Annotated in this window: 777 protein-coding genes, 65 tRNA genes, 28 rRNA genes, 1 other RNA gene, 5 pseudogenes and 4 riboswitches; of the genes and pseudogenes, 561 read left to right on the forward strand and 315 right to left on the reverse strand. The window is 45.6% G+C overall.

Annotation, left to right across the window (positions count from 1 at the left end; all coding sequences use genetic code 11):
- The first annotated feature begins 207 nt into the window (after positions 1 to 207).
- The 6 genes from dnaA to J4N43_RS00030 all read left to right on the forward strand — a co-directional run bounded on the left by dnaA (position 208) and on the right by J4N43_RS00030 (position 8,029).
- Positions 208 to 1,614, forward strand: coding sequence for a chromosomal replication initiator protein DnaA (gene dnaA / locus J4N43_RS00005; protein WP_005378835.1), 1,407 nt, complete (start codon positions 208 to 210; stop codon positions 1,612 to 1,614).
- A gap of 63 nt (positions 1,615 to 1,677) precedes the next feature.
- On the forward strand, positions 1,678 to 2,778 hold the full coding sequence (gene dnaN, locus J4N43_RS00010; RefSeq protein WP_005394106.1) for a DNA polymerase III subunit beta: 1,101 nt from the start codon (positions 1,678 to 1,680) through the stop codon (positions 2,776 to 2,778).
- Between the two features lie 9 nt (positions 2,779 to 2,787).
- Positions 2,788 to 3,867 carry a DNA replication/repair protein RecF gene (recF, locus tag J4N43_RS00015; protein WP_005378839.1) on the forward strand — a complete coding sequence of 360 codons (1,080 nt, stop codon included), beginning with the start codon at positions 2,788 to 2,790 and terminating at the stop codon, positions 3,865 to 3,867.
- Positions 3,868 to 3,880: 13 nt separating this feature from the next.
- Positions 3,881 to 6,298, forward strand: coding sequence for a DNA topoisomerase (ATP-hydrolyzing) subunit B (gyrB, locus tag J4N43_RS00020; protein ID WP_005378841.1), 2,418 nt, complete (start codon positions 3,881 to 3,883; stop codon positions 6,296 to 6,298).
- Positions 6,299 to 6,641: 343 nt separating this feature from the next.
- Positions 6,642 to 7,058, forward strand: a complete 417-nt coding sequence (locus J4N43_RS00025) for a GreA/GreB family elongation factor (protein WP_025768940.1) — start codon at positions 6,642 to 6,644, stop codon at positions 7,056 to 7,058.
- A gap of 533 nt (positions 7,059 to 7,591) precedes the next feature.
- On the forward strand, positions 7,592 to 8,029 hold the full coding sequence (locus J4N43_RS00030) for an Hsp20 family protein (protein WP_005378857.1): 438 nt from the start codon (positions 7,592 to 7,594) through the stop codon (positions 8,027 to 8,029).
- A gap of 127 nt (positions 8,030 to 8,156) precedes the next feature.
- Here the strand turns inward: J4N43_RS00030 and J4N43_RS00035 are convergent, their stop codons facing one another.
- The 4 genes from J4N43_RS00035 to glyQ form a co-directional block, all read right to left on the reverse strand.
- A complete protein-coding gene (locus J4N43_RS00035; RefSeq protein WP_025768941.1) occupies positions 8,157 to 9,410 on the reverse strand; it encodes a valine--pyruvate transaminase in 1,254 nt (417 codons plus the stop codon).
- 229 nt (positions 9,411 to 9,639) lie between these two features.
- On the reverse strand, positions 9,640 to 11,724 hold the full coding sequence (locus tag J4N43_RS00040; protein WP_062730797.1) for an alpha-amylase: 2,085 nt from the start codon (positions 11,722 to 11,724) through the stop codon (positions 9,640 to 9,642).
- Between the two features lie 217 nt (positions 11,725 to 11,941).
- On the reverse strand, positions 11,942 to 14,008 hold the full coding sequence (gene glyS / locus J4N43_RS00045) for a glycine--tRNA ligase subunit beta (protein ID WP_053350666.1): 2,067 nt from the start codon (positions 14,006 to 14,008) through the stop codon (positions 11,942 to 11,944).
- 13 nt (positions 14,009 to 14,021) lie between these two features.
- Positions 14,022 to 14,939 (reverse strand): glycine--tRNA ligase subunit alpha, encoded by a 918-nt coding sequence (glyQ, locus tag J4N43_RS00050; RefSeq protein ID WP_005383818.1) that lies wholly within the window; start codon positions 14,937 to 14,939, stop codon positions 14,022 to 14,024.
- Between the two features lie 484 nt (positions 14,940 to 15,423).
- Here glyQ and J4N43_RS00055 point away from each other — a divergent pair, with 484 nt between their 5' ends.
- Complete coding sequence (locus tag J4N43_RS00055; RefSeq protein ID WP_005378877.1) at positions 15,424 to 15,978, forward strand: TMEM165/GDT1 family protein; 555 nt, start codon at positions 15,424 to 15,426, stop codon at positions 15,976 to 15,978.
- Between the two features lie 160 nt (positions 15,979 to 16,138).
- The gene (locus J4N43_RS00060) at positions 16,139 to 16,399 is read left to right on the forward strand and encodes a hypothetical protein (protein ID WP_005378878.1); all 261 of its coding nucleotides are present in this window, start codon (positions 16,139 to 16,141) and stop codon (positions 16,397 to 16,399) included.
- Between the two features lie 44 nt (positions 16,400 to 16,443).
- On the opposite strand, the gene tusA is transcribed toward J4N43_RS00060, so the two are convergent.
- Positions 16,444 to 16,692, reverse strand: coding sequence for a sulfurtransferase TusA (gene tusA / locus J4N43_RS00065; RefSeq protein ID WP_005378879.1), 249 nt, complete (start codon positions 16,690 to 16,692; stop codon positions 16,444 to 16,446).
- Between the two features lie 133 nt (positions 16,693 to 16,825).
- Here tusA and J4N43_RS00070 point away from each other — a divergent pair, with 133 nt between their 5' ends.
- Both J4N43_RS00070 and J4N43_RS00075 read left to right on the forward strand, forming a co-directional pair.
- Complete coding sequence (locus J4N43_RS00070) at positions 16,826 to 17,008, forward strand: hypothetical protein (protein ID WP_005378880.1); 183 nt, start codon at positions 16,826 to 16,828, stop codon at positions 17,006 to 17,008.
- A gap of 168 nt (positions 17,009 to 17,176) precedes the next feature.
- Complete coding sequence (locus tag J4N43_RS00075; RefSeq protein WP_017821924.1) at positions 17,177 to 18,121, forward strand: LysR family transcriptional regulator; 945 nt, start codon at positions 17,177 to 17,179, stop codon at positions 18,119 to 18,121.
- Positions 18,122 to 18,173: 52 nt separating this feature from the next.
- On the opposite strand, the gene acuI is transcribed toward J4N43_RS00075, so the two are convergent.
- The 3 genes from acuI to fadB all read right to left on the reverse strand — a co-directional run bounded on the left by acuI (position 18,174) and on the right by fadB (position 22,768).
- Positions 18,174 to 19,154 carry an acrylyl-CoA reductase (NADPH) gene (gene acuI / locus J4N43_RS00080; RefSeq protein ID WP_252094122.1) on the reverse strand — a complete coding sequence of 327 codons (981 nt, stop codon included), beginning with the start codon at positions 19,152 to 19,154 and terminating at the stop codon, positions 18,174 to 18,176.
- Positions 19,155 to 19,406: 252 nt separating this feature from the next.
- Positions 19,407 to 20,582 carry an acetyl-CoA C-acyltransferase FadA gene (fadA, locus tag J4N43_RS00085; RefSeq protein ID WP_158159518.1) on the reverse strand — a complete coding sequence of 392 codons (1,176 nt, stop codon included), beginning with the start codon at positions 20,580 to 20,582 and terminating at the stop codon, positions 19,407 to 19,409.
- A gap of 14 nt (positions 20,583 to 20,596) precedes the next feature.
- Positions 20,597 to 22,768, reverse strand: a complete 2,172-nt coding sequence (gene fadB, locus J4N43_RS00090) for a fatty acid oxidation complex subunit alpha FadB (RefSeq protein WP_158159517.1) — start codon at positions 22,766 to 22,768, stop codon at positions 20,597 to 20,599.
- 260 nt (positions 22,769 to 23,028) lie between these two features.
- Between fadB and J4N43_RS00095 the strand changes: the two are divergent.
- From J4N43_RS00095 to thiH, 19 genes and pseudogenes are all read left to right on the forward strand, one after another.
- Positions 23,029 to 23,653: pseudogene (locus J4N43_RS00095) on the forward strand (YigZ family protein).
- Between the two features lie 46 nt (positions 23,654 to 23,699).
- The gene (locus tag J4N43_RS00100) at positions 23,700 to 25,157 is read left to right on the forward strand and encodes a TrkH family potassium uptake protein (RefSeq protein WP_005378893.1); all 1,458 of its coding nucleotides are present in this window, start codon (positions 23,700 to 23,702) and stop codon (positions 25,155 to 25,157) included.
- 9 nt (positions 25,158 to 25,166) lie between these two features.
- Entirely contained in the window at positions 25,167 to 25,694 is a 528-nt protein-coding gene (hemG, locus tag J4N43_RS00105) for a menaquinone-dependent protoporphyrinogen IX dehydrogenase (protein ID WP_158159516.1), read from the forward strand.
- Positions 25,695 to 26,159: 465 nt separating this feature from the next.
- A 16S ribosomal RNA gene (locus J4N43_RS00110) occupies positions 26,160 to 27,710 on the forward strand.
- An 89-nt stretch (positions 27,711 to 27,799) separates the two neighbouring features.
- A tRNA-Glu gene (locus J4N43_RS00115) sits at positions 27,800 to 27,875 on the forward strand.
- Between the two features lie 2 nt (positions 27,876 to 27,877).
- Positions 27,878 to 27,953: transfer RNA gene (locus J4N43_RS00120), tRNA-Lys, on the forward strand.
- Between the two features lie 28 nt (positions 27,954 to 27,981).
- Positions 27,982 to 28,057, forward strand: a tRNA-Val gene (locus tag J4N43_RS00125).
- A 336-nt stretch (positions 28,058 to 28,393) separates the two neighbouring features.
- A 23S ribosomal RNA gene (locus tag J4N43_RS00130) occupies positions 28,394 to 31,282 on the forward strand.
- Positions 31,283 to 31,375: 93 nt separating this feature from the next.
- Positions 31,376 to 31,492 (forward strand): 5S ribosomal RNA (gene rrf / locus J4N43_RS00135).
- The 16S, 23S and 5S rRNA genes sit together here with 5 tRNA genes alongside, the layout of an rRNA operon.
- Before the next feature lie 78 nt (positions 31,493 to 31,570).
- A tRNA-Asp gene (locus J4N43_RS00140) sits at positions 31,571 to 31,647 on the forward strand.
- Between the two features lie 61 nt (positions 31,648 to 31,708).
- Positions 31,709 to 31,785 (forward strand) — tRNA-Trp (locus J4N43_RS00145).
- A gap of 244 nt (positions 31,786 to 32,029) precedes the next feature.
- The gene (locus J4N43_RS00150) at positions 32,030 to 33,412 is read left to right on the forward strand and encodes a multicopper oxidase family protein (protein WP_053350798.1); all 1,383 of its coding nucleotides are present in this window, start codon (positions 32,030 to 32,032) and stop codon (positions 33,410 to 33,412) included.
- Between the two features lie 123 nt (positions 33,413 to 33,535).
- Positions 33,536 to 33,919, forward strand: a complete 384-nt coding sequence (crcB, locus tag J4N43_RS00155; protein WP_053350797.1) for a fluoride efflux transporter CrcB — start codon at positions 33,536 to 33,538, stop codon at positions 33,917 to 33,919.
- A gap of 60 nt (positions 33,920 to 33,979) precedes the next feature.
- Positions 33,980 to 34,078: riboswitch (TPP riboswitch) on the forward strand.
- A 163-nt stretch (positions 34,079 to 34,241) separates the two neighbouring features.
- Entirely contained in the window at positions 34,242 to 36,182 is a 1,941-nt protein-coding gene (gene thiC, locus J4N43_RS00160) for a phosphomethylpyrimidine synthase ThiC (protein WP_053350796.1), read from the forward strand.
- On the forward strand, positions 36,182 to 37,597 hold the full coding sequence (locus J4N43_RS00165) for a thiamine phosphate synthase (RefSeq protein WP_053350795.1): 1,416 nt from the start codon (positions 36,182 to 36,184) through the stop codon (positions 37,595 to 37,597). The genes thiC and J4N43_RS00165 overlap by 1 nt, the downstream gene beginning before the upstream one ends.
- Positions 37,584 to 38,381 carry a HesA/MoeB/ThiF family protein gene (locus J4N43_RS00170; RefSeq protein ID WP_053350794.1) on the forward strand — a complete coding sequence of 266 codons (798 nt, stop codon included), beginning with the start codon at positions 37,584 to 37,586 and terminating at the stop codon, positions 38,379 to 38,381. Before J4N43_RS00165 ends, J4N43_RS00170 begins: the two co-directional genes overlap by 14 nt.
- A 14-nt stretch (positions 38,382 to 38,395) precedes the next feature.
- Positions 38,396 to 38,650: a sulfur carrier protein ThiS gene (gene thiS, locus J4N43_RS00175; RefSeq protein ID WP_053350793.1), complete on the forward strand. Its 255-nt coding sequence runs from the start codon at positions 38,396 to 38,398 to the stop codon at positions 38,648 to 38,650.
- 5 nt (positions 38,651 to 38,655) lie between these two features.
- Positions 38,656 to 39,423: a thiazole synthase gene (locus J4N43_RS00180; protein ID WP_005397059.1), complete on the forward strand. Its 768-nt coding sequence runs from the start codon at positions 38,656 to 38,658 to the stop codon at positions 39,421 to 39,423.
- Positions 39,424 to 39,457: 34 nt separating this feature from the next.
- Entirely contained in the window at positions 39,458 to 40,570 is a 1,113-nt protein-coding gene (gene thiH / locus J4N43_RS00185; protein ID WP_062730799.1) for a 2-iminoacetate synthase ThiH, read from the forward strand.
- Positions 40,571 to 40,706: 136 nt separating this feature from the next.
- Here the strand turns inward: thiH and J4N43_RS00190 are convergent, their stop codons facing one another.
- Both J4N43_RS00190 and J4N43_RS00195 read right to left on the reverse strand, forming a co-directional pair.
- Complete coding sequence (locus J4N43_RS00190; RefSeq protein WP_053350791.1) at positions 40,707 to 42,497, reverse strand: aminopeptidase P family protein; 1,791 nt, start codon at positions 42,495 to 42,497, stop codon at positions 40,707 to 40,709.
- 203 nt (positions 42,498 to 42,700) lie between these two features.
- Complete coding sequence (locus J4N43_RS00195) at positions 42,701 to 43,642, reverse strand: LysR family transcriptional regulator (RefSeq protein ID WP_005378791.1); 942 nt, start codon at positions 43,640 to 43,642, stop codon at positions 42,701 to 42,703.
- Positions 43,643 to 43,749: 107 nt separating this feature from the next.
- Here J4N43_RS00195 and J4N43_RS00200 point away from each other — a divergent pair, with 107 nt between their 5' ends.
- Together J4N43_RS00200 and tsrA are read left to right on the forward strand one after the other, a co-directional pair.
- On the forward strand, positions 43,750 to 44,943 hold the full coding sequence (locus J4N43_RS00200) for a multidrug effflux MFS transporter (RefSeq protein ID WP_005382927.1): 1,194 nt from the start codon (positions 43,750 to 43,752) through the stop codon (positions 44,941 to 44,943).
- 91 nt (positions 44,944 to 45,034) lie between these two features.
- Positions 45,035 to 45,316 (forward strand): H-NS-like global regulator TsrA, encoded by a 282-nt coding sequence (tsrA, locus tag J4N43_RS00205; protein ID WP_005378786.1) that lies wholly within the window; start codon positions 45,035 to 45,037, stop codon positions 45,314 to 45,316.
- A gap of 31 nt (positions 45,317 to 45,347) precedes the next feature.
- Here tsrA and J4N43_RS00210 read toward each other — a convergent pair whose 3' ends face one another.
- The 4 genes from J4N43_RS00210 to J4N43_RS00225 form a co-directional block, all read right to left on the reverse strand.
- Positions 45,348 to 45,803 (reverse strand): DoxX family protein, encoded by a 456-nt coding sequence (locus J4N43_RS00210; RefSeq protein WP_053350790.1) that lies wholly within the window; start codon positions 45,801 to 45,803, stop codon positions 45,348 to 45,350.
- A 10-nt stretch (positions 45,804 to 45,813) separates the two neighbouring features.
- Positions 45,814 to 46,572 (reverse strand): HvfC/BufC N-terminal domain-containing protein, encoded by a 759-nt coding sequence (locus J4N43_RS00215; protein WP_062730800.1) that lies wholly within the window; start codon positions 46,570 to 46,572, stop codon positions 45,814 to 45,816.
- Positions 46,569 to 47,441, reverse strand: coding sequence for an MNIO family bufferin maturase (gene bufB, locus J4N43_RS00220; RefSeq protein ID WP_053350788.1), 873 nt, complete (start codon positions 47,439 to 47,441; stop codon positions 46,569 to 46,571). Before bufB ends, J4N43_RS00215 begins: the two co-directional genes overlap by 4 nt.
- A gap of 99 nt (positions 47,442 to 47,540) precedes the next feature.
- Positions 47,541 to 47,801, reverse strand: a complete 261-nt coding sequence (locus J4N43_RS00225) for a BufA1 family periplasmic bufferin-type metallophore (protein ID WP_005378779.1) — start codon at positions 47,799 to 47,801, stop codon at positions 47,541 to 47,543.
- Between the two features lie 281 nt (positions 47,802 to 48,082).
- On the opposite strand from J4N43_RS00225, the gene uvrD reads away from it, so the two are divergent.
- The gene (uvrD, locus tag J4N43_RS00230) at positions 48,083 to 50,257 is read left to right on the forward strand and encodes a DNA helicase II (RefSeq protein WP_053350787.1); all 2,175 of its coding nucleotides are present in this window, start codon (positions 48,083 to 48,085) and stop codon (positions 50,255 to 50,257) included.
- Between the two features lie 332 nt (positions 50,258 to 50,589).
- Entirely contained in the window at positions 50,590 to 51,024 is a 435-nt protein-coding gene (gene tnpA / locus J4N43_RS00235) for an IS200/IS605 family transposase (RefSeq protein ID WP_062730726.1), read from the forward strand.
- 766 nt (positions 51,025 to 51,790) lie between these two features.
- Here the strand turns inward: tnpA (J4N43_RS00235) and ggt are convergent.
- The 4 genes from ggt to rarD all read right to left on the reverse strand — a co-directional run bounded on the left by ggt (position 51,791) and on the right by rarD (position 56,206).
- On the reverse strand, positions 51,791 to 53,557 hold the full coding sequence (gene ggt / locus J4N43_RS00240) for a gamma-glutamyltransferase (protein ID WP_062730801.1): 1,767 nt from the start codon (positions 53,555 to 53,557) through the stop codon (positions 51,791 to 51,793).
- A gap of 111 nt (positions 53,558 to 53,668) precedes the next feature.
- Positions 53,669 to 54,328 (reverse strand): LysE family translocator, encoded by a 660-nt coding sequence (locus J4N43_RS00245; RefSeq protein ID WP_005378776.1) that lies wholly within the window; start codon positions 54,326 to 54,328, stop codon positions 53,669 to 53,671.
- Between the two features lie 91 nt (positions 54,329 to 54,419).
- Positions 54,420 to 55,217: an AraC family transcriptional regulator gene (locus J4N43_RS00250; protein WP_005382915.1), complete on the reverse strand. Its 798-nt coding sequence runs from the start codon at positions 55,215 to 55,217 to the stop codon at positions 54,420 to 54,422.
- A 71-nt stretch (positions 55,218 to 55,288) separates the two neighbouring features.
- Complete coding sequence (gene rarD / locus J4N43_RS00255) at positions 55,289 to 56,206, reverse strand: EamA family transporter RarD (RefSeq protein ID WP_005382912.1); 918 nt, start codon at positions 56,204 to 56,206, stop codon at positions 55,289 to 55,291.
- Positions 56,207 to 56,384: 178 nt separating this feature from the next.
- On the opposite strand from rarD, the gene recQ reads away from it, so the two are divergent.
- From recQ to J4N43_RS00270, 3 genes are all read left to right on the forward strand, one after another.
- Complete coding sequence (gene recQ / locus J4N43_RS00260; protein WP_062730803.1) at positions 56,385 to 58,220, forward strand: ATP-dependent DNA helicase RecQ; 1,836 nt, start codon at positions 56,385 to 56,387, stop codon at positions 58,218 to 58,220.
- Between the two features lie 9 nt (positions 58,221 to 58,229).
- Positions 58,230 to 58,535 (forward strand): DUF3630 family protein, encoded by a 306-nt coding sequence (locus J4N43_RS00265; RefSeq protein ID WP_005378772.1) that lies wholly within the window; start codon positions 58,230 to 58,232, stop codon positions 58,533 to 58,535.
- A 234-nt stretch (positions 58,536 to 58,769) separates the two neighbouring features.
- Positions 58,770 to 59,444 carry a 7-cyano-7-deazaguanine/7-aminomethyl-7-deazaguanine transporter gene (locus tag J4N43_RS00270; protein ID WP_005378770.1) on the forward strand — a complete coding sequence of 225 codons (675 nt, stop codon included), beginning with the start codon at positions 58,770 to 58,772 and terminating at the stop codon, positions 59,442 to 59,444.
- A gap of 223 nt (positions 59,445 to 59,667) precedes the next feature.
- Here J4N43_RS00270 and J4N43_RS00275 read toward each other — a convergent pair whose 3' ends face one another.
- The 3 genes from J4N43_RS00275 to rhlB all read right to left on the reverse strand — a co-directional run bounded on the left by J4N43_RS00275 (position 59,668) and on the right by rhlB (position 64,317).
- Complete coding sequence (locus tag J4N43_RS00275; protein ID WP_053306515.1) at positions 59,668 to 61,311, reverse strand: sugar nucleotide-binding protein; 1,644 nt, start codon at positions 61,309 to 61,311, stop codon at positions 59,668 to 59,670.
- 172 nt (positions 61,312 to 61,483) lie between these two features.
- Positions 61,484 to 62,977, reverse strand: coding sequence for a guanosine-5'-triphosphate,3'-diphosphate diphosphatase (gene gppA / locus J4N43_RS00280; RefSeq protein ID WP_053306516.1), 1,494 nt, complete (start codon positions 62,975 to 62,977; stop codon positions 61,484 to 61,486).
- 20 nt (positions 62,978 to 62,997) lie between these two features.
- Positions 62,998 to 64,317 carry an ATP-dependent RNA helicase RhlB gene (gene rhlB / locus J4N43_RS00285; RefSeq protein WP_005378764.1) on the reverse strand — a complete coding sequence of 440 codons (1,320 nt, stop codon included), beginning with the start codon at positions 64,315 to 64,317 and terminating at the stop codon, positions 62,998 to 63,000.
- Between the two features lie 111 nt (positions 64,318 to 64,428).
- Between rhlB and trxA the strand changes: the two genes are divergently transcribed.
- From trxA to J4N43_RS00345, 12 genes are all read left to right on the forward strand, one after another.
- Positions 64,429 to 64,755: a thioredoxin TrxA gene (trxA, locus tag J4N43_RS00290; RefSeq protein ID WP_004745500.1), complete on the forward strand. Its 327-nt coding sequence runs from the start codon at positions 64,429 to 64,431 to the stop codon at positions 64,753 to 64,755.
- 196 nt (positions 64,756 to 64,951) lie between these two features.
- A complete protein-coding gene (gene rho, locus J4N43_RS00295; RefSeq protein WP_005378757.1) occupies positions 64,952 to 66,211 on the forward strand; it encodes a transcription termination factor Rho in 1,260 nt (419 codons plus the stop codon).
- Positions 66,212 to 66,317: 106 nt separating this feature from the next.
- Entirely contained in the window at positions 66,318 to 67,310 is a 993-nt protein-coding gene (locus tag J4N43_RS00300) for a hypothetical protein (protein ID WP_017821790.1), read from the forward strand.
- Positions 67,311 to 67,401: 91 nt separating this feature from the next.
- Positions 67,402 to 69,255 carry a 4-hydroxy-3-polyprenylbenzoate decarboxylase gene (ubiD, locus tag J4N43_RS00305; RefSeq protein WP_005378755.1) on the forward strand — a complete coding sequence of 618 codons (1,854 nt, stop codon included), beginning with the start codon at positions 67,402 to 67,404 and terminating at the stop codon, positions 69,253 to 69,255.
- Entirely contained in the window at positions 69,252 to 69,521 is a 270-nt protein-coding gene (locus J4N43_RS00310) for a 2Fe-2S iron-sulfur cluster-binding protein (protein ID WP_009696789.1), read from the forward strand. Before ubiD ends, J4N43_RS00310 begins: the two co-directional genes overlap by 4 nt.
- Before the next feature lie 14 nt (positions 69,522 to 69,535).
- Positions 69,536 to 70,249, forward strand: a complete 714-nt coding sequence (fre, locus tag J4N43_RS00315) for an NAD(P)H-flavin reductase (RefSeq protein ID WP_033907312.1) — start codon at positions 69,536 to 69,538, stop codon at positions 70,247 to 70,249.
- A 474-nt stretch (positions 70,250 to 70,723) separates the two neighbouring features.
- A 16S ribosomal RNA gene (locus J4N43_RS00320) occupies positions 70,724 to 72,276 on the forward strand.
- Positions 72,277 to 72,342: 66 nt separating this feature from the next.
- Positions 72,343 to 72,419: transfer RNA gene (locus J4N43_RS00325), tRNA-Ile, on the forward strand.
- A gap of 42 nt (positions 72,420 to 72,461) precedes the next feature.
- Positions 72,462 to 72,537: transfer RNA gene (locus J4N43_RS00330), tRNA-Ala, on the forward strand.
- Between the two features lie 292 nt (positions 72,538 to 72,829).
- Positions 72,830 to 75,720: ribosomal RNA gene (locus tag J4N43_RS00335) — 23S ribosomal RNA — on the forward strand.
- Positions 75,721 to 75,813: 93 nt separating this feature from the next.
- Positions 75,814 to 75,930: ribosomal RNA gene (gene rrf, locus J4N43_RS00340) — 5S ribosomal RNA — on the forward strand.
- A gap of 70 nt (positions 75,931 to 76,000) precedes the next feature.
- Positions 76,001 to 76,091: transfer RNA gene (locus tag J4N43_RS00345), tRNA-Ser, on the forward strand.
- Between the two features lie 689 nt (positions 76,092 to 76,780).
- Here the strand turns inward: J4N43_RS00345 and tnpA (J4N43_RS00350) are convergent.
- From tnpA (J4N43_RS00350) to hemC, 5 genes are all read right to left on the reverse strand, one after another.
- Entirely contained in the window at positions 76,781 to 77,215 is a 435-nt protein-coding gene (gene tnpA / locus J4N43_RS00350; RefSeq protein ID WP_017633711.1) for an IS200/IS605 family transposase, read from the reverse strand.
- Positions 77,216 to 77,380: 165 nt separating this feature from the next.
- Positions 77,381 to 78,562 carry a heme biosynthesis protein HemY gene (locus J4N43_RS00355; RefSeq protein ID WP_062730805.1) on the reverse strand — a complete coding sequence of 394 codons (1,182 nt, stop codon included), beginning with the start codon at positions 78,560 to 78,562 and terminating at the stop codon, positions 77,381 to 77,383.
- On the reverse strand, positions 78,562 to 79,773 hold the full coding sequence (locus J4N43_RS00360) for a uroporphyrinogen-III C-methyltransferase (RefSeq protein WP_062730806.1): 1,212 nt from the start codon (positions 79,771 to 79,773) through the stop codon (positions 78,562 to 78,564). The genes J4N43_RS00355 and J4N43_RS00360 overlap by 1 nt, the downstream gene beginning before the upstream one ends.
- A 17-nt stretch (positions 79,774 to 79,790) precedes the next feature.
- A complete protein-coding gene (locus tag J4N43_RS00365) occupies positions 79,791 to 80,519 on the reverse strand; it encodes a uroporphyrinogen-III synthase (RefSeq protein WP_062730807.1) in 729 nt (242 codons plus the stop codon).
- A gap of 2 nt (positions 80,520 to 80,521) precedes the next feature.
- A complete protein-coding gene (hemC, locus tag J4N43_RS00370; protein WP_005383388.1) occupies positions 80,522 to 81,460 on the reverse strand; it encodes a hydroxymethylbilane synthase in 939 nt (312 codons plus the stop codon).
- 346 nt (positions 81,461 to 81,806) lie between these two features.
- Between hemC and J4N43_RS00375 the strand changes: the two genes are divergently transcribed.
- A complete protein-coding gene (locus J4N43_RS00375; RefSeq protein ID WP_053350817.1) occupies positions 81,807 to 84,335 on the forward strand; it encodes a class I adenylate cyclase in 2,529 nt (842 codons plus the stop codon).
- A gap of 69 nt (positions 84,336 to 84,404) precedes the next feature.
- Here J4N43_RS00375 and cyaY read toward each other — a convergent pair whose 3' ends face one another.
- Positions 84,405 to 84,719 (reverse strand): iron donor protein CyaY, encoded by a 315-nt coding sequence (cyaY, locus tag J4N43_RS00380; protein ID WP_005383391.1) that lies wholly within the window; start codon positions 84,717 to 84,719, stop codon positions 84,405 to 84,407.
- Between the two features lie 74 nt (positions 84,720 to 84,793).
- On the opposite strand from cyaY, the gene lptM reads away from it, so the two are divergent.
- From lptM to J4N43_RS00415, 7 genes are all read left to right on the forward strand, one after another.
- Positions 84,794 to 84,910 carry an LPS translocon maturation chaperone LptM gene (lptM, locus tag J4N43_RS24625; RefSeq protein WP_005378746.1) on the forward strand — a complete coding sequence of 39 codons (117 nt, stop codon included), beginning with the start codon at positions 84,794 to 84,796 and terminating at the stop codon, positions 84,908 to 84,910.
- Positions 84,911 to 84,971: 61 nt separating this feature from the next.
- On the forward strand, positions 84,972 to 86,225 hold the full coding sequence (lysA, locus tag J4N43_RS00390; RefSeq protein ID WP_033907276.1) for a diaminopimelate decarboxylase: 1,254 nt from the start codon (positions 84,972 to 84,974) through the stop codon (positions 86,223 to 86,225).
- Positions 86,226 to 86,235: 10 nt separating this feature from the next.
- Complete coding sequence (gene dapF, locus J4N43_RS00395; RefSeq protein ID WP_053350818.1) at positions 86,236 to 87,066, forward strand: diaminopimelate epimerase; 831 nt, start codon at positions 86,236 to 86,238, stop codon at positions 87,064 to 87,066.
- A complete protein-coding gene (locus J4N43_RS00400; RefSeq protein WP_081051351.1) occupies positions 87,060 to 87,791 on the forward strand; it encodes a DUF484 family protein in 732 nt (243 codons plus the stop codon). Before dapF ends, J4N43_RS00400 begins: the two co-directional genes overlap by 7 nt.
- On the forward strand, positions 87,757 to 88,689 hold the full coding sequence (gene xerC, locus J4N43_RS00405; RefSeq protein WP_053350819.1) for a tyrosine recombinase XerC: 933 nt from the start codon (positions 87,757 to 87,759) through the stop codon (positions 88,687 to 88,689). The genes J4N43_RS00400 and xerC overlap by 35 nt, the downstream gene beginning before the upstream one ends.
- A gap of 8 nt (positions 88,690 to 88,697) precedes the next feature.
- Entirely contained in the window at positions 88,698 to 89,414 is a 717-nt protein-coding gene (gene yigB / locus J4N43_RS00410) for a 5-amino-6-(5-phospho-D-ribitylamino)uracil phosphatase YigB (protein ID WP_053350826.1), read from the forward strand.
- A gap of 138 nt (positions 89,415 to 89,552) precedes the next feature.
- Positions 89,553 to 92,039 carry an EAL domain-containing protein gene (locus tag J4N43_RS00415; RefSeq protein ID WP_053350820.1) on the forward strand — a complete coding sequence of 829 codons (2,487 nt, stop codon included), beginning with the start codon at positions 89,553 to 89,555 and terminating at the stop codon, positions 92,037 to 92,039.
- Positions 92,040 to 92,122: 83 nt separating this feature from the next.
- Here the strand turns inward: J4N43_RS00415 and J4N43_RS00420 are convergent, their stop codons facing one another.
- Both J4N43_RS00420 and J4N43_RS00425 read right to left on the reverse strand, forming a co-directional pair.
- Entirely contained in the window at positions 92,123 to 92,719 is a 597-nt protein-coding gene (locus J4N43_RS00420) for a tRNA-uridine aminocarboxypropyltransferase (RefSeq protein ID WP_031780839.1), read from the reverse strand.
- Complete coding sequence (locus tag J4N43_RS00425; RefSeq protein WP_053350822.1) at positions 92,719 to 94,269, reverse strand: COG3650 family protein; 1,551 nt, start codon at positions 94,267 to 94,269, stop codon at positions 92,719 to 92,721. Before J4N43_RS00425 ends, J4N43_RS00420 begins: the two co-directional genes overlap by 1 nt.
- Positions 94,270 to 94,316: 47 nt before the next feature.
- Here J4N43_RS00425 and J4N43_RS00430 point away from each other — a divergent pair, with 47 nt between their 5' ends.
- Positions 94,317 to 94,787 (forward strand): EVE domain-containing protein, encoded by a 471-nt coding sequence (locus J4N43_RS00430; protein WP_005378735.1) that lies wholly within the window; start codon positions 94,317 to 94,319, stop codon positions 94,785 to 94,787.
- 50 nt (positions 94,788 to 94,837) lie between these two features.
- On the opposite strand, the gene J4N43_RS00435 is transcribed toward J4N43_RS00430, so the two are convergent.
- Positions 94,838 to 95,662, reverse strand: coding sequence for a Cof-type HAD-IIB family hydrolase (locus J4N43_RS00435; RefSeq protein WP_017636084.1), 825 nt, complete (start codon positions 95,660 to 95,662; stop codon positions 94,838 to 94,840).
- Positions 95,663 to 95,906: 244 nt separating this feature from the next.
- Positions 95,907 to 96,917, reverse strand: coding sequence for an alpha/beta fold hydrolase (locus tag J4N43_RS00440; protein WP_062730808.1), 1,011 nt, complete (start codon positions 96,915 to 96,917; stop codon positions 95,907 to 95,909).
- Between the two features lie 65 nt (positions 96,918 to 96,982).
- Between J4N43_RS00440 and rhtB the strand changes: the two genes are divergently transcribed.
- From rhtB to J4N43_RS00475, 7 genes are all read left to right on the forward strand, one after another.
- The gene (gene rhtB / locus J4N43_RS00445) at positions 96,983 to 97,600 is read left to right on the forward strand and encodes a homoserine/homoserine lactone efflux protein (RefSeq protein WP_005378732.1); all 618 of its coding nucleotides are present in this window, start codon (positions 96,983 to 96,985) and stop codon (positions 97,598 to 97,600) included.
- Between the two features lie 24 nt (positions 97,601 to 97,624).
- A complete protein-coding gene (locus tag J4N43_RS00450) occupies positions 97,625 to 98,848 on the forward strand; it encodes an EAL and HDOD domain-containing protein (RefSeq protein WP_005378731.1) in 1,224 nt (407 codons plus the stop codon).
- A 154-nt stretch (positions 98,849 to 99,002) separates the two neighbouring features.
- The gene (locus J4N43_RS00455; RefSeq protein ID WP_005378730.1) at positions 99,003 to 99,338 is read left to right on the forward strand and encodes a metalloregulator ArsR/SmtB family transcription factor; all 336 of its coding nucleotides are present in this window, start codon (positions 99,003 to 99,005) and stop codon (positions 99,336 to 99,338) included.
- Positions 99,339 to 99,380: 42 nt separating this feature from the next.
- Positions 99,381 to 100,382 carry an ArsJ-associated glyceraldehyde-3-phosphate dehydrogenase gene (locus J4N43_RS00460; protein ID WP_005378729.1) on the forward strand — a complete coding sequence of 334 codons (1,002 nt, stop codon included), beginning with the start codon at positions 99,381 to 99,383 and terminating at the stop codon, positions 100,380 to 100,382.
- Positions 100,383 to 100,394: 12 nt separating this feature from the next.
- Positions 100,395 to 100,889 (forward strand): cyclin-dependent kinase inhibitor 3 family protein, encoded by a 495-nt coding sequence (locus J4N43_RS00465; protein WP_005378726.1) that lies wholly within the window; start codon positions 100,395 to 100,397, stop codon positions 100,887 to 100,889.
- A 254-nt stretch (positions 100,890 to 101,143) separates the two neighbouring features.
- Positions 101,144 to 102,361, forward strand: a complete 1,218-nt coding sequence (gene arsJ / locus J4N43_RS00470) for an organoarsenical effux MFS transporter ArsJ (RefSeq protein ID WP_005378722.1) — start codon at positions 101,144 to 101,146, stop codon at positions 102,359 to 102,361.
- A gap of 283 nt (positions 102,362 to 102,644) precedes the next feature.
- Positions 102,645 to 103,658, forward strand: a complete 1,014-nt coding sequence (locus tag J4N43_RS00475) for an acyltransferase (RefSeq protein WP_017636080.1) — start codon at positions 102,645 to 102,647, stop codon at positions 103,656 to 103,658.
- On the opposite strand, the gene J4N43_RS00480 is transcribed toward J4N43_RS00475, so the two are convergent.
- The gene (locus J4N43_RS00480; protein ID WP_062730809.1) at positions 103,655 to 103,984 is read right to left on the reverse strand and encodes a DUF2500 domain-containing protein; all 330 of its coding nucleotides are present in this window, start codon (positions 103,982 to 103,984) and stop codon (positions 103,655 to 103,657) included. The genes J4N43_RS00475 and J4N43_RS00480 overlap by 4 nt on opposite strands.
- A gap of 327 nt (positions 103,985 to 104,311) precedes the next feature.
- On the opposite strand from J4N43_RS00480, the gene J4N43_RS00485 reads away from it, so the two are divergent.
- From J4N43_RS00485 to J4N43_RS00500, 4 genes are all read left to right on the forward strand, one after another.
- Positions 104,312 to 104,680 (forward strand): hypothetical protein, encoded by a 369-nt coding sequence (locus J4N43_RS00485; RefSeq protein ID WP_005378717.1) that lies wholly within the window; start codon positions 104,312 to 104,314, stop codon positions 104,678 to 104,680.
- Between the two features lie 1,081 nt (positions 104,681 to 105,761).
- Positions 105,762 to 106,382 (forward strand): lysoplasmalogenase, encoded by a 621-nt coding sequence (locus J4N43_RS00490; protein WP_005389670.1) that lies wholly within the window; start codon positions 105,762 to 105,764, stop codon positions 106,380 to 106,382.
- A gap of 69 nt (positions 106,383 to 106,451) precedes the next feature.
- Positions 106,452 to 106,673: a YecH family metal-binding protein gene (locus tag J4N43_RS00495; RefSeq protein ID WP_005378711.1), complete on the forward strand. Its 222-nt coding sequence runs from the start codon at positions 106,452 to 106,454 to the stop codon at positions 106,671 to 106,673.
- 106 nt (positions 106,674 to 106,779) lie between these two features.
- Complete coding sequence (locus J4N43_RS00500) at positions 106,780 to 107,364, forward strand: YhgN family NAAT transporter (RefSeq protein ID WP_005389671.1); 585 nt, start codon at positions 106,780 to 106,782, stop codon at positions 107,362 to 107,364.
- Positions 107,365 to 107,421: 57 nt separating this feature from the next.
- On the opposite strand, the gene J4N43_RS00505 is transcribed toward J4N43_RS00500, so the two are convergent.
- Complete coding sequence (locus J4N43_RS00505) at positions 107,422 to 107,688, reverse strand: DUF1145 domain-containing protein (protein ID WP_005378704.1); 267 nt, start codon at positions 107,686 to 107,688, stop codon at positions 107,422 to 107,424.
- A gap of 25 nt (positions 107,689 to 107,713) precedes the next feature.
- Entirely contained in the window at positions 107,714 to 108,313 is a 600-nt protein-coding gene (rsmD, locus tag J4N43_RS00510; RefSeq protein ID WP_005378702.1) for a 16S rRNA (guanine(966)-N(2))-methyltransferase RsmD, read from the reverse strand.
- Between the two features lie 230 nt (positions 108,314 to 108,543).
- On the opposite strand from rsmD, the gene ftsY reads away from it, so the two are divergent.
- The 6 genes from ftsY to glpG all read left to right on the forward strand — a co-directional run bounded on the left by ftsY (position 108,544) and on the right by glpG (position 114,114).
- Positions 108,544 to 109,770, forward strand: a complete 1,227-nt coding sequence (gene ftsY, locus J4N43_RS00515; protein WP_158159515.1) for a signal recognition particle-docking protein FtsY — start codon at positions 108,544 to 108,546, stop codon at positions 109,768 to 109,770.
- Between the two features lie 22 nt (positions 109,771 to 109,792).
- Complete coding sequence (gene ftsE, locus J4N43_RS00520) at positions 109,793 to 110,467, forward strand: cell division ATP-binding protein FtsE (RefSeq protein ID WP_005393800.1); 675 nt, start codon at positions 109,793 to 109,795, stop codon at positions 110,465 to 110,467.
- On the forward strand, positions 110,457 to 111,425 hold the full coding sequence (gene ftsX, locus J4N43_RS00525; protein ID WP_005378695.1) for a permease-like cell division protein FtsX: 969 nt from the start codon (positions 110,457 to 110,459) through the stop codon (positions 111,423 to 111,425). Before ftsE ends, ftsX begins: the two co-directional genes overlap by 11 nt.
- 176 nt (positions 111,426 to 111,601) lie before the next feature.
- Positions 111,602 to 112,459, forward strand: coding sequence for an RNA polymerase sigma factor RpoH (gene rpoH, locus J4N43_RS00530; RefSeq protein WP_005378693.1), 858 nt, complete (start codon positions 111,602 to 111,604; stop codon positions 112,457 to 112,459).
- Positions 112,460 to 112,951: 492 nt separating this feature from the next.
- Positions 112,952 to 113,272: a thiosulfate sulfurtransferase GlpE gene (gene glpE / locus J4N43_RS00535; RefSeq protein ID WP_005378691.1), complete on the forward strand. Its 321-nt coding sequence runs from the start codon at positions 112,952 to 112,954 to the stop codon at positions 113,270 to 113,272.
- The gene (gene glpG, locus J4N43_RS00540) at positions 113,272 to 114,114 is read left to right on the forward strand and encodes a rhomboid family intramembrane serine protease GlpG (RefSeq protein WP_017636076.1); all 843 of its coding nucleotides are present in this window, start codon (positions 113,272 to 113,274) and stop codon (positions 114,112 to 114,114) included. The genes glpE and glpG overlap by 1 nt, the downstream gene beginning before the upstream one ends.
- A 63-nt stretch (positions 114,115 to 114,177) precedes the next feature.
- Here glpG and J4N43_RS00545 read toward each other — a convergent pair whose 3' ends face one another.
- Entirely contained in the window at positions 114,178 to 114,588 is a 411-nt protein-coding gene (locus J4N43_RS00545; RefSeq protein ID WP_005378687.1) for a flagellar basal body-associated protein FliL, read from the reverse strand.
- Between the two features lie 161 nt (positions 114,589 to 114,749).
- Here J4N43_RS00545 and J4N43_RS00550 point away from each other — a divergent pair, with 161 nt between their 5' ends.
- Both J4N43_RS00550 and ubiA read left to right on the forward strand, forming a co-directional pair.
- Positions 114,750 to 115,289: a chorismate lyase gene (locus tag J4N43_RS00550; protein ID WP_017636075.1), complete on the forward strand. Its 540-nt coding sequence runs from the start codon at positions 114,750 to 114,752 to the stop codon at positions 115,287 to 115,289.
- Complete coding sequence (gene ubiA / locus J4N43_RS00555) at positions 115,290 to 116,144, forward strand: 4-hydroxybenzoate octaprenyltransferase (RefSeq protein ID WP_005378684.1); 855 nt, start codon at positions 115,290 to 115,292, stop codon at positions 116,142 to 116,144.
- A gap of 64 nt (positions 116,145 to 116,208) precedes the next feature.
- Here ubiA and plsB read toward each other — a convergent pair whose 3' ends face one another.
- Positions 116,209 to 118,635: a glycerol-3-phosphate 1-O-acyltransferase PlsB gene (gene plsB, locus J4N43_RS00560; RefSeq protein WP_033907264.1), complete on the reverse strand. Its 2,427-nt coding sequence runs from the start codon at positions 118,633 to 118,635 to the stop codon at positions 116,209 to 116,211.
- Between the two features lie 368 nt (positions 118,636 to 119,003).
- On the opposite strand from plsB, the gene lexA reads away from it, so the two are divergent.
- The 3 genes from lexA to dinF all read left to right on the forward strand — a co-directional run bounded on the left by lexA (position 119,004) and on the right by dinF (position 122,008).
- The gene (lexA, locus tag J4N43_RS00565) at positions 119,004 to 119,624 is read left to right on the forward strand and encodes a transcriptional repressor LexA (RefSeq protein ID WP_005378682.1); all 621 of its coding nucleotides are present in this window, start codon (positions 119,004 to 119,006) and stop codon (positions 119,622 to 119,624) included.
- 184 nt (positions 119,625 to 119,808) lie between these two features.
- Positions 119,809 to 120,603, forward strand: a complete 795-nt coding sequence (locus J4N43_RS00570; protein WP_005378679.1) for a class I SAM-dependent methyltransferase — start codon at positions 119,809 to 119,811, stop codon at positions 120,601 to 120,603.
- A gap of 55 nt (positions 120,604 to 120,658) precedes the next feature.
- Positions 120,659 to 122,008 (forward strand): MATE family efflux transporter DinF, encoded by a 1,350-nt coding sequence (gene dinF, locus J4N43_RS00575; protein WP_252094123.1) that lies wholly within the window; start codon positions 120,659 to 120,661, stop codon positions 122,006 to 122,008.
- A 57-nt stretch (positions 122,009 to 122,065) separates the two neighbouring features.
- Here dinF and sthA read toward each other — a convergent pair whose 3' ends face one another.
- Positions 122,066 to 123,496 carry a Si-specific NAD(P)(+) transhydrogenase gene (sthA, locus tag J4N43_RS00580; RefSeq protein WP_005389689.1) on the reverse strand — a complete coding sequence of 477 codons (1,431 nt, stop codon included), beginning with the start codon at positions 123,494 to 123,496 and terminating at the stop codon, positions 122,066 to 122,068.
- A 263-nt stretch (positions 123,497 to 123,759) separates the two neighbouring features.
- Between sthA and fabR the strand changes: the two genes are divergently transcribed.
- Positions 123,760 to 124,401, forward strand: coding sequence for an HTH-type transcriptional repressor FabR (fabR, locus tag J4N43_RS00585; protein WP_158159514.1), 642 nt, complete (start codon positions 123,760 to 123,762; stop codon positions 124,399 to 124,401).
- Entirely contained in the window at positions 124,401 to 124,766 is a 366-nt protein-coding gene (locus J4N43_RS00590; protein ID WP_005378634.1) for a YijD family membrane protein, read from the forward strand. The genes fabR and J4N43_RS00590 overlap by 1 nt, the downstream gene beginning before the upstream one ends.
- A 62-nt stretch (positions 124,767 to 124,828) precedes the next feature.
- Here J4N43_RS00590 and trmA read toward each other — a convergent pair whose 3' ends face one another.
- Entirely contained in the window at positions 124,829 to 125,938 is a 1,110-nt protein-coding gene (trmA, locus tag J4N43_RS00595; protein WP_025768174.1) for a tRNA (uridine(54)-C5)-methyltransferase TrmA, read from the reverse strand.
- Positions 125,939 to 126,124: 186 nt separating this feature from the next.
- A riboswitch (cobalamin riboswitch) is annotated at positions 126,125 to 126,322 on the forward strand.
- 56 nt (positions 126,323 to 126,378) lie between these two features.
- On the opposite strand from trmA, the gene btuB reads away from it, so the two are divergent.
- The 4 genes from btuB to murI all read left to right on the forward strand — a co-directional run bounded on the left by btuB (position 126,379) and on the right by murI (position 130,415).
- A complete protein-coding gene (gene btuB / locus J4N43_RS00600) occupies positions 126,379 to 128,214 on the forward strand; it encodes a TonB-dependent vitamin B12 receptor (RefSeq protein ID WP_053350805.1) in 1,836 nt (611 codons plus the stop codon).
- Positions 128,215 to 128,371: 157 nt separating this feature from the next.
- Positions 128,372 to 128,806: an IS200/IS605 family transposase gene (tnpA, locus tag J4N43_RS00605; RefSeq protein ID WP_017633711.1), complete on the forward strand. Its 435-nt coding sequence runs from the start codon at positions 128,372 to 128,374 to the stop codon at positions 128,804 to 128,806.
- Between the two features lie 81 nt (positions 128,807 to 128,887).
- Entirely contained in the window at positions 128,888 to 129,580 is a 693-nt protein-coding gene (locus J4N43_RS00610; protein ID WP_053350804.1) for a Dph6-related ATP pyrophosphatase, read from the forward strand.
- A gap of 31 nt (positions 129,581 to 129,611) precedes the next feature.
- Positions 129,612 to 130,415, forward strand: coding sequence for a glutamate racemase (gene murI, locus J4N43_RS00615; RefSeq protein ID WP_005389694.1), 804 nt, complete (start codon positions 129,612 to 129,614; stop codon positions 130,413 to 130,415).
- Here the strand turns inward: murI and J4N43_RS00620 are convergent.
- A complete protein-coding gene (locus tag J4N43_RS00620) occupies positions 130,378 to 130,833 on the reverse strand; it encodes an RNA-binding protein (RefSeq protein ID WP_017821270.1) in 456 nt (151 codons plus the stop codon). The genes murI and J4N43_RS00620 overlap by 38 nt on opposite strands.
- A gap of 552 nt (positions 130,834 to 131,385) precedes the next feature.
- Between J4N43_RS00620 and J4N43_RS00625 the strand changes: the two genes are divergently transcribed.
- The 11 genes from J4N43_RS00625 (at position 131,386) to J4N43_RS00675 (ending at position 142,148) form a co-directional block, all read left to right on the forward strand.
- A 16S ribosomal RNA gene (locus tag J4N43_RS00625) occupies positions 131,386 to 132,938 on the forward strand.
- Between the two features lie 279 nt (positions 132,939 to 133,217).
- A 23S ribosomal RNA gene (locus J4N43_RS00630) occupies positions 133,218 to 136,107 on the forward strand.
- Between the two features lie 93 nt (positions 136,108 to 136,200).
- A 5S ribosomal RNA gene (rrf, locus tag J4N43_RS00635) occupies positions 136,201 to 136,317 on the forward strand.
- 316 nt (positions 136,318 to 136,633) lie between these two features.
- Positions 136,634 to 138,186: ribosomal RNA gene (locus tag J4N43_RS00640) — 16S ribosomal RNA — on the forward strand.
- An 89-nt stretch (positions 138,187 to 138,275) separates the two neighbouring features.
- Positions 138,276 to 138,351, forward strand: a tRNA-Glu gene (locus J4N43_RS00645).
- 2 nt (positions 138,352 to 138,353) lie between these two features.
- Positions 138,354 to 138,429 (forward strand) — tRNA-Lys (locus J4N43_RS00650).
- A gap of 9 nt (positions 138,430 to 138,438) precedes the next feature.
- Positions 138,439 to 138,514, forward strand: a tRNA-Ala gene (locus J4N43_RS00655).
- 38 nt (positions 138,515 to 138,552) lie between these two features.
- Positions 138,553 to 138,628: transfer RNA gene (locus tag J4N43_RS00660), tRNA-Val, on the forward strand.
- 267 nt (positions 138,629 to 138,895) lie between these two features.
- Positions 138,896 to 141,783, forward strand: a 23S ribosomal RNA gene (locus J4N43_RS00665).
- Positions 141,784 to 141,876: 93 nt separating this feature from the next.
- Positions 141,877 to 141,993 (forward strand): 5S ribosomal RNA (gene rrf, locus J4N43_RS00670).
- Between the two features lie 78 nt (positions 141,994 to 142,071).
- A tRNA-Asp gene (locus tag J4N43_RS00675) sits at positions 142,072 to 142,148 on the forward strand.
- A gap of 671 nt (positions 142,149 to 142,819) precedes the next feature.
- On the opposite strand, the gene pssA is transcribed toward J4N43_RS00675, so the two are convergent.
- Together pssA and J4N43_RS00685 are read right to left on the reverse strand one after the other, a co-directional pair.
- Positions 142,820 to 144,160, reverse strand: a complete 1,341-nt coding sequence (gene pssA, locus J4N43_RS00680; RefSeq protein ID WP_033907507.1) for a CDP-diacylglycerol--serine O-phosphatidyltransferase — start codon at positions 144,158 to 144,160, stop codon at positions 142,820 to 142,822.
- A gap of 71 nt (positions 144,161 to 144,231) precedes the next feature.
- The gene (locus J4N43_RS00685) at positions 144,232 to 144,663 is read right to left on the reverse strand and encodes a GNAT family N-acetyltransferase (RefSeq protein ID WP_252094124.1); all 432 of its coding nucleotides are present in this window, start codon (positions 144,661 to 144,663) and stop codon (positions 144,232 to 144,234) included.
- Positions 144,664 to 144,764: 101 nt separating this feature from the next.
- Between J4N43_RS00685 and murB the strand changes: the two genes are divergently transcribed.
- On the forward strand, positions 144,765 to 145,808 hold the full coding sequence (gene murB / locus J4N43_RS00690; RefSeq protein WP_053350836.1) for a UDP-N-acetylmuramate dehydrogenase: 1,044 nt from the start codon (positions 144,765 to 144,767) through the stop codon (positions 145,806 to 145,808).
- Complete coding sequence (birA, locus tag J4N43_RS00695) at positions 145,805 to 146,770, forward strand: bifunctional biotin--[acetyl-CoA-carboxylase] ligase/biotin operon repressor BirA (RefSeq protein ID WP_053350835.1); 966 nt, start codon at positions 145,805 to 145,807, stop codon at positions 146,768 to 146,770. The genes murB and birA overlap by 4 nt, the downstream gene beginning before the upstream one ends.
- A gap of 7 nt (positions 146,771 to 146,777) precedes the next feature.
- Here birA and coaA read toward each other — a convergent pair whose 3' ends face one another.
- Complete coding sequence (gene coaA / locus J4N43_RS00700) at positions 146,778 to 147,701, reverse strand: type I pantothenate kinase (protein WP_005388683.1); 924 nt, start codon at positions 147,699 to 147,701, stop codon at positions 146,778 to 146,780.
- Positions 147,702 to 147,906: 205 nt separating this feature from the next.
- Between coaA and J4N43_RS00705 the strand changes: the two genes are divergently transcribed.
- The 13 genes from J4N43_RS00705 (at position 147,907) to rpoC (ending at position 161,899) form a co-directional block, all read left to right on the forward strand.
- Positions 147,907 to 147,982 (forward strand) — tRNA-Thr (locus J4N43_RS00705).
- Between the two features lie 36 nt (positions 147,983 to 148,018).
- Positions 148,019 to 148,103 (forward strand) — tRNA-Tyr (locus tag J4N43_RS00710).
- Positions 148,104 to 148,138: 35 nt separating this feature from the next.
- Positions 148,139 to 148,213, forward strand: a tRNA-Gly gene (locus J4N43_RS00715).
- A gap of 13 nt (positions 148,214 to 148,226) precedes the next feature.
- Positions 148,227 to 148,302 (forward strand) — tRNA-Thr (locus J4N43_RS00720).
- A gap of 102 nt (positions 148,303 to 148,404) precedes the next feature.
- Positions 148,405 to 149,589, forward strand: coding sequence for an elongation factor Tu (tuf, locus tag J4N43_RS00725; RefSeq protein WP_005381361.1), 1,185 nt, complete (start codon positions 148,405 to 148,407; stop codon positions 149,587 to 149,589).
- 266 nt (positions 149,590 to 149,855) lie between these two features.
- A complete protein-coding gene (gene secE / locus J4N43_RS00730; protein ID WP_005384680.1) occupies positions 149,856 to 150,236 on the forward strand; it encodes a preprotein translocase subunit SecE in 381 nt (126 codons plus the stop codon).
- A gap of 13 nt (positions 150,237 to 150,249) precedes the next feature.
- Positions 150,250 to 150,798, forward strand: coding sequence for a transcription termination/antitermination protein NusG (gene nusG, locus J4N43_RS00735; protein ID WP_005384681.1), 549 nt, complete (start codon positions 150,250 to 150,252; stop codon positions 150,796 to 150,798).
- Positions 150,799 to 150,962: 164 nt separating this feature from the next.
- Entirely contained in the window at positions 150,963 to 151,391 is a 429-nt protein-coding gene (gene rplK, locus J4N43_RS00740) for a 50S ribosomal protein L11 (RefSeq protein WP_005384682.1), read from the forward strand.
- A 4-nt stretch (positions 151,392 to 151,395) separates the two neighbouring features.
- The gene (gene rplA / locus J4N43_RS00745; protein ID WP_005384683.1) at positions 151,396 to 152,097 is read left to right on the forward strand and encodes a 50S ribosomal protein L1; all 702 of its coding nucleotides are present in this window, start codon (positions 151,396 to 151,398) and stop codon (positions 152,095 to 152,097) included.
- Positions 152,098 to 152,390: 293 nt separating this feature from the next.
- Complete coding sequence (gene rplJ / locus J4N43_RS00750; RefSeq protein ID WP_005382538.1) at positions 152,391 to 152,885, forward strand: 50S ribosomal protein L10; 495 nt, start codon at positions 152,391 to 152,393, stop codon at positions 152,883 to 152,885.
- Positions 152,886 to 152,942: 57 nt separating this feature from the next.
- Positions 152,943 to 153,311 (forward strand): 50S ribosomal protein L7/L12, encoded by a 369-nt coding sequence (gene rplL / locus J4N43_RS00755; RefSeq protein ID WP_005382540.1) that lies wholly within the window; start codon positions 152,943 to 152,945, stop codon positions 153,309 to 153,311.
- Between the two features lie 252 nt (positions 153,312 to 153,563).
- Entirely contained in the window at positions 153,564 to 157,592 is a 4,029-nt protein-coding gene (gene rpoB, locus J4N43_RS00760) for a DNA-directed RNA polymerase subunit beta (protein WP_005384685.1), read from the forward strand.
- A gap of 104 nt (positions 157,593 to 157,696) precedes the next feature.
- Positions 157,697 to 161,899, forward strand: a complete 4,203-nt coding sequence (gene rpoC, locus J4N43_RS00765) for a DNA-directed RNA polymerase subunit beta' (RefSeq protein ID WP_005382514.1) — start codon at positions 157,697 to 157,699, stop codon at positions 161,897 to 161,899.
- Between the two features lie 172 nt (positions 161,900 to 162,071).
- Here rpoC and J4N43_RS00770 read toward each other — a convergent pair whose 3' ends face one another.
- Positions 162,072 to 162,563: an Rsd/AlgQ family anti-sigma factor gene (locus J4N43_RS00770; protein ID WP_005382515.1), complete on the reverse strand. Its 492-nt coding sequence runs from the start codon at positions 162,561 to 162,563 to the stop codon at positions 162,072 to 162,074.
- Between the two features lie 177 nt (positions 162,564 to 162,740).
- On the opposite strand from J4N43_RS00770, the gene nudC reads away from it, so the two are divergent.
- Together nudC and hemE are read left to right on the forward strand one after the other, a co-directional pair.
- Complete coding sequence (gene nudC / locus J4N43_RS00775) at positions 162,741 to 163,538, forward strand: NAD(+) diphosphatase (protein ID WP_053350803.1); 798 nt, start codon at positions 162,741 to 162,743, stop codon at positions 163,536 to 163,538.
- Positions 163,539 to 163,785: 247 nt separating this feature from the next.
- Positions 163,786 to 164,853 (forward strand): uroporphyrinogen decarboxylase, encoded by a 1,068-nt coding sequence (gene hemE, locus J4N43_RS00780; protein WP_006743188.1) that lies wholly within the window; start codon positions 163,786 to 163,788, stop codon positions 164,851 to 164,853.
- Between the two features lie 247 nt (positions 164,854 to 165,100).
- Here the strand turns inward: hemE and J4N43_RS00785 are convergent, their stop codons facing one another.
- Both J4N43_RS00785 and J4N43_RS00790 read right to left on the reverse strand, forming a co-directional pair.
- Entirely contained in the window at positions 165,101 to 165,673 is a 573-nt protein-coding gene (locus J4N43_RS00785) for a uracil-DNA glycosylase family protein (RefSeq protein WP_005382518.1), read from the reverse strand.
- 2 nt (positions 165,674 to 165,675) lie between these two features.
- Positions 165,676 to 166,599, reverse strand: a complete 924-nt coding sequence (locus J4N43_RS00790) for a D-2-hydroxyacid dehydrogenase (RefSeq protein WP_053350802.1) — start codon at positions 166,597 to 166,599, stop codon at positions 165,676 to 165,678.
- A 66-nt stretch (positions 166,600 to 166,665) separates the two neighbouring features.
- Here J4N43_RS00790 and J4N43_RS00795 point away from each other — a divergent pair, with 66 nt between their 5' ends.
- Positions 166,666 to 167,253 (forward strand): YjaG family protein, encoded by a 588-nt coding sequence (locus J4N43_RS00795; protein ID WP_005382520.1) that lies wholly within the window; start codon positions 166,666 to 166,668, stop codon positions 167,251 to 167,253.
- A 79-nt stretch (positions 167,254 to 167,332) separates the two neighbouring features.
- Here J4N43_RS00795 and J4N43_RS00800 read toward each other — a convergent pair whose 3' ends face one another.
- Positions 167,333 to 168,466, reverse strand: coding sequence for a hemolysin family protein (locus tag J4N43_RS00800; protein ID WP_017821795.1), 1,134 nt, complete (start codon positions 168,464 to 168,466; stop codon positions 167,333 to 167,335).
- 253 nt (positions 168,467 to 168,719) lie between these two features.
- On the opposite strand from J4N43_RS00800, the gene hupA reads away from it, so the two are divergent.
- Positions 168,720 to 168,992: a nucleoid-associated protein HU-alpha gene (gene hupA / locus J4N43_RS00805; protein WP_005382524.1), complete on the forward strand. Its 273-nt coding sequence runs from the start codon at positions 168,720 to 168,722 to the stop codon at positions 168,990 to 168,992.
- A gap of 39 nt (positions 168,993 to 169,031) precedes the next feature.
- Complete coding sequence (locus J4N43_RS00810; protein ID WP_053303483.1) at positions 169,032 to 169,730, forward strand: DUF1481 domain-containing protein; 699 nt, start codon at positions 169,032 to 169,034, stop codon at positions 169,728 to 169,730.
- An 84-nt stretch (positions 169,731 to 169,814) separates the two neighbouring features.
- Here the strand turns inward: J4N43_RS00810 and purD are convergent, their stop codons facing one another.
- Positions 169,815 to 171,104 (reverse strand): phosphoribosylamine--glycine ligase, encoded by a 1,290-nt coding sequence (purD, locus tag J4N43_RS00815; protein ID WP_053350801.1) that lies wholly within the window; start codon positions 171,102 to 171,104, stop codon positions 169,815 to 169,817.
- A 128-nt stretch (positions 171,105 to 171,232) separates the two neighbouring features.
- On the reverse strand, positions 171,233 to 172,825 hold the full coding sequence (gene purH / locus J4N43_RS00820; protein WP_053350800.1) for a bifunctional phosphoribosylaminoimidazolecarboxamide formyltransferase/IMP cyclohydrolase: 1,593 nt from the start codon (positions 172,823 to 172,825) through the stop codon (positions 171,233 to 171,235).
- Positions 172,826 to 173,090: 265 nt separating this feature from the next.
- Here purH and zntR point away from each other — a divergent pair, with 265 nt between their 5' ends.
- The 15 genes from zntR to J4N43_RS00895 all read left to right on the forward strand — a co-directional run bounded on the left by zntR (position 173,091) and on the right by J4N43_RS00895 (position 194,542).
- On the forward strand, positions 173,091 to 173,489 hold the full coding sequence (zntR, locus tag J4N43_RS00825; protein WP_005382529.1) for a Zn(2+)-responsive transcriptional regulator: 399 nt from the start codon (positions 173,091 to 173,093) through the stop codon (positions 173,487 to 173,489).
- A gap of 163 nt (positions 173,490 to 173,652) precedes the next feature.
- Positions 173,653 to 175,215, forward strand: a complete 1,563-nt coding sequence (gene cadC, locus J4N43_RS00830; RefSeq protein ID WP_005382530.1) for a lysine decarboxylation/transport transcriptional activator CadC — start codon at positions 173,653 to 173,655, stop codon at positions 175,213 to 175,215.
- A gap of 673 nt (positions 175,216 to 175,888) precedes the next feature.
- On the forward strand, positions 175,889 to 177,232 hold the full coding sequence (gene cadB / locus J4N43_RS00835) for a cadaverine/lysine antiporter (protein WP_005434864.1): 1,344 nt from the start codon (positions 175,889 to 175,891) through the stop codon (positions 177,230 to 177,232).
- Positions 177,233 to 177,349: 117 nt separating this feature from the next.
- The gene (locus J4N43_RS00840) at positions 177,350 to 179,485 is read left to right on the forward strand and encodes a lysine decarboxylase CadA (protein WP_053350799.1); all 2,136 of its coding nucleotides are present in this window, start codon (positions 177,350 to 177,352) and stop codon (positions 179,483 to 179,485) included.
- A gap of 817 nt (positions 179,486 to 180,302) precedes the next feature.
- A 16S ribosomal RNA gene (locus tag J4N43_RS00845) occupies positions 180,303 to 181,853 on the forward strand.
- 279 nt (positions 181,854 to 182,132) lie between these two features.
- Positions 182,133 to 185,018: ribosomal RNA gene (locus J4N43_RS00850) — 23S ribosomal RNA — on the forward strand.
- Positions 185,019 to 185,111: 93 nt separating this feature from the next.
- Positions 185,112 to 185,228 (forward strand): 5S ribosomal RNA (gene rrf / locus J4N43_RS00855).
- Positions 185,229 to 185,544: 316 nt separating this feature from the next.
- A 16S ribosomal RNA gene (locus tag J4N43_RS00860) occupies positions 185,545 to 187,095 on the forward strand.
- A gap of 66 nt (positions 187,096 to 187,161) precedes the next feature.
- Positions 187,162 to 187,238: transfer RNA gene (locus J4N43_RS00865), tRNA-Ile, on the forward strand.
- Between the two features lie 42 nt (positions 187,239 to 187,280).
- Positions 187,281 to 187,356 (forward strand) — tRNA-Ala (locus tag J4N43_RS00870).
- 264 nt (positions 187,357 to 187,620) lie between these two features.
- Positions 187,621 to 190,510, forward strand: a 23S ribosomal RNA gene (locus tag J4N43_RS00875).
- Between the two features lie 93 nt (positions 190,511 to 190,603).
- Positions 190,604 to 190,720, forward strand: a 5S ribosomal RNA gene (gene rrf, locus J4N43_RS00880).
- Positions 190,721 to 190,798: 78 nt separating this feature from the next.
- Positions 190,799 to 190,875, forward strand: a tRNA-Asp gene (locus J4N43_RS00885).
- A gap of 941 nt (positions 190,876 to 191,816) precedes the next feature.
- A complete protein-coding gene (locus tag J4N43_RS00890; protein WP_053350692.1) occupies positions 191,817 to 193,388 on the forward strand; it encodes an ABC-F family ATP-binding cassette domain-containing protein in 1,572 nt (523 codons plus the stop codon).
- Complete coding sequence (locus J4N43_RS00895) at positions 193,385 to 194,542, forward strand: MFS transporter (protein ID WP_053350693.1); 1,158 nt, start codon at positions 193,385 to 193,387, stop codon at positions 194,540 to 194,542. The genes J4N43_RS00890 and J4N43_RS00895 overlap by 4 nt, the downstream gene beginning before the upstream one ends.
- A gap of 74 nt (positions 194,543 to 194,616) precedes the next feature.
- Here the strand turns inward: J4N43_RS00895 and fis are convergent, their stop codons facing one another.
- From fis to J4N43_RS00940, 9 genes are all read right to left on the reverse strand, one after another.
- Positions 194,617 to 194,913: a DNA-binding transcriptional regulator Fis gene (gene fis / locus J4N43_RS00900; protein WP_000462885.1), complete on the reverse strand. Its 297-nt coding sequence runs from the start codon at positions 194,911 to 194,913 to the stop codon at positions 194,617 to 194,619.
- Between the two features lie 23 nt (positions 194,914 to 194,936).
- Positions 194,937 to 195,905, reverse strand: a complete 969-nt coding sequence (dusB, locus tag J4N43_RS00905) for a tRNA dihydrouridine synthase DusB (protein ID WP_053350703.1) — start codon at positions 195,903 to 195,905, stop codon at positions 194,937 to 194,939.
- A 139-nt stretch (positions 195,906 to 196,044) separates the two neighbouring features.
- Complete coding sequence (prmA, locus tag J4N43_RS00910) at positions 196,045 to 196,932, reverse strand: 50S ribosomal protein L11 methyltransferase (RefSeq protein WP_047010245.1); 888 nt, start codon at positions 196,930 to 196,932, stop codon at positions 196,045 to 196,047.
- Between the two features lie 165 nt (positions 196,933 to 197,097).
- Positions 197,098 to 198,441: an acetyl-CoA carboxylase biotin carboxylase subunit gene (accC, locus tag J4N43_RS00915; RefSeq protein ID WP_005382509.1), complete on the reverse strand. Its 1,344-nt coding sequence runs from the start codon at positions 198,439 to 198,441 to the stop codon at positions 197,098 to 197,100.
- Between the two features lie 14 nt (positions 198,442 to 198,455).
- Positions 198,456 to 198,917 (reverse strand): acetyl-CoA carboxylase biotin carboxyl carrier protein, encoded by a 462-nt coding sequence (accB, locus tag J4N43_RS00920; RefSeq protein WP_005386355.1) that lies wholly within the window; start codon positions 198,915 to 198,917, stop codon positions 198,456 to 198,458.
- Between the two features lie 61 nt (positions 198,918 to 198,978).
- Positions 198,979 to 199,428 carry a type II 3-dehydroquinate dehydratase gene (aroQ, locus tag J4N43_RS00925; RefSeq protein ID WP_005382360.1) on the reverse strand — a complete coding sequence of 150 codons (450 nt, stop codon included), beginning with the start codon at positions 199,426 to 199,428 and terminating at the stop codon, positions 198,979 to 198,981.
- A gap of 303 nt (positions 199,429 to 199,731) precedes the next feature.
- Positions 199,732 to 201,684 carry an acetate--CoA ligase gene (acs, locus tag J4N43_RS00930; protein WP_005386359.1) on the reverse strand — a complete coding sequence of 651 codons (1,953 nt, stop codon included), beginning with the start codon at positions 201,682 to 201,684 and terminating at the stop codon, positions 199,732 to 199,734.
- 237 nt (positions 201,685 to 201,921) lie between these two features.
- Positions 201,922 to 202,551: a 3'-5' exonuclease gene (locus J4N43_RS00935; protein WP_005382363.1), complete on the reverse strand. Its 630-nt coding sequence runs from the start codon at positions 202,549 to 202,551 to the stop codon at positions 201,922 to 201,924.
- Between the two features lie 33 nt (positions 202,552 to 202,584).
- Complete coding sequence (locus J4N43_RS00940) at positions 202,585 to 204,411, reverse strand: DUF294 nucleotidyltransferase-like domain-containing protein (RefSeq protein WP_158159512.1); 1,827 nt, start codon at positions 204,409 to 204,411, stop codon at positions 202,585 to 202,587.
- Between the two features lie 233 nt (positions 204,412 to 204,644).
- On the opposite strand from J4N43_RS00940, the gene J4N43_RS00945 reads away from it, so the two are divergent.
- Positions 204,645 to 205,832 carry a 3-phenylpropionate MFS transporter gene (locus J4N43_RS00945; RefSeq protein ID WP_005382367.1) on the forward strand — a complete coding sequence of 396 codons (1,188 nt, stop codon included), beginning with the start codon at positions 204,645 to 204,647 and terminating at the stop codon, positions 205,830 to 205,832.
- Positions 205,833 to 205,967: 135 nt separating this feature from the next.
- Complete coding sequence (locus J4N43_RS00950) at positions 205,968 to 209,399, forward strand: hybrid sensor histidine kinase/response regulator (RefSeq protein WP_025768816.1); 3,432 nt, start codon at positions 205,968 to 205,970, stop codon at positions 209,397 to 209,399.
- A gap of 90 nt (positions 209,400 to 209,489) precedes the next feature.
- Here the strand turns inward: J4N43_RS00950 and J4N43_RS00955 are convergent, their stop codons facing one another.
- From J4N43_RS00955 to J4N43_RS00975, 5 genes are all read right to left on the reverse strand, one after another.
- Positions 209,490 to 210,875: a class II fumarate hydratase gene (locus tag J4N43_RS00955; RefSeq protein ID WP_053350695.1), complete on the reverse strand. Its 1,386-nt coding sequence runs from the start codon at positions 210,873 to 210,875 to the stop codon at positions 209,490 to 209,492.
- Between the two features lie 17 nt (positions 210,876 to 210,892).
- On the reverse strand, positions 210,893 to 211,270 hold the full coding sequence (locus J4N43_RS00960) for a hypothetical protein (RefSeq protein WP_005382370.1): 378 nt from the start codon (positions 211,268 to 211,270) through the stop codon (positions 210,893 to 210,895).
- A gap of 199 nt (positions 211,271 to 211,469) precedes the next feature.
- Positions 211,470 to 211,952, reverse strand: coding sequence for a hypothetical protein (locus tag J4N43_RS00965; protein ID WP_005382371.1), 483 nt, complete (start codon positions 211,950 to 211,952; stop codon positions 211,470 to 211,472).
- Between the two features lie 108 nt (positions 211,953 to 212,060).
- On the reverse strand, positions 212,061 to 213,788 hold the full coding sequence (locus J4N43_RS00970) for a sodium:solute symporter family protein (RefSeq protein ID WP_005382372.1): 1,728 nt from the start codon (positions 213,786 to 213,788) through the stop codon (positions 212,061 to 212,063).
- A 12-nt stretch (positions 213,789 to 213,800) separates the two neighbouring features.
- On the reverse strand, positions 213,801 to 214,064 hold the full coding sequence (locus J4N43_RS00975) for a DUF4212 domain-containing protein (RefSeq protein WP_005382373.1): 264 nt from the start codon (positions 214,062 to 214,064) through the stop codon (positions 213,801 to 213,803).
- Positions 214,065 to 214,584: 520 nt separating this feature from the next.
- Between J4N43_RS00975 and J4N43_RS00980 the strand changes: the two genes are divergently transcribed.
- A complete protein-coding gene (locus J4N43_RS00980; RefSeq protein WP_005382374.1) occupies positions 214,585 to 216,336 on the forward strand; it encodes a potassium/proton antiporter in 1,752 nt (583 codons plus the stop codon).
- Here J4N43_RS00980 and J4N43_RS00985 read toward each other — a convergent pair.
- The 4 genes from J4N43_RS00985 to aspA form a co-directional block, all read right to left on the reverse strand.
- A complete protein-coding gene (locus J4N43_RS00985; RefSeq protein ID WP_005382375.1) occupies positions 216,333 to 216,962 on the reverse strand; it encodes a response regulator in 630 nt (209 codons plus the stop codon). The genes J4N43_RS00980 and J4N43_RS00985 overlap by 4 nt on opposite strands.
- Before the next feature lie 194 nt (positions 216,963 to 217,156).
- Positions 217,157 to 218,989: a protein-disulfide reductase DsbD gene (locus J4N43_RS00990; RefSeq protein WP_062730812.1), complete on the reverse strand. Its 1,833-nt coding sequence runs from the start codon at positions 218,987 to 218,989 to the stop codon at positions 217,157 to 217,159.
- Positions 218,990 to 219,150: 161 nt separating this feature from the next.
- A complete protein-coding gene (locus tag J4N43_RS00995) occupies positions 219,151 to 220,458 on the reverse strand; it encodes an anaerobic C4-dicarboxylate transporter (protein WP_005382378.1) in 1,308 nt (435 codons plus the stop codon).
- A gap of 176 nt (positions 220,459 to 220,634) precedes the next feature.
- Positions 220,635 to 222,086, reverse strand: a complete 1,452-nt coding sequence (aspA, locus tag J4N43_RS01000; protein ID WP_005382379.1) for an aspartate ammonia-lyase — start codon at positions 222,084 to 222,086, stop codon at positions 220,635 to 220,637.
- 431 nt (positions 222,087 to 222,517) lie between these two features.
- Between aspA and J4N43_RS01005 the strand changes: the two genes are divergently transcribed.
- Positions 222,518 to 223,036 (forward strand): FxsA family protein, encoded by a 519-nt coding sequence (locus tag J4N43_RS01005; protein ID WP_005386383.1) that lies wholly within the window; start codon positions 222,518 to 222,520, stop codon positions 223,034 to 223,036.
- A 70-nt stretch (positions 223,037 to 223,106) separates the two neighbouring features.
- On the opposite strand, the gene trmL is transcribed toward J4N43_RS01005, so the two are convergent.
- The 4 genes from trmL to J4N43_RS01025 all read right to left on the reverse strand — a co-directional run bounded on the left by trmL (position 223,107) and on the right by J4N43_RS01025 (position 226,589).
- Positions 223,107 to 223,586: a tRNA (uridine(34)/cytosine(34)/5-carboxymethylaminomethyluridine(34)-2'-O)-methyltransferase TrmL gene (gene trmL / locus J4N43_RS01010; RefSeq protein ID WP_005382381.1), complete on the reverse strand. Its 480-nt coding sequence runs from the start codon at positions 223,584 to 223,586 to the stop codon at positions 223,107 to 223,109.
- 136 nt (positions 223,587 to 223,722) lie between these two features.
- Complete coding sequence (locus J4N43_RS01015; protein ID WP_005382382.1) at positions 223,723 to 224,331, reverse strand: superoxide dismutase; 609 nt, start codon at positions 224,329 to 224,331, stop codon at positions 223,723 to 223,725.
- 174 nt (positions 224,332 to 224,505) lie between these two features.
- On the reverse strand, positions 224,506 to 225,900 hold the full coding sequence (gene cpxA / locus J4N43_RS01020) for an envelope stress sensor histidine kinase CpxA (RefSeq protein ID WP_005382383.1): 1,395 nt from the start codon (positions 225,898 to 225,900) through the stop codon (positions 224,506 to 224,508).
- Complete coding sequence (locus J4N43_RS01025) at positions 225,900 to 226,589, reverse strand: response regulator (RefSeq protein ID WP_005382384.1); 690 nt, start codon at positions 226,587 to 226,589, stop codon at positions 225,900 to 225,902. Before J4N43_RS01025 ends, cpxA begins: the two co-directional genes overlap by 1 nt.
- A gap of 190 nt (positions 226,590 to 226,779) precedes the next feature.
- Here J4N43_RS01025 and J4N43_RS01030 point away from each other — a divergent pair, with 190 nt between their 5' ends.
- The 3 genes from J4N43_RS01030 (at position 226,780) to pfkA (ending at position 229,558) form a co-directional block, all read left to right on the forward strand.
- Positions 226,780 to 227,292, forward strand: coding sequence for a CpxP family protein (locus J4N43_RS01030; RefSeq protein ID WP_005386388.1), 513 nt, complete (start codon positions 226,780 to 226,782; stop codon positions 227,290 to 227,292).
- A gap of 111 nt (positions 227,293 to 227,403) precedes the next feature.
- Positions 227,404 to 228,312 (forward strand): CDF family cation-efflux transporter FieF, encoded by a 909-nt coding sequence (gene fieF, locus J4N43_RS01035; protein WP_053350704.1) that lies wholly within the window; start codon positions 227,404 to 227,406, stop codon positions 228,310 to 228,312.
- Positions 228,313 to 228,595: 283 nt separating this feature from the next.
- On the forward strand, positions 228,596 to 229,558 hold the full coding sequence (pfkA, locus tag J4N43_RS01040; protein WP_005381521.1) for a 6-phosphofructokinase: 963 nt from the start codon (positions 228,596 to 228,598) through the stop codon (positions 229,556 to 229,558).
- 90 nt (positions 229,559 to 229,648) lie between these two features.
- Here the strand turns inward: pfkA and J4N43_RS01045 are convergent, their stop codons facing one another.
- Positions 229,649 to 231,031, reverse strand: coding sequence for an MATE family efflux transporter (locus J4N43_RS01045; RefSeq protein ID WP_017821828.1), 1,383 nt, complete (start codon positions 231,029 to 231,031; stop codon positions 229,649 to 229,651).
- 240 nt (positions 231,032 to 231,271) lie between these two features.
- Between J4N43_RS01045 and J4N43_RS01050 the strand changes: the two genes are divergently transcribed.
- The 3 genes from J4N43_RS01050 to J4N43_RS01060 all read left to right on the forward strand — a co-directional run bounded on the left by J4N43_RS01050 (position 231,272) and on the right by J4N43_RS01060 (position 234,163).
- Positions 231,272 to 231,562, forward strand: a complete 291-nt coding sequence (locus J4N43_RS01050; protein WP_005381516.1) for a co-chaperone GroES — start codon at positions 231,272 to 231,274, stop codon at positions 231,560 to 231,562.
- A gap of 77 nt (positions 231,563 to 231,639) precedes the next feature.
- Positions 231,640 to 233,286: a chaperonin GroEL gene (gene groL / locus J4N43_RS01055; protein WP_005381509.1), complete on the forward strand. Its 1,647-nt coding sequence runs from the start codon at positions 231,640 to 231,642 to the stop codon at positions 233,284 to 233,286.
- 313 nt (positions 233,287 to 233,599) lie between these two features.
- Positions 233,600 to 234,163 carry a VC2662 family protein gene (locus tag J4N43_RS01060; RefSeq protein WP_005395435.1) on the forward strand — a complete coding sequence of 188 codons (564 nt, stop codon included), beginning with the start codon at positions 233,600 to 233,602 and terminating at the stop codon, positions 234,161 to 234,163.
- A 100-nt stretch (positions 234,164 to 234,263) separates the two neighbouring features.
- On the opposite strand, the gene J4N43_RS01065 is transcribed toward J4N43_RS01060, so the two are convergent.
- Positions 234,264 to 234,761 carry an MgtC/SapB family protein gene (locus J4N43_RS01065; protein ID WP_005381504.1) on the reverse strand — a complete coding sequence of 166 codons (498 nt, stop codon included), beginning with the start codon at positions 234,759 to 234,761 and terminating at the stop codon, positions 234,264 to 234,266.
- A gap of 95 nt (positions 234,762 to 234,856) precedes the next feature.
- Positions 234,857 to 235,879 carry an EF-P beta-lysylation protein EpmB gene (epmB, locus tag J4N43_RS01070; protein WP_053307395.1) on the reverse strand — a complete coding sequence of 341 codons (1,023 nt, stop codon included), beginning with the start codon at positions 235,877 to 235,879 and terminating at the stop codon, positions 234,857 to 234,859.
- Between the two features lie 32 nt (positions 235,880 to 235,911).
- Between epmB and efp the strand changes: the two genes are divergently transcribed.
- The gene (gene efp, locus J4N43_RS01075; RefSeq protein ID WP_005381500.1) at positions 235,912 to 236,478 is read left to right on the forward strand and encodes an elongation factor P; all 567 of its coding nucleotides are present in this window, start codon (positions 235,912 to 235,914) and stop codon (positions 236,476 to 236,478) included.
- Positions 236,479 to 236,744: 266 nt separating this feature from the next.
- Positions 236,745 to 238,148 carry an SPFH domain-containing protein gene (locus tag J4N43_RS01080; protein WP_005386397.1) on the forward strand — a complete coding sequence of 468 codons (1,404 nt, stop codon included), beginning with the start codon at positions 236,745 to 236,747 and terminating at the stop codon, positions 238,146 to 238,148.
- A 101-nt stretch (positions 238,149 to 238,249) separates the two neighbouring features.
- On the opposite strand, the gene frdD is transcribed toward J4N43_RS01080, so the two are convergent.
- From frdD to frdA, 4 genes are read right to left on the reverse strand one after another with little or no spacing between them, the layout of a single operon-like run.
- On the reverse strand, positions 238,250 to 238,627 hold the full coding sequence (frdD, locus tag J4N43_RS01085; protein WP_005381493.1) for a fumarate reductase subunit FrdD: 378 nt from the start codon (positions 238,625 to 238,627) through the stop codon (positions 238,250 to 238,252).
- 11 nt (positions 238,628 to 238,638) lie between these two features.
- On the reverse strand, positions 238,639 to 239,022 hold the full coding sequence (gene frdC / locus J4N43_RS01090) for a fumarate reductase subunit FrdC (protein ID WP_005381491.1): 384 nt from the start codon (positions 239,020 to 239,022) through the stop codon (positions 238,639 to 238,641).
- Between the two features lie 2 nt (positions 239,023 to 239,024).
- The gene (locus J4N43_RS01095; RefSeq protein WP_005381489.1) at positions 239,025 to 239,783 is read right to left on the reverse strand and encodes a succinate dehydrogenase/fumarate reductase iron-sulfur subunit; all 759 of its coding nucleotides are present in this window, start codon (positions 239,781 to 239,783) and stop codon (positions 239,025 to 239,027) included.
- Complete coding sequence (frdA, locus tag J4N43_RS01100) at positions 239,783 to 241,582, reverse strand: fumarate reductase (quinol) flavoprotein subunit (protein WP_053350698.1); 1,800 nt, start codon at positions 241,580 to 241,582, stop codon at positions 239,783 to 239,785. Before frdA ends, J4N43_RS01095 begins: the two co-directional genes overlap by 1 nt.
- A gap of 435 nt (positions 241,583 to 242,017) precedes the next feature.
- Here frdA and epmA point away from each other — a divergent pair, with 435 nt between their 5' ends.
- The 4 genes from epmA to J4N43_RS01120 all read left to right on the forward strand — a co-directional run bounded on the left by epmA (position 242,018) and on the right by J4N43_RS01120 (position 245,131).
- The gene (gene epmA / locus J4N43_RS01105) at positions 242,018 to 242,989 is read left to right on the forward strand and encodes an elongation factor P--(R)-beta-lysine ligase (protein WP_053350699.1); all 972 of its coding nucleotides are present in this window, start codon (positions 242,018 to 242,020) and stop codon (positions 242,987 to 242,989) included.
- 9 nt (positions 242,990 to 242,998) lie between these two features.
- Complete coding sequence (locus tag J4N43_RS01110; protein WP_017635567.1) at positions 242,999 to 243,373, forward strand: VanZ family protein; 375 nt, start codon at positions 242,999 to 243,001, stop codon at positions 243,371 to 243,373.
- 21 nt (positions 243,374 to 243,394) lie between these two features.
- Complete coding sequence (locus J4N43_RS01115; protein ID WP_005381480.1) at positions 243,395 to 244,030, forward strand: TetR/AcrR family transcriptional regulator; 636 nt, start codon at positions 243,395 to 243,397, stop codon at positions 244,028 to 244,030.
- Positions 244,031 to 244,174: 144 nt separating this feature from the next.
- Positions 244,175 to 245,131, forward strand: a complete 957-nt coding sequence (locus tag J4N43_RS01120; RefSeq protein WP_053350700.1) for an acetyltransferase — start codon at positions 244,175 to 244,177, stop codon at positions 245,129 to 245,131.
- 73 nt (positions 245,132 to 245,204) lie between these two features.
- On the opposite strand, the gene J4N43_RS01125 is transcribed toward J4N43_RS01120, so the two are convergent.
- The 5 genes from J4N43_RS01125 to J4N43_RS01145 all read right to left on the reverse strand — a co-directional run bounded on the left by J4N43_RS01125 (position 245,205) and on the right by J4N43_RS01145 (position 249,653).
- Positions 245,205 to 246,350 carry a murein hydrolase activator EnvC family protein gene (locus J4N43_RS01125; RefSeq protein ID WP_005381476.1) on the reverse strand — a complete coding sequence of 382 codons (1,146 nt, stop codon included), beginning with the start codon at positions 246,348 to 246,350 and terminating at the stop codon, positions 245,205 to 245,207.
- A 27-nt stretch (positions 246,351 to 246,377) separates the two neighbouring features.
- Complete coding sequence (gene cysE, locus J4N43_RS01130) at positions 246,378 to 247,199, reverse strand: serine O-acetyltransferase (RefSeq protein WP_005381475.1); 822 nt, start codon at positions 247,197 to 247,199, stop codon at positions 246,378 to 246,380.
- Between the two features lie 78 nt (positions 247,200 to 247,277).
- On the reverse strand, positions 247,278 to 248,315 hold the full coding sequence (gene gpsA / locus J4N43_RS01135; RefSeq protein ID WP_053303032.1) for an NAD(P)H-dependent glycerol-3-phosphate dehydrogenase: 1,038 nt from the start codon (positions 248,313 to 248,315) through the stop codon (positions 247,278 to 247,280).
- A 195-nt stretch (positions 248,316 to 248,510) separates the two neighbouring features.
- A complete protein-coding gene (gene secB / locus J4N43_RS01140; RefSeq protein WP_005386410.1) occupies positions 248,511 to 248,975 on the reverse strand; it encodes a protein-export chaperone SecB in 465 nt (154 codons plus the stop codon).
- A gap of 243 nt (positions 248,976 to 249,218) precedes the next feature.
- Positions 249,219 to 249,653, reverse strand: coding sequence for a rhodanese-like domain-containing protein (locus J4N43_RS01145; protein WP_005386415.1), 435 nt, complete (start codon positions 249,651 to 249,653; stop codon positions 249,219 to 249,221).
- Between the two features lie 547 nt (positions 249,654 to 250,200).
- Between J4N43_RS01145 and gpmM the strand changes: the two genes are divergently transcribed.
- Complete coding sequence (gene gpmM / locus J4N43_RS01150) at positions 250,201 to 251,733, forward strand: 2,3-bisphosphoglycerate-independent phosphoglycerate mutase (RefSeq protein ID WP_005386416.1); 1,533 nt, start codon at positions 250,201 to 250,203, stop codon at positions 251,731 to 251,733.
- An 82-nt stretch (positions 251,734 to 251,815) separates the two neighbouring features.
- Here gpmM and J4N43_RS01155 read toward each other — a convergent pair whose 3' ends face one another.
- The 4 genes from J4N43_RS01155 to rsgA all read right to left on the reverse strand — a co-directional run bounded on the left by J4N43_RS01155 (position 251,816) and on the right by rsgA (position 256,456).
- Positions 251,816 to 252,703, reverse strand: a complete 888-nt coding sequence (locus tag J4N43_RS01155) for a DMT family transporter (protein WP_005386417.1) — start codon at positions 252,701 to 252,703, stop codon at positions 251,816 to 251,818.
- A 132-nt stretch (positions 252,704 to 252,835) separates the two neighbouring features.
- Positions 252,836 to 254,251, reverse strand: coding sequence for an SLC13 family permease (locus J4N43_RS01160; protein WP_158159511.1), 1,416 nt, complete (start codon positions 254,249 to 254,251; stop codon positions 252,836 to 252,838).
- A gap of 166 nt (positions 254,252 to 254,417) precedes the next feature.
- Positions 254,418 to 255,275 (reverse strand): archaetidylserine decarboxylase, encoded by an 858-nt coding sequence (gene asd / locus J4N43_RS01165; RefSeq protein ID WP_054575296.1) that lies wholly within the window; start codon positions 255,273 to 255,275, stop codon positions 254,418 to 254,420.
- Positions 255,276 to 255,391: 116 nt separating this feature from the next.
- A complete protein-coding gene (gene rsgA, locus J4N43_RS01170) occupies positions 255,392 to 256,456 on the reverse strand; it encodes a small ribosomal subunit biogenesis GTPase RsgA (RefSeq protein WP_005386419.1) in 1,065 nt (354 codons plus the stop codon).
- 129 nt (positions 256,457 to 256,585) lie between these two features.
- Between rsgA and orn the strand changes: the two genes are divergently transcribed.
- From orn to J4N43_RS01235, 13 genes are all read left to right on the forward strand, one after another.
- Positions 256,586 to 257,131, forward strand: coding sequence for an oligoribonuclease (orn, locus tag J4N43_RS01175; protein ID WP_017635574.1), 546 nt, complete (start codon positions 256,586 to 256,588; stop codon positions 257,129 to 257,131).
- A gap of 156 nt (positions 257,132 to 257,287) precedes the next feature.
- Positions 257,288 to 257,363, forward strand: a tRNA-Gly gene (locus tag J4N43_RS01180).
- Between the two features lie 42 nt (positions 257,364 to 257,405).
- Positions 257,406 to 257,482 (forward strand) — tRNA-Met (locus J4N43_RS01185).
- Positions 257,483 to 257,484: 2 nt separating this feature from the next.
- Positions 257,485 to 257,560 (forward strand) — tRNA-Gly (locus J4N43_RS01190).
- Between the two features lie 42 nt (positions 257,561 to 257,602).
- Positions 257,603 to 257,679: transfer RNA gene (locus tag J4N43_RS01195), tRNA-Met, on the forward strand.
- A gap of 2 nt (positions 257,680 to 257,681) precedes the next feature.
- A tRNA-Gly gene (locus J4N43_RS01200) sits at positions 257,682 to 257,757 on the forward strand.
- 42 nt (positions 257,758 to 257,799) lie between these two features.
- Positions 257,800 to 257,876: transfer RNA gene (locus tag J4N43_RS01205), tRNA-Met, on the forward strand.
- Between the two features lie 30 nt (positions 257,877 to 257,906).
- Positions 257,907 to 257,982: transfer RNA gene (locus J4N43_RS01210), tRNA-Gly, on the forward strand.
- 42 nt (positions 257,983 to 258,024) lie between these two features.
- Positions 258,025 to 258,101: transfer RNA gene (locus J4N43_RS01215), tRNA-Met, on the forward strand.
- A 30-nt stretch (positions 258,102 to 258,131) separates the two neighbouring features.
- Positions 258,132 to 258,207, forward strand: a tRNA-Gly gene (locus J4N43_RS01220).
- A gap of 36 nt (positions 258,208 to 258,243) precedes the next feature.
- Positions 258,244 to 258,319 (forward strand) — tRNA-Gly (locus J4N43_RS01225).
- 36 nt (positions 258,320 to 258,355) lie between these two features.
- Positions 258,356 to 258,431: transfer RNA gene (locus J4N43_RS01230), tRNA-Gly, on the forward strand.
- 58 nt (positions 258,432 to 258,489) lie between these two features.
- A tRNA-Met gene (locus J4N43_RS01235) sits at positions 258,490 to 258,566 on the forward strand.
- A gap of 620 nt (positions 258,567 to 259,186) precedes the next feature.
- On the opposite strand, the gene queG is transcribed toward J4N43_RS01235, so the two are convergent.
- On the reverse strand, positions 259,187 to 260,314 hold the full coding sequence (gene queG, locus J4N43_RS01240; protein ID WP_005381370.1) for a tRNA epoxyqueuosine(34) reductase QueG: 1,128 nt from the start codon (positions 260,312 to 260,314) through the stop codon (positions 259,187 to 259,189).
- 276 nt (positions 260,315 to 260,590) lie between these two features.
- On the opposite strand from queG, the gene tsaE reads away from it, so the two are divergent.
- The 8 genes from tsaE (at position 260,591) to hflC (ending at position 269,738) form a co-directional block, all read left to right on the forward strand.
- Positions 260,591 to 261,055, forward strand: a complete 465-nt coding sequence (tsaE, locus tag J4N43_RS01245; protein WP_005381372.1) for a tRNA (adenosine(37)-N6)-threonylcarbamoyltransferase complex ATPase subunit type 1 TsaE — start codon at positions 260,591 to 260,593, stop codon at positions 261,053 to 261,055.
- Positions 261,049 to 262,758: an N-acetylmuramoyl-L-alanine amidase gene (locus tag J4N43_RS01250; protein ID WP_005381374.1), complete on the forward strand. Its 1,710-nt coding sequence runs from the start codon at positions 261,049 to 261,051 to the stop codon at positions 262,756 to 262,758. Before tsaE ends, J4N43_RS01250 begins: the two co-directional genes overlap by 7 nt.
- Before the next feature lie 18 nt (positions 262,759 to 262,776).
- Positions 262,777 to 264,789, forward strand: coding sequence for a DNA mismatch repair endonuclease MutL (gene mutL / locus J4N43_RS01255; protein WP_053303034.1), 2,013 nt, complete (start codon positions 262,777 to 262,779; stop codon positions 264,787 to 264,789).
- Entirely contained in the window at positions 264,786 to 265,718 is a 933-nt protein-coding gene (gene miaA, locus J4N43_RS01260) for a tRNA (adenosine(37)-N6)-dimethylallyltransferase MiaA (RefSeq protein WP_053303035.1), read from the forward strand. Before mutL ends, miaA begins: the two co-directional genes overlap by 4 nt.
- 194 nt (positions 265,719 to 265,912) lie before the next feature.
- On the forward strand, positions 265,913 to 266,176 hold the full coding sequence (hfq, locus tag J4N43_RS01265) for an RNA chaperone Hfq (RefSeq protein WP_005381379.1): 264 nt from the start codon (positions 265,913 to 265,915) through the stop codon (positions 266,174 to 266,176).
- A gap of 38 nt (positions 266,177 to 266,214) precedes the next feature.
- Positions 266,215 to 267,504 (forward strand): ribosome rescue GTPase HflX, encoded by a 1,290-nt coding sequence (gene hflX, locus J4N43_RS01270; protein ID WP_005381380.1) that lies wholly within the window; start codon positions 266,215 to 266,217, stop codon positions 267,502 to 267,504.
- Positions 267,505 to 267,549: 45 nt separating this feature from the next.
- Entirely contained in the window at positions 267,550 to 268,755 is a 1,206-nt protein-coding gene (hflK, locus tag J4N43_RS01275; protein WP_062730813.1) for an FtsH protease activity modulator HflK, read from the forward strand.
- Positions 268,756 to 268,757: 2 nt separating this feature from the next.
- Positions 268,758 to 269,738 carry a protease modulator HflC gene (gene hflC, locus J4N43_RS01280; protein WP_005381382.1) on the forward strand — a complete coding sequence of 327 codons (981 nt, stop codon included), beginning with the start codon at positions 268,758 to 268,760 and terminating at the stop codon, positions 269,736 to 269,738.
- 63 nt (positions 269,739 to 269,801) lie between these two features.
- Here the strand turns inward: hflC and J4N43_RS01285 are convergent, their stop codons facing one another.
- The gene (locus J4N43_RS01285; RefSeq protein WP_005381383.1) at positions 269,802 to 269,987 is read right to left on the reverse strand and encodes a DUF2065 domain-containing protein; all 186 of its coding nucleotides are present in this window, start codon (positions 269,985 to 269,987) and stop codon (positions 269,802 to 269,804) included.
- Between the two features lie 172 nt (positions 269,988 to 270,159).
- Here J4N43_RS01285 and J4N43_RS01290 point away from each other — a divergent pair, with 172 nt between their 5' ends.
- Positions 270,160 to 271,476, forward strand: coding sequence for an adenylosuccinate synthase (locus tag J4N43_RS01290; RefSeq protein ID WP_005381385.1), 1,317 nt, complete (start codon positions 270,160 to 270,162; stop codon positions 271,474 to 271,476).
- A gap of 216 nt (positions 271,477 to 271,692) precedes the next feature.
- Positions 271,693 to 272,328, forward strand: coding sequence for a flagellar protein MotX (gene motX / locus J4N43_RS01295; RefSeq protein ID WP_005381388.1), 636 nt, complete (start codon positions 271,693 to 271,695; stop codon positions 272,326 to 272,328).
- An 80-nt stretch (positions 272,329 to 272,408) separates the two neighbouring features.
- Here motX and hmpA read toward each other — a convergent pair whose 3' ends face one another.
- Positions 272,409 to 273,593 carry an NO-inducible flavohemoprotein gene (hmpA, locus tag J4N43_RS01300; protein ID WP_005381390.1) on the reverse strand — a complete coding sequence of 395 codons (1,185 nt, stop codon included), beginning with the start codon at positions 273,591 to 273,593 and terminating at the stop codon, positions 272,409 to 272,411.
- Positions 273,594 to 273,750: 157 nt separating this feature from the next.
- Here hmpA and nsrR point away from each other — a divergent pair, with 157 nt between their 5' ends.
- The 5 genes from nsrR (at position 273,751) to trpS (ending at position 279,555) form a co-directional block, all read left to right on the forward strand.
- A complete protein-coding gene (nsrR, locus tag J4N43_RS01305) occupies positions 273,751 to 274,176 on the forward strand; it encodes a nitric oxide-sensing transcriptional repressor NsrR (RefSeq protein ID WP_005381392.1) in 426 nt (141 codons plus the stop codon).
- Positions 274,177 to 274,291: 115 nt separating this feature from the next.
- A complete protein-coding gene (rnr, locus tag J4N43_RS01310) occupies positions 274,292 to 276,799 on the forward strand; it encodes a ribonuclease R (protein WP_017821742.1) in 2,508 nt (835 codons plus the stop codon).
- 70 nt (positions 276,800 to 276,869) lie between these two features.
- The gene (gene rlmB, locus J4N43_RS01315; RefSeq protein WP_053350716.1) at positions 276,870 to 277,613 is read left to right on the forward strand and encodes a 23S rRNA (guanosine(2251)-2'-O)-methyltransferase RlmB; all 744 of its coding nucleotides are present in this window, start codon (positions 276,870 to 276,872) and stop codon (positions 277,611 to 277,613) included.
- A gap of 122 nt (positions 277,614 to 277,735) precedes the next feature.
- Positions 277,736 to 278,422, forward strand: a complete 687-nt coding sequence (locus tag J4N43_RS01320) for a phosphoglycolate phosphatase (RefSeq protein ID WP_017633734.1) — start codon at positions 277,736 to 277,738, stop codon at positions 278,420 to 278,422.
- 116 nt (positions 278,423 to 278,538) lie between these two features.
- Positions 278,539 to 279,555 (forward strand): tryptophan--tRNA ligase, encoded by a 1,017-nt coding sequence (gene trpS, locus J4N43_RS01325; RefSeq protein WP_005381398.1) that lies wholly within the window; start codon positions 278,539 to 278,541, stop codon positions 279,553 to 279,555.
- A 57-nt stretch (positions 279,556 to 279,612) separates the two neighbouring features.
- Here trpS and J4N43_RS01330 read toward each other — a convergent pair whose 3' ends face one another.
- On the reverse strand, positions 279,613 to 279,987 hold the full coding sequence (locus tag J4N43_RS01330) for a hypothetical protein (protein WP_005381401.1): 375 nt from the start codon (positions 279,985 to 279,987) through the stop codon (positions 279,613 to 279,615).
- Between the two features lie 543 nt (positions 279,988 to 280,530).
- Between J4N43_RS01330 and J4N43_RS01335 the strand changes: the two genes are divergently transcribed.
- Both J4N43_RS01335 and J4N43_RS01340 read left to right on the forward strand, forming a co-directional pair.
- Positions 280,531 to 283,485 (forward strand): ExeM/NucH family extracellular endonuclease, encoded by a 2,955-nt coding sequence (locus tag J4N43_RS01335; RefSeq protein WP_062730815.1) that lies wholly within the window; start codon positions 280,531 to 280,533, stop codon positions 283,483 to 283,485.
- Between the two features lie 167 nt (positions 283,486 to 283,652).
- Positions 283,653 to 284,567: a LysR family transcriptional regulator gene (locus J4N43_RS01340; protein WP_053350714.1), complete on the forward strand. Its 915-nt coding sequence runs from the start codon at positions 283,653 to 283,655 to the stop codon at positions 284,565 to 284,567.
- 6 nt (positions 284,568 to 284,573) lie between these two features.
- Here J4N43_RS01340 and J4N43_RS01345 read toward each other — a convergent pair whose 3' ends face one another.
- From J4N43_RS01345 to J4N43_RS01360, 4 genes are all read right to left on the reverse strand, one after another.
- Positions 284,574 to 286,085, reverse strand: a complete 1,512-nt coding sequence (locus J4N43_RS01345) for an AbgT family transporter (RefSeq protein WP_053350713.1) — start codon at positions 286,083 to 286,085, stop codon at positions 284,574 to 284,576.
- Between the two features lie 52 nt (positions 286,086 to 286,137).
- Complete coding sequence (locus J4N43_RS01350) at positions 286,138 to 287,310, reverse strand: M20 aminoacylase family protein (RefSeq protein ID WP_053350712.1); 1,173 nt, start codon at positions 287,308 to 287,310, stop codon at positions 286,138 to 286,140.
- Between the two features lie 147 nt (positions 287,311 to 287,457).
- Positions 287,458 to 288,051, reverse strand: coding sequence for an NADPH-dependent FMN reductase (locus J4N43_RS01355; RefSeq protein WP_053350711.1), 594 nt, complete (start codon positions 288,049 to 288,051; stop codon positions 287,458 to 287,460).
- Positions 288,052 to 288,090: 39 nt separating this feature from the next.
- Positions 288,091 to 288,963 (reverse strand): EamA family transporter, encoded by an 873-nt coding sequence (locus J4N43_RS01360; RefSeq protein ID WP_005381415.1) that lies wholly within the window; start codon positions 288,961 to 288,963, stop codon positions 288,091 to 288,093.
- 122 nt (positions 288,964 to 289,085) lie between these two features.
- On the opposite strand from J4N43_RS01360, the gene J4N43_RS01365 reads away from it, so the two are divergent.
- From J4N43_RS01365 to J4N43_RS01390, 6 genes are all read left to right on the forward strand, one after another.
- A complete protein-coding gene (locus J4N43_RS01365; protein ID WP_005381417.1) occupies positions 289,086 to 289,565 on the forward strand; it encodes a MarR family winged helix-turn-helix transcriptional regulator in 480 nt (159 codons plus the stop codon).
- A gap of 69 nt (positions 289,566 to 289,634) precedes the next feature.
- The gene (locus tag J4N43_RS01370; RefSeq protein WP_158159510.1) at positions 289,635 to 290,222 is read left to right on the forward strand and encodes an aminodeoxychorismate/anthranilate synthase component II; all 588 of its coding nucleotides are present in this window, start codon (positions 289,635 to 289,637) and stop codon (positions 290,220 to 290,222) included.
- Between the two features lie 361 nt (positions 290,223 to 290,583).
- Complete coding sequence (locus J4N43_RS01375) at positions 290,584 to 291,795, forward strand: aspartate aminotransferase family protein (protein WP_005381420.1); 1,212 nt, start codon at positions 290,584 to 290,586, stop codon at positions 291,793 to 291,795.
- Positions 291,796 to 291,904: 109 nt separating this feature from the next.
- On the forward strand, positions 291,905 to 292,924 hold the full coding sequence (gene astA / locus J4N43_RS01380; protein ID WP_158159509.1) for an arginine N-succinyltransferase: 1,020 nt from the start codon (positions 291,905 to 291,907) through the stop codon (positions 292,922 to 292,924).
- A gap of 28 nt (positions 292,925 to 292,952) precedes the next feature.
- A complete protein-coding gene (astD, locus tag J4N43_RS01385; protein WP_025768787.1) occupies positions 292,953 to 294,410 on the forward strand; it encodes a succinylglutamate-semialdehyde dehydrogenase in 1,458 nt (485 codons plus the stop codon).
- 248 nt (positions 294,411 to 294,658) lie between these two features.
- Positions 294,659 to 295,450, forward strand: a complete 792-nt coding sequence (locus tag J4N43_RS01390; protein ID WP_042523639.1) for a DUF1338 domain-containing protein — start codon at positions 294,659 to 294,661, stop codon at positions 295,448 to 295,450.
- A gap of 136 nt (positions 295,451 to 295,586) precedes the next feature.
- Here J4N43_RS01390 and crp read toward each other — a convergent pair whose 3' ends face one another.
- From crp to J4N43_RS01420, 6 genes are all read right to left on the reverse strand, one after another.
- A complete protein-coding gene (gene crp / locus J4N43_RS01395) occupies positions 295,587 to 296,219 on the reverse strand; it encodes a cAMP-activated global transcriptional regulator CRP (protein ID WP_005381432.1) in 633 nt (210 codons plus the stop codon).
- A gap of 240 nt (positions 296,220 to 296,459) precedes the next feature.
- Positions 296,460 to 297,329: a phosphoribulokinase gene (locus tag J4N43_RS01400; RefSeq protein WP_005381434.1), complete on the reverse strand. Its 870-nt coding sequence runs from the start codon at positions 297,327 to 297,329 to the stop codon at positions 296,460 to 296,462.
- A 125-nt stretch (positions 297,330 to 297,454) separates the two neighbouring features.
- On the reverse strand, positions 297,455 to 297,667 hold the full coding sequence (locus J4N43_RS01405) for a YheU family protein (protein WP_005382815.1): 213 nt from the start codon (positions 297,665 to 297,667) through the stop codon (positions 297,455 to 297,457).
- A gap of 33 nt (positions 297,668 to 297,700) precedes the next feature.
- Complete coding sequence (locus J4N43_RS01410) at positions 297,701 to 298,708, reverse strand: hydrolase (protein ID WP_033907159.1); 1,008 nt, start codon at positions 298,706 to 298,708, stop codon at positions 297,701 to 297,703.
- Between the two features lie 87 nt (positions 298,709 to 298,795).
- The gene (locus tag J4N43_RS01415; RefSeq protein WP_033907158.1) at positions 298,796 to 299,284 is read right to left on the reverse strand and encodes a TIGR02444 family protein; all 489 of its coding nucleotides are present in this window, start codon (positions 299,282 to 299,284) and stop codon (positions 298,796 to 298,798) included.
- Positions 299,281 to 301,200 (reverse strand): ABC transporter ATP-binding protein, encoded by a 1,920-nt coding sequence (locus tag J4N43_RS01420; RefSeq protein WP_158159508.1) that lies wholly within the window; start codon positions 301,198 to 301,200, stop codon positions 299,281 to 299,283. Before J4N43_RS01420 ends, J4N43_RS01415 begins: the two co-directional genes overlap by 4 nt.
- Positions 301,201 to 301,409: 209 nt before the next feature.
- On the opposite strand from J4N43_RS01420, the gene kefG reads away from it, so the two are divergent.
- The 5 genes from kefG to J4N43_RS01445 all read left to right on the forward strand — a co-directional run bounded on the left by kefG (position 301,410) and on the right by J4N43_RS01445 (position 305,734).
- Positions 301,410 to 302,003, forward strand: coding sequence for a glutathione-regulated potassium-efflux system ancillary protein KefG (kefG, locus tag J4N43_RS01425; RefSeq protein ID WP_005381444.1), 594 nt, complete (start codon positions 301,410 to 301,412; stop codon positions 302,001 to 302,003).
- The gene (kefB, locus tag J4N43_RS01430) at positions 301,987 to 303,783 is read left to right on the forward strand and encodes a glutathione-regulated potassium-efflux system protein KefB (protein ID WP_017633740.1); all 1,797 of its coding nucleotides are present in this window, start codon (positions 301,987 to 301,989) and stop codon (positions 303,781 to 303,783) included. Before kefG ends, kefB begins: the two co-directional genes overlap by 17 nt.
- Positions 303,784 to 303,816: 33 nt before the next feature.
- Positions 303,817 to 304,017 carry a YheV family putative zinc ribbon protein gene (locus tag J4N43_RS01435; protein ID WP_005381449.1) on the forward strand — a complete coding sequence of 67 codons (201 nt, stop codon included), beginning with the start codon at positions 303,817 to 303,819 and terminating at the stop codon, positions 304,015 to 304,017.
- A 92-nt stretch (positions 304,018 to 304,109) separates the two neighbouring features.
- A complete protein-coding gene (gene slyD, locus J4N43_RS01440; RefSeq protein ID WP_005381451.1) occupies positions 304,110 to 304,661 on the forward strand; it encodes a peptidylprolyl isomerase in 552 nt (183 codons plus the stop codon).
- Between the two features lie 131 nt (positions 304,662 to 304,792).
- Positions 304,793 to 305,734 carry an isoaspartyl peptidase/L-asparaginase family protein gene (locus J4N43_RS01445; RefSeq protein ID WP_031812779.1) on the forward strand — a complete coding sequence of 314 codons (942 nt, stop codon included), beginning with the start codon at positions 304,793 to 304,795 and terminating at the stop codon, positions 305,732 to 305,734.
- Positions 305,735 to 305,817: 83 nt separating this feature from the next.
- Here J4N43_RS01445 and J4N43_RS01450 read toward each other — a convergent pair whose 3' ends face one another.
- Positions 305,818 to 306,045 carry a SlyX family protein gene (locus tag J4N43_RS01450; protein ID WP_005381455.1) on the reverse strand — a complete coding sequence of 76 codons (228 nt, stop codon included), beginning with the start codon at positions 306,043 to 306,045 and terminating at the stop codon, positions 305,818 to 305,820.
- Positions 306,042 to 307,028 carry a WD40 repeat domain-containing protein gene (locus J4N43_RS01455; RefSeq protein WP_017633742.1) on the reverse strand — a complete coding sequence of 329 codons (987 nt, stop codon included), beginning with the start codon at positions 307,026 to 307,028 and terminating at the stop codon, positions 306,042 to 306,044. The genes J4N43_RS01450 and J4N43_RS01455 overlap by 4 nt, the downstream gene beginning before the upstream one ends.
- Positions 307,029 to 307,156: 128 nt before the next feature.
- On the opposite strand from J4N43_RS01455, the gene fkpA reads away from it, so the two are divergent.
- The 12 genes from fkpA to J4N43_RS01515 all read left to right on the forward strand — a co-directional run bounded on the left by fkpA (position 307,157) and on the right by J4N43_RS01515 (position 317,044).
- Positions 307,157 to 307,939, forward strand: a complete 783-nt coding sequence (gene fkpA / locus J4N43_RS01460; protein ID WP_017821751.1) for an FKBP-type peptidyl-prolyl cis-trans isomerase — start codon at positions 307,157 to 307,159, stop codon at positions 307,937 to 307,939.
- A 143-nt stretch (positions 307,940 to 308,082) separates the two neighbouring features.
- Positions 308,083 to 308,805 (forward strand): helix-turn-helix transcriptional regulator, encoded by a 723-nt coding sequence (locus J4N43_RS01465; RefSeq protein ID WP_005382804.1) that lies wholly within the window; start codon positions 308,083 to 308,085, stop codon positions 308,803 to 308,805.
- Positions 308,802 to 309,197: a sulfurtransferase complex subunit TusD gene (gene tusD, locus J4N43_RS01470; RefSeq protein WP_053350707.1), complete on the forward strand. Its 396-nt coding sequence runs from the start codon at positions 308,802 to 308,804 to the stop codon at positions 309,195 to 309,197. Before J4N43_RS01465 ends, tusD begins: the two co-directional genes overlap by 4 nt.
- The gene (gene tusC / locus J4N43_RS01475) at positions 309,194 to 309,550 is read left to right on the forward strand and encodes a sulfurtransferase complex subunit TusC (protein WP_053350706.1); all 357 of its coding nucleotides are present in this window, start codon (positions 309,194 to 309,196) and stop codon (positions 309,548 to 309,550) included. The genes tusD and tusC overlap by 4 nt, the downstream gene beginning before the upstream one ends.
- A gap of 7 nt (positions 309,551 to 309,557) precedes the next feature.
- The gene (gene tusB / locus J4N43_RS01480; protein ID WP_053350705.1) at positions 309,558 to 309,833 is read left to right on the forward strand and encodes a sulfurtransferase complex subunit TusB; all 276 of its coding nucleotides are present in this window, start codon (positions 309,558 to 309,560) and stop codon (positions 309,831 to 309,833) included.
- A gap of 177 nt (positions 309,834 to 310,010) precedes the next feature.
- The gene (gene rpsL, locus J4N43_RS01485) at positions 310,011 to 310,385 is read left to right on the forward strand and encodes a 30S ribosomal protein S12 (protein ID WP_004399892.1); all 375 of its coding nucleotides are present in this window, start codon (positions 310,011 to 310,013) and stop codon (positions 310,383 to 310,385) included.
- Positions 310,386 to 310,486: 101 nt separating this feature from the next.
- Positions 310,487 to 310,957, forward strand: coding sequence for a 30S ribosomal protein S7 (gene rpsG, locus J4N43_RS01490; protein WP_005382796.1), 471 nt, complete (start codon positions 310,487 to 310,489; stop codon positions 310,955 to 310,957).
- 75 nt (positions 310,958 to 311,032) lie between these two features.
- Entirely contained in the window at positions 311,033 to 313,132 is a 2,100-nt protein-coding gene (gene fusA, locus J4N43_RS01495) for an elongation factor G (RefSeq protein WP_005382794.1), read from the forward strand.
- Between the two features lie 153 nt (positions 313,133 to 313,285).
- On the forward strand, positions 313,286 to 314,470 hold the full coding sequence (gene tuf / locus J4N43_RS01500; RefSeq protein WP_005381361.1) for an elongation factor Tu: 1,185 nt from the start codon (positions 313,286 to 313,288) through the stop codon (positions 314,468 to 314,470).
- A gap of 331 nt (positions 314,471 to 314,801) precedes the next feature.
- On the forward strand, positions 314,802 to 314,990 hold the full coding sequence (locus J4N43_RS01505; RefSeq protein ID WP_005381360.1) for a (2Fe-2S)-binding protein: 189 nt from the start codon (positions 314,802 to 314,804) through the stop codon (positions 314,988 to 314,990).
- A gap of 93 nt (positions 314,991 to 315,083) precedes the next feature.
- The gene (gene bfr, locus J4N43_RS01510) at positions 315,084 to 315,560 is read left to right on the forward strand and encodes a bacterioferritin (RefSeq protein ID WP_005381359.1); all 477 of its coding nucleotides are present in this window, start codon (positions 315,084 to 315,086) and stop codon (positions 315,558 to 315,560) included.
- Positions 315,561 to 315,766: 206 nt separating this feature from the next.
- A complete protein-coding gene (locus tag J4N43_RS01515; RefSeq protein ID WP_005381358.1) occupies positions 315,767 to 317,044 on the forward strand; it encodes a malic enzyme-like NAD(P)-binding protein in 1,278 nt (425 codons plus the stop codon).
- Positions 317,045 to 317,156: 112 nt separating this feature from the next.
- Here the strand turns inward: J4N43_RS01515 and metJ are convergent, their stop codons facing one another.
- A complete protein-coding gene (gene metJ, locus J4N43_RS01520; RefSeq protein WP_005381353.1) occupies positions 317,157 to 317,477 on the reverse strand; it encodes a met regulon transcriptional regulator MetJ in 321 nt (106 codons plus the stop codon).
- 225 nt (positions 317,478 to 317,702) lie between these two features.
- Here metJ and J4N43_RS01525 point away from each other — a divergent pair, with 225 nt between their 5' ends.
- The 3 genes from J4N43_RS01525 (at position 317,703) to metF (ending at position 322,452) form a co-directional block, all read left to right on the forward strand.
- Positions 317,703 to 318,863 (forward strand): O-succinylhomoserine (thiol)-lyase, encoded by a 1,161-nt coding sequence (locus J4N43_RS01525; protein WP_053350726.1) that lies wholly within the window; start codon positions 317,703 to 317,705, stop codon positions 318,861 to 318,863.
- Between the two features lie 15 nt (positions 318,864 to 318,878).
- Positions 318,879 to 321,287 carry a bifunctional aspartate kinase/homoserine dehydrogenase II gene (locus tag J4N43_RS01530; protein ID WP_053350727.1) on the forward strand — a complete coding sequence of 803 codons (2,409 nt, stop codon included), beginning with the start codon at positions 318,879 to 318,881 and terminating at the stop codon, positions 321,285 to 321,287.
- 262 nt (positions 321,288 to 321,549) lie between these two features.
- The gene (gene metF / locus J4N43_RS01535; RefSeq protein ID WP_005381345.1) at positions 321,550 to 322,452 is read left to right on the forward strand and encodes a methylenetetrahydrofolate reductase; all 903 of its coding nucleotides are present in this window, start codon (positions 321,550 to 321,552) and stop codon (positions 322,450 to 322,452) included.
- A gap of 70 nt (positions 322,453 to 322,522) precedes the next feature.
- Here metF and J4N43_RS01540 read toward each other — a convergent pair whose 3' ends face one another.
- From J4N43_RS01540 to argE, 3 genes are all read right to left on the reverse strand, one after another.
- Positions 322,523 to 323,062: a PadR family transcriptional regulator gene (locus tag J4N43_RS01540; protein ID WP_005382791.1), complete on the reverse strand. Its 540-nt coding sequence runs from the start codon at positions 323,060 to 323,062 to the stop codon at positions 322,523 to 322,525.
- A gap of 425 nt (positions 323,063 to 323,487) precedes the next feature.
- Positions 323,488 to 326,121 (reverse strand): phosphoenolpyruvate carboxylase, encoded by a 2,634-nt coding sequence (ppc, locus tag J4N43_RS01545; RefSeq protein ID WP_053350728.1) that lies wholly within the window; start codon positions 326,119 to 326,121, stop codon positions 323,488 to 323,490.
- 272 nt (positions 326,122 to 326,393) lie between these two features.
- Positions 326,394 to 327,530: an acetylornithine deacetylase gene (gene argE, locus J4N43_RS01550; protein ID WP_005381335.1), complete on the reverse strand. Its 1,137-nt coding sequence runs from the start codon at positions 327,528 to 327,530 to the stop codon at positions 326,394 to 326,396.
- A 143-nt stretch (positions 327,531 to 327,673) separates the two neighbouring features.
- On the opposite strand from argE, the gene argC reads away from it, so the two are divergent.
- From argC to argH, 4 genes and pseudogenes are all read left to right on the forward strand, one after another.
- Positions 327,674 to 328,678, forward strand: a complete 1,005-nt coding sequence (gene argC, locus J4N43_RS01555) for an N-acetyl-gamma-glutamyl-phosphate reductase (RefSeq protein WP_053350729.1) — start codon at positions 327,674 to 327,676, stop codon at positions 328,676 to 328,678.
- A 21-nt stretch (positions 328,679 to 328,699) separates the two neighbouring features.
- Complete coding sequence (argB, locus tag J4N43_RS01560) at positions 328,700 to 329,491, forward strand: acetylglutamate kinase (protein WP_005381333.1); 792 nt, start codon at positions 328,700 to 328,702, stop codon at positions 329,489 to 329,491.
- A gap of 84 nt (positions 329,492 to 329,575) precedes the next feature.
- Positions 329,576 to 330,790 (forward strand): argininosuccinate synthase, encoded by a 1,215-nt coding sequence (locus J4N43_RS01565; protein ID WP_017821738.1) that lies wholly within the window; start codon positions 329,576 to 329,578, stop codon positions 330,788 to 330,790.
- 239 nt (positions 330,791 to 331,029) lie between these two features.
- Positions 331,030 to 332,903, forward strand: a pseudogene (gene argH / locus J4N43_RS01570) (argininosuccinate lyase).
- A 194-nt stretch (positions 332,904 to 333,097) separates the two neighbouring features.
- Here the strand turns inward: argH and J4N43_RS01575 are convergent.
- From J4N43_RS01575 to J4N43_RS01585, 3 genes are all read right to left on the reverse strand, one after another.
- Entirely contained in the window at positions 333,098 to 333,379 is a 282-nt protein-coding gene (locus J4N43_RS01575; RefSeq protein ID WP_158159807.1) for a DUF3624 domain-containing protein, read from the reverse strand.
- Positions 333,380 to 333,751: 372 nt separating this feature from the next.
- Complete coding sequence (locus J4N43_RS01580) at positions 333,752 to 335,224, reverse strand: dihydrolipoyl dehydrogenase (RefSeq protein WP_053350731.1); 1,473 nt, start codon at positions 335,222 to 335,224, stop codon at positions 333,752 to 333,754.
- 190 nt (positions 335,225 to 335,414) lie between these two features.
- Positions 335,415 to 336,143 (reverse strand): redoxin family protein, encoded by a 729-nt coding sequence (locus J4N43_RS01585; protein ID WP_053350732.1) that lies wholly within the window; start codon positions 336,141 to 336,143, stop codon positions 335,415 to 335,417.
- 169 nt (positions 336,144 to 336,312) lie between these two features.
- On the opposite strand from J4N43_RS01585, the gene oxyR reads away from it, so the two are divergent.
- The gene (gene oxyR, locus J4N43_RS01590) at positions 336,313 to 337,224 is read left to right on the forward strand and encodes a DNA-binding transcriptional regulator OxyR (RefSeq protein WP_005381326.1); all 912 of its coding nucleotides are present in this window, start codon (positions 336,313 to 336,315) and stop codon (positions 337,222 to 337,224) included.
- A gap of 53 nt (positions 337,225 to 337,277) precedes the next feature.
- Here oxyR and J4N43_RS01595 read toward each other — a convergent pair whose 3' ends face one another.
- Positions 337,278 to 339,839, reverse strand: a complete 2,562-nt coding sequence (locus J4N43_RS01595; protein WP_005381325.1) for a penicillin-binding protein 1A — start codon at positions 339,837 to 339,839, stop codon at positions 337,278 to 337,280.
- A 144-nt stretch (positions 339,840 to 339,983) separates the two neighbouring features.
- Here J4N43_RS01595 and pilM point away from each other — a divergent pair, with 144 nt between their 5' ends.
- The 14 genes from pilM (at position 339,984) to rplI (ending at position 351,181) form a co-directional block, all read left to right on the forward strand.
- Positions 339,984 to 341,000: a type IV pilus biogenesis protein PilM gene (gene pilM, locus J4N43_RS01600; protein WP_017821733.1), complete on the forward strand. Its 1,017-nt coding sequence runs from the start codon at positions 339,984 to 339,986 to the stop codon at positions 340,998 to 341,000.
- Positions 340,984 to 341,559, forward strand: coding sequence for a PilN domain-containing protein (locus J4N43_RS01605; protein ID WP_005381323.1), 576 nt, complete (start codon positions 340,984 to 340,986; stop codon positions 341,557 to 341,559). Before pilM ends, J4N43_RS01605 begins: the two co-directional genes overlap by 17 nt.
- Positions 341,552 to 342,145: a type IV pilus inner membrane component PilO gene (locus J4N43_RS01610; RefSeq protein WP_053350733.1), complete on the forward strand. Its 594-nt coding sequence runs from the start codon at positions 341,552 to 341,554 to the stop codon at positions 342,143 to 342,145. Before J4N43_RS01605 ends, J4N43_RS01610 begins: the two co-directional genes overlap by 8 nt.
- A complete protein-coding gene (locus tag J4N43_RS01615) occupies positions 342,135 to 342,650 on the forward strand; it encodes a pilus assembly protein PilP (protein ID WP_005382766.1) in 516 nt (171 codons plus the stop codon). Before J4N43_RS01610 ends, J4N43_RS01615 begins: the two co-directional genes overlap by 11 nt.
- 25 nt (positions 342,651 to 342,675) lie before the next feature.
- The gene (locus J4N43_RS01620; protein ID WP_252094125.1) at positions 342,676 to 344,430 is read left to right on the forward strand and encodes a type IV pilus secretin PilQ; all 1,755 of its coding nucleotides are present in this window, start codon (positions 342,676 to 342,678) and stop codon (positions 344,428 to 344,430) included.
- A gap of 187 nt (positions 344,431 to 344,617) precedes the next feature.
- Complete coding sequence (gene aroK / locus J4N43_RS01625) at positions 344,618 to 345,136, forward strand: shikimate kinase AroK (protein WP_005381319.1); 519 nt, start codon at positions 344,618 to 344,620, stop codon at positions 345,134 to 345,136.
- Positions 345,137 to 345,168: 32 nt separating this feature from the next.
- Positions 345,169 to 346,269: a 3-dehydroquinate synthase gene (aroB, locus tag J4N43_RS01630; protein WP_005381318.1), complete on the forward strand. Its 1,101-nt coding sequence runs from the start codon at positions 345,169 to 345,171 to the stop codon at positions 346,267 to 346,269.
- 52 nt (positions 346,270 to 346,321) lie between these two features.
- A complete protein-coding gene (locus tag J4N43_RS01635) occupies positions 346,322 to 347,833 on the forward strand; it encodes an SPOR domain-containing protein (protein ID WP_025768079.1) in 1,512 nt (503 codons plus the stop codon).
- Between the two features lie 69 nt (positions 347,834 to 347,902).
- On the forward strand, positions 347,903 to 348,742 hold the full coding sequence (locus tag J4N43_RS01640; RefSeq protein ID WP_005382762.1) for a Dam family site-specific DNA-(adenine-N6)-methyltransferase: 840 nt from the start codon (positions 347,903 to 347,905) through the stop codon (positions 348,740 to 348,742).
- Positions 348,743 to 348,834: 92 nt separating this feature from the next.
- Positions 348,835 to 349,506, forward strand: a complete 672-nt coding sequence (rpe, locus tag J4N43_RS01645; RefSeq protein WP_005381300.1) for a ribulose-phosphate 3-epimerase — start codon at positions 348,835 to 348,837, stop codon at positions 349,504 to 349,506.
- 244 nt (positions 349,507 to 349,750) lie between these two features.
- Entirely contained in the window at positions 349,751 to 350,140 is a 390-nt protein-coding gene (rpsF, locus tag J4N43_RS01650) for a 30S ribosomal protein S6 (protein WP_005381299.1), read from the forward strand.
- A gap of 8 nt (positions 350,141 to 350,148) precedes the next feature.
- Positions 350,149 to 350,451, forward strand: coding sequence for a primosomal replication protein N (gene priB / locus J4N43_RS01655; RefSeq protein WP_005381298.1), 303 nt, complete (start codon positions 350,149 to 350,151; stop codon positions 350,449 to 350,451).
- Positions 350,452 to 350,467: 16 nt separating this feature from the next.
- Positions 350,468 to 350,695, forward strand: coding sequence for a 30S ribosomal protein S18 (gene rpsR, locus J4N43_RS01660; protein WP_000090472.1), 228 nt, complete (start codon positions 350,468 to 350,470; stop codon positions 350,693 to 350,695).
- Between the two features lie 33 nt (positions 350,696 to 350,728).
- Positions 350,729 to 351,181 (forward strand): 50S ribosomal protein L9, encoded by a 453-nt coding sequence (gene rplI, locus J4N43_RS01665; RefSeq protein ID WP_005382760.1) that lies wholly within the window; start codon positions 350,729 to 350,731, stop codon positions 351,179 to 351,181.
- Between the two features lie 76 nt (positions 351,182 to 351,257).
- Here the strand turns inward: rplI and J4N43_RS01670 are convergent, their stop codons facing one another.
- Positions 351,258 to 352,022: a DUF481 domain-containing protein gene (locus tag J4N43_RS01670; protein ID WP_005381276.1), complete on the reverse strand. Its 765-nt coding sequence runs from the start codon at positions 352,020 to 352,022 to the stop codon at positions 351,258 to 351,260.
- 221 nt (positions 352,023 to 352,243) lie between these two features.
- Here J4N43_RS01670 and J4N43_RS01675 point away from each other — a divergent pair, with 221 nt between their 5' ends.
- Both J4N43_RS01675 and alr read left to right on the forward strand, forming a co-directional pair.
- Positions 352,244 to 353,644 (forward strand): replicative DNA helicase, encoded by a 1,401-nt coding sequence (locus tag J4N43_RS01675; RefSeq protein ID WP_005382759.1) that lies wholly within the window; start codon positions 352,244 to 352,246, stop codon positions 353,642 to 353,644.
- Between the two features lie 13 nt (positions 353,645 to 353,657).
- A complete protein-coding gene (gene alr, locus J4N43_RS01680; protein WP_053350739.1) occupies positions 353,658 to 354,734 on the forward strand; it encodes an alanine racemase in 1,077 nt (358 codons plus the stop codon).
- Between the two features lie 38 nt (positions 354,735 to 354,772).
- Here the strand turns inward: alr and J4N43_RS01685 are convergent, their stop codons facing one another.
- Positions 354,773 to 355,192, reverse strand: coding sequence for a secondary thiamine-phosphate synthase enzyme YjbQ (locus J4N43_RS01685; RefSeq protein ID WP_053350735.1), 420 nt, complete (start codon positions 355,190 to 355,192; stop codon positions 354,773 to 354,775).
- Between the two features lie 306 nt (positions 355,193 to 355,498).
- On the opposite strand from J4N43_RS01685, the gene pgi reads away from it, so the two are divergent.
- Positions 355,499 to 357,151 (forward strand): glucose-6-phosphate isomerase, encoded by a 1,653-nt coding sequence (gene pgi / locus J4N43_RS01690; RefSeq protein WP_005381270.1) that lies wholly within the window; start codon positions 355,499 to 355,501, stop codon positions 357,149 to 357,151.
- Positions 357,152 to 357,250: 99 nt separating this feature from the next.
- On the opposite strand, the gene J4N43_RS01695 is transcribed toward pgi, so the two are convergent.
- Both J4N43_RS01695 and zur read right to left on the reverse strand, forming a co-directional pair.
- Positions 357,251 to 357,712, reverse strand: a complete 462-nt coding sequence (locus tag J4N43_RS01695; RefSeq protein WP_005381269.1) for a chemotaxis protein CheX — start codon at positions 357,710 to 357,712, stop codon at positions 357,251 to 357,253.
- A gap of 9 nt (positions 357,713 to 357,721) precedes the next feature.
- A complete protein-coding gene (gene zur / locus J4N43_RS01700) occupies positions 357,722 to 358,186 on the reverse strand; it encodes a zinc uptake transcriptional repressor Zur (protein ID WP_005381268.1) in 465 nt (154 codons plus the stop codon).
- A gap of 321 nt (positions 358,187 to 358,507) precedes the next feature.
- On the opposite strand from zur, the gene dusA reads away from it, so the two are divergent.
- From dusA to J4N43_RS01785, 17 genes are all read left to right on the forward strand, one after another.
- On the forward strand, positions 358,508 to 359,488 hold the full coding sequence (gene dusA / locus J4N43_RS01705; RefSeq protein WP_017821727.1) for a tRNA dihydrouridine(20/20a) synthase DusA: 981 nt from the start codon (positions 358,508 to 358,510) through the stop codon (positions 359,486 to 359,488).
- Positions 359,489 to 359,652: 164 nt separating this feature from the next.
- On the forward strand, positions 359,653 to 359,868 hold the full coding sequence (pspG, locus tag J4N43_RS01710) for an envelope stress response protein PspG (protein ID WP_005381266.1): 216 nt from the start codon (positions 359,653 to 359,655) through the stop codon (positions 359,866 to 359,868).
- A gap of 98 nt (positions 359,869 to 359,966) precedes the next feature.
- Positions 359,967 to 360,626 carry a TIGR04219 family outer membrane beta-barrel protein gene (locus tag J4N43_RS01715; RefSeq protein ID WP_005381265.1) on the forward strand — a complete coding sequence of 220 codons (660 nt, stop codon included), beginning with the start codon at positions 359,967 to 359,969 and terminating at the stop codon, positions 360,624 to 360,626.
- A 157-nt stretch (positions 360,627 to 360,783) separates the two neighbouring features.
- On the forward strand, positions 360,784 to 361,014 hold the full coding sequence (locus J4N43_RS01720; protein WP_005381264.1) for a hypothetical protein: 231 nt from the start codon (positions 360,784 to 360,786) through the stop codon (positions 361,012 to 361,014).
- A 117-nt stretch (positions 361,015 to 361,131) separates the two neighbouring features.
- Complete coding sequence (locus J4N43_RS01725) at positions 361,132 to 363,003, forward strand: assimilatory sulfite reductase (NADPH) flavoprotein subunit (protein ID WP_053350736.1); 1,872 nt, start codon at positions 361,132 to 361,134, stop codon at positions 363,001 to 363,003.
- On the forward strand, positions 363,003 to 364,739 hold the full coding sequence (gene cysI, locus J4N43_RS01730) for an assimilatory sulfite reductase (NADPH) hemoprotein subunit (RefSeq protein ID WP_053350737.1): 1,737 nt from the start codon (positions 363,003 to 363,005) through the stop codon (positions 364,737 to 364,739). The genes J4N43_RS01725 and cysI overlap by 1 nt, the downstream gene beginning before the upstream one ends.
- Positions 364,732 to 365,511 carry a phosphoadenylyl-sulfate reductase gene (locus J4N43_RS01735; RefSeq protein ID WP_005382748.1) on the forward strand — a complete coding sequence of 260 codons (780 nt, stop codon included), beginning with the start codon at positions 364,732 to 364,734 and terminating at the stop codon, positions 365,509 to 365,511. Before cysI ends, J4N43_RS01735 begins: the two co-directional genes overlap by 8 nt.
- Positions 365,512 to 366,093: 582 nt before the next feature.
- Positions 366,094 to 367,646, forward strand: a 16S ribosomal RNA gene (locus tag J4N43_RS01740).
- A gap of 89 nt (positions 367,647 to 367,735) precedes the next feature.
- Positions 367,736 to 367,811 (forward strand) — tRNA-Glu (locus J4N43_RS01745).
- Between the two features lie 292 nt (positions 367,812 to 368,103).
- Positions 368,104 to 370,987 (forward strand): 23S ribosomal RNA (locus J4N43_RS01750).
- 90 nt (positions 370,988 to 371,077) lie between these two features.
- A 5S ribosomal RNA gene (gene rrf / locus J4N43_RS01755) occupies positions 371,078 to 371,194 on the forward strand.
- Between the two features lie 334 nt (positions 371,195 to 371,528).
- Positions 371,529 to 373,081, forward strand: a 16S ribosomal RNA gene (locus J4N43_RS01760).
- 65 nt (positions 373,082 to 373,146) lie between these two features.
- Positions 373,147 to 373,223: transfer RNA gene (locus tag J4N43_RS01765), tRNA-Ile, on the forward strand.
- Between the two features lie 42 nt (positions 373,224 to 373,265).
- Positions 373,266 to 373,341, forward strand: a tRNA-Ala gene (locus tag J4N43_RS01770).
- A 300-nt stretch (positions 373,342 to 373,641) separates the two neighbouring features.
- Positions 373,642 to 376,531: ribosomal RNA gene (locus J4N43_RS01775) — 23S ribosomal RNA — on the forward strand.
- A 93-nt stretch (positions 376,532 to 376,624) separates the two neighbouring features.
- Positions 376,625 to 376,741, forward strand: a 5S ribosomal RNA gene (gene rrf / locus J4N43_RS01780).
- A 77-nt stretch (positions 376,742 to 376,818) separates the two neighbouring features.
- Positions 376,819 to 376,895 (forward strand) — tRNA-Asp (locus J4N43_RS01785).
- Between the two features lie 757 nt (positions 376,896 to 377,652).
- On the opposite strand, the gene J4N43_RS01790 is transcribed toward J4N43_RS01785, so the two are convergent.
- Entirely contained in the window at positions 377,653 to 378,969 is a 1,317-nt protein-coding gene (locus J4N43_RS01790) for a cation:proton antiporter (protein ID WP_158159806.1), read from the reverse strand.
- Between the two features lie 191 nt (positions 378,970 to 379,160).
- Between J4N43_RS01790 and metH the strand changes: the two genes are divergently transcribed.
- On the forward strand, positions 379,161 to 382,841 hold the full coding sequence (gene metH, locus J4N43_RS01795; protein ID WP_158159805.1) for a methionine synthase: 3,681 nt from the start codon (positions 379,161 to 379,163) through the stop codon (positions 382,839 to 382,841).
- A gap of 86 nt (positions 382,842 to 382,927) precedes the next feature.
- Here metH and lysC read toward each other — a convergent pair whose 3' ends face one another.
- Positions 382,928 to 384,280, reverse strand: coding sequence for a lysine-sensitive aspartokinase 3 (gene lysC / locus J4N43_RS01800; protein WP_017821324.1), 1,353 nt, complete (start codon positions 384,278 to 384,280; stop codon positions 382,928 to 382,930).
- Positions 384,281 to 384,381: 101 nt separating this feature from the next.
- A riboswitch (Lysine riboswitch) is annotated at positions 384,382 to 384,560 on the reverse strand.
- A gap of 220 nt (positions 384,561 to 384,780) precedes the next feature.
- On the opposite strand from lysC, the gene J4N43_RS01805 reads away from it, so the two are divergent.
- A complete protein-coding gene (locus J4N43_RS01805) occupies positions 384,781 to 385,902 on the forward strand; it encodes a pyridoxal-phosphate-dependent aminotransferase family protein (RefSeq protein WP_033907426.1) in 1,122 nt (373 codons plus the stop codon).
- Positions 385,903 to 385,961: 59 nt separating this feature from the next.
- Here J4N43_RS01805 and J4N43_RS01810 read toward each other — a convergent pair whose 3' ends face one another.
- The 4 genes from J4N43_RS01810 to J4N43_RS01825 form a co-directional block, all read right to left on the reverse strand.
- Positions 385,962 to 387,743 (reverse strand): PglL family O-oligosaccharyltransferase, encoded by a 1,782-nt coding sequence (locus J4N43_RS01810; protein WP_158159804.1) that lies wholly within the window; start codon positions 387,741 to 387,743, stop codon positions 385,962 to 385,964.
- Between the two features lie 67 nt (positions 387,744 to 387,810).
- Positions 387,811 to 390,633, reverse strand: a complete 2,823-nt coding sequence (gene uvrA, locus J4N43_RS01815) for an excinuclease ABC subunit UvrA (protein WP_005381241.1) — start codon at positions 390,631 to 390,633, stop codon at positions 387,811 to 387,813.
- A 149-nt stretch (positions 390,634 to 390,782) separates the two neighbouring features.
- Positions 390,783 to 391,655, reverse strand: a complete 873-nt coding sequence (gene galU, locus J4N43_RS01820) for a UTP--glucose-1-phosphate uridylyltransferase GalU (RefSeq protein ID WP_005381239.1) — start codon at positions 391,653 to 391,655, stop codon at positions 390,783 to 390,785.
- Positions 391,656 to 391,814: 159 nt separating this feature from the next.
- The gene (locus J4N43_RS01825; RefSeq protein WP_005381237.1) at positions 391,815 to 392,459 is read right to left on the reverse strand and encodes a LuxR C-terminal-related transcriptional regulator; all 645 of its coding nucleotides are present in this window, start codon (positions 392,457 to 392,459) and stop codon (positions 391,815 to 391,817) included.
- Between the two features lie 277 nt (positions 392,460 to 392,736).
- Here J4N43_RS01825 and J4N43_RS01830 point away from each other — a divergent pair, with 277 nt between their 5' ends.
- The 26 genes from J4N43_RS01830 to tldD all read left to right on the forward strand — a co-directional run bounded on the left by J4N43_RS01830 (position 392,737) and on the right by tldD (position 423,547).
- Positions 392,737 to 393,276: a single-stranded DNA-binding protein gene (locus J4N43_RS01830; RefSeq protein ID WP_005387798.1), complete on the forward strand. Its 540-nt coding sequence runs from the start codon at positions 392,737 to 392,739 to the stop codon at positions 393,274 to 393,276.
- A gap of 242 nt (positions 393,277 to 393,518) precedes the next feature.
- The gene (csrD, locus tag J4N43_RS01835; RefSeq protein WP_158159803.1) at positions 393,519 to 395,528 is read left to right on the forward strand and encodes an RNase E specificity factor CsrD; all 2,010 of its coding nucleotides are present in this window, start codon (positions 393,519 to 393,521) and stop codon (positions 395,526 to 395,528) included.
- Between the two features lie 11 nt (positions 395,529 to 395,539).
- Positions 395,540 to 396,985, forward strand: coding sequence for an MSHA biogenesis protein MshI (locus tag J4N43_RS01840; RefSeq protein ID WP_158159802.1), 1,446 nt, complete (start codon positions 395,540 to 395,542; stop codon positions 396,983 to 396,985).
- Positions 396,982 to 397,632 carry a type II secretion system protein GspM gene (locus J4N43_RS01845; RefSeq protein ID WP_158159801.1) on the forward strand — a complete coding sequence of 217 codons (651 nt, stop codon included), beginning with the start codon at positions 396,982 to 396,984 and terminating at the stop codon, positions 397,630 to 397,632. Before J4N43_RS01840 ends, J4N43_RS01845 begins: the two co-directional genes overlap by 4 nt.
- Positions 397,625 to 397,957 (forward strand): hypothetical protein, encoded by a 333-nt coding sequence (locus J4N43_RS01850; RefSeq protein ID WP_005381196.1) that lies wholly within the window; start codon positions 397,625 to 397,627, stop codon positions 397,955 to 397,957. Before J4N43_RS01845 ends, J4N43_RS01850 begins: the two co-directional genes overlap by 8 nt.
- 20 nt (positions 397,958 to 397,977) lie before the next feature.
- Positions 397,978 to 399,618, forward strand: a complete 1,641-nt coding sequence (mshL, locus tag J4N43_RS01855) for a pilus (MSHA type) biogenesis protein MshL (protein WP_033907420.1) — start codon at positions 397,978 to 397,980, stop codon at positions 399,616 to 399,618.
- Positions 399,619 to 399,662: 44 nt separating this feature from the next.
- Complete coding sequence (locus J4N43_RS01860) at positions 399,663 to 400,508, forward strand: ExeA family protein (protein WP_005381192.1); 846 nt, start codon at positions 399,663 to 399,665, stop codon at positions 400,506 to 400,508.
- Positions 400,493 to 401,599 (forward strand): tetratricopeptide repeat protein, encoded by a 1,107-nt coding sequence (locus tag J4N43_RS01865; protein ID WP_158159800.1) that lies wholly within the window; start codon positions 400,493 to 400,495, stop codon positions 401,597 to 401,599. The genes J4N43_RS01860 and J4N43_RS01865 overlap by 16 nt, the downstream gene beginning before the upstream one ends.
- On the forward strand, positions 401,596 to 403,320 hold the full coding sequence (mshE, locus tag J4N43_RS01870) for an MSHA fimbrial ATPase MshE (RefSeq protein WP_158159799.1): 1,725 nt from the start codon (positions 401,596 to 401,598) through the stop codon (positions 403,318 to 403,320). The genes J4N43_RS01865 and mshE overlap by 4 nt, the downstream gene beginning before the upstream one ends.
- Before the next feature lie 8 nt (positions 403,321 to 403,328).
- The gene (locus J4N43_RS01875) at positions 403,329 to 404,552 is read left to right on the forward strand and encodes a type II secretion system F family protein (RefSeq protein ID WP_005381186.1); all 1,224 of its coding nucleotides are present in this window, start codon (positions 403,329 to 403,331) and stop codon (positions 404,550 to 404,552) included.
- Positions 404,553 to 404,555: 3 nt separating this feature from the next.
- Positions 404,556 to 405,017: an MSHA biogenesis protein MshF gene (locus J4N43_RS01880; protein WP_158159798.1), complete on the forward strand. Its 462-nt coding sequence runs from the start codon at positions 404,556 to 404,558 to the stop codon at positions 405,015 to 405,017.
- Between the two features lie 290 nt (positions 405,018 to 405,307).
- Positions 405,308 to 405,802 (forward strand): type II secretion system protein, encoded by a 495-nt coding sequence (locus tag J4N43_RS01885; protein ID WP_158159797.1) that lies wholly within the window; start codon positions 405,308 to 405,310, stop codon positions 405,800 to 405,802.
- A 66-nt stretch (positions 405,803 to 405,868) separates the two neighbouring features.
- Positions 405,869 to 406,093: a type II secretion system protein gene (locus tag J4N43_RS01890; protein ID WP_199266800.1), complete on the forward strand. Its 225-nt coding sequence runs from the start codon at positions 405,869 to 405,871 to the stop codon at positions 406,091 to 406,093.
- 124 nt (positions 406,094 to 406,217) lie between these two features.
- On the forward strand, positions 406,218 to 406,697 hold the full coding sequence (locus tag J4N43_RS01895; RefSeq protein ID WP_158159796.1) for a type II secretion system protein: 480 nt from the start codon (positions 406,218 to 406,220) through the stop codon (positions 406,695 to 406,697).
- Entirely contained in the window at positions 406,694 to 407,275 is a 582-nt protein-coding gene (locus tag J4N43_RS01900; RefSeq protein ID WP_158159795.1) for a type II secretion system protein, read from the forward strand. The genes J4N43_RS01895 and J4N43_RS01900 overlap by 4 nt, the downstream gene beginning before the upstream one ends.
- Positions 407,275 to 407,988 carry a PilW family protein gene (locus tag J4N43_RS01905; protein WP_158159794.1) on the forward strand — a complete coding sequence of 238 codons (714 nt, stop codon included), beginning with the start codon at positions 407,275 to 407,277 and terminating at the stop codon, positions 407,986 to 407,988. The genes J4N43_RS01900 and J4N43_RS01905 overlap by 1 nt, the downstream gene beginning before the upstream one ends.
- Positions 407,978 to 408,412, forward strand: a complete 435-nt coding sequence (locus J4N43_RS01910; RefSeq protein ID WP_025767605.1) for a hypothetical protein — start codon at positions 407,978 to 407,980, stop codon at positions 408,410 to 408,412. Before J4N43_RS01905 ends, J4N43_RS01910 begins: the two co-directional genes overlap by 11 nt.
- Positions 408,413 to 408,416: 4 nt before the next feature.
- A complete protein-coding gene (locus J4N43_RS01915; protein ID WP_199266799.1) occupies positions 408,417 to 412,559 on the forward strand; it encodes a DUF8613 domain-containing protein in 4,143 nt (1,380 codons plus the stop codon).
- Positions 412,560 to 412,710: 151 nt separating this feature from the next.
- Positions 412,711 to 413,754 (forward strand): rod shape-determining protein, encoded by a 1,044-nt coding sequence (locus J4N43_RS01920; protein ID WP_005381144.1) that lies wholly within the window; start codon positions 412,711 to 412,713, stop codon positions 413,752 to 413,754.
- 150 nt (positions 413,755 to 413,904) lie between these two features.
- The gene (mreC, locus tag J4N43_RS01925) at positions 413,905 to 414,801 is read left to right on the forward strand and encodes a rod shape-determining protein MreC (protein ID WP_005381142.1); all 897 of its coding nucleotides are present in this window, start codon (positions 413,905 to 413,907) and stop codon (positions 414,799 to 414,801) included.
- Positions 414,791 to 415,279, forward strand: a complete 489-nt coding sequence (gene mreD, locus J4N43_RS01930; RefSeq protein WP_005381141.1) for a rod shape-determining protein MreD — start codon at positions 414,791 to 414,793, stop codon at positions 415,277 to 415,279. Before mreC ends, mreD begins: the two co-directional genes overlap by 11 nt.
- Positions 415,280 to 415,283: 4 nt before the next feature.
- Complete coding sequence (locus tag J4N43_RS01935) at positions 415,284 to 415,853, forward strand: Maf family protein (RefSeq protein WP_005381139.1); 570 nt, start codon at positions 415,284 to 415,286, stop codon at positions 415,851 to 415,853.
- Positions 415,854 to 415,871: 18 nt separating this feature from the next.
- Entirely contained in the window at positions 415,872 to 417,341 is a 1,470-nt protein-coding gene (gene rng, locus J4N43_RS01940) for a ribonuclease G (protein ID WP_005381138.1), read from the forward strand.
- Between the two features lie 12 nt (positions 417,342 to 417,353).
- The gene (locus J4N43_RS01945) at positions 417,354 to 421,235 is read left to right on the forward strand and encodes a YhdP family protein (RefSeq protein WP_154205006.1); all 3,882 of its coding nucleotides are present in this window, start codon (positions 417,354 to 417,356) and stop codon (positions 421,233 to 421,235) included.
- Between the two features lie 33 nt (positions 421,236 to 421,268).
- On the forward strand, positions 421,269 to 422,090 hold the full coding sequence (locus J4N43_RS01950) for a carbon-nitrogen hydrolase family protein (RefSeq protein ID WP_158156919.1): 822 nt from the start codon (positions 421,269 to 421,271) through the stop codon (positions 422,088 to 422,090).
- Between the two features lie 11 nt (positions 422,091 to 422,101).
- The gene (tldD, locus tag J4N43_RS01955; RefSeq protein ID WP_151514346.1) at positions 422,102 to 423,547 is read left to right on the forward strand and encodes a metalloprotease TldD; all 1,446 of its coding nucleotides are present in this window, start codon (positions 422,102 to 422,104) and stop codon (positions 423,545 to 423,547) included.
- 66 nt (positions 423,548 to 423,613) lie between these two features.
- Here the strand turns inward: tldD and J4N43_RS01960 are convergent, their stop codons facing one another.
- Positions 423,614 to 424,990: a PhoH family protein gene (locus J4N43_RS01960; RefSeq protein ID WP_005381133.1), complete on the reverse strand. Its 1,377-nt coding sequence runs from the start codon at positions 424,988 to 424,990 to the stop codon at positions 423,614 to 423,616.
- Between the two features lie 561 nt (positions 424,991 to 425,551).
- Here J4N43_RS01960 and rapA point away from each other — a divergent pair.
- Positions 425,552 to 428,461 carry an RNA polymerase-associated protein RapA gene (rapA, locus tag J4N43_RS01965; RefSeq protein ID WP_005381132.1) on the forward strand — a complete coding sequence of 970 codons (2,910 nt, stop codon included), beginning with the start codon at positions 425,552 to 425,554 and terminating at the stop codon, positions 428,459 to 428,461.
- A 109-nt stretch (positions 428,462 to 428,570) separates the two neighbouring features.
- Here the strand turns inward: rapA and J4N43_RS01970 are convergent, their stop codons facing one another.
- Entirely contained in the window at positions 428,571 to 429,836 is a 1,266-nt protein-coding gene (locus J4N43_RS01970) for an NRAMP family divalent metal transporter (protein ID WP_005381130.1), read from the reverse strand.
- A gap of 342 nt (positions 429,837 to 430,178) precedes the next feature.
- Between J4N43_RS01970 and J4N43_RS01975 the strand changes: the two genes are divergently transcribed.
- Positions 430,179 to 430,931: a pseudouridine synthase gene (locus tag J4N43_RS01975; protein WP_005388428.1), complete on the forward strand. Its 753-nt coding sequence runs from the start codon at positions 430,179 to 430,181 to the stop codon at positions 430,929 to 430,931.
- Positions 430,932 to 431,034: 103 nt separating this feature from the next.
- A complete protein-coding gene (locus J4N43_RS01980) occupies positions 431,035 to 431,997 on the forward strand; it encodes a D-2-hydroxyacid dehydrogenase (RefSeq protein WP_149191737.1) in 963 nt (320 codons plus the stop codon).
- A gap of 89 nt (positions 431,998 to 432,086) precedes the next feature.
- On the opposite strand, the gene yjgA is transcribed toward J4N43_RS01980, so the two are convergent.
- A complete protein-coding gene (yjgA, locus tag J4N43_RS01985) occupies positions 432,087 to 432,614 on the reverse strand; it encodes a ribosome biogenesis factor YjgA (protein WP_005381124.1) in 528 nt (175 codons plus the stop codon).
- Positions 432,615 to 432,724: 110 nt separating this feature from the next.
- On the opposite strand from yjgA, the gene pmbA reads away from it, so the two are divergent.
- Positions 432,725 to 434,068, forward strand: a complete 1,344-nt coding sequence (gene pmbA / locus J4N43_RS01990; protein ID WP_017821304.1) for a metalloprotease PmbA — start codon at positions 432,725 to 432,727, stop codon at positions 434,066 to 434,068.
- Positions 434,069 to 434,132: 64 nt separating this feature from the next.
- Here the strand turns inward: pmbA and mgtE are convergent, their stop codons facing one another.
- From mgtE to J4N43_RS02045, 11 genes are all read right to left on the reverse strand, one after another.
- Positions 434,133 to 435,491: a magnesium transporter gene (gene mgtE, locus J4N43_RS01995; RefSeq protein WP_005381121.1), complete on the reverse strand. Its 1,359-nt coding sequence runs from the start codon at positions 435,489 to 435,491 to the stop codon at positions 434,133 to 434,135.
- 148 nt (positions 435,492 to 435,639) lie between these two features.
- Positions 435,640 to 435,915 carry an HPr family phosphocarrier protein gene (locus J4N43_RS02000; RefSeq protein WP_005381120.1) on the reverse strand — a complete coding sequence of 92 codons (276 nt, stop codon included), beginning with the start codon at positions 435,913 to 435,915 and terminating at the stop codon, positions 435,640 to 435,642.
- A 2-nt stretch (positions 435,916 to 435,917) separates the two neighbouring features.
- On the reverse strand, positions 435,918 to 436,781 hold the full coding sequence (gene rapZ / locus J4N43_RS02005) for an RNase adapter RapZ (RefSeq protein ID WP_005381118.1): 864 nt from the start codon (positions 436,779 to 436,781) through the stop codon (positions 435,918 to 435,920).
- A 14-nt stretch (positions 436,782 to 436,795) separates the two neighbouring features.
- Positions 436,796 to 437,242, reverse strand: a complete 447-nt coding sequence (gene ptsN / locus J4N43_RS02010; protein WP_005381116.1) for a PTS IIA-like nitrogen regulatory protein PtsN — start codon at positions 437,240 to 437,242, stop codon at positions 436,796 to 436,798.
- Positions 437,243 to 437,244: 2 nt separating this feature from the next.
- Positions 437,245 to 437,532: a ribosome hibernation promoting factor gene (gene hpf / locus J4N43_RS02015; RefSeq protein ID WP_005381114.1), complete on the reverse strand. Its 288-nt coding sequence runs from the start codon at positions 437,530 to 437,532 to the stop codon at positions 437,245 to 437,247.
- A gap of 24 nt (positions 437,533 to 437,556) precedes the next feature.
- Positions 437,557 to 439,026: an RNA polymerase factor sigma-54 gene (locus tag J4N43_RS02020; protein WP_005381112.1), complete on the reverse strand. Its 1,470-nt coding sequence runs from the start codon at positions 439,024 to 439,026 to the stop codon at positions 437,557 to 437,559.
- Positions 439,027 to 439,076: 50 nt separating this feature from the next.
- Entirely contained in the window at positions 439,077 to 439,802 is a 726-nt protein-coding gene (gene lptB, locus J4N43_RS02025) for an LPS export ABC transporter ATP-binding protein (protein ID WP_005381111.1), read from the reverse strand.
- Between the two features lies 1 nt (position 439,803).
- Positions 439,804 to 440,298 (reverse strand): lipopolysaccharide transport periplasmic protein LptA, encoded by a 495-nt coding sequence (gene lptA / locus J4N43_RS02030; RefSeq protein WP_005381109.1) that lies wholly within the window; start codon positions 440,296 to 440,298, stop codon positions 439,804 to 439,806.
- The gene (lptC, locus tag J4N43_RS02035; RefSeq protein WP_005381106.1) at positions 440,279 to 440,842 is read right to left on the reverse strand and encodes an LPS export ABC transporter periplasmic protein LptC; all 564 of its coding nucleotides are present in this window, start codon (positions 440,840 to 440,842) and stop codon (positions 440,279 to 440,281) included. The genes lptA and lptC overlap by 20 nt, the downstream gene beginning before the upstream one ends.
- An 86-nt stretch (positions 440,843 to 440,928) precedes the next feature.
- Positions 440,929 to 441,900: an arabinose-5-phosphate isomerase KdsD gene (gene kdsD, locus J4N43_RS02040; protein WP_005381104.1), complete on the reverse strand. Its 972-nt coding sequence runs from the start codon at positions 441,898 to 441,900 to the stop codon at positions 440,929 to 440,931.
- Positions 441,901 to 441,929: 29 nt separating this feature from the next.
- Positions 441,930 to 442,895, reverse strand: coding sequence for a calcium/sodium antiporter (locus tag J4N43_RS02045; protein WP_005381102.1), 966 nt, complete (start codon positions 442,893 to 442,895; stop codon positions 441,930 to 441,932).
- Between the two features lie 374 nt (positions 442,896 to 443,269).
- On the opposite strand from J4N43_RS02045, the gene mlaF reads away from it, so the two are divergent.
- The 8 genes from mlaF (at position 443,270) to J4N43_RS02085 (ending at position 448,711) form a co-directional block, all read left to right on the forward strand.
- The gene (gene mlaF / locus J4N43_RS02050; RefSeq protein WP_005388422.1) at positions 443,270 to 444,073 is read left to right on the forward strand and encodes a phospholipid ABC transporter ATP-binding protein MlaF; all 804 of its coding nucleotides are present in this window, start codon (positions 443,270 to 443,272) and stop codon (positions 444,071 to 444,073) included.
- Positions 444,063 to 444,854 carry a lipid asymmetry maintenance ABC transporter permease subunit MlaE gene (gene mlaE, locus J4N43_RS02055; protein WP_158159793.1) on the forward strand — a complete coding sequence of 264 codons (792 nt, stop codon included), beginning with the start codon at positions 444,063 to 444,065 and terminating at the stop codon, positions 444,852 to 444,854. Before mlaF ends, mlaE begins: the two co-directional genes overlap by 11 nt.
- A gap of 2 nt (positions 444,855 to 444,856) precedes the next feature.
- Complete coding sequence (mlaD, locus tag J4N43_RS02060) at positions 444,857 to 445,345, forward strand: outer membrane lipid asymmetry maintenance protein MlaD (RefSeq protein WP_005381099.1); 489 nt, start codon at positions 444,857 to 444,859, stop codon at positions 445,343 to 445,345.
- A gap of 2 nt (positions 445,346 to 445,347) precedes the next feature.
- Positions 445,348 to 445,986, forward strand: coding sequence for a phospholipid-binding protein MlaC (gene mlaC / locus J4N43_RS02065; RefSeq protein ID WP_005381098.1), 639 nt, complete (start codon positions 445,348 to 445,350; stop codon positions 445,984 to 445,986).
- A complete protein-coding gene (locus J4N43_RS02070) occupies positions 445,986 to 446,306 on the forward strand; it encodes an STAS domain-containing protein (protein ID WP_005381093.1) in 321 nt (106 codons plus the stop codon). The genes mlaC and J4N43_RS02070 overlap by 1 nt, the downstream gene beginning before the upstream one ends.
- Before the next feature lie 3 nt (positions 446,307 to 446,309).
- Entirely contained in the window at positions 446,310 to 446,564 is a 255-nt protein-coding gene (ibaG, locus tag J4N43_RS02075) for a BolA family iron metabolism protein IbaG (RefSeq protein WP_005381092.1), read from the forward strand.
- 9 nt (positions 446,565 to 446,573) lie between these two features.
- The gene (gene murA, locus J4N43_RS02080) at positions 446,574 to 447,830 is read left to right on the forward strand and encodes a UDP-N-acetylglucosamine 1-carboxyvinyltransferase (protein WP_005388419.1); all 1,257 of its coding nucleotides are present in this window, start codon (positions 446,574 to 446,576) and stop codon (positions 447,828 to 447,830) included.
- 155 nt (positions 447,831 to 447,985) lie between these two features.
- Positions 447,986 to 448,711, forward strand: coding sequence for a 1-acylglycerol-3-phosphate O-acyltransferase (locus tag J4N43_RS02085; RefSeq protein ID WP_005381088.1), 726 nt, complete (start codon positions 447,986 to 447,988; stop codon positions 448,709 to 448,711).
- Positions 448,712 to 448,796: 85 nt separating this feature from the next.
- Here J4N43_RS02085 and J4N43_RS02090 read toward each other — a convergent pair whose 3' ends face one another.
- The 6 genes from J4N43_RS02090 to arcA all read right to left on the reverse strand — a co-directional run bounded on the left by J4N43_RS02090 (position 448,797) and on the right by arcA (position 453,386).
- Complete coding sequence (locus J4N43_RS02090; protein ID WP_005381087.1) at positions 448,797 to 449,186, reverse strand: RidA family protein; 390 nt, start codon at positions 449,184 to 449,186, stop codon at positions 448,797 to 448,799.
- A 130-nt stretch (positions 449,187 to 449,316) separates the two neighbouring features.
- A complete protein-coding gene (gene pyrI, locus J4N43_RS02095; RefSeq protein WP_005381086.1) occupies positions 449,317 to 449,778 on the reverse strand; it encodes an aspartate carbamoyltransferase regulatory subunit in 462 nt (153 codons plus the stop codon).
- A gap of 15 nt (positions 449,779 to 449,793) precedes the next feature.
- Positions 449,794 to 450,723 (reverse strand): aspartate carbamoyltransferase, encoded by a 930-nt coding sequence (gene pyrB, locus J4N43_RS02100; protein WP_005381085.1) that lies wholly within the window; start codon positions 450,721 to 450,723, stop codon positions 449,794 to 449,796.
- Positions 450,724 to 450,809: 86 nt separating this feature from the next.
- On the reverse strand, positions 450,810 to 450,905 hold the full coding sequence (locus J4N43_RS02105; protein ID WP_005381084.1) for a hypothetical protein: 96 nt from the start codon (positions 450,903 to 450,905) through the stop codon (positions 450,810 to 450,812).
- 99 nt (positions 450,906 to 451,004) lie between these two features.
- Positions 451,005 to 452,009, reverse strand: coding sequence for an ornithine carbamoyltransferase (locus J4N43_RS02110; RefSeq protein WP_005385520.1), 1,005 nt, complete (start codon positions 452,007 to 452,009; stop codon positions 451,005 to 451,007).
- Between the two features lie 156 nt (positions 452,010 to 452,165).
- Positions 452,166 to 453,386: an arginine deiminase gene (gene arcA, locus J4N43_RS02115; RefSeq protein ID WP_005381082.1), complete on the reverse strand. Its 1,221-nt coding sequence runs from the start codon at positions 453,384 to 453,386 to the stop codon at positions 452,166 to 452,168.
- Between the two features lie 583 nt (positions 453,387 to 453,969).
- Between arcA and rraB the strand changes: the two genes are divergently transcribed.
- Both rraB and J4N43_RS02125 read left to right on the forward strand, forming a co-directional pair.
- Complete coding sequence (rraB, locus tag J4N43_RS02120) at positions 453,970 to 454,383, forward strand: ribonuclease E inhibitor RraB (RefSeq protein WP_005381081.1); 414 nt, start codon at positions 453,970 to 453,972, stop codon at positions 454,381 to 454,383.
- A 154-nt stretch (positions 454,384 to 454,537) separates the two neighbouring features.
- Entirely contained in the window at positions 454,538 to 455,338 is an 801-nt protein-coding gene (locus J4N43_RS02125) for a glycosyl hydrolase 2 galactose-binding domain-containing protein (protein ID WP_005381080.1), read from the forward strand.
- 19 nt (positions 455,339 to 455,357) lie between these two features.
- On the opposite strand, the gene J4N43_RS02130 is transcribed toward J4N43_RS02125, so the two are convergent.
- From J4N43_RS02130 to pepA, 5 genes and pseudogenes are all read right to left on the reverse strand, one after another.
- Complete coding sequence (locus J4N43_RS02130; RefSeq protein ID WP_080773746.1) at positions 455,358 to 456,263, reverse strand: bifunctional helix-turn-helix transcriptional regulator/GNAT family N-acetyltransferase; 906 nt, start codon at positions 456,261 to 456,263, stop codon at positions 455,358 to 455,360.
- 115 nt (positions 456,264 to 456,378) lie between these two features.
- Positions 456,379 to 456,783 carry a DUF2061 domain-containing protein gene (locus tag J4N43_RS02135; protein WP_005381078.1) on the reverse strand — a complete coding sequence of 135 codons (405 nt, stop codon included), beginning with the start codon at positions 456,781 to 456,783 and terminating at the stop codon, positions 456,379 to 456,381.
- 201 nt (positions 456,784 to 456,984) lie between these two features.
- A pseudogene (locus J4N43_RS02140) lies at positions 456,985 to 459,844 on the reverse strand (valine--tRNA ligase).
- Between the two features lie 97 nt (positions 459,845 to 459,941).
- Positions 459,942 to 460,391, reverse strand: a complete 450-nt coding sequence (locus J4N43_RS02145; RefSeq protein ID WP_031777270.1) for a DNA polymerase III subunit chi — start codon at positions 460,389 to 460,391, stop codon at positions 459,942 to 459,944.
- A gap of 115 nt (positions 460,392 to 460,506) precedes the next feature.
- Entirely contained in the window at positions 460,507 to 462,015 is a 1,509-nt protein-coding gene (gene pepA / locus J4N43_RS02150; RefSeq protein WP_005381073.1) for a leucyl aminopeptidase, read from the reverse strand.
- Positions 462,016 to 462,215: 200 nt separating this feature from the next.
- Between pepA and lptF the strand changes: the two genes are divergently transcribed.
- A complete protein-coding gene (gene lptF, locus J4N43_RS02155; RefSeq protein WP_005381072.1) occupies positions 462,216 to 463,316 on the forward strand; it encodes an LPS export ABC transporter permease LptF in 1,101 nt (366 codons plus the stop codon).
- A gap of 3 nt (positions 463,317 to 463,319) precedes the next feature.
- Positions 463,320 to 464,390 carry an LPS export ABC transporter permease LptG gene (gene lptG / locus J4N43_RS02160; RefSeq protein ID WP_005381071.1) on the forward strand — a complete coding sequence of 357 codons (1,071 nt, stop codon included), beginning with the start codon at positions 463,320 to 463,322 and terminating at the stop codon, positions 464,388 to 464,390.
- Positions 464,391 to 464,477: 87 nt separating this feature from the next.
- Here the strand turns inward: lptG and J4N43_RS02165 are convergent, their stop codons facing one another.
- On the reverse strand, positions 464,478 to 464,957 hold the full coding sequence (locus J4N43_RS02165) for an RDD family protein (RefSeq protein WP_158159792.1): 480 nt from the start codon (positions 464,955 to 464,957) through the stop codon (positions 464,478 to 464,480).
- A gap of 184 nt (positions 464,958 to 465,141) precedes the next feature.
- Positions 465,142 to 466,410, reverse strand: a complete 1,269-nt coding sequence (locus tag J4N43_RS02170) for a DUF2254 domain-containing protein (protein WP_017636178.1) — start codon at positions 466,408 to 466,410, stop codon at positions 465,142 to 465,144.
- 227 nt (positions 466,411 to 466,637) lie between these two features.
- Between J4N43_RS02170 and J4N43_RS02175 the strand changes: the two genes are divergently transcribed.
- Both J4N43_RS02175 and J4N43_RS02180 read left to right on the forward strand, forming a co-directional pair.
- Positions 466,638 to 467,303 (forward strand): SDR family NAD(P)-dependent oxidoreductase, encoded by a 666-nt coding sequence (locus J4N43_RS02175; RefSeq protein ID WP_053303444.1) that lies wholly within the window; start codon positions 466,638 to 466,640, stop codon positions 467,301 to 467,303.
- Between the two features lie 190 nt (positions 467,304 to 467,493).
- Positions 467,494 to 467,578, forward strand: a tRNA-Leu gene (locus tag J4N43_RS02180).
- Positions 467,579 to 467,824: 246 nt separating this feature from the next.
- Here J4N43_RS02180 and J4N43_RS02185 read toward each other — a convergent pair.
- Positions 467,825 to 469,108, reverse strand: a complete 1,284-nt coding sequence (locus tag J4N43_RS02185; RefSeq protein ID WP_017821842.1) for a polysaccharide deacetylase family protein — start codon at positions 469,106 to 469,108, stop codon at positions 467,825 to 467,827.
- A 247-nt stretch (positions 469,109 to 469,355) separates the two neighbouring features.
- On the opposite strand from J4N43_RS02185, the gene J4N43_RS02190 reads away from it, so the two are divergent.
- From J4N43_RS02190 to J4N43_RS02265, 16 genes are all read left to right on the forward strand, one after another.
- Positions 469,356 to 469,661 (forward strand): PTS sugar transporter subunit IIB, encoded by a 306-nt coding sequence (locus J4N43_RS02190; protein ID WP_020480920.1) that lies wholly within the window; start codon positions 469,356 to 469,358, stop codon positions 469,659 to 469,661.
- Between the two features lie 87 nt (positions 469,662 to 469,748).
- Positions 469,749 to 471,083, forward strand: a complete 1,335-nt coding sequence (locus J4N43_RS02195; protein ID WP_005381064.1) for a PTS sugar transporter subunit IIC — start codon at positions 469,749 to 469,751, stop codon at positions 471,081 to 471,083.
- A gap of 51 nt (positions 471,084 to 471,134) precedes the next feature.
- Entirely contained in the window at positions 471,135 to 471,446 is a 312-nt protein-coding gene (locus J4N43_RS02200) for a PTS lactose/cellobiose transporter subunit IIA (protein WP_031777269.1), read from the forward strand.
- Between the two features lie 12 nt (positions 471,447 to 471,458).
- Positions 471,459 to 472,781, forward strand: a complete 1,323-nt coding sequence (locus J4N43_RS02205) for a 6-phospho-beta-glucosidase (protein WP_158159781.1) — start codon at positions 471,459 to 471,461, stop codon at positions 472,779 to 472,781.
- Between the two features lie 18 nt (positions 472,782 to 472,799).
- On the forward strand, positions 472,800 to 473,555 hold the full coding sequence (chbG, locus tag J4N43_RS02210; RefSeq protein ID WP_138939840.1) for a chitin disaccharide deacetylase: 756 nt from the start codon (positions 472,800 to 472,802) through the stop codon (positions 473,553 to 473,555).
- Positions 473,556 to 473,659: 104 nt separating this feature from the next.
- On the forward strand, positions 473,660 to 474,658 hold the full coding sequence (locus J4N43_RS02215) for a LacI family DNA-binding transcriptional regulator (protein WP_005381031.1): 999 nt from the start codon (positions 473,660 to 473,662) through the stop codon (positions 474,656 to 474,658).
- 130 nt (positions 474,659 to 474,788) lie between these two features.
- Positions 474,789 to 476,042: a cyclic di-GMP phosphodiesterase gene (locus J4N43_RS02220; protein WP_158159780.1), complete on the forward strand. Its 1,254-nt coding sequence runs from the start codon at positions 474,789 to 474,791 to the stop codon at positions 476,040 to 476,042.
- Positions 476,043 to 476,576: 534 nt separating this feature from the next.
- A 16S ribosomal RNA gene (locus J4N43_RS02225) occupies positions 476,577 to 478,129 on the forward strand.
- Between the two features lie 66 nt (positions 478,130 to 478,195).
- Positions 478,196 to 478,272, forward strand: a tRNA-Ile gene (locus J4N43_RS02230).
- A 42-nt stretch (positions 478,273 to 478,314) separates the two neighbouring features.
- A tRNA-Ala gene (locus J4N43_RS02235) sits at positions 478,315 to 478,390 on the forward strand.
- A 286-nt stretch (positions 478,391 to 478,676) separates the two neighbouring features.
- Positions 478,677 to 481,565 (forward strand): 23S ribosomal RNA (locus tag J4N43_RS02240).
- 94 nt (positions 481,566 to 481,659) lie between these two features.
- A 5S ribosomal RNA gene (gene rrf, locus J4N43_RS02245) occupies positions 481,660 to 481,776 on the forward strand.
- 101 nt (positions 481,777 to 481,877) lie between these two features.
- Positions 481,878 to 481,953: transfer RNA gene (locus J4N43_RS02250), tRNA-Thr, on the forward strand.
- 57 nt (positions 481,954 to 482,010) lie between these two features.
- Positions 482,011 to 482,127 (forward strand): 5S ribosomal RNA (gene rrf / locus J4N43_RS02255).
- Between the two features lie 77 nt (positions 482,128 to 482,204).
- Positions 482,205 to 482,281: transfer RNA gene (locus J4N43_RS02260), tRNA-Asp, on the forward strand.
- 497 nt (positions 482,282 to 482,778) lie between these two features.
- Complete coding sequence (locus tag J4N43_RS02265) at positions 482,779 to 484,215, forward strand: NAD-dependent succinate-semialdehyde dehydrogenase (RefSeq protein ID WP_080996876.1); 1,437 nt, start codon at positions 482,779 to 482,781, stop codon at positions 484,213 to 484,215.
- Between the two features lie 247 nt (positions 484,216 to 484,462).
- On the opposite strand, the gene J4N43_RS02270 is transcribed toward J4N43_RS02265, so the two are convergent.
- The 16 genes from J4N43_RS02270 to mutY all read right to left on the reverse strand — a co-directional run bounded on the left by J4N43_RS02270 (position 484,463) and on the right by mutY (position 490,563).
- A tRNA-Asn gene (locus tag J4N43_RS02270) sits at positions 484,463 to 484,538 on the reverse strand.
- Between the two features lie 15 nt (positions 484,539 to 484,553).
- Positions 484,554 to 484,629 (reverse strand) — tRNA-Thr (locus J4N43_RS02275).
- Between the two features lie 39 nt (positions 484,630 to 484,668).
- Positions 484,669 to 484,744, reverse strand: a tRNA-Asn gene (locus J4N43_RS02280).
- A gap of 22 nt (positions 484,745 to 484,766) precedes the next feature.
- Positions 484,767 to 484,842: transfer RNA gene (locus J4N43_RS02285), tRNA-Thr, on the reverse strand.
- A 52-nt stretch (positions 484,843 to 484,894) separates the two neighbouring features.
- Positions 484,895 to 484,970, reverse strand: a tRNA-Phe gene (locus J4N43_RS02290).
- 233 nt (positions 484,971 to 485,203) lie between these two features.
- Positions 485,204 to 486,829, reverse strand: coding sequence for a methyl-accepting chemotaxis protein (locus tag J4N43_RS02295; protein WP_252094126.1), 1,626 nt, complete (start codon positions 486,827 to 486,829; stop codon positions 485,204 to 485,206).
- Between the two features lie 275 nt (positions 486,830 to 487,104).
- Positions 487,105 to 487,180 (reverse strand) — tRNA-Asn (locus J4N43_RS02300).
- A 45-nt stretch (positions 487,181 to 487,225) separates the two neighbouring features.
- Positions 487,226 to 487,301 (reverse strand) — tRNA-Phe (locus J4N43_RS02305).
- A gap of 7 nt (positions 487,302 to 487,308) precedes the next feature.
- Positions 487,309 to 487,384 (reverse strand) — tRNA-Thr (locus J4N43_RS02310).
- A 71-nt stretch (positions 487,385 to 487,455) separates the two neighbouring features.
- Positions 487,456 to 487,531, reverse strand: a tRNA-Asn gene (locus tag J4N43_RS02315).
- Between the two features lie 45 nt (positions 487,532 to 487,576).
- Positions 487,577 to 487,652 (reverse strand) — tRNA-Phe (locus J4N43_RS02320).
- A 7-nt stretch (positions 487,653 to 487,659) separates the two neighbouring features.
- Positions 487,660 to 487,735, reverse strand: a tRNA-Thr gene (locus tag J4N43_RS02325).
- 66 nt (positions 487,736 to 487,801) lie between these two features.
- Positions 487,802 to 487,877: transfer RNA gene (locus J4N43_RS02330), tRNA-Phe, on the reverse strand.
- 100 nt (positions 487,878 to 487,977) lie between these two features.
- On the reverse strand, positions 487,978 to 489,117 hold the full coding sequence (gene mltC, locus J4N43_RS02335) for a membrane-bound lytic murein transglycosylase MltC (RefSeq protein WP_005381001.1): 1,140 nt from the start codon (positions 489,115 to 489,117) through the stop codon (positions 487,978 to 487,980).
- Positions 489,118 to 489,194: 77 nt separating this feature from the next.
- The gene (locus tag J4N43_RS02340) at positions 489,195 to 489,467 is read right to left on the reverse strand and encodes an oxidative damage protection protein (protein WP_005381002.1); all 273 of its coding nucleotides are present in this window, start codon (positions 489,465 to 489,467) and stop codon (positions 489,195 to 489,197) included.
- 19 nt (positions 489,468 to 489,486) lie between these two features.
- Positions 489,487 to 490,563, reverse strand: coding sequence for an A/G-specific adenine glycosylase (mutY, locus tag J4N43_RS02345; RefSeq protein ID WP_017635575.1), 1,077 nt, complete (start codon positions 490,561 to 490,563; stop codon positions 489,487 to 489,489).
- A 203-nt stretch (positions 490,564 to 490,766) separates the two neighbouring features.
- Between mutY and trmB the strand changes: the two genes are divergently transcribed.
- The 3 genes from trmB to glsB all read left to right on the forward strand — a co-directional run bounded on the left by trmB (position 490,767) and on the right by glsB (position 493,551).
- Positions 490,767 to 491,486 (forward strand): tRNA (guanosine(46)-N7)-methyltransferase TrmB, encoded by a 720-nt coding sequence (trmB, locus tag J4N43_RS02350; RefSeq protein WP_005384506.1) that lies wholly within the window; start codon positions 490,767 to 490,769, stop codon positions 491,484 to 491,486.
- A gap of 17 nt (positions 491,487 to 491,503) precedes the next feature.
- The gene (locus tag J4N43_RS02355; RefSeq protein WP_005384509.1) at positions 491,504 to 492,532 is read left to right on the forward strand and encodes a TRM11 family SAM-dependent methyltransferase; all 1,029 of its coding nucleotides are present in this window, start codon (positions 491,504 to 491,506) and stop codon (positions 492,530 to 492,532) included.
- Between the two features lie 98 nt (positions 492,533 to 492,630).
- Entirely contained in the window at positions 492,631 to 493,551 is a 921-nt protein-coding gene (gene glsB / locus J4N43_RS02360) for a glutaminase B (protein WP_005381007.1), read from the forward strand.
- Positions 493,552 to 493,641: 90 nt separating this feature from the next.
- On the opposite strand, the gene hemW is transcribed toward glsB, so the two are convergent.
- The 7 genes from hemW to J4N43_RS02395 all read right to left on the reverse strand — a co-directional run bounded on the left by hemW (position 493,642) and on the right by J4N43_RS02395 (position 498,699).
- The gene (hemW, locus tag J4N43_RS02365) at positions 493,642 to 494,820 is read right to left on the reverse strand and encodes a radical SAM family heme chaperone HemW (RefSeq protein WP_042521300.1); all 1,179 of its coding nucleotides are present in this window, start codon (positions 494,818 to 494,820) and stop codon (positions 493,642 to 493,644) included.
- 18 nt (positions 494,821 to 494,838) lie between these two features.
- Positions 494,839 to 495,441, reverse strand: a complete 603-nt coding sequence (locus J4N43_RS02370; protein ID WP_006743095.1) for an XTP/dITP diphosphatase — start codon at positions 495,439 to 495,441, stop codon at positions 494,839 to 494,841.
- A 118-nt stretch (positions 495,442 to 495,559) separates the two neighbouring features.
- On the reverse strand, positions 495,560 to 495,991 hold the full coding sequence (locus J4N43_RS02375) for a DUF4426 domain-containing protein (protein WP_053350811.1): 432 nt from the start codon (positions 495,989 to 495,991) through the stop codon (positions 495,560 to 495,562).
- 128 nt (positions 495,992 to 496,119) lie between these two features.
- A complete protein-coding gene (yggU, locus tag J4N43_RS02380) occupies positions 496,120 to 496,410 on the reverse strand; it encodes a DUF167 family protein YggU (RefSeq protein ID WP_005381011.1) in 291 nt (96 codons plus the stop codon).
- Positions 496,410 to 496,967 (reverse strand): YggT family protein, encoded by a 558-nt coding sequence (locus J4N43_RS02385; protein WP_005381012.1) that lies wholly within the window; start codon positions 496,965 to 496,967, stop codon positions 496,410 to 496,412. The genes yggU and J4N43_RS02385 overlap by 1 nt, the downstream gene beginning before the upstream one ends.
- A gap of 52 nt (positions 496,968 to 497,019) precedes the next feature.
- Positions 497,020 to 497,838 (reverse strand): pyrroline-5-carboxylate reductase, encoded by an 819-nt coding sequence (proC, locus tag J4N43_RS02390; RefSeq protein ID WP_062730829.1) that lies wholly within the window; start codon positions 497,836 to 497,838, stop codon positions 497,020 to 497,022.
- A gap of 159 nt (positions 497,839 to 497,997) precedes the next feature.
- A complete protein-coding gene (locus J4N43_RS02395) occupies positions 497,998 to 498,699 on the reverse strand; it encodes a YggS family pyridoxal phosphate-dependent enzyme (RefSeq protein WP_062730830.1) in 702 nt (233 codons plus the stop codon).
- A 28-nt stretch (positions 498,700 to 498,727) separates the two neighbouring features.
- On the opposite strand from J4N43_RS02395, the gene J4N43_RS02400 reads away from it, so the two are divergent.
- Both J4N43_RS02400 and J4N43_RS02405 read left to right on the forward strand, forming a co-directional pair.
- Positions 498,728 to 499,768 (forward strand): type IV pilus twitching motility protein PilT, encoded by a 1,041-nt coding sequence (locus J4N43_RS02400; protein WP_005381015.1) that lies wholly within the window; start codon positions 498,728 to 498,730, stop codon positions 499,766 to 499,768.
- Positions 499,769 to 499,798: 30 nt separating this feature from the next.
- Entirely contained in the window at positions 499,799 to 500,905 is a 1,107-nt protein-coding gene (locus J4N43_RS02405; RefSeq protein ID WP_005381016.1) for a PilT/PilU family type 4a pilus ATPase, read from the forward strand.
- A 61-nt stretch (positions 500,906 to 500,966) separates the two neighbouring features.
- Here the strand turns inward: J4N43_RS02405 and ruvX are convergent, their stop codons facing one another.
- From ruvX to metK, 8 genes are all read right to left on the reverse strand, one after another.
- Positions 500,967 to 501,392: a Holliday junction resolvase RuvX gene (gene ruvX, locus J4N43_RS02410; RefSeq protein ID WP_005381017.1), complete on the reverse strand. Its 426-nt coding sequence runs from the start codon at positions 501,390 to 501,392 to the stop codon at positions 500,967 to 500,969.
- Between the two features lie 35 nt (positions 501,393 to 501,427).
- Positions 501,428 to 501,991 carry a YqgE/AlgH family protein gene (locus tag J4N43_RS02415; RefSeq protein ID WP_005381020.1) on the reverse strand — a complete coding sequence of 188 codons (564 nt, stop codon included), beginning with the start codon at positions 501,989 to 501,991 and terminating at the stop codon, positions 501,428 to 501,430.
- Positions 501,992 to 502,119: 128 nt separating this feature from the next.
- Positions 502,120 to 503,070 carry a glutathione synthase gene (gene gshB / locus J4N43_RS02420; RefSeq protein ID WP_005381021.1) on the reverse strand — a complete coding sequence of 317 codons (951 nt, stop codon included), beginning with the start codon at positions 503,068 to 503,070 and terminating at the stop codon, positions 502,120 to 502,122.
- A 14-nt stretch (positions 503,071 to 503,084) separates the two neighbouring features.
- Positions 503,085 to 503,816: a 16S rRNA (uracil(1498)-N(3))-methyltransferase gene (gene rsmE, locus J4N43_RS02425; RefSeq protein WP_053350809.1), complete on the reverse strand. Its 732-nt coding sequence runs from the start codon at positions 503,814 to 503,816 to the stop codon at positions 503,085 to 503,087.
- A gap of 113 nt (positions 503,817 to 503,929) precedes the next feature.
- Entirely contained in the window at positions 503,930 to 504,625 is a 696-nt protein-coding gene (gene endA / locus J4N43_RS02430) for a deoxyribonuclease I (protein WP_017635582.1), read from the reverse strand.
- 150 nt (positions 504,626 to 504,775) lie between these two features.
- Positions 504,776 to 505,273, reverse strand: coding sequence for a SprT family zinc-dependent metalloprotease (locus J4N43_RS02435; RefSeq protein ID WP_005381025.1), 498 nt, complete (start codon positions 505,271 to 505,273; stop codon positions 504,776 to 504,778).
- Positions 505,274 to 505,341: 68 nt separating this feature from the next.
- Complete coding sequence (locus J4N43_RS02440; RefSeq protein WP_042521290.1) at positions 505,342 to 506,139, reverse strand: DUF2189 domain-containing protein; 798 nt, start codon at positions 506,137 to 506,139, stop codon at positions 505,342 to 505,344.
- A 402-nt stretch (positions 506,140 to 506,541) separates the two neighbouring features.
- On the reverse strand, positions 506,542 to 507,696 hold the full coding sequence (gene metK / locus J4N43_RS02445; RefSeq protein ID WP_005381027.1) for a methionine adenosyltransferase: 1,155 nt from the start codon (positions 507,694 to 507,696) through the stop codon (positions 506,542 to 506,544).
- A gap of 315 nt (positions 507,697 to 508,011) precedes the next feature.
- On the opposite strand from metK, the gene tkt reads away from it, so the two are divergent.
- Positions 508,012 to 510,006, forward strand: coding sequence for a transketolase (gene tkt, locus J4N43_RS02450; RefSeq protein ID WP_158159778.1), 1,995 nt, complete (start codon positions 508,012 to 508,014; stop codon positions 510,004 to 510,006).
- 91 nt (positions 510,007 to 510,097) lie between these two features.
- Here the strand turns inward: tkt and J4N43_RS02455 are convergent, their stop codons facing one another.
- The gene (locus J4N43_RS02455) at positions 510,098 to 510,991 is read right to left on the reverse strand and encodes a LysR family transcriptional regulator (protein WP_017633561.1); all 894 of its coding nucleotides are present in this window, start codon (positions 510,989 to 510,991) and stop codon (positions 510,098 to 510,100) included.
- Between the two features lie 140 nt (positions 510,992 to 511,131).
- Here J4N43_RS02455 and J4N43_RS02460 point away from each other — a divergent pair, with 140 nt between their 5' ends.
- The 5 genes from J4N43_RS02460 (at position 511,132) to mscS (ending at position 518,099) form a co-directional block, all read left to right on the forward strand.
- On the forward strand, positions 511,132 to 513,090 hold the full coding sequence (locus tag J4N43_RS02460) for a ligand-gated channel protein (RefSeq protein WP_065274858.1): 1,959 nt from the start codon (positions 511,132 to 511,134) through the stop codon (positions 513,088 to 513,090).
- A 135-nt stretch (positions 513,091 to 513,225) separates the two neighbouring features.
- The gene (gene epd, locus J4N43_RS02465; RefSeq protein WP_158159777.1) at positions 513,226 to 514,263 is read left to right on the forward strand and encodes an erythrose-4-phosphate dehydrogenase; all 1,038 of its coding nucleotides are present in this window, start codon (positions 513,226 to 513,228) and stop codon (positions 514,261 to 514,263) included.
- Positions 514,264 to 514,414: 151 nt separating this feature from the next.
- Entirely contained in the window at positions 514,415 to 515,575 is a 1,161-nt protein-coding gene (locus J4N43_RS02470; RefSeq protein WP_005384547.1) for a phosphoglycerate kinase, read from the forward strand.
- 154 nt (positions 515,576 to 515,729) lie between these two features.
- Positions 515,730 to 516,806 carry a class II fructose-bisphosphate aldolase gene (fbaA, locus tag J4N43_RS02475; RefSeq protein ID WP_005380996.1) on the forward strand — a complete coding sequence of 359 codons (1,077 nt, stop codon included), beginning with the start codon at positions 515,730 to 515,732 and terminating at the stop codon, positions 516,804 to 516,806.
- A 426-nt stretch (positions 516,807 to 517,232) separates the two neighbouring features.
- A complete protein-coding gene (gene mscS, locus J4N43_RS02480) occupies positions 517,233 to 518,099 on the forward strand; it encodes a small-conductance mechanosensitive channel MscS (RefSeq protein ID WP_005384548.1) in 867 nt (288 codons plus the stop codon).
- A gap of 47 nt (positions 518,100 to 518,146) precedes the next feature.
- Here mscS and J4N43_RS02485 read toward each other — a convergent pair whose 3' ends face one another.
- Positions 518,147 to 518,629 carry a YbaK/EbsC family protein gene (locus J4N43_RS02485; RefSeq protein WP_017633558.1) on the reverse strand — a complete coding sequence of 161 codons (483 nt, stop codon included), beginning with the start codon at positions 518,627 to 518,629 and terminating at the stop codon, positions 518,147 to 518,149.
- Positions 518,630 to 518,655: 26 nt separating this feature from the next.
- Positions 518,656 to 519,285, reverse strand: a complete 630-nt coding sequence (locus tag J4N43_RS02490; RefSeq protein ID WP_005380992.1) for a LysE/ArgO family amino acid transporter — start codon at positions 519,283 to 519,285, stop codon at positions 518,656 to 518,658.
- A 147-nt stretch (positions 519,286 to 519,432) separates the two neighbouring features.
- On the opposite strand from J4N43_RS02490, the gene J4N43_RS02495 reads away from it, so the two are divergent.
- The gene (locus J4N43_RS02495; RefSeq protein ID WP_005380990.1) at positions 519,433 to 520,329 is read left to right on the forward strand and encodes a LysR family transcriptional regulator ArgP; all 897 of its coding nucleotides are present in this window, start codon (positions 519,433 to 519,435) and stop codon (positions 520,327 to 520,329) included.
- 208 nt (positions 520,330 to 520,537) lie between these two features.
- Positions 520,538 to 521,230 (forward strand): oxidative stress defense protein, encoded by a 693-nt coding sequence (locus J4N43_RS02500; protein WP_005384550.1) that lies wholly within the window; start codon positions 520,538 to 520,540, stop codon positions 521,228 to 521,230.
- Between the two features lie 71 nt (positions 521,231 to 521,301).
- Here J4N43_RS02500 and serA read toward each other — a convergent pair whose 3' ends face one another.
- From serA to J4N43_RS02525, 5 genes are all read right to left on the reverse strand, one after another.
- Positions 521,302 to 522,534 (reverse strand): phosphoglycerate dehydrogenase, encoded by a 1,233-nt coding sequence (gene serA / locus J4N43_RS02505; protein WP_017821632.1) that lies wholly within the window; start codon positions 522,532 to 522,534, stop codon positions 521,302 to 521,304.
- Positions 522,535 to 522,808: 274 nt separating this feature from the next.
- Positions 522,809 to 523,465, reverse strand: coding sequence for a ribose-5-phosphate isomerase RpiA (gene rpiA, locus J4N43_RS02510; RefSeq protein WP_005380982.1), 657 nt, complete (start codon positions 523,463 to 523,465; stop codon positions 522,809 to 522,811).
- Between the two features lie 53 nt (positions 523,466 to 523,518).
- Positions 523,519 to 524,118 (reverse strand): 5-formyltetrahydrofolate cyclo-ligase, encoded by a 600-nt coding sequence (locus J4N43_RS02515; RefSeq protein ID WP_053350725.1) that lies wholly within the window; start codon positions 524,116 to 524,118, stop codon positions 523,519 to 523,521.
- Between the two features lie 5 nt (positions 524,119 to 524,123).
- Positions 524,124 to 524,308: non-coding RNA, 6S RNA (ssrS, locus tag J4N43_RS02520), on the reverse strand.
- Between the two features lie 8 nt (positions 524,309 to 524,316).
- On the reverse strand, positions 524,317 to 524,625 hold the full coding sequence (locus J4N43_RS02525; protein ID WP_005384553.1) for a cell division protein ZapA: 309 nt from the start codon (positions 524,623 to 524,625) through the stop codon (positions 524,317 to 524,319).
- Positions 524,626 to 524,874: 249 nt separating this feature from the next.
- On the opposite strand from J4N43_RS02525, the gene J4N43_RS02530 reads away from it, so the two are divergent.
- Genes J4N43_RS02530 through J4N43_RS02540 form a run of 3 tightly spaced genes read left to right on the forward strand, consistent with a single transcriptional unit; the run spans position 524,875 to position 527,895 of the window.
- Positions 524,875 to 525,453, forward strand: a complete 579-nt coding sequence (locus J4N43_RS02530; RefSeq protein ID WP_005380976.1) for a YecA/YgfB family protein — start codon at positions 524,875 to 524,877, stop codon at positions 525,451 to 525,453.
- Positions 525,454 to 525,476: 23 nt separating this feature from the next.
- Complete coding sequence (gene ubiH / locus J4N43_RS02535; protein ID WP_053350724.1) at positions 525,477 to 526,655, forward strand: 2-octaprenyl-6-methoxyphenyl hydroxylase; 1,179 nt, start codon at positions 525,477 to 525,479, stop codon at positions 526,653 to 526,655.
- A gap of 31 nt (positions 526,656 to 526,686) precedes the next feature.
- Entirely contained in the window at positions 526,687 to 527,895 is a 1,209-nt protein-coding gene (locus tag J4N43_RS02540) for an FAD-dependent 2-octaprenylphenol hydroxylase (RefSeq protein WP_025768841.1), read from the forward strand.
- Between the two features lie 65 nt (positions 527,896 to 527,960).
- Here the strand turns inward: J4N43_RS02540 and J4N43_RS02545 are convergent, their stop codons facing one another.
- The 3 genes from J4N43_RS02545 to ygfZ form a co-directional block, all read right to left on the reverse strand.
- The gene (locus J4N43_RS02545) at positions 527,961 to 528,167 is read right to left on the reverse strand and encodes a DUF1107 domain-containing protein (protein ID WP_005380970.1); all 207 of its coding nucleotides are present in this window, start codon (positions 528,165 to 528,167) and stop codon (positions 527,961 to 527,963) included.
- 639 nt (positions 528,168 to 528,806) lie between these two features.
- A complete protein-coding gene (locus tag J4N43_RS02550; protein ID WP_005384562.1) occupies positions 528,807 to 529,280 on the reverse strand; it encodes an aminoacyl-tRNA deacylase in 474 nt (157 codons plus the stop codon).
- Positions 529,273 to 530,241: a tRNA-modifying protein YgfZ gene (gene ygfZ / locus J4N43_RS02555; RefSeq protein ID WP_053350723.1), complete on the reverse strand. Its 969-nt coding sequence runs from the start codon at positions 530,239 to 530,241 to the stop codon at positions 529,273 to 529,275. Before ygfZ ends, J4N43_RS02550 begins: the two co-directional genes overlap by 8 nt.
- A gap of 189 nt (positions 530,242 to 530,430) precedes the next feature.
- Here ygfZ and J4N43_RS02560 point away from each other — a divergent pair, with 189 nt between their 5' ends.
- Both J4N43_RS02560 and J4N43_RS02565 read left to right on the forward strand, forming a co-directional pair.
- On the forward strand, positions 530,431 to 530,691 hold the full coding sequence (locus J4N43_RS02560) for an FAD assembly factor SdhE (protein ID WP_005380951.1): 261 nt from the start codon (positions 530,431 to 530,433) through the stop codon (positions 530,689 to 530,691).
- Positions 530,660 to 531,121: a protein YgfX gene (locus J4N43_RS02565; RefSeq protein WP_230856650.1), complete on the forward strand. Its 462-nt coding sequence runs from the start codon at positions 530,660 to 530,662 to the stop codon at positions 531,119 to 531,121. Before J4N43_RS02560 ends, J4N43_RS02565 begins: the two co-directional genes overlap by 32 nt.
- A gap of 22 nt (positions 531,122 to 531,143) precedes the next feature.
- On the opposite strand, the gene nadB is transcribed toward J4N43_RS02565, so the two are convergent.
- Positions 531,144 to 532,757, reverse strand: a complete 1,614-nt coding sequence (gene nadB, locus J4N43_RS02570; RefSeq protein WP_005380947.1) for an L-aspartate oxidase — start codon at positions 532,755 to 532,757, stop codon at positions 531,144 to 531,146.
- 553 nt (positions 532,758 to 533,310) lie between these two features.
- On the opposite strand from nadB, the gene rpoE reads away from it, so the two are divergent.
- From rpoE to acpS, 11 genes are all read left to right on the forward strand, one after another.
- On the forward strand, positions 533,311 to 533,889 hold the full coding sequence (gene rpoE, locus J4N43_RS02575; RefSeq protein ID WP_005380946.1) for an RNA polymerase sigma factor RpoE: 579 nt from the start codon (positions 533,311 to 533,313) through the stop codon (positions 533,887 to 533,889).
- 26 nt (positions 533,890 to 533,915) lie between these two features.
- Positions 533,916 to 534,542, forward strand: a complete 627-nt coding sequence (locus J4N43_RS02580; RefSeq protein ID WP_005380944.1) for a sigma-E factor negative regulatory protein — start codon at positions 533,916 to 533,918, stop codon at positions 534,540 to 534,542.
- Positions 534,539 to 535,498, forward strand: a complete 960-nt coding sequence (gene rseB / locus J4N43_RS02585) for a sigma-E factor regulatory protein RseB (protein ID WP_005380941.1) — start codon at positions 534,539 to 534,541, stop codon at positions 535,496 to 535,498. Before J4N43_RS02580 ends, rseB begins: the two co-directional genes overlap by 4 nt.
- 2 nt (positions 535,499 to 535,500) lie before the next feature.
- Positions 535,501 to 535,971 (forward strand): SoxR reducing system RseC family protein, encoded by a 471-nt coding sequence (locus J4N43_RS02590; protein ID WP_005384575.1) that lies wholly within the window; start codon positions 535,501 to 535,503, stop codon positions 535,969 to 535,971.
- A 158-nt stretch (positions 535,972 to 536,129) separates the two neighbouring features.
- Positions 536,130 to 537,923: a translation elongation factor 4 gene (gene lepA, locus J4N43_RS02595; RefSeq protein WP_005380934.1), complete on the forward strand. Its 1,794-nt coding sequence runs from the start codon at positions 536,130 to 536,132 to the stop codon at positions 537,921 to 537,923.
- 104 nt (positions 537,924 to 538,027) lie between these two features.
- Complete coding sequence (gene lepB, locus J4N43_RS02600) at positions 538,028 to 538,927, forward strand: signal peptidase I (protein ID WP_005380933.1); 900 nt, start codon at positions 538,028 to 538,030, stop codon at positions 538,925 to 538,927.
- Positions 538,928 to 538,948: 21 nt separating this feature from the next.
- Positions 538,949 to 539,626 (forward strand): ribonuclease III, encoded by a 678-nt coding sequence (gene rnc, locus J4N43_RS02605; RefSeq protein WP_005380932.1) that lies wholly within the window; start codon positions 538,949 to 538,951, stop codon positions 539,624 to 539,626.
- The gene (gene era, locus J4N43_RS02610; protein WP_005380931.1) at positions 539,619 to 540,581 is read left to right on the forward strand and encodes a GTPase Era; all 963 of its coding nucleotides are present in this window, start codon (positions 539,619 to 539,621) and stop codon (positions 540,579 to 540,581) included. The genes rnc and era overlap by 8 nt, the downstream gene beginning before the upstream one ends.
- A gap of 115 nt (positions 540,582 to 540,696) precedes the next feature.
- A complete protein-coding gene (recO, locus tag J4N43_RS02615) occupies positions 540,697 to 541,428 on the forward strand; it encodes a DNA repair protein RecO (protein WP_005384578.1) in 732 nt (243 codons plus the stop codon).
- Positions 541,425 to 542,159, forward strand: a complete 735-nt coding sequence (pdxJ, locus tag J4N43_RS02620) for a pyridoxine 5'-phosphate synthase (RefSeq protein WP_158159775.1) — start codon at positions 541,425 to 541,427, stop codon at positions 542,157 to 542,159. The genes recO and pdxJ overlap by 4 nt, the downstream gene beginning before the upstream one ends.
- Before the next feature lie 10 nt (positions 542,160 to 542,169).
- Positions 542,170 to 542,550 (forward strand): holo-ACP synthase, encoded by a 381-nt coding sequence (acpS, locus tag J4N43_RS02625; RefSeq protein WP_005380927.1) that lies wholly within the window; start codon positions 542,170 to 542,172, stop codon positions 542,548 to 542,550.
- 69 nt (positions 542,551 to 542,619) lie between these two features.
- Here the strand turns inward: acpS and barA are convergent, their stop codons facing one another.
- Positions 542,620 to 545,418, reverse strand: a complete 2,799-nt coding sequence (gene barA, locus J4N43_RS02630) for a two-component sensor histidine kinase BarA (RefSeq protein ID WP_033907441.1) — start codon at positions 545,416 to 545,418, stop codon at positions 542,620 to 542,622.
- A 192-nt stretch (positions 545,419 to 545,610) separates the two neighbouring features.
- Between barA and rlmD the strand changes: the two genes are divergently transcribed.
- The 13 genes from rlmD (at position 545,611) to rpoS (ending at position 560,019) form a co-directional block, all read left to right on the forward strand.
- Complete coding sequence (gene rlmD, locus J4N43_RS02635; protein WP_053350722.1) at positions 545,611 to 546,930, forward strand: 23S rRNA (uracil(1939)-C(5))-methyltransferase RlmD; 1,320 nt, start codon at positions 545,611 to 545,613, stop codon at positions 546,928 to 546,930.
- 123 nt (positions 546,931 to 547,053) lie between these two features.
- Positions 547,054 to 549,273, forward strand: coding sequence for a GTP diphosphokinase (gene relA / locus J4N43_RS02640; protein ID WP_005380915.1), 2,220 nt, complete (start codon positions 547,054 to 547,056; stop codon positions 549,271 to 549,273).
- 350 nt (positions 549,274 to 549,623) lie between these two features.
- Positions 549,624 to 550,427 carry a nucleoside triphosphate pyrophosphohydrolase gene (gene mazG, locus J4N43_RS02645; protein WP_005383780.1) on the forward strand — a complete coding sequence of 268 codons (804 nt, stop codon included), beginning with the start codon at positions 549,624 to 549,626 and terminating at the stop codon, positions 550,425 to 550,427.
- A gap of 204 nt (positions 550,428 to 550,631) precedes the next feature.
- Positions 550,632 to 552,272, forward strand: coding sequence for a CTP synthase (pyrG, locus tag J4N43_RS02650; protein WP_053350721.1), 1,641 nt, complete (start codon positions 550,632 to 550,634; stop codon positions 552,270 to 552,272).
- A 78-nt stretch (positions 552,273 to 552,350) separates the two neighbouring features.
- Positions 552,351 to 553,652, forward strand: coding sequence for a phosphopyruvate hydratase (gene eno / locus J4N43_RS02655; protein ID WP_005383785.1), 1,302 nt, complete (start codon positions 552,351 to 552,353; stop codon positions 553,650 to 553,652).
- 390 nt (positions 553,653 to 554,042) lie between these two features.
- Complete coding sequence (ftsB, locus tag J4N43_RS02660) at positions 554,043 to 554,324, forward strand: cell division protein FtsB (RefSeq protein ID WP_005380907.1); 282 nt, start codon at positions 554,043 to 554,045, stop codon at positions 554,322 to 554,324.
- Between the two features lies 1 nt (position 554,325).
- Complete coding sequence (gene ispD / locus J4N43_RS02665) at positions 554,326 to 555,033, forward strand: 2-C-methyl-D-erythritol 4-phosphate cytidylyltransferase (RefSeq protein WP_017821625.1); 708 nt, start codon at positions 554,326 to 554,328, stop codon at positions 555,031 to 555,033.
- 14 nt (positions 555,034 to 555,047) lie between these two features.
- Positions 555,048 to 555,524: a 2-C-methyl-D-erythritol 2,4-cyclodiphosphate synthase gene (gene ispF, locus J4N43_RS02670; RefSeq protein WP_005380896.1), complete on the forward strand. Its 477-nt coding sequence runs from the start codon at positions 555,048 to 555,050 to the stop codon at positions 555,522 to 555,524.
- A gap of 45 nt (positions 555,525 to 555,569) precedes the next feature.
- Positions 555,570 to 556,613 (forward strand): tRNA pseudouridine(13) synthase TruD, encoded by a 1,044-nt coding sequence (gene truD, locus J4N43_RS02675; protein ID WP_053350720.1) that lies wholly within the window; start codon positions 555,570 to 555,572, stop codon positions 556,611 to 556,613.
- The gene (gene surE / locus J4N43_RS02680) at positions 556,613 to 557,389 is read left to right on the forward strand and encodes a 5'/3'-nucleotidase SurE (protein ID WP_005380894.1); all 777 of its coding nucleotides are present in this window, start codon (positions 556,613 to 556,615) and stop codon (positions 557,387 to 557,389) included. The genes truD and surE overlap by 1 nt, the downstream gene beginning before the upstream one ends.
- Positions 557,389 to 558,015, forward strand: coding sequence for a protein-L-isoaspartate(D-aspartate) O-methyltransferase (locus tag J4N43_RS02685; RefSeq protein WP_005380892.1), 627 nt, complete (start codon positions 557,389 to 557,391; stop codon positions 558,013 to 558,015). The genes surE and J4N43_RS02685 overlap by 1 nt, the downstream gene beginning before the upstream one ends.
- 13 nt (positions 558,016 to 558,028) lie before the next feature.
- On the forward strand, positions 558,029 to 558,952 hold the full coding sequence (locus tag J4N43_RS02690) for a peptidoglycan DD-metalloendopeptidase family protein (protein ID WP_017633546.1): 924 nt from the start codon (positions 558,029 to 558,031) through the stop codon (positions 558,950 to 558,952).
- Positions 558,953 to 559,032: 80 nt separating this feature from the next.
- Positions 559,033 to 560,019, forward strand: coding sequence for an RNA polymerase sigma factor RpoS (gene rpoS, locus J4N43_RS02695; protein WP_005380887.1), 987 nt, complete (start codon positions 559,033 to 559,035; stop codon positions 560,017 to 560,019).
- Positions 560,020 to 560,101: 82 nt separating this feature from the next.
- On the opposite strand, the gene mutS is transcribed toward rpoS, so the two are convergent.
- Entirely contained in the window at positions 560,102 to 562,663 is a 2,562-nt protein-coding gene (gene mutS, locus J4N43_RS02700) for a DNA mismatch repair protein MutS (protein WP_033907432.1), read from the reverse strand.
- Between the two features lie 84 nt (positions 562,664 to 562,747).
- Here mutS and pncC point away from each other — a divergent pair, with 84 nt between their 5' ends.
- From pncC to luxS, 25 genes are all read left to right on the forward strand, one after another.
- A complete protein-coding gene (pncC, locus tag J4N43_RS02705; RefSeq protein WP_005383794.1) occupies positions 562,748 to 563,230 on the forward strand; it encodes a nicotinamide-nucleotide amidase in 483 nt (160 codons plus the stop codon).
- Between the two features lie 200 nt (positions 563,231 to 563,430).
- A complete protein-coding gene (recA, locus tag J4N43_RS02710; RefSeq protein WP_005380874.1) occupies positions 563,431 to 564,474 on the forward strand; it encodes a recombinase RecA in 1,044 nt (347 codons plus the stop codon).
- 127 nt (positions 564,475 to 564,601) lie between these two features.
- Positions 564,602 to 565,069, forward strand: coding sequence for a recombination regulator RecX (gene recX, locus J4N43_RS02715; RefSeq protein ID WP_017633543.1), 468 nt, complete (start codon positions 564,602 to 564,604; stop codon positions 565,067 to 565,069).
- Between the two features lie 142 nt (positions 565,070 to 565,211).
- Positions 565,212 to 567,794 (forward strand): alanine--tRNA ligase, encoded by a 2,583-nt coding sequence (gene alaS, locus J4N43_RS02720; protein WP_158159774.1) that lies wholly within the window; start codon positions 565,212 to 565,214, stop codon positions 567,792 to 567,794.
- Between the two features lie 212 nt (positions 567,795 to 568,006).
- Positions 568,007 to 569,194, forward strand: coding sequence for an aspartate kinase (locus J4N43_RS02725; RefSeq protein ID WP_005383803.1), 1,188 nt, complete (start codon positions 568,007 to 568,009; stop codon positions 569,192 to 569,194).
- 92 nt (positions 569,195 to 569,286) lie between these two features.
- Positions 569,287 to 569,484, forward strand: a complete 198-nt coding sequence (gene csrA, locus J4N43_RS02730) for a carbon storage regulator CsrA (protein WP_004415691.1) — start codon at positions 569,287 to 569,289, stop codon at positions 569,482 to 569,484.
- A 334-nt stretch (positions 569,485 to 569,818) separates the two neighbouring features.
- A tRNA-Ser gene (locus tag J4N43_RS02735) sits at positions 569,819 to 569,910 on the forward strand.
- A gap of 31 nt (positions 569,911 to 569,941) precedes the next feature.
- Positions 569,942 to 570,018 (forward strand) — tRNA-Arg (locus J4N43_RS02740).
- Positions 570,019 to 570,047: 29 nt separating this feature from the next.
- Positions 570,048 to 570,139: transfer RNA gene (locus J4N43_RS02745), tRNA-Ser, on the forward strand.
- A gap of 85 nt (positions 570,140 to 570,224) precedes the next feature.
- Positions 570,225 to 570,301 (forward strand) — tRNA-Arg (locus J4N43_RS02750).
- Positions 570,302 to 570,356: 55 nt separating this feature from the next.
- Positions 570,357 to 570,433 (forward strand) — tRNA-Arg (locus tag J4N43_RS02755).
- A 52-nt stretch (positions 570,434 to 570,485) separates the two neighbouring features.
- Positions 570,486 to 570,562 (forward strand) — tRNA-Arg (locus J4N43_RS02760).
- A 53-nt stretch (positions 570,563 to 570,615) separates the two neighbouring features.
- Positions 570,616 to 570,692, forward strand: a tRNA-Arg gene (locus J4N43_RS02765).
- A gap of 52 nt (positions 570,693 to 570,744) precedes the next feature.
- A tRNA-Arg gene (locus J4N43_RS02770) sits at positions 570,745 to 570,821 on the forward strand.
- Positions 570,822 to 570,873: 52 nt separating this feature from the next.
- Positions 570,874 to 570,950: transfer RNA gene (locus J4N43_RS02775), tRNA-Arg, on the forward strand.
- A 52-nt stretch (positions 570,951 to 571,002) separates the two neighbouring features.
- A tRNA-Arg gene (locus J4N43_RS02780) sits at positions 571,003 to 571,079 on the forward strand.
- Positions 571,080 to 571,632: 553 nt separating this feature from the next.
- Complete coding sequence (locus J4N43_RS02785; protein WP_005379932.1) at positions 571,633 to 571,890, forward strand: oxaloacetate decarboxylase subunit gamma; 258 nt, start codon at positions 571,633 to 571,635, stop codon at positions 571,888 to 571,890.
- A gap of 31 nt (positions 571,891 to 571,921) precedes the next feature.
- Positions 571,922 to 573,706, forward strand: a complete 1,785-nt coding sequence (oadA, locus tag J4N43_RS02790; protein WP_042521318.1) for a sodium-extruding oxaloacetate decarboxylase subunit alpha — start codon at positions 571,922 to 571,924, stop codon at positions 573,704 to 573,706.
- Positions 573,707 to 573,715: 9 nt separating this feature from the next.
- A complete protein-coding gene (locus J4N43_RS02795) occupies positions 573,716 to 574,846 on the forward strand; it encodes a sodium ion-translocating decarboxylase subunit beta (protein WP_005379935.1) in 1,131 nt (376 codons plus the stop codon).
- A gap of 123 nt (positions 574,847 to 574,969) precedes the next feature.
- Positions 574,970 to 575,920: an NADP-dependent oxidoreductase gene (locus J4N43_RS02800; RefSeq protein WP_005385434.1), complete on the forward strand. Its 951-nt coding sequence runs from the start codon at positions 574,970 to 574,972 to the stop codon at positions 575,918 to 575,920.
- On the forward strand, positions 575,914 to 576,375 hold the full coding sequence (locus J4N43_RS02805; protein ID WP_158159772.1) for a YqaA family protein: 462 nt from the start codon (positions 575,914 to 575,916) through the stop codon (positions 576,373 to 576,375). The genes J4N43_RS02800 and J4N43_RS02805 overlap by 7 nt, the downstream gene beginning before the upstream one ends.
- A gap of 9 nt (positions 576,376 to 576,384) precedes the next feature.
- Positions 576,385 to 579,228, forward strand: a complete 2,844-nt coding sequence (locus J4N43_RS02810) for a M16 family metallopeptidase (RefSeq protein WP_252094127.1) — start codon at positions 576,385 to 576,387, stop codon at positions 579,226 to 579,228.
- Between the two features lie 156 nt (positions 579,229 to 579,384).
- Positions 579,385 to 580,953 carry a glutamate--cysteine ligase gene (gene gshA, locus J4N43_RS02815; RefSeq protein WP_158159770.1) on the forward strand — a complete coding sequence of 523 codons (1,569 nt, stop codon included), beginning with the start codon at positions 579,385 to 579,387 and terminating at the stop codon, positions 580,951 to 580,953.
- Between the two features lie 23 nt (positions 580,954 to 580,976).
- On the forward strand, positions 580,977 to 581,582 hold the full coding sequence (locus J4N43_RS02820) for a transglycosylase SLT domain-containing protein (RefSeq protein ID WP_005379943.1): 606 nt from the start codon (positions 580,977 to 580,979) through the stop codon (positions 581,580 to 581,582).
- 84 nt (positions 581,583 to 581,666) lie between these two features.
- Positions 581,667 to 582,185, forward strand: coding sequence for an S-ribosylhomocysteine lyase (luxS, locus tag J4N43_RS02825; RefSeq protein WP_017820391.1), 519 nt, complete (start codon positions 581,667 to 581,669; stop codon positions 582,183 to 582,185).
- Positions 582,186 to 582,252: 67 nt separating this feature from the next.
- Here the strand turns inward: luxS and J4N43_RS02830 are convergent, their stop codons facing one another.
- Together J4N43_RS02830 and J4N43_RS02835 are read right to left on the reverse strand one after the other, a co-directional pair.
- Positions 582,253 to 583,533 carry an HlyC/CorC family transporter gene (locus J4N43_RS02830; RefSeq protein ID WP_005379948.1) on the reverse strand — a complete coding sequence of 427 codons (1,281 nt, stop codon included), beginning with the start codon at positions 583,531 to 583,533 and terminating at the stop codon, positions 582,253 to 582,255.
- Between the two features lie 124 nt (positions 583,534 to 583,657).
- A pseudogene (locus J4N43_RS02835) lies at positions 583,658 to 584,454 on the reverse strand (cytochrome C assembly family protein).
- 224 nt (positions 584,455 to 584,678) lie between these two features.
- On the opposite strand from J4N43_RS02835, the gene ffh reads away from it, so the two are divergent.
- From ffh to rplS, 5 genes are all read left to right on the forward strand, one after another.
- Positions 584,679 to 586,061, forward strand: a complete 1,383-nt coding sequence (gene ffh, locus J4N43_RS02840; RefSeq protein WP_005385423.1) for a signal recognition particle protein — start codon at positions 584,679 to 584,681, stop codon at positions 586,059 to 586,061.
- Between the two features lie 209 nt (positions 586,062 to 586,270).
- Entirely contained in the window at positions 586,271 to 586,519 is a 249-nt protein-coding gene (gene rpsP / locus J4N43_RS02845) for a 30S ribosomal protein S16 (RefSeq protein WP_005379962.1), read from the forward strand.
- Positions 586,520 to 586,548: 29 nt separating this feature from the next.
- Positions 586,549 to 587,097 (forward strand): ribosome maturation factor RimM, encoded by a 549-nt coding sequence (gene rimM / locus J4N43_RS02850; protein WP_005379964.1) that lies wholly within the window; start codon positions 586,549 to 586,551, stop codon positions 587,095 to 587,097.
- 27 nt (positions 587,098 to 587,124) lie between these two features.
- The gene (trmD, locus tag J4N43_RS02855) at positions 587,125 to 587,886 is read left to right on the forward strand and encodes a tRNA (guanosine(37)-N1)-methyltransferase TrmD (protein WP_005385420.1); all 762 of its coding nucleotides are present in this window, start codon (positions 587,125 to 587,127) and stop codon (positions 587,884 to 587,886) included.
- Between the two features lie 41 nt (positions 587,887 to 587,927).
- The gene (gene rplS, locus J4N43_RS02860; RefSeq protein WP_005379971.1) at positions 587,928 to 588,281 is read left to right on the forward strand and encodes a 50S ribosomal protein L19; all 354 of its coding nucleotides are present in this window, start codon (positions 587,928 to 587,930) and stop codon (positions 588,279 to 588,281) included.
- A 654-nt stretch (positions 588,282 to 588,935) separates the two neighbouring features.
- Here rplS and yacG read toward each other — a convergent pair.
- The 8 genes from yacG to nadC form a co-directional block, all read right to left on the reverse strand.
- Positions 588,936 to 589,130: a DNA gyrase inhibitor YacG gene (gene yacG / locus J4N43_RS02865; RefSeq protein WP_017635922.1), complete on the reverse strand. Its 195-nt coding sequence runs from the start codon at positions 589,128 to 589,130 to the stop codon at positions 588,936 to 588,938.
- Positions 589,131 to 589,288: 158 nt separating this feature from the next.
- Complete coding sequence (gene zapD, locus J4N43_RS02870) at positions 589,289 to 590,029, reverse strand: cell division protein ZapD (RefSeq protein ID WP_005373086.1); 741 nt, start codon at positions 590,027 to 590,029, stop codon at positions 589,289 to 589,291.
- A gap of 27 nt (positions 590,030 to 590,056) precedes the next feature.
- Positions 590,057 to 590,671, reverse strand: a complete 615-nt coding sequence (gene coaE, locus J4N43_RS02875) for a dephospho-CoA kinase (protein WP_158159769.1) — start codon at positions 590,669 to 590,671, stop codon at positions 590,057 to 590,059.
- On the reverse strand, positions 590,672 to 591,541 hold the full coding sequence (locus J4N43_RS02880) for a prepilin peptidase (protein WP_158159768.1): 870 nt from the start codon (positions 591,539 to 591,541) through the stop codon (positions 590,672 to 590,674).
- A 64-nt stretch (positions 591,542 to 591,605) separates the two neighbouring features.
- A complete protein-coding gene (locus J4N43_RS02885) occupies positions 591,606 to 592,829 on the reverse strand; it encodes a type II secretion system F family protein (protein ID WP_017635918.1) in 1,224 nt (407 codons plus the stop codon).
- Between the two features lie 23 nt (positions 592,830 to 592,852).
- The gene (pilB, locus tag J4N43_RS02890; protein WP_158159767.1) at positions 592,853 to 594,538 is read right to left on the reverse strand and encodes a type IV-A pilus assembly ATPase PilB; all 1,686 of its coding nucleotides are present in this window, start codon (positions 594,536 to 594,538) and stop codon (positions 592,853 to 592,855) included.
- Entirely contained in the window at positions 594,538 to 594,966 is a 429-nt protein-coding gene (locus J4N43_RS02895) for a type IV pilin protein (RefSeq protein ID WP_050912911.1), read from the reverse strand. The genes pilB and J4N43_RS02895 overlap by 1 nt, the downstream gene beginning before the upstream one ends.
- Before the next feature lie 265 nt (positions 594,967 to 595,231).
- Positions 595,232 to 596,119: a carboxylating nicotinate-nucleotide diphosphorylase gene (gene nadC / locus J4N43_RS02900; RefSeq protein ID WP_158159766.1), complete on the reverse strand. Its 888-nt coding sequence runs from the start codon at positions 596,117 to 596,119 to the stop codon at positions 595,232 to 595,234.
- A gap of 92 nt (positions 596,120 to 596,211) precedes the next feature.
- On the opposite strand from nadC, the gene ampD reads away from it, so the two are divergent.
- The 5 genes from ampD (at position 596,212) to lpdA (ending at position 604,255) form a co-directional block, all read left to right on the forward strand.
- The gene (gene ampD, locus J4N43_RS02905) at positions 596,212 to 596,763 is read left to right on the forward strand and encodes a 1,6-anhydro-N-acetylmuramyl-L-alanine amidase AmpD (RefSeq protein ID WP_042521337.1); all 552 of its coding nucleotides are present in this window, start codon (positions 596,212 to 596,214) and stop codon (positions 596,761 to 596,763) included.
- A 405-nt stretch (positions 596,764 to 597,168) separates the two neighbouring features.
- Positions 597,169 to 597,936 (forward strand): pyruvate dehydrogenase complex transcriptional repressor PdhR, encoded by a 768-nt coding sequence (gene pdhR, locus J4N43_RS02910; RefSeq protein ID WP_005379989.1) that lies wholly within the window; start codon positions 597,169 to 597,171, stop codon positions 597,934 to 597,936.
- A gap of 48 nt (positions 597,937 to 597,984) precedes the next feature.
- Complete coding sequence (gene aceE / locus J4N43_RS02915) at positions 597,985 to 600,648, forward strand: pyruvate dehydrogenase (acetyl-transferring), homodimeric type (RefSeq protein WP_005386612.1); 2,664 nt, start codon at positions 597,985 to 597,987, stop codon at positions 600,646 to 600,648.
- Positions 600,649 to 600,667: 19 nt separating this feature from the next.
- The gene (gene aceF / locus J4N43_RS02920; protein WP_005396678.1) at positions 600,668 to 602,560 is read left to right on the forward strand and encodes a pyruvate dehydrogenase complex dihydrolipoyllysine-residue acetyltransferase; all 1,893 of its coding nucleotides are present in this window, start codon (positions 600,668 to 600,670) and stop codon (positions 602,558 to 602,560) included.
- Between the two features lie 267 nt (positions 602,561 to 602,827).
- Positions 602,828 to 604,255, forward strand: coding sequence for a dihydrolipoyl dehydrogenase (gene lpdA, locus J4N43_RS02925; protein ID WP_005379993.1), 1,428 nt, complete (start codon positions 602,828 to 602,830; stop codon positions 604,253 to 604,255).
- Between the two features lie 145 nt (positions 604,256 to 604,400).
- Here the strand turns inward: lpdA and opaR are convergent, their stop codons facing one another.
- Complete coding sequence (opaR, locus tag J4N43_RS02930; protein WP_005379994.1) at positions 604,401 to 605,015, reverse strand: transcriptional regulator OpaR; 615 nt, start codon at positions 605,013 to 605,015, stop codon at positions 604,401 to 604,403.
- Between the two features lie 319 nt (positions 605,016 to 605,334).
- Here opaR and hpt point away from each other — a divergent pair, with 319 nt between their 5' ends.
- Complete coding sequence (gene hpt / locus J4N43_RS02935; protein ID WP_005379995.1) at positions 605,335 to 605,865, forward strand: hypoxanthine phosphoribosyltransferase; 531 nt, start codon at positions 605,335 to 605,337, stop codon at positions 605,863 to 605,865.
- Positions 605,866 to 605,941: 76 nt separating this feature from the next.
- Here the strand turns inward: hpt and can are convergent, their stop codons facing one another.
- Positions 605,942 to 606,610, reverse strand: a complete 669-nt coding sequence (can, locus tag J4N43_RS02940; RefSeq protein WP_005379996.1) for a carbonate dehydratase — start codon at positions 606,608 to 606,610, stop codon at positions 605,942 to 605,944.
- 281 nt (positions 606,611 to 606,891) lie between these two features.
- Between can and J4N43_RS02945 the strand changes: the two genes are divergently transcribed.
- The 4 genes from J4N43_RS02945 (at position 606,892) to J4N43_RS02960 (ending at position 611,558) form a co-directional block, all read left to right on the forward strand.
- Positions 606,892 to 608,562 carry a SulP family inorganic anion transporter gene (locus tag J4N43_RS02945; RefSeq protein WP_085569816.1) on the forward strand — a complete coding sequence of 557 codons (1,671 nt, stop codon included), beginning with the start codon at positions 606,892 to 606,894 and terminating at the stop codon, positions 608,560 to 608,562.
- A 250-nt stretch (positions 608,563 to 608,812) separates the two neighbouring features.
- A complete protein-coding gene (locus J4N43_RS02950; RefSeq protein WP_005380000.1) occupies positions 608,813 to 609,730 on the forward strand; it encodes an ABC transporter ATP-binding protein in 918 nt (305 codons plus the stop codon).
- Positions 609,731 to 610,501, forward strand: coding sequence for an ABC transporter permease (locus J4N43_RS02955; RefSeq protein WP_005386598.1), 771 nt, complete (start codon positions 609,731 to 609,733; stop codon positions 610,499 to 610,501).
- Positions 610,502 to 610,628: 127 nt separating this feature from the next.
- Complete coding sequence (locus J4N43_RS02960; RefSeq protein ID WP_158159765.1) at positions 610,629 to 611,558, forward strand: Kdo(2)-lipid IV(A) acyltransferase; 930 nt, start codon at positions 610,629 to 610,631, stop codon at positions 611,556 to 611,558.
- A 53-nt stretch (positions 611,559 to 611,611) separates the two neighbouring features.
- Here the strand turns inward: J4N43_RS02960 and panC are convergent, their stop codons facing one another.
- From panC to sfsA, 7 genes are all read right to left on the reverse strand, one after another.
- Positions 611,612 to 612,517 carry a pantoate--beta-alanine ligase gene (gene panC / locus J4N43_RS02965; RefSeq protein ID WP_065274834.1) on the reverse strand — a complete coding sequence of 302 codons (906 nt, stop codon included), beginning with the start codon at positions 612,515 to 612,517 and terminating at the stop codon, positions 611,612 to 611,614.
- A gap of 11 nt (positions 612,518 to 612,528) precedes the next feature.
- Positions 612,529 to 613,323, reverse strand: coding sequence for a 3-methyl-2-oxobutanoate hydroxymethyltransferase (gene panB, locus J4N43_RS02970; protein WP_054574817.1), 795 nt, complete (start codon positions 613,321 to 613,323; stop codon positions 612,529 to 612,531).
- 24 nt (positions 613,324 to 613,347) lie between these two features.
- The gene (gene folK, locus J4N43_RS02975; protein WP_017635910.1) at positions 613,348 to 613,833 is read right to left on the reverse strand and encodes a 2-amino-4-hydroxy-6-hydroxymethyldihydropteridine diphosphokinase; all 486 of its coding nucleotides are present in this window, start codon (positions 613,831 to 613,833) and stop codon (positions 613,348 to 613,350) included.
- Entirely contained in the window at positions 613,830 to 615,197 is a 1,368-nt protein-coding gene (gene pcnB / locus J4N43_RS02980; protein WP_005386589.1) for a polynucleotide adenylyltransferase PcnB, read from the reverse strand. Before pcnB ends, folK begins: the two co-directional genes overlap by 4 nt.
- Positions 615,198 to 615,299: 102 nt before the next feature.
- On the reverse strand, positions 615,300 to 616,163 hold the full coding sequence (gene gluQRS / locus J4N43_RS02985) for a tRNA glutamyl-Q(34) synthetase GluQRS (protein WP_005386586.1): 864 nt from the start codon (positions 616,161 to 616,163) through the stop codon (positions 615,300 to 615,302).
- A 95-nt stretch (positions 616,164 to 616,258) separates the two neighbouring features.
- The gene (gene dksA, locus J4N43_RS02990) at positions 616,259 to 616,705 is read right to left on the reverse strand and encodes an RNA polymerase-binding protein DksA (protein WP_005386584.1); all 447 of its coding nucleotides are present in this window, start codon (positions 616,703 to 616,705) and stop codon (positions 616,259 to 616,261) included.
- A 136-nt stretch (positions 616,706 to 616,841) separates the two neighbouring features.
- Positions 616,842 to 617,558, reverse strand: coding sequence for a DNA/RNA nuclease SfsA (gene sfsA / locus J4N43_RS02995; RefSeq protein WP_017635909.1), 717 nt, complete (start codon positions 617,556 to 617,558; stop codon positions 616,842 to 616,844).
- Between the two features lie 66 nt (positions 617,559 to 617,624).
- On the opposite strand from sfsA, the gene hrpB reads away from it, so the two are divergent.
- From hrpB to J4N43_RS03045, 10 genes are all read left to right on the forward strand, one after another.
- Entirely contained in the window at positions 617,625 to 620,093 is a 2,469-nt protein-coding gene (gene hrpB, locus J4N43_RS03000) for an ATP-dependent helicase HrpB (protein WP_053349857.1), read from the forward strand.
- Positions 620,086 to 622,458: a penicillin-binding protein 1B gene (gene mrcB, locus J4N43_RS03005; RefSeq protein ID WP_005380020.1), complete on the forward strand. Its 2,373-nt coding sequence runs from the start codon at positions 620,086 to 620,088 to the stop codon at positions 622,456 to 622,458. The genes hrpB and mrcB overlap by 8 nt, the downstream gene beginning before the upstream one ends.
- Positions 622,459 to 622,580: 122 nt before the next feature.
- Entirely contained in the window at positions 622,581 to 624,911 is a 2,331-nt protein-coding gene (locus J4N43_RS03010) for a patatin-like phospholipase family protein (protein ID WP_033905586.1), read from the forward strand.
- A gap of 268 nt (positions 624,912 to 625,179) precedes the next feature.
- Positions 625,180 to 627,777, forward strand: coding sequence for a bifunctional aconitate hydratase 2/2-methylisocitrate dehydratase (gene acnB, locus J4N43_RS03015; RefSeq protein WP_005380009.1), 2,598 nt, complete (start codon positions 625,180 to 625,182; stop codon positions 627,775 to 627,777).
- A 99-nt stretch (positions 627,778 to 627,876) separates the two neighbouring features.
- On the forward strand, positions 627,877 to 628,245 hold the full coding sequence (locus tag J4N43_RS03020) for a YacL family protein (RefSeq protein WP_017635908.1): 369 nt from the start codon (positions 627,877 to 627,879) through the stop codon (positions 628,243 to 628,245).
- 188 nt (positions 628,246 to 628,433) lie between these two features.
- The gene (locus tag J4N43_RS03025) at positions 628,434 to 628,772 is read left to right on the forward strand and encodes a P-II family nitrogen regulator (protein WP_005386570.1); all 339 of its coding nucleotides are present in this window, start codon (positions 628,434 to 628,436) and stop codon (positions 628,770 to 628,772) included.
- Positions 628,773 to 628,799: 27 nt separating this feature from the next.
- Complete coding sequence (locus tag J4N43_RS03030; protein WP_005386568.1) at positions 628,800 to 630,029, forward strand: ammonium transporter AmtB; 1,230 nt, start codon at positions 628,800 to 628,802, stop codon at positions 630,027 to 630,029.
- A gap of 152 nt (positions 630,030 to 630,181) precedes the next feature.
- Positions 630,182 to 631,195: a Fe(3+) ABC transporter substrate-binding protein gene (locus J4N43_RS03035; protein WP_005386566.1), complete on the forward strand. Its 1,014-nt coding sequence runs from the start codon at positions 630,182 to 630,184 to the stop codon at positions 631,193 to 631,195.
- A gap of 99 nt (positions 631,196 to 631,294) precedes the next feature.
- Positions 631,295 to 632,920, forward strand: coding sequence for an ABC transporter permease (locus J4N43_RS03040; protein WP_005386564.1), 1,626 nt, complete (start codon positions 631,295 to 631,297; stop codon positions 632,918 to 632,920).
- Positions 632,920 to 633,951, forward strand: a complete 1,032-nt coding sequence (locus J4N43_RS03045) for an ABC transporter ATP-binding protein (protein ID WP_064376531.1) — start codon at positions 632,920 to 632,922, stop codon at positions 633,949 to 633,951. The genes J4N43_RS03040 and J4N43_RS03045 overlap by 1 nt, the downstream gene beginning before the upstream one ends.
- A 157-nt stretch (positions 633,952 to 634,108) precedes the next feature.
- Here J4N43_RS03045 and J4N43_RS03050 read toward each other — a convergent pair whose 3' ends face one another.
- The 14 genes from J4N43_RS03050 to hemL all read right to left on the reverse strand — a co-directional run bounded on the left by J4N43_RS03050 (position 634,109) and on the right by hemL (position 656,883).
- Complete coding sequence (locus J4N43_RS03050) at positions 634,109 to 635,521, reverse strand: phosphoglucomutase/phosphomannomutase family protein (RefSeq protein WP_158159764.1); 1,413 nt, start codon at positions 635,519 to 635,521, stop codon at positions 634,109 to 634,111.
- 125 nt (positions 635,522 to 635,646) lie between these two features.
- On the reverse strand, positions 635,647 to 638,055 hold the full coding sequence (locus J4N43_RS03055; protein ID WP_158159763.1) for a glycoside hydrolase family 94 protein: 2,409 nt from the start codon (positions 638,053 to 638,055) through the stop codon (positions 635,647 to 635,649).
- Positions 638,056 to 638,139: 84 nt separating this feature from the next.
- Positions 638,140 to 640,059 (reverse strand): beta-N-acetylhexosaminidase, encoded by a 1,920-nt coding sequence (locus J4N43_RS03060; protein ID WP_054579084.1) that lies wholly within the window; start codon positions 640,057 to 640,059, stop codon positions 638,140 to 638,142.
- Positions 640,060 to 640,067: 8 nt separating this feature from the next.
- Entirely contained in the window at positions 640,068 to 640,958 is an 891-nt protein-coding gene (locus J4N43_RS03065; protein WP_005380046.1) for a glucosamine kinase nucleotide-binding domain-containing protein, read from the reverse strand.
- A 2-nt stretch (positions 640,959 to 640,960) separates the two neighbouring features.
- Positions 640,961 to 642,700, reverse strand: coding sequence for a glycoside hydrolase family 9 protein (locus J4N43_RS03070; protein WP_053349851.1), 1,740 nt, complete (start codon positions 642,698 to 642,700; stop codon positions 640,961 to 640,963).
- Between the two features lie 63 nt (positions 642,701 to 642,763).
- Positions 642,764 to 643,759, reverse strand: a complete 996-nt coding sequence (locus J4N43_RS03075) for an ABC transporter ATP-binding protein (protein WP_005380041.1) — start codon at positions 643,757 to 643,759, stop codon at positions 642,764 to 642,766.
- Positions 643,760 to 643,806: 47 nt separating this feature from the next.
- The gene (locus tag J4N43_RS03080) at positions 643,807 to 644,790 is read right to left on the reverse strand and encodes an ABC transporter ATP-binding protein (protein ID WP_005380040.1); all 984 of its coding nucleotides are present in this window, start codon (positions 644,788 to 644,790) and stop codon (positions 643,807 to 643,809) included.
- A 2-nt stretch (positions 644,791 to 644,792) separates the two neighbouring features.
- The gene (locus tag J4N43_RS03085; RefSeq protein ID WP_005380039.1) at positions 644,793 to 645,818 is read right to left on the reverse strand and encodes an ABC transporter permease; all 1,026 of its coding nucleotides are present in this window, start codon (positions 645,816 to 645,818) and stop codon (positions 644,793 to 644,795) included.
- A 2-nt stretch (positions 645,819 to 645,820) separates the two neighbouring features.
- Positions 645,821 to 646,807 (reverse strand): ABC transporter permease, encoded by a 987-nt coding sequence (locus J4N43_RS03090; protein WP_005380038.1) that lies wholly within the window; start codon positions 646,805 to 646,807, stop codon positions 645,821 to 645,823.
- Positions 646,808 to 646,977: 170 nt separating this feature from the next.
- The gene (locus J4N43_RS03095; RefSeq protein WP_005380037.1) at positions 646,978 to 648,660 is read right to left on the reverse strand and encodes an ABC transporter substrate-binding protein; all 1,683 of its coding nucleotides are present in this window, start codon (positions 648,658 to 648,660) and stop codon (positions 646,978 to 646,980) included.
- A 782-nt stretch (positions 648,661 to 649,442) separates the two neighbouring features.
- Positions 649,443 to 652,829: a hybrid sensor histidine kinase/response regulator gene (locus J4N43_RS03100; RefSeq protein ID WP_252094128.1), complete on the reverse strand. Its 3,387-nt coding sequence runs from the start codon at positions 652,827 to 652,829 to the stop codon at positions 649,443 to 649,445.
- Between the two features lie 225 nt (positions 652,830 to 653,054).
- Positions 653,055 to 654,080, reverse strand: coding sequence for a 16S rRNA (guanine(1207)-N(2))-methyltransferase RsmC (gene rsmC, locus J4N43_RS03105; protein ID WP_158159762.1), 1,026 nt, complete (start codon positions 654,078 to 654,080; stop codon positions 653,055 to 653,057).
- A 76-nt stretch (positions 654,081 to 654,156) separates the two neighbouring features.
- Positions 654,157 to 655,242: an AI-2E family transporter gene (locus J4N43_RS03110; protein ID WP_005386541.1), complete on the reverse strand. Its 1,086-nt coding sequence runs from the start codon at positions 655,240 to 655,242 to the stop codon at positions 654,157 to 654,159.
- A gap of 345 nt (positions 655,243 to 655,587) precedes the next feature.
- On the reverse strand, positions 655,588 to 656,883 hold the full coding sequence (hemL, locus tag J4N43_RS03115; protein WP_005380032.1) for a glutamate-1-semialdehyde 2,1-aminomutase: 1,296 nt from the start codon (positions 656,881 to 656,883) through the stop codon (positions 655,588 to 655,590).
- Positions 656,884 to 657,129: 246 nt separating this feature from the next.
- Between hemL and erpA the strand changes: the two genes are divergently transcribed.
- From erpA to vmeK, 3 genes are all read left to right on the forward strand, one after another.
- Positions 657,130 to 657,471 carry an iron-sulfur cluster insertion protein ErpA gene (gene erpA, locus J4N43_RS03120; protein ID WP_005380031.1) on the forward strand — a complete coding sequence of 114 codons (342 nt, stop codon included), beginning with the start codon at positions 657,130 to 657,132 and terminating at the stop codon, positions 657,469 to 657,471.
- A 105-nt stretch (positions 657,472 to 657,576) separates the two neighbouring features.
- Complete coding sequence (locus J4N43_RS03125) at positions 657,577 to 658,692, forward strand: efflux RND transporter periplasmic adaptor subunit (protein WP_054574824.1); 1,116 nt, start codon at positions 657,577 to 657,579, stop codon at positions 658,690 to 658,692.
- A 9-nt stretch (positions 658,693 to 658,701) separates the two neighbouring features.
- A complete protein-coding gene (gene vmeK / locus J4N43_RS03130) occupies positions 658,702 to 661,806 on the forward strand; it encodes a multidrug efflux RND transporter permease subunit VmeK (RefSeq protein ID WP_158159761.1) in 3,105 nt (1,034 codons plus the stop codon).
- A 65-nt stretch (positions 661,807 to 661,871) separates the two neighbouring features.
- On the opposite strand, the gene shyC is transcribed toward vmeK, so the two are convergent.
- Positions 661,872 to 663,164, reverse strand: coding sequence for a peptidoglycan DD-endopeptidase ShyC (gene shyC, locus J4N43_RS03135; protein WP_033905576.1), 1,293 nt, complete (start codon positions 663,162 to 663,164; stop codon positions 661,872 to 661,874).
- 130 nt (positions 663,165 to 663,294) lie between these two features.
- Here shyC and tyrS point away from each other — a divergent pair, with 130 nt between their 5' ends.
- On the forward strand, positions 663,295 to 664,482 hold the full coding sequence (tyrS, locus tag J4N43_RS03140; RefSeq protein WP_017820416.1) for a tyrosine--tRNA ligase: 1,188 nt from the start codon (positions 663,295 to 663,297) through the stop codon (positions 664,480 to 664,482).
- Between the two features lie 418 nt (positions 664,483 to 664,900).
- Entirely contained in the window at positions 664,901 to 665,746 is an 846-nt protein-coding gene (locus tag J4N43_RS03145) for a magnesium transporter (RefSeq protein WP_005380062.1), read from the forward strand.
- On the opposite strand, the gene dacB is transcribed toward J4N43_RS03145, so the two are convergent.
- Together dacB and J4N43_RS03155 are read right to left on the reverse strand one after the other, a co-directional pair.
- Positions 665,725 to 667,146 carry a serine-type D-Ala-D-Ala carboxypeptidase gene (dacB, locus tag J4N43_RS03150; RefSeq protein WP_158159760.1) on the reverse strand — a complete coding sequence of 474 codons (1,422 nt, stop codon included), beginning with the start codon at positions 667,144 to 667,146 and terminating at the stop codon, positions 665,725 to 665,727. The two genes, J4N43_RS03145 and dacB, sit on opposite strands and share 22 nt — an antisense overlap.
- 186 nt (positions 667,147 to 667,332) lie before the next feature.
- On the reverse strand, positions 667,333 to 668,355 hold the full coding sequence (locus J4N43_RS03155) for a porin (protein WP_005380064.1): 1,023 nt from the start codon (positions 668,353 to 668,355) through the stop codon (positions 667,333 to 667,335).
- A gap of 545 nt (positions 668,356 to 668,900) precedes the next feature.
- Between J4N43_RS03155 and greA the strand changes: the two genes are divergently transcribed.
- On the forward strand, positions 668,901 to 669,374 hold the full coding sequence (greA, locus tag J4N43_RS03160) for a transcription elongation factor GreA (RefSeq protein WP_005380065.1): 474 nt from the start codon (positions 668,901 to 668,903) through the stop codon (positions 669,372 to 669,374).
- 84 nt (positions 669,375 to 669,458) lie between these two features.
- Here the strand turns inward: greA and yhbY are convergent, their stop codons facing one another.
- Positions 669,459 to 669,755 carry a ribosome assembly RNA-binding protein YhbY gene (gene yhbY, locus J4N43_RS03165; protein WP_005380066.1) on the reverse strand — a complete coding sequence of 99 codons (297 nt, stop codon included), beginning with the start codon at positions 669,753 to 669,755 and terminating at the stop codon, positions 669,459 to 669,461.
- A gap of 138 nt (positions 669,756 to 669,893) precedes the next feature.
- Between yhbY and rlmE the strand changes: the two genes are divergently transcribed.
- From rlmE to J4N43_RS03250, 17 genes are all read left to right on the forward strand, one after another.
- Complete coding sequence (gene rlmE / locus J4N43_RS03170; protein ID WP_005388985.1) at positions 669,894 to 670,523, forward strand: 23S rRNA (uridine(2552)-2'-O)-methyltransferase RlmE; 630 nt, start codon at positions 669,894 to 669,896, stop codon at positions 670,521 to 670,523.
- 108 nt (positions 670,524 to 670,631) lie between these two features.
- Complete coding sequence (ftsH, locus tag J4N43_RS03175; RefSeq protein WP_017635895.1) at positions 670,632 to 672,605, forward strand: ATP-dependent zinc metalloprotease FtsH; 1,974 nt, start codon at positions 670,632 to 670,634, stop codon at positions 672,603 to 672,605.
- 52 nt (positions 672,606 to 672,657) lie between these two features.
- Complete coding sequence (gene folP, locus J4N43_RS03180) at positions 672,658 to 673,488, forward strand: dihydropteroate synthase (protein ID WP_017820419.1); 831 nt, start codon at positions 672,658 to 672,660, stop codon at positions 673,486 to 673,488.
- Positions 673,489 to 673,507: 19 nt separating this feature from the next.
- Positions 673,508 to 674,848, forward strand: coding sequence for a phosphoglucosamine mutase (glmM, locus tag J4N43_RS03185; protein ID WP_005388992.1), 1,341 nt, complete (start codon positions 673,508 to 673,510; stop codon positions 674,846 to 674,848).
- A 220-nt stretch (positions 674,849 to 675,068) separates the two neighbouring features.
- The gene (gene secG / locus J4N43_RS03190; protein WP_005380080.1) at positions 675,069 to 675,407 is read left to right on the forward strand and encodes a preprotein translocase subunit SecG; all 339 of its coding nucleotides are present in this window, start codon (positions 675,069 to 675,071) and stop codon (positions 675,405 to 675,407) included.
- Positions 675,408 to 675,423: 16 nt separating this feature from the next.
- Positions 675,424 to 675,507: transfer RNA gene (locus J4N43_RS03195), tRNA-Leu, on the forward strand.
- Positions 675,508 to 675,563: 56 nt separating this feature from the next.
- A tRNA-Met gene (locus tag J4N43_RS03200) sits at positions 675,564 to 675,640 on the forward strand.
- A 225-nt stretch (positions 675,641 to 675,865) separates the two neighbouring features.
- The gene (gene rimP / locus J4N43_RS03205) at positions 675,866 to 676,321 is read left to right on the forward strand and encodes a ribosome maturation factor RimP (RefSeq protein WP_005386424.1); all 456 of its coding nucleotides are present in this window, start codon (positions 675,866 to 675,868) and stop codon (positions 676,319 to 676,321) included.
- Positions 676,322 to 676,357: 36 nt separating this feature from the next.
- Entirely contained in the window at positions 676,358 to 677,845 is a 1,488-nt protein-coding gene (gene nusA / locus J4N43_RS03210; RefSeq protein ID WP_005380084.1) for a transcription termination factor NusA, read from the forward strand.
- A 22-nt stretch (positions 677,846 to 677,867) separates the two neighbouring features.
- On the forward strand, positions 677,868 to 680,579 hold the full coding sequence (infB, locus tag J4N43_RS03215) for a translation initiation factor IF-2 (protein WP_005380086.1): 2,712 nt from the start codon (positions 677,868 to 677,870) through the stop codon (positions 680,577 to 680,579).
- Positions 680,580 to 680,693: 114 nt separating this feature from the next.
- Entirely contained in the window at positions 680,694 to 681,089 is a 396-nt protein-coding gene (gene rbfA / locus J4N43_RS03220) for a 30S ribosome-binding factor RbfA (protein ID WP_005380087.1), read from the forward strand.
- The gene (gene truB, locus J4N43_RS03225) at positions 681,089 to 682,042 is read left to right on the forward strand and encodes a tRNA pseudouridine(55) synthase TruB (protein WP_005380088.1); all 954 of its coding nucleotides are present in this window, start codon (positions 681,089 to 681,091) and stop codon (positions 682,040 to 682,042) included. The genes rbfA and truB overlap by 1 nt, the downstream gene beginning before the upstream one ends.
- Before the next feature lie 141 nt (positions 682,043 to 682,183).
- On the forward strand, positions 682,184 to 682,453 hold the full coding sequence (rpsO, locus tag J4N43_RS03230; RefSeq protein ID WP_005380094.1) for a 30S ribosomal protein S15: 270 nt from the start codon (positions 682,184 to 682,186) through the stop codon (positions 682,451 to 682,453).
- Between the two features lie 292 nt (positions 682,454 to 682,745).
- Positions 682,746 to 684,881, forward strand: a complete 2,136-nt coding sequence (pnp, locus tag J4N43_RS03235; protein WP_005380098.1) for a polyribonucleotide nucleotidyltransferase — start codon at positions 682,746 to 682,748, stop codon at positions 684,879 to 684,881.
- Between the two features lie 178 nt (positions 684,882 to 685,059).
- Entirely contained in the window at positions 685,060 to 685,980 is a 921-nt protein-coding gene (gene nlpI, locus J4N43_RS03240; protein WP_005380101.1) for a lipoprotein NlpI, read from the forward strand.
- Positions 685,981 to 686,079: 99 nt separating this feature from the next.
- Positions 686,080 to 686,502 (forward strand): MarR family winged helix-turn-helix transcriptional regulator, encoded by a 423-nt coding sequence (locus J4N43_RS03245; protein ID WP_005380103.1) that lies wholly within the window; start codon positions 686,080 to 686,082, stop codon positions 686,500 to 686,502.
- A 124-nt stretch (positions 686,503 to 686,626) separates the two neighbouring features.
- Positions 686,627 to 687,973 carry an MATE family efflux transporter gene (locus J4N43_RS03250; RefSeq protein WP_053349846.1) on the forward strand — a complete coding sequence of 449 codons (1,347 nt, stop codon included), beginning with the start codon at positions 686,627 to 686,629 and terminating at the stop codon, positions 687,971 to 687,973.
- Positions 687,974 to 688,024: 51 nt separating this feature from the next.
- On the opposite strand, the gene J4N43_RS03255 is transcribed toward J4N43_RS03250, so the two are convergent.
- From J4N43_RS03255 to J4N43_RS03265, 3 genes are all read right to left on the reverse strand, one after another.
- On the reverse strand, positions 688,025 to 688,903 hold the full coding sequence (locus J4N43_RS03255; protein ID WP_053349868.1) for a U32 family peptidase: 879 nt from the start codon (positions 688,901 to 688,903) through the stop codon (positions 688,025 to 688,027).
- 20 nt (positions 688,904 to 688,923) lie between these two features.
- A complete protein-coding gene (gene ubiU / locus J4N43_RS03260) occupies positions 688,924 to 689,937 on the reverse strand; it encodes a ubiquinone anaerobic biosynthesis protein UbiU (RefSeq protein ID WP_053349845.1) in 1,014 nt (337 codons plus the stop codon).
- 133 nt (positions 689,938 to 690,070) lie between these two features.
- Positions 690,071 to 692,110, reverse strand: coding sequence for a sensor domain-containing protein (locus J4N43_RS03265; RefSeq protein ID WP_005380112.1), 2,040 nt, complete (start codon positions 692,108 to 692,110; stop codon positions 690,071 to 690,073).
- A 363-nt stretch (positions 692,111 to 692,473) separates the two neighbouring features.
- On the opposite strand from J4N43_RS03265, the gene ubiT reads away from it, so the two are divergent.
- Both ubiT and J4N43_RS03275 read left to right on the forward strand, forming a co-directional pair.
- Positions 692,474 to 693,001 (forward strand): ubiquinone anaerobic biosynthesis accessory factor UbiT, encoded by a 528-nt coding sequence (ubiT, locus tag J4N43_RS03270; protein ID WP_005394645.1) that lies wholly within the window; start codon positions 692,474 to 692,476, stop codon positions 692,999 to 693,001.
- Positions 692,985 to 693,488: a GNAT family N-acetyltransferase gene (locus J4N43_RS03275; RefSeq protein ID WP_053349843.1), complete on the forward strand. Its 504-nt coding sequence runs from the start codon at positions 692,985 to 692,987 to the stop codon at positions 693,486 to 693,488. Before ubiT ends, J4N43_RS03275 begins: the two co-directional genes overlap by 17 nt.
- 62 nt (positions 693,489 to 693,550) lie before the next feature.
- Here the strand turns inward: J4N43_RS03275 and J4N43_RS03280 are convergent, their stop codons facing one another.
- On the reverse strand, positions 693,551 to 693,997 hold the full coding sequence (locus tag J4N43_RS03280) for a DUF2541 family protein (RefSeq protein ID WP_053349842.1): 447 nt from the start codon (positions 693,995 to 693,997) through the stop codon (positions 693,551 to 693,553).
- A 159-nt stretch (positions 693,998 to 694,156) separates the two neighbouring features.
- On the opposite strand from J4N43_RS03280, the gene J4N43_RS03285 reads away from it, so the two are divergent.
- From J4N43_RS03285 to J4N43_RS03310, 6 genes are all read left to right on the forward strand, one after another.
- A complete protein-coding gene (locus tag J4N43_RS03285) occupies positions 694,157 to 694,555 on the forward strand; it encodes a DNA polymerase III subunit psi (protein ID WP_017635885.1) in 399 nt (132 codons plus the stop codon).
- Positions 694,556 to 694,567: 12 nt separating this feature from the next.
- A complete protein-coding gene (rimI, locus tag J4N43_RS03290) occupies positions 694,568 to 695,023 on the forward strand; it encodes a ribosomal protein S18-alanine N-acetyltransferase (RefSeq protein ID WP_005386430.1) in 456 nt (151 codons plus the stop codon).
- A 285-nt stretch (positions 695,024 to 695,308) separates the two neighbouring features.
- Positions 695,309 to 696,898 carry a peptide chain release factor 3 gene (prfC, locus tag J4N43_RS03295; RefSeq protein ID WP_005380123.1) on the forward strand — a complete coding sequence of 530 codons (1,590 nt, stop codon included), beginning with the start codon at positions 695,309 to 695,311 and terminating at the stop codon, positions 696,896 to 696,898.
- 94 nt (positions 696,899 to 696,992) lie between these two features.
- Complete coding sequence (locus J4N43_RS03300; RefSeq protein WP_005380125.1) at positions 696,993 to 697,190, forward strand: DUF5363 family protein; 198 nt, start codon at positions 696,993 to 696,995, stop codon at positions 697,188 to 697,190.
- Positions 697,177 to 697,950: a TatD family hydrolase gene (locus J4N43_RS03305; protein WP_005380129.1), complete on the forward strand. Its 774-nt coding sequence runs from the start codon at positions 697,177 to 697,179 to the stop codon at positions 697,948 to 697,950. The genes J4N43_RS03300 and J4N43_RS03305 overlap by 14 nt, the downstream gene beginning before the upstream one ends.
- Positions 697,951 to 698,154: 204 nt before the next feature.
- Positions 698,155 to 699,438, forward strand: coding sequence for a NupC/NupG family nucleoside CNT transporter (locus J4N43_RS03310; RefSeq protein ID WP_005380131.1), 1,284 nt, complete (start codon positions 698,155 to 698,157; stop codon positions 699,436 to 699,438).
- Between the two features lie 358 nt (positions 699,439 to 699,796).
- Here the strand turns inward: J4N43_RS03310 and J4N43_RS24550 are convergent, their stop codons facing one another.
- Positions 699,797 to 699,931: a hypothetical protein gene (locus tag J4N43_RS24550; RefSeq protein WP_005391675.1), complete on the reverse strand. Its 135-nt coding sequence runs from the start codon at positions 699,929 to 699,931 to the stop codon at positions 699,797 to 699,799.
- A gap of 90 nt (positions 699,932 to 700,021) precedes the next feature.
- On the opposite strand from J4N43_RS24550, the gene deoC reads away from it, so the two are divergent.
- The 4 genes from deoC to deoD all read left to right on the forward strand — a co-directional run bounded on the left by deoC (position 700,022) and on the right by deoD (position 704,376).
- Positions 700,022 to 700,798, forward strand: coding sequence for a deoxyribose-phosphate aldolase (deoC, locus tag J4N43_RS03315; RefSeq protein ID WP_005380133.1), 777 nt, complete (start codon positions 700,022 to 700,024; stop codon positions 700,796 to 700,798).
- A gap of 97 nt (positions 700,799 to 700,895) precedes the next feature.
- Positions 700,896 to 702,224 carry a thymidine phosphorylase gene (gene deoA / locus J4N43_RS03320; protein WP_005380134.1) on the forward strand — a complete coding sequence of 443 codons (1,329 nt, stop codon included), beginning with the start codon at positions 700,896 to 700,898 and terminating at the stop codon, positions 702,222 to 702,224.
- Between the two features lie 68 nt (positions 702,225 to 702,292).
- Positions 702,293 to 703,513 carry a phosphopentomutase gene (locus J4N43_RS03325; RefSeq protein ID WP_017820430.1) on the forward strand — a complete coding sequence of 407 codons (1,221 nt, stop codon included), beginning with the start codon at positions 702,293 to 702,295 and terminating at the stop codon, positions 703,511 to 703,513.
- A gap of 143 nt (positions 703,514 to 703,656) precedes the next feature.
- Positions 703,657 to 704,376, forward strand: coding sequence for a purine-nucleoside phosphorylase (gene deoD / locus J4N43_RS03330; RefSeq protein WP_005380140.1), 720 nt, complete (start codon positions 703,657 to 703,659; stop codon positions 704,374 to 704,376).
- A 95-nt stretch (positions 704,377 to 704,471) separates the two neighbouring features.
- On the opposite strand, the gene J4N43_RS03335 is transcribed toward deoD, so the two are convergent.
- On the reverse strand, positions 704,472 to 705,077 hold the full coding sequence (locus J4N43_RS03335) for a YtjB family periplasmic protein (protein WP_005391677.1): 606 nt from the start codon (positions 705,075 to 705,077) through the stop codon (positions 704,472 to 704,474).
- A 91-nt stretch (positions 705,078 to 705,168) separates the two neighbouring features.
- Between J4N43_RS03335 and serB the strand changes: the two genes are divergently transcribed.
- Entirely contained in the window at positions 705,169 to 706,149 is a 981-nt protein-coding gene (gene serB, locus J4N43_RS03340; protein WP_138939041.1) for a phosphoserine phosphatase, read from the forward strand.
- A 64-nt stretch (positions 706,150 to 706,213) separates the two neighbouring features.
- Here serB and J4N43_RS03345 read toward each other — a convergent pair whose 3' ends face one another.
- The gene (locus J4N43_RS03345) at positions 706,214 to 708,562 is read right to left on the reverse strand and encodes a PilZ domain-containing protein (RefSeq protein WP_062730463.1); all 2,349 of its coding nucleotides are present in this window, start codon (positions 708,560 to 708,562) and stop codon (positions 706,214 to 706,216) included.
- Positions 708,563 to 708,698: 136 nt separating this feature from the next.
- Between J4N43_RS03345 and radA the strand changes: the two genes are divergently transcribed.
- A complete protein-coding gene (gene radA / locus J4N43_RS03350) occupies positions 708,699 to 710,078 on the forward strand; it encodes a DNA repair protein RadA (protein ID WP_005386443.1) in 1,380 nt (459 codons plus the stop codon).
- 215 nt (positions 710,079 to 710,293) lie between these two features.
- Positions 710,294 to 712,384, forward strand: coding sequence for an elongation factor G (fusA, locus tag J4N43_RS03355; RefSeq protein WP_005386444.1), 2,091 nt, complete (start codon positions 710,294 to 710,296; stop codon positions 712,382 to 712,384).
- Positions 712,385 to 712,502: 118 nt separating this feature from the next.
- Here the strand turns inward: fusA (J4N43_RS03355) and J4N43_RS03360 are convergent, their stop codons facing one another.
- On the reverse strand, positions 712,503 to 713,450 hold the full coding sequence (locus J4N43_RS03360) for a LysR substrate-binding domain-containing protein (protein ID WP_017820432.1): 948 nt from the start codon (positions 713,448 to 713,450) through the stop codon (positions 712,503 to 712,505).
- Between the two features lie 106 nt (positions 713,451 to 713,556).
- Here J4N43_RS03360 and J4N43_RS03365 point away from each other — a divergent pair, with 106 nt between their 5' ends.
- Positions 713,557 to 713,757, forward strand: coding sequence for a DUF1127 domain-containing protein (locus J4N43_RS03365; RefSeq protein WP_224721253.1), 201 nt, complete (start codon positions 713,557 to 713,559; stop codon positions 713,755 to 713,757).
- A 68-nt stretch (positions 713,758 to 713,825) separates the two neighbouring features.
- Here J4N43_RS03365 and J4N43_RS03370 read toward each other — a convergent pair whose 3' ends face one another.
- Positions 713,826 to 715,517 carry an AMP-binding protein gene (locus J4N43_RS03370; RefSeq protein WP_025768211.1) on the reverse strand — a complete coding sequence of 564 codons (1,692 nt, stop codon included), beginning with the start codon at positions 715,515 to 715,517 and terminating at the stop codon, positions 713,826 to 713,828.
- 477 nt (positions 715,518 to 715,994) lie between these two features.
- Between J4N43_RS03370 and J4N43_RS03375 the strand changes: the two genes are divergently transcribed.
- Positions 715,995 to 716,990 carry a transporter gene (locus J4N43_RS03375; RefSeq protein WP_158159759.1) on the forward strand — a complete coding sequence of 332 codons (996 nt, stop codon included), beginning with the start codon at positions 715,995 to 715,997 and terminating at the stop codon, positions 716,988 to 716,990.
- A 224-nt stretch (positions 716,991 to 717,214) separates the two neighbouring features.
- Here J4N43_RS03375 and J4N43_RS03380 read toward each other — a convergent pair whose 3' ends face one another.
- The 4 genes from J4N43_RS03380 to J4N43_RS03395 are packed head-to-tail and all read right to left on the reverse strand — an operon-like array spanning position 717,215 to position 719,791.
- On the reverse strand, positions 717,215 to 717,781 hold the full coding sequence (locus tag J4N43_RS03380) for a hypothetical protein (RefSeq protein WP_005380163.1): 567 nt from the start codon (positions 717,779 to 717,781) through the stop codon (positions 717,215 to 717,217).
- Positions 717,782 to 717,835: 54 nt separating this feature from the next.
- The gene (locus J4N43_RS03385; RefSeq protein ID WP_005380165.1) at positions 717,836 to 718,513 is read right to left on the reverse strand and encodes a C39 family peptidase; all 678 of its coding nucleotides are present in this window, start codon (positions 718,511 to 718,513) and stop codon (positions 717,836 to 717,838) included.
- A gap of 5 nt (positions 718,514 to 718,518) precedes the next feature.
- The gene (locus tag J4N43_RS03390; RefSeq protein ID WP_005380167.1) at positions 718,519 to 718,842 is read right to left on the reverse strand and encodes a hypothetical protein; all 324 of its coding nucleotides are present in this window, start codon (positions 718,840 to 718,842) and stop codon (positions 718,519 to 718,521) included.
- Positions 718,787 to 719,791: a dentin sialophosphoprotein gene (locus J4N43_RS03395; RefSeq protein WP_353505860.1), complete on the reverse strand. Its 1,005-nt coding sequence runs from the start codon at positions 719,789 to 719,791 to the stop codon at positions 718,787 to 718,789. The genes J4N43_RS03390 and J4N43_RS03395 overlap by 56 nt, the downstream gene beginning before the upstream one ends.
- 568 nt (positions 719,792 to 720,359) lie before the next feature.
- Between J4N43_RS03395 and J4N43_RS03400 the strand changes: the two genes are divergently transcribed.
- Positions 720,360 to 721,004 (forward strand): helix-turn-helix transcriptional regulator, encoded by a 645-nt coding sequence (locus tag J4N43_RS03400; protein ID WP_005380169.1) that lies wholly within the window; start codon positions 720,360 to 720,362, stop codon positions 721,002 to 721,004.
- A 123-nt stretch (positions 721,005 to 721,127) separates the two neighbouring features.
- Here J4N43_RS03400 and chrA read toward each other — a convergent pair whose 3' ends face one another.
- Positions 721,128 to 722,267 carry a chromate efflux transporter gene (gene chrA, locus J4N43_RS03405; protein WP_053349840.1) on the reverse strand — a complete coding sequence of 380 codons (1,140 nt, stop codon included), beginning with the start codon at positions 722,265 to 722,267 and terminating at the stop codon, positions 721,128 to 721,130.
- A 112-nt stretch (positions 722,268 to 722,379) separates the two neighbouring features.
- On the opposite strand from chrA, the gene J4N43_RS03410 reads away from it, so the two are divergent.
- Positions 722,380 to 723,297: a LysR family transcriptional regulator gene (locus tag J4N43_RS03410; protein ID WP_053349839.1), complete on the forward strand. Its 918-nt coding sequence runs from the start codon at positions 722,380 to 722,382 to the stop codon at positions 723,295 to 723,297.
- Between the two features lie 173 nt (positions 723,298 to 723,470).
- Here the strand turns inward: J4N43_RS03410 and ebgR are convergent, their stop codons facing one another.
- Positions 723,471 to 724,457, reverse strand: a complete 987-nt coding sequence (ebgR, locus tag J4N43_RS03415; RefSeq protein ID WP_053349838.1) for a transcriptional regulator EbgR — start codon at positions 724,455 to 724,457, stop codon at positions 723,471 to 723,473.
- Positions 724,458 to 724,883: 426 nt separating this feature from the next.
- Here ebgR and J4N43_RS03420 point away from each other — a divergent pair, with 426 nt between their 5' ends.
- A complete protein-coding gene (locus tag J4N43_RS03420; protein WP_005380175.1) occupies positions 724,884 to 725,471 on the forward strand; it encodes an outer membrane beta-barrel protein in 588 nt (195 codons plus the stop codon).
- 38 nt (positions 725,472 to 725,509) lie between these two features.
- Here J4N43_RS03420 and J4N43_RS03425 read toward each other — a convergent pair whose 3' ends face one another.
- Positions 725,510 to 726,061 carry a gamma-glutamylcyclotransferase family protein gene (locus tag J4N43_RS03425; protein ID WP_042521366.1) on the reverse strand — a complete coding sequence of 184 codons (552 nt, stop codon included), beginning with the start codon at positions 726,059 to 726,061 and terminating at the stop codon, positions 725,510 to 725,512.
- Between the two features lie 182 nt (positions 726,062 to 726,243).
- Here J4N43_RS03425 and J4N43_RS03430 point away from each other — a divergent pair, with 182 nt between their 5' ends.
- Positions 726,244 to 727,428 (forward strand): NnrS family protein, encoded by a 1,185-nt coding sequence (locus tag J4N43_RS03430; protein WP_053349837.1) that lies wholly within the window; start codon positions 726,244 to 726,246, stop codon positions 727,426 to 727,428.
- Positions 727,429 to 727,501: 73 nt separating this feature from the next.
- Here the strand turns inward: J4N43_RS03430 and J4N43_RS03435 are convergent, their stop codons facing one another.
- The 5 genes from J4N43_RS03435 to J4N43_RS03455 all read right to left on the reverse strand — a co-directional run bounded on the left by J4N43_RS03435 (position 727,502) and on the right by J4N43_RS03455 (position 733,849).
- A complete protein-coding gene (locus tag J4N43_RS03435) occupies positions 727,502 to 728,455 on the reverse strand; it encodes a CorA family divalent cation transporter (RefSeq protein WP_053304093.1) in 954 nt (317 codons plus the stop codon).
- 275 nt (positions 728,456 to 728,730) lie between these two features.
- On the reverse strand, positions 728,731 to 730,290 hold the full coding sequence (gene glpD / locus J4N43_RS03440; protein ID WP_053304092.1) for a glycerol-3-phosphate dehydrogenase: 1,560 nt from the start codon (positions 730,288 to 730,290) through the stop codon (positions 728,731 to 728,733).
- A 176-nt stretch (positions 730,291 to 730,466) separates the two neighbouring features.
- Entirely contained in the window at positions 730,467 to 731,258 is a 792-nt protein-coding gene (locus J4N43_RS03445; RefSeq protein WP_005380192.1) for a DeoR/GlpR family transcriptional regulator, read from the reverse strand.
- 159 nt (positions 731,259 to 731,417) lie between these two features.
- Positions 731,418 to 732,935: a glycerol kinase GlpK gene (glpK, locus tag J4N43_RS03450; RefSeq protein WP_005380193.1), complete on the reverse strand. Its 1,518-nt coding sequence runs from the start codon at positions 732,933 to 732,935 to the stop codon at positions 731,418 to 731,420.
- 59 nt (positions 732,936 to 732,994) lie between these two features.
- On the reverse strand, positions 732,995 to 733,849 hold the full coding sequence (locus J4N43_RS03455) for an MIP/aquaporin family protein (RefSeq protein WP_005380195.1): 855 nt from the start codon (positions 733,847 to 733,849) through the stop codon (positions 732,995 to 732,997).
- Between the two features lie 896 nt (positions 733,850 to 734,745).
- On the opposite strand from J4N43_RS03455, the gene glpT reads away from it, so the two are divergent.
- Both glpT and glpQ read left to right on the forward strand, forming a co-directional pair.
- Positions 734,746 to 736,110 (forward strand): glycerol-3-phosphate transporter, encoded by a 1,365-nt coding sequence (gene glpT / locus J4N43_RS03460; RefSeq protein WP_005380199.1) that lies wholly within the window; start codon positions 734,746 to 734,748, stop codon positions 736,108 to 736,110.
- A 56-nt stretch (positions 736,111 to 736,166) separates the two neighbouring features.
- Positions 736,167 to 737,222, forward strand: coding sequence for a glycerophosphodiester phosphodiesterase (glpQ, locus tag J4N43_RS03465; protein ID WP_005380201.1), 1,056 nt, complete (start codon positions 736,167 to 736,169; stop codon positions 737,220 to 737,222).
- Positions 737,223 to 737,303: 81 nt separating this feature from the next.
- Here the strand turns inward: glpQ and dapD are convergent, their stop codons facing one another.
- The 5 genes from dapD to J4N43_RS03490 all read right to left on the reverse strand — a co-directional run bounded on the left by dapD (position 737,304) and on the right by J4N43_RS03490 (position 742,077).
- Entirely contained in the window at positions 737,304 to 738,335 is a 1,032-nt protein-coding gene (gene dapD / locus J4N43_RS03470) for a 2,3,4,5-tetrahydropyridine-2,6-dicarboxylate N-succinyltransferase (RefSeq protein ID WP_005391708.1), read from the reverse strand.
- A gap of 324 nt (positions 738,336 to 738,659) precedes the next feature.
- Entirely contained in the window at positions 738,660 to 739,643 is a 984-nt protein-coding gene (locus tag J4N43_RS03475; protein ID WP_053349836.1) for a GGGtGRT protein, read from the reverse strand.
- A 23-nt stretch (positions 739,644 to 739,666) separates the two neighbouring features.
- Positions 739,667 to 740,359, reverse strand: a complete 693-nt coding sequence (locus tag J4N43_RS03480) for an iron-sulfur cluster assembly scaffold protein (protein WP_053349867.1) — start codon at positions 740,357 to 740,359, stop codon at positions 739,667 to 739,669.
- Positions 740,360 to 740,490: 131 nt separating this feature from the next.
- A riboswitch (Fluoride riboswitch) is annotated at positions 740,491 to 740,566 on the reverse strand.
- Between the two features lie 156 nt (positions 740,567 to 740,722).
- On the reverse strand, positions 740,723 to 741,022 hold the full coding sequence (locus tag J4N43_RS03485) for a YebG family protein (protein ID WP_005380208.1): 300 nt from the start codon (positions 741,020 to 741,022) through the stop codon (positions 740,723 to 740,725).
- A 128-nt stretch (positions 741,023 to 741,150) separates the two neighbouring features.
- Entirely contained in the window at positions 741,151 to 742,077 is a 927-nt protein-coding gene (locus J4N43_RS03490; protein ID WP_005391712.1) for a LysR substrate-binding domain-containing protein, read from the reverse strand.
- A 109-nt stretch (positions 742,078 to 742,186) separates the two neighbouring features.
- Here J4N43_RS03490 and J4N43_RS03495 point away from each other — a divergent pair, with 109 nt between their 5' ends.
- Complete coding sequence (locus J4N43_RS03495) at positions 742,187 to 743,161, forward strand: TDT family transporter (RefSeq protein ID WP_005391714.1); 975 nt, start codon at positions 742,187 to 742,189, stop codon at positions 743,159 to 743,161.
- 75 nt (positions 743,162 to 743,236) lie between these two features.
- Here J4N43_RS03495 and J4N43_RS03500 read toward each other — a convergent pair whose 3' ends face one another.
- Positions 743,237 to 745,060, reverse strand: a complete 1,824-nt coding sequence (locus tag J4N43_RS03500) for a DUF3413 domain-containing protein (protein WP_031780218.1) — start codon at positions 745,058 to 745,060, stop codon at positions 743,237 to 743,239.
- 252 nt (positions 745,061 to 745,312) lie between these two features.
- Here J4N43_RS03500 and recC point away from each other — a divergent pair, with 252 nt between their 5' ends.
- From recC to recD, 3 genes are all read left to right on the forward strand, one after another.
- On the forward strand, positions 745,313 to 748,804 hold the full coding sequence (recC, locus tag J4N43_RS03505; protein ID WP_158159758.1) for an exodeoxyribonuclease V subunit gamma: 3,492 nt from the start codon (positions 745,313 to 745,315) through the stop codon (positions 748,802 to 748,804).
- 327 nt (positions 748,805 to 749,131) lie between these two features.
- On the forward strand, positions 749,132 to 752,806 hold the full coding sequence (recB, locus tag J4N43_RS03510) for an exodeoxyribonuclease V subunit beta (RefSeq protein ID WP_199266809.1): 3,675 nt from the start codon (positions 749,132 to 749,134) through the stop codon (positions 752,804 to 752,806).
- Positions 752,806 to 754,953: an exodeoxyribonuclease V subunit alpha gene (gene recD, locus J4N43_RS03515; protein WP_158159756.1), complete on the forward strand. Its 2,148-nt coding sequence runs from the start codon at positions 752,806 to 752,808 to the stop codon at positions 754,951 to 754,953. Before recB ends, recD begins: the two co-directional genes overlap by 1 nt.
- A 34-nt stretch (positions 754,954 to 754,987) precedes the next feature.
- On the opposite strand, the gene J4N43_RS03520 is transcribed toward recD, so the two are convergent.
- A complete protein-coding gene (locus tag J4N43_RS03520) occupies positions 754,988 to 755,176 on the reverse strand; it encodes a hypothetical protein (RefSeq protein ID WP_005380230.1) in 189 nt (62 codons plus the stop codon).
- Between the two features lie 416 nt (positions 755,177 to 755,592).
- A complete protein-coding gene (gene argA, locus J4N43_RS03525; protein ID WP_012841478.1) occupies positions 755,593 to 756,930 on the reverse strand; it encodes an amino-acid N-acetyltransferase in 1,338 nt (445 codons plus the stop codon).
- Between the two features lie 162 nt (positions 756,931 to 757,092).
- Here argA and J4N43_RS03530 point away from each other — a divergent pair, with 162 nt between their 5' ends.
- From J4N43_RS03530 to J4N43_RS03550, 5 genes are all read left to right on the forward strand, one after another.
- Positions 757,093 to 757,548 (forward strand): DUF2850 domain-containing protein, encoded by a 456-nt coding sequence (locus J4N43_RS03530; RefSeq protein WP_005380234.1) that lies wholly within the window; start codon positions 757,093 to 757,095, stop codon positions 757,546 to 757,548.
- A gap of 273 nt (positions 757,549 to 757,821) precedes the next feature.
- The gene (gene mltA / locus J4N43_RS03535) at positions 757,822 to 758,925 is read left to right on the forward strand and encodes a murein transglycosylase A (protein WP_005391723.1); all 1,104 of its coding nucleotides are present in this window, start codon (positions 757,822 to 757,824) and stop codon (positions 758,923 to 758,925) included.
- A gap of 99 nt (positions 758,926 to 759,024) precedes the next feature.
- On the forward strand, positions 759,025 to 759,834 hold the full coding sequence (tcdA, locus tag J4N43_RS03540; RefSeq protein ID WP_025768226.1) for a tRNA cyclic N6-threonylcarbamoyladenosine(37) synthase TcdA: 810 nt from the start codon (positions 759,025 to 759,027) through the stop codon (positions 759,832 to 759,834).
- 19 nt (positions 759,835 to 759,853) lie between these two features.
- Positions 759,854 to 760,282 (forward strand): cysteine desulfurase sulfur acceptor subunit CsdE, encoded by a 429-nt coding sequence (gene csdE, locus J4N43_RS03545; RefSeq protein WP_025768227.1) that lies wholly within the window; start codon positions 759,854 to 759,856, stop codon positions 760,280 to 760,282.
- 309 nt (positions 760,283 to 760,591) lie between these two features.
- The gene (locus J4N43_RS03550) at positions 760,592 to 761,512 is read left to right on the forward strand and encodes a GGDEF domain-containing protein (RefSeq protein ID WP_025768228.1); all 921 of its coding nucleotides are present in this window, start codon (positions 760,592 to 760,594) and stop codon (positions 761,510 to 761,512) included.
- Positions 761,513 to 761,545: 33 nt separating this feature from the next.
- Here the strand turns inward: J4N43_RS03550 and csdA are convergent, their stop codons facing one another.
- The 4 genes from csdA to J4N43_RS03570 all read right to left on the reverse strand — a co-directional run bounded on the left by csdA (position 761,546) and on the right by J4N43_RS03570 (position 765,149).
- A complete protein-coding gene (gene csdA / locus J4N43_RS03555; protein WP_025768229.1) occupies positions 761,546 to 762,757 on the reverse strand; it encodes a cysteine desulfurase CsdA in 1,212 nt (403 codons plus the stop codon).
- The gene (locus J4N43_RS03560) at positions 762,757 to 763,356 is read right to left on the reverse strand and encodes a DJ-1 family glyoxalase III (protein WP_006742560.1); all 600 of its coding nucleotides are present in this window, start codon (positions 763,354 to 763,356) and stop codon (positions 762,757 to 762,759) included. The genes csdA and J4N43_RS03560 overlap by 1 nt, the downstream gene beginning before the upstream one ends.
- The gene (gene panE, locus J4N43_RS03565; protein WP_053349833.1) at positions 763,353 to 764,243 is read right to left on the reverse strand and encodes a 2-dehydropantoate 2-reductase; all 891 of its coding nucleotides are present in this window, start codon (positions 764,241 to 764,243) and stop codon (positions 763,353 to 763,355) included. The genes J4N43_RS03560 and panE overlap by 4 nt, the downstream gene beginning before the upstream one ends.
- A gap of 108 nt (positions 764,244 to 764,351) precedes the next feature.
- Positions 764,352 to 765,149 (reverse strand): nucleoside-specific channel-forming Tsx family protein, encoded by a 798-nt coding sequence (locus J4N43_RS03570; RefSeq protein ID WP_005385292.1) that lies wholly within the window; start codon positions 765,147 to 765,149, stop codon positions 764,352 to 764,354.
- A 323-nt stretch (positions 765,150 to 765,472) separates the two neighbouring features.
- Here J4N43_RS03570 and J4N43_RS03575 point away from each other — a divergent pair, with 323 nt between their 5' ends.
- The 4 genes from J4N43_RS03575 to J4N43_RS03590 are packed head-to-tail and all read left to right on the forward strand — an operon-like array spanning position 765,473 to position 768,709.
- Entirely contained in the window at positions 765,473 to 766,069 is a 597-nt protein-coding gene (locus J4N43_RS03575) for an LON peptidase substrate-binding domain-containing protein (protein WP_005380253.1), read from the forward strand.
- Complete coding sequence (locus J4N43_RS03580; RefSeq protein ID WP_053349832.1) at positions 766,066 to 767,424, forward strand: DUF4397 domain-containing protein; 1,359 nt, start codon at positions 766,066 to 766,068, stop codon at positions 767,422 to 767,424. Before J4N43_RS03575 ends, J4N43_RS03580 begins: the two co-directional genes overlap by 4 nt.
- 44 nt (positions 767,425 to 767,468) lie before the next feature.
- On the forward strand, positions 767,469 to 768,053 hold the full coding sequence (locus J4N43_RS03585; RefSeq protein WP_017636022.1) for an RNA polymerase sigma factor: 585 nt from the start codon (positions 767,469 to 767,471) through the stop codon (positions 768,051 to 768,053).
- Positions 768,050 to 768,709, forward strand: coding sequence for a ChrR family anti-sigma-E factor (locus tag J4N43_RS03590; RefSeq protein ID WP_005380256.1), 660 nt, complete (start codon positions 768,050 to 768,052; stop codon positions 768,707 to 768,709). Before J4N43_RS03585 ends, J4N43_RS03590 begins: the two co-directional genes overlap by 4 nt.
- A gap of 63 nt (positions 768,710 to 768,772) precedes the next feature.
- Here the strand turns inward: J4N43_RS03590 and J4N43_RS03595 are convergent, their stop codons facing one another.
- The 4 genes from J4N43_RS03595 to J4N43_RS03610 all read right to left on the reverse strand — a co-directional run bounded on the left by J4N43_RS03595 (position 768,773) and on the right by J4N43_RS03610 (position 772,498).
- A complete protein-coding gene (locus J4N43_RS03595; protein WP_158159754.1) occupies positions 768,773 to 770,125 on the reverse strand; it encodes an AmpG family muropeptide MFS transporter in 1,353 nt (450 codons plus the stop codon).
- A 71-nt stretch (positions 770,126 to 770,196) separates the two neighbouring features.
- Positions 770,197 to 770,742 (reverse strand): peptidylprolyl isomerase, encoded by a 546-nt coding sequence (locus J4N43_RS03600; protein ID WP_005380258.1) that lies wholly within the window; start codon positions 770,740 to 770,742, stop codon positions 770,197 to 770,199.
- A complete protein-coding gene (locus J4N43_RS03605; protein WP_005380259.1) occupies positions 770,742 to 771,311 on the reverse strand; it encodes a YajG family lipoprotein in 570 nt (189 codons plus the stop codon). The genes J4N43_RS03600 and J4N43_RS03605 overlap by 1 nt, the downstream gene beginning before the upstream one ends.
- Positions 771,312 to 771,343: 32 nt before the next feature.
- Positions 771,344 to 772,498 carry a methyltransferase gene (locus tag J4N43_RS03610; RefSeq protein ID WP_054865671.1) on the reverse strand — a complete coding sequence of 385 codons (1,155 nt, stop codon included), beginning with the start codon at positions 772,496 to 772,498 and terminating at the stop codon, positions 771,344 to 771,346.
- Between the two features lie 243 nt (positions 772,499 to 772,741).
- Here J4N43_RS03610 and bolA point away from each other — a divergent pair, with 243 nt between their 5' ends.
- The 9 genes from bolA to nqrM all read left to right on the forward strand — a co-directional run bounded on the left by bolA (position 772,742) and on the right by nqrM (position 780,783).
- Complete coding sequence (gene bolA, locus J4N43_RS03615; RefSeq protein ID WP_005380262.1) at positions 772,742 to 773,050, forward strand: transcriptional regulator BolA; 309 nt, start codon at positions 772,742 to 772,744, stop codon at positions 773,048 to 773,050.
- Between the two features lie 473 nt (positions 773,051 to 773,523).
- Entirely contained in the window at positions 773,524 to 774,864 is a 1,341-nt protein-coding gene (locus tag J4N43_RS03620; protein WP_005380264.1) for a Na(+)-translocating NADH-quinone reductase subunit A, read from the forward strand.
- Between the two features lie 5 nt (positions 774,865 to 774,869).
- Positions 774,870 to 776,114: an NADH:ubiquinone reductase (Na(+)-transporting) subunit B gene (locus J4N43_RS03625; RefSeq protein ID WP_005380265.1), complete on the forward strand. Its 1,245-nt coding sequence runs from the start codon at positions 774,870 to 774,872 to the stop codon at positions 776,112 to 776,114.
- Positions 776,104 to 776,874, forward strand: a complete 771-nt coding sequence (locus J4N43_RS03630) for a Na(+)-translocating NADH-quinone reductase subunit C (RefSeq protein ID WP_005380267.1) — start codon at positions 776,104 to 776,106, stop codon at positions 776,872 to 776,874. Before J4N43_RS03625 ends, J4N43_RS03630 begins: the two co-directional genes overlap by 11 nt.
- The gene (locus tag J4N43_RS03635) at positions 776,874 to 777,506 is read left to right on the forward strand and encodes an NADH:ubiquinone reductase (Na(+)-transporting) subunit D (RefSeq protein ID WP_005380269.1); all 633 of its coding nucleotides are present in this window, start codon (positions 776,874 to 776,876) and stop codon (positions 777,504 to 777,506) included. The genes J4N43_RS03630 and J4N43_RS03635 overlap by 1 nt, the downstream gene beginning before the upstream one ends.
- 7 nt (positions 777,507 to 777,513) lie before the next feature.
- A complete protein-coding gene (gene nqrE, locus J4N43_RS03640) occupies positions 777,514 to 778,110 on the forward strand; it encodes an NADH:ubiquinone reductase (Na(+)-transporting) subunit E (protein WP_005380270.1) in 597 nt (198 codons plus the stop codon).
- 33 nt (positions 778,111 to 778,143) lie between these two features.
- Complete coding sequence (nqrF, locus tag J4N43_RS03645; protein WP_005380271.1) at positions 778,144 to 779,367, forward strand: NADH:ubiquinone reductase (Na(+)-transporting) subunit F; 1,224 nt, start codon at positions 778,144 to 778,146, stop codon at positions 779,365 to 779,367.
- Between the two features lie 155 nt (positions 779,368 to 779,522).
- Entirely contained in the window at positions 779,523 to 780,527 is a 1,005-nt protein-coding gene (locus J4N43_RS03650; RefSeq protein ID WP_042521391.1) for an FAD:protein FMN transferase, read from the forward strand.
- A gap of 22 nt (positions 780,528 to 780,549) precedes the next feature.
- Positions 780,550 to 780,783, forward strand: a complete 234-nt coding sequence (gene nqrM / locus J4N43_RS03655; protein ID WP_005380273.1) for a (Na+)-NQR maturation NqrM — start codon at positions 780,550 to 780,552, stop codon at positions 780,781 to 780,783.
- Between the two features lie 158 nt (positions 780,784 to 780,941).
- On the opposite strand, the gene J4N43_RS03660 is transcribed toward nqrM, so the two are convergent.
- Positions 780,942 to 782,159, reverse strand: coding sequence for a response regulator (locus J4N43_RS03660; protein WP_158159753.1), 1,218 nt, complete (start codon positions 782,157 to 782,159; stop codon positions 780,942 to 780,944).
- Positions 782,160 to 782,346: 187 nt separating this feature from the next.
- Here J4N43_RS03660 and J4N43_RS03665 point away from each other — a divergent pair, with 187 nt between their 5' ends.
- Positions 782,347 to 782,580, forward strand: coding sequence for a DUF2789 domain-containing protein (locus tag J4N43_RS03665; RefSeq protein ID WP_005380277.1), 234 nt, complete (start codon positions 782,347 to 782,349; stop codon positions 782,578 to 782,580).
- Between the two features lie 76 nt (positions 782,581 to 782,656).
- Positions 782,657 to 783,721 (forward strand): DNA polymerase IV, encoded by a 1,065-nt coding sequence (dinB, locus tag J4N43_RS03670; protein ID WP_025998728.1) that lies wholly within the window; start codon positions 782,657 to 782,659, stop codon positions 783,719 to 783,721.
- On the opposite strand, the gene J4N43_RS03675 is transcribed toward dinB, so the two are convergent.
- Entirely contained in the window at positions 783,718 to 785,643 is a 1,926-nt protein-coding gene (locus tag J4N43_RS03675; RefSeq protein WP_199266808.1) for a RecQ family ATP-dependent DNA helicase, read from the reverse strand. The genes dinB and J4N43_RS03675 overlap by 4 nt on opposite strands.
- A gap of 76 nt (positions 785,644 to 785,719) precedes the next feature.
- Here J4N43_RS03675 and J4N43_RS03680 point away from each other — a divergent pair, with 76 nt between their 5' ends.
- Both J4N43_RS03680 and J4N43_RS03685 read left to right on the forward strand, forming a co-directional pair.
- Entirely contained in the window at positions 785,720 to 786,199 is a 480-nt protein-coding gene (locus J4N43_RS03680) for a GreA/GreB family elongation factor (protein ID WP_158159751.1), read from the forward strand.
- A gap of 61 nt (positions 786,200 to 786,260) precedes the next feature.
- Positions 786,261 to 787,004: a YggN family protein gene (locus J4N43_RS03685; protein ID WP_158159750.1), complete on the forward strand. Its 744-nt coding sequence runs from the start codon at positions 786,261 to 786,263 to the stop codon at positions 787,002 to 787,004.
- Between the two features lie 126 nt (positions 787,005 to 787,130).
- On the opposite strand, the gene J4N43_RS03690 is transcribed toward J4N43_RS03685, so the two are convergent.
- A complete protein-coding gene (locus J4N43_RS03690; RefSeq protein WP_158159749.1) occupies positions 787,131 to 789,677 on the reverse strand; it encodes an Ig-like domain-containing protein in 2,547 nt (848 codons plus the stop codon).
- A 378-nt stretch (positions 789,678 to 790,055) separates the two neighbouring features.
- Between J4N43_RS03690 and J4N43_RS03695 the strand changes: the two genes are divergently transcribed.
- Positions 790,056 to 791,420, forward strand: a complete 1,365-nt coding sequence (locus J4N43_RS03695) for a sodium-dependent transporter (RefSeq protein ID WP_005391763.1) — start codon at positions 790,056 to 790,058, stop codon at positions 791,418 to 791,420.
- Between the two features lie 104 nt (positions 791,421 to 791,524).
- Here J4N43_RS03695 and J4N43_RS03700 read toward each other — a convergent pair whose 3' ends face one another.
- The 5 genes from J4N43_RS03700 to tsaA form a co-directional block, all read right to left on the reverse strand.
- Positions 791,525 to 791,716 carry a DUF4250 domain-containing protein gene (locus J4N43_RS03700; RefSeq protein WP_005380289.1) on the reverse strand — a complete coding sequence of 64 codons (192 nt, stop codon included), beginning with the start codon at positions 791,714 to 791,716 and terminating at the stop codon, positions 791,525 to 791,527.
- The gene (locus J4N43_RS03705) at positions 791,716 to 791,922 is read right to left on the reverse strand and encodes a YaeP family protein (RefSeq protein ID WP_005391765.1); all 207 of its coding nucleotides are present in this window, start codon (positions 791,920 to 791,922) and stop codon (positions 791,716 to 791,718) included. The genes J4N43_RS03700 and J4N43_RS03705 overlap by 1 nt, the downstream gene beginning before the upstream one ends.
- A 111-nt stretch (positions 791,923 to 792,033) precedes the next feature.
- A complete protein-coding gene (locus J4N43_RS03710) occupies positions 792,034 to 792,702 on the reverse strand; it encodes a tellurite resistance TerB family protein (protein WP_158159748.1) in 669 nt (222 codons plus the stop codon).
- Between the two features lie 179 nt (positions 792,703 to 792,881).
- Complete coding sequence (locus J4N43_RS03715; RefSeq protein WP_054577581.1) at positions 792,882 to 794,597, reverse strand: proline--tRNA ligase; 1,716 nt, start codon at positions 794,595 to 794,597, stop codon at positions 792,882 to 792,884.
- A gap of 111 nt (positions 794,598 to 794,708) precedes the next feature.
- Positions 794,709 to 795,404, reverse strand: coding sequence for a tRNA (N6-threonylcarbamoyladenosine(37)-N6)-methyltransferase TrmO (gene tsaA / locus J4N43_RS03720; protein WP_005380294.1), 696 nt, complete (start codon positions 795,402 to 795,404; stop codon positions 794,709 to 794,711).
- A gap of 122 nt (positions 795,405 to 795,526) precedes the next feature.
- Here tsaA and J4N43_RS03725 point away from each other — a divergent pair, with 122 nt between their 5' ends.
- The 3 genes from J4N43_RS03725 (at position 795,527) to J4N43_RS03735 (ending at position 797,732) form a co-directional block, all read left to right on the forward strand.
- Positions 795,527 to 795,787, forward strand: a complete 261-nt coding sequence (locus tag J4N43_RS03725) for a type B 50S ribosomal protein L31 (RefSeq protein ID WP_005380295.1) — start codon at positions 795,527 to 795,529, stop codon at positions 795,785 to 795,787.
- 3 nt (positions 795,788 to 795,790) lie between these two features.
- Positions 795,791 to 795,916, forward strand: coding sequence for a type B 50S ribosomal protein L36 (gene ykgO, locus J4N43_RS03730; protein ID WP_005380299.1), 126 nt, complete (start codon positions 795,791 to 795,793; stop codon positions 795,914 to 795,916).
- Between the two features lie 229 nt (positions 795,917 to 796,145).
- Positions 796,146 to 797,732: an AbgT family transporter gene (locus J4N43_RS03735; protein WP_005380301.1), complete on the forward strand. Its 1,587-nt coding sequence runs from the start codon at positions 796,146 to 796,148 to the stop codon at positions 797,730 to 797,732.
- 106 nt (positions 797,733 to 797,838) lie between these two features.
- On the opposite strand, the gene J4N43_RS03740 is transcribed toward J4N43_RS03735, so the two are convergent.
- From J4N43_RS03740 to J4N43_RS03775, 8 genes are all read right to left on the reverse strand, one after another.
- The gene (locus tag J4N43_RS03740) at positions 797,839 to 798,912 is read right to left on the reverse strand and encodes a hypothetical protein (RefSeq protein ID WP_158159747.1); all 1,074 of its coding nucleotides are present in this window, start codon (positions 798,910 to 798,912) and stop codon (positions 797,839 to 797,841) included.
- Positions 798,909 to 800,021 (reverse strand): ATP-grasp domain-containing protein, encoded by a 1,113-nt coding sequence (locus J4N43_RS03745; protein WP_158159746.1) that lies wholly within the window; start codon positions 800,019 to 800,021, stop codon positions 798,909 to 798,911. Before J4N43_RS03745 ends, J4N43_RS03740 begins: the two co-directional genes overlap by 4 nt.
- Positions 800,009 to 801,277, reverse strand: coding sequence for a F390 synthetase-related protein (locus J4N43_RS03750; RefSeq protein ID WP_422398830.1), 1,269 nt, complete (start codon positions 801,275 to 801,277; stop codon positions 800,009 to 800,011). The genes J4N43_RS03745 and J4N43_RS03750 overlap by 13 nt, the downstream gene beginning before the upstream one ends.
- Complete coding sequence (locus J4N43_RS03755) at positions 801,265 to 802,128, reverse strand: MBL fold metallo-hydrolase (RefSeq protein ID WP_053349822.1); 864 nt, start codon at positions 802,126 to 802,128, stop codon at positions 801,265 to 801,267. Before J4N43_RS03755 ends, J4N43_RS03750 begins: the two co-directional genes overlap by 13 nt.
- Entirely contained in the window at positions 802,097 to 803,083 is a 987-nt protein-coding gene (locus J4N43_RS03760) for an NAD-dependent epimerase/dehydratase family protein (RefSeq protein WP_053349821.1), read from the reverse strand. The genes J4N43_RS03755 and J4N43_RS03760 overlap by 32 nt, the downstream gene beginning before the upstream one ends.
- Entirely contained in the window at positions 803,080 to 804,069 is a 990-nt protein-coding gene (locus J4N43_RS03765; RefSeq protein ID WP_170894013.1) for a ketoacyl-ACP synthase III, read from the reverse strand. The genes J4N43_RS03760 and J4N43_RS03765 overlap by 4 nt, the downstream gene beginning before the upstream one ends.
- Before the next feature lie 194 nt (positions 804,070 to 804,263).
- Positions 804,264 to 804,713: a YaiI/YqxD family protein gene (locus J4N43_RS03770; RefSeq protein ID WP_005380310.1), complete on the reverse strand. Its 450-nt coding sequence runs from the start codon at positions 804,711 to 804,713 to the stop codon at positions 804,264 to 804,266.
- Positions 804,710 to 805,003, reverse strand: coding sequence for a hypothetical protein (locus J4N43_RS03775; RefSeq protein ID WP_005391777.1), 294 nt, complete (start codon positions 805,001 to 805,003; stop codon positions 804,710 to 804,712). Before J4N43_RS03775 ends, J4N43_RS03770 begins: the two co-directional genes overlap by 4 nt.
- A gap of 932 nt (positions 805,004 to 805,935) precedes the next feature.
- Between J4N43_RS03775 and J4N43_RS03780 the strand changes: the two genes are divergently transcribed.
- Positions 805,936 to 806,421 carry a GNAT family N-acetyltransferase gene (locus J4N43_RS03780; protein WP_080996832.1) on the forward strand — a complete coding sequence of 162 codons (486 nt, stop codon included), beginning with the start codon at positions 805,936 to 805,938 and terminating at the stop codon, positions 806,419 to 806,421.
- Here J4N43_RS03780 and J4N43_RS03785 read toward each other — a convergent pair.
- Together J4N43_RS03785 and J4N43_RS03790 are read right to left on the reverse strand one after the other, a co-directional pair.
- Positions 806,381 to 806,680, reverse strand: a complete 300-nt coding sequence (locus tag J4N43_RS03785) for a DUF3301 domain-containing protein (protein WP_012841498.1) — start codon at positions 806,678 to 806,680, stop codon at positions 806,381 to 806,383. The two genes, J4N43_RS03780 and J4N43_RS03785, sit on opposite strands and share 41 nt — an antisense overlap.
- A gap of 13 nt (positions 806,681 to 806,693) precedes the next feature.
- Positions 806,694 to 807,731, reverse strand: a complete 1,038-nt coding sequence (locus J4N43_RS03790) for a DUF3549 family protein (protein WP_158159744.1) — start codon at positions 807,729 to 807,731, stop codon at positions 806,694 to 806,696.
- A 76-nt stretch (positions 807,732 to 807,807) separates the two neighbouring features.
- Between J4N43_RS03790 and J4N43_RS03795 the strand changes: the two genes are divergently transcribed.
- Together J4N43_RS03795 and truC are read left to right on the forward strand one after the other, a co-directional pair.
- Positions 807,808 to 808,122 (forward strand): YqcC family protein, encoded by a 315-nt coding sequence (locus tag J4N43_RS03795; RefSeq protein ID WP_042521408.1) that lies wholly within the window; start codon positions 807,808 to 807,810, stop codon positions 808,120 to 808,122.
- 4 nt (positions 808,123 to 808,126) lie between these two features.
- Positions 808,127 to 808,909, forward strand: coding sequence for a tRNA pseudouridine(65) synthase TruC (gene truC / locus J4N43_RS03800; RefSeq protein ID WP_033905516.1), 783 nt, complete (start codon positions 808,127 to 808,129; stop codon positions 808,907 to 808,909).
- Positions 808,910 to 808,976: 67 nt separating this feature from the next.
- Here the strand turns inward: truC and J4N43_RS03805 are convergent, their stop codons facing one another.
- The 3 genes from J4N43_RS03805 to map form a co-directional block, all read right to left on the reverse strand.
- A complete protein-coding gene (locus J4N43_RS03805) occupies positions 808,977 to 809,360 on the reverse strand; it encodes a DUF3461 family protein (RefSeq protein WP_005380322.1) in 384 nt (127 codons plus the stop codon).
- A 142-nt stretch (positions 809,361 to 809,502) separates the two neighbouring features.
- Positions 809,503 to 812,127: a bifunctional uridylyltransferase/uridylyl-removing protein GlnD gene (gene glnD, locus J4N43_RS03810; protein WP_017636037.1), complete on the reverse strand. Its 2,625-nt coding sequence runs from the start codon at positions 812,125 to 812,127 to the stop codon at positions 809,503 to 809,505.
- A gap of 108 nt (positions 812,128 to 812,235) precedes the next feature.
- Positions 812,236 to 813,114 (reverse strand): type I methionyl aminopeptidase, encoded by an 879-nt coding sequence (map, locus tag J4N43_RS03815; RefSeq protein WP_005380326.1) that lies wholly within the window; start codon positions 813,112 to 813,114, stop codon positions 812,236 to 812,238.
- A 384-nt stretch (positions 813,115 to 813,498) separates the two neighbouring features.
- Between map and rpsB the strand changes: the two genes are divergently transcribed.
- From rpsB to J4N43_RS03920, 21 genes are all read left to right on the forward strand, one after another.
- On the forward strand, positions 813,499 to 814,227 hold the full coding sequence (gene rpsB, locus J4N43_RS03820; RefSeq protein WP_005380327.1) for a 30S ribosomal protein S2: 729 nt from the start codon (positions 813,499 to 813,501) through the stop codon (positions 814,225 to 814,227).
- 132 nt (positions 814,228 to 814,359) lie between these two features.
- The gene (gene tsf, locus J4N43_RS03825; protein ID WP_005380328.1) at positions 814,360 to 815,205 is read left to right on the forward strand and encodes a translation elongation factor Ts; all 846 of its coding nucleotides are present in this window, start codon (positions 814,360 to 814,362) and stop codon (positions 815,203 to 815,205) included.
- Positions 815,206 to 815,352: 147 nt separating this feature from the next.
- Complete coding sequence (pyrH, locus tag J4N43_RS03830) at positions 815,353 to 816,078, forward strand: UMP kinase (RefSeq protein WP_005380329.1); 726 nt, start codon at positions 815,353 to 815,355, stop codon at positions 816,076 to 816,078.
- A gap of 100 nt (positions 816,079 to 816,178) precedes the next feature.
- On the forward strand, positions 816,179 to 816,736 hold the full coding sequence (gene frr, locus J4N43_RS03835; protein WP_005380330.1) for a ribosome recycling factor: 558 nt from the start codon (positions 816,179 to 816,181) through the stop codon (positions 816,734 to 816,736).
- A 96-nt stretch (positions 816,737 to 816,832) separates the two neighbouring features.
- Positions 816,833 to 817,588 (forward strand): undecaprenyl pyrophosphate synthase, encoded by a 756-nt coding sequence (uppS, locus tag J4N43_RS03840; protein ID WP_005380331.1) that lies wholly within the window; start codon positions 816,833 to 816,835, stop codon positions 817,586 to 817,588.
- Positions 817,589 to 817,600: 12 nt separating this feature from the next.
- Positions 817,601 to 818,443, forward strand: coding sequence for a phosphatidate cytidylyltransferase (locus J4N43_RS03845; protein ID WP_005385351.1), 843 nt, complete (start codon positions 817,601 to 817,603; stop codon positions 818,441 to 818,443).
- A gap of 50 nt (positions 818,444 to 818,493) precedes the next feature.
- Complete coding sequence (gene ispC / locus J4N43_RS03850; RefSeq protein ID WP_005385353.1) at positions 818,494 to 819,699, forward strand: 1-deoxy-D-xylulose-5-phosphate reductoisomerase; 1,206 nt, start codon at positions 818,494 to 818,496, stop codon at positions 819,697 to 819,699.
- Positions 819,699 to 821,057 (forward strand): sigma E protease regulator RseP, encoded by a 1,359-nt coding sequence (gene rseP / locus J4N43_RS03855; protein ID WP_017820751.1) that lies wholly within the window; start codon positions 819,699 to 819,701, stop codon positions 821,055 to 821,057. Before ispC ends, rseP begins: the two co-directional genes overlap by 1 nt.
- 44 nt (positions 821,058 to 821,101) lie before the next feature.
- On the forward strand, positions 821,102 to 823,516 hold the full coding sequence (gene bamA / locus J4N43_RS03860) for an outer membrane protein assembly factor BamA (protein ID WP_005391802.1): 2,415 nt from the start codon (positions 821,102 to 821,104) through the stop codon (positions 823,514 to 823,516).
- A 13-nt stretch (positions 823,517 to 823,529) separates the two neighbouring features.
- Positions 823,530 to 824,039, forward strand: coding sequence for an OmpH family outer membrane protein (locus tag J4N43_RS03865; protein ID WP_005391804.1), 510 nt, complete (start codon positions 823,530 to 823,532; stop codon positions 824,037 to 824,039).
- Between the two features lie 6 nt (positions 824,040 to 824,045).
- Positions 824,046 to 825,077, forward strand: coding sequence for a UDP-3-O-(3-hydroxymyristoyl)glucosamine N-acyltransferase (lpxD, locus tag J4N43_RS03870; protein WP_005380347.1), 1,032 nt, complete (start codon positions 824,046 to 824,048; stop codon positions 825,075 to 825,077).
- A 232-nt stretch (positions 825,078 to 825,309) separates the two neighbouring features.
- Positions 825,310 to 825,762: a 3-hydroxyacyl-ACP dehydratase FabZ gene (gene fabZ, locus J4N43_RS03875; RefSeq protein ID WP_005380349.1), complete on the forward strand. Its 453-nt coding sequence runs from the start codon at positions 825,310 to 825,312 to the stop codon at positions 825,760 to 825,762.
- A 1-nt stretch (position 825,763) separates the two neighbouring features.
- Positions 825,764 to 826,552 carry an acyl-ACP--UDP-N-acetylglucosamine O-acyltransferase gene (lpxA, locus tag J4N43_RS03880; RefSeq protein ID WP_005380357.1) on the forward strand — a complete coding sequence of 263 codons (789 nt, stop codon included), beginning with the start codon at positions 825,764 to 825,766 and terminating at the stop codon, positions 826,550 to 826,552.
- 119 nt (positions 826,553 to 826,671) lie between these two features.
- On the forward strand, positions 826,672 to 827,811 hold the full coding sequence (gene lpxB / locus J4N43_RS03885) for a lipid-A-disaccharide synthase (RefSeq protein ID WP_017636041.1): 1,140 nt from the start codon (positions 826,672 to 826,674) through the stop codon (positions 827,809 to 827,811).
- Between the two features lie 9 nt (positions 827,812 to 827,820).
- On the forward strand, positions 827,821 to 828,456 hold the full coding sequence (gene rnhB, locus J4N43_RS03890) for a ribonuclease HII (RefSeq protein WP_025768249.1): 636 nt from the start codon (positions 827,821 to 827,823) through the stop codon (positions 828,454 to 828,456).
- An 81-nt stretch (positions 828,457 to 828,537) separates the two neighbouring features.
- Complete coding sequence (dnaE, locus tag J4N43_RS03895; protein ID WP_005385364.1) at positions 828,538 to 832,017, forward strand: DNA polymerase III subunit alpha; 3,480 nt, start codon at positions 828,538 to 828,540, stop codon at positions 832,015 to 832,017.
- Between the two features lie 46 nt (positions 832,018 to 832,063).
- Positions 832,064 to 833,023: an acetyl-CoA carboxylase carboxyl transferase subunit alpha gene (accA, locus tag J4N43_RS03900; RefSeq protein ID WP_005380365.1), complete on the forward strand. Its 960-nt coding sequence runs from the start codon at positions 832,064 to 832,066 to the stop codon at positions 833,021 to 833,023.
- Between the two features lie 107 nt (positions 833,024 to 833,130).
- A complete protein-coding gene (tilS, locus tag J4N43_RS03905; RefSeq protein ID WP_053349817.1) occupies positions 833,131 to 834,441 on the forward strand; it encodes a tRNA lysidine(34) synthetase TilS in 1,311 nt (436 codons plus the stop codon).
- Positions 834,442 to 834,511: 70 nt separating this feature from the next.
- Positions 834,512 to 834,826: a c-type cytochrome gene (locus J4N43_RS03910; RefSeq protein WP_033905507.1), complete on the forward strand. Its 315-nt coding sequence runs from the start codon at positions 834,512 to 834,514 to the stop codon at positions 834,824 to 834,826.
- A 188-nt stretch (positions 834,827 to 835,014) separates the two neighbouring features.
- Entirely contained in the window at positions 835,015 to 835,353 is a 339-nt protein-coding gene (glnB, locus tag J4N43_RS03915; RefSeq protein ID WP_005380372.1) for a nitrogen regulatory protein P-II, read from the forward strand.
- A 140-nt stretch (positions 835,354 to 835,493) separates the two neighbouring features.
- Complete coding sequence (locus tag J4N43_RS03920; protein ID WP_005391818.1) at positions 835,494 to 836,339, forward strand: endonuclease/exonuclease/phosphatase family protein; 846 nt, start codon at positions 835,494 to 835,496, stop codon at positions 836,337 to 836,339.
- A gap of 1 nt (position 836,340) precedes the next feature.
- On the opposite strand, the gene J4N43_RS03925 is transcribed toward J4N43_RS03920, so the two are convergent.
- The 3 genes and pseudogenes from J4N43_RS03925 to gloB all read right to left on the reverse strand — a co-directional run bounded on the left by J4N43_RS03925 (position 836,341) and on the right by gloB (position 839,620).
- Entirely contained in the window at positions 836,341 to 837,027 is a 687-nt protein-coding gene (locus J4N43_RS03925; RefSeq protein WP_005380375.1) for a YIP1 family protein, read from the reverse strand.
- Positions 837,024 to 838,422: pseudogene (locus tag J4N43_RS03930) on the reverse strand (lytic transglycosylase); the annotation flags it as partial. The pseudogene J4N43_RS03930 and the gene J4N43_RS03925, both read right to left, overlap by 4 nt.
- A 439-nt stretch (positions 838,423 to 838,861) precedes the next feature.
- Complete coding sequence (gene gloB / locus J4N43_RS03935) at positions 838,862 to 839,620, reverse strand: hydroxyacylglutathione hydrolase (RefSeq protein ID WP_062730484.1); 759 nt, start codon at positions 839,618 to 839,620, stop codon at positions 838,862 to 838,864.
- 37 nt (positions 839,621 to 839,657) lie between these two features.
- Between gloB and J4N43_RS03940 the strand changes: the two genes are divergently transcribed.
- On the forward strand, positions 839,658 to 840,404 hold the full coding sequence (locus J4N43_RS03940) for a class I SAM-dependent methyltransferase (protein WP_005391820.1): 747 nt from the start codon (positions 839,658 to 839,660) through the stop codon (positions 840,402 to 840,404).
- Here J4N43_RS03940 and rnhA read toward each other — a convergent pair.
- Entirely contained in the window at positions 840,401 to 840,865 is a 465-nt protein-coding gene (gene rnhA, locus J4N43_RS03945) for a ribonuclease HI (protein WP_005380384.1), read from the reverse strand. The genes J4N43_RS03940 and rnhA overlap by 4 nt on opposite strands.
- 59 nt (positions 840,866 to 840,924) lie before the next feature.
- Between rnhA and dnaQ the strand changes: the two genes are divergently transcribed.
- From dnaQ to J4N43_RS03970, 5 genes are all read left to right on the forward strand, one after another.
- Positions 840,925 to 841,647 carry a DNA polymerase III subunit epsilon gene (gene dnaQ / locus J4N43_RS03950; RefSeq protein ID WP_005380385.1) on the forward strand — a complete coding sequence of 241 codons (723 nt, stop codon included), beginning with the start codon at positions 840,925 to 840,927 and terminating at the stop codon, positions 841,645 to 841,647.
- An 8-nt stretch (positions 841,648 to 841,655) separates the two neighbouring features.
- Positions 841,656 to 842,906 carry a TIGR03503 family protein gene (locus tag J4N43_RS03955; protein WP_062730485.1) on the forward strand — a complete coding sequence of 417 codons (1,251 nt, stop codon included), beginning with the start codon at positions 841,656 to 841,658 and terminating at the stop codon, positions 842,904 to 842,906.
- 207 nt (positions 842,907 to 843,113) lie between these two features.
- Complete coding sequence (locus J4N43_RS03960) at positions 843,114 to 843,671, forward strand: hypothetical protein (protein ID WP_053349815.1); 558 nt, start codon at positions 843,114 to 843,116, stop codon at positions 843,669 to 843,671.
- Between the two features lie 51 nt (positions 843,672 to 843,722).
- Positions 843,723 to 844,115, forward strand: a complete 393-nt coding sequence (locus J4N43_RS03965) for a DUF1353 domain-containing protein (RefSeq protein WP_053349814.1) — start codon at positions 843,723 to 843,725, stop codon at positions 844,113 to 844,115.
- Positions 844,116 to 844,199: 84 nt separating this feature from the next.
- A complete protein-coding gene (locus J4N43_RS03970) occupies positions 844,200 to 844,610 on the forward strand; it encodes a GNAT family N-acetyltransferase (protein ID WP_005391824.1) in 411 nt (136 codons plus the stop codon).
- A gap of 73 nt (positions 844,611 to 844,683) precedes the next feature.
- On the opposite strand, the gene J4N43_RS03975 is transcribed toward J4N43_RS03970, so the two are convergent.
- Together J4N43_RS03975 and fadE are read right to left on the reverse strand one after the other, a co-directional pair.
- A complete protein-coding gene (locus J4N43_RS03975; RefSeq protein ID WP_005380390.1) occupies positions 844,684 to 846,459 on the reverse strand; it encodes a SulP family inorganic anion transporter in 1,776 nt (591 codons plus the stop codon).
- Positions 846,460 to 846,665: 206 nt separating this feature from the next.
- The gene (gene fadE, locus J4N43_RS03980) at positions 846,666 to 849,110 is read right to left on the reverse strand and encodes an acyl-CoA dehydrogenase FadE (RefSeq protein ID WP_158159743.1); all 2,445 of its coding nucleotides are present in this window, start codon (positions 849,108 to 849,110) and stop codon (positions 846,666 to 846,668) included.
- A gap of 376 nt (positions 849,111 to 849,486) precedes the next feature.
- Between fadE and lpcA the strand changes: the two genes are divergently transcribed.
- Together lpcA and J4N43_RS03990 are read left to right on the forward strand one after the other, a co-directional pair.
- Positions 849,487 to 850,062 carry a D-sedoheptulose 7-phosphate isomerase gene (gene lpcA / locus J4N43_RS03985; protein ID WP_053349813.1) on the forward strand — a complete coding sequence of 192 codons (576 nt, stop codon included), beginning with the start codon at positions 849,487 to 849,489 and terminating at the stop codon, positions 850,060 to 850,062.
- Between the two features lie 50 nt (positions 850,063 to 850,112).
- A complete protein-coding gene (locus J4N43_RS03990; protein WP_005385395.1) occupies positions 850,113 to 850,958 on the forward strand; it encodes a class II glutamine amidotransferase in 846 nt (281 codons plus the stop codon).
- 389 nt (positions 850,959 to 851,347) lie between these two features.
- Here the strand turns inward: J4N43_RS03990 and purN are convergent, their stop codons facing one another.
- Together purN and purM are read right to left on the reverse strand one after the other, a co-directional pair.
- Positions 851,348 to 852,004: a phosphoribosylglycinamide formyltransferase gene (gene purN / locus J4N43_RS03995; protein WP_053349812.1), complete on the reverse strand. Its 657-nt coding sequence runs from the start codon at positions 852,002 to 852,004 to the stop codon at positions 851,348 to 851,350.
- A 151-nt stretch (positions 852,005 to 852,155) separates the two neighbouring features.
- Positions 852,156 to 853,196 carry a phosphoribosylformylglycinamidine cyclo-ligase gene (gene purM / locus J4N43_RS04000; RefSeq protein ID WP_053349811.1) on the reverse strand — a complete coding sequence of 347 codons (1,041 nt, stop codon included), beginning with the start codon at positions 853,194 to 853,196 and terminating at the stop codon, positions 852,156 to 852,158.
- A 179-nt stretch (positions 853,197 to 853,375) separates the two neighbouring features.
- On the opposite strand from purM, the gene upp reads away from it, so the two are divergent.
- The gene (upp, locus tag J4N43_RS04005; protein WP_005380401.1) at positions 853,376 to 854,002 is read left to right on the forward strand and encodes a uracil phosphoribosyltransferase; all 627 of its coding nucleotides are present in this window, start codon (positions 853,376 to 853,378) and stop codon (positions 854,000 to 854,002) included.
- Positions 854,003 to 854,118: 116 nt separating this feature from the next.
- Here the strand turns inward: upp and J4N43_RS04010 are convergent, their stop codons facing one another.
- The gene (locus J4N43_RS04010) at positions 854,119 to 855,372 is read right to left on the reverse strand and encodes a uracil-xanthine permease family protein (protein WP_005389855.1); all 1,254 of its coding nucleotides are present in this window, start codon (positions 855,370 to 855,372) and stop codon (positions 854,119 to 854,121) included.
- Positions 855,373 to 855,737: 365 nt separating this feature from the next.
- Between J4N43_RS04010 and J4N43_RS04015 the strand changes: the two genes are divergently transcribed.
- Complete coding sequence (locus J4N43_RS04015) at positions 855,738 to 856,946, forward strand: DUF2066 domain-containing protein (protein WP_033907510.1); 1,209 nt, start codon at positions 855,738 to 855,740, stop codon at positions 856,944 to 856,946.
- A 140-nt stretch (positions 856,947 to 857,086) separates the two neighbouring features.
- On the opposite strand, the gene J4N43_RS04020 is transcribed toward J4N43_RS04015, so the two are convergent.
- The 4 genes from J4N43_RS04020 to bepA are packed head-to-tail and all read right to left on the reverse strand — an operon-like array spanning position 857,087 to position 859,938.
- Entirely contained in the window at positions 857,087 to 857,527 is a 441-nt protein-coding gene (locus J4N43_RS04020; protein WP_005380407.1) for a DUF2069 domain-containing protein, read from the reverse strand.
- A gap of 22 nt (positions 857,528 to 857,549) precedes the next feature.
- The gene (wrbA, locus tag J4N43_RS04025) at positions 857,550 to 858,119 is read right to left on the reverse strand and encodes an NAD(P)H:quinone oxidoreductase (protein WP_158159742.1); all 570 of its coding nucleotides are present in this window, start codon (positions 858,117 to 858,119) and stop codon (positions 857,550 to 857,552) included.
- Positions 858,120 to 858,470 carry an arsenate reductase (glutaredoxin) gene (arsC, locus tag J4N43_RS04030; RefSeq protein WP_005380410.1) on the reverse strand — a complete coding sequence of 117 codons (351 nt, stop codon included), beginning with the start codon at positions 858,468 to 858,470 and terminating at the stop codon, positions 858,120 to 858,122.
- A gap of 16 nt (positions 858,471 to 858,486) precedes the next feature.
- Positions 858,487 to 859,938 carry a beta-barrel assembly-enhancing protease gene (gene bepA, locus J4N43_RS04035; RefSeq protein ID WP_005394337.1) on the reverse strand — a complete coding sequence of 484 codons (1,452 nt, stop codon included), beginning with the start codon at positions 859,936 to 859,938 and terminating at the stop codon, positions 858,487 to 858,489.
- Positions 859,939 to 860,195: 257 nt separating this feature from the next.
- Between bepA and J4N43_RS04040 the strand changes: the two genes are divergently transcribed.
- Complete coding sequence (locus J4N43_RS04040) at positions 860,196 to 860,432, forward strand: sulfurtransferase TusA family protein (RefSeq protein ID WP_005380414.1); 237 nt, start codon at positions 860,196 to 860,198, stop codon at positions 860,430 to 860,432.
- 1 nt (position 860,433) lies between these two features.
- Positions 860,434 to 861,507 (forward strand): AI-2E family transporter, encoded by a 1,074-nt coding sequence (locus J4N43_RS04045; RefSeq protein ID WP_005389843.1) that lies wholly within the window; start codon positions 860,434 to 860,436, stop codon positions 861,505 to 861,507.
- 77 nt (positions 861,508 to 861,584) lie between these two features.
- Here the strand turns inward: J4N43_RS04045 and bcp are convergent, their stop codons facing one another.
- Both bcp and J4N43_RS04055 read right to left on the reverse strand, forming a co-directional pair.
- Complete coding sequence (gene bcp / locus J4N43_RS04050; protein ID WP_005380418.1) at positions 861,585 to 862,055, reverse strand: thioredoxin-dependent thiol peroxidase; 471 nt, start codon at positions 862,053 to 862,055, stop codon at positions 861,585 to 861,587.
- 16 nt (positions 862,056 to 862,071) lie between these two features.
- Positions 862,072 to 862,614: a glycine cleavage system transcriptional repressor gene (locus tag J4N43_RS04055; protein WP_005380420.1), complete on the reverse strand. Its 543-nt coding sequence runs from the start codon at positions 862,612 to 862,614 to the stop codon at positions 862,072 to 862,074.
- A 476-nt stretch (positions 862,615 to 863,090) separates the two neighbouring features.
- On the opposite strand from J4N43_RS04055, the gene dapA reads away from it, so the two are divergent.
- On the forward strand, positions 863,091 to 863,969 hold the full coding sequence (gene dapA, locus J4N43_RS04060; RefSeq protein ID WP_047102853.1) for a 4-hydroxy-tetrahydrodipicolinate synthase: 879 nt from the start codon (positions 863,091 to 863,093) through the stop codon (positions 863,967 to 863,969).
- A 79-nt stretch (positions 863,970 to 864,048) separates the two neighbouring features.
- Positions 864,049 to 865,068 carry an outer membrane protein assembly factor BamC gene (bamC, locus tag J4N43_RS04065; protein WP_005380424.1) on the forward strand — a complete coding sequence of 340 codons (1,020 nt, stop codon included), beginning with the start codon at positions 864,049 to 864,051 and terminating at the stop codon, positions 865,066 to 865,068.
- 106 nt (positions 865,069 to 865,174) lie between these two features.
- Here the strand turns inward: bamC and J4N43_RS04070 are convergent, their stop codons facing one another.
- Genes J4N43_RS04070 through J4N43_RS04085 form a run of 4 tightly spaced genes read right to left on the reverse strand, consistent with a single transcriptional unit; the run spans position 865,175 to position 867,593 of the window.
- The gene (locus J4N43_RS04070) at positions 865,175 to 865,378 is read right to left on the reverse strand and encodes a DUF2897 family protein (protein ID WP_005380425.1); all 204 of its coding nucleotides are present in this window, start codon (positions 865,376 to 865,378) and stop codon (positions 865,175 to 865,177) included.
- The gene (locus J4N43_RS04075; protein ID WP_025768261.1) at positions 865,375 to 866,073 is read right to left on the reverse strand and encodes a M15 family metallopeptidase; all 699 of its coding nucleotides are present in this window, start codon (positions 866,071 to 866,073) and stop codon (positions 865,375 to 865,377) included. Before J4N43_RS04075 ends, J4N43_RS04070 begins: the two co-directional genes overlap by 4 nt.
- Positions 866,074 to 866,087: 14 nt before the next feature.
- Positions 866,088 to 867,224 carry a succinyl-diaminopimelate desuccinylase gene (gene dapE, locus J4N43_RS04080; protein WP_053349787.1) on the reverse strand — a complete coding sequence of 379 codons (1,137 nt, stop codon included), beginning with the start codon at positions 867,222 to 867,224 and terminating at the stop codon, positions 866,088 to 866,090.
- A gap of 18 nt (positions 867,225 to 867,242) precedes the next feature.
- Positions 867,243 to 867,593, reverse strand: a complete 351-nt coding sequence (locus J4N43_RS04085) for an ArsC family reductase (RefSeq protein WP_005380431.1) — start codon at positions 867,591 to 867,593, stop codon at positions 867,243 to 867,245.
- Positions 867,594 to 867,884: 291 nt separating this feature from the next.
- Here J4N43_RS04085 and J4N43_RS04090 point away from each other — a divergent pair, with 291 nt between their 5' ends.
- On the forward strand, positions 867,885 to 868,172 hold the full coding sequence (locus J4N43_RS04090) for a winged helix-turn-helix domain-containing protein (RefSeq protein WP_005380433.1): 288 nt from the start codon (positions 867,885 to 867,887) through the stop codon (positions 868,170 to 868,172).
- Positions 868,173 to 868,206: 34 nt separating this feature from the next.
- On the opposite strand, the gene J4N43_RS04095 is transcribed toward J4N43_RS04090, so the two are convergent.
- Both J4N43_RS04095 and J4N43_RS04100 read right to left on the reverse strand, forming a co-directional pair.
- Positions 868,207 to 868,539, reverse strand: a complete 333-nt coding sequence (locus tag J4N43_RS04095) for a DUF4156 domain-containing protein (RefSeq protein WP_005380435.1) — start codon at positions 868,537 to 868,539, stop codon at positions 868,207 to 868,209.
- Positions 868,540 to 868,542: 3 nt separating this feature from the next.
- Positions 868,543 to 868,896, reverse strand: a complete 354-nt coding sequence (locus tag J4N43_RS04100; protein ID WP_005380437.1) for a DUF2956 domain-containing protein — start codon at positions 868,894 to 868,896, stop codon at positions 868,543 to 868,545.
- A 143-nt stretch (positions 868,897 to 869,039) separates the two neighbouring features.
- Here J4N43_RS04100 and J4N43_RS04105 point away from each other — a divergent pair, with 143 nt between their 5' ends.
- From J4N43_RS04105 to fliJ, 18 genes are all read left to right on the forward strand, one after another.
- Complete coding sequence (locus J4N43_RS04105) at positions 869,040 to 869,525, forward strand: DUF2919 domain-containing protein (protein ID WP_025768263.1); 486 nt, start codon at positions 869,040 to 869,042, stop codon at positions 869,523 to 869,525.
- Positions 869,526 to 869,571: 46 nt separating this feature from the next.
- Positions 869,572 to 870,474 carry a Dyp-type peroxidase gene (locus J4N43_RS04110; protein WP_005394322.1) on the forward strand — a complete coding sequence of 301 codons (903 nt, stop codon included), beginning with the start codon at positions 869,572 to 869,574 and terminating at the stop codon, positions 870,472 to 870,474.
- A 142-nt stretch (positions 870,475 to 870,616) separates the two neighbouring features.
- Complete coding sequence (locus J4N43_RS04115; protein WP_053349786.1) at positions 870,617 to 871,756, forward strand: flagellin; 1,140 nt, start codon at positions 870,617 to 870,619, stop codon at positions 871,754 to 871,756.
- A gap of 263 nt (positions 871,757 to 872,019) precedes the next feature.
- A complete protein-coding gene (locus J4N43_RS04120; protein WP_005380447.1) occupies positions 872,020 to 873,153 on the forward strand; it encodes a flagellin in 1,134 nt (377 codons plus the stop codon).
- A gap of 288 nt (positions 873,154 to 873,441) precedes the next feature.
- A complete protein-coding gene (locus tag J4N43_RS04125) occupies positions 873,442 to 874,572 on the forward strand; it encodes a flagellin (protein ID WP_005380449.1) in 1,131 nt (376 codons plus the stop codon).
- A 92-nt stretch (positions 874,573 to 874,664) separates the two neighbouring features.
- Positions 874,665 to 875,099, forward strand: a complete 435-nt coding sequence (gene flaG / locus J4N43_RS04130) for a flagellar protein FlaG (RefSeq protein WP_005384493.1) — start codon at positions 874,665 to 874,667, stop codon at positions 875,097 to 875,099.
- Between the two features lie 21 nt (positions 875,100 to 875,120).
- Positions 875,121 to 877,115 carry a flagellar filament capping protein FliD gene (gene fliD, locus J4N43_RS04135; RefSeq protein ID WP_062730486.1) on the forward strand — a complete coding sequence of 665 codons (1,995 nt, stop codon included), beginning with the start codon at positions 875,121 to 875,123 and terminating at the stop codon, positions 877,113 to 877,115.
- 3 nt (positions 877,116 to 877,118) lie between these two features.
- A complete protein-coding gene (locus J4N43_RS04140; RefSeq protein WP_005380456.1) occupies positions 877,119 to 877,424 on the forward strand; it encodes a flagellar protein FliT in 306 nt (101 codons plus the stop codon).
- Between the two features lie 12 nt (positions 877,425 to 877,436).
- Positions 877,437 to 877,847 carry a flagellar export chaperone FliS gene (fliS, locus tag J4N43_RS04145; protein ID WP_005380457.1) on the forward strand — a complete coding sequence of 137 codons (411 nt, stop codon included), beginning with the start codon at positions 877,437 to 877,439 and terminating at the stop codon, positions 877,845 to 877,847.
- 287 nt (positions 877,848 to 878,134) lie between these two features.
- Positions 878,135 to 879,601 (forward strand): sigma-54 dependent transcriptional regulator, encoded by a 1,467-nt coding sequence (locus J4N43_RS04150; protein WP_005384490.1) that lies wholly within the window; start codon positions 878,135 to 878,137, stop codon positions 879,599 to 879,601.
- 199 nt (positions 879,602 to 879,800) lie between these two features.
- On the forward strand, positions 879,801 to 880,832 hold the full coding sequence (locus tag J4N43_RS04155) for a sensor histidine kinase (protein WP_005380459.1): 1,032 nt from the start codon (positions 879,801 to 879,803) through the stop codon (positions 880,830 to 880,832).
- Between the two features lie 36 nt (positions 880,833 to 880,868).
- On the forward strand, positions 880,869 to 882,278 hold the full coding sequence (locus J4N43_RS04160; RefSeq protein WP_054576279.1) for a sigma-54-dependent transcriptional regulator: 1,410 nt from the start codon (positions 880,869 to 880,871) through the stop codon (positions 882,276 to 882,278).
- Positions 882,279 to 882,400: 122 nt separating this feature from the next.
- The gene (gene fliE / locus J4N43_RS04165) at positions 882,401 to 882,712 is read left to right on the forward strand and encodes a flagellar hook-basal body complex protein FliE (protein ID WP_005384482.1); all 312 of its coding nucleotides are present in this window, start codon (positions 882,401 to 882,403) and stop codon (positions 882,710 to 882,712) included.
- A 14-nt stretch (positions 882,713 to 882,726) separates the two neighbouring features.
- Positions 882,727 to 884,469: a flagellar basal-body MS-ring/collar protein FliF gene (gene fliF, locus J4N43_RS04170; protein WP_005380462.1), complete on the forward strand. Its 1,743-nt coding sequence runs from the start codon at positions 882,727 to 882,729 to the stop codon at positions 884,467 to 884,469.
- The gene (fliG, locus tag J4N43_RS04175; RefSeq protein WP_005380470.1) at positions 884,462 to 885,517 is read left to right on the forward strand and encodes a flagellar motor switch protein FliG; all 1,056 of its coding nucleotides are present in this window, start codon (positions 884,462 to 884,464) and stop codon (positions 885,515 to 885,517) included. Before fliF ends, fliG begins: the two co-directional genes overlap by 8 nt.
- A gap of 71 nt (positions 885,518 to 885,588) precedes the next feature.
- The gene (gene fliH, locus J4N43_RS04180; RefSeq protein WP_005394317.1) at positions 885,589 to 886,389 is read left to right on the forward strand and encodes a flagellar assembly protein FliH; all 801 of its coding nucleotides are present in this window, start codon (positions 885,589 to 885,591) and stop codon (positions 886,387 to 886,389) included.
- Positions 886,390 to 886,392: 3 nt separating this feature from the next.
- Positions 886,393 to 887,712, forward strand: coding sequence for a flagellar protein export ATPase FliI (fliI, locus tag J4N43_RS04185; RefSeq protein WP_005384474.1), 1,320 nt, complete (start codon positions 886,393 to 886,395; stop codon positions 887,710 to 887,712).
- 6 nt (positions 887,713 to 887,718) lie between these two features.
- On the forward strand, positions 887,719 to 888,162 hold the full coding sequence (gene fliJ, locus J4N43_RS04190) for a flagellar export protein FliJ (RefSeq protein WP_005380474.1): 444 nt from the start codon (positions 887,719 to 887,721) through the stop codon (positions 888,160 to 888,162).
- A 40-nt stretch (positions 888,163 to 888,202) separates the two neighbouring features.
- Here the strand turns inward: fliJ and J4N43_RS04195 are convergent, their stop codons facing one another.
- Both J4N43_RS04195 and J4N43_RS04200 read right to left on the reverse strand, forming a co-directional pair.
- Positions 888,203 to 888,517 carry an NIPSNAP family protein gene (locus J4N43_RS04195; RefSeq protein WP_017635953.1) on the reverse strand — a complete coding sequence of 105 codons (315 nt, stop codon included), beginning with the start codon at positions 888,515 to 888,517 and terminating at the stop codon, positions 888,203 to 888,205.
- 39 nt (positions 888,518 to 888,556) lie between these two features.
- Positions 888,557 to 888,700 carry a hypothetical protein gene (locus tag J4N43_RS04200; RefSeq protein WP_005394314.1) on the reverse strand — a complete coding sequence of 48 codons (144 nt, stop codon included), beginning with the start codon at positions 888,698 to 888,700 and terminating at the stop codon, positions 888,557 to 888,559.
- A 97-nt stretch (positions 888,701 to 888,797) separates the two neighbouring features.
- Between J4N43_RS04200 and J4N43_RS04205 the strand changes: the two genes are divergently transcribed.
- From J4N43_RS04205 to J4N43_RS04355, 31 genes are all read left to right on the forward strand, one after another.
- Positions 888,798 to 890,651: a flagellar hook-length control protein FliK gene (locus J4N43_RS04205; RefSeq protein ID WP_062730487.1), complete on the forward strand. Its 1,854-nt coding sequence runs from the start codon at positions 888,798 to 888,800 to the stop codon at positions 890,649 to 890,651.
- Between the two features lie 85 nt (positions 890,652 to 890,736).
- Entirely contained in the window at positions 890,737 to 891,240 is a 504-nt protein-coding gene (gene fliL, locus J4N43_RS04210) for a flagellar basal body-associated protein FliL (RefSeq protein WP_005380477.1), read from the forward strand.
- Positions 891,241 to 891,247: 7 nt separating this feature from the next.
- Positions 891,248 to 892,294 carry a flagellar motor switch protein FliM gene (gene fliM / locus J4N43_RS04215; protein WP_005380478.1) on the forward strand — a complete coding sequence of 349 codons (1,047 nt, stop codon included), beginning with the start codon at positions 891,248 to 891,250 and terminating at the stop codon, positions 892,292 to 892,294.
- Between the two features lie 58 nt (positions 892,295 to 892,352).
- Positions 892,353 to 892,763, forward strand: a complete 411-nt coding sequence (gene fliN, locus J4N43_RS04220) for a flagellar motor switch protein FliN (protein ID WP_005380479.1) — start codon at positions 892,353 to 892,355, stop codon at positions 892,761 to 892,763.
- Position 892,764: 1 nt separating this feature from the next.
- Positions 892,765 to 893,178: a flagellar biosynthetic protein FliO gene (gene fliO, locus J4N43_RS04225; RefSeq protein ID WP_005380480.1), complete on the forward strand. Its 414-nt coding sequence runs from the start codon at positions 892,765 to 892,767 to the stop codon at positions 893,176 to 893,178.
- Positions 893,165 to 894,034 (forward strand): flagellar type III secretion system pore protein FliP, encoded by an 870-nt coding sequence (gene fliP / locus J4N43_RS04230; RefSeq protein WP_158159740.1) that lies wholly within the window; start codon positions 893,165 to 893,167, stop codon positions 894,032 to 894,034. The genes fliO and fliP overlap by 14 nt, the downstream gene beginning before the upstream one ends.
- Positions 894,035 to 894,058: 24 nt before the next feature.
- Positions 894,059 to 894,328, forward strand: coding sequence for a flagellar biosynthesis protein FliQ (gene fliQ / locus J4N43_RS04235; protein WP_005380488.1), 270 nt, complete (start codon positions 894,059 to 894,061; stop codon positions 894,326 to 894,328).
- 8 nt (positions 894,329 to 894,336) lie between these two features.
- Positions 894,337 to 895,119, forward strand: coding sequence for a flagellar biosynthetic protein FliR (fliR, locus tag J4N43_RS04240; RefSeq protein WP_005384463.1), 783 nt, complete (start codon positions 894,337 to 894,339; stop codon positions 895,117 to 895,119).
- 3 nt (positions 895,120 to 895,122) lie between these two features.
- The gene (gene flhB / locus J4N43_RS04245; RefSeq protein WP_005380490.1) at positions 895,123 to 896,253 is read left to right on the forward strand and encodes a flagellar biosynthesis protein FlhB; all 1,131 of its coding nucleotides are present in this window, start codon (positions 895,123 to 895,125) and stop codon (positions 896,251 to 896,253) included.
- Between the two features lie 210 nt (positions 896,254 to 896,463).
- Positions 896,464 to 898,563 (forward strand): flagellar biosynthesis protein FlhA, encoded by a 2,100-nt coding sequence (gene flhA, locus J4N43_RS04250; protein ID WP_025998722.1) that lies wholly within the window; start codon positions 896,464 to 896,466, stop codon positions 898,561 to 898,563.
- Between the two features lie 28 nt (positions 898,564 to 898,591).
- Positions 898,592 to 900,109, forward strand: coding sequence for a flagellar biosynthesis GTPase FlhF (gene flhF / locus J4N43_RS04255; protein WP_025767171.1), 1,518 nt, complete (start codon positions 898,592 to 898,594; stop codon positions 900,107 to 900,109).
- A 14-nt stretch (positions 900,110 to 900,123) separates the two neighbouring features.
- Positions 900,124 to 901,011 carry a MinD/ParA family protein gene (locus J4N43_RS04260; protein WP_005380498.1) on the forward strand — a complete coding sequence of 296 codons (888 nt, stop codon included), beginning with the start codon at positions 900,124 to 900,126 and terminating at the stop codon, positions 901,009 to 901,011.
- A complete protein-coding gene (locus J4N43_RS04265; protein ID WP_005380499.1) occupies positions 901,004 to 901,738 on the forward strand; it encodes an RNA polymerase sigma factor FliA in 735 nt (244 codons plus the stop codon). The genes J4N43_RS04260 and J4N43_RS04265 overlap by 8 nt, the downstream gene beginning before the upstream one ends.
- A gap of 45 nt (positions 901,739 to 901,783) precedes the next feature.
- Positions 901,784 to 902,152: a chemotaxis response regulator CheY gene (cheY, locus tag J4N43_RS04270; RefSeq protein WP_017635949.1), complete on the forward strand. Its 369-nt coding sequence runs from the start codon at positions 901,784 to 901,786 to the stop codon at positions 902,150 to 902,152.
- A 118-nt stretch (positions 902,153 to 902,270) separates the two neighbouring features.
- Positions 902,271 to 903,011: a protein phosphatase CheZ gene (locus tag J4N43_RS04275; RefSeq protein ID WP_005380502.1), complete on the forward strand. Its 741-nt coding sequence runs from the start codon at positions 902,271 to 902,273 to the stop codon at positions 903,009 to 903,011.
- Positions 903,012 to 903,020: 9 nt separating this feature from the next.
- Complete coding sequence (locus J4N43_RS04280; RefSeq protein ID WP_053349546.1) at positions 903,021 to 905,261, forward strand: chemotaxis protein CheA; 2,241 nt, start codon at positions 903,021 to 903,023, stop codon at positions 905,259 to 905,261.
- Between the two features lie 29 nt (positions 905,262 to 905,290).
- Entirely contained in the window at positions 905,291 to 906,403 is a 1,113-nt protein-coding gene (locus tag J4N43_RS04285; protein ID WP_005380504.1) for a protein-glutamate methylesterase/protein-glutamine glutaminase, read from the forward strand.
- An 8-nt stretch (positions 906,404 to 906,411) separates the two neighbouring features.
- Positions 906,412 to 907,191, forward strand: coding sequence for a ParA family protein (locus J4N43_RS04290; RefSeq protein WP_005380505.1), 780 nt, complete (start codon positions 906,412 to 906,414; stop codon positions 907,189 to 907,191).
- Positions 907,181 to 908,269, forward strand: coding sequence for a chemotaxis protein CheW (locus J4N43_RS04295; RefSeq protein WP_005384457.1), 1,089 nt, complete (start codon positions 907,181 to 907,183; stop codon positions 908,267 to 908,269). Before J4N43_RS04290 ends, J4N43_RS04295 begins: the two co-directional genes overlap by 11 nt.
- Positions 908,270 to 908,304: 35 nt before the next feature.
- A complete protein-coding gene (locus J4N43_RS04300; protein ID WP_005380507.1) occupies positions 908,305 to 908,799 on the forward strand; it encodes a chemotaxis protein CheW in 495 nt (164 codons plus the stop codon).
- A gap of 13 nt (positions 908,800 to 908,812) precedes the next feature.
- Complete coding sequence (locus J4N43_RS04305; RefSeq protein WP_025998721.1) at positions 908,813 to 909,307, forward strand: DUF2802 domain-containing protein; 495 nt, start codon at positions 908,813 to 908,815, stop codon at positions 909,305 to 909,307.
- A 289-nt stretch (positions 909,308 to 909,596) separates the two neighbouring features.
- Complete coding sequence (gene ccmA / locus J4N43_RS04310; RefSeq protein ID WP_005380511.1) at positions 909,597 to 910,214, forward strand: cytochrome c biogenesis heme-transporting ATPase CcmA; 618 nt, start codon at positions 909,597 to 909,599, stop codon at positions 910,212 to 910,214.
- Position 910,215: 1 nt separating this feature from the next.
- Positions 910,216 to 910,884, forward strand: coding sequence for a heme exporter protein CcmB (gene ccmB, locus J4N43_RS04315; RefSeq protein WP_005380512.1), 669 nt, complete (start codon positions 910,216 to 910,218; stop codon positions 910,882 to 910,884).
- Between the two features lie 109 nt (positions 910,885 to 910,993).
- Positions 910,994 to 911,737, forward strand: coding sequence for a heme ABC transporter permease (locus tag J4N43_RS04320; RefSeq protein ID WP_005380513.1), 744 nt, complete (start codon positions 910,994 to 910,996; stop codon positions 911,735 to 911,737).
- A gap of 11 nt (positions 911,738 to 911,748) precedes the next feature.
- Positions 911,749 to 911,955 (forward strand): heme exporter protein CcmD, encoded by a 207-nt coding sequence (gene ccmD, locus J4N43_RS04325; protein ID WP_005380515.1) that lies wholly within the window; start codon positions 911,749 to 911,751, stop codon positions 911,953 to 911,955.
- On the forward strand, positions 911,952 to 912,437 hold the full coding sequence (gene ccmE / locus J4N43_RS04330) for a cytochrome c maturation protein CcmE (RefSeq protein ID WP_005380516.1): 486 nt from the start codon (positions 911,952 to 911,954) through the stop codon (positions 912,435 to 912,437). Before ccmD ends, ccmE begins: the two co-directional genes overlap by 4 nt.
- Positions 912,434 to 914,410: a heme lyase CcmF/NrfE family subunit gene (locus tag J4N43_RS04335; RefSeq protein ID WP_053349548.1), complete on the forward strand. Its 1,977-nt coding sequence runs from the start codon at positions 912,434 to 912,436 to the stop codon at positions 914,408 to 914,410. The genes ccmE and J4N43_RS04335 overlap by 4 nt, the downstream gene beginning before the upstream one ends.
- Position 914,411: 1 nt before the next feature.
- Positions 914,412 to 914,966 (forward strand): DsbE family thiol:disulfide interchange protein, encoded by a 555-nt coding sequence (locus tag J4N43_RS04340; RefSeq protein WP_005380518.1) that lies wholly within the window; start codon positions 914,412 to 914,414, stop codon positions 914,964 to 914,966.
- Positions 914,963 to 915,448, forward strand: coding sequence for a cytochrome c-type biogenesis protein (locus J4N43_RS04345; protein WP_005380519.1), 486 nt, complete (start codon positions 914,963 to 914,965; stop codon positions 915,446 to 915,448). The genes J4N43_RS04340 and J4N43_RS04345 overlap by 4 nt, the downstream gene beginning before the upstream one ends.
- Positions 915,448 to 916,662, forward strand: coding sequence for a c-type cytochrome biogenesis protein CcmI (gene ccmI / locus J4N43_RS04350; RefSeq protein WP_053349549.1), 1,215 nt, complete (start codon positions 915,448 to 915,450; stop codon positions 916,660 to 916,662). The genes J4N43_RS04345 and ccmI overlap by 1 nt, the downstream gene beginning before the upstream one ends.
- A 216-nt stretch (positions 916,663 to 916,878) precedes the next feature.
- Positions 916,879 to 917,652, forward strand: coding sequence for an MlaA family lipoprotein (locus J4N43_RS04355; RefSeq protein ID WP_080996819.1), 774 nt, complete (start codon positions 916,879 to 916,881; stop codon positions 917,650 to 917,652).
- Between the two features lie 74 nt (positions 917,653 to 917,726).
- On the opposite strand, the gene J4N43_RS04360 is transcribed toward J4N43_RS04355, so the two are convergent.
- The 4 genes from J4N43_RS04360 to J4N43_RS04375 all read right to left on the reverse strand — a co-directional run bounded on the left by J4N43_RS04360 (position 917,727) and on the right by J4N43_RS04375 (position 922,209).
- Positions 917,727 to 919,043, reverse strand: coding sequence for an outer membrane protein transport protein (locus J4N43_RS04360; RefSeq protein WP_053349551.1), 1,317 nt, complete (start codon positions 919,041 to 919,043; stop codon positions 917,727 to 917,729).
- Between the two features lie 309 nt (positions 919,044 to 919,352).
- Positions 919,353 to 920,612 carry an outer membrane protein transport protein gene (locus tag J4N43_RS04365; protein WP_053304159.1) on the reverse strand — a complete coding sequence of 420 codons (1,260 nt, stop codon included), beginning with the start codon at positions 920,610 to 920,612 and terminating at the stop codon, positions 919,353 to 919,355.
- A gap of 297 nt (positions 920,613 to 920,909) precedes the next feature.
- Positions 920,910 to 921,641 carry a DUF3379 domain-containing protein gene (locus tag J4N43_RS04370; RefSeq protein WP_053349552.1) on the reverse strand — a complete coding sequence of 244 codons (732 nt, stop codon included), beginning with the start codon at positions 921,639 to 921,641 and terminating at the stop codon, positions 920,910 to 920,912.
- Positions 921,634 to 922,209, reverse strand: a complete 576-nt coding sequence (locus J4N43_RS04375; RefSeq protein WP_005380528.1) for a sigma-70 family RNA polymerase sigma factor — start codon at positions 922,207 to 922,209, stop codon at positions 921,634 to 921,636. The genes J4N43_RS04370 and J4N43_RS04375 overlap by 8 nt, the downstream gene beginning before the upstream one ends.
- Between the last annotated feature and the right edge of the window lie 537 nt (positions 922,210 to 922,746).

Consider the following 922,746-nt stretch of genomic DNA (forward strand, 5'->3'; position numbering starts at 1 on the left):
GCTCGATCTTGTGAACTTTGCCCAATTGTGGATCGTTGTGTGGGCAAATTTGGGGCAAGGTGTGTTGATCTCATCAAGTTTGCAGAAATAATTGTGAATAACTTGGATCTTATTCACTGGATCGTCGATCAATCGCTGGCGATCTTGGTTATCAACAGGTAAAATTGCCAGTCTTTTCCGATAATTCAATTACTCAGTGGGGGCACCGTGTCATCTTCGCTTTGGCTGCAATGTTTGCAGCAGCTTCAAGAAGAGCTACCAGCTACAGAATTCAGCATGTGGGTTCGTCCGCTACAAGCGGAGCTCAATGACAATACTCTCACTCTATTCGCGCCAAACCGCTTCGTGTTGGACTGGGTGCGTGATAAGTATCTGAACAATATTACTCGCTTACTGCAGGAATACTGCGGTGGCGATATTCCTAACTTACGTTTTGAAGTGGGGAGCCGACCTGTCTCTGCACCAAAACCAGCGCCGACACGTACGCCTGCAGATGTGGCTGCCGAGTCATCTGCACCTGCGCAATTACAGGCGCGTAAGCCAGTACACAAAACCTGGGATGACGACGCTCAAGCGATTGCGGCTATCAATCACCGCTCAAACATGAACCCAAAACACAAGTTCGATAACTTTGTTGAAGGTAAGTCGAACCAACTGGGTTTGGCTGCGGCGCGTCAGGTATCGGATAATCCTGGTGCAGCATACAACCCGCTGTTCCTATACGGCGGCACGGGCTTGGGTAAAACGCACTTGTTGCATGCGGTGGGCAACGCGATTGTGGATAACAACCCGAACGCAAAAGTGGTCTACATGCACTCAGAACGTTTTGTGCAAGACATGGTAAAAGCGCTGCAAAACAATGCGATTGAAGAATTCAAACGCTACTACCGCAGCGTGGATGCGCTCCTTATCGATGACATCCAATTCTTTGCTAATAAAGAACGTTCACAAGAAGAATTCTTCCATACCTTCAACGCACTATTGGAAGGTAATCAGCAGATCATTCTAACGTCTGACCGTTATCCTAAAGAAATTAATGGCGTTGAAGATCGTCTTAAATCTCGCTTTGGTTGGGGTCTTACTGTTGCGATCGAGCCGCCTGAGCTTGAAACGCGTGTGGCGATCTTGATGAAAAAAGCTGAAGATCACCAAATCCACCTTGCTGATGAAGTGGCATTCTTCATTGCCAAGCGTCTGCGTTCGAACGTTCGTGAGCTCGAAGGTGCACTGAACCGTGTTATTGCGAACGCGAACTTTACTGGCCGTCCAATTACGATTGATTTTGTTCGTGAAGCGCTGCGCGATCTGCTTGCTCTACAAGAGAAGCTGGTGACGATCGATAACATTCAAAAGACCGTGGCGGAATACTACAAGATTAAAGTAGCGGACTTGCTGTCTAAGCGTCGTTCTCGTTCTGTAGCGCGTCCTCGTCAGCTGGCTATGGCGTTAGCAAAAGAACTAACCAACCATAGCTTGCCTGAAATTGGCGATGCGTTTGGGGGCCGCGATCATACGACCGTACTTCATGCTTGTCGCAAGATTGAGCAGCTGCGTGAAGAGAGCCACGACATTAAAGAAGATTACTCTAACTTGATTCGCACCCTGTCTTCGTAATCGGTTAGAATAACGGTATTCTAAGCAAATCATTTATTGAGCTGACAGCGTAAAGAGCCAAGCATGAAATTTACCATTGAACGTAGTCATTTAATCAAACCGCTACAGCAGGTTTCGGGCGCTTTAGGTGGCCGACCAACTCTGCCAATCCTGGGTAACCTACTTCTTAAAGTAGAAGAGAACGTATTGTCGATGACGGCAACCGATCTTGAAGTAGAGTTAGTAAGCAAAGTGACGCTAGAAGGTGATTTTGAAGCGGGCAGCATTACCGTTCCTTCGCGTAAGTTTCTCGATATCTGCCGTGGTTTACCGGACGATGCGATCATCACATTTGTATTAGAAGGTGATCGCGTACAAGTTCGCTCTGGTCGCAGCCGTTTCTCGCTGGCAACGCTTCCTGCGAACGATTTCCCTAATATTGAAGACTGGCAAAGTGAAGTGGAAGTATCACTGAGCCAAGCTGATTTACGTACGCTGATCGACAAAACTCAGTTCTCGATGGCGAATCAAGACGTTCGTTACTACCTCAACGGCATGTTGTTTGAAATTGACGGCACCACGCTACGCAGCGTGGCGACGGACGGCCACCGTATGGCGGTATCGCAAACTCAGCTAGGTGCGGACTTTGCGCAGAAGCAAATCATCGTGCCACGCAAAGGTGTGCAAGAATTAGTAAAGTTGATGGATGCGCCAGAGCAGCCCGTAGTACTTCAGATCGGTAGCTCCAATGTTCGTGCTGAGGTGAATAACTTTACTTTTACCTCTAAGTTGGTTGATGGTCGTTTCCCTGACTACCGCCGTGTATTGCCTCAGAGCACCAATAAGACACTAATAGCAAGTTGTGACGAGTTGCGCCAAGCCTTCTCTCGTGCTGCGATTCTTTCCAACGAAAAATTCCGTGGCGTGCGAGTGAATCTGGCTGATACTGAAATGCGCATAACCGCGAATAACCCAGAACAAGAAGAAGCGGAAGAGATGCTTGATGTAACCTTTGAAGGTGACGCCATCGAAATCGGCTTTAACGTAAGCTATGTGCTTGATGTTCTGAACACGTTGCGTTGTGAAAATGTACGTGTGTCGATGTCGGATGCTAACGCTAGCGCGTTGATTGAAAATGCCGACGATGACAGTGCCATGTACGTGGTGATGCCAATTCGTCTATAAGCCAACTGAATGCCTCTTTCTCGTCTCATCATTCAGCAGTTTCGAAACATTAAAGCCTGTGATATTGAGTTATCAGCAGGCTTTAACTTTCTTATCGGGCCGAACGGCAGCGGTAAAACCAGTGTCTTAGAAGCGGTTTATCTGCTCGGGCATGGCCGCTCATTCAAGAGCTCTCTCACCGGACGAGTGATACAAAATGAGTGTGACGAACTGTTTGTTCATGGTCGTTTTTTGAACTCGGATCAATTTGAGCTACCTATCGGCATTAATAAGCAGCGTGATGGCTCAACAGAGGTTAAAATAGGCGGTCAATCTGGACAAAAATTAGCGCAGTTGGCACAAGTTCTGCCTCTGCAGTTGATACACCCAGAAGGGTTTGATTTACTGACAGATGGCCCTAAACATCGTCGTGCGTTTATTGATTGGGGCGTGTTTCATACCGAGCCCGCTTTTTATCAAGCATGGGGAAGGTTCAAGCGCCTGAACAAGCAGCGCAACGCGTTGTTGAAAACCGCCAATAGTTATCGTGAGCTCAGTTATTGGGATCAGGAAATGGCAGGGTTGGCTGAAAACATCAGCCAATGGCGAGCAAGTTACATCGAGCAGATGAAAACCGTCGCAGAAACTATCTGTCAGACATTTTTGCCAGAATTTGAGATCCAATTGAAGTATTATCGTGGCTGGGATAAAGACACTCCATACCACGAGATACTAGAAAAGAATTTTGAGCGTGATCAGGCATTGGGATACACCTTTAGTGGCCCAAACAAAGCTGATTTGCGCATTAAAGTGAACGGAACGCCCGTTGAAGATGTTCTGTCACGCGGTCAATTAAAACTCATGGTGTGTGCATTGCGTGTAGCGCAAGGGCAACACCTGACAGAGATGGCCGGTAAACAATGCATTTACCTAATTGATGACTTCGCGTCGGAATTAGATAGCCAACGTCGCAAGCGTCTTGCTGACTGCTTAAAAGAGACGGGCGCACAAGTATTTGTAAGCTCTATCACTGAAAGCCAAATCGCCGATATGTTGGACGATAACGGTAAATTGTTTCATGTGGAACATGGCAGGATAGAGTCAAACTAGAAGAGAGAAACTCATGTCTGAAAATTACGATTCATCGAGTATTAAGGTACTGAAGGGTCTGGATGCGGTACGTAAGCGTCCAGGAATGTACATCGGCGATACGGACGACGGCACCGGCCTTCACCACATGGTTTTCGAGGTGGTGGATAACTCAATTGATGAAGCGTTGGCAGGTCACTGTAAAGACATCGTTGTGACAATTCATGAGGATAACTCGGTTTCCGTTAGCGATGATGGTCGTGGCATTCCAACAGAAATCCACTCAGAGGAAAATGTCTCTGCAGCAGAAGTAATCATGACGGTTCTTCACGCGGGTGGTAAGTTCGACGATAACTCATACAAAGTATCGGGTGGTCTTCACGGGGTAGGTGTTTCAGTAGTAAACGCACTATCAGAGAAAGTTGAGCTAACGATTCATCGTGGTGGCCATATCCATACGCAAACCTACCGCCATGGTGAGCCTCAAGCGCCACTAGCCGTTGTGGGTGATACGGATAAAACCGGTACACAAATTCGTTTCTGGCCAAGTGCCGAAACGTTCTCTAACACTGAGTTCCACTATGACATTCTGGCGAAACGCCTGCGTGAACTGTCATTCCTGAACTCTGGTGTGTCGATCAAATTGGTTGATGAACGTGAAGCGGACAAACATGATCACTTCATGTATGAAGGTGGTATTCAAGCGTTCGTTGATCACCTAAACACCAACAAAACGCCAATCATCGAAAAAATCTTCCACTTTAACTCTGAGCGTGAAGACGGCATTTCAGTTGAAGTGGCGATGCAATGGAACGATGGTTTCCAAGAGAACATCTTCTGCTTTACCAACAATATCCCACAGCGTGATGGTGGTACTCACCTTGCTGGTTTCCGTGCTGCGCTAACACGTACATTGAACAGCTTTATGGATAAAGAAGGTTTCTCGAAGAAAGCGAAAACAGCGACTTCAGGCGACGATGCGCGTGAAGGTCTAACTGCGGTTGTTTCGGTGAAAGTGCCTGATCCTAAGTTCTCAAGCCAAACAAAAGACAAACTAGTTTCTTCTGAAGTGAAATCAGCTGTTGAGTCTGCAATGGGTGAAAAACTGTCTGAGTTCCTGATTGAGAACCCGACAGAAGCGAAGATGGTTTGTTCGAAAATCATCGATGCAGCACGTGCACGTGAAGCTGCGCGTAAAGCTCGTGAAATGACGCGCCGTAAAGGTGCACTAGACCTAGCTGGTCTTCCAGGTAAACTTGCAGACTGTCAGGAAAAAGATCCGGCACTCTCTGAACTATACATAGTGGAGGGTGATTCGGCAGGCGGCTCCGCAAAACAAGGCCGTAACCGTAAGAACCAAGCGATCCTACCGCTAAAAGGTAAGATTCTTAACGTAGAAAAAGCACGTTTCGACAAGATGCTATCTTCTCAAGAAGTAGCAACACTGATCACCGCACTAGGTTGTGGTATCGGTCGTGACGAGTACAACCCGGACAAGCTTCGTTACCACAACATCATCATCATGACCGATGCCGATGTCGATGGTTCGCACATCCGTACGCTACTGTTGACCTTCTTCTACCGTCAAATGCCAGAGCTTATCGAGCGTGGTTACGTGTACATCGCTCAGCCACCACTATACAAAGTGAAAAAAGGCAAACAAGAGCAGTACATCAAAGATGAAGAAGCGATGAACCAATACCAAGTATCATTAGCTCTGGATAATGCATCGCTACACGTAAACGCAGAAGCACCTGCACTGGCTGGTGAAGCACTAGAGAAGCTTGTTCAACAGTACAATGCGGGTATTAAACTGGCGGAACGTATGAGCCGTCGCTACCCAAGTGCTTTGGTAAACGAGTTGATTTACACTCCTCGCCTAACGCCAGAGCAATGCCATGACGCATCAGTTGTGGAAGCTTGGACGAAGCAGCTTATTGAACAGCTGAATGCGAAAGAAGTGGGTGCAAGCCAGTACAGCTACGAAGTTGAGCAGCACGAAGAGCTAGGCTTAAACTTGCCTAAGATTGTGGTTCGTACTCACGGCGTGACGCACGAACATGCAATTAGCATCGACTTCCTAAACTCGAAAGAGTACGGCAAGTTGGCTGATCTATCAGAAGCACTTGATGGACTTCTGGAAGAAGGCGCGTACATCAAACGTGGTGAGCGTACTATGCCAGTGGCAAACTTTGCAGAAGCGCTTGACTGGTTAGTGAAAGAGTCAATGCGTGGCTTAAGCCGTCAGCGCTACAAAGGTCTAGGTGAGATGAACCCAGACCAACTTTGGGAAACCACCATGGACCCAGAAACTCGTCGTATGATGCAGGTAACGATTGAAGATGCGGTAGGTGCAGATCAACTGTTCACTACGCTAATGGGTGACCAAGTAGAACCTCGTCGTAACTTCATCGAAGAGAACGCACTGAAAGTAGCGAACCTAGACGTATAACGACACTGTTCGTGATAGTAAAAAGCAGCGAGAAATCGCTGCTTTTTTTGTTGTACCACCAGCTAAAATCGCCACTTTCTGCTAAAGCGGATGTTTTTCTGGTACTAACTGCCAACAACCCGATCAAGCCTGCCATTTTATTTCTGTTTTCTTTTTTTCTCGCCATTTTGTTCGCTTGAGCGTTTTTGCTTTCTTTTTTCTGCTCGCTATAGTGCTGAAGAGCTGATGAATAAGGAGACTAAGAAAATGGTGATGACTTTCCTGAACTAAGCCGGAAGTGATGCACTTCCGGTTCAATGCACTGAATTTATTTGTAAGACAAGGCATTAAGAAGGAAATAATCATGTTTGAACGCTGGTTCTCAGCGTACTGCTTGGCGCTGCGAACTTGGTGGTTAACCAGTCGCTTTTTAACCTATCAATCACCACTAAGGTTGTTATCGCTATTTGAAACCTGCGAGCAACAAGCCCATTGCCGTAACCGAGCTCGTATTGCGGTTGGAGACACGGTTCGCTTAGTGGATGTTGAACGCGCCTATCAATATCGCATGACATTGGTCAGCTCGCGTAAGGGGCAACCCATGACAGGTATGCTCGCGGTCGATTCTTATTTGGGGTCTCGACTGTTAGGTCGAGCTAAAAATGATGCGCTCGAAGTGGAAATTTTTAATCAGCGACGCTGCTTTGTGATTACTGAAATTGTTCATCAATCGCAGCCACCAGCTCAGAAAATGCTGTGTGGTTGTCTGTTGTGCCAATAAATAGAGGTGAAGTCATGAGTAAGAAAGAAAAGAAACAACCGCAGTTGAGTCTAAAAGAAAAGCGCAAACTAAAGCAGGAAAAGGCGGCAGAAAAGGGCGTTGTAAAAGCGCGTAAATCCTCCCGCAAGTAAAGTGTAGATTGAGCCCTCCAGAACGGCGGGCTTTTTATCACTGATCGTGAAGTGATGAGGAACTAAGCTGTTCAAGGGGATAGTGGATGCTTTAAAAATTTTTTATTTTTTCCCTTGAAAGTCATTTTTGACGACCTTATATCTAGTTGTGAAGAGGGTGACTGGCTTGCTAGAGACTAGAAGACCAGCCCTCTGAAATCGCTAAAACGAGATCGCTCAGAAGAGGATATGGCGTTTTAGCACACAACTTAAACCTTTAGATTCAATATCATGTCTCCGAGCCAAACCAAGGCCAGTGGAATGATAAGAATCTCTTAGTTCGGCGTTGGTTTTTGCATAAACACGCCAGTAGGATGGAACTCATCTGAACTAAGACTATTGCTTAATTAAGAGGATAGATTTATGCGTAATGTAGATTTCTCACCACTATACCGTAATGCAATTGGCTTTGATCGTCTGCTAAACCTGATGGAAGCGAATACAGCGAAAAATACTTCTGGCGGTTACCCTCCATACAACATTGAGCAAAAAGACGAGCACAACTACCGTATTACTATGGCCGTTGCTGGCTTTGCTGAAGAACAGCTCGATCTGACTCAAAACGAAAACATGTTGATTGTGAAGGGCGAACGTAAAGCAGAAGAAGGCAAAAACTACGTTTACCAAGGTATTGCAGAACGTGATTTTGAACGTAAATTCCAGCTAGCGGATTACGTAAAAGTCGTGGGTGCATCAATGGAAAACGGTCTGCTTCATATCGATTTAGTTCGTGAAATCCCTGAAGCCATGCAACCACGTAAGATTGCTATCGGTGGCAACAACCTGATTGAGAACAACTAATCAGTTAACCACCCGGTTATAGAATGAGAAAGAGCGCCATATGGGCGCTCTTTTTAGTTTGGGTGCTTTCAAAACCGCTATTTCAAAGCCGTAATTTCAAAGAGAAGAACGGCTGAGTTCAATCCGTCTATTTACCTTCGCGGTAAGCCTTTTCCACTTCTTCAGCGATAATCGCAATGCCTTTTTGCATCATCTCATCATCTTGAACGTAGTTCATACGCAGGCATTGGTGCGCGTGATCCCACTCGTCTTGCTGACCAATAAAGAAATATTCACCAGGGACAATCAATACGCCACGCGCTTTCAAGCGTTGGTACAGTTCCATTGTTGTGATTGGCAGTTCATCAAACCATAACCACAAGAAGATAGCGCCTTCCGGCTTGTGGATGCGGAATCGCTCATCGGTAATTGCTTGTTGGAGCAGTTCAACCGCACGTTGTGATTTTTGCTTGTAGAACGGCTTAATCACCTCTGAACTCAGTTTAAGCAGATCGCCTTTGCCAATTATATGGTTTGCCAGCGCTGGACCAACACTGCCCGGCGCTAGGCTGATGATGCCGTTCATATTGGTTAACGCTTGAGTGATTTCTTCACTCGCAATCACAATGCCACAACGCACACCTGGCAAGCCAAGTTTAGATAGGCTCATGCATAGGATGGTGTTTTCATTCCAGAACGGTTCGACATCTTCAAAGATGATGTTCGGGAAAGGTAGACCGTAGGCGTTATCGATGATCAGCGGGATGTTGTTCTCACGTGCTAGCTTGTCCAGTTTACGTACTTCTTCGTCTGTCAGTACATTACCCGTTGGGTTGGTTGGACGAGACGCGCAGATTGCCGCAACAGAGTCGTCGACGGTTAGTTGCTCAAAATCGACGTGGTATTTAAACAGACCGTTATCTAACAGCTCGATTTCTGGGTGGTAAGAGATAAAGATATCTTCATCAATGCCTGCATCACCATAACCGATGTACTCAGGTGCGATAGGTAGTAGCACTTTCTTATGCGAACCATCTGGCTGTTTACCTGCCAACAAGTTGAACAAGTAGAAGAAGCCACTTTGGCTGCCGTTAGTTAGGCTGATGTTCTTTTCGGAAATATCCCAGCCGTAAGTTTCACGGAATAACTGAGCTAGCGCTTTGACGAACGCGTCTTTACCCTGCGGGCCATCGTAGTTGGCGAGGGCGGCGACGAGCTCCCCACTGGCGAGCATTTCCTCACTGGCTTGGTGAAAGTAATCGAGCATGGCAGGAATGGCGGCAGGATTACCTCCACCGAGCATGATGGCACCTGGTGTGCGCAGACCATCATTCAAATCGTCCATTAACTGCGTAATACCTGAATACTGATTAAATTTTTCACCAAACTTTGAGAACTGCATGCTGACTTATACCTAATTCATTGTGATTGCTTTGTGTATGTTTATGCCGATGTTTTATCGGCTTATCGAGTAATCCTTGACCTTACCTCAATGTGTAATTAACGCAAAGTGTGAATTAAGCCGAAAAAGAAAAAAGTGCGTCATCAGACCAGAGGAACGAGACAAAAGGGCAAAAAGAACAATAAAAAAGGGAAGCTTATGCTTCCCTTGCTGGTGGAGAGAGTGTGATTTACTCACCGGTGTAAACAATCAACACCTTGTCGTCTTGGTATTGGCGTTCAAACGCGTAGTAACCTTCTTGGTTGCGAGTGATGTGCTTACCTTGAGCAACTGCTGGGTGGCGTTTACGGAATTCACCCAACTTTTGCCAATGTTTCAGTAGATCTTCTCGCTCGCCATGAATCTTATCCCATGGCATATCTGAGCGTGTGCCTTGGTGGGCGTCTGAACCAGTAATGCCAAAATCACGAGCTATCTCATCACCGTAATAGATTTGTACTGCACCGGGAGCCAGCATCAGAGCATTCGCGGCACGTGCTTGGTCATCAAAGCTGCGATTGCGCGCTGACCAAAACAGCTGTGTATCGTGTGAAGATAGGTAGCTCAACACGTTGAACTCAGGATCGGTATTGATGCGTTCTGCATAGCGGCGGTAATCATTATCAAGTTGAGCGAAACACTTCAGCGCTTTTGGTGCTACGTCAGATTGGAACTCGAAGTTGATGATGGAATCGAAGCCGTTATCGAAATACGGGCTTTTCACCACGCTGTGTGCCCACACTTCACCCGTCATCCAGAAAGGTAAGTCATCCAAGGCTTTGTCCGGGTTGTTTTGCTTCCACTGGGCAAGCGCTTGGGTGGTGCTGGCTTTCAGCTCTGCCCACGCTTCCATTTCAACGTGTTTTGCAGTGTCGACACGGAAGCCGTCAATGCCGTAGTCACGTACCCAATCGGATAACCAGGTAATCAGGTGTTCACGTGGGGTTTGCAGCTCATCTTGCGCATTGGTGTCTTTATTGCGGAAGAAGTTTGGTAATCCGGTTTTCTGAGTCGATTCGGTTTTGAGATCCGGTAGGTAGTTCAAAGACATGGTGATGTCGTTGTAGCCCGGAGCATCGTAGTCGCCAATGTCGGTGCGAATCCAGTCTTTGCCCCACCATTTATCCCACGCTTCGCTATCACCGTATTTGATGTAGTCGTTGAAGCTGTGCCAGCTTTGTCCTGATTTTGGCTGCCAGTCGGTCCATTTTTCACCAAGGACTTGTTTGGCTTCTTGGTCATCAAGGTAAAGCTGACCAAAGCCGAATTCCTGCATGTCTGCTAATGTCGCATAACCTGTGTGGTTCATGACCACATCCCAAATCACGCGGATACCTTTCTTATGGGCAGTATCGACGAAGGTTCTGAGTTCATCTTCGGTACCCATGTTGGCATCAAGCTTGGTCCAATCTTGGTGATAGTAGCCGTGGTAGCCGTAGTGCTTAAAGTCGCCTTTATCGCCGCCGCCAACCCAGCCGTGGATTTGTTCCAGTGGTGAGGTTATCCAGATAGCATTGACACCAAGTGATTCGATGTAATCGAGTTTTTTCGTTAGACCCGATAAGTCACCACCGTGGAAGGTACCAATCTCATATTTTCCGTCTTTGCTGCGACCGTAGCTGTTGTCGTTGTCTGGGTTGCCATTGTAGAAGCGGTCGGTCATGACGAAGTACACCGTCGCATTGTCCCAACTGAACGGTTTGTCGGCTTGCTGTTCAACTTCTTCTAGCAGCAATAGACCTTGGCTCATAGGACCCGGTTGCATGGTGACGCTGCCATTGGCGACAGTGGTTTCTTGTCCGGTTAAGGCATCACGAACGACAGTGCCATCATTAAAGGTTTGGGCAACGTTGATGGTTTTTGGCGTGTCAGTTGCGACAGGGCAAGAGTAGGTGATGTCCTGACTCTGTTTTGGTTTGATTTTTACCGTCAGCTCATTGGTGGTTGGATTGAGCGTAAATTGATAGGTATTGGCTTTGAAGATGCGCAGCGGCATTTGTGCGTCAGTGGCGCAGTTATCCATTTTTAATGGACGATTGAATTTGATGCGATCTTCTTCTGCTAGGGCAAAGCTACTGCCACAGCTTTGCTTGCTGTCAGCAATGGTAAAGCTATAACTGCCTTTTTCGAGTTTTTGCTCGGCGACAAGTAAGCCCTGTGAGTTTTCCTCAAAAACAGCGGTGTCATCACCAACGCTTAATACGATGGCATTTTCTGGAATCTGGCTGCAGGCGCTCAGTAGACCGATAGAGAGTGCGAGAATTGTTTTTTTCATTGTGTCCTTCCCCCGAATAAACAGTTCAGTTATAGCAAAACTGTGCCTCTACAATCCGAGCTCTACACCAACAAGTTAAACGCGTCTCACCCTACAAATTTTAGTCTTGTTCACAAAATGAATAATAAGCATCACCTTCATCGGTTTGAAGGCAACAAAAAAGGGAAGCATCTGCTTCCCTTTTACTTATTTCTTAATCACTTCGAAGAGCAATTAATTACTTTTGAAGCAAAGAAATATCTGCGATCTGTAGGAACAGGTTACGCAGGTTGTTCAGAAGTGTCAGACGGTTCTTCTTAAGTGCTTCGTCGTCTGCCATTACCATTACGTTATCGAAGAACGCATCAACTGGTTCACGTAGGTCAGCTAGCTTGCTTAGGGCTTCTTGGTAGTTACCAGTAGCAAATGCTGGCTCTAGCGCTTCTGTCATTACTTCAACGCTTTCTGCTAGTGCTTTCTCTGCGTCTTCTTGTAGAAGTGCTAGGTCGATGTCTGCTGCTAGTTCGCCGTCGAATTTCGCTAGGATGTTACCTACACGTTTGTTCGCTGCTGCTAGAGACTCAGCTGCTTCTAGTTCACGGAAGTGAGAAACCGCTTTAACTCGTTGGTCGAAGTCTGCTGGTTTAGTCGGACGACGAGCTAGAACCGCTTGAATGATGTCTACGCTGAAGCCTTCGTCTTGGTACCAAGCACGGAAACGACCAAGCATGAACTCGATAACGTCTTGTGCAACGTTGTCGTTGGTTAGACGGTCGCCAAACAGTGACTTCGCTTTCGCTACTAGGTCAACAAGATCTAGGTTGTAGCCGTATTCAACGATGATACGTAGTACACCTAGCGATGCGCGGCGTAGTGCGAATGGATCGCTGCCTTTAGGTGCTTGACCAATACCGAAGATACCTACGATAGTGTCTAGCTTGTCTGCCATTGCAACTGCAGTTGAAACGCCGTTTGATGGCAGTTCATCACCTGCGAAACGAGGCATGTATTGCTCGTTCAGTGCTACCGCAACTTCTTCTGCTTCACCGTCGTGGCGAGCGTAGTGCATACCCATCACACCTTGAGTATCCGTGAATTCGAATACCATTGAGGTCATTAGGTCACATTTTGCTAGTAGACCAGCACGCTTTGACTTCTCAACGTCAGCACCGATTTGCTCAGCAATGTAGCCAGCAAGCTCTGTGATGCGGTCTGTTTTGTCTTTGATCGTACCCAGTTGCTTTTGGAAGATCGCTTGCTCTAGTTCAGGTAGACGGTCGATAAGCGGACGCTTACGGTCTGTGTTGAAGAAGAACTCTGCGTCAGCAAGACGAGGGCGAACTACTTTCTCGTTACCTTCGATTACGTAACGAGGCTCTTTTGATTCGATGTTCGATACGAAGATGAAGTTAGGTAGTAGCTTCTTGTTTTCGTCGTAAACAGGGAAGTATTTTTGGTCACCTTTCATGGTGTATACCAACGCTTCAGAAGGCACTTTTAGGAACTCTTCTTCAAACTTCGCTGTTAGTACCACTGGCCATTCAACCAGAGACGTTACTTCTTCTACTAGGTCATCTTCTAGGTCAGCGATACCGCCAACCGCTGCTGCCGCTTTTTGTGCGTCAGCTAGGATGATTGCTTTACGCGCTTCGTAATCTGCCATTACTTTACCGCGCTCTTCTAGAATCGCAGGGTATTGCTCAGCAGAATCGATAGTGAACTCTTGCTCACCCATGAAGCGGTGACCACGGATAGTGCGGTCTGAAGCGACACCAAGGATCTCGCCTTCGATTAGGTCGCTGCCCATTAGCATGGTTAGCGTCTTAACTGGACGGATGAACTGAGTTGTTTTGTTACCCCAGCGCATTGGTTTTGCGATAGGTAGGTTTGCTAGTGCTTTCGCTGCAAGTTCAACGACGATTTCAGACGTTGGCTGACCTTTCACTTCTTGTTTGAACAGTAGCCATTCACCTTTGTCTGTAACCATGCGCTCTGCTTGGTCAACCGTGATGCCACAACCGCGTGCCCAGCCTTGAGCCGCTTTTGTTGGGTTGCCTTCTGCGTCAAATGCTGCAGAAACCGCAGGACCACGCTTTTCAACAACTTTGTCAGACTGGCTGTCTGCTAGTGCTGCTACTTTTAGAGCAAGACGACGAGGTGCCGCGAACCATTTCACGCCCTCGTGAGCAAGCTCAGCGCCTTTTAGTTCTGCTTCGAAGTTTGCTGCGAATGCTTCAGCTAGTGTGCGAAGTTGCGTTGGTGGTAGCTCTTCTGTACCTAGCTCGATTAGAAATTCTTTTGCCATGTTACTCTACCCCTTACGCTTGTTCTTTCTTACACATTGGGAAGCCAAGAGCTTCACGCGATGCGTAGTATGCTTCTGCAACTGCTTTAGTCAGGTTGCGGATGCGTAGGATGTAACGTTGGCGTTCAGTTACTGAGATCGCTTTACGTGCGTCTAGTAGGTTGAATGCGTGACCGGCTTTTAGGATGCGCTCGTAAGCAGGTAGTGGCAGTGGCTTTTCAAGCTCAAGTAGCTCTTTACACTCTTTTTCACACTGTTCGAAGAAGCCAAATAGGAATTCAACGTCTGCGTGCTCGAAGTTGTAAGTTGATTGCTCTACTTCGTTTTGGTGGAAGATGTCACCGTAAGTCACTTTGCTGCCGTCTGGTGCGATGTTCCAAACTAGGTCGTAAACAGAGTCTACTTCTTGGATGTACATTGCTAGACGTTCGATACCGTAAGTGATCTCACCAGTTACTGGCTTACACTCAAGACCACCAACTTGCTGGAAGTAAGTAAACTGAGTCACTTCCATGCCGTTTAGCCAAACTTCCCAGCCCAGACCCCATGCGCCTAGTGTTGGGTTTTCCCAGTTGTCTTCTACGAAACGGATGTCGTGTACAAGAGGGTCAATACCAAGAACTTCAAGGGAGCCAAGGTACAACTCTTGAATATTGTCAGGCGATGGTTTTAGCGCTACTTGGAATTGGTAGTAGTGCTGAAGACGGTTAGGGTTTTCACCGTAACGGCCATCAGTAGGACGACGTGAAGGTTGTACGTAAGCTGTCGACATTGGCTCTGGGCCAAGCGCTCGTAGACAGGTCATTGGGTGAGAGGTACCCGCACCCACTTCCATATCTAGCGGTTGAACAATGGTACAACCATTTTGAGCCCAATAATCCTGCAGCGCGAGGATCATTCCCTGGAAGGTTTTGATATCGTATTTTTGCATAAGTCAGGTTCGCGCGATTCTCTTGTTACTCGTTAATTCGTCATCTATGCCGAGTTTTTCAACTCTAACAACGGCGATAAAGAGTAATTACGGTTGAATAAATTAACAATCTAGTATAACCAGATATTGAGCATGGGAGTAGAGCTAATCTTGATTAATTCGTGGGCGATTTTCTCCTTTAATGAATTTTTACCGCGTTATCTGCTGTATTTTTCCTAAAAGGGAGTTTTTGCCTGCTTTGGCTCTTGAGAAGCGCAACAAAGGTGGCTAGAATTGCGCCTGTCTTTGGGGAGTAGCTTACCTGATGAAGTTTCTGTTTCATCTGGTTCGTCCGTCAACATAATTGGTGCAAAATCACCATGGCGTTCGAGACTTGAAGCCTTTCAAGTTTAGCAAGACCTTAGACAAATCATCACGAACCGGGGTAGGGGCGTGAGGTTTGTCTTCGGTTAAAAATAATAATCCCTGCCCCAATGAGCATGTCGTGAGCGTTTTAGCTATTTCAATTACTACTGTAGCGTTAGCAGAAATTGGCGATAAGACCCAATTGCTATCTCTATTACTTGCAAGTCGTTACCGAAAACCAATCCCAATTATTGCAGCAATCTTTTTGGCAACTATTGCCAACCACGCTTTGGCTGCATGGTTAGGTGTGGTTGTCGCAGACTATCTATCACCTGAGATTTTAAAGTGGGTGCTGGTGGTCAGTTTTGTCGCGATGGCGGCTTGGGTTCTGATCCCGGACAAACTGGATGATGACGAGCAGATTTCTAATCGAGGCCCATTTATTGCCAGCTTTATCGCATTCTTCGTTGCGGAGATAGGCGATAAAACTCAGATCGCCACTTCCATCTTAGGGGCGCAATACGCGGATGCGTTAAGTTTGGTGATTATCGGTACCACAATCGGTATGCTGCTGGCGAATGTACCTGTGGTCCTGATTGGTAAATTGTCGGCCGACAAGATGCCTTTAGGGCTGATCCGTAAAATCACCGCATTTTTGTTTATTGCTCTGGCAATAGGGGCTGCACTGTTCTGATTTTTTGCACGTGAAATGATGTGAGTTATCAATCATTAGTGGCGTGCTGCGCGAGTTCAAACTCTGACTCAAAATCGTTCCGTTGCGTGACGGATGACATATAAGTGTCATACTTGTCATGGTAGTTTAATGGTGTGAATGATAGCGAGAGGGCAAGTTTATGCTTACACGTTACATGGGGATGTCCCCGAAGAGTCAGAGTTATTTATTCACTTTTGGTTTAGCGCTGTGTTTACTAGCGATGGTGCTAACTGATATGTGGTTACCGATTGTAGCAGGATCGTTCGTTCTTACTGGATTGACAGTAGAAGCGTGGATTCGTGTCGCTCACATCATTCCTATGCATGAAGAGATGCGGGCAATGAAGAAACAACTTAACAAGCTCCAATCAGAAGTTCGCACACTCGAATACGACGAATAAACAAACGGCAGCCAATATAGGCTGCCGTTTTTAGTTCGACCAGATTATTCCAATCCTTTCTTGATCAGGTACTGATACGGAACTTGCTCCGTTTGTGCCGCAACTAATTGATGGTCCATAAAGCGGCAGAAACTCGGAATGTCTCGAGTTGTGGATGGATCGTCTGCTTTGACCAGCAAAATCTCACCATCTTGCATGTTGCGAATTGTCTTCCTGACCATCATCACTGGCTCTGGGCAGCGCAGTCCTTCCGCCTCTAATGTCTTGTTTGCCAGTTCAGGATTAAAGCTCATAGTGTGATTCTCGTAACTAACTGAGCGTTGAATTTTACTTTCGTTGAAAAAATATTCAATAACCACTTGGCAAACCGAATTTTTTGTTTTACCTTAAATTAACAATTTGGTAACAACTGGCAAGGGAGAGGCAATGTTAACAGCGTTAGACAGACTTACGATTTACTCAGTGCTGTGTTTTATCTCGTTTTGTGCATTGGTACTCAGGACGCCAGCTGACACCTCTTTGACGCCTCTTGTAGGCATGGTTGCCACTATTATTGGGATTTGGATCGAGATGCGCAGATGGTCTGGCGCATCTGAGCAAGAAAATTAGCGCTTCTTGCTTGGATCAGAATGCTTTTAATAACGCTCACCTATTTTTTACCGACACTTCATTCCGACACTATCCCCATTTTTCTTGGGCTTCCCCGCTGAAAGGCGGGATTTTTTTTGCCTAAAGAGTACAATTTACCCAAACACATACAAAATAAGTGGCTAATTCGTGGAACTGGAAGATATCTATCGCCGAGATTTAAATTTACTGGTTGCGTTGCGAGTACTGATAGAAGAAAACAGTGTCAGTAAGGCGGCAACACGTCTGAACTTGAGTCAATCGGCAATGAGTCGTGTGCTTGGTCGTCTACGTGACTTGTTGGGAGACCCGCTGTTTACTCGTCAGGGACAGCATTTGATCCCAACTCAGAAAGCGTTAGAGATCGATCGCTCATTGGGCGAGCCATTAGAGTCTTTACGTCAGTTGTTATCTCCGGTTGAGTTTGACCCATTGCAATGCGTGCAGACTTTCAACATCGTGACCACCGACTATGCCATGCAAACGATCTTACCGTTCGCTTTGCCGAGAATTTACCAAGAAGCGCCAAACGTGTCTTTCAACTTCTTACCACTGCAACACGACCGTTTATCAGATCAGCTCACTTATGAAGGTGCAGACTTAGCGATTTGTCGCCCGACAGGCCCGGTGGAGCCTCTACGCAGTGAAGTGTTGGGGCGAGTGGGGGTGCTGTGTATGCTTTCAAAACAGCATCCATTAGCGAATAAAGAAATGAGCTTGGATGATTATCTGAGTCATCCACATGCCATGATCGCCATCAGTGATGGTGTTAAGGCACTGATCGAACAAGCTTTGATGGAGAAACCTAAGCGTAAAATGGTTCTGCGGGCTTATCATTTAGAAGCCGCATTGGCGATCATGGATACCTTGCCAATTATCATCACAGTACCAGCGGATTTGGCGTATCTGGTTGCCGAGCGTTATGACTTGGTGGTGAAACCATTACCATTCCAATTCACGCCGTTTGAATACTCGATGATTTGGCATGCGCGTTGCGAACATTCTCCCGCTCAAGAATGGTTAAGAACGATTGTGCGTGAAGAGTGTAGCCGTCTGATAGCTAAACGTATCGAAGATATGGGACTGAACTGCTAACAAAAAAGAGCCAGCAATGCCGGCTCTTCGTCTATTTACACTGAGTCAGTGTTTATAGCTTGATAACCACACGACCCGTTACTTGACCGTTGGTGATGTCTTCTGCATATTTCGGTGCTTCAGCAAGAGCAACTTCAGTACACGCTTGCTCGAAGTAGCTGTCTGGTAGTAGCTCGACCAGCTTTTCCCATGCAGCGATACGTTTCTCTGTTGGGCACATTACTGAGTCCACACCTTGTAGGCGAACATTACGTAGGATGAACGGCATCACTGTGGTTGGTAGATCAAAACCACCAGCAAGACCACAAGCTGCAACTGCACTGTTGTAATCCATTTGCGCCAATACTTTTGCTAGTACTTTGCTTCCTACAGTATCAACCGCACCTGCCCATACTTGTTTTTCAAGCGGACGTGCTTGTTCTTCAAATTCAGTACGGTCGATGATGCGGCTAGCACCTAGTTTTTCAAGTAGCGGGCCGTTTTTCTCTACACGACCTGTCACTGCAGCAACTTTGTAGCCAAGCTGTGCTAGAAGCGTTACTGCGACTGAGCCTACACCGCCACTTGCGCCAGTTACTAGGATTTCGCCATTTTCAGGTTTGATGCCTGCATCAAGCAGTGCTTGAACACACAGCATACCAGTGAAGCCAGCAGTACCAACCATCATTGCTTTCTTGCTGTCTAGACCTTTTGGTAGTGGTACTAGCCAATCCGCTTTTAGACGAGCACGCTGAGACATACCACCCCAATGGTTTTCACCCACGCCCCAGCCAGTAAGGACAACTTTGTCACCAGCTTGGTAGCGGCCGTCTTCTGAGCTTACTACCGTACCTGCTAGGTCAATACCTGGCACCATCGGGAAGTTACGGATGATTTTACCTTTACCTGTGATCGCAAGGCCGTCTTTGTAGTTTAACGATGAGTAATCAACGTCAACCAGAACGTCGCCTTCAGGCAGTTGTGTTTCATCGATTTGCTCGATGTTAGCGATAGTACGTTTGTCTTCTTGATTTAGAACTAGAGCATTAAACATAAGGTTCTCCGATTGTGCGGTAGCATGACTCTGGGTCACATGCAGCAAGATATCAACTGGTCTAAGTGTATGTCTTCTTTGTCTATGAATAAAATGAAACTTGAGCATTTAATGTATGCTTTTCATGCATGTTTGATGTAAAACAAAAAGGGCGACATCAATTGTCGCCCTTAAGTGTAATACTAAAAATTTTAGTACTAGTTCATTTGCTTATGATTGTTGGCTCGATCACTGCAACAACGTCTTGAACTGTTATGGTCGTTCAAATACTGTCGCAATGCCCTGACCCAAACCGATACACATGGTGGCCAGACCGTATTTCGCGTCTTTCGCTTCCATTAGGTTGATCAACGTTGTTGAGATACGTGAACCAGAACAGCCTAGTGGATGACCCAATGCTATCGCACCACCGTTAAGGTTGACCTTCTCATCCATAACATCAAGCAGGCCTAAGTCTTTAGCACACGGCAGAGACTGCGCGGCAAATGCTTCGTTTAGCTCAACCACATCCATGTCTTCAATTGAAAGACCGGCACGCTTGAGCGCTTTTTTCGTCGCAGGTACAGGACCGTAACCCATAATAGAAGGATCGCAGCCCGCAATGGCCATGCCTTTAATACGTGCACGAATCTTCAAGCCAAGCTCATTGGCTTTCTCTTCGCTCATGATCAACATCGCTGATGCACCATCGGACAGAGCCGATGATGTACCGGCTGTTACTGTACCGTTTGCTGGGTCGAACACTGGGCGAAGTTGAGATAGACCTTCAACGGATGTTTCAGGGCGAATCACTTCGTCGTAATCCAGAGTGAACAGTGTGCCGTCTGTTGCGTGGCCTTCAATTGGTAGAATTTCGTTTTTAAAACGACCCTCTACGGTTGCTGCGTGCGCACGAGCGTGAGAGCGAGCGGCAAACTCGTCTTGTTGCTCACGGCTAATGCCATGTAATTTACCCAGCATTTCAGCCGTTAAGCCCATCATGCCCGCAGCTTTTGCTACGTTCTTTGACATACCTGGGTGAAAGTCTACACCGTGGTTCATTGGCACATGCCCCATGTGCTCAACACCACCAATTAGGCAGATTTCAGCATCGCCAGTCATGATGGCACGTGTACCGTCGTGAAGCGCTTGCATGGATGAACCACACAAGCGGTTCACCGTCACGGCGCCAATTTCAATCGGCAGGCCCGCGAGTAGCGCGGCATTACGTGCAACGTTAAAGCCTTGCTCTAGTGTTTGCTGTACACAGCCCCAGTAGATGTCTTCAATCTCGCTTGGGTTCACTTGTGGGTTACGCGCAAGAATGCCAGTCATTAGGCGCGCAGATAGATCTTCTGCTCGTGTATGACGGAAAGCACCACCTTTAGAGCGACCCATTGGAGTACGTAGACAATCGACTACGACAACATTTCTTGTTTGATTAGTCATTTTAGAATCCCTCCTTAGATAGAACCTTGCTGTTGTGCACCGTAAAAGCTTTCACCTTTCGCCGCCATATCAATCAGCATTTGCGGTACTTGGTACATCGCACCTAGCTCGGCGTGTTGTTTTGCCATTTCAACGTATTCAGCAATACCCACGCTGTCTAGATAGCGGAATACGCCACCGCGGAATGGAGGGAAACCAAGACCATAAACCAATGCCATATCTGCTTCCAGCGGAGTCGCGATGATGCCTTCTTGTAGGCACAGCACCACTTCGTTGATCATTGGAATCATCATACGTTGAATGATGGTCTGATCGTCAAAGTCCTGCTTATCGGCACAAACGTCAGCAAGTACCGGTAAGATCGCTTCGGAGAAGGTTTTCTTCGGCTTACCTTTTTTATCTATGGTGTAGCTGTAGAAGCCATTACCATTTTTCTGACCATATTTGTCTGCTTCGAACAGTGCATCAATCGCATCACGACCTTGTTTACCCATACGCTCAGGGAAACCGTCAGCCATCACAGCTTGTGCGTGGTGCGCGGTATCAATGCCGACTACGTCAAGCAAGTACGCCGGTCCCATCGGCCAGCCAAATTTACGCTCCATGACTTTGTCGATTTTCGTAAAGTCAGCACCATCACGAAGTAGCATGCTGAAGCCGCCAAAGTATGGGAACAATACGCGGTTAACGAAGAACCCTGGGCAGTCATTAACGACAATTGGTGATTTGCCCATTTTCGCAGCATACGCCACAACACGATTGATGGTTTCATCAGAGGTATGCTCACCACGGATGATCTCAACAAGAGGCATACGATGCACTGGGTTGAAGAAGTGCATACCACAGAAGTTTTCTGGGCGTTTTAGTGATTTTGCCAATAGGTTGATAGGAATCGTCGAGGTGTTTGAGGTGATAACGGTGTCGTCACCGACATGGGATTCAACTTCACTTAAAACTGCTGCTTTTACTTTCGGGTTTTCAACGACAGCTTCAACAATCACATCAGAGTTTTCAATACCTGCGTAATGTAGGCTCGGTGTGATTGACGCTAAAATACCCGCCATCTTAAAGCCATCAATGCGACCGCGAGATAAGCGTTTATTCAGCAGCTTAGATGCTTCAGTCATGCCTAGGTCGAGCGACGCTTGCGCGATGTCTTTCATTAAGACAGGCACACCTTTTAGCGCTGATTGGTAAGCAATGCCGCCACCCATGATACCTGCACCTAACACGGCTGCACGTTGCGTGTCTTTACTTGCTGACTTCGCTGCTTTTTTCGCAATGCCTTTGATGTATTGATCATTAAGGAATAGGCCAACGAGTGATTTTGCTTCTTCCGATTTAGCCAATTTCACGAAGTGCTTACGTTCAATGTCTAACGCTTCATTACGTGCAAAGCGAGCACCTTCTTCAATCGTGATAACGGCTGTCATTGGGGCAGGGTAGTGAGGGCCTGCTTTTTGTGCCACCAGACCCTTCGCCATGGTGAAACTCATCATTGATTCAAGCTTACTCAGCGTTAGCGGAGATGTTTTCTGTGCTCGGCGTGCTTGCCAGTCAAGTTTCTCGTTAATTGCAGAGTTAAGAGTTTGTAGTGCTGATTCGTATAAAGCATCAGTCTCTACAACTGCATCGAGTAAGCCAATTTTCAATGCTTCATCCGCACGGCATGCTTTACCTTGGGTGATGATTTCCATTGCGCTGTCTGCGCCAATAACGCGAGGTAAGCGTACACAACCACCAAAGCCAGGCATGATTCCCAGTTTCGTTTCTGGTAGGCCGATGCTGGTGGTTTTGTCACCAATACGCATGTCTGTTGCTAGCACACATTCACAACCGCCACCAAGAGCGTGGCCTTTGATCACTGAGATGGTCGGAACGGGTAAGTCTTCTAATTTGTTAAAGATGCTATTAGCAAATTGCAGCCATTGGTCGAGCTCGGCATCCGTTTTAGCAAACAGACCTAAAAACTCGGTAATGTCTGCGCCTACAATGAATGCGTCTTTATCTGAAGTGAGCAACAACCCCTTGAGGCCTTGATGGGCAATGAGCGCATCAAGAGCTTTATCTAGCGATTCCAATGTCGCTAGGTCGAGTTTGTTGACGGATTTTGGAGAGCAGAAGCTTAGCTCTGCAATACCATCTTGTATTTCCTTTACCTGTAGGGTTTCGGCTTGGTAAATCATTGTCTATCTCCATGACATACAATCGTGGATTGTCTGTATACCTATTTCAACGACGCCGTGTACCTCGGCAAATAGGTATCGAGGAAGTCGTTTTATTTTTGTTCTGGTTTGACCAGTAAAGTTAGTTTGGATCGTGGATTGTCTAATTTCAATACATTTTTAAACAAGTGTTTAACATTGTGCGCTGTGGCAGATCTTATGCGACGGGTAAATCACACTCGTGATAGACTTCAGGCAAATAAACCTGAATCCATAATCCTATGAATGACAAGCCTTATCTGATTCCAGCAGAGCCCGCTCAATTTGAAGAAGAAATTAAAAAGAGCGTCTTCATTACTTATTTGGCACACACGCCAAGTATCGAAGCTGCAAAAGCATTTGTTGATCAAATCAAAGCTAAACACGCTGATGCTAGACATAACTGTTGGGGCTTTGTTGCTAGTCGACCAGAAGATTCGATGCAGTGGGGCTTTAGTGATGATGGAGAACCTTCAGGGACGGCAGGTAAACCGATCCTTGCTCAGCTGTCTGGATCTGGTGTGGGGGAGATCACGGCTGTGGTCACGCGATACTCTGGTGGAATCAAGTTAGGTACAGGCGGCTTGGTTAAAGCGTATGGGGGTGGGGTACAACAAGCGCTCAAGCTGCTTCAAACTATTGAGAAAAAAATAACCACAAAGCTCAGACTAACGTTAGACTATGGGTTTTATGCCGATCGCACAATCAATCATGCCGCAATTTGGTGCGATAGAAGTCGAGGCTGAATACAGCGATCAGGTGGTATTAGTGGTGGAAATTGAGCTTCGAGAAGTGAGCGCGTTTACCCAAGCAATCATTAATAAAAGCGGGGCAAAGGCAATTGTCACTCCGCTAGACGGACAATAATGAAAAACAGGAAGCAACAGGGACAGCTTCGCTAGTCAATTTATCCATGCAATTTCGTTCAATTATTCGAATCGTCGGGCTACTGCTCGCACTCTTTAGTGTCACTATGCTTGCGCCAGCACTCGTTGCGCTGATCTATCGAGATGGTGCTGGTGTGCCTTTTGTCACGACATTTTTTGTTCTGCTGTTTTGTGGGGCCGTTTGTTGGTACCCAAACCGCAGGTATAAGCACGAGCTTAAAGCTCGAGATGGCTTTCTTATTGTCGTCTTATTCTGGACAGTACTTGGCAGTGCAGGCTCGATCCCCTTTCTCATTGCTGACAACCCGAACGTCTCAGTGACAGATGCGTTTTTTGAATCGTTTTCTGCTCTCACGACGACCGGGGCGACCGTTATTGTTGGTTTGGATGAGTTACCTAAAGCGATTCTATTCTATCGACAGTTACTGCAGTGGTTCGGCGGTATGGGAATCATCGTATTAGCTGTGGCGATTTTGCCAGTACTTGGCATTGGTGGTATGCAGCTTTACCGCGCCGAGATCCCTGGTCCAGTCAAGGACACTAAAGTGACGCCGCGCATAGCAGAAACTGCTAAGGCGCTTTGGTACATCTATTTGAGCCTGACTATCGCCTGTGCTTCGGCTTTTTGGTTAGCTGGTATGACGCCATTTGACGCCATCAGTCACAGCTTTTCCACCATTGCTATTGGCGGCTTCTCTACCCACGATGCCAGCATCGGATATTTTGATAGTTACGCGATTAACCTGATTACTGTGGTTTTTCTGCTTATATCTGCATGTAATTACACACTGCACTTTGCTGCATTTGCATCAGGTGGCGTACATCCCAAGTATTACTGGAAAGATCCTGAGTTTCGCGCCTTCTTGTTTATTCAAGTGCTGCTATTTATCATTTGCTTTCTATTATTACTGAAACATCATTCTTACACATCGACATACGATGCTTTCGATCAGGCTCTGTTCCAAACCGTATCAATATCCACAACAGCGGGCTTTACGACAACAGGTTTTGCGGATTGGCCGCTCTTCTTACCTGTGCTGTTATTGTTCTCTTCCTTTATAGGTGGTTGTGCTGGTTCAACAGGCGGCGGCATGAAAGTGATCCGTATCCTGCTTCTTACCTTACAAGGTGCGCGTGAACTAAAACGTTTAGTCCATCCACGCGCGGTTTACACCATCAAAGTAGGTGGCAGTGCCCTACCGCAACGTGTTGTCGATGCGGTTTGGGGTTTCTTCTCCGCATACGCATTGGTATTTGTGGTTTGTATGTTGGGGTTGATTGCAACAGGAATGGATGAGCTCAGTGCGTTCTCGGCGGTGGCTGCGACTCTGAACAACCTCGGTCCTGGCTTGGGAGAAGTGGCGCTTCACTTTGGTGATGTTAACGACAAAGCAAAATGGGTATTAATAGTTTCTATGCTGTTTGGTCGTTTGGAAATCTTTACCTTACTTATTCTACTTACGCCGACGTTTTGGCGTAGCTAAGGGGAAATCGTGGCAAAAGCATTATTTCTATACTCTTCCCGCGAAGGGCAGACTAAAAAAATTTTCCACTATATAGATGAACAACTTCCAGATTTCGATTGTGAGCTGGTGGATTTACATAATGTCGAGACGATTGACTTCAGCCAATACGACAGAGTATTGATAGGCGCCTCTATTCGCTATGGCCATCTTAATAAAAAGCTATACCAGTTTATTGAGCGAAACCTCAATCAATTGGAGCAAAATAAAGTGGCATTTTTCTGCGTAAACCTAACCGCTCGTAAAGAGGACCAAGGAAAGGATACACCTGAAGGTAGTGCCTACATTCGCAAGTTCCTAATTAAGTCGCCTTGGAAACCAACGCTAATCGGTGTTTTTGCTGGTGCACTTTATTACCCACGTTATAGTTGGTTCGACAGAACTATGATTAGGTTCATTATGTCGATGACGGGTGGCGAAACCGATACGACCAAAGAGGTGGAGTACACCAATTGGGAAAAAGTGGCTCTTTTCGCAGATAAATTTAGAGAACTGTAGAAATAACGTGCTCTTTTGACCGCTTTTGATGCAAATTTATCCGAACGATAAAAAAATCAAAAAAAACGAGAAAAAGGGCTTGCCAATGTGATCGCAATCTCTATAATGCCACCTCGCTGACACGGCAACGCTTCGAAGCTTAAGTTTCGAAAGTAAGAAGCCAAGTTAGCAAGCCAAATTAGCCAAGCAAAAACGCTTGAAGAAAGTTTGAAAAAAGTGATTGACACTAAACTTTAACTCGCTAAAATGGCCGTCCTGTTTTGAGTAAAGCTCAACAGGAAAGCTCTTTAACAATATAGACCTATCAATCTGTGTGGGCACTCGTTGATGATAATCCAATTCGATACCTCGGTATCAAATTAGGTTTCAATGAAACGAAGTGACCATTGAATCTTCGGATTCAGCACAGTCAATTCAAACATTACGTTATGTAATGTTCAGTATTCATTGAGCCGACAAAATCTTAAATTGAAGAGTTTGATCATGGCTCAGATTGAACGCTGGCGGCAGGCCTAACACATGCAAGTCGAGCGGAAACGAGTTATCTGAACCTTCGGGGAACGATAACGGCGTCGAGCGGCGGACGGGTGAGTAATGCCTAGGAAATTGCCCTGATGTGGGGGATAACCATTGGAAACGATGGCTAATACCGCATGATGCCTACGGGCCAAAGAGGGGGACCTTCGGGCCTCTCGCGTCAGGATATGCCTAGGTGGGATTAGCTAGTTGGTGAGGTAAGGGCTCACCAAGGCGACGATCCCTAGCTGGTCTGAGAGGATGATCAGCCACACTGGAACTGAGACACGGTCCAGACTCCTACGGGAGGCAGCAGTGGGGAATATTGCACAATGGGCGCAAGCCTGATGCAGCCATGCCGCGTGTGTGAAGAAGGCCTTCGGGTTGTAAAGCACTTTCAGTCGTGAGGAAGGTAGTGTAGTTAATAGGCATTATTTGACGTTAGCGACAGAAGAAGCACCGGCTAACTCCGTGCCAGCAGCCGCGGTAATACGGAGGGTGCGAGCGTTAATCGGAATTACTGGGCGTAAAGCGCATGCAGGTGGTTTGTTAAGTCAGATGTGAAAGCCCGGGGCTCAACCTCGGAATAGCATTTGAAACTGGCAGACTAGAGTACTGTAGAGGGGGGTAGAATTTCAGGTGTAGCGGTGAAATGCGTAGAGATCTGAAGGAATACCGGTGGCGAAGGCGGCCCCCTGGACAGATACTGACACTCAGATGCGAAAGCGTGGGGAGCAAACAGGATTAGATACCCTGGTAGTCCACGCCGTAAACGATGTCTACTTGGAGGTTGTGGCCTTGAGCCGTGGCTTTCGGAGCTAACGCGTTAAGTAGACCGCCTGGGGAGTACGGTCGCAAGATTAAAACTCAAATGAATTGACGGGGGCCCGCACAAGCGGTGGAGCATGTGGTTTAATTCGATGCAACGCGAAGAACCTTACCTACTCTTGACATCCAGAGAACTTTCCAGAGATGGATTGGTGCCTTCGGGAACTCTGAGACAGGTGCTGCATGGCTGTCGTCAGCTCGTGTTGTGAAATGTTGGGTTAAGTCCCGCAACGAGCGCAACCCTTATCCTTGTTTGCCAGCGAGTAATGTCGGGAACTCCAGGGAGACTGCCGGTGATAAACCGGAGGAAGGTGGGGACGACGTCAAGTCATCATGGCCCTTACGAGTAGGGCTACACACGTGCTACAATGGCGCATACAGAGGGCGGCCAACTTGCGAGAGTGAGCGAATCCCAAAAAGTGCGTCGTAGTCCGGATTGGAGTCTGCAACTCGACTCCATGAAGTCGGAATCGCTAGTAATCGTGGATCAGAATGCCACGGTGAATACGTTCCCGGGCCTTGTACACACCGCCCGTCACACCATGGGAGTGGGCTGCAAAAGAAGTAGGTAGTTTAACCTTCGGGGGGACGCTTACCACTTTGTGGTTCATGACTGGGGTGAAGTCGTAACAAGGTAGCGCTAGGGGAACCTGGCGCTGGATCACCTCCTTATACGATGATTATTGCGATGAGTGTTCACACAGATTGATACGGTTTATGAAGTTTAAGAGATAGAACATCCCCCAAGATGTTCACTTAGTGTCCCGTTCGTCTAGAGGCCTAGGACACCGCCCTTTCACGGCGGTAACAGGGGTTCGACTCCCCTACGGGATACCATTGGGTCGTTAGCTCAGTTGGTAGAGCAGTTGACTTTTAATCAATTGGTCGCAGGTTCGAATCCTGCACGACCCACCATTTCCTTCCACGGAAATCAAAACAATGTGGGCGATTAGCTCAGTTGGGAGAGCACCTGCCTTACAAGCAGGGGGTCACTGGTTCGAGCCCGGTATCGCCCACCATTCTCTAAGTATTTTTGGAATAAAACGTCCAAACCAGAACAAGCAATTGATACTGGTTGGTATTTTTGACTCTGAAAGTCTTTAGAAAATGTAACTTCCTTGTGAAGCAACATAGCTCTTTAACAATTTGGAAAGCTGACAAAACAATCCTTGTCTTTAAATAGATAGGAGATTGTTTGTAAAGTTCTCAATGTTTGTCTTTATGACAAACACCAATACAACACATTCAAGTGTTCTTGGAATTTGAGTCCGGCAAAATCGAGTCTGCATCATGTATAAAAATTGCAGACAACTTTGGTGACTTGTTCATCAACTCGAAACTCCTTCGGGTTGTATGGTTAAGTGACTAAGCGTACACGGTGGATGCCTTGGCAGTCAGAGGCGATGAAGGACGTATTAACTTGCGATAAGCCCAGATTAGGTAGTAAAAACCATTTGAGTCTGGGATTTCCGAATGGGGAAACCCAATACCATAAGGTATTACTGTTGAGTGAATACATAGCTCAACAGGGCGAACCGGGGGAACTGAAACATCTAAGTACCCCGAGGAAAAGAAATCAACCGAGATTCCGAAAGTAGCGGCGAGCGAAATTGGACTAGCCCTTAAGCTTTACACGCGTTAGACGAACAGCCTGGAAAGGCCGACGATACAGGGTGATAGTCCCGTAGTTGACGACGTGTGTTCAGTGAAATCGAGTAGGGCGGGACACGTGATATCCTGTCTGAATATGGGGGGACCATCCTCCAAGGCTAAATACTACTGACTGACCGATAGTGAACCAGTACCGTGAGGGAAAGGCGAAAAGAACCCCTGTGAGGGGAGTGAAATAGAACCTGAAACCGTGTACGTACAAGCAGTAGGAGCAGGCTTGTCCTGTGACTGCGTACCTTTTGTATAATGGGTCAGCGACTTATATTCAGTGGCAAGGTTAACCATCTAGGGGAGCCGTAGGGAAACCGAGTCTTAACTGGGCGTTCAGTCTCTGGATATAGACCCGAAACCAGGTGATCTAGCCATGGGCAGGTTGAAGGTTGAGTAACATCAACTGGAGGACCGAACCGACTAATGTTGAAAAATTAGCGGATGACTTGTGGCTAGGGGTGAAAGGCCAATCAAACCTGGAGATAGCTGGTTCTCCCCGAAAGCTATTTAGGTAGCGCCTCGGACGAATACTACTGGGGGTAGAGCACTGTTAAGGCTAGGGGGTCATCCCGACTTACCAACCCTTTGCAAACTCCGAATACCAGTAAGTACTATCCGGGAGACACACGGCGGGTGCTAACGTCCGTCGTGGAGAGGGAAACAACCCAGACCGCCAGCTAAGGTCCCAAATTACTACTAAGTGGGAAACGATGTGGGAAGGCTCAGACAGCCAGGATGTTGGCTTAGAAGCAGCCATCATTTAAAGAAAGCGTAATAGCTCACTGGTCGAGTCGGCCTGCGCGGAAGATGTAACGGGGCTAAGTAGTAAACCGAAGCTGCGGCAATATACTTTTGTATATTGGGTAGGGGAGCGTTCTGTAAGCGGTTGAAGGTGTGTGGTAACGCATGCTGGACGTATCAGAAGTGCGAATGCTGACATGAGTAACGATAAAGGGGGTGAAAAACCTCCTCGCCGGAAGACCAAGGGTTCCTGTCCAACGTTAATCGGGGCAGGGTAAGTCGACCCCTAAGGCGAGGCCGAAAGGCGTAGTCGATGGGAAACGGGTTAATATTCCCGTACTTCTTACAATTGCGATGGGGGGACGGAGAAGGCTAGGTGGGCCTGGCGACGGTTGTCCAGGTTCAAGTGCGTAGGCTTAAGAGTTAGGTAAATCCGGCTCTTTCTAAGGCTGAGACACGACGTCGAGCACTACGGATGTGAAGTCATTGATGCCATGCTTCCAGGAAAAGCCTCTAAGCTTCAGATTGTAAGGAATCGTACCCCAAACCGACACAGGTGGTCGGGTAGAGAATACCAAGGCGCTTGAGAGAACTCGGGTGAAGGAACTAGGCAAAATGGTACCGTAACTTCGGGAGAAGGTACGCTCTCGACGGTGAAGTCCCTCGCGGATGGAGCTATTGAGAGTCGCAGATACCAGGTGGCTGCAACTGTTTATTAAAAACACAGCACTGTGCAAAATCGCAAGATGACGTATACGGTGTGACGCCTGCCCGGTGCCGGAAGGTTAATTGATGGGGTTAGACTTCGGTCGAAGCTCTTGATCGAAGCCCCGGTAAACGGCGGCCGTAACTATAACGGTCCTAAGGTAGCGAAATTCCTTGTCGGGTAAGTTCCGACCTGCACGAATGGCGTAATGATGGCCACGCTGTCTCCACCCGAGACTCAGTGAAATTGAAATCGCTGTGAAGATGCAGTGTACCCGCGGCTAGACGGAAAGACCCCGTGAACCTTTACTACAGCTTGGCACTGAACATTGACCCTACATGTGTAGGATAGGTGGGAGGCTTTGAAGCGCAGTCGCTAGATTGCGTGGAGCCGTCCTTGAAATACCACCCTTGTAGTGTTGATGTTCTAACGTCGACCCCTTATCGGGGTTGCGGACAGTGCCTGGTGGGTAGTTTGACTGGGGCGGTCTCCTCCCAAAGCGTAACGGAGGAGCACGAAGGTGGGCTAATCACGGTTGGACATCGTGAGGTTAGTGCAATGGCATAAGCCCGCTTGACTGCGAGAATGACAATTCGAGCAGGTGCGAAAGCAGGTCATAGTGATCCGGTGGTTCTGAATGGAAGGGCCATCGCTCAACGGATAAAAGGTACTCCGGGGATAACAGGCTGATACCGCCCAAGAGTTCATATCGACGGCGGTGTTTGGCACCTCGATGTCGGCTCATCACATCCTGGGGCTGAAGTCGGTCCCAAGGGTATGGCTGTTCGCCATTTAAAGTGGTACGCGAGCTGGGTTTAGAACGTCGTGAGACAGTTCGGTCCCTATCTGCCGTGGGCGTTGGAGAATTGAAAGGGGCTGCTCCTAGTACGAGAGGACCGGAGTGGACGAACCTCTGGTGTTCGGGTTGTGTCGCCAGACGCATTGCCCGGTAGCTAAGTTCGGGATCGATAACCGCTGAAAGCATCTAAGCGGGAAGCGAGCCTTGAGATGAGTTCTCCCTGATACTTTAAGTATCCTAAAGGGTTGTCGTAGACTACGACGTTGATAGGCAGGGTGTGTAAGCGTTGTGAGGCGTTGAGCTAACCTGTACTAATTGCCCGTGAGGCTTAACCATACAACACCCAAGGGGTTTTGATGGACTCAATGAAAGAACATTGAATGTGTAGTAACGAGAATTAAAAAACAGCTTTCCAGATTAAAGAATTTGCTTGGCGACCATAGCGTTTTGGACCCACCTGATTTCCATGCCGAACTCAGAAGTGAAACGAAATAGCGCCGATGGTAGTGTGGGGCTTCCCCATGTGAGAGTAGGACATCGCCAGGCTTTAGTTTTATTTTCACTTTTTTCGAAAAGTGAAGACAAAAGCGGACGCTTGCTTATTAAAGCGAGTGATACCACTGCGGAGTGGTAGTTCAGTTGGTTAGAATACCGGCCTGTCACGCCGGGGGTCGCGGGTTCGAGTCCCGTCCACTCCGCCACTTAATATCGACAACCTCGCTTATGCGAGGTTTTGTCAAATCTAGAATATGAAAATTCTATAGGGGTGTAGCTCCAATTGGCAGAGCAGCGGATTCCAAATCCGCGTGTTGGGAGTTCGAATCTCTCCACCCCTGCCACATATCAGGCTCTGACTTAGGTCAGAGCCTTTTTTGTATCTGGCTTCCTCTCATTATTACGGCTTATTTCTACTCTTATCTCGTAAGTATGGCTTTCTGCTGTACTTTGGCAGCATTTAATCTACTGAACGAACGAAACTACAGTTAGCTGTAATGATCAGTGGCCCGAAATTTTAATAATAAAGGGGAATCACTATTTATATTTAGTTACACTCAACCGATCTGGATTAATGAGTAACTATGTATGGATATATCTCGTCGACGCTTTCTTCAATCATCCTTAGCAATCTCCGCGCTTACCGTTCTACCTGCATGTTCTCTATCTAGGAGCACTAATAAGCAGGGGCAATATATATACGATATCACTGCAGAGCCTTCTACTGCAGAATTGGTCCCTGGGTTTAACACAGACGTACTCGCATTTAATGGTTCGATTCCAGCGCCTACGATTCGTTGTCGCCAAGGCGAGAAAGTTATAATTCGGTTTACTAACAAGCTTTCAGAGCCGACTACAATCCACTGGCATGGCTTGCGAATCCCTATTGAAATGGATGGTGTACCTTTCTTAAGCCAGCCGCCTATCATGCCGGGTGAAACATTCGTTTATGAATTTACACCGCCAGATGCAGGCACGTTTTGGTATCACCCCCACATGAATAGCGTTAAGCAACTTGGTATGGGCTTAGTTGGGCTAATTATCGTTGAAGAGGCTGAGCCTGTTCTATTTGATGAAGAACAGGAAATAGTTCTAAAGCATTGGCATTTAGACAAACAAGGTCAGTGGAAGAACCTTATGGTACCGCGCTTGAGCGCTCGTATGGGGACTCCCGGAGAGTGGAGTAGCGTCAATGGTGTGCATGAACCTGTTTATACGCTGAAGCAGAATGCTACCACGCGATTAAGAATTGCTAATGTCGATAACACCATTACTTACCCGATCGCTATTGAAGGTGCAGAGGCTTGGGTTATCGCTATTGATGGTAACCCTGTTAAAACGCCTTACAAGCTCACTCAGCATAAAATTGGTCCAGGAATGAGGTTAGATGTCGGATTGATTGCTCCAAAGGCTGGAAAACGTGTTTATGTGCGTCAAATGAAAGGACGCTTCCCATTCCCTTTGTGCGAGTTTGACGTTGTTGAGTCTGATCTGTCGAACAACCAGAAACTGCCTTTATTACCTCTCAACCCTGTGCCAGCTCTCGATTTGAAAAATGCAGAGCAAATCGATTATGTGTTTGAGTGGGAGGGGGCGATCACTCCTGCTGATAAATCGGGCAAAGCGATCCCCCAATTCTGGCTGATGAACAAACGGGCTTGGGAGGGAATGAGCAAAGATAATATTCCAGCGCCGCTTTCAACATTGGAGATGGGAAAAACCTATATCTTCAACCTAAAGAACGTCACCCAATATCATCATCCTATTCATCTTCATGGACACACATTTACGGTTCTTGAGTTAGATGGCAAAAAACTCGACGAACCGTTTCATACCGATACGGTCTTACTTGGAAAAAACGGCAGTGCGAAAGCGGCATTTGTTGCAGATAACCCAGGGCGTTGGATGTACCATTGTCATGTAATTGAACATATGAAGACGGGTTTGATGGGTTACATTGAAGTAAAGTGACTCCTGTAACTTTTAAAATCTTGATAAGTTTTAAGCGCTATACTTTGCTGAATTCTAAGATTGTATAATCACTATTGCCGTAAATTTGATTACAATGTCGCCATTAAATTTTCTGGGGGAATTATGGGACAACTATCCGTTTTGGGTTTTATTGCATTGGGTGGTGCATTTGGTGCATGTTCTCGTTACTTAATTTCTGAACTTTGTGTCATTTTATTGGGGCGTGGTTTTCCATATGGTACGTTAACCGTTAACGTTGTTGGCTCATTTATGATGGGCTTATTGATAGCAGCTTTCGATAATGAACTTTTGGCAATGGAACCTTGGCGACAAGTGATTGGCTTGGGTTTTTTAGGGGCACTAACGACGTTTTCCACCTTCTCGATGGATAATGTGTTGCTTATGCAGCAGGGCGCTTTCTTTAAGATGGGGTTGAACGTATTGTTGAATGTCGTGTTAAGTATTTCAGCTGCGTGGATAGGCTTTCAATTATTGATGCGCAGCTAGCAAAGTAGTTAAAAATTGAACAGGTCGGCTTGGTTTCACCAAGCCGTTTTTATATACTGACATCACTTGTCGGAGTGCCATAAGGCTGAGACCGTTAATTCGGGATCCGTTGAACCTGATCAGATTAGAATCTGCGAAGGGAACAAGAGAAGATATTCACACCGGAGTTCTTTCTGGTTGATCTATCAAAAGTCGAATGTTGTTACAGGCAAATATCGTAAGCTTTAACTAGCCTTAATTTGACTCCTCTTGTCGCATCTATCCGCCAAGCATTTTTATCCAATTACTTTTTATCTAGTATAACAAAGCAAGGAAAAATGCTATGTCGAGTCGCAAACAAGCGAGACTGGAAGCAAAACAGTTCATTGATACACTCTCGGTACAACCGTACCCCAATTCAAGCAAAGTCTACGTAGAAGGCTCACGTCCAGATATTCGTGTGCCAATGCGTGAAATATCACTCGCTGATAGCCTTATTGGAGGCACAAAAGAAGCGCCTATATTCGAACCTAATGAGCCAGTACGCGTTTACGATACGTCGGGTGTATACACAGATCCAGAGCACACCATAGACCTCTATAACGGCTTACCTAAGCTGAGAGAAGGGTGGATTGAAGAGCGCGCCGATACTGAGCTACTTGATGAAGTAAGCTCGGTGTACACCAAAGAACGCTTAGAAGACGAAACACTAGACGATCTTCGTTACGGTAATCTACCACGTATTCGACGTGCCAAAGATGGCCATTGTGTGACCCAATTGCACTATGCTCGCAAAGGTATTATTACCCCAGAAATGGAATATATCGCGCTGCGTGAAAACATGGGGCGTGCCAAGTATCGCGATGAAGTGCTGAATCAACAGCATCCGGGTCAAAACTTTGGTGCGAACCTACCAAAGGACATTACTGCAGAGTTTGTGCGTAAAGAAGTCGCCGAAGGTCGCGCTATTATCCCTTCTAATATCAACCACCCAGAATCCGAACCAATGATCATTGGACGTAACTTTTTGGTCAAAGTGAACGCCAACATCGGTAACTCATCGGTCACTTCTTCGATTGAAGAAGAAGTAGAGAAACTAGTGTGGGCGACGCGCTGGGGTGGCGATACCGTTATGGATCTCTCTACTGGACGCAATATTCACGAAACTCGCGAGTGGATTCTACGTAACAGTCCGGTTCCGATCGGTACCGTGCCAATGTACCAAGCGCTCGAGAAAGTGAATGGTGTTGCGGAAAACCTTAACTGGGAAGTGATGCGCGATACCCTGATTGAGCAAGCAGAGCAGGGCGTTGACTACTTTACTATCCATGCCGGTTTACTACTTCGTTATGTGCCAATGACTGCAAAACGCGTTACTGGCATCGTCTCTCGTGGTGGTTCTATCATCGCGAAATGGTGTTTAGCGCATCACCAAGAAAGCTTCTTATATACCCACTTCCGAGAGATCTGTGAAATCTGTGCTAAGTATGATGTGGCACTTTCTCTCGGTGATGGTCTGCGTCCTGGCTCGGTGGCCGATGCTAACGACGAAGCGCAATTTGCAGAGCTTCGTACCCTTGGTGAGTTAACCAAGATTGCGTGGGAATACGACGTACAAGTAATTATCGAAGGTCCTGGCCATGTTCCAATGCATATGATCAAAGAGAACATGGAAGAGCAGCTGGAGCACTGCCATGAAGCACCATTCTACACGCTTGGCCCACTGACGACAGACGTCGCTCCTGGTTACGACCATATTACTTCAGGCATCGGCGCTGCCATGATTGGTTGGTATGGCTGTGCGATGCTTTGCTACGTCACTCCTAAAGAGCATCTTGGCTTACCAAACAAAGAAGATGTGAAAGTAGGCATGATCACTTATAAGCTTGCTGCGCACGCCGCTGATTTAGCGAAAGGGCACCCAGGTGCTCAAGTTCGTGATAATGCGCTTTCTAAAGCTCGCTTCGAGTTCCGCTGGGAAGATCAATTCAACTTGTCACTCGACCCAGATACCGCGCGCGCTTTCCATGATGAAACCTTACCTCAAGAGTCCGGCAAAGTTGCTCACTTCTGTTCGATGTGCGGACCAAAGTTCTGCTCGATGAAGATTTCGCAAGAGGTACGAGAGTACGCGAAAGACACTGAGCAAGTTGCTGCGGACCAAGCTATCTCGATCAAAATGCTAGATGATCCTCTTGAAGGGATGCGTCAGAAATCGCAAGAATTTAGAGAGTCAGGTTCCGAGCTATACCACCCAGCAGCACATGCCGAGGTAAGTGACTAATGAGCAAAATCCTTATTCCGTCATCGTTGATTGAACTGACAGGTTTCGTTCAGCAATGTTTGTTGTTGGCGAAAGAACAGGGTTTTAGCATAGAAGACATTGAGTTGGGTGTGAGCCCAACTCAATGTCTTCAGCTTGTTCGCGACCAACAGACCACACGCATAACGACAGATCTTATTAATGGTTATGACTCTGAGAATGAGAGTTCATTTGTGCTCTATTACCGCTCTGCTTTATCGGTAGAAGCGTGTGCTAAGCAACCGTCGAAAGCGATTTATATTGGCATTGCTGATACGCATGTATCCGATGAAAAGGAGAAAGTGCTTCAGCTTGATATCTGGCGTCACCCAATTAACAACGAAGTGAGAGCGCTTTCCGTTAAGTCCAAATTCAACGCAATATTCGATCCTGAACATCACCTTGCTTGGATAGTAACGCTGACAGTACTCGATTTTCCTATCGAAGATGCGTTAACACTTGCTCGAGGAATGCTAACTCAACAAGCGAATGTTTCACGTGAAACACTGTTGAATGACAACCTTGGTGAGGGAAGATCTACTCAGTGGGCTGACCAATTTGATGATTTCCCCACACCTGTACTAGAGGATAACCGGCTAGGTATTCAAGTTGGTTGGTCTGCACAAGGTGAGAGCGTTAGCTTTCCAACTCTAACTAAGCAAAGTCTAGGGCTCTATCCAGTCGTTGATGATGTTGCTTGGATTGAGCGTCTACTGCCACTAGGCATCAACACTATTCAACTGCGAATCAAGAACCCACAACAAGCCGATTTAGAACAACAGATCATTCGAGCAATTGAGCTAGGCCGTCAGTATCAAGCACAAGTGTTCATCAATGACTATTGGCAGTTGGCAATCAAGCATGGCGCTTATGGCGTTCACCTAGGACAAGAAGACATAGAAGAATCGAATTTGGCTCAGATAACTAAAGCCGGCATTCGTCTTGGTCTTTCTACGCATGGTTATTACGAACTACTGCGCATCGTGCAAATTCATCCTAGCTACATCGCACTAGGGCATATTTTCCCAACCACCACAAAACAGATGCCATCGAAACCACAAGGTTTGGTGCGCTTGGCTTTGTATCAAAAGCTGATTGATAGCATTCCTTATACAAATACAGAGGCTGCTTTCAGACCTTCAAAAGACAAAGAAGTAAGTGACTATGTGCTTGGCTTTCCGACGGTTGCGATTGGTGGTATCGACCAATCTAATGCTGACCAAGTTTGGCTAACAGGTGTTTCTAGTTTGGCAGTTGTGCGAGCTATTACGTTGGCAGAATCGCCTCAGTCCGTCATCGAGTTCTTTGCACAACTGATGAAAGAAAGACAGCTAACGTTCACTGATCAGAATAATGAATTGGCGGATACCAAGAGAGGCGAGCATGCTCACGGATAAGCAGTTCCTTCGCTATCAACGTCAAGTCGCTCTGCCAGAAATTGCCGAAGTTGGACAAGAGCGGTTGAGTAAATCGAATGTGCTGATCATCGGTTGTGGTGGGTTAGGAAGTGCTGCGAGTTTGTACTTGGCATCAGCGGGTGTTGGTAAATTGGTTGTGGTCGATGACGATGAAGTTGATAGCAGTAACCTACAACGTCAGATCATTTATCGTGAACAAGACCTCCAAGTTGCGAAAACAAAAGCGACTGTGAAGCAATTGACTGAACTTAATTCTATGGTTCAAGCTCGTGCTATCAATAAGCGATTAGACAAAGCACAGCTGCAGCTTGAGGTGATGCTAGCGGATGTGGTGCTCGACTGCACCGATAACATGCCAACGCGTCAGCTAATTAACCAAGTTTGTTTCGAGCAAAATACGCCGCTCATCTCGGCGGCGGCAATTGGTTGGCAAGGGCAATTCGCTGTCTTTGATTACCAAACACCAAGTGAACAAGAAGCGCAGAGTAAAGCGTGTTACCGCTGTTTGTATCCGTTCGACGAATTACCGCAAACGCAAAAGTGCAGTGAGAGCGGTGTCGTCGGTCCGGTGGTCGGCACACTTGGTAACTACCAAGCGATTGCGGCAATTCAAAAACTGGCGACGGGAAAGTTTCATGTCGAGACTGCCAAGTTGCATCTGTTTGATGGGTTGAAACTGCAATGGCAAACCATGGCGATAAGCAAAGACAAACAGTGCCAAGTGTGTGCTCAGATTAAGCTGACGAGTAATGGGCAGAAGTAAGAGAGTTGGAAGCAATGACGTTATCAGAACAACAAACAACACAAATGACCGCTGCTGATTTAGATGTGATCACTATTGTCATTAATGACCAGTCACATCAAGTCGCCAGTAAGTCGAATTTACGGCAAATCATTAGTCAATTTGCGCTGCCTGAAATGGGCTGTGTTTTTGCAATTAATAACAATGTTGTGCCGCGCAGTGAGTGGGCTAGCACAGTTCTTTCACAAGGAGATAGCATCTCTTTGTTTCAAGCGATCGCAGGGGGTTAACGTCGATGCTTAAAATTGGTGATAAACAATTCGAATCAAGACTGTTCACGGGAACAGGGAAGTTTGCCAACAGCCGATTAATGGCAGAAGCGATTCAAGTGTCGGGTTCTCAACTTGCGACTATGGCGTTGAAGCGTGTGGATGTGAACGACCAACAAGACGATATTTTGCTGCCGTTAGTACAAGCGGGGGTGAACTTATTGCCGAACACCTCGGGTGCAAAGAATGCTAAAGATGCCGTATTTGCAGCACAACTGGCGCGAGAAGCGTTAGGTACTAACTGGTTAAAATTGGAAATTCACCCAGACCCGAAGTACTTGATGCCTGATCCAATTGAGACACTTGCGGCTGCTGAACAACTGGTTCGTGAAGGCTTTATTGTTCTTCCTTACTGTCATGCTGACCCGGTTCTATGTAAACGATTGGAAGAAGTAGGTTGTGCTGCAGTCATGCCATTAGGTGCGCCGATCGGTTCTAACAAAGGGATAGTTTCTCACGACTTCTTAGAGATCATCATTGACCAAGCAAATGTTCCTGTGGTTGTGGATGCGGGTATCGGCGCACCTTCACATGCCGCGCGTGCGATGGAAATGGGTGCGGATGCCGTGCTCGTCAATACTGCGATTGCAGCTTCGAGCGATCCCGTTGCGATGGCGAAGGCATTTAAGTTGGCGGTAGAGTCGGGGCGTATGGCTTATGAAGCCGGACTTGCTGGTAAGGTTTCTCATGCGGTTGCGTCGAGTCCACTGACGTCATTCTTAGATGAGCTTTAGTCCTAGATTGGTTTAGCTATTAAGCGAGGAAAACATGAGCTTCGTTGAACAATTTAAGCAGCTGAATTGGGATGACATTTCGATGTCGATCTACGCGAAAACGGCACAAGATGTCGAGCGAGCATTGAATAAACCCAAGCGTGATTTGGAAGATTTTAAAGCGCTAATTTCACCAGCGGCTGAAGCGTACTTAGAGCAAATGGCGCAACTGTCATACTCGGCAACTCGTAAGCGTTTTGGTAATACCATGTCGCTTTATATTCCATTGTACCTTTCTAACTTGTGCGCCAATGCTTGTACTTATTGTGGCTTCTCCATGGAGAACAGAATCAAGCGTCGTACCTTGAATCGGGACGAAGTGGCTGCAGAAGTTGAAGCCATTAAACGCATGAAGTTTGATAGCGTATTGCTGGTGACTGGCGAGCACGAAACTAAAGTGGGTATGAAATACTTCCGCGAAATGGTGCCTATGATTAAGAAGCGCTTTAACTATTTGGCGATGGAAGTACAGCCACTTGATCAAGACGAATACGCTGAGCTCAAGACATTGGGTTTGGATGCGGTGATGGTCTATCAAGAAACGTATCATCCTTCGACTTACGCCGAGCACCATTTGCGTGGCAACAAGATGGATTTCGAATACCGATTGGATACACCCGATCGTCTTGCAAAGGCGGGCATTGATAAGATAGGTATTGGTGCTTTAATAGGATTGGAAGAGTGGCGAACAGATTGTTTTTATGTGGCAGCGCACTTGGACTATCTTGAGCGCACATATTGGCAGACTCGTTACTCAATTTCTTTCCCACGTTTACGTCCTTGTAAGGGCGCGCTCCAACCCAAATCAGTCATGACGGATAAACAGCTTGTGCAGTTGATTTGCGCTTATCGCTTGTTGAATCCAGAAGTGGAGTTGTCATTATCGACTCGTGAATCACCAAAGTTCAGAGACAATGTATTACCGTTAGGCATCACCAGTATGTCTGCTGCATCTAAAACTCAGCCGGGTGGATATGCGATGGATGATGTTGAACTCGAGCAGTTTGAGATCAGTGATGAGCGAAGTGCGGGTTCTGTGGAAGATATGATTCGAGCCAAAGGCTTTGACCCTGTATGGCGAGATTGGCACTCAGCGTATTCTGGTTAATCAGCAAATAAAGCTACTGGTCATCGTTATGTTTCACGTGAAACATAAGTAAAGAAAAGAGGGTTGATGCAAAACATCAACCCTCTACTTTTTTCTAGCTTCTAGCTTCTAGCTTCTAGCTTCTAGCTTCTAGCTTCTAGCTGTGTGCTACAGGTAGCGTTGCTTGACGAAGCCACTCTTTCACATCACCTTCAACAAGTGGGCTGATCTCATCCCATACCTTCTGATGGTAATCATTCAACCATGCAAGCTCTGGACGAGTTAGCATATCAACATTGATGTTGCGCTTGTCGATTGGACAGCGTGTTAGCGACTCAAATGACAGAACAGGGAAGTCACCGTTAGTTGGGGTTTCAACAACAAGCTCTAGGTTCTCGATACGGATACCAAACGCATCCGCACGGTAGTAACCTGGCTCGTTGGACAGCACCATGCCTTCTGTTAGAGGCACGTCGATTTGCTTCTTCGAAATGCTTGCTGGACCTTCATGAACACTTAGGAAGTGACCAACACCGTGACCAGTACCGTGATCGTAATCGTAGCCCTCCGCCCACAGGTGCTGACGAGCTAGCGTATCGATTTGGTAACCACGTGTGCCTTTCGGGAAACGTGCACGTGCAACACCGATGTGGCCTTTTAGCGCGAGAGTGAATTGTTTAATCATCTCTTGTGAAGGCTGACCGATCGCGATGGTACGCGTGATGTCTGTCGTGCCATCTAGGTACTGACCGCCTGAATCCACTAGGTAAAGTGTGTTCAGTTCTAGCTTGCCAGGTTCAGGTTGGTTCTCGTGGTTGTAGTGACACATCGCCGCGTTGCCACCTGCCGCTGAAATGGTATCGAAGCTAAGATCCATAAGTGTTGGGTCTTCGCTACGGAACGCTTCCAGTTTGTCAGCCAGTGTCGCTTCATCATGCAGGTTACCAGCAGCGACTTCTGCATCTAACCAAGATAGGAACTTACTCATCGCCACACCATCACGGATATGGCATGCTTTCATGCCTGCGATTTCAACCGCGTTCTTCGCCGCTTTTGGCATTAGACATGGATCAGCTTTACTCACCACAGATGCGCCAGCATTTTGTAGAACCAACTTAAACCATGCGTTACTTGTCGCAGGGTCAACCAGTACATTCTTGCCAGTTAGAGTTTCTAGTCGTGCTTGCAACGCTTCTGGGTGATGAACTGTTACGTCCGCACCAACATGAGCGTCAAACTCAGCAGGTAAGCGAGCAGGATCTAGGAAGTATTCCACGCTTGAGTCTGAGTGCAGAATCGCGTGAGAAAGCAGAACTGGTAGACGTGAGACATCTAGACCACGAACGTTGAGCAACCAACAGATAGAATCAAGTGCTGTGATCACTGCGCTGTCTGCACCGGCTTTTTTCACGAGCTCTGCGATTTCTTGGCGTTTGCTTTCACTTGATTGTCCAACTGTTTCTGTTGCCATTAGGCGAACATCAGAAACCACAGGAGCAGGGCGGTCGTGCCACAGTTCATCAATTGGGTTGCTATCGAGAATCTTAAGCTCAAGGGCACCTGCAAGTTTTGCTTGTGCCATGTCTAGCCAAGCAGAGTTGTGCATGCGAGGGTCGATTGCCACAGACGCGCCATTTGCAAGATGGTCTTTAATCCAATCTAGTGCAGGCTCTTCAATCAAGTGACGGTATTCGAATAGATCAGCAGGAACCTGCTTTGTTACTTGTACTGTGTAGCGACCATCAACAAAGATAGCGGCTTTGTCTTTGGTGATTACCGCAGCACCAGCAGAACCGGTAAAGCCAGTTAGCCAATGTAAACGCTCGTTGTGCGCTGGTACGTATTCACCCAAGTACTCGTCTTCATGAGGGACAAGTAGGGCATCAATATTATGTTGTGCTAGCCATTCGCGAATTGCATTCACGCGGCTTTGGGTATCGTTGTGCATCTGTGTTATTCCTTCAAATTACCGCTCCTTCATGCTCAGGTGTGGGAGCTGTTTCCATCTGCTTCATGCAGTTTACGATTCCATTGAGGTTCGCAATCACTTCAATAGAGTCGGAGTACAACTAGGCCATAGATGAGCCAAAAAGGACTAGGACAGTTAAGCTACTCATTTTAGCCGCTAAGCGCAAATTGAGCGCGGTGTTTTTATCTAAGGTGATCGGTTTTTTGTGTGATCATCGTACGTAGCCAGCCTAATGCAGGGTCGTTTTCTCTGTCTCGGTGCCAGAATAAAGTGTAAGCCATAGGTGGGAATTCTAACGGTAGTGGCAGCACGACCAAATCAAGCTGTTTGGCCGCAAGTTGCACAAAATGACTTGGCGCAGTAAAGATAAAGTCGGTGTATGAACATAAACTTGCGGCACTGTTAAAGTCGGGCACAGTGACGGCAATATCGCGGTCGGCGCCAATATCTGCAAGGCGATAATCCAGCAACCAACGGTCGTTGCCATCACAACGTACTTGTACATGGCGTAGGGCGAGATAGGCTTCCAGATTCCAAGGTTGTTTTAGCGCAGGGTGGTTTTTGCGAATGATGCACATTTGGTAATCACGATAAATTTCCAACTCGCAAATGTCATCGGGTGGTTGAAGAGTCAGCTTGGCATCGTTTATATCGATATCTTTTCCAGTTAAGCCTAAATCCAGTTCGCCGCGTTGAAGCATTTTAAATGTATTATCCGACCACGGGTGTGTGCTAATTGTCACGCCAGGTGCTTGTTGAAAAATCGCCGGTAAGAAATGGGGTAGAATGAGAGGGTAGACACTCTCTACCGCTGCTATTTGAAAACGGTATTCGCTGCTTTGCGGAGAAAACTCTTCGGGTTGAGTCAGCACTTCTAACTGATTTATCAACAGATCCAGTTTCGGTTTAAGAAACAATGCGCGCGGCGTAGGTGTTAATCCATGTGAGTTTCGAGTGAAAAGAGGGTCATCAAATTGAATGCGCAGTTTAGCCAGTGATTTACTTACGGCGGATTGGCTTAAGCACAATCGGTGGGCCGCACGAGTAACATTTAACTCTTCAATCAGCACTTTAAAGCAGACCAATAGATTTAAATCGATACGAGCCAGTTTTTCGACGTTCACAGTGAATTTCCTCTGAGGAATAATGCTCATGATTATACATCATTTCCATTCATATCATCAGATGATTAAGCTTTACCCAAAGTTCTTTATCCAATTCGGAGTGTTGTGTGTCTAGCCAGTTTTCTAATAGTAAAAAACAGATGGCGTTATTGACCCTTTTGGTTCTTTTCAGTCCTTTAGCGATTGATATTTATCTACCTGCTTTACCTCTTATTGCTTCCACTTTTCAGGTCGATAATGCGCTAGCACAAGACACGATCACTTGGTTCTTATTTGCTATGGGTGTTGGTCAGCTATTCGCAGGTCCCTTAGCAGATAAACTCGGACGTCGAACTGTTGCATTGGGCGGTATCACCATTTACGCGATGAGCGCTTTATTGGCGTGGAGTGCTCAAAATATTGAGTGGATGTTGGTTTCCCGACTGCTACAAGGCTTAGGTGCGTGTGCGACATCGGTAGCAGCCTTTGCAACAGTTCGCGATATCTTTGGCCCGGAAAAAAGCGGCAAAATGATCAGCTACCTTAACGGTGCGATTTGTTTCATTCCGGCTTTAGCTCCAATTCTAGGTAGCTGGTTAACTCAGCAATTTGACTGGCGTGCTAACTTTAGCTTTATGGCGGGTTTTGCTGTGGTGTCTGGATCATTGATGTTTTTCATGATGAAAGAGACTAACCCGTCAACAGAAAAGCAAGCGGTGTTTAAGCTTAGTCGGTATTGGGCAGTGCTTAGCACACCATCTTTTGTTTTCCATGCGTCATTATGCTTGATGGCGATGGCGGTTATTCTTGCTTACGTTACCTCAGCACCGTCGGTATTGATGACGGGGATGGGGCTGTCGATGAATGAATTCACTTTCTGGTTTGGTGTAAATGCGGTGATAAACATTGCGGCATGTATGCTGGCGCCTAAGTTTATGGAGCGCGTTGGAACTCACAACACCTTGGTCACCGGGATCTCAACTCTGGGTCTCGCAGGTGTGATCATGCTAGTGATGAATGGTCAGAATACCGCGCTTTCTTTCATGCTACCTATCTTCATGTCTTCTGTAGGTTTTGCATTCATTCTGGGTGCAGCGGCAGGGAAAGCGTTAGAACCGTTTGGTGATAAGGCGGGCACGGCAGCTGCACTGCTTGGATTGTTCCAAATGAGTGGCTCTGGTTTGTTGGTGGGTACACTGCAACGCTTATCTCTGGATCCACAAACCTTGATCGCAATTCATATGTGGGTCCTATTACCTGCGTTGGTCGTTCTGTTTACAAAAGCAGGGAAGAACTGGCACTCGAGCTTTGCGAAAGCGTAAATCAGTGTAATTTAGTATTTTCCAATGTAAGTAAGGCGTGTATATTTGTCACTCAGACTTTTCCTGACACCATAACGGAACTCAAAAAGTAATGTCGTTAACCACGTATGAAATGGCTCGTATTCTAGAGCAAATGGAAGATTCACCAGAAAAGGTGATGTTTGGCAAGTTGCTTAATGAGCTGGGTAATCAAAGCTCCGAGCGTATTCGTAGTGCGGCTAAACAAGTACCTCTGCCAATTTTGCGTGATATCGTGTACCAATTTCAGCAAGTGATTGAGTCACGCAAAGATGAACAAGTCGAGCAGATGGCAAAAGACCTCGCTCAGCAAGGTATCTCAGCAGAAGAGCTACTGGCTTACTTGAATAAATAATAAAAAATCCCCGCATGATGCGGGGATTTTTTTAGCTCGTCATTTTCTTTTTCAGGATGTGGTCCAAAGACAGCGGTCCTGGCCCCCATACGATTACGATAAGAATCATCAATCCCCAAAGTTGGTGATCATAAAAACCTTTCTCCCACAACAGTGGGTAAGAGATCACTGCGATGATGTTGAACACAAACAGCATTGCTGCCATCGGGCGGGTAATCAATCCTAGTGCCAAGAACACCGGTAGAACCAACTCCGCAGCCGTACCTAAATAAGCCGCCAATTCCCATGGCAAGATTGGCACTTGGTATTCCAGCTCAAATAAGTACAACGTGCTATCCCAAGACGAGATTTTGATTAGTCCTGAATTGAAGAACACCCAAGCAACCCAAAAGCGGCAAAAGAGAAGTAGTAAAGGGACAAAGCCAGCTTGTAAGGTACTGATTAAATCGTCATACCGATTCACTAAGTTTTTAATCGTATCCTTCATAGAGTGCTCCTTAGATTGATTGCAATGTAAAGCCGTCAACAATATCGAGTGCCATGATGCGATTGAGATGAGCGAGTAAAACTTCAGGTATTTCGCTCAAACTCTGCTTCTGCTCTAAACATTGCAGCAGTTGGAACACATCAGCATCGAGTGCGTGACACAAGGCTTCTCCATTGGCTTGAATCGAGATGACACCTTGCTGTAATTGGTTGATATTAAGTTGTTCGAATTGCCCAGTTTGAATCGCGCTAAATAGATCGAATACTGCGTAGTTGGAGTCAAAGCTGCGGCAGCCCTTTTTAAGGTGTAAGACTAAAGTGGGTTGTTGCTCTTCACTCACTTCGCCAAGTAACGCAAGCGGTTTTAATTCCGCTGCATTGGATTGCTCATACTGTGCTTGACGAGCTAGGTCGATATGCCACTCGAAGCGGGCGACTTCAGGGCTGTAAGGTGCTTGTGCAATCACCTGACTGAACTGCATGATGGTGTCTTGAAAGCCTTCGCCATAATGCACCACATTTCCTTCTTCTAATGGGTAAGAAAGAACATGCTGGCGAGCTATCTGTTCAAAGCATTCTTCACCAAGCAGCGCTTCAACCATCGGGTAGGTCGCGGATAACACCTCGCTTAAGCTGACGATAAAGTTATTGCGGTAAATCTGCATGCGTTCATCAGCGGTAAACGTATCACTGGCAATATCGCAATCTTCACCGAGTGCTTGATAGTGTAGGGCTTTAGCAAACTGGCTTTGTAAGGTGGCTAGATTCATGATGCCTTCCTTGGTTCGCTTTGTTCACTTGGAAGTGTACCTTGCAACAGTAGTTGCGATGCTTTCTGTGCTTCTCCTAATAAGACTTCTGGCGCGGGGATATCCAAATCCCATTCAATCAACGTATGACGTGGACCGTGTTTTTTTGTCCACTGTGAAAACAACTGCCAAACTTCATCGCTAACTGGGCGGCTATGGGTATCAATCCATATCTCACCTTTGTCGAGTTGTTTAATGGTAAAACCTGCCAAGTGAATCTCATCCACTTTGTCGGCTGGAATCGCATCTAGGTATGTGTCGCAATCAAAACCGTGGTTGAACGCCGAAACATAAACATTGTTTAAATCGAGCAATAAACGACAGTCAGTGCGCTTTTGCACTTCGGTAAGAAACTCCCATTCGCTGATGGTCGAATGTTGAAACTTCACATAACTAGATGGGTTCTCTATCAAGATCTCGCGTTGCAAATATTCCTGCACTTCATTCACGTTACGAGTGAACACGTTGAGCGCTTCTTCCGTATACGGAAGTGGAAGCAGGTCATTAAAGTAGTGACCGCCGTTTTCACTCCAACTTAAATGGTCAGAAACAAGAATTGGGTCGATTGAGTCAATCAGTGATTTAAGTTGCGCAAGATGCTTTTGACTAACACGTTCCACCGAGCCCAGCGACAAACCAATACCGTGGCAGCTAATTTGATATTGCTCGCGAAGCGTTTGTAGCTGATGGCGCTCTGCAGCGTTGGGTTGGAAATAGTTTTCACTGTGGATTTCTAACCAAGACAACTCGGGTTGGTTTTGGCTAAAGTAATCGAGGTGAGGGGTTCTTAATCCAACTCCAACAAGGTCGTGGAAGGTGTGGTGTTTCACGTGAAACTCCTTTTCAAATCGTGCGGGAAGAGAAGGATGCGTCTTGGCTTTGCGTTGGTTGAGCGTCAACGCATCCTCACAATAGCTAGCGATAAAAGATTATGAAGAAGAAGTGCTACCGCCAGCGAGTTTGTCACAAAGACCTTTTGGTACGACTACGAATGCGTCTTTTTGGTTATCTTCTTTAGAAGTACCAGCGCATGAGCTGCTTTTTGTTGCACAGTCGTTTTTACCTGCTTTAGAAACGCCATAGCACTTTTCTTTTTCAGCAGCGACAGCTGGAGCTGCAGTTAGCATTGTGCCACCAAGAGCTAGAAGACCAGTAACAGCAGCAGTAACAGCTAGATTCGACTTTTTCATAATAAATTCCTCTGAATGATTTCCTTTACTTTAAGTTGGCAAGATGAATCACCTGTTTTGGCGTTTTTGTTATCAACTTGCTTAACTTAAAAGATAGGAAACTGGCTAAAAAACTTTCAGAAAAATTTCCGAAGTAAATGGGTTTGCAGGGTCAAATAGGTATAACTAATTGATGTGTTGGGCAAAAAAACATCGATTTTTTTATCAAGTTTTGTCTAAACAGCACCCGGTTGTTTAGGTTATAATCGGTTTTTATGTATAAATAACCAGTAGCTCTCATCATGATGGATCCATCTCTATTACTCGACGGTTTGAACGATAAACAACGTGAAGCCGTTGCAGCACCTCTAGAAAACTTGCTCGTTCTTGCTGGCGCAGGAAGTGGTAAGACACGCGTTCTTGTTCACCGTATCGCTTGGCTGATGTCGGTCGAGCAAGCTTCTCCGTTCTCAATTATGTCGGTAACCTTTACCAATAAGGCGGCGGCAGAGATGCGTGGACGTATCGAAGAGCTAATGATGGGCAGTGCAGGCGGTATGTGGAATGGTACTTTCCACGGCATTTGTCACCGTATTCTGCGTGCACACTATCTTGATGCCAAGCTACCGGAAGATTTCCAAATCATTGACAGTGACGACCAACAGCGTCTACTAAAGCGTTTGATTAAAGCGCAAAACCTCGATGAGAAGCAGTGGCCGGCACGCCAAGTGGCATGGTGGATTAACGGTAAGAAAGACGAAGGTCTGCGCCCGTCGCACATTGATGCGTACCATGATCCAGTAACCAAGACATATCTGCAGTTGTACACCGCTTACCAAGAGGCGTGTGACCGTGCTGGTTTAGTCGATTTTGCGGAAATCTTGCTGCGCGCACATGAGCTACTGCGTGATAACAAGTTCGTCCGTGAACACTACCAAGCACGCTTTAAGCACATCTTGGTGGATGAGTTCCAAGATACCAACAACATTCAATATGCTTGGCTACGTATGATGGCGGGTCCTGAGTGTCACGTGATGATCGTAGGTGATGACGACCAGTCGATTTACGGCTGGCGTGGTGCAAAAGTCGAGAATATTGAGAAGTTTACGCTGGAATTCCCAAGCGTGAATACCATTCGTCTTGAGCAAAACTACCGTTCCACTAAGACCATTCTGGAAGCATCTAACACCCTGATTGCGAATAACACCGAGCGTATGGGTAAAGAGTTGTGGACGGATGGCGTGGTCGGTGAGCCTATCTCGGTTTACAGCGCTTACAACGAATTAGATGAAGCCCGTTTTGCGGTGAACAGAATCAAAGAGTGGCAAGACAAGGGCGGTGCTCTGAATGACGCTGCGATGCTTTACCGTAACAACGCCCAGTCGCGTGTTCTGGAAGAAGCGTTAATTCAAGCCGGTCTGCCTTATCGTATCTATGGCGGCATGCGATTCTTCGAACGTCAGGAAATCAAAGATGCCTTGAGCTACATGCGTCTGATTGCCAACCGTAACGATGATGCGGCGTTTGAACGTGTGGTGAATACGCCAACGCGTGGTTTGGGCGATAAGACGCTTGAAACCATCCGTTTTGCGGCTCGTGATCGTGGTTGCACCATGTGGGAAGCGAGTGTGGCAATGTTGGACGAGAAGGTGCTTGCTGGTCGCGCTGCTGGTGCTCTGAGCCGTTTTATCGAGCTTGTCACCGCGCTAGAAGACGACACCTTAGAGATGCCGCTGCATCACCAAACTGACCATGTAATTAAATACTCGGGCTTGTTCGCGATGTACGAGCAAGAGAAGGGCGAAAAGTCTAAGGCACGTATTGAGAACTTGGAGGAATTGGTGACCGCAACTCGCCAATTCGAGAAACCAGAAGAAGCCGAAGACATGTCACTGCTGACGGCATTCCTAACCCACGCAGCACTAGAAGCGGGCGAAGGACAAGCGGACGAATTTGAAGATGCGGTTCAGCTCATGACATTACACAGTGCGAAAGGTCTAGAGTTCCCATTGGTGTTTATGGTCGGTGTGGAAGAAGGCATGTTCCCAAGCCAAATGTCGGCAGAAGAAGCAGGGCGCTTAGAAGAAGAACGCCGTCTGTGTTACGTAGGCATGACCCGTGCAATGCAGAAACTGTACATCACTTATGCTGAAATGCGTCGTTTGTACGGTCAGGATAAATACCATAAACCGTCTCGCTTTATCCGTGAACTGCCAGAAACTTGTTTAGATGAAGTACGAATGAAGGCGCAAGTTAGCCGTCCTTCAAGCAGTGGTCGATTTAGCCAAACTGTTGTGAAAGAGAGCTTTAATGAAACCGGCTTTACGCTAGGTTCTCGTGTGATGCATCCAAAGTTTGGTGAAGGCACCATCATCAACTTCGAAGGCAGTGGTCCACAAAGCCGTGTACAGATTGCCTTTAACGGTGAAGGCATCAAATGGTTGGTAACTGCTTACGCACGACTAGAGAAACTGTAAGGCTTGACCAAAACTCATACCAATCGTAGTAAATAACTGGTCATTCTAGCTTGTTAAAATACTCGATAACTGCGTTGCAATTTTTGATTGTAGAATAACTACTTATCGAAAAATTGCGCCTTGTTCTCAAGCATTTTCCCTACGCTATTTCTGATCACTTATTTATTGTGATTGGTATCATCCACTTAAGAGCTGCTTCGGCGGCTCTTTTTGTTTTCAGCCCTAAACCACCTACTTCAGTAGGTGGTTATCATCCGTTTCGGCTTTGCCTGTAAAACTACTCATGCTAAATGCGTCTTTGATTTTTCCAGAAGTCAAAGAGGACAAATAACATGAGTAGATACAATCAAGCTTCCCACGTATTTTGGCGTTGTCAATACCATATAGTGTGGACGCCAAAGTATCGATTTAGGATCTTGAAGAACAATATAGGTAAAGAAGTTTATCGATGTATTTATGTTTACTGTAATCAACTTGGATGTGAAGTCGTAGAGCTAAACGTACAAGTTGACCACGTACATTTAGTTGTAAAGGTCCCACCAAAGCTTTCGATATCCAAGTTGATGGGGGTATTGAAAGGCAAAATAGCCTTAAAGCTATTTAGCAAGTTTCCTCACCTTAGGAAGAACAGGCTTTGGGGTAATCACTTTTGGCAAAGAGGCTATTTTGTCGATAGTGTTGGAATCAATGAAGAAACAATACGCCGATATGTAAGACATCAAGAGAAGCAAGAGCGAGTAGAGCAGCAGCAATTGGCGCTGGACTAAACAAAGGCCCCCTTTTAGGGGGCTCACACAAAGCCACCTTCTTTAGAAGGTGGTAATTTACTTGTGCGGTTTTGGCGTCGATAAAGCAGTAAAAAAATGGAATTCGAAAGCGCGATTTAACGGTGCAGATGAGAAAAACTTTAGGCAAAGAAAAACCCCGAGGGCTTGCGCCCATCGGGGTTATAGTCTTACTCGCAGCAATCCAGCTACTAAGAGTGCTCCATGCATCTAATCCATGATAGTGTGCTGAATCCGTCAGCTTAATCCTTACGTCGCCTTCCTAGCGGTGTCCTTAATGACCTTATCCTGGTCTGCTAACTATCCTCGTTAGCTCTCATCACTTGTTCCCTGAGCGGTGTCCCTGACATCATCCTGATGTTCAAATCCTTGCCTCGTCCAGAGGTGTCCATTTCCCGTCCTTAGTAGCAACCATCCTAGTCACTATTGATTCCGTTCAATGTCCAATTTTGCAATCCATGCCCGACTATTCATCCTGAATAACCGTTTCTTCTTCCTGAAGTTCACCAAGTCCGTGGTGTTTCCTGTTCCGTGTCAGCATCCTTCCGACAGGTTTAATATTACGTGTTTAACGATTTCCAACAACGGGCTAATCTCACATTTTTTAACTCTCTTAGCGTTCAAAAAAGATACATGAGTATTAAATTCAATGGCTTATGCTCTTTTCTGTACGGTTTTACCATTAAAAAAGAGAGGTTTGCTCAACCCTTTGTGAGAGATCTCGCACAAGGGGTCGAGCGAAAGACTCTTACTGCCCGATAGCGGCACCTTCACGCCTTGGATCGGCTGCGCCCTCAAGACCGTCTTTTGTTATACGTATCGCATGCAGTCCAGAGTTCAAATCACGAACATCAGTTTTAAAACCCATCTTTTCCAACTCAGGCTGTAAGCCTTCTGCAGCGGTACCTTGCTCAATATCTAAGGTACCAAAACGGTTCAGTAATCGTGGCTGATTAATCGCGCTTTGGATGTCCATATCCCATTGCGTGTGGGCGATAATGGCTTGTGCGACGTAACCAATGATGCGGCTGCCACCCGGTGAGCCAATTGCCATGTATGGTTTGTCATCCTTCATCATAATGGTTGGTGCCATGGATGAACGTGGGCGTTTGCCCGGTTCTAAGCGGTTCGCGATTGGCACACCATCTTGATGAGTGCGGAAAGAGAAATCGGTCAGTTCGTTGTTGAGCAAGAAGCCGCGCACCATCAAGCGTGAGCCAAAAGCGTTTTCAATGGTTGTTGTCATTGAAACCACATTGCCTTGCTTATCGACGATATTGAAATGGCTAGTGGAAGGCAGCTCGATCGATTGATCCATGCTTAAGTTCATCGCGTGTGACCACGGTGGGTTACCGGCTTCAACCTTACTCAAGGCTTTACCGACTTGAATGAGCTCAGAACGTTGTTTGAGATAATCTTTATCAAGTAAGCCTTCGGTTGGCATTGGCACATAATCTTGGTCAGCCATGTACTTACCGCGATCCGCAAACGCAAGGCGCGATGCATCGGCGATCACTTGCCATGATTTCGCGCTTTCGGCTCCCCAACCTTTAAGATCGTATTGCTCGGTGATCGCAAGAATCTGTCCAACCGTCAATGCGCCAGAGCTAGGTGGTCCCATGCCGCAGATGTCATAGCTTTGGTAAGCCGCACAAACCGGTTCACGTTGCTTGATTTGGAACGCATCAAAGTCAGGTTGTGCCAATACGCCAGGATTGCCCGGTGCATTCTGTACTGTCTTGATAATGTCTGTGGCGATATCGCCTTGATAGAAAGCTTTTGCCCCTTGCTCTGCAATTGCCGTCAGAGTTTGCGCGTATTCAGGGTTCTTCAACAACGTGCCTTCGGCTTTTGGTGAGCCATCTGGATTAAAGAAGTAAGCCTTAGTCGCAGGGAAGCGTGATAGGCGTTTGGCATCCTTCTCAATCAGGCTCGCGAGGCGAGGACTCACTTCGAAACCTTGCTCAGCCAAGGTAATCACAGGTTGGATGATCTTTTTCCATTCCAACTTGCCGTATTTCTTGTGCGTGTCCCACAGTAGTTTCACTGTGCCAGGAGTAGCAACGGAGCGCCCTCCGACAACCGCATCGTAAAATTGCAGTGGTTGTCCTTTGTCATCTAGGAAGAGTTTCGGCGTTGCGGCGAGCGGTGCGGTTTCGCGCCCATCATACGTAGTCAGTTTTTGTTTCTCACTGTCCCAATACACTAAGAAGGCACCGCCACCAATACCTGATGATTGCGGCTCTACCAAGCCCAGCATCAGTTGTACGGCAACCATGGCATCAATAGCATTACCACCTTGAGCAAGAACATCCGACCCAGCTTGGGTGGCTAGTGGGTTGGCTGCGGTGACCATATAATCTTTGGCTTTGACCAATTGCTTTTGCTCGAAGCCAGTACTGTGCTCCGGCGCAACGGCATCTGCCGCTTGGTTAGCAAAGGCTGAGGTAGATAAGATTAGTGGGGAAGTAAGAAAAAGACCCGTGGTCACGAGTCGGTTGAACGTCCAATGCATGATGACTCTCCATGTTGCCAGTTTTGTGCTTTCAGCTTGGCAGTTATGGAGAGTCACGTCGAGTCAGCAATCTTAGAAATGTCGATTGTGCTACGCTTTTAAATCAGTACTTTATCCGATAAAAGTATTGATAGTTTGGTATAGAATACTGCCGCCCACTAGAGTAAATACCACGCCGCATAGACCGTCGATGTAGATACCCGCTTGTTGCAATTTACGCTGTAAGCGCTGTGTCGACAGCATCCATGCAAGGCTAGAGAACCAGAATAGCGACAAGCCAAACAGGATGACCAGTGCAATACCTTTGCCAGTAATCGACATACCTGCTGGGACTAAACTCGACATCAAACTGACAAAGAACACCAGGGCTTTTGGGTTAAGAATGTTGGTCGCAAACCCTTTAGCAAACGCTTGACGCTTATTGCTGATCACTAGGTTATTTTGCTTCTTAGGTTGATCCGTCAGTGGGTTTTGGATCATCGAGATCACGGCACGCAATGCGCCAATTCCTAAGTAGAGCAGGTAACTACCACCGAGCAGTTGTACCACGGAATACAGCACTGGGTGCTGGTGGACGACAAAACTCACACCTGTCAGGCTGAACAAAGAGTGCAGCAAAATACCGACGGACAATCCCAACGCAATGTACAAGCCAGTTTGACGACCATGACGCGTCGCATTTTGTACGACCAGCGCAAAGTCCGGACCTGGACTCATTAGGGCAATAAAGTGAATGCTGGCGAGTGTCAGCAATATGGTGGATTCATTCATAACACATCTCAAATTTAACCAATGCGGCTATTGTCGTGGTAAGTCACCTGTGGCGCTTGTAAAAAACTGACAGCTTTCTCGGTAAATGAAATTAACGAGCCACTTGAGAAGGGGAAACGCCGTAGGTCTGTTTAAACGCTTTGCTGAAATGCGCTTGATCATAGAAACCGATTTGATGAGCGACGTCGGTACCACATTGACCAGCTTGCAGTAACTTCATGCCTTGTTCAAGGCGCAGGCGTGCGAACCATGCATAAGGCGTCATGCCAGTTTGCGCTTTAAAGTGGCGCTGGAACTGAGTTGGGCTCAGTTGGCACAGCTCTGAAAGTGAATCCAAACGCACCGCTTGGTCAAGGTTAGCCATTAGATAATCTTTTAACGTCCCAAGAGATTGGTTTCCTAGCGGCACCACTTTTTGTCGCTCAAGCGATCCGTAGCGATCAAAAAGTTGGTTAAATCCTTCAAAAGGAAGGCAATCTTTGGTGAGTTGGCTGAGGTTTTCACGACGAAGCAGCCCGTGTAAGTTACTAAGTTGTGAAAATATCTGCGGATCCGAGATGATCAGTTCGTTGAAGTGTATTATTTGACCGTTTTGCTTAAGATCAGCCAGATCGCTCAATAGATGAGGTTCGATCGCAAACACATTTACTTCGTAGCCACTCTCGAGCTTAGATTGCCCGTCGTGCAGCTCATCCGGCGGCATAATCACAATTTGCCCGTGACCAACTTGGTGGCTATTACCTTGGTATTGGAACTTCTGCGCACCATGCGTGATCAGGCCGAGATGAAAATCCAGATGGTAATGCCTTTGAAAAGCAAATTTCTGGTATTTCGCCTCTATTAGACTCAAGTTGTCATGGTCGGTTGCGTAGTACTGAATATGTTCCATTAAATAAAAAAGCTTGGTCACATTATGACCAAGCTTATCTGGCAATTTCTAACTTGTCTTGTAAAAAACGATCACTGTGGCTGAACGATTCGGCGTGAGCGACGGTTATTACGTAATCCATCAAAGCTAAACACGACTAGTGCTCCCCAAATAAAGACGAAAGTGATCGCTTTATCCATGGTAAAGGGTTCGCCATACATCAATACTGCAAGTAAAAACATTAAGCTTGGGCCTATATATTGGAAAAAGCCCAAAGTCGATAATTTGAGTCTTGTTGCTGCACCCGTAAAGCACAGCAGTGGCAGGGTTGTTATAACCCCAGCCGCGATCAACAAACTATTTAACGTAAGTGGATTCGTAAGCATATTTGAGGTTGGTGTATCGGCAACAAAAAGCAAATAAACAGCGGCCACTGGCAGTAGAAGTAATGTCTCGATAAACAAGCCAGTTTTTGCATCGACACTGACTTTCTTTCTTAATAAGCCATAAAAGCCGAAGCTCATTGCTAACGCCATCGCAACAACAGGTACGGAGCCAAATACAATCAGTTGAACGAGTACGCCACAACCTGCCAATACAACCGCGAACCACTGTAATTTACGCAGTCGCTCACCAAGGAAGACCATCCCGAGTAAGACGTTGATCAGTGGGTTAATGTAATAACCTAAGCTGGCGTCGAGCATATGATTCGAGTTTACCGCCCAAATGAAAATCAACCAATTACCGCCAATTAGCATGGAACTTGCGATCAGGTAAGCGATTTTCGTTTTGTCTTTCGCGATGTGGTAAGCCGAGCGCCAGTGACGGCCAAAATGGAGGAGTGCAGCAAGCAAAAAGAAAGACCATATCACTCGGTGGCTTAGAATTTCCAAAGGAGATACTTGTGCGATGGACTTAAAGTACATCGGCGCAATGCCCCACATGGTATACGCACCAATCGCTAGCAAGATACCTTGCCGCGCGCGTTGTTGTTCGTCTTCTGGTGTCATGAAGTGTCACCTAATTGTGTGTTTTATAGAGCAGAAAATCAGTATACGAGTCGTGATGCGAAACACCTAACAATTTGCGGTTTTATTCACCATGAAACCCCATTACAATGTGCCCTCACTTTGTGTGCCAGTGGTATGCATAAGCACCTCTTTTTTAAGACCCAATCTGAGACTTTTCATGACCTCGACCTTGTTAGCCGAACAATCTGATTCGCCTGTAACGCCTCAACGTGTGTTGGAGGATGTGTTTGGTTACCAAGAGTTCCGTGATGGTCAGCAATTAGTGATTGACGCCGCGATAGAAGGTCGCGACAGCTTAGTTATCCTGCCTACTGGTGGCGGTAAGTCGCTGTGTTATCAAATTCCTGCTTTGGTTCGCTCTGGTATTACTTTGGTGATTTCTCCGCTTATCTCGCTGATGAAAGACCAAGTGGACCAGCTTAAAGCCAACGGTGTAGCGGCTGAATGCATTAACTCGACCATGACTCGTGAAGAACTGCTCAGCGTGTATAACCGCATGCACACTGGTCATCTTAAGTTGGTGTACGTCTCGCCAGAACGCGTATTAATGCGTGACTTCATTGAACGTTTGGAAAACCTGCCGTTATCGATGATTGCCGTTGATGAAGCGCACTGTATTTCCCAGTGGGGACACGACTTCCGTCCAGAATATGCCGCGCTTGGTCAACTTAAGCAGCAGTTTTCCCATGTGCCATTTATGGCGCTGACGGCGACCGCAGATGACGCAACGCGCCGAGATATTCTTGAACGTCTGCAACTGAATAATCCAGAGGTTTACCTAGGCAGCTTCGACCGTCCCAACATTCGCTACAACTTAGTTGAGAAGCACAAGCCGGTTTCGCAAATCGTTCGTTATCTTGAAACCCAAAAGGGGAATTGCGGCATCATCTATTGTGGTAGCCGTAAGAAAGTTGAGATGGTGACCGAGAAGCTGTGCAACAACCACATTCGTGCTGCTGGTTATCACGCAGGTATGGACGCTGATGAGCGCGCTTACGTTCAAGAAGCTTTCCAACGTGATGACATCCAAATTGTAGTGGCGACCGTCGCATTCGGTATGGGCATCAACAAACCAAACGTGCGCTTTGTGGTTCACTTCGATATCCCGCGAAATATCGAATCCTACTATCAGGAAACGGGTCGTGCAGGGCGTGATGGTCTACCTGCGGAAGCCATGATGTTGTATGACCCAGCGGACATCAGTTGGCTGCGCCGTATGTTGGATGAGAAAGACGATGGTCCACAGAAGCAGGTGGAAACCCACAAACTGAATGCGATGAGTGCCTTTGCTGAGGCGCAGACTTGTCGTCGTCAGGTGCTATTGAATTACTTTGGTGAGTATCGTGAGAAGCCATGTGGCAACTGCGATATTTGCTTAGATCCACCGAAGCACTTTGATGCCACGGAAGAAGCACGTAAGGCGTTGTCTTGTGTGTACCGAGTGAATCAGAGCTTTGGTATGGGCTACGTGGTAGAGGTGCTACGTGGTATGCAAAACATTCGTGTACGTGAAAATGGGCACGATAAGATTTCTACCTACGCGATAGGGCGCGACCACAGCCACGATTACTGGGTGAGTATCTTCCGTCAGTTAATCCACAAAGGGCTGCTGTTCCAAAACATCACGCGTAACTCAACGCTGCAACTTACCGAAGAAGCGCGTCCGCTGCTACGTGGCGATGTGACCCTAGAGTTAGCGGTTCCGCGTTTAGACACCGCAGCACGTGCGGCGAAGTCGGACAAACTGACCAGCAAGAACTACGACAAAAAGCTGTTTGCTAAGTTACGTAAGCTGCGTAAGTCGATTGCTGATGAAGATGGTTTGCCACCATACGTGGTCTTCAGTGACGCGACTCTGATTGATATGGCGGAAATTCTGCCAACGTCTTACGGCGAAATGCTTGCAGTCAGCGGTGTTGGTCAGCGCAAACTAGAGAAGTACGCCGATCCATTCCTCGATTTGATTCAAGAACACATTACTCACCACGGATAAGGAACCAAGATGCAAAAGGAATTTGGCTTAGCGGATTACATGGCACAAGAAGGGCGCTTAATCATTACCGCGCCGAGCTTTGACCTTGATAGCTTTCCTGCTTTAGGTGAGCGTTTAGTCGGCTTGCTTTCTGCTACTGTGGTGGAAAAACAGTGGGATGCGGACATTCACTCTTGGTTGATTGACTTTGAAGGTTGCCGACTGTTTATGAAAGCAGAGCATTACAGCGAAGCGATTTGGTTTGAAGCGTTAGCGATTGAAGAGAGCAGGGAAGAGTTGGATTATCTTGCAGGGTTGTTCCAGCGCGGCTTCTAAAAATAGAATTTTTCTAGAGAGGGTGTTTCACATGAAACACCCTTTTTTATGCTTAAACGTTTGCGTCAAACAGACGACTTGCGGCGAAAAGTGGTTAATGTATAATCGCCCACCGCTTCGCTCAGAAAGAGCCAAGCCAGTTTATTTTTCATTTTACATTGTTGGTAAGAGCCACTTTATTCAGTGACTCGATTTGGGTTCCCTCACCCCCAAACCAAACTAAAAAGGTATCGCATGAGTAACTTTACCCCTGCGCAGCAGCGCAACGCCCTTATCTATCTGGTTCTATTCCACCTAGTCATTATTGCATCTAGCAATTACCTAGTTCAGCTACCGTTTACTATCTTCGGTTTCCATACCACTTGGGGTGCATTCACTTTCCCATTTATCTTCTTAGCGACTGACTTAACTGTGCGTATTTTCGGTGCTCAGTTGGCACGTAAGATCATCTTCTTAGTGATGTTGCCTGCTTTGGCAGTGTCTTACTTCTTATCGGTGGTGTTCTTCGAAGGTCAATTCCAAGGTTTTGGCCACCTAGGGGAATTTAACTTATTCGTTGCTCGTATCGCGATTGCTAGCTTCATGGCGTACCTACTTGGTCAGATCATGGATGTGCATGTGTTCAACCGCCTACGTCAAATGAAGCAATGGTGGGTGGCACCAACGTGTTCAACGCTTTTCGGTAATGCACTTGATACCATCGCTTTCTTCGCCATTGCGTTCTACCAAAGCCCAGATCCATTTATGGCTGAGCATTGGACGGAAATCGCGCTGGTGGATTACGGCTTCAAACTGATTATTAGTCTTGGTTTGTTCGTTCCTATGTATGGCGTACTACTGAATTACCTAATTAAGAAGCTGACTGCGGTGAACCCTGACTTTAAGGTGACCACAAGCGTTCAGTCTTAATATCAGTGGGAACCCCGAAAGCCGCTTGCTCAAATCAAGCGGCTTTTTTGTGCCTGTTTACTTGGGGTTAGAGGGTTTTGTACAGCATGGGGAGTAATTAGATCATGGATGTCCAAAAGCTCCCTAAGCTGTACAAAGGTAAAAATGGAGTAATAAAAAAGGTCCCGAGTGAGACCTTTTTATCGAAGTTACGGAACGTAGAGGAAGCTAGTTGGTGAAATGGCTAACGGAGCATCTTCTCAATCAAAATGGCTTTTTGCGCATCGAAGGCGCCAAGTTGCAGGCCGTTCTCCCAACTGATGCTTTGATTGAACATCGCCAGCATCAAACCGACACTGCGTTGATTGGCGTCCTGCCAGCAATCAGATTCGCTGTACTCTCCATCATTTATCGCGTTGCCATTAACGAGAATGGGCTCGAAACGCCATTTTTCGCCGACACGGTAGTAGCCTTTACTGGTTAAGGTCTGGTTGGATTGAATCGTTAAAATGTGCTCGATGCCCGGCTCACCGGTTAATTCAAATACAAATCTTAGCTGGTGGTCGCCACATTGCAGCTCAACGATCAGTTGGCCGTTTTCCTCAATCAGTGTTGATTGAGAGTAGTCTCCAAAGCAGTGCAGCAACCAAGAAATAGGGTGACTGGCTGTTTCAAGAAACCACTCTTTGAGTGTGAAGGTGCCCGGTAGGTTAACTTGGGTGATTAGATTGACCACACAAGGTTGGGTTTGCGAGGTGAGCCATTTCTCTATCGTCTTGGCGGTCTCTAGCTGAGCAAAGGCGTAATTAACCAATAGGTTGGAGTTCGGTTGCTGCCAGTGAGTGATGTCGGAATTCAATCCCACCAATGGCTTTTCACAAATCAGCTTGGTTGAACCTAACGTCTTTATGATCTCTGCATGAGTATGCGCAGGTGTCGCGATGGTCACGACATCGAGTTGTTTGAGTGCGCTGATGTTCGTTTCTGCCTTTAGGATTGCTTCCTCACTGCACGCTTGCTGAAGCGGTTCTATTTGGTTGGCGCATAACGTTGTGACCGATACACCATTGTTTCGATAGTGGGGAATGTGCGTGCGTCCCCAGTTGATTCCTATGATGCCAGCTTGTTTGATTTGCTCTGGCTTGTTGAAACGTTCACTCAATGGCGGCAAGGCAATTCGTTCATCTGTTAGACGTTGGTCATGGTGATAATCATTGCTTGGCAGCACTTGCCATGGCTTGTTGTAATGCTGCTTGAGTGCACAAACGAGTTCGTAGAAATTCCACTTATCCTTTAAGTTGCTATCAAAATGGTATAAACCTGCTTCGTTCCGCTCAATAAGCTGCAAAAAGGCGAGTGCAGTATCGTCCATATGAGAAGTCGCGGGATACCAAACTGTACTAGCGGTAATAACGCCGTTCTCTTCATATTGGCGGTCGAGATGCGCCAACATGTTATTGCCTTCTGCTTGGTGATGGAGCTGCCAACCAATTCGAGCAATCATCGCATCTGGGTTTGCTTGCCAGATTGCATCTTCACAACGAACTTTGTATTTGCCGTATTCATCTTGGGTGTTTCTTTCTTCAAAGATGCCATAAGGCCCATTTTTTGTGGCATCAAATACCATTGCTGTACTGACAAAAAGATAAGGAATGTTGCGCTGTTTGCAGTGCTCACCAAGCCACGCTGCCCACGCTTCACTCCCCATCGCCATGTGGCACACCGCATCAATGTGGTGCTGTTGCCAAAATTGCTCACTTTGCTGTGGATCATCTGGTGGGATTTGGTGGTGATTCCATTCCAATACGTTCCAGCCACGGAGGTGGAACTGATGAGCAACTTTAGGGGCGAGGGTGCCAGTTAAGCCAGTCATTAAAACGGTTTTCATTATGGTGCATCTTGGTTGGCTAAATCGTGCTTATCAATAAAGCATGGCTGTTTTTCGATGTAGAGCGGAGAAGCTGAGATTTTTGCTGGGCAGCACGTTTTGTAGGGGAAGTAGAAGCAAAAAAACCCAAGCGAACGCCTGGGCTTTAGTATTGTAAGGCAGTGATATTCGCTTATTTTGCTACGATATTTAATGGCCAGCCGATGTCTGTCTGACGGTTGGATTCAATTTCCAACTCAGCCGCAGTCAGTGGGTTTTTCTCTAGCCATTGCGCATCAATGTGTAACGTTAGATTGTCGCCTTCAACCGTTAGAGTCACATTTGGCTCTAGATCAGGATTGCGACGATGGCTGAGTAGAACCGCAAGACGCAACAGTCTCAATACTCGTTTGGCACTTGAGCCTGATAATGCATGCTGCTCAGGTAAAGAAGTGAGTTGTTCGCGATAGCGACGAGCCACTTCACCAATAAAGAACTTCTGCGCGCGCGTGTAACCAGGCAGATCCAAATTCTGCAGCAAGTAAGCACTATGCTCTCCGCCTTTTTTGAAATCGATAGTTAAGCCAATTTCATGCAGTTTTGCGGCGGTCTCGAGTAATATCTTGCCCTGAGGCTCTGTAATCCACTCATCGCCCCCAGCTTGCTGTAAAAGCGTGTGTGCCAGACTAGCGACTTGTTCACCGTATTGGTGATCGAGCTGATAGCGATTTTGTACGCTAGCGATAGTGCGGGCACGAATGTCTTCTTGACGAAGCTCTTCAACCATCTCATACACTAAGCCTTCGCGTAGTGCGCCGCCAGCCAGTGTCATAGCATCGATTTCAAGCAATTCAAAAACGGCAATCAAAATAGAGAGGCCACTAGGGAACACTAATGCACGCTCAAGTGTTAAGCCTTCAATATCGAGCTCTTCTAAATGGTCGGCCAACATGGCTTGCTTCTGTAGACGCTTGAGTTTGGAGTGAGTGATTACTTCGTCCATGCCTTGCGCCAGCATTATCTCTTGCAATGCCTGAACAGTGCCTGATGCACCAACACACACATCCCAACCAATTTCTGTATAACGTTCTAAAATCGGCTGGATGGTCTGTTTCGCTCCTTCAATTGCCGCGTCAAAGTTACGAGCATTCAATTGGCGATCTTTAAAGAAGTTTTCAAGCCAAGTCACGCAGCCCATTTTTAAGCTGGTCAGTGCTTTGGCTTCAAAACCTTCCCCGATAATCAGTTCGGTACTTGCTCCACCGATATCGACTACAAGGCGACGACCACTACCGCCAGAGGTGTGAGCGACACCTTTATAGATAGTGGCAGCTTCTTCTTCACCAGTAATCACTTCGATAGGCTGGCCTAGAATTTGGTTAGCCTTTTCTAAAAACACATCTACATTGGTCGCGGTACGTAATGTTGCTGTACCGACGATGCGAATGTTTTGTTTAGGAATGTCCTGCAAGCGTTCCGCAAATAGACTTAAGCAGTCCCATCCTCGCTGCATAGCTTCCATACTAAGAGAATTATGTTCATCTAAGCCCGCTGCTAGACGAACTTTGCGCTTAATTTTAGCCATTGTTTGAACGCTGCCATCGATGTGACGCACAACGAGCATGTGAAAACTGTTCGACCCGAGGTCGATGGCGGCATATAGCGGTGATGATCCTGCTTGACTCATAAAACGAACTCAGTTTCCTATTACGATTGTTTTGGTGCCGATTGACGCGGTTGGCGTGGACGACGTCCCTGCGGCTTACGGTTACCAGAACCAGAGCGGGTACCGCCAGTATTCGTGCGGCGCTGTTGGTTGCGTGGTGCACGCATACGAATCGGAGCCGGTAGATCTTGAATCAGTGCCGACGAATCGTACTCTGAAACTGGGATTGTGTGCTCAATGTATTCTTCGATTGCTGGTAGGTTAACCGCGTACTCTTCACAAGCAAAACTGATCGAATGACCGCTCGCACCAGCGCGACCAGTACGGCCAATACGGTGAACATAATCTTCACAGTCGTCAGGAAGGTCGTAGTTGAAAACGTGCGTTACCTGAGGAATATGCAGGCCACGCGCTGCAACGTCAGTTGCAACTAAGATGTCGACATCACCTTTGGTGAATTGCTCAAGAATCTTCTCACGCTTCTTCTGCGGTACATCGCCAGTAAGAAGGCCTACACGATGTCCATCGGCAGCCAAATGACCCCAAACCGATTCACACTTATGCTTGGTATTGGCAAAAATGATAGCGCGATCTGGCCACTCTTCTTCAATTAGTGTTTGAAGCAGCGCCATTTTGTCTTCATTCGAAGGATAGAAAAGCTCTTCCTGGATACGGTGGCCAGTTTTTTGTTCTGGTTCGACAACGACATGCTCAGGAGTATTCATGTGTTCGAATGCCAGTTCTTGAACGCGGTAAGACAGCGTTGCTGAGAACAGCATGTTCAAACGCTCTTTTGGCTCAGGCATACGACGGAACAAGAAGCGAATGTCTTTAATAAAGCCAAGATCGAACATGCGGTCGGCTTCGTCCAGAACAACAGCTTGAATGTTGTTGAGGTTAAATACGCGCTGTTTGTAGAAATCGATGATACGGCCTGTTGTTCCGATCAGAATATCTACGCCGTCTTGCAGTTTCGCAAGTTGCTTGTCGTAGCTTTCACCACCGTAAGCTAGAGCGGTTTTTAGACCTGTGCTTTCAGTTAATGATTCTGCATCATTGTAAATCTGAATAGCGAGCTCACGTGTAGGCGCCATAATAATTGCGCGTGGCTGTGTAGGCTTACGACCTTCATGTTCCGGAGTCGTCAGAAGGTGGTTGAACGTAGCAGTAAGAAACGCGAGCGTTTTACCAGTACCCGTTTGGGCCTGGCCTGCGATGTCTTGGCCGGTGAGCAGGACCGGCAACGCCAAGGCTTGGATAGGGGTACAAAATTCGAACCCTTTTTTGTCCAATCCTTCAATAACTTGGGGCTTTAAGCCCAAATCGGCGAACTTTTGCTCTGTGATATGCGTCTTTTTCATGGCTATAGAATATCAGCTAAAGCTTGCAATACGAAAGTAAATACATTCCAATAGGGCATCTAATTACTGGTTATCATCCAACCAGTTTCGAAAAACACATTGGAGTGGAAGATGAGTGATAAGATTTTGCAGCTAACTGATGACGGTTTTGAAAACGATGTAATCAACGCTGCAGGCCCGGTTCTAGTGGATTTTTGGGCAGAATGGTGTGGTCCTTGTAAAATGATCGCTCCTATTTTGGACGAAATCGCAGACGAGTACGAAGGCAAACTCACTATCGGTAAACTAAACATCGACCATAACGCAGGTACACCACCTAAGTTTGGTATTCGCGGCATTCCAACGCTATTACTATTTAAAGATGGTAACGTAGCGGCAACGAAAGTAGGTGCTCTGTCTAAAACTCAACTAAAAGAGTTCCTAGACGCAAACTTATAATCACCAAGTGATTACAGATAAAACCGTGCAAAGTTACAATGCACGGTTTTGTTTTTCTAACTCTGGACTAGAATACTAATTAGTGCTAACTTATCGCGCGTTAATTGAACAAATTTCTCTTCTTGGTCGATCCTGAGACCAAATCCATCTTAACTAGAAAACAGATCTTATTTTGACTAAACAAGAATCCACCACCATGAACCTTACCGAACTGAAGAACAGACCTGTGTCTGACCTTGTAAAACTGGGCGAAAGCTTAGGATTAGAGAACCTAGCTCGCTTAAGAAAACAAGACATCATCTTCGCGATTTTAAAAGCGCACGCTAAAGGCGGCGAAGACATCTTTGGCGATGGGGTTCTGGAAATTCTGCAAGACGGCTTTGGTTTCCTACGCAGTGCAGATAGTTCATACCTTGCGGGTCCGGACGATATCTACGTATCACCAAGTCAGATTCGTCGCTTTAACCTACGTACTGGTGACTCTATCGCTGGCAAAATTCGTCCACCAAAAGACGGTGAACGTTACTTTGCCCTTCTAAAAGTCAATACCGTTAACGACGATAAACCAGACAACGCCCGTAACAAGATCCTATTTGAAAACCTTACCCCTCTACATGCGAATGAGCGCATGGTTATGGAGCGTGGTAACGGTTCAACAGAAGACATTACAGCACGTGTTTTAGACTTGGCATCGCCAATCGGTAAAGGTCAACGTGGTCTGATTGTTGCTCCGCCTAAAGCGGGTAAAACAATGCTTCTGCAAAACATCGCGCAAAGCATCGCGTACAACCACCCAGAGTGTGAGTTGATGGTTCTTCTTATCGACGAACGTCCAGAAGAAGTAACTGAGATGCAGCGCCTAGTTAAAGGTGAAGTGGTTGCGTCGACTTTCGATGAGCCAGCATCTCGTCACGTACAAGTAGCGGAAATGGTAATCGAGAAGGCAAAACGTCTTGTTGAACATAAGAAAGACGTGGTTATCTTGCTTGACTCTATCACTCGCCTAGCTCGTGCTTACAACACCGTAGTGCCTTCATCAGGTAAAGTACTAACAGGTGGTGTGGATGCAAACGCATTACATCGTCCTAAGCGTTTCTTCGGTGCTGCACGTAACGTAGAAGAAGGCGGCAGCCTAACTATCATCGCAACGGCACTAGTAGATACTGGTTCTAAAATGGATGAAGTTATCTACGAAGAGTTCAAGGGTACAGGTAACATGGAACTGCACTTGAACCGTAAGATTGCTGAGAAGCGTGTATTCCCTGCGATTGACTTCAACCGCTCAGGTACACGTCGTGAAGAGCTACTGACGAAGACTGACGAACTACAGAAGATGTGGATTCTGCGTAAGATCGTTCACCCAATGGGCGAAATCGACGCAATGGAATTCCTAATCGATAAGCTAGCGATGACGAAGACCAACGATGAGTTCTTCGATGCGATGCGTCGTCAATAGTCTCAGATAAGTCATTCTGCGAAAAGCCACCGTATATCGGTGGCTTTTTTATTGCTTTCTCCCGATAGAAGTATCAGAATGAAGGAAATGTTATCGGGAGGTTAACATGCAACAAGGAATGTTGTCGTCATTACTCCTGAGCTTGTCACTTATCACTCTACCTGCGACATTATCTGCCAAGGAAATGCATGAGTCTGTAGTAGAGCAGTGGCTTCAGGATACTCAAATACAGGCTAAAGTCTCTGAACTGCTTGATTACGCTGTCAGAGATGAAGTCGACTCGCTTAAATTTGCCCTTGATCGACTTGCTTTGCCTCAACAAGAGGTGGTGCGCTTTCAATTATTGGAAAAGCTTGAAAAGCAAGATGTGATTCTCACGCCTCGAATGGCTCTGTTTGTTGAGTCCCAGATCCGTATGACCCCGACTTATCAAGTGTTAGAGCGAGGTGATGGGTATGAATTTAGTGTACCCGCTTTTAACTTTCCCGTTATTGCGAGTCGCTTGATTAAGCGTTGGAAACAAGACCAAAGTACCTTGGACTTTGTCTTACAAGCTGAACGAAGAGAGCTTAACTTAAAGCAATGGCTTACAGGGCCATCTCAACAAGCTCAAGCGCGTGAAGCGCTTTTGATTCGAGAGTTAGACAGTTTATCACCCAACGCGCTTGCTGCATTAACGGCCCAGTTAACCAAAGCAAATGTGACCAGTTGGTTACCCTCGACGGCCGTGATAGTCAGGTTGGCACAAGTTAGTCAGGATGAGGAAGTGTACAACTTACTCTGGCGGATGAAAGCCGATTACAACAGCCAGTCCGAACTTGAGCGTTTAGCTGCGGTTGGAGACGTTTTTTCCATTCAGCAATTGATGAATGCCACAGTTAACCCATCACTCAAGCCAGAAGCTATTAGTCTACTTACAAAATCTAACCCTCTATCTCCGCAAGTAAAGCAGTTTCTAGTTAGAAAAATGGCGTTATCAGAAGAAGCAACCATGGTTGCTCGAGAGCTTGCTCAACAAGGGCATCAAACCTGGTTGGAAGAGTTAGTATCTTCGAACCATCAGATAAAGACTCGGCAGATTGAACAAGTATTAAAGTAATCTTGCTCACATACCCACACAAAATAGGAGGATCTTAGCGTCCTCCTATTTGTTATACTGCGGACAGTTTAATCAGCCAGCATGAAGGCCTATGAGTTTTAAGGATTTACGCGAATTTATCGACCACCTAGAACAGAAAGGTCGACTTAAACGCATCACTCACCCTGTCGATCCCGCTTATGAAATGACAGAAATCAGCGACCGCACCTTGCGTGCTGGTGGACCTGCGCTGTTGTTTGAGAACCCAATCGGCTACGACGTACCTGTTTTGACTAACCTGTTTGGTACACCAGAGCGTGTCGCAATTGGCATGGGACGTGAAGACGTTAAAGAATTAAGAGAAGTCGGTAAGCTGCTGGCTTATTTAAAAGAACCTGAGCCACCAAAAGGCTTCAAAGACGCTTTAGAAAAACTGCCTGTGTTCAAACAAGTATTGAACATGCCGGCTAAGCGTTTACGTAAAGCACCATGCCAAGACATTGTTTGGCAAGGTGATGAAGTCGACTTGGATAAAATTCCGGTAATGAGCTGCTGGGCAGAAGATGTAGCGCCGCTGCTTACTTGGGGCTTAACCGTAACCAAAGGTCCAAATAAGAAACGTCAGAACCTAGGCATTTACCGTCAGCAGAAAATTGCCAAGAACAAAATCATCATGCGTTGGTTAGCCCATCGTGGTGGTGCGCTTGATCTGCGCGATTGGATGGAAACCAACCCAGGTAAACCTTTCCCAGTTTCGGTCGCGTTCGGTGCAGACCCAGCAACCATTCTTGGCGCAGTAACACCAGTGCCAGATACGCTATCGGAATACGCATTTGCAGGTTTGCTACGTGGAAGCAAAACGGAAGTCGTGAAGTCAGTCAGCAACGATTTGGAAGTGCCAGCGAGCGCGGAAATCGTGATGGAAGGCTATATCGACCCGAACGAGTTTGCTGATGAAGGTCCTTACGGTGACCACACTGGCTACTATAACGAAAAAGAAAAGCACCACGTATTTACTATTACGCACATTACTATGCGTAAAGACCCTATTTATCACAGCACCTACACAGGTCGTCCGCCAGATGAACCAGCTGTATTGGGTGTGGCATTAAACGAAGTGTTTGTGCCTATTCTGCAAAAGCAATTCCCAGAGATTGAAGACTTCTATCTTCCGCCAGAAGGTTGTTCGTACCGAATGGCCGTCGTCACCATGAAGAAGCAGTACCCAGGACATGCCAAGCGCGTAATGATGGGCGTGTGGTCTTTCTTACGTCAATTCATGTATACCAAGTTTGTTATTGTGTGCGATGAATCGGTAAACGCACGAGATTGGAATGATGTCGTGAAAGCCATGTCAGAGCATATGGATCCTGTACGTGATACCTTGATGATAGATAACACGCCAATCGACTCGCTCGACTTTGCTTCACCAGTGGTTGGGCTTGGCTCCAAAATGGGCTTGGATGCGACCATTAAATGGGATGCCGAGCTGGCGACGCGAACCGAGGTCACTGAGCGAGACAGCAAAGCGATTACCGAAGCAGAACTAAATGAGTTGAAACAGCAACGCCCTGAGATTGTTGACGTCTATCTTCCAGTTACAGCAAACAACCAATTTGCTGTCGTGACTATGAAGAAAGACCAAGCTGGTCAATCCCAAGAATTGATGGAACATCTATGGGGCTTCTTTGCTCAGTACACGGATAACAAATTCATCATTTTGTGCGACGATGACGTTAATGCACGAGATTGGAATGACATCATTTGGGCGGTGACAACTCGAATGGACCCAGATAGAGACACGATTCAAGTGCTTGGTAAGACTGAGAGTTCATCCCAATTAGGACTGGATGCGACCAACAAGTTCGAATCTGAAGTCACGCGCGAGTGGGGTACGCCTATCAAAAAAGATCCTAAACTTGTGGCTAAAGTTGATGAGATTTGGGACCAGTTAGGTATTCTATGAGTCATCAAGTCCACCTTCTACCAATGGACGTTACGTTCCAAGTAAAAGAAGGGGAGACGGTGTTGGAAGCTGCGCTCAACAACAATATTCGCTTCCCGCACCGTTGCCAAGTTGGCGCTTGCGCCATGTGCATGTGTAAAAAGCTAACGGGCGAGGTGAGCTATCACCTCGAACCGATGCTAACCGAAAAAGAGCAACAGCAAGGTTGGATATTCCCTTGCCAAGCCTATACAGAAAGTAATTTAGTGCTTACTTTTGACGAGTAAGCGAGAGGAACACCATGACCATCCAATGTAAAGTAAAGTCTATTCAGCCGTTAGCTTGTAATACTTACCAAATCCTTCTTCATCCAGAATCACCAGTGCCTTTTAAAGCGGGTCAGTACCTAATGGTGGTGATGGGTGAAAAAGACAAACGTCCTTTCTCTATCGCAAGCAGCCCTTGTCGTCATGAAGGTGAACTTGAACTGCACATCGGTGCGGCGGAACACAACGCTTATGCACAAGAAGTTGTCGAAGCAATGCAAGCGGCGCTTGAAACTGATGGTCAGATTGAAATTGATGCGCCACATGGCGATGCTTGGGTTCAAGAAGATAGTGAACGCCCGCTGTTATTGATCGCTGGTGGTACAGGTTTTAGTTACGTACGTTCGATTCTGGATCATTGCGTAGCGCAGAATAAAACCAATCCTATCTATTTATATTGGGGGGCGCGCGATAACTGCCAGCTTTATGCTAAAGACGAACTGGTCGAGATTGCCGACAAGTTTGCCAATGTTCATTTTGTGCCAGTAGTAGAAGAAGCTCCTGCAGACTGGCAAGGTAAAGTTGGTAACGTGCTACAAGCTGTAGCTGAAGATTTCGAAAGCTTAGAAAACTACGATATCTATATTGCAGGTCGTTTTGAAATGGCTGGCGCAGCACGTGAACAGTTCACTCAGAACAAGAAAGCGAAGAGCGAACGTATGTTCGCAGACGCGTACGCATTCATTTAAATACGGCTTTTAAGGCAGAAAAAGAGGGTTTTTTACCCTCTTTTTTGCTTTTTTGATGAAATAGTCATCGAACAGTCATTTTTTTCCATTTTTTTTCAAAAAAGGGTTGCGAACGGATCTGAGTTCCCTATAATGCGCATCCACCGACACGGCAGACGCGATAAGGCTTCAGCAGGGTCGGAGAGGTGAAAGCTTCTACGAAAAATAAAATTGAAAAAAAGTGTTTGACACTCTCAATTATCTCGTTAGAATGCACCTCCGCTTTGAGAGAAAAACTTCTCGCAAAGCAAGCTCTTTAACAATATAGACCTATCAATCTGTGTGGGCACTCGTTGATGATAATCCAATTAGAAGCTTCGGCTTCAAATTAGGTTTCAATGAAACGAAGTGACCATTGAATCTTCGGATTCAGCACAGTCAATTCAAGCATTACTTTATGTAATGTTCAGTATTCATTGAGCCGAACAAAATCTTAAATTGAAGAGTTTGATCATGGCTCAGATTGAACGCTGGCGGCAGGCCTAACACATGCAAGTCGAGCGGAAACGAGTTATCTGAACCTTCGGGGGACGATAACGGCGTCGAGCGGCGGACGGGTGAGTAATGCCTAGGAAATTGCCCTGATGTGGGGGATAACCATTGGAAACGATGGCTAATACCGCATGATGCCTACGGGCCAAAGAGGGGGACCTTCGGGCCTCTCGCGTCAGGATATGCCTAGGTGGGATTAGCTAGTTGGTGAGGTAAGGGCTCACCAAGGCGACGATCCCTAGCTGGTCTGAGAGGATGATCAGCCACACTGGAACTGAGACACGGTCCAGACTCCTACGGGAGGCAGCAGTGGGGAATATTGCACAATGGGCGCAAGCCTGATGCAGCCATGCCGCGTGTGTGAAGAAGGCCTTCGGGTTGTAAAGCACTTTCAGTCGTGAGGAAGGTAGTGTAGTTAATAGCTGCATTATTTGACGTTAGCGACAGAAGAAGCACCGGCTAACTCCGTGCCAGCAGCCGCGGTAATACGGAGGGTGCGAGCGTTAATCGGAATTACTGGGCGTAAAGCGCATGCAGGTGGTTTGTTAAGTCAGATGTGAAAGCCCGGGGCTCAACCTCGGAATAGCATTTGAAACTGGCAGACTAGAGTACTGTAGAGGGGGGTAGAATTTCAGGTGTAGCGGTGAAATGCGTAGAGATCTGAAGGAATACCGGTGGCGAAGGCGGCCCCCTGGACAGATACTGACACTCAGATGCGAAAGCGTGGGGAGCAAACAGGATTAGATACCCTGGTAGTCCACGCCGTAAACGATGTCTACTTGGAGGTTGTGGCCTTGAGCCGTGGCTTTCGGAGCTAACGCGTTAAGTAGACCGCCTGGGGAGTACGGTCGCAAGATTAAAACTCAAATGAATTGACGGGGGCCCGCACAAGCGGTGGAGCATGTGGTTTAATTCGATGCAACGCGAAGAACCTTACCTACTCTTGACATCCAGAGAACTTTCCAGAGATGGATTGGTGCCTTCGGGAACTCTGAGACAGGTGCTGCATGGCTGTCGTCAGCTCGTGTTGTGAAATGTTGGGTTAAGTCCCGCAACGAGCGCAACCCTTATCCTTGTTTGCCAGCGAGTAATGTCGGGAACTCCAGGGAGACTGCCGGTGATAAACCGGAGGAAGGTGGGGACGACGTCAAGTCATCATGGCCCTTACGAGTAGGGCTACACACGTGCTACAATGGCGCATACAGAGGGCGGCCAACTTGCGAAAGTGAGCGAATCCCAAAAAGTGCGTCGTAGTCCGGATTGGAGTCTGCAACTCGACTCCATGAAGTCGGAATCGCTAGTAATCGTGGATCAGAATGCCACGGTGAATACGTTCCCGGGCCTTGTACACACCGCCCGTCACACCATGGGAGTGGGCTGCAAAAGAAGTAGGTAGTTTAACCTTCGGGGGGACGCTTACCACTTTGTGGTTCATGACTGGGGTGAAGTCGTAACAAGGTAGCGCTAGGGGAACCTGGCGCTGGATCACCTCCTTAAACGATGATTATTGCGATGAGTGTTCACACAGATTGATACGGTTTATGAAGTAAAGAGACGATACTGGGTCTGTAGCTCAGGTGGTTAGAGCGTTCGCCTGATAAGCGAGAGGTCGGTGGTTCGAGTCCACTCAGACCCACCAATTTCTTTCCCAAGGAATTGGCGACAGTATCGACACCTTGATGGGGCTATAGCTCAGCTGGGAGAGCGCCTGCCTTGCACGCAGGAGGTCTGCGGTTCGATCCCGCATAGCTCCACCATCTTTAAGTGTTCTTGAAAAAGAATCTTTAAAAATGGTTTTCATCAGAAAATCTAGCTCTTTAACAATTTGGAAAGCTGACAAAACAACAATTTATTGTTGTTTGTAAAGTTCTCAATGTTTATCGAAAGATAAACACCAAAAAACACATTCAAGTGTTCTTGGGAATATCACTTTTAAGTGATTATTCGAAATTGAGTCCGGCAAAATCGAATGTCTCTCGCTCATGTATCAAATAATGAGAGACAACTTTGGTGATTTGAACATCAACTCGAAACTCCTTCGGGTTGTATGGTTAAGTGACTAAGCGTACACGGTGGATGCCTTGGCAGTCAGAGGCGATGAAGGACGTATTAACTTGCGATAAGCCCAGATTAGGTAGTAAAAACCATTTGAGTCTGGGATTTCCGAATGGGGAAACCCAATACCATAAGGTATTACTGTTGAGTGAATACATAGCTCAACAGGGCGAACCGGGGGAACTGAAACATCTAAGTACCCCGAGGAAAAGAAATCAACCGAGATTCCGAAAGTAGCGGCGAGCGAAATTGGACTAGCCCTTAAGCTTTACACGCGTTAGACGAACAGCCTGGAAAGGCCGACGATACAGGGTGATAGTCCCGTAGTTGACGACGTGTGTTCAGTGAAATCGAGTAGGGCGGGACACGTGATATCCTGTCTGAATATGGGGGGACCATCCTCCAAGGCTAAATACTACTGACTGACCGATAGTGAACCAGTACCGTGAGGGAAAGGCGAAAAGAACCCCTGTGAGGGGAGTGAAATAGAACCTGAAACCGTGTACGTACAAGCAGTAGGAGCAGGCTTGTCCTGTGACTGCGTACCTTTTGTATAATGGGTCAGCGACTTATATTCAGTGGCAAGGTTAACCATCTAGGGGAGCCGTAGGGAAACCGAGTCTTAACTGGGCGTTCAGTCTCTGGATATAGACCCGAAACCAGGTGATCTAGCCATGGGCAGGTTGAAGGTTGAGTAACATCAACTGGAGGACCGAACCGACTAATGTTGAAAAATTAGCGGATGACTTGTGGCTAGGGGTGAAAGGCCAATCAAACCTGGAGATAGCTGGTTCTCCCCGAAAGCTATTTAGGTAGCGCCTCGGACGAATACTACTGGGGGTAGAGCACTGTTAAGGCTAGGGGGTCATCCCGACTTACCAACCCTTTGCAAACTCCGAATACCAGTAAGTACTATCCGGGAGACACACGGCGGGTGCTAACGTCCGTCGTGGAGAGGGAAACAACCCAGACCGCCAGCTAAGGTCCCAAATTACTACTAAGTGGGAAACGATGTGGGAAGGCTCAGACAGCCAGGATGTTGGCTTAGAAGCAGCCATCATTTAAAGAAAGCGTAATAGCTCACTGGTCGAGTCGGCCTGCGCGGAAGATGTAACGGGGCTAAGTAGTAAACCGAAGCTGCGGCAATATACTTTTTGTATATTGGGTAGGGGAGCGTTCTGTAAGCGGTTGAAGGTGTGTGGTAACGCATGCTGGACGTATCAGAAGTGCGAATGCTGACATGAGTAACGATAAAGGGGGTGAAAAACCTCCTCGCCGGAAGACCAAGGGTTCCTGTCCAACGTTAATCGGGGCAGGGTAAGTCGACCCCTAAGGCGAGGCCGAAAGGCGTAGTCGATGGGAAACGGGTTAATATTCCCGTACTTCTTACAATTGCGATGGGGGGACGGAGAAGGCTAGGTGGGCCTGGCGACGGTTGTCCAGGTTCAAGTGCGTAGGCTGAGAAATTAGGTAAATCCGGTTTCTCTTAAGGCTGAGACACGACGTCGAGCATCTACGGATGTGAAGTCATTGATGCCATGCTTCCAGGAAAAGCCTCTAAGCTTCAGATTGTAAGGAATCGTACCCCAAACCGACACAGGTGGTCGGGTAGAGAATACCAAGGCGCTTGAGAGAACTCGGGTGAAGGAACTAGGCAAAATGGTACCGTAACTTCGGGAGAAGGTACGCTCTCGACGGTGAAGTCCCTCGCGGATGGAGCTATTGAGAGTCGCAGATACCAGGTGGCTGCAACTGTTTATTAAAAACACAGCACTGTGCAAAATCGCAAGATGACGTATACGGTGTGACGCCTGCCCGGTGCCGGAAGGTTAATTGATGGGGTTAGACTTCGGTCGAAGCTCTTGATCGAAGCCCCGGTAAACGGCGGCCGTAACTATAACGGTCCTAAGGTAGCGAAATTCCTTGTCGGGTAAGTTCCGACCTGCACGAATGGCGTAATGATGGCCACGCTGTCTCCACCCGAGACTCAGTGAAATTGAAATCGCTGTGAAGATGCAGTGTACCCGCGGCTAGACGGAAAGACCCCGTGAACCTTTACTACAGCTTGGCACTGAACATTGACCCTACATGTGTAGGATAGGTGGGAGGCTTTGAAGCGCAGTCGCTAGATTGCGTGGAGCCGTCCTTGAAATACCACCCTTGTAGTGTTGATGTTCTAACGTCGACCCCTTATCGGGGTTGCGGACAGTGCCTGGTGGGTAGTTTGACTGGGGCGGTCTCCTCCCAAAGCGTAACGGAGGAGCACGAAGGTGGGCTAATCACGGTTGGACATCGTGAGGTTAGTGCAATGGCATAAGCCCGCTTGACTGCGAGAATGACAATTCGAGCAGGTGCGAAAGCAGGTCATAGTGATCCGGTGGTTCTGAATGGAAGGGCCATCGCTCAACGGATAAAAGGTACTCCGGGGATAACAGGCTGATACCGCCCAAGAGTTCATATCGACGGCGGTGTTTGGCACCTCGATGTCGGCTCATCACATCCTGGGGCTGAAGTCGGTCCCAAGGGTATGGCTGTTCGCCATTTAAAGTGGTACGCGAGCTGGGTTTAGAACGTCGTGAGACAGTTCGGTCCCTATCTGCCGTGGGCGTTGGAGAATTGAAAGGGGCTGCTCCTAGTACGAGAGGACCGGAGTGGACGAACCTCTGGTGTTCGGGTTGTGTCGCCAGACGCATTGCCCGGTAGCTAAGTTCGGGATCGATAACCGCTGAAAGCATCTAAGCGGGAAGCGAGCCTTGAGATGAGTTCTCCCTGATACTTTAAGTATCCTAAAGGGTTGTCGTAGACTACGACGTTGATAGGCAGGGTGTGTAAGCGTTGTGAGGCGTTGAGCTAACCTGTACTAATTGCCCGTGAGGCTTAACCATACAACACCCAAGGGGTTTTGATGGACTCAATGAAAGAACATTGAATGTGTAGTAACGAGAATTAAAAAACAGCTTTCCAGATTAAAGAATTTGCTTGGCGACCATAGCGTTTTGGACCCACCTGATTTCCATGCCGAACTCAGAAGTGAAACGAAATAGCGCCGATGGTAGTGTGGGGCTTCCCCATGTGAGAGTAGGACATCGCCAGGCTTTAAATATCGTTATTTGCATAGACAAGTAACAACATCATCAGTGAATTAATCTGTTGATGACAATTTGTGGAGAGATGGCTGAGTGGTTGAAAGCACCGGTCTTGAAAACCGGCATACGTTAATAGCGTATCTAGGGTTCAAATCCCTATCTCTCCGCCACTATTAAGAAGCCTCGCTAGAAATAGCGAGGCTTTTTTCATTTCCGCACATCTTTATTACTCTATCTGTGCTTGCCAAAAATCAATTCCATATGCGATCTACTTTTCGACAAAGTAATATTGGTATCGGTATTGGTTGTGACGTTTTTGATTTTTGCTAAGAAGTGCAGTTGCCTCTAAAGCTGTTCATCCTCATCACTGCATGCTGTCCCGATAAGGTTGTTGGAGATGCTTTGTTAAGGTGTTACCATCTATTGCCTTATCGTTCTCTTAAAGCACTACCATTGCTTCTCTAGCCCCTTTTACCGGATAGACCGAACAAATAAGCATACTCAAATAGCCACTGTTTCACTGATGTATCTTTTTGTTTTACTCAGTCTAGCGACGCGTGTGCTCTATTGCCTAAATCTAGCTACGTCTTAAAACCATACATCAACAGGCTAAAGTTACGTATTCCTGCATCTTTTAAAATTGTTTTGGATTCTGCTGGAATGACAGGATCAGAGTAGTCAAAAGAGAAGAGTGAAAGTGAAACGATAGTGAGTTACTAGGAAGTCGGGCACTACTTGGGAGCCAATGAAACTGATAAACATCTTGATGACTAAGGACTAAAGGGTTAGTAGCAGGTAGTAAATTACCACCTTCTAAAGAAGGTGGCTTTGTGTGAGCCCCCTAAAAGGGGGCCTTTGTTTAGTCCAGCGCCAATTGCTGCTGCTCTACTCGCTCTTGCTTCTCTTGATGTCTTACATATCGGCGTATTATTTCTTCATTGATTCCAACACTATCGACAAAATAGCCTCTTTGCCAAAAGTGATTACCCCAAAGCCTGTTCTTCCTAAGGTGAGGAAACTTGCTAAATAGCTTTAAGGCTATTTTGCCTTTCAATACCCCCATCAACTTGGATATCGAAAGCTTTGGTGGGACCTTTACAACTAAATGTACGTGGTCAACTTGTACGTTTAGCTCTACGACTTCACATCCAAGTTGATTACAGTAAACATAAATACATCGATAAACTTCTTTACCTATATTGTTCTTCAAGATCCTAAATCGATACTTTGGCGTCCACACTATATGGTATTGACAACGCCAAAATACGTGGGAAGCTTGATTGTATCTACTCATGTTATTTGTCCTCTTTGACTTCTGGAAAAATCAAAGACGCATTTAGCATGAGTAGTTTTACAGGCAAAGCCGAAACGGATGATAACCACCTACTGAAGTAGGTGGTTTAGGGCTGAAAATAAAAAAGCCGACAGTAAGCTGCCGGCTTCGTTAGGTCACCTTTAGTTAGTCATTCTGTACTAGCGTGAGAGCTTTACGAGAGACTTCGTGAGCAGCTTTGGTTAGGTTTTGCTTCTCTAGTGTGTCTGCTAGGAATGCATAGTCAGAGACGTCAGAGCGAAGCTTTAAGGCGATCTCAAAGTGATCCTGGGCTTCTTGCCACTTCTCTTGACGGAAATAGAAGTGCGCTAATGCGCTATGGGCAGCGGCGTTATCCGGTTCTTTCTTCACTACTCCCTCTAAGAAGACCACGACAGGGTGGGTATCTGGCAGATTTAGATCTGGCAGTAGTTGATAAAGCTCTGGGGCAGGTTGTTTTTTTAATGCTTCTTTTAGCACGGTAAAGGCTTCTGCATCAGCTTTTCGTGTGATGAGTTCTCGAGCAAAACAGGCAACGAGGTTTGTGTCTTGTTTCACTTTACGTGAGAGACTATTCCAATGGGAGATTAGCCCTTCGCTACCTTGTTGTTGCGCTACTTCATGGAGTAAGCCGCACTGCGCCTTTTGAATCAGCTCTGCATGTTCTTCTTCCGAGATGAGTTTTGCTTTGGTTAGTTGTGGCAAGAGGTCAATAAGAGGTTGCCACAACTTTAGCTGCATGTACGTTGTTTTCAGCAAGTTCAATACAATAGAGTTACTCGCATACTGACTTTTTAACGATTGCAAGGTATCGAAAGCGGACTCGAACTCGTTGTCGCGGATAAATTGTTTCGCTCGAGTCAGTTCTACTGCGAGATGGGCGTTCTCTTGTTGGCTCGCTAGCTCTAGATAGTGATCTCGTTTTGCTTTATCACCTTGACCTTGTGCGGCTTCAGAGGCAACTAAGTAGCAAAGCAGCGGCATATCGTGATGATTTGCCCAGCGAGTTACTTTCTTCTCAGCACCTTTCCAGTCACCTTCTAGAAGTTTAATAATGCCTTCATTGGTGTATCGGCGGGAATGGCGCATTTTGCGAACACTGAAGTAGTTCCATGTTGTAGAACTAGCATAAACTAACTTCTTAATCAGGTACTCAAGCAGAAAAAGACCTGCGAGTGCTGCGATAACGAAAACCACTAATGTCGTTACGCTCATCTCGATCGTTTTCTCGGCAATGGAGATGAGTACATAGCCTTGCTGACCAGAAAACTGGGTGCCAACAAATAGTCCTGCGCCTAGTACAACAAATAGGAAAATAAGACGAAACATTACTTATCCTCCATGCCTGTCATCGTTGTGACTTCACGACGTAGGCGTTCACGAATGACATCTGATAGTTGAGACTGACTTTGCAGTTTCGTTGGGTATTCCACTTGAATATTTTGCTGACTTAGTAGGTTAACCGTTTTGTTGAACTCTTTAACGGAATTATCGTCTTGGTTGAAGAAAGCTAATGCCCATTTGTCTGCTGTTTTTAGAGACGTGGTGTAAATTTCACCTTGCTCTTGGTACACCGCTTTTATTGCCGTTTCCAATTTGGCTTTGATGTTTTCTTTCAGGTAAAAGTGTTGCTCAGGAGAGAGCAGTGGAATGACATTACCATCGCGCGTGCGGAAGGTAATGAAGTTTTCCGAAAAGTCCTTCAAAGAGGTCATTAAGTTATCTTGCCAGTTTGCGATATCTTCAGACACTTCAGTGTTTTCTACGGCTTCAGCTTCAGGTAGCAGTGCATTGGCGAGAGGGAGCTTGTCTACTTGCTGTTGCAGGGCAGTTAAGCGTAGTACCAATCCATCACGGTCAATTAGCGGGATAGTGCGAAGTTTGGTGATATCGTTCGCCATTGCTTTACGTAGTTTGACGAGACTAGGGTCATTCAGCGCTGCAATGCGTTGATCAGCACTTTCCATTAGTTGAGTTGCGCTTTCTACGTCATGCTCTAAGAACAGTTTACGGCCGGCTAATTTGACGAGGTAATCGGCCTCCGCCAATAGCCAGTCGTTTGGTCGACGACCTTTCACATCGGCAACGGCGAGCTGTAAGCTTTCAATGCTCTTCTGTTGCTGTCCCAGTAGCACTTCCGCTTTGTGTGTCACGGTCGTTGCTTTCTCGATGGTTTCTTCTTGTACCCGGCTGAGCTCTTGCTTCATGGAGGCTTGAGTGCTTTCTAGCTGACTTTTTAGTTGGGCGATCTGCGCTTGGTAATCGGCTTGCTGCTGATGTAGCTTGTATGCGAGGCCACCGCCAAAAATAATCGATAGGATGATAGCGACTGTGCCTAGTTTGACACCGCGTTTCCCTTGTTTTTCTTCAAACTCGACTTTGGTTGGCTCTGCTGTTTTTGGGGGCTCGGCCGCTTGTGGCTGTTCTTTTTTAGGGGCCGCATCCTGCTGAGATGTGGTTTTTTCGACTAGCGGTGCCGATGAGGTTTCTTCGGAAAGGTTTTTATCGTTATTTTTTTGGTCGTTATTTTTACTTGTCATGCCTATATCCTGTGTAGCTAGGGCTGGAGAGCCGCCAGTAATTCTTGGTTGGATGCGCTTCCCGTGCATCTCACGCGAGTGAACCCCCTTTGAATTGCGATGTCAGCGATACGCTGACTGGGGATATACAACTCTTGTTGATTAAGCCAAGTCAATTGCTCCGACGTCAATTGGCTGCACAAATAATCCAGTTGTTCACCACTGGTGACAACAATCTGGTTAATTTGTAGGTTTTTCCATAGTGAGACACAGCTTACTGGATCGAATGGGATGAATTCTCTCTTGTAAGTCTCACTATAGTGAACTTTTGCGCCACGTCTCACCAATGCATCTTTGATCAGCTCTCTTCCGCCGTTACCACGAAGGATAAGAACTTGTTGTTGTGCCACATTGTTGAGCTCTGGCAGTCGCAATAAGTGTTCACTATCACTGACTTGGGGATAGTGTACTTTCTGTTGGGTACATTTGCTTAAATAGTGTGCTGTTTTTTGACCAACGGCAAGGTAAATAGCTTGTTTCGGCCATGACATCCCGTTACTGGCTAAGATTTGCTGTGCACATTGCACGGCATGTCGACTAACAGCGATAACAATTTGAGCTTGATGTAGATGTTTAGAGAGGTGCGTGTCCGTGAGATCGGCTACAATGTCGATCAGAGGATGGTGATATGCGGAAATGCCGTGCCTTTCGAGCAGAGAGCAAAGCGCGTTGCCTTGCTCTCCCGGCCGAGTGACCAACACTGCCATGGTTATTCGTGATCTGCGTACAGCTTAGTTAGGATTTCACGAGCGCCGTTATCTAGCAGCTCATTGGCTAGCTGCACTCCTAATGCTTCGCCATCTTTACGATGGCCACGAATTTCACCACGCACAATTTCGCTGCCATCTGGTTCGCCAACTAATGCGCGTAGCCAAATGTTGTCGCCGTCTAGCAGGGCATAGCTGCCGATCGGTACCTGACAGCCGCCTTCTAGCGTAAGGTTCATTGCGCGCTCACACAAAACGCGGTCTACGGTGTCTTGGTGGTTAAGTGGCTCAAGCAGCTTAAGCAGTCTTTCATCGTCAAGGCGGCACTCAATACCGACAGCACCTTGGCCTACCGCTGGTAGTGATTGCTCTGGTTCGATAAAGCTACGAATGCGTTCTTCAAGCTTCAATCGTTTGAGGCCAGCCGCAGCAAGAATGATTGCATCATACTCACCCGCATCTAACTTACCAAGGCGAGTGCCCACATTACCGCGAAGCTCTTTGATGATGATGTCCGGACGATATTCTTTCAGTTGGCATTGGCGGCGTAAACTGCAAGTACCAACCACGGCACCTTGAGGGAGCTCATCAATGTGGCTATAGGTATTAGAGACGAAGGCATCACGAGGATCTTCACGCTCACAAATGGTCACGAGGCCAAGGCCTTCTGGGAAATCGACGGGTACGTCTTTCATTGAGTGAACGGCGAGGTCTGCACGTCCTTCTAGCATCGCGATTTCAAGCTCTTTTACGAACAAGCCTTTGCCGCCAACTTTTGCTAGTGGTGTATCTAAAATCACGTCACCTTTGGTCACCATGGTTACTAACTCGACTTCCAAGCCAGGGTGAGCGGCTTGAAGGGCGTCTTTAACAAAGTAAGCTTGCCATAAAGCAAGAGGGCTTTTTCGAGTTGCAATGCGAATCGGTGTGGATTGTGTCATGATCTTCTCAATGCTGTTTGGATTTGGGTTTATCCTACCATTCTCATCAAGAAATGCTTACTGTTAGTTCGTTATCTCTGAAGGCTATGAATGGAATTACATGACGTTATGAAAATAGTGTGACTGGATTCTCAATTAGACTAAGGACTATTATTAGTAATAGGTAATAAGAGCGACACTACCGCGCGATTAATTTTGTGACTAAAGTATGGTTTTGTATCCGGAGTGATACACGGGCGTGAAGCTTTACCCGCACCAATAAAAGTGTTAAATTGATCACGTTTTTAAGCCGTTTTGGTTTAAAACGTCAGCAGATTTTCGTGATTGTTCAACCAAGGAATTCCCCTTGCAGGCTTACACCCAAAAAATCATCCAGCGACTAGATAATTTGAATCAGCAGCGAGTTGATCGCGCGTTGGCGCTTATGGATTCGCAAAGCCAGCAAGTCTTCCACTTGATTCCTGCCTTGTTGAACTACAACCATCCTGTAATTCCTGGCTATTATGATGCCGATGTCCCGTTTGGTGTGCATGGGCTTGAACTAAATAGCATTCAGCAACAATTCATAGATGATATTCAACTTGCCATTGGTCAGCCGCTCAAGACGGTAGAAAAGCCCGCTATATTGGGTTTGTACACCATGGGCAGTACCTCCTCGATTGGTCAAAGTACTTCCAGTGATTTGGATATTTGGGTGTGTATCTCACCAGAGATGGATTGTGACGAACGCGAGTTATTGACCAATAAATGCCTACTCATCACGGATTGGGCACAAAGCAAAGGCGTGGAAGCGAACTTTTTCTTAATGGATAAAGAGCGCTTTAGAAGCAATCATTCTGAGGAGATGACAGGTGATAACTGTGGTTCATCTCAGCACTTACTTTTGCTAGATGAATTCTATCGTAGTGCGGTGCGTATTGCCGGACAGCGTTTGTTATGGCAAATCGTGCCGCCAGAAATGGAAGAGTGTTACGACGAGTACGTTTCTCAACTGTGCAGTGATGGTTACATCGACTGTAGTGAATGGATCGACTTTGGTAAATTGAACTGCATTCCTGCTGAAGAATACTTCGGCTCGAACTTGTGGCAGTTATACAAAAGCATCGATTCTCCCTACAAATCGGTATTAAAAGCCATCTTGCTAGAAGCTTACTCGTGGGAATACCCGCATACTCAATTGTTAAGCATCGACACTAAACGTCGTTTCTTTGCCCATGAGCCTGATCTCTATGGCATGGATGCGTACTACTTAATGTTGGAAAAAGTAACCCGTTACTTAGAGCGAATTCAAGACGATACACGTTTGGATTTAGTGCGTCGCTGTTTCTATCTCAAAACCCATGAAAAATTATCTCGTGAGCCGAATGTTGGCTCAGTAGCTTGGCGTCGTGAAGCGCTGAGCGATATGATTGCAAAATGGAATTGGGATGCCAGTGTCGTTGCAGAGCTCGATGACCGCCGTAATTGGAAGGTTGAACAAGTGAAGGTGGTACATCATGCATTGCTGGATGCGTTGATGCAAAGCTACCGTAACTTGATTCAATTTGCGCGTCGTAACGACATCACTTCTGCTATCAGTCCGCAAGACATCAGTATTTTGGCCCGTAAACTTTACGCGGCTTTTGAAGTATTGCCGGGCAAAGTAACGTTACTAAACCCACAGATTTCACCTGATCTGCACGAGCCTGACTTGAGCTTTATCGAAGTGAAAAAAGGGGGAGTGAACAAGTCTGGTTGGTACCTCTATAAACAACCACTTATTGCGCACCGCATTTTGGGGCAACCATATCTAGAGCATCATGAATACTTGAGTAAATTGGTTGCTTGGGCATTCTTCAATGGCTTGATCACTGAATCGACTCGTTTACATGCCGTGGTACGTGAAGCGCAGCTAGATATTGATAAGTTTTACCAAATGGTGAGTGACTTACGAAATACTTTTGCGTTGCGTAAGCGTCGTCCATCTATGCAGGCGCTAGCGAGTCCTTGTGAAATAAGCCAGCTTGCGATGTTCATCAACTTTGAAAATGATCCGACGTCTGAACTTTCTGGTCGTTCGTTGAAAGTGGATGTTAAGAACACCGATATTTTTAGCTTTGGTCCAGAACATAAAAATTTAGTCGGCAGTGTTGACCTTGTTTACCGTAACTCTTGGCATGAAGTGCGTACGCTGCATTTCAAAGGGGAAACGGCGATGCTGGATGCACTGAAAACCATTTTGGGCAAAATGCACCAAGATGCGTTGCCACCAGAATCAGTGGATGTGTTCTGCTATGCGAAGAACATGCGTGGTGTGATGCGTAATATGGTTTACCAGCTTTTAGCTGAATGTATCGACTTACGCTTGAAACCAGTAGAGCAAGAGAAACGCCGCCGCTTTAAAGCGATGCGTCTTGGTAACCAGACTTATGGGTTGTTCTTTGAACGTCGTGGTGTGTCGGTGCAGAAGCTAGAAAATTCCATCGATTTCTACCGCAGCATTTCTACTAACAAACTCAAAGGCTCGCCGCTGTTAATGCTCGATCGTGAGCAAGAATATCAAATGCCGGAAGCGGTGGATGGGTTTGCCAGTGAAGGTCTGGTGCAGTTCTTCTTTGAAGATAACGAAGATGGCTTCAATATTTATGTGTTGGATGAGTCAAATCAAGTAGAAGTGTATCACCAATTCAGTGGCTCCAAAGATGAAATGATTTCGTCTGTAAACAGCTTCTACACGTCGGTAAAAGACGATAGTCGCGTCGCGTCTAAGTTTATTAACTTTAACCTGCCTCAGTACTATCAAATTATTCACCCTGAAGAGGGGAATGCGTATATCATTCCTTACCGTAATGACGGTTGTTCACCGAGTCGCCCGACCAAAACTGTGAACGCGTAATTAAACCCGTATCAATAAACAAAAAGAGCACTTCGGTGCTCTTTTTGTTTTGGTGACGATTGACCAGAATTATGCCCAATCAATGGCTTCGCCTGCGTGCTTTTCACACTCTTGCTTCACCATTTCAAATAGCTCCATACCCGTTTTTGAGCAGGTCCATTTACCTTCAATAAGCTTGAAGTGGAAACCACCAGATTTGGACGCTAGCCAGATCTCATGCATCGGCTCTTGGCGATTAATGATGATTTGGCTGCGGTCTTCAAATTCCAATGTCATTACGTTGCCAGTGACTTCGTAATCAATGTCTGCGCCTGAATCATCGATGGATTCTTCGATGATTTGCATCTGCGCATCCACCAGTTGATGAAATTCAGTATCGTTCATCCGTCTATCCTATTGCTTTTCCTGAGTGTGGTGCGATTATAGGGGGCATTGATTCAATAATCACGATATGCGAAATGAAAAAATTAGTTACTGTGTTGTTTGTGATGGTTGCCGCGACCTTAGCGGGGTGTGGTCAGTCTGGCTCACTATACATTCCAGATGACACTCAACAGAATGAGCAATCACAATAAATAACCGCACCTTAGGGTGAAATTAGGGTTCAGCAGTCGAATAAAATAAGGGAAGCGAATTTTGGATTACTTCAACTATCAGGATGATGGCCAGCTTTGGGCCGAAGACGTCCCACTTCAAGCTCTTGCAGAGCAATATGGCACTCCTCTTTACGTATATTCTCGAGCCACGCTAGAGCGCCATTGGAAGGCGTTTGATAGTGCTGTGGGTCAGCATCCTCACCTAGTTTGCTACGCGGTGAAAGCCAACTCAAACTTAGGCGTATTGAACACGCTAGCGCGTTTGGGATCGGGTTTTGACATCGTGTCGGGTGGTGAACTTGAGCGTGTGATTGCCGCAGGCGGTGATCCGAAAAAAGTCGTTTTCTCTGGTGTTGGTAAAACATCGGCAGAGATGAAGCGCGCTCTTGAGCTAGGTATCAAATGTTTCAACGTTGAATCTGAGCCAGAGCTAGAACGTTTGAACAAGGTTGCGGGTGAGCTTGGTGTGATTGCACCAATTTCTCTTCGTATCAATCCAGATGTCGACGCGAAAACACACCCTTACATTTCGACTGGTCTTCGCGACAATAAATTCGGCATTGCGTTTGATCGTGCGCCAGATGTTTATAAATTCGCGCAAAGCCTGCCGAACTTGAATGTGCAAGGCATCGACTGCCACATTGGTTCTCAGCTGACCAATATAGACCCATTTATCGACGCGACAGACCGTTTATTAGCCCTGATTGATGATTTAAAAGCGCAAGGCATTAACATTCGTCACCTTGATGTCGGCGGCGGTTTGGGTGTGGTCTATCGTGATGAATTACCACCTCAGCCTTCTGATTACGCCAAAGCGTTACTAGGCCGTCTTGAAAATCACCAAGACTTGGAGCTGATCTTTGAGCCAGGCCGTGCAATTGCTGCGAACGCAGGTATCTTGCTAACGCGTGTTGAGTTTTTAAAACATACTGAGCATAAAAACTTTGCGATTATCGACGCTGCAATGAACGACTTGATGCGTCCTGCGCTATACCAAGCATGGCAAGATATTGTGCCAGTTTCACCGCGAAAGGGTGAAGCTCAGACTTACGACTTGGTTGGTCCTATTTGTGAAACCGGCGACTTCTTGGGTAAAGATCGCGCACTCGTTTTGCAAGAAGGTGATCTACTCGCGGTTCGTTCAGCAGGTGCCTATGGTTTTGTGATGTCTTCGAACTACAATACTCGTACCCGAGCGGCAGAAGTGATGGTGGACGGTAAACAAAGCCACTTAGTTCGCCAGCGTGAGGAGCTGACCAGTTTGTGGCAGCTGGAACAGATTCTACCGGAGTAACACACAACAAATGCATTTCCACTTTTCCAAAATGCACGGTTTGGGCAACGACTTCATGGTCGTCGACTGTATTACCCAGAACGTGTTTTTCTCGCAAGACCTGATCCGCCGCTTGGCGGATCGTCATACTGGCGTTGGTTTTGACCAATTGCTTGTGGTAGAGGCCCCTTACGACCCTGAAACCGACTTCCATTATCGGATTTTTAATGCCGATGGTAGTGAAGTTGAACAGTGTGGTAACGGTGCACGCTGTTTTGCCCGCTTTGTTCGCTTGAAGGGGCTGACCAATAAATACAGCATCAGCGTGAGCACCAAGAAAGGAAAGATGATTCTCAACATCGAAGATGATGGGGAAGTGACGGTCAACATGGGCGTACCAGAGTTTGAACCGAACAAAATTCCTTTCAAAGCGAAGCAAAAAGAGAAAACTTACATCATGCGCGCTGGTGAAAAAACGCTGTTTTGTGGTGCTGTGAGCATGGGTAACCCGCACGTAGTGACCGTGGTCGACGATGTGGATACGGCAGAAGTGGAAACTCTCGGTCCGCTGCTTGAGTCGCATGAGCGTTTCCCAGAGCGCGTCAACGCTGGCTTTATGCAGGTGATGAGTCGTGACCATATTCGTCTTCGAGTTTACGAGCGAGGCGCAGGAGAGACACAAGCTTGTGGTAGTGGTGCATGCGCGGCAGTCGCGGTTGGGATTCTGCAGGGCTTGTTGGATGAAAACGTTAAGGTTTCTCTACCTGGTGGTGAATTGCGAATTGCATGGCAAGGTCCTGGCAAGCCGTTGTTTATGACCGGACCTACAACGCATGTATTTGATGGTCAATTGTCTTGCTAGTTGAAGAAAAAGGAAACGGTTTGTCTCAAGTAGAAGCAGATGCCTTAACGTCTGAAGTAGTGGCCGAGTACCTCAAAGATCATCCAGACTTTTTTGTGCAACGTCCGGAGCTTGTGGATCGTTTATCTTTCCCACACTCAGACTTAGGCGCGGTATCTTTGGTACACATCCAAATGAATCGCCAACGTCAGCGCATTGAAGAGTTAGAGGAAGAGATCACTACACTAATGTCGCTTGCGGCGAACAATGATCGCACCTTTTACGAATTTATGGATTTGCAGGGGCAGATTCTAAAGTGTGGTGACTTTAAACAAGTCATTCATTCTATCGAAGAGAAAGCCAAAGCACTGGGCTTACGTGCGTTTGTTCGATTGTTTAGTCAATGCGACGCATCGATTCAATTGAGTAAGGAAAGTTATCAACGCTTTGCGACCACTCACTTAAATGGCAAAGATGCGTACTTAGGACGTCTTCGCAAAGTAGATCGTGAAGCTTTGTTTGGCAACATGGAAGTGCCGGAAATGGGTTCCTATGTGGTACTGCCGCTCGTGAAACAGCAAACACTGGGCGTGCTTGCTTTTTCTAGTGAAGATGGCGGCCATTTTCAGCCAGATATGGATACCTTGTTTTTGCGTCACCTATCATTAGTAGTGGCACATCTCGCTCAAACACTGGTATGGCAAAGTTACGATGACGACAACTCCCAACACTCCTCTGCCAAATAATCTGCAAAAGCCTCTTGAGCGCTTCTATGAATTCTTACGAAGCGAAAAGGGGCTTAGCCTACATACTCAGCGCAATTACAAACAGCAGCTAGAAACAATGGCGCAGCACCTAGCTGAAATGGGGCTCAAAGATTGGTCTCAAGTGGATGCTGGTTGGGTGCGCCAATTAGCAGGTAAGGGCATGCGAGAAGGCATGAAAGCCAGCAGTTTGGCAACGCGCCTCTCATCGCTGCGTAGCTTTTTCGATTTCCTTATTCTGCGTGGCGAGATGTCGGCTAACCCAGCCAAAGGGGTTTCAGCACCTCGCAAAAAACGCCCGTTGCCCAAAAACCTCGATGTTGACGAAGTGAGCCAATTACTTGAAGTCAACGAGGACGACCCGTTGGCTGTGCGCGATCGCGCCATGATGGAGCTGATGTACGGCGCCGGCTTACGTTTGGCTGAGTTGGTGGGTGTGGATGTACGTGATGTACAACTGCGTAGTGGTGAGCTTCGTGTTATTGGTAAAGGCGATAAAGAACGTAAAGTGCCGTTCTCTGGGATGGCAACCGAGTGGGTCGGGAAGTGGTTACGCGTTCGTGGTGATTTAGCCGCTCCAGGTGAGCCCGCCTTGTTTGTATCTAAGCTTGGAACGCGTATTTCGCATCGTAGCGTGCAAAAGCGCATGGCTGAATGGGGGCAGAAACAGTCTGTCGCAAGCCATATTAGTCCGCATAAATTGCGTCACTCATTTGCGACACATATGCTCGAATCAAGCAATAACTTACGTGCGGTGCAGGAGCTTTTAGGGCACGAGAACATTTCGACGACCCAAATCTACACGCACTTGGATTTCCAACATTTGGCGCAAGCCTACGACCAAGCCCACCCACGCGCACGTAAAAAGAACGGGGAGTGAGCCGAAGTATGAAATTTTATCGCCGTATCGAGCCTATTAAGGCAATGACCTTTGACCTAGATGATACCCTCTATGACAACTATCCTGTGATAGTTCGCATGGAGCGTGAGTTGCTATCTTGGCTCAAGCACCATCATCCAGCGGTTGCTCATATGAACAAAGCGGATTGGTTTGCTCTCAAGCAGCGTGTTGTGCAGCAACAACCCGAGCTGAAGAGCGATGTCACTTTATGGCGTTTAGTGCAACTTCAGCAAGCCTTCTCCCAAGTAGGCTACGACGAAGACGCAGCACATGCCGCCGCGAAAGCCGCAGTAGACGTTGCGTTGGACTGGCGTAACCGTTTTGAAGTGCCGCAGCAAAGCCTCGATGTATTGGAGGAACTCGCGCAGCACATCCCGTTGGTGGCAATCACCAACGGTAATGTGGATTTAGACCGCATCGGTCTTACGCCTTATTTCCAACAGGTACTTAAAGCAGGACCAGATGGATTGGCGAAACCCGCAACCGATATGTTTACTAAAGCGAAGCGATTCTTGGATATTCCTGCGGAGAATATTCTGCATGTCGGTGATCATCTAACCACGGATGTGCATGGTGCAAAGTTGGCAGGTTTTGCAGCCTGTTGGTTTAATGATATGAATAAAAATGTCATTAACCATTCAAAAACACGTACTTTACCTGATATTGAAATCAATAGTTTGCAGCCGTTACTCACACTTTTTTAATTGCTTTCGCATTAATCCATTCTAATCTCATTTTGTGTCTAGAAAAGCAGCGCAAAGCAACGTAAATTATTCTCTATTAAATAAAAATAGTAACGCCACACGTCGTGGTGAAGATAGTGTTACGGCAGTGGTAGGTCCATGCGAGCTTTTTCAAAACTGGTTCACGATGTCAGTCAACTGAATGACTTTTTAGTCACTTTTCCGACTTCCTCAGATAAACAATATTTAGTACAAATATTGTCGACGCAATCGCGCGAAATTACGACCACACTTGCAGACGCCGTTTTGTCGTCGCTGCCGAATGCTCATGTTATGGGGCATAGTACGCGTAATGTGATTCTGGAAGGGGAGATATTTACCTCTGGTTGCCTAGTGAGTGTGATTGAATTTGAGCAAACCACGCTGACTTCTGCGGTACAAACATACTCTTACTCCCCTGATATTGATGGCGGGGAGCTCAAGCGCTCTCTTCTAATGCAGCATAATTCACAGGTGATCCTCAGCTTTGCTGTGCAAATTGAACGACGTGACTATCCCTTGTTTCAAACCTTCGCCAGTGAAGAAGTAGTGATTTCTGGAGGGTTGGCGCAGAGTATTGACGATGGCTGCTGGGTGCTATATCAAAACCGAGTTTACGATAACGCTGTGGTTGCCGTAGCTTTGCACAGTGATACTTTGAAGCTATGGACTGATGCGTATTCGGAATGGAACCCGATTGGCATGCCACACAAAGTCACTCATGCAAAAGGAACGCGCTTGTATTGTTTAGGTGAGAAGAAAGCGCTGGAAGTATACAAGCGTTACTTGGCGGATGGCCATGACGTGACGCTGAGTCAACTGCTCAGCTTTCCTTTGTATCGAGAAAGCTTAGGGCGAAAGGAAGTTTGTACGGTAACGGAGCTACACGCTGATGGCAGTATGAGCTTCGACAGGCCCTGGTGTCTTGGTGACGAAGTGCAATTTTGCTATAACCATCCCTCGTTAACGCTCGAGCAAGTGCGGCATGGTGTGGTTGAGTTAGCCATGCACCAACCTGAAGTCGTGATGATTTTTAACTGCGCGTCACGGTTAGACTTTATTGACAGCAGCGACGAAGTCCAAGCCTTTAAAGATATTGCGACGACGTTTGGTAGTTACTGTATGGGGGAACTGCATGGTGGTATTGGTCAGCCCGAAATTCTTCATCACAGCCTGACGTATTTAGCGATGCGAGAGGGAGACGAAGTGCAAACATTGAACTTGCCTAAGTCGCCCGTTAGCTCCTCTATTTCACCGTTGTTTAGCTTGATTCGAAATGCGATCGGCGATCTCAACCATATGAACGCGCATATGGGATATCAACTCGATCGCCAAACGCGCAAGTTACAAGAAAGCTATCGACGCGACAGTCGCACGGGGTTACAAAACCGGGTCGCATTGCAAGAGCGACTGAGTAACATCGATTTGGATGAGCATTTGTTGACTCTAAAGCTACTTAACTTTAGTCATATCAACGAAAAATACGGCTACCGAGTGGGAGATCAATTACTCAAAGATCTCTCAATGCACTTTACGAATCGACTACGAAAGCGTTTCGGCATGCCAACGGCTTTGCAGCTTTATAGTATTGGGGTTGGTGAATGGGCGTTCATATTTAAAGCTGATCAAAGCAGCGAGACCATCAAACAGCACTTTACGCGTTTTGCTGACGCGGTAGAACAAACTAATTTTGAGCCAATTGGCCTACGTGAAATAGATTATCTTTCTATCTCGCTATGCGGCGGCTTAGTGAGTCGTCGAGATTTTCCATCCGCTTCAGTAGATGAGCTCTTACTCAAAGGCATCGAAGCGAGGCGCTCCGGTGTACGCAGTAATACCCATATCTGTAATGCGAAAGATATTGAAGTCAGTGAGGATGTGCGTAAAGAGCAACTTGGATGGCTAAGTTGCGTCAGTAGAGCCATTCTCAAACAGAATATCATCACTTATAGCCAACCTATTGTGCATGCGGGTAGCCACAAATTAGCAAGCCAAGAATGTTTGGTTCGTATTCTGGAAGCCGATGGAACGGTGATTGCGCCAGGGCGTTTTCTGCCAATTATCTCTGATACGCATCTTTACACTCGATTAAGTCGGCACATGATTCATTCTACGTTGCATTACATGCGAGATAAGCAAGGTGACTTTTCTATAAACTTATCGCCGCAAGATTTGCTCAGTGATAAAACTTTAATGCTTTTAGAGCATGAAATTAGCCAGCTAAATGACCCAAGGCGAATTGGTTTAGAAGTGCTGGAATCTGAGCAGATCAAAGACTACGGCCGAATGATAGAAGTGTGCAGTCATTTTAGAAGCTTAGGGGCGCGTATCATTGTTGATGACTTTGGGTCCGGCTATTCGAATATCGATGAAATCCTAAAGTTGGAGCCAGAAGTCATAAAGCTCGATGGCAGCTTGATTCGTGATATTGATAAAGACTTAAAACAGCGCAAGATCGCTTCCCAGTTGGTGCGTTTGTGCCAGGTGTTTAACGCGGAGACGGTGGCGGAGTTCGTCCACAATCAGGAGGTGTGCACCATTGCACAAGACATGGGGGTGGATTATTTGCAGGGTTACTATCTTGGCGAGCCGACTCGACTGTTTTAATGATGTTTCACGTGAAACTTCTTGTCGTAAAAAACGCAGCGTAGGCTGCGTTTTTTGTTTGGTTCTTCTACTGAGCTTAATGGTTAACGCTTAAGAGCGTGTCCACTCTTTTCAGCTTGGAACAGAGCGAGGTAATGGGCAAAAAAGCGCTGCATTTGTTGTTGGTTGTTTTGTTCTCCAAGTTGCCCGAGCAAATGTGCAGCGACTTCAAACGTACACAAATTACCTTGTTGTTGGTTGCGTCGCAGCTGATATTGTGAGTCCGCCGACGCAGACAATCCCATAGTAGGGATACCTTCTAACCAACGGCTCTTATTGATCATCTTGCGCGCCTCTTGCCAGGTGGCATCTAAAATAATAAACAGCGGAGTTTTGGTTTGTTGCTGGCTTTGGAGTACCACATGTTCGAGTGTGATACTTTCTTCACAGGGGAAGAGCAACACCGGATACCGCGACGGATCAGCTAATAGAGTGAGCAATTCTGCTGGTGGCTGTTTGCGATCCCAGATTACTCGCTCAATGCTGAGTTGGCACTGCTCTAGTAGCTGGCCGGTATTAGTATCACGCTTCAGTTCATTCGGATGCATTAACAGCAGGATGTTGTGCTCACTGTTAAGTTTCGGCATTAGCGAGCACATACAATTGAATTGAAAACCGCAGGTTGGACACGGTTGTGACATTACAGACGAACTCCTTCTCGCACCGGGCTTATCCCATCAGAGAACAGACGCACGCCACTGACTTGGTTCGGCGTTGCCGTTGGCGCCATGCTTGGGTTGAGTGGGTAGCTAACCCCAGTGTATTGCATCACATGTTGAGCCGCTTTAGCTCCGCCACCGCTGACATTAAAAATCAGATCTCGCCAACCATGAGAGGTTTGTTGGCCGAGCATAATCGGGCTTTGCACTAGTGTAATGCGGCTATTAAAGCGCCATTCCTTTTCGTGATGTTCAAATATTAGCAATGTACAGCCACCGGAACCACACCAATCCAACTGTACCAATAGCTCTTCGTTACCATCGCTGTTGAGGTCGTAAGTTAGCCAACGGTATTGGTTATTGTTGGGGTTGGTTTGATGGATAAAGAAGTAGTTGCGCACCGCGGCATCTACTTTTGAATCAAACTCTGCACTAGAAGGTACGTCAGCACTACCGATGGGGTTGTTGGTGCGTTTTTCGGCTGGTTGCATGATGCCTTCATCACGAACGGTGGCAGGATAAAGGACTAAACCACCATCGGCGATTGGGTATACCAAGTTACCGACTTTTTCTTTGGTCGCTTTGAGCTGATTGCCTTCTCGAGTAAACAGTCGCTCTGACATCAGTCTTTGCTGTTGATGATGCGTCATGACAACTTGAACCTGAGACGGACTTAACTGTTGCCAGTAACCACGCTCGATTAATGGTGCTTGTCCATTGGCGTAACGGTATTTTGTTGTGGCGCTGTGGTCTGGGTTTAAGGTCATTTGTACTTCAAAACCTTGTGATTGAGTTGAGGTCGCGACATAGGTATTAGCCCAGCCAAGCGTTGCATCGACGTTTGCAGCGATACCACAACCTTGATACGTCTCGCCATCATGTTTTAGTGTTGCTTTCCAGCCATACAAAGAATCGCTCATTGTGTCTGAGCAGAGGTTTTCTGTTAAGCGAAGCTCACCATCTTGTAGTTGATAAGTGCGCTGGCGAGGTTGAAGCTGACTGCTTTTAATCGCTAATTTTGTGGTTTGTTTGCCGATTTGCTGGAATGTTAGTCCATTAGCCTCAAAGCTTGCCGACCAAGAAGGCTCATTACCAAACACGCGAGTTGGTTTGTTTGGTTGCTGACAACGGTTTGGATTTTCCGTTGTGAGGAAGTTCACTTGTTCCACGACAAAGTTAGCATCGAAATCAGCAGAAAACCCATCAATGCCCGGTGGGTTGAGGTGGCCGATAACCTCGCCATACATAGTCTGGTAAGGCTCGTTATTTAACTGAATTGCTCGTTGCATTTGCTGTGGTGATAGTTGCAACCAATATTGCTTGTCGCTGCCACAAGGCATGATGTATTGGCTCTCGTGACCGACGATCACTTTTCCGCGTAGCATAAAAGTTTGAGGTTGAATGGTTTCAGGCTTATCTAAGGTTGCTGGTGGAGAGATTGGGTCAGCAGCACCAGATTGTGGCGGCTGTGAACTACATGCTTGCAGAACCAGCAGGGTGGCAAGCGCCACTGGGTTTTTCAAAGCCTTCATGTTATATCTTCCTCATTATTGTTACTCAATCGGCATCGGATGGCATTATGGCATATTGGTTATTTAAAACTGAACCAGATACCTTTTCTATTGACACGCTTCGAACCCAAAAGGTTTCATGTTGGGAGGGAGTTCGTAATTATCAGGCGCGCAATATGATGCGTGACCAAGTGAAGGTGGGCGATTTAGTCCTGATTTACCACTCTTCTTGTAAACATGTTGGCGTGGCAGGTATTGCTAAAGTTGTGAGAGAAGCCTATCCCGATCATTTCCAATTCGATCCCGAAAGCGATTATTACGATCCAAAGTCAGACCCAGACAACCCGCGTTGGATTATGGTGGATGTCGAGTTTGTACGTAAAACGGCGCGAGTGATTCCGTTGTCGGTGATGAAAGCGATGCCAGAACTTGAGAACATGCCGTTGGTGAAACGTGGAAATCGCTTGTCGATTATGCCCGTGACAGAAGAAGAATGGGACGCGATTCTTGGCAAAGAGAAGCTGCCAAGTCAGCGATAAAAGAGAAGGGCTGCGAATGTGCAGCCCTTCATTATTTGGAGTATTGAAGCTTACAGCAAGTGTTCTTGTAGGTAGTGTGCAACCGCATCTTCTGCATTGCTGCCAATTACTTCATTATTTGGTAGAGCTTTCATCACTTTTTCGTGTGATGTACCCATAACTAGCCCTTTACCTGCCATCGACAGCATTTCTACGTCATTCATGCCATCACCAAATGCTACGCAGTTTTCTAACGTGAGGTCGAGTTTTTTCGCTACCGCTTCAAGAGCATGACCTTTAGACACGCCAGCGCTCATTACTTCCAAACACCAAGGCGTTGAAAATGCGATGTTCAGCTTATCACCAAACTGCTCACGTAGTTTGTTTTCAAATACGACCAAACGTTCGTGGTCTTCTCCTGGATGCGTGAAGAAAACTTTCGCAATACCGTCAGTTGGGGCGTGGTCTTCATCAAATAAGACGTAAGTGAATTCATCGTGGAAGTCACGTAACGTTTCATCATCCTTGTTCATCAACCAGCTATCATTTTGATACATGTGAATAAGTATTTCTTGATCATGTTTGATCGTGTCGATCACGCCTTGTACCAGTTCCGCAGGGACATTCTCGCTGTACATTAGCTGATCTTCCTGGTCATGCACTCGGGCACCATTCGACGTGATCATATAAGCTGGAATGCCAACTTGGCGACGGATGCTCGCAACGTCTACGTGGTGACGGCCGGTTGCAAAGACAAAGGTATAACCCTTTTCATGCAGCGCTTTTAGCGTCTCTTTTGAGTAAGCACTGAGCTGATGGTTAGGTGCGAGTAACGTGCCATCCAGATCAGAGGCAACGATTTTGGTGATCTCTTTGCAAGGTAGCGATGTGCTCATGAAGTCCTCGTAAACGGTTTGGATAGTGTGGAACAGGTGAATTGCAAACGGAGTACAGCAGACTGACTAGATCGTACTGCTCCGAATGCGGGGGAACTTGGGCCCGTAGCACTATGCGGTTAAACACTGTGTCAAAGTAGCCAAGTTCAAGCAGTGTACGCCAAAATGAGGATGAAAAAGAGGGTAAATCGATGTGTAGACATTTCCTCTTTAATCTTAGTCGTGAAATGGTCGCCTAGAGTTCTTATTGTGCTTGTTCGTTTGATGGCGATTTATGGTCATTCATAAAGCGGAAAATCGCATCGAGCGCTTGATTACGATACTTATCGGTCTCGAATAAGATTTCATGCTGTGCGCCTTCGATAGAAAGCAGCTCCGCGTGTGGGTTGGTTTTCCGCAATTTATCAATAAAACGCTTTTGCGCGAGGTTGCTAACAATCCGATCGTTTCCGGCTTGGATTAGGATGACTGGTATTTTGACTTGGCGAGTTAATAAAAAGCACTGCTTAGCGGCCATGAGCCCTTGCCAAACCCAGCGAGTGCTTGGCCCACCGACTTGCAGTTCCGGTTTTTCCGTATATAGGTTTCGGAACCATTGGTAGCGGCCGTAACTTTGGCTAAGTGGGTTATCTTCAAAGGGCTTAGGGAAGTAGGCCTGATGTCCTGGTGCATAGCGTGGTAAAGTCGATACCGCTGACATAATTTGTGTGACCGGAATCGCTATTGGTGATAGGTACCATGGCAGGTTAATGCCAAACATGGGCGCACTTAGAATCAAACCAGTAAAAGGGTGTTCTGAGTGAGTTTGCAGGTAACGTGTCGCGATCGCGCCGCCCATAGAGTGCGCGATGATGAAGCATTGTTGATATTCGCTAAGGTCGTGTTTTTTTACGACGATGTCCATATCATCAATATAATCAGTAAAGTCATAGACGTGACCCATATCTGAGTCAGATAATAAACGATCTGATAAACCTTGTCCGCGGTGGTCAAAGGAATAGACATCGAAACCTTGGCGGTAGAGATCGTAAAACAGCTCTTGGTATTTCCAGGAAGACTCAATGCGTCCATTTACGATGAGCACGGCTTTTTTATGCTCTGGGTTGGTTAGCTTGCACCAGTAAATGTTCTTTTTCTCAGTCCCTTTAACAAAGCCCTCTTGGCGAGTTTGCCAAAGTGCTGCGATCGGACCACCAATTGCTTGCTCAAATAATGTCTCTTGAGTATAAGTCAAAGGTGAATGGTTAGTCGCCATTAGTTGATTACCTGAAGATACGTTGTTTACGCGATGTATCATCGAAGAATTAGTGAGGAAATGCAATGGATACCCATGTCTGGTTAGCTTATGTAGTAACAGCAATCGTTTTTAGTTTGGCTCCGGGCTCTGGCACGGTGAACTCAATCAGTAATGGTTTGAGTTACGGTACCCGTAAATCACTGGGTGCCATTATTGGCTTACAAATTGGTTTAGTTATCCACATCGCGCTGGTGGGGGCGGGTATTGGTGCGCTTGTCGCGCAGTCAGCAACCGCATTTTCTGTCATTAAATGGGTTGGTGCCGCTTATCTGGTTTGGTTGGGGATTCAGAAATGGCGCGACACATCAAGCTTAGTCGCAGCTGAAAACCACAACGAGATGTCAGGCACGGCGCTGTTGTACAAGGCAGTGTTAATTAACCTCACCAACCCTAAATCGATTGTTTTTCTGGTGGCGTTGTTCCCGCAGTTTATTGACCCAGCAAAAGACCAAATCACGCAACTGTTGGTGCTTGGCGTCACTACGGTCGTGATTGATGCGTGTGTAATGTTGGGTTACACGAGCTTGGCAGCACAAATGGGACGCTTTATTCGCTCCGATAAAATCATGGGAAAAATAAACAAAGTATTCGGTTCAATGTTCATGGGTTGTGGTGCATTATTAGCAGCTGCAAAGTCATAAGCCATTTATAGGTCCTTCTTTAGCATGAATACAACGTATGTCGCTCGCCAGCCGATCTTTAACCGAAAAAGACAGACGCTGGGTTATGAATTGTTGTTTCGAGACGGGGAGAGTAACGCATACCCTTCACATATTGATTCAAATCGAGCGACATACCGACTGATTGTCGAAAACTTCCTATCGCTGGGTACTAACCCAGTGATTGCCTCTTCTAGATGCTTTATTAACTTTCCTCATCAAAGCTTGGTGCGACGTTTGCCGCGCAGTTTGCCGAAAAACAAAATTGTCATCGAAGTGTTGGAAACGTGCCAACCTACGGATGAGCTTCTTGATGCGATTCGTGAGTTTTATCGAGAAGGTTACTTGATCGCTTTGGATGACTTCACCCTAACACCAGAATGGCGCCGTTTTTTGCCATATGTGCATATTGTGAAGCTCGACATTATGGCGATGGGGCTCGAAAAGGCCTGTGAACTGGTCAAAACACACCTTGCCAAACGCGTCAAATACCACTTTTTAGCAGAACGTGTTGAAACCGCAGAAGAGTTTGAGCAAGCGAAAGCGGCTGGCTTTAAATTTTTCCAAGGTTATTTTTTTAGCAAGCCACTCGTCTCGCAGACTAAATACGTCAGTCCTGAGCAAGTGTTGGCATTGCAACTGTTTCGTGAAGTTTGTGCTCCTGAGCCTGACTTTACTCGTATCGAGTCCATCATTACGCAAGATGTCGCGTTGTCATATAAATTATTGCGTTTTGTAAATACGCAAGCGCCGAATTTGGCTGTCGAAATCAGCTCTTTTCGTCAGGCATTGATTTATCTTGGCCAGGATAACCTTAAGCAGTTTGTCTCTTTGGTTGTGGCATCGTATATCTCCAGTAACAAGCCTCGAGAGCTGTATCACCTTTCATTGCAACGAGCTCAATTTTGCCAATTGATGTCGCGCTATCAGCCATTCTCTCACCTCAACGAGCAAGGTTTCATGGTTGGTTTGCTGTCGATTCTAGATGCGCTGCTGGATCTTTCGGTGGAATCTTTAGTTAGGCAGTTACCGCTTAGTCATTCAGTACAACAAGCGCTATTACATCGCAAAGGGGTTTATGGTGCACTTATTTCCCTCGAAGAGTGCTACGAGCGTGCCGATTGGTCAGGGGTTGAAAAAATCACGATGCAATTGGGGTTGCCTTTAGAGGAAGTGAAGCTCTCCTTAGGTGAAGCGGCTCGCTGGAGTCAAAGCATCGCGACTGCATAATTTCTTGTCTTATCTTTTATCTCTTTGAATCTCTCTCTTTACAATCAAGCTGTTCGTTAGATGTGAAACTTTTATGACGATGGACGGTTTCCTCTTGACGATATATCTTAATTAAATAAACATATACGCATATCCATATATAGGTATGTTCATTATGCTTCCACATCAGTTTTTTAAGCTGTTATCCGATGAAACACGCGTACGTTGTTTAATGCTCGTGGCCCGTGAAGGTGAAACTTGCGTTGGCGATTTGGCGTTTGCTCTACAAGAGAGCCAGCCGAAAGTTTCTCGTCATCTTGCTCAGTTACGATCCAGTGGCATCTTGGTGGATAAACGCCAAGGGCAGTGGGTGTATTACGAGTTATCACAGCAATTACCAGGTTGGATGCGAAAGTTAATTGAAGACTTAGTGGCATCAAACTGTTTGAAGCAGGAATACCAAGACGACATCACACGCTTACACGATAAAAGTCGTGAGGCTTGCTGTTAACAGCGAATAGAGATTCAAGGTAGAAGATTAGAGGGTAAAACTATGACAATTAAAGTAGGAATTAATGGCTTTGGCCGAATTGGTCGCTTAGCGCTGCGAGCGGCATTTGATTGGCCAGAATTGGAGTTTGTGTTAATCAACGATGTCGCAGGTGACGCAGCTACGCTTGGTCACTTATTAGAATTCGATTCAGTGCAAGGTCGTTGGCATCATGGAGTTCAGGTCGAAGGCAGTGAGCTCGTCATCAACGGCAAGCGTGTCGCCACGACTCAACAACGCGATATCGATGCGGTGAACTGGTCTGATTGTGATGTTGTGATTGAAGCGACAGGCGTACATCGCAAAACATCATTCCTAAACAAATACCTAGAGCAAGGCGTGAAACGTGTCGTGGTAAGCGCACCTGTGAAAGAAGAAGGTATTGCGAACATTGTGGTGGGCGTGAACGACCATATTTTCGACCCTGAAAAACATCGTATCGTGACAGCAGCTTCGTGTACGACTAACTGTATCGCACCTGTGGTTAAAGTCATTCATGAGAAATTGGGTATCGAACAATCTTCTTTTACGACCATTCACGACCTGACGAATACGCAAACTATTTTGGATGCGCCACACAAAGATCTACGCCGTGCAAGAGCATGCGGCATGAGCCTTATCCCAACCACGACGGGTAGCGCGAAGGCAATTGTCGAAATTTTCCCAGAATTAAAAGACAAAATTAATGGTCATGCGGTTCGCGTACCTCTAGCAAACGCATCGTTAACAGACATCATTTTTGATGTGAAGCGTGATACCACAGCAGAAGAAGTGAATGTACTGTTAAAAGAAGCATCTGAAGGTGATTTGAAAGGCATCCTTGGCTTCGAAGAGCGTCCTTTAGTTTCTATCGATTATAAAGGCGACCAACGTTCAACCATCGTTGATGCGCAATCAACCATGGTTGTGGGTTCTCGTATGGTTAAGATTTACGCTTGGTACGATAACGAAATGGGTTATGCAACGCGCACAGCAGAGCTGGTTCGTAACGTTGGTTTGGCTTAAAAGGGGGTCACAATGTCTCATCCTACATGGCAATTAGATTTGGACTCCGGTGCTTTAATCTTAACACCGTGCCCAGGAACGAAAGGCGTTGATTTGCACGCGTCGTTAGAACATTTGAAAGAGCAGGGTGTTCAAGCGGTCGTTACTGCATTAGATGATAGTGAATTAGCTGCGAAGAATGTCTCTGCATTGGGTGAAGCCACTCAGCAACTGGGTATGAAATGGTTCCAGATCGAGATTGAAGACGACTGCGCACCAAATGAAGAATTTGCGACGAAGTGGCAACAAGCCAGTCCGGAACTGCACGCGATTCTTGCTCAAGGTGGCAAAATTGCGATGCATTGCATGGGTGGTTCGGGGCGCACAGGTTTGTTCGCTGCTCACCTACTCCTAGAAAAGGAATGGCAGTTAGAAGATATCGTGCGAGAAGTGCAGGCATTGCGCCCTGGTGCATTTACAAAACCTGTGCAAGTTGAGTACATCGAACGCGTGGCTCAAGACGCTTGATCAGCTTAAATAGCTTTTGGTTCATTATGATCCAAAAGCTAAATTCGAGCTTCTTCAGGATACGACTGTTTACAAAAAAAGCCATTAATATTAACTAATGCATTGTTTTTAAGGTGTATTTTGCTTTTTATTGATGTTGGGGCATTTTTTGAAAATCACAGCAACATTGTATTGGTCAATGTTGCTGTACAGGTTAGGAAGTATTTAGAACATGATGATCTAAATGCTTCTATCGCTGTACATATGAGGTCAATATGATTTCTCAATTAAGCAAAAGTATTCGTCAGTACATGTTAGTGACGTTTAACTATTGGAACTTTACGGTGACCGATGGCGCACTGCGTATGCTAGTGGTGCTCTATTTTCATGATTTAGGTTATTCCACGTTAGCTATTGCCTCACTGTTCCTTTTCTATGAATTTTTTGGTGTGGTGACAAACCTAGTTGGTGGTTGGTTGGGCGCAAGGTTAGGCCTAAATAAAACCATGAACATTGGTTTAGCGATGCAAGTGTTTGCGTTGCTGATGCTCGCAGTACCAAATGCATGGCTGACCATTCCTTGGGTGATGGCAGCGCAAGCTCTGTCGGGGATTGCCAAAGATCTGAACAAAATGAGTGCTAAGAGCGCGATTAAAACGCTAGTACCAGACGAACAGCAAGGTGCGCTCTACAAATGGGTAGCGATTTTGACTGGCTCGAAGAATGCACTCAAAGGAGCGGGCTTTTTTGTTGGTGGCTTGCTGCTGTCTTGGGTGGGTTTTCAAAACTCGATGTTTATTATGGCGGGTGTACTTACATTAGTGTTTGTTTGCAGCATGATCTGGCTAGAAGCGGACATGGGTAAAGCAAAGAGTAAACCTAAGTTTCGCCAAATATTCTCCAAGTCTGAATCGATAAACATTTTATCCGCAGCACGCATGTTCTTGTTTGGTGCTCGTGATGTGTGGTTTGTCGTTGCTCTGCCTATTTATCTTGGTAGCGTGTTTGGCTGGGATCACTTGTGGGTTGGTAGCTTTCTCGCAGCGTGGGTCATTGCTTATGGGTTTGTGCAAGGCTTTGCGCCGCGTATTACTGGCAAAGCGCAAGGTCGTGTGCCTGATGGTAGTGCAGCATTGGTGTGGGCAGGAATCCTAGCGTTAATTACGGCTGGTATTGCTTATGGTGTGCAAATCGGTTGGCAGCCTGAATTGGTGATTGTGGTAGGTTTGATGATTTTTGGCGCTGTGTTTGCCATTAACTCTTCGCTGCACTCGTACTTGATAGTGAGCTACGCTAAAGGCGATGGCGTCTCGTTGGATGTCGGTTTTTACTACATGGCCAATGCGATGGGACGTTTGATTGGCACGGTATTATCGGGTTGGATCTACCAAGAGGCTGGTCTTGCAGCGTGCTTATGGGTTTCTTTTGCTTTCTTGGCACTGACGACGCTTATTTCAATTAAGTTGCCAAAAGCTAATGTTGCTACTGCGTAACTACCCCCAGTATCGCTATCTGTAGATGGTATAAATGGCTCCAAATCGGAGCCATTTTTGTTTCTTATGCGCCGTTTGCTGTAATCAGATTGTGTCGGTTTGGCATCGAGAGTGAATACTGATGCTTGGTTTTTGGTTCTCGTTAAGTGATTAGAGTGGTGATGAAATCCCCGTTGTAGGTCATTGTTGAGTTAAAAATAAGCAAAAACAGATTGTTAACTATTTCACTGGTTGAGATTTACCCTATGCTATAAACGATAAGCGACTCAAAGTAGGGAAAGGTATGAGAGAAAGGGTTCTGTTTTTTGATTTATTGCGCTGCTTCGCAGCGGTAGCAGTGATCGCCATTCACGTCTTGGCACCGTATCGAAATGAGTTAGGAGTGATTCCATTTGACCAATGGCTGACAGCGGTAGGCGTGAATAGCGTAACCCGCTGGGCAGTGCCAGTTTTTATTTTGATCACCGGAGCGCTAATGCTCAGTGACACTCGACCATTTGACGGTAAGTATTATATCAAAAGGCGTTTGGGCAAAGTTTTAGTTCCATTTCTTATTTGGTCGATGTTTTATGCATACCTTTCAGGTTGGACTTCTCAAGGCTTTGATTTTGAAACCGTAAAAGAGGTATTAAGCAATAGCCCATTCCACGCAACGTATTACCATCTCGGCTTTTTCTATTACTTTATACCACTGTATTTTGTGATTCCGCTGTTTCAATGGATGGTACGCAACGTGGATGACAACGTCTTGTATACCTATCTCGCATTTTGGCTTTTCACCAGCACACTGTTCTTGTTCAAGATTGATGGCCCTTGGAGTAATCAGATGTGGCTTTATATGGGTTACCTTCCACTGGGGTATGTTTTATTTCAAAAGGTACCTTTGAATCGCTCTATGGTGACCCTATTTGTTGGGCTAGGACTCGTGGCGTTGGCAGTGACCTTTACGATGGTTGTGACAAATAGCTTAGAGGCGGAGAAGTATACGGTTGGGCGCTGGCTCTCTTATAAAACACTGAATGTGATTCTAGCAGCTTCGATGATTTTTATGATCGGGCGTTACTTTGGTGAAGGCTTATCACCAAAAGTACAAAAAGTGGTAAGTGTGATCAGTCAGCACAGCTTAGGGATTTACTTACTTCATCCTATTTTCTTATGGCCGATGAAAGAGTTCGGTTGGTACACAGGACATCCTGCGTGGGTGATTCCAGTCTGGATCGTTCTAAGTGGAGCTGGAGCCTTGGCGATGAGCTATCTCTTTTCTCGTTCTGCCAAGACTCGTTGGTTACTGCCTTAACGTTTGATAGCGAAGTGAAGGAACTTGTTGCCGCGATAGGTCAGTGTTCCCTTATCTCCAGGATTGAGTGCATGGTAGTAATGCACTCCAATTTGGAATTCACGCTTTGGACCGATAGAACCACGTTGAACGTAAATCCAATACTCTTGAACGTCTTGACCTGGTGGTGCGTTTGGTATGTCTATCGCTTGTTTATCTAAAACCGTTACCTGCGCGCTTTGCTCTGGAGCGTCTTCGCCCACATAGTGCTTACTATAAAAACGGAAAAACACCCACGCGCCCAAGGCAATAAGGGCGAATAGGGCGACAATAAGTGAGATTGGCATATTAACCTCCAATGTTTTATCGGGTCCCATTCTACAGAACTCGCTGACGAAACGATGAGTTGAGGTAACTTATTCATAATCTAATGAAAGGGATATGGAGATTATTCGGCGCACTTCACGATTTATCTTAATGATGCACGATGAAATCGTCGCTTCATCTGCAAGCGAAGTCACTAAAGCTGAACGAAGCGGCTTTCACTTGTTAGGCTATATGAGCTCAAGGGCACAAATTGAAAGTAAAATTGCACTTAACGGCTCGAAAAAGCTCTAAATTTATAGAAGAATAAAAATAATGAACATAGGAAGGGTCTGGTAAGGAGGGTTACGATGTCAGATATTGAAAAAGTAGTCATGCGTACCCGAACGATCGAAAAACTTTTGCGTACTCAGTACCATGCAGAAGGGAAAGGGTTGCACCAACTTATTAATAGTTGTGAAGAACGTTTACCGCATGACGTGATAGCAAAGCTTCGATTCATCGCGACAGTGCGTAATAAAGTGGTGCACGAAGACGATTACAAGCTGGATGATCGTAAAGGCTTTATGGCGGCATGTGATGCTTGTGAAAAAGAGCTGACACCAAGAAGCTCTCGCTTTATTTGGCGTACAGCAATTTTGCTAATGACGTTGATTACGCTGGCCGCTCTTGGTTTCTACTATATGCACTGGGATATTTTGTCTAAGCACATTCAGTAGAGCTATACAGATAAATAAAAAAGGACGCATTTGCGTCCTTTTTTATTTTAAATCATTGGGTTAGTACATCATTGGCAGTGTCATTAAACCCACAACCACTGCAATCATAACCAGCCCTTGTTTTTGAGAAGATGAAATCATAACACTACCCCTTAATCTTTGATGAACTCGATGAATTTAATATAGCACTGTTTTTGGGGTTTGATCAACATATGCTCGTTAATCTTTTCAAAAACCACACTTAACTTGTCTAGTTTTACGTGATTCTGACTAATGAAACTATGTTTTTTGTGCTGTATTTAAAGTGTTCACATTGTTTTATTTCTATCCTTTTTTGTTTTAAGTGTATGATTTTATAATGTTAAATGGTTTGTGATGTTGGCTTTGTAATTGTTTTTTGTTTCGAGTGGTATGTTGGGTGTTTATTTTGTCTGTATTTCTCAAAAATTGAGAAAATTAAAAAATGTGCTATGAGGTTGCATCGTCAAATCGAAAGCATGGAGTGAGATTTTCTTACCTTATGAGAAAATATGGGCTTCAAAAGTGTTTAGTGATTCTATGGTTTATGAAGTCCGCACTTTTATCTGTTATTGAAATTATGGTTTTATTTATCATTGACTTACTTTTCTTGTCTGATGTTTTTTTTACTGAATTAAGGTCGGTTTCCTTAGTTTTTACCCCTAGTCATCAGTGGTTTCTCCTCTCTTAGAGCGCTACTAAGACTATTTTCTATTTTGTGTCTGTTATTTATTCTTGTTGCCTGCATTACATACATCCTGGTGGTTTAATCGTCAGTTTGTGAAATGGCGGCTTACCTGGAGCACTTATCTGTTTTTCAGTTAAATAGTTTTAGAAAGCGTTGGTTATTGTGTCGTGTGATTTGATGGGTTCGGCTGATGAGCAAAGCTTGGCCCCAATGTTTAGTGGCATCATTCAGGCTCATCGGCTTTATTATTACGTAGGCTGAGGGTTACAAAATGTTTCGAATCGCTAGCGAGATCCAACTTTCGTAGATTGTGTCTTTACATCAAAACTGGTCTACCTAGACTAGCGGCGAGTTTAAGTAAAAGGTGTATACTGCATGTGGAGTTGGCTGGCGATAGGGCTATCAGGTGTGTATTCCGTGTTGGGAGCAAAGCAAGCTAACCCGACACAATCCCTCGTGTTTAAAATCTTTACTCTGCTACTTCTTCTTGTGTTGGTGTTAACTCAAGGTGCATCCGCAACATATACCTACTGGATTGCGGGTGGGCTGATTGTGTCTATGGTGGCAGATACGCTGCACTCGTTTAAAACTCGTAAGCTAATCTATTTTACGGCTTATCTGGTTGCCCAGGTATGCTACAGCAAGTCATTTTGGGTGCAGCTTAATGGTGAGATTGTCTGGTGGCTGTTGGCCCTGCTGCTTGCAGCGAGTATCGTGGCGTTCTTTTTGTTGCTGCCTCAACTCGACTCTCTGGTATTCCCTGTTGTGATCATGGGGATGATGCTGGTTCAACTTGCTTGGGCAGCCGGTGAAGTTTGGTTACAAGTGCCGAGTTACGCCAATGCTATCGGCTTTAGCGGAACCTTAGTTTTGATCTATTCGGCGCTGGCATACGCGATACACGGTTATCGAAAACCGATGAAACACGCCTATTTGTGGGTGAGTGGCAGTTACTTTTTTGCTCATGCTCTCATTGTTGCCTCAATCATTTACTAATTTAAGTCAAAGCAGCTCTTGAGGATTTCAGTAGACTGAACGCATTGTTCTTAATAACTGGAGTCAATAATGAGTGAAATCCATGCTCACGAGCTGCTAAACCTACTTAGAGAAACACCAATGGATCGCGAAGCCCTCACACAGCACTTTGGTGCTAGCGTTCGCTTTCACACCTGTAAACTGAATGATCTAGACTTAGATGCATTACTAGCATTTTTGCTCAAGCGCGACAAAATTCGTGAGCTTGAAGGTAAGTTTGTGGTCAATATGGCGCGAGTTTGCAATCACTAAACGGCGGCTAAGATCGAGGGTGACTATGGTGTTTTCGCCCTCAGTCATATACTCATGTTGTCAGTTTGCTATACACTGGCCGCCATTTTTTAGGTGAGGCCAGAATATGGACATTCTTTCTGCAGCGACCATGCTGTTTCTAATCATGGACCCTCTCGGTAACTTGCCGATTGTGTTGTCTATTCTCAAACATATCGATCCCAAGCGTCGTCGTAAGGTATTGATTCGTGAACTACTGTTTGCCTTACTGATCTTGATGCTATTTCTGTTTGCAGGACAAAGCATCTTAAGTTTTTTGCATGTCCAGCCAGAAACGCTCAGCATTTCTGGTGGCATTATTCTCTTCATTATTGCGATTAAGATGATTTTCCCGAGTGCTGGCAGCATCACTGGACTGGCAGCAGGCGAGGAGCCCTTTATTGTTCCGATGGCCATTCCTATGATCGCGGGCCCTTCAGTGATTGCAGCCTTGCTTTTACTGTCTTCGCAACATCCAGAGAAAATGTTGGAAATGTCAGCATCAGTCGTAATTGCGTGGGGCGCAACATTTTTTATACTGATGTTTTATGGCTTCTTTAATCGCTTGTTGGGTGAACGTGGCTTGAAGGCGGTAGAACGCTTAATGGGCTTGTTACTGGTGATGATCTCCACTCAAATGTTCTTGGATGGTGTAAAAAGTTACATTGGGTGACGAACGAAACGCAGAAAAAAAGCCGCTCACAAGAGCGGCTTTTTCGTATCTGAGCGATTACATCATGTGTTTACGACGAATATCGAGTAGGGCAAAAATACCAAAAATCAGGATTGAATATTTTTCCCAACTGCTCATTTTTATTTTGTCGCCAAATGCACCAATGAAGATGGCCATTTGTAAACCGTGCATGATGAACAAAAAAGCGGTCATGATGTATAGCGCAATCGCGGCATTGCCGGGAAAGGGCATAAAAATATTTAGGATTAATACTAACCAAACAAAGGCGATAGCCGCTTTGGCCAGCATAATTAGTGCTTTCATTTAAGTATCCTTTTAAATCGAGGCGTTATGCGGAGGTACGTTCGTACAGACGATAGCTCACTTGGCCTGCTGTTTTTTCTCGATGTAATTGCCAGTTTTCTGGTAAGTCGGCAATATTGAGTTCTTTTTCTGTTTCAATATAAATCATCGCATCTTCCGCGAGCCAGCCATTTTGTTCTAGCAGAGCCACGGTCTCATCCAATAGACCTTTGCGAAACGGTGGGTCAATAAACACCACATGATGAGCAGAACCCGGTTGCTTCAAAAAACTCAGTGCGTCGGTATTTACCACTTGGATGTTGTTCGCGTTAAGAGAGGCAACATTCTTTTGTAACTGTTGGAAAGCTTGTGGGTTTAGCTCAACCATGGTCACTTGCTCTGCTTGGCGCGAAGCTGACTCAAATCCCAAGCCGCCAGAGCCAGCAAACAAGTCGAGACATTTTGCCTGTGGTACATCTTGAGCTAACCAGTTAAACAGCGTTTCTTTGACGCGATCTGTCGTGGGGCGTAAGCCTTCAGCATCGTGTACAGGAAGTTTTCTGCCTCTCCATAAGCCACTAATAATGCGAACAAAGCCTGTTGTTGGCTTTTTTTGTGATGAGTTTTGCTGGCGACGTCTTACCATAGATTTTTTGACCGCTAATAAAGTGATACTATATCTAATCGCCCAAGCAATGAGCTTGGAGCTTGGATACAGCCCAGAATATTCAAGATGACAGAGTGTAACACTAATAAGATTAGAATTACCTAATCGGAAAGTTTTCAGAACTTTGTCATTAGCCTTTTTTAGACAGATAATAATCTTGTCAAAAAAGAGTCATTAATAGATAAAAGAACAATCTAGGATAGCCCCAGATGACGGAAAAAAAGAAGCGCGGATTACTTTCGTGGCTAGGTTTTGGTGACGAAGAACAAAGCCCAAAACCAAAAACTGAAGAAACAGTAAAAGAAGAAGCAGTGGAAGCGCCTTCTGAAGAGCAGCAAACCGAAGCGGTTGCTGAGCAAGCGGAAGCTACGCTAGAACTTGAAGAAGAAGCGAAACAATCAGAGACTGCCCCAGCAGAAGCAGAAGCAGAAGCAGAAGCAGAAGCAGAAGCAGAAGCAGAGGAGCCAGAAGTCGTATCGGCCGCGCCTCGTGTTCAAGAACAAGAAAAGCCAACAGAAAGCTTTTTTGCTCGTCTTAAACGCAGCCTAAGCCGAACAAAAGCAAATATTGGTGCTGGCTTCTTCGGTCTGTTCAGCGGTAAGAAAATCGATGAAGACTTATTTGAAGAGCTAGAAGAGCAACTGCTTATTGCTGATGTGGGCATGAATACCACAACAAAAATTATCAACAACCTGACAGAAAAAGCCACACGTGGCGATCTGAAAGACGGCGAAGCCCTTTATGGTTTGTTGAAAGAAGAAATGGCTGAGATTCTTTCTAAAGTCGAACAGCCACTAGAAATCGATAGCAACAAAACGCCTTACGTCATCTTGATGGTGGGTGTAAATGGCGTGGGTAAAACCACGACCATCGGTAAGCTAGCGAAGCAGTTCCAAACTCAAGGCAAAAAAGTGATGCTTGCAGCGGGCGATACTTTCCGTGCCGCAGCGGTTGAGCAGTTACAAGTGTGGGGTGAACGTAATAATGTTCCTGTGATTGCTCAACATACTGGCGCAGACAGTGCCTCTGTTATCTATGATGCGATTGAAGCGGCAAAAGCACGTGGTGTGGATGTGGTGATTGCTGATACAGCAGGTCGTCTACAGAACAAAGCGAACCTAATGGAAGAGCTGCGTAAGATTGTACGTGTGATGAAGAAAATTGATGACTCTGCACCACATGAGATCATGCTAACGCTTGATGCAGGTACAGGACAAAATGCCATTAGCCAAGCGAAACTTTTCAGTGATGTTGCCCCTCTAACCGGGATTACTTTGACTAAGCTGGATGGTACAGCCAAGGGCGGCGTAATTTTCGCTATCGCTGATCAGTTCGGTATTCCAATTCGTTACATTGGTGTGGGTGAAGGTATCGAAGACTTGCGTCCATTTGAAACTCAAGAGTTTATTGACGCACTGTTTAGTCGTGAAGAATAAAAAGAGTTAGAGGAAATCAACGGTGATCAAATTTCAGCAAGTAAGCAAAGCTTACCGAGGTGGTCGACAAGCACTGCAAAAAGTCGATTTTCACCTGAGGCGCGGTGAAATGGCGTTTTTAGGCGGACATTCCGGGGCTGGTAAAAGTACCTTGCTGAAATTGATCTGCGCGATAGAGCGACCAACCGATGGCAAAATCCATTTTAATGGTCACGACATCACGCGTATTCCAAGCAAAGACATCCCTTTTTTGCGCCGCAATATTGGGATTGTTTTTCAAGATCATCGCCTATTGATGGATCGCAGTGTGTACGACAATGTCGCTCTGCCAATGCGTATCGAATCGATTTCTGAAAACGAAATCAAACGCCGTGTTTCTGCGGCGTTAGATAAAACGGGCTTACTCGATAAAGCTCGTTGTCTACCTAGTCAACTTTCTGGTGGTGAGCAACAGCGCGTCGGTATTGCCCGTGCTGTGGTTAATCGACCAACGTTGCTGGTGGCTGATGAGCCTACGGGTAACCTTGACCCAGAATTATCCAACCGTGTGTTGCGTCTATTCGAAGAATTTAACCGTGCGGGCGTGACTATCCTACTTGCCACGCACGATGTGGGGTTAGTAAACACTCGCCCACAGTATCGTCATTTTGAATTGAACCAAGGCTTCCTAAGTGAGGTAGAAGACTATGGCAGGTAACAAGCACTCCCAAAAGAAGGGGAAAGGCCGCAGTGCCAAGCGTGCGAATACCGATGGTTTTTTCTCTGTCCACGCAAAACAAGCTAAATCCTCTTTTAGCGCCTTATGGCAACGACCACTAGGCAACATTCTGACCCTAGCGGTCATCTCCATGGCACTTGCCATGCCAGCTTGTTTGTATCTATTGGGGAAAAACGTTGCGGGGGCAGCGGAAGATGTCGCTTCTCCTTCACAAGTTAGTGCTTACTTAGTTGAAGGTATGCCGGATGCGCGAGTGATGGTTCTCAAAGATCAAATTGAAACTTGGCCTTTGGTAAAAGAGGTAGAGTATATTTCACCGCAACAAGGTCTATCTGATTTAAGCCAATATGCAGGGTTCGACCAAGCTATCAGCCTCTTAAGTGGCTATGCGCTACCTGGTGTGTTGGTGATTACGCCAGATTCGGAGCTAAAAAGTGATATTCAGTCATTAGCCAAAGACGTTCGAGAGCAACAAGATGTGACCGACGTGAGACTTGACGAAGACTGGCTAGCGCGTCTTGATGCCATCAAAACTCTCGCGAGTATTATTGTCATTACCCTGACAGTGCTGATGCTCGGTGCGGTATTTTTAATCGTTGGCAATACATTGCGATTTAATGTGCTGGCGAATAAAGAAGAGATTCAAACCATGAAACTGATCGGTGCGACGGACAGTTTCATTCTGCGCCCTTACTTGTACACAGGTATGTGGTTTGGCGTGTTAGGTGCCACTATTGCGTGGTTGGTAACGGCTTTAGTGACCATTGTCATGAATAGTGCGGTGGAAGACCTTGCTGCGTTGTACGATAGCCAGTTCCGCCTGATTGGTCTAAGTTGGGATGAATCTTTGTTACTAATCATCATTGGGAGTCTTTTGGGATGTATTGCGGCGCGCTTTTCTGCGCAACGACATTTAAAAGAAATTGAACCAGTTTAAGTGATGGCGGTCTTATTACTTGGATTTCATTAGCACTAGCTAATTTTGAACCCTTGCTTAGACCAAATGTTTATGGATAATTGCTTCCCCTTCTTGAAACTTGTTCATTTTGAGTTCAAGATATCGAAGCTAAATTGCAATGTAATGCTCCAGATCAGAGATTGATGAGGAATTGAATGACAAAAGAAGCGTATCCGATGGCTCTAGTCACGCAAGATAGCCTTGATAGCTATATTCGCTCAGTAAACAGCTACCCAATGCTGACTGCAGACGAAGAGCGTGAGCTGGCAGAACGATTACACTATAAAGGTGAGATTGAGGCTGCAAAAGGTCTAATTCTTTCGCACCTACGATTCGTTGTTCACGTTGCTCGTGGTTACTCTGGCTACGGTTTGCCAATGGCGGATCTTGTGCAAGAGGGTAACATCGGTCTAATGAAAGCCGTTAAGCGTTTTAACCCAGAAGTAGGGGTTCGCTTGGTTTCTTTTGCTGTCCACTGGATCAAAGCAGAGATCCACGAATACGTGCTACGTAACTGGCGTATCGTGAAAATTGCGACCACTAAAGCGCAACGTAAATTGTTCTTCAACCTGCGTAAGTCGAAAAAGCGCTTGGGTTGGTTTAACAACGGTGAAGTGGAAACCGTTGCGCGCGAGTTAGGTGTTGAGCCTTCTGAAGTTCGCGAGATGGAATCACGCTTAGCGGCGGTGGATTCAACCTTTGATATGCCAACTGATGAAGACGACAGTTCAAACGCTTACACAGCGCCGATGCTATACCTAGAAGACAAATCGTCTGATGTGGCCGACAACATTGAAGCCGCCAACTGGGAAATGCACACCAACAATCGCTTGGGTCATGCATTAGCGAGTTTGGATGAGCGTAGTCAGCGCATCGTGCGTTCTCGTTGGTTAGATGATGAGAAAGCAACATTGCAAGACTTAGCTGATGAGTTCGGTGTTTCTGCCGAGCGTATTCGCCAGCTAGAAAAAAATGCAATGAAGAAACTAAAATTGGCCGTGGGTGAATTTTAATTTCCACTGCTAATTGAAAGTAAGATTTTCATAGAAAGCCGAGATCATGTGATCTCGGCTTTTTTATTGTCGATCGAAAATCGATAGCGTTTGCGATCCGGATTTTATGTGCTACCTGTGTATAACTCTGTGAAGTAATTATTTATCAACTGTTCGAAACCCGGACAAAACAAGGGATTCAAGCACTTTTCCATCTGGGGATAGTTATAGATATACACACAGTTAGATCAGGATCATCACTACATATTGTGGATCAAAAGATCCAAATACACTTTATCAACGCAATTCACAGCTTTATCCACAAATGGTGGAATGTGTACACTTTTGAAAACCCTGATTATCTATGTGTCTAAGTTTGCCGTTGGATAGGTTACAATAGCGGCAGTATACCCAAGCAGCTTCAAATATGGATTTTATGCTGTACCACGGGTGCTGATTAGTACGTTAGGTTCGAGGTTGCTTGGGTATATTAATAAGACAATGAGAAAGTAAATGGATCAGTTTAAGCATATCGATGTACAAGGTGCGCAAGCGCTGCTCGAGCAGGGTGATGCGAAGCTTGTAGATATCCGTGACCCTCAATCGTTTGCCGTTGCGCATGCGGAGTCCGCGTATCACTTAACTAACGATACGATCGTTGCGTTTATGGATGAAGTGGAGTTCGAACAACCTATTCTAGTGATGTGTTACCACGGCATTAGTAGCCAAGGTGCGGCGCAATATTTGGTTAACCAAGGCTTTGAACAGGTGTACAGTGTAGATGGTGGCTTTGAAGCCTGGCATCGAGCAGAACTACCGATAGTGAGAAGTTAATGAAGAGATTGGTAACGTTAAATAATCCACGTATGGCGCAAGCCTTTATTGATTATATGGCCTCTCGCCAAATTGACATCGAAATGATGCCTGAAGGGGATGGGCAATTTGCGCTGTGGCTGACTGATAGCCAGCATGAAATAGAAGCGGAAGCCGAACTTAAGCTGTTCCTTGCTAACCCGTCTGATTCAAAATACAGCGCCGCCTCGTGGGACGTTGCCGATACTCGTAAGAGCACATTTCATTATTCCAGCCCGAGTATCATGAGCATGGTCAAAGCGAAAGCTGGCCCCATGACTTTGCTGATCATGACAGTCTGTATCATCATCTACTTGTTACAAATGTTTGGCTTTGGCAATGGCGTGTTTAAGTTGTTGCACTTCCCGGCTTTTGAGGGGCAACAATGGCAAGTGTGGCGATGGCTAAGTCATGCGTTACTGCACTTTTCAGTAACTCACATCGTGTTTAACTTACTATGGTGGTGGCAGTTGGGGGGCGACATCGAACGTCGTCTCGGTTCCGGTAAGCTATTGCAACTCTTTGTGGTGTCGGCAGCGCTTTCAGGGGCAGGCCAGTTCTATGTTGAAGGGGCTAACTTCGGCGGCTTGTCTGGTGTGGTCTATGCACTGCTTGGTTATTTGTGGATATTGGGTTACCGCTTGCCACATTTAGGCCTTACGCTACCCAAGCCAATTATCGTCTTTATGTTGGTATGGTTAGTTCTTGGTTTTGTGCAGCCATTTATGGCGATTGCAAACACCGCTCACTTAGTTGGGCTACTGTCGGGGATGGCGATTGCGCTGTTTGATTCAGGCAAGATGAAATACCAACAGCAAGCCTAAAGCAGATGAAATGAAAAGACCGCTCAAGGGCGGTCTTTTTTTATGTTCAAAACGGATTTGGGTTTATTGATAAAGGTATTTTGTAAACAACAAATCGGCAATGATGGTTTTACCTGTTTCAGGCAAAAGTGTTTCGTTTAGGGTCGTCACTAAGGTTTTGCGCAGATCTTCTCGGCCAGACAGGGACTTAATCGTATCTTCTGTTTGCTTACCCAGTAATTCAATCACTGCATCGCGAATCAAAGGTTGGTGATGCTCAACAACTGATAAATCTTGTTGACTCATTACCATGATGTCGATGCGCACTTGCACATAACCTAACTTTTTGCCTTTGGTGTAAAAGTTAGTAGTGAGATCAGGCTCTAGGGTAAAGTATGCCAACTTAGGTCCAGCTTCTTCCGTTTCAGCCCAACTTGGTGCGGCGAATAGTATGGTTAACGCAAAAATAATTTGGGCTATATAACGTTTGTACATATTTCTAACTTTTCTTTCTCTGGATCGCGATATTCGAATCGCTTCAGTCTTGATACAATGGGCCGTCTATAACAAATAACGGAACTTACGGTTACATACATTACTATGGACGGTAAGTTGTTGCTTTATTGTACGCATAAAGCCTCCAATTGAATACTAGTATGAATCAGCCAACATCACTCTATCTTGCTTCTTTATTGGAAGTAGAGTGGCAAAACCCCGAAGAATTCGAATTTCCAAATGAATTTGCCAAGCATTGGCTTGAAGAGCAAGGGTCTTTGTCACGTCGTTTAAAACAGCACTGCCAAGCGTTAACGGTAGAATTACTACAAAATCAGATCGTCACTGCAGCGACATTAAAACAGGACGAAAGCCAGTTATTGTCCGAACAAAATTGCTTACTGAGAGAGGTAATTTTGTGCGGTGACAATAACAACTGGGTTATTGGGCGGACATTGATTCCTCGTTCAACCTTAGTTGATCAGCAGTATGATTTGGCTCAACAAGGGGATATCCCATTAGGACTAACTGTGTTCAGCGCAGATAACGTTGAGCGGGACTCTTTGCAAATGGGATGGGTAGCCGTACCAGAAGGACGTTTGTTAGCGCGACGCTCAAGGTTGTGGATGAATCACAAACCGATGCTAGTCGCCGAGTTATTCTTATCTAATTCACCAGTTTACGCTAAGGAGACAGTGTAAATGTCCGCAGAAAAAGCCAAAGCATATTGGCAACTGATGCGCATGGATCGCCCGATTGGTTCACTGTTACTGATGTGGCCAACGATTTGGGCGCTAATTATCTCAGCCCAAGGGATGCCAAGTTGGGATGTATTCATCGTGTTTGTATTGGGTGTTTTCCTAATGCGTAGTGCGGGGTGCGTGATTAATGATTTTGCAGATCGCAAAGTCGACGGCCATGTAAAGCGTACTAAGCAACGTCCACTGCCATCAGGGAAAGTGACAGCAAAAGAAGCGATTGGATTATTTTTGGTTTTGGGTATCAGCTCGTTTTTGTTAGTGCTGACCATGAACCCGCTGACGATTCAGCTATCCTTCGCTGGCATTGTGTTGGCGTTCATCTATCCATTTATGAAGCGTTACACTCATATTCCACAGCTATTTTTAGGCTTGGCTTTTAGCTGGGCGATTCCAATGGCGTGGGCTGCACAAACTGGGGAATTACCATTGATTGTTTGGTTTTTGTTCCTCATTAACGCTTTGTGGACCATTGCGTACGACACTCAATATGCGATGGTAGACCGAGATGATGATCTAAAGATTGGCATTAAATCGACGGCAATTCTGTTTGGTCGTCATGACAAGCTTATTATTGGTGTGTTGCAACTTATTACACTCGCGATGTTGGTTTGGTTAGGGCAGTTCTACCAATTGGGACAAAGTTACTACTGGACCCTTTTGATTGCAGCGTCGTTGTTTGTTTATCAGCAGCACTTAATTCGTCACCGTGAGCGTGAGTTGTGCTTTAAGGCTTTCCTTAACAACAATTATGTTGGCATGGTGATAGCGATAGGGTTACTGGTCGCATTTTGGTAAGCGAAGAAATAGAAAAAGGCATCCGATTGGATGCCTTTTTTCTTATTGGAAGAAGGTAAAACGGTTACGACCGAAGTTGGTGAATACTCTCTTCGATCGTCAGTTTCACTTCTGGATAAAGCAGAGTGAACAGTAGCCGTGCAAATTGCTGCGTTTTCTTCGTGTCACAGTTACCATCGTTATCGAGGTATTTTTGCTGTTTGAGCGTATTGAACATCGCGGTAAACACACCTTTATCGAAGAATTCTGGCGCATTAATACCGTGCAAACGCCCTAGGCGCTGAGCAATATCTTGGCTCTTCTGCTCTAGGTCCGATTTACCGAGTTCAGGGTAAGCAACAAGCAAGTTCATCGCGATAGAGTAGCGTTGCAGCGTTTCAGTTATCGTTCGACCTAACAGAACCAAAGGCTGGTTGTTCGATTGATTGATCTCTAGCTTATCACCATCAAGACTAATCATTTTCTGATCGGCAAATTCATGCAGTGTTTTAACGACCAATTCATCTAACTCGTCTTCTTGGTAACTTAAGAACAGCTCTTTCTTCAAGAATGGGTAGATTTGCGCGACATTCGCTTGAATCTTGGCTACCGAAAGGTTGCGCTGACGAATGAGCATTTGGGCAATTAATGACGGCAGAGCGAACAAGTGAATGATGTTGTTGCGATAGTAAGTCATCAGGATCGATTGGCTACGGTCCAGCGAAATGATGTCACCCATGCTATCGGTTTCAATCACGAACTTATCAAGCGAAATTGCATGATCGACCAACTCCTCAGCACTTTCGGTAGGGATAGTGGAGGTGCTTGAGTACGGGTTATTTTTGAGTAGCTTTAAGTAACACTCGATCTGATTGATCAGCGAGTCACGAGAAAGTGCACGTTGACGAGAAGCAAGCAGTGCGGTTGCACACAAGGTCAACGCGTTTGCTGCCGCCGCATCATTGATGTGCGTCATCATCTTATTAGCAAGGTCGTTGACCACAGGATTCATCCATTGTGGTTTGTTACCACCCATGCTGTCGATGTCTTTCGTCCACTCAGGAGCATGCTCGTTCAAGTATTGGTTGAGCTGAATTGGCTCACCGAAGTTCACATAGCCCAAACCAAAGTTACGCAGTTTACGCAGAGTACGCAGTACAAGCCCTGCGTTTTCTTTCTCTTTGCGTTTGCCACGCAGCTCTTTCGCGTAAGTGCCTACTTCCATTACGTGCTCGTAACCGATGTAGACCGGCACTAGTGTTACTGGGCGGTTTAGACCACGTAGCATTGCTTGGATGGTCATAGCCAGCATACCCGTTTTCGCTTGCAGTAAGCGACCTGTACGTGAACGACCACCCTCACTGAAGTACTCGACTGAATAGCCTTTGGCAAACAGCTCAGCTAGATACTCACGGAAAATGGTTGAGTACAGTTTGTTGCCTTTAAAACTACGACGAATAAAGAACGCCCCACCACGACGGAAAAGAGGACCGGCCGGGAAGAAGTTCAAGTTAATGCCTGCCGCAATGTGCGGAGGCACCATGCCTTCATGGTATAAAACATAAGACAAAAGCAGGTAGTCCATGTGACTACGGTGACAAGGAACGTACACAATTTCGTGGCCGTCTTGCGCTAAACGACGCACAGTCGAGGCGTTATTGATGTGCAAACCTTGGTATAGTTTTGTCCATAACCAACTCAGGATGCGGTCGCCGTTTTTCACCAGACTATAGGAGAAGTCGGCAGCGATTTCATCCATGATGTCGTGGGCTTCTTTACGTGCCTTATCAATCGAGATGTTTTTGCTCTTGGCTTCGTCAGCAATCGCCAGTTCAATAGCTGGAGACTTTAGTAAACGAGCAAACAACACTTGGCGTTGTGGCAGGTTTGGGCCTGAAGCAGCCAGTTTCTGGCGTGAGAAGTGGATACGCGCCACGCGAGCCAGTTTATGCGCAATTGCGCTGTCGGTACCGTGGGAGTCTGCCATATAACGCAGAGATACCACGGGACTAAAGCGAACTAAGCAGTCGCGTCCCGCCGCCATTACCGCTTTGGCTTTTTGCGGACCATTCATCGGTTGAAGGTAAGGCTTTTGGTTCTCTTCTTTACCTGGCTTACGACCCCAAAGCACGGTTGCAGGGATCATTTGAACATCCAACTCACTATCCAGCTTGTGCAGTTCCAGTAAGTCAGTGAACAGAGAAACAGAATCGGTTGGGACATCATTATCGTTGTTCATCACAGTTGGACGCGCAGCGATAAAGACGAAACGGTTCAGCGTTTTGCCATTGATTTCCAGCGGGCTGAGCGGGTCGGGTAGACCAAGGCTCATGGCTTGTTTTTGCAGTGTCAGCAAATCCACGTTCGAGCGGAACGGCAGGGCATATACAATCGGTTTAGTTAGGTCGATGTTCAGATCTTCAATCGGGTTCGACGGGATTGCGGTGCCCTTTACCAGTACCGATAAAGGTAGTTTTAGTAATGAACGTGAAAATGATTGTCCAGAAGACATAAAGTTCACAGCCTCAATAGGTATTCAAACAGGCCTAACCTTATTTCAGTTTCCGCTTTGCATGTCTTCTCTATAAAAAGAGATGAGTACGGCAATAGAAATAAGCCTAGGCGATAAAATTTAAGCGCTGCAAGGATACCAGAAACTGGTCAAACCTTTTAATTTTATTGGCTGTAAATTAGTCGAACCCCTAAGTTATTGCTTTGACTTGATTAACTGAAAAGTCGGTGTTTTAAACGAATAAAGAATGAACTTAATTGGTAAGCTGAAAGCTCCCCACAAATAAATTAAAAAACAACCAATTGGGTTTTCATTTGAGCATTTACTGGATATACTCACAGTTAACTGTATAAAAAGACAGGTGAGACATGAAGCCGTTAACGCCACGCCAACAACAAGTCTTCGATTTGATTAAAAGTAAAATCGACGACACCGGAATGCCACCAACTCGTGCAGAGATTGCGCGTGAGCTTGGCTTCCGCTCTGCGAATGCCGCAGAGGAACACCTAAAAGCGCTTGCTCGTAAGCAAGCAATTGAAATTATTCCAGGCGCTTCTCGTGGGATTCGTATCCTGCTTGAAGACGCAGCCAATGATGAGCAGGGTTTGCCTTTGATTGGTCAAGTCGCAGCGGGTGAGCCAATTCTGGCTCAAGAGCACGTAGAGGCGCACTACCAAGTCGATCCTGCGATGTTCAAACCGCAAGCGGATTTCTTACTTCGTGTAAATGGCGAGAGTATGAAAGACATCGGGATTATGGATGGCGATTTGCTCGCGGTGCATAAAACCCAAGATGTGAGAGACGGTCAAGTTGTCGTTGCGCGTGTTGATGATGATGTGACTGTGAAGCGTTTGGAGCGCAAAGGTTCAACCATATTACTGCATGCTGAGAATGAAGAGTTTGCCCCAATCCAAGTGGACTTAACGTCTCAGCACCTTACGATTGAAGGCTTAGCCGTTGGTATTATTCGCAATACCGATTGGATGTAAGTGTGTTTAAGCAGCCCAGTTCATCTGGGCTGTTTTGTCTTTTCTCTTTTTCTACTTCCTCCAAAAGCTTGCTCATCATCTTGACCTTGTTTGTTTTGACCAATTTATAAGCTTGATAATGTAATTGATATTCATTATCATCTTTATTAATGTCTATGTTTTCTCTCTGGCGCAGGAAATGCCCATGTCTCAGTCTAAACATCAAGTTCCTAACCATTTATTAAAGCCACTGTTATTGCGTAGCCGTGAAAGCATGGTCGACAATGGCTTGGTGTACGATCCGATAGCTGCTAAAGCGTGTTTGAGCTGTAAGATGGCGCCGGATTGTTTGAGTGGTGATATTGCGCAGAAGCAATTGCTGCACGTGACGCTGACTCAGCTTTGTGACCAGCAGGTTAGTCACTTCTTACAGCAGTATCCCGATGCTTGGATAATCAATGTCGGAGCGGGGTTGGATACCCGCTTTTATCGTTTGGATAATGGACGTTGCCATTGGATAGAGCTGGATGTGACGGAAAATTTGGTATGGCGTCAGCGTTTGTTCCACAAAAATGAACGTTATGAACATCGCTGTGGCAGTGTGGATGAAATGTCGTGGCTAGAGACGTTAGCCATTCCAGAGCAAGCACCGGTACTCATTTTATGTGAAATGGCACTGCTCGATTGCACAGAGCGTCAAGTCGCGAAATTTATTCAAACCTTAGGTCGACATTTTGTTTCTGCTGAACTGTGTATGGTGCTGGCAGGAGATTTAACGGAAACCAAGTGGGGACAAAAGCTTGGCTCTGATCGTTATGCTCATGGCTTTGAAGCGCCTGCAGCACAGATATTGCAATGGTTACCATGGGCACAGTGGGTGAAAGCTTTCTCGCCATTCGATAGATTCTGTTCTCGTTGGAAAGCTTGGCAGCGTTGGCTTAATAAGATTCCAATGTTGAAGCATCGCCTCACGCCAGTACTCGTTCATATCAAGTGGTAATTGGCTAGTCGTTAAGCGCTCAGGTACACTCGTCGATCTTACTGATGAGGTGCCTGTGACAAATTCAATCTTCTCTCCTTTATCTAACCCAAAAGTTCATCGCCAAGTCTTAGCTTTAGCTATACCTATGGTGCTGTCGAATATTACTGTTCCATTGCTCGGTTTGGTCGATGCTGCGGTGATTGGTCATCTAGACCACGCTTGGTATTTGGGTGGTGTTGCGTTGGGCAGCACCATGATCAGCGTGACGTTTTGGCTGCTTGGTTTTTTGCGTATGTCGACTACTGGGTTGGCGGCGCAGTCCTATGGCGGTGAAGACCGAAAGCAACTTGCCTTGGTGTTTATGCAAGGCTCACTTATGGCGCTGCTGTTTGCGTTAGTCTTCCTTATTGCCCATACCCCGATAGCTGATTTGATCTTTGGTTGGAGTGACGCCAGCGCAGAGGTAAAACACTACGGTATGCAATATTTCTCTATCCGTGTGTGGAGTGCCCCCGCTGCGCTAATGAACTTTGTGTTGTTGGGGTGGCTGCTCGGAACGCAAAATTCCAAAGCACCAATGTGGATGGTGATCATCACCAACGTGACTAATATTGCCCTCGATTTGTTGTTTGTGATTGGTTTGGGGTGGAAAGTAGAAGGCGCTGCGCTGGCATCGGTGATTGCTGACTACTCTGGCATGGGTTTTGGTCTCATGTGTGTCTGGAAAACCTGGCGAGAGAGGCAATTACCATCACCTCAAAAGTTGCTAGCCAGCACTCAACACGGTTTAGGGCGATTCGTGAAATTGAATCGCGATATTTTCTTACGCTCTTTGTGTCTGCAAGCGGCTTTTAGCTTTATGACGTTCCAAGGCGCGAGCTTGGGTGATGAGGTTGTCGCTGCAAATGCGGTTCTGATGAGCTTCCTGATGATTATCTCGTATGGCATGGATGGCTTTGCTTATGCGATGGAGGCCATGGTCGGGAAGGCGATTGGTGCCAAGGATAGGCAACAATTGAGTGCATCGCTTGTCGGCACTTTCTTTTGGAGTTTGGTTATTTGCTTAGGACTGACCGCGCTCTTTTGTTTGGCGGGATCGGAGTTGATCGCCATGATCACTTCAATTGAGACGGTCCAACAGCAAGCAGCGGTGTATCTACCTTGGCTGGTGGTGATGCCACTTGCGTCGATGTGGTGCTTTCTATTGGATGGCATTTTTGTCGGTGCAACCAAAGGCAAAGACATGCGCAATAGTATGTTTGTCGCGACCAGCAGTTTCTTCGTTGTCTTTTACTTATTCGCCGAGTGGGAAAATCACGCGCTGTGGTTTGCAATGACGAGCTTTATGTTGATGCGGGGTATTGGTTTAGGGGTTATCTTTCTCTACCAATGGCACAAGGATACCTTCCTAGCACAATGTTGATATAAAAACAGCAGGTCCAAGCCTGCTGTTTTTCTGTCTGCTATCAAGAAGCATAGATTAGAACAAGCGGTTCAAACCATTCAACGCAGCGACACGATACGCTTCGGCCATTGTTGGATAGTTGAAGGTGGTATTGACGAAATACTCGATGGTATTCGCTGAGCCTTTTTGCTCCATAATGGCTTGACCGATGTGGATAATTTCCGCGGCACGTTCGCCAAAACAGTGAATCCCTAAAATTTCTTTGGTTTCACGATGGAACAATATCTTCAAGCTACCGATGTCTTTCCCTGCGATCTGTGCACGAGCTAGATGCTTGAACGAAGAGCGTCCTACTTCATACGGTACTTTCGCAGCTGTTAGCTCTTGCTCGGTTTTACCCACAGAGCTAATCTCTGGGATGGTGTAGATACCCGTTGGAATATCATCAATCAGGTAGTTTTCTGCCTGACCTTTCGTAATGGCTTGTGCGACAAATCGCCCTTGGTCATAAGCGGCGCTTGCAAGGCTAGGGTAACCGATGACATCGCCTACAGCGTAAATGTGTTCGATATCGGTTTGGTAGTTACGGTTTACTTTTAGTTGTCCGCGAGAGTCCGCTTCCAGACCCACTGCACCCAAATTCAACTTATCGGTGTTACCTGTTCGACCATTCGCATACAACAAGCAGTCTGCCTTCATCTTCTTGCCAGATTGTAGGTGAATAATCACGCCATCTTCTGTGCCTTCGATTTTTTCATAGGTCTCATCATTACGAATTACCACACCGCTGTTCCAGAAGTGGTAAGACAGCGCATCTGACACTTCGTTATCCAAAAACTCCAACAAGCGGTCGCGGGTATTGATAAGGTCGGTTTTCACTCCAAGGCCGCGGAAGATAGAGGCGTACTCACAACCGATAACGCCCGCACCGTAAATGATGATATGGCGAGGGTCGTGTTTCAGGCTCAAAATGGAATCACTGTCGTAGATGCGCTCATGCAAGAAATCTACGTCGTTAGGCTGATACGGGCGAGAACCCGTCGCGATGACAAACTTATCCGCAGAATAGATTTCTTCTGTACCGTCGCTTTGCATCACTGCAATTGAGTAGTTATCGATAAATCGCGCGGTTCCGAACAAAAGTGTGCATGAGTTACGGTCATAAAAGCCCTGACGAAGTCGAGTTTGCTTATCAATGACCGATTTAGCATGACCTAAAATGTCAGAAAATGTTGCATGAACGCTGGTGTTGTTTCGACAAAATAGCGGGTTGCTATTAAATTCGATGATGCGGCTAACGGCATGACGCAGTGCTTTTGATGGAATGGTACCCCAGTGAGTACAACCGCCGCCGACACTGCTTTCTTTCTCGACAATGGCAACATTCAGTCCCGCTTTGGTTAATCCCATTGCAGCCCCTTCTCCGCCAGGGCCACTACCGATTACGATCACGTCATAGTGATTAACATGCGCCATGATGCCTTCCTTGTTATATTTGCTTAACATTGCTTTAGCGCGATTTTAACTCATTTACTCTATTGGTACACGTAATGCCTGTTAGAGAGTGGAAGTGATCACGCAGAATCGACCAAAAGGATGATTTGGTATGTTGTATGTCTATAAATTGCATCGAGAACATTGCAATTAGATGCATGCCAATAGTAACGTTCTCCGCGCTCAGAGCGAGCGAAGCAACATATCTTTCTCCGTAGGAGCAAATTGCGTTATATTGAGGCTCTTGTACCCTACAGAAAAAGAGCAAGTTAAGAATGAAATCGATGGGAATCCGCGCACAGCAAAAAGAGAAGACACGTCGATCATTGATCGATGCGGCATTTAGTCAATTAAGTGCGGATCGCAGCTTTTCCAGCCTTAGCTTGCGAGAAGTCGCCCGAGAGGCAGGGATTGCACCGACTTCTTTTTACCGTCACTTCAAAGATATGGATGAGCTAGGCTTAACCATGGTTGATGAAGGCGGTTTGCTACTACGCCAACTGATGCGTCAGGCGCGTCAACGTATTGTGAAAGAAGGTAGCGTAATTCGTACCTCGGTCGAAACCTTTATGGAATTCATTGAAAGTAGTCCGAACGTTTTTCGTTTGTTGTTGCGTGAGCGCTCCGGCACTTCTGCTGAATTTCGTACCGCTGTTGCTCGAGAAATCCAGCATTTTTCGGCAGAATTAACCGAGTATTTAATGAGCACCGGCGTGACCAGAGAAGAGGCGTATACTCAAGCAGAAGCGTCTGTGACTTTGGTTTTCAGTTCGGGAGCTGAAGCTTTAGATTTAGATCGACGTGAGCGCGATGAACTCGCCGAGCGATTGATCATGCAATTGCGAATGATAGCCAAAGGGGCCTATTGGTATCGCAAAGAACGTGAACGTAACCGATTAAAAGGCGGGATAGAATAATGTCGAATGGAAATAAATCTGAAAAGAAAACGCTGATTTTGGCACTGGTTGCAGGTATGTGTGGTGATGCTTTGTTGTCATGGTTGACCATGAGTGAAGTGTCTTTTTCAATCTTCCCATTGATTGCACTCGTACTGGCTGTACAAGCTCTTTACCAAGAGTACCTAAATAATCCGGTATCAGAAGATATCCCATTAGTTGGCTTGGCGTGCTTCTTCGTAGGTGCGTTTGGTCACTCTGCGTTTATTAAAGCGCAATACCCAGAAGCAGGCTCAAACTTCTTCGCGATCATGGTTTCAATGATCTTACTCGCATGGATTGGTAAGAAGCTAGGTTTTGTCAGCAAGAAGACTTCTGCGGAATAAGCAAACGAATCAAATTAAAAAGCGAGCCATTGAGCTCGCTTTTTTTTATTTGACGCGGTGGGTTACGCTTTGCGTTCCAATAGCACGCCCGCTTCCATGTGGTGGGTATAAGGGAATTGGTCAAACAGAGCAAAACGCGTTACGTTGTGTGTTTCGCATAGAGTGTCCAAGTTCTCTTTTAGAGTCTCAGGGTTACAAGAGATGTACATGATGCGCTCGTAACCTTGCACCATTTTACAAGTATCGACATCCATCCCAGCACGTGGTGGGTCGACAAAAATCGTATTGCAGTTGTAGCTCTTCAGATCTACACCTGCATCTTGTAGACGACGGAATTCACGCTTACCTTCGATCGCTTGAGTAAATTCCTCTGCTGATAGACGTAAGATTTGTACGTTATCAATCTTATTGGCAGCGATGTTGTACTGTGCAGATACCACAGATGGCTTCGCTAGCTCAGTTGCCAGTACGCGGTCGAAATTCTGTGCCAACGCCAGCGAGAAGTTACCGTTACCACAGTAAAGTTCTAGTAGGTCACCAGTGCTTTCTTGGGTACAGTCGACCGCCCATTCCAGCATCTTCTCTGCGACTTTGCCGTTCGGCTGAGTGAAGCTGTTCTCCACTTGTTGGTAGATGTAGCTTTGACCATTTACATCGAGCTTCTCGATCACGTAGTCGCGGTCTAGGACAATCTTCATCTTACGAGCGCGACCAATGATGTTTAGGTTAAAGCCTTCATCATTTAAACGCTGTTTAAGGGCTTTCGCGTTTTCAATCCACTCTTCATCAAGTTGGCGATGGTAAAGGAGTGAAACCAGAATCTCACCGCTTAGCGTCGACAGGAAATCCACCTGGAACAGTTTACGACGTAGCGAGTCGTTGTCTTTCATCGCTTCAACCAATAGCGGCATCAGGTCGTTGATCAGACGGCTTGCTGCAGGGAATTGGTCAACTCGGTATTTCTCACGAGTTTCTTGGTTGAACATGATGTAGTAAAGATCTTCGCCTTCATGCCAAACACGGAACTCAGCACGCATGCGGTAGTGCTGCTCTGGTGATTCAAACACTTCCAGTTCTGGCATGTTGTATGGCGCGAACATATCCGTGAGACGTTCGACTTTTTCAGCCAGTTGTTCTTGGTAGCGTTGTGGGTTTACATCAAGAGTAGCCATGATCTTACCTTTTATGGTGCATTCAATTTAAGAGCGCAGATTTTATTCAATCTCAATAGGATGTCCAGTTTTGTACTGGAATTGATTTAAAGATAGTGCGTACAGGCAGAGTAGAAAGCAAAATCAATCAAAACGTTACAACTTCTAAGGGCAATATTGGCTGGACAAATAATCAATAGCTGAATAATATTTGCCTCAAGTTGGTGCTATCTAGCAATCTAGATGGCTGAAATGGGAATCTGGTGTGAATCCAGAACTGACGCGCAGCGGTAAAAGAGAACGAACGCTCATCAGACACTGCATTAGTTTATGTGGGAAGTCGAGCAAGTAGGCGGTACACCCGTGCTCTTGAGTCCGAATACCTGCCAACAACTGAGCCACAGCACTGGACTGTCATGATGACAGGGCTCGGAAGGAATTACGCGATTTAGGACAATACAATGAGAAAATCCGCACTGGCGATCACTTTGGCATCGCTGCTTTCACCTGTCTCTTATCTACAGGCCCAAGAAACCTCCACTGACGAAACCATCGTTGTTACGGCAAACCGTTTTGAGCAAGCCGAAAGCCGTACGTTGGCAGATGTCGAAGTAGTTACTCGACAAGACATCGATCGCATTCAAGCGAAAACCCTACCAGATGTATTGCGTCGTCTTACCGGGATTCAAGTTTCACAAAATGGTGGTCGTGGTCAGTTAGCGTCTTTATTTGTTCGTGGAACCAGTTCTGACCAAGTTTTAGTACTGGTTGATGGCGTACGTTTTGCACGAGCAGCGAAGGGCGCTGTGGACTTTAACCAAATCCCACTTACTTACGTTCAACGTATTGAGTACGTGCGTGGTGCGCGTGCGTCACTTTACGGCTCAGAAGCGATTGGTGGCGTGATCAATATCATCACCATTGCGCGTGCTGACGAAGAAGGAACGAAGTTAAGTGCGGGTTTAGGCAGCTTAGATTACCAGGAATTGAGTGTGGCATCTGGTATTAAAGTCACAGAGAGCGGCCAGCTAAATATCGCGCTTGGTAGTGAAAGTGATGATGGTTATAACGTTCGTCCTGTACCGGGAGTTAATGACGGCGATCGCCATGGCTTTGATACAAAGAATGGTCTGCTAGGTTACGTGCACAACTTCAATGACCAGTGGTCTGCATTTGGTAACCTGCGTGCTTACGAAAATGTTTATCAATATGACAGCAGCTACGGCAGTCGCGGTTACTACGAAGCAGAAAAAGACGATCTTTCTGTCACTCTGGGCGGTAAGTATCAGTCTGATAATGTGATGTCAGAACTACAAGTAACAGCACAGAAACAGAAGTCTTGGAACTATGAGCAAGCAAAAGGCAAACACTCAGGTACTGAAGATGAACTTGAGCAGCAAAATGTCCAGTGGACCAACAGTTACTTGCTAAACAACAATACGACGTTTGCTGGTGGTATTGACTGGCGTAATGAGTCTTATAAAGACAAGAGTGCGAATAAAACGTTTGATCGTACCAATGGCGCTCTGTTTGGTATGGCAACCACCAGTATTGATAAAGCAATGCTTGAGGGCAGTGCTCGCCTTGATGATAACGAAGAATACGGTAGTGAGTTCACTTACAGCTTAGCGGCTGGTTACCAGTTTGTGCCAGAGTTTGGGGTTAAAGCTTCTTTTGGTACTGCGTTTAAGGCTCCAAACCTATATCAACAGTATGACCCAACATACGGTGAGAAAGATCTTAAGCCGGAAGAGTCAGATGCTTGGGAGCTAGCATTCAGCGGTGATGTCCAAGGCGTTTTTTGGTCCGTAACGGGTTATGACTATAAAATCACGAATCTTATCGATTACCATCCAACCACATACAAATATTTGAATGTCGATGGTGAAACACATATCCAAGGTGTGGAGCTTGTTGCTGAGTTTGATACAGGGATTGTGCAGCACCAGTTGAGTGCAGATTACAAAGATGCTGAAGACGATAAAGGGCATCAGTTGCAGCGTCGCGCTAAAGAAATGTATAAGTGGAATGCTTTAGTGAGCTTCGATAAAGTGGATTGGTCGGTTAGCTATCAGTACGTCGGTAAGCGTCCAGATGTGGATTACAGCACTTGGCCTTCACAAGATATTACGCTTTCTTCTTACTCGTTGGTTGATACGGCAGTGACTTACTATCCGAATGAGTCGACCTCTATTAGTGCTCGTATCGATAATCTACTTGATGAAGAGTATGAGATGGCAAAAGGTTACCCTGCTGCAGAGCGAGCGTACTACATCAACGTTGGCTACGAATTCTAATCGTGAATGAGCACAAACCGCCTTCGGGCGGTTTTTAATTTTCAGCCCTAAACCACCTACTTCAGTAGGTGGTTATCATCCGTTTCGGCTTTGCCTGTAAAACTACTCATGCTAAATGCGTCTTTGATTTTTCCAGAAGTCAAAGAGGACAAATAACATGAGTAGATACAATCAAGCTTCCCACGTATTTTGGCGTTGTCAATACCATATAGTGTGGACGCCAAAGTATCGATTTAGGATCTTGAAGAACAATATAGGTAAAGAAGTTTATCGATGTATTTATGTTTACTGTAATCAACTTGGATGTGAAGTCGTAGAGCTAAACGTACAAGTTGACCACGTACATTTAGTTGTAAAGGTCCCACCAAAGCTTTCGATATCCAAGTTGATGGGGGTATTGAAAGGCAAAATAGCCTTAAAGCTATTTAGCAAGTTTCCTCACCTTAGGAAGAACAGGCTTTGGGGTAATCACTTTTGGCAAAGAGGCTATTTTGTCGATAGTGTTGGAATCAATGAAGAAATAATACGCCGATATGTAAGACATCAAGAGAAGCAAGAGCGAGTAGAGCAGCAGCAATTGGCGCTGGACTAAACAAAGGCCCCCTTTTAGGGGGCTCACACAAAGCCACCTTCTTTAGAAGGTGGTAATTTACATTTTGTGGTGGAAAATCGAATGAAGAAACCCAAGCGAGTGGTGATCAGTTGGTCCAGTGGTAAAGATTCGACATTAACGCTTGAGCGCCTTAACGAGAATCCAAATTATCAAGTTGTCGGTTTGTACACGACTTACGTAGGGAAAGAAGTCCCTTTCCAAGCAACTCCGCTTGAAGTCGTACAAATGCAAGCAGACTTACTTGCGCTTCCGCTCATTACTATCGAGCTACCTGAAATCTTTCCAAGTAACGACATTTATCAATCGACCATCGTTAATGCATTACAAAGTAGTGGTCTGAACATAGAAGCTGTCGCATTTGGTGATATGTTTTGTAATGGCATTGCCGATTACCGACGCAGCTATATTGAACCTGTTGGCTGGGAATGCGTCTTTCCTCTATTAGGGGAGAGCAGCGAAAAACTAGCGATGGAAATCATAGAGCGTGGTATTCAAACGATGTTAATCACCATCGACGGAAGAGTTCTCCCTCCAGAATGGTGTGGTCGCTGGTATGACAAAGCCCTAATAGAGTCATTACCAAGTCAAATTGATCCCTGTGGGGAAAATGGTGAATTTCACACATTGGTCACGTCTTCGTCATCTTTTCAAGGACATATCGAGTTGACGAAGCGAGATGTAGAATCTGGAGATAGATTCAGCCATCAAAGATACCATGCTAAAGCATTGCCAAAACAAATCTACGCAGTATGATCGCAACGTTTCTGTTCTTTAGGTAAGGCTCGTGCGAGTAGCAAGTAAGAAAAAAGTCCTAGTTTTTGACTCCGGTGTTGGTGGCCTTTCTGTATTCCAAGAGATACATCGCCTATTGCCCCAGCTAGACTACTTATACTTATTCGATAATCAGGCTTACCCTTATGGTGAACTCGATCAGGCTGTACTCATTTCACGAGTTAACCAACTGGTCTCTTCATTAGTCGAAGAACACCAAGTCGACATTGTTGTCATTGCTTGCAACACGGCGAGCACCATAGTGCTTCCTTCCTTACGCGAAAATTTATCGATTCCCGTTGTTGGTGTTGTCCCTGCGATTAAACCCGCATCGCTTTTAGCATCAAAAGGAGTAGGGCTGATCGCCACTCCGGCGACAGTAACACGCCAATATACTCACGAGTTAATACGGGACTTTGCGCAAGGTAAACCAGTTGAGCTGGTGGGATCAACTCGCTTGGTAGATATGGCCGAAGAGAAATTGCGGGGCAACAGCGTTTCTCTCGACGAACTGACAAATATCCTGCTTCCCCTTCGCGATAAAGTCGATGTTGCGGTGCTCGGTTGTACTCACTTCCCTTTAATCAAAGAGGAGATTCATCAAGCTTTGGGTGGGGACGTTACTTTAATTGATTCAGGCGCAGCGATTGCACGTCGAGTAAAAGCATTGCTATTAAGTGATGAAATTGAGGATACAGAAGAGGGAAGTAAGTCGATTTATGCCAGTGCAACTCCTTGGCAGGAAGATGCACTGAACATTTGTTTAAAGAAGCTAGGTTTTAATCCTGTTCAGGTTTACCACCATCCGGATGTTTAGGATCGTTCGCAATTCTCACTTTTAGCGTTCTCTCCATATATTCCTTTTCATTAAGTTTAGCGATAGCTGGCTTGGCATCTGCCGCAGCCATCACTACAAAACCAAACCCTCTTCTTTTTCCAGTACGCTTATCTTTCATTAAGCGTACCGCATAGACCTGTCCATATTCAGCAAACAAATCGCGAACATGACTCTCATTGGCCTTATAAGGAAGGTTGCCGACATACAGCGTTTTAGTTGAAGGATCAGGCTCCGAAGATTGAAGAACAGGTGTTTTGCTAGAAAATGAAAAAAGAAAAGCAGTAGCGATAACACCAATGAGGAAGCTCAAGGCTGGTGGGATGATGAATTGAGAGAAAATGATTCCCCCAACGATGGCCAGCCCAACACATAAAATCAGATTTTTTTTAGACGTCATTTTAATTACTACACATAGTGATAAAGAGATCGATTGTCCATTAACAGAATAGACACATGAATCTTACGTATATGGTTGGTGTTTTTCCAACCAATTGCTGTGATATGTCTCAAATGTGACGAAGAAATATGCAAATATCGCACTTTTGGCTAATTTGTGACCGGTTGGTTTTTTATTTGCAAAAAACGCTTGTACTAATTTCTCAACCCCCTATACTGCGCATCCACCGACACGGAGTGAGACGAAAGTCACATGGCGAGTCGGGAAGAGAGAAAAAAGAATTTGAAAAAATGCTTGACTCTCTCACGGTGTGAAGTAAGATACGCACCCCTAACGACGAGCAACTAAGTTGCTGAAAATGTTAGAAAAGCTCTTTAAAAATAAGAACCTATCAATCTGTGTGGGCACTCGTTGATGATAATCCAATTAGATACCTCGGTATCAAATTAGGTTTCAATGATACGAAGTGACCATTGAGTCGAAAGACTCAGCACAGTCAATTCAAGCATTACTTTATGTAATGTTCAGTATTCATTGAGCCGACAAAATCTTAAATTGAAGAGTTTGATCATGGCTCAGATTGAACGCTGGCGGCAGGCCTAACACATGCAAGTCGAGCGGAAACGAGTTATCTGAACCTTCGGGGAACGATAACGGCGTCGAGCGGCGGACGGGTGAGTAATGCCTAGGAAATTGCCCTGATGTGGGGGATAACCATTGGAAACGATGGCTAATACCGCATGATGCCTACGGGCCAAAGAGGGGGACCTTCGGGCCTCTCGCGTCAGGATATGCCTAGGTGGGATTAGCTAGTTGGTGAGGTAAGGGCTCACCAAGGCGACGATCCCTAGCTGGTCTGAGAGGATGATCAGCCACACTGGAACTGAGACACGGTCCAGACTCCTACGGGAGGCAGCAGTGGGGAATATTGCACAATGGGCGCAAGCCTGATGCAGCCATGCCGCGTGTGTGAAGAAGGCCTTCGGGTTGTAAAGCACTTTCAGTCGTGAGGAAGGCGGCGTCGTTAATAGCGGCGTTGTTTGACGTTAGCGACAGAAGAAGCACCGGCTAACTCCGTGCCAGCAGCCGCGGTAATACGGAGGGTGCGAGCGTTAATCGGAATTACTGGGCGTAAAGCGCATGCAGGTGGTTTGTTAAGTCAGATGTGAAAGCCCGGGGCTTAACCTCGGAATAGCATTTGAAACTGGCAGACTAGAGTACTGTAGAGGGGGGTAGAATTTCAGGTGTAGCGGTGAAATGCGTAGAGATCTGAAGGAATACCGGTGGCGAAGGCGGCCCCCTGGACAGATACTGACACTCAGATGCGAAAGCGTGGGGAGCAAACAGGATTAGATACCCTGGTAGTCCACGCCGTAAACGATGTCTACTTGGAGGTTGTGGCCTTGAGCCGTGGCTTTCGGAGCTAACGCGTTAAGTAGACCGCCTGGGGAGTACGGTCGCAAGATTAAAACTCAAATGAATTGACGGGGGCCCGCACAAGCGGTGGAGCATGTGGTTTAATTCGATGCAACGCGAAGAACCTTACCTACTCTTGACATCCAGAGAACTTTCCAGAGATGGATTGGTGCCTTCGGGAACTCTGAGACAGGTGCTGCATGGCTGTCGTCAGCTCGTGTTGTGAAATGTTGGGTTAAGTCCCGCAACGAGCGCAACCCTTATCCTTGTTTGCCAGCGAGTAATGTCGGGAACTCCAGGGAGACTGCCGGTGATAAACCGGAGGAAGGTGGGGACGACGTCAAGTCATCATGGCCCTTACGAGTAGGGCTACACACGTGCTACAATGGCGCATACAGAGGGCGGCCAACTTGCGAAAGTGAGCGAATCCCAAAAAGTGCGTCGTAGTCCGGATTGGAGTCTGCAACTCGACTCCATGAAGTCGGAATCGCTAGTAATCGTGGATCAGAATGCCACGGTGAATACGTTCCCGGGCCTTGTACACACCGCCCGTCACACCATGGGAGTGGGCTGCAAAAGAAGTAGGTAGTTTAACCTTCGGGGGGACGCTTACCACTTTGTGGTTCATGACTGGGGTGAAGTCGTAACAAGGTAGCGCTAGGGGAACCTGGCGCTGGATCACCTCCTTAAACGATGATTATTCACGATGAGTGTCCACACAGATTGATAGTTCACAAGCGCAAGCTTGTAGCTAACATAGCTCTTTAACAATTTGGAAAGCTGACAAAACAACAATTTATTGTTGTTTGTAAAGTTCTCAAAGTATTCATTTATGAATACAACTAATAACACATTCAAGTGTTCTTGGAATTTGAGTCCGGCAAAATCGAAATGTCTCTCGCTCATTCAAATAATGAGAGACAACTTTGGTGATTTGAACATCAACTCGAAACTCCTTCGGGTTGTATGGTTAAGTGACTAAGCGTACACGGTGGATGCCTTGGCAGTCAGAGGCGATGAAGGACGTATTAACTTGCGATAAGCCCAGATTAGGTAGTAAAAACCATTTGAGTCTGGGATTTCCGAATGGGGAAACCCAATACCATAAGGTATTACTGTTGAGTGAATACATAGCTCAACAGGGCGAACCGGGGGAACTGAAACATCTAAGTACCCCGAGGAAAAGAAATCAACCGAGATTCCGAAAGTAGCGGCGAGCGAAATTGGACTAGCCCTTAAGCTTTACACGCGTTAGACGAACAGCCTGGAAAGGCTGACGATACAGGGTGATAGTCCCGTAGTTGACGACGTGTGTTCAGTGAAATCGAGTAGGGCGGGACACGTGATATCCTGTCTGAATATGGGGGGACCATCCTCCAAGGCTAAATACTACTGACTGACCGATAGTGAACCAGTACCGTGAGGGAAAGGCGAAAAGAACCCCTGTGAGGGGAGTGAAATAGAACCTGAAACCGTGTACGTACAAGCAGTAGGAGCAGGCTTGTCCTGTGACTGCGTACCTTTTGTATAATGGGTCAGCGACTTATATTCAGTGGCAAGGTTAACCATCTAGGGGAGCCGTAGGGAAACCGAGTCTTAACTGGGCGTTCAGTCTCTGGATATAGACCCGAAACCAGGTGATCTAGCCATGGGCAGGTTGAAGGTTGAGTAACATCAACTGGAGGACCGAACCGACTAATGTTGAAAAATTAGCGGATGACTTGTGGCTAGGGGTGAAAGGCCAATCAAACCTGGAGATAGCTGGTTCTCCCCGAAAGCTATTTAGGTAGCGCCTCGGACGAATACTACTGGGGGTAGAGCACTGTTAAGGCTAGGGGGTCATCCCGACTTACCAACCCTTTGCAAACTCCGAATACCAGTAAGTACTATCCGGGAGACACACGGCGGGTGCTAACGTCCGTCGTGGAGAGGGAAACAACCCAGACCGCCAGCTAAGGTCCCAAATTACTACTAAGTGGGAAACGATGTGGGAAGGCTCAGACAGCCAGGATGTTGGCTTAGAAGCAGCCATCATTTAAAGAAAGCGTAATAGCTCACTGGTCGAGTCGGCCTGCGCGGAAGATGTAACGGGGCTAAGTAGTAAACCGAAGCTGCGGCAATATACTTTTGTATATTGGGTAGGGGAGCGTTCTGTAAGCGGTTGAAGGTGTGTGGTAACGCATGCTGGACGTATCAGAAGTGCGAATGCTGACATGAGTAACGATAAAGGGGGTGAAAAACCTCCTCGCCGGAAGACCAAGGGTTCCTGTCCAACGTTAATCGGGGCAGGGTAAGTCGACCCCTAAGGCGAGGCCGAAAGGCGTAGTCGATGGGAAACGGGTTAATATTCCCGTACTTCTTACAATTGCGATGGGGGGACGGAGAAGGCTAGGTGGGCCTGGCGACGGTTGTCCAGGTTCAAGTGCGTAGGCTTAAGAGTTAGGTAAATCCGGCTCTTTCTAAGGCTGAGACACGACGTCGAGCATCTACGGATGTGAAGTCATTGATGCCATGCTTCCAGGAAAAGCCTCTAAGCTTCAGATTGTAAGGAATCGTACCCCAAACCGACACAGGTGGTCGGGTAGAGAATACCAAGGCGCTTGAGAGAACTCGGGTGAAGGAACTAGGCAAAATGGTACCGTAACTTCGGGAGAAGGTACGCTCTCGACGGTGAAGTCCCTCGCGGATGGAGCTATTGAGAGTCGCAGATACCAGGTGGCTGCAACTGTTTATTAAAAACACAGCACTGTGCAAAATCGCAAGATGACGTATACGGTGTGACGCCTGCCCGGTGCCGGAAGGTTAATTGATGGGGTTAGACTTCGGTCGAAGCTCTTGATCGAAGCCCCGGTAAACGGCGGCCGTAACTATAACGGTCCTAAGGTAGCGAAATTCCTTGTCGGGTAAGTTCCGACCTGCACGAATGGCGTAATGATGGCCACGCTGTCTCCACCCGAGACTCAGTGAAATTGAAATCGCTGTGAAGATGCAGTGTACCCGCGGCTAGACGGAAAGACCCCGTGAACCTTTACTACAGCTTGGCACTGAACATTGACCCTACATGTGTAGGATAGGTGGGAGGCTTTGAAGCGCAGTCGCTAGATTGCGTGGAGCCGTCCTTGAAATACCACCCTTGTAGTGTTGATGTTCTAACGTCGACCCCTTATCGGGGTTGCGGACAGTGCCTGGTGGGTAGTTTGACTGGGGCGGTCTCCTCCCAAAGCGTAACGGAGGAGCACGAAGGTGGGCTAATCACGGTTGGACATCGTGAGGTTAGTGCAATGGCATAAGCCCGCTTGACTGCGAGAATGACAATTCGAGCAGGTGCGAAAGCAGGTCATAGTGATCCGGTGGTTCTGAATGGAAGGGCCATCGCTCAACGGATAAAAGGTACTCCGGGGATAACAGGCTGATACCGCCCAAGAGTTCATATCGACGGCGGTGTTTGGCACCTCGATGTCGGCTCATCACATCCTGGGGCTGAAGTCGGTCCCAAGGGTATGGCTGTTCGCCATTTAAAGTGGTACGCGAGCTGGGTTTAGAACGTCGTGAGACAGTTCGGTCCCTATCTGCCGTGGGCGTTGGAGAATTGAAAGGGGCTGCTCCTAGTACGAGAGGACCGGAGTGGACGAACCTCTGGTGTTCGGGTTGTGTCGCCAGACGCATTGCCCGGTAGCTAAGTTCGGGATCGATAACCGCTGAAAGCATCTAAGCGGGAAGCGAGCCTTGAGATGAGTTCTCCCTGATACTTTAAGTATCCTAAAGGGTTGTCGTAGACTACGACGTTGATAGGCAGGGTGTGTAAGCGTTGTGAGGCGTTGAGCTAACCTGTACTAATTGCCCGTGAGGCTTAACCATACAACACCCAAGGGGTTTTGATGGACTCAATGAAAGAACATTGAATGTGTAGTAACGAGAATTAAAAAACAGCTTTCCAGATTAAAGAATTTGCTTGGCGACCATAGCGTTTTGGACCCACCTGATTTCCATGCCGAACTCAGAAGTGAAACGAAATAGCGCCGATGGTAGTGTGGGGCTTCCCCATGTGAGAGTAGGACATCGCCAGGCTTTATTTCCGACTTGTCTGAATACAGACGAGTCAACATAAGGTTTTAAACAAAAGTTTAGAATTTTATGTTGACTTTCAAAGTGGAAAGCGTATTATACGCACCTCGCTTAAGTGCTAAGGCACTGAAAGCCAAGCTCTTTAACAATATAGACCTATCAATCTGTGTGGGCACTCGTTGATGATAATCCAATTAGATACCTCGGTATCAAATTAGGTTTCAATGAAACGAAGTGACCATTGAATCGAAAGATTCAGCACAGTCAATTCAAACATTACTTATGTAATGTTCAGTATTCATTGAGCCGACAAAATCTTAAATTGAAGAGTTTGATCATGGCTCAGATTGAACGCTGGCGGCAGGCCTAACACATGCAAGTCGAGCGGAAACGAGTTATCTGAACCTTCGGGGAACGATAACGGCGTCGAGCGGCGGACGGGTGAGTAATGCCTAGGAAATTGCCCTGATGTGGGGGATAACCATTGGAAACGATGGCTAATACCGCATGATGCCTACGGGCCAAAGAGGGGGACCTTCGGGCCTCTCGCGTCAGGATATGCCTAGGTGGGATTAGCTAGTTGGTGAGGTAAGGGCTCACCAAGGCGACGATCCCTAGCTGGTCTGAGAGGATGATCAGCCACACTGGAACTGAGACACGGTCCAGACTCCTACGGGAGGCAGCAGTGGGGAATATTGCACAATGGGCGCAAGCCTGATGCAGCCATGCCGCGTGTATGAAGAAGGCCTTCGGGTTGTAAAGTACTTTCAGTCGTGAGGAAGGCGGCGTCGTTAATAGCGGCGTTGTTTGACGTTAGCGACAGAAGAAGCACCGGCTAACTCCGTGCCAGCAGCCGCGGTAATACGGAGGGTGCGAGCGTTAATCGGAATTACTGGGCGTAAAGCGCATGCAGGTGGTTTGTTAAGTCAGATGTGAAAGCCCGGGGCTCAACCTCGGAATAGCATTTGAAACTGGCAGACTAGAGTACTGTAGAGGGGGGTAGAATTTCAGGTGTAGCGGTGAAATGCGTAGAGATCTGAAGGAATACCGGTGGCGAAGGCGGCCCCCTGGACAGATACTGACACTCAGATGCGAAAGCGTGGGGAGCAAACAGGATTAGATACCCTGGTAGTCCACGCCGTAAACGATGTCTACTTGGAGGTTGTGGCCTTGAGCCGTGGCTTTCGGAGCTAACGCGTTAAGTAGACCGCCTGGGGAGTACGGTCGCAAGATTAAAACTCAAATGAATTGACGGGGGCCCGCACAAGCGGTGGAGCATGTGGTTTAATTCGATGCAACGCGAAGAACCTTACCTACTCTTGACATCCAGAGAACTTTCCAGAGATGGATTGGTGCCTTCGGGAACTCTGAGACAGGTGCTGCATGGCTGTCGTCAGCTCGTGTTGTGAAATGTTGGGTTAAGTCCCGCAACGAGCGCAACCCTTATCCTTGTTTGCCAGCGAGTAATGTCGGGAACTCCAGGGAGACTGCCGGTGATAAACCGGAGGAAGGTGGGGACGACGTCAAGTCATCATGGCCCTTACGAGTAGGGCTACACACGTGCTACAATGGCGCATACAGAGGGCGGCCAACTTGCGAAAGTGAGCGAATCCCAAAAAGTGCGTCGTAGTCCGGATTGGAGTCTGCAACTCGACTCCATGAAGTCGGAATCGCTAGTAATCGTGGATCAGAATGCCACGGTGAATACGTTCCCGGGCCTTGTACACACCGCCCGTCACACCATGGGAGTGGGCTGCAAAAGAAGTAGGTAGTTTAACCTTCGGGGGGACGCTTACCACTTTGTGGTTCATGACTGGGGTGAAGTCGTAACAAGGTAGCGCTAGGGGAACCTGGCGCTGGATCACCTCCTTAAACGATGATTATTGCGATGAGTGTTCACACAGATTGATACGGTTTATGAAGTTTAAGAGATAGAACATCCCCCAAGATGTTCACTTAGTGTCCCGTTCGTCTAGAGGCCTAGGACACCGCCCTTTCACGGCGGTAACAGGGGTTCGACTCCCCTACGGGATACCATTGGGTCGTTAGCTCAGTTGGTAGAGCAGTTGACTTTTAATCAATTGGTCGCAGGTTCGAATCCTGCACGACCCACCATTTCTCGATGGGGCTATAGCTCAGCTGGGAGAGCGCCTGCCTTGCACGCAGGAGGTCTGCGGTTCGATCCCGCATAGCTCCACCATTCGAGGAACTTCTTCCACTAAGAAGTAAAACTATTGTGGGCGATTAGCTCAGTTGGGAGAGCACCTGCCTTACAAGCAGGGGGTCACTGGTTCGAGCCCGGTATCGCCCACCATCTTTAAACATTCTCTCTTGAGAGTTTTTAAAAATGGTTACTTCATTAGAAGTGATTAGCTCTTTAACAATTTGGAAAGCTGACAAAACAACAATTTATTGTTGTTTGTAAAGTTCTCAAAGTATTCATTTATGAATACAACTAATAACACATTCAAGTGTTCTTGGAATTTGAGTCCGGCAAAATCGAAATGTCTCTCGCTCATTCAAATAATGAGAGACAACTTTGGTGATTTGAACATCAACTCGAAACTCCTTCGGGTTGTATGGTTAAGTGACTAAGCGTACACGGTGGATGCCTTGGCAGTCAGAGGCGATGAAGGACGTATTAACTTGCGATAAGCCCAGATTAGGTAGTAAAAACCATTTGAGTCTGGGATTTCCGAATGGGGAAACCCAATACCATAAGGTATTACTGTTGAGTGAATACATAGCTCAACAGGGCGAACCGGGGGAACTGAAACATCTAAGTACCCCGAGGAAAAGAAATCAACCGAGATTCCGAAAGTAGCGGCGAGCGAAATTGGACTAGCCCTTAAGCTTTACACGCGTTAGACGAACAGCCTGGAAAGGCCGACGATACAGGGTGATAGTCCCGTAGTTGACGACGTGTGTTCAGTGAAATCGAGTAGGGCGGGACACGTGATATCCTGTCTGAATATGGGGGGACCATCCTCCAAGGCTAAATACTACTGACTGACCGATAGTGAACCAGTACCGTGAGGGAAAGGCGAAAAGAACCCCTGTGAGGGGAGTGAAATAGAACCTGAAACCGTGTACGTACAAGCAGTAGGAGCAGGCTTGTCCTGTGACTGCGTACCTTTTGTATAATGGGTCAGCGACTTATATTCAGTGGCAAGGTTAACCATCTAGGGGAGCCGTAGGGAAACCGAGTCTTAACTGGGCGTTCAGTCTCTGGATATAGACCCGAAACCAGGTGATCTAGCCATGGGCAGGTTGAAGGTTGAGTAACATCAACTGGAGGACCGAACCGACTAATGTTGAAAAATTAGCGGATGACTTGTGGCTAGGGGTGAAAGGCCAATCAAACCTGGAGATAGCTGGTTCTCCCCGAAAGCTATTTAGGTAGCGCCTCGGACGAATACTACTGGGGGTAGAGCACTGTTAAGGCTAGGGGGTCATCCCGACTTACCAACCCTTTGCAAACTCCGAATACCAGTAAGTACTATCCGGGAGACACACGGCGGGTGCTAACGTCCGTCGTGGAGAGGGAAACAACCCAGACCGCCAGCTAAGGTCCCAAATTACTACTAAGTGGGAAACGATGTGGGAAGGCTCAGACAGCCAGGATGTTGGCTTAGAAGCAGCCATCATTTAAAGAAAGCGTAATAGCTCACTGGTCGAGTCGGCCTGCGCGGAAGATGTAACGGGGCTAAGTAGTAAACCGAAGCTGCGGCAATATACTTTTGTATATTGGGTAGGGGAGCGTTCTGTAAGCGGTTGAAGGTGTGTGGTAACGCATGCTGGACGTATCAGAAGTGCGAATGCTGACATGAGTAACGATAAAGGGGGTGAAAAACCTCCTCGCCGGAAGACCAAGGGTTCCTGTCCAACGTTAATCGGGGCAGGGTAAGTCGACCCCTAAGGCGAGGCCGAAAGGCGTAGTCGATGGGAAACGGGTTAATATTCCCGTACTTCTTACAATTGCGATGGGGGGACGGAGAAGGCTAGGTGGGCCTGGCGACGGTTGTCCAGGTTCAAGTGCGTAGGCTTAAGAGTTAGGTAAATCCGGTCTTTCTAAGGCTGAGACACGACGTCGAGCACTACGGATGTGAAGTCATTGATGCCATGCTTCCAGGAAAAGCCTCTAAGCTTCAGATTGTAAGGAATCGTACCCCAAACCGACACAGGTGGTCGGGTAGAGAATACCAAGGCGCTTGAGAGAACTCGGGTGAAGGAACTAGGCAAAATGGTACCGTAACTTCGGGAGAAGGTACGCTCTCGACGGTGAAGTCCCTCGCGGATGGAGCTATTGAGAGTCGCAGATACCAGGTGGCTGCAACTGTTTATTAAAAACACAGCACTGTGCAAAATCGCAAGATGACGTATACGGTGTGACGCCTGCCCGGTGCCGGAAGGTTAATTGATGGGGTTAGACTTCGGTCGAAGCTCTTGATCGAAGCCCCGGTAAACGGCGGCCGTAACTATAACGGTCCTAAGGTAGCGAAATTCCTTGTCGGGTAAGTTCCGACCTGCACGAATGGCGTAATGATGGCCACGCTGTCTCCACCCGAGACTCAGTGAAATTGAAATCGCTGTGAAGATGCAGTGTACCCGCGGCTAGACGGAAAGACCCCGTGAACCTTTACTACAGCTTGGCACTGAACATTGACCCTACATGTGTAGGATAGGTGGGAGGCTTTGAAGCGCAGTCGCTAGATTGCGTGGAGCCGTCCTTGAAATACCACCCTTGTAGTGTTGATGTTCTAACGTCGACCCCTTATCGGGGTTGCGGACAGTGCCTGGTGGGTAGTTTGACTGGGGCGGTCTCCTCCCAAAGCGTAACGGAGGAGCACGAAGGTGGGCTAATCACGGTTGGACATCGTGAGGTTAGTGCAATGGCATAAGCCCGCTTGACTGCGAGAATGACAATTCGAGCAGGTGCGAAAGCAGGTCATAGTGATCCGGTGGTTCTGAATGGAAGGGCCATCGCTCAACGGATAAAAGGTACTCCGGGGATAACAGGCTGATACCGCCCAAGAGTTCATATCGACGGCGGTGTTTGGCACCTCGATGTCGGCTCATCACATCCTGGGGCTGAAGTCGGTCCCAAGGGTATGGCTGTTCGCCATTTAAAGTGGTACGCGAGCTGGGTTTAGAACGTCGTGAGACAGTTCGGTCCCTATCTGCCGTGGGCGTTGGAGAATTGAAAGGGGCTGCTCCTAGTACGAGAGGACCGGAGTGGACGAACCTCTGGTGTTCGGGTTGTGTCGCCAGACGCATTGCCCGGTAGCTAAGTTCGGGATCGATAACCGCTGAAAGCATCTAAGCGGGAAGCGAGCCTTGAGATGAGTTCTCCCTGATACTTTAAGTATCCTAAAGGGTTGTCGTAGACTACGACGTTGATAGGCAGGGTGTGTAAGCGTTGTGAGGCGTTGAGCTAACCTGTACTAATTGCCCGTGAGGCTTAACCATACAACACCCAAGGGGTTTTGATGGACTCAATGAAAGAACATTGAATGTGTAGTAACGAGAATTAAAAAACAGCTTTCCAGATTAAAGAATTTGCTTGGCGACCATAGCGTTTTGGACCCACCTGATTTCCATGCCGAACTCAGAAGTGAAACGAAATAGCGCCGATGGTAGTGTGGGGCTTCCCCATGTGAGAGTAGGACATCGCCAGGCTTTAGTTTTATTTTCACTTTTTTCGAAAAGTGAAGACAAAAGCGGACGCTTGCTTATTAAAGCGAGTGATACCACTGCGGAGTGGTAGTTCAGTTGGTTAGAATACCGGCCTGTCACGCCGGGGGTCGCGGGTTCGAGTCCCGTCCACTCCGCCACTTATATTAAGCCTCAGTCGAAAGACTGGGGCTTTTTTCGTTTCTACTGCGGCGTTTCCCTGAAGTGTGTTTACACCTAATTAGACTACTCCCCATAATCCCTACTAAGTGAACTTTGCGTGATTACACACTAGGCTTTAATTAATATAGGCCGTTGATGCTGTGGAAAGACAATATGACCTACAAACAAACCTAAGTAATCTATGGTATTCAAAGGCGTTCAACGGCTTGAATCTTGATGAGAAAGAAAAAACGAACTGTGCGCATAATCCAGAAAAGCGTCATATATACCCCCAATCTCTCCTGGCTCAAAAATCAAACGACTTGAAAAGAATTGGAAGGTGAAAGATTGAAGGAGCTCTTCATTAGCGAGGTGATGATTTTCGACGCTGAACATTTGATGAGTCTCAGAAAAAATATATCGCCAAGGGGTAAGAAGCGCCAAAACAGAGAGGGGTAGCTTAGCTCGAGGCTGTAAGCTATGCGGAATACTCACAAACGTCAAAGCTCAAACCCATTAAGAGAGTCGCTCTAGATCTAAGTGGTTATGTGCTCACTAGCGGTACTAGAAAATAGTTAAGTATTCCAAATGGATTATATGAAAAAGCCAACTGCTAAAGCGGTTGGCTTAGTATAAAAATCTCGACGTACTTTAGAGCGAGAAATGATGTCTAAAGAATACGCTTTAAAACACCATCTGCCTTTAGGCGGGTAATTTTTCTGACCAGTCGCTGTACCCCTATAGGATAGTCTTCTACTTTCTCTAATTGCTTATAAGTACAGATAAGGTGAGTATGCTCAAGAATACGCGAAACTTCGTCTTCAAACTTCTCAGTGAGCTTCGCATAATTGTCTTGTATGAGTAGCCCATTTTCTAGGTCGAGTGACCAAGCACGTGGATTTAGGTTATTCCCAGTAAGTAGCATATAGCGTTTATCAACCCAAATACCCTTAAGGTGGAAGCTGTTATTGTCATGCTTCCATAGGTGAATTGACAATTTACGTGCGGCGATATTCGCTTCATTGGTTTTCGCAAAGCGACGTAAATTCACTTCGTAAAGATATGGAAGTCCGCCAATGGTTTTAAAGTCTTCCTCAGGTGCAATGTAAAAGTCGTTGGCGGTTTTATCACCCACAACAATAGTTACTTTCACACCACGCTTCATGGCTCGTTTCACTTCACGATGAAGTGCTTTAGGGAAGTTAAAGTAAGGCGTACAAATGAAAATTTCGTCTTGGGCTGCTGCCAATAACTTTACAATCTGTTGATTGAGTAGATTACGGCGTTTGCCTAGCCCAACTAACGGAGTGACTTTTACGCTTTCTTCTGTTGCAGCTTGGTCTTCAAACTTATAGTTGGCTTGAGCAAGAGAAGCCCTCAGTTGGCGAATCGCCGACTTTATTTCTTTGGTTTCTGGCTTATCTTTTCCTGCAAGATCATTAACGGCAGGGTGAGCAATCATTTCTTCCTGAATGAATTGCACCATTGAATTCGCTAAAGATTCATGTCGAATCACATGGTAACGATCAAATCGATAACGTTCATGATAATGGAGATAAACGTTATTTAAGCTCGCCCCACTGTAGATAACAGTATCATCGACAATGAAGCCTTTTAAATGCAGTACCCCAAAAACTTCTCTGCCACGCACTGGTATGCCATAGACAGGGATTGGGTGTTGGTACTTACTGGCATATGCTTTGTAAAGCGCTGAATTACCCTCAGATGTCTCCGCACCAATCAGGCCACGCTGCGCTCGATGCCAGTCGACACAGATATTGATGTCCAACCCAGGATTGCGCTGTTTCGCTTCATAAAGCGCAGTGAGAATTTCACGTCCAGCTTCATCATCTTCCAGATATAGAGCGACTAGGTAAATTCGCGACGTTGCTTTGCTGATAGCATCTAAAAGACGGGTTCTGAATGATTCTGCTGAATACAGAACATCAAAGTCTTCCGGATTGACAGCGAGACTTGGCAACTGTTCGAATGGATTCCTACTTACTATCATATCGGTATGAGTACCTTAGTTTAGTGCAATATTGCGAACCTGCCATTTTATCAAAGATATGATTTACCTGGCTACAAAAGCACGCGTTTTGATGTCGTTGAAGAGATGAATTGCATTGGAATGAGATCTTTACCGCTATCTACATAACGTTGAAATGCCATTTGTAGCTGGTGTGGTAGCTCAGAGCAATCAATTATTGTGAATCCATGCTTGGAATAATAGGATTCGAGATGTGTAAACGCGAAGCAATAATCGCCATCAGTGAAAACATTGTTTTTACAATGAGTTAGTAGTTTTTTTCCAATCCCTGTTCCCCTAACTTTCGGAATGACCAACATTCCTGTCAACAGACGAACTTTATCTACACTTTTTAAACGTAGTAACGCAATGATTTCACCCTTATGGCTTGCTGTAATGATCAATTCATCCTTTTTGGCTCGACCCGCAGGGTAATACGCTTTGTATAGTTTCTTAATGAGGGTGAGCTTGATGGGATTTAACACTTCTATGATTAATGAGTCTGGTATTGTCACTGCGGTTAAAAGATAACTAATGTAGAATGTCGACAGTTTAAGAGAATCTTATCTGATGTTGCAAACCTACTATGCAAATTAAAACAAATGCGAGCCTAAAGGCTTACCATACTTTTGGAATTGAACAATCGTGTTCCTATTTAGCTATCGTTGAGTCGCTTGAAGATGTTATTAAGCTATTTCAAAACCCAAGATTCACCCATTTACCGAAACTTTTTTTAGGTAAAGGAAGTAATGTTCTTTTTACAGAACATTTTGAGGGATTAGTGATTGTTAATCGAATCATGGGTAAAGAAGTCACGGAAACGGATGAGCATTACCTATTACATATTGCCGGTGGTGAAGATTGGCCTGAATTGGTTTCCTGGTGTGTGAATCAGGGGATCGGTGGGATCGAGAACTTAGCTTTGATTCCAGGTTGTGCTGGCTCGGCTCCTATTCAGAACATTGGTGCGTATGGCCTAGAGCTAAAAGACATCTGTGATTATGTAGATGTTCTTGATATAACTACGTTTGAAAACAAAAGAATGCACGCCCAAGACTGTGAGTTTGCCTATAGGGATTCCATATTTAAACATGCGTTGCACGGAAAGTGCTTTATCACCGCATTAGGGCTTAAGTTGGCGAAGCAATGGCAGCCGATTAACCAGTACGGTCCTTTACAAAGTATCCCAGAAGAACAACTCAGCCCTGCTTCTATCTTCGAACGAGTATGCCAAGTGCGAAAGGCAAAACTGCCAGATCCAACCAAGATAGGTAACGCAGGTAGTTTCTTTAAAAACCCAGTGATCACGCAAGATCACTATGATCGACTCACAAAAAAATACCCTAACGTAGTAGCCTACCCAGCTTCTGGAGGAATGAAAATTGCTGCTGGTTGGCTTATTGATCAGTGTGGATTAAAGGGGAAGTCTGTACATGGTGCGCAGGTCAACCCTATGCAAGCTTTGGTTTTGACCAACATAGATAATTGTAGTGCTGATGACATTGTCGCGCTTGCTTCTTTAGTGAAGCAGACAGTATGGGACAAATACCAAATCATACTTGAGCATGAAGTACGCTTTCTCAATCGTACCGGGGAGACCAATTTGGCTCAGATCGAGGCATCTAGATGAGAAAAGATCACTCTACGAAACTTCATATTCTAAAGTTATTAAGTGATGGAGAGTTTCATTCAGGAGAAGCGTTGGGCGACGATCTTAATGTTTCTAGAGCGGCAATCGCTAAGCACATTAAAGGTCTTAGTGAATGGGGTATTGATATTTATCGAGTGCAAGGGCGCGGTTACCAATTAGCCTCACCATTGCAGTTGTTAGACGAGACTCTCCTTACCACTAGCTCGGAGTCACTTATTGAACTCGTCCCTGTGATTGACTCAACGAATCAATATTTGCTCGACAGAGTCGCGGATTCGGAAAAGGGCCGTGTTTGTATTGCTGAATATCAAGCACAAGGGCGTGGTCGCCGCGGTAGACAATGGGTCTCACCGTTTGGCTCTAACTTATATCTCTCTATGTATTGGCGACTGGATGCAGGAATGGCTGCGGCAATGGGCTTGAGCTTGGTGATTGGGATTGCCGCAGTGGAAGCTCTGGAAGAAGTAGGCATGCAAGGTGTTAAACTCAAGTGGCCGAATGACTTGTATTATCAAGATAAAAAACTGGCCGGAATCTTGGTTGAAATGTCGGGTCAGGCCGGTGGGGCTGCTCATCTAGTGATTGGGATGGGCCTGAATATTGGAATGCCTGACGACCAGCCTGAGATTGACCAGCCATGGACCACGTTGAACCAAGTAAATCAGAGTCTCAAGATCGATAGAAATGTTCTAGCAATGACTCTTATTAAGCATTGGAATTCCGCACTTGTCGAATATGAAATGAAAGGACTTACTGGCTTTATCGAACGTTGGAATCGGTTAGACAATTTCCTTAATCGTCAGGTCAAACTGCTTATTGGGCCTAGAGAGGTACATGGCGTCGTTCGAGGCATCGATCATCAAGGTGGAATATTAATCGAAAACTCCCAAGGACTAGAGACTTATATTGGTGGTGAAATCTCGTTGCGTAAAAGTGACTAAGCTTCGATTACTTTCGCAACGAGACTTTATCAACCAAGTGGTTAACGCCTTTGTGTAGAATCAAGTGGGCTCTCTCACGAGTTGGAAGAATATTCAATTCTAAATTGAGCCCATTAATATCATGCCAAATTTGCTTTGCTTTTTTCTTTGCGTCATCGACAGAGAGTTGTGTGTAGTGGCTAAAATAAGAGCCTGGTTTCGTAAAGGCCCCTTGGCGAAACTTTAAAAAGCGTTCTACGTACCAATGTTCAATGGTCTCTGTTTCTGCGTCGACATAAATTGAAAAATCTAAAAAGTCAGATACAAAGACACGATGCGGGTCATGTGGATAGTCCATTCCACTTTGCAGAACGTTTAAACCTTCAATAATAAGAACATCCGGTCTATCCACTTTTCTTAGTTCATCAGTAATGTCATACGTGATGTGAGAGTAAATGGGTACTTCAAGATCGGGCTTTCCTGCCTTTACGTCAGACATGAACTCGACTAAACGCTTGATATCATAGGATTCAGGGAAGCCTTTACGATGCATGATACCGCGTTCTTCTAGTACTTTTTTCGGATATAGGAAGCCATCTGTTGTAACCAAGGAGACTTTGGGATGATTCTCCCAACGAGAAAGCAATGCCGTTAGAATACGAGCAGTCGTACTTTTGCCTACAGCAACACTGCCAGCGATACCAATTACGAAAGGGGGAGCATGTTCCTCTGTATTTAAGAATTGTTGTAATACGGAATTGCGGCTTTGACGAGCTTGGACATACAGATTCAAAAGACGAGACAAAGGAAGGTAGATCTCTACCGCTTCCTCCATGGTTAGGTTTTCATTAATGCCCTGAAGCGCAGTCAAGTCGTCTTCAGAAAGTGTCATCGGTACAGAGTTTCTTAACTCGGCCCAATTTGCACGGTCAAATGACAAAAATGGACTCATGGGTCTCTTTTATCCTTGGTTTAATAGAAGCAAGAACATACATCAAGCGAACTTCAAAGCAAACGACAAAGGTCGAAGTTTGCTTTAAAAAAGCTAAGTTTGTACGAATTTGCAGCAAACGAATCTAAAAAATCGAAATTTATGATTTTTTTTCAAATTACTATTGCAACCTAGAAAATCATTCAATAGAATGCGCACCACTTATGCCGACTTAGCTCAGTAGGTAGAGCAACTGACTTGTAATCAGTAGGTCACCAGTTCGATTCCGGTAGTCGGCACCATTCTTTCCTTTAGTAGTCTGAATGGCTTGAAAATTTGGAGGGGTTCCCGAGTGGCCAAAGGGAGCAGACTGTAAATCTGCCGGCACTGCCTTCGATGGTTCGAATCCGTCCCCCTCCACCATATTCTTTAGGAAATAGCTCTCAGAGTTACGTGTTGCGGGCATCGTATAATGGCTATTACCTCAGCCTTCCAAGCTGATGATGCGGGTTCGATTCCCGCTGCCCGCTCCACTCTAATTTGAGTGCTGATATAGCTCAGGTGGTAGAGCGCATCCTTGGTAAGGATGAGGTCGGCAGTTCGAGTCTGCCTATCAGCACCAGCTCTCAAGTTTATTTCCTTTTGATATTAGATTTACCAATTATCTTTTTTTGGTTGCGTGGTCAATTTGGGCCACCTAAATCCGTACCTAGAGGGACCACTCATGTCTAAAGAAAAATTTGAACGTACGAAACCGCACGTTAACGTTGGTACTATCGGCCACGTTGACCACGGTAAAACAACTCTAACTGCAGCTATCTGTACTACTCTTGCTAAAGTTTACGGCGGTGTAGCTAAAGACTTCGCATCTATCGATAACGCTCCAGAAGAGCGTGAGCGCGGTATCACAATCGCAACTTCTCACGTTGAGTACGACACTCCATCACGCCACTACGCACACGTTGACTGTCCAGGACACGCTGACTATGTTAAAAACATGATCACTGGTGCTGCACAGATGGACGGTGGTATCCTAGTTGTTGCTGCGACAGATGGCCCAATGCCACAAACTCGTGAGCACATCCTACTAGGCCGTCAGGTTGGTATCCCATACATCATCGTATTCATGAACAAATGTGACATGGTTGACGATGAAGAGCTACTAGAACTAGTAGAAATGGAAGTTCGTGAACTTCTATCTGAATACGATTTCCCAGGTGATGACCTACCAGTTATCCAAGGTTCTGCACTAGGCGCACTAAACGGCGAAGAGCAGTGGGAAGCGAAAATCGTTGAACTAGCAGAAGCTCTAGATACTTACATCCCTGAGCCAGAGCGTGCGGTAGATCAGCCATTCCTAATGCCTATCGAAGACGTATTCTCAATCCAAGGTCGTGGTACAGTAGTAACTGGCCGTATCGAGCGTGGTATCCTAACTGTAGGTGACGAAGTTGCTATCGTAGGTATCAAAGACACTACTACAACTACATGTACTGGTGTTGAGATGTTCCGTAAGCTTCTAGACGAAGGCCGTGCAGGTGAGAACGTTGGTGCACTTCTACGTGGTACTAAGCGTGACGAAGTTGAACGTGGTCAAGTACTAGCTAAGCCTGGTTCAATCACTCCACACACTAAGTTCGAATCAGAAGTATACGTACTGTCTAAAGATGAAGGTGGTCGTCACACTCCATTCTTCAAAGGCTACCGTCCACAATTCTACTTCCGTACAACTGACGTAACTGGTGACATCCAGCTACCAGACGGCGTAGAAATGGTAATGCCAGGCGACAACGTACAGATGACTGTAGAGCTAATCGCACCAATCGCAATGGACGAAGGTCTACGTTTCGCGATCCGTGAAGGTGGCCGTACAGTAGGTGCTGGTGTTGTTGCTAAGATCTTCGACTAATTCATAGCGAATTAGCGATGCTTTCGGAAAATCTTGAATTAGATTTGACGAACCAGTAGCAAAAAGGGCATCATTTGATGCCCTTTTTCTGCACTCAACATTATTTTTGCTGTTTTCTTGTTCAGAAGTGGGTTGGGCGCAGAGCAAGATTAAGCAAAGAGGCTTAATCTTAAGAAGAGTACGCTGATTTTTTCAGCGATATGGAGTTTGCCCTGCAACAGCGGGGTTGTTGTCGTCTATATTAAGACTTGTAACAGGTTGGTTTTATGAAAGCAAATAATGCTGAAACTCCTGATAGCTCAAACGCAGCAGATACGTTTAAGTGGGTAGCCGCTTTCGTATTGGCAGCTGCCGCTGTTGTGGGTAATTACCTGTATGGTGAAATGTCTGTAGTGGTTCGTGCTGCAGGCGTTGTTGTTCTTATTGCAGCTGCCTTAGGCGTTGCAGCAACAACGACTAAAGGTAAAGCAGCGATCAGTTTTGCAAAAGAATCTCGTATGGAAGTACGTAAAGTTGTTTGGCCTACTCGCCAAGAAACCATGCAAACAACACTGATCGTTTTAGCTGTAAGTATTGTAATGGCTCTAGTGCTATGGGGTATTGACGGAATTATGGTTCGTCTAGTAGCTCTAGCAACTGGGGTATAGAGGGTTTTTATTCATGAGTGAAGCTCCAAAAAAACGCTGGTATGTGGTTCAAGCCTTCTCTGGATTTGAAGGTCGTGTAGCTCAATCTCTGCGCGAGCATATCAAAATGCACGGCATGGAAGAGCTATTCGGTGAAGTACTGGTTCCTACTGAAGAAGTAGTGGAAATGCGCGCGGGTCAGCGTCGCAAATCTGAGCGTAAGTTCTTCCCAGGTTACGTCCTTGTTCAGATGATTATGAACGATGAATCATGGCACCTAGTACGCAGTGTGCCGCGTGTCATGGGCTTCATTGGTGGTACCTCAGACCGTCCGGCACCTATCACGGATAAAGAGGCTGACGCGATTCTTAATCGTCTTGAGAAAGCGAGTGAAGCGCCTCGTCCGCGTACAATGTACGAAGCGGGTGAAGTGGTACGTGTTAACGAAGGTCCATTTGCTGACTTCAACGGTACTGTTGAAGAAGTGGATTACGAGAAGAGCCGCCTGAAAGTGTCTGTATCGATCTTTGGTCGTGCGACACCAGTTGAGCTTGAATTTGGTCAGGTTGAAAAGCTGGACTAAGACTCTTCGTTAAAGAGTATAAAAAATCACCTTTTTAGGGTTGTATAAGGCGCGGATTATGACTATAATTTCGCGCCTTTTTACTTCAAGTGAAGTAAAAAGTTTCTTACACAAACGGGGAGCTGATCCGCGATTAGCGTTTGTACCCAAACTTAGGAATTATCATGGCTAAGAAAGTTGAAGCTTACATCAAGCTACAAGTTGCTGCTGGTATGGCTAACCCTAGTCCACCAGTAGGTCCTGCACTAGGTCAACACGGTGTGAACATCATGGAATTCTGTAAAGCGTTCAACGCAAAAACAGAATCTATTGAGAAAGGTCTACCAACTCCAGTAGTTATCACAGTATACAGCGACCGTTCTTTCACGTTCGTAACTAAGACTCCACCTGCTGCTGTTCTTCTTAAGAAAGCTGCTGGCGTTAAGTCTGGTTCAGGTCGTCCAAACACTGAAAAAGTTGGTACTGTAACTGACGCTCAAATCCAAGAAATCGCAGAAACTAAAGCTGCTGATATGACTGGTGCTGACATCGAAGCGATGAAGCGTTCTATCGCTGGTACTGCTCGTTCAATGGGCCTAGTGGTAGAGGGTTAATAAGATGGCAAAACTAACTAAGCGCATGCGCGTAATCCGCGAAAAAGTTGACGTAACTAAAGAATACGAAATCAACGAAGCTGTTGCTCTTCTTCAAGAACTAGCGACTGCTAAATTCGTTGAGTCTGTAGACGTTGCTGTTAACCTAGGCATTGATGCTCGTAAATCTGACCAGAACGTACGTGGTGCAACTGTACTACCTCACGGTACTGGCCGCGAAATCCGCGTTGCAGTGTTCACTCAAGGTGCTAACGCTGAAGCAGCTAAAGAAGCTGGCGCAGACATCGTAGGTATGGAAGATCTTGCTGAGCAAGTTAAGAAAGGCGAAATGAACTTTGACGTAGTTGTTGCTTCTCCAGATGCAATGCGCGTTGTAGGTCAACTAGGTACTATCCTAGGTCCTCGCGGTCTTATGCCAAACCCTAAAGTTGGTACTGTAACTCCTAACGTTGCTGAAGCAGTTAAAAACGCTAAAGCTGGTCAGGTTCGTTACCGTAACGACAAAAACGGCATCATCCACACTACTATCGGTAAAGCAAACTTCTCTGCTGAGCAGATCAAAGAGAACCTAGAAGCACTTCTAGTTGCTCTGAAGAAAGCTAAGCCATCTTCAGCGAAAGGTACTTTCCTGAAGAAAGTAAGCATCTCTACTACTATGGGTGCTGGTGTTGCTGTTGATCAGGCTAGCCTGAACACTCAAGCATAATTTATTTGCTTAGGCGCAAAATTAGTGTATAATTTTGCGCCTAATATTTGTGGTTGGGGCTGAACTTTGGTTCTTTGAACTGTCTCCTAGTTCGAAATGAATTAAGACCCAGTCTCCGTCCAAGACCGTAGGTGTTTGTGTAAAAGCAAACTTAATTATCCTACGTAGATGGTGCCCGAACTGACAGAAAGCTCTATGTAATATAGTTAACTTTCTTCTGGGGAAGCACCTCAATAGCTCTCACTGTCGTGATGATAGTGAGTGGTGTAACGACAACCAGGAGTAAATCCAAGATGGCTTTAAACCTTCAAGACAAAAAAGCAATTGTTGCTGAAGTCAACGAAGCTGCCAGTGGTGCACTTTCTGCAGTTGTAGCTGATTCTCGTGGCGTTCAAGTTGGCGCGATGACTTCTCTACGTAAACAAGCTCGTGAAGCTGGCGTTTACATGAGAGTTGTTCGTAACACTCTTGCTCGTCGTGCGGTTGAAGGTACTGAGTACGAGTGTCTAACTGACACTTTCACTGGTCCTACTCTAATCGCATTCTCTAATGAGCACCCAGGTGCTGCAGCGCGTCTTTTCAAAGACTTCGCTAAAGAGAACAAAGATTTCGAGATCAAAGCTGCTGCATTTGAAGGCGCTTTAACTGACGCTGAAGTACTAGCAACACTACCAACTTACGACGAAGCAATTGCACGCCTAATGATGTGCATGAAAGAAGCTTCGGCTGGCAAGCTGGCGCGTACTATCGCAGCTATCCGCGATCAAAAACAAGAAGCAGCGGCATAAGCCTTGCTTTTTACTGGTTGCTTAATAAACTTATTGTTGACTTAAAAGAGAATTGTTATGTCTATTACTAACGAGCAAATCCTAGACGCAGTTGCAGAAATGTCTGTAATGCAAGTTGTTGAACTAATCGAAGCAATGGAAGAGAAATTCGGTGTTTCTGCTGCTGCTGCTGTTGTAGCTGGCGGCGCTGCTGCAGGCGAAGCTGCTGCTGAGCAAACTGAATTCGACGTAATCCTAGAAGCTGCTGGCGGTAACAAAGTTGCTGTAATCAAAGCAGTACGTGGCGCAACTGGCCTAGGTCTTAAAGAAGCTAAAGCTCTAGTAGACGGCGCTCCAGCACCTCTTAAAGAAGGTGTTGAGAAAGCAGAAGCTGAAGCTCTTAAAGCTCAGCTAGAAGAAGCTGGTGCAACTGTTGCTGTTAAGTAATTATTGCATAGTTTCTTAGCCTAACGGCTAATTGGCTGGTGGTTTTTTAACCACCGGCCTTTTTGCGCTGTAGGGTATAGGCGAATTTTCCCGCTGTTTAAGCGCCTGATATCCATGCAAAAAACATTTCATTCTTACGAAATGAAATGTCACTACAGTAAACAGCTATATTAGTCACTGTCCCTTACCCCCCTTAAGTAACTAGGAGCGGGCGGACAGTTTGGGTCACTTATCAGCGAGCTGAGGAACCCCATGGTTTACTCTTATACCGAGAAAAAGCGCATCCGTAAGGACTTTGGTACTCGTCCACAAGTTTTGGACATTCCATACCTGCTATCGATCCAGCTCGATTCGTTCGACAAATTTATCGAACAGGATCCTGAAGGTCAATACGGTCTTGAAGCCGCTTTCCGTTCTGTATTCCCGATTCAGAGCTACAACGGCAATTCTGAGCTGCAATACGTTAGCTACCGTCTTGGTGAGCCAGTTTTTGACGTTAAAGAATGTCAAATCCGCGGTGTAACTTACTCAAAGCCACTACGTGTAAAACTACGCCTAGTTATCTTTGATAAAGACGCGCCAGCAGGTACTGTAAAAGACATTAAAGAACAAGAAGTCTACATGGGTGAAATTCCACTCATGACAGACAATGGTACCTTCGTAATCAACGGTACCGAGAGGGTTATCGTATCCCAGCTGCACCGAAGCCCAGGCGTGTTCTTCGACAGCGATAAGGGTAAGACCCACTCTTCAGGTAAAGTTTTATACAACGCACGTGTTATTCCTTACCGTGGTTCATGGCTTGATTTCGAGTTTGATCCTAAGGATAACTTGTACGTTCGTATCGACCGCCGTCGTAAGCTACCAGCATCGATCATCCTTCGAGCACTAGGTAAGTCGACAGAAGAAATCCTAGATATCTTCTTCGAGAAAGTGAACTTCGAAGTGAAAGACCAAACTCTATTGATGGAGTTAGTTCCGGATCGTCTACGTGGTGAAACTGCGTCATTCGACATCGAAGCAAATGGTAAAGTTTACGTTGAGCAAGGTCGTCGCGTAACAGCTCGTCATATCCGCCAACTAGAAAAAGATGGTGTTGATCACATCGAAGTACCAGTTGAGTACATCGTAGGTAAAGTTGCATCTAAAGATTACATCAATGAAGCAACAGGCGAGATCATTGTTAACGCTAACCAGGAAATCAGCCTGGAAGCACTAGCGAACCTATCTCAGGCTGGCCACAAAGCGCTAGAAGTTCTATTCACGAACGATCTAGACCACGGTCCATTCATGTCAGAAACACTACGTATCGACAGCACGGTTGATCGTATTTCTGCATTGGTAGAAATCTACCGCATGATGCGCCCTGGTGAGCCGCCAACAAAAGAAGCTGCAGAAGCTCTATTCGAAAGCCTCTTCTTCTCTGAAGAGCGTTACGATCTATCGACTGTTGGTCGTATGAAGTTCAACAGCTCTATCGGCCGTGAAGATGCTCAAGAGCAAGGCACACTTGATGAAACTGATATCATCGAAGTGATGAAGAAGCTGATCGCGATCCGTAACGGTAAGGGCGAAGTGGACGATATCGACCACCTAGGCAACCGTCGTATCCGTTCTGTAGGCGAAATGGCTGAGAACCAGTTCCGTGTAGGTCTAGTACGTGTTGAGCGTGCAGTTAAAGAGCGTCTAAGCCTAGGCGATCTTGACGCAATCATGCCTCAAGACTTGATCAACGCGAAGCCAATTTCTGCGGCAGTTAAAGAATTCTTTGGCTCTTCACAGCTTTCACAGTTCATGGACCAAAACAACCCGCTATCAGAAGTAACGCACAAGCGTCGTATTTCTGCGTTGGGTCCTGGCGGTCTAACTCGTGAACGTGCTGGCTTCGAAGTACGTGACGTACACGTAACTCACTACGGTCGTCTATGTCCTATCGAAACGCCTGAAGGTCCAAACATCGGTCTGATCAACTCTCTATCTGCGTTTGCGCGTTGTAACGAGTACGGTTTCCTAGAGACACCATACCGTCGCGTTGTAGATGGCGTAGTAACAGACGAAGTGGATTACCTATCTGCAATCGAAGAAGGCCAATTCGTTATCGCACAGGCGAACGCTAAGCTAAACGAAGATGGTACTTTTGCAGATGAGCTGATCACAGCTCGTCAGAAAGGTGAATCTGGTCTACACCCTCGTGAGCACGCTCAGTACATGGACGTTGCGACAAACCAGGTTGTATCTATCGCTGCATCGCTTATCCCGTTCCTAGAACACGATGATGCGAACCGTGCATTGATGGGTGCGAACATGCAACGTCAGGCAGTTCCAACACTGAAAGCTGACAAACCGCTTGTTGGTACTGGTATTGAACGTAACGTAGCCGTTGACTCAGGTGTAACTGCAGTTGCTAAACGTGGTGGTGTAATCCAGTCAGTAGATGCTTCTCGTATCGTTGTTAAAGTTAACGAAGAAGAGCTAGTACCAGGTGAAGCTGGTATCGACATCTACAACCTGACTAAATACACACGTTCTAACCAGAACACATGTATTAACCAGCGCCCATGTGTGATGCCAGGTGAGCCTGTATCACGCGGTGACGTTCTTGCTGATGGTCCTTCAACAGACCTTGGTGAACTAGCGCTTGGTCAAAACATGCGTATCGCGTTCATGCCTTGGAACGGTTACAACTTCGAAGACTCGATCTTAGTATCTGAGCGCGTAGTTCAAGAAGACCGTTTCACGACTATCCACATCCAAGAACTGACTTGTGTGGCGCGTGATACTAAGCTTGGTTCTGAAGAGATCACAGCGGATATTCCAAACGTAGGTGAGTCTGCTCTGTCTAAACTAGACGAGTCAGGTATCGTTTACATCGGTGCTGAAGTTAAGGGTGGCGACATCCTAGTTGGTAAAGTTACACCTAAAGGTGAAACTCAGCTAACGCCTGAAGAGAAGCTACTACGTGCAATCTTCGGTGAAAAAGCATCTGACGTTAAAGATACTTCACTACGTGTACCTAACTCTGTATCAGGTACGATCATCGACGTTCAAGTCTTTACTCGCGATGGCGTAGAGAAAGACAAGCGTGCGCTTGAAATCGAACAGATGCAGCTTAAAGAAGCGAAGAAAGACCTAACTGAAGAATTCCAGATTCTTGAGGGCGGCCTTCTAAACCGTGTTAAAGCTGTATTGATTGAAGGCGGTTACTCTGAAGCGAAACTAGACACAACTGATCGTAAGAAGTGGCTAGAACTAACGCTAGAAGATGACGCACTACAAACTCAGCTTGAGCAACTTGCTGAGCAGTGGGATGAGCTAAAAGCCGACTTCGATAAGAAGTTCGAAACTAAGCGTCGTAAGATCACTCAAGGTGATGATTTAGCACCTGGTGTACTGAAGATCGTTAAGGTTTACCTAGCGGTTAAACGTCGCATTCAGCCTGGTGATAAGATGGCGGGTCGTCACGGTAACAAGGGTGTAATCTCTAAGATCAACCCTGTTGAAGACATGCCATACGATGAGAAAGGTCAGCCTGTAGACATCGTACTTAACCCACTGGGTGTACCTTCGCGTATGAACATCGGTCAGATCCTAGAAGTACACTTAGGTCTGGCAGCGAAAGGTATCGGTGACAAGATCAACCAGATGGTTAAAGAGCAGCAAGAACTAGCGAAATTCCGCGAGTTCCTACAAAAAGTTTACGATCTAGGCGACACTCGCCAGAAAGTAGACATTGCTTCTCTATCTGATGATGAAGTACGTACTCTGATCAAGAACTTGCGTGGCGGTCTACCAATCGCGACTCCTGTATTTGATGGCGCTCCAGAAGAGTCAATCAAAGCACTTCTTGAGCTAGCAGATCTACCAACATCAGGTCAGTTAACACTGTTTGATGGTCGCACAGGTGATGCGTTTGAGCGTCCTGTAACTGTTGGTTACATGTACATGCTGAAACTGAACCACCTTGTTGATGACAAGATGCACGCTCGTTCAACTGGTTCGTACAGCCTAGTAACTCAGCAGCCACTAGGTGGTAAAGCTCAGTTCGGTGGTCAGCGTTTCGGTGAGATGGAAGTATGGGCACTAGAAGCATACGGTGCTGCTTACACGCTACAAGAAATGCTAACGGTTAAGTCGGATGACGTTAACGGCCGTACTAAGATGTACAAGAACATCGTAGACGGTAACCACAGCATGGAACCTGGCATGCCAGAATCGTTCAACGTACTGTTGAAAGAGATCCGCTCGCTAGGTATCAACATCGAGCTAGAAGACGAAGAGTAATCCTTTTCTCTCTTGATGAAAGTCGAGAGAATCAAAGCGATTATTTGGAAGAAGGTGCTCACTTTAGCAAGTGAGCTCCTTTTAACTCCTTACAGGAGCTGATTGTGAAAGACTTATTAAACTTTCTAAAAGCACAGCATAAGACCGAAGAATTTGATGCAATCAAAATCGGTCTATCTTCACCAGACATGATCCGTTCATGGTCTTTCGGTGAAGTTAAAAAACCTGAAACGATCAACTATCGTACGTTCAAACCTGAACGCGATGGTCTGTTCTGTGCGCGTATCTTTGGTCCAGTTAAAGACTACGAATGTCTTTGTGGTAAGTACAAGCGCCTGAAGCACCGTGGTGTTATCTGTGAGAAGTGTGGTGTAGAAGTTACACAAACTAAAGTTCGTCGTGACCGTATGGGCCACATTGAACTGGCTTCACCAGTAGCTCACATCTGGTTCCTAAAATCGCTACCGTCTCGTATCGGTCTACTAATGGATATCCCTCTACGTGATATCGAACGCGTTCTGTACTTCGAAATGTACGTAGTAACAGAGCCTGGTATGACTGATCTAGAAAAAGGTCAGATGCTTACTGAAGAAGAGTATCTAGATCGTCTAGAAGAGTGGGGCGACGAGTTCACTGCTAAGATGGGTGCGGAAGCTATCAAGGACCTACTAGGTTCTATGGATATGCACGCTGAAGCAGAACAAATGCGTGAAGAGTTAGAGACAACAAACTCTGAAACTAAGCGTAAGAAAGTAACTAAGCGTCTTAAGCTGGTAGAAGCGTTCATCGCATCGGGTAACAACCCTGAGTGGATGATCCTAACTGTACTTCCAGTACTTCCGCCAGATCTACGTCCTCTAGTACCTCTAGATGGCGGTCGCTTTGCGACTTCTGATCTTAACGATCTATACCGTCGTGTGATCAACCGTAACAACCGTTTGAAGCGTCTTCTAGAGCTAGCTGCTCCGGACATCATCGTACGTAACGAAAAACGTATGCTGCAAGAGTCTGTTGATGCGCTACTAGATAACGGTCGTCGTGGTCGTGCGATCACAGGTTCTAACAAGCGTCCTCTGAAATCTCTTGCTGATATGATCAAGGGTAAACAAGGTCGTTTCCGTCAGAACCTTCTAGGTAAACGTGTAGACTACTCTGGCCGTTCTGTAATCACAGTAGGTCCATACCTTCGTCTACACCAGTGTGGTCTTCCTAAGAAGATGGCACTTGAGCTATTCAAACCATTTATCTACAGCAAGCTAGAGACTCGTGGTCTTGCGACTACAATCAAAGCTGCTAAGAAAATGGTAGAGCGTGAAGAAGCGGTCGTTTGGGATATCCTAGACGAAGTAATCCGTGAACACCCAGTACTATTGAACCGTGCACCGACACTTCACCGTCTAGGTATCCAGGCGTTCGAACCAGTACTGATCGAAGGTAAAGCGATTCAGCTACACCCACTTGTTTGTGCAGCGTACAACGCGGACTTCGATGGTGACCAAATGGCGGTTCACGTACCTCTAACTCTAGAGGCACAGCTTGAAGCTCGTACTCTGATGATGTCGACAAACAACATTCTGTCGCCAGCGTCAGGTGATCCGATCATCGTACCTTCTCAGGACGTTGTATTGGGTCTGTACTACATGACTCGTGAAAAGATCAACGTGAAAGGTGAAGGCATGTACCTTTCTGGCCCAGAAGAGGCTGAGAAAGCATACCGCACTAAACAAGCTGAGCTTCACGCACGCGTTAAAGTACGTATTACAGAAACTGTTGTAGACGAAGATGGCAACAGCACTACAGAAACCAAGATGGTAGACACCACTGTTGGTCGTGCAATGCTATGGCAAATCGTGCCAGCTGGTCTACCGTACAGCATCGTTAACCAAAAGCTAGGTAAGAAGCAAATCTCTAACCTACTTAACGAGGCGTACCGTAAACTAGGTCTGAAAGACACAGTAATCTTCGCTGACCAAATCATGTACACAGGTTTCGCATACGCGGCACTTTCTGGTGTATCTGTTGGTATCGACGATATGGTTGTACCTGCAGCTAAGTACACTGAAATCGCAGAAGCGGAAGAAGAAGTACGTGAAATCCAGGAACAGTACCAATCAGGTCTTGTTACTGCGGGCGAACGCTACAACAAAGTTATCGATATCTGGGCATCGACCAACGACCGTGTTGCGAAAGCAATGATGGAAAACCTTTCATCTGAAACGGTAGTTAACCGTGACGGTGAAGAGGAACAGCAAGAGTCATTCAACAGCATCTATATGATGGCGGACTCGGGCGCTCGTGGTTCTGCAGCACAGATTCGTCAGCTTGCGGGTATGCGTGGTCTGATGGCGCGTCCAGATGGTTCAATCATCGAAACGCCGATCACAGCGAACTTTAAAGAAGGTCTAAACGTACTTCAGTACTTTATCTCAACGCACGGTGCTCGTAAGGGTCTTGCGGATACGGCACTGAAAACAGCGAACTCGGGTTACCTAACTCGTCGTCTAGTAGACGTTGCTCAAGACGTTGTTGTAACTGAACATGACTGTGGCACTCACGAAGGTGTCGACATGATGCCTCACATCGAGGGTGGTGATGTTAAAGTTGCACTTTCTGAGCTTGCTCTTGGTCGTGTTGTTGCTGAAGACGTACTAAAACCTGGCACTGAAGACGTTCTTATTCCACGTAACACCCTGATCGATGAGAAGTGGTGTCAAATCATGGAAGAGAACTCAGTAGACAGCATGAAAGTGCGCTCTGTAGTAACGTGTGATTCTGACTTCGGTTGTTGTGCACAATGTTACGGTCGTGACCTAGCACGTGGTCACCTAGTGAACCAAGGTGAAGCAGTGGGTGTTATTGCTGCTCAGTCTATCGGTGAGCCAGGTACACAGCTAACGATGCGTACGTTCCACATCGGTGGTGCGGCATCGACAGCAGCGGCAGAGAACAGTGTTCAAGTTAAGAACAACGGTTCTATCAAGCTACACAACGCTAAATCTGTATTGGCTGATGACGGTAAGATCGTTATCACTTCTCGTGCGACAGAGTTAACTATCGTTGATGAGTTTGGTCGTACTAAAGAGAAACACAAACTGCCTTACGGTACGCTACTAAGCAAAGGCGATGGTGATACAGTTCAAGCTGGCGAAACAGTTGCAAACTGGGAAGCGCACACACTACCTATCATTACTGAGGTAGCAGGTCGCATCCAGTTCGTAGATATGATCGACGGCGTAACAGTATCTCGTCAAACGGATGACCTAACTGGTCTATCTTCAAGCGAAGTAACTGACCCAGCAGCTCGCCCTTCAGCAGGTAAAGATATGCGTCCAGCTATCAAACTTGTTGACGAGCAAGGTAACGATGTAATGATCCCTGGTACTGATATGCCAGCTCACTACTTCCTACCTGGTAAAGCGATTGTGAACATCGAAGATGGCGCAGCAGTAGGTGTTGGTGCAACACTAGCACGTATTCCTCAGAAGTCTGGCGGTAACAAAGATATCACCGGTGGTCTTCCACGAGTTGCTGACCTATTTGAAGCACGTAAGCCGAAAGAGCCTGCAATCCTTGCTGAGCACACAGGTACTGTGAGCTTTGGTAAAGAGACGAAAGGTAAACGTCGCCTAGTGATCACACGTGAAAGCGGTGAAGCTTACGAAGAGATGATTCCTAAGCATCGTCAGTTGAACGTATTCGAAGGTGAAAAAGTTGAACGTGGTGACGTGATCGCAGATGGTCCAGAGTCTCCACATGACATCCTACGTCTACGTGGCGTACACGCGGTAACGCAGTACATTGCTAACGAAGTACAGGAAGTTTACCGTCTACAAGGCGTTAAGATTAACGATAAGCACATTGAAACTATCGTTCGTCAGATGCTGCGTAAGTGTACTATTACTCACTCTGGTGACTCTGAGTTCCTACCTGGTGAACAGATTGAGTACTCACAAGTTAAGATTGCTAACCGTAACCTAGAAGCTGAAGGCAAAGAGCCTGCACGTTTCGAACGTGAACTACTAGGTATTACTAAAGCATCTCTAGCGACTGAGTCGTTCATCTCTGCGGCATCGTTCCAGGAGACAACTCGCGTACTAACAGAAGCTGCGGTTTCTGGTAAGCGTGATGACCTACGTGGTCTGAAAGAGAACGTAATTGTTGGTCGTCTGATCCCAGCTGGTACTGGTTTCGCATACCACCAAGAGCGTCAAGCTAAACGTTCTGAAGCGCAAGATGGTCCTTCTGCTGAGCAAGCAACGGATAACCTAGCGGCACTTCTAAACGCTGGTTTCTCTTCTGAAGAGTAAGTCATATAACGAGTAATCGTTAAAAGCTTAAGAAAAAGGCACCTTCGGGTGCCTTTTTAGTTTTTATACTACTTTGTTCTTCCGGTGGGATTTTCGATAAAGCTAGAAACAAAAAAGACCGACGATGATCGTCAGTCTTTTCTCTCACTCTATTTCTGAATGTTTGCAAATACTAAGCTCCAGGTGGCATAGACAGGCTTTCTGCGATTTGCTGTATCAGATAGTCCTCGACTTCAAAGCGAGTCTCAAGAATTTCCCCAATGAGACACATATCAGAATCGAAATCATTTAATTCATCATCTTCAGTCACTTCTGAGTACTTATCGTTAAAGTTCAATAATGGTTCAGTCGTTAGAACAATTTGACCATAGGTTTGATTGATCTCATTAGTCACGACAAAGCCGGTTGCTTTCCAACGGTCCATAACCATGTCATAAATTTTAAAGTGGCCTTCGGAGATGTAATCAACGAGGTGCTGACAGAAATCCTGCAGTTCGGAAGGAGATGGGAGTTCAATAACATTGGTTTTAGAACAAGGTTGCAGCGCTGCAAGCTTACAATATTCAACAATCAGGGATTGTCGTGTCTCTAACCAGTGATCAATGACATCACTTGAGCCACCCCACTGGTCTTGTGTTTGTTTGAATTTTCTTAGCATGACCATGCCCTCATGATCTGATCGCCCATCGGCGAACGTATCCTTTGCAAAGCAAAGTTAGTAAAGTTATTACAAACTCTTGTCCTTACTAGAATTTAGAGTGCACATTTACTTAACGATAAACTCTAGTATGAAATTAGATTGCCAGTAAAATGAACGAACTTCAAGCAAAGGGATGGTGTAATGTTAAGAAAAGGTGATGTTAACCGCGCGATAAATGCATACTGGTGTGTTGTTGCAGGAAGTGAAATTTGGCTGGTGGATGGTGCTGTGCCTTTCGGGTCTGCAGAGCAGTTATCACTGCCAGTAACGAGTGCAAGACCCATTGGTGAGTATTCTGGTTCGCCCGTCTTGTGGCTTAACTTGGCCGATTTAGAGCATGATCTACCCTTAGTATCCCTGCGTGACTGCCTGCATTTTCCTGAGCCATTATTTATGTTGTTAAGTAAAGCTGTGCAATATGGGCACATGACGCAAAGTTTGCGCTTTTGTCCACAGTGCGGAGGAAGGAACTTTCTCAATAATAACCAGTTAGCCATGCAGTGTGGTGAATGTCGCACCCTTCATTATCCTAGAATATTTCCGTGTATTATCGTTGCTGTACGTAAAGAAAATCAGATCTTATTAGCCCAACATCCAAGGCATCGAAATGGTATGTATACGGTTATTGCGGGTTTTCTTGAAGTCGGTGAGACCTTAGAAGAGTGCGTGGCTCGAGAAATTCATGAAGAAACGGGAATTCTCGTTAAAAATATTCGTTACTTTGGCAGCCAGCCTTGGGCTTTCCCATCCAGTATGATGATGGGGTTTTTAGCTGACTATGAATCGGGAGAGTTAAGTCCAGACTACACTGAGCTGTCTGATGCACAATGGTTTGGTATCGACGAGATGCCGCCTGTTGCGCCTAAAGGAACGATTGCAAGAGCACTTATCGAGCAGACGCTGAAAGATATAGACACTAATTATCTGATAAATAGATAAAAAAAACCCTCCGAGAGGGAGGGGGTAAGTAAGATGTCGTTATGAGATGCTGAGTACTAAGTACTCAGTTTATAATTGTAGTTTTCGCTAGCGAACAAATTTTTAACACTGATACCGACTGGGTGCAAATTAAGCATTGATTTAAAAGTTAATAACTTGATCCAGGTTGCAAAGCACACAGCTATTGGACTTAAATCAGTGATAGAATACCTCCTTTCACAGAAAGCCTAACAGTTGGAATTACGGAATGACTGAATTAAAAAATGATCGTTATCTGCGTGCGCTTTTAAAAGAGCCGGTAGATTACACGCCAGTATGGATGATGCGCCAGGCAGGTCGTTACCTACCAGAATACAAAGCGACTCGTGCAGAAGCGGGTGATTTCATGTCTTTGTGTCGAAATGCAGAATTAGCATCCGAAGTGACACTTCAACCATTACGCCGTTTTCCTCTTGATGCCGCGATCTTATTCTCGGACATCTTAACGATTCCAGATGCAATGGGGCTTGGTTTGCGTTTTGCTGCGGGTGAAGGACCTGTTTTTGATAACCCAATTACATGCAAAGCCGACGTGGAAAAAATTGGTTTGCCAGATCCTGAAGGTGAACTGCAATACGTAATGAACGCAGTACGCCAGATCCGTAAAGACCTGAAGGGTGAAGTGCCGCTGATTGGTTTTTCTGGTAGTCCTTGGACTCTTGCGACGTATATGATCGAAGGTGGTAGCTCTAAAGCGTTTACCAAGATCAAGAAGATGATGTACGCGGAACCACAAACTCTGCACCTACTTCTAGATAAGCTGGCAGACAGCGTTATCGAGTACTTAAACGCGCAAATTAAAGCGGGTGCGCAATCGGTAATGGTATTTGACACATGGGGTGGCGTACTAACGCCTCGTGATTACAATCTGTTCTCACTGCAATACATGCACAAGATTGTAGATGGTCTGATTCGTGAAAACGACGGTCGTCGCGTGCCAGTCACACTGTTTACTAAGAATGGCGGCATGTGGCTTGAGCAAATCGCAGCTACGGGCTGTGATGCGGTTGGTCTAGACTGGACAATCAACATTGCTGACGCGAAAGCACGTATCGGTGATAAAGTGGCGCTGCAAGGTAATATGGACCCATCAATGCTTTACGCTTCACCAGAGCGCATCCGCGAAGAAGTAGCGGATATCCTAGAAGGATTTGGTGATACGGGGACTGGTCATGTGTTCAACCTAGGTCACGGTATCCACTTGGATGTACCGCCAGAAAACGCGGGCGTATTTGTGGAAGCGGTACACGAGCTATCTAAGCCGTACCACAAGTAACTTCGACTTTTTGAAATCAAATGCCGGCATTCAGTGCCGGTATTTTTTTACCTAAAATTCAGTTTTTCTATCTGAGACTCAAGGCTGTACAGCTCTAGTAGTATTTGGCCTACTATGATCTAATTACTACTCTAGCTGTACATTAGACATTAGACATTAAAATTTAATATAAACAAATACTTATGACTTCGGCTTTTATGTTCTAATTTTCTTGTACAGATAAACAAGCAATTAGATCATGGGTAACCTAAAGCATCGAGTGAACGCGTTTTTTAAGGTATGGCACGACGTCAGATTCAAACCAAGGGTTCTTCTTTAACCACAATGTATTGCGTGGAGATGGGTGAGGGAGCGGGATAAAGTCCGGTTCCCAATCTTGCCATTGCTGAACGGTTTGTGTGAGCGTCTTTGGTTTGTTGGTGAGATAGTACTGCTGCGAGTACTGACCAATTAGTAGAGTGAGCTCTATATTGGGCAGCTGCTCAAGAATCTTTTTATGCCAAGTGGGCGCACATTCTTTACGAGGCGGTAAATCACCAGAGTTCCCTTTGCCTGGATAACAGAATCCCATTGGGACAATGGCAATTTTATTTGGGTCGTAGAAAACGTCTTTGTCGATATCGAGCCATTGGCGTAATCGATCACCACTTGGGTCATTCCAAGGTATCGAGGTTTTGTGTACACGTGTGCCAGGGGCCTGACCGATGATTAGGATGCGTGCCCCTTTTGCGGCTTGTACGACAGGGTTTGCGCCCAAAGGTAAATTATCCGCGCATATCTGGCAGGCCCTCACTTGCTGCAATAGCTCGTCTAACGACATTCTCAGTAACCCTTTTCGAAATCCACTTGATAATTTAATGAAAACCCATCGCGCCAGCGTAGATAGTTGTCAGCAAAAATCTCGATGACTTGCTCGGGAAAACTCAGCGCAGCAATGTGTGGAGTGATGGTGACTTGCGGTAGTTTCCAAAACGGATGCTCTACCGATAACGGTTCTTGCTCAAACACATCTAAGAAGGCGTGTTCTACCCAACGGTTTTTCAGAGCGAAGAGCAACCCTGCCTCATCCAATACGTCGCCACGACCTACGTTAAACAATAACGCCTGATTTAGTTGGCTGAGCGTTTGACGATTAAGTAACTGTCGCGTCTCAGGTGTACTTGGTAGAGTATTCACAACGATGTCGGCTTGCTCAAATGCCTTACTTAGTTCATTGATATGAAAGGTCTGATGAAACTCGCCGCCTGAAGTCGGGATACCTGTGCGGTTAATACCGATAGTTTTTATCCCCATTGCTTTAGCGGCGTTGCCCAGATAGCCCCCAATGCTACCGGTACCAAGAATTACCATGGTTTTACTTTGTAATGACGTGTATAGGTGAGGCTGCCATTGTTTGTTTTGTTGTTGCTGGTGGTATCGGGCAAAGTGGCGGTAATGGGCAATACTGTAACCCAAAACATATTCAGCAATCAGTGGACCAAAGATGCCTCGAACGTTAGTTAGAGTATAGTCCTGACGAAGGCTAGGGGATGTTAAGGCGTTGACACCAGCAAACGTGGATTGTACCCATTCAAGCTGTGAAAACTCGTCTAAGCTTTGTGATAGTAAGGGTGGATCCGCTAGTACGATCTGAGCGGCTTCTGGTTGGTCGGTGAGACAAAGATCGGGCAGATTTTTCTCTGCCAGTAACGTTTTGTAGGTGTCGCGATGCTCTGAGAGCAGGAAAATCTGATTTGAATGCGGCATTAACTTTTTTCCCTGTGATGAATCAAGTACACTTTCGCTGTTTTTTTCTTCAATGATTGAGTGACTATGCTTAAGAATCCTCTTCAGGTTCGTTTAGAAAAACTAGAACCTTGGCAACAAATTACCTTTATGGCGTGTCTGTGTGAACGCATGTATCCAAACTATGCGATGTTTTGTGAGAATACAGAATTTGCTGACCCGCGTGCTTACCGAGCGATTCTTGATAGTGTATGGGAAATTTTGACAGTTAAGAACGCGAAAATTAACTTCGAACGTCAATTGGAGAAGTTAGAAGAGTTGTTCCCAAGTGCGGATGAGTTCGATTTTTACGGCGTTTACCCAGCGATGGACGCGTGTCAGGGTTTGTCTACGTTACTGCATGGTCTATTGGACCGCGACTACCTTTTCGATTCAATGCTTAAAGTGAGTCAACAGTCGGTACAAACCGTTGCTGATCTAGAGCAAGCACAAGGCGCAGAGCCAATCACTAACGACAACCAGAAAGAAAACGAAGCCGTATGTGAAGAGTGGGACGTCCAGTGGGCTATCTTCCGTCCGCTGCGTGAAGCGGTAGAACGTGACATCAGCTTGATTAAAGATTTGCGTGAAGAGCTACGTGAAGAAGGTGTGAGCAACATCGGTATTGCACTTTAATCGTTGAATAAATAGAAAAAGGCATCCTAACTGGATGCCTTTTTTGTTTGTGCGTTTAAGCTGTTATACCTAATGCTGATTACGATTCTTTCGAGTCGGATTTCGGTGGCTCTTGAGCTTCTGGCTCTTTATCCTGCTTCTCCGGCTCATTATCTTCTTCATCGTCATCGCGGCTTTCGATTACGCCGTGCATTTCTTTCCAGCTTTCCCAGCGTTGGTAAGCCAGCTCCTGCATGTCAGTGCTTTTATCTGCTTCGTCGATGATCTCCTCGCCTACGAGGTGTTCAAAAATATCTTCCAACGTTACCAAACCTAGCACGGTACCGTATTCATCAACAACAAGTGCCAGCTGTAAGCGATGAGTCATCATCTGGTCGAATACTTTAGGTAAAGTGGTATTGTTTAGCACCACTTGAATTGGGCGCATGATTGCTCCCAACTGTTTCTGTCCACAACCTGATTGTTGTAGTTTGAACAACTCAAGGCGATGCACAAAACCAATGATGTTATCTTTCTGTTCGCTGTAAACCAATGGGCGTGAGAAAGGCGTATCTTTGTGTTTTTCTAGGAACTCATTGATGGTCATTGTGGCATCGACACGGAATACTACTGGTCGTGGCGTCATAACCTGCGTTACGGGTACATCTTGGATGCCAAGCAAGTTGCTTAAGATTTTTGATTCACCCTCGGCAAACTCACCGCTTTCACGTGCCAGAATCGCCATTGCAGACAGCTCATCACGCATCTTTGGAGCTTCGTGGTTACGAGCAAGACGCTTGGTGATTTGCTCTGAGAACCAAACAAAGGGTGTAAGCGCCCATACCATCCAACGCAATGCGACCGCGGCAGTGGGTGCCAACTGACGCCAGTAGGTCGCGCCAATCGTCTTCGGTACGATTTCTGAAAGCACTAAGATCGCCAATGTCAGCACTGCCGAAAAGATACCTAATGCTTCGCTACCAAATACAACCGCAGCTTGTGCACCAGCAGTGGCCGCGCCGATAGTGTGAGCGATGGTGTTTAAAGTCAGAATAGATGCCAGTGGTCGGTCGATATCTGATTTCAGCTTAGCCAATTGCCCAGCTGCGGGATGCCCCTGTTGATTGAGCTGCGCAATGTAGCTCGGACTGATACTCAGCAGTACCGCCTCCAGCACCGAACAGATAAACGAAATGCCGATTGCAATAGAGATATAAATGGATAACAGCAGCATAGTTGCCCTTGAATGTAGTTTGATAGTGGTTATTTGCAGCTATTATAACCGCAAAAGTGACTTATAAATTGGTCCAAATACCTTGGAAAGCAAGGGTTTTCAGGGGGTATGTGGTAACAAATTGTGAGTTATTACTCATATTATGGCTAAAAGTACGTCAGAAAATCGAAAGATCGCTTACAAACCTTTGCCAGATGGGGCATTTATGTTTTAGAGTGAGACGAATTCGATAACCTATGAGAAGGGAAACCTAATGAACAAGACCCAATTAATCGACTTTATCGCAGAGAAAGCAGACCTATCAAAAGCACAAGCAAAAGCTGCTCTTGAAGCGACTCTTGATGGTGTAACTGGCGCACTTAAAGAGGGTGACCAAGTTCAACTAATTGGTTTTGGTACATTCAAAGTAAACCACCGCGCTGCACGTACTGGTCGTAACCCTAAGACTGGTGACGAGATTCAAATCGCAGCAGCTAACGTACCAGCATTCGTAGCAGGTAAAGCGCTGAAAGAATCAGTAAACTAAGTTAGAATGCACCGAGGTATCCTGCCTCGGTGCAATTTCATGAAAAAACATCTACTCACTTCACTTCTCCTATCTAGCCTTACCCTTTTTGGCTGTTCATCGGTTGAAACTCCTAATTTAGAACAATTCACGCATTTTTCTGGTGGTAAAGTTGCGGGAGATGCTAGCAGCTTGTACTGGATGACAGAGAAACTCACTCGTGTGAGTACGGCGGCTGATTATGTGACTATGGGGGACAATGGTTGGTTCCAGAGTGATTATCGCTGGGACGAAGGTGAGTTGCGAGAGTTGATTCGAAAAGGCGAGCAAGTTGATACCAAACAAGAGTTGGTGCCTTTTCAAATCCACATCCGTTTCAATAAAGATGGCGAAGCGGTTTACCAACAATATCGTGTTAACCGTAAAGTCTTACCACTCCAGCATGACCAATTAGAGCGCTACAAAGCAGAAGCGAATGACGTAGTGGCATCGGTTAAGGCGCAGTCTCGTAACAATCAGAGCCTTATTCAAGGTTATTGGAATGGTCAATCGTTTGAAACCTGCAAAGGTAAGGTGTTCTCGACACTCGAGTTTAATCAGACGCTGCCAAAATTTATTATCGAGCGTCTCTCATCGGTAGACAGTTATGTGGCTTTTGTCGGCAAGCAGTCACGAAACAAAGCAATGGTCGATGAACTGTTGATGCTCAATGACGATGACTTTGATTGTGTTTCTCGGCCAAAGTTGATCTCTGAATAAACATTGCTTCGAATTCTGTCGAACAAGAACAATAAAAAAAGGCGCTGAGTGCGCCTTTTGTTTTTTAGCCAACTTATGTTGTTTTTATTTTTCTTGCTCACGTGCAATTGCACGGTAGCCGATGTCGTTGCGATGGAACATGCCATCCCAACTGATCTGTTTTGCAAGCTCGTAAGCACGCTGCTGCGCTTCTGATACACTGTTGCCAAGTGCGGTTGCACAAAGAACACGACCACCGTTTGTCACGATGTCGCCATCTTTGTTATCTGTACCAGCATGGAAGACTTTTTCGCCTTCAATTTCAACTTGTGGCAGACCCGAAATAACGTCGCCTTTGTTGTACGCTGCTGGATAACCACCGGCTGCTAGCACGATACCAATCGATGCTCGTGGATCCCATTTTGATTCCACTTGATCCAGTTTTTGGTCAATCGCAGTTAAACATAGATCAACGAGATCGGATTGCATACGCATCATGATCGGTTGCGTTTCTGGATCACCAAAACGACAGTTATACTCAATCACTTTAGGTGTACCGTCTTTGTCGATCATTAGGCCTGCGTATAGGAAACCTGTGTAAGGATGACCTTCAGAAGCCATGCCGCGTACGGTTGGGTAAATCACTTCTTCCATGATGCGGTTGTGGATTTCCTGTGTCACGACTGGAGCAGGCGAGTATGCCCCCATGCCACCCGTGTTAGGGCCTGTATCTTTGTCGCCTACGCGCTTGTGATCTTGGCTGGTGGCCATTGGCAGAACGTTCTCACCATCAACCATCACGATGAAGCTTGCTTCTTCACCGTCCAGGAATTCTTCAATCACTACACGGCTGCCAGCGTCACCAAAAGCGTTACCTGCGAGCATGTCTTTGATTGCATCTTCTGCTTCTTCTAGCGTCATTGCCACAATCACACCTTTACCAGCAGCAAGGCCATCTGCTTTCACCACAATCGGTGCACCTTGTTCACGTACGTAAGCAAGTGCTGGTTCGATTTCAGTAAAGTTCGCGTAAGCACCCGTTGGGATTTGGTGACGAGCAAGGAAGTCTTTAGTAAATGCTTTAGAGCCTTCAAGCTGTGCTGCTGCTTGGGTCGGGCCGAAGATTGGCAAACCTGCTTCGAGGAAAGCATCAACCACACCAATAACCAATGGTGCTTCTGGGCCAACGATAGTCAGTTCAATCGCCTTCTCTTTGGCGAAAGCAACAAGGCCAGCGATGTCTTCTACATCGATGTTTACGTTTTCTAGTTTTGGTTCTAGAGCCGTACCAGCGTTGCCTGGTGCAACGAAGATAGTCTCAACATTTGGGTTTTGTGCCGCTTTCCAGCCTAGCGCATGTTCACGACCACCTGAACCGATAATTAATACATTCATTTTTAATCCTTTTTATCACGGTGGTGATAAGAATACAGAACGTTTCGTTAACAGAATACAGAAGAGCTATCATCCATTCTGTATTCTCGAGGGGCGCGTAGCGCCCGCTCTGTATTCTGTGTTTTAAATTAGTGGCGGAAGTGACGCATACCGGTAAAGATCATCGCCATGCCGTGTTCGTCTGCTGCTGCAATAACTTCGTCATCACGCATAGAACCACCTGGTTGGATAACACACTTGATGCCCGCTTCTGCAGCCGCGTCGATACCGTCACGGAATGGGAAGAATGCATCTGATGCCATTACACAACCTTCAACCTGTAGACCTTCGTCTGCAGCTTTGATGCCCGCGATTTTCGCAGAGTAAACGCGGCTCATTTGGCCAGCACCTACACCGATAGTCATGTCGCTTTTCGAGTAAACGATCGCGTTAGATTTCACGTATTTCGCTACTTTCCAGCAAAACAGTGCATCTTTCAGCTCTTCTTCTGTTGGCTGGCGCTTAGAAACCACTTTTAGGTCGTCTAGGCTTACCATACCTTGGTCACGGTCTTGAACCAGTAGACCGCCATTCACGCGTTTCACGTCAAAGCCAGTTGTCTTAGTTGTCCATTCGCCACACTCAAGTAGACGCACGTTCTTCTTCGCGGCAACCACTTCAATCGCTTCTGCAGAAACAGAAGGTGCGATGATTACTTCAACGAATTGACGCTCAACAATAGCGGTTGCCGTTTCTGCATCTAGCTCTTGGTTGAATGCAATGATGCCGCCGAATGCAGATGTTGGGTCAGTTTGGTAAGCGCGGTTGTACGCTTCTAGAATGTCTTTACCTAGAGCTACACCACATGGGTTTGCGTGTTTTACGATCACACATGCTGGCTCGTTGAACTCTTTCACACATTCAAGCGCTGCGTCAGTGTCTGCGATGTTGTTGTAAGAAAGCGCTTTACCTTGGATTTGGTGAGCAGTTGAAACAGACGCTTCTTGTGGGTTAGCTTCGACGTAGAAAGCGGCTGCTTGGTGGCTGTTCTCACCGTAGCGCATGTCTTGCTTCTTCTCGAACTGTTGGTTGAACGTACGAGGGAATTTGCTCTCTTCATCACCGTCTTTGTTCTCACCGTAAGATGGAACCATAGTGCCGAAGTAGTTTGCGATCATGCCGTCGTAAGATGCTGTGTGCTCGAATGCTGCGATAGCTAGGTCGAAACGAGTTTCTAGTGTTAGAGATTTCTCGTTCGCGTCCATTTCAGCGATAACGCGGTTGTAGTCGTGAGCGTTCACAACGATAGTCACGTCTTTGTGGTTTTTCGCTGCAGAGCGAACCATTGTTGGACCACCGATGTCGATGTTCTCAACCGCATCAGCAAGCGTACAGCCTTCTTTAGCAACGGTTTCTGCGAATGGGTATAGGTTAACGACAACCATATCGATAGGGTTGATGCCGTGCTTTTCCATCACGTCATCATCTTGGCCACGACGACCAAGCACACCACCGTGAACTTTTGGGTGAAGCGTTTTAACGCGGCCGTCCATCATTTCTGGGAAACCAGTGTAGTCAGAGACTTCGGTTACGGCGATGCCTTGTTCGGCAAGTAGGCGAGCTGTACCACCAGTAGATAGGATATCGACACCGCGCTCAGCAAGAGCTTGCGCAAACTCAACAATACCTGTTTTGTCTGATACGCTGATAAGCGCACGGCGAATAGGACGAGCGTTATTCATGCTTCCATTTTCCTCAAATTCACGGAGTTAAAGATGTTTGCCAAAAATGAACTTGTTTTTACCTCTTGGGGTAAAATATTGGCCAGTTTTGGTAAAGACCTTTGCAGGGTGTTTTCTGATTAGAAAACAGTCTCCACATTTGATGGCGCGTATTCTAACCAATTTATTACAAAAAAGCTCGCGCAATCGTTTGGCATCTCAAAAATAATTGCAAAAAAGTCGTTCTTTAGCTTTAAAAGTAACGAGATAGTTAATAGGGAAAGTTATGTTTCAGATAGGTGAACTGGCAAAACGTTGTGGTGTGACTGCCGATACATTGCGTTTCTACGAGAAAAACGCGCTAATAAAACCCGCAGGGCGAAGTGAGTCAGGCTACCGCTTGTATGATGAAGAGAATCAAAAGCAGGTGCACTTTATCCTCAAAGGTAAAGATCTTGGCTTGAGTCTGGATGAAATTAAAGACCTGTTAGAAATTAAGTTAGAAGCGACAGAACACAGCTGTGCAGAGGTAAAAGCCATTACTTCTGCCAAGTTAGAGCTGATTGATGGGAAAATTAACGAGCTGACGAAAATTCGCCGAGCGTTAAAGAAGATTAATGATGCTTGTTGTGGTCATACAGACGATGACGCCACACATTGCTCTATCCTCGCAGCACTTGAGTAGTCTCATTCTTGAATCACTTAACTTAAGTTTGCATTTTTGGCGACTTGCTTTTCTAGGTACACGCTGCTTTCCCACCTATAATCTTGCCTTTAGTTACTTCTAGGAATCGACCATTGTCTGATTCCTACCGTAACGCTGTCTGTAGATACGAGAGTTTTCATACATGGTTGGAGTCTATTTTCAAATCAATGACTGGGTTTTGAGCGTTGATGAAAATAAGCTGTATCGACAAGATAGGGAAGTTACTGTTGAGCCACGCTTAATTAATCTTTTGCACTTCTTAGCGGAGCATGCGAATGAGGTGTTCAACCGCGAGGAATTGATTCAGTACGTTTGGGCTGGAGCGATTGTGACCGATCAAGTGGTGACTCAATCCATCTTTGAGTTGCGTAAGCTACTACGTGACGGTCGAGAGGAAAATACCAACTACGTTATCACGGTGCCCAAGCGTGGCTATAAGCTGGTAGCGAACGTGGTTACTATGACGCATGAAGAGTTTGTCACAAGTCGGCAAAATGAAGAGATCCCACCTTCGGTTGAAGAATCGGAAGAGGATTGTCTACCTATAGCACCAGCCGTTACCTTTCCTGCCGGTCCTCTAACTCGCGCGGTCTGCGAGATGTCAAAAGAGAAAAAAGCACCTCAGAGCAAAAACAAAATCAGCCCTTGGCGATTGGGAATTATGAACTTCATCTGGATCAGTATGTTGGTCGTAGTGATGGGCGTGTTTACCTACAAGCAATCGGAAGTGCGTATTACCCAAGCCATCGATACCCATCTGATTGAGTTCAAGTTTCAAGATAATTTTACGAATGAAGGATTAAGCTACGATTTGGCAGATGGATTCGCCCAAAAGTTGATGTCCGACATTGCTCAAGTCAGTGATTACCGAGTTATGCTAAAGAAGGCGTCGTTTACTTCTGGCATTGTGCCTGGTAAATCGGTCGTGGTGAGAGTTCGTGAGAACGACGGTGGCAGCTTTTTAGAGGTGGAATATCGCAATAACTCATCTGAAAAAGTGTTGTTTAGTCGTCAATACGCGTTAACCAGTAGTCATTTAAAGACAGTGCTTCAACAAGCGTCGTTGGATTTGATGCAAGTGCTGAAAGTATCGGATGCCAAATTGAAATCTACGATGCTGGTGGCGGGAATGCCAATGAATCCCGACGCGTTGGAGTTGTTTGTTCAGGCTAACCATTACCTTAATGTCTCTGATACTAAACAATTCCGCCAAGGTATCGACTTGATGGAAAACATTTTAGAAATCGAGCCGGATAATGCTTACGTTCAAGCTGAGTTGTTGATTGCTTACCATGTACAAAAGGCACTTGATTTCTCACAGGAGTTGAAGAAAGGGCGAATGCAGCAGCTCAGTGAAGCACTAGAGACTAATGTGAAAATGATGGTGGGGCCAATTCAACCGCGAATTTATGAAGCTTTAGCACTGCACGAAACCATCATTGGTGACATGGCGTTAGCCAAGCGGCATCTCGGACAGGCATTGAGGTTACGTGATTCAGTGCTTTCCTATGTGATTCGCGGTAAGCACGCCGAATTGGATGGTGATCTGGATTTAGCCAGTGAGTCTTACAGTGAAGCTTTCTATATTGATACGTCGGTTGAGACGTACCTGCTGTGCGAAAACTTGGTCTTCCCAAGTAACATGAAGGCGATTGATTACGCCATGTATCGCGCTGTTCACCCTTCTGTCGTTCGAATGCTTTAATTCTCTCGGACTCAACGTCAGTCTAATGCTAGCCCCTCATTTCGGTGAGGGGCTTTTTTGTCGCTGTCGAAAAGTGAAAAGGGTGGGGCGGTGGGGCAATGACTTACGAAGGAGCTAACAACGCAAGCTTGCAACGGGAATACATACCCGCTTTGCTTCTCTATCTCTATCTCTATCTCTATCTCTATCTCTATCTCTATTGATTGTATGAAGTGTCTGGATGAGTTATGTGGCGAGAATGATTTTGGTGCCTTCTTGCATGCGAGATGAATATTGACTTGGGTCAAGAAGCGCGATCAGGGAGAGATTTATGGAATCAACACTTCAGGGAATTAACCCTTCGGGATGGGGAAGTTGATAGAGGTTGATAACTTTTATCGCGATGACCAACGAGTTGATGAGAGTTTATCTATCGGTAGAATGTTTGATGTTTTTCTTGTAACTGCATGAATAATATAGTTTTATTTTTTTGTGTTTATCATGTTTATCTCAACTTGATGTTGATGAACTAATCATTTTATTGATAACCCCAAGTTTATTTTTTTCTCAGTTTTTGGGCGTAGTCTTCACTTCGAAATTTAGCGAGGTCGAGCAGGTTCTTCCTCATAGCATCTCGCTAATTACCATTCAGTTTGAGTCATGTTGACTCGAGTAGAATAGATTTGGAGATGTTATGTCATCGAATGCGAAAAAAATCGGCCTTATTGCCTGTACGGGTGTCGTAGCCGGTAACATGATGGGTAGTGGTATCGCACTATTACCTTCTAGTCTTGCCTCTGTAGGCTCTGTTTCAATCTTCAGTTGGCTGATCTGTTTGGTCGGTGCACTGAGTCTGGCGTTTGTTTACGCTCGTCTGGCAACCAAAAACCCACAAGAAGGTGGTCCTATCGCTTATGCTGGCGAAGTGTCTCCGGTATTTGGTTTCCAAACGGGCGTTCTTTATTACCACGCGAACTGGATTGGTAACCTGGCTATTGCCATTACAGGTGTTTCTTACCTTTCAGTATTCTTCCCTGTGCTTAATAACCCAATCCCAGCAGGTATTGCGACGATTGCATCGGTATGGATCTTCACTTTCGTCAACCTACTTGGTGGTAGCTGGGTAAGCCGTCTATGTACGCTTGGTCTAGTTCTTATCCTTATCCCAGTTGTTGGTACAGCCGCATTTGGTTGGACGCACTTCGATACTGCGCTTTACAGCCAAAACTGGAACGTATCAGCAGGCACTGACAGCCACGCGGTAGTAACAGCGGTTCTTATCTGTCTATGGTCATTCGTAGGTGTGGAATCAGCAGCGGTATCGACTGGTATGGTAGAAAACCCTAAACGTACTGTACCACTAGCAACTATGTTGGGTACTGGTATCGCAGGTGTGATTTACATCCTATCAACTCAAATGATCAGCGGCATGTTCCCAGCGTCAGAAGTTGCGGCATCAGGTGCGCCATTTGCATTAGCAACCACTGAGCTATTCGGTAGCTGGACAGCACCATTCGTATCAGCATTCACAGCGCTAGCATGTTTCACTTCGCTAGGTTCTTGGATGATGCTAGTAGGTGAAGCAGGTAAACGTGCAGCAAACGACGGCAACTTCCCTAAAATCTACGGCGAAACTGACAAAAACGGTGTGCCTAAGAAAGGTCTAATCCTTGCGTCAATCAAGATGACTGCACTGATGGTTGTACTGATGTTCTTCAGCTCTAAAACAGCACACGCATCAGACCTGTTCAACCAGCTAACGACTGACGCGGTTCTACTAACTATGCTGCCTTACTTCTACTCAAGCATTAACTTGATTCGCTTCGAAGGTATGACAACACGCAACGGCTTCGTAATGCTGTTCTCTGGTGTGGCTTGTCTGTTCTGCTTCATCGCACTAGCGGGTGCAGAGGGCGGTACGCTAACAGCAACCTTCATCGTGTCTCTAGTTATCTTGATGTTCTACAGCAAAAAAGCAGGTCTTGCTCAGTACGTGAAAATGCACGCTGACGACATGCCTGCCCAAGCAAGCAACTAATCCCCAAAACGCTGGCACTACGGTGCCAGCCCATAAAACCCAAATTCACGCGGCGCTCACCTTACTCATTGCCTGTAAATGGCAAAGAGCGCCCTCATTCGCCTTGGAGATGTCCAAATGAATATATTCGCTATCTTGAACCACATGGGTGTGTTCTTTAAAGAAGAGCCAGTTCGTCAACTTCACGCTGCTCTTGAGAAAGCGGGCTACGAAGTGGTTTACCCAGTAGATGATAAAGACTTGATCAAAATGATTGAGATGAACCCACGCATTTGTGGTGTGCTGTTCGACTGGGATAAATACTCACTAGAGCTATGTGAACGTATCAGCCAAATCAACGAAAAACTGCCTGTTCACGCATTTGCTAACGAACAGTCTACTCTAGACATTTCACTAACAGACCTACGTCTAAACGTGAGCTTCTTCGAGTACGCTTTAGGTATGGCTGACGACATCGCTATCAAAATCAACCAAGCGACTGAGGCATACAAAGATGCCATCATGCCTCCATTCACTAAAGCGTTATTCAAATACGTAGAAGAAGGTAAATACACCTTCTGTACTCCAGGTCACATGGGCGGTACTGCATTCCAGAAAAGCCCTGCTGGTAGCATCTTCTACGATTTTTACGGTCCAAACACATTTAAAGCGGACGTATCAATCTCAATGCCTGAGCTAGGCTCTCTACTAGACCACTCAGGTCCACATAAAGATGCAGAAGAATACATCGCACGCACATTCAATGCAGACAGCTCGTACATCGTAACTAACGGTACGTCTACATCGAACAAAATCGTTGGTATGTACTCAGCACCTGCTGGCAGCACAGTACTGATTGACCGTAACTGTCACAAATCTCTGACTCACCTAATGATGATGAGCGACGTGACACCAATCTACTTCCGCCCAACTCGTAACGCATACGGCATCCTTGGTGGTATTCCACAAAGCGAATTCAGCCGCGATGTCATTGCAGAGAAAGTGGCGAAAACACCAGGTGCAACAGCACCAACTTACGCAGTAGTGACTAACTCAACTTACGATGGCTTGTTGTACAACACACAATTCATCAAAGAGTCGCTAGATTGTAAACACATCCACTTCGACAGTGCTTGGGTGCCTTACACTAACTTCAACCCAATTTACGAAGGTAAATGTGGTATGAGTGGTGAAGCGATGCCAGGCAAAGTGTTCTACGAAACACAATCAACACACAAACTGTTGGCAGCGTTCTCACAAGCTTCAATGATTCACGTGAAAGGCGACTTTGATAAAGAATCTTTCAACGAAGCATTCATGATGCACACTTCAACTTCACCTCAGTACGGCATTGTTGCTTCTACTGAAACTGCAGCGGCAATGATGCGCGGCAACACTGGTAAGAAGTTGATGCAAGACTCTATCGATCGCGCAATCCGCTTCCGTAAAGAGATCAAACGTCTAGAAGCAGAAAGCGACAGCTGGTTCTTCGATGTATGGCAACCAGAAAATATTGATACCACAGAATGTTGGAAACTAGACCCTAGCGACACATGGCACGGCTTCAAGAACATGGATGACAACCACATGTATCTTGACCCAATCAAAGTAACGTTACTGACTCCGGGGATGAATAAAGAAGGCGAACTAGAAGAGTCAGGTATTCCTGCTTCGCTGGTGGCTAAATTCCTAGACGAGCGCGGCATCGTGGTTGAGAAAACAGGCCCATACAACTTGTTGTTCCTATTCTCAATCGGTATCGACAAATCAAAAGCAATGCAATTGCTACGCGGTCTAACTGAATTTAAACGTGGCTACGACTTGAACCTAACCATCAAGAGCTTCCTACCTTCGCTATATAACGAAGACCCAAGCTTCTATGAAGGCATGCGCGTTCAAGAACTAGCACAAGCAATTCATGACCTAACTAAGAAATACAACCTACCAGAGCTAATGTACAAAGCGTTCGATGTTCTTCCAGAAATGAAAGTAACACCACACGCAGCATGGCAAGAAGAGCTTCGTGGCAACATCGAAGAAATTAAACTGGAAGAAATGGTTGGCCGCGTAAGTGCGAACATGATCCTTCCTTACCCTCCAGGTGTGCCACTAGTACTTCCTGGTGAAATGGTGACTCAAGAGTCTCGCCCTGCGCTGGACTTCCTAGAGATGCTTTGTGAGATCGGTGCGCATTACCCAGGTTTCGAAACCGACATCCACGGTTTATACCAACAAAAAGATGGTAGCTACACCGTAAAAGTATTGAAGAACTAAGTTCCTCTCGAAGATGACGTCATTGGGAATGCAAGCATGCTCCACTCTTACGAGCTCAATGCGTCATCGAACAATAACGACATTTAGATATACCCCTAACTAATCTGTCGTAAAGAGAAGGGCAAGGATGCTCTGATCTTTTCTTCTATATATAGAAGAAACACTTTTCCAAGACTTCACCTGAAGTACCCCAAATAAAAAGCAAAGACCAAAAGAGCAGTTCGTCATCGTTCTGCTCTTTTTTTTCGTCTTTATATAGATAGAAAGAAAAAAGAATCAAGAGAGATAAGATCAGCAATCAAAATCACAAAGAAATCGGCGATCTTTTAATGCAGAAGTCAGGTGTTTCATCATGAAAAGATCCTCTGCAACCCGAAATATTAGACAAGATCGCTGAGTATCTATGCAGAATGCTCGTTATTTGTGCGGTTGAAAGTTTTTTTGCAAAAAACGCTTGTGCTAATTTCTCAACCCCCTATACTGCGCATCCACCGACACGGAGTGAGACGAAAGTCACACAGCGAGTCGGGAAGAGAGAAAAAAGAATTTGAAAAAATGCTTGACTCTCTCACGGTGTGAAGTAAGATACGCACCCCTAACGACGAGCAACTAAGTTGCTGAAAATGTTAGAAAAGCTCTTTAAAAATAAGAACCTATCAATCTGTGTGGGCACTCGTTGATGATAATCCAATTAGATACCTCGGTATCAAATTAGGTTTCAATGATACGAAGTGACCATTGAGTCGAAAGACTCAGCACAGTCAATTCAAGCATTACTTTATGTAATGTTCAGTATTCATTGAGCCGACAAAATCTTAAATTGAAGAGTTTGATCATGGCTCAGATTGAACGCTGGCGGCAGGCCTAACACATGCAAGTTGAGCGGAAACGAGTTATCTGAACCTTCGGGGAACGATAACGGCGTCGAGCGGCGGACGGGTGAGTAATGCCTAGGAAATTGCCCTGATGTGGGGGATAACCATTGGAAACGATGGCTAATACCGCATAATGCCTACGGGCCAAAGAGGGGGACCTTCGGGCCTCTCGCGTCAGGATATGCCTAGGTGGGATTAGCTAGTTGGTGAGGTAAGGGCTCACCAAGGCGACGATCCCTAGCTGGTCTGAGAGGATGATCAGCCACACTGGAACTGAGACACGGTCCAGACTCCTACGGGAGGCAGCAGTGGGGAATATTGCACAATGGGCGCAAGCCTGATGCAGCCATGCCGCGTGTGTGAAGAAGGCCTTCGGGTTGTAAAGCACTTTCAGTCGTGAGGAAGGCGGCGTCGTTAATAGCGGCGTTGTTTGACGTTAGCGACAGAAGAAGCACCGGCTAACTCCGTGCAGCAGCCGCGGTAATACGGAGGGTGCGAGCGTTAATCGGAATTACTGGGCGTAAAGCGCATGCAGGTGGTTTGTTAAGTCAGATGTGAAAGCCGGGGCTTAACCTCGGAATAGCATTTGAAACTGGCAGACTAGAGTACTGTAGAGGGGGGTAGAATTTCAGGTGTAGCGGTGAAATGCGTAGAGATCTGAAGGAATACCGGTGGCGAAGGCGGCCCCCTGGACAGATACTGACACTCAGATGCGAAAGCGTGGGGAGCAAACAGGATTAGATACCCTGGTAGTCCACGCCGTAAACGATGTCTACTTGGAGGTTGTGGCCTTGAGCCGTGGCTTTCGGAGCTAACGCGTTAAGTAGACCGCCTGGGGAGTACGGTCGCAAGATTAAAACTCAAATGAATTGACGGGGGCCCGCACAAGCGGTGGAGCATGTGGTTTAATTCGATGCAACGCGAAGAACCTTACCTACTCTTGACATCCAGAGAACTTTCCAGAGATGGATTGGTGCCTTCGGGAACTCTGAGACAGGTGCTGCATGGCTGTCGTCAGCTCGTGTTGTGAAATGTTGGGTTAAGTCCCGCAACGAGCGCAACCCTTATCCTTGTTTGCCAGCGAGTAATGTCGGGAACTCCAGGGAGACTGCCGGTGATAAACCGGAGGAAGGTGGGGACGACGTCAAGTCATCATGGCCCTTACGAGTAGGGCTACACACGTGCTACAATGGCGCATACAGAGGGCGGCCAACTTGCGAAAGTGAGCGAATCCCAAAAAGTGCGTCGTAGTCCGGATTGGAGTCTGCAACTCGACTCCATGAAGTCGGAATCGCTAGTAATCGTGGATCAGAATGCCACGGTGAATACGTTCCCGGGCCTTGTACACACCGCCCGTCACACCATGGGAGTGGGCTGCAAAAGAAGTAGGTAGTTTAACCTTCGGGGGGACGCTTACCACTTTGTGGTTCATGACTGGGGTGAAGTCGTAACAAGGTAGCGCTAGGGGAACCTGGCGCTGGATCACCTCCTTAAACGATGATTATTCACGATGAGTGTCCACACAGATTGATAGTTCACAAGCGCAAGCTTGTAGCTAACATAGCTCTTTAACAATTTGGAAAGCTGACAAAACAACAATTTATTGTTGTTTGTAAAGTTCTCAAAGTATTCATTTATGAATACAACTAATAACACATTCAAGTGTTCTTGGAATTTGAGTCCGGCAAAATCGAAATGTCTCTCGCTCATTCAAATAATGAGAGACAACTTTGGTGATTTGAACATCAACTCGAAACTCCTTCGGGTTGTATGGTTAAGTGACTAAGCGTACACGGTGGATGCCTTGGCAGTCAGAGGCGATGAAGGACGTATTAACTTGCGATAAGCCCAGATTAGGTAGTAAAAACCATTTGAGTCTGGGATTTCCGAATGGGGAAACCCAATACCATAAGGTATTACTGTTGAGTGAATACATAGCTCAACAGGGCGAACCGGGGGAACTGAAACATCTAAGTACCCCGAGGAAAAGAAATCAACCGAGATTCCGAAAGTAGCGGCGAGCGAAATTGGACTAGCCCTTAAGCTTTACACGCGTTAGACGAACAGCCTGGAAAGGCTGACGATACAGGGTGATAGTCCCGTAGTTGACGACGTGTGTTCAGTGAAATCGAGTAGGGCGGGACACGTGATATCCTGTCTGAATATGGGGGGACCATCCTCCAAGGCTAAATACTACTGACTGACCGATAGTGAACCAGTACCGTGAGGGAAAGGCGAAAAGAACCCCTGTGAGGGGAGTGAAATAGAACCTGAAACCGTGTACGTACAAGCAGTAGGAGCAGGCTTTGTCCTGTGACTGCGTACCTTTTGTATAATGGGTCAGCGACTTATATTCAGTGGCAAGGTTAACCATCTAGGGGAGCCGTAGGGAAACCGAGTCTTAACTGGGCGTTCAGTCTCTGGATATAGACCCGAAACCAGGTGATCTAGCCATGGGCAGGTTGAAGGTTGAGTAACATCAACTGGAGGACCGAACCGACTAATGTTGAAAAATTAGCGGATGACTTGTGGCTAGGGGTGAAAGGCCAATCAAACCTGGAGATAGCTGGTTCTCCCCGAAAGCTATTTAGGTAGCGCCTCGGACGAATACTACTGGGGGTAGAGCACTGTTAAGGCTAGGGGGTCATCCCGACTTACCAACCCTTTGCAAACTCCGAATACCAGTAAGTACTATCCGGGAGACACACGGCGGGTGCTAACGTCCGTCGTGGAGAGGGAAACAACCCAGACCGCCAGCTAAGGTCCCAAATTACTACTAAGTGGGAAACGATGTGGGAAGGCTCAGACAGCCAGGATGTTGGCTTAGAAGCAGCCATCATTTAAAGAAAGCGTAATAGCTCACTGGTCGAGTCGGCCTGCGCGGAAGATGTAACGGGGCTAAGTAGTAAACCGAAGCTGCGGCAATATACTTTTGTATATTGGGTAGGGGAGCGTTCTGTAAGCGGTTGAAGGTGTGTGGTAACGCATGCTGGACGTATCAGAAGTGCGAATGCTGACATGAGTAACGATAAAGGGGGTGAAAAACCTCCTCGCCGGAAGACCAAGGGTTCCTGTCCAACGTTAATCGGGGCAGGGTAAGTCGACCCCTAAGGCGAGGCCGAAAGGCGTAGTCGATGGGAAACGGGTTAATATTCCCGTACTTCTTACAATTGCGATGGGGGGACGGAGAAGGCTAGGTGGGCCTGGCGACGGTTGTCCAGGTTCAAGTGCGTAGGCTGAGAGGTAAATCCGGCTTTCTCTAAGGCTGAGACACGACGTCGAGCATCTACGGATGTGAAGTCATTGATGCCATGCTTCCAGGAAAAGCCTCTAAGCTTCAGATTGTAAGGAATCGTACCCCAAACCGACACAGGTGGTCGGGTAGAGAATACCAAGGCGCTTGAGAGAACTCGGGTGAAGGAACTAGGCAAAATGGTACCGTAACTTCGGGAGAAGGTACGCTCTCGACGGTGAAGTCCCTCGCGGATGGAGCTATTGAGAGTCGCAGATACCAGGTGGCTGCAACTGTTTATTAAAAACACAGCACTGTGCAAAATCGCAAGATGACGTATACGGTGTGACGCCTGCCCGGTGCCGGAAGGTTAATTGATGGGGTTAGACTTCGGTCGAAGCTCTTGATCGAAGCCCCGGTAAACGGCGGCCGTAACTATAACGGTCCTAAGGTAGCGAAATTCCTTGTCGGGTAAGTTCCGACCTGCACGAATGGCGTAATGATGGCCACGCTGTCTCCACCCGAGACTCAGTGAAATTGAAATCGCTGTGAAGATGCAGTGTACCCGCGGCTAGACGGAAAGACCCCGTGAACCTTTACTACAGCTTGGCACTGAACATTGACCCTACATGTGTAGGATAGGTGGGAGGCTTTGAAGCGCAGTCGCTAGATTGCGTGGAGCCGTCCTTGAAATACCACCCTTGTAGTGTTGATGTTCTAACGTCGACCCCTTATCGGGGTTGCGGACAGTGCCTGGTGGGTAGTTTGACTGGGGCGGTCTCCTCCCAAAGCGTAACGGAGGAGCACGAAGGTGGGCTAATCACGGTTGGACATCGTGAGGTTAGTGCAATGGCATAAGCCCGCTTGACTGCGAGAATGACAATTCGAGCAGGTGCGAAAGCAGGTCATAGTGATCCGGTGGTTCTGAATGGAAGGGCCATCGCTCAACGGATAAAAGGTACTCCGGGGATAACAGGCTGATACCGCCCAAGAGTTCATATCGACGGCGGTGTTTGGCACCTCGATGTCGGCTCATCACATCCTGGGGCTGAAGTCGGTCCCAAGGGTATGGCTGTTCGCCATTTAAAGTGGTACGCGAGCTGGGTTTAGAACGTCGTGAGACAGTTCGGTCCCTATCTGCCGTGGGCGTTGGAGAATTGAAAGGGGCTGCTCCTAGTACGAGAGGACCGGAGTGGACGAACCTCTGGTGTTCGGGTTGTGTCGCCAGACGCATTGCCCGGTAGCTAAGTTCGGGATCGATAACCGCTGAAAGCATCTAAGCGGGAAGCGAGCCTTGAGATGAGTTCTCCCTGATACTTTAAGTATCCTAAAGGGTTGTCGTAGACTACGACGTTGATAGGCAGGGTGTGTAAGCGTTGTGAGGCGTTGAGCTAACCTGTACTAATTGCCCGTGAGGCTTAACCATACAACACCCAAGGGGTTTTGATGGACTCAATGAAAGAACATTGAATGTGTAGTAACGAGAATTAAAAAACAGCTTTCCAGATTAAAGAATTTGCTTGGCGACCATAGCGTTTTGGACCCACCTGATTTCCATGCCGAACTCAGAAGTGAAACGAAATAGCGCCGATGGTAGTGTGGGGCTTCCCCATGTGAGAGTAGGACATCGCCAGGCTTTATTTCCGACTTGTCTGAATACAGACGAGTCAACATAAGGTTTTAAACAAAAGTTTAGAATTTTATGTTGACTTTCAAAGTGGAAAGCGTATTATACGCACCTCGCTTAAGTGCTAAGGCACTGAAAGCCAAGCTCTTTAACAATATAGACCTATCAATCTGTGTGGGCACTCGTTGATGATAATCCAATTAGATACCTCGGTATCAAATTAGGTTTCAATGAAACGAAGTGACCATTGAATCGAAAGATTCAGCACAGTCAATTCAAACATTACTTATGTAATGTTCAGTATTCATTGAGCCGACAAAATCTTAAATTGAAGAGTTTGATCATGGCTCAGATTGAACGCTGGCGGCAGGCCTAACACATGCAAGTCGAGCGGAAACGAGTTATCTGAACCTTCGGGGAACGATAACGGCGTCGAGCGGCGGACGGGTGAGTAATGCCTAGGAAATTGCCCTGATGTGGGGGATAACCATTGGAAACGATGGCTAATACCGCATGATGCCTACGGGCCAAAGAGGGGGACCTTCGGGCCTCTCGCGTCAGGATATGCCTAGGTGGGATTAGCTAGTTGGTGAGGTAAGGGCTCACCAAGGCGACGATCCCTAGCTGGTCTGAGAGGATGATCAGCCACACTGGAACTGAGACACGGTCCAGACTCCTACGGGAGGCAGCAGTGGGGAATATTGCACAATGGGCGCAAGCCTGATGCAGCCATGCCGCGTGTGTGAAGAAGGCCTTCGGGTTGTAAAGCACTTTCAGTCGTGAGGAAGGTGGTAGTGTTAATAGCACTATCATTTGACGTTAGCGACAGAAGAAGCACCGGCTAACTCCGTGCCAGCAGCCGCGGTAATACGGAGGGTGCGAGCGTTAATCGGAATTACTGGGCGTAAAGCGCATGCAGGTGGTTTGTTAAGTCAGATGTGAAAGCCCGGGGCTCAACCTCGGAATAGCATTTGAAACTGGCAGACTAGAGTACTGTAGAGGGGGGTAGAATTTCAGGTGTAGCGGTGAAATGCGTAGAGATCTGAAGGAATACCGGTGGCGAAGGCGGCCCCCTGGACAGATACTGACACTCAGATGCGAAAGCGTGGGGAGCAAACAGGATTAGATACCCTGGTAGTCCACGCCGTAAACGATGTCTACTTGGAGGTTGTGGCCTTGAGCCGTGGCTTTCGGAGCTAACGCGTTAAGTAGACCGCCTGGGGAGTACGGTCGCAAGATTAAAACTCAAATGAATTGACGGGGGCCCGCACAAGCGGTGGAGCATGTGGTTTAATTCGATGCAACGCGAAGAACCTTACCTACTCTTGACATCCAGAGAACTTTCCAGAGATGGATTGGTGCCTTCGGGAACTCTGAGACAGGTGCTGCATGGCTGTCGTCAGCTCGTGTTGTGAAATGTTGGGTTAAGTCCCGCAACGAGCGCAACCCTTATCCTTGTTTGCCAGCGAGTAATGTCGGGAACTCCAGGGAGACTGCCGGTGATAAACCGGAGGAAGGTGGGGACGACGTCAAGTCATCATGGCCCTTACGAGTAGGGCTACACACGTGCTACAATGGCGCATACAGAGGGCGGCCAACTTGCGAAAGTGAGCGAATCCCAAAAAGTGCGTCGTAGTCCGGATTGGAGTCTGCAACTCGACTCCATGAAGTCGGAATCGCTAGTAATCGTGGATCAGAATGCCACGGTGAATACGTTCCCGGGCCTTGTACACACCGCCCGTCACACCATGGGAGTGGGCTGCAAAAGAAGTTTAGTTTAACCTTCGGGGGGACGCTTACCACTTTGTGGTTCATGACTGGGGTGAAGTCGTAACAAGGTAGCGCTAGGGGAACCTGGCGCTGGATCACCTCCTTAAACGATGATTATTGCGATGAGTGTTCACACAGATTGATACGGTTTATAAAGTAAAGAGACGATACTGGGTCTGTAGCTCAGGTGGTTAGAGCGTTCGCCTGATAAGCGAGAGGTCGGTGGTTCGAGTCCACTCAGACCCACCAATTTCTTTCCCAAGGAATTGGCGACAGTATCGACACCTTGATGGGGCTATAGCTCAGCTGGGAGAGCGCCTGCCTTGCACGCAGGAGGTCTGCGGTTCGATCCCGCATAGCTCCACCATCTTTAAGTGTTCTTGAAAAAGAATCTTTAAAAATGGTTTTCATCAGAAAATCTAGCTCTTTAACAATTTGGAAAGCTGACAAAACAACAATTTATTGTTGTTTGTAAAGTTCTCAAAGTATTCATTTATGAATACAACTAATAACACATTCAAGTGTTCTTGGAATTTGAGTCCGGCAAAATCGAAATGTCTCTCGCTCATTCAAATAATGAGAGACAACTTTGGTGATTTGAACATCAACTCGAAACTCCTTCGGGTTGTATGGTTAAGTGACTAAGCGTACACGGTGGATGCCTTGGCAGTCAGAGGCGATGAAGGACGTATTAACTTGCGATAAGCCCAGATTAGGTAGTAAAAACCATTTGAGTCTGGGATTTCCGAATGGGGAAACCCAATACCATAAGGTATTACTGTTGAGTGAATACATAGCTCAACAGGGCGAACCGGGGGAACTGAAACATCTAAGTACCCCGAGGAAAAGAAATCAACCGAGATTCCGAAAGTAGCGGCGAGCGAAATTGGACTAGCCCTTAAGCTTTACACGCGTTAGACGAACAGCCTGGAAAGGCTGACGATACAGGGTGATAGTCCCGTAGTTGACGACGTGTGTTCAGTGAAATCGAGTAGGGCGGGACACGTGATATCCTGTCTGAATATGGGGGGACCATCCTCCAAGGCTAAATACTACTGACTGACCGATAGTGAACCAGTACCGTGAGGGAAAGGCGAAAAGAACCCCTGTGAGGGGAGTGAAATAGAACCTGAAACCGTGTACGTACAAGCAGTAGGAGCAGGCTTGTCCTGTGACTGCGTACCTTTTGTATAATGGGTCAGCGACTTATATTCAGTGGCAAGGTTAACCATCTAGGGGAGCCGTAGGGAAACCGAGTCTTAACTGGGCGTTCAGTCTCTGGATATAGACCCGAAACCAGGTGATCTAGCCATGGGCAGGTTGAAGGTTGAGTAACATCAACTGGAGGACCGAACCGACTAATGTTGAAAAATTAGCGGATGACTTGTGGCTAGGGGTGAAAGGCCAATCAAACCTGGAGATAGCTGGTTCTCCCCGAAAGCTATTTAGGTAGCGCCTCGGACGAATACTACTGGGGGTAGAGCACTGTTAAGGCTAGGGGGTCATCCCGACTTACCAACCCTTTGCAAACTCCGAATACCAGTAAGTACTATCCGGGAGACACACGGCGGGTGCTAACGTCCGTCGTGGAGAGGGAAACAACCCAGACCGCCAGCTAAGGTCCCAAATTACTACTAAGTGGGAAACGATGTGGGAAGGCTCAGACAGCCAGGATGTTGGCTTAGAAGCAGCCATCATTTAAAGAAAGCGTAATAGCTCACTGGTCGAGTCGGCCTGCGCGGAAGATGTAACGGGGCTAAGTAGTAAACCGAAGCTGCGGCAATATACTTTTGTATATTGGGTAGGGGAGCGTTCTGTAAGCGGTTGAAGGTGTGTGGTAACGCATGCTGGACGTATCAGAAGTGCGAATGCTGACATGAGTAACGATAAAGGGGGTGAAAAACCTCCTCGCCGGAAGACCAAGGGTTCCTGTCCAACGTTAATCGGGGCAGGGTAAGTCGACCCCTAAGGCGAGGCCGAAAGGCGTAGTCGATGGGAAACGGGTTAATATTCCCGTACTTCTTACAATTGCGATGGGGGGACGGAGAAGGCTAGGTGGGCCTGGCGACGGTTGTCCAGGTTCAAGTGCGTAGGCTTAAGAGTTAGGTAAATCCGGCTCTTTCTAAGGCTGAGACACGACGTCGAGCACCTACGGGTGTGAAGTCATTGATGCCATGCTTCCAGGAAAAGCCTCTAAGCTTCAGATTGTAAGGAATCGTACCCCAAACCGACACAGGTGGTCGGGTAGAGAATACCAAGGCGCTTGAGAGAACTCGGGTGAAGGAACTAGGCAAAATGGTACCGTAACTTCGGGAGAAGGTACGCTCTCGACGGTGAAGTCCCTCGCGGATGGAGCTATTGAGAGTCGCAGATACCAGGTGGCTGCAACTGTTTATTAAAAACACAGCACTGTGCAAAATCGCAAGATGACGTATACGGTGTGACGCCTGCCCGGTGCCGGAAGGTTAATTGATGGGGTTAGACTTCGGTCGAAGCTCTTGATCGAAGCCCCGGTAAACGGCGGCCGTAACTATAACGGTCCTAAGGTAGCGAAATTCCTTGTCGGGTAAGTTCCGACCTGCACGAATGGCGTAATGATGGCCACGCTGTCTCCACCCGAGACTCAGTGAAATTGAAATCGCTGTGAAGATGCAGTGTACCCGCGGCTAGACGGAAAGACCCCGTGAACCTTTACTACAGCTTGGCACTGAACATTGACCCTACATGTGTAGGATAGGTGGGAGGCTTTGAAGCGCAGTCGCTAGATTGCGTGGAGCCGTCCTTGAAATACCACCCTTGTAGTGTTGATGTTCTAACGTCGACCCCTTATCGGGGTTGCGGACAGTGCCTGGTGGGTAGTTTGACTGGGGCGGTCTCCTCCCAAAGCGTAACGGAGGAGCACGAAGGTGGGCTAATCACGGTTGGACATCGTGAGGTTAGTGCAATGGCATAAGCCCGCTTGACTGCGAGAATGACAATTCGAGCAGGTGCGAAAGCAGGTCATAGTGATCCGGTGGTTCTGAATGGAAGGGCCATCGCTCAACGGATAAAAGGTACTCCGGGGATAACAGGCTGATACCGCCCAAGAGTTCATATCGACGGCGGTGTTTGGCACCTCGATGTCGGCTCATCACATCCTGGGGCTGAAGTCGGTCCCAAGGGTATGGCTGTTCGCCATTTAAAGTGGTACGCGAGCTGGGTTTAGAACGTCGTGAGACAGTTCGGTCCCTATCTGCCGTGGGCGTTGGAGAATTGAAAGGGGCTGCTCCTAGTACGAGAGGACCGGAGTGGACGAACCTCTGGTGTTCGGGTTGTGTCGCCAGACGCATTGCCCGGTAGCTAAGTTCGGGATCGATAACCGCTGAAAGCATCTAAGCGGGAAGCGAGCCTTGAGATGAGTTCTCCCTGATACTTTAAGTATCCTAAAGGGTTGTCGTAGACTACGACGTTGATAGGCAGGGTGTGTAAGCGTTGTGAGGCGTTGAGCTAACCTGTACTAATTGCCCGTGAGGCTTAACCATACAACACCCAAGGGGTTTTGATGGACTCAATGAAAGAACATTGAATGTGTAGTAACGAGAATTAAAAAACAGCTTTCCAGATTAAAGAATTTGCTTGGCGACCATAGCGTTTTGGACCCACCTGATTTCCATGCCGAACTCAGAAGTGAAACGAAATAGCGCCGATGGTAGTGTGGGGCTTCCCCATGTGAGAGTAGGACATCGCCAGGCTTTAGTTTTATTTTCACTTTTTTCGAAAAGTGAAGACAAAAGCGGACGCTTGCTTATTAAAGCGAGTGATACCACTGCGGAGTGGTAGTTCAGTTGGTTAGAATACCGGCCTGTCACGCCGGGGGTCGCGGGTTCGAGTCCCGTCCACTCCGCCACTTATATTAAGCCTCAGTCGAAAGACTGGGGCTTTTTTTGTTTTGGTTACCTGACTTACCTTAAACCCACTTTCATATTGAAACCTTGCATCTAGAGGCAGGCTTCCCTCTGGCGATGCTTTCTAAGCCCTGTTATGAGTGAAGTGGAACTCAGTTTTGTGTGGTTTCTACTGAACCGGGTCCTAGTATCGAGCGCTAGTTCTCAGCCCTTATGCTTACTTACCAAAGCTTCCTTTATTATTACCTGGAAAATTTATTCACTAGGTTATGTTATTTTCGGGGGAGATTTCTCTGCTTTAGATGTTTTGATTTAGCCATAGGCGCTTATTAATATAAACTCAGCGCATTTAAAACTTTCCAAACATGGATTTTGTTTTGTCGATCTATTTAAGCCAGTGTCTTAAAGTGTATTCGCTACTTCTTCCCTCTAACCCTCTCTAACCTTCAAAGCCACCACTACGTACGTATATAACGTGAGCGGTATAGGTGCTTTCATAGCTGTGTTTGCAGAGTAAGCAGTTCACCTGGCACATTGACTGAGGAAAAGTCTTCTTTCTGTGGACCTTCGTGTAAGTCACGATAGTTTTAACAATTATCTGGTACTTTTTATTCTAAAGGTGTACGCTTCACATCGAATATTTTTTCGACAGTAAATCATGTTATATCTCTTGTTTAAAAGCTTTGTAAGAAGGCTGAACTCCGTGCAAAAAACGCGATGAAGTGTTGCTCGGAGTCTTAAATTATCTTCATCAGGTGTTTTATGTGTGGGTAGCTTCGCTGAAGTTATACGCAGGAGCTTGTACACCTGATAAAAGAGAAGAGATGGCCGGTGATATTTCATCATCGGCCTTTTTGTATCTGTTAAGCAGCTACAAAGCATTACCCAGTATTGAAATAAGGGCCGGTATTGATCACCGGCCCTTTTTTATTTGGTTGAAAACATGAGTATTTTACAAGTTAAAAATTTGTCTTATCAGGTAGCCGATAAGACATTATACAACAACGTGACCTTTCGTATTAACGTGGGAGAGAAAGTAGGTATCACCGGAGCGAATGGTGTTGGAAAAAGCACCTTATTGAAACTGCTTTTCGGTGAATTATCTGCAGATAAGGGCTGCATTGAATGGTTACCAAACCTTGAGGTGGGGTATTTAGAACAACATTTTAAGATCGATAATGTGCTGACAGTTCATGAGTGTTTAAAGGGCTCTTTTGAGAGTTTATACGCTGCAGAGCAAAAGCTTTGGACTTTGTATCATGCGATGACCGAGTCTCACTCTACATCTCTTTTAAGCCAAGTCGCTCGGCTACAGGCATATTTAGAAGATGAAGACTTCTATGCAATTAATACCAAAATTGAACGAGTTGCTGTAGGTCTTGGTATTTATCAATTTGGCTTAGATACACCGCTTATCTCGCTAAGTGGCGGTCAAAGGCACAAAGTCCTTTTAGGCAGGTTGTTACTTCGCAACCCCGATGTGTTAATTCTTGATGAGCCGACAAACTATCTTGATGCTCCGCACATTGAATGGCTAGTCACGTTTCTCAATGATTACATTGGTACCGTTTTACTGGTTTCTCATGATGTTGATTTTCTTAATCAAGTAGCGACCAGTATTTGTGATATTGATTATCAAACGGTTCGAAAATACAGCGGTACTTATGTCAAAGCAATGCAGCAAAAGCAGCACGACGGTGCTTTATTAGAAAAGCAATATAAGGCTCAGCAAAGTGAAATTCGAAAGTTAGAGAAATTTATTGCCCAAAATGGTGCAGGAGTTAACGCCAGTCTTGCTAAAGGGCGTAAGAAGAGACTGGATAAAATCGAACGTATTCAACTGAATCATGTAGAGAAAGTATCGACGTTTGACTTTGCTTACCAGCCCATTGAGCAACCGAATGTGGTTGAGGCAAAAGCGTTGATGATCGGTTATCAGCAGCCTCTGCTTCCAGTATTTGATATCACGTTAGCGCGCGGGGAAAATTTGGTTGTTGCTGGCTTTAACGGCGTGGGTAAGTCGACCTTACTTAAAACCCTGATGGGGAAGATCGAGCCACTCTCTGGTGAGGTGGTATTGGCAAAAGGTGCAATGATTGGTTATTTTTCTCAAGATTTGTCTTGGCGCCATCCTCAGAACACGCCTGAACAGGAGCTGTGCTCTTGTGCGCCAACAATCTCAAGCAAAGAGTCACGCAAGCTATTAGCTCGCTTTGGGATCACGGGGGATAAGACGCAGCGCCACTTAGGTACATTGAGCGGTGGTGAGCAAACTCGGGTGAAACTGTGTTGTTTATCGGTTCAGAAATGCAATGTTTTGCTGTTGGACGAACCAACAACACATTTGGATAGCAGCAGCAAAAATGCGCTTAAAGAGGCTCTCCAGCGCTTTTCCGGTAGCGTGATTGTGGTATCTCATGAGAAGGCATTTTTGCAATCTTGGCCTGATAGAGTTTTAGATATTTCGTTGCTCACTTGTGCTGAATCGGAAACAGAACAGGAGGTGGAGCTATGATGCAGTCCATGATCCTATTTCTCGTTGCTTTTCTTGTTGGTGCTGATGAGTTGATGCTTGGATCTATTCTTGAACCTATCGGAAATGATTTAAGTGTTCAACCGAGTCAGGTGACCTTATTTATTACGGCATATAGTTTAGCCATAGCAATTTGCGCTCCTTACTTGGGCCGTTTATCAGATCGAGTTGGGCGTATTCGTATCATGGTGCCTGCTTGCTTTGTATTTGGGGTTGCGTCTATTACGACGGGCATAGTTCATGATTTTGAACTTGCTATTGCAACTCGAGTGATCACTGGTATTGCAAGTGCAGGCATGTTACCAATTGCATTCGCGTTAGCGGGAGACGCGAAGGGTAATAGAGCGATGCGTCAAATTGTGATGGTTCAGGCGGGATTAACGCTAGGTATGATAACTAGTCCGGCGATCGGAGCATTGTTGACCCAGCTTTTATCATGGCGTGCCGCTTTTATTATTTTGGGCGTGGCGGCTCTTTTTGTCGGTGCCATGAGCGTAGTGTCCATGAACAACAAGCATAATGAGTCCAAGAAGTCAGATACTCTGCCACCTATCACAGACGTCATTCATCTTCCAGGCGCGTTGAGGGCGATTCTAGCGATGTGTTTAGGCCTAGGGGGAGGTATTGGTGTATTTAACCTGATAGGCCTTCATATTCGAGATACCAGCGAGTTGGCGCTCGGTTGGGTGGGCGCTATTTATGCTGCTCTAGGGATCGTGAGTGTGGTTGGAAATATGTGCGTGGGGAGAGCTTGCCGTTGGCTTGGTAGCTCTCGAGCCGTTATGCGAGTGGCTTTAATGGTGTGCATACCTTGCAGTGCATGGGTGTTCTCAAGTGAGATGAGTACGGTTACCGCTTATCTTCCAGCTCTAGTGCTCTGGTCTCTTTCTGGAGGGGTAGGCTCTCCGGCGTTACAAGCACATATAGCAAGCTTATCTGATGAACATCGAGGTGTGCTGATGTCTTTTGGAATGAGTATGATGCACTTTGGTGTCGCGATTTGGTCTGCCTTGGCGGGCTTCGCGTATTCTGTAGGCAATGAATGGGTCGCTTTCGTGGCTTTGCTATTGTTTGGCTCAGCAGTAGTTATCTTAAAGCCAGTTGGTAATACTGAACAAAGTGAGCGTTATTCGTAGTGTTTTAGTAGATAAAGAAAAGCCGTTACCTAAAAAGGTAACGGCTTGTTCCAAATACTTTTTGAAAAACGGTCTTAGTTCATGCCGTATTTCTTAAGTTTCTTGCGAAGAGTACCGCGGTTGATACCCATCATAGTTGCTGCGCGAGTTTGGTTACCGCGAGTGTACTGCATGATAGTATCTAGTAGTGGCTGTTCAACTTCAGCTAGAACTAATTCGTATAGTTCTGTTACTTCCTGGCCGTTTAGTTGAGCAAGGTAGTTTTTAAGAGACGCTTTAACAGAGTCACGTAAAGGCTTCTGAGTAATCTGGTCTTGTGACGTTACTGTAGTTACTGTTAATGCTTCTGAAGTCAGATTTTGTTCGAACATATTCGGTCTAGCTCTTCTCTTAATTATGATGCAACGTTATCAAAATAACCTTCTAACGCCTCAATTTGCAGCGGAGCTGCGTCGATAGCGTTGAAGGTACGGCGAAACTCACTTGCCTGTTCATGCTCTTTCAGGTACCACCCAACGTGCTTGCGCGCGATACGTGGACCTAAGAACTCCCCATAAAATACATGCAGAGCATTTACATGACCAAGCATAATGGTTTTCACTTCCTCAGTTGGAAGTTCCTCCATTGTGGTGCCGTTTTCCAAATAGTGATGGATTTCCTGGAAAATCCAAGGACGACCCTGGGCAGGGCGTCCAATCATTAAAGCGTCCGCACCGGTGTACTCCAGTACAAATTTGGCTTTCTCCGGGCTATCGATATCACCGTTCGCGATAACCGGAATTGAAATCGCCTCTTTTACCGCTTTAATGCTGTCATATTCGGCCTCACCTTTGTACATACATGCTTTCGTTCTGCCATGCAGAGCAAGAGCTTGTATGCCGCAGTTTTCGGCTAATTTAGCGATCTGGACACAGTTCTTGTTGTCTGTATCCCAGCCAGTTCGAGTCTTTAACGTTACAGGAACGTCCACTGCATTCACGACCGCTTTCAAAATCTCTTCGATAATGTTTGGGTATTGAAGCAGAGCAGAGCCCGCTAGCTTCTTATTCACTTTTTTTGCCGGGCAGCCCATGTTGATGTCGATGATTTGTGCACCGTTCTCAACACTGAATTGAGCTGCGTCCGCCATAAGCTGTGGATCGGAACCTGCAATCTGTACAGAGCGAATGCCCGATTCGCCCTCGTGTACCATGCGCTGTTTCGACTTTGACGTTCCCCATAGTTTTGGGTTAGCGGACATCATTTCACTGACGGCCATTCCCGCACCATAGCGAAGACACAACTCGCGAAACGGTCTATCCGTTACACCAGCCATAGGGGCTACGATTAGATTGTTCTTAAGTTGATAGTTTCCGATTTTCAAAACGTCATCACAGTTCTGTACCAGCAAGGGCGCGCATTTTACGCATTTTTTCACTGCGTGAAAAGACTAATATTTGAGCATTTACAAATTGTTTTTGTAAATTGTATGAATTTCAAACAATTAGCTCTGAAAACCTTGTCTAGCCTTGCTTACGACCAGAGATGCGACACCATTCACTTTGCTCAACAATCGGGTCAATGTGAAGCTCGTCACGGTAATAGTTCGCAACATCTTCAGCTTGAGTGTCTAATACGCCGGACATAGCGAGGTCGCCATTTGGCTTAACTAGCCCTTTGATGATAGGTGCAAGTTCACGTAAAGGTCCCGCAAGGATGTTGGCCACAACGACGTCAGCGACGAGACCTTCTGGTTGATTTTGCGGTAAGTAAACTTCTAGTTTGTCTGCAACGCCATTACGCTCAGCATTGTCTTTTGAAGCAAGCAGGGCTTGAGGATCAATGTCGATCCCTATCACTTTTTCAGCGCCCAGTTTGATCGCTGCGATCGCAAGAATACCTGAGCCACAACCGAAGTCGATAACGGTCTTACCGCTTAAGTCCATGCTTTCTAGCCACTCAAGACAAAGTGCTGTTGTAGGGTGAGTACCCGTACCGAATGCAAGGCCTGGATCCAACATAACATTAACAGCGTCAGGATCTGGAATGTCGCGCCAGCTTGGACAAATCCATAAGCGTTCACCAAATTTCATTGGGTGGAAGTTTTCCATCCATTCGCGTTCCCAGTCTTTATCTTCAAGCTGTTCTACTTTGTAAGCAAAATTGTCAGCCAGCATGTTGCTCGCTTTAACTTGGTCGATGATGAAGTTAGTGTCTGCTTCTGCATCATACAGTGCCAGAATATCAGTATCGCCCCATAAGCGAGTTTCGCCAGGTAGAGGTTCGAATACAGGTGTATCCTGCGCGTCTAAGAATGTAACAGACAGCGCGCCAGTCTCTTCCATTAGCATATCGCCGATTTGCTCAGCGTTTTCATTGGTCGCGTTGAGTTTGATTTGAATCCAAGGCATTGGTTTTTGCTCTTAAAGTGAATGAAGTGGCGCAGAGTTTACCAGAACTCTACGATTTGTTTGAGTATATACCCAAATAAGCCGATTTATATGTTGAGCCCTTTGCGTACATATAAAACAAAAATGCCCACGGGAGTGGGCATTTTTTAAGACGTTTGCTTAGGCTTATTGTAAGCCAAGCTTCTTCTCTAGGTAGTGGATGTTTGCACCACCGTGTTGGAAGTTTTCGTCATTCATAATGGAGAATTGCAGTGGCACGTTAGTTTTGATGCCTTCGATGATCATCTCACCCAGTGCGTTTTTCATACGTGCAATCGCTACATCACGGTTCTCACCGTAAGTGATCAGTTTACCAATCATTGAATCGTAATGAGGTGGTACTGTGTAGCCTGTGTAGATATGAGATTCCCAACGTACACCCATACCGCCAGGAGCGTGGAAACGCTCGATCTTACCCGGAGATGGTAGGAAGCGCTCAGGGTCTTCTGCGTTGATACGACACTCAATCGCATGGCCACGGATCTTAATATCATCTTGAGTGAATGACAGAGGCTGACCCGCTGCAACACGAAGCTGTTCTTTGATTAGGTCGATGCCAGTAACCATCTCTGTTACTGGGTGCTCTACCTGAATACGAGTGTTCATTTCGATGAAGTAGAACTCACCGTTCTCGTATAGGAATTCAAACGTACCTGCGCCGCGGTAACCGATCTCGATACATGCACGAGTACAGCGTTCACCGATGTACTTACGCATTTCTTCTGTGATACCAGGTGCTGGAGCTTCTTCCACTACTTTTTGGTGACGACGTTGCATTGAACAGTCACGCTCACCAAGGTGGATTGCGCCGCCTTGACCGTCAGCAATAACCTGAACTTCAACGTGACGAGGGTTTTCTAGGAATTTCTCCATGTAAACCATGTCATTGTTGAACGCCGCTTTTGCTTCAGCACGTGTCATTGCAATGGCTTGGATAAGGTCTTTCTCTGCGCGAACAACACGCATACCACGACCGCCGCCGCCGCCAGATGCTTTGATGATTACTGGGTAACCAATGCGCTTAGCAAATGCTTTGTTTTTCTCTTCGTCATTGTCTAGAGGGCCGTCAGAACCCGGTACACAAGGAACGCCTGCTTTCTTCATTGCATTGATAGCAGATACTTTATCGCCCATTAGGCGGATAGTGTCTGCCTTTGGACCAACGAAGATGAAACCACTGCGCTCAACTTGCTCTGCGAAGTCTGCGTTCTCAGACAGGAAGCCGTAACCTGGGTGGATAGCCACAGCACCAGTCACTTCTGCTGCAGAAATGATGCGTGGAATGTTTAGGTAGCTGTCGATACCACGAGCAGGGCCGATACATACGGTTTCGTCTGCGAGTAGTACGTGCTTAAGATCGCGGTCAGCTGTCGAGTGAACAGCGACGGTCTTAATACCTAATTCTTTACAAGCGCGAAGAATACGAAGTGCAATTTCACCTCGGTTCGCGATGACTACTTTGTCTAGCATAAGGCAAGCCCCGCTTATTCGATTACAACAAGAGGTTGGTCGAATTCAACTGGTTGGCCGTCTTCAGCTAGGATTGCTGTAACAACGCCAGATTTGTCCGCTTCGATTTGGTTCATCATTTTCATTGCTTCAACAATACATAGAGTATCGCCAGCATTTACTTTCTGACCCACTTCTACGAATGCTTTAGAGTCTGGGCTTGGAGAGCGGTAGAAAGTACCAACCATTGGAGAAAGAACTTGGTGACCTGCAGGTGTTGCTGCTGGAGCTTCTGCTGCTGGCGCTTCCGCTACTGGTGCCGCTGCTACTGGAGCAGGTGCCGCCGCTGGAGCTGCTGCGTAGTGAATTGGTGCTTGAGGGGCTGCAGTGCCATGACGGCTGATGCGCACTGACTCTTCACCTTCAGAGATCTCTAGCTCAGCAATGCCAGACTCTTCAACTAACTCAATTAGCTTCTTGATTTTACGAATATCCATCTTTTCTTTCTCTTTTATCTTGTGATTAAGACAACCCTCGTAGGGTTGCAGAGTGTTAGGGTTACTTTGCCTGTAGCTTATTGATCGCTGCAGACAGAGCAAATTCATAACCTTGTGCGCCTAAACCGCAAATCACACCCTCTGCTTTATCTGACAGATAAGAGTGATGACGGAATGGTTCACGTGCGTGCACATTTGATAAGTGCACCTCAATAAATGGGATGGCGACGCCAAGTAATGCATCTCGCAGCGCCACACTAGTATGAGTGAAAGCCGCTGGATTGATGATGATGAAGTCAATCTTGCCATAGGCAGCGTGAATGGCTTCAATCAGTTCGTACTCACGATTTGATTGTAGGTGTTCCAGTTCTACCCCAGCGTTATGGGCTTGCTCTGTAAGAGTATCCACAACTTGAGCTAAGGTACTGTGACCATAGTGTGTCGGTTCGCGCAGACCCAATAGATTAAGATTTGGTCCGTTTAGAACAAGAATCCGTGACTTTGCAGACATTGTGTTGCTATCTTCCCTTATCGTGAGTGGAACGTTTATATTCCCAAATATACGATAGTTCAGCACGATTTTTTTGTTAAAACCGAGCAAATTTTAAAAAATCGACCAAGATTATAGCTAATTCATAGCAATTAGCAGCAATTTACTGGTCTAATCTCCTAATAGCCACTCTCGTTTCTGTAACCAAGTTAACAAAAACAACATAATTGCCATATTTTTTGTGTGGCCAATTTGTGCACTAAAGCAAAAAACCGCCATGAGTGATGGCGGTTTTTAAAGTGCTTTTAAAACAGTTGGTTGAATTTATGCCAATTCTGCTTTCTCTGCGATAAGTTTATCTACAACGCTCGGATCGGCAAGCGTTGATGTGTCTCCGAGGTTGCTGGTATCACCCGTTGCAATTTTACGCAGGATTCGACGCATGATCTTACCAGAACGAGTCTTCGGTAAGGAATCCGTCCAGTGCAGTACATCTGGTGTTGCAATTGGACCAATCTCTTTACGCACCCAATCTTTCACTTCTTTGTGTAGCTCTGCTGACGGGAATTCACCATCGTTCAAGGTAATGTAAGCGTAGATAGCTTGGCCTTTGATATCATGCGGAATGCCCACAATAGCGGCCTCAGCAATTTTATGATGTGCGACAAGAGCCGATTCTATTTCAGCGGTACCCATGCGGTGACCCGACACGTTTAGTACGTCATCAACACGGCCCGTGATCCAGTAGTAACCGTCTTCGTCACGACGAGCCCCATCACTAGTAAAGTACATTCCCTTGAAGGTTGAGAAGTAGGTCTGTTCAAAGCGCTCGTGGTCGCCATAAACAGTACGCATCTGACCTGGCCATGAATCAAGGATCACCAAGTTACCTTCTGCTGCGGTTTCTTCAATGATGTTGCCCATGTTATCAACCAGTGCAGGTTGGACTCCGAAGAATGGTCGAGTTGCTGAGCCTGGTTTTAAATCTGTTGCACCTGGTAGTGGTGCAATTAAGATACCGCCGGTCTCTGTTTGCCACCAAGTATCAACGATAGGCGAGCTCTCGTTACCAATCGTTTTGTAGTACCACTCCCACGCTTCAGGGTTGATAGGCTCACCTACTGAACCCATCACACGTAAGCTTGAACGAGATGTCCCTGCTACCGCTTCGTTACCTTTTGCCATTAGTGCACGAATAGCGGTTGGCGCAGTGTAGAGAATGTTCACTTGGTGCTTATCAACCACTTCACTCATACGAGCCGTGCTTGGGTAGTTTGGAACACCTTCAAACAGAATGGTTTTGGCCCCGTTCGCTAGTGGACCATAAATTAGGTAAGTATGGCCTGTAATCCAGCCCACATCCGCGGTACACCAGAAGGTTTCACCTGGTTGATAATCGAAGACATATTTAAAGGTCATTGCCGCGTAGACGAGGTAACCGCCTGTAGTATGTAGTACGCCTTTAGGTTTACCTGTCGAGCCAGATGTGTAGAGGATGAACAGCGGGTCTTCGGCTTTCATCTCTTCTGGTGGGCAAACGTCAGAAACGTTGGCTGTTGCTTCGTGCCACCAAACATCACGGTGTTCATGCCATTCAACATCACCACCTGTACGTTTAAGCACGACGACTTTATTGATGGTTTTTACGTCTGGGTTGGTTAGTGCTTCATCCACGTTCTTTTTCAGTGGAACAGCGCGTCCGCCACGTACGCCTTCGTCTGCGGTGATCACGACTTTAGCGTCAGAGTCGATGATACGGCCGGATAGTGCTTCTGGTGAGAAACCGCCAAATACTACGGTGTGAACCGCACCAATACGGGTACAAGCGAGCATAGCCACAGCGGCTTCTGGCACCATTGGCATGTATAGACACACCACGTCTCCCTTGCGTACGCCTTGCTCTTTCAATGCGTTGGAGAATTTACACACTTCTTTGTGCAGTTCGTTGAAAGTGAGTGTTTTGTCGTCGGCTGGATCATCGCCTTCCCAAATGATGGCGACGTCGTCCCCGTGTTCTGCAAGATGACGGTCAATACAGTTAGCCGAGACGTTCAGTGTGCCATCTTCAAACCAGCGAATATCAACATGGCCAGTGTCGAAAGAAGTGCTTTTTACTTTGGTGAAAGGTTTGATCCAATCAACGATTTTGCCGTGTTCGTTCCAGAAGCCCTCTGGATCGGTTACCGACTGCTGATACATGGCTAAGTAAGTATCATTATCCGCGTGTGTATGAGTTTTAATATTTTCTTTTACCGGATAAACGTGGGCTTCGCTCATGGCTTCTCTCCTTGTGCCTTATTTCTCGGCCTTACACCAATCTAGATAAGATTTTGAATATATTTTTGTAGGGCTGTTTTTTGGTTCTAAATAACTTGGTCGTGGTAATGACGACGTTGTGCTTATAACTGTCAGTCACCGCGCGTATTTCCACAATTAGACTTTAGGATGAGAGTGATAGAAGCGCCGGGAAATCGCTGAAACAAAAGTATTTCTGGGAGCTAGGTCAACTGATTTTTATGTATACGGTGCGGTTAGGTTGGGTAAATCGCCTTTCGTTAAGCGGACAAAGACCAAAGCGGCAGAAATCGCGTCTTGCAAGGCGTCGTGTTTGTCTTGGATAGGAAGTTCGAGGTGTTTACAAATGGCATCCAGACTTAAGTCGAAATAGGCATTCGGCAAATGTCGTTCCAACTTATCGTGATAAATCTGACTGACCTCGATAAGTGGGTTAGGAAGTGGGAAGCCAAGTTGCCGCAGACAAGCAAGGTCTAAGATCTTTTTATCGTAACGAATGTGATAGCCCACAAGTGGTCGGTTGCCGATAAAGTCGAGCAGCTCGAGCAGCGCCTCTTTTTCACTGATGCCATCGACTAAGTCTTGGTGGCGAATTCGATGGATCTTGACCGAGCCTGAGTCGAGCGATTGCGGCGCGCGTAAGCGGACTTCAAATGGTTGACTGGTGATGATGCGGTTGTCGATGATCTTGGTGGCTGCAATAGTCACCAGCTCGGCGCGATTTGGGTCAAGGCTGGTGGTTTCGCAGTCAAGAGAGACGTATTCTGTTTTATCTGGCGTGCAAAACAGCGACTGATAAGGCGAACCTTTCAGTTTGTAGTGCCAGTATTTGCGTTGTAACCAGTTCATTGCCTACGCCTCTGTGATTTATGAAAATCAGGGTTAATCACGAATTTGATAATGGAAGCCTAAAAATTGCTTAAATTTCTTCACCACATGTAAGCTGTGGCGAAGCAAATCACGCTCAGTTCTATCCAGTTGTTTAATATCAATGTTATTCAACGCTTCTTGCTTTTTGAGTTGCTGATTAAGGCGAAGTTTAAAGAACAATTTCAGTGCTTCGTTTAGATTATCTGCCGTTTCAGATTCTAAGATGCGCTTATTTCTCAGAGCTTCAATGCGCTCAAACGTGTTCTTCTCCTCAATGGCATATTCCAAAGACAAGGTGCGAATGCCGTGTACAATTGGGAAAATACCGCCGCGTTTAATGTCCAATCCGTCTTTAGCACTTTTTACGTTGCCAAATAGAGTTAGGGGCACCGAAAACTGCAAGGCAGGGCGAGTAAAGTCAGACAATATCAACATGCGATCTTTCATTGTGTCACGAAGATGCGCCGCAATTGGAGCCAGCAGCTCGCAATTCCCAGCAACAGCATGGGCGTCACTGAAAATGGCTAAGTCCATGATTTGTTGTGGTTCGGCTTTAGCTATCCAGTGGTTTAGGGTGCTTATCCATTCTTGCTGTGTTTTGACCCATTTCGGGTTGTTAACCATCACTTTACCAGGGCAAAGTGGATAACCGAGCTGTTGTAGGGTGTGTGTGAAGGATTGCATCACTTGTTCGCAATGAGGCCATTCCAGGCCATCTTGAATAATCAGGGCATTGTCTTGATCGGTTTTGAGAATTTGCTCTCCTCGGCCTTCAGAGCCGAGTACGATCAAGCAACAATGGTCGTGCAAGGCTGGTGGTATTACTAACTCGAACGCTTTCTCGATAATTTGCTCGTTTACGGCTGAGATCAGCTCCATGATGAAGCGAGTGCGGATGCCGTTTTTCAATAAGCTCTCGACCAATTGACGTTGGCGGTTTGAGGCCAAAGCGAGCTCTTCCACGCTGCTTGCTCGAGCAATACTGAGCGTTAACACGTGAGAGTGGGTTGAGAACGCGCTAAGAATTTGGGTCATATCCAGCATGCCAACGGCTCTGTTGCCTTCACATACCATGAGGCGTTTCATTCTGTTTCTGGTCATTGTGATCATGGCGTTGAATAGAAAGTCACCATCATCAACGTGATAAACAGGAAAGCTCGCGATCTCACCCACTGGTGTGTCGAGCGCGCAACCATCTATCATCACAGAATGCAGCATATTAGTACGAGTCACTATTGCGTACGGGTGGGCTGATGGCCATTTTTCCAATCGTGGATCATCGCCATGGAGTTGAACCAATGCAGCGTCAATCCCATTTTCTTTTAAGGAACGTGTTACCTCGTTAATTGGTGTATTTGGTTCGAGGATCATCGGTGGGTGATAAATGCTGCGGTCAACTTTAGTGAGAATAAACTCCGCTAAGTTTTGCTGTTGATGGGCCGCTTCGATGAGCTCTTGCCGTTTCGATAAATTGTTATCGAAATAGGCTGCAAACTGGCCATTTTCGTTGTAAAGGGCAAGGAAAATTTCTTTCGGCAGTAGGTAAGAGAGCGTGTCCTCAAGCGCGATGTAGTGATGACGTACCTTGTCTTCAAGTAACGAGCGTACATCGAACATATCGTCGTTGGCATAATGTGCGAACACTTCCTGTTGATCGTTGGAGCGCTCTTCTACCGCGCCTTTGATCAGAATATGTAAGTGGGGGTTCTTCTGTCCGCAGGATAAAATAACATCTCGAGCTCGATAGTAGGCGACGTCCAGAGACGATCGCAGTCGCGTTTGTTGTGCTTCAGTTAAGCGATCGAACGGTGGAGATTGCATGTTAAATTTGTCAGGCATGAGAACACCCAATAATGATGGAAGGAACACTCTCTAAGTCTGACAAATTTCTTACCGGAAGCCAGACGACTTTGGTCTAAATTACGATGTTTTCGCTTGAAGATGCCAAATGTCGCAAAGTTAGTATTCCATCGAGGAAACGATAAGTTTCTTATTCTTCCCTTTTTATAATACGCATGGCGATCCATAATTCCCGGCTCGAACGTTGGTGTTCCCGTTTTAGGATATTAGTAATGTTGAAACCTTCTCCGTATGGCTGGATTTCCCAGTACTTTCTCGGATTCTTCTTTGCGTATGGCGTGTATCTGCCATTTTGGTCACTTTGGTTTAAGGATCAGGGCGTATCTTCGACAGATATCGGTTTGCTGGTCGGGTTAGGCCTTGCGACACGTTGTGTTGCCAATATCGTGATCACCCCACGAGTACACAAAGTCGAACATCTTATGCCTGCTTTACGTTGGTTGAGTTTCGCTGCCCTCCTTTTTGTTGGATTTCACTTTTTTACGGGTGGTAGCTTTTGGTTAATGGCACTAGCGACAGTGTTGTTCAATCTTTGTTGTGGACCGATTATTCCGTTGTCGGACGCGATGGCAAATTACTACGCTCGCCTGAAAATGCTCGATTATGGCCGCACGCGGCTATGGGGTTCGATCGCCTTTATCGCAGGCTCGACGGCAGTGGGCTACCTGGTGGCTGAATTTGGCTCCGATATGATCTTGTACACTGCGATGTTCGGCGTGTTTATCTCGTTGCTGTTTGCTATGCGGCCGACTAACCCAATGCCTGTAACGCACGGTGGGCAAAGCGCAGAACGTCCAAAGCTGACCGCTCTTTTGACCGACAAGCCGATACTAAAATTCTTAGTGTTGGTGTCACTAATTCAGGGCAGTCATGCGGCTTACTACGGCTTTAGTGCGATTCACTGGAAGGCCGCTGGTCACTCGGAAGATGTCATTGGCTACTTATGGAGCTTGGGGGTGGCCGCAGAAGTGGCAGTGTTTGCACTGAGTAAGCGTTTATTCGTAGGTTGGTCAATACGCGCGCTGTTTATTGCTGCTGCCGTTGGTGTAATGATGCGTTGGGGTATTACGGCGTCGACAACATCAATTATTGCTTTGGTGATTGTTCAACTATTGCATGGTGTGACTTTCGCTACCGCACACATTGCCGCGATCCAATATATCCAAAACTCCGAAGAAAATAAGATCGTAGCGTTGCAAGCGTTGTATAACGCGATTCCGTTGGGCGCATTTATCGCGTTAATGACCGTATTGAGTGGCTGGGGTTATGAGCACTGGGGACCGCTTGTGTTCTGGGGCATGGCCGCGATGGGGTTATTGGCTCTGTTCATCAAGCTTGATTCGCAAGACCCACATCAGGTGGTTGATGTATCAGACAAGCCACTTGAAACACAGAATTAGACTTATGTAACAAAGGTTAAAAACTAAGCTTTGTCTCCGTTATCAAAGCAGTGTTAAATGAAACCTCTCCCTCATGGAGAGGTTTTTTTATTCTCTTGCTTTAAAAGTAGCAAGAAAGGCAAGAAAGGATATCGGATGCAAGGATGGCTGGTGGTTCCCGTTTCTTTAGCGTATTTGGGAGCTTTATTTATCATCGCGTGGTACGGCGACATTCAGAAAAGGTGGCTAGCGCGCTGGCGGCCTTGGATTTATAGTCTTTCCATTGCGGTGTACTGTACATCATGGACCTTCTACGGCACGGTCGGGCAGGCCAGCAGTAATCCTTGGTCTTTCTTGCCCATCTATATTGCCCCCATTTTAGTGTTTACCATCGGATGGCGCGTTTTAGCTCGGCTTATTTTGATTGCTAAACGGGAACACATCACGTCGATTGCTGACTTTATCGGAGCACGCTACGGTAAATCCCAAGGTTTGGCCGTGGTTGTTACGCTCATAGCGGTTGCGGGAATTTTGCCGTACATCGCTTTACAGCTGCGTGGTATCACTATGGGGCTTGAAATTATTGCTCCGGAGCTGGCTACTGATTTTGGTTATCAAAACGATAGCGTGTCGTGGTTTGTTGTGGTCGCATTGGCGATTTTTACGATGCTATTCGGTACCCGCCACATTGATAACACGGAACACCATCGTGGGATGATGATGGCAATTGCCTTCGAATCCATTATCAAACTGCTGGCTTTTTTAGTGGTTGGTGTCTTCATTGTTTGGTTGGCGATGAACTCCGAGAATTTGAGCTTAATTGATGTTGCCGCACAGACGTATCAGTCACCAAATATCCCGACTATATTGATTCATACTGTACTGACCATGCTGGCGATAGTTTGCCTTCCGCGACAATTCCATACGATGGTGGTAGAAAATGAACGTGCTCAAGATTTGCATGTGGCTCGTTGGTTGTTCCCCATTTATCTGATCTTAATGGGGATTTTTGTCTTACCTATTGCGTGGGTAGGGCAAGGTCTCTTGAGTGGCGCTTCGCCTGATACTTATGTCATCAGTGTGCCGATGTCGGTAGGGGCGAGTGAAATCGCCTTGCTTGCGTTTTTAGGCGGTACTTCAGCGGCAAGTGGCATGGTTATCGTATCGACGATTGCCTTAGCGATCATGGTCTCGAATGACTTGGTTATGCCATTGCTATTGCGTCGCATGCGACTGACGCAGCGTAACCATCACCATTTTTCTGAATTATTACTGCGGATCCGCCGTGGTTTGATATTAGTTTTGTTGATTGGCGCGTGGTGTTTCTATCAAGCGTTGGACACTATTCATTCACTTTCTGCTATCGGCTTTCTCTCGTTCGCGGCTATCACGCAATTCGCTCCTGCGCTGGTTGGCGGTATGTATTGGCGTCAAGGGAATAAGAAAGGTGTGTATGTTGGCCTCGCGGTGGGTTTTGCTACCTGGTTGATTACGTTAATGAGCCAAACAGACATGCTTGCCGGAGACGCCAGTAATAACTTCCTGATCTGGTTGATTACGCCACCAGAGGTATTGGCTAGCTTTGATATCGCGATTTCAGATTGGGGGATGATCCTCAGCGTGGTCGCTAATGCAGTGTGTTTTGTTGTGGTTTCTATGGCTACCCGACCAAGCCTAAGTGAGCGCTTACAATCGGCATCATTCGTTGGTACACCGCTGCCTGAAAGCGAAAATATGAGTCTGTACCAGAGCCGCGTTACGGTTGCAGAACTGGAAATGCTAGCGTCCAGATTTGTAGGACGAACGCGAGTTAAAGCGGCGTTTCAAGCCTACTGGAGCCAGCAACGAGAAGAGTTGATGCCGAATCAACAAGCGCCATCTTCTCTGATTCGGCATACGGAGCGTGTGCTAGCAGGGGTATTTGGAGCATCTTCTGCTAAGTTAGTACTTACTTCCGCTCTGCAAGGAAGAAACATGCAGCTTGAAGAGGTGGCGACTATCGTCGATGAAGCCTCTGAACTGTACGATTTTAGTCGGGGTTTACTCCAAGGCGCGATTGAGCATATTGGACAAGGTATTGCGGTCGTCGATAAGCAACTACGCTTGGTTGCGTGGAACCAACGCTATTTAGAACTCTTTGAATTTCCGCCAGGCCTGATTCAAGTAGGTCGACCGATTGCGGATGTGATTCGGCACAATGCAGAGCAGGGGTTGTGTGGCCCTGGTGACCCTGATGACCACGTCCGTCGCCGTGTTTATCACCTTGAGCAAGGGACTCGGCACACCTCTTCTCGGGTTCGTCCCGATGGTCGCGTGATAGAGGTGCAAGGTAACCCAATGCCAGGTGGTGGCTTTGTGATGAGCTTTACCGACATCACCGTATTCCGTGATGCAGAGCAAGCACTGAAAGACGCCAACGAGACATTGGAAGAAAGAGTACGTCTGCGGACTCGAGAATTAGAACAACTTAACAAGCAGCTGGTGGAAGCGACGCAGCGCTCGGATTTGGAATCGAAGTCCAAATCACGGTTCTTGGCGGCAGTAAGCCATGACTTGATGCAACCGCTCAACGCGGCGCGTCTATTCGCATCTTCACTATCGGAAGTCGCCAAAGACAGCGAAGCCAAAAAGCTGTCAGCACACATTGAAAGTGCTTTAGAGGCTGCCGAAGACTTAATTGGAGATTTGCTGGATATCTCGCGTTTGGAATCGGGCAAGTTGGAAGTCAACGTGCATGGCTTTGCGTTAAATGATGTGTTATCGAATTTGAATGCTGAGTTTAGTGCGTTAGCCAAACAGCAAGGTATAGAGTTCACCATGATTCCGTCCTCACTCATGGTTAAGTCGGATCCCAAACTGCTGCGCCGTGTGGTGCAAAACTTCCTGACCAATGCGTTTCGTTATAACCCGAATGGCAAAGTCGCACTCGGTGTTCGCCGCGTGAAAGGGCGAGTGCGTATTGATGTATGGGATAATGGAGTGGGGATTGAAGAAGAGAAGCAGCAAGAGATTTTTGAAGAGTTTAATCGCGGAACTCAAGTTCGTTCCGACCAAGGCCTCGGACTTGGTTTGGCGATTTCGAAAGGAATTGCTCAGGTACTTGGGCATGAAATTTCGATGCGCTCTTGGGTTGGAAAAGGCAGTGTTTTTTCCATCACCCTAGATAAAGCTGATCATGTTCAGCCTCATCCAGTTCACGTGGCGATGAATAAGCAATCTGAACTCGGTCATCTGAGAATCCTTTGTGTCGATAATGAGCCTGACATTCTAGTCGGCATGGAAAACTTACTTTCCCGATGGGGTTGCGATACACGAGTTGCGATTGATTTAGTTGAAAGTCTACAAGCGCTTGAGGATGGTTGGATTCCGGATGTAATTTTCTCCGATTACCGACTTGATGATGGTCGTACTGGTTTAGAAGTGTTACAGCAATGCCGCCTGAGATTAGGCCACAGCTTTGAAGGCGTCATCATCAGTGCAGATCGTACCGATGATATGCTTGATGGCATCAAAGCAAATGGGTTCAGCTTTATTGCTAAGCCAGTTAAGCCGCTTAAGCTGCGTTCGGTGCTCAATCGAGTCGCTTAGGATTGGAGTGTTTGAAAAATCGCTATAAAAGAGACCTCCGAATGGAGGTCTCGATGTTTGTAATCTTAGTTGATAGGCTGAGTTTGCCGTTTATTCTGCGACGCCGCCTTGGGTCAGTTTGGCTGGATTAAGCAATCGCTCTAGTGTGGCTCTATCCAAATCAGTTTCTTCTTCCGCGACATCAATAATCGCGCGTCCCTGTTTGTAGGCTTTTTTCGCGACTTCTGCCGCTTTTAGGTAACCAATGACCGGGTTGAGAGCCGTGACCAAAATTGGGTTTTTGGCGAGTGCAACATCCAAGTTATCTTGGCGAACTTCAAACGTCGCAATGGCTTTGTCAGCTAAAGCGGTTGCGCTGTTAGAGAGTAACTCGATGCTCTCCAATACGTTATGAGTAATAACTGGCAGCATGACGTTAAGCTGGAAGTTGCCCGCTTGGCCTGCGACGGTAATGGTGGTGTCATTACCAATGACTTGCGCTGATGCCATAGCTGCGGCTTCTGGGATCACAGGATTTACTTTGCCAGGCATGATGGAAGAACCCGGTTGCAAGCCTTGTAATTCAATTTCACCTAAACCAGCCAATGGACCTGAATTCATCCAACGAAGATCATTTGCGATCTTCATGATAGCAACTGCTGCTGTTTTGAGCTGTCCCGACAGAGCGACGATCGCATCTTGACTGCTTAAATTGAAAAAGAAGTTATCACTGGCCGAGAACTGAATACGAGTTGACTGGGTTAGGTTGCTAGCGAATAAGTCTGCAAAGCGTGGATCGGCATTGATCCCCGTTCCAACCGCCGTACCACCTTGGGCTAAGGCTTTTACAGCAGGAAGTGTTTGTTCAATCGCTTGTTTTGCATGCTCGATTTGGAACTGCCAACCGCCAAGTTCTTGAGCAAAGGTAATTGGCATCGCGTCCATTAAGTGGGTGCGACCGGTTTTTACAACATCTTTCAATGCTTGTTGCTTAGACTCTAGTGTTTGGCTTAGGTGTGACAGGGCCGGGAAGAGCTGTTTTTCAATGGCTAATGCTGCGCTAACTTGAATGGCCGTTGGTACCACATCGTTGCTGCTTTGTCCCATATTGACGTGATCATTAGGGCTGACAGTGCCGCCTAGATGCTGGGAGGCCAGTGTTGCAATTACTTCATTCGCATTCATATTTGAGCTAGTACCTGATCCGGTTTGAAATACGTCAATTGGGAATTGCTCAATATGATTGCCTTCGATAATTGCTTGAGCTGCGTCAGCAATCGCGTTGGCAATATCTCCCTCAAGCAGCCCTAGCTGTGCGTTGGTGAGTGCCGCAGTCTGCTTGATGTGTGCTAACGCTTTGATAAAACCAGATGGCATTTTATGTTGACTGAATGAGAAGTTATCGACGGCGCGTTGAGTCTGAGCTTGGTAGAGAGCATCTGCAGGGACCGTTACTTCGCCCATACTGTCAGTTTCTATGCGGAATTCGGTGCTCATGGTAGGGATCCTTTTGGTTAATCGAGTGAGATTTGAATCAGGCGTAATTGTTGTTGTAGTGCGAGAAATTTCACGTCGCCTTGTTCAAACTGGTAGTAATAGCGTTTGAGGCAGAATAATGGCGTATGGATAGAATCGAGACAGACACGACGGAAGATACGGCTGCGAGTTGAGTCTTGAATTGCGTCTAGTAAATGGAAATAAACCTGACGTAAAAACAGCTCACACAACAATAGATTTTCTTCATCGGCATCGTGTTCATAACAAGAAGACAACACCATTCCCCAATGAATATAGTCATGAATCACGTCTGGCTCAAAGCCATGTGGTGCGGCGAGAAGGAATCTATCTTGGGCTTTAAAAAATGCGTTAAAGATGTCCCGTTTGTTGTCCATAACCACCTCTCATTAAATGTAATGATAATTATTATCAATTAAATTGTGGGTTGGCAACCCTTTTTAGAGTAAGAGGTTGTTGAAGAAAGACTTACGAAAACAAAAGCCGACGCAAAGGCGTCGGCTGAGTAGGAATTCATTTATGCTGAGTGAAACTAAGTCACTGTCGTTTGAATACCGGTGAATTAGCTTGTCGCCGTTATTCAGTAAATAAGGTTTCGTACTTCACAAATGCGGTTTGTGTTTCACCATAATACAGTGTGCCGCCTGATTGAATGACGACTCTTAACCAGCTTTCTGCAGATGCAGGCTTTGGTAAGGTGATGTACCAGCTTTGGCCTGCTTGATCGGCGGGCTTCATATCAATCGGTTGAGCGTTTTTCTCTTTGTCACTCACAATAGAAACTTTAACCCCTTCGAGTGGGTAAGCGGCGTTGAGTGACAATTCTAAGTTATTTTTAGTGAGTTTTTCAGAGCGAAATTTCACTTTAAAATCGCCATTTTCCATATCACACAGACCACTGGTGTAACGACAATTAGACTTACTCGCGAGTTTGTAAGTTTCCCCTTCTTGCGCCGCGTGGGGTTTCTCGCTGAGGGCCATATCGGTACCGAAGTAAGCGATCAAAGAGAGAACTGGCGCAATCAGTAGAGCGAGAATAAAGTGCTTGTTTTTGAACATCTTGGCTTCCTTGCAACGACATACTGCGAATATGGTAACTGAAAAGTGAGAATAAAAAAGCCCCGGACGGCTGGTTCCAAACGGGGCTTTTGTGGTTTTGATTAGTTTTTAGTGATCCACTGCACTACCAGCACCTACTGGCACGCGAACGTGTTCGACTAGGTCTTTTACTTCTTGTGGCGTTTCTGCTGTTACTTTGGAGACAGCGAATGCAACAATGAAGTTAAATAGTGCGCCAATAGCACCAAACGCGTTTGGCTCAATACCCAGGAACCAGTTTGTTCCCCAGCTTTCTAGATATTTCCAATCAGCGACGAAAAGAATGCCTTTGTGTTGGAATACGTAGAACAGCGTAATACTGATACCTGCAATCATACCGGCGATTGCGCCTTCTTTGTTGATGCTCTTGCTGAAGATGCCCATCATCAATGCAGGGAAGATGGATGAAGCGGCAAGACCAAAGGCGAGTGCTACCGTACCTGCGGCAAATCCAGGCGGATTTAAACCGAGATAGCCTGCGGCTGCTATCGCTACTGCCATTGATATTCGACTAGCAAGTAGCTCTTTTTTCTCGGATATGTTCGGATTGATAACCCCTTTGATTAAGTCATGGGAAATAGCTGAAGAAATGGCGAGTAGTAAACCTGCTGCGGTAGATAGTGCAGCTGCAAGACCACCTGCTGCCACAAGTGCAATCACCCAGTTTGGTAGTTTAGCGATCTCTGGGTTAGCCAATACCATGATGTCGTTATCAACGCGCAGTTCGTTGGTGGACGCATCTGAAGTGTATTGGATATTGCCATCGCCATTTTTATCGTCAAAACCGAGTAGTCCAGTTGTTTCCCAGTTTTTGAACCACGCAGGACGCTCGTCATACGCTAGGTGCTGACCCGGAGCTGGATTTACCGTATTCATTAGGTTGAGGCGAGCCATCGCTGATACCGCTGGTGCAGTAGTGTAAAGGATTGCGATGAAGATCAGAGCCCAGCCTGCTGATGTACGTGCGTCGCGAACCTTCGGCACGGTAAAGAAACGGATAATTACGTGTGGTAGACCGGCAGTACCAATCATCAGTGACATGGTGTAGACAAACATATTAAGTGTGTCGCCACGTACTTGGGTCGTGTATTCACTGAATCCGAGTTCGGTCACAACTTGGTCAAGCCGATCGAGTAGATAGACATCGGTACCAGCCATGGTACTCCCCAGACCAATTTGTGGGATTGGGTTACCAGTGAGTTGCAGAGAGATAAAGATTGCAGGGATAGTGTAAGCAAGAATGAGTACGCAATATTGAGCAATCTGCGTGTAAGTGATGCCTTTCATGCCGCCAAGAACCGCGTACATGAAAACGATACACATACCAATTAATAGGCCGGTGGAGTAATCCACTTCTAAGAAGCGACCAAACGCAACGCCCACGCCTTTCATCTGACCGATAACATAAGTCACTGATGCGATGATAAGACAAACAACCGCTACGATACGTGCTGTGTTGGAGTAAAAGCGTTCACCAACAAACTCTGGCACCGTAAACTTACCAAATTTGCGTAGGTAAGGCGCTAGCAACAGCGCAAGCAGAACGTAGCCACCAGTCCAACCCATTAGAAATACTGAGCCGCCATAGCCCATGAAGGCAATTAAGCCTGCCATTGAGATAAACGACGCTGCGGACATCCAATCGGCTGCGGTTGCCATACCGTTTGCAATCGGGTTTACACCGCCACCAGCAACATAAAACTCTTTGGTTGATCCGGCGCGAGCCCAAATAGCAATCCCGATGTACAGGATGAACGTGGCGCCAACGACCAGGTAGGTAATAGTTTTCAAATCCATCTGAGTGACTCCTTATTCGTCCACGCCGAATTCACGGTCAATTTGGCGCATCTTCCATGCGTAATAGAAAATAATTCCTAGGAAGGCATAGATGGAGCCTTGTTGAGCAAACCAGAAACCGAGTTTGTAGCCGCCTAGTTGAAATTGATTTAGTACGTCGACAAATAAGATGCCGCAGCCGAAAGACACGACGAACCAGATGACCATTAGGCCGATCATGAGCTTCACGTTTTTGTCCCAATAGGCTTTGGCTCTTTCTTCGCTTTCAAATGCCATTGCCGTCTCCTTACGATTGGTATTGTTGTTAATGAAATGTTTCAATATGTACATTAGCAAGGTGTTGGCAATAACTCTTTTCAACTTTAGTCGGGGTGTTAAAAATGAAGAATCTCCATGCTATGGGCTTTTGCAGCGAATAAAGGGGTAAAATATTATGTTAATAAACTGTTAAGTTAGCCAAAGGTCTAAAGGTTGATTGGATAAACAAGCATGATTAAGACGGGCCATTAATCTTTTCTTCATTGAATTTGGAGATGCTGTGTAAATATTGGTGGTGATCTTGTGGCTCTTAAAGAGATAAGGCGTAGATAAGAAAGCTCACAAGTAATTTATTTACATAAAGTTTTCGCATCAAATCACCGTTTTAACGCACAATAAAGTAATATAACTGAGTCATTCTCGTACAACCTCGCATTTTGAGACGGTGTAAAGGGGAGGCAGATTAGGGCATTACCTCATTAACGAAGTAGCCTTGCTCATCACAATTATTATCGTTTTTCATTAAGGGAGGGTGAGAATGGACGCAGACACCATTAACAGTTTTTTTCTAATAGGTGCGTTGTTAATCGCACTTAGCGTTCTTTTAAGCCCAGTGTCTTCTAAGTTGGGAATCCCAATTCTTTTGGTATTTTTAGCCGTTGGAATGCTGGCGGGGGAAGACGGCTTAGGCGGCATTTTATTCGATAACTTTTCCATCGCTTATTTGGTTAGTAACCTCGCATTAGCCATCATTTTGCTTGATGGTGGGATGAGAACGCGGGTCGCCAGCTTTAGGGTTGCGTTATGGCCCTCGGTCTCTTTGGCGACATTTGGCGTTGCGATCACCACCATTTTGACCGGGCTGATGGCAACGTGGTTATTCGACTTAGATTTATTGCAAGGCATATTGGTTGGTGCGATTGTTGGTTCCACCGATGCTGCCGCGGTCTTCTCTCTACTCAAAGGTCGTAGCCTGAACGAACGTGTTGGTTCAACGCTGGAAATTGAATCCGGCACCAATGACCCAATGGCGGTGTTTCTGACCGTAACTCTGATTGCTATTTTAGCGAACCCTGGCGCTGACTTAAGTGCGGGCTTTTTGGCGTTCAGTTTTCTTAAGCAGTTTGGTATTGGCGCGTTACTTGGCTTCGCTGGTGGCTGGATCTTATGGAAAGTTATCAATCGCAATCAATTACCAGATGGGCTGTATTCTATTTTAACGGTCAGTGGTGGCTTGCTTATTTTCGCTTTATCTAACACTTTGGGTGGCAGTGGTATTTTGTCGATTTACCTTGTTGGTCTTTTATTAGGTAACCGTCCAACACGCAGCCGCCACTCTATTCTTCATGTTTTAGATGGTATGACGTGGCTAGCTCAAATTGGTATGTTCTTGGTGCTTGGTTTGTTGGTTACACCATCCAATTTACTCTCTATTGCGTTGCCAGGTCTTGCGCTTGCTTTCGGGATGATTTTGTTTGCCCGACCAATCTCAGTTTGGATTGGTTTACTGCCATTCAAGAGTTTCACGCCACGTGAAAAGTGGTTTGTCTCTTGGGTAGGATTGCGTGGTGCTGTACCTATCATCCTCGCGGTATTTCCGATGATGGCAGGGTTGCCAGATGCTCAACTGTACTTCAATTTGGCATTCTTTGTAGTAATGGTGTCTTTGATAGTACAAGGGGGCACGTTGACTAAGGCGATGTCTCTTGCAAAGGTCGAGCTACCTTCTAAGCCTGAGCCAATTTCGCGTACGGGTGTAGAGATTTACCCGACCAGTGAGTGGGAGCTGTTTATCTATAGACTTAAAGCAGATAAATGGTGCATTGGTGAGCCATTACGTAGTCTTTCGATGCCGGAAGGAACGCGTATCGCCGCTGTATTTCGCAGTAAAGAGCTATTGCACCCATCCGGCAGTACGCGTCTTGAGGAAGATGATACCTTGTGTGTATTAGCACAAGAAAAGGATTTAGATGCACTGAGCTTACTGTTTAGTGAAGCCCCAGAGAAAGCGTCGCTAGCGCGATTCTTCGGTGACTTCTTCCTCGATATTGAAGTGAAGCTTGCCGATATTGCCGTGATGTATGGTTTGAATCTGGGGGATGAACCGCTGGATAAAAGTTTGAGAAACCTTGTCGAAGAGCAATTAGGTAGCACGCCAGTATTGGGAGACCATTTCGAGTGGCAAGGTTTGCATTGGATCGTCGCTGATGTTGTTGATCAGCAGGTCACGAAAGTCGGTATCCGATTGCCAAACGAAAAAAGTAAGTCTGACGATAAGACGTCAATCTAGTCGCTCATTTCCGTCAGCATAATCACGGCTTGCGTGCGGTTCTTTACACCGAGCTTACGGAAAATCGCTGTCATGTGCGCTTTTATGGTGGCTTCTGAAACATTCAATTCGTAAGCGATTTGCTTGTTCAGTAAGCCATCGGACAACATTCCCAACACTTTATATTGCTGCGGTGTTAGCGCAGCAATCTTTTCCGCTAAGTCATTACATGCCGCGTTATTGGTGATCAACCCTTCAGGGAAGTATGGGTCGCCATTCAGCACTTGATTGAGCGCGTTCACTAATTCGCGCATGTCGCTGGACTTGGGAATAAAACCAAATGCACCATGGCTTTTCACCTGCGTCACGATCGCCGGCTCTTCACTCGCTGAAACGACGACGATAGGTAAATCTGGATGCTCTGCTCGCAAATGAATCAAGCCAGACATACCATTTGCTCCTGGCATTTTGAGATCCAATAGCACTAAATCTGGCTCTTCCTCTCGCTCCAACAAAGCCAGTAGTGCGTCGAGTGAGTCCGCTTCCAGCAAATTTGCACCACTAATAGCCATGTGGATAGATTGAAACAAGGCATTCCGGAAGAGTGGGTGATCATCTGCAATAATGATGGTGTAGGTCGAATCCATGACGTTAAACACTTTTGACTATTTCGTTAAATTTATTATTGTCCAGCTTTGAGAGAGTGGACAATATTTATTCGCTAAAAGTCTGAACCAAATCGACTTTTATTAGGAAAATTGCATATAAACGCAATGTTCTTATTCAAATCTGAGCAATAAAAAACGCCAGTGGACATCACTGGCGTTTGAATATCTGGTTATCAGAACTGCTTGATATGCTCTAAGAAAGGCTCGGCTTGCATAAAGCCCGTCAAACGAGCGTTTGAAACGTGTTCACCACTGGCATCCCAAAACTCAATTGTTGGTAAACCAAGCACACTCATGTGCTTCAGTAGTTCGATGTCTTGCACTTGGTTTTTGGTCACGTCCGCTTGCAGAAGAACGAAGTCTTGCAGTTTGGCTTCGACGCTTGGGTCATGGAAGGTGTACTTTTCAAACTCTTTACATGCTACACACCAATCGGCGTAGAAATCGAGCATGACGGGTTTACCTGCCGCTTTCGCAAGTGCCAGTTGTTCTTCAAGCTCCGCCACGTTAGCAATGCGAGTAAAGCTAACAGTGGCTTGCTGAGTTTGTGTTGTGCTGTTGCCAAACCAGTAATTTAAGATAGGTTGTGCTGAGGCTAGCAAACCTAAGACGGCGATTATGCCCACGGCACTTTGTTTCCAGCCACCAAACTCTAGACTGTTTTTGATGTGGTATAGCCAACCAAAAGCAGCAATACCCAGTGCTGACCACAGAATCGTTGACCACATTTCTGGCATGATACGTTCTAGTAAGAAGATAGGTGCGGCAAGCAGAATAAAGCCGAAGAGTGTTTTCACTCGGTCCATCCAACCACCTGCTTTTGGTAGCAGTTTGTTGCCGAAGACCGCAACAAGAATCAGCGGAATACCCATGCCCATCGCCAGCGCGTATAACGCGATACCACCGGTAAGCAAATCGCCGCTTTGTGCCACGTAAAGTAGCGCACCAGATAGAGGTGCCGTGGTACATGGTGAGCACACCAAGCCAGATATTGCCCCCATTGCAAACACGCCAGCACTGCTGCCGCCTTGCTGTTTGTTGCTGAGGTTGTTTAACCACGTTTGAACGCTGCTTGGTAGCTGCAATGAGTACAGACCAAACATAGACAAAGCGAGTGCGATGAACAGTACGCTCAAACCAATCAGCACATAAGGGTGTTGCATTGCCGCTTGGAACTGCATACCTGCAGATGCCACCACAAGGCCGAGTAGGGTGTAAGTCAGCGCCATGCCTTGCACGTAGACGAATGACAAGCCTAGCGCGCGGCGTTGGCTTAGTTTGCCACTGCCAAGCACTATGCTGGTCAGAATTGGGTACATCGGCAGCACACAAGGTGTAAACGCCAAGCCCACACCAAGCGCCAAGAACAGAAGTGGTGTCCACCAGTTATCAGCAAGGTTGGCTGCAAGGCTATCTTGCTGTGTTACTGGCGCTGATGGTGTGTCACCAGACGTAGATGATTGCGCCGCTGGTGGCGTTGCTGTTGGTGCCTGTTCTGCTTTTGATGCAGTTGTCGCCGTTGTTGAATCTGAGTTCGACGAAGTAAACGCGTTGATAGGAATCACGCGAGTTTCTGGCGGGTAACAGAAGCCTGCTTTCGCACAACCTTGGTATTGCACCACCACGCGCGCACCGTCTTGCCAATCATGCATTGGTACATTAACGAAGAGAGGTTGAGTATAGATATGCACGTCACCAAAGAATTCATCTTTATGCGGTGTGCCGTCTTCCATTTGCAGTTCGCCTAGCGATACTTTCTCACCAGCTACAGACAAGCGCTCTTGATATAGGTAGTACCCGTCACGTACCTGCCAATCGAGCATCAATTTGTCATCTTGCTGGTAGAAGTTAAATGGAAACGCCTGATCAACCGGAACAAAGCTGTCGCTGCTGCTACCAAAACTGTTGTTCTGGCTACTGTTAAACTGGTCTTTGCCAAATAAAGCTAAAGACGGAGTGGAAAAGGTAATGAGCCCTAAGAGTAAAACGGAAAGTAATGCGCGCATAAAAGAGTCAATTCATCTTAGATAATTGCCGTTAGTGTAACTCAATCAGACCCGGAGGCGAGTCAATAAGTTTCATGAAAATGAAGATTTATTGAGCATAAATCAAGACAACAGGCAATAAAAAAGGGAGCCGAAGCTCCCCGAGTAAGACTCTGTTTCTACTAGATCAGTAGACCACCGAATGCGAAGCCAAGTGCTACCGCAGAAGCGATGGTTACCACACCAGGTACAAAGAATGGGTGGTTGAATACGTACTTACCGATACGAGTTGAACCCGTGTCGTCCATCTCAACCGCGGCAAGTAGCGTTGGGTAAGTTGGCAGCACGAATAGCGCACTTACTGCTGCGAAAGATGCAACTGCGGTAAGTGGTGCCACACCGATAGCAAGTGCTGCTGGCATTAGCGCAACCGTGGTTGCACCTTGAGAGTAAAGCAGCATTGAAGCGAAGAATAGAACAAGTGCTAGCATCCATGGGTAGTCTGCTAGTAGCGCACCCGCAACTTCTTTGATGCCGTCAACGTGCGCGTTAACGAACGTAGAACCTAGCCATGCCACACCAAGAACACACACACACGCTGTCATACCAGAGCGGAATGTTGCTGCGGCTGGGATTTTGCCAGCATCGATTTTACAGCTCATTACGATAGCTGCCGCAGCTGCGAGCATTACCGTCATGATAGCTTCGTTACGGCCTAGAGCAGGGTTCTCGATAAGACCCACAGAGCCAGAAATTGCTGCTGCGTAACACACGACAAATGCGATTGCGCCTAGGAAGATGAAGGTTGCTTTCTTCGCTGTTGGTAGGATTTCGCGTTTTGCTTCTGTATTTAGCTTGATTAAGCCTTTTTCTAGACGCTCTTGGTATTCAGCATCGTCTTTTAGCTCACAGCCCATGAAGTTCGCCACGAACGCACCGATCATGCATGCGATGAACGTCGTTGGGATACAGATTGCTAGTAGTGTTAGGTAGTCAACGCCAAATGGGTGCAGCATTGCCGCGAACGCTACAACAGCCGCTGAGATTGGTGATGCGGTGATAGCGATTTGCGATGCCACGACCGCGATAGACAGTGGACGAGAAGGGCGCACGCCTTGGCCTTTCGCTACTTCTGCAATCACTGGCAAAGTAGAGAATGCCGTGTGGCCAGTACCCGCCATTAATGTCATTAGGTAAGTTACGATAGGCGCATAAAAGGTGATGCGCTCAGGATGCTTGCGCAAAAAGTTTTCAGCAACTTGCACCATCCAGTCTAAACCACCCGCTACCTGCATTGCTGCGATAGCGGTGATTACAGACATGATGATCAAAATTACGTCAACGGGAATGTAAGCTTGACTTGTTGGTACGCCCAAGATCAAAGACAACGCAATGACCCCAGCACCACCGGCAAAACCAATGCCGATACCACCGATTCTTGCCCCCAAATAGATGAAGAGCAGAACCACGAAGAGTTCGACCATGACCATATTGATACCTCTTTAGTTTTTTATTTGATTCTGATTTTTTGAACACTCAGGAACAGGAGTAAATGCTCAGAGAATGAGAACCTAGTGGTTTAGCGGCAATAAAAGCATATAAAAAATGTGGTTAACCGTATGAGAGCCTAAAAAAGGGGCCTGAGTGGCCCCCTTCGGATTCGTTATTACTCGTAACGTTTTGCTTTGTAAGTAGGATGCATGAAGTTTTCTACTGACAAGATTTCATCAAGCTCCTCTGCTGTAAGCAGACCGCGCTCTAGCACGACTTCACGAACACTCTTGCCAGTTTCTGCACAAATCTTACCTACGATGTCACCTTCGTGGTGGCCGATGTATGGGTTTAGGTAAGTGACGATACCGATAGAGTTGTAAACGTAGTTTTCGCAAACTTCTTTGTTCACAGTGATGCCGTCGATACATTTATCACGTAGGTTCACACACGCATTGTGTAGTAGAGAGATAGACTCAAACACGCTTTGTGCGATAACTGGTTCCATTACGTTTAGCTGTAGCTGACCGCCTTCTGCTGCGAAAGAAACCGTGTTGTCGTTACCGAGAACTTTGAAGCAAACTTGGTTTACTACTTCTGGGATAACTGGGTTTACTTTAGCTGGCATGATTGAAGAGCCTGCTTGCATTTCAGGTAGGTTCAATTCATTTAGACCCGCACGAGGACCAGAAGAAAGTAGACGAAGGTCGTTACAGATCTTCGATAGTTTCACTGCTAGGCGTTTTAGTGCGCCGTGAGTCATTACGTATGCACCACAGTCAGACGTTGCTTCGATAAGGTCTTCTGCTGCAACAACGTCAAGGCCTGTTACTTCCGCTAGGTGTTTTACTGCAAGCGCTTGGTAGCCAGTTGGTGTATTTAGACCAGTACCGATTGCGGTTGCGCCTAGGTTGATTTCTAGGAGGAGTTTAGATGTGTAATCTAGAGCACGAATCTCTTCGTTTAGTGTTACCGCCCATGCATGGAACTCTTGACCTACTGTCATTGGTACTGCGTCTTGAAGCTGAGTACGGCCCATTTTCAGTACATCTTTAAACTCAACGGCTTTAAGTTCGAATGCGCCTTTTAGGTACTCAATTGCTTCCATTAGCTTGTGTACGCTGTTGTATACCGCAATACGGAAACCTGTTGGGTACGCACAGTTGGTTGATTGGCTCTTGTTTACATGGTCATTTGGGTTAACAAATTCGTATTGGCCTTTCTCTTTACCCATCAACTCAAGCGCAACGTTTGCGATCACTTCGTTCGTGTTCATGTTAACTGAAGTGCCTGCACCGCCTTGGAATACGTCTGATGGGAACTGATCCATACACTTGCCAGTTTCTAGGATCAAATCACACGCTTCGATGATGTAGTTTGCAACGTCTTTTGGAATAGCGCCAAGTTCTTTGTTTGCTAACGCTGCTGCTTTTTTGGTCATTACCATGCCGCGTACAAATTCTGGTACGTCAGAAATGGTCATATTAGAGATATTGAAGTTCTCGATCGCACGTAGCGTATGAATACCGTAGTACGCATCTGCAGGGACATGACGTTGACCTAATAGATCTTCTTCAATACGAGTGGCTGGGTTTGCTGTTTTTGGAGCATCAGATAGGGTAGCCATAGCAGGATCCTTAGATGATAATTCTGATAATAAAGTTATTTATTAGCCATTTCTGCAATCTAGAATCCATTCATCAGAATTTTTGGCTGGAAAATCCGTCCTGACTTATGTGGCACATGATACTGCACCTAGCGCATAAAAATAGTAACTAGATCACCTTTTTCGTTTTTCATGAGTCAATAATTTGCAAAGTATGAACGGGTTATTAATAACCCTTTATGGGTACTCGATTTTCCTCGACAAACATGAGTTTTTAGAGTTCGAAATTAGCACTTTAAAAGCACGAAAAAATCGGTATGCAATTGAATGAAACGCGCTCCCGCTACTTTGTCTAAAAAAGAAGGAGACCAGTATGAACACGCTTTTTTACAACGATTCGTTTGAGCTTAGTCTGCTTTTACCATTACACTGAATTAAACAAAGGAGGGCGTGTGTTTCCTATCTTATTATTAGCGTTTATTTTTGTTCCGATCATTGAAATCGGCTTATTTATTCAGGTGGGCGGCTTTTTAGGTTTATGGCCGACCATTGCACTAGTCTTAATCACTGCATTTGTTGGTGCGTCGTTGGTTCGTAGCCAAGGTATACAAACACTGATGTCAGTACAGGGGCGTCTTGAACAAGGTGAAATTCCAGCCCAGCAAATTTTTGAAGGCGTAATGCTAGCGGTGGCTGGCGTGCTACTGTTAACCCCGGGCTTTATGACCGATGCCCTTGGTATGTTGGTGTTGCTTCCTGCGCCACGCGCCGCGATAGCTAAATACTTGATGAGCAAAATGGTGGTGAAAACCATGCATGGTGGTGGCTTCCAAGGTGGTTTCTCTAACCAGGGGCCATTTGAGCAAGACCCGTTCCGTCGTGACCCATTTGATTCCCAGTCAGATAATGGCAAGACCTTCGAAGGGGAATACGAGCGTAAAGACGATGATGATCGCAACAAGCTCAACTGATTGAGTTAGACAGTAAAGAAAACAAAAGGGCGCACCAAGCGCCCTTTTCTGTATTTGGAATTCGTGCTGCTTACAATGCGCCTTCAAAGCCCATTTGACGCCATGCTTCAAAAGCAATGATCGCAACGGCATTCGAAAGGTTTAGGCTGCGCGCATCTGGCATCATTGGAATGCGAATACGCTGCTCCATTGGCAAGCTATCGATGATTTCAGCAGGCAAGCCACGAGTTTCTGGACCAAACATCAAAACATCACCCGCTTGGTATTGTGCATCAACGTGGTGACCTGTGGTTTTGGTGGTGCAGGCAAACAATCGATAGTTACCTTGCTTCTCTTTCTCTAAATACTCTAAGAACGCTTGATAGTTTTTATGGCGTGTTACGCGAGCTAAATCATGGTAATCCAAACCAGCACGGCGGACTTTTTTCTCTTCAAGATCGAAACCCAGAGGTTCAATTAAGTGAAGGTTTGCACCGCAGTTGGCGCATAGTCGAATGATGTTGCCGGTGTTCGGCGCGATTTCTGGTTCGTATAAAGCGATATCAAACATGGTATTGAAATAGAGTTGGTCAAAGAGAGGGGCAGTATATACCCAAGTCACCGAGATATGCGAGATTCAGCAAGATTGACCTGGGTATGAAAGCAGGCATTAGCGCGGATGTTAATACCGTAAGTAGTGATGCTCTTTATAAGAGAGCGTGAGCATAGTTTTCTTCAACTGCTCGCCAGTTGACGACGTTCCACCACGCATCAATATATTCTGGGCGACGGTTTTGGTAGCTGATGTAATACGCGTGCTCCCACACGTCTAATGCGAGGATTGGTTCACCGCGCACATCCACTACGTCCATCAGAGGGTTGTCTTGATTACTGGTGGACGTAATGTGAATCTCACCATCTTTTACGATCAGCCATGCAAAGCCAGACCCAAAGGTATTGATGGCAGCTTGGGCAAACGCCTCTTTAAATTGCGCAAAGCTACCAAATTTATCGTTAATTGCTTGAGCAAGCGCGCCTTGAGGCTCTCCGCCACCGTTTGGTGACATGCAATTCCAATAAATGATGTGGTTGTAATAGCCGCCCCCATTATTACGTACTGCTGGACTGAGCTTAGAGATATTGTCAAAGATCTCGTCTAATGACTGAGTTTCGAGCTCGCTCCCTTCAACGGCATTTACAAACTTATCAAAGTACGTCTTGTGGTGTTTGCTGTAATGCACTTCCATGGTTTTCGCGTCGATGTACGGCTCTAGTGAATCGTACGGATAAGGCAGAGCGGGAAATGTATGTGACATAGTAAATCCTCCTTAATTGGAAAATTCACTTTAATGCTAACGATAATTATTATCAACTTTGATCTTTGTAAGGGTATTCTACGAAGCCTCACCAATTTCTAAAGTGAGGGTGGGGCTGTTAATCACTCACTCTAGAAATATGGTGCGAATTATTGTTAGTTCATCAAATTGAGACTAACAATTGATCGGTAAGGTGATACTCATGCGCAATCCGCCTAAAGGACTTCGGCTGGCTGCGATCGTGCCACTGTGCTGGCGAATGGCACTTTCGGTAATGGTTAGGCCGAGACCTGTGCCGCCAGAGTGGCGATCGCGTGCCGTGGAAACGCGATAGAACGGGCGAAAAATCGCGGCCAGTTCCTCTTCTGGTACACCTTCTCCATTATCGTCAACCGTGATACGAAGCGTATCGTCATCGGCTTTGATGTCGATTTGTACCTCATCTTTTCCGTAGTAAATGGCGTTACGAACGATATTTTCCACCGCACTCATCAGCAGTTTAGGGTTACCGGAAATATTGCGCTTAGGTAATTCTGAATAGTGTAGCTGTTTGCCCATTTGCTCTGCTTCAAACTGCGCATCTTTAATGATCTCTTCCCATAAACTTTCTAATGGCTGTGTTTCGCGAGTCATATGACTGTTCGCCTGCATGCGAGAAAGCTCTAATAGTTCGCTGATCATCTGTTCCAAGCGCTGCGCTTCGGTATCGATACGAGTCAATTCTGGGCTTTCTCCTTGTTTACGCGTCGCTAATGCGCTTGCCATGCGTAGACGAGTTAAAGGTGAGCGCAGCTCGTGAGAGATATCGGATAGCAAACGTTGTTGTCCTGAAATCATTTGATTAACCGCTTCGACCATCTGGTTGAAGCTGCTACCTGCTTGACGAAATTCCGCCGTACCTTTTTCTAAATTTGGGTCTGTGACAAATTCACCTTTCGCCACACGTTGAGCAGCGGCTTCAAGACGACGTGCAGGCTGACTCAAAGCCCAAGCAAGCCATAACAGCAATGGTGTACTAACCAGCATGACCGCAAGCAAGAGCTGGAATGGGTGATCAAACAGACGCAGGAGTAGAGGTGGTGGCTCATTCCATTTGAAGCCCACGTACATCAAGATATCGGAACCTGCCAAAGTGATAGGAATTGGGCCCGCAATCATGTATCGACCATACAGCTTCTGCTTTGGATTATTGTAATCTTCGATACTGGTGACAAAGTTTTGCATGGCACGCAATTGAAAATTGCTGCGTTTTTCTGTCGTAAGAACATTACCGCTGTAGTCAGAAAAAAAGACTCGTGGGCGAGGGTCGTGCTTGCCGTGACGGTTGCCCTCGATACGAAAAAGTATGCGGCCTAAATCTGTTTGCTGGCTGTATTTTTGTTGGATTGAGTCACGCGTTTCTACCATACGTTTGTAGTGTTCTTCTGGAATATCGCGAGCTTTGCGTGGGTCCAAATGTGGCAGTGATAGCACGGCTATCAATACTAATAACATGGTGAACCAAAAAATGGCAAAGATGCGTCCATACAGGCTATTGATGTTTGGCAGTTTGATGCGTGATAGGCGCATTAATCCTCCTCAAGCAGCATGTAGCCACGACCACGCAGGGTTTTGATTCGCGGCTTGCCATTGCTTTGATCTGGTAATTTTTTACGTAAGTTCGAGACATGCATATCGATAGCGCGATCAAAAGCAGCGAGTCGTTTACCAAGCACATCTAAGCTCAGTGTCTCTTTGGTCAGCACTTGTCCTGGGTTTTGTACGAAGTGGGTGAGTAGCGCAAACTCGGTTGCTGTGAGATCGAGTAACTGTTGCTCACAATACGCTTCTTGCTTACCGGGATAGAGGCGGATTTCTTGATACTCAATGCAATCGCTGTTTTTGGTATTTTTTTGTGTGCTGCTAGTGCGGCGTAAAATCGCGCGGATTCGCGCTAACAGCTCTCGGTCACTAAAAGGTTTTGGTAAATAATCATCCGCGCCCAGTTCCAAGCCGATCACGCGATCAATTTCTTCCCCTTTAGCGGTCAGCATCAAGACGGGAGTTTCCCAATTTTCACGTAAGCGTTTCAGCGTTTCCATGCCATTGAGTTTTGGCATCATGACATCCAACAAAATCAAATCAATCTTATCATTGATCGCGGCTAAGCCGGCTTCACCGTCATTTGCTTCGCTGACGTCAAACCCTTCGAAACTGAGTACTTCTTTTAATAAGCTAGTTAGCTCGATATCGTCATCGATTAAAAGAATGTTTGCCATGGGGGCACCTATAGTAAGTTACCGATAACCTAATATTACATTGGAATGATGCGCAACGAAGAGGAGAAAAATCACTCTTTACGATTCTTTACGCTCCCTATACGTCGCTTTACCTAGCGGGTCGTATTCTATACTCAAGCGCTGTGAGAACAGCTCAGAAGAACCACTCACCTGTGTAAGGAATCGTATTATGAAGTCTGCAAAAAAACTTGTGTTAGCTGCTGTTGTTCTACCTCTTACTCTTGGCGCCGCAAGCGCATTCGCTTACGGTGGTAAAAACCATCATAAAGGCCCTCGTGACGAATGCGGCATGGGTATGGACCGAGGTGTCATGCGTCAACTAGACCTGACTGATGCACAAAAAGATCAGCTAAAAGAAATGCGTGAAGCAAACAAAGCAGAAATGAAAGCAAAATTCGCTGATGGCAAAGAAGCACGTATGGCTGAGCGTCAAGCGCATCACGCAAAAGTACAATCGCTTTTGCTGGCGGATAACTTTGATGAAGCTCAAGCTAGCGAATTAGCAAAAGAGATGGTTGAGCGCCAAACGGAACGTCGCGTGCAAATGCTAGAAAGAAAGCACCAAATGCTTAGCGTATTAACACCTGAGCAGAAAGCGAAATTTGTTGAGCTACAAAATGAACGTATGCAAGAGTGTGGCGACAGAATGCACAAGCGCATGGAAAAGTCGCGCAATAATTAAGTCATGAATTGATGTTATATAAAGAGGCAGCCATTGGTTGCCTCTTTTTGATCTGGTTATTTCATGGTCATTCAATATACTCAACGTATGGTTTTAGTTAACTCTTTGATTATGAAACAGCAATACGCACGTTTAGTTACGACCGCCGCTTGGACTGCAACCATTGTGGCGACGCTTCTTCTGATAGTAAAAGTCATCACGTGGTGGGTAACCGGCTCAGTGAGCTTATTGGCGTCATTGATTGACTCCATGTTAGATATCGCGGCTTCGGTTGTGAATCTTGTGGTAGTTCGTTACGCCTTACAACCGGCAGACCGCGAACATGCGTTTGGACATGGTAAAGCTGAGTCCTTAGCGGCCCTAGCCCAAGCAATGTTTATTTCGGGCTCGGCAGTATTTTTGATTCTTAACGGGATTGACCGATTTTTCCGCCCGCATGCTTTACACGCACCGGAGTTAGGTGTGTATGTATCGCTGTTTGCGATTGTGGTCACACTTGGCTTGGTGATGTTCCAAAAACATGTGGTTCGCGTGACGGGGAGCCAAGCAATAGCGGCGGATTCTCTGCATTATCAGACTGACTTGTATATGAATGCTGCGATCATGGTTGCTCTGGGGCTCAGTTATTTTGGAGTGACTCAAGCGGATGCTGTGTTTGCGATTGGTATTGGTGTCTTCATTCTTTATAGCGCTTTCAAAATGGTCAGCGAAGCGATTCAAACCTTACTTGATAGAAAGTTGCCCGATGAAGAACTTGAGCAAATTAACCAAGCTTGTTTGAGCGTAAAAGGGGTATTGGGCGTGCATCAGTTACGCACGCGAATGTCCGGACCGACGCGCTTTATACAGTTGCATTTAGAGCTAGACGATAACTTACGATTAATTGAGGCGCATTACATCGCTGATAAAGTGGAAGATAATTTATTGGCTCTGTTTCCTGATGCGGACGTATTGATCCATCAAGATCCATTGTCTGTCGTTTTCGGACCTGAGAAAGAGCAGAAAGCGCAAGATTGGTAGGCTTGAAAAATCCATCAGTGCCCGACGACAAAAAGGTACTTATTGACTATCTTTCCATCAATACTTATTAAGATTCGTGATCCTGATATGAATCAACAAAGTTTCATAGAGAAACTGTAATACTCTTACATAAGTAGAAAAGTTACATAAAAAAGTGCGTTTTCATTGGTAATCCTGTAGAGGAAATGTAACATAACGCACAGTTCTGGATTATGCAGGTTGCTTGGTAACAAGGGGCCTAAAAGAAAATTAAATAATTGATTGCCAAAGATCGAGGGTGAGCATGATTAAGAAGATCGGTGTTTTAACAAGTGGCGGTGACGCACCTGGTATGAACGCTGCGATACGCGGCGTAGTACGTACAGCACTATCCGAAGGATTGGAAGTATTCGGTGTGTACGACGGCTACCTAGGCCTATACGAAGGCCGCATCGAGAAGCTAGATCGTTCTAGCGTTTCAGATGTGATCAACAAAGGTGGTACGTTCCTAGGTTCTGCACGTTTCCCTGAGTTTAAACAAGTGGAAGTTCGTGAAAAAGCGATTGAGAACCTGAAAAAACATGGTATCGATGCACTAGTGGTAATCGGTGGTGATGGTTCGTACATGGGTGCGAAGAAACTGACTGAAATGGGTTACCCATGTATCGGTCTTCCGGGCACAATCGACAACGATATCGCAGGTACTGATTACACTGTGGGCTACCTAAGTGCACTAAACACCGTTATCGATGCAATCGACCGTCTACGTGATACTTCTTCATCTCACCAACGCATTTCAATTGTAGAAATCATGGGCCGTCACTGTGGTGATTTGACTCTGATGTCTGCAATTGCGGGCGGTTGTGAATACATCATCACTCCGGAAACTGGTCTAGACAAAGACAAGCTGATCAGCAACATCCAAGATGGTATCGCTAAAGGTAAGAAACACGCGATCATCGCGCTTACTGAGCTAATGATGGATGCTAATGAACTAGCACGTGACATCGAAGCCGCGACAGGTCGTGAAACTCGTGCAACAGTACTTGGTCACATCCAACGTGGTGGTCGTCCAACTGCATTTGACCGCGTACTAGCATCTCGTATGGGTAACTACGCTGTTCACCTATTGATCGAAGGTCATGGTGGTCGTTGTGTAGGTATCGTGAAAGAGCAACTTGTTCACCACGATATCATCGACGCAATCGAAAACATGAAGCGTCCAGTACGCAACGATCTATACAAAGTTGCTGAAGAGTTGTTCTAAGCAAGCTTGAAATAGATAAACAAAACCGCGGCTTTCCGCGGTTTTTTTGTATTTGAGAATCAACAAAAAGAAACTAGCGATAGACGAGTGTTAAGACACGCTGCTCTGCTCTATGAGCGTTAATTTTCGCTCGCGCAGCGCAAACAAGTAGCCCAGTAGCCCACCCAACGTATTCCCAACCGCGATACCGATAAACAAGCCTTCAATGCTGTAGATTTGGCTCCCGATCCACGCCGATGGCAAGGTAAAAATGAACAGCCGCATAAAGCTCCACTGGAATGCACGCAATGGCTTGTGCATCGCATTCAAACCACTGACTAACATCATCACGATGCCTTGGAAGCCATAACTAAATGGCACCACCAGTAAATAATGCCAAAGCAGGTTTTTCACCGCATCTTCCTGAGAAAACAGCGCAGCCAGAGGAATGCTCAGTGGCACCATCATCAAGAAGATAAACCCTTGGAATACCACTGCAAAACGCATGCTAATAAATAAACCGGAAAAGGCTCGTTGCGGTTGTTTGGCTCCTAAATTTTGTGCCATAAACGGTGTGAGGGCAGAGGTCAGCGACATCAATACTAAAATCAATATAGACTCAATACGCTGCGCTGCGCCGTAAGCAGCAACCGCCGCCGTACCGTGGTTGGATAACAGCATCATCAGAATGGCACCGGACAACGGATTCATCGCGTTTGATAGCGCTGCAGGGGTACCAATTTTTAGTGTCTGTTGCCAGTCTTGTTTCAGCAAAGCCCATTGGGGTTGAGCAAGCAATTTTTCCCGTTTAATTAGCACATAGAATGAGCCACACAAAGCACCTAACCAGCTAAAGGCACTTGCTATGGCTGCGCCTTGAATGCCAAGTTCCGGAAAAGGGCCATAACCGAAAATCAACAATGGATCGAGCATGCCATTAATCAAACCAGCCAACATCATGACTTTTGCTGGTGTTTTTGTGTCGCCAGTAGCTCGGATAGCACTGTTGCCCGCCATTGGGATCACTAGCAGAGGAATGGTGAGATACCAGACCTGCATATATTGCTCAATAAGAGGGATGAGATCATCAGACGCACCAAGAAAACGAAACAATGGCGCAATGGTGGTAAAGCCAATAGAAGACGCGATAGCCACAAGTAACACGGCTAATAACAAACCGTGGGTGGTGAACCGTGCAGCTTGTGGTGCATGACCTTGCCCAAGCAAGCGACCAATATTGGTCGATAGTCCCATCCCAATCCCCATCGTAATGCAGTTAACCGCAAAGGTTACAGGGAAGGTATAGCTGATAGCCGCTAGCGCTTGAGTGCCAAGCAACGAGATAAAAAACGTGTCCACCAAGTTAAACATCAAAATTGCGATCATGCCCATGGTCATGGGTACGGTCATTTTCCGCAGCGTTTCAGGAATGGGTGCGGTCAACAAACCATGCTTATCGGTCGCTTGGGGTTCCAGCTTGTTATTTTCCTGCATGTGTGACAACTATCTGGTGAGCAAACTGCAAGGATACAAGAAAGCGAGATGCCGAGCGAGTGAGCATTTCTCACGCAAACCGTTGCCTAGTTGTTCGTTATTTTAACTAAGTCACAAAAATTTTGTGCCACCCCCTTGGGATCGCTGCTTCGACCCCTTATATAGGGATCACGTGTCTGGGGCTACAGTCCCTAAGGACAATTATCAAATAAACATGGAAATTTTCAGGAGAGACGACCGATGAACATTCGTCCATTACATGACCGAGTTATCGTTGAACGTAAAGAAGTTGAATCTAAGTCTGCTGGTGGCATCGTTCTGACTGGTTCTGCTGCAGAAAAATCGACTCGCGGTGTTGTTCTAGCTGTGGGTAAAGGCCGCATCCTAGAAAACGGCACCGTACTGCCACTAGACGTTAAAGTCGGTGATACCGTTATCTTCGCTGAAGGTTACGGTACAAAAACTGAAAAAATCGACGGTAAAGAAGTGCTTGTCATGTCTGAAAACGACATCATGGCGATCGTTGAATAATAGCAATCATTGAGTAATTTTTTGCTCAGATTCAATTACGAAATTACACACAAAGAATTTTAGAAAGGAAATCAAAGATGGCTGCTAAAGACGTTAAATTTGGTAATGACGCACGAGTTAAAATGCTGGAAGGTGTAAACGTTCTGGCTGATGCAGTAAAAGTAACACTGGGTCCTAAAGGACGTAATGTCGTTCTAGACAAATCTTTTGGTGCACCGACTATCACTAAAGATGGTGTATCAGTAGCGCGTGAAATCGAGCTGGAAGATAAATTCCAGAACATGGGCGCACAAATGGTTAAAGAAGTTGCGTCTAAAGCAAACGACGCAGCGGGTGACGGTACAACAACAGCAACGGTACTAGCACAATCTATCGTTAACGAAGGTCTAAAAGCAGTCGCAGCGGGCATGAACCCAATGGATCTTAAGCGTGGTATCGACAAAGCTGTTGCTGCGGCAGTTGAGCAACTAAAAGAGCTTTCTGTTGAATGTAACGACACAAAAGCGATCGCGCAGGTTGGTACTATCTCTGCAAACTCAGACGCAAGCGTAGGTAATATCATTGCAGAAGCAATGGAGCGTGTGGGTCGTGATGGCGTTATCACGGTTGAAGAAGGTCAGGCGCTACAAGACGAGTTAGACGTAGTAGAAGGTATGCAGTTCGACCGCGGTTACCTGTCTCCTTACTTCATCAACAACCAAGAATCAGGCAGTGTTGATCTAGAAAACCCATTCATCCTTCTAGTAGACAAGAAGATCTCAAACATTCGTGAGCTTCTTCCAACGCTAGAAGCTGTCGCGAAAGCATCTCGTCCACTGCTTATCATTGCAGAAGATGTAGAAGGCGAAGCGCTAGCAACATTGGTTGTGAACAACATGCGTGGCATCGTAAAAGTTGCAGCTGTGAAAGCACCTGGCTTCGGTGACCGTCGTAAAGCAATGCTACAAGACATCGCTATCCTAACTGGCGGTACTGTGATTTCTGAAGAGATCGGTCTAGAGCTAGAAAAAGTTGCACTAGAAGATCTAGGTCAAGCGAAGCGTGTTTCTATCACGAAAGAAAACACGACTATCATCGATGGTATCGGTGAAGAAGAGATGATCTCTGGCCGTGTTGCTCAGATTCGTCAACAAATCGAAGACGCAACTTCAGACTACGACAAAGAGAAACTACAAGAGCGTGTTGCTAAACTGGCTGGCGGTGTTGCAGTAATCAAAGTCGGTGCAGCGACTGAAGTTGAAATGAAAGAGAAGAAAGACCGTGTAGAAGATGCGCTAGCCGCAACTCGTGCAGCGGTTGAAGAAGGTGTTGTTGCTGGTGGTGGTGTTGCACTGATCCGTGCGGCATCTAAGATTGCTCACCTAACGGGTGACAACGAAGAACAAAACGTTGGTATCCGCGTTGCACTACGTGCAATGGAAGCGCCAATCCGTCAAATCACGAAGAACGCAGGTGAGGAAGACTCAGTGGTTGCGAACAACGTGAAAGCGGGTGAAGGTAGCTACGGCTACAACGCGGCAACAGGCGAATACGGCGACATGCTAGAAATGGGTATCCTAGATCCAACTAAAGTTACTCGTTCTGCACTACAATTCGCAGCATCGGTTGCAGGTCTGATGATCACAACTGAAGCGATGGTTACTGACCTACCGCAAAAAGACGCGCCAGCGATGCCTGACATGGGCGGCATGGGTGGCATGGGCGGTATGGGCGGCATGATGTAAGCCAGCTTATCTCATCGCTCTAAGGAAGCCCTTATAGCGGAAAGATAACCGACCAAACCTTTAAAAGTCGAGGCAGATGCCTCGACTTTTTTATGCGTGCCACCTGAGAAACATGACGTCCTGGTGTGGCTTATCATGAAATTTTTGAGCGTAAAAAGCGCCATTTCAGAAGCAAAAAATCGAAGAGAAATATTTTTCTTTTGAGTCAGATGGTTAAATCTGACCTATTGCTAACACTTTTTGAACGGGGACAGAGCAAAATCTGAACATTACACTATGTTGTAAATTGTTGCTTCCCATCATGGAGATGAAAATGAAAAAGCTTATGACGTCATTGGCGGTTGCAGCCGCTATCGCATCACCTGTTGCTTTAGCCGACAGTACACCTGTGATGTTCTCTACTATCGATAACACAAACGCACCCTCTAATTCCTCAGTAGGTGGCGTTCGTTTAGCTGTGTTGCATGGGCAGGTAAATGAGGTTAAAGGTGTCGACTTTTCACTGCTTGGTATGTCAGAAACGGATCGTACGACAGGTGTGAACTTTGGTCTGTTTTTTGGTGCAGCAAAAGTAAATCAAGAAATGAAAGGCGCGTCTTTAGGCTTAGTTAACTGGAACCAAGGTCAGACGACGGGTGTTAACTTGGGTGCTGTTAACATTACGAACAACGTAAAAGGCTTGAACTGGAGCGCGGTGAACTATTCTGAAGGCTACACCATGGCGGATGTGGGCTTAGCGAGTATCTCTAAGAAGTCTAATTTCCAGTTTGGTTTCTTCAACATGACCGATCAAATCGATGGCGTGCAAATTGGTCTTTTGAACTGTGCGGATAACGGTTTCTTCAAGTGTTTCCCACTCATCAACTTTGCTAAGTAATCCCTGAGAAAGTCAGAATCTTTATATACAGAAAGCCCTCGATGTTTGTCGAGGGCTCTTTAATTACTGATGAGATGAAGCGAGTTTCTCGGAGCGTTAACTATTTAATTAATCGTGATGAAGTTTTGCGTTGTTGAATTCTTTGATGAACACCGCGGCGTAATGCTTTGATGTGGTTTTCTGCTTTATCCACACCTAACAACACGGTTAGTGTCAGGAGAGTAATAACCACCGACTGCGTTAAATAACCCAAACCTATCATCAAACCTAAACCTGCTAGCACCCATATTACAGCCGCGGATGTTACGCCATGGATTTTTCCATCAAGTGTCATCATAACGCCAGCGCCTAAGAAGCCGACGCCAGTAATGATCTGACCAAGCACTCGTGCTTGATCAAGTGTATTTGGCGATAACGACACTGCCATCGACATAAACAGGTAGGTGCCTGAAATAATTAATATTGCTGTGCGAATGCCAACCGGTTTACCACGAGTTTGGCGCTCTATACCGATCATGAGCCCATTAATGGCGCAGCATAGTAGGGCAGGCCAACTGAATGGGCCAAGATCGAAAATTTGTTCGAATGCTGTATGCATCTTGACCTCCAAAAGTGCGGAGTATGCATAGACTTACCGTGCAAAGCGAACAAAAATAATCAATCTAGACGACAAATTTAATTGAGTGTCAGAGCTTATTCTAAATGCAAATCCAACGGCGTTTTACTTGGCCTGCCACCAACTTCTCGTGTGAGTTTTGGTACCAGATAACCCGATACACGCGTGATGAGTCCGCGCATAATAGCTTTCGCTTCTTCGTCCGAAATAAAGTAGTGCGCTGCGCCTTGCACCTTATCAAGAACGTGGAGGTAATAAGGCAAGATACCCGCGTCAAATAAGGCCTCACTTAACGCCACTTGAGCTTCTACCGAATCATTCACGCCTTTCAGCAGAACGCCTTGGTTTAGAAGCGTAACGCCCGCTCTTTTGAGCTTGAACATCTGTTCAGCAAATTCGTCATTGATTTCGTTGGCATGGTTGATGTGAGTGACGAGGATGATTTGTAACCTTGATGCTTGCAGAAGTTGGCATAGTTCATCAGTGACTCGAGCTGGAATCACCACAGGTAAACGGCTATGAATACGCAGACGTTTGATGTGAGGAATGTGAGCAATGTGCTCTAAAAGCCAATGAATCTCATCGTCTTTTGCCATTAATGGATCACCACCTGAGAAGATGACTTCGTTCAACTCTGGTTGTTGTGCCATGTACTCTAAGCACTTGGTCCAGGCTTGTTTCCCGCTTTTGTTCTCTTGATAAGGGAAGTGACGACGAAAACAGTAACGGCAATTTACCGCGCAGCCACCTTTGACAATCATCAGGGCGCGGTTGCGATACTTGTGTAGCAGGCCAGGGACTTCATTGTCCTGCTCTTCCAATGGATCATTGGAGTAACCCGGATGCACCTCAAATTCGTCGCTCAGTGGTAAAACCTGACGTAAAAGAGGGTCTTTAGGGTTGCCTTTCTCCATCCTATCGACAAAACTTTGCGGTACACGCTGTGCAAACAGCTTGCGCGCGGCAAACCCGTCTTGCCACGGTGAAGGATCAATTTCCAGTATTTCGAGCAATTTTGCAGGATCAGAGATCCCATTCGCCAACTGTTTGAGCCAGTTTTGCTCAACAGATTCGACTTTTCGGGTTATTATGTGCGGCATTGAATTTAGCTCTAAGAATGTAAGAGGAAAAAATGGCTACAGTTAGCACCAATGAATTTAAAGGCGGTCTTAAGTTAATGCTTGATAACGAGCCTTGTGTAATTCTGGAAAACGAATACGTTAAACCAGGTAAAGGCCAAGCGTTCAACCGTGTTAAAATTCGTAAACTTCTTTCTGGTAAAGTGCTAGAGAAAACATTCAAGTCTGGTGACACTTGTGAAGTGGCAGACGTAATGGATATCGACCTAGATTATCTATATTCAGACGGCGAATTCTACCACTTTATGAACAGTGAAACGTTTGAACAGATCGCAGCGGATGCAAAAGCGGTAGGTGAAAACGCTAAGTGGTTGGTAGAAAACAACACTTGTATGATCACTCTTTGGAACGGTAACCCAATTACTGTTACTCCACCAAACTTCGTTGAGCTAGAAGTTGTAGACACAGACCCAGGCCTGAAAGGTGATACTCAAGGTACTGGCGGTAAACCAGCGACGCTATCAACTGGCGCTGTTGTTCGTGTTCCTCTGTTCATCTCAATTGGTGAAGTGATTCGCGTAGATACTCGTACTGCTGAATACGTAGGTCGTGTGAAGTAAGCACTTTATATGATTGTTAGAAAGGTCGCTTCGGCGGCCTTTTTTATTGCCTGTGATTCTTCTCTTTTAATCCCTCTGCGTAAAACATCGATATCCTCCGCAAATTTTTGATGATTTTGTATTATTCGTAAAAATCTTATTTATTCCATGAATCTGTCGATTATTCCTTAATGTAACATTTTGATACATTAGTACTTGTCGCTGAGTTGCATAGCAATCTGATTTTTATCGATTTAACTCAGTAACAATCCAAAAAGGAGAACAAAATGGAAAGCAGAGGTTTAGGAAGGGGTTTAAAGGTGGAAGAAAGACGTCAGTTACTACATAAAGGATTAAAAGCAGCCGTATTTGGCGTACCGCTGTTGGCAATAGGCTTAACGATTAATAGCTCGGTGCTGATGACCGATGCGGGTTACAGCTACGTGCATCAGAATAATATTACTGGTGAGTTGGATGTGTTTACTGAACCTGGCATTCATTTTCGCATGCCATTTCTGTCCAAAATCACCAAGTATGACCAAGTGATCACCGTGTCATTCGGTAACAGCAAGGGCGAAGATTTTTATCAACGCCTTGATGCGATTCAGGTTCGATTTGCCGACACCTATATTGGTCAGATCCCCGTAACATTCCGCTTTAAGCTCAGTAATGATCCTGAAGCGGTGAAGAAGATGCACAAAGAGTTCCGCAACAACAGTAACTTGATCGATGCGCTGCTTGTAAAGAACGCACGTAACGTAACGGTGATTACCGCGACCCAATACACGGGTGAAGAGTTTTTCCAAGGTGGTTTGAACCAGTTCAAATCGAAACTTGGCGATCAGTTACGAGAGGGGATTTATCTGACAGAGCGACGTCAGGTTGAAGTGGAAGAGTTGGATCTTGCGCCTGTTGGGGCGAATCAAGCCAATCCGAACCAATTACAGCGCACCAATCAACTGGTATGGAAAACTGTGCCAGTCGTAGACAAAACCGGGCAACCAATTCGTCAAGACAATCCGTTACAACAATACGGTATTCAAGTGACGCAGGTGACCATTGGTGACCCGCAGCCAGAAAAGCAATTAGATCAGTTATTGGCAGATAAAAAGCGTCTAGTGGCGGATCGTATTCGCGCGATTCAGGAACAAGAAACGTCGAAAGCACAGGCAGAGACCGAGCAGTTACGCAAAGAGATTCAACGAACACGTGAGGTGCAAGACGCTCAGCGTGGTAAAGAACTCGCAATTATTGCTCAGCAAAAAGAAGTGGAAGTTGCACGTCAGATTGCAGAGCGTGAAATCGTTGAAGTGGAAAAAACCAAACGACTTGCTGAAGTCGAGAAGGAGAAAGAGCTAGCTATCGCAGAGGCTAACTTAGCGATTCAAAAAGCGAACGCACTTTCTGCTGAGTTTGAAGCGAAAGCGATATTAGCGAAAGGTCGCGCAGAATCTGAAGTCCTTAAAGGTAAGTATGCGGCGTTAGGAGCAAACCGTGAAGTTTACTTGGCAGAATTGAATCGAGACGTAGCGAACTCGCTGTACAACAATTTGCAAAACTTCCAAGTTCAGATGCCACAAAATTACATTGGTGGAAGTGACGAAACGGGCTTGAAAACAAACCTAGATGTGATTACTGGCTTTGGTGCTCTGGGTCTTATGGACCAGACAAAGAAGGTCGCACAGCAATAAGATCATGGGTGGTCAAAAGCTTAAAAAGCAAAAAGATCATAGGTAACCCAAAGCAATAAAAAAGCTGGCATTTAGCCAGCTTTTTCTTTTTGGTCAGTCTCTTAAATCATGAAGATAAAGATAACTGCTAGTGCAGTGATGAGGCCTGCAAATGCATAGCATGCAATTTTACCAATCACACCAGTGTGGAATTTAAGGTCGTGCATGCCGTGGTGTACACGGTGCATTGCGTGCCACATTGGCAATGCTAGCGTGCCAATGATAAATAGCGCACCGATGATGCTGGTTGCGAATGCAGAGACACGCTCGTAGCTCATCGCTTCTGCGTCAATCACGCCTAGTGGTACCAAGATACCTAGCACAAGAACAGTGATTGGCGTGATCATCGCGAACCAAGTACCGCCTGCGCCAAACAGACCCCACCAGATTGGCTCATCAGAACGTTTTGGTGATGTGTTTACACTATAATTCGGTTTCATTGCTCAGCTCCTTACACCACGATGAGAACGATCAGTGAGATGAACGCAACAGCGGCCCACTGAGTCAATACGATGATCTTCTTGTCCACTGGTTTGCCTTTCAAACGAATTGGCATTACTTGTGGCATCATGCTGAAGAAAGTTTGAGCGTGGAATAGGCTACCGAGTAGTGCAACGATGTTGATTGCGACTACGATTGGGTTCGCCATGAACGCTAACCAACCTTGCCATGCTTCAGGACCTTTCACCAAGCAACCTAAACCGAAAGTTAGGAACAGAGTGAATAGAATTAACGGAAGCACCGTCGCTTCACGTAGCATGTAGAAGCGGTAGAAAGGATGGTTCTTCCACCAAGTGCGTTTTACTTCACGAACGTAAGGTTTACGATTGCTCATCCTTATGCCTCCACTTTCTTTGGTGAACCATCAGGTTTCAACATAGCAATCACGAAGTCCATAGAAGACTCCACTTTGCCTTGGTTTACAGCCGCTGCTGGGTCAACGTTCTTCGGACAAACTTCAGAACAGTAACCAACAAAGGTACAACCCCAAGCACCGTTTTCACCGTTGATAAGCTTCATGCGCTCATCTTTACCGTTGTCACGGCTGTCTAGGTTGTAGCGGTGGGCTAGCGTTAGTGCTGCAGGACCGATGAACTCTGGGTTAAGACCAAACTGAGGACATGCGGCATAGCACAGACCACAGTTGATACAGCCAGCGAACTGCTTGTATTTCGCCATCTGTTCTGGCGTTTGCAAGTTCGTACCGTCTTCTGGTTTACGGTCGTTACCAATGATGTATGGTTTGATTGCTTCAAGACGTTCGATAAACGGTGTCATATCAACAATCAAGTCTTTCTCGATTGGGAAGTTTGCTAGAGGCTCGATAGTCACGCCGTCAGGGTAGTCACGTAGGAAGCTCTTACAAGCAAGTTTCGGTACGTTGTTCACCATGATGCCGCAAGAACCACAGATCGCCATACGGCAAGACCAACGGTAAGACAGATCTTTGTCTAGGTGATCTTTGATGTAGCCAAGTGCGTCAAGCACAGACATGGTTTCATCGAATGGTACTTCGAATGTTTGCTTGTATGGTTCTGCATCTTTTTCTGGGTCGTAACGCAGGATGTCTACTTTTTGAATGCGATTTGCTGACATTATGCTTGCTCCTCTGCGTTCTTCTCTTCAGCCGCTGCTTTTTCTGCTGCTTCACCGTATAGACGAGCTTTTGGTTGTGACTTAGTGATGGTCACATTGCTGTAATCGATACTTGGTGCTGACTCTGGCTTGTAGAAAGCAAGTGAGTGTTTTAGGAAGTTCACGTCATCACGCTCTGTACAACCATCGTCTAGACGTTGGTGCGCGCCGCGCGACTCTTTACGTAGAATCGCAGAGTGAACCATCGCTTCTGCGACTTCTAGGCCGTAACCCACTTCGATTGCGTATAGAAGGTCTGTGTTGAACACTTTACCTTTGTCTTTGATGCTGATGCGTTTGTAGCGTTCTTTCAACTCAGTGATTTTGTCGATAGTCGCTTGCATCAAATCTTCTTGGCGGTATATACCACAGCCCGCTTCCATGGTGTGGCCCATTTCTGTGCGTATTTCTGCCCAGTTTTCGTCGCCTTCTTGGTTCATCAGTTTCGCGATGCGCTCTTCAACGGCTTTGACTTGCGCGTCAATTGCCGCGTCGTTCCAGCCTTTGAATTCTGCTGCGCGTTTCACTGCACTTTCACCCGCTACGCGGCCAAATACCACGAACTCAGCCAGTGAGTTAGAACCTAGACGGTTTGCACCGTGAAGACCAACAGACGCACATTCACCCACCGCGAATAGGCCTTTAATGCGAGTTTCACAACCGCCGTCCGTTTCAATACCACCCATGGTGTAGTGAACGGTTGGACGAATTGGAATTGGCTCTTTTGCAGGGTCCACGTTTACGTAAGCTTTTGCTAGCTCACAGATGAACGGTAGACGCTCTTGTAGGTACTCTTCACCAAGATGGCGAAGGTCTAGGTGCACCACGTCACCCAGTGGGTGTTTGATGGTGTTGCCTTTCTGTTGTTCGTGCCAGAAAGCTTGAGAAACTTTGTCACGAGGACCCAGTTCCATGTATTTGTTCTTCGGTTGGCCAACTGGAGTTTCAGGACCCATGCCGTAATCTTGTAGGTAACGGTAGCCATTCTTGTTAACGATGATACCGCCTTCACCACGACAACCTTCCGTCATCAGGATACCTGTACCAGGAAGACCGGTTGGGTGGTATTGAACGAATTCCATATCACGTAGAGGAACGCCGTGACGGTAAGCCATTGCCATACCATCGCCCGTTACGATACCGCCGTTGGTGTTACAGTGGTAAACACGGCCCGCGCCACCTGTTGCTAGAACAACCGATTTTGCTTTGATAGTAACAAGCTCGCCTTCAGACATGTGAATAGCAATCAGACCTTGAACTTCGCCTTCATCAACAAGCAGATCCACCACAAAGTACTCATCAAAACGTTTGATGTTGCTGTACTTCATTGATGTCTGGAATAGCGTATGAAGCATGTGGAAGCCAGTTTTGTCTGCAGCGAACCAAGTACGTTCAACCTTCATACCACCAAAGCGGCGTACGTTGACTTCACCGTTCTCTTTACGACTCCATGGGCAACCCCATTGCTCCATTTGGATCATTTCGCGAGTCGCGTTCTCTACAAAGTATTCAACAACATCCTGTTCACATAGCCAGTCACCACCGCCAACAGTGTCGTTGAAGTGGTTGTCTAAGCTATCTTCATCCTTGATAACTGCTGCTGAGCCACCCTCTGCAGCGACCGTGTGGGAGCGCATTGGATAAACTTTAGAAATCAGAGCGACTTCTAAGTCTGGGTTTGCTTCAGCCGCTGCAATAGCAGTACGAAGACCAGCGCCGCCTGCGCCGATGACTGCGATATCTGTGGTGATAATTTGCACAGTTATCCTCCAGTGTGTGATTGCGGAAATCCGCTTGTTATTGTCATTACGAGGCGCTCCTTAAAAAGAACTCCCCAAAAGTAGTAGGGTTAGTGTAGATGAGCCACATGGCAGAAAAATTGATGTAATTGGGTTTTTGCTTCGGTAATGCACTTAAGGGCATAGAATTTATAGGTTATGTGACTGCTATCACGGCATCGAGGTTTTGGCCCTCAAGCATTAACATTAGGGATGTTAAACCCGTGTTGCGTGACATTAACCGCATGGATAATAGGATTTTAACTGAGTGTTTTTTGTTCTGCGGCACGAGTAATGCTTGCCTCAAATTTGCGAGCACATTAGTAAAAAGAAGAAGGGATATTCCTCTCTTCTTGAAGAGTAAAAAGCATGTAGAATGAGACTTTCCTCGCTGAATTAAAGTTTGAGAGACTTGTTATGCAAACCAACTGGCAACCTACTGCTTCCATTGACCAACTTCGTCAACGTGCGACGTTAATCGCGTCGATTCGACAATTCTTCGCTGACCGACAGGTGATGGAAGTCGATACGCCAGCCATGAGTCACGCAACCGTGACTGACATTCATTTGCATACTTTCCAAACCGAGTTTGTTGGCCCAGGCTATGCCGATGGCAGTAAGCTGTTTTTTATGACCAGCCCAGAGTTCCATATGAAGCGCCTTTTGGCTGCGGGCAGCGGTTGTATTTATCAAATCAACAAAGCATTTCGTAATGAAGAGAATGGTCGCTACCACAACCCTGAATTCACGATGTTGGAGTGGTATCGCGTTGGCTTTGACCATCATAAATTGATGGATGAAATGGATGACCTGTTGCAGCTGGTATTGAAGTGTGGCGCAGCGCAGCGCATGACGTATCAGCAAGCCTTCATTGATGTGTTGGGTATGTGTCCACTGGAAGGCTCGATGACTGAGCTGAAAGCGGCGGCAAGCAAGCTGGGTTTGAGTGACATTGCTGAGCCAGAAGAAGATCGCGATACGCTGCTGCAACTACTATTTAGCGTGGGAGTAGAAAACAAAATTGGTCAGGACGTGCCGGCTTTTGTGTACGACTTCCCTGCATCACAGGCGGCGCTTGCGAAAATCAATCCTCAAGATCATCGCGTCGCGGATCGTTTTGAAGTGTACTTTAAGGGGATAGAGCTGGCGAACGGATTTCATGAACTGGATAACCCGAAAGAGCAATTAGCGCGCTTTGAACAAGATAACGCAAAGCGTATCGAAATGGGTTTAAAACCACAGCCGATCGATTATCATCTGATCTCTGCACTGGAAGCAGGGTTGCCAGATTGTGCAGGGGTCGCGTTGGGTATCGAGCGTTTGATCATGCTGGCGCTAGGCTGTGACCACATTGATCAAGTGACGGCCTTTCCATTTCCAATTGCATAAGGACGTCCAATGAACCTGACGGCTGCTCGTTTCGTCATCTTTAGCTACGCCATATTGATCGCTTTTTTATCTCTGAGTTCAGGTGAACTGCAAGACTGGGGCAATATCGCGTATCTCGACAAAATGCAGCACGCTATGGCGTATAGCGGCTTTGCGTTTTTAGGTTGTTTTTGTGTGTGGCGTTGGCGTCAACGTTGGGCGGTGGCGATTAGTATTTTGCTATTCAGCGCCGTTATTGAGTGGTTGCAAGGGTATGTAGGGCGACAAACTTCTTGGTTAGACCTTGTCGCCAACTCAACTGGCATCTTAACTGGTCTGTTATGTTACCGTATTTGGAGCCTCTATCGACCTAGGTTGGTGAAGTCGCTATACTCGATTCGTTAATGAAGAGGGAACACGATAACAATGAAAACGCGCGACAAAATCGTCTACGCGGCACTGGAGTTGTTCAACCAACATGGTGAGCGAAACATCACCACCAATCACATTGCCGATCACATCGAAATTAGCCCTGGTAATCTGTATTACCACTTCCGCAATAAGCAAGAAATCGTTCGTGAGATCTTTGCGCTTTATTCAGCAGAACTTTTAGAAAGATTTACCCCTATTCAAGGTTCGCAAGAGAGCCTTACTATGCTGAAGAGCTACCTAGACTCTATTTTTACCTTGATGTGGAAATACCGCTTTTTCTACGCAAACTTACCAGAAATCTTGTCACGAGATGAACAGCTACACGAACAGTACATCGATGTGCAAGAGAAGCTGCAAGCGAACCTCATTGCTATTATGCAAGAGTTCGTAACGATGAAGCTGTTGAATGTCGATCAACAACAGTTGAAGTCACTGGTATGTACATTGCACTTGATTGCGTGTAGTTGGTTGGCGTATCAATCTGCGATGGCTTCAAAAACCAACATTACTGAGCAAATGGTGAAGCAAGGGATGTTGCAGATGCTTAATGTCGTTAAGCCATTAGCAACTGAGCAGGGCTTAGAGCAGCTACTGTTATTAGAAGATGCGGTTAGCAATCTACACAGTTAAACGTCAAACTGCTTAATATTTCGAGAGTCACTCTCATTTTCGAGTCGTGGCTCGAGTTGACTTGTCAAATATGCCACGCACAATAGTCCCATACGCTAAAAACCCTTGCTGGGATAAGATTCTCGATAAAGGAACTATCGCCCCATGAATTACGACATTTTTAATGGTGATGCCGATGGCATCATTGCTCTTCTACAATTGCGTTTGGCTGATCCTGTCGATGCCCAGTTAATAACCGGTGTAAAGCGCGACATCAAGCTGGTGGAAAAAGTAGACGTGCAAGCGGGTGATGAGCTGACTGTGTTAGACATTTCGATGGAAAAGAACATGGCAGGTCTAGAGCAAGCTTTGGCTCAAGGCGCGCACGTCTTTTACGCCGATCATCACAAAGCGGGCGACATTCCTCAGCATGGTAATTTGGATGTGCACATCGATCTCGATGCCAACATGTGCACGGCGTTGATTGTCGATAAGTTGCTTGATGGGCGTTTTCATGACTGGGCGATTACGGCGGCTTATGGCGATAACATGATTGCTAAAGCCGATGAGCTAGCGAATAACGCGGGCTTGTCGCAGCAACAGAAAGAGCAGCTAAAAGAGCTGGGTACTTTAATTAACTACAACGGCTACGGAACGAAGGTCGAAGATTTACACTTTCACCCTGCGGAGCTGTACCGAGCTTTGCTGAAGTACACGTCACCATTTGAAGCTATTGAAGATACGGCCTCGCCATACTACCAATTGCAATCGGCTTACCAACAAGACATGGAGGCGGCTCTCGCAGTGCCTGCCATGCATGAGAGCGGTAAGCTGAAGTTGTTTGAGTTACCAAACACGGCGGCATCACGCCGAATCAGTGGTGTTTATGGCAACTGGCTAGCAAACCAAACCCCTGACTCTGCGCATGCGGTACTTACTGAAAATTCAGATGGGACTTATACGGTTTCACTCCGTGCCCCATTAAACAATAAACAAGGTGCCGTTGCCGTGTGTGGTCAGTTCCCGACAGGTGGGGGGCGAGAGGCGGCGGCAGGAATCAACGCGTTAAGCAAAGATGATGTGAATGCTTTTATTGATGCGGTAGAAACCTACTACGCATAGCGTTTTCCAAAACATGAATACAACAAAGGAGCCGAGTGGCTCCTTTTTTATGACAAGTCAATAAGTCAGATAATCAGCGCTTTAACCAAGATTTCGGATTCTGCGCTTCACTATTACGACGAATTTCGAAGTACAGCGATGGCCTGTCTTGACCGCCCGTATCACCCGCGAGAGCAATCACTTCGCCTGCGGTGACTCGGTCGCCTTCTTTTTTAGTTAAGGCTTGGTTGTAACCATAGAGGGTCATGTCACCTTTGCCGTGGTCGAGCAGTACCACTAAACCGTATCCGCGCAGATACTCCGCAAATACGACAGTTCCGGGATAAACGGCTTTCACTTGTTGACCATAGTTGGCAGACAGCACCATGCCCTTCCAGTTTACCTGCCCGGTTTGTCGCGTACCAAAGTTGTGTAACACACTGCCTTTGAGTGGCCAAGGCAACTTACCGCGCTGTTTGCCGAGTCCGTCCATTGGCACCGCATTACGCTTCGCTGCTTTGGCGATCTCTGCTTTTAAACGGGTTTCGTTGCGTTGCAGCTCGGCTAAGTAGCGTTTGTCATTCTTGATACTGCTCTGAATTTTATTCAGGGTTTGCTTACGCTTGGATTGTGTACTCGCTAGCGCTGTACGTTTTTCGGATTGCTGCTTGAGCAGAGTCTCGATTTGCTCTTTTTCTAGCTCGAGTTGGTTTTTGTTGTGCGCTAATTCTTGGGTTATTTTGGTGATCGCATCAATCACTTCAGCACGTGCTTTAGCTAAATGCTGGAAGTATTGGCTCATGCGGTCTTCTTCCACACCTTGATTTAACAAGTGACCATTGGCTTTCGCTCGCTCGGTTACGTAATACGTTTGCAGTAGCTGTTTGAGTTCTTCTTCTTGCTCTTGACGCTGTGCTTCTTGCAAGGCAATTTTCTCTTCCAGGTTTTCTATGTTTTTGTCTGCTTGTGCGAGGTTAGACTTGGTTTGTCGTATTTCACGCTCAAGCTTAGAAATACCAAGCTCTTGATCTTTTAGTGATTTCTGTAACTCATTGAGCTGCTTTTCTTGGGAAGAGAGCGATTTGCGCTGACGGCTTATCTCACTGGATACGCCTTTGAGCTCTTGCTGACTCACAGCAGAGGAGGTAATGGGATAAGTGGCAGATAAAGCACAAGTTAATAAAATAGCCGAGCGTAGAACAGGGTGATTTTGTTTTCGCACTTGAGAGTTACCTACCACGTTGTTGTCAAAAAGGTTTGTTGACGATTAAATACCATCTCCATGGATAAAGCTTTGCGACTTGCCGTTAAAGCCTTGATCCATATCGAGAGAGGGTTTGTCCGTTTTTGGACGTCCGACGATTTTTGCAGGCACGCCAGCCACCGTTGTGTGAGGAGGCACGGCTTGCAATACCACAGAGCAAGATCCGATTTTCGCGCCTTCACCGACTTCGATATTGCCAAGAATCTTTGCACCAGCTCCGATCATTACGCCTTCGCGAATTTTCGGGTGACGATCACCGCATTCTTTACCAGTACCACCAAGGGTGACATCTTGCAGTATAGACACGTCGTTTTCGACCACGGCAGTTTCACCAATCACGATGCCTGTTGCATGGTCGAGCATGATACCACTACCAATGCGTGCTGCAGGGTGAATATCGACCTGACATGCTACCGAAATCTGATTTTGTAGGTAAGTCGCAAGAGCGTGACGACCTTGCTTCCACAGCCAGTTTGCTACTCGGTAGCCTTGCAGTGCGTGATAGCCTTTTAGGTACAGCAATGGCATTGAGTACATTGAAACAGCAGGGTCGCGATTGACCGTGGCACAAATATCACAAGCCGCGCCGTCAGTGATGGTTGGATCAGCCGCAAAGGCTTCTTCAACCACTTCACGCACAGCCATCGCTGGCATGGAAGCGGTGTTCAATTTGTTAGCCAGAATATAACTCAGAGCGGCACACAAACTTTCATGCTTGATAATGGTGGCATGATAGAAGCTCGCCAGCATAGGCTCTTGTTCTGACATTTCACGGGCTTCTGAGACAATTTTGTTCCAGACTTTTTGTTTTTCGCAGTGTTTCATTCTCAATATCCAGAGTGGTTCTTCCGTGACCCGACAACTTCAATTTTTCTCAGATGAGCTGCAAAGGGCGGTAGATTGCTACTTTCCTTCGGCTTTTTTGTCACGAGCAAGTAAATCTTGCGCTGCTAAGCGCGCATCTTTTCCTTGATACAATACTTGATAAATTTGATCAACTATCGGCATCTCAACACCCATACGTTGAGAAAGTAGCCATACTTCTTTTGTATTGCGGTAACCCTCAACCACTTGGCCAATTTCTTCTTGAGCCGTATCAACGTTTTTACCTTGGCCTAATGCCAAGCCAAAGCGTCGGTTACGTGATTGGTTATCGGTACATGTCAGGACAAGATCGCCTAAACCTGCCATGCCCATAAAGGTTTCTGGCTGTGCACCCAGCGCAGCACCAAGGCGACTCATTTCAGCCAAGCCACGAGTAATTAATGCAGTACGGGCGTTGGCGCCAAAACCAATACCATCAGACATACCCGCACCAATCGCAATAACGTTTTTCACAGCGCCGCCCAATTGCATACCAATAAAGTCACTATTGGCATATACGCGGAAGGTTTTGCTACAGTGGATTTTTTCTTGTAGATCCGCAACAAATTCAGAATCTGGAGACGCAACCGAAATTGCAGTCGGCATACCCATTGCGAGCTCTTTCGCAAACGTTGGGCCAGACAATACTGCTAGTGAGTAGTTTTCACCGATAATGTCATAAGCAACGTCTTTAAGTAGGCGCCCCGTTTCAGGTTCAAGCCCTTTGGTTGCCCAACAGATGCGAGAGTCTTCGCGCAAGAATGGTTTACAGCTGTTTAGCACGATGCCAAAGACATGGCTTGGAACCACAACCAACAAATCTCGGCTTGCTTGAACGGCTTTTTCTAAATCCGATTCAATGATCAAGCTTTCAGGGAAATCAACACCTGGTAAGAAGGCATGGTTAGCTCGGTCTGCTTCTAGGCGAGCCATGTGCTCTGGCTCGTGTCCCCAAAGGACAACGTTCGCGCCGTTACGAGCGAGTGAGATTGCCAAAGAGGTGCCGTATGAGCCTGCGCCAATCACAGTCATTGCGATGTCTTTACCGTAAGCATTGTTTGTATTTGCTTGTGTCATGCTACCGCCTAATTGTCTTGCTACTAGTAGAATCTAGTTCCTAATCGTCAAATTTTACGCCTTCTGGCGATTAGGAACTAGGAACTTTTGTCAGAAATAAAAAATGCACATTGCATCGGATGGTAGACGCTCTGTGCATTTTATTTGAGTCGGTGACGTCAGCACTGTGGCTATTCGTCACTTATAAAACGTGAATTACGCTTCAGCTTCGCCTTGTTGAGCTTGCTGTTGTAGGTAGTTCATGAATAGCGCGTCAAAGTTTACTGGCGCTAGGTTCAGTTGAGGGAACGTACCTTTAACGACTAGGCTTGAGATAGTTTCACGAGCGTATGGGAATAGGATGTTCGGGCAGAATGCGCCTAGGCAATGTGCAAGTTGACCAGCTTCCATTTGTTCAGCAGTGAAGATACCACCTTGTTGAACTTCACATAGGAACGCAGTCTCTTCTTCGTTCTTCACAGTAACGGTTAGGCGTAGAACAACTTCGTAAACGCCTTCACCAAGCTCACGGCTTTGAGTGTCTAGGTCTAGTTTAACGTCTGGGTTCCACTCTTTCTGGAAAATTACTGGAGAGTTCGGCGCTTCAAAAGAAACGTCTTTTAGGAAGATGCGTTGAATTGCGAAGTTTTGTTGTGCGTCTTGAGGTGCTGCTTCAGCCATTTTTTAATCCTTAAATCAATATTTGTTGAGCCTAGAAACGTCTAAGCTCAGAAAACTGGTATGTCCTGAGACTAACTGAGCCAATCTACCTTGACTAGATGAAGCGTGTATTACGTGCAAAGCGTCACAACTTAGTGCTCCAACTGCTTTCAATTTGCTCAGTTTTTTGTCCGCGAGGCTTGGTAAAATCGCGTTTAAACGCGAACTTTCGTTCTTGCCACGTTCCTACTTCTTGCCACGTTCCTACTTCTTACCGCGAACTAACGGCAGGTTCGCTTCGTTCCACGCAATCAAACCATTTTTTAGTAGGCTCACGTTTTCGAAGCCAGCTTTTACTAGTAGGTTTGCGCTTTCTTGAGCGGTCTGTCCTGTCTTACATACCACAATGATTGGGTCTGATTTGTGGTTTTCAAGGCTACCCAAGTTACCCGCTTTGATGTCTGACGGTAAAATGTGAAGTGAGTCGGTGATATGACCTTTTTTGAACTCGTCTTTGGTACGGATATCCACTACAACGCCGTTTTCACGGTTCATAAGATGAGTCAGTTGGTTTACGTTGATTTCTTTGTATGCGGCTGTCGCTGATTTCACGATGTTCATGATAAAGGCGACAAGAAGACCTACCCAAACCAAAGATAGAATCATGTTCTGTTGGAAAAATTCAATGTACTCTTGCATGTCTTGAGCTCTTACGCTGTTGGCGGAAAAATAAAGCAGGAGTATAGCGAGGTTACGGCTCTTAGGCGAGAGGGTTAAAATTTTCTAACGAATAATTGAGATCTCTATAAACCCGTTATGCCCTTACTATCCGTACATTTCGCTCTGGTAGCTTGATTGCTTTGGCCTATTGGACTTATCGGTTTAAGTGACTTCTGTTTTACTGAGAAAAGAGAACAATAGGTATTAACCCATCTTGTTTGATGTTGCTTTAAATTAGCACTGTTTCAAGTGCAAAAATAAGAATGAGAAGCGTAAGAAAACCGAACTTAGACTGGGGTGTACAAAGCGTATTAGAAATGACTATGCTTGTGGAACACGTTTGTCGGCACTGACTCGTTGTTCGCTTAACTTGTAAGATAGCAACAATAAATCGCAAACATTATTTGATCTTAACCTACAGTTTTGGTTAAAAAGTGTAGTAAAATTACGCTAGTTTTGTTTCAAGGTTAGATAGGGCAGCGAGGCCCTACGCCAAAAGTTACTTAAATTTGATGAGGTCATCACTATGTCAGCTAAGAAGCCACTGGCTCTAGTTATCCTTGACGGTTACGGTTACCGTGAAGACACAGCAAGTAACGCAATTGCGAATGCGAAAACACCAGTAATGGATGCTCTGATTGCGAATAACCCACACACATTAATCTCTGCTTCAGGCATGGATGTTGGCCTTCCTGATGGTCAAATGGGTAACTCTGAAGTTGGTCACACTAACATTGGTGCAGGCCGCGTTGTATACCAAGACCTGACTCGTATCACTAAATCAATTGCGGATGGTGAGTTCGAACAAACGCCTGCGCTAGTTGAAGCAATCGACTCTGCTGTGAAAGCTGAAAAAGCAGTACACATCATGGGCCTGATGTCTCCAGGCGGTGTTCACTCTCACGAAGACCACATTTACGCTGCAGTTGAAATGGCAGCGGCGCGTGGCGCAGAGAAAATCTACCTACACTGCTTCCTAGACGGCCGTGACACACCACCACGTAGTGCTGAAAACTCACTACAACGTTTCCAAGACCTATTTGCGAAACTAGGTAAAGGCCGCGTTGCTTCTCTAGTAGGTCGTTACTACGCAATGGACCGTGACAACAATTGGGATCGCGTCCAAGTTGCTTACGATCTTCTAACTCAAGCTAAAGCTGAGTTCACAGCAGAAACGGCAGTTGCAGGTCTAGAAGCGGCTTACGCTCGTGAAGAAAACGACGAATTCGTTAAAGCAACAGCTATCAAAGCGGAAGGTCAAGAAGACGCAATCATGCAAGATGGTGATGCGGTTATCTTCATGAACTACCGTGCTGACCGTGCACGTCAAATCACTCGTGCATTCGTTCCTGCGTTTGACGGCTTTGAGCGTGCAGTATTCCCAGCAATCAACTTTGTGATGCTGACTCAATACGCGGCTGATATCCCTCTAGCTATCGCATTCCCACCTGCGTCTCTAGAAAACACTTACGGTGAGTGGCTATCTAAACAAGGTCAAACTCAGCTACGTATCTCTGAAACAGAGAAATACGCACACGTGACTTTCTTCTTCAACGGTGGTGTTGAGAACGAATTCGAAGGCGAAGAGCGTCAGTTGGTTGCTTCTCCAAAAGTTGCAACGTACGACATGCAGCCTGAAATGAGCTCTCCAGAACTAACAGAGAAGATGGTTGCGGCTATCAAATCAGGTAAGTTCGATACCATCATCTGTAACTACCCGAATGCAGATATGGTTGGTCACACTGGCGTTTATGAAGCGGCTGAGAAAGCAATCGAAGCTCTAGATGAAAGCGTGGGTAAAGTGGTTGAAGCAATCAAAGAAGTTGGCGGTCAACTATTGATCACTGCGGACCACGGTAACGCAGAAATGATGATCGACCCTGAAACTGGCGGCATCCACACTGCTCACACTAACCTACCAGTGCCTCTAATCTATGTAGGTGACAAAGCGGTTGAATTCAAAGAAGGCGGTAAACTGTCTGACCTTGCACCAACCATGCTTTCTCTAGCTGGTCTAGAAATCCCAGCAGAAATGACGGGTGAAGTATTAGTTAAATAGTTAACTAACGGCTCAGCATGACAAAAGCCCGAGTTTAAACTCGGGCTTTTTTGTATCTGGCAGTAAGGACTGGTCTGCAAGGTTACTGAACCAATATGCCCGCACCAATCACAGCTAGGGCTGCGCCCAACCATGCAAATCGGTTTGGTCGGCGTTTGGTGTAAATCCAGAGCAGTGGTAGCAACATAATTGGCGTGGTTGAAGATAGAAGGGCAACCATACCTACATTTCCTTCTTGCAGTGCGTATAAGATTAGCGTCATGCCGACGGCCATCGCCAAGAAACCATTAAGCGCAGTAATACCAAATATGCGCCAAGTAATGTGTTGCGTCGAGCGAGCGACTTTGACTCCTAGAATTAACAACATGCTGTGGGCGAAAAAGGCACTGATCATTCGAATAGCAGAAGCCGCAACTGGGTCAATACTGGTTTGCATTACTGGCTTGGCGATGATGCCGCCCAATGCTTGGCACATTGCTGCGGTTAAGCCAAGTCCAATGCCCACCCAGATGTTACCTTTAATGTCTTCCAAGACGTTATTCACTTGACCTCTTCGGCCAAAGAATATCGCCATCACCACGCCGCTAAATACCAATGATGCGCCCAGTAGTTCTATTGTGGTCATGACTTCGCTAAATAAGAAGTAGCCCAAGATGGCAGAGAACACGGCGTGGCAAGAGAAGAGTAACCCGGCTTGTCTTGGCCCCATACGATTCAAACACGCGAATAGAGCGGTATCGCCAATAAAAATACCAATCAGTCCTGAGGCCATCATTGGCGTTACATGTTCCCAAGAAACCGTTAACCAGCCGCCAGTTATCCACGCCATAGTTGATAAGATCACGGCTGTGCAGCCCATACGCCAGCGGCTGTAAGAAAATGCGCCTAGGTGTTGTGCAGGAATGACCGAAATTAGGCTAGAAACTGCCCACAGAAAAGCGGCGCATAAAGCAAGCCATTCGTAACCCATGATGTGTCGACGTCCTTGTAGAGTAGAGGAGTCTTAATATGCACGAAATTTATGGGATGTAAAAGCCGCTCTGTAAGGGCAGTAGCTGGAGAGCAGCTCCATGACAACACGCTTTTTCATGGAGCTCTTCGATTAAAACAGTACCAAAACTGCGCCATACACGATAAGTAGACCAATCAAACCGAGAATCAGGCCTACTTTCGCCATGTCTTTGCTCTCGATGAGGCCTGTTGAATAAGCCAAAGAGTTTGGTGGTGTGGAAACCGGTAAGATCATGCCAAGTGATGCGGAGAAGGCTACGACAACCAGTAAACCTTGTAGGCCGCCAACCGCAATAAGGCTTGGCATGGATGTACCAATAGCGGCAGCAATAGGCATCAATAAGTTTGCCGTTGCGGTATTAGACATAAAGTTCGCCATTAACCAGCACACTACCGATAGGGCTAAAACAACGGCAAATGGTGATAGCAGGCTGTAATCAATGGCGTGCGCTAATGCTTCGGCTAAGCCCGTTTTGTCTAAGGCAATGCCAATTGCTATACCACCGGCAACTAGCCATAAAACATCCCAGTTAATCAGCTTGAGCTCTTCTTTTCCCATAATGCCCGTTAACGTGAACACTGCTAGTGGGATAATCGCGACAACGTATGTATTCATGCCATGCACTTTCGTTGTCATCCAAAGCAAAATGGTTAGTGCAAAAGTGATGTAGACGACGATCGCACGCCAGCTCCTTTTGAATGTACCATCTAGCTTTAGTTTCATTTCTGGTTCGCTAGACGGAAACAGCTTTTGCAACAAGAGCCAAGCTACAGTGAGTTGTACCAACACAAAGGGTAGACCCATTGTCATCCACGATAGGAAGTCTATCGCGTTTTCCCCAGTGAGATATTGAAGCGCTATCGCATTAGGTGGCGTGCCTATCGGAGTCGCAATGCCGCCTGTATTCGCGGCAATTGGAATACACAACACCAGTGCTTTAATGCCTAAATCCCCTTTAGGTGCTGAAGCGACGATGGGGCCAAGCAGGGCTAGCATCATCACGGTCGTGGCAGTATTGGACATAAACATTGAAAAAACGGCGGTAATTAACATCAAGCCCAGCATTATGAACTTAGGTTGTGTGCCGAATGGTTTTAATAGAACTCGGGCGAGGTTGTTGTCGAGCTCGTATTTGGAAGCCGCAATCGCGAGAGCAAAACCACCCATAAAAAGAATAATGATCGGTGAAGAGAAGGCCGAGAAAATATCGGTGTAAGCAATTAACTCTCCTAAATCATGCCCCGCTGGTGGATTGCGAAATAGATGCAAACCTTTATCCGATATCATGATCAGTTCAAGAGCGATAATAAGAATGGACGTAGCAAAAACGGGAACCGGCTCGAGAACCCAAAGTAGAGCAGCAAGAAGAAAAATAGCCAACAGGCGATGCTGAATTAAAGTGAGATCGTCAATAGGAATAGCATCGATCGGCATCATCAAAACACCGAGCGGAATTAAAAAGCACACCAGCAATTTCGCCAACGTGTTTACACTCATCTTTGGCATTGGCTGCCCCTCTAAATATTCATTCTAAGCGCAGGATAATTGATTGTGGAATGAGGGTCTTAGAGGCAGGTATGAGTTTGAGAAATAGAGGCTAAATTTCGAACGGAGTTTTGCTTTTTATCAATAAAAAGAGCCCTTAATAAAGGGCTCTTTAACGGTGTTTTACTTATTTTTTCAAGGCGTAAGGTGTGCCCATAACGGTTGGCTTACCGTTTTCCATGCTTGCGTCAAACTCAATCGCGTCTTTGGCAAACAGGTTAATAACAGTAGAACCCAGTTTGAAGCGGCCCATCTCTTCGCCTTTTTTCAAGATCACGGCCTTGTCACCCTCTGCTGGGTAATTCCATTTGTAGACAGTGTTTCCACGAGGCGGAGTGATCGTGCCAGCCCATACTTGCTCAATGCTACCAACAATTGTCGCACCAACAAGCACCTGTGCCATTGGACCAAACTCAGTATCGAAGATACACACCACACGCTCGTTACGTGCAAATAGGTTCGGTACGTTTTCTGCTGTCAGAGGGTTTACTGAGAACAGGTCACCTGGTACGTAAATCATTTGGCGCAGAGTGCCGTCACATGGCATGTGTACACGGTGGTAATCGCTCGGAGATAGGTACAATGTTGCAAAAGAACCATCTTTAAATTCGTCCGCTAAATTCGCGTCACCGCCCAGCAATTCTTGTGCTGAGAAGTGATGACCTTTTGCTTGGATAAGTTGACCATCTTCAATAGGGCCAAACTGGCTAACACAAGCGTCGGCTGGATGAGTGATGACGTTTTCGCCTTCAGAAATTGGGCGTGCGCCTTCTTTTAGCTCACGAACGAAAAACTCGTTGAACGTTTTAAAATGCTTAGGATCTGAGTGCTTTGCCTCATCCATATTCACATTGTATTGTTTGATAAACCAACGAATAACTGCTGTTGTTAGACCGCCAGCTTTTGCTGAAGCCAGTTTACCCATTAGGCGAGTGAGGCCGTGTTGTGGGATCCAGTACTGCAGTCCAACTTTAAACTTGTCCATCTTTAATTCCGATACTTCTGTTAGATTCGCGCTTTAGGGCGCGTGATGTTACTGAAATTTAATTTGCTTGTCAGTATTAGGTGAAGACTTTTTACACAGTTACAGCCTTAACTCAATTACAGATCGGCTTTTTTATTACGTGAATACTGACGATTTGCTTTATTTTCAACCATGCTTTCCAAAATGCGATGATAGTTTTCAAAGCGAGTTTCGTTAATTTCCCCGTTCTCGACAGCTTCACGTAGAAGGCAGCCTGGGTCATCATTGTGTTTACAATCTCGGAACTTGCAACCGCCTAAATATGGTCGAAATTCAACGAATGCTTTTGTTACTTCTTCTGCTTCCAAATGCCAAAGACCAAATTCACGTACTCCAGGTGAGTCGATCAAATCGCCACCCGTTGGAATGTGGTATAAACGTGCAGCCGTCGTGGTGTGTTGGCCCAAGCCAGAGTTCTCAGAGACTTCACCTTCTTCCACTTCGCTCTCTAGTTCCGGCATTAACGCATTGACTAAGCTGGATTTCCCTACGCCTGATTGACCAACAAAGATATTAATTCGATCACGCAGTAGGGTTTCTAGTTCAGCAATGCCTTCTCCAGACTTCTTGCTGACCAGAAGCACTTTATAGCCAATACGTTCATATTCTTTGAGCCATTCTTCATACATTGCACGGTCATCGGCTTCTAGAAGGTCGACCTTATTTAAGACCAACAATGGCGCAATATTCAGTGTTTCTGATGCAACGAGATAGCGGTCAATAATATTTAGCGATAGCTCTGGTAATACCGAAGAGACAATGACCATTTGATCAATATTGGCTGCAACGGGTTTTAGACCATCGTAATAATCTGGACGAGTGAGCACTGAAGAGCGAGGTTCTACCGCTTCAACAACACCAGAGATGCCCGCCATAGACTCCAATCCTTCGCGCCATAAAACACGATCGCCAGATACTAGAGACTCAATACCACGGCGGAGGTTACAGCGTTGAATTTCGCCTGTTTCAAGGTCTTCAATGTCCGCGTGCTGACCAAAACGAGTGATCACGAGACCTTGCTTGCTGGCGCCTAGCATGTTTTCATCCCACTGGATGGAATCTTCTTGCTTCTTCAAACGCTTTTGTTGGTTGCTACGTACGCGTCGCACCTGACCTTTGGTTAACTTTTTCTTCTTTGCCACAATTCTGTACTTTATGTGAATTTACTCAAATGGTTGAGCCGTACTCTTGGCTCCGTGTATGAGTATCGTGTTTCTCGTATTTTGAGGTATAGTACCTCTTTTATCGATAAACAAATAGGCGGCGTAACCATGTCCTTTAGCGATCAAAACCTAATTTGGGTTGATTTAGAGATGACAGGGCTTGATCCTGAAACGCACAAAATCATCGAAATTGCTTCTATTGTCACGGATAGCGAACTAAATATTTTGGCTGAAGGTCCAGTGTTAGCGATTCATCAGCCGGAAGAAGAACTGGCGAAAATGGACGACTGGTGTACTAATACGCATACGGCAAGCGGTTTGGTGGAGCGCGTTCGAAACAGTCAAATCTCAGAACAAGACGCAGTCGCACAAACCATTGAATTTTTAGAAAAATGGGTGCCAAAAGGGGCGTCGCCAATATGTGGTAACAGCATTGGGCAGGATCGCCGCTTTTTATACAAGCATATGCCTGAGTTGGAAGAGTTCTTCCATTACCGATATGTTGACGTTAGTACTCTTAAAGAACTAGCACGTCGCTGGCAACCTGAGGTGCTAAATGGGTTCACAAAACAGGGAACACATTTGGCCTTGGACGACATTCGTGAGTCCATCGCAGAACTTAAGTACTATCGAGGTACTATTTTCAAGATTTAACTGTTAAGGTTGCGATCCAAATTGTTGTAATTTATATCGCTTTTGATTGCTTTTTCGTCGTTCAGTAAAAAAATAAAGTTTTTTTGAAGGAAGGACTTGCATCACAAAAAAATGCTCTTATAATTCGCAGCCCTAAACAGCGGAAACGTTGTTGATGCGACACTAGCTCAGTTGGTAGAGCGCAACCTTGCCAAGGTTGAGGTCACGAGTTCGAACCTCGTGTGTCGCTCCAGTTTCATAGTTCTCACGGTACTTAACGGTGACACAATACGGACGCGGGGTGGAGCAGCATGGTAGCTCGTCGGGCTCATAACCCGAAGGTCGTCGGTTCAAATCCGGCCCCCGCAACCAATGCGACACTAGCTCAGTTGGTAGAGCGCAACCTTGCCAAGGTTGAGGTCACGAGTTCGAACCTCGTGTGTCGCTCCAGTTTTATAGTTCTCACGGTACTTAACGGTGACACAATACGGACGCGGGGTGGAGCAGCTTGGTAGCTCGTCGGGCTCATAACCCGAAGGTCGTCGGTTCAAATCCGGCCCCCGCAACCAATGCGACACTAGCTCAGTTGGTAGAGCGCAACCTTGCCAAGGTTGAGGTCACGAGTTCGAACCTCGTGTGTCGCTCCAGTTTTATAGTTCTCACGGTACTCAACGGTGACACAATACGGACGCGGGGTGGAGCAGCTTGGTAGCTCGTCGGGCTCATAACCCGAAGGTCGTCGGTTCAAATCCGGCCCCCGCAACCAAATTCCATTAATAGCTACTGCTGTTAATATGCGACACTAGCTCAGTTGGTAGAGCGCAACCTTGCCAAGGTTGAGGTCACGAGTTCGAACCTCGTGTGTCGCTCCAGTTATATAGTTCTCACGGTACTTAACGGTGACACAATACGGACGCGGGGTGGAGCAGCTTGGTAGCTCGTCGGGCTCATAACCCGAAGGTCGTCGGTTCAAATCCGGCCCCCGCAACCAAATTCCATTAATAGCGACTGCTGTTAATATGCGACACTAGCTCAGTTGGTAGAGCGCAACCTTGCCAAGGTTGAGGTCACGAGTTCGAACCTCGTGTGTCGCTCCAATATATAGACCTCATCGTGCTCAACGGTGACAAAATGCGACACTAGCTCAGTTGGTAGAGCGCAACCTTGCCAAGGTTGAGGTCACGAGTTCGAACCTCGTGTGTCGCTCCAATATATAGCCTTTATCGTGCTTAACGGTGACACAAGGCGACACTAGCTCAGTTGGTAGAGCGCAACCTTGCCAAGGTTGAGGTCACGAGTTCGAACCTCGTGTGTCGCTCCAGTTTCTTTTTATAAATGAAAGCAAAGCCTTCATCATCAACGAAGATGAAGCACTCGGACGCGGGGTGGAGCAGCTTGGTAGCTCGTCGGGCTCATAACCCGAAGGTCGTCGGTTCAAATCCGGCCCCCGCAACCAAATACAAGACGATAGATTGAGTACTTATTTAGTATACAATTGTTAAGTCGTCTACGGATGCGCCGCTTGATTCAACGCCTGCTTCTCGCAACCAATCACATCGCTCTTTTCATAATGCTGCGAAGCATGAATCCCCAAAAGCTAAACTTTTATCCGCATCATATGATGTCGGACGATTTCGTTTGTGTTTAAAACACGATATGAATCGGCTGACGTACAAGTATGATGAGGCTTCGCGTGTTTTATCTACTTTAATTAACAGAGTTATCCACATACGTCGTTCTGTGGATAAGTTGGTTGATAAAGTGTTTTTAGCTTGACTTTTTATGATGGGGAAGAAAGATCTTTTCTCTAAAGTGAAGTTGAAACAACAAAGAAATATCAATTAAATCTTTGTTATATAAAGAAAAAATAAGTTTTTTGTCGGATCGAGTACGTTAAAATACGATCATTAACTGGTATTTTTTTGATCCTAGTCATTTCTCCGAGCTGTGTTTAACTTTTTTCTGCTAGCTTGTTTTTCTTGAATCTCAAATTTTTTTCCACATTACAAAATTGAGAACAAGGTCATGAATTGAACATGCAAAAGTACTTTCAATCTCTTGCATATAGACTACGCTCTATGCGTCTCTCGGCAGTCCCTTCTCGACTATCCTTATTAAGCGTTGCTTTTTCGTCTCTATAGATGAATTACTCTCAGTGGGGAGTTGATTCAGTTGCTCTGTCAAAGCCCATTTAATGTGCTCATCAAGTAATTTATTTTCACCTTGCCGACTTTCCAGCGCATCTATGATTCGCTGACTATATTCTGCATTACCAAGTGCGACAGCGATGTTACGTAGCCACTGTATATGACCAATACGACGGATAGCGGAGCCTTCCATATTTTTTAGAAAAGTCGCTTCATCCCAGTTAAACATGTCGACGAGGTCAGGGTTTTTGAAACTGTCACGACGGTGGAAATCATCTTGCTCCGTTATGTCGGCGTAGCGGTTCCATGGGCAAACCAATTGACAGTCGTCACAACCATAAATGCGGTTACCCATTGGCTTTCGAAACTCTTCAGGAATCACGCCATCGAACTCGATGGTGAGATAAGAGATACAACGCCTGGCATCGACAACTTTGTCTTCAACGATGGCTTGTGTTGGGCATGATGTAATGCATGCTTTGCATTTACCGCACTGATCAACGCTTGGCTCATCTACGGGTAGTGGTAAGTCGATAAGTAGTTCACCTAAAAAGAACCACGATCCACAGTCTTGATCTAAAATCAGGGAATGTTTCCCGGTCCAACCTAAGCCCGCTTTTTGGGCGAGAGGTCGCTCTAATATTGGTGCGGAATCAACGAAAGGTCGGTAACCATATTGACCAACCTCTTGTTCAATAAGTTTGCCGAGCTTATTTAGCTGCTTTCTGACGAGCTTGTGATAATCGCGCCCTAGTGCGTAGCGGCTAATATAGGCATGACTTTTATTCGCGAGGTTCGAAGCGAATTGAGCCTCTGGTGGCAGATAGTCCATCCGGACGCTGATAACACGAACGGTTCCCGGGAGTAGCTCATGGGGTCTAGCACGCATCATACCGTGACGAGCCATCCAATCCATTGAGCCGTGATAGCCTGCATCAAGCCATTTTTGTAGTGCTGCTTCATGTTCACTCAGATCAACGTCGCAGATCCCAACTTTTTGGAAGCCGAGTTCTTTTCCCCAAACTTTGATTTGTTGTGCGAGTTGTTCGTAGTTCATGTTAACCACCGGAATAAAGGGGGGCGGATCTTAACGGATCTCTGGCTTTGGTGCTACCCAGTTAGGTACGTTTTTGATGTTGTGAATAGTGCTTATTGAAGTCATTTGCATATATTCTAAATCTAGGTCGATACTAAGATGATTAAGATACCGTTTATTGGATACTTTTTTCGCACATATGACATTTGAAAGCTTGTCTCTCAAAACCAACACGGTTTACTATTCCTGTTCTTTTGATTTTTATATAGTCAACGATCATTAGTTAGAGAAGCATCAATGAGCACGAAACAATTCAATTTAAAAGATGAGCATGAAACGGTTGCACTAGGCACCGCTTTGGCTCAGCTTTGTTCCCAGCAAACCACAATTTATCTGCATGGTGATTTGGGTGCAGGTAAAACAACCTTTAGTCGTGGTTTTGTCCGTGCTCTTGGTCATCAAGGTAACGTGAAAAGTCCAACTTATACTCTAGTCGAACCGTACCAGTTGGATCAGTGGCAAGTATATCACTTCGACCTTTATCGTCTTGCGGATCCTGAAGAGCTTGAGTTTATGGGGATTCGAGACTATTTCACAGACGATGCGATTTGCTTGGTTGAATGGCCTGAAAAAGGGCATGGCTTACTGCCACAACCGGATCTTGATGTAAACATTCGCTACCAAGGTGAGCAACGTGTAGCCGAACTAACAGCTAATAATGATTATGGTGTGCAGTTACTCAGTCGATTGGAGCTATGTTGAGTTTTTCAAATTTTAGAGTAGTGGCGACGTTTGTCGCCACTTTTCTCCTTCTCATCCCCAATTTAGCATTTGCTAACGTCGTTAAGAGTTTTCGAGTTTGGCCTTCACCTGATGAAACGCGTGTTGTCATCGATTTAGGCTCGGAAGCTGACTATTCCTATTTCTCTTTATCAGGGCCGGATCGCCTTGTCGTGGATTTAAAAAGCACGACGATGCAGGCCAAACTGCCTGTTACTGTTACGGATAGCCCTGTTTTAAAACTGGTACGAAAAAGCTCGCCTCCAGAGAAGGGCACTTATCGTTTGGTGTTTGAACTAAAAAAGAGCGTTCAAGCGGAATTATTTAAATTAAGCCCAACACCAGGTGGGCAGTATGGTCACCGCTTGGTGATTGATTTACCGCACGGTAAGAAGGCATCGACCTCTAAACCGAGTAAGCCAGCGGCGGCCAGCAAAGACATGAGTTCAGTTCAACGAGCTCAAGAAGTGTTAATTGTTATCGACCCTGGTCACGGTGGGGAAGACCCTGGCTCTATTGGCCCTTCACGTCGTAAGTACGAGAAAGATGCGGTATTGAGTATCTCAAGAAAAATTGCTGCTCAGCTCGATGCGACTCCTGGTATTAAAACGCGCATGACTCGTACGGGAGATTATTTTGTAAACTTAAACCGTCGTGTCGCGATTGCTCGTGAAAATGATGCGCACTTGCTGATTTCCATTCACGCAGATGCGTTTACTTCACCGAAGCCTCGCGGTGGATCGGTCTTCGTACTAAATACTCGTCGTGCAAATACCGAAATTGCTCGTTGGGTCGAGAACCATGAGAAACAGTCTGAGTTATTGGGCGGCTCGGGTAATGCGTTCTTCACGAAGACAAAAGATCGTAACGTGAACCAAACTTTGTTGGACTTGCAGTTTAGTCATTCACAAAAAGAAGGCTATAAGCTGGCAACAGAAATCCTAGGTGAGATGGGACGTGTTGCGCACCTGCATAACACCAAACCGATCAACACCAGCCTTGCGGTTTTGCGCTCTCCACAGATTCCGTCTGTGCTAGTGGAAACGGGCTTTATTTCTAACCCAACAGAAGAGCGTTTACTGTTTCAACGAGCGCACCAAGATAAGTTAGCTCAGGCTATCACTAAGGCGGTCGTCAAGTACTTAAAAGATAACCCACCAGAGGGTACGGTGTTCTCGCCTTCAGCGAAGCCAATGGTACATATTGTAAAGCGTGGCGAGTCATTATCGGTGATCGCGAACAAATATGGGCTTAGCTCTAAAGCGCTGATGTCGGCAAACAACTTGAAGTCGACAGGCTTGGCAATTGGTCAGAAGCTCAACATTCCTTCTGCTGGTACGATTAAAGTGCCAAGTAAACCGATTACTGTTGAGACAGAAACCATTACGCACAAGGTTAAGTCTGGTGAGTTCTTAGGTAAGATTGCGAATCACTATAAAGTGAAGGTTTCAGATATCCGCCGAGAGAATAACTTGAAGTCAGATACCTTGTGGGTAGGGCAAAAGTTGAAGATAACGGTCGCGGTAAAAGATAAACCGATTCGTAAGCACAAGGTTTCTCGGGGTGAGTTCCTTGGCAAAATAGCGTCCAAATACGGCGTTAGCGTATCGAGCATTCGTAAAGCGAATAACTTACGCTCTGATCAGCTAGCGGTTGGGCAAGTCCTGATCATTCCAAACAAGTAGGTGAGCTTCTAACTCATTATGACGATTAAAATTTTGCCAGCCAGACTTGCAAACCAAATCGCCGCAGGGGAAGTGGTCGAAAGACCTGCTTCTGTGATTAAAGAGCTGGTTGAAAATAGTCTTGATTCTGGCGCAACTCGAATCGATATCGATATCGAGAAAGGAGGCGCAAAGCTGATTCGTGTTCGTGATAACGGAAAAGGTATCGCGAAAGATGAACTCGGCTTAGCGCTCAGTCGTCATGCGACATCTAAGATACATACCTTAGATGATCTCGAAGCCATTATGAGTCTAGGTTTTCGCGGTGAAGCGTTAGCCAGTATTAGCTCAGTCTCGCGTTTGACGCTCACGTCGCGTCCTGCGGCACAAGAAGAAGCCTGGAGTGCCTACTCCGAAGGGCGTGATATGCAGGTGAAGCTTAAGCCAGCAGCGCACCCGATTGGCACTACCGTTGAGGTGTTGGACTTATTTTTTAATACTCCAGCGCGTCGCAAGTTTCTTCGTACGGAGAAAACCGAATTTGCTCATATTGATGAGTTATTGAAACGCATTGCGTTAAGCCGCTTTGATGTCACCATCAATGTGCGTCATAACGGCAAGATCATCCGTCAATATCGCGCGGCGAAAAATCAGCTTCAAACCGAAAAGCGTATTGCTGCTGTCTGCGGTAATGCGTTTGTGCGGCATATGCTCAGAATCGAGCTTGAGCATCAAGGGTTAAAGTTACATGGGTGGATTACCACACCAGAGGGAGCAAGGCAGCAAAGCGATTTACAATATTGCTATGTGAATGGCCGAATGATGCGTGACAAATTAATCAATCACGCGATTCGTCAAAGCTATGAAATGAGCTTAAAGCCAGATCAGTTTGCTGCGTATGTGCTCTTTATTGAGCTAGATCCGCACCAAGTAGATGTGAATGTTCACCCTGCTAAGCATGAAGTGCGTTTCCACCAAGCTCGTTTGGTGCATGATTTCATCTATCAAGCTTTGACGGATGCACTTTCACAAAGCGCCGTGATTGATAAACCACAGGTGAATGAATCGGCATTTCATCGCGTGGAACCGACTGAGTCTGAAGAGATTGAGCATTCGCCAGAGCCTGAAAAAGTACAAGAGCCAGCATCTTCACCAGTACCAGAACGGGTTTATCAAGCGATAGAGAGTACACCGGCTTATCCTGGACGCAGTGATTATGAAGTGAAGCCTCGTAATAGCGGTCCTAGTGAAACCTCCGTGCGAGAGGCGCGCGTAGTGGAGTCATTCAAACGTAATGATTGGGTGGAATCCAAACCCGCACCAAAGCCAAGTCACAGTAAAGAGCGCCACGTAGAACCAGCGCCAACTAAACAAGAAGTACGCGCTTATCACGAGCTGTTGAAAACGCCAGAGTTTGAGGCTCAGGCAGTCACTCCAATAGCGCCCCAAACGATAACTTCGCACACATCAATGCCATCGATTACTGCATTAGGCAAAGCGCTGATGGTGGTCGATGAACAATTTGTTTTGATGGACAGTGACAGTGGGGCGGCGTTAGTCTCGTTACCTAGAGCAGAATTTTATCGTGTAAAAGGCCAGCTCACTCCAAGCGATGGTGCACTTAAGGCACAACCTCTGCTTGTTCCTCTATCTATTAAGTTAGAGGCCGAATTAGTGAGACTGGCCCAAGATTATCAACAAGATTTGGCATTGCTTGGTATTCAATTGAAAGCGAGAAACGAGCACGCCTTAATGGTGATGGGCGTTCCAGCTCCGCTGCGTCAACAAAACTTACAAAATTTAGTACCAGATCTGTTATCTTACGCGCAATCTTGTGTGAACGAAGGTATAGCAGCGGCTCAGATGCTGTCTGAGTTGATAGATTGGCTCGCATTACAGGTCACGACAGTGAAGAGTCACTATACTTTTTCTGAAGCCATTCAAATTATTGCGGAACTTGAACAGCTAAGACATGGTCAATTGCCATTAGAAGATACAAAATTCGTATCCGCTGTTGATTTCTCTGCCACGATAGCCAAATTAAAACCATGACAGATAAACTACCTTTGGCGCTATTTTTAATGGGGCCAACTGCATCAGGCAAAACTGAGCTGGCGATTAGTCTTCGTCAAAAGTTTCCGATTGAGATCATCAGTGTTGATTCTGCTTTGATCTACAAAGGGATGGATATCGGTACGGCGAAACCGGATGAAAAAGAGTTAAGTTTGGCGCCTCATCGCTTGATAGATATTTTGGATCCAAGTGAATCTTACTCTGTCGCCGACTTTCGTCGAGATGCATTGAAAGCGATGGATGATATTGTTGCAGAAGGAAAAATTCCACTTCTTGTGGGTGGAACAATGCTGTATTACAAGGCGTTACTTGAAGGTTTATCACCACTTCCTGCTGCAAATCCTGAAATTCGTCAGCAAATTGAACAAGAGGCATTGACTAAAGGTTGGTCAGTGTTGCACGATGAACTCAAAGAGGTTGATCCTGTGTCAGCCGCGAGAATCCATCCCAATGATCCCCAACGTTTATCTCGGGCATTGGAAGTTTTTCGCATTTCAGGTAAAACTTTGACTGAATTGACTCAAACGAAAGGTGAAAGCCTACCATACCGAGTCAAGCAGTTTGCAATAGCTCCCAAGGATAGGGCAGAACTTCACCGTCGGATTGAACTCCGTTTCGAGAAGATGATGGAAGCGGGCTTTGAAGAAGAAATGAAAGCGTTACATTCGCGAAAAGATCTTCACCCCGATCTTCCTTCCATACGATGCGTCGGTTACCGACAGATGTGGGAGTATTTAGATGGGGAGTGTACACGTGACGAAGCGGTATTTCGTGGCGTATGCGCGACTCGTCAATTGGCCAAGCGTCAAATCACCTGGTTACGCAGCTGGGATGATTTAACTTGGTTGGATAGCGAGAACATTGAACAGGCATTAGAAACGATGTCGGAAGCAATAGCATCTGATTGACATAGCTGTGTATAATGTGATCGTTTTTGCGTGAACGCACTCTCAAAGGATCTGTTGTTGGCGGTTTTTATACTATGCTGCTAATTACTTAGAGTGCATTTTTGATTCGTTTAGCTCAGATGCAAAAGCCGTATCTTTTGCATTGCACCACTAGCTAAATAATTACAACTACAAATTAAATAAGGAAAATAAAAATGGCTAAGGGGCAATCTCTACAAGACCCATTTCTAAACGCGCTACGTCGTGAGCGTATCCCGGTATCTATCTACCTTGTGAATGGTATTAAACTACAAGGTCAGATCGAATCATTCGATCAATTTGTGATCCTGCTGAAGAATACTGTTAACCAAATGGTGTACAAGCACGCGATCTCAACAGTTGTGCCGGCTCGTCCAGTGAGCCATCACAGCGGTGAACGTCCACAAGGTGAGCGTCCACAAGAGAAATCAGAAGATTAATTCTTCATCGAGTATTTTTAAAATAAGGAGTTGATTGCTTGTTTGACCGTTATGAATCCGGTGAGCGAGCCGTACTTGTTCATATCAACTTCACGCAAGAAGGTGAATGGGAAGATCTGGCTGAGTTCGAAATGCTGGTTTCTTCTGCTGGGGTAGAGGCGCTACAAGTGGTAACTGGTAGTCGTCAATCCCCACACCCGAAATACTATGTCGGAGAGGGTAAGGCCCAAGAGATTGCTACAGCGGTACAATCAACGGGTGCCGAAATTGTGATTTTTAATCACGCCCTCTCTCCTGCCCAAGAACGTAACCTCGAAGCACTGTGCCAATGTCGAGTTCTCGACCGCACTGGTCTTATTCTCGATATCTTTGCTCAACGAGCTCGAACACACGAAGGTAAGCTACAGGTAGAGCTGGCTCAACTTCGTCATATCTCTACTCGTTTGATTCGTGGTTGGACGCACCTTGAAAGGCAGAAAGGTGGTATCGGTTTACGTGGCCCGGGTGAAACCCAGCTGGAAACCGACCGTCGCTTATTGCGTGACAGAATCAAAGCCATCCTGCGACGCTTAGACAAAGTAGCGAAGCAGCGTGAACAAGGGCGCCGCGCCCGAAATCGAGCTGAAATCCCAACGGTTTCACTTGTGGGTTACACCAACGCGGGTAAGTCGACACTCTTCAACCGTATTACAGAAGCTGGCGTGTACGCGGCTGATCAATTATTTGCTACTTTGGACCCGACTTTACGTAAGATAGAGTTAGCAGATGTTGGCCCTGCCATCTTGGCAGACACGGTTGGTTTTATTCGACATTTGCCACACGACTTGGTTGCGGCCTTCAAGGCAACCTTGCAGGAAACGCAAGAAGCTGACATTTTGTTACATGTTGTTGATGCCAGTGATGAGCGTTTTCGTGAGAATATTCAAGCTGTTCATGAAGTACTAGAAGAGATCGACGCGCATGAAGTGCCGACTCTGGTTGTCATGAACAAAATCGACAATCTAGATTCGCAGAAACCACGTATAGAACGAGACGAGGAAGGCGTACCTCGCGCAGTTTGGGTTTCAGCAATGGATGGGTTGGGCATTGATGTCCTGTTTGAGGCTCTGACGGAACGTCTGGCGTCACAAATGGTCGAGCATCAGTTGCGAATTCCTCCACAGTATCAAGGACGATTCCGTAGTACCTTCTTCCAAATGAAGTGTATTCAACGTGAGGAATATGACCAGGATGGTAACTTGTTGATCGATATTCGAATGCAGCAAGTAGATTGGTCTAGACTTGAAAAAAGAGAAGGGGCAGTTTTGACTGGCTTTATAGTCACTTAAAGGACTGCTACAGTATAACGTCATATCAAATGATGGAGCTTTCTAATGGCGTGGAATGAGCCTGGAAATAACAACGGCAACAATGGCCGCGATAATGACCCTTGGGGTAATAATAATCGTGGTGGCCAGCGTCCTGGTGGCCGAGATCAAGGTCCGCCAGATTTAGATGAAGTGTTCAACAAACTGAGTCAAAAGCTGGGCGGCAAGTTTGGTAAAAAAGGCGGCGGTGGTTCTCCAATCGGCGGCGGTGGTGGTAGTGCAATTGGCTTTGGCGTGATTGCTCTGATTGCTGTTGCAGTTTGGTTCTTCGCTGGTTTTTACACCATCGGTGAAGCAGAGCGTGGTGTTGTACTGCGTTTAGGTAAATACGATCGTATCGTAGACCCAGGTCTTAACTGGCGTCCTCGCTTTATTGATGAGTACGAAGCGGTAAACGTACAAGCGATTCGTTCACTACGTGCATCTGGTCTAATGCTGACTAAAGATGAAAACGTTGTAACAGTTGCGATGGATGTTCAGTACCGAGTGACTGACCCATACAAATACTTGTACCGTGTAACCAATGCAGACGACAGCTTGCGTCAAGCAACGGATTCTGCACTACGTGCAGTAATTGGTGACTCATTGATGGATAGCATTCTAACCAGTGGTCGTCAGCAAATTCGTCAAACTACGCAAGAAACACTTAACCAAATCATTGATAGCTATGATATGGGTCTGGTACTTGTTGATGTGAACTTCCAGTCTGCTCGTCCACCAGAGCAAGTGAAAGATGCGTTTGATGATGCAATCGCAGCACGTGAGGATGAAGAGCGTTTCATTCGTGAAGCTGAAGCATACAAGAACGAAATCTTGCCTAAGGCAACGGGTCGTGCAGAGCGTTTGAAGAAAGAAGCACAAGGTTACAATGAGCGTGTCACTAACGAGGCTCTTGGTCAGGTAGCACAGTTCGAAAAACTACTACCAGAATACCAAGCAGCGCCTGGTGTAACGCGTGATCGTCTGTACATTGACGCAATGGAAGAGGTGTACTCAAGCGCTTCGAAAGTGTTGATTGACTCGGAATCAAGCGGCAATCTTCTTTACCTTCCAATCGATAAGTTGGCGGGACAAGAGGGCAAAGCAGATACCAAACGTAAATCGAAGTCATCTTCAACCTATGATCAAATTCAACTTGAGTCTGATCGTACACAAGAAGACACTTCGAACTCGCAGTCTCGTTCAACAGGTTCACGTCAAGGGAGATACTAAGAATGCGTAAGTTAATGATCCCTGTACTGGTAATCGCACTGGCATTAATGTTGATGTCTTTGTTTGTGATTCCTGAAGGTGAGCGCGGTATCGTGGTTCGATTTGGTCGTGTCTTGAAAGACAATAACGACATCACTCGAATTTACGAGCCTGGTCTGCATTTCAAGATGCCTTTGTTTGACCGTGTGAAACAACTTGATGCACGTATCCAAACAATGGATGGTCGTGCCGACCGTTTCGTAACGTCCGAGAAAAAAGACGTTATCATTGATACCTACGTGAAGTGGCGTATTGAAGATTTTGGTCGCTACTACCTCGCGACAGGCGGTGGTAACTCGCTAACGGCAGAGGCACTACTTGAGCGTAAAGTGACGGACGTGCTTCGTTCTGAAATCGGTGCTCGTGAAATCAAACAGATCGTATCTGGTCCACGTAACGATGATGTGCTACCAGAAGACGCAAGTGCCGATGTTGTCGCAACTGAAGCGGCTCGTGAGGCGCTTGAGATTGATGGTGAACGCGACCTAATCATGTCTGAAGTATTGAAAGACACGCGTGAAAGCGCAATGAAAGACTTGGGTGTTCGTGTCGTTGATTTCCGAATGAAGAAAATCAACCTGCCTGATGAAATCAGTGAGTCTATCTACCGTCGTATGCGTGCGGAGCGTGAGTCCGTTGCTCGTAAGCACCGTTCTCAAGGTCGTGAAAAAGCGGAAGTTATTCGTGCTCAAGCAGAACTAGAAGTAGCAACTATTCTAGCTGAAGCTGATAAAACTGCGCGTGTGACACGAGGTGAGGCGGATGCTGAAGCTGCGAAGATTTATGCTGAAGCATACAACAAAGACCCTGAGTTCTTTAGCTTCCTACGTTCGCTACGTGCGTATGAGAAGTCCTTCAGCTCTAAGAGCGATATTCTGGTGCTTGATCCGAAGAGTGAGTTCTTCCAATACATGAACCAGTCGAAGGGCAGCATGGAGAAATAATCTCCGCGTCTCATTGAAATAAAAGGCTCCTTAGGGAGCCTTTTTTGTATCTGATGCTAAGTGCTAGCTCATCATGATGGCGATGACGGCTCCAGCAACTACTAGGCAGCCACCGATGCGTCGTAGCTGATTGTTGGGTTGTTCACTTAATTGAGCCACCATATTCCGCCAACCGTTAGGAGCAATCAGTGGCCCAATGCCTTCCACGATCAAGACGAGCCCAATCGCCAACCATATGGATTCAGACATAGCGCTTTCCAGTCGAATAGAGAAAGCTAAATACTATCAGTGATATGCTGATTTCAAAATGAACAAAGCGGCAAGATGACATTCTGGTAGCAACTCTGTGAACAAAAAATGACTGCAAGAAGCGTGATTCGGTGCTAGAATCCATTTTTAACTAGCAATCAGACTTGGAAAGATGGGAAATAACGTAGTCGTTCTAGGCACCCAATGGGGTGACGAAGGTAAAGGTAAAATCGTAGACCTTTTAACTGAAGATGCAAAATACGTGGTACGCTACCAAGGCGGTCACAACGCAGGTCACACTCTCGTAATTGACGGTGAAAAAACCGTTCTTCACTTAATTCCATCAGGTATCCTTCGCGATAACGTAAAATGTGTTATCGGTAACGGTGTTGTACTATCACCTGAAGCTCTACTTAAAGAAATGAAGCCTCTTGAAGAGCGCGGTATTCCAGTACGCGAGCGTCTTTTCATTTCTGAAGCATGTCCGCTAATTCTTCCTTACCACGTTGCAATGGACCAAGCTCGCGAAATCGCTCGCGGTAAAAAAGCTATCGGTACTACTGGTCGTGGTATCGGTCCAGCATACGAAGATAAAGTTGCTCGTCGCGGTCTACGCGTTGGCGACCTATTCGATATGGCGACTTTCGCAGAGAAGCTAAAAGAAGTCATGGAGTTCCATAACTTCCAACTAGTTAACTTCTACAAAGCGGAGCCAGTAAGCTACGAAGAAGTACTTGAGCAAGCTAAAGGCTACGCTGAACTACTAACGTCAATGGTTATCGACGTAACTGACGAACTAGACGCAGCACGTAAGCGCGGCGACAAGATCATGTTCGAAGGTGCACAAGGTACACTACTTGATATCGACCACGGTACTTACCCGTACGTAACGTCTTCTAACACGACTGCTGGTGGTGTTGCTGCAGGTTCTGGTTTTGGTCCTCGTCACATCGGTTACATCTTGGGTATCGCAAAAGCGTACTGTACTCGCGTTGGTGCTGGTCCATTCCCGACTGAACTATACGACGGTTTAGATAAGCAAGATCCAATTGGTAAGCACTTAGGTGAAGTTGGCCACGAGTTCGGTGCGACAACTGGTCGTCTACGTCGTACAGGTTGGTTCGATGCTGTTGCTATGCGTCGTGCAATCCAAATCAACTCTGTATCTGGTTTCTGTCTAACTAAACTAGACGTACTAGATGGTCTAGAAGAGCTAAAAATCTGTACTGGTTACAAGATGGAAGATGGCTCTGTGCTAGAAGTTTCTCCGATGGCTGCTGAAGCATTCGAAAAAGCAACGCCAATCTACGAAACAATGCCTGGTTGGTCTGAGAACACATTTGGTGCTAAGTCACTAGATGCTCTACCACAAGCCGCTCTTGACTACATCAAGCGTATTGAAGAGCTAACTGGCGTTCCAGTAGACATCATCTCTACAGGTCCTGACCGTAACGAAACTATCATCAAAGTTCACCCATTCGAAGCTTAATTGATAGCCGTTAAAGATTGCAAAAGCCGACCTTCTGGTCGGCTTTTTTGTATCTGAACAAAAACAGCGTGACTCTCATATGGCAAGCTTTTGCCGCTGAGCCTAAATCAGAGGCAAAAATTGTCTAAAGCTTAGCTGTTTTTTGCCGATAAGGTTATCAAGCAGAGGAGATCCTTCACCGATCTTTGGTTTCTTAGATACCTTAAGGGTACGTTTATGAAGTTACGAACAGTGGCTGCTTCACTGTTGTTGACCTTGGTTGCTACCACAGTGAAAGCCAATGTTGCTGATGTGGGGGCACCAGTTCCGATCTATACCGAAGCAGAGCTGATAAAGCTTATTGAGCAAAATAAGCACTTACAACGTGTGCGCGCTGATAACTGCCAGCTGGTGGAGGATATCGTAGCTCGTGCGACTCGAATTAACTTACCCGCTTATGAATTTCTGTACGGAGATATGTTGGCTTGGGGGGTGTGTGTCGAGCAAGATGTCGAACTGGGTCTTTACTACATCGAAAATGCAGCGCATCAGGGGTTACCAGCTGCACTAGAGCAGATTGGCCGATACTATTCGCGTGGCACTTTAGTACAGCAAGATAAAGAACGTGCAATTCCATATTTGCGAGAAGCTGCGTCAATGGGAAACCTAAACGCGCGTATTCATCTGGCCGAGTTGCTTTTACGTGATTATGGCAGTCCACTCGATTACGAAGATGCGTATCGTTGGTTATATAACTCTGTCACAGCAGATAAGCGGCAGCATAAGCGCATAACTGTATTGAGAAACGGCCTTGAACAGCGCATGCCACAAAACGTTATTGCTCGAGCTAAACGGCGAGACACCTTTTGGTAACGCTTCAATATTGCAAACAACTTCATACAACAAAGCCCACGTCACGTGGGCTTTGTTGTTTTCCCGATAGTTGGTAGCGCTTAAACCACTTTGTGTGGACCGAAGCATTCGTAATGGAATTGCTCTTCTGGTACGCCAAGTTCTAATAGCTGTTTCGCTACGTGCTGCATAAATCCTACAGGACCACAGAAGTATACCTGCACGTTATCTTGCTTTAATGCAGCTTCAATTTCATACAGATTGACAAAGCCCGTGAAGTGGAAGTCTTCGCCTAGCTTGTCTTCTGCCGTTGGTTGGTTATACCAAACGAGCGCGTTCATATTTTCTTTTTCTGCAACGAGTTGGTTTACGTGTTGCTTGAAAGCATGCTGTTGGCCATTTTCTGTTGCATGAACCCAAGTTACAGGTGCTTGATGTGCTGAGAGACTTTCTAGCATTGACAGCGTTGGAGTAAGTCCCACACCAGCAGAAATTAGAACAACGGGTGTTTGTGGTTCGGCATCCATAAAGAAATCACCGGCAGGGGCCGCAAGCTGCACTTTTTCGCCAATGTTCAGGCTATCGTGCAGGTAGTTCGACACTTTTCCGCCTTCTTCACGTTTTACTGAGATACGGTAGGTGTTCTCTTGGACCGCAGAAGACAGGCTATATTGGCGAATTTCTTGGTTTTCTAACTGGTCACTGTTGATGTAGATGCCAAGGTATTGTCCCGGTTTATACGGCGCCACTTTTTGGCCATCGGTTGGCTTGAACACAAAGCTGCAAATGTGTTCGCTCTCAATCTTTTTATCGACTAATTCAAATTCGCGTAGACCGCGCCAGCCGCCTTCCAAAGCTTCATTTTGTTGGTAAATTTGTTCTTCGCGCTGAATAAATACATTCGCAAGTACGCCGTAAGCCTCAGCCCAAGCATCCAACACTTCTTGACCTGGATTAAAAAGCTCATCGATTGTCGCAAGTAAATGCTTACCAACGATTTGGTACTGATCTTCTGTGATCAAAAAGCTCGTGTGCTTATGCGCAATTTTCTCTACTGCGCCAAGCAGAGCTGGCAAATTTTCAATATTGGCAGCATAGGCACAGATAGCGTTGAATAATGCTTCACGCTGATCGCCGTTACGCTGGTTACTCATGTTAAAAATATCTTTCAACTCAGGGTTATGAGTAAACATACGCTCGTAAAAGTGCGCGGTCAGTTTTGGTCCTGTTTCGGCGATGAGTGGTGCGGTCGCTTTGACGATCTCGATAGTTTGATTGCTGAGCATAAGGGCTTCCTACTTTAAGTTGTATTTATAATGCATGTTTAAAGTTGTATCTCAAATGTATCTTTCGATCAAGAAAAGATTTACACTTTTATCGATAGCTCAAGTTTGGGGTTTTAGCATCACCAGTGGGTTATTGAGTCGCACTTTGGGAGAGAATATGCAGTTAACTAGTTTCACTGATTATGCGTTGAGAACCTTAATTTTCTTGGCTTCGTTGCCGGAAGATGAGTTAACCAGCATTACCGAAGTGACGGATTTATTTGGTGTGTCGCGCAACCATATGGTTAAAGTTATCAATCGGTTAGGGCAGTTGGGTTATGTCCATACCGTGCGCGGAAAAAACGGTGGTATCCGGCTGATGAAGCCAGCGTCTGAAATCACAGTCGGTGGTGTTGTGCGCGATTTAGAGCCGTTAGATTTAGTCAACTGTGGTGTGGATTTTTGCCATATTACCCCTGCTTGCCGCCTCAAAGATAAATTGGCGAAAGCAAAAAGTGCCTTTCTGGCGGAGTTGGATGACTGCACGATTGAATCCTTGCTCAGTGACAATTCTGAACTTTTGATCTTGCTGGCTCGTCCTTAACTCATTTGCATGCCTAGAGTCGATCTCGATCATTCTTTTTTCAAAGCAATTCTGTAGCTTATCGAGAGACTCAGATATACTAGCCATATACCTTCCTTGCTAGATAGGCGTGCCTATGTCAGACAATATTCCAAACGATCCTTTTGCAGATCGTGAATCCAAAAATTACGAAAATCCAATTCCAAGCCGAGAGTTTATCATCGAGTTTCTAGAGCAAGCGGGCGTTCCAATGAATCGTAACGACTTGTTTGAGGCACTAAAGCTTGAGGGCGAAGAGCAATACGAAGGGTTGCGTCGTCGGCTACGTGCGATGGAGCGAGATGGCCAACTGGTGTTTACCCGCCGTCAGTGCTATGCATTGCCTGAAAAACTTGAAATGGTGAAAGGTTACGTGATTGGTCATCGTGATGGCCATGGTTGGGTACGTCCAGAAGGCAGCGTCGGCAAGGATGATGATATTCTGTTACCGCACCATCAGATGAAGAACATCATCCACGGTGATTTTGTCTTAGTGCAACCGACAGACAACAGCAAGCGCGGCCGCCGTGAAGGACGTTTGGTGCGTGTGCTAGAGGAGCGCAATGATCAAATCGTTGGTCGTTTCTTCCTTGAATATGGATACTCCTATGTTGTCCCAGATGACTCGCGTATCAGCCAAGATATCCTGATCCCAAATGAGCACAAAGCGGGTGCACGCATGGGTAACGTAGTCGTAATTGAAATTACTGATCGTGGCTCACGCTCACGCGGCATGATGGGTAAAGTGGTTGAAGTCCTTGGTGAAAACATGGCACCAGGTATGGAAACACAAATTGCGATTCGTACACACCAAATCCCTCACGAATGGCCAGAAGCCGTCGATAAACAAATCGAAAACTTAGGCGAAGAAGTACCAGAAGAAGCGAAAGTTGGTCGTGTGGATCTACGTGATTTGCCACTAGTGACCATTGACGGCGAAGACGCACGAGACTTTGATGATGCCGTTTACTGTGAAAAGAACAAAGAAGGTGGTTGGCGTTTATGGGTAGCGATTGCTGACGTCAGTTACTACGTTCGTCCTGACTCTGCGTTGGACAAAGAAGCGATCAATCGTGGTAACTCAGTATATTTCCCTTCGCAAGTTGTGCCAATGTTGCCAGAAGTACTGTCGAACGGTCTATGTTCGCTTAACCCGCAAGTAGATCGCTTGTGTATGGTGTGCGAAATGACCATTTCCGATACAGGTAAGCTGTCTGGTTACAAGCATTACGAGGCGGTGATGAACTCGCACGCTCGTCTCACATATAGCAAAGTGAGCGCGATTCTAGAAGGGGATGAAGAACTACGTGAGCGCTACCAGCCGCTTGTTTCTCATCTAGAAGAGTTGCACAAGATGTACAAAGTGCTGAAAGAAGCACGAGATCAACGCGGTGCAATCGAATTTGAAACCGTTGAAACCAAATTTATTTTCAATGCGGAACGTAAAATCGAAAGCATTGAGCCAGTAATTCGTAATGACGCGCATAAGATCATCGAAGAATGTATGATTTTAGCCAACATTGCTTCGGCATCGCTGGTAGAAAAAGCGAAAGAGCCCGCGCTTTATCGTATCCACGAATCTCCAGGTGAATTACGCCTGCAAGGTTTCCGTGACTTCTTAAGTGAACTTGGTCTTGAGCTAAAAGGTGGTTTAGAGCCTTCACCAACGGACTATGCTGATCTCGCACGTCAAATCTCCGGGCGTCAAGATCAAGAGTTGATTCAGACCATGCTGCTACGCTCAATGAAGCAAGCGGTATACAACGCAGATAACGCGGGGCACTTTGGGTTGGCATTGAAACGCTATGCGCACTTTACGTCGCCAATTCGTCGTTACCCTGACTTGTTACTTCACCGTGCAATCAAGTATCTGATTGCTAAAGAAGAAGGTCGTAATCAAGATCGCTGGACACCAACAGGTGGCTATCATTACTCGTTTGACGACATGGATTTTTACGGCGAACAATGTTCGATGACAGAGCGCCGTGCTGATGATGCAACACGTGATGTTGCGGATTGGCTGAAGTGTGAATATATGCAAGACCACGTCGGTGACGAACTAGACGGTGTTATTGCTAATGTCACTAGCTTTGGCTTCTTTGTACGTTTAACGGATTTGCACATCGATGGTTTGGTACATATTTCTACCCTTGCGAACGACTACTATCAATTTGACCCGATTGGTCAACGACTTATTGGTGAAAGTTTCGGTAACATCTACCGCTTAGGTGATGCAGTAAAAGTAAAAGTACTGGCTGTTAACCTCGATGATAAGCAAATTGACTTTGAATTGGTCGAAACAAGTCGTAAGCTACGCGGCGAAGGTAAGACTGCGAAGAAACGCGCAGCGGAAGCAAAGCGCAAAGCGAAAGATAAAAAACGCGCTGCGACTCGCTCTTCATCGAAGGAAGGTGGCGCGGCTCGTGCAGTTCCTGCGATAGAGCCAACTAAACGCCCAGAAGAAACGGGCGCAACGAGTAAGCGTAATGGCCCAAAACGTGGTGACGCCGAAGGCAACGAGAAGCCTAAAGTGAAAAAAGCACGTAAAAAGAAGCCGCACAGTAAGCCGAAGAAAACCAAGCGCACTAAAAAAGAAGCGCAGTAGTAGGTTGAAGCGCCAACTTAGTTCAAACTTGGTTGGCGCAGGCAATACGACCAGAACAACAGGTTAAACAATGAGTAACGAATTTATCTACGGCATTCACGCAGTGAAGGCGGTATTGGAGCGCGAACCAGAGCGTTTTATCGAGGCGTACGTTTTAAAAGGTCGTCAAGATGATCGCCTAATGCCAATCCTAAATGATCTTCAGGTTTGTGGTGTTTCTATTCAGCAGATGACACGTAAAACTTTGGATGACAAAGCGCGCGGTGCAAATCACCAAGGCATCATCGCTCGTGTGAAACCAGCGAAGCAGCTGAATGAGAACGATATAGATGACATCCTGGCGCAGCACGAATCACCACTGCTATTAGTGTTAGACGGAGTGACCGATCCACACAATCTTGGTGCGTGTTTACGTAACGCAGATGCGGCAGGTGCTGCGGCGATCATCGTACCGAAAGATCGTTCTGCGCCAATGAATGCGACGGTAAGTAAAGTCGCTTGTGGTGCAGCTGAAGTCGTACCATTGATCCGAGTAACGAACTTGGCTCGTACTATGCGTACATTGCAAGAGAAAGGCATCTGGTTTGTTGGTACTGCGGGTGAAGCAACGCACGACATCTACCAAGCCAAACTGACTGGACCCCTTGCTATCGTAATGGGGGCAGAAGGTGACGGTATGCGTCGTCTGACTTGTGAAACCTGCGACGATTTGATTAAGATCCCAATGGCTGGTAGCGTTTCAAGCTTGAACGTATCTGTGGCATCCGGCATCTGTTTGTTTGAGGCAGTTCGTCAGCGTATTGCTGCAAAGTAAGTGCTAAATAAGTTAATAAACAAACAGTTACTGCAAAGTTAGACATAATGATAAAAACAAAGGATGGGGTGCCATCCTTTGTCGTTTTCACCGATTTATAAATAAAAATCCTCAGGGAAGTTATGACTCAACAAGACATTAAATTCATCGCCTTCGATCTAGATGGTACTTTGCTTGATAGCGTGCCAGATCTAGCTGTCGCGGCAGACCAAGCAGTACAGGCGCTTGGCTTTCCATCGGTTTCAGAAGAACAAGTTCGTGATTACGTGGGTAACGGTGCAGACGTGCTTATTGGTCGCTCATTAAGCCAAAGCCTGACCATCAACCCGGAGCTGAGTGAAGAGCTTCGTGCTAAAGCGCGTGTATTGTTTGATGATTACTACGAGCAAAGCGGTCACAAGCTAAGTCATCTTTACCCAACGGTAAAAGAGACACTAGCAGAGCTGCACAAAGCGGGCTTTGTTATGGCGTTGGTGACCAACAAACCTTCAAAGTTTGTGCCTGACGTTTTGGAAAAGCACGACATCGCAAAATACTTCGTTGATGTCCTTGGCGGTGATGCATTCCCAGAGAAAAAACCAAACCCAGTAGCATTGAACTGGTTGATGGAAAAGCACCAAACCCAACCAAGTGAAATGCTGATGGTTGGCGACTCGAAAAACGATATTCTCGCAGCAAAGAATGCAGGCTGTGCCTCATTTGGTCTGACATATGGTTACAACCACGGTGAACCTATTTCAGCATCAAATCCAGATTTCGTCGCTGACAGTTTGGCAGAATTATTGGACGTTGTAGCGGTTTCTGCATAACGGCTACAAAAGAGCTTCCAAAATACTCGTTAATGAGTACACTGAGTAAACCGTGCACCTATTACTGCACGGTTTTTTTCATTTAATTAGATTAAGAAGTCAAAGGAATCATTCTAATGAGCAAACCCATTGTATTGAGTGGTGTTCAACCTTCAGGTGAACTAAGTATCGGTAACTACTTGGGTGCTCTACGTCAATGGCAGCAGATGCAAGACGATTATGATTGCCAATATTGTGTGGTAGACCTTCACGCGATTACGGTTCGTCAGGACCCTAAAGCGCTGCATGAAGCAACTCTAGACGCACTGGCAATTTGTCTGGCAGTTGGTGTTGACCCGAAGAAGAGCACGCTATTTGTTCAGTCACATGTACCAGAGCATGCTCAATTAGGTTGGCTTCTTAACTGCTACACTCAAATGGGTGAGCTGAGCCGTATGACTCAGTTTAAAGACAAATCGGCACGTTACGCGAATGACGTAAACGTCGGCCTATTTGACTACCCGGTGTTGATGGCGGCTGACATTTTGCTTTACGGTGCACACCAAGTACCTGTAGGCAGTGACCAGAAGCAACATCTAGAATTAGCGCGCGATATCGCAACGCGTTTCAACAATATTTACTCGCCAGAGCAGCCAATCTTCCAAGTTCCAGAGCCTTACATTCCGACAGTAAATGCGCGTGTAATGAGCCTTCAAGACGCAACGAAGAAGATGTCTAAATCTGATGACAACCGTAAGAACGTTATCACGCTGCTGGAAGAGCCTAAGTCGATCCTTAAGAAGATCAACAAAGCGCAAACCGATACCGAAACGCCACCAAGTATCCGTCATGATATCGAGAACAAGGCGGGCATTGCTAACCTAATGGGTCTGTACTCTGCGGCGACAGGCATGAGCTTCGAAGAGATTGAAGCGAAGTACCAAGGCGTAGAAATGTATGGCCCATTTAAGAAAGATGTTGGTGAGGCAGTTGTAGCAATGCTTGAGCCAATTCAAGCAGAATATCACCGTATTCGCGCTGATCGTGCTTACATGGACGAGGTAATGCAGCAAGGCGCTGAGAAAGCCTCGGCACGAGCGGCTGAAACGCTTAAGAAAGCATACGAAGCAGTAGGTTTTGTAGCTCGCCCATAGTTGCTAAGAACGAATACGAAAAAGCTCCACTTTGGTGGAGCTTTTTTTATGCCTGTATTACTGAAATGGTGTGTCTTTCATACAGCGTTCCATGTCGTAATATTCAACACGTCCTCGAGCCCCTAGAAAGGCAGACTTCACAACCATGCCTCTATCAATGAAGTAACTAAGCTGTACGCATGATATATCGTAGCTGAGTTCTTTAATTCTCGCTGGAATCCAGTAGGTTCCTGGCGTTCTTAGACGCTGAGTAAAGGTAATAACACCCTCGTCACTGACTTCTAGCTCTTCAATACCATCCAGTTCATTTTTGGCTGATTCGATGATGTCTTGATTCGCCGTAGGTTGAAGTGGCTCACTGGCGGTCAACTGACACCCCGCTATCAAGCCAAGTAGGGAGAGAGCTAGCACACTGCGTTGAATTTTTTTCATTTGTCGTTCCTGGGTTTACAGCTAATGAGATCTTATTGTCTCGCGCAGGTGTTATATCTTTTGTGTATGTTTTTGGCTAGTGAGTAATGAAAAGTTATTGAATAAATCATGAAAACTTTGAAGTATGAGGGGCCTGTATAAGAGAGAACGAAGCGAGTAATAGATTCTTGGGCTTGAACAGTGATACAAGTGAAAATTAAAGCATTCTAAATTAGTGACTAATTATATTTTTTATTTGTAACGGAACGGTTGGGTTAATAAGCAACTCAACAAGTGATGTATTTTCTACTCCTTAACATGAAGTGAAAAAGTAAACTGAGTAATCAATCTAAATTCTGACTTGTTTATCAATAGCGCTCTGTATTTATTACAAAAAATGTTTGAATGGGATGCTCTGGCATATTTTCTTATATTCACATGTGATTCATTTCACGGCTTTAATTACTCATTCTTATTTATTTCATAAATAAACCTGATAGTAGACGCAAATGGCAGGCTCTAACCAGAGCTAAGTTTGCATTTACATAAATATCAGGTATGACAATGGACACGTTAATCAAACCCTCAATACTCGCATTAACCATCGCCAGTGCACTTAGTGCAAACGCGAACGCAGAGATTATTATTTCCCAATACGTAGAAGGCGGCGCTTATAATAAAGCGGTAGAGATCGCTAATACGGGTGATACTGCGGTGACACTCACTGGCTACGAGTTGGCGAAATCATCAAACGGTGGTGGTACTTGGGGCAGCACATTCGACCTTAGCCAAGTGACGCTACAAGCTAACCAAGTGTATGTACTGGCGCATGGTGACGCGAGCGATGCCATCAAAGCTATCGCGGATATCACAGATAAAAGCGTTGCGAACTTTAATGGTGACGACCCGATCGCGTTGCTTAAAGATGGTGAAGTGCACGACATCATCGGTGTGATGGGTGACGTAGATTTTGGTAAAGACACCACATTGGTTCGTAACAGTGATGCACTAACCCCTTCTGCTACTTATGATGCATCTCAGTGGACGGCATTTGAGAAAGACAACATTGACGGCCTTGGTGAGCTGAATGCGACTGAGCCACCAGCACCATTCGCTTGTGAAGTCGACGGTCAGCAACCTAACTTCACTACCATCCAAGATATTCAAGGTGAAGGCGATACGTCTCCATTCATTGATGGTTACCCATACATTACTGACGAAGATCATTTCGTAACGGGTGTCGTGACTGCTGTTACTACAGGCTTAACCAAAGGTTTCTACCTACAAGCACTAGAAAGTGACAACAACGACAAGACCTCAGAAGGCTTGTTCATTCATACTGACGCGGCAGACACGGCGCTGAAAGCTGGTGACGTTGTTTGTGTGAAAGGTAAAGTTCAAGAGTATTACAGCAATACTCAGCTTGCTTCTGATGCTAACAGCTATGTGAAAACAGGCACTTCTGAAACCCCTCGAGTTACCGATCTTGTTATCAAAGAAGGTGAGACACTACGTGATGCGCTAGAGCGTCATGAAGGCATGCAAGTTGAGTTGACCTCGGCAAGTGACTTGTTTGTAACTCGAAACTTCTCTTACGACTACGATTCACGTCGTAACAATATGATGCTCTCTCATGAAGCGCCATTGTTAAAGCCGACTCAATTACACGCGGCAGAGAGCGATGCAGCCGTTGAGCTAGCAAAAGACAACGCAGCGAACCGCGTATACCTAGAATCAGATGGCAAAGCACCAAACGGCCAAATCCCATACTACCCAGATTTTGCTAAAGATGCAGATCAAGATGGCTCTTCAGAGCAGCACATTCGCCTTGGTTCTCGAGTAGAAGGTCTACAGGGTGTCGTGGCTTACAGCTACAACGAATACCGCCTGATTGCGACGAATGAAGTCAATAACACCAACTTTGTGACTTCAGGTGAAGGCTTCGATGTGGCTCGTAAAGATGCCCCAGCGATTGCGGACTCAGATTTGCGTATTGCAAGCTTCAACGTACTGAACTACTTCAACTCCGTGGCTGACAGTGGTCATGAAAACCCAACCGGACAAAACCGCGGTGCGACTAATCTAGACGAATTCCTGATCCAGCAAGCGAAAATCGTTGCGGCGATGAACAAGATGGACGCAGACGTTATTGGTTTGATGGAAGTGGAAAACAACGGCTTTGGTGATGGCAGTGCTATCCAAAACTTAGTTGATGCCCTAAATGCTGAGATTGATGACGCTGAAGATCATTACACGTATGTCGAAATCGAAGAGCAAGACAAATACCAAGACGAATACTTTGGCAGTGATGCGATCATGGTGGCGATTTTATATCGTGCTAACGCAGTAACGCCAAAAGACGCTGCAAAAGTGATCATCACGCCAGAGCAGCACATTGCAGAAAACACAATTACTCGTAAAGAGGGCACAGAAAGTAACCCTGCTTACGATAAGTACCAACGCCACAGTCTACTTCAGACCTTTACGGTGAAAGAGACGGGTGAAGATTTGTCTATTGTCGTAAACCACTTTAAGTCGAAAGGCTCTGAGTGTATTGAAGAGTGGATTGCCGGTGTAGAAGATTCTGAGCCAGCGGATCTGCAAGGCAACTGTAACAACTTCCGCGTTTCTGCTGCGCACGCAGTGGGTGAAGCGTTGAAAGAGGTGAAAGGCGATGTATTGCTCATGGGCGACCTCAATGCTTATGGCATGGAAGACCCACTTCTGACACTGACTGATTACTCGAAAGAGAAATACGGCCGTGACATTTATACTGCTGCTTACACAACCATTGGTGATGGTGAACTTCAAGTAGAGAAGACCAAAATTGAAAAAGGTTACGGTCTGCACAACTTAAACACGTTGCTGCACGGCACTGATACGTTTTCTTACACCTATTCGGGCGAGCTGGGTAATTTGGACCACGCATTGGCAAGCAGTAGCCTAGCGCAAAAAGTGGTAGCAATTGAAGATTGGCACATCAACTCACTAGAGAGTAACTTGTTCGAATACAGCAGCAAGTACACAGGTGATATGCCGAAGTACAAAGATGCGTTCTCTGCCTCTGACCACGATCCAGTGATCATCGCGATTGATTTACCAGATGATGACATCGATTTACCGAAAGCAGGTGACAACTTAGCCGTCGATGTCCGTTTACCACCAACGGCGGTTGTGGGCGATATTGTTACGGTGAACTTAACGCCATCCACACAAGCGGCTGCGGCAAGCACCGATACGAAAGCTTACTCGGCTAGCCAAACTTTAGTTCAAGCTGATATTGATGCGCGTAGCGTGAATATTGAGTTTGAACAAACGCCGGAGCAAGGTAATTATCAGTTAGAAGAGAAAGTGACTGACTCGACAGGTAATATCGTGAAGTTTAGCTCTGTTCGTGATGTTTCAATGACGCAAACTGAAACTGGAACAGAAGGGTCGAAGGATTCAGATGGTGGTTCGTTTGGTTTTGGCGCGCTATTTGCGCTGCTAGGTCTCGGCTTATTCCGTCGTCGCCGCTAAGCGAATTTACTTCCTGACAAACAGTTCCTAAATAACTGTAAAGACCAAAGGCCAGCCTATGCTGGCCTTTATGTTCAGAAAAAATATAGAAATGGATAATCATATTGACGTATTAGTTACCAAGTTTGGGTATACTTTTTCAGCAGAGCAAAGGGTGAGACTACTAAATGGACATTAGCTATCGTCAGCTCAAAGCTTTTATCGCCTTGGCTGAGGAACAAAATTTTACTTATGCCGCTGAAAAGGTGCACATCACCCAGTCTGCGTTGAGCCAGATGATGAAAAAGCTGACCCAGCAACTTGCCAGCGAACTCTATCAGCGCCAAGGCAGGAAAATCATCCTCACCGAAGCGGGCGAGCAGTTGTATCAGGAAGCGCGATTTATCGTTAATCGCTTGGATAAACTAGTTCAGCAAAACAAAGACCGCCAGCACGGCTACAACAAGTCGCTGGTGGTTTCGTCGCTATATACGTTGTGTGCATCCTTAGCGCCGAAAACCCTCAATGACCTGAAAAAGCGCTATCCAGATTTTACTTTTCGCTTAATTGAAGAACGGGTTGATGACATTACCCATTCAGTACTACAAGGGCAGGCAGACATCGGCATCAACACCAATCCGAATCACCCAGAATTGAACTTTGATTTACTGTTTCGCGATTACCTGTGCTTTGTTTGCCGGCAAGACCATCCGCTCGCCGAGCATAAGCAAGTCAGTTGGGAGCAAGCGCATCAATACGCGTCGATTGGTGTCAGCCCCGGGAACAGTTTACGCACACTTGCCGACGAAGCGTTTCAACGCATTGGTTTAACCTATGATCCGGAGTTGAGTGCCTCGCATACCTCAACGCTATTAGGGATGATTTCCAGCGGACTAGGTTCGACGATTCTGTCTTCCACTATCGGTGAGTTGAGCAACAAAGTGGAAGTTCGCTTTATTCCGATTGTTCAACCGGTTCAGTACCGCTCAGTAGGGCTCATTACACGTAAAGAAACTCATCGAGAGTTAGTCGATGAGTTCAGTTTGATTTTGAAAAAGCATGTCAGCGACTGGGGCTTTGCTGAGTTTATCCCCAGTCGTTAAGCGACGTTACATTGGCCCGACGGGTAAACCTGTCAGTATGTAAATCAGGAATAGCCCGCCCCAAACACTAAATAGCACCAGAGCGTATGGCACCATCATCGCGAGGAAAGTACCAAATTTCACTTGCGGGTTATATTTGGCGATCAGCGCCAGTACCATCGGAATATATGGATTGGTCGGTGAAATGATGTTGGTGGTGGAGTCGGCAATACGGTAGCCCATTTGCGTAATTTGCGGGTCTACGCCAAGTAACATAAAGAGTGGGATAAATACCGGGGCCATGATCGCCCATTGCGCCGAACCACTAAACACAATCATGTTCATCACGCCAGCAAGCATCATAAACAGCGCCATCATCGCCAGCTTTGGCATCTCGACAGACGAAATCCATTCCGCACCATTCACCGCAATAAAGATAGCTAAATTAGACCACTTAAACCAAGAAATGAACTGGGCAATCACAAATACCAAGACAATGTAGCCGCCAACGCCCTTGAGCGCTTTGGACATCAAGTCAGGAATATCACTGGCTTGTTTGATCGTACCCGCTTTGACGCCGTAAACCACCGCATTCATAAAGAAGAATGCCATGATGATCGGGATAATCCCTTTTAGGAAAGGTGAAGGTACCAAACCGCCGTCTGCATTACGCAGAGGTGAATCGGCTGGCAGCAGGGCGGCCAAAAGCAAAGCGATAAACACCAAAGACGCTGCTCCAGCCCATTTCAACGCACTCTTTTGCTTAGTGGTAATTTCAAAAGACGGTTCACTATCGGCGTGGTTGGTTGTCATTTTATGCGCGAATTTAGGCTCGATGTATTTGTCGGTGATGAGCGTCCCTGTGACGACTAAAATCGGAACGGAAAGCAACATAAAGTACCAGTTTGCTGCCGGGCTAACTTCGACGTGTTCAACGATGGCAGACGCTTCGGTTGAAATACCGGAAAGTAATACATCGGTGCCAGCAATAAATAGGTTGGCGGTAAACCCAGCCGCGACCGCGACAAAACCTGCGGCGATGCCGACAATTGGGTTGCGGTTGGTTGCCGCAAAAATCAGACCTGCGAGAGGGGGAACCAAAATGAACGCAGCGTCTGAGGCGAGGTTACCGATGATACCAGTGACGAAAATCGACGCGGTGACAAACTGACGCGGCGCGTTGAGCAATGATTGCTTGATTGCACTGTCGGCCAAGCCTACTTCTTGCAATAGCCCCACCGCTAGCATCATACATAAGACCAATCCGAGTGGTTTAAACGAGACGAAGTTATTCACCGTCGATTGCAGGATGTAAACCAGACCTTCACCACTGATTAGGCTCTTAACGTGCACTACTTCACCCGTAGATGGATGGGTCACGCCGCCGCCAATAAACGAGAATAGGCAAGAGAGCAGCATGACGCTGAGGCACAGGAAGATAAACAAATAGAAGGGATGAGGGACTTTATCGCCCAGTCGCTCAATGCGGTCGATCATTGACGCGCCTGAACTCGATTTTTGCGTAATTGCAGTCGACATTGTTAGAACACTCCTTTGTGTAAAAAGGGGAGTCACTTCCCCTCATTTGTTGTTATTGCTGTTCAATCAAATTGATAAAGTAAGCGGCGCCAATCGGCAGCAGCCGATCGTTAAAGTCGTAGGCTTTGTTGTGCAGGCCAACGCTGCATCCTTGCTCCTCAGTGCCGTTGCCGATAAAGCCGTAGCAACCCGGTACTTTGTTGAGGAAAAAGGCGAAGTCTTCGCTGGTTAGCATAGCTTCACAGCTTGGGTTAACGCGCTCAGCTCCAACGGTTTGAGCCGCTGCGTCGATCGCTCGCCGAGTTTCGTTTTCGGTGTTAACCGTCGGTGGGTGAGAAATTGGTCCGAGTTTAAATTCTGCTTGCATCCCGTGCGCCTTGGCGCTGTGAGCTACTAGTTGCTCGAGTCGTTCAACCAAGCTATCTCGTGTTTGTTGAGACAAAGTACGGAACGTACCGCTCATATGAGCTTGGTCGGCGATGGCGTTGGTTGTTTCTCCACAATGCAGCTGTGTGACCGAAACCACTAGTGGATCAAACGGGTCGTAGTTGCGGCTGACCATGCCTTGAATACCTTGGTAAATATGGGTCGCGACAAGTAATGGATCTTGGGTTGTGTGTGGTAAGCCAGCATGACCACTTTTTCCGTCGACAGTGACAAACAGACGGTCAGAGCTCGCCATTATTGGCCCCGTCTTAAATGCGAAATGCCCTTCAGGAATGCCCGGCATATTGTGCAGAGCGTAGCATTCGTCGATCGGGAAGCGCTCTAACACGCCGTCGGTGATCATGGTCTCGGCGCCACCGCGACCTTCTTCTGCCGGTTGGAATATCAGCACCGCTTTGCCTGCAAAGTTACGCGACTGGGCCAAGTAGCGCGCAGCGAGTAACAACATAGTGGTGTGACCGTCATGGCCACAAGCGTGCATTTTACCGTCGTGGCACGAACGGTGGGCAAATGTGTTGGCTTCATGGATGGGTAGCGCGTCCATGTCGGCGCGAAGACCGATGCTCTTTCCGTCCCCGAGCGAGCCGTGAATCACACCCACCACGCCCGTTTTGGCGAAATCAGTACAGATTTCATCGACGCCGTACTTTTCGAGCTCGGCAACCACTAACCCTTGAGTGTTATTTTCTTCAAAACCTAATTCTGGTTGTTTATGAATGGCATGACGGAGACTAATCGCGTCGGCTAACCAAGGTTCTAAGACTTCAATAATGTTCATACATCTCCCCTTTAATTGAGAATGATTTAACACTATTGAAACAATTCAAACAAACCGGATTACTACTGAAACTATTAGCGTTGCTAATAGTTGCTTGGAGAGAGGTTAAACTAAACGCCGCCCAATACTGAGCGGCTTAAATGACGATTACATCCCGTAGGTGAATGGTTTACCAAGCGGCAGCATGTCCTGATGCACTGGTGCTAATGCGCTCGCGTAACAGCTGAGCAGTTTCAAGGTGTATTGGGTGCGAGCGACAAAATCACTGTCATCGCTATTCGCATCTTGATCGATGAGTTTATCGCTGTTGCGCACAATGAGGTGGTCAGGCAAAAAGCACACGTGGTTATTTTTGCTGCCGGTCATGCGCAATTCGCTGATCGGGTAAACACCGTTGATACTCACGCTGACACTCACCAATAGTGCTGGTTTATGTGCCAGTTCGTTTGCTGTCGTCAGCAATAGGAAGTTTTTCAGCGCAGGGGTTGCCATCCCGTGCCATTCCGGTGTGATAAAGACAAACGCGTCAGACTCTTGCAGTTTTTGCGCGATTGGTGTCCAAACATCCCACTCTTGGATACCTTGCCAAACGCCTTCATTCCAAAATGGCAGGTTCAGTTCATGCAGGTCGAGGATCTCCACTTGGTCGAATTCTTGCAAACCGTGCTGTTTGAGAAAACGAGCTACGTTGAGACTTTGTGAATTTGCCCTTTGGCTGCCAGAGACAATCGTTAGTTTCATAATCATTTCCTTTTGAATTTTATATCTTGTTTATTGGAGTTATGCATTTGCAGCTTTAGGACTATGGGAGGCCAAAAAGATCGAAACCAGTATTGCTCCTGCACCTAACAATTGCAGTGGTGTGAGTATTTCATCTAAAAATACGTAGCCCAACACGCTCGCCGAGACGCTACTCAGAAATCCTAGAAACGCGACGTTTGTTGCAGGAAGACGCTCGATTCCTTTAAACCACAGTGCGTAAGCGAGTACCGCGCCCACTATGGTTAGGTAGCTGTATCCGGCCAAGTTTTTTAGCGAAATGGTCTCCGGTAGACCTTCAAACCATAGCGCTGCAGGTAATAAAAGGATGCCTCCGACGAGGAGTTGCCAGCCAGTGAACGCCAATGTCGACATATTCTCCGGACGTCCCCAGTATTTGGTGAGCACCACGCCACTTGCCATGCTTAATGTACCTAGTACCGCCAGAACAATTCCTTGCGCGCTGATCTGCACCGTTTCGTTGATGACGATAAGCGCTACACCAAGCACCCCGAAGATTGCTGCGATGCAGTGGCTCAAGGCGATCTTACTTTTTAATACCAGCCCACTGAGTAGCATCACGATGATCGGTTGGCTCGACATGACCAATGCCGCCGTTCCTCCGGGCAGGTAGCTCGCCGCAAAAAATAAACAGTAGAAAAACAGCCCGATGTTGAGCGTTCCAAGGCAAGCGAGTTTTCCCCACCATTGCTGGTTCGGAAAGCAGCGTGTATACGCGATGAGCAGTAATCCTGCAGGCAGTGCGCGTATCGCAGAAGCGAGCAGGGGACTGTCTGCGGGTAGCAACTCAGTAGTGACGATATAGGTGCTGCCCCAAACGGTGGGAGCAATCGCGGTGAGCAGTATTGCTTGAATCCTTTCTGCGCTGGTCATAATAACTCCTGCAAAAGTATCTTTTGTGAAAGATTGTTTTTTAAAAGTAATGGTGTTTTTTCTTTTGGTCAAGTATCTTTTTGAAAAGATTTTTAGTTAGTGATGATCGTGAGGATGATGTAATGGACGGTGTAGATAAGATTCTTCAGCAGTGGCAGCAAGCACGACCTGACTTAGATTGTTCTTCGATGGGCGTGGTTGGGCGAATTCGTCGCGCGGCAAACTTCTGGGAACAGGCCCATGGCCAAGTGTGCGGTGATGCTGGGATCAGCGCGATTGAGTTCGATATTCTGGCGACGTTAAGACGTAGCGTCGAACCCGTCACTCCGACAACGTTGTACAAAACGTTGATGATTTCGTCTGGTGCGGTAAGTACCCGATTAGAAGGCCTAGTACAAAAAGGTTGGGTGCACCGCGTAGCGAGCGAAAGCGACCGCAGAAGTAATCGAGTGACATTGACGGAAGACGGTGTTGCCTTTTTAGATCAGGTGCTTGAAGCGCATGTCGCGAGCATGGAACAGCACTTAACTTGTCTCGACTCTGAAGAAAGAAATGCGTTGGAAAGCCTGCTGAGTAAGTTCCTGCAAGCCGAGGTGGAATAACTGATCGTACTTGCGTTTAGATAAAAAGGCGGCACAATACTCGCTTTCAGGTTTCCACGATGTAGTCCCATGCTGTTAATTATCGATAATTATGATTCGTTTACCTACAACCTTTACCAATACTTCTGCGAGCTTGGTGCAGACGTAAAGGTGGTGCGTAACGATGAAATCGATATCCAAGGCATTGAGGCGCTCAACCCAACTCATTTGGTGATCTCGCCAGGGCCATGTACGCCGAACGAAGCAGGTATTTCACTGAAAGCGATAGAACACTTCGCTGGTAAGCTTCCAATATTGGGTGTTTGCCTTGGCCATCAAGCGATAGCGCAAGTGTTTGGGGGTGAAGTGGTACGTGCACGACAAGTGATGCACGGTAAGACCTCACCGATTCGTCATAACGGTCGTTGTGTGTTTAAAAATCTGAATAACCCACTCACGGTAACCCGTTATCACTCTCTTGTGGTGAAAAACGGTACTTTACCCGACGTGTTTGAACTGACTGCATGGACAGAACTGCCGGACGGAAGCATGGATGAAATAATGGGTTACCAACATAAAGCCTTGCCAATTGATGCGGTGCAGTTCCACCCAGAATCAATCAAAACTGAGCAAGGTCACGAGTTGCTTGCGAACTTTTTAGCACGCAAAGCGATCTGATCGCGATCACTTTTCTTAACAAATCATTCATCTTTTTGCTGAGGTGAGCGGATTGCAAAACTATGCGATTCTCTCGAGTCTCTTTGTCTATTCATGTCTTTTTAAACCTTCTATCCCCTGTATTACATAACATTTATAAAAAATCACTTCTCTATTTTACTTTCTTGATGCATAAATAGTCATAAGCAGTGATTAATGGAAGTTGCTTTCGAGAACGAAAAGAATAAATCACTATTGAAATGGTTAATTAAATGTAAATACAATGCCGCAATAGCTTAAATGCAAAACATTATTTGCTGGCAAAGAGAGCCGGTTAAATTCGCTTATCTGCTACGCATGCGGTATCAAGAAGGAATGTGCAATGACAACGGAAATTAAAGTAGAGCGCGGTTTATTCGATGAGGTAATGGTACCTTGCTATAACCCGATGGAAATGATCCCTGTTAAAGGTGAAGGTTCACGTGTTTGGGATCAGGAAGGTAATGAATACATCGACTTTGCTGGTGGTATTGCAGTGAGCTGTCTTGGCCATTGTCATCCAGTAATGGTAAACGCACTAACAGAGCAAGCTAACAAGCTTTGGCACTTAAGTAACGTTATGACGAACGAACCAGCCCTTCGTCTGGCGAAAAAGCTAACAGAAGTGAGTTTTGCTGAGCGTGTGTTCTTTGCTAACTCTGGCGCAGAAGCAAACGAAGCCGCTTTGAAGCTGGCACGTCGTTATGCAGCAGACGTTCATGGCACTGAGAAATCTGAAATCATTGCATTCAAACAAGGTTTCCACGGTCGTACATTCTTTACCGTAACGGTTGGTGGCCAAGCGGCATACTCTGACGGCTTCGGTCCTAAGCCAGGCGACGTGACACACCTTCCTTACAACGATATCGAAGCTTTACAAGCACACATGTCTGATCGTACTTGTGCGGTCATGATGGAGCCACTACAAGGTGAAGGCGGCATCGTGCCACCAACGCCTGAGTTCGCTCAAGCGGTTCGCGAGCTGTGTGACAAACACAACGCCTTACTGATCTTCGATGAAGTGCAAACTGGTAATGGCCGAACAGGTAACTTCTACGCTTACCAAGGTTTAGGTATCACGCCAGATATTCTAAGTACTGCGAAATCACTTGGTGGCGGTTTCCCAATCGGTGCAATGCTAACGACAGCAAAATTGGCAGAGCACATGAAAGTGGGCACTCACGGTTCTACATATGGCGGTAACCCACTAGCGTGTGCGGTTGCAGAAGCGGTTGTAAATGAAGTCACTAAGCCAGAGGTTTTGGCTGGTGTACTAGAACGCGAAGCAATGTTCCGTGAAGGTCTAGAGAAGATCAACGCGAAGTACAACATCTTCTCAGAAGTGCGCGGTCAAGGCCTATTACTTGGCGCTGCACTAAATGAAGAATGGCAAGGCCGTGCGCGTGACGTGCTGGTTGCTGCAGGTAAACAAGGTCTCATGGTATTGGTTGCGGGTGCCAATGTCGTACGTTTCACACCATCACTCGTTATCACACAACAAGAAATTGAAGAAGGCTTGGCGAAACTGGATAAAGCGATCGCGACTTTAGTTTAAGCGCGATATCAGTTTAAACGTCAACGCAGACACCCCCGTCAAGGATCTCTGATGGGGGAATTGTTCCTACAATATAGTTAGGATCTTCTTGCATCTGGAGGGAGTATTGATGCTAGTAGTTCGCCCTATCGCGATGTCGGATTACGACGCACTGCACACTTGTGCGGTGGAGTCTGGTCACGGATTTACATCTCTACCGGTTAACGAAGAACTGTTAACCAATCGAATCAAACATTCAGAGTACAGCTTTGGTAAGCCAGATGTGGCAGAACCAGGCGATGAAGGCTACCTGATGGTTGGCTTTGACTCTGAAACGGGTGAGGTTGCGGGTACCACCGGAATCGAAGCATCTATCGGCTGGGATGTCCCATTTTACTCATATCACATTAGTAAAGTTGTGCACTCGTCGCCAAAGCTTGGCGTTAACAACGTCGTTAAACTGCTTACTTTTGGTAATAACTACACGGGTAACAGCGAAATTTGTACCTTGTTCTTGCGTGAGAAATTCCGCCAAGGTCTGAATGGTCGTCTAATGTCGAAGTGTCGTTTCCTAATGATGGCAGAGCACCCAGAGCGCTTCTCTGAAACGATCTTTGCGGAGATGCGTGGCGTTTCAGACGACGAGGGTAATTCACCATTCTGGCAATGGCTTCAAGAGCATTTCTTCTCTATCGATTTCACTCTTGCAGATTACCTGACAGGTATCGGCAAGAAAGGCTTTATCGCCGACTTGATGCCGAAACTGCCTATTTACATCAATCTGCTCAGCCCAGAAGCGCAAGCCGTGATTGGTCAAGTACATGACAACACGCGTCCAGCGCTGAAGCTGCTTGAGCGTGAAGGTTTTACCAACCGAGGTTACGTCGACATCTTCGATGGTGGCCCAACGGTTGAGTGTGATCTGCGTAATATTGAGTCGGTACGTCATTCATTCCGCGCGAAAGTCAAAATCTCTGAACATTCCAGCACACAAGACTTCTTGATGTGTAATTCATCTTTCGAGAATTTCCGTGCGACAGTCACTAAGGCGGCGTATGACGCAGAGACACAGAGCGTAATGATCGCACCAGACGTTGCGGATGCACTTTCGGTTGAAGAAGGGGATTTCGTTCGCCTTCTTCCGCAGTAACAGACGACAGAATTTAAGGATAGAAACAATGACACATTGGATTGCAGGTGAATGGGTACAAGGTCAGGGTGAAGCATTTACGTCTCTGTCGCCGTACAACCAAGAAGTGATCTGGCAAGGCAAAGGTGCAACGGCAGAGCAGGTGAACCAGGCGGTATCTGCAGCGCGTGAAGCGTTTATTGACTGGAAAAAGCGCCCATTTTCAGAGCGTGAGGCAATCGTGTTGGCTTTTGCGGAGAAAGTAAAAGAGAACAGCGAAAAAATCGCCGAAGTCATTGCCAAAGAAACTGGTAAGCCAATTTGGGAAACGCGCACTGAAGCAGCGGCAATGGCAGGTAAAATTGCCATTTCGATTCGCGCTTATCATGACCGCACTGGTGAGGCGAGCCGTGAAGCAGCAGGCAACCAAATCGTATTGCGCCACCGCCCATTGGGCGTGATGGCGGTGTTTGGTCCTTACAACTTCCCAGGCCACCTACCAAATGGTCACATTGTGCCTGCGCTACTGGCTGGTAACACGGTAGTCTTCAAACCGTCTGAGCAAACGCCATGGACGGGTGAATTGGCAATGAAGCTATGGGAAGAAGCCGGTCTGCCGAAAGGCGTGATTAACCTTGTTCAAGGCGCGAAAGAAACTGGTATCGCGCTCGCTGACGCAAAAGGCATCGATGGCGTACTGTTTACGGGTAGCGCAAATACGGGGCATGTATTACACCGTCAATTTGCGGGTCAACCGGGCAAGATGCTCGCACTAGAAATGGGTGGTAATAACCCGATGGTGATCTCTGATAAATATGGTGATTTGGATGCCACGGTTTACACCATCATCCAGTCAGCGTTTATCAGTGCTGGGCAGCGTTGTACGTGTGCTCGTCGTTTGTATGTGCCATTGGGTGAAAAAGGCGATGCGCTTATCACCAAACTCGTTGAAGCGACACGCAATATTCGCGTAGACCAACCATTTGCAGAACCTGCGCCATTTATGGGACCGCAAATTTCGGTCGCGGCAGCCAAGTTTATTCTTGATGCACAAGCTAATCTACAGTCTCTTGGCGGTGAAAGCTTGATTGAAGCGAAAGCAGGAGAGGCGGCGTTTGTTTCTCCAGGCATCATTGATGTAACGAACATTGCTGAGTTACCAGATGAAGAGTACTTCGGCCCACTTCTGCAAGTGGTGCGCTACGAAGGATTAGACAAAGCCGTGGCGCTAGCAAACGATACGCGCTTTGGCTTATCTGCTGGTTTGGTTTCAACCGACGACCAAGAATGGGAATACTTCGTTGACCACATTCGTGCAGGAATCGTGAACCGTAACCGCCAGCTTACTGGGGCAAGCGGTGATGCGCCATTTGGTGGTCCGGGGGCGTCGGGTAACTTGCGCCCAAGCGCTTACTACGCAGCAGATTACTGTGCGTACCCAATGGCATCAATGGAAGGTCAAGAAACTGTCTTGCCTGCAACATTGAGTCCAGGTGTAGTGCTATAAGTTTTAATAATAGAGTCGCAACTATGCATTGCGGCTCACCTTGCCGGCGCATCATTTAGGTATGGGTTGTAGTGATCGTTGGCAGAACACGAAAAGTGAGCAAAGACTCGGAAAAGCGTGTTGACTGACTGGCATTTACCGTCACAGGTTGATGGTTGCTCGTTCATTATTCTGGACAACTTTTGTTGTGAACGAGCAGCCAACTTCCGCTTACCTTTAAACTCTACATCTCGTAACAAGGAGTCGTTATGACGCCCGATGTGTTATTTGAATCGCTATGGCAAGATTACATTCAACGTCTTTGCCCTTCGGCGGCTAAAGTGCATCAGCTGCTTCAAGAAGATGAGCCTCTGATTAATGATCATATAGCTTTACGTACCTTCAATATCGCGCCTCTTGGTATTGAAACTCTAGCTAAGCCATTTGTAGCTATTGGTTACAAGGCGTGTGGTGATTACGTTTTCGAAAGCAAAAAGCTGGTTGCTAAGCACTATGAGCACCCAGATCCGAAGCAACCTAAAGTATTTATTAGTGAGCTAAAAGTTGAAGAGTGCTCGCCTGAGCTACAAGAGATTGTGAAAAATTTGGTGGCACAAGTCGATGCTGACAAGCTGAACGATAGCGCATTCTTACATGGTGGACGCTTGTGGGATTTAAGCTTTGCTGATTACCAAACGTTGGCTAAAGAAAGTGAGTACGCATCTTGGCTTGCGGCGCATGGTTACGGAGCAAACCACTTCACGGTGAGCGTTAACCAACTCAATGAATATGAAGAAGTGAAGCAGGTAAACGATCATCTGCGTACCGCTGGGTTTACCATTAATGAAAATGGTGGTGAAGTGAAGGGCACTCCTGAGGTGTTGCTAGAGCAGTCATCGACCATGGCAGATAAAGTAGCGGTTCGTTTTAGCGAAGGCACTGAAATTATCCCTGGCGGGTTTTATGAATTTGCTAAGCGCTATCCGATGGAAAATGGTGATTTGTACCCAGGTTTCGTGGCCGCTTCAGCGGACAAAATCTTTGAAAGTACGAATGGCTAAGTTTTAGGGTTAACCTGTTAAGCTTACTCATTAGTGTTCGCTGCACCCTATCTCATTTGGTCATGAGCAAATAAAAAGCCACCAATGTTGCCATTGGTGGCTTTTATAATTTTGTTCGTGTCACTCTAGTTCGAGATTAACGAGTACCGTAAACCACGATGGTTTTACCGTGAGCAGAGATTAGGTTCTGCTCTTCTAGCATCTTCAAGATACGACCTACTGTCTCACGAGAACAGCCAACAATTTGACCGATTTCTTGACGAGTGATCTTGATTTGCATGCCGTCTGGGTGAGTCATTGCGTCTGGTTGTTTTGCAAGGTTCAGAAGCGTCTGAGCGATACGACCAGTTACGTCTAGGAACGCCAGGTCACCCACTTTTTGGCTAGTTACTTGAAGACGACGAGCCATCTGCGCAGAAAGACGCATTAGGATGTCTGGGTTTACTTGGATAAGCTGACGGAACTTCTTGAAAGAAATTTCAGCAACTTCACAAGGAGATTTAGCACGAACCCAAGCTGTGCGCTCTTGGTCTTCCTCGAATAGACCAAGTTCACCAATAAAGTCTCCTTGGTTTAGGTAAGAAAGGATCATCTCCTTACCTTCTTCGTCTTTGATAAGAACCGCAACAGAACCTTTAACGATGTAGTACAAAGTTTCTGCCTTTTCGCCCGCGTGAATTAGCGTGCTCTTTGAAGGGTACTTATGAATATGACAGTGTGAAAGAAACCACTCTAATGTTGGGTCGGTTTGAGGTTTACCTAGAACCATAATATCTCACTTCCTCTGCAGGGTACGCTTGCGCTATCCATATTTTAGCTAAGCCTGAATTAGGCCTACTAGAATAAGAGCACTTTTTATATGCTGCAAGCTCTCTTGTGTTTCGGTAAGAAATAGTATCCTTTTTCGAAAACGATTTCTTGATTTTAATCGTGCCATGATTGAGATTTTGTAAGCAAAACTGTGCACATGATCACGGTATGAAAAGTAAACATCTTCGCAGGCAGGTTTTTAGCCAATTTTCCCTGTTTCGATGAGCTGTTGTAGGATAGGCCGAACTATGAGCTCCATTGCAAAGCTCATCTTACCGCCGGGTACGACAATCGTGTTGTGGCGTGACATGAATGAGCCATCAATCATGGCCAGCAGATATGGGAAGTCGACATTCTTGATACCGCGTAGGCGAATCACCACAAAACTCTCATCCAAACTAGGGATGCCTTTTGCATTAAGTGGGTTGGAAGTATCAACGGTCGGTACGCGCTGGAAGTTGATGTGAGTACGAGAAAACTGCGGAGTGATATAGTTGAGGTAATCGTCCATGGATCGCACGATTGAGTCCATTACCGCTTCACGCGAATGGCCGCGATCGCGAGTGTCACGTACGAATTTTTGTATCCACTCTAAGTTCACAATCGGCACCATGCCGATTAAGAAATCCACATGTTGAGCAACATTAACATCGCCATCGACCACGCCACCATGTAACCCTTCATAAAACAGCACGTCGCTGTTTTCGGGTAAGTCTTGCCACGGTGTAAACGTGCCTGGCATTTGATTGTAGGGAACCGCTTCGTCAAACGTGTGCAGATAACGGCGCACGCTGCCAGTGCCGTCATGCCCGAACTTACGGAAAAACTCTTCTAATCCCGGGAAGTCATTAGCTTGTGGGCCAAAGTAGCTAATGTGTCGACCTTGCTCGCGGGCTTTGCGGATTTCGATGTCCATCTCTGGGCGAGTAAAGCGATGGAAGCTATCGCCTTCAACCCATGCGGGTTTAACGTTCATCATATTGAACATTTTACGGAAGGCTTCAGATGTAGTGGTCGTGCCGGCACCGGACGAACCAGTAACCGCAATAATTGGGTGTTTAGCTGACATGACAAACCTTGTCGAAAATTACTTACCTGTAATGTGCAGTAGAGTTACTACTGCACGGTCGATATCCCACTATAGCACGTAACAATACCTTGTCATCGAGTGGGATACGGTAAAATGTGAAGGGTCTAAAATTTTGTTTTATGTTGAATATCGACGGTTTCGTGTAGCTCAGAGAACACGATAACCGCTTCACCTTTTTCCAATTGAGCTTTGACTTGATCAATTTTGTCTTGCAAAGAAACCTCGACGGTTCCGTAATCCGTTCCTTCGCGTAAGACGAATTCACGAATTAAGTTTTCCAATGTTTCCGGCGCAATGTCTTGCCATGGAATGATCATAAATACCTCTAACTTTTATGATGAGCGGCTAGTTTACTGCGTTCGTTGCTTGGATACAGCAGAAAGGTAATCTGCGGCGATACTTTCGTAATACGCGGGCAGCGCTTCCTCCAACCAAAACTTAGGTTTTAACGCCGTTCCTGTCAGGAAGCCAACATGGCCACCGTGTTCAAAGAGACGGTAATCAATGTTATCTGGCAGAACAAACTTCGGGATCACATCGTCGGTCATGAACGGATCGTCTTTGGCGTGAATGATCAGTGTCGGTAGCGTGATCTGTTGTAATTTACTTAAGCCTGAACATTGATCGTAATAATCTTGTGCGTCTTTAAAGCCATGCAATGGTGCGGTGATCAAATCATCGAATTCATACAGCCGTGTGACACGTTTTATTGAGTTGTAGGACAGCGCAAGCTCGCCGTGCAGTAGATGATGCTTTTGTAACGCGTTACGTTTCAGTGAAGAAAGCAGGTAACGGCGATACACTTTCGAAAAGCCTTGTTCAATACGGTTTGCACACGCCGCTAGGTCTAAAGGCGCTGAGATAATAGTCGCTGCATTCAAAATAGGGTGGTCTTTATATTGGGCTAAATAATTCGCCAACATGTTACCGCCAAGAGAAATACCAACTGCAACTTTGGGATTATCAGGAAAACGTTGTTCAAGGTGCTCTAGGAAGTAACGAGCATCCGTCACTTCTCCCGAGTGATAAGCTCGTGCTTTTTTGTTTGGTTTACCGCTGCAGCCACGAAAATGCATCATCACCGACAGCCATCCAGATTGAGCAAATGCATTCATTAGCCCATTGGCATAAGGGCTATAGAAGCACCCCTCTAACCCATGAAATAAAACAAAAATCGGCTTTTTTTGTGCAGGCTCTTGGGTTGGGTCCTCGCTCCACGCGAGATCGAGAAAGTCGCCATCGGATGTATCGAGGGTTTGCCAAATCGGCGTAAATAACGCTTTTTTGCGAATAAAACGCGGCAAAAGCGTTTGGAGATGCGGGTTTTTGATCCCGGCGGCTGCGAAAAATTGTGTCATACCTAACTGCTCTTATGCGGTCCTTCGGTGTCCGTTGAAGAACTTATTAATATAATCCTTTATAAAGATTATAGGTATTCTACAGATTTATGGGCGTTTTGGTGGTTGAATGTTTGGCACCGGAATAGCAAAGGCTTGCTGCAAATGCTCCCCACCGAGTTGACGACAGTATCTCAACGTCAGTGGGTCACCATCATTTTTGAGTAGTGCAAGTGAGTTAATGCAGTCCACCAAATCCGCTTGTTGCTGCTTTTCTAGTTGCAGCTCAAACTGCAAGGTCTCACGATACAAAGCGTCATTGACTTGAGACTTAAGGTGGCGACGAAGGTCGCGAAAGGAGTGAAGTAAAGTTTCGCTCCTACCTAGACAGTCTTGCACCAAGGGCCAGTCTTTTTCTTGGAAAATGAGTTGCTGCTCATCGAGCCATCTGAGCAGCAGGAGTAGGTTCACGTTACCGTGGTAGTTGTTTTGCAATGATAAGCACGCCTCTTTCACTTCTCGCACACCATAAAACTGCAGACTAAACTGCCAAAGGTGTTCTAGGGTGAGTGTGTATTCAGCGTGTTGATTACTCATTGATTAAACTCTAGCTCCATCTGCTCCAACGTTTCTTGAGCAGACATCCATTCCATTTCAATTTCTTCGAGCTCAGCCTTACTAGAAGCTTGAAGTGCCAGCACTTGGTTAAGTTTAGCTTTATTTTCGGCCGCATACAGTGAGTTGTCCGCCAATTGTTCTTCAGCTTCGGCCAGTGCAGCACCTAACTTATCCATTTTATTTTCTAGTTGTGTCAGCGTTTTGCGAATTGGCGCTGTCTGTTTTCGAAACTCTGCATCGCGACGTTTCTGCTCTTTTTTCGCTGCCGCGCTGTTGGCGCTATCTTTGGCTGGCTGTGCGGCTTGTGCTTCTTTGCGTTCCGCTCTTTGTTGCTCAGTTAACCACTTGTAGTAGTCGTTTAAGTCACCATCGAACGGAGCAACTTGTCGATCATGCACTAAATACAAGTCATCGGTCGTAGCACGCAATAGGTAACGGTCGTGCGAAACAATCACCATTGCACCTTCGAACGTTTGCAGTGCCATCGTAAGTGCTTGGCGCATGTCCAAGTCTAAGTGGTTGGTCGGTTCATCAAGTAGCAACAGGTTTGGCTTTTGCCACACAATTAAAGCCAATACCAAACGGGCTTTTTCGCCACCAGAAAACGGCGCAACTTTTTCTAGTGCTTTGTCACCTTGGAAGCCAAAGCTACCTAGGTAATCACGTAGCTGCTGTTCGGTTTGATCGGGTGCGATTTGCATCATGTGTTGCAGCGGCGTTTCTTCAGGATGAAGCGTTTCTAACTGGTGCTGAGCGAAGTAACCAATTTTCACGCCTTGTGAGTAAGTTAGGTCACCACCTTGCGCGTTAAGTTCACCAGAGAGCAGCTTGATTAAGGTCGATTTACCCGCACCATTACGGCCGAGTAGACCAATACGACTGCCAGGAACCAAGTTCAAGCGGATCTTCTCTAAGATGAGGTTGTCACCGTAACCTGCAGATACTTCATCCATCATCATGATTGGGTTTGGCAGCGCAGCTGGCTCACGGAATTGGAAGCTAAATGGGTTATCGAATTGAGCTGGCAGTACTTTTTCCATGCGCTCCAAAGCTTTGATACGGCTTTGGGCTTGGCGTGCTTTTGATGCTTTATAACGGAAGCGGTCGATGTAGCTTTGCATGTGCGACATCTGCTTCTGTTGCTTTTCAAACATCGCTTGTTGTAACACCATCTTTTGTGCGCGTTGGTTTTCGAATGACGAGTAGTTACCCGTGTATTCGTTCAGCTGCTGATTCTCGATGTGAATGATGCGACCAACAATTGGATCAAGGAAGTCTCGGTCGTGCGAGATCAGAATCAGCGTGCCAGGGTAGTTTTGTAGCCAACGCTCTAACCACATTACCGCGTCCAAATCCAAGTGGTTGGTTGGTTCGTCGAGTAGCAGTAGATCAGAACGACACAATAGCGCTTGAGCCAAGTTAAGACGCATACGCCAACCACCCGAGAATTGGGTCAAACTCCAACTCATTTGCTCTTGGCTGAACCCTAAACCATCGAGCAGTTCTGCCGCGCGAGCGCGAATGCTGTAACCACCAATGGTTTCAATTTTACCGTGTATCTCGGCAACTAGGGTTCCGTTGTCCTGCGTTTCTGCTTCTGCTAACTGCTTTTCGAGAGCGCGGTATTCGCGATCACCATCAATGACGTATTCCAGTGCAGTGCGCTCTAGCGCAGGCGTTTCCTGTGCGACCCAGGCCAACTCCCAGTGTTGAGGTTGGCTAAATGAGCCAGCATCAATTAACAGTTCATCTTTCAGTAGGGCAAACAGCGTTGATTTACCGCAGCCGTTTTTGCCCACAAGACCGACTTTATCGCCAGGGTGAATAGTCGCAGAAGCTTGGTCTAAAAGAGGTTTACCGCCACGCAGTAACTGAATATCAGAGAAGGTAATCATAAAGTTTTCATTCACTTTGCGCAGTGCGCGTTGCTTGGTTACATAGCGAAGTGGTTTCAATCGTTTTTAAAGCCACTTGGGTATATATCTAGCGGTGAATAGTAGGGGTATTGACCGGAAAAGTCGATTGATTCGCTTTAATTGCATTATGCTGTACAAAAAAGTATAACAATTTGATAACGGATAAAAATAACCACAAGGACGACCATTTGGCTGTTGCACCGTCTATTCTCCCAAAAGTTCTGGTCATTTATGCTCATCCAGAGCCACATAACTCGATTGCCAATCAAGTGATGATAAAAAAAGCTCAGTCGCTTGATCACGTCACTGTGCACGATCTTTACGGTGTTTACCCTGATTTCTTTATTGATGTGAATTACGAACATGAGTTGTTGCTCGCTCACGATGTGATCGTATTTCACCACCCACTTTATATGTATTCATGTCCAGCCCTATTAAAAGAGTGGCTAGACCGAGTGTTAGGTAAAGGCTTTGCATTTGGCGGAGGTGCGGCGCTAGAAGGAAAATACTGGCGCAGTGTCATTACAACAGGTGGTAAAGAAGAAGCCTTCAGCGCGAAGGGGTACAACAAATACCCACTTGAGCAAATCTTGCAACCGTTTGAACTGACGGCAGCCCTATGCCAAATGCACTGGATTGAACCACTGGTGTTGTATTGGTCAAGAAATGTTTCAGATATTGAACGCTACGAACATGCCGAGTTATACCGTGGATGGCTGAGTAACCCACTTGAAAACTGGCAAGCGGCAGATCGAGGAGGTCAGTATGGCGATCACCAGTGAGTTTCTTCAAAGCAGTGTGGTCTTTCTTTCGGCTGCGGTTATTGCGGTGCCGATTGCTCAGCGCCTTGGGCTTGGCTCGGTTTTAGGTTATTTACTCGCTGGTGTGTTGATTGGCCCATGGGGGCTTGGCTTAATTAGTGACGTTGATGCCATTTTGCATTTTGCCGAGCTTGGGGTTGTGTTGTTACTGTTTTTGATAGGGCTGGAATTAAACCCTAAAAAATTGTGGCAGATGCGAGGGCCGATTTTAGGTTTAGGCGGTGCGCAGGTTGTGGTCACGACCGCCGTGATTGGTAGTGTCGTCAGTATGTTTGGCGTAAGCATGCAAGTGAGTTTAGTTATCGGGATGGGGTTGGCGCTGTCCTCGACGGCGATTGCACTTAAAGTCATTGAAGAGCAAGGGCTTAATGGTACCGAAACGGGGCAATCTGGTTTTGCGGTGCTGCTCTTTCAAGATATTGCAGTGATCCCGATGCTGGCGATGTTGCCCTTGCTAGCAGGCGGGCATAGTGGTGGAAGTTGGTTGGATGTCTTCACTATTTTAGGCAGTGTGGTAGCACTGTTGATTGGTGGTCACTTTTTACTACGTCCGCTATTTCGTTTTGTCGTGATGAGCGGCGTTCGTGAGCTCTTTACCGTTGCTGCACTTTTAGTCGTGCTTGGCATTTCGGTCGTGATGCAAAAGCTCGGCCTTTCGATGGCATTGGGGACTTTTTTAGCAGGCGTTTTGCTGGCAGAGAGTGAGTATCGCCATGAGTTGGAAATCGCTATCGAGCCATTTAAAGGTCTGTTGTTGGGGTTATTCTTTATTGCGGTGGGCATGGCAGTAAACTTGGGGTTATTGGCATTACACCCTTTAGAGATTCTCGGTGCGGTGGTGGCTTTGGTCGTGGTTAAGGGTTTGGTTTTGTATGCATTGGCGAGAGCTGCCCGTGTCGGAGCCAAAGCGAGAAGCCGTATGGCTGCAATTTTGAGCCAAGGCGGTGAGTTTGCCTTTGTCATATTTACCGCGGCGAGCCAAGAGGGCATTTTGTCCAAAGAGCAAGTGGCGTTTCTGTTGGTGGTGGTCAGTCTATCCATGGTGACGACTCCTCTTTTGCTGATGGGACAAAAGAAGTGGTTTGCTCATACCCTCAATCAAGAAGAAGAGGGCATGACCACGAAAGTCGTGGATCGCCGACCACGCGTTATCATTGCAGGCTTTGGACGTTTCGGTCAGATCGTCGGACGTTTAATGTATGCCAATAAAATCAAAGTGACAGTATTAGAAAGTGATGCCAGCCAAATCCACCTATTACGTAAGTATGGTTACAAAGTGTTTTATGGCGATGCTACACAAATTGACCTATTGAGGGCTGCTGGCGCTGATAAAGCGGAAGCATTGATTATTTGTACTGATTCACCTGATGAGGTGATGGCCATCGTGGACATTTGTCGCGTGCACTTCCCGAAACTTAAGTTGTTAGCCCGAGCAAGAAGCCGTGTCGAGGCTTACCAGTTAATGAGTCATGGTGTAGAGAATTACTCTCGTGAAACATTTTTAGGGGCGCTAGATCTCGGTCGCCAAGCGCTCGTAGAACTGGGTATGCATCCTTATCAAGCAAAGCGGGCAGAAGCACATTTTCGCAAGTTGGATAATGCTATGCTTAAGGACTTATTGCCTCAACACAATGAAGATAAGAAATTAGCTCAAAGGGCGAAAGAGGCACGCAAAGAGCTAGAAGAAATATTTGGTCGTGAAATGGAGAGCGACCATCAGTCACCTAATCATTGGAAGTAGTACTTGAGCCAAGACTCAAGCTAAGGAAATAGCGTGAAAATCAAGAAACGTTTCATTGCCGGCGCTAGCTGCCCAAATTGCAGCCAGCAAGATACCCTGCGCTGGTGGATTGAAAATAACATCGAGTTAGTTGAGTGTGTCGAGTGTGAGTTTACAGAGCAGCGCAAACCACAATCTGTAGAGAAAAATAAACACTCAGATCAGGAAATGATCGGAATTTTTAAGCCGGAATAATTGAACTTCGATAATTGATCCCCATAATACACCCAGATATCTCAGTACTTAACCCCATTCAGGTTAAGTCAATTAATCTCCCTGGAGTTAGTATGAAAATTGAAAAGAACGTTGTTGCAAGCCTTGCATACAAAGTAATGATGGAAGACGGTGTCGTTGTTGATCAATCAACAGCAGAAGCACCTCTAGATTACCTTCACGGTCACAACAACCTAATCACAGGTCTTGAAAAAGAACTTGAAGGTAAAGTGGCTGGCGACAAGTTCTCAGTAACGGTAGCTCCTGAAGAAGCTTACGGTGAGCACAACGATGCGCTAGTACAGCGCGTTCCTGCGGACGTGTTCCAAGGCGTTGAGCAAATCGAAGTGGGCATGCGCTTCCTAGCTGACACTGACCAAGGTCCAATCCCTGTTGAAGTAACAGAAGTTGACGGCAACGAAGTGGTTGTTGACGGTAACCATATGTTAGCTGGTCAAACACTAACTTTCGAAGTAGAAGTTATGTCTACACGTGAAGCAACAGCAGAAGAGATCGAACACGGTCACATCCATCAAGGTGGTGGCTGTTGTGGTGGTCACGATCATGACCACGATCACGAAGAAGAAGGCGGCTGCTGTGGCGGCGGTAGCTGTGGTTCTCACTAATCATAAGCTCCTTCACTAGATAATCTAATCTAGCAAAGCTTTGAAAAGCGCAAGTTGAGTTTTCAACTTGCGCTTTTTGTTTATCTAAGGTGTAGTGCCAACCATACAAGGAATAACAGTTGGACAAAGCGATGACGAAACCTTTCTCGATTGCCATTCATGGTGGTGCGGGCACCATCTTGCGTGAACAGATGAGCGATGAGCTGCAACAATCCATCTTGGCGGATTTAGAAGCTGCGGTAAAAGCGGGACATCAAATTCTAGACACGGGCGGTGAAGCCTTAGATGCAGTCGTAGCGGCAGTGAAAGTATTGGAAGACTCTCCTAACTTTAATGCGGGTAAAGGCTCAGTGCTGACCAACAACGAAATGGTTGAAATGGACGCTTCTGTGATGGATGGGCGAAACCTTGCAGCAGGCGCGGTCGCTGGGGTTCGTCATATCAGAAACCCAATTGAGCTCGCTCGTGACGTGATGCGAAACAGCAATCATGTGCTGTTGGTGGGTGAGGGCGCAGAGAAGTTTGCTTTTGAGCAAGGCCATGAGTATACCGAGCAAGATTACTTCTTTACTGATCGCCGTTATGAGCAGTTGCTGTCTATGCGTGAGAAAGGACTGTTTGCTTTGTCGGAATCTCGTTACCCAGATGACCGTAAGCACGGTACGGTTGGTGCGGTAGCGTTAGATCAACAAGGCAACTTAGCCGCTGCCACCAGTACGGGTGGCGTGACGAATAAGAAATACAACCGAGTCGGAGATTCGGCTCTTATTGGTTGTGGTACGGTGGCCGAAAATGGCGTCGTGGCAGTTTCCACTACGGGTGTCGGCGAGTTCTTTATTCGTAAACGTGTTGCGGAAGACGTTGCAGCACGTATGCGTTACTTACAAGAAGATATTCATACGGCTTGTGAACACATTATCCAAGGTGATCTCAAACAGATGGGCGGAGAGGGCGGTTTGATTGCCATTGATGCTAAAGGTGAGATGCACTTTGCGATGAACAGTTCTGGCATGTACCGAGCAGGCATTAATACGCAAGGCGAGCTGAGCGTTAAAATCTACGCCGACGAATAGCTTCCTCTTGAGTACCTTCTTAAGTAATTAATACAACAAAGCCCAGAACATGTTCTGGGCTTTATGCTATTTGAGCCTGCATTTTAATAATGCGGTGGTGGGGTTTCTTCTGACGGATCGGCTAAATTCGACGAGTCCATATTTTTTACTTTACCTACCACATATTTCATCTGATCGAGCATCTTGGTAATTTGCAGTTGTTGCTGCGATAAAGCTCCGTTCAGATCTTCAATAGTCTGTTCTTGGAACGCAAGCTGACATTCTAAGTCATTAATGCGTGCTTCCAATTGCTGAATGATTTTTTCTGTCATGATCCGTTCTCTAACTGCCAAGCTTGGGCAATACCTGCTGAAGTAGCAGTAATTACGCGTTGTTTTGAATCAAAGGCTGCATCATACACGACCGCACGGGGAGGGCGAGTGTCTTTTTTGGGCTCCACTTCAAATCCACTCATTCGTTTTCCGGTTTGAGTATCCCATATCGACACACGGCCAGAAGGGCTTCCTGTGACTAGTTGAGTCCCGTCGTCAGAAAATCGTGCGGTAGAGAAAATTAATTGGCGTGACCAACTGCTCAACTGTGTGACTTCTTGTCCAGTTTTTAAATTCCAAACAATCGCTTGGTTTCCGCCATCAGATGTCATTGCTAATTTTCCATCTCTTTGCAGGGCCACGCGAACAATTCGTTGTTCATGTTCGAAGGTTCGTAGTACTTGTCCGGTTTCGGTATCCCACAGATACGCTTTATAGTCATTACCTCCGGTTAGGGCGAAGCGCCCATTAGGAGAAATGGCCACGGAATTGACTTTTTCACGATGCGCAAGGAACTCCATGCGACGCCCGGTGACTAAGTTGACATAAATTGCTTTACCGTTGGATAACCCAAGCAGAACTTGTTCACCATTACTGGTGATATCAACGTCGCGAATGAGCGCATCAGAGATAGACCAAAGGCCTTCGGATTGCGTCCAGCCTAGGTCCCAAACTGCGAAGTTCATTTGGCTTGCTGTAATTGCGTAGCGACCATTGTCAGATATGCGGATATGGGAAACCACATTGGCATCGGCATCGAGTTCACCCAGGTTGGCTAGTTGTTCATTTTGCTCTAGGTCCCACAACATCAAATGACGTTGTTGAGAATAGAGCAGAGCAAACCGTCCATCTCTGCTAAGTGCGAAGCTCGTCGCACCTTGAGGTTCTATCGGCCAACGCTGCACTTCACGCTCGGCGAAAAAGCAACCATTTAACGTGGTGATGACAATTAAATATAGGAATAAATGAAAAATTCTTTGCATCACATCTAATAATCCGGTTTGTGTCTTAAGACATATAGCTAGTATATTGGTATAACGATTGTCTTCACTAGTCTCATAGAAGATTTGTGCACAACAACCAATGGCAGAGCCATTATTGGGAGAATTTAATGAAATCAGTTTTAAAAGTGTCGCTACTTGCTGCAACAGTTATGCTAGCGGTAGGTTGTCAGAAAGAAGAAACTAAAACAGAAACCGCACCTCAAGCAGAACAAGTTCAAGCAGAAACCGGTAAAGCGGTTCACTTTAAAACCGACGACGACAAAGCGGCATACGCAATCGGTGTTTCATTTGCTAACTACCTAAGCACAAGCATCGACAAGCCAAGCGAAATCGGCATTAATCTTAACAAAGATTTGGTACTAAAAGGTATCGAAGACGTCTTCAAAGGCAATGCTGAATTGAATGAAGAAGAAACACGTGCAGCACTAGAATCTCTAGACAAGCGTGTTGCAGAAAAGATGCAAGCACAAGCGGCTGAGAAAGCAGCTGAAGCGAAAAAAGCTGGCGATGATTTCCGAGCTGAGTTTGAGAAGCAAGAAGGCGTAGTGAAGACAGATACAGGTCTTCTATACCAAGTAATGACACCAGCTGAAGGTGAGAAGCCAAAAGACACTGATACGGTTCAAGTACACTACAAAGGTACTCTGATCGACGGTACTCAGTTCGACAGCTCATACGATCGTGGTGAACCTGCAACGTTCCCACTTAACCGTGTAATCCCAGGTTGGACAGAGGGTGTTCAGCTAATGCCAGTGGGTTCTAAATTCAAATTCGTTATCCCGCCAGAGCTAGCATACGGTGACCAAGACACACCAAGCATTCCTGCTAACTCAACGCTAGTATTTGAAGTTGAGCTGCTAAAAGTTGAGAACGACAACGCAGAGCAATAACAATAAGCTGCGATAAGTTATTGAAAAAGGTCCGTTTAACGGGCCTTTTTTGTTCTAGGTCACTAGTTGGTGAGTTTGCTAGGTTGCTTTTCAAATTTTCTGATAAACTTACACCAATTTGTTGATTTTTCGCTCGAAGGCTTATGACAACTACAGAAACAATAAACGCGGAGATGTTGCTCGAAATGGAATCCGTTAACGTGATGCCGTTTACCGAGCACGACAAAATCATTTTAAGATCTTATGAGGCGGTCGTGGATGGTATCGCCAGCCTGATAGGTCCATTTTGTGAAATCGTTCTTCACTCTCTAGAAGACTTAAATACCTCTGCAATTAAAATCGCTAACGGTGAAAACACGGGGCGCCAAGTCGGCTCACCAATCACTGATTTAGCGCTTAAGATGCTAAAAGACATCGAAGGCTCGGAGCGCAACTTCTCACGTTCGTACTTTACCCGTGCAAAAGGTGGCGTGTTGATGAAGTCGATTACTGTCGCCATTCGTAATGGCGAAAATCGCGTGATTGGTTTGTTGTGTATCAACGTCAACTTGGATGCGCCTTTCTCGCAAGTTCTTCAGTCTTTCATGCCGACGCAAGAAGCGAAAGAAGCGGCTTCCTCGGTCAACTTTGCTAGTGACGTAGAAGAGCTGGTGGACCAAACTGTTGAACGCACCATCGAAGAGATCAATGCGGATAAATCCGTGTCTAACAACACCAAAAATCGCCAGATCGTGATGGAGTTGTACGACAAAGGTATCTTCGATATTAAAGATGCCATCAACCGTGTCGCGGATCGCCTTAATATTTCAAAACACACCGTTTACTTGTACATTCGTCAACGTAAAACCGAGGATGATGAAAGGTGAGTAAACTGACTTATACGTTAGTGGTGAATGGTCCCGTTTATGGCAGCCAGTCAGCGCGCAGTGCTTATCAGTTCGCCAAAGCGGTGATAGAGCAAGGCCATCAGCTAGTGAGCGTCTTCTTTTATCAAGATGGTGTGACTAATGGTACTGCCTTGAGTGTGCCAGCCAACGATGAATTTGATCTCAATAAGGCGTGGCAGTCTTTGGCTAAAGAGCATAGTGTTCGCCTAGAAACTTGTGTCGCGGCCGCTTTGCGTCGCGGGATTGTAAGTGAAGAAGAAGCGAATCAACATGGTTTGGTTCAGAACAATCTAGCCGATGGTTTTGAACAAGCAGGCTTAGGTAGCCTAGCTGAAGCGATGTTAACCCAAGACAGAGTGGTACAGTTTTGAGTCAGTTAACTTATCTATTTCGTAGTGCGCCACATGGCAGTGCAGCTGGTCGTGAAGGTGTGGATGCACTGTTAGCCGCGTCGGCTTACTGTGAAGATATCAGCGTCATTTTCATGGGTGACGGGGTATACCAGCTTCTACTCGGACAAGACCCCAACAATATTTTGAGTAAAGATTACGCGCCGATGTTAAAGCTTTTCGATTTATACGACATCGAACAAGTCTTTGTGTGTTCAGAGTCGTTAACCCAGCGAGGTTTGGCGCAAGCGGATTTAGTCATTGAGGCCCAAGCGTTAAGCTCAGAACAGCTCAAAGATAAGTTACGACACGCTGGCAAGCTACTGTCTTTTTGAGGAAGTTATGTTACACATCATAAAAACAGTCTCTGCTCTAGAAGACGCTATGCCCTTATGCAGTGAACAGGATGACATCTTACTTATAGAAGATGCAGTGTACGCTGCTAACTCGCAACATAAAGCATTTTCCCACCTAAAAAACCGCAGCGTATTTGTGTTAGAGAGCGATACTCAAGCTCGCGGTATTGCAAATCGTATCAGTCCATCGCTGACGATTGTGAATTACTCAGGCTTCGTTGAGCTAACAGCAAATCAGGATAAATCCCTAACTTGGGATTGAACAAGATTTGCTGTCGACAAAGCTTTACGGATGAATTGTTCTAATTGAACAAAAAAGATCCGTATATTTCTTGACACACCTCTCACTGCTGCATAGAATTTTGCGTCCCTAACTGCATTGGCAGTTGGGGATAGATTTTTCACAAAGCTTACTTTCAAGTAAATCAGGAGCTAGTTAATGGCAACTATTAACCAGTTGGTACGTAAGCCACGTGCAAAGCAAGTTGTTAAAAGCAACGTGCCTGCACTAGAAGCGTGCCCACAAAAACGTGGTGTATGTACTCGTGTTTACACTACTACACCTAAAAAACCTAACTCAGCACTTCGTAAAGTTTGTCGTGTACGTCTGACAAACGGCTTCGAAGTTACATCGTACATCGGCGGTGAAGGTCACAACCTTCAAGAGCACTCAGTTGTTCTAATCCGTGGTGGTCGTGTTAAAGACCTTCCAGGTGTGCGTTACCACACTGTTCGCGGCGCACTAGACTGTGCTGGCGTAAATGACCGTAAACAAGGTCGTTCTAAGTACGGTGTGAAGCGTCCTAAGTCTTAATGGATTCCGTTAAGTAAGGCCAAACACTAAATTATTTTTAATTTTTTGAAAAAACTGAAAAGTTTTGGATAAAACCTGAAGAAGACAACGGAGATAAATCCATGCCACGTCGTCGCGTCATTGGTCAGCGTAAGATCCTTCCAGATCCAAAATTCAAATCTGAATTGCTGGCAAAATTCGTTAACATCCTAATGGTTGACGGTAAAAAATCTACTGCAGAGAAAATCGTTTACACTGCACTAGATGCTATGGCTGAAAAGTCTGGTAAAGACCACTTAGCTATTTTTGAAGAAGCTCTTGAAAACGTTCGCCCAGCGGTAGAGGTTAAATCTCGCCGTGTTGGTGGTTCAACTTACCAAGTACCTGTAGAAGTACGTCCGGTTCGCCGTAACGCACTTGCTATGCGTTGGTTGGTTGAAGCTGCGCGCAAGCGTGGTGAAAAATCTATGGCTCAACGCCTAGCTGCTGAAATGCTAGACGCGTCTGAGAACAAAGGTACTGCGGTTAAGAAACGTGAAGACGTTCACCGCATGGCTGACGCAAACAAAGCGTTCGCTCATTACCGTTGGTAATACCTTCTGTGCTGCGAGGTTCTCTCGCAGCACTTTTCTATACTCTAAGGTACACCTTAGTAAGAGGATACAATCGTGGCTCGTAAAACTCCTATTGAGCTCTACCGTAATATCGGTATCTGTGCTCACGTAGATGCAGGAAAAACAACCACAACTGAGCGTATTCTGTTCTACACTGGCCTTTCTCACAAAATCGGCGAAGTTCACGATGGTGCAGCAACCATGGACTGGATGGAGCAGGAGCAGGAGCGTGGTATCACTATCACATCCGCTGCGACTACTACATTCTGGCGTGGTATGGAAGCACAGTTCCCTGAGCATCGCGTAAACATCATTGATACCCCTGGACACGTTGACTTTACTATCGAAGTAGAGCGTTCTCTTCGTGTACTTGATGGTGCTGTGGTTGTGTTCTGTGGCTCATCTGGTGTTGAACCTCAGTCTGAAACTGTATGGCGTCAAGCAGACAAATACCACGTTCCACGTTTGGTATTTGTAAACAAGATGGACCGTGCGGGCGCAGACTTCCTACGCGTTGTGAACCAAATTAAGAATCGTCTTGGTGCGACTCCTGTTCCAATCCAGCTGAACGTTGGTGCGGAAGATGAGTTCAGAGGTGTCATCGACCTTATCAAGATGAAAATGATCAACTGGAATGATGCCGATCAAGGCACTTCGTTTACTTACGAAGACATCCCAGCTGACATGATTGAACTTGCTGAAGAGTGGCGCAACCACATGGTTGAATCCGCTGCTGAAGCTAGCGAAGAGCTGATGGACAAGTACCTTGAAGAAGGTGAATTGACTGAAGCTGAGCTCAAACAAGCTTTACGTACTCGCACACTAAATAACGAAATCGTACTGGCTACTTGTGGTAGTGCGTTTAAGAACAAAGGTGTTCAAGCGGTACTGGATGCAGTAGTTGAGTTCTTGCCATCGCCAGTTGACGTACCTGCAATTAAAGGTGTCGACGAAAGAGAAAATGAAGTTGAGCGTCATGCTGACGACAACGAACCTTTCTCTGCGCTAGCGTTTAAGATTGCGACTGACCCATTCGTGGGCACGTTAACTTTCATGCGTGTTTACTCCGGTGTTGTAAACTCGGGTGACGCTGTTTACAACTCAGTAAAAGAGAAGAAAGAGCGTTTCGGTCGTATCGTTCAGATGCATGCGAATAAGCGTGAAGAAGTGAAAGAAGTTCGCGCTGGTGATATTGCAGCTGCTATCGGTCTGAAAGACGTAACCACAGGTGACACGCTGTGTGATCAGAACCACAAAGTGATTCTAGAGCGCATGGAGTTCCCTGAACCAGTTATTCAGATTGCTGTAGAGCCTCGTTCTAAGGCAGACCAAGAGAAAATGGCTATCGCGCTAGGTAAACTAGCAGCGGAAGATCCATCATTCCGCGTGGAAACGGACGACGAATCAGGTCAGACTCTGATCTCAGGTATGGGTGAACTTCACCTAGACATTATCGTTGATCGTATGAAGCGTGAATTCAGCGTTGATTGTAACGTTGGTAAACCTCAGGTTGCTTACCGTGAAACCATTCGTGGTAAAGCGGAAGTTGAAGGTAAGTTTGTTCGTCAATCAGGTGGTCGTGGTCAATACGGTCATGTTTGGGTCAAACTTGAGCCTTCTGAGCCTGGTGAAGGTTTCGTATTCGTAGACGAAATCGTGGGCGGTGTGATTCCTAAGGAATACATCAGTTCGGTATCGAAAGGTATCGAAGAGCAAATGAATAGTGGTGTTCTAGCGGGTTACCCTGTACTAGATATTAAAGCTACACTATTTGATGGTTCTTACCACGATGTAGACTCAAGCGAGATGGCGTTTAAGATCGCTGGCTCGATGGCATTCAAGAAAGGTGCACTAGAAGCACAACCTGTGATTCTAGAACCTATGATGAATGTCGAAGTAACCACTCCGGAAGACTGGATGGGTGACGTTGTTGGTGACCTAAACCGTCGTCGCGGTATCATTGAAGGCATGGACGAAGGTGTGGCTGGTCTTAAGATCATCCGTGCTCAAGTACCACTATCCGAAATGTTCGGTTACGCAACTGATCTACGTTCTGCAACTCAAGGCCGTGCGTCTTACTCTATGGAGTTTCACGAGTACGCTGAAGTGCCGAAAAACTTCGCAGATAAAATTATTGCAGAGCGTGGTTACTAATTGACGATTGAACTGCAAAAAGTTTACGACTTTTTGCGAGATCAGGGCGTCCAAATATTGCGCTAACGGGCGTTGGCGCATAAAATAACAATTTCTGGCGCGTCGTCGATCAATAATGATCACGACGAATCATAACTAGGAAGGAACACGATCGTGTCTAAAGAAAAATTTGAACGTACGAAACCGCACGTTAACGTTGGTACTATCGGCCACGTTGACCACGGTAAAACAACTCTAACTGCAGCTATCTGTACTACTCTTGCTAAAGTTTACGGCGGTGTAGCTAAAGACTTCGCATCTATCGATAACGCTCCAGAAGAGCGTGAGCGCGGTATCACAATCGCAACTTCTCACGTTGAGTACGACACTCCATCACGCCACTACGCACACGTTGACTGTCCAGGACACGCTGACTATGTTAAAAACATGATCACTGGTGCTGCACAGATGGACGGTGGTATCCTAGTTGTTGCTGCGACAGATGGCCCAATGCCACAAACTCGTGAGCACATCCTACTAGGCCGTCAGGTTGGTATCCCATACATCATCGTATTCATGAACAAATGTGACATGGTTGACGATGAAGAGCTACTAGAACTAGTAGAAATGGAAGTTCGTGAACTTCTATCTGAATACGATTTCCCAGGTGATGACCTACCAGTTATCCAAGGTTCTGCACTAGGCGCACTAAACGGCGAAGAGCAGTGGGAAGCGAAAATCGTTGAACTAGCAGAAGCTCTAGATACTTACATCCCTGAGCCAGAGCGTGCGGTAGATCAGCCATTCCTAATGCCTATCGAAGACGTATTCTCAATCCAAGGTCGTGGTACAGTAGTAACTGGCCGTATCGAGCGTGGTATCCTAACTGTAGGTGACGAAGTTGCTATCGTAGGTATCAAAGACACTACTACAACTACATGTACTGGTGTTGAGATGTTCCGTAAGCTTCTAGACGAAGGCCGTGCAGGTGAGAACGTTGGTGCACTTCTACGTGGTACTAAGCGTGACGAAGTTGAACGTGGTCAAGTACTAGCTAAGCCTGGTTCAATCACTCCACACACTAAGTTCGAATCAGAAGTATACGTACTGTCTAAAGATGAAGGTGGTCGTCACACTCCATTCTTCAAAGGCTACCGTCCACAGTTCTACTTCCGTACAACTGACGTAACTGGTGACATCCAGCTACCAGACGGCGTAGAAATGGTAATGCCAGGCGACAACGTACAGATGACTGTAGAGCTAATCGCACCAATCGCAATGGACGAAGGTCTACGTTTCGCGATCCGTGAAGGTGGCCGTACAGTAGGTGCTGGTGTTGTTGCTAAGATCTTCGACTAATTCATAACGAATTAAACGAAATCTTGCACTGTTCTTCTTTTTGAAGAAAGCGCATCGAAAAGGGAAGCTTAGGCTTCCCTTTTTCATTTCTAGATTACATTTAGTTATAAGTGTTGAAATAAAAGACGTCACTTTTTCGATTTAAAAACAGAGTTTTACCGGCTTTGTTTCTTAACGCTTTTACTCACCCCTCTTAACCCTTTGATCTTTTCCTGCAGCGGTAAAATCTTTATAACCAAATATTCTGAGCGGACACCATAATGCGACTGGTAACAAGAACTATTCTTGTTTATATTGTTTGTCACAGATTAGTTTTATAGGTTTTTTGAGTATGTACGTTTGTCTTTGCCATGGTGTCTCCGACAAAAAAATTAGGAAGTTGGCGATAGATGAAGGCGTAACAGATATTAAAGGAATTAAAAAGTGCACGGCATTGGGCAGCCAATGTGGTAAGTGCATCAGACAGGCCAAGGAAATTTTAGCGGAAACTAGTTACACGGAATTTAAACAAGCCAGCTAATTGCTGTAAGTATGCAGTAATTATTTGCCTTACATTTTGACACCTTCTCATTTGCTTCTACATTTAAATGAAGCCAAAGAGGAGGGTTTTGTCATGAAAGGCGATCCAATCATCATTCAACATCTCAATAAAGTGCTCGGTAACGAGCTCGTCGCTATTAATCAGTATTTTCTTCACGCCCGAATGTATAAAGACTGGGGCTTAAAGCACCTAGCAGACAAGGAATATCACGAATCTATCGATGAGATGAAGCATGCCGATCATCTAATTGAGCGTATTTTGTTCCTTGAAGGCCTACCGAACCTACAAGATTTAGGTAAGTTGATGATTGGTGAAGATACCAAGGAAATGCTCGAGTGTGACTTAAAGCTTGAAATGGCGGCTATTCCAGATTTAAAAGATGCGATTGCCTACGCTGAAGACATTCGAGATTATGTGTCTCGAGATCTCTTCCAAGATATTCTTGAAGATGAAGAAGAACATGTTGATTGGCTAGAGACGCAACTTGGCTTGATTGAAATGTCTGGTATTGAGAATTATCTCCAAGCGCAATACGTGGACGAAGAGTAACGATACTTTCTGAGTTTGCATACTCCAATAATAGTAAGAAGAAAGAGCACCTGACTCGAAAATCAGGTGCTTAACCCCGTTATCTGGTCTAATCTCTTTTATTATCGGCTTTTTAAGGATATTGCTCGCAATCTTGCCTATGAAGTTTGATTTCTATCCGATAGAATTTATGCCCCCTTACCTAAAAATAAAAAAGAGAAACGTCCATGTCTGAAGACAACCACCAAGCAGCCACTCCAGAAGAAGAACATCGCCAAAAAGCATTGGATTACCATGCTTATCCAACTCCAGGAAAGATTGCTGTCGAACTTACAAAGCCTGCGGAAACGGCGGGTGATCTTGCCCTTGCTTACAGCCCTGGTGTTGCAGAGCCAGTGCGTGAAATCGCACAAAACCCGGATAACGTGTACAAGTACACTGCAAAAGGGAACATGGTTGCTGTTATTTCTAACGGTACCGCTATTCTAGGTCTAGGTAACCTAGGTCCACTTGCATCTAAGCCAGTGATGGAAGGTAAAGCGTTACTGTTTAAGCGTTTCGCAGGTCTTGACTCTATTGATATTGAAGTTAAGCACCGCACGATCGATGAATTTGTTGATACTGTTGCGAGCATTGCAGACACTTTTGGCGGTATCAACCTTGAAGATATTAAAGCACCAGACTGTTTTGAGATTGAAAAGCGTCTGATTGAGCGTTGTGATGTACCAGTATTCCACGATGATCAACATGGTACTGCTATTGTAACGGCAGCGGGTATGCTGAATGCAATCGAACTTCAAGGTAAGAAACTTGAAGATTCAACAATTGTTTGTCTTGGCGCTGGCGCTGCCGCCGTAGCGTGTATGGAGCTTCTGATCAAATGCGGTGCAATGCGCGAAAAAATCTACATGCTAGATCGCAAAGGTGTGATTCACACTCGTCGTGATGACCTTAATGAATATAAGCAGTTATTTGCGAACAATACAGATAAGCGCACACTAGAAGACGTAATTGAAGGTGCAGATCTGTTCCTAGGTGTATCTGGTCCAAACCTGTTGCCAGCGGAAGCGTTGAAGTTGATGGCTGATAAGCCAATCGTATTCGCATGTTCTAACCCGGATCCTGAAATCAAGCCGGAACTTGCTCACGCAGTTCGTGATGACTTGATCATGGGTACTGGCCGTAGTGATTATCCTAACCAAGTTAACAACGTATTGTGTTTCCCATTCATTTTCCGCGGTGCTCTTGATGTGCGTGCAAGTGAAATCAATGATGAAATGAAACTTGCAGCCGTTGAGGCGATTCGTGAGCTAGCAAAAGAGCCTGTACCTGAAGCCGTATTGAAGGCTGCAGGTGTTGATAAGCTAGAGTTTGGTGCGGACTATATTATTCCAAAACCAATGGATTCACGTTTGCTACCACGTGTTGCAAAAGCGGTTGCTCAGGCGGCGGTTAATTCAGGTGTAGCTCGTATCGAGATGCCTGAAAACTACATGGCAGAGTAATATATCTTTCAGATGTGATACACAAAAATGGGACGCTATTGCGTCCCATTTTTTATGTCATTCATTTGGCTCGAGGCAAGAGTTATTACCTGAAACCTCTTATCAGGCTTTTTTATTCTTCGTCGAATGACTCAAATTCGATGCCCATTTCCGTCATCAGCGCTTTTACTTCTGTTGGAATATCATCAGGACGGTCTTTACGAAGGTCTTCATCTGTCGGAAGTGGCTGACCTGTGTACGCGTGCAAAAATGCCTCGCATAGCAATTCGCTATTGGTTGCATGGCGTAAGTTATTGATCTGACGGCGAGTACGCTCATCAGTTAGCACCTTTAAAACTTTTAGCGGGATAGAGACGGTAATTTTTTTTACTTGTTCGCTTTTTTTGCCGTGCTCTGCATATGGGCTAATGTATTCGCCATTCCAGTCAGCCATTGCACACCTTCATTTATGTAATCGGTTAAAAATAATTTAGGTGCTGATTTTAGCTGCATTTACCGCCATAAGCAAAGACATATAGACGTCTAGAAGTGTTGACGTCTCATTTTTTGACGAGTAAAGTGAACATAACAGCAAAGGAAGCGTGTTGATCACTTTATGTTACTCATTAGATATAGCGCATTCCTATTTAGAAGTCATTACCCGTGAAAGGATACACCCATGAGCACTCGCAAACCTGCGACCATTGCAGTACGCACTGGTATTGAATCAGACAGCCAATATCATGCTGTCGTTCCACCTATTTATCTTTCCACTAACTATGGTTTTCCTGCTTTTGGTGAAGTGCCCAAGTATGATTACACACGATCTGGTAATCCAAACCGCGGACTGTTGGAAAGTGCGCTATCTGAACTTGAGTCTGGAAAAGGAGCGGTTGTTACTAACTGCGGTACGTCGGCATTAAATTTATGGGTTTCCGCTTTTCTCGGCCCAGATGATCTCATTATTGCTCCTCACGATTGTTATGGCGGCACCTATCGTCTTTTTAATACCCGAGCTAGCAAAGGCGATTTTAAGGCTCAGTTTGTCGATCAATCAGACGAACAGGCTTTAGATGCTGCATTGGCACAAAAACCAAAACTCATTTTGCTAGAAACTCCGTCAAACCCTCTGGTTCGCGTAGTGGATATTGCAGCTACCTGTGAAAAAGCGAAACAAGTCGGCGCGTTAGTTGCGGTGGACAATACCTTTTTGACACCCGTGTACCAAAAACCTTTAGAGCTAGGTGCGGATTTTGTTATCCACTCCACAACAAAGTACATCAACGGTCATTCGGACGTAATTGGTGGGGTAATCATCACCAACACAGAAGCGCATGCAGAAGAGCTTGCATGGTGGGGCAATTGTATTGGTGCAACGGGCACACCTTTCGATAGTTACATGACACTGCGAGGTATTCGTACGCTTGGTGCTCGTATGAAAGTACATGAAGAGAGCTCACAGCAGGTACTGGCTTACCTACAGAAACAAGTGTTAGTTAAAACTATCTATCATCCAAGCCTGCCGGAACATCCAGGTCATGACATCGCTAAAAAGCAGCAAACGGGCTTTGGCTCTATGTTGAGTTTTGAGTTTGCTGGTTCGTTTGAACAGTTAAAGGTGTTTGTGAAAGAGCTCCAACTGTTTTCATTAGCAGAGTCATTAGGTGGTGTAGAAAGTTTGATTTGCCACCCAGCATCCATGACGCACCGTGCAATGGGTGAGGAGGCACTGGCGGAGGCTGGGGTCTCTCATCAACTATTGCGTTTGTCTGTCGGTTTGGAAGATGCACAAGACCTCATCACAGATTTAGAACAAGCGTTCGCTAAAGCTACCCAGTAATAGGAGACAATAACAATGACTGTACAACGTCAGCTGCATAAGTTTGGTGGCAGTAGCTTAGCAAACCCAGAATGCTACTTACGCGTTGTGGGTATTCTCAAGGAGTATTCGACAGAAAATGATCTGGTGGTCGTCTCTGCTGCAGGAAAAACCACTAACCGCTTGATTGAGTTTTTGGAAGGGTTAAATAAAGATGGCCGAATTGCGCATGAAGCGCTTCAAAGCTTGAGACAGTTCCAAACTGAGCTAATAGAAAGCTTGTTGGAGAGTGAAGCAAAAGAAGAGCTGTTAGCTTTATTACATGATGAGTTCAGTACTCTCTCGGAGCTGACTGCACCACTCACTAATGCGCAAAAAGCCGCGGTACTGGGGCACGGAGAAGTATGGTCTGCTCGCCTATTGGCCGCGTTATTATCTCAACGTTCTATCCCTGCGGTTGCACAAGATGCACGAGCGTTTTTACGTGCAGAAGCGGGAACTCAACCAGAGGTTGATCGCGCTCGTTCATACCCTTTAATTAAAGAGGTCCTCGCGCAGCATAACCATAAACGTGTGGTAATTACTGGCTTTATGGCTCAGAACGAGGCAGGAGAAACCATTCTACTTGGTCGTAACGGCTCTGACTATTCTGCAACGGTCATAGGCGCGCTTGCTGAAGTCAGTACTGTCACGATTTGGAGTGATGTTGCTGGTGTTTATAGTGCCGATCCACGTTTGGTGTCTGACGCTTGTTTATTACCGTTACTTCGATTGGATGAAGCCAGTGAACTTGCTCGCTTAGCTGCCCCAGTGCTACACAGTCGTACGCTTCAGCCTGTGGCGCAAAGTACCATGGACCTTAATCTCAAGTGTAGCTATCTGCCAGAGTCGGGTTCTACTCGTATTGAGCGTGTATTGGCATCTGGTCGTGGCGCTAAAATTATTACTTCACTGGATGATGTTTTATTGGTGCAGTTGTCTTTCATGCATGGGCACGACTTCGAAAAAACACAGAGTGATGTATTACAAGCGTTGCAGCGCGCGCAATTAGAGCCACTGGCATTTGAAGCTCAATCCGATCAGCACACGCTACGCTTGGCTTACACCGCAGAAATCGCCGGTGGTGCATTGAAAAACTTGCAAGAGCTTGCGGTAGAGGCTGAAATTAAGCTAAAAGAAGGTTACTCGCTCTTAGCTGCGGTAGGTGCAGGCGTTACGAAAAACGCCAATCATTGCTTTGGCTTTTATCAGAAGCTAAAGCACTCTCCGGTAGAATTTATCTCTGAAACAGACTCAGGGCTGAGCCTAGTCGCTGTTTTGCGCCGTACTGATACTGAGGCGTTGGTTCAAACGATTCATAGCCAGTTGTTCCAAGCGCAAAAACGCGTGGCAGTGGCTTTATGTGGCAAGGGTAATATTGGTTCTAGTTGGTTAAATTTATTTGCGACGCAAAAAAGTGAGCTCGAAAAACGTCATGGTATGAGCTTTGATCTTGTCGCGGTTGTGGATAGCCAAACCTATTGGTTCGATGAGCAAGGTATTGAGGCGGCGAGTGTTGCTGAACGATTTGATGATGAAAGCATAGCAAACAATGGGGATTGGCTGGCACGTTTGGGAGCGCTTAAAAGCTACGATGAAGCCGTCGTGCTTGATGTTACCGCGAGTAAAGAGTTAGCTCAGCGCTACGTAGAAATCGCACAGCAAGGCATTCATTTGATTTCCGCTAACAAAGTGGCCGGTTCCGCAGATAGTCAGTACTACCATCAGGTTCAAGATGCATTCGCTAAAATTGGTCGTCATTGGCTATACAACGCAACGGTTGGTGCTGGGTTACCGATAAACCATACCGTGCGAGATCTTCGTGAAAGTGGGGATGAAATCGTCGCTCTATCGGGGATTTTCTCGGGGACGTTATCATGGCTGTTCCAACAGTTTGATGGTTCTGTGCCATTTAATGATTTAGTCGATCTTGCTTGGCAGCAAGGGTTAACCGAACCTGACCCTCGTTCTGATTTAGATGGCTCCGATGTAATGCGTAAGTTAGTCATCTTGGCTCGAGAATCGGGCCTAGATATAGAACCAGACAGCGTTAAAGTTGAGTCTTTGGTGCCAGAAGAATTAAGAGAACTGAGCTTAGATGATTTCTTCGATAATGGAGCATTGTTGAGTGAAATACTTCAAGAGCGTCTGACAAAAGCACAGAGAAACGATCAAGTGCTTCGCTATGTGGCGCGTTTAGAAAAAAATGGTAAAGCAACGGTGGGAGTCGAAGCGTTATCTCGTGAGCACGCGCTCGCCAACTTATTGCCATGCGATAACATTTTTGCCATAGAGAGCAAGTGGTACAAAGATAACCCTCTGGTCATTCGAGGACCAGGCGCAGGCAGAGAAGTGACAGCCGGCGCTATTCAATCCGATCTCAACCGATTGGCTGGTTTATTTTAAAGTTGCGATTGACCTAAAAACCCTGGAATTAATCCAGGGTTTTTTATTCCCCTATCAGTGCCATACTGAAGTCATAACCCGTGCAAAATGGCGAGATGATGCTCAAGTAGAAACTTGAACTATCTTCATTATTAACTTGAGAAAAATTCATAATTACAAGGTTGACATTAAATCGTATTCAATACATTCTGTAGACATATAGACGTCTAAACGTCGATTTTAAGGATTTGTTTTCGTGGCGGAGTGCCGCAGGGAGAGTAAGATGGGATATACGCACGCAGGCCATATCGACGCCTTGAACCAGAATATTGCTGAGTTATCAGATAACATCAATGTATCGTTTGAGTTTTTTCCGCCAAGCAGCGCTAAGATGGAAGAAACACTTTGGAATTCAGTGCACCGTCTTAAAACGCTTCAACCTAAATTTGTTTCTGTGACTTACGGTGCGAACTCCGGCGAGCGTGACAGAACACACTCCATCATTAAAGAAATTAAAGCAACAACCGGATTGGTTGCTGCTCCCCATCTCACTTGTATTGATGCGACTCGTGAAGAGCTGATTAATATTGCCGATGATTATTGGAACAATGGTATTGAAAATATCGTCGCTCTGCGTGGTGATATTCCTCCAGGTGGCGGTGCGCCTGATATGTATGCCTCGGATTTGGTTGAGCTGCTGAAATCACGCCACGATTTCGATATCTCCGTTGCTGCATTCCCTGAGGTTCACCCTGAAGCTAAAAGCGCACAGTCTGACTTATTGAACCTAAAACGTAAGGTAGATGCAGGTGCAAACCGTGCTATTACTCAGTTCTTTTTTGACGTTGAGTCTTACCTGCGATTCCGTGACCGTTGTGTAGCGGCAGGAATTGACGTAGAGATTGTGCCAGGAATTTTGCCTGTATCGAACTTTAAGCAAGCGTCTCGCTTTGCGGCACAGAACAATGTGAAAGTACCAGGATGGATGAGCAAACAATTCGATGGCTTGGATGATGATCCGGTGACTCGCCAGCTTGTAGGAGCTAGCCAAGCTATTGATATGGTGCGTGTACTGAGTCGTGAAGGGGTTAAGGACTTTCACTTCTACACACTAAACCGTGCAGAGATGACTTACGCGTTATGCCATACGTTGGGTGTTCGTCCTCGCGCAGTAGTCGGTGCGTAAATCTGGTTTCAAAAAGATAAAAGGCTTGCCAAGTGGCAAGCCTTTTTCGTTTTATCAAAGCAAAAGGAGTTTAACCAATCACTTCAAGTTCAGTTAGAACTTCTTCTGCCCAAGTGATCCAAGTTTCACGTAACAGAAGGTTACGGCGAAGCGTTAGACGTTCTAGGCGAGCTTGTTTATCTAAAGTTGACGGCGTTGCGTAGTAAGCCGCTTCAATTTCTTTGTAGTGAGAAACCAGTTTGCGAGACTCTTCAACTAGCTCGGCGAGTTGGTCACGGAATGGAGCCGCTGGTTGAACGGCACATGCCATCAATTTCGCTGAAAACTCATCACGAACTGTTGGGTGTGCAGTTGGTTGATCAAACCACTCTCCTAAAGCGCTGCGACCAGCGTCTGTAATGGAGTAAACCTTGCGGTCTGGTTTGCCTTCTTGGGGTTCTAATACGCAAGTAACCAGTTCTTTCTCAGCCATTTTGTTGAGTTCACGGTACACCTGTTGGTGGCTTGCTTTCCAGAAGTAACCGATGCTAGCAGAGAATTCTTTAGTGATATCGTAACCGGTTGCGTCGCGAGTGCTAAGAACAGTTAAGATTACGTGTGGTAATGACATGTCTTCAATCCAAATGGTCAATAAACTTGTAAACAAGCTACTTATACTTTCAGCTGCGCTCTTACTGGCACTTGAGTTTTTTAATGTATAAGTAGCACCAACAATGTTGGTCCTGTCACCTTAAAGCCGTTTATCACCTAGAGAGATGGGGAGTCCCATCAAGGCTGGAGCAGGTATGATTGGATTTATGAGCTCTCAGCAGGCAAGTAGTATATAAATAATAAGCATGAAGTGGAATAGTAGGACAAAATTACCCTAAAAAACTAACATAATAATCAATAGTGTTAACTTGTGGTTTTTTATTCTTTTGTTTTGGTATTTTTTGGGTCTCTAGTGGTTTATTTGACTGCTTTTGTTTTGGTGCGATTATCCTGTGATAAAAAAAAGCTGAGCATTTGCCCAGCTTTTTATTAAAAATGAAACGATTAGCCTGTGTTACGCATACCTGCAGCAATACCAGCAATCGTCACCATCAACGCTTCTTCCAAGTTTGCAGAAGCTTCTTCGGTTTGACGCGTGCGGTATAGCAGCTCTGCTTGTAGCATATTCAATGGCTCAACGTAGATATTGCGTAAGCGAATAGACTCGAGTCCCCAAGGGTCATGCTGCATCAAGTTTTCATTGTTCTCTACATTCAGTACCGCTTTGATGTCTTCTTGAAGCTGAGCACGAAGTTTTTCACCGAGTGGACGGAGCGACTCATCCACCAATCGCTCATCGTAGTAGCGAGAGATATCAATATTACACTTCGAGTACACCATCTCTAGCATGCCGAGACGAGTAGAGAAAAACGGCCATTCGCGACACATCTCTTCGAGCAATGCTTGGTGGCCTTTATCGATCGAGTATTGAATCGCTTCACCTGCGCCTAGCCATGCAGGAAGTACCAAACGGTTTTGACTCCATGAGAAGATCCACGGGATTGCACGTAAGCTTTCTACTCCGCCCTTAGGGTTGCGTTTTGCAGGACGAGAACCAAGTGGCAACTTGCCGAGTTCGAGTTCTGGTGTTGCTTGGCGGAAGTAAGGCACGAAATCTGGCTCGCCACGAACCACATTTCGGTAAGACTCACAGCTTACTTCTGATAGCACTTCCATCAAGTCGCGCCATTCTTGTTTTGGCTCCGGTGGCGGTAACAAGTTGGCTTCCAGAATCGCACTTGCATATAGGTTAAAGCTATTTACTGCGACATCTGGGAGTCCCAGTTTAAAGCGGATCATTTCGCCTTGCTCTGTTACACGTAAACCGCCTTTCAAGCTTTTTGGTGGTTGCGACAAAAGCGCAGCATGCGCAGGTGCGCCACCGCGACCGACTGTGCCCCCACGACCATGGAATAGAGTTAGCTCAACGCCTTCTTCTTCAGCCACTTTAACTAACGATTCCATCGCATGATACTGAGCCCAACCAGCAGACATAACACCTGCATCTTTCGCTGAGTCAGAGTAACCAATCATGACCATCTGGTGGTTTTGGATAAAACCACGGTAAAGGTCAATCCCCATAAGCTGCTTGATGACCGATTCCGCGTTGTTCAAATCGTCTAGCGTTTCGAACAGAGGACACACATCCATGCGGTAAGGGCAACCAGCTTCTTGTAGCAGTAGATGAACGGCTAGTACGTCAGAGGCGGTACGTGCCATTGAAATAACGTAAGCGCCAAACGCTTCACGCGGTTGTGCTGCAACAATCTTGCAGGTATCCAAAACCTCTTTGACGGGTTCAGACGGTTCCCAATCACGAGGGAGAAGCGGACGTTTAGATGCAAGCTCGTTAGTTAGAAAAGCAATCTTATCTTGCTCACCCCATTGTTCGTAATCACCAATACCTAAGTAGCGAGTCAGTTCAGACAAGACGTCTGAGTGACGCGTGCTCTCTTGGCGGATATCAAGACGTACAAGATGGATACCAAATGCTTTTACGCGGCGTAGTGTATCCAGTAATGAGCCGTTGGCTATTACACCCATGCCACATTCGTTTAGTGACTGGTAGCAGGCATACAGCGGTTCCCAAAGTTGCTCGACTTTTTGCAGTGGTGCTTTAACAGCCAGCTTTTGACCGTGGATCTTAGCATCGAGAATATCTTTGGTTTCATTGAGCAGAGTGCGTAATTGCTTCAGGATCGCACGGTATGGTTCGTGCTGATCTTCGCCAGCAAGTTCACGGACTTGATCGTTTGAAACTGTCATAGACAGCTCGCTGATCAACTCGTTGATGTCATTGAGATAAAGATCGGCAGCTTTCCAACGAGACAATAGTAAGACTTCACGCGTAACGTTGTGAGTAACAAACGGGTTACCGTCACGGTCACCGCCCATCCAAGAGGAGAAGTGCACTGGGCGAGCATCAATGGGTAAACCTTCTCCAAGGTAAGATTTTAGACGGTCATTCATCTCACGTAGGAAGTCCGGTACCGCTTCCCATAGCGAGTTTTCAACGACCGCAAAGCCCCACTTTGCTTCATCCAACGGAGTAGGGCGTTGTTGTCGAATCACGTCTGAATGCCAGCCTTGGGCAATCAGTTGCTCTAGGCGGCGTTCGGTTTTTTTGCGCTCTTTAGAAGAAAGATCGCTTAGCTCCAACTTTGATAAGCACTCGTTTATCTTGACCAGTTTGTTGATCATCGTACGGCGCGTAATTTCTGTTGGGTGAGCCGTCAATACCAATTCAATATTTAGATCACGAACCGCTTGGGCAGTGTCCAGTTTGCTCACATCGTTTTGTACCAGTTTAGAAAACAGCGAGTTAATCGCGTCTGGTTCACAAATGTGCTCTTCACAATGGCGTGAAATCGTGTGGTATTGCTCAGCGATATTGGTGAGGTTTAGAAATTGGTTAAACGCGCGAGTAACGGGCGTTAGCTGCTCATCAGGTAGATGTTTGATTTCTTCGATCAAGCTGTCCCTGTCTGCTTGATTCCCTGCTTGAGCTGATTTGGATAATTTACGAATGGTTTCCACTTTCTCGAAGATTTCTTCGCCATGGGCATCGCGAATGGTGTTACCCAATAAGTGGCCTAACATGCGCACATTACTTTTGAGTGCGGCGTATTTCTCGTTCATTGTCGTCCTGCCTCGTAAAAAAACTACATCCATTGTCCTTGTTAAGACTCCAATCTAGCGAAAAGCACCAGTTATAGTCAAATAAAGCAGACTAAGTTTGCAATTATTCCGCTGTCTCCTGATTTAGAGCAAATTTACGGCAGCCATAGAGTAAGAAGTGAAAATTAATTACAAAATAACAAGTTAAATAAGTGTTAAGACTAGCGCTAAATTGTGAAGATAAAAAGATGCAGCTCAATCGAGCTGCACAGACTTTTGAGCTTAAACGCGTATTAACAGCAGTACTTGACCATTGCCTTTGAAAGCACATCAATTGTGGGGTCGATAAAGTCGAAGGATAGAAACTCATCCGGTTGATGGGCTTGGTCGATTGACCCAGGGCCGAGCACCAAGGTTGGACACAGCTGTTGTAGAAATGGTGCTTCAGTACAATAGTTCACGGTTTCTGAACTGGTTTGGCAGATCTCTTCAACACCACCGATAAATGGGTGGTCATGTTGGCATTCGTAACCCGGAATAGGCTCATGCAATGGAATAATCTCCAGTCTCCCTGGCCATTTCGCTTCGACTTCTTTTAATGCTCCGCGCAACATGTTCTCTAAACCATCAAGGCTAATGCCAGGAAGAGGACGCACGTCGTAATGCAGCTCACAGCAACCACAAATACGGTTAGCGCTGTCACCACCGTGAATGTGTCCAAGGTTTAGGGTAGGGCTTGGAATGGCAAAACCCGGATGGTGATATTCTTTAATCAATTTGTCACGCAGTTGCATCATGGCGAACATGACTTCATGCATGATCTCAATAGCGTTAACACCAAGCGCTGGGTCCGATGAGTGACCGGACTTGCCTGTTACGCGGATGGCATTTGCCACATGACCTTTATGACCTCGAATTGGTACAAGGCTGGTGGGTTCACCAATGATGCAGTAATCCGGCTTAAATGGGGCGTTTGCTGTGAAATGTCGCGCGCCCAACATGGTGGTCTCTTCGTCACAAGTGGCTAATACGTAAAGTGGTTTGCTCTGCTTGCTCCAATCGACTTTCTTCACTGCTTCATAAATAAAGGCGAAAAAGCCTTTCATGTCTGCTGTGCCTAAACCGTAGAAGCGGTTGTCTTTTTCCGTCAGTTTATGCGGATCGAAATTCCATCGCCCTTGATCGAATGGCACGGTATCACTATGGCCAGCAAGTAAAAGGCCACCTTCACCCTCACCCATACGTGCGATCATATTGTGCTTGCCTGGCTCGACTTCGATCACTTCAACGCTAAAACCCAGATCTTTAAACCAAGATGCGAGTTTTTCGATGACTTTTGCATTGCCCTGATCCCAGCTCGGATCCGTGGAGCTGATAGAAGAGGTGCTGATGAGTCCTTCATAGACCTCTAGAAAAGTTGGTAATTGCATGGATTCTTCAAATCTCCTGTTGACAGACAGACCACAAAAATGTAAAAACATATTAAATCATATTTAATGAATAAAAAATCAAAATAAAGCAAAAATTAAATATGAATAGTCATTTGAGCCTTTAAGTATATGGATGTCACACAATGCTAAAAACCACGATTATTGGAGCCAGCGGTTACACCGGCGCAGAGTTAGCGTTAATGGTTAATAAACACCCACAACTCACGCTATCAGGTTTATACGTTTCCGCCAACAGTGTTGATGCGGGAAAGAGCATCGCGCAGCTACACGGTAAGCTAGCGGGCATCATTGATATGCCAGTTTTACCACTAACGGATCCACTGCAAATCGCTCAAGAATCGGACGTGGTGTTTTTGGCAACGGCTCACGAAGTCAGCCATGATTTAGCCCCAACTTTCTTGGAGACAGGCTGTCAGGTATTCGATTTATCGGGTGCATTCCGTGTGAAAAGTGAAGGCTTTTACGACACTTTTTATGGCTTCGCACATCAACATAACAACTGGCTAGATAAAGCAGCATACGGCTTAGCAGAGTGGAACCAAGAATCAATAAAAACCACTCCTTTGATTGCAGTAGCAGGTTGCTACCCAACCGCTTCACAGCTTGCAATCAAACCTTTATTAGAACATGCGTTGCTCGATACCAACCAATGGCCAGTGATCAACGCAACCAGTGGTGTATCTGGTGCAGGGCGTAAAGCCTCCATGGTTAACAGCTTCTGTGAAGTGAGCTTGCAACCTTATGGTGTATTTAACCATCGTCACCAACCAGAGATTGCTCAGCACTTGGGTTGCGATGTGATTTTTACTCCGCACCTCGGCAACTTTAAACGCGGCATTCTTGCCACGATCACCATGAAGCTTGCGCAAGGTGTGACAGAAGCACAAGTGGCACAGGCGTTTGAACAAGCTTATCAAGGCAAGCCTGCGGTGCGTCTTAAAGGCGATGGTATTCCACGTATTCAAGATGTCGAAAATACCCCTTTCTGCGATATCGGCTGGAAGGTACAAGGCGAACATATCATTGTGATTTCAGCTATCGACAACCTACTTAAAGGTGCATCGAGTCAAGCGATGCAATGTCTCAATATTCATTACGGTTACCCAGAACTGACAGCGTTGCTGTAGTCGTTGAAAGAGGGAAATGCGATGACGCAAACCAATCAAGCTCCTTTAGTCATTAAGCTAGGTGGTGCAGCTCTATCATGCACTCAAACCTTAAGCCAACTGTTTGGTGCCATTGCGGCCTACCAAAAATCGGCACAGCGACAAATCGCCATCGTTCATGGCGGTGGCTACCTAGTTGATGAGTTGATGGCAAAGCTTCAGCTTGAAACCGTAAAGAAAAACGGTTTACGCGTAACGCCTTACGATCAAATTCCTGTGATTGCAGGCGCGCTCGCAGGCACTGCGAATAAGTTACTTCAAGGTCAAGCGATTGCGGACGGTCTTAACGCTGTGGGTCTTAGCCTTGCGGATGGTGGTTTGTGTCTTGTTGAAGAACTTGACCCAGAACTCGGCGCGGTAGGCAAAGCATCACCGGGTGACTCAGCACTATTACAAGCGGTGCTAAACACAGGTGCACTGCCGATCATCAGTTCAATTGGTTTAACCAAAGATGGCCAGATGATGAATGTGAATGCTGATCAAGCAGCAGTCGCGGTTGCGGGCGCATTAGATGCAGAGTTGGTCCTGTTATCAGACGTGAGTGGTGTATTAGATGGAAAAGGCCATTTGATCAAAACCCTGTCAGAGCAGCAAGCTAACTCGTTGATCGATGGACATGTGATCACCGATGGCATGATCGTCAAAGTTAAAGCCGCTTTGGAGGCCGCCAATGATCTTGGCCGTCCAATTGAAGTCGCGACCTGGCGTTACCCAGAAAAATTAGCACAGTTATTCGCTGGTGAAAGTATTGGTACTCAATTCTTGCCTCAATAAGCATCAGCAAAAGAATTCAATATTAGGAAGTCGTAGTTGGCACTGACCGCCGAGCGCAGCGCCAGTTAAGTTTGGAGAAAAAACATGAGCAAAGTGAACGTAAATAAAGTGGTAGTCGCATACTCAGGCGGTCTAGATACTTCAGTAATTATCCCGTGGCTAAAAGAGAACTACGACTGTGAAGTAGTGGCTTTCGTTGCCGATGTTGGTCAAGGTGCCGAAGAGCTAGAAGGCATTGAAGCGAAAGCAAAAGCCTCCGGTGCTTCTGAATGCTACATCGCTGACCTGAAAGAAGAAATGGTCGCAGACTACATTTACCCAACGCTAAAAACCGGCGCGTACTACGAAGGTAAGTACCTGCTAGGTACATCAATGGCGCGTCCAATCATTGCTAAAGCGCAGGTTGAAGTGGCACGTAAAGTGGGCGCGGACGCACTGTGTCATGGCTGTACAGGTAAAGGTAACGACCAAGTGCGTTTCGAAGGTGCATTCGCAGCACTAGCACCGGACTTACAAGTGATTGCACCTTGGCGTGAGTGGGACCTAGTGAGCCGTGAAGAGTGTTTGGATTACCTCGCTGAGCGTAATATACCTTGCTCTGCGTCTCTTACTAAGATCTATTCACGTGATGCAAACGCATGGCACATTTCGACGGAAGGCGGCGTTTTAGAAGATACTTGGAACGCACCAAACGAAGACTGCTGGGTGTGGACTGTCGACCCAGAGCAAGCGCCAAATGAAGCGGAATACGTCACGCTGAAAGTAGAAAAAGGTGAAGTGGTCGAAGTTGATGGTGAAGCGATGACACCATACAACGCACTGGTTTACCTAAACGAGAAGGGCGCTAAGCACGGTGTTGGCCGTATCGATATCGTGGAAAACCGTCTTGTTGGAATGAAGTCTCGTGGTTGCTATGAAACACCGGGAGGCACCATCATGATGGAAGCGCTGCGCGCTGTAGAGCAGCTTGTGCTAGACAAATCATCATTCGAATTCCGTGAGGAGCTAGGTCTAAAAGCGTCTCACCTTGTATACGATGGCCGTTGGTTTACGCCACTATGTAAATCGATCCTTGCTGCTTCAGAAGAGTTAGCGCAAGACGTGAATGGCGAAGTGGTTGTTAAGCTCTACAAAGGTCAAGCGACAGTGACGCAAAAACGTTCTGACAACAGCTTGTATTCAGAAGAGTTCGCGACTTTTGGTGAAGATGAAGTATACGACCAAAGCCATGCAGGTGGTTTCATCCGTCTTTACTCGCTATCAAGCCGTATTCGTGCATTGAACAGCCAGAAGAAATAATCCATTAACATCCATCTTGGATTGAATAAAGGCCCGCCATTTATAGGCGGGTCTTTTGGTTTCTAAAAGCGGGTATCTAATTTTTTGAATATATATGTAAAAATATTGAATTTATACTTTATTTTTTATCGAAATTGCCGTAACGTTGACCCATAAGAAAAAGTGAGCAAATGACCATCAAATTGGTTGCTACTCATTCGAGAACGTTAGAGTAAGCAATAGTCATCAGGAGAGACGCAATGGCATTATGGGGCGGAAGATTTACCCAAGCGGCAGACACCAGATTTAAAGAGTTCAATGATTCGTTGCGTTTTGACTACCGATTGGCTGAGCAAGACATCGTAGGTTCAATCGCATGGTCTAAAGCTCTGCTTTCTGTTGATGTGCTATCGGCAGAAGAACAGAAAAAACTGGAACTTGCTTTAAATGAGCTGAAGTTAGAAGTGATGGAAGACCCTCACCAAATTCTTCGCTCTGATGCAGAAGATATCCACTCTTGTTGAACAGCAGCTAATCAGTAAAGTGGGAGATTTAGGTAAAAAAACTCCACACTGGGCGTTCTCGGAATGACCAAGTCGCCACAGACTTGAAACTTTGGTGTCGTCAGCAAGGTCAGCAATTGTTGATTGCTTTAGATCGCCTACAAGCACAAATGGTCCATGTTGCTAAACAGCACCAAGGCACCGTATTGCCAGGCTATACTCATCTTCAGCGTGCTCAACCTGTAACCTTTGCTCACTGGTGCTTGGCTTATGTTGAAATGTTCGAGCGTGACTACTCTCGTCTGAATGATGCCTTACAGCGTCTCGATACTTGTCCACTTGGCTCGGGTGCGTTAGCGGGAACGGCTTATCCGATTGATCGCGAACAATTAGCACATAATCTCGGTTTCCACCGTGCTACGCGTAATTCACTCGATTCGGTTTCAGATCGTGATCATGTGATGGAGCTGATGTCGGTGGCGTCGATTTCTATGCTTCACCTTTCTCGTCTTGCAGAAGATATGATCTTCTACAATTCAGGCGAGTCAAACTTCATTGAGTTAGCGGATACGGTGACATCTGGTTCGTCATTAATGCCACAGAAGAAAAACCCAGATGCACTTGAGTTGATCCGTGGTAAGACAGGGCGTGTCTATGGCGCATTATCGAGCATGATGATGACAGTTAAAGCATTGCCATTGGCGTACAACAAAGACATGCAGGAAGATAAAGAAGGGTTGTTTGACGCTTTAGATACATGGAACGACTGCATGGAAATGGCAGCTCTGTGTTTTGACGGTATTAAAGTGAATGGCGAGCGCACACTAGAAGCGGCGAAACAAGGTTACGCAAACTCGACGGAGTTAGCTGATTACCTAGTGGCGAAAGGCATCCCATTCCGTGAAGCTCACCACATCGTCGGTGTCGCGGTCGTTGGTGCTATTGCTAAAGGTTGTGCGCTAGAAGAGCTGTCTATCGAAGGGTTAAAAGCCTTCTCAGAAGTCATTGAAGCGGATGTGTATGACATTCTGACTATCGATTCGTGTTTGGAAAAGCGTTGTGCTTTGGGTGGTGTTTCGCCTCACCAGGTCGCTTACGCGGTAGAACAAGCGGATAAGCGCCTGAGCCAGCGTGACAGCTCGGCGGTGAAAGTGCGTCCTGCACGTTTGACTGACATTGAAACGTTGGAAGGTATGGTTGCTTACTGGGCGAACCTTGGTGAGAATCTTCCGCGCTCTCGTAATGAGCTCGTGAGAGATATTGGCTCTTTCGCGGTAGCTGAGCATCATGGTGAAGTGACGGGTTGTGCTTCTCTATATGTGTATGACTCAGGGTTGGCTGAAATACGCTCTCTTGGTATCGAAGCGGGCTGGCAAGGCCAAGGGCAGGGCAGTGCGATTGTGAACTATTTGGTTGAGAAAGCGCGCCAGATGGCGATCAAGAAAGTCTTTGTTCTAACGCGAACGCCTGAGTTCTTTATGAAGCAAAGCTTTTTACCGACATCGAAGTCATTACTGCCGGAGAAAGTTCTGAAAGATTGCGATCAGTGCCCACGTCAACATGCATGTGATGAGGTAGCGCTTGAGATCAATTTAATGGAGCAAGTGATCCAAAAAACGCATGTGGCATGAACTGAAGTTGTGGAGTGATTTTATTAGCATTCAATGACATAGTCATTTTCCTGTTTACTTACATCAGTATTCGCTAAAAAAAACGAAAAAATTTGGAACCTTTGAGAGGAAGCCCGGTCTATTAAAGTACCACTGCTTTTTCTTAGAAGAATCTAAGAGAGCCCCAGAACTGACATTGGTTTTGGGGCTTTTTTCTATCTGTCACTTTTCTCTTTTTTATTCGCCTTTTTTTGTCCCTTTCGACGTTGCCAAGGCAAGATGACAAAACGCATCCATAAGTGTAGAAACAACAAAACGTTGAAAGCGAAGCCGGCAAAGATCAAAGCGATCGACTCGATGCTTTGTGGATCATCTTTGAGCGTAAACCACCACACAATCCAACACAGTATAGAAAGTACCGTCAATTGATCCAAGCATCGTTGGCAACGTCCAAGTTTTTTCCAAAACCAATGTTCCTCGCAGCGGCGACAAGTCATAGTGTTTTCCAAACCATTAGTGTTGCTTCAGATTATATATCTAACTAAATGGTGGAAAGCGTTTCTTACACGGGCTTAGAGCGCCATGACACAACCAAAAATGGAAAGTTAGCTTTGTAAAAGCTTTGTGGCACGTAATTGATGTATGGTGCGCTGTCAGTCTTTAACAGGAAATATAATGATGTCGACAGAGTTGAAACTTGCGCTGAGTATCGCTGGTGGGTTCTTTATGATCGGTGTTGTCGCGATTTGTATGGTCAGCCGCTATGCAATGATGGCAGCGTAAGAGAGATTTCATTGCGCCGAAGTAGTAAAGCAAAGCCTCGTTGATGACGAGGCTTTGCTTTATATTTAGATAGAAGCCTGAAAGCGTTAGCAGCCAGGGCCGCAGTCAAGACAATGTTTCACCATTTCTGGCCCTAAGTGTAGTTTTGCATTCAAATCACGTAGAGCGGTGCGGACGCCTTCTTCAATCACTGGGTGATAGAAGGGCATATCTAACATCTCAGAAATCGTCATCCTATTTTGGTGCGCCCACGCTAAAAGGTGCGCAAGATGCTCTGCATTCGGGCCCATCATTTCTGCACCTAAAAAACGTCCAGTGCCTTGCTCTCCGTAGACATGCAGAATACCTTTATTACGAAGCATGACGCGCGAACGTCCTTGATTTTCAAACGAGACTTCACCGGTTGCGAAACATCCACATGTGCCTAGACGTGTTTCTAGTTGCTTATATGTTTCTCCAACCATAGCAATTTGAGGGTCGGAGAACACGGCTGAAATTGGTGAGCGACGCAGACCCGCACGAATATCTGGGAAACGGCCTGCGTTGTCTCCAGCAATACGGCCTTGGTCAGCGGCTTCGTGCAGCAGTGGAATTTGGTTACTTGCATCACCTGCGATGAAGATGCTCTCTACCGAAGTTTGCAATGTATAGTGATCCGCCGTTGGTACGCCACGTTCATCGAGCGCCACATTGGTGTTCTCGATCGCCAGCTTATCGACGTTTGGACGACGACCCGTTGCGGCCAATACGTAATCGACAACGAAAGTTTCTAATTCGCCATCATGGTTGATGAATTGGATTTCGACCTTGTCTTCGCCGTCATTGTCTGACGACGCAATGCGTTTCATGCTTTCGACTTTTACATTTGCATCAAGGTAGAACTCTTCCTTAAAGGCTTTATCTGCATACGCCATCACCTCTGGGTCTGTCAGTGGGCCCACTTGTCCTCCAAGGCCAAAGAGCTTCACGTTCACTCCTAGGCGGTGTAAAGCCTGACCCAATTCAAGGCCGATGACTCCTGGGCCAAATACTGCCACGGACTCTGGTAAGTCATCCCAGTCAAAGACATCATCGTTAATCACTAGGCGATCACCCAGTTCATTCCAAGCTGCCGGATATGCTGGACGAGATCCTGTCGCAATAACAATGCGCTGTGCGGTGACCTGAGTATGATCATCTATGATGAGAGTGTGGTCATCGGCAAACTTCGCGTAGCCCGACAGTTTGTCTTCAGCGGGAATATCATCGACACTTTCAAGTACAAAGCCAACAAAACGATCGCGTTCGCGCTTTACACGATCCATAACTTCTCGTCCGTTAATTAGTACTTCACCTTGCGGGTGTATCCCAAATCCAGGTGCTTTTTCGATTTGATGAACACTTTCTGCTGCCGCAATTAACAGCTTAGACGGCATGCATCCGACACGAGCACAGGTTGTTCCGTAGGGACCGCCCTCAATCATTACCACGCTGTTGGTATGAGCTTTTGCTGCTCGATAAGCACCAAGACCAGCCGTCCCGCCACCAATAATCGCTACGTCGACATTAACTTGTTTCATCGTGAACTCTCGCTTTTGTTTTAAGCCAAGCTAGCTACATTGAGCTTGGAGAGTGAATTGGATAGTTGAATCTGGATAAGTAGTCACCTTATTGGCAGATGACTACTTATCTAGACTAGTAGAAGAAGTGGTTTAGGGTTGGCCTCCGAGCCAAAGGCACCGGAGACCGAGGGTGTAGGCTTTGGACAGCTTAGCCTAGATACGCTTCTAGCTCTTCGCTACCGCCGATGTGCTTGCCACCGATAAAGACTTGTGGAACAGTCGTGCGACCAGATATAGCTCGTAGACTAACTGTTGTTGCGTCTTTACCCAGAATCACTTCTTCATATTGAAGACCGTGGTCAATCAGATTTTGTTTCGCTTTCATACAGAAAGGGCAGCCTGGTTTAGTGAACACCGTGATGGATTCTTGCGTTTTGTAGTCAGGCGCTATGTAGTTCAGCATCGTATCTGCGTCTGACACCTTGAATGGGTCGCCTGGTTCGTTTGGCTCAATGAACATTTTTTCCACTACGCCATCTTTTACTAGCATGCTGTAACGCCATGAACGTTTGCCAAAGCCGATGTCATTTTTATCCACTAACATACCCATGCCATCGGTGAATTCACCATTACCATCCGGGATGAAGGTAATGTTTTCTGCTTCTTGGTCTTGTTTCCATGCATTCATCACGAACGTATCATTGACCGAGACACAAATAATCTCATCCACTCCGTGCTCTTTAAATACAGGGAACAATTCGTTGTAACGAGGTAGATGGCTTGATGAACAGGTTGGAGTAAATGCACCCGGTAAGCTAAATACGATGACGGTCTTACCTTTAAATAGCTCATCGGTCGTTACATTCACCCAAGCGTCACCTTGACGAACTGGAAAAGTAACTTGAGGGACTTGTTGACCTTCTTTAGATACAAACATAATGATTTCCTTTAACTATTTTAAATTATGCGTATAGAGCTTAGCGTTTTTCGTCGCTCTGTTTCGTTTTGTTGAGCCCATTATTGTAAAAATCCTTTGATAGCTCTAATCGTTTGGTGTTATGGTTTTGATAGGTATTAGCTATTGTTATAGAAGCGAAGCGTGAATTATGAATATTCGAGATTTTGAGTACTTAGTTGCACTTGCGGAACATAAGCACTTTCGCAAAGCGGCAGAGGCATGTTTTGTTAGTCAGCCAACACTGAGTGGGCAAATTCGTAAACTAGAGGATGAACTCGGGACCACGCTTTTAGAGCGAAGCAGCCGACGTGTTTTGTTTACCGATTCAGGGTTACAGCTGGTGGAGCAGGCTAAACGCATCTTAAGTGAAGTGAAAACCTTCAGAGATATGGCAAGCGGTCAAAGCGGAGCCATGACTGGACCGATGCATATTGGTTTCATCCCGACGGTTGGGCCTTATCTATTACCCAAAATTCTGCCGCAGATAAAAGAAGCATTTCCTGAGCTGGAGCTATTTCTGCACGAAGCTCAGACACATCAATTAGTGCGTCAATTGGAAGAAGGCAAACTAGATTGCTTAGTTTTAGCTTCGGTTGATGAAACTGCGCCATTTAAAGAGATCGAAGTGTATCAAGAGCCATTAAGTGTCGCAGTGCCATGTGACCACGAGTGGGCCTCTCTCGACCATGTTGATATGTTGGAGCTGAATGGTAAAACCGTTTTAGCGTTGGGAGACGGCCACTGTCTGCGAGATCAAGCGTTAGGTTTTTGTTTTGCCGCTGGTGCAAAAGACGATGAGCGTTTTAAAGCCACCAGCTTGGAGACGTTACGCAACATGGTTGCTGCCGGTGCGGGGATTACGTTATTGCCTCAGCTTTCTATCCCTAATGAGAAGCAAAAAGATGGCGTATGCTACGTACCAGCTGTTAACCCAACCCCCTCGCGTAATATCGTTCTCGTATACCGTCCGGGCTCACCATTACGAGCTAGGTTTGAAGCTTTAGCAGCGAAGATTAAAGAGGTGTTGGCTTCTTATCCATCATTGAATGCTGCAGCATAAGAAGCAGACATAAAAAAGGGAGAGCTTGATGCTCTCCCTTGTGCTTTTGTGATTTAGAACAGTTCTTCTGCGCCAGAGCCTGAAGAATAAATACTATCTTCTAAACGGTCGCCAGCGTATTCGGTAGGCTCCGTGCCTTTTTCAAAGTATTCGAACATTGATGTGCTATCTACCTTGTGAGTTAGCATACCGCTGTTGCGATCAATACGAACTCGAATAATATCCTCTGGAATATTTTTACCTTGCTCCGGCGTCCCTTCTAGCGCAACACGCATGAAGTCAATCCAAGCAGGCTCTGCGGTTTTCGCACCCGACTCGGCACCAGAAATTTGGCCTTGCCCTAGGTTGCTGTTAACAGTGGTGCGGCCAAGTGCACGTGAGTGATCATCAAAGCCAACCCAAGCTATCGCAACGACACCAGGTCCATAGCCATTGTACCAAGCATCCTTGGAATCATTCGTTGTACCCGTTTTACCCCCGATATCACGACGACCAAGTTTTTGCGCGCGCCAGCCTGTACCATTCCAACCTGTGCCTTCACGCCAGTTACCGCCACCCCAAATGTTGCTGTACATCATCTCACGCATTAAGAATGCATTCTGTTCAGAGATAACTTGCGGTGCATATTGAGGTTCATCATTTTCAAGGGCATTGTCTGTTGCTAGGCCATCAATTGCGACGTCTTGTTCGCCAAATTCATCAGCGTAGCGATTTTCTGGCTGCTCGCTCATTTGCGGGCAATCCTTATGACAAACACTCTTTGGATTGGCTTTAAACAGTACTTCACCGAATGCATCTTCCACGCGTTCTACATAGAATGGTTCAACGTAATAACCACCGTTCGCAAACACAGAGTAACCTTGTGCCACTTTCATTGGTGTTAAGCTGCCAGCTCCGAGTGCGATGGTCTCAGAGCGTGGTACTTGGTTAATATCAAAACCGAAACGAGTAAGGTACTGACGTGTCTCCTCGAGGCCAACTTCACGGAGTGTACGCACTGCCATGACGTTTTTTGATTGAGCTAAGCCGAGGCGAAGACGCGTTGGACCACCATAAGTCGGTGGTGAGTTTTTTGGTCGCCAAGCTGAACCAGAACCTGCATCCCACTTGTTGATCGGCGCATCGTTAATCAAAGTGGCTAGAGTCAGCCCTTTGTCAATTGCTGCCGAGTAGATGAAAGGCTTGATACTTGAACCAACCTGACGCACTGACATGGTTGCACGGTTAAACTTGCTGTGAACAAAGTTGAAACCACCAACCAGCGACAATATCGCGCCATTTTCTGGGTTCATCGCAACAAACGCGGTGTTTGCTGTCGGCACTTGGCTCAGTTTCCAGCTCAGTGTTGTGTTGTCATCTTCATCGGTTTCACTTACTTCGCGAACCCAAACTTGTTGACCTGTCGCTAGCACATCATGCGCTGACTTTGGTGTTGAGCCTTGGCGGTTATCAGTAATGTACTTACGCGCCCAGTGCATTCCAGTCCAAGGGATGGTTTGCTCTTCATGGTTCTTAACCCATACTTGTGCCGTCTTATCATCGACTTTCGTCACAACCGCAGGGTAAAGGTCACCATAAGTTGGCTGTTTCTTCAGGTGCTTTTCTATTTGCTCATTGTCCCAGGCCGCTTCCCCTTCTTTCCAAAGCACACTTTCTGCACCACGGTAGCCATGACGTTCATCGTATGACAAGAGGTTATTTACCGCAGACGTATTTGCAGCATCTTGCAGTTTAGAATCCACAGTCATGTAGATATTCAAGCCAGAGGTATAAGCTTCTTCTTCACCGTATTCTTTTACTGCCCATGCACGAGCCAACTCTGCTACGTAAGGTGCGGAAAGCTCAATCTCAGCGCTATGATAACGCGCCACGATAGGTTCATTGCGTGCTTCGTCATACTGCTCTTGTGTAATGTATTTCTCATCAAGCATTCGCATTAATACAACGTTACGGCGTTTTGTTGCGCGCTCAAGAGAGTAAATTGGGTTCATGGTTGATGGCGCTTTTGGCATACCAGCGAGTGTTGCAATCTCACTTAACGTCAATTCATCAAGGCTCTTACCAAAATACACTTGAGCGGCAGCACCAAAGCCATATGAGCGGTAACCAAGGAAGATTTTATTGACATAAAGCTCCATGATTTCTTGCTTACTTAAAAGCTGCTCAATATGGATAGCAATAAAAATCTCTTTAATCTTACGCATGATCTTCTTCTCATTAGATAAGAAGAAGTTACGAGCTAGCTGTTGCGTAATCGTACTTGCACCCTGTTTAGCCGAGCCTGAAACCGCAACAACAACCGCTGCACGAGTGATGCCGATAGGGTCGATACCAGGATGCTCATAGAAACGACTATCTTCGGTTGCGATGAGCGCGTGAATTAAGTCTTGAGGAATTTCGTCATAAGTAACAGGAATACGACGCTTTTCACCGAACTGTGCGATCAGCTTCCCGTCTTGACTAAACACCTTCATAGGTGTTTGTAATTCAACGTCTTTTAGAGTTGCAACATCTGGCAATTCAGGCTTCACGTACTGATAGAAGCCAAATATTGTGGTGACTCCAAGAATTATGCAAATCAATGTTAAAAATAATAAACGCTTTATGAACTTCACCGGAGAATCCCTGATTGGTTGAGGCTGTGTAACGGCAAACCCTTGTACTCTTAGGTCAAAAATTTAGCACATAAGAGATATTAACTCTTATTTGGATGCTAATAACAACCTTTGCACGAAGAAATTTCGGAGCGAGAGTAAGAGATGGATAAGCTAATCGTTACCGGCATCGATATAGGCCATAACAGCCTCAAAGCCGTAGTACTTAAACCCACAGGCAACAATTACGCTCTGTTGGGTTACAAAGAAATATTACTAAAGGAAGGTATTGTCGCTGAAAATAACACCATAAATCATCAAGAAATTGTAAAGACCCTCAAGCAGATAAAAAAAGAACTGCCTTTTGGTGCTAAAAAAGTTGCGATCTCAGTTCCTGATAACTCGGTAATTAGCAAGAAACTGCAAATAGAACAAAATCTTGAAGAGAGTGAAGTTGAGTTTGCAGTGATACAAGCCTTTTCTCATCAATCGCCATTCCCTGTCGAAGAGCTGAGTTTAGACTTCGTTCGTCTTCGCGCTGAGGGCGGGCAGAGTGGCAGTGATAGCTATCAAGTGTTTGCGACAAGAAAAGATGTGGTAGAAGGCCGAGTCGATGCATTACAAAAGTCCGGACTAAAACCTGTTTTAGTGGACGTGCATTCGCAAAGCCTTGGTCATATCTGGAAGCTCACCGCCGATCGCTTTCCTGACAAAAACAAATACTGCTTACTCGATATTGGCACCTTATCGAGCTCCTTCACCATGTTTACCGAACAAGGTGAACTGTTTCACAAAGAGTTTGCTTACGGCACACGCGGAGCAAACAGCGCTTCTCCAGTCGATTTTCTGTCCGATGATGCTCAGGAGAAAACAGAGCTGTTTAACCGTCAAATCATAGAGCGAGTAAAGCGCCAGATGCAGCTCTATACCTCAATCAATGGCTCACAAAACATCAAGGGTATCTGGTTATCAGGGGAAGGGGCCTCCACTCCCATGCTCGCAGAGGAGTTGTCTCAACAATTGTCGTTAGAGTGTGAATTGCTAAATCCGCTAGGGCTATTTGAGATGAAGGTGTCTAAGCGTAAGCGTCGTGCTGTGGATTGGCAGCATTTCTCAACAGCAGCCGGACTTGCCGTTCGTGGCATTCATTGGCTAGGAGGCGCCCGTGCTTTATCGCATTAATTTACTTCCTTGGCGAGAGAATCAAAGAGAAGAGCACCGACGTCGTTTCATCAGTTTGGTCGCATTAGGCATGTTGGTCGCTGTTGGCATCCAGTGGGGTATTGGAAAGTTTTTTGAGTACCAACAAGATCAACAACAGGAGCGGCTCGATTACCTCACTCACTACATTGCCGAACTCGACCAGCGTATTGAAGCAATGAAAATTGCAGAGCAAGAGCACAGCAAAATCCTCGAACGTCTAAAGGTCGTTGAAGGTTTACAAAACGGACGAAACAAAACGACCGAGTTCATGAACTTAATGCCTGCCGTTATCCCTGAAGGTGTATATGTTGACAAGATCAAAATGAATGATCTGGAAATTGAGATCTCTGGGATCTCAGATAGCACTCCAAAACTTGCCACGATGCTGGACAACATGGAGCGCTCGGCCAAGTTGAACGACGTAGAAATGCATTCCATCGTTCACGGCAAAGCCCGTTTTGGGAAAGAGTTTCAAACATTCAAAGTGTCTTTCATGTTCAAAGTAACGGAGAAGAAATTGGAGGCTCAACGTGGTTGATTGGCAGGATCTCGAAATCGATGAAATGGCCGAGTGGCCATTGTTGCCCCAAATTGTGGTAATCGCGCTTCTGATCATGGTGATTCAAGGCTTAGGTTATTGGTTTTACCTTAAACCGAAAGAAGAACAGTTGAATCACTTGATCCAGCAGGAGCAGACACTCAAGGTGGCATTGAAGATCAAAGCGAACAAAGTGGCAGCGTTGCCTCAGCTTCAATCTCAATTGGATGAACTTACCACTCGTTACGAGTTATTACTGCAGCAACTGCCTGCGCAAAAAGAGCTGGCTACAATGCTCGCTTCAGTGAATGAGCTTGGCATCGACAATAAGCTGACTTTCACCCGAATCGACTGGGGCGAAAAACAATCAGAGCACTTCCTTTATCGTCTCCCTTTAAACATTGAGTTAACGGGCGACTTTCATGACATCGGCCATTTTTCTCAGGCGATAGCGACGCTACCTCGAATCATCACGTTTAAAGATGTGACTTGGCAACGTGTCAGTCAAGAGAGCGAAACCCTGCACTTTCGGGTGCGTGCTAATACCTATCAGTTTAAGCCGGAGGAGACGAAAAATGACAAGTAAGTCTTTGTTGCTGGTACTGATGGGTTCTCTATTGATGGGCTGCCAGGCGAATGATGAATCATTGACGGATTTTATTCGAGGAGTGGAAACACAGGCGCGTCGAGAGGTCGAGAAGCTTAAGCCCGCAGACAAGTATGTTGCAGTCACGTACGCACCGGAAGTACAGCGTGCACCCTTTGAATTACCCAAAGAAGCCACCATCGCGACTCAGCCAGTTGCAAGAAAAGATTGTTGGCAACCGCCCTCAAGAAGGCGAACTGGCAAATTAGAAAAATTCCCATTAAGCCAATTACGTTTGAAAGGTGTCATGGGCATGGATAACACGGTTTCTGGCCTCGTTCAGGCTCCCAATGGCACCGTCTATAAAGTTAAGCCGGGTCAATACCTCGGACGCAATAATGGCAAAGTGACCCATGTCAGCCACTCCTATTTGTTGATTAATGAAACGTTGCCCGACGGCTTAGGATGTTGGCAAAAACGTAAAGTTAAGTTGGCTTTGAGATAGCCCCATTTATTTTTGATATTGAGTAATGAAAATGAGACAAGGATTAACACGTACACCAAGGATACTTACTGGGCTCTTCTCCTTATGGTTGTTTGTATTTTTAGCCCCTTTAGCGGCAGCTGAAGAAGTTTCGTCCAATGCCCTAAAAAGTATCGACTTTCGAACTAATAAAGATAAAGACGCCGTGATTGTCGTCGAATTGGCGTCACCGGCCGCGATTGTAGATATCAAGCGTGTACAGGAAGGGTTAAGTATCGATTTGCTTAACACTTCAGTAAAAGACGAGCAATTGTATCTCCTAGACGTGAAAGATTTTTCGACTGTGGTTGAGAGCGTAGAAGTGTTTCGCGACACCTCGACGACGCGCTTGGTTGCGCACATCAATGAAGAATACATGCATGATTACCGTTTAACGGGGCGTTTTTTGGAAATCAAAGTAGCGAAGATCAAACCCAATGAGAAAGCCTCAGATAAAAGCATTTTAGAAAGAGAAGGTAAGCTTATTTCGATTAACTTCCAAGATATTCCTGTGCGAAACGTCTTGCAGCTTATTGCTGATTACAACCAATTCAATTTGGTTGTCTCCGACTCTGTAGAAGGCAACCTCACGCTTCGTCTTGATGGTGTCCCTTGGCAGCAAGTGCTGGATATTATTTTGCAAGTTAAGGGGTTAGATAAGCGTGTTGATGGCAACGTGATTTTAGTTGCTCCGACTGATGAGCTGGACTTGCGTGAGAAGCAGCAGTTAGAAAAACAAAAACTTACGGAAGAAATGGGAGAGCTTTCATCTGAAATCATCAAAGTTAATTTTGCTAAAGCATCAGACATTGCGGAGATGATCAATGGTGAAGGAAATATCAGCATGCTGTCAGAGCGCGGCAGTATGACCATTGATGAGCGAACTAACTCGTTATTGATTAGAGAGTTACCTGAAAACATCGAGGTGATTCGAGAAATTATTGAGTCTTTGGATATTCCAGTTAAACAGGTTCAAATTGAGGCGCGTATTGTGACCATCAATGAAGGTAACATGGACGAGTTAGGGATTCGTTGGGGTTTTACGTCTATTAATGGCAGTAATACAGTGGGTGGTTCTATTGAGAACAACCTCGCCACGATCGGTCTCTATAATGGAGAAGGGGGTGGTGACGGTGGTGACGGTGGTGACGGTGATGGAGTAGGGATCGATGACTTCCTAAATGTAAACTTAGCTGCAACCAGCCCGAATGCGACCAGCATTGCTTTTCAGGTCGCAAAGTTAGGTTCAGACACCTTGTTGGATCTTGAGCTTTCTGCGCTGCAACAAGAGTCTAAAGCTGAGATTATCTCGAGCCCACGTTTGATCACTACCAATAAGAAACCTGCCTATATCGAACAAGGTACAGAGATTCCTTACCTAGAGTCATCATCAAGTGGTGCAACGACGGTGACGTTCAAAAAGGCGGTATTAAGTTTGAAGGTAACCCCGCAAATCACACCGGATAACCGCTTAGTATTGGATTTAAGTGTCACGCAAGATAGACCAGGACAAGTCGTGAAGACAGGCACTGGTGAAGCTGTTGCGATTGATACTCAACGTATCGGGACGCAAGTGTTAGTGAATAACGGTGAAACGGTCGTTCTTGGTGGTATTTTTCAGCACAGCATTACTAACTCGGTGGACAAAGTGCCTTTGTTGGGCGACCTGCCGCTATTAGGTGCTCTTTTTCGTCGAAGTTATGAGAATGTTGGCAAAAGTGAGCTGTTAATTTTCGTCACGCCTAAGGTGGTGATTCAGTAGTTCTGTCTCGGGAAAAACTGATTAAATCAAAAATAAAGTTGCAATAGTGGCACCATGCTTGGATAATTTCGGGTCTTATCACGAATTATCTGTGAGGAACTGGTGCCACAAGCCTTGTAGAACAGCAGTTTAGCTGTGTTTTCTTGTGGCGATCTTATTGAATCAATGTTGTAAATTACTGCTAAACATGGCTGAGAAACGTAATATTTTCCTTGTTGGCCCAATGGGCGCCGGCAAAAGTACAATTGGTAGACATCTAGCACAGCAACTGCATATGGAGTTTGTTGACTCCGATACAGTGATCGAAGAACGCACTGGTGCAGACATCTCTTGGGTTTTTGATGTAGAAGGTGAAGAAGGCTTCCGCAAGCGTGAAGAAGCGGTACTTGAAGACCTAACACAAGAGCAAGGCATCGTGCTTGCGACTGGCGGTGGCTCTGTTAAGAGCAAAGAAAACCGCAATCGTCTTTCGGCACGTGGTGTTGTTGTTTACTTAGAAACGACGATTGAAAAGCAACTTGCGCGTACAAACCGCGACAAGAAGCGTCCTTTACTTCAAACGGATAACCCTCGCGAAGTACTGGAGCAATTAGCTGAAGAACGTAATCCTTTATATGAAGAAGTAGCGGATTACACTGTTCGCACTGACGATCAAAGTGCAAAAGTGGTAGCCAACCAGATCGTAAAAATGCTAGAAGAGAGATAAGTCTTTATCTTTTTTTTAATTGGAGCAAACCGATGGAACGGATTACGGTCAACCTAGCTGAGCGTAGCTACCCAATCTCTATTGGCGCCGGGTTATTTGAGGACCCGGCGTACCTCTCTCAAGTTCTCTCAAACAAAAATGCAAAACAAAAAGTTGTTGTGATCAGTAATGTCACAGTGGCGCCTTTGTATGCAGACAAAATTTTAAAGCAACTCGAGCAGCTCGGTTGTAGTGCATCCTTGTTAGAATTGCCTGATGGTGAACAGTACAAAAACTTGGATGTATTTAATCAAGTAATGAACTTCTTACTGGAAGGGAGTTATGCTCGTGATGTTGTGATCATCGCGTTAGGTGGTGGTGTTATTGGCGACCTTGTGGGTTTTGCGTCTGCCTGTTACCAGCGTGGGGTCGACTTTATTCAAATACCGACCACATTACTATCCCAAGTGGACTCTTCGGTTGGTGGAAAAACCGCGGTTAACCATCCGTTGGGTAAGAACATGATAGGTGCGTTTTACCAACCTAAAGCCGTGATCATTGATACGAACTGCCTGTCGACGTTGCCTGAACGTGAGTTCGCTGCGGGTATCGCCGAAGTCATTAAGTACGGCATTATTTACGATGCAGATTTTTTTGTATGGTTAGAAGACAATCTTGAGCGCTTGTATGCGTTGGATGAAGAAGCACTAACTTATGCGATCGCACGTTGCTGTGAAATAAAAGCGGAAGTGGTGGCTCAGGATGAGAAAGAATCGGGCATCCGTGCTTTGCTTAACTTAGGTCACACCTTTGGTCATGCGATTGAAGCGGAACTTGGCTATGGCAATTGGCTGCATGGTGAAGCGGTATCTTCCGGCACTGTTATGGCGGCCAAAACGTCGCATCTACGCGGTCTGATCTCGGAAGAGCAATTTGAGCGTATTGTTGCGATTTTGCGTCGTGCAAAACTGCCTGTGCATACTCCAGACAGTATGAATTTCGATGACTTCATCAAGCACATGATGCGAGATAAGAAAGTCCTCTCTGGTCAATTACGATTGGTTTTGCCTACAGGCATTGGCACTGCCGAGGTAATTGCTGATACGACGCAAGACGTACTCAAACAGGCGATAGACTTCGGTCGCGATATTTAACCTTGTAATGGCGCCTTTGGGCGTCATTCTTGTAGTGTATTAAGGTTATTAGATGAGTGTTGCTCACGTACTGGAATTAGATTCTCAAATCGAGTTGCTTGATAGATTAGGTCTACTGACTAACTTTGGTTCCAATCTCATTGCGATTAATGGTCATGATGGGTACGGGAAATCTTGGCTAGCGCAGCGATACCTTGAAGTGGGTGCCAGTAACAAGAATCAATGTTTGTTACTTTGTCATTCTAATCAAGACGATGTGCAGCATCGCGTCCTTATTTTGAGTCAACTGGTTTCAGACGCATTGTTTAATCAGCAAGAGCCTTTACTTGATAGCCTTGAAAGGCTTTTAGGTGATGAGCCGTGTGACATTGCAATTGTTGTAGATGATGCGCATTTATTGAGTGAGACACTTATCTCTGAGCTTTGGATGCTGGTCTTAGAGGCGCACCATAAGCCAAATTGGACCATCAATATCCTACTGTTTACACAGTCTGGACGTTTAGAAGGTTTGCTAGCACGTCTCAGTTATGGACAAGAGATAAAGCCTGTTGAGCTTGATATTGATATGTTGTCCGAAGTGGAAGCTCGTCGTTTCTTTGAGTCACTTGTTGCGCGCTACGTCGATGATGAGTCTGAGAAACGGGTTCGAGATGCATTTAAAAAAGTCGACCCAGTACCGGGTGACATCATGGCGTTAGGAGAGATGAAAGTGGAAAAAAGGATCATTATCCGCTCGATTGTCGGTTCACCCCTGAATATTGCGTTGGTGGTATTAGTATTACTGTTGCTTGCTGCTGGTGGCTATTGGTGGATGCTTAGTCAACCAAGTCCTGATGATAAAGCGCAGCAAATTGCTGGCAGTTTAGAGCAAACGGCTATTCCAACTTTTGAAGAGTCAGGAATCAGTGCAGCGCAGTCTTCACTGATTCCTGTAACCGATGGCTCTAGCAGTCTTGATAAGTCTGGTGCGGTTGATGATTCTGATTCATTACCGCCAGCAGTGACAGAAGAAGTAGCGAGCGTAGGCAGTGATGACAATCAACAAAGAGTGGTGATTGAGTCGAATGTGGTCGATGCATTGCTTGAAGGTAAAGCTGATTCAGCAGACACAAAAGCGATTGATGATGTCGTAGGTACTGAGAAGACAGAAACCGCCGATGAAACTAGCTCCCCTTTGATTAAAGTCGTAAAACCGAATCAAGATATGACGCAAGCACCTGCTCAGTCAGAAGAGGGTGAGGCAAACCAACCTGTTGTGAAATTTTCATTTGCTCGTGAAGAACTAAAAGCGCTATCGCCAAGAGCTTATACTTTACAACTCGCGGCTATGACCTCAATGGAAGATGTACAATCCTTTCTCAATGAGCATCAACTGAATAATCAAGTGCGAATTTATCCTACCGTTCGTAATGACACCGAGTGGTATATCATCACATATCAAGATTATCCGACAATTCAAATGGCTCGTGATGCCGTCGCAAGCTTGCCAGATTCGGTTAAGTCGGTGAGTCCTTGGGCAAAATCACTCCGTCAGGTTCACCGTGAAATTGAACGAGTGAAATAAACCTGAGCTTCCCTGAAAAATATGTTACATTCCGCAGCCTTAATTTTTGGTCGATAGATAGAGCAGTAGATGAAAAAGCAACGAGCCTTTCTTAAATGGGCAGGAGGAAAATACGGACTGGTTGAAGACATCCAACGTCATTTGCCGCCGGCTCGAAAGCTAGTTGAACCTTTTGTTGGTGCGGGCTCAGTGTTTCTGAATACCGATTATGACCATTATCTACTTGCAGATATCAATCCAGATTTGATCAATCTGTACAACCTGCTGAAAGAACGCCCTGAAGAGTATATCTCTGAAGCGAAGCGTTGGTTTGTCGCTGAGAACAACCGCAAAGAAGCCTACCTACACATTCGCGCTGAGTTTAATAAAACCGATGACGTGATGTACCGCTCTTTAGCGTTTTTGTATATGAACCGCTTTGGTTTTAATGGCCTATGCCGTTACAACAAAAAAGGTGGCTTCAATGTACCGTTTGGCTCTTACAAAAAGCCGTATTTCCCTGAGGCGGAATTGGAGTTTTTTGCAGAAAAAGCCAAAAAAGCTACGTTTGTTTGTGAAGGTTATCCTGAAACATTTCGTCGTGCGCGCAAAGGGAGCGTCGTGTATTGCGATCCACCTTATGCGCCGCTTTCAAATACGGCAAATTTCACCTCATACGCAGGTAATGGTTTCACGTTGGACGACCAAGCTGCATTAGCCGACATTGCTGAAAGAACAGCGACTGAACGTGGCATTCCTGTGTTGATTTCTAACCACGACACTACCTTGACACGTCGGTTGTATCACGGTGCGGATCTTAATGTGGTTAAAGTAAAGCGTACCATTAGCCGTAATGGTAACGGTCGTAATAAAGTTGATGAGCTACTTGCGCTTTTTCATGCGCCAGACATGGATAAATCAAGCTCTTAATTCTCACACTATTATATCTAAATAGTGGATCTCCCCACTGGCTTCGGTAGAATTGCGCGCAGATTGTTTGCTCATTACTACTGAGGTCAGGTATGAAAGATTTTCTTATTGCTCCATCCATTTTATCGGCAGATTTTGCTCGTCTCGGTGAAGATGTAGAAAAAGTACTCGCAGCGGGTGCGGATGTGGTGCATTTCGACGTTATGGATAACCACTATGTACCAAACCTGACTTTTGGTGCGCCTGTGTGTAAAGCACTACGCGATTATGGCATCACAGCGCCAATCGATGTTCACCTAATGGTGAAACCCGTTGACCGTATTATTCCTGATTTCGCAAAAGCGGGTGCGTCGATGATTACGTTCCATGTAGAAGCTTCTGATCATGTAGACCGTACACTGCAGTTAATTAAAGAGCACGGCTGTCAGGCTGGTGTGGTACTAAACCCAGCAACGCCACTTGCAAGTCTTGAATTTATTATGGATAAAGTCGACATGATTCTACTGATGTCGGTAAACCCTGGTTTTGGTGGTCAATCATTCATTCCTCATACACTAGATAAACTGCGTGCCGTTCGTAAGATGATTGACGAGTCTGGTCGTGATATCCGCTTAGAAATCGATGGCGGTGTGAAGGTTGACAACATTCGTGAAATTGCAGAAGCGGGCGCAGACATGTTTGTTGCAGGCTCGGCGATTTTCGGTGAGCCAGATTACAAACAAGTGATCGATCAAATGCGCGCTGAACTGGCTGAAGTTAAATAAGCACCGATAAGCCAGCGCAATAACACGCTGATTTTAAAGGCTGCCAGCTTGTTGGCAGCCTTTGTGTTTTCTAGTATTAGAAGAAATTAAATATCCACTGCGCTGAGCAAATAATCACTTGCCTATTTTACGCCCTTTCTGTACTATTCGTGCTCCTTAAACTCAGTCAATTATCTTTAGTTCCTTGCTTCCTCTGGACGACTGAGCCATTTGTGGAAGCTGAATAATCCGTAAGGAGCAACCAATGCGTCATTACGAAATCGTATTCATGGTGCACCCAGATCAAAGCGAGCAAGTTGCTGGCATGATCGAGCGTTACACTGGTTCAATCACTGAAGCTGGCGGTAAAATCCACCGTCTAGAAGACTGGGGCCGTCGTCAACTGGCTTACCCAATCAACAAGCTTCACAAAGCTCACTACGTTCTTATGAACGTTGAAGCTGACCAAGCTGTAATTGATGAGCTAGAAACTGCTTTCCGTTTCAACGATGCAGTTCTACGTAACATGATCATGCGTACTAAAGCAGCGATCACTGAGCAATCTATCATGCTTAAGCAAAAAGAAGAGCGTGCTCCACGTCGTGAAGAGCGTTCTGAAGCTAAGCCTGAAGCTAAGTCAGAAGCTGCTGAGTAAGTTTTCTTATGGCCAATCGAATGGAGCTGAGCGGCACCATTGCCAAACCGCCCATTCGTAGTAAAAGCCCTGGTGGCATTGAACACTGTCGGTTTTGGCTGGAGCATCGCTCTACTATTATCGAAGCTGACTTACCTCGACAAGTTTATTGTCGTATGCCGGTAGTCGTCAGCGGGCTTGGGTCACAAGCACTAACTCAGAATTTAGTTCAAGGCAGTAACATTAAGGTAAGTGGTTTTGTCACTTATCAAACCGGCCGAAATGGCGTGGGAAAATTAGTGTTACACGCCGACAACATTACTCAAATTTAAGATCAGGAGATAGCCCATGGCTCGTTTCTTCCGTCGTCGTAAATTCTGCCGTTTCACTGCAGAAGGCGTACAAGAGATTGATTACAAAGACGTAGCAACTCTTAAAAACTACATCACTGAAGCTGGTAAAATCGTACCTAGCCGTATCACTGGTACAAGCGCTAAGTACCAGCGTCAACTAGCACGTGCTATCAAGCGTTCACGCTACCTAGCTCTACTACCGTACACTGACAAGCATCAGTAATCGGTTCATTTTATTAAGAAAGAGGATTAAGCAATGCAAGTTATTCTACTTGATAAAATTGGTAACCTAGGTGGTCTTGGCGATACTGCAAACGTTAAATCTGGCTACGCTCGTAACTTCCTTATCCCACAAGGTAAAGCAGTTATGGCAACTAAAGCTAACGTTGAAATGTTTGAAGCTCGTCGTGCTGAACTAGAAGCTAAAGTTGCTGAGCAACTAGCTGCTGCAGAAGCTCGCGCAGAGAAAGTTAACGCTCTAGAAGCGGTAGTTATCGCTTCTAAAGCTGGTGACGAAGGCAAACTATTCGGTTCTATCGGTACTCGTGACATCGCTGACGCTATCACAGCTGCAGGCGTTGAAGTTGCTAAGAGCGAAGTTCGCCTTCCTGAAGGTGCTCTACGTAACACTGGTGAGTTCGAGATCAGCGTTCAACTTCACTCTGAAGTTTTCGCGACAGTTAACCTACAAGTTGTTGCTGCTGAGTAATTCAGTATCAAGACGAAATACTAAAAAGCACCTCCTTGGAGGTGCTTTTTTATTTCTAAAACTGAGAGAAAAAGGGTTAAAAAGCGAAAAGTAAATTAACGGAAAATACGCTGTCCGCTTTGCTTAAGCCTTCAGGCACTTTATCGTGATACTGACGAGAGTGCGCCAGTTTCAGTGCAATATCTTCAGTAATATCATTGGTTACACTGAGTTCACTATCAGTACGTGTGTTACTTCTACCTGTTACCAACGTAATATCAGCTGCGAAACTTAAATTATCCAACGCATGCCAAGTTGTGTTGATATTTCCTCGAAAAATGCCTTCTCTAACGATATCGGGAAAGACAATATCGTCATCATCTATTTCGTCTAAGTTTGGCTCTTGATAGCGAAAACCAGGGCCTACCTCTACCTCTAAAATGAAGTTCTCAGTGTAGGAGAACTGGTAACCCAAACCACCTGACAACGTATAGTCTTTAAAATAAGCACTGTAGCGAGAATCCACCCCTTTAAAGCTGCCATACAAATATGTCTTAGGGCCTAACTTGTAGTCACTCTGTAGGGAGTAGGTGGATGAGCGTTTGTCTTCTTCACCGTCTTTGTACAAGTTGTAGTACTTCCATTCACCATTAGAACGGTGTCGACCTGACGTATATTCAGCACTCAAACGAGCATTCAGGGAACGAGAGTCCGTGTTACCTGTGTGAGCTTGATAGCCGAACTCCACCTCGGTTTTTAGTGGGTCGGGTACATCAATATTTTGCTCTGGCTGTACTGATTCGTCAGCATACGATGCACTAGCGCACAGTAGGCTAAAGCTAAGTAACCAGTATCGGGACACATCAACCTCGAACGTAATCAAAAAGGAGGGGCATGATACTGATACAGATATTTGGTTGGGTCAATGGTAGGTTAATTTTTATTAGAGCTAGGCGGAAGAACCAGGCTATTACCTGGGTGGTTCACATGATGATTTCTTAACAAGTAATTGTCGCTTCGGGGAAGCATCTCAGTTAGGTTAAGGTTATAATCGTGGGTCAATAGTAGTTATCGAGCAAAGTCATGGCGGAAAACAGAAATCGCAAACCTTCAGACAGTCAGGTCGACGCAATCAAAGTGCCACCTCACTCACTAGAAGCCGAGCAATCAGTAATTGGTGGTCTTTTACTGGATAATGAACGTTGGGACACCGTTGCCGAACGTGTTGTGAGCAGTGATTTCTATAGTCGTCCACACCGCCTGATTTTTGAAGGTGTAAAAACCATTCTTGAAGCGGGTAAACCTCTCGATCTTATTACTTTATCGGAATATCTAGAGCGTCACGAGTTGTTAGAAGATGTAGGCGGTTTTGCTTACCTCGCTGACTTGGCGAAGAATACGCCAAGTGCAGCTAACATCAATGCGTATGCTGATATTGTCGCTGAGCGTGCGATTGTTCGTGGCCTTATTGGTGTCGCGAATGAAATTGCGGACGCGGGCTATGACCCTCAAGGTCGCAGTTCTGAAGATTTAATAGACATGGCGGAGAGTAAAGTTTTTGCTATCGCCGAGTCTCGAACTAGTGAAAACGAAGGACCACAAAACGTCGACAACATCCTCGAAAAGACGTTAGAACGTATCGAGTTGTTGTATAAAACGCCACAAGATGGTGTTACGGGGGTCGATACCGGTTTCACCGATCTCAATAAGAAAACCGCAGGTTTGCAAGGCTCTGATTTGGTGATTGTCGCAGCGCGTCCATCGATGGGTAAAACGACCTTTGCGATGAACTTGTGTGAAAATGCGGCCATGCAACAAGAAAAGCCCGTACTTATTTTTTCGTTAGAGATGCCAGCTGAACAGTTGATGATGCGTATGTTGGCCTCTTTGTCTCGTGTAGACCAAACCAAGATCCGTACGGGTCAGCTAGATGACGAAGATTGGGCGCGTATTTCTTCTACTATGGGTATCCTGATGCAGAAGAAAAATATGTACATTGATGATAGCTCTGGTCTAACTCCGACCGAAGTGCGTTCGCGCGCTCGCCGTATCGCTCGTGAACATGGCGGTCTATCGATGATCATGGTCGACTACCTTCAGTTGATGCGCGTGCCTTCGTTAACCGATAACCGTACTCTTGAGATTGCTGAGATCTCTCGCTCTCTTAAGGCGCTGGCAAAAGAGCTAAATGTGCCTGTTGTGGCACTGTCGCAGCTAAACCGTTCCCTAGAGCAACGTGCGGATAAACGACCAGTAAACTCGGACTTGCGTGAATCCGGTTCCATCGAGCAGGATGCCGACTTGATCATGTTCATCTACCGTGATGAGGTTTATCACCCAGATAGTCCGTACAAAGGTACGGCCGAAATCATTATTGGTAAACAGCGTAACGGTCCTATCGGCTCTGTTCGCCTCACTTTCCAAGGTCAACATTCGCGTTTCGACAACTACGCGGGTCCTGCATTCGATATTGATGATGAGTAATTCCATGAGCTATATGAAAGCGGCCAAGGCGTGCATTGATTTGTCTGCGTTGCAGCACAACTTACAGCGCGTAAAAGCTCAAGCGCCACAAAGTAAAGTGATGGCTGTCGTCAAGGCCAATGGTTATGGTCACGGATTACGTCATGTCGCAAAACATGCTAACCATGCGGATGCGTTTGGCGTGGCTCGCATTGAAGAAGCATTGCAACTGCGCGCTTGTGGAGTAGTAAAGCCGATTCTATTGCTAGAAGGTTTTTACTCTCCTGGTGATTTACCTGTTCTTGTGACGAACAACATCCAAACCGTGGTGCACTGTAAAGAGCAGCTTATCGCCTTGGAGCAAGCAGACCTTGAAACTCCGGTTGTCGTGTGGCTGAAGATTGACAGTGGCATGCACCGCCTTGGGGTTCGTCCTGAACAATATGACGACTTTGTAACGCGGCTGAAGGAGTGTCCAAATGTAGCGAAACCGTTGCGTTACATGAGCCACTTTGGCTGTGCAGATGAGCTGGATAGCGATATTACCCCACAACAGATTGAGCTGTTTAAATCGTTGACTTCTGGTTGCCAAGGGGAACGTTCACTGGCGGCATCTGCGGGGTTATTGGCATGGCCTCAAAGCCATTTAGATTGGGTTCGTCCGGGTATTATCATGTATGGTGTGTCGCCATTCGATGACAAAACGGCGCAAGATCTTGGGTATCAACTTGTTATGACACTTAAATCCCACCTTATTGCGGTACGTGAAGTGAAGAAGGGCGAAAGTGTTGGCTACGGTGGTATTTGGACCAGTGAGCGAGATACAAAAGTTGGGGTCATCGCTGTAGGGTATGGCGACGGTTACCCAAGAAGTGCTCCAAACGGTACGCCGGTGTGGGTTAATGGCCGTAAAGTACCTATTGCAGGTCGAGTTTCCATGGATATGCTGACGGTCGATTTGGGACCAGACGCAACGGATAAAGTCAGCGACGAAGCGATTCTTTGGGGGAAAGAGCTCCCAGTAGAAGAAGTGGCGGGTCACATTGGTACGATTGCGTATGAACTCGTGACTAAGCTAACGCCTCGCGTCGAGATGGAATACTCAAAATAAACAACGAAAGGCTAACCCAAGGTTAGCCTTTGTTTTATCTACTCACCGTTAATCGTAGCAATAACGCGGCGGCCGCCACCAAAGTCTCGATGCTCACCCAAGTAAATACCTTGCCATGTTCCTAAAGCTAATCGACCATTTTGGATTGGTACCGTCACACTACTGCCAAGCAGTGATGCTTTAATATGTGCCGGCATGTCGTCGTCACCTTCATAGGTGTGCTGATAATAAGGAGCACGCTCTGGCACAAACTTATTGAGGTGCGCTTCCATGTCCATACGCACGGTTGGATCAGCATTCTCATTTAAGGTCAAACTGGCGGAGGTGTGCTGAATAAATAAGTGTAATAAACCTACTGAAAGTTCGTTTATTTGTGGTAATTGTTGTTCAATTTCATCAGTTATCAGGTGAAAACCGCGGCTTCTCGCTTTTAATTGCAGTGTTTTTTGTGCCCACATACGTGTTCCTTTGGAAATTTATAAATTGGCGTCTATCCTATTCCAATTAGAGCCTGTCATTAGTAAATGATATGATTCTTGTCATCGTAAATGAATTGTTCAATTTCAGGGCAGGGAACGTGACCTAACTCAATGTGAGTGTAAAAGCTCTCGGTCATAATTGGCGCCTGAAAAAAAATTACAAAGACTTGTTTTGTGGCAATTTGCCCAAACATCTAATTTATATTCTATTTGCTAAATCGGGGATTCCACAGTTTTCGCTAGACTGTAAGGAATGGAACCTACTGTAACATCGGGATAAAGACCATGTTGAAAAATATCAATCCAACGCAAACACAAGCTTGGAAAGCGCTAACGGCGCATTTCGAATCTGCACAAGATATGGATCTTAAAGAGCTGTTTGCTCAAGACGCAGCGCGTTTCGACAAATACTCTGCACGTTTCGGCTCAGACATCCTAGTCGATTACTCAAAGAACCTCATCAATGAGGAAACTCTGAAGCACCTGTTTGCTCTTGCGAAAGAGACCGAGCTGAAATCTGCAATTGAAGCGATGTTCAGTGGTGAAGCGATCAACCAAACAGAAGGTCGCGCTGTTCTTCACACTGCACTACGTAACCGCGCGAATACTCCAGTTATGGTAGACGGCGAAGACGTAATGCCAGCAGTGAACGCGGTTCTAGAAAAAATGAAATCATTCACTGAGCGCGTTATCGGCGGTGAATGGAAAGGTTACACAGGCAAAGCAATTACTGATATTGTGAACATCGGTATCGGCGGTTCTGACCTTGGCCCTTACATGGTGACGGAAGCTCTAGCGCCATACAAAAATCATCTAAACCTTCACTTCGTATCTAACGTTGATGGTACACACATCGTTGAAACGTTGAAGAAAGTTAACCCAGAAACGACGTTATTCTTGATCGCGTCTAAGACGTTTACAACACAAGAAACCATGACTAACGCGCACACTGCTCGTGATTGGTTCCTAGAATCGGCGGGTGATCAGGCTCATGTGGCTAAGCACTTTGCTGCGCTTTCAACAAACGCGACAGCCGTGTCTGAATTTGGTATCGATACAGCGAACATGTTTGAATTCTGGGACTGGGTTGGTGGCCGTTACTCACTATGGTCTGCGATCGGTCTATCAATTGCACTAGCAGTAGGTTTCGACAACTTCGTTGAGCTGCTTGATGGCGCTCACGAGATGGACAAGCACTTTGTATCAACAGATCTAGAAAGCAACATCCCTGTGATCCTTGCGCTTATCGGTATTTGGTACAACAACTTCCACGGTGCGGAATCAGAAGCTATTCTGCCTTACGATCAGTACATGCACCGTTTCGCGGCGTACTTCCAGCAAGGTAACATGGAATCAAACGGTAAATACGTTGACCGTGACGGCAATGCTGTAACTTACCAAACTGGCCCAATCATTTGGGGTGAACCAGGTACCAACGGTCAGCACGCGTTCTACCAGCTAATTCACCAAGGTACTAAGCTTATCCCATGTGACTTCATTGCACCTGCAATTAGCCACAACCCAGCTAGCGATCATCACCAAAAACTGATGTCTAACTTCTTCGCGCAAACTGAAGCTCTAGCGTTTGGTAAAAATGAAGAAACCGTGAAAGAAGAGTTGGTGAAAGTAGGTAAGAATGCTGAAGAAGTGGCAGCGATTGCGCCATTCAAAGTGTTTGAAGGTAACCGTCCAACAAACTCTATTCTAGTGAAGCAAATCACGCCTCGTACGCTAGGTAACTTGATCGCAATGTACGAACACAAAATTTTCGTACAAGGTGTTATCTGGAATATCTTCAGCTTTGACCAGTGGGGCGTGGAGCTAGGTAAACAACTGGCTAACCAAATCCTACCTGAGCTTGCAGACGAGTCTCAAATCAGCTCGCATGACAGCTCAACAAACGGTCTAATCAACGCATTTAAAGCGTTCAAAGCTTAATGTTTGAATAGATAAAGAAAAGGTCAGCAAATGCTGACCTTTTTATTGCCTGAGGCAAAAACAAAATAGGTTGGCCAGTGCCAACCTATTTTTTCTCTTTTATTCGAAGCAAATTTCGATAAAGGCATTTCCCCATTGGGAAGAGAAAGGCATGATAATAATTGAGCCTTCACACTTGTGGCGAATCGTATGACCTCGGCCCGAAACCACAACCGGTGTTGCCATATCAAAGTCAAAACCACTTTCCGCCAGAATGCGTTTCGCACCACCAGTAACCATGTTGGTGATCTCACCCACCATATCGGTCACTTCTTCATTGAGCCCATTTGGACGTTCACCAAGCATGTTCTGCATGATTTCTAGGGCGAGTGCTTCATCAAAGGTGATCGACATTGAACCACGAGTTTGTGGGCCTACCATACCAATCAGACCAGAAACGTCACCTCGTGCGATCTCATCTTTTTTGATTCGCGGTTTTTGTGGCTTCAGCTCAAGAGAAGCCATAGTTTTTAGCACGTTCATTAAAGAAGCTAAAAACGGGTTTACAAATTCAGCGCGCATAACGTTCTTCTATACTTTTTCTTTCGTCTCGGAGGAACAGGCCTGGCATTCACCATGAGTTTCAATAACTTGGTTGGTCAGTTTGAATCCATGCTTCTCGGCGTTTTCGGCTAACAAGGATATCAGCGTCTCATCTTCGAGTTCAACGACATCACCACATTTATCGCAAATTAGTAATTGGAAAAAGTGCTGCTGAGTATTGAAAGAACAACAAGTAATAAAGCTATTTGTCGATTCCACTCGGTGGATGAAGCCTTGCTCTAGGAGAAAATCTAATGCTCGATAAACAGTGGGCGGCTTAGCCTGAGGCTCACTCTCTTTTAGTTGCTCCAATAGCTCATACGCACTTGAGGCGCGGCGATTAGAACAAATGAGTTCAAATACGCGTCGGCGTTGCGGAGTCAGTCGTACTCCACGCTCTGCGCAGATACTTTCAATTTGTTCAATGATTGTTGGGTTCAAACCTTTCACCATAACTATCGGACGTGCTCTATGATAAATCATTTCTATACGAAGTTCGTTTAGAAATGCTTCATTTTACCCACTATCAGAACGAAAATCATGAATTAAAGCAAGTCGGTGGTGGTGTGAAGGCGGAATAATCATCACAGAATGAATCAACGAATGACAGATTCGTATTACTTCTGCGTATTCCTAAGCACTTGGCTAGTCAGCCAACCAAATCATTCTCGCTGAAACTAGCACCCAGAGGTGCTTGGGTATACAATACCCGACTTATTTTTTGAGCGTACTGCTGCGCTCGACCTTGGCAACATAAAAACGGGTGTTTATATCATGACTCATTCTTGCAGGCTCTCCGTAGCACCAATGTTAGATTGGACTGATCGTCATTGTCGCTACTTCCATCGCTTAATGACCAAAGAAACCCTGCTGTACACTGAAATGGTGACGACAGGTGCGATCATTCATGGAAAAGGAGATTTCCTGGCTTATAACGAAGAAGAGCATCCGTTAGCCCTTCAACTTGGTGGTTCAAACCCAGCAGATTTGGCTACGTGTGCCAAGCTAGCGCAAGAGCGTGGCTACGATGAGATTAACCTAAATGTGGGATGTCCATCTGACCGCGTACAAAACGGTCGATTTGGTGCTTGCTTAATGGCTGAACCGCAGTTAGTTGCGGATTGTGTCGCAGCAATGAAAGACGTGGTCGATATCCCTGTAACAGTCAAGACTCGCATTGGTATTGATGATCAAGACTCTTACGAATTCCTAACGGATTTCGTTTCTATTGTTTCAGAAAAGGGTGGCTGTGAGCAGTTCACTATCCACGCACGTAAAGCATGGTTAAGTGGTCTAAGCCCAAAAGAAAACCGTGAGATCCCACCATTGGATTACCCACGCGCTTACCAATTGAAGCAAGACTTCTCACACCTAACGATTGCGATTAACGGTGGCGTGAAATCATTAGAAGAAGCAAAAGCACATCTTCAGCATCTTGACGGTGTGATGATTGGTCGTGAAGCATACCAAAGCCCATATTTACTGGCATCGGTAGACCAAGAGTTGTTTGGCTCTAATGCTCCAGTGAAGAAACGCAGCGAAATTGTTGAAGAGATGTATCCATACATTGAAGCGCAATTAGCGAAAGGTGCGTACCTTGGTCATATTACCCGCCACATGTTAGGTTTGTTCCAAAGCATGCCCGGTGCTCGTCAATGGCGTCGTCATATCAGTGAAAATGCGCACAAACCAGGTTCTGGTCTAGAAGTATTGCAAGACGCGCTAGCTAAGATTCCAAAAGAATTGAATGTGTAAAATTCGCCAGTGAATGGCTAAAATTACCAACTAAAGAATGATAAAGCCAGAGTGCAGAAATGCCTCTGGCTTTGTTTTTTTATTAAAAATCATAATCTTAACTTCGTTTCTGTAAGTTGGTATGGAAACTGCTCTGTTTATTGAAAATAAATGGAGAAGTGATTATGTTGGAGCTAATCTTTATTTTAGTCTTTGCGGCGACCTTGTTGGTTACGGGTATCACAATGATGACCGTATTCGCAGCAACTGGTATTGCGTTAGTTGTGATGTTTTTACTGGGAATGGTTGGAGCGGTACTCAAACTATTACCATGGTTAATCGTGATTGCATTGGGTATTTGGTTCTTCAAGAATTACGTCGCTCAGCCCCGCTATAAGTAATGAGTAACATCATTTAGTTGATGGAGAGGCGTGAGAATATGGTATATTTCCTCCCACGTCCTCTACGTGAATATCAGCTATCTCGGAGTAAATACTACATGACAAATAAAGCGAACATCGCTTTAACGGCATTATCGTTGGCAGTATCTTTTCCTGTTTTTGCAGAGTACTCTGTATCGACAAAAGTCGGCGCAGAGGTATGGGCTGCCGACACTAAAGTTAATGAAGTGAGACGAGATAGCAGTACCGCAGGCACTTTTTACGCGGCGATTGAACATGATGTTAAATATGTCCCTAATGCGCGCCTTCGTTACTCAAGTGTTGATGCGGATTACATGGGGTTCGATAAGCTCGATTTAACCTTGTATTACCACGTTCTAGAGCATGATTTATTGCACTTTGATGCGGGTCTCACGTTTAGTAATTTAAGTGACACTAAATACATTGATGCTGGCTCAAGCAGGCGTGTAGAAGAATTTGATGAGCTGATTTGGGCTTGGTATGGTTACGCAGAAATTCAAGTTCCGGATACAAACTTTGATGTGATTGGTGAGATAAACTTTGGTGACAACAAAGGTATCAAAAGCACCGATTTCATGGCAGGTGTTCAATACAATGTACCGCTCGAAAAAGCTCGACTGGCTTTTCGTGGAGGTTACCGTGTGATTGATTTAGAGTCCGATAAATTCATGTCGGATCTAGGGAAAGAGTTTATTTTTGCTAACGGCTTCTTTGTGAGTGCGGAATACGCGTTCTAAACTCAGCCATGTTAGATATTCGATTTACTTAAAACGTCGCTTTATAAGCGGCGTTTTTTTATATCACTTCATTATATCTAATCGAAATTTCTCCCTATTTGGCTGACTTAGACCATGCTTACCTAGGAGCAATGTGAAAGTTAAAACAGGGATAGCGATGACAATAAATGAACTAAGACATCTATTCCGTGAAAATCAGCTTATCGAAGCGATTATTGAGCCTGCAATCCAAGAGGGTGGTTGGGTTGTAGAGTTCAGACATGCGCGCGGTGGTTTTGTTTTTCTAACGGACAGTCACGGCGAAGAATGTCTTTATGAAGATTTGGATACTGCGTCAAAATCGGCAATGGCAGTAGGCTTTCAACAAGTCCGCATTGAAGATCGATGAGCAAAAAGTAAGCCGTTCTTACTTCCAAAAAGTTATAAAACATTCACTTCTATTCTTTCTTGTTATTAAGGAGAGTGGGTACTCTATCGTCACGCAATGAATAGGGATGTCGTGATAATGTCTTTTCAAAAGAATGAGTATTCTCACAAGAATGTGTCTGAAGATAATAATGGGCAAGGAGGAAATCCTCCAATCGCAAGCCCTCTGAATGACCAACAAATTAGCTCACTCCAACAAACTGTCTCTGAGTTGTCTTCACAGCAACTTGCTTGGGTCAGTGGGTATTTTTGGGGATTAGCTCAAAATCAACCAAACACAGCGGTAACGCCAATTGCACAAGCAACGGCAGCCGTATCAGCGAAGCCAGCAGGTAAGTTGAGTATTATTTTTGCTTCCCAAACGGGCAATGCTAAAGGTGTTGCTGAAGCTCTGGAACAGGAAGCAAAAGCAGAAGGAATTGCAGTCGAACTTTTTGATGCAAGCGATTACAAAGGTAAAAACTTAGCCAAAGAAACGCATGTCATTATTGTGGCATCGACTAACGGCGAAGGCGAAGCGCCAGACAATGCCATTGAGCTACATGAGTTTTTGCAATCGAAGAAGGCTCCTAAGCTGCCAAACCTGCAATATGGTGTTATTGCATTGGGAGATTCTAGCTACGAGTTCTTCTGTCAGACCGGTAAAGACTTCGACACTTACCTATCAAAGCTAGGCGCGACTCCATTTATCGAGCGTCTTGATTGCGATGTGGATTATGAAGCCCCTGCAACTGAATGGCGTAAGAATGCGTTAGACAAGGTAAAAGATACACTGTCTTCTGGCTCTGAAGCGGATGTGGTTCAACTTCCTGTGGGTCAAGCTGCGACTGCGCACTCTCCTTACAATAAACAAAATCCGTACACTGCGACGTTACTGACCAGTCAAAAAATCACGGGCCGTGACTCTGGAAAAGACGTTCGTCATATAGAAATCGACTTAGAAGGCTCGGGCTTAACGTATCAGCCAGGTGATGCACTAGGTGTGTGGTTTGAAAATAGCTCGGAACTTGCAAATGCCATTCTTGGTAAGGTCGGTTTGTCTGGGGTTGAGACTGTTGACGTTGATGGTGAAAGCTTGTCAATCCACAGTGCTCTTGTGAGTAAATATGAAATCACAACATCTAACCCACAGCTCATCACAAAGTTTGCCGAGTTATCCGGTAGCAAGAAGCTACAAAAGTTAGTTGAAGATAAAGATAAGCTTCGCGAGTACTCTGCAAATACTCAAATCGTTGATGTACTGGCAGAAAAGAAAACCAAGTTAACCGCAGATGAATTGATTGGTTTGCTTCGTCGCCTTACTCCACGCCTTTACTCTATTGCATCAAGCCAAGAAGAGGTCGATGAAGAAGTACACCTAACGGTTGCTTTGGTTGAGTACGAACAAAACGACGAAAAACGATATGGTGGTGCGTCTAGTTTCTTAGCACAGCGTCTCGAAGAGGGGGGTGAAGTTAAAGTATTTGTTGAGTATAACAACAACTTCAAACTGCCGGAAGATGATAGCATTCCAATTATCATGGTTGGTCCTGGCACAGGGATCGCACCATTCCGTAGCTTTATTCAGGAGCGTGAAAACCGCGATGCTGAAGGCAAAAACTGGTTGTTCTTTGGTGATCGCACGTTCACTCAAGACTTCTTGTACCAAGTGGAATGGCAAAAGTATCTCAAGTCAGGAGTACTAAGCCGATTGGATGTTGCCTTTAGTCGTGACCAAGTAGAAAAGGTTTACGTACAACATCGCATCTTAGAAAACGCAGCTCAAGTGTGGCAGTGGATCCAAGAAGGCGCTTATATCTATGTCTGCGGTGATGCAACGCGTATGGCAAAAGATGTGCACGACGCATTGGTTATCGTTGCTGAACAAGAAGGCAAGATGCCGCGTGACGATGCAGAACAATTTATTAATGACCTACGTAAAGCGAAACGTTATCAGAGGGATGTGTACTAATGACTTTTTCTACGGACAATAATAAGCAGGTTGTATTAGGTGAAGAGTTAGGGCCGCTATCTGATAACGAGCGCCTGAAGCGAGAAAGCAACTTATTACGTGGCACCATTGAGCAAGATTTACAGGACCGTATTACTGGTGGCTTTACTGCCGACAACTTCCAGTTAATTCGTTTCCACGGTATGTATCAACAAGACGATCGTGATATCCGTAATGAACGCACAAAGCAAAAACTGGAACCATTACATAATGTGATGCTTCGTGCTCGTATGCCTGGAGGCATCATCACGCCAACGCAATGGTTAGCGATCGACAAGTTCGCAACGGAGCACTCTTTATATGGAAGTATTCGTCTGACGACTCGCCAAACGTTCCAGTTTCATGGGGTATTAAAACCGAATATTAAGTTGATGCATCAAACGCTCAACAGTATTGGCATTGATTCGATTGCAACCGCGGGTGATGTAAACCGTAACGTGTTGTGTACCACTAACCCAGTGGAGTCAGAGTTACACCAAGAAGCTTACGAATGGGCGAAGAAGATCAGTGAGCATCTATTACCAAAGACGCGCGCTTATGCAGAGATTTGGCTAGACGGTGAAAAAGTAGAAAGCACGGAAGAAGACGAACCGATTCTAGGCAAGAACTACTTACCACGTAAGTTTAAAACTACAGTGGTTATCCCACCGCAAAATGACGTAGATGTACACGCTAACGATCTCAACTTCGTAGCGATTGCAGATAACGGTAAGCTGGTAGGCTTTAACGTCCTGGTCGGCGGCGGCTTAGCGATGACGCATGGCGATACATCAACTTATCCGCGCCGCGCTGACGACTTTGGCTTTATTCCGCTGGACAAGACACTTGATGTTGCCGCAGCTGTAGTAACAACTCAGCGCGACTGGGGTAACCGTTCAAACCGTAAGAACGCAAAAACCAAATACACATTGGATCGTGTAGGTAGCGATGTCTTTAAAGCGGAAGTCGAGAAACGTGCTGGTGTTAAGTTTGAGCAAAGCCGTCCATATGAATTCACAGAACGTGGTGACCGTATTGGCTGGGTAGAAGGAATTGATGGTAAATATCATCTAGCGCTTTTCATCGAAAACGGTCGCTTATTAGACTTTCCAGGTAAACCACTTAAGACGGGTGTTGCTGAAATTGCCAAAATCCACAAAGGCGATTTCCGCATGACAGCAAACCAAAACCTAATTGTTGCGGGTGTACCTAAAAACGAAAAAGCGAAGATTGAAAAGATCGCTCGTGAACATGGCTTAATGGACGACGGCGTAAGTGAACAGCGTAAGAACTCAATGGCTTGTGTTGCTTTTCCAACTTGTCCGCTAGCGATGGCAGAAGCTGAACGTTTCCTTCCTCAGTTTGTTACTGATGTGGAGGGGATTCTGGAGAAGCACAACCTACCAGAAAATGACAACATCATTTTGCGTGTAACTGGGTGTCCAAATGGTTGTGGTCGCGCAATGTTGGCTGAAATTGGTCTAGTTGGCAAAGCGCCGGGTCGTTACAACTTGCACCTAGGTGGTAACCGTTCCGGTACTCGAGTACCAAAAATGTATAAAGAGAACATCACGGATAAGCAAATCTTAGAAGAGATTGATCTGCTGGTGGCTCGATGGTCGAAAGAGCGTGAAGAAGGCGAAGCCTTTGGCGATTTCACTATTCGTGCTGGCATTATCCAAGAAGTGCTCGTATCAAAGAGGGACTTTCATGCTTGATTCTGTAGCATCCAAGCTGGAGCTCACAGAGTTACTGACATTAACAAAGACGGAGCAAATCCTCCGTCTTGCTCAAATTAATGTCGAGCTCGAAAAGCTTTCAGCACAAGAGAGAGTAGCGTGGGCTTTAGATAATCTAGAAGGCGAGTTCGCGGTTTCTTCTAGTTTTGGTATTCAAGCCGCGGTTATGCTTCATTTAGTTACTCGCGCCAAAGCGGACATCCCCGTCATTCTAACCGATACTGGTTACCTGTTTGCTGAGACGTACCGATTTATCGATGAGCTGACAGATGCTCTCAACCTAAATTTAAAAGTTTATCGAGCCAAGGAAAGTGCGAATTGGCAAGAAGCTCGATATGGAAAATTATGGGAGCAAGGCGTAGAGGGAATTGAAAAATACAACAAGCTCAATAAAGTTGAGCCGATGCGTCGAGCGTTAAAAGAGCTTAATGTTGGAACGTGGTTCTCTGGACTGCGTCGAGAGCAAAGTAAATCTCGTGCAGGTTTACCGATTCTATCAATTCAGAACGGTGTGTTTAAATTTCTACCAGTAATTGATTGGACTAATAAAGACGTTCATTACTACTTAGAACAACACGGCCTTAAATACCACCCATTGTGGGATGAAGGTTACCTTTCAGTTGGTGATACACATACCACTCGTAAATGGGAGCCGGGAATGTCAGAGGAAGAAACTCGATTCTTTGGCTTAAAGCGAGAATGTGGCCTACACGAAGATGATGGCTCTGAACAAGATGGGTCTGGCATATAGCCATAATGCTCTTTAAATAGAGTTTAGGTTAAGTTTAATAAAGATAGCTGCAATAAAGCAGCTTTCTTTATTTATGGTACTTGAAAAAACACGCCTCAAAGAACAACTCTGTGGATAAGTTGTGTGAGAGTTTGGGGTAAAGTTGAATAAATAAAGGTTTGATCGAAAACTCATCGTTTAACCATTATTTTTGCAATTTTTGAAAAATAACACTTGCCAATGTGAGCGCGATCTCTATAATGCCTCCTCGTCGACAGGGCAAGGCCTCACAAGGGGTTAAGCGAAGTTGATAAGGCTGAAAAGAAAAACGAAATAATTTGAAGAAAGTGTTTGACACAATAAATTATCTCGCTAGAATGGCCGCCTCTTCCGAAGTGATGTCAATCACAAAGAAGAGTTGCTCTTTAACAATATAGACCTATCAATCTGTGTGGGCACTCGTTGATGATAATCCAATTCGATACTTCGGTATCAAATTAGGTTTCAATGAAACGAAGTGACCATTGAGTCTTCGGACTCAGCACAGTCAATTCAAACATTACTTTATGTAATGTTCAGTATTCATTGAGCCGACAAAATCTTAAATTGAAGAGTTTGATCATGGCTCAGATTGAACGCTGGCGGCAGGCCTAACACATGCAAGTCGAGCGGAAACGAGTTATCTGAACCTTCGGGGGACGATAACGGCGTCGAGCGGCGGACGGGTGAGTAATGCCTAGGAAATTGCCCTGATGTGGGGGATAACCATTGGAAACGATGGCTAATACCGCATGATGCCTACGGGCCAAAGAGGGGGACCTTCGGGCCTCTCGCGTCAGGATATGCCTAGGTGGGATTAGCTAGTTGGTGAGGTAAGGGCTCACCAAGGCGACGATCCCTAGCTGGTCTGAGAGGATGATCAGCCACACTGGAACTGAGACACGGTCCAGACTCCTACGGGAGGCAGCAGTGGGGAATATTGCACAATGGGCGCAAGCCTGATGCAGCCATGCCGCGTGTGTGAAGAAGGCCTTCGGGTTGTAAAGCACTTTCAGTCGTGAGGAAGGTAGTGTAGTTAATAGCTGCATTATTTGACGTTAGCGACAGAAGAAGCACCGGCTAACTCCGTGCCAGCAGCCGCGGTAATACGGAGGGTGCGAGCGTTAATCGGAATTACTGGGCGTAAAGCGCATGCAGGTGGTTTGTTAAGTCAGATGTGAAAGCCCGGGGCTCAACCTCGGAATAGCATTTGAAACTGGCAGACTAGAGTACTGTAGAGGGGGGTAGAATTTCAGGTGTAGCGGTGAAATGCGTAGAGATCTGAAGGAATACCGGTGGCGAAGGCGGCCCCCTGGACAGATACTGACACTCAGATGCGAAAGCGTGGGGAGCAAACAGGATTAGATACCCTGGTAGTCCACGCCGTAAACGATGTCTACTTGGAGGTTGTGGCCTTGAGCCGTGGCTTTCGGAGCTAACGCGTTAAGTAGACCGCCTGGGGAGTACGGTCGCAAGATTAAAACTCAAATGAATTGACGGGGGCCCGCACAAGCGGTGGAGCATGTGGTTTAATTCGATGCAACGCGAAGAACCTTACCTACTCTTGACATCCAGAGAACTTTCCAGAGATGGATTGGTGCCTTCGGGAACTCTGAGACAGGTGCTGCATGGCTGTCGTCAGCTCGTGTTGTGAAATGTTGGGTTAAGTCCCGCAACGAGCGCAACCCTTATCCTTGTTTGCCAGCGAGTAATGTCGGGAACTCCAGGGAGACTGCCGGTGATAAACCGGAGGAAGGTGGGGACGACGTCAAGTCATCATGGCCCTTACGAGTAGGGCTACACACGTGCTACAATGGCGCATACAGAGGGCGGCCAACTTGCGAGAGTGAGCGAATCCCAAAAAGTGCGTCGTAGTCCGGATTGGAGTCTGCAACTCGACTCCATGAAGTCGGAATCGCTAGTAATCGTGGATCAGAATGCCACGGTGAATACGTTCCCGGGCCTTGTACACACCGCCCGTCACACCATGGGAGTGGGCTGCAAAAGAAGTAGGTAGTTTAACCTCCGGGGGGACGCTTACCACTTTGTGGTTCATGACTGGGGTGAAGTCGTAACAAGGTAGCGCTAGGGGAACCTGGCGCTGGATCACCTCCTTAAACGATGATTATTGCGATGAGTGTTCACACAGATTGATATGGTTTATGAAGTTTAAGAGATAGAACATCCCCCAAGATGTTCATTTAGTGTCCCGTTCGTCTAGAGGCCTAGGACACCGCCCTTTCACGGCGGTAACAGGGGTTCGACTCCCCTACGGGATACCATCTTTAAGCGCATTCAATGAGTGCTTTTAAAAATGGTTACTTCATTAGAAGTGATTAGCTCTTTAACAATTTGGAAAGCTGACAAAACAAACTTTTAAGTTTGTTTGTAAAGTTCTCAATGTTTGTCTTTATGACAAACACCAAAAAACACATTCAAGTGTTCTTGGGAATATCACTTTTAAGTGATTATTCGAAATTGAGTCCGGCAAAATCGAATGTCTCTCGCTCATTCAAATAATGAGAGACAACTTTGGTGATTTGATTATCAACTCGAAACTCCTTCGGGTTGTATGGTTAAGTGACTAAGCGTACACGGTGGATGCCTTGGCAGTCAGAGGCGATGAAGGACGTATTAACTTGCGATAAGCCCAGATTAGGTAGTAAAAACCATTTGAGTCTGGGATTTCCGAATGGGGAAACCCAATACCATAAGGTATTACTGTTGAGTGAATACATAGCTCAACAGGGCGAACCGGGGGAACTGAAACATCTAAGTACCCCGAGGAAAAGAAATCAACCGAGATTCCGAAAGTAGCGGCGAGCGAAATTGGACTAGCCCTTAAGCTTTACACGCGTTAGACGAACAGCCTGGAAAGGCCGACGATACAGGGTGATAGTCCCGTAGTTGACGACGTGTGTTCAGTGAAATCGAGTAGGGCGGGACACGTGATATCCTGTCTGAATATGGGGGGACCATCCTCCAAGGCTAAATACTACTGACTGACCGATAGTGAACCAGTACCGTGAGGGAAAGGCGAAAAGAACCCCTGTGAGGGGAGTGAAATAGAACCTGAAACCGTGTACGTACAAGCAGTAGGAGCAGGCTTGTCCTGTGACTGCGTACCTTTTGTATAATGGGTCAGCGACTTATATTCAGTGGCAAGGTTAACCATCTAGGGGAGCCGTAGGGAAACCGAGTCTTAACTGGGCGTTCAGTCTCTGGATATAGACCCGAAACCAGGTGATCTAGCCATGGGCAGGTTGAAGGTTGAGTAACATCAACTGGAGGACCGAACCGACTAATGTTGAAAAATTAGCGGATGACTTGTGGCTAGGGGTGAAAGGCCAATCAAACCTGGAGATAGCTGGTTCTCCCCGAAAGCTATTTAGGTAGCGCCTCGGACGAATACTACTGGGGGTAGAGCACTGTTAAGGCTAGGGGGTCATCCCGACTTACCAACCCTTTGCAAACTCCGAATACCAGTAAGTACTATCCGGGAGACACACGGCGGGTGCTAACGTCCGTCGTGGAGAGGGAAACAACCCAGACCGCCAGCTAAGGTCCCAAATTACTACTAAGTGGGAAACGATGTGGGAAGGCTCAGACAGCCAGGATGTTGGCTTAGAAGCAGCCATCATTTAAAGAAAGCGTAATAGCTCACTGGTCGAGTCGGCCTGCGCGGAAGATGTAACGGGGCTAAGTAGTAAACCGAAGCTGCGGCATATACTTTATATTGGGTAGGGGAGCGTTCTGTAAGCGGTTGAAGGTGTGTGGTAACGCATGCTGGACGTATCAGAAGTGCGAATGCTGACATGAGTAACGATAAAGGGGGTGAAAAACCTCCTCGCCGGAAGACCAAGGGTTCCTGTCCAACGTTAATCGGGGCAGGGTAAGTCGACCCCTAAGGCGAGGCCGAAAGGCGTAGTCGATGGGAAACGGGTTAATATTCCCGTACTTCTTACAATTGCGATGGGGGGACGGAGAAGGCTAGGTGGGCCTGGCGACGGTTGTCCAGGTTCAAGTGCGTAGGCTTAAGAGTTAGGTAAATCCGGCTCTTTCTAAGGCTGAGACACGACGTCGAGCACCTACGGTGTGAAGTCATTGATGCCATGCTTCCAGGAAAAGCCTCTAAGCTTCAGATTGTAAGGAATCGTACCCCAAACCGACACAGGTGGTCGGGTAGAGAATACCAAGGCGCTTGAGAGAACTCGGGTGAAGGAACTAGGCAAAATGGTACCGTAACTTCGGGAGAAGGTACGCTCTCGACGGTGAAGTCCCTCGCGGATGGAGCTATTGAGAGTCGCAGATACCAGGTGGCTGCAACTGTTTATTAAAAACACAGCACTGTGCAAAATCGCAAGATGACGTATACGGTGTGACGCCTGCCCGGTGCCGGAAGGTTAATTGATGGGGTTAGACTTCGGTCGAAGCTCTTGATCGAAGCCCCGGTAAACGGCGGCCGTAACTATAACGGTCCTAAGGTAGCGAAATTCCTTGTCGGGTAAGTTCCGACCTGCACGAATGGCGTAATGATGGCCACGCTGTCTCCACCCGAGACTCAGTGAAATTGAAATCGCTGTGAAGATGCAGTGTACCCGCGGCTAGACGGAAAGACCCCGTGAACCTTTACTACAGCTTGGCACTGAACATTGACCCTACATGTGTAGGATAGGTGGAGGCTTTGAAGCGCAGTCGCTAGATTGCGTGGAGCCGTCCTTGAAATACCACCCTTGTAGTGTTGATGTTCTAACGTCGACCCCTTATCGGGGTTGCGGACAGTGCCTGGTGGGTAGTTTGACTGGGGCGGTCTCCTCCCAAAGCGTAACGGAGGAGCACGAAGGTGGGCTAATCACGGTTGGACATCGTGAGGTTAGTGCAATGGCATAAGCCCGCTTGACTGCGAGAATGACAATTCGAGCAGGTGCGAAAGCAGGTCATAGTGATCCGGTGGTTCTGAATGGAAGGGCCATCGCTCAACGGATAAAAGGTACTCCGGGGATAACAGGCTGATACCGCCCAAGAGTTCATATCGACGGCGGTGTTTGGCACCTCGATGTCGGCTCATCACATCCTGGGGCTGAAGTCGGTCCCAAGGGTATGGCTGTTCGCCATTTAAAGTGGTACGCGAGCTGGGTTTAGAACGTCGTGAGACAGTTCGGTCCCTATCTGCCGTGGGCGTTGGAGAATTGAAAGGGGCTGCTCCTAGTACGAGAGGACCGGAGTGGACGAACCTCTGGTGTTCGGGTTGTGTCGCCAGACGCATTGCCCGGTAGCTAAGTTCGGGATCGATAACCGCTGAAAGCATCTAAGCGGGAAGCGAGCCTTGAGATGAGTTCTCCCTGATACTTTAAGTATCCTAAAGGGTTGTCGTAGACTACGACGTTGATAGGCAGGGTGTGTAAGCGTTGTGAGGCGTTGAGCTAACCTGTACTAATTGCCCGTGAGGCTTAACCATACAACACCCAAGGGGTTTTGATGGACTCAATGAAAGAACATTGAATGTGTAACGAGAATTAAAAAACAGCTTTCCGAATTAAAGAATTTGCTTGGCGACCATAGCGTTTTGGACCCACCTGATTTCCATGCCGAACTCAGAAGTGAAACGAAATAGCGCCGATGGTAGTGTGGGGCTTCCCCATGTGAGAGTAGGACATCGCCAGGCTTTATTTCCGACTTGTCTGAATACAGACGAGTCAACATAAGGTTTTAAACAAAAGTTTAGAATTTTATGTTGACTTTCAAAGTGGAAAGCGTATTATACGCACCTCGCTTAAGTGCTAAGGCACTGAAAGGCAAGCTCTTTAACAATATAGACCTATCAATCTGTGTGGGCACTCGTTGATGATAATCCAATTCGATACCTCGGTATCAAATTAGGTTTCAATGAAACGAAGTGACCATTGAATCGAAAGATTCAGCACAGTCAATTCAAACATTACTTCTGCTATTTATTAGCGAAAGGAATGTTCAGTATTCATTGAGCCAAACAAAATCTTAAATTGAAGAGTTTGATCATGGCTCAGATTGAACGCTGGCGGCAGGCCTAACACATGCAAGTCGAGCGGAAACGAGTTATCTGAACCTTCGGGGAACGATAACGGCGTCGAGCGGCGGACGGGTGAGTAATGCCTAGGAAATTGCCCTGATGTGGGGGATAACCATTGGAAACGATGGCTAATACCGCATGATGCCTACGGGCCAAAGAGGGGGACCTTCGGGCCTCTCGCGTCAGGATATGCCTAGGTGGGATTAGCTAGTTGGTGAGGTAAGGGCTCACCAAGGCGACGATCCCTAGCTGGTCTGAGAGGATGATCAGCCACACTGGAACTGAGACACGGTCCAGACTCCTACGGGAGGCAGCAGTGGGGAATATTGCACAATGGGCGCAAGCCTGATGCAGCCATGCCGCGTGTGTGAAGAAGGCCTTCGGGTTGTAAAGCACTTTCAGTCGTGAGGAAGGTAGTGTAGTTAATAGCTGCATTATTTGACGTTAGCGACAGAAGAAGCACCGGCTAACTCCGTGCCAGCAGCCGCGGTAATACGGAGGGTGCGAGCGTTAATCGGAATTACTGGGCGTAAAGCGCATGCAGGTGGTTTGTTAAGTCAGATGTGAAAGCCCGGGGCTCAACCTCGGAATAGCATTTGAAACTGGCAGACTAGAGTACTGTAGAGGGGGGTAGAATTTCAGGTGTAGCGGTGAAATGCGTAGAGATCTGAAGGAATACCGGTGGCGAAGGCGGCCCCCTGGACAGATACTGACACTCAGATGCGAAAGCGTGGGGAGCAAACAGGATTAGATACCCTGGTAGTCCACGCCGTAAACGATGTCTACTTGGAGGTTGTGGCCTTGAGCCGTGGCTTTCGGAGCTAACGCGTTAAGTAGACCGCCTGGGGAGTACGGTCGCAAGATTAAAACTCAAATGAATTGACGGGGGCCCGCACAAGCGGTGGAGCATGTGGTTTAATTCGATGCAACGCGAAGAACCTTACCTACTCTTGACATCCAGAGAACTTTCCAGAGATGGATTGGTGCCTTCGGGAACTCTGAGACAGGTGCTGCATGGCTGTCGTCAGCTCGTGTTGTGAAATGTTGGGTTAAGTCCCGCAACGAGCGCAACCCTTATCCTTGTTTGCCAGCGAGTAATGTCGGGAACTCCAGGGAGACTGCCGGTGATAAACCGGAGGAAGGTGGGGACGACGTCAAGTCATCATGGCCCTTACGAGTAGGGCTACACACGTGCTACAATGGCGCATACAGAGGGCGGCCAACTTGCGAAAGTGAGCGAATCCCAAAAAGTGCGTCGTAGTCCGGATTGGAGTCTGCAACTCGACTCCATGAAGTCGGAATCGCTAGTAATCGTGGATCAGAATGCCACGGTGAATACGTTCCCGGGCCTTGTACACACCGCCCGTCACACCATGGGAGTGGGCTGCAAAAGAAGTAGGTAGTTTAACCTTCGGGGGGACGCTTACCACTTTGTGGTTCATGACTGGGGTGAAGTCGTAACAAGGTAGCGCTAGGGGAACCTGGCGCTGGATCACCTCCTTAAACGATGATTATTGCGATGAGTGTTCACACAGATTGATACGGTTTATAAGTAAAGAGACGATACTGGGTCTGTAGCTCAGGTGGTTAGAGCGTTCGCCTGATAAGCGAGAGGTCGGTGGTTCGAGTCCACTCAGACCCACCAATTTCTCTCCCAAGGAATTGGCGACAGTATCGACATCTTGATGGGGCTATAGCTCAGCTGGGAGAGCGCCTGCCTTGCACGCAGGAGGTCTGCGGTTCGATCCCGCATAGCTCCACCATCTTTAAGTGTTCTTGAAAAAGAATCTTTAAAAATGGTTTTCATCAGAAAATCTAGCTCTTTAACAATTTGGAAAGCTGACAAAACAACAATTTATTGTTGTTTGTAAAGTTCTCAATGTTTATCGAAAGATAAACACCAAAAAACACATTCAAGTGTTCTTGGCTTTTTGTTTTCATTTTTTCTAAAAATGAAGGTAAAGAGATGAGTCCGGCAAAATCGATATGTCTCTCGCTCATTCAAATAATGAGAGACAACTTTGGTGATTTGATTATCAACTCGAAACTCCTTCGGGTTGTATGGTTAAGTGACTAAGCGTACACGGTGGATGCCTTGGCAGTCAGAGGCGATGAAGGACGTATTAACTTGCGATAAGCCCAGATTAGGTAGTAAAAACCACTTGAGTCTGGGATTTCCGAATGGGGAAACCCAATACCATAAGGTATTACTGTTGAGTGAATACATAGCTCAACAGGGCGAACCGGGGGAACTGAAACATCTAAGTACCCCGAGGAAAAGAAATCAACCGAGATTCCGAAAGTAGCGGCGAGCGAAATTGGACTAGCCCTTAAGCTTTACACGCGTTAGACGAACAGCCTGGAAAGGCCGACGATACAGGGTGATAGTCCCGTAGTTGACGACGTGTGTTCAGTGAAATCGAGTAGGGCGGGACACGTGATATCCTGTCTGAATATGGGGGGACCATCCTCCAAGGCTAAATACTACTGACTGACCGATAGTGAACCAGTACCGTGAGGGAAAGGCGAAAAGAACCCCTGTGAGGGGAGTGAAATAGAACCTGAAACCGTGTACGTACAAGCAGTAGGAGCAGGCTTGTCCTGTGACTGCGTACCTTTTGTATAATGGGTCAGCGACTTATATTCAGTGGCAAGGTTAACCATCTAGGGGAGCCGTAGGGAAACCGAGTCTTAACTGGGCGTTCAGTCTCTGGATATAGACCCGAAACCAGGTGATCTAGCCATGGGCAGGTTGAAGGTTGAGTAACATCAACTGGAGGACCGAACCGACTAATGTTGAAAAATTAGCGGATGACTTGTGGCTAGGGGTGAAAGGCCAATCAAACCTGGAGATAGCTGGTTCTCCCCGAAAGCTATTTAGGTAGCGCCTCGGACGAATACTACTGGGGGTAGAGCACTGTTAAGGCTAGGGGGTCATCCCGACTTACCAACCCTTTGCAAACTCCGAATACCAGTAAGTACTATCCGGGAGACACACGGCGGGTGCTAACGTCCGTCGTGGAGAGGGAAACAACCCAGACCGCCAGCTAAGGTCCCAAATTACTACTAAGTGGGAAACGATGTGGGAAGGCTCAGACAGCCAGGATGTTGGCTTAGAAGCAGCCATCATTTAAAGAAAGCGTAATAGCTCACTGGTCGAGTCGGCCTGCGCGGAAGATGTAACGGGGCTAAGTAGTAAACCGAAGCTGCGGCAATGCACTTTAGTGCATTGGGTAGGGGAGCGTTCTGTAAGCGGTTGAAGGTGTGTGGTAACGCATGCTGGACGTATCAGAAGTGCGAATGCTGACATGAGTAACGATAAAGGGGGTGAAAAACCTCCTCGCCGGAAGACCAAGGGTTCCTGTCCAACGTTAATCGGGGCAGGGTAAGTCGACCCCTAAGGCGAGGCCGAAAGGCGTAGTCGATGGGAAACGGGTTAATATTCCCGTACTTCTTACAATTGCGATGGGGGGACGGAGAAGGCTAGGTGGGCCTGGCGACGGTTGTCCAGGTTCAAGTGCGTAGGCTGAGAAATTAGGTAAATCCGGTTTCTCTTAAGGCTGAGACACGACGTCGAGCATCTACGGATGTGAAGTCATTGATGCCATGCTTCCAGGAAAAGCCTCTAAGCTTCAGATTGTAAGGAATCGTACCCCAAACCGACACAGGTGGTCGGGTAGAGAATACCAAGGCGCTTGAGAGAACTCGGGTGAAGGAACTAGGCAAAATGGTACCGTAACTTCGGGAGAAGGTACGCTCTCGACGGTGAAGTCCCTCGCGGATGGAGCTATTGAGAGTCGCAGATACCAGGTGGCTGCAACTGTTTATTAAAAACACAGCACTGTGCAAAATCGCAAGATGACGTATACGGTGTGACGCCTGCCCGGTGCCGGAAGGTTAATTGATGGGGTTAGACTTCGGTCGAAGCTCTTGATCGAAGCCCCGGTAAACGGCGGCCGTAACTATAACGGTCCTAAGGTAGCGAAATTCCTTGTCGGGTAAGTTCCGACCTGCACGAATGGCGTAATGATGGCCACGCTGTCTCCACCCGAGACTCAGTGAAATTGAAATCGCTGTGAAGATGCAGTGTACCCGCGGCTAGACGGAAAGACCCCGTGAACCTTTACTACAGCTTGGCACTGAACATTGACCCTACATGTGTAGGATAGGTGGGAGGCTTTGAAGCGCAGTCGCTAGATTGCGTGGAGCCGTCCTTGAAATACCACCCTTGTAGTGTTGATGTTCTAACGTCGACCCCTTATCGGGGTTGCGGACAGTGCCTGGTGGGTAGTTTGACTGGGGCGGTCTCCTCCCAAAGCGTAACGGAGGAGCACGAAGGTGGGCTAATCACGGTTGGACATCGTGAGGTTAGTGCAATGGCATAAGCCCGCTTGACTGCGAGAATGACAATTCGAGCAGGTGCGAAAGCAGGTCATAGTGATCCGGTGGTTCTGAATGGAAGGGCCATCGCTCAACGGATAAAAGGTACTCCGGGGATAACAGGCTGATACCGCCCAAGAGTTCATATCGACGGCGGTGTTTGGCACCTCGATGTCGGCTCATCACATCCTGGGGCTGAAGTCGGTCCCAAGGGTATGGCTGTTCGCCATTTAAAGTGGTACGCGAGCTGGGTTTAGAACGTCGTGAGACAGTTCGGTCCCTATCTGCCGTGGGCGTTGGAGAATTGAAAGGGGCTGCTCCTAGTACGAGAGGACCGGAGTGGACGAACCTCTGGTGTTCGGGTTGTGTCGCCAGACGCATTGCCCGGTAGCTAAGTTCGGGATCGATAACCGCTGAAAGCATCTAAGCGGGAAGCGAGCCTTGAGATGAGTTCTCCCTGATACTTTAAGTATCCTAAAGGGTTGTCGTAGACTACGACGTTGATAGGCAGGGTGTGTAAGCGTTGTGAGGCGTTGAGCTAACCTGTACTAATTGCCCGTGAGGCTTAACCATACAACACCCAAGGGGTTTTGATGGACTCAATGAAAGAACATTGAATGTGTAAGAACGAGAATTAAAAAACAGCTTTCCAGATTAAAGAATTTGCTTGGCGACCATAGCGTTTTGGACCCACCTGACTTCCATGCCGAACTCAGAAGTGAAACGAAATAGCGCCGATGGTAGTGTGGGGCTTCCCCATGTGAGAGTAGGACATCGCCAGGCTTTAGTTTTATTTTCACTTTTTCGAAAAGTGAAGACAAAAGGGGACACTTGCTTATTAAAGCGAGTGATACCACTGCGGAGTGGTAGTTCAGTTGGTTAGAATACCGGCCTGTCACGCCGGGGGTCGCGGGTTCGAGTCCCGTCCACTCCGCCACTTACATTAAGCCTCAGTCGAAAGACTGAGGCTTTTTTCGTTTTGGTTCCCCGACTTACCTTAAATCCACTTTCATATTGAAACCTTGCATCTAGAGGCAGGCTTCCCTCTGGCTATGCTTTCTAAGCCCTGTTATGAGTGAAGTGGAACGCAGTTTTGTGTGGTTTCTGCAGTCTCGAGCGCTAGTTTTGAGCCTCTTCATTCACCAAAGCTCCTTTTATTCGATATTAGAAAATCTAGTTATGTGACAGAGTTTAATTGTTTGAAGTGTCGCTTGTTTCTAATTTGAAAACAGGACGACTTTGAATACAAGTTTAGTCTCACTGAGATCAAGAGGGAGGGGGGCTACATTTCTGTTAAGGCTTTGATCTACCTGAATGCTAGCTCAGTTTTATCTTGGTGAGGTTGCTAACCTGTTTGGGTTCTGAACGCAATTACCCTAAATGCCTCTTTCTCATAAAAATACAAACTCGCTCATTGCTAAGTATTGTGGAAGTTTAGCTTTGATGTTTGCGAGGAGCCTATATTGCCAAGGGAAGAGAAGTGATACAGATAAAAATGGGTAAATTAAAAGGCTCGTCTATGAATACTATCTATCAGCAATAGTTAGTATCTATGAAAATGTAGCGTAGCGATTCTTCGTATATTTGATGGTATATCAAAGAATAAGGAGCCTTCGTCCTTGAAGGGGAGTCTGAAAATTAGTTATGAAAAAAGCAGCTAGGTAGCTGCTTTTGATTTATTAAGTTACGTGTCTTTAAGAGTCCACTGTCTCCGTATGTTCCGGAGTGGTTATTGCTTGGTTGTTCTCTTCTGCTTTTGCTTTTTCAATCATTGGAGTGATTGTTGAGCCTTGAATGAGGATAGAGAAAACAACGACGGAGTAGGTCATTACAAGAATAATCTCTTTTACATCGATTAACTTATCTTGAATCACCCAAATACCAGATGGAATGGAAAGTGCCATTGCCAATGCAAGGCCCCCGCGTAAGCCGCCCCACGTCAAAATACGTACTGACCACGGGTTATATTTTCTGTAACGCTTAAAGCCAATGTACGAGAGAAATACGCTTAAATAGCGAGCTGCTAGTACAAGAGGGACTGAAATAGCCATCATGATCCAGTCTTCTTTGTGGAATTCAAACAGCAGCATCGACATGCCGATCAGTAGGAATAACACGCCATTCAAGAACTCATCAACAAGCTCCCAAAAATGGTCAAGGTGATCTTCACTCTCTTTTGAAAAGCCAATAAAGCGTGTCCAGTTGCCAATCATAATACCGGATACAACCATTGCTAGTGGGCCTGATACATGGATGTATTCAGCAAATGCGTAACCTGCTGTTGGGACACCAATGGTAAGTAACAATTCCATTGAGTGATCATCGGTGGCACTGATCAAGTAGTGGAATAGCAAACCGAGGACGAAACCATATGTGATACCACCGATAGCTTCTTGGATGAAGAGTAAGGTGACACTACCTACAGTTGGTGCCTCAGTGCCAAATGCAATCGTAAATAGAGTGACGAAGATAACCAAACCGAAGCCATCATTGAAGAGCGATTCTCCTTCAATCTGAGTGGAGATACGTTTAGGAGCATCGAGTTTTTTCACAATAGCCAATACAGCGATTGGGTCAGTTGGCGATATTAGAGCACCAAATAGTAAGCAGTAGACCAAATCAAATTGGATGCCAATTAACTGACAAAACCCATACAGCGCAAATCCAATAAAGAACGTAGAAAACAGTGTAGCTCCAAGGGCTAAAACAGTGATCTCCCACTTTTGATCTTTAAGGTTCGGGAGTTTGATGCCTAGTCCACCAGCAAATAGTAAGAAGCCAAGAATGCCTTTGAGCAAGAAATCTTCGAAGTTAATCCTTGTGACCGTCTCCGTTGCAATTTCGGTGAGATGGAACCAGTTGTTTTGACCCGCAATTAAGATTAGAAGTGAAAGCACCATTGAACCTGCGGTAATCGCAATGGTGGTTTGCATCTTTCCTATCTTGCTGTTTACAAAAGCAATTAGCATCGCAGCTGCGGATAGAAAACATAAAGTATGATAGACCGACATAGAGCTCTCTATTTGTAACATTTTATGAATGGAATTCTCGGCTGATGCTGCTTAAATAGCAAACATTTTTTCGTGATTATTTTGTAAGTTAAGAAGGAGATAAAATAATCATTAATTCCACGTTTAGACGTCTAGACTCCTGAAGTTTGTGTGATAGGATGGAAAGATAACTAAAGGAATGAGGCTGTACTGTGGGAAGTAACGTAAGACAACAGATTGAAGCTCAATTGAAGCAACGTATTCTTTTGATTGATGGTGGTATGGGAACCATGATTCAGGGATACAAACTTGAAGAGCAAGACTATCGAGGAACGCGCTTTGCGGATTGGCATTGTGATCTAAAAGGTAACAACGACCTGTTGGTTCTAAGTCAGCCTCAACTTATCAAGGAAATTCACGCTGCATATTTAGAAGCGGGTGCAGATATTCTCGAAACCAACACGTTTAACGCAACAACCATTGCGATGGCTGACTACGAGATGGAAAGCCTAAGTGAAGAAATTAACTTTGCAGCTGCCAAGCTTGCACGTGAAGTTGCAGACGAATGGACCGAAAAAACACCCGATAAACCGCGTTATGTCGCAGGGGTTTTAGGGCCGACGAACCGCACTTGTTCTATCTCTCCTGATGTAAACGACCCTGGATATCGAAATGTTTCTTTCGACGAGTTAGTTGAGGCTTACTCTGAATCGACTCGAGCGCTGATTAAAGGTGGTTCTGATCTTATTCTTATCGAGACCATCTTCGATACTCTTAACGCTAAGGCTTGTTCATTTGCTGTTGAAAGTGTGTTTGAAGAGATGGGCATTGAGTTACCTGTGATGATCTCGGGGACTATTACTGATGCTTCCGGTAGAACATTATCCGGTCAAACCACAGAAGCGTTTTACAACTCATTACGTCATGTTAAACCGATTTCATTTGGTTTGAACTGTGCACTTGGCCCGGATGAACTGCGTCCTTATGTTGAAGAGCTCTCGCGTATATCAGAATCTTTTGTTTCCGCTCACCCAAATGCTGGGCTTCCTAATGCATTCGGCGAATACGATTTGTCGCCAGAAGATATGGCTAAGCATGTTAAAGAGTGGGCTCAAAGTGGCTTTTTAAACTTGATTGGTGGGTGTTGTGGTACAACTCCTGAGCACATTCGCCAAATGGCACTCGCGGTTGAAAATATCGCCCCTCGTCAATTACCTGAACTTCCCGTTGCTTGTCGCTTGTCTGGCTTAGAGCCGCTCACGATTGATAAAGACTCTTTATTTATCAATGTCGGTGAGCGTACGAATGTAACCGGTTCTGCGCGTTTTAAGCGCTTGATTAAAGAAGAACTGTACGACGAAGCGCTCGATGTGGCTCGTCAACAAGTTGAAAATGGCGCTCAAATTATCGATATCAACATGGATGAAGGCATGTTGGATGCACAAGCTTGTATGGTTCGATTTTTAAACCTTTGTGCGTCAGAACCTGAAATATCCAAAGTACCAATCATGGTCGACTCTTCCAAGTGGGAGGTTATTGAAGCTGGTCTTAAGTGCATCCAAGGCAAAGGCATTGTTAACTCGATCTCTCTCAAAGAAGGCAAAGAGAAATTCGTTGAACAAGCTAAGTTGATCCGCCGTTACGGTGCGGCTGTGATTGTGATGGCGTTCGATGAGATTGGGCAAGCAGATACACGTGAGCGCAAAGTAGAAATTTGTACCAACGCTTACCGAATTCTTGTTGATGAAGTAGGCTTTCCACCAGAAGACATCATTTTTGACCCAAACATTTTTGCCATTGCTACGGGGATCGAGGAGCATAATAACTACGCGGTGGATTTCATTGAAGCCGTTGGCGATATCAAACGTGATTTACCACACGCGATGATCTCGGGTGGGGTTTCTAACGTCTCGTTCTCTTTCCGTGGCAATAACTATGTTCGCGAGGCGATTCATGCGGTATTCCTCTACCACTGTTTTAAGAATGGTATGGATATGGGGATCGTGAATGCGGGTCAGTTAGAAATCTACGATAACGTGCCTGAAAAATTGCGTGAGGCTGTGGAAGATGTCGTTCTTAACCGTCGTGATGACGCCACTGAGAGATTGTTAGATATCGCGGCGGAATATGCAGGCAAAGGGGTAGGTAAAGAGGAGGATGCCTCTGCACTTGAGTGGAGAACTTGGCCTGTTGAAAAGCGCTTAGAGCACGCGTTAGTGAAAGGAATAACTGAGTTCATCGTTGATGATACCGAAGAGGCTCGTGTCAACGCTTCAAAGCCATTAGAGGTGATTGAAGGCCCACTAATGGATGGGATGAACGTCGTCGGAGACTTGTTTGGTGAAGGTAAAATGTTCCTTCCTCAGGTCGTAAAATCTGCACGAGTGATGAAGCAAGCAGTCGCGCATCTGGAGCCCTACATCAATGCAGAAAAGCAGGTGGGACAAACAAACGGTAAGATTTTGCTAGCGACGGTCAAAGGTGATGTACATGATATCGGGAAAAATATCGTTGGCGTTGTATTGCAGTGCAATAACTACGAAATTATCGATCTTGGTGTCATGGTTCCTTGCGAAAAGATCTTAAAAGTAGCGCAAGAAGAAAACGTCGATATTATTGGTTTATCAGGGTTGATCACGCCTTCATTAGACGAAATGGTGCATGTTGCAAAAGAGATGGAGCGTCTCGACTTTAACTTACCTCTTCTCATCGGTGGCGCAACAACGTCAAAAGCCCATACAGCAGTTAAGATTGAGCAAAATTACAAGCATCCAGTGGTTTACGTGAACAACGCCTCACGTGCAGTGGGCGTATGTACTTCTCTTCTGTCAGATGAACGTCGCCCTGAATTTGTTGAAAAACTTGAAGCTGATTACGAACGAGTACGTGATCAACATAATCGAAAGAAACCGAGAACCAAACCAGTGACATTAGAAGCTGCTCAAGCGAATAAAGTTGCGATCGATTGGGAAGCTTATACTCCTCCAGTGCCTGTTAAGCCTGGCATTCATATCTTCGATGATTTTGATGTGGCTATATTACGTCAATACATTGATTGGACACCATTCTTTATGACTTGGTCACTTGTGGGTAAGTATCCAACAATTTTCCAACATGAAGAAGTTGGTGAAGAAGCAAAACGTTTATTCGAAGATGCCAACGAGATACTTGATCGAGTTGAGCGAGAAGGCCTGTTAAAAGCGCGTGGAATGTGTGGCTTATTCCCTGCTGCGAGCGTGGGGGACGACATTGAAGTTTATGCTGATGAAACTCGTACCGACGTTGTGAAAGTATTACGTAACTTGCGACAACAGACCGAGAAACCAAAAGGATTCAACTATTGTTTATCCGACTACATCGCACCTAAAGAGTCGGGTAAACATGATTGGATAGGGGCATTTGCTGTCACTGGTGGTATTGGTGAACGAGAGCTTGCTGATGAATACAAAGCACAGGGAGATGATTACAACGCAATTATGATTCAAGCGGTGGCGGATCGCCTAGCCGAAGCGTTTGCTGAGTATTTGCATGAGCGTGTCCGTAAAGAAATTTGGGGTTATGCAGCTGATGAAGATTTATCTAACGATGATCTCATTCGTGAAAAATACCAAGGTATTCGCCCTGCGCCGGGTTATCCCGCGTGTCCTGAACATACTGAAAAAGGACCGCTTTGGGAGTTACTTAATGTGGAAGAGAACATTGGTATGACTCTAACCTCCAGCTATGCAATGTATCCGGGCGCGTCAGTCTCTGGTTGGTATTTCTCTCATCCTGACTCACGTTACTTTGCGATCGCACAGATCCAAGAAGATCAGCTAGAGAGTTACGCCGATCGTAAGGGGTGGGATAGGATCGAGGCTGAAAAATGGTTAGGGCCAAATATTAACGGTTAAATTGATGTTTACCTCGTCCAAATGTAACAACTAATGAAACGACAAAGGGCTGCAGATACGCAGCCCTTTGTTTTATTGAGTTGAACTTACTTCTCAAACAACTCAGTGTGGAGTTTTTGTATGGCTTGTTTCGATACCGATTCATGGAGCAAGAAGCATAAGTTGTGAGGGCTAGCGCCATAACAAATCATGCGTAGGTTAAAATCTTCTAGCGTGCCAAAAACCTGTTTCGCGTAGCCTTTACTCTCACTCATGTTGTTTCCAATGAGAGCAACGAGGCATAGGTCATGTTCAACTTCTACCTTACATAACTCTTCTAACTCTTCTCGTGCAGCTTGCGGCAGCTGCGGCGCGCCGCCGGATGTATCGGTTTGATCAAGTGTTAACGATACACTGATTTCAGATGTCGTGATCAAATCGACAGAGATCTTATGCTTTGCAAGGATCTCAAAGACCTTTGCTAAAAAACCGTATGCGTGGAACATATTGGCGCTGCGTAGCGTTACCATGGTTTGGTTACAACGCAAAGCTAGCGCACGGAATAACGGTGAGCTTTCGACTTGGTGGCGAATCCAAGTTCCCCCTTTTTCTGGCTCTTTCGATGACCCTACAAATACCGGAATGTCGTGGCGCAATGCGGGTACTAGCGTAGAAGGGTGAAGGATTTTAGCGCCAAAGTTAGCCATTTCTGAAGCTTCACTAAAGCTGATCTCGGGAATTGGTGAGGCTTTTGGTGCAATTCGCGGGTCTGTTGTGTAGATACCCGGAACATCAGTCCAGATTTCTAGCCCTGCCGCTTTAACGCTCTCAGCAATTAAGGCGGCGCTGTAATCGCTGCCCCCTCGACCTAATGTTGTTGTATTACCGGCTTCGTCAGATCCTATGAAGCCTTGAGTAACAACAACGGATTGTTGGCAAAGTGGTACGAGTTTATCTTGCGCAAGCGTCGAAATTGCTTCAATGTTTGGCTCCGCGCGACCAAAGTTGTCATCAGTACGCAGCACATCGCGGATATCAAAGCGCACAGCTTGAATGCCTCGCTCACACATTAACTGAGTTAGAATATGCGTCGACATGAGTTCGCCACATGCGACTAAATGATCGGTTAACTTCGCACTAGCTTGGATAGATGCAGCCTCGGCCAGGCTGGTTACGGTATCTAATATGCCATACACCTCGGCAGCAGTTTTCGTGCTGTCTTCGAGCTGAGTTAAAATGGCGTCATGAATGTTGGCCAGATTTTGCAGCAGCTCAGTACGGTGCGTTTGATCCTGAACACCGTTGGCGAGTTCTACCAATAGGTTGGTGACGCCAGAGCAAGCGCTGCTCACGACCAGGCGAGTATTTGGATTGTTTTCGATAATGGTGGCGCAACGACTCATTGCCTCAAAGTTGGCAACACTGGTTCCACCGAATTTAGCTACGTTAAATGCGCTCACTGCGTTCTCCCACGACTTCCTAAAAAATTGTACATCCAATGTTTAGTGAGAAAAGGAACAGAGCAAAAAGAGAGGTATTTAGAATGCTATTTGAAAAATTTACCCTCAGAAGCCCTTCATCAGACTGCGCTGATGACAGTTGATGGGATTCAGCCCAATTCAACCGACAAGTCAAATCCTGCAACTTTGACTTACCTCGGCACTACTCCCCCTCAATGATTGGTGTTGGAATTGCGGTTCCACAAATCATCTACCTGGGTAGCGCTCCTCTTCTACATAAAGCTCAAACATTGAACGGTTTTGAGGCCTTAATGTCAATCAATATTTCAACCTTTATGGTGTTTTTTATTAACGATTTTGTGACACTGGTTTGACCTCCATACTTACGGCTAATTGCTGATAGAGGAAAAATCTATTAGGGTGAAGAACCCTACACCTGAGCCATGTTATTGAATAGAACTTTTAGAATGCTCAGGATAAAAGATAATCAAGGAGCTGACATGTCGATCCAAAGCTTTATTCCGCCTCACCGTATTTTAATGGGACCTGGTCCTTCTGATATTTATCCTCAAGTGTTACAAGCACTAAGCCGTCCTACGGTAGGTCACCTTGATCCTCTGTTTATCGGTATGATGGATGAGCTCAAGCAGCTATTGAAGTATGCCTTTCAAACTGACAATGAATTCACTATTGCGGTTTCAGCCCCTGGTAGTGCAGGGATGGAAACCTGCTTTGTAAACTTGATCGAGAAAGGCGACAAAGTGATCGTCTGCCGTAACGGTGTATTTGGTGAACGCATGCGCGAAAATGTCGTCCGTGCTGGTGGTGAAGTTGTTATCGTCGATGATGAATGGGGGACGCCTGTTTCCATTGATAAAGTCGAGCAAGCACTCGAACAGCACCCAGATACAAAAATTCTTGCTTTTGTGCATGCGGAAACCTCAACTGGTGCAGTCAGTGATGCTCAAGCATTGGGTAAGCTGGCGAAACAGCATAATGCATTATCTATTGTTGATGCGGTGACGTCACTTGGTGGTGTGCCGTTAAAAGTGGATGAATGGCAACTGGATGCGGTTTACTCTGGTAGTCAAAAATGTTTGTCATGTGTACCTGGGCTCTCACCAGTGACGTTTTCTCCTGCCGCGATTGAAAAGATTCAAGCAAGAACAACACCAGTACAGAGTTGGTTCCTCGATCAGAGTTTAGTTTTGGGGTATTGGAGTGGAGAAGGCAAGCGTAGTTACCATCATACGGCGCCAGTTAATAGCTTGTATGCGCTTCATGAAGCTTTATTGATACTGAAAAATGAAGGATTAGAAAACGCTTGGGCTCGTCACCAACTGATGCATGAAAAACTCAAAAATGGCTTACAAAAGTTAGGCTTTGAATTTGTTGTGGACGAAGCCCATCGGTTGCCACAATTAAATGCGATTTACGTGCCTGAAGGAGTTGATGAAGCAAAAGTTCGTGCTCACTTGCTAGAAACCTATAACCTAGAAATTGGTGCAGGCCTTGGGGCATTAGCTGGTAAAGCGTGGCGTATTGGCTTAATGGGTTACGGCGCTCGATCTGAAAACGTTGCGCTGTGCTTAAAAGCGTTAGAAGAGTCACTCACTGAATAAAATCATACAGCAATGAGATAAAGAAAAGCGAAGGTCATCCCTTCGCTTTTTGGTATTTATTACTCAGCTCCTGAAGTGGGGGCTGGTGAGGCAGATATTGCTTGAGAAGGTGGCTGGTAATTGACGTCATTGAAATCAATCTTCGGGAACAAAAACTGCGCTTCAGCTCTAATTTGCTCCGCTTTACTTGAGTCATCTAAGCCTTGGTAGGCCAAAATCAAATTATTATAAAATGCAGGGCGAGGCTTATCTTTGATGATTTTTAGCGACCAATCGATATAAGGCTGAATCAAGGTTGCGTCTTGTTGGTACAGCCCAAGGTTTAAAAACGTGCTATAGACATCCCAATCAAACCTGTCTTTCCAAACTACAGGGTTACTGACTTGATTCAGAATATCAGGGTTAGTTGGTCTAGTGGTCTCAAACTTCGTCAATACATAATTCGTATGTAATGCGCTTACCATGTAAAACGTAAACGCAACGGGAAGTACCAAACTAAAAACACGCAGCAAGCTTTTGGTTACATTACTAAAGCCGACTTGTCGATAACGAGAGACGCGCTGATCGACCCAGTACAGTAGGATAACGAAGATCAACCAATGCACGAGAGAGTGGTAGAAAGGGTATTCCAGTTGTGAGTGCAATACGATAGGTATAAACAAGGCCAGCAACGCAAGACGAGTTCCGCGTTTGGCTTGATAGATTCGATACAGTACCAGTGCCATCGCTAAGAAGATGCCGAGTATTGGCAGCAAGCCACCTTCTACTCCCCAGTAAAGCAGCTCGTTATGCGGATGATCCATGGCTGGCAAACCAGCTGGGTAATTCTCATTTAGGGCATGTTGACGAGCCGTATACAGCATGTACTCAGATTCAAACTTGCCATATCCATAACCAGTAAAAGGCTTTTCAATCACCATGTCTAATGTTTGCGGAAAAGTATACGCTCGAGGAGACTCCATATTTACTTTTTCTGCGGCTAACCCACCTCCATCAGGAAAGGCAAGATGCATGACAACGACTGAGAGTAAGAGCCCACTTACAAGTGACACAACCCAGCGGATAAAGCGCCCTTTGGTTGCAAAGCGGTACATGTATGGAATGACCAACAACACGGCGATGACCGAGGCTAACCAACCAGTGCGTGAAGCCAACGCCACAATTAGTGGTAAAGTTAAAACTGGCACGGCATAGAGAAGGTAAACATCACTTAACTTACGGTCGTATTTGTAGGGCTGACGTGCAAGTAAATAGCTGGCAATCACCAACCCTGTCGCAAGAAAGCTGGCCATTACATTGGGCTGTTGGAAAATACCATAAGGACGATTGGCCACCGTGTCGTAACCAAACGGATTGCCTGGTTTGAGATACAGATATTGTGCCAGACCAAAAATGGCTTCGATAACAACCGCAAGGACAATGAACCATAATAGGCGTTGGCGATGTTTATTACTGAAATGAAATTGTTGTAAAACAATAAAGAACAGGACACCACACCACAGGCCAATGAGCTTATTGGCTGCCAAACTGCTATTCGCATTTGGGTACAGAATGGGCACCGTCATGATAAGAGCACTAATGAACAAGCCGATGGTTAGTTTTGAGTAACGTAGTACTCGATTATTCGCAAGTTGGTAACACCCAATGCCTAATGCAAAGCTAAAAGCAATCCAAGTTGTCGCATTGAACGAAAGCGAAAGCCCCGAACCGCCGGGGTTGGGCATGAAAAAGTGCATTGCCAACACAAATAGTGTTGCCAAGGCAATGAGAAACTTGCGATTGAGGGGAACCTGTACTTTTTCGGGAGAAAGCTTTGTTCCACTTACATGTATAGTAGCCATAGTTATTGCGTTGTTTTGAATGAAAAAAGACCAGCACTTGCTGGTCTCGATACTTTACCTGTTTTTTCTACTTCAACATAGGCTTGAGGAAGTGAGCTGTGTGCGAACCCTCGATTTGCGACACATCTTCCGGAGTGCCTTGAGCGATTATCTCGCCGCCACCCTGACCCCCTTCAGGACCAAGATCGATAATCCAGTCCGCAGTCTTAATGACGTCCAGGTTATGCTCGATCACCACGACAGTATTTCCGTGGTCGCGAAGTCTGTGCAGTACAGTGAGCAACTGCTGGATATCATGGAAGTGAAGGCCGGTTGTTGGTTCATCCAAAATGTACAAGGTTTTTCCTGTATCACGTTTGGATAGCTCTCGCGCCAGTTTCACACGCTGTGCTTCACCACCGGAGAGTGTTGTTGCCGCTTGACCCAATCGTATGTACGACAAACCGACATCCATCAGTGTTTGTAGTTTGCGAGCGATGGCAGGAACTGGATCGAAGAAGGTGCGTGCATCTTCGACCGTCATTTCTAGCACTTCATCAATAGTTTTACCTTTGTAACGTACTTCGAGCGTTTCACGGTTGTAGCGTTTACCTTTACACACATCACATGGCACATAAACATCTGGTAGGAAGTGCATTTCTACTTTGATAACACCGTCACCCTGACAGGCCTCACAACGACCACCGCGTACGTTAAAACTAAAACGGCCCGGTTTGTAACCGCGAGAACGCGACTCCTGTGTGCCTGCAAACAGTTCACGGATTGGGGTAAAGATCCCCGTGTAGGTTGCAGGGTTAGAGCGAGGTGTACGGCCAATTGGGCTTTGATCGATATCGATGACTTTATCGAAGTGCTCTAGACCTTTAATCGATTTATAAGGCGAAGGCTGAGCCGTTGTCGCTCCGTTAAGTTGGGTATGCGCAATTTTAAAGAAAGTATCATTAATCAGCGTTGATTTACCTGAGCCAGATACCCCTGTAATACAGCTGAATAACCCAACAGGAATTGAAAGGTTAACGTTTTTAAGGTTATTACCTGTTGCGCCTAATAGCTCAACCGTTTTTTTCGGATCTCGCGGCGTGCGATCTTTCGGTACTGCGATTTCTTTAACACCACTTAAGTACTGACCTGTCAGAGAATTCGGATTCGCGACTATCTCTTCCATGGTGCCTTCCGCAACAACATTACCACCATGTACGCCAGCACCAGGACCAATATCTATGACATGATCTGCACAGCGAATCGCATCTTCATCGTGTTCTACCACAAGTACGGTATTACCTAAATCGCGCAAGTGAGTGAGCGTTTTTAATAAGCGTTCATTATCACGCTGGTGGAGACCAATCGACGGTTCGTCCAGAACATACATCACACCAACAAGACCCGCCCCAATTTGGCTTGCTAAACGAATACGTTGAGCTTCACCGCCTGATAAGGTTTCTGCACTGCGTGATAAGTTTAGGTAGTTCAAACCGACGTTAACTAAGAATTGCAGGCGGTCGTTGATTTCCTTCATCACTTTTTCAGCGATTTGGGCGCGTTGACCTTCCAGTTTCAAGGAATGGAAGAATTCCAATGCATCAGCAATGCTGAGTTCAACAATCTCAGGTAGTGTCGTATCAGCAATAAACACGTTACGTGCTTCGAGGCGTAGACGAGTACCGCCACAGCTTGAACAAGATTTAGTGGAGATGTATTTTGCAAGCTCTTCACGGACAGAGTTGGACTCTGTATCACGATAGCGACGTTCTAGGGTATTCAGAATACCTTCGAATGGATGGCGTTTAACGCGAATATCGCCACGATCGTTGATGTATTTAAACTCAATCTCAGTACGACCTGAGCCCTTTAGAATGACATCTTGCGTTTTCTTTGGCAGAGAATTAAAAGGGGCATGGAGGTCAAAACCATAATGATCGGCCAATGAGGTGAGCATTTGGAAGTAGTAGTAGTTCTTTTGATCCCAACCGCGAATCGCACCTTGTGCCAAGCTTAATGAATCATCTTGAATGACTCGGCTTGGATCGAAGTATTGTTGAACACCCAAGCCATCACAAGTGCCACATGCACCAGCAGGGTTGTTGAATGAGAAAAGTCGCGGCTCTAACTCTTGCATGCTGTAACCACATTGTGGACAAGCGAAGTTGGCGGAGAAAATAATCTCTTCACCGTCGCCATCCATTGGCGCGACAACCGCAATTCCGCCTGATAATTCGAGCGTGGTCTCGAAAGATTCGGCCAAGCGCTGTTGTAAGTCTGGACGAACTTTAAAGCGGTCTACCACCACTTCAATGGTGTGCTTTTTATGTAGCTCAAGGGTTGGAGGATCGGAAAGATCGCAAGTTTCTCCATCAATACGCGCACGAATAAAGCCTTGAGCCGCTAAGTTCTCAAGCGTTTTAACATGCTCACCTTTACGTTCTTTGACAATAGGTGCCAATAGCATCATTTTGCTGCCTTCCGGCATCTCTAGGACTTTGTCCACCATTTGACTGATGGTTTGCGCAGCAAGAGGGGCATGGTGCGTTGGACAGCGGGGTTCGCCCACACGAGCATACAATAGACGTAAGTAGTCGTAGACTTCGGTAATTGTACCGACGGTTGAACGCGGGTTATGAGAAGTAGATTTCTGTTCAATAGAAATCGCAGGTGATAACCCTTCAATGTGGTCGACATCGGGTTTTTCCATCAGAGACAAAAACTGACGAGCGTAGGCAGAGAGAGACTCTACGTAGCGTCGTTGGCCTTCTGCATACAATGTATCGAAAGCGAGAGAGGATTTACCGGAGCCACTTAGTCCAGTAATGACAATCAGTTTATCGCGAGGGATTGTAAGATTAATGTCTTTAAGGTTATGGGTTCGGGCACCGCGAACTTCTATTTTATCCATCGTTTTTGCTCTATGTATAACCAAGTGGGGCAAGTATTACATAGTGTGAGAAATGTGCAAAGAAAATTACTGGATAAAAAAACAGTAAAGTAAAAAGCCCAGCGTTGTGCTGGGCTTTCGATACAGTAATTTCGTACTATAACGATGCTTTATACTGCTTTTTGTGTTGCGTGCTTACCTAGCTCAGAGGTTTTTTCATCTTTTAGATACAGGTTTTCAAAACAATAGTTAGTTGCTTCGATGTAACCTTCAACGCTACCACAGTCAAAGCGTTTGCCCTTGAATTTGTAAGCCAATACACAGCCCGCTTTTGCTTGTTTTAGCAGCGCGTCAGTGATTTGAATTTCACCACCTTTACCTGGTTCGGTGTTTTCAATCAGTTCAAAAATATCGGGAGTCAGGATGTAGCGGCCAATGATAGCAAGGTTGCTAGGTGCCGTGCCTTTCTCTGGTTTTTCTACCATGTCGTCTACGCGATAGATGTCGTCTTTGATCATTTCACCAGAGATAACGCCGTATTTGTGCGTTTCTTCGGCTGGTACTTCTTGCACTGCAACGATAGAACAGCGGAACTGCTTAAATAGTGCCACCATCTGAGCCAGTACGCCCTCTTGCTCGTTCACACAAAGGTCATCAGCAAGAACAACAGCAAATGGCTCATCGCCTACCAATTCTCGTCCAGTTAGAATCGCGTGGCCCAAGCCTTTCATTTCGCGTTGACGTATATAAGTGAAGTTTGCAGATTCAATGATTTCACGGATATCTACCAACAGCTCTTCTTTGTTGGTACCGCTAATCTGATGTTCCAGTTCGTAGTTCTTATCAAAGTGGTCCATGATCGAGTGCTTGCCACGGCCTGTCACAATACACATGCCGTTCATACCAGCTTGGATTGCTTCTTCGACACCGTATTCAATAAGCGGTTTGTTCACGACTGGCATCATCTCTTTTGGCATAGATTTCGTTGCCGGTAGGAAGCGTGTGCCATAGCCTGCAGCAGGGAACAGACATTTTTTTATCATTGGGGGAATATCCTATCTCGTTTTTATCAAGAATCTGCGCATAACTTTAACACGAGAGGTATCAATGAATCATGAATAAAGTAGGAAAAAATGTGAGACTCGGTGCGGAAAAAAGATGAGCGACTCGTCATTTCAGTTATCAGAGCCGCTCACATTGCATCAAGACATTAAGTTTTGGTCTGCCCAGGCGATTGCCTGTACTCGGTTCTTTACGGATAGCTTTTTGAATATCTGATACAAGTGCGATTTGATGGTGAATTCACTGACGAATAACTCCTCGGCCATCTGACTGTTCGAGGCGCCAGCTTGTAGGCAACGCAGTACTTGTAGCTCACGAATGGTTAGGTCTACCGTAGCTGGTGCAGTATGAGTATTAATGACATTGCGGTAATAGTGTAAAAGTTGACTGGTTACATTACGCGGCAGCCAGTTTTGACCGTTAACAATGCCTTTTAACCCTTCTCCAATTTGCTCTAGCGTATCTTCAGAATAAAACACACCTTTTAATTGACCAAATGAAAGAAGTTCATCCGTGGTTAGTCTTTTAGGCACGTTGAAGACAACGGTTTCAAAGTTTTTCCATACAAGAGGCAAGTTTTTGATCGATTGAACAAGTGATTTATGTTCACTGAAGTCGATCAGTAGAATTTTATTACGGTGTTGTGGCTTGGCTTCCATGAGTGCTGCGGTTGAAATCACCGGGATGCTCATATCAACGTACTTTTCGAGTGCCGCCACTTTTTTTTGCGCATTATCTTCCATGCTGATCAGAAATAGCTTTCTTGCGTAAGCCGACTTTCTCACGTGTTCCAATCTCCCTGGGTTCAATAGAAGCCATAAACTGGCATTAAAGAGAGGCCATAACCATCGCTTTACTGAATAAATGCGTTCGAATTCAAAGCTTCACGAAACGATGTCTGCAACGCGAATCAAAAATGCTACACACGTAAGTTGAAATACGATTTGGGTTCTAGAGGATGACTCAATAGATCACAATGGTATTAGACTTTAATCAAAACATTAAAGCGTGCTATTCTAATGCGCTAAAATTTTATATATCCAGAGTGAAACGGAGCACATCATGGCCAGCCGTGGAATTAACAAAGTTATTTTGGTGGGGAATCTAGGTAACGACCCTGAAATTCGTTACATGCCGAATGGCGGTGCAGTAGCAAACATTACTATTGCGACTTCTGATTCATGGCGTGATAAAGCGACTGGCGAACAGCGCGAAAAAACGGAATGGCACCGTGTTGTGTTGTTCGGCAAACTTGCGGAAGTAGCAGGTGAGTACTTGCGTAAAGGCTCTCAAGTTTACATTGAAGGGCAACTGCAAACTCGCAAATGGCAAGATCAAAGTGGCCAAGATCGCTACTCAACTGAGGTAGTTGTTCAAGGCTTCAATGGTGTGATGCAAATGCTTGGCGGTCGTGCTCAAGGTGGCGGCGCACCTATGGGCGGTCAACAGCAGCAGCAAGGTGGATGGGGTCAGCCTCAACAGCCAGCTCAGCAGCAGTACAATGCGCCTCAGCAACAGCAACCACAACAACAGGCTCCGCAGCAACCACAGCAGCAGTACAATGAGCCACCAATGGATTTTGACGACGATATCCCGTTCTAAATTCTGCTTATGCTTGAATCGAAAAGGCCGCGAATATCGCGGCCTTTTTTATTGTCGCAATCTAATGATTTCACAGGCTTCTCTTGGCAAGGTTAGGCGTAACAATAAAACTTATCAATGAGTGTGATTTTCTTTATGCTCCAGCCTCTCACTATCAGACTAATCCGATTGTTTGATGAACTCTTATCAAGTATAAATATTTCAATAAGGTATATGATGAATAAAAAAGGAATTTGGTATTCATGAGGTATACCCCAACTCTTAAGTTAAGCACACGGCTGGTGGCCTTTGTCACCATGATCGTTATCTGCGCCATGTTTATCTTGTTTGTCGGTGGCACCCTCTCTTTTAAACGTCTTGGGCAGGAATATCTCACCCATTATTTAGAAGGGATCGTAGAGGTGGTCGACAAGGAGATGGAAGATCCTGACGCCGCTTATTCTATGCAGCGCTGGATGCCGAAAATGCTGCAGGCTTCCAATATTGTCGAAATGACGTTGTCGACCAACAACGCCGTTGTTTATCGCTTCAAAGATACTTCTCATCAAATGGAAGCGTCAGTCTTGTTTGAGGCAGAGTATCAGCTGACTCACAATCAAGATTACACGATTCACTTTAAAGCAATTCCCCCTTACTTAGGTTACAGCTACTCAATGCAGGCGCTTTGGTCGATCACGCTTGCCGTTGTATTGATCATCTTCTGCTTAATGCGCGGCGTGGCATGGCTTAAGGAGCAATTAGAAGGCTCCGAAATGCTCGAAGAGCGAGGCAGAATGATCCTGGCTGGTAGGGTGGAGCAGTATGCCAAAGGTGACAAAAAAGAATGGCCTTACACCGCCAGTGAAGCGCTCGATGTATTAATCGAAGAGTTACAAGATGCGCGTCAAGAGCGAAGCCGATTTGATACCTTTATTCGAACTCAAACCTTCCTTGATAAGCTAACCGGTACCGCTAACCGAGTGTTATTTGATAGCAAGTTGGAATCGGCGTTACTAGAAAGTGGGGCTCGCGGCGCCGTGTTGCTAGTGCGTATTCAAGACTGGAAACTGGTTGAAGAAGAGCAAGATAAGCAAATTACGGATGAGTTTATTGTTGAAGTTGGGAGTTTATTGTCCAATTTAGTTCAACGATACCCAGATGTTGTATTTTCCCGTTATTACGATGCTGATTTTGCGCTTTTTCTACCGCACCAAAGTGCGAAAGATGTGGCTAACCTTGCCTCGCAATGCATTCGCCAGTTAGAAAAGTTAATGCCGCCAGAGCCACTTGATCCAGACAACTGGTGCCATATTGGCATCACCACTTATAAAGAAGGTGAGCGACACAGCCAAATCATTGATGAAGCCGAGACTGCTTTGCGTAGTGCGCAACTACAAAATAACAATAATTGGAGTCGCTTCAAAAAATGGAACCACGATGAAGAAGCTCGCGGAAGTGTGAGGTGGAGAACGTTATTTGACACAGCACTTACACCTGAAAGTGTGATACTCTACGCACAATCTGTGCACCCAATAAGTGACGCGACGCATAAAAAATCATTATATGAAGAGTTAACATGTCGGATTCGCGATCCTGAGAATGGGATTGTTAAAGCGTCTCGGTTCATTTCTGCGATCAGACAGGTTGGTTATGAAGCGCAAATGGATAAGTCGGTTATTAATAAATTCTTAAGAGAGTTTAAGGGTAATTTTGATAACTCAAGATCGTATGCGCTCAATTTGAATGTAACGCCATTTTCTAACCGAGAGTACTTTAAATGGTTTCGTGATGAACTCTTACAGTTGTCACGTGAGCAGAGAAAGTGTCTCAGTTTTGAGTTTGTTGAAGCACAATTTGTAAGACACTTAGACTTTATGCGACCAGTCGCTAAAATGCTGGCCGGTTTAGGGTGCCACTTAATGGTTGGGCAGGCTGGGCGTACCATCGTCAGCACTCACTATTTAAAAGAAGTGGACATTCGTTACCTTAAACTTCATCGCAGTTTAGTAGCAAAAATCGACCAACGACATGAAAACCAGCTATTTGTCCGCAGTATGCTAGGTGCGGCGGCAAACAGTAAAACTAAAATTATAGCAGTGGGAATTGAGAATCAGAACGAGCTCAACACATTAATTGAGCTCGGGGTTTATGGTGGGCAAGGGCGTTACTTTTCTGCGGAGCAGCAGTTTCTTCCTCGTCCCCAAGCGTTGCCGAATTCTCAATCAGAATCCCAAGTTAAATTGGGAAGACGAAATCGCTGGCGGAAAAAATAAAGATAATAATCATGGATTTCAAAGCACTATTCGACAAGCTTAAGCGATCATCTAGTGGTGGTCGCTCCTGCTTTTTGGTTATTCAGCCAGACGCCGTTTATTTATCATCTTCAATCAAAAGTAGTCGTCCATACCAATTTGATATTTCTGAGTCCAATTGGGAAAAAGCCGTTGAGCAAGCATTGAGCGTTGCAGCGAGTGCGTATGATTCATTAACGGTTATTCTTTCTCATAACTATTACCAGATGTACCAAATCGACAAACCGGTCATGCCGCGTCAAGAATGGCCAGCCGCATTACCGTTTTTGTTGAAAGAACTGATCTCTGAGCGTGCTATCGACATTATTGCCGATGCGGTCGAGTTACCGAATTCAACCAAAGTGCAAGCATACGTCTTATCGCGAAAAATATTGGATAAGATTGTGTTACTGGCCAATCGAGCCCAGTTACCATTAGAAGCCATTCTTCCTGAAGACGATATTTGGGGAGAGACTGCTGGTGAACTAGGAAACTTCCTATTATTACAACGCAGTGTGCGTGGTCATTTCCGTATAAGCGCTTTTGTCGAAAATACTATTGCGTTCCACCGCTCTATTCGCAGTGTGACGCCACCGTTAACGGGGGTTCCGTCTAGCGATTTACAGATGGACAGTCTGTCGTTAGAACTGCAACGTTCGATTGACTATCTTTCATCTCAGTTACGCCACGTGCAATTACATCAATTGAAAGTGTGCTGTGATGAAGAGGATGAGAGCGAGCTTGTTCAGGCTCTGAACTACCGTTTAAGTACTAAGGTTTCACCGTTATTACCACCAGAACATGAGCTATCAGGGCATGTTTTGGCTGACACTGCGGCTACTTCAAATACTCGACGCGTCAACTTATATCCCGATTACTTAAAACCGAAAAAAGAGCTCCTGACGCTAAAAAATATCGCGTTATCTTGGGGCGTTGCGGCGGCTGCAATTCTATTTTCTTACGGTTATGTCACTTGGCAGAGCAGCGGTTTGGAAGATGAGATTGCTATTGTAAAAAGTAAAGGCGATATCATGAAGTCAGAGCTTGAACGTTATCAAGTCAAGCTACGTAAACATCAACCTGACAATAATAAGCTGGCAGCTAAAGCCCGCTTAGAGCGTGAAGTCAAGGCGAAGCGAGACTCGCTTAAAGCTGTCGGGAAATACGATGACTCGCAACGCACGGGTTACTCTGGCGTGATGCAATCATTAGCGAAGCTAGGAAACCAAGAAATTTCTTTGTCCGAAATTCGAATCAATACCCATACCTTAGACCTGAAGGGACTAGCGAAAAAACCGAGCTCAGTGCCAAATTGGGTTAGCCAATTTAAAAACGAAATTAGCTTGGTTGGCCGAACGTTTGACGACGTCAAAATAGGTCGAAATGATAAGGATATTGTGACGTTTGAACTAAAAACGCGCGAGGATAAAGAGAAATGAACGAATTCTGGCTCTCATTAGAAGGGCGCTTTGGCGAAATGAGTACGCGTGAAAAAGTGCTCACCGCATTGTGCGGTTTAGTTGTCGTGATCATGTTGCTCTTTACGCTGGTATTGGAGCCAAAGCTTAACGATATCATCAGTAATGAGAGGCAACTAAGTAATTTAAAGCAAGCCAATCAAAAGATTGAAATCGATACGCTACGTATTCAGGCGCAACTTAAGAAAGATCCAAATGCTGAGATTGATCGCGCGATATCTAATCTGTTAGCTGAGAGTCAGCATCTTTCGATGCAATTAGCGGAGATCATCGAGCATCTTATTACACCTTCGCAAATGGCTGAGCTGCTTGAAAATGTGTTGGAGCAGCAAAGTGGCATTCACCTTTTGTCTCTGCAAACCTTGCCATCTGAGCCAATAACGGAAGATAAAGAAGCATCGCAATACTCTGGTTACTACGTGCATCCTGTTCGTATGGAACTGACTGGTGACTATTTTTCTATTGCTAATTATCTGAATAAATTGGAGAGCCTTCCTGCGAGTTATTACTGGCGCAGCTTTAGTTATAAAGTCGAAGAGTACCCGAAAGCGAAGCTTGTGTTAGAAGTCTACACACTAGGATCTAGAGAGGAGTTTATTGGTGGTTAACAAACTCATCATCTCATTGCTTGTTATGGCAGCGGCAGGAACCGCTTGGGCAAACCAGGACCCAACGGCCCCACTTGGTTGGGAAAAGCCAGCGGTTGAAACGTCAGCGAAACCAAAAGTTAAACGGTATCGACTGCCTAAGCTCAACAGTATTGTGTGTAAGCCAAGTACTGATTGTATCGCGATTATGGATAACAAACTTGTCGAAAAAGGCGAGCTATTTAAGGGTTATCGCGTCGCGAGCATTAATAGTGAATTTGTAACTTTAAAGCGTGGTAACCGTCAGTGGGACCTAGAGCTTTTTGATTTAAACGTAAAACAATAATAACCAGAGCCCGATCAGATATGCGCAAATTAGTTGTAGGAATAACGATTGCTTCTTTAATGGGATGTTCAATGGGTCATCGGAATCCAGTGGAAGTTAAAGAAGCGCTCAATGAATCGATCAATCAAGCGAACAGCCGCACATTGGAAGAAATCCCTTCTTCTGTTGAGGCAGACTTGATGCCAAATTTAGACTCGAACGTTGCATCAGAGCAAGGCACCTCGAAGCGTTTTCGTATTCAAGCGAATGCGGTCGATGCAAGAAGCTTTTTCGCCTCGTTGGTGAAAGGCACAGAGTACAGCGTGGCGATTCACCCATCGGTACAAGGTAATATCACCGTCAACTTGTCAGATGTGACATTGGATGAAGTTCTGAATGTCGTACAGAATATGTATGGCTATGACGTGGTGAAGTCTGGCAAAGTTATTCAAATCTACCCAGCAGGTATGCGTACTGTGACCATTCCAGTCGATTACCTACAGTTCAAGCGTTCTGGTCGCTCGTTAACCAGCATTGTTACGGGCTCTGTAACCTCGGCTGGTACGTCTAATTCTGGTGGTAGCTCAGACAGTTCTGACTCGTCAGACTCTAACAATGGAAACAACAACGATAGCTCGACCACATCTACGGGCGGTACACGCATTGAAACCATCACTGAAAGTGATTTCTGGCCGATGCTGCAGCAAGCTGTTGCGAATCTAATTGGTTCAGGCAAAGGGCAAAGTGTGGTTGTAACGCCACAAGCGGGAGTTATTACGGTTCGAGCATTTCCAGATGATATTCGCGAAGTACGCGAGTTCTTAGGTGTATCGCAGGAGCGCATGCAGCGCCAGGTCATTCTTGAAGCTAAAATCCTAGAAGTGACGTTGAATGATGGCTACCAACAAGGCATCAACTGGTCAAACTTATCGGCGTCAATTGGTAACTCGGGTAGTATCGTAGTCAACCGCCCTGCATCGGCATTACCACCATTGGATGCGATTGGCACGCTATTGGGCGGTCAAACTAACGTGACTATTTCGGATGGTAACTTCAATGCAGTGTTGAGCTTCATGTCTACGCAAGGTGACTTGAACGTCCTTTCGAGCCCTCGTATTACCGCTGCCAACAACCAAAAATCTGTCATCAAAGTGGGTACCGATGAGTACTTTGTTACCGAGCTATCGAGCAATGCAGGCAACGGTGAAAACTCAAATGCAGTTCCTGAAGTGGAACTGACGCCATTCTTCTCGGGTATTTCCCTCGATGTGACTCCGCAAATTGATAACAAAGGCAATGTGTTCCTGCATGTTCACCCCGCAGTTATTGAAGTCACGGAAGAAGTGAAGCAATTGAACTTGGGCGGAGATTTCCAAAACATCCAACTGCCATTAGCGAAAAGCTCTATTCGTGAATCAGACTCGGTTATTCGTGCTAAAGATGGCGATGTTGTGGTTATCGGCGGGTTGATGAAACAGCAAAATCGTGAGCTTGTTTCTAAAGTCCCATTTTTGGGCGATGTACCAGCACTGGGGCATTTGTTCCGCAACGTGAATAACGTAACTGAGAAAACAGAATTGGTCATCTTGCTAAAACCGACCGTAGTTGGCGTGAACTCTTGGCAGAAAGAGCTAGAGCGCTCTCGTGATCTGCTGCAAGAGTGGTTCCCAGATGCGCAATAAGCGCTGGGAAAGGTTCTGTTTTTCAATAGGTTTGTGATTTGAGTATGTACTTGTCACACTTTGGGTTCCGAGTTCAGCCTTTTTCGTTAACCCCAAATACAGAAATGTTCTTGGGGTTAGTCCCTCACTATGAGGCGATCCAAACCATCCTAGCTGCCGTGCAAATGGGAGAAGGGGTGATTAAGGTGACGGGAGAAGTAGGCACTGGAAAAACCATGGTATGCCGTAAGCTGATCGAGCAGATTGAATCTGAAGTTGAGCTTATTTACTTACCCAATCCAGTGTTGAATGGGGAACAGTTGCAGTTTGCTGTCGCCAGAGAGTTGGGTATCGAGAACGATGATCCGCTGCGTATCGTTTCCCTCATTCAAGAGCACTTGATTCAAGTACATGCCTTGGGAAAGAAAACCGTCTTGATCGTTGATGAAGCGCAAGCTCTTTCCCCACAAGCTTTAGAAACATTGCGTCTATTTGGCAATCTAGAAACGGAACAAGATAAGCTCATTCAATTGGTGTTATTCGGACAACCTGAGTTGGATGAAAGATTGGCTAACCATGAGCTAAGGCAATTTCGTCAACGCATTACGTTTAGTTGCCAGTTACGTCCTCTCTCTATCGATGAAGGCGTGGCTTACATCAATAATCGTTTAGATAAAGCAGGCAATGGGGCGCACATTTTTTCTATTGAACAGAAAAAAGCGATTTGGCGTTCATCCATGGGGATTCCGCGCTTGATAAACCAAATTAGTCACAAGTCGTTGCTTGCTGCATTTAATGATCGTTGCACACTATTGAAAAATCATCACGTTTACGCCGCTATGCACGATACGTTTGATGCCCGTAAACCTAAGTTTAAAACACCCGTATTTTGGGGATGGAGTCAACCTTGAGTGCCATCAATAAAGCATTATCAGAACTTGCTGAAAAAACATCGCCGTCAGAGCTTACTCGTGCGGAGATTCCAAGTGTCTCACGCAGTAAACCTTGGCTTTGGCTTGTCGCCGGTTTTTCGTTAAGCCTTGCGGTTGGTAGCTGGGCGGTCTCTCGCGGTCCTGTCCCTTCAGGCGAGCTATCACAATTTCAAACCGACGCTATGCCATTGTCGTCTGTGAATGTCTCACCAATTGTTTCATCGGAGCGCACTCACTCGCCAACGAGTAAAATGACGCCCGATACAACTCAAGTGGTTTACACTAAACCAGCCACACAGCCGGTCGCGCAACAGCCTCACATGCAAGAGACTGATAGGTTCACGCCAAAATCTGAGATAAATATCGCCTCTGATGATTCAGTTTTACTCGCGCAGTTAGCAACGATGCCGAGCGAGGAACAATACGATCACGTAACCCACACGACAGCAGAAAACAGTTCAATGAGTATTGAGCAGGTTGAGCTTACACATCGTCAGCTTTCCCTTAAGGCTGTTAGTCGAGCGGAAAAGGCACTCGATGCTAACGATATGCAAACAGCGTTATCGGCTTATGCCGAGGCGTTGCGTTATGAGCCAATGAATGCAGACACGCGTCAAAAGTTATCAGCGTTGTACTTTGGTAAAGGTGACACGCGTAAAGCATATGAGATTATTCAAGAAGGCATCAACCTAGATACGAACAACCAAGTACTCCGCTTGGCCTTGTCTAAGTTGTTAGTGAAAGCTAATCAACCTGAAGCGGCGCTGAGCCCGCTTGTTCATTTGCCTCCAGTACCAAGTCGAGATTACTTGGCGATGCGTGCGGCATTGGCACAAAAACACAAGCAAAATGACATTGCGCTTGAGAGCTATCAACTCCTAACTCAGCGTGAGCCGGAAAACGCGCGCTGGTGGTTAGGTTTGGCTATTCAACAAGAGCGCGCCCTGGCTTTTACTGCCGCGATTCACTCTTACAACCAAGCTCTGGGTAAAGTTGGCATTTCGAATCAATCGCAAGCATTTATCCGTGACCGTTTGAGCATCTTGAAAGAGTTGGAGAGCGCACAATGAAAATTCAGTTGAGAAAACGCTTGGGCGATCTTCTGGTTGAGGAAGGTATCGTCTCTGAAGAACAAATCCAGCAAGCACTAAACGCACAACGCAGTACCGGGCAGAAGCTAGGGGATGCGTTAATTGACCTTGGCTTTATTACCGAAAAGCAAATGTTGGACTTCTTGTCTCAGCAGCTTGGTTTGCCACTGATCGATCTTGGTCGTGCGCCTGTGGATGCCGAAGCCGTGCAGATTCTACCTGAGGTACACGCACGTCGCTTACGTGCGATGGTCGTTGCTCGAAATGGGGACACCCTGCGCGTTGCTATGAGCGACCCTGCGGACTTGTTCACTCAAGAATCATTGATGAACTTGTTAGGTCAATACAACCTTGAGTTCATTGTTGCTTCAGAGCGTCAGCTTATTTCAAGCTTTGACCGTTATTACCGCCGTACTAAAGAGATCGCCTCCTTTGCTGAACAGCTGCATGAAGAGCATAAAGATGTACAAAGCTTTGATTACGGTATTGATGAGGCCGACAGTGAAGAGGTTACCGTTGTAAAGCTGGTTAATTCCATGTTTGAAGATGCGGTACAGGTTGGAGCTTCGGATATTCATATTGAGCCAGACGATCAAGTATTGCGTTTGCGCCAGCGTATTGATGGCGTATTGCATGAAACGCTCTTAAATGAAGTGAACATTGCATCGGCTTTGGTTCTTCGACTGAAGTTGATGGCACACCTAGATATTTCTGAAAAGCGCTTGCCACAAGATGGCCGATTCAATATCAAAGTTCGTGGCCAATCAATTGATATTCGTATGTCGACGTTACCAACGCAGTACGGAGAATCTGTAGTAATGCGTCTGCTTAACCAGTCCGCTGGTTTGCGTCCGTTAGAAGAGTCGGGCTTGCCGCCAGACTTGCTTGCTCGCTTACGTCGACAGTTGGCGCGTCCGCACGGCATGATTTTGGTTACCGGGCCGACAGGTTCCGGTAAAACCACCACGCTTTACGGCGCATTGAGTGAGCTCAACGAACCTGGGAAAAAGATCATTACAGCAGAGGACCCGGTTGAATATCGTCTGCCTCGCATCACTCAGGTACAGGTTAACAGTAAGATCGATCTAACTTTCTCGCGTGTTCTGAGAACCTTTTTACGTCAAGACCCAGACATCATTCTTGTTGGTGAGATGCGTGATCAAGAGACGGTAGAAATTGGTCTGCGAGCTGCACTAACGGGTCACTTAGTATTGAGCACTCTTCACACCAACGATGCTGTCGACAGTGCGTTACGTATGATCGATATGGGTGCGCCGGGTTACTTGGTTGCTAGTGCAGTCAGAGCCGTGGTGGCGCAGCGTCTTGTGCGCCGAGTTTGCCCAGATTGTAAAACAGAAGACCACTTAGATGAGTCTCGCCAGCAGTGGTTAGCTGGGCGTTTCCCAAATCAAGTTAGCACCATTTTTTATAAAGGCGCAGGTTGCCAAAACTGTAACTTGACTGGTTATCGAGGCCGAATCGGTGTGTTTGAAATGCTCGAACTTGAGCAAGAGATGATGGATAAATTGCGAGCCAATGATGCGGTTGGCTTTGCGCAAGCCGCGCGCCGCTCAGAAAACTATAAGCCACTGCTTGCTTCTGCAATGGAACTGGCGCTACAAGGCACCGTCAGTTTGGATGAAGTGATGACCCTAGGTGAGGGTGATGCTTCTGGTAAGACTGATCCCATTTTCATATAGGTAAGTGAATGCCAACTTTTCGTTATCAAGGCCGCACGCTAGACGGCTCATCCACTAACGGCAAAATCGAAGCAGTGAACTCAGAAGCTGCGGCGGAAGCATTGATGAACAAAGGGGTCATCCCGCTCAATGTACGGTTAGAGAAAGAGTCGGCAAAAAGCCAAGTGAGCTTGTCTAAGCTGTTTGTGCCTGCTATTCCGTTGGAAGTAATTATTCTTTTCTCTCGTCAGTTGTTTAGTTTGACTAAAGCTGGCGTACCTTTGCTGCGCTCTATGCGTGGCTTGTTGCAAAATTGCGAAAACAAACAGCTCAAAGAGGCGCTAGAAGATGTCGTTTCTGAACTGAGTAATGGCCGAGGTTTGTCTTCTGCGATGCAGCAACACAGTAAAGTATTCAGCCCACTGTTCGTTTCTATGATCAACGTCGGTGAGAATACGGGTCGGCTTGACCAAGCGCTATTGCAACTGGCGAATTACTACGAACAGGAACTTGAGACTCGCAAACGCATTAAAGCGGCGATGCGTTATCCAACGTTTGTCATTATCTTTATCACCATCGCCATGTTTGTATTGAATATCTTGGTGATCCCTGAGTTTGCATCGATGTTCACGCGCTTTGGGGTTGAGCTACCATTGCCAACGCGTATTTTGATCGCGACTTCTAATTTCTTTGTTAATTATTGGGTGTTGCTGGTTGTGGCAATGATTGGTGCGTTTACGGTGTTCAGAGCCTGGGTGGCGACGGCTGATGGTCGGGAGAAGTTCGATAAGTTTCGGCTTCGGCTGCCAATTGTTGGCGATATCGTTAATCGTGCGCAGCTTTCTCGTTTTGCTAGAACCTTCTCGTTGATGCTGAAATCAGGGGTGCCACTTAACCAGTCTTTGGCTTTGGCCGGGGAAGCCTTAGGGAACCGTTTTTTAGAAAATCGAATTCTTGAAATGAAGTCCGCAATTGAAGCGGGTAGCACCATTTCAGTGACGGCCATCAACAGTAAAATATTCACCCCATTGGTGATTCAGATGATTGCAGTAGGTGAAGAAACTGGTCGTATTGATGAGTTGCTGCTGGAGGTGTCGGACTTTTACGATCGAGAAGTCGATTACGATCTAAAAACGCTGACCGCAAGAATAGAACCATTACTTTTGGTGATTGTCGCAGGCATGGTCATGGTGCTGGCATTGGGTATCTTCTTACCAATGTGGGGAATGCTCGACATCATCAAAGGCGGCTAATAGGTGGTTGAAAATCAAAGCCGAGCAACGCTTATTGTATTTGGGGTTATTGCTACGATTATGGCGGTGGGTTTGGCGGTCAAATTACGTCCTGTGACCGAGCAAGCACAAGTAACTGGAGCGAAGTTAGCGAGAGTTTGGATGCAAGACAGTGTTCAGCGTTATCGTCAAGCTTGGCTAGTACAAGGCGAGCCAGAACATATGCTGATGGATGGCTTAAACCTTACTATGACTGAGGGCGGGTTAGTGTCTCCCTTTACTCAGCAAGGTGTATTAGATTGTGGTTATTGGCTAGCGGTGCATTACCCCCAACGTAAAATAATGACCAACAAGTTAATAGATATCAGTGGAGCCATCAAAACTGATCGTTATGTCTGTCAATACACTTATGAAAATGGTCAGTCGATTGTAGTTATCTCAACTGCTAATCAACTGAAAATATACGTCGAAATGTCGGCGGAGTGAATTTTTTGACACCTAAGCACTATAATTGGTAATGAAAGTCGGTATAATGCAATCATTACCATAAGTAACAGGCTGTAATAGTAGGTAAACAATAATGTGTTTTTCTCATTTCAGCATGAACTGAATAATGGCGAATCGTCATTCTGCTCAAGCGGTAGATACAGTATCCCTTCACGGTCAGTTTTAGTGAACGTTGCTGCCCCAAACCGTTTTGACAATATCCAAAATGGTCGCGTGACCTAAACAAAACTTTGCAGTTGTACTGCATGCTTACATAGAGAGAGTAAACAATGAAAAGACAAGGTGGTTTCACCCTTATCGAATTGGTAGTGGTAATTGTAATCCTAGGTATTCTAGCGGTAACTGCAGCACCACGTTTCCTTGATTTACAAAATGATGCAAGAAAAGCGTCTATTCAAGGGTTGAAAGGTGCTATTGATGGTGCAGCGGGAATTACATATGGAAAAGCGGTAATTGATGGAAAAGATAGAGAGACTGGCGCTGACGTCGAAGGTATTACTGCTGATTTCGGTTTCCCTGTGGCTGAAGCAGGTGGTATTGATAAAGCTGTTCAGGGGCTAAGCGACGATTGGGCTTTAGCCGTTGTTTCTGGGGGTAAAAGTGTAGTTGCTACATTTATTTCAGATACTAACAAAAAAGGCTACCATGCTAATAATAATGAAGAAAATATAACTAAAGCCAACTGCTATGTAACCTATAATGAAGCTACTGGTACGGGGGCAACGCAACAAGCTTCGACATCAGTTATTAATACAGGCTGTTAATATAGCATAAAGGCCAGCTAGTCTGGCCTTTAACTCTATATTTTGATTGATCTCGGAATAGTTCATATGCGTAAATCATCAGGTCTTAGTGCAATAGAGTTTGTGGTTGTGCTGATTATCTTAGGTGTGATCGGTTATGTGGTATTACCAAGATTTATCAGCTTTGAACCAGAAACTTACGAGGCTAAGTGGGAGCAAACCAAGCAAACCGCTGAGCATGTTTCTGAAACGCTGAGCAATAAAGAAACTTACGATCGAATTGAAGAAGAGATTGGCCGTTCAAAAGAGTAAAGTAACTAGACATTGGTTATTTGTTCGTCTGTTCACACTTCGAATCGAAAAATTATAAACCTATCATTAATCTCATAATTTCATCGTATACTTATCTCGCTTGTTCTAAGCCTAAGGTTGGGTTATGAAAATTCGCAGCTCTGCATTAGGATTCACTTTAATGGAGTTAATCCTCGTGATTGTTCTCCTCTCTATCCTTTCACTTTTTGCAGCCAGCCGTTTTATGGGATCTGGCAATTTCTCTGCATATGCATTACAAGAACGCGTGATTTCTGTGATTCGCCAAGTGCAGGTGAATCGTATGCAGTCGAATGCTACAAGTCCTGATAACAACTTTCGTTTACAAGTTTCTAGCTCATGTGTTGGTTCGGTTGCTGCCTGTGCACTAACAGGCAGTGCACGAGATGCTCGTAGTGACGTGGTTATCGATAAGTCCGCAAGGTTTTCCGTTATCAGCGGTGCCGCAAATACAATTAATTTTAACCTTCTCGGCAATCCTGTAAGTGGTGCTGTAAACATCTTAATTGAAGATAAGCATGGTCGAAGCCGCTGCCAAGTTGAAATAAATTCTCAAGGTTATGTTTCAAAAGGCACATGCTCATGAAGAAATCTAGTGGCATGACTTTGATAGAAATGATCATCGCGATTGTTTTAATGGGCATTGCGATGGTGGCGTTTACTTCTTTTCTTGTCCCTCAGATTCGAGATTCCGCCATCCCTCATTATCAAACCCGCGCTGCCGCATTAGGCCAAGGTTTCATGTCGCAGATATTGGCGCGAGGCTTCGATGAAAACAGCGACTTTGATGGTGGCACCGTTCGGTGTGGTGAGAATGGAGTGAGCTGCACTGACGTAAATAAATTAGGTGTGGATAAAAAACTAGACGGTTCCTTGGAAACAACGCCTAGTGATTTCAACGATGTAGATGACTATATCGGGTGTTGGAGCACATCTACAACAGCTTCTCAGTGTGATGGTGCCTCTAGAGGGAATATCAGTGATGTACTTGGTGCGGACAGTACTGAGCAGTACAAAAACTTTAGATTAGAAGTTAGTGTTGCCTATGATGATCTGACGGATAAAGCTCCCGATGAAATAACCGAATACAAAAAAGTAACATTAAGGATTTTTGCGGGGAACACGCAGCCCCTTACTTTAACAGCTATTAAGGGGAACTACTGATGAAAGATCGTGGTTTCACCTTAATGGAAATGATAGTTACGATTGTGGTCGGCAGCTTCATCATGTTGGGGATAGCTGGGTATGTCCAGTTAGGAATGAAAGGTTACGCTGATACTATCGATCGCCAACGAATACAAACACAAGCTCAGTTTGTTTTAGAAAAGATGACGCGTGAAATCCGCCATGCTGTACCTAATAGTTTTCATGTGCCAAAAGGAACAACTAATTGTCTAGAGTTTGTGCCGATTGAATATTCTGGTTTTTACACGTTTAAGAATAATGACTTAGAGTTTTTGCTAGGTAATGACTCAACGCTTAATCCTATTCCTACGAATCGCAGGATGGTGATAAATCCGAGCCGATATGAAGATTTACAATCAACTTCTTCGCGAAATATAGCCATTGGTGGTTTAGCTAAAACAGGTAAGGTTTTTGTTGTTAGTGGGGGGGCAAGTACGATTACGGGATCCTCTGTTTCTAGCCGTCTTTATATTTATCAAGAGAAGTCGGAGGTTCGCTACTGTTTTGATACCAAGCGAGTTACGCGAAATGGTATTACAGTTGCGGATAGTGTCGATACGTCCGTAAGTGGTATGCGTTATCTAGAGTCTACTCTGCAACGAGGTGGTTTAGTTCATATTAATCTAGAGTTTGAGCAGGATGGTGAACGTAGTGTGTATCAACAAGATGTGCAGGTGCTCAATGTCCCGTAAAAGAAACTCTAGCGGAAATGTACTAATCATCGTGTTATTCGTCATTATTGTAATGGGATATTTGGCTTCCTCTTTAATGAAAGTTACATGGTCGAATCAAAGCGGATTAACAAGAGAGTTTTTGGGAACAAAAGCTTGGTTTGTTGCTCAGTCCGCCAATGAGTGGGCACTGACCAAGATGTATCCGTTAGATACAAGTACAACAGATATCGAGACCGTATGCAGTGGGGAGGTTAGCGGTGCCGTTCCGCCGGTAGCTGTGGGAAGTGGGTGCAAGGTTAATGCGATGGCATGTACAAATATAGGTACTTTCAATGAGGGTACCCCTGACGCTGAATCTCTTTTTAAGGTGCAGGCCACGGCAACGTGTGGTTCTGGGGTTATACAGGTACAGCGTCAGCAAGAAGTTTGGGTTAGGGATTAGGATAATGAAAAGAATAATAATTACTGCTTTATTCGTCAGTTTGTTTTCTTCTGAAAGTTTTTCTGCTGTTCCAAATGATATGACTCCATATTGGTCGATTAGTCAGGGGAAAATGAAAGCCAGAGGGAGCTTCTGTGGTGGGTATTATTATGATTTTGGCAACTATATTTGTCCCAATGGTCTTACAATGAATGTAGGCCAGTCAGTCAACGCTTACCGTGATATCAACATTCATGTTTATGGTGGTGTTGAACTTAAAGGAAAAAATACTTTAGGAAGCAGTGAACATTCGATCAATATCCTATCCAAGAACAGCGATTTCAAAGGTAAAAATGACATTGAAATTTTTGGGCGTGTGGAGTCTTTCGGTGCAGTTGAACTCAAGAACGATATTAAGGTTCACGGTTTAATCTACGTATCCCACGGAAAGGTGCTTCTTGAAGATGCAGAAGTACAAGGCAATGTTACCAGTTACTCTGATGGTATTGAGATAAAAGGTAAAAGGAATGTCATTAATGGCAGTGTTGAGGGGGCTAAAGACGTAACTCTCTCGAAAGTAACAGTGAATGGCAATGTTACGAGTACGGGTGGACAAATTAAAACGGAGAGCAATGGTAACAGGATTCATGGTGATGTTATAGCGCATGGTGATATAACGTTGAAGAAGACGGTTGTCGAGGGGAAAGTTACAAGTCAAGGCGGTGAAGTAAAGACAGAATCAAATGAAAATGAAATTCAAGGTGATGTTTGGGCACGAAGCAAAGTTACTTTAAAACAAACGAAAGTTACTGGGGATGTAACTAGTGAAGGTCACGAGGTGATCCTAGAGAGCCATAACCAAGTACACGGAAATATTCTCGCTCTACATAAAGTCGATATTAAAAACTCATTGGTTTGTGGCCGGGTAGAATCAACAGGTAGCGAAGTATCGTTGACTAACTCTAAACTCGATCAAAATCGAGGTGTTTATACTCTTAGTGAAGCGATTCAGTCCCACGGGAAAGCCACAGTAAAAAGCTCGACCGTCTGTGGTTCTGTTAACTCAAAATCACATTCTTACGAGTACAATGATAGTGACATTTATTGTGGTGTAGATGATCCCAACTGTCAGCCCCCCCAGACCGGAGAGTGCCCAATAGAGGCTGTAGCCTCACTTTGTCCTGAATTAGTTCCTGTTATTCCTCCAACACAGCAATGTTCACTATTACCAGAAGAAAACTTCAATTCAGGTTCATTGTCAAACTGGTCGGTGATGGGCTTTGGTACCAGTGACGAGCCCCATATCTCTGATGGACGTTTCATCTTAAACTCAAATAAACCAGAGCAGGCAACAGCCTCCGCATATAACTATATTTTTCCGTCAGATCAGAACTATTTAGAGATTGAGTTTGATCACAATGCATATGGTGGGAATGGTGCTGACGGTGTTGCGCTGGTGATTTCTGATGCGAGTGTCCCTCCTCAAACCGGGGCATTTGGTGGTCCGCTTGGTTACGGGATGAAGCTTCTAAAGAATCACTACCCTGAAGTCTCCAAAGATGTAGAAGGCTTTGCTGGTGGCTGGCTAGGTATTGGTATTGATGAGTTTGGTAACTACATTCGTGAAGGGAGCGAGAAAATCGTTTCAAATAGTGTTGCTGATAATGTTGGGGTGCGTGGACAGGGCGTCCAAGATGCGAATGGTAAGTGGTTGAAAGGTTATCCGTATATCACTGGCAAAAAATACAGCAGCTCGTTGGATAATCGAAAAGGTAAAGAGAAACTGCATCGTTATAAAGTAGTTTTAAATTCGCGTAACACCGATACGATAACGCTGGCTGTATTTCGAAAAGTCGGAAAAAATGGCGGATGGGATCCTGTTATCGAAGAGTTTAACGTTTTGAAAAAAGGTGGTTTTAACTATATTCCAGATAACTTCCGTCTGTCGGTAACGGCATCCACAGGTATGCTTACCAATACGCATGATATTGATAACTTCCGAGTCTGTGCGGACAAGTACTCGCGATTAACAGATGGTATTCATCATTTCGAGTTTGACTACTCAGGCTCAGGCAGTACGTGTCAGGCTTCTGATGTGACACTTAGAGCTTGTATGAATGAAAGTTGTTCTGAGCAATATCCTAGAGATGCATACGATGATGGCAGCTTAACGCCTCTCTCTGTCACTTTACTTCCATCTACTGGCAATAATGTTGCCAACTGGGTTGGTGGTACAAATGTACAGTTTGAGAATGAAACTCAGCTTGAGCTGCAAGGTTCAAGAGCTGGCGATATTACTTTGGGTATCGATCAAAGTTCCGTACCACAGTTTGGCTTTGAAGGGGCACGATGTCGAATTAATGGCGGGCCACTATCTGCTAACAACTGTAATGTAACCTTCGCTTCAAATGTGCTTGCGGTGAATGTTAATGATGTAGTTGCTAGTCGCGAATCTACGGGGGAGGACTACCTATCGTTTTGTTCAACTCGAACTGAAGACGGCGGTGAATCTCGCGGTGTTAATATGTCGATTGATTATGAAGTGGCACCGATCGATAGCTCTCAACCTGTCGTGATTTCTTACAAGAAAAAAGTGAAAGATCAGGCTGTAGAATGGAGTTCAAATGTCGAGCTAACCAGAGCTAATAAATACCTGCCTAATGTTTATTTTGATGATGAAGGCAAGGCATTCTTTAAGTTGAGATACTCTGAAGCTGGAAAGGTCAAACTTAAAGCCAGTGTTGAAGGTGTTGATGACTCGGATGGATTCGGCAGCTTCGTTAGTTTTCCTTCAAAACTGAAAGTTACTGCAAAGAGTGGTGATAAGAGCGGAGAGTGCACCAACAGTAAAAATGGCTGCTCTTCGGGGTTTGTTGCTGCTGGTGAAGTTTTTGAGTTAACCATCTCGGCATTGCAAGATGATGATACGGTTGCTGAGAACTATCAAGAGAAGACTATTACGGTTAGTAATAAAGTGAAGTACCCGTCTAATGGTTCATTAGCCAAACTTCTAAATGAGAAGCTACCAGAATCAAGTAAATGGTCTCGTGGCAGTGTGACGTTTGATCAATCGGTTTCAGAAGTCGGTGTTTTCGAGCTTATTGCTGAGGCACCAGTTGCTAAAGATGAAAATGGCGATGATATTGGCACATCTCTATATCTTGGTAGTAATGCATTTAAAATAGCCGATGGTAAGTCAACCATTGGGCGCTTCTATCCGGATTACTTTAAAGTCACCGGGACAGAGTGGACCTACCCTGATAATCAGAATCAATCTGTATATATGGGACAGAATTTTGAATCGGTTAAGTTTGAAGTCACAGCATATAACGCTAACGGTTACACAACTCAAAATTATGGTGGTTTTGCCAATTCTTTAAAAGCAGATTTGTATTTGGCTGGTGGTTACTCAGATAGACTTAGCATTTTGGATTCCGATTTGACTAGTGATAACTGGTCGGGAGCTGTGTGGAGCAAAACTTGGGATAACTCAGTTTATTGGCGTAAAGATTTATCTTTGCCGAGTCCCGATGGTCCATTTAATTCAAAACTACCGGCAGACAAGGATAGTTCCATCGAAACGTCTATTTCGCTTTCACTTAATAATAATGGAACTAAAGTATCTGGCTATGTTGATCCTACGATGTTCTTAAAAGAAGGGCAAAATAGCACTGAAGATAGAATGGTTTCGCAACAGCTACTATCGCAACCTGATGTCAGGTTTGGTCGCATAGCTCTGGATGATGTGGGAGTGAATCAGGGTAAATCTGTTAATATCCCCCTTAGAGTGGAGTATTGGAGAGATACCCGATTCGTTTTAAACAGTAAGGATAACGGGACAACAGTGTCCCCAACTCTAAAAAGCCAGGAGCCAGTTTGGCCTGATGATGGCTCCGACTGCGACATTTTACTTGAAGGCGTCAGAACGACGGTTAACGATGGTGCCATGCGTGAACTTATTGCTAAGCAAGAGCGCGCAGACTGTGGACGTCAACAAGCTGAAGTTTGGCTTAATCTCGACCCTAGTGGTAACAACCTCCCTTGGCTCAAATATGATTGGGACAATGATGGCTCCGAAGAAAACCCATCCTCCGTCGTCACCTTTGGTATTCATCGAGGTAACGATCGCGTGATTTACCGTGGTGAGCCAGGGTTAACCGGACAGTAACAACTTAGGTTTTTGCCCTTAAGTTAGGAAACTGCAAGAAATTGAGGCTTTCTGCTCATGTTTGTGTACCAATACCTTGCTGTGACAGCGAGGCATTGGTACATTTAGAGCAATTTTTGTCTTCTATATTTTTGCAGGATGAGCGAAGAGTATGTTTAAGAAACTTCGTGGCATGTTTTCTAACGATCTATCTATCGATTTAGGTACAGCCAACACTCTAATTTACGTAAAAGGGCAAGGAATTGTCCTTGATGAACCTTCTGTAGTTGCTATTCGTCAAGATCGTGTAGGTTCTGCAAAAAGCGTTGCTGCAGTCGGTCACGCAGCAAAACAGATGCTTGGTCGTACACCTGGCAACATTTCCGCTATTCGCCCAATGAAAGACGGCGTAATCGCTGACTTCTACGTAACCGAAAAAATGCTTCAGCACTTTATCAAGCAAGTGCACGATAACAGCATCCTAAAGCCAAGCCCACGTGTTCTTGTTTGTGTTCCTTGTGGTTCTACCCAAGTTGAGCGTCGCGCAATTCGTGAATCAGCACTTGGTGCTGGTGCGCGTGAAGTTTACCTAATCGACGAGCCAATGGCGGCGGCAATTGGTGCTGGTTTACGCGTATCTGAGCCGACAGGTTCAATGGTGGTCGATATCGGTGGCGGTACAACTGAAGTTGCCGTTATCTCTCTAAACGGTGTGGTTTACTCATCGTCTGTACGTATCGGTGGTGACCGCTTTGATGAAGCTGTGATCAACTACGTACGTCGTAACTACGGCAGCTTGATTGGTGAAGCAACGGCTGAAAAGATCAAACACGAAATCGGTTCTGCTTACCCAGGTGATGAAGTTCAAGAGATTGAAGTTCGCGGTCGTAACCTTGCAGAGGGTGTGCCACGCAGCTTTAGCTTGAACTCAAACGAGATCCTAGAAGCGCTTCAAGAGCCGCTATCTGGCATCGTATCAGCAGTCATGGTTGCACTAGAACAGTGTCCACCAGAGCTTGCTTCAGACATTTCTGAAAACGGTATGGTACTAACCGGTGGTGGTGCACTACTTAAAGACCTAGACCGTCTACTAATGGAAGAAACTGGTATTCCTGTGGTTATCGCGGAAGATCCACTAACGTGTGTTGCGCGTGGTGGCGGTAAAGCACTAGAAATGATCGACATGCACGGTGGCGATCTGTTCTCTGAAGAATAAAGGTTTAGGTGAAGCTCATGTCGGGCTTCACCTTCATTTCTGCTCTCTCTGTAATTCAAACATGCTCCATACCTAAAAGTATTTAGTTAAGTATTTTTAGGTTGCCAAGTAAGGCTCAATAATCATGGAAGCAATCAGGTCAAAAACAAGATGAAACCGATTTTCGGCAGAGGTCCGTCTCTGCAATTACGTCTGTTTTTTGCTGTCATCGTGTCGGCGAGCTTAATGCTGGCCGATAGTCGTCTAGATACGTTTTCCAACGTTCGATACCTACTAAACAGTATGGTTGCACCGATTCAGTACGCAGCGAATTTACCTCGTAGTATGTTCGATGGCGTATTTGAACGTTTTAATTCTCATCAGGCATTGGTTGAAGGCAATCGCAGCTTAAAGCGAGAAGTGCTACGCCTGAAAAGCGAGCTTATCTTGCTCGACCAGTATAAAGAAGAAAACCAACGCTTACGTAAGTTGTTAGGATCTTCATTTGTCCGTGATGAAAAGAAAGTCGTGACAGAAGTAATGGCGGTTGATACTTCACCTTATCGTCATCAAGTGGTGATCGATAAAGGCCGTATTGATGGTGTTTACGTTGGTCAGCCTGTTATCAATGAGAAAGGCATCGTTGGTCAGGTCACGTTTGTCGCAGCGCACAACGCACGTGTTCTGCTGCTAACGGACGCGAAAAATGCAATTCCTGTCCAGGTGATCCGCAATGATATCCGAGTGATCGCATCGGGCAATGGTGAAATGGATGAAATCCAACTGGAGCACATTCCAACCAGCACAGATATTCAGGTTGGTGATTTATTGGTGACATCCGGTTTAGGTGGTATTTACCCTGAAGGATATCCAGTCGCGACGGTTACCAATGTGGATCACGATACGCGTCAAGAGTTCGCCTCAATCAAGGCTGAGCCGGTTGTGGAATTTGATCGCTTACGCTACCTACTGCTGATTTGGCCGAATGAAGACCGTCAACACAAAGTACTGCGGTCCAATGTAGATGAAGGGTTAGAGCAAGAACAAGAGGTAACCGATGGCCAATAATGTATTGAGTAGCCGAATGGTGATTGGCGTCAGTTTCTTCGTTGCGCTGGTACTGCAAACCATTCCATGGCCAGGTGTGTTAGATGTGTTACGTCCGTCATGGTTGTTCCTTGTCACGTGTTATTGGGTGTTGGCACTACCGCACCGAGTGAACGTCGGAACTGCGCTAGTGTTGGGCTTATTGTGGGATATCTTGATCGGCTCAACGCTTGGAATTCGTGGCATGATGATGTCGATCGTTATCTACCTTGTGGCGCTGAATTTCCTGTTGATTCGCAACATGGCATTGTGGCAACAGTCGATTTTAATTGCCTTTTTTACTGCGTTATTGGAAGTTTTGATATTCTGTGGGGAATATTTGAACCAGGACGTAGTATTTAATCCATTATCTCTGTGGACGGCGGCAATAAACTGTATACTTTGGCCATGGATGTTTTTATTAATGCGACGAGTTCGTCGTGCATGGCACGTAAGGTAAAGCGGTGAAGAAAAGCTTATCTCTCGTTCTCGCATCGGGTTCTCCGAGAAGAAAAGAGCTGCTTGCTCAACTGGGTTATGATTTTGAGATCGTATTGCCTGATATTGAGGAAGCCAAACAGGCTCATGAGCAAGCACGAGATTACGTGTTGCGTCTTTCTTTGGAAAAAGCTCAGGCAGGCTTAGCGTTGGCTAAGCCTGATTCCGTTGTATTGGGCTCTGATACGGTCGTAGTATGCGATGACCGTGTGCTAGAAAAACCAAAAAGTTTTGAAGATTCAAAGCGTATGCTTACTGACTTATCGGGTCGTCGTCATCAAGTGATGACTGCGGTGAGCGTTGTATCATCGGAACAACAACATTCAGTGGTCGTTACCACTGACGTGTGGTTCAAACCACTGACTCACGAAGAAATCGAACAATATTGGCAGTCAGGAGAGCCATGCGATAAAGCTGGAAGTTATGGTATTCAGGGACTCGGAGGGCGATTTGTCACCCGAATCGAAGGCAGTTATCACGCTGTAGTAGGCTTACCTTTGTTCGAAACCGATCAGCTAATTCAAGAATTTTTATAATTGTTTTGAGGTGTGCACATGAGTGCAGAATTGCTGCTTAACGTGACCCCGAGTGAAACTCGTGTGGCCATGATTGAAGGTGGAGTACTACAAGAAATACATATCGAGCGCGAATCGCGTCGCGGTATTGTGGGCAATATATACAAAGGCAAAGTAAGCCGAGTGTTACCAGGTATGCAGGCGGCTTTCGTCGACATTGGTTTAGATAAAGCGGCGTTTTTACATGCGTCAGATATTGTTCCTCATACCGAATGTGTGGCAGAAAACGAAAAACAGCAGTTTCAAGTCCGTGATATCTCTGAACTGGTACGCCAGGGACAAGACATTGTTGTGCAAGTGGTCAAAGATCCGCTCGGCACGAAAGGTGCGCGTTTAACGACGGATATCACCTTACCTTCGCGTTATCTTGTTTTTATGCCGGGGGCCAGCCATGTCGGTGTTTCGCAGCGTATTGAAAGTGAGAAAGAGCGTGAGCGTTTGAAAAAGGTGGTGAACCATTACTGCGATGAGCACGGTGGTTTTATCATTCGTACCGCGGCAGAAGGCGCTGATGAAAAAGAGCTATCTCAAGATGCGGCATTTCTAAAGCGTTTGTGGCTAAAAGTCATGGAGCGTCGCTCAAAATACAAAACGCGTTCAACACTTTACGGTGAACTCGGCTTAGCTCAACGCATTCTGCGTGACTTTGTTGGCACAGAGCTCGATAAGATCATGGTCGACTCCCGCCTTGAATACGAGAACCTGAAAGAATTCACTTCTGAGTATGTACCGGAGTTAACAGATAAGCTTGAGCTTTACGAAGGTGACAAGCCAATCTTTGACATGTACGACACCGAAAACGAAATTCAGCGTTCTTTAGAGCGCAAGGTCGAGCTAAAATCGGGCGGCTATTTGATCATCGATCAAACCGAAGCCATGACCACCATCGATATCAACACGGGTGCATTTGTTGGTCGTCGTAATCTCGAAGAGACTATCTTCAATACCAATATAGAGGCAACGCAAGCTATTGCGCGTCAGCTACGTTTACGTAACCTCGGCGGTATCATCATTATTGATTTTATCGATATGGCATCCGAAGAGCATCGTCAGCGAGTACTTACCTCACTGGAAACGGCGCTGGCGAAAGACCGAGTAAAAACCAACATCAACGGCTTTACCCAGCTTGGCTTAGTTGAAATGACGCGCAAGCGCACACGAGAAAGTATTGAACATATCTTGTGTTCTGGCTGTCCTACTTGTGAAGGCCGTGGCAGCGTGAAAACGGTCGAAACCGTATGCTTTGAGATATTACGCGAGATTACTCGTGTGAACCGTGCTTACGACGCCGATAATTTTGTCGTGTACGCATCGCCGTTTGTTGCTGAAGCGCTATTGGGCGATGAGTCTCATGCGTTGGCAGAGCTCGAAGTATTTATTGGCAAGCAAGTGCGAGTTCAGGCTGAACCCCTGTACATTCAGGAACAGTTTGACGTCGTAATGATGTAATTTGGAACATTTGTGAATTCTGGTGTTAACCGTTTTGGGCGTTTTTGTGCGTGGAGTTTAGTTACTGTATTGGTGTTATTAGCCATATTAGTGACCACGCTGCGCGTCACATTGCCGCAACTTAACCATTTCCAAGATGAGATCAAAACCTGGGTCAAGCAAGGCACAGGTTTTGACGTTTCTATTGCCAATGTCGCAGGGACGTGGCGCAATAATCATCCCTCAATCGCGTTACTGGGTTTAGAGGCAAATCTACCAAACGTGCAAGATGCACGCTTCGCTGTTGAAGAAGTCCAAATTGAGTTCGACCTTATTCAATCTCTTTTTCAACTTAAACCTGTAGTTGCAGACCTTACCATTCATAACCTCGCTTTAGACATTCACACGGTAGACATTCTGCCGACTTCTCATCGTCAAGATCCGAAGCCTGAAGTGGATAAGAGCGAAGTGAAACTCATTGACCAACTCGACTCACTTCTTTTACGTCAGTTCGAAGACTTCACTATTAGCGATTCACGGATTTGGTATAAGTCTGTGTCAGGTGAAACTCGCCGTTTAGATATTGAGCAGCTTCGTTGGAGTAATCAAGGGAAGCGTCACGTAGCCGAGGGCACGGTTAGCATTGCCGATGTTCGCCTGAACTCATTGTTAGTAAGCGCTAACTTTAAAGATCATGGCTCGTTGCGCGATGTATCTGGTGAGTTTTACGTGAGTGCTCAAGATGTCTCGGTCACACCTTGGCTGACCACTTACATGCAAGAAGAGTCAGGAGCAGAGTCGGGTAAAGTCAGCTTAAATACTTGGCTAACGCTCAAACATAGCCAACCGCATGATGCTTATGTTGAATTACTGCCTTCCGAGTTGGTGTGGAATGAAGATGGACATCATGAGCTGTTTATTGAGTCTGGAATTTTCAATCTTCGACCAGATAGACAAGGCTGGAAAGTAAATGGCCACTCACTTCAGATCAGAACCGACAACACCCCTTGGCCAGAGCTAGACGTCGCGTTTGATTGGCAACCAAACGGCTGGATGCTCAATCTCTCTCAAATCGACATCGAAGCACTCATTCCGCTCATCAAGTTGGCTCCAGAGTCAGAGTCGACCAGTGACCTTATTAACAAACTAGCACCGAAAGGTCGGGTCGAAGATGTCCGATTGTCAATGAACGGCGGTTTAGACACCTTACGCTACTCGGCTGAACTGGATGAACTCGCGATGACACAATGGGAGCTCCTACCCGGGTTTCATCACGTACAGGGCAGCGTATCGGGGGATGTGAATCAAGCTAAAGCAAAAGTCACCGTCATTGATGATGTATTTCCGTACGGCGATGTATTCCAAGCTCCGCTGAATATCAAACAAGGTGAAGTCGATATTATCTGGCAGCAAGATGAGAGCGGCTGGCGCTTGTGGTCGGACAAAGTGACGGCAGCAACGCCTGATCTTCAAGTCCTGGGGGCATTCCGTCTTGATTTTCCAAAAGAACAAAGCCCATTTTTATCGTTCTATGCCGAAGCGGATCTCTACAACGCGGGTGAGACATGGCGCTATCTACCGACTCTGGCACTTGGACAAGACTTGACCGACTATCTTTCGACCGCGATTCAGGGCGGTAAAGTGAACACAGCGAAATTGTTGTGGTATGGCGAGTTAGGTGATTTTCCTTACAAAGAACATAATGGCATGTTCCAAGCTTGGGTTGGATTAAAAGACGCGAAATTTAGCTTTGATACGGCATGGCCAACCATCACGGATTTGCAGCTAGACTTGCTGTTTGAAAATGATGCCATGTATTTGGATTCAAAATCAGCCACACTAAATGGCGTTCATGCCAAGCGTATCACTGGGCGAATCCCTGAGTTGGCAGAAGGTGGACACATCGAGATTGAAGCGAAAGCAAGCGCGCCGGGTAATGAAGTCCGTGACTACATGATGGCGACGCCATTAGTGGATTCAGTCGGTGCCGCATTGACAGCGCTGCAAGTGAGTGGGCCCGTTTACTCTGAGTTTCAACTCAACATACCGTTTGATTTTGAAAAAGAGTCTCGCGCTTGGGGTTATGCCGATTTAACAGAAAATCGTGTTGATATTGAAGCGCCGCCAATGACGCTTGAAAACGCCACAGGACGTATCACCTTCGACAATGATGTGGTTACCACATCGGGTTTGTCGGCCGAATTATTACAACAGCCTATCTCTCTTGATTTCCATGGAGAGAGTGCGGAGCAAGGCTACAACGTGACAATTAATACACTAGGAGATTGGGATGTCGAGCCGCTCAAACCCTATGTCGGTGAGCGTTGGTTAAACCTTGTTTCTGGCCATGCGCCGTGGCAAATGGATATTGACTTGCAACTCAATGATGTTGGTTTCACTTATCAGCTTGAAGTGCTGGCGCAGCTAAATCGTCTGGCTAGTCAATATCCTTATCCTTTAGCGAAAAAAATTGGTGAGTCTGGGCAAGCGAAACTGCAAGCATCCGGCAACCAAGAGAGTATTTCAGCACGACTACAGATCCCAAATGTGAAGTATCAAACTGAGATAGATATCGCTGGCGATGTCCCGGTTCTGACTGCGACTCATTTAATGGTTGGCAAAGGTGGCTTCCGGATTAGTCCTATTGTCGGGCACGATGCTTCGGTGCGTGTCGAAGAACTGAATTTAGACCAATGGGCGGAGCTTGCGCAGGTCTCTGAGAGCAAGCCTTCATCGTCTGTTTTGGCAAGCATGAAAACGCCGACCATTCCATTGCCGACACGCATTGAAGTTGAAACGCCAAACTTACAGCTCGGTGGGATTGAGTTTCATGATGTGGATTTTTCAGCAAGCAAGAAAAATTTGAGTTGGCAACTCGAGGTGGACAGTCAAGAGGTTAAAGGGAAAGCTAACTATCTGAAACCCTATGATCTATCGGTCTCTCTAGAGCACTTGCATCTGTACATCCCAGGGTTTGAAGAGATGACCAAAGAGCGCAGTTCAATCTTTGCGAGTGAAGATCAAAACGCACCTTTGATTACCAATTTTGACCGCAAGTTTCACGCAGAGATGCCAAACTTAACTTTGAACATCGATGATTTTTGGCTGCAAGGTTACAAAGTGGGCAAAGTTAATGTTGATTTGCAGCGTCGCGAGAACCGCTTGGAGTGGAAAAATATCACCTTTAGTAGCGGCAAAAACCGCATTGATATGAGTGGTTGGTGGGACCTGACGAAAGAGAGTAGTCATTCCAACTTAACCATGAAAATGAAAGGTGATAACAACACCGATCTTATGGAGCGCTTTGGTATTACATCAGGCATTCAACAAGCACCATTTGAGATCAATGCCAATATGGAATGGGACGGCGCACCTTGGTCAATGAAGACACAAACCTTGCAAGGAAACGTCTCAACGGAATTTGGTAAAGGCGTGATCAGTGAAGTTAGTGGTGCGGCACGCTTGTTAGGCTTGTTTAGCTTGGATTCTATCATCCGTAAGATGCAGCTCGACTTTACCGACGTATTCGATAAAGGCATGGCATTCAACTCGATCACGGGAACGGGCAAAATCCAAGACGGTGTGTTTATCACCAATGATATCGTAATGGATGCGTTAGCAGGGGAAATGCAAATCCGCGGCATCGCTAATATGAACAGCAGAATGGTTGATGCGGAAGTGAAATTCACACCAGACATCACATCAGGCCTACCAATGCTGACCGCGTTTGCCGTTGCGCCTCAAACTGCTTTGTATGTCTTGGCCATCTCTACGGTGATATCTCCGGTGGTAGAGGTCTTCACTCAAGTCAATTATGAAGTGAAAGGCCCACTAGATTCACCAACGGTGAAAGAAATTTCGCGAAGTAAAGGTGAATATAAGCTACCAGAAAAACTGCGTGAACAGGCCAAATAACTCACCGAATATAATGGAATAGGGAGGAAACACATGGAACGTGTTGGCATTATTCAAATGACTTCGGGTCCGGATATTAACGTGAATTTGGACTTCATTGAAAAACAGTGTGCTTTAGCGAGCAAGCAAGGTGCCAAACTTGTTCTTACTCCTGAAAATACAGTGCTATTTGCCAGTCGCGAAGCTTATCATCAACATGCAGAGCCACTTGGTAGTGGCATGATTCAACAGCGGCTCTGTGAAATCGCAAAAAAGAACCAGTTAACACTGATTGTCGGAAGCATGCCCATTCAAACCGCAAAAGGTGTCACGACCACAACACTGGTATTACCGCCGCACGGTAAATGCATTGCTCACTATGACAAACTGCACATGTTTGATGTCGACGTAGCCGATGGTTATGGTAGTTATCGTGAGTCGGATACGTTTATGGCGGGTAATCAAATAGTCGTTGCGGAAACTGATATCGGCAGTGTTGGATTGAGCATTTGTTATGATTTACGTTTCCCAGAACTTTATAAAGTATTACGTCAAGAAGGGGCGGATATCATTGTGGTGCCCGCTGCGTTTACCGCTGTGACGGGGCAAGCTCACTGGGAAATACTATTGCGAGCTAGAGCGATTGAGACACAATGTTGGATTTTGGCAAGCGGACAAACTGGAACGCATCCATGTGGACGAAAAACATGGGGACACTCAATGGTCGTTGACCCTTGGGGACGTATCCATAAACAGCTTCAGGATGAAGTAGGCTTATTGGTGACAGAGATAGATTTGTCACAAAGCCAACAAGTAAGGCAGAATATGCCGCTGACTCAACACAGTCGCTTTCAAAATGAATTGAGACGGAAATAAAAGAGCTAACTATGAGCACAAACCAAATAGAACAGGCACTCCTTGCCCCAAATGGTCTGACAGAACAAGACATTGCTGACACGCTTGCCAGCATTGCGACGCGCCAGATCGATTATGCGGACATTTACTTTCAGTCCAGCTGGCATGAGTCTCTGGTTCTAGAAGACAGCATCATCAAAGATGGCTCTTTTAACATTGATTGTGGTGTTGGTGTCCGTGCAGTAACTGGCGAGAAAACCGGCTTTGCCTACTCTGATCAAATCCAGCCTGAAGGCCTGAAGCAGAGTGCAATGGCGGCGCGCGGTATTGCTCAGCAAGGGCAGAATGGTAAAGTCCAAGCGTTTAAACGCACCGAAAACCAAGCGTACTACGCCGCTGTGAATCCACTAGCTGAATGGGAAAAGCAGCAAAAAACAGAATTGCTCAAATCTCTAGATGCTTACATCCGCACTAAAGAACCATTGATTAAAGAAGTCTCGATCAGCATCAGCGGTGTGCATGAGCAGATGCTTGTTGCGGCAACAGACGGTACTTATGCAGGCGATATTCGTCCTTTGGTGCGTTTGTCTATTAGTGTGCTTGCACAAAAAGGTGAACGACGTGAACGCGGTAGCGCTGGTGGCGGCGGCCGTTTCGGTTACGATTTCTTTTTAACGGAAAGCAATGGTGTGAAACAAGCTTTTCATTACGCAGACGAAGCGATTCGCATGGCGTTAATCAACCTTGAAGCAGAAGCAGCACCAGCTGGCATGATGCCAGTGGTATTGGGTTCTGGCTGGCCTGGCGTGTTGCTACACGAAGCGGTAGGTCATGGCCTAGAAGGTGATTTTAACCGGAAGGAATCTTCGGTTTTCTCTGGCAAAATGGGTCAACAAGTGACGTCTTCGCTGTGTACCATCGTCGATGATGGCACGTTAAAAGACCTTCGTGGTTCACTGAATGTGGATGATGAAGGGGTAAACGGCCAGTACAACACGCTTATCGAAAATGGTGTGCTGAAAGGTTACATGCAAGACAAGCTAAACGCGCGGTTAATGGATGTGAACCCAACAGGTAACGGTCGTCGTGAGTCTTATGCACATTTACCAATGCCGCGTATGACCAACACCTACATGCTACCAGGTGAACATACGCCAGAAGAAATAATCTCGACGGTCGAGAAAGGGTTGTATGCGCCAAACTTTGGTGGCGGCCAGGTGGACATTACTTCGGGTAAGTTTGTGTTCTCTGCATCCGAAGCATACTTGATTGAAAACGGTAAAATTACGCGCCCTGTTAAAGGTGCGACGTTGATTGGCTCAGGTATCGAAGCAATGCAGCAAGTCTCTATGGTCGGTAACGACCTAAGTATCGACAAGGGCGTTGGCGTATGTGGTAAAGCAGGTCAAAGTGTGCCAGTTGGTGTTGGTCAGCCGACCTTGAAACTGGACTCACTGACAGTGGGTGGCACTGAGTAACTCAGTTGAATCGTTATAAAAAGAGCGCTCATTAGAGCGCTCTTTTGCTTTGTGAGTCGGTGTCAATTACAGGTTTTCTTCAGCAAATTCCGCCAAGCGGCTACGAACCACGCCGTTAAGGTGAATATTCGCGCTGCCTTCAAAGTTCTTGAAGCGTTCAACCATGTAGGTCAAACCAGAGGTCACTGGGGTGAGGTAATGGGAGTCAATCTGCGCCAAGTTACCGGAGCAGACGATTTTGGTTCCTTCACCACAGCGGGTGATGATGGTTTTGATTTGTGATGCAGTGAGGTTTTGACACTCATCAAGCAGTACAAACGCATTTTGAATCGAACGGCCACGCATAAAGTTGATCGATTTAAATTGAATGTTGGCTTTATCGCAGATGTACTTCAATGAGCCTTCAGTGCAGTGATCGTGTTTATGTAGCGCTTCCAAGGTATCGGTCACCGCCGCTAACCACGGCATCATTTTCTCCTCTTCGGAGCCGGGTAAGAAGCCGATGGATTCACCGATATCTGGCGTGTTACGTGTTACGATAATTTTATCGAACATGCTTTTTTCAATGGTTTGCTCCAATGCTGCTGCCATTGCCAGTAATGTCTTACCACTACCCGCCGCACCCGTTAGAATCACCAAGTCAATTTCTGGATCGAGTAAGGCATCTAACGCCATTCCCTGGTAGATATTTTTAGGTGTGATGTCCCAAGCCTTACGATGCATTAGACGTTCGCGGCTCAGGTCGAGAAGCGTTAGCTTGTCTTCATTGATGGTTTCTACGCGACCAGCAAAGTCACTGTCTTCATCAATAACGTATTGGTTGATAAAGGTTGGGTCGAAGGGTTCGCGACTGAGTTTGTGGTAAGTTTTTCCGCCCAGTGCATAGCTTTCTACTTCCTCAATACCGCTCCAGAAATCACCTTCACGCAATTGAAAGCCTTTGGTTAGGTATTGAATGTCGTCAATCAGTTGGTCGGTTCTATAGTCCTCAACAAAGCGTACACCAGCCCCTTTGGCTCGCAGACGCATGTTGATGTCTTTCGTGATCAGTACCACTTCACGTGGTGCACGTTTATTTTGCAGATAAAGCACCGCGTTGAGAATACGGTTGTCACCGGCTTTGTCGGCGAAGGCTTTGACGGTTTCCTGCAGTTCAAAATCCGCCAAAATGGAAATGGTACCTTGGTCGGGGTTGTCTTTAGAAACAGGAATGCCTTCAGAGATTTCATCTGGCGTTGCTTCTTTAAACAAATCTTCCAAGGTGCGAATAGCCACGCGCGCATCTCTTGCAACGTCGCGCTTACTGTCTTTGATTCGGTCGAGTTCTTCCAACACGGTCATGGGGATAACGACATCGTGTTCTTGGAAAGAGAAGATGGCAAAGGGTTCATGAAGAAGAATGTTGGTATCGAGTACAAACAGTTTCCGATCGGTATCGCCCATAGCGTCTCCTTGCCGTAGTACGGCTCTGCATGCGAGTTGTTAGGTCGTTTCCAAATAGGTGTGAAGTGACCTAACTCTGATTGCTTGCAATAGAGGTTGTCGGGCTGATGTCGGCTAGTGTGCAACCGAGTAGCAAGACAACTTACTGCAAACCCGTGTTGATCCTAATCGTGTACTAACGCGCTTAAATCATATGCAATGGTTTTAAACGCCCCTCATTAGAAGTATACGTAATATTTACGTTCTACAACTTAATAATTGGCATGAGTATTTTACAATTTGATTGCATTTAGAGTTTGGGAAAAAAAGTTTCTGCTTGGTGCGGTTTCGGCGTGACCTAAATCACAGCTTCAAGTAAGATTAGCGACCTTTTTCTGCGTATAGGCTACGTCCGATTTATCATGTTGAGCTGGCTTAAAAAATACTCAGTTCATACTGAAATGACGAATGCTATCGGCATAGCAGAAGCCAGAATCAGATCTAAACTATTATCCATGCCCACGGGCATGAGTAGACCAACAAGAAATACGAATCAAGAACTAATAACGAGGTAGTCAATTCATGACATTTGCTTTGGGGCAGCGCTGGATTAGCGATACGGAAAGCGATTTAGGTTTAGGTACCGTTGTAGCAATGGATGCTCGTACTGTGACATTGATGTTTGCAGCGTCAGAGGAAAACCGAGTTTACGCACGTAACGATGCACCTGTTACCCGAGTCACCTTTAATGTTGGGGATGTCATCGATTGCCAAGAAGGTTGGTCTCTAAAAGTAGAAGAAGTACTGGAAGATGAAGGTCTTTACACCTATTTCGGTACTCGTGAAGACACGCAAGAAACCGCTGTTGTTCTGCGTGAGATTTTCCTTAGCAACCAAATTCGTTTTAACAAACCTCAAGATAAGTTGTACGCCGGTCAAATCGACCGTATGGACAACTTTGTTCTGCGTTACCGTGCGCTAACCAACCAGTTTGAGCAGCATAAGAGCCCAATGCGTGGCCTATGTGGTATGCGTGCAGGTTTGATCCCTCATCAGCTTTACATCGCGCACGAAGTTGGCCGTCGTCACGCGCCACGCGTCTTGTTGGCGGATGAGGTAGGTTTGGGTAAAACCATCGAAGCGGGCATGATCATCCACCAACAAGTTCTGTCTGGTCGTGCCGAACGCATTTTGATTGTGGTGCCTGAAACACTGCAGCATCAATGGCTGGTTGAGATGATGCGTCGTTTCAATCTGCATTTCTCTATCTTTGACGAAGAGCGCTGTATCGAAGCTTTTGCGGATGCAGAAAACCCATTTGATACTCAGCAATATGTGCTGTGTTCTTTGGATTTCCTACGCAAGAGCCGCAAGCGTTTTGAACAAGCACTGGAAGGTGAATGGGACCTACTGGTTGTCGATGAAGCGCATCACCTTGAATGGAGCCAAGATAAACCGAGCCGTGAATACCAAGTGGTAGAAGGCTTGGCTGAACGTACTCCAGGTGTGTTGCTACTGACTGCAACGCCAGAGCAGCTTGGTCGTGAGAGTCACTTTGCTCGTCTGCGTTTATTGGACCCAGACCGCTTCTATGATTACGAAGCATTCGTTGAGGAAGAAGAGCAATACGCGCCCGTAGCAGATGCGATTACTTCACTCTTTTCCGGTGAAAAGCTACCTAATGAAGCAAAAAACCAGATCACTGAGTTATTGTCTGAACAAGACGTAGAACCACTTTTCCGCATTATCGAAAGTGAAGCGGACGAAGAAGCTAAAGCGTCGGCACGCCAAGAGCTGATCGATAACTTGATGGATCGTCATGGTACAGGGCGTGTTCTGTTCCGTAACACGCGCGCGGCCATCAAAGGCTTCCCTAAGCGTAACGTGCATCTGATGCCAATGGATATTCCACCGCAATACACTACATCAATGCGTGTTGCTGGGATGATTGGCGGTAAGATGAGTTCTGAAGCACGTGCGATGAAGAACCTTTACCCGGAAGAAATTTTCCAAGAATTTGAAGGCGATGACGCGAGCTGGTGGCAGTTTGACTCGCGTGTGAATTGGTTGCTTGAAAAAGTAAAAGAGAAGCGCAGCGAGAAAATCCTCGTGATTGCTTCTCGTGCGAGTACCGCACTGCAATTGGAACAAGCACTGCGTGAGCGTGAAGGTATCCGCGCCACCGTTTTCCACGAAGGTATGTCGATTCTTGAACGTGACAAAGCGGCGGCTTACTTTGCGCAAGAAGAAGGTGGAGCACAAGTTCTTATCTGTAGCGAAATCGGCTCTGAAGGTCGTAACTTCCAGTTTGCCAACCAACTTGTCATGTTCGACTTGCCATTCAACCCAGACTTGCTTGAGCAACGTATTGGTCGTTTGGACCGTATCGGTCAAAATCGCGATATCGACATTCATGTTCCTTACCTGAAAGGCACATCGCAAGCGATCCTAGCACGTTGGTTCGATGAAGGCCTGAACGCTTTTGCGGAAACCTGCCCAACAGGCCGTGCTGTTTACGATAAGTACTCCGATGATCTGATTGAAATTCTTGCCTCTGGTGATACCAGCACGCTAGATGAGATCATTGAAGCGTCAGCAAAAATGAATAAAGAGCTGAAATCCCAATTGGAGCAAGGCCGTGATCGCCTATTAGAAATGCATTCAAATGGCGGGGAAAAAGCACAACAAATCGTTGAGAAAATTGAATCAACCGACGGCGATACCAATCTGGTCACCTTCGCACTTTCTCTTTTTGACACGATTGGCTTGAATCAAGACGATAAAGGTGAAAACGCCCTGATTGTGACCCCATCTGAGCACATGATGGTGCCAAGCTACCCAGGTCTGCCATACGAAGGAGCGACGATCACGTTTGATCGTGATACAGCGTTATCTCGTGAAGATATGCACTTTATCAGTTGGGAACACCCAATGATCCAGGGTGGTATCGATCTTCTTATGAGTGAAGGGGTGGGGACGTCTGCGGTATCTCTATTGAAAAACAAAGCGTTACCAGTCGGGACTATTCTTCTTGAGTTGATTTACGCGGTAGATGCGCAAGCGCCAAAACGCAGTGGTATCGCGCGCTTCTTACCGAAAACGCCAATCCGTTTAATGATGGACTCGCGTGGTAATGATTTGTCTGCTCAAGTGGAGTTTGAAAGCTTTAACCGCCAGCTCAGCCCTGTAAACCGTCACTTAGGTAGCAAGTTGGTTACGTCGGTACAGAAAGATGTACACCGCTTAATTGAAGCCGGTGATGTTCTTATTGAAGAGAAGGTTGAAGAAGTACGCAAACAAGCTCATCAAGATATGCAGCACAGTTTGAATGCAGAACTTGAGCGTTTGCAAGCACTGAAAGCGGTGAACCCAAATATTCGTGACGAAGAAATTGAAGCTATCGACGCACAAATTAAAGAGCTCACTGGTTACATCAACCAAGCTCAGGTTCAGCTCGACTCGCTGCGTTTGATTGTGGTGAGCCACAACTAAGTAAGTGTTTATTGCTCATTAAAAAAAGGTCTTCAGTTGAAGACCTTTTTCTTTATTTACGGTTTAGTTTCTTTATGCGGAATGCATTAATCACTGATAGCTACCTCATTTACATCAACCACTTCCACCAGATAAATACAGCCAAGAAGCCAAACAAGTAAATCAGGCCTGCAATCGACAACCACTTTAGTTTAGGTCCAACAGCCAAAGGCTCAGGTAACTCAGTTTTGCTCACTAAGGTGTAATTTAGCAGAGCAAAGAATGGCGTGGTCATAAAGGCGAGGATCATCGCAAAGTTCAGCATAGGCAATAACGCAGAAGCCCAGAAAACCACAATACCCAATGCAAGTAAGGAGACTACCAGCATGATCGCTGAAGTGGTTTTAGGGTTAGTGTCTGGTTGCGAGCGCAGTAAGCGTTGAGAATCCGAAATAACGCGCGAATAGCCATCAATAACGGTAATCGTGCTGCCAAAGATACAGAAAAACGCAATTACCGCGATCAAGTAACGAGACCATTCGCCAATCGTTGCCGCATATAAGCCAACCAATTGGTGGGAGAAGCCAACGCCAGAGCTTTCAAGCGCAACGCCAGAACCATAAAGCATCAAAGAGCCTAGCGATACAAAGATAATGGCAAGAAACGCCGTGCCAATATAACCGACATTAAAGTCAAATAGAGCAGAGCGGTATGTTACTTCTTGCTGGCTTGATTGGCGTTTTAGCCACGCTGAGGTTAAACAGGAGATCTCTATCGGTGCAGGCATCCACCCCATTGTCACGACGATAAAACCAATAGCCGCAATAGACCAAGGTGACGGCGGCTCGAAGTTGGCTACTTGCTCAACAGGGTTACCAAAGGCGATAGAAACAGCGAGTAAAGTCGCGATGGTTAACACCGACATGATCACCTTAGATAGCGTATCGAGCGCTTTGTAATGGCCAGCAAATAATATGATCAGGCAGGTGACAATCACAATGATGCTGAGTGATGCCATTGATAGTGAAAACGGAATGAAGTAGCCCAGCAAGCTAGCGCTAAACATCAACAAAGCGGCGGTATTGATGACGGCCGATACCACGCTCAGAAATAGAAATAGCCATAGATAAGGCCGACCTAATTTCGCGTAGCCCTCAACCAAGGTCAGCCCTGTCCCCATGGTGTACTGTACGCCCGCTCGGAAAAAAGGGTATTTAAACAGGTTTACGAGCAGAATCAGTGCAGCCAATTGCCAACCATAAATCGCACCAGCCTTGGTTGATGCCACGAGGTGAGAGCCACCGACCGCAGCAGATGCCATTAATATGCCGGGGCCTAGCGAACGAAAAAATAAGGAAAGTTTGGATTGGGGTTTATCTATAACGGCGGAGTCCATTGCTTATTGTCCTTTTTATCTTATGTATCTTTCTAAAGAGATACATACCGCAGTACATGACAAGCTGAGCGAACGCCCTATACTGCGCAACGGTAATGTCTTTTAAATGCTGTGTTTTGGTGTATTTATTTTAAGTATTCTTTGCGAATATCATGCTGTGTGCATCTAGCACTCTATTCAGTTATGCGTCTTGTTGTCAAACTAAATTTACAACGTGCTATTTTTAGTTTTTATGCTAAAGGATTGACTTTGTTTTATTGGGTTGAACTTTTCTTCAGAATCCTGCATCTGGGTGCTATTTGGGTATATAATCGCGGCGTTTTTATTTTGTAGAGATCTCCCATGGCAATGCTTGAATATACCCCTCCCACCGACCCTTGGGTTGATATCGTTTTTGAGGATGACGACATTCTGGCAGTGAATAAACCATCAGGGCTGCTGTCTGTCCCTGGTCGCCTTGCAGAGCATTACGACAGCATGTGGAGCCGCCTCAAAGAGTTGCATCCAGAAATTCAAGTTGTGCATCGCTTGGATATGTCGACATCAGGGTTGATGTTGCTGGCGAAAAACAAACCCGCGGAGCGAGCATTAAAAAAGCAGTTCCAATATCGCCTCACTCACAAGGTGTATTACGCACGTGTTTGGGGGCATGTTGAGCCGCAAGAAGGGAATATTGATCTTCCATTAATTTGTGATTGGCCAAATCGTCCACGACAAAAAGTATGTTTCGACGACGGCAAACCATCTCAAACTTTATTCCAAGTGGTGAAGCGTGAAGTACACCCTGATGGCACCCATACGACCGTTGTGCGACTACTGCCCATTACTGGTCGATCGCATCAGTTACGCGTGCATTTGATGGCGATTGGTCATGCGATTATTGGTGATGAGTTTTATGCAACTGAAGAGGCGTATCAGTTTTCAGAGCGTTTAGAGTTGCACGCTGCGGAGCTAAGTTTTTATCACCCAGCTACGGATCAGTTGAGAAGTATTTTTGTACCCTGTGACTTTTATCCTGAAGCCGAGGCGATGATCTTTAACTATTTTTCGCCAGAGCGTACATTGCCTGATTATAAAACGTTGCCACACCCTTAATGCCAATTGCACTCAACAGCGGTTCTTTCTAGTTCGCTATTTTTGGCTATTTCGTTACTGTGGTTGATGTATCCTGTCTTTCAGCCGTGAACAAGGAGTTGTTATGTCTTTGCCAAGCATCGTATTTTTAGACCGAGCGACTATCCCAGAACATATTGAGATCCCACGACCTAGCTTTCCGCACCACTGGCGTGAGTACGACCTAACTGCGCCTGGGCAGGTAATAGAAAGGTTAGCAGATGCCGATATCGTGATTAGCAATAAAGTCCTGCTTGACCAACATGTATTAGAGCAACTACCAAAATTACGAATGATCGCGGTTGCCGCAACTGGTTTTAACAACGTCGATGTGAACTACTGTGCTAATCATGATATTGCGGTTGCTAATGTACGTGGTTATGCGACGCGTTCGGTGCCCGAGCACGTGATGGCAATGTTATTCGCTTTAAGACGGAATTTATTTGGGTACCACCAAGATATTGCCGCAGGTGAGTGGCAGCGTAACCAGCAGTTTTGTTTTTTTACTCACCCAATCGGGGATATTGGTGGTAGCACGTTAGGTGTTGTTGGTAGTGGGGCACTAGGGCAAGCGACGGCGAATCTGGCTCAAGCGTTAGGAATGACCGTGTTGTTTTCTGAGCGTAAAGGGGCGGCAGAATGTAGACCAGGTTATGTGTCGTTTGAGGAAGTATTAAAACGCTCCGATGCGCTGACTTTGCATTGCCCGCTCAACGATCATACTCAGAATTTAATTGGTCAAGCAGAGTTGAAACAAATGAAGTCCAACGCCATTTTGATTAATACAGGGCGTGGAGGTTTGGTGGATGAGAGCGCACTGGTGGATGCCTTAAAACAGCAAGAAATTGCAGCGGCTGGTTTTGATGTTTTTACACAAGAACCGGCTGATGAGAGCAATCCGCTGATTGCCAATATGAGTTTACCTAATTTGTTACTGACACCGCATGTTGCATGGGGCAGCGACTCATCTATCCAACGTTTAGCGGAAATCTTGATTGAGAACATTAACGCTTTCGAGCGCGGAGACCGCGTTAATCGCTTAGTGTAACGCTGACTGTAAAACCAAAGATAAAAAAAGCAGACATTGACGTCTGCTTTTTGCGTTTAAATCGAATGCTCATTGCTTGAGCCCTCGAATTAAAACTCTTCTTCGTTGAGACCTTTTAGGATCTGGAAGATTTCGCGGTACGCTTTTGCTGGTTTCCCAGCTTTTTTCTCTTTCGCTGCTTGGCGAGCAAGTTGGCGTAGACGCTGACGATCCGCTTCTGGGTACATTTCCATTACGTCATCAATGGCTTTGTCACCTTCTTCCACTACGCGATCACGCAACGCTTCAAGTTTGTGGAATACCGCAGTTAATTGAGAGTGCTTATTGCGAATTTTATCCAGTGCGGCTTGGATTGGCTCTGGATCTTCGTAACGCATCAATTTACCGATACGTTGTAATTGGCGACGACGCGCTTCATTTTTAAAACGTTGCGCGTCAGCAATTGCTTCTCGCAAATCTTCACTCAATGGAAACTTTTCTAGAACTGAAGGTTTGAGGCCGACAAGCTCCTCACCTAGCTTTTGCAGTTCTTCCATGTCTCGCTTCATCTCGGATTTACTTACCCAGATGATCTCTTCTTCTGGTTCCCATGGCGCTTTTTGATTCTTACGTGCCATTTCAGTTGCCTGTGTTTTGATTAATATTATGACTATTTTAACAAGAATCATGGGGAGAAAGCGAAATTCTTGTTATCCTATTGTTCATCAAAGACAAGATGTGAAAGACAATGGATATTAAACAGCAGGTTGCTGAGCAACGTACCGAGCTAGAGCAAGCCGTCGCAAGAGCCTTAAAGCTTGCATCGGCAAAATCTGACGCCGCCGAAGTCGCAATTACTAAAAGCACTGGTTTAAGTGTTTCAACTCGTATGGGTGAAGTAGAAAATGTCGAGTTCAACAGCGATGGTGCGCTGGGCATTACCGTTTACCGAGGTCAACGCAAAGGCAGTGCTTCCACGTCTGATTTAAGTGAAGCTGCAATCGAGCAAACCGTTATAGCGGCGCTAGATATTGCACATTACACATCTGAAGACCCATTTGCAGGCCCTGCAGCGAAAGAATACATGGTGCAAGAGATCCCTGAGCTTGATCTTTTCCACCCTGACGCACCCGATCCAGACTATGCTGCCAATGTGGCGATTGCAGCAGAAAAAGAGGCGCTAAATTATAATAGTGCAATCAAACAAAGTGATGGCGCGAGTTATGATAGTCATTACGGCGTGAAAGTGTATGGCAATAGCCATGGCTTATTAGCTAGTTATGCGTCTAGCCGACATAGTACTAGCTGTTGTGTAATTGGCGTTGGTCAAAACGGCGAGATGGAACGTGATTACAGCTACACCGTGGCACGTCATCGTGATGACTTATGGACCCCAGAAACGGTGGGTCGTAAGGCGGCAGAGAATACGGTTAACCGCTTAGATGCGCAGCGTCTAAAAACAGGTCAATACCCAATCATGTTTGCGGCTGATGTTGCGACAGGCTTGATTGGCCATCTCGTTATGGCGATCAGCGGTGGTAACCTGTACCGAAAATCTTCTTTCTTACTTGACCATCTAGGCAAACAAGTGCTTCCTGAATGGTTCAATATCTCAGAACGTCCGCATGTATTGCGTGGTTTGGCATCAAGTCCATTCGATAGTGAAGGTGTGTACACTCAAGACCGTGAGATCATTACCGACGGTGTGCTAGCAACTTATCTGTTAACCAGTTATGCCGCACGTAAAATGAAGATGACGCCGACAGGTCACGCTGGTGGGATTCATAACTGGTACGTGAAGTCGACAGGCCAAAACTTCGAACAAATGCTTAAAGAGCTCGGTACTGGTCTTCTAGTGACAGAAGTCATGGGACAAGGTGTGAACGTGGTAACGGGTGATTACTCTCGCGGTGCCGCAGGCTTCTGGGTTGAGAATGGCGAAATCCAATACCCAGTATCAGAAATTACCATCGCAGGTAATCTAAAAGACATGTTCACCAAGATTGTGGCGGTTGGTAGTGATATTGAAACGCGCTCACAAATCCAAACGGGCTCTATCCTACTGGATACCATGAAAGTGGCGGGTGAATAAGCTTTTCTAGCAATTCAGAATCAAAAAAGCCTGATGTGTTCATCAGGCTTTTTCGTTTTTTCTGTTAGGTAATCAGTATTGTGGCAAGCCCTAAGAAGACAGATAAACCAATCACATCCGTCACCGTTGTTAATGCCATACCACCAGCTAAAGCGGGATCGATGTTCATTTTTTTCAATAGGATTGGAATCGTTACTCCGGCAATACCTGCGACCAATAAGTTGGTCAGCATGGCGGCGGAAATGATTCCTCCGAGCATCCAGTTACCTTTCCAAGCAACAACAATACCACCAATAATCAGCGCCCACATGATACCGTTGAGTAAGCCGATCGAGGCTTCTTTCATTAACAGTTCGCGTTTGTTTGAGTCACCGATATGACCAAGAGCAAGACCACGAATCACTAGTGCGACGGTTTGGTTACCAGCGACACCACCCATGGACGGAACAATCGTCATCAATACCGCAATGGCCGCCATTTGATCTAATGTGGCCTCAAACATGTTAGAAACGGAAGCAGCAGCAAGGGCGGCTAATACGTTAGCGCCAAGCCAGATACTGCGTTTGCGAGCTGATTTTACAACAGGCGCGAAAGTATCTTCGTCATCGTCCATACCCGCCATACTCATCATCGAGTGTTCCGCGTCTTCACGAATAACGTCAACCACGTCATCGATGGTGATACGGCCGACCAAATGCAAGTTTTCATCAACAACAGGTGCAGATACCCAATTACGGCGTTCGAACAGACTCGCAACATCTGAGTCGCTAGTATCGACGGTGATGGCCTCGTCCGCGTCTTCCATTACATCAATGATTTTTACGTCTGGCTGAGTGGTAATAAGCGTCGTGATCGGCAGTTCACCGATGAGCTTACTCTCTTCATCGATCACATACAGGGCATCCGTAGCTTCTGGAAGCTCGCCTTTCATACGTAGATAACGCAAAACTACGTCCACATCGACGTCACCACGAATTGTGATGACGTCGGTGTTCATCAGTCCACCCGCGGTGTCTTCTGGGTAGGATAGGGCGGTTTCGACCCGTAGACGGTCAGAGGAGTCCATTTGCGACAGGACTTCGCGTGACAGGTTGTCAGGCAAGCTACGCAGTACGTAAGCCACGTCATCGGTATCCATGCCTTCTGTCGCTTCTGCAAGCGCTTCTGGTGCCATTTTGGATACGAGGCTGTCTTTGACGTCTTCGTTCAGCTCGTCAAGGATTTCACCATAATCTTCAGGGTCGGTGAGTTGCCAAAGAACTTCACGGCTCTTCCGTGGGGAGGCTTCTAAAAGGTGAGCGATATCCTCAGGTTCCATGTCCTGTAATTGACGACGAACATGGACGAAGCGGCCATTTTCTAGCGCTTCTGTGACTTCTTGGAGGGCTTGGTGAGCTTGGTCGAATTCAATTTGCTCTGCCATTCATTCCTCCCAATTCCTGATATTTACAATGCGTTGAATAATAACTTAATTCTAGGCGCCTTTTAATAACAACTTATGATACTAAGCAAATTTATTTATTAGGTCAGGGAAGAGAAAGATAATGGGAGGTAAGAAAAAAGCGAGTAAACTACTCGCCTTCATCAAATTTATCTTCGATCAAGTGGCAAACGGCATCCAGTGCTTCTTCCGCTTGCCCACCCGTTGCGTGGATCGTGACGTATTGTCCTTGAGCGGACTCTAGCATTAACAGGCCCATTACGCTGTCTGCTGTGGCGGTTTTGTCTTCTTCATTGTCGATGGTGATGACCGCTTCAAAGCTCTGTGCCAGTTCGACCAGTTTGACTGCTGCACGAGCATGTAAGCCAAGGCGGTTTTGAATCAATACTTTACGACTTAACTCCACGGCTATTCCTTAGCGTTTTTCTCTAGTGAGGTATGGCGAATTTGTACTTGGTGTCCTTTGTTGGCGAAGTATTCACCGATTTGCTGAGTTAAGTACACCGAGCGGTGCTTACCACCAGTACAACCGATTGCAACGGTCAGGTAGCTGCGGTTGTTTTTCTCAAGCAGAGGTAACCAATTCTCTATAAAGCTTTCAATTTGATATTTCAAACTTAACACCGATTGGTGTTGCTCTAAAAATGCGGCGATAGGAGCATCCAGACCTGTAAGCGGGCGTAGTGCTGGTTCCCAATGTGGGTTAGGTAAGAAGCGAACGTCGAATACGTAATCGGCATCGGAAGGCAGGCCGTATTTAAAACCAAAAGACTCAAATACCATAACGAGCCCTTTGCGATCTCTGCCTTCAACGCGCATACGCACGGTTTCACTCAATTCATGCAAAGACTGCCCACTACTATTTAGGACCAGATCTGCATGCGCTTTGAGTGGCGTCAAAATTTGTTTCTCACGCTCGATGGCTTGATCGAGCGAGAGGGAGGTGCCACCTAAAGATAACGGGTGAATTCGGCGTGTTTCGCTGTAGCGTTTGAGTAGCGTTTCTTTATTGGCGTCCAAGAAAAGCACGGTCACATCAAGCTCAGTTTTTAACTGTTCTAGTGTACTCGTCAGTTCTTTTAGCTTTTTAGGAATATTGCGAATATCAATGCTGACTGCAACATTCTGTTTGCTGTCAGCAACAGAATGAACAAATGCGTCCAGCAAGTTAACTGGTAGGTTATCAACACAGTAGTAACCTAAGTCTTCCAGTACACGAAGCGCAATACTTTTACCGGCACCTGAGTGCCCGCTAACAACGATTAGTCGCATGGAGTTAGTCCTGCTTATTGGTGAATCATGATGTCGTAAAGTTCTTCATCACTCTGAGCATTACGCAGTAGTTTTAATACTTGCTTATCGCTCAGACGTTCTGCCATAGAGGATAGAGTCTTGAGGTGCTCTTTGCACTGTTCTTCTGGTACAAGGAGCGCAAAAAGAAGATCGACAGGTCGATTGTCAATCGCATCAAATTCGATTGCTTCATCACATTGCAGTAAGACAGCAATGGCCTTGTCGCTTGATTGCATTCTCGCGTGAGGGATCGCAATACCGTTTCCGATACCGGTACTGCCCATTTTTTCTCTATTGAGCATGCATTCGAACAGCTCGGTAGAATCTTGGCCCGTTTGATCAGCCACGATACGGCTGATCATTTCAAGGGCGCGTTTTTTACTCGTGCAGTGGACCGCACTTTTGGTGCAGTCCAATGACAGTATTTCGCTCAGTTGCATGATTAATGACTGTTTAGTTTTTCTTTGTGCTTATTAAGTTGGCGAACCAATTTATCTACCAGCGAATCGATCGCGGCATACATATTTTCGTCATCGGCTGATGCGTGGATTTCGCCTTGATTTATGTGAAGCGTAGCTTCCGCGATTTGAGTAATTTTTTCAACTTTTAGTACAACATGCACTTGATTGATGTGGTCGAAGAACCTTTCGAGCTTCTGAAACTTAGAATTTACATAGTCTTGCATTGAATCGGTAAGATCAACGTGATGGCCTTGAATATTGATTTGCATAGACTTTCCTTTTCAGTTAGTGCCTTATAATAGGCGTTTACGCTGACTTGAAGGGGCAATTCCCAAGGATTCGCGATATTTGGCTATCGTACGTCTTGCGACCTGAATCCCTTGGTCAGCCAGAAGAGCAGCAATCTTGCTATCACTCAGTGGTTTGGCAGTATTCTCTGCTGCGACCAGTTTTTTAATGAGTGCACGAATTGCTGTTGACGAACATTCTCCGCCGTTGTCAGTACTAACATGGCTAGAGAAGAAGTACTTCAATTCAAAAATACCACGTGGTGTATGCATAAATTTTTGCGTTGTTACACGAGAAATCGTGGATTCATGCATGTCCACAGCCAAAGCGACATCATTGAGCACCATTGGCTTCATGGCTTCCTCACCATACTCGAAGAAATCTTGTTGATGTTCAACAATACATCTTGCAACTTTGAGTAGCGTCTCGTTTCTACTCTCTAAGCTCTTAATTAACCATTTTGCCTCTTGCAAATTGCTGCGGATGTACTGGCTATCCGCGCTATTACCTTTGCCTAATTGAGCATATTGTTGATTTACTTTTAATTTTGGCACGCTATCCGGGTTTATAGAAACGGTCCATTTGCCATTGTCTTTAAAAACGGATACGTCTGGAATTACGTACTCGGTATCATCAGGAGTGATGCGACTACCTGGACGAGGATCTAACTGTTGGATAAGCTTTAAGACTTCACGAAGATCGGCTTCTTTCAGCTTAGTCTCTTTGATGACGAGCTTGTAGTCTCGGTTGCCTAGGTGATCAATATGATCCGCAAGTATCATTTTGGCTTCAGCAAGCCACGGCGTGTCTTCTGGGAAGGTCGTCAGTTGCAGTAACAAACATTCTTGTAAGTTACGCGATGCAACGCCAAGAGGATCGAATTGTTGAATGCGTTTACGAACAGCTTCTACTTCGTCTAACTCTATCTCTTCATTATCGAAGCTCTCATGAATCTCTTCAGGCGACAAAGTTAAATAGCCGTAGTCGTCAACAGCGTCAATAATCGCTAATGCAATCGTGCGGTCGGTTTCACTGAATGGTGTTAGGTCAAGCTGCCACATGAGGTAATCATGTAATGATTCAGTGGTTTCGCCTTGGTAGACGGGCATATCATCATCAAGAGCTAAGCCAGTGCTACCAGTATTCGCGCTGTAGACGTCATCCCAAGTCGTGTCGATTTCAAGTTCAGAGCTAATTTCTGATTTCTCTATCACATCGGAGCTATCTGGAACGTCAATTTCTGTTGGTTCGCTAGCACTGTTGCTATCAGCAGCCTCGACCGCTGACTTATCTTCACCGTTTGCTAGAGGCTCGTCTTGGCCTTCTTCAACTTCCAATAATGGGTTTGAGTCCAACGCTTCTTGGATTTCTTGTTGAAGATCGAGTGTCGACAATTGCAATAAGCGAATCGCTTGCTGCAACTGTGGCGTCATGGCTAACTGCTGACCTAGCTTGAGTTGTAATGAAGGTTTCATTCAGTGTTACTTACCTTGTAATGCTCAGAATCTTACCGTTCCTAATATAATCATAGACGGAATTGTTCGCCGAGATAAACTTGTTTCACCTGTTCATTATTGAGAACTTCTGCCGGAGTTCCCGATGCAATTAGGTGCCCTTGGCTCACGATATAGGCTTTTTCACATACGTCCAGTGTTTCACGTACATTATGGTCAGTGATTAACACTCCGAGACCACGATCGCGCAGATGCTCAATGATTTTCTTGATGTCATTAACCGAAATTGGGTCAACACCAGCGAAAGGTTCATCCAATAAAATGAACTGAGGGTTGGCCGCTAAAGCTCGAGCGATTTCCACCCTGCGTCGCTCACCCCCTGATAGTGCCATACCAGCACTGGTTCTGATGTGCTGGATGTGGAATTCTTCCAACAAATCTTCCAGTTTATCTTGGCGCTCTTCCCTCGTCATTTCTTGACGAGTTTCAAGTACGGCCATGATGTTATCTTCTACTGAAAGCTTACGGAAAATCGACGCTTCTTGCGGAAGATAGCCAATGCCAAGGCGTGAACGGCTATGCATCGGTAAAATACTGATGTCATTGTCGTCAATGGTAATGGTGCCCTCATCACGAGGTACTAAGCCGACAATCATGTAAAACGAGGTGGTTTTACCCGCGCCGTTTGGACCGAGTAGCCCAACAATCTGACCAGATTCAACTTCTAAGCTAACATCAGTGACGACTTTGCGTTTTTTGTAGCTTTTCGCCAAGTTTTTCGCACTCAGTACTGCCATATTAGTTCTCTATCTGATTGGGTTGCAAAATGGTCGTAACGCGCTCTTCCTTAGAGCTATCTGCGACTAGCTTTTGTTTACCAATTTGGTAACGAATCGAAGAACCTTTGATGGTGTTGTTGTCTTGCGCCAGCTGCGCTTGACCTTTCATGGTCAGTTCGTCTGTAGAAATACGGTAATCCAGCTCCGTAGCTTGACCACTAAGTGTTTTACCATCGTCCATCAGCTGAGAAAACTTCGCAGGTTTACCAAATGCTTGAATCTGTTTAATTGCTTCGGTTTTAGGATCGCGAGTTACCACGATTCTATCAGCATCGATATTGATGCTCCCTTGCTTAAGAGATACATCGCCTTCAAAAACAACCTGGTTACTCTTCATATCCACCTGTTGGGTGTCAGAGTTTATGTAAACCGGCTGTTGAGTATCCGACTTGAGTGCCAGCGCTTGAGGCGCCGCCAATACCAGTGCCAGTAGGCTAAGGTGTAACGGTTTCATATCGACCTTGAACTTCATCTGTCAGAGTCGCGGTATGCTGTTTTAAGTTGCCTTGCATTGCGCCTCCAGTAGTTTCAAATTGTGGTCCAACCAACATCACTTGTTGGTCAGCTTTAAAATCACGATTGGTTAGATTAATGACCAATTTGTCTGTTGCCATGGTATCAAAACTCGCACCAGGCAGAAGATTTTGCATTAAGACTTTGTCATATAAAGTCAAAACTTGGTCTTCATCTAACACTGCTCTTGTGGCAGTCACCTTCCATTCAATGACGCTACCTTCACGGTAAACCATCAAAGTCGGGTTATTAAAAATAGTATCTCCACTCTTAGCATAATGGTCTAAGTTAGTGGAGCGAATGATGTAACTGCGGACACCATCTTCACCGTAGGTGATGTTTTCTAATCCAGAACCACTGAACATGGGCAGTTCAGAATCTGGTGCTACTTGAATTGCGTCGTTGCCTTTAGGGGTTAGTAGGTAATAACCGCACCACGCTACAACGAAGATCAAGAGCAAATAAATAAGGCGAGTAAAACTCATATAATGAAGGCCTATCGTTTAGCTCAGTACTTCCCTGACCATTGCCTTTATTCGTCTAATAAATGATTTAAATGTTTGTGCTGATATTACATCACGCCAGCTTTTAGTAAATCGTGCATGTTCAGTGCACCCACAATTTTTTCGTCTTTACATAAAATCAGAGCGTTAATGTTTTTATTCTGCATCAAGTTCAAACCTTCAACCGCCAGCATATCAGGGTGTGCTGTGGTTGGGTTTGTCGTCATGACCTCGCCAATTGCCGTCGTATGAATATCGATACGCTTGTCTAAGGTACGACGTAAATCACCATCGGTGAATATACCAAGCATAGCATCGTGCTCATCGACGATGGCTGTCATGCCTAACCCCTTTTCTGAAATTTCAAGCAGGGCATCGCGAATTAATGCGTCAGGAGAAACTTTAGGTAACGCTTCTCCAAAGTGCATAATATCAGACAACTTAAGTAGCAGTTTTCTCCCCAGTGCACCACCTGGGTGAGATAGGGCAAAATCTTCGGCAGAAAAACCACGAGCTTGAAGCAGAGCTACGGCTAATGCATCTCCCATCACTAATGTGGCAGTCGTACTGCTAGTTGGCGCCAGGCCTAACGGACAAGCTTCTTGAGGTACCGTAATTTGCAGGTGTAAGTCAGACAGCTTGGCCATATTTGATTCTGGCTTACCTGTCATGCTGATGATCTTAATATTCAGGCGCTTTAATACTGGAAATAGAGACAAAATTTCGTTTGATTCACCAGAGTTAGAAATTGCCAGCACAATGTCACCAGGGCTAATCATACCCAAGTCACCATGTGCGGCTTCGCCTGGATGAACGAAAAACGCAGAAGTCCCAGTGCTTGCCAGAGTGGCGGCAATCTTGTTACCAATATGGCCTGACTTGCCAATACCCATAACGACAACTTTGCCGTTGTTGGAAAGGATAAGTTCACACGCTTTTTCAAATTGATCATCAAAGTAGGTATCTAGCTCTTGCAGAGCAGCAACTTCGATATCAAGAACTTGTTTAGCAGCAGCGCGAAAATCAAATTGATTGGACATATCAGATCTCTACTTATTGATCGTGGTAATTAAGCGGTCATGTTTGCGAATAAGTACACTTGGTAACCTAAGAAGCACACAAACAAGATGGCACCTTCAATACGGTTAATACTGCGTGATTTACCCAAACACATCGCGACAAGTAACAATGAAACGCCTAACATGACCCAGAAGTCACGTCCCATCGCGTACTCACTGAGCACCGATGGATTAATGATGCCAGGAATCCCCATTACCGCCAGAATGTTAAACACATTCGAACCGATAATGTTACCGACAGCCATGTCGTCTTCACCCTTTAAAACTCCCGCAAGTGATGCGGCCAGTTCTGGCAGGCTAGTGCCAATGGCGATAATAGTTAGGCCGATAACAAGGTCGCTCATACCAAAGTGTTTAGCAATAATTACCGCGTTATCAACCAGCATGCTGGCTGCCAAAGGAAGCAGTATCAAGCCAATAACCACCCACATGATTGCTTTAGGGTTACTGACGCCTTCTGGGATCTCTGACTCTTGGTCATCAAGAAAAACATCACCTGATTTTTGCTCTTTGCGGCTGATTTGCAACATAGCAAATAAAAATGCCCCAAAGAGTACAAACAATAAGACACCCTCATAAAAACCGAGATGGCTATTCCAAAGCAGAATACCAGCGAGTACGGTTACGGCTATCATGAGTGGCAGTTCTCGGCGGATGACGGCGGAGCTAATCGACAAAGGCTTGATCAGCGCTGTAATACCTAGGATTAACGCAATGTTCGCTATGTTTGAGCCTAATACGTTACCCACCGCTGTATCCGTTTTGCCATCCCAAGCGGCGGTTGCAGATACCATCATCTCAGGGGCGGATGAGCCCATCGCAAGGATTGTCATGCCGATGACAAGCGGGGAAATACCGACGTTGCGGGCTATCGCTGCAGAGCCAAAAACAAGTTTATCTGCACTCCAAACAAGCAAAACAAGACCGACTATAAGCAACGCAACGGCTTCGAGCATGAGAATTCCTAAGTATTAAATAAGTAAAATGAATAACCGCTAATTTTGACCTTTTGCGGCCTAAAATGGAAGATAAACGAAGAATAAATTAAAGGTTAGTAACGAAAATGTATGTAAATCTCACTCATTTAAATGAGCAATTCTGGTCTAGGATTTAAACACTTCGTGCTAATTAGGTCATAAACCATGAGAAATTGCAGGGATATAGTCGACTTTATTTAATTGAACAGTGCTTTAAATTCAACGCCAATGTGCTTATGATTGCAGCCTAATAAATGTACCGACGTTACTTTATTAAACGTAGAATTCAACTCCGATGAGTATCTGCTTGATGATTCCGTGAGTTGCAACGCTCCTACAGTAGAAGAGATGATATGTCGAACAACGATTTAGTCACCGTGAACAACCTCACTTTTTCACGGGGAGAACGCATGATCTTTGATGATATTGATCTGCATGTTCCTGAAGGCAAAGTGACGGCCATTATGGGACCATCGGGAATTGGTAAAACAACACTGCTGCGTTTGATTGGTGGTCAGTTGTATCCCGAGCAAGGAGAGATCTGGTTTGATGGCGACAATATTCCCTCTCTCTCGCGTAAAAAACTCTACCACGCTCGAAAGAAAATGAGCATGTTGTTCCAGTCAGGGGCTTTATTCACTGATTTGAATGTTTTTGATAATGTCGCCTTTCCATTGAGAGAGCATACCGATTTATCGGAAGATTTGATTCGCACCATGGTGTTACTCAAGCTCGAAGCTGTCGGTCTGCGCGGCGCGGCGCAATTAATGCCGAGTGAGCTTTCAGGTGGTATGGCAAGACGCGCTGCTTTGGCTCGGGCAATCGCACTTGACCCTGACCTGATCATGTACGATGAGCCGTTTGTGGGGCAAGACCCAATTACTATGGGCGTTTTGGTTGAGCTAATTAGCAATCTAAACCAAGCGTTAGGTTTGACCTCTATTGTGGTTTCTCACGACGTACCTGAAGTCATGAGTATTGCTGACTGGGTATACCTGATGGCCGATGGAAAAATCATCGCCTATGGTACGCCAGAAGAGCTGACTCAAAACTCTGATCCTCGTGTCCAGCAGTTCTTACAAGGTGATGCCGACGGTCCTGTACCGTTTCGTTTCCCTTCTCAAAGTATCGAAAAGGACTTATTTGATGGTCGATAACTTCATTCACTTTGTCGCCTCGCTGGGTCGACGCACGCTTTCTATTTGCGGAGCATTTGGTCGTGCGACTTTCATGTTGATTGGGGCGCTATTTTCTAAGCCACAACCGATCAGAAGCTTTCCTCTGCTTGTTAAGCAACTTTATTCTGTTGGTGTTCAGTCGCTGGCGATCATCGTCGTATCTGGTCTGTTCATTGGAATGGTTTTGAGTCTACAAGGCTATGTTGTGTTGGTGGATTACGGCGCAGAAGGCAGTTTGGGGCAAATGGTAGCGCTTTCGTTACTCCGTGAATTAGGACCCGTTGTTACTGCACTTTTGTTTGCTGGTCGTGCCGGTTCTGCGTTAACCGCAGAGATAGGTCTAATGAAAGCAACGGAACAACTGTCTAGCCTTGAAATGATGGCGGTAGACCCATTGAAACGAGTGATTGCACCACGGTTTTGGGCTGGGGTTATCTCAATGCCTTTACTGGCTATGATTTTCATAGCTGTGGGAATTTGGGGCGCTCAGCTTGTTGGTGTTGACTGGAAAGGCGTTGATCACGGCAGTTTTTGGTCAGCGATGCAGTCCTCTGTTGAGCTAGGGCAAGACATTGGTAACAGTATGATCAAATGTTTTGCGTTTGCAATTACGGTTACTTGGGTCGCTCTATTTAACGGTTATGATGCTATTCCAACATCGGAAGGGATCAGCCGAGCAACTACGCGCACTGTTGTGCATTCTTCTTTAGCAGTACTAGGATTAGACTTTGTACTGACCGCATTGATGTTTGGGAATTAATCATGCAACAAACACGTAAAACTGAATTATGGGTTGGCAGCTTTGTATTAGCGGGAATTTGCGCGATTCTTGTGATGATTTTTCAAGTTGCTGACGTAAAAAGCATTGGCTCTGGTGATACTTATACCCTCAAAGCCGAGTTCGATAATATTGGCAGTTTAAAAGTTCGTTCTCCCGTAAAAGTGGGGGGCGTTGTGATTGGTCGAGTAAGTAGTATTTCGCTTAACCCAGATAACTTATTGCCAGTTGTAACACTATCTATCAATAGCAAATACAATCAGTTCCCAGAAACGTCGAGCGTACAAATTTTGACATCTGGCCTGATTGGTGAGCAATACATTGGTTTAGTACCTGGCTTCGTTTTTGATGATGAAGTCATGCTGGTGGATGGTGATACCATCGAAGACACCAAATCGGCGCTTGTGCTTGAAGACTTAATTGGTCAAGTACTATACAGCGTAGGTGGTTCAGACGACTCAAGTAAGGAATAACTATGTTAGCGAGATTACTACTTTCAGTTTGTGCTGTGTTTAGCGTCTTTGGAGCAACAGCAGCAGAGGTGGATAAAACTGAACCTTATAAGATGATGAAGCAGGTAGCTGAAGTCACGTTCGAAAGATTGAAAGCCGAACAGCCGAAAATCAAACAAGATCCAAATTTACTTAAAGTGATCGTTGAAGAAGAGCTAATGCCTTACGTCAACTACCGCTATGCAGGGTTAAAACTTCTTGGTCCAAACTTAAAAGGTGCTAAGCGTGAAGATGTACTTGAGTTTATCGATGCATTTCGTGCGTACCTGATTGCGTCTTATGCACAAGTGTTGACGCAATACTCTGACCAAAAAATTGAGTTTGGTCCTGAGCCTAGCATTGATGACTCTAAGCGTATTACAAGCATTAAAGTTGATATCATCGATACTCCGCGTCCAAACATCAAACTTGAGTTTAAACTGCGTAAAGACAACCAGTCTGGTGAGTGGGAAGCATTCGATATGATTGCAGAGGGCATTAGTTTGCTTTCTAGTAAACAATCCGAATGGAACAGTAAAATTCGTCAAGAAGGCATTCTATCTGTTGCTAAAGACTTAGAAAAATTGGCCGCAGAACCGATCCGCTTCGAGGCGAAGAAATAATGGCCCAGACTCCCGCTCAGTGGCAATTGGATCAAAACATTCTTAAGCTAACAGGGGCACTTGATAGAGATACAGTGCCTTCATTGTGGGCGTATGCTCAGCAATGGCAACCTGCTCAATCGGAGCTGGAATGCTCGCTAAAAGAGATAGAGCGCGTCGACTCTGCAGGAATGGTGATGTTAATCCACTTATTAGAGCATGCAAAAAAGCAAAACTGTCATATAATGCTCAGTTTCGTGCCGGCGCAACTGCGCACTTTGTTTCAACTGAGCAATGTTGAATCTTTAGTGGCCAAACACATACAGAATTATCAGGGGTAAATTGTGGATAGCGCAAAAGTACAACAGTTATTAGAAGAAGCACTAAACCTTCAAGAAGTGCATGTGAAAGGTGAAGGTAGCCACTATGAAGTGGTTGCTGTTGATGCTTGTTTCGATGGAATGAGCCGCGTTAAGAAGCAGCAGCTAATTTATGCTCCTCTGATGGAATACATCCAGCGTAACGACATTCACGCATTATCAATCAAAGCGTTCACACCAGAAGAGTGGGCTCGTGATAAGAAATTGATGTCGCTTTAAGGTTTATTGATGGAAAAGTTTCGAGTTATTGGGTCAGATAAACCACTAGTTGGTGAAGTGACCATTTCAGGTGCAAAAAACGCAGCACTGCCGATTTTATTTGCGTCTATCTTGGCGGAAGAGCCAGTAGAAGTGGCAAACGTACCACACCTTCGTGATATCGATACAACCATGGAATTGCTTAAGCGTTTAGGCGCGAAAGTAAGCCGCAATGGCTCTGTTCATGTTGACCCAAGCAGTATTACAGAATACTGCGCGCCTTATGATTTGGTGAAAACCATGCGTGCTTCTATTTGGGCTTTAGGTCCTTTGGTGGCGCGCTTTGGTCAAGGTCAGGTTTCTTTACCAGGCGGTTGTGCCATCGGTGCCCGTCCTGTGGATCTGCATATTTCTGGTTTAGAGCAGCTTGGCGCAACCATTACATTAGAAGATGGTTATGTGAAAGCAGAAGTGGATGGTCGTCTAAAAGGCGCGCACATCGTGATGGATAAAGTCAGCGTAGGCGCGACGATCACCATCATGTGTGCCGCAGCGCTGGCGGAAGGCACAACAACACTAGATAACGCTGCGCGTGAGCCTGAAATCGTCGATACCGCTGATTTCCTAAATAAGCTTGGCGCAAAAATCTCTGGCGCTGGCACAGATACCATTACGATTGAAGGTGTTGAGCGCCTAGGCGGTTGTAAACACAACGTGGTTGCTGACCGTATTGAGACGGGAACATTCCTTGTCGCAGCAGCAGTATCTGGCGGTAAAGTGGTATGTCGCAACACTAATGCTCATTTGCTTGAAGCGGTTCTCGCCAAGCTGGAAGAAGCTGGCGCGCTTGTCGAAACGGGTGAAGATTGGATCTCCGTTGATATGACCGACCGCGAGCTAAAAGCGGTAAGTGTACGTACTGCGCCACATCCTGGTTTCCCGACGGATATGCAAGCTCAATTTACGCTTCTGAACATGATGGCGAAAGGTGGCGGCGTGATCACAGAGACTATCTTTGAAAACCGCTTTATGCACGTACCAGAACTCATGCGTATGGGCGCTAAAGCTGAGATCGAAGGCAATACGGTTATCTGTGGTGATGTTGAGTCACTCAGCGGTGCGCAAGTGATGGCAACCGATCTACGAGCTTCGGCTAGTTTGGTTATTGCAGGTTGCATTGCTAAAGGCGAAACCGTCGTTGATCGTATTTACCATATCGACCGTGGTTACGACAAAATCGAAAATAAACTGGCTGCACTTGGCGCAAATATTGAGCGAGTGAGCTAGGCAAGTTAAACTGCACCGCAGGTAACTTGGATATCAAGAGAGCCGAAACCTGAGTTTCGGCTTTTTTATATCACTCTCATGACCATATTTTCCCTTTATGGAAAGAGAGATATTAATAGCTGTATCTGGCAAAAGCCGGTTCCTGGAGAACAAGAATGATTGCACTGTTACGTGTATTTGCTGTCGCTATCTTTGCGATTGTTATGTTTATTGGTGGTTGTGGTTACTGCCTATTAAGCCCTAGAAACCCTAAGCACGTTTTCACTTTTGGCCGTTTGTTTGCCAAGATGTCTCGTGTGTTTGGGATTAAGTTAGAGTTGCGTATCCCTGAAGATGCGTATTCACGCGGCCAACATGTTTACATTGCTAACCACCAGAACAACTGGGACATGTTTACTGTTTCTGCGGCTGTGACTCCGAAAGTTGTGACAGTAGGTAAAAAGAGCTTGGCTTGGATGCCACTGTTTGGTCAGCTTTACTGGCTTACGGGTAACATTCTGATTGACCGAGCGAATCGCTCTAAAGCAAAAGGGACTATCGATCAGGTCGTGAGCAGCATGAAAGAAAGTGATGTTTCGGTGTGGATGTTCCCAGAAGGCACGCGTTCTCGTGGACGTGGTTTGCTGCCATTCAAAACAGGTGCTTTTCATGCGGCAATTGGTGCAGGTGTGCCAATCATTCCTATCGTATGTAGCTCGACGAATAAAATTAAGCTGAACCGTTGGAACAATGGTCATGTGATTGTTGAAATGCTACCTCCAATCAGCACTGAAGGCTATGGTAAAGAGGGCATTCGCGAGTTAGCGAATATCTGTCGTGAACAGATGAAAGAGAAGCTTGAATCGTTAGATGAAGAAGTCAAACAGCGCAACGCTGCTTAAGTTTTACTGCGATATCATCACGAAAAGACAATAAAAAACGGGTAGCCTGAGCTACCCGTTTTTTATTGTTTGTCAGCAAGTGCAATTATTTGCGAACAGCGATTGCTTCAATCTCGATGCCAACATCTTTTGGTAGGCGAGCCACTTCTACACAAGAGCGTGCAGGGTAGTTTGCTACGCCGTGCTCATCAAAGAACTTGCCGTAAACTTCGTTCACTGTGCCAAAGTCATTTAGGTCTTTAACAAAAACCGTTAGCTTTACAATATCAGATACTTTAAGACCTGAAGATTCAACTACAGCCTTTACGTTTTCTAGAGACTGACGAGCTTGTTCTGCGATATCAGCAGACACTTCACCTGTCGCTGGGTTTACTGGGATTTGGCCTGAAGTAAGAACCATGTTACCTAGATCTACGCCTTGAACGTAAGGACCGATTGCTGCTGGTGCAGACTCAGTGTGAAGTACTTTCGTCATTTGATTTTTTCCATCAGTTGTAGGGAATAAAGATTCTCAGTTTGCCTCTAAACCCTCGGTAGGTAAAGAGCAAAATACCCTGACATTGCAGGGTATTTTAAACGTATCACAGCCTAGTCGTGCGGCGTGTTTATCGCTCGGTTACGATCTCGCGTGAGAACACTTTCTCGCAGTATTTACACTTTAGGCGGATTTCTTGTTTCTTCTCGAACACGCTAAAGCTGCTTTCTACTGGTTCATTATGAGAAATACAGTTTGAATTCGGGCATTCAAATACATCATTGATGCGCTCAGGAAGCTCTAACGCGAGCTTTTTCACCACTTCATAATTCTCGATTTGATTCACGGTCGCGTGAGGAGCATACAACGCTAGCTTGCTCGCTTGCTCTTCATTGATAAACACATTTTCGATTTTGAGTAGATCTTTATGACCGAGTGCTGATGATGGCAAGTTCAGTCCAATCGTTACGCGTTGTGATGAATTGTGCATATCGAACAGTCTTAATACTTTGATGCCGATTTGCGCAGGGATGTGGTCGATGACCGTACCATTTTTGATTGCTTCTACCTGCAATTGAGTTTCTTTAGCCATGATTTTTCCCCTCGATTACAGTGTTTCGTTTAGAACAAGCGCCAGCAGTGCTTGGCGAGCATACACGCCATTTTGAGCTTGCTGGAAGAAGTAAGCATGAGGCGTTTTATCAACATCAGTTGTAATTTCATCCACACGTGGTAGTGGGTGCAGTACTTTCAAGTTCTCACGCGCGCCTTCTAGTAGTGCCGCCGTTAGGATGTAAGCCGACTTAATATGTGCGTATTCCGATTCGTCAAAGCGTTCTTTCTGTACGCGTGTCATGTACAGAATATCCAGTTCAGGAATCACACTTTCCATGTCTGTGTGTAGGCTATATTGAATGCCAGCTTCGTCTAGTTCTTCGCAGATGTAATCTGGCATTGCCAGCGCATCTGGTGCAACAAAGAAGAAGCGGATGTTGTTAAACTTTGCTAAGGCTTGAGTCAGTGAGTGCACTGTGCGGCCATATTTTAGGTCACCTACGAATGCGACGTTCAGGTTGTCTAGACGCCCTTGTGTTTCCGCGATGGTGTATAGGTCGAGTAGCGTTTGAGTTGGGTGTTGGTTTGCACCGTCGCCCGCGTTGATCACTGGCACGCCATTTGAAAATTCAGATGCCAAGCGAGCGGCGCCTTCTTGTGGATGACGCATCACAAAGGCATCGACGTAAGAAGAGATGACTTGTACTGAATCTGCGAGTGTTTCGCCTTTCTTCGCCAGAGAGGTATTACCATCATTATCAAAGCCAATCACGTCACCACCAATGCGCTGAATCGCTGTTTCAAACGATAAACGTGTACGTGTTGATGGTTCAAAGAAACAACTTGCAACGACTTTGTTTTTAATCAGTTCTGGTCGAGGTGCTTTTTTAAGGCTACCTGCTGTTTCTACGATAAGTTCCAGTTCTTCGCGTGAAAGCTCTGGAATAGAGATGATGTGCTTCTGGTAAAGCGAGTTCGCCATGATCTTCTTCCCTATAACATTGATGACTACATCCAAATAACCGAAAGGAATTTTGGACATAAAAAAACCTCCCCAATGGGGAGGTTTTAAAATTCAATAGAATTAACGAAAATAACACCACGTAAGCGTAGTCGCTTAGCGAGAGCAAATCGCGTTTTTACGTCAGCAATCAGCGTGGTCATTTCTTAATCCTCAGACAAATTGCCGAGCATTATACGCTTAACTTTCGTGAGCGCAAGCGATTACATCATGGTTTTTATCGGCTGTTTTTGCGCACTGGTTTAGCTTCCTAGCGTCGCAACCATCACGGCTTTGATGGTATGCATACGGTTTTCAGCTTCGTCGAATACGATGGAGTATTCCGATTCAAATACCTCTTCTGTTACTTCAAGGCCTTTCATACCGTATTTTTCAGCGACTTCTTTGCCGACGGTGGTTTCATCATTGTGGAAAGCTGGAAGGCAGTGCATGAATTTCACATGTGGATTACCCGTTTGCTCAATCACGTCCATATTGATTTGATAAGGTGTCATTAACGCTACACGTTCATCCCATGCCTCGGCAGACTCACCCATAGACACCCAAACGTCGGTGTATAGGAAGTCACAACCTTTCACACCTTCTTCAACGCTTTCTGTTAACGTGATTTTTGCACCGGTTTGTTGCGCGATAGTTTGACAAGTTGCCACGAGCTCTTCTTCAGGCCAGAACGCTTTTGGCGCGACAAGGCGAATATCCATGCCCATTTTCGCTGCGCCCACCATAAGTGAGTTCCCCATGTTGTTGCGCGCATCACCTAGGTAAGCGAAGGTTATTTCATGCAGCTGTTTACCACGGCCGTGCTCTTGCATGGTCAGGAAGTCAGCAAGGATCTGGGTTGGGTGGAACTCATCCGTTAAACCATTCCACACAGGAACACCAGCATAAGTACCAAGCTCTTCAACAATGGATTGGCCAAAGCCTCGGTATTCAATCCCGTCGTACATACGACCAAGAACGCGAGCGGTGTCTTTCATCGATTCCTTATGACCGATCTGCGAGCCAGAAGGGCCGATGTAAGAGACTTGAGCACCTTGGTCAAAGGCAGCGACTTCAAACGCACATCGGGTACGAGTCGAAGATTTCTCAAAGATTAGTGCGATGTTTTTACCTTGAAGTTTCTTCTGCTCTGTTCCTGCATATTTAGCTTTTTTCAGCTCTGCAGACAGTTCGAGCAAAAACTGGATTTCTTTGGTTGAGAAGTCCAATAGCTTCAAAAAGTTGCGGTTACGTAAATTGAAAGCCATAGCTCGTCCCTTAGTACATGTGATTAGATTAATAGAATTCATTAAAACATATAAATGCTTTTATTGTGAATAGTTATTTTAAATTAAAGCTAAAAAAGGTTGATGTATTCACATCAACCTTAGTTTTGATTCACCTAATGTAAAGGGACGAGTAAGTTATATATCGTCTCGTTCTATTGGACAGCTCATACAGCGAGCGCCACCGCGACCACGACCAAGCTCGTTACCAGGTACTGTCAGTACTTTGATGCCAGCTTTATCGTATTTTTCGTTGGTGTATACGTTGCGTTCGTAACCAATTACTACGCCCGGTTTTACAGTTAGAACGTTATTGGCATCATTCCATTGTTCGCGTTCCGCTTCATAGCTGTCGCCACCAGTGGTGATGATTTTCAGCTGATCTAAGCCAAGAGCGGACTCAATCGCGTGCAGATAGTTATGTGAGGCTTCAACATGCATTTCACCGTTGCCTTTTGGTGTTAAGCGCCATGTGTCGAGATCTTTGCGCATGATCTCTGGGTAAACAGAGAAAGTATCTACATCCATATGGGTCATCACGGTGTCTAAATGCATACATGAGCGGTGTTTAGGCAGATCAATTGCAATCACCTCGGTAGCTTGGCCTGCTTTAAATAGGCTTGCTGCAAGGTTCTCTACACCTTGTGCAGTCGTACGCTCAGACATACCGATAAGAACTGCACCTTTACCAATAACCAACACATCACCGCCTTCGACATTCGCATTATCATAATGCAGATCATCGTCACCGAAGTATTTGATAAAATCTTGGCCAGCAAAAATTGGGTGCCAACGATAAATCGCACGTAAGTGGTTTGTTTCACGTTGGCGTGCAGGCATCATCATCGGGTTAAGAGAAACGCCGCCATAAACCCAGCATGAGGTATCACGAGTAAAGAGGTGATTAGGCAGTGGCTCAATAACAAAGTCGAGAGGACGCTTCATTTTTGGCAGCATAGAAGATGAGGAGATCGGTAGCTCTGAGTAAGCTAAGCCACCTAAAAAGATGCAGGCAAGGTGTTCATCATCCATTTCTGAAAAGTATTGGCGTAGGTCTCGCGCAAATGTTGGCCCGTAGCGAAAGTCAGAAATCTGAGTGTTCAGCAGCCATTGTTTTGCTTCTGGAACAGCGAGGGTTTCGACCAGTAAATCGTGGAGGAGAAGCACTTCAACGTCTTGCTCGCGCAGCGTACGTGCGAATGCATCGTGCTCTTCACCTGCCGCTTCTACAGCAAGAACGTCATCAAATAGCAACTCATGACAGTTTGATGGAGTTAAGTGGGTTAGGGCGCGTTCAGGGCGATTTAATAGAACTCGTCGAAGTTGACCAACTTCTGATCCAACGTACAGCTTGCTCATTTTGTATCCTTACAAATTTTCCAGCCATTAGTTATGACAAGCTTCCTAGAAAGATGCAAGTTATCAAGCTTTGTTTATATTCTGGTGTTTCTGGTTTTGTGAGTTTTTTATTTTTATTTTGATTCTTATGAAATTTATTATTAGATATAAATGCTATTTTACTAAAATTAGAGTGCGTGCGTTTTTATTCTAATTTTCCCGTTGAGAAAGAATACACGCACAGTGCATAAAACGTGCATTTTTATTCTAAATTATGCATTATTAAAGTGAATTTATTCGTTATGCTTCTTCGTTTTACACGTGAGTGTATTCAAGAAAGCATCATAAACACGCATAGAAAGAGAAAATAACCACATTAAGTGTCAATTAGGATGTTCTGAATATTAAAAAATGCCATTCTTTGTTAATTTTTTGTTTCTTTGTGTGGTCGGTTTAATATTTAGATTCAAATAACCGATAAGAATCGCAGTGGTATGATGTTTGTTTGTGGCTTTTCATCGCAATCCATGCCATATTTCACCGGATCAGCATACTCAGTATCGGGTATTGTGTTTCCATCAAGTAACTAATCTGGAGCCAAAACATGTCTCACGAAGATGAATATCTATCAGTAGAAGAATTAATTGAGATTCAAAAGGAAGAGACTCGCGATATCATTGCAGCATTGCTAGAAGATGGCAGCGATCCAGATTCGCTATACGAAATTGAGCACCACCTGTTTGCAGAAGATTTTGACACGCTAGAAAAAGCGGTAGTTGAAGCATTCAAGATGGGCTTTGAAGTTCTTGAAGCAGAAGAAACTGAAGATGAAGATGGTAACAAGTTGCTTTGCTGTGATGCGACTATGGAGTCCGCACTAGACGCAGAAGCGATTGATGCGCAAGTTGAAAAATTGATTCACTTGGCAGAAAAATACGACATCATCTATGACGGTTGGGGTACGTACTACGAAGGCGAAGATGCGCTTTACCCTGAAGAAGATGAAGACGACGAGTAATCAAAGCTCACTACTTTTGGAAAAACCAGCGTTTAACGCTGGTTTTTTTATACCTTGAAAAACTGACGAATGTGGAGGCGATAAATAATTCACATTGAGTTTATAGGGGATTTCTCCCTATAATGCGTGAAAATTGATCTAGCTCAAGGTGTATATGCAACTCTCACTCGCCGGTTTATGGCAAGTCTCTCCACTGACGGACCTTTCTATCCCACAGGATGACATTACTTTCCCTGCTCCTTTGAGTCAGGTATTGCCAGCTGAAATGACAGAAGAAGCAATTCGTCAGCAAGAGTGGCACCTGATGCATGACATTGAAGTGGATGAATCCATGATGGCATTCCCAGCGGTAGAAATGGTGTTGGGTGGTGTGGATTACCATGCAGAAGTGCGTTTGAACGGAGTAGCATTGTTCGACTGTGACGGTTCTCAAAATGTCTACAAGAAAGACATTCGTCCGTTCATGCAAATGGGGCGTAACCGCTTTGAAATCTTGTTCTTAGAGGAAGAAGAGGATCTTCTGTTTGATGAAGATAAACCTGAGCTGTGCTCTCTGTCCGATCATGAATATAAAAAAAGTGATGAGCGCTTAGGGGTATGGCAAGAACCGTATCTGCAGTTCATTCGCAATGTGCGTTTAGACCGCGTGGCTACCGAACAGATTTGGCACCACGGTGGTGGTTGTGAGTTTAAAGTAGACTTGTACTATCAAACTTTTTCGCCGGGCCTGGTCTCTGCATCGGTTAAGTTTAATGGTATGACTTACCATATTCCTATTGATGTCCGAGCGGAGCATGCGAGCGCTTTATTCCAGATCGAAGCGCCAAAGTATGCCGATCTTACTGATCCTGATCCAAGTGATCTCTACCAGTTGTCTGTTGAGTTGGATGGGCAGCACCAAAACTTCACTGTTGCCTTGAGCCAGGAGCTTTGTGTTACCCATGTTGTGCTTTAACTCTTAGTAATGCTCTTTATTACAGTGTTTTAAGCATTACGACTTCACATGCATCATGCCCTGTTTGTCCAAGCGGGGCATCGAGATGCTCAAAGCCTAGCTTTTCATACAAGCTTACCGCTTCTCTCAGACATTCAGTTGTCTCTAAATAGCACTGCTGATAACCAAATTGTTTCGCCAATTGTAAGCTCAATGCGACGATGCGTTTGGCTAAACCGTGCCCTCGTGTTTGAGGTAAGAAGTACATCTTTTGTAGTTCACACACATTTGGCTCGCCAGCTAAAGGGGCAAAGCCACCGCCACCAACGATCTCTCCGCGATGTTCAATGACCCAATAGGCGGCCCCGAATTGATTGTAAACCGAATACATATCATCAAGCGTTGGATCGGCCACACCATAACCTTTGTCTGCGGTTAAGCCGTATTCTGCAGAGACTTTACGAATCACATCTGCGACTTGCGGGTTGTCTGCTTTAGTAAGAGGTCGAAGAACGTATTCCTCAGACTGACACACTTTTGTTAGCCCTTTTAGGTAATTCTCTAGACCAAGTTTGAGTTGCTCTTGCTCGCTGTCATCGAGTTGGGTAAGCAGTTGTTCAAAGAAGTGGTTTTGCTGTTGGTCCAGTTCTGATAACGCCTGTTGGCCTTGCTCTGTAATCGCTACGAGTTGACTACGTTTGTCTTTTGGGTTTTCGATGCTCTCGACCAAACCTAATTTAATCAAACCAGTAACGGTTCGGCTCGCGTTGGACTTGTCGACATTAAGCTGCTGTGCCAGCTGATTGATGGTCAATGGCTGCAATTGGATTTCACCCAATGCGTGCGCTTGCACTGGAGTGAGAGCGACATCGCCGCATTGTTTATCAAGCATACCAAGCAATCGGACGGCTTGACGGGAGTAGTGTCGAAGTTGACGAGCGTTCATTATCACTTACCTCTAAAAATAAAGTTGCGCACCGCAATTAAATTAATTGCGGTGCGCAACCTTGTCAATGGTAAATGTCATTTTTCTCGTTAGGAGACGTAGTGAGCCTCCATGTTTAAGCGTGGTGATGTAAACAAAACTGCGGTGCTGGAGCTTTTTCTGATGATTTACGCATCCATACTTTCTCGTGGAAGTAGTAAGCCACCGTGTTCAAACTCGGCTCTAGCATCGCCATTACGCCGCCGACAAATGCATCACCTGTTAGTAAGTAAACCACGGTAAAAGCGACGCTGAAGTGCACGGTCGCAAAGCTTGCGGTTTTTAATTTGGTCATCCACTGACGAGCTTTAAGTGCTGGGACTTTTGCCCATGCCTTTTCATGAAAGTAGAAGGCTACGGTGTTCACTGAAGGCTCAATCATGGCAATTAAACTACCAATTAGAATGTCGCCTGTGAGTACGTAAGCGACACTAAATGCGATAGTAAAATGCAGTGCTGCGAAAGTTAGTGTCTTTTTCATGATAATTACTCAATCGTGTTTGTTTCGATGAGTTCATTATCGATAATAATTCTCATTAATGCTAATGGGTAATGAGTATTGTTGTGATAGGGGGAAGCTATTGATGATGGTTTTGGTGAAATGTATACAAAAAAGGTTGGCCATGATGACCAACCTTTGAACCAAAAGTGAGAAGTGTTAATTCTTCTCTTTCACTGAGGCTTAAAGCGCAGCGATCGTTGTCTTCTGCTCTTCTAGCTTAGCTAGTGTCTCTTTGTAGCCTTCAAGCTTCTCACGCTCTTTAGCAACAACTGCTTCAGGTGCTTTCGCTACGAAGCCTTCGTTACCTAGTTTGCCTTCGATACGCTTGATTTCGCCGTGAGTCTTCTTGATTTCGCCATCTAGACGAGCAAGCTCAGCATCTTTGTCGATCAGACCTGCCATTGGGATCATCAACTCAGACTTACCAACCAGTGCTGTCGCACATGCAGGAGTTTGTTCGCCAGTTTCAAGCACGCGTACTGCTTCTAGCTTCGCTAGTGACATCAGTACTTGCTTGCTTGCTTCTAGACGAGAGGCATCTTCTGCATTTGCTGCTTTCAGCATAACGTCAAGCGGCTTACCAGGGTTGATGTCGTATTCAGCACGTAGGTTACGGATGCTGGTAATGAACGCCTTCACCCATTCGATATCATCTAGCGCTTCTTGGTTGAAGTTTGCTTCGTCGAATTGAGGAAGTGTTTGTAGCATGATTGTCTCGCCTTCTACACCTTCAACTAATGGCTTGATGCTTTGCCAGATAGTTTCAGTGATGTAAGGAATCACTGGGTGAGCTAGACGTAGAGTCTTCTCAAGAACCGTGATTAATGTACGACGAGTACCACGCTGTTGTGCTTCAGTACCTTTCCATAGAACTGGCTTAGTAAGCTCTAGGTACCAGTCACAGAATTGGTTCCAGATGAATTCGTAAAGCGTGTTCGCAGCCATATCTAGACGGAAGTTGTCGATATGGTTGTTGAACGCTTTCGCTGCTAGTTCAAACTGAGACTCGATCCACTTGTCTGCTAGTGAGTATTCAATCTCACCACCGTTGAAGCCACAATCTTGCTCTTCTGTGTTCATCATTACGTAACGGCTTGCGTTCCATAGCTTGTTACAGAAGTTACGGTAACCCTCAAGACGCTTCATATCCCAGTTGATATCACGACCTGTCGATGCCATTGCTGCAAGAGTGAAACGCAGTGCGTCTGTACCGTATGCTTCGATACCGTTTTCAAACGTCTTACGAGTGTTCTTCTCGATCTTCTTCGCTAGTTGAGGCTGCATCATGTTGCCACAACGCTTCTCTACGAGAGACTCTAGGTCGATACCATCGATCATGTCGATTGGATCAAGGACGTTACCTTTCGACTTAGACATCTTGTCGCCGTTTTCATCACGGATTAGACCAGTAACGTAAACCGTCTTAAATGGTACTTGTGGTTTGCCGTTTTCGTCTTTCACGAAGTGCATGGTCATCATGATCATGCGCGCAACCCAGAAGAAGATGATGTCGAAACCAGTTACTAGAACGTCTGAAGGGTGGAATACTTTCAGGTCGTCAGTTTGCTCTGGCCAACCTTGAGTACCGAATGTCCATAGTGCAGAAGAGAACCACGTATCCAGTACGTCTTCGTCTTGGTGCAGTTCAATGACTGACTCTAGGTTGTTGCTCTTACGAACTTCTTCTTCAGTGCGACCTACGTAAACATTACCTTGGTTGTCGTACCAAGCTGGGATGCGGTGACCCCACCATAGCTGACGAGAGATACACCAGTCTTGAACGTCACGCATCCAAGAGAAGTACATGTTTTCGTACTGCTTAGGAACAAATTGGATGTCGCCGTTTTCTACTGCTTCAACTGCAGTTTTCGCTAGAGGCGCAGTACGTACGTACCATTGGTCAGTTAGCATTGGTTCGATAACCACGCCACCACGGTCGCCGTAAGGAACTTGTAGATCGTGATCTTTCACTTCTTCAAGTAGGCCTAGCTCGTCGAATTCAGCAACGATAGCTTTACGAGCGGCAAAACGCTCCATACCGTGGTATTTAGCTGGTAGCTCAGTGCTGTAAGCGTCGCTTGCTTCGCCGTTGGTGTTGAATACTTCAGAAGCATCACGGATGTTTGCGTCGAAAGTCAGAATGTTGATCATTGGTAGCTGGTGGCGCTTACCTACTTCGTAGTCGTTGAAGTCGTGCGCAGGTGTGATTTTCACACAGCCAGTACCTTTTTCCATATCTGCGTGCTCATCGCCCACGATTGGGATGCGACGATCAACGATAGGAAGGATGATTTCTTTACCGATAAGATCTTTGTAACGTGGATCTTCTGGGTTAACTGCAACACCCGTATCGCCTAGCACGGTCTCTGGACGAGTCGTTGCAACAACGATGTAGTCTTTGCCATCGGCTGTTCTAGCGCCATCTGCTAGTGGGTAGCGGAAGTGCCACATGTGGCCTTTAGTGTCTTTGTTCTCTACTTCTAGATCTGAAATCGCTGTGTGTAGCTTTGGATCCCAGTTAACCAGACGCTTACCGCGGTAGATTAGATCGTCTTCGTATAGACGTACGAAGACTTCTTGAACGGCGTTAGATAGACCATCGTCCATCGTAAAGCGTTCACGATCCCAGTCTACAGATGCGCCAAGACGACGAAGCTGCTTAGTGATAGTGCCGCCAGATTCGCCTTTCCATTCCCAGATTTTGTCGATGAAAGCTTCACGACCGTAATCGTGTTTTTGTTTTGCCTTCTTCTGCAGCGATCTTACGCTCAACAACCATCTGAGTTGCGATACCAGCGTGGTCAGTACCTACTTGCCAAAGGGTGTTTTTACCCTTCATACGTTCACAACGGATAAGCGTATCCATGATCGTATCTTGGAACGCGTGGCCCATGTGTAGGCTACCAGTGACGTTCGGTGGCGGGATCATGATGCTGTATGATTCTTTAGTAGTGTCACCGTGTGGCTTAAAGTAGCCTTTCTCTTCCCAAGTCTGATACAGAGCTTGTTCGATTGAAGTTGGGTTGTATGTCTTTTCCATAGCGCTCTTTTTAATGGATACGTTGATGGTTGAATCTTAGTCAATCTTTATAAGTGAGGGATCTTAACAAGATCGCCTTAACTATAAGGATTGACCGTTAAGGATATTGAATTTCGATCGTTTGCAGCTGGTAACCTGCTTGACGGTAAATTTTATATCTTTCTCTTGCGAGTTGTTTAGCTTTTTCTTCGCAGGGCACGAAGTCTACCACTTGAGCAAACTTGTTCGCAAAGGTTGTCTCATTTTCCGCCAAATTAATTACCAGCTGACGGTTCCAATTAGGTTTTACACCTTCATGGCCGATTTCAATATTGGTGGCGTATTTCGGTCCCTCGCCTACGAGGTTATGTGCCATGAACTTGTCTGCATCAACTTGCCAAAAGGCTTCAGCGAGCTGCTCGGCGTGTGGTTTGTCTTGGCAGTTTAAATACACTTTAGCGCCTTGGCGAGCAAAGTGCTGAGCCAAAAACACGATGTATTCTTCAAAGCCAGCCACCGTTGCTTGCGGGCTCTCTTCGTTAATGATGTAGAAGGTTGCAGTTTGCATCATTCTCTCACTTGCCTTGGGTCTCTTCCTAAGACCATCTTAAGTCCCACTTTCATTTTAGAAAATTAGGATAATAAAAAAGGGCCTTGCGGCCCTTTTAGATTCTGTTCAGAAATTACTCTTCTGTCTCTTGGCCGCTGCGGTTCAAAAGGAATTGGACAAGCATTGAGACAGGACGGCCCGTTGAGCCTTTCGCTGCGCCTGATTTCCACGCGGTACCTGCGATATCGACGTGTGCCCAGTTGTACTTCTTCGCGAACTTAGATAAGAAGCAACCCGCAGTAATTGTGCCACCAGGGCGACCACCAATGTTTGCCATATCCGCAAACGGGCTTTTCAACTGTTCGTGGTACTCGTCTGCCATTGGTAGACGCCATGCACGGTCACTAGCTTGCTCAGAAGCGTTTACTAGCTCATGAGAAAGAGGGTTGTGGTTAGAGATTACGCCGCTGATATGGTGGCCTAGTGCGATAACACAAGCACCAGTTAGCGTTGCAACGTCAACCACGCAGTCTGGTTCGAAACGCTCTACGTAAGTCAGTGCGTCACAAAGAACAAGACGGCCTTCAGCATCCGTGTTCAGAACTTCTACAGTTTGACCAGACATGGTCGTTAGGATGTCACCTGGACGGTAAGCGTTGCTGCCAGGCATGTTTTCACAGCCCGCTAGAACACCAATAACGTTGATTGGTAGGTTTAGCTTCGCTAGCGCTTTCATTGTACCGAATACCGATGCCGCACCACACATGTCGTACTTCATCTCATCCATACCTTCGCCCGGCTTTAGAGAGATACCGCCTGAGTCGAAGGTTAGACCTTTACCTACGAGCACAATCGGTTTTGCATCTGAGTCAGGGTTACCTTTGTACTCGATGATAGACATCATAGATTCGTTTTTAGAACCACGGCCTACTGCTAGGTAAGAGGTCATACCCAGTTTTTCCATCTCTTGCTCACCAATAATTTTGGTGGTTACGGTTTCGTAATCGTCCGCTAGACGACGAGCTTGAGAAGCAAGGTAAGCTGGATTAGCTACGTTTGGCGGCATGTTGCCAAGGTCTTTTGAGGCTTTGACACCTGATGCGATAGCAAGACCATGAGTGATTGCTTTTTCACCCAAGTTCAATTCACGACGCGTTGGTACGTTGAAAACAAGCTTGCGCAGTGGGCGGCGAGTCTCAGGTTTCACGCTCTTGAATTGATTAAATGTGTATAGACCATCTTTAGTCGCTTCTACAGCCTGGCGCACTTTCCAGTATGTATCACGACCCTTAACATGCAGTTCAGTTAGGAAACATACCGCTTCCATTGAGCCTGTCTCGTTAAGTGTGCTGATCGTCTTTTGAATGATTTCCTTGTACTGGCGCTCGCCAAGTTCACGCTCTTTGCCGCAACCGACAAGTAAAACGCGCTCTGACAAAACACCTGGTACTTGATGCAGTAGCAGCATCTGACCAGGTTTACCCTCTAGATCACCACGGCGAAGTAGTGAACTGATGTAACCGTCACTGATTTTATCAAGTTGTTCGGCTACTGGAGAAAGGCGACGTGGTTCAAACACACCAACAACGATACATGCGCTACGTTGTTTCTCTGGACTGCCACTTTTTACACTGAACTCCATGCGTACTCCTACATCCTGAAGACAAATTGCTCTAAATGTTAGATAATGATCGCTTACTTGTTGAATTTTAGCTCCAGGCTTACATGCAGAGCTGATTAAGCGACTAACATCTAGTTTATAATTTTTAAAAAAATAAATGGTTCAACGGGAAACTATAGTGATTCGACCAAAAAAACAAGTTTTGTATAGGTAATTTCAGCGTGATTATTGTTAGATATTTGATCCGCGAAACACTCAAGAGCCAATTTGCGATTTTTTTCGTACTTTTTTTGGTGTTTGTAAGCCAGAAATTCATAAGTGTTCTTGCTGATGCTTCTGATGGGGATATTCCTGCTGGATTGATTTTCTCGATTGTTGGTTTGAACATGCCAGCAATGGGTCTGTTAATGCTGCCTTTAAGTCTGTATATCGGCATATTGATCACATTTGGTCGTCTGTATGCAGAGAGCGAAATTGTCGTAATGAACGCGACAGGTATTGGTAATAAATTCTTGGTTCAAGCGGCCTTATACCTAGCGTTGATTACTTCAGCGGTGGCGGCTTTCAATGCGTTGTGGCTATCGCCGTGGTCTCAAGACCGCGTTGAGCAGCTTTATGAGCAGGTAGCGTCAGAAAACAGCGTTGACCTACTTAAAAAAGGTCAGTTCCAAGGTACACCAGACGGTTCATCGGTTGTGTTCATCGATGACATTAAAGACAATACCTTGAGCAACGTTTTTGTTGCGCAGATGCGCCCTCGAGATTCGGTGTTACCGAGTGTGATGTTCTCATCTTCTGGTGAGGTAAAAGAGCTTTCGGACGGTCGTCAGATCATCACTATGAAAGAAGGTACGCGTTATGAAGGTGTGCCTACTCGCGTTGAATATATGATCACGAAATTCGATGAATACGAAGGTGTTATCGGCCAACGTGAGGTCAAAAAGAAAGGGCGAGACTGGGAAGCATACCCAACGGTTGACTTGATAGGTCACCCAGATCCAGAGGCGCAAGCGGAGCTACAATGGCGAATTTCGTTATTTGTGTGTATTCCACTCTTAACAATGCTCGTTATTCCTTTGTCTGCGGTGAATCCGCGTCAGGGACGGTTTGCCAAAATGGGGCCTGCGATTCTGATCTACCTAGCGTATTTCTTGGCGATCAGTGCAACCAAATCTGCATTAGAAGATGGTGACATCCCGGCTGCTATTGGTATGTGGCCAATCAATGCGATGTTGCTGATTGTTGCTATCATGGCGAATATGATGGACAGCGTTGCTGCTAGACGAATAAAAGACAAATTCCGCAAGAAGAGGCTCGCGTAAGCTGTGTTCAAAATCTTAGACCTTTACATCGGTAGAACCATCATCTCTACCACTGCCTTGGTTTTAGCGACGTTTGTTGGCTTATCGGGCATCATCAAATATGTAGAACAGCTACGTAAAGTAGGGCGAGGTGTGTACGACCTCACTCATGCGTTGTACTTTGTGTTACTCAGTGTGCCGCGTGATATCGAAATGTTCTTTCCAATGGCGGCATTACTCGGTGCCCTGATCGGCTTAGGTATGTTGGCTTCAAGCTCTGAGCTGGTGGTGATGCAAGCTGCTGGTTTCTCTAAGCTAGATATCGGGTTATCGGTACTAAAAACGGCCGTCCCGCTCATGATTGTCGTTATGGCGTTAGGTCAATGGGGCGCTCCTGAGGCCCAGAAGATGGCCCGTGACTTACGTGCGTTTGCGATATCAGGTGGTAGCATTGTGTCTGTGCGCTCAGGTGTGTGGGCTCGTGACGCAAACGACTTTATCTTTATAGGTAAAGTCGAAGACGACAAACTTTATGCTTTAAATATGTGGCGTTTTGATGATGATAAGAATCTACAAAAAGTTATTTTCGCCGAAGAAGTCGACTACCAACAAGATAACAACTGGCTGATGCGCTACGTACAAATTACGGACATGGAAAATGAAAACGTAATTTCAAAGCAAGACATCGAACAGATGGAGTGGCACACCTCTTTGGCACCGGATAAGCTAGCTGTGGTGACCGTGAAGCCAGAAGAACTGTCACTGAGCGGTTTGTATGATTATGTGACTTACCTAAAAGCATCGGAACAAGATGCATCTCGCTATGAGTTGGCGTTTTGGCGTAAGTTGACTCAGCCGCTTTCAATTGCTGTGATGATGTTAATGGCGCTATCTTTTGTTTTCGGTCCACTCAGAAGCGTGACCATGGGGGCAAGGGTATTGTCGGGCGTGGTTGCCGGGTTTACTTTTTACATATCCAGTGAGTTCTTTGGTCCATTAAGCTTGGTGTATGGCATATCCCCAGTGTTTGGTGCTTTGGCCCCGAGTTTGGTGTTCTTAGCTATTGCGATTGCACTGCTACGAAGAAAGCTATAACTGAAGCATCATCGAATAAACCAAGTTTTACCGAACCAAATGTAAAAGGAAGGCATTACGCCTTCCTTTTTTGTGTTCCTAGACAAGTTAATTTGCCTTAGGTAATACAACAACCTCTGTTTTGGCCCAAATGTCGTGGAAACCACGTTTCTTCGGATCAATCGGTACAGTCAAATTTGCCAAGCCAAAGCCAGATGTCGAAATACGAATCAGAGCTTGAGTTACCGTAATTGGTGCTCCGTCTTTGGCATTGCGAACTCGAAGCTTCCAAGCGCGCATCCCAAGAGTTTGTCCTGCTCGCGTCCAGAAGAACACAAAGAAATATACCCACACACCTGCAAGATAAAGTGTAAATAGAGGGCTCAATACAGGGTGCTTTCCGAGCATATCTGCGGCATCAGCGTACTCGCCATAGCTCAACAATCCTGCTGCATTTAGTGCAAACACAACGGCCATAACAATACCTGCGGCCATCATTTCAATTGCGATAATAATCAATGTGTCGTAAATCAACGCTGCAAGTCGACGAAAGAGACCAGCAGGTGGAAGAGTTGTAGACGTTGTCATTATTCCATCACTTACCTTAAAAATTGTGCGTCAGAATATAGATTCCCTCACAAAGAGAAAAGAGACCTAACGCACAGAGTCTTTAATTGTGTATAAACGAAGTGACTTTTCTGCCCTACGTTATCAGCACATGTCATGATACACGAGGCCGTGCAGCAATATGTTTCAACTGAATTCGACTCTCTTAACCATTGGCTCTTTGGTCTGTGACCAGATTAGATAGTTGAGAGAGTTGGTGTTTCTCATCTTCGGTATAATGTTGGCTTAATGAAAGCTCTAAAGCTTTTTCTGACAGCTTGATTGCTGGTGACAAAAATAACTTAGGGTGCATACTAGAGAGAGCTAGCAAGGCCTTTTGTAGGCGAATCTGTATTTGGAGTTGCGCTGCACCATCGTGTGCTATCGGCAAAAAGACATCATCGAACAAATCCTGGCAGCTCAATGCGGGCACAAATAGTCTAGGATATCGAGTTTTGGTAGGAGGCTCACTGAGTAGGTCTCCCCATAATGAAAGTGCTCGTACAGAACGCCCAAGAACGTCAATTGCGGTGCCATTATCATTTACAGCCGGAGATAGTGCTCGTGAGGCGATTTCCGCCATAACGACTAAACCAAAGCGAGGGTCCTGATCATATGAACGCTCCGTTCGAATCGTGAAGGCTGCCGTTACTTCGCTTTCGTCTGGCAATTCTCCACAAACCCAAGCCAATGGTTGACCTACGTACACAAAACTTCCCGGTTGTCGCTCAAGATAGATGGTGCATTGGTTTGCTTCAGCAATACTATCGAGATGATGCATATCAACATGCTGTAAGTAGCCAATTTCTTGGCTCAAAATAGGTTTACTTCCTCTGGGCTTATGCTCTGGGTGGCTCCATGGGTGAGCACCTAGCCAGCGCTCTTTGCCCCGTTTTCTTATCGCATCTAACAAGGCTTGCTCTACGTATGAAGTGGTTTCACTGACCCTTCCTAGAACGGAAAGGTGCTGAATCCAACGTAGCAGAGTGAGTATGATCATCACGATTACGGCGATAGTCACGATGAATAGATAAATTTGTGCTTGTTGATGATAGGCCCCAATACCTAGCGCGATAATTCCTACCAAACTAAATAGAAAAGAGCCAAGAAAGGTTGCTAAGGCATTTTGTGTTGTGCTGTCTTCCATCAACAGTTTTGTCGCTCGCGGCGTTACCCCTGCACTAGCGGCACTGTACGCTGAGACCATAATATTGAGAGAGAATGTAGTCACTGCAAGCATGGAGGTTGCGAGGATATTTAATATGTTGTTCAACAAATCCTTGCTGACGTTGATGGCAGGGGGCAGAGTAATGAACTGGTTTAAAACAATCGACATTAAGGCGGTAGCAACAGCTAGTAATGCGTAGAGTGACGTCCGGACCCACAGTTTTCGTGTCATCTGTTTCAGTAACCACTGCCATTTTGACCCAGTCATTCTTTGCTCCTATTCAGTTCTCACTAGAAAGTCGATAGAAAATTCAGAAAGTTATTCTTGCTTAAGCATAGGTTAAATGCCCGTCGTTCTGCTTGATATTTCATGCATCACGAAAGTAAGAAAGCTGCTTGCTTCAAAGAATGGTGCTCTTGAGGTGTGAATTACCACGATTCTGTTACCTTAATTGATAGATGAATTAAAAGTATGTGATTGAAAAGAGGTAGCGCATGATTGTAATTACAGGTGCAAGTAGCGGCTTAGGGGCGGAACTAGCAAAGCGTTATGATGCGGAAGGCAAAGAGACGTATGTAATAGGAAGAAATACAGAAAAACTATCCGCACTAGCAAAACAACTCTCTCATAACGTTGGTTATCAAGCTTGCAACCTCTCATTGCACCAAAATGTGAAACAGCTCTTTGATGGGGTGAAACAGTCCCCTGAAATGGTCATTCATAGTGCGGGAAGTGGTTATTTTGGCTTACTGGAAGAGCAGGAGCCGAAAGAGATTCAAAAGTTGATTGATAACAACCTGAATTCTGCGATTCATGTGCTAAGAGAGTTAGTAAAGCGTTACAAAGATCATCCAATAAAAGTGGTCATGATCATGTCCACAGCCGCGCAACAACCTAAAGCGCAAGAGTCTACGTATTGTGCAGTGAAATGGGCCATCAAAGGATTAATTGAGTCGGTTCGTTTGGAGCTAAAAGGAAAACCTATGAAAATTATCGCGGTTTATCCTGGTGGAATGGATACGGAATTCTGGAAAACAAGCGGCAATACGATGGACACGAGTCACTTCATGCAAGCAGAAGATGCCGCAGAGATGCTCCATAATGCGTTGTCGAGCATTGGGAATGGTTATGTTTCTGATATTACAGTGAATAGAACTTAAAAAGAGTTTCGTATACTCATTTTCATCTGGAAGAGTAGTAGAAAATGGAGCGTACGTTTCTTATGAGTACAGCTTTGTCACACTTTGTGGCGAAATTATCAGCAAACGATAGTTATTTAAGGTATTTCTGCTTGCGCAGGTCAAAAGCTTACGTATAATGCCAACCATCAAAGGGCAATAGCCCAAAGATGCCGGTGTGGTGAAATTGGTATACACGACGGATTCAAAATCCGTTGCCTTCGGGCGTGGCGGTTCAAGTCCGCCCACCGGTACCATATTAGAAAGGTCGCTTTTATAGCGGCCTTTCGTCGTTTTAGGTGTTCGTAAATATCAAAAGAAAGTTAGCGTTGCCTTCGCGGTGGCGGCAGGAATGCCAGTCCAATCAACTCCGTCCACCGGTACCATATTTTAAGACAGAGCCTCGATGAAAGTCGGGGCTTTGTTGTATCTGGATTTTCAAAACAAAAAAGCGCGAGGGGTATGCCTCGCGCAAACTACTACATGGTGATAGTAGGAACAGCCTATAGAGCTGTGAACAAGGTATTTTGAGTGTTCGGAGTCCAGTCTGCTTGGGACACGTGCGGTACATCAACTAGATAACGCAAACCTTGATAAGTCACCACATCACCTTGTTTATAGGAAACATTCTGAGTCCAGTTAGTGGCTGGGTCCGCATTTGTCCAGAGGCTAGAGGTTGGAGACGGTGCCCAATCTTGTTGTGCAGTATGGTTTGTTACAGCCTGGTATACAGTACCTAGGTGTAAGACGTAATCGCCAGCGTCGTAGTTATGACCAACTTGCCAGTTCGGTGTGTAGTTATCCATTGTGTCGAAGTCATAACCCGCTTGTTTTGCTAACTGTATAAACTTAGCGAGCTTAGGTAGGTTTTGCGTTGCCCCCATGCCACGCTTACCATCTTCAAATAGGAACTCGTGAGTTAAAACGATAACTTTATCGGCGTGTAAAGGTGTACCACATGGGAACTCTTGAGCTTTGGAGTTGATCGGGTTAATCGTTGTTGGTGCACAAGTGTTTAACGCGGAATCCACATATCCAAGAAATGCTTCTGCTTCTGTAAGGCTGTTTGCTGGCATTTCAATGCCCCAATTTTCAGGTGCCCAGTCCACATCCCAACCGTGAGTTTGATAGCCGTTATTCGCTAGGATATTTTGAACCTCGATAGCTGCTTTTACACTGTTGGATGGGTTGGATGTATCGCATACATATCCTGGTTCCCAAGGTTTCAGGTCATCAGACGTGGCACATAACCCATCTGCTTTGAAGTCTTTCGTCACGCGCCAACCGTTGGTGTAGGGCAGTCTAGCAAACTCTGTTGCCTTGTAGTTCGGGTAGCTTGTAATGTTCGGCAAATACTTTGCTAACACAGATAAGTTTTCCGTAAACATTGAGGCATCGTAAACAGGGTCTTGATACGAGTTAAGCTGGTGGTCCCCGGTCGCATTACACTCCGCAGCACTGTTCGGTCCAAACTCATCAACGCAATTATGAACCATATGATCGTAACTATGGTTCGCGACAATATGACCAGTGTCTAATGCGAGCTTTAAGGCTTCTAGCGAACGGTCTTCATTCTCATCACCAATTCCATCTAAATGCCAAGCATTAAAGTAAAACGTCGCTTTGATATCTTCCTGGTTAAGTACTTGAATAACGTCAATAGATGCATTGATTGGTCCATCATCAAACGTTAGATAAATGGTGCCTTTAGAGTCGGTTTGAGCAAATGAGTGCTGTGATAGTGCGGCACTTACAAGCGCTGCAATAGCCAATTTATTAAATTTCATTCTCTATTCCTTTTAAGAAATTAATAACGACGTTGTCAGTAGTAAAATATTGATAATTTGAAACTTAATGTGATGTCTTAAATTATTTTATGACTTTTATCCTAGACCTAAATAATTACAAAAAAATAGGTGGTATTTTCTAAATTGGGATTGTGTTCACGAATAATGCAACCGGTTGCGCTTTTTTGTCTTGGTTATTTTTGCTACAGTTTTTACAGGTTGAAATTTACACAACGGGAGTAAGGCTATGAAAAAGATCCTTTTATGCTGTAGCGCAGGGATGTCAACCAGTATGCTTGTTAAGAAAATGGAGCAAGCTGCTGAAAATAAAGGAATTGAGTGCAAAATTGATGCAATGTCAGTGAATGCGTTTGAAGATGTAATTAAAGAGTACGATGTTTGTCTTCTCGGGCCTCAAGTACGTTTTCAGCTAGAAGAGCTAAGAAAAACGGCGCAAGAGCATGGTAAAAACATTGATGCTATTTCTCCTCAGCATTATGGAATGATGAAGGGAGAAGAAGTACTAGAGCAAGCATTAGAATTAATTAACTAAACTATAGTTTTAAATTAAAAAGATAACTGTACATCAAATATAAATATTTGATGCGGGATTCTTTTGCCTAAAATAAGGATGGATTCTATGAAGCTTTATGACGCAATTATAGGCGCAGTCGAAAAGCATATAGCCCCTATAGCAGCTAAAGTGGGGAATCAGCCCCATGTTCGCGCAATGAGAGACGGTTTTATTGTCGCAATGCCGTTTATTATTGTCGGTAGTTTCATTTTGATTTTTGCATTCCCCCCATTTGCCGAAGATACAACCTTTACTTTTGGTCGAATTTGGCTCGATTTCGCCACTACACATTTTGATACCATAATGATGCCCTACAACATGTCGATGGGGATCATGACCATTTTTGTTTCGCTGGGCGTTGCTTATAGTTTAGCGAAGGCTTACAAGATGGATGGGATCACGAGTGCTGTATTGTCACTAATGTCTTTTTTACTCATTGCGGCCCCAGCTAAAGATGGCGCGTTGTCTATGTCTCACATGGGCGGAACCGGGATCTTCACCGCAGTGATGTGTGCATTTTTCTCGGTGGAGCTCTACCGTTTTATGAAAAAGCACAATATTACGATTCGCATGCCAGAGCAGGTGCCACCGGCGATTGCGCGATCATTTGAAGTATTGCTACCAGTCTTAGCGATATTCATTACCTTATATCCACTTAGCCTTTTCGTACAAACCCAGTACGACATGCTGATTCCAGATGCTGTTATGGCTATCTTTAAACCGCTAATTAGTGCGTCTAACTCATTGCCTGCCATTATTGGCGCTTTATTGCTTTGCCAGCTACTTTGGTTTGCGGGTATTCATGGTGCTGCAATTGTTGTTGGACTGCTTTCTCCAATCTTTTTGACCAACATTGGTGCCAACATTGAAGCCTTTGTTGCAGGTGAACCGATTCCAAACGTATTTACTCAACCGTTCTGGGATTTTTACATCTTTATTGGCGGCTCTGGTGCAACACTTGCTCTTGTTATGCTGATGTCGTTTAGCCGTTCTGTTCACCTTAAGAGCATTGGTCGAATGAGTGCGGTGCCTGGCTTTTTCCAAATCAACGAACCAGTGATCTTCGGTAGCCCAGTTGTGATGAACCCGACCTTGTTTATCCCGTTCGTCTTCGCTCCAGTCATCAACGCTACGATTGCGTATTTTGCTGTGCATGTCGGCTTTGTGGGTATGGGTGTCGCTACAACACCTTGGACAACACCGGCACTGATAGGTGCTTCGTGGGGTAGCGGTTGGACCTTTGCGCCAGTATTGCTCGTCATTGGTTTATTAATTCTTGATCTAATCATCTACTTCCCATTCTTCAAAATGTTTGAGAAGCAAATGTTGGAGCAAGAACTACCAACGACGAAGGAAACTAAAGGTGACACGCAGCCGTCAGGCGAAGGCGTTACTGCTTAACTGTGCTTAATGGGCCGCAATTACCGCGGCCCGATTTTCGGAGAGAAAATGATGGAACAAGAATTGGTTGTGATGGAGATCATTTGCAATGCTGGTGAAGCCAGAAGTTTAAGCTACGAGGCATTGCGTTTATCTCGAGAACAAGATTTTGAAGCGGCTGACGAGAAGCTCTCTCAAGCAAGAGAGTGCATTAATAAAGCCCACTTAATACAGACTCAGCTTATTGAAGAAGATCAGGGAGAAGGGAAAGTCCCGATGACGTTAGTGATGGTGCATGCTCAAGATCACCTAATGACTACGATTTTGGCTCAAGAGATGGCTGTAGAAATCGTCGCACTGAACAAAAAAATCTCGAACAAATAAAGGGGGATGAAAATGTCTAGAGAGGCGATCAAACTTGCCATTATTGGCGGTGGTAGTAGCTATACCCCGGAATTGGTTGAAGGGGTTATTAAGCGCTTAGAATATTTACCCGTTAGGAAGATTCATTTTGTGGACATTGAGTCAGGAGCTGAGAAGCTTGAGATCATCAAAGGATTGGCTCAGCGAATGGTCGATAAATCCGGAGCAAAAATTGAGATAAAAGCCGGTTTCGATCGCCGTGCTGCGATAAAAGATGCGGATTTTGTGATGACGCAGTTTCGTGTTGGTGGCCTTGCTGCACGCGCTAACGATGAGCGAATCCCAATCAAGTACGACGTCATCGGCCAAGAAACAACGGGCCCTGGTGGTTTTGCTAAAGCACTGCGAACCATTCCGGTCATTCTTGATATCTGTAAAGACATTGAAGAGTTGGCTCCAAACGCATGGATGCTCAATTTCACCAACCCAGCGGGTTTAGTTTCCGAAGCGGTCAGTAAGTACACCAAAGTAAAGAGTATTGGTTTATGCAATGTGCCCGTTTCAATGGAAATGATGATTGCAGAAATGATGGAGTGCGAGCCAAAAGAGCTACAACTTGAGTTTGCTGGGTTAAACCATCTCGTGTGGGTACACAAAGCATGGCTCAATGGGGAAGATATTACTCAAACGGTATTAGAGAAAGTCGGTGATGGTGCCAACTTCAGTATGAAGAATATCTGGGAAGAGCCGTGGGATCCTGCATTTCTAAAAGCACTGGGGGCGATACCATGTCCTTATCATCGCTACTTCTACCAAACTGATGCCATGCTTGCTGAAGAGAAACAAAGTGCCGATGAAAAAGGCACTCGTGCTGAGCAGGTAATGGAAACAGAAAATGCGCTATTTAAGCTCTATCAAGATCCTACCCTCGATCATAAGCCGAAAGAGTTAGAGGAGCGGGGTGGTGCTTATTATTCTGATGCATCACTGAACCTAGTTGATTCAATTTATAACAATCGTAATAGTATTCATGTTGTTAACGTTTTAAATAATGGAGCGATCAACGGCCTACCTGACGATGCTGTGATTGAATGTAGTGCGGTGATTGGTAGCTGGGGGGCGAAACCTCTTGCGGTTGGCGAGTTGTCAAACAATATCAAAGGATTACTCTATCAAGTTAAAGCGTATGAGCAGCTAACAATAGAAGCTGCTGTCGAAGGTAATTATGACAAGGCGCTTATGGCATTAACCAATAACCCATTGGTGCCTGACATTGGCCGCGCCAAGTCAATCCTGGATGATATTCTGGCGGTGAACGCTCCGTATTTACCTCAATTTAAACTAACGACGTTGTAAGACTAAGGAAGGGCGCCGATGAAAGTCATTTTTAATGCTGATGATTTTGGTTTAACGAGAGGTGTAAATAGCGGCATCGTTAAAGCTCACCAGCAAGGTGTGGTTCATTCAACCACCATGATGGTGGGTATGGATGCTGAGCAACATGCCTTAGAACTAGCTCGCCATAATCCAGACTTGAAAGTTGGCGTTCATCTTAGGTTTACAGCAGGTGTGCCTATAACGAAGCATCGTAACTTGACTAACGGCCGAGCGCACTTTATCAACTATGACGAACTTTGGAGTAAGCAGGACTTCGAAACTCAGGTCGTTTATGATGAAGCAAAAGCTCAGGTGGAACATTTTTTATCGCTTGGGTTAGAGCTAAGCCACTTAGATAGCCATCATCACGCGCATACTCACCCTCAAATTTTGCCCGTTATTAAAGAAGTAGCGAATGAATACCGAGTGCCACTGCGGGGCACTGGCTTGTGTCAAGAATCGATGACAATCAGGTATATCTTTACTGATGAGTTTTATGATCAAAAAGTGAGCTTGGATGGCTTAATGGCACATCTATTGAGCTTAAAAGCTGACTATGACTTGGTTGAGGTGATGTGCCACCCGGCAGAGGCCGATCAAGCGCTTATCTTAAAGAGTGGTTATGCGCTTCAGCGAGAGCTAGAGTTACAAGTTCTTACCTCTCCCATTTTAAAAGAACAGTTAGCTCATCATGGTATAACTGTCACGGATTACTCTGAGCTTGTTTCTACCAATCAAATGGTCAGTGTATGATTAAAGGCTGCCAGCTTCGCCCCCTATAGCACCTTACGAATTGCTGGCAGCCGTTCTATACAAACGAATATTTAATAACAATTGCAGTTGGACCCAATAGCATTATGGCAAGGATTAAAGATGTAGCCGAACTCGCCGGTGTAAATCGCTCTACCGTTTCTCGAATTATTAATGGAGAGGGGAAATTTCGCGAGGAAACTCGAAAAAAAGTAGAGCAAGCTATGGCGCAATTGAATTATCGTCCCAGTGCAATTGCTCGTTCACTCGCAACCTCATCCAGTAATATGGTTGGGTTATTGGTGACTTACTATACGGGGGGCTTCTTTGGCGAGATGATGGAGCAGGTTCAGACCGAGCTGGATATTCATAAGAAGTTTTTGATTACAGCTCAAGGCCATCATTCTGCACAAGGTGAAAAAGAGGCAATTCAGCGTTTTAATGATTTACGTTGTGACGGCTATGTACTTCATAGTCGTTATTTGTCAGATGATGACTTACGTGAATTAGCTAAACAGCCAACACCTTTCGTTCTCCTGGATCGCTACGTGGAAGGAATAGAAGAGCGTTGTGTTACCTTTAACCATCATCACGCAAGCCGTATTGCCGTTGAGCACCTTTTAGCTGGTGGTCATCGAAAGATTGCTTGTATTGCCGGTCCATCCCAACGTCATAACAGTGTATTGAGAAAGCTTGGGTATATTGATGCAATGAAGGATGCTGGTATAGATATTGATGAAAGCTGGTGTGAAGAAGGGAATTATGGTCGGCAAAGTGGTTATGATGCAATGGCTGCAATTTTACAACGACACCCTGATGTGACGGCTGTCTTTTCGTGCAGTGAAGAAATGACGGTTGGCGCAATGCAGTACTTACACGAGCACAGTATTTCTGTACCAGAGCAAATCTCATTAACTAGCTTTGACAGTGTTGATCTTTGTGAAAGTCTTTACCCTACAGTATCAGCAGTGCACTTTCCTATCAGTGACATGGCCCGTGTAGCGGTACAAACGTTAATGGGGCTAGTCAAAGATCAAGAAGTAATAGACAAGCCAGTGTTCGAGGCCAAGCTTAAAATACGCAAAGCAGATCGCTCCTTAAAGTAGCTTACTTCTATCTAACTAAGTGAGTCGCTTAGAAATAACGGTTTGATGTTTTGATAGTTACTGATGAATTTATTCACAAAATTTACTAGTATTCTAACTCTCTTAAGAAATATAAATCAGTAGTGAATAAGTGGCAGCCATTAAACTAACGGTCGATCGTATTCAACCCGGATTACATATCCGTCTTCCGCTAAAGTGGAACGATCACCCCTTTCTACTCAATAGCTTTAAGATTAAAGACCAAGAGCAAGTCGAGATGATCCGCCACCTCGGCGTAAAGTTCGTTTACTTTAATCCAGAGCAAAGCGATGCCGTTCCACTCCCTGTTGATCAAAGACAAGCTGACAGAGTAACAAATGAAGCGTCGTTAGATCATGAAACTCAAAAAATGTGGCAAGAAAAACAGAACCGCATAGAAAAGTTAAGTGCATACCGTCGACGCGTGATTCAGTGTGAAAAAGAGTTTGAGCGCTCTCTGGCACGTATGCGTTCAGTCATGACTAAAATCCGTAACCGTCCGACAGCAGCAGTTGATGAAGCAAAGCTTCTTATTGAAGATATCGTCGAGAAGTTAATGTGCGATGATAATGTTACGTTACATCTGATGAACGGAAAAAATGAGTTTGAAGATATTTATTTCCACTCATTGAACGTGGCTGTTATCTCTATGATGATTGGCCGTGCTAAAGGGTACTCAGCAGCACAGTTGAAAGAGCTTTCCTTTTCCGCACTATTCCATGATATCGGGAAAATAAAAATCCCGACTGCAATATTAAGAAAGCAACTACCTCTAACAGAGCCAGAAACCAACTACTTAAAGTTGCATACTAAATATGGCGTCGATCTTGCGAGTCAAATCGAGGCTTTTCCCGAAGTCGCGAGAATTGTGATTGCGCAGCACCATGAGCTAAGAGATGGGTCTGGTTATCCTAAAGGCCTGAAAGGAGATGAGATCAACGAGTTTGCTCAAATTATTGCTGTAGCCAATGCGTTTGATAACTTGTGTCATACACCGATAGTCTCAGATCAAAAGATTCCTTATACCGCACTCTCTCATTTATATAAGAACTGTAAACACCTATATAAAGAAGAGAACCTGAACATCCTAATTAAGTTTATGGGCGTGTTTCCTCCGGGTACCGTAGTTCAGCTTTCTAATAATATGGTCGGTCTGGTTATCTCAGTGAATGCATCGCATCTATTATTCCCGAATGTCTTGGTTTACGATCCATCAGTACCAAGGACGCAAGCGCCAATCATTGATCTTGCATCAAAAGATATAAAGATAGTTAACGCGATTCATCCGTCAAAATTACCGGATAAAGTAGAAGAGTATCTAAATCCGCGTTCGCGTATTTCTTATTTCTTTGATAGTGATGAGTAGTTATCCACAGCTTTTTGTGGGTAAATTGTATAAATCCTGAGTGTTATTTCTGGGTAATTTTAGGGTTGGATGGAAAGTATCCATTTGGCGTGTTTTTTTAGAAAAAATGCACTTTTAGTATTGCCAAAGAAAATCTTCTCCCTATAATGCGCATCCATCGACACGGCAGACGCCACAAGGCTTTAGCAGGGTCGAAGAGGTAAAAAGCTTCTACAAAAAATTAGTTTAAAAAAGTGTTTGACACTAACAACTAAATCGCTAGAATGCACCTCCGCTTTGAGAGAAAAACTTCTCGCAAAGCAAGCTCTTTAACAATATAGACCTATCAATCTGTGTGGGCACTCGTTGATGATAATCCAATTAGATACCTCGGTATCAAATTAGGTTTCAATGAAACGAAGTGACCATTCGAATTGGGAAGCAGCCTTGAGCTGTTTTGTTTTACTTTTTCAAAAGTAAAAACCAATAAGAGCACAGTCAATTCAAACATTACTTTATGTAATGTTCAGTATTCATTAAGCCGAACAAAATCTTAAATTGAAGAGTTTGATCATGGCTCAGATTGAACGCTGGCGGCAGGCCTAACACATGCAAGTCGAGCGGAAACGAGTTATCTGAACCTTCGGGGAACGATAACGGCGTCGAGCGGCGGACGGGTGAGTAATGCCTAGGAAATTGCCCTGATGTGGGGGATAACCATTGGAAACGATGGCTAATACCGCATGATGCCTACGGGCCAAAGAGGGGGACCTTCGGGCCTCTCGCGTCAGGATATGCCTAGGTGGGATTAGCTAGTTGGTGAGGTAAGGGCTCACCAAGGCGACGATCCCTAGCTGGTCTGAGAGGATGATCAGCCACACTGGAACTGAGACACGGTCCAGACTCCTACGGGAGGCAGCAGTGGGGAATATTGCACAATGGGCGCAAGCCTGATGCAGCCATGCCGCGTGTGTGAAGAAGGCCTTCGGGTTGTAAAGCACTTTCAGTCGTGAGGAAGGTGGTGTAGTTAATAGCTGCATTACTTGACGTTAGCGACAGAAGAAGCACCGGCTAACTCCGTGCCAGCAGCCGCGGTAATACGGAGGGTGCGAGCGTTAATCGGAATTACTGGGCGTAAAGCGCATGCAGGTGGTTTGTTAAGTCAGATGTGAAAGCCCGGGGCTCAACCTCGGAATAGCATTTGAAACTGGCAGACTAGAGTACTGTAGAGGGGGGTAGAATTTCAGGTGTAGCGGTGAAATGCGTAGAGATCTGAAGGAATACCGGTGGCGAAGGCGGCCCCCTGGACAGATACTGACACTCAGATGCGAAAGCGTGGGGAGCAAACAGGATTAGATACCCTGGTAGTCCACGCCGTAAACGATGTCTACTTGGAGGTTGTGGCCTTGAGCCGTGGCTTTCGGAGCTAACGCGTTAAGTAGACCGCCTGGGGAGTACGGTCGCAAGATTAAAACTCAAATGAATTGACGGGGGCCCGCACAAGCGGTGGAGCATGTGGTTTAATTCGATGCAACGCGAAGAACCTTACCTACTCTTGACATCCAGAGAACTTTCCAGAGATGGATTGGTGCCTTCGGGAACTCTGAGACAGGTGCTGCATGGCTGTCGTCAGCTCGTGTTGTGAAATGTTGGGTTAAGTCCCGCAACGAGCGCAACCCTTATCCTTGTTTGCCAGCGAGTAATGTCGGGAACTCCAGGGAGACTGCCGGTGATAAACCGGAGGAAGGTGGGGACGACGTCAAGTCATCATGGCCCTTACGAGTAGGGCTACACACGTGCTACAATGGCGCATACAGAGGGCGGCCAACTTGCGAAAGTGAGCGAATCCCAAAAAGTGCGTCGTAGTCCGGATTGGAGTCTGCAACTCGACTCCATGAAGTCGGAATCGCTAGTAATCGTGGATCAGAATGCCACGGTGAATACGTTCCCGGGCCTTGTACACACCGCCCGTCACACCATGGGAGTGGGCTGCAAAAGAAGTAGGTAGTTTAACCTTCGGGGGGACGCTTACCACTTTGTGGTTCATGACTGGGGTGAAGTCGTAACAAGGTAGCGCTAGGGGAACCTGGCGCTGGATCACCTCCTTAAACGATGATTATTGCGATGAGTGTTCACACAGATTGATACGGTTTATGAAGTAAAGAGACGATACTGGGTCTGTAGCTCAGGTGGTTAGAGCGTTCGCCTGATAAGCGAGAGGTCGGTGGTTCGAGTCCACTCAGACCCACCAATTTCTTTCCCAAGGAATTGGCGACAGTATCGACACCTTGATGGGGCTATAGCTCAGCTGGGAGAGCGCCTGCCTTGCACGCAGGAGGTCTGCGGTTCGATCCCGCATAGCTCCACCATCTTTAAGTGTTCTTGAAAAAGAATCTTTAAAAATGGTTTTCATCAGAAAATCTAGCTCTTTAACAATTTGGAAAGCTGACAAAACAACAATTTATTGTTGTTTGTAAAGTTCTCAATGTTTATCGAAAGATAAACACCAAAAAACACATTCAAGTGTTCTTGGGTTCACTTTTAAGTGATTATTCGAAATTGAGTCCGGCAAAATCGAATGTCTCTCGCTCATTCAAATAATGAGAGACAACTTTGGTGATTTGATTATCAACTCGAAACTCCTTCGGGTTGTATGGTTAAGTGACTAAGCGTACACGGTGGATGCCTTGGCAGTCAGAGGCGATGAAGGACGTATTAACTTGCGATAAGCCCAGATTAGGTAGTAAAAACCATTTGAGTCTGGGATTTCCGAATGGGGAAACCCAATACCATAAGGTATTACTGTTGAGTGAATACATAGCTCAACAGGGCGAACCGGGGGAACTGAAACATCTAAGTACCCCGAGGAAAAGAAATCAACCGAGATTCCGAAAGTAGCGGCGAGCGAAATTGGACTAGCCCTTAAGCTTTACACGCGTTAGACGAACAGCCTGGAAAGGCCGACGATACAGGGTGATAGTCCCGTAGTTGACGACGTGTGTTCAGTGAAATCGAGTAGGGCGGGACACGTGATATCCTGTCTGAATATGGGGGGACCATCCTCCAAGGCTAAATACTACTGACTGACCGATAGTGAACCAGTACCGTGAGGGAAAGGCGAAAAGAACCCCTGTGAGGGGAGTGAAATAGAACCTGAAACCGTGTACGTACAAGCAGTAGGAGCAGGCTTGTCCTGTGACTGCGTACCTTTTGTATAATGGGTCAGCGACTTATATTCAGTGGCAAGGTTAACCATCTAGGGGAGCCGTAGGGAAACCGAGTCTTAACTGGGCGTTCAGTCTCTGGATATAGACCCGAAACCAGGTGATCTAGCCATGGGCAGGTTGAAGGTTGAGTAACATCAACTGGAGGACCGAACCGACTAATGTTGAAAAATTAGCGGATGACTTGTGGCTAGGGGTGAAAGGCCAATCAAACCTGGAGATAGCTGGTTCTCCCCGAAAGCTATTTAGGTAGCGCCTCGGACGAATACTACTGGGGGTAGAGCACTGTTAAGGCTAGGGGGTCATCCCGACTTACCAACCCTTTGCAAACTCCGAATACCAGTAAGTACTATCCGGGAGACACACGGCGGGTGCTAACGTCCGTCGTGGAGAGGGAAACAACCCAGACCGCCAGCTAAGGTCCCAAATTACTACTAAGTGGGAAACGATGTGGGAAGGCTCAGACAGCCAGGATGTTGGCTTAGAAGCAGCCATCATTTAAAGAAAGCGTAATAGCTCACTGGTCGAGTCGGCCTGCGCGGAAGATGTAACGGGGCTAAGTAGTAAACCGAAGCTGCGGCAATATACTTTTGTATATTGGGTAGGGGAGCGTTCTGTAAGCGGTTGAAGGTGTGTGGTAACGCATGCTGGACGTATCAGAAGTGCGAATGCTGACATGAGTAACGATAAAGGGGGTGAAAAACCTCCTCGCCGGAAGACCAAGGGTTCCTGTCCAACGTTAATCGGGGCAGGGTAAGTCGACCCCTAAGGCGAGGCCGAAAGGCGTAGTCGATGGGAAACGGGTTAATATTCCCGTACTTCTTACAATTGCGATGGGGGGACGGAGAAGGCTAGGTGGGCCTGGCGACGGTTGTCCAGGTTCAAGTGCGTAGGCTTAAGAGTTAGGTAAATCCGGCTCTTTCTAAGGCTGAGACACGACGTCGAGCATCTACGGTGTGAAGTCATTGATGCCATGCTTCCAGGAAAAGCCTCTAAGCTTCAGATTGTAAGGAATCGTACCCCAAACCGACACAGGTGGTCGGGTAGAGAATACCAAGGCGCTTGAGAGAACTCGGGTGAAGGAACTAGGCAAAATGGTACCGTAACTTCGGGAGAAGGTACGCTCTCGACGGTGAAGTCCCTCGCGGATGGAGCTATTGAGAGTCGCAGATACCAGGTGGCTGCAACTGTTTATTAAAAACACAGCACTGTGCAAAATCGCAAGATGACGTATACGGTGTGACGCCTGCCCGGTGCCGGAAGGTTAATTGATGGGGTTAGACTTCGGTCGAAGCTCTTGATCGAAGCCCCGGTAAACGGCGGCCGTAACTATAACGGTCCTAAGGTAGCGAAATTCCTTGTCGGGTAAGTTCCGACCTGCACGAATGGCGTAATGATGGCCACGCTGTCTCCACCCGAGACTCAGTGAAATTGAAATCGCTGTGAAGATGCAGTGTACCCGCGGCTAGACGGAAAGACCCCGTGAACCTTTACTACAGCTTGGCACTGAACATTGACCCTACATGTGTAGGATAGGTGGGAGGCTTTGAAGCGCAGTCGCTAGATTGCGTGGAGCCGTCCTTGAAATACCACCCTTGTAGTGTTGATGTTCTAACGTCGACCCCTTATCGGGGTTGCGGACAGTGCCTGGTGGGTAGTTTGACTGGGGCGGTCTCCTCCCAAAGCGTAACGGAGGAGCACGAAGGTGGGCTAATCACGGTTGGACATCGTGAGGTTAGTGCAATGGCATAAGCCCGCTTGACTGCGAGAATGACAATTCGAGCAGGTGCGAAAGCAGGTCATAGTGATCCGGTGGTTCTGAATGGAAGGGCCATCGCTCAACGGATAAAAGGTACTCCGGGGATAACAGGCTGATACCGCCCAAGAGTTCATATCGACGGCGGTGTTTGGCACCTCGATGTCGGCTCATCACATCCTGGGGCTGAAGTCGGTCCCAAGGGTATGGCTGTTCGCCATTTAAAGTGGTACGCGAGCTGGGTTTAGAACGTCGTGAGACAGTTCGGTCCCTATCTGCCGTGGGCGTTGGAGAATTGAAAGGGGCTGCTCCTAGTACGAGAGGACCGGAGTGGACGAACCTCTGGTGTTCGGGTTGTGTCGCCAGACGCATTGCCCGGTAGCTAAGTTCGGGATCGATAACCGCTGAAAGCATCTAAGCGGGAAGCGAGCCTTGAGATGAGTTCTCCCTGATACTTTAAGTATCCTAAAGGGTTGTCGTAGACTACGACGTTGATAGGCAGGGTGTGTAAGCGTTGTGAGGCGTTGAGCTAACCTGTACTAATTGCCCGTGAGGCTTAACCATACAACACCCAAGGGGTTTTGATGGACTCAATGAAAGAACATTGAATGTGTAAGAACGAGAATTAAAAAAACAGCTTTCCGAATTAAAGAATTTGCTTGGCGACCATAGCGTTTTGGACCCACCTGATTTCCATGCCGAACTCAGAAGTGAAACGAAATAGCGCCGATGGTAGTGTGGGGCTTCCCCATGTGAGAGTAGGACATCGCCAGGCTTTAAATTTAGTTTTTTCCTTTTTAAAAAGGCGAAGACAAAAGTTAAGAGAGCCCGTTTGTAAAAGCGGGCTTTTTTAGTCCTCACGGACACAAATAATGTGCTGATATGGCTCAGTCGGTAGAGCGCATCCTTGGTAAGGATGAGGTCCCCAGTTCGATTCTGGGTATCAGCACCATTTATTGTTTGTTTTATGTTTTAAATTAAAGCCTAAAACAAAATGTAAAGAATTTTGCTTGGCGACCATAGCATTTTGGACCCACCTGATTTCCATGCCGAACTCAGAAGTGAAACGAAATAGCGCCGATGGTAGTGTGGGGCTTCCCCATGTGAGAGTAGGACATCGCCAGGCTTTAGTTTTATTTTCACTTTTTCGAAAAGTGAAGACAAAAGCGGACACTTGCTTATTAAAGCGAGTGATACCACTGCGGAGTGGTAGTTCAGTTGGTTAGAATACCGGCCTGTCACGCCGGGGGTCGCGGGTTCGAGTCCCGTCCACTCCGCCACTTATATTAAGCCCTAGTCGAAAGACTGGGGCTTTTTCGTTTGGTCGTGTCCCCGAGAAATGCATTTACACATTGAAGGCGAGACAATACGACTTTCTTTACCCTTTTGGCACATGAGTTTCTCAGGAAGATGAGCCTGCTGCCTGCACTTCCAATTACTCCGAGTTTGTATCCTGTCCTCGTTGAAAGATTGGTCATTTGAACAATGAGTCTTTATAACACTCGCCCTCAACCGTAATAGAATGAATAGTCTTCCGTACTGCGTGTTTTGTTAGCGTCTCTCTTAAACAATAATTTTCTACATCTTATTTCTCAAACATTCATTGCTTCCATGTTTAGAGCGGGACCGTCGTTGCGTGGATTACGCAATTTCCCGAAATATAGTGAGGAAGAGAGCTAAGTCTTCCGAAAATTAATGCCTTTTAGAAAACTTTGTTTTCTTTGCTGAACTTGCTAGTAGCGATTAACCTAAGAGGAGTTCTTGAGGAGTATGTTTGATGATGCAACAAATAAAAAATGAAACGCTGAAATCTGTATTTAAGCAATGGTCTTCCGATGAGGGAATTGTGGTCATCAACCCTGCAACTGAGCAAGAGTTAATTCGGTTAAAGCCTAGTACTCTTGATGAGTTAGATGATCTCATTGGTCAGTGCAAAACGGAGCAAGTCCGTTGGGCTAAATTAAGTGCCAAAGAGCGCTCTCGTCGTTTGAGGGGGTGGTATCAACTACTTCTTGATAATGCAGAAGACATAGCCACGATTATTACCTTAGAGCAGGGTAAACCTTTAGCTGAGAGCAAAGGGGAAGTGATGTATGGTGCCTCTTTTGTCGAGTGGTTCTCAGAAGAAGCAAAACGTGCTTATGGCGAAGTTATTCCTGCCCCCACGACAGATAGACGTCTATCTGCAATTCGCCAGCCTGTGGGAGTATGCGCTGCAATTACACCTTGGAACTTCCCTATTGCGATGATTACAAGAAAAGCAGCACCAGCCCTAGCGGCAGGTTGTGGCATGTTGATCAAGCCATCAGAGCTTACCCCTCTCACTGCAATTGCTGTTGTTGAATTAGCTTATCAGGCTGGTATCCCTAAAGAACTGCTTTCTGTCGTGGTGTCGGAGCAGGCTGCTGAGTTTGGTCAAGTACTAAGTACTGATCCTAGGATTCAGAAGATCTCTTTTACGGGGTCTACGCGAGTCGGGAAAATTTTGATGAAGCAAGCCAGTGATTCAGTCAAGGCGGTGTCGATGGAGTTGGGTGGTAATGCGCCTTTCATCGTGTTTGAAGATGCAGACTTAGATGCGGCTTCGGAAGGGCTTGTCGCGTCGAAGTTCCGTAATGCAGGGCAAACATGTGTTTGTACCAATCGGTTATATGTTCATAAAAATGTAAAACAAGCTTTTATTGATAAAGTATTGTCGAAGTTAAGCAAATTAAAGCTTGGCAATGGTTTAGAGAAAGGTGTCACATTAGGTCCTGTTATTACGATGGCCTCTAAGCATCGACTAGAGGCGGTGATCGATCAAGCTGTACAAGAAGGAGCCTCTATTGCTAACTCTCCACAGAGACGGCCTGGTCGCTTTATGGAGCCCGTTCTTTTGGATAGTGTGACGCAGAATATGTCGATTGTTCAGCAAGAGCTATTCGGGCCTGTGTTGCCTATTGTTACCTTTGAAAATGATGATCAAGTTCTCGAAATGGCGAACGATACAGAATATGGTTTGGCTTGTTATTTCTATACGAATAGCTTGAAGCGTATTGTGACTTTTAGTGAAGGTTTAGAGTATGGCATGGTTGGAGTGAATGAAGGGATCATCTCTACTGAAGTGGCTCCATTTGGTGGAGTTAAAGAGTCGGGTGTTGGACGGGAAGGTGCTAAGCAAGGCCTCGATGAATATCTGGAGACAAAGTATATTTGTCTTGGTGGTTTAAGCTGATTTCAGAGATGGCCGATTGAATTAAAAAGCTAGGTTTTTACCTGGCTTTTTTTTAGTTGAAAGGCATACCATTTGCCACGCGCGTTTGTGGTTAATATTTTCTGGTTATTTAGTGAGTCGATAGTTAGCTTGCGGTAAGCGGTTTTTAATAATCAAAGCGCTTATGTTATTTCGTGGGTAGTAGGAGAGAGCTTAGCTTTAAACTAATACAAAAAAGCCGCATCAAGTGATGCGGCTTCTTCTAATATGGCTCCTCCTGCTGGGCTCGAACCAGCGACCTGCGGATTAACAGTCCGTCGCTCTACCAACTGAGCTAAGGAGGAACAAATTTTAATAAGTGGTGCCGACTACCGGAATCGAACTGGTGACCTACTGATTACAAGTCAGTTGCTCTACCTACTGAGCTAAGTCGGCACAATGTCATTAATAAGTTATTAACTTAATAATGAAAAATGGCTCCTCCTGCTGGGCTCGAACCAGCGACCTGCGGATTAACAGTCCGTCGCTCTACCAACTGAGCTAAGGAGGAATTGTCTTTTTAAGAGAATAAATGGTGCCGACTACCGGAATCGAACTGGTGACCTACTGATTACAAGTCAGTTGCTCTACCTACTGAGCTAAGTCGGCACATTTTATTCTTTAACATTGTTCGTGCTAAGCACCAACAATTAATAAATTGTGGTGCCCGGAGGCGGAATCGAACCACCGACACGAGGATTTTCAATCCTCTGCTCTACCGACTGAGCTATCCGGGCGACGAGGTGTATTAAAAGGCTTTTCGGCTTTCAGGTCAACAATAAAATTAAAATAAAATATCGTTTGATGAATTTGTGCTCGGAGTGGGCTGTTTTTATGCGTTTTTAGCAGCAATGCGCCATGCTTTAAGCGATGTTTTAACATTGATAGTGTATTCACTTGCAAAATAAAGGCGATAAAAACAAAAAAGCACGTCTGAAAACGTGCTTTTTATTGAACAATTGACTTTAAACTAGTGCTTTACTGAGAACTTGTTTACCCAACCTTCTAGCTCATTCGCTAGTGAAGCTAAACTTTGAGTACTTGATTGACTCTCGGTTACGACAGAGTTTAGTTGGCCTCCGCTTTCATCGATAAGTTTTATGCGTAGCGCAATATCATCGCTAACCTGCGTCTGCTCAGCGGCAGCAGTAGCGATCTGCTGGCTCATTGTGGTGATAGATTCTAACGCCGTTACAATTTGCTGTAGAGCTTCAGAGGCATTCTTAGACTCTGTAACAGTGCTTTCACTGGTTTCTGCACATATTTCCATTGTGTGAATGGCATTGCGAGAGCCTTCTTGCAGATTGGAGATCATATACTGAATCTCTTTTGTGCTGTCTTGTGTGCGTCCTGCTAGGTTGCGTACCTCATCAGCAACGACTGCGAAGCCTCGGCCTTGTTCTCCAGCACGTGCAGCTTCAATGGCTGCATTGAGTGCCAATAGGTTTGTTTGCTCTGCAATATCACCAATCACATCGAGCACTTTTACAATATTATTTACATCCTGATCTAGATCGGCGACCGCTTTACTCGCAGTATTTAATTGAGAAGCTAAACCTTGAATGTTTTCAACCGTGTTATGAATGAGTTTCTGAGTATGTTGGCTTTGTTTGTCAGCCTCGTCCGTATTGTTTGCGGTGTCGCTTGCTGAATTGGCAACATGGTTGGCTGAAGATGCCATTTCAGTCATCGCAGTGGCAATCATCGCCGTTGATTGCTGCTGAGATACGGTAAGATCGGCAATCGTATTTGATCGAGCCTCTACGGCAAACAACTCTGCGCGCAGTGCATGCATAGACTTCTCTAGGTTTGTCACCATAGTAGCTAGTGATTGACTCATATCTTGCACGGCACGATAGATACTTCCTCTCGGTGCCACAGTATCAAAACTGGTCTGAATGTCTCCTTGAGCGACAGCTTGAACTGCTTTGCGCACGTCGTTAGGCTCTCCTCCAAGTAGATTAAGCATTTTGCGAATCGAAATGATCAGGCCACTTAGAATACTTCCCGCGATAATCAGACACAGCGCAAGCTGCCATTGTGCTGTCGACCAAAAACGTGCGTTAACTTCATTAAAGCCAATACCTGTACCGACAACCCAGCCCCAGTGTGGTGTTTTTTCTGCTATCGAGTGTTTTTCTTCAATGCTGCCATCTGCTTGTTTTTGGCTCCAGGTATATTCAACGATCTGACCTGTTTTGTGCCCCAATACATCTAGAATGAGTTGGCCTACACTATTACCACTGCCATCTCTAAAGTCATGGAAGCTGGTTCCGTGCAGTTGAGGGTCTAGTGGTGCGGCGATGAACATCATATTTTCATCTGCGACATAAACGTATTCGTTGTCTTTGTAGATATTGTTACGAAGTAGGCGAGTGGCTAATGCTTTCGCTTCGTCTTCCGGCATTTTGCCTTCGATAGCCATCTTTTCTACTTCGGTAAGTATGCTGTACGCACTTTTAAATAGCTCAGTAACTCGAGCTTTGTTATCAAGGTTACTTGCGACGCGAAGTGTCCATAAGCCCGTTGCGGTCAGAGCTAGGAGAGCTAGCAATATGATCGCAGATAATAAATAGGCTTGAGTTTTTAGTTTCATATTTAGCTCACAAATAAAGTGTTATCACTATGCAAGGCATAGCTAAAAGAAGAAATGTAATAACTCGGGCATCTTAGTGAAGATAAATATGCTCGGATACTAATGCGTATTGAAATTACGATGAGGATTAAATTTTTAGCGTGAAATAAGTGTTTTTGAAGAAAGGATTTAATGTTCGCTGATGTTTAGAAATGAAGTGCAGATAAATGGGAAAGTGAGAAATGACGTATAAAGCAGATACAAAAAAGCCGCATCAAGTGATGCGGCTTTAAAAGTGGCTCCTCCTGCTGGGCTCGAACCAGCGACCTGCGGATTAACAGTCCGTCGCTCTACCAACTGAGCTAAGGAGGAATTATTCTTTTTTGTGTCTTGCTTATGAAGCAAGTGCACCAGATATGGTGCCTCGAGGCGGAATCGAACCACCGACACGAGGATTTTCAATCCTCTGCTCTACCGACTGAGCTATCGAGGCAAAAGAATGGTGCCGACTACCGGAATCGAACTGGTGACCTACTGATTACAAGTCAGTTGCTCTACCTACTGAGCTAAGTCGGCACACTGTATTCTTTCTAGAAGAGATTATCTCTTCAGTTTTTAAAATCTCACTTAAGTAAGATTCTAGAAATTGGCTCCTCCTGCTGGGCTCGAACCAGCGACCTGCGGATTAACAGTCCGTCGCTCTACCAACTGAGCTAAGGAGGAACTATTCTTTTTTGTGTCTTGCTTATGAAGCAAGTGCACCAAATATGGTGCCTCGAGGCGGAATCGAACCACCGACACGAGGATTTTCAATCCTCTGCTCTACCGACTGAGCTATCGAGGCAAAAGAATGGTGCCGACTACCGGAATCGAACTGGTGACCTACTGATTACAAGTCAGTTGCTCTACCTACTGAGCTAAGTCGGCACACTTTATTCTTTGTGCTTTTGTCCGTGTTATAACATTTCGTTAAGACACCAACAAATCAAATTGTGGTGCCCGGAGGCGGAATCGAACCACCGACACGAGGATTTTCAATCCTCTGCTCTACCGACTGAGCTATCCGGGCAACGGAGCGCTATTAAACGGATTTTCCCGCGTTGCGTCAACCACTTTTTTTAAATAATTTCAAAAAAGTGGTTGTTCGAACGCTTTTTATTCAACTGTCACTACAAAGTTTGCTTCGAGTTAAATTCCTTTTTGAAATTTGTAACTTTTTCTAGGTAGCGACGCGCTTCTGCGTTCGGGTGTTTCTTGGTTAACGCCCAATAAACTTGGTTGGGTTGCAATGAATTAAGATCTTGCATTGCGCGTTTGCGATCACTGCGATGAAATGTGTTTAAAACTCCTCCAGTACCGCCATTGTAAGCTGAAATCATGCTGTACTCGAGAGAGGTAGGGTGGCGGACTTCTCTTAAATAACGATTTTTTAAGATATAGAAATACGCAGTACCGGTATCTATGTTGTTTTCTGGATTAAACAAATATTCAGGGCTTGGTTGGCCCGAGCGCTTTTTCACGAGTTTGAACACATCTCGTCCCGCTGTTTTAGGTACAACTTGCATTAGGCCATACGCATTTGCCCAACTTACCGCGTATGGGTTGAAACTGCTCTCGGTTTTAATAATGGCGTATATCAAGTCTTCTGGAATGTCGTATTTCTTGGAAGCTCGACGCACGATATCGGCGTATTGGTAGCTGCGAGTTGAAAAGTGGTCTTCAACCATGGGAATTTCGACGTAATACGCTTTCTTGAAATCTACATTTTTGGTTTTTATTTTATTTGCGATGAGGTATTCCGCAAATCGGTTTGCCCGCCAAGACCATTGAATTGGCTTATTGTCTTGGTCGACAACTTGTTTATACAGGAATGGTTGCCCCTCTAACGTGATACCTTTAGAGGAGAATAAGTCGACGTGCGCGGGATCGTCTGGTGTTAATAAGGTGGTGACAATCGCGTCTTTTAGGTGTTTTTGGGGCTCTGTCGGTGATACGGTCTCTATCGTGATCACGCCTTTGCGAAAGTCGACCTCGGCGCGGCTAAGGTAGTTATCGATGTACTTAACGTAATTACTCTTGCCAGCGTACTTGATCTCTTTTTTACCCCAGCGCTTTTGAATATTGCCTGAAAAGCTATTGATTAAGGCATCTAGCGCCGCAGTATCTTTTTCAAATTGTCCTGGTAGCTCAGCTAAGTTATTGGCAAAACGGTTTGTTGGCTCGTAGTTGACGTCATAAATTTTTTCGACGAATTCACGGCTACAGCCTGCCATTAAAAGTGCGGCAGCGATAAAGACAATTTTTTTCATAAGTATCAGAGTTATTGAAGGTAATAGAAAAATGACACCACAAATGGTTGTGATGTCATTGTTTAACTCAAGCGACTTTATTCGCTCGGCGGTGTGTAACCTTCGATATGAACGTCTTTTCCTTCAAAGAGGAAATTTACCATTTCTGTTTCGATCAGTTTGCGGTGTTCTGGATCCATCATGTTGAGTTTCTTCTCGTTGATCAACATGGTTTGTTTGTGTTGCCACTGAGCCCACGCTTCTTTCGAGATGTTGTCGAAAATGCGTTTACCTAGTTCACCAGGGTAAAGTTGAAAGTCTAGACCTTCGCCTTCTTTCTTTAGTCGAGCACAAAATACAGTGCGGCTCATAATGACTCCTTGTATTCAATTAACGAAGTTCGTGGGGTAGCGTTTCCAGCAATAGTTTTACTGGCGCGGCTAAACCGACTTCTTCAGGTTTAGATAAGTTATACCAAAGACCTTTGTTGCCTTCCATTATCACGTCCGGTTGCTTTGATAAATCAATCAAAATTGGCGTGATATCTAGGTGGTAATGGCTGAATGTATGACGAAAGGTAATCAGTGTTTGCTTCTGTTTGATATTGCTGGCTTGAATGCCGCGTTGATCCAGTAGCAATTCAATGTCGCTTTCTGCATCCACATGTTCGGTTTGTGGGAAGCAGAATAAGCCACCCCAAATGCCTGTTTGTGGTCTTTGCTCTAACCACACCTCATGACCATTTTCGGTGTTGTGGTGAAGCATCACGAAACGAGTTTGCTTGATTGGTTTATCTTTCTTCGGTTTTTTGCCCGGGTAGTCGAGCACATTACCTTGTTGTTTTGCCACACACAGGTCAGCAACAGGGCAGAGGCTACATTTGGGTTTGCTGCGAGTGCAGACCATTGCGCCCATGTCCATCATTGCCTGGTTATACTTATCTACATCCGTTTGTGGGGTATGCGTTTCGGCAATTTCCCACAGCTGGTTTTCAACCTTTTTTTGTCCTGGCCATCCTGCAACTGCGAAACAGCGGGATAGGGTGCGCTTCACGTTACCATCAAGAATCGCGTGTGGTTGTTTATACACAGACGATAAAATGGCGGCAGCAGTAGAGCGACCAATCCCCGGTAGGGCGTTCATTTTCTCTATATCAAGAGGAAACTCACCATTGTATGTAGAGGCGACCTCTTGTGCTGCTTTGTGAAGGTTACGGGCTCGGGCGTAATACCCTAAGCCAGTCCAAAGGTGTAGGACTTCATCTTGCTCAGCATTGGCAAGATCGATTACGGTTGGAAAGCGCTCCAAGAAACGTTGGTAATACGGAATAACCGTAGTGACCTGAGTTTGCTGAAGCATAATTTCAGACAACCAGACACTGTATGCGGTCTTATTTTGTTGCCACGGAAGATCTTTTCTTCCATATGCGTCATACCATTCTAGGATGGCACTGGCGAAAGGTGTCACGACTTGCTCTGTATTCTATTATTGGTTAGGTGCAAAATTGCACCACATAATGGGCAAGAAGTACAACGGATAAACAGTAGGGATATAAAGAGGTGTTTCGTTGCTTTTGGATTGCCATAGACCAAGAGCTCAACAAATACTTGCACCTAAGTAAATTCTTTGGATAATCCCCGCTTTGATTAATCAATGTGCAGGCAAAATCAATGAGTGAAGTAACCACTAACGAATACAACGAAGACGGAAAGCTGATCCGCAAAATCCGCAGCTTTGTACGCCGTGAAGGGCGTTTGACTAAAGGTCAAGAGAGCGCGATGAATGAATGCTGGCCTACGATGGGTATTGACTTCAAAGCTGAACTTCTCGATTGGAAAGAGGTGTTTGGCAACGATAACCCAGTAGTGCTTGAGATCGGTTTTGGTATGGGTGCTTCATTGGTTGAAATGGCAAAGAACGCGCCAGAGAAAAACTTCATCGGTATCGAAGTTCATAGCCCAGGCGTTGGTGCTTGTCTTGCCGATGCTCGCGAAGCGGGAATTACTAACCTGCGTGTAATGTGTCACGATGCGGTAGAAGTATTCGAACACATGATCCCAAATGGCAGCTTATCGACACTGCAATTGTTCTTCCCAGACCCTTGGCATAAGAAGCGTCACCACAAGCGTCGTATTGTTCAATTAGGTTTTGCGGAAATGGTGCGTGAGAAGCTTATCCCTAATGAAGGTATTTTCCACATGGCGACCGACTGGGAAAACTACGCAGAGCACATGATTGAAGTGATGAACCAAGCGCCAGGTTTCGAAAACATTGCTAAAGATGGTGATTTCGTTCCTCGTCCAGACGATCGCCCGCTAACGAAGTTTGAAGCTCGTGGTCACCGTCTTGGTCACGGTGTTTGGGATATCAAATATAAGCGTATTGCGTAACCAGAGGAGTTCATGGGATGTACCATTACGCGATATTAGCGAATCCGGGTCATAACCGAATTTACTTTGATAGCGCAATGACCATTGCCTGTTCTGAACTAAAAGCAATTTTAGCTTCACAAGGCGTGGATGTGACAGAAATTGGTAGTAAAGACGTTGGCTTACCTGCTGCGTTGGTGTTTTCTTGTCAGGAAGCGCTAACCGATGAGCAGGCGCGAAGAATCGCAGCCTCTTCGATTTACTATGCGCTATTTGAAGTGCGCGAAGATGGTTTACTTCGACCAGTTCAAGCGCCCGTATTTAACACTTTCCCGGAAAGCATGAGCCAGATTTTGCGCTACACCGGGAAAACAAATGAGCAGTTTACCCGTTTGATGGTGAATATCGGCATTAGTGCGTCCAATACGGGAAGTGAACAACTGACCTTAATGGATCCAATGTGTGGTAAAGGTACAACCTTATTTGAAGGCTTGATCCACGGTTTGAACGTGGTAGGGGTTGAGATCAACGCCAAGTGGGTGCAAGAGATCCAGACCTTTATTGTTAAGTTCATGAAGAATGGCCGCTTTAAGCACAAAGTGAGCAAAGAAAAGCGCACTGCGGGTGGCAAGAAAGTGGCGGATGGTTTCGTGGTTGAAGCTGCAGCAAATAAAGAAGATTACAACCAAGGCAATCTTCAGTTTATGAAGCTGTATTCGGCTGATACTCGTATCGCTGATCAAGTCGTGAAAAAGAACTCAGTTGATGTGATGGTGTCTGATCTGCCTTATGGCGTGCAGCACGGCAGCAAAAATGCCAAGGACAGCAAACTGAACCGTAGTCCACTAGAGCTTTTAAAAGAGGCTCTGCCTGCATGGAAAGTGGTATTGAAAAAGCAAGGTTCAGTGGTGTTGTCTTTCAATGAATTCACATTGAAATGGAAAGATGTCGCGGCATTATTTGAAGAGCAAGGTTGGAAGGTACTTTCAGAAGAGCCTTACATCGGTTATCTTCACCGTGTTGATCAATCTATCAACCGCAATATTATTGTGGCAGTAAAACCATAATCGACTTGAGTCGAACGAACCCTATGGAAAAGCCAACGACACGTTGGCTTTTTTTACCTCTGAGCTCAACGAGTTCTCTTGTAAATAGAAGGTAGAGAATGAAACCGACAGTGGAAATTTTGACAGATATTTTGGCGGAAGTACGCCCTTTAATCGGCCAAGGTAAAGTGGCTGATTACATTCCTGCTCTGGCAAAAGTACCTAGCAACAAGTTAGGTATTGCGGTATACACCAACGAAGGTGAGGTTATTAAGGCGGGTGATGCCGATGAACCTTTCTCTATCCAATCTATTTCAAAAGCATTGAGCTTGACGTTAGCGATGTGCTTGTACAAGCAAGAAGAAATTTGGTCTCGAGTGGGAAAAGAGCCTTCGGGGCAGGCATTTAATTCGCTAATCCAGCTAGAAATGGAGCAAGGTATTCCTCGTAATCCATTTATAAATGCTGGAGCGATAGTAGTGGCAGATTTGTTACAAACTCGCTTATCTGCACCTCGTCAGCGCCTGTTGGAATTTGTGCGTCAGCTTTCTGGTGATACCCATATTGTGTATGACAAAGTCGTTGCGGCATCCGAAATGATGCATGGTGATCGTAATGCGGCGATTGCATATCTCATGCGCTCGTTTGGCAACTTCGAAAATGAGGTGATTCCAGTACTACAAAACTACTTCCACGCTTGTGCGCTGAAGATGAGTTGCGTCGATTTGGCTAAAACGTTTAGCTATTTAGCAAACAAGGGCACATCGGTACAAACGGGTAAGCCTGTAGTTTCTCCTGTGCAAACCAAACAACTTAATGCACTGTTAGCAACGTGTGGCTTGTATGATGGCGCGGGCGAGTTTGCTTATCGCGTTGGTATGCCTGGTAAGTCTGGTGTTGGTGGTGGCATTATCGCGGTAGTACCTGGTGAAATGACTATTTCAGTATGGTCTCCAGAGCTTGATCCTTCAGGTAACTCGCTTGCGGGTACTAAGGCGCTTGAGCTGCTCTCAGAGCGAATTGGCCGTTCAATTTTCTAATGTTGGAAATGTGTCAACCTTATTTAGGACGGCACAGTTTCTAAATAAAAAGCCTCTCAATTGAGAGGCTTTTTTTGTTTTGGGGTTGCGTTACTCTTCGCTTTCTTCGGCCATAAAGGCTTCGAGCAAATCATTAAGGAAGAGCTTCCCTTTTTCAGTAATTTGCCAATGGGTAGCCGTTTCACTCAGGTAGCCCATTTCTATCGCCCAGTCGATGGTTTCTTGAATCGTACTAAGCGGTAAGCCCGTGGTGTCCACATAATCTTGCTTCGGACAGGCTTCGATTAAGCGGAATCGGTTCATAAAAAACTCGAATGGACGATCTTCATCCGCGACGACATGTTCTGTATGCAGATAAGGTTTGACCATATTTTGATAAGCCGCTAAATAGCCTCGCGGGTGTTTTACCTTTGTCGTTCGAATAATACGTCCGTCGGTAAAACTGAGTTTGCCATGAGAGCCACAACCGATACCAAGGTAATCACCAAAGCGCCAGTAGTTGAGGTTGTGCTGACACTGATAGCCCGGCTTGCTGTAACCGGAGATTTCATATTGCACATAACCCGCGGCTGCAAGTTTTTGGTGTCCGAGCTCGAAAATATCCCACAAGTCATCATCGTCAGGTAGCGTTGGTGGCTTGTAGTAGAACATGGTGTTTGGTTCGATGGTCAGCTGATACCAAGACAAGTGCGGCGGTGCCAACTCAATTGCTTTGTCCAAATCTGCCAAGGCTTGTTCGATGCTTTGATCAGGTAAGCCGTGCATGAGATCGAGGTTAAAGCTGTTCAAACCGATTTGGTGCGCCAGCTGAGCAGCGTTGACGGCTTCGTCTTGGCCGTGAATACGCCCCAAACGCTCAAGCTTTTGTTGCTCAAAGCTTTGCACGCCGATAGAGATACGCGTTACCCCGGCTTTACGGTAGCCAACAAAACGCTCTGCTTCGATGGTGCCTGGGTTCGCTTCCATGGTTATTTCGATTTCAGGCTTGAACGGAATACGCGCTTCAATGCCCTTAAGTAGACGCTCGATGCCTTCTGCCGAAATCAAACTCGGCGTACCACCACCAATGAAGATTGAATGCAGTGGACGTGGCGCTTCGTTAAGTCGGTATTTCTCAATGTCGGTATCCAAATCTTCTAAAAGGGCACTGATGTACTCTTCTTCTGGAATCTCGGTTTTGAGCGCGTGAGAGTTAAAGTCGCAATACGGGCACTTTTGCACACACCACGGGATGTGTACATACAAGCTGAGTGCTGGGGGCGTTAACATGGTCTAATTCGCTCGTGATTACTGAGACACTTGCTCAGACAGTTGAGCAAACAACGACTGGAGCGCTTTACCGCGGTGAGACAGTTGTTTCTTACGTGCAGGTTCAAGTTCGGCTGATGCACAGTTGTCTTCAGGAACAAAGAAGATTGGGTCGTAGCCAAAGCCATTTTCACCGTGTGCTTCAGTTAGAATTCGGCCTTCCCATTTACCGTGACAGACGATAGGCGTTGGGTCGTTCTCGTGACGCATGAGGACTAATACGCAGTGGAAACGTGCTGTACGCTCTGCTTCTGGTACGCCTTCCATTGCCGCTAGCAATTTTTCTAGATTCTCTTGATCAGATGCGCTCTCGCCTGCGTAACGTGCAGAGTAAATGCCCGGAGCGCCTTTTAAGAAATCGACTTCTAATCCAGAGTCGTCTGCAATGGCAGGAAGCCCTGTTTCTTGTGCGGCATGGCGAGCTTTAATGATTGCGTTTTCAATGAAAGTTGTACCCGTTTCAGCTACTTCCGATACATTGAATTCACTTTGCGCTAATACTTCAAAGCCGAAGTCAGACAACAAATCTGCCATTTCACGAACTTTGCCTTGGTTACCAGTTGCTAGCACAATTTTTTTCATGGGAATCTCTTTTAATAGTGATAGAGGAGAACAAATCGTTCTCCTCTAGATATTCTTTAACTAATAAGTGGTTTTTAGCCTGCTTAGATCCAAAAGCTTTTGGAACATCACAACCCAATTACTCTTCAACATAAAACTTCTGGGTGAATTTAAGCTTACCTGAGCCTTTGTTTCCAGCTTTTACGTCAATATCGAAAGTAAAAGTTTCTTCGTGGGTAATTGGCAGTTCGGCTAAATAGTATATCGCATTGCCTTCTTTGACTTCACGAAAGGTCAAGGTCTGAGTTTGGCCGATAAGGTTCTTCGCGCGTCCAGCAATTTTTGCTTCTAATGCTGGCTTACCCAATGAAGCTCTATCTAACACGCTAATATTAACCACAGCGAGGTATCCATTACGTTTGATATCGTAGCTACGTGCGACTTTGGGTGATAGGAATGTTGAGTTAAACGCGACATAGTGTACTTCGATATCTTTCATATTTTTAAACTGATCGGCGAAGCTTGGTAACGACAACAGGCTAATCAGTAATGCGGTAATCCATTTGCTCATTGTTACTTCCTCAAAGCACTTGTTATAAAACAACCATAGCTGCAATTTTACCTTGGTCAGGGGGTAAAAAATGCGTACTCAGTCGTTGGTATTAGTAAGTGTGGTACAAAATCGTAAATAAAAAGCCATCATATGATGGCTTTAATTTCTGTCGGTATCTGGGTAGGCGATTCTATCCGAATTTGTTTGTGCCGTCCTAATTCACCTTTTTCTATGTGAACCAAGCCCTTAGCGATTTTAAACTGCTTGGCTAAGAACTTAGTTAGGTGTGCATTAGCTTTGCCATCGACAGGTGGAGCAGTAATGGCGATTTTTAGCTCTTCACCATGCAAGCCAACGATTTTATCGCGGCTAGCTTTAGGTTGAATATAGAGCTTCAGGATGATGTCCTCACCATCTTGCCAAACTGCAGCTGACATTATAGCTGGAACCAAATTGGACCAATGATATCGCCCATTAAGAAGTTCGCGAACTGCAAGCCGATAAATAACACCAGTACGCTTAAATCAAGACCACCAATAGCCGGAAGAATACGACGGATTGGAGCGCACATTGGCTCGGTCAGTTGATGGAATACGTACTCGATAGGGCTGCGGCCTTGGCTTACCCAGCTCAAAATTGCACGGATCAATAGTACCCAGAACAATAGGCCACCTGCGGCTTTGATTAATGATAATAAGCCCAAGAATAAGAAGTCAGCGCTGAAAGAGACGGAACCGTTCGAAGCTATTAGGATAAGCACGACAAATTTAAGCACACACAACACGTAGGCAAACAACACGGTTGCTAGGTCAATATTCCCCACGGAAGGGATAACGCGGCGCAATGGACCAATGACCGGCTGAGTCGCTTTTACTATGAATTGCGAGAATGGGTTGTAGAAGTCTGCGCGCGCAGCTTGCAACCAAATTCGCAAAATTACGACCATGATGTACAGGTCAAATAGGGTTGAGATGAGAAAACTCATTGAATTCATAAGGTACCCTTAACAAGTGATGGATGATACTAAACGGAGTTCATCCAAATAATTAAAACAGTTTTTCCATTTCTTCCGCGCGAGCCACAGCAGCTTGCATGGCTTTAGCGACAATATCTGAAAGTTGATGTTCGTTGAATGTACGCAGTGCTTCTGCCGTTGTCCCACCTTTCGATGTTACGTTCTCACGCAGGGTCGATAGCTCAGTTTCTGGGTTGCTAACCACCATACTGGCCGCGCCCAGTGCCGCTTGCTGAACCAATAGTCGAGCGGTCTCTTTATCAAAGCCTTGCGCAATCGCTTCTGCTTGCATCGCTTCCATAAACAGGAAGAAGTATGCTGGAGCACTGCCCGCTACGGCAATCACATTATTGATGCCAGACTCTTGCTCAACCCAGCATACTTTACCGACCGCTTCCATTAACTCTGCGGCAAAAGCTTTGTCGTGCTCGGTTACATGAGTTGGTGCGAACAACCCACTCATACCCAACCCAAGCTGTGATGGCGTATTTGGCATCACACGAACCAAGTTCAATTTGGTGGCTAGCATATCATCCAATCGTGAACAGTTGATGCCTGCGGCAATAGAAATCACCAGTTTATTAGTGAAATCGATCGATTGCAGTGGTTTACAGACATCAGCCATCATTTGCGGTTTTACAGACAATACCACCACATCCGCCTTGGTCGCAGCTTGGATGTTATCGCTAGTGGTACGGATGCCAAAATCTTGTTCTAGCAGAAGGCGGCGAGCCTCTGAAGGAGCCGTCGCGGTAATGTTTTGCACTGGGTATCCGTTAGCAACCAAGCCGGAAACAATGGCTCTCACCATGTTGCCAGCACCAATGAAGGCGATTTTTTTATGTTCCATTTGTCTGATTTCCATCATGATATTTAGAATTTGTTGTGCGCTCAGGTGTATAATAGCGCCGCTGTTACTTACTGCTCCTATTGGCGAGTAAGATGATTGCGCATTTACGCTCTAACGATTGACGACATAACTTATGTCGCGAGTGAGCGTTTTGTTGATTTAGCTGTAGTCTCGTGCGCCGAAAATAGCGGTTCCAATACGAACCATTGTACTACCAGCTTCGATTGCAGCGGTCATATCACCACTCATTCCCATTGATAATGTATCGATTTCTGGGAACTGAGCTTCGAGTGTTTGCTTCAATGTGGCCAACTTCTGAAACTCATGAAGTTGTGATTCGTAGTCAGACACGTTGGCAGGAATCGACATCAACCCTCTTAAAGTGAGGTTGGGTAGGCGAGAAATCAACTCCGCAAGATCGAATACTTCCGCTTCAGTGACACCAGATTTAGATGTCTCACCACTGGTGTTAACCTGAATCAGAACTTGTAGCGGTTTAAGTTCGCTTGGCCGCTGATCATTCAGGCGTTGCGCAATCTTGGTTCGATCGATGGTGTGAACCCAATCGAAATGTTCAGCAACAAGTCGCGATTTATTCGATTGAATCGGGCCAATGAAGTGCCATTCGATTCGATTATCTGGATAATGCTCGGCAAAGTGCTGAACTTTACTGACGCCCTCTTGAACGTAGTTTTCACCAAAGGCGGTTTGTCCCGCTTGGTAGGCTTCGAGAATTGCCTCGACAGGTTTAGTTTTGCTTACCGCTAGAAGTTGCACTGACTCTGGAGTTCGACCACATTTTTGCTCGTCATATCGAATTTGAGAGGTGATATGTTCAATATTTTGTTGAATACTACTCATAGCTGTACTTTAGACTTAAGGATTTTAAATGGATATCACTGAGTTACTGGATTTTAGTGTAAAACATAATGCCTCGGATCTACATCTTTCTGCAGGTGTCCCACCAATGGTTCGTATTGATGGGGATGTAAGAAAACTAGGCATTCCAGCGTTTACACACCAAGAAGTGCATCGTTTGGTTTTCGAAATCATGAACGATGCCCAGCGCAGTGAGTTCGAAGAAAAACTCGAAGTCGATTTCTCTTTTGAGTTGCATAACGTTGGCCGTTTCCGTGTCAACGCTTTCAACCAATCTCGCGGTTGTGCGGCAGTATTCCGTACCATTCCAAGTAGCATTCCAACTCTGGAAGAGCTAGAAGCGCCAGAGATCTTCAAAAAAATTGCGAACGCTGAAAAAGGCTTAGTTCTGGTCACTGGCCCAACAGGTTCAGGTAAATCGACGACCTTAGCAGCCATTGTTGACTACATTAACCGTAATCACAACAAGCACGTACTCACAATTGAAGATCCGATTGAATTTGTTCACAACAACAATAAATGTTTGATTAACCAGCGTGAAGTTCACCGTGACACCCATAGTTTCCAAAACGCACTGCGCAGCGCATTGCGCGAAGACCCAGACGTTATTCTGGTTGGTGAGATGCGTGACAAAGAAACCATCAGCCTTGCCTTAACGGCGGCAGAAACGGGTCACTTAGTTTTCGGGACGTTGCACACCAGCTCGGCGGCAAAAACCATTGACCGTATTATCGATGTGTTTCCTGGTAGTGATAAAGATATGGTTCGCTCGATGCTATCTGAGTCCCTTCGTTCGGTTATCGCGCAAAAGCTTCTGAAGCGTAATGGTGGTGGCCGTATTGCATGCCATGAAATTATGATGGCAACGCCTGCGATTCGCAACTTGATCCGCGAAGACAAAGTCGCGCAGATGTATTCGATCATTCAAACAGGTGCGGCTCACGGCATGCAAACCATGGAGCAAAATGCTCGTCAGTTAATGGCGCAAGGCATGGTTGCTCGTGAAGAGGTCGATAGTAAGATCGGATTAGAAGTGCAGCAATTCTCGTAACGTTCATACAGATAATGGTGAATACGGAAGATGGATCTAGATAAATTTCTCGAAGGCATGCTGGCGCTGAAAGCGTCGGATCTTTACATCACGGTTGGAGCGCCAATTCTATTTCGTGTGGATGGCGAATTGCGTCCGCAAGGGGAAAAACTCACCGAGAGTGATGTGGCTGCATTACTCGATAGCGCTATGGAACCAGATCGGCGTCAGGAATTTCGTAAAAGTCGCGAGTCGAATTTTGCCATTGTGAGAGATTGTGGTCGCTTCCGTGTGAGTGCCTTTTTTCAACGCGAGTTACCAGGCGCAGTGATTCGTCGTATTGAAACCAATATTCCTACTTTTGAGCAGTTAAAGTTACCGTTAGTGTTGCAAGATTTGGCGATAGCTAAGCGTGGTTTGGTGCTGGTGGTCGGTGCTACTGGATCGGGTAAATCGACCACCATGGCGGCGATGACAGGCTATCGAAACAGCAATAAAACCGGGCACATTTTGACGGTCGAAGATCCGATCGAATTCGTGCATGAACACAAGCGCTGTATCGTGACTCAACGCGAAGTTGGGTTAGATACGGAAAGCTATGAAGTTGCGCTTAAAAACTCGCTGCGCCAAGCACCAGATATGATTTTGATTGGTGAGATCCGTAGCCGTGAAACAATGGAATACGCGATGACCTTCGCCGAAACGGGTCACCTGTGTATGGCAACGTTGCACGCCAACAATGCAAACCAAGCTTTAGAGCGCATTCTTCACTTGGTACCGAAAGATCAAAAAGAACAATTCTTGTTCGATTTGTCGATGAACCTAAAAGGCGTGGTTGGTCAGCAGCTGATCCGAGATAAAAATGGGCAGGGACGTCATGGTGTATTTGAGATCTTGCTAAATAGCCCACGTGTGTCGGATTTGATTCGTCGCGGAGATTTACATGAGTTGAAGTCAACCATGGCTCGCTCAAATGAGTTTGGTATGCTGACGTTCGATCAATCTCTTTATAAGTTAGTGATGCAAGGTAAGATCAGCGAAGAGGACGCACTACATAGTGCCGACTCGGCGAATGATCTGCGCTTGATGTTGAAAACGCAGCGTGGTGAAGCATTCTCTACGGGCAGTTTGGCAAACGTTAAGATCGATATGGATTAATCCAATCCAGAAACAAAAAAGGTTGGCAGGAGCCAACCTTTTTTCATTGTGCTTGAAGTGTTTACTCACCCCAAAGGGCTTCAAACCAGCTTTCTAGAATCACCACTGCTGACTGGCAGTCAACATTACCTTTCGATAGGGCTTTGTAGCCGCCCATGCTGAACAACTCCGCACGAGCTTCTGCAGTAGATAAACGCTCATCATGCAGTTCAACTGGCAATCCGTATCGGCCTTGCAGACGCTTAGCAAATTTTCGTGCACGAGGGGTTATGGTCTCAAGGTCTTTACCATGCAGATCGGTCGGTAAACCGACCACTAGCAAATCTGGTTGCCACTCTTTGATTTGCTTTTCGATATCGTCCCAGTTTGGAATACCGTCATTGGCTTTAAAGGCTTTTAATGGGGAAGCTGTACCAGTAATTTCTTGGCCAATAGCGCTACCAATGCTTTTGGTTCCAAAGTCAAAAGCCATAATTGTGCGTGACATAAGGTGTCTCTATCTAATGTAACTGTATATTTGGACTAAGCATGTCCAGAGTCTGCTGAAAGGTGACTTGGGTCGATACCCAGCTTTTCGACCGCTTTCTTCCAACGCTCGTTGATTGGTGTATTAAAGATAATTTCAGGCGTCGCTTCAATGGTGAGCCAAGAGTTTTCGACCAGCTCACTTTCTAATTGGCCTGCACTCCAACCGGAGTAGCCCAGTGCCACTAGGTAATCACTTGGTTCTGCTTCTGTTCCTAACACCGAAAGAATATCACGCGAAGTGGTTACCGCGAGGTCATCGGTCATTTGGACGCTGGACTCGTAGTAATCTTTGGGTTTATGCAAAATAAAACCACGATCTTCCGAGATTGGGCCGCCATTGTAGACTGGTCTATCTAGACTGGCTTCAAATAGGCGCGGGTGTACTGGCTGAACTTCCACCTGCTTGAGCATGTTGCCGACGGTGATATCAACAGGAGCATTGATCATCAGCCCCATAGCGCCGTCTTCGTTGTGCTCACAAACGTAGATCACGCTGTTTTGAAAGTACGGATCTTTCATCCCAGGCATGGCAACCAAAAAGTGATTTGTGAGATTCATACTCATACTGACCCTTAACTCTCGTAAATGCCCTTAAGCAAACATCATACAGTTTACCATCTAGGTATGTGCATGAGTTTGCTTAAGTTAATGTACTACGCTCTCTATTAACTGTAATACAGTTTGAGTTATTCGCCTTTTACTCGACGCTCAATCGCATCCATCAGCTTGCCTGTGATTGAGATATCAAAAGCTGCTTCAATTTCGCGAATACAGGTTGGGCTGGTGACGTTGATTTCTGTTAGCTTGTCGCCAATTACGTCAAGGCCAACAAAGATAAGGCCTTTTTCTTTCAATGTCGGAGCAACGGTTTGCGCAATTTTGAGGTCGGTTTCGCTTAGCGGACGAGCTTCACCAGTACCACCAGCGGCTAGGTTGCCGCGCGTTTCGCCTTTAGCAGGAATGCGTGCTAGACAGTAAGGCATAGGTTCGCCATCTACCACTAAGATACGTTTGTCACCGTTGCTGATATCTGGCACGAAGGTTTGCGCCATTGCGTAGTTTTGACCGTGGTTAGTCAATGTCTCGATGATCACAGAGACGTTTGGATCGTTTTCTTTTACACGGAAGATGGACGCGCCACCCATACCATCAAGCGGTTTCAGGATGACATCACCATGTTTTTCACGAAATTCTTTAATTTTCTCTGCTTTTCGCGTCACGATCGTTGTAGGTGTCAGCTCTGGGAACCATGCCGTAAACAGCTTTTCGTTACAATCACGTAAGCTTTGAGGCTTGTTAACGATCAGTGCACCTTGTTCTTCTGCACGCTCAAGGATGTAAGTCGCGTAGATGTATTCAGTATCAAACGGAGGATCTTTACGCATTAGCACCGCGTCTAGCTCAGACAGTTCGATAGTTTGCTCTGATTTGAACTCGTACCAACCGTTTGGATCTTCTTTTAGTTCTACCACTTTAGTATCTGCAATGGCAACGCCTTGATCGAGATGCAGATCATTCATTTCCATGTAGTGGATTTCATAGCCGCGTCGTTGCGCTTCAAGCATCATGGCAAAGCTAGAGTCTTTTTTGATGTTAATGGACGAGATTGGGTCCATTACGATACCGAGTTTGATCATTATTTTTCTCCGTTTTAACCAAGATCGCCGAAACGAACTTGTAAGGCTGTAATTGCTGTCAGAGCCGCTGTTTCGGTACGCAGAACGCGAGGGCCGAGTAGCGTTTCTTCAAATTGGTATTCTCGAGTCATCTCGATCTCTTCAGACGATAAACCGCCTTCAGGACCGATCAGTAGGCGCACTTTTTCAACCGGGGTTGGCAAAGTGTTGATTGAGTATTTAGCACGAGGGTGAAGGTTAAGCTTTAAACCATCGTACTCTTCTTTACACCACTCTTCCAAGCTCATAATTGGACGAATTTCGGGCACGACATTACGCCCACATTGCTCACAGGCACTGATGGCGATTTTCTGCCATTGCGCGAGTTTTTTCTCAAAACGCTTTTGGTCAAGCTTGACGCCACAACGTTCAGAAATCAGAGGAGTGATGGTATTGACGCCAAGTTCAACAGACTTTTGGATGGTGAACTCCATCTTATCGCCACGTGAAATGACTTGACCAAGGTGCAGATCTAAAGGGGATTCAATACTGCTTTCTACACGCTCGGTGATGTTAACCAAAACTGATTTCTTGCTGACTTCACTGATAACCGCTGGGAACTCTGCGCCACTGTCGTCAAAAAGGAGAACGTCTTGGCCTTCTTTCATGCGCAAAACACGACCGATATGGCCTGCTGCGTCGTCACTTAAAGCAAGTGAGCCAAGTTGATGAATGGTTTCTGGATGATAAATTCGAGGGGTACGCATGAGATTTCCAGCAAGAGAATAAACTTAAACCCTAACATGGATGCTTTGCACCGAAAAAACAAGGGGCAAGAAGCGTTTCAATATCAGTAATTGGAACGCTTCGAGGTCGGAGGTTACAGTGCGCGGCAGGCTTCTTGAACAAATGGGTTGTGATTGCCCTGTACTTTTGCAATGCGCTCGTCACGCTCACATTCCCATTTATCGACAGGATAGGTTTTGTTCCAAGCACTCATTAATTGCGTTTGCTGCTTCGACAGTTTGAAACCGTACTCTTTGCTCATGTATAGATAGGTACGAGCAATTGAGCCACGCGCACGGTCTGGTGGCATGACTTTACGCTGCTTAAAGTTCACTTGCATCTCACAGCGACCATAACTCACGCCATCCATACCGTTCCATTGGCTGAAGTTGTAGTTCGAACGGTCACCGTTTACTTCACCAATAGCAGGAGTTAGGTTGTGCAAGTCTGCTTCCATCAAACGAAAAGTTTTGTCTTTTTTCTTACAGTTTTTACGTCCGCCATCTTGCCAGCATTGACGCTGGTGGCCAAATTGCCACGCAGGAACAACGTGCTCCCATTCGATTCGTGCAGCCCGTTTTTCTTGTTTACGGACTTGGTAACCGCAAGAGGCTAAATCGGGTGAGCCTTTCTTGCCTTGCCATTGAATGTTACAGCCACAGTAGAAGCTTGTTGGGTGGTCTTGATAAATTTTGACCGCCTCACGTTTGGCTGCAGAGAATGAGCTCGGTGGCGCGGCAATCGCAGTGCTAGAAAGCGCGATAAGCAACAGAGAGAATAAGTATTTCATGATAAAAGTCTTTATAAAGTATGACTTTATTCATGATAACACGCATAAAATAGCTTTAGTGATGAGTAAGTTAACAATAAGTGGCGAAGGGAAGGTTTTGATCAACTCGATCTTTATTTTGGGAACGCAAGTAACACTATGAGGTAAGGGCTACGATAACTGAATACCGGTGAAGTTAAGTGGTTGGCGGCATTTTTGACAAGAGTACGTCGCCTCTTTGCGCAGCACTTTATTATGACGGCGAATCGATAGAGGGTAGGTCATACAACCACAACGATACTCAAAGGTTTTACCTTGAACGGATTTTACTTCAAAGCTGTGAGTGGTTTTGGCTGGTACGTTAAATACGGCTTCCATGACGCCTTTCCATTCTTTACCGTGAGGCCTAACTCGCCCGTAAACCTGATAAGTAATCAGGTGTGCTACTTCATGAGGAATGACTTCATCTAAGAATGCTTGGGTGTTTTCGCGAAATAAAACAGGGTTTAGGCGTACTTGATTTAATTGAAGGTAGGCTTTTCCTGCCGCTTTCCCACGGACGTCGAAGGTGATTGTTGGAATCGGGAAAGAACGTTTGAAAGCTTGTTCCGCCATCGCGATACAGCCCGCCATCACTTGCTTGGCTTTATAGCTGAGTTCTATATCCACAATTCACCTCGATAAATCAAATAAAAAAGCCCCCGCATTTGCGAGGGCCAGATCATAGCATCAGTTAATTATGGTGTGTGTTTTTTCTTGATGGTGGCATGGTAAGCGTGCCATGTACCGTAGCCTAGAATTGGCATGGTAAACAACATTCCGATCCCGTAGGTCGCAAAGCCGATAAGAATACCGCCACAGATGATCGCTGCCCAAACAATCATTGCTGGAATGTTGGATTTCACTGCATTAAAGCTGGTAAATACAGCGGTCATCATGTCTACGCGACGCTCCATCATGAGCGGAATAGAAAAGGCTGAAATGCTAAACACCACACAAGCCAAAACAAAGCCAACTAAAGAGCCGATGACAAGGAAGGGTAGGAACTCACTTAAAGGTGCCCCTTGAACAGAAGGGTAGAGCGCATGAAGTAGAGCGGCAATGCGCATCCAAAATATCATACACACTGCGAGTAACACGGCGAACGCCCATTGAGATGTTGAGTTACGACCGATCGCTTTCATTGAATGGAGCAAGCTTGCTTTGTGTCCGCGCTCTCTCTCCCAACTGGCATCATACAAGCCGAGCGCGAGAAACGGACCGATTAACATGTAAACAATCAAACTGGGCATGACGACCAAGTGTGTGCCTTGCCACTGTACGAGCAAAACAATGCCTATCGCAGCTGCCATAAAACAGATGCCATAGAAAGCACTAATAAGTGGCATTCGCACGAAATCATGCAGACCTAATGCTAGCCAATGAAAAGGTGCAGAAAGATTGACCGTATTGCACGGTATGGTTCTGGCGTATTCGTTGTCTGGCACTTCCTTTCGCTTGTTGTGGAAGTCCGATGGATTAACAGTTCGAGGCATAACTCCTCCTTGATTTATTCCCACATTATCCGCTTATACCAACTGACAGCGGTTTTTGTTCAGTCAAACTTGAAGCGACTTTTTCAAGTTTACATCTGAGCATTGGCTTAGTTTGGTATCGGCCATAAAGATGCCTGACTCATGTCTTTACTTAAGTGTTGCTTCCACAGTCGCCAGCATCCGACGTCTCTATTTAAATTGGAGTTAACAATATTTTAACTATTGGCGGAGATGGGATAATTTACAAATAATTGCTTAAAATTTATTCGGTATAAAAATGAGGGAGAAACAGGACTGCTTTGTGGGGCAGGGCGGTATGAGCCGAAATGGCTAGATAAAAGTTGCTGAAAATAAAAAGCCCCCACCATAGGCGAGGGCTTGATTGATTCTTGCTTGGCTTGATTATTTGATGCCAGCGAAATCGCGTAGAAGTGCAGCTTTGTCTGTCGCTTCCCACGGGAATTCTTCACGACCGAAGTGACCGTAAGCCGCTGTCTTCTTGTAGATAGGTTGAAGAAGGTTAAGCATTTCTTGTAGACCGTATGGACGTAGGTCGAAGAATTGACGAACCGCTTCAATGATGATGTCGTGAGATACTTTCTCAGTACCGAACGTTTCCACCATGATAGACGTTGGATCAGCAACACCGATTGCGTAAGAAAGTTGGATCTCACAACGGTCAGCCATGCCTGCGGCTACGATGTTTTTCGCTACGTAGCGTGCTGCGTATGCTGCACTACGGTCAACTTTTGATGGATCTTTACCAGAAAACGCACCGCCACCGTGACGAGCTGCGCCGCCGTAGGTATCTACGATGATCTTACGACCAGTTAGACCACAGTCACCCATAGGACCACCGATTACGAAGCGACCGGTTGGATTAATGAAGAAGTTTGTTTCTTTGTTGATCCACTCAGAAGGTAGCACTGGCTTAATGATCTCTTCCATTACCGCTTCACGCAGGTCTGAAGTTGAGATTGAGTCACAGTGTTGAGTTGAAAGAACAACCGCGTCGATACCAACGATGTTACCTTGATCGTATTGGAATGTTACCTGAGATTTTGCATCAGGACGCAACCAAGGTAGTGTGCCGTTTTTACGAACTTCTGCTTGCTTTTGAACAAGACGGTGAGAGTAAGTAATTGGCGCTGGCATTAGTACTTCAGTTTCGTTACAAGCGTAACCAAACATGATGCCTTGGTCGCCTGCACCTTGTTCTTTAGGGTCAGCTTTATCAACACCTTGGTTGATATCTGGCGACTGTTTACCGATTGTGTTTAGTACCGCACAAGAATCTGCGTCAAAGCCCATATCTGAATGTACGTAGCCGATTTCACGAACGGTTTCACGAGTTAACTCTTCGATGTCTACCCATGCTGAAGTCGTGATTTCACCACCCACCATTACCATACCGGTTTTAACGTAAGTCTCACATGCAACACGAGCCTTTGGATCTTGCTCTAGAATCGCGTCAAGAACCGCATCAGAAATCTGGTCTGCAATTTTATCTGGATGACCTTCTGATACTGACTCAGAAGTAAACAGGTGCTTAGCCATGTTAGCTCCACTATATCTGGTTTAAAACTGGGGAATGATAAACTCTCCAGCGCAAATTAATACTAATTTTTGTAGGTGTATCTACATCTAGACGTCTATTCTAAATTTGATTGCTCGAATTACAAGCTCTTTTTTGGTTTTTGTTATAACCAAACGTTTGCCTGATTTATTGATAATTTTAAGAACTTCGAACGATTTGGCGCGAAAGGTGCAATATTTGTGAGGTTTTGGACTGGAAAACGTTTGCACACCCAACAGGGCTTTGAGAGAATTATGACCTACTTTTCGTTTCGCTTAATGTACTCAGGAGCAGACATGTCGTCTCGTAAACATCTTGCCAATGCAATTCGTGCTCTAAGCATGGATGGTGTTCAACAAGCTAACTCAGGCCACCCAGGCGCACCAATGGGTATGGCTGATATCGCTGAAGTTCTTTGGCGCTCTCACCTAAACCATAACCCTTCAAACCCAGAGTGGGCCGACCGCGATCGCTTTGTGCTGTCAAACGGTCATGGGTCAATGCTTATTTACTCTCTACTGCACTTAAGCGGTTACGAGCTATCTATTGACGATCTGAAAAACTTCCGTCAATTGCACTCAAAAACCCCAGGTCACCCAGAGTACGGCTACGCGCCTGGTATCGAGACAACAACTGGTCCTCTAGGTCAAGGCATCACTAACGCTGTTGGTATGGCGATCGCAGAGAAAGCACTAGCGGCACAGTTCAACAAAGAAGGTCACGATATCGTTGACCACTTTACGTATGTGTTCATGGGTGACGGCTGTCTAATGGAAGGCATCTCGCATGAAGCATGCTCTCTTGCTGGGACGTTAGGTCTAGGCAAACTGATCGCGTTCTGGGATGACAACGGCATTTCTATCGACGGTCACGTTGAAGGCTGGTTCTCTGACGATACACCTAAGCGTTTTGAAGCGTACGGCTGGCATGTAATCCCAGCAGTCGATGGTCACGACTCAGACGCGATCAACGCAGCAATTGAAGCAGCAAAAGCGGACCCACGTCCTACGCTTATCTGTACCAAAACAATTATCGGTTTCGGTTCTCCTAACAAGTCTGGTTCGCACGACTGTCACGGTGCACCACTAGGTCACGATGAAATCCAAGCGGCTCGCGAATACCTAGGTTGGGAGTACGGCCCATTTGAGATCCCGGCAGATGTTTACGCTGAGTGGGATGCAAAAGAAGCGGGCGCCGCGAAAGAAGCAGCTTGGAATGAAAAATTCGAAGCATACGCTGCAGCTTACCCTGCAGAAGCGGCAGAGCTTAAACGTCGTCTAAACGGCGAACTTCCTGCACAGTGGGAAGAAAAAGCGAACCAAATCATTGCTGAACTTCAAGCAAACCCAGCGAACATTGCATCACGTAAAGCATCGCAAAATGCACTAGAAGCGTTTGGTCAAATGCTTCCTGAGTTTATGGGTGGTTCTGCTGACCTAGCGCCTTCTAACCTGACCATGTGGTCTGGTTCTAAGTCTCTAGAAACGGAGGACTTCTCTGGCAACTACATCCACTACGGTGTACGCGAATTCGGTATGACTGCTATCATCAACGGTATCGCATTGCACGGTGGTTTCGTTCCTTACGGCGCAACATTCCTAATGTTCATGGAATACGCTCGTAACGCAATGCGTATGGCTGCGCTGATGAAAATTCAGAACATCCAAGTTTACACGCATGATTCGATCGGTCTTGGCGAAGATGGCCCAACTCACCAACCTGTTGAGCAAATGGCGTCTCTACGTGTAACTCCAAACATGAGCACATGGCGCCCATGTGACCAAGTTGAGTCTGCAGTTGCATGGAAACTAGCGATTGAACGTAAAGATGCACCGACAGCACTTATCTTCTCTCGTCAAAACCTTGCGCAACAAGAGCGTACAGCAGAACAAGTAGCAGACATCGCGAAAGGTGCTTACATTCTGAAAGATTGCGAAGGCAAGCCTGAGCTAATCCTTATCGCAACAGGTTCTGAAGTTGAACTAGCAGTAGAAGCAGCAGCACAGCTAACTGCTGAAGGCAAGAAAGTACGCGTTGTTTCAATGCCATCAACAGATGCATTCGACAAACAAGACGCCGCTTACCGTGAAGCTGTACTGCCATCAGACGTAACGGCACGTATCGCTATTGAAGCGGGCATTGCTGATTTCTGGTACAAGTACGTTGGCTTCGACGGTCGCATCATCGGTATGACAACATTCGGTGAATCTGCACCTGCTGGTCAGCTATTCGAGATGTTTGGCTTCACGACTGAAAACGTAGTGAACACAGCAAAAGAATTGCTAGCGTAATTGCAGGACCGTCTAAACAGTCGAACGTAAACGACGATTGTTAAACGCTAAAGTTAGAAAGGCCATCATTATGATGGCCTTTTTATTTTTGTCAGGTTTTCCAACCTTGTGGAATGCTTTGGTGAATGCAGTCTAAAAGTACGGATAAGCGCAGTGGTGGTCGTCCTGCTGGTGTATAGCAGTTAATGGAAATAGGCTCAGAAAGCCAACCTTCTAAGCAAGGTGTGATTCGCCCTGGGTGATGTTTCTCATAGCCGCATGCTGTCCAAGTCGGCAGCAGTCCAATACCATGACCATTCGCGATACTGTCTATTTGCATTGCTATGTTGTCGCTGTATAACCGACTAACAAAGGGTTCTAAAAAGAACTCACCGTGTTGAGGGTGTGCTAGCATCAATCCATTTTCTTGCACTGAACCAAAATCGATCCATGGATGTGCTTCAAGTTCTTTGGGGTGCGGTATAGGCCCATGTTGTTTTAGATAATTTGGAGAGGCAAAAGGCGTATAGCGAAATACCCCCAGCACTTCTTTTCGCCAGTCTAGCTCTTTACGTTCACCGAGCCAGATGAACAAATCTGGGTCATGATGCGCCTCAGAAAAGTCACTGGTAAGTTGAACTCTAACATCGGGATTATCAGCAAGAAAACGATTGAGTACGCCGCCGAGCCAGCTTCTAACTAAGGCAGTGTGACAAACAATATGCAGTGGCCCTGAAACTTGGTTCGTTAAACCTTGCAGTGCATCATAACTCTCTTCGCTTAACTCAAGAATCTGGCGGCTGTAGTGGGCAAAGATCTCTCCAGCTCTTGTCAGAACTAATCGATTACCTTGTCTGGCGGTTAGAGCCTGACCGAAGTCTTCTTCTAATTGTGCCAAGCGACGACTTAGCGTTGATTTTGGCTGATTAAGGGCTTTAGCAGCGGCTGTCAAACTTTTATGCTGATTGAGCGCATCAAAGGCTCTAATTGATGCTAAGTCGTGCATATTTCTTTTACTCCTTACTGCGTTATGTACGAGTTCCATAAATGGAAAGAACCGTTCCATAACTCTCACTATACATCTCATTCTATTTGTGAATAATTCACTTTCGAAAATAATAATCATTATCAATTATGGAGATGTAGATGTCTACTCTTAGACTGCCAGTTATTACCGCAACTGGTATTTTAGCCTTCGTCAGTGTCCCTCATGTTTTTGCCAATGATGCAGTTTCTAAAATGGAAACAGTGGTTGTAACTGCATCAAGCTACGAGCAATCTCAAGCGGACGCGCCTGCAAGTATTAGTGTGATTTCACGTGAGGAGTTGGACTCTCGTTATTACCGCGATGTGACTGATGCACTAAAAAGTGTGCCAGGTGTTGTCGTGACAGGTGGTGGTGATACCACCGACATTAGTATCCGTGGTATGGGTTCTAAATACACTTTGATACTGGTCGATGGTAAACGTCAAAGCACGCGTGAAACTCGTCCAAATAGTGACGGTCCTGGTATCGAACAAGGTTGGTTACCTCCTCTTCAAGCGATTGAGCGAATCGAAGTTATTCGCGGCCCAATGTCGACGCTTTACGGTTCTGATGCGATTGGTGGCGTGATTAACGTCATCACACGAAAAGATGCGTTAGAGTGGACGGGTAATGTTCAACTGGGCACGGTACTACAAGAGAATAGCCGCTCAGGTGGAGAGCAGAGCGCGAACTTTTTCGTTAATGGTCCGTTGGCTGAAAATTTATCTCTCCAAGTATATGGTCAGTACACAACCAGAGAAGAAGATGACATCGAATACGGTTATGAAGATAAAGATATGCAGAGTATCTCTTCAAAACTGACTTACCAGATTAATGAGCGCCACTCGGTACAATTAGAAGGTGGCACGTCGGCACAAAGTCGTCGTGGCAATGTGGGCCTTTCAGTGCCGACCACAGGGTGTCGTGGTGGGTGTGAAGATTCACTGAATGAATATCGTCGTAATTACGTAACGGTAAGCCACAACGGTGATTGGGATTCGGTGGGAATTTCAGATACTTACTTACAGCGAGAAGAGAGCGAGAACAAATCTCGTGAGATGACGATCACCAACACCACGTTCAAATCGAGCTTGGTGACTGGTATTGGAAACCATACGTTGACGACGGGTGTGGACGCTACTCATGCAGAGCTTGAGGATTTCACCTCCAACAAAGCGTCATCGAAGACTGAAACATCGAATACGCAGTGGGCTGTTTTCATTGAAGATGAATGGAGAATTGCTGATCCGTTTAGCGTTACGCTTGGCGGCCGTCTAGATCATGACGAAAACTATGGCGCGCATTTTAGTCCGCGTGTTTACGGTGTATGGCGAGTTGATCCGTCTTGGACGGTGAAAGGCGGTGTGGCAACAGGTTTCCGTTCTCCACAATTACGTGAAATTACTCCTGGCTGGGCGCAAGTCAGTGGTGGCGGTAATATCTACGGTAACCCAGATCTTGACCCTGAAACGTCGCTAAACAAAGAAATCAGCGTCTTGTATCAAGGTGATTCTGGCTTAGATGTCTCTTTGACAGCGTTCCATAACGAATTCAAAGACAAGATCACACGTGTTGTTTGTCCAGACACTATCTGTACTGATGGTCCAAACCAATGGGGCGCAGATCCAACGTACCGTATTAACGTGGATGAAGCCGTCACACAAGGTATTGAAGCGACCTTAGCATCGCCGTTAACGGAAACCATTTACCTTAGCTCGAGCTACACATTTACCGACTCAGAGCAAAAAACAGGTGAATACAAAGGCATGCCGCTGCAGCAGTTACCAAAGCATCTGTTTAATGTGGATGTGACTTGGCAAACGACAACAGATCTAGAGAGCTGGGCGAAAGTCACGTACCGAGGTAAAGAAATGGATCCGGTTACTGGCCCATCAAGAAACAGTATTGTAGAACCAGCTTATACCTTTGTGGACGCCGGTGTAACATACCAGTTAACCGACAATACTCGTATTAAAGGCGCTATCTATAACTTGCTGGACGAGGAAATCAGTTACGAAGAATATGGATATATTGAAGATGGTCGTCGCTACTGGTTAGGTTTAGACGTCGCATTTTAATTATCTATCGTTGTAATAAGGTCGAGCATAGTCTCGACCTTTTTTAATCCTGCTTTACTTTGATTCAACAGGTGCGTTTGTCAGCCTGATCAGGTAGTATCTGTGACACGAAATTTTTGGTAGGGCGAAGGATAAATGCTAAAGGTTGCGATCAATGGATTTGGACGTATAGGTCGTAATGTTCTGCGAGCGGTGTATGAAAGCGGAAAACACCAGCAGATCAAGGTTGTGGCGGTAAACGAACTAGCACAGCCAGAGGCGATGGCACACCTACTGCAATATGACACCAGTCATGGTCGCTTTGGTAAAAAAATTTCCCATGACCAAGAACATTTGCATGTTCATCATGACAGCGGTGAATATGATTCCATTCGCATTCTCCATCTCTCCGAAATCGAATTACTTCCTTGGCGTGATTTAGAAGTTGATATCGTCTTGGATTGCACTGGCGTATTTGGTTCGCAAGCGGATGGGCTAGCGCATATAGAAGCTGGCGCGAAGAAAGTACTGTTTTCGCACCCGGGCGCAAACGACCTAGATAATACGATTATCTATGGCGTGAACCACGAAACTCTGAAAGACAAGCACCGTGTTGTCTCCAATGGCTCTTGCACCACCAACTGTATCGTTCCCATCATTAAAGTATTAGACGAAGCCTTCGGCATAGAGTCTGGCACCATTACGACAATTCATTCGTCCATGAACGATCAACAAGTAATCGATGCGTATCATAACGACTTACGCCGTACCCGCGCTGCAAGCCAATCTATTATTCCGGTGGACACTAAGTTGCATAAGGGGATTGAAAGAATCTTCCCGAAATTTTCCAACAAATTCGAAGCAATTTCTGTTCGTGTTCCAACGGTTAACGTCACTGCAATGGATTTAAGTGTCACAATTAGTACAAATGTGAAAGTTAATGACGTAAATCAAACCATTGTTAACGCATCTCAGTGTACATTACGTAACATTGTTGACTATACTGAATCGCCACTCGTTTCCATCGACTTTAACCACGACCCCCATAGTGCGATTGTGGATGGAAGCCAGACTAGAGTGAGTAACGGGCAACTCGTAAAAATGCTCGTTTGGTGCGACAACGAATGGGGCTTTGCTAACCGGATGCTGGATACTGCCTTAGCAATGCAAGCTTCTTCGCAAGTGGAACAGTAATGACGAAGAAGTGATGGAGAATTTTTATTTCTAGCCTTGAAATAAATCCATAATATCTCCATATCTATAACCAGTTTGAAGAATTAACAGGCTTGGCAGGGTTGCCGAGTTTTCAAAAACTTTAATTATTAAATATTTGAGAGGACACATCATGTCTGTAATCAAGATGACTGACCTGGATCTTGCAGGTAAACGTGTATTTATCCGTGCTGACCTAAACGTGCCAGTAAAAGACGGTAAAGTAACTTCGGATGCACGTATCATCGCATCTCTTCCAACTATTAAGCACTGCCTAGAAGCAGGCGCTAAAGTAATGGTTACGTCTCACCTAGGTCGCCCAACTGAAGGTGAATACGCTGAAGAGTTCTCTCTACAACCAGTTGTTAACTACCTAAACGACGCACTAGATTGCGAAGTGAAGCTAGCAAAAGACTACCTAGATGGGCTAGAGCTAAATGCGGGTGAACTTGTTGTTCTTGAAAACGTTCGCTTCAACAAAGGCGAAAAGAAAAACGACGAAGAGCTATCTAAGAAATACGCAGCACTATGTGACGTATTCGTAATGGACGCATTCGGTACAGCTCACCGTGCACAAGCATCTACTCACGGTGTTGGTATGCACGCAGACGTAGCATGTGCTGGTCCTCTACTAGCGAACGAACTAGAAGCTCTAGGTAAAGCAATGGACAAGCCTGCTCGTCCAATGGTTGCTATCGTAGGTGGTTCAAAAGTTTCTACTAAGCTAACTGTTCTTGAGTCTCTATCTAAAATCGCTGACCAACTAGTTGTTGGTGGTGGTATTGCTAACACATTCATCGCAGCTGCTGGCCACAACGTTGGTAAGTCTCTATACGAAGCAGACCTAGTTGAAACAGCTAAGAAGCTAATGGACGAGTGTGCAATTCCAGTAGCAACTGACGTTGCATGTGCGAAAGCATTCGACGAGAACGCAGAAGCTGAAATCAAGCACGTTTCTGAAGTACAAGACGACGACATGATCTTCGACCTTGGTCCAGATTCAACTGCTGAACTAGCTGAAATCCTTAAAAACGCTAAGACTATCCTATGGAACGGTCCAGTAGGCGTATTCGAATTCAAGAACTTCGAAGCAGGTACTAAAGGTATCTCTGAAGCTATCGCAGCTTCTGAAGGCTTCTCTGTTGCAGGCGGTGGTGACACGCTAGCGGCTATCGACAAGTTCGGTATCAAAGCGGATGTATCTTACATCTCTACTGGCGGCGGCGCTTTCCTTGAGTTCGTAGAAGGTAAAGTTCTTCCAGCAGTAGAAATGCTAGAAGCACGCGCTAAGTAATTAAAGCAAAGCGGGGGAGTGATTCTCCCGCTTTCTTGTTTGCTGCAACGTGTGAGGAACTCTGCTAGAATAGCCTCAGTTGTGAGCAAACGTTTGCAAGATTTTCAACTTAACAAGTTTTGTTTAAAAACGACAGATAAATAGGATTACATCCATGTCTAAGATCTTCGACTTCGTAAAACCAGGTGTTATCTCTGGCGATGACGTTCAGAAAGTATTTGAAGTTGCAAAAGAAAACAGCTTTGCACTTCCAGCAGTAAACTGTGTGGGTACTGACTCTGTAAACGCAGTACTTGAAGCAGCTGCAAAAGTTAAAGCTCCAGTTATCGTTCAGTTCTCTAACGGTGGCGCTGCTTTCTTTGCTGGTAAAGGTCTAAAACTTGAAGGTCAAGAAGCTCAAATCCTAGGTGCTGTTGCTGGTGCGAAATACGTTCACGCTGTAGCTGAAGCTTACGGTGTTCCAGTAATCCTACACACTGACCACGCAGCTAAGAAACTACTTCCTTGGATCGACGGTCTACTAGACGCTGGTGAAGAGTACTTCGCGCAAACTGGTAAGCCACTATTCTCTTCTCACATGATCGACCTTTCTGAAGAGTCTCTAGAAGAGAACATCGAAATTTCTGCTAAGTACCTAGAGCGCATGGCTAAAATGAACATGACTCTAGAAATCGAACTAGGTTGTACTGGTGGTGAAGAAGACGGCGTTGACAACTCTGATATGGATGCGTCTGAGCTATACACTTCTCCAGAAGACGTTGCATACGCATACGAGAAACTAAGCGCAATCAGCCACCGTTTCACTATCGCAGCATCTTTCGGTAACGTACACGGCGTATACAAGCCAGGTAACGTTGTACTAACTCCAACTATCCTACGTGATTCTCAAGCGCACGTTTCTGAGAAATTCGGTCTTCCAGCGAACTCTCTAAACTTCGTATTCCACGGTGGTTCAGGTTCTTCTCTAGAAGAAATCCGTGAATCTATCGGCTACGGTGTAATCAAAATGAACATCGATACTGATACACAGTGGGCTACTTGGGATGGTATCCGTAAGTTCGAAGCTGAAAACCACGATTACCTACAAGGTCAGATCGGTAACCCAACTGGTGAAGATGCACCAAACAAGAAGTACTACGATCCACGCGTATGGCTACGTGCAGGCCAAGCTTCAATGGTTACTCGTCTAGAGCAAGCATTTGCTGACCTTAACGCAGTTGACGTACTATAATCGTTACTGATTAAGTTACTTAAAAACCCGCTCTTTGAGCGGGTTTTTTTTATATCTATCATTTTCTTCCCCTCTGCTTTCTCCCGATATTTTTATGCGTTAGGTTGTATTTGCTAGTGAGATATCTCACCTTTAACGTTTTTTTTAAAGAAAACATGGGAATATCAGTCTTAAGAGTGGCGAAATCAGAGTGCATTGCGTAACCTGTAACAAGTCAGTGTCAGAAAGCTCTGATAAAGTCTTGTTTTGCATATCTTTGCGAAACTCTGACTTTGAAAAAAGTCAGAGTTGGGATATTGTGCCAAAAATCTGACACTGTTCAGTGGAGCAATAGGGATGTTGTTTTAGAAAAGAGCCTTTAAAAAACAAGGTTCATAAATTAACGGCAATTGGATTTATATCTCTTTATTTTTGAGGATAAGAATTATGGCAGGTGAATCGGTGGGTATCGATACCACTTTAACGGATGGTCTAACTCAGGCTGAAACTTGGCTGACAAACAATTCAGATCTACTGGTTCAGTACGGTGTGAACATTATCTCTGCGGTGCTTATTCTGTTTATCGGTAATCTTATCGTTAAGGCAGTCGCTGGTAGTGTTTCTAAAGTACTAGAAAAGAAAAACATGGATAAGGCCGTCGTTGAATTTATTCACGGTCTTGTTCGTTACTTGCTATTTGTAATCGTGCTAATCGCGGCTCTTGGTCGATTAGGAGTTCAAACCGCTTCTGTTGTTGCTGTGATTGGTGCGGCAGGTCTTGCTGTTGGTCTTGCACTACAAGGTTCACTATCAAACTTTGCAGCAGGCGTACTTATTGTTGCGTTCCGTCCATTCAAATCAGGCGACTACGTAGAAATCGGTGGTGTAGCGGGTAGTGTTGAAGCAATTCAAATCTTCCAAACAGTTCTAAAAACACCAGACAACAAAATGGTTGTTGTGCCTAACTCTTCAGTTATCGGCGGTGCCATTACTAACTACTCTCGCCATGCGACACGACGTGTCGACCTAGTGATTGGTGTTTCATACAAAGCAGACCTTAAACTAACGAAGAAAGTGATTCGTGAGACGCTAGAGAAAGATCCACGTATCTTGAAAGACCCAGATATCACAATTGGTGTACTTACGTTAGCAGACTCTTCAGTTAACTTTGTGGTTCGTCCATGGGTGAAAACTGCAGATTACTGGGGCGTATACTTTGATGCAATGCAAGGTATTAAAGAAGCATTGGATGAAAATGGTATCGAGATTCCATTCCCACAAATGGATGTTCACCTGAACAAAGTCGACGCTTAATCAAAAGCAGTCGATATTCAAAAGCGAGGCCAATAGGCCTCGCTTTTTTATACTTCGTAAAGGGTGTGATGACCAGCAAGTAAGAGGCGTTTTAGATGTTTACCTGCAAATCCAAATGTGAACTCAGGTAAGCCAGGCGTATAGAGCAACTCTTGATGTTGATAGAGATTGGTATCAACAATGATAGTGATGTATTCCGGTAAGCCTATTGGGCAAACCGCGCCGGGTACGCAACCTAACACTTCGACCATTTCATCGTCATTACAAATAGAGGGACGTTTACCTGTAATCGCTTTAATCTGCTTGGCATCGAGGCGCGAGTCCTTATCTGTCAGATAAACCGCGTAACCTTGTCCTTTGAGTGTTAAAAAGAGGCTTTTGGTATGCGTACCCGTCCAACCAAGCTCTCTCGCAATGCGTATATCTGTCTCAAAGTCTAAGATGGCTTCGTGCTGCCATTCCCGAAAAGGAATAGAGAGCGCGTTGAATCGCTCTCTATTGTTGTTATAAATACGTTTTAGTGACTCCATGTCTTTGCTGCCTTACTACCTAGTGATTACCAATACTTATCAATAAGCTCACTCGCTAAGATATACGCTATTGTGAACATCATCATTGCGATTGCAATGTCGATGGTTTTTTTCACTTTTGGTTTAGAGAGTGTTGGACCTAGTTTGGCTGCTCCTATCGATAAAGTGTAGAACCAAACAAAGGAAGCCAGAATCGTACCTAGTGCAAAAGCAATGCGATCATGGCCTTCAAATTGTCCACCGATCGAACCTAGAATAACGACTGTATCTAAATATAAGTGCGGATTAAGCACAGTGACAGCTAGCGCACCTAGAATAACCGTTCGACGACCTCGAGCTACAATCTCCCCTTTTGATTCCGATTCACTCTCTGGCTTAAAAGCACTTTTTAGCGAGAGCAGTCCATAGAAGCTCAAGAAAGCAATACCACCAAGTGTCACCGACGTCAGTAAGATTTCATTTTGAGACAGAATTGCACCACCACCAAAGATACCTAGAGAGATGAAAATCATATCTAGCACGCTACAAATAGTGGCGGTTGTTAGGTGGTGATTACGCTTTATGCCTTGATTCAAAACATACGCATTTTGCGCGCCGATCGGAATGATCATTGATGCTCCTAAACCAAAACCTTGCAATAGAACCCACAAGCTCACACTTCACCTCACTTCAAAATAACAAATACATTTACAGAGAGGGGAAAGATGAAGCGTTTATCTAAATAAGTATAATTAATGATTTTAATCTTACATTAGATAGACTAATTTAACGGGAGGCGTTTGATCAGGAGTGAGAGGAAAGGTATGCGAGGGTTAGATTACAAATGGATTGAGGCATTAGACGCTATAGTTTATCAGGGTAGCTTTGAGCGTGCTGCCGAGCATTTATTTGTTTCTCAATCCGCCATTTCTCAACGTATCAAGCAGTTAGAGAAGTTTCTCGCGCAGCCTGTTTTAATTCGAAGCCAGCCACCTAAGCCAACGCCAATTGGTAAAAAATTGTTGGGTCTTTATCGGCGAGTACGCTTGCTAGAGCATGAAATTCTCCCCGAACTAAAAAATGATACCAGTACGCGACCTGTGCAACTCTCTTTAGCAACTAATGCAGATAGCCTTGCAACATGGCTACTGCCAGCGCTGCAAAATGTTATGAAGCAGCGTCAAGTTGAACTAAAACTGACTATCTATGGTGAATACCGCTCTATTGAAAAACTCAAAAGTGGCGAAGTGACAGGAGCGATCAGCTTGGAGTCCCAGCCAATCCCCGGATGCAGAGCAGACTATTTAGGTCGCATCGATTATGTTTGTGTCGCGAGCCCAGAGTTCTATCAGCGTTATTTTTCTAAAGGCGTAAATAATCAGACATTGGCAAAAGCACCGGCCGTTTCATATGACCAATATGATGATCTACATAAAACATTTCTTACCGAGCACTTTAACGTCAATCCTGACAGCGTTATTCATCACAACATCAGTAGTTCTGAAGCGTTTCTAAAAGTGGCGTTAGCTGGTGTAGCTTATTGCTTGATCCCCCGCTTGCAAATTACCGACGAATTAGACAGAGGTGTGTTGGTTGATGTGACTCCAGGCTTTTTAATGTCCCATCGGATTTATTGGCACCACTGGCAGTTAGAAACTGGGGTACTACAAGAAATCTCACATGCGATAGTGGGGTATGCGCAGCAGCATCTACCTCAATAAGTTCGTCAGAGCTGCATATCGTTAACTTAAGTGTGTTTTGTTTAAAAATTACGCCAATGTTACATAGTCAAAGTTGTGTTAGAAGTCACTATGGGTGCTTGGATAATCGGCGGAAGTTTCTATTATGAAACCACACGCTTTCTCAGCCATGATAGTGATGTTGGAATCTGAGATTAAGTACTTAATTTTGTATGGATGGATTTATTGAATGAAATTGTATTCATTTTTGCTGGCTTCAGCACTCAGCCTTACCAGTGCTTCAGTTTTGGCGAATACGCCAGAGTTTGCTCATGTTACGACAACGGGGTATGGCGAAGTGACGGCCACACCTGATATGGCTACGTTTTCTGTAAAAGTAGTCGATACGACAATGACGGCCGAACAAGCGAAATTGTCCGTAGATAAAACCGTTGAAGAGTTTCTAAAAAGCTTATCGGATGCCGGCTTGTCAAAAGACAATATTACTAGCTCGAATTTATACCTTGCTCCTCAGTACCATTACCCTAAATCAGGAAAAGCAGAACTTGTTGGGTATCGAGCATCTCGCAGTATTGATGTCACGGTGACGGATCTGAAAAACCTTAACCAATACCTAGATATGGCGTTAGAAGCGGGAATTAATCAGGTCGATAATATTCAACTTAAGGTAAGCAACCAAGCCGAGTATCAGCAAAAGGCACGAATGGCTGCGATTAAGGACGCAAGAGAAAAAGCAGGGTCATTAGCGACTGGTTTTGAGAAAAAGTTGGGCGATGTATGGCAGATCAATTACAGACAGATGCACGTTCAGCCTGTGTTAATGCGTTCAATGGCGATGGATAGTAAAGAAGGAGCGAATAGCTACCAAGATTCAACCATGATCATTCGCGATCAAGTCGATGTCATTTATAAGCTAAAGTAAGGCTTAGCAAACAGTAAAAAGCAAAAGGCAGGGAGTTACAACCCCTGCCTTTGTCATTTCTATTTCACAGTTTAATGCAGGATACGAGCACGGATTGTGCCTTCAATGTTTTTGAGCTTTGTTAGAGCTTCTTCTGCTCGTTCAGTTTCAACGTCGATCACTACGTAGCCTATTTCAGCGGCTGTTTGTAGGTACTGCGCGGCAATGTTAATGCCTTCTTCAGCAAAGATGGTGTTGATCTGAGTTAGAATACCAGGACGGTTCTTATGGATATGAAGCAGACGAGAGCACTCACCACTGTGTTCTGGCAATGACACTTCAGGGAAGTTTACGCTTGAAAGTGTCGAGCCGTTATCAGAGTACTTAGCCAGTTTGCCCGCTACTTCTAAGCCGATATTCTCTTGTGCTTCTTGCGTTGAACCACCAACGTGTGGAGTGAGAATGACGTTATCGAATTTTTGTAAAGGAGACTCGAACGGGTCAGCATTTGTTTTTGGTTCAGTTGGGAATACATCAATTGCAGCGCCGGCAAGGTGACCAGCTTCTAAGCTATGGCAAAGTGCAGGAATATCCACAACGGTGCCACGTGCCGCGTTGATAAAGATGGAACCTGGTTTCATTCGAGCAAATTCAGCTTCACCCATCATGTTTTTCGTTTCCGGTGTTTCGGGAACGTGCAAAGAAATCACATCACATTTGTTCAATAGTTCACTCATGGTATGTACTTGCGTCGCATTACCAAGGGACAGTTTGTTCTCAATATCGTAGTAGTAAACGCGCATACCTAAGTTTTCGGCAATAATACCAAGCTGCGTACCAATGTGACCGTATCCGATAATGCCAAGGCACTTACCACGAGCTTCGTAAGAGTTGTCTGCACTTTTCTTCCAAATACCGCGATGTGCAAGAGCATTCTTTTCAGGAATACCACGCACTAGTAAAAGGATTTGCCCAAGTACAAGCTCTGCCACGCTTCGAGTGTTAGAGAATGGTGCATTAAAGACAGGAATACCGCGTTTTGCTGCTGCGTCTAGGTTTACTTGGTTAGTGCCAATACAAAAACAGCCAATTGCAACCAGCTTGTTCGCCGCATTGATTACCTCTTCGGATAGGTTCGTACGGGAGCGGATACCAATGAAGTGCACGTCTTTTACCGCTTCAATTAGTTCTTCTTCCGGAAGGGAACCTTTATGGTATTCAATGTTGGTATAACCAGCTGCTTGAAGAACTTCAACTGAAGAAGGGTGGAGTCCCTCTAACAAGAGGATCTTAATCTTTTCTTTTTCCAGTGAAACTTTGGCCATTTTTTCTCGTCCTTAAAATGGAAAGGTGGGCTAATGTGGCGCACATTGGGCAAAACTATTAAAAAGGGGATAATTAACAGTTTTGTAGGAAGACAAACGTTTCCCTGTGCGTCTTCTGTTCAATAAAGTAACAAAAAAAAATTGCTTTGGGTAAGAAAATTACGGAATAAGAGATAATTTTCTTATAGAAAGGAATAAAAAACGGTGCCTTGCAGCACCGTATGTAATGAAATAACAGAAAAGTGAACCAGATAGGTTCATTTTAGGCTGTTATTTACTCTTCAATTTTTGCACCTTCTGGTGTGCCAGTGATCACTACGTCTGCACCACGATGAGCAAAAAGACCCACAGTCACCACACCAGCGATGCCGTTTATTTTGTCTTCCATTTCTTTCGGGTTGGTAATTTGCATATTGTGCACATCCAGAATCACGTTGCCGTTGTCAGTCACAACGCCTTCACGGTAAGCTGGATCACCACCTAGTTTTACCAATTCACGAGCCACGTAAGAGCGTGCCATTGGGATTACTTCAACAGGCAATGGGAACTGGCCAAGTACGTCAACTGCTTTAGTGCCGTCAACGATACATACGAACTTATCAGAGATTGCTGCGACTATTTTCTCACGAGTCAGAGCCGCGCCGCCGCCTTTGATCATTTCACGTGCTGGGTTGATCTCATCTGCGCCATCAACATACACATCCAGCTTCATTACATCGTTACACTCGTATACTTCAATACCAAGCTCTTTAAGGCGCTCAGTTGAAGCGACAGAGCTAGACACTGCACCTTTAATATCATCTTTGATAGTGCCTAGTGCATCGATGAAGTGATTCACGGTAGAGCCAGTACCAACACCGACAATGCTGCCTTTCTCAACATATTTTAGTGCTGCCCAACCAGCCGCTTTTTTCATTTCATCTTGAGTCATGCCAATCTCCTGAATAGATGTTCGTTAACGTTTGCGGGCGTGATTATAGCGGCTTACTTGTCACTTTCCCATTGCCATATTTGGCTTGGGGTCACGATCTTAGGTAATGGAATGTCCCAGCTTTCAATTGGTAAGCGTTCTACATGTTGGCAGTCATGAGCGATACCAACAGGTTTAGCACCCTCTCCAGTTATAAACCAACGTGACAGAGTACGATCGTAGTACCCTCCGCCCATGCCTAAGCGGTGTCCGATACTGTCGAACCCAACTAAAGGCGTGCAGATTAAATCAAGCTGGCGAACGGGTTTGAGGTGTCTGATATCGAGCTTGGGCTCTAAGATGCCGTACTTGTTGTAGATGAGCTGTTCATCACTTATATACTGAAGAAACAGTAACTGACCTTTAGAAAAGGGATGGATGACGGGCAGATAAACCGATTTTCCCTGTTGCCATAACCATTCAATGAGCGGTTTAGTATCAAGCTCACCGTCTGCAGAAAGGTAGATGGCAATATGTTGCGCCTGATCGATTTCAGGAAGTTGGGAAAATTGAGTAATAAGGTCGATTCCCGCTTGGTATTGCGTATCACTGCACAGAGCGTTGCGCTTTTCACGAATCAGTTTGCGGAAGTCTTGTCGAGAGAGGTCTGACATAGAGAGAATACCCCAGGGTGCCGTTGAGGATTGTGGCCCTTGAACCAGCTGGTTCAAGGCGGATCAGCAATGACAACCGTAGGCTTCTCGGTGCATGCCGAGCTTGCTCAATAGTTACCAAATACTAACCCTTAGGTATTGCTTATCGGCTCAGGGACTTAAATCCTGCTGACGCACACCCCAGGGTAAATTTTGTATTTACTGCTGTCCTTGCGTAACTTTGCTTAGTGCGTTCTCTAAAGACGCGGTGAGCTTTTCCATTCGCTCAGTAATTTCTTGCTGTTGACCATTGGATTCGTATGACTTGGTGTGCAACTCATAGCAAATATTCAATGCAGCAAAGGTCAGCAGTTGGATTTCATTGGTTACCTTAGTACGTTCGCTCATTTCTTTCAATCGGCGATCCAGATCTTTTGCCGCTGCAACAAGAGACTCTTCTTGTCCTGTCGGACAATTCACTCGTGTAAGTTTGCCTAATATTTCAACGTCGATCGCTTGATTGCTCATGATGAATAAACTCTATATTCGCGCTATCTAAGGTGTTGCTTCATACAACTACCGAGGAGCAAACTATAGGAAAACCGCTATTAAGATTCAAGCATTTCCCATCACAGAAAGAGAAATGATGACGAGATCACACAGGAATTGGGCAAATTGAACAAATGCTGTCCAAAATTGAATTTGATAGCCGTTTCAGACCACTAACCTTGATGGTAGGATATACCAATACATTATTACGCAAGAATGAGCCAAGTTATGAGTGAAATCACCCTTCCTGAATACCAATCTATTGCTGCTGAACTGCAATCGGCAAGCCTGGCTGTGACACCGGCGGAGTTACATGGCTTATTTGTTGGCATGTTAAGTGGTGGATTGGCGATCAATGATCAAACTTGGCAGCCGATTCTTTTTGACTACACCAATGATGGGATGGGGTGGCCCTCGACAGCACTCACTTTTGCTCAGAGCATATTCAACGTTACTGTTAATGAGCTTACTGGCACATCAATGGAGCTGTCTTTACTATTGCCAGATGAGCCGGGCGAAGAAGGCTTATTCGCATTAGCCGACAGTGTGTCCGACTTTGTAAACCACTTTATTTCTGGGCTAGGTCTAGCAGGCGTTGCGCTTAACAAAGCATCTGATGACGCTAAAGAAGCACTGGCTGATCTAGAAGAGATTGCCAAATTAGGCATTGATGAAGATGACGATCTTGGTGAACAAGCGCAATTGCTAGAGCAAGTGATTGAGCACATCAAAGCTTGCGTACTAACGATTCATGCTGAATTTGGTGTTCGTCCTGAAAGCAGCGACAAAAAACCTACTATTCACTAATCGTAGACCGTCCAGAGGTTAGTATGAAGCAATATGATGTAGTCATTGCTGGTGGTGCCATGGCTGGTGCAACGTTAGCATTGGCGATTGACCATTTGTCTCAGGGAAAGCTCCGCATTGCCGTCGTTGAGCCTTTTAAAGCACAATCAGATATGCACCCTGGTTTTGACTCTCGCTCAATCGCATTGTCTTACGGTACTGTCAATCTGTTGCGTCAACTACAGCTCTGGACGTCAGTAGAACCGTTTGTCACACCCATTGAACATATCCACGTTTCTGACCGTTCTCATGCTGGGATGACGGAGATTACCAAGCAAGAGGTTGGGGTTGAAGCTCTAGGGTATGTTGTAGAATTAGCCGATGTTGGGCGTGTATATCAAGAATTATTAGACAGCAGCGAATCAATTACGCTGTTTTGTCCTGACTCCGTTACCGATATCGAGCGCGAGCAAAACTGTACCCATGTGACGTTGAAAAGTGGTGAGCAACTTGAAGCAAAACTGCTGGTGGCTGCAGATGGTGCTGTTTCGACCTGTTGTCAGAAAATTGGTCTAGAACTTTCTGAGCAAGATTTTGAACAAGTGGCTGTCATTGCCAATATTGTGACTCAAGAATCTCATCAAGGTAGAGCCTTTGAACGTTTTACTGAAAATGGCCCTGTTGCTTTATTGCCAATGAGTGACAATCGAATGTCCTTAGTTTGGTGTTTGCACCCTGAAGAAGCCCAAGCCGTTCTTGAGTTATCTGATCAAGCATTTCTCCAGCGTTTACAGAACGATTTTGGTTGGCGTTTAGGCGCGATGAAAAAAGTGGGGCGCCGTGCAAGTTACCCATTGCTTCTTCGCCATCGAAAGCAAAATATTTCACATCGCTTTGCGATTGTTGGAAATGCGGCGCAAACGCTGCACCCGATAGCTGGACAAGGCTTTAATCTCGGTATTCGCGATGTAGTCTCACTAGCAGAAGAAATTGTGCAGCAAAGTGAGGATGTGGGTCTTTATCAAGGCCTGATGCGCTTTAGTCAACGTAGAGAAGCAGATCGAAGCGAAACTATTTGGCTAACCAGTGCCTTGGTGCATGTTTTTTCAAATGATTTACCCGCGATGCGAATTGGCCGAAATACTGCCTTAGCAGCGATGGATAACCTTTCTATTTTTAAGCAGCCGCTACTACGCCATACTCTTGGCTTGGTAAAACGATGAACGGCCGCACTGAATTAGGTAATAAAAAGCAATGATGCAAAGTGTAGATATCGCCATCATCGGCGGAGGGATGGTTGGGTTGGCACTTGCTGCCGCGTTCAAAGACAGTGATCTGCGTGTCGCCATTATTGAAGGTAAAGTGCCAGATGATTCGTTGAAAGAATTACCCGATGTTCGTGTGTCTGCGTTGAGCCGCTCTAGTGAGACGATTTTGCGTAAACTTGGTGCTTGGCAGGGCATAGAACAGCGCCGAGCTTCGCCTTACCATGGCATGGAAGTATGGGAACAAGATAGCTTTGCCAGCATTGAATTTAATGCACAAAGTATGGCACAACCTGATTTAGGGCATATTGTTGAGAATCGTGTGATTCAACTTGCACTGCTTGAACAAGTCCAAAAGCTCGATAACGTCACTATGTTTATGCCTGCACGTTGCGCGACTCTCGCGGTCGGTGAGCAAGAAAGCTGGCTGACGCTCGATAATGGCCAAGCCATGACCGCTAAATTAGTGGTCGGAGCCGATGGGGCGAATTCGTGGCTTCGCCATCAAATGGATATTCCATTAACGCATTGGGACTATGGTCATCATGCTTTGGTCGCGAATGTCAAAACTGCCATGCCACACAACAGCATTGCGCGCCAGATATTTACTCCTCACGGACCGTTGGCATTTTTGCCAATGTCGCAACCAGATATGTGCTCTATTGTTTGGTCCACGGAGCCAAATCGAGCAGAGCAGTTAGTGGCAATGAGTGAACATGATTTCAATAAAGCGTTGACGAGTGAGTTTGATGCTCGACTTGGTCTATGTGAAGTAGTGGGAGAGCGTGCTGCGTTTCCTTTGAAAATGCGCTATGCGCGAGATTTTGTTGTCGAGCGAGTCGCGCTGGTTGGTGATGCGGCCCATACCATTCACCCATTAGCGGGGCAGGGTGTGAATTTAGGTTTATTAGATGCGGCCAGTCTTGCTCAAGAAGTATTAGCACTTTGGAAGCAGGGTCAAGATATCGGCAGTAAACGCAACCTAAGAAGCTACGAGCGTTGGCGAAAAGCGGAAGCGGCAAAGATGATCGCTACTATGCAAGGGTTTCGAGATTTGTTCTCTGGCGAGAACCCTGCTAAAAAGCTTGTTCGTGGCATTGGCTTGAGTTTAGCGGGGCAACTGCCGGGAGCGAAAGATGAGATCATGAAGCGCGCGCTTGGTTTAAAGGGACACTTGCCGGATCTGGCGCGTCAGTAAGTGCAAAGCGAACTTCAAATACACAAAAGGCTGGTTAATCCAGCCTTTGTTTTATCAACATTTTGCTAAGCATATGCGCATCGGAGTTTCATTATTTCTTGATTGATCTCTTTGACCGCTCGGAAATGGCGTTGCTCTGCTTTCTCCGGCAGTATTAACTTACCGTTATCAAACTCGAATCTACCGACCCCGTAAATATAAATTCTTCCTTTAAAAAGACGACTTATATGTTTAGCAATCATACTTGGTGTATAGCGCTTAAACAGTCTCATATTTACTTTCCTTTTATCTAACCTAGCCTAGGTATTCTACGTTCTGGACGCGAAAATTATTGTGACAGCAATAGTATTAAATACAGATGTAGGGTGTTGCGTCAGAGAATTGTGTTGTCTTAGACAATTTGACAGTGTCATCTCTTAAATAGCGTGAGGATTACCCCAAAAATAACCTCTCTAAAGGAACCCTTACGCCAATACACTCCTTTTTACGTGACGCATTAAGCAATAGTTTTGTTACAGAATTAAGAATAGAACGAAAACGGTTGTTTGCTAGTTGTTTCTATTAAGGTCGTGCTTCGCGTAACACACTTTACGTTCTAACGATTAGAGGAAATGAAAGGGAAAAAGTTCCACGTAAAAAAAAGCCCGCTTCAGCGGGCGAATAGTCACAGATGCATTACACAAAAGTGGATAACTAACTGCATGAATGCTGTCACTCAGCTAGCTGACTCACTTTATATCGGTTAAGTGCTTGTTTGAAACTTAACCAACAAATTCAGCATATACGAGTTTTATCTTTGTGACTATTTATGTTTTATATGTGATTAAAAATTCTAATGTCTATTTTTGTAGATATGAGCGAGATCACGCAGTGATAGAAACACTACGTGTCATTACATTGTTTTTAGACGATTAACGACAGATCTCAGCTACGGTCGGCTGGCACAATTGGATAAGATCTTGAATAGAAAGCGCCAGCCCAGCCATTCGATCGCCACTGCTGATCGTGACTTCCTGTTCTTCTAGTAAGCTAGGGTCGAACACGATTGGCATATGACGTTTGAGTAACAGAGGAGTGACAGTACCAATTTTGTAACCAGTGATGGACTCAACGTCGGCTTGATCAACACAAGTCATCCGGCGACATTTCAGTAACGAGCGCACTTTTTTGGGATCAACGCTACGATCACCTGGCGCACAGGCGAGTGCATATTGATTACCCATGTCTCGTAGCAAGATTGCTTTCACCATTTGAGAGGGGCGAATGCCGCGTTGGTGCGCGGCATCCTCAATGGTGGTTGCTGGTCTTTGATGCGGTAACAGACGAAACGGAATGTGTTGGTCTGTGAGAAATTGCATCAAAGGAGTATTGATTGTATTACTCATCATCAAGGCTGTAAGGCAGTGATTCGATTGTCCATTCACATTCTGGTTGCGCAACCAAGCGAAGACGAGTGTCCTCATCGAGATTATTAGGCAGTACGATCAGGCCAATCGCGTGATTGTCACTGAACTGGTAGTAGTTTAATAAAGCACCTACTGAACGCCAGTTTTCACCTACGCTGCGTTCGAGCTCAATTGGTTCGTCACTAAATGGAGCAGAAGTTGCACCTTTTACGATATACATCGCACGTTTATTGGTACCGCGATACTTCGCTCGTGCTACCGTTTCTTGTCCCGTGTAGCAGCCCTTTGTGAAGCTTATGCCTCCTAAAGCTTGCACGTTGAGTGCTTGTGGAATGTGAGCATTCTGCGCGGATGCAGAGACAAATGGTAAACCTGCCTCAATATCGAAACGATTCCAAAGCTCATTTGTCGTAAAGACAACGTCGGTAGTTTCAACGATTTGCTGTGCTTTTGGCGCACTTAATATCAGTAACCAACGATCTTGTGCAACTTGCACTGCTGTGCCACCGTCAACTGGGCGAACGCTGCCAGTTGTCTTGCTCATTGTTGAAATGAATTCGTCGGCTTTGACGCCAGCAACACCTAAGATAACGTCATCAGAAGCTTCAATCGTTACTTTAGAGAAAATGGCGTATTTCTTTATTTCACTAAGTTCTACGTCAATCGCCGATTTTGGTTGGATCATGCCGTAGCCATCATGATGATGGAAAAGCCGGAACACGCTCCACACTTTGCCTTTTGCATCACAATGTGCGCCCAGTGTTGATTGGTCTTGTTCTAAAGAAACAACATCGCAGGTAACCTGACCTTGTAAGTATGATTTTTTATCATCACCGATCATGGTGATCATGCCGAAGTTATCCAGCAGTGAGATAGATAACTCTGGAAGTGCGTCTTGAGTTGAGAGAGGTAATGCTGAAAAACGAGTTTGCCATTCCATAATTACAATGCCTTTTGAAGATATTTTTCCGCTATGTTATACCCAAATAACCTTGAGATACTAGGGGAGCGATTTACGAATCAACATTTGTCTGCTTTCACTATCGTATTGTGACCCGCACACTAGTGACGTAGCACATCCCTTGTTACACTCCGCACTAACAACAAGACATCTATGAAGGAATAGTGAATGTACACTCCGGAAGAAAAAGCGCGTATTAAATGGGCTTGTCGTCGAGGCATGCTTGAGCTTGACGTAGTAATTATGCCGTTTTTTGAAGAGTGCTTTGATACTCTGAGTGAACAAGAGCAGCGTGACTTTGTTTCTTTACTTGAATGCGATGATCCTGATCTGTTTACTTGGGTAATGGGGCATGGCCGTAGCGAAAATTTAGGTCATGCAGCAATGGTTGATAAAATTGTCGCCCATAACCTCAGCAAAGTTCGTTAATTTTACTGCTTCTCCCTCTCTGACTGCCCGAGTCTTCAATGTTGTACTTTTCTTATTGATGACTTGGGCTGTTATCCTCTCTAGCATTCCGCTCGTATTATCGACTTATTTGTTATTACTGATTGTTAAGGCTCTCTCAAGCCAAGGCCTTGTTCAACCTACAAGTCATGGGCATTGGTATGTGCACTGCGATGGCTCGGTTAGGTTTGATGCCCTTGAGTGTGGCGAATGCTCGGAAGATATTGAGTCCGAAAAGGGTCATTTACAGCGAGTCGATACATCGGCATCACCATTCAAGATAACATTCCAATTGCAATCTGGCCGTGTTGTTACGATTTGGCGTGATAGCTGTGACGATGAGCAGTATCGTCAACTATCTTTGGTATTACGCCAATGGGAAATGAAACAGGGAGCTAATGCTCCCTGCTGATGTAATAGTTTACTTGGTAAAGTTAAAGCTGTTTAGCTGGAACCAAAATCGTTGGGCCGCTGTTTTCCAGTTGGTTCGGATAGTCAAGCGTGTAGTGCAAACCTCGACTCTCTTTACGCTGCATCGCACAACGAACCATCAACTCTGCTACTTGTAAAAGGTTACGCAGTTCTAATAAGTTGTTCGACACTCGGAAATTGCTGTAGTACTCGTGTGTTTCTTGTTGCAACAGTTGGATACGGCGTAAGGCGCGCTCTAAACGCTTGTCAGTTCGCACAATGCCCATGTAGTCCCACATAAACAGACGAAGCTCGTGCCAGTTGTGCTGAATGATCACTTCTTCATCACTATTGGTTACTTTGCTTTCATCCCAACATGGCACCTGTGAAGGTAGCTCAACGTTAGTGTGATGTTTTAGAATATCTTTTGCCGCAGACCAAGCATAAACCACGCATTCGAGAAGTGAGTTTGATGCCATGCGGTTAGCACCATGCAGCCCGGTGTAGCTAACTTCACCAATCGCATACAAATTTTTCAGATCGGTGCAGCCATTTCTATCCACCATGACACCGCCACAAGTGTAGTGTGCAGCAGGTACGATTGGGATTGGCTCTTTAGTCATGTCAATGCCCAAGTCCATCAAACGTGAATAAATGGTTGGGAAGTGTTTCGTAATAAAGTCAGCAGGCTTATGGCTGATGTCGAGATACATACAGTCGGCACCTAAACGCTTCATTTCGAAGTCGATAGCACGAGCCACGACGTCACGCGGAGCAAGCTCTTTACGTTCATCGAAATCCGGCATAAAGCGAGAGCCATCTGGACGACGCAGGTAAGCACCTTCGCCACGCAACGCTTCAGTCAGCAAGAAGTTACGTGCTTCTGGGTGATATAAACACGTAGGGTGGAACTGGTTAAATTCCATATTCGCCACACGACACCCTGCACGCCAAGCAATCGCAATACCATCACCAGACGACACATCTGGGTTAGAGGTGTATTGATAAACCTTTGAAGCACCACCTGTAGCGAGAACCACAAATTTGGCTCGCACGGTTTCGACATGCTCTTCGTTGCGGTTCCAAATATAAGCACCGATAACTTTGTTTTTATCACCGCCAATTTTGTCTTCGGTGATTAAGTCCAGAGCATTGTGACGTTCGAGAACATGAATGTTTGGATGGTTATGAGCGTTATCTTGCAGGGAGGTTTGCATCGCCATACCTGTCGCATCTGCCGCGTGAAGAATACGACGACGGCTATGACCACCTTCACGAGTTAAGTGGTAGCGAGGTTCATCGTCAGAGTCATCTTCTTCACGATCAAATGGGACACCACCGTCAATCAACCACTGTACACACTCTTTTGAATGCTCAGCAATGAACCTTACGGTCTCCTCATCGCAAATACCATCCCCGGCGATTTGCGTGTCTTCAACGTGTGAATCAATGGTGTCTGACTCATCAAATACGGCAGCGATACCGCCTTGAGCATAGTAGGTTGCCCCTTCGCTGCGTGGTCCTTTACTCAGCACCATCACCTTACAGTGGTTAGCAACGCGCAAAGCCAACGACAAACCTGCCGCGCCACTCCCTACCACTAATACATCACACTCATGTTCACGATTTGTGTTCATATAACTTTTATAATCCCAAGCTAAGGTAACAAAGTTACCTTGTGTATTATTTGCACACCATGTGCATTCCATTATCGCGACATCTGTCGCTAAGGGCTAAGTTGGGAGACCTATCGACGTCCGTGTTACGGCGGTGACTGAGCCACTCTTCTTTTTCATGCAGAGCATGAGCATGCTTCCTAAGTTATAATTTGTAACGCGGTGTTCAGATAGCCATTAGCCATGCAAATGAAAAGTAATAGTTTGTCAATGCCATTGCTTTTCCATGCCCGACCCAGCACAATCTGGGACAGAGATCATTCATTATACCCATTTCCCTCCAAGATGCTCGCTTGTCAAACTTAGACTAAAGTCAGGCAGCGGTGGTCATTTGGGTACAGACATCACATTGTGAAAAACAATGACAAAAAACTTGAGAAACCATGGAACTTTCTCATTCACGTTAGGGTCACAATAGTGCTCAAGTAAGCAGTGGTGTCAATACTACGTTTTGCATAATTAGTACCCATATCTGAGAAGAGTAGGGGCATAACAAATAGGAGTATCCGCTCGAATGAACGAGCAGCTGACCGATCAAGTATTGATTGAGCGAGTTCAGAATGGCGATAAGCAAGCATTCAACCTGTTGGTAACAAAGTACCAGAATAAGGTATGTAATCTTATTTCCAGATACGTTAGTAATCCTGGCGATGTACCAGATGTAGCACAAGAAGCGTTTATTAAAGCTTACCGAGCTATCCCTAGCTTTCGTGGGGAAAGTGCGTTTTATACGTGGCTGTATCGCATTGCAGTGAATACTGCGAAAAATCACATTGTTGCTCAAGGGCGTAGACCTCCAGCGACAGATGTCGATGCTGAAGATGCTGAATTTTACGAAACAGGTAGTGCACTTAAAGAAATATCGAACCCTGAGAACTTAACGTTGTCCAAAGAATTGCAACGGGTGGTGTTCAGTGCAATCGAAGCTTTACCTGAAGATTTAAAAACCGCAATGACATTACGAGAGCTCGATGGCTTGAGTTATGAAGAAATTGCAGAAGTGATGGATTGCCCGGTAGGAACGGTACGATCGCGTATCTTCCGTGCTCGTGAGGCGGTGGAAAAGAAAATCAGACCTCTTTTGCAACGCTAGTACAAGTAATAACTATGGTGAAAATAATGGCTGACAAAGAAAAACTTTCAGCTCTCATGGATGGAGAATTGGTCGATAAGGCTTTAATTCAAGAGTTAGAGCAAGACCAAGAGAGCCGTGATGCTTGGCAGAACTATCACCTGATTGGTGATGTGATGCGAGGCGAAGCGCCAGCAAAACCTGAGTGGAATATTGCTGAAAGCGTGGCGTTAGCGTTAGAAGATGAACCTGCACACCGTGCGTTTGATTCGCACAGTGCAAATGTTATCTCAATTGCGGATACGCCAAAAGAGTCGCAACCAGAACCGCAAAAAGCAAAACGTCAGTTGCCAGGTTGGTTGACGCAGTTTGGTCAAGTTGCTGTTGCTGCATGTGTATCGCTTGTTGTTATTTTAGGTGTACAGCAGTACGGTGGTAGCGATTCAATGTCGCCGCAAACAGATCAATTACCTGTATTGCAGACGGTTCCGTTTGCTGGCAGCGCAGAACCAGTGAGTTTGACTCGTGAGTCTGTAGAACGTTCTGTAGGCGAGGCAAATATGCAAGAGCAGCGCAAGCGTGTTCATGCTATGCTGCGAGACTACGAATTGCAGTTACGAATTAACAGTGATGCATCTCAACAAGATGCAAATCTGAATCCGGATATTGAATGAAAAAATTTCTGATCAGCGCTTGCGCTCTGTTCAGTATGATGTCTTCTCAAGCCTTTGCTGGTGACAAGCCAGCGGAGGCTTTATTGCATCAAATGAGCGAGGCGAGTAAGAATTTAAGTTACGAACTCTCTTATATCCTTATCAAAAAGAACAGCATTGAGCCGTTGCTGTATCGTCATGCCACGCATGGTGACGATCAATATGCTCATCTTGTCTACTTAAGTGGCCCTGTGCGTGAAGTGATTCGTCGCGGAACTGAAGTAAGTTATATCGAAACGGGTTTAGAACCGTTCACCATTGAGTCAGGTAAAATGGTCGCTCCGACTATGCCTATGCTCAACACCAATATCGATGAGCTAAACTTGTATTACGACTATGTAAAAGTGGGTAGAGCTCGTGAAGCTGGTGTGGCAACACAAGTGCTGCGTATTGTTCCTAAAGACGGTCTGCGCTATTCATACGTACTATGGATCGATGAAAAGAGTAAATTGCCGTTGCGTGCCGACCTTGTGGACCGCGATGGTGAAATGCTTGAACAATATCGCACTATTTCTTACACGGTAAACCCAAAAATCGCAGAGTTAATGAGTGGCCTGCAAGATGTTCAATTACCTGCTGTTCTCACCATGCCAAAAGGCGATATTGGGACCAGTAATTGGCAGGTTGGTTGGATCCCTGAGGGTTTCGAGCCGAACGAGCTCAACCGCTATCGTATGGCCGTTACTAACCAAATGGTGGAGAGCCAGCTGTATTCTGATGGTCTGTTTAGCTTCTCTGTTTACGTAGCAAACAAGGATGAGCATTCGTTAAAAGGGCAGTTGGTTCGCCAAGGCAGAAGAACGCTACACAGTTTTGTGAGCGGTCAACATGAAATCTCTGTTGTAGGAGACATTCCACCGACCACAGCACAGCGTATCGCCCAATCAGTCACATTTAATGTAACAAAGAGTAAATAACAATGATGACCGCGTTGGCTACCGTGACAGACGTGCATCGTCGCGGCAAGCAATACGAAATTGATTTAAGTTGCGAACAGCAGACCAGTTGCAGTAGTTGCTCTTCACAGAAAAGCTGTGGAACGGGCGTTGTTACTAAAGCCATTGGTAACAAGAGTTTATCTTGGCACCTGCGCACGGATAAATCGGTGAAAATAGGTCAAGTCGTCGAGATTGGTTTTCCTGAGTCGAGCCTAATAAAATCAGCAATGGCGGTTTATTTACTGCCATTGTTTGGTTTGATTATCGGTGCGATGTTTGGTCACTTCCTATTAGCGCCGCTGACAGCCGGCGGGGAAGGCATCATCATATTGGCATCGGTATTGTTTGCCGCTGGTGGAATGTGGATCGCAAAACGTGTTTCTCGTCCGTTAGAAGATGAATCCAAGCGCCAAGTTACCCTCGTTCGGGTACTTGGAGAGCCAATCCAGTAAGTGCTGTCCCCCTCCACTAAAGGTTATTTGGGTATGTACTTTAAATTACGTGCGCCCGTTAACGAAATTCGGTAGAATCTGCCAACTTGATTGAAATGCCGTCAGTAGATGGCGTTTCTTACTGTCCCTATTTGTAAAGAGTTAGTCACCCTAAATCTATGAAGCACATTCGTAACTTTTCGATTATCGCCCACATCGACCATGGTAAGTCGACCCTATCAGACCGTCTAATCCAAGTTTGTGGCGGGTTAACCGATCGTGAAATGGCCGCACAGGTTCTGGATTCTATGGATCTTGAACGTGAGCGTGGCATCACCATCAAATCTCAGAGTGTGACGCTAAACTACACCGCTAAAGACGGTGAGACGTATCAGCTGAACTTCATCGATACTCCGGGGCACGTTGACTTTGCATATGAAGTATCACGTTCTCTAGCGGCTTGTGAAGGTGCGCTATTGGTTGTGGATGCGGGTCAAGGTGTTGAGGCTCAAACACTGGCTAACTGTTACACCGCGATCGAAATGGATCTAGAGGTTGTGCCAATCTTAAACAAGATTGACCTACCTGCAGCTGATCCTGAGCGTGTAGCGGAAGAAATTGAAGAAATCGTTGGTATCGATGCAATGGAAGCAACTCGCTGTTCTGCGAAGACAGGCATCGGTGTTGACGACGTTCTAGAGAACATTGTGTCAGCGATTCCAGCACCGGAAGGTGATCCAGATGCGCCACTACAAGCGCTGATCATTGACTCATGGTTTGATAACTACCTTGGCGTTGTTTCTCTAGTGCGTATTAAAAACGGCGAACTGAAGAAGAACGATAAGATCAAAGTGATGAGTACGGGCCAAGTTTGGGGTGTAGACCGCCTTGGTATCTTTACGCCAAAACAAGTAGATACCGATACCCTTCGTACTGGTGAAGTAGGTTGGGTTGTTTGTGGCATCAAAGACATTCTTGGTGCCCCTGTTGGTGATACGCTGACTCTAGCGAAGAATGGTTGTGATAAACCGCTACCAGGCTTTAAGAAAGTTAAACCTCAGGTTTACGCAGGTCTGTTCCCTGTATCTTCTGACGATTACGAGAACTTCCGTGACGCACTAGGCAAACTAAGCCTTAACGACGCATCGCTATTCTACGAGCCAGAAAACTCTGCGGCACTTGGCTTTGGTTTCCGTTGTGGTTTCCTTGGCATGTTGCACATGGAAATCATCCAAGAGCGTCTAGAGCGTGAATACGACTTGGATCTTATCACCACAGCACCAACGGTAGTTTACGAAGTTGAGAAGACGGATGGCGATCTGCTGTATGTTGATAGCCCAGCAAAACTACCAGCGATCAATGATATTGAAGAAATTCGTGAACCGATTGCACGTTGTAATATCCTTGTGCCTTCAGAGTACCTCGGTAACGTAATCACCCTGTGTGTTGAAAAGCGAGGCAGTCAAGTTGATATGGTTTACCACGGTAACCAAGTCGCTGTGACTTACGATATTCCAATGGCTGAAGTGGTACTGGATTTCTTCGATCGTCTGAAATCAACATCACGCGGTTACGCATCTTTGGATTACAACTTCCAGCGTTTTGAAGCTTCGAACATGGTACGTGTAGACGTTCTTCTTAACGGTGACACTGTTGATGCATTGGCGATGATCACACACAAAGATCAGTCTCAGACTCGCGGTCGTCAGTTGGTAGAGAAGATGAAAGAATTCATCCCTCGCCAAATGTTTGATATCGCAATCCAAGCGGCAATTGGTAACCACATTATCGCTCGTTCAACGGTAAAACAGTTGCGTAAGAACGTTATCGCGAAATGTTACGGTGGTGACGTAAGTCGTAAGAAGAAACTTCTGAAGAAACAGAAAGAAGGTAAGAAACGCATGAAGCAGATCGGTAACGTTGAGCTGCCTCAAGAAGCGTTCCTAGCCATCCTTCACGTAGGTAAAGACTAAAGTTGAACTTTGTCTCACACTTGTCGGTCTTAAGACGTTAGATATTAAAATAAGTGAAAGGGTTTCGGCTCTTTCACTTTCGTATTTTTAGATAAGGGAATTTAATGGCGAATACATTCTCACTGATGTTGGTTATTGCAACTTTGGTAACTGGCGTGGTTTGGCTATTGGAAAAGCTGGTTTTCGCGAAAAAGCGTCAGGAAAAACTGGCTGAGATTCAAGCTCAGACGTCTAATGGTTTGGATGCAGTGACCTTGCAAAAAGTTGAGCGTCAGCCTTGGTGGGTTGAAAATAGCGTCTCTATTTTCCCTGTGATCGCGTTCGTTTTAGTATTACGTTCTTTTATCTACGAACCATTTCAAATCCCATCAGGCTCAATGATGCCTACCTTGCTGGTTGGCGATTTCATTTTAGTTGAGAAGTACGCGTACGGTCTAAAAGACCCAGTATGGCGTACTCAGCTAGTGGAAACTGGTAAGCCTGAGCGTGGTGATATCGTGGTATTCAAATACCCACCACAACCAAGTGTGGACTACATTAAGCGTGTAGTTGGTTTACCTGGTGATATCGTGCGTTATTCAAGTGATAAGCAGCTTTGCGTGCAAAGCCAAGGCGAATCGGCATGTAAGCCAGTTAAACTGAGCAATGTTGAAGAAAGTCAGTTTAGCTCGAACGGTATTCCAATGATCCAACTGGATGAAAAATTGGGTAACGTTGAGCACAATATTTTGGTTAACCCTCTTGTGCGTAACCGCGTGGAGCAATATTTCCCACGTAGCGGCACGACAGAGTGGGTTGTACCACAAGGTCAGTATTTTGTGATGGGTGATAACCGTGACAACAGTGCTGACAGCCGTTACTGGGGCTTTGTTCCAGAAGCAAACTTAGTCGGTAAAGCTGTCGCGATCTGGATCAGCTTCGAGTTTGATCGTGGCGCAGATAGTGTTCTACCTTCATGGATTCCAACTGGTGTGCGTTTTAACCGCATCGGTGGCATTCACTAACCATTCAAATATCGAGAGAGTATGAATTCTCCAATTGATAAACTAGAGAGAAAGCTCGGCTACCAGTTTCAAGATGCCGGGCTTATCAATTTGGCGCTGACGCACCGCAGCGCCAACAGTAAGCACAATGAACGTCTTGAGTTTCTGGGCGATTCAATTTTAAGTTTTGTCATCGCTGATGATCTGTACCATCGTTTCCCAAAAGTGAACGAAGGTGACATGAGCCGCATGCGTGCTACTTTGGTTCGCGGACATACATTGGCGGAACTGGGTCGTGAATTCGATCTAGGAGATTATTTAAAATTAGGTCCAGGTGAATTGAAGAGTGGCGGTTTTCGCCGAGACTCTATTTTAGCCGATGCGGTTGAAGCCATTATTGGCGCAATTTACCTAGATAGTGATCTTGAAGTTGTGCGAGGCATTGTACTGAGTTGGTATCAGTCACGCCTTGAAGCCATCAAACCAGGCGTTTCACAGAAAGATCCGAAAACTCGCCTACAAGAGTTCCTACAAGGCAGAAGAAAACCGCTGCCTGTCTACACAGTGACTAATATTAAAGGTGAAGCGCACAACCAAGAGTTCACGGTTGAGTGCGAAGTAGCAGGTGTGGATAAGCCTGTAATCGGTAAAGGCACCAGCCGCCGCAAGGCAGAACAAGCGGCTGCTGAAACAGCACTTGAGCAATTAACAAATGGCTGATAACGAATTCGATATCGATGCGTTTTTCGCATCACAAGGTGAGCCAAGCTCGCCAGAAAACCAACACTGTGGCTTTATTGCTATTGTTGGTCGTCCAAACGTAGGTAAGTCGACACTTTTGAACAAGATTTTGGGTCAGAAGATTTCGATCACCTCTCGTAAGCCGCAAACGACACGCCACCGTATTATGGGTGTGGATACGGACGGCGATTACCAAGCGATTTACGTCGACACGCCTGGACTTCACATTGAAGAAAAGCGTGCGATCAACCGTTTGATGAACCGTGCAGCTAACTCGTCATTGAGTGATGTAAACCTTGTGTTCTTCTTAGTCGATGGTACGCATTGGACTAAAGACGATGAGATGGTGCTGACCAAACTTCAAAAATCGAACTTCCCAGTTGTGCTTTGTGTAAACAAAGTCGACAACGTACAAGATCGTAACGACGTGATGCTACACATGGCGGAGATGTCTAAGAAGATGGACTTCGTGGATGTTGTGCCAATCTCTGCCAAGCAAGGTAAGAACATTGACGTACTGCGTAAGCACGTGCGTAATCACTTACCTAAAGCAACGCATCACTTCCCAGAAGAATACGTGACTGACCGTTCTCAGCGTTTTATGGCGTCTGAGATTGTGCGTGAAAAGCTGATGCGCTTTACTGGTGAAGAGCTGCCATACTCAGTAACGGTTGAAATTGAACGTTTTGATTACAACCCCGAAACCGACGGTTTCCACATCAATGCCTTGATTCTTGTTGAGCGTAATGGTCAGAAGAAAATGGTGATTGGCAAAGGCGGCGAGAAGATTAAAACCATTGGTCGCGAAGCGCGTTTGGATATGGAAGAATTGTTCGGTCGTAAAGTTTACCTAGAAACCTGGGTAAAAGTGAAATCTGGCTGGGCAGACGACGAACGAGCGTTGCGATCGTTGGGTTATATAGACGATTTATAATCTTGGCTGCGAAGGTGCTTCGCTCCAACATCGATGAAAAATCAGTATCGATTAAAATAAGGAGCCGCTCGGCTCCTTATTTTTTATTTCACACTTTTTAGGCACAATGACTTAGATGAGTAATCTGTCTTCCGAAGGTTTACAGCGCTGTTTTGTATTGCACCGACGCCCTTACAGTGAATCGAGCTTAATCCTTGATGTATTTAGTGAGGAATATGGCCGAATGACTTTAATGGCCAAAGGCGCGCGCAGTAAGCGTTCGAACTTAAAAGGCGCATTGCAACCTTTTACCCCGCTATTACTTAAATGGTCGGGGAAAGGCTCAATGAAAACTTTGCGTCAAGCCGAGCCGATAAGTCTAGGTTTGCCGTTAACGGGCATTAATCTCTACTCAGCCATGTACGTCAATGAACTGATTGGCCGTATTTTGATGGCTGAAGTGCCGATGCCAGCACTATTTCATGATTATTTGCATGCGTTAACCGAGTTGGCGCACAACGAGAACCCTGAGCCTGCACTGCGTCGTTTTGAGTTAGCCTTGCTGTCTGCGATGGGGTATGGCGTGGATTTTTTGCATTGTGCAGGTACCGGCGAGCCCGTCGATCCAGAAATGACCTATCGTTACCGGGAACAGAAAGGGTTTATTGCTTCGGTTAGGCGCGATAACCTCACTTTTTTAGGGAATGAACTGATTGCTATCAGTGAGCGGCGGTTCGTCACTAAAGAGCAGCTAAAAGCGGCAAAACGCTTTACACGTATAGCCTTAAAGCCGTATCTTGGCGGCAAACCTTTAAAAAGTCGTGAATTTTTCATTCAGACCCCCAGAGCACGGAGTAACGGAAAATGAGCTCAATTTATTTAGGCGTCAATATCGACCATATTGCCACTCTACGTAATGCACGTGGTACAAAATACCCGGATCCTGTTCACGCTGCTGAAATTGCAGAGCGTGCAGGCGCGGACGGTATCACTATCCACTTACGTGAAGACCGTCGCCATATTTTGGATCGTGATGTACGTATTCTGCGTGAAACCATTCAAACGCGTATGAATCTAGAGATGGCAGTGACGGACGAAATGGTTGAGATTGCGCTGCAAACTAAGCCAGAGTTTGTGTGTCTAGTGCCTGAAAAGCGTGAAGAACTGACGACGGAAGGTGGCTTAGATGTTGTAGGGCAGCTTGAAAAAATTAAAGCTGCGACGAAAAAGCTGACAGATACCGGCATTAAAGTTTCGCTCTTTATTGATGCTGACCGTCAACAGATTGAAGCTGCGAAAAAGTGTGGCGCTCCGTTTATTGAGCTACATACTGGCCACTATGCAGATGCGACGACAGAAGACGAACAGCAAGCTGAACTGAAGAAGATTGCTGCTGGTGCGAGTTATGCACATGACCTAGGTATTATTGTTAATGCCGGGCATGGCCTGACTTATCACAATGTCGCACCAATTGCTGCATTACCAGAAATTTACGAACTCAACATTGGTCACTCAATCATTGGTCGCGCAGTATTTGATGGTTTAAATAAAGCGGTTGCTGACATGAAAGCACTGATGATTGAGGCTCGCCAGTCATAGGGCTATCTAGATGGCGATTATAGGGTTAGGGACCGACATTGCAGAAATTGAGCGTATTGAAAAAGCGTTAGCTCGTAGTGGTGAACCTTTTGCTCAGCGGATTCTTTCAGAAGAAGAAATGGCCAAATTCTCACAGCTTAAGCTGCAAGGGCGTTATCTTGCTAAGCGCTTTGCTGTTAAAGAAGCGGCCTCAAAAGCATTGGGTACAGGGATCGCAAAAGGGGTCACGTTTCACGACTTTTCCATCTCGAACGATGAGCTTGGAAAACCAGTGCTCGCATTGACGGGCACAGCCAAGCAAATAGCGGATGCGATGGGCGTTAACCACATTCACCTGTCCATTTCCGATGAGCGTCATTACGCTGTGGCGACGGTCATTTTTGAATCCTAGCTTGTAAGTCTTAAACAAAATACTAAAAAGCCAGAGCATTTGCTCTGGCTTTTGTTTCTCTTCAATAGATCACTGTTCAAGGTATAACTTTGCGGTTGTTGTTACTTTAATCATTTCATCTTGCAGCTCGAACATTTCAGGCTCAACTTCCTCAAGACTGATCCCTGAGCGCAGTGCTTGCTCAAGCGTCGCACAGAGTGATTTCAGCCTTGGAACGCCACAATATGAACTACTGCCGTGCAGCTTATGGATGACATGAATTAGGTCGTCACGAGAGATATCTTCTTGCTCCAGAGCTTGGTCAACAACTGCTTCTACTTCAGGGATGAACTCAATCAACATGCGCAGCATATCTTTGGCGAGATCCTCTTTATTCGCGCTCTGTTTCAAGGCTGCTTGCCAATCAATAATCACATCCTGCTGAGGCGAAGAAACGGATTGTGGTGCGCTTCCTTCAGGTTCATCAACGTATGAAGGGGCGACTTTGCCAATGCTCTCCGTACAAGCATTTGGGTTCCAGTGAACCAAAACCTGTTGTAGCACATGCTCTTCAATAGGTTTGGTCAAGTAGTCATCCATTCCTGCCGAGAGCAAGCGGTCTCGTTCCCCTGCCATGGCATGCGCCGTTACCGCAATTACTGGCGTGTCTTTATTTAGCTCCAACTCTTTAATGTGCTTACAAGCGGTCACCCCATCCATTTGTGGCATTTGAATATCCATGAAGATTAAATCGTACTTTTTCTCTGTCGCCAGGTTCACCGCTTGCTGGCCATTGCTACAGGCGGTGACGGTTTCTACTCGTTCGCGGAGCAGTGCTGAGATCAGCTTCAAGTTTGCAGGGTTGTCATCCACTGCTAGTACAGTGAGAGGTAAACGGTCCCCTTCGCTTGGCGTAATTGGAGCGCTTAATACCGGTGGCGATTCTACATGTTCGCTAATCAGGCTTTGTAGCAACTTACGGCGAGACAATGGCTTCGTCAGACACTGGACGTGATGCTCTGTCATTATTTGGTCCGCAAGCGCCAATTCGGTACTCGGTGTCCCTAGGAGAACACTCGGAGCCATGCGTTTCGCTTGTTCTATCCAAGGTGTAATAACTTCCGCATCGTGAGTCTGGTTGGCCGCTAAATTCAACAATACATAATCATATTGTTCTTCGTTGTTTGGTAGCGAAGAGCGGTAGGTTACTAAAATACCCTCCTGACTTAGAATCTGTTGGGTTACGGATGCGGCTTGCATGTTTGGTTCAATCAGTAGTAACTGCTTCCCAGTCAGAAGTTCCACTTCAATCAGTTCGCTCATTGGCATCTCGGTTGAGTGCAAGCGCACCGTAAACCAGAAGGTTGAACCTTGGTGTAGACGGCTGGTTAAACTGATTTCGCCGCCCATCTGGCTCACCAGTTTCTGAGTGATGACCAGACCAAGGCCAGTACCACCGTAACGACGTGAAATACTGGCATCCGCTTGGCTAAAGGCTTGGAACAACTGCGCTTGCTGACGCTCAGAGATACCAATACCGGTATCACGCACCATGAATTGCAGTTCGACGGAGTCTCCTGATTGAGAGCGCATTTCTACGCTAACATCAATGTTGCCTCGCTCGGTAAACTTGATTGAGTTACCGACTAAGTTCGTCAAAATTTGCTGGATACGTAGTGGATCCCCAACTAAACCTGGTGGAATTTTAGGGTCCACTTTTAGGGTGATTTCTAACCCTTTCTCATGTGCACTTGTGGCTTGTAGGTTAATTACCTCTTCTAAACTTTCTCGGAAATCAAAAGGAATGTTTTCCAGCGCCAACTTACCCGCTTCAAGTTTCGAGAAGTCGAGAATGTCATTGATGATATTCAGCAAGTTGTTCGCCGATTTCTCAATCGTCTGTAGGTAATCCGTTTGGCTGTTAGAAAGCTGCGTTTTAAGCATTTGACGAGTAAAGCCAATCACCCCATTGAGCGGAGTACGCAGCTCGTGCGACATGTTCGCCAAGAACTCTGACTTAACCCTGGCCGCTTCTTGCGCGCGTTTCTTCGCGATATCCAGCTCAACGTTCTGAATTTCTAGCTGCTCAAGCGTTTCACGTAAGTCGGATGTGGCTTGGTCTATACTGTGCTGCATCTCCACGTGATATTCTGATAACGATACCGCCATGGCGTTGATGCCATTTTTTAGCTGGTCTAACTCACCGTGCATTTTGCCTTCGATACGCACATCCAGATGACCACGGCGAATTCGGTCAACGACATTCTTCATGTGGGTGATAGGTTGGGTCACATCGTGCATTAGACGTGAAGCAAACACACTTGCTAAGCCAAGACCGAGAACCAGAACTAAAAAAGCAGAGAAGACTTCTTGATACTGTTGCAGCCTCAAGGAGGAGAGATCTAACTCGACGGCGATGTAACCAATCGCTTTTGTGCCTTGGCTTTCGTTCGACAACTCCGCTAAGTAGTGACCTTCTGACAAAATGGGGACACGCAATATCAGTGAGTTTTCGTAGATTTCCGAGTTACCCAGTTGCGGGATCGGTTTATCTTTGGGAAACATCAAGGCTTCAAAATTAGGATGAAAGTTAGAGGTCACAAAGAGCTCATGATGTTCATCAAATACCGCGATACTACGAACCAGTTTGGAGTTTTTGCGGTGCGCGTAGCTTATCAAGCGACGTACCGCCTCTCGGCTTTCTGATAGTAGATGAGTTTCACTGGCAATCGCCAGCGGCTCAATAATGCTGTTACCAGTGGTGATAACTTGTTTCTCAAGGTCTTGGTAGCGGTTAAATGAGAAAAAGCCGCTCAGTAATAAACCAATAATGAGAGTGGGAGCGAGAGTTAGTGTAATTACACGTGCTCGTAAGCCATATCTGGTCATGTTATCTAATTACATCGGAGTCTGGATATGGGAAAATAACGCATTATTTCTCAAGCGCACGATAAAGCCTTGAGCAAAGAAGTGACGTCACCGAATAAACGGTAAGCATAATCAAGTCACTCGAATCACACAACGGCTGCAATCAAGAATAGTGAAGCCGAAGAGCAATTACACATAAATCAGGCATAGAGCATGGCACGCATCTTTCAACCGAAAAAGAAAACCCAACTCAATACTCGGCACCAAGCAGTGCAAGTAGAGCGTTTAGATCACCACGGCGCAGGCATTGCTTACCTCAAAAAGAAGCCATTGTTTATTGATGGAGCACTGCCGGGTGAGGAGGTGGTCACTCAATTGGTGGAAGAAAAGAGCAAATACGCTCGCGGTAAGTTGATTAAAATCCTTAAGCCGAGTGAAGCTCGTGTGGAGCCATTTTGCCCACATTATCATGAGTGCGGTGGCTGTGATTTGCAGCATCTAGATTATGACCAACAATTGACGTACAAACAGCAAACGTTGCGTCAGCTAATGCGAAAATTTTCAGGCAGTGACATTGAACTAGATGCCCCGTTATTGGGAGATTCGCAGGCCTACCGTCGCCGTGCGAGAGTGAGCTTGTTTGTTGATAAAAAAACACGTCAGCTACATTTTGGTTTCCGTAAAAAGCAGAGTAAGCAAATTGCGCAAGTGACTGATTGCCCAGTGCTAGCACCGGAACTGAATGTTTTGCTGCCAGAGATTTACTCAGCCCTAAAAGCGTTCAAAAAGCCTGAACAATTGGGTCATGTAGAGCTGGTACTTGGTGATAATGGACCGTGTATTACGCTGCGCCACTTGAGCGCTCTGACAACGAGTGAAACTCAATCTCTAACGGAGTTGGCAAAACGTCATGGCGCATCGTTGTACTTAATGCCATCGACAGAACAATTAGACCTTATCGAAGGCGATATGCCTTTTTATCAAGAAGTTGGAGTGAAAATCCCTTTTGCACCAAATAACTTTATTCAAGTAAACCAAGGTGTAAACCAACAAATGGTCAAACAAGCGGTTGAGTGGTTAGACCCACAAAAGAGTGACCGAGTGTTAGATTTGTTCTGTGGTTTAGGCAACTTTAGTTTACCAGTTGCGAAATTAGCTAAGTACGTGGTTGGAGTAGAGGGTGTTGCAGAGATGGTAGAAAAAGCCACAAACAATGCATCTTTGAACCAAATCAATAACGCGCAATTTTATCACGCTAACCTTGAGCAAGATTTTGAAGGCCAAGCCTGGGCCGCAGAGCGGTTTGATAAAGTATTATTAGACCCGGCACGCGCGGGAGCGAGTGGGATCATCGATCAAGTTTCTGAGCTTGGCGCACAGCGTGTAGTTTATGTTTCTTGTAATCCTGCTACCCTTGCTAGGGATAGTCAAAGCTTGATAGAGCAAGGCTATAAATTAACGAAATTAGGTATGCTGGACATGTTCCCTCATACCAGTCATCTAGAATCGATGGCATTGTTTGAAAAGTCCTAACTTTAGGACTTTGACCCCTTATTTGTGGTGGGTGGTCATAAAGCCAGCGTGTACGCGCGGTAAAAAGAACTAACCTGGACGGTGTTAGTCAAACCACACGAATATAATAATTAGGATGATGAGATGGTTGCGGTAAGAAGCGCGCATTTAAACCAAGATGAACAGTTTGAACTCGAAAACTGGGTGGCTAGCCTAGGACAAGAGAAAAACACAGCCTCACGCTTAATCGAAGTATATCGAGATTGCCAGACGGTATTAGCTGATAACGAGCAAGCGGAGCTGTTGTTGTGGCGTGGACGAGAAATGATCGAAATTTTGATCACCTTGTCTATGGATCAAGCTACTTTAGTGGCTGCTCAACTGTTTCCTTTGGTTTCAAGTGGTGCTTTTAACAGAGAAATTCTGGAAGAGAAATACAGCAAAGAAATCATAAAATTAATCGACGGCGTTGAAGAAATGGCTGCTATTGGCCAACTCAACGTCAACATGGAAGGCAGTGCAGCGTCATCTCAGGTAGATAACGTACGCCGTATGCTGCTTGCCATGGTGGATGACTTCCGCTGCGTAGTTATCAAGCTCGCGGAACGAATTTGTAACCTTATTGAAGTTAAAAAAGCGCCAGATGAAGTTCGACGTGCGGCGGCAAAAGAGTGTGCCAACATCTATGCGCCGCTAGCAAACCGATTAGGCATCGGTCAGCTGAAATGGGAAATTGAAGATTACGCTTTCCGCTACCAACAACCGGAAACTTACAAACAAATTGCCAAACAGCTTTCTGAGCGACGCATCGTTCGTGAACAGTACATCAAAGACTTTGTTGAAGACCTCACGCACGAAATGGAAGTGTCGGGCATCAATGCCGAAGTGAGTGGTCGACCTAAGCATATCTACAGCATTTGGCGAAAAATGCAGAAAAAGAGTTTGGCCTTTGATGAGCTGTTTGATGTGCGAGCAGTGCGTATCATCGCAGACAAACTGCAAGATTGTTACGCGGCTTTAGGCGTAGTTCACACCAAATACAAGCACCTACCGAGCGAGTTTGATGACTACGTTGCTAACCCTAAACCAAACGGTTATCAATCGATCCATACAGTAATTCTAGGGCCAGAAGGCAAAACCATCGAGATCCAGATTCGTACCAAGCAAATGCATGAAGAGTCGGAACTGGGGGTTGCAGCGCACTGGAAATATAAAGAAGGGGCAAGCAGCCGAAGCGGTTATGATGAGAAGATCACGTGGCTGCGTAAGCTATTGGATTGGCAAGAAGAAATGTCTGACTCTGGCGAAATGCTCGATGAGCTGCGTAGCCAAGTCTTTGATGACCGTGTTTATGCCTTTACACCACGTGGTGATGTTGTCGATTTGCCAATGGGGGCAACGCCGCTAGATTTTGCCTATCACATTCACTCCGAAGTGGGACACCGTTGTATCGGTGCCAAAGTCGGAGGTCGTATTGTGCCGTTCACGCATAAATTACATATGGGTGACCAAGTCGAGATTATCACTCAGAAAGAACCTAACCCATCACGTGACTGGTTAAACCCATCATTAGGCTTCGTTCATTCTGGTCGTGCGCGTGCCAAAATTAACGCCTGGTTCCGAAAACAAAGCCGTGAGAAGAACCTCGAAGCAGGTCGTGAAATCCTTGAGCATGAGTTAGCCAAAATTGGCGCAACGTTAAAAGATGCAGAGCATTACGCCCTCAAGCGGTTTAACGTCAAAACACCAGATGAATTGTATGTTGGTGTAGGTAGCGGTGATTTGCGCATCAACCAAATCATTAATCATATCAACGCGTTAGTTAACAAGCCAACGGCAGAGGAAGAAGACCAGCAAGCACTGGAAAAACTGCAAGAAGCTGAGCATAAATCACCCGCGCAAAGCCGACCGAAAAAAGACGCAGTTGTAGTAGAAGGCGTCGATAACCTAATGACACATCTAGCACGTTGCTGTCAGCCAATTCCAGGTGACGATATCTCTGGTTACATAACGCAAGGTCGTGGGATTTCAGTACACCGTAGTGACTGTGAACAGCTAGAAGAACTGCGCCATCATGCGCCAGAGCGCATCATCGATACAGTCTGGGGCAGCGGCTTTGTGGGGTCATACATCCTCACCGTGCGTGTTGAAGCTATGGAGCGAGGTGGTCTACTCAAAGACATTACGACACTGTTCGCCAACGAAAAGATCAAAGTGACCAGTATGAAGAACCGAGTCGACTACAGACGTCAACTTGCCATCATGGACTTTGACCTAGAAGTCACCAATATTGAGGTGCTTTCGCGGGTTTCGAAGCGTGTGGAACAGATCAAGGATGTCATGACGGTGAAACGCCTCGGCTAAAACTCTCGTCATAGTTATCGTTGTAGCGTTGTTGACTGCACGCACTTGCTCCATCACATGGTGAACCATGTGATGGAGTCTCGTTTGTTTGTCGCCTAGCTACAACTTCGACTATTTACAGAGTTACACTTGCGTCATATTTGGCTTTTTCTCTGCGTTAGCTGCACTTATTCCGACGTGCCGGCTCAGGGGCATCACATAGGCGAGCTATGCTCAGGAGTCGCGAAAACTTGTTGCCTTGTCAAAGTAACAATTACTTAGTGAAAGCTGCTGAGAAAATATAATGTAGAAGGTGAGTGGTTTTGGCTGCTCACCTTTTTCTTTAATAGAAAGGTTTAAAGGAACAAAAAATGAGTCATCCAATTGAACAGTTAGAACAAATCATGGCGAAGCTGCGTGACCCCGAAAACGGTTGCCCTTGGGACTTAAAACAAACCTTTGACACCATCGTTCCGCATACAATAGAAGAAACCTACGAGGTGGTGGACGCGATTCAAAATCGAGATTGGCCCAATCTAAAAGAAGAGCTAGGGGATTTGTTGTTTCAGGTGATTTTTTACAGTCAGCTAGCGAAAGAGCAAGAGCTGTTCGACTTTTCGGATGTCGTCGAAACCGTGAACGAAAAACTGACTCGTCGCCACCCGCATGTTTTTTCAGATGTTGAGTTTGAATCTGACGAGGAAATTAACGCGAACTGGGAAGCGGAAAAAGCAAAAGAAAAAGCCCTAGTAGGCAAAGCGGAAGAAAGTATCCTAGACTCAATACCAAACTCTTTACCGGCACTTTCTCGTGCTACAAAAATTCAGAAAAAATGTGCAAAATTTGGGTTTGATTGGGATTCACTTGGCCCGGTTGTCGATAAAGTACGAGAAGAAATTGACGAAGTCATGGAAGAGGCACTGCAAGTTCAGCCCGATGAAGAGAAAGTTGAGTTGGAGCTCGGTGATTTGCTATTTGCGACTGTCAATTTGGCTCGCCACCTTGATAAAAACCCAGAAGTCGCGCTAGGAAAAGCAAACGTAAAGTTTGCGCGACGTTTTAAACAAGTTGAAGGCAAGGTCCAGCAGTCAGGCAAAGTACTTACAGATTGTTCTTTATCAGAACTTGACCATTTTTGGGATGAAGTAAAACAAGAAGAATCGAGGCAGAGGTAAACTGGCAGAATACATAATATAAGGTCAGCTTGTTTGGTTACACGAAACGGACTTTGGGTTGTCTTTGCTCACTTTGATTTGAAGCAAAAAATAAAAAATTACGGTGTGATAGATTTCACGTTGTGGCGGTAAGGAGCTTCTGGTATATTTATCTCCCGTCCAGAAGCACTCCATTTCCCTCATTCAACCAATTTCAGGTTAAACATGACGACAAATTACATTTTTGTTACTGGCGGGGTTGTATCCTCTCTAGGTAAAGGTATTGCAGCAGCATCTCTTGCGGCTATTCTAGAAGCTCGTGGTCTTAAAGTGACTATGATGAAGCTTGACCCTTACATCAACGTTGACCCGGGCACAATGAGCCCTACTCAGCACGGTGAAGTGTTCGTTACAGAAGATGGCGCAGAGACTGACCTTGACCTTGGTCACTACGAGCGTTTCATCCGTACCAAGATGACCAAGCGTAACAACTTCACTGCAGGTCGTGTTTATGCCGACGTACTTCGTAAAGAACGTCGTGGTGACTACCTAGGCGCAACTATTCAAGTTATCCCTCATATCACTAACGCAATCAAAGATCGCGTTATTGCAGGTTCTGAAGGCCATGATGTGGCTATCGTTGAAGTTGGCGGTACTGTTGGTGATATCGAATCACTACCATTTATAGAAGCGATTCGTCAGCTAGCTGTTGAGCTAGGCCGTGAGCGCGCAATGTTCATGCACCTAACACTTGTTCCTTACCTAGCGGCAGCGGGCGAAGTGAAAACTAAGCCGACGCAACACTCTGTAAAAGAACTTCTATCTATCGGTATTCAGCCAGACATCCTAGTTTGCCGTAGCGATCGCGTTATTCCTGCGAATGAGCGTAAAAAAATCGCACTGTTCTGTAATGTTCCAGAAAAAGCAGTAATTTCAATGAAGGATGTAGACTCTATCTACAAGATCCCTCAGTTGATTAAATCTCAAGGTCTAGATGACCTTGTGTGTGCTCGCTTTGGTATTACTGCTCCTGAAGCAGACCTTTCTGAATGGGAACAGGTTATCTACGAAGAAGCAAATCCTACTGGTGAAGTAACCATCGGTATGGTTGGTAAATACATTGAATTACCAGATGCATACAAATCTGTGAACGAAGCGCTTAAACACGCTGGCTTGAAAAACCGCCTAAGCGTCACAATTAAGTATGTAGACTCACAAGATATCGAAACAAAAGGCGTTGAACTTCTAGAAGGTTTGGACGCAATCCTAGTACCAGGTGGCTTCGGCGATCGTGGTATTGAAGGCAAGATCCGTGCGGCTCAATATGCACGTGAAAATAACGTGCCTTACCTAGGTATTTGTTTGGGTATGCAAGTTGCACTAATCGAATACGCGCGTAACGTTGCGGGTATGGAAGGTGCACATTCAACAGAATTTAACAAAGAGACGAAGTACCCTGTGGTAGGTTTGATCACAGAGTGGGTAGACGAATCAGGTAGCGTAGAAGAGCGTACTGAAAAGTCTGACCTAGGCGGTACGATGCGTCTTGGTTCACAGCTATGTCACCTAGAGAAAGGGACTAAAGCTCGTGAACTGTACGGTAGCGCGACGATCCATGAACGTCACCGTCACCGTTACGAAGTGAATAACGTGCTTCGTCCGCAAATCGAAAAAGCAGGCCTAAAAGTATCAGGTCTATCTGCGGACAAGAAGTTAGTGGAAATGATTGAGAACCCAGCTCACCCATGGTTTGTAGCGGCTCAGTTCCACCCAGAATTCACCTCGACTCCTCGCGATGGACATCCATTGTTTGCAGGTTTTGTTAAGGCTGCGGGCCAAAACGCACGCGGCGAATTCGAGAAGTAAAAGGATACGGGCGGCGGCGAAGGTTGTGCTGCTGCCCTTTAAGATTGACATTTATATTTGAAACGAGAGGAAACATTAATGTCTAAGATCGTTAAAGTTCTAGGTCGTGAAATCATCGACTCACGTGGTAACCCAACTGTAGAAGCTGAAGTACACCTAGAAGGCGGTTTCGTAGGTATGGCGGCAGCTCCATCTGGCGCATCTACTGGTTCTCGCGAAGCTCTTGAGCTACGTGACGGTGACAAAGCACGTTTCCTAGGTAAAGGTGTTCTTAAAGCAGTTGAAGCTGTAAACGGCCCAATCGCTGAAGCTCTAGTTGGCAAAGACGCTAAAGACCAAGCTGCAATCGACGCAGTAATGATCGAACTAGACGGCACTGAAAACAAATCTAAATTCGGTGCTAACGCTATCCTAGCTGTTTCTCTAGCAAACGCTAAAGCTGCTGCTGCTGCGAAAGGCATGCCTCTATACGAGCACATCGCTGAGCTAAACGGCACTGCAGGTCAGTTCTCTATGCCTCTACCAATGATGAACATCATCAACGGTGGTGAGCACGCAGACAACAACGTTGACATCCAAGAGTTCATGATCCAACCAGTTGGCGCTAAGACTCTTAAAGAAGGTCTACGTATCGGTGCAGAAGTATTCCACAACCTAGCTAAAGTTCTTAAGTCTAAAGGCTACAGCACTGCAGTTGGTGATGAAGGTGGTTTCGCTCCTAACCTTAAATCTAACGCTGAAGCTCTAGAAGTTATCGCAGAAGCTGTTGCAGCTGCTGGTTACGAACTAGGTAAAGACGTTACTCTAGCTATGGACTGTGCTGCATCTGAGTTCTTCGACAAAGAAGCTGGCATCTACAACATGAAAGGCGAAGGTAAAACTTTCACTTCTGAAGAGTTCAACCACTACCTAGCTGAGCTAGCTAACCAATTCCCAATCGTTTCTATCGAAGACGGTCTAGACGAGTCTGACTGGGATGGCTTCAAGCACCAAACTGAACTACTAGGTGACAAGCTTCAACTAGTAGGTGACGATCTATTCGTTACTAACACTAAGATCCTTGCTGAAGGTATCGAGAAAGGCGTAGCTAACTCTATCCTTATCAAGTTCAACCAAATCGGTTCTCTAACTGAGACTCTAGCTGCAATCAAGATGGCTAAAGACGCAGGTTACACAGCAGTAATCTCTCACCGTTCTGGCGAAACTGAAGATGCAACTATCGCTGACCTAGCGGTAGGTACAGCAGCAGGTCAAATCAAAACTGGTTCTATGAGCCGTTCTGACCGTGTTGCTAAGTACAACCAGCTAATCCGTATCGAGGAAGCTCTAGGTGAGCGCGCTCCTTTCAACGGTCTTAAAGAAGTTAAAGGTCAAGCTTAATTCTTCACTGAATTAGCAGCTTAACTTAAAGCTTTCAAAACACCCTGCCTTGGCGGGGTGTTTTTTTATATAACGGAAGCGCACTCCTCCATGTTTCAAGTAAGCGGTCTCAAAGAAGTTAAAGATCAAGCTTAATTCTTATTGAGTAAAGTTTCGCTAAATAGCTTTTTGAAACCATCGCTACGGCGGTTTTTTGTATTTATAGGTTTGTATTTTTGGCTCTTACTTTGGTCATGGGTAAGGAGCGCTTCCTATGAGCTTGTTTCATTTTGCTGCTTATTTCTTGTAAGGAGCGTGCGAGTCTCCCTTTCTCCCCTAGAGGCAACCTCGCATTTATGCTATATATGTCACCTTATCTAATTCCTTCCGGTACAGAATGTTAGCAGCGATATGCGAATCTTTGTTATAGCCCTTACGCTACTGTTTGGCTTGCTTCAATACACTCTATGGTTTGGTAAAAACGGAGTGTCTGACTACTACACAGTAAAAGATGAAATTGAAGTTCAGCAACAAGTGAACAGCAAGCTACAAGCTCGCAACAATGAAATGTTCGCTGAGATTGATGACTTAAGGCAAGGTCTTGATGCGATTGAAGAACGTGCGCGTCATGAGCTCGGTTTAGTTAAAGATGGCGAGACTTTTTACCGCATTATAGGTGAGGAAAACCATTAAAATGTTGGATATGAACTCATCGCATATCGCAATTGTGCCAGCTGCGGGTGTGGGTAGCAGAATGAAGGCAGATCGCCCTAAGCAATATTTATTGATCGAAGGTAAAGCGGTACTGGAACATACCGTAGAGAAACTGCTTTCCCACCCAAATATTTCTAAGGTTGTCGTTGCCATTACTGACGGCGACCCATATTACCCAGAATTGTCCATTGCTAAGCACCCAGATGTGATTCGTGTAGCTGGTGGTAAAGAAAGAGCAGACTCTGTGTTATCAGGGCTAAACTATGTCAATGAGCATCTGGAAAGCGAGTGGGTATTAGTCCACGACGCTGCGAGGCCATGTGTATTAACATCCGACATTGACCGTTTGATTGATGTTTGCTGCGCCCACTCAACGGGTGGCATTCTCGCATCTCCTGTGAGAGATACAATGAAGCGAGCAAACGCAGTACAAGATATCGATCATACGGTAGATAGAGAAGCATTGTGGCATGCACTTACTCCACAAATGTTTAAAACTCAGCAGCTTACTCAAGCACTGGCTGACGCATTAGAACAGGGTGTAACCATTACCGATGAAGCCTCGGCTTTGGAATGGTTAGGCGAGAAGCCAGCCTTAGTTCAAGGGAATGCGAACAATATAAAAATCACTCAGCCAGAAGATCTTGCGTTAGCCGAGTTTTATCTAAGCCGTGAGCGCGGCGAATAAAGAAAGGATAGAAAATGATTCGAATTGGTCATGGTTTCGATGTACATAAATTCGGTGGTGAAGGCCCAGTCATTATTGGTGGTGTAGCAATCCCTTATGAGCAAGGTTTGATTGCACACTCAGATGGCGATGTAGCGTTGCATGCGTTAACGGATGCTCTGCTGGGCGCGATTGCTGCCGGCGATATTGGTCGTCATTTCCCAGATACGGATGATAAATGGAAAGGCGCAAACAGTCGTGAATTACTGAAAGACGTTTACCGTCGAGTCAAAGAGCAAGGCTACCGCCTTGGCAATGCTGATGTAACCATCATGGCACAAGCGCCTAAAATGGCACCACACATTGACGCAATGTGTGCGGCGATAGCCGAAGACCTAGAAACCGACATTAGTAACATTAACGTAAAAGCGACGACGACAGAACGTCTCGGTTTTACTGGACGCAAAGAAGGCATTGCAACGGAAGCCGTTGTACTTCTGTTTAAGCAATAACTAGCAATTTGCTCTTCTAAGCTGTGATATCAGCGGAAACACATCATGTCAGACATTTTATCTTCATTGGCTTACCTAACGGGTAAGCCAGTTTCATCGGCAAAAATCAAAGCGCAGCCAGAGCACTTTCAGGTTCGCGAAGATTTAGGTTTTGCCTTTACGGGCGAAGGCGAGCACCTAATGGTTCGTATCCGTAAAACGGGCGAGAACACCAGCTTCGTTGCTAACGAGTTAGCAAAAGCCTGTGGTGTTAAGTCGAAAGACGTTAGCTGGGCGGGTCTTAAAGACCGTCATGCGGTGACGGAACAGTGGTTAAGTGTCCATTTACCAAAAGGTGAAACGCCAGATTTTTCAGCGTTTTTGGCTCAATACCCAAGTATCGAAATCCTTGCAACAGATCGTCACAATAAAAAACTGCGTCCTGGTGACCTAGTAGGGAACGAGTTCGTGGTTACTTTGTCTGAAGTGACAGATATAGCGGATGTAGAGCAACGTCTTGAAAAAGTGAAACAAGTTGGCGTGCCAAACTACTTTGGTAGTCAGCGTTTTGGTAACGATGGCAACAACCTTGAAGAAGCACGTCGATGGGGACGCGAAAACGTTCGTACCCGCAATCAAAACAAGCGAAGCATGTATTTATCAGCGGCTCGTTCGTGGATTTTCAACCGTATCGTTTCAGCTCGTCTAGAGAATGGTGTGTTTGATAAGTTCATTGATGGTGACATTGCGCAGACGAATTCTGGCACTCAGTTGATTGATGCAAACAACATTGCTGCTCTGCAAGTGCAATTTGCGCAAGGTGAAGCGGCAATTACCGCTGCGCTTGCTGGCGATAATGCACTGCCTACTCAAACTGAGGCTCTGGCATTAGAGCAACCGTTTTTAGACGAAGAGCCTGACCTCATGGCGCTGATTCGTGGTAATCGCATGCGCCACGACCGTCGCGATATTGCGCTAAAGCCAAAAGATTTAGCTTGGACGGTTGAAGGTAACAACATTACGCTGACTTTCTCACTGGATGCGGGATCTTTTGCGACCTCTATTGTTCGTGAGTTAGTTAATGAGGTTGAAGTAGAAAGAGAATACTAATGGAACAGGATTCACGAAACCCGAAGCCCTTAAGAGTCTTAATCAGCAATGATGATGGTGTTCATGCTCAAGGGATTCATGCCCTCGCTGATGAGTTGAGAGATATCGCTGAAGTGACCATTGTCGCACCTGATCGAAATCGTTCAGGTGCTTCGAATTCACTCACATTAGAACAACCATTACGCGTGACTGAAATTGCCCCAAATATCTACTCAGTGCAAGGCACGCCCACGGATTGTGTGCATTTCGCGCTGAATGAGCTAATGAAAGATGATTTGCCTGATCTTGTTCTGTCAGGAATCAACCATGGCGCTAATTTGGGTGATGATGTTCTTTATTCTGGAACAGTAGCAGCAGCCATGGAAGGTCATTTCCTTGGCGTTCAGTCGGTGGCTTTTTCTCTAGTGGGTAAGCGACATTTCGAATCCGCCGCTAAAATTGCACGTCAAATTGTACAACAGCATTTAGCGTCGCCGATTCCAACGAATCGTCTACTGAACGTAAACGTGCCTGACTTACCATCAGAGAATTTAGGTGAAATTGAAGTTACGCGTTTAGGTGCACGTCATCACGCAGAGAATATGATCAAGCAGAAAGATCCGAGAGGCCATGACATTTATTGGTTAGGGCCACCAGGAAAGGAGCAAGATGCAGGAGAGGGCACGGACTTTTATGCAATTGAGCATGGCCGAGTTTCAATGACGCCTCTGCAAGTTGATCTCACCGCTCACGAGTCGCTGCGTGCTATGGATAGTTGGTTAAAGGAAGAGAAGTAATGAGTAACCCACATGCTGACAGGTTGATAGCGTTTCTTATCTCCAGTGGCATCAAAGACCAAAGAGTTCTGGATGCTATCCAACGCTTGCCACGAGAAAGCTTTGTTTCTCAAGCGATGATGCACCAAGCCTATGATAACAATGCGTTACCAATTGGTCAGGGACAAACTATTTCTCAGCCTTATATCGTTGCTCGTATGACCGAGTTGCTTGAGCTAGAACCGGCGAGTCGTGTTCTGGAAATCGGAACGGGATCGGGTTATCAAACTGCGGTACTGGCGCAAATTGTTGATCATGTATACTCCGTTGAGCGAATTAAATCGTTGCAATGGGAAGCAAAGCGTCGCCTGAAGCAATTGGATATTTACAATGTTTCAACTAAGCATGCTGATGGGTGGCAGGGCTGGGAAGCGAGAGGTCCTTTCGATGCTATCATTGTTACCGCTGCCGCTGAAGTGATTCCCCAAGCTCTTCTCTCACAATTAAGAGATGGCGGCAAAATGGTCATTCCTGTTGGAGATACGGAACAACAGTTATTAAAAATAGAGCGTAAGGGAGACGAATATCTCTCTACCGTTGTAGAAATGGTTCGGTTCGTACCTCTGGTTGCGGGTGATTTAGCTTAAGGGTTAGGGATAGGTGAATAAGTTACTACGTCATATTGGTATTAGCTTTGTGTTTGCTGCAGGACTAGTTGGTTGTGCAGCGCATTCCCCTGCACCTGTCTCTAGCCTAAAAAAAGACTATTCAAGCCTTGAAAGAGGGAGTTACAGAGGGAGTTATTATGAGGTAAAAAAAGGCGATACACTTTACTTCATAGCTTATGTCACAGATAAAGATGTAAATGATCTTGTTCGTTACAATGAGTTAACTCAGCCTTACACTATCTACCCAGGACAGAGGCTAAAACTTTGGGCTCCGAAATATGTCGCCCCTAAATATGGTCAAAAAGTTGAACCCGTTGTGGCTCCTGTTGTTACGACACCCCCAGCTCCAGTGACGAAAACATCAACAGCCTCTAAACCTAAACCTTCGAGTAAAAACTCTAGTCAAAAACCTACAGAGACTAAGCCTAAAGTCGTACAAAAACAGCCTCCAAAGAAGGTTGAACAATCGAAAACAAAGGAGTATGTTGGTTCAAAAGATAACCAAAAAGTGAAGCAAAAAGCGCCAACTACCACAGCAAAGAGTGATAAAGTCTCAAAGTGGTTGTGGCCAACAAAAGGGAGAGTAATCAAGAACTTTTCGGCGGGAGAACAGGGAAATAAAGGTATCGACATCGCAGGACAGCGTGGTCAACCTATCGTTTCAACCGCAGCCGGCACAGTCGTTTATTCAGGCAATGCGCTACGAGGTTATGGCAACTTAATTATAGTAAAGCATAACGACAATTATTTAAGCGCATACGCACATAATGACAAACTGCTGGTCACAGAAGGACAAAGCGTAAAAAGCGGACAAAAAATCGCTACCATGGGTAGTTCAGGTGCAAAGTCGGTCAAACTACACTTTGAAATTCGCTATCAAGGTAAATCAGTGAATCCAAAACGCTATTTGCCTTAAAACTTTGAAAAACAACTTGCGACATCATTTAGCGACATATTGAGTTGTCATGTCTTGCTAACTCGCCAGGGGGAGGCGTTATGAGTATCAGCAACACAGTAACCAAAGTTGAAGAGTTTGCATTTGATAATGCGTCAGTGAAGACCATTGATAACGAACTCGAAAGATCATCATCCACAGAAAGCAAAGCGACTGCGCGTGAAGAATTTGACGCGAGCAGTAAAAGCTTAGATGCAACTCAGTTGTATTTGGGCGAAATTGGCTTCTCACCTTTACTTACTGCCGAAGAAGAAGTGCTTTACGCAAGACGCGCCCTACGTGGCGACGAAGCGGCACGCAAACGTATGATCGAAAGTAACCTACGTTTGGTTGTTAAGATTTCTCGTCGATACAGTAACCGTGGTCTAGCACTACTCGATCTGATTGAAGAAGGTAACCTCGGCTTGATCCGAGCGGTCGAAAAATTCGACCCAGAACGTGGTTTCCGTTTCTCTACTTACGCAACATGGTGGATCCGACAAACGATAGAGCGAGCGTTGATGAACCAAACTCGCACGATCCGTCTACCTATCCACGTAGTGAAAGAGCTGAACATTTATCTGCGTACTGCGCGTGAACTTTCTCAAAAGCTCGATCACGAACCGACCGCAGAAGAAATTGCTGCTCAATTAGATATTCCAGTCGAAGACGTAAGCAAAATGTTACGCCTTAATGAGCGTATTAGCTCTGTCGACACGCCAATCGGTGGTGACGGTGAGAAAGCGCTGCTGGATATTATTCCTGATGCAAACAACTCTGATCCAGAAGTTTCGACTCAAGATGACGACATCAAATCATCGTTGATTCATTGGTTAGAAGAGTTGAATCCGAAACAGAAAGAAGTGCTTGCACGTCGCTTCGGCCTACTAGGCTACGAGCCTTCGACGCTGGAAGAAGTTGGTCGAGAGATTGGTCTGACACGTGAGCGAGTACGTCAAATACAAGTGGAAGGTTTACGTCGTCTTCGTGAAGTCCTAATCAAACAAGGTTTGAATATGGAAAACTTATTTAACGTAGAAGACGATTAAATAATCCGTATTTCACTAGATACGCAAAAGGCTATGGTTCCCCATAGCCTTTTTTCTTTTTTGCTCGTTGGTGTGAGTCTGTTTACAGCATCTTCTTCAAGCGATACAGCTCTTCAAGAGCTTGGCGTGGCGTTAAGTCGTCAGGATCAATACCTGACAGAGCTTGTTCGACCTCGCTAGGCTCTGGAATCAGGCTCAACTGGTTAGCCACATCTACTGCACTTGGACGCGGTGTGTCACTGTTTTGCCCCAGTTGCTCTAGCTGAGATAGCTTGTTACGCGCATTTTTGATGACCGTTTTTGGTACGCCAGCTAAGCCCGCAACAGCCAAGCCGTAAGACTTACTTGCCGCACCTTCTTGAACTGCGTGCATAAAGGCAATGCTGTCTCCATGCTCTACGGCATCCAAGTGAACGTTCGCTAAGTTTGGCAGTTGGTTCGGTAACTCTGTTAATTCGAAGTAGTGAGTTGCAAATAGGGTCATCGCACCAATTTGTGTTGCGAGCCATTCCGCACTTGCCCAAGCTAAAGACAGACCGTCGTAAGTACTAGTACCGCGTCCGATTTCATCCATTAGCACCAAACTGTTCTTAGTTGCGTTGTGAAGAATATTGGCTGTTTCGGTCATTTCTACCATGAAGGTCGAGCGGCCAGATGCAAGATCATCTGATGCACCAATACGAGTAAATATACGATCTAAAGAACCAATCTGTGCGGATTCTGCCGGTACATAAGAGCCGATATGTGCCATCAATGCAATCAGCGCAGTTTGACGCATGTAGGTTGATTTACCACCCATGTTTGGACCGGTGATGATCAACATCTTACGGGCTGGGTTAAGCTCAATTGGGTTCGCGATGAACGGCTCTGTTGTTACTTGTTCTACGACTGGATGACGGCCAGCTTGAATGTGAATTCCTGCGTCTTTCACAAGCGTTGGGCGGCAGTAATCTAACGAATCTGCACGCTCTGCTAGGTTTTGTAATACATCTAGTTGAGACAGAGCAGAAGCTAGGTTTTGCAGCTTCTCAAGGTTTGGCATCAATAGATCAAACAGTTCTTCCCACAACTGTTTCTCAAGTGCTAACGCTTTAGATTTCGAGTTAAGTACTTTGTCTTCGTGTTCCTTAAGCTCTGGGATGATGTAGCGTTCAGCGTTTTTGAGTGTTTGGCGACGTACATAATGCGGTGGAACCAAATGGCTCTGGCCACGGCTCACTTGGATAAAGAAGCCATGAACGTTGTTATAGCCTACTTTAAGCGTATCGATACCGTGTCGTTCACGCTCATCTCGCTCAAGCTGCTCAAGATATTCTGTTGCACCGTCTGCCAATTTTCGCCATTCATCGAGCTCCGCATTGTAGCCTTCAGCGATGACGCCACCATCACGAATAACAACCGGCGGATTTTCTTTAATCGCGCGTTCTAACAGGTCACATACTTCGTCAATCGGAGCTGCATACTTCGCCAATTTCGTTAGGTACGGATGGGTCAAAGAAGCGGTGACAGATTCTAGCTCTGGTAGCTGTTGCATGGCATTGCGAAGTCTAGCCATATCGCGAGGGCGAGCAGAGCGTAATGCAAGGCGCGCTAAGATACGTTCAATATCACCAATTTGCTTTAACGTTGGTTGAAGATCGGCAAACAGAGCTTGTTCTTTAATCTCACCAATTGCATCAAGACGATTGTTTAACGTTTCAATGCAACGCATAGGCTGATGCAACCAACGCTTCAGCATTCGGCTGCCCATCGGAGTTGCACAATGGTCGAGTACTGCAGCTAGCGTGTTATCGGTTCCGCCTGCTAGATTTTGAGTAATTTCCAGATTACGTCGGGTAGCAGCATCAAGGATGACGGATTGATCCTGATGATCAAACGTTAAAGAGCGAATATGAGGTAAAGCCGTACGTTGAGTATCTTTTACGTACTGGATCAAACAACCAGCAGCACATAACCCTAAGGACGCATGTTCTACACCAAAACCAACCAGATCTTTTGTGCCAAATTGTTGATTGAGTTGTTGCTTAGCCGTATCAAGCTCAAACTCCCAGACTGGGCGACGACGGTTACCATTGCGGCTCGCCATTAAATGTACAGGTTCAAAATCTTCTGGGAACAGTAGCTCACGTGGTGCGGTACGTTGAAGCTCGGCTGTCATCGCTTCTTCAGTTTCTGGTTCTGTCAGTTGGAAGCGACCAGAGGTGACATCCAGCGTCGCATAACCGAACTTACCGTTGTGATGGTAAATTGCTGCGATTAAGTTATCGACACGCTCAGAAAGCAGCGCTTCATCCGTCACAGTACCTGGTGTCACGATACGCACAACTTTACGTTCTACCGGTCCCTTGCTGGTGGCCGGATCGCCAATCTGTTCACAGATCGCCACAGACTCACCAAGCTGAACAAGTTTTGCCAGGTAGCCCTCTACGGCGTGAAATGGCACACCCGCCATTGGGATAGGTTCACCTGCAGACGCACCACGTTTGGTCAATGAAATATCAAGAAGCTGAGAAGCTCGCTTGGCATCATCGTAAAAGAGTTCGTAGAAATCGCCCATGCGGTAGAACAGCAAAATCTCTGGGTTCTCAGCTTTTAGCTTGAGGTATTGCTGCATCATCGGAGTGTGTTTTTGTTCAGCTTTCACAGGTAAGTTCTTTTGTTTATTTCCGTAGCGGCTTAGGATACGTGAATCCCTATCAAGTAAAAAGAGACAAAGGGCATTTTGGCTATGGAAAAAACAACAAAATTGAGTGCCGATTTAGGCGCATTATTGGCTAAACACGGGCATGTTTTAACAACCGCAGAATCATGCACAGGTGGTGGTGTTGCAACCGCCATTACTGACATTGCTGGTAGTTCAGCTTGGCTTGACCGTGCGTTCGTCACCTACAGTAATGAAGCGAAAATGGAGATGCTTGGTGTGCAAGCTTCAACGTTAGAAGCGCATGGTGCAGTGAGTGAGCCAGTTGTGATTGAAATGGTGCAGGGTGCAATTAAAAACTCCAATGCCACCATCGGTGTGTCCATCAGTGGTATTGCAGGGCCGGGTGGTGGCAGTGAAGAGAAACCAGTCGGCATGGTCTGCTTTGCTTTTGCTGATAACCAAAGTTGGCAGCAAGTCGAAACCATGCATTTCTCTGGTGACCGTGCAGAAGTTCGCAAAAAAGCGGTCGAGCACGCGCTGACTCAATTGTATCAACATCTGCTCTAGAATTTCTTAACTTGTTTTAGCCCAGCATTGATAAGGGCTAGAGCAAATCATGACTTTAGGTCAGCCAAATTTTTTTCATACAGGTATGGACACTGTATGAATCAACAGTATAATAACTTTCATTGCTGAGCAGTTCTTCTGCTTAAGAAAAATGAATTACTATTCGTCGCCCAAAGAAGATGAATAAATCGGAGAAAGTAATGGACGAGAACAAACAGAAAGCGCTCGCCGCTGCGCTAGGTCAAATTGAAAAGCAATTCGGTAAAGGCTCTATCATGCGCCTTGGTGATAACCGCGCAATGGACGTAGAAACCATCTCAACGGGTTCTCTTTCTCTTGATATCGCTTTGGGTGCTGGTGGTCTACCAATGGGTCGTATCGTAGAAATCTACGGCCCAGAATCTTCAGGTAAAACAACATTAACGCTTGAGCTTATTGCTGCTGCGCAACGTGAAGGCAAAACGTGTGCGTTTATCGATGCAGAGCATGCTCTAGATCCTGTATACGCGAAGAAACTTGGCGTTGATATCGATGCATTGCTAGTTTCTCAGCCAGACACAGGTGAGCAAGCTCTAGAGATCTGTGACGCACTTGCACGTTCTGGTGCTATCGATGTTATGGTTGTCGACTCTGTTGCAGCACTAACACCGAAAGCAGAAATCGAAGGCGAAATGGGCGATAGCCACATGGGTCTACAAGCACGTATGCTTTCTCAAGCAATGCGTAAGCTAACGGGTAACCTAAAGCAGTCTAACTGTATGTGTATCTTCATCAACCAAATCCGTATGAAGATTGGTGTGATGTTTGGTAACCCAGAAACAACAACAGGTGGTAACGCACTTAAGTTCTACGCTTCTGTTCGTCTAGATATCCGTCGTACTGGCGCAATCAAAGAAGGTGACGAAGTGGTAGGTAACGAAACGCGCATCAAAGTTGTTAAGAATAAGATTGCAGCACCATTTAAAGAAGCAAACACACAAATCATGTACGGCCAAGGCTTTAACCGCGAAGGTGAACTTGTCGATCTAGGTGTGAAGCACAAGTTAGTTGAAAAAGCCGGTGCTTGGTATAGCTACAATGGCGATAAGATTGGTCAAGGTAAAGCGAATGCGTGTAACTACCTGCGTGAGCATCCTGAAGTGGCTAAAACTATCGATACAAAACTGCGTGAAATGTTGCTAGCGCCAGCACTTGCGGAAGCGCCTGAAGCTGGTGAAGCGCCAGAGCAAGCTGAAGAGTTTTAATCTCTCATAGATTAATAAATGACAAAGCCCTGCAATGCGGGGCTTTGTTGTATCTATTGAAATCAAAAATCGAATTATCACAAAGGCCATTGAGAGCCTGTACAGCAAAAATACTTTTAGGATCATCATGTACCAAAAACGCCAGGCGCCAACATTATCGAGCAAAGAGGCAGCTATCCAATTGCTTAGCCGTCGCGATCATGGTCAGTATGAGCTTTACCAAAAATTATCGATGAAGGGCTATGAAGAATCAGACATCGACATCGCAATTAATTTTTGCCTAGACCATAACTATTTAGATGATTTACGTTACGCGAAGAGTCAAATTAGACAGCATGTATACAAAGGACATGGAGAGCGTCGAATTCGTCAAGAGTTAAACCAGAAGCGTGTTGCGGAATCGGTGATTGAGCAAGCTATGGCTGAAGAGCCGCAAGATTGGTTTGAACTGGCTAAACAGGCGGCAGAAAAGAAATTCAAAGGTATTAAAGCCAAAGACCAAAAAGAGTACGCAAAACAAGTTCGTTTTCTGCAATATCGTGGCTACAGTTTTGACCAAATCAGCTACGCGCTGAGCTTTGAGGACGAAGATTAACGGTCAGTCGTTCGCACTGATTTTTGTTTTGCTTCAAATTTTTTCTCCTACTCCCTCTTTTCCTCAAGAAAACTAGTCTCAGCTGTTTGCATGATCTACAATACGGCAAAATTCTAACTCGACTATTTTCAGGAAGAGCTGCATGTACATGAGCACTGATGAGGTTCGTAACGCGTTCCTCAAGTTCTTTGAGAGCAAAGGACACCAAATCGTAGAAAGTTCATCGTTAGTTCCACATAACGACCCAACCCTGCTGTTCACAAACGCAGGTATGAACCAATTTAAAGATTGTTTCTTAGGCTTAGAAAAACGAGCCTACACTCGAGCGACTACGGCTCAGCGTTGCGTACGTGCAGGTGGTAAACATAACGACCTAGAAAATGTTGGCTTCACTGCTCGTCACCACACATTCTTTGAAATGTTAGGCAACTTCAGCTTTGGCGATTACTTCAAAGAAGATGCGATCTCCTTTGCTTGGGAATTCCTAACCGAAGTTCTTAAACTGCCAGCGGATCGTTTATTGGTAACTGTTTACGAAACCGATGACGAAGCGTTTGACATCTGGAACAAGAAAGTTGGCGTGCCCGCTGATCGTATTGTTCGCATTGGTGATAAAGAAGGCGGCAAGCCGTATGAGTCTGATAACTTCTGGCAAATGGGCGACACTGGCCCTTGTGGTCCATGTACTGAAATCTTCTACGATCACGGTGAGCACATCTGGGGTGGCCGTCCTGGCACGCCTGAAGAAGATGGTGACCGTTTCATCGAGATCTGGAACAACGTATTCATGCAGTTCAACCGTCACGCAGACGGCACTATGGAACCGCTACCAAAACCATCGGTAGATACTGGTATGGGTATCGAGCGTATCTCTGCAATCATGCAGGGCGTTCACTCAAACTACGAAATCGATGTGTTCCAAGCTCTTATCAAAGCAGCAGCAGAAGTGATCGGTTACGAAGACCTATCAAACCAATCACTACGCGTTATCGCTGACCACATCCGTTCATGTTCATTCCTGATCGTGGATGGCGTTATGCCTTCAAACGAAGGTCGTGGTTACGTATTACGCCGTATCATCCGTCGTGCAGTTCGTCACGGTAACAAGCTGGGCGCACAAGGTGCATTCTTCCACAAGTTGGTTGGCGTTCTAGCTGACATCATGGGTACGGCTGGTGAAGAGCTGAAGCGTCAACAAGCTGTGGTTGAAAAAGTACTGCGTATCGAAGAAGAAAACTTTGGTCGTACACTTGAGCGCGGTATGGCGATTCTAAACGAAGCACTAGATAACCTAGACGGTAAAGTACTGGACGGCGAAACCGTATTTAAACTTTACGATACTTACGGCTTCCCAGCTGACTTAACTAACGACGTAGCACGTGAGCGTGAATTCGCAATCGACGAAGAAGGTTTCGAGAAAGCGATGGAAGAGCAGCGTCAACGTGCGCGTGAAGCGGGTAACTTTGGTACTGACTACAACGCAGCAATCAAAGTTGATACGCAAACAGAATTCTGTGGTTACACAGCTACTAAAGGCTCTAGCTCTGTAGCTGCGATGTTCGTTGAAGGCAACGAAGTAGATTCACTATCTGCGGGCGACAAAGCAATCATCGTACTTGGTGAAACACCATTCTACGCAGAGTCAGGCGGTCAGTGTGGTGACGCTGGTGAAATCCGTACTGAGTCTGGTGTATTCCGCGTTGAGGACACTCAAAAACTAGGTAACGCAATCGCGCACCACGGTGTAATGGCAGAAGGCGTTCTAGCGAAAGGTGATGAAGTAGCAACTATCGTTGACGCAGAGCGTCGCGCAGCTATCTCTCTAAACCACTCAGCAACGCACTTGCTACACGCAGCACTACGCCAAGTTTTAGGTGAGCACGTAACGCAGAAAGGCTCATTGGTGAAGGCAGACAACCTACGTTTCGACTTCTCACACCTAGAAGCCGTAACTGCAGCAGAACTGAAAGAAGTTGAGCGTCTAGTTAACGCGCAAATTCGTCGCAACCACACGATTGAAACCAACGTGATGGACATTGAGTCTGCTAAGAAGAAAGGCGCAATGGCACTGTTTGGTGAGAAGTACGATGACGAAGTACGCGTACTGTCTATGGGTGACTTCTCGACAGAGCTTTGCGGTGGTATTCACGCATCAAGCACAGGTGATATTGGCCTATTCAAAATCACTTCAGAAAGCGGCATTGCTGCAGGTATTCGACGTATTGAGGCGGTAACAGGCGAGGCTGCATTAGACGCGATTGAAGCTCAAAACGCGAAGTACGAAGAGAAACTGGCAGAATCTGCACAGAAAGCAAAAGCGCTAGAGAAAGAAGTGCAGAAGCTAAAAGATAAGATGGCGGCAGCAGAAAGCGCTAACATCATGGGCAAAGCGGTTGAAGTCAATGGTACAAAAGTTCTAGTCGCAGCTCTTGAAGGCGCTGACAGCAAGAACCTACGTACTATGGTTGATGACATCAAGAACCAAATGGGGTCTGGTGTCGTACTGCTTGCCAACGTGACAGGTGACAAGGTTGGCCTGATTGCTGGTGTGACTAAAGATCTAACTGGTAAAGTAAAAGCTGGTGATCTAGTTAAGATGATTGCTGAGCAAGTCGGTGGTAAGGGCGGTGGTCGTCCTGACATGGCTCAAGCTGGTGGTACTGATGTAGCCGCACTACCAGAGGCAATTAAAACAGTTCAGCCTTGGTTAGAAGAGCGCTTATAAGCTTTTAACTACTAAAATTACGCTCAATCAAGTTTCTTTGATTGAGCGTAATTTTTTTTAGCAGCCAAGTGGTTTAATTGACCAAAAGTTAACCGAGTCATTTAGGCTATTTGGTTTTTGTTGTAACTACTGCTTATATAATTTTTCTAAAAGGAAATACTGACGATGTAAGCAGTTCTAAAGAGACTTCGGTCTTGGGAAGGTGAAGACTGGTGAAAAAGCCCCTTATCGTGCAAAAGTTTGGCGGAACCTCCGTGGGTTCAATTGAAAGAATCCACCAAGTTGCTGAACACATCATTAAGGCGAAAAATGATGGCAATCAAGTTGTTGTTGTCGTGTCTGCAATGTCAGGCGAAACAAACAGACTGATGGACCTCGCTAAACAGATAGATAGCGTGCCTACAGCTCGAGAACTTGATGTTTTGCTCTCTGCTGGTGAGCAAGTGTCAATGGCACTGTTAGCAATGACACTCAATAAATTGGGTCATGCTGCACGCTCGCTTACCGGAGCACAGGCGAATATTGTGACGGATAATCAACACAATGACGCAACGATTAAACACATTGATACTAAGACAATTCTGGGATTGCTTGAGCAAGACCAAATCGTGATTGTTGCAGGCTTTCAAGGTGTGAATGAGAACGGGGATATCACCACATTAGGTCGAGGTGGCTCAGATACGAGCGCAGTGGCACTGGCAGGCGCATTGCGCGCTGATGAGTGTCAAATCTTTACCGACGTTGATGGTATTTATACTTGTGACCCACGTGTAGTGAAAAACGCGCGAAAATTGGCGGTTATCGATTTTCCTTCCATGGAAGCGATGGCAAGCCGAGGCGCGAAAGTATTACATTTACCTTCAGTGCAATTTGCATGGAAGAATAATGTGCCACTGCGCGTGCTTTCGACATTTGATGTTAATGAAGGCAGTCTGGTAAAGGGGGAGTTAGGCAATCAAGCCGTCTCTGGTATAGCCATTCAACGTGACCTTGCCATAATCGAAGTCGATAAAGAACATTTATCTAGTGCTACAAAACAATGTCAGATGTTGGGTATCGACATTTGGAATGTGATCGAGGAAACAGAACGGGCAGGTATCATGATAAAACAAGATGCATGTGCCAAGTTCGATCTGGTGTTCAGCGACAAAATCCGTAATAGTGAAGTGGTAAGCCTGTTGACCGCAGTGGGGCTTGAGGCCAATGGAATGGTAGAGCACGCATGCGATTTGTTGGCAAAGCGAGATATTGAGATCAATTTCAGCGCAACGAATGCACTCACTATGATGCTAGTTTTAGCACCCGAATGTGTGGATACAGCAGCAAACATTCTGCATGATGCTTACATTACGTCTAGTGAAGCATTAAACATTCAACAAAAACATGCCTTTTTAGGCTGATTTTCGCTAACAAGGTAGTTTACGAAAATATAACTTTTGTTGGATAATAGCTTTGTAGCAAGAAAATTTAGAGATTACTCAAGGAGCAAAGAATGCTAATTTTGACTCGCCGCGTAGGCGAAACACTGATGATTGGTGATGAAGTGACTGTAACTGTACTAGGTGTTAAAGGTAACCAAGTGCGTATCGGCGTTAACGCTCCGAAAGAGGTTTCAGTTCACCGTGAAGAAATCTACATGCGCATTCAAGCTGAAAAAGGCAATGGCAACGTTGCTTCAGGTAACTACTAAGTCGCTCCTGTTTACAGAGCTTAGTTTGAATGAAAAAGGCTAACCGAAGGGTTGGCCTTTTTAGTTTTTACTGTTTTTGAAAATTTGCAGAAACTATTGTGTTGAGTATGGCTGTGAATTCATCAATAATATTGATTCGAACTTCAGAAAGTTATTTGAAAATAAATGTCTTTTTTTCAGAGAAGACTCTCTTTTTTTCATCATAATAGAGTGATAAAGTTCGTTTAATAGTCACTTTGATTAAATCAGCAACGGTTAAGCCAGTTTCGTAGATTTTTTCAAAGAAAGTGTTTGACATATTTTCGGTAAAACGTAATATGTGCCTCCGCAAGACGGTGAGGTGGCCGAGAGGCTGAAGGCGCTCCCCTGCTAAGGGAGTATACGGTTTATCCCGTATCGAGGGTTCGAATCCCTCCTTCACCGCCATTCTTGCAACGTTGATTTATCAACAAAAAGTGCGTCCTTAGCTCAGCTGGATAGAGTACCTGGCTACGAACCAGGCGGTCGGAGGTTCGAATCCTCCAGGACGCGCCATATCTCTTTTGAGATATAACAATGAAAACGGTGAGGTGGCCGAGAGGCTGAAGGCGCTCCCCTGCTAAGGGAGTATACGGTTTATCCCGTATCGAGGGTTCGAATCCCTCCTTCACCGCCATTCATTGACTGGCCCGATGGCCTTTTTTTTGTTTCGTAAGAAATGAATGTGATTTACTTCACAACTTCTTAGCAAGAAGATCTGCGCGTCCTTAGCTCAGCTGGATAGAGTACCTGGCTACGAACCAGGCGGTCGGAGGTTCGAATCCTCCAGGACGCGCCACTATTTAATAATTCGTTTGATAAACGGGTTATACAAAGTAAAATAAGATTATTGCGCGTCCTTAGCTCAGCTGGATAGAGTACCTGGCTACGAACCAGGCGGTCGGAGGTTCGAATCCTCCAGGACGCGCCACTTATTAAAGGGTAATGCCCTGATGTTGATGAAATTCGATATCGAAAACTGCGCGTCCTTAGCTCAGCTGGATAGAGTACCTGGCTACGAACCAGGCGGTCGGAGGTTCGAATCCTCCAGGACGCGCCACTTATTAAAGGGTAATGCCCTGATGTTGACGAAAGTCGATATCGAAAACTTGCGCGTCCTTAGCTCAGCTGGATAGAGTACCTGGCTACGAACCAGGCGGTCGGAGGTTCGAATCCTCCAGGACGCGCCACTTATTAAAGGGTAATGCCCTGATGTTGACGAAAGTCGATATCGAAAACTGCGCGTCCTTAGCTCAGCTGGATAGAGTACCTGGCTACGAACCAGGCGGTCGGAGGTTCGAATCCTCCAGGACGCGCCACTTATTAAAGGGTAATGCCCTGATGTTGACGAAAGTCGATATCGAAAACTGCGCGTCCTTAGCTCAGCTGGATAGAGTACCTGGCTACGAACCAGGCGGTCGGAGGTTCGAATCCTCCAGGACGCGCCACTTATTAAAGGGTAATGCCCTGATATTGATGAAATTCGATATCGAAAACTGCGCGTCCTTAGCTCAGCTGGATAGAGTACCTGGCTACGAACCAGGCGGTCGGAGGTTCGAATCCTCCAGGACGCGCCACTTATTGAAAAAGCCTCGCAATTGCGAGGCTTTTTTGTATCTAGACATCTGGAATATGGCGTAGGATCACTAGAGCCTATGTTCCTCTTTTTTAAAAGCGAATATGTGCGTATCTAAGCAATTTGCTATCAAGCTTCTGTCGCATCGTGTGAAATCATCCTGATTATCCCTCCTATACACTGACTTCCATTTTTCATTTCAATTACTCTCATGTAGTCACTTTGTTTGTTATTTGTTTATTGATTGTTAATTTTGTTCATCTTTTTGTTTTTGTTGGTTTTTACTTCGTGAGTCCCGATTTGATTTTGAAATCTAAATCGCAGTTTTTATTTATGTCCTCCTTTACTCTGTTCGTAAGGTGATAGCGATTTGAAGTGATTATTTTGTCATGAACTGTGATCTGGGTAGTGAATAAATAATCATTTATCAGGATTACTACAAACCTTCCTTAAACAAAATTGACAAAATTTAACCAATCGAGATAATCCATGGGTCGGGATTTGACACTATTAAAGTCCTGCACGTTGTCAGGATGACAAAGAAAGGAAGCAACATGACTAATATAGGAAGCCTGCTAGTAGATGCGGCCACCCTGATGCTAACGGGGATGGCGGTCGTATTTATTTTCCTCACTATTCTTGTTTATCTCGTTCGGTTAATGTCGAAATTGGTACCAGAAGAAGTACCAGAGCCGATCGCAGCACCAAAAACAAACACTAATATTCAATCAACCTCTTCAGCTGTTAGTCCACAAGTAGTGGCGGCGATCTCGGCTGCGATTCATAAACATCGCGCCTCATTCGCGAAGTAGCCGAACTAGGATTAAAAAGGAGTTTAAGAGCATGTCTAAACCACTAGCTATTACTGATGTGGTCCTTCGTGATGCCCATCAATCACTATTTGCTACGCGTATGCGTATTGAGGATATGCTGCCTATCGCAGCTGAGTTGGATAAGGTTGGTTACTGGTCTCTAGAGACTTGGGGTGGTGCAACATTTGATTCTTGTATTCGATTCTTAGGGGAAGACCCTTGGGAGCGTTTACGTGAACTAAAAAAAGCGATGCCTAATACACCAATGCAAATGCTACTGCGTGGTCAAAACCTTTTAGGATACCGCCATTATGCCGACGACGTAGTAGAGAAGTTTGTGGAACGCGCGCATGCTAACGGCATGGATGTATTCCGTATTTTTGATGCAATGAATGACGTGCGAAACTTCCAGAAAGCCGTTAAAGCAACGGTTGATGTTGGTGCGCATGCTCAAGGTACGTTGTCTTACACAACGAGCCCAGTGCATAACGCAGACACTTGGGTTGACTTGGCAAAACGCCTAGAGGATTTAGGTTGTCACTCGCTGTGTATTAAAGATATGTCTGGCTTACTTAAGCCTTATGAAGCGGAAGAGCTTATCACGCGTATCAAAGCGTCTTGTGATGTGCCATTGGCACTTCATTGTCATGCAACAACGGGGCTGTCTACAGCAACGGCGGTAAAAGCAGTAGAAGCCGGTATTGATATTCTCGATACTGCGATTTCTTCAATGAGTTGTACCTACGGCCATACACCGACTGAAACGGTAGTCGCTATGCTAGAAGGTACCGAGCGAGATACCAATTTGAAACTCGAGCAACTGGAACCTATCGCCGCATATTTCCGTGAGGTACGTAAGAAGTATGCGAAGTGGGAAGGCCAGTTAAAAGGAGTCGATTCACGCATCCTGATTGCTCAAGTGCCTGGTGGTATGCTGACCAATATGGAAGGCCAGTTGAAAGAGCAGGGCGCTGCGGATCGCATTGATGAAGTATTAGAAGAGATCCCTCGTGTACGTGAAGATCTTGGTTTCATTCCATTGGTGACTCCAACTTCACAGATCGTCGGTACTCAAGCGGTGATTAACGTGCTTACTGGCGAGCGCTATAAGAGTATTACCAAGGAAACCGCAGGTCTATTGAAAGGTGAGTACGGTCAAGCACCAGCCGAGTTAAATGCAGAACTGCAAGCGAAAGTGCTTGATGGTAAAGAGCCAATTACCTGTCGTCCTGCCGATTTACTTGAGCCTGAAATGGAGACGCTTACGGTTGATCTGATGGAGAAAGCGAAATCAGAAGGCATTAAGCTAGCAAGTGAGCGTGTTGATGACGTACTCACTTATGCACTTTTCCCTCAAGTTGGGCTTAAATTCCTTAAGAATCGTGAAAACCCAGAAGCATTTGAGCCTGCACCAACGCTAGAAGCTGCGAAGCCTGCTGTACCTGCAGCTCAACCAGCAACTGGTGGTGTAGAAACTTATAGTGTACGTGTTGACGGGCAGGTGTATGAGGTGGAAGTTGGCCCTCAAGGTGAACTGACATCTGTTGCTCCTTCTAATGCACCGGCAAAATCGGCTACACCTAGCACACCTTCTAATGCTTCAGCTGAAGCGGTGCCTGCTCCTCTTGCAGGTAACATCTTCAAAGTGAATGTTCAACCTGGTGCTGAGGTAGCTGAAGGCGATGTATTGCTCATCCTTGAAGCGATGAAAATGGAAACTGAAGTACGAGCGGCGCGTGGTGGTGTGGTTCAAGAGCTGAACGTTAAAGAAGGCGATGCTGTCACAGTAGGTGCGCCTCTGTTGAGCCTGGCGTAAGGGAGTATCATGGACGGATTGTTAACCCTTTGGGCAGAAACAGGGATCGCTAACTTCGAGTTCGGCCAAATCTGTATGATGCTGGTTGGTTGTACCTTGCTGTTTTTGGCAATTAAAAAAGGATTTGAACCTTTACTGTTATTGCCGATTGGTTTCGGTGCTATTTTGGCGAATATTCCAAATGCTGGCTTTACTGAGCCTGGTGGCTTGCTCTACTACGTTTACTACATTGGGATTGAATCGGGTGTGTTCCCGCTATTGATCTTCATGGGTGTGGGCGCGATGACTGACTTTGGTGCTTTGATCGCAAACCCAAAAACGTTGTGGTTAGGTGCGGCTGCGCAGTTTGGTATTTTTGCAACACTGTTTGGCGCTATTTTGCTCAACTATGTACCTGGCATGGAGTTCTCCATGGCAGATGCTTCGTCTATCGCGATCATCGGTGGTGCTGATGGGCCAACAGCGATTTTCTTAGCGAGTAAGCTCTCTCCAGATCTGCTAGGTGCGATTGCAGTCGCGGCATACAGCTATATGGCATTGGTGCCGATCATCCAGCCACCAATCATGAAAGCACTGACAACCAAGGAAGAACGTCAAATTAAGATGGCTCAGCTTCGTCATGTTGGTAAATGGGAGAAAGTCATCTTCCCGCTTGCCGTATTACTGATGACGATTCTGTTCTTACCTTCAGCTACGCCATTGGTTGGTATGTTCTGTTTGGGTAACTTGATGCGTGAAGCTGGTGTGGTCGATCGTTTATCGAAAACTGCTCAAAATGAATTGATCAACATAGTGACTATCTTTTTAGGTCTTGGTGTTGGTTCTAAGCTGCAAGCTGAGCAGTTCTTGAACCTAGAAACGTTAGGTATCTTGGGGTTAGGTGCAGTTGCATTTAGTATCGGTACTGGTGCGGGCGTTCTGATGGCGAAACTGCTTAACAAGTTCTCGAAAGAAGACATCAACCCACTTATTGGTGCGGCTGGCGTTTCTGCGGTACCAATGGCCGCGCGAGTCGTAAACAAAGTTGGTTTACAAGCTAACCCGCAAAACTTTTTGTTAATGCATGCGATGGGACCAAACGTTGCTGGTGTGCTGGGTTCAGCCGTTGCGGCTGGTATATTGTTAGCACTTGTTGGTTAGACATTATTGAAAATGGAATGATCAACCAATTTACAAAATCACGATTAACTTAGGTTAACAAAATGGTTTATAGTCAAAGGGATGCTTTCGCATCCCTTTTTGTTTTCTTGCAGGGAATGGTTTATGGAACACAAACAGATCGTTATCACTGAGTTTGGTGATGCCAACGTACTCGCGATTCAACATGCTTCTACACCATCACCACAGCCTGGTGAAGTCTTAGTAAAAGTCGCTTTTTCAGGCGTAAATCCTATTGATGTCAAAACTCGAGCTGGGCTCGGTTGGGCGGCAGCGCAGAATAAGGACAATTTACCTTGGGTGCCAGGTTACGACATCTCAGGAAAAGTGATGTCTTGTGGAGAGGGGGCGTCACGTTTTAATGAAGGTGATGAGGTGGCTGGATTTATTGGTTTCCCAGTTCGAGGCGGTGGTTACAGCCAATACATATGTGTTCCAGAAACTGAGTTAAGTCATGTTCCTAGCTCTGTCACTTTAGAGGCGGCTGCTGCATTACCGTTGGCGGGACAAACTGCGGCACAAGCTCTCAGTAAGGCTAATGTGACGGAAAACGATCGCGTACTTATCCTCGCTGGAGCCGGTGGTGTTGGACACCTCGCGGTACAAATTGCGATCGCGACGAAAGCGGAAGTCTTTACAACCTGCAGTGAACGAAATTTAGATTACCTTGCGACGCTCGGTGCTCATGCAGTGAACTATCAATTTGCACCAGTGTCAGAACGTGTTGAAGATGTTGATGTTTTGATTGATTTAGTAGGCGGAGATGCTGCGTTAGATGCGCTTAAATGCCTGAAAGACAATGCGAGAGTCATCACCGTTCCAACCATCACAGCTGAGCTGATTTGTGAAAAAGCCAAACTCCTAGGCTTTGAGGCTAGTGGCATGTTGGTTGAACCAGACCCTGCGCAGTTAGATACCTTGTTGTACATGGTCGGCGTTGGCTTACTGAAGACTGAAATTCAACAGGTTTATCCTATGAGTGATGTCATTGGTGCTCACCAGCAGGTCGAATCAGGAAGAACCAGAGGCAAGGTGTTGCTTGATATGACATGCTAGAAGCATTTAACACGAGTTTTGAAAGTTTAGCGCTTTGGTTTTCAGATTCAGCATTATGGGTGCTTTTCATGACCGGTTTTCTCAGTGCCACGTTGTTGCCTGGTGGTTCTGAGGCGGGCTTAGTTGCTACTCTCTCATTAAATCAATATACCGTTTCTTCAATTGTTATGGTCGCTACTATCGGTAATACGCTTGGTGGCTTAACAAATTATTGGCTTGGCTTGTGGATTCCCAACAAAGCACAAGAGGAAAAGCACGGTCATACCGCATTAAAGTGGCTCTCTAAGTATGGCTATTGGGGATTATTTTTTAGCTGGTTACCTGTAATAGGAGACCCGCTGTGTTTAGCCGCAGGGTGGCTAAGAATGAAGTTTCTGCCTTGCGTGATTTTAATATTTTTAGGAAAGGCTGCTAGGTATAGCTTACTTGCGGCCATCTATCTCGGATTATTTTAAGGAAAGTACATGAAGATGTTTTGGGTTGGCGCGTGTTCACTGTTGGTGATCACGGGCTGTGCATCAAATACGCCAGTTTCATCACTGCCTAAAGGGGTAACTTTCGTTGAGTCATCGAAAGCTGAAGAAGGCAAAGTTAAGATTCCATACCAAAAGTATAAACTCGATAATGGTTTAACGGTGATCTTAGCTCCTGAAGATTCTGACCCATTGGTCCATGTGGATGTGACTTACCATGTTGGTTCAGCTCGTGAAGAAGTGGGTAAGTCTGGTTTTGCGCATTTCTTTGAGCACATGATGTTCCAAGGCTCAGAGAACGTTGGTGACCAAGAGCACTTCAGAATCATCACAGAGGCTGGCGGCACGTTAAATGGTACAACAAACCGCGATCGTACTAACTACTTTGAAACTGTCCCTGCTAACCAGCTCGAGAAAATGCTGTGGTTAGAGTCTGACCGTATGGGCTTTTTGCTGGATGCGGTTTCTCAACGCAAATTTGAAATTCAGCGTTCGACTGTAAAAAATGAGCGAGCTCAGCGTTACGATAATCGTCCTTATGGCTTGATTTGGGAGCGCATGTCCGAAGCGCTATATCCTGAAGGTCATCCGTATTCGTGGCAAACCATTGGTTATGTTGAAGATCTTGATCGTGTTGATGTGAACGACCTCAAAGCGTTTTTCTTGCGTTGGTATGGCCCAAACAATGCGACTATCACGATCGGTGGTGACTTAGACGTTGAACAGACTCTAGAGTGGGTAAATAAGTACTTCGGTTCGATTCCTCGTGGTCCTGAGGTTGAAAATGCGCCGAAACAACCTGCAAAACTGCAAGAAGACAAATACATCACGCTAGAAGATCGTATTCAACAACCTATGGTGATGATCGCGTGGCCAACAACCTACAACGGCGAAGAAAGCCAAGCGTCTCTCGACACGTTATCAGAAGTATTGGGTGGCGGTACCAACAGCGTGCTCTATCAAGACCTAGTGAAGACTCAAAAAGCGGTCGATGCTGGTTCATTCCATGACTGTGCTGAACTGGCGTGTAACTTTTACGTTTACGCAATGGGTGATTCTGGAGACAAAGGCGACCTATCAAAACTGTACGACGAGCTTTTACAATCACTGAATCATTTTGCGGAAAAAGGCGTGACAGAAGATCGCCTTGAGCAGTTGAAGGGTAAAGCGGAAGCGGATGCTATTTTTGCGCTAGAAAGCGTTAAAGGTAAAGTGACTCAGTTGGCTTCCAACGAGACATTTTTCGGCGATCCTGATCGTCTTGAGCAACAGCTTGAACAAATCCGTGCAGTTACGCCGACTTCGGTAGAAAAAGCGTATACGGACTTTATCCAAGGTAAGAACAAAGTGACCCTAAGCGTGGTCCCAAAAGGAAAAACAGACCTTGTCGTAAAACCTGCGACCTTTGTGACACCAAAGCGTACGCTGCCAGAATATGAGAAGATTTCCGATGACCAATTGGCGTATCGTCGTGCGACCGATAACTTCGATCGCTCAGTGCAACCGCCAGTAGGAGAACCAGTGAAAGCGACGATGCCAGAGCTGTACGAGTTACATTTCAAGAATGGCTCAGAGCTGCTTGGTGCAGTTAGCGATGAAACGCCGACGGTGATGATGCAATTTAGTCTACCTGCAGGGACACGTTTTGTTGAAAAGGGTAAAGAAGGTCTTGCCCAATTGACCGCTGCGATGTTGCAAGAAGGTACAACGAAACGCAGTGTCGAAGAGATTCAAGCTGAGCTTGATAAACTGGGTAGTGTTATCTCTGTTAATGCCACAGGTTATACAACAAACATCAGTGTTTCTGCTCTAGAAAAGAACTTAGAGCCGACGTTAAAAATTGTCGAAGAGATGTTGCTGTCTCCTGCATTTAATCAAGATGATTTCGAGCGTGTAAAAATGCAAGCGCTAGAAGGCCTGGTATATGAGCACCAAAATCCAAGTTGGATGGCGTCACAAGCGAGTCGCCAGGTGCTCTATGGGGATTCGGTTTTTGCTCGACCAAAAGACGGCACGCAAGCAGGTGTCAGTGCATTAACGTTGGATGATGTCCGTGAATTCTACTCGAAGCATTACACGCCACAAAGTGCGCAAATCGTCGTTGTTGGTGACATTGATCAACAGGAAATTGAGCAGCAACTGACGTTCTGGAAAAACTGGCAAGATGAAGCTGCGCCATTGTATGCACCGCAAAGCATTGCTGCATTAGGTGAGCAAAAGATCCATCTTGTTGATAAACCAGGAGCGCCGCAAAGTGTGGTCATGATGGTTCGTCAAGGTATGCCTTACGACGCAACGGGCGATTTTTACCTAAGCCAACTGGCAAACTTCAACTTAGCTGGGAACTTCAATAGCCGCATTAACCAAAATCTACGTGAAGACAAGGGTTACACATACGGTGCTTACGGATATTTCTCTGGTAATCCAGAAACAGGCTCGGTGGTTTTCACCGCGCAAGTACGAGCGGATGCAACGGTTGCTTCGATCATTGAGATGGAAAATGAGCTAAATGAATACTCGCAGTCAGGTATTACTGATGAAGAGATGAAATTTATGCGTCAAGCGGTCGGTCAAAAAGATGCACTGAAATATGAAACGCCAACACAAAAAGCGGAGCTCATCAGTGATATTCTTAAGTACAACCTCGATCATGATTACTTGCAGCAAAGAAACGCTATCGTAGAAAAAGTCGATAAGCAGACGTTGAATGCGCTGGCTCAGAAATGGTTTGATCCAAATGACTATCAAATTATCGTCGTTGGTGATTCTAAATCGTTGCGTCCTCAATTAGAAAAGTTGGGGAAAGACGTAGAAGAGCTTGAAATCATTCGATAGAGTACACATTTAATAGCGGAGAAACGTTTCTCCGCTATTCATCTAGATAAGCAACTTTTCGTGGGTTATTTATCTAGATGCATTAACTATCAATAACTTAGCTTACACTTGTGTTATGTAACAAGTGTCCTGCTCCCAATATAAGCGAACCTCATTTTGACTGATTTTGCTGCGCGACTAAAAAAAGTTGCATCAAACCCCGAAGTATTTAAGCAGTTTGGACGCGGTGTTGAGCGAGAAACTTTGCGCTATCGTCAGGATGGACATCTAGCTACAACTCCTCATCCTGAAGGGTTAGGCTCTGCGTTCACAAATCAATGGATCACAACGGATTTTTCGGAATCATTGTTAGAGTTCATTACGCCTGTGTCACATGAAATTCCAGAACTGATGGCACAGCTGAAAGATATCCATCATTTCACTCAAACCAAAATGGGTGAAGAGAAAATGTGGCCACTATCAATGCCTTGCTACGTAGGCTCAGAGGATGATATTCAGTTAGCCCAGTATGGCTCTTCGAATGCAGCGAAAATGAAAACGCTGTACCGAGAAGGTCTAAAGCGTCGCTATGGCAGCCTGATGCAAATTATTTCAGGTGTCCATTTTAACTTCTCGTTTCCTGAAACATTTTGGGATGCGCTCTATGGCGAGCAAGATGAACAAGCCCGCCAAGATGCTAAGTCTGATGCGTACTTTGCGTTGATCCGTAATTACTACCGCTTTGGCTGGATGATTCCCTACTTCTTTGGTGCATCACCAGCGTTATGTGGCTCTTTTATTCAAGGTCGTGAAACCGAGCTGCCATTCGAGAAGATTGGCGGGACATTATATTTGCCGAAGTCGACGTCTTTGCGTTTGAGCGATCTTGGCTATACCAATAGTGCTCAAAGTGTGCTGAAAATTGGTTTTAACAGCATTGACCAATACCTCGATGGTTTGAGTGATGCGATTCGCCACCCATCAGAAGAGTTTGCGAAAATTGGGGTAAAAGTGGATGGTGAATACCGCCAGCTTAATTCCAATATCTTACAAATTGAGAATGAACTGTACGCTCCGATTCGTCCAAAACGTGTATCGAAAAGTGGTGAGAAGCCTTCAGATGCGTTACGACGCGGTGGTGTCGAATACATTGAAGTTCGTTCTCTAGATGTTAACCCATTCAGCGCAGTGGGCTTAAATGAAGATCAAGTACGATTCTTGGATCTCTTCCTTACCTGGGCGGCCTTGTCAGACTCAGACCCTATGGATAACTGTGAATTAGAGTGTTGGCGCGATAACTGGAATAAAGTCATTGTTTCTGGCCGTGAAAAAGGTCTAATGCTGCAAATTGGTTGTCAAGGTGAACGTCTATCTCTACAAGATTGGGCACACCGAGTTTTCGTCGAGTTACGTCAAATAGCACAGCAAATGGATATGACCGCTGGTGGCAGTGCATACCAAGATGTGTGTAATCAACTCGAGACATGGATTGATAACCCAGAACTAACGATCTCTGGTCAACTATTAGAGCTAACGAAAGAGCTGGGTGGGCTAGGTAAAGTTGGTTGTACTCTTGGTATGAAGTACCGTGATGAAAACCTAGCTCACGGTTATCAGTACTATTCACAAGATACGATGGAAACGGAAGTAGCGTCGTCCGTGGAAAAACAAAAGCAAGCAGAGCAGAGTGACACGCTTTCTTTTGATGATTTTTTGGAAGATTACTTTGCTTACCTGAAGCAGTAATGACTAACTAAGGATTGGTGTGGTTGAACATTAAGTCGTCAGTAGTAGCGGTACTTGGAAGCGTGTTACTTGCAGGTTGTGCTACGGCACCGCCAAAGCAGCAGAATAACTTATGCGAGATATTCCGAGAGAAATCCGGTTGGTACGATGATGCCAAAGATATGGAAGATGAATGGGGGACCCCTATTCATGTCGCTATGGCCATCATTAAACAAGAAAGCAGCTTTCGGCACGATGCAAAACCACCTAAAGATTATTTGCTAGGGTTTATTCCTTGGGGACGAGTCAGCAGTGCGTATGGTTACGCTCAAGCTCAAGACCCTGCTTGGGAAGACTTCCAAGATGCCACAGGCCAGGGTGGCTCTCGTACCAACTTCGATGATTCTATGATGTTTGTCGGTTGGTACACTCATGAAACACGGCGTCAGCTAGGGATTTCATTATGGGATCCCTATAACCAGTATCTGGCTTATCATGAAGGGCGAGGTGGGTATAAGCGAGGCACTTATAATCGAAAACCTAGTTTAATCAAAGTCGCTCGACGTGTTGAACAAACAGCGAAAACTTATGGCTGGCAGCTGAAGCAATGTCGTCAGGAATTAGAAGACAACAGCAGCTGGTTCTTTTAGCCCACAGTCAGTTCATGTGCTGTAGGGATGAATGACATTTATCCATTACCGAAAGGTACTGGAGTTACAATCAGGAGAGATGTAATGCCTTTACTCGATAGTTTTACCGTGGACCACACTCGTATGAATGCACCCGCTGTACGAGTGGCGAAAACCATGCAGACCCCAAAAGGGGATACGATTACTGTTTTCGACTTACGCTTTACTGCGCCAAACAAAGACATTCTTTCTGAAAAAGGTATTCACACCCTAGAGCACCTTTATGCAGGCTTTATGCGTAATCACCTAAACGGTGATTCTGTTGAGATCATCGATATTTCGCCTATGGGTTGCCGCACAGGTTTTTACATGAGCCTGATTGGCACACCATCAGAGCAGCAAGTCGCAGATGCTTGGATTGCAGCAATGGAAGATGTGCTGAAGGTAGAAAGTCAGAATAAGATCCCTGAACTTAACGAATACCAATGCGGCACGGCAGCAATGCACTCGTTAAAAGAAGCACAACAGATCGCAAAGAACATTTTGGATGCTGGTGTTTCGGTGAACAAAAATGATGAACTTGCTTTGCCTGAGTCGATGTTAAAAGAGTTGCGCATCGACTAGGTGCTCATTAAGAAGCATATTGCCCCAATAAGTAAAAAGCCTGACATGAGTCAGGCTTTTCTTTTGGTTATTTGGATGTCGATTTTTTCTTCTTCGGATAAACACGAACGAGCTTGATTCGGTTCTCTTCAATCTCAACAAGTTCCATTGGGTGACCCGCTACTCTCACACTTAGATGGCTCTCAGGAATATCTTCCAAGTGTTCTAAAATGAGCCCGTTTAGCGTTCTCGGGCCATCCGTTGGTAAATCCCATTTCAGGCCTTTGTTGATATCTCGGATATTGGTGCTGCCTTCAATAAGAAAGCTTCCGTCACCTTGAGGACTGATTTCATCAGAGAGGCTTGGAGAAATGGATGTCGTGAACTCACCAATGATCTCTTCCAGAATATCTTCAAGAGTGATTAGACCGATGATATCACCGTACTCATCCACGATCAGACCGATACGTTGCTTGTTACGTTGGAATTTCAACATTTGCACGTTCAGTGGTGTGCCTTCTGGGATGTAATAGACCTCATCAGCAGCACGTAATAGCGTTTCTTTGTTGAATTCGTTCTTTTCCAACATCAGACGATAAGCCTCGCGCAAGCGCAGCATGCCAACCACTTCATCAATTTGGTCACGATAGAAAACTATGCGTCCATGTGGCGAGTGGGTTAGCTGGCGAACAATGGATTTCCAGTCGTCGTTAATATCGATACCAGTAATTTCATTGCGTGGGACCATAATGTCGTTCACGGTGACGTGCTCAAGATCCAAAATCGACACCAGCATGTCTTGGTGTCGGCGAGGAATCAAACCGCCAGCTTCATTTACCACCGTACGCAGCTCATCGGAGCTAAGATGATCTTCTGCTGAGTGATCCGCTCTTACGCCAAGTAAGCGGATAAAGCCATTCGTAATAAAGTTAACAAGCATCACTAAAGGCGACAGTAACTTCATCAGTATGGTCAATAATATACTGCTCGCGTAGGACACGCGTTCAGGGTAAAGCGCTGCAATTGTTTTAGGGGTAACCTCGGCAAAAACCAGTACAACCATAGTTAGTGCACCGGTTGCGATAGCGACACCTAAATCACCATACAAACGCATACCAATAATGGTCGCGATAGCAGACGCGAGAATATTAACGAGGTTGTTGCCGATAAGAATAAGACCAATCAAACGATCTGGACGGTCTAATAGTCTTTCGACTCGCTTAGCACCCTTATGCCCGTTTTTGGCTAAGTGTTTTAAGCGATAACGATTCAGAGACATCATCCCTGTTTCTGAACCGGAAAAGTAACCTGATATGACGATAAGACACGCGAGTAGCGCAAACAAGATACCCGTAGAGATGTCGTCCAAAACGTTGCTGTTCCTTGTAAGTATTGGGTTATATAACGGTTGAGTAAGTCCGTTAAGTCAAAGAGTTAAGGCGTACTGTATTTTATCTAGCCTAAAATATAAAGGATAGGAGCCCTAGAGCTCCTTAATTCAAGATGATTTCTTTTACAAAGCGACTGCCAAAATATGCCAGAGTCAACAGTGTTGCTCCTGCAACAGCGAACCATGTGACTTTTCTACCACGCCAGCCTTTTTTGATAGTGACCCCAAAGTAGTATTGAGTACACCACCCAAGCGATGAAAGAAAGAATGCCCTTATGTGCCTTACCTTGGGCAAACATATCCTGCACAAAGACAAAGCCAGTAATGAGCGTGGCAGTTAACAATAAGTTACCGATCAAAATAATTTTTGAAGAGTTGACGCTCCACCATTAATAGAGGCGGCAGGTTTGGGTTAATCGCCAAAGATTTTTTTGCTTTCAGTTTGTGATCCAGCCAAGCCAACTGAAGCGCATAGAGTGCCCCGATAGTTAAAGTCGCGTATGAGAAGAGCGCAAATGAAATATGAATGAGTAGCTTAGGGTCATTCTCTAGGTGCTTTATAAACGTGCTTGGCAAAAATGTGGCAGCAGATAAATTGATGGCAGCAAAGCTATAAACGACAGGCAATAAAAACCACAGTCGGTTTTTCAACATAGCAAGGCTCATGACCAGAGAAATAATAAAACTGATCAAAGAAGCCACGTTGAGAATACTCAGGTTTTGACCTGAACCATCAAAAATCAGATCACTCAAAATCCACGCATGAAAAACAAGCGCACAGGCAGCACTAGCAAACACTGTTTTTGCTTTGATTCCTGACTGTTGTGAGAGTCCGGGTATGATGGTCGCAATCGCCAAGACATAAAGTATGGCGGCCGCGATGGCTATTAAGCTATCCATGAATCCTAAATATTATTGTGCACGATGGAGAAATTATACCTTGCATTACACTTTGGGGCTACGTTATATCCGACATCAATCGTGAGAGATGAGATATTGAAATTAATAAGTTACCGCACCATATATAAATAGAGACAAGAATAGGACAGCGGTACGGGTATGACTCAGACCTTGGCTAATGTATACTCACACTAATTAATCGCCATTTTAGCGAAGAGACAAAGATGTTTGAGAATTTAACGGATCGATTATCCAAAACGCTGAAAAATATCAGTGGCAAAGGTCGTCTGACCGAAGACAACATTAAAGAAACCCTACGTGAAGTCCGAATGGCTCTACTTGAAGCTGACGTTGCGCTTCCGGTCGTTCGTGAATTTGTGAACCGCGTTAAAGAAAAAGCGGTGGGCGTAGAAGTTTCTAAATCTCTGACTCCAGGTCAGGAATTTATCAAGATCGTTCAAACAGAACTTGAAGCCGTAATGGGGGAGTCGAATGAGGCGCTAAACCTTGCCGCTCAACCACCTGCTGTGCTTCTTATGGCTGGTCTACAAGGTGCGGGTAAAACCACATCGGTAGGTAAGTTATCTAAGCTTCTAAAAGAACGCGACAAGAAGAAAGTCTTGGTTGTGTCTGCCGACGTTTACCGTCCTGCGGCAATCAAGCAGCTTGAAACACTGGCATCAGACATCGGTGTTGACTTCTTCCCATCATCACCAGACCAAAAGCCTATTGATATCGCCAATGCAGCGATTGACCATGCGAAGAAAAAGTTCTACGACGTACTTATTGTCGATACCGCAGGTCGTTTGGCAATTGATGAAGAGATGATGGGGGAGATCAAAGATCTTCACGCAGCTATCAACCCAGTAGAAACGCTATTTGTTGTTGACGCCATGACGGGTCAAGACGCAGCAAATACAGCAAAAGCCTTTGGCGATGCGCTACCTCTTACCGGTGTAGTTCTAACTAAGGTTGATGGTGATGCTCGTGGTGGTGCGGCACTTTCAGTACGCCATGTCACGGGCAAACCAATCAAATTCTTGGGTGTCGGTGAAAAAACTGACGCGCTAGAACCGTTCCACCCAGATCGTGTTGCTTCACGTATTCTTGGCATGGGTGACGTTCTGTCTTTGATTGAAGACCTACAACGCAACGTTGACCAAGAAAAGGCAGAAAAGTTAGCGAAGAAGTTCAAAGAGAAGAAAGGTTTCGACCTTGAAGATTTCCGTGAACAGCTAGGCCAGATGCAAAACATGGGCGGCATGATGGGGATGATGGATAAGCTTCCAGGAATGTCCCAGCTACCAGACAATGTGAAAGATAAAGTCGATGACAAGATGTTCAAACAGATGGAAGCGATCATCAGCTCCATGACAATGAAAGAACGTCAACGCCCAGAAATTATCAAGGGCTCGCGCAAGAAGCGTATCGCGGCTGGTTCTGGTGTGCAGGTTCAAGATGTAAACCGCTTACTAAAACAGTTCACCCAAATGCAGAAAATGATGAAAAAGATGCAAAAAGGTGGCATGAAAGGCATGATGCGCAACATGCAAGGCATGATGGGCGGCATGGGTGGTGGCGGTGGCTTCAACCCATTTGGTCGTTAATTAATCGATCACGCATAGATTCAGGGTGTTAGGTACGTCACAAACTTTAAATTCAATTTATGTTGGTGAAAAAGTAACTAAACTCCTTGCATTGCTCCGGGAGAAGAGTAAAATTCCGGAGCTTTATTTTGGCACGAGACCCCAAACTGTTTAATTTCTTGAATAGTTTTTGGGGTTAATTTTATTTTTGAGAAAGCAAAGAGGACGACATGGTAACCATTCGTTTGGCACGTCACGGCGCTAAAAAGCGTCCATTTTATCAAATCGTAGTAGCGGACAGCCGCAACGCTGCAACTGGCCGTTTCATCGAGAAAGTTGGTTTCTTCAACCCAACTGCTAAAGGTCAAGAAGAAGGTCTACGTCTAGACCTAGACCGCGTTAACCACTGGGTTGGTCAAGGCGCGTCAGTATCTGACCGTGTTGCTAAGCTAGTTAAAGACGCTCAAAAAGCGGCTTAATTTTTTACTTGAAAAGTAGAAACTAGTTTATGTCGATGAAAGGTAAAGAAACAATGAGCAACGAAAAGATTGTTGTAGGCAAGTTTGGTGCTACTTACGGCATTCGTGGTTGGCTTAAGGTTTTTTCCTACACAGACAATGCTGAAAGCATTTTCGATTACAGCCCTTGGTACATTAACCAAAAGGGCAAGTGGGTTGAGTACAAAGTAGAAAGCTGGAAGCGCCATAACAAAGGTATGGTGGCTAAGCTGGAAGGCATGGATGTTCGTGAAGACGCGCATCTAATGACGAACTTTGAAATTGCTATTGACCCTGCGGTACTTCCTGAATTGTCAGAAGATGAGTTCTACTGGCGCGAATTGTTTGGGATGCAAGTTGTAACTACTAAAGGTTACGATCTAGGTGTCGTTACTGACATGCTAGAAACTGGCTCAAACGATGTTCTGGTTGTTAAAGCAAATCTTAAAGATGCTTTCGGGCAGAAGGAACGATTAATCCCGTTCCTTGAAGAGCAAGTGATCATTAATGTTGATCGCGAAGCTCAACGGATCGAAGTTGACTGGGATCCTGGATTCTAATCTCCAAAATTACAGAGCGAGATAAACATGTGGGTTGGCGTTATTAGCCTTTTTCCAGAAATGTTCCGTTCTGTTACTGATTTTGGAGTAACAGGTCAAGCGGTTAAAAAAGGTCTTTTGTCGATTGAGACTTGGAATCCTAGAGATTTCACTCACGACAAACATCGCACAGTCGATGACCGACCTTACGGTGGTGGCCCTGGTATGTTAATGATGGTTCAGCCTTTGCGCGATGCCATTCATACCGCGAAAGCAGCCTCACCGGGCAAGACGAAAGTCATCTACCTTTCTCCTCAAGGTCGCAAGCTCGACCAGAAAGGAGTGGAAGAACTGGCAACGAATGAGAACTTGCTTCTGATTTGTGGTCGTTATGAAGGGGTAGATGAGCGCATCATTCAATCTGAAGTCGACGAAGAATGGTCGATTGGTGATTTTGTGATGACGGGTGGTGAGATACCAGCCATGACGTTAATCGACTCTGTCTCTCGGTTTGTTCCGGGTGTACTAGGGGATTTCGCGTCAGCAGAAGAAGACTCTTTTGCAAATGGCTTGTTAGATTGCCCTCACTATACGCGTCCAGAAGTATTGGATGACAAAGAGGTACCAGCTGTACTGATGTCAGGCAATCACAAGGACATTCGTCAATGGCGACTCAAGCAGTCGTTGGGCCGTACTTGGCTAAGAAGACCAGAGCTCCTGGAAAACCTAGCTCTGACTGACGAACAGGAACAATTACTTGCTGAGTTTGTTAATGAGCATAAAGCCATTAAAGAACATAACGCAAAGTAACCTAATTTATTTAGTATCAGTTTATTCTAGGAATTTAAAAAATGAGTAACATCATCAAAGCTCTTGAAGAAGAGCAAATGAAATCAGACCTACCTAAATTTGCACCAGGTGACACTGTTGTAGTTCAAGTTAAGGTAAAAGAAGGTGACCGTGAGCGTCTACAGGCTTTCGAAGGCGTTGTAATCGCAATCCGTAACCGTGGTCTACACTCTGCTTTCACTGTACGTAAGATCTCTAACGGTGAAGGTGTTGAGCGTACGTTCCAAACACACTCTCCAATCGTTGATAGCATCGAAGTTAAACGCCGTGGTGCAGTACGTCGTGCCAAGTTGTACTACCTACGTGAGCGTTCTGGTAAGTCTGCTCGTATCAAAGAGAAACTTGCTAAGAAGTAATGCTATAACTAGCGTTCTCATCTTAAACGGAGTCCTTTTAGGGCTCCGTTTTTTTATTTGTGTAATTAGCTTGCTCGTTTCTTTTCGCCCGACCTGCACTGTCGATGCTCATGCACTGACGTACACTCCACGCCTCTGTCTTGTTGTGAATAGACTCCTGATGTCGCTATGGCTCCTCGGAATGACAGGAAATGATGGTCAAAGATTACAGAGTACCGTGGTTAAAATTCGTCATTCTGGACAGCGACGAAGGAGCGTGATTCAGAATCTACTAGTCGAGCATGCAATTGTTTACGTTGTTAGCTTCATCCTTGCTATGCGTAGATTCCTGATGCCGCTATGGCTCCTCGGAATGACAGGAAATAATGGTCAAAGATTATAGAGTACCGTGGTTAAAATTCGTCATTCTGGACAGCGACGAAGGAGCGTGATTCAGAATCTACTAGTCGAGCATGCAAGTGTTTAAGTTGTTAGCTTCATCCTTACTGTGAGTAGATTCCTGATGTCGCTATGGCTCCTCGGAATGACGGAAAATGATGGTCAAAGATTATATAGCACCGAGGTTCAAATTCGTCATTCTGGACAGCGACGACGGAGCGTGATTCAGGTTCCCCAAGAAGGAACCTAGGGTATTCCTTTACCCTAGGTCTCAATTTAATACTGGTCTTCAGACCAGCCATCACTATCGGACATATCGGGTGCGCCTGGGATGGTGTTTTCTTCATCTGCCCATTCACCAAAATCAATCATTTGGCATTGTTTACTGCAGAAAGGGCGATGAGGACTTTGTTCTCCCCATTCTACGTCGGCGCCACATTGTGGACATTGAACGATGGTAACTTTAGACATAGTTGAGCGTCCCATTACTAATTGGTGTTAAAGGGTAGTATACCTAAACGAATTAAAGATGGCTTATTCAACGCGCTATTGCTGCTACGAAATTTTATCAAATATAAGCGCAATAAAGCGTTGAATTTTAGATTATGGAGGCGAGGCGTAGTGTCGTCTTAGCTGCACACAGCAAGTTCAAATTCAATATCTTGTGTGCACGCTTGACCGTTTTCAAACGACATGAACTTGATCGCAAAGCGGTTTTTATGGCCTGAAATCATAGGATACACGCCATATTCCATTGGGATGTGAAGTCTTAGAATGTTGGCTTCATCAGCGTCACTTTGGAAGAAACCTGCACGACCGATTTGAGCTTTGAAATGTCCGGTTTCTCTAGTGAGCTTTAACCATAACGAAAGCGCATCAGATAAGGGCTTTAAGCTTGCTTGCCACTGTTGTGCATCACGCTTTTTACGTTCAATAGGTAGATGAAGCCAGTAGTGTAATGCTGGCAGATCAAAACAGCATGAACCACCCGGTAGATTAAAGCGTTGACGGATAGAGCTTAGGAAGCGATCTTCTTTTAGTGCTTGACCAAAACGTTCTGCACCCATTAGTTGGCTATGAACGACATCTATCTCTTGTAGTAGGGTATTTAATGCGTCTTGATCGACGCCATCAACATTTAGCCAATGGCGGTACGACAGCCGTTGCTTCTCAAGATCTTTAGCCAGTTCACTTTTCAGTTGGATTTGTTCGAAGATCTCAACCATATCGAATAACGCACGGAAAAACAGTTGATACTGATGATTTTCGCTAAACCCAGAGGCCAAGTGAGCCTGACGCAGCAGAGACTCCACTCTTAGATAAATACGAGTTTTCTCATTTAACGGATGTTCAAATTTGTGCGTGGTCATCGACATAAGCCTTTGTGAGTTTCGTTCCTATTTTCGCAGATTTTTCTTACACATGGCTAGGTACTTTTCGTGCAAATCTGTGATTTGAAGCAAAAGATCAGGGTCACTTGGATTATTCTTAACCACATCGTCTGCAAGCGCGAGCCTTTGCTCTCTTGATGCTTGAGAGGCAAGGATGGCGCGAACTTGATCTTCACTCACATTGTCTCGTTTCATCGTGCGAGATATCTGAGTATTCGGTTCTACATCGACGACAAGAACGCGATCACACAAACTATCTAGCCTGTTTTCTACGAGCAACGGCACCACAAGTAACGCATACTCTGAAGTGACTTGCTGCAAATCTTCGATCATCTTTTCACGAATTATCGGGTGCAACAGTGCGTTGAGCCATGCTTTTTTATCTGAATTCGAAAAGATTTTTTCTCTCAGCTTTGCGCGATCTAAAGTTTGGTCTTCACGAACGATATCGTGACCAAAGTGTTCAATAATCGCGTTTAGGCCGGGAGTACCTGGCTCGACAACTTCTCTTGCTACAATGTCGGCATCGACGATATCGATTTTAAATTGTTGTTTGAACAGATTCGCGACGGTTGTTTTTCCACTAGCGATACCACCTGTTAAACCAATAACCAAAGCCATTTACACTCCTAGAACTGAAGTAAAGTACCAGTTTAAAATCTGGTCGCCCCAAATTAAGCTTATCCAACCAGCAATTGCTAAGTAAGGACCGAAAGGGAAAGCTTTTTCAATTCCCTGCTTTTGCAAGCGTAGTTGAATGAAGCCAAATACGATGCCAACCACAGAGGAAAGTAGAATGATCATCGGCAGTGACTGCCAACCTAGCCAAGCTCCTAGTGCCGCCAGTAGTTTAAAATCACCATACCCCATTCCTTCTTTACCAGTAAGTAGCTTAAAGCCCCAGTAAACGGACCAGAGACATAGGTAACCAGCAATAGCACCAATGACAGAATCTTGTAGAGTAACAGGACTTATTTCGACTAATGCTAAGACAATGCCAGCCCAAGTTAATGGTAATGTTAATTGGTCAGGTAACAACATAGTATCGAGATCGATAAATGTTGCGGCGATTAAGATAAAAGTGAAAAAAAGTAGGGCAACGGTAAAGTAACTAAAACCAAAGTGGTAAGCGACAAAGCCTGAGCAGAACGCAGTGAGCAGTTCAATCAGTGGATAGCGTGCACTAATGGTTGCCTGACAGTTGTGACATTTGCCTTTTAAAAGCAGCCAGCTAATCACAGGAATGTTGTCGCGAATACGTATCGGTGTTGCGCATTTCTGGCAGGAGGAGCGTGGGACGCTCAAGGTCAGCACTTCTTTAGGAGGTTCTATTTTGTATTCAGGAAATGACTCGGCACATTCGCGTCGCCATTCTAGTTCCATGATTTTAGGTAGTCGATAAATAACCACATTGAGGAAGCTACCCACGATCAGACCGAAGATGGTGGCAAACACAACGAATAGCCAAGGGTAGTACTGGAATACTTCCATATTTGTCTCTTGAGCGATGAGTGAAATCAGCAAGATGCTGTTTTAAAGGAGTTAACAGCTCATTCTAGCCCAATACACTCATTAAGTTAAAGATTGGCAAGTACATTGCTGTCACTAATCCGCCAACAACGATACCTAAAAATACGATAATTAGTGGCTCTAGAATTTTACTAAGGTTGTCGACGGTGTTGTCGACTTCAAACTCGTAGATCGTTGCAACTTTATTGAGCATATCGTCAAGTCGACCAGACTCTTCACCGATCATGACCATTTGTAACACTAATTCAGGGAACACATTACAGTTACGCATGGCAACATACATTGGCATACCTGCGGCGGTATCACGGTAAACTTCTTCTATGGCGAGTTGATAGTGTAAGTTTCCTGAGGTTTTTGATGTGGTTTTTAAACTGGTTAGAATTGGAATACCCGCTGTAAAGCTTGTGGCGAGTGTTCGACTAAATTTGGCGATAGCGGCTTTTGATAATACAGGCCCAAGGACCGGAAATTTAAGCACAGAGCGGTTGAGCATTAAGCGAAAAGAATCTGAACGCTTAGAGAGGATTCTCGCCGAAATGAATAAACTAATGGAGCCTAGTGCGATAAACGGACTCCAGTTTTGTGTCCAGGCGGAAAGATCTAATACTTGCCTGGTAAACCACGGTAAGTCAGCACCAAAACCAACAAACATTTTTTCAAACTCGGGAATGACTTTGGTGAGCATGATAAACGACACGCCTAACGCTACTAGAACTACCATGGCTGGGTAGATCAGTGCTTTGATCACTTTCGCACGGAGTTGTTCATTTTTTTCTCGGTAGGTGGCTAAGCGCTCGAACACTTCTGCTAAGTTACCGGATTGCTCACCTGTGGCGATAAGATCGGTATAGAGTGGGTCAAAGTGTTCACTTGCAGTGCGCATGGCTTTTGACATGGGCGTCCCCGCTTCAACGGCGCGTGTCACGCTCATCAAAATGGATTTCATCTCTGCTTTTTTATGATTTTCTGAGACCAATTTTAAAGCCTGAACTAAGGGTACACCGGTTATCAACATCGTCGAAATCTGACGGGTAAACACCGTGATGTCTCTGCCTTTCACGCGATGGCTGAGTTTAGTGAGAAACGAGATACTGCTTTTCTTTAACTTCTTGATCTTGATGTGCTGTGCGTCTAGACGCTCGCGTACTTCAATTTCTGTCATCGCGAGGGTTTGTCCAGACGTCTTTTTGCCAGAACTGTTGATGCCTTTCCAGCGGAAGTTTTTAAGTTGTGGTGTAGTGCTTTTCATAGAGGTGACTGCTGATTAAAGGATTAAAAATAAAGTACGCGCTGTAGTTCACTAAAACTTGTGATCCCTTGTTTGAGTTTTTCTATGCCCGACATTTGTAACGTGCTCATACCATTTGCGATGGCGAGTTTTTCTAGTTCATGTACCGACGCGCCTTTAATAAGCGCTTCGGAAAGAAATTCATCAAAGCGCATCACTTCATAAATCCCCGTTCGGCCGGAATAACCATGGGTACACTCATTGCATCCATCGGGATTGGCTTTAAAAATGTTGTCGCTTGCTTGAATTCCGAGATGTTGTAGCTGAACGGTAAGCTCTTGTGATTGTTTGCAGTGCGAGCACAGTTTACGGGCTAAGCGCTGGGCAATAATCAAACTAAGAGATGAGGCCAAGTTAAAGCTTTCTACGCCCATGTTTGATAAACGAATAACCGTTTCAGCCGCAGAATTGGTATGCAAGGTTGAAAGTACTAAGTGACCGGTTTGCGATGCTTTTATGGCGATTTCCGCAGTGTCTAAGTCACGAATCTCACCGACCATGACCACATCGGGGTCTTGACGAAGAAAAGAGCGCAGGGCTTCGGCAAAACCAAAACCAATCTTAGGCTGAACTTGAACTTGGTTAATGCCCGATAAGTTAATTTCTACTGGGTCTTCTGCCGTGGAAATGTTGATTTCTGGTTTATTGAGAATACTCAGCCCAGTGTACAGAGAAACGGTTTTCCCGCTTCCAGTTGGGCCTGTCATCAGAATCATGCCTTGTGGGCGACGCAGCGCATCCAAGTACAATTGTTTTTGTTGTTCGCTATAACCAAGCTTGTCGATATCCAATGACGCAGAGCTGCTGTCGAGCAGTCGTAGTACAATTTTCTCTCCAAATAGAGTAGGCAGCGTGGATACACGCATATCAATTGCGGTGTCTTGATTCAACTTGAGCTTAATACGCCCATCTTGTGGTAAACGTCGCTCTGCAATATCAAGCTTAGAGAGGATTTTGATACGAGCGGATAAGCGGCGACTCAAGTGGCTTGGTGGCTGCTGTGTTTCAATTAAGATGCCATCACAGCGTAGGCGCACGCGGTACATCTTTTCATAAGGTTCAAAGTGGATATCGGATGCGCCTTTGCGCACAGCGTCCAACAGAATTTGGTTTATGTAACGGCTAACAGGAGACTCATCTTGGCTCAAGTCTTCAATGTTGTCGATTTCATCTGCGCCCACATCAACCAGGTTGGCTAATTCTTCTTGGTTGATCTCTTTTAGCCCAGACTTTTCTTGCCCAAGTGCGCGGCCATATAAGCGCCGAATCGCAGCGGTCAGCTCGCGAAAATCAGCGAGAACAAGTTCTACTTGCAATCCTGTCGCAAAACGAAAGTCATCTTCTGCTTGTTGGTTGGTGGGGTCGGCAACCGCTAATAATAACGTTGAAGACGTACGCTGGAGTGGGAGTGCGTTATGCCGCGTGATTAATTCCCTAAGGCCAAGTTGCTGACAAAGCGAAGCATACTCGTACTGAGATAACTCGGGCTGATTTAAACCAAAGAGAGAACTTAAGTGCTCAGCGAGTTCGCTTGATGTAAATAATCCAGAACTGAGTAAAGCCTCTGGCATCGAAATGCCAGAAGCTTTGACTTGCTCTATTAACGATTCTTCTTGGGAAAAGGTCAGTATTCCTGCTTGGCGAAGAACCGTTGAGAGGTTGGTTAGCATTAACAGCCTTTTAGAGTTACGCCAGTACTATGAGAGCAGGTCCAAAGTCCGGTAGTTGCATCCTTCGCAAGGACAACGGTATCAGTAGAAGCTAGTGCGCTAGCTGTACCATCAAAAGTAAACGTTGCTGTAGCTCCCGATGCACCACTATCTGCAAAAGAAATTGTTCCAAGTTTGTTCATATCAACAGCAGCACCTAACGTGGGTGCGTCGCCATCAGCAGGAAAGGTGCCAGTATCAGCAATGAAAGTATCAATATTTGTAGTTAGTGAACGAAGAGTTGCAAGCCCAGCTGCAGCCTCTGATTTTTTTACATAATTCTGATACTGTGGAATAGCAATCGCTGCTAAAACACCAATAACCGCTACCACGATCATCAATTCAATTAGGGTAAAACCTTGCTGCTTCTTCTGTTTATTCGTTTTCATCTTGTTTCCTTATGATAAATTTAGTTAATGCTTATGCATGGCACAGAAGAGTAAAAAGAGTAGAAACAAGTGGAAACTGGAAACGAAGGGGCTCTCGAGTGAGATAAAGATCTTTGCACTCTGGTTGCATATTATGTGCAAGGTTTTGCGAGTGGTGTTATTTTTTAAACAGATAAAAATAAAGAGCCTTACGGCTCTTTATTGGATTTTTGAGAAGTGTAACTCTATGAGATTAAGAGAGTTACTCGTGTTTTTTCACACTGGTTTACTTGAAGCGCATCGAAAGATCCATCGCTTTTAGATGCTTAGTCAACGCGCCTACCGAAATGTAATCGACACCGGTTTCTGCGTATTCTGCGATGGTCTCTAGCGTAATATTGCCGGAGTTTTCTAAAGCGGCACGACCTGCGTTAATCGCTACGGCTTCACGCATCATTTCTTTTGTGAAGTTATCGAGCATGATGATGTCGGCACCAGCCTCTATCGCTTGTTTCAACTCTTCTAAGCTTTCCGTTTCGACTTCTACCGGTTTGCCTGGGTTAAGCTCTTTCGCTTTTTGGATGGCTTGAGTGATGCCACCACAAGCAATAATGTGGTTTTCTTTAATGAGGTAAGCGTCGAACACGCCGATGCGATGGTTAAAGCCACCACCACACGTCACGGCGTATTTTAGTGCGCTACGCAGACCAGGAATGGTTTTGCGTGTGTCTAGTAGACGACACTCAGTATGCGCGATTTTTTCAGCGTACTCTGCGGTAACTGTTGCGCAGCCAGACAACGTTTGGATGAAATTCATTGCGTTACGCTCACCAGTTAACAAGTCACGAGCAGGGCCTGTCAGCGTGCAAAGGGTTTGGTTAGGTTCGACTTTATCGCCGTCCTTTACGTGCCATTCAATACTGACCTTGCCACCGAGCTGTTTAAAAACTTCATCAGCCCATGCTTGACCACAGAACACACCATGCTCACGAGTAATAATCGCTGCGGTATTAACCGCATCGACAGGGATCAAAGATGCAGTAATGTCGTTATCTGCGTCGACACTGCCACCTAGATCTTCTTTTAAGGTATCAGCGACAGAGCGAGTGATCTCTAAAGGGAGTTGTTGTTTAAGGTATTCTAGGCGTTCTTGAATGTTGTGTGTGTTCTTCATCGCAAATCTTGTCTTGAAAGGGAGATGGCAACGAATGATACTCTCCGGTGTCAATAATTTCAGCAGTTAATTTGCAAAGTAGAGAGGTTGATATGCGCCCAATTATCGAGAATGGCTGGCTGACACAAGCAAAGCATGTTCCGTCACCATTTTTTGATGCCCGCTCTGATATAAACGACATCTCTCTGCTGGTGGTACACAATATCAGTTTGCCTCCTGGGCAGTTTGGTGGACCATATATAGAGGACTTCTTCACTGGCAAGCTAGACCCAAATGAACATCCATTTTTTGAAGTCATTCACAAAATGGGCGTTTCTGCACATTGCTTGATTAAAAGAAACGGCGAGGTTGTTCAATTTGTTTCTTTTCTTGATAGAGCATGGCATGCCGGTCAATCCAGTTTCGCAGGCAGGGAGCGTTGTAATGACTATTCCATTGGTATCGAGCTTGAAGGGACAGAATTTACTGCCTACACAGAAGCGCAATATCAATCACTTGCAGAGATCACTGAGGTGATTATGCAGTCTTATCCTCAAATCACCCCGCCACGAATTACCGGTCATCAATATATTGCGCCCTTGAGAAAAAGCGATCCTGGTCTAAGCTTTGATTGGGTGAAATATAGACTGCTTATACAGCGTTGATTTGTAGCGAAAGTGTAAATTCAAAAAAGCGAAATAAATAAGGCATACGATCAGGTATGCCTTTTTTTGATACCAGAAATATTAATGATTGTTAAAAGTTAACTACATTTTTACGCTCGCACATGCCGTTTTGGTGAATAAATGGACTGATAATTTTGTCATTTTCTGTATTTCTTTTCCAAAACTGCTAGCACGTCGACTTCCCATTTGTATGCTTTATGTAATTGGTCATACCAATTCTATTGCTGTTTTAACAGTCGATTGTTATCAGAGTGTTGGAAGTAAGCTCGTTCTATGATTTAGGTCAATTTTCGGCTGGACAGTGGCGTTTTAATTATGTTAATTTCTGCACCAACTTAAAATTGGTATTACCAATTACCTGCAAGAGTAGAAGAACAATAAATTATGGCTTATCAAAGGATTCGTCAGCCAAAACTCTCTGATGTTATAGAACAAGAGTTAGAAAGGTTGATAGTGGAAGGAACATTGTCTCCGGGGCAACAACTGCCTCCAGAGCGTGAACTGGCAAAACAGTTCGATGTGTCTCGTCCTTCAGTCCGAGAAGCCATTCAACGTTTGGAAGCGAAGCGTTTGTTGACTCGTCGCCAAGGTGGCGGAACATTCGTAAGTGAGAATATCTGGAAGAGCTTTTCAGATCCCTTGTTGAATTTGTTGTCTAGTCATTCTGAAACCCAGCTTGATGTGCTTGAGTCTCGTCATGCGATGGAAGGAATTTCAGCCTACTTTGCAGCTTTACGTGGTACCGAAGAAGATTTTGCGCGTATTCAAGGTTGCCTTGAGCGCATTAGCCAAGAGCAAGCAAACAACGATATCGAAGCTGAATCTGCGGAAGTGATGCAATTTTTGATCGCTTTGACAGAAGCCGCGCACAACGTGGTTTTGTTGCACATTGTTCGAAGCTTAGCCCCTTTGCTTGAGCAAAATATTCTACAAAATTTTAAATTACTACGTCGCCGCCCAGAAGCGGTCGAGAAAGTCAGTAAACACCGAGCCAACATCGTGGATGCGATTGTTTCTGGTCAGCCTGAAAAGGCGCGAGAAATGTCCCACTCGCACTTGGCTTACATCGAAGAAACATTGTTGGATTTGACTCGAGAAGAGTCTCGACGAGAGCGTTCTCTACGTCGAATTCAGCAGGGTAATGACTCGTAAGAGCGTTACTTAAATAAGTAGATCCAACCAACAGAAGGATAGATCGCCATGTCTGATATGAAGCATGACGTAGATGCACTGGAAACTCAAGAATGGCTACAAGCGCTTGAGTCAGTTGTACGTGAAGAAGGTCTAGAGCGTGCTCAATTCCTATTAGAGCAAGTTCTAGATAAAGCACGTCTAGACGGTGTTGATATGCCAACAGGTATCACAACTAACTACATCAACACGATTCCTGCAGACCAAGAACCAGCATACCCAGGTGACACAACACTTGAGCGTCGTATTCGCTCAATTATTCGTTGGAACGCTATCATGATCGTTCTACGTGCATCTAAGAAAGACCTAGAGCTAGGCGGCCACATGGCGTCTTTCCAGTCTTCTGCTGCGTTCTACGAGACATGTTTCAACCACTTCTTCCGTGCGCCAAACGAGAAGGATGGTGGCGACCTAGTTTACTACCAAGGTCACATTTCACCAGGTATCTACTCACGTGCATTCGTTGAAGGTCGTCTAACTGAAGAGCAGCTAGATAACTTCCGTCAAGAAGTAGACGGCAAAGGTATTCCTTCATACCCGCACCCTAAACTGATGCCTGAATTCTGGCAGTTCCCGACAGTATCGATGGGCCTAGGTCCAATCGCTTCTATCTACCAAGCTCGTTTCCTTAAGTACCTAGAAGGCCGTGGTCTTAAAGATACTTCAGAGCAGCGCGTTTACGCGTTCCTAGGTGACGGTGAGATGGATGAGCCAGAATCACGTGGTGCTATCTCTTTTGCTGCGCGTGAGAAACTAGATAACCTATGCTTCCTAATCAACTGTAACCTACAGCGTCTAGATGGCCCTGTAATGGGTAACGGTAAGATCATTCAAGAACTTGAAGGACTGTTCAAAGGTGCTGGTTGGAACGTAGTGAAAGTAATCTGGGGTAACAACTGGGATTCACTACTAGCGAAAGATACGACTGGTAAGCTTCTACAGCTTATGAATGAAACGATCGACGGCGACTACCAAACATTCAAATCAAAAGATGGCGCGTACGTACGTGAGCACTTCTTTGGTAAGTACCCAGAGACAGCTGCACTTGTTGCTGACATGACTGATGACGAAATCTTCGCACTTAAGCGTGGTGGTCACGAGTCTTCTAAGCTATACGCGGCATACAAAAACGCGGCAGAAACTAAAGGTCGTCCAACAGTAATCCTAGCTAAGACTGTTAAAGGTTACGGCATGGGTGAAGCGGCTGAAGGTAAGAACATCGCGCACCAAGTTAAGAAGATGGACATGACTCACGTACTACACCTACGTGACCGTCTAGGTCTTCAAGACATCCTAACTGACGAAGCAGTGAAAGAACTTCCGTACCTGAAACTTGAAGAAGGTTCAAAAGAGTACGAATACCTACACGCTCGTCGTAAAGCGCTACACGGCTACACGCCACAGCGTCTACCAAAATTCACTCAAGAATTCATCGTTCCTGAGCTAGAAGAATTCAAGCCACTACTAGAAGAACAGAAGCGTGATATCTCTTCTACTATGGCATTCGTACGTGCACTAAACGTTCTACTTAAGAACAAGAACATTGGTAAGAACATCGTTCCTATCATTGCTGACGAAGCACGTACATTCGGTATGGAAGGTCTGTTCCGTCAAATCGGTATCTACAACCCGCACGGTCAAACTTACACACCAGAAGACCGTGGCGTTGTTTCTTACTACAAAGAAGCGACTTCAGGTCAGGTTCTACAAGAAGGTATCAACGAGCTAGGTGCTATGTCTTCATGGGTTGCTGCTGCGACTTCATACTCGACAAACGACCTACCAATGATCCCGTTCTACATCTACTACTCAATGTTCGGCTTCCAACGTGTTGGCGACATGGCGTGGATGGCTGGTGACCAACAAGCACGTGGTTTCCTACTAGGTGCAACTGCGGGTCGTACAACGTTGAACGGTGAAGGTCTACAGCACGAAGACGGCCACTCGCACATTTTGGCGGGTACGGTTCCTAACTGTATTTCTTACGACCCAACATTCGCGTACGAAGTAGCAGTAATCATGCAAGACGGTATCCGTCGTATGTACGGTCCAGAACAAGAAAACGTGTTCTACTACCTAACGCTAATGAACGAAAACTACGCAATGCCAGCAATGCCAGAAGGCGCTGAAGAAGGCATCCGTAAAGGTATCTACAAGCTAGAAACTTACACGGGCGACAAAGCGAAAGTTCAGCTAATGAGCTCTGGTACTATCATGAATGAAGTACGTAAAGCAGCTCAAATCCTAAGCGAAGATTACGGTGTTGCTTCTGATGTTTACTCGGTAACGTCATTCAACGAACTAACTCGCGATGGCCAAGATGCAGAGCGTTTCAACATGCTTCACCCAGAAGCGGAAGCGAAAGTACCTTACATCCAAACAGTAATGGGTACTGAACCTGCTATCGCAGCAACTGACTACATGAAGAACTACGCAGAGCAGGTTCGTGCATACATTCCTGCTGAGTCTTTCAAAGTTCTTGGTACTGATGGCTTCGGTCGTTCAGACAGCCGTGAAAACCTACGTCGTCACTTCGAAGTGAACGCAGGTTACGTAGTAGTAGCAGCGCTAACTGAACTAGCGAAACGTGGCGAAGTTGAGAAATCTGTAGTTGCAGAAGCAATTAAGAAATTCGACATCGACACAGAGAAAACAAACCCGCTATACGCTTAATTAAGAAGGTAGATAAGAAATGGCAATCGAAATTAATGTACCAGACATCGGTGCGGATGAGGTTGAAGTTACTGAGATTCTTGTAAGCGTTGGCGACAAGGTTGAAGAAGAGCAATCTCTGATCACAGTTGAAGGCGATAAAGCTTCTATGGAAGTTCCTGCTTCTCAAGCGGGTATCGTTAAAGAAATCAAAGTTGCAGAAGGCGACAAGGTTTCTACTGGTTCTCTAATCATGATTTTCGAAGCCGAGGGTGCAGCTGACGCTGCACCTGCTCCTGCGGCAGAAGCAGCTCCAGCAGCGGCTCCAGCTCCAGCAGCAGCGGCAGAACTAAAAGAAGTTCACGTACCAGACATCGGTGGTGATGAAGTAGAAGTTACTGAAATCATGGTTGCCGTTGGCGACAGCATCGAAGAAGAGCAATCTCTTCTAACTGTTGAAGGCGACAAAGCTTCTATGGAAGTTCCAGCGCCATTCGCAGGTACTCTAAAAGAGATCAAAGTTGCAGCAGGCGATAAAGTATCGACTGGCTCACTTATCATGGTATTCGAAACAGCAGGTTCAGGCGCTCCAGCAGCACCAGCGGCAGCTGAAGCTCCTGCGGCAGCAGCTCCAGCAGCGTCTGCGGCAAAAGAAGTGAACGTTCCAGATATCGGCGGCGACGAAGTTGAAGTTACTGAGATCATGGTTGCGGTTGGCGACACAGTGGAAGAAGAGCAATCTCTAATCACTGTTGAAGGTGACAAAGCTTCTATGGAAGTTCCTGCACCATTCGCTGGCACAGTTAAAGAAATCAAGATTGCAGCTGGCGACAAAGTGTCTACTGGCTCACTAATCATGGTATTCGAAGTGGCGGGCGCAGCACCTGCTCCTGCAGCAGCTCCAGCTCAAGCGGCAGCACCTGCAGCTCCAGCTCCTAAAGCAGAAGCTCCAGCGGCAGCAGCTCCAGCAGCGACTGGCGATTTCAAAGAAAACGATGAGTACGCTCACGCGTCTCCAGTTGTTCGTCGTCTAGCGCGTGAATTTGGCGTTAATCTTTCTAAGGTTAAAGGTTCTGGTCGTAAGAGCCGTATCCTAAAAGAAGACGTTCAAGCTTACGTGAAAGATGCACTTAAGCGTCTTGAGTCTGGCGCAGGTGCAGCAGCATCTGGCAAAGGCGACGGCGCGGCTCTTGGTCTACTACCATGGCCAAAAGTGGACTTCAGCAAGTTTGGTGAGACAGAAGTTCAACCGCTATCTCGCATTAAGAAGATCTCTGGCGCAAACCTACACCGTAACTGGGTAATGATCCCGCACGTTACACAGTGGGATAACGCAGACATCACGGCTCTTGAAGCATTCCGTAAAGAGCAAAACGCGATTGAAGCGAAGAAAGACACTGGCATGAAGATCACACCACTTGTGTTCATCATGAAAGCGGTAGCTAAAGCGCTTGAAGCGTTCCCAGCGTTCAACTCTTCTCTATCAGAAGACGGTGAGAGCCTAATTCTGAAGAAATACGTGAATGTTGGTATCGCGGTAGATACACCAAACGGTCTAGTTGTTCCTGTATTTAAAGACGTGAACAAGAAAGGCATCTACGAGCTATCTGAAGAGCTAATGGCGGTTTCTAAGAAAGCACGTGCTGGTAAGCTAACTGCGGCTGACATGCAAGGTGGCTGTTTCACTATCTCTAGCCTAGGCGGTATCGGCGGTACAGCGTTTACTCCAATCGTAAACGCACCAGAAGTTGGTATCCTAGGTGTGTCTAAGTCAGAAATGAAACCGGTATGGAACGGTAAAGAGTTCGAACCGCGTCTACAACTTCCACTGTCTCTATCATACGACCACCGTGTGATCGATGGTGCTGAAGGTGCGCGCTTCATCACTTACCTAAACTCATGTCTATCTGACATTCGTCGTCTAGTTCTGTAATAGAAATTAGATGAATGAGAGGCGGCAACTTAGCCGCCTCTGCTAATCATAATTACCGACAATTTGGTTATCAGCCTTGCTTCGTTCAGGGTTTTCACAATCGAATTGTTGTCTAGCTCACAGGCTAAATTGATTTACTTTTCACACCATTAACATCTCTGTAAACTGTTAGCGGTCTGAAAATAACTGTTTAAAACAAATCTCTCTTAAACATAAAAAATCGATACCCACTCAGCCTGTTAGGGATAATGACTACAAGAGGTCAAAATGAGCAAAGAAATTAAAGCCCAAGTTGTTGTACTTGGTTCTGGTCCTGCTGGTTACTCCGCTGCATTCCGTTGTGCGGACTTAGGTCTTGAAACTGTACTAGTTGAACGTTACAGCACGCTTGGCGGTGTATGTCTGAACGTGGGTTGTATCCCATCTAAAGCACTGCTTCACGTTTCTAAAGTAATTGAAGAAGCGAAAGCGATGGCGGACCACGGCGTTGTGTTCGGTGAGCCTCAAACAGACATCAGCAAAATCCGCATCTGGAAAGAAAAAGTTGTTAACCAACTAACTGGCGGCCTAAGCGGTATGGCTAAGATGCGTAACGTAACAGTAGTTAACGGTTACGGTAAGTTCACTGGCCCTAACTCTATCCTTGTAGAAGGCGAAGGTGAGCCAACAGTTGTTAACTTTGATAACGCAATCGTTGCGGCTGGTTCTCGTCCAATCAAACTGCCATTTATCCCGCATGAAGACCCACGTATTTGGGACTCTACTGACGCTCTTGAACTAAAAGAAGTGCCAGAAAAACTGCTTATCATGGGCGGTGGTATCATCGGTCTAGAAATGGGTACGGTTTACCACTCTCTAGGTTCTAAAGTTGAAGTTGTTGAAATGTTTGACCAGGTAATTCCTGCAGCAGACAAAGATATCGTGAAAGTATTTACTAAGCGTATCAAAGACAAGTTCAAGCTAATGCTAGAAACGAAAGTAACAGCAGTTGAAGCAAAAGAAGACGGTATCTACGTTTCAATGGAAGGCAAGAAAGCGCCAGCTGAAGCTGAGCGTTACGATGCGGTTCTAGTTGCTATCGGTCGTGTACCAAATGGTAAGCTAATCGACGGTGAAAAAGCGGGTCTAGAAATTGACGAGCGCGGCTTCATCAACGTTGATAAGCAAATGCGTACTAACGTTCCTCACATCTTCGCGATCGGTGATATCGTTGGTCAACCAATGCTTGCTCACAAAGGTGTGCATGAAGGTCACGTAGCTGCTGAAGTTATCTCTGGTAAGAAGCACTACTTCGACCCTAAAGTTATCCCTTCAATTGCGTACACTGAGCCAGAAGTGGCTTGGGTTGGTAAGACTGAAAAAGAAGCGAAAGAAGAAGGCATCAAGTACGAAGTAGCAACATTCCCATGGGCAGCATCAGGTCGTGCAATCGCATCTGACTGTGCAGACGGTATGACTAAGCTAATCTTCGACAAAGAAACTCACCGCGTAATCGGTGGTGCTATCGTTGGTACTAACGGTGGTGAACTACTTGGTGAAATCGGCCTTGCAATTGAGATGGGCTGTGATGCAGAAGATATCGCTCTGACTATCCACGCTCACCCAACTCTACACGAGTCTGTAGGTCTGGCTGCTGAAGTATTTGAAGGTTCAATCACTGACCTGCCAAACAAAAAAGCAGTTAAGAAGAAGTAAGCTTTTTCTGACTGAATGATAGAAGCCGCTGCATTGCAGCGGTTTTTTTATGCTTGTTATATAGAAATATAAATGTGTGCTTAGCTGACAGCAGACAATAAAAAGCCCACCAAACGGTGGGCTGACATATATTACGAGCTAAGCTTTAGTGTTCACGGTTGTAAATGCAAAGCATATCTAAGTATGAATTCACTAGATGTTTCAGCTCCGCTTCACCTTTAGCGCGGTTCGCTTGGACAAACAGTGAGTAACAAATACCGTGGAACAGGTTTGCCAAGTGTTCTGAATCGTGCTGGTCACACACTTCGCCACGTTCAATTGCTTTAATGAACATGTTTTGTACTAGCAACTGGTTAGTACGGTTAGTTGAAACAAACAATGGCCATACTTCGTCACGTGTTGAAGCACTCCACTCGAACCATACTTTTAGCCAGTGACAATCTTGGCTGACAAGCTCGATCATCGCATTAGTAATATTGGCGATGTTTTCACGTGCATGTAAGTCTAGGTCTATGTTATCCGATAGGAAGTTTGAGAACTGACGTACGACGTGATTGAGAACTTCATCCACCAAGTCTTCGCGTGTAGGGAAGTAGTTAAAAACAGTCGCTACAGAAACTTGAGCAATTTCTGCGATATCTGCGTGACCACCACGACCGATGCCGCGGCGCGCAAATACTTCCAATGCGATTTCCATTAACTGTTGCTTACGCTTAATTGGAGAAAGCCTAGTTCTAGGTCTCTTTGCAATTGAGTCCATATCCATTTTCCTTGCCATTTGAGTTGATATTGGGGGTAACCCCCTAATTGATTATTTTAATAGTTGCTTAAAGCAGTGATGAGTGTAATGGTGCATATGCACAAGGTCAACATCTGTAGAACAATTTATATACAGTAATGTCATTATTATTGATAAATTTAGCTATGAACTTTATAAAACTAAGACCTTCTTCCAAGATTTTTTGGCAACAGGATGCGACTTTCAACCCAATGAACGTGGTGATACACTACACGCCGTAAGATTAGGTGATCGTTTGCGTGCGACTTACCTCAACCCACAAATTTAGATTGAGCACAGTATGAAACATACAATAGAAGTCATGATTTCTGAGCAAGAAGTTCAGGAGCGAGTTCGTGAATTAGGCAAACAAATTACAGAGCGTTATCAAGGTAGTGAAGATCTTGTGTTGGTAGGCTTATTGCGTGGCTCATTTGTATTTATGGCAGACTTGGCACGTGCTATCGAACTGACTCACCAAGTTGATTTTATGACTGCGTCAAGCTACGGCAATACGATGGAAAGCTCACGTGACGTTCGTATCTTGAAAGATTTGGATGATGACATCAAAGGTAAAGACATTCTGCTTGTTGAAGACATCATTGACACTGGTAACACACTAAATAAAATCCGTGAGATTCTTTCGCTACGTGAGCCGAAGTCTATCGCTATTTGTACGCTCCTAGATAAGCCATCTCGTCGTGAAGTGAATGTTCCTGTGGATTGGATTGGTTTCGAAATTCCAGATGAATTTGTCGTTGGGGTGGGTATTGATTACGCGCAGAAATACCGCCACTTACCATACATCGGTAAAGTTGTACCTCAAGAATAATCATTGAGTTCAGCATTAAAAATATAAAAAACGCCCATCTAAGATGGGCGTTTTTTGTTCAACTTTTAGATATGACTTAGCGACAAAGCAGCTTGTTATCTGTATTTAGAATCGTCGAAAGAGCTTTCTGGTAAGACGCTTCTACGGTTTCCTTAGAGTTAGAACGAATGCCTAAGTACTCTAAGCGACCATCTTCAATTCCGTATACCACACCATGAATTTCAACATCTTGCCCACGCTCCCAAGCGTTTTGCAGGATGGTTGAGTTACCCAAGTTGTACACTTGCTCTGCAACATTAAGCTCGCCTAGTTTATCCGCTCGATCTTGTTGCGGCATTTGATCTAGGTAAGTGCGGTGTTTGAAATAGATATCTCTGATATGTAACAGCCAATTATTAATAAGACCTAGCTTAGGGTTATCAATGGCTGCGTTTACGCCACCACATCCATAGTGTCCACAGACAATGATGTGTTTAACCTTAAGAACGTCTACGGCGTACTGGACGACAGATAGACAGTTGAGATCAGTATGGATAACTTGGTTTGCAACATTCCGATGAACAAAGAGTTCACCTGAGTATAGCCCGGTTAGTCGCTCGGCAGGAACGCGGCTATCAGAGCAGCCAATCCAAAGAAAATCAGGCTTTTGCCCCTCAGCGAGTTTTGCGAAGTATTCAGGTCGATCAGATTTGATCTCTTGAGACCATTTCGAATTGTTTTCAAATAACTGTTTTATTTCCGGCATTTTGCAAACTACTTCCCTTAAAAGACAAAATCGCTGCCGCTGTTTGTGTGCACATGCAAGCGATCAGTGTTGTAACTATACACAATGTTACAATTTCGATCTCGTTAAATATTCGTCAGATAGGACTCATCTGACTAGTTTTCATTAAGAAAAAAGTAAAATCTGGTGAAACTATTTGTGGTGTGAATTTAGCCTTAATCTATTTATGGTTTAAATTTTCGCCTAGCTCGTTAAAGTAGTGATATTTTACTTTTTAAAATTGAATGCAGGGAAAATCAGCAGTGTTCGGTAGTCGTTTTGAAGATATCAATTTCAAAGGGGATGTATTTGGCGGGGTAACCACGGCGATTATCTCTCTCCCTCTGGCGTTAGCGTTTGGTGTTGCATCCGGAGCCGGTGCTGAGGCCGGCCTTTGGGGGGCAATAATGGTCGGTTTGTTTGCCTCGTTATTTGGTGGTTCTAATACGTTAATATCAGAACCGACAGGGCCAATGACGGTAATCATGACCGCAGTATTAACCAGTATGATGGCGAAATACCCAGAAACGGGCATGGCTATGACTTTCACGGTTGTCATGATGGCTGGCGCATTCCAAATCCTATTGGGGACGTTAAAACTGGGTAAATACGTTACCTTGATGCCTTACAGCGTTATTTCTGGGTTTATGTCTGGCATAGGTGTGATTCTTATCATTCTGCAGTTATCGCCTTTGATGGGGCATGCTGCGCCTTCAGGGGGAGTACTCGGAACGTTATCTGATTTGCCGGAGACCATTTCTAACCTTAAGTTCAGTGAGTTGTTTTTGGGACTACTGACTTTGGGGATTCTTTTTTTCTTCCCTAAGCAATATCGTAAATACGTTCCTGCACAGCTCGTGGCATTGGTCGCGGTGACTTTATTGTCTGTGATTCTCTTTGATACAGAAGATATTCGTCGTATCGGTGAAATTCCTGCTGGGTTACCTTCTCTCGTCGCCCCTTATATTGACACAGATATGTTTGTCGAGATGGTCATTGATGCATTAGTGCTCGGCACATTAGGTTGTATTGATACTTTGTTAACGGCGGTTATCGGTGACTCATTAACTCGTAAAGAACACGACTCAGATAAAGAGCTGCGAGGTCAAGGGTTAGCTAACATGATCTCAGGCTTGTTTGGTGCGCTGCCGGGGGCGGGGGCTACCATGGGGACGGTAACGAATATCCAAGTTGGGGCTCGTTCGCCATTATCTGGTGTGATTCGTGCACTAATGTTGGCGTTGGTTGTACTAGTTGCTGGCGGGTTAACAGAGCCAATCCCGATGGCTGTGTTAGCAGGCATTGCGGTGTATGTTGGCTTTAACATCCTAGACTGGAGCTTTATTCAGAGGGCACATAAGGTAAGTTTTTCCGGAATGGCGGTGATGTATGGCGTTATGTTGCTTACAGTATTCGTTGATCTTATCGTTGCGGTGGGTTTAGGCGTCTTTATCTCGAACATTATCATCATCGAGCGTTTGAGCCGAGAGCAGGCGCGACAAGTAAAAGCGATCAGCGACGCGGATGAAGATGATGTGCCGTTGACTGACAGCGAGCGTGGTTTGTTGGATCGTGCGAATGGAAAAGTGCTGTTCTTTTATCTTTCCGGTCCGATGATCTTTAGTGTTTCTAAAGCCATTTCACGTCAGCACTCTAGTATTTCGGACTATGACGTGATGATTCTCGATCTTACGGATGTACCAATGATTGATGTGACCGTCGGTTTGGCGTTAGAGAATGCGATTAAGGATGCTCTCGATGCCAATTGTGCCGTGTATTTATTATGCCCGAATGAGCGAACACGAGAACAGCTAGAGAAATTCCATGTGATTGACCTTGTGCCTGATGAAAATATGTACCAATTCCGTTATGAAGCATTGAATGCGGCGGTGGCACATGTTGAGGCAGACCAGTATCAGCGTATAACGGCGTAATTATTCTGACAGTTAAAAACGCAACAGTTTCCTGTTGCGTTTTTTTATGCTCTATTTTGTCTTACTTAGAGATAACCTTTACGAGATAAGGGTTATACTTCCAATATTATCGAAAGGTTTATTTGTAATCATCGTTATTCAACGATAAACTGATGGACCTCCAATACGATACCCAAGGCGATTTTGTAGTAAACCGCTGCTAAATATGAGTCGGTATTAGTAATCACAAACAAACGGCAATCAAGACCTTATGTACGCATTAGAAATTGAACAACTGCGCAAGACGTATGCAGGTGGCTTTGAGGCGTTAAAAGGTATAAGTCTCCAAGTGAAAAAGGGTGACTTCTACGCGCTTCTGGGTCCCAATGGTGCAGGAAAATCGACCACGATTGGCATCATCTCCTCCTTAGTGAATAAAACCTCCGGAACGACGAAAGTTTTCGGTTATGACATTGATACCGACCTCGAATTGGCCAAGCAGAATTTAGGCTTGGTGCCACAAGAGTTCAACTTCAACCAGTTTGAAACCGTTGAGCAAATTGTGATGCAGCAAGCTGGCTATTACGGTGTGTCTAAAGTGTTAGCCAAAGAAAGAGCAGAAAAATACCTGAAAAAATTGGATTTATGGGAAAAACGTCAAGAGCGTGCTCGTAACCTATCCGGTGGGATGAAGCGTCGTTTAATGATCGCAAGAGCTTTGATGCACGAGCCGCAGTTACTCATTTTAGATGAACCAACGGCTGGAGTGGATATTGAACTACGCCGCTCAATGTGGGGGTTTCTGAAAGAGATCAACCAAGAGCAAGGAATTACGATTATTTTAACGACACACTACCTAGAAGAAGCGGAGATGCTGTGTCGAAATATCGGCATTATTAATCGTGGTGAGCTGATTGAAAATACCACCATGAAGGCGTTACTAGGTAAGCTAAGCGTCGAGACATTTATCTTGGATATTGAGTCAGAAGTCGAGGTGCCTGAGCTTGAAGGTGTTAATCGACAAAGTATTGTTGATGGCTCTTTAGAGATAGAACTAGATAAAAGCCAAGGATTGAATTCGGTATTCAGTCAGTTAACAGAGCATGGCATTAAAGTTCTCTCAATGCGTAACAAAGCCAACCGACTTGAAGAGTTGTTTGTCAGCATTGTAAGAGAGGGGAGTAATTAAATGTACGGTTTATATTGGACGGCATTTCGCAGCTTGCTGAGCAAAGAAGTCACTCGTTTTACACGTATTTGGGTGCAAACCTTAGTGCCGCCAGCCATTACGATGACGTTGTACTTCATCATTTTCGGCAATCTTATTGGCTCTCGAATTGGTGAGATGAGCGGCTTTAGTTACATGGAGTACATTGTTCCAGGTTTGATCATGATGTCGGTGATCACCAACTCATACTCGAACGTGGCGTCGTCATTCTTTAGTGCAAAGCTACAGAAGAACATTGAAGAACTGCTGGTGGCACCGGTACCAAACTATGTGATTATTGCTGGCTATGTGATGGGCGGCGTGACTCGAGGTTTGTTGGTCGGTGCAATTGTTACTTGTGTGTCACTTTTGTTCGTTGATTTGCAAGTGGAGCACTGGGGCATTATTGTCGCGACTGTCTTCATGACGTCGGTGGTATTTGCTCTCGGTGGCTTGATCAATGCGGTTTACGCAAAAACGTTTGATGATATTTCGATCATCCCTACGTTTGTATTGACTCCTTTAACTTACTTGGGAGGAGTCTTTTATTCGATCAGTCTGCTGCCTGAATTTTGGCAAGGCGTTTCTAAGATCAACCCAATCGTCTACATGGTGAATGCGTTCCGCTACGGCTTTTTAGGTGTCTCGGATGTGGGCATTGTCACTTCATTTAGTGTACTTGCAGTGTTTGTTGTTGCACTGTATGCCATTGCGCATTATCTAGTAACCAAAGGGATTGGGCTAAGAAGCTAAGCTATTCTCATAAAGCAAAGAGCGGCGATTCACGCTGCTCTTTCGCGTGCATAACAATACATACCCATACAATTTTTCGGTTTTTATCATGGTAGGTTTCAATCATTTGTAATAAATGAGTGATCCTATGAATATTGTCCCGCCGCCGCCTTACTCCTATCAGTTACTTAAGCCCAAATATTGGTCTGTATGGCTGGCATTTGGATCTTTAGCGATTCTTGTTAATGTACTGCCATACGTAGTATTGCGAATCTTAGGTAGAAGCATCGGCTGTATTGCGATGCATGTAATGAAGCGCCGACACAAGATCGCTCTGCGTAATCTCCAGCTGTGTTTCCCTGATTTTACGGATTGGCAATGTAAGGACGTAGTACGAAAAAACTTTCAATATACTGGAATGGCGATCATCGAAACCGGTATCGCTTGGTTTTGGCCAGATTGGCGGATACGTCGGATAACCTCTATTGTTGGAAAAGATCGTTTACTCGCTGAGGAAAATAATGGACGTGGTGTGTTGGTGGTGTGCAGTCACCATTTAAACTTGGAGATAACCGCTCGTATTTTTAGCCAGTTTGCCCAAGGTTATGGCGTTTATCGCCCAAATTCGAATCCTGCTTATGAGTTTATTCAACATCGAGGTCGAACTCGTTTTGGACATCAAATGATTGATCGAAAAGACGTGAAATCAATGCTCAAAGTTCTGAAGAATGGTCATCGACTTTGGTATTTGCCCGACCATGATTATGGCGTTAGCCATTCTGTTTTTGCGCCGTTTTTTGCTGTTGAACAAGCGGCGAGTACCGTCGGGTCTAGTGTTCTCATTGATGCAACAAAGTGCGCGGTTATATCTGGTGTTACAGTGAGTAAAAATCACCATTACACGCTGTACATTGGAAAAGACATTAGCGAGCGTTTCGAGAGACGTAATGCGGTTAAAGCGGCAAGCATCTTGAACCAAGAGCTTGAGAAAATGATAAAACGTGATATTCCAGCGTGGATGTGGCTGCACAAGCGGTTTAAAACTCGCCCTGAAGGGTTAGATTGCGTCTATACGTAGAGTATAAAAAAGGTCGACTAAGAGTCGACCTTTTTACTTTTATGGCTCAGAGCTTACTCTGCGTTCTCTGAGTTTGTATTGTTAGATTCAGCTTCTTCCTTCGTTTCGACAACCATATCTACCGTTTGGTTATCGATAAGACGAGCTTTGCCTAGGAACGCAGACATCAGAATAACAGCTTGTGTCGTTTCTGGTGTGATCACTTGTAATGTACGAGCATCACGAATGAAGATCTCATCAGGGTGCAGACCTGCAGCTCGAAGTTGGTCGCTTGCATCTTCGATGATCGATGCGTAGTCATCGCGGCCACCGCGAATGGCACTACTGATCCAACGCATTGTACGAGCAAGTACAGGAGCGCGTTGACGCTCGTCCAGCGTAAGCAAGCCATTGCGTGAACTCATTGCTAAACCGTCCATTTCACGTACGGTTGGTACACCGATGATTTCAATGTCCATTGCTAGGTCATCAACCATCTTGCGGATAACAGCAAGTTGTTGGAAGTCCTTCTCGCCGAAGCACGCGACATCCGGTTGTACGATGTTAAACAGCTTATTCACAATCGTCGTCACGCCACGGAAATGACCTGGTCGAGACGCGCCTTCGAGAATTGTTGATAGGCCAGGGACATCGACGAAGGTTTGCTTATCCAGACCTTCAGGGTAGATAACTTCTGGTGTTGGCGTAAATACCACATCGACCCCTTCAGAGGTTAACTTGCTTAAGTCTTCCTCTAGCGTGCGTGGGTAATTATTTAAATCGTCAGCACGATCAAACTGCATCGGATTAACAAAGATGCTTACGACAACGATATCAGCGTATTCGCGTGCTTTACGCACTAAAGTTAAGTGGCCTTCGTGAAGGTTGCCCATGGTAGGGACAAACGCCACTTTACGACCTTCACGTTTAAAGGTTTTAAGGTGTTCACGAACTGCTGAGATTTCCGCAAAAGTTTGCATGCATTTATCCTCTAGGCAATGGTATGAGCGTCGTCTGGGAATACACCGTTGGCTACATCTTCAATGTATTTAGTAACGGCTTTGCGCATATCACCTGTTTCAGCAAGAAAGTTTTTGGAGAATTTCGGCATGTAGTTGGCAGAAATACCGAACATATCATGCATCACGAGAATTTGACCATCTGTTACGTTACCTGCACCAATACCGATAACAGGAACGTCAAGCACTTGCGTAATACGTTCAGCAAGCTCAGCTGGTACGCATTCTAGTAAGACGATTTGAGCGCCTGCTTCTTGCAGCGCTAATGCGTCTTTTACCATGCGGTCTGCTTTTTCTTGATCGCGACCTTGGATTTTGTAACCACCAAAAATATTAACAGCTTGAGGAGTTAAACCAAGATGAGCACAAACTGGAACTGATCGTTCAGTGAGCATTTTCACCGTGTCGACAAGCCAGTCACCACCTTCAATTTTTACCATATTGGCACCAGCACGCATCAGTTTAGCCGCACTTTCGCAAGCTTGCTCTGGCGTGGTGTAGCTCATGAATGGCATGTCTGCCATCAACAAACAATTTGGGCTACCAGCACGTACGCAACGAGTATGGTAAGCGATATCATCGACCGTTACTGGCAGAGTATCGTTGTGACCTTGCAAAACCATACCTAGAGAATCACCAACAAGAAGTACTGGCATTTCTTGGCTTTCAAACAGTTGGGCAAAGCTCGCATCATAAGCGGTTGAAGTAGCAAATTTACGACCTTCTTGCTTCCACTTGATTAGGTCGTTGATGGTCATTTTTTTCATGGTTTTATCCTTACTAGGAGTTGGCTATGACTGCCAGATACTGAGGCCGTTTCTATCTACTTGTTCCAGTAGTTCAGAGACCTCGGTCCCATCAGGGAGTTGTAAACTTGGTGCAATTTCCGCAAGAGGGTAGAGTACGAATTCACGCTCTTTCATTCCATAATGAGGAACGATCAGCCTCTCGGAATTAATCACCTCATTGCCATAAAGCACAATGTCGAGGTCCAAGGTTCTTGGTCCCCAGCGTTCGTCTTTACGGACACGCCCTTGTTCTTGCTCTATAGCTTGTGTGCAATTGAGCAATTCAATAGGCGTCAAACTGGTGTTAATAGACACAACCGCATTGATGTAATCCGGTTGGTTTTGTGGCCCCATTGGCGTGCTGCTGTATAGCGAAGAAGCTTGAACAAACTCTGATTTAGGCAGCGTTTTTAATGCTTCAATCGCTTGCTTCGCTTGGCTGACAGGATCCGCCAAGTTACTGCCTACCGCAATGTACGCTGTAATCATGATTTGGGCTTACTCTTTTTCTTGCGATAAGTTTTACGGCGGCGCTGGCCTGTTTTCGGTGATTGACCGTCTAAGTCGGCAGCCATTGCTTGACGCATTTCTCGGCCTGCATTTTGAAAAGTTTCCCACCACTTGGCAAGCTTCTGAGTGTCACCACCTTCAATTTCACCGCGCATTTCAAGAAAATCAAAGCCAGCTCTAAATTTATTGAGCTCCATAAGACGGAATGCACGTTTACCGTTACGTCGTGGAAGACGAAGCTGTAACTGCCAAATCTCGCGAATGGTTGCGGTGTGGCGTCTTGGAATGGCAATTGTGCGAACTTGCTCGTCAAGAATGATGTTGCTCGCTTCCATAATGGCGTCGTAATGGCCTAAGTTGCGCTCTTCCATCAGTTCATCGGCTTTCGCACACAGTGGGTACCACAGCATTGCAGCAAACATAAATGCTGGATTGATGCGTTTCCCATCTTCGATGCGCATGTCGGTAGAATCTAGGACAAGATCCAACATCTGCTCAGTGTGAGAGGAGTAATCTTCTGTAAAGTGCGCTGCAATCGTCGGGAATAGTTGCTGGAATAGGTTGTACTCACGCAGTAGGTGGTAGGTTTCTAAGCCATGACCGGATTGCAATAATTTGAGTGACTCTTCAAAAAGACGCGCTGACGGAATGTCACCGAGCAACGGTGCCATGTGTTCGATTGGCGCTGCGGTGTCTTCTTCAATATCAAAGTCTAGTTTTACCGCGAAACGAACCGCACGCAGCATGCGCACAGGGTCTTCACGGTAGCGTGTTTCTGGATCACCAATCAGTCGAATTAGGCGATCTTCTAAATCTTCAATACCACGTGCGTAGTCGTGAATCGAGTAATCTGCGATGTTGTAGTACATCGAGTTAATCGTGAAATCACGGCGCTCAGCATCTTCATCGATGGTGCCGTAGACGTTGTCACGCAGCAGCATACCCTCTTTTGATTGCTGAGAAATGCTCTTATTCTTTTGCTCTTGGTGGTGACCACGGAATGTCGCAACCTCAATGATGTCTCGGCCAAACATAATATGAGCCAAGCGGAAGCGGCGACCAATCAAACGGCAGTTACGAAATAGCTGTTTGATCTGTTCCGGCGTTGCGTTGGTCGCAATGTCAAAATCTTTTGGTTTTTGTCCAAGCAGTAAGTCTCGAACCCCGCCACCCACAAGAAAAGCATCGAAACCAGCACCATTTAGGCGGTACAGTACCTTCAGCGCATTATCACTGATCTGCTTACGCGAAATGTTGTGCTCTTCACGAGTTATTACATTGAGAGCGAGCTCTGGAATTGTGGCAGGTTCGCTTGGTGTATAGTCGTTTGTATTCATGTGCATCTGGCAATAACTGGGTTTAATCCAATCTTGCTTTGGTTAGTTTTATACGCCTCTAGGGCCTAATTTGCGGCTAATGATAGCCTACACAATGCCATTTGAGAATCACGGTGTGATCTCGATCTCTGCTGGAAGCTGTTCCAACCGCCAGTTTTCGCAGCCCCAACGAAGAATATCTTCTATGTTGGCCGCCCTTACGGTTTCAGGTATCTCGAAACCTAAAAATGTCATGGCGCGCAATAGAGTAGGTTTTGGTGTATCTATATCAATAGCCGTCGCGTGATTTTGTTTCGACAATTTATTGCCGTTGTTGTCCATCGCCAATGGTAAATGCAAGTAGCTAACTTCAGGCTGACCAAGTATTTGGTACAGGCTAATTTGACGCCCTGTCGGCTCGATTAAGTCTGCACCTCGCACGACTTCTGTGACGCCTTGGTCGATGTCGTCCAATACTACCGCAAGATTATAAGCAAATAATCCATCTCGACGTTTAATAATGAAATCTTCATTAACGAGTTGCTCTGGAATAGTAATGGTTCCCCGCTTTTGGTCGAGGAAATGAGCGACAGGCTTGGTCATTTTTAGGCGAATCGCGCCGTCTTTCAAGTTTTTATCGCGGCAAGTGCCAGGATAAAAACCGCCATGCTCTTTAATTTGCTTACGAGTACATTGGCAATAATAGGCTTCTCCATTTTCGAGCCATTTGTTTATTTGAGCTTGGTAAAGGTCGTGACGTTCGCTCTGGTATACCACTTCTCCATCCCAATGCAGCTGATAGGCCTTGAGTGCCTCTAGGATAAGTTGCGCTGCACCTGGCATTTCTCTTGGTGGGTCTAAGTCCTCAATACGTACTAACCAAGCTCCGTTTTGTGCTTTCGCTTGAAAATAACTGCCAAGAGCGGCAATCAGTGAACCAAAATGCAGTGGACCAGAAGGAGATGGGGCGAATCGACCTACATAGCGTGTCATGCGTGTATCTCGAATTTAGTAAACAAATAGGGTGCGAAGATAGCCAAAACAAAAAGGGAGCCTGAGCTCCCTTCAACAATCATAATGCTGGGTGATTAACCTTGCATTTGCTTCTCTTTGATTTCTGCAAGTGTTTTACAGTCAATACAAAGGTCAGCGGTTGGACGTGCTTCAAGACGGCGAACGCCAATCTCTACGCCACAAGACTCACAGAAGCCAAAATCGTCTTCTTTGATTTTATCCAAAGTCTTTTCAATCTTCTTGATCAAACGGCGTTCGCGGTCACGGTTACGCAGTTCTAGGCTGAACTCTTCCTCTTGAGAGGCGCGGTCAACTGGATCTGGGAAGTTTGCTGCTTCGTCCTGCATGTGGTGAACAGTACGATCCACTTCAGCTCTTAGCTGGTCGCGCCAAGCTGTTAAGATTTTCGTAAAGTGTTCAACCTGCTCTGGTGACATGTACTCTTCACCAGGTTTTTCCTGATATGGCTCCACGCCGGCAATGGCTAGGATGCCTATCGTTTTCTTCTTTGATTCTGGCATACAGCATCTCCTACTTACACCTAGTCAACTGCTACGCAGTCAATTTAAGGCGGGTATCTATAGCAAAAAGAGGCGGTGCAAGCAAATACTGAATCGCAAAGTTATCGTCAATGTGAAGACGACATCATTTTTTCTCTTAATTGATAAAATCAATAGCGGAAATCAGCTTCATTCCAGTATCGCTCAGTTCAGCTTTGTAGCAGAGAACTTCCACTCCAGCGTCTTGTGCTTGTTTGAGTAATAGTGAATATTTCGCGTCTATATGGTGCGCCGCGGATACTTTTTCAATACCTGAATGTAAAACAGTGAATAAAAGTATGGCTCTACTTCCATTTTGTGCCATTTCTGTGAGCTCTCTCAGGTGTTTTTGTCCCCGAGTCGTGACCGCATCTGGGAAGTATCCTTGTCCAGTAGAGTCGGTCTCATCAAGAAGAGTGACGCTTTTCACTTCTATATAGCACTTTGGCTTGTCGTCTGCGCTGAGCAAGATATCAATTCGGCTATTTTCATTGCCGTATTTCACCTCAGTTTGAAGTGTGTCATAACCACAAAGCTCTGAAATGACATTATTTTCAATAGCCTCTACGGCTAATTGATTGGCACGCGCGGTGTTGATACAAATACGGTGGCCTTGTTCGGTCTCACTCAACTCCCAACTATTGGGGTATTTTCGTTTCGGGTTGTCGGAAGTAGAAAACCAAACCTTGTTTCCGGGCGTTGCACAACCCGTCATTGCACCTGTATTTGCGCAGTGGATTGTACGGATTTCACCAGTATCGAGCTCGATATCGGCAAGAAAGCGTTTATAACGTTTGAGTAGAGTGGCGGACTCTAAAGCGGGTGTGAAATGCATTTGCTTATTTAGACAAAAAATTTTTTATGTACAATGTTGCCACCATTACACCATAAGGTATTTCCTTTGTCACAATTGCCGATTGAAGCCGTGATGCCTGAGTTGCTGACGGCGGTCAAAAATCAACATCAAGTGATCTTAAAAGCGGCGCCTGGTGCCGGTAAGTCGACTTACTTCCCTTTGCAGTTACTCTTAAATCATTCGGTTGCTGGAAAAATCATCATGCTTGAGCCAAGACGACTCGCGGCGCGTAACATTGCCCGTTATCTTGCTGAGCAATTGGGAGAACAAGTTGGTCAACGCGTGGGTTATCGAGTTCGTGGCGAGGCAAAGGTAAGTTCTGCAACGCAGCTGGAGATCGTGACCGAAGGGATCATGACCAGGATGATCCAAACTGACCCTGAACTGGATGGGGTTGATCTACTGATCTTTGATGAGTTTCATGAACGCAGCATTCATGCCGATACCGCTTTGGCATTCAGTTTAGAAGTTCAAGAGGCATTGCGAGACGATCTCAAGCTGGTGGTAATGTCGGCAACGCTTGACCAACAAGCATTACAATCGTTGTTGCCGGAAGCCAGTTACATTGAATCTGAAGGGCGCAGCTTTGATGTGGCAATGCGCTACCAGCCGTTAGGTGTGAACGAGCATTTACCTACGAGTATGGCAAAAACAATAGAAAGTCTTATGAACAAAGAGTCTGGATCTTTGTTAGCTTTCCTACCGGGTGTTGGTGCCATAAAACAAGTTGAAGAGCGGTTGTCTCATTTAGCGGATGATATCGACGTATGCCCACTTTATGGTCAACTGAGTTTTGCAGATCAACAAAAAGCGATTACGCCAGCAGAACAAGGTAAGCGTAAAGTCGTTCTAGCGACCAACATTGCAGAAACTTCACTAACGATTGAAGGCATTCGCCTCGTCGTTGATTCTGGGTTAGAGCGTGTTGCCCGCTTTGATTTGAAAAACGGTTTAACACGCTTAGAGCAAACACGCATTGCACAGTCTTCAGCGATTCAGCGTGCAGGACGAGCGGGACGAATAGAAGAGGGCATTTGTGTTCGTCTTTATTCTGAAAGCCAGTTCAAGCAGCAACCGCTGGTTCCCCAACCCGAAATTTTGCATTCCGATTTGGCTAGTTTAGTTATGGAGCTTGCCTTTTGGGGAGCGAGTAATATCCACGCTCTAAAGTGGCTTGATGTTCCAGCTAATGCGTCATTGGAACAAGCGAAGCAGCTATTGGTGTCATTGGGACTACTGACGGAAAAAGGGCAATTAACGTCCGAAGGAAAACAGGCGCATGAACTAGGCGTTGAGCCTCGTGCGGCTGCGATGCTAATTAAAGCGCAATCTTACAGTGATAAGATGTTAAATGCTGCTTTGACGGCGGTCGCACTGATTGAAGAGCCAGAGAGGAGTGTTACCAATATCGCTCATAGCTTGCATCGTTGGCTTGTTGGTACTCATCCAAAAAAGTCGATGTTGTTCAAGCGTGCTCAATCTCTGGCGTACAAATTGGATACGGTATTTGACCTGAAAGGCGTGGATGAAGATGCATTACCGCTGGTGTTAAGTTTGGCATTTCCAGATCGCATTGCGCAGCAGCGCACAAATCAATTTGGGCGATTTACTTTGGCTAATGGTCATGGTGCAGAATGTCGTCAGGAAGACATGCTAGGTGGCTGTGAGTATTTGGTTGCCGTTGACTTAATGCGTTCTCATTCTAACTCAAGTCAAATTCATTCGGCATGTGAATTGGATGTCAATATATTGCGAACGACCTTTGATACGCTATTTTCGTCTGAAGAAGTAGTGGACTGGGATGAAAAAAGAGGCCGTCTAATAGCTGAGCGACAAACAAAACTCGGTCTGCTGGTCGTTGAACGCGAGCCGTTGCCAAGCCCGGGCAAAGAAAAAATGACACAAGCTTTACTCACGTATGTCCGCCGCCAGGGCTTACAGAGTCTAAACTGGACACCGGCAGCGGAGAGCTTGTTGGCTCGGATTCGTTGTGCGGTGGAATGGTTACCTGAGCAGTTATGGCCAGTGTTTGATGAAGCCAGTTTGCTGGATTCATTAGAGGAGTGGTTAGAACCATACATGACGTCTGTCAGCTCGGTTAAAGACCTGAGCAAGATAAACTTGGTCGAAGCGCTTAATGCTCTATTAGGTTGGCCACTCAATCAACAACTGGATGAATGGTTACCTGAGCATTACCAACTACCCACAGGTTCAAAGAAGCGTATCCGTTACCAATATGGCCACGAGCCGATATTATCGGTGCGTATGCAAGAAGTATTTGGGGAGAGTGGTTCCCCAACGGTAGCTCTTGGCCGCAAGCGTTTGGTGGTTGAACTGCTTTCACCGGCACAACGTCCATTGCAAGTAACGTCGGACTTGGCGGCTTTCTGGAACGGAAGCTACAAAGACGTTCAAAAAGAGATGAAAGGGCGCTACCCAAAACACGTTTGGCCAGATGATCCTGCCAATCATGTAGCAACAACGAAAACAAAAAGACAATTGAATAATGACTGACAGCAAGAAGCCTAGCGCGAAAAAAGCGCCAGCGAAGAAAAGTACAACCAATAAAGGAACCGCAAAACAGACTCGACGTACGCCGAGTAAAAAGCCGACTAACGAGAAACGTTCGTGGTTGAAAGTTCTGTGGTCGTTTAGCTGGAAAGCTGGCGTTGCACTTGCCGCTGTTTTGCTGTTTGTTGGGATTTACTTAGATAGTGTGGTGAAAGAACGCTTTGAAGGTCAGCTGTTTGAGCTGCCAACGGTGGTTTATGCCCGTATCTTGAATCTAAGCCCTGGTGAGAATATCACCATCCAAGAACTGCGCAACGAGCTAGATGTGTTGAATTACCGTAAAGTGAGTCAACCTCGTTACCCAGGCGAATATTCCTCTTCTTCCACTCGGATTGAATTGATTCGTCGTCCATTCGAGTTTGCCGATGGTCCCGAGCCGGATCGTCACATTATGCTGCATTTCTCTGATTCCGGCTTGCAACGTATTCAGTCTTTAGAATCTCGAGGAGACCTTGGTTACTTGCGCCTAGAACCGAAGATGTTGGGCATGCTGGAGAAAGACCGTGATGAACAGCGCCTTTTCTTACGTCGTGATCAGTTCCCTGAAATTTTGGTGGATGCACTGCTTGCGACCGAAGACCGGGATTTTTATCAACATGACGGGGTGTCACCGCTCGCGATTGCACGTGCATTGGTTGCGAACATTAAGGCGGGTCGTACTGTTCAAGGTGGTAGTACGCTGACTCAGCAATTGGCAAAAAACCTGTTTTTGACTCGTGATAAAACACTGTGGCGTAAAGTTCGAGAAGCGTATATCGCGCTAATTTTGGATTACCGTTACAGCAAAGATCGTATCTTAGAAGCCTACCTAAACGAAGTGTACCTAGGTCAAAGTGGAGGTGAAGCGATCCACGGGTTTGGCTTGGCGTCGCGTTACTATTTTGGGCAGCCAATTCAGGAGTTGCGAATCGATCAGCTGGCGATGTTAGTTGGGATGGTAAAAGGACCGTCTTACTACAACCCAATTCGTTACCCTGAGAGAACGAAAGAGCGTCGTGATCTCGTTCTGCGCCTGTTAATGCAGCAAAACATGTTGACTTCAGAGCAGTATGAACAAGCTGTAAGTCGTCCACTCGATACGCAAAGCAAGCCACGTATTGCGAGCCGTCAGCCAGCTTATTTCCAACAATTGAGTATTGAATTAAAAGAAAAAGTTGGGGAGCGATTTAAGGCAGAGACCGGACTGCGCGTATTTACGTCTCTGGACCCAGTATCGCAAAGCAAAATGGAACAAGCTATCGCGAAAAAGATCCCAGAACTAGCTAAACGGGGTGGTAAAGAGTTAGAAGCCGCTGCTGTGGCCGTTGATCGCCATAGTGGTGAAATCCGTGCGATGGTTGGTGGTAAACGTGTCGGTTATGAAGGCTTTAACCGAGCGCTCAATGCCAGTCGTCCAATTGGTTCTTTAGTGAAACCAGCGATTTACTTAACGGCTCTAGAACAACCGGATAAATACAACCTAGGCACGACGCTACACGACACGCCGTTAAGTCTGAAGAGCAGTAAAGGTAACGTGTGGACGCCGCGCAACTACGATAGAAAATATCGTGGTGATGTGCCACTTTACATTGCTTTAGCGAAATCACTTAACGTACCAACCGTGCGCTTAGGTATGGCACTTGGCATTCCTGAAGTGTCCAATACTTTAGAGCGTTTGGGCGTGAACAAAGACGAAATTCGCCCAGTGCCTTCGATGTTTTTGGGTTCGTTTTCTTTGACGCCATTCGAAGTCGCACAGATGTATCAGACTCTGACGAATTCAGGTAAGCGTGCAAAACTGACCGCTCTGCGCTCAGTCATGGATATGGAAGGTAATGTGCTGTATCAATCCTTGCCTCGTTCATCAAGAGCCGTGGATGAACAAGCTGCATGGCTAACGACCTACGCGATGAAACAAGGGGTTGCTCAAGGCACTGGCCGCTTCTTACAAAGCCAGTTTGGTTGGGCTGCATTGGCAGGAAAAACGGGTACCAGTAATGACAACCGCGATAGTTGGTTTGTCGGTGTTGATGGTCGTGAGGTGACGACAATTTGGCTAGGCCGCGACGATAATAAACCCGTGAATCTAACGGGGTCGAGTGGTGCATTACGAGTGTACGCAGAGTACTTGAAGCAGCGTATTCCTGAGCGCTTAGAGCTCCCATGGCCAAGAGAAATCACCACATTAGGGTTCAAGCCTACATCTGATGGAGGTTTAGAAATGAACTGCCGTAGTGATTACAAACTGCCGGTTTGGGATAAAACCGGTCAGATAAAGCAACAGTGTGAGAAGAAATCAAACTGGTTAAATAGCATATTTGATTGGTAGCATCGCCAAATCAACAACATTAGCTTGTTTATCTGATTAATTCTTAGTACATATTAGGGCGTGTTAGTACAGTACTGCTAGCACGCCCTACTTGATCAGATATTCAATAAAGGAAGAAGTGAATGTTCAAAAAGCTGTTATCAAGCCCATCGGTTCGCAACTTTGCGCTTTGGGTTAGTACCTTTTTGATGATCACTCCTTCTGTTTCCCTCGCAAACTCTCTAACAAAAACGGATGACTTGGAACCTCGACCAAAGGTGGCGGTTGTGCTCGCTGGTGGCGGAGCGAAAGGGGCGGCACACATTGGGGTTTTAAAAGCATTGGAAGAAATGCAGATCCCTGTCGATATTGTGACCGGTACCAGTATGGGCGCCTATGTGGGTGGGCTCTATGCCACGGGGATGAGTGCTGATGAAATTGAGAGTTTTATCTACACCGTCGATTGGGGCAGCGGTTATCGAGATCGTGTTGACCGTAGCCAACGTCGAGTTCGTGACAAAGAGTATGAAGACCGCTATCAAATTAATACCGACCTCGGCTTAAGGTTCGGTGAGGTACGAGCACCAACGGGTGTGGTGCAAGGCCAGAACATGTTGCGAGTATTGCGTGAGACTACAGGGAACTTAGGGCGATTCGATTCTTTTGATGAGCTTGCCATTCCTTATCGTTCTGTTGCGACTGATATTCTTGCCCTAGAAGAAGTCGTACTGGGTAATGGTTACCTTGTGGATGCCATGATGGCTAGCATGTCTGTACCAGGAGCACTTCCTCCCTATAAGCTCAATGGTCATATGCTTGTCGATGGCGGCGTCGTCAATAACATGCCTGTCGATGTGGCTCGCGCCATGGGGGCTGATGTCGTTATTGCCGTCGATATTAGCACCGACTACAAAACCGAAGATGAATTTACGGGGCTGTTTACTGTCGCGGACCAACTCTCTAACTATCTCGTTCGTCGTAGTACACAACAGCAAGTGGACGAGCTTGAACCTCAAGATATCTATATTCGTCCCAATGTGGGCACCATGGAAACCGTCGAGTTCGACAAAATGCCTTGGGCTTTTCAAGCTGGGTACGATATTACCAAGCAATTAAAAGACAAGCTGAAAGAGTTACGCTTGTCCAACGCGGACTATCAAAAATACATCGATCGCAAACAAGAAGTTCGTAAAACTTTGATTTATGGCGATCAGCGTGTGGTTGATGACATAGTGATTGTTAATAACACGCACTACAGCGATGTGTTGTTGACGAATCGTATTGAATTAGAAACCGGACGTCGTATTTCAACGGCCGAAATTGAGAAAGCCGTTGAAAACCTCTACGCGTTAGATCGGTTCGAGCTCATCACTTATCACTTTGAAGAGGTTGATGGTGAGACATTGTTGGTTTTTGATGTTAACGAGAAGTCGTGGGGGCCTAATTATCTCAACTTCCGATTTTTTCTTGAAGATGACTTCGATACAGATAGCCAGTACGGCATAGGAATATCGACCAACTTTACCAATTTAAACTCTCATGGCGCGGAGTTGGCGTTCAACGTAGAAATGGGCACGGATAAGCTGATTGAAGCTGAGTTGTATTCCCCTGTTTTATCTAGCCAAGAACTTTTTGTATCGGGGCGAATTTCCTATGGTAGTGAGAGCCGAAACTTACCTTTAACAGAGCCTCAAGCACCAGATTTAGAGTCAGTAAATGACTTTTTTCCGGTCACTTACGATGATTTTACAACAGAGTTAGCGATAGGTATCCAACCCACATTGTGGCAAGAACTTCGATTTGGCGCTCGCTACTCAACCGGAGATATTGAGCTTTCTACTTTGGCTTCTGCTGGTAAATTGGATTTTGAACGTCGTGGCCTGTTTGCCAATTATCGCCTAGATACACTTGATGATTTCGCATTTCCGACTCGTGGGCTTTTAGTCGATCTCGAATATTTAGTGTCTCATGATCAAAGTCCTCAAGGCGTTAGCCTTTTAGAAACTGACAAAATTATTGAAGATACCGTTTATGAAATCTCTGCACGATTTAAAGGTGCAGTGAGTCATCAGCGTCATACTTTAGTCGGACATGCTGAATATAGTTTTGTAGAGAGTAAAAACTCATCTTTACCGCTTGATCCCAGAGAGTTGGGCGGCTTCTTAAGCCTATCGGGAATCCCAAGAAATAGCCTGATCGGACAGAACTTATTTTTCAGCAGTTTGGTGTACCGATATAAGTGGTTTGATAATGATTTCGGATTGTTTGAAGCTCCAGTCTACCTGGGCGCATCGGTCGAATATGGCGGTGTTTGGTCTGATAATGATCTGAAACTAAACGAAGCGCCGCTTTACAATGCAGGCTCCATCTTCTTTGGTGTTGACTCACCAATAGGACCAATAATGTTGGCATACGGTCGTACCGAGCAAGATTTGGATGCTGTGTATTTGATCGTAGGAACATCGTTTAATTAATCGGGTATGAGAAAGCAAAAACTTGGCATATTTGGTCAAAATTAGCAGAACTTTAGTCGTAAGTTGCTATGTTGGTCAAAATGATAAGATTTTAATTTAAGGTTAAATTTGCTATTATTTTGCCCACAGTTTGGCCTCTACGGCGCTGTTTCTCAATCATAATTGAATGAAAACAAGGGCAATGGAGAGCCAAGTTTCCAAGGATGTTCACTCCTTTACTTTAACAATAGTAATAATAGAGGAGGAACCGCAATGAGAGGAAAAAGTCGTGCTTGAAGCCTACCGTAAACACGTCGAAGAGCGTGCTGCTGAAGGAGTTGTTCCTAAACCGCTAGACGCAGAACAAGTTGCTGGACTTGTAGAACTTCTGAAAAATCCCCCGCAAGGTGAAGAAGAAGTCATTCTTGACCTACTTGAAAATCGTATCCCTCCAGGTGTTGATGAAGCTGCTTATGTAAAAGCGGGTTTCCTAACAGCAGTAGCAAAAGGTGAAGTTAAATCACCATTAGTGAGTCGTGAAAAAGCGGCTGAACTGCTAGGCACTATGCAAGGTGGTTACAACATCGAACCGCTAGTTGAGCTATTGGATGATGAAGCACTGGCAGAGATCGCAGTAAAAGCGCTGTCTCATACGCTGCTGATGTTTGATGCTTTCTACGACGTAGAAGAGAAAGCAAAAGCAGGCAATGCGCATGCACAGAAAGTACTTCAATCATGGGCTGATGCTGAGTGGTTCCTTTCTAAGCCTAAGCTTGAAGAAAAAGTCACTCTAACCGTATTTAAAGTAACAGGTGAAACGAACACGGATGACCTTTCACCTGCACCTGACGCTTGGTCTCGCCCTGATATCCCAGTACACGCACTGGCGATGCTTAAAAACGAGCGTGAAGGAATAAACCCTGATCAACCGGGTACTATTGGCCCGATCAAGCAAATTGAAGAGTTAAAAGACAAAGGTCATCAATTGGTTTACGTTGGTGATGTTGTTGGTACTGGCTCTTCACGTAAATCTGCAACCAACTCAGTGCTTTGGTTTATGGGTGATGATATCCCTTACGTTCCAAACAAACGAGCTGGTGGGTATGTGCTTGGTGGCAAAATTGCCCCTATCTTCTTTAACACAATGGAAGATGCTGGCGCACTACCAATCGAAGTTGACGTAACTAAGCTCAACATGGGCGATGTTATCGATGTTTACCCATATGAAGGTAAAGTTTGCAACCACGAAACTGGTGAGGTTCTAGCTGAGTTCTCGCTAAAAACAGAAGTACTGATTGATGAAGTTCGTGCTGGTGGTCGTATCCCATTGATCATCGGTCGTGGTTTGACAGACAAAGCGCGCCAGTCTCTAGGTCTTGAGCCTTCGGACGTATTCCGTAAACCTGGTGAAATCGCAGATTCTGGCAAGGGTTACACGCTTGCACAGAAAATGGTTGGTAAAGCGTGTGGCGTAGAAGGCATTCGCCCTGGTACCTACTGTGAGCCGAAAATGACGACAGTAGGTTCGCAAGATACTACTGGCCCTATGACTCGTGATGAACTTAAAGACTTGGCGTGTCTCGGCTTCTCTGCTGATCTTGTCATGCAGTCTTTCTGTCACACATCGGCTTATCCAAAACCAGTAGACGTTAACACTCACCATACACTTCCGGACTTTATTATGAACCGCGGTGGTGTATCTCTTCGTCCTGGTGACGGTATTATCCACTCATGGCTGAACCGTATGCTACTGCCGGATACTGTTGGTACGGGTGGTGACTCACATACTCGTTTCCCTCTGGGTATTTCATTCCCAGCTGGCTCGGGCTTGGTTGCCTTTGCAGCTGCGACAGGCGTTATGCCGCTAGACATGCCAGAGTCAATCTTGGTTCGTTTTAAAGGTGAAATGCAACCGGGTATTACACTGCGTGATCTTGTTCATGCCATCCCTTACTACGCGATTCAGCAAGGGCTACTAACGGTAGAAAAAGCGGGCAAGATCAACGAATTTTCTGGCCGTATCCTTGAGATTGAAGGCTTAGAAACGCTAACGGTTGAGCAAGCATTTGAGCTTTCTGATGCATCTGCAGAGCGTTCTGCGGCAGGTTGTACTGTGAAATTGTCTCAAGAGTCGATCGAAGAGTACTTAAACTCTAACATCGTGATGCTGAAGTGGATGATCTCTGAAGGCTACGGTGATCGCCGTACTATCGAGCGCCGCATTACTGCAATGCAAGAGTGGCTAGCAAACCCTGAGCTGATGCAAGCAGATAAAGACGCTGAATACGCACATGTGATTGAAATCGATATGGCTGAAATCAATGAGCCAGTACTATGTGCACCGAATGACCCAGATGACGCTCGTTTGTTGTCTGAAGTACAAGGCACAGCGATTGATGAAGTGTTCATCGGCTCTTGTATGACGAACATCGGTCACTTCCGCGCAGCAGGTAAATTGCTTGATAAGTTCAATGGCCAGTTAGCAACGCGCCTTTGGGTAGCGCCACCAACAAAGATGGATAAAGACCAACTGATTGAAGAAGGCTACTACGGTATCTTCGGACGTGCAGGGGTGCGTATTGAAACGCCAGGGTGTTCACTTTGTATGGGTAACCAAGCGCGTGTTGCAGATAAATCAACAGTAATGTCGACTTCAACGCGTAACTTCCCGAACCGTCTGGGTACTGGTGCGAATGTTTACCTGTCGTCAGCTGAGCTAGCTGCAGTAGGTGCAATTCTAGGTAAGATTCCAACCAAAGAAGAATACCTAGAATACGCGAAGCAAATCGACGCTACGGCAACGGATACATACCGCTACTTGAACTTCCATAAAATGGATCAATACACCAAGAAAGCGGACGAAGTGATCTTCCAAGAACCGGCATAATCAGAAATGCACAATTCGAAAGCACCTCATATGAGGTGCTTTTTTTATGGGAGCAATTCGCTATACTCGCACCAAATTGATACGAAATAGGCAATCTCGGTGGAATTTGAATTCATTCGTAACACGTTGATGGGCGAGTACTACGTAAAATGTAGCATGGGACATGAGATTGTAGGGCGCTGGTTGCAAGAAGAAATTGGCAAAGATCCGATGAAGATTGCACAGGTTGAAAAGCTAATTGAGCGGTCATTTTCAGCGCCTTCTCAGGAGCATAACCTAACAGGCACGGAAATTAGCTTGATGATTCAGGGCGACGAAGTTCTTGTACAAGAAAACGCATTAGCCCATGAATATGATGTCGAGATGGAAAGTGAGTTCGACTTCTACAATGCAGAAAGTACAGCAAGTTGTGGGATAGAGGATTTCATGGCACTTATCGAACAGTGGAAAGACTTTTTGAACATTTAATGCACAGTTTTGGGTAACTTCTCTGCCGTTGCTTTAAATTTGTGAAAAGGGCGCACCGATATGGTGCGCCCTTTTTGTTTATAGATATGTAAATTGAGGTTAGTTTTTATTATTCAATAACTTAAAAACTTGGCACGTAGATTGGATTATAAGAAGTGTTTCAGGATGAAAGCTTCGGAGATAACTCAATGAAAATAATCAATGCCATTATTAAGCCGTTTAAATTAGACGATGTACGGGAAGCATTGGCTGATGTCGGTATCGAAGGGATGACAGTATCAGAAGTTAAAGGGTTCGGTCGTCAAAAAGGTCACACGGAATTGTATCGCGGTGCAGAGTATCAAGTCGATTTTCTACCAAAGGTGAAAATTGAAATCGCGACTCACGCAGACAATGTAGATCGCGTTGTTGAAGCAATTACAAAAGCTGCGCAAACCGGAAAAATCGGCGACGGTAAAATTTTTGTTTACGATCTGAACCAAGCGGTGCGTATCCGAACTGGCGAAATGGACGCAGAAGCACTTTAAGAATTCAAAGGATTGGAGATACTTATTATGGAATTAACAACAACAGTAACCGAGTTACGTTACGCACTTGACACCTTTTTCTTCCTCATTTCCGGTGCGTTGGTAATGTGGATGGCAGCAGGTTTTGCGATGCTAGAGGCTGGCCTTGTGCGCTCTAAAAACACAACAGAAATTCTTACGAAGAACATCTGTTTGTACGCCATCGCATGTACGATGTTTCTGATTGTCGGTTATAACATCATGTATGTCGATAATGGAGAAGGAGGCTGGTTACCTTCATTTGGTACGCTAATTGGTACTCAAGGTGAAGGGGCCGACCACTCTTTAGAGTCTGACTTCTTCTTCCAAGTTGTCTTCGTTGCAACTGCCATGTCCGTCGTTTCTGGTGCGGTAGCTGAGCGCATGAAGCTTTGGTCTTTCTTGATTTTCTCTGCGATTTTAACTGCGTTTATCTATCCAATGGAAGGTTACTGGACATGGGGTGGAGGCTTCCTAGCAGAAGCTGGATTTAGTGACTTTGCGGGTTCTGGTATCGTACATATGGCAGGTGCTTCTGCTGCTCTTGCTGGTGTGTTACTGCTTGGCGCGCGTAAGGGTAAGTACGGTAAAAATGGTGAAATCTATCCGATTCCAGGTTCTAACATGCCTTTGGCAACGTTGGGTACTTTTATCCTTTGGTTTGGCTGGTTTGGATTTAACGGTGGCTCTCAGTTGATGGTTTCAGATTTTGAGAATGCTACAGCGGTAGGTCAGATCTTTCTAAACACTAACGCAGCAGCGGCTGCCGGTGCAATTGCGGCGCTATTCGTTTGTAAAACTACTTGGGGTAAAGCCGATTTAACGATGATTCTCAATGGCGCGCTAGCTGGCTTGGTTGCCATCACTGCAGACCCTCTATCGCCATCACCACTGTACGCGGTTGCGATTGGTGCGGTGTCGGGTGCACTAGTAGTATTCAGTATCATTGCTCTAGATAAACTTAAAATTGACGATCCAGTAGGTGCTATCTCAGTTCACGGTGTGTGTGGTTTCTTCGGCCTAATGGTAGTGCCACTGAGCAACGGTGATGCAACGTTTGGTGCACAGCTTTTAGGTGCCGTAGTTATCTTTGCTTGGGTATTTGGTGCCAGCCTAGTTGTGTGGGCAATCTTGAAAGCAACCGTTGGGATTCGCGTTACAGAAGATGAAGAAATGGAAGGTATGGACATGCATGATTGTGGTGTTGGTGCTTACCCAGAGTTTGTTACGGTGAAATAATCATTAGCTTGTAATAAATGGTTACACACTTAACACAATAAAACCTGCTCCGATGAGCAGGTTTTTTAATATTCGTCATTGTCTTCTTATTGAACATACATATAATAACGCAACTGATAAACGTTATCATTAGCATGGTAAAGGATTAAACAATGAAAAAACTGCTAACTCTTTCAGCACTAACTTGCGCTACTCTAGCTCCAACAGCAATGGCTGCTGAAGAAGTGAACGTCTACTCTTACCGTCAACCTTTCCTAGTTGAACCTATGTTCAATGAGTTCACTAAAGAAACTGGCATCAAAGTAAACGTAAAATTTGCTAAAAAAGGCTTAGCAGAAAAGCTAGCTCAAGAAGGTGAGTACAGCCCTGCTGACGTTATTCTTACGACAGACATCAGCCGTCTAGCTGAACTGACAAACAAAGGTTTAGTTCAGAAAGTCGATAGCAAAATCATTGAAGAAAACGTACCTGCTCAATACCAAGATAAAGAGAATGAGTGGTTTGCTCTAACTCTACGTTCTCGTAGCGTTTATTCATCACGTGATCGCGTAGGTAAACTAGGCGCAGATTTCAACTACGCAGACTTAGCTAAGCCAGAGTTCAAAGGTAAAATTTGTACTCGTAGCGGTAAGCACCCGTACAACGTTTCTCTAGTTTCAGCAATGATTGCTCACAATGGCGAAGCAGAAACCAAAGAGTGGTTGGAAGGCGTGAAAGCAAACCTTGCTCGCAAACCACAAGGCAACGACCGTGCACAAGTTAAAGCGATCAAAGAAGGCCTATGTGATGTTTCTCTGGGTAACAGCTACTACCTAGGTAAAATGGTTAACGACAAAGAGCAAAAGGCTTGGGCTGATGCAGTTTACATCAACTTCCCTAACCAAGAGACTACAGGCACTCACGTGAATATCTCTGGTATGGCGATGGCGAAGTACTCTCCAAACAAAGACAATGCTGTGAAGCTAATGGAATTCCTAACGGGTGACAAAGCGCAGCAAATGTACGCAGAAGTTAACTATGAGTACCCAGTTAAAGAAGGCGTGAAGCGTTCTGAGCTTGTGGAATCTTGGGGTGACTTTAAAGCAGACAAGCTTTCTCTAGACGATATTGCAGCCAACCACGAAGCGGCAATTAAGCTATTAGACGAAGTGAAATTTGACCTTTAATTCCTTGTGGGGGTATAACAGTACCCCCATTTGATTAAAGGATATGAGATGTATTTGCAACAGCATTTGTATTTCATACAGCCTTGCAGTAATTAGGCGATGAAAGATAAACACTCTTTATGGAAAACCAGTAGTGGGGTAATAACTCTGCTACTGGTTTTGCCGATCTTAGCGATCTTCTACACCGCAATTGGTGAAACGGATGATTTGTTTGCTCATTTAATGGCAACGGTCATGCCGACTTATATTTTTAACACGGTTGCGCTAACTGTTGGCGTAATGGTGCTGTCCTTAATTCTTGGTATTCCAAGCGCTTGGATAATGGCCATGTGTAAACTGCCGACCGAAAAATGGTTGCAGTGGGCATTGGTGCTACCTCTTGCAATGCCAGGTTATATCATTGGTTATATTTTTACTGATTGGTTTGATTTTGCAGGCCCGATTCAGATCTTTTTGCGTGATGTAACCGGATGGGGACCTGGCGAGTATTGGTTCCCTGACATTCGTACGTTGCCTGGTGCGACCTTTGTGTTGGCTTTGGTGTTGTATCCTTACGTGTATTTATTGTGCCGGGCTGCGTTTATGGAGCAAAATGTCTCTTTATTGCAAAGCGCGCGTTTGCTCAAGTGCTCTCCATGGGAAAGTTTTTGGCGCATCTCGATGCCGTTAGTAAGACCCTCTATCGCAGTGGGTTTATCATTGGTCGCAATGGAGACCATTGGTGACTTTGGTACGGTAAGTTACTTCGCGGTGAATACGTTAACCACAGCGGTCTACGATACTTGGTTGGGGTACTCTAATCTTAATGCGGCAGCCAAGATCTCTGCCATGATGCTTGTCATTGTAGTACTGCTTCTTAGTGCAGAACGATACAGCCGCCGTAAACAAAAGCTTTTTCAAAGCCAATTTAACAGTCACGAAGATTTTCGTTACGAGTTGACGGGCTGGAAAAAGTGGACCGCACTAGTTTGGTGCTGGGGCTTGGTTTCGGTCGCGTTTATTTTGCCGCTACTACAGCTGATTGATTATGCGATCACTTATTTTGCACAGAGTTGGACCTCAGAGTTTCGTGAATACGCATGGAATAGCTTAGTTGTGTCTGTTATTGCTGCGATTATTGGTGTTGCTGTCGCACTGATCGTTAACTTTACCCATCGAGTCAATGGTAAACGAGAAAGCTTGGCATTTATGCGTCTTTCTTCTATGGGCTATGCAGTACCAGGAACGGTACTAGCCATCGGTGTGATGGTCGCTGTGCTGTTTATGGATCATCGTGTCAACGACGTTGCTAAAGCCATGGAGTGGGGAAGGCCGGGACTTATCTTTTCTGGTTCCATGTTCGCACTAGTATTTGCCATGGTTGTGCGCTTTTCCGCGGTAGCGATTGGTAGTATCGAAAGTAATTTAAATAAAATTTCTCCGTCGTTAGATATGGCATCGCGCACTATGGGTTGTAAGCCCAATGCCATGCTGTGGCGCGTGCACTTTCCGCTGGTTAAGCGCGGTGCACTGATTGCGGCTTTATTAGTGTTTATCGAGTCAATGAAAGAGCTCAATGCGGCTTTGTTACTTCGTCCGTTTAACTTTGAAACACTAGCCACATACGTTTATAACTTCGCCTCGGATGAGCATTTAGAATTGGCCGCTTTGCCAGCGGTTCTGTTGGTTCTTGTTGGGTTGATCCCGCTTGTTGTTGTTAACCGTTCACTGGAGCAAAATCACTGATGAGCTGTGCATTATCAATTAAAAACCTAACGTGCCAATATGACGATCAAACCGTACTCGAATCATTGTCTCTTGAGGTAGAACAAGGGCAGATTGTCTGTTTGCTAGGAGCTAGTGGCTGTGGGAAAACAACACTATTAAAGGCCGTTGCGGGATTATTGCCGTTAACGTCAGGCGAAATGAGTCTAAATTGCGTCACAATTGATGATGGGGAAAACTGGTTGCCGCCAGAACAGCGTAATATAGGGATGATTTTCCAAGATTACGCACTTTTTCCTCACTTGACGGTGGAGCAAAACATTGCCTTTGGCTTAAAGCAGTGCTCGACAAAAGAGAAAAATGCCAAAGTTCAAGAGATGTTAGAACTCGTGCATCTTCAAGGTTATGGCGATCGTTATCCTCATCAATTGTCTGGTGGACAGCAGCAGCGTGTTGCGATTGCTCGCTCATTAGCTTACAGCCCAGACTTACTGTTACTGGATGAACCGTTTTCTAATATTGATACGCAAGTTCGCCATGAGTTGATAAGTGAGATCCGTAAGATTTTTAAGGCCCAAGGTGTGACTGCCATTTTTGTTACGCATAGCCGTGAAGAGGCTTTTGCTTTCGCCGATAAAATGGCAGTGATGAACAATGGAGTCATCGAGCAATATGGCACAGCACCTGAGCTTTACTACCAACCTTCAAGTAAATTTGTCGCTGATTTCTTAGGTGGTGGCAGTTACCTTGCTGCTAAACGAGTTTCGAATTCAGAATATGAAACCCACTTGGGCGTGGTTGAAGCCACGGCTCAACAAGATATTCCAGTACAGGCGGAGTGCTCTTTACTGCTAAGACCGCAGCATGTACAAATTCAATCCGATGAAGATAGTTCGGTAACCGTATTGGAACAGCATTTTATGGGTGATCACTGCCGTTATGTGATTAACGCGAATGGTGACCGTTTGTTAGCTACAGCTTCGCAAGCATTAAATATAGGTGAGTCCGTCGCGGTGAAAATTGAAACGCAAGGCGTCCTGGCATTTGCTTAACGCTCCTGAGTATCTTTGCTATCTCGTTTACGACTTTCCAACATACAATAAAAAAGCCCGGCTGTGGAGCCGGGCAAGTGCTCTTCTCCTGTTGATGAGCGCCTTTTCAGACAGCGTCGACTCTCATCATAGTGCTCGAAGCGGGCACAAGGTTCAGTTATAAAGACAAGAAGTCTTTAAACTGTTGAAGAACACGTTCCGCAGTGTCCTTATCTTGCATCTCTGCAAAAATTCGTAGCAGTGGCTCAGTGCCAGAGAAGCGGGCGATGATCCAACCGCCGTTTTTGAAGTAGACTTTCGCACCATCTTCATAGCTGACTTTTTCGATTTCAAACTCAAACTCAGGCAACTGCTTTTCAACATAAATCTTGTTGAACAGTACGTCTTTTTGCGCTGGTTTGAACTTACAATCGCCTTCTGCCATGTAGGCATAGCCGTACTTGCTGTAGATTTCATCCAGCAACTCAGACAGCTTCTTGCCGGTTACTGAAATCATTTCTACCAATAGGCTTGATGCGAATACGCCGTCTTTACCTTTGATGTGGCCGCGAATGGTTAGGCCACCAGAGCTTTCCCCGCCAATCAGTGAGTCATCCGCTTCCATTTGGGAGCTGATGTGCTTAAAGCCTACAGGAACCTCAAAGCATTTCTCGCCATGATCTTTGGCGACTTTATCGAGAAGGTGGGTGGTTGCGATGTTACGTACCACGGAGCCTTTCCAGCCTTTGTATTCAAGTAGGTAGTAGTAAAGCAGCAGTAGCACTTCATTTGGATGAATGAAGTTACCTTTTTCGTCGATAATACCAAGACGGTCCGCATCGCCATCAGTACCGATGCCAATATCGTAACCTTGCTCTTTCACTAGGTGCATCAAACGGTAGAGTGTTGCAGCGCTTGGCGAAGGCATTAACCCACCGAAATCTGGGTTTTTGCCATCGTTAATCACATCAACGTCACAGCGGCCGTTGATTAATACGGTTTGCAGTGCGTTTTTCGCGACACCAAACATTGGGTCGATCAAAACACGTAAATTCGCCTTCTTGATCGCTTCGATGTCGATAAAGTCGATGATTGAGTCAACGAATTCGTTCATCGGATTGATGATTTCAATCAGCTTATCTTCAACCGCTTGTTCAAAGTCGACGCTTTTTACATCGTGCGCAGTGAGCGCGTCTATTTGTGATTCGATTTTTTGGGTGATGATTTCATCTGCGTCACGACCGCCTTCAATGAAGACTTTAATGCCGTTGTAATCGGCAGGGTTGTGTGATGCGGTAATACATGCCGAGTATGCGCAGCCCATTTCTTTCGCTTTAAACATTACGATAGGTGTTGGGACAAATTTGTCGATAAAGCTAACCATAATACCGTTTGCTGCTAGAACTTCAGCGAACCAACGACCTGCTTTATCGGAAAGAAAACGACGGTCATAGCCAATCACAAAACCGCGATCAGCAACCGATTCGTTATTCGTGATGTTTGCAACTGCTTGGGCAACCAAGCGTACGTTATCTTTGGTGAACTCCTCACCAATAAATGCACGCCAACCGCCTGTACCAAATTTGATCATGATTCGATCCTCGATAAGAGCGGCATCCCACCGCGTCTTAAATCTTTGCTAGCGAACCGATGCACTTGTAAAACATAAATGCACCGGATAAATCAAAAGGGGAGAAGGACTCCCCCAAAAGATGATTAACCTAGAGTAACGATAACTTCGTTTACTGAACCTTCCGCTTGAACTGGTACAGATGCACCATTTACAGCTTCACCGTTCACGGTAATCGACTTAACGCCTTTGCTTACTGAGTCTGGGTTAACGACTTTGATGTTGTACGTTGCTCCTAGCCATTGGCGAGTCACTTCGAAACCTGGCCAGTTCGTTGGGATACATGGATCGATAGTTAGGCCATCGAAGCCTGTACGCACACCAAGAATAAAGTTGGTAACAGCGAAGTAAGCCCAGCCTGACGTACCTGTTAACCATGGGTGGTTTGCACGACCGTGGTCTTGGTGGTCACGACCCATGATGAACTGAACGTATGAGTATGGTTCTGCAATACGTTTTTCGATGATGTCGTTCTGGTTGTATGGGTTTAGCGCATCGTAGAACTTCATTGCACGATCACCACGACCCAGTTTCGCTTCAGCTACCCAAGCCCATGGGTTTGGATGCGAGAATATCGCACCGTTCTCTTTTACGCCTTGGTAAACACGAGTTACGAAGCCGATATCATCATTCGGTGTTGCAAAAGATGGTGAGTTTAGGTGAAGGCCGTATTCAGAGAACAGGTTCTCATCGACAGCGTCCATCGCTTTTTCGCCGCGCTCTTGAGATACCGCACCAGAAAGTACCGCAAGTGTGTTTGACTCTAGGTGTACTCGGCCTTCCGCTTGTTGCGCAGTACCGATCTTGTCGCCATTCTTCGTCAGACCACGGATGTACCAACCGCCTTCGTCATCCCAAAGGTGGGTTTCACACGCTTCACGAACGTTTGCTGCCATCACCGTGTATTTTTCAACGTCGGCTTGTTTACCTAGGTATTTCGCTAGGTCGATGAACTCCTGCAGTGCCCAGAAATGTAGGAACGACACCATTGACGATTCGCCGCCACCTAGGTTCAGACAGTCGTTCCAGTCTGCACGCAGACCTTTACAGATACCGGTTTGACCTACGTATTCAGCCGAGAAGTCTAGCGCGGCTTTCATGTGGTCATAAACCGTTGCATCGCCACCGTCGGCGTAAGGGATCACTTCGTCGAAGAAGCTGTGCTCACCGGTTTCCATCACGTACTTACAGATGGTTGGAACTAGCCATAGATGGTCATCGGAACAAGTGTCTTCGATGCCGTGGATCTTGTCTTCATCAGAAGGTGTTGGAACTACTGTTGGAGATTTCGATGGTTTAACGTCAGCTTTCTCTGGATCGAACCAATCTGGATCGAATAGGTGTAGACCGTAACCCGCTTTCACTTGGCCGCGCAGTAGGTCAACGATACGTTTGCGCGTCATTGTTGGGTTAGCGTGAGGAACTGAGATTGCATCTTGCGCTGTATCGCGGTAACCAAGACCAGTACGACCTCCCACCTCGATGAACGAAGCAAAACGAGACCACACCACACAAGTTTCCGCTTGGTATAACGTCCAAGCGTTGATCATGGTATCTAGACCTTCGTTTGGTGATTTCACTTGGAACTTGCCACAGCGCTCATCCCAGTGTGTTTTGATACCCGCAAATGCGTTGTCGACTTCTGCAAGGTCTTGGTACTTAGCACGTAGACGCTCACCGTTGCCTTTACCGATACCTAGAATGTAAGCAAAGCGAACTTCTTCACCCGGCTGAATAGTAAATTGCTTATGCAAAGAGCCACAGTGGTTGTAACACGTTTGTGCTGTGTTGAAACACTTACCTTGTTCTACCGCTAGCGGGTTTGCTTCGTCACGGTATAGGCCAAGGAAGCTGTCACGTTGACCGTCGTATGAATCTGGATCAAATGTTGAAGCTAGGTAGTAGAAACCTTCGAAATCGTTGGTGTTGTAGTACAGGTCGTACTCAATCACGCCTTCATTGTAAGCCGTACCTGCTGAGTACAGAGACATCTGATGGTTTTGGTTATCAGATTGAATGTGGCTGAATGAGAACTCAACAAATGAGAATGCACTGATCGTACGTGGTTTGTCAGAGGTGTTTTTAATCACTACATCCCAGATTTCAGCGTCTTCGCCTTTTGGCACGAACAGAGTTTTTGTTGCGGTAATACCGCTGTATTCACATTTGAACTTAGAGTAAGACAAGCCGTGACGAACTTCGTAGTTTGCTTCGTCTAGGCTCTTCGCAACTGGTTGCCAAGAGATTGACCAGTAATCACCTGTCTCATCATCACGCAAGTAAACGTAGTGTCCTGGGCGATCGAATGTCGCATTTGGACGAAATTTAGTAACACGGTTGTATTCTGGAGAGTTGTAGAACGAGTAGCCACCCGCGTTGTGCGAGATAACCGTACAGAACTTCTCAGTACCTAGGTAGTTGGTCCATGGTGCTGGTACGTCAGGGCGAGTGATGACGTATTCGCGATTCTCGTTATCGAAATAGCCGTATTTCATTTGTGTCTTTCCTTTTTACGAAGCTGCATCAGCAGCCAAAATTTAAAAACTCTTCAAGCGTGATGTTTCGACATCAGTTTTGTATTACTTCCACGGTTTACGGTAATTCACTCCCTGCAAATCAAGCAGAGGTAGATGGCCTTTCAAGCGTGATAAATAGTCGGTCCAATCTCGGTGTTGTTTGTCTGTCCAACATGCTTCTGCCATTGCAGTTAAACGAGGGAAGATCATGTAGTCCATGCGAGGTTGGTTATTGATAATTTCGCACCATAATGCTGTTTGAATGCCCCAAATGCGCTTACGTATTGGGTCGTCAGCAGGCACTTCAGCGAGCGGCTCGTAGTTGTAAGCTTTTTCTAGTGGCAGTGGGTTTGCCCAGTCCACGCCCGGTTCTTCAGGTGCGTAGTCTTGGGTCATATCTAGGTAAGTGGTTTGTGCTGGTTGCAGCACCACATCAAAGCCTTGGCGAGCACAGTTCAAGGCCGCTTCTTCGCTTAGCCATGAGTAGATCACCGTATCTTTACTGACTTTGTCGCCGTGTTGAGCTTCTTCCCAGCCCAGCATGCGTTTGCCCAATTTACGAAGTTTGTCTTCGGCATAACGCAAGAAGTGTCCTTGCAAATCTTTGTAGTCGCTGTAACCCAGTTGTTCCATTAGTGCTTGGCATGCTGGGCTTTTTGACCATACGCCGTTAGGTACTTCGTCGGCACCAATATGAACGTAAGGCGCAGGAAAAAGTGCAGAGACTTCTTCTAGCACTTTGTCGATAAATTCATAGCTCCCCGGCAGAGCAGGGTTAATGACGTTGTCGTTGTAATGCTGAATACTGCGGTATTCGGTGGTATCTTCCGCTTCTACCAATAGGTGTGGTAACGACTTGATGGCGGCTCGGCAATGACCAGGTACATCAATTTCAGGAATGATGGTGATGCCGCGTTGCGATGCAAATTCGATAACGTCTTTGATGTCTTCTTGCGTGTAGAAGCCGCCGTAACGTTCATCAAAGTGCGTGTACTGTGGTTCATTGATCTCATCCAATCCGCGCCAAGCACCAATATCGGTCAGTTGAGGCAGTGATTTGATTTCAATTCGCCAACCCTCATCGTCGGTAAGATGCCAATGGAACGTATTGAACTTGTAATGAGCCAGTTGGTTGATCAAGCGTTTGACTTGCTCAACGGAGTGAAAATGACGAGCACAATCGAGCATCATACCGCGGTAACGAAAGCGTGGCCTGTCCTTGATTGAACAGCAAACTACTTCCATTGAGTTAGGTTGATCGCCAACTTTGACTAGTTGTAATAACGTTGCACAAGCATGGGTAAAACCAGACGAAGATCCTGCTTCAATTTTGATTGACTCTTCGGCTACTTTCAGTTTGTAAGCGCCTTCATCCAAGGTTGGGTTGCCTTTGAAGATGATCTGACTGCCATTGTCTGATGCGAACTCAAATTGGTGAATGCGCTTAAGCTCTTCAAGTAGCCATTCTTTAGCTGAATTGGCCAGGCTTGAATAAACCGCGACGCCAGCATGATGATCAAAGCTAAAATAGTGATCGCTGACCTCAATATGGTTTGGTTTTGGCAGCAAGGGCTGTGCATGGGTTAAACTTGCCGGAATCTCACTGCGTTCACGGTATGGTGAAGCTAATACGATAGGCGTGACATCCACTTGTGCGCGCTGTGGGTTTCCATCAACGACAAAGTTGATCATCGCTTCGTTAAAGCCATCCGAGTAATAACGGAATGGGTTCGAACCAATACTGAATTCACAGTAATAGTGATGGTTGGCAGCCAGTACCACCCCTTCTGGTTTAAGTGTGCAAAAACTACCAATTTGAGTCAGTTGACCATTTGAAACGCTGTCTGGAAGAATGTAACGATCGAAAGCGAAAGTTAAGCTCCAGCTGTTTAGGTCTTGGTCGCTCAAGTTATGAAAGGTGAGGCCAAAGCGGCAGTTTTGTTTCTGCTCAGAAAGGACTACGAGATCAACACGATATTCCATATCTACTCCTACGCCGCACTGAGCGAGTAAAGGTTATGTTCTGGTTTGCCAGCAAACATAATTGCGCCTTCAATCGCGTCAAACTGTGGCTCAACAATCCATTGCTGAACTGGTGGTGAAAGCCAACGTACAATGCGTTCAGCTATGCTGCCCATTAAACAAATACGTGTTGCGCCGCGCTTGTTTAATGCCACGAGAAACATTTCTATATCCGCTGCGGTTTGCTTCAGCATTTCAATGGCCAGTGCATCGCCTTGTTCCGCATGTTGGAAAATAGCCGGAGAAAACTGCCCATAATCACGAGGAAGCGCCTGTTTTGACCACGCCACCACGTTGTCGACCTCATTTTCGAAATGCGTCATAACGTGTTGTGCTAGGGGCGTTTTTTCTCTGATGCCATCTTCAGCTAACAAAACTTGCTGAACTAGGCGTAGCCCCATCACTGCGCCGCCACCTTGATCCGAAATAGGGAACTCACGACCACCGACAACGTGTTGCTCCAATCCGTTAAGGTAGATGCCACAAGAACCGGTTCCCGCAATCATGATTGCGCCATCTTCGCCATTGTGCGCACCAACGCACGCACCGTAGGCATCGGTATTCAGAGTCATACTGGCAAATGGATGAGGAAGAGACATGAAGGCTTGCCAAGATGCTTTGTGCTCTGCGCCAGCAAGGGCTAAGCCGACGTGCATCGACGCGAAATCTTGTTGTGTCAGACCGCCTTGCTCGGTAGCCGAAGTGATGGATTCAAGAATCGAAGCCATTGCTATTTCAGCACCTAGCATGATGTTGGCACTGCCGCTTTTGGCCTCGCCAAGAAAATTACCTTGTGAATCTTTAATCCTGGCTCGACATGACGTGCCGCCACCATCGATACCGACAAAATACATTCCCATGATTATTCTTCCTTCATATTTTTAGAGGTCGCCAACTGAGAAACATGCTGAGCTTGACTCATTATCGCGAGTAAGTACCAAGCGCCATGCGGGATCCACTGTTCGCCCCAGCGCCAGTTTTGTAACACGTCTTCTTTTTGTGCTGGTGGGTTAAATGCAATGTCTTCCTCGTCTTCAAAGCCGCCAGTGATTCCGTTACACACGCCACCTTTTGCGTTGAAGAAACCATATTGAGGGAGGTAATCAGGGTTGTTACGACCATGGCCATCTAGCATGCACATGTCGTATGGGTTTAAGCCTACAATCCAGTTCAATGCATCTTGAGCAAACACAGAAAGTTGTTGCTGTACTTCTTGCGACGCTATATGCGGTTGAGCAAGGTACGCCATGGTCGCGAGTGAGCCCAGTCGAGCATTCTCGCCTTGCCACCAATAGCCAGATTCATTGTTGTGTGCGACAAAAAATGCCTCGCGTTTTGACTCATTTACGCCTTTAACATATTGGCGAGGGTAACCGAATGGGTTGATCACTTTATTCGATATTGTGATCTCAAACTCACACGCTAGGTTGACGATACGTTTTACCGATTCCGCTCGTGCTGAGTCGTCTTCAATTGATAGATATTCGCATAGGGCAATAACTGGTAGACCAGCTTCGGCTGCGTGAAAATATGGACGGCTGCCGTCTTGGTTTGCTGACCAAAAGTGTTGAATCTGCTCGTCGCTCATTTGGCGTGCAACTAAACGTTGCGCCCACAAACGGCTCTCTTCCAAGTAGCGAGTTTCTTTGGTTGCTTTAAACAGTTCTACACAAGCCAGTAGCGCACAGTATTCGTCGATAATGTTTTCTTCCCCATCATTGAGGTACTGCGTATTGTGCTCTTTTAAGTGCCAGTAACCATTTTCGGCAGCGTTGCGGTATTTTTGTTGATCGTATTCACCGTGAACACTTAAACGCGACGCTGCCGCTAGCGCTGCAATGGCGACACCGCCACCTTGTCGAAAGCCTGCTTGATAGTCGTCAAATTTGTGACCAAGTTGAGTTTCGTACGCGCAAATCTCGCGTTGCGCAGTATCTTTGCTCCACTTGTCAAAGACCGTCATGTAGAAAAAGCCTTTTTCGTTTTGCATACGCACAAGAAAGTCTGCACCGAACAGGGCTTCTTCAATCAGACGTGTACGTGTGAAAGCTGCAATGTCTTCGCTTCCTTCAAGCAATGAAACCCCTTTTAGGATGTTCCAAACCACCATTGGGGTTTGTTGAGGATTCAAATAATTCGCGTATGAAAGGTGACTTAAATACTTGCTAACGTCTCCTGATGCGTCGTACCAGCCGCCGTGTACATCAACCTTTTTATTGGAGTTTAGTACTGGAAGTTGTCGATCTTGTTGATCGAAGATCCCGCCGCAACGTTGCGATTTGAAGTAGTGGATCACATCTGACAAAGTTTGATCCAACAGAATGTGTTCGCCAACGATGAAAGAGGAAGAGCGCGTATCTTCTACTTGCAAGAAATAGTCACCTGACGTTGTGAAAGAGGAAAAGTCGATGAGGTAGAAATAGCCCTGATGCCAGTTCGCCACTTTACCTTGTTCTTCAACCGCAAAAGTTGCCACGGTTTGCTCGCTAGTGGCACAAATCAATTGAGCAGTGTAAGAAGACAAGTGTGGTTGTTCGGTCTGGATAATGGCTTTCTTTGGGCCCAGACGTTCATAACCAATGTGGTTAGTCAGTAGCAGCATTCAATGTCTCCGGGAAACGATAAAAACAGGAATGGGCCAGGCTGAACCTGACCCTCGTTATGATTAATCTTCAAATAAGTAACAGCGGACAAAGTGGTTGTCGGACAGTTGAGTGACGCCCGGTAGTCGTTCGCGACATTTGTCGGTAGCGTGTACACAACGTCCAGCAAATGGACAGCCGACAGATTCTGGTGTCCAAAGTGGGATTTCCCCTTTGTTGCCTTTCAGTTTCTCGTGAATAGACTTCGATGGATCTGGAACCGCAGATACCAACAGTTGCGTATATGGGTGTTGAGGATCGTGAATGATTTCTTCAGTATCGCCCCATTCAACCATGTGACCTACGTACATGACCGCGAGATCTTCAGCAATGTAACGCGCTGTTGCGATGTCGTGAGTGATGTAAAGCAGAGACATTTGTTTCTCGAACTTCATCTCTTCCATCAAGTTCAGAACACCGGCACGGATTGATACATCGAGCATCGATGTTGGCTCATCCGCCAATACCACTTCTGCACCAACTGCGATGTTACGAGCTAGGTTTACACGTTGACGCTGACCGCCAGATAGCTGGTGCGGGAACTTTTGCGCCGTTTCTTTTGGTGGAATAAGACCAACTTGTTCAAGTAGGTCGTACACACGCTCTTCCAGTTCTTTCTTGTTGCCCGGTGCTACTTTCTTATGAATCAGCAGCGGGCGCGCAATATGGTGGAAGATATTGTGCGTTGGGTTTAGCGAGCCAAACGGGTCTTGCCACACCATTTGTACACCTTCACGGTAGGTCATTAAATCGTGACGAGAGGTGATGTCTTGGATATCACGACCTTTGTATTCAATGATGCCATCGGTTGGTGCGTACATTTTTGCAATCATTTTTGCAGTAGTAGACTTACCTGAACCAGATTCACCTACCACTGACAAGCCGCGGCTCTTGTACATTTTGAAAGAGACGTCGTTGATTGCGCGCATCTTAGATTGTTTGATTGAGTTACTGTTTAAAGGGAAGTCCTTAACGACATTTTTACCCTCAATCAGCAGTTCGCCGAATTGTTTGCTCATAATTCTCTCCAGTGTAATTTTTGTTCTTAGCTAGCGTTTTTTTGTTGTTAAACCTTAGCTTGAGCAATGGTGTCGCCGTACAAATGGCAATTTGAGAGGCGACCTGGTTCAATTTGACGTAATTGGGTTGGTACACGTGTACATGCTTCATGTACGCGATCGCAACGAGCTTGGAAGCGGCAGCCCCGTGGTACTTCTAGCAAGTTCAACGGGTTACCTGGAATACCAGTCAATTTGGTCTTTGGTCCAGTTAGTGGAGGGAAAGAGCTACCCAAACCTTTGGTGTAAGGGTGGTAAGGACTTTCCAGAATTTGCTTAGAAGGCGCGACTTCAATCAACTCACCTGAGTACATGATGCCGATACGATCCGAGAACTCGACCATCAATGACAAGTCATGTGTGATGAACAGAATTGAGAAACCAAACTCTTCTTTAAGCGCGTAAATTTTTTGTAGAATTTCACGTTGAACCACTACATCCAATGCGGTAGTCGGTTCGTCCATGATGATCATTTTTGGGTTCAGAGCCAAAGCGATTGCGATTACTAGACGTTGACGCATACCACCAGAGAACTGGTGCGGGTAATCACTCAATCGGCTAGGGTGGATATCAACGATTTCCAGCAGACCTTCAGCGCGTGTTTTTGCTTGAGCGCGAGTCATATTGGTATGACGCATGATGACGTCACAGAACTGCTCTTCCATGGTTAGAACAGGGTTCAAAGCGTTCATCGCACTCTGGAATACCATCGACATTTCACTCCAGCGGAACGCTTGCATGCGATCATCGCTGTACTGAAGGATATCTTCACCGTTGAAGATCACCTCACCACCTGTGATAAACGCTGGCGGCTTATGAAGGCGCATTAGTGAGAAGGCAACAGTGGATTTGCCACAGCCAGATTCACCAGCCAGACCGAATACTTCACCTGGTGCAATGTCGAAGCTCACGTTGTTACAGGCGCGGACATCGCCCGCGTCTGTGATGTAGTCTACGCATAGGTTACGGATGGAAATTAGTGGTGCAGTCATGATTATTTATCTCCGCTCCATAGTGCATTTTGTGGTGCCAGTTCAGGCTCACGCTCTTTCTTGTCTTTTGCTGCTAGTTTTTTCCAGCGTTTCATGCCTTTGTGAGAACGAAGTTGAGGGTTCGCAATTTCGTCAACGGCAAAGTTCAACAGAGCAAGACCAGTAACCAGTAGTGTTAGGGCAATACAAGGTGCTAGTACTTCCCACCATGCGCCAATCAGCATGGCTGATGAGGTTTGCACGTTGTAAAGCATGATGCCCCAACTGATCGTGTTGGCATCACCCAAACCTAGGAACGAAATGACCGCTTCAGTGTTGATCGCCAGCATTACTGAGCCAATGAAGCTCGCACCGACAATCGGGATAAGGTTTGGTAAAATCTCAACGAAGATGATACGGAATGAAGACTCTCCCAATACTTCGGCAGCTTTAACGAACTCTTTCTCGCGTAGTGCCATAGTTTGAGAGCGGACAACACGTGCACCCCATGCCCAAGAAGTACCAGCGATAATCAAGGCAATGGTGAGTGGGCCTGCTTCACCGATAAAGGCCGCCAGCACGAATAGCAATGGATACTGCGGAATTACTAACATGATGTTCATTGCGGCACTCAATATGTCATCCACTTTACCGCCGAAGTAACCTGCCGATATACCAATGACTGTTGCTAAGAAACACACGATGATGCCAGCACCAAAGCCTACACCCAGTGATACTCGTGCACCGTAAGCCACCTGCGACCAGATATCGCGACCCATTCGGCTAGTACCTAATACGTGGTCGGCCTTTTTAGACATAAGCAGTGTACGACGATCGTCTGCTAGGTTTTTAGCGACCCAACCATCAGGGTTGTTTTGTGCCTGTTTTACGACAAAGCTAGGGTATTCGTGTGGATTACCGGTTCGCTTGTCTGGCGCATGCTTTGTAAGTAAAGGAGCTGCGATCGCAACGAATACGAATACGGTAACAATACCAAGACCGATTCGAGCGAATGAGTTACCTAAAATAAGTTTGAATAGTTCTTTCATGATTATTTGCCTCCCGTACGTAGGCGAGGGTCTAGAATCATGTACAGCATGTCAGCCATTAAGTTGAAGCACAGCATGAACATCGTCATGATAATTAACTGACCTTGAAGTACTTGGTAGTCACGAGCGTGAATTGCGTTCAATAGAACAGTACCTAGGCCTGGGTAGTTGAAAATCATCTCGATGATTAATTGACCTCCAATGGCCATACCTAAAGACATAGACAGTGCGGTAACACTTGGAAGTAGTGCGTTACGTGCGGCGTAATTAAAGACGACGCGGTTTTCACTCAGCCCTTTACCTTTAGCCATCGTGATATAGTCTTCGGCGAGAAGGTTGATCATGTTGTTACGCATGTTAACTAGGAAGCCACCAATTTGAACGATGGTTGCACAGAATAGAGGTAGTACAGCGTGGTAACCCACGTTCTTGATGAACTCCCAGCTTGTCCAATCAGGAATAGTACCTGGCGTGTAAGCATAGCCAGATGGGAACCATTTCAGGCCAATCGCAAAGGTAAACAGCGCTAACATTGCGATAACCATTTGTGGAATAGCTTGAATGATCAATGTGCCAGGCGTTACGAATGCATCGTACTTACTACCGCGCTTCCAGGCGGCAAAAATACCAAGGACAGAAGCGATGGAGAAAGAAAGTACAACCGCAGTACCAGCTAGAAATAGTGACCAGCCAAATGCACTACCTAGTAAAGAATTAACTGAAAGTGGGTAGAACTGGATTGAGGTGCCCAATTCCCAACTTAGAATGTTTTTAATGTACGAGAAGTACTGAATGTAAATTGGCCCATCAACGAAACCGAGCAGTTCTTTCATTGCTGCGATTCGTTCTGGAGTCACCTGTACTGAAGCATTAGCAAACATCATGGTAACTGGGTCACCAGGCATTGCTCGCGGAATAATAAAGTTTAACGTCGCTGCAACTAAGAGCGCGACAAGATAGAACGACAAACGTCTTAAAAAATAACCCATAACTCACACCTTACTCACCCAGATTTTTTCCCTGTTTCTGGTTTCAGGTCGCTCCTAGCGAAATTTAGAGCGAAAAATCCCCTGACGACGAGCGCCACATATTGGTTTCGTTAACAAGGGATTTTTATAGGCGGCACACGGGATGTATGCCGCTTGAAATGAACTTCTACTTATTTAACTGGTTTTAGGTCCAGTACGTGAAGTAGACGCTCTGGGATACCTGCCCAAATGTTTGGACGGCCCTTAGGGTTTTCTTCGTTCCACCAACCAGTGAAGCGAGTTGTGTTGTATTGGTACATGTACGCGCCAGATAGCACAGGAATAGTTACTTGGTCCTGAGCAATGATCTTCTGAATGCCATGAGCGATCTCTAGTTGTTCTTGTTTATCTGCTGTCTTGTAGAAGCTGTTAAGAAGACCGTCTAGCTTATCGTTCTTGTAGAAGTGCATTGCAAAGCGAGGCATGCCGTCACCAGCTTGTAGCTTCGAGTTGTAGCCACTATCCCAGTACAAGTGTGGATCTGCACCGTGGAAGTAGTTGGTGTAAGCAACGTCGTAAGTACCTTCTAGCATAGCTTGGTTGTATACCGAGAAGTCCGGTGTACGAGCACGAGCTTTAATGCCCACTTCTGCTAGTTGCTCAACGGCTAGTTGTACCGTGTTGTTGAAGTCAGTCCAACCGTTTGGTGATTGAATTAGAAGCTCGAAAGACTTGCCAGATGGTGTATCCACAAAGCCATCTTTGTTTACATCTTTGAAGCCAGCTTTAGCTAGAAGCTTTTTCGCACCTTCCGCGTTGTATGTGTTGTAGCCTTTGTACTTGTTGTGCGTCTCTTCATCAGACCAAGCTTCGAATGCGTAGCCAAGGCCAGATGCGAAGTCGTTCACTGTACCGCCGCCGTAGAAAGCGATATCAATGATAGTTTGACGGTCTAGCGCCATAGAGAACGCACGACGGAAGTCAACGTTAGTTAGTGCTTCGTTTTTCGCAGCGTCTGGGTTTTTGAAGTTCACTACAAATGCTTGAGTACCCGCTGGTGGGTACCAGTAGTGGTGATTCGGACTTGCTGCAGCGTACGTACGGTCGATGTCTGGTACGAATGAAGACGTCCAGTCCATTTCGCCGTTAACGATTTTGCCCAAGAATTGGTCGTTGTTCGCGATTTGTGGCACACGCAGACAATCTACATCTAGGTTGTCAGCATCCCAATAATTCGGGTTCTCACACTGGATATATAGCTGCGGTGTGAAAGTGTCGATTTCAGTAAATGGACCACTGCCTACTGGATTTTCGTTTGTGAATGTTGCTGGATCTTTTACTTTGCTCCATACGTGCTTAGGTACGACTGGTACTTTCGCAATTTCGTAAGGAACGTTTGAGTTTGCTTCGCTTAGACGGAATTTAACTTGGTAGTCGTTAACTTTTTCTACGCCAGTCACCCAAGAGTTGATACCAGATTGGTCTAGCTCTGGCTTCTCTTTAACTAGGTTGAAAGAATAAACAACATCATCAGCGGTAAACGCTTTGCCATCAGACCATTTTACGCCCTTACGGATATCGAAGGTTACGCTCATCAGGTCATCAGCCATGGTAAAGTTTTCTGCTAGACGAAATACAGGCGTGTTACCGTGCATTTCGTTAAAAACAACGAGCGGCTCGTAAATAAAGTCGGTTGTTGTGTGCAGGTTAGTTGCACCCAAGAAAGGGTTAAAGTTACGAACGAAAGTTGTAAACTCTTTAGGGTGGATAGTCAGTTCACTGCGTTCAGCCGCAGTAGCTACCGATGCAAAACCTGTAGTAGCCGTTGCAATAATTGCTGTTGCTAGTGCTGTTTTTTTAATATTGGCAAGCATAGCTGTTCCTTACTATTTGCTTTCATTTCACTAAATGGAATTGAATGTCATCAATTGATAAACACTCTCTAAGACCTACCTCTTGTACATGCCTTACTCATTACAACATTGAGTTTCGCCAAGAGTGGCCTGTAGGCCTTAGGTAGGAGTAAGAAAACACCTTATCCATAAAATAATCAAACTTGATTCCCGTTAAAAACGTTAAAATCTCTGAGCTCTCCGTTATAAACGTTATTTTGGCTAATTTTAACCAGCATTGGGCCAAAAAATAAACGTTGATATGCGTCGCAGTTTATATCCTTGTTAATAATAAGTGTTGGTGATTACTAACCTGCTGGTCCTTTTTAAATATACGTTTCCTGCTTGTTTTCTAGGTTCGGAGATCTCGCTCACATGCAGAAATGGTGTTAATTAATCAGCTAAAAATTAATCTGCCGTTCTGTTGTGATTAAGTTCGCAATCTCTATCAATAGTTCGTCAAAATCCGCTTGTTATCTGAAAAATGGCCTTTTTTATCGACAGTTTTCTTCCGTTTGTTGTCCTTTTTTTATTATATGAATGAAGTTTTTTCGGTTGCTCGAACTTACCTAGTTAAGACAAGTTAAATGGATAAGGTCGTACGTTTTGAAGACCAACAATAGATAGCGTTGTCTAACCGAATGTTCGTTATTGGAAATATGGTAATGGGGTAGGAAGAGGCGGTCTCTTTTATCTCTAGGAAGGGAATACTCGAATAACAAAAAAGCCCAGCATGCACGCTGGGCTAGTTTTTTTGATAAATATTAGCTGGTCAATAGTCGCTGTAGTTTATCTCGTTGTGCTTCTATGTATGCTCTCTCGGGGCTCTGTTCTTTGCAGTGTTCGAGAATGAACTCTATCGAGCTTAGCACCGTTCTCCAACGTGGTGTTTTGGGTAATGTTTCTATACGCATGTATTTATCTAAGGTGCGTGTTTGTAAAGTACTTCGGTCTAGATAAACGCGCCACAAGCCACTTTGCTCTGCAAATGCGAATTTACTTTCACCCGTTACAGATTCCCAATACTCTAAAGCATGTGTCATTGCGTCGACTAGAACTTCCCGCATAAGTTCTTGCTTGTCCTTTTTATTACCGAGTGCTTTGTCTGCAAGGCGCGTAAATTCTCCGCCAAGCTCTTTTAGCTTTTGCAATTGGTCTTTGTCACCATCAAATGCATAACTTGAAAGCACTTCTACGGCGGTTTCTAGATTATGTATGCGAGCGGCACTGGCTCCACCGCCGACATTAAAGATGTACATGATATCTAACCCTGAACCTTCAGGGAGCTTAAGAATGTCTGCTTCGATGTTCTGACGAATATCTTCAATATAGATATCAATCTTGCCACAGTAATGAGGTTGTTTGACGGTTAGATATTTAGGGGCAATCAGCTCATCAGCAGATGAGCGCTTTAGCTGTTCTAAGCTGCGCTTGAATAGCTTACAAGCAGCTTCGTTAGCAAAGCGAATACGCTTGTCTTCACGTAGACAGATGATAGCTTCAGGAGCCGATTCTAGCTGTTCCAACAAACGACCTTGAGTCTCAAGTAAGCTTGCTTCAACGACTGCTCGCTGTCTAAGTTCAGACTCTAGCACTTTGTTTTCCATATGGCGCATTTCTGCTTTACTTGCCGTTAAATGCGCTTGGATACGTGCCGCCAACTCTTGTTTATTAAATGGTTTCGATAAATAGTCGTTGGCTCCTGCTTCAAAACCTCTTACACGATCTTCTGTTTGACTGAGTGCGGTGAGCATAATGATTGGCAACTCGGCATGATCATAGGTTTCACGTAGTTCACTACAAACTTGGTAGCCGCTCATGCCTGGCATCATGATATCCAATAACAGAAGTTCCGGCTTCTCTTGCTCGACGAGCGCTAACGTTTCTGGCCCATCGGAGACGGTACGCACACGATAGCCCTCTAAACGTAAAAAGCTTTCAAGCACGCGTAAGTTTACTGGTTCATCGTCAGCAACATACAGTAACGGGCCGTCTGGGTTCTCTGGAAGTGATAAGTCTTCACTGTTCTCTACATTAACTTCAGGGATTTGGAAGTGTCCGTACGCAGCTAGAGTCTGGGTTGCTTGGATTTCTTCTTCACTGGCGAGCGGTAAAGTGAAACTGAAGGTAGTTCCGACCATTGGTTGGCTACTGACGTATAACGAGCCTCCCATTAATTCGATCAATTGACGGCTAATGGAGAGCCCAAGCCCTGCACCTTGACGATAACGGCTCGCGTCTTGCCCTGCTTGGATAAGTGGTTCAAAAATATGTTCAAGTTGTTCTGCGGGAATTCCTTGTCCAGTATCCACGACTTGTACGCGTACATGATCATCTACCACATTAGCGGAGATAACAATTTTACCTTCTGAGGTGTATTTAATCGCATTGCCAATCAGGTTATATAGCACTTGTTCAAGGCGTTGCGGGTCAGCTGACACTGCTTTTAAATCCGCTGGGACTTGGTTGATGATGCGGATGGTTTTACTTCCGAGTAAATGGCTAGAAAGCTCTAAAACCAATCGTGTTGCACTGCCCAAACTCACTGCTGATTTCTGGATATCCATGCTTCCATAACGCATTTTATGATAATCCAACAAGTCATCGACTAGATTAGCGAGACGCTGACCACTTTTAATGATGATATCAAGCTGATATTTCTGGCTAGCGGGGATCGCACCATTGGCGCCGGACGCTAAGGTTTCAGCAATCCCGACCATGCCGTGTAACGGTGTACGAAGTTCATGAGAAGTCGTGGCTAAGAATTCATCTTTTAATTTATCGGCCAATTGCAGTTCTTCATTCTGTTTTTGAATGATCTGTATGCTGCTTTCTAGTTCTTCATTTTGCTTCTTAATGGTTTGAATCTTCTCTCGAATAGAGCGTTGCATTCGTTCAAAGCTTAACGCAAGCCGACCAATTTCATCTTTACGAACCGTATTAAAAGACGTGTCATCAAGATCCCCTGCAGAGACCTTTTCGGCAACCCAAGTCAATTTCAGCAACGGAGAAGTGATAAAGTTTGATAAATAGTGAGAAGCTATCACCACAAGGATAATGGCGATCAACATAGCGATAACGAATAGTTTTTCGAGTTGATGGATACGAGCGAAAGCTTCGTTTTCTGGTAACTGTACGACGAGCGCCCAAATCACACCACGAGTTTCAATCGGTGCATAAGCCGCGATGATTTCTTCACCTAAGCCGTTCGTGTAAGTGCCGACACCAAACGCACCAGAGAGTGCTTTATCGATCACTTCTAAACTGTTCTTAATGTCGTCTTGTTTCGTGTTAATTGTGCGAGGTTGGTGATCATTTCCAACCAGCAGGGTGTTAATGGATGACTCTCGATTAGCGTCTGCGGCTAACTTAGTGATGCCATTATTTGGCAAGCGGAACATGGCATAGCTGTGTAGATAACCTTGCTGAACAATTGGTGCACCTAGCCAAGCGACTGATTTACCCCCTTCCAGCTCGAAGTCAGACACAATCACAGGAGTGTAGTCTTCGTTTACTTTTCGACGTTCAGTCACATCATCGGCGAGACGCTTGAAAGTTTTGCCAAGTGCCGAGTCTTTGTAGGGGCCTGATAACAAGTTCGTTCCGTAGTTATCGTCTTTGTTGATCGAGTAGGTGACGTTACCATTGATGTCGACCAGCAAAATGTCATTAAAATCAGAGCGCTTGAGGAGCTCCAAGTAGGCCCAATGATAGCGTTTATGCAAAAGCCGGTAACGTTCACTTCCTACATAGTTGGATGACTCGGGTAACGTTGAGGTTTTGATTTGGTCTCCGCTGCCCTCGATGTAGCGCTGTTGGGCGTTTTTACGAGACTCTTCAATATCATTGCCTAAACGACTAAAAGCATTGACGAGACCGTAGAATCGGCCACCACTGGCGTAAGCCAACTCTGAGCGCACAAAGCCCATGACTTCGGTTTCTCGTGCCTCAAAGTAGTCGATGATTTGCTGCTGTTTTGTATCTCGAACAGACAGTAAGTGCGAGGTGCTTTGTTCTTGCAGATCTTTACTGTGGGACTGCAAGAAAAAGATCGCAGTAATGGTAAGAGGTGTGATACTGAGCACCAGAAATGCGGTCATCAGTGTACTCTGAAGGCGCTTAAATTTCTGTTTTTTGTAGAATTTAAACATGGATAAGATTACAACTCATAATGGGCAGTTCTAAAACATACTTCGCTGCCGAGGTTCTCGTTAAAAACGGATAAGATGTTCAACTAGATAGAATTAACAAAATTAACGAGTTTTTTTTCTTTGACAAGAAAGTTAGTTGTAAAGCGTGCAGGGTGACGCAGTTTTTCTTATGAGTGTTGAATTTATGAGAAAAAATCGCGCAGGTTTGTGCCTGCGCGGGGGAAGTTATGATTTTTTCGCGTAGTAGATAGAAAATTTATTGGTCTTATTTAGCGTCTCGCAATTATTAAACGCCCGCTCGATAATTGGTGGGTATTTTAAGAAGCTATTCGCGACAATCACCATTTCACCGTCTTTGATTAGATATTGTGGTGCCTGGCCCAACAAGGTTTCCGCTGCGTTGTAATTTGTGTCTAAACCACTGTGGAATGGCGGGTTGCTGACGATAAAGCGGTAGTCTTTTGCGGTATCCGAGTATATATCTGATGCAAATACGCGTCCGGATAAACCATTCGCTTCTAATGTGGCTTGGCTAGAAGTGATCGCATAAGCATTAATGTCACACATCTCAATCGCGATCTCTGGATTCGCTTTCGCCATAAACGCACCGAGCACACCTGCACCACAACCAAAGTCGAGCACTTTGCCCGACAGCTTAGGTAAGGTTTCAAGCAGCAATCGGCTACCTAAGTCGAACTCGCCATGGCTGAATACGCCAGGTAGGCTCTTAACCGCTAGCGACTGCTCACCGAGTGTAACAGTGTAAGACTTAAACCAATCTGCTTGGTTGAAAGGTTTTGGTTCATTGAGGCAATTACCCCAGTAAAATGAGCAGCGACGAGCAGAGTCGTACTTGTTCACAGGGCCGTATTCTTGGAACATCTTCTCGATGCTCTTGATGCCGGAGCGGTTTTCACCAACGATGACGATTTCGGTGTTAATGCCCAGTTTCGCCATCAACATCGCCAGCAAGTATTCTGCTTCGGCTTTTGCTTTTGGCCAGTATAAAAGGACCATGTCTGCTTTTGTTTCAACATCAAACACAGAGCCAAAATGACTTTTCACTTTGTCAGAGGTTTGAATTTGGCGGTAGTAGCTATAGTTGGAAGTAAACACTTCAACAGACTCACAATGAGCTACTAACTCAAGAGGAAATAGGTCTTCAACTTCACCAGCGACTAAAACGTGTTTTCCGTTGAAGTATTCAAGTTGGCGCTGAGCTATTTGGCTAGGAGCGATATAAGCAGACATAAATTTGGTTCATCAGAAATAATTTGGGGCAGATTTTCGCACAATCTGCCCCAAGCTTGAAGTGATTAAGCGGTGACTAGCTGTTGTCTTGTTGGTTAAGGAAGTCTTTGAATTCTTCCTCGTAGATATTAAACAGTACCATGGTCACGGCAAAAATAAGTGGGCCGTAGATAAGACCAATCAAACCAAACAGATGCAGACCACCCAGTAATGAGAAGAAAATCATAAGGGTATTCATGCCGGCGCTGCCTTGCATTAGCAACGGGCGCAATAGGTTATCTATAGAGCCAACGACAACTACACTCCACACCGTCAAAAAGATAGCCCAAGTCATATCGCCTGTTAAGAACAAGTACGCTGCTGCAGGAATCCAGATTAGCGCGGTTCCTACCACTGGAATGAATGATGCAAAGCCCATCATCGTTCCCCAAAATAGCCCAGGGAAGCCGGCGAGCCACATACCGATGCCGCCAGCCAAACCTTGAGCAATCGCCGTCATGAATGAGCCCATTACGGCTGATTTAGAAACTTGCTCTATCTCTGTCAATATTCGGTCTTCTTGGCTACGTGAAAGTGGCAGAATATGACGAATCGCAGAGATAATTTTGTCGTGGTCACGAAGCAGAAAAAACAACACAAACAGCATTAGGAAGAAGTTCATTAGGAAGTTGGTTGCGTCTCCTAAAATCTTTGCGCTAATAGCAACTAAGTTAGAGCCAAACGATGTGGCAAATTGCCCAATTTTCTCAGCGATGGCTTTGGGCTCGATTTTATCAAAAGGTAAGTACTCATTAACAATCGCTAAGCCTTTGATAACGAAAGGATGTTGGAATATATCTTGGATACCACCATTGGTAACCCAATTATATGTATTTTGTGAGAAAACAGAGCCTTGCTGAACAATGGCGGCAAACACAAATAAAAGCGGGATAACAATAATAAACGTCAAGACGACACATGACAGCAGTGCCGCCATATTGGGGTGCTTGGGAATTTTCTGCTCAAACCATTCGTGTATCGGAAACATGAGCAAAGAAATGATAAAAGCCATCACAATGGAATTGATATATGGCTCAACCAATAAGTAGCAAGCAAAAGCAGCGGCGAGTAAAGCAACCATTAGTACTCGGTGACTCGACGTTATTTTTACATTATTTGGCATGGTATTAGTCCAACTTACAGGTGACGTTTACGGTTTATGCCTTCAATGATGGCGTGTAACCTTTATTACTTTGCACTCTTAACTCTTTCAAGCTTATGACAATGCCGAATTAGAGCAGGGCGATGTACCTTGCTATAATGACTACAAATCAGTCGGTTATCAATCAAGAGATGAGCTATGGGTTGTTGCAACGGTGATAAAAAGTGTCAAACCGAGAAAAAAGCTAAGCGAATACCGTGGTTTGGCATTGTCGTTGGGGTATTAGCGATATTGGTTATTTTGAATTGGCAATAAAAAAGGACCGTTACGGTCCTTTTCTAAATGCGTTATCGCCGTTTTTAGCGATTATTTCGCTTCTTCTGCAAGAACAGCAAAACAGCGGTCAGCCGCTTCTAGTGTGGCATCAATCTCTTTTGAACCATGAGCGAGTGAAGTAAAGCTCGCTTCAAACGCAGATGGCGCAAGGTAGACACCGTGTTTTAGCATTAAGTGGAAGAAACGCTTGAAGCGTTCTACATCGCACTTCGTTACGTCTTCGTAGCAAGTTACTTTTTCTTGGTCAGTGAAGAAGAAGCCGAACATACCGCCCACTTGGTTAACAACTAGCGGAATACCGTGTTTTTCTGCTAGAGACTTAAAACCTTCAGCAAGTTGTTTCGTTTTAGAAGCTAGGCGCTTTTCGTTGCCTTCTTCTTTTAGAAGGTTCAAACATGCGTAGCCTGCTGCCATTGCGACAGGGTTACCGGAAAGGGTACCAGCTTGGTAAACTGGGCCTGTAGGTGCAACGTATTGCATCACTTCTTTACGGCCACCGAAAGCACCTACTGGCATACCGCCACCAATCACTTTACCCAGTGTCGTTAGGTCGGGTTTGATGTTGTAGTGTGCTTGCGCGCCGCCTAGAGCAACACGGAAGCCTGTCATTACTTCATCAAAAATTAGTAGCGCGCCCTCTTGATCACAGATTTCACGTAGCCCTTCGTGGAAGCCTTCCACTGGTGGAATACAGTTCATGTTGCCAGCTACTGGCTCAACGATGATACAAGCAATTTCGCCTTTGTTAGCAGCAAATAGCTCGCGTACAGAATCTAGGTCGTTGAATGTTGCTGTTAGCGTGTGCTTAGCAAAATCTGCAGGAACGCCAGGAGAGCTTGGTTGACCTAGTGTTAGTGCACCAGAACCTGCTTTTACTAGCAAGCTGTCAGCATGGCCGTGGTAACAACCTTCAAATTTCATGATCTTGTCGCGACCGGTGAAGCCACGTGCAAGGCGAATCGCGCTCATCGTAGCTTCAGTACCAGAACTTACCATGCGGATTTGCTCCATTGATGGAACAAGCTCAGAAACTAATTCTGCCATCGCGATTTCAAGTTCTGTTGGCGCACCGAAGCTAAGACCGCGTTGCGCTGCATCAATTACTGCCTCGCGGATAACCGCGTGGTTGTGGCCAAGAATCATTGGACCCCAAGAGCCAACGTAATCAATATACGCTTTACCATCGGCATCAAAAATCAGTGGACCGTCTGCTCGTTCGATAAATAGCGGAGAGCCGCCAACGCCGTTGAATGCACGAACTGGTGAATTGACACCGCCAGGGATGGTTTGCTGAGCTTTTTGATACAGCTCTGATGATTTGGTCATGGGGTTATCCTCTTTTGATTGCTCGGACCAAGTGGAGCGCATTGTACCTAGCTATAATCAAGTTAGAAACGTTTTGCTTAATTTATGTGTTGTTTCGCAGTGTAATCTTATATATCCGCATCTGTTATAAAGAATCGGCGGCGAATACTTGAACGAGTTTGTCAGGTATTGGATAATCGTCTCAATTAGCACAAATTTGACGTCTTGCTTCAGGCTTGACGCATTACACGAGTGAGAGAGGTCTTCGTGAGCGAAGTAAACGTACCATTATCTTTTTCTGACGCAGCAGCATCTCGCGTTAAAGCATTGATTGCTGAAGAAGAAAACCCAGCATTGAAACTGCGCGTATACATTACTGGCGGCGGCTGCAGCGGCTTCCAATACGGCTTTACTTTTGATGAAAATGTAAACGAAGGCGATACGACAATCGTAAACAGTGGTGTAACACTGGTTGTAGACCCTATGAGTCTGCAATATCTCGTTGGCGGTATTGTTGACTACACAGAAGGGTTGGAAGGAGCGCGCTTCTTCGTAAATAATCCAAATGCAACGACAACATGTGGTTGTGGTGCATCGTTCAGTGTGTAATTAACACCTAACAGGCAGCTAATGGCTGCCTGTGCTTTATGTAGAAGGATGTCACGTAAAGCGCACGCTCGCAGATATGCAGAGAAATAATAAAAAGGACTTTATATGTCTGGACTTTCTTTTGGACGCCGAATTGTCGAGCGCCCTTGGCTAGTATCTCTTATCCTCGTCTTACTTCTTGTTGCATGGCTAACCATCGGCCAACTCAAAGCACAAGATGATCATCCTAACTCTTCAACATCCACGAACACGACACCACTTGCAAAGGTGATGTTTGATACTTTTCTTGCCGAACCTACTAGTAAAACCATTGAATTGTATGGACGAACAGCGCCCAATCGTCAAGCGCGTCTTGGCGCTGAAGTTGCCGGTAAAATAGTCAGTCTTAACATAAAGAAAGGCCAAGCGGTCAAACAGGGACAAGTGATCGCAAACATCGATAAGCGCGACCTTGGCATTCAACTTAAACGAGCCCAGGCGATGCTGTTGGTTAAAGAAAAAGAGTTTAATGCAGCTAAATCGCTAAAAAGTCGAGGACTGCAAGGTGAGGTTGCATTTGCGACAGCGCAAGCAGCGTTGGTAGATGCACGTGCGAATTTGAGTAACGTGCAAACGGCTTTAAGAAATACTGAAGTTAAAGCGCCATTTGATGGCATCGTAGATCACCACTTTGTTGAGTTAGGTGATTTTGTCGGGATTGGCGATCCTATTGCGACGGTCATTGATTTGGATACTTTAGTGATTGAAGCCGATGTCAGTGAACGGCATATACAATACCTTAAGGAAGGCCTAGAAGCCGACGTAAGAACCATTAACCAACAGCATCATCAAGGTCGTGTGCGCTACATTGGACGTGTTTCTTCTGCTTCTACTAATACATTTCCAATTGAAATCGAAATTGATAATCAAGACGCAAGAATTCCTGCCGGTATGAGCGCAGAAGTACAGCTGCCTTTGAGTGAAGTGTTGGCAGTAAAGATTACGGCTGCCATGTTAGCACTAGATGAAGAAGGTAACTTAGGTGTCAAGACACTGCGTAATGAGTATGTTGAGTTTGTTCCAATTCAACTCGTTAAGGCCGAGGATGATGGTGTGTGGCTCTCTGGGTTAGGAGAGCGTGCAGACATTATCGTGCTGGGACAAGGTTTTGTGCGAGATGGTGATCAAGTACTGGCCAATAAAGTTGATGACGTAGTTATTGAAGCGGCTAATGAGCAGTAAGGAGCACCTATGTACACTCTGATTGATGCTGCGTTATCTCGCGCTCGCACTATGCTGACATTGTTGGTGATGATATTAATTGCTGGTGTCATTACTTACGTCACAATCCCCAAGGAATCGAGCCCTGATATTACCATTCCGATCATTTATGTTTCTGTTGGACATCAAGGCATTTCTCCTGTCGATGCCGAACGTTTATTAGTTCGGCCAATAGAGCAAGAGCTGCGTTCAATTGAAGGCGTAAAAGAGATGACCTCTGTGGCATCAGAAGGTCATGCTTCGGTGACGCTGGAATTTAGTGTCGGAGTGGATCTTGATAAAGCGATGGCAGATGTGCGTGATGCGGTTGATCTTGCGAAGCCAAAGTTACCAGAGGACAGTGATGAGCCGACGGTAAACGAAGTCACGTTTGCATCTGAAGAGCCTGTTTTGACCGTTGTGCTCTATGGCACCGTACCAGAGCGAACCATTGTTCAGATTGCCAGAACGTTACGTGATCGTTTGGAAAGTTTCCGTCAGATTCTTGAGGTTGAAATCGCAGGAGATCGCGAAGACATCGTGGAGATAGTTGTCGATCCGCTATTGATGGAAAGCTACGGTCTCGATCAAGCGGATATCTATAATTTAATCGCCTTGAATAACCGAGTTGTGGCAGCGGGGTTTGTCGATACTGGGTATGGACGCTTTTCGGTAAAAGTCCCATCGGTTTTTGATTCACTGAAAGATGTGCTTGAACTACCGATCAAGGTGAATGGCAAAGAGGTGATCACTTTTGGCGATGTGGCGACAGTACGACGTGCATTTCGCGATCCTGAAAGTTTTGCTCGTTTAGATGGCGAATCTGCCATCGTTTTGGACGTAAAAAAACGGGCAGGGGAAAACATCATTGAAACGGTTGAGCTGGTAAAAGAAGTACTGGATCAGGGACAGAAGCGCGCCGAGTGGCCCGACAATTTGCAAGTTAAATACACTTGGGATCAATCCGACGATGTCAAATTGATGCTCAGTGATCTACAAAACAATATCTTATCCGCAATTATCCTCGTAGTTATCGTCATTATTGCCATATTGGGGGTTAGGACCGCGCTTCTCGTGGGGATTTCTATTCCAGGATCGTTCTTGACTGGGTTGTTGGTGTTATCGGTATTTGGGCTGACGGTCAATATCGTCGTACTGTTTGCTTTAATTATGGCGGTAGGCATGTTGGTGGATGGTGCCATTGTGGTGACAGAGTTTGCAGATCGGCGCATGCAAGAAGGAACGCCACGTAAAGAAGCCTATCGAGATGCAGCAAAGCGAATGGCCTGGCCTATTACCGCATCCACAGCAACCACATTGGCTGCGTTTGCTCCGTTACTTTTCTGGCCAGACATCACTGGTGAGTTCATGAAGTACTTACCACTTACTTTAATTGCTACCTTGGCCGCTTCGCTGATGATGGCTTTATTGTTCGTTCCTGTCATCGGTGGGATCATTGGCAAGCCTCAAGTAGTCAATCAGAAAGCTCAGCGAGAAATGGTGGAGCTGCATAACGGCAACTTTGAAAAAGCGACTGGCATTACCAAGCTTTATTACCAGACTCTGTCGGTAGCGATTCGTCATCCATGGAAGGTCTTACTCAGCGCGATACTGCTAGCGGCAGGTGTCGGCTTCACTTACAACAAAGCTGGCTTGGGTGCAGAGTTTTTCCCTGAGGTGGACCCTGCCTTTTTTACCGTTAAAGTTCGTTCTTATGGTGACCTGTCTATTTACGAAAAAGATGTTGTTATGCGCGAAATCGAGAAGGTGATGCTCGGTCATGACGAGTTTGAAAGTGTCTACACGCGCACAGGATCGAGCGATAATGGGGACGAGATTGGCCAGATTCAAATAACGCCTGTGGATTGGCAGTATCGACGCAAAGTGAAAACCATTATTGAGGAACTAAAAGAGACGACAGACCGCTTTTATGGTGTTGAACTTGAGTATAAATTCCCGGACGCAGGACCGCCTGTCGAGCATGATCTCGTGATTGAAGTGTCATCACGAAATTTGAGTGTTAGTGTGTTAGATGAAGCAGCCAAAAAAGTACGACATTGGGCTGATGGTAATCCTGCACTGACCAACTTGAGTGATACCACTAATAAGGAAGGGATTGATTGGCAAATTGATATCCAGCGAGATGACGCCTCTCGCTTTGCAGCGGATGCTACTTTAGTCGGGAATACCGTCCAGTTTGTTACGAACGGCTTGAAAATAGGCGATTATTTGCCCGATGATGCGGATGAAGAAGTCGATATTTTGGTGCGCTATCCGCAAGATAAGCGCGACATAGGTCGATTTGATCAACTGAGAGTGAAAACGGCAGCTGGTCTGGTACCGATTACGAATTTTGCTCAAATCAAACCAGATCATAAGCAAGACACTATTCGTCGGGTCGACGGTCATCGAGTTATCAATATTAAAGCGGATATGGTGGAAGGTTACAATTTGGCGCTTGAGTTACCTAAGATTGCCGCTGGAATGGAACAGCTCGACTTACCAGAAGGCATTGAATATAAGATTCGGGGTCAAAATGAAGAGCAGGAAAACTCATCAGCATTCTTGCAAAATGCTTTTATTGTCGCGCTTGGTGTGATGGCTTTGATTTTAATTACGCAGTTTAATAGCTTTTATCAAGCTTTCTTAATCCTTAGTGCAGTGCTGTTTTCTACCGTTGGTGTCTTCGCTGGGTTACTTATTTTCCAAAAGCCATTTGGCATCATTATGTCGGGAATTGGAGTGATTGCGTTGGCTGGTATCGTGGTAAACAACAATATTGTTTTAATCGATACTTATAATCAGATGCGTAAACGTGGCTTAGAAAAATCTGAGGCTATTTTGCGTACGGGTGTGCAGCGTTTAAGACCCGTTTTACTTACGACGGTGACCACCATATTAGGCTTATTGCCAATGGTGTTAGAAATGAACATCGACTTAGTTAATCAGAAAGTGGAGTTTGGCGCACCAAGCACTCAATGGTGGTCTCAGCTTGCGACCGCTGTCGCGGGTGGTTTGGCGTTTGCGACTTTGCTAACGTTAGTTCTGACACCGTGTTTGCTTATGCTCGGGAGAGAGCATCACTCCGAACAGTAAGCTTTATCGTGATGATATCGACAAAACAAAAAGGGCAGCGAAGCTGCCCTTTTCAATACCTTGCCTTACTTCATTGCTAACAGTTTGCTGTAGCGTTCAAGCTTGTCCATGCTAACTTTCGCGTTTGCCATGAAAGTTTGTCTCGCTTTTCCTGTCAGGGATTTAGATTGTGGCAAATTCACCGTGCGCGGGTTTTTATGGACACCATTCACAAGGAACTCATAGTGCAGGTGAGGGCCAGTTACACGGCCAGTTCCGCCAAGCGTACCGATGGTTTGGCCTTGCTTAACGCGTTGACCAGCTCGTACAGTACGTTTGGTTAAGTGCAGGTACTTGGTAATGTAAGTATTACTATGTTTAATGAAAACGTAGTTACCATTAAATTTGTTGTAAGACGATTTTTGAACGACACCATCACCAGCCGCCCAAATCGGGGTGCCCACTGGTGCTGCATAGTCCGTGCCTCTATGAGGACGAACGCGTCCCGTCACTGGATGTAAGCGGCGTGGGTTGAAGTTAGACGAAACTCGACGGAAATCCAACGGCGCGCGTAAGAATGCTTTTTTCATTGCACGCCCATTTTCGTCGTAATACTTGCCACTTTTCTGATCCAATATTGCGGTAAAGGTATCGCCTTGGTTTTTAAAGATCGCAGCAATGATTTTTCCACGGCCGATTACTTCTCCTTCTACCACTTCCTCTTGGTAAAGTACTCGGAAGCTATCGTTTTTACGAATATCTAAAGCAAAGTCGATGTCCCAACCAAATATGCCAGCCAGTTCCATGATTTGGTTACCATTTAATCCAGAAGATATTCCTGCATTCCAAAAGTTTGATTTGATGGTGGCTTCTGCGTAGTTGTACTGGAAGTCGACTTCTTTCTTATCAACTTCAGAAACGTACTTGCCGTCTTTTAATGTGATACGAAAAGTCTCGAACGCGCTTAGTGTCCTTCTTAGCTGCACCAAGTCGTTATTTTCGTCAAAGCCAAATTGCAATCGGTCACCAGGTCGAAGCCGAGTTAACTGTTTTTCTACTTCTTTGTCTGATGACACCAGTTCATGTAATAGACGAGCAGAAAGCCCTACGCGACTAAATAAGATGGCAGCACTCTCGCCATTTTTTACCTTGTATGTCTCCCAGCGCAGCACGGCGGGAACCGCAGGCGATGAACTATTTAGTGCACTGAGTTCGAGGGAAACTGGCACAGGATAATGTTGACCAACTTTTAATCGGCTCTGCTGCGGGTCTAGGTCTTGCGGATCAGGTAAAAAGAAGAGCGCGAAGATAATCAGCGCACTAAAAAAACCGATCAATACTTTGTGCAAGAGTGGAAGTCGGACAAAAATCGAATGCATGAGGTACTTGATTGCTAAATTAAACGGAAAAAGTGACAACTACCTAGTCTAACGTGTTTCAAAATGCATCGCTATTCAAGTAATATGTTCAGCTATTATATTTTTGCCAAATCTGTGGGAGTGAACAAGAATGGCGAGCATTGAAGCTGCACTAGCCGAGATTAAGCGCGGTGTTGAAGAGCTGATTCCAGAAGAAGAGCTAATCGCAAAACTAAAAGAAGACCGTCCTCTACGTATTAAATTGGGCGCTGATCCAACAGCACCTGACATTCACCTAGGCCATACGGTTATTTTCAATAAGCTTCGCTTGTTCCAAGAACTAGGTCATGAAGTGACGTTCCTAATCGGTGACTTCACTGCAATGGTTGGTGACCCAACAGGTAAAAACACAACTCGTCCACCGCTAAGTCGCGAAGACGTATTGCGTAACGCTGAAACGTACAAAGAGCAAGTGTTCAAAATTCTCGATCCTGCAAAGACTAAAATTCAGTTTAACTCTGAGTGGCTGTCTGAACTGGGCGCAGAAGGTATGATTCGCCTTGCGGCAAACCAAACCGTTGCTCGTATGCTAGAGCGTGACGACTTTAAAAAGCGTTACGCGGGTGGTCAGCCAATTGCTATTCATGAGTTCATGTACCCACTTCTACAAGGCTGGGACTCAGTAGCAATGGAAACGGATGTTGAATTAGGTGGTACAGACCAGAAGTTCAACCTTCTAATGGGTCGTGAACTGCAAAAGTCTCACGGTCAAAAACCTCAGGTTGTACTGATGATGCCGCTTCTAGTGGGCCTTGATGGCGAGAAGAAGATGTCTAAGTCAGCAAACAACTACATCGGTATCAGCGAAGCGCCAAGCGAAATGTTTGGTAAAATCATGTCTATTTCTGATGACCTAATGTGGAGCTACTACGAGCTGCTCTCTTTCCGTCCTCTGGAAGAGATTGCTCAATTCAAAGCTGATGTAGAAGCGGGCAAAAACCCTCGTGACATCAAAGTATTGCTAGCAAAAGAAATTATTGCTCGTTTCCACAGTGAAGCCGATGCCGATGCAGCAGAGCAAGAATTCGTAAACCGTTTTGCGAAGAACCAAATTCCTGATGAAATGCCAGAGTTTGACTTTGACGCAGGTCGCCCAGTGAGTAATCTGTTGAAAGAAGCAGGTTTATGTCCATCATCGTCAGATGCGATGCGCATGGTTAAGCAGGGCGCTGTGAAGATTGATGGTGAAAAAATTGCGGACAGCAAATTTGCTCCAGAAGCGGGTACTTACGTGTTCCAAGTAGGTAAACGTAAATTTGCTCGTATTACTATTCAGTAATCCATAATGACTGCAAATGAAAGCGTCCGAAGGGCGCTTTTTTTGTATGAAAATTTAGCAAAAACGGCAAAGTAAAACTTCCATACCTGATGAACTTTGCTACTATACTTGCGCTGCCAATAATGGCAGCGCTATCGGAGATTTACATGAACAATACCGACCATCCTCCCAGTCGTTGGGTGAGTAAGATTAAGGGAGCGAAATAACCCGCTTCGGTATTGGCGATCTCCGCCTTACCTAAGTGGTGAGGCATCTTTTCTAATTTTTTTCTCGTTATTTCCTTCATACATTCTGAATAGACAGTGCATTCGCATTGGTTTTCTCTGTGCATCTTATTTGTTGTCTGACTTTTAGCGTGCAAGAGTGGCTTTTCATGCTTTGTCGATGGTCGTTACCAATGCCAATCGGGAGATTCGCCATGACGGTAATGAACAACACTTTTATTGAAACAACACCAAACTTTTCTGAAGTAGAAATTGGTGCAGCTCGCAATGCATTCTTGCAGTACGAGCAAGAGCAACAAGTCCATTTGCTTACGGTTATGCCGATTGATGAGGCTGTAGGTATTTTACAGCATTGCTCTGTCGGCTATGTGAATAGTCTTATTGCTCAACTTGAGCAAGCAGGCCATGACAAACGCGCACGTCATTATGCTCACCAATTAGGTCTGCATATGTCTGAAGTTGATACACCTGATGGTTATTTATCGACTAGTGTTTTGGGGCACGTGAAGCAGCGTATTGGGTGGATCATTGCACTGGCTCTTTTAGGGATAGTGTCAGGCTTGATCATTGCTCAGTATGAGGACACCCTTAGTCAGCTTGTTTTACTTGCAGTGTACATGCCAGTGATTGCAGCTGCTGGTGGTAACACAGGAACACAAGCAGCAACTTTAGTGATTCGTGCTCTTGCTACTGGAGAGTTAAAAAAACGCCAATGGTTAGAAGTTTTGTGGAAAGAGAGCCGAGTCGCTCTATTTATTGCGCTAGCGATCGCTATCGTGATGATTGGACGCATTATGTTATTTAGTGCAGGACAATCAACAGGAGGCTTTGAACTGACCGATATCGCACTGGCAATAGCAGTTGCGCTGTTCATTCAAGTCACCATTTCTACAACATTGGGCGGGCTGTTGCCAATTATTGCACGAGCTTGCAAGTTGGACCCAGCCGTATTGGTGAGTCCAGTTCTTGCGTCTATCGTCGATATTTCAGGAATGTGGATTTACTTTAACGTGGTGAACTATTTCTTAGGTATTGCCTGACTAAAGTTCACAATGTCATTGTAAAAAAGCTGCTCAAAATGTGTAATCGGGGCGATGACAGGTGTGTTGTCGTCCCGTTTTTCTGGGAAGTAGTCTGAAACAAACTGAACAAAAATGGTGTTAGGTTGACCATTTTTATCCAAGCCATATCCAGCCATATTGTAAGTCCCGTAGATAGAGCCACTTTTCGCTATCAGCTGTCCTTTAATTGGAAGTTTTCGCATACTTTGTCGGTACTTTAATGTGCCGGATTCACCTGATTTCGGCATGATGGCAATCAATTTGAGTTCGTTTTCATGCTTCCAAATATAGCGCAGCATTTCAGCCATCTTGGTCGCGGAGATCCGGTTATTTCGCGAAAGTCCTGAGCCGTCTTCTAGGCGCGCATTACGAATATCAATACCAGTGTTGGCGAAAATGATCTGCTTGATCGCTTCTGTACCGTTAGTAAAACTGCCTGGCTGAACGAAAAATTTAGCACCAAGTGTTTTGGTTAATGTGTCGGCAATCAAGTTGTCAGAGTTTTTGAGCATATCTTCAAGAATGTCTGGTAAGGCCTTTGATTGATGCATTGCGATGAGCTTTCGCTGCTTTTCTGGCGCCGTACCGACCCTAATCTTTCCTGATACCCCAATGTTGAGCTCCTTGAGCAAAGTCGCCAACCTTTGACTGGTGTAACGCTCAGGGTCTTGAACCGCAAATTTCAGTGGCAATGGTTTGTCTCTTTCAACCAAGCACCCTGTTAGCTTGTAGTTGTTATCGGGATTTGCAACTAAACCTAAGTCACAATGACGACTTTTCTTAATGGTTTTAGAAACTGTTTCTACGGTACTTGTGACACGAATAGGTTGATGCTCTGGTACGTAGACCCGCGTTCCACCATCTTTTTGTGTATAGATAGAGGCTTGTACACAGTTGTTATTGAGTGTGATGGTCGATGCCGGAGCGCTGTAGCAAACTCCCAAGATATCCCACGGCCAGCCCACCGCACGGTTATAACCAGTGAATGCGCTGTTATCGAGCCATAGGTCACCGTTAATCCGTTTTAAGCCATTTTTCTTAGCTAGAGTGAGAAGTGATTTTAAGTCGTTGGTTTGGAGTGTTGGGTCGCCGACAAAGTAAATCACTGTATCTGAGTTCGACGTTTCCAGCTTGGTTCGAAACCGGAAATTATCACCCAGTTCTAGCTTTGCGGCTAATGCGGTGACGATTTTTAATGTACTCGCTGGTGGGAACAGTTGTTCGGTAGGATGAACACCGTCAAGCTCAGCATTTTCACTGAGTTTTTCCGCAACTAAACTGATGCGGGCGCCTTCAGGCAACACCTCTTGATGAGGGTACGCTTGTGAAAAAGCAGAAAGTAATGAAGAGAATATGAGCAAGGGCCAACGTAAACGCATAATGATACTTTCTAAGGTGAGTTATGTGATTGAGTATACGCAAGTCCTTTCAATATGCTAGGTAACTAAAGAAATGCTTCAAATGTCTTCATGAATGAGACACGAGAGAAAGGCGCGCTGCTTAAAATGAAGTATAAAAAATGCCCGCTTAAAGCGGGCATTCGATATTCTAGTCAAAGACCGGAATTAGAAGTCGTAACGTAGACCTAGAGCTAGCTCGTCTTCAGCATCGATCTTAGTTGCAACTGTTTTGCTAGTGTCAGTTGAACCAAACTTGTCACCTGCATCAATCAGGTTGAAGTTGTAAGAAATGTAACCACGGAAGTTAGGCTTGAAGTAGTAAGAAGCATCAACAGCGAAGTTGTTTGCAGAAGTTTCGTTGTTAGTTTCTGCATTGTTGTATGATGTTGTAAATACTGTTTGGCCTAGAGTGTAAGCACCCGCTAGCTCGTAACCAGTGTAATCAACTGTGTTACTGTTGTTTGAATCTTCCATTTTCTCGCCGTCAGTGAATACACCAGCGAAGTAAAGATCAGACATTGTGTAAGATGCAGCTAGCATGTACTCGTTAGCTTTGTCTTGATCTGCGTAACCAGCACCTAGCTCAAGACCAGTGTCAGCTAGAGCGTAGATTGCAGATAGAGAGTAACCGTCTTGTTTGTTGTCGTAGTACTCACCAGTGTTTTTGTTTTCCATACGATCAGCGAAGCGGTAGCTTGCTTTTACGCTTAGGTTTTCAAACTGGCCTTTGTAAGCCATCATGTTGTCTGTACGGTCTGATACAGCTAGTTTGTCTGCTGCAGAGTTACCGTGGTAAGCCATGATATCTGTGAAGTCAGTGATAACGCCTAGTGCACCTTCAGTTTTACCGTATGCGAACTCACCGTAAGCACCGCCAAGACCAGCGTAAGCAAGACGAGTTTCTAGATCGCTCTTGTCGTCGCCGTCTACAGTACCGTTTTGAGCAGTCTCAAATTCACCTTCCCAGAAACCAACACCGTATAGGTTGTCATTGATTTCTTGTTTACCAAGGAAGTTTAGACGGATGCGAGATTTGTCTTGAGCGTCGCCATCTTTCATAGATAGACGTGCTTCAGCACGGCCGCCCATTTCTAGAGAAGTACCGTCTTGGTTGTAAAGTTCAGCTGCGTTTACGCCAGTTGCCATAGCTGCTGCAGATACAGAAAGAGCAATTAGAGTCTTTTTCATCTTATTTGTCCTAGTTAGCTGTCCATAATCATTGTTGTATGGGGGAGAGGTGATCTCTCACAAGTTGTTGGTCCAAAATTGGCTAATTGAGCGATATAGTTCGCACTTGTAAGCCATTGATCTAACAACTCGCTGGACATGTTTTACTGCTAAAGTTTCCGTATGAGTTAGTAAAATGATATAAATCCCACTGATGAACACTGTTCAATTGTGCGTTGTTTTTATTTAAATTACTGTTTTTGATTGAAATTATTGGCAATGACATTGGCCTGACATTGATTAGTTTTTATCTTTTTTGAGGTTTTTGGTGTAATGAACAGTGTTGTTTTTCAATAAATTGAGAAGGTGATTCGCCCTAGAACCGCTCTAAAAGTGAGTTATATCATTATGCCGAAAAGGCATAGTCTTGCTGTCTTTCGAATTAAGATGATTTCGTCCGGGAGTTTGTTTACACTAAACGAAATACATCTTTAAGCGCACTACCCAGTCCTATGACAGGGTGGGCTTTTTTTGTCCAAAGACCCATTTGGGCTTGAGGTTATAAAATGGAAAAAGTTCCAATGACACTACGTGGCGAGCAAAAGCTACGTGCAGAACTCGATCGTCTACTTAAACTACGTCCTCAGATCTCAGAGGCAATTGCTGAAGCTCGTGAGCTAGGTGATTTAAAAGAGAATGCTGAATATCACGCCGCTCGTGAAGAGCAGGGCATTTGTGAAGCACAAATCCGTGACATTGAATACAAACTGTCAGTTGCTCAAGTTATTGACGTAACGAAGATGGAGAACACGGGTAAAGTTATTTTTGGTTCAACCGTAACCTTGATTGATATCGACACCGAAGAAGAAAAAACGTACCAAATCGTTGGTGATGACGAAGCCGATATCAAAGCAGGTCGCATTTCAGTGAGCTCACCTATTGCTCGTGGCCTGATTGGTAAGATGGAAGGCGATGAAGTTGCTATTCAAACTCCGGGTGGCGCGAAAGACTTCGAAATTGACCGAGTAGAATATATCTAAGTCGTCTGGAGTAGCATTACTACTCTGATAAAACGCAAAAAGGTCGCCTCAGGCGACCTTTTTTCTTCAGCAACGTAAGTAGAGTTACTTACGAGGGATTTCGATTTTACGCTCTTCAGACTGGCGGTATAGCACAAGCACTTTACCAATAGTCTGAACTTTTTCAGCGCCCGTCTCACGTACGATAGCGTCGATGATTAGCTGTTTTGTTTCACGATCTTCCGAAGCAACTTTTACTTTGATAAGTTCGTGATGGTTAAGAGCGATTTCAATTTCTGCTAGCACGGCTTCTGTAAGTCCATTTGCGCCCATTAGCACAACAGGTTTTAAACTGTGAGCTAGGCCTTTAAGGTGCTGCTTTTGTTTGGTGCTTAGGTTCATTACGCGGCCAATTTTCTTTAAAATAAGGGTTGAAAAAAGCTATTTTAACGCCATCTATTGCTGAAGACTATAATTTATTGAGTAATAGGTAGCGCCTATTAAAACAATAGCTCCAATTTGTGCCTTGTTGGGATTAAAATGAGTAAACAAAAACATTCGGCTAGTTCTGGTCGTTGGTTGAAAGAACACTTTGATGATAAATACGCGAATGAAGCCCGAAAAAAAGGCTACCGCTCACGTGCTTATTTCAAGATCGATGAGATTCAAACGAAAGATAAATTGTTAAAGCCTGGAATGACAGTCGTCGACTTGGGGGCTGCGCCGGGCGGATGGTCTCAATATGCTGCTAAGATAGTAGGGGACAGTGGTCAGATCATCGCGTGTGACTTGCTTCCTATGGACCCGATTGCTGGCGTTAGCTTTTTACAAGGCGACTTTCGTGATGATGCGGTATTGGAAGCTTTGCTAGAAAGGATCCAACCTTCCATGGTAGACGTAGTAATGTCTGATATGGCGCCTAACATCGCGGGAAACAATTCTGTTGATCAACCTCGCGCTATGTATTTAGTTGAATTAGCTTTAGATATGTGTCGACAAGTTCTAGCGCCTAATGGTAGCTTTGTCGTAAAGGTTTTCCAAGGGGAAGGCTTCGATCAGTATGTGAAAGAAGTCCGAGACATGTTTAAAGCCGTAAAAATTAGAAAACCAGACTCATCGCGAGCTCGCTCTCGAGAGGTCTTCGTCGTAGCCACTGGTTACAAAGGTTAACCATTTTGCTCTCTTGAGAGCGTGTTAACACTATAGCTACAGTTAATGAACTGTAGTACCCTACCTTTAATTACAATTAGTTATCGAGAGGCTTACACCTTGAGTGACATGGCAAAAAATTTAATTCTGTGGCTTGTTATCGCCGTCGTATTGATGTCGGTATTCCAGAGCTTTGGCCCTGGAGAAAGCAATGGCAGAACTGTGGATTACACCACGTTTGTACAGGAAGTTGGCCAAGGCCAGATTCAAGAAGCAACTTTTAAAGACGGTGAAATTAGCTTTGTTCGTCGTGGCGGCGGTGCCAAAATGGTCACTTACATGCCAGTGTATGACCAAAAGCTTCTAGATGACCTAATTAACCAAAACGTGAAAGTACAAGGCACGCCTCCAGAAGAGCAAAGCTTGCTTGGTACTATCTTCATCTCTTGGTTCCCAATGATCTTACTAATTGGTGTATGGATTTTCTTCATGCGTCAAATGCAAGGCGGCGGTGGTAAAGGCGCCATGTCTTTTGGTAAGAGTAAAGCTCGAATGATGAGCGAAGAACAAATCAAGACAACTTTTGCTGACGTTGCTGGTTGTGACGAAGCAAAAGAAGACGTGAAAGAACTGGTGGACTACCTACGCGATCCAAGCCGCTTCCAAAAACTGGGCGGTAAGATTCCAACGGGTGTTCTAATGGTTGGTCCTCCTGGTACGGGTAAAACGCTTCTAGCGAAAGCCATTGCCGGTGAGGCGAAAGTACCATTCTTTACTATCTCTGGTTCTGATTTCGTAGAGATGTTCGTTGGTGTTGGTGCATCTCGTGTGCGTGACATGTTTGAACAAGCAAAGAAAGCCGCACCTTGTATCATCTTTATCGATGAGATCGATGCGGTAGGTCGTCAACGTGGCGCAGGTGTTGGTGGTGGTCATGATGAACGTGAACAAACACTAAACCAAATGCTCGTTGAGATGGATGGTTTCGAAGGTAACGAAGGTATTATCGTTATCGCTGCGACTAACCGTCCGGATGTGTTGGACCCTGCGTTACTGCGTCCTGGTCGTTTTGACCGCCAAGTGGTAGTTGGTCTTCCAGATGTACGTGGCCGTGAACAGATCCTAAAAGTTCACATGCGTAAGGTCCCTCTAGCGGGTGATGTAGAGCCTTCTCTCATCGCGCGTGGTACTCCAGGCTTCTCTGGTGCTGACCTAGCAAACTTAGTTAACGAAGCAGCCCTGTTTGCTGCGCGCGGTAACAAGCGCAACGTTTCTATGGTTGAGTTTGAACTGGCGAAAGACAAAATCATGATGGGTGCCGAGCGCCGTTCAATGGTGATGTCTGAGGAAGTGAAAGAGTCAACCGCATACCACGAAGCGGGTCACGCGATTGTTGGTCGCTTGGTTCCTGAACACGATCCAGTGTACAAAGTGTCTATCATTCCACGTGGTCGTGCGTTGGGTGTAACAATGTACCTTCCAGAGCAGGACCGCGTGAGCATGTCTCGCCAACACCTAGAATCAATGATTTCTAGCTTGTACGGTGGTCGTTTAGCAGAAGAGCTTATCTACGGTGCTGACAAAGTATCAACCGGTGCTTCTAATGATATCGAGCGCGCAACAGATATTGCTCGTAAGATGGTTACTCAATGGGGTTTCTCTGAAAAGCTTGGCCCTCTGCTGTATGCAGAAGATGAAGGCGAAGTGTTCTTAGGGCGTAGTGTAACTCAGACTAAACATGTGTCTGACGATACAGCGAAGTTGATTGATGACGAAGTTCGTCAGATCATTGACCGCAACTACGATCGTGCGAAGAAGATTCTTCAAGAGAACATGGATATCATGCATGCGATGAAAGATGCACTGATGAAGTATGAAACCATTGATGCTCGCCAGATTGATGACTTAATGGAGCGCAAAGCTGAAATTCGTGAGCCTGCGGGCTGGAGTGATAACTCAGCAAGCAAACCAGAAGACAGCGACAAGCCTCAAGCAAAGCAAGAAGTTAAAGAAGAAGCAACGGAGACTGCGAAAGATGCAGAACAGCCTAGCTCTTCTGAAACAACTTCTAACGAAGCGCCTGAAAAGAAAGACTCTGAATAAAGAGTATCGATAATATTAAACCCCGAGTTATCTCGGGGTTTTTGTGTTTATGATGATGATTACAGCAAATAACAAATCTTTGGACCTTTCGCGTCCACATGTCATGGCCATTCTAAATGTGACACCGGATTCCTTTTCGGATGGCGGTAAATACAACTCAATTGAACTTGCTCTTGCTCAAGTTGATAAAATGATAAAGGCTGGTGTAAGTATTGTTGATGTTGGTGGTGAATCGACAAGACCTGGTGCACCGGATGTGTCTTTGGAAGAAGAGCTTAGGCGTGTTGTCCCAGTAATCAAAGCCATTCGTGAAAAATATGATGTATGGATTTCCGTTGACACCAGTAAAGCAGAAGTGATGCGTCAAGCAATTGATGCTGGGGCTGATTTGATCAATGACATCCGCTCGCTGCAAGAGCCAGGTGCTCTGGAAGTCGCAGCAGAAGCAAACCTTCCAATTTGTCTGATGCATATGAAAGGTCAGCCTAGGACCATGCAAGTTGACCCTCATTATGATGATTTAATGGGGGACGTGTCGGCTTTTCTAGAAGAACGTATCGCGGCGTGTGAAGCAGCAGGGATTGATAAATCTCAACTGATTCTCGATCCTGGGTTTGGCTTTGGCAAAACAATCGAACACAATTATCATATGCTTGCTCATCTTGAAAAGTTTCATGAATTCGGCCTGCCTATTTTGGCTGGCATGTCTCGTAAATCCATGATCTTCAAACTGTTAGACAAGCCAGCGGCAGAGTGTACGAACGCAAGTGTCGTTTGTGCTACGATTGCCGCGATGAAAGGCGCGCAGATCATTCGCGTGCATGACTTTGAAGAGACAATCGAAGCGATGAAAGTTGTTGAGATGACGAAAAACAATATTTAAAAATAATAAAGGAAAGTTTATGTCGAATGAAAGACGTTACTTTGGTACTGACGGTGTGCGCGGTAAAGTAGGACAATACCCAATCACTCCAGACTTCGTACTTAAGCTTGGCTGGGCTGCTGGTCGTGTACTAGCGAAACAAGGCACAAAGAAAGTTATCATAGGTAAAGATACACGTATTTCAGGTTATATGCTTGAATCTGCACTAGAGGCTGGCCTTGCAGCTGCGGGACTTAAAGCAACATTTACTGGTCCCATGCCAACTCCAGCTGTGGCATATTTAACTCAGACTTTCCGTGCCGAGGCTGGTATTGTGATTTCTGCATCACATAACCCATATTACGACAACGGCATTAAATTCTTTTCTTCTGAGGGTACTAAGCTACCTGACGATATCGAATTGGCGATCGAAGCTGAGTTAGATAAAGAAATTGAATGTGTGGAGTCTGCTGAGCTTGGTAAAGCAACCCGCCTAAATGATGCAGCTGGTCGTTACATCGAATTCTGTAAGAGTACTTTCCCATCTGAGTTGAGCCTTGCGAACTTTAAGATCGTAGTAGACTGTGCGCACGGTGCAACGTACCACATCGCTCCAAATGTTTTCAAAGAACTTGGGGCAGAAGTTATCGCTATGGGTGTAGAGCCTAACGGCATCAACATTAATGAAAAAGTGGGCGCAACAGACGTACGAGCTCTTCAACAGCGTGTTGTTGAAGAGCAAGCGCATCTTGGTCTCGCATTTGATGGTGATGGTGACCGCATCATTATGGTCGACCACCTAGGTAACAAAGTTGATGGTGACCAAATTGCTTATATCATCGCTCGTGATGCACTTCGTCGTGGTGAGCTAAAGGGTGGTGTTGTTGGTACACTAATGACTAACTTGGGTATGGAAAATGGTTTAAAGCAGCTAGGCATTCCGTTTGTACGTGCTGCTGTTGGTGACCGTTATGTCATGGAGCAACTGCTAGAAAAAGGTTGGAAAATTGGTGCTGAAAACTCAGGCCATGTGATCTTATTAGATAAAGTCACAACCGGCGATGCGATTGTTGCTGCACTTCAAGTACTTGCTTCTGTAATTGGCAGCGATATGTCTTTATATGAACTATCGCAAGGAATGACATTATATCCTCAGGTTTTAGAAAATGTCCGTTTCTCAGGAGAAAGTAACCCTCTTGAAGCTACAGCTGTATTAAACGCTGTCGCTGAAGTAGAGGCGACACTTGGTGATAAAGGGCGTGTACTGCTGCGTAAGTCTGGCACTGAGCCTTTGATCCGCGTTATGGTGGAAGGCGAAGATGGTGAACTAGTTCAACACTCAGCATTGAAAATCGCTGAGGCTGTTAAAGCAAGTTGTTAATCATTGCGTTAAAGCATGTCTTGAATGAAAAGGGCATCTTTTGCCCTTTTTTTGAGCGCTTAACGCATTGGCATTGATTTTTTACTAATTTTCCCTTGTCAGCGTTACTGGCTTTCGCTAGTATTGCTCCGCCTCCCGTTAGGAGGTCGCTAGCCTTGTTCATAATGATTTATTCTTTTGAGCGGCGCTGGCTCAACAATTTGGAACATAGGTGGAAAAAATGTTTTCAGTTCTACTTGTGATTTACCTGTTGGCAGCGCTTGGTGTGATTGGCCTTGTGTTGATTCAACAAGGTAAAGGCGCAGATATGGGAGCCTCGTTCGGTGCTGGTGCTTCAAACACAGTGTTTGGTGCTGGCGGCTCAGGTAATTTCTTAACCCGAACAACTGCTATTTTAGCAACCGTATTCTTTATCGTTAGCTTGTTACTTGGTCGTATGTCTACGCACCAGACTGAATCACAATGGGTAGACCCAACGTTAGGTCAACCAGTTGTTGAACAAGTTAAGGATGCAGCGAGTGAAGTTCCTGCCCCTGCGGGTGATGAAATTCCTCAATAAGCTGTAAGGTTTTGATGCCGAGATGGTGAAATTGGTAGACACGCTAGCATGAGGTGCTAGTGCCTTAGGTGTGAGGGTTCGAGTCCCTCTCTCGGCACCATGTATTTACAAACTTGTAAATCACTTGTTTGCGAGTATAATGCTCAGCAAGTCGGACGCGGGGTGGAGCAGCTTGGTAGCTCGTCGGGCTCATAACCCGAAGGTCGTCGGTTCAAATCCGGCCCCCGCAACCAATCTCTTTCTTTAAAAGGAAATCGTAGATTGGCAAGTTTGCGTAGTGCTAACCACACTACGAGTTAAGAAAAGCAATTGTTGGCTATTCTTAACGTATCAGGGTCCAGCAGCATAAAACCCCGACTATCGGGGTTTTTTGTTATCTGAGCTTTTTGAAATAGCTCAGATACTGCTTGGTTTTTTGATTGGGCTCTGAGCCCTTTTTTTGTTTCTGGAGTGGTTAAATGACTGGTTTAGAAAGACAACTTACTGAAATGCTTGACGCGCCAGTAGCGGCATCAGGTTATGAGTTAGTTGGATTAGAATTCATTCGTGCAGGCGCGCACTCAACGTTACGTATCTACATTGACCATGAAAATGGTATTAACGTAGACGACTGTGCAGAAGTTAGCCACCAAGTTAGTGCAGTTTTAGACGTTGAAGATCCAATTTCTGTTGCTTACAGCCTAGAAGTGTCTTCTCCAGGTTTAGAAAGACCACTTTTTAAAGCAGCACATTACGAGCAATTTATTGGTCACGAGGTCAGCATCGTATTGAAAATGGCTGTAGCAAACCGTCGTAAGTGGAAAGGTATTATCCACGGTGTTGATGGCGAAACAGTGACAATTACTGTAGACGGTCAGCAAGAAGAGTTTGCTCTAAGTAACATTTCCAAAGCTAACCTGATCCCTAAATTTTAGTTCCCTAAAAAAGTTTAAGCTTAGAGGCTAAATATAATGAGTAAAGAAATTTTAGCGGTAGCAGAAGCGGTATCGAACGAAAAAGCGGTACCTCGTGAGCGTATCTTTGAGGCTCTTGAGATTGCTCTAGCAACTTCTACAAAGAAAAAATACGAAATCGAAATCGACGTACGTGTTGCCATTGACCGTAAAACCGGTGAATTTGTAACTTACCGCCGTTGGTTAGTTGTTGATGACGTTGAGAACCCTACAAAAGAGATCTCACTAGAAGCAGCGCAATACGAAGATGACTCAATCGAGCTTGGCGACTACGTAGAAGACGAAATCGAATCAGTAACGTTTGACCGTATTACGACTCAAACTGCTAAGCAAGTTATCGTTCAAAAAGTTCGTGAAGCTGAGCGCGCACAAATCGTTGAACAGTTCATCGACAATGAAGGTGATCTAATCACTGGTGTCGTGAAAAAAGTAAACCGTGACACAATCGTGCTTGATCTTGGTAATAACGCTGAAGCGGTAATCCTGCGTGATGACCAACTTCCTCGTGAAAACTTCCGTCCAGGCGACCGCGTACGTGGCCTTCTTTACAAAGTCGCGCCTGAAGCACGTGGTTTCCAATTGTTCATCACTCGTTCTAAGCCAGAAATGTTGGCAGAACTGTTCCGTGTTGAAGTGCCTGAAATCGCAGAAGATATTATCGAGCTTAAAGGCGCAGCACGTGATCCTGGTTCTCGTGCTAAGATCGCTGTCAAAACAAATGACAAACGTATCGACCCTGTAGGTGCGTGTGTTGGTATGCGTGGTGCACGTGTACAAGCTGTTTCTGGCGAACTTGGTGGGGAGCGTATCGATATCGTTCTTTGGGATGATAACCCAGCTCAATTCGTTATCAACGCAATGGCGCCAGCTGATGTTGCTTCTATCATCGTTGATGAGGATGCACACTCAATGGACATCGCAGTTGAAGCAGACAACCTAGCGCAAGCTATCGGTCGTAACGGTCAAAACGTGCGTCTAGCATCTCAACTAACCGGTTGGGAACTGAATGTTATGACAGTTGCTGATCTTCAGAAGAAACACGCTGAAGAATCACAAGCATCTATTGAAAACTTCATGAAGTACCTAGATATTGAAGAAGACTTCGCTCAACTTCTTGTTGAAGAAGGTTTCTCAACGCTAGAAGAAATCGCATACGTGCCAGTTAACGAGCTACTAGAAATCGATGGTTTGAATGAAGAACTAATCGAAGAGCTTCGTGGACGTGCAAAAGATGCACTAACGACGATCGCACTAGCACAAGAAGAGTCTTTTGAAGGTCTAGAACCAGCTGAGGACCTACTTGCACTTGAAGGTCTTGAGCGTGAGATGGCATTTAAATTGGCAGCGAAAGGTGTAGCGACACTGGAAGATCTTGCTGACCAAGGTATTGACGATTTAGAAGGTATCGAAGGCCTGACCGAAGAACGTGCAGGTGAGCTAATTATGGCCGCACGTAACATCTGTTGGTTCGGCGAAGAAGCATAATTTTCGGCAAGGAGGAAGCGGCATGACACAATTAACAGTTAAAGCACTGAGTGATGAGATTGGTACGCCAGTCGACCGCTTGATTGAACAACTTGCTGACGCTGGCATTAAAAAGGCGAGCTCTGACAATGTTACTGATGAAGAGAAGCAGAAGCTTCTCTCTCATTTAAAGAAAGAACACGGTGATAAATCAGGTGATTCAGAGCCGACTCGCCTTACGCTTCAGCGTAAAACTCGTAGTACACTTAGTGTGAACGCGGGTGGTGGTAAGAGTAAGAATGTTCAGGTTGAGGTGCGCAAAAAACGTACATACGTGAAGCGCAGCACAATTGAAGATGAAGCGAAACGTGAAGCTGAAGAAGCAGCACAACGTGAAGCAGAAGAAGCAGCAAAACGTGCAGCAGAAGAAGCTGCAAAACGTGAAGCTGAAGAAGCTGCAAAACGTGAAGCTGAAGAAGCTGCAAAACGTGAAGCGGAAGAAAAAGCGAAACGTGAAGCTGAAGAAAAAGCGAAGCGAGACGTAGATACGAATGCACAACGTAATGCTGAAGAAAAAGCAAAGCGTGATGCTGAAGAGAAAATTAAGCAAGAAGCAGCGCGAAAAGAGGCCGACGAGCTTAAACGTCGTCAGGAAGAAGAAGCTAAGCGTAAGGCTGAAGAGGAAAGTCAGCGCAAGCTTGAAGAAGCTCGCGAATTGGCTGAAAAGAATAAAGAGCGTTGGTCTGCTGCAGAAGAGAAAAAGGGTGATATGGAAGATACAGATTACCATGTAACGACTTCACAATACGCACGTGAAGCCGAAGATGAAGCAGATCGCAAAGTAGAAGGCGGTCGTCGTAAGAAGAAAAAAGCAGCTTCGGGTAAAGACGACCAAGCTCGCGGTGGCCGTAACAACCAACGTGGCGGTAGAGGTCGTAAGGGCAAACTTGCTAAGCCGACTTCAATGCAGCACGGGTTTGATAAGTCAGCAACGGTTGCTAAGCAAGACGTTGTAATTGGCGAAACGATCGTTCTATCAGAACTTGCTAACAAGATGTCGGTTAAAGCGACAGAAGTTATCAAAGTAATGATGAAGATGGGCGCTATGGCGACTATCAACCAAGTGATCGACCAAGAAACAGCACAACTTGTTGCTGAAGAAATGGGCCATAAAGTAGTTCTTCGTAAAGAGAACGAACTGGAAGAAGCGGTACTATCTGACCGTGACACTAACGCGGAAGCAGTTCCACGTGCTCCAGTTGTTACTATCATGGGTCACGTTGACCACGGTAAAACGTCAACACTTGACTACATCCGTCGCACACACGTTGCTTCTGGCGAAGCGGGTGGTATTACTCAGCACATTGGTGCGTACCACGTTGAAACAGACAACGGCATGATCACGTTCCTTGATACTCCTGGACACGCAGCGTTTACTGCAATGCGTGCTCGTGGTGCTCAAGCGACAGATATCGTTGTTCTTGTAGTTGCAGCAGACGATGGTGTAATGCCACAAACAGTAGAAGCGATTCAGCACGCGAAAGCGGCAGGCGTTCCTCTAATTGTTGCTGTGAACAAGATCGATAAAGAAGACGCGAACCCAGATAACGTTAAGAACGAGCTTGCTCAATACGACGTTATTCCTGAAGAGTGGGGCGGTGAGAACATGTTCGTTCACATCTCTGCTAAACAGGGTACAAACATCGATGGTCTTCTAGAAGCTATCCTTCTTCAGTCTGAAGTTCTTGAACTTACAGCTGTAGCTGAGGGCATGGCATCTGGTGTTGTTGTTGAATCTCGCCTAGATAAAGGTCGTGGTCCAGTTGCAACAGTACTTGTTCAATCAGGTACACTAAACAAAGGCGACATCGTTCTTTGTGGTCAAGAATACGGCCGTGTTCGTGCAATGCGTGATGAGCTAGGTAAAGAAATTACTTCGGCTGGCCCATCTATCCCTGTAGAGATCCTAGGTCTTTCAGGTGTACCATCTTCAGGTGATGAAGCAACAGTAGTTCGTGACGAGCGTAAAGCGCGTGAAGTAGCTAACTACCGTGCTGGTAAGTTCCGTGAAGTGAAACTTGCTCGTCAGCAGAAATCTAAACTAGAGAACATGTTCTCTAACATGACTGCTGGTGAAGTTGCTGAACTTAACGTTGTACTTAAAGCAGACGTTCAAGGTTCTGTAGAAGCAATCGCTGACTCATTAGTTAAGCTATCTACTGACGAAGTTAAAGTGAACATCGTTGGTTCTGGTGTAGGTGGTATTACGGAAACTGACGTAGTACTAGCGGAAGCTTCAAACGCAATCATCCTTGGCTTTAACGTTCGTGCAGATGCTTCTGCTCGCCGTGCTGTTGAAGCCGCAGCTGTTGACTTACGTTACTACTCAATCATTTACCAATTGATTGATGAAGTGAAACAAGCAATGGGCGGTATGCTTGCTCCAGAATTCAAGCAAGAGATCATTGGTCTTGCTGAAGTTCGTGACGTGTTTAAGTCACCGAAACTGGGCGCTATCGCTGGTTGTATGGTTACAGAAGGTGTGATCAAGCGTAACAACCCAATCCGTGTACTACGTGATAACGTTGTTATTTACGAAGGTGAACTAGAGTCACTACGTCGTTTCAAAGATGACGTTCAAGAAGTTAAGAATGGCTACGAATGTGGTATCGGCGTTAAGAACTACAATGATGTTCGCGTTGGTGACCAAATCGAAGTCTTCGAAATCGTTGAAATTAAACGTACTCTAGACTAATTGACTAAAATTACTAATATTGTCTTTGAAAGATAAGTAGTAATTGGTTGTTGAATACACCATGGGGGGCTGGCTTTGACCAACCCCCCATTCTTTCTATATAAGAGTAAAGATATGTCAAAAGAATTTAGCCGCACGCAGCGCGTTGCACAACAGCTGCAAAAAGAACTAGCGATGATCCTTCAACGTGAAGTTCGTGACTCTCGCCTTGGCATGGTGACGATCTCAGACGTAGAAGTCTCTCGTGACCTAGCTTACGCAAAAGTATTTGTGACCTTCCTGTGTGTGGGTGAGCAAACACCAGAATCATGTCTAGCAGCGCTACGTGAGCACGAAGTGCACATTCGCATGATGTTAGGTAAGCGTATTCGTCTACGTTTAACGCCAGAAATCCGCTTCCACTATGACAATACGCTTGTTGAAGGTATGCGTATGTCTAACCTAGTGTCTGAAGTCGTTAGTTCAGACAAACAAAAGCAAAAAGATTCTGGTCGTGAGGACGAAGAATAATGGCTCGTCGTCGTAAAGGTCGTCCAATTAATGGCGTTATACTGTTGGACAAACCAACAGGTATCTCTTCCAATGATGCACTGCAAAAAGTAAAGCGAATCTACTTTGCCGAGAAAGCAGGCCACACTGGAGCCTTGGACCCATTAGCGACAGGCATGCTGCCAATTTGCTTGGGTGAAGCGACAAAATTTTCTCAGTTTCTTCTTGATTCTGATAAACGCTACCGCGTGATCGCAAAGCTGGGTGAACGTACCAATACGTCTGACTCGGATGGTGAAGTTGTAGAGACGCGTCCAGTCGATGTTACGTTAGACAAGCTAGAAGCGTGCATCGATCAGTTCCGTGGTGAATCTGATCAAGTGCCTTCCATGTTCTCTGCGTTGAAGTATCAAGGTAAACCCTTGTATGAATACGCTCGTAAAGGCATCGAAGTTCCGCGTGAATCTCGTAAGATCACGGTATATGAGATTGTTCTTCACCGTTTTGAAGGCGATGAAGTAGAGATGGAAGTGCACTGCTCTAAAGGTACCTATATTCGTACTATCGTTGATGATCTGGGCGAAATGTTAGGTTGTGGTGCGCACGTAACTATGCTTCGTCGTACTGGTGTTGCTAAATACCCTTACGAGAATATGGTAACACTTGAGCAACTAAATGAGTTGCTAGAGCAAGCTCACCGCGAGGAACGAGCGCCTCGAGAACTACTGGACCCACTGCTTTTGCCAATGGATACAGCGGTAGAAGACTTACCAGAAGTCAACTTGGTGCCTGAACTGGCGAATATGGTCCAACATGGGCAGCCCGTTCAAGTATTTGGTGCTCCGACTGAGGGCTCACTTCGCCTTACTATGGGTGAAGAACGCTTGTTTATTGGCGTTGGCGAAATGAACGAAGATGGCAAAATCGCTCCTAAGCGATTGGTCGTGTTCCGAGATGACGTTGCATCCAAGTAAATGATTGAAAATACCGACCTGAGTGTCGGTATTTTTATATTGCACGAGATAGGAAATTTCCCTATAATCCGCGCTTCGCGTAGCGGCTGAATCAGAGATTGGCTGCTACAACTTTAAACCTACTCTTATTAGGAGAGAATTATGTCTCTGAATGCAGAAACTAAAGCAGCAATCGTTGCAGAATACGCACAAGGCGAAGGCGACACTGGTTCACCAGAAGTTCAAGTAGCTCTACTTACAGCTTCTATCAACCACCTACAAGGTCACTTCAAAGCGCACAAAGGCGATCACCACAGCCGTCGTGGTCTTCTACGCATGGTTTCTCGTCGTCGTAAGCTTCTAGATTACCTAAAAGGTAAAAACCTAGCTCGCTACCAAGACCTAATCAAACGTCTAGGCCTACGTCGCTAATCAGCGACTGCATAGCAGTTTGTCTAAAAAGGGGCTTTATGCCCCTTTTTTGTTGCCTAAATTTAGCCAAATTAGACTTATGCCGTTATAATACTGGCGGCTAAACCTTGTAAGAGGTTTTCTCAAAAGCTCATAGCATTACAGTCAACCACGTCGACCAAAAGGTCGCGACTATTCAAAAGGAATTTCCGAGTTTCTTTTTACTAGTCGCGATTCGTAATGCCTTGAGTGTCAATTAACACATCTAAGATTTCTTTAAGCACTAAAGGAAGATTAGAAACAAGGAATAACAATGTTCGAAAAACCAGTTGTTAAAACGTTCCAGTACGGTAACCACACAGTTACTTTAGAAACTGGCGTTATTGCACGTCAAGCTACAGCAGCAGTTATGGTCACAATGGATGATACGTCTGTATTCGTATCTGTTGTAGGTAAAAAAGAAGCCGTTGCAGGTCAAGACTTCTTCCCACTAACGGTTAACTACCAAGAGCGTACTTACGCTGCGGGTAAAATCCCAGGCGGCTTCTTCAAACGTGAAGGTCGTCCTTCTGAAGGCGAAACGCTAACAGCTCGTCTAATCGACCGTCCAATCCGTCCGCTATTCCCAGACGCGTTTAAAAACGAAGTTCAGGTTATCGCGACAGTAATGTCTGTAAACCCAGATGTTCAGCCAGATATCGTTACAATGATCGGTACTTCTGCTGCTCTTGCTATCTCTGGCATTCCATTCAACGGCCCTATCGGTGCGGCGCGTGTTGGTCATATCGATGGTCAGCTTGTACTTAACCCTAGCCAAACTGAACTAGAAACTTCTAAGCTTGACCTTGTTGTTGCAGGTACAGAGTCAGCAGTACTGATGGTTGAGTCAGAAGCGGACAACCTAACTGAAGAAGAAATGCTAGCGGCGGTTGTTTATGGTCATGACCAACAACAAGTTGCTATTCAAGCTATCAACGAATTCAAAGCAGAAGTTGCAACTCCTGCTTGGGATTGGGTTGCTCCTGAAGAGAACACAGCGCTTAAAAATAAGATTGCTGATCTAGCAGAAGCTAAACTTGTTGAAGCTTACCAAATTACTGAGAAAATGGCTCGTTACGACCGCATCCATGAGATCGCTGCGGAAGTAAATGAAGTTCTTCTTGCTGAAGATCCTGAAGCAGACACAAAAGAAATCCACACTATCTTCCATGATCTAGAGAAGACAGTAGTACGTAGCCGTATTATTGCAGGTAACCCTCGTATCGATGGCCGTGAAAAAGACATGGTTCGTGCACTAGATGTACGTACTGGTGTTCTTCCTCGTACTCACGGTAGCGCGCTATTCACTCGTGGTGAAACTCAGGCGATCGTTACGGCAACGCTAGGTACTCAGCGTGATGCTCAAATCATCGATGAGCTAACTGGTGAGCGTAAAGATCACTTCCTACTGCACTACAACTTCCCTCCATACTGTGTAGGTGAAACTGGTTTTGTAGGTTCTCCTAAGCGTCGTGAAATCGGCCACGGTAAACTGGCGAAGCGTGGTATTGCTGCAGTAATGCCTTCTGTTGATGAGTTCCCATACACAGTACGTGTTGTATCGGAAATCACTGAATCTAACGGTTCATCTTCAATGGCTTCAGTATGTGGTACTTCTCTTGCGCTTATGGACGCAGGTGTACCAATCAAAGCATCTGTTGCTGGTATCGCAATGGGTCTTGTTAAAGAAGGTGACGATTTCGTTGTACTTTCTGACATCCTTGGCGATGAAGACCATCTAGGTGACATGGACTTTAAAGTAGCAGGTACTAACACTGGTATCACTGCACTTCAAATGGACATCAAGATCGAAGGCATCACTAAAGAAATCATGCAAATTGCGCTTAACCAAGCTCAAGGTGCACGTAAGCACATCCTATCTGTAATGGATGAAGCAATCTCTGGTGCTCGTGAAGACATCTCTGAATTTGCTCCGCGTATTCACACGATGAAGATCAGCGCTGAGAAGATCAAAGACGTTATCGGTAAAGGTGGTGCAGTTATCCGTGCTCTAACTGAAGAGACTGGTACAACTATCGAAATCGAAGACGACGGTACTATCAAGATTGCGGCAACTGAAGGCACTGCTGCGAAAGAAGCTATCCGCCGTATCGAAGAGATCACTGCTGAAGTTGAAGTGGGCCGTATCTACACAGGTAAAGTTGCACGTCTAGCAGACTTCGGTGCATTCGTAACGGTTCTTCCAGGCAAAGATGGTCTTGTACACATTTCTCAAATCGCAGAAAAACGCGTAGAGAAAGTGTCTGACTACCTAGCTGAAGGTCAAGAAGTTCAAGTTAAAGTTCTTGAAATCGACCGCCAAGGCCGTGTACGTCTAAGCATGAAAGAAGCGGTAGAAAAGCCAGCTGAAGAAGCTGCTGCTGAAGCACCGGCTGCTAAAGACGAGTAAGACAAAATGAGACTTTCAGCCTTTTATTAGATTAAGGGCCTGAAAGCATGTTATAAAAGGGGAGCATTTTCGCTCCCCTTTTTTGGTTTGTTTCGATGTATTAACCTCAAACGAGGTTATCGCCTATATTGCATTAAGAGAAACAAATCTTGAGCGGTCCAAACAGGAGTATCAATTAGTGAAATGGTTTCAAACCGCAATTTTATGTGTTGCTATCGCGCTGACCGGTTGTGCAAATACTTCTCAACAATCAGCACAAAAGTGGTTATATCCACCGATGGCGGTGCCACTTCAGCCTAGTGTTCAACAAGAAGTACAAATCGCGCGTCTCTCGCAGTTGCTACAACGTCCCGACCTTAGTGATGAAGTGCGCGCTAAAATGCATTATGAGCGCGGTAGCTACTACGACAGCGTTGGTTTGCGTGATCTTGCACGTTTGGACTTTAACCAGTCTTTGCAGTTGAATCCTGCTCAGCCGGACATCTTCAATCTTTTGGGAGTATACTTTACCCAAGTAGGAGAGTTTGATGCGGCATATGAAGCGTTTGACTCGACCATAGAGTTGGCTCCTGATAATACCTATGCTGAGCGCAACCGTGCGATTGCACTGTATTATGGTGGCCGAATCGATCTCGCTTTAGAAGATATGACCAAGCATTATCAAGAAATGCCAACGGATCCTTTTCGTTCATTATGGCTGTACATCATCGAAGCTGAGCAAAATCCAGAGCAAGCAAAAGCCAATCTTCAACAGCGTTATTTACGAGATCGTAGTGAAGAGTGGGGATGGGTTCTTGTTGCCATCATGCTACGAGACGTCTCGGACGAAGACGCGCTTAAAGCAATTATGGATGGAACGAGAGAGAACTATCGCCTAGCTGAACGATTGACGGAAACGTATTTCTACCTTGGAAAGCGTAATCAGCTTGAAGGTGATATCGCAAGTGCCATCTCACTTTATAAGCTCGCGATTTCGTTCAACGTTTACGATTATGTTGAGCATCGCTATTCTTTCTTGGAGTTGGCGCAAATTTACGATCAATTACAGCAAGATAGATTGGCCAAGTTAAAGGCTGCCAAGAAGCTGGAAATTGAATGATTTAGAGCCGCTCGATGAGAGCGGCTTTTTTTATGATTGAACTTGATGAGTGACTCATTTAAAATAGTTAGCCTTGCTAACTAAGTGGTGGTGGCTTTTATGGCATTAGAAGAAAGCTTGATTGATTTAGAGCGTTTTTGCGCCAAAGCTTGGCGTGTCTATGCCAAAGAAGATCCATTATCACATCTAAGCTTTAATGAGTTCGATTATTTACGTGTGATTCAGGTTTACCCTGAGGGTGTGCGAATAACCGATCTTGCAGAAGAGCTGCAAGTGACTAAGCCTTCCGCATCGACAATGGTTGTGCGTTTGGAAAAAAAGGGTTTGGTGAAACGCATCGCATGTAATGAGGATGCTCGTGCTAAGCGTGTGTTGCTTACGGAAGAAGTCGCAGAAAAAATGTCTTTGGAGCAGGTAGTGTACAAAGATATCTCTGACCAAATGATGCAACAATTAAATCAGCAAGAAGCTGAACAGTTACAAGCTTTATTGAATAAAGCATTGAGTAATAAGTCATTTTAAACTAAAGCAAAGGCCTCAGCTGTATGGTTTAGTTTTTGTTGTTTCATCTTTCTTTTATTTAATTTAACCATTTAGTTAGTCTTGCTAATTAAATGGTTAGCTTTGCTAACTACTGGTGACAGTCATGCAAAACTCAATTTATAGACAGTTTTGGAAATATACGATTCCAACCGTCGCAGCAATGCTCGTAAACGGTTTGTATCAAATAGTTGATGGCATTTTTATTGGCCGTTATGTTGGCGCTGACGGATTAGCTGGGATCAATGTTGCGTGGCCTATTATCGGTTCGATCCTCGGTATAGGAATGATGATTGGGGTGGGGACTGGCGCGCTGACTTCGATCAAGCAAGGAGAGAACGATCATGAAGGCGCTAAGCGAATCCTAACGACCGGATTGACGTTGTTAGCGGCATTGATGCCGGTCGTTGCTACAATATTGTTCTTGTTTTCGGATGAATTTATTCGCTGGCAAGGTGCGGAAGGGCGAGTGTTTGAACTTGCGCTGCAATATTTGCATATTCTGATTGTCGCGTGCGTATTCACGTTGGGTTCTATCGCCGTTCCGTTTTTATTACGCAATGACGACAGCCCGAACTTAGCAACGATTTTGATGGTCATCGGTGCCGTTATTAACATTGTATTAGACTACTTATTTATTGCTTGGTTGGAGTGGGAGTTAACCGGAGCCGCTATTGCCACTGCACTTGCACAATTAGTGGTCACTGTGCTCGGTATTGGTTACTTCTTTACTTCAAAAGCAACATTACGCCTTCGTATCCGCGACTTCAAAGTTCAGGTTGATGCTGCACCAAAGATTATCATGATAGGTACATCAAGTTTCTTTATGTACGCCTACGGCTCTGTGATGGTGGCACTGCACAACGCGTTATTTGCTCAATACGGAAGTGCAATGTTGATCGGAGCGTACGCCATTTTGGGGTACATCGTGACGGTTTACTATCTGATAGCCGAAGGAATTGCGAATGGTATGCAGCCTTTAGTGAGCTTCAACCACGGTGCACGTAATCAGGAGAACATCAGAAAGTTATTAAAGGTCGCGATGGGGACATCTGTGCTTGGTGGGGTGGCGTTCGTTGTTTTGATGAACCTTTTCCCGTACGAACTGGTTGCGGTGTTTAATAATGCTGACCAACAGTTGATTGATAGCACCGTGATCGGGATTCGTTTACACATGTTTGCGTTGTTCTTAGATGGTTTTTTAGTTGTGGCGGCCGCGTACTATCAATCAGTAAACAAAGGCAGCAAAGCTATGTTTGTAACACTAGGCAACATGCTGGTCCAGTTGCCATTCTTGTTCATTATGCCGAAACTTTTCGGCGTGACAGGTATTTGGTTAGCTTTCCCATTGTCTAACATTGCATTGAGTTTGGTCGTGATCAGTATGTTGTGGCGAGATGTGAAAAAGCTGCTTAATGAGAGTTCTGTCGAACCAAGGGTGCAAGCCTGCTAACAAAAGCTAACAGATAAAAGCGAGGCTAGGCCTCGCTTTTATCTTTAAGGATTAAATGGTTTTTACTTCTAAGCCCGCTAGTTGATGCCAATAGCCATTGCATTGGCGGCTTTCGAGCTTTTCAGGATTATCGCCGTATTCGTTTGAGCGAAAACGCTCTAACTCTGAAAAAATGTCCATACCAAGAGGGCTTAACCGGACCACATCAACCAGCCCTTTCATACTTGGTAAGTCATTGATGAGGTTGTAGCAATACCCTGACTGTGTTTGAATGCCGTTAAGGTTAAAGACTTCTTGCCCTTCTTGGCTGCTGACCTGGATACCCGTAGGGTATTTGATACAGCAGGTTTCGCAATCGTCTTTCGCTCGGTTTTCAGCTCGGGCTGTGAAACAGCGAGCGGAATACGCTAAAGGCAAATAACCGTGGCTAAATACCTCAACTTCAAACTTGTTACGAATACCAAGCTCGTCACACTGAACTAAAGTATCGTTTAACCATTCGCGAGAGAGCTCGACAGGCATGCACCAACGCATCATACCTTGCTTCAAAAATAAGTTGAGCGTGTGTGCGTTATAAGTATTGATTGCAGGACCAACGACGAAAGGCACTTTATGCTCTGATGCTAACTGAACAGCAGATACGTCATTTGCTTCAATCGCGAAGTCACCGTTGTCGATGTACTTCCTCATTATGTTTACTTCACTCGGAGCTTCCAGTAGTGCCATCGTTGATAGCACCACTTGCTTGCCAGATGCAGACAGCTCTTTTGCGATTTCAAGCCAATGCGAAGGCTTCATTTCTCGACGTTTTGAACATACGGTTTCCCCAAGATAGACGATGTCCGCGGAGCTTGATTTCGCTTGTTCATAAAACGCTTCGATGTCTTGTTTTGGCCAGAAGTACAACAGCGGGCCAAGCGCGTATTTCATTGAATTATCCATCTTAACCTCTACTGCCATTTGCGGTGATAAGCACCAAGTGTGGTCTGCGTACCTTCAGACACGTTTGCCAATGCGGCATCCCAAGCCGCTTCGACTTGGTAAGCTTCTGGGGTTGCTTGGTAACGGTCAATCGCGGCTCGCCATGTTCGAGTGACTTGTTCTACGTAAGCAGGGCTACGTTGGCGACCTTCAATTTTTACAGAAGCCACATTTGCAGCAAATAGTTCTGGCAGCATAGAGAGGGTGTTCAAACTGGTTGGTTCTTCCAGTGCGTGGTAGCGTTTTTTCTCGCCTTCGATTTCAGCTTCGAAACGACCTTTACACAAGGTAGGGTAGCCCGCATTTTCACCGGTGCTGTAGCGATCGATCAAAATGTCGTTAAGGCGGGATTCCAGACCATTTTCTGTTTCTTGCCAGCGAACGTACTTAGCTGGAGAGCATGCTCCCACAGTGTTTGGAGACTCGCCTGTCATGTATGATGATAGGTAGCAGCGACCTTCAGACATGATGCAAAGGCTACCAAAAGCAAAGACTTCTAACTCGACATCGCTAGTGATGTTGCGCGAAAGCTGTTTGACCTGATGAATCGATAAAACGCGAGGTAGTACTACCCGTTTTACGTTGAAGTTTTGTTTGTAAAAATCAATGGCTGCGACGTTGGTCGCTGATGCTTGTACTGAAAGGTGTAGTTCCAGATCGGGATATTTGCGAGCCGCGTACTCCAGCACTGCAATGTCTGCAACAATCAGCGCGTCTACACCCAGTGCCGCTGCATTGTCTACTGCGTTAGTCCAGCGCTCGAAGCCATTGGGATGAGCGAAGGTATTCAACGCGACATGAATTTTTTTATTGCGGTCATGAACGTATTGCACCGCTTTTTCTAACTTTTTGCCGTTAAAGTTGAGGCCAGCAAAGTGACGGGCGTTGGTATCATCTTTGAAACCAATGTAGACGGCATCGGCACCGCAATCAATCGCAGTTTTTAACGCAGGCAGGTTACCCGCGGGACACAAGAGTTCCATATGCTCACAATCATTGAGAATAAAAAGGTGTCCGCATTTTATGAAGAATTATGAATAGCGAAATTGACCTAAGTTAGGTTTAGCTCAATAAAGTCGATATTTACCTCTTGCGAGTAAGGGTATCGGGTCTGCGTTAGTTCTTGTGACGACGATTCTGTACAAACAGCTCTTCAATTTCATGTTTTGGCTGTGGGCGATAAAAATGGAATCCTTGAATCGCATTACATTGAAGGTTAGAGAGCAGGGTCGCTTGCTGGTGGGTTTCCACTCCCTCGGCAACGACAGTTAAGTCGAGCGACTTACCTAGGTTAATGATGTTTTCAATCACAGTGACTTGTTTCGGTAGTGTGTCGATATCATTAATAAAAGCGCGGTCGATTTTTAGCTCGTCAATAGGGAAACGCGCTAAGTAGGAAAGAGAAGAGTAGCCGGTACCAAAGTCATCGATAGAGAGAGCGAAGCCAAGCTTTTTAATCGCATTCAACATTTGCAGTGTATGTTCGCTATCACTCATCACGGCACTTTCGGTTAGCTCGAAGGTAATGCAGCTTGGATCAAGCTCGGTAGTGCGAAGCAGCTTTTCCATAAAGTCGATCAGCTGTGGGTTGCCAAATTGCTCGGGAGAGAGGTTGATGGCGACACGGCCTGGCAGTATGCCTTGTTGCTTCCAACGTTTTACCGTATTGAAAACATCACGCATCACGACACGTCCAAGGTGTTCGATTAACCCAGCGCGCTCGGCTACAGGAATGAATGAGCCAGGACTAATGTACCCTTCGACTGGATGCTTCCAACGAACGAGCGCTTCTGCGCCGTTGATACTGAAGTCTCGCGCGTTAACCTTAGGTTGATACCACACTTCCAAACCGTTCTGCTGCAATGCTTTTTGCAGTTCAATTTCAAGCCACAAACGCATGCGCGCTTCTTTGTTCATTTGATCGTTAAATTTGATCAGGCGATTTCTACCACGGTCTTTGGCTTCATACATCGCAGTATCGGCATTTTGTAGTAGGATTCGCGCATCTTGTCCGTCTTCAGGGTATCGAACGCTACCAATTGAACACGCAAGGCGTTTACTGAAGTGGTGCAAGTCGAAAGGTTGGTTGATCAACGAGATAATGCGATCGGACAAAATTTCAGCCATGCGGGTATTTTCTGGCTCCGGCAGAATGACGCCAAACTCATCGCCACCCAAATGACCAATAATCGCTTGGTTTGGTAGTAACCGTTTAAGACGGGCCGATACCTCTTGAATCACTTTATCGCCAATATGGTGACCAAGTGAGTCATTAATGTTTTTGAAGTTATCGATATCCAAATAGAACACCAGAAGCGGTGTTTGCTTTTTGATCAGCTGTTCCAAACGTTTGGTGAAGCCAAAGCGGTTGTAGAGTTTGGTGAGCGAGTCAATGTGTATGTCTTCATTCGATGCAGAAGACAGGTTTTTGGGCGCATCATCAGCATCTTGGATTAGGATAATTTGAGATTCGCTACCTAATATCGCCGTGGAATCCGCGTGTAGCTGAACTTTCCGTTCAAAGCCGCATCTTGCACTGGTTAAGCAGACAAAAGGTTTGTCAGAAATTAATGTACTCAATCGATGACTAAATACCTTTTTACTGTTTTCATCGATGAATAAACGACTTAGCTCTTCGCCCAACAATTCATGAGGAGAGTTAAGTCCGAGAAGGCGCGCTGATGCGGGGTTCGCAGAGATGACAATATCATCTTCGATAAGCAGTAAGCCGTCTGGTAGCAGTTGTGTTAACTTCGCAAACTTACTTTCGGACTCTTCTAAGGAGCGAACGAGTATCTGCTTTTCTGAAGTATCGACAGCGTGAAAAACAACAAAGCGAATGTCGTTACCTTCAAAAACTGGCGAAAGACTAAAGTGAAGACTGGTTTCAAGGTCGGTTTCATCGAGCGTGATTTCGGCTTCGACATGTGCCCCTTTGAACGCGCGCTGATAGTATGGTGCAAGCTTCTTATAAAACTGTTCACCCAGCACTTGGCAATCGTTTAAGCCGACGATTTCCTCATGACTTAAACCTGCGATATCGCAGTAACGGTCACTTACCATTCGATAATTGTGTTTTTTATCAAGAATGGCAAAGAAGAAAGGGCTATTTGAGGTTAGCGTGGCAAACCAATGTTTTAATTGCTGGGAAGGCATTAGGGTATTACCGATCTCCAATGAGCCAGATTATTCGTCCGTGTATAAAAAGCGACACCCTGATAAGCCTGCGGCGGTCTACCACCAAGCTAAAGTGTTACTTACCATTAAAGGGCTCGCGGTTTTAGCTGTGCAGTCGACAATCACATGGATACGCTCAGATAACTATAACTTTGAAAATACGGTTGTAAAAGTGTTTATCCACCTGTTCGCATCAATAATACACGTAAGTTCAAAAAAAGAAGCGTTAGTGAGCAATAAACCACCAATCTAAAATAAGCACTTTATTGATACATAACAGTAATCTCATCGCCACGATTGCTTAATATAAGCAACCTAATGACAAAGTAACGGATAATGAACGTGTTAAACAAGATTCGCAGTCAACTAGTAAAGAACGCAGCTAATATTTTGCGTTCTCCAGTCCAGTTATTACCACAGCCAATTCAGCAAAAAGCGTTGCTGGAAGGGCTAAAAATGGTGTTTAAAGAAGCCTTGGAAGATGGTGACTTTGAGTTCCTTGAAGACAAGTGGTTAAAAGTTGCGATTAAAGACTTGAACTTAGCATGGTACATCAGCTATCAAGACGAAAAATTGGTGGTAGCTGAAAAACCAGTTCAGGAAGATGTGAGTTTTAGTGGTAATCTAAACGACCTAGTACTGATTGCTGGTCGTAAAGAAGACCCTGACACACTGTTCTTCCAACGTCGCCTTTCAATTGAAGGTGATACTGAGCTTGGCTTAGAAGTGAAAAACTTAATGGACAGTGTCGACTTAGAGCAGTTACCGAAAGCAATGCAAGTCGCTTTGAATCAATTGGCTGATTTTGTTCAGAAAGGAGTTCAAGCGCCTGCACAACCAACCGGAGTAGCGAATGCTTATTCGAACTGAAGCCCCTGCGGACATTCTTACCATTGACCGCTTATTGAAACACGCCTTCCCGACGGAAGCTGAAGCTGAGCTTGTGATGCGTTTGCGCGAAAACAGCAAATTCACACTTTCCTTAGTCGCGTGTACAGATGAGGGAGAGGTGATTGGCCATGCTTTATTTAGCCCTGTGACCTTAAATGGTGAAGATTTGTCATGGCAAGGGCTAGCGCCATTAGCTGTTCATGAAGATTACCGTCGCCAAGGCATCGCTGCAGAGTTGATCAAAGAAGGTTTTGATTCACTGCGTGATTTTGGCTATCCAGTGTGTGTGGTGTTGGGCGCTCCCGATTATTACGCGCGCCAGGGTTTTCAATCATGCGACGAGATGGGCTTTGAATGCGCTTGGGATGTTCCTAAAGGTGCATTTCGAATCGCAGAGTTGGTCGAAGGTCAATGTGCTGGACGCTCCGGACGCATAGACTATGCGCCAGAGTTCTCTGAACTGTAAATGAAAGAAGCCCACGACTAAGTGGGCTTCTTTCTTATTCACTGAAAACTGAGATAGGGAGGTTAGGATGACTGGTTACTTTTCTTTTTGCCCCAGACCTCTATTTTCGCTTTTTTACTTACCCCTAGCAGGCTGAGTTTTGTGCTTCCCCAGCTACTGTAAGTCATTTCAATCTGTTTTAGCTTGGCTTCTTTTGTACCTGGAAGGCTCCAGGCACGAGTCGACAATCCGCTTGTTAGTACGCCCATAGAGGAAAGCTTTTTCTCACTATCATCTGTCATGACGACTTTTAAACCATTAATGTCTACCGTTCCTTGCACACATTTTAGTTTTATTTTACTGAAGCTTCGGTTTCGGAATAGGCTATTTGGTGTCACGGTATCTGTTTCTGTATGAAAGTTAACGGTTTTCGTTGCAATCAGCTCCCACTCATCGCTGTTATTAGCAAAAACACTCATGCTGGTGGCGGCTACCAGTGTGCAAAGTAGTAGCGTATTTAAGAATTTCATAATGTACCTTATATGTCATACCCAATGTGTGGCCGTTGGCAAAACGCTATGTTCAGGAATATCCAAATCATCTCATTGTGTTCAGGTGTTCCTTGAAGTCCTTTAGGTATAATCGCGATAATTTGATAGGATTGCCCTCGTTCAAATAGGTGACGGAAAATGTCAATTAACGAGAAACAGTATTTACGTGAAATGGGGATCAGCACATGGGAGCTGGTACACCCTGAAAGACTGGAAGGCTATCAATCGCCATTATTGGATTTGCAAAGTTCATGTAAACTCCTATTGGTATCGCCAATATGTCCAGAAAACGAGACGGCATTGATGTTTGAGCGCGTATTAAAAAGCATTAAGCTCACGCTTGATGATGCGCTGCACCTAGAGCCTGAGCGCTTATCCATGCTGGGTGAACATCAGCTAGAGTGGGTGTGGTTTGCAGGCTGTGAGGCTGATAAAAGCATCAAGGCAAAGCACCTGACCTCGCCACTATTACAAGATATTGATGGTAATAACGAACAGCGCCGCGCATTGTGGCAACAAATCTGTTCGTACTCTTAACGGAGCTAATGCGTGACAATTGAAATTACGCCGATGCGTGCAGAGCACCTCGACCAAGTTTGGCAAATCGAGCAGCAAGCACATTCTCACCCTTGGGCCGAATCTTTGGTTCGTGACTTATCCAGTCGCGGTGCTTGCCATCATGTGATGCTGGAAGGCTCTCAAGTGGTTGGTTACTTCTATGGACAGAATATTGTTGGAGAAGTGACACTATTAAATATTGCAGTAGCGCCTTCTCAACAGGGCAGAGGGCTAGGGCAAAAATTGCTGGACGCGTTTATTGAACATTGTGAACAAGCCAAAGCAGAGAGTGCTTGGTTAGAAGTGCGTGAAAGTAATCACCCAGCTATCCATATTTATGAGCAAGCAGGTTTTAATGAAGTGGACCGTCGTTACAACTATTACCCAGCTAAATCGGGAAATGGTAAGGAAGACGCCATTATCATGAGTTACTTATTTTTGAGTTAGTTTTAGGCCGTTACTAATTACCTCATCAACACTTATGCTTTAAATGCGTATCCGGATTCGAGGCTTTTGAATATGTAATAATAATTTTTTGAATTTTTACATCTCTTTGTGTGGAGCTGGCTTTCCCTTGTTAGTTGCAGGTAAAGGCTGGTGAGCCGAGTAAATTCAGTTCATGTCTTTCCAGTTTGCTAGCACAGCGATAATAAGCGAGAATACCGCACAATATCGAATAGTAGATATGCTTGCCTATTTTGTGAGCATGAAAGTAATTTAGAAGATTAACTAATGTCAAATCCCCTTTTTTTAGGCGAAGTGTCTAAGCGCAGAACGTTCGCTATTATTTCTCACCCGGATGCGGGTAAAACCACCATTACTGAAAAAGTCCTTTTATTCGGAAACGCGATCCAAAAAGCAGGTACGGTTAAAGGTCGTGGTAACGCACAGCACGCAAAATCAGACTGGATGGAAATGGAAAAAGAACGTGGTATCTCGGTAACCACTTCTGTAATGCAGTTCCCTTACAATGACTGTCTGGTAAACCTACTTGATACGCCTGGACACGAAGACTTCTCGGAAGATACATACCGTACGTTAACGGCAGTAGACTCGTGTTTGATGGTTATCGATGCGGCGAAAGGTGTCGAGGATCGTACACGTAAGCTGATGGAAGTAACGCGTCTGCGTGACACGCCAATCGTAACCTTCATGAACAAACTTGACCGTGACGTTCGTGATCCAATGGAAGTATTGGACGAGGTAGAAAACGAGTTGGGCATGATGTGTGCGCCAATTACATGGCCAATCGGCTGTGGTAAAGAATTTAAAGGTGTGTACCACATTCACCGTGATGAAACGATTTTATACGAATCAGGTCACGGTCATGAGATTCAAGAAGTTCGAATCATCAAAGGTCTCGATAACCCAGAGCTTGATGAAAAAGTTGGTGCAGGCCTTGCGGAAAGTGTTCGAGAAGAGCTTGAGCTTGTCATGGGTGCTTGCCCTGAGTTTGATTTGGAAATGTTCTTAACAGGTGACCTGACGCCAGTTTACTTTGGTACTGCATTAGGTAACTTTGGTGTGGATCATATGCTAGACGGTCTAACTGAATGGGCTCCAGCGCCGAAAACTCGTCAAGCGGTTGAACGTGAAGTTGAAGCGACTGAAGAGAAGTTCTCTGGTTTCGTATTTAAGATCCAAGCGAACATGGACCCAAAACACCGCGACCGTATCGCATTCATGCGTATTGTATCGGGCACTTACACGCAAGGTATGAAGATGAACCACGTTCGTCTTGGCAAGCAAGTGAGTATCTCTGATGCAGTAACCTTTATGGCTGGTGACCGTGCACGTGCAGAACACGCTTACGCCGGTGACATCATTGGTCTACACAACCACGGTACAATTCAGATTGGTGATACCTTTACGCAAGGTGAATCACTGAAGTTCTCTGGTATTCCGAACTTCGCTCCGGAACTATTCCGTCGTATTCGTCTGAAAGATCCACTAAAGCAGAAGCAGCTTCTCAAAGGTTTGGTTCAGCTATCAGAAGAAGGTGCGGTACAGGTATTCCGTCCTCTACAGAACAACGATCTGATCGTTGGTGCCGTTGGTGTACTTCAGTTTGATGTTGTTGTGGCTCGTTTGAAATCTGAGTATAACGTTGAAGCGATTTATGAAGGCATTAACGTTGCAACTGCTCGTTGGGTTGAGTGTGGTGATGCGAAGAAACTGGATGAGTTCCAACGCAAGAATCAAGCGAACTTAGCATTGGATGGTGGTGATAACCTAACGTATATAGCTCCAACAATGGTTAACTTAAACTTGGCGAAAGAGCGTTTCCCTGACGTTGATTTCCGTGCGACGCGTGAGCACTAATTTGCGCGGTTAGGGTAAGCCTTAACGCAAACTAGATTTTAAAACGCCCTTGGCTATAAACTTAGCCAAGGGCGTTTTTATATAAGGATAAGATATGAATTGGTTTAAACGTGGGCTAAAGCGTTACGACAACTGGTGTAAAGAGATGGGGTTAACTCCCGATCAGAAACGCAGTTGTGTCCCATATCGAAAAGACCCAGCCCATCAAACTGAAGAGAAGAGTGAAGCCCAACCATCCTCTGATTTTCTGCCCGCAGATACAGATAAAAAGCGTCAAGATGAAGCTCTTTGATACGCACTGCCACTTTGATTTTGATGTGTTTCAAGATGACTTTGCACATCAACTTGAGCTTGCTCAAACGCAAGGCGTCGCAAGAATTTTGATTCCTTCCGTCGGTCCGCAAAACTGGGCTCGTATTCAAACTTTGGCAGAGCAACATGCCAATTTGTATTATGCGCTCGGCTTTCATCCGTATTTTCTTGAAGATAACGTTGAGCAGCACCTTACAGAGCTAGAAGGCTATCTAAATCAAAAAGGGCAGCAGTGCGTGGCAATAGGAGAGTGTGGTTTAGATTTTGCCATTGATGTTGATCCACAGTTGCAAGAAAAGATACTTGAAGTTCAATTTGAGCTGGCTAGACGCTTCGAACTCCCAGTTATTTTACATAGCCGAAAAGCGCACAATCGCCTCATTCAAATGGTGAAAGCGGCGAATCTCCCTAGAGGTGGTGTGCTACACGCTTTTTCTGGGAGTTATCAGCAAGCCATGGAGTGGGTCAAATTAGGTTTTTTTATCGGTGTAGGAGGAACGATTACCTACCCAAGAGCCAAGAAAACACGCGACGCAATTCAAAAATTACCACTCGAAAACCTAGTAATCGAAACAGACGCACCAGATATGCCTATACTTGGATATCAAGGGGAGTCAAATCACCCAGCCAAACTCATTCACGTCTTTAATGAGCTCGTAGAGTTGCATAACGGCCGAAAGCAATCGATTGCCTCTCAACTGTGGAAAAATAGCAATTTTGCTTTCTCGATATGTGAATAAAATCTAAAGATGTGGTTTGAAATCGAAAACGTTTTCCTGTTTATTGTGAATTAACTCACAAAGCTGGTTGAATCAATCATGAATCTTATAGGAAAGTGTGAGGCTGGCATTACTTTAATTGATTCTGCATGAGTATAATTGCCCCCGCTTTATAGCTCCATTTTGTAACACGCCAATAAATAACTTATAAGGAAGTCATAAACTATGAGCCTGTTTATGAGCCTAATCGGTATGGTAGTGCTTCTTGCGATTGCAGTGGCATTTTCTAACAACCGAAAAGCTATCAACTTTAGAACTGTGGGTGGCGCATTCGCTATCCAATTCGCATTAGGTGCATTTGTTCTGTATGTACCTTGGGGCCGTGATCTACTAAACGGTTTCTCTTCAGGTGTTTCTAACGTTATCAACTACGGTAACGATGGTTCATCATTCCTATTCGGTGGTCTTGTTTCTGACAAGATGTTCGAAGTATTCGGCGGCGGCGGTTTCATCTTCGCATTCCGTGTTCTTCCTACACTGATCTTCTTCTCTGCACTGATTTCAGTTCTTTACTACATTGGCGTTATGCAATGGGTTATCAAGATTCTTGGTGGCGCACTACAAAAAGCGCTAGGCACTTCGCGTGCGGAATCAATGTCAGCAGCAGCTAACATTTTCGTAGGTCAAACTGAGGCACCTCTAGTTGTTCGTCCATTCGTTCCAAAAATGACTCAATCAGAGCTATTCGCGGTAATGTGTGGTGGTCTAGCTTCTGTTGCTGGTGGTGTGCTAGCTGGTTACGCATCTATGGGTGTTCCACTAGAGTACCTAGTTGCGGCATCATTCATGGCAGCACCAGGTGGTCTACTGTTCGCTAAAATCCTTCACCCAGAGACTGACCAGCCTCACGAAAGTATCGAAGAAGCGATGGACGGCGGTGACGACAAACCAGTTAACGTAATCGACGCAGCTGCGGGCGGTGCGGCTTCTGGTCTACAACTTGCGCTTAACGTAGGTGCAATGCTAATCGCATTCGTTGGTCTAATCGCGCTAATCAACGGTATGCTAGGTGGCATCGGTGGTTGGTTCGGCATGCCAGAACTAACACTAGAGCTAATTCTAGGTTACGCGTTCTCTCCACTAGCATTCCTAATCGGTGTTCCATGGGCAGAAGCTGTAACAGCTGGTTCATTCATCGGTCAGAAAATCGTAGTGAACGAATTCGTTGCTTACTTGAACTTCACACCATACCTAGGTGAAAACGCTCAAGTAATCGCGGCAACTGGTGAAGTAATGTCTGAGAAGACAACAGCTATCATCTCATTCGCACTATGTGGTTTCGCGAACCTTTCTTCTATCGCGATTCTACTTGGTGGTCTAGGTAGCCTTGCACCAAACCGTCGTAGTGACATCGCTCGCATGGGTGTTAAAGCAGTTCTTGCAGGTACGTTGTCTAACCTTATGGCAGCGACAATTGCAGGCTTCTGCTTAAGCCTTGCAGCACTATAATTAGAATCGGTTCTTAATATATAGACGCCGTTTTACATCATGCCCTGTAGCAAGAGATTGCTGCGGGGCATTTTTCGTTTTTCGGGCTCCAAAATTTCATCGGGTGTTTGCCTTAGTCGAGGTATTACGCAGTCAATGGAATAGGGGCTAGGAAATTTTGAGATACAAACCGTTTGCGCTCTATTTGGTGCTACAGTTTTGCGGTGAAACTCTATAATGTATTAATCACAGGATAGTGGTTAAGCTTGATTCTTAATCACGTAATGAATATTACATAATCGATGGGCAAATGAATTGCCCTGCAATATTAGATCTAATAGGCGTTTTGCTTTGTGATGTGATATTAAAGACACCGCAATCATAGATTGTTGTGCCATAGGCCAAACTGGTACTGTGCGGTGACAAGGATAGCAATTGGCATATGATAAATTTTCGCTGTATATGCCGAGTCTTCAGGGAACCAAGTCCGTTCATTAATAGACTGTTTAGCCATTTACTCACATTGTCTCGACTTGTTGATTATAGTTAAAGACGTGATGTAAGGCTGAGTAGTGAATTTTTTGAATATTGATCGGAGATAGAAATGAGCGATTTAAAAGCAGCAGCGCTACGTGCACTTAAACTTATGGACCTAACTACGTTGAATGACGATGACACTGATGCAAAAGTGATCTCACTATGTCATGACGCGAAAACAGCAGTAGGCAACACAGCTGCAATTTGTATTTACCCTCGCTTTATTCCTATTGCTAAGAAGACACTTCGTGAGCAAGGTACGCCAGAGGTTCGTATTGCAACAGTAACGAACTTCCCACATGGTAACGACGACATTGAAATCGCAGTTGCTGAAACAAAAGCGGCGGTTGCTTACGGTGCAGACGAAGTTGACGTAGTTTTTCCTTACCGCGCGCTAATGGCGGGTGATGAGAAAGTAGGCTTCGAACTAGTTAAGCAATGTAAAGAAGCTTGTGGTGACATTCTTCTTAAAGTGATCATCGAAACAGGTGAACTAAAAGAAGAAGCACTAATCAAGAAAGCATCTCAAATCTGTATTGAAGCAGGTGCTGACTTCATTAAAACTTCAACTGGTAAAGTGCCAGTAAACGCAACACCAGAATACGCTCGCATGATGCTTGAAGTTATTCGCGACATGGGTGTTGCAGAAACTGTTGGTTTCAAACCAGCAGGTGGTGTGCGCACTGCTGAAGACGCAGCTGCATACCTAGCAATGGCTGACGAAATCCTAGGTGACAACTGGGTTGATGCTCGTCACTACCGTTTTGGTGCGTCTAGCCTGCTAACCAACCTACTAAATACATTAGAAGTATCGGACGACGTCGCTGATCCAACAGCGTACTAATTCCAATAATACGTCTGAACGGTAGCACCTAAACGGGTGCTACCAAACCTCTTCTATCCTACTACAACCATGGCTCAAAAGAGCTTGGGAGGCACTAATGTATTTACCACAAGAAATCATTCGTAAAAAACGTGACGGCGAAGTCCTAACCGCCGATGAAATCAACTTCTTTATTCAAGGCGTAGCGAACAACACGGTATCTGAAGGTCAGATTGCGGCGTTTGCTATGACGATTTTCTTTAATGAAATGACCATGGATGAGCGCATCGCCTTAACGTGTGCAATGCGTGATTCGGGCATGGTTATCGACTGGAGCCACATGAATTTCGGTGGTCCAATTGTCGACAAACACTCAACCGGTGGTGTGGGTGACGTAACTTCTTTAATGCTTGGCCCAATGGTGGCAGCGTGTGGCGGTTTCGTACCTATGATCTCTGGCCGCGGTCTTGGTCATACAGGCGGTACGCTGGATAAACTTGAATCTATCCCTGGTTACAACATTACGCCGAGCAACGATGTTTTTGGTCAAGTAACCAAAGACGCTGGTGTGGCGATCATCGGTCAAACTGGTGACCTTGCTCCTGCGGATAAGCGTGTTTACGCGACTCGTGATATTACCGCAACGGTAGACAATATCTCCCTGATTACGGCGTCGATCCTTTCTAAGAAACTGGCGGCGGGTCTGGAATCGCTAGTGATGGACGTAAAAGTGGGTTCAGGTGCATTTATGCCAACTTACGAAGCGTCTGAAGAGCTAGCAAAATCAATCGTTGCGGTAGCAAACGGTGCTGGCACTAAGACTACGGCAATTCTTACGGACATGAACCAAGTATTGGCGTCTTCAGCGGGTAACGCAGTAGAAGTTCGTGAAGCGGTTCGTTTCTTAACAGGTGAATACCGTAACCCTCGTCTACTTGAAGTGACCATGGCTTCATGTGCTGAAATGTTAGTACTTGGCAAGCTTGCTGAGAACACAGAAGACGCACGCGCAAAACTAATGGAAGTGCTGGATAACGGCAAAGCGGCTGAGTGCTTCGGCAAGATGGTTGCTGGCTTAGGCGGCCCTGCGGACTTCGTAGAAAACTACGACAACTACTTAGAAAAAGCAGAAATCATCAAGCCAGTTTACGCAACAGAAACGGGCATTGTCTCTGCAATGGATACACGTGCTATCGGCATGGCTGTGGTTGCTATGGGTGGTGGTCGTCGTGTTGCTACTGATGAAATCGACTACGCAGTTGGTTTCGACGAGTTCATCCGCCTAGGTGAGGTCGCAGACAGTGATAAACCTCTTGCGGTCATCCACGCTCGCACTGAAGAGCAATGGGAAGAAGCGGCAAAAGCACTGCGCAGTGCAATCAAAGTAGGTGGTGAATACACACCAACTCCAGAGGTTTACCGCCAAATTCGTGCAGAAGATATCTAATAGAACAAGTAATTACACAAGGCCTACTCAACCATAATAAAAAGCCGAGTGGGCCTAAGGAACGAGCAATGAAAAGAGCATTTATTTTAGTACTAGACTCATTCGGTATCGGTGCAACTGCCGACGCTAAAGAATTTGGTGATGTAGGTTCAGACACACTAGGTCACATCGCTGACCAATGTGAAAAAGGCTTAGCAGATAACGACAATCGCCAAGGTGCACTTCGCCTTCCAAATCTATCGAAACTTGGTTTGGCAATGGCGCATAAAGAATCGACAGGTCGCTTCGCACCTGGACTAGACGCAGACGCTGAAATCATTGGTGCATACGGTCATGCAGCAGAGCTTTCTTCAGGTAAAGACACGCCGTCTGGTCACTGGGAAATCGCAGGTGTTCCTGTTCTGTTTGACTGGGGTTACTTCACTGACAAAGCAAACAGCTTCCCGAAAGAATTGACTGACCGCATTCTTGAGCGTGCAGGTCTTGACGGTTTCCTAGGTAACTGCCACGCATCTGGTACTCAAGTTCTTGACGATCTTGGTGAAGAGCACATGAAGACTGGCAAACCAATCTTCTACACGTCTGCTGACTCTGTATTCCAAATCGCATGTCACGAAGAGACTTTCGGTCTAGACCGTCTACTAGAGCTTTGCCAAATCGCACGTGAAGAGCTAGAAGATTACAACATTGGTCGTGTTATCGCGCGCCCATTCGTTGGTGCTGGTAAAGGTCAATTTGAGCGTACAGGTAACCGTCGTGATCTTTCTGTAGAGCCACCATCAGCAACGGTTCTTCAGAAGCTCGTTGATGAGAAGCAAGGCAACGTGGTTTCTATTGGTAAGATTGCTGATATCTACGCAAACTGCGGCATCACTAAGAAAGTGAAAGCGACAGGTATCCCTGCATTGTTCGAAGCAACGCTAGAGCAAATCAAAGAAGCGGGCGACAACACGATCGTATTCACTAACTTTGTAGACTTCGACTCAGCTTACGGTCACCGTCGTGACGTAGCGGGTTACGCAGCGGCACTTGAGTACTTCGATGGTCGTATCAACGAAGTGCTAGAGATTATGGAAGAAGACGATGTGCTTATCCTAACGGCAGACCACGGCTGTGACCCAACATGGCCAGGCACTGACCATACTCGTGAGCACATCCCAGTATTGGTTTATGGTCAAAAAGTACCAGCTGGTTCTCTTGGCCGCCGCGAAACATTCGCAGATATCGGTCAAACATTGGCAAGTTACTTCGGTACTTCTCCAATGGATTACGGTAAGAACTTCCTATAATTAGTTAGGTTTTTGAAAACTAGGAGCTTGATTGCTCCTAGTTTTATGTTTGCAGTATGTAAATGCTGCTTGTCGGAAATGAGAATACTCTGGCTTATATCGCCTTAAGCGCGGAGCGCTAGAGAAAGGTTAAGGAAAAGAAAATGGCAACTCCACATATCAATGCTGAAATGGGTGCATTTGCAGACGTCGTACTGATGCCTGGCGATCCACTACGTGCAAAATACATCGCAGAGACTTTCCTTGAAGATGTCGTTCAAGTGTGTGACGTTCGTAATATGTTTGGTTACACAGGCACATACAAAGGCCGTAAGATCTCGGTAATGGGCCACGGTATGGGTATCCCATCATGCTCGATTTACGCAACTGAACTAATCAAAGACTTCGGCGTGAAGAAAATCATCCGTGTTGGCAGCTGTGGCGCAGTGAATGAAGACATCAAAGTGCGTGATGTTGTGATCGGCATGGGTGCATGTACTGACTCTAAAGTGAACCGTATCCGCTTTAAAGGTCATGACTTCGCGGCAATCGCAGACTACAACATGGTTCGTGCGGCAGAAGACGCTGCAAAAGCTCGCGGTATTGACGTTAAAGTTGGTAACCTATTCTCAGCAGAGCTTTTCTACACGCCAGATCCAGAAATGTTCGATGTAATGGACAAGTACGGCATTGTTGGTGTTGAAATGGAAGCTGCTGGTATTTACGGTGTTGCGGCAGAATACGGTGCAAAAGCTCTGACAATCTGTACGGTTTCTGATCATATCAAGACTGGCGAACAGACTACATCTGACGAGCGTCAAACGACATTCAACGACATGATGCTAATCGCACTAGATTCAGTATTGCTTGGTGACGAAGAGTAAGCGACGAAGAGTCATTCTATTTTTCGCTCTCAAGAGCTAAAAAAACAGCCCGCACATTGCGGGCTGTTTTTATATGAGTTGTTAGCGCTACCTAGTTACTTGGTTAGCAGCAGGTTTGGCGCTTTTTTACGACGTATCGGTTGTCGACGTAAAATCAAGATGAACAACATACCACAGACAAAGCTCATTAAGACCATCATGTACATATAACGATCGCTCTTGCGATAGTGGTGGTCAGAAATAGCCGTCACCCGGCCCGTCTCAAAGGTCACGCGAACAAAACCGATAAGCGCACCATCTGCAAAAACTGGTTCAACCAACTGCTGGCGACCAATGGAAGCTGTTGCCAAAGGCGTATCTAGGCCAAGAACTTCGCGTACCGATAATGCCTCTTCACTAGACGCTAAACGTACACCCTGTGCATCGTAGATTGTTGCATCAAACACTAAACGGTCTTGTGCTAGTTGGTTTGTTAGCTGAAGTAATCGTTCTTGATCTTTAGTTAAAATCATCTCACTGGCAGAAAGAGACGCCTGTGAAATCAAAACTTTGGTGAGTGTTTCAAGCTGTTGTGCTTGAATTTTCTCATTACCCTTACTGATCACAACACTGTTTTTTATTGTGATAAACAACATCACACACAGTAGGATTAGTGCCAGAATTCTTAGGGCATTCCTTACTGAGAACAAAGATTCACTCATGCTCTTTACTCATCCATTTAAAATAAAACAAAGACTTGCCTTTTTAGTTTGTTGAGGTAACGTTTTAGCAAAGTCATAAGGGATTATATACATGGACGCGTCAAAAAGCTTGCCTATCAGAAAACATACGACACTTTTAAAACGATTACCCGAGACTCGATTTGCCTCCCAATTAGATAAAGCAAAAGCAAACTGGATCGTATTTGCTGAGTACCTTTCGCCAAGTCACTTCGAAGACATTGATTTCTTCACCGGCTTTTACAACCCGATACTAGAAACGTGGAAAGTTGGCCAATATGAAGTAGCCCTGATGGCCGGAGAGTTGACTCCTCAACATGAAACGATCTTACAAAGTCTCAACCTAGATTACGCCTCGCTTAATGAAGTGCCCGATCTATCAACCCAAGGGTTGATTGTATTTGATATGGATTCAACGGCGATCCAGATAGAGTGTATTGATGAAATCGCGAAACTGGCAGGAGTAGGGGATGAGGTCGCTGAAGTCACTGAACGTGCCATGCAAGGTGAGCTGGATTTTGAGCAAAGTTTACGTCAGCGAGTTGGTAAGCTCAAAGGTGCCGATGAATCAATTCTTGAACAAGTTCGTTCCCAGTTACCATTCATGCCGGACTTTGAAGCGCTAATTGCGACGTTGAAAGCCTTGGGCTGGAAAACAGCGATTGCCTCCGGTGGTTTTACTTACTTCTCTGATTACATCAAAGATAAAGTCGACCTAGATTTTGCTCGTTCCAATCAATTAGAAATTAATGACGGCAAACTCACGGGTAACGTACTTGGCGATGTGGTAACGGCGCAGATGAAGTCTGACATTCTAGTGGAACTGGCGGATGAATATGAAATTGAGCAGCATAACACGGTTGCTGTCGGTGATGGCGCTAATGATCTTGTGATGATGTCGGTGGCAGGATTAGGGATTGCGTATCACGCAAAACCAAAAGTGGAAGCTCAAGCGCAATCTGCGATTCGCTTTGCTGGGTTGGGCGGTGTGCTCTGTATTTTATCTGGCGCATTGGTGAAGCAGCAAAAGGTTAGCTGGAAAGCTAAACCTTAACCATCCATTCAAAAACACCGCCAGAAAGGCGGTGTTTTTTTTTCAATTTGGTATGACTTTGAATTTACTCGGTTAACTCCAATCTAATTACAACCTCTTCAGTAATGTCTTCAAATTCACTGTAACCAACGAGCGCCGTCAACTCTTTTTCTAACTTGCTCGCTTGATGTACACCAAATTGGGTTAAGTCACTTAAATCTTGTTGCAGTAATGATGTCATCGGATCGAAAATTGGTGCAGTAGAAAGGCGAAGCACGTAAAAGTCACCCATCATTCGCGCTTTCTTTATAAATTGAATCCGCTCTTTTACGCTGTTGAACTCTTGATGAAGCTTTGACTCAATGCCTGTAATTTTATTGCCTACTTTTGCGGCGCTTATGTAGATATCCTGATGTCTGGCTTGAGCACCTTCTACACGTTTTATTGGCTCTGCGATTAATGTGCTTGTCCGGCCTTTAAAGATAGGTTCAAGTGACAACAGTTGGTCATGCCCAAGACGGGCAAAAAGCTCAATGTGTTTAGGTAGCGGCAAGTTCACCCCGATAACGGGGGTTTTTATTGAAGATGACGTACTCTTACTGATAAAAATGGGCGTGCTCAGCGTACGCGAGAGCAACATGCAGTGCAGCCTTTCAAGTAGAGCATTACTTGGTAGCGTCTCTTTTTGCGGGATTAGCTTGTCTTGATTGTGCTCGATAATGCTGTTGAAAAAAGCGATTACCTTCATGGTTTGGCTGCTTTCATCAATAACTAGCTGCACGCTACAACCATCTGGGCTTACACGAATTACTCGATATGGCACCGACATTAACGGCAATTTTTTATCGTAGAGTTGTAATTCTCGAAAGTTGATTCTTACCTCTTGCCCAGAACGTAACATCGTGGGCTCACTTAGCCTAATTCCGAGTCCTCGTTTGGAAAGGTCAACAGTACAGCCGCCTGTTTTAGTTTGTCCTGAGTACAACTCTAAAGGTGTTTTAAAACGATAACGAGGCTCTTTTCGACGAGACTTTGCATCAAAATAAATGCCCTTTGGATTGCCGATAACTCTTCTCGGATGACGAAACGCGTTTAACGTATTAGCGGGTAAGCGCGGCTTTTCAGTTAGCAGGTAATCCTGCCCTGATTTTTCGTCAGCAATTTCTTGCAAAATACCAATATGAGTCAGTGATTGAGACGTTTCTGCTAACTCTGGAGAGAAAGCTGCTAGGTCTTCCTGTTCTTGCTCAGATAGTTCAAAGATTGAAATTCTAAAGGCGCGCCAACTCTCTCGTTTGCCACCTAAATGCCAAAATAGCTGGCGCTGTTCGCGAGTTGCTTCAGGGCGAAACATCGAATAGAAATAGGTTCGATTCTCGTGCTCGTGAGTAAATGAATAAAGGACATTGGTTGTTCCTTTCACACCAGGCTTAATGAGTGACGCGATGCGTTGCTCGTTGAATAAGGAACCAAACATTTGCTGGTTTCTCTCATCGTGCCAGTATTGCCAAAGCTTTTGATTGTTTGGCGTTAACATTGCTAATTTTAGGTCACTACCATCAAAGAATAGAGGCAAGCTGCTGGTGTGCTTTAGTGCGATGTGCTCATAACCGCGAGTTCGAGCTCGAATAATCTTGTCTTGATTGTCGTGACGAGCCCTTTTAGCAGCACTGTTGAGCGCTTCATCTATCACTCTGGTGACGACATTGGTGTCAGTTAAGCGTATGGTTCTGAGGTATCGAACTGAGTCATTTTCGTAACAGTCATCAACCGCGAGTATGCGGTATGCAAGCGGTTTCTCTATACCTGCAACGTTAGATTTGCTGGCAAATTCAGTAAACGTGACCTGAATAATTTCCCCAAGGTTATATTTAAATGCGCTAGGGACTTTGAACTTTGCGCCAGAGCTAGATAAATCAATGCTTAATCCATGAAGAAGCTGTCCTTTAGAACGGCAAATTTCAACTTGAGATTGGACTTTCAAGCGTTTTTCTTGGCGCTTTAAATCGTAGCCTAGGTGAACGGGTTCTGCTAAGAACGGGCTTTTAGGATCCGTTAACGATTGCGTTTTTTGCTGAGTAAGGCGCTTGCTCATTACGCGAAAGTTATTTCGCGTGTTGACCAATGCTTCCCACATTCCTTCCGTGTAGCAGCCAAACTTTTTGATGTTTTTATGGTAAGCGTTGAAAGCAACATCATCCAACCAATGTGGAATACCATCCAAAATATACTCGCGACATTCGCCTTGAACGCGACCTCGCAAATCAATGCTTTTTTTGCATGGAGCCATTAAGCGGTTAAGTTCCATTTTAACCAAAATTTTGGCCGAAGGCGGCTCTTCCTCGGTCAGTTGGCCAAGGACAAAGTCAAAGTCATTCGTACCGTAAACGGGAATGAGTCGTTCTGCGAGCGAGAGAATTTCAGATTGCTGCATTATTTCTGTTAGAGTATGTCGTTACTTTAAATTGTATCGGCTAAGCGAAGTAATACTTAAGTATATCAATAGTTCATTTCAGTTCAGGTCTGACTTGGCTGTGCTTAGTCACATTTGTAGAAAAAATTGAGGCATCATGGCGAAAGCAAAACGAGCGTATGTTTGTAATGATTGTGGCGCGGACTTTCCCCGTTGGCAGGGGCAGTGTAACGCATGTGGTGCATGGAATACGATAACAGAAGTACGTATCGCTGCATCGCCAACCGTTGCTCGCAATGAACGCTTAAGCGGCTACGCTGGTTCCGCAACAGAAGCTACGGTTCAAACGCTATCCGAAATTGATCTGCAAGAAGTACCTCGCTTCACCAGTGGGTTTAAAGAGCTTGACCGCGTGTTGGGTGGTGGTGTTGTGCCAGGTGCCGCAATTTTGATTGGTGGTAACCCTGGTGCAGGTAAATCAACCCTTCTGTTGCAAACCATGTGTAGTTTATCTGCGCAAATGCCAACGCTTTACGTAACCGGTGAAGAGTCATTACAGCAGGTGGCAATGCGTGCTTCCCGATTGGGCTTGCCGAAAGATCATTTAAAAATGCTATCGGAAACGAACGTCGACAAAATTTGCCAAATCGCCGAAAAAGAGCAGCCTCGTATAATGGTAATAGACTCGATTCAGGTGATGCACGTTTCTGATGTTCAATCGTCGCCTGGCAGTGTTGCTCAGGTACGTGAATCTGCGACGGCTCTGACACGATACGCAAAACAGAATAATGTTGCGGTATTTATTGTTGGTCACGTAACAAAAGATGGTACCCTTGCGGGCCCCAAAGTTCTTGAACACATTATCGACTGTTCGGTACTACTCGATGGTGGAACGGATAGCCGATTCCGCACTTTGCGTAGTCATAAAAACCGTTTTGGTGCTGTGAATGAGCTTGGTGTATTTGCAATGACAGGCCAAGGATTGAAGGAAGTGAGTAACCCATCAGCGATCTTCCTTTCTCGTGGTGAAGAAGAAACATCAGGCTCTTCAGTCATGGTGGTTTGGGAAGGCACGCGCCCTCTACTAGTAGAGATTCAAGCGCTGGTGGATTACTCGCAGTTAGCCAACCCTCGTCGTGTTGCGGTCGGCTTGGAGCAGAACCGCCTATCACTTTTGCTCGCTGTGTTGCATAAGCATGGTGGCTTACAAATGGCAGACCAAGATGTCTTTGTTAATGTGGTTGGCGGTGTTAAGGTGACGGAGACAAGCGCTGATCTTGCTTTAGTTATGGCGCTTTTATCGAGTTTTCGTGACCGTCCACTCCCTAAAGATGTGGTGATTTTTGGTGAGGTAGGGCTTGCGGGCGAAATCCGTCCAGTGCCAAGTGGGCAAGAGCGTTTGAATGAAGCGTTCAAACATGGTTTCAAGAAAGCCATCGTGCCAGCAGCCAACATGCCGAAAGGTGGCATCCCTGGCATGCAAATTCACGGCGTTAAGAAATTGTCGGAAGCGATAGAGGCTTTTGACGAGCTGTAATGCTCATAAGAATGGTATTTGTGCAATCACAAACTGTTCTATCCGTCCTCAATAAAATGCGAATAAAGTACATAAATTGCTGTGTTTGACTATGCTTTGGGGACGGAAATTTCACGTTAAAATTTTTTTTCTTCCATCCGCACGCAAGGGTATCAGTATTGACAGAATGTGATATACTCTGCGCGCACTTTATACCTTATTAACAGAGTAAGACAATGACTGATTTATCAAAATACAGAAACATTGGTATTTTTGCTCACGTAGACGCGGGTAAAACTACCTCTACAGAGCGTATCCTAAAGCTAACTGGTAAGATCCATAAGATCGGTGACACTCACGACGGTTCAACTACTACTGACTTCATGGAGCAGGAAGCTGAGCGTGGTATCACAATCCAGTCTGCAGCAACAACTTGTTTCTGGAACGATCACCGTCTAAACATCATCGATACTCCTGGACACGTTGACTTCACTATCGAAGTTTACCGTTCTCTAAAAGTACTTGACGGTGGTATCGGTGTATTCTGTGGTTCTGGTGGTGTTGAGCCTCAGTCAGAAACTAACTGGCGTTACGCTGACGAATCACACGTATCACGTCTGATCTTCGTTAACAAACTAGACCGTATGGGCGCAGATTTCTACAAAGTTGTAGATCAAGTACAGAACGTACTAGGTGCTACACCTCTAGTTATGACTCTACCTATCGGTATCGAAGAAGATTTCGTAGGTGTTGTAGACGTACTAAGCCAACAAGCTTACGTATGGGATGAGTCTGGCCAACCAGAGAACTACGAAGTTCAAGATATTCCAGCAGACATGGTAGAGAAAGCTGCTGAATACCGTGAAATGCTAATCGAAACTGCTCTAGAGCAAGACGAAGATCTAATGATGGCTTACCTAGAAGAAGGCGAAGAGCCATCTCTAGAAGACATCAAACGTTGTATCCGTAAAGGTACTCGTGATCTAGCATTCTTCCCAACTTACTGTGGTTCAGCGTACAAGAACAAAGGTATCCAACTTATTCTTGACGCGGTAATTGATTACCTACCATCTCCAACAGAAGTTGATCCACAGCCTCTAACTGATTCAGAGACTGGTGAGCCAACTGGTGAAGTTGCGACTGTATCTGCAGACGAGCCACTACGTGCTCTTGCATTTAAGATCATGGATGACCGCTTCGGTGCTCTAACCTTTATCCGCATCTACTCTGGTAAGATGAAGAAAGGTGACACAATCCTTAACTCTGCAACTGGTAAAACAGAGCGTATCGGCCGTATGGTTGAGATGCACGCGGACGAGCGTAACGAAATCGATTCAGCACAAGCTGGTGACATCATCGCTGTAGTTGGTATGAAGAACGTTCAAACTGGTCACACTCTATGTGATCCTAAGCACGAATGTACTCTTGAGCCAATGATCTTCCCAGATCCAGTAATCTCTATCGCAGTTAAGCCTAAAGATAAAGGCGGTTCTGAGAAGATGGGTATCGCGATCGGTAAAATGGTTGCAGAAGATCCATCATTCCAAGTTGAGACTGATGAAGATTCAGGCGAAACTATCCTGAAAGGTATGGGTGAACTTCACCTAGACATCAAGGTAGATATCCTTAAGCGTACTTACGGCGTTGAGCTAGAAGTTGGTGCTCCACAGGTTGCTTACCGTGAAACTATCACTCAAGCAATCGAAGATAGCTACACGCACAAGAAACAGTCTGGTGGTTCTGGTCAGTTCGGTAAGATCGACTACCGCATCAAACCAGGTGAGCCAAACTCTGGCTTCACGTTCAAATCAACAGTTGTTGGTGGTAACGTACCTAAAGAATTCTGGCCTGCAGTTGAGAAAGGCTTTGCGTCAATGATGGAGCACGGTGTTCTAGCTGGCTTCCCTACTCTAGACGTTGAAGTTGAACTATTCGACGGTGGTTTCCACGCAGTTGACTCTTCAGCTATCGCTTACGAAATCGCAGCGAAAGGTGCATTCCGTCAGTCTATGCCTAAAGCTGGCGCGCAACTTCTTGAGCCAATCATGAAAGTTGACGTGTTCACTCCAGAAGATCACGTTGGTGACGTAATCGGTGACCTTAACCGTCGTCGTGGTATGATCAAAGACCAACAAGCAGCTTCTACTGGCGTACGTATCAAGGGTGATGTACCTCTATCAGAAATGTTTGGTTACATCGGTACTCTACGTACTATGACTTCTGGTCGTGGTCAGTTCTCTATGGAGTTCTCACACTACGCACCATGTCCAACAAATGTTGCAGAGCAAGTAATTGCTGACGTTAAAGAGCGTAATGCTAAGAAGTAATTCTTAAGTTAACTCTATAACTTGAAAGCCCCGCTTAGTGCGGGGCTTTTTGTATTTAGCAGTCTTATACGCAGAGCGTGTTTGTTTTATTCCTATTTAGCGTTTGTTTTGATGATTGTTATGATGCCGTTCTAGTGCTGTTGCCTTTTAGGTCAATGGTCTTAAAGTCTGGTACCACTGACTTTTCAAATATTTCTATTTCTTCCTTCAACCATTGCGCAAACAATTGAGCTTTAGGTCTTTTTAAGTAGCCTTTTGGCGCACACAAGTAATACGCAAAGTTGGGCTTGATAGCGATATCTCCAATTCGGACCAATTTGCCAGAACGAAAATATTGATGAGCTAAACTGTGTTTTACTAATGCCACGCCTTGAAGTGATAGTGCAGCCTCAAGCACGAGATGTGATCCACTGTATTTTAAGGTAGGCTTTGCTGCGCAGTGACCCAAGGTTGCTAACCACATATTCCAATCAAGATCAGGCCAAACATCTTCAATCAGCTCAGCTTTGCTTAAATCCTCGATGTTATAGATCCCGTGCTCTTTCTGGTACACCGGATGACAAGCTGGATAAAAAGCTTCGTCCATTAGCCATTGTGATTCTAAATTGGGGTACTTTCCTAAACCGTAACGAACACATAAATCTATCTGGCTATCTTGAAAAGACACCAAATCATTGGTTGGTTCTAATAGCAAGGCGATATCAGGGTGACGCTGACGAAAAGCCGTAATTTTCGGGACTAACCAATGATGAGCGAAAGAGGGGAGTGTTGATATCGAAAGGTGGTTCGGGTTTGGATCTTGATTGACTAATCTTACCCCTTGCTGCAAATGAGCAAACCCTCTTTCTGCCTGACTAAACAGTAGCTCTCCCTCAGGTGTGAGCACGATTTTTCTGTGCTGACGAACAAATAGGTCCGTGCCTAAGAACTCTTCTAAATGACGAATTTGCTGACTAATGGCCGCTGGCGTAACAAACAGTTCTTTTGCTGCCGTTTTAAAGCTTCCTTCCTTTGCTGCAACGAAAAAGTAATACAAGCCCTGTAAGGGAGGCATTCGATCTTTCACATTAGTTTTCCTTAACTCTATGGCAGATTCTATCGTTTGAGGATATCAGCGTAGTCGCTGATTATTAAGTGGTCAACATTGTATAGGGATCTTTGAAATGGAAAACATGACACACACTTGTGAGCGTACTATACCTACTGCCCATCAGAGCGGGTTACAGTTAATTTATTCTAAACTGGCGGCTTGGAGAAGGAACTATAAGACACGTCGTCACTTGAGAGAGTTACCAAAGCACCTTTGGGACGATATTGGGTTAGGTGAAAGGGAGATTAGTTGTGAAGTGAGTAAGCCATTCTGGAGAGAGTAGTTTATGAGTTTGATTCAAGCTCAAAGTTAAGTTGCACTCCCCAATGGTGTTGAGGAGTGCAAGCAAAATTACAAGTCTTCTTCCCACACGACCAATTCATCTTTTGGCCAATTGTGGCCTATCTCATGATACTTTTGTTCGAGCACATGACGTTTAATTTTAAGCGTTGGCGTCAGTACGCCATTTTCTATACTCCAAGGTTCTTTAATCATTAACACACCTTTGATTTGCTCATGAGAGGCGAGTTCTTGATTCATCCTGGCAATAACTTTACGTGTGGTACGTGCGTATCGCTCTCGATCAAAGTTAGGGAAGTCATGTGGCACAACCAAAAGAATCGGAGCGGGTAGCCCTAAACCGATGAGACACATCATCTCTACGCGACTGTACTCGAAAAGCTTTTTCTCGATAGGAACCGGAGAGACAAATTTACCTTTGGCGGTTTTGAAGTTATCTTTTTTACGGCCTTGAATCGTTAGATAACCATCTGAGTCGATAGCGCCGATATCGCCTGTGTGTAGCCAGCCCTCTGAATCAAAAGACTCTTGGGTGGCAATGTCATTTTTGTAGTAGCCAGAAAATAGCCCTTTGCCACGCACCATGATTTCATCATCAGCTGCGATTTTTAACTCAATGCCTGGTCCTGCATTACCGACACTACCGATTTTGTCAGCTCTAAATGGGTAGTTGAGCGTGCTGTAGGCAAATGATTCCGTCATCCCCCAAGCCTCTGTGATATCAAGGCCCACTGAGTGGTACCATTCCAACAGCGCTGGCGAGACAGGTGCAGAGCCACAGCCTAATACTCGAGCCTGATCTAAACCTAGACCATCTGCTAGCTTTTTCTTGATCAAAGAATTGACGAATGGGATTTTCAACAGAATATTGAGCTTCTTCTGTGGAAGTTTGTCTTGAATACGTTGCTGGAATAGCGTCCATAATCGTGGGACGGAGATAAACAGAGTTGGTCGGTGCATCTTCACATCTTCGATAAAAGTGTCCAGTGACTCTGGAAATGCTGTTGGCACGCCACCCATAATCGATGAACCGAAGATATAAACACGCTCTGTAATATGAGCGAGCGGTAAATAAGAGAACAATCGGTCGTTTTCTTGGATACCAATATGATTGATCAGTTGCTGAACAGACCAACTGAATGCGCCGTAAGTTAGCATCGCGCCTTTCGGTAACCCTGATGTGCCTGAGGTATACACCAACGACATTAGCTTGTCATCGTAATGCTGCGGACGCTCTTTACTTGGCACTGCATCAGCAATGAGCGCTTGGTATTCGTGCTTACACTTTGGTGCCGTGTCATAAGGTAGAGCGATGCTAATGAGTTCAGGCATAGCATCAATGACTTGCTGAGTTGCTTTGGGATCATCGAGTTTTCCGCCAATGATCGCTTTACTTTCACTATGAGTCACACAGTATTCGATGGTGTCTGCACCGGCGGTAGGAAAGATTGGCACACTGACATAGTCACCAAGCATCATAGCAAGATCGCAAATAAACCATTCTGCACAGTTTTTAGATACTAATGCGACTTTGTCGCCAGGCTTTACACCAAGTGAGCGTAGTGCGCTGACAAGTTTTAAGGCTTGATCTGCAACATCAGAGAATGTGTACTCAACAAATTGTCGGTTAATAATTTGTTTTAGGTAGACCTCATTTGGACGCTCTTGAGCCCATTTGAGGATCATTTCATTTGGTGGTGGGAGAGCGCAACCAGCAGCGCTATTTAGATTCGGCTGATTCATTTTAAGTGACTCCATGTCTTCTCATTGTATTTATAATTGTTAACGCATTGTTAACTTTAGCATGTTAAATCGCGACACGGGAATGCATTTTGATGAAATATGTGGGGAAGATAGCGTTAGTTATGGTTGAAGTCGGAGCGACTCGATCTAAAAAAGCAATGTGATTGATGCTACGCAAAAGAGAACAGGCTTTTCAGCTGTTATGTCATATCGACTTCATACTAAGAGCACAGGTAAGCAATTTATTTTATTAATAATATTGCGAAAACATAGAATCTATCCTAATTATTTATTAACTAGTGGCTTAGTGTTGAAGATAAGTATAAATGTCTCCTAATTTCTTCAAAGCGCCAAACTTAAAGGTATGTCGTGGTTTTGAAGTAGCTATACTAATCTTACTTTGGAAAGTTAGGAGCTTCACCTCAAGCTATTGCCTGAGATTACTTGGGTACGATCATCAGCAAAAGGAAAGATGTGATGTTACGGAAGACTTTACTGGGTACCTATCTTTGTAGTTTATTCATTGCGGGGAATGCATATGGTGCTGAAGGAGATGATATTCCTCAGCGCGCCCAAACGGTTGGTGATGTTATTGAGCGCCCAGGCGTTCTCACACCTGAAGGTAAATGGTCATTTGATTCGTCTTTAAGCTATACACAAAACTCTTCAAACAAAGTATCTGTTGTTGGGTATACAGTCTTACCAACTCTGATTGTTGGGCGAATTGAAGTGAGTGATTCGGATAGGACTACAGTAACCGTTGGATTAACTGCTCGGTACGGTTTAACAAACGCCACAGAGTTAGAAGTTAGAGTGCCGTATGTGTATCGTAATGACCAAGTTTCTACGCGCCCCATTCAAGATGGTTCAAACAGTGAAGTAGTAAACACAACGGTGGATGGCGGAGGGCTTGGTGATGTAGAGTTCGCATTGAGGCACCAGTTTAACTTTGAGTCTGCGCCATACTGGGTAGGTGGCCTTAGAGTAAAGTCGGATACAGGACGATCGCCTTATGATGTTTCTATTGAAGATGGAAGCAACTCATTTAGTGATGTCCCTACAGGTTCGGGTTTTTGGAGTTTTGAGCCTAATTTATCTCTTATTCACCCTGTTGATCCTGCGGTCTTGTTCGCTAGTCTAAGTTATATTTATAACTTAGAGGATACTGTTACAGTTGGCGACACAAAAGCTGATGTTGAACTTGGAGACACTATTTCTCTTTCAGGAGGAATGGGGTTTGCGGTGAATCCTGATCTTTCATTCTCTTTAGGACTTAGCCATAAAACTATTTTAAAAAGCAAAGTAAATGGCAGATCGGCAGATGATGCTAAGTTGCTTCAATTAGATGCATTAACTTTTGGTATAAACTATGCCTTTAGTGAACGCTCATCTATCAATGTTAGTGCTCAAGCTGGTCTTACAGAAGATACTCCCGACTTTCAATTAACAGTACGAGTACCTTTTAATTTGTAAAATGGATATTAGGCCCTTGAGTCTTGGGCCTAATTTATCGTTAGCGCCTAGTGTTCGCATTATAAATTGATTGGATTATATTGGATAAAGTAGGTATATATTCTTAAAATGATGGTGGCCTATTGATATATCTACCTTTCTTTTGGTATGTAATCATAGATATCAGTCGTTTCTAATATCAAAGAAGCTTAACGTGACAATTTTTCAGATAAAAATGGAAATGCTCATTGAAGGTGGTTCAATAAGGCGTCTTCTAATTGTTGGTTTGCTTTGATTTCCCGTATTACCCCATTTACTTGAGCATCAATGTCTACGAGCGTGCTAAGTCCAATAATACTGTTATCTTTCGTGTTTTGAATAATATTGATAATACTTGAATTTATAAAGTCTGAACTTATTATATTAGGATTTTGAGACGAAGGCATTTTGGGTGAATCTATAGAATCATCTCCAATAATATTTCCTTCACCAAATTGTATGATGTTAACAATACCCTGGTTGAAAATATCTCCACTTTGATTTTCACTATTTGCGCTAATGTTTTTTAAATTACCATTTTCAATTACTAAGTTGGCAATGTTTGTGTTCAAAATATCATCGCCATTTATAGTCGTAGTAATGCTTAATCCAATATTAATAATATACTCATCCGTAATTTGGAAGCCACCTCGATATTCTTCTAAAGATAAATTTGAAAGAGGAGTAAGTTCTTGCAGGCCAACATCTTTAGCATTCACATTAAAATGAGGTATTAGCATACAAAGCACTAACAAAAATTTATTGTAGTTCATAATGTAGGCCTTTCAGGTTGTTAATTTCTTAAAGTTATTTAAAACAATGTTATATTAATTTTCACCGGAAACTGGGAGAGTAATGCTAAATACCCCTAAGGAATCTCTAGACACTCCTGTTTTTAATGGTGATCTTTGATATACGGTGAAATTATCATTGGTTATAAAGCTAGACCTTCCCATTTCCGCTTCGTTACGGACCAGCAACACAATTCCTTGGTAATATTTTTCAAACTCATCCAGTTTCATTATCATGGTTCCTCTAGAAGGGTCTCCTAGAATAACTGAGTGATTGTTTATACCTCTGATGACAACAAAATGCATATACCCGTCGAAATTAACGAGAGTAATCCCAGGGACGCCGACTTCTTTAATTTTCTCCAGTCCTACTTGAAAGCCGTCAGAACGTAACCCTATGGAATCCAAGTAAAACTTCATATCCAACAAAGAAAAACCTTTCTCTTTGATTTTTTCTTTATCACCTTTTTCAAACATGCTTTTGAAGATATCTTGTTCAGATGACTCTGTTGCATAATGAAAAGTGAGAAGAGAAGCCAGGGCGGCAGAGCCACAGCTAAAGTCATACTGTTGGCGAAAAACATCACCGAACACTATTTCTTTGTAGCTTTTAACAGGAACAGAGTAATGTGCTCGGTAAGGTAGCAGTTCTAATGAAATGGCTGATGCTGAATAAACGAGCATCAGCCAAATTAAGTTATTTAATACTTTCATATTGTTTACTTGAGTGTCAGGTTAACGACGGTAGAGTTCTGGATTAAAACGTTGTTTCCGCTGTTCTGAATTACGTTGGATATACCCGAACTGTCTGCGAACGCTCCACTTGATAGTATATTGTTACCACTCACGGTGTTTGACGCGACATTATCTGACGAAATACCATTGATATCTGATTCTGCATAAACCAAGTCGAGTTCAACATTTTGTCCACCTCTTGATTCATTCATGATATCCAAGCTAACTTCTCCGCCAGATAATGCAATGTCATCAGCGAGTGCAGTGCAGGCAACTATCATACTCAAAGTACAGATTGCCAAACGCATCGCTTTCTCCTACTAGTCGGTTACTCACCCCCAGTAAACACACTTGCATTAGTTGTAACAGATTGTTGTACAAGTGAATTTGAACCAGCATTTGACCAACGGTAGTAATACCAGCTGCACCACCAAGACCACCAAGGGTGTTCATGTTTTCAACTCGAACTCGAGTATCATCCGCGTTAGTTGCATAAATAACTGATGCACCTGTAACACCACCCATTAGGCTTGAGCTCGCAACAACCATATCTGTATCCATATGGACTTGATTGAAGCTATCAACATTTGTTGAGCTCGAGTCGCTTTGATAGTTACTATTGTCGTTAAAGCTGTTCGAGTTTGTTGTGCTTGTATCAGCGTAGCTACGGTTATCACTCTGGTTACGGTTGTCGCTTTGATTACGATTATCGCTGTTATCGTTAAAGCTACTGTTGATACTAGAGTCACTGTTGTCATTGTTGCTACGTGTTACAGTAGTACTAGAGTCGCTGTTGTCGTTGTAGCTTCTATTTGTGTTAGTACTTGAATCACTACTATCACTATTTAGGCTCACATCAAGATCAGCACTGGTACTGTTGTCGTTAGCGTTAGACGTACTATTGTCGTTGTGGCTTTGAGCTGTGTTAGTGCTCGAGTTTGAGTTGTCGCTGTTGTTATTAAAGCTGTCATCAACACCAAGAGTTGCACTGTTGTCAGTGTCGCTGTTGTCGTTGAAGCTATGACCAATACCTAGTGACGCACTATTATCGCTGTTGTCGTTGAAGCTATCACCAACACCGAGAGATGCGCTATTGTCACTGTTATCGTTGAAGCTGCCAGATAAACCGATATCGGTATTAGCGCTGTCAGTCCATTGCATGTTGTCGTCTCCATCATCGATCTCATTCGCGATTAGAGAGCCACTAAATAAAATTGCTGACATTGCTAAAGCAAGCCCTGTTTTGTTTAGAGTCATAACGATTACTCCATTTCCTGTTATTCCTGATTAAAAATGACTGCACTTAACTTCTTGCTGCTTCCTTCAAATGTTGTGGGAAGCGATGAAATTATAAGAAAGGATCAGTGAAAGCTGTTCTCATTATTGAGAATGATTCAGGCTGGAAGGGAGTATTTAGGTACGTCTCTTTAAAGTATTAAAGAAAAAAATAACATAATCATAATGTTATTTTTTGTATTTACTTTAAGTACTCATCAAGTATGAAATGAAGCCAATATAAAGAAGTAATTTGTTCTATTGCACTGAGCGGAGCAGTCATCCATTTTTTATAAATGGCATTTTATCCAATTATTATCTTTATTATTTAATATTATAAATCATATCCTTATGCTAACACAGGTTGAAAAGTATGGATAAAAACACAACAGGTTCATACTTTTTAAGTCTTTTTCGGTGCTGAAAAGAAATGCGATATCATTCTGAAGTGCTATATTTTCTACTTAAAATGAAGATAAATTCTCTTTGCTGCCTCCAATTAATTTTCTAACGGGGGTTGGTGAAACAGGTAAGTTAATGTGGTGGGACTATGGAAAAGAAGCACTTGATACTGCTAGCTGAGAGTAATTTACAAAGTAACTTAATAAAAAAACAGCTGTCTTCCATTCATGATGTCGATGTAAAGATAATGCAACCAGATGAAGTGGTGTTCAGAAGTCACTCACTCAGTATCGATTTGATGTTTATTGATTACGATTTTATGCGTCAGCTTGAAGTACAAGGAAAGTTACCAGATTTTGATCTATTTGGGTGGTCCTTTATGCTTCACAACGTCCCTTGTGAAAAAGTACAAACGGACTTACTGCATTGGAAGTTGTTAAAAGGAATTTTGCTCCGAAGTGCATCAGTGACACATATATGTGATGGCGCGGAATACGTACTGAAAGGTGGGTTGTGGCTACCAAGAATGTACCTAGAGAAGTTAGTCCTCAATTATCGGCATGCAAATTTGTCCGAAGAACAGCAGCATGATGAGTTAACATGCAGAGAAAAACAGATTCTAGAGCTACTTGTGTACGGCATTTCAAATCAACAAATTGCTTCAAGACTTTTTTTATCTGAAAGTACAGTGAAAAGCCATATATACAAGTTGTACAAAAAACTCGATGTCCATTCTCGTCATGATGCAGTTAAGTTGGTAAGAATGAACAATGGCTTAACCGAGAGAAGTTAAGTCATAATTTGTGATGCTCTTTTTATCGGGGTCTGTTCCGTTTTCACTATCTAATCTAAGCAAGGGCACTCGTATTTGAGTGCCCGTGGTTTATCTAGATTCAATAGTTGGCGTATCAGCAGGCTACATCATGCCCGTGACAAGGCCTGCTGCCACAAAAAACACGATCATCCATAGCACCGATAGGTTGATCTTTTTGTGTAGATAAAAACCTGCAACCACTAACGCCATGTCGATGGGAGCAACAACTGCGCTGCTAAATACTGGCTGGTAAAGTGCCGCGAGTAGTAACCCTACTACCGAGGCATTTACACCGTTGATGGCGCCGGAGACCAGCGGTTTTCCTGCCAGTGCTTGCCAGTTCTTAAGAACGCCAAGTAGTAAAAGAAACCCTGGGAGGAATACGCCAAGCGTTGCGAGCAGCGCACCTAAAATTGGCGTATCCGAAAGCTCATAACCGATAAAAGTCGCAAAGGTGAACATTGGCCCTGGTACAGCTTGTGCAGCGGCGTAGCCTGTTAAAAATGCATCTTGGCTGAGCTGGTCGCCAACAATGTTTTGCAGAAGCGGCAGAACCACATGACCGCCACCAAACACTAAGCTACCAGCTTGGAAAAAATCACTAAACAGCCCAAGTAAAGGTAACGTATGAGCCACTAACGGTAAGCCGAGTAAAAGCATCGCAAATAGAGCCAATGGCGCGATAGACGGTTTAAACGGCTCGGCTGATGGCGCGGAGTCTTTCTTCAGATATCGCATTCCGACAAAACCTGCTGCGATCAACACGAACATTTGCGTCATGATGCTTGGTGCCACCAGCAACGCAATCGCAGTCGCGATGCACAAACCCGCGGTCAGTTTACTTTGGCAGAAGTTTTTGTACATGCCCCAAGTCGCATCCGCCACGACGACGACTGCGAGCAGTTTTAGGCCGTGAACGATGTTTTGGAACACTGCGGTGTCGGTGATTTGGCTGCTCACCATCGCCAGCGCCAACATGATGGCCACTGAAGGAAGCGTGAATCCGACAAATGCTGTGCATGCGCCACCTAAACCGCCACGTTTATAGCCTAAAGCAAAGCCAACTTGGCTTGAGCCCGGTCCCGGCAAAAACTGACTGAGCGCGACAATTTGCGCGTACTCGCTGTCATCAAGCCATTTCAGTTTCTCAACAAATGTTTGGCGAAAATAACCAATATGAGCCGCAGGGCCGCCGAAGCTGAACCAACCCAGCCAGAAAAAAGTTTTGAATATGGTGAACATGTCGAGCCTGTTTATCTAAAAAGCATTGTTGCTAATTTATCGAATGCTCTAAAATGACTCAAATTGATGATTTTAATTTCATCTATGAATGAAATGGGATGAGGATGTTGGAGTGAAAGAGGACATTCAGTGGCGCAACATTGACTTGAACTTATTGGTGACGTTTTCCTACTTGTATCGCTATCGAAGCGTTAGCGTCGCGGCAGAGAAAAGTTACGTTAGCCAGTCGGCGATGAGTCATAGTTTGTCTCGTTTAAGGTTGTTGTTTGACGACCCGCTTTTTGAGCGAAAAGGGCACAAGATGGAGCCCACCGAGCACGCTCACCACATCGCGCCAACTGTGCATCACTTATTGGATTCTATCGCCAAAGACTTGCTCACTAAGTCTGCCTTCCAACCTGAAAATTACGCGGGTGTATGTCGCATCGGGTTAACGGATTATGCCGAGTTTATCTTTGCTCCTCGGCTTTATGACGAAATACGCCAGCGCGCCCCAGAGGCGCAGATCAGTTTTATTAACGTCAATCGTAGCAACTACGTGGCATTAACTGAGCATGAAAAGCTCGATGTCATTATTGGCAGCATGCCGGTGTTGGATGACAACTTTGAGAGCTTGTACTTGTACACCGAAAAGCACGTGTGCATGTGTGATAAACAGGTATTGCAAGGGGAAACACAGCTGTCTCTGGAAGCGTTCGCGAACATAGAGCAAGCTCTGGTAAGTCCCGATGGGAGCTTAAAGACACAAGTAGACCAAAAGCTCGCAGAACATGGCTTGAGCCGCAAAGTCACCGTGGCGTCGCGCAACTTTCTCACTATTCGGCATCTGTTGAAAAAGCGCGATCTCATTGCCATCGTGCCAGAAAAAATGGCGTTGGCGGAGGGCTTTTCGGACGATCTCATTACTGTTAAGCCGCCGATCGCCGTTGCGGATTTTGATATTGCTATGCTGTGGCATTCCAGCCGAAACAATGAAGACAAAGGCATTTGGCTACGCGAGTTGGTTTCTTCGACCATCACCTCTAAATGATAAACATTTGGGGCATTCATGGTGCTTAGAGTTATTTGTTGTTGAACTTCTTACTACCCGCTGAGTTATCGGCGTTATACCGAAACAGTACTGATTGAGCAAAATGAGTGTCTTTGGTTGGGGGGGGGGGATGTTCCAGATTTAATTCATAAAAGAGATTAATGGAAAAGGTATCATTGAGTTGTACCACGTAGTTTAAGCTCTGTTTGCACGTATACATGAAGAGGTTGTAAGCGTCCATCTCGGTATTTTTCCACCAGTAAGTTCACTCCCTGAGTTCCCATCAACTCAGAGTGAATACGAATTGTAGACAACGGCGGAAAGGTAAAGCGAGCAGTAGGAATATCATTCATACTAATCAACGTAATATCCTCTGGTATCTTTAAGCCAAATTCATGGATTGCACGTACTATGCCAATCGCGATGGAGTCTGAATCAATGAATACTGCTTTCGGGAAGTCACCTTTGGCTAGCATCTCTTTCGCTAAGTTATAACCGGACAAACTAGAGCAGGCACAATAGTGTATATCTTGTTCTGCGACCACGCCTTTTAGATAGCCATAGTCCAAAAACACATTTTCACGAGTGTCAGCTGCGTCGGGCTTGTTTTGACCGCCAATATAACCGATGCGGCGGTAGCCTCGTTGTACAAAGAAATCAACTACTTGCCTACTGATTCGAATAAGGTCGACATCAACGCAATCATAAGGGCAGGTTGGATCTGAAAAGTTTATGTAGCAGATGCTATCGGCTAGACGTTTAGGTAATTTATCTACTACCTTTTGGTCGACATTTCCGACTAAAAGGACACCTGTTATCTTTTTCGTTTCAACATCAATTTCACTGTTATAGCAATTGGTTAGCGTAATACCTAATTTGTCGCATTGCGTTTCAATCCCATGACGAATTGATAAGTAGTAAGGGTCATTCACCTCTGTTTCTTGTTTGTAGTTATATAAGGCTAAAAAGTGATGTTTTTGCTTAGCTTCTTTGTTGCCTTTCTTCGAGCTACTGGTGCGGTACTCCAGTTTTTCTGCAATTTCCAAAATGCGGTATTTGGTTTCTTCTTTAACGCTCAACGTTGGGTCGTTGTTCAAAACCCGCGATACGGTTGCAAGTGAGACGCCCGCTTCAATGGCGATATCTTTTAGCTTTGCCATGTAAATTTCCCGTTGGCACTGCTCACTGCCCAAGTGTGAGCTCAATAATCTGACTATTTTAAACAGCTACTTAGAGATGCACAAACCTTTAGTAAGACAGTCCTAAACACTTTAAATCATCATATCAAGCCAACTTGTTTTCATGAAATAGACTCTATTGAGTAATAAATAAAGCCGTAAACGTAAGGATTATATTGCTGTAAAAATACTGAAAAACGCGACTGGTTTGGAAACTTGCTACTTGTGGTAACTCTAGTACTTAATAGGACTCGAGCTGTTTAGAGTTTAATCAAGCAAACGTTTTATTGTTCATGTTTATGTTTGTGTCTCATTTTATAAACAAATCAATAGGAAAGTATTCAACTCTATTTATAATCTCCGCGCTTTTAAAAGCTGTCTAACAGTATGAAAAATTAGGAAATTATAATGAAAAAAGTATTGCCATTATTGGCTTTAGGTGCAGTGGTTGCTTCAGCATCAGTTCAAGCAAAAGGTAACTGGTATGTTGGTGCTGATTTGGTAAATTCAGATCTTAAAGTTAAAAGCTTGTCAAAAGATTTTTCTGCGACAGGTCTTAGCTTCGCTGTAGGTAAAGAGCTTCAATATTCAGAAAACTTCAAACTAGCTTTTGAAGGTGAGTACATATACTTTGGCGACTTTGAAGAAACATTTTCTTACATGGGGTGGCCGGTTAAATTTAGTGTTGATGCTTCTGCGTTCAATTTCAATGCGAAGCCTAAATACCAATTTGCAGGTACAGGCTTCTATGTTGGTGCGATTGCTGGCCTTGGTGTAATGAGTGTTTCTTATGAAGTGAAATCATCTAGCACTGTTACCGATGATGGTCGTGATGTAGGCTTTAACTACGGTGTTGAGGCTGGTTATGAGTTCGCTTCAGGTTTGGTTGTATCTGGTGGCTACCGTGCTTCTTCGGTAAGTATTGATGCCGAAAACGGTGGCAGCGAAGATTTTGATTTTGACAGCCTGTACGTTGGTGTTGATTACAAGTTTTAAGCTCGCGTAAGCAAAACATAGATACTAAAAAGGAGCCGTTAGGCTCCTTTTTTGATCAGATTATCAATCAACTCATAATGGTGATCTTGTACGCCTGCAAGGTTGCCATATTTGGGTTGATGGCGGTCATTTTCTTTCGCGTGTTGCCAGCCAATGGTGTGACGCACAAAATGCTCTGCAAACGCGTGGGAAACTTCCAAGCAACCTGCCAGCACGGTATCAACATAACTTTGCATGATTGGGCTCTTTGCGCATGGTGGTAGTGGCTCGTCTTTTACGTAAACCCAAATGTCATGTTCTTGGTTAAAACTCGCATCTGTTTCGATTTGATCTGGCTGAAGTTGAATACGATGATAACCTCGCTCACGGCGGTCGAATTCTGCGAGCGCTTCTTTATTCACTTCGAGTAAAACGCCATTAACCTGTCCATCGCCTTGGTTCACCACTAATGGAGAGAGGCTGTAGCTGTCGTCAATCTTCCCCCAGTAGCGAACCAACCCATGTGCTATGACGGGAATGGCTTCTCCCGTTTGTCCGGTTAATTTACGTGACGCAGAATTAATCAAACTGCCATAGCCAAATATGTACATTGTCGTTGCATCCCTTAACTGATAGTTGTGCCTCTCATGTTTATACCTAACCCGCATCTGAAGCACAACTTTACCTCTTAAGTATAATCTTAATTATAAACATGTATTTTTTATGCATGTTTATGGTAGCATCAATATGTAGTTGAGTTAACCAGCATCGAGAGACGCTTGAGGGCAAGATAATGCTGAATATCACCGATAAAAAAGTAGAAGAAAAAATCCCCGCATGGCTGCGATTAGGCTTTCGGCCGTTTTTTCTGTTTGGGTCGATTTACGCCATTGTTGCGATTGCGTTGTGGGTGTGGATGTTCCAAGGCGGACAGCCAAACGCATTAGCCGTGCCTGCATTATGGTGGCACGTACATGAAATGTTGTTCGGTTTTTCGATGGCCATTGTAGTTGGCTTTGTACTGACCGCGGTACAAAACTGGACTGGCATTAATGGTACCAAGCATTACATGCTTCTGGCTTTATTTGGCTTGTGGTTAGTGCCCCGCATATTGCTTTGGACACAAGCACCGTTATGGTTAACCAGCAGTATCGAAGCGGTATTTTTACTGTTTGTCGCCTATGAGGTGGGCATTCGTGTGTATCGAGCCAAAGGTTGGCGTAATTTGTTTTTCGTTCCACTGTTTCTTTTAGCCATCTTTGCGAACTTTGCAAGCTACGCAACGATAAAAGGTATGCCGCCCTTTAGCTCTTCAGCGGTGTGGCAAGCAATGCTGTGGTGGTTTACCTTGCTGTTGTCAGTGATGGGCGGACGTGTAATTCCATTTTTTACTGCGCGTCGATTTAATTTCGAAAAAGCGCAACCATTGGCTTGGTTAGAGTGGTTCGCGAACTTGCCATTGGTAATGCTATTTGTGCTGAGCTTTTTCCCTGTGACGTTTGCAGAACTAGGTAGTCCTTTGATGCTATTTGCAGGTGTTGCTCAGTTGGTGCGTTTTGTTCGCTGGAAACCTTGGTTAACCCTGAGCGAGCCTTTAGTGTGGTCGCTGCATGCTGCGTATTTGTGTTTACCACTAAGCTTAATTTTGCGAGGCGTCTGGGGAGATGCATTTGCCAGCCATAACCTCATTCACCTGTTTGCGATAGGTGCGTTAGGCGGTTTGATTTTAGCGATGATTACACGGGTGACGATGGGACATACTGGTCGCATGATCTACAAAGGGCCAAACATGAGCCTTGCGTTTGCAGCGATTACCGCGGCAGCTTTGGTTCGCAGTTTCGCCGTGATCTTTGACCCAGCGAACATGATGCTGTGGATTGATATCAGCGGCGGATTATGGATTGTTGCGTTTGGGCTGTTTGTGTGGCGCTTTGGTGTGATGCTTGTGACCCCTCGTGTGGATGGTCACCCCGGATAAGATTCTAATGTGAGTAGAGAAAAGAGGAGCCGCGTGCTCCTCTTTTGGTTTTTGTTCTTTATAGGTTTAGTGTTTATTCGTCTTCGTCGTTCGCTTTATTCGTGAGCCCCAAGCGTTTAAATAGCCACCACTCTAGACCAAAAATGACAATTAAGGCGATGCAGAACCAGGTGAATGCCATGGTGGATTCCACACCTGGCATTCCACCAACATTGATGCCGAGTAAACCTGTTAAGAAGCTGGTTGGTAGAAAAATCGTTGCTACCAAAGTAAACAGGTAACTGTTTTTATTGGTTTTCTCATCACGATGATGTTTGATCTCTTCTTGGAAAAGCGCGACTTCTCCAAGATAAAACTCAAGTGTTTCATTTATGCGCGTAATATTATTGTGTGCGAAGCGATATTGATGAGGTCTCAAAGCAATCAATTCTGATTCTGACTCCACAAGATCACGGATAGCGTACTGCTGAGGGCGAATAAAACGCTTGATAGAAATCAGCGCTTTTTGAGTCGCCATATGTTTGTACGTCGATTCATCATTCACGTCGAACTGGTTTAGTGTTTCTTCAATTGTATCAAGGTAAATGTCTATTTTACTGTTTAATCCTTCAATGATCTGATGAAGTAAACTGGCAAGACTTTTTGGGCCTTTGTGTTCCGCTAATGCTTGGCGAATCTCCATGATCGCGCGTGATGGAATTTTACGAGTTGAAATGAGTGCGCCTTGAAAGTAGAGAATTCGAATACTAAGCATATCTTCTGGTGATGCATTGCCGTTCATATTGACGCCTCGTAAAATCAACATGAAGTTCTCGTCATCTAAAGGATGGAAAGATGGTCGGCTTTCGTCGGCTAATAGATGATCAACCGTAGCTCGAGGTACTTGGTTCTGCTCCAGCCAACCACGAATATCAGGATGCAGCCGTTCGCAATGGTACCAATGCTTCGCTTGAATTTGCTCTGCCGTGGTGGATTGTTGAGTTGCTTCTGGGGTTGAGAAGTCCCAATGTTCAATCATAAAACCCATTTTCTTTTCCTTGTTTGAGCCGATACCAAAATAACCTCAAGATACTTCTTTCGCGAGAATTGTATTGCCATACAGAGGCAATACTCTGAGTACGGTACTCTGAAGTCATTGATGCATTATTTTTCAAATGAGTATGATTGTATTTAACGCCAAATGTCTATGAATAGTTGTTCTTATTTGCAATCGAGTGGAGCGCACCAAGGTGTTGTGCTTAAACAACAAAACAAAAAGCCTGCAACTAAGCAGGCTTTATTGTGGGGGAGGGAGGGGAGCTGTTAGCCAACTTGAGAAAGATTAACCACTTTCTGTTGTAGCTTTTTCTTTAAATAGTCCGTTAAGGCCTGTTTTTCTTCCTCGTTCATGTAAAGACCAAGCTTAGTACGGCGCCATAAAATGTCTTCATCGGTCATTGCCATTTCATGGTTCATTAAGTAATCGATCTCACGTTGGTAAACACCACCTGCTTGTGTCGAGAACATTTGTCCTAAGTCAGCTTCACTTGTTGTGCCTTCCATTAAGTTCCACGTTTGGGTACCAAATTGTGTCACATAACGAAGAATCAATGCTTCTGGCGCCCAAGTGTATTTAGCGTGAATTTGTTTAGCTAATTGTTCACGACTACAGCTGAAGTTACCACCAGGTAGGGTTTGGTTGGCAGTCCAGTCTTTACCCATTTCAGGTAGGAACGGAGCTAGCTTTTTCATTGCTGCTTCACCTAACTTACGGTAGGTCGTTAACTTACCACCAAAAACAGAAAGCAGAGGTGCATGGTCGTATTCCGCATCGAGCTCTAGCGTGTAGTCTCGTGTGATTGCTTGCGGAGAGTCAGATTCATCGTCACATAAAGGACGAACACCACTGTATGTCCAAACTACATCTTCGCGAGTCAACTGGTGGACAAAGTGTTGGTTTACGATATCAATGAGGTAATCGACTTCGTCATCTGAGATCGACACTTCGCGTGGGTCACCTTTGTACTCCACATCTGTTGTACCAATGATTGAAAACTTATCTAAGTAAGGAATCATAAATACGATGCGATTGTCTTTGTTTTGAAGGATGTAGGCTTGCGGTTCGTTGTGGATACGAGGAACAACGATGTGCGAGCCTTTGATTAAGCGAATGTTACGAGGAGAGGCTTGCTCTAATCCATCATCAAAGAACTGTTTTACCCAAGGCCCCGCTGCATTGACTAACGCTTTCGCTTTACGTTCGAAACGTTGGTCTGTCATCACATCGTGAATAGTAACGTGCCAGATACCACCTTCACGGTGTGCTTTTTCCACGCGGCAGTAGTTACGCACTTCAGCATGGTTTTCGCGAGCCGCAAGAACGTTCAGTAATACTAAACGCGCATCATCAACCCAACAGTCAGAGTATTCGAAACCCGTTTTCATCTCTGGTTTTAGCAAGCCAGATTTCGCAAGGTTGACAGTTTTACTGCCTTGCAGCGTCGTACGTTTACCCAAATTATCGTAAAGGAAAAGGCCGCAACGAATCATCCAAGCTGGACGTAGGAATGGGCGATGCGGTAAACGGAAACGCATTGGTAATGCGACGTGTGGTGCTTTACGAAGAATAACCTCACGCTCTGCGAGCGCTTCCGAAACTAAACGAAACTCGTAGTGTTCAAGGTAGCGTAAACCGCCGTGTATCAGTTTAGAACTTGCTGAAGAAGTCGCAGATGCGAAGTCATTTGCTTCATATAAGCCAACACTCAAACCTCGGCCAGCTGCGTCTGCTGCAATACCAGCTCCGTTAATGCCGCCACCGATTACGATCAAGTCTAAGGTAGTGGATGAGCTAGTAGTGGAAGCATTATTTTGTATACTCATAAATTTGACCTCTTGGTGAGCGAACGAGCATTTTAGAACATAATGTAATCCTAGCTCAGGTTTCGTTTGTGATCATCTATTATTTTCGTTTGTGAGCGTTTTGTGTGATTTAGACACAAAAAAACCTCTGTCTAATTAAGACAGAGGTCATTTGAGGGGGAATTATATGATTGACGTTACTCGTTTTCGGAGTTTGATTCGTTAGCTTCAACCACTTCAAGTGGGATAGAAGCTTCCTTCAAAATTGACAAGATTTCTTCTGGTGGCTGCTTATTGGTAAAGATCATGTTGAGCTGTGCAATATTGCCTAGTTTAACCATAGCATTGCGCCCGAACTTGGTGTGGTCTACGGCAAGAAATACACTACGGCTATTGTCAATGATCGCTTGTTTGACCCGGACTTCGTGGTAATCAAAGTCTAATAGCGAGCCATCGAAGTCGATGCCGCTAATGCCGAGAATACCAAAGTCGAGACGGAACTGTTTAACGAAATCGAGGGTTGCCTCGCCAACAATACCGCCGTCTCTGCTGCGGACTTCTCCACCCGCTAAGATGACTTTGATTTCAGGGTTAGGGAAAAGAATGGTCGCAACATTGATGTTGTTGGTGACTACACGCAACTGTTTATGATTTTTATTGAGCGCTCGCGCAACTGCTTCTGGTGTAGTGCCAATATCGATGAATAGTGTGGCACCATCTGGAATGTGTTTGACTACCTCGTCTGCAATGACATCTTTTTCATTGAAGTTGAGCGCTTTACGCGTGTTGTAAGATGTGTTTTCAGAACTGAGAGGAATAGTGGCTCCACCGTGATAACGACGAATTTTGTTGTCATCGGCGAGTTCATTGAGATCGCGTCGGATGGTTTGTGGGCTGACATTGAATCTTTCTACCAACTCATCCGTGCTGACATAGCCTTGTTTTTTCACCAGCTCAACAATCTGCTGGTGTCGAGGTATTTGCTTCACTTACCACTCCCTTGTGCATTGGTAACGGCCAATGCTTCAAATTCGAAGCTCTATTGTGCTCGAATTTGCTCGTTGTGAGAAGTAAGCGAGTTCAGGAATCGGGGATAAAGCGCAAAAAGAGCGCACAAATGGCGCTCTTCTTTTCTTATGGAGATGAGATTAATCTTCTTCGTCGTGAAGTTCAGACCAGGTTTGTGCACATTTCACTGCACGTTTCCAGCCCTTGTAACGACGATTGCGTTTTTCTTCATCATCGTGTGGCTCAAAGGTGCGATCAAGTACCGCTTTATTCTGCAACTCATCAATGCTATCCCAGTAACCAACTGCAAGGCCGGCAAGGTAGGCTGCACCAAGAGCGGTAACCTCAGTTACTTGAGGGCGGTGTACTTCTGTGTTCAATACATCGGATTGGAATTGCATTAGGAAGTTGTTCGCTACTGCACCACCATCGACGCGAAGGTTCGCAAGCTTAATGCCTGAGTCAGCTTGCATCGCATCCAGTACGTCACGAGTTTGATAAGCGATGCCTTCCAATGTTGCACGGATGATATGGTTTGAATTCACACCGCGAGTAAGGCCGACAATCGTGCCACGTGCGTAGGCATCCCAGTATGGAGCGCCTAAACCAGTAAATGCAGGCACGACATAAACGCCGTTTGATGTATCCACTTTTGTCGCGAAGTATTCAGAGTCTTCTGCACCGTTTAGGATTTTCAATTCATCGCGTAGCCATTGGATAGAAGCTCCACCCATGAATACGGCACCTTCAAGTGCATAAGCTGGTTCGCCTGCAGGACCACAAGCCAAAGTTGTTAGAAGACCATGTGTCGAAGTGACTTTTTCTTGGCCCGTATTCATTAGCAAGAAACAACCCGTACCGTAAGTGTTTTTCGCTTGACCCGCTTCAACACACATTTGGCCGTAAAGCGCCGCTTGTTGGTCACCTGCTATTCCAGAAATAGGAATACGAGTACCGCCTTTACCACCGATGTTGGTTTTACCGTAAATTTCCGATGAGCGCTTCACTTCTGGCATCATAGATGCTGGGATGCCAAGCTCATCTAACATTTTTTGATCCCAACATAGATCGTTGATGTTAAACAGCATGGTACGCGATGCGTTAGTGTAGTCGGTTACGTGAACGCGACCTTGAGTCATCTTCCAAACTAACCAAGTATCGACAGTACCAAACAAAAGCTTGCCTGCTTCTGCGTCTTCTCGTGCACCTTCAACATTGTCCAGAATCCATTTAACTTTGGTACCTGAGAAGTAAGGGTCAAGCACCAAACCAGTGTTGTCACGTACATAGTTTTCGAGACCGCGTGCTTTTAAATCTTCACAGATATCAGCAGTACGGCGACATTGCCATACAATCGCATTGTAAACGGGTTTACCTGTTTCTTTGTTCCAGACGATAGTCGTTTCACGCTGGTTAGTAATACCGATAGCCGCTAATTGGTCGCTACGGATGCCAGACTTAGCTAGAGCTTCTACTAAGGTAGAGCTTTGTGTTGCCCAGATCTCCATTGGATCATGTTCAACCCAACCAGCTTCTGGATAAATCTGAGTAAATTCGCGTTGCGCGACGCTTACGATGTTCGCATCATGATCAAGAATCACTGCGCGAGAGCTTGTTGTACCTTGGTCTAGGGCAACAATGTATTTTTGCTCAGTCATGGTAAGAATCCTTTTGTTTCGTTATTTATATTTTAGTAAATGTTCGAGTTACGTCAGTTTTAAGCTCTAGCTTCTTCTGTTTCTTCTTCCGTCTCACATTGGTTTGGAATCGTGCAACCGTGACCTTGTTGTGGAAGGTAAGCGGCAATCGCTTTTGGATACAACCAACCACCAAAACACGCACCTGCAATCGGAGCAAGTAAAGGCACGATAAAGTAAGGAATGTCTTTAGCACCTGTCAGAGCGTAATCCCAACCAGCGAAGTAAGCGAACAGCTTTGGTCCAAAGTCACGAGCAGGGTTCATCGCAAAGCCTGTTAGTGGGCCAAGTGAACCACCGATGACGGCAATCAAAATACCGATCAATAGAGGGTTCATTGCGCCACGTGCCGCGCCGTTATTTTCATCGCCCAGAGCCAGAATCGCAAACATCAGCACAGCAGTGATAACGAATTCCACAGCAAAAGCACCAAAGAAAGAGAGGGAGGCATGCGGATAGGTTGAGAAGATACCAGCAGTTGCTAGTGCATCTTGGCTGCTGCGAACGAAGTTATGAGCGATTTCGTAGTCGGTGAAAAGGTTGCTGTATAAGCTGTATACCAATGCAGCAGAACAGAATGCCCCAAGCATTTGAGCGATAATGTATGGCACCACTTTCGCCTTATCAAAACCATGGAACATAGCAAGTGCGATGGTAACGGCAGGGTTGATGTGTGCACCAGAGACGCCAGCCGTACAGTAAATAGCGATGGCGACACCGAAGCCCCATACAATACTGATTTCCCATTGTCCAAATGATGCGCCTGTTAGAACTAAGGCTGCAACACAGCCTACGCCGAAGAAAATAAGTAGTCCTGTACCGATAAACTCGGCCAAACATTCTCCAAGCAGAGAGGGGTGTTTGTTCGTTGTCATGTTAAAAGTCCTTTGATCATTTTTGCCTGTCTAGCACGATACTATTGTGCATATATAAACGTTTACGAAAACAAACGAGCGTTAAAAGTGAGCGTTTGAGCATAAATTTGTTAATCAAAGTCTTCGTTTTTGTTAAATGGCGCATCTTTTAACCGGAAAAGAACACAACGAAAATAATTTATTTGTCACGAGGCCAGTGTTGAGAGCGCTCAAATTACCGATGTGAAAAAGAATGCACAACTGGTAAGAGGAGTTTTGTGAAGCTGCTACGTGCTTGGAGACTTATTGCACAGAACTTGTGTAGCAATTAACCCTAAAGGAGTAGCGGAATGTCAAATGTATCAAGGGATAGCAGTGATATAAAAAATACGCTGTCATGTTTGGACTTTTAGAAAAAATCGTCATCCCATTGATACCAATAGGATGAGTTGAGAAGAGAATAAACGCTGTTAATGTCTTGTGTTTGTGAATCATTGCTTCGGCTTGTATTCAAATAAAAATTGTTTTTTTTATTTCGTTTGATGCTAAACGTGATCGTTTTTCAGCTTTTTAGTTATTAGTTGGTTCGGAGCGAGTAGGGCAGGCGTAAATCGCCCTTTTTACGGTTAGTTTATGTTCTAATTCGAGCCTTTGTTTCAAAGGTTTCGAATTGGAATGCTCAAGTGAGAGGTTTGAACATCAGTTTCATATTAACGAATCTTGAGTAAAGTTGAACGATGATCTAATTAATGCTCATATAATTTACTGTATTTACTTATATTTAATCCATGTGCAACATTTGTCACAGAAATAAAATCCTAACTCCATACAATTCATGAACTTTCGAACGAAGATTTATTTTGTTTCGTTCGCTCCTTTTGTGTTTTTACCATCGCATACAAAATAATGAGGTTCCTATGTTTGGAATATTCAAACCTAAGGCGCACATTGATCGTCTGTCCCCTGGCAGCATCGATAGCACCTACTCTCGCCTCCGTTGGCAACTCTTTATCGGTATCTTTGTTGGCTACGCCGGTTACTATCTAGTTCGTAAAAACTTCAGTTTGGCGATGCCTTATCTTATCGAGCAAGGCTTTAGCCGCGGAGACTTAGGTGTCGCCTTGGCAGCTGTTTCCATTGCATATGGTCTCTCTAAGTTTCTAATGGGCAGCGTTTCAGACCGCTCCAACCCTCGCTATTTCCTTAGTGGCGGCCTATTGATGTCTGCATTAGTGATGTTTTGCTTTGGCTTTATGCCATGGGCGACTGGTAGCGTCACTGCGATGTTCATTTTGCTTTTCTTGAACGGTTGGTTCCAAGGGATGGGGTGGCCTGCTTGTGGCCGAACCATGGTGCACTGGTGGTCACGTAAAGAGCGTGGTGAGATCGTTTCGGTTTGGAACGTGGCGCACAACGTGGGTGGCGGCTTGATTGGTCCACTATTTATTCTTGGCCTGTGGGCATTTAACGATGATTGGCGCACTGCATTTTATGTTCCTGCATTTTTCGCCACGTTGGTTGCTGTGTTTGTTTGGATGACGGTTCGCGATACCCCTCAGTCTTGTGGTCTGCCTCCTATTGAAGAATACAAAGACGATTACCCAGATGACTATGACAAGTCCCATGAACAAGAAATGACAGCGAAGGAAATCTTCTTCAAATACGTCTTCAACAACAAACTTCTTTGGTCGATTGCAATTGCAAACGCATTTGTTTATCTAATTCGTTACGGCGTACTGGACTGGGCACCTGTTTACCTAAAAGAAGCGAAGGATTTCTCGGTAGATAAATCGTCATGGGCTTATTTCTTATACGAATGGGCTGGCATTCCAGGAACACTATTGTGTGGTTGGATCTCTGACAAATTGTTCAAAGGTCGTCGTGCACCTGCTGGTATCTTATTTATGGTGCTAGTGACAGTTGCAGTGATGGTTTATTGGTTTAACCCTGCGGGCAACCCAACAGTAGATATGATGGCGCTTATTGCAATAGGCTTCCTAATCTATGGTCCGGTTATGCTGATCGGTTTGTACGCACTTGAACTCGCTCCGAAGAAAGCCGCAGGTACTGCCGCTGGTCTTACTGGTTTGTTTGGATACCTGGGTGGGGCAGTTGCCGCAAACGCGATTTTGGGCTATACCGTAGACCACTTTGGCTGGGATGGTGGCTTTATCATCTTAGTGGGTTCTTGTATTACTTCTATCGTGTGTTTGATGTACGCCTTCTTAGGTGAACGTGCGCACCACGAGCAAAAAGAGCGCGAGAAGGAAGCGCTAGCGTAATATTTATTTAAAGAGGCAGTGGAATACTGCCTCTTCGCTTTATCAAGGAAATAACAATGAAAACAAAGTCAGTATGTCTTACTTTTTTAGCACTTAGCCTCTCTGCTGGTGCGATTGCGAAGCCGCTTGTCATTGCGCACCGTGGCGCATCGGGCTACTTGCCTGAGCACACGCTAGAAGCCAAAGCACTTGCTTACGCAATGAAACCTGACTACATAGAGCAAGATGTGGTAATGACGAAAGACGACCAGTTGGTCGTGTTGCATGACCATTATCTCGATCGCGTAACGGATGTTGCGGAGCGTTTTCCTGATCGTGCACGTAAAGATGGTCGTTATTACGCGATTGATTTCACTCTGGCGGAAATCAAATCCTTGCGAGTAACTGAAGGCTTTAACATCGATGAGAAAGGCAACAAAGTAGCGGGCTATCCAACCCGATTCCCTATGTGGAAATCTGACTTCACCGTGCCGACGTTTGCTGAAGAGATTGAGCTGATCCAAGGCTTAAACAAAACGCTGGGTTATGACATCGGTATTTACCCAGAAATTAAAGCGCCTTGGTTCCATCGTCATGAAGGTAAGGACATTTCTAAAGCAGTACTTAAAGTCTTGAAGCAGTACGGTTACGGCTCTCAAGACGACAAAGTCTACCTTCAGTGTTTTGATGCGAATGAACTTCAACGCATCAACAGTGAACTCATGCCTGCAATGGACATGGACTTAAAGCTCGTTCAGCTTATGGCTTACACGGACTGGAACGAAACTATGGTGTACAAAGGCGACAAGGCAACACCATACAGTTATGACTGGATGTTCGAAGCCGACGGAATGAAGAAAGTAGCGAGTTACGCGGAAGGAATTGGACCTTGGAAGCCGATGCTGGTGGATGATAAGTCAACCAAAGACAATATCATCATCAAGCCGTTGATGAAGGCTGCAAAAGACGCTGGCTTGCAAGTGCATCCATACACGTTCCGCGCCGATCCAGGACGCATTCCAGCGTACACTGACAGCTTTGAAGGCATGATGGATGTGTACTACAACCAAGTAAAAGTGGATGGTTTGTTTACTGATTTCCCAGATAAAGCGGTCAGCTTTTTAAATCAGTAATCACGCATTTTGCTGTAAGCTAAAAAATCCCCCAACAGTTTCCTGCTGGGGGATTTTTCGTAGGGCTAATTCACGAATGAATTAGTTGTTTTTATGCAGTTCGCTGTTCAGTTCAACCGCGCTCTTGTTTGCAAGACACTCGATTTGACCTGTTACAGAGTTACGACGGAACAGTAGGTCAGAAACACCAGCAAGATCGCGGGCTTTCACAACTTCTACTTCTTGGCCTGCAGAATCTAGCATGCGCACTTTAGAACCAGCAGTTACGTACAGACCTGATTCGATAGTACAACGGTCACCCATTGGGAAGCCAAGACCTGCGTTCGCGCCTAGTAGAGAGTTTTCACCGATAGAAACCACAACTTTACCGCCGCCAGATAGCGTACCCATGATAGATGCGCCGCCGCCGATGTCAGAGCCGTTACCAACCACTACACCAGCAGAGATACGACCTTCAACCATGCTCACGCCAGTTGTACCTGCGTTGAAGTTGATGAAGCCTTCGTGCATTACCGTTGTGCCTTCGCCAACGTGTGCGCCAAGACGTACGCGAGAAGTGTCAGCGATACGAACGCCAGTTGGTACCACGTAGTCCACCATTTTAGGGAACTTGTCTACACAATCTACGCTTAGTGCACGACCCGCTAGGCGAGCTTCGATTTGACGCTCTGCTAGTTCAGGTAAGTCGATTGGGCCTTCGTTAGTCCATGCGATGTTGTGTAGTAGACCGAAGATGCCGTCTAGTACCGTGCCGTGCGGTTGAACTAGGCGGTTAGAGATAAGTTGAAGTTTTAGGAAACCTTCAGCAACGCTTTGTGGCTGCTCGTCAGTTGCAAGGATAACCAGTACAAGTGGTTGTGCTGATTCTGCTGCTTTTGCTGCGAAAGATGCGTTTGCCGCATCGCCGTTTGCTTCAAATGCTGCTGCCAGTTCTGCGCTTTGTGCTGCAGAGATCTCGATAGCTTGGTTGCCTTGCTCGTAACCTGCTACTGCTGCTAGTGCGTTAACAAGCGCTTCGCTTGGGTTAAGAACTGGGTTTGGGAAAAACGCTTCGATGATTTTGCCGTCGCGGTTTTTAGTTGCCGTACCAAAGGCTAGAGAGAAGAAAGCCATAGTTGATCTCCATGTGTTGAGTCTTGTGTCTCGTCTGTTCACTGACAAGAAATAATTAAGTTGTCAGTCATCATAAAGAGAGTATTGGGGAGTTTAAAGAGGGGAAATGGAGAAAGTCCGTAGATGGATACCTTTTGTCTTTTTAGAGATATGTTTGTCTGATGAGAAATGTGTCGCAAAAGCCTTATCAGACCGATTTTGGGCAGAGACACAGTGAAGTGGGAGAAGGGAGCATCGCAAAAAATAAGGGGAGGACCGAAGTCACTCCCCCTACACTGGGTTTGTTGGATTTACTGGCTTTGGGTAGTAAAGCGATAAATCGACTTAGAGGCTTAGCTCACCGACCTCTACTGCAAGTGCAACCGTTGCACCTACCATTGGATTATTGCCCATACCGATGAAGCCCATCATTGCTACGTGTGCAGGTACTGAAGAGCTACCCGCGAATTGCGCATCGGCGTGCATGCGACCCATGGTATCGGTCATACCGTAGGATGCAGGACCTGCCGCCACATTATCCGGGTGTAGAGTACGACCAGTACCACCACCTGATGCAACTGAGAAGTAAGGCATGCCTTCACGGTTACGTTCCGCTTTGTAGATACCTGCTACAGGGTGTTGGAAGCGAGTCGGGTTGGTTGAGTTACCTGTGATGCTCACATCCACTTGTTCTTTATGCATGATAGCCAAGCCTTCACGCACATCGTCTGCACCGTAGCAAAGGATCTCACCACGTGGACCTTGGGAGAAACGGCGACGTTCTACTTCCACTAACTCACCAGTTTGGTAGTTGTATTGAGTACGTACGTAAGTGAAACCATTGATGCGTGAGATTAGGTAAGCGGCGTCTTTACCCAAACCGTTCAGGATCACTTTCAACGGATTTTTGCGTGATTTGTTGACGTTCAATGCGATTTTGATTGCGCCTTCTGCCGCTGCGAATGACTCATGACCGGCAAGGAAAGCGAAACAGCCACTTTCTTCATTCAGTAGACGAGCCGCCAATGCACCGTGACCGATACCCACTTGGCGTTGCTCTGCGACGCTGCCAGGTTTTGTGCAGGCTTGAAGGCCTTCACCGATGATGTTTGCAGCTTCTTCTGCTGTTTTTGCACCGCGGAAAATCGCCAAAGCAGTACCCAGTGTGTAGGCATCGGCAGCGCTTTCAAACGCGATAGGTTGAGTGTCCATCACCAGCGCTTTAGGGTCGATACCACGATCCATACAGTATTGGTAAGCCTCTTCCAGAGAAGAAAGTTGCATTTCGTCTAATGTGCGACGTACAGATTCAGTAATTGGAGTGTTCATAATCTCTTTCCTCTTGGTGGCAATTATTTTTGGCGTGGGTTGATGGTAGATACGGCTTCGTCAAAACGACCGTAAGTCCCCGTTGCTTTGTCTGCGGCTTCTGCTGCAGATACGCCTTCGTTGATGGCTTTCATCATCTTGCCTAGGTTGAGATATTGGTAACCAATCACTTCTTTGTTTTCGTCTAGTGCGAGTTTTGTTACGTAGCCTTCAGCCAATTCCATGTAACGCACGCCTTTTGCTTTGGTTGAGTAGCTAGTACCCACTTGGCTGCGTTGAGTTTGACCGAGGTCTTCCAGTGCCGCACCAATTTCCAAGCCACCTTCAGAGAAAGCAGATTGAGTACGACCGTAAACAAATTGAAGGAAGATTTCGCGCATCGCGACGTTGATAGCATCACATACCAAGTCGGTATTCAGTGCTTCCAGAATGGTTTTGCCTGTTAGAATTTCTGCGGCCATCGCGGCTGATTGAGTCATGCCTGAACAGCCGATCGTTTCGATCAAAGCTTCTTCGATGATGCCGTTTTTGATGTTAAGAGTCAGTTTTGCTGCACCTTGTTGAGGAGCACAAGCGCCAACGCCGTGGCTAAGACCAGAAATCGCGATAACGTCTTTTGGATTGATCATTGCGCCTTCAACAGGGATCGGTGCAGATGCATGAAGATCGCCGCGTTGAATCGGGCACATTGATTGGATTTCGTGTGAATATTGCATAATGTTTTCCCAGTGTATTTTTATTTTTTGAGAAAACAGGAGCGGGGTTGGAGAAGAGTTGAATTGCTCACTACAGAACTCTTGCTTTAACAACATTGGTAAAGCATTTCCAACAGGGCTGACCTGTTTTCGTTTCTGTAGGAGTCATTAGCTGTAAAAGCGGTTCGAATCTTTCGATTCCGGTGGCACCCCATCACCGAACCCATTTAGACTAGATCTAAGTCACACTAATCTGCAACATGAAATTTAGAGCAATTTGGGATATTAAATCGGTTCTTTATATTCTCAGAGATATATGGAGATAAACGGAAGGAATAAAAAAACGCCGCATAATGCGACGTTTTTTCTAAACAAATGAGAGGCTTATGCAGCGTCTTCTTGCTCGCTATCTTCTTCAACAGCTTCAAGCTTCTTTGCTTTTTTTGGTGCAGGTTTACGTTTTGCACCAAGAGCGTAAAGCACTTCTTCTTTGTTTTGCGCAAGGAACATTGCAAGATCTTCTTGCTTACCTTCGTCTTCTAGAAGTTCACTTTTACCCAGCAGTGAGAATAACTCGTCTGCCATATCCAGCATTTTGTCGTATGCGTCAGCTTCCGCTTTAGAGGTAAAAGTCATTTTCTCTTCTCCATTGCGTTCTACCACGTACTTGACGATTACAGCCATGGTTGGTCCCCTAATTTGGTGTATTGATACTGGCTTTTTATACAGTTTTTGACCAATCAAGTCTAGCGACAAGCCTCAGAATGAGAGACACGTACAACTAACTGACTAGCATTTAAACTATCTTGGTTTCACTTTGCGGATTTGTCCGCCAAAGGAAGGTTTGTTGGTCGCTCCCAATCTTGACAAAATTCGATAAACGTTCTGAGCAATGGGCTTTGATATTTCTCTTTATGAACCAGTAACCAGAAGCGACGTTTCATATCTAAAGGCATGTCGAGCAGTTTTACGCGGCCGTCACGAATAGCAGGTTCTGCAGACAAACGTGACAAACAGCCCAAGCCTAACCCTGCCGATACTGAGTTGATCAACGCTTCGGTGGTATTGAGCTGAAAAGCTTCATGCCAATGTTCCAAGCGCGGCGCGACAACGCGCATAAAAAATTCGCGTGAACCAGATCCTGCCTCTCGCAATATCCATTCACTGTTTTCTAGCTCGGTTAAGTTTACTGGCCCTTCGTGCGCGGCTGGGGAATTGGGCGCGCAAATCACGCACATTTCATCTTCGCTAAACTGGGTAGACTGCAATTCAGGGTGAAGTGTTTTGCCTTCAATGAGGGCTATGTCTAACTCGTAATCGGTCAGCATGTCGCAGATTTGTGCGGAGTTAGAAATGAACAGGCTTTGAGAACGATGGTTCGTTTGCTGACGAAATTCGCTAAGCAAATAGGGCGCGACTTGGTTGCCAATGGTGTCGCTGGCACCAATGCGAAGTTGGCCCGATAGCGCTTGGTCACCATCGAAAATGCTCTCGATGTCTTTGGCTCGGTTGAGTAACTCATCCGCCAGTGGTAGCAGTTTTTGACCTTCTTGGTTCAAAATCAGTCGGTTATTAACACGATCAAACAAGTGATGGCCGATCTGTTTTTCTAATTCTGAGAGTGCCATGCTCACTGCGGCTTTCGATAAAAAGAGACTATCAGAAGCTGCTGTGAGCGTTTTGTGCTGCGTGATCGTCGTAAACACTTTCAGTTGTTTAAGAGAAATGTGACTTGCCATACTCCACCGTTAAGTAATTCTGAACGTTTGTTTTAAATAATTAGATATATCGGAACGAAGTGCAAGCGTATTATACGTCCCATCAAGAGTGAGTCTGGTTGAGGTCTTCATGATTCAAAGAACAAAAGCAAAAGTAATGGGAGCGCCAACTCCAATGGCGGGTTTGGCTCTTGGTATTGCAAGCTTGGGCTGGAGTTGGGAAAACTTCGCCGAATTACATGGCTACGGACAGTGGATTAGTGCGGGTATCGCGAGCATATTGTTGGCTATATTGGCAACCAAGTTTTTGCTACATAATCATCTATTGAGACAAGATCTTGCTCATCCGGTTGTGGGCAGCGTGGTTCCGACATTTGCGATGGGCACTATGGTGGTATCGAACTCTCTCGGCCATTTTTACCCATTAGCTGGCGATGCGCTTTGGCTGATTGCGGTGGTTTTGCACATCGTATTCTTGGTGAGCTTTGTTTACCATCGCGCCAAAGATTTTGAATTGCACCACATGGTTCCTAGTTGGTTTGTACCGCCTGTGGGTATCATCGTTGCGGATGTGTCTTTCTCTGGCAACCCGATGTTAGCACCAGTGGCACAAGGTGCATTGATGTTTGGTATGGTGGCGTACGCGATCATGTTGCCGATGATGATTTACCGTTTCATGTTTACCCATGAAATTCCGGATGCAGCGAAACCAACAATGGCAATTATGGCGGCACCAGCAAGTCTATCATTGGCAGGGTACTTAACGGTCACTGCGACACCATCACCAGTGATCATCGCTATGCTATTTGGTATCGCGGTATTGATGACAGCCATCATTTACCTCGCATTCTTTAAATTGCTTAGACTGCCATTTAGCCCAGGCTATGCGGCGTTCACTTTCCCGATGGTGATCGGTGCGACGGCGCTGTTTAAAATGGCGAATTGGATGGAGTTGCAAGGATTGGCTGCGCACTATGTTCAACAAGTGCGAGGCTTAGCTAGTCTTGAGTTGATTGTGGCAACATTTGTTGTCTCTTATGTGGCCTTACAATACATCAACAACTTGTTGATTCAGCCACGCTTGATGCACGCTCATCACGCTTAAATAGCAGATAGGAAAAAGCCTCTTGGTCTTACAACCAAGAGGCTTTTTTATTTCAATCGGCGTCGATGTTGGACACTAGCCTTTTTTGTAAAATCGCGACATCTCATCCAGAGAATGACGAATGATATCGACAGGAATTTTCTGTTCTTTCTCGACTTTTAACTGGCGATTCAGTTGCTGAGAGTGCCCGCCAGGGTTGACCACAAGCATCAGTTCTTTGCCGACCAATGCATAGTTGTAGTAGCTGCCTGCAATATACCAATCGCGAGAGGCAGAGCTATCAAACAAGTTATGACCAACGCTGTATGAACTCGTTGTGCCTTGAACGTCAAACAGCGTATTCATCATGGTTGGCACGACGTCAAAATGGGTCGTGCGGTAATCAACTTGCTCTGGCTGACGATTTGGCATGTACACGTAAAGAGGCACATGTACTTGAACGTCACTGTAGTTACCCGTGTGGCCCCAATAGTTCATCTTATGGTCGTTAAACTCTTCACCATGATCTGATGAAATCACCACAATGGTGTTGTCTAAGTCGACATTTTTCAGCACATCACCAATCAAGCTGTCGATGTAGTACAACGAGTTCTTGTATCGATTGTGGTAAAGCGAAGCGTCAAAATCGTTGTTGAGCAAAATGTGGTCAACGCGTTCCCAGTATGGTTTGAATTTCGCAAATTCAGGTTCAGGAAACACCGTGCCGTGGGCGGCATCGTAGAACAGAAAACCAAAGTACGGCTTGTCGCTGTCCTGCTTTTGGAACTCGATGAACTTGTCTGTTATCTGCTGATCGCGCTCGACAGCTGTTTCTCCAGTTTGTTTCAGGGTCAAGTCCGACACTTTTTTGAATACCGTGCGAGAAAGTGGCGGGCTGGTGAGCGGTGCTGAGCCAAAAATGCCCATGCGGTAGCCTTCTGCTTGCAGCGTATCCATAAACACAGGAGAGCGTTGACTTGCGTAAAAGCTTTCCCAGTAGGTCGCTGGCAAGCTGTAAAACAGGCTGAAAATACCCGCTTGAGTTGAGTTGCCGCCGCTCATATGTTGTGTGAAATTCACCGTTTTTTCGGCGAACTTGCTGACATTTGGCATGACTTCCGGCGTCGCATCACTGTAGCGCCACGCGTCAACCAAGATAAACAAAACATTGGGCTGTTTCTCTTTGCTTTGCACTTGAATCGGCGCAAGCGGGTAGTTGAGTGAGCTACGTTCAATGTTGGTTAACTCTACGCGGTTCTTCGATGCAATGTTCTCATCCACTAGGTCGTGTTTGTAAATAAATTTACGAGCCGTCAGCGGGTAGTAAAGTGGCCAGTTATTCGAAAACTGACTGACTTCATCGTCGTAAAGTGCGTTTTTGTACGCATGAATCATCTGCGTGCTAAGCAATACAGCAAACCAGACGCTGATCAAAACGAACTTAGCTCGGCTTTGTGCCAGTTGATTACTTACCCAAACGGTACAAGCGAGCCCGATCACCAGAACGGCAATTTCACTGATGAAGATTAGCCAACTCATCCACGAAATATCGAAGACATCATCACCACCTTCGAAAAACATACGGATTAATAGAGCGTTGATGTGAAGTTTGTATTGCTGAAAAACGAGGATATCGACTTTAAACATAATCAATAGACAGATCGCGATAGCGATCACGATGCCTTTGAATGCTCGAGTCGGTAGAAAAGAGAGCAATAAACTCAACAACATAAATGGAAGAGCGATCAAGCCCAGCCAGCCATATTGAGTCGAAACCAAATAGTAACCTTGCAACAAGGTTAGTGGTTCATTCTGATTGTTAGACAACACAAAAGGATAACAAGCGATCGACAGGTACACTGTAAAGCAAGCAAAAAAAGCAATCAGCCAAGCGCTGTTGGAAGACAGTTTGCGAAACATACTTTTTGTTTGTTTATAAATTATGGGTAGAGGGAGTATAAAACAGTGTTTTTTATTATGGAATAGTTGCGACGAATGTCACATTTTGTATGGAAGTGTCAGACTTGATTGACATGTGAAAATTCAGAAGATTCATACTCTATTTGAGTGATATATAACCTTTTGTTTTTTCCGAACGCGAGATCACTGCGGGTTTAAATAGGGCTGTGCTAAGCTAGCTAACAGTTTCAATCGGCGCTCGGTATTCCCAATTTGTTTACTGTTTATCACTCCAACCAAGTTGACGTTCTTAAATCACTCCTTGTCGAACTGATTCGAATCAGTCCGCTGGAAAACCCGTTCGAAAAAGAACAAATTCTGGTTCAAAGTCCAGGCATGTCCCAGTGGCTAAAAATGGAATTGGCCAAAGAGTTTGGTGTTGCCGCGAACATTGATTTTCCGCTTCCTGCTACCTTCATTTGGGAAATGTTTACGCAGGTGTTGCCAGACGTGCCAAAACGCAGTGCGTTTAACAAAGAAGCGATGACGTGGAAGTTGATGCATTTGCTTCCGGGGCTTCTCAACCAAGAGGTGTTTTCGCCGTTAGCGCAGTACCTCAAAGATGACATTGACCACTCTAAGCTGTATCAGCTGGCTGAGAAAATTGCCGATATTTTCGATGGTTACTTGGTGTATCGTCCGGAATGGATCGCAAGTTGGGAAGCTGGGCAGAGTGTGCCAGAGCTGGAAGATGAGCATCCGTGGCAGCCGATCTTATGGCAAGCGTTGTATGATCACACTGTGTCATTAGGACAGTCTCCATATCACCGTGCCAACCTTTATGAGCACTTTATCGACACGTTAGAGAGTTTTAACGGCAATTTTGACCATTTACCCAAGCGTTTGTTTGTTTTTGGCATTTCTTCGTTGCCGCCTCGCTATATGGATGCGCTAAAAGCAATTGGTGAACACATCGACGTGCATCTGATGTTCACCAACCCGTGTCGTTATTACTGGGGTGAAGTTCGAGATCGCAAATATCTGGCTCGTTTGGCGGCGAAACATCGTCAGCACGTTGTGTGGCAGGACGATCACTCGGAAGTGCAAGGTGAAACTGAGCAACTGAAAGGATCACTGGAAGATAATGTGATCGATGAGCTGCACACCGATGTGGTCGGAAACAGTCTGTTGGCATCCATGGGTAAACTCGGGCGCGACAATATGTATCTGTTGTCTCAGCTGGAATCTCATGAAGTTGAAGCCTTTGTTGATGTTGAGCGCGACAGTCTGCTCCATCAATTGCAAGCGGATATTCTCAATCTTGAAGAACATCAAGATGACCAACAGATTGAAAACAGTCATCACAAACAAGTGGTTAGCTTGGGTGATAAATCACTGAGCCTACACGCTTGTCACAGCCCGATGCGTGAAGTGGAAGTGCTGCATGATCAACTGTTGGCGATGTTCGATGCTGACCCAACGTTAAAACCGCGCGATATTATCGTGATGGTCGCGGACATCAACGCTTACAGCCCTGCGATTCAGGCGGTCTTTGGTAACGCGCCGGGTGAGCGTTTTATTCCATATTCGATTTCTGACCGAACCGCCGATCAAGAGAGCCCAATTCTGGCTGCATTTATGCAGTTGGTGAACTTACCCAATACGCGCTGTTTGGCATCAGAACTACTCGAACTTCTGGAAACTCCAGCGATATTAAAGCGTTTTGAACTCAGCGAAGGTGATTTCTTACAAGCTAAACAATGGGTTGAGGAATCGGGAATTCGCTGGGGATTGGACGCCAATACCGGACGCGAATTTGAACTGCCGGAAACCCGTCAAAACACATGGCAATTTGGTATTCAACGCATGTTGCTTGGCTACGCGATGCCAGAATCCGCAGGTTTGTTTGAAACCGAGCAAGGCAGTTTGTCTCCGTACAACGAAGTGCAAGGCATGGGCGCAGAGCTGGCGGGCAAGTTGGCACACTTTATCCAACAAATTAGCACTTATCGAAGCAAACTTTCTCATGTTCAAACTATCGATGGTTGGCGAGAGACTTTGGTTTCACTGCTGGATGACTTCTTCTCAGTTGAGTTAGAAGGCGAAATGGCGCTCAAATCCATTCGCGATACGCTCAGCCAACTCAAAGAGCAGTTAGCTGATGCCGCATTTGATGATGCGTTATCGCCGTCGATCATCAGCCAATACCTTCAAAATAAATTATCTGGCACACGAGTCAGCCAGCGCTTCCTTGCTGGTCAAGTGAACTTTTGTACCCTGATGCCGATGCGCTCTATTCCGTTTAGAACCGTATGTCTACTGGGGATGAATGACGGCGTGTACCCGCGTTCTATGCCGCCAGAAGGCTTTGACTTGATGACAGGAAGAACCAAACCGGGCGACCGTTCGCGCCGAGATGATGACCGTTACCTATTCCTCGAAGCCATGTTGTCTGCACAGCAAACGCTCTACATCAGTTATGTCGGCCGTTCAATCCAAGACAACACCGAGCGAGTGCCTTCGGTTCTGGTTTCTGAGCTGATGGAATACTGTCACCAAAACTATTGTTTAAGTGGTGATGAAGCGTTGCCCGTTGATGAGTCTGGCGACAACTTATTAAATGCGTTGGTGAATACCCACGCCATGGTGCCGTTTAGCCCAAGTGCGTTCCAAGGCATGCATGCTAGCTACGCGAAAGAGTGGATTCCAGCGGCATTGACTCAAAGCAGTCAATCGCAAGGCTATGTCCGTCGTGATTTTAATCGGGCATTAGACGACTATCTGTTGGGAGCGACGTTCCCGCTTGAGCTCGACTTAGTCGAGTTGCAACGTTTCTGGCGTTTACCAGTGCAGTATTTTTTCAATCGTCGTTTAAAAGTAATCTTTGAACCGCCACTACCGGTGATGGAAGACGACGAACCCTTTGTTTTAGGTGGTTTGGAAAGCTATCAAATGCGTGATGAGCTGTTAGAAACCTTGCTTGAAGCGACATTGATGCAGCCAGAGAAAAAAACAGAGGTGCTTAAACACTTTATGAGTCAACAGCGCGCGCAAGGCAAACTGCCGGTGGGGGCGTTTGGTGATATCGAATTTGAAACCAACCGAGTTCAGGCGGAAGAGCTGGTGGATAAACTGGCGTTTTTATCTGGTGCGCCTCAAGACGATTTGGAAATCGACCTGACGTTTGATTCCTTGTTTGAGCGAAATGAAGGCGAAGAGAAAAACGTTCGTCTAACAGGTTGGCTAACTCAATGCTACCAATCCGGTTTGATTCGCTATCGAAGCGGTAAGATTCGATCGCAGGATTACCTTGCAGCGTGGATCGATCACCTTGCCATGTCGGCGTCGGGTCATGCTAAGAAAACTCACATCATTGGTTACGATCGTAAAGAAGGCGCGCTGCATTTGATCTACCCAGAAATTGCCGATGCGCAGTATGCCAAACAGCTACTGACTGAATTAGTTCGCTTATTTTTCGAAGGCATGACTAAGCCTTTGCCTTATTTCCCGAAAACGGCGTTGGCTTGTGTTGAAGCGGGCTTTAGCCGCGGTCAGTGGGTAGATGACGAAGAGAAATCTTTGAAGAAAATGGCTGACGCATTCAATGATGGCTTCATGAGCCCGGGCGAAGGCAGTAATGCGTACATCTCTCGAATTTGGCCTGCTTGGAATGATGAGTTGGCCTCAGAAGTTCGTTTGCTGACAGCATTAGTACTGCAAGGTGCGCGCTTAGCGGTTCAAGACGCTGATGATGTAAAAGCGTAATAAAGACAGCTGGATAAAGAGAAGGAAGAGTAGGGTGGCCGCCAGAAAATCATTATTTTTTGTAGGGCGTTCGCTGTACGGCCACAAGGTCAGAGGGACCATGATACTTTTGTTTAATTCATTTGAGTTGTGCCGCCAAAAAGGTTTGGCTTATCTCGTGGGGCGCATACTAACGGTACGTCTTATGGATAACCGTGAGAAAGATCTCACAAAGCTCTAAATTATCCAACTTGTTAAACATATTAATAGAATTTTTAACTATAGATCACATTTATTAGGTGATACGTCCTAGTAAATAATCCGGAGAGATTCAGCGTTATGGATCAAATGTCAGGTGCAGAGTGTCCTCTACATACGTTAGACCGCACAGAGCAACCTCAACCAACGCCACTAGAACCGATGACGTTTCCTCTGCACGGTGCGAGGTTAATCGAGGCATCAGCAGGTACAGGTAAAACCTTCACTATTGCAGGTTTATATCTGCGTCTTTTGCTTGGTCATGGCAGCGCGGAAACTCGACATCGCGTACCGCTTACGGTCGACCAAATTCTGGTTGTAACCTTTACCGAAGCGGCAACTGCGGAATTACGCGATCGTATCAGGGCAAGAATCCATGATGCGCGAATCGCGTTTGCGCGTGGACAGAGTTCCGACCCGGTGATCCAACCTTTGCTTAATGAGTTTGACGATCACAAGCAAGCCGCAGAAATTTTATTGCAGGCAGAGCGTCAGATGGACGAGGCGGCGGTCTACACCATTCACGGTTTTTGCCAACGTATGCTAACGCAAAATGCGTTTGAATCTGGCAGCCGATTTAATAACGAGTTTGTGACCGATGAAAGTCACCTAAAAGCGCAAGTTGTAGCCGATTACTGGCGTCGCAATTTCTACCCGTTGCCATTTACGTTGGCTGGAGAAATTCGCCAGCTATGGGGCTCTCCATCTGCGTTGTTGTCTGACATCAGCAATTACTTAACTGGTGCGCCGTTAAGCCTTTCTGTTCCAGCAATGAAAGGCAGTTTGGCTGATCTTCATACTGAAAATTTGAAAAAAATTGATGAATTAAAAGCACAGTGGCGAGAAAGCCAAGATGACTTCTTAACGCTAATTTCAGATTCAGATATTAACAAACGTAGCTATACCAAAAAGTCTCTGCCGACGTGGTTGGAGGCGGTAAACGCTTGGGCGGCAACGGAAACTACAGGTTACGATTATCCAGACAAGCTGGAGAAATTCGCGCAAAACGTCTTGTTGGAAAAAACACCGAAAGGCAGTGCGCCGCAGCATGCGGTATTTGAAGTCATTGAAACATTTCTTGCCAACCCAATCAGCTTAAAAGCGCCACTGCTTGCTCATGCGATTGAACATTGTCGTGTGATGCTGGCTAACGCGAAAAATCAAAAACAGTGGCTCTCTTTCGATGATTTGCTGACACAACTTTCTGCTTCTATCGATACGGACGAAAGCAAGCTTTTAGCTGCGCGTATTCGTACTTTGTATCCTGTCGCAATGATTGACGAGTTCCAAGATACCGACCCGCTTCAATACAGTGTTTTCAGCCGTATTTATCTGAACAACCCGGAATGTGGTTTGTTTATGATCGGGGACCCCAAGCAGGCGATTTATGGCTTTCGTGGCGCAGACATTTTCACTTATATCAAAGCGCGTAACCAAGTAAGTGCCCACTACACGTTAGGAACCAACTGGCGTTCTAGCGCAGATATGGTGCAGGCGGTAAACCAAGTATTTGCTTTGCCAGACAGTCCATTTATCTATGATTCGGATATTCCGTTCTTACCCGTTAGGTACAGTCCCAATGCCGAAAAACGCATTTGGACTATGGGTGGCCAAAAGCAACCCGCGCTGACCTATTGGTTGCAAGAAGCGGACGATAAACCGCTACCAAAAGGCGAGTATTTGACTCGAATGGCAGAGGCGACTGCAAGCCAAATCCAAACTATTTTGACGCAGGCTCAACAGGGGCAAGCGTGTCTGGTGAATGGCGAAAAACAGAAAGCGGTTCAAGCGGGCGATATCGCGGTGTTGGTTCGAACAGGTAGTGAAGGTCGAATGATCAAACAAGCGCTGGCTGAACAAGGCATTGCCAGCGTGTACCTGTCTAACCGAGACAGTGTGTTTACCAGTTCAGTGGCGCAGGATCTACAGCGTTTGCTGCAAGCGGTGCTGACTCCAGAAAATGACCGTGCGCTGCGTGCAAGTCTTGCTTCTGAGCTGTTTGCCCTCGACGCAGCAAGTTTGGATGCACTTAATAACGATGAAGTGGTGTGGGAAAACGCCGTAAACGAATTCAAAGAATATCGCAAACTTTGGATTCAACGTGGTGTGCAGCCGATGTTGCGCGCGGTGATCAGCAAACGCCATATTGCCGAGCGATTACTAGAAGAAGGTGCGAGTTCACAGGGTGAAAATGGTGAGCGAGTACTTACCGATTTAATGCACATTGGTGAACTGCTTCAACACGCCAGTAATGAACTGGACAGCGATCACGGTCTGCTGCGTTGGCTCGCTCAGTCTATCAGTGATGCGGAAAACGGTTTGGGTGGCAGTGATGACCAAATCCAACGTTTAGAATCGGAACGTAACTTAGTGCAGATCGTAACTATTCACAAATCAAAAGGCTTGGAGTATGACCTCGTATTTCTGCCGTTTGTGTTCAGCTATCGAGAAGCCAGTGAAGCCAAATATTACGATGCAGCCAATGACCGCACGGTACTGGATATCACTGGCAACGATGCGTCCATGAAGCAAGCGGACAAAGAGCGTTTGGCGGAAGACTTACGCTTGATATACGTGGCACTAACGCGTGCTGTTTATGCGTGTTTTATCGGTGCCTCACCGTTGCGCAATGGCCGTTCGACCAAAGAGCCAACTGGTGTACACCGCAGTGCGATTGGCTATTTGATTCAAAATGGTCAAGAAGGTGGCATTAACGATTTGCACCAAGGTTTAACAAAGCAACAAGACGAGCTTGATTGTGTCGTTGTGGCCGATCCGCCGCAGCAACTCGAAGATAAGTACGTAGCGCCACAAGAAGAAATACACGATCTTAGTGCGAAAGAACTGCAAAACCCTATCGACAGAAACTGGCGCATCACCAGTTATTCTGGCTTGGTCAAGCAAGGCTCTCATCACGCCGAGCATGATGCCACGATTGAGATTACAGGTTTTGATATCGACTCATCTGAAGAACAAGACGAAGCGGATTTGGTGGAGCCAGAGCGTTCGATTTTTACCTTCCCTCGTGGTGCGCGTCCGGGTACGTTCCTGCACAGCCTGTTTGAGGAAATTGAATTTACTCAGCCAGCCACGACGGAAGAGAATACACAAATCATCCTTGGCTTGATGGAAAGCGAACAGCTCGATGAAGAGTGGTTGCCCATTTTACAGCAATTGATTGATACCGTACTCGCAACGCCGTTGGATGGTAAGTCTTTGCTGCTGAATCAAAAAGCACCGTCGCAACGTTTGGTGGAGATGGAGTTTTTGCTGCCGATTGAAGTTTTGTCTGCACCGGCGTTAAACCGAGTCATTCAACGTCACGATCCGTTGTCGGCGAAAGCGGGGGATTTAGGTTTCCAAACCGTGCAAGGCATGCTCAAAGGTTTTATCGACTTGGTGTTTGAACATCAAGGTAAATACTACGTGCTTGACTGGAAATCGAATCATCTTGGCGACGATGTGACGAGATACCATGGTGAGGCTCTGAAATCGGCGATGGCGGATCACCGCTACGATTTGCAGTACCAGATTTATGCGTTAGCACTGCATCGTTTCCTACGCAGCCGATTGGCGAATTATCAATATGAGCAGCACTTCGGTGGCGTGTATTACTTGTTCTTGCGCGGCATGGATGGGCAGAGTGACCACGGCATTTTTGCCGCGAAACCAACTTTCGAGTTCTTACAAGAGATGGATCGTTTGATTGATGGTCAAGCACTCGAAACGCGCTCAACTCAAGCCGGGCAGATGGAGCTACTTTAATGACGACAAATCACAATCTTCATTCTGACCAAGATAGCCTATTGGTAGTGTTGGAACGCTTGGCGCACAAAGGTGCTATTCGTCAGCTCGACTACCAATTCGCCTGTTTTATTGATTCTCAAACGCATGATGAACAGTCGGATAGTCAAGCATTGGCGTTTATCGCGGGTGTTGTCAGTAGTGAGCTTGGCAAAGGACATATCTGTCTGTCTCTGTTCGATGCACAAGGGCAATCTACGGATTTAGCCAGTAAGCTAGGGCTGTTTGGTGAGTCGGCATTGGCGCTCAACACACAGTTGCAAGACATAGACTGGATTCAAGTATTACAAAATTCCAGCGTGGTCGGCGCGCAAGGAGAAGCCTTGCCTTTAATGTTCGATGGTGAGCGTCTGTATCTGCATCGCTATTGGCATTATGAAGTGACACTGGCGGAAAAGCTCAATCAGCTGGGCGCCGCAGTTAACTTGCAACCACAAGAGTTTGCGCGATTATCGGAGTTGCTCAACCATCTGTTCGCACGCCAATACCATTTTCTGTTTAACGCGTTGGGCAAAGCAGTAGAAGCGGGAAGCAGCAACCAAGTGTTGCGTCAGCAATTGGTGTGTGACCACCTTGATGTGGTCGCAAGCGAATCGTTGGATTGGCACGCCATTGATTCCGTGCTTAGCAATGCGCGCAAGGTTCAGGATTTGCATCAACTGGATGAACTCGTGCCACTCTCAGCTTGTGTGAACTGGCAAAAAGTCGCGGCGGCGGTTGCGTTAACTCGTCGATTTGCTGTGATTTCTGGTGGCCCTGGTACGGGTAAAACGACGACAGTAACCAAATTGCTTGCTGCTTTGATTGAACAGGCGACGCAAGAGAAAAATCTAACCATCAAGCTGGTGGCCCCGACGGGGAAAGCGGCGGCGCGATTAACCGAGTCCATTGGTAAAGCGGTGCAAGAGCTGCCAGTTTCTCCGGAGCTAAAAGCCAAAATTCCGACTGAATCGAGTACCTTACATCGGTTGCTGGGTGCGATTCCTAATAGCGCAGAATTTCGTCACAACAAGCAAAATCCACTGCATTTGGATATTTTGGTTATCGACGAAGCGTCGATGGTCGATTTACCAATGATGTATAAAGTGGTCGATGCCTTACCGAAACATGCGCGGCTGATTTTGCTAGGTGATAAAGATCAACTTGCCTCAGTTGAAGCAGGGGCAGTGTTGGGTGATATCTGTTCGTTCCATGCGTTGGGTTATGGCAAAGAGCAGGCGTCAGCCATCGCAAAACTGACGGGCTTCGATACTTTAGCCCATACGGGTAACAGTGCATCTAGCATTGCTGATAGTTTATGTATGCTGCAAAAGAGCTACCGATTTGACGCTCGCTCAGGCATTGGTCAGTTGGCAAAAGCGGTTAATTCCGGTTCTGCTGCGAGCGTAGATAACGTCTGGGCGCGTGACTTTTCCGATATCGAACATTTCGCACTAAGTAGTCAACATTACAACCAAATGATGCAGACGTTGGTGCAGGAATACGGTCGTTACCTCAAACGCATTGGACAACAGGAAACTGATCCTAAAACCGGAGAGCCAGAGTCGCTAACGCACAAAGCCAAAGCGGTGTTAGATACCTTCAACCAATGCCGACTGCTGTGCGCGATCCGTGAAGGTGACTTCGGTGTGGCTGGGCTAAACCAACGCATCGAGAAAGCGCTTGCGGCGCGCAAGTTAATTCAAGTTCAGGATGAAATTTGGTATCACGGCAGACCTGTCATGGTTACGCGTAATGATCACGGTTTAGGTTTGTATAACGGTGATATTGGTATTTGTATGCGAGATGACAGTGAAGAAGAACCGCGTTTGAAAGTCTTTTTCGAGTTACCTGACGGCAGTGTGAAATCGGTCTTGCCAAGCCGAGTACCTGAACATGAAACGGCTTACGCCATGACCATCCATAAATCGCAAGGCAGTGAATTTGATTACACCCTTATGATTTTGCCACCAGACTTTAGCCCGATATTAACCCGTGAGTTGATTTACACAGGCATTACCCGCGCGAAAAAGCGTTTAGCTCTTTACGCCGAGCTCAATGTTCTGAAGCGAGGCATTAAGGTGAAAACCACTCGCGCGAGTGGGTTAGTAAAGCGGCTTACCAACTAAAACAAGAAGACCGAGCTTATGGCTCGGTCTTCTTTTATGCATGTTTTGCAAACGCATTGGTAAAAGACACGCTGCGTATTTTGTATTGCTGTTGATAAGCAAGAATAAAATCTCGGATAGCGTCATTTACGGGGAAAACACAGTGGACGTCTAGGCCTTCTAAAAACTGATTGTCAGCCATATCCCAGAAGCTTTGAAGCGAATTACAAATGATTGTTCTCATAACAGTGCTCGTCTCGGCTTATTTAAAGTCAGATTAACAACTGTCCTTGGTGTGCAATACGGAGCTAACTAGTTTTTCAATTGCCCAGTATTTTAGGGTGAAGGCTAATTACATCACCTAGATCCATTCGTATTGGTTAAAAACCAATCACTAGCGAGCAGAGTATAGCCAACCAAATGTATATTTAAAAGATAAAATTGGAACAAAAATCAAGCAATGGTTTGCGCATTTCTAAGTTGGGTTTACATGATGACCCGCTAGTCCGGAGTAGGGTTTATGTGTGGCCTTACTCCTCAACAAACTCGTTCCTAAACAAGCTCGATGTGCAGGGTTGAGCGTTAATGAACTAAATCCTGCCCTTTGAGGTTAGTTGGTATAGTGGAACGTTAAGTTTCGCTCCCTGATTTAAGGTTAAGCTATAAATCTAACGCTAAGATTTTGGACTTACGCTGGAAGTTATATAACCCTTGTTTGGCTCCAGGCAAATAGTCGACACTGACTTCGTAAAAACCTTGCTCTCTGAACCAATGCAAACTGTGTGTCGTGAGGACAAAAATCTGATCAATGGTTTCGGATTTAGAACGATGTTTCATGTAGTTGAGCAGTAACAAACCTCGGTTTCCATCACGATAGTCAGGGTGAATCGCTACGCAAGCCATCTCAGCTTTACGCTCTTCTGGGTATGGATAAAGGGCAGCACAGCCAATAATCAAGCCGTCTTTTTCGATGATGGTAAATTTTCCAATCTCTTGCTCTAGCTGTTCTCGAGAGCGCCTAACCAGTACACCTTGTTCTTCTAACGGGCGAATGAGGTCTAAGATACCGCCAATATCGTCAATATTAGCTTGCCTCACTTGTTCAGCACTCGCCATAACAACTTGGGTACCGATACCGTCGAAAGAGAACAACTCCTGAATTAAGGCGCCATCTACTTTATAACTGATCAAGTGGCTACGAGGTACTCCGGCACGGCAAGCGGCAATAGAGCCTTTAAGAAAGCGCAGTGTTCCAGTGTTGTAATCTAGGTCAGGAGACGTATTTTCAGAAAGCGTTTTGATGACATGCTCCGCCTCAATTGGTAGTAACTCGGCGACAGCATTGCCGTTGTCATCAATGACACCTTGTTCGGAGCAAAAACCAATCAGCTTATCCGCACCCAGCTTTATCGCTAGTTGGGTGGCGACTTCTTCCGATAATAAATTGAAGCACTCGCCAGTCACAGAGCTAGCAATGGGACCTAGCAGAACAATTGAACCTTGATCAAGAGTGCGATTAATCGCGTCGGTGTCAATGCGGCGAATACGTCCACTATGGCAATAGTCCACACCATCATCAACGCCGAGTGGTTGGGCAATGATGTAGTTTCCGCTAACGACATTGAGCTGGGTACCTGCCATCGGAGTATTGTTGAGGCTCATTGATAGGCGCGCAGTAATCGCAAGCTGAAGTTGTCCGGCAGCTTGCATAACAACAGATAAAGCCGATTCATCCGTAATGCGGATATTTTTGTGGTAAGGCGTAGTGAGGTCTTGTTTTTCTAGCAGCTGATTAATTTGAGGACGTGCACCATACACCACCACGACTTTGATTCCGAGGCTGTGCATGAGTGCGATATCATTAATAATATTGCCAAAATTTTTGTGTGCGACGGCTTCTCCGCCCAGCATGATCACCATGGTTTTTCCGCGGTGAGCATTGACATAAGGTGTTGATTGACGGAATCCTTTTACGAGAGCAGTACTACGAATTTTCACTACAGCCATTCCTTTGTTTAATTATGTTAAAATAATGCCTTTTTATTCATTGAGTGGCAAGGCGAAATTTTGGAATAAAGCACAAACATATTGAGGTAGGTTCTTGGTCCCGTTAAGAGGGAAGGTTACAATGGTGGCGTCTTTCCTCAATACGTGAACCTCATGTCTTCTGCTGTTAATAAGAATGCTGCGATCACTGCTTCAAATCTGTCAAAAACGTCATCTAAATCAATGCTTCGTAAGTGGCTAGAGCGTTCTCTCATGCTTATAGCGATAGTTGGAACCGTTGTCGTGTGCATGCTGTATAGTGATTTGATTACTCGAACCATTAATCCGCCCATTCCCAAATCGACAATTTATGGTCGCTGGGTTGAGCAAGATGTTGCGCCTTATGCTCGTGAAGAATTTGTGTTGAGTGAGCGCGGTGTTACCGTAAATGGTTCTACAGTGGCGACCAGTTTTGAATTCGATGGGGATTCGTTTTCGTATCGAGTGGGTTCAAATGAGCGGCACTTCAATTTTGTGGGTAAGCAGCATGCAGAAATGAAGCTGGATGCCAATGCTCATTATCTACCTGTATTCCGTTTAGAGGGACGTGCAAGGATAGCGGTAAGATAGTCGTTTTTATTATTGTCTTTTAAGCAGAGCTCTCTTGCGTCTGTGAGCCATATGGATGATCACAATTTCATCTCTCAATCAGTAAATTTTACTTCCAAACATAATCCGGACAATTCCGTAATTCTTCCGCTGTTATCATGTTGCATTAACTGAATGAATTTACAACGAGTAAACGGATTGGCTTAGCGTTGAAACATTTTGTCGTTGCTTTTCAATTGCACCGTATGCATTTGTTTGCCATCCTTTTGCTATTCTCTTTTACGGAAAAGACACGTGTTAAAAAAACTCCTTCCTATTATCTCTTTGAGCCTACTCTTTGGCTGTGCTCAACAAAATGATCGTGCTCAGCAATATCTTGATGGTGAGTTTCCTCAGATCCTCAATCAAGTGGATGTGGTTGAGTCTAACAAACCACGCGATTTTACTGAATTTAACAAGCAAGCTGAGCAAGTGGTGATAAAGTCACCATCCATGGCGAAGATATACCAACCGCTATATCAACGATTAAGTGAGTGGGCGCAACAGAGCGGAGATACCAGTGCGTTGAGTGCGTTTGGCATTCAAGCCGCGCAATTGGGTGGTGGTGATAAAAAAGGTAATGTGCTGTTTACCGGATACTTTTCTCCCGTGATGGAACTGCGTCATACACCAAACGACATTTTTAAGTACCCAGTTTATGGCAAGCCAAACTGCTCATCAGATTGTCCGACTCGCGCGGAGATCTACAACGGGGCATTAGATGGCCAAGGTTTAGTGCTAGGTTATGCACCTAACCGTATTGACCCGTTTATGATGGAAGTGCAGGGCAGTGGCTATGTGCATTTTGAAGATGATGATACGTTGGAGTACTTCGCGTACGCAGGGAAAAATAATAAAGCTTACGTTAGTATTGGCCGCATTTTGATTGAACGTGGTGAAGTGCCGCGTGAAAAAATGTCTCTCAAAGCGATTAAAGAATGGGTAATGGACAACGACGACGCAACAGTACGCGAGTTGTTGGAGCAAAACCCTTCTTACGTCTTCTTTGCGCCAAAAGCGGAAGCGCCAGTAACGGGATCGGCTGGTATTCCTTTGTTGCCAATGGCCGCGGTCGCGGGTGACCGTTCTATCTTACCAATGGGGACTCCAATCTTGGCGGAAGTGCCACTGCTGAATGCCGATGGTACGTGGAGTGGTGCGCATCAACTGCGAATGCTGATCGTTTTAGACACTGGTGGTGCTGTAAAACAGAACCATTTGGATCTGTATCATGGCATTGGTGCGAGAGCAGGAACGGAAGCAGGGCACTACAAGCATTTTGGTCGAGTTTGGAAACTTGGGCTGGAAAACTCACCAACTCAAGCGCCTTGGGCTTTGCCGCCAGAAAAGCTACAATAGCCATCCAAGAAAGAGGAACCGCCTCTTATCTAGACATTTCATCAAAGAGTGCGTATAAATCGCACTCTTTGTTTTTCTATCGATCATCTGGACTTCAATATGCGTGAACTCGATCCCCCAGCATCTGACAGCTACAATCAACGCTTTGGCGGCACTCGTCGTCTTTATGGCAACAGTGAAGTGGACATTCTTCGCGCTGCACACGTTTGTGTTATTGGTATTGGTGGCGTGGGTTCATGGGCGGTCGAAGCGCTGGCCCGTACTGGGATCGGTGAGTTGACTCTGATTGATATGGATGATGTTTGTGTCACGAATATTAACCGCCAAATTCATGCGATGACGGGCACCGTTGGCCAAAGCAAAATTGAAGTGATGGCCGAGCGTGTCAAATTGATCAACCCAGAGTGTAAAGTCAATCTGATTGATGATTTCATCACGCCAGACAATCAACATGAGTACTTAAGCAAAGAGTTTGATTACGTGCTAGATGCGATTGACAGCGTAAAAGCGAAGGCGTCTTTGTTGGCGTATTGCCGCAGCAACAAGATCAAAGTGATCACCACGGGGGGCGCTGGTGGTCAGGTTGACCCAACGCAGATCATGGTCGCTGACTTAACGAAAACGATCCAAGATCCTCTAGCGAAGAAAATCAAAGACACCTTGCGTCGTCATCATAACTTCCCTAAGAATCCGGCTCGTAAGTTTGGTATTGATTGCGTGTTTTCAACCGAGCAGCTGAAGTACCCTCAAGCAGACGGTTCAGTGTGTGGTGTGAAGTCGACAGCGGAAGGTCCAAAACGTATGGATTGCGCTAGCGGTTTTGGTGCGGCGACTGTCGTAACTGCAACGTTTGGCTTTGTCGCGGTATCGCGAATCGTTGAGAAGTTGATTTCAAAATATAAGCAGTAAACTAGAAGAAGAGCGCATCATGACAGATTTTCCCGTTTCTCCATTTGGTACAGATATCACCAGCGAAGACATTGTAGCGACTATGCAGCAATTTAAAGGCTGGGAAAATCGTTACCGTCAGGTTATTCAGTGGGGTAAAAAGCTGCCAAAAATGCCAGAAGAGCTGAAATCAGAACAAGTTACCGTTTCGGGTTGTGAAAGCTTGGTGTGGTTAGTGAGCCAAGAGCAAGATGGCGTTTGGCATTTTTGTGCGGACTCCGATGCGCGTATCGTCCGTGGATTGATTGCCTTGGTAATGGCAGCTTATGACGGTAAAACGGCCGATCAAATTCAAGCATTTGATATTGATGCTTATTTTGATCAGCTGGGGCTTGTCTCCCATTTAAGCCCGTCACGTGGTAATGGCTTGAAAGCTATTGTAGAGCAGATTAAGCAAGTCGCCGTGTAACGAGTTATTTTTCCAACTCTTAAAAAACGCCGAATAGCCTAGCTGTTTGGCGTTTTTTGTATCTGAGTTGAGATATTTTTTGCATATGGATAAAAAGTATGCAAATGGTCGACTATTTTAGCGTTAATTAACCATTCTATTGATCCTGGTTCATTATATTGCCCACTTGGTTTTTATAAACTCAATTGTATTTAAAATTTGTCTATATTAGATAATAGACATATGCCCCATCCGCTCCTATTCCCCAATGTGGAAACACACTTGGAAGCGATTGGGTTACTTAGATACAAATGCTAGGAACCTCCCTATATGCAATTCACCTTGGAACATGCGCAAGACGTGTTATCCGGAATGCCAGACCCCACTTTTATTCTGAGTGAAGATGGTATCTATATTGATGTTTTTGGAGGAACAGATAAAAAAGCCTATCACGATGGAAGCAATTTGATAGGTAAGACACTTCACGGTGTACTTGAAAAAGATAAAGCCGACTGGTTTATCGAGCAGATCAGTCGATCACTGAAACAAGACAGTATTGTGACGATCGAGTACAAGATGTGCGCCGACAGCATTCAGGGAATAGATGCCAACAGTGGACCAAGAGGCGACCTATACTACGAAGGCAAGATCTGCCCACTCGCTATAAAATACCGGGGTCGTCGCGTTGTCCTTATTCTTACACGCAACATCTCCAATCGCCACCGAGTTGAAACCCTTCTTCGCCATCAAAGCCAAATTGATGCTCTTACCAACATCTACAATCGACGTGTTTTTTTCGAAAAGCTCACAGAAGAAGTTATTAAATCCCAAGCTCCAGATTATCACTCCGCGTTGTTATTGTTTGATTTGGACTTTTTTAAAGTCATCAATGATAAACGTGGTCATGATGCGGGGGATTATGTCTTAGAGACCTTAGCTGATTTGGTTTCTCACTTACTCGTCAAAGACGAAATTTTTGCAAGAGTCGGAGGGGAGGAGTTTGCGATTATTTTGCCAGAAACTTCTCTGTCGGCGGCGAAAGAGGTAGGAGAGGAAGTACGTTCCCACATTCAAAATTGTCAGTTCGAATTTGAAAAGATTGAAATTCCGGTCACGGTGAGTGTAGGCGTGGTGGAAATAGGCAGAAATGAAACCACCAAACGTTTGTATGCGCATGCAGATAAAGCGCTTTATGCTGCGAAAAGAAATGGCAGAAATTGCGTGGCGACTCTGGATAGGCAGATGGAGTAACCTTGTTGGTTACTCCAAATCAAACCGTTGGCGTTATAGCATGTCGACGGCTTTTTCTACGGCGGCGATGAGTCTTTCCACATCGCTCGTCGTGTTATAAATACCAAAAGAGACGCGTACCGTGCCTTTCACATTTAGCGCATCCATCAATGGGTGAGCGCAGTGGTGTCCTGCTCGTACCGCAATGCCTTGTTGATCGAGCAGCGTCGCAATATCTTGGTGATGAACGCCGTCCATTACGAAGGTCAGTACAGAGGCATTCGGTTGATAGCCTAGAATATGGATGTCATCCAAAGCGCTTAGTGCTTGGTAGGCCTTATCCTGAAGCGCATGGAGATGAGTCTCTACTTCGTGATGGTCAAAACCTTGGTACCACTCAATGGCTTTCGCTAGAGCAATCGCGCCCGCAACGTTTGGTGTGCCCGCTTCAAATTTTCCAGGAAGTGCAGAAAACGTCGTTTTTTCGAAAGAAACGCGTTCAACCATTTTACCGCCGCCGTGCCATGGTGGCATGGCTTCCAAAAGTTCAAGCTTGCCGTATAAAACCCCAATGCCTGCTGGTGCATAAAGTTTGTGACCTGAGAAAACGTAGAAATCGATATCTGATGCCGATAAATCAAGTTGCTCATGTACGATGCCTTGCGCGCCATCAACTACAATAACCGCGCCAACGTTGTGCGCCAGTTCAGTGATTTTTTCTATAGGTTGGCGTGTGCCTGTTACGTTGGTTATTTGCGCGCAAGCAACAATTTTACAGCGGTCAGACAGAAGCGCCTCAAATGCACTGATGTCGAACTGGCAATCTGATGTCATCGGAACTTTAATGACTTTAGCACCCGTTTGCTCTGCCACGATTTGCCAGGGCACGATGTTGGCGTGGTGCTCCATCTCGCTAATCAAGATCTCATCACCTGGTTGTAACGTGCTACGGGCGTAGGTTTGAGCAATTAAGTTCAGTGCTTCGGTTGCGCCCCGTGTCCAAATGATCTCTTTAGAGCTGTTTGCACCAATAAAGCTTGCCACTCGTTCTCGTGCCGCTTCAAATTGGCTGGTGGCATTAGCCGTTAAACTATGGCTGCCACGGTGAACATTGGCATTTTGCGCACTGTAGTAATGACTGATGACATTAATCACACATTGCGGTTTTTGCGTTGTCGCTGCGCTATCTAGATACACTAAGGGCGTATCGTTGACGGATTGGTTTAGAGCAGGAAATTGCTCGCGTACAGCATTTACGTCAAACATTATTCTTCACCAAGCTTGTGGTAGTGCAGAGTAGGCAGAGGGATCATTGGTTCAGCAACTGACCATGCGTGTTTTTTACCTGAGAGTTGAATGATTACTTCCATCGCAAACTCTAAAGCTGTACCCGGACCTTGACTGGTGATTAGGTTGTGGTTGATATCAAAGGTCACGCGTTTGCTGCGCCACTTCTCTTCCGGGATATGTGACTGAAAGCTCGGGTGACAGGTCATCAGTGATTGTGGGAAAAGATCATGGTGTTGCAATACCAACGCCGGTGCTGCGCAGATAGCAGCGACCAATTTTCCCTCGTAGATGTGCTGCTTAAGGATTTCTATCATCACCGTGCTATCACGAAAAATTTCTGCACCACCAACACCACCAGAAAGCGCTATGGCGTCAAACTCATCATCAGCGATATCGACTAGCTTACAATCGGCAGTTAGTGTGACTCCGCGAGAAGCTTTCATCGTCAATGAGCCATCAAAAGCAGCACTCGCTACTGTAACGTCATAACCCGCGCGAACCATCATGTCGATAACGGTGACGGCTTCCATTTCTTCGGTGCCCGGAGCGATTGGCACTAAGATTTTCTTACTCATTGTTCTGTCCAGCTTTGTTCTATTTGTTTGATGCGTTGGTAAAGTTTTAAATTCTCAGGCGTATTGATGCGATGTTTCTCGGCAGCCTTTAACAAGTGTCCGGTTATAAAATCAATTTCCGTTCGACGCTGATGGAATACGTCTTGTCTCATTGAAGAATAGTTCTCAGCTGTGGCGTTCACCACTTGCATCACCGTATCGAAAAGAGAGCGAAACTCGATAGCAATACCTTCTTTACTCATTACTTCAACCAGTTCTTGAGTGATGCTTTCGAGTTGTATCTTAAACTCGGGCTGCGCAAGCTCACCATTCTTACACTGGTGAATCGCAGTCAGTGGGTTAATCGCGCAGTTGATCGCTAACTTAGTCCATAACGCAGATTGGATGTGTGGATTCCAAATGGCCTCTGGAAGGGCATGATGCATAACATCTTGCAGAAAAGCGCACTGCATTCCTTTGTCATTATAACCACCCACTTGCGTTGTTCCGTGACCGGTATGCAGTACGTGTTGGTTATCTGGTTTGTATGCGCCGTGCGTCGTTGTGGCGAGCACGATAGGATTGTTTGGCAGAGCCTTCTCCACGCCAGAGGCGGTACCCATACCATTGTGCATCAGCATGATAATCGTGTCTGCGTTGATATGAGGCAGTAAAGGCTGAATGGCGTCTTCCATTTGCCAAGCTTTTACCGTGATCAAAATGAGATCTGCTTTATTTACGGAGGAAATATCTTGATTACTGAATACGATTGCGGGTGTGTCATCCAACTGAAGTGATTGTTGGCTTTCAGAACTTCTTCCCCACAATGAAACATTGTGCCCGGCAAGCTTAAATTTTGTTGCCCAGAGTGAGCCCACCGCACCTGGACCGAGGATAAGGATATTCACCAAACGCTCTCATTAAAAAGGTTTGCTGCAAGGATAATGAGGGAAAAAAGGAAAGCAAATAAAAATGGCGCCGAAAGGCGCCATTTTTGAGCAAACTTAGTGGTTCAATTAGAACTTGTAAGTTACAGCAAGGTAGTGGCCAAAGCCAGTTGACTTGAACCCATCAGTATCTTTGATACCGTACACGTCTTTGTAACCTTTTAGACCGTAACCCACTGCGAAGCGGTCTGAGTGCCAGTAGATACCGTTGAACATTGCACCACCGTTTGACGCGGTTGAACCAAACTTGTTACCAGCATCATCATCCATACCGAATTGGTAATCGATGTAGCCTTGGTAAGAAATGAATGAACCGTTCTCGAAGAAGTAGAATGGTTTGAACCAGTTAGTCGAGATTTGGAAACCGTTCCAATCCTTTTTGTTGCCGTCGTAAGTGCCGTATAGGTTAACACCAACTTTACCAAACCAAGGAACCATTACGTCAGAACCTAGACCGATTTTTTGAGAGTTAACACCAGAGTTACCACCCCACTCGATTAGAGTTGCAACGTATAGCTCTTGAACTGGACCGAAAGATAGGTCTTTACCAGTTACCGCATCTAGAGACATACGTGGAGCGAATTTCATAAAGATCTTCTCTGCGCCAGCTTTGTCGCTACCTGGATCAGAAGTTAGGTTGAATACATCAACGTAGCCGTAAAGGTCGAAGATACCAGAGCGGCCGCCGAATTCCATTTCTAGGTAGTCGTGTGAAGACTCACCTGGAAGCTCGTCAAATGCACCCATTAGGTTAAATTGCATCCACTTGTAATCGTTTTTGTGAATATCGCCGTCAGAGTAATCTGCCGCCATAACTGGAGCTGAAGTAGCCGCTAGAAGGCTAAGAGCTAAAAGTGATTTACGCATAAGGGGACTCTCTATGTTTGTAATGATTCAGAACACACAATCTGTGCTGCGCTTTCCAATTGGCGGGAATAATAGCGATAAAAATCCCAAATGAAAGTGATAAAGGGTGCAAAATGAAACGTTTTTGGTGAGTTGCATCACGAAATTATCTTTATTTACGGAACTTTTTGTTTGTTGCATTTTATTGCAATAAATGTGTGATTTGGATCGTTTGCGTGAGCGATTTTATGACTTTTTAAGCCAGTCGATTAACCAACATAAATCGTTAGTGATCGGAGTGATAAGGGATTCGTATGTATCCGTGAATCAAAGAGGACGTTTGAATGAAAGAAGTCATGTTATTCCCACTCACTTCAGTTGTACTCCCTGAAGGTAAAATGAATCTGCGCATTTTTGAGCCACGATATAAGCGAATGGTAAAGGAATGCAGCCTACAAAATGTGGGTTTTGGAGTTTGCCTAGTAGGAAGTGAAGGTGACCCTAAAGACGTGGGTAACGTTTCATCTATCGGAACTTTGGTCAGGATCGTTGATTTTGAAACACTCAGTGATGGTCTTCTTGGTATTACAGTCGCTGGTGAGAAACGCTTTGTTGTCAAACGAGTTCGTGCAGATGCGGACGGCTTACGCCATGCAGAGGTCGAATGGTTAGACAATTGGCAACATCCAGACAACTCACCAGATTTCTTCTATTTAAGCCAGCAGTTATCCCATGTTTATGAAGAGTTTCCTCAACTTGGAAACCTCTACCAGCATCGTTTTTACGATGACTCAGCTTGGGTGACCCAGCGCTGGCTTGAATTACTTCCTTTAGACTGCAATCTGTTCGAACAGCTCGTTGGCGCAGAGAACTGCATTCCTGCGTTGCAATTTCTGACAGAAGCCATAGAAGCCCCGACTAACAAAGAGGCAAGGATATGAAAGGATTTGGCAGAGCTGCGCTAACTATGGTGGCGGCATTAGGACTGGCGGCGTGTGGCTCCGACAGTGACACTATCGAGTATTCCAATTTACAAGCAGTGCACGCGTCTTCTGATGCGCCGCTTGCAAATGTGTGGATCAACGATAAACCATCATTAACGAATGTTGATTATGGTGTGGGATCTGGCTACGTTAAATTGCGAGAGGGGATGAATTCGATTCAGGTCGATGTTCAGCTCCCAGGTAATGAAACCGCGACCGTAATACCTAAAACAGAACTAGATCTTGATTCCGACCTCAATTATAACGTGTTCGTTGTTGGCGATGCCGATGGTTCGCCAAACCCAGTTGAGCCTTTAGTTGTGACTCGCAGCGCCGATTCAATGGCTGATGCCAATAGTCTAGATGTTCAAGTTGTTCATGCAGCTTCAGGCGTTCCTGCTGTTGATCTTTATGTCACTGAGCCAGGTGTTGCTCTTGCTAGCGCGACTCCAATAACTAACCTTGCTTACAAAGCTTCTACCGACGTATTGAACATCCCAGCTGGTGAGTATCAAGTTCGACTTGCCGTAGGAGACAGCGTTGCTTTTGACTCCGGTACAGTACCTCTTGCGGCTAATTCCAACTTGACGATTGCCGCTATCGGCACAGGAGACTCGAATAGCACGTCACCTGTCAAACTCTTGGTGTTGGACGGTTCGGGCTCTTCTATAATTGAAGATATGGGCAGCCAAGCTGAAGTAAGAGTCGGACACCTTGTCGATGGAGCGCCAGTCGTCGATGTTAACGTTAACGGGGCGGCCTTCGCTCCTCTTGCCGACTTAGCGTTCAAAGAGATTCGTGGTTATTTGGATCTTGCTGCTGGCGCTTACGATATTGACGTTTACGTGGATGGCACAACAACCAATCCTATTATCGATGTTGACGGATTAATGGTTGCGGGCGGAAAGGATTACAGTGTTTACGCAGTCGGTGTTGTTAGCCCAGCGATTGATATCGAACCTCTGGTTGTTGAAGACATGAGACGTGCAGTGGCAACTAGCGCGACGCTGAATGTGACACACGCGGCGGCTAATCCTATAGCGGAAATGGTGGATATTTACCTCACTACGAGTGCAGGAATAGATGGAAGTGATCCAACCATCGCTAATTTTGCGTATAAAAATAGCGTACAAGGATTATATGTCGCTGAAGGTACATATTATGTAACGGTAACAGTGGCTGGTAACCCAAGTATTGTTGCGGTTGACTCAGCACCAGTCAATGTAATGAACGGTGTTGTGTACCAAGTCGTTGCCATTGATGATGGGAACAACGGTGGTTTCAACTTGTTGGTCGATGACGTGACCGATTAGGACGAATGGGAGGAGGAAACTCCTCCCACAAATTAAGGCCGATTATGATGAGTGATAGCCCGAAAAAACTGGGGCGCAGTGATTGGAACGATTACATGGATAAAGTGAAGGATCGAGACAAAGATGCGTTCGCTTTTGTATTCCGTTTTTACGCACCCAAGCTGAAGCAATTCGCTTACAAACATGTTGGTAATGAGCAAGTTGCTATGGAGATGGTGCAAGAGACCATGGCGACAGTTTGGCAGAAAGCGCACCTCTATGATGGTGAAAAGAGCGCGTTATCGACTTGGATATATACCATAATCCGAAACCTTTGTTTTGATCTGCTGAGAAAACAGAAAGGTAAGGAATTACACATTCATTCTGATGACATTTGGCCGTCAGAGTATTATCCACCTGATCTTGTTGATCACTATTCACCAGAACAAGATATGTTGAAAGAACAGGTGGTGAAGTTTTTAGATATTTTACCGAAAAACCAGAGAGATGTTTTACAAGCGGTATATCTTGAAGAGTTACCTCATCAACAGGTCGCGGAATTATTTGATATACCCCTCGGTACCGTAAAATCCAGGCTGAGGCTTGCAGTAGAAAAGCTAAGGCATTCAATGCATACGGAGCAACTATGAACAAACACCCAGATAACAGCTTGTTAGAAGCATACGCTTCGGGAAGCATTGATGCAGTTTCTGGTCTTGTGGTCGCAACCCATTTAGAAACATGCACCAAGTGCCGAGCTTATGTGAACCAAGTCGAAGCAAGTCAAGCGAACATCGTAAGTGACATACCTTCTGAGTATGTTTCTGAATTTGACGACATGTTCAATGACATCATCAACGCGGAGCCAGCGACTGATAACATCGTGATCCGCGACTCTGCTGCTGTTAATGTGGCAGGAAAAAGCTTCGCTCTTCCTAAAACCTTAGCGCGTTTCTCTGACCTCGTAGGGTCATGGAGAAGTTACGGAGGCAAGGTTTTCAGTGCTCAGATTGATCTAGGGGAAGACGCTCGTGTCAGCTTAATGTACATCGGGGAAGATGTGCAAATCCCTCAACATACGCACAAAGGCCTGGAGTCTACATTGATCCTACATGGTGGATTTAGTGACGAGGATGGCCAATATGAAGAGGGCGATTTGATGATTAGAGACGCATCAGTGAAGCACAGCCCTTACACTAAGGCCGGAGAAGACTGCTTGTGTTTAACCGTATTGACTGAGCCGATGATCTTTACTCAAGGCGTGGCACGTATATTTAATATGTTTGGTAAAGGGTTATACCCATAGACCTCTTATCTTATATCTCGCAAAACAAAAACCACCGAATTCGGTGGTTTTTTATATGTTTCGTTAATCCTTGTGACGTGCTTTTTCCAATAGAGCATCAAAGTAATGTCGTAGCGAGTACAACATAATCAAGCTTGGCACGACCATGACAGCGGTAAGCACGAAGAATGTGCTCCAATCATTGAGATAATCCACTAGCTCGCCACTGAAAGAAGCAAGAGTCGTCCGTCCGAAGTTTCCTAGAGAGGCAAGCAACGCATACTGAGTTGCCGAAAATGCTTGCCCGGTTAGAATCGTCAAAAATGAAACAAAAGCGACAGTTGAGAAAGCAGTCGTAAAGTTATCGACAATAATCGTGGCTAAGTACAAGTGCTCGTTTGGGCCTACCGAAGCAATCCAAGCAAACATCAAGTTACTGGCAGACATCGCAATACCGCCGATCATTAATCCACGTACAATACCAAACCTAACGTTGAACATGCTTCCGACAAAAGTAAAGAAGATGGTGGCTCCCCAACCGATCAGTTTGGAGTAATAGCCAATTTGTTCATTGCTAAAACCAATATCTTTATAGAACGCGATCGACATCCTGCCCAAAAACGCTTCGCCAATTTTAAATAGGAAAACGAACAGCAACAGAGTAATCGCGACACGGACGCCATTGCGATTAAAGAAATCAAGGAAAGGTTCTACAACAGTCACGGTAAACCAAGCTACGACTTTTGAACCAACCACTTCTTTGTGGCGTTGTTCAGCGGCAGACTGAAGTTGTTCGCGTTGAGTCTTCGGTTCACCGACTAAAATCGTAAAGACCATTAGAATGCCGACTATCACCGCCATCCCGTAGTACACACCATTCCAACCGACACTGTCAGCATTAACAAACGCTAAATAACCCGGTAGTGAATAACCTGTCCACCAGCCAATGACCGCCATTGCAGAAGCTTGAGGCAGTTTAGACTCTTCTGACTTTGGGAAAGTATCAATACGAAAAGCATCAATTGCGATGTCTTGTGTCGCTGAAGCCGTTGCAATGCACAAGGCGAGTAGTGACGCAAACACCAAGTTTTCCGCTGGATTAACGCCGGCAATAAATAGGGTAGCGACGAGTACGATACTTTGGCAAAAGAAAATCCAGCTACGTCTTTGCCCCAGCAGTCTAAAGAGGACTGGCAGCTTCACGCGGTCAACCAGAGGTGCCCACAGAAAGTTGATCGCATAGACCGCAAAAACGCTACCAAAATAGCCAATTGCGGAGAGGGTCAAGCCGGCATCTTTTAGCCAACCTGACATGTTTGAACCGATAAGAACCCACGGAAAGCCGCTAGAGCAGCCCAGCATGAAAACCCACATGAGTCGTTTATCGAGGTAACTTTTTACCGTTTCCAACCAAGTGATGGAAGGTAATGAAGACATAAATCAATCCAATAAAATGAAGCCGTTGAAAGAGAAAGCCCTTCGATTATTCAAAGGGCTTATCGTTTTGGCTATTTAAGTAGTGTAGCTTTGGTGATGACGATTTGCGTCTCTGGTACATCACGCATTCGGCCTACTGTCGTGGTCGGCTGCTGAGCCATTTTCTGGATAACGTCGAACCCCTCAGTAACCTCACCAAATACAGCATAACCTGGTGGTCGAGCGCCATAGTTGAGAAAGTCATTGTCGACTAAGTTGACGAAAAACTGACGAGTTGCAGAGTTTGGTGCATTGGTTCGTGCCATGGCGATGGTAGCACGGTCATTGTTTAGACCATTATTTCCTTCGTTTTTGATTGGCGCGTATGTTTTCACCATCTGCATATCTTGGTTAAAGCCGCCACCTTGTGCCATGAAGCCTGGGATAATACGATGAAAAATAGTACCTTCGTAGCTCCCATCTTCTACATATTTCAGAAAATTAGCGACAGTGATAGGTGCTTTCTCTTCGTTTAACTCAACCGTAAATGAGCCAAGTGTCGTTTCAAACGCTACTTTTGGTCCAGCCCAAACGCTGCAGCTGAGTAATGCTAAAGACAGAATCGCTTTGCGTAACATTAGAAACGCTCCTGCATGTATTGACGAAGCTCAGGGTCATTGGCAATCTCTTTAAGCGTCAATGTCACCACATCATTCAATGTCTCTTCAATATCGGCATCAGAGGCACTCAATGTGCCAGAGCGCTTTGCTGTACCTGTATAAGTTTTGACTAGCTTGCCCTCAGGTGTCTCTGCTGTGATTTCCAGCACAACTTTAGCGTCCATCTCATTTTCCATCACCGAATGCTTCACGTTGACCAACGCTTCTTGAACGCTCAATTCAATCGCGTTGTTGCTGTTTAGATCCGCATGGAAACCTTGAGATGAGAATTGCTTCTCTAATGCTTCTTCTAACGCAATACGTAAATTCTGTTTAGCATGAAGAGGAAGAATGTTCGAACGGCCGTTATCCACCAACGCCACGTACTGCGCTGCACGTACATCTTTGCTGGTCAAACTGTAAGTCTTGCCTTGAACAATTGGATTGGTGCTCAATGTGCTTTCTGGCATCAGGTTCAGCTGAGGTTGTTGAGGGGCTGAACACGCAGCAAGCAACGCAACCGAAGCCGCAAGTACCAATTTTCTCATTTTATTATTCCTTTTAACTATTTTGCTAAAGCTTATTTTGCGCTTAATTTAGCAGGATTTTTTGTAGCCTGTAAAATCACAAACTTATTGTTGGAAGCGATAAGTTTCACATTTTTATCGCCAAACAGACGTTTGAGTTTTGCGTCGTACCCGAGGTGACGATTTCCGATAACCAGTAAACGGCCATTTTCACTTAATACTTGTTTAGCATCGCAGAACATTTGCCAAGCAATATGATCGGTGATTGCCTGTTGTTGATGAAACGGTGGATTACACATAACCATAGAGCTGCTGCTGTGTTTAAAACCGTCCAAGCAATTGTTCGCTATACACTGTATGTCTCTATTTTCACCAAGGTTGTCGCGTAGGTTCTGTTTTGCTGATTCAAGCGCCATAAAACTTTCATCAACACATGTTAGCCGAGCATTTGGATTCAACTGACCAAATTTAACAGACAGAACACCATTGCCGCAGCCGAGGTCGATGACATTGTCTATCGAAGGGTCTTGAGGCAGGTGCTGCAGCATAAAGCGTGCACCTAAATCTAAACTTTCTCCTGAATAGACATTTGGCATGTTCTTGAGTTCGATATCTTCGCCATCAACGCGCCAAGTCGTGAAAGGCATTACTTCAATCGGAGGCTCAACTGTTGCTTGAGAAAACACCAATCTGTGCTTTTTCCAGGCCAAAGATGTTTTTGTTTCGCCTAAGTATTTTTCAAACAGTTTTAGCGTCGAAGTGTGAATGTCTTTCGCTTTATTGACTGCAAAGACGGGGCAGGAAGCCGGTAGCGCCTTTCTTAATTGGCTTAGTATCCACACTAGATGGCGGTTACTTTTGGGCAGTTGCAGCAAGACGAGATCAATATTGGCAGGAACGAGGTCCATCGTGGTGGCAAACGCTACTTTATTGCACTGGTTTTGCTCGAGATTTTGCTGTGCACCTTTATGTGAGATGAATGAATCACTCATTAGCGTTACATGGTGCTTTTCCGAAAACCAGCAGGAGAGGGCACCAAAGCTGTCATTAATCACGAGGATGTTTTGATTGTCTGGCAAAGCAAGCTCTTCAACATGATTAATAAGATACTCATCACCGGCATCCCACGCTTGTAGCGTTTCGTTACTACGTTTTGGGAAACGATGAAGTGTTAAGCTTCGCTCGTGAAGGTTCAGTTCGGTTTTCATAGCTAAATGTAAGTTGATTTAGAAATTAAGTGTTATTGTCGCAAATGATGACGTGTCGAGATACAAAAAGCTGTCAAATTTTACGAGTTCAGTGATGGCCGCTCTCTAGGCATGTTCATGGAGTCGAGGGCCTTGAGACAATATGTCTACAAAGTGCGTCAATAATGAGAGTGATGTTTGAGTGATGCATGTCTGCTTTACTTAGGTATATACTTATGGAATTCGCATCAATGAGGAACGAATATGATCCAAGAAATCATAGAGAAGAAACTACACAGTGAGCTGCAACCCAGCTATCTCAAAGTCATTAATGAGAGCTACATGCATAATGTGCCACCAGGCTCAGAGAGTCATTTCAAAGTGATTGTTGTGAGTGATTCGTTCGCGGGACAGCGTTTGATTGGGCGCCATCGTCAAGTTCATCAAATTTTGGCAGATGAACTGGATAACCACATTCATGCATTAGCTATTCATACATACACTGATGAAGAGTGGAAGCGTGAACAAGATGGCGCCCCTGATAGCCCGATGTGTATGGGTGGCGGTCACTAAAAACGCAAGATATAAAGGTGCAGAGAAAGGTGGCTTAAGGCCATCTTTTTTCGTTTTACATTCTTTAGGGACGTTAACGTGGCACAAATTCTGGTTAAAAAATGTGTTAACAGTGTTTCAACAAATGAATGGAAATTGCAGAATATTTCAGGCGATGAATATCACTTTTCCATAAGATATGTATGGAATATGGCATTTGTGCGATGGGTCAAAGTTATGACTATTCTTTGACCTTTTAGACCTGATTCTACCGAAATAACCCCTCTATTCTAATGATTGATCATGGCATCAAGTTCCTAAAAAATGCTAGACTACGGCACCTGATAAATCTCGCGTATTCCTTGTGACGAGATTTTTAATAGGATGTTGCGATTTTGATGTTTAAAACAACATCAAAACCGGACACTGATGTCGTGTCTAAAAGTTACGCAATCAAAAGAATCTTTTTCCCGATAAAAGTAGTGCAAGTGCGTATGATTACAATAAAGAAGGGCTTGGATCTTCCTATCGCAGGAACTCCATCCCAGGTGATTAATGATGGTAAGACCATCAAAAAAGTCGCCTTGCTTGGCGAAGAGTACGTTGGCATGCGACCTACCATGCATGTCCGCGTTGGTGATGAAGTGAAAAAAGCGCAAGTTCTTTTTGAAGATAAAAAGAACCCAGGCGTGAAATTTACTGCACCAGCAGCCGGTAAAGTGATCGAAGTTAACCGTGGCGCTAAACGTGTCCTTCAATCTGTAGTGATTGAAGTGGCAGGTGAAGAGCAGGTGACATTTGATAAGTTCGAAGCCGCTCAACTTTCAGGTCTAGATCGTGAAGTGATCAAGACTCAGTTGGTTGACTCTGGCTTATGGACCGCTTTACGTACTCGTCCGTTTAGCAAGGTTCCTGCAATCGAGTCTTCTACTAAGGCTATTTTCGTAACTGCAATGGATACTAATCCACTAGCAGCTAAGCCTGAGTTGATCATTAATGAGCAACAAGAAGCATTCATTGCTGGTCTAGACATTCTTTCAGCCCTGACAGAAGGCAAGGTTTACGTATGTAAATCTGGCACTAGCTTGCCACGCTCTTCACAGTCTAACGTAGAAGAACACGTCTTCGATGGCCCTCACCCAGCAGGTCTTGCTGGCACCCACATGCATTTCCTATACCCAGTAAATGCAGAGAATGTGGCATGGAGCATCAACTACCAAGACGTTATCGCGTTCGGTAAGCTGTTCCTAACTGGTGAGCTATGCACAGATCGTGTTGTGTCTCTAGCTGGCCCAGTTGTGAATAACCCTCGTCTAGTTCGTACCGTAATGGGTGCAAGCTTAGATGACCTAACAGATAACGAGCTGATGCCTGGCGAAGTTCGTGTGATCTCTGGTTCAGTACTAACAGGTACACATGCAACTGGTCCACACGCATACCTTGGCCGTTACCATCAACAGGTTTCTGTATTACGTGAAGGCCGTGAAAAAGAACTATTTGGCTGGGCAATGCCTGGTAAGAATAAGTTCTCGGTAACTCGCTCTTTCCTTGGTCACGTATTCAAAGGTCAGTTGTTCAATATGACAACGACGACCAATGGTAGTGATCGTTCAATGGTTCCAATTGGCAACTACGAACGCGTAATGCCTTTAGATATGGAGCCTACTTTGCTGCTTCGTGATCTATGTGCCGGCGACACAGACAGTGCTCAAGCACTGGGTGCGCTTGAACTGGATGAAGAAGATCTAGCATTGTGTACCTTTGTATGTCCAGGTAAGTACGAGTACGGTACGTTACTTCGTGAATGCCTAGATACTATCGAGAAGGAAGGGTAATTTTCATGGCTCTTAAAAAGTTTCTTGAAGACATCGAGCATCATTTTGAGCCTGGTGGCAAACACGAAAAATGGTTTGCCCTGTACGAAGCTGTAGCAACAGTTTTTTACACGCCAGGTATCGTAACAAATAAAAGCTCGCACGTTCGTGATAGCGTTGACCTAAAACGTATCATGATCATGGTTTGGTTTGCGGTGTTCCCAGCAATGTTCTGGGGTATGTACAACGCAGGTGGCCAAGCTATTGCAGCACTTAACCACATGTACGCTGGTGACCAACTAGCGACAGTTATCGCAGGTAACTGGCACTACTGGCTAACAGAAATGCTTGGCGGCACTATCGGTGCGGAAGCGGGTGTTGGCAGTAAGATGCTACTAGGTGCGACTTACTTCCTGCCAATCTACGCAACAGTATTTATTGTTGGTGGTTTCTGGGAAGTGTTGTTCTGTATGGTGCGTAAGCACGAAGTTAACGAAGGTTTCTTTGTAACTTCTATCTTATTCGCACTTATCGTTCCACCAACGCTACCTCTATGGCAAGCGGCGCTAGGTATCACATTTGGTGTTGTTGTAGCAAAAGAGATCTTCGGTGGTACAGGTCGTAACTTCCTTAACCCTGCACTTGCAGGTCGTGCATTTCTATTCTTCGCTTACCCAGCGCAAATTTCGGGTGACGTAGTATGGACTGCAGCTGACGGCTTCTCTGGTGCTACTGCTCTTAGCCAATGGGCTCAAGGTGGTAACGGTGCTCTAGTTAACACAGTAACTGGCGCTCCTATCACTTGGATGGACGCGTTCATCGGTAACATCCCTGGCTCTATTGGTGAAGTATCGACTCTAGCTCTAATGATCGGTGCAGCGATGATCGTTTACATGCGAATAGCTTCATGGCGCATCATTGCGGGTGTAATGATCGGTATGATCGCAGTATCGACTCTGTTTAACGTGATCGGTTCTGACACTAATCCAATGTTTAATATGCCATGGCATTGGCACCTAGTTCTAGGTGGTTTTGCATTCGGTATGTTCTTCATGGCAACGGACCCAGTATCAGCGTCATTTACTAGCAAAGGTAAATGGTGGTACGGCATCCTAATTGGTGCAATGTGTGTGATGATCCGTGTAGTTAACCCAGCGTATCCAGAAGGTATGATGCTGGCGATTCTATTCGCGAACCTATTCGCACCTCTGTTCGACCATGTAGTGATTGAGAAGAACATCAAGCGGAGACTAGCACGCTATGGCAAGTAATAACGACAGCATTAAAAAGACGCTGGGTGTTGTTATCGGGTTGAGCCTTGTTTGTTCAATCATCGTATCAACAGCAGCAGTAGGTCTGCGTGATAAGCAAAAAGCTAACGCTGTCCTAGATAAGCAATCAAAGATCGTTGAAGTTGCAGGCATTGACGCAAACGGTAAGAAAGTACCAGAGCTATTTGCTGAGTACATCGAACCTCGTCTAGTAGACCTTGAAACAGGTAACTTTACTGAGGGTAATGCATCTACGTACGATCAACGTGAAGCATCAAAAGATGCAGAACGTTCAATCGCATTGACACCAGAAGAAGACGTAGCTGATATCCGTCGTCGCGCGAATACAGCAGTGGTGTACCTTGTAAAAGATCAAGATGAAGTCCAAAAAGTTATCCTGCCTATGCACGGTAAAGGACTATGGTCGATGATGTATGCCTTTGTAGCCGTTGAAACTGATGGTAACACTGTGTCTGCTATTACTTACTACGAGCAAGGTGAAACTCCTGGACTTGGTGGTGAAGTAGAGAACCCTTCATGGCGCGATCAATTCATTGGCAAGAAATTGTACAATGAAGATCACCAGCCAGCGATTAAGGTCGTGAAAGGCGGCGCACCGCAAGGTTCTGAGCACGGTGTTGATGGCCTATCAGGAGCGACGCTCACTAGTAATGGTGTTCAACACACATTTGACTTCTGGTTAGGTGATATGGGCTTTGGTCCTTTCCTAGCAAAAGTTCGTGACGGAGAACTTAACTAATGTCTAGTGCACAAAACGTTAAAAAGAGCATTCTAGCGCCAGTATTGGATAACAACCCAATCGCGCTACAAGTTCTTGGTGTATGTTCTGCTCTTGCAGTAACAACTAAACTAGAAACAGCTTTTGTAATGACACTAGCGGTAACATTTGTAACTGCGTTGTCTAACTTCTCTGTTTCATTGATCCGTAACCACATTCCTAACAGTGTGCGTATCATCGTTCAGATGGCAATCATCGCATCGTTAGTAATCGTGGTAGACCAAGTGCTAAAAGCTTACCTATACGATATCTCTAAACAGCTATCTGTATTCGTTGGTCTGATTATCACTAACTGTATCGTAATGGGTCGTGCTGAAGCATTCGCAATGAAGTCTGCGCCAGTACCATCTCTTATTGACGGTATTGGTAACGGTCTAGGTTACGGCTTCGTTCTTATCACTGTAGGTTTCTTCCGTGAGCTATTTGGCTCAGGCAAACTATTTGGTCTAGAAGTTCTACCTCTAGTGAGCAACGGTGGTTGGTACCAGCCTAACGGCCTAATGCTACTAGCACCATCAGCATTCTTCCTAATCGGCTTCCTTATCTGGGTAATCCGTATTCTGAAACCAGAACAAGTAGAAGCGAAGGAGTAAGGACGTCATGGAACATTACATTAGTCTGTTAGTTAAATCGATTTTCATCGAAAACATGGCTCTGTCTTTCTTCCTAGGTATGTGTACTTTCCTTGCCGTATCTAAGAAGGTTAAGACCTCTTTCGGCCTAGGTGTTGCAGTTGTGGTAGTTCTGACTATCGCTGTTCCTGTGAACAACCTGGTATACAACCTAGTTCTGAGAGAGAACGCGTTAGTTGAGGGCGTGGACCTTAGCTTCCTAAACTTCATCACCTTTATCGGTGTAATTGCAGCACTTGTACAGATTCTAGAGATGGTCCTAGACCGTTTCTTCCCACCTTTGTACAACGCGCTAGGCATCTTCCTACCGCTGATCACAGTAAACTGTGCAATCTTCGGTGGTGTATCTTTCATGGTACAACGTGACTACAACTTTGCTGAATCGATCGTTTACGGTTTCGGCTCTGGTGTGGGCTGGATGCTAGCAATCGTTGCTCTTGCAGGTATCCGTGAGAAGATGAAGTACTCTGACGTACCTCCAGGTCTACGTGGTCTTGGTATCACATTTATCACTGTAGGTCTTATGGCGTTAGGCTTTATGTCTTTCTCTGGTGTTCAACTGTAAGTCGGGTAAACCGCAACAATTAAGGAATAGTCAATGGACATTATTCTTGGTGTAGTGATGTTTACTCTGATCGTACTTGCACTAGTACTAGTGATTCTTTTCGCTAAGTCTAAGCTTGTACCAACAGGTGACATTACAATTTCTGTGAACGATGACCCTTCTCTGGCGATCGTTACACAACCAGGTGGTAAGCTACTGAGTGCTCTAGCAGGTGCTGGCGTATTCGTATCTTCTGCTTGTGGTGGCGGTGGCTCATGTGGTCAGTGTCGCGTAAAAGTTAAATCAGGTGGTGGCGACATCCTACCAACCGAGCTTGACCATATTACTAAAGGTGAAGCGCGTGAAGGTGAGCGTCTAGCGTGTCAGGTTGCAATGAAAACTGACATGGATATCGAGCTTCCTGAAGAAATCTTCGGCGTTAAGAAGTGGGAATGTACTGTTATCTCTAACGATAACAAAGCGACATTCATCAAAGAGCTTAAGCTACAAATTCCAGATGGCGAATCAGTACCTTTCCGTGCTGGTGGTTACATCCAGATTGAAGCTCCTGCTCACCACGTGAAATACGCAGACTACGATATTCCTGAGGAATACCGTGAAGACTGGGAGAAGTTCAACCTTTTCCGTTACGAGTCTAAAGTTAATGAAGAGACCATTCGTGCATACTCTATGGCTAACTACCCAGAAGAGCACGGTATCATCATGCTTAACGTTCGTATCGCAACTCCGCCGCCGAACAACCCAGACGTACCACCAGGCATCATGTCTTCGTACATCTGGTCTCTAAAAGAAGGCGACAAGTGTACTATTTCTGGTCCATTTGGTGAGTTCTTTGCGAAAGATACAGATGCAGAAATGGTATTCGTTGGTGGTGGTGCTGGTATGGCTCCAATGCGCTCACACATCTTCGACCAACTTAAGCGTCTGCACTCTAAGCGTAAGATGTCTTTCTGGTACGGCGCACGTTCTAAGCGTGAAATGTTCTACGTAGAAGACTTCGATATGCTACAAGCTGAGAATGACAACTTCGTATGGCACTGTGCACTGTCTGATCCACTTCCAGAAGATAACTGGGATGGTTACACTGGCTTTATTCACAACGTTCTTTACGAGAACTACCTACGTGATCACGAAGCGCCAGAAGACTGTGAATACTACATGTGTGGTCCACCTATGATGAACGCTGCTGTAATCGGCATGCTGAAAGATCTAGGTGTAGAGGATGAAAACATCCTACTAGATGACTTCGGTGGTTAATTCCTCCAAGTGATTGAATCTATGGCTAGCTCTCCAAGAGCTAGCCATTATTTTTTATAGACATAAAACTGATATTCAACAGTTGATATAGGTAATCGGATTGAAAGGATTGGTCCTATTTCCCATATCAATTCAACAACATTGGGAGTTAACAAGTGAAAAAGTGGCTTGTTGCATTCGCTTCTCTACTGATTTTGGCTGGCTGTGAGCAGCCTGCAGATCAAATTCATTTAAGTGGCCCTACCATGGGGACTTCTTACAACATCAAGTATATCGAGCAAGATGGTATTCCAACGCCAAAAGCGATGCAGACAGAAATTGATCGCTTATTGGAAGAGGTTAATGACCAAATGTCGACCTATCGTGACGACTCAGAGTTAAGTCGTTTTAATCAGCATCAAACGAGCGAGCCATTTACAGTTTCGACACAAACAGCAACGGTAGTGAAAGAAGCAATTCGCCTTAACGGTCTTACTTTAGGTGCATTGGATGTGACGGTCGGCCCTCTAGTTAACCTGTGGGGGTTTGGTCCAGAAGCTCGTCCAGATGTAGTTCCAACCGATGAAGAACTCGCTTCTCGCAAAGCAAATACCGGTATTCACCACCTATCTGTTGATGGTAATACACTGTCCAAAGATCTTCCTAACTTGTACGTCGACCTATCGACGATTGCGAAAGGTTGGGGGGTTGACGTGGTTGCTGACTACCTTCAATCTGAAGGGGTACAGAACTTTATGGTCGAAGTCGGTGGTGAAATGCGTCTCAAAGGTGTCAATCGTGAAGGTGTGCCTTGGCGTATCGCAATTGAAAAACCGACCGTTGATGAACGTTCAATTCAAGAAATTATTGAACCAGGCGACATGGCAATTGCAACAAGTGGTGACTATCGTAATTACTTTGAGAGTAATGGTGTGAGATACTCTCATATTATTAATCCACGAACAGGCAAACCAATTCATCATAAAGTGGTGTCTGTAACGGTATTAGATAAATCGTCGATGACTGCTGATGGTCTTGCAACTGGTCTTATGGTGCTAGGTGAAGACAAAGGCATGGCAATTGCGAACGAAAATAATATTCCTGTTTTCATGATTGTGAAAACGGAAGATGGTTTTAAAGAGTTGGCTTCGGAAGCATACAAGCCATTCATGAAGAAATAACAACAGAAGTGAGCATGTTTTTATGAATACATTTCTAATTACCTTTGCTGTGTTTGTCGCGGTAATCACTGCAATGGCTGTCGGATACATTTTCCAAAAGAAAGTCGTGAAAGGTAGCTGCGGTGGCCTAGGGGCAGTTGGCATCGAAAAAGTGTGTAATTGTCCAGAACCCTGCGATGCGCGTAAAAAACGTGAAGCGCGCGAGGCTGCGCGTGCTGAGAAATTGGCGGCGTGGGAAAAAGATAGAATTGCTTAGTATTGGTTAATCGTACTAAGAAAGTGATAAAGCTCAGCGTTCTGCTGAGCTTTATTTTTAGGTAGCTAACCAAAACTCAGATGTCCGAGAAAGAGCCTAATACCATGTTTTGTTGTTTCTTTCTCTCATGTTACAGAGCAAGACCACACCGATAGTCATTAGGACGAAGAAATGATTTGGTTACGTCCGTTCTCTTTGGCTATGTAAAGTCGCTCATCCGCCACTTTTATTTGTTGTTCTAGCTCCCCCTCGATGTTGCTTACACCAATACTCGCGGTCACAAGAATGTTTTTGCACAAATAAGTTATTGGCGTTTTTTCTATGCGCTGTCTCATTTGTTCTAAGCGTGTTAGAAAGCCGTCATAGTCGCCACTGGCTTGAATACAAAACTCCTCGCCACCAAGCCTAGCGACAATATCATTTGGAAAATAGATTTTTAGAATATTCGCTATCATGACTAGCACTGCATCGCCGCCCTCATGTCCGTGTGTATCATTTACTTGCTTAAAGAAATCGATATCAAGCATCGCGATGTTTCTTTGAGCGTTTTCTACATGGGGCTGCTCAAACAGAAAGCGGCGGTTCCATAAGCCCGTTAGCGCATCTTGATTTGCCATTTTAAACAGTTCAGATGTTGCGTCTTTGATATCTAACAGTTGGTGAATACGGCAAAAAAATTCTTCTTGATTAAATGGCTTGTATAAAAAGTCATTGGCCCCTGCTTTTAGAAACCTAGCCGTCATGGTCTTAGAGTTACTACCCGACAAGCCGAGAATGGCTAATTGATTTTTATCCCACTTCCGACGTAATTCACGCACCATAGTAATGCCATCTTTAACGGGCATGTCATGGTCGGTTAAAACGAGAGTGATATCTGGATTTTGCTCGACAAGCTCTAGGGCTTTTTGCCCATTGTCAGCTTCCAACGTTTGAATATATTGATGCTCCAAAAGTTGGGCGATGTGTCTTCTTACGGTGTGAGAATCATCAACGACTAAGCATTTGTGTTGTTGATTGTTGGTTAGTCGCTTGAGGAGTGGTAATAGATAGGAAACGGACGCCATGTTGTCTTTCAAAATATAGTCGAGGACACCTTTTGCAAGCATCTTTTCGCGAGTGTCTTCTTGAAATCGAGCCGTTAAAACAATGACACGATGACCATGTTCCAAAACGAGATCAATAATCTCGCCATCTTGAGCATCCGGTAAACAATAGTCTAAAACCGCACAGAAGAGGTCCTGTGCTGAAGATAACAAGTTCTTTGCCTCCGCGTAGCTTTCCGCTGCGATGACCTCATAACCAGCTTGGCTTATTGTTTGGCAAAGAAAGTTTTTAAATGCACGACTATCTTCAACAACCAGAATCTTATTACTCAAGCGCAGTCCCCAAAATTAATTGTTTAAAATCAATGATAACTAAAATTAAACTTATCGCCATCAAAAAACACATGTCAACCAAAAGTAGAACAACTACTCAAATGTTTGACACGCATCCGTTAACATCACATCATTATTCCTGTCTTAGTTATATAATTATGTTTAGCTAACGTAGGGGGAAAGTAGTATGGAAATGCATCAACATGGTATGGCTGAGCTATTTCAACAACTGGGCCTCGGTAGCTCTCCTCAAGAAATGAAAGATTTTATTAATCAACATCGACACAAAAGAGATTCTGCGCCTTTACATGAAGCTAGCTTTTGGACGATGTCACAGGCGAACTTTCTAAAACAAGCCATCGAAGAAGATGCAGATTGGGCCGAATTGGTCGATCAATTGGACGTAATGCTTCGAGATTGACGTTCGTTTAAACACGCCCATTTCTCTTCAGGTAGATTTGATTTATACTGTTTTTTTGAACAGTGCTTTGATGGCTATGTCAGATCGAATTAGAAAAATTATTCATGTCGATATGGATTGTTTTTATGCTGCCGTAGAGATGAGAGATAACCCCAGTTACCGTGGCATTGCACTCGCTGTTGGCGGACATGAAAAGCAGCGTGGAGTGATTAGCACCTGTAATTATGATGCGCGTAAATATGGTGTTCGCAGTGCAATGTCAACGGCGCGCGCGCTGCAACTCTGTCCTCATTTGTTGGTTGTGCCCGGTAGAATGCATGTATATAAGCAAGTCTCTCAGCAGATTCGTGCTATTTTTGAGCGTTATACGCCTATCATTGAACCTCTCTCATTGGATGAAGCATACCTCGATGTCACGGACTCGACAGCTTGCCGTGGCTCCGCAACGTTGATCGCAGAGTCAATTCGCCGTGATATCTGGAGTGAACTTGGGTTGACGGCATCGGCGGGCATTGCTCCGATTAAGTTTCTTGCCAAGGTCGCGTCAGACATGAACAAGCCCAACGGTCAGTTTGTGATTCCGCCAGAGAAAGTCCAAGAGGTTATCGATAGTCTTCCGTTAGAGAATATTCCTGGCGTGGGGAAGGTGAGTCTTGAGAAGCTCCACCAAGCCGGTTTTTATCGATGTGAGGACATTAAAAACAGTGACTATCGAGAGTTGTTGAGGCAGTTTGGTCGTCAGGGTGCCTCCTTATGGCAGCGAAGCCATGGAATTGATAATCGAGAAGTCGTTGTTGAGCGCGAGAGAAAGTCCGTCGGTGTGGAAAGGACATTCAGCCAGAACATCGCAACCTATGGTGAATGTTGGCAAGTGATTGAGGAGAAACTTTATCCTGAACTCGAGAAACGTTTAGAGCGTGCAAGCCCAGATAAGTCGATTATTAAACAAGGTATTAAAGTCAAATTTGCCGACTTTCAACTGACAACAATTGAGCACATCCATCCGCAATTAGAGCTTGAGGACTTCAAGATCTTGCTAAGAGATATTCTTAAACGCCAAAATGGACGGGAAATTCGCCTTTTAGGCTTGAACGTGATGCTCAAGCCCGAAGACCAAGCGCGTCAATTGAGCTTTTTTTAGGCCCTTACCGTTTCTACCTGCGTTAATACCTGCTCAAAACTTACATTTGCCATTGCACCATAACCTGCTAGCTTTGAGGCTTTTAGCTGGCTAATCAAAGGAGTGCTGATTCCGCACAAGAAGCGAGCAACGGCATCATTACTGATGGCCGATGGGGAAAGCTGAATAAACTCCTGCGCCCATATCGATACTTGAGATTGTTCAATATCTTCAGGTTCTGGTGCTGTGAATGTGGCGACGTGACCACGACACACGGAGCAGTGACCACATTGCTTTGGTGCATCGTGATCCGCAAAGTAGTTCGCCAATTGTGAGCTCAAACAGTGCTCGGACTGGAACAAGTGCAGCATGGTGTGGATTCTTTCGATATCTTTGCTTTCTTTGGATTGGAACAGTTCATACAGTTGTTGGATTAAAACATCCGAGCTCTGTTTGATTGGCATAACTGAGTACACGTCCGTCAGTTGTTTGCTCTCTAGTTCTATCCAGCCGTTCTGGTGAAAATAGTCGAGCGCTGCGACAACTCGGCTGCGTTCCGATTGATAGTTCATCCATAGCGCTTCTAGGTCAACTTGGCACCATACTTTGGCTTTTTGCGAGCAGGAGAAAATAGCCTCCACAAATTGACGTCGCTCGCCTTGAAATTGATTCACAATAAATTGCTGATCGTGCAAAAACTTAAACCGATATTCCGCAAAGTAACTGTACTTTGCTTCAATGACGTTATGTAGCTCCAAATAAACCAACAAGGTTTTGAGTGGCAATTGGCGGATATTACTTTCACGCGACAAACGCAGTGGCACTACCTCCCATTGTGGAGCATGTTCTTTCGCTTGCTCGACTACATAGTTAATTGACGTAAATTCTGGTGTGTCACCATAGACAAAATTCTCCAACACCGTTAAGCCGGACGTATTGCCTAGCAGAATGCACTCAGAGCGTTGCCCGTCCCTGCCAGCACGTCCAATCTCTTGTGCGTAGTTCTCGATTGATTTGGGTAAGTCGAAGTGAATGACGCGTCGAATATCAGATTTATCGACCCCCATACCAAATGCAATCGTTGCAACAATACAGTCAATTTGGCCATCCATGAACTGCTGTTGGATTTGTTCACGAACGTCGCTTTTCATGCCAGCGTGGTATGCGTGAGCGTTAATGCCAATATGGATTAATGACTTTGCTACTCGTTCTGCTGTTTGCTGCTGCGTCACGTATACGATGGTCGGAAGCTTAGGTGAAGAGGCGATGATCTCACTGAGCTGTTCTTGTTTCTTTGTTTCCTCACACGGGATCACCGAGATATCCAGATTAGAGCGGTAGAAGCCTGTAACGGTAATATGTTCACTGGAAATATCGAACTTTTTTTGCATGTCTTCAATAACTGCAGGCGTTGCCGTTGCGGTGAGAAGTAAAGACTGTGGGATGTTCAGTTCACGTTGATATTGCGGTAGTTTGAGATAATCTGGACGAAAGTTATGCCCCCATTCGGAAATACAGTGCGCTTCATCAATGACCATCAAAGAAATCGGTACTTGGCGAATGAATTCACGAAAACGCTCATTTTTTAGTCGCTCAACAGAAATCATCAAGATTTTGATTTGTCCATTCTTCACGCCAGCCATGACCTGTTGTGCTTCTTCTCTACTTTGACTGCTATCGATAGAAGCGGCAGCGATTCCTTTACTTTGTAAAAAGCTCAGTTGATCCTTCATTAACGCCAACAACGGAGAGATCACCAACGTAAGGTTGGGTAATATGGTTGCAGGTAGTTGATAACAGAGTGACTTCCCCGAGCCTGTAGGAAAGATTGCCGCAGCAGAGTAACCATTCATAACGGCTTCAATAACAGGTTGCTGACCTTGGCGTAATGAGCCAAAACCAAATACGGATTGAAGTGTTTGATGCAGCGAGTCACTTTGCATAATAGGGAAACCTTTCTTTGATGGTAAACTTAGGTACATTAACACACCCTGAGTGCCAAACGCGCGTCCTAAAAGTATGAACAAAGCTGACTTAGTCCAAATTATCATCCAACATCTGGAAGAAAAACTTCAAGTGGCCCATGCATCGGCTCAGCGAGCCATTGATGCCGCGACAGATGAAGAAACTGTTCCCGAGCATAAGTACGATACGTTAGCACTTGAAGCCGCGTATCTTGCTCATGGACAAGCCATGCGAATCCAAGATAGTGAAGAGGAATTGCGTCAATATCGTTCTTTAGTGACTCGCGACTTTAAGAATGCGCCTGTTGGTGTTGGCGCTTACGTTGTTCTCGCAGATGAGAATTTGATCGAAAAGCACTTCTTTGTAGGCCCTTGCTCTGGTGGTTTGACTGTTCAATATCAGGCTCAGGAAATCTTTGTCTTAACAGCTAAATCTCCTCTGGGTCGAGCGTTGTTCGGAAAAGAAGAAGGTGATGAGGTTGACGTAAAAATAGGAGATAAAACAACTTGTTACGAAGTCGTGACGATTTGCTGACATCTCATGTATCACTCAGTGTTATGTTTAACACGAGTAATGTTAAATAAAAGAGAATGACATGAAAAAGCTTTTTACACTCTCATTGCTGATGGTCAGTGCTACTGGTTATGCAGCGCAGTGTCGTGTGGACATCAATAATGAAGTCCGTATGGATGGGCAAAGCTTGGAAATTCGCCAAACGACAGGTGATAAAGCTGTCGTGGATGAAGATAACAATCTATTCATCAAAGGTGAGCTAATTGAACTTAATGCCGACCAAAAAGCGGCAATTGAAGACTATCGCGAAAAAATGAACGCGTATATTCCACAAGCAAAGCAGTTGGCGAGTGATGGTTTAGCGCTTGCAAATGACATCATCGATGATGTCGCGGAAAGCCTAGACGCACCTGGCGCGTTTGATAATGTAAAAGTCGCAGTACAGGACTTTTTCGCTGATGTTGAATCACGTTACTACAAAGATGGCGATTTCATTCTACCAGCGGAAAGTTTTGAGTCCATGACACAAGGGTGGACTGAAGACTTTGCAAAAGCACAAGAGATCTTCAATAAAGAGTTTTTAGCCAGTTCGTTGGATGCTTTATCGAAAAAAATGAAGGAAGAGGGGGGAATAAACCTCACTGCATTATCGGAGAGTATGGCTGAACTCAGCGCGAAAGTAGAAGAGCGTTTAGCTGAGCATTCGAAAGAGGTAGAGCAACAAGCAGAAGACTTGTGTGACTCGTTGGATGACATGGCAGGGCAAGAAGACGATTTGTTGAAGAAAGTCCCTGAGCTAAAAGATTACCGAGTATTTACGATTTAATTACCCTTCAAAAAGTAGAACTAAATGGTATAAAGAGAGAGAGCACAATTGTGCTCTCTTTTCGTTTTTACATACTTGAACAAGTAATGAAAGCAAGACGATGTTATTCGTTTGCTCATTAACAACTTACTGCGCGTTCATCTGAGTGAGTTTATCGCCGACAGGTTTTGAGAAGTTAAAACCATCATGTTGATCCCAGTTGATAGACCATGTCATTACTCCTGCATAATTCGGGTAATGGTACGCTGGTTTAACGGTGCCACATGAAGTGCCTTTGGTTAAACAATCTAGTGCGTTGATAATATTCTGTGTCGGAGCCTGCCCTGAATTTGCCGAGCTAGGACCTGAAGGTAAGCCGATTGCGACTTGATCATCACGTAGTGGTGCAAACTGAGTGCCGTCGGCCAATTCAAAGCCTTCGATAAGCATTTTAGATTGCGCTACCATCATATCCACAGAGCCTTCTGGTGCACTGCTTGGCAAGTATGGGTTTGGCAAACCACCGTTGTTATATAACTGGACGTGAAGCAAGTCGAGCGTGCTGCGTGTCTCGTTAATCACAGGGATGTACGCCCCCCAAATACCGCTGTAAGCCACATAACCACCTTGAACATAAGGGTGCTCAGGCGCCATGGTTAGGTACATATCGCCACCCATGTTTTGCTCTATTTGAAGCAAAGCACGACCAAGGCGAGCTTGAATTTGCGAGCCATGAACTAAGTTAGAACCACTCTCTAAATCCACATCTAGACCATCAAAGCCCCACTCAGCGATAAGACCTGTTAGGCTAGAGACAAAGTTGGCTTCATCTTGGTCGGTATTCAGCGTAATCGTGCCTTCTGCGCCGCCAAGAGAGAGAACAAACTTCTTACCTTTAGCTTGAAGCGCTGCCATGTCCTGCTTGAATTGTGTTGGATCGAGTGCTGGACAATCGCTGTAAATATCGCCTGAATATAGATTAAAGTGCACGGTGCCATCACTGTTGCGATCATTTTCAGCAAAGGCAATATCAATCACATCCCAAGCATCTGCCATATCCGCTAGACGAATTGGACAGCCCGCTCCATTTACAAAATTGTGCCAGTAACCGATGAGTTTATGGCGTTTATCTACTTGCTCAACCACCGTTATTGCTGCGGCGTCAGACAATGCATTGCTTCCTGACAAATCCACAGCTTGGGCGCTAACAGTAAAGTTACCAAGTGCAGTTGGTGTCCAGTTGGCTGTGTAAGGTGCCGTGGTATCGGTTGCAACAATAGAGCCGTTGATCATGAAATCAACGTGTTTAATGCCTGAAGTTAAAGACGTTACATCGGCGCTTAATGCGAGGCTTTTGCCTAATCCGGCGGTCTGACCGCTGCTTGGTGAAGTCAGAGAGACGACCAAATCTTTATCGCTGACTTCCACACCAACCAGGGACTCTGACGTGTTGTTATCATTATCGGTTGCGACGGCTTTAAGCTGGTTAGCGCCAATAAGTGTGGCGTTCCAAGTAACGGAATATGGCGCTTGAGTGGTGACCCCTAAGCTGGTGTTGTTCGCAAAAAACTCAACTTGCGTGACTGTGCCATCAGCATCGCTTGCGTTTGCCGTGATTTCGTTATTGCTGCCAGCGAGCACGACTTGTCCATCCGTTGGTGCCGTAATGGTAACTTGCGGTGGTGTCGAACAAGCACCTAGGCCACTCCAAGCATCTTGCCAGTATAGCCCTTCACCAGGCTCGTAAGCCCATGTCGCATCCGAGGAGCACCAACCAGCAACATCACAACGATATTTTTGGTTGAAGTGAGAAACCAGGTCGCCAGCTTGATAACTTGTGCCTGCCACATAAGGTACTGCATCTGCACATCCGCCCGTTCCGGTTTCTGAATTACTAATAACCAGCGCTACTTCTTGGCTCATCGTTGCGAGGTTTGTATCATCAGTCGCTTGTGCTTTGAACGAGTATGTACCTGGACTCGCGGTCCATTGATACTCGTAAGGTGCACTAGTATCAATGGCGACAGATTGATTGTTTACGAAGAACTCAACTTGTGTGACCACACCATCAATATCGTCAGCTTGAGCGGCTACGGTTAGGTTATCGCCTACATTAAGCACTTCTGTGCCTACTGGGCTTGTCAATGAAATGCTTGGTGGCGGTAATTCGACTTGTGGTTGAACTTGGATAGAAATCGTCGTGGTGCTAACAGCTCCCTCATTATCTGTCGCAATTGCGGTCAATTGCGAGATCCCTTCAATAGCTGTCCAAGAAGCTTCGAATGGTGCTTGAGTTACCACAGCAACGGTTTGGTTGCCTGCAACAAACTCAATTTGTGTGATTTGGCCATCTTCGTCTGCTGCGTTGGCTAACAAAGTGATCGCACTGCCTTCGGGAATTTGTGCGTTGTTTATTGGAGAGGAGAACGACACCGTTGGTGATAAGTTGTTGCTTCCACCATCGCATTGCCCTAACGCTTTCCATGCTTCCCAAGATCCTGAGTTGGTCACGGGGTCATTGCCTTGCGTCCAATATGCAGCCTCATAAGCGGCTCCTTGCGTTTTTACTAAAGCGCCCGATGTATAAGTCGCAGTGCTGTCCCAGTCGGGTAGACTTTGACAGTTATAGGCTTGAGCTTGGTAGCTGGCGCTGAGTGCTACAATCATCGCTCCGTGAAGTAGGGTGACCTTCATTTTCCTCTCCTTGAATCATGGGTATAAATGAGAACAGAGTAATAACTAGCTGATAAATAGACATTAGGGGGAAAAAGCGAAGCACAATATTCTGCTTTTCGACACAGTATCACGAGGAACAGTTCGTCCCTTACACCAGAGCTCATTATTTTTCGGCTCACTTCACGGCAGAAGGATTGGTAAAATTCAGCCACGTGAAACGAGCAACAGTCACGAGGCTTTTGAGCGATGAATATGAGATGTACGTTAAAATTTACAAGCTGAATGACTATAAATTATTTCAACTGTCGAGGATTTAACCGAGGTACTCTTGTTGAATAGTGAATATTGCTATAGTGTACTAGTTAGCTAGTTCAATGATATTTTTGTGTGAGTAGTATGACACAGCAAACCTCTTCTCAGCCTCGCGAGCATTTTGGCTCTCGTCTCGGGTTCATCTTAGCTGCCGCAGGTGCCGCAGTTGGCCTTGGCAATATTTGGGGCTTCCCAACTCAAGCAGCCAGTAATGGTGGCGGTGCTTTCCTGTTAGTTTATTTGGTGATGATTCTTATCGTCGCATTTCCGATGCTGGTGGTTGAAATGGCGATTGGTCGCCATGGTCAAGCCAACCCTGTAGACAGTATGCGTGCAATCACAGATAACCCTGCCGGTAAAAAGCTCGGCGGCATTGTGGGTTGGATTGGTTTAAGCGTACCAAGCGCTGTCTTAGCGTTTTATTCAATTGTTGGTGGTTGGTTGATCTGCTTTTTACTGGGTGCAATCACAGATCTAATGGGGTTAGAAGCTGCAACTCAATGGCTAAAGGGCTTTAGTGTTGAACGTAACTTGTTCGGAACCATTACTTTTTATGTACTGACGATTCTCATCGTACAAGGTGGCGTAAAACAAGGTATTGAGAAGTGGTCCACACGTTTGATGCCAGCATTGTTTGTTTTGTTTGCTCTGCTATTTGCTTACATCATGACGCAAAACGGTGCGATGGAAGGTCTGAAACATTACCTAGTGCCGGATTTTGAAAAGGTATGGGACCGCAAGTTGATTCTTGCTGCAATGGGGCAGGGCTTCTTCTCGCTTACGATCGGTGGCTGTTCAATGCTGATTTATGGCTCTTACTTGAGTAAGAAAGAGAACCTACCAAAGATGGCGATGAACGTGACCATGGTAGATACTGCCGTTGCTTTCATTGCAGGATTAGTGGTGATGCCAGCGATGTTTGTGGCAATGCAAAAAGGCGTTCAGATCTATGCAGAAGATGGCTCTCTATTAAGCTCTGATACGTTGGTATTTACCGTATTGCCATTGATGTTTGATAGCTTAGGTTTGCTTGGTCAATTGTTCTCTATTGTGTTCTTCTTATTGCTGACGATTGCGGCGCTAACGTCCTCCATTTCAATGTTAGAGTGTCCAGTGGCTTTAGTGAGTGAGCGCTTCAATACTAAGCGCAGCGCAACGAGCTGGGTTTTAGGTGGTCTCATTGCCTTGTTCAGTGTGGTGATTGTTTATAACTTTGGCGCTCTGTTTGGTATGGTCGCGACGGTTGCTACTCAGTATCTACAACCAACCGCTGCGCTCTTATTCTGCTTATTTGGTGGTTGGGTATGGAATCGCAACTCAAAAATCAAAGAGCTTGAGCAAGGTTGCCCGGAGTTTACGCAAGGTTGGTTTGGTAAGTTATGGCCTGCGTATGTGAAGTTTGTATGTCCAATTCTTGTGGCGACAGTCATCTGGGCTTCATTTGGCTAACCGAGACGTCTATCGAATAAAAGAAAAGGGCTTGATGGTAACTCATCAAGCCCTTTTTGATATTGGTTATTCTCGTTTCGGTTATCCGCCAAGAATGGTGTTGATTAACGGAATTGTCCTGCTTCTGGAAGAAAGTCAAAACCAGCAGAAGCCAGTTTTGTCTCCAGTGCTGTACGTTCGATATCGAAGAAAGCCACCAGTTTATCTAAGTCACCACCGAAGTCGTCGCGTAGCTTCATATTCACAATGCTCATCAGCATGACAGGATCCATGGATTCAAAGTTCGCTAGATTCATTACTTATCCTCAAAATCTGAAATCAGTAGGTTTGCCGCAGCAAATGCCGCTTTTTCACGCACTTCTTTAGGCAGGGACTCATCCGCTGCAACATCGTTCAGTGCTTTAACTGCACATGAAATTGCTTGGGGAATATAAGCTTGATCGCCACTACCAATCTGAGCATAAAGCTCACGAACCAGTTCACAACAGCCGTATACTTGCATGTTTTCTTTCCACTAAATGATAACTTATCTCAATATACACACAGCGGATTTGAAACTCAAAGTACAGAGTTGTTTTGGCTCAAGTTGAAGGTTTGCTTGAGCGAGATTTAATCACTGCATTTGTGCTTCTAACTGCTGAGTGACTTCTGGTGAAAGTTGAAGTTGTTTTGCTAGTTCTTGCAGATACGCTTTTTCCATAAAGTTTTGTTCATCAGCGACGATCAAAGACGCTAGGTAAATTTCTGACGCTTGTTGAGGAGAGGTCGCCTGATTAGCAATTTCAGCAGGATCAAGCGGTTTGTTTAACTCTTGCTGAACGAGGTGACGAACGTGCTCATCTGCGCCCATATCCGCGAGAGCTTGTTCAATGCGCGCCATTTCCTCTTCATCAACGTGACCATCAGCTTTTGCAGCTCCAATCATTGCTTTTAAAATTAAGACACTGTGTTTACTGTCATCGGGGTCAAAGGTTTCTTGAACACCTTGACCGGATTGCTTGGCTTGCCAGTCGTTATACACTTTGTAGGCCAAGGCTCCAAGCGCAGCTGCGCCACCGACTTTTAATGCGCTTGACCCTATTTTTTTAGTCATTTTTTTACTTTTCTTTGAGCCCATCAGCATACCGATGAGGCCTCCGCCTACAGCACCTGTTCCTAGCGTTTTTAGGCTACTTGAATTTGATGAGGATTTGATGTTGTTGGTTTGTTTGCCCAATGCATCTGCACCTTGCTTAAGTAAATCTGATTTGAGTGCTTGGTTTAGAAGACTTTTTAAATCCATAACTGACCTCCTTTAGATGATGAAATCAGTTTAATAGCAAGAAGCTGAACCAAAGATTAACAAAGTGAATAGTTCGAAAAAGGTGGAGGGAGGATGTTGAGCTGTAATAAAAAAGGGCTGACCGAAGCCAACCCTTTTTAACTATTTGAAATTACTTCAAATGAGAACTCGTCGAGTGCTTACTTTAGTTGAGCTTTTACGTGCTCAACAATGTCAGTCATTGCGACTGCTGTTTTCTCACCAGTAGCACGGTTCTTGTATTCGAAGTTGCCTTCTTTCATTGAGCGGTCACCGATAATAATGGTATGCGGTACACCAATAAGCTCCATGTCAGAGAACATTACGCCTGGGCGTTCTTTACGGTCGTCAAATAGCACTTCGATGCCCATTGCCGTTAGCTCAGCGTACAATTTCTCAGCGGCTTCTTTCACTTCTTCTGACTTGTGCATGTTCATTGGAACGATCGCTACCTGGAATGGTGCGATTGCATCTGGCCAGATGATGCCGTATTTGTCGTGGTTTTGTTCAATAGCAGCTGCTACTACGCGAGTGATACCGATACCGTAACAACCCATTTCTAGGATGACGTTCTTACCATCAGGACCCAGTACACCACAGTTCATCGCTGCGGAGTAAGCGTTACCTAGTTGGAAGATATGGCCAACTTCGATACCACGCTTAAGCTGGATAATGCCCTTGCCACATGGGCTTGGGTCACCTTCCACAACGTTACGTAGGTCTTCAACTTGGCCAAGCTCTACATCACGACCCCAGTTAATACCGAAGTAGTGTTTGCCATCGATGTTCGCGCCCGCACCGAAGTCGCTCATTACCGCAACGCTGCGGTCAACAATGAACGGCAGTTTAAGGCCAACAGGGCCTAGTGAACCAGGGCCTGCACCGATAAGCTCACGAATTTCTTCTTCAGATGCCATTTCCAGTGGAGCTGCAACCTGAGGAAGGTTTTCTGCTTTCACTTCGTTCAGTTCATGATCACCACGAATAATAAGCGCGATGATTGGCGCATCAACTTCGTCAGATGCTTTCACAAACAGTGTTTTCACTGTTTTTTCAATTGGTAGTTCGAACTGCTCAACCAATTCAGCGATTGTTTTCGCGTTTGGCGTATCAACCAACGTCATTTCTTGTGTTGGTGCCGCAGCCTCAGAGGCTGGAGCTAGTGCTTCTGCTTTTTCAATGTTTGCCGCGTAATCTGACTCGCTAGAGAATGCGATGATATCCTCGCCGCTTTCAGCCAGTACGTGGAACTCTTGAGAGCCGCTACCACCGATAGCACCGCTATCTGCAAGTACAGGACGGTAATCCAGACCCATGCGATCGAATGCTTTACAGTAAGCATCGTGCATTGCGTCGTATGATTTTTGTAGTCCGTCTTTATCAATGTCAAAGCTGTACGCATCCATCATTGAGAATTCACGTGAACGCATTACGCCAAAACGTGGGCGTCGTTCGTCACGGAATTTAGTTTGGATTTGGTACAGGTTTAGCGGAAGCTGTTTGTAAGAGCTCACTTCATTGCGAACAAGGCTAGTGATCACTTCTTCAGCGGTTGGGCTAAGTACAAACGGACGAACATGACGGTCAGTAAAGCGAAGTAGCTCAGGACCCATCTTTTCGCTGCGGCCTGTCTCTTCCCATAGTTCAAACGGCTGAACAACGGGCATCAAAGTTTCGACTGCGCCTGCATTGTCGATTTCTTGACGAACGATGTTTTCGACTTTACGCAGTACACGTAGACCAGTAGGTAGCCAGGTGTATAAACCTGAAGCCAGCTTACGGATCATACCTGCACGTAGCATGAGCTGGTGGCTCACTACTTCTGCGTCGTTTGGAGTCTCCTTCAGAGTAGAAAGAAGATAATTACTGGTACGCATTAAATTTATCCGTTTATTTAAGTTAGATACTCAAGCTTGAATAAGCAGGAGTATGGGAGTTCCCGAAAGGGAAATTTGTTAGCCGTCTATAATATCAGCCAATTGCGTTTGTCAAAAGCTTTCAATAGCGGTAACCGTTATTAAGTTGCTTGTTGCTGTGAACTTTACGTTCAAGTCGAACAAATTTACCGCATATTCTTTGTCGTCCGGTTTGTTTTTCTTATATGCAGGGCGAGGATCTTGTGCCAGAACTTGTTCAATGACTGATCTTACATAGTCAGTATCGGATCGATTTTCTATCGTTGCTAATGCTTGAGCAGAAAAGGTGACTTGTGACTTTTCTGGCTCTTGGTCTGCGTATCCGCCTTGTGCTTCCGAAATAGAATCCGAATAGGGGATATAAGGCTTAATATCCACAATCGGTGTCCCATCCACGAGATCTACACTGCCTAAATCAAGATAGATTTGATCGCCTTGCTTAGTGACTCCTTTCACTTCAACGGCTGACATTCCGATTCCGTTTGGACGGAAAGTCGAGCGCGAGGCAAAGACACCAATTCGTTCATTGCCGCCTAATCGTGGCGGACGTACAGTTGGTTTCCAACCAGCTTCCAGGTTCTGATCAAATAGAAACAACAACCAAACGTGAGAGAACTGTTCTAGCCCACGCACTGCTTCAGGGCTATTTGCTGCACCTAACAGTTTTACGCGTGCTTTAGCCTCTGGTACTAAGCGTGGTTGGCGCGGAACTGCAAACTTTTCTTTGTACGGTGTCTCAATGACGCCGATGGGTTCGATGGAATACATGGTGGACATCTTTAAGAATTCATTGAGATGAAAGTATCACAAATTTCTCTTGCTTTTCTTGTTGATAATGATTATTAATTAAAATGTTATAACATAACAATTTAATTGAAAGGAAAAGTATTATGAAACCAGGAATTCATCCTGAATATCGTCCTGTGGTGTTCCACGACACCAGTGTAGATAAGTACTTTGTCGTTGGTTCTACATTGAAAACGGAGAGAACCATCGAATGGAAAGATGGCAAAACTTACCCTTACTTTACGTTAGATGTGTCGTCAGCTTCTCACCCGTACTACACCGGTAAACAGCGCGTTGTACAAACCGAAGGTCGCATTGCGAACTTCAACCGTCGTTTTGGTCAATTTAAGAGCGAAAAGGAATAAATCATGAAGGTAGTAAAATCATTAAAAAGTGCAAAAAGTCGTCATCCGGATTGCCAGATTGTAAAACGGAGAGGGCGTCTTTATGTCATTTGTAAAACGAACCCGAGATTCAAAGCTGTGCAAAAGTAATCAACCTGCATATATCTAACTTATGGTTTTGTTTAATTGATAATGTTGATTTAACTGTCTTACATGGATGAAATATCTACATTTTTATTCAATGTCGGTTATAAATGCCTCTGTTCGTCACAGTTTGTAACATTTAGGGCTTTTATTTGACCTTCTACTCAAGTACCCTTCGCACGCTTTTTGACATTTTTGTCACATTTGCATAGGAATAAAAACAAGGAGGGAACAGATGAGTTCATCTGATTCAATTAAACAAAACTCGCCTAAGAAGCCGCTGTTTACGCGCTTTTTGGATACTGTCGAATATTTGGGGAACTTATTACCCCACCCGATCACACTATTTGCCATTTTCTGTTTAGCCATTCTGGTGATGTCGGGTATTGCAGGATACTTCGAAGTTTCCGTAGTTGATCCTCGTCCTGAGGGTGCAAAAGGTCGTGCCGCGGATGGCATGATTCATGTCGTTAGCTTGCTTAACGCTGATGGCCTTGAACTAATCGTTACCAATCTAGTGAAAAACTTTGTCGGCTTTGCACCTTTGGGTACGGTATTGGTTGCGATGTTGGGTGTTGCTATTGCTGAATACTCAGGCTTGCTATCTGCAGCAATGCGTGGCTTAGTCATGGGTGCATCACAACGCATGGTAACAGTGACGGTCGTTTTCGCGGGTATCATTTCAAATACGGCATCAGAGCTTGGCTATGTGGTACTTATTCCACTGGCTGCAATGCTGTTCCATTCTTTAGGTCGTCACCCACTTGCCGGTCTTGCTGCGGCGTTCGCTGGTGTATCTGGTGGTTACTCAGCAAACCTACTTATTGGTACGGTTGACCCGCTGTTGTCAGGCATTACTGAAACGGCGGCGCAAATGATCGACCCAACTTACACTGTTGGTCCAGAAGTTAACTGGTACTTCATGTTTGTGTCGACATTCTTCATTGCAATCACAGGTGCGTTTGTTACTGAAAAAATTGTTGAGCCAAAGCTTGGCAAATACAGTGAAGAAGAAGCCTCAGAAGATTTGTCGAACGACAAAATGGGTGGCTTAACAGACATTGAGAAGAAAGGCCTAAAACTAGCAGGTGTTGCTGTACTGGTTGTTTCAGCGCTGCTTGCTTGGACGGTTGTTCCAGAAGACGGCATTCTACGTTCTGATGCAGGTACAATTGCAGGTTCACCATTCCTGAAAAGTATCGTGGCATTCATCTTTGTGTTCTTTGCTATTCCAGGCTTTGTGTTTGGTAAAGTTGTTGGCACGATGAAGACGGATCGCGATGTAATTGATGCAATGGCGAAATCTATGTCTTCTATGGGCATGTACATTGTATTAGTTTTCTTTGCGGCTCAGTTCGTTGCTTTCTTTAAATGGACTAACTTCGGTCAGGTATTCGCGGTTGCTGGCGCTAGCTTCCTGCAAGAAATTGGCTTAACTGGCCCAATGTTGTTCTTTGCCTTCATCCTGATGTGTGGATTTATCAACCTAATGATTGGTTCGGCATCGGCACAGTGGGCAGTAACGGCTCCGATTTTTGTTCCTATGTTGATGCTTGTTGGTTATGCACCGGAAACGATTCAGGCTGCTTACCGAATTGGTGACTCGACGACAAACATCATTACTCCAATGATGAGCTACTTTGGTTTGATTCTTGCCGTAGCGACTCGTTACATGAAGAACTTAGGTATCGGTACGCTGATCGCGACCATGCTACCTTACTCAATCTGCTTCATTGTAGGTTGGAGTGTGCTGTTCTACCTATGGGTATTCGTATTTGGTTTACCAGTAGGCCCTGGCGCAGCAACATACTACACACCGTAGAAAACGGTTACCTCACACAGCTCCATTATAAAAAGCCTGCGAACGTCGCAGGCTTTTTTATCAATTGAGACTGTGTACGCAGGCTTACCTGATTATAGATGTCGGTTTATAGCTGAAAACGTATCAACAAAGGGCGATAAAAGTGCTGAGTGAGCCAGCACAAGCTTTTCCAAATTATGCGTTTGTACCAGGGTAAGTGCGCAATATACACATAGCTAAATTCAATTTCTGGCTGGGCTTTTCTGTTGCGTTTAAAAGCCGGAGCACCTGAGCTCATATTAAAGCGACGCTGGAATATCATTGCGTGGCGGATGGTATAGGCCGATATTCGACGATACAATGCGAGGCGTTGTGGCTTATTGGTATCGTAGCCAAAAATTGGGCAAGTCATATCATTATCAATTTCTACAATGCCTAACGTAGCCAGCATCTCTTCTTGATAAAACAGTCCCACTAAATATACTAATTTGTTCTGGCTCGCCTGTTTTAAATATTGGCTTGAAAACTGGATGTTATTGAGGCTGTATTTATCAAGGTAAAGCATGTCATATAACTCTTTGGCACGCTGAAACTCTTCATCAGTGGTCAGTGGCCTAAACTGCCAATCTTTATCATTAAGCAGTTTGAAGTCTTTCGTTAAATCTCGGTTGAAGCTGAACGCTTGCCAATCATCAAGTAAATACACTTGTCGTGTTACCAAGCTTTGCCATTGCTGCTGCTCTAATCGCTGAATAAAGCGTGATTGTTGACGCTGGTTGAGGGAGCGAAGCACCAAGGGAAAGGTGGGATGTTTATCGAGTGCGACGCGACGCAGTTCATCGAGATTTAAGGATTCCCATTGTTCGCTATACATATTGGTGGACAAGCACTGATTGTTGAGCGTTTGGACTTGATCCAATCCAGCCAATGATAAGACTGGCTTAGTCATATTAATAAGTCGCTTACATACCCATCGAACAGCCATATTTTTGACTTTGTGAAGCTCTTCTTCGGCGTAGCCACTAAGCAGTGTCATAGGGGACACGGCATAACAGTTGTTTGGTATTTTTGGTGTTACGGAGTAGGGAATGGCAACATCATCGATATAGTAGCAACCAAAGCTTGCTGTGCATTCATCAATGGGATTCGACTGCATAAGAGTGATAAAGGTTTTATGCCATTCTTGAGAGGAAAGCGTCATGAGTTCAATGCCTCTCCATTCCACTCAATATCAACGGTAGAAGCGTTGCTCCACTTCGTCTTCTTCTGCCTAGCTAACCGGAGTAATTCAAACACACTCCGGATTTGGCTCCCTACCGGCAAGTTATGCTGTTGCATCACATTCACTCCAGACCACCAATCTTGCCAAGTTCTAACCTTAAATAGGGATAATCCACCTTCAGCGATGAGTGTTATTGGCCCTAAATGATGCAATCGCTGCTTGGAAGGACTGGCAAAATCCATATTAGGAAGCAGTTGGTTGCATCGAGACGAGAGTAGGTGCAAACCACTGGTGGCTCTTGGGTTACATTCAATCACGTAGAGTTCATCTTGTGATTTGATGAAGTCAAACGACACTTGCCCATGATAAGTATGACGTTTACCAAAAGCGGCGATAAATCTATCTAGTCGTTCGCACGAGATCGGCTGAAAAGCACTGGCGGCCGAGCCGTTTACACAGTATTTCGGCACATAAGCTTGGTGTGCTTTAAGGTCACCATGTTCAAAAATGGCATAGTTACACACCGGAGTCCCATGGATTTTTTGTTGCTGAACCCAAGGGAAAAGGGGCGATATCGTGGCGGCAGAAATAGACTGAGTCGTCACATCTCTTATGACTTGCCCGCCAAACCGAGAGTAAACGGGCTTTAGAACGGTTCTCTTATTAATTTCAATCTCACTTTTATCAGCGACCAAACGAGTTTTGGGAAGTGTAATTTCTGGCAAATCTTGAAGCTGTTCAAAGACGGTCAACTTGTTGTGCAGGGCATTGAGTAGTCCTACATTGGGCAGAAAAAAATCTACTTCTGGGCATTGTTTGGCAACATGAGCCAAGTAATACACTTCTTCACAAGTGGGTATCACCATATCAATACGCATCTGAGTAATGATTTTTAGGATCTGCTGTTGATAGTTGGGAAACGCAAATCGAGGCGAAGCGGTGGGGATATAAGACTTGATGCCTCGCAAAAACGATCCTAGAGGTTTTTTTAGCGAATCGGTGAGAATTACGTCATGTCCATGATGCATACACATGGTTGCCCACTCTAGTGCAACTGGTGCTCGGGCTCCGGTGATTAAGACCCGCATATGTTCACCACACGTCGTTGTTTATTCATTGGCGTCCAAATAGGCGCAGGGCGGTAACTAAATCTGACAGGATCAAGCCGCAATTGGTCAAACAACTTTATCAAGGCTTGATGTATAACCCGATGGTGGTGAAAATCCGCTTCAATTTGAATGGCTTGTGACCCTGTTTGGGTGATTCGGTAATCCACGCGACCTTTGGCAAATAGCGTTATAGCGCGGTAGATGAGATCTGGTAACACCGTCACTGGGACGTGGTTTGCGTTTAGCGTGAGGCGATCACCACATCGTCCGGCAATCGCGCCAAGAGGTTCAAATACGCCATTATCCTGTTTATTCTCAATAATATCGTCGAGCTGATAACGAATAATTGGCTGAGTTTTACGACGAAAATCGGTAATGATTGGGCTGTAATGAGTGCGTTCGGTATTCAGCCAATGTTTTTCGATGTAAACAACATCCTGATTCCAGCGCATTTGTCCTTGCTGATCAGTACATGCAAGAAAACCTTCGGTACATTGATAGACTTCATGGAGTTCGCTGTCGAACCGTTGAGAAATAAAGTGACGGTCACTCTCAGTTAGGACTTCTGCCCCAGAAATGATCCGCTGTGGTTGAATTGCGGGTTGACCAAATTGACCGCTGAACTGGGCGCAGAGCTGAAGAGCTTGCGCACTACCAACCAAAAGCGTGGGTTGGAACTCATCCAGCTCTTTTATCCATTCTTGGTAAGGTTTGGTTAAATCGGCATAAAAGAATGTAACAGGCCCTTTCGCGACGGATTTATACAGTGGGCTGTTGGCCCGCAAGGCTAGTGCAATTCGGTGCTTTTGCCATAGGTTGGGCAAAAGGCGAGCCAATATATTGCCAGCCCATAGTTGCGTTTCCTGTTTGTCAGCAAGAAACAGCCCGCGCATGCCTGATGTGCCCGAAGAAAGCCCAACCGTAACATCGCCAACTTTCGAAGCGGCAAAGTTGCGTGACTGCTCTGCTTTGAGTGCTTGTTGCATTAGCTGTTCAGCATCTAAGCCTTTCGTATTCAACTCCGAGAGGTTCTCCATCATGGTTTGCTTATTCATGATAGGGAAATCACTAAGTGCTGCACCTTGAAGTGAGCGGTAATACGGTGAATGACAGCATACCCAATCTAGGTGTTGCGTTAAATGTCGTTGCTGCCAAGCTTCGACTTGTTCCCTTGAACCGAAAGGGCGGTAGCGGGTTCGCCAGAATTCTGAGATAAGCGTTATCACTTCATCCACCCTTCTTTGATTAGCTGCTGGATAGTTTCCTGACAATGTGAAGGCACGAAGCGAACAAAGTGGTGGGTTTGTTGGTAGCAACTTCTCAACTCGGAGAGGGTGTTTTTATAGGCCTTTGTGTCATCGCAAAGCATGTTAGCCAGCCAATGCTGATCGATATTTTCACTCAAGCTCTCAATTAACCAACATGCATCGGCGAGTAAGAACATCCAATCTCGTTCTCTCTTAACTAATAGGCCCACTTGACCCGCAGCATGCCCTGGCAAGCTAACCATATAAATGAATCCGTCGTCGAACATGTCTTTACAGAGCAAATTAACACCTTGGCACTGAGGAAGAATTTGGCTGATTGGTACAGAAAAGTCACTATGAATGAATAAGTTAGATTCAAGTTGTGGAGGAAGTAGAGCTTTTAGGTATCCTTTTCTTACGCCTCCAATTCGACCACTTTTAGTAATTGCATCCACCCCTTTTTGTTGGCAATGCAATTGAGAGTGGGAAAACTCAGACACGGCAGCAATGTGATCAGCATGGAAGTGGGAGAGTACTAAGTGTTCAATATCATGAGGTTTGAGACTTTCTTTTGCTAACTGCGCAACAATTCCGTGTTCTTTTTTATAGCGACAAGGTGTTGTCCAAGCATAAAAACGTTCAGGGAAGGGGCGAGTCGCGCTAAAAAAATGCTCGTGATATCCCGTGTCAAACAGGATGTTGCCTTGTGTTGGGTGCTGAATTAACGCAACGGCTGCCGGAAATGCTCTAGGCTTGATACCAGAACCTGGTTTGACAACAAAGCCTGGGTGTACGCAGTGTCCAGCCTCAAAGATTTTTATTTTTAGACCAGTTTGCATACTGCTGTATTCCTTCTTGAATTGAAAAAAGCGGTTGGTAATTCAGTGTTTGTTTCGCCTTGCTGATATCCAGAGTTTGATGATAGTTAAACAATCCTGCGCTGTATGAGGTGAGCCTTGGTTCTGGCTGATGTGGTAAGTGCCTTCGTATTTGCTCACTGAGCTTTAATAATGGTGATACAACGCCGTATGGTAATGATTGTAACGTTACTTTTAGGTTTAACCCCTCACATAAAGCTTGCAGAACAGTCTCAATTGGCATTGGTTCGTTGTTGGAAATGTTGAACACATCACCATGCTGAAGTTGGCCTGCCTGAGTGCAAGCGAGCATCGCTGCATGGGCAACGTTGTCTACATAGGTCAGATCAACCACAGGATTTCTACCCGATGGCAGAAGCAGAGTGTTGTTTTTTATCGCCTTAAGCACTCTTGGGATAATCGCGCGATCATTGGGTCCAAAAATGCCACGCGGTCTTAAAATGATCGCTTTGCTTTGGCCTTTTACGGCTTCAATTTCCGATAGGTATTTTGTGTGTGCGTAATCATTACACCAGTATGAAGCTATGGCGTCGGTTTCTCGAATATTCCAACGGTCTTGATGGTCAAAGTAGACGCTGGTGGAGGAAATATGGATAAAACGCGAGATTTGATAGGTATTAGCCGCATTGACGAGGTTTTTGGTGGCATCTACATTGGCTTGATAAAACGCCTGCCACTTTCCCCATGGGCTTGAGAGAGCGGCACAATGGATGATTGCATCCATACCTTGGCATACCGCATGAACTGCTGAGTGGTCTCTTAAATCGACTATATGTGGGATAACATCGAATTGCTCGGCGAGTTGTTTAGCGATGACTGTATTTCGTGCTGTAAAGTGCAGTTCATGCTGCTGGTGAAACATTCTCAGAATTGCGCTACCCAACATCCCGCTGCCACCAGTGACCAATATCTTCATAGTTTTAGCACTCCCATCCCTAGTGACAACCCTGCGGCGGTGCCAGCTAATAACACATGTTTTCCTGCGGCTTCTGGCTGATTACGCAGCCAGTGTAAGTTAATTGGGAGTGAGGCGGCGACTTGGTTTCCCAAAGTCGAAAAGTGATTAACGGTTTTCTCTGTTGGTAGCCCGGTGAGTGAAGGCAGTTTTTTTAATCCATGCGCGCTGGCTTGATGAGGAAGAAAATAATCAATATCGCTGAATGTTACCGGAGAGGCGTCAAACCCTTTTTTTAGAAACGCTGGTAAGGCTTTACGCACATGTTTAAAGAGTGCTTTGCCCTCCATCTCAAACTGGCAACTTTTTAAATAGGCTTGATGCTCGGAGGTATGCGGATTGATATGACTGCCTCCGCCCTTAATTTGACAAAATGAATACCCGGTATGATGCGTTTCAAAGTGACTGGTGAGCAATCCATCATCGTTGTGTTCTTCGAGCAAAAATGCGGCGGCACCGTCCGCGAATAAGGTTGCAACTTCTGGTTTGAGCGTAAAATTTCGATTCAGTGTGATGCCAGTGGCGAGTTCGCTGGTGACAATAAGAATCCGACGGTACCGTTTTGCTAAGAATAGACTCTGAGCAAGATCAAGCGCAGAGAGAAAGGATAAACAGGTGCTGTTCAAATCAAAGCTTTCTAGCCATGTTGGAGCGTCTAACGCGGCGAGAACCGCTGAGGCGTCGTAGGGTAGAGACTGGTGGTGTGTGCCGCTAGCGTAGATAAGAAGATCAACGGAGCTTAAGGTATGTGTGTTTCCTAAACACTGCTCTATTGCCTGCACCGCCATGTAAATAGCGGTCTCTTTTGTATTGGCTACATGACGATATTCAACGTCGAATTTATTTCGGCTGGTCCCTGGCGCTAATTTTAGGAAGCGATCCATCTCTCGATCAGACCATTGATTCGTTGGCAGGTAGCTTCCACTGGAAACGATGTTAAAGCCCATTATTCTCTATACACTTATTAAAAACGTCGTTCAAAATAAACCACGTTGCATATTGAAGCTATGGCGAGCGAGATGAAAAATAAACAGAACAAAACAAATGGGAGTAAGAGCACGCTTTGGGTGCAATGCTGAGAATGAATTTTCAGGAATGAGCCAGGCTTTGATTTGCTGGCTCAATATGAATAGAGTGAGGGTTACTTCTTAAATTTCGCCAAAATACGATCCAAATGGTTTGCAAATTCGCGTCGATCGGTTTGAGAAAGCGCGGCGGGCCCACCTGTCTGAATTCCGCTTGAACGCATGGTTTCCATAAAGTCGCGGATATTTAGGCGAGCTTTGATGGTGTCTTTTGTATAGAGCTCGCCACGAGAACTGAGGGCTTGAGCGCCTTTAGAGATAACCTCATCTGCAAGCGGAATATCTGACGTGATCACCAAATCGTTGGCTTCCACACGCTTGACGATTTCGTTGTCTGCGATGTCAAATCCCGCAGGGACTTGCAGCGAGTGGATGTTGTCTCTTTTCGGCACAGGGACAACGTGGTTAGCGACAAACGTACATTCAATCCCCGTACGCTCGGCGGCACGCACAATGGTTTCGCGAATAACTTTTGGACACGCGTCTGCATCTACCCATAACTTCATGATGATTTCTCACTGAGTTTCGCTTCTAACTCTTCAATACGAATGGCTAGCATTTTTACGGTGCGTTCTAGGGCTTCAAGACGATCATTATCGGTGTGGTGCTGTGCTGCGATTTCAACCTTGGGTACGCGTTGAGCACTCTTCCAACTTTTTATTGCGGTGATTAACGCTGGCATTGGAACTGGCGTTTTCAATCGTGCTTTCACTAACGCTACGGTTGGCTCTTTTCCTTGTTGTTGCAACTGTTCCATTGCCGCTTCTAATTCTTTAGTAACGTCTTGAGTTAACATTTTTAATCCTTAACAACGATATATCTATCATCATACGTTGAGTGCGCTGATTTGGCGAATGGCATTTTGGAGAGTGTAGTGTGAGAGATCTCTTACATAGGTTGTGAGAGAAAACGATTTCGTAAGCGGAAAAAGAGAAGCTGAAGAGCTTAAGTTTCTGATAAATAATGATTTAACAACTTGTTAACCAATGTGAGAGCCAAATATTTATCTTGGATAGATTGTCTATTTTTGGAAAAGGCGTAAATTGAGAGTTGTCAGCAGGAAGCAGACACGGAACAGGAAAGCACCAAGGATTTGGTTATCGTCAGGAAGACGATTTGGTTGGTCAGGATGATTAATCAAGCATGGAGCGTAGGACATTGTAAGGATACGATCATCAATAGGATGTTGATGACTAAGGATAGACAATGGACCCCTCTAGGATTGAGGTTATGGACAGCATCAGGAAGATGCAAGGGACACCGCTCAAGGAACAAGTGACGTGTGCTAACGAGGAATGTTAGCAGTCAGGATGATAAGGACACCGCTAGGACGGCGACGTAAGGAATAAGCTGACGGAATCAGCCACTATTATGGATGATGCATGGAGCACTTTTAGTAGCCGGACTGCTGCGAGTAAGACCATGACCCCGATACTTATGTGTCGGGGTCTTTCTTATACAAAAAAGATATCCAGTGTTCTCATTGAATTAAGCATCTCGATGTTACTTGGGGATATCAATATCACAAAATATATAAATTCCTAATAACACTTAATAAAAAACAACTCAGATCAATATCCTTTCCAACCAGTTGGTTTAACTTTCGGCTTCTCTACAAGGTGTTATGCCCGCAATCATTGAGCATGTTCAGCTCATCGAGTTTGTGATCTGCGGATAGATTAAGTTTGTTGTAATCAAGGAACAGATGTGGCCATAGTAACCAGAAGAATGCTTCTTCTACCCTACAATGAGTCGTTGCAACTAGAATTCGTCATGCTGAATTGCTGTGCGAAAAACCGTGCTGAAATGAACGGTCCGTATACTGTCGCGTCTGCCAAACAGATGTTTGAGAAAATACTGGATGATGAAAATATTTATAGTATGGCGGTGCTAGAAAGTACCAGTCGTGACTATATGGGGCACGTGTTCATTGCTAATCTCGATTCCGAGCCTGAGTTAGGGTTTATTTTTGATAAATCTTATTGGGGTAAAGGGTTAGCGACAGAAGCTCTAAAAGCGTTTTTCCCAAAGGCGTGCCGTGAGCTGGGGCTACACAAGGTGAAAGCTAATGTGAATAGCAACCATCAAGCTTCTATGGCGGTGCTGAAAAAACTGGGATTTGTTGAAACAAAAGAAAGTAAGGATCTATATGGTCCTTACTTTGAAATGGAATTTACAAGCGATGCGGTGGTAGGTGAAAGTTCTGCGGCCTGAAACCGACCATGGTTAACTCCCCTTGGTAGCAATCGTCACCAAGAGATGAAAACTCAAATTGATACACCGTATGCCAACGCCAGACTCCGTCTGGCGTTTTTAGTTTATGGGCACCAAAGGCGATGCTGATTAATTGGAGATCCAATTGCTCACATTTACGCGTGATTGCCACTTTTGCGAGTTCGGCTTGACGACGTTGTTGCCAAAACAGATAACAGAAAAAGCATAGCCCTAAAATTGCTAAAAGATCACCAATCATCCCTGAACCTTTATTATCCCTTTGTTGCTTGTTGTAAGCTTACTAGCGCGTTTGCTAGTTCTTCAGATGGATTTGAATGTAGCAAGGGCAATAGCACCATTCTTAACTCTGGTAGCATCACTAAATCGGCAAATAACTGATTAAATAGGGCTTGATTACCGGTTTGAGCTAAACGCAGCAAAAACTGTTCTGCTACCTTTTCATTGGCGAGTAAGTGCCAAGCGCGACCCGCCACACCAATCAATACCTCCTGATGGCTTAAACGAGGGCTATGCAATATCGCATCTAATACTGGAGAGGCGACTTCTGTTGGTGCACCAGCAAGGGCTCGGATAAGTGCTGAAAGTAGGAAGAGATCAGGTTCGCTACTTGCGATTTCTTGCTGTGCCTTTTCCGCGATACGTTCTGCTAAACGCTCTTGAAGCTCTACATGCTCAAGCGCACCTAATAGTGCATAAAGTGGCTCATTTGGTAGGTGGTTCAACGCTTTGCGTATCATTACCCCGTTTTGCTCTTTGTCCAGGCGAGCGGCTATGTCTGTGATACCTTGCAGACCTACAGTTTGCCAATTATCCCAGCCTAAACCTCCAGAGAAGTAATGCTGGGTATGCTCGTAATATTGGCTGGTAGGAAGATTGAGGTTTGCGCGGACCTGGCTATGAAACACGGCCATTTTATCTTCGGAAGGTTTGAAAGTGTATGGGTTGTTAGACAGCTTTTGTTGTTGCTCTTCAGTGATATCATCATTGAGGCGTGTTCCCATAGCCTCCACGACGTATTTAATGAAATTGCCGATATCCGCTTGCTTTAACAAACCGCGCTCGTCCAATTCAAACTTTAGAAACCAAATCCAAGGTTGCTTTTGTTCATTCCAATAAGCGATGGCAAGGTGTGCTTTACGCTGCATTGGAAATGGGTAAGGTGCTTGACCTTTTTCTACATCGGTAAACTCTTTCTTAGCGATGGTTTTGATACGGCGACCAAGATCGAAGATTTGATAATCACAGTGGCTGTTGTTCAACAGTTGAGTGAGGGTTTGAATGTTTTCCATTAAATACGACGTCCTAACGTTCTTTTCACAAGAAATGGTATCATTCTCGGCTAATTCAAGGTTCGAGATAGAATTAATGGTAACAAATACTCAATTGGTCGACTTACTTCACCAACTTGAAACGCAGCTTAGAGAGCATAAATTGTGGCAATACACTATGCCTTCAGAGCAAGCCTTACAAAGTGCGGAGCCATTTGCGATTGATACATTGCATCCTCATGAGTGGTTGCAGTGGATTTTTATAGCCAGAATGCACGCACTAGTGAAAAATAACCAACCACTGCCAAGAGGGTTTTCTCTCGAGCCCTATTTTTCAGAAGCGTGGAAGCAGGAACCGCAGTTCGCCGAGCTGCTCGTTACAATCCGAACCATTGACGAACTGTGTAAGTAAACGAATGCTAGAACAAGAACTAACGCGATCTTCAGAACCAGTTGAGCTGGAGATCGTTTATCAGGATGAATATTTTGTAGCGGTCAACAAGCCTGCAGGCATGTTAGTGCATCGCAGTTGGTTAGATAAACACGAAACTCAGTTTGTCATGCAAACTTTGCGCGACCAAATTGGTCAGCATGTGTTCCCATTGCATCGTCTGGATCGCCCAACATCTGGTGTGCTCGTGTTTGCGTTGTCGAGTGAAGTCGCATCACAAGTCATGCCGATGTTTGCTGAACATAAAATGGAAAAGACATACCACGCGATAGTACGCGGTTGGATTGAGGAAGAGGGCGTCTTGGATTACGCACTCAAAGTGGAGTTAGACAAGATTGCTGATAAGTTCGCTTCACAAGAAAAAGAAGCGCAAGAAGCGGTGACGGAATATAAGCCGTTGGCTAAAGTGGAGGTTCCCTATTCGACGGGTAAATTTCCTACAACGCGTTATTGCTTAGTTGAGATGAAACCTAAAACGGGGCGTAAGCACCAACTTCGTCGTCATATGGCACATCTACGCCATCCGATCGTGGGTGATACAACGCACGGGGATGGAAAGCACAACAAGCTGTATCGCACAGAGTTTGATTCTCATCGTTTGCTACTGCATGCTTCAGAGTTACGGTTTGTCCATCCATTTACCGATCAAGAGATTGTCATGACGGCCAATCTTGATGAAACTTGGCAGCAATTGTTTACTCGATTTGAGTGGGATGAACCGATAATCGGCGCAGTTAGATCTAGATAATGATTGAGTACAAATAAAAAGGGTTAGCATCAATGCTAACCCTTTTTTAAAATTTAAGACTTAACGTTTACTTTAGTTTTTCAAGATCCGCTTCGATCTCTGCGATCTTACTCGAAACGACTTTTTCTAAATGACGAAGGTCTGAAAGAATTTTCTCTTTTACATCAACCTCAGGTTGTTTCGTTGGCTTAGTGATTTTATTCAGTTCATCAATGACTAATGTGAGGTTACGGTTGATTTCCGTTACTTCTTTATATTTGTGACTGCCACTATCAACAAGAACATTTTTGATTTGGCGTGGGTATTTGAATTTAACGCTTTTAGCGAATAGTTCGCCTTTTTGCTTGTGGAAATAGATCTTGAGTACGTCTTTGTGTGCTTCTTGGCGTAGGGAATAACGTTCAATCTGCTTAGGGTCGTGAATACCCAAACCAGTGAGGTGGGGATACATAGGCTACCTCTATTACATCGAATTGATATTGATATAACTGTAGCAGCCTATGTATGAGCTAGATAGCTGATATTTAGCCAAAATGCTTAACTTGTGGGCAAGATCGCTCTCGCCCTGAACCGAAAAGATTGGCAGGTTTGATCTAAGCTGCGACCTCATCAGATAACTTTTCGATCAATCTCTCTCTTAGCTCATCCTGTTGTTCTTCACTTAATCTTCCCCCTGCATCACTGGTTAAAATAAACAAGTCTTCTGCTCGCTCACCAATGGTGGTGATTTTTGCACCATGAAGGTTGATATTTAAATCAGCAAACGTACGGCCTACTTTGGCCAACAGCCCTGGTGTGTCTAGCGCGACAAACTCCATTAAAGTGTGTTTTTTACCTTTGGTTGGTAAGAAGTCGACTTTGGTTTTCACGTTAAAGTGCTGAAGTTTGTTCGGAGTACGGCGCGTTTTAATCTTGGTTGGTCGGCCTGCCTCCAGTACATGAGTGAGGTGTTTAATCACCGCGGCGTGACGAGACTCATCGATCGCTTCGCCATGTTGATCGAGTACCATAAAGGTATCAATCACGTGCCCATCTTTGCTGGTCATGATTTGCGCGTCGTGTACATTAAAATTACGCCTATCTAACTCCGCCACGACTGTCGCAAATAAAGCAGGCTGGTCTTTCGTATATACAAACACCTCAGTGCCGCCACGAGTGGCTTTTTTACTGATCAACACCAAAGGCTTAGTCGGATCTTCCATGCGAAGTAAGTGTTCGCAGTGCCACGCGATTTGCGTATGGGTATGACGAAGGAAGTAGTCAGCTTTGAAGCGTTGCCACAATACTTCAATTTCGCGCGCGGCAAACCCCTCTTTGCGCAGCATTGCGGAGGCCATTTGTTGATTGTGGCGAATTCGCTCACGCACATCGACAGGGTTCTCTAGGCCTCTACGTAAAGCACGTTGTGTGGAGTAATACAGCTCCGCAAGTAAAGTTCGTTTCCAAGCATTCCAAAGTTCTGGGTTGGTTGCACAAATATCTGCAACTGTCAGGCATACAAGATAATCGAGAGATTCTTCGTCTCTGACTTTTTTGGCAAACTCGGTAATGACATCAGGATCATAAATATCTCGGCGCTGTGCGGTGACAGACATTAATAGATGATGTCTTACCAACCAAGCGACAAGTTTCGCTTCGGGCTTCGATAAACCATGCTCAATGCAGAAGTCGTACGCTTCTCCTTCACCGATAATCGAGTGATCGCCGCCACGACCTTTCCCGATATCGTGGAAAATAGCGGCAATAATCAGCAGCTCTTTCTTTTGCATCCGAGGGTAGACGTCACAGCAAATAGGGTGCTTCGCATGATTTTCTGGGTCACTAAAAGTGTTGATGTGTTTAAGTAAGCGAATACTGTGTTCATCAACGGTGTAGGCATGGAATAAGTCAAACTGCATTTGACCAACAATCTGACTCCATTGCGGTAAATAGGCCGCCATAACCCCTAATCGGTGCATGAGGCTGAATGCTTTGTGAAGAGCATTAGGGTGACGACATAACGCCATGAACTTTTCACGCGCAGCAGGAATGGTGTGCAAAAACTTGTTGAGCCGACGCCGAGCGGTGCGCAGTTGACGCAGCGTTGGTGGGCTCACCCCTTCAATAGTTGAGTCGTTAGCAATATGTAAGAACATATCCAGAATAGTTTCTGGGCGAGCTTGGAACAATGCGGGTTTCCGCGCTTCAATTAAAGAACCGCGACGTTGAAAGTCTGTATCGAGAATCTCGGCACTTTCTGTCGCCCCACCATTAATGATCGCTTGGTCAAAGAGTTTGAGTAGCATTTTATTGAGCTCTGCCACACGACGAAGCGTGCGGTAGAACTCTTTCATCATCATTTCTACGCCTCGGTTGCCTTCTCCGACGTAGCCTAGGTTTTCCGCAACTTGTGCTTGATGAGCAAAGGTCAAGCGGTTGTCATAGCGGCGAAGCTCCATGTGCAGAGCGAAACGTACTCGCCAAAGGAAGTCCTGACATTCAACCAATTCTCGGTATTCTGCGTCAGTTAAAAATCCGTATCGGCTCATTTCCAACAATGAAGTCGCACCAAAGTGACGTCGAGCGACCCAGCTTAATGTATGAATATCGCGTAGCCCGCCAGGGGTTGATTTAATGTCCGGTTCTAAGTTGTAGGTCGTGTCGTGGTAACGCGCATGGCGTTCGCGCTGCTCTTGAATTTTAGCGCGGTAAAACGTCTCACTTGGCCAGAAGGAGTCTGATAACACGACTTTCTTCAGTGCCTGAAAGGTGTCCTCGCTTCCACACAGCAGTCGCGCTTCTTGCAGGTTTGTCGCGACCGTTAGATCGGCTTTACCAATTTCAGCACATTCAGTAACGGTGCGAACAGCGTGTCCGACCTCGAGTTTTAAATCCCACAACAGCGTAATGAATTCGCTGATTTTTGCTTCTAACGCGGTTGGCAGTTTATTGTTCGACAGAATCAAAATATCGATATCGGAGAGCGGATGCAGCTCGCCTCGTCCGTAGCCACCAACGGCAACTAGGGAAATGTTGTAAATATCCTTGAAACCAAAATGTTGCCACAAACGATTGAGAAGCAGATCCATATATTCAGCTCTGGCTAAAACCAAGCTTGTTACCGGATGATGATTGAGAAACTCTTGGTTTTGATTAGAGCTAAACTTCTCTAATTCTTGTTTGAGTTCACCGATATTGATTTGTTCATCGGAAAAGGTAAGAGGGGACTGAAGTGTCATATTTGCCATCCGTGCAAGCTAATCTAATAACAATCTAACAAATTTGCGGCAGATAAAAAATATCCCCGCCGAAGCAGGGATATAGTAAACAACGAGTGGTTGTCAGCTTTACGCGTTTTTCATTAGGCGAGGAATCGTATCGTCGCTACGAAGCGTCAGTACTTCACAACCTTCTTTTGTTACTACAATGGTATGTTCCCATTGCGCAGAGTTCTTGCCGTCGCCCGTGTAAACAGTCCAGTCATCTTGTGCATCAACAGAGCAACCAAATTTACCTGCGTTAATCATCGGCTCAATAGTAAAGCACATGCCTTCTTTTAATACGCGGCGGTCTTTGTTCTTGTAATGAACCACTTGTGGTTCTTCATGGAACTCATCGCCGATACCGTGACCACAGAAGTCTTTCACAATAGAAAACTTGTTGCGAGGATTGTTCTTGTTATTCTCTTTGATGTACTTCTCGATAGCTGTACCGATGTCACCAACTGTTGAACCTGGCTTAACGGTACGCATACCAACGTACAGTGCTTCTTGAGCTACCATGCACAGACGTTTGTTTGCAGGCGAAACATCACCGACTAGGAACATCTTAGAAGTGTCACCATGGTAACCCTGAGGACGCACGCTCAGATCGGCATTCTCATCATTTGGAACGATTACGGTAATATCAACGTTTAAGATGTCACCATCTTTTAGTACCGCCGGCTTCATTTGGCCGTTGCTACCGATTTCGTCTTTTTCCGCTGGAATACCGTGGCATACGATATGGTTGATTGAAGTACAGATCGACTTAGGGAAACCATGGTAATCAAGCGGAGCAGAGTATGCACCTTTTTCTAGAGCGTACTCATGACAGATTTTGTTTAACTCTTCTGTCGTCACACCAACTTTGATGTGTGGTTCGATCATTTCTAGAATCTCTGCGGCTAGCTTGCCCGCAATGCGCATGCGTTCTATTTCTTCAGCAGTTTTAATCTTGATTGACATTGGCTTTCTCTACTTATTCCTAAGCACGTAAACGTGCGAATGGCCGCATTCTATCAGACATCGGGGCGTTAACCCAAGTTAGATAGGAATATGCATCATTCTTAATTCGATCATATGTTTAAAGTTTTGCTTATAAATAGGAGAAAGTGGCTCGGTGAAGAAATAATTTTTACTAGCCACAGTGAGCTAAAATATGGTATAAAGCGCGCCGGAATAGAGGACTGTTCTCTTCGTTTAGCAAAGTTAAGCGGCGAAGCAAGCTTCATCCGAATAACCTTTTATCTTTAAATCACACACATTCCGTCACATATTCCGGGGTGCTGAGCAGAAGCTTGGTCGGAGTTATGGGGAATGTGGAGGCCTAACCCCATAGAGGATTTTAAAATGGCAACTGTATCAATGCGCGATATGCTAAAAGCTGGTGTTCACTTCGGTCACCAGACTCGTTACTGGAACCCAAAAATGAAGCCATTCATCTTTGGCGCTCGTAACAAAGTTCATATCATCAACCTAGAAAAAACTGTACCAATGTTCAACGACGCTCTAGCTGAACTAGCTAAAGTTGGCGAGAAGAAAGGTAAGGTTCTATTCGTAGGTACTAAGCGCGCTGCATCTGAAGCTGTTAAAGAAGCTGCAATCGCAAGCAACCAGTTTTACGTAAACAACCGCTGGTTAGGCGGTATGCTTACAAACTACAAAACAGTTCGTCAGTCTATCAAGCGTCTAAAAGAACTAGAGACTCAATCTCAAGACGGTACTTTTGACAAACTAACTAAGAAAGAAGCTCTAATGCGTACTCGCGAAATGGAGAAGCTAGAGAAATCTCTTGGTGGTATCAAAGACATGGGCGGCCTACCAGACGCTCTATTCGTAATCGACGCTGATCACGAACACATTGCAATTAAAGAAGCTAACAACCTAGGTATTCCAGTATACGCTGTGGTAGATACTAACTCTAACCCAGACGGCGTTGACTACGTAATCCCAGGTAACGACGACGCGATCCGCGCTGTACAGCTATACCTGAACGCTGCTGCTTCAGCAGTATCTGAAGGTCGTAACAAAGACGTAGCTGCAGTTGCTGAAAAAGACGGTTTCGTAGAAGCTGAATAATAGCGGCTCTGTGTCACACTTGGTCTATGTGAAACCTTTGTGTAGCATAAACTAAGTTATAGTTAGCAATGGGGGCCGACAATGTTAGGCCCCTGTTTTTTACCTTATTTCGAATCAAACGAGGAAGACAGAATGGCAACTGTAACTGCTGCTCTAGTTAAAGAACTTCGCGAGCGTACTGGCGCTGGCATGATGGAATGTAAGAAAGCGCTTGTAGAAGCAAACGCTGACATCGAACTAGCAATTGAAAACATGCGTAAATCTGGCGCAGCGAAAGCAGCTAAGAAAGCTGGTAACGTTGCAGCTGAAGGCGCAATCATCATCAAAGAAGAAAACGGCGTTGCTGTTCTTCTTGAAGTTAACTGCCAAACTGACTTCGTTGCTAAAGACGGTAACTTCACTGCATTCGCAGAAGAAGTTGCAGCTGCAGCTCTAGCTTCAAAAGCTTCTGTTGAAGAACTACAAGCACAATTCGAAGACGCACGTGTAGCTCTAGTAGCTAAAATCGGTGAAAACATCACTATCCGTCGCGTAGAATACGTTCAAGGCACTGCAATCGCTTCTTACCGTCACGGTGAGAAAATCGGTGTTGTTGTTGCTGGTGAAGGCGACGCAGAAACTCTTAAGCACGTTGCAATGCACGTTGCTGCTTCTAAGCCAGAGTTCGTTAACCCAGAAGACGTACCAGCTGACGTAGTAGAAAAAGAGAAAGCGGTTCAAGTTGAAATCGCAATGAACGAAGGCAAGCCTGCTGAAATCGCTGAGAAGATGGTTGTTGGCCGCATGAAGAAATTCACTGGCGAGATCTCTCTAACAGGTCAAGCTTTCATCATGGAGCCTAAGAAAACTGTAGGCGAAATGCTGAAAGAAAAAGGCGCTTCAGTTTCTACGTTCGTTCGCCTAGAAGTAGGTGAAGGTATCGAGAAGAAAGAAGAAATGAGCTTCGCTGAAGAAGTTGCAGCAGCTCAAAAAGGTTAATCCTTAGAGACTGTATAAAGATTAGACCGTAGCCAAGGCTGCGGTCTTTTTATGAGCAGTGAACGATTAGCCGTGATGAATAGCCATAACTGAAGTTGTGTCTATTCATGACTGTTAATCAACAACTCTCTTTGGAAGGTAAACTCCATGACTACGAACCCTAAACCAGCGTATCAACGTATTCTATTAAAACTGAGTGGTGAAGCTCTTCAAGGTGAAGACGGTTTTGGTATTGATCCTGCGGTCCTTGATCGTATGGCACAAGAAGTTAAAGAACTGGTTGAACTGGGTGTTCAGGTTGGTGTAGTTATCGGTGGCGGTAACTTGTTCCGTGGTGCAGGCCTAGCTGAAGCTGGTATGAACCGCGTAGTTGGTGACCACATGGGTATGCTTGCTACAGTAATGAATGGCCTAGCGATGCGTGATGCTCTTCACCGTGCATACGTAAATGCGCGCGTTATGTCTGCAATCCCTCTAAAAGGCGTATGTGACGACTATAATTGGGCTGATGCGATCCGTGAGCTTCGCCAAGGCCGAGTTGTCATCTTCTCTGCTGGTACTGGTAACCCGTTTTTTACAACGGATTCTGCTGCTTGTTTACGTGGTATCGAAATTGAAGCGGATGTCGTACTAAAAGCGACGAAAGTTGATGGTGTATTTACTGCTGACCCTGTAGCAAACCCAGACGCAGAGCTGTATGATAAGCTATCTTATGCAGAAGTTCTGGATAAAGAGCTGAAAGTTATGGACTTGGCGGCGTTTACGCTAGCTCGTGACCACAAAATGCCAATCCGCGTATTTAATATGAACAAGCCAGGCGCACTACGTCGCGTGGTAATGGGCGAAGCAGAAGGCACGCTCATCAACGAATAAGCTTGGCTTAAGGTGCCACTCCAAAGCGTTAGGGTGGTGCTTGCTTTGCTCAACCGTTTTAGGCTTTCTTCAGGAAAGATGACATTTTTAAGGTGAAACTGTGATTAACGAAATCAAAAAAGACGCGCAAGAGCGCATGGATAAAAGCGTTGAAGCGCTTAAGAACAACCTTTCTAAAATTCGTACAGGTCGTGCACACCCAAGCCTACTATCTGGTATTTCTGTAGAATACTACGGTGCAGCAACACCTCTAAACCAAGTAGCAAACGTTATTGCTGAAGATGCACGTACACTTGCAATCACGGTTTTTGATAAAGAGCTGACGCCGAAAGTAGAAAAAGCGATCATGACGTCTGACCTTGGTCTAAACCCTATGTCAGCTGGCACTATCATCCGCGTTCCACTTCCACCGCTAACGGAAGAGCGTCGTAAAGACCTAGTTAAGATCGTCCGTGGTGAAGCTGAAGGTGGTCGTGTTGCTGTTCGTAACATCCGTCGTGACGCAAACAACGATCTTAAAGCGCTTCTAAAAGATAAAGAAATCTCTGAAGATGAAGACCGCAAAGCACAAGACGAAATTCAAAAGCTAACTGACGTTGCAGTTAAGAAGATCGATGAAGTTCTTGCTGCAAAAGAAAAAGAGTTGATGGAAGTTTAATACTCCCACACACATCACTGTTGGAAAACGCTGTGCTCACAGCTCAGCGTTTTTTTATGTTAGTCTATCCAACTGATGGAACTCAATTAACTCCCTATGCAAAATTCTCAAGCCTTCTCTGATTCCCTTCCTAAGCATATTGCCATCATTATGGACGGTAATGGCCGTTGGGCTAAGTCCAAAGGAAAACCTCGCGTATTTGGTCATAAAAAAGGCGTTAGTGCCGTTCGTAAGACCGTGGCTGCTGCTTCAAAACTAGGCATTAGAGCCATGACGCTGTTTGCTTTTAGTAGTGAAAACTGGCGTCGTCCGGAGGAAGAAGTGGGTCTTTTGATGGAACTGTTTATCACGGTCCTGTCTAGTGAAGTAAAAAAACTACACAAAAATAACTTACGGTTGCGCGTGATCGGTGATACCAGTCGATTTAGTGAGCGTCTACAAAAGAAAATTGTAGAAGCAGAAAACCTAACGGCAGATAACACGGGTATGGTGATCAACATTGCAGCCAACTATGGCGGTAAATGGGACATCACAGAAGCTGCTAAAACGTTAGCGCTAAAAGCACGTAACGGTGAAATTCGTGTAGAGGATATCAATGAGCAGCTAATCACTGAGCATTTGACCATGGCAGACCTACCGGAAGTGGATCTTTTAATTCGCACCAGTGGAGAGTGCCGCATCAGCAACTTTATGTTGTGGCAAATGGCTTATGCAGAAATGTACTTTACACCAGAGTACTGGCCAGAATTCGATGAAGACAGTTTGGTAGAAGCTGTGACTTGGTTTATCAACCGAGAACGTCGTTTTGGCTGTACAGGTGAACAAATAAAGGCATTGATGGCAGCTCAATAAGGACTAGTTAGTTTGAAACAGAGAATAATAACAGCACTAATTTTAGCTCCCCTGGTTATTTTAGGCATTTTTAAATTACCGCTAATGGGCTTTATTGCCGCTTTAACTGCAATAACGCTATTAGGTTTTTGGGAGTGGACTCAGTTTACAGGAAGCAACTCTCGCATTGCTGCCCTTGTGCCGGCAATCATTATTACCGGACTTAGTTTTCTATACATCTCGCCTGATGCATATAGCCTCAATCACTTAACGACACCTCATTATGTCGTCTTGGGTATTGGTTTTGTTTGGTGGATTATTGCTAGCTTAATGGCGATTACTTACCCCAAAACGACGAAATCTTGGCAAAGTAATTTTGTTTTACGTCATGTATTTGGTTTTCTGACATTAATCCCATTCCTTTGGAGTGTGATTATTCTCAGAGCGTATGACATCACTGTAGATCCATACCACGGCGCAAAGCTTGTGTTGTACGTTTGTTTCTTGGTATGGGCTGCAGATAGCGGCGCCTACTTTGCAGGCAAAAGCTTAGGCAAACGTAAGATGGCTCCTCATGTAAGCCCCAATAAAACCATTGAAGGGCTAATTGGTGGCATTATCACGGCATTAATCGTAGCGTGGGCATTTGCTGATTGGTTCGATATCCAGTTCACTAGCCCTGTCCATATGGTGCTGATTACGCTGGTTACTGTCGTTATTTCAGTGCTTGGTGATCTGGTTGAAAGTATGTTCAAACGTGTCTCAGGCATTAAAGACAGCAGTAACATTATCCCAGGGCACGGTGGTGTGCTAGATCGTATCGACAGCCTAACCGCAGCATTCCCAGTTTTTGCTCTTCTTTACTACGTATTCTAATTTATCAGGAGCGGCGTCGTCGCTCCTGAGCTTTCTAACGGTCTTACAACATGCAAAAGTTAACGATTCTTGGTGCTACTGGATCAATTGGTGCAAGCACGCTTAAAGTGGTCGAACAAAACCCAGATCTGTTTTCTGTCGTTGCCTTAGCGGCAAGCACTAACGTTGAAAAGATGATCGGTCTATGTCGTCAGTGGCAACCTAAGTATGCGGTCATGGCAGATAAAGCTGCGGCATCTCAACTTCAAGCTGAGCTACACTCGGTTTCGCCAGGTACCGAAGTGCTAGGTGGTGTTGATGCGCTATGCCATATTGCTTCGCTGGACGAGGTCGACAGTGTAATGGCTGCTATTGTTGGAGCAGCTGGCTTATTGCCTACCATGGCTGCCGTGAAAGCAGGTAAGCGAGTCTTGTTGGCAAATAAAGAAGCACTTGTAATGTCAGGCCAGCTATTTATTGATGCTGTAGAAGAATTTGGCGCAGAGCTACTTCCCGTCGACAGTGAACACAACGCCATTTTCCAATGTTTACCACAGCAAGTACAAACCAATCTAGGTCGTTGCAATTTACAAGAACATGGCATTTCTCATATTTTGTTGACTGGATCTGGTGGTCCTTTCCGTTACACTGACATCGCAGAACTGGAGCAGGTGACACCCGCGCAGGCGATTGCTCATCCAAACTGGTCTATGGGGCCAAAAATTTCTGTTGACTCTGCCACGATGATGAATAAAGGCCTTGAGTATATCGAAGCTAAGTGGCTATTTAATGCTGCTCGCGAACAACTGAAGGTGGTTATTCATCCTCAATCTGTGATTCATTCTATGGTTCAGTATCGTGATGGTTCGGTCTTGGCACAAATGGGAGAAGCGGATATGGCGACGCCAATTGCGCTCACCATGTCATACCCGTCAAGAGTAGAAGCTGGGGTTAAGCCGCTAGACTTCACGAAAGTTGGTGAGCTGACGTTTTTGCAGCCTGACTTTGCTCGTTACCCATGTTTAAAACTCGCAATTGATGCTTGTTATGAAGGTCAACACGCAACAACGGCATTGAATGCAGCTAATGAAGTCGCTGTTGATGCATTTTTAAATAACAGACTAGGTTTTACCGATATTGCTCGCATCAATGAGTCTGTGTTGAATAAAATCAACGCAAGCTGCAAAGCTGAGAATGCGAATAGCTTGGAAAGCTTGCTCGAGCTAGATAGAATGGCACGAACTATTGCCCTAGAAACCATACGCGAGCGTAGCTGATGACTGGTATATTGTGGAATCTCATTTCTTTTATCGTCGCACTGGGCATTCTTGTTGCCGTGCACGAATTTGGGCACTTTTGGGTTGCTCGCCGTTGCGGCGTTAAAGTTGAAAAGTTTTCAATCGGTTTCGGCAAGTCTATTTGGAGTAAAGTAGGCAAAGACGGAACGGAGTACAGCATCTCAATGATCCCTCTCGGCGGCTATGTGAAAATGGTTGATAGCCGTGTCGATGAGGTGCCAGAACATGAGAAGCACCTAGCGTTTGATAAGAAGCCGTTATGGAAGCGAACCTCTATTGTTGCGGCTGGCCCCATCTTTAATTTTCTTTTCGCAATTTTTGCCTATTGGCTGGTATTTCTAATTGGTATCCCGGCTGTTAAGCCTGTAATTGGTGAAGTTACGCCCAATTCGATTGTTGCGGAAGCTGGAATTGAATCTGGAATGGAACTTAAATCGATATCTGGTATCAAAACTCCGGATTGGGAATCAGTAAATATGGGATTGATTTCTCATATTGGCGATGATTTGATGACGGTAACACTAACGTCAGCGAATGAAGTTGGTTCAGAAGTAACGAAAACGCTCGATTTACGTGAGTGGAAGTTCGACCCAGAAACTCAGTCAGCGATGCAATCGTTAGGTTTTACTCCGTATACACCGGAGGTGTATCGAGTTATCGAGCAGGTCTCGCAAGGTGGAGCGGCGGAAAAAGCCGGTGTGCTTCCAGGTGATGAGGTTGTCGCAATTGGTCAACAACGCGTAACCGAATGGAAGCAAGTGGTTGAAGCGGTTCGTTCTAATCCTGATACACCGCTTGAATTGACGGTGTTACGTCAGGGTTATGAGCAAACATTGACGCTGACGCCCGGTAGCCGTGAGCTAGCTAACAAAGAAGTCGTTGGTTTTGCAGGTATTGCACCTAAAGTCGCAGAATGGCCAGAAAGTTATCGCTTCGATCTTCAGTTTGGTGTATTCGAGTCAATAGGTAAAGCAGTAGACAAAACTGGCCAAGTCATTGGTTTGACAATCAGCATGCTTAAGAAGCTGATTGTTGGAGACGTTGGTCTGAATAATCTGAGTGGACCAATATCAATAGCCAAAGGCGCAGGCGCGACAGCAGATTATGGTTTGGTCTACTTTTTAGGTTTTCTCGCTCTAATTAGTGTTAACCTAGGTATTATTAACCTCGTTCCTTTACCAATGTTGGATGGCGGTCATTTGTTGTTTTTTGCAATTGAAGCAGTCATTCGACGTCCTGTTCCTGAGAAAGTGCAGGAAATGGGCTTTAGAATTGGTGGTGCGATCATCTTCTCGCTCATGGCGTTAGCGCTATTTAATGATTTTACTCGTCTGTGATAGTTCAGAGACAAAAGCAGTAGCAAGGAATAATTAGAACAAGTATGGCGATTAAGCGAATTCTATTTGCAAGTTTACTGGCGACCAGTGTATCTGCAAATGGAGCAGAGAACTTCGTAGTTCAAGATATTGAAATCGATGGATTGCAGCGTGTAGCACTGGGTGCTGCATTGTTGAAAATGCCTGTACGTGTCGGTGATACCATTGGCCAAGGCGATGTTGCAGAAATTATCCGCGCCCTGTATGCATCTGGTAACTTTGAAGATGTGAAAGTGTTGCGTGACGGTGGTGTTCTGATGGTTCAAGTCAAAGAACGTCCTACCATTGCAAGCATCTCTTTTTCAGGTAACAAAGCAATCAAGGACGAGCAGCTACAAGAAAACCTGAACGCGTCTGGCGTTCGTGAAGGTGAAGCGCTTGACCGCACCACGCTAAGCAACATTGAAAAAGGCTTAGAAGACTTTTACTACAGCGTAGGTAAATACAACGCAACAGTAAAAGCGGTGGTTACTCCACTACCACGTAATCGTTCTGACCTTAAGTTTGTCTTTACTGAAGGTGTGTCGGCAAAAATTCAGCAAATCAACTTTATCGGTAATGAAGTGTTCAGTGATGAAGAGCTGCTTTCTCGCTTTAACTTAAATGTTGATGTGCCGTGGTGGAATTTCCTTTCTGATGAAAAGTATCAAAAGCAAGTCCTTGCAGGTGATATTGAAGCACTCAAATCATTCTACCTGGATCGTGGTTACTTAAAATTTAACGTTGATTCGACACAAGTTGCAATCTCTCCTGACAAGAAAGGGGTATACATTACTCTTGGTCTAGAAGAGGGCGAGGTTTACACCGTTAAGGACGTGAAGTTCCGTGGTGATTTGATTGGCGAGGAAGCGACGTTCGAAAGACTTGTGCCATTTGAAGACAATGAGACATACAACGGCTCGTTGGTGACTTCAATGGAAGAAGGGATTAAGCGTGTGCTTGGTGAGTCCGGTTATGCTTATCCTCAAGTGAATACCATTCCTGAGTTTGACGACGAGAATCAAGAAGTTTCTTTGGTCGTTAACGTAGATCCGGGTAACCGAATTTATGTTCGTGACATTCGCTTCACGGGTAATAACTCAACCAAAGATGAAGTCCTTCGTCGTGAAATGCGTCAGATGGAAGGCAGTTGGTTGAACTCGAAATCGATTGAAACGGGTAAAACTCGTCTAAATCGGTTGGGCTACTTTGAAAATGTTGAAGTACAGACGGTTCGAGTTCCTGGTAGTGATGATCAAGTTGACCTAGTTTACTCTGTCAAAGAAGCAAACTCTGGTAGCGTTAACTTCGGTGTTGGCTACGGCACAGAATCGGGTGTGAGCTTCCAGGTTGGCCTGCAACAAGATAACTTCATTGGTAGTGGTAACCGTGTTGGTATCAACGCGATGATGAATGACTACCAGAAAAACATCAGTCTTGATTACCGTGATCCGTACTGGAACTTAGACGGTGTAAGCTTGGGTGGTAAGGTTTTCTATAACGAATTTGAAGCGAAAGAAGCCAATATCGTTGACTATACCAACGAAAGCTATGGCGCGAGCTTAACGTGGGGCTTCCCATTCGATGAGTTGAACCGTTTTGAATTCGGTGTCGGTTATACGCACAACAAGATCGGTAACTTATCGCCTTACTTGCAGGTAGAGCAGTTCTTACGAGCACAAGCAGACAACATTGATTCTAGTGGAGCGTTGAACACAAACGACTTCGACTTCAATATCTCTTGGACACGTAATAACTTAAACCGTGGTTACTTCCCAACGGCAGGTAACCATCAGCGTGCATTCTATAAAATGACCGTACCTGGCTCTGACGTTCAATACTTCAAAATGCAGTACGATGTTCGCCAGTATGTGCCATTGACTAAAAAGCACGAGTTTACCCTCTTGTTCCGTGGCCGCTTAGGTTACGGTAATGGTTACGGTCAAACGGATGGTAACGATAACTTGTTCCCATTCTACGAAAACTACTACGCAGGTGGCTTTACATCGCTTCGTGGCTTTGGCTCAAACTCTGTTGGTCCTAAAGCGGTTTACCGTGATACATCTGGTTCAAACAATGGCGCAGATACAGCAACAGATGACTCTGTTGGTGGTAACGCCGTAGCGCTAGCAAGTGTTGAGTTGATTGTCCCAACACCATTTGCATCAGAAGAAGTACAAAACCAAATTCGTACCAGTATCTTCTTTGATATGGCAAGTGTTTGGGATACGGAGTTTGACTACCGCGATTCAGGTGCGGAATATGGTGACCGTTACTACTACGATTACTCAGATCCAACCAACTACCGCTCTTCTTACGGTGCGGCGTTGCAGTGGATGTCTCCAATGGGGCCACTAGTATTCTCACTAGCGAAACCAATTAAGAAATTTGATGGCGATGATGAAGAGTTCTTCACATTCACTATCGGTAGAACTTTCTAAAGAGGAAAATATTTTGAATAAAATGATCAAAGCGGCTGGGATTGGCCTTCTTGTACTGAGCTCTTCAATGTTTGCAAATGCGGCAGAAGCTGCACAGAAAATTGCTTACGTAAATACAGCTCAAGTTTTTCAAGCTCTTCCTCAACGTGAAGTTGTACTACAAAAAATGCAGAAAGACTTCAAAAGCAAAGCTGATGAACTAAAGTCAATCCAAGCACAAGCTAAAACAAAGATTGAGAAGCTACAACGTGACGGCGAGCTTTTGGGTCAAGACGAAGTTGAAAAGCTACGTATCGATATCGCGAAGCTCGACAGCGAGTACAAAGTGAAAGCACAAGCACTTGAAAAAGCAAGTGCGCGTCGTGAAGCTGAAGAAAAAGCGAAGCTTTTCAAAACGATTCAAGATGCAGTTAAGAAAGTCGCAGACAAAAATGGTTACGATCTTGTGATTGATATCTCTGCTTTGCAGTACGGCAAGCCAGAATACAATATCTCTGAAGACGTAATTAAAGCTCTAAAATAAGAAGTTATGAAGACATTAACATTAGCCGAATTGGCGACAATTACCGGGGGTGAGCTGTTTGGTGACGAGTCTCTCGTTGTAAGCCGTGTTGCTCCAATGGATAAAGCACAAGAAGGTGACGTAACCTTCTTGTCTAACCCAAAATACGCAAAACACCTTTCTGAGTGCCAAGCTACCGTTGTTATGGTAAAGGCTGAGCATAAAGATCAATGCGTTGGAAATGCGCTAGTGGTTTCAGACCCTTATGTCGCATTTGCTCGTGTGGTCCAAGCGATGGATACCACACCAAAACCGGCAGACGATATTGCACCAAGTGCTGTGATTGCCGCTGACGTTAAGATGGGTGAGAACGTTACAATCGGCGCTAACGCTGTGATTGAAACGGGCGTGGAACTCGGCGACAACGTAAGTGTTGGTGCTGGTTGTTTTATCGGTAAGAACGCCAAGCTAGGGAATAACACCAAGCTTTGGGCTAATGTCACTATCTACCATGAAGTGTCATTGGGTGATGACTGTCTCGTTCAATCGGGTACCGTCATTGGCTCTGATGGCTTCGGTTACGCGAATGACAAAGGCGAGTGGATTAAAATTCCTCAGCTTGGTTCAGTGCGTATCGGTAACCGCGTTGAGATTGGTGCTTGTACTACGATTGACCGCGGTGCACTCGAAGATACTATCATTGAAGACAATGTCATTCTGGATAACCAACTTCAAATCGCGCACAACGTGCAGATCGGATATGGTACCGTGATGCCTGGTGGTACTATTGTCGCGGGCAGTACAAAAATTGGTAAGTACTGCCAGATTGGCGGCGCGTCTGTTCTGAATGGCCATATCACTATCGCAGATGGTGTGGCGATTACAGGTATGGGCATGGTAATGCGCAGTATCGAAGAAAAAGGCCTTTACTCATCAGGTATTCCACTACAAACGAACAGAGAGTGGCGTAAAACTGCAACTCGAGTTCACCGTATTGATGAGATGAATAAGCGCCTGAAAGCGGTTGAAAAACAGCTGGAACAGAAAGAAGAAATTTAGAACAAGTTATCTTTCGCTCTGTATTTAACGTGAAAGCTAACAGGCTCTAGTTCCATATTCTGTACGAAGACTCGCGAAATGCGGGTCTTTTTCTTCTATAATGACGCGCTCTAAGTAGATTTAACTCCAAGATGGTGCGTATTTTGCTAGTATATTGCAAAGCGATTCGGCTTTACGACCTGTTGCCACGTTTGCCATCTTGGCGGCAAAAAATTGATATAGGAAGACGACTTTGACTACTGAAAAGAAAACGATGAACATCTCTGAAATTCAAGAGCTACTACCTCATCGCTACCCATTCTTATTGATCGACCGAGTGATAGACTTCCAAGAAGAGAAGTACCTTCACGCGATTAAAAACGTGTCGGTTAACGAACCTCAGTTCACAGGTCACTTTCCTCAACTACCAGTATTCCCAGGTGTTTTGATTTTAGAAGCAATGGCTCAGGCAACAGGCTTACTTGCATTTAAATCATTTGGTGCACCAACAGAAAATGAACTGTACTACTTTGCAAGCGTAGACGGCGCGAAATTCCGTAAACCAGTGGTTCCGGGCGACCAATTGGTTATTGAGGTAGAATTTCTGAAAGAACGTCGCGGCATTGCTGCATTTAGCGGTGTAGCAAAAGTTGACGGCGAAGTGGTATGTTCTGCAGAACTGAAGTGTGCTCGTCGAGAGTTTTAATATGATTCATGAAACCGCTAAAATCCACCCGGCAGCGGTGGTAGAAGAGGGCGCCAAAATTGGTGCTAACGTAACAGTAGGTCCTTTTACGTACATCACCTCTACGGTTGAAATTGGTGAAGGCACAGAAGTGATGTCTCACGTTGTGATCAAAGGTCACACAACTATTGGCAAAGATAACCGTATTTTCCCACATGCTGTCATTGGTGAAGAAAACCAAGACAAAAAATACGGTGGTGAAGACACAACTGTGGTTATCGGTGACCGTAACGTCATTCGTGAAGCGGTCCAAGTTCACCGCGGCACAGTGCAAGACAAAGCAACCACGATCATTGGTGATGACAACTTATTGTGTGTGAATGCACACGTTGCGCATGATGTTGTTATTGGTAACCACACTCATATCGGTAATAACTCGATTCTTGGTGGTCACGTTACTGTTGATGACTATGCCGGTGTGATGGCACTGTCTGCGATTCATCCGTTTTGTACAGTGGGCGCTTACGCATACATTGGCGGCTGTTCAGCTGTGGTGCAAGATGTCCCAGCTTATGTACTCGCGCAAGGTAACCACGCTACTCCATTCGGCTTGAACCTTGTTGGCTTGAAGCGTAATGGCTTTGAGAAACCAGAGATTCGTGCGCTACAAAAAGCGTATAAAGAAATCTACCGTTCAGGTAAGACGCTAGAAGAAGTGAAGCCTATTCTGGCTGAAATGGCTCAAGAGTGGCCGGCTGTGAAGCGTTTCTCAGATATTCTGGAAACGACGGAACGTGGCATTATTCGTTAATTGGCGAATGAACCAATAAATAAAAAGATCGTGACCAAATTTGAGGTTACGATCTTTTTGTGTTTTATGGATAAGGCAAACCGTTATCCATAGCGCACAGGAAAAATAGCGAAGTAGATATGGAAAGACCATTACGTATTGGCATCATTGCCGGAGAATTGTCTGGCGATACGCTAGGTGAAGGCTTTATCAAAGCAGTAAAGCAACAATATCCAGACGCAGAGTTCGTAGGCATTGGTGGTCCGAAAATGATAGCCCAAGGTTGCGAGTCTCTGTTTGATATGGAAGAGCTTGCGGTGATGGGATTAGTCGAGGTTTTAGGCCGCTTACCGAGACTTCTTAAAGTGAAAGCTGAGCTCGTTCAGTATTTTACTCAGAATCCGCCTGATGTTTTCATCGGGATCGATGCTCCTGACTTCAACTTACGCCTGGAGCTTGACCTCAAGCAAGCGGGCATTAAAACCGTTCATTACGTGAGTCCGTCTGTTTGGGCTTGGCGTCAGAAGCGCATCTTTAAAATAGAAGCGGCAACGAACTTGGTGCTAGCATTTCTTCCGTTTGAGAAAGCGTTCTACGACAAATTTAATGTACCTTGCGAGTTCATTGGTCATACCTTGGCTGATGCCATCCCACTAGAATCAGAACAAGCGCCTGCACGTGAGTTGCTTGGTTTAGAACAAGATAAAAAGTGGCTTGCTGTCCTGCCAGGCAGTCGTGGTAGCGAGTTAAAAATGCTCTCAGAGCCATTTATTGAAACCTGCAAGTTACTCCATAAAAAATTTCCAGAACTGGGGTTTGTTGTCGCGCTTGTTAATCAAAAACGCCGTGAGCAGTTTGAACAAGCATGGAAAGAGCTAGCGCCAGAGTTGGACTTCAAGTTAGTTGATGACACCGCACGCAACGTCATCACCGCATCCGATGCCGTGATGTTGGCCTCCGGTACCGTAGCGTTGGAGTGTATGCTTCTCAAGCGTCCAATGGTGGTGGGTTATCGTGTGAATGCATTTACTGCTTTCTTAGCTAAACGTCTATTGAAAACGAAGTATGTGTCATTGCCGAATATCTTGGCGGATGATGAGCTCGTCAAAGAATATCTACAAGATGAGTGCACACCAGACAATTTGTTTACTGAGGTTTCTCGCTTATTGGAAAGCGACAATAAACCGATGTTAGATAAATTTACGGAAATGCATCATTGGATTCGTAAAGATGCGGACCAACAAGCCGCAAACGCAGTTCTAAAACTGATTGAGAAATAGAGATTTATCATGGCTGTTAAACCAAAAGCGACCAAAACCAAAGTTGAACTCCCTCCGTTTGAATATCCGCAAGGTTATCAGCTTGTGGCCGGAGTCGACGAGGTCGGACGTGGCCCTTTGGTGGGAGACGTCGTCACCGCTGCGGTTATCCTTGATCCTCACAATCCTATTGAAGGGTTGAACGATTCGAAAAAATTGACCGAAAAGAAACGCATGGCGTTGCTTCCTGAAATCAAAGAAAAAGCATTGGCGTGGGCGGTCGGGCGTTGTTCTCCTGAAGAAATTGATCAACTGAATATTTTACAGGCGACTATGGTTGCGATGCAGCGTGCAGTGGCGGGGTTACAGGTTCAACCTGATTTGGTGTTGATTGATGGTAACCGTTGTCCGGAGCTGCCAATGGATGCTCAAGCTGTAGTAAAAGGCGATCTACGTGTTGCCGAAATCAGTGCGGCTTCCATTATTGCCAAAGTCGTGCGTGACCAAGAGATGGAAGAGTTGGATAAACTTCATCCACAATTTGGCTTCGCGAAGCACAAAGGTTACCCAACTAAAGCGCACTTTGAAGCGATTGAGCAACACGGAGTGATCAGTGAACACCGCAAGAGTTTCAAGCCAGTAAAAAAAGCGTTAAGCATAGAATAATCAAACGATCTAATTGGTGTTATAAACCCAACCTCTTTAGGTTAGAATCCCCAACAAAATAGAGTTACACGGTACCTGTTAATGTCAGATCCCAAATTCATCCACCTGCGTGTTCATAGTGACTTCTCGATGGTGGATGGCCTCAACAAAGTTCCGCCAATCGTAAAGAAAGTTGCTGAGCTCGGTATGCCCGCAATGGCGTTGACCGACTTTACCAACCTATGTGGTTTGGTGAAGTTTTACGGTACGGCGCATGGCAGTGGTGTTAAACCGATCATTGGTGCTGACTTTAAAATGCAGTCGGACGAGTTTGGTGAAGAGCTGACACAAGTGACTTTGCTTGCGGCGGATAATGTAGGTTATAAGAACCTGACGTTATTGATATCAAAAGCGTACTTACGTGGACATGTTCAACACCACCCTGTGATTGATAAAGCCTGGTTGGCTGAAATGTCTGAAGGCTTGATTGTATTATCCGGCGGTAAAAGCGGGGAAATTGGTCGCGGCCTTTTGAAAGGCAACCGTCAAATAGTGCAGGGGTGTGTTGATTTTTATAAACAGCATTTTCCAGATCGCTTTTATCTTGAGCTACTTCGTACCGGTCGTCCAGATGAAGAAACTTATCTTCACTTTGCGGTTGAATTGGCAGAGCAGCAAGACTTGCCAGTAGTGGCGACCAATGAAGTTGTATTCCTGAGTCCAGACCTATTTGATGCTCATGAAATACGCGTAGCGATTCACGATGGTTACACATTAGAAGATCCGCGTAGGCCAAAAAACTACAGTCCGCAGCAATATCTTCGTACAGAAGAAGAAATGTGTGAGCTGTTTGCTGATATTCCTGAAGCGTTAGAAAACAGTGTCGAGATAGCGAAGCGTTGTAACGTGACTGTGCGCTTAGGTGAGTACTTCCTACCAGCTTTCCCAACCGAAGGGATGAAAGAGACTGAGTTCCTAGTCATGAAATCCCGAGAGGGGTTGGAAGAGCGTTTAGAGTTCCTATTTCCAGATGAGGAAGAGAGAAAACGTCGCCGCCCTGAATATGATGAACGTCTTCAGATAGAGCTAGATGTTATCAACCAAATGGGATTTCCTGGTTACTTCTTGATCGTAATGGAGTTCATCCAGTGGTCAAAAGATAATGGAATTCCTGTCGGTCCTGGACGTGGTTCCGGTGCTGGTTCTTTGGTGGCTTACGCACTAAAAATCACCGATCTGGATCCACTAGAATACGACTTGCTGTTCGAACGTTTCTTGAACCCAGAACGTGTTTCGATGCCCGATTTCGACGTCGATTTCTGTATGGATAAACGTGACCAGGTTATTGACCACGTTGCGGAAATGTACGGTCGTGACGCGGTGTCTCAGATCATCACGTTTGGTACCATGGCGGCAAAAGCGGTAATCCGTGACGTTGGCCGCGTATTGGGCCACCCATTTGGTTTTGTTGATCGTATTTCAAAGCTGATCCCGCCCGATCCAGGTATGACGCTAGATAAAGCGTTTAAAGCTGAACCTGCACTACCTGAATTGTATGAGGCCGATGAGGAAGTTAAAGAACTCATCGACATGTGTCATATTTTGGAAGGCTGTACGCGAAACGCCGGTAAACACGCTGGTGGTGTTGTAATTTCACCTACAACAATTACCGATTTTGCGCCAATTTATGCAGACGCTGAAGGTCACTTTCCGGTTACTCAATTTGATAAAAACGATGTTGAGACCGCTGGCCTAGTTAAGTTTGACTTCTTAGGTTTACGTACCTTAACCATTATTGACTGGGCGTTAGGGCTGATTAACCCACGCCTAGAGCGAGAAGGTAAAGAACCGGTTCAAATTGAATCCATACCGTTAGAAGACCCCGCCTCTTTCCGTTTGTTGCAAAACTCTGAAACGACAGCAGTATTCCAGCTTGAATCTCGAGGCATGAAAGAGCTGATCAAACGACTTCAGCCAGACTGTTTCGAAGACATCATCGCATTGGTAGCACTCTTCCGTCCGGGTCCTTTGCAATCGGGCATGGTAGATAACTTTATCGACCGTAAACATGGTCGAGAAGCGATCTCTTATCCAGATGAAAAGTGGCAACACGAGTCGCTAAAAGAGACGCTAGATCCAACCTACGGCATCATCCTGTACCAAGAGCAGGTAATGCAGATTGCGCAGATCTTAGCAGGTTACACGCTAGGTGGTGCGGACATGCTTCGTCGTGCAATGGGTAAGAAAAAGCCAGAAGAGATGGCAAAACAACGTGCTATCTTTGAAGAAGGTGCGATAAAGAACGGTATCGATGGCGAGTTGGCGATGAAAATCTTCGACTTGGTAGAGAAGTTCGCCGGTTATGGTTTTAACAAATCGCACTCTGCTGCTTATGCATTGGTTTCTTATCAGACTCTTTGGCTGAAAACACATTACCCTGCCGAATTTATGGCTGCGGTAATGACAGCCGATATGGATAACACGGAAAAAGTCGTTGGCTTGGTCGATGAGTGTTTCCGTATGAAGCTCACCGTGCTGCCACCAGACATCAACTCTGGCTTATATCGCTTTAATGTTGATGAAAATGGCGCAATTGTTTACGGTATTGGTGCGATAAAAGGGGTAGGTGAGGGTCCTATCGATGCGATTCTTGAGGCGAGAAATAAAGGTGGTCACTTTAAAGACCTATTTGATTTCTGTGCTCGAGTTGATCTAAAACGCGTCAATAAACGAGTGATAGAGAAGCTGATTTACGCGGGCGCGTTGGATCGACTAGGCCCACACCGCGCGGCGATGATGGCGTCACTCAATGATGCGGTAAAAGCAGCAAGTCAACATCACCAAGCTGAAGCGTTTGGTCAAACGGATATGTTTGGTGTGCTAACGGATGCACCTGAAGAAGTAGAGCATAAGTATACGCAGGTTCCGCCTTGGCCAGAAAAAGTGTGGTTAGAGGGCGAGCGTGATACCCTAGGTCTATATTTGACAGGGCACCCAATTAACGCCTACGTAAAGGAACTAAACAAATACACCAGTTGTCGACTAAAAGACGCAACGCCCACTCGCCGCGACCAATCTGTCACGGTAGCCGGTCTGGTTATTGCCGCTCGTGTAATGACGACTAAGCGTGGTACACGAATTGGCATTATGACACTGGATGACCGAAGTGGTCGCATGGAAGTGATGTTGTTCTCAGATGCACTGGATCGATACGCTGAACTTCTCGAAAAAGACAGAATTTTGGTCGTTTCTGGACAGGTCAGCTTTGATGACTTCAACGGTGGCCTTAAAATGTCGGCGCGTGAAGTTATGGATCTCGGCAGTGCGCGCGAGAAATACGCTCGTGGTTTGTCGGTATCGATAGATGCAAATCAGATCAACGATCAGTTTTTTGAGCAGTTCAGCCGTATTTTAGAACCGCACAAAGCCGGAACCGTACCCGTCAATGTATACTACCAGCGTGCCGACGCCAGAGCGCGGTTAACATTGGGCACCGAGTGGCGAGTTACGCCAAGTGATACATTACTCGACGATTTAAAACAGTTGCTTGGCAAAAGCCAGGTAGAACTCGAATTTAACTAAAAATTCAGCGCAATATGTTAGACGCTGAGTAAACAAGGATTCATAGATGAGCCTAAACTTTCTTGAATTTGAAAAGCCAATTGCAGAACTAGAAGCGAAAATTGAAGCATTACGTGATGTCTCTCGTCACGGTGGTGATTCTGCGATTGACCTGGATAAAGAAATCGAACAGCTTGAGAAGAAAAGCTTAGAGCTGAAGAAAAAAACCTTCAGTGACCTAGGTGCATGGGAAACAGCTCAACTGGCTCGTCACCCACTACGTCCTTACACGCTGGATTACATCCAACACGCTTTTGAGGAGTTTGATGAATTAGCGGGTGACCGCGCGTTTGCAGACGACAAAGCGATTGTGGGTGGCATGGCTCGCCTTGAAGGCCGCCCTGTGATGATCATTGGTCACCAAAAAGGTCGTGAGACCAAAGAAAAGGTGAAACGTAACTTTGGTATGCCGAAACCAGAAGGCTACCGTAAGGCTCTACGCTTGATGGAAATGGCAGAGCGTTTCAACATGCCGATCATCACATTTATTGACACGGCTGGCGCATACCCAGGTGTGGGCGCAGAAGAACGTGGTCAATCTGAAGCTATCGCGAAAAACCTAAAAGTGATGTCTGGTCTTAAAGTACCAGTAATCTGTAACGTTGTCGGTGAAGGCGGTTCTGGTGGTGCATTAGCAATCGGTGTAGGCGACTACGTGAACATGCTTCAGTACTCTACGTACTCAGTAATTTCTCCTGAGGGTTGTGCTTCAATCTTATGGCGTGATTCAGACAAAGCGCCACAAGCGGCAGAGGCAATGGGCCTAACTGCTCCGCGTCTTAAAGAGCTTGAACTGATCGACGAAATCATTGAAGAGCCACTAGGCGGCGCTCATCGCGATCATGTTCAAATGGCAGCGAATATGAAAGCGACACTACTTCGTCAGCTAGAAGATCTAGAACAATTGGATGAAGAGACGCTACGTGAGCGTCGTTACCAGCGTCTAATGAGCTACGGTTACTGTTAATTTCGGTGATTGCTATTAAGCGTTAGCTGATATCTCAAGTGATAACAGTTAAAATAGAAAGGGTTGGATGAGAGTCCAGCCCTTTTTTTGTACCTATCGGATCGCTTATGGAATCGCTTTACCCGCATTTTGCTCAAGTTCTCGGCCGCTACTATCAATTAGGCACTAAGGTTGTCTTGGCGTTTAGCGGAGGAGTGGATTCACGTCTTTTACTCGAATTACTCAGTCGCTACCAACAAGCGCACTCTGTAGAGTGTCACGCTGTGTATGTGCACCATGGTTTAAGCTCGAATGCCGATAATTGGGCCGATAAATGCTTACTTTGGGCACAACAAGTGGGGATATCGTGCTCGATCGAGCGAGTGAGCTTAGACATCAGCAATGGTGAAAGTATTGAACTTCTTGCTCGTGAAGCTCGCTACCAAGCCTTAACTAAGTACATTCAAGAAGGTGATATACTGTTGACTGGTCAACATGCCGACGATCAAATAGAGACTTTTCTCCTTGCGCTTAAGCGCGGCAGCGGGCCTAAAGGGTTATCTTCGATGGCGGAGAGTATGCCGTTTTCTTGCGGATCTCTAGTTCGACCATTGCTTACTATCAAGCGGAAGACCATCGAAGAAGCCGCTACTAAATTAGGCTTGGAGTGGGTGGAAGACGAAAGCAATCAAGATACCCGTTATGATCGTAACTTTCTTCGTCATTGTGTTATTCCTGAATTGTCTGGTCGCTGGCCGAGTATCCATCAAGCGGTTCAGCGCAGTGCAAGTTTATGTGCTCAACAAGAAGCGCTATTGGATGAACTATTGAGCGCGGTGTTTGAACGCGCTTTACAAACGGATCTAAGTTTGAGTATTGAAGAACTGGCTAAGCACAGTGGATTAGCGCGTGCGCGCTTGATTCGTATGTGGCTGTCTAAGCTTAATACTAGTATGCCGACTCAGGTACAACTCAATCTCATCTGGAATGAAGTCGCATTAGCTCAGCAAGATGCCAACCCCAAACTACAACTTAAACAAGGTGAAGTGCGCCGTTTTCGAAATTGTCTCTATTGGGTAACGGAAACGGCTGACGTCACTGAGTGGCAAAGTACGATTCAAGTTGATGCGACTTTGTCGCTGCCAGAGCGGCTAGGGGAGCTGACCTTAACGACGAGTTCTAGCAACGCAACGATTGCGCTTCCGAGTCAGCCAGAATTGCTTCGCGTGACCTTTAATCCGGAAGGCTTATCAGCGCATCCAACCACGCGTAATCACAGTCGAAAACTGAAGAAGTTGTTCCAAGAATACAATGTGCCAAGCTGGCTGCGTCGTCAAATTCCGATTTTGATGTATCAAGACCGAGTCGTTGCTGTGGCAGATCTGTTCGTTGATCAGGCATTTAATGGTCAAGATTGTGAACTTATTTGGCGCAGGTAATGAAAATTCATGCCACAATGTCGATTATAAAATATAAAAATCCTTAAATAATAATTGATTAGGTGAAGCAATGAAGAAAACAATCATGGGTGCAATGGTGGCGTTAACCATGTTCAGTGGGCAAGCTCTAGCTGCGGGAGATGTCGCAGCAGGTCAAGCAAAGTCGGGAGTATGCGCGGCGTGTCATGGCGCTGATGGTATTGCTGTCATTCCGGGTTACCCAAATCTGAAAGGGCAAAATGAGCAATATATTATCAGTTCAATTAAAGCTTATAAAAATAAAGAGCGAACAGGTGGGCTTGCTGCTGTGATGCAAGCTCAAGCTTCATTGTTGTCTGATGAAGACATCGCTAACCTAGCGGCTTACTACGCAAGTTTGAAGTAAACGCGAGTCTGAAGTAAAGCTTGGACGATTGGGCATTGAGCAGTCCTCATTGGGTTTTATCAACTCACGATATTCGCTATGTTAATTTGCTCAGCCTGGATTTTCGCTGGTGGATCAGAGACAAACATTGAATGTTGCGAAACGCTAAACGATAATAAGCGCAATCGATTGAAGCTTAAGGGATGAACATGAAAAAAATTGAAGCGATTATCAAGCCATTTAAACTGGATGATGTTCGAGAAGCGCTAGCTGAAGTTGGCATTACAGGGATGACCGTCTCTGAAGTGAAAGGCTTTGGTCGCCAAAAAGGTCACACCGAGCTTTACCGTGGTGCAGAGTACATGGTGGACTTTCTACCTAAAGTGAAGCTCGAAATCGTTGTAACGGAAGATGTGGCTGATAAATGCGTAGAGACAATCATTGAAACCGCGCAAACTGGTAAGATTGGTGATGGTAAAATATTCGTCACTGATATTGAGCGTGTGGTTCGTATTCGTACTGGTGAAGAAGACGAAGACGCGATCTAAGGTTTCTTGTCACCTGTTTCGTATTTATTATGCTAAAAGGGAGCCAAGTGGCTCCTTTTTTGTTGTTTGCTTATTAGTGAAATCATTTAACCCGAGATTGGTTGTTCTAGATTTCGGGTGCCTACATTCAGGTTTGTCGTATGTTTAAGCGTTTTTTTCTGGCGTTAGCTTTTCTTATTATGGCGGTATTGGTCGGCTTCCAGGTTATTTTCACCGTACCAGATCAGCCGCAAATCATTACTCAAAGAGGCTCAGAGTTGACGCAGGATATTAGGTGTATCGAATTTAGCGGCTCAAAAGCTCTGGATCAGGGCGGTGAAATCAATGTACTTGTCTGGAATATCTACAAACAGAACCGAACGAATTGGCAAAGTGCACTCAATGAATTCTCTGCTGATAAGCAGCTGCTGTTATTGCAAGAAGCCAGCATGACACCATCATTTAAACAGTGGTTGGTGGATGGTCGCTGGGTTAGTAATCAAGTGAGTGCTTTTAAGGCGCTGGGTAGCGGTGCCGGTGTAATTAGTATTGCTCAAGGGCAACCAGAAAAAGCCTGCGCTTACACCTCTAAAGAGCCGTGGCTTCGCTTACCTAAGTCTGCATTATATAGCCAGTATCACTTGAGTAATGGCGAGAAACTCGCAGTGGTGAATGTACATGCGATTAACTTCACCGTAGGTACAAAAGAGTATATATCTCAGTTAACGGCGCTTGAAATGCTTTTAAAGCATCATGTGGGGCCAATTCTATTTGCTGGAGACTTCAATAGCTGGAGTAAATCTCGCGTTAATGCGATGAGGCAGGCCTTAAAGGCTGCGGACTTACAAGAGGTGACGTTCTTGCCGGATCATCGAGTCCAATTTATAACAGGGTTACCACTGGACCATGTGTTTTACCGAGGTCTGACGCTTAAGTACGCAAAAGCGCCGCAGAGCGACGCTTCCGATCATAACCCATTGTTATTGTCATTTACGTTAAATGACTAGCTTAGGTTACCACAATATAAAGTGCCCAAATAACGTAGAAGAATACCCATGGCAGGCTTGCAATCACCAAAGCTTGGCCACGTTCAAACTCCGTCCACGTCAGTACAACGCCGTAGCCGAGCACAATGTACCAAGGCAGAAGCAAAGGTAACGAGCTAGCGAAATGAGACCATTCGTTAGTAAGAGGCAGCTTTAATAGACCATTGAGGCTATTTAAATCGGCAGCGTAAGTCATTACCTGACCATGCTTGAGTAGCAAGCTCGCGTAACTTGCTACATCGCCCAATACTGCTGGGAATAAGATAGCACACGATGCGGCAAACCATTTCCAGTAACCGTATTGTTGTTTGCTTGCCTTTGTTGCAAGAAAGAACCAAAGCGCGAGCAATAGTAAGGTGGCAAAGCGGTTGAATACATCATTGATGATCGCGCTTGCCATTAGCGTGTTTGGTTCTAATAGCTCAATCTGCTTCGGGTCGATTTGCTGAAATTGCGCAGCAAGTTGGTCACTGAGCCACGTGAAATCGACATTCGAAAAGTAAGCACCCCAGAATAAAAACGGACTAAGCATCAGGAAGATGAACGGTTGCCATCCCCATCCACCGCGTTGATAAAGCGCGAGAAAACAAGATGTTGGAGAACGAAAAATGTCCAACAGCATCACAAGTGGATTGCTTGATGGGTTCATACACTTACCTTCGTTACGTCAACGTACAACTTAAGCTTTTGACCTGGTTGTAAGTATTTTTTCTTGTGTAGCGAGTTCCATTTCACGATGTCGTTCGTTTTTACTTTGAACTTGCTTGCAATGCCGCTAATGGTGTCGCCAGAGCGAACGTTGTAGAAAACGGTACGGATCACAGAACCCTTTGTCTGAGTCCTTCCATATCACTAGCTTTTGACCCACACGCAATGGATCTTTAGGGCTCATACCATTCCATTTAGCTAACGATTTATACGACACTTTATTGTTACGTGCGATTGACCACAAACTTTCTCCAGACTGAACGACATGGGTGAGCTTGAGTTGACCACGAGCACGAGATTGAGTCTTGTTTAATCGGTTTTGTGCCGTTAATGCGTATTTTGCATCGTCTTTTGTTGATGTCGGAATCAACAGGTATTGACCAATACGAATATTGTTATTCGATAGGCCGTTGGCACGTCGAATGACTTTCGTGGTTGTGCCGTATTTATTAGCTAGCACGCTTAAAGAGTCGCCAGATTTCACCTTGTAGCGAGCGACCTTCATCCCTTTACCGCGATTTTTCTCCACCTTGGTGAGAAAAGTCTCTTTTTTCTCTACGGGAATCAAAAGTTGGTGCGGCCCCTCAGGCGCTGTCGACCACTGGTTGTATGCTGGGTTGTAACTCTGCAACTCTTTTACGCTAATGCCGGCATAATCTGCGGCAATAGCCAGATCTAACTGCTCTTCTGGATCAACAAGCGTTAGAACAGGCTTGTTTGGAATTGCAGGAATATTAAGTCCGTACTTGTCTTGGTTTGCGATAACGTCAGCCAAGGCCAATAGCTTAGGAACGTAACTACTGGTCTCTTTTGGTAAGTCTAATGAGAAGAAATCGATAGGTTTACCGAGCTTTTTATTCTTACGAATTGCGCTAGAAACACGGCCACCACCGCTGTTATAAGCGGCGATTGCATGTTCCCAGTTACCATCAAAACGCTCGTTTAGTTGTACTAGGTAGTCCAGCGCTGCATCCGTTGCTGCTGCCACATCTCTGCGACCGTCATACCAGTAGTTTTGCTCTAGTCCCATCATTTTTCCGGTGCCAGGGACAAATTGCCACAACCCAGCCGCGCTACCATGTGAGTAGGCAAAGGCATCGAATGAACTTTCCACTACAGGAAGTAAAGCAAGCTCCATTGGAAGTCCGCGCTCTTCGATACGTTTTGTGATCATGTATAGAAAAGGAGTCGCACGCTTAGATACCGTGTAAAGGTGATTTGGGTGCTTTAAATACCACGTACGGTAGTAGTCCACTTTCTTGTGGTTTGGGATATCCATGTCCAGCTGCATGGCGATACGTTGCCACACATCTTCTTGTTCTTGGGGGGAGAGAACTTTAGGCGCGTCGTTAGCGGATTTTTTTGCTAGTGACGATTTATTGCCCGGTTGAGCTTTTACTGCATTTTGCTTTGCAGTCTGCTCAGATTTATTGGTTTCTGGTGTAGAAGACGTTGAATCTGACTGAGTCAATTGACAGCCAGATAATAACAACGCCAACGCCCAAGTATACTTCAAACGCATGGATTCAGCCTATTTAGGGCCTGTTTATCTTCACCTGCCTGTCGCGCAACGTAATGTGCGTGGCAGTCGCAAGATAATAGACATCTTTAAACACTAACTAATTTATAGAGGCAAAGAGCTTCTAATTATGCAATGGGGAGAAATTCAAATAGATTTATATCAACCCCAAACGTAAGAGAAGCGCCAGTGGCGCTTCTCGAAAAATCAGTCCCTGATAATACTGGGGTCTTGCAAACTTACAAGCAGAAAATGGTTAAAATTCGTTCTTCCACTCGCGTAAAGCAGTAAAAACCGAGCATGGATCGCTATTTTTAACGCGACTAGCAACAGATTGAACCACGTCAGGGTTAGAGGTTCGCAAGAACGGATTAATCCACTTTTCTTTGCGTATTGTTGTTGGAAGTGTCGGAATGTTGCGTGCTCGCAGTCGGTTTACATCGTCGCGATATTGGCGAAGTTGCTCATTGTCAGGTTCAACCGCTAGAGCAAACGCCACGTTACTCGCCGTGTATTCATGCGCGCAGAAGACCTGAGTTTCTTCTGGTAGAGACGTTAGTTTGCTCAGTGATTCAAACATTTGCTCAGGCGTACCTTCAAAAATACGACCGCAGCCAGCAGAAAAGAGCACATCACCGCAAAACAGTTTTCCGTCCCCAACGTAACCGATATGGCCCAAAGTATGACCGGGTAACCCAAGTACTAAGAAAATCTCACCAAACAACTCTAGCTTGTCGCCTTCTTCCATTGGTGTCGTTAGGGTTGGAATTGGCTCTGATTTTGGGCCCACAACGGCGACGTTAGGAAATGCACGCACTAAGTCTGGAACGCCACCAATGTGATCGTTGTGGTGGTGCGTAATTAAAATCGCTTCTAAAGTTAATTCGTTAGCCTGCAGAAATTCTAATACTGGCTTCGCATCGCCCGGATCAACGACTGCGCAGCGCTTATCGCTATTTTGTATCAGCCAGATGTAATTATCATTAAATGCGGGTATGCTTTTGATCTCTAACACGATTCGTTCTCCGTCACCCATTTTAGTCAGGTGGTTAATGAAACCAGCACTCAGCAACAAAACTATACCACACCCGTCGACTTGGTCAGCAATGAACAACGGTCCGTGGGTGCTTGAGTCAATCCAGACCCGACTTGATGAATGGTGCCCGAAACTCTTCGGCTACCATATGCTCAAACTGGGCGGGTTGAGCTGTGAGCTAACCAGCTGTAATTGTAACATTCAACACCAAGTCAACGTAGATATCCAGAACCCGTTGCATAATGTGATTGCAGATGGTTACGAATTACCCTTTTTGGAAAAAAGCTTTGATGTTGTGATACTCGCTCATCAGCTCGACTATGCAAGCGATCCACACCGTTTGTTGCGTGAAGTCGATAGAGTGATGATGGATGATGGCTATGTAATTATTACTGGATTCAACCCATTAAGCTTGACTGGATTAGCGAGTTTGCTTCCATGGCGTAAACATAATTTGCCTTGGAGTGGACGAATGTTTACGTCGAGCCGCATCAAAGATTGGTTAGGGTTACTTAATTATCAAGTGATTCATTGTGATCGTTATGCGCTGTTTCCGATGAAACGTTACCGTACGATGTGGACATGGTTGGAAAATAGTCTTGGTGATTGGGCATCACCCGCTGGGAGTTTGTATTACATAGTCGCGCGGAAACGGACATACCCTCTCAAGCCTATCAAACCGCATTGGCGCTTGAAGAAAAAGCTCACACCACTTGGGGTGATGAATCGAGAGGGTAACACTATGAGGAAAGAATCTCGCTAAGAGGGTTGGTAACCTGTATCTTCCTCAGTTGGGTTTTCTGCAGCAGTACGGGCTAGCTCATCACACATTTCGTTCTCACGATGGCCTGCGTGGCCTTTTACCCAATGCCATTCAACTTGATGGCGTGCGGTTTCTTTGTCTAGAGCTTGCCATAAATCGGCATTCTTCACGGGTTTTTTATCCGCTGTTTTCCAACCACGCTTCTTCCAGTTATGGATCCACTGAGTAATACCTTGGCGCACATATTGGCTGTCAGTCGTTAAAGTGACTTTACAAGGTTGTTTTAACGTCTGTAGCGCGACGACAGCCGCCAACATTTCCATGCGGTTGTTGGTAGTTAACGTATAGCCTTTGGAAAGTGTCTTTTCTACGTCTTTGTAACGCAATACTATGCCGTAACCACCTGGTCCTGGGTTACCTAAACAAGAACCGTCAGTGAAAATCTCAACGTGTTTGGTCATATTTTTTGGTACTATTAGCCGAAACATTTAATAAAGCATAGTCTGACATACATAACCTTATGAATACCAGCAGCAATTCTGAATATAACCGCATTGTCGTTCTCGATACCGAAACCACAGGTATGAACCGCGAGGGTGGTCCTCACTACATGGGACACCGCATTATTGAAATCGGTGCCGTGGAGATCATCAACCGTAAGCTGACTGGTCGTCACTTCCACGTTTATTTAAAACCCGATCGTGAAATCCAACCAGAAGCGGTTGAAGTTCACGGTATTACGGATGAATTCTTGGTTGATAAACCGGAATACGCGAGCGTGCACCAAGAGTTTCTTGAGTTTATTAAAGGCGCAGAACTTGTTGCCCACAACGCGCCCTTCGATACCGGATTTATGGATTACGAGTTTGGCATGCTCGATCCTAACATCGGCAAAACGGACGACTACTGCAAGGTGACCGACACCCTTGCAATGGCGAAGAAAATCTTCCCTGGTAAGCGAAACAACCTTGATATCTTATGTGAACGTTACGGTATTGATAACTCGCACCGTACACTCCACGGAGCTTTGCTCGATGCGGAGATTCTAGCCGACGTTTACCTCTTTATGACGGGTGGTCAAACGAGTCTAGAATTTAACGCGAATAAACAAGAGGGTGGAGTAGAAACCATTCGTCGTATTGAAGGAAGAAAAGCGCTAAAGGTTTTGCGCGCAAGTGCCGATGAACTAGAAGCTCACCAAAAAAGATTAGAGTTGGTGAACGACTGTATTTGGCATCAATAGGAGAAGCTATGTTGAGGGCTTTGTTGGTCGCGTTTTTAGCGATATGGAGTAGTCTCTCGAGTGCTGCGAGTGAATCTACAATGTCTTTGTTAGACAATCGCTTTCGAGTTGATCCAACCATCGAGCAGATCACGTTTTTGGTTTATCGTGAGCAAAGTTCTCAGCCAGTTGTTTTAGTCCGTCCTGACGGTAAAAAATACTATGCTTGGGGCTCTTACGACAATGTACGTTGGTATCAAGAAGCCTCACTCGATATTATTTCCGTTGATAACCCTATGCCAGGTCCATGGCAGGCTGTGGGGAAAGTTACGCCTAAAAATAACATCCGCTTAATTTCTCACCTAAAGCTCAGTACGGATCTGTTCCCAAACCGATTATATAATGGGGAAGCGCTTAAGTTTACAGCTCGCCTGACCTCCGACGGCAAACCTCTTGTATTGCGCGACTTCCTTGATCGCGTGAATCTGCGCGTGACATTTACCAAGTTTGTCGAAAATGAAGATGAGCTGATCAAAGAAGCTCGTCCAGTGCCGATGGTTGTGGGTGAGTTTTCTGATGACGGCCGCGGCTTGGATGAAAAAGCAGGGGATGGAGTGTTCACGGTTCAGCTCCCAATAGACGTTGAGCCTGGTAAGTACCGCGCTCGCATCACGTCTGGCAATGGCGTATTCTTACGAGCGCAAGAACAAGTCATCTTGGTTTATCCGAACCCAATCTCTCGTACTTTTATTCAGGCTCGTAATCACGATAAGCCACACCAATTAGTGGTGAGTGGCGAGCAAGGTATGATTGCACCAGGCTCTATTGCAGTCACAGTGAAAAAGGATGCTCCCGATGGTTTCATTAGTTACAGCCAAGGACAGGTCTCTAAAGATGGAATGAGAGTTACGTTGAACCTCAATAACGATTCTGAACTTGGTAAGTACGCATGGCGCGGCGAGATCTTTGCCACTGATTTTGCAACCCAGCGTCCGTTGGTGTTTCCTATTCCAGAGCAAACCTTCAGTGTTGTTGATGAAGTTGATCTAGAAGCTGCTCGAATTGCAAAAGAAGCTGAATTAGCCGAGCAGCGCCGTATTGAAATGGAAAAGCAAATTATCGCTGAGCGGGAGGCTGAGCGTAAGCGCAGCATGATTATTATCGCGGTGGGTAACGTGATAATGCTGCTGATTGTGATCATTGCATGGATAGTCTGGCGCAAAATTAAAGCGAAGCGCGATGCCATGCCAGAGATGCAATTAGAAGTACCAAAGAAATAGTAGTAACACACACATAAAGCGAGAAACGGAGCCAATCGGCTCCGTTTTTTTCAGTTTAAGTTTGAGACAGAATTTGATGTTTCTCATGGTCATTAATCATTTTATTTTAAAGTAACACCATGATTTAACGTTGATTAATCATAATAAAGCTCGCATGATACTCTTTACGTTTCGACTTGATTTTAGTGCGTATAGACGGAGTGAGTTATGACAATTGGAGAGTTAGGACTAGAACATTTACCACGACAAAAGGCCTTGGTTGAGTCAGCTTATGATGCCTTTTATTCTGGAAAAGACGTTGTTGCCGCGGTATTGCTTGGCTCCTTGTCATCAGGACAAGGTGACCGTATTTCGGACGCTGATGTTGTTGTATTTACTCAAAACAACTTCCATAAAGCCTCAGAGCCTTGCTTTACCCAGTTTGAAGCTAATAAAGACATTTTTTATCGCCTTGAGGGAGAGCACAACGAAAATGCGTGTTTCAAAAAATACATTTTTAATGACCTAACCAGTGCAGAGATTCATTGTTTAGATCTCTGTGAGCCCTTCAAACTTTCTAAGCCATTTAAGACTTTATTTGATAAAGCTGATGTGATTGCGGGCATGGTTACTGATGAACCTGCGCCAAAGCATGAAGATTTCCCAGTTTATACCAGTGGTGATCAAGGCCTGATCTGGGAACTCTTTGATTGTATTAAGTGGTTGAGTAGAGATAACCATGAGCTTGCTAAGTCCTACTTGAAAAAACTCTCTGAGAAACTCTAATTTGAGAGTCATCTCCGTTCCTCCCACTGAAGTTGGCTAGGCTGTTAGGTTATGAAATACAAAAAGCGTCAGAAGTATAAATACACTCTCCATTCTGAAGAAAAGATTGAGACTCACATTTCAGTGAGTAACGCGTATGACAGCCCTTTTCTTAGTTTGTCCAAACAAGGCGTGTTAACGATTAAAAAGGGCTATGCATGGGATGGAGCGAGTGGGCCAGCGTTAGACACAAAAAACATTATGAAAGCTTCTTTAGTGCATGATGCTCTTTACCAACTCATGAGGGAAGAGGTGTTGCCTCAAAGTGCTCGAAAGCATGCGGATACGTTGTTGAGAGAAACGTGTTTAGAAAAAGGAATGTCTAGCTTCAGAGCAGCTTATATCTATTATGGCGTCAGAATTGTCGGCGGCTTCTTTTCTAGACCCGATACTTTGTGTGCTTAATGGGAACATCTTTCCAACGTTTAACTGTTTATTTATACAGTTTAGTTATGTAAGCTCCAAGGTGATACAAAGGAGTAGTACATAATGACAATAAGATATGAAGAGCATGTGCCAAGCCCGAAAGAATACTGTGATATGCGTATCAAAGCCGGGCTATCACCTAAATCGTTGAAAGCTGCTGAAATTGGCCTACCCAATTCGTTATATGGCGTATCTGTTCGGGATGAAGGAAAGCTCATTGCAATGGGTCGGGTTGTTGGTGACGGGGCGTGTAACTTCGAAATTGTCGACGTTGCCGTTGATTCTGATTATCAAGGTAACGGTTTAGGTAGAAAAGTCATGGAATACATCGACGGTTATCTTTCTTCTGTTGCACTTGAAGGCTCTTACGTTTCTATGATTGCTGATGAACCAGTTTTTTACGAAAAGCTTGGTTATAGGCTGGTGGCTCCTAAAAGCCAAGGGATGACAAAAAAGTTTAAGCCAAAGGCATAACACGTATTCAGCTGTGAAGATAAGCACTAGAAAACAGGAGTTTAATTTCCTGTTTTCTATATTAAATTTCTATTTAAGCCACTTCTGGAATTGGTTTGGGTGGCTGCTCTAAATCAGGCTCTTTTTGAACAGTAGGAATCTGTCCCTCACCCACAGCACTGATGTAACAGCCACTAAGTTTAATGGCAAGGTACATATCAGCTCGCAGTAAGATGCCTCCTTCACTGGTGCTGATACCAGTAAGCTCACACCATTGACGAAGACGTCGTTTCCTTCCTGCGAGGATTAAACGTACGCCTCTCTTTTTCAAAGTATTGTGAATATCTGCCAGAGTGGCCATCACACTGAGATCCAAGTGAGTAAAGCTCGATACGGCGTCGATGACAACGCAACTTGCGTCTTTGTGATGCTCTGCCTGCTCTAACACTCTACGTTTAAAGTAAGGAGCATTGAAGTAAGTTAGCGGTGAGTTAAAGCGGTAAATCACCATTCCAGGAATAGGCGAAGCTTTTCCTGAGTCGTCGATGGTCCGAATGGTACCTTTTTCATCCAAGCCAAGTAGCTGATCACTCGGTCGCATGACAATCCGTAAAAATTGAAACAGCCCTAGCAATACCGCCAAAGTGATCCCCGGTATTACACCCACGATCAACACAGAAATAAAAGTAATGATGGCCAGATAAAATGCATCTTTGTCACGAGATTTTAATTTCCAAATTGCTTTAAGATCGAGCAGCGATAGGGACGCAATGATCAATACAACACCAAGTGAAGCGATAGGGATGAACTGCAAAGGCTCGTAAATAAATACCGCAATAATGGCAATGGTGATTGCGGCGACAATCGAAACTAATTGAGATTTACCGCCATTTGCATCATTGACGGCTGTGCGTGAGTCAGCGCCGCTTATCGCGAAACCTTGCGAAAACGCTGAGGCAATGTTGGCAAAACCCAACGCCTGAAACTCTTTATTAGCATCAATATCATAACCGTTTTTAGCAGCGAAACTGCGGGCGGTGAGCATCATGCTAACAAAACTGACAATCGCAAGGTTGAGAGCCGGGACCACTAGTTCACGAACTTCACCTAGCTCAAACTCCGGTGTTTGAAACTGAGGGAAGCCACCTTGAGTGAGTCCGACAACCGATACGCCCATCTCTTGTAAATGGAAAAACCAAACTGACGCAGTAGTTACGAGGATCGCCAGCATGGCAGCAGGCCAAGTTGGTCGGTAGCGTTTGGTGAGCAAATAAACGACAACTGTCACGATACTCAGAGTTACAGTAGGCCAATGAAGATCGGTTAATCGTTGTGGAGCTTCCCATAAACGTTCCAGTAAATAACGTTGCTCGTATTTCAAACCGACTACTTTCGCAAACTGACCAACGATAATTGTGAGAGCAACACCGTTGAGTAGACCCAAAAGAATCGGACGAGAAAGGAAATCTGCAAATACCCCTAGCTTGAAACGACTTGCCAGTACACACCAAATCCCCGTCATCGCTGTCATGGTCATAACCAACTGCCAATGTTTTGTGGGGTCACCTGCGGCAAGTGGTGTCACAACAGCAGCAATCACTGCACAGGTTGCTGCATCGGGTCCGACAATGAGTTGTCGAGATGTGCCCATCATGGCGTAAACCAACATTGGCAGTACACACGAATACAGACCGACAATTGCGGATACACCAGTTAACTGTGCGTAAGCTATGGCAACTGGCAGTGCAACCGCGACAACAGAAAAGGCGGCTCTAAAGTCGTTAACAAACCATTCTTTTTGATAATGCTTAAGCTGAACAAGCCCTGGGAACCACTGTGCGAGTAATATTTTAGCCAACGGATTTACCATATATGTGAGTGAGTTACTTAAAGTATACACCGCTTAGTTGGAACGTCTGTGAGTTAGTTATCACTGGAAATCGGGGGAAAGATTGGAGTGCGTGGCTTTTATTGCGATTGCGCAGGGGCTTCGTGGTGTGAGGTGTTATGAATGCGATTCTGGAAGCAATAAAAAACGGGAGCTGATACTCCCGTTTGTGGTCTCAGATTCTAGAGTTACGCGACACTATCCATCTGAGGGTATAGCGGCTTTGCGGCAAGCAGTTCCGGCTCAAAATCGTCAACGTTGATTGTATCTAGACGATGCTGTTCCGCTTCTCTGAGTAGATCGGCTTCTTCTTGCGTGATAAAGCCTTGCTCTAGCCCTTCCTGAGCAATCATATCCAAACGTAAGAATGGGCGACGCTTACCTTGCGCTTTACATACTTTGTCAAACACAGGTTCAGCTTGAAGAATGACTGACAGCGCCAGCTCAATCTTACCTGCTGCGTTGTGCTCGGTTGGTTCAAGGTATTGACCGCGACCAATGCGTGAGCGCGTTGCACTTGGCGTTTGTAGAATGCGTGCCACTTTACTGTCTAGTTTATCGCTTGGTGCTTTGCGTACGCGACCAAATGGCATGATTAACGCGCGTAGCGCACGGCCAATCACTTTGTTCGGGAAGTTTGCTAAGAACTCATCTACTGCCACTTCCGCTTGTTTCAAACTGTCTTGTAGACCCCAGTGTACTAATGGTAAATCTTCGACTGGGCGGCCATCTTGCTCAAAACGTTTCAACGTCGCAGAGCTCAAATATAGCTGGCTTAGAATGTCACCAAGACGCGCTGATAGACGCTCTTTACGCTTCAAAGAGCCACCTAGCACTGCCATTGAGATATCCGATAGCAGAGCAAGGTTTGCACTGTAACGGTTCAATTGTTGGTAGTAACGCTTGGTTGCATCTTTGGTTGGTGATGAAGAGCCCAGACCGTCGCTCAAACCAAACCAGATACTGCGCACTAGGTTACTCATTGTAAAGCTCACGTGACCAGCAAGCGCTTTATCAAATTTCTCGACAGCATTACTTGCTTCAGAATACGCCGCGTTCATTTCTTCAAGAACGTACGGATGGCAACGAATTGCGCCTTGGCCAAAGATGATCATTGAGCGTGTTAGAATGTTAGCACCCTCAACCGTTACCGCGATTGGCGCACCTTGGTAACCACGAGCTAGGAAGTTAGAAGGTCCCATACAGATACCTTTACCGCCTACGATGTCCATTGCATCGATGATGCTTTGCTGGCCGCGGTGCGTACAGTGATACTTCACGATAGCTGAGATTACTGATGGCTTTTCACCTAAATCGATACCCGCAACGGTTAAGTTGCTTGCTGCATCCATCACGTAAGCATTACCACCCAAGCGTGCTAATGGTTCTTCAACTCCTTCCATATGGCCGATCGGCTGTTTGAACTGACGGCGAATACGTGAGTAAGCACCGGTTGCCATTGCCGCAGTTTTGATGCCACCTGTTGAGTTTGAAGGTAGCGTGATACCACGTCCAACCGACAGACACTCAACCAGCATACGCCAACCTTGGCCCGCCATTTTTTCGCCACCGATAATGAAATCGATAGGAACAAAGATGTCTTTACCGCGCGTTGGACCATTTTGGAATGGCACATTGAGTGGGAAGTGTCGGTTACCAATCTCAACACCTTTGACATCAGTTGGGATAAGCGCACAAGTGATGCCAAGATCTTCTTTGTCGCCTAGCAAACCTTCAGGATCGCGAAGTTTAAATGCTAAGCCTAGTACCGTTGCGACTGGCGCTAGGGTGATGTAGCGCTTGTTCCAAGTCAGGCGCATACCCAGTACTTCTTTTCCTTCCCATTCGCCTTTGCAGACCACACCGTAATCTGGAATAGAGCCTGCGTCAGAACCCGCTTCTGGGCTCGTTAAGGCGAAACAAGGGATTTCCTTACCTTCAGCTAAACGCGGTAAGTAATGATTTTTTTGATCTTCAGTACCGTAGTGTTGCAGTAGTTCACCAGGGCCTAAAGAGTTAGGAACACCAACGGTAGACGATAGAACGCCAGAAACACCCGTTAATTTTTGTAGCACCAAAGATTGCGCGTATGCTGAGAATTCCAGACCACCGTACTTTTTCTTAATGATCATGGCGAAGAACTTATGATCTTTCAGGTATTGCCAAACTTCTGGCGGTAAGTCCGCGAGTTCATGGGTCACTTGGAAATCACTCACCATGGCGCACACTTCATTTACAGGGCCGTCTAAAAAGGCTTGTTCTTCCGCACTTAACTTAGGTGCTTGAATTGCGTGTAGCTTTTGCCACTCTGGTTTGCCTTTAAATAGTTCGGCTTCCCACCAGACGGTACCTGCGTCTAACGCTTCTTTTTCGGTTTGAGACATAGCTGGCAGCACTTTCTTGAAAAGCACTAACGCTTTGCGGCTAATTAAAGACTGACGTACGCCAGGAACCGCGAGCACAGCTGCGGCGAGAACGTAAATAGCCCAACCAATAACGCCGACAGTACCAGCTACTGTAAGAGCTAGCATGGCTGCGGTGAGTAAGCTAATAGATTTCACGAGAGACATGCGGTGGTAGAGCGTAATGCCTAGCACGATCGCCATCGTGATGATTGAGAGCAAGATGTCCATATGTATTTTCCTTTTCAGACTTTATAAGTTTTGTACGTCTGTATGTTAGGTAAGAGGTCTAACCAGTTGGTTTAAGTGTAATCAAAATATTAAGGAAATGTAAAACATAAGATTGGATAAAAAGTGATCTAAGTAGAGTTAAAATTCTAAAGTTGAGATTTGAGTGATGGTTTCATGAGCAAGTTGACAAGTTTATTACCATCACTAATCTAAATCTGTTGGTTCACTATCGACACTAATTCTCGTTTGTGGGTAAACTCAGAGTAATCAAACCCGAGTTCAGGTTTATGAAATGTCCGATACCAAATTGGTATCAGAACAATTTGCTCAGTGAGTCAAGAGCTGACTGAAGCCGAAATAATAAAGAGAACGTCTTATGTACCATGATCTGATTAGAAGTGAATTAAACGAAGCTGCTGAAGTGCTCAACAAATTTTTAAGCGATGACCATAACATTGCGCAAATCGAAGCAGCGGCGAAAATGATTGCTGACTCATTCAAGCAAGATTGTAAAGTATTGTCGTGTGGTAACGGTGGTTCTCACTGTGATTCAATGCACTTTGCCGAAGAGCTAACAGGCCGTTACCGAGAAAATCGTCCTGGCTATGCTGGTATTGCTATTTCAGATCCAAGCCACCTTTCTTGTGTGAGTAATGACTTTGGTTATGACTTCGTGTTTTCACGTTATGTAGAAGCGGTTGGTCGAAAAGGTGACGTACTGTTTGGTCTGTCGACTTCAGGTAACTCAGGTAACATCCTGAAAGCGATTGAAGCAGCACAAGCGAAAGGCATGAAGACGATTGCGCTAACAGGTAAAGATGGCGGCAAAATGGCAGGCCTTGCAGATATTGAAATCCGCGTGCCACACTTTGGTTATGCAGACCGCATTCAGGAAATTCATATTAAGATTATTCATATCATCATTCAGTTGATCGAAAAAGAGATGGAATAATCGTTTACGGCCACCGTTTCGAGCTGTGTTGTTAGGGAGTTTTTTAAACCATGTGTGAATTGCTCGGTATGAGCGCTAATGTTCCAACGGATATTTGTTTCAGTTTTACTGGGCTCATGCAGCGTGGAGGTCGAACCGGCCCACACCGTGACGGATGGGGGATCACCTTCTACGAAGGGAAGGGCTTTCGAACCTTCAAAGATCCCAAGCCAAGTTGTGAGTCTAAAATAGCAGAGTTGGTACAAAATTATCCCATCAAAAGTCGTGCGGTCGTTAGTCATATCCGACAGGCGAATCGTGGTGGTGTTAATTTAGAAAATACTCATCCCTTTACACGTGAGCTGTGGGGTAGGTATTGGACGTTTGCGCATAACGGTCAGCTCTCTGGCTACCAAGACTTGCATACAGGTCGACATCGACCTGTCGGTGAGACAGATAGTGAACTGGCATTTTGCTGGTTATTGAAGCAAATGGAAGATCGATATCCTGAGCCACCAAAGGATATGGAGTCGGTATTCTTATATGTTGCTAAATGTTGTGATGAGCTAAAAGAGAAGGGTGTATTTAACATGCTTCTGAGTGATGGTGAGTATGTAATGACGTATTGCACCAATCATTTGTATTGGATCACAAGACGCGCACCGTTTGGAAAAGCCGCGTTGCTTGATGAAGATGTGGAAATTAACTTCCAAGAAGAAACAACGCCACACGACATCGTTTCTGTGATTGCAACTCAACCTTTGACGGGCAACGAAGCTTGGCAGCGTATGAAACCTGGCGAATACGGCTTGTTTCACCTAGGTGAACTAGTCAAAAATAATGCCTCTGAACTGGTAAATGTGCCGTTTGCGGCGGCTAAGCCGGGCAATCAAGCGCCAACCGAACCGTTAGAGTGATGGTCTCTTACTCTGAATATAAAAATAAAGCTCGCTTAATCGCGAGCTTTATTTTTATGCGTTTTAAACCGAGGGCGGATACGGATGAGCATTCTTACTTTCTAGAGTGCTGGTAGTAGAGTCCTAGTCTCGCTAAGGCTTGCTGTAAAGACGTAACTGATAGAAATTTCTCATAAAACACCTCGTCAGTCTGAACGGTGAAGAACGAACCAGATTCAGAATCTACTTTCCGAGTGTTATGTTACTCAAGTGGTTATGGGATTTTTTAGAATGTTGGGTTTTAGGTTTCTAGTCTCACTACGGCTTTCTTGAATCAAGTTTATAAGTATTAAAACAACCAAGAGCAGCCCTCAGGCTGCTCTTTTGTGCTTGGAGTTTATTATTCAGGGCTACTCATCTGAGGCGTACCCATGTACGCCAAGCTCTGCGCCATCTAAATAGGCTTTACCATCCTTCATGATCAACCGCTCGTCTACCAGCCACTTAGCCACCATAGGGTAGATTCGGTGCTCCTGCGCCTGAACACGTGCCGCAAGTACACTAGCATCATCGTCTTCGAACACAGGAACTTTTGCTTGCAGTATGACAGGGCCACCATCAAGCTCTTCCGTTACAAAGTGCACACTCGTACCATGTTCTTTGTCGCTAGCATCAATTGCTCTCTGGTGTGTGTGTAGCCCAGGATATTTTGGTAGAAGAGAAGGGTGGATATTGATCATCTTACCCATGTAATGAGAAACAAATGCGCTGCTCAGAATGCGCATGTAACCAGCAAGAATAATCACGTCTGGTTGGTATTCATCTATTTGACTCATTAGCTCTGCATCAAAGCTTTCACGCGATCTGAATGCTTTAGGGTCGACAAAGTGACCGTCCACATCAAACTTTTTTGCACGTTCTAAACCAAAAGCATCTGCTTTGTTAGAGAACACGGCTGCCACTCGTGCGTTTGGCATGCTGTCTTCGCAAGCTTCCAAGATAGCTTGCAGGTTACTTCCGTTACCCGAGATGAGGACCACAATGTTTTTTAGGGTATGGTTTTTCATGATGTCGAGAGCGCCTTGGTATTGTAGGTTGGAGTTATGTAGCTTCTAAACTACCTACTAATAGAATGGTTTTTAGTGTTCTAGATAGCAAAATGAGGACCTAGTCATCTAGTGTCCTCATTCTTCTTATCTTTTGAGCTCGATTTGCAAATTATTGGATTTCAACTTGCTCTTCGTTCGCGTTTGCTTGTGCGATTTGACCAATCACCCACGCGTTTTCGCCTTCTTCTTTAAGAAGAGCAACTGCTGCATCTGCCTGGTCTTTCGGTAGTGCGACGATTAGACCTACACCACAGTTGAATGTGCGGTACATTTCGTGTGTGTCGACGTTGCCTTTCTCTTGTAGCCACTTGAAGATAACTGGCCATTCCCAACTGTTACCATCGATAACTGCTTTCGTGCCTTCAGGCAGTACGCGTGGGATGTTTTCCCAGAAACCACCACCAGTGATATGAGAAATCGCATGGATGTCGTGTTTCTCAATCATCTTAAGTGCTGACTTGATGTAAATTTTTGTTGGTTCCAGTAGGTGCTCACCAATAGTGCGGCCTGCTAGCTCTTCGCTCTTATCTGCACCAGATACTTCTAGGATCTTACGGATAAGGGAGTAACCGTTTGAGTGTGGGCCGCTTGAGCCAACAGCGATAAGTGCATCACCAGCAGCGACTTTCGTGCCGTCAATCACGTCTTCTTTTTCTACTACGCCAACACAGAAACCAGCTACGTCGTAGTCTTCGCCTTCATACATGCCCGGCATCTCCGCAGTTTCGCCACCAATTAGGGCACAACCTGCTTGAACACACCCTTCTGCGATACCTGAAACAACATCCGCTGCGGTATCAACGTCTAGTTTGCCTGTTGCGTAGTAATCTAGGAAAAACAGTGGCTCTGCGCCTTGCACGATAAGATCATTTACACACATTGCCACTAGGTCGATGCCAATCGTGTCGTGCTTGTTCATATCCAGTGCTAGGCGAAGTTTTGTGCCAACGCCATCAGTACCAGAAACCAGTACAGGTTGTTTGTATTTAGTTGGCAATTCGCATAGCGCGCCAAAACCACCGATACCACCCATAACTTCAGGGCGACGAGTACGTTTTACCGCACCCTTAATACGATCCACAAGCGCGTTGCCTGCATCAATATCTACACCAGCGTCTTTATAGCTAAGAGAAGAGTTGTTACCACTCACAGGGAAGTCCTCGGTATTAAGTTGGATATGAAAACGGCGCTATTCTAACAGTGCTTAAACATAGATGGCAAACGTTTGCGTCTGTTTTTTTCTTTAGTGATTTATCCTGATATCCCTGTGGAAATCATGTATAATCTGAAGGTTTGTTTAAATATTGCCAACTATAGCCGGAGATGGACATGAAAGTTGTTGAAGTAAAGCACCCTCTAGTAAAACATAAAATTGGTCTAATGAGAGAAGGTGACATCAGCACAAAACGTTTTCGTGAGTTAGCGACTGAGGTCGGTAGCCTACTTACTTACGAAGCAACGTCAGACTTTGAAACAGAAAAAGTGACCATTGATGGTTGGAACGGTCCGGTAGAAGTAGACCAGATTAAAGGTAAAAAAGTAACCGTAGTGCCAATCCTACGTGCAGGTCTAGGCATGATGGATGGAGTTCTTGAGCACATGCCAAGCGCACGTATCAGTGTTGTGGGTATTTACCGTGATGAAGAAACGCTTGAGCCAGTTCCTTACTTCAACAAGCTTGCTTCAAACATCGAGGAGCGTATTGCGCTTGTTGTTGACCCAATGCTTGCAACAGGTGGTTCTATGATTGCTACGATCGATCTCCTAAAAGAGAAAGGTTGTAACCAAATCAAAGTGCTGGTACTTGTTGCTGCACCAGAAGGTATTGAAGCGCTAGAAAAAGCACACCCAGATGTTGAGCTATACACTGCGGCAATCGATGAGAAGCTTAATGACAAAGGCTACATCGTTCCGGGTCTAGGCGATGCAGGTGATAAGATCTTCGGTACTAAGTAATTCTTTGATGTATTACTATGACTGAACAGAAAAAGGCTTGGTGAAAACCAAGCCTTTTTTGTATCTACAAGAGGAGAAGAGTAAGACACGCCAACTAATAAAGCGGCGCAAACGAACTATTTCGCGCTTTCTTCTTCCATTTGTGCGTTATCCACAACGTGGTTTTCACCTAAATCGTTTGGTAGCACAAGGTTAAGAATAATTGCCACGATACCGCATAGGCTCACACCTTGTAGACTGAACTCACCAATACCGAAAGCCATACCACCAATGCCAAACACAAGTGTTACGGCAACAATCACTAGGTTACGAGACTTATGTAAATCAACGTTATTCTTGATCAGTGTGTTGAGGCCTACCGTTGCGATGGAGCCGAACAGCAGAATCATGATGCCGCCCATAACAGGAACTGGAATCGTTTGAAGAACCGCACCTAGCTTACCTACCAATGCAAGTACGATTGCGGTGATTGCTGCCCAAGTCATGATCACAGGGTTAAATGCTTTGGTTAGCATTACCGCTCCTGTTACTTCACTGTAAGTGGTGTTTGGTGGAGCACCCACCATCGAAGCTGCGATAGTTGCCACCCCGTCACCTGCGATTGTGCGGTGAAGGCCTGGTTTTTTCAGGTAGTTTTTTCCTGTAACGTTTGAGATAGCAAGCATGTCACCTACGTGCTCAACCGCAGGTGCGATAGCGACAGGAATCATGAACAAAATTGCGTTGATATTGAACTCTGGCGCGGTGAAGTTTGGCATGGCTAGCCAAGCCGCTTGCTCTACGGGAGTGAAATCAACCACACCGTAGAATAGAGAAACAGAGTAACCAGCAAGAATACCACCAACAATAGGAACGAGCTTCAAAAAGCCTTTTGCAAAAACGCTGAGTACAATGGTTGTGAGCAGTGAGACCGCCGAGATAATGATCGCAGCATCACCATTAACTAGCTGTGCAGCTCCATCACCAGTTTTACCTACCGCCATGTTCACTGCCGTTGGGGCAAGGCCAAGGCCGATAACCATGATCACAGGGCCAACGACAACGGGCGGGAGAATTTTATGGATAAATCCAACACCACGCACTTTGATCATCGCCCCTAGAGCCACATAAACTAAGCCCGCTGCCATCAAGCCGCCCATCGTTGCACCGATACCCCAAGTTTGGATACCGAACATAATAGGAGCAATAAACGCAAAAGAAGAGGCAAGGAAGATGGGAACAGAACGTTTAGTCATTAACTGGAAGAGGAGAGTACCGACACCGGCACCAAAGAGGGCTACGTTTGGATCAAGGCCAGTTAGGAGCGGCACAAGCACCAAAGCACCAAAAGCGACAAAGAGCATTTGAGCGCCTTGTAACGCGTTTTTCATAATAATTCCCTATTTTCAAGATACGCAGACAAATCCGGCGAATACTATCATCCTGCAATCGTTTGCAATGTTGCATAGATCAAACTTTCGATTGAATTTTTCCCATAAATAGCACTTTTGAGAGTTGCTTGCTTGCAAATTGTCCTCTTTTACGTGTCTTGCGTGAAGATGAAAAATGGACAGCCTAACTTGTTGAGATAGCTTAATAAGCAATGAGTTTATTATAAAAAATAGCACTGAAGCGCTGGTTGAGGCCCGAGTTAACAAAGCTGGTCATAATACAGACAATTTACTCAGTACTTACCTTGCTCAAGATTTGATAGTTGCTTATTATTCGGGTTCTTGTTCAGAGGATTATAAAAACTATGCGCTATTTAGCTCTCTTACTGATAGGTTGGTTGTCCCTACCAGTATATGCATTAACTCAGGTGGATATCTATCGTGCCGAAGTGGTTATCGACAGTGAGCAGAACGACGGTGAGTCTTTGGCTCGTCAACAAGGTATGCAGGATGTGATTGTTCGAGCGACCGGTTCTCAATCCTCTTTAAGCAATCCAGTGATTAAAAAGGCACTTAGCTCAAGTGCGCGTTACATTTCTCAACTGAGCTATGGGCAGGTTGATGGAAAAGCGAGCTTAAAAATGTTGTTTAACAACGACCAAATCAGCTCTCTTTTAACACAAGCACAATTGCCATCTTGGTCGCCAAATCGTGCCAATATTTTAGTTTGGATGGTTGAAGAACAGGGTTACGATCGTAACATTGCGTGGGAGCATTCTGAATCTTCAAATGTTGCAGCACTTCGTAGCGCAGCGAAACTAAGAGGCCTACCAATCACTATCCCGGTTGGGGATTTTGATGATGTAACCGGTGTTAATGTCTCTGATCTTTGGGGCGGCTTTATTGAGCCAATTGGTCAAGCTAGCCAGCGCTACCCAGCTGACGCCGTTTTGGTTGTCCGAGCTCAAGGTGAACAAATTCGTTGGACACTCTACGACCAGTCGCCAACGAGAATTGTAGAAGCGCAACGTTCTCCGCGTAGCGGGTCTGCATCAGGTGCTAATGCTATTGCAGAAATGGTGGATGGCATCGCAGACTACTATGCAAGTAAGAGTGCAGTTGTGGTTTCAGGAAAGTCTTCAAAAGCGCTAGCAGTGAAAGTCCTTAATGTAACCTCTGCCACGGACTTCTTCCGTTTAGAGAATGCGTTAAAACAACTTAATTCGGTTGCGGGTACAGAGATTAAGCGTGTTCAAGGGGACGAGTTAACGCTCAACATCCACCTTTTGGCATCACAACAAGCTTTTGAGAAAGAAGCTTCTTCTATTTCTCAATTAATGGTTTTTGAAGATCCTTTAGGTGAAGTTGATGCCCCAGCTTCAACTCAAGAAGAAGAGCCATTGGTTCAGAGTAATGAAGCAAAGGACGCCGCGACGCCAAAAGAAGCGCAGCCTGAAGTACCAGTAAATGTTGTGGCAGAAGCAAGTGACGAAACACAACCAACTCAGCCGATGATTGTGGAGCCTGTCCGAGAACAGTATGACTTGATCTACGAGTGGCGCTCGGCATCGTAATCGCCTTGGTAGCATTCCAGGCATGAAACGCAAGGATCAAAGACCAATGTGGTAAGCATAAAAAAGAGTCGCAATAGCGACTCTTTTTGTTTTCTAAATTCGTATTCGAACCAATGATCAGTGATTGACTGCAATTGGCGTTATTTATTGAATTTCGCTTTTTCTTCTTTTTCTACTTGAGAGAGGCGTTTCAACTTAAGACCTAGCTCTTTGCCTCTCGCTCTAGCAAACAAAATATTGCCAGCGAAACCGAGTGAAGTCAGTATCAGTTCCACTGCCGCAAGCCAGCGTTCACCCCCATCCACATAAAGGATGGTCAGCGCATGCAAGAAATACAGCATAAGAACAAAGTTAGCCCAAGCATGAGTGTAAGGCTTACCAGCTAAAATACCAGGTAACGGAAGTAGTAGCGGAATACACCAAGCAATAGCAAGTGTTGTGCTGCTGAGGTGAGGGTGAGGGGATAACGCAAGCTGCCAAATAGCGACCCAGGCTAATAAGGCTAAGTTGCCAAATAAAGCCAGGTAACGATAGGTTTTAGCCTGTGTACCGAGTGGTGTTTGGTCTAAAGAGTCAGACATCGATTAACTATCCTTGATTTTACTAACAGACTTTTAGTTTTAACGCTGCAGTTGCCAGCCTTTTGCCTAATTGTTGTGCCAGGCGAATCTCTTCACTGCTTAGGGTTGCCTCATGGCCTACACTGCTGGCGCCATACGGAGTGCCTCCGGACTGCGTAGTGTGTAACTCTGGCTCGGAATAAGGAATGCCCAAAACCATCATCCCGTGATGCAATAAAGGGGTCATCATGCTTTGTAACGTTGTTTCTTGACCACCATGCATCGAGGACGAAGAGGTAAAGACACAAGCAGGCTTATCGATTAAGTCACCACTGACCCATAAAGATGTAGTCTGATCCCAGAAGTGCTTTAAAGGCGCAGCCATGTTGCCAAACCAGACGGGACTGCCAAACGCTAGACCGTCGCACGTTTTCAGTTCCTCTAGAGTAACAATTGGATCAGAAGGGGAGTGTGAGTGAGGTGACAATTCTTCAACTGTACGCAAAACTGCTTGGCATTGAGGAGTCGAATCGACTCCTCTTGCTATTTGTCTTGCCAGTTGTTTTGTCGAGCCATGACGGCTGAAATACAAAATAAGGATCTGGCAATCCATTTATAAAATATCCAACACTTGCTCTGGTGGGCGACCAATTTTTGCTTTGCCGTTAGCAACGACTACCGGACGCTCAAACAACTTTGGATTTTTCGCCATTGCTTCGAATAATTGCTCATCGCTGACGGAGTCTTCGCCTAAGCCAAGCTCTTTATATTCACTTTCTTTAGTGCGCATCATTTCACGTACAGATGAAAAGCCAAGCTGGGCGTACAGCGCTTTTAGTTCATCCACGTTAAGTGGTGTGTCTAGGTATTTGACGACTTCCGGTGTAACACCATTTTGCTCAAGCAGTTCAAGTGTTTGACGGCTCTTTGAGCAACGAGGGTTGTGATAAATCACGACTGACATGGTTTTCTCCATTTCGTTATTGTAATGCCATGAATCGATCTCTTTGGATCATGAGTTGGTCGATACGGGCATCGTATCGTGCTTGCTCTAAGCTGCCCAACTTGGCCATTTTACTTGCTTCACTATAATATTGAATCGCTTTATTCCAATTTGCTCGCAATGCCAAAATTTCTGCTCGAGCAGCCAACTCTTCATCGCTACGCCCCAGCGCGTGGTAGCTCTTCGATATTAGGTGCCAGCCATTTGTATCTTCAGGATAGTCATGAGTGTATCTTTGAAGAACTCGCGTGGCTTGATCGTTTTTATTGTCCTCAAGTAGCGCATTGGCGTAGTTAATGGTCAATACTTTATTTTGAGGGTTACGAGATAACGCTTTGCGGAGCATCTCGGTTGCTTTTTCTGGCTGCTTCTTCTCGATGTATAAATCCGTCATAGCGTCCAAGTAAAACGGGTTACTTGGGTCTTGTTCCAGTAACTTTTTCAAAATTGGTTCCGCTTGAGATAAGCGTTTATTGTCTAAATGCACGAGTGCTCGACCATAATCAAAAGCAGGTGTAATGTCCGCAGAGGCTTTCTTTTGAGTTCGCTCAAACCAGCTCAGGGCGGCTTGTCCATCAATGCCAGCGTAACGAGCCACAATGCGCGCGCGAGCTAGATGATAGTCTATTGAAGGCACAACACGCATTGGAGGATAGGTTCTTGCTCGCGCACGGCTATCGGTAATTCGATCTTCAGGCAGAGGGTGAGTCAGGAGCATTGGTGGCGGTTTACTCGCATAACGATACTCATCAGCAAGACGGCCAAAAAACCTTGGCATTGCTTGAACATCAAAACCGGCTTTTGCTAGTGTCGAAATACCAAAGCGATCCGCTTCTTTTTCGTTTGCACGAGTGTAGTTGATTTGACTTTGCATGTTGCCCGCGGTTGCTGCTGTAATTGCAGCCATCCCCGCTTCGGGTGAGGCAATTGAAAGCAGTAGTGCCCCCGCAAGTGCGGCTAATGTGGCCGGAGAGCGGCGTGCTTGTTCTTCCATACTCCGAGCAAGATGACGTTGTGTGACGTGCGCTATCTCGTGAGCGACAACAGAGGCCAGCTCACTTTCTGAACGAGCATGAAGAAACAACCCAGAATGCAGCGCTACATAGCCACCAAAAAACGCGAACGCGTTGATATTACGGTCGCGAATCATAAAGAAGTGGAACGGCGTTTTTACATCATTCGCATTGGCCACTAATTTGTGCCCAAGAGAGTCAATATATTCATTGATGACAGGGTCATTAACGATAGGTTTACTGGCTCTGAGCATACGCATATAGGCGTCGCCATAAATCAACTCTTGGTCTATTGAAAGCGTGCCACCAGCAGCTGTGCCAATGTCTGGCAAGTCAATGCTATTGGCATAAGTTGTCGGCGAACTGATGGCAGCAGCAAGACATAAGCAAACTAGCGAGCGAGTGCGTTTTAACATACGTTTAAAAGGTTCTCCAAAATACATAAGCATGTGGTTACAGGTCGAGAGCCTATTAACAGCGCCACATACGTTTTGGTTATCCGTGAGGATATAAGCTAACAGTAAGACCGGAAATAAATGAATTGGTTTCGTAAATTATTTTACATCCGAGCTATTTCAGCATGTGGTTAAATCATGTCAGAAGTGCTAGCACCAGCTCAAAAAGCCGTTACAATACAACCCTATCATAAGTGCAGAGCAATACAATGGAATCCATGTTACTTGATTTGCGTGAGCAACGTTGTCCTATGGCACTGTTACTTGCAAAGCGTCATGCTGCTGAGGTCTTTCAAGGAGAAGCAAAGCAGTATCATCAACTTGTCATTCAAGTGGTGGACAACAGCTCTAAACGAGACATTGTGAACTATCTTAGTGCCCAAGGGTACTCGGTTGATTGCCAATCTACATCAGAGCACTACACATTGACTGTCTTCAATAAGGAATCCGCATAAGATGTTTGAAATGGTTAGTCGTTGGTATAAACGACGTTTCTCTGACCCTCACGCAGTAAGTCTCGTCGCGATCTTGCTGTTTGGCTTTATCACCATTTACTTCTTTGGACACTTGATTGCGCCATTACTTGTCGCGATCGTTTTGGCTTATCTACTTGAATGGCCAGTTGTCAAAATGTGTCGTATGGGCGTGCCGCGCACTTTGTCGGTTATTATCGTGATCTTGGTCTTTGTCGGGTTAATGTTAATTGCGTTGTTTGGCTTGGTTCCGACGATTTGGACTCAGGTCGGTAATCTAATTAACGATATTCCGAACATGTACAACGGGCTACAAAAGTTTATTGTCACATTGCCAGAGCGCCATCCTGAACTAGCCAATTTAGAAATAGTAGAAACCGTGGTGACGAACGCCAAAAACCAAGCACTGGGGCTGGGTGAAAGTGTCGTCAAAGGGTCGCTTGCTTCATTAGTTAGCATTGCAACGCTAGCGGTATATTTGATCTTAGTGCCACTCCTTATCTTCTTTTTGCTTAAAGACAAAGAAGAAATGCTGCGAATCGCAAGCGGTATTCTGCCGAAAAACCGTAAATTGGCGAATAAAGTTTGGCATGAAATGAACGAGCAGATATCAAATTACATTCGCGGTAAAGTGTTAGAGATTTTAATCGTGGGCGGTGTGAGCTACGTGACTTTTGCCCTTTTAGATCTTCGTTACTCGGCGTTGCTTGCCGTAGCTGTTGGTCTGTCGGTTTTGATTCCTTATATCGGTGCGGCGGCTGTTACCGTACCTGTTGCTATCGTTGGTTTGTTCCAATGGGGTTTAACGCCTCCGTTTTATTGGTTGTTGCTTGCTTACGGTATTATCCAGGCGCTGGATGGTAATGTGTTGGTTCCTGTTCTGTTTTCCGAGGCAGTAAACTTACACCCAGTTGCTATCATTGTGGCTGTATTAGTCTTTGGTGGGCTGTGGGGTTTTTGGGGGGTGTTCTTCGCCATTCCTTTAGCGACATTAGTCAAAGCCGTATGGCATGCATTACCAAGCACGGAAGAAAACGAACCTGTCGAACAAGAGTAGTTGTTACCAAAGGTACGATGGTTAAAAGAAAGCCCAGCAGTTTGCTGGGCTTTTTGTTTGTAGAAAAACAATAGCGTTTAAGCGTTTTCGTTTAAGTAGTTTAATACGACTTCGTGGTGATCTTTGGTTTTGAACTTGTTGAACACATGTTCGATCACGCCTTCTTCATTGATCAGAAAGCTAATGCGGTGAAGACCGTCGTATACTTTGCCCATGAATTTCTTTTCGCCCCAAACGCCGAACTGGTCAGCAACGGCATGGTCTTCATCAGAAAGCAGAGTGAAGTTTAAATCATCGCGCTCGATGAACTTGCCTAGGCGCTTTACAGGGTCGATGCTTACGCCGAGTACCACCACGTTATGTGCATCGAGTTCAGCTTTGATGTCACGAAGGCCTTTTGCTTGTGTAGTACAACCCGGCGTCATCGCCTTAGGGTAAAAGTAGAAAAGTACTTTCTTGCCTTTAAAGTCTTCAAGAGAAACGGTATTTCCGTCTTGGTCGAGCAAAGAGAAGGCTGGCGCTGGCGAGCCTGCTGTCAGCGTATTCATTTTGATTTCCTTTACTTTATAGTGTGTTTTTAATGAAATTCAGAGAACCTTGTACGTTGAGCGACTTACAAAGTTCATCGAAGTCTTCTTGTAACTGCATCAAATTAAAATCCGCGCTTACAGATGCAGTAATCGCAATGTGAAACTGGTCAGAATCGAGTTGAATTTTCGACTTGCTGATGGTTTGCGCGCTAAGAGAGTCTAAACCAATCTGCTGATCAGCGAAGAACTTAGTAAATTTTTCAGTTAACCCAGGGCGGTCTTCAGACTCAATAAACACTTCCATGGTGTAGCTGTTATCGAGCAGTTCGTGCGCCGCTGTGCGTTTCATGATCGTAATAAGGTCATGTTCTTGGCCAAGCAGGGGCAATTGCGTTTCAACTCGAGTCACGCTGCTGGCGTTCCCAGTCAGGAGCATGATCAGCGTAAATTCGCTGCCAAAGATAGCGATACGGCTATCGACTATGTTACAACCAGCTTGAGTAACGAGCTGTACGACTTGGTTACAAATGCCTGGACGGTCCGTTCCAACTGCTGTAAGTACCAGATGTTGCTTCATAAATGAGCTTCTTGTCCTTTCTTCAATAGAGAGATGTTAGCACAGATATTGCGAAGAAATATCGAGCCAGTTCTTTTTTAGTCTATAAAAAGCAGGAGGATGTTGAGGGGGAATGGTGGGAAATAAACAGTAAATGCAGGCTGTAGGATAAACAAAACGTTTGCATGATGTGCTTGCCTATTGTCTGGCCGTTTTATTCACTTAGATCTGACTTGGCTAACAAGACCAAAGAGTATATTTTCCTTGCTTGTGCTCTTCAGTATTTTCCAAATCACTGATAGATTCTAAAGTCACTCGAAAGCCCAACACGATTATCAATATTGCCGTTAATCAAACCAAATAGAGCAATTAAGTTGCTAGACCTCTAACAACTGGTAATTATTCATTCATTTGTACTTTGTAAGCGAGTTTACGCTCTTGTGTTTTTCAATCGCATTACAGTACCATGCAGAAAGAGTTAAATGAGGGAGATAAACATGTTTTCAGGAAGTATCGTAGCGCTGATTACGCCATTCAAAGCAGATGGCGAAGTAGACTTTGACGGTCTGCAAAAGCTAGTAGAGTACCACGTTGAAGCGGGTACAGACGGTATTGTGGCAGTAGGCACAACAGGTGAGTCAGCGACACTGACCATTGAAGAGCATGTAAAGGTCGTTAATAAAACTGTTGAGTTTGCCGACGGTCGCATCCCTGTGATTGCTGGCACGGGTGCAAATGCAACCCATGAGGCAGTAACATTTAGCAAATTACTGGCTGATTCTGGTATTGCTGGCTTCCTGAGTGTGACACCGTATTACAACAAACCAACTCAAGAGGGTTTGTTTCTACATTACAAGGCAATTGCCGAAGCGAGTGATGTGCCTCTAATTTTGTACAACGTACCAGGCCGTACTGCTGTTGATATGCAGCCAGAAACAGTGGCACGCTTGTCAAAGCTTGATAATATCGTAGCTCTAAAAGATGCAACGGGCGATTTGGAACGAATTGCAATTCATCGTGAACTTTGTGGCGAAGATTTTATCTTACTAAGTGGCGATGATGCGACAGGGCTGGATTTTGTGAAACTTGGCGGCAATGGTGTTATCTCGGTAACGAACAATATTGCAGCTAAAGACATGGCAGACATGTTCCATTTGGCAAGTGAAGGTAAGTACGAAGAAGCAGAAGCGATTAACCAACGCTTGATGACTCTACACAAAAACCTTTTCATCGAAGCAAGCCCTATCCCAGTAAAATGGGCAGCGCAAAAGCTTGGTTTGATTGAAGAAGGTGGTTTGCGTCTTCCTTTAACTACGCTTTCTGAAAAATCGCAGCCGATCGTCGAGCAGTCGCTAACAGACGCCCATATTTATTAAGATTGAGCTATAAGATTGAGTTACTAGGATTGAAGTTCATACTGGGGGCCAAAGCGCCCTCGGTGTTTTAGGAGTATAGATGAAGCTTTCAAGCCAGTTAGTGTTAAGTTCATTAGCTGTATTCGTATTGACTGCCTGTTCAGGTGGTGCCAATCAACGTCGTCAAGCAAAAGATGACTTCGAGTATTTGAACTCCCCAAATTTGGGTGAGTGGAATGTCCCACAGGGTGCACAGCCTCAGTTTTACCCTAACTACGAGATCCCTCAGGGTAACTACGCTGGTGGTGTCGGTAAAGATGTCGACATTCGTCCACCTCAACAAGTCCTAGAGCTTATTCCCGGTGCACGTTTGGACCGCAGCAGTGATGGTGAAGTGACACTTTGGCTACTTCGTAAAGATGAACTAGATAAAGTTTGGCAAACGGTGCAAAACATGGTCGCGGCTAACGAGATTCCAGTTGAAAGCCAAACAGACTCTCGCATCGAGACAGGGTGGGTGACTTGGGATTCGCCAGATGAAGAGCTAGAAATTGGCAGCCGATATGAAATCGTACGCGCTGAAGCAAACGGTCGACACGGCTTTAAGGTGAGCCTTATTGACTGGCGTGAAGGCAATCAAGTGAAAGAAGTAACGGCGACCAACCGTGAGCGCTACAATGTGTTCATGACGAACTTGGTCACCGCTCGCTACGATCAAGAAGTGCGTGAAGAAGCACAGCGTAAAGCGCAAGAGTTGGTTAAACAGATCCCAATCACAATGGGTAAAGACCGCAGCGGACTTCCTGTGATTATCGCGCGTGCGCAATACAACATGCTTTGGCAACGTCTGCCTAATATTCTACCTAAGATGGGCTTTAAGATTGAAGAGCGTAGCCAGTCTCAGGGTACAATCACTGCGAAATATGCGTCTCCGGATGATGAATTCTGGAACGATATCGGCGTTAAACCAGTGGAGTTAGCCGCTGGTAAGTACACATTCTTACTTGGTGATTTAGGCAACCGTACGTCTATCAATATCACCGACTCCTCTGGCAAGCCAGTAGAAGAAGAGTTTTTGAAATCACTAGCGCCTGTATTGGCTGCAACAGTGAAGCAGTAAACAAAGCGAGCTTAACGCGGCGTGTTTACTTAATGATAGAAAAGGGACCTAGTGGTCCCTTTTTTGATGTTTAGATTAAATGTGTCGAGATGAAGCTGGTGAGTAACTAACGAGGCTCGTTTTTGTTTTTATCTTCTTCAGCGTAGCGCTGTTTATCCAATGTGTTCAGCTTATCTAAATCGTTCTTACGGCTTTTATCCATCTGACCAAACTTCATTTTTGCGGTATATTTGAGTGCGGCAATATTACCAATGACCACGCTCAACACTACAATAATAATGACCCAAGGATTGGTTAGTATTTCTATCATAGAGCCTCCGGCGGCGTGATATTGTGAATAAATTTGGCAACGACGTTATCCAAATTATTCAGTATGACGTCAATCCCTGCAATGTTGTCGGTCTGATTTTGTTTAATCAACTGGCTTCTGAGTACATCAAGCGTCAATTGCTCGAGGCATTGCTGCCCGACAGCGCGGTGACTAATGTGCCAAGGCTCAATCGAAACGCCACCTAAATCATGCTGATAAGGGAAGAAGAAACCGAACCGACCAAGGTTGGCTTTTAACCATTGGTAGAACGCTTGCTGGTGGCCTTCAAGATACTCCCAAGGTTCCAACTTGAGTTTGGTGTCAGCAGGCAATAAATTGCGCGCATAGACATCAAAATCACAACCCCAATGATGACGACTTCCTCCGGGCAATGCCGACCAGCGCAAAATGGCCATCAATTTCTCTTCGTCATTTAACTCTGCTTTATTCAAAGGGCGGGAGTTTATGTCGAGAATTGGCAACTCACCAGAAAACTTCCCGTTCCAGATGGCTTTTTGGCGATTAAAGTCACGAAAACCACTGGCGATTTCCATTTTGAAACCTGCTTCGGTTGCGGCATTAATCATCTTCAATAAGTCATTGACTACTTTAGGGTGAAGCATAAATGCCTTTTGCCCCACTAGTGTGGATTGAAGATGAGAATCAGTGATTCCGGTGAGTTGCTCTGGTGTCATTGTGTTCTCGCTGATTACTTCGCCAATAGGTGTTTCAACGTGTTTTCGTACATGTCCGTCAACTTTTCAAGATCGTCGACTTTCACACACTCGTTCACTTTATGAATCGTAGCGTTAACAGGGCCTAACTCTACGACTTGACCTCCCATTCGAGCAATAAAACGACCATCAGACGTACCGCCAGTTGTAAGTAGCGCTGGCTTCGTATCATTGACTTCGGCCACAGCAGCTACAACCGCGTCTAGCAGTGCGCCCGTATCGGTCAGGAATGGGTCACCGTTGAATGTCCATTTTAGGTCGTAGTCCAGCTCATGCTTGTCCAATGTTTCGGTAACACGCTGAACAATTGCGTCATTGTTAAGCTCAGTACTAAAACGTAGGTTGAACTGAACATGGAACTCGCCAGGAATAACGTTAGACGCACCAGTGCCAGCCGATACATTCGGGATCTGGAAACTGGTCGGTGGGAAGTAATCATTCCCTTTGTCCCATTCTGTCGTCGCGAGTTCATGAATCGCGAGTAGAGACTCGTGCACTGGATTGCTGGCTAGGTGAGGGTAGGCCACGTGGCCTTGTGTTCCTTTTACCGTTAAATCACCAGTGATGGATCCACGGCGTCCATTTTTCACTACATCGCCAACCACTTCGGTGCTGGATGGTTCACCAACAATACACATATCGATGTTCTCACCACGTTCCATCAACGTTTCTACAACGCGAACGGTACCATTGATAAATGGCCCTTCTTCATCTGACGTAATCAAAAAGCCAATTGAGCCTTTGTGGTCTGGGTTTTCTTCAATGAAGCGTTCGACAGCAACGACCATAGCAGCTAGTGACCCTTTCATGTCAGCTGCGCCGCGGCCATGCAAGTAACCATCAATAATGGTCGGTTCAAACGGATGTGTATTCCAGTGTTCCAATTTGCCAGCTGGTACCACATCGGTGTGGCCAGCAAACGCAAATAGCGGCGCTTCTGAACCACGTCGAGCCCAGAAGTTCGTGGTGTCTTCAAATACCATCACTTCAATTTCAAACCCGAGTGCTTTTAAGCGCTCGATCATCAAATCCTGACAACCTGCGTCTTCCGGCGTTACGGACTGTCTACTGATCAGATCTTTAGCAAGTGCCAATACTGGACTGTCTGTCATCCTTGAGTATTCCTTTATTTAAGAGTTGAAAATGCTAGCGTATTGATCAGCTTTAAAACCGATATGAAGTTGATCATTCACTTTTAAAATTGGGCGTTTAATCATCGCAGGGTTTTCTACCAAAAGAGCGATGGCGTTTTCCTCGTTAAGTGTGTCTTTCTGCTCTTGCGCTAATTGGCGGTAGGTTGTGCCACGTTTATTGAGCACCTGTTCCCAACCTAAAGCGCGACAAAATTCACTTACCATTTCTGCATCAATGCCTTGCTTACGGTAGTCATGGAAGTCGTAAGCAATATCCTCGGCTTCTAACCATTTCTTGGCTTTTTTGATCGTATCGCAGTTGGGAATACCAAACATGGTAATCGACATAGTGTTTCCTTTTTCTTTGTTCTATTTTTCACTGGCGCGGTTAAGACGCACTTAAGTGATTTGGGCTGTTAAAGCATCCTATCAAGAAGCAATCAAACTGACAAAATGCGGTGGAAAATATTTTCAGATAGATTGAGATAACTAATGTCACATAACTTATTTACGATGAATGCGCTATAAATCGAATAAAAATTCGTCTAAATCAAATGGAAAAGTCGAGTTATTGATCAAACGCAACACCTCGCTGAGCAAAAACGAAATAATGAATCAGCACAATTTTAGGAGGTGTCAATGGAATTGAGTCCTGTTTTTGCAAGGCGGCTATATTTGGCCTTGTTGGTGGAAAACCTAGAAAGGCCGAATGTGCCAAAGTTGATCGAAAAAACGGGGTGGCCTCGTCGTACTATTCAAGATGTACTCAAGGCGTTACCTGGGATCGGCATTGAACTCATATTCGTTCAAGATGGCCGACGTCATAATGACGGCTATTATCAACTTTCAGATTGGGGGCCTTTTGATAGCCAATGGGTTCTAGAGCGGGAGAGAGATATCGCTAGCAGTCTTGGATTTCGTGCATAAGCCAGCAATTGCTGGCTTTTTTCATATTCAGGCCTCATCCATTGCAGCGGTAGGCGGAACCCAGCACGCTAAATGAAGTGATAAAATCTTGTGGGGAAACCATAAAAACGGTGTCCGCATCGATAGCCGCTGCATTGTTTTTTAAATCGTTCATCGCGCCTTGCATCATCGCGTCATTAGTCATGAAAATGTAGTTATACCAATGGCCTTCACTTCCGGTGACTTCGCCTTTGTATTCGCATCGCTCAGGGTCGAATTGCGCGTCAATGCGAATATGAACATCTTGACTTTGAGCATGAGTAAGGTGAGAAGGCATCGTGCAACCCGTTAGAAGCACGACAAAAAGTCCAAGTAACAGGCGTTTCATTAGCTATTTCCCCAATACTATGTAAGCAGCAAAGCCAATCCAGCTCAGGACAAGTAGTGTCCAAGGCAGTTTGCTTGATGAATGGTTTGGCGCATCGTCGGTGATATTGTCTTGTTCGATAATCTCTTCATGCTGACGTTGTTTTTCACGTTGCTGTTTTTTCTTCGCTTTATCGGCTTGGCGGTTGCGCTCTTTTTGTTGTTTCTTATATTGCGCGATGCCTTTTTCGATACCTTGAGCGATGAGCTTGGTTTGCTCTTTGGTTTGGCCGGGCTTTTGCGTGGATTTAGCAATTCTCATCGCTTCGGCTTGTGTTTCTTGAGAAGGCACAGGGGTGGCTGGAGTTCTTTTTTTCATGTTTCTCATCAACGTCGCTGTAAATCTTTGTTTAGTTTACCTGTGTAAGGTGCTGAAATGAACTTCAGTTCTCATCTTTGTTGGCTTGCAACTCTGAAACGATAGGTTAAAGTGGCGTTTTATCACATAAAGAAGAAGATGTTGTGCGCTATTCGTTTGACCAATATGACGCTCATGGATTTTTAAAGGCGCCGATCATTTTATGGGTGGGATGGATGTTTCTTGTGCGTTCATGGGTGGTGTTTGCCATGGCTGGTGTAAGTCGTGATAGTGGCAGCAAGCTACTCGCTATTGTTTACCCAGATTCAAGTACGTTGTATTTAGGTTTGGCGATGGGCATTCCAAGTTTGCTTCTTATGTGGTTAATGGGGCTTCGTCATCCCGACAGAGGATGGGTAAACAGAATTACTCGCTATGGTCGCGAGATCACTTTGATCTTGTGCGGTATTCAACTTGCTCAGACCATGTATCATGTGTACCTAGAACATGGAGTGTTTAATTGGGCAAACGCCCTTACCATTACCTTATTAGCTTGGTTTATGATCTATCTTCTAAATGGAAGATGGGTAAAAGACTGTTTTCATGTGCCACAATTGGCGCACGATGAACAGCAGCATTCAAAGAATTAAAAACAATAACTTCCCACTCTGGGGCAAAGTAATAGAGGAAACCTCAATGTCACAAGCTCAAACGGCGATCGTGCCAGAAGCCGGGCCATTTGCACTGTACACTCAACTCAAAGTGAACCAAAACCGTGAAAACGTATTAGAAAAACTGAAAGCACTGCCAAAGTTGGTGGAAGAGTTAAACATTACCCAGCCGGGTGCAGCGCTGACGCTTTCTATCGCATTCACAAAATCGTTTTGGGAACACCTTAATGTAGACGCGCCAGAAGAGCTTATTGATTTTACTCAACTTGGCGAAGGGGACATCGTAGCGCCTGCATCGGATGTCGATGTACTGATTCACTGTCACTCGACTCGTCACGACTTGCATTTTTACGTGTTGCGTAAGTTCCTAGAAGAGACGGCACAAGATGTCACCATTGTGGACGAAACATATGGGTACCGTTACCTTGATGCTCGTGATATGACAGACTTCATTGATGGCACAGAAAACCCGAAAGGGGAGGCTCGCGCTGATGTGGCTCTAGTAAAAGAGGGCCCATTTGCTGGAGGCAGTTATGTTATGGCTCAGCGCTTTGAACATAACCTTGCCGCTTGGAATCGATTGAATGTCAAAGCGCAAGAAAAAGTGATTGGTCGTACCAAGCCAGACTCTATCGAGCTAGAAGACGTTCCTGCTGCATCACACGTTGGTCGAGTTGATATCAAAGAAGAAGGTAAAGGTTTGAAGATTGTTCGCCACAGCTTACCATACGGGACGGTGACAGGGCCTCATGGCCTGCTGTTTATTTCTTACTGCAATACACTTCATAACATTAAAGTGATGCTAGAAAGTATGTACGGCGTGACAGATGGTAAAACAGACCAAATGCTTCGTTTCACAACAGCGGTAACTGGTGCGTACTTCTTCGCGCCTTCGCAAGAAATGCTCGCAGAGCTAGCCATCAAGTAAGTTGTCAGACTTTATTTCTTAAGCCCTCCAATGGAGGGCTTTTGTTTTCTATTTCTATTCCAATCTCTTTTCAAAAAACACTAAACTTTTCTGTTACTTGGTCGATAAGTACTCAAAGCCTTAATTTTAGGACTCTTTATTCGTGGCGATCACCGTTAATACCAATGTTGCAGCACTTGTCGCACAGCGTCACTTGACCAGTGCAACGGATATGCTGAATCAATCCATGGAGCGTTTGTCTTCAGGGAAGCGTATTAATAGCGCAAAGGATGACGCTGCGGGTCTGCAAATTTCCAACCGTCTGCAATCGCAAATGCGTGGTTTGGATGTCGCGGTACGTAACGCGAATGACGGCATTTCTATAATGCAAACCGCTGAAGGGGCGATGAATGAAGTGACTAACATTATGCAACGTATGCGTGATTTGTCGCTTCAATCAGCTAACGGTTCAAACAGCAAAGCGGAGCGTACTGCACTGCAAGAAGAAGTCTCTGCTTTAAATGATGAGTTAAGTCGTATTGCAGAAACGACCTCCTTTGGCGGACGTAAATTGCTGAATGGCACATTCGGTACATCGTCTTTTCAAATCGGTGCAACGGCTGGTGAAGCGGTACAAATTGGCCTGCGGACCATGCAGCCGGAATCTTTAGGTAGCTTTTCAATGAGCTCATATCAAAGAGTCAGTTCAGATTGGACGGTTCAAAACGGAAATAATGAAATTGTTATCAGCTACCGTGATAACAATTTTGAAGAGCAGGAGATCCGTATTGAAGCTAAAGCTGGCGACGATATAGAAGAACTCGCGACTTACATTAATGGGCAAACCGATAAAGTGAGAGCGTCTGTTAATGAAGAGGGGCAACTGCAGTTACTCATGTCCCACAAGGACGCCATAAAATACCCTGGACCAACCTTCAGTGGTGGCCTGGCTGATGAGTTAGAACTTGGCAAGTATGTCACCGTAAATAGAACGGTAGATAGTATTGATATTAGCACGGTCGGTGGCGCTCAGATGGCGGTCGGCATTTTAGATGATGCTTTGAAAACGGTAGATGGCAGTCGTGCGGAGTTAGGCGCGTATCAAAACCGCTTTAATCATGCGATCAATAATCTCGATAATATCCACGAAAACTTAGCCGCTTCCAACAGTCGTATCCAAGACACTGACTATGCCAAAGAAACTACGCAAATGGTGAAGCAACAGATTTTACAACAGGTCAGTACCTCTATTCTGGCGCAAGCAAAACAAGCGCCAAACCTAGCATTGACCTTGCTTGGCTGATGAACGGCCTTGCCCGAATTTAACGTAAAACCTGCCTGTATCGACAATTCGAAAAGAAGCTTTAGCGAAAAATGAAAGTTTTTTTGCTTTTTTATCCGCTTTGTCACGATTACCCCTCCAAACGAATTATTTTCAAAAAAATACAAAATTTTCTCTAAAGAAAACAGGGCATGCGCCGTTAATAAAAGTAACTTTGAGAGAACTACTTGGTTTTCCGAGACGTCGGAAACCGCTACACCGGAAAATCAATTGGAGAAATCACCATGGCAGTGAATGTAAACACTAACGTATCAGCGATGACCGCTCAGCGTTACCTAAACAACGCAAACTCAGCTCAACAAACTTCTATGGAGCGTTTGTCTTCAGGTTTTAAAATCAACAGCGCAAAAGATGACGCTGCGGGTCTACAAATCTCGAACCGTTTGAACGTACAAAGCCGTGGTTTGGATGTAGCGGTTCGCAACGCGAACGACGGTATCTCGATTGCACAAACTGCTGAAGGTGCAATGAATGAGACCACTAATATTCTTCAACGTATGCGTGACTTGTCTCTGCAATCAGCAAACGGTTCAAACTCGAAAGCAGAGCGCGTTGCGATTCAAGAAGAAGTGACCGCGCTAAACGACGAACTAAACCGTATCGCAGAAACCACTTCTTTCGGTGGTAACAAGCTACTAAACGGCACACACGGTGCGAAATCGTTCCAAATCGGTGCAGATAACGGTGAAGCAGTGATGCTTGAGCTAAAAGACATGCGTTCAGACAACAAAATGATGGGCGGTGTGAGCTACCAAGCTGAAAGTGGTAAAGGTAAAGACTGGAACGTTGCTGAAGGTAAGAACGACCTAAAAATCAACCTAACGGACAGCTACGGCCAAGAGCAAGAAATCAACATCAGCGCAAAAGCGGGTGACGATATCGAAGAGCTTGCGACTTACATTAACGGTCAAACTGACCTAGTGAAAGCCTCAGTAGACCAAGACGGTAAACTGCAAATCTTTGCTGGCAACAACAAAGTCGAAGGCGAAGTCGAGTTTTCAGGCGGCCTATCTGGTGAGCTAGGTTTGGGCGAAGGTAAAAAAGTGACGGTAGATACTATCGACGTAACCTCAGTCGGTGGCGCACAAGAATCTGTTGCTATCATCGATGCGGCACTGAAATACGTAGACAGCCACCGCGCAGAGCTGGGTGCTTTCCAGAACCGTTTCAACCATGCAATCAGCAACTTGGACAACATTAACGAGAATGTGAACGCGTCGAAGAGCCGTATCAAAGATACAGATTTCGCGAAAGAAACGACGGCAATGACCAAGTCACAAATTCTATCGCAAGCGTCAAGCTCAATCCTTGCGCAAGCGAAACAAGCGCCAAACTCAGCGCTAAGTCTGCTAGGTTAATTTCAAACCTAAGACGAGAACCTCATTGGCTCGTGGTGAGAGATGAGCGAGTAAACCCAGCTTCGGCTGGGTTTTTTTCTGTCTTTTGGGGCCCCAGGATTTCTGCGAATCACGACATTAGAGCTTCATCACATTTCAGTAAGCCAAAGAAAATAATCGCAAAAAATTGAAAATTTCTTCTAAAGGATATTCATCGGTCGCCGTTAAAGGGACTGAGAGAAATGAGATGTACCTAAGTGAGGTGAGAGACACGACGGTACATTCACTAAAGCCTTAAGGAGATCAATTATGGCGATTAACGTTAATACTAACGTTTCTGCGATGACTGCACAGCGTTACCTAAACCAGGCAGCTGACGGTCAACAAAAATCAATGGAGCGTTTGTCTTCGGGTTATAAAATCAATAGCGCGAAAGACGATGCTGCAGGTCTACAGATTTCAAACCGCTTGAATGCACAAAGCCGTGGCCTAGACATGGCAGTGAAAAACGCAAACGACGGTATTTCTATTGCACAGGTTGCTGAAGGTGCAATGAATGAATCTACCAACATCCTACAACGTATGCGTGATCTTTCGCTTCAATCTGCGAACGGTTCTAACTCAAAAGCAGAACGTGTAGCGATCCAAGAAGAAGTAACAGCGCTAAACGATGAGCTAAACCGTATTGCAGAAACTACCTCTTTCGGTGGTAACAAGCTTCTAAACGGTACTTACGGTACTCAATCTTTCCAAATCGGTGCGGACTCAGGTGAAGCAGTGATGCTTTCTATGGGTAACCTACGCTCAGACACTTCAGCAATGGGTGGTAAGAGCTACGCAGCAGAAGAGGGTAAGGACGCATCTTGGACTGTTGGTGAGAAAACAGAGTTCAAAATGAGCTACACCAACAAGCAGGGTGAAGAGAAAGAGCTATCAATCAGCGCTAAGCAAGGCGATGATATTGAGCAGCTAGCGACATACATCAACGGTCAAAACGATGATGTAAAAGCCTCTGTTGGCGAAGATGGCAAACTACAAGTATTTGCTTCTTCTCAAAAAGTTGAAGGTGATGTTGAGTTTTCTGGCAACCTAGCAGACGAGATCGGCTTTGGTGGCCCGAAAGACGTAACAGTGAAAGACATCGATGTAACCACAGTAGCTGGCTCTCAAGAAGCAGTAGCGGTTATCGACGGTGCTCTTAAGTCCGTAGACAGCCAACGAGCTTCACTCGGTGCTTTCCAAAACCGCTTCAACCACGCAATCAGCAACCTAGACAACATTAACGAGAACGTTAACGCGTCTAAAAGCCGTATTAAAGATACTGATTACGCGAAGGAAACCACTGCGATGACTAAGTCGCAAATTCTTCAGCAAGCAAGTACTTCAATCCTGGCTCAAGCGAAGCAGTCTCCATCTGCAGCGCTAAGCTTGTTGGGCTAAGTGGTAAACCCAGCCTGAGGTCAACACCTTAGTGCTGGGGCACCAAAGCGATAGATTCTATCGTTAGCCCATAAGGTGGAAGGGAGATTGTAATGGATATATCCTCCTACGCATCGAACATCCAGCCTTACGGCACGCCTAATGGCACAAAGTTTGCAAATAAAAATGGCAATGATATAGGCACGTCTAGCCCAGCAAATTCAAATGGTGAGATTTCGCCGCAAAAAGCGAAAAACACCGAATACGATTTCTCTGTTCAAGCTGCGATCGAGATGGCTGAAAGCCGTCAAGAACTGAACAAAGAAGAACGTGAAAAATTGGTCGCACAAATGAATGAATTTGTAACGTCCATAAACAAAGGAGTCGCATTTCGAGTGGATGAAGAATCCGGACGAGATGTGGTGACGATTTATGAAGCCAATACCGGTGACGTGATTCGTCAAATTCCTGATGAAGAAATGCTAGTGGTATTGCGTCGCCTAGCTGAGCACACAGCCAACAGCGGGTTGTTGACTGAAAAAGTGTAAGTCGTTTTTAGAGGTGATTTGATGAGTTTAGGCCCTTTGGGGATGTCTGGCGGCATGGATATTAATTCCATGGTCAGCAAAATTGTGGATGCCGAACGCGTACCAAAGCAGCAACGCATCGACAACGAACGCACGACAATTAATGCCAGTATCAGTGCTTACGGACGACTCAGAGAATCATTGGATACGATGAAAAATCTCATGGCGAACTTTCGCCAGGAGAAAGCATTTGCCGTTCGCACTGTCGAAACGACCGATGACAATATCGTATCTGCCACGGCAACCACAGATGCTATCGCTGGCAAATATGCTATCGATGTGTTGCAGCTTGCTCAGAGCCATAAAGTCGCTTCTGACGTATTGCCAGAAGACGCAAAATTTGGCCCTGGTAAGCTGCAGATTTCGCTTGGTGATGAGCGTTTTAATATCGATGTTCGTTCCCGATCTAAGCTCATCGATGTCGTACGTGGCATCAATGGCGCTAAAGATAACCCTGGCGTTCGTGCATCTCTTATTAACGACGTCGAAGGTCCACGCCTTATCCTTGCTTCTAACCTCTCTGGTAAGGATCATCAAATCAGAGTCAGTGTGGAGGCAGAAAAAGGCAACCCTCTTAAATATTTCGAATACCAAACACTTGAAGACCGCGTCAACGCGCTTGAAGAAGCTCGTTCAGCGGCGGAAGATGTCTTAGGTCCTCTTAAATTTCCGGAACAACCAGCAGAAGAGCTGGATGTAAACGGCAATCCTCTACCTCCAGAAGAGCAAAAAGCGGCAGACGATGTACAAGATGATGCATCGCAGGCGCCAATCTCTGCGGCGGGTGCAGAAGCAGCCAAAGCTGGTCAAGAAGCCATTGATGAAGCCAACCGACGCGCGAGCTTACGCCCTGAAGACAGAATTCCAGGGTGGACAGAAACTGCGTCAGGTACTTTGTTGGACTCTTATGAAGAACCAGAGCTCGAACTCGACGAAAAGGCAATAGAGAAGGCACCAGATGTACCAGGCTGGAATAATGCCGCATCGGGCACCCTAACCGATTCTTACGTTACGACGAAAGAGGCTAAGCAGCTTCTTGAGCAAGAAAAAGCAGAAATCGAGCAAAAAATTGCGAGTGAAAAGCAAGCGTTAGACGAAAAAGTGGCACGTGGTGAACTTTCCGAAGCGCAAGCTAAGCAAATTCATCGCGCTAAACTTGATCCTCAAGAACGTGAGCGTCTGGAAAAAATTGATGAAGCAGAAGCGAAAATCGCAAAGGCACAATCTGCTTTTGAACAATACCTTGGGATGACAGAAGTACAAGCAGGGCAAGATTCAGAAGTTCTGCTTGATGGCGTGGCAAAGCTATCTAGCCACAACAATGTGATTGAAGATGCGATCGAAGGTGTTGATTTAACACTAAAAGGCAAATCAGAACCGAATAAACCGCCTGCTGAAATTGGTGTCGAGTACGACCGTCAAAGTGTACGCAACGATATCGAAAACTTTGTGGCAGCGTATAACTCGTTTTATCAAACCTCCCAAGCGTTGGCGAGTGTGGATCCGGTAACTGGTCAAAAAGGGCCGTTGTCAGGTGACAGCACCGTACGCAGTGCAGATTCACGATTAAAATCGGTCTTTTCTACTCGAATCGATAAAGCACCTGAAAACCTAAAGTCCTTAACAGAATTTGGCATTACGACCACACGTCAAGGCACCCTAGAAATCAACTATGACATGCTAGACCGCCAGTTGAACAATAACTTCAACGAGTTAGAAAAGTTCTTCGGTGGCAACACAGGTTTTGCTAAACGAGTAGAAGATGCGATTCACGGTATCACAGGTATTACAGGCAGTATTCGTACTCGAGAAAAAAGTCTCACAGAACAAAACTACCGTTTGAGTGACGATCAAGCGGCATTAGATCGCCGCATGGAAAGCCTAGAGAAGCGTACTCATGCGAAGTTTACCGCGATGCAAGATGCGACCGGTAAAATGCAGGGCCAGTTAGGCGCTTTGATGAGTGCGTTGGGTTAATAAATGCAAAAAGAACTCATGGAAATTAGTGATATAGATCAACTAATTACGCAAGAATTAGAAAAAATTGATTTTAATGCTGAAGAAATTCTTCGCTTGGTCGATATCAGGGAACGGTTATTGCAAAACCTGTTACCAATTATTCATCAAAATCCTTTGGTTAAGCAGGATGCAGAGTGGCAAGCATTGCTAACTCGTACCAAAAGAATTGTCGAGCTGATGCAATCGGAAACGTCAAAGGTCGGAAAAGAGCTCCATAAGTTTCGTTATGGCCAGCGTTCACTTCAGCAGTACAAAAAATTTATTTAAAAGAGGATTACTATGCGCGGTTCTTTGCAAGCATACAAAAAGGTATCAGTCGACAGCCAGCTTAGCGCGGCTTCTCCGCACAAAGTCATTCAAATGCTTATGGCTGGTGCGATTGAGCGCCTTATTCAAGGTAAAGCAGCCATGCAAGCAGGCAATATTCCAGCAAAAGGTGAGCGCTTAGGTAAAGCGTTAGACATCATTATCGCGCTACGCAGCTGTCTATCTATGGATGACGGTGGTGATATTGCTTCAAACTTAGATTCACTGTATGAGTTTATGATCACGCAAATTTCTGCTGCTAACCATCAAAATGAGCCTCAGCTGATCGACGACGTTATCGACATTATCCGTGAGATCAAGTCCGCTTGGGACCAAATCCCAACAGAGTTTCATAATCTTACCGCTGCTGAAGTTGGTATTTAATAGTCAAAACAATGCGTTAAGATACTAGACGAATATATTTGTCAATTGCGCAACGAGTTGTGTAGCAAAGTTTCTATCAAGCTCACACCTCTCCATTGCTTAGTTGCCTTATTTTTATATTCAAATAAAATAGAAGCCATTAGTAGCCCTAATGGCTTTTTTGTTGCTGATTTTCCTATTTTGTCTATCGTAAATTGAGTGTGGTGGTTCTGCCTTCTTTAGCACCCAATTGCGCAAATCAAGGTTTGGCCGCAACGCACCTAAAATAAAGGCAATCATTCTTACTTATGCATGGTTTGGCAAAGCTGCTTGTAATTGATGATGACGCATCAAGTCGTTTAAATTTAAGCAATATATTGGAATTTGTTGGAGAAAATTGCGAAGCGGTCAGTTCTGATCAGCTCAGCGATGTTGATTGGTCTAGCGTATGGTCGTGCTGTATTGTTGGTAATATTCCAGCAGGTCAAGCGGCGAGTACGGTTATCTCTCATTTAAACAGCGCTTACCACATCCCTCTTCTAGTCATGGGCCGTTTTCCTTTGCCTGTTGATGATCTTCCAAATTTTGTTGGTGAACTAGAGCTGCCGCTTAATTACCCACAGCTTAGTGAAGCGTTACGCCACTGCAAAGATTTTCTGGGGCGAAAAGGAGTGAATGTTGTTGCTAGTGCACGCAAAAACACGCTTTTTCGCAGCTTAGTTGGTCAAAGTAGAGGTATTCAAGAAGTTCGACACCTGATCGAGCAAGTATCAAACACGGAAGCAAACGTGTTGATCTTAGGTGAGTCCGGTACGGGTAAAGAAGTTGTTGCGCGTAACATCCACTATCACTCTTCATACCGCGATGGCGCATTTGTACCTATTAACTGTGGTGCAATACCGCCTGAGCTCCTAGAAAGCGAATTATTTGGTCACGAAAAAGGCGCGTTTACTGGTGCGTTAACTGCCCGTAAAGGTCGATTTGAGCTCGCAGACGGTGGCACTATCTTTCTTGATGAGATTGGCGATATGCCAATGTCGATGCAAGTAAAGTTGCTTCGTGTATTGCAAGAACGCTGCTTTGAACGTGTAGGTGGCAATAGTACCATCAAGGTAAATGTTCGAGTTGTGGCGGCGACACACCGTAATCTAGAAAATATGATTGAAGAAGGTACGTTCCGAGAAGACTTGTTCTATCGTCTGAACGTGTTTCCAATTGAGATGCCAGCGCTGAAAGAGCGCAAACAAGATATACCATTGCTGCTGCAAGAACTGATGACACGTTTAGAGGCGGAGGGCGGACAACCTATCTGCTTTACACCTCGTGCAATCAACTCACTGATGGAGCATAACTGGCCGGGCAACGTACGCGAGTTGGCTAATCTTGTTGAGCGAATGATTATTCTGTATCCAAATAGCTTGGTGGATGTAAACCATCTACCAACCAAATATCGCTACAGTGACATCCCAGAGTTCCAACCAGAGAGCAACCCATTTGTTTCGGTGGAAGAGCAAGAGCGTGATGTATTCCAAGATATCTTCTCTGAAGATTTTAGCTTTGAAGATCAAGACGACCTTGATCACAGCATGAACGCCCCGCAAGCGCTGCCACCGGAAGGGGTTAATTTGAAAGAGCTGCTGGCTGATTTAGAAGTTAATATGATCAGCCAAGCATTAGAAGCGCAGGGTGGCGTTGTAGCAAGAGCGGCCGACATGCTGGGTATGCGACGTACTACGCTGGTGGAAAAAATGCGTAAGTACAACTTACAGCGCTAGGTAAAGTGAAGTTTTAAGACGATATCTGAATTATCACTTGTGCTAGTTAACATCGTTTTTCTGGCATCCAAAACCGTTATCTCTGAGTGTCAACTTATTGTCGATAGCTTAACGTCCTGATAAATATAAAAAATAGCTTGGTACGCTAATTGCTTACCAAGCTATTTTAGTTTTAGCGGCGATATTTCGACAGGCAGTAATGGATAACAACACCAATCAATCCCATTTAGATTCCGTAGAGAATCAGGTTGAGCGCTACAAACAGGTGCTCGATGTGATGCCTGCTGGAGTGATTTTGCTCGATACGTACGGAGTAGTGCGTGAAGCAAATCCAGAAGCGCACCGAATTCTTGAGATTCCACTGGTTAACGAAAAATGGTTCAACGTTATCCAGGCGGTGTTTGACCCACGTGAAGATGATGGCCATGAAGTTTCATTACGTAATGGCCGTAAAGTTCGACTCGCCATCTCGGCGTCCACAACAGGTCAATTGATCCTGATTACCGATTTAACCGAAACCCGTTTACTTCAAGCTCGTGTCAGTGATTTACAGCGCTTGTCGTCGTTAGGACGTATGGTTGCGTCGCTTGCTCACCAAGTAAGAACGCCGCTGTCGAGCGCTATGTTATATGCATCCAATTTGGGAGCGCCAAATCTTCCTCCAGCGACAAAAGATCGCTTCCAAACCAAATTAATGGATCGACTGCACGATTTGGAAAAGCAGGTTAATGATATGCTGCTTTTTGCTAAAGGTGGTGATAATAAAGTCATTAAGCCATTCACGATTGCCCAGTTGGTAGCGGAATACCAGCCGATGGTCGAAACCGCGCTAAAAAACAACAGTATTGATTACTGCCTAGAAGTGGAAGAAGAACAAACTGAGCTACTAGGCAATGCGAACGCCATTGCATCCGCATTAAGTAATCTGGTCATGAATGCGATTCAAATGTCTGGTAAAGAATCGCAAGTCGATATTTTTTTCCGCCCAGTAAATGGTGAGTTACGCATTTCTGTGCAAGACAGCGGACCGGGTGTGCCCGAAGAACTGCAAGCCAAAATCATGGAGCCATTTTTTACCACACGTTCTCAAGGAACTGGATTAGGGTTGGCAGTTGTTCAAATGGTTTGCCGTGCCCATGACGGTCGATTGGAGCTTATTTCAGAGCAGGGTGATGGAGCCTGCTTCACCATGTGCATTCCGCTAGAGCGAGTGCAAACAGAAGCGCAATAAGCGGCTTTTGGTAATAACAATTTCTGGAGAATCATAATGGCGCAAAGCAAAGTGCTGATCGTAGAAGACGATGAAGGTCTTCGTGAAGCCCTAGTCGATACTCTGGCTCTGGCAGGGTATGAGTGGTTGGAAGCGGACTGTGCTGAAGATGCACTGTTGAAGCTGAAATCGAATACGGTTGATATCGTCGTTTCTGATGTGCAAATGGCGGGTATGGGTGGCTTAGCTCTGCTCAAAAGCATCAAGCAGAATTGGCCTAACTTACCAGTATTGCTAATGACGGCGTACGCCAACATTGAAGATGCCGTGTCTGCAATGAAAGATGGCGCGATTGACTACATGGCGAAACCATTTGCACCAGAAGTGTTGCTAAATATGGTCAGTCGTTATGCACCGATAAAAAGTGATGACAACGGTGATGCTATCGTTGCTGATGAGAAAAGTCTGCGCTTACTCGCGTTGGCCGATAAAGTGGCACGTACAGATGCGAATGTTATGGTGCTAGGTCCGAGTGGCTCAGGTAAAGAAGTGATGTCGCGTTATATTCACAACGCGTCAAATCGTAAAAATGGTCCTTTTGTCGCAATTAACTGTGCCGCGATTCCTGACAATATGCTCGAAGCAACACTGTTTGGCTATGAAAAGGGTGCATTTACTGGTGCTGTTCAGGCATGCCCAGGAAAGTTTGAACAAGCGCAAGGTGGCACAATCTTGCTTGATGAAATCAGCGAAATGGACCTGAACCTGCAAGCGAAGTTGTTGCGTGTTTTGCAAGAGCGAGAAGTAGAGCGCCTAGGCAGTCGCAAAAGCATCAAGTTAGATGTTCGTGTGTTAGCGACGAGTAACCGTGATCTTAAGCAATACGTGTCAGAAGGAAACTTCAGAGAGGACTTATATTACCGCCTGAATGTATTCCCAATTGCGTGGCCTGCACTTAAAGAACGTAAAGGCGATATTGCACCGCTTGCCAAGCATCTTGCTGAGCGTCATTGCAGCAAAATGGGCATGCCAGTGCCTCAATTCTCGGCCGTTGCGTTAGAAAAACTATTGCAATACCCTTGGCCGGGTAATGTTCGTGAATTGGATAACGTGGTTCAACGAGCGCTGATATTAAGTGAAAATGGCGACATCGATGCAGAGCACATTTTGCTCGAGGGCGTAGATTGGCAAGATGCCAATAGCTTGCAACACGTGGTGCAAAATGCAGATATGGTCGTGCCCAATGTTAAGCCAGTTGCTCAAGCTGAGAGTGTCAGCCGCCCAGTAACTGGTGGAGAAGGCTTAGGCAGCGAGCTGCGCGATCAAGAATACGCCATTATTTTGGAGACTTTGGTTGAGTGTAATGGTCGACGCAAAGAAATGGCGGAGAAACTGGGTATAAGCCCTCGAACCTTGCGCTATAAGCTTGCCAAAATGCGTGATGCTGGTATAGATATCCCGAATTAACACAGACAACGGCCATAAGACGAAAAGTGTAAGTAAATTGATTGCTAATGTCTTATGGCACGTTAATTGCTGTGTCAATAATCAGTTTTGTTAATAGTCAATCTTTTGGCTTAGAGGTGCTAATGAAAATTGATGGTATTCAGGCAGAAATGCGCGCCATGATGGTAGAAGCAACCAATACGGCTCCTACTGCAAGTGGGGCGAAAGTTGGAGCGGATTTTAACGATCTCCTAACTAAAGCCATCAATAACGTGAACACACTTCAAAAAGCATCTGGTGATTTACAAACCCGTTTTGATCGTGGTGATGCCGATGTATCCCTTTCTGACGTTATGATCGCTCGTAACAAGTCTAGTGTCGCTTTTGATGCGACGGTTCAAATTCGCAATAAACTCGTTGAGGCATATAAAGATCTCATGAACATGCCAGTGTAATTTAGGTAATAAGTGTGGCAGACAAGTCTACAGATTTAACCGTCACTGAAGGCGGCTCAGATGGTGCACTGGTAGCAAGTTCCGATGTGGATGTGGAGAGTCAAAATCCAGATCTAGAGGAGCGTAGTGCGTCAAAATTCGATATGGCAGTGGGCGACCTCGATTTACTTCGTCAGGTTGTGCTTGTGCTGTCGATATCCATCTGTGTTGCATTGATCGTGATGCTGTTCTTTTGGGTCAAAGAACCGGAGATGCGCCCACTTGGTGCGTATGAGACCGAAGAATTGATCCCCGTTCTGGATTATCTGGACCAGCAGAAAATCAATTATAAGCTTGATGGCAATACTGTTTCTGTTGAATCGAGTGAGTACAACTCGATCAAACTTGGCATGGTTCGTTCCGGCGTTAACCAAGCTACAGAAGCGGGCGATGATATTTTGCTGCAAGACATGGGTTTTGGTGTTTCACAACGTCTCGAGCAAGAGCGTCTCAAACTCAGTCGAGAGCGCCAATTGGCTCAAGCAATTGAAGAAATGAAGCAAGTTCGCAAAGCACGAGTGTTATTGGCACTGCCAAAGCACAGCGTGTTTGTGCGTCATAACCAAGAAGCTTCTGCGTCGGTATTTTTGACATTGTCGACAGGCACGAACCTTAAGCAGCAAGAAGTGGATTCTATTGTCGACATGGTGGCTAGTGCCGTGCCGGGAATGAAAACTTCTCGAATTACCGTCACAGATCAGCATGGCCGCTTACTCAGCTCAGGCTCCCAAGATCCCGCTTCTGCGGCACGACGCAAAGAACAAGAATTAGAACGCAGCCAAGAGCAAGCGCTGCGCGAAAAAATTGATTCCGTACTATTACCGATTTTAGGTTATGGCAACTATACGGCGCAGGTTGATATACAAATGGATTTCAGTGCGGTTGAACAAACTCGCAAACGCTTTGATCCGAACACCCCTGCGACCCGCAGTGAGTACGCACTCGAAGATTACAATAACGGTAACATGGTTGCGGGTATTCCGGGTGCGTTGAGTAATCAGCCTCCAGCGGATGCCTCAATTCCGCAAGATGTGGCTCAAATGAAAGATGGTTCTGTCATGGGGCAGGGTTCAGTTCGTAAAGAGTCCACGCGTAACTTTGAGCTAGATACCACCATCAGCCACGAGCGAAAGCAGACCGGGACGGTGGCTCGTCAGACCGTTTCTGTTGCGATTAAAGACCGTCGTCAAGTTAACCCTGATACGGGTGAAGTGACTTATACCCCAATGTCCGAATCTGAAATCAATGCCATTCGCCAAGTATTAATTGGTACCGTCGGCTTTGATCAAGGTCGTGGCGATTTACTGAATGTATTGAGTGTAAAGTTTGCTGAGCCAGAGGCTGAGCAGCTAGAAGAACCACCAATTTGGGAGCACCCTAACTTCAGTGATTGGGTTCGTTGGTTCGCAAGTGCATTAGTGATTATTGTGGTTGTGTTGGTTCTGGTTCGCCCAGCAATGAAGAAATTGCTTAACCCTACCAGCGATGATGAAGACGAAATGTACGGACCAGACGGCTTGCCGATTGGTGCGGATGGTGAAACTAGCTTGATTGGCAGTGACATCGAAAGCAGCGAACTGTTCGAGTTTGGCTCAAGTATTGATTTGCCAAACCTTCATAAAGATGAAGATGTATTGAAAGCGGTTCGCGCTCTGGTTGCGAATGAACCTGAACTGGCTGCTCAAGTAGTGAAAAACTGGATGAATGACAATGGCTAACGATATCGTACCTCAAGATGACAACGCCGCGGGAATGCCAGTAGAGCTGGATGTTTCAACCATTACTGGCGAAGAAAAAGCGGCAATTTTGCTACTGAGCCTTAATGAACAAGATGCAGCTGGCATTATCCGTCACCTAGAACCAAAACAGGTTCAGCGTGTTGGTAGTGCGATGGCTCGCGCGAAGGATCTCAGCCAAGACAAGGTATCTGCTGTTCATCGTGCGTTTTTGGAGGATATCCAGAAATACACCAACATTGGTATGGGCAGCGAAGACTTTATGCGTAATGCACTGGTTGCCGCTCTTGGTGAAGACAAAGCCAACAACTTAGTTGACCAGATCCTACTTGGTACGGGCTCAAAAGGCTTGGATTCTTTGAAATGGATGGACCCACGCCAAGTGGCGAGCATTATTGTCAATGAACACCCACAGATTCAAACTATCGTATTGTCTTATTTAGAAGCAGACCAATCTGCAGAGATTTTGTCTCAGTTCCCTGAGCGCGTGCGTTTGGATCTGATGATGCGTATTGCCAACCTTGAAGAAGTTCAGCCATCAGCATTGGCAGAGCTGAACGAAATCATGGAGAAACAGTTCGCGGGTCAAGCGGGTGCACAAGCAGCCAAAATTGGCGGCCTGAAAGCAGCAGCGGAGATCATGAACTACCTAGACAACAACGTCGAAGGTTTGTTGATGGAACAAATTCGCGATCAGGACGAAGACATGGCGACGCAAATCCAAGACCTAATGTTTGTCTTCGAAAACTTAGTCGAGGTGGACGACCAAGGTATTCAGAAGTTGCTGCGTGACGTACCACAAGACGTGTTGCAAAAAGCACTCAAAGGTGCAGATGACTCGTTACGTGAGAAAGTCTTCAAGAACATGTCTAAACGTGCTGCTGATATGATGCGTGATGACATAGAAGCGATGCCGCCAGTACGAGTGGCAGATGTAGAAGCCGCTCAGAAAGAAATCTTAGCAATTGCCCGTCGAATGGCGGATGCTGGTGAGCTCATGTTGTCTGGCGGTGCTGACGAATTCTTATAATTTCTATTGCTTCGCAATTATCCTATTGCGGAGCACCCTCACTTCTTAATCGAACACACAATAGGTAACCCATGGCTGGCGATAGAAAACGTGGATTTATCCGTCCTGATGAAGATGATTCGATGATCGAACCTCAACGTTGGGGGCTGCCTGATTATGGCGAGCCTAAAGCCAAACAAGCAAAACAAACCGCGTTCAACTATGACCCGGGGTGGGTGCCGAATTTTGATGAGCCTGAAGAAGAGCAGCCACTTGCGCTAACCGAAGAGCAAATTGAACTGATTAAGCAAGGTGCTTATCAAGAAGGCTTACATCAAGGTCAGGAAGCTGGCTTTAAGCAAGGTTACGACAAAGGTAAAGAAGAAGGGTTGCAAGCCGGCCATGCTGAAGGTCTCGAGCTCGGAAAAGCTGAAGGGGTAACTGCAGGGCAAGAATACATTCAGCAGCAAGTTGAAACTTTTATGAACTTGGCCAATCAGTTTGCTCAACCTTTGGAGTTGATGAATGCTCAGGTTGAAAAGCAGCTGGTGGATATGGTGCTCTGCTTAGTCAAAGAAGTGGTGCACGTTGAAGTACAAACCAACCCTCAAATTATTTTAGATACAGTGAAGCAGTCGGTCGAAGCGCTACCAATATCAGGCCACCCTATTACCTTGCACCTGAATCCAGAAGATGTCGCGATTATTCGTTCAGCTTATGGTGAAGAAGACCTTAATTGTCGCAACTGGACGTTAGTTGCTGAGCCATCGCTCAATCGAGGTGATGTCCAGATTGAAGCCGGCGAATCAAGCATTAATTATCGCATGGAAGAACGCGTCAAAAGCGTATTGCACAGCTTTTGTGGCGCAAACCGTCATCAAGAGGGTGAGTAATCCATGCAAGCACTCGCTGACCGCTTAAAAAGCTACAAAGTTGAAGGCCTTACGACGCGCCCTGTCGCCTCTGGCAAACTGGTGCGTGTGGTTGGGTTAACGTTGGAAGCAACCGGCTGTCGCGCACCAATTGGCAGTTTATGCTTAGTGGAAACCATGTCAGGTCAGATGGAAGCCGAGGTTGTCGGCTTTTCAGGTGACAACCTATTTTTAATGCCAAGTGAACAAATTACGGGCATTTTACCTGGCGCGAGAGTCACCCCTTTAACCAGTGACGCTGGTTTGCCTGTCGGCATGGAGCTACTTGGGCGCGTTATAGACGGGGTTGGGAATCCACTTGATGGACTTGGCCCTTTGTATACCGATCACCGTGCCTCTTTTAATGCCGAACCAATTAACCCATTGGCTCGAAAGCCAATTTCTGAACCGCTCGATGTTGGCCTAAAAGCTATCAATGGTTTGTTGACGGTCGGTAAAGGTCAGCGTATCGGTCTGTTTGCAGGTTCTGGTGTGGGTAAATCGGTCACGCTTGGCATGATGACGCGAGGTACCACCGCACAGGTTGTGGTCGTCGGCCTGATAGGTGAGCGTGGACGTGAAGTTAAAGAATTCATCGAAGAGATCTTGGGTGAGGACGGTCGTCGCCGCTCAGTGGTGGTCGCGGCGCCTGCCGATGCTTCACCTCTAATGCGCTTAAAGGGGTGCCAAACGGCATTAACGATTGCTGAATACTTCCGGGACCAAGGGTTAGATGTTCTGCTATTGATGGACTCGTTGACTCGTTTTGCACAAGCACAGCGTGAAATCGCACTTTCTGTTGGTGAGCCGCCAGCGACGAAAGGCTACCCGCCTTCTGTATTTGCCAAGCTGCCAGCGCTGGTTGAGCGAGCGGGTAATGGAAGTGCCGAACAAGGCTCGATTACGGCGTTCTTTACCGTGTTGACCGAAGGGGATGATTTGCAAGATCCGATAGCGGACGCATCGCGAGCCATTCTTGATGGCCATATTGTACTTTCTCGTGAAATGGCGGATGCAGGCCATTATCCGGCGATTGATGTCGAGAAGTCGGTGAGCCGTGTTATGCCGCAAATCACGACCGAAGAGCACGTTCTGATGTCAAAAGCGGTGCGACAGGTCTTGTCTATTTGTCGCAAGAATCAAGATTTGGTCTCGATTGGAGCGTACAAACCGGGTACCGATCCTGCTATTGATGGCGCATTTACTTTGAAACCGAAGTTAGACGAATACTTGCAGCAGAGCATGAAAGAATCGGTGCCATACGATATGTGCGTCAATATGCTTAGAAACATTTTGGGTGGGTGATAGCGCGTGAATAATGCGATGGAGTTTTTACTTGAGCAAACTAAGGATCGTGAAGACCAAGCTGTGCTTGCACTGAACAAAGCGCGTTCTGAACTCGAAGATTATTACCGTCAGGTTGAACAAATTGAAAAGTATCGGCTTGATTATTGCCAGCAGCTCGTCGACCGTGGTCAGGCGGGCCTAACGGCAAGTCAATATGGACACTTAAATCGATTCCTTACCCAGCTAGATGAGACTTTATCTAAGCAAAAGCAAGCAGAAAGTCATTTCAAAGAGCAGGTTGAAAACTGTAAAGAATATTGGTTAACCGTGCGTAAAGAACGCAAATCCTATGAGTGGATGATAGACAAACGCGAAAAAGAGAAACAACTTGCTGAAGCTAAGCGCGAACAAAAGCAAATGGACGAGTTTTCCACCTTACTTTACAGTCGAAAACCACATCGTTTCTAAAGGTTATCGGTTCGATATTGCATTACGGTGTTGCAGTTGACTACATCTCTACCGATTCAAGTAAGGTAACTTTGATTGAGTCTTGTTCAATTAGCTCAAATACCTTCGGTCGAATCTCGCGAACCCACCACTCGTTGTATGTTTTTTCGTAGAGAGCCTGGCGTGCTTGTTCATTGTCGAACTCTCTAAGCCAAACAAAATAGTCATGTCCATCATCACCAGTGTGGACGTAAGTATTCAGTACACGCATGCCTTGTGAACGTTGATAGGGCAACAGTTCTTCCTTCATCCAACTTAGCCACTGTTCTGTTTTGCCTGCTTTGATTCTATATTGGCGTAATTCTGTGATCTTCAAAGTGATTCCTTAATTGTTAAGCCAAGTGTCTGTTTACGCTTATCGTTTTTCAAAGTCAATCAAGTAGCTGTACATCATGTTAGGAACCAGGTTCTCGGATAGTACTGTTGATGTTTGTTCCATAAACATGCCATCTATTAGCTTGCCGAGAATTGGCTCAATATTGTGGTGTGATTTTTGCATTTTAGCTGTCAGTGTCGGGTCTTTTTGACCTTTGTTTGCCGCCAGTATTGCTGTCTGTCAGCGATACGCTCAGAGCCACGAGAACGAGAGTTTCTAAATGAGTGTGAATTTGTCCCATGTATCTGCGACTACCAAGACGCCAGTTTCTGATGTGTCCGCTAAAGCGTCCGCAGAGAGCACTGAAAGCAAGGGATTTTTAGAAACGTTAACCGATGCGTTTGCTGGTAAACAAAAGCCCGAAAAAGTAGCAACAGAATCGACAGTGGTTGAAGAAAAAGAAAGAGCGGATGTAGGCAGTACTTCTTCTGCTAACGTCTCGGACGAATTGTTGGCGCAAGAGAGCCAAGGATCCGTCAGTGACGGGCCCCATGATTTTGATGAAACATCAGCAAACAAACCGAATGCGACCCTAAGTGACAAGGCAAGTTTACAAAAGGCGAGTAACAGCACATCTTTGAAGCCTGATGTTGAAGCTATCGAAAAAGTGAAATCAACATCAATTGATACGAGTAACCCATCAAATACAATGGACGTAAAAAGCACGATGGGCGAAGGACAACAGCTTCTTGGTCGAATTGAACAAGCGAATCAAACCCTGAATGCGAGTAATGCATCCATCGATAGTGGCAAAGTTTTGCCTCAGAGAGCAAATTTAGTGCATTCGTTCCACGAGCAAGCAACCGTTTCGACAAACCTTGATGAGCTGGCTTTGAATGAAACGCCATTAGTTCATTCGCTTGAACAAGCACAGATGATCCCAGGACAAGACTTAGAGCCAATTTTAGATAAGAATGGTCAACCTATCGATATCGACAAACTCTCGTCTGAGTTTGCTGCTTGGCAAGAGCTAGCGAAACAAGCCAGCCATCCGACGACTAAGAGCGCAGTCAGTGGTGAAGTAGCTAATGAACTGTCGCCGTTGTTAACAGACGTTGATGGTTCCAACATCGACGCGCTTCCACGAGTCTCCTTGGATGAACTTGAAGTTATAGATACCAAGTTGGCGCAAGGAAAACCACTGACTCAGCAAGAAGCTCAGATCATTGAAAGGTTGAAACAAGGAACGATCACGGCGGATATTCCTGAGCAAGACCTTGCCCAATTTGTTGCGCTCCCTAATGACATTAAACAGATTCTCGCAGAGCAACAAGTACAACATAATTTAACTCGCCAGGCTGGACCTATGGCAGCGTCTCAGCAAATCCAGCATACAGCGGCTCAAGTACTCCAGCCACAAACTGCTCATAGTGGAGAAAAAGTCGCATTATCTCCAACGCCCGATATGTTGATAGCCGCGCAAGTGCCGACGTCGCTTCAAGGTGTGAAAGACGGAGAGATTAGCCAGAAAGTGATGAACGCAGCATTGGCGACTGGTGCGCTAAAGGCGACTGTGGATAAACAAGATAAGTCGGACCTCCAACATGGCTTCGCTGGACAGCTTCAGGCTATGGCAGGTCAGCAAGGAATTAATGTGCAGCAACAAACGCGTATTGATGCTGCACAACAAGCTCAGCTTCCGTTGCAACTAACTAAAGAGCTAGCCAACGAGCAAGTTGCGGAAAAAGTGCAAATGATGATGTCGAAGAATCTGAAAAATCTCGATATTCGTCTTGATCCACCAGAGTTAGGTCGTATGCAAATTCGTATGACCATGAATAACGACGTTGCCAATGTACATTTTACAGTGAACAACCCGCAAGCTCGTGACATTATTGAACAGACGCTCCCTCGTTTGAGAGAAATGCTAGCACAACAAGGTATGCAGCTGGCTGATTCTTCCGTCCAGCAACAAAACAGCGGGCAACAGCAAGGTAGGTATACTGCTGAACAACATGGTCAAAGCGCGCAAAGTGGCGGTTTTTCTGGACAGTCCGAAGAGGGTTTTGAATCTGATGTCAATCTGGATTTGAATGTCGCTTCAAAGCGTGATGGAATTAGTTTTTACGCATAAAAGGCCGTTTAACGGCAATGGAATATGGTTACCAAGCAACTCACTAAAACGTCTTGGTAACTCAAAAGAACAATAAGAGACAAGAATGGCAGAAGAACAGTTACAAGGGGCCGATGCGCCGAAAGGAAAAAGCAAGTTACTTATCATCATCATCGCTGTTGTAGTATTACTACTTGGTGGCGGGGCAGCGGCATTTTTTCTAATGGGCTCTGATGAACCTGCTCAGGCTGAATCGTCTCAACAGGCTCAAGTGAAGGCATCGGATGCTGCGCCCATCGCGTATGTGAATCTTCCTCAGGCATTTGTATTTAACGTTACTGGGGATAGCCGCGATAGGCTGGTTCAAATTAAAGCGCAGTTAATGGTTCGCGGTGCAGAAAATGAAGAGTTGGCGCGGTATCATTCGCCACTGATTGAAAGCTCTATGCTATCAACGTTTGCTTCCGCGACGGTTGATCAATTGCGCTCTCCTACAGGACGAGTGGAATTGCGCGATCGTGCTTCCGAAGATATCAAAGCAGCGCTGAATGCTGCGGTCGGTAAGCCAGTGATTGAAAAAGTACTGTTTACAGATTTTGTTATTCAATAGGTAAAACGTGACCGATCTATTAAGCCAAGACGAAATTGATGCGCTATTGCATGGGGTTGACGATGTTGATGACGTCGATGAACCGATAGAAAACGACACTGAGGGTGCCGTCAATTTTGATTTCTCGTCGCAAGACAGAATCGTACGTGGTCGAATGCCGACGCTCGAACTTATCAACGAGCGCTTTGCACGGCACATGCGTATTAGTCTGTTTAATATGCTGCGTAAAACGGCAGAGGTGTCGATCAATGGCGTGCAGATGATGAAGTTTGGTGAATACCAGAACACATTGTACGTGCCAACCAGTTTGAACATGGTGCGTTTTCGTCCGTTAAAAGGCACTGCGTTGATCACCATGGAGGCTCGTTTAGTCTTTATTCTGGTAGAAAACTTCTTTGGCGGTGATGGTCGATTTCACGCCAAAATCGAAGGCCGCGAATTTACCCCAACGGAACGCCGCATCATTCAGTTGTTACTGAAAATTGTATTTGAAGATTATAAAGAAGCGTGGTCGCCAGTGATGGGGGTAGAGTTCGAATATCTCGACTCTGAAGTAAACCCAAGCATGGCAAACATTGTCAGCCCGACAGAAGTGATTGTCGTGAGTTCATTCCATATAGAAGTTGACGGCGGTGGCGGCGATTTTCATGTCGTTATGCCTTACTCCATGGTTGAGCCTATCCGTGAACTATTGGATGCAGGTGTTCAGTCCGACAAGATGGAAACGGACGTTCGCTGGAGCTCAGCACTACGTGAAGAGATCATGGATTGTCCGGTTAACTTCCGCGTGAACTTGCTCGAAAAAGACATTTCTTTGCGTGATCTCATGGAGCTGCAACCGGGCGATATCATCCCGATTGAAATGCCAGAACATGCGACGATGTTTGTAGAAGACCTACCGACCTATCGCGTAAAAATGGGTCGATCGGAAGACAAATTAGCGGTGCAAATTTCTGAGGAAATTGAGCGCCCACATGTCGTCAAAACAGATTTAGCTTTCTTAGGTAAAGACATCATGTCCGAGCTTGAGAGTGAAGACGATATAGACCATTAAGATACCTTATTAAACAGACATGCTATGGCATGAGTTAGGCGTAACACAGGATAGAAAAATGGAACCAAGTGACGATCAAAAGCTAGCAGACGAATGGGCAGCCGCTCTTGGCGAAGACCCGTCTGCCCCTTCTGTAGACGTAGATGAAGTATTGGCTGCGCCACTGGAAGAGCTAAAAGACACTTCAAGCCCAATTAGCGAAGATGAGCGTCGTAAACTCGACACTATTATGGATATCCCGGTGACGATTTCGATGGAAGTCGGTCGTTCTCAAATTAGCATTCGGAACCTGTTGCAGCTTAACCAAGGTTCGGTTGTTGAGTTGGATCGTCTAGCCGGTGAGTCGCTCGACGTATTGGTTAACGGTACTTTGATTGCTCACGGCGAAGTCGTGGTCGTCAACGATAAGTTTGGTATCCGTTTGACGGATGTGATCAGCCAAACTGAACGAATTAAGAAGCTGCGTTAAGATGAGTCGTTCAATCAAAATGCGATTGAAGCAAATCACTGGAGCACTGAGCTTAATGCTAAGTGCTCCTTATGCATTTGCTGCCGCACCAAATAATCTGGATCTTGCGACGACACTTGGCTCGCTTGTGCTTGTAATCGGCGTGATTCTTTTGCTGGCTTGGTTGTTGAAACGTATGCAAGTGCCAGCGATGGGACAACAAAAGGGCTTGCGTATAGTGAGTCAGTTGCCAGTGGGTACAAAAGAAAGAATCGCAGTAGTTCAAGTGGGTGAAGAACAGTTTTTGGTTGGGATTACTAGCCAATCGATCCAAACTTTAGCCAAGTTAGATAAGCCACTGAAAGAGGAAGAGTTGGCGACCAATGCTTTTGCGACTCAATTTAGCCAGCTGATCAAAAAACATGACAAAGGGTAATCCAATTCGTTTGCTCCTGAGTACGTTGTTACTTTTTGTCGGCGTGCTGTTTTCTTCATTTACCTTTGCTGAAGCAGAGGGGTCAGCGCTGCCAGATAACTTAGCCGATGGAAGTGGTGTTACAGTTAAGGCTATGCAAAGTGATACTGGTGCTAGCCGTGTTATGTCCGTTTCTAGTGGCGGTGGTATTCCAGCATTCACCATGACCACGAACCCTGATGGCAGTGAAGACTACTCGGTTACACTACAAATTTTAGCGTTAATGACCATGCTTGGCTTCTTGCCTGCCATGGTGATTCTGATGACCTCGTTCACTCGAATTGTGGTGGTAATGTCGATATTGCGTCAGGCAATGGGTTTGCAACAAACGCCTTCTAATCAGGTTATTATTGGTATTGCGCTGTTTTTGACCTTTTTTGTTATGTCTCCTGTCCTGAACGAAATCAACGACAAAGCTGTTCAGCCTTATTTGAACGAGCAAGTCACGGCGCGAGAAGCGTTTGATGCTGCACAAGCGCCAATGAAAGCATTCATGCTTAAACAGACGCGAATCAAAGATTTGGAGACGTTTGTAACCATGTCAGGAGAGCAAGTCGAGGATCCAGAAGATGTGTCGATGGCGGTATTGATTCCGGCTTTTATCACCTCAGAGCTAAAAACTGCATTCCAAATTGGCTTTATGCTCTTCTTGCCGTTTTTGATCATTGACCTTGTAGTCGCTTCGGTACTGATGGCAATGGGTATGATGATGTTGTCACCAATGATTGTTTCGTTGCCGTTCAAGTTGATGTTGTTCGTATTGGTCGATGGTTGGAACTTGATACTCTCGACACTTGCGGGCAGCTTTGCCCTTTAGATAAGCGCAGATAGAGGATAAGACATGACACCAGAAATGTTTGTCGAGCTTTTCCGTGAAGCACTTTGGATGGTGCTTATCATGGTCTGCGCTATTATCATCCCAAGCTTGCTTATCGGCCTTGTAGTCGCGATTTTTCAAGCTGCGACTTCCATCAACGAACAAACATTGAGCTTCTTACCGCGTTTGATTGTCACGCTTTTGGCCCTGATGCTGTTTGGGCATTGGATGACGCAAATGTTGATGGAATATTTCTATGGCTTGATTGAACGCTTACCTCAGGTGCTTTATTAGAGGCGCCTATGGAGTACCCCACTAGCGTTGTCTTAGATTGGATCGCAAACTACTTCTGGCCCTATGTTCGTATCTCATCCATGTTGATGGTGATGACAGTAACCGGGGCCCGATTTGTTTCGCCAAGAATCCGCCTTTACCTCGGTTTAGCCATCACTTTCGCTGTCATGCCAGCTATCCCCGCCGTACCTCAAGACATTGAGCTACTCTCGTTTCGTGGCTTCATGACCATTGCCGAGCAAATGATCATCGGCATAGCGATGGGTATGGTTACTCAATTTATGATTCAAACCTTTGTCCTACTTGGTCAAATATTGGGTATGCAATCAAGTTTGGGCTTTGCTTCTATGGTTGATCCCGCAAATGGTCAGAACACGCCATTGCTTGGCCAGTTATTCATGTTCTTAACGACAATGTTTTTCCTTGCCACCGATGGACACTTAAAAATGCTGCAATTGGTGGTGTTCAGTTTTAAAACTTTGCCGATTGGCTCCGGCTCGCTCAACGCGGTTGATTTCCGTGAAATGGCAGGCTGGCTTGGTATTATGTTCCAAACGGCATTGAGTATGTCTCTATCCGGCATTATTGCACTACTGACCATTAACTTGTCGTTTGGTGTAATGACCCGTGCCGCACCACAGCTGAATATCTTCTCGCTTGGTTTTGCTTTTGCTTTGATGGTGGGTCTATTACTTTGTTGGTACATACTGGCTGGTCTATACAGTCATTATGAAATGTTCTGGACAGTGGGTGAGGCGCAGATTTGTCGGCTTATTCGCTTGGAGTGCTAAGATTTGGCAGAATCAGACGGTCAGGAACGCACCGAAGAAGCCACGCCCCGACGGTTACAACAAGCCAGAGAAAAGGGGCAGGTCGCTCGATCTAAAGAGCTTGCATCAGCATCTGTGCTGATCGTTGGCGCCATTTCATTGATGTGGTTTGGCGAGGCGTTAGCACGTTCATTGTTTTCCATCATGAGCCGTTTATTTGATCTTCAACGAGAAGAGATTTTCGATACTGCAAAACTGTTTGATATCGCTTTGGGCGCGATGAGTGATTTGTTGTTCCCACTATTTTTGGTGTTAGCGACATTGTTTACCGCCGCCATGATTGGAGCAGCAGGTGTGGGAGGAATCAGTTTTTCTGCCCAAGCAGCCATGCCCAAGCTGTCGAAAATGAATCCGCTTAGCGGCTTAAAGCGAATGGTTGGCATGCAAAGCTGGGTAGAGTTGATCAAATCAATCCTTAAAGTGGTTCTGGTCACCGGTGTCGCCATCTATTTGATCCAAGCATCGCAGGCCGATCTGATTCAATTGAGCATGGATGTGTATCCGCAAAACATCTTCCATGCTTTAGATATTTTGCTGAACTTTATTTTGCTGATCAGTTGCTCGCTATTGATTGTGGTTGCCATCGATATTCCATTTCAAATTTGGCAGCACGCCGATCAGTTAAAAATGACCAAGCAAGAAGTCAAAGACGAATACAAAGAGACTGAAGGTAAGCCGGAAGTGAAAGGCCGTATTCGTATGTTGCAAAGGGAAGCGGCTCAACGTCGAATGATGGCGGATGTTCCTCAAGCTGATGTTATTGTTACTAACCCTGAGCACTTCTCGGTAGCGCTTCGTTATAAGCAGAAGACAGACCGTGCGCCAGTCGTGATCGCTAAAGGTACTGACCACATGGCGATGAAGATTCGAGAAGTCGCCCGCGAACATGACATTACGATTGTGCCCGCACCACCTTTGGCTCGTGCGTTGTACCACACGACAGAGCTCGAGCAAGAGATCCCCGATGGGTTATTTACTGCCGTCGCTCAGGTTTTGGCATTTGTATTCCAATTAAAGCAATACCGAAAACGAGGTGGACAGCGCCCGAAAATTCAAGATTATGATTTGCCAATCCCACCCGAACACCGCCATTGATACGAAAAGCGGTAAAGCCTTAAAAAAGCTTGTTTGATCAAAAGCTAAGCTCTATTTGAGTGTTTAGTCATTATTTTGGCGCTAATTCTGGTACATAGATTGCTTAAAACGCTTTAATTATCAACCCTACCTAAACTTTTAGGCTAAAGCGGTCGCGTATTAATAGTAAGAGCTTACGTGACGCTTCAATCGATTGAGATCTCTCGCAGTATGAAGTTAAGCCTGCCGTTTGCAGATAAATTGCCACGAATCCCTCAACGTGAAATGCCAGCTATTGGTGCTCCGGTGATGGTTTTGGCCACCCTAGCGATGGTGGTACTGCCGATTCCAGCATTTTTGCTGGATATGTTCTTCACCTTTAACATCGCGCTGTCGATGGTGGTGTTGTTAGTGACCGTTTACACACGTCGCCCTTTGGACTTCGCTGCTTTTCCAACGGTATTGCTGATCGCCACGTTGCTCCGCTTGGCTTTGAACGTTGCCTCGACTCGTGTCGTCTTACTGCATGGTCATGAAGGCGGTAATGCGGCAGGTAACGTAATTGAGGCGTTCGGTAACGTCGTTATTGGTGGTAACTACGCGGTCGGCCTAGTGGTTTTCCTCATCTTAATGATCATCAACTTTATGGTGGTGACCAAAGGTGCGGGTCGTATCTCTGAGGTAAGTGCTCGCTTTACGCTTGATGCGTTGCCGGGTAAGCAAATGGCGATTGATGCCGACTTGAATGCCGGATTGATAGACCAAGAGCAGGCAAGAGTTCGTCGTTTTGAAGTGACCAAAGAAGCGGATTTCTATGGCTCGATGGATGGTGCCTCGAAGTTCGTAAAAGGTGACGCGATTGCCGGTATTTTGATTCTGTTTATCAACATCGTCGGCGGTCTGTCGATCGGTATGGCGCAGTATGGATTGGGTTTCGGTGAAGCGATTGAAATCTATACCTTACTGACAATCGGTGATGGTTTGGTCGCACAAATCCCATCGCTATTGCTGTCGATTGCAGCGGCAATGATGGTGACGCGCCAAAACACCGATGAAGACATGGGGGAACAACTGGTCTTCCAGATGTTCGACAACCCAAAAGCGCTGATGATTACTGCGGCTATTCTTGGTGTGATGGGCATCGTACCGGGCATGCCACACTTTGCGTTTTTGAGCCTGGCAGTCGCGGCCGGTGCAGCGGCATATTTCATCGACAAACGGCAGAAGCAGAAAGCGAAAGAGCCCGCTTTACCAGCAACAGCAGACGAAGGTACAGAACCTTCCTCACAGCGCGAACTGTCTTGGGATGACGTCCAGCCAGTCGATATTATTGGCTTGGAAGTCGGTTATCGCTTAATCCCTTTGGTGGACAGAGACCAAGGTGGGGAACTGTTAGAGCGCGTAAAAGGCGTGCGTAAAAAGTTATCGCAAGATTTTGGGTTCCTAATTCCAGCGGTTCATATTCGTGACAATCTTGAGCTGACCCCAAACAGTTACCGAATTACATTGATGGGGGTTGCGGTGGGCGAAGCAGAGATTCGTCCGGATCAAGAGCTAGCGATTAACCCAGGTCAGGTGTATGGCATGATTGATGGTGAGCCAACCATTGACCCTGCTTTTGGACTGGAAGCCGTATGGATCCGAGAAGATCAGCGAGAGCACGCGCAGGCTCTGGGTTATACGGTTGTTGATTCATCAACGGTATTAGCGACGCACCTAAGCCAGCTATTGACCAACAACGCATCACAGCTAATTGGCCATGAAGAAGTAGAGAATTTATTAGAAATGTTGGGACGCAGCGCGCCTAAGTTGGTCGAGAACTTTGTTCCTGACCAATTACCATTAGGTGTGGTGGTGAAAGTCCTACAAAACTTGTTAAACGAGGCCATTCCAATCCGCGATATTCGCACGATTGTTCAAACTTTGGCTGAGTACTCAAGTAAGAGTCAAGAAGCTGACATATTGACGGCAGCAGTTCGAATTAGTCTTAAACGCCTAATTGTTCAAGAAATCAATGGTATAGAGCCTGAACTACCAGTGATTACTTTGATACCCGAACTGGAACAAATATTGCATCAAACTATGCAAGCATCAGGAGGCGAATCCGCGGGGATTGAACCGGGACTCGCTGAGCGATTGCAGTCTTCACTAAGCCAAGCGACACAGGAACAAGAACTGAAAGGCGAACCTGCCGTTCTGCTTACTTCCGGTGTATTACGCTCGACGTTGGCTAAATTTGTGAAGAACACAATACCTAATCTCCGGGTACTGTCTTACCAAGAAATCCCGGATGAAAAACAGATCAGAATTGTGCAAGCCGTGGGTAACTGATCTCACGCATCATTAATGGATTCATAGTTTGAAAATAAAGCGATTTTTTGCCAAAGACATGAGAACGGCGCTGCTCCAAGTGAAAGAGGAGTTAGGCGCGGAAGCGGTGATCATGTCAAACAAGAAAGTGGCTGGTGGAGTAGCGATTGTTGCGGCGATAGATAGTGAATCTAATCCGTCTCAAGCAAGCGCAGCGTCACAGCAAAATCGCGGTGCTTCTCAAACGAATCGCTATAACGAACATCGTCAAATGTCATCGTCTTCTGCTGATCGTTACCAAGATCGTCATTTAGATGAAGATAAAATTAGCCTGAACAGTAATAACAGTAACAATGAAAAAACAGGCTCAATGACGCAGCGATTCGCTAATATGCTTAAGCAATATAGCGGTGGTGCAGCAGATGCTGACGACCACGTAGCGGAAAATGAAGATTCGCTCTCTGCTTTGCTGCAACGCCAAAATAAGCATCGCGACGGCTACAACCAAGAAAAGCCAGCGCCATATCAACCAGATTCACCTTTGGCGAAGCTAATCGCACAGGACAATCGATTTGAACGTCCGACGCCCAAGCTGGACCCGACGCGCTATGACCGACGTCGCCCAAGTGATGAGCGTGACGAATCGGCCGATGAGCTAGAAAGCATGCGCGAAGAGATGACGTCAATTCGTCGTCTGTTGGAGCACCAAGTTTCTGGCCTGATGTGGCAAGAAGTAGAACGCCGTGAGCCGCTAAGAGCGATGCTGATTAAGCGCTTAGAGCGAATGGGCGTTTCTCCGGAGTTAGCAGACCAGATGGCCTGTTATATCCCGGAAGATACAAAGCCAGCGCGAGCGTGGAAAGCGTTATTGTCGCTGGTGGCGGATCAAATCAATATTCCTAAACAGGACATTTTAAAACGTGGTGGCGTAGTCGCATTGTTGGGTCCGACGGGGGTTGGGAAAACAACAACCGTAGCGAAACTCGCAGCACGCGCAGCCATGGAATACGGTGCCGACAATGTGGCCCTTGTGACAACAGATACATATCGCATAGGTGCACATGAGCAACTCTCAATTTACGGAAGAATTATGGGTTGTCCCGTAAGAGTTGCTAAAGATTCTAACGAGTTAGCCGATGTTATATATCAGCTAAGAAACAGAAGACTGATTTTGGTCGATACGGCAGGGATGGGGCAACGAGATGTGAGGCTTTCCGAGCAGCTCGACACTCTAATGCAAGAGAGCGGAGAAGTGATTCACAGCTACCTTGTTTTGCCGGCTACCGCACAACGTCGTGTTCTACAAGAAACGCTGGATCACTTCCGACGTATACCACTTTCGGGTTGTATTATGACGAAGCTTGATGAGTCATTAAGCCTAGGCGAATTCATCAGTGTAGTGATTCAAAACGCAATGCCAGTAGCTTACATCGCTAATGGTCAGCGCGTACCAGAAGACATTGTGATAGCGCAACCAAAATATATGCTTGCGAAAGCAAATGAACTGTTAGAGAAGTCGACAGAGAACGAACCTCACTTTTGGAACAGTGACAGTGAAGGACTCTAAGGCGGCGGACTACTATGACTGAGAATATGATACACGATCAAGCAAGCGGCCTCCGTCGCTTAACACAACCATCGTTGACCAAAGTGATTGCTGTTACTGGCGGCAAAGGTGGTGTGGGGAAATCAAACGTAACACTGGGTCTGGCGATTTGTATGGCTCGCCAAGGCAAGAAGGTGATGGTTCTCGACGCTGATTTAGGTCTGGCCAATGTGGACGTGATGCTCGGAATTCGTGCAAAACGTAATCTAGGACATGTCTTAGCGGGTGAATGTGAGCTAAAAGATGCGATTGTCGAAGGGCCTTATGGTATAAAGATAATTCCTGCAACTTCTGGCACACAGAGCATGACAGAGCTTTCTCACGCTCAGCATGCCGGACTCATCCGAGCATTTGGTAGTCTTGAAGACGAAATGGATGTCCTGCTGATTGATACCGCTGCTGGTATCTCTGACATGGTAATCAGTTTTTCGCGAGCAGCTCAAGATGTGGTTGTAGTTGTGTGTGATGAACCGACGTCAATCACAGATGCCTATGCATTAATCAAGCTGTTGAGTAAAGAACACCAAGTTCAACGCTTTAAAGTTGTAGCAAATATGGTCAGAAGCTACCGTGAAGGGCGAGAATTGTTTGCAAAGTTGACACTAGTCACAGAGCGATTCTTGAATGTTAGCCTTGAACTCGTAGCATGTATTCCATTAGATGATAAAGTACGACAGGCTGTAAAAAGACAAAAAATTGTCGTTGATGCGTTCCCACGCTCGCCTGCCGCTTTAGCTATCAGCTCACTAGCAAACAAAGCGTTGACGTGGCCACTACCGAAAACACCAAGTGGACACTTGGAATTTTTTGTGGAAAGGTTGCTAAATCGTACCGAATTCGCAGAGGACCCTTTTGGTGAATAAAGCGATAACCTATGACCAACATGGCAAATTTAATAGCCAGCAGGCGTTCATTGAACGTTATTCAGTGTTGGTTAAGCGCATTGCTCACCACCTACTAGGCCGTTTACCGCCGAGTGTTCAGGTAGAGGATTTAATTCAGGCCGGCATGATCGGTCTTATCGAAGCTCAGCAGAATTATGATGGTTCTAAAGGTGCGAGCTTTGAAACTTATGCAGGTATCCGTATTCGTGGCGCAATGTTAGATGACATGCGTAAAGGCGATTGGGTACCGCGTTCTGTTCATAAAAATAATCGAGAGATTAACCAAGCGATTGCGGAGCTGGAAGGCGAATTAAATCGAGATCCTACTGATTCTGAAGTAGCCACGCATCTCGGTATGACACTGGATCAATATCATAGTGCTCTTACCGATATCAACTGCTCAAAATTAGTCGGTATTGAAGATTTAGGCGTTTCTGATGATGTGATTTCACCGGCGGATGAAACCGATGACAGCAACCCATTCAAAGGGGTAGTTGATGAATCATTTCGAAAAGCACTGGTTGAATCAATAAAACAGCTTCCAGAGCGTGAAGCTTTGGTTCTTTCGCTTTATTATGATGAAGAACTCAATTTGAAAGAAATTGGCGATGTGTTAGGCGTAAGCGAATCTCGCGTAAGTCAAATACTGAGTCAAGCGATGCAACGTTTACGTACCAAGCTCAGTGCGTGGACACAAAATGACTAAAAACACTGATTTTACGATTCAGTGGAGGCAATTTTGAATAAAAACATGAAGATCCTTATTGTTGATGATTTCTCAACAATGCGCCGTATTGTTAAAAACCTGCTTCGTGACTTGGGTTTCAATAACACTCAAGAAGCGGACGATGGTTTAACCGCATTACCAATGCTGAAAAAAGGTGACTTCGATTTTGTTGTAACTGACTGGAACATGCCAGGTATGCAAGGCATCGATTTGCTTAAACACATCCGCGCGGATGCAGAACTTAAGCATCTGCCAGTTCTAATGATCACGGCTGAAGCGAAGCGTGAGCAGATCATTGAAGCTGCTCAAGCAGGTGTAAACGGCTACATTGTTAAGCCATTTACTGCTGCAACATTAAAAGAAAAATTAGATAAAATTTTCGAGCGTTTATAACTCTCTCTTTCTCTTTGTTATTCGAGTCATTCATACCAATTATTAAATACCTATTAAATGACTCGTTTAGCGTTTTCAAAGTGATAAGAAGAACTAAACGTAAAAGGGTCTATTCAGAATGATCTCACTAGAGCAGGCGAAGTCACTCGTTCAAATGCTAGAAAACGGGGAACAAGACCAAGCCAATATGCTTGTTGCCTCGATCTACGAAGGTGCCGATAACCCAATGCTGCAAGAAATTGGAGCGTTAACTCGAGACCTTCACGAATCACTCAAGCAGTTCAGTCTCGATCAGCGCATGACCGAAATTGCGAAAGACGAAATCCCTAACGCTAGGGATCGTCTCAATTATGTGATCGAGAAGACAGAGCTTGCAGCCAACAAAACAATGGATGCGGTCGACTGCTGCCTTCCTATCGCTGACAACCTGCATGATTGCCTTCTAAAAGTTCGTCCTCAATGGAATGAACTCATGCACGGGCGCATAGAATTAAGCGAATTTAAAGCACTGTGCCACCGAATCGACGGGCTATTAGTGCAAGTCGAAGGTGACAGCACTGAATTGCGCGGCCAATTGACCGAAATTCTCATGGCGCAAGACTTCCAAGACCTAACTGGCCAAATCATTCGCCGCGTAATTACGTTGGTTAATGAAGTTGAAGGCCGCTTAGTGGAAATCCTAACCGTATTCTCTGGAAATAAACTTGAAGAACATATTCAAGTTTTGTCAGAACCGGCAGATAAAAAGAATACACAAACAAGCGAAGCCGAAGGCCCGATTCTTCATCCAGAACTGAGAGAAGATGCGGTTTCATCGCAGGACGAAGTCGATGACTTGTTGTCCAGTCTTGGATTTTAAAGGTAACGTATGAGCTACGATTTAGACGAAGATATTCTTCAGGACTTTCTCATTGAGGCTGGGGAAATTCTCGAGCTGCTTTCTGAGCAGTTGGTTGAATTGGAAAATAACCCAGAAGACAAAGACTTACTTAATGCTATTTTCCGCGGGTTTCATACCGTAAAAGGCGGTGCCGGCTTCCTTTCATTGGCAGAGCTAGTCGATACTTGTCATGGTGCGGAGAACGTGTTCGACGTTTTACGAAACGGTCAACGCACGGTAACGCAAAACTTAATGGATACGATGCTAAAAGCCTTGGATACGGTTAATACCCAGTTCCAGGCTGTTCAAGATCGTGAGCCGTTAGAAGCTGCGGACCCTGAGCTTCTTGAAGAACTTCATCGTCTATGCAAACCTGAGTCAGAAGATGAAGTAGCGGCAACCGTAGTTGAAGAACCAGTGGCTACTCCAGAGCCTATTATTCCCGAGCCTATCATCGAAGAACCTGCTGCGCCGTCAGCACCATCAAGTGTCGGCTCTGTTGATGAAATTACCCAAGACGAATTCGAAAAGCTACTGGATGAGCTTCATGGTAAAGGTTCAGCGCCAGGCACCTCAATGTCTGCGACACCTACAACGCCATCTGAACCGCCTCAATCGAGTGCGCCATCAGTTGAAAGTGGTGATATCACTGATGATGAGTTTGAACGTTTACTCGATGAACTGCACGGTGTAGGAAAAAGTCCTTCTACGGCAGAGGCTGCTGCATCTGCATCCGTACCAGTAGAGCCACCTAAAGCGGCAGAGCCTTCCGCTCCACTGGCATCTTCATCAAATCAAGACAGTGACTTAATGACGGACGAAGAGTTCGAAAAGTTACTCGATGAGCTACATGGTTCAGGTAAAGGTCCAACGCTAGAAGAATTGGACATGGCAACGAAGCCAGCGTCAGCAAACGTAGAGCAAAGCCCTGCGAAACCTGAGCCTGTTGCTAAGCCAGCACCCGTTCAAACAGCGCCAGCACCAAAGCCAGAATCTAAACCAGTCGCGGTAAAAGAAGAAGCCAAAGCACCAGCGGTTAAAAAACCTCAGGCTGAAGCAACCGTTCGTGTTGATACCTCGACACTTGATACCATCATGAACATGGTGGGTGAGCTCGTATTGGTTCGAAACCGCCTATTAAGCCTTGGTTTGAATAGCGACAACGAAGAGATGTCCAAAGCGGTCGCTAACCTTGACGTGGTAACTGCGGATCTACAAGGCGCGGTAATGAAAACGCGTATGCAGCCAATTAAGAAAGTGTTTGGCCGCTTCCCACGCGTTGTTCGTGACTTGGCTCGTAACCTAAATAAAGACATCGTGCTAGAAATGCGCGGTGAAGAAACCGATCTCGATAAGAACCTTGTAGAAGCATTGGCCGATCCGTTGATTCACTTGGTGCGTAACTCGGTTGATCACGGTATTGAAATGCCAGACGCACGCGCGAAGGCCGGCAAATCACGCACAGGTAAAGTGATTTTGTCAGCATCGCAAGAAGGGGACCATATTGAACTATCCATCGTAGATGATGGTGGCGGTATGGACCCGAACAAACTGCGTGGCATCGCGGTGAAGCGTGGCATGATGGATGAAGATGCGGCGGCACGTTTAACAGATAAAGAGTGCTTCAACCTTATCTTCGCACCTGGTTTCTCAAGTAAAGATAAAATTTCTGACATCTCTGGTCGTGGTGTGGGTATGGACGTGGTTAAGACGGCGATCAATACCTTAAACGGTTCAATCGATATCGATTCTGAGCTAGGCAAGGGCACTAAGATTACGATCAAAGTACCACTAACGTTAGCGATTTTACCGACTCTGATGGTTGGTGTTGGCGGTCATCCTTTTGCTCTACCATTGGCTTCGGTGAGTGAAATTTTCCACTTGGATCTTAGTCGTACAAACGTGGTAGATGGTCAGCTGACGATTATTGTGCGTGAGAAATCTATCCCACTATTTTACTTACAAAACTGGTTGGCATCCAAATCGCAAAACGTCCAAGAGCGTACTGGTCACGGTCACGTGGTGATTGTACAGATTGGTAACCAGCGCGTTGGTTTTGTTGTGGATACGCTTATTGGTCAAGAAGAAGTGGTTATTAAGCCACTCGATAATCTATTACAGGGCACTCCAGGTATGGCTGGTGCGACAATTACTAGCGATGGCCATATTGCATTAATTCTAGATGTGCCTGATTTACTTAAGCGATATGCTGCGGCTTCACGCCTTTAAGCAAAGCTGACGTTATTAAAAGGAATAAGATGGCGATTAAAGTACTAGTCGTTGATGATTCGAGTTTTTTCCGACGTCGCGTGAGCGAAATCATCAACTCAGAATCGCGCCTAGAAGTGATTGACGTTGCGGTAAATGGTAGAGAGGCGGTTGAGAAAGCCAAATCTCTCAAACCTGACGTCATCACGATGGATATTGAAATGCCAGTGATGGATGGCATTACAGCTGTACGTGAAATAATGGCCGCTGCTCCAACGCCAATTCTAATGTTTTCGTCCCTGACCCACGACGGGGCGAAAGCTACGCTTGATGCGCTAGATGCGGGCGCATTGGACTTCTTACCGAAAAAGTTTGAGGACATTGCGCGTAACCGTGAAGAAGCGGTGTCATTACTTCAACAGCGTGTGATTCAGATTGCCTCGAAGCGCGCTTTCATGCGTCGACCTATCGCTCGCCCAACAGCGAGTACCAGCACGACTACTCGATCATTAGGTTCAAGAACGGCTTCACCTGTGACTCCAACACCAACTCGACCTGCTGCGACAAAGTACCGTGCTTCTGGTAAGAAGTATCAACTGACGGCAATTGGCACATCAACAGGTGGCCCCGTTGCTCTACAAAAAATTCTGACGCGTTTGCCGATGAACTATCCGCATCCGATTGTATTGATTCAACACATGCCAGCAACGTTTACTGCTGCGTTTGCCAGTCGTTTGAACACCTTGTGCAAGATTCAAGTGAAAGAAGCACAAGATGGCGATGTGTTACAGCCCGGTGTGGCATACCTTGCACCAGGTGGGAAGCAAATGATGGTGGATGGACGAGCGGGCGCTGCTCGTCTTCGCATTATTGATGGCGGCGACCGCATGAACTACAAACCATGTGTGGATGTGACTTTTGGTTCTGCCGCAAAAGTATATGGCGACAAAGTGCTCTCTTTAGTGTTGACAGGCATGGGTGCAGACGGTCGTGAGGGCGCTCGCATGTTGAAGTCTTCAGGCTCAACTATTTGGGCACAAGATGAAGAAAGTTGTGTTGTTTATGGCATGCCCCAAGCGGTTGCTAAAGCAGGCATTTCTTCAGAAGATTTACCGCTTGACCGCATTGCTGAACGCATGTTGGTGGAAGTTGGCCTAGCTTAGGATTCATCATGATTGTTTGGAGTGTAGCAAACCAGAAAGGAGGCGTGGGTAAAACCACCTCAACAGTGACATTGGCGGGCTTATTGAGCCAGAAAGGCCATCGAGTATTGATGGTTGATACTGATCCTCACGCCTCACTGACTACTTATCTCGGTTATGATCCTGATGCAGTAACTTCGAGCCTATTTGATTTATTCCAGTTGAAGACGTTTTCTCGTGAGACGGTTAAACCGTTGATTTTAGAAACAGAGCTGGAAGGAATGGATATCATTCCCGCGCATATGTCCCTTGCCACGCTTGATCGCGTAATGGGTAATCGCAGTGGTATGGGATTAATATTAAAACGGGCGCTGCAAACTGTCTCACAAGACTATGACTATGTGTTGATTGATTGTCCGCCAATCCTTGGCGTGATGATGGTGAACGCGTTGGCAGCCAGTGACCGAATTTTGATTCCTGTTCAAACAGAGTTTTTGGCGATGAAAGGTCTAGAGCGCATGATGCGTACGCTAACCATTATGCAAAAATCTCGCCCGGGCGGTTTCAAAGTGACTATCGTCCCAACCATGTACGATAAGCGCACGAAAGCGTCATTGCAGACATTGATGCAACTGAAAAAAGATTACCCAAATCAAGTGTGGACCTCAGCGGTGCCTATTGATACTAAGTTCCGCGATGCCAGTTTAAAGCACTTGCCAGCTTCGCATTTTGCATCTGGTAGCCGTGGTGTGTTTGCCTATAAACAGCTACTGATTTACCTGGAGAGGTTGGCGTTCGATGAGCAGTAATGATGTGCTGTCCAGTGAACAAGCACTTGATGACTACTTTAATGCATTACTGGATGATGAAACTGAAATAACGACTCTTGAGGAAGACCTTGACCTGTTGGCTCAAGAGGTATCATCTGCAGAGCCAGAGCCAGAGCCAGAGCCAGAGCCAGAGCCAGAGCCAGAGCCAGAGCCAGAGCCAGAGCCAGAGCCAGAGCCAGAGCCAGAGCCAGAATTACAGCTACAATACTCGGAGCCAGAAACGTACCAGTTTCAAGAAACATATCCGCCAGAGTTGGAAGCTCCAAACCTGGAAGATGTTCAAAGGCTATTAAGTCAGCTTGAAGCAAGCAACCCAGTGGCTGAGTTGGATATTGATAGTATTCTTGAACAAAATACGATTGATATTGCAGCAGAGATAAAAGCGGCTGAGCCTGAGGTACAAACCTTTAGTGAGGTGCCTGAGCTTCAGGGTGTTGAGGAAATACAGGACTGGGTGATTGATGAGCCAGTTTTTGAGGAAGCGCAACCAGAGGTGGATGAACCTCACGCAGTGATCGAACAAAGTATCAATATAGAATCGAACGTCGATACTGAACTCGAAACACAAGCAGATTCCGATATACCAACGGTCTGGGAAAGCACGAAGCGAAGTGAGGACTTCCAAGTTCTTTACTTTGATGTGAATGGTGTCACGTTTGCTGTACCTCTTGATGAGTTAGGTGGTATTCATCGCATTAGCGAGCTTAACCATTTGATAGGAAAACCCGCCTGGTATTTGGGGCTACAAACAAATCGCGAGCAACAGTTTGATGTCGTCGATACCGCGAAATGGGTGATGGCAGATAAGCTTCGTGATGATAGCTATAAAGATAACTACCAATATGTCGTCATGCTTGGTGAGAGCATGTGGGGGTTGGCCAGTAACCAATTAATGGGGACTGAAACGCTTAATATCGACAAGGTTCGCTGGCGTGAGCAGGCGGGTAAACGCCCTTGGCTAGCGGGCATGGTAAAAGAAAAAATGTGTGCCTTAATTCATGTCCAGGCGCTCATTGACATGCTAAACGCCGGTTTAGATGTCAAATCACTGAATTAGATTTAAGTCGGGAACGACATTAACGAGGATTAACTATGTCTCAAGCTTTTGAAGTAGAAGTGAAGAAAGATGCATCGAATGACGAAGTTCTTCAGTGGGTGACGTTCCAGCTAGAAGAAGAAACGTACGGCATCAACGTAATGCAAGTTCGTGAAGTACTTCGTTATACTGAAATTGCCCCTGTTCCAGGTGCACCAGATTATGTACTTGGTATCATCAACCTACGCGGTAATGTAGTTACTGTTATCGATACACGTTCACGTTTTGGCCTGATGGAAGGCGAAGTCACCGACAACACTCGTATTATTGTGATCGAGTCAGAGCGTCAAGTGATTGGTATCTTAGTAGATAGCGTGGCAGAAGTCGTTTATCTGCGTTCTTCTGAAATTGATACGACGCCTTCAGTTGGTACCGACGAGAGTGCGAAGTTCATCCAGGGTGTGAGCAACCGTGACGGCAAGCTTCTTATCCTTGTGGATTTGAACAAGCTGCTAACAGATGACGAGTGGGACGAGATGGCTCACCTTTAATGGCTGAATGATGATGGCTGAAGAGACTCTTTTATCTGCTCCATTCCTTGCGGGTGGCGTCGCTTTTATTGTGTTAGTTTTGGTTGTTTTGCAACTGCGGATTCGCTCTGGGTTACAAAAGCAGTTAGACCAACAACGAGCTCAATCTCGACACGCAGATAAAGAAGTGCAAAAGTTGAGTAAGCAGTTACTCGAAGTGCGCTCGGTTGTCGTTGGTCTTGGACAAAAAGTGACGGAGCAACAAGACATTATTCAGCACTTAAACGAGAGAATTCGCGAACTCGAACACGCTGATACTGATGGTCGCTTGTACAGTCGCGCTTCTAAAATGGTACAGCTTGGCGCTGATATCAACGAGCTGATTGAAGAGTGCGAACTACCAAAAGCCGAAGCAGAGTTGATGCTTTCACTGCAGAAGAAACTGGCAGGGAAAGAGAAGATTCCACCATTAAGTGGTCAGCCATCAGATGACGCAGAATATCCAGCGCGTGGACGTCGTCGACGCTAAAGGTTATCAAGCGATAAAAAAGAGGCGTTATTACGCCTCTTTTTTGTTTTTAGCTGCTAATGCTCTTCTTAAATACAACCCTAGATAACCTTCAGTCGATCTTGCTCTTAGTTCTGGCCTCTCAAATTCAAAATGAGCGCTTATAACTACTTATAGTTAATTTTATTAAAGTGTGATGATTAATTAACAAAAATACATGAACTTACATGTAACCTAGCCCTCTTATCCTGTTTTGTCATAACTAAGCTGTGCTAATATAGCGGCTCGTTCATTTTTTAGTTGAAGCTCTATGTTAGAAGTGTCTAACCTGACAGCAATCCGTGATGAAAGGGTTCTGTTTGAAAACCTGCAGTTTGAAATTAAGCCTGGTGAATTGGTCCAGATCGAAGGGCGTAATGGTACTGGTAAAACTACATTGCTACGGATTGTGACAGGGTTAGGTGATAGAGAAGAAGGTGTCATTAAATGGAAAGGCGAAGAGGTTGAAAAATCTCGTGATGTTTTCCATCAAGATCTGCTTTTCTTAGGACATCAAACAGGAGTGAAACGAGAGCTTACCGCATTAGAAAACTTACGTTTTTATCAATCTATTCAAAATAATCGCTCTTCAGACGAAGAAATCTTTATCGCTTTGACTCAAGTAGGATTAGCTGGTAGAGAAGATGTGCCTGTAGCACAACTTTCCGCAGGTCAGCAACGACGAGTCGCATTGGCAAGGTTATGGCTCAGTAAGCAAATTTTATGGATCTTAGATGAGCCGTTGACTGCCATTGATAAGCAAGGTGTCAAGGTGCTTGAATCTTTGTTCGCAAGTCATGCTGATAATGGCGGTATTGTTGTGTTGACGACGCATCAAGATATGTTTGCGGACAGCCCGAAACTTAGAAAAATAAAGCTGGGTGACTGATATGATTTCCTCGATGACCACCATCATTCGTCGTGAGCTCCTAATCGCATTTCGCCGTCAGGCAGACATTCTGAACCCGCTGTGGTTCTTTATTATTGTCATTACTCTCTTTCCTCTGAGTATTGGACCAGAGCCTAATTTGTTAGCACGTATTGCAGCGGGCATCGTTTGGGTTGCCGCATTGCTGTCCGCCTTATTATCATTAGAGCGTCTATTTCGTGATGATTTTCAAGACGGTGCACTAGAACAAATGATGCTAATGCCGATTCCATTGCAACTTGTAGTGGTTTCAAAGGTCATAGCACATTGGTTGTTAACAGGGTTACCTCTGATTTTAATTAGCCCATTATTGGCGGTTTTACTTTCGCTCGACTTCAATACTTGGCTATCGGTTGTATTAACCTTGATGATCGGTACACCAACACTAAGTTTTATTGGCGCCATTGGTGTGGCGTTGACTGTTGGGTTGCAAAAGGGTGGCGTTCTTTTGAGTTTGCTTATTCTTCCGCTCTACATCCCAATTTTGATTTTCGCAACATCGGCAATTGATGCTGCCGCACTCGGTATGGCGTATAACGGTCAACTAGCGATTTTAGGTGCGATGCTAATGGGGGCGATGACATTAACGCCTTTTGCCATCAGTGCCGCATTGCGAGTTAGTGTTAACTAACTCAATAAAGTGCCAATGAAGCGGCGCTTGATCAAAGAATTATTATTAAAGCACTGCTACGGTCTCAACCCTTTAGACAGTGTCCCTGAAGTAAGAGTGAGAACAAAACATGTGGAAATGGCTACATCCTTATGCCAAGCCAGAAGCAGCTTATCGTTTGAGTGGTAAGTTTCTGCCTTGGTTTTCTGTATTGGCCCTCGTATGCTTATCGGTTGGTACGGTTTGGGGGCTTGCATTTGCGCCTTCAGATTACCAACAAGGTGACAGTTTCCGAATCATCTACATTCATGTCCCATCAGCTATTTGGTCTATGGGCGTTTATATGTCGATGGCGATCGCTGCATTTATTGGCCTAGTATGGCAAGTTCGCCTATCTGATATGGCGGCACTTGCGATGGCTCCGATTGGTGCAGTATTTACTTTTATTGCTCTACTTACAGGTGCTGTTTGGGGCAAGCCTATGTGGGGCACTTGGTGGGTATGGGATGCCCGTCTTACATCTGAATTGATTCTTCTATTTCTCTACCTTGGTGTGATTGCGCTTTACCATGCGTTTGACGATCAAAAAACCGCCGCAAAAGCCGCTGGTATCTTAGCGATCGTAGGCGTAGTAAACCTACCTATCATTCACTTTTCCGTGGAATGGTGGAACACGCTTCATCAAGGTGCGACGATCACGAAATTTGAACAACCTTCTATTTCATCCGACATGCTTTGGCCGTTATTGCTGAACATCTTTGGCTTTGCGTTCTTCTTTGGTGCCGTGACGATGGTCCGTTTTCGTAACGAAATCATCAGTAAAGAAAGTCACCGCCCTTGGGTGCGCAAACTCGCAACAGAACAAACTCAGTGAGGTAACTGATTATGCATTTTGAATCTCTGAGCGACTTTTTTGCCATGGGTGGCTACGCATCATACGTATGGAGTGCGTTTGGTATTACTTTCTTATCCATGCTGATTCTTCTGATCACTAGCCTTCGCCGCGGTGATGCATTATTGAAAGAAGTGAAAGCAAAAATTGACCGTCAAGCTCGTATCGACGCAGCGAAGAACATGGAGAACACCTTATGAACCCGAGACGTAAAAAGAGGCTAGGTATTGTACTAGCGATCTTTATCGGTATTAGTGCCACCATTGGTTTGATACTTTATGCGCTTAATCAAAATATGGACCTTTTCTATACTCCAACGGAATTGGTTAATGGTAAGCCAGATGGCACCAAGCCAGAAGTAGGCCAGCGTCTGCGTATCGGTGGAATGGTGGTTGTGGGCTCAGTTCGTCGAGATCCTAATTCTTTGAAAGTGAGTTTTGACCTGCACGATGTCGGTCCGAAAGTGACGATTACCTATGACGGTATTCTTCCTGACTTGTTCCGTGAAGGGCAGGGTATTGTTGCTCAAGGTGTACTGAAAGATGCCACGACAGTTGAGGCATTTGAGGTCCTAGCGAAGCACGATGAAGAATACATGCCACCAGAAATTGCAGAAGCGATGAAGAAAACGCATGAACCGCTTCAATATAGCACCGAACAGAAACAAGGAAGCGGCCAATGATTGCTGAAATCGGTCACTTTGCTCTCATTCTTTCGCTTGCAATGGCTGTGCTGTTGAGCGTATTGCCATTGTGGGGAGCATCGAATAATAACACCATGCTCATGAACACAGCGCGACCGCTATCTTGGTCTATGTTCCTGATGCTGTTGTTCTCTTTCGCCATTTTATGTTGGGGATTTTATACCAACGACTTCACGTTACAGTATGTAGCGAGCAACTCGAATAGTCAGCTTCCTTGGTACTACCGTTTAACCGCAGTATGGGGTGCGCACGAAGGTTCACTGTTGCTATGGGTTTTAATCCAAGCTGCTTGGACTGTCGCTGTAGCGACGTTTAGTCGTGGTATGCCGCAAGAGTCGGTTGCACGTGTACTTGCTGTTATGGGCATGATCTCAGTGGGTTTCCTACTGTTTATCATCCTGACGTCGAACCCATTCCTACGTACGTTACCGTTCTTCCCGGTTGACGGACGTGACTTGAACCCTCTGCTTCAAGACCCTGGTTTGATTGTTCACCCGCCAATGCTTTACATGGGCTATGTTGGTTTCTCGGTTGCATTCTCTTTTGCGATCGCATCCCTAATGACCGGACGCCTTGATACGGCTTGGGCTCGTTGGTCTCGTCCTTGGACAACCGCTGCATGGGTATTTTTAACACTTGGTATCGCACTAGGTTCTTGGTGGGCTTACTACGAACTTGGCTGGGGTGGCTGGTGGTTCTGGGACCCAGTAGAAAACGCATCATTCATGCCTTGGTTAGCGGGTACCGCATTAATGCACTCTCTTGCCGTGACAGAAAAACGCGGCACATTTAAAGCGTGGACGGTACTATTGGCAATCTCTGCATTTTCGTTGAGTTTGTTGGGCACCTTCTTAGTCCGTTCCGGTATTTTAGTATCGGTCCACGCGTTCGCGTCTGACCCGTCGCGCGGTATGTTTATTCTAGGCTTCCTCGTTTTCGTTATCGGCGGCTCTTTATTGCTGTTTGCCGTAAAAGGGGCAGCAGTGCGTGTACGAGGTAACTTCGACTTAGTCTCACGTGAAAATGCGCTCTTAGCCAACAACGTATTACTTATCGCCGCTCTTGTTGTGGTGTTAGTGGGGACACTGTTGCCGCTCGTACACAAGCAGCTTGGTTTGGGGTCGGTCTCTATCGGTGCGCCATTCTTTGACATGCTATTTGCGTGGTTAATGATGCCATTTGCTTTTCTGCTTGGTATTGGTCCTCTTATTCGCTGGAAGCGAGACAGTTTATCTAAACTTGTGAAACCAATGCTCGTTTCAGGTGTGCTTGCTTTCGCCTTGGCCGCGCTATGCGTGTACCTATTTGCCGATTTCTTCTCAACCATGGCTTACATTGGTTGGGTGATGGCGATTTGGATTATTGCGATGCATGGCTTTGAACTGTACGAGCGCGCAACGCACCGTCATAGCTTTAGTGAAGGTGTTCGCAAGCTGCAACGTAGCCACTGGGCAATGATGTTGGGTCATGTTGGTCTGGCGGTATCTGTTATCGGTATTGCGATGGTACAGAACTACAGCATCGAGCGTGATGTACGTTTAGCACCTGGCGAACACTTCCAAATTCAAGGCTATGATTTCTACTTCTCAGGCTTGCGTGATAAAGATGGTCCAAACTACGATGGCTACATCGCAGACTTTGAGATCACACACAATGGCAAATACGTGAATACGCTTCACGCAGAGAAGCGCTTCTACCGTACGGCTAAGTCTATGATGACTGAAGCAGCCATTGACCGTGGTATTAGCCGCGACCTATACATTGCAATGGGTGAACGTTTAGACGACAACCGATCTTGGGCTGTTCGTATTTACTATAAACCGTTCGTTCGTTGGATTTGGGCTGGCTCTTTGATTATGGCATTAGGCGGCGCACTAGCGATTTCTGATAAACGCTACCGCTTCCGTAAATCGCCGAAGAAAAACGCGAAGTCAAAAGAGCAGGAGGCATAACATGAATAAGAAAATCTTATTTATTCCGCTTGTCGCTTTCATGATTCTAGCGGGCATTTTCGCAACCCAATTAATGCGTAACCAAGAGGGCGATGATCCAACTAAATTGGAGTCGGTTTTGGTTGGTAAGCCTGTTCCTGAATTTCACTTAGAAGATCTGGCTGAGCCTGGAAAACAGTACGACCAATCAATTTTTAAAGGTGAACCGTTGCTCTTGAACGTTTGGGCAACGTGGTGCCCAACGTGTTATGCAGAGCATAAATACCTAAACGAATTGGCGGGTAAGGGCGTTAAGATCATCGGTATGAATTACAAAGATGATCGTAATAAAGCAATAGGTTGGCTGAATGATCTCGGCAACCCGTACTTGATCAGCCTATTTGATGGCAGTGGTATGCTTGGCCTTGACCTTGGTGTTTATGGTGCTCCAGAAACATTCATTATTGATGCAAATGGTGTGATTCGCTATCGCCATGTAGGGGATGTAAACCCACGTAATTGGTCAGAAACACTGGAGCCGCTTTACAACAAATTGGTTGAGGAGGCGAAGCAATGAGAAAGCTAATTCTTGCCGTTTTTGCTGCGATGACATTATCTCTTGCTGCTCATGCGGCCATTGAAGTGTACGAGTTTGATAATTTGGAACAAGAACAGCAGTTCAAAGAGTTAAGCCATACGCTCCGTTGCCCTAAATGTCAGAACAACACGATCTCGGATTCTAACGCTGAACTTGCTCAGGACTTACGCCATAAGGTGTACGAAATGACCAAAGAAGGTAAGTCCAAAGATGAGATTGTTGATTACATGATCGCCCGTTACGGTAACTTCGTGACTTACAACCCACCATTTACGGTCGCGACTGCGATTTTGTGGCTAGGGCCACTCGCTGTAGTACTGGGTGGTTTTGGCTTGATTGTACTGCGTAGCCGTAAATCTAAAGTTAAGGCAAAAGCGAGCAGTGACGAGCAATGGGATGAGCAAAAAGAAGCTCGTTTAAAAGCATTGCTTGAAGAAGAGAACAACGGAGATAAGAAGTAATGACACTATTTTGGATTTCCACCGTTGCTCTCACGCTTATTGCTTGTGCGCTGGTGGCTTTGCCGCTGCTTAAACAAAAAGCGAACAATGATGATGTGTTACGCGATGAGCTCAACAAGGCATTTTATAAAGACCGACTATCTGAGCTTGCAGAAGAAACTGACGAAGGTCTTGTTGAAAGTGAAGACGAACTGATTTCTGATCTAAAGCAATCACTGCTTGACGATATCCCTGGTGATAAAGCGCAAAAAGAAACCAAGGTTTCTCCAATCGCGGTTTTAGTTCCATCGGTAATTCTGACGGTGGTGCTGAGCTATGGTTTGTATTATAAATTTGGCGCGTCAGACGATATTGTTCAATGGCAAGAAGTGTCTGCAAATCTACCTGAGTTATCGAAAAAGCTGATGTCGGCTTCTTCTGAGCCGCTGAGTGACGATGAAATGGCGGATTTGACCCTTGCCCTTCGAACTCGCTTACATTACCAGCCGGAAGACTCGACAGGTTGGTTACTGCTAGGTCGTATTGCGTTAGCAAATCGTGATGTCACCACAGCTATCGATGCGATGGAAAAATCGTACCGCCTAGAGCCAAAAGACCCAGATGTGATGTTGGGTTATGCACAAGCTCTGATGCTGTCTCAAGAGGAAATGGATCAAGCGACGGCTCGCTCATTACTCGGCAAGCTGATGCAGCAAGACTATGTCGATCTGCGTGTGTTTTCTTTGTTAGCGTTCGATGCGTTTGAGCGTCAAGACTTCCCGGCAGCCATCAAGTACTGGGGAATCATGCAGCAAATGATTGGTCCAGAAGATAGCCGCTACGAGATGTTGTCACGAAGTATTGAGAGTGCTCGTAAGCAAATGGGCGAAGCGGTTTCACCGGATAAGAGTGTAGCTGTGACAATTGATGTGGCACCAAATGCTCAGTTGGATCCAAACGCAGTTCTGATTGTGTCAGTACATCGTTCAGATGGCTCCCCAATGCCTGTGGCTGCTGCTCGTTATCCGCTAGGTACTTTCCCTCGCACAGTCGTATTAGATGATGGCAATGCCATGATGCAAGGGCAAAAGTTATCTTCACTCGATAAGCTAATCGTCCGTGTGCGTGTAGATTCTGACGGTAACGTAGCAACGCGTGATCAAGATTGGCACGGAGAAAGTGACGTCGTTGAATTTGGCGCACCAGTAGAAGTGACCATTGATCAGCAGTATTAATTGTTAACATCTGTCTCTGAAACATGACAACGAGGTAGAGTCAGTTGCCTTTAGTGGTATGACTCTAAACGATCGAGTAGAATACCGAAGGCCAGCGATTGCTGGCCTTTATTTATTCCCATATCTGAGTCATCTTTACTATGTATCCTGCTCAACATACGTACAATGGTTAATCGGTGTGACTTAGGTACATTAATAGTCGTTATGGAAAATAAAATGTATAACAAGGGTAAATCTACCTTCTTGTTGCTGTTAGCCGTTGGACTGGTTGGCTGTTCAAGTGCGCCTGATGAAGCAGTAACAGGACAAGAAACAAATCAAACGACTTCTGATGTGTATGACCCGTTGGAAGGCTTTAACCGAACCATGTGGGAACTCAACTACGAATATTTAGATCCGTATTTGGTTCGTCCTGTATCACTTGCGTATGTAGAATACACGCCAGTTCCTATTCGTTCTGGTATCGCTAACTTCTTATCGAACTTAGATGAGCCAGCAAGCATGGTTAATAACTTAATCATGGGTAATGGTACGAAAGCCGTGGACCACTTTAACCGTTTTTGGATTAACTCGACGTTCGGTATTTTCGGTTTATTCGATATTGCAAGTGCCGCGGGTATTACGAAGTACGACGAGAAAGCGTTCAGTGATGCAGTAGGCCACTATGGTGTTGGAAATGGTCCTTACTTCATGGTTCCAGGTTATGGTCCGTATACCTTACGTGAAGTGACAGATACCGTAGATAGTACGTATTTACCCCTCTCTTATCTCAACTTCTGGGCGAGTTTGGGTAAGTGGGCGTTTGAAGGAATGGAGAAGCGTGCTTTATTAGTACCGCAAGAAGCGCAGCTAGACTCGTCGCCGGATCCATATATTCTAACTCGCGATGTTTATATCCAGCGTCAAAACTTTAAAGCAGAAGTTGAAACGGTAGAAGAAATTAACATCGAAGAAGAAGAGTATTTAGATGAATATCTAGAAGACTTTTAAGCGTTGTTCTTCACATTAGAGAAATGAAAAAAGGCTTAGCTGATGCTAAGCCTTTTTTGTATTTTGCAGCTTGGTTAGAAACGGTAGTTTGCTTGAACACCGATTAGCCAAACATTACCCGTAGTTTCGCCTACAAATTGGCCGCCGACTTGTTCTGCAGTGTCGTCTGACTTGTAACCACGAGACTCAACGATTGGTGCGTCTTTCGCAAAAATATAGGTGAAGCCAGCGTCTAGGCTGAAGTCTTTCGTCCAATCGTACGTTGCGCCAATACTTAGCCAAGTGCGGTCAGTTTCTGGAATAGTAATCGTGCGGTTTTTGTCGCTTACCGCTGAAGTATCGTATGCAATACCAGTGCGTAGCGCTAGCTTAGGATCAAGCTGGTAAGTAGCACCAACAGCAAAGCGATAGTTGTCTTCCCAGTTTTCTACTTTAACCATATGCGTGCCAGCAGTATTTAGACGTGCTTCCAATTTCTCGAAAGAGCTCCAATCCGTCCAGTTAACGCTTGCGTGTAATGCAAGTTGGTCTGTTACTTGGTGGAAGCTTGCCAACTCAGCCGTTGCAGGCAGGTTTAGATACATGTAGCCGTTGTCGCGTTCAGAAGTACCGAAGCCAAAACCAAGACCTTCAGCATGGCCTTCAAGCTTCAGTTCAACTTCAGATTTGTACGCGAATCCGATACGGTTATTTTCATTGATCTGCCATGCTGTACCAACTTGCCAGCCCCAAGCGGTATCGTCACCTTCCATGTATTTTAGAGCGGTACCTTGAGGAACACTGATTGGTTGATTAGTTTCAGGGTTTAACCCTACAACGTTATTCTTAGGAGCTGCTGCGCCAAAGCTGCCTTCGCCGATGATGTAACGGATACCACCACCAACGCTGATTGATTCATTGACTTTGTAAGCTGCGTTTAAGTTCGCTTCCATTGTCGTTACGCTTGCTTCGTTACCGAAGTGCGATGCACCAAAGCCTTTACCTAAATCGGTTTCCATGCCGTAGTTGGTGCCAAATGCCAAACCAATCGCGAATTTCTCATTATATTGGTGTGATAGGTAGAAGTTTGGAATGATTGCATCATGTGCGAAGTCATCTGAAGATGCAGAAGAAGTGCTACCGTGGAAGTTTACATCACCTTCAATATCAATATTTGGGTTCACATAGATTGCACCAACGGACACTTGAGTGCCTTCCAAATAAGTTAGCATTGCTGGGTTACGCCATTGTGCACTTGCGTTGTCAGCCATTGCAGCTTCACCAGCATATGCTCGACCTAGGCCTGCTGCAGAATATTCAGCAAGTTGGAAACCTGCTGCGTTAGCCATGCCCGTTGTGCCAAGTAGGCTTAATGCCACTGCTGTTGATAGAAGAGTCTTGTTGGTTTTCATTCGAATGTTCGCTGATTTGTTTATAACGTGGGACGAAAGTTTAAAGGTAGAGTTTTTACTTTAGAAATGAAAATCCAGCGTAAGTGGTCATTTGAAATATTATCCTTTAAAATATTATTTTTGCGGTTTAATAATCTAACTGTGAAAGGCTTGTAAACGGAATTCAGCGAACAGCTGTGCGTCCTAATTGTGAGATTTAGATACACGTGTTCACTCAAATTGAGTGGGCAATAAATCGCAGATATGAAAAAAGGCTGGAAATCCAGCCTTTTATATAAAGTATTTTTCTACTAACTAACAGCGAAGCGTTTAGAAGCTACGGCTGTATTGTAAGCCGAATAGAATTGCATCAGCATGAGTTGTTGCTGTTACACCGGTAGAAAGAACAGGAGATAATTGAGTATTCTCATTAACTTTTACATCTTCACCTAACAAGTACGTGAAGCCAAAATCGATGTTTGAGCTATTATCAATATGGTAAGAGAAACCTGTGGAGAACCACTGGCGATCAGAGTCTGGTACCGAGATAGACGTTACTTTATCTTGAGCGCTTGTGTCGTACATGTAACCAGCACGAAGTGTCCAGTTGTTGTTTAGGTAGTAAGTACCACCAATTGCGTAGTGCCAGCCATCTTGCCATTGATAGTCTTTCGAGTAACCACCTTTAAGTAAACCCTGATTTAGGTTCTCAAAATCAATTTGGTCGAAATCTTTCCAACCGATGTATTGGATGCTGTAGTGTACAGCAAACTTAGTGTCTTGGATTTTGTGGAAACCAGAAAACTCGGCCATATCTGGTAGAGGTAGCGTGATTTCCTGACCTTTGTCGTCTTTCGCCGTAAATTCAGGGCTGTAACGATACGCTAGACCAAAACGGTTGTTTTCATCTAGTTCGTACACAGTACCAACGTTAAAACCAACAGCCCAACCATCAGCTTTATCTACGTCCAGAATTTTTTGACCGCCAACCCCTGGGACTGAAGAGCTAGTTGTACGCTTCATTGTGCCTTGGCCGTAGATTAAATCTAAACCAGCACCAAAGCTCCATTGTTCGTTTAAACGGTAAGAACCCGCCAATCCAAAGTTGAAGCTTTTTACATCCGTAAGACCACCGTACTCGGTTGCGGTGTAGTTATCTGAAAATTCAGTTTTAGTGCCGAAATTAGAGTATGCGTTTACGCCCCATGCAAACTTGTCATTTACTGGAACGATTAGGTGAATGTTTGGAGCTATTGACGTATCACCCACATCATCAGTATCAGCAACATTTACAGTACTGGAGCCCAAAGGAGTATTAACGTTATATTTCGCATCTTTCACTTCAATCATTGAAGTAATGCTTTCGAAACCTAGCGAAAGTTCCATTTTATCAAACAGAGCCATTGCTGCTGGGTTACGAGCCATTACTGCTGCATTATCTGCGATTACTGCATCACCAGCAAATGCACGGCCGATGCCAGTTGCTGATTGAGCGTTGATTTGGAAACCCGCTGCCATCGATTGACCTGAGGCAAAAGCTACCGTTACTGCTAGGAGAGTCTTTTTAAACAGACGCGTGTTCTGAGTCATTTGTTTTTCCTTATTAGATTCGTCTCTTTGGACGATAAATTGAGCTTTTGCTCAGTGGCGCAGATAGTAGTATCAATAATTGCTTGGACAAATCCGACCATTGGATAAAATTGAATAAAAATTGCAGAAATGATGTCTAAAAGACGGGAAATTGCACTTAAAATGCATAATTTAGAGTTTAAGCTCTAAATGCTATAGCGGTGGTGAATGTTTTGTGCTCTATTTATACAAAAATGCCGCTAAATAAGATCATTTAGCGGCATTTAACCTTTTGAAAGCTGGAAATCGTCGAAGTTGTTACATCGGCTTAATCATTGATGCAAGAGTCGTAGCGATAGCATCAATATTTTCACCTTCTTCCCCGACTAAAATCAGGCTTGAACTCCCAACGGGCTGAACGACTCCGGTCATGCCATCCTTATTAAAGTCGGTACTTTGTTCGCTTGGAATACCAGTAATAAATAACGTTACTTTACCTTTTGGGCCTTGGAACACCATATGCACCGCATTAGATTCGCCAAAACCGCAGTGGTTTAGGTAGTAAACGTGATATGGAAAGTTTTCACTAAACTGGTAATGAAATGGCGACATTTTCGCATTAATTTGCGAGCTCGGTACATCCTCATCAAGATGACGAACAAACGGCTCTTCATGAATAACGTGTTTCATCGCGGTATCCGCTAAACTGGCTTGTGCTGGAGACACCAAAACATTTCCCCAGTTTACTTGGCCAACTAATAATCCTGCGGTGAACGCAATAGAAGCGGCAAGTGCCATTGCTTTGCGGACAAAGTTTGGTCTTACGACCTTCTCTTCATCAAGTGCACTCGACGTCTGGCTAAATAAAATCTTATCTGCGAGATCTTCGGGTACATCCACATTCATGGCTTGTTTAATTTTTACATCGAGATCCAAAACGTCATCAACAAACTTATTGTTGGCGTCGCTACCAGCTAAAGCTTGCAGAATCTCTTCATCCTTTTGTTTTGGATCCGACAAAATACGACGACGAAATTCTAAATCATCCATTCTTTTGTCCTCTCTTAGTATCTTGAGAATCCAACATCTCTTTAAGTTGATTACGAGCGCGAAATAGTCGAGTCATCACTGTGTTTTTATTTAAATCAAGAATGTCGCCAATTTCTTCTCCACTGAAACCACCGACAACTTGGAGAAATAAAGGCTCACGGTATTCAACATCGAGCTTCATGATCTGTGCCTGCAGCCATTCTTGCTGATGATGTGAGTCATCGCTGACTTTAGCATCATTGCCGTAATCATCGATATCAACTAAATCAAATTGTTTACGTTCGAAGCGGCGCGCATTTTCTCGTCTCAATATTGTGATGAGCCAAGACTTGGCAGCTTTTTCGTCCTGGAGGCTATCGAGTGACTTCCAAGCTCTAAGACAGGTTTCCTGAACTAGATCTTCCGCGACCGCTTTATCTTTGCACAACCAATATGCGTAGCGGTACAAGTCACGATGATACCCTCGGACGAGCGCTTCGTATTTTCTTTGCTTGTCCATATCAGAGTTGACCGGACTGTTGGAATTTTTCTTTCCAAACATTTTTAATATGGCCACAGGAGCCTCCATCCTCGCTCTGTGAGTTTCTTATTTGTTCTGAGCATGACTTTACTTGCTTCATCGCCTAGCGGTTTTGGTTGCAGGATTTGTCATGCAACCCCTTTGACACAATAAGCCATGTGGTTACCTAAAAGTGTATACGCAAATGTCAGATATCATCGAACACGAATTGATATATATTGTTAACAATATCATCATTAGTAATCAATGGCTTGGATAAGTTCACTCGATGGAGCATTAAAAGGGACTTCTGATGGTGGATTCTTGAATTGTTTTGAATCAATAATCGCTCTAGGTGAGCTTAAAACTCGTAAAATCACTATAAAATTGATCTATTTCAAAATATCAAGCAGTGAAGGGGTTATAGTACACCTTGTCATCTCGTTAGTCATTGCGACTAACATGTTGAGCAAGATGACACTTCCTTTTGAAGGCTGACTTTACTTTCTCCTAATCAGGAAACTGATTACTTTTCAATTGGCGTAAGTTAATTGTTTTATAGATATTCCGACCACACAGTTATGTGTGGTTTTTTTTTGCTTCGAT

This window comes from Vibrio sp. SCSIO 43009 (assembly GCF_023716525.1).
GTDB lineage: Bacteria > Pseudomonadota > Gammaproteobacteria > Enterobacterales > Vibrionaceae > Vibrio > Vibrio alginolyticus.

What these genes read in the sequence shown, in the direction of transcription:
- era (WP_005380931.1), top strand. Translation starts at nt 539,619, where the DNA reads ATGGCTGATAACGAATTCGATATCGATGCGTTTTTCGCATCACAAGGT.
- ampD (WP_042521337.1), top strand. Translation starts at nt 596,212, where the DNA reads ATGCGCCCAATTATCGAGAATGGCTGGCTGACACAAGCAAAGCATGTT.
- J4N43_RS01685 (WP_053350735.1), bottom strand. Translation starts at nt 355,192, where the DNA reads ATGTGGGCACAAAAAACACTGCAATTAAAAGCGAGAAGCCGCGGTTTT.
- J4N43_RS01110 (WP_017635567.1), top strand. Translation starts at nt 242,999, where the DNA reads ATGAACCTGACGGCTGCTCGTTTCGTCATCTTTAGCTACGCCATATTG.
- alr (WP_053350739.1), top strand. Translation starts at nt 353,658, where the DNA reads ATGAAAGCGGCCAAGGCGTGCATTGATTTGTCTGCGTTGCAGCACAAC.
- gluQRS (WP_005386586.1), bottom strand. Translation starts at nt 616,163, where the DNA reads ATGACACGCTATGTAGGTCGATTCGCCCCATCTCCTTCTGGTCCACTG.
- J4N43_RS03325 (WP_017820430.1), top strand. Translation starts at nt 702,293, where the DNA reads ATGAAAAGAGCATTTATTTTAGTACTAGACTCATTCGGTATCGGTGCA.
- dapA (WP_047102853.1), top strand. Translation starts at nt 863,091, where the DNA reads ATGTTTTCAGGAAGTATCGTAGCGCTGATTACGCCATTCAAAGCAGAT.
- tsaE (WP_005381372.1), top strand. Translation starts at nt 260,591, where the DNA reads ATGAGCACGAAACAATTCAATTTAAAAGATGAGCATGAAACGGTTGCA.
- dusA (WP_017821727.1), top strand. Translation starts at nt 358,508, where the DNA reads ATGACTCATTCTTGCAGGCTCTCCGTAGCACCAATGTTAGATTGGACT.
- aroB (WP_005381318.1), top strand. Translation starts at nt 345,169, where the DNA reads ATGGAACGGATTACGGTCAACCTAGCTGAGCGTAGCTACCCAATCTCT.
- J4N43_RS03275 (WP_053349843.1), top strand. Translation starts at nt 692,985, where the DNA reads ATGCTTATTCGAACTGAAGCCCCTGCGGACATTCTTACCATTGACCGC.
- J4N43_RS03790 (WP_158159744.1), bottom strand. Translation starts at nt 807,731, where the DNA reads ATGGAAAACATTCAAACCCTCACTCAACTGTTGAACAACAGCCACTGT.
- greA (WP_005380065.1), top strand. Translation starts at nt 668,901, where the DNA reads ATGGAAAAAGTTCCAATGACACTACGTGGCGAGCAAAAGCTACGTGCA.
- J4N43_RS01675 (WP_005382759.1), top strand. Translation starts at nt 352,244, where the DNA reads ATGGCGGAAAACAGAAATCGCAAACCTTCAGACAGTCAGGTCGACGCA.
- trpS (WP_005381398.1), top strand. Translation starts at nt 278,539, where the DNA reads ATGAGCAAACCCATTGTATTGAGTGGTGTTCAACCTTCAGGTGAACTA.
- zur (WP_005381268.1), bottom strand. Translation starts at nt 358,186, where the DNA reads ATGGTGAAAGGTTTGAACCCAACAATCATTGAACAAATTGAAAGTATC.
- J4N43_RS02070 (WP_005381093.1), top strand. Translation starts at nt 445,986, where the DNA reads ATGGCCCAGACTCCCGCTCAGTGGCAATTGGATCAAAACATTCTTAAG.
- J4N43_RS01860 (WP_005381192.1), top strand. Translation starts at nt 399,663, where the DNA reads ATGTACTTGTCACACTTTGGGTTCCGAGTTCAGCCTTTTTCGTTAACC.
- ccmD (WP_005380515.1), top strand. Translation starts at nt 911,749, where the DNA reads ATGCATTTTGAATCTCTGAGCGACTTTTTTGCCATGGGTGGCTACGCA.
- wrbA (WP_158159742.1), bottom strand. Translation starts at nt 858,119, where the DNA reads ATGGATTGCCAGATCCTTATTTTGTATTTCAGCCGTCATGGCTCGACA.
- bolA (WP_005380262.1), top strand. Translation starts at nt 772,742, where the DNA reads ATGATCCAAGAAATCATAGAGAAGAAACTACACAGTGAGCTGCAACCC.
- J4N43_RS00610 (WP_053350804.1), top strand. Translation starts at nt 128,888, where the DNA reads ATGAAGAAACCCAAGCGAGTGGTGATCAGTTGGTCCAGTGGTAAAGAT.
- rplJ (WP_005382538.1), top strand. Translation starts at nt 152,391, where the DNA reads ATGGCTTTAAACCTTCAAGACAAAAAAGCAATTGTTGCTGAAGTCAAC.
- J4N43_RS03345 (WP_062730463.1), bottom strand. Translation starts at nt 708,562, where the DNA reads ATGCAGCAATCTGAAATTCTCTCGCTCGCAGAACGACTCATTCCCGTT.
- J4N43_RS03335 (WP_005391677.1), bottom strand. Translation starts at nt 705,077, where the DNA reads ATGAGTGAATCTTTGTTCTCAGTAAGGAATGCCCTAAGAATTCTGGCA.
- zntR (WP_005382529.1), top strand. Translation starts at nt 173,091, where the DNA reads ATGTTTCAGATAGGTGAACTGGCAAAACGTTGTGGTGTGACTGCCGAT.
- J4N43_RS04365 (WP_053304159.1), bottom strand. Translation starts at nt 920,612, where the DNA reads ATGACTCAGAACACGCGTCTGTTTAAAAAGACTCTCCTAGCAGTAACG.
- J4N43_RS04200 (WP_005394314.1), bottom strand. Translation starts at nt 888,700, where the DNA reads ATGCAAAAATCACACCACAATATTGAGCCAATTCTCGGCAAGCTAATA.
- J4N43_RS03110 (WP_005386541.1), bottom strand. Translation starts at nt 655,242, where the DNA reads ATGCCAAATAATGTAAAAATAACGTCGAGTCACCGAGTACTAATGGTT.
- J4N43_RS01840 (WP_158159802.1), top strand. Translation starts at nt 395,540, where the DNA reads ATGGATTTCAAAGCACTATTCGACAAGCTTAAGCGATCATCTAGTGGT.
- J4N43_RS00275 (WP_053306515.1), bottom strand. Translation starts at nt 61,311, where the DNA reads ATGAAAACCGTTTTAATGACTGGCTTAACTGGCACCCTCGCCCCTAAA.
- fliP (WP_158159740.1), top strand. Translation starts at nt 893,165, where the DNA reads ATGACAAAGGGTAATCCAATTCGTTTGCTCCTGAGTACGTTGTTACTT.
- xerC (WP_053350819.1), top strand. Translation starts at nt 87,757, where the DNA reads ATGACGACAACTCCCAACACTCCTCTGCCAAATAATCTGCAAAAGCCT.
- J4N43_RS00940 (WP_158159512.1), bottom strand. Translation starts at nt 204,411, where the DNA reads ATGCCTGACAAATTTAACATGCAATCTCCACCGTTCGATCGCTTAACT.
- glpD (WP_053304092.1), bottom strand. Translation starts at nt 730,290, where the DNA reads ATGAGTATACAAAATAATGCTTCCACTACTAGCTCATCCACTACCTTA.
- J4N43_RS00250 (WP_005382915.1), bottom strand. Translation starts at nt 55,217, where the DNA reads ATGGAACATATTCAGTACTACGCAACCGACCATGACAACTTGAGTCTA.
- ppc (WP_053350728.1), bottom strand. Translation starts at nt 326,121, where the DNA reads ATGAACGAGAAATACGCCGCACTCAAAAGTAATGTGCGCATGTTAGGC.
- J4N43_RS02880 (WP_158159768.1), bottom strand. Translation starts at nt 591,541, where the DNA reads ATGGAAGTATTCCAGTACTACCCTTGGCTATTCGTTGTGTTTGCCACC.
- fliR (WP_005384463.1), top strand. Translation starts at nt 894,337, where the DNA reads ATGGAGTACCCCACTAGCGTTGTCTTAGATTGGATCGCAAACTACTTC.
- glpG (WP_017636076.1), top strand. Translation starts at nt 113,272, where the DNA reads ATGAAGAGATTGGTAACGTTAAATAATCCACGTATGGCGCAAGCCTTT.
- J4N43_RS01025 (WP_005382384.1), bottom strand. Translation starts at nt 226,589, where the DNA reads ATGGCAAACATTCTTTTAATCGATGACGATATCGAGCTAACTAGCTTA.
- J4N43_RS04320 (WP_005380513.1), top strand. Translation starts at nt 910,994, where the DNA reads ATGTGGAAATGGCTACATCCTTATGCCAAGCCAGAAGCAGCTTATCGT.
- can (WP_005379996.1), bottom strand. Translation starts at nt 606,610, where the DNA reads ATGCCGGAAATAAAACAGTTATTTGAAAACAATTCGAAATGGTCTCAA.
- J4N43_RS00800 (WP_017821795.1), bottom strand. Translation starts at nt 168,466, where the DNA reads ATGCTGCTGTTATCCATTTATATCTCTATTGCAATCGGCATTTCGTTT.
- J4N43_RS03920 (WP_005391818.1), top strand. Translation starts at nt 835,494, where the DNA reads ATGTTTAAGCGTTTTTTTCTGGCGTTAGCTTTTCTTATTATGGCGGTA.
- rho (WP_005378757.1), top strand. Translation starts at nt 64,952, where the DNA reads ATGAACCTTACCGAACTGAAGAACAGACCTGTGTCTGACCTTGTAAAA.
- J4N43_RS00840 (WP_053350799.1), top strand. Translation starts at nt 177,350, where the DNA reads ATGAATATATTCGCTATCTTGAACCACATGGGTGTGTTCTTTAAAGAA.
- J4N43_RS03570 (WP_005385292.1), bottom strand. Translation starts at nt 765,149, where the DNA reads ATGCGTAAATCACTTTTAGCTCTTAGCCTTCTAGCGGCTACTTCAGCT.
- tyrS (WP_017820416.1), top strand. Translation starts at nt 663,295, where the DNA reads ATGGCGAGCATTGAAGCTGCACTAGCCGAGATTAAGCGCGGTGTTGAA.
- J4N43_RS01725 (WP_053350736.1), top strand. Translation starts at nt 361,132, where the DNA reads ATGTCTTTTCAAAAGAATGAGTATTCTCACAAGAATGTGTCTGAAGAT.
- J4N43_RS01530 (WP_053350727.1), top strand. Translation starts at nt 318,879, where the DNA reads ATGACTGTACAACGTCAGCTGCATAAGTTTGGTGGCAGTAGCTTAGCA.
- J4N43_RS03700 (WP_005380289.1), bottom strand. Translation starts at nt 791,716, where the DNA reads ATGAATCTAGCGAACTTTGAATCCATGGATCCTGTCATGCTGATGAGC.
- groL (WP_005381509.1), top strand. Translation starts at nt 231,640, where the DNA reads ATGGCTGCTAAAGACGTTAAATTTGGTAATGACGCACGAGTTAAAATG.
- J4N43_RS01890 (WP_199266800.1), top strand. Translation starts at nt 405,869, where the DNA reads ATGCGTAAATCATCAGGTCTTAGTGCAATAGAGTTTGTGGTTGTGCTG.
- J4N43_RS01905 (WP_158159794.1), top strand. Translation starts at nt 407,275, where the DNA reads ATGAAAGATCGTGGTTTCACCTTAATGGAAATGATAGTTACGATTGTG.
- J4N43_RS01920 (WP_005381144.1), top strand. Translation starts at nt 412,711, where the DNA reads ATGTTTAAGAAACTTCGTGGCATGTTTTCTAACGATCTATCTATCGAT.
- pilB (WP_158159767.1), bottom strand. Translation starts at nt 594,538, where the DNA reads ATGCTAACCAACCTCTCAACGGTTCTTCGCCAAGCAGGAATACTGACC.
- J4N43_RS03365 (WP_224721253.1), top strand. Translation starts at nt 713,557, where the DNA reads ATGACACACACTTGTGAGCGTACTATACCTACTGCCCATCAGAGCGGG.
- murA (WP_005388419.1), top strand. Translation starts at nt 446,574, where the DNA reads ATGGAAAAGTTTCGAGTTATTGGGTCAGATAAACCACTAGTTGGTGAA.
- J4N43_RS03500 (WP_031780218.1), bottom strand. Translation starts at nt 745,060, where the DNA reads ATGTTTCGCAAACTGTCTTCCAACAGCGCTTGGCTGATTGCTTTTTTT.
- J4N43_RS03635 (WP_005380269.1), top strand. Translation starts at nt 776,874, where the DNA reads ATGTCTAGTGCACAAAACGTTAAAAAGAGCATTCTAGCGCCAGTATTG.
- J4N43_RS02190 (WP_020480920.1), top strand. Translation starts at nt 469,356, where the DNA reads ATGAAAAAGATCCTTTTATGCTGTAGCGCAGGGATGTCAACCAGTATG.
- cyaY (WP_005383391.1), bottom strand. Translation starts at nt 84,719, where the DNA reads ATGAACGATACTGAATTTCATCAACTGGTGGATGCGCAGATGCAAATC.
- fadE (WP_158159743.1), bottom strand. Translation starts at nt 849,110, where the DNA reads ATGGACATCTTGCTCTCAATCATCACGATGGCGATCGTGCTAGGCATT.
- J4N43_RS02525 (WP_005384553.1), bottom strand. Translation starts at nt 524,625, where the DNA reads ATGAGCAATCAAGCGATCGACGTTGAAATATTAGGCAAACTTACACGA.
- cadB (WP_005434864.1), top strand. Translation starts at nt 175,889, where the DNA reads ATGTCATCGAATGCGAAAAAAATCGGCCTTATTGCCTGTACGGGTGTC.
- accA (WP_005380365.1), top strand. Translation starts at nt 832,064, where the DNA reads ATGAGCCTAAACTTTCTTGAATTTGAAAAGCCAATTGCAGAACTAGAA.
- J4N43_RS02020 (WP_005381112.1), bottom strand. Translation starts at nt 439,026, where the DNA reads ATGAAACCTTCATTACAACTCAAGCTAGGTCAGCAGTTAGCCATGACG.
- J4N43_RS02950 (WP_005380000.1), top strand. Translation starts at nt 608,813, where the DNA reads ATGTACGCATTAGAAATTGAACAACTGCGCAAGACGTATGCAGGTGGC.
- J4N43_RS02470 (WP_005384547.1), top strand. Translation starts at nt 514,415, where the DNA reads ATGTCTGTAATCAAGATGACTGACCTGGATCTTGCAGGTAAACGTGTA.
- hpt (WP_005379995.1), top strand. Translation starts at nt 605,335, where the DNA reads ATGAAACATACAATAGAAGTCATGATTTCTGAGCAAGAAGTTCAGGAG.
- acs (WP_005386359.1), bottom strand. Translation starts at nt 201,684, where the DNA reads ATGAGCGAAGCCCACGTTTATCCGGTAAAAGAAAATATTAAAACTCAT.
- J4N43_RS03690 (WP_158159749.1), bottom strand. Translation starts at nt 789,677, where the DNA reads ATGAAGGTCACCCTACTTCACGGAGCGATGATTGTAGCACTCAGCGCC.
- rhlB (WP_005378764.1), bottom strand. Translation starts at nt 64,317, where the DNA reads ATGAAAAAGACGCATATCACAGAGCAAAAGTTCGCCGATTTGGGCTTA.
- J4N43_RS02955 (WP_005386598.1), top strand. Translation starts at nt 609,731, where the DNA reads ATGTACGGTTTATATTGGACGGCATTTCGCAGCTTGCTGAGCAAAGAA.
- frdC (WP_005381491.1), bottom strand. Translation starts at nt 239,022, where the DNA reads ATGAGCAATCGTAAACCTTACGTTCGTGAAGTAAAACGCACTTGGTGG.
- trmB (WP_005384506.1), top strand. Translation starts at nt 490,767, where the DNA reads ATGAGTGAAGTAACCACTAACGAATACAACGAAGACGGAAAGCTGATC.
- accB (WP_005386355.1), bottom strand. Translation starts at nt 198,917, where the DNA reads ATGGATATTCGTAAAATCAAGAAGCTAATTGAGTTAGTTGAAGAGTCT.
- J4N43_RS00440 (WP_062730808.1), bottom strand. Translation starts at nt 96,917, where the DNA reads ATGGCGACTAACCATTCACCTTTGACTTATACTCAAGAGACATTATTT.
- J4N43_RS03760 (WP_053349821.1), bottom strand. Translation starts at nt 803,083, where the DNA reads ATGAAGATATTGGTCACTGGTGGCAGCGGGATGTTGGGTAGCGCAATT.
- J4N43_RS00180 (WP_005397059.1), top strand. Translation starts at nt 38,656, where the DNA reads ATGCTTAAAATTGGTGATAAACAATTCGAATCAAGACTGTTCACGGGA.
- mlaF (WP_005388422.1), top strand. Translation starts at nt 443,270, where the DNA reads ATGTCGAACAACGATTTAGTCACCGTGAACAACCTCACTTTTTCACGG.
- J4N43_RS01390 (WP_042523639.1), top strand. Translation starts at nt 294,659, where the DNA reads ATGACGCCCGATGTGTTATTTGAATCGCTATGGCAAGATTACATTCAA.
- serA (WP_017821632.1), bottom strand. Translation starts at nt 522,534, where the DNA reads ATGGCCAAAGTTTCACTGGAAAAAGAAAAGATTAAGATCCTCTTGTTA.
- J4N43_RS00790 (WP_053350802.1), bottom strand. Translation starts at nt 166,599, where the DNA reads ATGCCGCATTCAAATCAGATTTTCCTGCTCTCAGAGCATCGCGACACC.
- J4N43_RS03780 (WP_080996832.1), top strand. Translation starts at nt 805,936, where the DNA reads ATGCTTCTTCTACCCTACAATGAGTCGTTGCAACTAGAATTCGTCATG.
- J4N43_RS01045 (WP_017821828.1), bottom strand. Translation starts at nt 231,031, where the DNA reads ATGCAGGAAAATAACAAGCTGGAACCCCAAGCGACCGATAAGCATGGT.
- glpK (WP_005380193.1), bottom strand. Translation starts at nt 732,935, where the DNA reads ATGACTGAGCAAAAATACATTGTTGCCCTAGACCAAGGTACAACAAGC.
- btuB (WP_053350805.1), top strand. Translation starts at nt 126,379, where the DNA reads ATGAGAAAATCCGCACTGGCGATCACTTTGGCATCGCTGCTTTCACCT.
- J4N43_RS03990 (WP_005385395.1), top strand. Translation starts at nt 850,113, where the DNA reads ATGTGTGAATTGCTCGGTATGAGCGCTAATGTTCCAACGGATATTTGT.
- J4N43_RS03085 (WP_005380039.1), bottom strand. Translation starts at nt 645,818, where the DNA reads ATGAAAGAACTATTCAAACTTATTTTAGGTAACTCATTCGCTCGAATC.
- rpiA (WP_005380982.1), bottom strand. Translation starts at nt 523,465, where the DNA reads ATGACTCAAGATGAAATGAAAAAAGCGGCTGGTTGGGCAGCACTAAAA.
- J4N43_RS01515 (WP_005381358.1), top strand. Translation starts at nt 315,767, where the DNA reads ATGTCTGAAGACAACCACCAAGCAGCCACTCCAGAAGAAGAACATCGC.
- mscS (WP_005384548.1), top strand. Translation starts at nt 517,233, where the DNA reads ATGGCAGGTGAATCGGTGGGTATCGATACCACTTTAACGGATGGTCTA.
- J4N43_RS03775 (WP_005391777.1), bottom strand. Translation starts at nt 805,003, where the DNA reads ATGTTAACTCAAGACGTTACTAAAGAATTAGAAGCGGCAATGGAACAG.
- kefB (WP_017633740.1), top strand. Translation starts at nt 301,987, where the DNA reads ATGGCGATCACCAGTGAGTTTCTTCAAAGCAGTGTGGTCTTTCTTTCG.
- J4N43_RS04280 (WP_053349546.1), top strand. Translation starts at nt 903,021, where the DNA reads ATGAGCTACGATTTAGACGAAGATATTCTTCAGGACTTTCTCATTGAG.
- recB (WP_199266809.1), top strand. Translation starts at nt 749,132, where the DNA reads ATGTCAGGTGCAGAGTGTCCTCTACATACGTTAGACCGCACAGAGCAA.
- aroK (WP_005381319.1), top strand. Translation starts at nt 344,618, where the DNA reads ATGGCTGAGAAACGTAATATTTTCCTTGTTGGCCCAATGGGCGCCGGC.
- pyrB (WP_005381085.1), bottom strand. Translation starts at nt 450,723, where the DNA reads ATGGCGAACTCGCTTTACCAGAAGCACATCATCTCTATTCCAGAGCTT.
- ccmB (WP_005380512.1), top strand. Translation starts at nt 910,216, where the DNA reads ATGATTTCCTCGATGACCACCATCATTCGTCGTGAGCTCCTAATCGCA.
- motX (WP_005381388.1), top strand. Translation starts at nt 271,693, where the DNA reads ATGAAGTTACGAACAGTGGCTGCTTCACTGTTGTTGACCTTGGTTGCT.
- J4N43_RS02545 (WP_005380970.1), bottom strand. Translation starts at nt 528,167, where the DNA reads ATGAGACTGTTTAAGCGCTATACACCAAGTATGATTGCTAAACATATA.
- J4N43_RS00245 (WP_005378776.1), bottom strand. Translation starts at nt 54,328, where the DNA reads ATGAATGAATCCACCATATTGCTGACACTCGCCAGCATTCACTTTATT.
- fliL (WP_005380477.1), top strand. Translation starts at nt 890,737, where the DNA reads ATGGCAGAAGAACAGTTACAAGGGGCCGATGCGCCGAAAGGAAAAAGC.
- J4N43_RS03665 (WP_005380277.1), top strand. Translation starts at nt 782,347, where the DNA reads ATGGAAATGCATCAACATGGTATGGCTGAGCTATTTCAACAACTGGGC.
- astD (WP_025768787.1), top strand. Translation starts at nt 292,953, where the DNA reads ATGACACATTGGATTGCAGGTGAATGGGTACAAGGTCAGGGTGAAGCA.
- J4N43_RS00190 (WP_053350791.1), bottom strand. Translation starts at nt 42,497, where the DNA reads ATGCACAACGATACCCAAAGCCGCGTGAATGCAATTCGCGAATGGCTA.
- rng (WP_005381138.1), top strand. Translation starts at nt 415,872, where the DNA reads ATGAGTGCAGAATTGCTGCTTAACGTGACCCCGAGTGAAACTCGTGTG.
- J4N43_RS04260 (WP_005380498.1), top strand. Translation starts at nt 900,124, where the DNA reads ATGACTGAGAATATGATACACGATCAAGCAAGCGGCCTCCGTCGCTTA.
- J4N43_RS01050 (WP_005381516.1), top strand. Translation starts at nt 231,272, where the DNA reads ATGAACATTCGTCCATTACATGACCGAGTTATCGTTGAACGTAAAGAA.
- J4N43_RS02460 (WP_065274858.1), top strand. Translation starts at nt 511,132, where the DNA reads ATGTCTACTCTTAGACTGCCAGTTATTACCGCAACTGGTATTTTAGCC.
- J4N43_RS01720 (WP_005381264.1), top strand. Translation starts at nt 360,784, where the DNA reads ATGACAATAAATGAACTAAGACATCTATTCCGTGAAAATCAGCTTATC.
- pncC (WP_005383794.1), top strand. Translation starts at nt 562,748, where the DNA reads ATGGAAAAAACAACAAAATTGAGTGCCGATTTAGGCGCATTATTGGCT.
- acpS (WP_005380927.1), top strand. Translation starts at nt 542,170, where the DNA reads ATGGCGATTATAGGGTTAGGGACCGACATTGCAGAAATTGAGCGTATT.
- J4N43_RS04355 (WP_080996819.1), top strand. Translation starts at nt 916,879, where the DNA reads ATGTATAACAAGGGTAAATCTACCTTCTTGTTGCTGTTAGCCGTTGGA.
- fliN (WP_005380479.1), top strand. Translation starts at nt 892,353, where the DNA reads ATGGAACCAAGTGACGATCAAAAGCTAGCAGACGAATGGGCAGCCGCT.
- J4N43_RS01115 (WP_005381480.1), top strand. Translation starts at nt 243,395, where the DNA reads ATGAAAACGCGCGACAAAATCGTCTACGCGGCACTGGAGTTGTTCAAC.
- J4N43_RS04375 (WP_005380528.1), bottom strand. Translation starts at nt 922,209, where the DNA reads ATGGAGGCTCCTGTGGCCATATTAAAAATGTTTGGAAAGAAAAATTCC.
- J4N43_RS03050 (WP_158159764.1), bottom strand. Translation starts at nt 635,521, where the DNA reads ATGATCAAATTTGGTACAGGCGGTTGGCGTGCATTTATTGGTGAGGAG.
- secB (WP_005386410.1), bottom strand. Translation starts at nt 248,975, where the DNA reads ATGGCTGAAGCAGCACCTCAAGACGCACAACAAAACTTCGCAATTCAA.
- rnhA (WP_005380384.1), bottom strand. Translation starts at nt 840,865, where the DNA reads ATGACCAAACACGTTGAGATTTTCACTGACGGTTCTTGTTTAGGTAAC.
- rpoB (WP_005384685.1), top strand. Translation starts at nt 153,564, where the DNA reads ATGGTTTACTCTTATACCGAGAAAAAGCGCATCCGTAAGGACTTTGGT.
- yigB (WP_053350826.1), top strand. Translation starts at nt 88,698, where the DNA reads ATGAAATTTTATCGCCGTATCGAGCCTATTAAGGCAATGACCTTTGAC.
- pgi (WP_005381270.1), top strand. Translation starts at nt 355,499, where the DNA reads ATGTTGAAAAATATCAATCCAACGCAAACACAAGCTTGGAAAGCGCTA.
- dacB (WP_158159760.1), bottom strand. Translation starts at nt 667,146, where the DNA reads ATGCGTTTACGTTGGCCCTTGCTCATATTCTCTTCATTACTTTCTGCT.
- J4N43_RS02045 (WP_005381102.1), bottom strand. Translation starts at nt 442,895, where the DNA reads ATGCTCGAAGCCGTTGCGTTGCTTATAGTCGGTCTTGTTTTGCTTGTT.
- J4N43_RS03735 (WP_005380301.1), top strand. Translation starts at nt 796,146, where the DNA reads ATGAGTTCATCTGATTCAATTAAACAAAACTCGCCTAAGAAGCCGCTG.
- rnhB (WP_025768249.1), top strand. Translation starts at nt 827,821, where the DNA reads ATGGCTGTTAAACCAAAAGCGACCAAAACCAAAGTTGAACTCCCTCCG.
- J4N43_RS01970 (WP_005381130.1), bottom strand. Translation starts at nt 429,836, where the DNA reads ATGGACTCCGCCGTTATAGATAAACCCCAATCCAAACTTTCCTTATTT.
- J4N43_RS02145 (WP_031777270.1), bottom strand. Translation starts at nt 460,391, where the DNA reads ATGCAAACTGCAACCTTCTACATCATTAACGAAGAGAGCCCGCAAGCA.
- proC (WP_062730829.1), bottom strand. Translation starts at nt 497,838, where the DNA reads ATGGAACATAAAAAAATCGCCTTCATTGGTGCTGGCAACATGGTGAGA.
- trxA (WP_004745500.1), top strand. Translation starts at nt 64,429, where the DNA reads ATGAGTGATAAGATTTTGCAGCTAACTGATGACGGTTTTGAAAACGAT.
- J4N43_RS00545 (WP_005378687.1), bottom strand. Translation starts at nt 114,588, where the DNA reads ATGTACAAACGTTATATAGCCCAAATTATTTTTGCGTTAACCATACTA.
- gshB (WP_005381021.1), bottom strand. Translation starts at nt 503,070, where the DNA reads ATGATCAAACTCGGTATCGTAATGGACCCAATCTCGTCCATTAACATC.
- J4N43_RS02125 (WP_005381080.1), top strand. Translation starts at nt 454,538, where the DNA reads ATGCAACTCTCACTCGCCGGTTTATGGCAAGTCTCTCCACTGACGGAC.
- J4N43_RS01960 (WP_005381133.1), bottom strand. Translation starts at nt 424,990, where the DNA reads ATGGGCGATACCGATCGGAAACTGTTTGTACTCGATACCAACATTCTT.
- J4N43_RS01900 (WP_158159795.1), top strand. Translation starts at nt 406,694, where the DNA reads ATGAAGAAATCTAGTGGCATGACTTTGATAGAAATGATCATCGCGATT.
- J4N43_RS04095 (WP_005380435.1), bottom strand. Translation starts at nt 868,539, where the DNA reads ATGAAACGCCTGTTACTTGGACTTTTTGTCGTGCTTCTAACGGGTTGC.
- J4N43_RS03390 (WP_005380167.1), bottom strand. Translation starts at nt 718,842, where the DNA reads ATGCGTTTGGCAATCTGTACTTTGAGTATGATAGTTGCCTGCACTGCA.
- panC (WP_065274834.1), bottom strand. Translation starts at nt 612,517, where the DNA reads ATGCAAACTTTTGCGGAAATCTCAGCAGTTCGTGAACACCTTAAAACC.
- J4N43_RS04055 (WP_005380420.1), bottom strand. Translation starts at nt 862,614, where the DNA reads ATGAAGCAACATCTGGTACTTACAGCAGTTGGAACGGACCGTCCAGGC.
- J4N43_RS02795 (WP_005379935.1), top strand. Translation starts at nt 573,716, where the DNA reads ATGGACGGATTGTTAACCCTTTGGGCAGAAACAGGGATCGCTAACTTC.
- J4N43_RS01290 (WP_005381385.1), top strand. Translation starts at nt 270,160, where the DNA reads ATGGGAAATAACGTAGTCGTTCTAGGCACCCAATGGGGTGACGAAGGT.
- J4N43_RS03080 (WP_005380040.1), bottom strand. Translation starts at nt 644,790, where the DNA reads ATGACTGCACCACTAATTTCCATCCGTAACCTATGCGTAGACTACATC.
- J4N43_RS04160 (WP_054576279.1), top strand. Translation starts at nt 880,869, where the DNA reads ATGGCGCAAAGCAAAGTGCTGATCGTAGAAGACGATGAAGGTCTTCGT.
- birA (WP_053350835.1), top strand. Translation starts at nt 145,805, where the DNA reads ATGAGAAAAGATCACTCTACGAAACTTCATATTCTAAAGTTATTAAGT.
- uppS (WP_005380331.1), top strand. Translation starts at nt 816,833, where the DNA reads ATGCAAAATTCTCAAGCCTTCTCTGATTCCCTTCCTAAGCATATTGCC.
- J4N43_RS04070 (WP_005380425.1), bottom strand. Translation starts at nt 865,378, where the DNA reads ATGATAGAAATACTAACCAATCCTTGGGTCATTATTATTGTAGTGTTG.
- asd (WP_054575296.1), bottom strand. Translation starts at nt 255,275, where the DNA reads ATGGACAAGTTTAAAGTTGGACTGCAGTACTGGATCCCACAACACGGC.
- aspA (WP_005382379.1), bottom strand. Translation starts at nt 222,086, where the DNA reads ATGGCTACCCTATCTGATGCTCCAAAAACAGCAAACCCAGCCACTCGT.
- cpxA (WP_005382383.1), bottom strand. Translation starts at nt 225,900, where the DNA reads ATGCGCCTATCACGCATCAAACTGCCAAACATCAATAGCCTGTATGGA.
- J4N43_RS02540 (WP_025768841.1), top strand. Translation starts at nt 526,687, where the DNA reads ATGATGCAAAGTGTAGATATCGCCATCATCGGCGGAGGGATGGTTGGG.
- hmpA (WP_005381390.1), bottom strand. Translation starts at nt 273,593, where the DNA reads ATGCTCAGCAATCAAACTATCGAGATCGTCAAAGCGACCGCACCACTC.
- J4N43_RS03245 (WP_005380103.1), top strand. Translation starts at nt 686,080, where the DNA reads ATGGCATTAGAAGAAAGCTTGATTGATTTAGAGCGTTTTTGCGCCAAA.
- J4N43_RS03265 (WP_005380112.1), bottom strand. Translation starts at nt 692,110, where the DNA reads ATGCCTTCCCAGCAATTAAAACATTGGTTTGCCACGCTAACCTCAAAT.
- purD (WP_053350801.1), bottom strand. Translation starts at nt 171,104, where the DNA reads ATGAATGTATTAATTATCGGTTCAGGTGGTCGTGAACATGCGCTAGGC.
- rlmB (WP_053350716.1), top strand. Translation starts at nt 276,870, where the DNA reads ATGAGTAACGAATTTATCTACGGCATTCACGCAGTGAAGGCGGTATTG.
- fadB (WP_158159517.1), bottom strand. Translation starts at nt 22,768, where the DNA reads ATGATTTACCAAGCCGAAACCCTACAGGTAAAGGAAATACAAGATGGT.
- J4N43_RS03755 (WP_053349822.1), bottom strand. Translation starts at nt 802,128, where the DNA reads ATGCAAACTGGTCTAAAAATAAAAATCTTTGAGGCTGGACACTGCGTA.
- secG (WP_005380080.1), top strand. Translation starts at nt 675,069, where the DNA reads ATGTTTTCAGTTCTACTTGTGATTTACCTGTTGGCAGCGCTTGGTGTG.
- J4N43_RS01950 (WP_158156919.1), top strand. Translation starts at nt 421,269, where the DNA reads ATGGAACGTGTTGGCATTATTCAAATGACTTCGGGTCCGGATATTAAC.
- rsmC (WP_158159762.1), bottom strand. Translation starts at nt 654,080, where the DNA reads ATGTCTGCTTATATCGCTCCTAGCCAAATAGCTCAGCGCCAACTTGAA.
- nusG (WP_005384681.1), top strand. Translation starts at nt 150,250, where the DNA reads ATGAGTGAAGCTCCAAAAAAACGCTGGTATGTGGTTCAAGCCTTCTCT.
- glsB (WP_005381007.1), top strand. Translation starts at nt 492,631, where the DNA reads ATGAAACCGACAGTGGAAATTTTGACAGATATTTTGGCGGAAGTACGC.
- rlmD (WP_053350722.1), top strand. Translation starts at nt 545,611, where the DNA reads ATGGCACGCATCTTTCAACCGAAAAAGAAAACCCAACTCAATACTCGG.
- J4N43_RS02370 (WP_006743095.1), bottom strand. Translation starts at nt 495,441, where the DNA reads ATGAAAAAAATTGTGCTAGCAACTGGTAACCAAGGCAAAGTTCGTGAA.
- J4N43_RS01370 (WP_158159510.1), top strand. Translation starts at nt 289,635, where the DNA reads ATGCTGTTAATTATCGATAATTATGATTCGTTTACCTACAACCTTTAC.
- J4N43_RS02185 (WP_017821842.1), bottom strand. Translation starts at nt 469,108, where the DNA reads ATGAAATTTAATAAATTGGCTATTGCAGCGCTTGTAAGTGCCGCACTA.
- J4N43_RS00620 (WP_017821270.1), bottom strand. Translation starts at nt 130,833, where the DNA reads ATGACGTCTAAAAAAAATCTGATTTTATGTGTTGGGCTGGCCATCGTT.
- rsmE (WP_053350809.1), bottom strand. Translation starts at nt 503,816, where the DNA reads ATGCGTACCCCTCGAATTTATCATCCAGAAACCATTCATCAACTTGGC.
- oadA (WP_042521318.1), top strand. Translation starts at nt 571,922, where the DNA reads ATGTCTAAACCACTAGCTATTACTGATGTGGTCCTTCGTGATGCCCAT.
- J4N43_RS03630 (WP_005380267.1), top strand. Translation starts at nt 776,104, where the DNA reads ATGGCAAGTAATAACGACAGCATTAAAAAGACGCTGGGTGTTGTTATC.
- gyrB (WP_005378841.1), top strand. Translation starts at nt 3,881, where the DNA reads ATGTCTGAAAATTACGATTCATCGAGTATTAAGGTACTGAAGGGTCTG.
- hflC (WP_005381382.1), top strand. Translation starts at nt 268,758, where the DNA reads ATGCGTAAGTTAATGATCCCTGTACTGGTAATCGCACTGGCATTAATG.
- J4N43_RS03425 (WP_042521366.1), bottom strand. Translation starts at nt 726,061, where the DNA reads ATGTACATATTTGGCTATGGCAGTTTGATTAATTCTGCGTCACGTAAA.
- J4N43_RS03045 (WP_064376531.1), top strand. Translation starts at nt 632,920, where the DNA reads ATGAGCTGTGCATTATCAATTAAAAACCTAACGTGCCAATATGACGAT.
- J4N43_RS02105 (WP_005381084.1), bottom strand. Translation starts at nt 450,905, where the DNA reads ATGACCACGCTGATTGCTGACGTAAAAACGCGATTTGCTCTCGCTAAG.
- hemE (WP_006743188.1), top strand. Translation starts at nt 163,786, where the DNA reads ATGACTGAATTAAAAAATGATCGTTATCTGCGTGCGCTTTTAAAAGAG.
- J4N43_RS00955 (WP_053350695.1), bottom strand. Translation starts at nt 210,875, where the DNA reads ATGAGCACCGAATTCCGCATAGAAACTGACAGTATGGGCGAAGTAACG.
- glyQ (WP_005383818.1), bottom strand. Translation starts at nt 14,939, where the DNA reads ATGCAAAAATACGATATCAAAACCTTCCAGGGAATGATCCTCGCGCTG.
- J4N43_RS02400 (WP_005381015.1), top strand. Translation starts at nt 498,728, where the DNA reads ATGGATATCACTGAGTTACTGGATTTTAGTGTAAAACATAATGCCTCG.
- J4N43_RS00795 (WP_005382520.1), top strand. Translation starts at nt 166,666, where the DNA reads ATGCTTAAGAATCCTCTTCAGGTTCGTTTAGAAAAACTAGAACCTTGG.
- J4N43_RS01400 (WP_005381434.1), bottom strand. Translation starts at nt 297,329, where the DNA reads ATGTCAGCTAAACACCCAATTATTGCGGTTACTGGTTCGTCCGGTGCC.
- J4N43_RS02130 (WP_080773746.1), bottom strand. Translation starts at nt 456,263, where the DNA reads ATGAACGCTCGTCAACTTCGACACTACTCCCGTCAAGCCGTCCGATTG.
- J4N43_RS01565 (WP_017821738.1), top strand. Translation starts at nt 329,576, where the DNA reads ATGAGCAAAGTGAACGTAAATAAAGTGGTAGTCGCATACTCAGGCGGT.
- J4N43_RS02550 (WP_005384562.1), bottom strand. Translation starts at nt 529,280, where the DNA reads ATGAGTAATACAATCAATACTCCTTTGATGCAATTTCTCACAGACCAA.
- tkt (WP_158159778.1), top strand. Translation starts at nt 508,012, where the DNA reads ATGTCGTCTCGTAAACATCTTGCCAATGCAATTCGTGCTCTAAGCATG.
- J4N43_RS01095 (WP_005381489.1), bottom strand. Translation starts at nt 239,783, where the DNA reads ATGTCAGCAAATCGCATTCAAAAAGTAGACATCCTGCGTTACGACCCA.
- J4N43_RS03965 (WP_053349814.1), top strand. Translation starts at nt 843,723, where the DNA reads ATGAAATACAAAAAGCGTCAGAAGTATAAATACACTCTCCATTCTGAA.
- J4N43_RS03620 (WP_005380264.1), top strand. Translation starts at nt 773,524, where the DNA reads ATGATTACAATAAAGAAGGGCTTGGATCTTCCTATCGCAGGAACTCCA.
- rpsF (WP_005381299.1), top strand. Translation starts at nt 349,751, where the DNA reads ATGCGTCATTACGAAATCGTATTCATGGTGCACCCAGATCAAAGCGAG.
- J4N43_RS00170 (WP_053350794.1), top strand. Translation starts at nt 37,584, where the DNA reads ATGCTCACGGATAAGCAGTTCCTTCGCTATCAACGTCAAGTCGCTCTG.
- J4N43_RS00060 (WP_005378878.1), top strand. Translation starts at nt 16,139, where the DNA reads ATGCTTACACGTTACATGGGGATGTCCCCGAAGAGTCAGAGTTATTTA.
- J4N43_RS03625 (WP_005380265.1), top strand. Translation starts at nt 774,870, where the DNA reads ATGGCTCTTAAAAAGTTTCTTGAAGACATCGAGCATCATTTTGAGCCT.
- J4N43_RS00360 (WP_062730806.1), bottom strand. Translation starts at nt 79,773, where the DNA reads ATGACAAGTAAAAATAACGACCAAAAAAATAACGATAAAAACCTTTCC.
- J4N43_RS03380 (WP_005380163.1), bottom strand. Translation starts at nt 717,781, where the DNA reads ATGAACTACAATAAATTTTTGTTAGTGCTTTGTATGCTAATACCTCAT.
- J4N43_RS01375 (WP_005381420.1), top strand. Translation starts at nt 290,584, where the DNA reads ATGACAACGGAAATTAAAGTAGAGCGCGGTTTATTCGATGAGGTAATG.
- J4N43_RS00150 (WP_053350798.1), top strand. Translation starts at nt 32,030, where the DNA reads ATGGATATATCTCGTCGACGCTTTCTTCAATCATCCTTAGCAATCTCC.
- galU (WP_005381239.1), bottom strand. Translation starts at nt 391,655, where the DNA reads ATGATAAAAAAATGTCTGTTCCCTGCTGCAGGCTATGGCACACGCTTC.
- rlmE (WP_005388985.1), top strand. Translation starts at nt 669,894, where the DNA reads ATGAGTAAACAAAAACATTCGGCTAGTTCTGGTCGTTGGTTGAAAGAA.
- pyrI (WP_005381086.1), bottom strand. Translation starts at nt 449,778, where the DNA reads ATGGCTAAAGAAACTCAATTGCAGGTAGAAGCAATCAAAAATGGTACG.
- dnaQ (WP_005380385.1), top strand. Translation starts at nt 840,925, where the DNA reads ATGAATACCAGCAGCAATTCTGAATATAACCGCATTGTCGTTCTCGAT.
- arcA (WP_005381082.1), bottom strand. Translation starts at nt 453,386, where the DNA reads ATGAGCAAGCTGTACGTTGGATCAGAAGTTGGTCAACTTCGACGAGTT.
- yacG (WP_017635922.1), bottom strand. Translation starts at nt 589,130, where the DNA reads ATGTCTAAAGTTACCATCGTTCAATGTCCACAATGTGGCGCCGACGTA.
- tusA (WP_005378879.1), bottom strand. Translation starts at nt 16,692, where the DNA reads ATGAGCTTTAATCCTGAACTGGCAAACAAGACATTAGAGGCGGAAGGA.
- efp (WP_005381500.1), top strand. Translation starts at nt 235,912, where the DNA reads ATGGCTACAGTTAGCACCAATGAATTTAAAGGCGGTCTTAAGTTAATG.
- J4N43_RS03285 (WP_017635885.1), top strand. Translation starts at nt 694,157, where the DNA reads ATGTCAATTAACGAGAAACAGTATTTACGTGAAATGGGGATCAGCACA.
- J4N43_RS03490 (WP_005391712.1), bottom strand. Translation starts at nt 742,077, where the DNA reads ATGGCAAGTCACATTTCTCTTAAACAACTGAAAGTGTTTACGACGATC.
- fre (WP_033907312.1), top strand. Translation starts at nt 69,536, where the DNA reads ATGACCATCCAATGTAAAGTAAAGTCTATTCAGCCGTTAGCTTGTAAT.
- fliG (WP_005380470.1), top strand. Translation starts at nt 884,462, where the DNA reads ATGGCTAACGATATCGTACCTCAAGATGACAACGCCGCGGGAATGCCA.
- glnD (WP_017636037.1), bottom strand. Translation starts at nt 812,127, where the DNA reads ATGACACTTCAGTCCCCTCTTACCTTTTCCGATGAACAAATCAATATC.
- folK (WP_017635910.1), bottom strand. Translation starts at nt 613,833, where the DNA reads ATGATTACAGCGTACATTGCGGTAGGCAGTAACTTGGCGGATCCTGTC.
- J4N43_RS01915 (WP_199266799.1), top strand. Translation starts at nt 408,417, where the DNA reads ATGAAAAGAATAATAATTACTGCTTTATTCGTCAGTTTGTTTTCTTCT.
- J4N43_RS00995 (WP_005382378.1), bottom strand. Translation starts at nt 220,458, where the DNA reads ATGGTCATGGTCGAACTCTTCGTGGTTCTGCTCTTCATCTATTTGGGG.
- thiH (WP_062730799.1), top strand. Translation starts at nt 39,458, where the DNA reads ATGAGCTTCGTTGAACAATTTAAGCAGCTGAATTGGGATGACATTTCG.
- J4N43_RS03475 (WP_053349836.1), bottom strand. Translation starts at nt 739,643, where the DNA reads ATGAACACTCCAATTACTGAATCTGTACGTCGCACATTAGACGAAATG.
- J4N43_RS01810 (WP_158159804.1), bottom strand. Translation starts at nt 387,743, where the DNA reads ATGGCTACTATACATGTAAGTGGAACAAAGCTTTCTCCCGAAAAAGTA.
- J4N43_RS02405 (WP_005381016.1), top strand. Translation starts at nt 499,799, where the DNA reads ATGGATCTAGATAAATTTCTCGAAGGCATGCTGGCGCTGAAAGCGTCG.
- J4N43_RS02170 (WP_017636178.1), bottom strand. Translation starts at nt 466,410, where the DNA reads ATGACTGGGTCAAAATGGCAGTGGTTACTGAAACAGATGACACGAAAA.
- pssA (WP_033907507.1), bottom strand. Translation starts at nt 144,160, where the DNA reads ATGATAGTAAGTAGGAATCCATTCGAACAGTTGCCAAGTCTCGCTGTC.
- dapF (WP_053350818.1), top strand. Translation starts at nt 86,236, where the DNA reads ATGCATTTCCACTTTTCCAAAATGCACGGTTTGGGCAACGACTTCATG.
- J4N43_RS03530 (WP_005380234.1), top strand. Translation starts at nt 757,093, where the DNA reads ATGTCTTCTGCTGTTAATAAGAATGCTGCGATCACTGCTTCAAATCTG.
- J4N43_RS00895 (WP_053350693.1), top strand. Translation starts at nt 193,385, where the DNA reads ATGATGCAGTCCATGATCCTATTTCTCGTTGCTTTTCTTGTTGGTGCT.
- rpsO (WP_005380094.1), top strand. Translation starts at nt 682,184, where the DNA reads ATGTCTCTGAATGCAGAAACTAAAGCAGCAATCGTTGCAGAATACGCA.
- J4N43_RS00365 (WP_062730807.1), bottom strand. Translation starts at nt 80,519, where the DNA reads ATGGCAGTGTTGGTCACTCGGCCGGGAGAGCAAGGCAACGCGCTTTGC.
- glyS (WP_053350666.1), bottom strand. Translation starts at nt 14,008, where the DNA reads ATGGCAAAAGAATTTCTAATCGAGCTAGGTACAGAAGAGCTACCACCA.
- J4N43_RS03770 (WP_005380310.1), bottom strand. Translation starts at nt 804,713, where the DNA reads ATGAAGTTATGGGTAGATGCAGACGCGTGTCCAAAAGTTATTCGCGAA.
- J4N43_RS03600 (WP_005380258.1), bottom strand. Translation starts at nt 770,742, where the DNA reads ATGTTACGCAAAGCGATTCTGTCTTTAGCATTACTCAGCTGCAGCGTT.
- J4N43_RS01445 (WP_031812779.1), top strand. Translation starts at nt 304,793, where the DNA reads ATGACGAAACCTTTCTCGATTGCCATTCATGGTGGTGCGGGCACCATC.
- J4N43_RS04295 (WP_005384457.1), top strand. Translation starts at nt 907,181, where the DNA reads ATGAGCAGTAATGATGTGCTGTCCAGTGAACAAGCACTTGATGACTAC.
- nudC (WP_053350803.1), top strand. Translation starts at nt 162,741, where the DNA reads ATGTTAAGAAAAGGTGATGTTAACCGCGCGATAAATGCATACTGGTGT.
- purN (WP_053349812.1), bottom strand. Translation starts at nt 852,004, where the DNA reads ATGAAAAACCATACCCTAAAAAACATTGTGGTCCTCATCTCGGGTAAC.
- lptC (WP_005381106.1), bottom strand. Translation starts at nt 440,842, where the DNA reads ATGAGTTTTACTCGCCTTATTTATTTGCTCTTGATCTTCGTTGTAGCG.
- J4N43_RS02090 (WP_005381087.1), bottom strand. Translation starts at nt 449,186, where the DNA reads ATGACGAAAGTACTTCACACTGAGTCTGCACCAGCAGCAATCGGTCCT.
- shyC (WP_033905576.1), bottom strand. Translation starts at nt 663,164, where the DNA reads ATGCATTCGATTTTTGTCCGACTTCCACTCTTGCACAAAGTATTGATC.
- ubiA (WP_005378684.1), top strand. Translation starts at nt 115,290, where the DNA reads ATGTCCGCAGAAAAAGCCAAAGCATATTGGCAACTGATGCGCATGGAT.
- J4N43_RS03910 (WP_033905507.1), top strand. Translation starts at nt 834,512, where the DNA reads ATGAAGAAAACAATCATGGGTGCAATGGTGGCGTTAACCATGTTCAGT.
- ffh (WP_005385423.1), top strand. Translation starts at nt 584,679, where the DNA reads ATGTTTGAGAATTTAACGGATCGATTATCCAAAACGCTGAAAAATATC.
- J4N43_RS03400 (WP_005380169.1), top strand. Translation starts at nt 720,360, where the DNA reads ATGGAAAAGAAGCACTTGATACTGCTAGCTGAGAGTAATTTACAAAGT.
- J4N43_RS01580 (WP_053350731.1), bottom strand. Translation starts at nt 335,224, where the DNA reads ATGAAACAAGTTAATGTCGACGTAGCGATTATTGGTGGCGGGACGGCT.
- glpT (WP_005380199.1), top strand. Translation starts at nt 734,746, where the DNA reads ATGTTTGGAATATTCAAACCTAAGGCGCACATTGATCGTCTGTCCCCT.
- J4N43_RS01250 (WP_005381374.1), top strand. Translation starts at nt 261,049, where the DNA reads ATGTTGAGTTTTTCAAATTTTAGAGTAGTGGCGACGTTTGTCGCCACT.
- J4N43_RS02560 (WP_005380951.1), top strand. Translation starts at nt 530,431, where the DNA reads ATGTACACTCCGGAAGAAAAAGCGCGTATTAAATGGGCTTGTCGTCGA.
- slyD (WP_005381451.1), top strand. Translation starts at nt 304,110, where the DNA reads ATGAAAATTGAAAAGAACGTTGTTGCAAGCCTTGCATACAAAGTAATG.
- J4N43_RS01505 (WP_005381360.1), top strand. Translation starts at nt 314,802, where the DNA reads ATGTACGTTTGTCTTTGCCATGGTGTCTCCGACAAAAAAATTAGGAAG.
- csrA (WP_004415691.1), top strand. Translation starts at nt 569,287, where the DNA reads ATGCTAATTTTGACTCGCCGCGTAGGCGAAACACTGATGATTGGTGAT.
- J4N43_RS01065 (WP_005381504.1), bottom strand. Translation starts at nt 234,761, where the DNA reads ATGCATACAGCATTCGAACAAATTTTCGATCTTGGCCCATTCAGTTGG.
- J4N43_RS03805 (WP_005380322.1), bottom strand. Translation starts at nt 809,360, where the DNA reads ATGTATCCCCACCTCACTGGTTTGGGTATTCACGACCCTAAGCAGATT.
- J4N43_RS03610 (WP_054865671.1), bottom strand. Translation starts at nt 772,498, where the DNA reads ATGAAAACCGAACTGAACCTTCACGAGCGAAGCTTAACACTTCATCGT.
- J4N43_RS01575 (WP_158159807.1), bottom strand. Translation starts at nt 333,379, where the DNA reads ATGACTTGTCGCCGCTGCGAGGAACATTGGTTTTGGAAAAAACTTGGA.
- J4N43_RS01790 (WP_158159806.1), bottom strand. Translation starts at nt 378,969, where the DNA reads ATGTCGGTCTATCATACTTTATGTTTTCTATCCGCAGCTGCGATGCTA.
- glmM (WP_005388992.1), top strand. Translation starts at nt 673,508, where the DNA reads ATGTCGAATGAAAGACGTTACTTTGGTACTGACGGTGTGCGCGGTAAA.
- ptsN (WP_005381116.1), bottom strand. Translation starts at nt 437,242, where the DNA reads ATGCAACTGAGCGAAATACTGTCATTGGACTGCACCAAAAGTGCGGTC.
- J4N43_RS03605 (WP_005380259.1), bottom strand. Translation starts at nt 771,311, where the DNA reads ATGAGAAAATTGGTACTTGCGGCTTCGGTTGCGTTGCTTGCTGCGTGT.
- arsC (WP_005380410.1), bottom strand. Translation starts at nt 858,470, where the DNA reads ATGTCAGTCGTGATTTATCACAACCCTCGTTGCTCAAAGAGCCGTCAA.
- dapE (WP_053349787.1), bottom strand. Translation starts at nt 867,224, where the DNA reads ATGACAGACAGTCCAGTATTGGCACTTGCTAAAGATCTGATCAGTAGA.
- coaA (WP_005388683.1), bottom strand. Translation starts at nt 147,701, where the DNA reads ATGAGTCCATTTTTGTCATTTGACCGTGCAAATTGGGCCGAGTTAAGA.
- fadA (WP_158159518.1), bottom strand. Translation starts at nt 20,582, where the DNA reads ATGACTAATCAAACAAGAAATGTTGTCGTAGTCGATTGTCTACGTACT.
- J4N43_RS01620 (WP_252094125.1), top strand. Translation starts at nt 342,676, where the DNA reads ATGAAAATGAGACAAGGATTAACACGTACACCAAGGATACTTACTGGG.
- mlaC (WP_005381098.1), top strand. Translation starts at nt 445,348, where the DNA reads ATGTTAGCGAGATTACTACTTTCAGTTTGTGCTGTGTTTAGCGTCTTT.
- J4N43_RS01405 (WP_005382815.1), bottom strand. Translation starts at nt 297,667, where the DNA reads ATGATCATTCCATGGCAAGACATTGCGCCGGAAACATTGGAAAACTTA.
- J4N43_RS04290 (WP_005380505.1), top strand. Translation starts at nt 906,412, where the DNA reads ATGATTGTTTGGAGTGTAGCAAACCAGAAAGGAGGCGTGGGTAAAACC.
- J4N43_RS04205 (WP_062730487.1), top strand. Translation starts at nt 888,798, where the DNA reads ATGAGTGTGAATTTGTCCCATGTATCTGCGACTACCAAGACGCCAGTT.
- tcdA (WP_025768226.1), top strand. Translation starts at nt 759,025, where the DNA reads ATGCGTGAACTCGATCCCCCAGCATCTGACAGCTACAATCAACGCTTT.
- tsf (WP_005380328.1), top strand. Translation starts at nt 814,360, where the DNA reads ATGGCAACTGTAACTGCTGCTCTAGTTAAAGAACTTCGCGAGCGTACT.
- J4N43_RS03040 (WP_005386564.1), top strand. Translation starts at nt 631,295, where the DNA reads ATGAAAGATAAACACTCTTTATGGAAAACCAGTAGTGGGGTAATAACT.
- lpdA (WP_005379993.1), top strand. Translation starts at nt 602,828, where the DNA reads ATGAGCAAAGAAATTAAAGCCCAAGTTGTTGTACTTGGTTCTGGTCCT.
- J4N43_RS03010 (WP_033905586.1), top strand. Translation starts at nt 622,581, where the DNA reads ATGTTCAAAAAGCTGTTATCAAGCCCATCGGTTCGCAACTTTGCGCTT.
- J4N43_RS01335 (WP_062730815.1), top strand. Translation starts at nt 280,531, where the DNA reads ATGGACACGTTAATCAAACCCTCAATACTCGCATTAACCATCGCCAGT.
- cadC (WP_005382530.1), top strand. Translation starts at nt 173,653, where the DNA reads ATGGTTGGAGTCTATTTTCAAATCAATGACTGGGTTTTGAGCGTTGAT.
- J4N43_RS00465 (WP_005378726.1), top strand. Translation starts at nt 100,395, where the DNA reads ATGTCTCATCCTACATGGCAATTAGATTTGGACTCCGGTGCTTTAATC.
- J4N43_RS00040 (WP_062730797.1), bottom strand. Translation starts at nt 11,724, where the DNA reads ATGAAAAAAACAATTCTCGCACTCTCTATCGGTCTACTGAGCGCCTGC.
- fliI (WP_005384474.1), top strand. Translation starts at nt 886,393, where the DNA reads ATGCAAGCACTCGCTGACCGCTTAAAAAGCTACAAAGTTGAAGGCCTT.
- metJ (WP_005381353.1), bottom strand. Translation starts at nt 317,477, where the DNA reads ATGGCTGACTGGAATGGCGAATACATTAGCCCATATGCAGAGCACGGC.
- J4N43_RS02785 (WP_005379932.1), top strand. Translation starts at nt 571,633, where the DNA reads ATGACTAATATAGGAAGCCTGCTAGTAGATGCGGCCACCCTGATGCTA.
- rimP (WP_005386424.1), top strand. Translation starts at nt 675,866, where the DNA reads ATGACTGGTTTAGAAAGACAACTTACTGAAATGCTTGACGCGCCAGTA.
- pyrG (WP_053350721.1), top strand. Translation starts at nt 550,632, where the DNA reads ATGACGACAAATTACATTTTTGTTACTGGCGGGGTTGTATCCTCTCTA.
- J4N43_RS01155 (WP_005386417.1), bottom strand. Translation starts at nt 252,703, where the DNA reads ATGGGTTACGAATGGCTTGCTTTATGCGCCGCTTTTCTGTGGGCAGTT.
- J4N43_RS01160 (WP_158159511.1), bottom strand. Translation starts at nt 254,251, where the DNA reads ATGCCAAAGATGAGTGTAAACACGTTGGCGAAATTGCTGGTGTGCTTT.
- J4N43_RS01845 (WP_158159801.1), top strand. Translation starts at nt 396,982, where the DNA reads ATGAACGAATTCTGGCTCTCATTAGAAGGGCGCTTTGGCGAAATGAGT.
- J4N43_RS01465 (WP_005382804.1), top strand. Translation starts at nt 308,083, where the DNA reads ATGACAACTACAGAAACAATAAACGCGGAGATGTTGCTCGAAATGGAA.
- J4N43_RS03740 (WP_158159747.1), bottom strand. Translation starts at nt 798,912, where the DNA reads ATGACGCTTTCCTCTCAAGAATGGCATAAAACCTTTATCACTCTTATG.
- ccmI (WP_053349549.1), top strand. Translation starts at nt 915,448, where the DNA reads ATGACACTATTTTGGATTTCCACCGTTGCTCTCACGCTTATTGCTTGT.
- J4N43_RS03420 (WP_005380175.1), top strand. Translation starts at nt 724,884, where the DNA reads ATGAAAAAAGTATTGCCATTATTGGCTTTAGGTGCAGTGGTTGCTTCA.
- coaE (WP_158159769.1), bottom strand. Translation starts at nt 590,671, where the DNA reads ATGGCTTTGGTTATTGGTTTAACAGGTGGTATCGCTAGTGGAAAAACA.
- ispC (WP_005385353.1), top strand. Translation starts at nt 818,494, where the DNA reads ATGCAAAAGTTAACGATTCTTGGTGCTACTGGATCAATTGGTGCAAGC.
- J4N43_RS04305 (WP_025998721.1), top strand. Translation starts at nt 908,813, where the DNA reads ATGGCTGAAGAGACTCTTTTATCTGCTCCATTCCTTGCGGGTGGCGTC.
- J4N43_RS00450 (WP_005378731.1), top strand. Translation starts at nt 97,625, where the DNA reads ATGAATACAACGTATGTCGCTCGCCAGCCGATCTTTAACCGAAAAAGA.
- acuI (WP_252094122.1), bottom strand. Translation starts at nt 19,154, where the DNA reads ATGTTTAATGCTCTAGTTCTAAATCAAGAAGACAAACGTACTATCGCT.
- hemL (WP_005380032.1), bottom strand. Translation starts at nt 656,883, where the DNA reads ATGACCAAATCATCAGAGCTGTATCAAAAAGCTCAGCAAACCATCCCT.
- nqrF (WP_005380271.1), top strand. Translation starts at nt 778,144, where the DNA reads ATGGACATTATTCTTGGTGTAGTGATGTTTACTCTGATCGTACTTGCA.
- hfq (WP_005381379.1), top strand. Translation starts at nt 265,913, where the DNA reads ATGGCTAAGGGGCAATCTCTACAAGACCCATTTCTAAACGCGCTACGT.
- recO (WP_005384578.1), top strand. Translation starts at nt 540,697, where the DNA reads ATGAGTAATCTGTCTTCCGAAGGTTTACAGCGCTGTTTTGTATTGCAC.
- J4N43_RS00970 (WP_005382372.1), bottom strand. Translation starts at nt 213,788, where the DNA reads ATGGATTTGAAAACTATTACCTACCTGGTCGTTGGCGCCACGTTCATC.
- J4N43_RS00945 (WP_005382367.1), top strand. Translation starts at nt 204,645, where the DNA reads ATGTTGAAACCTTCTCCGTATGGCTGGATTTCCCAGTACTTTCTCGGA.
- uvrD (WP_053350787.1), top strand. Translation starts at nt 48,083, where the DNA reads ATGATGGATCCATCTCTATTACTCGACGGTTTGAACGATAAACAACGT.
- J4N43_RS02685 (WP_005380892.1), top strand. Translation starts at nt 557,389, where the DNA reads ATGAGTAACCCACATGCTGACAGGTTGATAGCGTTTCTTATCTCCAGT.
- J4N43_RS02810 (WP_252094127.1), top strand. Translation starts at nt 576,385, where the DNA reads ATGAAGATGTTTTGGGTTGGCGCGTGTTCACTGTTGGTGATCACGGGC.
- astA (WP_158159509.1), top strand. Translation starts at nt 291,905, where the DNA reads ATGCTAGTAGTTCGCCCTATCGCGATGTCGGATTACGACGCACTGCAC.
- yjgA (WP_005381124.1), bottom strand. Translation starts at nt 432,614, where the DNA reads ATGGCACGTAAGAATCAAAAAGCGCCATGGGAACCAGAAGAAGAGATC.
- J4N43_RS03065 (WP_005380046.1), bottom strand. Translation starts at nt 640,958, where the DNA reads ATGGGAATGTATTTTGTCGGTATCGATGGTGGCGGCACGTCATGTCGA.
- J4N43_RS00165 (WP_053350795.1), top strand. Translation starts at nt 36,182, where the DNA reads ATGAGCAAAATCCTTATTCCGTCATCGTTGATTGAACTGACAGGTTTC.
- J4N43_RS00420 (WP_031780839.1), bottom strand. Translation starts at nt 92,719, where the DNA reads ATGTCACAACCGTGTCCAACCTGCGGTTTTCAATTCAATTGTATGTGC.
- ykgO (WP_005380299.1), top strand. Translation starts at nt 795,791, where the DNA reads ATGAAGGTAGTAAAATCATTAAAAAGTGCAAAAAGTCGTCATCCGGAT.
- J4N43_RS01015 (WP_005382382.1), bottom strand. Translation starts at nt 224,331, where the DNA reads ATGTCACATACATTTCCCGCTCTGCCTTATCCGTACGATTCACTAGAG.
- J4N43_RS03070 (WP_053349851.1), bottom strand. Translation starts at nt 642,700, where the DNA reads ATGCTGCTACTGACTAACCACATTGGTTATGAACGTCTGGGCCCAAAG.
- recA (WP_005380874.1), top strand. Translation starts at nt 563,431, where the DNA reads ATGGACGAGAACAAACAGAAAGCGCTCGCCGCTGCGCTAGGTCAAATT.
- J4N43_RS01030 (WP_005386388.1), top strand. Translation starts at nt 226,780, where the DNA reads ATGAAGTCTGCAAAAAAACTTGTGTTAGCTGCTGTTGTTCTACCTCTT.
- mrcB (WP_005380020.1), top strand. Translation starts at nt 620,086, where the DNA reads ATGACTGACAGCAAGAAGCCTAGCGCGAAAAAAGCGCCAGCGAAGAAA.
- rpsB (WP_005380327.1), top strand. Translation starts at nt 813,499, where the DNA reads ATGGCAACTGTATCAATGCGCGATATGCTAAAAGCTGGTGTTCACTTC.
- fliD (WP_062730486.1), top strand. Translation starts at nt 875,121, where the DNA reads ATGAGTTTAGGCCCTTTGGGGATGTCTGGCGGCATGGATATTAATTCC.
- J4N43_RS03680 (WP_158159751.1), top strand. Translation starts at nt 785,720, where the DNA reads ATGAACAAAGCTGACTTAGTCCAAATTATCATCCAACATCTGGAAGAA.
- J4N43_RS03300 (WP_005380125.1), top strand. Translation starts at nt 696,993, where the DNA reads ATGAATTGGTTTAAACGTGGGCTAAAGCGTTACGACAACTGGTGTAAA.
- thiC (WP_053350796.1), top strand. Translation starts at nt 34,242, where the DNA reads ATGTCGAGTCGCAAACAAGCGAGACTGGAAGCAAAACAGTTCATTGAT.
- fusA (WP_005386444.1), top strand. Translation starts at nt 710,294, where the DNA reads ATGACTGATTTATCAAAATACAGAAACATTGGTATTTTTGCTCACGTA.
- J4N43_RS00035 (WP_025768941.1), bottom strand. Translation starts at nt 9,410, where the DNA reads ATGCAGTTCTCAAAGTTTGGTGAAAAATTTAATCAGTATTCAGGTATT.
- orn (WP_017635574.1), top strand. Translation starts at nt 256,586, where the DNA reads ATGTCCTTTAGCGATCAAAACCTAATTTGGGTTGATTTAGAGATGACA.
- J4N43_RS04155 (WP_005380459.1), top strand. Translation starts at nt 879,801, where the DNA reads ATGGATAACAACACCAATCAATCCCATTTAGATTCCGTAGAGAATCAG.
- J4N43_RS01285 (WP_005381383.1), bottom strand. Translation starts at nt 269,987, where the DNA reads ATGTCTGAATCCATATGGTTGGCGATTGGGCTCGTCTTGATCGTGGAA.
- sthA (WP_005389689.1), bottom strand. Translation starts at nt 123,496, where the DNA reads ATGTTAAGCAAATATAACAAGGAAGGCATCATGGCGCATGTTAATCAC.
- J4N43_RS03725 (WP_005380295.1), top strand. Translation starts at nt 795,527, where the DNA reads ATGAAACCAGGAATTCATCCTGAATATCGTCCTGTGGTGTTCCACGAC.
- J4N43_RS00785 (WP_005382518.1), bottom strand. Translation starts at nt 165,673, where the DNA reads ATGTCGTTAGACGAGCTATTGCAGCAAGTGAGGGCCTGCCAGATATGC.
- J4N43_RS02580 (WP_005380944.1), top strand. Translation starts at nt 533,916, where the DNA reads ATGGCTGACAAAGAAAAACTTTCAGCTCTCATGGATGGAGAATTGGTC.
- hemW (WP_042521300.1), bottom strand. Translation starts at nt 494,820, where the DNA reads ATGTTAACGCCCCCAGCACTCAGCTTGTATGTACACATCCCGTGGTGT.
- argC (WP_053350729.1), top strand. Translation starts at nt 327,674, where the DNA reads ATGCTAAAAACCACGATTATTGGAGCCAGCGGTTACACCGGCGCAGAG.
- J4N43_RS00485 (WP_005378717.1), top strand. Translation starts at nt 104,312, where the DNA reads ATGTCAGATATTGAAAAAGTAGTCATGCGTACCCGAACGATCGAAAAA.
- ebgR (WP_053349838.1), bottom strand. Translation starts at nt 724,457, where the DNA reads ATGGCAAAGCTAAAAGATATCGCCATTGAAGCGGGCGTCTCACTTGCA.
- rpe (WP_005381300.1), top strand. Translation starts at nt 348,835, where the DNA reads ATGAAAGATTTTCTTATTGCTCCATCCATTTTATCGGCAGATTTTGCT.
- J4N43_RS03095 (WP_005380037.1), bottom strand. Translation starts at nt 648,660, where the DNA reads ATGCTTGCCAATATTAAAAAAACAGCACTAGCAACAGCAATTATTGCA.
- J4N43_RS03940 (WP_005391820.1), top strand. Translation starts at nt 839,658, where the DNA reads ATGAAACCAGCACTCAGCAACAAAACTATACCACACCCGTCGACTTGG.
- frdD (WP_005381493.1), bottom strand. Translation starts at nt 238,627, where the DNA reads ATGAAACCGAATTATAGTGTAAACACATCACCAAAACGTTCTGATGAG.
- J4N43_RS01060 (WP_005395435.1), top strand. Translation starts at nt 233,600, where the DNA reads ATGAAAAAGCTTATGACGTCATTGGCGGTTGCAGCCGCTATCGCATCA.
- vmeK (WP_158159761.1), top strand. Translation starts at nt 658,702, where the DNA reads ATGTACACTCTGATTGATGCTGCGTTATCTCGCGCTCGCACTATGCTG.
- rnc (WP_005380932.1), top strand. Translation starts at nt 538,949, where the DNA reads ATGAATTCTCCAATTGATAAACTAGAGAGAAAGCTCGGCTACCAGTTT.
- J4N43_RS00270 (WP_005378770.1), top strand. Translation starts at nt 58,770, where the DNA reads ATGAGTAACTTTACCCCTGCGCAGCAGCGCAACGCCCTTATCTATCTG.
- hpf (WP_005381114.1), bottom strand. Translation starts at nt 437,532, where the DNA reads ATGCAAATCAATATTCAAGGCCATCACGTTGATCTTACCGATTCAATG.
- J4N43_RS02135 (WP_005381078.1), bottom strand. Translation starts at nt 456,783, where the DNA reads ATGAAAAAGACACTAACTTTCGCAGCACTGCATTTTACTATCGCATTT.
- J4N43_RS03125 (WP_054574824.1), top strand. Translation starts at nt 657,577, where the DNA reads ATGTCTGGACTTTCTTTTGGACGCCGAATTGTCGAGCGCCCTTGGCTA.
- kdsD (WP_005381104.1), bottom strand. Translation starts at nt 441,900, where the DNA reads ATGTCCAATCAATTTGATTTTCGCGCTGCTGCTAAACAAGTTCTTGAT.
- fabR (WP_158159514.1), top strand. Translation starts at nt 123,760, where the DNA reads ATGAAATCGATGGGAATCCGCGCACAGCAAAAAGAGAAGACACGTCGA.
- epd (WP_158159777.1), top strand. Translation starts at nt 513,226, where the DNA reads ATGCTAAAGGTTGCGATCAATGGATTTGGACGTATAGGTCGTAATGTT.
- J4N43_RS00965 (WP_005382371.1), bottom strand. Translation starts at nt 211,952, where the DNA reads ATGTTCAAAAACAAGCACTTTATTCTCGCTCTACTGATTGCGCCAGTT.
- J4N43_RS03675 (WP_199266808.1), bottom strand. Translation starts at nt 785,643, where the DNA reads ATGCAAAGTGACTCGCTGCATCAAACACTTCAATCCGTATTTGGTTTT.
- J4N43_RS03100 (WP_252094128.1), bottom strand. Translation starts at nt 652,829, where the DNA reads ATGTTTAAATTCTACAAAAAACAGAAATTTAAGCGCCTTCAGAGTACA.
- folP (WP_017820419.1), top strand. Translation starts at nt 672,658, where the DNA reads ATGATGATTACAGCAAATAACAAATCTTTGGACCTTTCGCGTCCACAT.
- mreD (WP_005381141.1), top strand. Translation starts at nt 414,791, where the DNA reads ATGGCCAATAATGTATTGAGTAGCCGAATGGTGATTGGCGTCAGTTTC.
- ubiH (WP_053350724.1), top strand. Translation starts at nt 525,477, where the DNA reads ATGAAGCAATATGATGTAGTCATTGCTGGTGGTGCCATGGCTGGTGCA.
- J4N43_RS03075 (WP_005380041.1), bottom strand. Translation starts at nt 643,759, where the DNA reads ATGAGCAAACAATTCGGCGAACTGCTGATTGAGGGTAAAAATGTCGTT.
- rplA (WP_005384683.1), top strand. Translation starts at nt 151,396, where the DNA reads ATGGCAAAACTAACTAAGCGCATGCGCGTAATCCGCGAAAAAGTTGAC.
- J4N43_RS04045 (WP_005389843.1), top strand. Translation starts at nt 860,434, where the DNA reads ATGTTTGAAATGGTTAGTCGTTGGTATAAACGACGTTTCTCTGACCCT.
- J4N43_RS03385 (WP_005380165.1), bottom strand. Translation starts at nt 718,513, where the DNA reads ATGAAAGTATTAAATAACTTAATTTGGCTGATGCTCGTTTATTCAGCA.
- trmA (WP_025768174.1), bottom strand. Translation starts at nt 125,938, where the DNA reads ATGGCTACTCTTGATGTAAACCCACAACGCTACCAAGAACAACTGGCT.
- ccmA (WP_005380511.1), top strand. Translation starts at nt 909,597, where the DNA reads ATGTTAGAAGTGTCTAACCTGACAGCAATCCGTGATGAAAGGGTTCTG.
- J4N43_RS02215 (WP_005381031.1), top strand. Translation starts at nt 473,660, where the DNA reads ATGGCAAGGATTAAAGATGTAGCCGAACTCGCCGGTGTAAATCGCTCT.
- J4N43_RS03310 (WP_005380131.1), top strand. Translation starts at nt 698,155, where the DNA reads ATGAGCCTGTTTATGAGCCTAATCGGTATGGTAGTGCTTCTTGCGATT.
- csrD (WP_158159803.1), top strand. Translation starts at nt 393,519, where the DNA reads ATGAGGTATACCCCAACTCTTAAGTTAAGCACACGGCTGGTGGCCTTT.
- aroQ (WP_005382360.1), bottom strand. Translation starts at nt 199,428, where the DNA reads ATGTCTGCAAAGTCACGGATTCTTGTTCTAAACGGACCAAATCTTAAT.
- mgtE (WP_005381121.1), bottom strand. Translation starts at nt 435,491, where the DNA reads ATGGCAGAGCAAATTGAATTCGACCAAGCTCACCAAGCCCTCCAAGAA.
- J4N43_RS01120 (WP_053350700.1), top strand. Translation starts at nt 244,175, where the DNA reads ATGAATTACGACATTTTTAATGGTGATGCCGATGGCATCATTGCTCTT.
- tilS (WP_053349817.1), top strand. Translation starts at nt 833,131, where the DNA reads ATGGAATCGCTTTACCCGCATTTTGCTCAAGTTCTCGGCCGCTACTAT.
- tsrA (WP_005378786.1), top strand. Translation starts at nt 45,035, where the DNA reads ATGTCGTTAACCACGTATGAAATGGCTCGTATTCTAGAGCAAATGGAA.
- rpsP (WP_005379962.1), top strand. Translation starts at nt 586,271, where the DNA reads ATGGTAACCATTCGTTTGGCACGTCACGGCGCTAAAAAGCGTCCATTT.
- J4N43_RS01980 (WP_149191737.1), top strand. Translation starts at nt 431,035, where the DNA reads ATGTCTTTGCCAAGCATCGTATTTTTAGACCGAGCGACTATCCCAGAA.
- J4N43_RS01340 (WP_053350714.1), top strand. Translation starts at nt 283,653, where the DNA reads ATGGACATTAGCTATCGTCAGCTCAAAGCTTTTATCGCCTTGGCTGAG.
- J4N43_RS04075 (WP_025768261.1), bottom strand. Translation starts at nt 866,073, where the DNA reads ATGACACCAGAGCAACTCACCGGAATCACTGATTCTCATCTTCAATCC.
- J4N43_RS04140 (WP_005380456.1), top strand. Translation starts at nt 877,119, where the DNA reads ATGCAAAAAGAACTCATGGAAATTAGTGATATAGATCAACTAATTACG.
- J4N43_RS00500 (WP_005389671.1), top strand. Translation starts at nt 106,780, where the DNA reads ATGGACATTCTTTCTGCAGCGACCATGCTGTTTCTAATCATGGACCCT.
- J4N43_RS01865 (WP_158159800.1), top strand. Translation starts at nt 400,493, where the DNA reads ATGGAGTCAACCTTGAGTGCCATCAATAAAGCATTATCAGAACTTGCT.
- J4N43_RS01975 (WP_005388428.1), top strand. Translation starts at nt 430,179, where the DNA reads ATGGCAATGCTTGAATATACCCCTCCCACCGACCCTTGGGTTGATATC.
- J4N43_RS03955 (WP_062730485.1), top strand. Translation starts at nt 841,656, where the DNA reads ATGTTGAGGGCTTTGTTGGTCGCGTTTTTAGCGATATGGAGTAGTCTC.
- J4N43_RS00210 (WP_053350790.1), bottom strand. Translation starts at nt 45,803, where the DNA reads ATGAAGGATACGATTAAAAACTTAGTGAATCGGTATGACGATTTAATC.
- epmB (WP_053307395.1), bottom strand. Translation starts at nt 235,879, where the DNA reads ATGCCGCACATAATAACCCGAAAAGTCGAATCTGTTGAGCAAAACTGG.
- recQ (WP_062730803.1), top strand. Translation starts at nt 56,385, where the DNA reads ATGACCTCGACCTTGTTAGCCGAACAATCTGATTCGCCTGTAACGCCT.
- truD (WP_053350720.1), top strand. Translation starts at nt 555,570, where the DNA reads ATGTCAGACATTTTATCTTCATTGGCTTACCTAACGGGTAAGCCAGTT.
- J4N43_RS00310 (WP_009696789.1), top strand. Translation starts at nt 69,252, where the DNA reads ATGAGTCATCAAGTCCACCTTCTACCAATGGACGTTACGTTCCAAGTA.
- pspG (WP_005381266.1), top strand. Translation starts at nt 359,653, where the DNA reads ATGTTGGAGCTAATCTTTATTTTAGTCTTTGCGGCGACCTTGTTGGTT.
- lepB (WP_005380933.1), top strand. Translation starts at nt 538,028, where the DNA reads ATGGCGAATACATTCTCACTGATGTTGGTTATTGCAACTTTGGTAACT.
- metK (WP_005381027.1), bottom strand. Translation starts at nt 507,696, where the DNA reads ATGGCTAAGCACCTGTTTACTTCTGAGTCAGTATCAGAAGGTCATCCA.
- pdhR (WP_005379989.1), top strand. Translation starts at nt 597,169, where the DNA reads ATGGCTTATCAAAGGATTCGTCAGCCAAAACTCTCTGATGTTATAGAA.
- mlaE (WP_158159793.1), top strand. Translation starts at nt 444,063, where the DNA reads ATGGTCGATAACTTCATTCACTTTGTCGCCTCGCTGGGTCGACGCACG.
- J4N43_RS01355 (WP_053350711.1), bottom strand. Translation starts at nt 288,051, where the DNA reads ATGAAACTAACGATTGTCTCTGGCAGCCAAAGGGCAAATTCACAAAGT.
- nadC (WP_158159766.1), bottom strand. Translation starts at nt 596,119, where the DNA reads ATGAAGAACACACACAACATTCAAGAACGCCTAGAATACCTTAAACAA.
- J4N43_RS04370 (WP_053349552.1), bottom strand. Translation starts at nt 921,641, where the DNA reads ATGGATGATTTAGAATTTCGTCGTCGTATTTTGTCGGATCCAAAACAA.
- nusA (WP_005380084.1), top strand. Translation starts at nt 676,358, where the DNA reads ATGAGTAAAGAAATTTTAGCGGTAGCAGAAGCGGTATCGAACGAAAAA.
- J4N43_RS01360 (WP_005381415.1), bottom strand. Translation starts at nt 288,963, where the DNA reads ATGACCAGCGCAGAAAGGATTCAAGCAATACTGCTCACCGCGATTGCT.
- truB (WP_005380088.1), top strand. Translation starts at nt 681,089, where the DNA reads ATGGCTCGTCGTCGTAAAGGTCGTCCAATTAATGGCGTTATACTGTTG.
- J4N43_RS01420 (WP_158159508.1), bottom strand. Translation starts at nt 301,200, where the DNA reads ATGATTACCTTCTCTGATATTCAGTTACTGCGTGGCGGTAAACCTCTT.
- glnB (WP_005380372.1), top strand. Translation starts at nt 835,015, where the DNA reads ATGAAAAAAATTGAAGCGATTATCAAGCCATTTAAACTGGATGATGTT.
- rplI (WP_005382760.1), top strand. Translation starts at nt 350,729, where the DNA reads ATGCAAGTTATTCTACTTGATAAAATTGGTAACCTAGGTGGTCTTGGC.
- J4N43_RS00890 (WP_053350692.1), top strand. Translation starts at nt 191,817, where the DNA reads ATGAGTATTTTACAAGTTAAAAATTTGTCTTATCAGGTAGCCGATAAG.
- J4N43_RS01585 (WP_053350732.1), bottom strand. Translation starts at nt 336,143, where the DNA reads ATGTTTGTATCTAAAGAAGGTCAACAAGTCCCTCAAGTTACTTTTCCA.
- dapD (WP_005391708.1), bottom strand. Translation starts at nt 738,335, where the DNA reads ATGGCTTTCTTCTCTCTAGCCTTTGGTACGGCAACTAAAAACCGCGAC.
- J4N43_RS01450 (WP_005381455.1), bottom strand. Translation starts at nt 306,045, where the DNA reads ATGACAGAAAAAATCATTCAGCAATTGGAAGCACGCATTAATGACTTA.
- zapD (WP_005373086.1), bottom strand. Translation starts at nt 590,029, where the DNA reads ATGACCACGCACAAATTTGAACATCCGTTAAATGAGAAAACTCGTATT.
- ccmE (WP_005380516.1), top strand. Translation starts at nt 911,952, where the DNA reads ATGAACCCGAGACGTAAAAAGAGGCTAGGTATTGTACTAGCGATCTTT.
- J4N43_RS03585 (WP_017636022.1), top strand. Translation starts at nt 767,469, where the DNA reads ATGATGAGTGATAGCCCGAAAAAACTGGGGCGCAGTGATTGGAACGAT.
- J4N43_RS00225 (WP_005378779.1), bottom strand. Translation starts at nt 47,801, where the DNA reads ATGAAAAAGTCGAATCTAGCTGTTACTGCTGCTGTTACTGGTCTTCTA.
- crp (WP_005381432.1), bottom strand. Translation starts at nt 296,219, where the DNA reads ATGGTTCTAGGTAAACCTCAAACCGACCCAACATTAGAGTGGTTTCTT.
- J4N43_RS04020 (WP_005380407.1), bottom strand. Translation starts at nt 857,527, where the DNA reads ATGTCTGACTCTTTAGACCAAACACCACTCGGTACACAGGCTAAAACC.
- J4N43_RS00570 (WP_005378679.1), top strand. Translation starts at nt 119,809, where the DNA reads ATGTCTCAGTCTAAACATCAAGTTCCTAACCATTTATTAAAGCCACTG.
- J4N43_RS00480 (WP_062730809.1), bottom strand. Translation starts at nt 103,984, where the DNA reads ATGCCAATCTCACTTATTGTCGCCCTATTCGCCCTTATTGCCTTGGGC.
- J4N43_RS04150 (WP_005384490.1), top strand. Translation starts at nt 878,135, where the DNA reads ATGCATGGTTTGGCAAAGCTGCTTGTAATTGATGATGACGCATCAAGT.
- metF (WP_005381345.1), top strand. Translation starts at nt 321,550, where the DNA reads ATGGGATATACGCACGCAGGCCATATCGACGCCTTGAACCAGAATATT.
- J4N43_RS00980 (WP_005382374.1), top strand. Translation starts at nt 214,585, where the DNA reads ATGGACGCAGACACCATTAACAGTTTTTTTCTAATAGGTGCGTTGTTA.
- arsJ (WP_005378722.1), top strand. Translation starts at nt 101,144, where the DNA reads ATGATTTCTCAATTAAGCAAAAGTATTCGTCAGTACATGTTAGTGACG.
- luxS (WP_017820391.1), top strand. Translation starts at nt 581,667, where the DNA reads ATGCCTTTACTCGATAGTTTTACCGTGGACCACACTCGTATGAATGCA.
- rsmD (WP_005378702.1), bottom strand. Translation starts at nt 108,313, where the DNA reads ATGGTAAGACGTCGCCAGCAAAACTCATCACAAAAAAAGCCAACAACA.
- cysE (WP_005381475.1), bottom strand. Translation starts at nt 247,199, where the DNA reads ATGAAACACTGCGAAAAACAAAAAGTCTGGAACAAAATTGTCTCAGAA.
- tsaA (WP_005380294.1), bottom strand. Translation starts at nt 795,404, where the DNA reads ATGTATTCCATCGAACCCATCGGCGTCATTGAGACACCGTACAAAGAA.
- J4N43_RS02530 (WP_005380976.1), top strand. Translation starts at nt 524,875, where the DNA reads ATGAGTGAAATCACCCTTCCTGAATACCAATCTATTGCTGCTGAACTG.
- rhtB (WP_005378732.1), top strand. Translation starts at nt 96,983, where the DNA reads ATGGATACCCATGTCTGGTTAGCTTATGTAGTAACAGCAATCGTTTTT.
- J4N43_RS04085 (WP_005380431.1), bottom strand. Translation starts at nt 867,593, where the DNA reads ATGTCGATTACCATGTTTGGTATTCCCAACTGCGATACGATCAAAAAA.
- pcnB (WP_005386589.1), bottom strand. Translation starts at nt 615,197, where the DNA reads ATGCACATGAATACAAACGACTATACACCAAGCGAACCTGCCACAATT.
- J4N43_RS00425 (WP_053350822.1), bottom strand. Translation starts at nt 94,269, where the DNA reads ATGAAGGCTTTGAAAAACCCAGTGGCGCTTGCCACCCTGCTGGTTCTG.
- csdE (WP_025768227.1), top strand. Translation starts at nt 759,854, where the DNA reads ATGACAGATTTTCCCGTTTCTCCATTTGGTACAGATATCACCAGCGAA.
- rbfA (WP_005380087.1), top strand. Translation starts at nt 680,694, where the DNA reads ATGTCAAAAGAATTTAGCCGCACGCAGCGCGTTGCACAACAGCTGCAA.
- sfsA (WP_017635909.1), bottom strand. Translation starts at nt 617,558, where the DNA reads ATGCATTTCACACCCGCTTTAGAGTCCGCCACTCTACTCAAACGTTAT.
- serB (WP_138939041.1), top strand. Translation starts at nt 705,169, where the DNA reads ATGGACGCGTCAAAAAGCTTGCCTATCAGAAAACATACGACACTTTTA.
- fis (WP_000462885.1), bottom strand. Translation starts at nt 194,913, where the DNA reads ATGTTCGAACAAAATCTGACTTCAGAAGCATTAACAGTAACTACAGTA.
- rpoH (WP_005378693.1), top strand. Translation starts at nt 111,602, where the DNA reads ATGACAAAAGAAGCGTATCCGATGGCTCTAGTCACGCAAGATAGCCTT.
- J4N43_RS03580 (WP_053349832.1), top strand. Translation starts at nt 766,066, where the DNA reads ATGAAAGGATTTGGCAGAGCTGCGCTAACTATGGTGGCGGCATTAGGA.
- tusB (WP_053350705.1), top strand. Translation starts at nt 309,558, where the DNA reads ATGTTACACATCATAAAAACAGTCTCTGCTCTAGAAGACGCTATGCCC.
- dksA (WP_005386584.1), bottom strand. Translation starts at nt 616,705, where the DNA reads ATGCCAGAATCAAAGAAGAAAACGATAGGCATCCTAGCCATTGCCGGC.
- gpmM (WP_005386416.1), top strand. Translation starts at nt 250,201, where the DNA reads ATGTCAGCTAAGAAGCCACTGGCTCTAGTTATCCTTGACGGTTACGGT.
- J4N43_RS03370 (WP_025768211.1), bottom strand. Translation starts at nt 715,517, where the DNA reads ATGAATCAGCCGAATCTAAATAGCGCTGCTGGTTGCGCTCTCCCACCA.
- J4N43_RS03575 (WP_005380253.1), top strand. Translation starts at nt 765,473, where the DNA reads ATGAAAGAAGTCATGTTATTCCCACTCACTTCAGTTGTACTCCCTGAA.
- ftsX (WP_005378695.1), top strand. Translation starts at nt 110,457, where the DNA reads ATGGCAGGTAACAAGCACTCCCAAAAGAAGGGGAAAGGCCGCAGTGCC.
- J4N43_RS02895 (WP_050912911.1), bottom strand. Translation starts at nt 594,966, where the DNA reads ATGAAAACGAATAAACAGAAGAAGCAGCAAGGTTTTACCCTAATTGAA.
- J4N43_RS03145 (WP_005380062.1), top strand. Translation starts at nt 664,901, where the DNA reads ATGACGGTAATGAACAACACTTTTATTGAAACAACACCAAACTTTTCT.
- map (WP_005380326.1), bottom strand. Translation starts at nt 813,114, where the DNA reads ATGTCAATCAAGATTAAAACTGCTGAAGAAATAGAACGCATGCGCATT.
- prfC (WP_005380123.1), top strand. Translation starts at nt 695,309, where the DNA reads ATGTCAAATCCCCTTTTTTTAGGCGAAGTGTCTAAGCGCAGAACGTTC.
- bepA (WP_005394337.1), bottom strand. Translation starts at nt 859,938, where the DNA reads ATGTTAAAACGCACTCGCTCGCTAGTTTGCTTATGTCTTGCTGCTGCC.
- rarD (WP_005382912.1), bottom strand. Translation starts at nt 56,206, where the DNA reads ATGACACCAGAAGACGAACAACAACGCGCGCGGCAAGGTATCTTGCTA.
- J4N43_RS02110 (WP_005385520.1), bottom strand. Translation starts at nt 452,009, where the DNA reads ATGGCTTTCAATTTACGTAACCGCAACTTTTTGAAGCTATTGGACTTC.
- J4N43_RS02455 (WP_017633561.1), bottom strand. Translation starts at nt 510,991, where the DNA reads ATGCACGACTTAGCATCAATTAGAGCCTTTGATGCGCTCAATCAGCAT.
- argB (WP_005381333.1), top strand. Translation starts at nt 328,700, where the DNA reads ATGACGCAAACCAATCAAGCTCCTTTAGTCATTAAGCTAGGTGGTGCA.
- J4N43_RS01320 (WP_017633734.1), top strand. Translation starts at nt 277,736, where the DNA reads ATGACTCAACAAGACATTAAATTCATCGCCTTCGATCTAGATGGTACT.
- J4N43_RS01910 (WP_025767605.1), top strand. Translation starts at nt 407,978, where the DNA reads ATGTCCCGTAAAAGAAACTCTAGCGGAAATGTACTAATCATCGTGTTA.
- flhA (WP_025998722.1), top strand. Translation starts at nt 896,464, where the DNA reads ATGAAGTTAAGCCTGCCGTTTGCAGATAAATTGCCACGAATCCCTCAA.
- J4N43_RS00590 (WP_005378634.1), top strand. Translation starts at nt 124,401, where the DNA reads ATGTCGAATGGAAATAAATCTGAAAAGAAAACGCTGATTTTGGCACTG.
- tuf (WP_005381361.1), top strand. Translation starts at nt 148,405, where the DNA reads ATGTCTAAAGAAAAATTTGAACGTACGAAACCGCACGTTAACGTTGGT.
- J4N43_RS01635 (WP_025768079.1), top strand. Translation starts at nt 346,322, where the DNA reads ATGAGTGTTGCTCACGTACTGGAATTAGATTCTCAAATCGAGTTGCTT.
- J4N43_RS02395 (WP_062730830.1), bottom strand. Translation starts at nt 498,699, where the DNA reads ATGAGTAGTATTCAACAAAATATTGAACATATCACCTCTCAAATTCGA.
- uvrA (WP_005381241.1), bottom strand. Translation starts at nt 390,633, where the DNA reads ATGGATAAAATAGAAGTTCGCGGTGCCCGAACCCATAACCTTAAAGAC.
- J4N43_RS03060 (WP_054579084.1), bottom strand. Translation starts at nt 640,059, where the DNA reads ATGGAATATCGTGTTGATCTCGTAGTCCTTTCTGAGCAGAAACAAAAC.
- J4N43_RS01885 (WP_158159797.1), top strand. Translation starts at nt 405,308, where the DNA reads ATGAAAAGACAAGGTGGTTTCACCCTTATCGAATTGGTAGTGGTAATT.
- rpsG (WP_005382796.1), top strand. Translation starts at nt 310,487, where the DNA reads ATGCCACGTCGTCGCGTCATTGGTCAGCGTAAGATCCTTCCAGATCCA.
- J4N43_RS02355 (WP_005384509.1), top strand. Translation starts at nt 491,504, where the DNA reads ATGTACCATTACGCGATATTAGCGAATCCGGGTCATAACCGAATTTAC.
- J4N43_RS00435 (WP_017636084.1), bottom strand. Translation starts at nt 95,662, where the DNA reads ATGAGCACATCGCTACCTTGCAAAGAGATCACCAAAATCGTTGCCTCT.
- pdxJ (WP_158159775.1), top strand. Translation starts at nt 541,425, where the DNA reads ATGAGCTCAATTTATTTAGGCGTCAATATCGACCATATTGCCACTCTA.
- J4N43_RS00810 (WP_053303483.1), top strand. Translation starts at nt 169,032, where the DNA reads ATGAAAAAACATCTACTCACTTCACTTCTCCTATCTAGCCTTACCCTT.
- J4N43_RS03550 (WP_025768228.1), top strand. Translation starts at nt 760,592, where the DNA reads ATGCAATTCACCTTGGAACATGCGCAAGACGTGTTATCCGGAATGCCA.
- J4N43_RS02515 (WP_053350725.1), bottom strand. Translation starts at nt 524,118, where the DNA reads ATGTCAGACCTCTCTCGACAAGACTTCCGCAAACTGATTCGTGAAAAG.
- mreC (WP_005381142.1), top strand. Translation starts at nt 413,905, where the DNA reads ATGAAACCGATTTTCGGCAGAGGTCCGTCTCTGCAATTACGTCTGTTT.
- nadB (WP_005380947.1), bottom strand. Translation starts at nt 532,757, where the DNA reads ATGAACACAAATCGTGAACATGAGTGTGATGTATTAGTGGTAGGGAGT.
- ftsH (WP_017635895.1), top strand. Translation starts at nt 670,632, where the DNA reads ATGGCAAAAAATTTAATTCTGTGGCTTGTTATCGCCGTCGTATTGATG.
- J4N43_RS02885 (WP_017635918.1), bottom strand. Translation starts at nt 592,829, where the DNA reads ATGAAAAGCACTACACCACAACTTAAAAACTTCCGCTGGAAAGGCATC.
- ftsY (WP_158159515.1), top strand. Translation starts at nt 108,544, where the DNA reads ATGACGGAAAAAAAGAAGCGCGGATTACTTTCGTGGCTAGGTTTTGGT.
- J4N43_RS01080 (WP_005386397.1), top strand. Translation starts at nt 236,745, where the DNA reads ATGGAAAGCAGAGGTTTAGGAAGGGGTTTAAAGGTGGAAGAAAGACGT.
- fliS (WP_005380457.1), top strand. Translation starts at nt 877,437, where the DNA reads ATGCGCGGTTCTTTGCAAGCATACAAAAAGGTATCAGTCGACAGCCAG.
- J4N43_RS03305 (WP_005380129.1), top strand. Translation starts at nt 697,177, where the DNA reads ATGAAGCTCTTTGATACGCACTGCCACTTTGATTTTGATGTGTTTCAA.
- J4N43_RS00430 (WP_005378735.1), top strand. Translation starts at nt 94,317, where the DNA reads ATGGCATATTGGTTATTTAAAACTGAACCAGATACCTTTTCTATTGAC.
- rpoE (WP_005380946.1), top strand. Translation starts at nt 533,311, where the DNA reads ATGAACGAGCAGCTGACCGATCAAGTATTGATTGAGCGAGTTCAGAAT.
- radA (WP_005386443.1), top strand. Translation starts at nt 708,699, where the DNA reads ATGGCGAAAGCAAAACGAGCGTATGTTTGTAATGATTGTGGCGCGGAC.
- argE (WP_005381335.1), bottom strand. Translation starts at nt 327,530, where the DNA reads ATGCAATTACCAACTTTTCTAGAGGTCTATGAAGGACTCATCAGCACC.
- rplL (WP_005382540.1), top strand. Translation starts at nt 152,943, where the DNA reads ATGTCTATTACTAACGAGCAAATCCTAGACGCAGTTGCAGAAATGTCT.
- infB (WP_005380086.1), top strand. Translation starts at nt 677,868, where the DNA reads ATGACACAATTAACAGTTAAAGCACTGAGTGATGAGATTGGTACGCCA.
- J4N43_RS02375 (WP_053350811.1), bottom strand. Translation starts at nt 495,991, where the DNA reads ATGAGCAAATGGATTACCGCATTACTGATTAGCCTGTTGTCGTTACCA.
- recD (WP_158159756.1), top strand. Translation starts at nt 752,806, where the DNA reads ATGACGACAAATCACAATCTTCATTCTGACCAAGATAGCCTATTGGTA.
- recF (WP_005378839.1), top strand. Translation starts at nt 2,788, where the DNA reads ATGCCTCTTTCTCGTCTCATCATTCAGCAGTTTCGAAACATTAAAGCC.
- plsB (WP_033907264.1), bottom strand. Translation starts at nt 118,635, where the DNA reads ATGTCTTCTGGACAATCATTTTCACGTTCATTACTAAAACTACCTTTA.
- ispD (WP_017821625.1), top strand. Translation starts at nt 554,326, where the DNA reads ATGTTGGATATGAACTCATCGCATATCGCAATTGTGCCAGCTGCGGGT.
- J4N43_RS02295 (WP_252094126.1), bottom strand. Translation starts at nt 486,829, where the DNA reads ATGAAACTAAAAACTCAAGCCTATTTATTATCTGCGATCATATTGCTA.
- fliH (WP_005394317.1), top strand. Translation starts at nt 885,589, where the DNA reads ATGGCTGGCGATAGAAAACGTGGATTTATCCGTCCTGATGAAGATGAT.
- J4N43_RS01830 (WP_005387798.1), top strand. Translation starts at nt 392,737, where the DNA reads ATGGCCAGCCGTGGAATTAACAAAGTTATTTTGGTGGGGAATCTAGGT.
- J4N43_RS02415 (WP_005381020.1), bottom strand. Translation starts at nt 501,991, where the DNA reads ATGAATCTCACAAATCACTTTTTGGTTGCCATGCCTGGGATGAAAGAT.
- pepA (WP_005381073.1), bottom strand. Translation starts at nt 462,015, where the DNA reads ATGGAGTTCAGTGTAAAAAGTGGCAGTCCAGAGAAACAACGTAGCGCA.
- rplK (WP_005384682.1), top strand. Translation starts at nt 150,963, where the DNA reads ATGGCTAAGAAAGTTGAAGCTTACATCAAGCTACAAGTTGCTGCTGGT.
- glpE (WP_005378691.1), top strand. Translation starts at nt 112,952, where the DNA reads ATGGATCAGTTTAAGCATATCGATGTACAAGGTGCGCAAGCGCTGCTC.
- fliQ (WP_005380488.1), top strand. Translation starts at nt 894,059, where the DNA reads ATGACACCAGAAATGTTTGTCGAGCTTTTCCGTGAAGCACTTTGGATG.
- J4N43_RS02265 (WP_080996876.1), top strand. Translation starts at nt 482,779, where the DNA reads ATGATGCAACAAATAAAAAATGAAACGCTGAAATCTGTATTTAAGCAA.
- pnp (WP_005380098.1), top strand. Translation starts at nt 682,746, where the DNA reads ATGTTCGAAAAACCAGTTGTTAAAACGTTCCAGTACGGTAACCACACA.
- J4N43_RS01365 (WP_005381417.1), top strand. Translation starts at nt 289,086, where the DNA reads ATGGACGGTGTAGATAAGATTCTTCAGCAGTGGCAGCAAGCACGACCT.
- panB (WP_054574817.1), bottom strand. Translation starts at nt 613,323, where the DNA reads ATGAAAAAAATGACCATCAACGACCTAATCAAGTGGAAGCAAGAAGGT.
- deoD (WP_005380140.1), top strand. Translation starts at nt 703,657, where the DNA reads ATGGCAACTCCACATATCAATGCTGAAATGGGTGCATTTGCAGACGTC.
- J4N43_RS03435 (WP_053304093.1), bottom strand. Translation starts at nt 728,455, where the DNA reads ATGGGTTTTATGATTGAACATTGGGACTTCTCAACCCCAGAAGCAACT.
- J4N43_RS04345 (WP_005380519.1), top strand. Translation starts at nt 914,963, where the DNA reads ATGAGAAAGCTAATTCTTGCCGTTTTTGCTGCGATGACATTATCTCTT.
- ispF (WP_005380896.1), top strand. Translation starts at nt 555,048, where the DNA reads ATGATTCGAATTGGTCATGGTTTCGATGTACATAAATTCGGTGGTGAA.
- aceF (WP_005396678.1), top strand. Translation starts at nt 600,668, where the DNA reads ATGGCAATCGAAATTAATGTACCAGACATCGGTGCGGATGAGGTTGAA.
- bamA (WP_005391802.1), top strand. Translation starts at nt 821,102, where the DNA reads ATGGCGATTAAGCGAATTCTATTTGCAAGTTTACTGGCGACCAGTGTA.
- J4N43_RS01735 (WP_005382748.1), top strand. Translation starts at nt 364,732, where the DNA reads ATGCTTGATTCTGTAGCATCCAAGCTGGAGCTCACAGAGTTACTGACA.
- J4N43_RS00215 (WP_062730800.1), bottom strand. Translation starts at nt 46,572, where the DNA reads ATGAATCTAGCCACCTTACAAAGCCAGTTTGCTAAAGCCCTACACTAT.
- J4N43_RS00985 (WP_005382375.1), bottom strand. Translation starts at nt 216,962, where the DNA reads ATGGATTCGACCTACACCATCATTATTGCAGATGATCACCCACTCTTC.
- lpxD (WP_005380347.1), top strand. Translation starts at nt 824,046, where the DNA reads ATGAAGACATTAACATTAGCCGAATTGGCGACAATTACCGGGGGTGAG.
- J4N43_RS24550 (WP_005391675.1), bottom strand. Translation starts at nt 699,931, where the DNA reads ATGGCTAAACAGTCTATTAATGAACGGACTTGGTTCCCTGAAGACTCG.
- J4N43_RS03055 (WP_158159763.1), bottom strand. Translation starts at nt 638,055, where the DNA reads ATGAAATACGGCTATTTCGATAACGAGAATCGCGAATACGTCATCACT.
- J4N43_RS03715 (WP_054577581.1), bottom strand. Translation starts at nt 794,597, where the DNA reads ATGCGTACCAGTAATTATCTTCTTTCTACTCTGAAGGAGACTCCAAAC.
- J4N43_RS00070 (WP_005378880.1), top strand. Translation starts at nt 16,826, where the DNA reads ATGTTAACAGCGTTAGACAGACTTACGATTTACTCAGTGCTGTGTTTT.
- J4N43_RS00475 (WP_017636080.1), top strand. Translation starts at nt 102,645, where the DNA reads ATGAGAGAAAGGGTTCTGTTTTTTGATTTATTGCGCTGCTTCGCAGCG.
- J4N43_RS02085 (WP_005381088.1), top strand. Translation starts at nt 447,986, where the DNA reads ATGATTGCACTGTTACGTGTATTTGCTGTCGCTATCTTTGCGATTGTT.
- J4N43_RS00455 (WP_005378730.1), top strand. Translation starts at nt 99,003, where the DNA reads ATGCTTCCACATCAGTTTTTTAAGCTGTTATCCGATGAAACACGCGTA.
- bcp (WP_005380418.1), bottom strand. Translation starts at nt 862,055, where the DNA reads ATGAATACGCTGACAGCAGGCTCGCCAGCGCCAGCCTTCTCTTTGCTC.
- J4N43_RS01525 (WP_053350726.1), top strand. Translation starts at nt 317,703, where the DNA reads ATGAGCACTCGCAAACCTGCGACCATTGCAGTACGCACTGGTATTGAA.
- J4N43_RS04120 (WP_005380447.1), top strand. Translation starts at nt 872,020, where the DNA reads ATGGCAGTGAATGTAAACACTAACGTATCAGCGATGACCGCTCAGCGT.
- ruvX (WP_005381017.1), bottom strand. Translation starts at nt 501,392, where the DNA reads ATGTCACGCACAATTATGGCTTTTGACTTTGGAACCAAAAGCATTGGT.
- J4N43_RS03745 (WP_158159746.1), bottom strand. Translation starts at nt 800,021, where the DNA reads ATGCGGGTCTTAATCACCGGAGCCCGAGCACCAGTTGCACTAGAGTGG.
- ggt (WP_062730801.1), bottom strand. Translation starts at nt 53,557, where the DNA reads ATGCATTGGACGTTCAACCGACTCGTGACCACGGGTCTTTTTCTTACT.
- glpQ (WP_005380201.1), top strand. Translation starts at nt 736,167, where the DNA reads ATGAAAACAAAGTCAGTATGTCTTACTTTTTTAGCACTTAGCCTCTCT.
- J4N43_RS00415 (WP_053350820.1), top strand. Translation starts at nt 89,553, where the DNA reads ATGCGAGCTTTTTCAAAACTGGTTCACGATGTCAGTCAACTGAATGAC.
- J4N43_RS01640 (WP_005382762.1), top strand. Translation starts at nt 347,903, where the DNA reads ATGAAAAAGCAACGAGCCTTTCTTAAATGGGCAGGAGGAAAATACGGA.
- J4N43_RS02165 (WP_158159792.1), bottom strand. Translation starts at nt 464,957, where the DNA reads ATGACAACGTCTACAACTCTTCCACCTGCTGGTCTCTTTCGTCGACTT.
- nqrE (WP_005380270.1), top strand. Translation starts at nt 777,514, where the DNA reads ATGGAACATTACATTAGTCTGTTAGTTAAATCGATTTTCATCGAAAAC.
- J4N43_RS01695 (WP_005381269.1), bottom strand. Translation starts at nt 357,712, where the DNA reads ATGCGCGCTGAATTTGTAAACCCGTTTTTAGCTTCTTTAATGAACGTG.
- J4N43_RS02175 (WP_053303444.1), top strand. Translation starts at nt 466,638, where the DNA reads ATGATTGTAATTACAGGTGCAAGTAGCGGCTTAGGGGCGGAACTAGCA.
- pmbA (WP_017821304.1), top strand. Translation starts at nt 432,725, where the DNA reads ATGGATATTAAACAGCAGGTTGCTGAGCAACGTACCGAGCTAGAGCAA.
- tnpA (WP_062730726.1), top strand. Translation starts at nt 50,590, where the DNA reads ATGAGTAGATACAATCAAGCTTCCCACGTATTTTGGCGTTGTCAATAC.
- J4N43_RS03595 (WP_158159754.1), bottom strand. Translation starts at nt 770,125, where the DNA reads ATGTCTTCATTACCTTCCATCACTTGGTTGGAAACGGTAAAAAGTTAC.
- J4N43_RS03485 (WP_005380208.1), bottom strand. Translation starts at nt 741,022, where the DNA reads ATGGCTGTAATCGTCAAGTACGTGGTAGAACGCAATGGAGAAGAGAAA.
- J4N43_RS00100 (WP_005378893.1), top strand. Translation starts at nt 23,700, where the DNA reads ATGCAATTTCGTTCAATTATTCGAATCGTCGGGCTACTGCTCGCACTC.
- rimM (WP_005379964.1), top strand. Translation starts at nt 586,549, where the DNA reads ATGTCGATGAAAGGTAAAGAAACAATGAGCAACGAAAAGATTGTTGTA.
- J4N43_RS00935 (WP_005382363.1), bottom strand. Translation starts at nt 202,551, where the DNA reads ATGAACTGGTTACAACGCAAATACTGGCACTACAAACTGAAAGGTTCG.
- lptM (WP_005378746.1), top strand. Translation starts at nt 84,794, where the DNA reads ATGAAAAAATTAGTTACTGTGTTGTTTGTGATGGTTGCCGCGACCTTA.
- lepA (WP_005380934.1), top strand. Translation starts at nt 536,130, where the DNA reads ATGAAGCACATTCGTAACTTTTCGATTATCGCCCACATCGACCATGGT.
- J4N43_RS00460 (WP_005378729.1), top strand. Translation starts at nt 99,381, where the DNA reads ATGACAATTAAAGTAGGAATTAATGGCTTTGGCCGAATTGGTCGCTTA.
- J4N43_RS02500 (WP_005384550.1), top strand. Translation starts at nt 520,538, where the DNA reads ATGAAATTGTATTCATTTTTGCTGGCTTCAGCACTCAGCCTTACCAGT.
- J4N43_RS00975 (WP_005382373.1), bottom strand. Translation starts at nt 214,064, where the DNA reads ATGGCATTTGAAAGCGAAGAAAGAGCCAAAGCCTATTGGGACAAAAAC.
- J4N43_RS02385 (WP_005381012.1), bottom strand. Translation starts at nt 496,967, where the DNA reads ATGAATTCAATGAGTTTTCTCATCTCAACCCTATTTGACCTGTACATC.
- J4N43_RS02805 (WP_158159772.1), top strand. Translation starts at nt 575,914, where the DNA reads ATGCTAGAAGCATTTAACACGAGTTTTGAAAGTTTAGCGCTTTGGTTT.
- J4N43_RS01615 (WP_005382766.1), top strand. Translation starts at nt 342,135, where the DNA reads ATGACAAGTAAGTCTTTGTTGCTGGTACTGATGGGTTCTCTATTGATG.
- oxyR (WP_005381326.1), top strand. Translation starts at nt 336,313, where the DNA reads ATGAATATTCGAGATTTTGAGTACTTAGTTGCACTTGCGGAACATAAG.
- J4N43_RS00355 (WP_062730805.1), bottom strand. Translation starts at nt 78,562, where the DNA reads ATGTTTCGTCTTATTTTCCTATTTGTTGTACTAGGCGCAGGACTATTT.
- rseB (WP_005380941.1), top strand. Translation starts at nt 534,539, where the DNA reads ATGAAAAAATTTCTGATCAGCGCTTGCGCTCTGTTCAGTATGATGTCT.
- bamC (WP_005380424.1), top strand. Translation starts at nt 864,049, where the DNA reads ATGAAGCTTTCAAGCCAGTTAGTGTTAAGTTCATTAGCTGTATTCGTA.
- J4N43_RS02800 (WP_005385434.1), top strand. Translation starts at nt 574,970, where the DNA reads ATGGAACACAAACAGATCGTTATCACTGAGTTTGGTGATGCCAACGTA.
- J4N43_RS04285 (WP_005380504.1), top strand. Translation starts at nt 905,291, where the DNA reads ATGGCGATTAAAGTACTAGTCGTTGATGATTCGAGTTTTTTCCGACGT.
- J4N43_RS03795 (WP_042521408.1), top strand. Translation starts at nt 807,808, where the DNA reads ATGGTAACAAATACTCAATTGGTCGACTTACTTCACCAACTTGAAACG.
- J4N43_RS00950 (WP_025768816.1), top strand. Translation starts at nt 205,968, where the DNA reads ATGCAAGGATGGCTGGTGGTTCCCGTTTCTTTAGCGTATTTGGGAGCT.
- eno (WP_005383785.1), top strand. Translation starts at nt 552,351, where the DNA reads ATGTCTAAGATCGTTAAAGTTCTAGGTCGTGAAATCATCGACTCACGT.
- J4N43_RS04090 (WP_005380433.1), top strand. Translation starts at nt 867,885, where the DNA reads ATGGAATTGAGTCCTGTTTTTGCAAGGCGGCTATATTTGGCCTTGTTG.
- cheY (WP_017635949.1), top strand. Translation starts at nt 901,784, where the DNA reads ATGAAGATCCTTATTGTTGATGATTTCTCAACAATGCGCCGTATTGTT.
- J4N43_RS01540 (WP_005382791.1), bottom strand. Translation starts at nt 323,062, where the DNA reads ATGTCATTACCACACGTAATCTTAACTGTTCTTAGCACTCGCGACGCA.
- rseP (WP_017820751.1), top strand. Translation starts at nt 819,699, where the DNA reads ATGACTGGTATATTGTGGAATCTCATTTCTTTTATCGTCGCACTGGGC.
- bfr (WP_005381359.1), top strand. Translation starts at nt 315,084, where the DNA reads ATGAAAGGCGATCCAATCATCATTCAACATCTCAATAAAGTGCTCGGT.
- J4N43_RS03705 (WP_005391765.1), bottom strand. Translation starts at nt 791,922, where the DNA reads ATGCAAGTATACGGCTGTTGTGAACTGGTTCGTGAGCTTTATGCTCAG.
- J4N43_RS02485 (WP_017633558.1), bottom strand. Translation starts at nt 518,629, where the DNA reads ATGGAGTCACTAAAACGTATTTATAACAACAATAGAGAGCGATTCAAC.
- opaR (WP_005379994.1), bottom strand. Translation starts at nt 605,015, where the DNA reads ATGGACTCAATTGCAAAGAGACCTAGAACTAGGCTTTCTCCAATTAAG.
- csdA (WP_025768229.1), bottom strand. Translation starts at nt 762,757, where the DNA reads ATGTTTGACGTAAATGCTGTACGCGAGCAATTTCCTGCTCTAAACCAA.
- trmD (WP_005385420.1), top strand. Translation starts at nt 587,125, where the DNA reads ATGTGGGTTGGCGTTATTAGCCTTTTTCCAGAAATGTTCCGTTCTGTT.
- J4N43_RS00265 (WP_005378772.1), top strand. Translation starts at nt 58,230, where the DNA reads ATGCAAAAGGAATTTGGCTTAGCGGATTACATGGCACAAGAAGGGCGC.
- pyrH (WP_005380329.1), top strand. Translation starts at nt 815,353, where the DNA reads ATGACTACGAACCCTAAACCAGCGTATCAACGTATTCTATTAAAACTG.
- J4N43_RS01715 (WP_005381265.1), top strand. Translation starts at nt 359,967, where the DNA reads ATGACAAATAAAGCGAACATCGCTTTAACGGCATTATCGTTGGCAGTA.
- lpxA (WP_005380357.1), top strand. Translation starts at nt 825,764, where the DNA reads ATGATTCATGAAACCGCTAAAATCCACCCGGCAGCGGTGGTAGAAGAG.
- nqrM (WP_005380273.1), top strand. Translation starts at nt 780,550, where the DNA reads ATGAATACATTTCTAATTACCTTTGCTGTGTTTGTCGCGGTAATCACT.
- J4N43_RS00770 (WP_005382515.1), bottom strand. Translation starts at nt 162,563, where the DNA reads ATGGTCATGCTAAGAAAATTCAAACAAACACAAGACCAGTGGGGTGGC.
- dinB (WP_025998728.1), top strand. Translation starts at nt 782,657, where the DNA reads ATGTCAGATCGAATTAGAAAAATTATTCATGTCGATATGGATTGTTTT.
- deoA (WP_005380134.1), top strand. Translation starts at nt 700,896, where the DNA reads ATGTATTTACCACAAGAAATCATTCGTAAAAAACGTGACGGCGAAGTC.
- J4N43_RS03395 (WP_353505860.1), bottom strand. Translation starts at nt 719,791, where the DNA reads ATGACTCTAAACAAAACAGGGCTTGCTTTAGCAATGTCAGCAATTTTA.
- secE (WP_005384680.1), top strand. Translation starts at nt 149,856, where the DNA reads ATGAAAGCAAATAATGCTGAAACTCCTGATAGCTCAAACGCAGCAGAT.
- J4N43_RS03155 (WP_005380064.1), bottom strand. Translation starts at nt 668,355, where the DNA reads ATGAAAAAGACTCTAATTGCTCTTTCTGTATCTGCAGCAGCTATGGCA.
- rpsR (WP_000090472.1), top strand. Translation starts at nt 350,468, where the DNA reads ATGGCTCGTTTCTTCCGTCGTCGTAAATTCTGCCGTTTCACTGCAGAA.
- J4N43_RS01895 (WP_158159796.1), top strand. Translation starts at nt 406,218, where the DNA reads ATGAAAATTCGCAGCTCTGCATTAGGATTCACTTTAATGGAGTTAATC.
- rnr (WP_017821742.1), top strand. Translation starts at nt 274,292, where the DNA reads ATGTCAGACAATATTCCAAACGATCCTTTTGCAGATCGTGAATCCAAA.
- J4N43_RS03685 (WP_158159750.1), top strand. Translation starts at nt 786,261, where the DNA reads ATGAAAAAGCTTTTTACACTCTCATTGCTGATGGTCAGTGCTACTGGT.
- fliE (WP_005384482.1), top strand. Translation starts at nt 882,401, where the DNA reads ATGAAAATTGATGGTATTCAGGCAGAAATGCGCGCCATGATGGTAGAA.
- J4N43_RS03765 (WP_170894013.1), bottom strand. Translation starts at nt 804,069, where the DNA reads ATGGGCTTTAACATCGTTTCCAGTGGAAGCTACCTGCCAACGAATCAA.
- cysI (WP_053350737.1), top strand. Translation starts at nt 363,003, where the DNA reads ATGACTTTTTCTACGGACAATAATAAGCAGGTTGTATTAGGTGAAGAG.
- tldD (WP_151514346.1), top strand. Translation starts at nt 422,102, where the DNA reads ATGAGCACAAACCAAATAGAACAGGCACTCCTTGCCCCAAATGGTCTG.
- J4N43_RS01145 (WP_005386415.1), bottom strand. Translation starts at nt 249,653, where the DNA reads ATGCAAGAGTACATTGAATTTTTCCAACAGAACATGATTCTATCTTTG.
- trmL (WP_005382381.1), bottom strand. Translation starts at nt 223,586, where the DNA reads ATGTTTGATATCGCTTTATACGAACCAGAAATCGCGCCGAACACCGGC.
- crcB (WP_053350797.1), top strand. Translation starts at nt 33,536, where the DNA reads ATGGGACAACTATCCGTTTTGGGTTTTATTGCATTGGGTGGTGCATTT.
- truC (WP_033905516.1), top strand. Translation starts at nt 808,127, where the DNA reads ATGCTAGAACAAGAACTAACGCGATCTTCAGAACCAGTTGAGCTGGAG.
- J4N43_RS03025 (WP_005386570.1), top strand. Translation starts at nt 628,434, where the DNA reads ATGAAAATAATCAATGCCATTATTAAGCCGTTTAAATTAGACGATGTA.
- surE (WP_005380894.1), top strand. Translation starts at nt 556,613, where the DNA reads ATGGAACAGGATTCACGAAACCCGAAGCCCTTAAGAGTCTTAATCAGC.
- rraB (WP_005381081.1), top strand. Translation starts at nt 453,970, where the DNA reads ATGTCTCACGAAGATGAATATCTATCAGTAGAAGAATTAATTGAGATT.
- dnaE (WP_005385364.1), top strand. Translation starts at nt 828,538, where the DNA reads ATGTCAGATCCCAAATTCATCCACCTGCGTGTTCATAGTGACTTCTCG.
- J4N43_RS04335 (WP_053349548.1), top strand. Translation starts at nt 912,434, where the DNA reads ATGATTGCTGAAATCGGTCACTTTGCTCTCATTCTTTCGCTTGCAATG.
- ygfZ (WP_053350723.1), bottom strand. Translation starts at nt 530,241, where the DNA reads ATGGAATGGCAAACTCGTTTTTCAGCATTACCTCTCTCAACTCAAGAC.
- aceE (WP_005386612.1), top strand. Translation starts at nt 597,985, where the DNA reads ATGTCTGATATGAAGCATGACGTAGATGCACTGGAAACTCAAGAATGG.
- J4N43_RS03710 (WP_158159748.1), bottom strand. Translation starts at nt 792,702, where the DNA reads ATGGATTTAAAAAGTCTTCTAAACCAAGCACTCAAATCAGATTTACTT.
- J4N43_RS03520 (WP_005380230.1), bottom strand. Translation starts at nt 755,176, where the DNA reads ATGAGAACAATCATTTGTAATTCGCTTCAAAGCTTCTGGGATATGGCT.
- ubiU (WP_053349845.1), bottom strand. Translation starts at nt 689,937, where the DNA reads ATGGAACTCTTGTGTCCCGCGGGTAACCTGCCTGCGTTAAAAACTGCG.
- J4N43_RS04010 (WP_005389855.1), bottom strand. Translation starts at nt 855,372, where the DNA reads ATGAAAAACGCGTTACAAGGCGCTCAAATGCTCTTTGTCGCTTTTGGT.
- accC (WP_005382509.1), bottom strand. Translation starts at nt 198,441, where the DNA reads ATGCTAGACAAAGTAGTCATCGCGAACCGAGGTGAAATTGCACTTCGT.
- J4N43_RS02440 (WP_042521290.1), bottom strand. Translation starts at nt 506,139, where the DNA reads ATGCCTCGAACTGTTAATCCATCGGACTTCCACAACAAGCGAAAGGAA.
- mshE (WP_158159799.1), top strand. Translation starts at nt 401,596, where the DNA reads ATGAAAATTCAGTTGAGAAAACGCTTGGGCGATCTTCTGGTTGAGGAA.
- J4N43_RS03250 (WP_053349846.1), top strand. Translation starts at nt 686,627, where the DNA reads ATGCAAAACTCAATTTATAGACAGTTTTGGAAATATACGATTCCAACC.
- lpcA (WP_053349813.1), top strand. Translation starts at nt 849,487, where the DNA reads ATGTACCATGATCTGATTAGAAGTGAATTAAACGAAGCTGCTGAAGTG.
- epmA (WP_053350699.1), top strand. Translation starts at nt 242,018, where the DNA reads ATGCAAACCAACTGGCAACCTACTGCTTCCATTGACCAACTTCGTCAA.
- upp (WP_005380401.1), top strand. Translation starts at nt 853,376, where the DNA reads ATGAAAGTTGTTGAAGTAAAGCACCCTCTAGTAAAACATAAAATTGGT.
- J4N43_RS04360 (WP_053349551.1), bottom strand. Translation starts at nt 919,043, where the DNA reads ATGAAAACCAACAAGACTCTTCTATCAACAGCAGTGGCATTAAGCCTA.
- J4N43_RS01350 (WP_053350712.1), bottom strand. Translation starts at nt 287,310, where the DNA reads ATGAACATTATTGAAGTCTTAGAACCTTGGTTAGCCGACGCGATTAGT.
- dnaN (WP_005394106.1), top strand. Translation starts at nt 1,678, where the DNA reads ATGAAATTTACCATTGAACGTAGTCATTTAATCAAACCGCTACAGCAG.
- murB (WP_053350836.1), top strand. Translation starts at nt 144,765, where the DNA reads ATGCAAATTAAAACAAATGCGAGCCTAAAGGCTTACCATACTTTTGGA.
- J4N43_RS04015 (WP_033907510.1), top strand. Translation starts at nt 855,738, where the DNA reads ATGCGCTATTTAGCTCTCTTACTGATAGGTTGGTTGTCCCTACCAGTA.
- purH (WP_053350800.1), bottom strand. Translation starts at nt 172,825, where the DNA reads ATGAATAACGCTCGTCCTATTCGCCGTGCGCTTATCAGCGTATCAGAC.
- J4N43_RS00960 (WP_005382370.1), bottom strand. Translation starts at nt 211,270, where the DNA reads ATGGACAACAAACGGGACATCTTTAACGCATTTTTTAAAGCCCAAGAT.
- J4N43_RS02195 (WP_005381064.1), top strand. Translation starts at nt 469,749, where the DNA reads ATGAAGCTTTATGACGCAATTATAGGCGCAGTCGAAAAGCATATAGCC.
- J4N43_RS03925 (WP_005380375.1), bottom strand. Translation starts at nt 837,027, where the DNA reads ATGAACCCATCAAGCAATCCACTTGTGATGCTGTTGGACATTTTTCGT.
- J4N43_RS04100 (WP_005380437.1), bottom strand. Translation starts at nt 868,896, where the DNA reads ATGAAAAAAAGAACTCCAGCCACCCCTGTGCCTTCTCAAGAAACACAA.
- chbG (WP_138939840.1), top strand. Translation starts at nt 472,800, where the DNA reads ATGAAAGTCATTTTTAATGCTGATGATTTTGGTTTAACGAGAGGTGTA.
- mltC (WP_005381001.1), bottom strand. Translation starts at nt 489,117, where the DNA reads ATGAAAAAAATTGTCTTTATCGCTGCCGCACTTTTAATGGCAGGCTGT.
- fieF (WP_053350704.1), top strand. Translation starts at nt 227,404, where the DNA reads ATGAAACAGCAATACGCACGTTTAGTTACGACCGCCGCTTGGACTGCA.
- J4N43_RS01805 (WP_033907426.1), top strand. Translation starts at nt 384,781, where the DNA reads ATGTCGATCCAAAGCTTTATTCCGCCTCACCGTATTTTAATGGGACCT.
- fkpA (WP_017821751.1), top strand. Translation starts at nt 307,157, where the DNA reads ATGAAATCAGTTTTAAAAGTGTCGCTACTTGCTGCAACAGTTATGCTA.
- J4N43_RS03960 (WP_053349815.1), top strand. Translation starts at nt 843,114, where the DNA reads ATGACAATTGGAGAGTTAGGACTAGAACATTTACCACGACAAAAGGCC.
- J4N43_RS01345 (WP_053350713.1), bottom strand. Translation starts at nt 286,085, where the DNA reads ATGTCGACTGCAATTACGCAAAAATCGAGTTCAGGCGCGTCAATGATC.
- tnpA (WP_017633711.1), top strand. Translation starts at nt 128,372, where the DNA reads ATGAGTAGATACAATCAAGCTTCCCACGTATTTTGGCGTTGTCAATAC.
- flaG (WP_005384493.1), top strand. Translation starts at nt 874,665, where the DNA reads ATGGATATATCCTCCTACGCATCGAACATCCAGCCTTACGGCACGCCT.
- hflK (WP_062730813.1), top strand. Translation starts at nt 267,550, where the DNA reads ATGGCGTGGAATGAGCCTGGAAATAACAACGGCAACAATGGCCGCGAT.
- barA (WP_033907441.1), bottom strand. Translation starts at nt 545,418, where the DNA reads ATGACCAGATATGGCTTACGAGCACGTGTAATTACACTAACTCTCGCT.
- J4N43_RS03695 (WP_005391763.1), top strand. Translation starts at nt 790,056, where the DNA reads ATGACACAGCAAACCTCTTCTCAGCCTCGCGAGCATTTTGGCTCTCGT.
- lpxB (WP_017636041.1), top strand. Translation starts at nt 826,672, where the DNA reads ATGGAAAGACCATTACGTATTGGCATCATTGCCGGAGAATTGTCTGGC.
- J4N43_RS03090 (WP_005380038.1), bottom strand. Translation starts at nt 646,807, where the DNA reads ATGGGTTATTTTTTAAGACGTTTGTCGTTCTATCTTGTCGCGCTCTTA.
- J4N43_RS02200 (WP_031777269.1), top strand. Translation starts at nt 471,135, where the DNA reads ATGGAACAAGAATTGGTTGTGATGGAGATCATTTGCAATGCTGGTGAA.
- J4N43_RS03975 (WP_005380390.1), bottom strand. Translation starts at nt 846,459, where the DNA reads ATGGTAAATCCGTTGGCTAAAATATTACTCGCACAGTGGTTCCCAGGG.
- mshL (WP_033907420.1), top strand. Translation starts at nt 397,978, where the DNA reads ATGCGCAAATTAGTTGTAGGAATAACGATTGCTTCTTTAATGGGATGT.
- pilM (WP_017821733.1), top strand. Translation starts at nt 339,984, where the DNA reads ATGGATAAGCTAATCGTTACCGGCATCGATATAGGCCATAACAGCCTC.
- J4N43_RS02205 (WP_158159781.1), top strand. Translation starts at nt 471,459, where the DNA reads ATGTCTAGAGAGGCGATCAAACTTGCCATTATTGGCGGTGGTAGTAGC.
- rpoS (WP_005380887.1), top strand. Translation starts at nt 559,033, where the DNA reads ATGAGTATCAGCAACACAGTAACCAAAGTTGAAGAGTTTGCATTTGAT.
- J4N43_RS03280 (WP_053349842.1), bottom strand. Translation starts at nt 693,997, where the DNA reads ATGAAATTCTTAAATACGCTACTACTTTGCACACTGGTAGCCGCCACC.
- J4N43_RS00025 (WP_025768940.1), top strand. Translation starts at nt 6,642, where the DNA reads ATGTTTGAACGCTGGTTCTCAGCGTACTGCTTGGCGCTGCGAACTTGG.
- miaA (WP_053303035.1), top strand. Translation starts at nt 264,786, where the DNA reads ATGACAGATAAACTACCTTTGGCGCTATTTTTAATGGGGCCAACTGCA.
- mutL (WP_053303034.1), top strand. Translation starts at nt 262,777, where the DNA reads ATGACGATTAAAATTTTGCCAGCCAGACTTGCAAACCAAATCGCCGCA.
- J4N43_RS01455 (WP_017633742.1), bottom strand. Translation starts at nt 307,028, where the DNA reads ATGCAAAGAATTTTTCATTTATTCCTATATTTAATTGTCATCACCACG.
- priB (WP_005381298.1), top strand. Translation starts at nt 350,149, where the DNA reads ATGGCCAATCGAATGGAGCTGAGCGGCACCATTGCCAAACCGCCCATT.
- queG (WP_005381370.1), bottom strand. Translation starts at nt 260,314, where the DNA reads ATGAACTACGAACAACTCGCACAACAAATCAAAGTTTGGGGAAAAGAA.
- J4N43_RS03590 (WP_005380256.1), top strand. Translation starts at nt 768,050, where the DNA reads ATGAACAAACACCCAGATAACAGCTTGTTAGAAGCATACGCTTCGGGA.
- relA (WP_005380915.1), top strand. Translation starts at nt 547,054, where the DNA reads ATGGTTGCGGTAAGAAGCGCGCATTTAAACCAAGATGAACAGTTTGAA.
- J4N43_RS01875 (WP_005381186.1), top strand. Translation starts at nt 403,329, where the DNA reads ATGCCAACTTTTCGTTATCAAGGCCGCACGCTAGACGGCTCATCCACT.
- yggU (WP_005381011.1), bottom strand. Translation starts at nt 496,410, where the DNA reads ATGTCAGCTGCAGTTTGGCAAGATGGTGAGGACATCATCCTGAAGCTC.
- lptB (WP_005381111.1), bottom strand. Translation starts at nt 439,802, where the DNA reads ATGGCAGTACTGAGTGCGAAAAACTTGGCGAAAAGCTACAAAAAACGC.
- J4N43_RS03560 (WP_006742560.1), bottom strand. Translation starts at nt 763,356, where the DNA reads ATGAGTAAGAAAATCTTAGTGCCAATCGCTCCGGGCACCGAAGAAATG.
- rapA (WP_005381132.1), top strand. Translation starts at nt 425,552, where the DNA reads ATGACATTTGCTTTGGGGCAGCGCTGGATTAGCGATACGGAAAGCGAT.
- J4N43_RS00505 (WP_005378704.1), bottom strand. Translation starts at nt 107,688, where the DNA reads ATGAAAGCACTAATTATGCTGGCCAAAGCGGCTATCGCCTTTGTTTGG.
- J4N43_RS03375 (WP_158159759.1), top strand. Translation starts at nt 715,995, where the DNA reads ATGTTACGGAAGACTTTACTGGGTACCTATCTTTGTAGTTTATTCATT.
- fbaA (WP_005380996.1), top strand. Translation starts at nt 515,730, where the DNA reads ATGTCTAAGATCTTCGACTTCGTAAAACCAGGTGTTATCTCTGGCGAT.
- J4N43_RS00490 (WP_005389670.1), top strand. Translation starts at nt 105,762, where the DNA reads ATGTGGAGTTGGCTGGCGATAGGGCTATCAGGTGTGTATTCCGTGTTG.
- ftsB (WP_005380907.1), top strand. Translation starts at nt 554,043, where the DNA reads ATGCGAATCTTTGTTATAGCCCTTACGCTACTGTTTGGCTTGCTTCAA.
- hupA (WP_005382524.1), top strand. Translation starts at nt 168,720, where the DNA reads ATGAACAAGACCCAATTAATCGACTTTATCGCAGAGAAAGCAGACCTA.
- J4N43_RS04125 (WP_005380449.1), top strand. Translation starts at nt 873,442, where the DNA reads ATGGCGATTAACGTTAATACTAACGTTTCTGCGATGACTGCACAGCGT.
- J4N43_RS03480 (WP_053349867.1), bottom strand. Translation starts at nt 740,359, where the DNA reads ATGCAATATTCACACGAAATCCAATCAATGTGCCCGATTCAACGCGGC.
- alaS (WP_158159774.1), top strand. Translation starts at nt 565,212, where the DNA reads ATGTACATGAGCACTGATGAGGTTCGTAACGCGTTCCTCAAGTTCTTT.
- J4N43_RS03970 (WP_005391824.1), top strand. Translation starts at nt 844,200, where the DNA reads ATGACAATAAGATATGAAGAGCATGTGCCAAGCCCGAAAGAATACTGT.
- ubiD (WP_005378755.1), top strand. Translation starts at nt 67,402, where the DNA reads ATGAGTTTTAAGGATTTACGCGAATTTATCGACCACCTAGAACAGAAA.
- prmA (WP_047010245.1), bottom strand. Translation starts at nt 196,932, where the DNA reads ATGCCTTGGATTCAAATCAAACTCAACGCGACCAATGAAAACGCTGAG.
- fliO (WP_005380480.1), top strand. Translation starts at nt 892,765, where the DNA reads ATGAGTCGTTCAATCAAAATGCGATTGAAGCAAATCACTGGAGCACTG.
- J4N43_RS00030 (WP_005378857.1), top strand. Translation starts at nt 7,592, where the DNA reads ATGCGTAATGTAGATTTCTCACCACTATACCGTAATGCAATTGGCTTT.
- gpsA (WP_053303032.1), bottom strand. Translation starts at nt 248,315, where the DNA reads ATGACACAAGCAAATACAAACAATGCTTACGGTAAAGACATCGCAATG.
- nsrR (WP_005381392.1), top strand. Translation starts at nt 273,751, where the DNA reads ATGCAGTTAACTAGTTTCACTGATTATGCGTTGAGAACCTTAATTTTC.
- endA (WP_017635582.1), bottom strand. Translation starts at nt 504,625, where the DNA reads ATGAAATACTTATTCTCTCTGTTGCTTATCGCGCTTTCTAGCACTGCG.
- J4N43_RS03035 (WP_005386566.1), top strand. Translation starts at nt 630,182, where the DNA reads ATGAAAAAACTGCTAACTCTTTCAGCACTAACTTGCGCTACTCTAGCT.
- rplS (WP_005379971.1), top strand. Translation starts at nt 587,928, where the DNA reads ATGAGTAACATCATCAAAGCTCTTGAAGAAGAGCAAATGAAATCAGAC.
- rpsL (WP_004399892.1), top strand. Translation starts at nt 310,011, where the DNA reads ATGGCAACTATTAACCAGTTGGTACGTAAGCCACGTGCAAAGCAAGTT.
- J4N43_RS03030 (WP_005386568.1), top strand. Translation starts at nt 628,800, where the DNA reads ATGGAATTAACAACAACAGTAACCGAGTTACGTTACGCACTTGACACC.
- recX (WP_017633543.1), top strand. Translation starts at nt 564,602, where the DNA reads ATGTACCAAAAACGCCAGGCGCCAACATTATCGAGCAAAGAGGCAGCT.
- tnpA (WP_017633711.1), bottom strand. Translation starts at nt 77,215, where the DNA reads ATGAGTAGATACAATCAAGCTTCCCACGTATTTTGGCGTTGTCAATAC.
- J4N43_RS03455 (WP_005380195.1), bottom strand. Translation starts at nt 733,849, where the DNA reads ATGACAACGAACAAACACCCCTCTCTGCTTGGAGAATGTTTGGCCGAG.
- J4N43_RS01415 (WP_033907158.1), bottom strand. Translation starts at nt 299,284, where the DNA reads ATGAGTAATCAACACGCTGAATACACACTCACCCTAGAACACCTTTGG.
- J4N43_RS04040 (WP_005380414.1), top strand. Translation starts at nt 860,196, where the DNA reads ATGTTACTTGATTTGCGTGAGCAACGTTGTCCTATGGCACTGTTACTT.
- hemC (WP_005383388.1), bottom strand. Translation starts at nt 81,460, where the DNA reads ATGACACAATCCACACCGATTCGCATTGCAACTCGAAAAAGCCCTCTT.
- J4N43_RS02590 (WP_005384575.1), top strand. Translation starts at nt 535,501, where the DNA reads ATGATGACCGCGTTGGCTACCGTGACAGACGTGCATCGTCGCGGCAAG.
- J4N43_RS04110 (WP_005394322.1), top strand. Translation starts at nt 869,572, where the DNA reads ATGTCACAAGCTCAAACGGCGATCGTGCCAGAAGCCGGGCCATTTGCA.
- J4N43_RS02495 (WP_005380990.1), top strand. Translation starts at nt 519,433, where the DNA reads ATGCGAGGGTTAGATTACAAATGGATTGAGGCATTAGACGCTATAGTT.
- deoC (WP_005380133.1), top strand. Translation starts at nt 700,022, where the DNA reads ATGAGCGATTTAAAAGCAGCAGCGCTACGTGCACTTAAACTTATGGAC.
- chrA (WP_053349840.1), bottom strand. Translation starts at nt 722,267, where the DNA reads ATGTTCACCATATTCAAAACTTTTTTCTGGCTGGGTTGGTTCAGCTTC.
- J4N43_RS03495 (WP_005391714.1), top strand. Translation starts at nt 742,187, where the DNA reads ATGATTCAAAGAACAAAAGCAAAAGTAATGGGAGCGCCAACTCCAATG.
- J4N43_RS04300 (WP_005380507.1), top strand. Translation starts at nt 908,305, where the DNA reads ATGTCTCAAGCTTTTGAAGTAGAAGTGAAGAAAGATGCATCGAATGAC.
- J4N43_RS00300 (WP_017821790.1), top strand. Translation starts at nt 66,318, where the DNA reads ATGCAACAAGGAATGTTGTCGTCATTACTCCTGAGCTTGTCACTTATC.
- rapZ (WP_005381118.1), bottom strand. Translation starts at nt 436,781, where the DNA reads ATGCGACTAATCGTTGTTAGCGGGCACTCAGGTGCCGGTAAAAGTATT.
- J4N43_RS03430 (WP_053349837.1), top strand. Translation starts at nt 726,244, where the DNA reads ATGCTGAATATCACCGATAAAAAAGTAGAAGAAAAAATCCCCGCATGG.
- J4N43_RS04340 (WP_005380518.1), top strand. Translation starts at nt 914,412, where the DNA reads ATGAATAAGAAAATCTTATTTATTCCGCTTGTCGCTTTCATGATTCTA.
- J4N43_RS02960 (WP_158159765.1), top strand. Translation starts at nt 610,629, where the DNA reads ATGAATATTGTCCCGCCGCCGCCTTACTCCTATCAGTTACTTAAGCCC.
- gppA (WP_053306516.1), bottom strand. Translation starts at nt 62,977, where the DNA reads ATGAGTCAAGCAGGATCATCACCGCTATATGCCGCCATCGACCTCGGG.
- lptA (WP_005381109.1), bottom strand. Translation starts at nt 440,298, where the DNA reads ATGAAACCGTTACACCTTAGCCTACTGGCACTGGTATTGGCGGCGCCT.
- lexA (WP_005378682.1), top strand. Translation starts at nt 119,004, where the DNA reads ATGAAGCCGTTAACGCCACGCCAACAACAAGTCTTCGATTTGATTAAA.
- J4N43_RS02340 (WP_005381002.1), bottom strand. Translation starts at nt 489,467, where the DNA reads ATGAGCCGCACTGTATTTTGTGCTCGACTAAAGAAAGAAGGCGAAGGT.
- J4N43_RS03255 (WP_053349868.1), bottom strand. Translation starts at nt 688,903, where the DNA reads ATGAAATACGCGCTTGGCCCGCTGTTGTACTTCTGGCCAAAACAAGAC.
- pfkA (WP_005381521.1), top strand. Translation starts at nt 228,596, where the DNA reads ATGATTAAGAAGATCGGTGTTTTAACAAGTGGCGGTGACGCACCTGGT.
- J4N43_RS03785 (WP_012841498.1), bottom strand. Translation starts at nt 806,680, where the DNA reads ATGATTGGTGATCTTTTAGCAATTTTAGGGCTATGCTTTTTCTGTTAT.
- thiS (WP_053350793.1), top strand. Translation starts at nt 38,396, where the DNA reads ATGACGTTATCAGAACAACAAACAACACAAATGACCGCTGCTGATTTA.
- J4N43_RS04275 (WP_005380502.1), top strand. Translation starts at nt 902,271, where the DNA reads ATGATCTCACTAGAGCAGGCGAAGTCACTCGTTCAAATGCTAGAAAAC.
- J4N43_RS01410 (WP_033907159.1), bottom strand. Translation starts at nt 298,708, where the DNA reads ATGACACAATTTTTCGCAGCCGCCGGGATCAAAAACCCGCATCTCCAA.
- J4N43_RS00990 (WP_062730812.1), bottom strand. Translation starts at nt 218,989, where the DNA reads ATGCGCGCATTACTTTCCGTTTTACTCTTAGGGCTCATTACCTTTTCC.
- mlaD (WP_005381099.1), top strand. Translation starts at nt 444,857, where the DNA reads ATGCAACAAACACGTAAAACTGAATTATGGGTTGGCAGCTTTGTATTA.
- yhbY (WP_005380066.1), bottom strand. Translation starts at nt 669,755, where the DNA reads ATGAACCTAAGCACCAAACAAAAGCAGCACCTTAAAGGCCTAGCTCAC.
- mazG (WP_005383780.1), top strand. Translation starts at nt 549,624, where the DNA reads ATGAGTCATCCAATTGAACAGTTAGAACAAATCATGGCGAAGCTGCGT.
- J4N43_RS01330 (WP_005381401.1), bottom strand. Translation starts at nt 279,987, where the DNA reads ATGAAAAAAATTCAACGCAGTGTGCTAGCTCTCTCCCTACTTGGCTTG.
- J4N43_RS00550 (WP_017636075.1), top strand. Translation starts at nt 114,750, where the DNA reads ATGAATCAGCCAACATCACTCTATCTTGCTTCTTTATTGGAAGTAGAG.
- J4N43_RS00495 (WP_005378711.1), top strand. Translation starts at nt 106,452, where the DNA reads ATGAGTGAAATCCATGCTCACGAGCTGCTAAACCTACTTAGAGAAACA.